This window comes from Pseudonocardia nematodicida (genome assembly GCF_040105385.1).
Lineage (GTDB): Bacteria > Actinomycetota > Actinomycetes > Mycobacteriales > Pseudonocardiaceae > Pseudonocardia > Pseudonocardia nematodicida.
In genome coordinates, this window is sequence record NZ_JBEDNQ010000001.1 from 287246 (window position 1) to 946475 (window position 659230).

The 659230-nt window shown below is 74.1% G+C and carries 600 protein-coding genes, 1 tRNA gene, 2 rRNA genes, 3 pseudogenes and 1 riboswitch (1 of these 607 only partly in view); of the genes and pseudogenes, 280 read left to right on the forward strand and 326 right to left on the reverse strand.

The features are described 5' to 3' along the window. Nucleotides 1-858, reverse strand: partial view of a DUF4091 domain-containing protein gene (locus WIS52_RS01340; RefSeq protein WP_349296189.1) — the 5' portion only. It extends 654 nt beyond the left edge of the window; only the first 858 of its 1512 coding nucleotides appear in the window; its start codon is at nucleotides 856-858; the stop codon falls past the left edge of the window. A gap of 43 nt (nucleotides 859-901) precedes the next feature. Further along, complete coding sequence (locus tag WIS52_RS01345; protein WP_349296190.1) at nucleotides 902-2329, reverse strand: hypothetical protein; 1428 nt, start codon at nucleotides 2327-2329, stop codon at nucleotides 902-904. A 175-nt stretch (nucleotides 2330-2504) separates the two neighbouring features. Between WIS52_RS01345 and WIS52_RS01350 the strand changes: the two genes are divergently transcribed. Then, entirely contained in the window at nucleotides 2505-3761 is a 1257-nt protein-coding gene (locus tag WIS52_RS01350) for an O-antigen ligase family protein (RefSeq protein ID WP_349296191.1), read from the forward strand. Then, nucleotides 3758-6286, forward strand: a complete 2529-nt coding sequence (locus tag WIS52_RS01355; protein ID WP_349296192.1) for a glycosyltransferase — start codon at nucleotides 3758-3760, stop codon at nucleotides 6284-6286. The genes WIS52_RS01350 and WIS52_RS01355 overlap by 4 nt, the downstream gene beginning before the upstream one ends. 52 nt (nucleotides 6287-6338) lie before the next feature. Here WIS52_RS01355 and WIS52_RS01360 read toward each other — a convergent pair whose 3' ends face one another. The 16 genes from WIS52_RS01360 to WIS52_RS01435 all read right to left on the reverse strand — a co-directional run bounded on the left by WIS52_RS01360 (nucleotide 6339) and on the right by WIS52_RS01435 (nucleotide 23787). Continuing rightward, the gene (locus WIS52_RS01360; RefSeq protein WP_349296193.1) at nucleotides 6339-6623 is read right to left on the reverse strand and encodes an acyl carrier protein; all 285 of its coding nucleotides are present in this window, start codon (nucleotides 6621-6623) and stop codon (nucleotides 6339-6341) included. Further along, complete coding sequence (locus WIS52_RS01365; RefSeq protein ID WP_349296194.1) at nucleotides 6620-8272, reverse strand: amino acid adenylation domain-containing protein; 1653 nt, start codon at nucleotides 8270-8272, stop codon at nucleotides 6620-6622. Before WIS52_RS01365 ends, WIS52_RS01360 begins: the two co-directional genes overlap by 4 nt. Next, nucleotides 8269-9264, reverse strand: a complete 996-nt coding sequence (locus WIS52_RS01370) for an LLM class flavin-dependent oxidoreductase (RefSeq protein ID WP_349296195.1) — start codon at nucleotides 9262-9264, stop codon at nucleotides 8269-8271. The genes WIS52_RS01365 and WIS52_RS01370 overlap by 4 nt, the downstream gene beginning before the upstream one ends. Continuing rightward, nucleotides 9261-10262, reverse strand: coding sequence for a methionyl-tRNA formyltransferase (locus WIS52_RS01375; protein WP_349296196.1), 1002 nt, complete (start codon nucleotides 10260-10262; stop codon nucleotides 9261-9263). The genes WIS52_RS01370 and WIS52_RS01375 overlap by 4 nt, the downstream gene beginning before the upstream one ends. Then, a complete protein-coding gene (locus WIS52_RS01380; RefSeq protein ID WP_349296197.1) occupies nucleotides 10259-11224 on the reverse strand; it encodes a hypothetical protein in 966 nt (321 codons plus the stop codon). Before WIS52_RS01380 ends, WIS52_RS01375 begins: the two co-directional genes overlap by 4 nt. Next, nucleotides 11221-11937 (reverse strand): sugar transferase, encoded by a 717-nt coding sequence (locus tag WIS52_RS01385; protein ID WP_349296198.1) that lies wholly within the window; start codon nucleotides 11935-11937, stop codon nucleotides 11221-11223. Before WIS52_RS01385 ends, WIS52_RS01380 begins: the two co-directional genes overlap by 4 nt. Next, nucleotides 11934-13166 carry a DegT/DnrJ/EryC1/StrS family aminotransferase gene (locus WIS52_RS01390; RefSeq protein ID WP_349296199.1) on the reverse strand — a complete coding sequence of 411 codons (1233 nt, stop codon included), beginning with the start codon at nucleotides 13164-13166 and terminating at the stop codon, nucleotides 11934-11936. Before WIS52_RS01390 ends, WIS52_RS01385 begins: the two co-directional genes overlap by 4 nt. Further along, entirely contained in the window at nucleotides 13163-15037 is a 1875-nt protein-coding gene (locus WIS52_RS01395) for a nucleoside-diphosphate sugar epimerase/dehydratase (RefSeq protein WP_349296200.1), read from the reverse strand. The genes WIS52_RS01390 and WIS52_RS01395 overlap by 4 nt, the downstream gene beginning before the upstream one ends. Before the next feature lie 459 nt (nucleotides 15038-15496). Continuing rightward, entirely contained in the window at nucleotides 15497-16462 is a 966-nt protein-coding gene (locus WIS52_RS01400; RefSeq protein ID WP_349296201.1) for a glycosyltransferase, read from the reverse strand. Continuing rightward, on the reverse strand, nucleotides 16459-17724 hold the full coding sequence (locus tag WIS52_RS01405; RefSeq protein ID WP_349296202.1) for an MATE family efflux transporter: 1266 nt from the start codon (nucleotides 17722-17724) through the stop codon (nucleotides 16459-16461). The genes WIS52_RS01400 and WIS52_RS01405 overlap by 4 nt, the downstream gene beginning before the upstream one ends. Next, nucleotides 17721-18818 (reverse strand): glycosyltransferase family 4 protein, encoded by a 1098-nt coding sequence (locus WIS52_RS01410; RefSeq protein WP_349296203.1) that lies wholly within the window; start codon nucleotides 18816-18818, stop codon nucleotides 17721-17723. The genes WIS52_RS01405 and WIS52_RS01410 overlap by 4 nt, the downstream gene beginning before the upstream one ends. Beyond that, on the reverse strand, nucleotides 18815-19879 hold the full coding sequence (locus WIS52_RS01415) for a glycosyltransferase family 4 protein (protein WP_349296204.1): 1065 nt from the start codon (nucleotides 19877-19879) through the stop codon (nucleotides 18815-18817). The genes WIS52_RS01410 and WIS52_RS01415 overlap by 4 nt, the downstream gene beginning before the upstream one ends. A gap of 14 nt (nucleotides 19880-19893) precedes the next feature. Further along, nucleotides 19894-20958, reverse strand: a complete 1065-nt coding sequence (locus WIS52_RS01420) for a GNAT family N-acetyltransferase (RefSeq protein WP_349296205.1) — start codon at nucleotides 20956-20958, stop codon at nucleotides 19894-19896. Then, on the reverse strand, nucleotides 20955-21572 hold the full coding sequence (locus WIS52_RS01425) for a sugar transferase (protein ID WP_349296206.1): 618 nt from the start codon (nucleotides 21570-21572) through the stop codon (nucleotides 20955-20957). The genes WIS52_RS01420 and WIS52_RS01425 overlap by 4 nt, the downstream gene beginning before the upstream one ends. Next, the gene (locus WIS52_RS01430) at nucleotides 21569-22711 is read right to left on the reverse strand and encodes a DegT/DnrJ/EryC1/StrS family aminotransferase (protein WP_349296207.1); all 1143 of its coding nucleotides are present in this window, start codon (nucleotides 22709-22711) and stop codon (nucleotides 21569-21571) included. The genes WIS52_RS01425 and WIS52_RS01430 overlap by 4 nt, the downstream gene beginning before the upstream one ends. Beyond that, on the reverse strand, nucleotides 22708-23787 hold the full coding sequence (locus tag WIS52_RS01435) for a Gfo/Idh/MocA family protein (RefSeq protein WP_349296208.1): 1080 nt from the start codon (nucleotides 23785-23787) through the stop codon (nucleotides 22708-22710). The genes WIS52_RS01430 and WIS52_RS01435 overlap by 4 nt, the downstream gene beginning before the upstream one ends. A gap of 371 nt (nucleotides 23788-24158) precedes the next feature. Here WIS52_RS01435 and WIS52_RS01440 point away from each other — a divergent pair, with 371 nt between their 5' ends. Genes WIS52_RS01440 through WIS52_RS01455 form a run of 4 tightly spaced genes read left to right on the forward strand, consistent with a single transcriptional unit; the run spans nucleotide 24159 to nucleotide 28978 of the window. Beyond that, nucleotides 24159-25628: a tyrosine-protein kinase domain-containing protein gene (locus tag WIS52_RS01440; protein WP_349296209.1), complete on the forward strand. Its 1470-nt coding sequence runs from the start codon at nucleotides 24159-24161 to the stop codon at nucleotides 25626-25628. Beyond that, on the forward strand, nucleotides 25625-26920 hold the full coding sequence (locus WIS52_RS01445; RefSeq protein ID WP_349296210.1) for an O-antigen ligase family protein: 1296 nt from the start codon (nucleotides 25625-25627) through the stop codon (nucleotides 26918-26920). Before WIS52_RS01440 ends, WIS52_RS01445 begins: the two co-directional genes overlap by 4 nt. Then, complete coding sequence (locus WIS52_RS01450; RefSeq protein WP_349296211.1) at nucleotides 26917-27612, forward strand: hypothetical protein; 696 nt, start codon at nucleotides 26917-26919, stop codon at nucleotides 27610-27612. Before WIS52_RS01445 ends, WIS52_RS01450 begins: the two co-directional genes overlap by 4 nt. A gap of 31 nt (nucleotides 27613-27643) precedes the next feature. Next, a complete protein-coding gene (locus WIS52_RS01455) occupies nucleotides 27644-28978 on the forward strand; it encodes a glutamate-1-semialdehyde 2,1-aminomutase (protein ID WP_349296212.1) in 1335 nt (444 codons plus the stop codon). Between the two features lie 36 nt (nucleotides 28979-29014). Here WIS52_RS01455 and WIS52_RS01460 read toward each other — a convergent pair whose 3' ends face one another. Genes WIS52_RS01460 through rfbD form a run of 3 tightly spaced genes read right to left on the reverse strand, consistent with a single transcriptional unit; the run spans nucleotide 29015 to nucleotide 31451 of the window. Next, on the reverse strand, nucleotides 29015-29686 hold the full coding sequence (locus WIS52_RS01460; protein WP_349296213.1) for a GOLPH3/VPS74 family protein: 672 nt from the start codon (nucleotides 29684-29686) through the stop codon (nucleotides 29015-29017). Nucleotides 29687-29733: 47 nt separating this feature from the next. Next, nucleotides 29734-30618 carry a glucose-1-phosphate thymidylyltransferase RfbA gene (rfbA, locus tag WIS52_RS01465; RefSeq protein WP_349296214.1) on the reverse strand — a complete coding sequence of 295 codons (885 nt, stop codon included), beginning with the start codon at nucleotides 30616-30618 and terminating at the stop codon, nucleotides 29734-29736. Next, nucleotides 30615-31451, reverse strand: a complete 837-nt coding sequence (rfbD, locus tag WIS52_RS01470; RefSeq protein ID WP_349296215.1) for a dTDP-4-dehydrorhamnose reductase — start codon at nucleotides 31449-31451, stop codon at nucleotides 30615-30617. Before rfbD ends, rfbA begins: the two co-directional genes overlap by 4 nt. Nucleotides 31452-31536: 85 nt before the next feature. Between rfbD and rfbB the strand changes: the two genes are divergently transcribed. Both rfbB and WIS52_RS01480 read left to right on the forward strand, forming a co-directional pair. Next, a complete protein-coding gene (rfbB, locus tag WIS52_RS01475; protein WP_349296216.1) occupies nucleotides 31537-32508 on the forward strand; it encodes a dTDP-glucose 4,6-dehydratase in 972 nt (323 codons plus the stop codon). 66 nt (nucleotides 32509-32574) lie between these two features. Next, on the forward strand, nucleotides 32575-33924 hold the full coding sequence (locus tag WIS52_RS01480) for a UDP-glucose dehydrogenase family protein (RefSeq protein WP_349296217.1): 1350 nt from the start codon (nucleotides 32575-32577) through the stop codon (nucleotides 33922-33924). Nucleotides 33925-33937: 13 nt separating this feature from the next. Here the strand turns inward: WIS52_RS01480 and WIS52_RS01485 are convergent, their stop codons facing one another. Continuing rightward, nucleotides 33938-34864 (reverse strand): NmrA family NAD(P)-binding protein, encoded by a 927-nt coding sequence (locus WIS52_RS01485; RefSeq protein WP_349296218.1) that lies wholly within the window; start codon nucleotides 34862-34864, stop codon nucleotides 33938-33940. Nucleotides 34865-34966: 102 nt separating this feature from the next. Here WIS52_RS01485 and WIS52_RS01490 point away from each other — a divergent pair, with 102 nt between their 5' ends. The 7 genes from WIS52_RS01490 (at nucleotide 34967) to WIS52_RS01520 (ending at nucleotide 40800) form a co-directional block, all read left to right on the forward strand. Beyond that, nucleotides 34967-35587 (forward strand): TetR/AcrR family transcriptional regulator, encoded by a 621-nt coding sequence (locus WIS52_RS01490; protein ID WP_349296219.1) that lies wholly within the window; start codon nucleotides 34967-34969, stop codon nucleotides 35585-35587. A 31-nt stretch (nucleotides 35588-35618) separates the two neighbouring features. Next, nucleotides 35619-37049, forward strand: a complete 1431-nt coding sequence (locus WIS52_RS01495; protein ID WP_349296220.1) for a DUF2252 domain-containing protein — start codon at nucleotides 35619-35621, stop codon at nucleotides 37047-37049. Nucleotides 37050-37060: 11 nt separating this feature from the next. Continuing rightward, nucleotides 37061-37303: an aa3-type cytochrome oxidase subunit CtaJ gene (ctaJ, locus tag WIS52_RS01500; RefSeq protein ID WP_349296221.1), complete on the forward strand. Its 243-nt coding sequence runs from the start codon at nucleotides 37061-37063 to the stop codon at nucleotides 37301-37303. After that, the gene (locus WIS52_RS01505) at nucleotides 37290-37769 is read left to right on the forward strand and encodes a DUF5130 family protein (RefSeq protein WP_349296222.1); all 480 of its coding nucleotides are present in this window, start codon (nucleotides 37290-37292) and stop codon (nucleotides 37767-37769) included. The genes ctaJ and WIS52_RS01505 overlap by 14 nt, the downstream gene beginning before the upstream one ends. Before the next feature lie 109 nt (nucleotides 37770-37878). After that, entirely contained in the window at nucleotides 37879-38544 is a 666-nt protein-coding gene (locus tag WIS52_RS01510; protein ID WP_349296223.1) for a response regulator transcription factor, read from the forward strand. Nucleotides 38545-38632: 88 nt separating this feature from the next. Next, on the forward strand, nucleotides 38633-40264 hold the full coding sequence (locus tag WIS52_RS01515) for a sensor histidine kinase (protein ID WP_349296224.1): 1632 nt from the start codon (nucleotides 38633-38635) through the stop codon (nucleotides 40262-40264). Nucleotides 40265-40425: 161 nt separating this feature from the next. Further along, nucleotides 40426-40800 carry a hypothetical protein gene (locus tag WIS52_RS01520; protein ID WP_349296225.1) on the forward strand — a complete coding sequence of 125 codons (375 nt, stop codon included), beginning with the start codon at nucleotides 40426-40428 and terminating at the stop codon, nucleotides 40798-40800. A 128-nt stretch (nucleotides 40801-40928) separates the two neighbouring features. On the opposite strand, the gene pepN is transcribed toward WIS52_RS01520, so the two are convergent. Further along, a complete protein-coding gene (pepN, locus tag WIS52_RS01525; RefSeq protein ID WP_349296226.1) occupies nucleotides 40929-43532 on the reverse strand; it encodes an aminopeptidase N in 2604 nt (867 codons plus the stop codon). A gap of 107 nt (nucleotides 43533-43639) precedes the next feature. Here pepN and WIS52_RS01530 point away from each other — a divergent pair, with 107 nt between their 5' ends. The 3 genes from WIS52_RS01530 (at nucleotide 43640) to WIS52_RS01540 (ending at nucleotide 47528) form a co-directional block, all read left to right on the forward strand. Beyond that, nucleotides 43640-44263: a mycothiol-dependent nitroreductase Rv2466c family protein gene (locus tag WIS52_RS01530; protein ID WP_349296227.1), complete on the forward strand. Its 624-nt coding sequence runs from the start codon at nucleotides 43640-43642 to the stop codon at nucleotides 44261-44263. Between the two features lie 294 nt (nucleotides 44264-44557). Continuing rightward, nucleotides 44558-45829, forward strand: coding sequence for a transglycosylase family protein (locus tag WIS52_RS01535; protein ID WP_349296228.1), 1272 nt, complete (start codon nucleotides 44558-44560; stop codon nucleotides 45827-45829). Between the two features lie 139 nt (nucleotides 45830-45968). After that, complete coding sequence (locus WIS52_RS01540; RefSeq protein ID WP_349296229.1) at nucleotides 45969-47528, forward strand: serine/threonine-protein kinase; 1560 nt, start codon at nucleotides 45969-45971, stop codon at nucleotides 47526-47528. Nucleotides 47529-47543: 15 nt separating this feature from the next. Here WIS52_RS01540 and WIS52_RS01545 read toward each other — a convergent pair whose 3' ends face one another. The 6 genes from WIS52_RS01545 to WIS52_RS01570 form a co-directional block, all read right to left on the reverse strand. Beyond that, on the reverse strand, nucleotides 47544-48476 hold the full coding sequence (locus tag WIS52_RS01545) for an alpha/beta hydrolase (RefSeq protein WP_349296230.1): 933 nt from the start codon (nucleotides 48474-48476) through the stop codon (nucleotides 47544-47546). Further along, entirely contained in the window at nucleotides 48473-50380 is a 1908-nt protein-coding gene (locus WIS52_RS01550) for a S9 family peptidase (RefSeq protein WP_349296231.1), read from the reverse strand. Before WIS52_RS01550 ends, WIS52_RS01545 begins: the two co-directional genes overlap by 4 nt. Before the next feature lie 131 nt (nucleotides 50381-50511). Next, nucleotides 50512-52842, reverse strand: a complete 2331-nt coding sequence (locus WIS52_RS01555; protein ID WP_349296232.1) for a beta-xylosidase/alpha-l-arabinosidase — start codon at nucleotides 52840-52842, stop codon at nucleotides 50512-50514. Nucleotides 52843-52873: 31 nt separating this feature from the next. Next, nucleotides 52874-53680: a carbohydrate ABC transporter permease gene (locus WIS52_RS01560; protein WP_349296233.1), complete on the reverse strand. Its 807-nt coding sequence runs from the start codon at nucleotides 53678-53680 to the stop codon at nucleotides 52874-52876. Between the two features lie 89 nt (nucleotides 53681-53769). Continuing rightward, complete coding sequence (locus tag WIS52_RS01565; RefSeq protein ID WP_349296234.1) at nucleotides 53770-54660, reverse strand: carbohydrate ABC transporter permease; 891 nt, start codon at nucleotides 54658-54660, stop codon at nucleotides 53770-53772. Further along, entirely contained in the window at nucleotides 54657-55973 is a 1317-nt protein-coding gene (locus WIS52_RS01570; RefSeq protein WP_349296235.1) for an extracellular solute-binding protein, read from the reverse strand. The genes WIS52_RS01565 and WIS52_RS01570 overlap by 4 nt, the downstream gene beginning before the upstream one ends. A 225-nt stretch (nucleotides 55974-56198) precedes the next feature. Here WIS52_RS01570 and WIS52_RS01575 point away from each other — a divergent pair, with 225 nt between their 5' ends. Further along, nucleotides 56199-57197, forward strand: a complete 999-nt coding sequence (locus WIS52_RS01575; RefSeq protein ID WP_349296236.1) for a LacI family DNA-binding transcriptional regulator — start codon at nucleotides 56199-56201, stop codon at nucleotides 57195-57197. A 74-nt stretch (nucleotides 57198-57271) separates the two neighbouring features. Here WIS52_RS01575 and WIS52_RS01580 read toward each other — a convergent pair whose 3' ends face one another. Next, nucleotides 57272-58408 (reverse strand): helix-turn-helix domain-containing protein, encoded by a 1137-nt coding sequence (locus WIS52_RS01580; RefSeq protein ID WP_349296237.1) that lies wholly within the window; start codon nucleotides 58406-58408, stop codon nucleotides 57272-57274. A gap of 113 nt (nucleotides 58409-58521) precedes the next feature. On the opposite strand from WIS52_RS01580, the gene WIS52_RS01585 reads away from it, so the two are divergent. Genes WIS52_RS01585 through WIS52_RS01595 form a run of 3 tightly spaced genes read left to right on the forward strand, consistent with a single transcriptional unit; the run spans nucleotide 58522 to nucleotide 61998 of the window. Continuing rightward, nucleotides 58522-59622: an ABC transporter ATP-binding protein gene (locus WIS52_RS01585; RefSeq protein ID WP_349296238.1), complete on the forward strand. Its 1101-nt coding sequence runs from the start codon at nucleotides 58522-58524 to the stop codon at nucleotides 59620-59622. A 35-nt stretch (nucleotides 59623-59657) separates the two neighbouring features. After that, on the forward strand, nucleotides 59658-60830 hold the full coding sequence (xylA, locus tag WIS52_RS01590; protein ID WP_349296774.1) for a xylose isomerase: 1173 nt from the start codon (nucleotides 59658-59660) through the stop codon (nucleotides 60828-60830). Between the two features lie 4 nt (nucleotides 60831-60834). After that, nucleotides 60835-61998, forward strand: coding sequence for an ROK family protein (locus WIS52_RS01595; protein WP_349296239.1), 1164 nt, complete (start codon nucleotides 60835-60837; stop codon nucleotides 61996-61998). A gap of 4 nt (nucleotides 61999-62002) precedes the next feature. On the opposite strand, the gene WIS52_RS01600 is transcribed toward WIS52_RS01595, so the two are convergent. The 4 genes from WIS52_RS01600 to WIS52_RS01615 form a co-directional block, all read right to left on the reverse strand. Continuing rightward, complete coding sequence (locus WIS52_RS01600) at nucleotides 62003-62269, reverse strand: type II toxin-antitoxin system RelE family toxin (protein ID WP_349296240.1); 267 nt, start codon at nucleotides 62267-62269, stop codon at nucleotides 62003-62005. A gap of 127 nt (nucleotides 62270-62396) precedes the next feature. Beyond that, on the reverse strand, nucleotides 62397-64976 hold the full coding sequence (locus tag WIS52_RS01605) for a carboxylate--amine ligase/circularly permuted type 2 ATP-grasp protein (RefSeq protein ID WP_349296241.1): 2580 nt from the start codon (nucleotides 64974-64976) through the stop codon (nucleotides 62397-62399). Nucleotides 64977-65190: 214 nt separating this feature from the next. Then, nucleotides 65191-65898, reverse strand: coding sequence for an MBL fold metallo-hydrolase (locus WIS52_RS01610; protein ID WP_349296242.1), 708 nt, complete (start codon nucleotides 65896-65898; stop codon nucleotides 65191-65193). Nucleotides 65899-66295: 397 nt separating this feature from the next. Further along, nucleotides 66296-66970: a DUF429 domain-containing protein gene (locus tag WIS52_RS01615; RefSeq protein ID WP_349296243.1), complete on the reverse strand. Its 675-nt coding sequence runs from the start codon at nucleotides 66968-66970 to the stop codon at nucleotides 66296-66298. Nucleotides 66971-66985: 15 nt separating this feature from the next. On the opposite strand from WIS52_RS01615, the gene WIS52_RS01620 reads away from it, so the two are divergent. The 4 genes from WIS52_RS01620 (at nucleotide 66986) to WIS52_RS01635 (ending at nucleotide 69310) form a co-directional block, all read left to right on the forward strand. Then, on the forward strand, nucleotides 66986-67456 hold the full coding sequence (locus WIS52_RS01620; protein ID WP_349296244.1) for a ribose-5-phosphate isomerase: 471 nt from the start codon (nucleotides 66986-66988) through the stop codon (nucleotides 67454-67456). A 19-nt stretch (nucleotides 67457-67475) separates the two neighbouring features. Next, nucleotides 67476-68291, forward strand: a complete 816-nt coding sequence (locus WIS52_RS01625; RefSeq protein WP_349296245.1) for an Fpg/Nei family DNA glycosylase — start codon at nucleotides 67476-67478, stop codon at nucleotides 68289-68291. A 41-nt stretch (nucleotides 68292-68332) separates the two neighbouring features. Further along, on the forward strand, nucleotides 68333-69082 hold the full coding sequence (locus tag WIS52_RS01630) for an HAD-IIA family hydrolase (protein ID WP_379610948.1): 750 nt from the start codon (nucleotides 68333-68335) through the stop codon (nucleotides 69080-69082). Nucleotides 69083-69151: 69 nt separating this feature from the next. Then, nucleotides 69152-69310 (forward strand): hypothetical protein, encoded by a 159-nt coding sequence (locus tag WIS52_RS01635; RefSeq protein ID WP_349296246.1) that lies wholly within the window; start codon nucleotides 69152-69154, stop codon nucleotides 69308-69310. A 6-nt stretch (nucleotides 69311-69316) separates the two neighbouring features. On the opposite strand, the gene WIS52_RS01640 is transcribed toward WIS52_RS01635, so the two are convergent. Together WIS52_RS01640 and WIS52_RS01645 are read right to left on the reverse strand one after the other, a co-directional pair. After that, nucleotides 69317-69970: an RraA family protein gene (locus tag WIS52_RS01640; protein ID WP_349296247.1), complete on the reverse strand. Its 654-nt coding sequence runs from the start codon at nucleotides 69968-69970 to the stop codon at nucleotides 69317-69319. Between the two features lie 86 nt (nucleotides 69971-70056). Further along, a complete protein-coding gene (locus WIS52_RS01645) occupies nucleotides 70057-70773 on the reverse strand; it encodes a MerR family transcriptional regulator (RefSeq protein WP_349296248.1) in 717 nt (238 codons plus the stop codon). A 426-nt stretch (nucleotides 70774-71199) separates the two neighbouring features. Between WIS52_RS01645 and WIS52_RS01650 the strand changes: the two genes are divergently transcribed. Next, nucleotides 71200-71481: a hypothetical protein gene (locus tag WIS52_RS01650; protein ID WP_349296249.1), complete on the forward strand. Its 282-nt coding sequence runs from the start codon at nucleotides 71200-71202 to the stop codon at nucleotides 71479-71481. 178 nt (nucleotides 71482-71659) lie between these two features. Here WIS52_RS01650 and WIS52_RS01655 read toward each other — a convergent pair whose 3' ends face one another. Then, nucleotides 71660-73114, reverse strand: coding sequence for a flavin-containing monooxygenase (locus tag WIS52_RS01655; RefSeq protein ID WP_349296250.1), 1455 nt, complete (start codon nucleotides 73112-73114; stop codon nucleotides 71660-71662). Between the two features lie 175 nt (nucleotides 73115-73289). Between WIS52_RS01655 and WIS52_RS01660 the strand changes: the two genes are divergently transcribed. Next, the gene (locus WIS52_RS01660; protein WP_349296251.1) at nucleotides 73290-73712 is read left to right on the forward strand and encodes a hypothetical protein; all 423 of its coding nucleotides are present in this window, start codon (nucleotides 73290-73292) and stop codon (nucleotides 73710-73712) included. 51 nt (nucleotides 73713-73763) lie between these two features. Here WIS52_RS01660 and WIS52_RS01665 read toward each other — a convergent pair. Continuing rightward, nucleotides 73764-74303, reverse strand: a pseudogene (locus WIS52_RS01665) (DsbA family protein); the annotation flags it as partial. 6 nt (nucleotides 74304-74309) lie between these two features. On the opposite strand from WIS52_RS01665, the gene nhaA reads away from it, so the two are divergent. The 3 genes from nhaA (at nucleotide 74310) to WIS52_RS01680 (ending at nucleotide 79413) form a co-directional block, all read left to right on the forward strand. Further along, nucleotides 74310-75650: a Na+/H+ antiporter NhaA gene (gene nhaA, locus WIS52_RS01670; protein WP_349296252.1), complete on the forward strand. Its 1341-nt coding sequence runs from the start codon at nucleotides 74310-74312 to the stop codon at nucleotides 75648-75650. Between the two features lie 58 nt (nucleotides 75651-75708). Beyond that, a complete protein-coding gene (locus WIS52_RS01675) occupies nucleotides 75709-78006 on the forward strand; it encodes a M28 family peptidase (RefSeq protein WP_349296253.1) in 2298 nt (765 codons plus the stop codon). Between the two features lie 132 nt (nucleotides 78007-78138). After that, nucleotides 78139-79413, forward strand: coding sequence for a glucarate dehydratase family protein (locus WIS52_RS01680; RefSeq protein ID WP_349296254.1), 1275 nt, complete (start codon nucleotides 78139-78141; stop codon nucleotides 79411-79413). Nucleotides 79414-79459: 46 nt separating this feature from the next. Here WIS52_RS01680 and glsA (WIS52_RS01685) read toward each other — a convergent pair whose 3' ends face one another. The 6 genes from glsA (WIS52_RS01685) to WIS52_RS01710 all read right to left on the reverse strand — a co-directional run bounded on the left by glsA (WIS52_RS01685) (nucleotide 79460) and on the right by WIS52_RS01710 (nucleotide 85555). After that, the gene (glsA, locus tag WIS52_RS01685; RefSeq protein WP_349296255.1) at nucleotides 79460-80458 is read right to left on the reverse strand and encodes a glutaminase A; all 999 of its coding nucleotides are present in this window, start codon (nucleotides 80456-80458) and stop codon (nucleotides 79460-79462) included. A gap of 44 nt (nucleotides 80459-80502) precedes the next feature. Next, complete coding sequence (gene glsA, locus WIS52_RS01690) at nucleotides 80503-81552, reverse strand: glutaminase A (protein WP_349296256.1); 1050 nt, start codon at nucleotides 81550-81552, stop codon at nucleotides 80503-80505. Nucleotides 81553-81643: 91 nt separating this feature from the next. Continuing rightward, on the reverse strand, nucleotides 81644-81877 hold the full coding sequence (locus WIS52_RS01695) for a hypothetical protein (RefSeq protein ID WP_349296257.1): 234 nt from the start codon (nucleotides 81875-81877) through the stop codon (nucleotides 81644-81646). Between the two features lie 53 nt (nucleotides 81878-81930). Next, entirely contained in the window at nucleotides 81931-84069 is a 2139-nt protein-coding gene (locus WIS52_RS01700; RefSeq protein WP_349296258.1) for a xanthine dehydrogenase family protein molybdopterin-binding subunit, read from the reverse strand. Continuing rightward, nucleotides 84066-85073, reverse strand: coding sequence for an FAD binding domain-containing protein (locus tag WIS52_RS01705; RefSeq protein WP_349296259.1), 1008 nt, complete (start codon nucleotides 85071-85073; stop codon nucleotides 84066-84068). The genes WIS52_RS01700 and WIS52_RS01705 overlap by 4 nt, the downstream gene beginning before the upstream one ends. Next, nucleotides 85070-85555, reverse strand: a complete 486-nt coding sequence (locus WIS52_RS01710) for a (2Fe-2S)-binding protein (protein ID WP_349296260.1) — start codon at nucleotides 85553-85555, stop codon at nucleotides 85070-85072. Before WIS52_RS01710 ends, WIS52_RS01705 begins: the two co-directional genes overlap by 4 nt. Before the next feature lie 98 nt (nucleotides 85556-85653). Here WIS52_RS01710 and WIS52_RS01715 point away from each other — a divergent pair, with 98 nt between their 5' ends. The 11 genes from WIS52_RS01715 to WIS52_RS01765 all read left to right on the forward strand — a co-directional run bounded on the left by WIS52_RS01715 (nucleotide 85654) and on the right by WIS52_RS01765 (nucleotide 98636). After that, nucleotides 85654-86538 (forward strand): GlxA family transcriptional regulator, encoded by an 885-nt coding sequence (locus WIS52_RS01715; RefSeq protein WP_349296261.1) that lies wholly within the window; start codon nucleotides 85654-85656, stop codon nucleotides 86536-86538. 127 nt (nucleotides 86539-86665) lie between these two features. Beyond that, complete coding sequence (locus WIS52_RS01720; RefSeq protein ID WP_349296262.1) at nucleotides 86666-87676, forward strand: helix-turn-helix transcriptional regulator; 1011 nt, start codon at nucleotides 86666-86668, stop codon at nucleotides 87674-87676. Next, nucleotides 87673-88773, forward strand: a complete 1101-nt coding sequence (locus WIS52_RS01725) for a helix-turn-helix transcriptional regulator (RefSeq protein WP_349296263.1) — start codon at nucleotides 87673-87675, stop codon at nucleotides 88771-88773. The genes WIS52_RS01720 and WIS52_RS01725 overlap by 4 nt, the downstream gene beginning before the upstream one ends. A 172-nt stretch (nucleotides 88774-88945) precedes the next feature. Then, a complete protein-coding gene (tatA, locus tag WIS52_RS01730) occupies nucleotides 88946-89230 on the forward strand; it encodes a Sec-independent protein translocase subunit TatA (RefSeq protein ID WP_349296264.1) in 285 nt (94 codons plus the stop codon). 61 nt (nucleotides 89231-89291) lie between these two features. Continuing rightward, complete coding sequence (gene tatC / locus WIS52_RS01735) at nucleotides 89292-90293, forward strand: twin-arginine translocase subunit TatC (protein WP_379610261.1); 1002 nt, start codon at nucleotides 89292-89294, stop codon at nucleotides 90291-90293. A 105-nt stretch (nucleotides 90294-90398) separates the two neighbouring features. Continuing rightward, nucleotides 90399-91139, forward strand: a complete 741-nt coding sequence (gene pyrH / locus WIS52_RS01740; protein ID WP_349296266.1) for a UMP kinase — start codon at nucleotides 90399-90401, stop codon at nucleotides 91137-91139. Between the two features lie 75 nt (nucleotides 91140-91214). Continuing rightward, nucleotides 91215-94169, forward strand: coding sequence for a DEAD/DEAH box helicase (locus WIS52_RS01745; protein WP_349296267.1), 2955 nt, complete (start codon nucleotides 91215-91217; stop codon nucleotides 94167-94169). A gap of 32 nt (nucleotides 94170-94201) precedes the next feature. Continuing rightward, the gene (locus tag WIS52_RS01750; RefSeq protein ID WP_349296268.1) at nucleotides 94202-95278 is read left to right on the forward strand and encodes a DUF4333 domain-containing protein; all 1077 of its coding nucleotides are present in this window, start codon (nucleotides 94202-94204) and stop codon (nucleotides 95276-95278) included. A gap of 59 nt (nucleotides 95279-95337) precedes the next feature. After that, the gene (locus WIS52_RS01755; protein ID WP_349296269.1) at nucleotides 95338-96615 is read left to right on the forward strand and encodes a GNAT family N-acetyltransferase; all 1278 of its coding nucleotides are present in this window, start codon (nucleotides 95338-95340) and stop codon (nucleotides 96613-96615) included. 157 nt (nucleotides 96616-96772) lie between these two features. After that, nucleotides 96773-97147, forward strand: a complete 375-nt coding sequence (locus tag WIS52_RS01760; protein ID WP_349296270.1) for an SbtR family transcriptional regulator — start codon at nucleotides 96773-96775, stop codon at nucleotides 97145-97147. Nucleotides 97148-97349: 202 nt separating this feature from the next. Beyond that, nucleotides 97350-98636, forward strand: a complete 1287-nt coding sequence (locus WIS52_RS01765; RefSeq protein ID WP_349296271.1) for a cytosine permease — start codon at nucleotides 97350-97352, stop codon at nucleotides 98634-98636. A gap of 66 nt (nucleotides 98637-98702) precedes the next feature. On the opposite strand, the gene WIS52_RS01770 is transcribed toward WIS52_RS01765, so the two are convergent. Together WIS52_RS01770 and WIS52_RS01775 are read right to left on the reverse strand one after the other, a co-directional pair. Beyond that, a complete protein-coding gene (locus tag WIS52_RS01770; protein ID WP_349296272.1) occupies nucleotides 98703-99422 on the reverse strand; it encodes an SAM-dependent methyltransferase in 720 nt (239 codons plus the stop codon). A 145-nt stretch (nucleotides 99423-99567) separates the two neighbouring features. Beyond that, entirely contained in the window at nucleotides 99568-100563 is a 996-nt protein-coding gene (locus WIS52_RS01775) for an NAD(P)/FAD-dependent oxidoreductase (RefSeq protein WP_349296273.1), read from the reverse strand. Nucleotides 100564-100630: 67 nt separating this feature from the next. Between WIS52_RS01775 and WIS52_RS01780 the strand changes: the two genes are divergently transcribed. From WIS52_RS01780 to WIS52_RS01805, 6 genes are all read left to right on the forward strand, one after another. Further along, the gene (locus WIS52_RS01780; protein ID WP_349296274.1) at nucleotides 100631-101215 is read left to right on the forward strand and encodes a helix-turn-helix domain-containing protein; all 585 of its coding nucleotides are present in this window, start codon (nucleotides 100631-100633) and stop codon (nucleotides 101213-101215) included. A gap of 167 nt (nucleotides 101216-101382) precedes the next feature. Then, complete coding sequence (locus WIS52_RS01785) at nucleotides 101383-101922, forward strand: 2Fe-2S iron-sulfur cluster-binding protein (RefSeq protein WP_349296275.1); 540 nt, start codon at nucleotides 101383-101385, stop codon at nucleotides 101920-101922. Further along, complete coding sequence (locus tag WIS52_RS01790; RefSeq protein WP_349296276.1) at nucleotides 101919-102938, forward strand: FAD binding domain-containing protein; 1020 nt, start codon at nucleotides 101919-101921, stop codon at nucleotides 102936-102938. The genes WIS52_RS01785 and WIS52_RS01790 overlap by 4 nt, the downstream gene beginning before the upstream one ends. Further along, on the forward strand, nucleotides 102935-105019 hold the full coding sequence (locus tag WIS52_RS01795) for a xanthine dehydrogenase family protein molybdopterin-binding subunit (protein WP_349296277.1): 2085 nt from the start codon (nucleotides 102935-102937) through the stop codon (nucleotides 105017-105019). Before WIS52_RS01790 ends, WIS52_RS01795 begins: the two co-directional genes overlap by 4 nt. A gap of 82 nt (nucleotides 105020-105101) precedes the next feature. Continuing rightward, nucleotides 105102-106115 carry an alpha/beta hydrolase gene (locus tag WIS52_RS01800; protein WP_349296278.1) on the forward strand — a complete coding sequence of 338 codons (1014 nt, stop codon included), beginning with the start codon at nucleotides 105102-105104 and terminating at the stop codon, nucleotides 106113-106115. Between the two features lie 183 nt (nucleotides 106116-106298). After that, nucleotides 106299-106700: a pyridoxamine 5'-phosphate oxidase family protein gene (locus WIS52_RS01805; RefSeq protein ID WP_349296279.1), complete on the forward strand. Its 402-nt coding sequence runs from the start codon at nucleotides 106299-106301 to the stop codon at nucleotides 106698-106700. Nucleotides 106701-106739: 39 nt separating this feature from the next. Here the strand turns inward: WIS52_RS01805 and WIS52_RS01810 are convergent, their stop codons facing one another. The 6 genes from WIS52_RS01810 to WIS52_RS01835 are packed head-to-tail and all read right to left on the reverse strand — an operon-like array spanning nucleotide 106740 to nucleotide 113461. Continuing rightward, the gene (locus tag WIS52_RS01810; protein WP_349296280.1) at nucleotides 106740-107906 is read right to left on the reverse strand and encodes an MGH1-like glycoside hydrolase domain-containing protein; all 1167 of its coding nucleotides are present in this window, start codon (nucleotides 107904-107906) and stop codon (nucleotides 106740-106742) included. A gap of 23 nt (nucleotides 107907-107929) precedes the next feature. Further along, nucleotides 107930-109276: a glucosylglycerate hydrolase gene (gene ggh / locus WIS52_RS01815; RefSeq protein WP_349296281.1), complete on the reverse strand. Its 1347-nt coding sequence runs from the start codon at nucleotides 109274-109276 to the stop codon at nucleotides 107930-107932. Beyond that, the gene (locus WIS52_RS01820; RefSeq protein ID WP_349296282.1) at nucleotides 109273-110358 is read right to left on the reverse strand and encodes an ABC transporter ATP-binding protein; all 1086 of its coding nucleotides are present in this window, start codon (nucleotides 110356-110358) and stop codon (nucleotides 109273-109275) included. Before WIS52_RS01820 ends, ggh begins: the two co-directional genes overlap by 4 nt. Nucleotides 110359-110394: 36 nt before the next feature. Beyond that, nucleotides 110395-111264 (reverse strand): carbohydrate ABC transporter permease, encoded by an 870-nt coding sequence (locus WIS52_RS01825; protein WP_349296283.1) that lies wholly within the window; start codon nucleotides 111262-111264, stop codon nucleotides 110395-110397. Continuing rightward, nucleotides 111261-112124 (reverse strand): carbohydrate ABC transporter permease, encoded by an 864-nt coding sequence (locus WIS52_RS01830; protein WP_349296284.1) that lies wholly within the window; start codon nucleotides 112122-112124, stop codon nucleotides 111261-111263. Before WIS52_RS01830 ends, WIS52_RS01825 begins: the two co-directional genes overlap by 4 nt. Then, complete coding sequence (locus tag WIS52_RS01835; RefSeq protein WP_349296285.1) at nucleotides 112121-113461, reverse strand: ABC transporter substrate-binding protein; 1341 nt, start codon at nucleotides 113459-113461, stop codon at nucleotides 112121-112123. The genes WIS52_RS01830 and WIS52_RS01835 overlap by 4 nt, the downstream gene beginning before the upstream one ends. A gap of 152 nt (nucleotides 113462-113613) precedes the next feature. Between WIS52_RS01835 and WIS52_RS01840 the strand changes: the two genes are divergently transcribed. From WIS52_RS01840 to WIS52_RS01850, 3 genes are read left to right on the forward strand one after another with little or no spacing between them, the layout of a single operon-like run. Continuing rightward, nucleotides 113614-115326: a class I mannose-6-phosphate isomerase gene (locus WIS52_RS01840; protein ID WP_349296286.1), complete on the forward strand. Its 1713-nt coding sequence runs from the start codon at nucleotides 113614-113616 to the stop codon at nucleotides 115324-115326. Beyond that, a complete protein-coding gene (locus WIS52_RS01845; RefSeq protein ID WP_349296287.1) occupies nucleotides 115323-116213 on the forward strand; it encodes an ROK family protein in 891 nt (296 codons plus the stop codon). The genes WIS52_RS01840 and WIS52_RS01845 overlap by 4 nt, the downstream gene beginning before the upstream one ends. Next, nucleotides 116210-117247, forward strand: coding sequence for a LacI family DNA-binding transcriptional regulator (locus WIS52_RS01850; RefSeq protein WP_349296288.1), 1038 nt, complete (start codon nucleotides 116210-116212; stop codon nucleotides 117245-117247). The genes WIS52_RS01845 and WIS52_RS01850 overlap by 4 nt, the downstream gene beginning before the upstream one ends. On the opposite strand, the gene WIS52_RS01855 is transcribed toward WIS52_RS01850, so the two are convergent. From WIS52_RS01855 to WIS52_RS01865, 3 genes are all read right to left on the reverse strand, one after another. Beyond that, nucleotides 117223-118524 (reverse strand): DUF222 domain-containing protein, encoded by a 1302-nt coding sequence (locus tag WIS52_RS01855; RefSeq protein WP_349296289.1) that lies wholly within the window; start codon nucleotides 118522-118524, stop codon nucleotides 117223-117225. The two genes, WIS52_RS01850 and WIS52_RS01855, sit on opposite strands and share 25 nt — an antisense overlap. 128 nt (nucleotides 118525-118652) lie before the next feature. Then, nucleotides 118653-119987 carry a M20 family metallopeptidase gene (locus WIS52_RS01860; RefSeq protein WP_349296290.1) on the reverse strand — a complete coding sequence of 445 codons (1335 nt, stop codon included), beginning with the start codon at nucleotides 119985-119987 and terminating at the stop codon, nucleotides 118653-118655. Continuing rightward, complete coding sequence (locus WIS52_RS01865) at nucleotides 119984-120949, reverse strand: 5'-3' exonuclease (protein ID WP_349296291.1); 966 nt, start codon at nucleotides 120947-120949, stop codon at nucleotides 119984-119986. Before WIS52_RS01865 ends, WIS52_RS01860 begins: the two co-directional genes overlap by 4 nt. Nucleotides 120950-121017: 68 nt before the next feature. On the opposite strand from WIS52_RS01865, the gene WIS52_RS01870 reads away from it, so the two are divergent. The 5 genes from WIS52_RS01870 (at nucleotide 121018) to WIS52_RS01890 (ending at nucleotide 125363) form a co-directional block, all read left to right on the forward strand. Beyond that, on the forward strand, nucleotides 121018-121875 hold the full coding sequence (locus tag WIS52_RS01870) for a GAF and ANTAR domain-containing protein (protein WP_349296292.1): 858 nt from the start codon (nucleotides 121018-121020) through the stop codon (nucleotides 121873-121875). Nucleotides 121876-121926: 51 nt separating this feature from the next. Continuing rightward, nucleotides 121927-123054, forward strand: coding sequence for a M24 family metallopeptidase (locus WIS52_RS01875; RefSeq protein WP_349296293.1), 1128 nt, complete (start codon nucleotides 121927-121929; stop codon nucleotides 123052-123054). Nucleotides 123055-123113: 59 nt separating this feature from the next. Continuing rightward, on the forward strand, nucleotides 123114-123314 hold the full coding sequence (locus WIS52_RS01880; protein ID WP_349296294.1) for a PspC domain-containing protein: 201 nt from the start codon (nucleotides 123114-123116) through the stop codon (nucleotides 123312-123314). Nucleotides 123315-123529: 215 nt separating this feature from the next. Then, on the forward strand, nucleotides 123530-124339 hold the full coding sequence (locus WIS52_RS01885) for a PIG-L deacetylase family protein (protein ID WP_349296295.1): 810 nt from the start codon (nucleotides 123530-123532) through the stop codon (nucleotides 124337-124339). 208 nt (nucleotides 124340-124547) lie between these two features. Next, nucleotides 124548-125363 carry a polyprenol monophosphomannose synthase gene (locus tag WIS52_RS01890; RefSeq protein ID WP_349296296.1) on the forward strand — a complete coding sequence of 272 codons (816 nt, stop codon included), beginning with the start codon at nucleotides 124548-124550 and terminating at the stop codon, nucleotides 125361-125363. Here the strand turns inward: WIS52_RS01890 and WIS52_RS01895 are convergent. The 5 genes from WIS52_RS01895 to ligD form a co-directional block, all read right to left on the reverse strand. Then, nucleotides 125360-127075 (reverse strand): DUF885 domain-containing protein, encoded by a 1716-nt coding sequence (locus WIS52_RS01895; protein ID WP_349296297.1) that lies wholly within the window; start codon nucleotides 127073-127075, stop codon nucleotides 125360-125362. The two genes, WIS52_RS01890 and WIS52_RS01895, sit on opposite strands and share 4 nt — an antisense overlap. Nucleotides 127076-127157: 82 nt before the next feature. Continuing rightward, nucleotides 127158-127499, reverse strand: a complete 342-nt coding sequence (locus WIS52_RS01900; protein ID WP_349296298.1) for an RNA polymerase-binding protein RbpA — start codon at nucleotides 127497-127499, stop codon at nucleotides 127158-127160. Nucleotides 127500-127764: 265 nt separating this feature from the next. Beyond that, the gene (locus WIS52_RS01905) at nucleotides 127765-129090 is read right to left on the reverse strand and encodes an MFS transporter (protein WP_349296299.1); all 1326 of its coding nucleotides are present in this window, start codon (nucleotides 129088-129090) and stop codon (nucleotides 127765-127767) included. Nucleotides 129091-129133: 43 nt separating this feature from the next. After that, the gene (locus WIS52_RS01910; protein ID WP_349296300.1) at nucleotides 129134-129907 is read right to left on the reverse strand and encodes a glycerophosphodiester phosphodiesterase family protein; all 774 of its coding nucleotides are present in this window, start codon (nucleotides 129905-129907) and stop codon (nucleotides 129134-129136) included. Between the two features lie 5 nt (nucleotides 129908-129912). After that, nucleotides 129913-131967, reverse strand: a complete 2055-nt coding sequence (gene ligD, locus WIS52_RS01915; RefSeq protein ID WP_349296301.1) for a non-homologous end-joining DNA ligase — start codon at nucleotides 131965-131967, stop codon at nucleotides 129913-129915. Between the two features lie 116 nt (nucleotides 131968-132083). Between ligD and WIS52_RS01920 the strand changes: the two genes are divergently transcribed. The 7 genes from WIS52_RS01920 (at nucleotide 132084) to serA (ending at nucleotide 136238) form a co-directional block, all read left to right on the forward strand. Next, on the forward strand, nucleotides 132084-132308 hold the full coding sequence (locus tag WIS52_RS01920) for a DUF3072 domain-containing protein (protein ID WP_349296302.1): 225 nt from the start codon (nucleotides 132084-132086) through the stop codon (nucleotides 132306-132308). A gap of 156 nt (nucleotides 132309-132464) precedes the next feature. After that, nucleotides 132465-133244 (forward strand): hypothetical protein, encoded by a 780-nt coding sequence (locus WIS52_RS01925; protein WP_349296303.1) that lies wholly within the window; start codon nucleotides 132465-132467, stop codon nucleotides 133242-133244. Nucleotides 133245-133327: 83 nt separating this feature from the next. Then, nucleotides 133328-133573 carry a hypothetical protein gene (locus WIS52_RS01930; protein ID WP_349296304.1) on the forward strand — a complete coding sequence of 82 codons (246 nt, stop codon included), beginning with the start codon at nucleotides 133328-133330 and terminating at the stop codon, nucleotides 133571-133573. A 165-nt stretch (nucleotides 133574-133738) separates the two neighbouring features. After that, complete coding sequence (locus WIS52_RS01935; RefSeq protein ID WP_349296305.1) at nucleotides 133739-134491, forward strand: 2-phosphosulfolactate phosphatase; 753 nt, start codon at nucleotides 133739-133741, stop codon at nucleotides 134489-134491. After that, on the forward strand, nucleotides 134488-134799 hold the full coding sequence (locus tag WIS52_RS01940) for a muconolactone Delta-isomerase family protein (RefSeq protein WP_349296306.1): 312 nt from the start codon (nucleotides 134488-134490) through the stop codon (nucleotides 134797-134799). Before WIS52_RS01935 ends, WIS52_RS01940 begins: the two co-directional genes overlap by 4 nt. Nucleotides 134800-134832: 33 nt before the next feature. Further along, a complete protein-coding gene (locus WIS52_RS01945) occupies nucleotides 134833-134985 on the forward strand; it encodes a hypothetical protein (protein WP_349296307.1) in 153 nt (50 codons plus the stop codon). A gap of 50 nt (nucleotides 134986-135035) precedes the next feature. Continuing rightward, nucleotides 135036-136238 carry a phosphoglycerate dehydrogenase gene (serA, locus tag WIS52_RS01950; RefSeq protein WP_349296308.1) on the forward strand — a complete coding sequence of 401 codons (1203 nt, stop codon included), beginning with the start codon at nucleotides 135036-135038 and terminating at the stop codon, nucleotides 136236-136238. Here serA and WIS52_RS01955 read toward each other — a convergent pair whose 3' ends face one another. Next, nucleotides 136239-136739: a hypothetical protein gene (locus WIS52_RS01955; RefSeq protein WP_349296309.1), complete on the reverse strand. Its 501-nt coding sequence runs from the start codon at nucleotides 136737-136739 to the stop codon at nucleotides 136239-136241. A 226-nt stretch (nucleotides 136740-136965) separates the two neighbouring features. On the opposite strand from WIS52_RS01955, the gene WIS52_RS01960 reads away from it, so the two are divergent. Continuing rightward, nucleotides 136966-138189 (forward strand): alkaline phosphatase, encoded by a 1224-nt coding sequence (locus tag WIS52_RS01960; RefSeq protein WP_349296310.1) that lies wholly within the window; start codon nucleotides 136966-136968, stop codon nucleotides 138187-138189. Here WIS52_RS01960 and WIS52_RS01965 read toward each other — a convergent pair. Continuing rightward, the gene (locus WIS52_RS01965; RefSeq protein ID WP_349296311.1) at nucleotides 138174-138419 is read right to left on the reverse strand and encodes a hypothetical protein; all 246 of its coding nucleotides are present in this window, start codon (nucleotides 138417-138419) and stop codon (nucleotides 138174-138176) included. The genes WIS52_RS01960 and WIS52_RS01965 overlap by 16 nt on opposite strands. 136 nt (nucleotides 138420-138555) lie before the next feature. Between WIS52_RS01965 and WIS52_RS01970 the strand changes: the two genes are divergently transcribed. Beyond that, the gene (locus tag WIS52_RS01970; RefSeq protein ID WP_349296312.1) at nucleotides 138556-139185 is read left to right on the forward strand and encodes a histone-like nucleoid-structuring protein Lsr2; all 630 of its coding nucleotides are present in this window, start codon (nucleotides 138556-138558) and stop codon (nucleotides 139183-139185) included. A 256-nt stretch (nucleotides 139186-139441) separates the two neighbouring features. Here WIS52_RS01970 and WIS52_RS01975 read toward each other — a convergent pair whose 3' ends face one another. The 3 genes from WIS52_RS01975 to WIS52_RS01985 form a co-directional block, all read right to left on the reverse strand. After that, nucleotides 139442-142858 carry an arabinosyltransferase domain-containing protein gene (locus WIS52_RS01975; protein WP_349296313.1) on the reverse strand — a complete coding sequence of 1139 codons (3417 nt, stop codon included), beginning with the start codon at nucleotides 142856-142858 and terminating at the stop codon, nucleotides 139442-139444. Between the two features lie 85 nt (nucleotides 142859-142943). Continuing rightward, on the reverse strand, nucleotides 142944-143621 hold the full coding sequence (locus WIS52_RS01980) for an antibiotic biosynthesis monooxygenase (RefSeq protein WP_349296314.1): 678 nt from the start codon (nucleotides 143619-143621) through the stop codon (nucleotides 142944-142946). A 67-nt stretch (nucleotides 143622-143688) separates the two neighbouring features. Further along, on the reverse strand, nucleotides 143689-143811 hold the full coding sequence (locus tag WIS52_RS01985; protein WP_349296315.1) for a hypothetical protein: 123 nt from the start codon (nucleotides 143809-143811) through the stop codon (nucleotides 143689-143691). A gap of 162 nt (nucleotides 143812-143973) precedes the next feature. Between WIS52_RS01985 and WIS52_RS01990 the strand changes: the two genes are divergently transcribed. Continuing rightward, on the forward strand, nucleotides 143974-144630 hold the full coding sequence (locus WIS52_RS01990; protein ID WP_349296316.1) for a pentapeptide repeat-containing protein: 657 nt from the start codon (nucleotides 143974-143976) through the stop codon (nucleotides 144628-144630). 10 nt (nucleotides 144631-144640) lie between these two features. On the opposite strand, the gene WIS52_RS01995 is transcribed toward WIS52_RS01990, so the two are convergent. From WIS52_RS01995 to WIS52_RS02010, 4 genes are all read right to left on the reverse strand, one after another. Next, on the reverse strand, nucleotides 144641-145465 hold the full coding sequence (locus WIS52_RS01995) for a hypothetical protein (protein ID WP_349296317.1): 825 nt from the start codon (nucleotides 145463-145465) through the stop codon (nucleotides 144641-144643). 65 nt (nucleotides 145466-145530) lie between these two features. Then, entirely contained in the window at nucleotides 145531-145977 is a 447-nt protein-coding gene (locus tag WIS52_RS02000; protein ID WP_349296318.1) for a hypothetical protein, read from the reverse strand. A 150-nt stretch (nucleotides 145978-146127) separates the two neighbouring features. After that, a complete protein-coding gene (locus WIS52_RS02005; protein ID WP_349296319.1) occupies nucleotides 146128-146760 on the reverse strand; it encodes a hypothetical protein in 633 nt (210 codons plus the stop codon). 311 nt (nucleotides 146761-147071) lie between these two features. Next, nucleotides 147072-147860, reverse strand: a complete 789-nt coding sequence (locus tag WIS52_RS02010; protein ID WP_349296320.1) for a hypothetical protein — start codon at nucleotides 147858-147860, stop codon at nucleotides 147072-147074. A 209-nt stretch (nucleotides 147861-148069) separates the two neighbouring features. Here WIS52_RS02010 and WIS52_RS02015 point away from each other — a divergent pair, with 209 nt between their 5' ends. Next, nucleotides 148070-148678 carry an NADPH-dependent FMN reductase gene (locus WIS52_RS02015; protein ID WP_349296321.1) on the forward strand — a complete coding sequence of 203 codons (609 nt, stop codon included), beginning with the start codon at nucleotides 148070-148072 and terminating at the stop codon, nucleotides 148676-148678. A 3-nt stretch (nucleotides 148679-148681) separates the two neighbouring features. Here WIS52_RS02015 and WIS52_RS02020 read toward each other — a convergent pair whose 3' ends face one another. Next, nucleotides 148682-149278 (reverse strand): DUF4232 domain-containing protein, encoded by a 597-nt coding sequence (locus WIS52_RS02020; protein ID WP_349296322.1) that lies wholly within the window; start codon nucleotides 149276-149278, stop codon nucleotides 148682-148684. Nucleotides 149279-149464: 186 nt separating this feature from the next. Here WIS52_RS02020 and WIS52_RS02025 point away from each other — a divergent pair, with 186 nt between their 5' ends. Continuing rightward, the gene (locus WIS52_RS02025; RefSeq protein WP_349296323.1) at nucleotides 149465-150202 is read left to right on the forward strand and encodes a sulfite exporter TauE/SafE family protein; all 738 of its coding nucleotides are present in this window, start codon (nucleotides 149465-149467) and stop codon (nucleotides 150200-150202) included. A 39-nt stretch (nucleotides 150203-150241) separates the two neighbouring features. Here the strand turns inward: WIS52_RS02025 and WIS52_RS02030 are convergent, their stop codons facing one another. Both WIS52_RS02030 and WIS52_RS02035 read right to left on the reverse strand, forming a co-directional pair. Continuing rightward, nucleotides 150242-152314 (reverse strand): serine/threonine-protein kinase, encoded by a 2073-nt coding sequence (locus WIS52_RS02030; protein WP_349296324.1) that lies wholly within the window; start codon nucleotides 152312-152314, stop codon nucleotides 150242-150244. Between the two features lie 112 nt (nucleotides 152315-152426). Continuing rightward, nucleotides 152427-152996: a MarR family winged helix-turn-helix transcriptional regulator gene (locus WIS52_RS02035; protein WP_349296325.1), complete on the reverse strand. Its 570-nt coding sequence runs from the start codon at nucleotides 152994-152996 to the stop codon at nucleotides 152427-152429. A 206-nt stretch (nucleotides 152997-153202) separates the two neighbouring features. On the opposite strand from WIS52_RS02035, the gene asnB reads away from it, so the two are divergent. Both asnB and WIS52_RS02045 read left to right on the forward strand, forming a co-directional pair. Then, nucleotides 153203-155104: an asparagine synthase (glutamine-hydrolyzing) gene (gene asnB / locus WIS52_RS02040; RefSeq protein ID WP_349296326.1), complete on the forward strand. Its 1902-nt coding sequence runs from the start codon at nucleotides 153203-153205 to the stop codon at nucleotides 155102-155104. Nucleotides 155105-155148: 44 nt separating this feature from the next. Further along, nucleotides 155149-155979, forward strand: coding sequence for a DUF427 domain-containing protein (locus tag WIS52_RS02045; protein ID WP_349296327.1), 831 nt, complete (start codon nucleotides 155149-155151; stop codon nucleotides 155977-155979). 47 nt (nucleotides 155980-156026) lie between these two features. Here the strand turns inward: WIS52_RS02045 and WIS52_RS02050 are convergent, their stop codons facing one another. After that, on the reverse strand, nucleotides 156027-156512 hold the full coding sequence (locus tag WIS52_RS02050) for a MarR family winged helix-turn-helix transcriptional regulator (RefSeq protein WP_349296328.1): 486 nt from the start codon (nucleotides 156510-156512) through the stop codon (nucleotides 156027-156029). 85 nt (nucleotides 156513-156597) lie between these two features. Between WIS52_RS02050 and WIS52_RS02055 the strand changes: the two genes are divergently transcribed. Next, nucleotides 156598-157695: a M20/M25/M40 family metallo-hydrolase gene (locus WIS52_RS02055; protein ID WP_349296329.1), complete on the forward strand. Its 1098-nt coding sequence runs from the start codon at nucleotides 156598-156600 to the stop codon at nucleotides 157693-157695. Here WIS52_RS02055 and coaA read toward each other — a convergent pair. Both coaA and WIS52_RS02065 read right to left on the reverse strand, forming a co-directional pair. After that, nucleotides 157667-158596 carry a type I pantothenate kinase gene (gene coaA, locus WIS52_RS02060; RefSeq protein WP_349296776.1) on the reverse strand — a complete coding sequence of 310 codons (930 nt, stop codon included), beginning with the start codon at nucleotides 158594-158596 and terminating at the stop codon, nucleotides 157667-157669. The two genes, WIS52_RS02055 and coaA, sit on opposite strands and share 29 nt — an antisense overlap. 53 nt (nucleotides 158597-158649) lie before the next feature. Continuing rightward, nucleotides 158650-159435: an SDR family oxidoreductase gene (locus WIS52_RS02065; RefSeq protein ID WP_349296330.1), complete on the reverse strand. Its 786-nt coding sequence runs from the start codon at nucleotides 159433-159435 to the stop codon at nucleotides 158650-158652. Nucleotides 159436-159589: 154 nt separating this feature from the next. Here WIS52_RS02065 and WIS52_RS02070 point away from each other — a divergent pair, with 154 nt between their 5' ends. From WIS52_RS02070 to WIS52_RS02080, 3 genes are all read left to right on the forward strand, one after another. Continuing rightward, the gene (locus tag WIS52_RS02070) at nucleotides 159590-160909 is read left to right on the forward strand and encodes a hemolysin family protein (protein ID WP_349296331.1); all 1320 of its coding nucleotides are present in this window, start codon (nucleotides 159590-159592) and stop codon (nucleotides 160907-160909) included. Next, on the forward strand, nucleotides 160906-161958 hold the full coding sequence (locus WIS52_RS02075; RefSeq protein ID WP_349296332.1) for a hemolysin family protein: 1053 nt from the start codon (nucleotides 160906-160908) through the stop codon (nucleotides 161956-161958). The genes WIS52_RS02070 and WIS52_RS02075 overlap by 4 nt, the downstream gene beginning before the upstream one ends. 170 nt (nucleotides 161959-162128) lie before the next feature. Next, complete coding sequence (locus WIS52_RS02080) at nucleotides 162129-163004, forward strand: 3-methyladenine DNA glycosylase (protein WP_349296333.1); 876 nt, start codon at nucleotides 162129-162131, stop codon at nucleotides 163002-163004. Between the two features lie 211 nt (nucleotides 163005-163215). On the opposite strand, the gene WIS52_RS02085 is transcribed toward WIS52_RS02080, so the two are convergent. Continuing rightward, nucleotides 163216-163413, reverse strand: coding sequence for a hypothetical protein (locus WIS52_RS02085; RefSeq protein WP_349296334.1), 198 nt, complete (start codon nucleotides 163411-163413; stop codon nucleotides 163216-163218). 538 nt (nucleotides 163414-163951) lie between these two features. Beyond that, complete coding sequence (locus WIS52_RS02090) at nucleotides 163952-165796, reverse strand: ABC-ATPase domain-containing protein (RefSeq protein WP_349296335.1); 1845 nt, start codon at nucleotides 165794-165796, stop codon at nucleotides 163952-163954. A gap of 155 nt (nucleotides 165797-165951) precedes the next feature. Here WIS52_RS02090 and WIS52_RS02095 point away from each other — a divergent pair, with 155 nt between their 5' ends. Next, nucleotides 165952-167055: a DUF368 domain-containing protein gene (locus WIS52_RS02095; RefSeq protein WP_349296336.1), complete on the forward strand. Its 1104-nt coding sequence runs from the start codon at nucleotides 165952-165954 to the stop codon at nucleotides 167053-167055. Between the two features lie 78 nt (nucleotides 167056-167133). Here the strand turns inward: WIS52_RS02095 and WIS52_RS02100 are convergent, their stop codons facing one another. Beyond that, nucleotides 167134-168036 carry a helix-turn-helix transcriptional regulator gene (locus WIS52_RS02100; protein ID WP_349296337.1) on the reverse strand — a complete coding sequence of 301 codons (903 nt, stop codon included), beginning with the start codon at nucleotides 168034-168036 and terminating at the stop codon, nucleotides 167134-167136. Nucleotides 168037-168163: 127 nt separating this feature from the next. Here WIS52_RS02100 and WIS52_RS02105 point away from each other — a divergent pair, with 127 nt between their 5' ends. Both WIS52_RS02105 and WIS52_RS02110 read left to right on the forward strand, forming a co-directional pair. Continuing rightward, the gene (locus tag WIS52_RS02105; RefSeq protein ID WP_349296338.1) at nucleotides 168164-169150 is read left to right on the forward strand and encodes an aldo/keto reductase; all 987 of its coding nucleotides are present in this window, start codon (nucleotides 168164-168166) and stop codon (nucleotides 169148-169150) included. Between the two features lie 32 nt (nucleotides 169151-169182). Continuing rightward, a complete protein-coding gene (locus WIS52_RS02110; protein WP_349296339.1) occupies nucleotides 169183-169506 on the forward strand; it encodes a histone-like nucleoid-structuring protein Lsr2 in 324 nt (107 codons plus the stop codon). 23 nt (nucleotides 169507-169529) lie between these two features. On the opposite strand, the gene WIS52_RS02115 is transcribed toward WIS52_RS02110, so the two are convergent. After that, nucleotides 169530-170909, reverse strand: a complete 1380-nt coding sequence (locus WIS52_RS02115; protein ID WP_349296340.1) for an MFS transporter — start codon at nucleotides 170907-170909, stop codon at nucleotides 169530-169532. 117 nt (nucleotides 170910-171026) lie between these two features. Then, on the reverse strand, nucleotides 171027-171698 hold the full coding sequence (locus tag WIS52_RS02120; protein WP_349296341.1) for a TetR/AcrR family transcriptional regulator: 672 nt from the start codon (nucleotides 171696-171698) through the stop codon (nucleotides 171027-171029). A 123-nt stretch (nucleotides 171699-171821) separates the two neighbouring features. Here WIS52_RS02120 and WIS52_RS02125 point away from each other — a divergent pair, with 123 nt between their 5' ends. The 3 genes from WIS52_RS02125 (at nucleotide 171822) to WIS52_RS02135 (ending at nucleotide 175539) form a co-directional block, all read left to right on the forward strand. Further along, on the forward strand, nucleotides 171822-172724 hold the full coding sequence (locus WIS52_RS02125) for a shikimate dehydrogenase (RefSeq protein WP_349296342.1): 903 nt from the start codon (nucleotides 171822-171824) through the stop codon (nucleotides 172722-172724). After that, the gene (locus tag WIS52_RS02130; protein WP_349296343.1) at nucleotides 172714-174573 is read left to right on the forward strand and encodes a sugar phosphate isomerase/epimerase and 4-hydroxyphenylpyruvate domain-containing protein; all 1860 of its coding nucleotides are present in this window, start codon (nucleotides 172714-172716) and stop codon (nucleotides 174571-174573) included. The genes WIS52_RS02125 and WIS52_RS02130 overlap by 11 nt, the downstream gene beginning before the upstream one ends. A 183-nt stretch (nucleotides 174574-174756) precedes the next feature. Continuing rightward, nucleotides 174757-175539: a PrsW family intramembrane metalloprotease gene (locus WIS52_RS02135; RefSeq protein ID WP_349296344.1), complete on the forward strand. Its 783-nt coding sequence runs from the start codon at nucleotides 174757-174759 to the stop codon at nucleotides 175537-175539. Between the two features lie 56 nt (nucleotides 175540-175595). Here WIS52_RS02135 and gcvP read toward each other — a convergent pair whose 3' ends face one another. Beyond that, nucleotides 175596-178475, reverse strand: a complete 2880-nt coding sequence (gene gcvP / locus WIS52_RS02140) for an aminomethyl-transferring glycine dehydrogenase (protein WP_349296345.1) — start codon at nucleotides 178473-178475, stop codon at nucleotides 175596-175598. Nucleotides 178476-178626: 151 nt separating this feature from the next. Further along, a riboswitch (glycine riboswitch) is annotated at nucleotides 178627-178722 on the reverse strand. 81 nt (nucleotides 178723-178803) lie between these two features. Here gcvP and WIS52_RS02145 point away from each other — a divergent pair. Continuing rightward, a complete protein-coding gene (locus WIS52_RS02145) occupies nucleotides 178804-179103 on the forward strand; it encodes a YiaA/YiaB family inner membrane protein (protein WP_349296346.1) in 300 nt (99 codons plus the stop codon). Between the two features lie 44 nt (nucleotides 179104-179147). On the opposite strand, the gene WIS52_RS02150 is transcribed toward WIS52_RS02145, so the two are convergent. The 5 genes from WIS52_RS02150 to WIS52_RS02170 all read right to left on the reverse strand — a co-directional run bounded on the left by WIS52_RS02150 (nucleotide 179148) and on the right by WIS52_RS02170 (nucleotide 182386). Further along, nucleotides 179148-179726 (reverse strand): MerR family transcriptional regulator, encoded by a 579-nt coding sequence (locus tag WIS52_RS02150; RefSeq protein ID WP_349296347.1) that lies wholly within the window; start codon nucleotides 179724-179726, stop codon nucleotides 179148-179150. A gap of 256 nt (nucleotides 179727-179982) precedes the next feature. After that, nucleotides 179983-180459: a bifunctional nuclease family protein gene (locus WIS52_RS02155; protein WP_349296348.1), complete on the reverse strand. Its 477-nt coding sequence runs from the start codon at nucleotides 180457-180459 to the stop codon at nucleotides 179983-179985. Between the two features lie 247 nt (nucleotides 180460-180706). Continuing rightward, entirely contained in the window at nucleotides 180707-181159 is a 453-nt protein-coding gene (gene garA / locus WIS52_RS02160) for a glycogen accumulation regulator GarA (RefSeq protein WP_349296349.1), read from the reverse strand. A gap of 183 nt (nucleotides 181160-181342) precedes the next feature. After that, nucleotides 181343-181735 carry a glycine cleavage system protein GcvH gene (gene gcvH / locus WIS52_RS02165; RefSeq protein ID WP_349296350.1) on the reverse strand — a complete coding sequence of 131 codons (393 nt, stop codon included), beginning with the start codon at nucleotides 181733-181735 and terminating at the stop codon, nucleotides 181343-181345. A gap of 9 nt (nucleotides 181736-181744) precedes the next feature. Next, complete coding sequence (locus WIS52_RS02170) at nucleotides 181745-182386, reverse strand: CDP-alcohol phosphatidyltransferase family protein (protein WP_349296777.1); 642 nt, start codon at nucleotides 182384-182386, stop codon at nucleotides 181745-181747. A gap of 191 nt (nucleotides 182387-182577) precedes the next feature. Between WIS52_RS02170 and WIS52_RS02175 the strand changes: the two genes are divergently transcribed. The 4 genes from WIS52_RS02175 (at nucleotide 182578) to WIS52_RS02190 (ending at nucleotide 186340) form a co-directional block, all read left to right on the forward strand. After that, on the forward strand, nucleotides 182578-183099 hold the full coding sequence (locus WIS52_RS02175) for an OsmC family protein (RefSeq protein WP_349296351.1): 522 nt from the start codon (nucleotides 182578-182580) through the stop codon (nucleotides 183097-183099). 184 nt (nucleotides 183100-183283) lie between these two features. Next, a complete protein-coding gene (locus tag WIS52_RS02180; RefSeq protein WP_349296352.1) occupies nucleotides 183284-184174 on the forward strand; it encodes an MEDS domain-containing protein in 891 nt (296 codons plus the stop codon). 10 nt (nucleotides 184175-184184) lie between these two features. After that, nucleotides 184185-185138, forward strand: a complete 954-nt coding sequence (locus WIS52_RS02185; RefSeq protein WP_349296353.1) for an ATP-binding protein — start codon at nucleotides 184185-184187, stop codon at nucleotides 185136-185138. A gap of 287 nt (nucleotides 185139-185425) precedes the next feature. Then, nucleotides 185426-186340, forward strand: coding sequence for an AfsR/SARP family transcriptional regulator (locus tag WIS52_RS02190; RefSeq protein WP_349296354.1), 915 nt, complete (start codon nucleotides 185426-185428; stop codon nucleotides 186338-186340). 66 nt (nucleotides 186341-186406) lie between these two features. Here the strand turns inward: WIS52_RS02190 and WIS52_RS02195 are convergent, their stop codons facing one another. Both WIS52_RS02195 and fgd read right to left on the reverse strand, forming a co-directional pair. Then, a complete protein-coding gene (locus WIS52_RS02195; protein WP_349296355.1) occupies nucleotides 186407-187189 on the reverse strand; it encodes an enoyl-CoA hydratase/isomerase family protein in 783 nt (260 codons plus the stop codon). Beyond that, the gene (gene fgd / locus WIS52_RS02200; protein WP_349296356.1) at nucleotides 187186-188190 is read right to left on the reverse strand and encodes a glucose-6-phosphate dehydrogenase (coenzyme-F420); all 1005 of its coding nucleotides are present in this window, start codon (nucleotides 188188-188190) and stop codon (nucleotides 187186-187188) included. Before fgd ends, WIS52_RS02195 begins: the two co-directional genes overlap by 4 nt. A 358-nt stretch (nucleotides 188191-188548) precedes the next feature. Here fgd and recQ point away from each other — a divergent pair, with 358 nt between their 5' ends. The 3 genes from recQ to WIS52_RS02215 are packed head-to-tail and all read left to right on the forward strand — an operon-like array spanning nucleotide 188549 to nucleotide 191687. Continuing rightward, nucleotides 188549-190357: a DNA helicase RecQ gene (recQ, locus tag WIS52_RS02205; RefSeq protein ID WP_349296778.1), complete on the forward strand. Its 1809-nt coding sequence runs from the start codon at nucleotides 188549-188551 to the stop codon at nucleotides 190355-190357. Then, complete coding sequence (locus tag WIS52_RS02210; RefSeq protein WP_349296357.1) at nucleotides 190354-191094, forward strand: gamma-glutamyl-gamma-aminobutyrate hydrolase family protein; 741 nt, start codon at nucleotides 190354-190356, stop codon at nucleotides 191092-191094. The genes recQ and WIS52_RS02210 overlap by 4 nt, the downstream gene beginning before the upstream one ends. An 11-nt stretch (nucleotides 191095-191105) precedes the next feature. Then, nucleotides 191106-191687, forward strand: coding sequence for a DinB family protein (locus WIS52_RS02215; RefSeq protein WP_349296358.1), 582 nt, complete (start codon nucleotides 191106-191108; stop codon nucleotides 191685-191687). Here WIS52_RS02215 and WIS52_RS02220 read toward each other — a convergent pair. Together WIS52_RS02220 and WIS52_RS02225 are read right to left on the reverse strand one after the other, a co-directional pair. Next, complete coding sequence (locus WIS52_RS02220; RefSeq protein WP_349296359.1) at nucleotides 191672-192436, reverse strand: SDR family NAD(P)-dependent oxidoreductase; 765 nt, start codon at nucleotides 192434-192436, stop codon at nucleotides 191672-191674. The genes WIS52_RS02215 and WIS52_RS02220 overlap by 16 nt on opposite strands. Then, nucleotides 192433-193491, reverse strand: a complete 1059-nt coding sequence (locus tag WIS52_RS02225; protein ID WP_349296360.1) for a Gfo/Idh/MocA family protein — start codon at nucleotides 193489-193491, stop codon at nucleotides 192433-192435. The genes WIS52_RS02220 and WIS52_RS02225 overlap by 4 nt, the downstream gene beginning before the upstream one ends. Nucleotides 193492-193622: 131 nt before the next feature. Between WIS52_RS02225 and WIS52_RS02230 the strand changes: the two genes are divergently transcribed. The 6 genes from WIS52_RS02230 to WIS52_RS02255 all read left to right on the forward strand — a co-directional run bounded on the left by WIS52_RS02230 (nucleotide 193623) and on the right by WIS52_RS02255 (nucleotide 198659). After that, nucleotides 193623-194462 carry a sugar phosphate isomerase/epimerase family protein gene (locus tag WIS52_RS02230; protein WP_349296361.1) on the forward strand — a complete coding sequence of 280 codons (840 nt, stop codon included), beginning with the start codon at nucleotides 193623-193625 and terminating at the stop codon, nucleotides 194460-194462. A 65-nt stretch (nucleotides 194463-194527) separates the two neighbouring features. Beyond that, nucleotides 194528-195076, forward strand: coding sequence for a TRAP transporter small permease (locus WIS52_RS02235; RefSeq protein ID WP_349296362.1), 549 nt, complete (start codon nucleotides 194528-194530; stop codon nucleotides 195074-195076). A gap of 3 nt (nucleotides 195077-195079) precedes the next feature. Next, the gene (locus WIS52_RS02240; RefSeq protein WP_349296363.1) at nucleotides 195080-196357 is read left to right on the forward strand and encodes a TRAP transporter large permease; all 1278 of its coding nucleotides are present in this window, start codon (nucleotides 195080-195082) and stop codon (nucleotides 196355-196357) included. 38 nt (nucleotides 196358-196395) lie between these two features. Next, the gene (gene dctP / locus WIS52_RS02245) at nucleotides 196396-197427 is read left to right on the forward strand and encodes a TRAP transporter substrate-binding protein DctP (protein WP_349296364.1); all 1032 of its coding nucleotides are present in this window, start codon (nucleotides 196396-196398) and stop codon (nucleotides 197425-197427) included. Further along, complete coding sequence (gene aroQ / locus WIS52_RS02250; RefSeq protein WP_349296365.1) at nucleotides 197424-197867, forward strand: type II 3-dehydroquinate dehydratase; 444 nt, start codon at nucleotides 197424-197426, stop codon at nucleotides 197865-197867. The genes dctP (WIS52_RS02245) and aroQ (WIS52_RS02250) overlap by 4 nt, the downstream gene beginning before the upstream one ends. Nucleotides 197868-197891: 24 nt before the next feature. Continuing rightward, a complete protein-coding gene (locus WIS52_RS02255) occupies nucleotides 197892-198659 on the forward strand; it encodes an IclR family transcriptional regulator (protein WP_349296366.1) in 768 nt (255 codons plus the stop codon). A gap of 43 nt (nucleotides 198660-198702) precedes the next feature. Here WIS52_RS02255 and WIS52_RS02260 read toward each other — a convergent pair whose 3' ends face one another. Continuing rightward, a complete protein-coding gene (locus WIS52_RS02260) occupies nucleotides 198703-199950 on the reverse strand; it encodes a 3-hydroxybutyrate oligomer hydrolase family protein (RefSeq protein ID WP_349296367.1) in 1248 nt (415 codons plus the stop codon). Nucleotides 199951-200002: 52 nt separating this feature from the next. Next, complete coding sequence (locus WIS52_RS02265; RefSeq protein ID WP_349296779.1) at nucleotides 200003-202273, reverse strand: HelD family protein; 2271 nt, start codon at nucleotides 202271-202273, stop codon at nucleotides 200003-200005. A gap of 219 nt (nucleotides 202274-202492) precedes the next feature. Between WIS52_RS02265 and WIS52_RS02270 the strand changes: the two genes are divergently transcribed. Both WIS52_RS02270 and WIS52_RS02275 read left to right on the forward strand, forming a co-directional pair. Continuing rightward, entirely contained in the window at nucleotides 202493-202711 is a 219-nt protein-coding gene (locus WIS52_RS02270) for a hypothetical protein (RefSeq protein ID WP_349296368.1), read from the forward strand. Continuing rightward, nucleotides 202708-203016, forward strand: a complete 309-nt coding sequence (locus WIS52_RS02275) for a hypothetical protein (RefSeq protein ID WP_349296369.1) — start codon at nucleotides 202708-202710, stop codon at nucleotides 203014-203016. The genes WIS52_RS02270 and WIS52_RS02275 overlap by 4 nt, the downstream gene beginning before the upstream one ends. 20 nt (nucleotides 203017-203036) lie before the next feature. Here WIS52_RS02275 and WIS52_RS02280 read toward each other — a convergent pair whose 3' ends face one another. Beyond that, entirely contained in the window at nucleotides 203037-203708 is a 672-nt protein-coding gene (locus tag WIS52_RS02280; protein WP_349296370.1) for a response regulator transcription factor, read from the reverse strand. Continuing rightward, a complete protein-coding gene (locus tag WIS52_RS02285) occupies nucleotides 203705-204886 on the reverse strand; it encodes a sensor histidine kinase (protein ID WP_349296371.1) in 1182 nt (393 codons plus the stop codon). Before WIS52_RS02285 ends, WIS52_RS02280 begins: the two co-directional genes overlap by 4 nt. 132 nt (nucleotides 204887-205018) lie before the next feature. On the opposite strand from WIS52_RS02285, the gene WIS52_RS02290 reads away from it, so the two are divergent. The 3 genes from WIS52_RS02290 to WIS52_RS02300 are packed head-to-tail and all read left to right on the forward strand — an operon-like array spanning nucleotide 205019 to nucleotide 207278. Then, complete coding sequence (locus tag WIS52_RS02290; RefSeq protein ID WP_349296372.1) at nucleotides 205019-206194, forward strand: glycosyltransferase; 1176 nt, start codon at nucleotides 205019-205021, stop codon at nucleotides 206192-206194. Continuing rightward, on the forward strand, nucleotides 206188-206745 hold the full coding sequence (locus WIS52_RS02295; protein ID WP_349296373.1) for a DedA family protein: 558 nt from the start codon (nucleotides 206188-206190) through the stop codon (nucleotides 206743-206745). Before WIS52_RS02290 ends, WIS52_RS02295 begins: the two co-directional genes overlap by 7 nt. Continuing rightward, a complete protein-coding gene (locus tag WIS52_RS02300; RefSeq protein WP_349296374.1) occupies nucleotides 206742-207278 on the forward strand; it encodes a DedA family protein in 537 nt (178 codons plus the stop codon). Before WIS52_RS02295 ends, WIS52_RS02300 begins: the two co-directional genes overlap by 4 nt. Here the strand turns inward: WIS52_RS02300 and WIS52_RS02305 are convergent. From WIS52_RS02305 to WIS52_RS02315, 3 genes are read right to left on the reverse strand one after another with little or no spacing between them, the layout of a single operon-like run. After that, the gene (locus WIS52_RS02305; protein WP_349296375.1) at nucleotides 207199-209580 is read right to left on the reverse strand and encodes a glycoside hydrolase family 65 protein; all 2382 of its coding nucleotides are present in this window, start codon (nucleotides 209578-209580) and stop codon (nucleotides 207199-207201) included. The genes WIS52_RS02300 and WIS52_RS02305 overlap by 80 nt on opposite strands. Further along, nucleotides 209577-210311 (reverse strand): beta-phosphoglucomutase family hydrolase, encoded by a 735-nt coding sequence (locus WIS52_RS02310; RefSeq protein WP_349296376.1) that lies wholly within the window; start codon nucleotides 210309-210311, stop codon nucleotides 209577-209579. Before WIS52_RS02310 ends, WIS52_RS02305 begins: the two co-directional genes overlap by 4 nt. A 58-nt stretch (nucleotides 210312-210369) precedes the next feature. Continuing rightward, nucleotides 210370-212073 carry an ATP-dependent DNA ligase gene (locus tag WIS52_RS02315; protein WP_349296377.1) on the reverse strand — a complete coding sequence of 568 codons (1704 nt, stop codon included), beginning with the start codon at nucleotides 212071-212073 and terminating at the stop codon, nucleotides 210370-210372. 84 nt (nucleotides 212074-212157) lie between these two features. On the opposite strand from WIS52_RS02315, the gene WIS52_RS02320 reads away from it, so the two are divergent. Both WIS52_RS02320 and WIS52_RS02325 read left to right on the forward strand, forming a co-directional pair. Further along, the gene (locus WIS52_RS02320) at nucleotides 212158-214719 is read left to right on the forward strand and encodes a DEAD/DEAH box helicase (protein WP_349296378.1); all 2562 of its coding nucleotides are present in this window, start codon (nucleotides 212158-212160) and stop codon (nucleotides 214717-214719) included. Nucleotides 214720-214815: 96 nt separating this feature from the next. Next, nucleotides 214816-216963, forward strand: coding sequence for a putative bifunctional diguanylate cyclase/phosphodiesterase (locus WIS52_RS02325; protein WP_349296379.1), 2148 nt, complete (start codon nucleotides 214816-214818; stop codon nucleotides 216961-216963). 15 nt (nucleotides 216964-216978) lie between these two features. Here WIS52_RS02325 and WIS52_RS02330 read toward each other — a convergent pair whose 3' ends face one another. After that, nucleotides 216979-217764 carry an LLM class F420-dependent oxidoreductase gene (locus WIS52_RS02330; protein WP_349296380.1) on the reverse strand — a complete coding sequence of 262 codons (786 nt, stop codon included), beginning with the start codon at nucleotides 217762-217764 and terminating at the stop codon, nucleotides 216979-216981. 36 nt (nucleotides 217765-217800) lie between these two features. After that, on the reverse strand, nucleotides 217801-218361 hold the full coding sequence (locus WIS52_RS02335) for a DUF742 domain-containing protein (RefSeq protein WP_349296381.1): 561 nt from the start codon (nucleotides 218359-218361) through the stop codon (nucleotides 217801-217803). 348 nt (nucleotides 218362-218709) lie between these two features. Between WIS52_RS02335 and WIS52_RS02340 the strand changes: the two genes are divergently transcribed. Both WIS52_RS02340 and fdhA read left to right on the forward strand, forming a co-directional pair. Continuing rightward, a complete protein-coding gene (locus tag WIS52_RS02340) occupies nucleotides 218710-219213 on the forward strand; it encodes a hypothetical protein (protein WP_349296382.1) in 504 nt (167 codons plus the stop codon). A gap of 185 nt (nucleotides 219214-219398) precedes the next feature. After that, complete coding sequence (gene fdhA, locus WIS52_RS02345) at nucleotides 219399-220613, forward strand: formaldehyde dehydrogenase, glutathione-independent (RefSeq protein ID WP_349296383.1); 1215 nt, start codon at nucleotides 219399-219401, stop codon at nucleotides 220611-220613. 94 nt (nucleotides 220614-220707) lie between these two features. On the opposite strand, the gene WIS52_RS02350 is transcribed toward fdhA, so the two are convergent. Beyond that, entirely contained in the window at nucleotides 220708-221508 is an 801-nt protein-coding gene (locus WIS52_RS02350) for an NAD(P)-dependent oxidoreductase (RefSeq protein WP_349296384.1), read from the reverse strand. 55 nt (nucleotides 221509-221563) lie between these two features. On the opposite strand from WIS52_RS02350, the gene WIS52_RS02355 reads away from it, so the two are divergent. Together WIS52_RS02355 and WIS52_RS02360 are read left to right on the forward strand one after the other, a co-directional pair. Then, nucleotides 221564-222322, forward strand: coding sequence for an HpcH/HpaI aldolase family protein (locus WIS52_RS02355; protein ID WP_349296385.1), 759 nt, complete (start codon nucleotides 221564-221566; stop codon nucleotides 222320-222322). Nucleotides 222323-222398: 76 nt separating this feature from the next. Further along, nucleotides 222399-223736 carry an MFS transporter gene (locus WIS52_RS02360; RefSeq protein WP_349296386.1) on the forward strand — a complete coding sequence of 446 codons (1338 nt, stop codon included), beginning with the start codon at nucleotides 222399-222401 and terminating at the stop codon, nucleotides 223734-223736. Here WIS52_RS02360 and WIS52_RS02365 read toward each other — a convergent pair. From WIS52_RS02365 to WIS52_RS02380, 4 genes are read right to left on the reverse strand one after another with little or no spacing between them, the layout of a single operon-like run. Then, the gene (locus WIS52_RS02365) at nucleotides 223733-225589 is read right to left on the reverse strand and encodes a metallophosphoesterase family protein (RefSeq protein WP_349296387.1); all 1857 of its coding nucleotides are present in this window, start codon (nucleotides 225587-225589) and stop codon (nucleotides 223733-223735) included. The two genes, WIS52_RS02360 and WIS52_RS02365, sit on opposite strands and share 4 nt — an antisense overlap. Before the next feature lie 30 nt (nucleotides 225590-225619). Then, a complete protein-coding gene (gene meaB, locus WIS52_RS02370; RefSeq protein WP_349296388.1) occupies nucleotides 225620-226615 on the reverse strand; it encodes a methylmalonyl Co-A mutase-associated GTPase MeaB in 996 nt (331 codons plus the stop codon). Beyond that, entirely contained in the window at nucleotides 226615-228822 is a 2208-nt protein-coding gene (gene scpA / locus WIS52_RS02375; RefSeq protein ID WP_379610145.1) for a methylmalonyl-CoA mutase, read from the reverse strand. The genes meaB and scpA overlap by 1 nt, the downstream gene beginning before the upstream one ends. Beyond that, a complete protein-coding gene (locus WIS52_RS02380) occupies nucleotides 228819-230732 on the reverse strand; it encodes a methylmalonyl-CoA mutase family protein (protein WP_349296389.1) in 1914 nt (637 codons plus the stop codon). Before WIS52_RS02380 ends, scpA begins: the two co-directional genes overlap by 4 nt. Before the next feature lie 139 nt (nucleotides 230733-230871). Here WIS52_RS02380 and WIS52_RS02385 point away from each other — a divergent pair, with 139 nt between their 5' ends. From WIS52_RS02385 to WIS52_RS02395, 3 genes are read left to right on the forward strand one after another with little or no spacing between them, the layout of a single operon-like run. Further along, nucleotides 230872-231519, forward strand: a complete 648-nt coding sequence (locus WIS52_RS02385; protein WP_349296390.1) for a molybdopterin-dependent oxidoreductase — start codon at nucleotides 230872-230874, stop codon at nucleotides 231517-231519. A 2-nt stretch (nucleotides 231520-231521) separates the two neighbouring features. Further along, a complete protein-coding gene (locus WIS52_RS02390) occupies nucleotides 231522-232241 on the forward strand; it encodes an FAD-binding oxidoreductase (protein WP_349296391.1) in 720 nt (239 codons plus the stop codon). 41 nt (nucleotides 232242-232282) lie between these two features. Beyond that, nucleotides 232283-233665, forward strand: a complete 1383-nt coding sequence (locus tag WIS52_RS02395) for a M1 family aminopeptidase (RefSeq protein ID WP_349296392.1) — start codon at nucleotides 232283-232285, stop codon at nucleotides 233663-233665. 4 nt (nucleotides 233666-233669) lie between these two features. Here the strand turns inward: WIS52_RS02395 and WIS52_RS02400 are convergent, their stop codons facing one another. Beyond that, on the reverse strand, nucleotides 233670-234239 hold the full coding sequence (locus WIS52_RS02400; protein ID WP_349296393.1) for an MFS transporter: 570 nt from the start codon (nucleotides 234237-234239) through the stop codon (nucleotides 233670-233672). Nucleotides 234240-234444: 205 nt separating this feature from the next. Next, nucleotides 234445-235746 (reverse strand): DUF222 domain-containing protein, encoded by a 1302-nt coding sequence (locus WIS52_RS02405; protein WP_349296394.1) that lies wholly within the window; start codon nucleotides 235744-235746, stop codon nucleotides 234445-234447. A 160-nt stretch (nucleotides 235747-235906) separates the two neighbouring features. Here WIS52_RS02405 and WIS52_RS02410 point away from each other — a divergent pair, with 160 nt between their 5' ends. The 5 genes from WIS52_RS02410 to WIS52_RS02430 all read left to right on the forward strand — a co-directional run bounded on the left by WIS52_RS02410 (nucleotide 235907) and on the right by WIS52_RS02430 (nucleotide 243291). Continuing rightward, on the forward strand, nucleotides 235907-237385 hold the full coding sequence (locus WIS52_RS02410) for a cytochrome ubiquinol oxidase subunit I (RefSeq protein WP_349296395.1): 1479 nt from the start codon (nucleotides 235907-235909) through the stop codon (nucleotides 237383-237385). 10 nt (nucleotides 237386-237395) lie between these two features. Next, nucleotides 237396-238421, forward strand: coding sequence for a cytochrome d ubiquinol oxidase subunit II (gene cydB / locus WIS52_RS02415; protein WP_349296396.1), 1026 nt, complete (start codon nucleotides 237396-237398; stop codon nucleotides 238419-238421). After that, nucleotides 238418-240085 (forward strand): thiol reductant ABC exporter subunit CydD, encoded by a 1668-nt coding sequence (gene cydD / locus WIS52_RS02420; protein WP_349296397.1) that lies wholly within the window; start codon nucleotides 238418-238420, stop codon nucleotides 240083-240085. The genes cydB and cydD overlap by 4 nt, the downstream gene beginning before the upstream one ends. Then, nucleotides 240082-241797: a thiol reductant ABC exporter subunit CydC gene (cydC, locus tag WIS52_RS02425; protein WP_349296398.1), complete on the forward strand. Its 1716-nt coding sequence runs from the start codon at nucleotides 240082-240084 to the stop codon at nucleotides 241795-241797. Before cydD ends, cydC begins: the two co-directional genes overlap by 4 nt. A gap of 105 nt (nucleotides 241798-241902) precedes the next feature. Next, nucleotides 241903-243291, forward strand: coding sequence for a GH39 family glycosyl hydrolase (locus WIS52_RS02430; protein ID WP_349296399.1), 1389 nt, complete (start codon nucleotides 241903-241905; stop codon nucleotides 243289-243291). A 7-nt stretch (nucleotides 243292-243298) separates the two neighbouring features. Here the strand turns inward: WIS52_RS02430 and fabG are convergent, their stop codons facing one another. Continuing rightward, nucleotides 243299-244057 (reverse strand): 3-oxoacyl-ACP reductase FabG, encoded by a 759-nt coding sequence (gene fabG / locus WIS52_RS02435; RefSeq protein ID WP_349296400.1) that lies wholly within the window; start codon nucleotides 244055-244057, stop codon nucleotides 243299-243301. Nucleotides 244058-244202: 145 nt separating this feature from the next. On the opposite strand from fabG, the gene WIS52_RS02440 reads away from it, so the two are divergent. The 4 genes from WIS52_RS02440 (at nucleotide 244203) to WIS52_RS02455 (ending at nucleotide 247406) form a co-directional block, all read left to right on the forward strand. After that, on the forward strand, nucleotides 244203-244961 hold the full coding sequence (locus WIS52_RS02440; protein WP_349296401.1) for a class I SAM-dependent DNA methyltransferase: 759 nt from the start codon (nucleotides 244203-244205) through the stop codon (nucleotides 244959-244961). Nucleotides 244962-245050: 89 nt separating this feature from the next. Further along, entirely contained in the window at nucleotides 245051-246040 is a 990-nt protein-coding gene (locus WIS52_RS02445) for an iron-siderophore ABC transporter substrate-binding protein (protein WP_349296402.1), read from the forward strand. Between the two features lie 30 nt (nucleotides 246041-246070). Further along, nucleotides 246071-246832, forward strand: a complete 762-nt coding sequence (locus WIS52_RS02450) for an SDR family NAD(P)-dependent oxidoreductase (protein ID WP_349296403.1) — start codon at nucleotides 246071-246073, stop codon at nucleotides 246830-246832. A gap of 34 nt (nucleotides 246833-246866) precedes the next feature. Then, a complete protein-coding gene (locus WIS52_RS02455; protein WP_349296404.1) occupies nucleotides 246867-247406 on the forward strand; it encodes a hemerythrin domain-containing protein in 540 nt (179 codons plus the stop codon). Nucleotides 247407-247431: 25 nt separating this feature from the next. On the opposite strand, the gene WIS52_RS02460 is transcribed toward WIS52_RS02455, so the two are convergent. Next, nucleotides 247432-248553, reverse strand: coding sequence for a cytochrome P450 family protein (locus tag WIS52_RS02460; protein WP_349296405.1), 1122 nt, complete (start codon nucleotides 248551-248553; stop codon nucleotides 247432-247434). Between the two features lie 38 nt (nucleotides 248554-248591). After that, nucleotides 248592-250169, reverse strand: a complete 1578-nt coding sequence (locus WIS52_RS02465; RefSeq protein WP_349296781.1) for a Na+/H+ antiporter — start codon at nucleotides 250167-250169, stop codon at nucleotides 248592-248594. A 104-nt stretch (nucleotides 250170-250273) separates the two neighbouring features. Here WIS52_RS02465 and WIS52_RS02470 point away from each other — a divergent pair, with 104 nt between their 5' ends. The 4 genes from WIS52_RS02470 (at nucleotide 250274) to WIS52_RS02485 (ending at nucleotide 253839) form a co-directional block, all read left to right on the forward strand. Continuing rightward, nucleotides 250274-250807, forward strand: coding sequence for a YbhB/YbcL family Raf kinase inhibitor-like protein (locus tag WIS52_RS02470; protein ID WP_349296406.1), 534 nt, complete (start codon nucleotides 250274-250276; stop codon nucleotides 250805-250807). 1 nt (nucleotide 250808) lies between these two features. Further along, nucleotides 250809-251807 carry a hypothetical protein gene (locus WIS52_RS02475; protein ID WP_349296407.1) on the forward strand — a complete coding sequence of 333 codons (999 nt, stop codon included), beginning with the start codon at nucleotides 250809-250811 and terminating at the stop codon, nucleotides 251805-251807. 211 nt (nucleotides 251808-252018) lie between these two features. After that, complete coding sequence (locus WIS52_RS02480; RefSeq protein WP_349296408.1) at nucleotides 252019-252645, forward strand: adenylate kinase family protein; 627 nt, start codon at nucleotides 252019-252021, stop codon at nucleotides 252643-252645. A 105-nt stretch (nucleotides 252646-252750) separates the two neighbouring features. Continuing rightward, nucleotides 252751-253839: an AbrB family transcriptional regulator gene (locus WIS52_RS02485; protein WP_349296409.1), complete on the forward strand. Its 1089-nt coding sequence runs from the start codon at nucleotides 252751-252753 to the stop codon at nucleotides 253837-253839. Here the strand turns inward: WIS52_RS02485 and WIS52_RS02490 are convergent. After that, nucleotides 253805-254716, reverse strand: coding sequence for an ABC transporter substrate-binding protein (locus tag WIS52_RS02490; protein ID WP_349296410.1), 912 nt, complete (start codon nucleotides 254714-254716; stop codon nucleotides 253805-253807). The genes WIS52_RS02485 and WIS52_RS02490 overlap by 35 nt on opposite strands. Before the next feature lie 110 nt (nucleotides 254717-254826). On the opposite strand from WIS52_RS02490, the gene pgm reads away from it, so the two are divergent. Genes pgm through WIS52_RS02505 form a run of 3 tightly spaced genes read left to right on the forward strand, consistent with a single transcriptional unit; the run spans nucleotide 254827 to nucleotide 257997 of the window. Then, nucleotides 254827-256497: a phosphoglucomutase (alpha-D-glucose-1,6-bisphosphate-dependent) gene (gene pgm / locus WIS52_RS02495; RefSeq protein WP_349296411.1), complete on the forward strand. Its 1671-nt coding sequence runs from the start codon at nucleotides 254827-254829 to the stop codon at nucleotides 256495-256497. 14 nt (nucleotides 256498-256511) lie between these two features. Then, nucleotides 256512-257258, forward strand: a complete 747-nt coding sequence (gene ppgK / locus WIS52_RS02500) for a polyphosphate--glucose phosphotransferase (RefSeq protein ID WP_349296412.1) — start codon at nucleotides 256512-256514, stop codon at nucleotides 257256-257258. 10 nt (nucleotides 257259-257268) lie between these two features. Continuing rightward, nucleotides 257269-257997: a hypothetical protein gene (locus WIS52_RS02505; protein WP_349296413.1), complete on the forward strand. Its 729-nt coding sequence runs from the start codon at nucleotides 257269-257271 to the stop codon at nucleotides 257995-257997. Nucleotides 257998-258248: 251 nt separating this feature from the next. On the opposite strand, the gene WIS52_RS02510 is transcribed toward WIS52_RS02505, so the two are convergent. Continuing rightward, entirely contained in the window at nucleotides 258249-259730 is a 1482-nt protein-coding gene (locus WIS52_RS02510) for a mannitol dehydrogenase family protein (RefSeq protein ID WP_349296414.1), read from the reverse strand. Nucleotides 259731-259914: 184 nt separating this feature from the next. Here WIS52_RS02510 and WIS52_RS02515 point away from each other — a divergent pair, with 184 nt between their 5' ends. The 9 genes from WIS52_RS02515 to WIS52_RS02555 all read left to right on the forward strand — a co-directional run bounded on the left by WIS52_RS02515 (nucleotide 259915) and on the right by WIS52_RS02555 (nucleotide 269558). Further along, nucleotides 259915-260841: a TetR/AcrR family transcriptional regulator gene (locus WIS52_RS02515; RefSeq protein WP_349296415.1), complete on the forward strand. Its 927-nt coding sequence runs from the start codon at nucleotides 259915-259917 to the stop codon at nucleotides 260839-260841. Continuing rightward, nucleotides 260838-261731: a beta-keto acid cleavage family enzyme gene (locus WIS52_RS02520; protein WP_349296416.1), complete on the forward strand. Its 894-nt coding sequence runs from the start codon at nucleotides 260838-260840 to the stop codon at nucleotides 261729-261731. The genes WIS52_RS02515 and WIS52_RS02520 overlap by 4 nt, the downstream gene beginning before the upstream one ends. Then, nucleotides 261724-262692, forward strand: a complete 969-nt coding sequence (locus tag WIS52_RS02525; protein ID WP_349296417.1) for a 3-hydroxyacyl-CoA dehydrogenase NAD-binding domain-containing protein — start codon at nucleotides 261724-261726, stop codon at nucleotides 262690-262692. The genes WIS52_RS02520 and WIS52_RS02525 overlap by 8 nt, the downstream gene beginning before the upstream one ends. A 22-nt stretch (nucleotides 262693-262714) precedes the next feature. Further along, entirely contained in the window at nucleotides 262715-263230 is a 516-nt protein-coding gene (locus WIS52_RS02530; protein WP_349296782.1) for a thioesterase family protein, read from the forward strand. Nucleotides 263231-263290: 60 nt separating this feature from the next. Further along, nucleotides 263291-264853 (forward strand): ABC transporter substrate-binding protein, encoded by a 1563-nt coding sequence (locus WIS52_RS02535; RefSeq protein WP_349296418.1) that lies wholly within the window; start codon nucleotides 263291-263293, stop codon nucleotides 264851-264853. 32 nt (nucleotides 264854-264885) lie between these two features. Continuing rightward, nucleotides 264886-265848: an ABC transporter permease gene (locus tag WIS52_RS02540; RefSeq protein ID WP_349296783.1), complete on the forward strand. Its 963-nt coding sequence runs from the start codon at nucleotides 264886-264888 to the stop codon at nucleotides 265846-265848. Then, nucleotides 265845-266720 carry an ABC transporter permease gene (locus WIS52_RS02545; RefSeq protein ID WP_349296419.1) on the forward strand — a complete coding sequence of 292 codons (876 nt, stop codon included), beginning with the start codon at nucleotides 265845-265847 and terminating at the stop codon, nucleotides 266718-266720. The genes WIS52_RS02540 and WIS52_RS02545 overlap by 4 nt, the downstream gene beginning before the upstream one ends. Beyond that, on the forward strand, nucleotides 266717-268315 hold the full coding sequence (locus WIS52_RS02550) for an ABC transporter ATP-binding protein (protein ID WP_349296420.1): 1599 nt from the start codon (nucleotides 266717-266719) through the stop codon (nucleotides 268313-268315). The genes WIS52_RS02545 and WIS52_RS02550 overlap by 4 nt, the downstream gene beginning before the upstream one ends. 82 nt (nucleotides 268316-268397) lie before the next feature. Next, nucleotides 268398-269558 (forward strand): serine hydrolase domain-containing protein, encoded by a 1161-nt coding sequence (locus WIS52_RS02555; protein WP_349296421.1) that lies wholly within the window; start codon nucleotides 268398-268400, stop codon nucleotides 269556-269558. Nucleotides 269559-269567: 9 nt separating this feature from the next. Here the strand turns inward: WIS52_RS02555 and WIS52_RS02560 are convergent, their stop codons facing one another. Genes WIS52_RS02560 through WIS52_RS02575 form a run of 4 tightly spaced genes read right to left on the reverse strand, consistent with a single transcriptional unit; the run spans nucleotide 269568 to nucleotide 276029 of the window. After that, on the reverse strand, nucleotides 269568-270191 hold the full coding sequence (locus WIS52_RS02560; RefSeq protein ID WP_349296422.1) for a malonic semialdehyde reductase: 624 nt from the start codon (nucleotides 270189-270191) through the stop codon (nucleotides 269568-269570). Between the two features lie 60 nt (nucleotides 270192-270251). Further along, complete coding sequence (locus tag WIS52_RS02565; protein WP_349296423.1) at nucleotides 270252-271169, reverse strand: aldose epimerase family protein; 918 nt, start codon at nucleotides 271167-271169, stop codon at nucleotides 270252-270254. Nucleotides 271170-271213: 44 nt separating this feature from the next. Next, on the reverse strand, nucleotides 271214-274783 hold the full coding sequence (locus tag WIS52_RS02570; RefSeq protein ID WP_349296424.1) for an AAA family ATPase: 3570 nt from the start codon (nucleotides 274781-274783) through the stop codon (nucleotides 271214-271216). A 28-nt stretch (nucleotides 274784-274811) separates the two neighbouring features. After that, nucleotides 274812-276029 (reverse strand): metallophosphoesterase family protein, encoded by a 1218-nt coding sequence (locus WIS52_RS02575; RefSeq protein WP_349296784.1) that lies wholly within the window; start codon nucleotides 276027-276029, stop codon nucleotides 274812-274814. Nucleotides 276030-276197: 168 nt separating this feature from the next. On the opposite strand from WIS52_RS02575, the gene WIS52_RS02580 reads away from it, so the two are divergent. Continuing rightward, nucleotides 276198-276380: a hypothetical protein gene (locus tag WIS52_RS02580; protein ID WP_349296425.1), complete on the forward strand. Its 183-nt coding sequence runs from the start codon at nucleotides 276198-276200 to the stop codon at nucleotides 276378-276380. Continuing rightward, entirely contained in the window at nucleotides 276380-276574 is a 195-nt protein-coding gene (locus WIS52_RS02585; RefSeq protein ID WP_349296426.1) for a hypothetical protein, read from the forward strand. The genes WIS52_RS02580 and WIS52_RS02585 overlap by 1 nt, the downstream gene beginning before the upstream one ends. Nucleotides 276575-276684: 110 nt before the next feature. On the opposite strand, the gene eda is transcribed toward WIS52_RS02585, so the two are convergent. Both eda and edd read right to left on the reverse strand, forming a co-directional pair. Then, complete coding sequence (gene eda, locus WIS52_RS02590; protein ID WP_349296427.1) at nucleotides 276685-277305, reverse strand: bifunctional 4-hydroxy-2-oxoglutarate aldolase/2-dehydro-3-deoxy-phosphogluconate aldolase; 621 nt, start codon at nucleotides 277303-277305, stop codon at nucleotides 276685-276687. Between the two features lie 28 nt (nucleotides 277306-277333). After that, entirely contained in the window at nucleotides 277334-279157 is a 1824-nt protein-coding gene (gene edd / locus WIS52_RS02595) for a phosphogluconate dehydratase (protein WP_349296428.1), read from the reverse strand. A gap of 122 nt (nucleotides 279158-279279) precedes the next feature. On the opposite strand from edd, the gene WIS52_RS02600 reads away from it, so the two are divergent. Then, the gene (locus WIS52_RS02600; protein ID WP_349296429.1) at nucleotides 279280-280467 is read left to right on the forward strand and encodes an ROK family transcriptional regulator; all 1188 of its coding nucleotides are present in this window, start codon (nucleotides 279280-279282) and stop codon (nucleotides 280465-280467) included. Between the two features lie 9 nt (nucleotides 280468-280476). On the opposite strand, the gene WIS52_RS02605 is transcribed toward WIS52_RS02600, so the two are convergent. Next, nucleotides 280477-281202, reverse strand: a complete 726-nt coding sequence (locus WIS52_RS02605; protein WP_349296430.1) for a GNAT family N-acetyltransferase — start codon at nucleotides 281200-281202, stop codon at nucleotides 280477-280479. A gap of 171 nt (nucleotides 281203-281373) precedes the next feature. Between WIS52_RS02605 and zwf the strand changes: the two genes are divergently transcribed. Continuing rightward, nucleotides 281374-282921, forward strand: a complete 1548-nt coding sequence (zwf, locus tag WIS52_RS02610; protein WP_349296431.1) for a glucose-6-phosphate dehydrogenase — start codon at nucleotides 281374-281376, stop codon at nucleotides 282919-282921. Nucleotides 282922-282972: 51 nt separating this feature from the next. Here the strand turns inward: zwf and WIS52_RS02615 are convergent, their stop codons facing one another. Further along, the gene (locus tag WIS52_RS02615; RefSeq protein ID WP_349296432.1) at nucleotides 282973-284127 is read right to left on the reverse strand and encodes an NAD(P)/FAD-dependent oxidoreductase; all 1155 of its coding nucleotides are present in this window, start codon (nucleotides 284125-284127) and stop codon (nucleotides 282973-282975) included. Then, a complete protein-coding gene (locus WIS52_RS02620; RefSeq protein ID WP_349296433.1) occupies nucleotides 284124-285035 on the reverse strand; it encodes a MurR/RpiR family transcriptional regulator in 912 nt (303 codons plus the stop codon). The genes WIS52_RS02615 and WIS52_RS02620 overlap by 4 nt, the downstream gene beginning before the upstream one ends. Before the next feature lie 147 nt (nucleotides 285036-285182). Between WIS52_RS02620 and WIS52_RS02625 the strand changes: the two genes are divergently transcribed. From WIS52_RS02625 to WIS52_RS02650, 6 genes are read left to right on the forward strand one after another with little or no spacing between them, the layout of a single operon-like run. Further along, nucleotides 285183-287228 carry a hydantoinase/oxoprolinase family protein gene (locus tag WIS52_RS02625; protein WP_349296434.1) on the forward strand — a complete coding sequence of 682 codons (2046 nt, stop codon included), beginning with the start codon at nucleotides 285183-285185 and terminating at the stop codon, nucleotides 287226-287228. After that, complete coding sequence (locus WIS52_RS02630) at nucleotides 287221-288978, forward strand: hydantoinase B/oxoprolinase family protein (RefSeq protein ID WP_349296435.1); 1758 nt, start codon at nucleotides 287221-287223, stop codon at nucleotides 288976-288978. Before WIS52_RS02625 ends, WIS52_RS02630 begins: the two co-directional genes overlap by 8 nt. 25 nt (nucleotides 288979-289003) lie before the next feature. Continuing rightward, on the forward strand, nucleotides 289004-290578 hold the full coding sequence (locus tag WIS52_RS02635) for an ABC transporter substrate-binding protein (protein WP_349296436.1): 1575 nt from the start codon (nucleotides 289004-289006) through the stop codon (nucleotides 290576-290578). Between the two features lie 37 nt (nucleotides 290579-290615). Next, the gene (locus WIS52_RS02640; RefSeq protein ID WP_349296437.1) at nucleotides 290616-291569 is read left to right on the forward strand and encodes an ABC transporter permease; all 954 of its coding nucleotides are present in this window, start codon (nucleotides 290616-290618) and stop codon (nucleotides 291567-291569) included. Continuing rightward, entirely contained in the window at nucleotides 291566-292441 is an 876-nt protein-coding gene (locus WIS52_RS02645; RefSeq protein WP_349296438.1) for an ABC transporter permease, read from the forward strand. Before WIS52_RS02640 ends, WIS52_RS02645 begins: the two co-directional genes overlap by 4 nt. An 11-nt stretch (nucleotides 292442-292452) precedes the next feature. Then, on the forward strand, nucleotides 292453-294141 hold the full coding sequence (locus WIS52_RS02650; protein WP_349296439.1) for an ABC transporter ATP-binding protein: 1689 nt from the start codon (nucleotides 292453-292455) through the stop codon (nucleotides 294139-294141). Nucleotides 294142-294151: 10 nt separating this feature from the next. Here the strand turns inward: WIS52_RS02650 and WIS52_RS02655 are convergent, their stop codons facing one another. Beyond that, nucleotides 294152-295177 (reverse strand): LacI family DNA-binding transcriptional regulator, encoded by a 1026-nt coding sequence (locus WIS52_RS02655; protein WP_349296440.1) that lies wholly within the window; start codon nucleotides 295175-295177, stop codon nucleotides 294152-294154. Nucleotides 295178-295328: 151 nt separating this feature from the next. Between WIS52_RS02655 and WIS52_RS02660 the strand changes: the two genes are divergently transcribed. The 6 genes from WIS52_RS02660 to WIS52_RS02685 are packed head-to-tail and all read left to right on the forward strand — an operon-like array spanning nucleotide 295329 to nucleotide 302111. Then, entirely contained in the window at nucleotides 295329-296882 is a 1554-nt protein-coding gene (locus WIS52_RS02660; RefSeq protein ID WP_349296441.1) for a sodium:solute symporter family protein, read from the forward strand. Continuing rightward, nucleotides 296875-298149 (forward strand): AGE family epimerase/isomerase, encoded by a 1275-nt coding sequence (locus WIS52_RS02665; protein WP_349296442.1) that lies wholly within the window; start codon nucleotides 296875-296877, stop codon nucleotides 298147-298149. Before WIS52_RS02660 ends, WIS52_RS02665 begins: the two co-directional genes overlap by 8 nt. Continuing rightward, nucleotides 298146-298919, forward strand: a complete 774-nt coding sequence (locus WIS52_RS02670; RefSeq protein WP_349296443.1) for a 6-phosphogluconolactonase — start codon at nucleotides 298146-298148, stop codon at nucleotides 298917-298919. Before WIS52_RS02665 ends, WIS52_RS02670 begins: the two co-directional genes overlap by 4 nt. Further along, entirely contained in the window at nucleotides 298916-299677 is a 762-nt protein-coding gene (locus tag WIS52_RS02675) for an SIS domain-containing protein (protein WP_349296444.1), read from the forward strand. Before WIS52_RS02670 ends, WIS52_RS02675 begins: the two co-directional genes overlap by 4 nt. After that, nucleotides 299674-300822: an N-acetylglucosamine-6-phosphate deacetylase gene (locus tag WIS52_RS02680; protein WP_349296445.1), complete on the forward strand. Its 1149-nt coding sequence runs from the start codon at nucleotides 299674-299676 to the stop codon at nucleotides 300820-300822. The genes WIS52_RS02675 and WIS52_RS02680 overlap by 4 nt, the downstream gene beginning before the upstream one ends. Continuing rightward, nucleotides 300819-302111, forward strand: a complete 1293-nt coding sequence (locus tag WIS52_RS02685) for a hypothetical protein (protein ID WP_349296446.1) — start codon at nucleotides 300819-300821, stop codon at nucleotides 302109-302111. Before WIS52_RS02680 ends, WIS52_RS02685 begins: the two co-directional genes overlap by 4 nt. Nucleotides 302112-302157: 46 nt before the next feature. Here WIS52_RS02685 and WIS52_RS02690 read toward each other — a convergent pair whose 3' ends face one another. Continuing rightward, nucleotides 302158-303948 (reverse strand): AAA family ATPase, encoded by a 1791-nt coding sequence (locus WIS52_RS02690; RefSeq protein WP_349296785.1) that lies wholly within the window; start codon nucleotides 303946-303948, stop codon nucleotides 302158-302160. Between the two features lie 161 nt (nucleotides 303949-304109). Here WIS52_RS02690 and WIS52_RS02695 point away from each other — a divergent pair, with 161 nt between their 5' ends. Next, nucleotides 304110-305192 (forward strand): class I SAM-dependent methyltransferase, encoded by a 1083-nt coding sequence (locus WIS52_RS02695; RefSeq protein ID WP_349296447.1) that lies wholly within the window; start codon nucleotides 304110-304112, stop codon nucleotides 305190-305192. A 37-nt stretch (nucleotides 305193-305229) separates the two neighbouring features. Here WIS52_RS02695 and WIS52_RS02700 read toward each other — a convergent pair whose 3' ends face one another. The 8 genes from WIS52_RS02700 to aroQ (WIS52_RS02735) are packed head-to-tail and all read right to left on the reverse strand — an operon-like array spanning nucleotide 305230 to nucleotide 312915. Then, nucleotides 305230-306327 carry an ABC transporter ATP-binding protein gene (locus WIS52_RS02700; RefSeq protein WP_349296448.1) on the reverse strand — a complete coding sequence of 366 codons (1098 nt, stop codon included), beginning with the start codon at nucleotides 306325-306327 and terminating at the stop codon, nucleotides 305230-305232. Nucleotides 306328-306374: 47 nt separating this feature from the next. Further along, nucleotides 306375-307343: a D-2-hydroxyacid dehydrogenase gene (locus WIS52_RS02705; RefSeq protein ID WP_349296449.1), complete on the reverse strand. Its 969-nt coding sequence runs from the start codon at nucleotides 307341-307343 to the stop codon at nucleotides 306375-306377. Then, the gene (locus WIS52_RS02710; RefSeq protein ID WP_349296450.1) at nucleotides 307340-308176 is read right to left on the reverse strand and encodes a sugar phosphate isomerase/epimerase family protein; all 837 of its coding nucleotides are present in this window, start codon (nucleotides 308174-308176) and stop codon (nucleotides 307340-307342) included. Before WIS52_RS02710 ends, WIS52_RS02705 begins: the two co-directional genes overlap by 4 nt. Nucleotides 308177-308186: 10 nt before the next feature. Then, nucleotides 308187-309566, reverse strand: a complete 1380-nt coding sequence (locus tag WIS52_RS02715; protein ID WP_349296451.1) for an ABC transporter substrate-binding protein — start codon at nucleotides 309564-309566, stop codon at nucleotides 308187-308189. Continuing rightward, nucleotides 309566-310432 carry a carbohydrate ABC transporter permease gene (locus WIS52_RS02720; protein ID WP_349296452.1) on the reverse strand — a complete coding sequence of 289 codons (867 nt, stop codon included), beginning with the start codon at nucleotides 310430-310432 and terminating at the stop codon, nucleotides 309566-309568. Before WIS52_RS02720 ends, WIS52_RS02715 begins: the two co-directional genes overlap by 1 nt. After that, the gene (locus tag WIS52_RS02725; protein ID WP_349296453.1) at nucleotides 310429-311325 is read right to left on the reverse strand and encodes a carbohydrate ABC transporter permease; all 897 of its coding nucleotides are present in this window, start codon (nucleotides 311323-311325) and stop codon (nucleotides 310429-310431) included. The genes WIS52_RS02720 and WIS52_RS02725 overlap by 4 nt, the downstream gene beginning before the upstream one ends. A 34-nt stretch (nucleotides 311326-311359) precedes the next feature. Continuing rightward, complete coding sequence (locus WIS52_RS02730; protein WP_349296454.1) at nucleotides 311360-312427, reverse strand: Gfo/Idh/MocA family protein; 1068 nt, start codon at nucleotides 312425-312427, stop codon at nucleotides 311360-311362. 41 nt (nucleotides 312428-312468) lie between these two features. Beyond that, nucleotides 312469-312915: a type II 3-dehydroquinate dehydratase gene (gene aroQ / locus WIS52_RS02735; protein ID WP_349296455.1), complete on the reverse strand. Its 447-nt coding sequence runs from the start codon at nucleotides 312913-312915 to the stop codon at nucleotides 312469-312471. Nucleotides 312916-313254: 339 nt separating this feature from the next. Between aroQ (WIS52_RS02735) and WIS52_RS02740 the strand changes: the two genes are divergently transcribed. Continuing rightward, nucleotides 313255-313746, forward strand: a complete 492-nt coding sequence (locus WIS52_RS02740; protein WP_349296456.1) for a MarR family transcriptional regulator — start codon at nucleotides 313255-313257, stop codon at nucleotides 313744-313746. Here the strand turns inward: WIS52_RS02740 and cobM are convergent. From cobM to cobT, 3 genes are read right to left on the reverse strand one after another with little or no spacing between them, the layout of a single operon-like run. Then, entirely contained in the window at nucleotides 313743-314516 is a 774-nt protein-coding gene (gene cobM, locus WIS52_RS02745; RefSeq protein ID WP_349296457.1) for a precorrin-4 C(11)-methyltransferase, read from the reverse strand. The two genes, WIS52_RS02740 and cobM, sit on opposite strands and share 4 nt — an antisense overlap. Beyond that, nucleotides 314513-315730: a precorrin-6y C5,15-methyltransferase (decarboxylating) subunit CbiE gene (cbiE, locus tag WIS52_RS02750; protein ID WP_349296458.1), complete on the reverse strand. Its 1218-nt coding sequence runs from the start codon at nucleotides 315728-315730 to the stop codon at nucleotides 314513-314515. The genes cobM and cbiE overlap by 4 nt, the downstream gene beginning before the upstream one ends. Further along, entirely contained in the window at nucleotides 315723-317444 is a 1722-nt protein-coding gene (gene cobT / locus WIS52_RS02755) for a nicotinate-nucleotide--dimethylbenzimidazole phosphoribosyltransferase (RefSeq protein ID WP_349296459.1), read from the reverse strand. Before cobT ends, cbiE begins: the two co-directional genes overlap by 8 nt. 126 nt (nucleotides 317445-317570) lie before the next feature. Between cobT and WIS52_RS02760 the strand changes: the two genes are divergently transcribed. After that, complete coding sequence (locus tag WIS52_RS02760; protein WP_349296460.1) at nucleotides 317571-317945, forward strand: YchJ family protein; 375 nt, start codon at nucleotides 317571-317573, stop codon at nucleotides 317943-317945. 39 nt (nucleotides 317946-317984) lie between these two features. Here WIS52_RS02760 and WIS52_RS02765 read toward each other — a convergent pair whose 3' ends face one another. After that, a complete protein-coding gene (locus tag WIS52_RS02765; protein ID WP_349296461.1) occupies nucleotides 317985-318197 on the reverse strand; it encodes a hypothetical protein in 213 nt (70 codons plus the stop codon). Nucleotides 318198-318426: 229 nt separating this feature from the next. Here WIS52_RS02765 and WIS52_RS02770 point away from each other — a divergent pair, with 229 nt between their 5' ends. Both WIS52_RS02770 and WIS52_RS02775 read left to right on the forward strand, forming a co-directional pair. Next, entirely contained in the window at nucleotides 318427-318990 is a 564-nt protein-coding gene (locus WIS52_RS02770) for an O-methyltransferase (protein WP_349296462.1), read from the forward strand. A 54-nt stretch (nucleotides 318991-319044) separates the two neighbouring features. Further along, nucleotides 319045-320451 (forward strand): sugar porter family MFS transporter, encoded by a 1407-nt coding sequence (locus tag WIS52_RS02775; RefSeq protein ID WP_349296463.1) that lies wholly within the window; start codon nucleotides 319045-319047, stop codon nucleotides 320449-320451. 21 nt (nucleotides 320452-320472) lie between these two features. Here the strand turns inward: WIS52_RS02775 and WIS52_RS02780 are convergent, their stop codons facing one another. Both WIS52_RS02780 and WIS52_RS02785 read right to left on the reverse strand, forming a co-directional pair. Beyond that, nucleotides 320473-321825, reverse strand: coding sequence for an FAD-binding oxidoreductase (locus WIS52_RS02780; protein WP_349296464.1), 1353 nt, complete (start codon nucleotides 321823-321825; stop codon nucleotides 320473-320475). A gap of 97 nt (nucleotides 321826-321922) precedes the next feature. Beyond that, nucleotides 321923-324214, reverse strand: a complete 2292-nt coding sequence (locus tag WIS52_RS02785; protein ID WP_349296465.1) for a molybdopterin-dependent oxidoreductase — start codon at nucleotides 324212-324214, stop codon at nucleotides 321923-321925. A gap of 63 nt (nucleotides 324215-324277) precedes the next feature. Between WIS52_RS02785 and WIS52_RS02790 the strand changes: the two genes are divergently transcribed. Further along, a complete protein-coding gene (locus WIS52_RS02790; protein ID WP_349296466.1) occupies nucleotides 324278-324793 on the forward strand; it encodes a mycothiol transferase in 516 nt (171 codons plus the stop codon). Nucleotides 324794-324908: 115 nt separating this feature from the next. Beyond that, entirely contained in the window at nucleotides 324909-325835 is a 927-nt protein-coding gene (locus WIS52_RS02795) for a LysR family transcriptional regulator (protein ID WP_349296467.1), read from the forward strand. Between the two features lie 10 nt (nucleotides 325836-325845). Here the strand turns inward: WIS52_RS02795 and WIS52_RS02800 are convergent, their stop codons facing one another. The 5 genes from WIS52_RS02800 to WIS52_RS02820 all read right to left on the reverse strand — a co-directional run bounded on the left by WIS52_RS02800 (nucleotide 325846) and on the right by WIS52_RS02820 (nucleotide 329120). Further along, nucleotides 325846-326232: a fluoride efflux transporter FluC gene (locus tag WIS52_RS02800; RefSeq protein WP_349296468.1), complete on the reverse strand. Its 387-nt coding sequence runs from the start codon at nucleotides 326230-326232 to the stop codon at nucleotides 325846-325848. Then, nucleotides 326229-326633: a fluoride efflux transporter FluC gene (locus WIS52_RS02805; RefSeq protein WP_349296469.1), complete on the reverse strand. Its 405-nt coding sequence runs from the start codon at nucleotides 326631-326633 to the stop codon at nucleotides 326229-326231. Before WIS52_RS02805 ends, WIS52_RS02800 begins: the two co-directional genes overlap by 4 nt. Then, nucleotides 326630-328024 (reverse strand): MFS transporter, encoded by a 1395-nt coding sequence (locus tag WIS52_RS02810; protein ID WP_349296470.1) that lies wholly within the window; start codon nucleotides 328022-328024, stop codon nucleotides 326630-326632. Before WIS52_RS02810 ends, WIS52_RS02805 begins: the two co-directional genes overlap by 4 nt. Beyond that, on the reverse strand, nucleotides 328021-328476 hold the full coding sequence (locus WIS52_RS02815; protein WP_349296471.1) for a MarR family winged helix-turn-helix transcriptional regulator: 456 nt from the start codon (nucleotides 328474-328476) through the stop codon (nucleotides 328021-328023). The genes WIS52_RS02810 and WIS52_RS02815 overlap by 4 nt, the downstream gene beginning before the upstream one ends. Nucleotides 328477-328592: 116 nt before the next feature. Beyond that, complete coding sequence (locus WIS52_RS02820) at nucleotides 328593-329120, reverse strand: MarR family winged helix-turn-helix transcriptional regulator (protein WP_349296472.1); 528 nt, start codon at nucleotides 329118-329120, stop codon at nucleotides 328593-328595. Between the two features lie 416 nt (nucleotides 329121-329536). Here WIS52_RS02820 and WIS52_RS31640 point away from each other — a divergent pair, with 416 nt between their 5' ends. Further along, nucleotides 329537-329755: a tRNA-specific adenosine deaminase gene (locus tag WIS52_RS31640; protein ID WP_379610121.1), complete on the forward strand. Its 219-nt coding sequence runs from the start codon at nucleotides 329537-329539 to the stop codon at nucleotides 329753-329755. A 406-nt stretch (nucleotides 329756-330161) separates the two neighbouring features. After that, entirely contained in the window at nucleotides 330162-330587 is a 426-nt protein-coding gene (locus WIS52_RS02830) for a DoxX family protein (RefSeq protein WP_349296473.1), read from the forward strand. 35 nt (nucleotides 330588-330622) lie between these two features. Here the strand turns inward: WIS52_RS02830 and WIS52_RS02835 are convergent, their stop codons facing one another. Continuing rightward, nucleotides 330623-331726 (reverse strand): baeRF2 domain-containing protein, encoded by a 1104-nt coding sequence (locus WIS52_RS02835; RefSeq protein ID WP_349296786.1) that lies wholly within the window; start codon nucleotides 331724-331726, stop codon nucleotides 330623-330625. An 80-nt stretch (nucleotides 331727-331806) separates the two neighbouring features. Between WIS52_RS02835 and WIS52_RS02840 the strand changes: the two genes are divergently transcribed. The 6 genes from WIS52_RS02840 (at nucleotide 331807) to WIS52_RS02865 (ending at nucleotide 337574) form a co-directional block, all read left to right on the forward strand. Then, nucleotides 331807-332193, forward strand: coding sequence for an SRPBCC family protein (locus WIS52_RS02840; RefSeq protein ID WP_349296474.1), 387 nt, complete (start codon nucleotides 331807-331809; stop codon nucleotides 332191-332193). Between the two features lie 87 nt (nucleotides 332194-332280). Beyond that, entirely contained in the window at nucleotides 332281-332688 is a 408-nt protein-coding gene (locus WIS52_RS02845) for a hypothetical protein (protein ID WP_349296475.1), read from the forward strand. Between the two features lie 255 nt (nucleotides 332689-332943). Continuing rightward, nucleotides 332944-334086, forward strand: a complete 1143-nt coding sequence (locus WIS52_RS02850) for a polyprenyl synthetase family protein (RefSeq protein ID WP_349296476.1) — start codon at nucleotides 332944-332946, stop codon at nucleotides 334084-334086. A gap of 63 nt (nucleotides 334087-334149) precedes the next feature. Continuing rightward, the gene (locus tag WIS52_RS02855) at nucleotides 334150-334932 is read left to right on the forward strand and encodes a class I SAM-dependent methyltransferase (RefSeq protein WP_349296477.1); all 783 of its coding nucleotides are present in this window, start codon (nucleotides 334150-334152) and stop codon (nucleotides 334930-334932) included. Nucleotides 334933-334997: 65 nt separating this feature from the next. Continuing rightward, nucleotides 334998-336536: an FAD-dependent oxidoreductase gene (locus WIS52_RS02860; protein WP_349296787.1), complete on the forward strand. Its 1539-nt coding sequence runs from the start codon at nucleotides 334998-335000 to the stop codon at nucleotides 336534-336536. Nucleotides 336537-336578: 42 nt separating this feature from the next. Next, on the forward strand, nucleotides 336579-337574 hold the full coding sequence (locus tag WIS52_RS02865; protein ID WP_349296478.1) for a DUF5914 domain-containing protein: 996 nt from the start codon (nucleotides 336579-336581) through the stop codon (nucleotides 337572-337574). A gap of 62 nt (nucleotides 337575-337636) precedes the next feature. On the opposite strand, the gene WIS52_RS02870 is transcribed toward WIS52_RS02865, so the two are convergent. Then, nucleotides 337637-338776 carry an AraC family transcriptional regulator gene (locus WIS52_RS02870; RefSeq protein WP_349296479.1) on the reverse strand — a complete coding sequence of 380 codons (1140 nt, stop codon included), beginning with the start codon at nucleotides 338774-338776 and terminating at the stop codon, nucleotides 337637-337639. Nucleotides 338777-338882: 106 nt separating this feature from the next. Between WIS52_RS02870 and WIS52_RS02875 the strand changes: the two genes are divergently transcribed. The 3 genes from WIS52_RS02875 to WIS52_RS02885 are packed head-to-tail and all read left to right on the forward strand — an operon-like array spanning nucleotide 338883 to nucleotide 342243. After that, nucleotides 338883-340433, forward strand: coding sequence for a flavin-containing monooxygenase (locus WIS52_RS02875; protein ID WP_349296480.1), 1551 nt, complete (start codon nucleotides 338883-338885; stop codon nucleotides 340431-340433). Further along, entirely contained in the window at nucleotides 340430-341311 is an 882-nt protein-coding gene (locus WIS52_RS02880) for an SDR family NAD(P)-dependent oxidoreductase (RefSeq protein ID WP_349296481.1), read from the forward strand. Before WIS52_RS02875 ends, WIS52_RS02880 begins: the two co-directional genes overlap by 4 nt. Then, nucleotides 341308-342243 carry an alpha/beta fold hydrolase gene (locus tag WIS52_RS02885; protein ID WP_349296482.1) on the forward strand — a complete coding sequence of 312 codons (936 nt, stop codon included), beginning with the start codon at nucleotides 341308-341310 and terminating at the stop codon, nucleotides 342241-342243. Before WIS52_RS02880 ends, WIS52_RS02885 begins: the two co-directional genes overlap by 4 nt. Here WIS52_RS02885 and WIS52_RS02890 read toward each other — a convergent pair. After that, complete coding sequence (locus WIS52_RS02890; RefSeq protein ID WP_349296483.1) at nucleotides 342189-342578, reverse strand: SRPBCC family protein; 390 nt, start codon at nucleotides 342576-342578, stop codon at nucleotides 342189-342191. The two genes, WIS52_RS02885 and WIS52_RS02890, sit on opposite strands and share 55 nt — an antisense overlap. A 105-nt stretch (nucleotides 342579-342683) precedes the next feature. On the opposite strand from WIS52_RS02890, the gene WIS52_RS02895 reads away from it, so the two are divergent. The 4 genes from WIS52_RS02895 (at nucleotide 342684) to WIS52_RS02910 (ending at nucleotide 347656) form a co-directional block, all read left to right on the forward strand. Beyond that, nucleotides 342684-344069 (forward strand): PQQ-dependent sugar dehydrogenase, encoded by a 1386-nt coding sequence (locus WIS52_RS02895; RefSeq protein WP_349296484.1) that lies wholly within the window; start codon nucleotides 342684-342686, stop codon nucleotides 344067-344069. Nucleotides 344070-344171: 102 nt separating this feature from the next. Further along, nucleotides 344172-345194 carry an S-methyl-5-thioribose-1-phosphate isomerase gene (gene mtnA, locus WIS52_RS02900; RefSeq protein ID WP_349296485.1) on the forward strand — a complete coding sequence of 341 codons (1023 nt, stop codon included), beginning with the start codon at nucleotides 344172-344174 and terminating at the stop codon, nucleotides 345192-345194. A gap of 311 nt (nucleotides 345195-345505) precedes the next feature. Then, nucleotides 345506-347176, forward strand: coding sequence for an FAD-binding dehydrogenase (locus WIS52_RS02905; RefSeq protein WP_349296486.1), 1671 nt, complete (start codon nucleotides 345506-345508; stop codon nucleotides 347174-347176). A gap of 186 nt (nucleotides 347177-347362) precedes the next feature. Beyond that, complete coding sequence (locus tag WIS52_RS02910) at nucleotides 347363-347656, forward strand: hypothetical protein (RefSeq protein ID WP_349296487.1); 294 nt, start codon at nucleotides 347363-347365, stop codon at nucleotides 347654-347656. A 124-nt stretch (nucleotides 347657-347780) separates the two neighbouring features. Here the strand turns inward: WIS52_RS02910 and WIS52_RS02915 are convergent, their stop codons facing one another. The 3 genes from WIS52_RS02915 to WIS52_RS02925 form a co-directional block, all read right to left on the reverse strand. Further along, entirely contained in the window at nucleotides 347781-348629 is an 849-nt protein-coding gene (locus WIS52_RS02915) for a CBS domain-containing protein (protein WP_349296488.1), read from the reverse strand. A 66-nt stretch (nucleotides 348630-348695) separates the two neighbouring features. Beyond that, on the reverse strand, nucleotides 348696-352163 hold the full coding sequence (locus tag WIS52_RS02920; RefSeq protein ID WP_349296489.1) for a bifunctional proline dehydrogenase/L-glutamate gamma-semialdehyde dehydrogenase: 3468 nt from the start codon (nucleotides 352161-352163) through the stop codon (nucleotides 348696-348698). A 67-nt stretch (nucleotides 352164-352230) separates the two neighbouring features. After that, nucleotides 352231-352917 carry a maleylpyruvate isomerase N-terminal domain-containing protein gene (locus WIS52_RS02925; RefSeq protein WP_349296490.1) on the reverse strand — a complete coding sequence of 229 codons (687 nt, stop codon included), beginning with the start codon at nucleotides 352915-352917 and terminating at the stop codon, nucleotides 352231-352233. Nucleotides 352918-353074: 157 nt separating this feature from the next. Here WIS52_RS02925 and WIS52_RS02930 point away from each other — a divergent pair, with 157 nt between their 5' ends. The 3 genes from WIS52_RS02930 to WIS52_RS02940 all read left to right on the forward strand — a co-directional run bounded on the left by WIS52_RS02930 (nucleotide 353075) and on the right by WIS52_RS02940 (nucleotide 355264). Further along, on the forward strand, nucleotides 353075-353953 hold the full coding sequence (locus WIS52_RS02930; protein ID WP_349296491.1) for a DUF4190 domain-containing protein: 879 nt from the start codon (nucleotides 353075-353077) through the stop codon (nucleotides 353951-353953). A gap of 73 nt (nucleotides 353954-354026) precedes the next feature. After that, on the forward strand, nucleotides 354027-354464 hold the full coding sequence (locus tag WIS52_RS02935; protein ID WP_349296492.1) for a hypothetical protein: 438 nt from the start codon (nucleotides 354027-354029) through the stop codon (nucleotides 354462-354464). A gap of 26 nt (nucleotides 354465-354490) precedes the next feature. After that, nucleotides 354491-355264 (forward strand): PIG-L deacetylase family protein, encoded by a 774-nt coding sequence (locus WIS52_RS02940; protein WP_349296493.1) that lies wholly within the window; start codon nucleotides 354491-354493, stop codon nucleotides 355262-355264. 25 nt (nucleotides 355265-355289) lie between these two features. On the opposite strand, the gene WIS52_RS02945 is transcribed toward WIS52_RS02940, so the two are convergent. Both WIS52_RS02945 and WIS52_RS02950 read right to left on the reverse strand, forming a co-directional pair. Continuing rightward, nucleotides 355290-356228 (reverse strand): ATP-binding protein, encoded by a 939-nt coding sequence (locus tag WIS52_RS02945; RefSeq protein ID WP_349296494.1) that lies wholly within the window; start codon nucleotides 356226-356228, stop codon nucleotides 355290-355292. Beyond that, entirely contained in the window at nucleotides 356225-357142 is a 918-nt protein-coding gene (locus WIS52_RS02950; protein ID WP_349296495.1) for an MEDS domain-containing protein, read from the reverse strand. The genes WIS52_RS02945 and WIS52_RS02950 overlap by 4 nt, the downstream gene beginning before the upstream one ends. Nucleotides 357143-357331: 189 nt before the next feature. Here WIS52_RS02950 and WIS52_RS02955 point away from each other — a divergent pair, with 189 nt between their 5' ends. Further along, nucleotides 357332-357562, forward strand: a complete 231-nt coding sequence (locus WIS52_RS02955) for a hypothetical protein (protein ID WP_349296496.1) — start codon at nucleotides 357332-357334, stop codon at nucleotides 357560-357562. A 31-nt stretch (nucleotides 357563-357593) separates the two neighbouring features. Here the strand turns inward: WIS52_RS02955 and WIS52_RS02960 are convergent, their stop codons facing one another. Further along, nucleotides 357594-358628 carry an NAD(P)-dependent alcohol dehydrogenase gene (locus WIS52_RS02960; protein ID WP_349296497.1) on the reverse strand — a complete coding sequence of 345 codons (1035 nt, stop codon included), beginning with the start codon at nucleotides 358626-358628 and terminating at the stop codon, nucleotides 357594-357596. A 64-nt stretch (nucleotides 358629-358692) separates the two neighbouring features. On the opposite strand from WIS52_RS02960, the gene WIS52_RS02965 reads away from it, so the two are divergent. Genes WIS52_RS02965 through WIS52_RS02975 form a run of 3 tightly spaced genes read left to right on the forward strand, consistent with a single transcriptional unit; the run spans nucleotide 358693 to nucleotide 361142 of the window. Further along, complete coding sequence (locus WIS52_RS02965) at nucleotides 358693-359181, forward strand: TetR family transcriptional regulator (protein ID WP_379610115.1); 489 nt, start codon at nucleotides 358693-358695, stop codon at nucleotides 359179-359181. Nucleotides 359182-359202: 21 nt separating this feature from the next. After that, the gene (gene mdlC / locus WIS52_RS02970; RefSeq protein ID WP_349296498.1) at nucleotides 359203-360825 is read left to right on the forward strand and encodes a benzoylformate decarboxylase; all 1623 of its coding nucleotides are present in this window, start codon (nucleotides 359203-359205) and stop codon (nucleotides 360823-360825) included. Nucleotides 360826-360854: 29 nt separating this feature from the next. After that, complete coding sequence (locus WIS52_RS02975) at nucleotides 360855-361142, forward strand: YrhK family protein (protein WP_349296499.1); 288 nt, start codon at nucleotides 360855-360857, stop codon at nucleotides 361140-361142. A gap of 3 nt (nucleotides 361143-361145) precedes the next feature. On the opposite strand, the gene WIS52_RS02980 is transcribed toward WIS52_RS02975, so the two are convergent. From WIS52_RS02980 to WIS52_RS02990, 3 genes are read right to left on the reverse strand one after another with little or no spacing between them, the layout of a single operon-like run. Next, a complete protein-coding gene (locus tag WIS52_RS02980) occupies nucleotides 361146-363938 on the reverse strand; it encodes a molybdopterin-dependent oxidoreductase (RefSeq protein ID WP_349296500.1) in 2793 nt (930 codons plus the stop codon). Continuing rightward, entirely contained in the window at nucleotides 363935-364732 is a 798-nt protein-coding gene (locus WIS52_RS02985) for an FAD binding domain-containing protein (protein WP_349296501.1), read from the reverse strand. Before WIS52_RS02985 ends, WIS52_RS02980 begins: the two co-directional genes overlap by 4 nt. Nucleotides 364733-364736: 4 nt before the next feature. Further along, nucleotides 364737-366086 (reverse strand): 8-oxoguanine deaminase, encoded by a 1350-nt coding sequence (locus WIS52_RS02990; protein WP_349296502.1) that lies wholly within the window; start codon nucleotides 366084-366086, stop codon nucleotides 364737-364739. A 105-nt stretch (nucleotides 366087-366191) separates the two neighbouring features. On the opposite strand from WIS52_RS02990, the gene WIS52_RS02995 reads away from it, so the two are divergent. Further along, nucleotides 366192-367895 carry a PucR family transcriptional regulator gene (locus tag WIS52_RS02995; RefSeq protein WP_349296503.1) on the forward strand — a complete coding sequence of 568 codons (1704 nt, stop codon included), beginning with the start codon at nucleotides 366192-366194 and terminating at the stop codon, nucleotides 367893-367895. 32 nt (nucleotides 367896-367927) lie between these two features. Here the strand turns inward: WIS52_RS02995 and yidC are convergent, their stop codons facing one another. After that, entirely contained in the window at nucleotides 367928-368821 is an 894-nt protein-coding gene (gene yidC, locus WIS52_RS03000) for a membrane protein insertase YidC (RefSeq protein WP_349296504.1), read from the reverse strand. Nucleotides 368822-368998: 177 nt separating this feature from the next. Further along, complete coding sequence (locus tag WIS52_RS03005; RefSeq protein ID WP_349296505.1) at nucleotides 368999-369319, reverse strand: DUF6412 domain-containing protein; 321 nt, start codon at nucleotides 369317-369319, stop codon at nucleotides 368999-369001. Nucleotides 369320-369462: 143 nt separating this feature from the next. On the opposite strand from WIS52_RS03005, the gene WIS52_RS03010 reads away from it, so the two are divergent. Genes WIS52_RS03010 through WIS52_RS03040 form a run of 6 tightly spaced genes read left to right on the forward strand, consistent with a single transcriptional unit; the run spans nucleotide 369463 to nucleotide 374226 of the window. Next, nucleotides 369463-369765, forward strand: a complete 303-nt coding sequence (locus WIS52_RS03010) for an urease subunit gamma (RefSeq protein WP_349296506.1) — start codon at nucleotides 369463-369465, stop codon at nucleotides 369763-369765. Next, a complete protein-coding gene (locus tag WIS52_RS03015; RefSeq protein WP_349296507.1) occupies nucleotides 369762-370088 on the forward strand; it encodes an urease subunit beta in 327 nt (108 codons plus the stop codon). The genes WIS52_RS03010 and WIS52_RS03015 overlap by 4 nt, the downstream gene beginning before the upstream one ends. Then, nucleotides 370085-371803: an urease subunit alpha gene (locus WIS52_RS03020; protein ID WP_349296508.1), complete on the forward strand. Its 1719-nt coding sequence runs from the start codon at nucleotides 370085-370087 to the stop codon at nucleotides 371801-371803. The genes WIS52_RS03015 and WIS52_RS03020 overlap by 4 nt, the downstream gene beginning before the upstream one ends. Continuing rightward, nucleotides 371803-372705, forward strand: a complete 903-nt coding sequence (locus WIS52_RS31645) for an urease accessory protein UreF (RefSeq protein ID WP_379610109.1) — start codon at nucleotides 371803-371805, stop codon at nucleotides 372703-372705. The genes WIS52_RS03020 and WIS52_RS31645 overlap by 1 nt, the downstream gene beginning before the upstream one ends. After that, a complete protein-coding gene (ureG, locus tag WIS52_RS03035) occupies nucleotides 372695-373432 on the forward strand; it encodes an urease accessory protein UreG (RefSeq protein WP_349296509.1) in 738 nt (245 codons plus the stop codon). Before WIS52_RS31645 ends, ureG begins: the two co-directional genes overlap by 11 nt. A 32-nt stretch (nucleotides 373433-373464) precedes the next feature. After that, the gene (locus tag WIS52_RS03040) at nucleotides 373465-374226 is read left to right on the forward strand and encodes an urease accessory protein UreD (RefSeq protein ID WP_349296510.1); all 762 of its coding nucleotides are present in this window, start codon (nucleotides 373465-373467) and stop codon (nucleotides 374224-374226) included. A 168-nt stretch (nucleotides 374227-374394) separates the two neighbouring features. On the opposite strand, the gene WIS52_RS03045 is transcribed toward WIS52_RS03040, so the two are convergent. From WIS52_RS03045 to WIS52_RS03120, 16 genes are all read right to left on the reverse strand, one after another. Further along, entirely contained in the window at nucleotides 374395-375246 is an 852-nt protein-coding gene (locus WIS52_RS03045) for a class III extradiol dioxygenase subunit beta (protein WP_349296511.1), read from the reverse strand. After that, nucleotides 375239-375616 carry a protocatechuate 3,4-dioxygenase gene (locus WIS52_RS03050; RefSeq protein WP_349296512.1) on the reverse strand — a complete coding sequence of 126 codons (378 nt, stop codon included), beginning with the start codon at nucleotides 375614-375616 and terminating at the stop codon, nucleotides 375239-375241. Before WIS52_RS03050 ends, WIS52_RS03045 begins: the two co-directional genes overlap by 8 nt. A 23-nt stretch (nucleotides 375617-375639) precedes the next feature. Then, nucleotides 375640-376929 carry an MFS transporter gene (locus tag WIS52_RS03055; protein ID WP_349296513.1) on the reverse strand — a complete coding sequence of 430 codons (1290 nt, stop codon included), beginning with the start codon at nucleotides 376927-376929 and terminating at the stop codon, nucleotides 375640-375642. Further along, entirely contained in the window at nucleotides 376926-378539 is a 1614-nt protein-coding gene (locus WIS52_RS03060) for an AMP-binding protein (protein ID WP_349296514.1), read from the reverse strand. The genes WIS52_RS03055 and WIS52_RS03060 overlap by 4 nt, the downstream gene beginning before the upstream one ends. Further along, nucleotides 378536-379447, reverse strand: a complete 912-nt coding sequence (locus WIS52_RS03065; RefSeq protein ID WP_349296515.1) for an amidohydrolase family protein — start codon at nucleotides 379445-379447, stop codon at nucleotides 378536-378538. Before WIS52_RS03065 ends, WIS52_RS03060 begins: the two co-directional genes overlap by 4 nt. Continuing rightward, nucleotides 379444-380343, reverse strand: coding sequence for an SDR family NAD(P)-dependent oxidoreductase (locus WIS52_RS03070; protein WP_349296516.1), 900 nt, complete (start codon nucleotides 380341-380343; stop codon nucleotides 379444-379446). The genes WIS52_RS03065 and WIS52_RS03070 overlap by 4 nt, the downstream gene beginning before the upstream one ends. Before the next feature lie 13 nt (nucleotides 380344-380356). Next, nucleotides 380357-381508 carry an acyl-CoA dehydrogenase family protein gene (locus WIS52_RS03075; protein ID WP_349296789.1) on the reverse strand — a complete coding sequence of 384 codons (1152 nt, stop codon included), beginning with the start codon at nucleotides 381506-381508 and terminating at the stop codon, nucleotides 380357-380359. Further along, nucleotides 381508-382347, reverse strand: coding sequence for a MaoC/PaaZ C-terminal domain-containing protein (locus WIS52_RS03080; RefSeq protein ID WP_349296517.1), 840 nt, complete (start codon nucleotides 382345-382347; stop codon nucleotides 381508-381510). The genes WIS52_RS03075 and WIS52_RS03080 overlap by 1 nt, the downstream gene beginning before the upstream one ends. After that, nucleotides 382348-383406 carry an ABC transporter ATP-binding protein gene (locus WIS52_RS03085; protein WP_349296518.1) on the reverse strand — a complete coding sequence of 353 codons (1059 nt, stop codon included), beginning with the start codon at nucleotides 383404-383406 and terminating at the stop codon, nucleotides 382348-382350. Next, a complete protein-coding gene (locus WIS52_RS03090; protein WP_349296519.1) occupies nucleotides 383403-385025 on the reverse strand; it encodes an ABC transporter substrate-binding protein in 1623 nt (540 codons plus the stop codon). Before WIS52_RS03090 ends, WIS52_RS03085 begins: the two co-directional genes overlap by 4 nt. After that, nucleotides 385022-386101 (reverse strand): ABC transporter ATP-binding protein, encoded by a 1080-nt coding sequence (locus WIS52_RS03095; RefSeq protein WP_349296520.1) that lies wholly within the window; start codon nucleotides 386099-386101, stop codon nucleotides 385022-385024. Before WIS52_RS03095 ends, WIS52_RS03090 begins: the two co-directional genes overlap by 4 nt. Beyond that, nucleotides 386098-386976 carry an ABC transporter permease gene (locus WIS52_RS03100; RefSeq protein ID WP_349296521.1) on the reverse strand — a complete coding sequence of 293 codons (879 nt, stop codon included), beginning with the start codon at nucleotides 386974-386976 and terminating at the stop codon, nucleotides 386098-386100. Before WIS52_RS03100 ends, WIS52_RS03095 begins: the two co-directional genes overlap by 4 nt. Next, on the reverse strand, nucleotides 386969-388000 hold the full coding sequence (locus WIS52_RS03105) for an ABC transporter permease (RefSeq protein WP_349296522.1): 1032 nt from the start codon (nucleotides 387998-388000) through the stop codon (nucleotides 386969-386971). The genes WIS52_RS03100 and WIS52_RS03105 overlap by 8 nt, the downstream gene beginning before the upstream one ends. Nucleotides 388001-388006: 6 nt before the next feature. Continuing rightward, nucleotides 388007-388351, reverse strand: a complete 345-nt coding sequence (gene fdxA, locus WIS52_RS03110; protein ID WP_349296523.1) for a ferredoxin — start codon at nucleotides 388349-388351, stop codon at nucleotides 388007-388009. A gap of 26 nt (nucleotides 388352-388377) precedes the next feature. Continuing rightward, nucleotides 388378-389721, reverse strand: coding sequence for a Rieske 2Fe-2S domain-containing protein (locus WIS52_RS03115; RefSeq protein ID WP_349296524.1), 1344 nt, complete (start codon nucleotides 389719-389721; stop codon nucleotides 388378-388380). A 94-nt stretch (nucleotides 389722-389815) separates the two neighbouring features. Continuing rightward, the gene (locus tag WIS52_RS03120) at nucleotides 389816-390544 is read right to left on the reverse strand and encodes a PIG-L deacetylase family protein (protein ID WP_349296525.1); all 729 of its coding nucleotides are present in this window, start codon (nucleotides 390542-390544) and stop codon (nucleotides 389816-389818) included. Between the two features lie 138 nt (nucleotides 390545-390682). Between WIS52_RS03120 and WIS52_RS03125 the strand changes: the two genes are divergently transcribed. The 7 genes from WIS52_RS03125 to pucL all read left to right on the forward strand — a co-directional run bounded on the left by WIS52_RS03125 (nucleotide 390683) and on the right by pucL (nucleotide 395426). After that, a complete protein-coding gene (locus WIS52_RS03125; RefSeq protein ID WP_349296526.1) occupies nucleotides 390683-391381 on the forward strand; it encodes a GntR family transcriptional regulator in 699 nt (232 codons plus the stop codon). A 54-nt stretch (nucleotides 391382-391435) separates the two neighbouring features. Beyond that, a complete protein-coding gene (locus tag WIS52_RS03130; protein ID WP_349296527.1) occupies nucleotides 391436-392572 on the forward strand; it encodes a cobalamin-independent methionine synthase II family protein in 1137 nt (378 codons plus the stop codon). 5 nt (nucleotides 392573-392577) lie between these two features. Further along, nucleotides 392578-392853 (forward strand): muconolactone Delta-isomerase family protein, encoded by a 276-nt coding sequence (locus tag WIS52_RS03135; RefSeq protein ID WP_349296790.1) that lies wholly within the window; start codon nucleotides 392578-392580, stop codon nucleotides 392851-392853. A gap of 4 nt (nucleotides 392854-392857) precedes the next feature. Further along, nucleotides 392858-393595, forward strand: a complete 738-nt coding sequence (locus tag WIS52_RS03140; protein ID WP_349296528.1) for an alpha/beta fold hydrolase — start codon at nucleotides 392858-392860, stop codon at nucleotides 393593-393595. A 95-nt stretch (nucleotides 393596-393690) separates the two neighbouring features. Continuing rightward, nucleotides 393691-394203, forward strand: coding sequence for a 2-oxo-4-hydroxy-4-carboxy-5-ureidoimidazoline decarboxylase (gene uraD / locus WIS52_RS03145; protein ID WP_349296529.1), 513 nt, complete (start codon nucleotides 393691-393693; stop codon nucleotides 394201-394203). Continuing rightward, on the forward strand, nucleotides 394200-394529 hold the full coding sequence (uraH, locus tag WIS52_RS03150; RefSeq protein WP_349296530.1) for a hydroxyisourate hydrolase: 330 nt from the start codon (nucleotides 394200-394202) through the stop codon (nucleotides 394527-394529). The genes uraD and uraH overlap by 4 nt, the downstream gene beginning before the upstream one ends. Nucleotides 394530-394532: 3 nt before the next feature. Then, nucleotides 394533-395426 (forward strand): factor-independent urate hydroxylase, encoded by an 894-nt coding sequence (pucL, locus tag WIS52_RS03155; protein WP_349296531.1) that lies wholly within the window; start codon nucleotides 394533-394535, stop codon nucleotides 395424-395426. On the opposite strand, the gene WIS52_RS03160 is transcribed toward pucL, so the two are convergent. From WIS52_RS03160 to WIS52_RS03170, 3 genes are read right to left on the reverse strand one after another with little or no spacing between them, the layout of a single operon-like run. Then, entirely contained in the window at nucleotides 395427-397040 is a 1614-nt protein-coding gene (locus WIS52_RS03160; protein ID WP_349296532.1) for an ABC transporter substrate-binding protein, read from the reverse strand. A gap of 45 nt (nucleotides 397041-397085) precedes the next feature. Beyond that, nucleotides 397086-397601, reverse strand: coding sequence for a VOC family protein (locus WIS52_RS03165; RefSeq protein ID WP_349296533.1), 516 nt, complete (start codon nucleotides 397599-397601; stop codon nucleotides 397086-397088). Nucleotides 397602-397604: 3 nt separating this feature from the next. Continuing rightward, nucleotides 397605-398987, reverse strand: coding sequence for a Rieske 2Fe-2S domain-containing protein (locus tag WIS52_RS03170; protein ID WP_349296534.1), 1383 nt, complete (start codon nucleotides 398985-398987; stop codon nucleotides 397605-397607). Between the two features lie 190 nt (nucleotides 398988-399177). Here WIS52_RS03170 and WIS52_RS03175 point away from each other — a divergent pair, with 190 nt between their 5' ends. Then, nucleotides 399178-400143, forward strand: a complete 966-nt coding sequence (locus WIS52_RS03175) for a LysR substrate-binding domain-containing protein (RefSeq protein ID WP_349296535.1) — start codon at nucleotides 399178-399180, stop codon at nucleotides 400141-400143. A gap of 18 nt (nucleotides 400144-400161) precedes the next feature. Here the strand turns inward: WIS52_RS03175 and WIS52_RS03180 are convergent, their stop codons facing one another. The 4 genes from WIS52_RS03180 to WIS52_RS03195 are packed head-to-tail and all read right to left on the reverse strand — an operon-like array spanning nucleotide 400162 to nucleotide 404544. After that, on the reverse strand, nucleotides 400162-401112 hold the full coding sequence (locus tag WIS52_RS03180) for a 3-carboxyethylcatechol 2,3-dioxygenase (protein ID WP_349296536.1): 951 nt from the start codon (nucleotides 401110-401112) through the stop codon (nucleotides 400162-400164). Beyond that, nucleotides 401109-401966, reverse strand: coding sequence for an amidohydrolase family protein (locus WIS52_RS03185; RefSeq protein ID WP_349296537.1), 858 nt, complete (start codon nucleotides 401964-401966; stop codon nucleotides 401109-401111). Before WIS52_RS03185 ends, WIS52_RS03180 begins: the two co-directional genes overlap by 4 nt. A 2-nt stretch (nucleotides 401967-401968) precedes the next feature. After that, on the reverse strand, nucleotides 401969-402850 hold the full coding sequence (locus WIS52_RS03190) for an alpha/beta fold hydrolase (RefSeq protein WP_349296538.1): 882 nt from the start codon (nucleotides 402848-402850) through the stop codon (nucleotides 401969-401971). Continuing rightward, nucleotides 402847-404544 (reverse strand): FAD-dependent monooxygenase, encoded by a 1698-nt coding sequence (locus WIS52_RS03195; protein WP_349296539.1) that lies wholly within the window; start codon nucleotides 404542-404544, stop codon nucleotides 402847-402849. The genes WIS52_RS03190 and WIS52_RS03195 overlap by 4 nt, the downstream gene beginning before the upstream one ends. Nucleotides 404545-404672: 128 nt before the next feature. Here WIS52_RS03195 and WIS52_RS03200 point away from each other — a divergent pair, with 128 nt between their 5' ends. The 5 genes from WIS52_RS03200 (at nucleotide 404673) to WIS52_RS03220 (ending at nucleotide 409235) form a co-directional block, all read left to right on the forward strand. Continuing rightward, nucleotides 404673-405614 carry a LysR family transcriptional regulator gene (locus WIS52_RS03200; protein ID WP_349296540.1) on the forward strand — a complete coding sequence of 314 codons (942 nt, stop codon included), beginning with the start codon at nucleotides 404673-404675 and terminating at the stop codon, nucleotides 405612-405614. A 103-nt stretch (nucleotides 405615-405717) separates the two neighbouring features. Beyond that, complete coding sequence (locus WIS52_RS03205; RefSeq protein ID WP_349296541.1) at nucleotides 405718-406725, forward strand: ABC transporter substrate-binding protein; 1008 nt, start codon at nucleotides 405718-405720, stop codon at nucleotides 406723-406725. Then, complete coding sequence (locus tag WIS52_RS03210) at nucleotides 406722-407558, forward strand: ABC transporter permease (RefSeq protein WP_349296542.1); 837 nt, start codon at nucleotides 406722-406724, stop codon at nucleotides 407556-407558. Before WIS52_RS03205 ends, WIS52_RS03210 begins: the two co-directional genes overlap by 4 nt. 23 nt (nucleotides 407559-407581) lie before the next feature. Next, on the forward strand, nucleotides 407582-408385 hold the full coding sequence (locus tag WIS52_RS03215; RefSeq protein WP_349296543.1) for an ABC transporter ATP-binding protein: 804 nt from the start codon (nucleotides 407582-407584) through the stop codon (nucleotides 408383-408385). Nucleotides 408386-408437: 52 nt separating this feature from the next. Further along, a complete protein-coding gene (locus WIS52_RS03220; RefSeq protein WP_349296544.1) occupies nucleotides 408438-409235 on the forward strand; it encodes an alpha/beta fold hydrolase in 798 nt (265 codons plus the stop codon). A 12-nt stretch (nucleotides 409236-409247) separates the two neighbouring features. On the opposite strand, the gene WIS52_RS03225 is transcribed toward WIS52_RS03220, so the two are convergent. Both WIS52_RS03225 and allB read right to left on the reverse strand, forming a co-directional pair. Beyond that, entirely contained in the window at nucleotides 409248-410042 is a 795-nt protein-coding gene (locus tag WIS52_RS03225; RefSeq protein ID WP_349296545.1) for an IclR family transcriptional regulator, read from the reverse strand. Nucleotides 410043-410051: 9 nt separating this feature from the next. Then, nucleotides 410052-411386: an allantoinase AllB gene (gene allB, locus WIS52_RS03230; protein WP_349296546.1), complete on the reverse strand. Its 1335-nt coding sequence runs from the start codon at nucleotides 411384-411386 to the stop codon at nucleotides 410052-410054. A gap of 289 nt (nucleotides 411387-411675) precedes the next feature. Here allB and WIS52_RS03235 point away from each other — a divergent pair, with 289 nt between their 5' ends. From WIS52_RS03235 to alc, 4 genes are read left to right on the forward strand one after another with little or no spacing between them, the layout of a single operon-like run. Further along, a complete protein-coding gene (locus WIS52_RS03235; RefSeq protein ID WP_349296547.1) occupies nucleotides 411676-412068 on the forward strand; it encodes an allophanate hydrolase-related protein in 393 nt (130 codons plus the stop codon). A 10-nt stretch (nucleotides 412069-412078) separates the two neighbouring features. Beyond that, nucleotides 412079-412891, forward strand: coding sequence for a hydroxypyruvate isomerase family protein (locus WIS52_RS03240; protein WP_349296548.1), 813 nt, complete (start codon nucleotides 412079-412081; stop codon nucleotides 412889-412891). Then, nucleotides 412888-413763 carry an NAD(P)-dependent oxidoreductase gene (locus tag WIS52_RS03245; RefSeq protein ID WP_349296549.1) on the forward strand — a complete coding sequence of 292 codons (876 nt, stop codon included), beginning with the start codon at nucleotides 412888-412890 and terminating at the stop codon, nucleotides 413761-413763. Before WIS52_RS03240 ends, WIS52_RS03245 begins: the two co-directional genes overlap by 4 nt. After that, nucleotides 413760-414788 carry an allantoicase gene (gene alc / locus WIS52_RS03250; protein WP_349296550.1) on the forward strand — a complete coding sequence of 343 codons (1029 nt, stop codon included), beginning with the start codon at nucleotides 413760-413762 and terminating at the stop codon, nucleotides 414786-414788. Before WIS52_RS03245 ends, alc begins: the two co-directional genes overlap by 4 nt. Nucleotides 414789-414900: 112 nt before the next feature. On the opposite strand, the gene WIS52_RS03255 is transcribed toward alc, so the two are convergent. The 6 genes from WIS52_RS03255 to WIS52_RS03280 form a co-directional block, all read right to left on the reverse strand. Beyond that, nucleotides 414901-415503, reverse strand: a complete 603-nt coding sequence (locus WIS52_RS03255) for an STAS domain-containing protein (RefSeq protein WP_349296551.1) — start codon at nucleotides 415501-415503, stop codon at nucleotides 414901-414903. 203 nt (nucleotides 415504-415706) lie between these two features. Then, on the reverse strand, nucleotides 415707-416543 hold the full coding sequence (locus tag WIS52_RS31825; protein ID WP_459077130.1) for a DUF2795 domain-containing protein: 837 nt from the start codon (nucleotides 416541-416543) through the stop codon (nucleotides 415707-415709). A gap of 181 nt (nucleotides 416544-416724) precedes the next feature. Continuing rightward, complete coding sequence (locus tag WIS52_RS03265; protein WP_349296553.1) at nucleotides 416725-417624, reverse strand: isocitrate lyase/PEP mutase family protein; 900 nt, start codon at nucleotides 417622-417624, stop codon at nucleotides 416725-416727. Nucleotides 417625-417718: 94 nt separating this feature from the next. Continuing rightward, entirely contained in the window at nucleotides 417719-418801 is a 1083-nt protein-coding gene (locus tag WIS52_RS03270) for an ABC transporter ATP-binding protein (protein ID WP_349296554.1), read from the reverse strand. After that, nucleotides 418798-420414, reverse strand: coding sequence for an ABC transporter permease (locus WIS52_RS03275; protein WP_349296555.1), 1617 nt, complete (start codon nucleotides 420412-420414; stop codon nucleotides 418798-418800). The genes WIS52_RS03270 and WIS52_RS03275 overlap by 4 nt, the downstream gene beginning before the upstream one ends. 34 nt (nucleotides 420415-420448) lie before the next feature. Beyond that, on the reverse strand, nucleotides 420449-421489 hold the full coding sequence (locus tag WIS52_RS03280) for an iron ABC transporter substrate-binding protein (protein ID WP_349296556.1): 1041 nt from the start codon (nucleotides 421487-421489) through the stop codon (nucleotides 420449-420451). 132 nt (nucleotides 421490-421621) lie between these two features. Here WIS52_RS03280 and WIS52_RS03285 point away from each other — a divergent pair, with 132 nt between their 5' ends. From WIS52_RS03285 to WIS52_RS03300, 4 genes are all read left to right on the forward strand, one after another. Further along, nucleotides 421622-422266: a response regulator transcription factor gene (locus tag WIS52_RS03285; RefSeq protein WP_349296557.1), complete on the forward strand. Its 645-nt coding sequence runs from the start codon at nucleotides 421622-421624 to the stop codon at nucleotides 422264-422266. Between the two features lie 13 nt (nucleotides 422267-422279). Further along, nucleotides 422280-423653, forward strand: coding sequence for a sensor histidine kinase (locus WIS52_RS03290; RefSeq protein WP_349296558.1), 1374 nt, complete (start codon nucleotides 422280-422282; stop codon nucleotides 423651-423653). Nucleotides 423654-423752: 99 nt separating this feature from the next. After that, entirely contained in the window at nucleotides 423753-425825 is a 2073-nt protein-coding gene (locus WIS52_RS03295; RefSeq protein WP_349296559.1) for an MFS transporter, read from the forward strand. After that, a complete protein-coding gene (locus WIS52_RS03300; protein WP_349296560.1) occupies nucleotides 425815-426456 on the forward strand; it encodes an acyl-CoA-like ligand-binding transcription factor in 642 nt (213 codons plus the stop codon). The genes WIS52_RS03295 and WIS52_RS03300 overlap by 11 nt, the downstream gene beginning before the upstream one ends. 22 nt (nucleotides 426457-426478) lie before the next feature. On the opposite strand, the gene WIS52_RS03305 is transcribed toward WIS52_RS03300, so the two are convergent. Then, entirely contained in the window at nucleotides 426479-427072 is a 594-nt protein-coding gene (locus WIS52_RS03305) for an Rv1733c family protein (protein ID WP_349296561.1), read from the reverse strand. 306 nt (nucleotides 427073-427378) lie between these two features. On the opposite strand from WIS52_RS03305, the gene WIS52_RS03310 reads away from it, so the two are divergent. Beyond that, entirely contained in the window at nucleotides 427379-427960 is a 582-nt protein-coding gene (locus tag WIS52_RS03310) for a L,D-transpeptidase (protein ID WP_349296562.1), read from the forward strand. A gap of 7 nt (nucleotides 427961-427967) precedes the next feature. Here WIS52_RS03310 and WIS52_RS03315 read toward each other — a convergent pair whose 3' ends face one another. The 3 genes from WIS52_RS03315 to WIS52_RS03325 all read right to left on the reverse strand — a co-directional run bounded on the left by WIS52_RS03315 (nucleotide 427968) and on the right by WIS52_RS03325 (nucleotide 431764). Beyond that, entirely contained in the window at nucleotides 427968-429302 is a 1335-nt protein-coding gene (locus tag WIS52_RS03315) for an MFS transporter (RefSeq protein WP_349296563.1), read from the reverse strand. Nucleotides 429303-429607: 305 nt separating this feature from the next. Further along, nucleotides 429608-430120: a peptide-methionine (S)-S-oxide reductase MsrA gene (msrA, locus tag WIS52_RS03320; protein WP_349296564.1), complete on the reverse strand. Its 513-nt coding sequence runs from the start codon at nucleotides 430118-430120 to the stop codon at nucleotides 429608-429610. A gap of 156 nt (nucleotides 430121-430276) precedes the next feature. Next, complete coding sequence (locus WIS52_RS03325; protein ID WP_349296565.1) at nucleotides 430277-431764, reverse strand: AI-2E family transporter; 1488 nt, start codon at nucleotides 431762-431764, stop codon at nucleotides 430277-430279. Nucleotides 431765-432127: 363 nt separating this feature from the next. Here WIS52_RS03325 and WIS52_RS03330 point away from each other — a divergent pair, with 363 nt between their 5' ends. The 6 genes from WIS52_RS03330 to WIS52_RS03355 all read left to right on the forward strand — a co-directional run bounded on the left by WIS52_RS03330 (nucleotide 432128) and on the right by WIS52_RS03355 (nucleotide 439060). Further along, nucleotides 432128-432259: a hypothetical protein gene (locus tag WIS52_RS03330; protein ID WP_349296566.1), complete on the forward strand. Its 132-nt coding sequence runs from the start codon at nucleotides 432128-432130 to the stop codon at nucleotides 432257-432259. Nucleotides 432260-432359: 100 nt separating this feature from the next. Beyond that, a complete protein-coding gene (locus WIS52_RS03335; RefSeq protein ID WP_349296567.1) occupies nucleotides 432360-433424 on the forward strand; it encodes an extracellular solute-binding protein in 1065 nt (354 codons plus the stop codon). Nucleotides 433425-433426: 2 nt separating this feature from the next. After that, entirely contained in the window at nucleotides 433427-434974 is a 1548-nt protein-coding gene (locus tag WIS52_RS03340; protein ID WP_349296568.1) for an ABC transporter permease, read from the forward strand. Beyond that, nucleotides 434974-436041 (forward strand): ABC transporter ATP-binding protein, encoded by a 1068-nt coding sequence (locus WIS52_RS03345; protein WP_349296569.1) that lies wholly within the window; start codon nucleotides 434974-434976, stop codon nucleotides 436039-436041. The genes WIS52_RS03340 and WIS52_RS03345 overlap by 1 nt, the downstream gene beginning before the upstream one ends. A 260-nt stretch (nucleotides 436042-436301) precedes the next feature. Further along, entirely contained in the window at nucleotides 436302-438095 is a 1794-nt protein-coding gene (locus tag WIS52_RS03350; RefSeq protein ID WP_349296570.1) for a dimethylamine monooxygenase subunit DmmA family protein, read from the forward strand. Beyond that, a complete protein-coding gene (locus WIS52_RS03355; RefSeq protein ID WP_349296571.1) occupies nucleotides 438092-439060 on the forward strand; it encodes a heme-dependent oxidative N-demethylase family protein in 969 nt (322 codons plus the stop codon). The genes WIS52_RS03350 and WIS52_RS03355 overlap by 4 nt, the downstream gene beginning before the upstream one ends. 1 nt (nucleotide 439061) lies before the next feature. Here WIS52_RS03355 and WIS52_RS03360 read toward each other — a convergent pair whose 3' ends face one another. From WIS52_RS03360 to fdh, 6 genes are all read right to left on the reverse strand, one after another. Further along, complete coding sequence (locus WIS52_RS03360) at nucleotides 439062-439589, reverse strand: bifunctional nuclease family protein (protein ID WP_349296572.1); 528 nt, start codon at nucleotides 439587-439589, stop codon at nucleotides 439062-439064. Between the two features lie 77 nt (nucleotides 439590-439666). Beyond that, entirely contained in the window at nucleotides 439667-440434 is a 768-nt protein-coding gene (locus tag WIS52_RS03365) for a class I SAM-dependent methyltransferase (protein WP_349296573.1), read from the reverse strand. Nucleotides 440435-440463: 29 nt separating this feature from the next. Further along, nucleotides 440464-441465 (reverse strand): methylenetetrahydrofolate reductase, encoded by a 1002-nt coding sequence (locus WIS52_RS03370; protein WP_349296574.1) that lies wholly within the window; start codon nucleotides 441463-441465, stop codon nucleotides 440464-440466. Beyond that, complete coding sequence (gene nrfD, locus WIS52_RS03375; RefSeq protein WP_349296575.1) at nucleotides 441462-442406, reverse strand: NrfD/PsrC family molybdoenzyme membrane anchor subunit; 945 nt, start codon at nucleotides 442404-442406, stop codon at nucleotides 441462-441464. The genes WIS52_RS03370 and nrfD overlap by 4 nt, the downstream gene beginning before the upstream one ends. A 20-nt stretch (nucleotides 442407-442426) precedes the next feature. Further along, nucleotides 442427-443365 (reverse strand): 4Fe-4S dicluster domain-containing protein, encoded by a 939-nt coding sequence (locus tag WIS52_RS03380; protein ID WP_349296576.1) that lies wholly within the window; start codon nucleotides 443363-443365, stop codon nucleotides 442427-442429. After that, nucleotides 443366-446590 (reverse strand): formate dehydrogenase, encoded by a 3225-nt coding sequence (gene fdh, locus WIS52_RS03385; RefSeq protein ID WP_349296577.1) that lies wholly within the window; start codon nucleotides 446588-446590, stop codon nucleotides 443366-443368. It lies immediately after the preceding gene. 87 nt (nucleotides 446591-446677) lie between these two features. On the opposite strand from fdh, the gene WIS52_RS03390 reads away from it, so the two are divergent. Continuing rightward, the gene (locus WIS52_RS03390; RefSeq protein WP_349296578.1) at nucleotides 446678-447823 is read left to right on the forward strand and encodes a hypothetical protein; all 1146 of its coding nucleotides are present in this window, start codon (nucleotides 446678-446680) and stop codon (nucleotides 447821-447823) included. 33 nt (nucleotides 447824-447856) lie between these two features. Here WIS52_RS03390 and WIS52_RS03395 read toward each other — a convergent pair whose 3' ends face one another. Beyond that, nucleotides 447857-448681, reverse strand: a complete 825-nt coding sequence (locus WIS52_RS03395) for a hypothetical protein (protein ID WP_349296579.1) — start codon at nucleotides 448679-448681, stop codon at nucleotides 447857-447859. Nucleotides 448682-449493: 812 nt separating this feature from the next. Here WIS52_RS03395 and WIS52_RS03400 point away from each other — a divergent pair. After that, nucleotides 449494-450384 carry an alpha/beta hydrolase gene (locus tag WIS52_RS03400; RefSeq protein WP_349296580.1) on the forward strand — a complete coding sequence of 297 codons (891 nt, stop codon included), beginning with the start codon at nucleotides 449494-449496 and terminating at the stop codon, nucleotides 450382-450384. Between the two features lie 25 nt (nucleotides 450385-450409). Here WIS52_RS03400 and WIS52_RS03405 read toward each other — a convergent pair whose 3' ends face one another. From WIS52_RS03405 to WIS52_RS03425, 5 genes are all read right to left on the reverse strand, one after another. Next, nucleotides 450410-451729 carry an MFS transporter gene (locus tag WIS52_RS03405; RefSeq protein ID WP_349296581.1) on the reverse strand — a complete coding sequence of 440 codons (1320 nt, stop codon included), beginning with the start codon at nucleotides 451727-451729 and terminating at the stop codon, nucleotides 450410-450412. Nucleotides 451730-451857: 128 nt separating this feature from the next. Then, entirely contained in the window at nucleotides 451858-452406 is a 549-nt protein-coding gene (locus WIS52_RS03410; protein ID WP_349296582.1) for a nuclear transport factor 2 family protein, read from the reverse strand. Beyond that, a complete protein-coding gene (locus tag WIS52_RS03415) occupies nucleotides 452403-454037 on the reverse strand; it encodes a flavin-containing monooxygenase (RefSeq protein WP_349296583.1) in 1635 nt (544 codons plus the stop codon). The genes WIS52_RS03410 and WIS52_RS03415 overlap by 4 nt, the downstream gene beginning before the upstream one ends. Next, nucleotides 454034-455488 (reverse strand): aldehyde dehydrogenase, encoded by a 1455-nt coding sequence (locus WIS52_RS03420; RefSeq protein ID WP_349296584.1) that lies wholly within the window; start codon nucleotides 455486-455488, stop codon nucleotides 454034-454036. The genes WIS52_RS03415 and WIS52_RS03420 overlap by 4 nt, the downstream gene beginning before the upstream one ends. After that, nucleotides 455485-456570, reverse strand: a complete 1086-nt coding sequence (locus tag WIS52_RS03425) for a Zn-dependent alcohol dehydrogenase (protein ID WP_349296585.1) — start codon at nucleotides 456568-456570, stop codon at nucleotides 455485-455487. The genes WIS52_RS03420 and WIS52_RS03425 overlap by 4 nt, the downstream gene beginning before the upstream one ends. Nucleotides 456571-456763: 193 nt before the next feature. Between WIS52_RS03425 and dctP (WIS52_RS03430) the strand changes: the two genes are divergently transcribed. The 4 genes from dctP (WIS52_RS03430) to WIS52_RS03445 all read left to right on the forward strand — a co-directional run bounded on the left by dctP (WIS52_RS03430) (nucleotide 456764) and on the right by WIS52_RS03445 (nucleotide 460964). Then, complete coding sequence (gene dctP, locus WIS52_RS03430; protein ID WP_349296586.1) at nucleotides 456764-458074, forward strand: TRAP transporter substrate-binding protein DctP; 1311 nt, start codon at nucleotides 456764-456766, stop codon at nucleotides 458072-458074. Next, nucleotides 458071-458622, forward strand: a complete 552-nt coding sequence (locus tag WIS52_RS03435; protein ID WP_349296587.1) for a TRAP transporter small permease — start codon at nucleotides 458071-458073, stop codon at nucleotides 458620-458622. Before dctP (WIS52_RS03430) ends, WIS52_RS03435 begins: the two co-directional genes overlap by 4 nt. Continuing rightward, entirely contained in the window at nucleotides 458619-460133 is a 1515-nt protein-coding gene (locus WIS52_RS03440) for a TRAP transporter large permease (protein WP_349296588.1), read from the forward strand. The genes WIS52_RS03435 and WIS52_RS03440 overlap by 4 nt, the downstream gene beginning before the upstream one ends. 75 nt (nucleotides 460134-460208) lie before the next feature. After that, nucleotides 460209-460964, forward strand: coding sequence for an SDR family NAD(P)-dependent oxidoreductase (locus tag WIS52_RS03445; RefSeq protein WP_349296589.1), 756 nt, complete (start codon nucleotides 460209-460211; stop codon nucleotides 460962-460964). 22 nt (nucleotides 460965-460986) lie between these two features. On the opposite strand, the gene WIS52_RS03450 is transcribed toward WIS52_RS03445, so the two are convergent. Genes WIS52_RS03450 through WIS52_RS03465 form a run of 4 tightly spaced genes read right to left on the reverse strand, consistent with a single transcriptional unit; the run spans nucleotide 460987 to nucleotide 464036 of the window. Next, a complete protein-coding gene (locus WIS52_RS03450; protein WP_349296590.1) occupies nucleotides 460987-461769 on the reverse strand; it encodes an enoyl-CoA hydratase/isomerase family protein in 783 nt (260 codons plus the stop codon). Continuing rightward, nucleotides 461766-462515 carry an SDR family NAD(P)-dependent oxidoreductase gene (locus WIS52_RS03455; RefSeq protein ID WP_349296591.1) on the reverse strand — a complete coding sequence of 250 codons (750 nt, stop codon included), beginning with the start codon at nucleotides 462513-462515 and terminating at the stop codon, nucleotides 461766-461768. Before WIS52_RS03455 ends, WIS52_RS03450 begins: the two co-directional genes overlap by 4 nt. Then, nucleotides 462508-462972, reverse strand: a complete 465-nt coding sequence (locus WIS52_RS03460; protein WP_349296592.1) for a nuclear transport factor 2 family protein — start codon at nucleotides 462970-462972, stop codon at nucleotides 462508-462510. Before WIS52_RS03460 ends, WIS52_RS03455 begins: the two co-directional genes overlap by 8 nt. Beyond that, nucleotides 462969-464036 (reverse strand): LLM class flavin-dependent oxidoreductase, encoded by a 1068-nt coding sequence (locus WIS52_RS03465; RefSeq protein WP_349296593.1) that lies wholly within the window; start codon nucleotides 464034-464036, stop codon nucleotides 462969-462971. The genes WIS52_RS03460 and WIS52_RS03465 overlap by 4 nt, the downstream gene beginning before the upstream one ends. 112 nt (nucleotides 464037-464148) lie before the next feature. Between WIS52_RS03465 and WIS52_RS03470 the strand changes: the two genes are divergently transcribed. Then, nucleotides 464149-464997 (forward strand): amidohydrolase family protein, encoded by an 849-nt coding sequence (locus tag WIS52_RS03470; protein ID WP_349296594.1) that lies wholly within the window; start codon nucleotides 464149-464151, stop codon nucleotides 464995-464997. Between the two features lie 22 nt (nucleotides 464998-465019). Here the strand turns inward: WIS52_RS03470 and WIS52_RS03475 are convergent, their stop codons facing one another. Continuing rightward, complete coding sequence (locus WIS52_RS03475) at nucleotides 465020-465715, reverse strand: FadR/GntR family transcriptional regulator (protein ID WP_349296595.1); 696 nt, start codon at nucleotides 465713-465715, stop codon at nucleotides 465020-465022. Nucleotides 465716-465818: 103 nt separating this feature from the next. After that, on the reverse strand, nucleotides 465819-466979 hold the full coding sequence (locus WIS52_RS03480) for an acyl-CoA dehydrogenase family protein (protein WP_349296596.1): 1161 nt from the start codon (nucleotides 466977-466979) through the stop codon (nucleotides 465819-465821). Between the two features lie 105 nt (nucleotides 466980-467084). Between WIS52_RS03480 and WIS52_RS03485 the strand changes: the two genes are divergently transcribed. Beyond that, nucleotides 467085-467846: an SDR family NAD(P)-dependent oxidoreductase gene (locus tag WIS52_RS03485; RefSeq protein ID WP_349296597.1), complete on the forward strand. Its 762-nt coding sequence runs from the start codon at nucleotides 467085-467087 to the stop codon at nucleotides 467844-467846. 44 nt (nucleotides 467847-467890) lie between these two features. On the opposite strand, the gene WIS52_RS03490 is transcribed toward WIS52_RS03485, so the two are convergent. The 5 genes from WIS52_RS03490 to WIS52_RS03510 all read right to left on the reverse strand — a co-directional run bounded on the left by WIS52_RS03490 (nucleotide 467891) and on the right by WIS52_RS03510 (nucleotide 473362). Then, on the reverse strand, nucleotides 467891-469069 hold the full coding sequence (locus WIS52_RS03490) for a CaiB/BaiF CoA transferase family protein (RefSeq protein ID WP_349296598.1): 1179 nt from the start codon (nucleotides 469067-469069) through the stop codon (nucleotides 467891-467893). Nucleotides 469070-469130: 61 nt separating this feature from the next. Beyond that, nucleotides 469131-469652, reverse strand: coding sequence for a MaoC family dehydratase (locus tag WIS52_RS03495; RefSeq protein ID WP_349296599.1), 522 nt, complete (start codon nucleotides 469650-469652; stop codon nucleotides 469131-469133). Then, nucleotides 469649-470539: an HpcH/HpaI aldolase/citrate lyase family protein gene (locus tag WIS52_RS03500; protein ID WP_349296600.1), complete on the reverse strand. Its 891-nt coding sequence runs from the start codon at nucleotides 470537-470539 to the stop codon at nucleotides 469649-469651. Before WIS52_RS03500 ends, WIS52_RS03495 begins: the two co-directional genes overlap by 4 nt. Then, nucleotides 470539-471705 carry an acyl-CoA dehydrogenase family protein gene (locus WIS52_RS03505; RefSeq protein WP_349296601.1) on the reverse strand — a complete coding sequence of 389 codons (1167 nt, stop codon included), beginning with the start codon at nucleotides 471703-471705 and terminating at the stop codon, nucleotides 470539-470541. The genes WIS52_RS03500 and WIS52_RS03505 overlap by 1 nt, the downstream gene beginning before the upstream one ends. Then, nucleotides 471689-473362: an AMP-binding protein gene (locus WIS52_RS03510; protein ID WP_349296602.1), complete on the reverse strand. Its 1674-nt coding sequence runs from the start codon at nucleotides 473360-473362 to the stop codon at nucleotides 471689-471691. Before WIS52_RS03510 ends, WIS52_RS03505 begins: the two co-directional genes overlap by 17 nt. A gap of 251 nt (nucleotides 473363-473613) precedes the next feature. Between WIS52_RS03510 and WIS52_RS03515 the strand changes: the two genes are divergently transcribed. The 4 genes from WIS52_RS03515 to WIS52_RS03530 are packed head-to-tail and all read left to right on the forward strand — an operon-like array spanning nucleotide 473614 to nucleotide 477167. Continuing rightward, a complete protein-coding gene (locus tag WIS52_RS03515; RefSeq protein ID WP_349296603.1) occupies nucleotides 473614-474795 on the forward strand; it encodes a thiolase family protein in 1182 nt (393 codons plus the stop codon). 39 nt (nucleotides 474796-474834) lie between these two features. Continuing rightward, a complete protein-coding gene (locus tag WIS52_RS03520) occupies nucleotides 474835-475599 on the forward strand; it encodes an SDR family NAD(P)-dependent oxidoreductase (RefSeq protein ID WP_349296604.1) in 765 nt (254 codons plus the stop codon). After that, the gene (locus WIS52_RS03525) at nucleotides 475596-476372 is read left to right on the forward strand and encodes a crotonase/enoyl-CoA hydratase family protein (protein WP_349296605.1); all 777 of its coding nucleotides are present in this window, start codon (nucleotides 475596-475598) and stop codon (nucleotides 476370-476372) included. Before WIS52_RS03520 ends, WIS52_RS03525 begins: the two co-directional genes overlap by 4 nt. A gap of 60 nt (nucleotides 476373-476432) precedes the next feature. Next, a complete protein-coding gene (locus tag WIS52_RS03530; RefSeq protein ID WP_349296606.1) occupies nucleotides 476433-477167 on the forward strand; it encodes an IclR family transcriptional regulator in 735 nt (244 codons plus the stop codon). Between the two features lie 15 nt (nucleotides 477168-477182). Here the strand turns inward: WIS52_RS03530 and WIS52_RS03535 are convergent, their stop codons facing one another. From WIS52_RS03535 to WIS52_RS03560, 6 genes are all read right to left on the reverse strand, one after another. Next, a complete protein-coding gene (locus WIS52_RS03535; protein ID WP_349296607.1) occupies nucleotides 477183-477962 on the reverse strand; it encodes an enoyl-CoA hydratase/isomerase family protein in 780 nt (259 codons plus the stop codon). 26 nt (nucleotides 477963-477988) lie between these two features. Further along, nucleotides 477989-479017 (reverse strand): acyl-CoA dehydrogenase family protein, encoded by a 1029-nt coding sequence (locus WIS52_RS03540; RefSeq protein ID WP_349296608.1) that lies wholly within the window; start codon nucleotides 479015-479017, stop codon nucleotides 477989-477991. Then, a complete protein-coding gene (locus WIS52_RS03545; protein WP_349296609.1) occupies nucleotides 479017-480141 on the reverse strand; it encodes an acyl-CoA dehydrogenase family protein in 1125 nt (374 codons plus the stop codon). Before WIS52_RS03545 ends, WIS52_RS03540 begins: the two co-directional genes overlap by 1 nt. 114 nt (nucleotides 480142-480255) lie before the next feature. Next, complete coding sequence (locus WIS52_RS03550) at nucleotides 480256-481206, reverse strand: alpha/beta hydrolase (RefSeq protein ID WP_349296610.1); 951 nt, start codon at nucleotides 481204-481206, stop codon at nucleotides 480256-480258. A 31-nt stretch (nucleotides 481207-481237) separates the two neighbouring features. Beyond that, nucleotides 481238-482932: a flavin-containing monooxygenase gene (locus WIS52_RS03555; RefSeq protein WP_349296611.1), complete on the reverse strand. Its 1695-nt coding sequence runs from the start codon at nucleotides 482930-482932 to the stop codon at nucleotides 481238-481240. 23 nt (nucleotides 482933-482955) lie between these two features. After that, a complete protein-coding gene (locus tag WIS52_RS03560) occupies nucleotides 482956-483897 on the reverse strand; it encodes an alpha/beta hydrolase (protein WP_349296612.1) in 942 nt (313 codons plus the stop codon). Nucleotides 483898-484047: 150 nt separating this feature from the next. Between WIS52_RS03560 and WIS52_RS03565 the strand changes: the two genes are divergently transcribed. Further along, nucleotides 484048-485145 (forward strand): helix-turn-helix domain-containing protein, encoded by a 1098-nt coding sequence (locus WIS52_RS03565; protein ID WP_349296613.1) that lies wholly within the window; start codon nucleotides 484048-484050, stop codon nucleotides 485143-485145. Nucleotides 485146-485155: 10 nt separating this feature from the next. On the opposite strand, the gene WIS52_RS03570 is transcribed toward WIS52_RS03565, so the two are convergent. Both WIS52_RS03570 and WIS52_RS03575 read right to left on the reverse strand, forming a co-directional pair. After that, the gene (locus WIS52_RS03570) at nucleotides 485156-486010 is read right to left on the reverse strand and encodes an LLM class flavin-dependent oxidoreductase (protein ID WP_349296614.1); all 855 of its coding nucleotides are present in this window, start codon (nucleotides 486008-486010) and stop codon (nucleotides 485156-485158) included. A gap of 88 nt (nucleotides 486011-486098) precedes the next feature. After that, complete coding sequence (locus WIS52_RS03575; RefSeq protein ID WP_349296615.1) at nucleotides 486099-486731, reverse strand: dTDP-4-dehydrorhamnose 3,5-epimerase family protein; 633 nt, start codon at nucleotides 486729-486731, stop codon at nucleotides 486099-486101. Nucleotides 486732-486877: 146 nt separating this feature from the next. Here WIS52_RS03575 and amaB point away from each other — a divergent pair, with 146 nt between their 5' ends. Together amaB and WIS52_RS03585 are read left to right on the forward strand one after the other, a co-directional pair. Then, on the forward strand, nucleotides 486878-488404 hold the full coding sequence (gene amaB, locus WIS52_RS03580; protein WP_349296616.1) for an L-piperidine-6-carboxylate dehydrogenase: 1527 nt from the start codon (nucleotides 486878-486880) through the stop codon (nucleotides 488402-488404). A 446-nt stretch (nucleotides 488405-488850) separates the two neighbouring features. Further along, nucleotides 488851-490875 (forward strand): DEAD/DEAH box helicase, encoded by a 2025-nt coding sequence (locus WIS52_RS03585; RefSeq protein WP_349296617.1) that lies wholly within the window; start codon nucleotides 488851-488853, stop codon nucleotides 490873-490875. A 51-nt stretch (nucleotides 490876-490926) separates the two neighbouring features. Here the strand turns inward: WIS52_RS03585 and WIS52_RS03590 are convergent, their stop codons facing one another. The 15 genes from WIS52_RS03590 to WIS52_RS03660 form a co-directional block, all read right to left on the reverse strand. Further along, entirely contained in the window at nucleotides 490927-491793 is an 867-nt protein-coding gene (locus tag WIS52_RS03590) for an ABC transporter permease (protein ID WP_349296618.1), read from the reverse strand. Continuing rightward, nucleotides 491793-492632 carry an ABC transporter ATP-binding protein gene (locus WIS52_RS03595; protein WP_349296619.1) on the reverse strand — a complete coding sequence of 280 codons (840 nt, stop codon included), beginning with the start codon at nucleotides 492630-492632 and terminating at the stop codon, nucleotides 491793-491795. The genes WIS52_RS03590 and WIS52_RS03595 overlap by 1 nt, the downstream gene beginning before the upstream one ends. Before the next feature lie 38 nt (nucleotides 492633-492670). Then, the gene (locus tag WIS52_RS03600; RefSeq protein WP_349296620.1) at nucleotides 492671-493729 is read right to left on the reverse strand and encodes an ABC transporter substrate-binding protein; all 1059 of its coding nucleotides are present in this window, start codon (nucleotides 493727-493729) and stop codon (nucleotides 492671-492673) included. Nucleotides 493730-493853: 124 nt separating this feature from the next. Beyond that, nucleotides 493854-494789 carry an alpha/beta fold hydrolase gene (locus WIS52_RS03605; protein WP_349296621.1) on the reverse strand — a complete coding sequence of 312 codons (936 nt, stop codon included), beginning with the start codon at nucleotides 494787-494789 and terminating at the stop codon, nucleotides 493854-493856. Then, entirely contained in the window at nucleotides 494786-495823 is a 1038-nt protein-coding gene (locus WIS52_RS03610; RefSeq protein WP_349296622.1) for an amidohydrolase family protein, read from the reverse strand. Before WIS52_RS03610 ends, WIS52_RS03605 begins: the two co-directional genes overlap by 4 nt. Continuing rightward, on the reverse strand, nucleotides 495820-496935 hold the full coding sequence (locus WIS52_RS03615) for an amidohydrolase family protein (protein WP_349296623.1): 1116 nt from the start codon (nucleotides 496933-496935) through the stop codon (nucleotides 495820-495822). Before WIS52_RS03615 ends, WIS52_RS03610 begins: the two co-directional genes overlap by 4 nt. Continuing rightward, complete coding sequence (locus tag WIS52_RS03620; protein ID WP_349296624.1) at nucleotides 496932-497498, reverse strand: Rieske (2Fe-2S) protein; 567 nt, start codon at nucleotides 497496-497498, stop codon at nucleotides 496932-496934. The genes WIS52_RS03615 and WIS52_RS03620 overlap by 4 nt, the downstream gene beginning before the upstream one ends. 70 nt (nucleotides 497499-497568) lie before the next feature. Continuing rightward, the gene (locus WIS52_RS03625; protein ID WP_349296625.1) at nucleotides 497569-498534 is read right to left on the reverse strand and encodes a LysR family transcriptional regulator; all 966 of its coding nucleotides are present in this window, start codon (nucleotides 498532-498534) and stop codon (nucleotides 497569-497571) included. Between the two features lies 1 nt (nucleotide 498535). Continuing rightward, on the reverse strand, nucleotides 498536-500071 hold the full coding sequence (locus tag WIS52_RS03630; protein WP_349296626.1) for a sensor histidine kinase: 1536 nt from the start codon (nucleotides 500069-500071) through the stop codon (nucleotides 498536-498538). A 62-nt stretch (nucleotides 500072-500133) separates the two neighbouring features. After that, nucleotides 500134-500370: a hypothetical protein gene (locus tag WIS52_RS03635; protein ID WP_349296627.1), complete on the reverse strand. Its 237-nt coding sequence runs from the start codon at nucleotides 500368-500370 to the stop codon at nucleotides 500134-500136. Continuing rightward, entirely contained in the window at nucleotides 500367-501443 is a 1077-nt protein-coding gene (locus WIS52_RS03640) for an ABC transporter ATP-binding protein (RefSeq protein ID WP_349296628.1), read from the reverse strand. Before WIS52_RS03640 ends, WIS52_RS03635 begins: the two co-directional genes overlap by 4 nt. Continuing rightward, entirely contained in the window at nucleotides 501440-502525 is a 1086-nt protein-coding gene (locus WIS52_RS03645) for an ABC transporter ATP-binding protein (RefSeq protein ID WP_349296629.1), read from the reverse strand. The genes WIS52_RS03640 and WIS52_RS03645 overlap by 4 nt, the downstream gene beginning before the upstream one ends. Continuing rightward, on the reverse strand, nucleotides 502522-503400 hold the full coding sequence (locus WIS52_RS03650) for an ABC transporter permease (protein ID WP_349296630.1): 879 nt from the start codon (nucleotides 503398-503400) through the stop codon (nucleotides 502522-502524). The genes WIS52_RS03645 and WIS52_RS03650 overlap by 4 nt, the downstream gene beginning before the upstream one ends. Next, on the reverse strand, nucleotides 503387-504400 hold the full coding sequence (locus WIS52_RS03655) for an ABC transporter permease (RefSeq protein WP_349296631.1): 1014 nt from the start codon (nucleotides 504398-504400) through the stop codon (nucleotides 503387-503389). Before WIS52_RS03655 ends, WIS52_RS03650 begins: the two co-directional genes overlap by 14 nt. After that, nucleotides 504397-506013 (reverse strand): ABC transporter substrate-binding protein, encoded by a 1617-nt coding sequence (locus WIS52_RS03660; RefSeq protein WP_349296632.1) that lies wholly within the window; start codon nucleotides 506011-506013, stop codon nucleotides 504397-504399. Before WIS52_RS03660 ends, WIS52_RS03655 begins: the two co-directional genes overlap by 4 nt. A 392-nt stretch (nucleotides 506014-506405) precedes the next feature. Between WIS52_RS03660 and WIS52_RS03665 the strand changes: the two genes are divergently transcribed. Further along, entirely contained in the window at nucleotides 506406-507203 is a 798-nt protein-coding gene (locus tag WIS52_RS03665; protein WP_349296633.1) for an IclR family transcriptional regulator, read from the forward strand. Nucleotides 507204-507223: 20 nt separating this feature from the next. Here WIS52_RS03665 and WIS52_RS03670 read toward each other — a convergent pair whose 3' ends face one another. From WIS52_RS03670 to WIS52_RS03795, 26 genes are all read right to left on the reverse strand, one after another. Then, nucleotides 507224-508228, reverse strand: coding sequence for an amidohydrolase family protein (locus tag WIS52_RS03670; protein WP_349296634.1), 1005 nt, complete (start codon nucleotides 508226-508228; stop codon nucleotides 507224-507226). An 11-nt stretch (nucleotides 508229-508239) separates the two neighbouring features. After that, complete coding sequence (locus WIS52_RS03675; RefSeq protein ID WP_349296635.1) at nucleotides 508240-509349, reverse strand: zinc-dependent alcohol dehydrogenase; 1110 nt, start codon at nucleotides 509347-509349, stop codon at nucleotides 508240-508242. Continuing rightward, complete coding sequence (locus WIS52_RS03680; RefSeq protein WP_349296636.1) at nucleotides 509342-510223, reverse strand: SDR family NAD(P)-dependent oxidoreductase; 882 nt, start codon at nucleotides 510221-510223, stop codon at nucleotides 509342-509344. Before WIS52_RS03680 ends, WIS52_RS03675 begins: the two co-directional genes overlap by 8 nt. Continuing rightward, complete coding sequence (locus WIS52_RS03685) at nucleotides 510220-511086, reverse strand: SDR family NAD(P)-dependent oxidoreductase (RefSeq protein WP_349296637.1); 867 nt, start codon at nucleotides 511084-511086, stop codon at nucleotides 510220-510222. Before WIS52_RS03685 ends, WIS52_RS03680 begins: the two co-directional genes overlap by 4 nt. Beyond that, nucleotides 511083-512180: a hypothetical protein gene (locus WIS52_RS03690; protein ID WP_349296638.1), complete on the reverse strand. Its 1098-nt coding sequence runs from the start codon at nucleotides 512178-512180 to the stop codon at nucleotides 511083-511085. The genes WIS52_RS03685 and WIS52_RS03690 overlap by 4 nt, the downstream gene beginning before the upstream one ends. After that, nucleotides 512177-512734 carry a UGSC family (seleno)protein gene (locus tag WIS52_RS03695; protein ID WP_349296639.1) on the reverse strand — a complete coding sequence of 186 codons (558 nt, stop codon included), beginning with the start codon at nucleotides 512732-512734 and terminating at the stop codon, nucleotides 512177-512179. The genes WIS52_RS03690 and WIS52_RS03695 overlap by 4 nt, the downstream gene beginning before the upstream one ends. 26 nt (nucleotides 512735-512760) lie before the next feature. Then, a complete protein-coding gene (locus WIS52_RS03700; RefSeq protein ID WP_349296640.1) occupies nucleotides 512761-514056 on the reverse strand; it encodes a phenylacetate--CoA ligase family protein in 1296 nt (431 codons plus the stop codon). A 34-nt stretch (nucleotides 514057-514090) separates the two neighbouring features. After that, complete coding sequence (locus WIS52_RS03705) at nucleotides 514091-515269, reverse strand: NDMA-dependent alcohol dehydrogenase (protein WP_349296641.1); 1179 nt, start codon at nucleotides 515267-515269, stop codon at nucleotides 514091-514093. Continuing rightward, nucleotides 515266-516198 (reverse strand): TIGR03560 family F420-dependent LLM class oxidoreductase, encoded by a 933-nt coding sequence (locus tag WIS52_RS03710; protein ID WP_349296791.1) that lies wholly within the window; start codon nucleotides 516196-516198, stop codon nucleotides 515266-515268. The genes WIS52_RS03705 and WIS52_RS03710 overlap by 4 nt, the downstream gene beginning before the upstream one ends. A gap of 22 nt (nucleotides 516199-516220) precedes the next feature. Continuing rightward, complete coding sequence (locus tag WIS52_RS03715) at nucleotides 516221-517666, reverse strand: aldehyde dehydrogenase family protein (RefSeq protein ID WP_349296642.1); 1446 nt, start codon at nucleotides 517664-517666, stop codon at nucleotides 516221-516223. A gap of 1 nt (nucleotide 517667) precedes the next feature. Further along, complete coding sequence (locus tag WIS52_RS03720) at nucleotides 517668-518780, reverse strand: NDMA-dependent alcohol dehydrogenase (RefSeq protein ID WP_349296643.1); 1113 nt, start codon at nucleotides 518778-518780, stop codon at nucleotides 517668-517670. Nucleotides 518781-518942: 162 nt separating this feature from the next. Next, nucleotides 518943-519905 (reverse strand): thioredoxin-disulfide reductase, encoded by a 963-nt coding sequence (gene trxB, locus WIS52_RS03725; protein WP_349296644.1) that lies wholly within the window; start codon nucleotides 519903-519905, stop codon nucleotides 518943-518945. Further along, nucleotides 519902-521491 carry an ABC transporter substrate-binding protein gene (locus tag WIS52_RS03730; protein WP_349296645.1) on the reverse strand — a complete coding sequence of 530 codons (1590 nt, stop codon included), beginning with the start codon at nucleotides 521489-521491 and terminating at the stop codon, nucleotides 519902-519904. Before WIS52_RS03730 ends, trxB begins: the two co-directional genes overlap by 4 nt. Then, nucleotides 521488-522411, reverse strand: coding sequence for an SDR family NAD(P)-dependent oxidoreductase (locus WIS52_RS03735; RefSeq protein ID WP_349296646.1), 924 nt, complete (start codon nucleotides 522409-522411; stop codon nucleotides 521488-521490). The genes WIS52_RS03730 and WIS52_RS03735 overlap by 4 nt, the downstream gene beginning before the upstream one ends. A 9-nt stretch (nucleotides 522412-522420) precedes the next feature. Next, entirely contained in the window at nucleotides 522421-523506 is a 1086-nt protein-coding gene (locus tag WIS52_RS03740) for an ABC transporter permease (protein WP_349296647.1), read from the reverse strand. Continuing rightward, nucleotides 523503-524462, reverse strand: coding sequence for an ABC transporter permease (locus tag WIS52_RS03745; RefSeq protein ID WP_349296648.1), 960 nt, complete (start codon nucleotides 524460-524462; stop codon nucleotides 523503-523505). Before WIS52_RS03745 ends, WIS52_RS03740 begins: the two co-directional genes overlap by 4 nt. Then, on the reverse strand, nucleotides 524459-525460 hold the full coding sequence (locus WIS52_RS03750; RefSeq protein ID WP_349296649.1) for an ABC transporter ATP-binding protein: 1002 nt from the start codon (nucleotides 525458-525460) through the stop codon (nucleotides 524459-524461). The genes WIS52_RS03745 and WIS52_RS03750 overlap by 4 nt, the downstream gene beginning before the upstream one ends. Continuing rightward, the gene (locus WIS52_RS03755) at nucleotides 525457-526491 is read right to left on the reverse strand and encodes an ABC transporter ATP-binding protein (RefSeq protein WP_349296650.1); all 1035 of its coding nucleotides are present in this window, start codon (nucleotides 526489-526491) and stop codon (nucleotides 525457-525459) included. Before WIS52_RS03755 ends, WIS52_RS03750 begins: the two co-directional genes overlap by 4 nt. A 149-nt stretch (nucleotides 526492-526640) precedes the next feature. Then, nucleotides 526641-527501: a formyltetrahydrofolate deformylase gene (gene purU / locus WIS52_RS03760; protein WP_349296651.1), complete on the reverse strand. Its 861-nt coding sequence runs from the start codon at nucleotides 527499-527501 to the stop codon at nucleotides 526641-526643. After that, nucleotides 527498-528421, reverse strand: a complete 924-nt coding sequence (locus WIS52_RS03765) for a bifunctional 5,10-methylenetetrahydrofolate dehydrogenase/5,10-methenyltetrahydrofolate cyclohydrolase (RefSeq protein ID WP_349296652.1) — start codon at nucleotides 528419-528421, stop codon at nucleotides 527498-527500. Before WIS52_RS03765 ends, purU begins: the two co-directional genes overlap by 4 nt. 5 nt (nucleotides 528422-528426) lie before the next feature. After that, on the reverse strand, nucleotides 528427-529353 hold the full coding sequence (locus WIS52_RS03770) for a methylenetetrahydrofolate reductase (RefSeq protein ID WP_349296653.1): 927 nt from the start codon (nucleotides 529351-529353) through the stop codon (nucleotides 528427-528429). A gap of 146 nt (nucleotides 529354-529499) precedes the next feature. Next, nucleotides 529500-530348 (reverse strand): class III extradiol dioxygenase subunit beta, encoded by an 849-nt coding sequence (locus WIS52_RS03775; protein ID WP_349296654.1) that lies wholly within the window; start codon nucleotides 530346-530348, stop codon nucleotides 529500-529502. Further along, nucleotides 530341-530700 (reverse strand): protocatechuate 3,4-dioxygenase, encoded by a 360-nt coding sequence (locus tag WIS52_RS03780; protein WP_349296655.1) that lies wholly within the window; start codon nucleotides 530698-530700, stop codon nucleotides 530341-530343. The genes WIS52_RS03775 and WIS52_RS03780 overlap by 8 nt, the downstream gene beginning before the upstream one ends. 8 nt (nucleotides 530701-530708) lie before the next feature. Beyond that, nucleotides 530709-531167, reverse strand: coding sequence for a MaoC family dehydratase (locus WIS52_RS03785; RefSeq protein ID WP_349296656.1), 459 nt, complete (start codon nucleotides 531165-531167; stop codon nucleotides 530709-530711). A 2-nt stretch (nucleotides 531168-531169) separates the two neighbouring features. Beyond that, nucleotides 531170-532072, reverse strand: coding sequence for an SDR family NAD(P)-dependent oxidoreductase (locus WIS52_RS03790; RefSeq protein ID WP_349296657.1), 903 nt, complete (start codon nucleotides 532070-532072; stop codon nucleotides 531170-531172). 146 nt (nucleotides 532073-532218) lie between these two features. Then, a complete protein-coding gene (locus WIS52_RS03795; protein ID WP_349296792.1) occupies nucleotides 532219-532857 on the reverse strand; it encodes a response regulator transcription factor in 639 nt (212 codons plus the stop codon). A gap of 408 nt (nucleotides 532858-533265) precedes the next feature. Here WIS52_RS03795 and WIS52_RS03800 point away from each other — a divergent pair, with 408 nt between their 5' ends. The 6 genes from WIS52_RS03800 to ligM all read left to right on the forward strand — a co-directional run bounded on the left by WIS52_RS03800 (nucleotide 533266) and on the right by ligM (nucleotide 539228). After that, on the forward strand, nucleotides 533266-534129 hold the full coding sequence (locus WIS52_RS03800) for an amidohydrolase family protein (RefSeq protein WP_349296658.1): 864 nt from the start codon (nucleotides 533266-533268) through the stop codon (nucleotides 534127-534129). A gap of 3 nt (nucleotides 534130-534132) precedes the next feature. Then, the gene (locus WIS52_RS03805) at nucleotides 534133-535770 is read left to right on the forward strand and encodes an AMP-binding protein (protein WP_349296659.1); all 1638 of its coding nucleotides are present in this window, start codon (nucleotides 534133-534135) and stop codon (nucleotides 535768-535770) included. 100 nt (nucleotides 535771-535870) lie between these two features. Then, nucleotides 535871-536581 (forward strand): PIG-L deacetylase family protein, encoded by a 711-nt coding sequence (locus WIS52_RS03810; RefSeq protein ID WP_349296660.1) that lies wholly within the window; start codon nucleotides 535871-535873, stop codon nucleotides 536579-536581. A 109-nt stretch (nucleotides 536582-536690) separates the two neighbouring features. After that, nucleotides 536691-537395 carry an alpha/beta fold hydrolase gene (locus WIS52_RS03815; RefSeq protein ID WP_349296661.1) on the forward strand — a complete coding sequence of 235 codons (705 nt, stop codon included), beginning with the start codon at nucleotides 536691-536693 and terminating at the stop codon, nucleotides 537393-537395. A gap of 20 nt (nucleotides 537396-537415) precedes the next feature. Continuing rightward, complete coding sequence (locus WIS52_RS03820; RefSeq protein WP_349296662.1) at nucleotides 537416-537691, forward strand: muconolactone Delta-isomerase family protein; 276 nt, start codon at nucleotides 537416-537418, stop codon at nucleotides 537689-537691. 133 nt (nucleotides 537692-537824) lie between these two features. Further along, a complete protein-coding gene (ligM, locus tag WIS52_RS03825; RefSeq protein ID WP_349296663.1) occupies nucleotides 537825-539228 on the forward strand; it encodes a vanillate/3-O-methylgallate O-demethylase in 1404 nt (467 codons plus the stop codon). A gap of 111 nt (nucleotides 539229-539339) precedes the next feature. On the opposite strand, the gene WIS52_RS03830 is transcribed toward ligM, so the two are convergent. The 7 genes from WIS52_RS03830 to WIS52_RS03860 all read right to left on the reverse strand — a co-directional run bounded on the left by WIS52_RS03830 (nucleotide 539340) and on the right by WIS52_RS03860 (nucleotide 545732). Next, nucleotides 539340-539783 carry an aconitase X swivel domain-containing protein gene (locus WIS52_RS03830; protein ID WP_349296664.1) on the reverse strand — a complete coding sequence of 148 codons (444 nt, stop codon included), beginning with the start codon at nucleotides 539781-539783 and terminating at the stop codon, nucleotides 539340-539342. After that, nucleotides 539780-541060: an aconitase X catalytic domain-containing protein gene (locus WIS52_RS03835; protein ID WP_349296665.1), complete on the reverse strand. Its 1281-nt coding sequence runs from the start codon at nucleotides 541058-541060 to the stop codon at nucleotides 539780-539782. Before WIS52_RS03835 ends, WIS52_RS03830 begins: the two co-directional genes overlap by 4 nt. Before the next feature lie 17 nt (nucleotides 541061-541077). Continuing rightward, nucleotides 541078-542385, reverse strand: a complete 1308-nt coding sequence (locus WIS52_RS03840; RefSeq protein WP_349296666.1) for an FAD-dependent oxidoreductase — start codon at nucleotides 542383-542385, stop codon at nucleotides 541078-541080. 83 nt (nucleotides 542386-542468) lie between these two features. After that, entirely contained in the window at nucleotides 542469-543407 is a 939-nt protein-coding gene (locus tag WIS52_RS03845; RefSeq protein WP_349296667.1) for a LysR family transcriptional regulator, read from the reverse strand. Nucleotides 543408-543457: 50 nt separating this feature from the next. Then, entirely contained in the window at nucleotides 543458-544459 is a 1002-nt protein-coding gene (locus tag WIS52_RS03850; RefSeq protein WP_349296668.1) for a PDR/VanB family oxidoreductase, read from the reverse strand. Beyond that, nucleotides 544456-544659, reverse strand: a complete 204-nt coding sequence (locus WIS52_RS03855; RefSeq protein WP_349296669.1) for a hypothetical protein — start codon at nucleotides 544657-544659, stop codon at nucleotides 544456-544458. The genes WIS52_RS03850 and WIS52_RS03855 overlap by 4 nt, the downstream gene beginning before the upstream one ends. Next, nucleotides 544656-545732, reverse strand: coding sequence for an aromatic ring-hydroxylating dioxygenase subunit alpha (locus WIS52_RS03860; protein ID WP_349296670.1), 1077 nt, complete (start codon nucleotides 545730-545732; stop codon nucleotides 544656-544658). Before WIS52_RS03860 ends, WIS52_RS03855 begins: the two co-directional genes overlap by 4 nt. A 438-nt stretch (nucleotides 545733-546170) precedes the next feature. On the opposite strand from WIS52_RS03860, the gene WIS52_RS03865 reads away from it, so the two are divergent. From WIS52_RS03865 to WIS52_RS03875, 3 genes are all read left to right on the forward strand, one after another. Beyond that, nucleotides 546171-546875 carry an IclR family transcriptional regulator gene (locus tag WIS52_RS03865; protein ID WP_379610253.1) on the forward strand — a complete coding sequence of 235 codons (705 nt, stop codon included), beginning with the start codon at nucleotides 546171-546173 and terminating at the stop codon, nucleotides 546873-546875. A gap of 230 nt (nucleotides 546876-547105) precedes the next feature. Beyond that, nucleotides 547106-548941: a glycoside hydrolase family 2 protein gene (locus WIS52_RS03870; protein ID WP_349296671.1), complete on the forward strand. Its 1836-nt coding sequence runs from the start codon at nucleotides 547106-547108 to the stop codon at nucleotides 548939-548941. 100 nt (nucleotides 548942-549041) lie between these two features. Continuing rightward, on the forward strand, nucleotides 549042-549824 hold the full coding sequence (locus WIS52_RS03875; protein ID WP_349296794.1) for a LacI family DNA-binding transcriptional regulator: 783 nt from the start codon (nucleotides 549042-549044) through the stop codon (nucleotides 549822-549824). A gap of 34 nt (nucleotides 549825-549858) precedes the next feature. On the opposite strand, the gene WIS52_RS03880 is transcribed toward WIS52_RS03875, so the two are convergent. The 3 genes from WIS52_RS03880 to WIS52_RS03890 all read right to left on the reverse strand — a co-directional run bounded on the left by WIS52_RS03880 (nucleotide 549859) and on the right by WIS52_RS03890 (nucleotide 552944). After that, entirely contained in the window at nucleotides 549859-551013 is a 1155-nt protein-coding gene (locus WIS52_RS03880; RefSeq protein WP_349296672.1) for an AI-2E family transporter, read from the reverse strand. Between the two features lie 60 nt (nucleotides 551014-551073). After that, nucleotides 551074-551742 (reverse strand): GAP family protein, encoded by a 669-nt coding sequence (locus WIS52_RS03885; protein WP_349296673.1) that lies wholly within the window; start codon nucleotides 551740-551742, stop codon nucleotides 551074-551076. Nucleotides 551743-551897: 155 nt separating this feature from the next. Next, the gene (locus WIS52_RS03890) at nucleotides 551898-552944 is read right to left on the reverse strand and encodes an LLM class flavin-dependent oxidoreductase (RefSeq protein ID WP_349296674.1); all 1047 of its coding nucleotides are present in this window, start codon (nucleotides 552942-552944) and stop codon (nucleotides 551898-551900) included. A 176-nt stretch (nucleotides 552945-553120) separates the two neighbouring features. On the opposite strand from WIS52_RS03890, the gene WIS52_RS03895 reads away from it, so the two are divergent. Beyond that, the gene (locus WIS52_RS03895) at nucleotides 553121-553906 is read left to right on the forward strand and encodes a gamma-glutamyl-gamma-aminobutyrate hydrolase family protein (RefSeq protein ID WP_349296675.1); all 786 of its coding nucleotides are present in this window, start codon (nucleotides 553121-553123) and stop codon (nucleotides 553904-553906) included. A gap of 2 nt (nucleotides 553907-553908) precedes the next feature. On the opposite strand, the gene WIS52_RS03900 is transcribed toward WIS52_RS03895, so the two are convergent. Both WIS52_RS03900 and WIS52_RS03905 read right to left on the reverse strand, forming a co-directional pair. Continuing rightward, complete coding sequence (locus WIS52_RS03900) at nucleotides 553909-554622, reverse strand: cache domain-containing protein (protein ID WP_349296676.1); 714 nt, start codon at nucleotides 554620-554622, stop codon at nucleotides 553909-553911. Beyond that, nucleotides 554619-555392, reverse strand: a complete 774-nt coding sequence (locus WIS52_RS03905; RefSeq protein ID WP_349296677.1) for a FadR/GntR family transcriptional regulator — start codon at nucleotides 555390-555392, stop codon at nucleotides 554619-554621. Before WIS52_RS03905 ends, WIS52_RS03900 begins: the two co-directional genes overlap by 4 nt. A 150-nt stretch (nucleotides 555393-555542) precedes the next feature. Here WIS52_RS03905 and WIS52_RS03910 point away from each other — a divergent pair, with 150 nt between their 5' ends. Genes WIS52_RS03910 through WIS52_RS03925 form a run of 4 tightly spaced genes read left to right on the forward strand, consistent with a single transcriptional unit; the run spans nucleotide 555543 to nucleotide 559746 of the window. Then, nucleotides 555543-556757 carry a cytochrome P450 gene (locus tag WIS52_RS03910; RefSeq protein WP_349296678.1) on the forward strand — a complete coding sequence of 405 codons (1215 nt, stop codon included), beginning with the start codon at nucleotides 555543-555545 and terminating at the stop codon, nucleotides 556755-556757. Between the two features lie 18 nt (nucleotides 556758-556775). Beyond that, complete coding sequence (locus WIS52_RS03915; protein WP_349296679.1) at nucleotides 556776-558287, forward strand: glutamine synthetase family protein; 1512 nt, start codon at nucleotides 556776-556778, stop codon at nucleotides 558285-558287. Continuing rightward, nucleotides 558284-559000, forward strand: coding sequence for a substrate-binding periplasmic protein (locus WIS52_RS03920; protein WP_349296680.1), 717 nt, complete (start codon nucleotides 558284-558286; stop codon nucleotides 558998-559000). The genes WIS52_RS03915 and WIS52_RS03920 overlap by 4 nt, the downstream gene beginning before the upstream one ends. Beyond that, complete coding sequence (locus WIS52_RS03925) at nucleotides 558997-559746, forward strand: gamma-glutamyl-gamma-aminobutyrate hydrolase family protein (RefSeq protein WP_349296681.1); 750 nt, start codon at nucleotides 558997-558999, stop codon at nucleotides 559744-559746. Before WIS52_RS03920 ends, WIS52_RS03925 begins: the two co-directional genes overlap by 4 nt. 46 nt (nucleotides 559747-559792) lie before the next feature. On the opposite strand, the gene WIS52_RS03930 is transcribed toward WIS52_RS03925, so the two are convergent. After that, entirely contained in the window at nucleotides 559793-559957 is a 165-nt protein-coding gene (locus WIS52_RS03930) for a hypothetical protein (protein ID WP_349296682.1), read from the reverse strand. 186 nt (nucleotides 559958-560143) lie between these two features. Here WIS52_RS03930 and ctaD point away from each other — a divergent pair, with 186 nt between their 5' ends. Beyond that, on the forward strand, nucleotides 560144-561895 hold the full coding sequence (ctaD, locus tag WIS52_RS03935) for an aa3-type cytochrome oxidase subunit I (RefSeq protein ID WP_379610057.1): 1752 nt from the start codon (nucleotides 560144-560146) through the stop codon (nucleotides 561893-561895). A 20-nt stretch (nucleotides 561896-561915) separates the two neighbouring features. Here the strand turns inward: ctaD and WIS52_RS03940 are convergent, their stop codons facing one another. From WIS52_RS03940 to hutU, 5 genes are read right to left on the reverse strand one after another with little or no spacing between them, the layout of a single operon-like run. Further along, nucleotides 561916-563409 (reverse strand): aromatic amino acid ammonia-lyase, encoded by a 1494-nt coding sequence (locus WIS52_RS03940; RefSeq protein ID WP_349296683.1) that lies wholly within the window; start codon nucleotides 563407-563409, stop codon nucleotides 561916-561918. Next, nucleotides 563406-564614: an imidazolonepropionase gene (gene hutI / locus WIS52_RS03945; protein ID WP_349296684.1), complete on the reverse strand. Its 1209-nt coding sequence runs from the start codon at nucleotides 564612-564614 to the stop codon at nucleotides 563406-563408. The genes WIS52_RS03940 and hutI overlap by 4 nt, the downstream gene beginning before the upstream one ends. Further along, complete coding sequence (locus tag WIS52_RS03950; RefSeq protein WP_349296685.1) at nucleotides 564611-565996, reverse strand: formimidoylglutamate deiminase; 1386 nt, start codon at nucleotides 565994-565996, stop codon at nucleotides 564611-564613. Before WIS52_RS03950 ends, hutI begins: the two co-directional genes overlap by 4 nt. Then, nucleotides 565993-567213, reverse strand: a complete 1221-nt coding sequence (locus WIS52_RS03955) for an allantoate amidohydrolase (protein WP_349296686.1) — start codon at nucleotides 567211-567213, stop codon at nucleotides 565993-565995. Before WIS52_RS03955 ends, WIS52_RS03950 begins: the two co-directional genes overlap by 4 nt. Next, complete coding sequence (gene hutU, locus WIS52_RS03960) at nucleotides 567210-568880, reverse strand: urocanate hydratase (RefSeq protein ID WP_349296687.1); 1671 nt, start codon at nucleotides 568878-568880, stop codon at nucleotides 567210-567212. Before hutU ends, WIS52_RS03955 begins: the two co-directional genes overlap by 4 nt. A 120-nt stretch (nucleotides 568881-569000) precedes the next feature. Between hutU and WIS52_RS03965 the strand changes: the two genes are divergently transcribed. Beyond that, the gene (locus tag WIS52_RS03965; protein ID WP_349296688.1) at nucleotides 569001-569798 is read left to right on the forward strand and encodes an IclR family transcriptional regulator; all 798 of its coding nucleotides are present in this window, start codon (nucleotides 569001-569003) and stop codon (nucleotides 569796-569798) included. Between the two features lie 114 nt (nucleotides 569799-569912). Here WIS52_RS03965 and WIS52_RS03970 read toward each other — a convergent pair whose 3' ends face one another. From WIS52_RS03970 to WIS52_RS03990, 5 genes are all read right to left on the reverse strand, one after another. Beyond that, nucleotides 569913-571499: a flavin-containing monooxygenase gene (locus tag WIS52_RS03970; protein WP_349296689.1), complete on the reverse strand. Its 1587-nt coding sequence runs from the start codon at nucleotides 571497-571499 to the stop codon at nucleotides 569913-569915. Beyond that, the gene (locus WIS52_RS03975; RefSeq protein WP_349296690.1) at nucleotides 571496-572440 is read right to left on the reverse strand and encodes an alpha/beta hydrolase; all 945 of its coding nucleotides are present in this window, start codon (nucleotides 572438-572440) and stop codon (nucleotides 571496-571498) included. The genes WIS52_RS03970 and WIS52_RS03975 overlap by 4 nt, the downstream gene beginning before the upstream one ends. A 107-nt stretch (nucleotides 572441-572547) precedes the next feature. Next, entirely contained in the window at nucleotides 572548-573720 is a 1173-nt protein-coding gene (locus WIS52_RS03980) for a helix-turn-helix domain-containing protein (RefSeq protein ID WP_349296691.1), read from the reverse strand. Then, nucleotides 573717-575264, reverse strand: a complete 1548-nt coding sequence (locus WIS52_RS03985) for a solute symporter family protein (protein ID WP_349296692.1) — start codon at nucleotides 575262-575264, stop codon at nucleotides 573717-573719. Before WIS52_RS03985 ends, WIS52_RS03980 begins: the two co-directional genes overlap by 4 nt. Next, entirely contained in the window at nucleotides 575261-575581 is a 321-nt protein-coding gene (locus WIS52_RS03990; protein WP_349296693.1) for a DUF485 domain-containing protein, read from the reverse strand. The genes WIS52_RS03985 and WIS52_RS03990 overlap by 4 nt, the downstream gene beginning before the upstream one ends. 203 nt (nucleotides 575582-575784) lie before the next feature. On the opposite strand from WIS52_RS03990, the gene WIS52_RS03995 reads away from it, so the two are divergent. From WIS52_RS03995 to WIS52_RS04020, 6 genes are all read left to right on the forward strand, one after another. Continuing rightward, on the forward strand, nucleotides 575785-576624 hold the full coding sequence (locus WIS52_RS03995) for a mycofactocin-coupled SDR family oxidoreductase (RefSeq protein WP_349296694.1): 840 nt from the start codon (nucleotides 575785-575787) through the stop codon (nucleotides 576622-576624). Further along, nucleotides 576621-577760 carry an NDMA-dependent alcohol dehydrogenase gene (locus WIS52_RS04000; protein WP_349296695.1) on the forward strand — a complete coding sequence of 380 codons (1140 nt, stop codon included), beginning with the start codon at nucleotides 576621-576623 and terminating at the stop codon, nucleotides 577758-577760. The genes WIS52_RS03995 and WIS52_RS04000 overlap by 4 nt, the downstream gene beginning before the upstream one ends. A gap of 75 nt (nucleotides 577761-577835) precedes the next feature. Beyond that, entirely contained in the window at nucleotides 577836-579317 is a 1482-nt protein-coding gene (locus WIS52_RS04005; protein ID WP_349296696.1) for a sugar ABC transporter ATP-binding protein, read from the forward strand. Further along, on the forward strand, nucleotides 579314-580324 hold the full coding sequence (locus tag WIS52_RS04010; RefSeq protein WP_349296697.1) for an ABC transporter permease: 1011 nt from the start codon (nucleotides 579314-579316) through the stop codon (nucleotides 580322-580324). The genes WIS52_RS04005 and WIS52_RS04010 overlap by 4 nt, the downstream gene beginning before the upstream one ends. A gap of 31 nt (nucleotides 580325-580355) precedes the next feature. Then, nucleotides 580356-581486: a sugar ABC transporter substrate-binding protein gene (locus WIS52_RS04015; protein WP_349296698.1), complete on the forward strand. Its 1131-nt coding sequence runs from the start codon at nucleotides 580356-580358 to the stop codon at nucleotides 581484-581486. Beyond that, nucleotides 581486-581824, forward strand: a complete 339-nt coding sequence (locus WIS52_RS04020; protein WP_349296699.1) for a hypothetical protein — start codon at nucleotides 581486-581488, stop codon at nucleotides 581822-581824. Before WIS52_RS04015 ends, WIS52_RS04020 begins: the two co-directional genes overlap by 1 nt. Here WIS52_RS04020 and WIS52_RS04025 read toward each other — a convergent pair. From WIS52_RS04025 to WIS52_RS04065, 9 genes are read right to left on the reverse strand one after another with little or no spacing between them, the layout of a single operon-like run. After that, the gene (locus tag WIS52_RS04025; RefSeq protein ID WP_349296700.1) at nucleotides 581806-582690 is read right to left on the reverse strand and encodes an alpha/beta fold hydrolase; all 885 of its coding nucleotides are present in this window, start codon (nucleotides 582688-582690) and stop codon (nucleotides 581806-581808) included. The genes WIS52_RS04020 and WIS52_RS04025 overlap by 19 nt on opposite strands. Further along, entirely contained in the window at nucleotides 582687-583904 is a 1218-nt protein-coding gene (locus WIS52_RS04030) for an acetyl-CoA C-acetyltransferase (RefSeq protein ID WP_349296701.1), read from the reverse strand. The genes WIS52_RS04025 and WIS52_RS04030 overlap by 4 nt, the downstream gene beginning before the upstream one ends. 8 nt (nucleotides 583905-583912) lie before the next feature. Then, complete coding sequence (locus WIS52_RS04035) at nucleotides 583913-584998, reverse strand: LLM class flavin-dependent oxidoreductase (RefSeq protein ID WP_349296702.1); 1086 nt, start codon at nucleotides 584996-584998, stop codon at nucleotides 583913-583915. After that, nucleotides 584991-585773 (reverse strand): SDR family NAD(P)-dependent oxidoreductase, encoded by a 783-nt coding sequence (locus WIS52_RS04040; protein ID WP_349296703.1) that lies wholly within the window; start codon nucleotides 585771-585773, stop codon nucleotides 584991-584993. The genes WIS52_RS04035 and WIS52_RS04040 overlap by 8 nt, the downstream gene beginning before the upstream one ends. Beyond that, complete coding sequence (locus WIS52_RS04045) at nucleotides 585773-587227, reverse strand: aldehyde dehydrogenase family protein (RefSeq protein ID WP_349296704.1); 1455 nt, start codon at nucleotides 587225-587227, stop codon at nucleotides 585773-585775. Before WIS52_RS04045 ends, WIS52_RS04040 begins: the two co-directional genes overlap by 1 nt. Further along, complete coding sequence (locus tag WIS52_RS04050) at nucleotides 587224-588120, reverse strand: SMP-30/gluconolactonase/LRE family protein (protein WP_349296705.1); 897 nt, start codon at nucleotides 588118-588120, stop codon at nucleotides 587224-587226. Before WIS52_RS04050 ends, WIS52_RS04045 begins: the two co-directional genes overlap by 4 nt. Nucleotides 588121-588140: 20 nt before the next feature. Beyond that, nucleotides 588141-589367, reverse strand: a complete 1227-nt coding sequence (locus tag WIS52_RS04055; RefSeq protein ID WP_349296706.1) for a CaiB/BaiF CoA transferase family protein — start codon at nucleotides 589365-589367, stop codon at nucleotides 588141-588143. Then, on the reverse strand, nucleotides 589364-590584 hold the full coding sequence (locus WIS52_RS04060; RefSeq protein WP_349296707.1) for a CaiB/BaiF CoA transferase family protein: 1221 nt from the start codon (nucleotides 590582-590584) through the stop codon (nucleotides 589364-589366). Before WIS52_RS04060 ends, WIS52_RS04055 begins: the two co-directional genes overlap by 4 nt. Next, on the reverse strand, nucleotides 590581-591816 hold the full coding sequence (locus tag WIS52_RS04065) for an FAS1-like dehydratase domain-containing protein (RefSeq protein WP_349296708.1): 1236 nt from the start codon (nucleotides 591814-591816) through the stop codon (nucleotides 590581-590583). The genes WIS52_RS04060 and WIS52_RS04065 overlap by 4 nt, the downstream gene beginning before the upstream one ends. A 409-nt stretch (nucleotides 591817-592225) precedes the next feature. Here WIS52_RS04065 and WIS52_RS04070 point away from each other — a divergent pair, with 409 nt between their 5' ends. From WIS52_RS04070 to WIS52_RS04080, 3 genes are all read left to right on the forward strand, one after another. Continuing rightward, nucleotides 592226-593119: an IclR family transcriptional regulator gene (locus tag WIS52_RS04070; protein ID WP_349296709.1), complete on the forward strand. Its 894-nt coding sequence runs from the start codon at nucleotides 592226-592228 to the stop codon at nucleotides 593117-593119. A gap of 96 nt (nucleotides 593120-593215) precedes the next feature. Next, nucleotides 593216-594307, forward strand: a complete 1092-nt coding sequence (locus tag WIS52_RS04075) for a CaiB/BaiF CoA transferase family protein (protein WP_349296710.1) — start codon at nucleotides 593216-593218, stop codon at nucleotides 594305-594307. Between the two features lie 110 nt (nucleotides 594308-594417). Beyond that, nucleotides 594418-595692 carry a dicarboxylate/amino acid:cation symporter gene (locus tag WIS52_RS04080; RefSeq protein WP_349296711.1) on the forward strand — a complete coding sequence of 425 codons (1275 nt, stop codon included), beginning with the start codon at nucleotides 594418-594420 and terminating at the stop codon, nucleotides 595690-595692. Nucleotides 595693-595696: 4 nt separating this feature from the next. On the opposite strand, the gene WIS52_RS04085 is transcribed toward WIS52_RS04080, so the two are convergent. Next, nucleotides 595697-597610, reverse strand: a complete 1914-nt coding sequence (locus WIS52_RS04085; RefSeq protein WP_349296712.1) for a S9 family peptidase — start codon at nucleotides 597608-597610, stop codon at nucleotides 595697-595699. 92 nt (nucleotides 597611-597702) lie between these two features. Beyond that, nucleotides 597703-599628 carry a CDGSH iron-sulfur domain-containing protein gene (locus WIS52_RS04090; protein ID WP_349296713.1) on the reverse strand — a complete coding sequence of 642 codons (1926 nt, stop codon included), beginning with the start codon at nucleotides 599626-599628 and terminating at the stop codon, nucleotides 597703-597705. Nucleotides 599629-599700: 72 nt separating this feature from the next. Between WIS52_RS04090 and WIS52_RS04095 the strand changes: the two genes are divergently transcribed. Next, on the forward strand, nucleotides 599701-601611 hold the full coding sequence (locus tag WIS52_RS04095) for a S9 family peptidase (RefSeq protein WP_349296714.1): 1911 nt from the start codon (nucleotides 599701-599703) through the stop codon (nucleotides 601609-601611). A gap of 79 nt (nucleotides 601612-601690) precedes the next feature. After that, nucleotides 601691-602692 carry an LLM class flavin-dependent oxidoreductase gene (locus tag WIS52_RS04100; RefSeq protein ID WP_349296715.1) on the forward strand — a complete coding sequence of 334 codons (1002 nt, stop codon included), beginning with the start codon at nucleotides 601691-601693 and terminating at the stop codon, nucleotides 602690-602692. A gap of 25 nt (nucleotides 602693-602717) precedes the next feature. Here WIS52_RS04100 and WIS52_RS31650 read toward each other — a convergent pair. Beyond that, a pseudogene (locus WIS52_RS31650) lies at nucleotides 602718-602951 on the reverse strand (SDR family oxidoreductase); the annotation flags it as partial. Between the two features lie 93 nt (nucleotides 602952-603044). Here WIS52_RS31650 and WIS52_RS04105 point away from each other — a divergent pair. From WIS52_RS04105 to WIS52_RS04120, 4 genes are all read left to right on the forward strand, one after another. After that, a complete protein-coding gene (locus WIS52_RS04105) occupies nucleotides 603045-603653 on the forward strand; it encodes a TetR/AcrR family transcriptional regulator (RefSeq protein WP_349296716.1) in 609 nt (202 codons plus the stop codon). After that, the gene (locus WIS52_RS04110) at nucleotides 603650-604831 is read left to right on the forward strand and encodes an oxygenase MpaB family protein (RefSeq protein WP_349296717.1); all 1182 of its coding nucleotides are present in this window, start codon (nucleotides 603650-603652) and stop codon (nucleotides 604829-604831) included. The genes WIS52_RS04105 and WIS52_RS04110 overlap by 4 nt, the downstream gene beginning before the upstream one ends. 39 nt (nucleotides 604832-604870) lie before the next feature. Continuing rightward, a complete protein-coding gene (locus WIS52_RS04115) occupies nucleotides 604871-605812 on the forward strand; it encodes an SDR family oxidoreductase (protein WP_349296718.1) in 942 nt (313 codons plus the stop codon). A 72-nt stretch (nucleotides 605813-605884) separates the two neighbouring features. Further along, on the forward strand, nucleotides 605885-607246 hold the full coding sequence (locus WIS52_RS04120) for an APC family permease (RefSeq protein WP_349296719.1): 1362 nt from the start codon (nucleotides 605885-605887) through the stop codon (nucleotides 607244-607246). Nucleotides 607247-607274: 28 nt separating this feature from the next. Here WIS52_RS04120 and WIS52_RS04125 read toward each other — a convergent pair whose 3' ends face one another. Next, nucleotides 607275-607925, reverse strand: a complete 651-nt coding sequence (locus WIS52_RS04125) for a TetR/AcrR family transcriptional regulator (protein WP_349296720.1) — start codon at nucleotides 607923-607925, stop codon at nucleotides 607275-607277. 122 nt (nucleotides 607926-608047) lie between these two features. On the opposite strand from WIS52_RS04125, the gene WIS52_RS04130 reads away from it, so the two are divergent. The 9 genes from WIS52_RS04130 (at nucleotide 608048) to WIS52_RS04170 (ending at nucleotide 620402) form a co-directional block, all read left to right on the forward strand. Further along, nucleotides 608048-608827, forward strand: coding sequence for an SDR family NAD(P)-dependent oxidoreductase (locus WIS52_RS04130; protein ID WP_349296721.1), 780 nt, complete (start codon nucleotides 608048-608050; stop codon nucleotides 608825-608827). A gap of 140 nt (nucleotides 608828-608967) precedes the next feature. Next, nucleotides 608968-610965: a serine hydrolase domain-containing protein gene (locus WIS52_RS04135; protein ID WP_349296722.1), complete on the forward strand. Its 1998-nt coding sequence runs from the start codon at nucleotides 608968-608970 to the stop codon at nucleotides 610963-610965. Nucleotides 610966-610976: 11 nt separating this feature from the next. Beyond that, nucleotides 610977-612254 (forward strand): sensor histidine kinase, encoded by a 1278-nt coding sequence (locus WIS52_RS04140; RefSeq protein WP_349296723.1) that lies wholly within the window; start codon nucleotides 610977-610979, stop codon nucleotides 612252-612254. Beyond that, a complete protein-coding gene (locus WIS52_RS04145; protein WP_349296724.1) occupies nucleotides 612251-612919 on the forward strand; it encodes a response regulator transcription factor in 669 nt (222 codons plus the stop codon). The genes WIS52_RS04140 and WIS52_RS04145 overlap by 4 nt, the downstream gene beginning before the upstream one ends. Before the next feature lie 34 nt (nucleotides 612920-612953). After that, nucleotides 612954-613487 carry a VOC family protein gene (locus tag WIS52_RS04150; RefSeq protein ID WP_349296725.1) on the forward strand — a complete coding sequence of 178 codons (534 nt, stop codon included), beginning with the start codon at nucleotides 612954-612956 and terminating at the stop codon, nucleotides 613485-613487. Continuing rightward, nucleotides 613480-614283 (forward strand): MerR family transcriptional regulator, encoded by an 804-nt coding sequence (locus WIS52_RS04155; RefSeq protein ID WP_349296726.1) that lies wholly within the window; start codon nucleotides 613480-613482, stop codon nucleotides 614281-614283. The genes WIS52_RS04150 and WIS52_RS04155 overlap by 8 nt, the downstream gene beginning before the upstream one ends. Before the next feature lie 309 nt (nucleotides 614284-614592). Continuing rightward, nucleotides 614593-616365: a DUF222 domain-containing protein gene (locus WIS52_RS04160; RefSeq protein ID WP_349296727.1), complete on the forward strand. Its 1773-nt coding sequence runs from the start codon at nucleotides 614593-614595 to the stop codon at nucleotides 616363-616365. Between the two features lie 355 nt (nucleotides 616366-616720). Beyond that, complete coding sequence (locus WIS52_RS04165) at nucleotides 616721-618862, forward strand: DUF3892 domain-containing protein (RefSeq protein ID WP_349296728.1); 2142 nt, start codon at nucleotides 616721-616723, stop codon at nucleotides 618860-618862. After that, complete coding sequence (locus WIS52_RS04170) at nucleotides 618849-620402, forward strand: S8/S53 family peptidase (RefSeq protein ID WP_349296729.1); 1554 nt, start codon at nucleotides 618849-618851, stop codon at nucleotides 620400-620402. Before WIS52_RS04165 ends, WIS52_RS04170 begins: the two co-directional genes overlap by 14 nt. On the opposite strand, the gene WIS52_RS04175 is transcribed toward WIS52_RS04170, so the two are convergent. Both WIS52_RS04175 and WIS52_RS04180 read right to left on the reverse strand, forming a co-directional pair. Beyond that, nucleotides 620380-621060: an alpha/beta hydrolase gene (locus tag WIS52_RS04175; RefSeq protein WP_349296730.1), complete on the reverse strand. Its 681-nt coding sequence runs from the start codon at nucleotides 621058-621060 to the stop codon at nucleotides 620380-620382. The two genes, WIS52_RS04170 and WIS52_RS04175, sit on opposite strands and share 23 nt — an antisense overlap. Nucleotides 621061-621195: 135 nt before the next feature. Further along, complete coding sequence (locus tag WIS52_RS04180) at nucleotides 621196-622536, reverse strand: MFS transporter (protein WP_349296731.1); 1341 nt, start codon at nucleotides 622534-622536, stop codon at nucleotides 621196-621198. A 303-nt stretch (nucleotides 622537-622839) separates the two neighbouring features. On the opposite strand from WIS52_RS04180, the gene WIS52_RS04185 reads away from it, so the two are divergent. From WIS52_RS04185 to WIS52_RS04225, 9 genes are all read left to right on the forward strand, one after another. Next, a complete protein-coding gene (locus WIS52_RS04185) occupies nucleotides 622840-623295 on the forward strand; it encodes a DoxX family protein (protein ID WP_349296732.1) in 456 nt (151 codons plus the stop codon). A 235-nt stretch (nucleotides 623296-623530) separates the two neighbouring features. Further along, the gene (locus WIS52_RS04190) at nucleotides 623531-624337 is read left to right on the forward strand and encodes a hypothetical protein (protein WP_349296733.1); all 807 of its coding nucleotides are present in this window, start codon (nucleotides 623531-623533) and stop codon (nucleotides 624335-624337) included. A gap of 444 nt (nucleotides 624338-624781) precedes the next feature. After that, the gene (locus WIS52_RS04195; protein ID WP_349296734.1) at nucleotides 624782-625219 is read left to right on the forward strand and encodes an SRPBCC domain-containing protein; all 438 of its coding nucleotides are present in this window, start codon (nucleotides 624782-624784) and stop codon (nucleotides 625217-625219) included. A 142-nt stretch (nucleotides 625220-625361) separates the two neighbouring features. Beyond that, nucleotides 625362-626201 carry an alpha/beta fold hydrolase gene (locus tag WIS52_RS04200; RefSeq protein ID WP_349296735.1) on the forward strand — a complete coding sequence of 280 codons (840 nt, stop codon included), beginning with the start codon at nucleotides 625362-625364 and terminating at the stop codon, nucleotides 626199-626201. Between the two features lie 91 nt (nucleotides 626202-626292). Beyond that, complete coding sequence (locus WIS52_RS04205; RefSeq protein ID WP_349296736.1) at nucleotides 626293-626667, forward strand: nuclear transport factor 2 family protein; 375 nt, start codon at nucleotides 626293-626295, stop codon at nucleotides 626665-626667. A 250-nt stretch (nucleotides 626668-626917) separates the two neighbouring features. Continuing rightward, nucleotides 626918-627139, forward strand: a complete 222-nt coding sequence (locus WIS52_RS04210; RefSeq protein ID WP_349296737.1) for a hypothetical protein — start codon at nucleotides 626918-626920, stop codon at nucleotides 627137-627139. Beyond that, nucleotides 627136-627447, forward strand: coding sequence for a hypothetical protein (locus tag WIS52_RS04215; RefSeq protein WP_349296738.1), 312 nt, complete (start codon nucleotides 627136-627138; stop codon nucleotides 627445-627447). The genes WIS52_RS04210 and WIS52_RS04215 overlap by 4 nt, the downstream gene beginning before the upstream one ends. Nucleotides 627448-627881: 434 nt before the next feature. Next, complete coding sequence (locus WIS52_RS04220) at nucleotides 627882-628247, forward strand: Ltp family lipoprotein (protein ID WP_349296739.1); 366 nt, start codon at nucleotides 627882-627884, stop codon at nucleotides 628245-628247. 345 nt (nucleotides 628248-628592) lie between these two features. Continuing rightward, the gene (locus WIS52_RS04225; RefSeq protein WP_349296740.1) at nucleotides 628593-629270 is read left to right on the forward strand and encodes a class I SAM-dependent methyltransferase; all 678 of its coding nucleotides are present in this window, start codon (nucleotides 628593-628595) and stop codon (nucleotides 629268-629270) included. Between the two features lie 79 nt (nucleotides 629271-629349). On the opposite strand, the gene WIS52_RS04230 is transcribed toward WIS52_RS04225, so the two are convergent. Beyond that, entirely contained in the window at nucleotides 629350-630084 is a 735-nt protein-coding gene (locus WIS52_RS04230) for a MerR family transcriptional regulator (protein WP_349296741.1), read from the reverse strand. A 20-nt stretch (nucleotides 630085-630104) separates the two neighbouring features. Between WIS52_RS04230 and WIS52_RS04235 the strand changes: the two genes are divergently transcribed. Continuing rightward, nucleotides 630105-631208: an erythromycin esterase family protein gene (locus WIS52_RS04235; protein ID WP_349296742.1), complete on the forward strand. Its 1104-nt coding sequence runs from the start codon at nucleotides 630105-630107 to the stop codon at nucleotides 631206-631208. A 372-nt stretch (nucleotides 631209-631580) separates the two neighbouring features. Here the strand turns inward: WIS52_RS04235 and WIS52_RS04240 are convergent. The 13 genes and pseudogenes from WIS52_RS04240 to WIS52_RS04300 all read right to left on the reverse strand — a co-directional run bounded on the left by WIS52_RS04240 (nucleotide 631581) and on the right by WIS52_RS04300 (nucleotide 642624). Further along, nucleotides 631581-631654: transfer RNA gene (locus WIS52_RS04240), tRNA-Pro, on the reverse strand. Between the two features lie 60 nt (nucleotides 631655-631714). Continuing rightward, nucleotides 631715-632707, reverse strand: a complete 993-nt coding sequence (locus tag WIS52_RS04245; protein ID WP_349296796.1) for a zinc-binding dehydrogenase — start codon at nucleotides 632705-632707, stop codon at nucleotides 631715-631717. Nucleotides 632708-632713: 6 nt separating this feature from the next. Beyond that, on the reverse strand, nucleotides 632714-634126 hold the full coding sequence (gene der / locus WIS52_RS04250) for a ribosome biogenesis GTPase Der (RefSeq protein ID WP_379612293.1): 1413 nt from the start codon (nucleotides 634124-634126) through the stop codon (nucleotides 632714-632716). A 65-nt stretch (nucleotides 634127-634191) separates the two neighbouring features. Further along, on the reverse strand, nucleotides 634192-634854 hold the full coding sequence (locus WIS52_RS04255; RefSeq protein WP_379612295.1) for a lysophospholipid acyltransferase family protein: 663 nt from the start codon (nucleotides 634852-634854) through the stop codon (nucleotides 634192-634194). A 17-nt stretch (nucleotides 634855-634871) separates the two neighbouring features. Further along, complete coding sequence (cmk, locus tag WIS52_RS04260) at nucleotides 634872-635609, reverse strand: (d)CMP kinase (protein WP_349296744.1); 738 nt, start codon at nucleotides 635607-635609, stop codon at nucleotides 634872-634874. Nucleotides 635610-635635: 26 nt separating this feature from the next. Next, nucleotides 635636-635998 (reverse strand): chorismate mutase, encoded by a 363-nt coding sequence (aroH, locus tag WIS52_RS04265; RefSeq protein ID WP_349296745.1) that lies wholly within the window; start codon nucleotides 635996-635998, stop codon nucleotides 635636-635638. Next, nucleotides 635998-636759: a pseudouridine synthase gene (locus tag WIS52_RS04270; RefSeq protein ID WP_349296746.1), complete on the reverse strand. Its 762-nt coding sequence runs from the start codon at nucleotides 636757-636759 to the stop codon at nucleotides 635998-636000. The genes aroH and WIS52_RS04270 overlap by 1 nt, the downstream gene beginning before the upstream one ends. A 5-nt stretch (nucleotides 636760-636764) precedes the next feature. Then, nucleotides 636765-637781, reverse strand: coding sequence for an SMC-Scp complex subunit ScpB (gene scpB, locus WIS52_RS04275; RefSeq protein ID WP_349296747.1), 1017 nt, complete (start codon nucleotides 637779-637781; stop codon nucleotides 636765-636767). Between the two features lie 178 nt (nucleotides 637782-637959). Beyond that, nucleotides 637960-638799 (reverse strand): annotated as a pseudogene (locus WIS52_RS04280) (segregation and condensation protein A); the annotation flags it as partial. A gap of 5 nt (nucleotides 638800-638804) precedes the next feature. Continuing rightward, nucleotides 638805-639698 carry a ParA family protein gene (locus WIS52_RS04285; RefSeq protein ID WP_349296748.1) on the reverse strand — a complete coding sequence of 298 codons (894 nt, stop codon included), beginning with the start codon at nucleotides 639696-639698 and terminating at the stop codon, nucleotides 638805-638807. 217 nt (nucleotides 639699-639915) lie between these two features. Then, complete coding sequence (locus WIS52_RS04290; protein WP_349296749.1) at nucleotides 639916-640593, reverse strand: DUF4097 family beta strand repeat-containing protein; 678 nt, start codon at nucleotides 640591-640593, stop codon at nucleotides 639916-639918. 92 nt (nucleotides 640594-640685) lie between these two features. Further along, nucleotides 640686-641609: a site-specific tyrosine recombinase XerD gene (locus WIS52_RS04295; protein WP_349296750.1), complete on the reverse strand. Its 924-nt coding sequence runs from the start codon at nucleotides 641607-641609 to the stop codon at nucleotides 640686-640688. A 22-nt stretch (nucleotides 641610-641631) separates the two neighbouring features. Beyond that, nucleotides 641632-642624, reverse strand: a complete 993-nt coding sequence (locus tag WIS52_RS04300) for an LLM class F420-dependent oxidoreductase (protein ID WP_349296751.1) — start codon at nucleotides 642622-642624, stop codon at nucleotides 641632-641634. 43 nt (nucleotides 642625-642667) lie between these two features. On the opposite strand from WIS52_RS04300, the gene WIS52_RS04305 reads away from it, so the two are divergent. Further along, nucleotides 642668-643510, forward strand: a complete 843-nt coding sequence (locus WIS52_RS04305; protein ID WP_349296752.1) for a DUF1707 domain-containing protein — start codon at nucleotides 642668-642670, stop codon at nucleotides 643508-643510. A gap of 20 nt (nucleotides 643511-643530) precedes the next feature. On the opposite strand, the gene WIS52_RS04310 is transcribed toward WIS52_RS04305, so the two are convergent. From WIS52_RS04310 to WIS52_RS04365, 12 genes are all read right to left on the reverse strand, one after another. After that, on the reverse strand, nucleotides 643531-644169 hold the full coding sequence (locus WIS52_RS04310) for an NUDIX hydrolase (protein WP_349296753.1): 639 nt from the start codon (nucleotides 644167-644169) through the stop codon (nucleotides 643531-643533). Between the two features lie 159 nt (nucleotides 644170-644328). Further along, nucleotides 644329-646110, reverse strand: coding sequence for a CTP synthase (locus WIS52_RS04315; RefSeq protein ID WP_349296754.1), 1782 nt, complete (start codon nucleotides 646108-646110; stop codon nucleotides 644329-644331). Between the two features lie 6 nt (nucleotides 646111-646116). Next, the gene (locus WIS52_RS04320; protein WP_349296755.1) at nucleotides 646117-647175 is read right to left on the reverse strand and encodes a copper transporter; all 1059 of its coding nucleotides are present in this window, start codon (nucleotides 647173-647175) and stop codon (nucleotides 646117-646119) included. After that, entirely contained in the window at nucleotides 647172-648344 is a 1173-nt protein-coding gene (gene steA, locus WIS52_RS04325; RefSeq protein WP_349296756.1) for a putative cytokinetic ring protein SteA, read from the reverse strand. The genes WIS52_RS04320 and steA overlap by 4 nt, the downstream gene beginning before the upstream one ends. Before the next feature lie 121 nt (nucleotides 648345-648465). After that, nucleotides 648466-650313: a DNA repair protein RecN gene (gene recN / locus WIS52_RS04330; RefSeq protein ID WP_349296757.1), complete on the reverse strand. Its 1848-nt coding sequence runs from the start codon at nucleotides 650311-650313 to the stop codon at nucleotides 648466-648468. A gap of 89 nt (nucleotides 650314-650402) precedes the next feature. After that, nucleotides 650403-651335 (reverse strand): NAD kinase, encoded by a 933-nt coding sequence (locus WIS52_RS04335; RefSeq protein ID WP_349296758.1) that lies wholly within the window; start codon nucleotides 651333-651335, stop codon nucleotides 650403-650405. Beyond that, nucleotides 651332-652156, reverse strand: coding sequence for a TlyA family RNA methyltransferase (locus WIS52_RS04340; RefSeq protein ID WP_349296759.1), 825 nt, complete (start codon nucleotides 652154-652156; stop codon nucleotides 651332-651334). The genes WIS52_RS04335 and WIS52_RS04340 overlap by 4 nt, the downstream gene beginning before the upstream one ends. Nucleotides 652157-652160: 4 nt before the next feature. Further along, nucleotides 652161-652376: a hypothetical protein gene (locus WIS52_RS04345; protein WP_349296760.1), complete on the reverse strand. Its 216-nt coding sequence runs from the start codon at nucleotides 652374-652376 to the stop codon at nucleotides 652161-652163. A gap of 130 nt (nucleotides 652377-652506) precedes the next feature. Beyond that, nucleotides 652507-653505 (reverse strand): HAD-IIA family hydrolase, encoded by a 999-nt coding sequence (locus tag WIS52_RS04350; RefSeq protein WP_349296761.1) that lies wholly within the window; start codon nucleotides 653503-653505, stop codon nucleotides 652507-652509. Then, a complete protein-coding gene (locus WIS52_RS04355; RefSeq protein ID WP_349296762.1) occupies nucleotides 653502-654977 on the reverse strand; it encodes a tetratricopeptide repeat protein in 1476 nt (491 codons plus the stop codon). Before WIS52_RS04355 ends, WIS52_RS04350 begins: the two co-directional genes overlap by 4 nt. 1703 nt (nucleotides 654978-656680) lie before the next feature. After that, nucleotides 656681-656797 (reverse strand): 5S ribosomal RNA (gene rrf / locus WIS52_RS04360). A gap of 80 nt (nucleotides 656798-656877) precedes the next feature. Beyond that, nucleotides 656878-659230, reverse strand: a 23S ribosomal RNA gene (locus WIS52_RS04365); the annotation flags it as partial.

A 659230-nucleotide genomic window follows, 5' to 3' on the forward strand; every position in this document is an offset into this window, starting at 1 on the left:
GCCGATCTCGTCGGCGGTGTAGTTCAGCAGCAGGGCCCCGGACCGTTCCTCACGTGCCGCAGCGGCCCGGATCCGCTCGACCGGCGGGGGCGGGTCGAGCCGGCATCGCCCCTCGTCCGCGCCGCTGAACAGGCCCACGTCGGCCACGTTGACGACCTGGGAGAGCGGATCGTCCGGGTCGGGCAGGGCGGAGGTGGGCACGAGCTTGTGGCGCAGCAGCTCACGGCTGACCGCCGTCCGCCCGGTCCAGTTGAGCACCACGCTGCGCAGCGACGGGCGCGCCGGCAGCTGGATCGTGGACACGGTCAGCGTGATCCGGCCAGACTCCCGGAACCCGTCGGCCGTGGCCGTCCAGGTCCCCTCGTAGATCCCCGGCACGGCGTCCGCGGGGACCGCGACGTCGATCCAGTACGGCTGGTTCAGCCCGGGGGCGACCTCCGCTCCGGCGGCCCGGAGCTCCCCGTCCAGTGGCTCGCCGGTGTCCGGGTGCACGAACGGGATCAGCCCGTCCGCGTAGCGGCCGGGACCACCGGGCCGGTTCGTCCCGCTCCGGTCCGGGCTCGTGGCGGTGACCTCGACGTAGTGCTCGCGGTAGCGGGTCACCGCTGACGCGGGCAGGGCCGCACCGTCGGGCCCGGTCAGCTCCCCGACCTCCAGCTCCACCCCGGTGAGGCCGCTCCGCCCCCCGGCGACGACGACCTGGAAGGAGTCGGTCCCGCCGCGCGCGGCGGCGAGCTCGTGGTCGGTCCGCCCGGTCGCGACCTCGGTCTCCCCGACCCGGTGCATCGAACCGGTGACCCACGCCGACGGTGGCTGCTCCAGTCCCGGGGAGGGCTCGGGGGCGCATGCGGTGGACATCAGCAGGAGGGCGAGGAGCAGGCCGAACCCGGTCCGGTGCGGCCTAGACCCGCGCACGGCCGGCGAACAGGAACCCGTCGAGCGCGATCCCGTTGCGTTCCAGCTCGCGCGCCCCGTCCTCGAGGACCGGGCGACGTGCCTCCGGGCCGACCACGGCCATCCGGGTGTCGACGACCTCGGCCACGGCCAGCGCGTCCGGGTGCGACGACAGCGGCGGTGCGACGACGACCAGCAGGTCGGCATTGAGCCGCAGCTCGGCCACGACCGACCCGAAGCGCTCGGACTGCAGGTCGTCGTACGGGCTCGCGGTGCCCGAACCGGCCGCCAGGACGCTCAGCCCCTCGGTCGTCGTCGGCTGGACGGCCGAGCCCGCGTCGGCGCCGCGGAGCACCTCGGACAGGCCCGGTCCGTCCTCGTAGAGATGCAGCCGGGCGAGGCATCCGTCGCCACCGCGCAGGTCGGCCGAGAGCAGGAGCACGGACCGTCCGGACCGGACGATGCTGCGGGCGAGGTCGATCCCGACGGCGACCGCGTGGCGGGCGTCGCGCGGGTCCAGCGCGAAGATCGCGATCGCGTCCTTCGGCTTGATGTGGCCCCGGTTCTGCATGCGCTGGCGCACCACGGAGACCGCGTCCGCGGCGGCCGAGCCGGGCTCGGCCGCGGTCCCGCCGCCCCCGAGCCGCAGCAGCGAGCGCCACCGCATCGCCGCGACGCCCGGTTCCGCGCCGGGGACGGATCCGAGCGGTGCGGCGGGCAGCGCCGCACCGGCGCCGTCGGCGGTCCGGACCCGCCGGTCGCCGTGCTCGGCGACACCGGCGGCGGCCGTCCCGGCCAGCGCGGCGAGCAGGGCCGCACCGATGGCGACCACGAGCAGGTCCGGACCGGTCACACCGGAGACCGACGCCGGGTCGACGAGGACCGGGACCGGCGGCGGGACGGCCGAGCGGGCGGCGGTCGCCGACTCCACGTAGGCGACGCGCTGCCGGTCCAGGACGGTCAGCTCACCCGGGGGCGCGGTCACGCGCTGGGCGTCGATCTCGGCGATCCGCTGCTCGAAGGCGGCCTGCGTCGCGGCCCGCTCCACGCCGATCGAGCGGACCCGCTCGGCGATCCCGACCTCGGCGTAGGTGTTCGCGATCTCGACGGCCCGCTCCGCGCTCGGGCCGGCGGCCGACACCGTGAGCAGGGACTCGCCCTCCGCGCCGCTGACGGTCACGTCCGGCATCTCGCCCAGCCGCGCCGCCACAGCGTCGCGGACGGTGCTGCCCTCCAGAAACTGCCGCTCGGCGAGGACGTCGCCACCGGCGACCGAGATCCGGGCCGTCGCCGTGTGACCGGGGACGAACGCTGCGACCGCGCCGACGGCCACGCCGGTGACCAGGACAACGGTCACGGCGACGATCCACCACCGATGCCGGATCACCCGCCACCAGAAGCCGAGCTCTGCCTCTTCCGCCTGGGTGTCGCGCACGTTCAGCACCTCGCCCCTCGTCGTCGCGCGGCCACAGTCACCGACCGAGGTCGCTCGTCCGGGGTGATTCGTTAGGCCCTCGGGCCCGTTTCGCAGAGATCGCCGTCCGGTAACGGCCGGGGGGCGCCGGACGAGCCCCTCCGCGTCCGGAACGGAGTGGGGAGAGCGAGGTGTCGTGCATCGGACCGATCGTGCGGCCGGGTTCCTGATCTGCTGCTGGGTGGCGCTGCTGCCCGTGCAGTTCGAGGTCGGGACGCTGGGCCTCCCGTTCCGCCTCGCGCCGTCCGACCTCGCGCTGGCCGGTTACCTGCTGGTGCGGCTGCCGCGGCTGCGGCACGTCCCGCGGGCGTGGAGCTCCTGGCTGCTGGCGCTGCCGCCGGTGATGGGCCTCGGGATGCTGGTCGTGTACGCGCGGACCGGTGCGCTCGGGCAGTACGCCTACCTACAGAAGGGGTTCGGTCTGCTGCTGCTCCTGGCGGCGTTCTGCTGCCTAGTCGACCACGTGGACAGCTGGGACCGGCTGCGCCGGTTGCTGCGGGTGTTCGTGGTCTCCGTGGTGGTCAACGCCCTCGTCGCCGTCGTCGCGTTCGTGCCGGCGGCGGTCGGCGGCCCGGTCCTCCCGCTGCTCAACGAGCCCTACCCGGGTGTCCGGCTGACCGGGCTGCTGATCGACCCCAACGCGTTCGGCGGGCTGGTGTCGGTCGCGTTGCTGGTCGTGCTGGTGACGGCCCGCCCGGTACCACTGCTGGGCGGGGTGTGGCGGTGGGCCGCCGGGCCGGTCCTCGCGATCGCGCTGCTGCTGACGTTCTCGCGGTCGGCCTGGATCGGGTTCGCCTGCGGGGTCTTGGTGCTCGGCCTCTGCCGCCCGCTCGCCGCGGCCGTGCCGCTGCGCCGGCTCGCGGTGGGCGGCTTCGCGGCCGTGCCGCTGCTCGCCGTGGCGCTGTTCGCCGTCGTCCCCGACGCGGTCCGGATGATCCAGCGCCCGGACCAGGTGCAGTCGCGGGTGGACATCATCGGCGACGCGATGGCCGAGTTCGTGACCAGCCCGGTGGTCGGGATCGGGATCGGCGGGTACGAGGCCCGGCACGGCCTGATCGTGCACAACACGGTGCTCTGGTTCCTCACCGAGCTGGGCCTGGTCGGTCTGCTGGTGCTGCTTGGTCTGTTGTGGAGCGTCGGGTCCCGGTTGCTCGCGGCGCACCGGCTCGCCCCGACCGCGGAGCGCACGCTCGTGCTCGGGCTGCTCGCCGGGCACGCCTCGATGGTCGGGCTGTCGATGGGGATCGAGGCGTTCTACCAGCGGCACTGGTGGCTGGTCATGGCGCTCGGTGCGGCCGCATGGGTGCTGTGCACGGCGCCGCCGCGGGCGGCCGGCGCCGACCCGCAGCCGGCCGGCGCCGACCCGTGGCTCGTCCGTGGCCCCGCCGGATGACGGAGACGCCCGCCCGTCCGGGGCTGCGCCGGGCCCACTGGGGCGTGATCTCGCAGGGCCTGAACACCGGGACCAGCTTCGTGCTGTCGTTCCTCGTCGCCCGCTCCCAGGAACCGGCCGAGTTCGGTCAGTTCGCGCTGGTGCTCGTGGTGCTCGCCGTCGCGCTCGGGCTGGTGCACGAGAGCGGCAGCACCGTCCTCACCATCGCGCACGCCGCCGACCGGGACGCGCTGCCCCGCGCCGCCCGGCGCAGCACCGGGTACGCCGGGTCGCTCGGCGCCGTCGTCGGGGCAGCCTGCCTGGTGGCGGGTGCCCTGGTGCAGGGGCCGATCGGTCCGGTCCTGCTCGTCGTCGGGATCGGCATGCCGGCGGTCCTGCTGCAGGACGCCGTCCGTGGCTACTTCATCGCGGCCGGCCGGCCCGCCCGTGCGGCGGCCGACGACGCCGTCCGGATGGGCACGCAGGTCCTGCTGACCGCCGTCGTGCTCGCCACGGTGCCGGACCCACCGATGTGGTCGTTCGTGGCGGCCTGGGCGATCGGCGCGGCCGTCGCGTCGGCGGTCGGGCTGTGGTGGGCCGGGCTGGTCCCGGAGCGGGCCCTGCCGCACCGCTGGCTCGCCGACCACCGCACCCTGGCCCTGCCGTTGCTGGCGATGTTCGCGCTGACCTCGTTCCCGAGCCAGGCCGTGATCGTCCTGATGCCCCTGGTGTCCGATCTGGACCAGACCGGGGCGCTGCGGGCCGCATACCTGCTGTTCGGCCCGATGGGAATGCTGTTCGGCGCCGTCTACGCGCTGGCGCTGGTGGACGGTGTGCGGGCCGGGGGCCCGGCCGAGGTCGTCCGGATCGGGCGACGGGTCTCGGTGCTGCTGGCCGCGGTGGCGGTGGCCTGGGGCCTGATCGTGGTGTTCCTGCCCGCGGCGGTCGGCCGGCAGCTGATCGGCCCCAGCTGGGACCTCACCGGGACCACACGGCTGGTGCTCGGCCTGAGCCTCGTCGCCGAGGGGGTCATCTTCGGTGCGACGACCGTCATGGGCGCGCTACGCCGGCCCCGTCTCATGGTGTGGGCCCGGCTGCTGTCGGCGCCGGTCATGCTCCTCGCCGCGCTCGGGCTCGCGTCCGGGCTCGGCGCGACCGGCGCGGCGATCGGGCTGACCATCGGCTACACGACGTGCGCACTGCTCGCCTGGGCCCGGGTCCCGGGCGCCGCGCGGCAGGCCGCCGCGGATCCCGCCAACACCGGCCGGCCGGAACGGGTCGGTTCCGGCACACCCGCCCCCGGAGGAGGCCCCGTCATGAACCCCGTTCCCGCGTCCCGGCTGGCCGTGGCCGTGACCAGCCCGGTCACGGCCGCGGCCTTCCTCCCCGGCCTGGTCGGGCACATGGTGGAGGCGGGCTGGGAGGTCACCGTGATCTGCGCGCCCGGCACCGACCTCGAGGTGCTCGAGGCCGCGGGAGCCGCGGTCCGCACGGTCGCGATGTCCCGCGAGCCGGACCCGCGCGCCGACCTGCGGTCGCTGCGCGAGCTCTCCCGGGTGCTGGCCGAGGTCCGGCCCGACGTGCTGCTCAGCGCCACACCCAAGGCCGGCCTGCTGGCCACCCTCGCCGCCCGCCGGCGGCGGGTACCGGTCGTCGTCCATCTCATGTGGGGGCTGCGCAGCGAGACCCTGACCGGCCTCCGCCGCGGCTACGTGCGCGCGCTGGAGACGGTGACCGGCCGGCTGTCGCGGCGGGTACTGGCCAACAGCCACAGCCTCGGGCACGTGCTGGTCGGCGCCGGGATCGTGTCCGCGGGCCGGCTCGACGTCCTCGGTGCGGGCAGTTCGCACGGCGTCGACGTCGACCGGTTCGTCCCCGCGGACCGCGAGTCGGACCCGGGGGTGCTCGCCGCGGCGCGGGCACTGCGGTCCGAACTGGACCGGCTCGGCGACGGTCCGGTGGTCGGGTTCATCGGCCGGCTCACCCCGGACAAGGGCGTGCACGAGCTGGTCGAGGCGGTGCGCCTGCTGCACCGGCGCGGCACCCCGTGCCGGCTCGTGCTCGCCGGCCCGGTCGAGGACGGCCGCACGGGCGCGCTGCTCGACGCCGCGGTGACCGAGGGGCTGCCGATCCTGCTCGCCGGCGGCGTGGCCGATCCGCGGCCGGTCTACCGGGTGACCGACGTGCACTGCCTCCCGACATGGCGGGAGGGCTTCCCGAACGTCTGCCTGGAGGCGGCCGCCTGCGGGCTGCCGACGGTGACCACCGACGCGACCGGCGCGGTGGACTCGGTGCTGGACGGGCGGACCGGCGCGATGGTCCCGGTCCGCGACCCCGAGGCGCTGGCCGGGGCGATCGCCGGGCTGCTCGCCGACCCCGCCCGGCGTTCTCGGCTCGGCACGGCCGCCCGGGAGCGGGTCGAGCGCGAGTACGCGGCTCCGGTCGTGCACCGGGCCCATCACGAGTACCTCGTCGCGCTGCACCGGCGTGCCGGAGGCCGGTGGGCGCCCGCCGGTCGGGCCCCGGTGGGGACGCCGGACGCGTGAGTGCCGGCCGGGGGCCGCGGGGCCCCGGCCGGCACGGTCCGGGGAACGCCGGTCAGGCCTCCGCGGCCGGGACAGCCTCGGCGACGCCGGAACGCTGCACGAACCCGGCCATCCCGGCGATGGTCCGGAAGGCGGCAGGGTCGAACTCGTCGAGCGGGAGCTCGCCGCCGAACTCGTCCTCCAGGCCACCGAGGACCGTGACCAGTCCCAGCGAGTCCAGCAGGCCGCACTCCACCAGGTCGGCGTCGACGGAGACGACGCTGACCGCCAGCGTGTCCTCCACGATCCGCCGGACCCGGTTCAGGGTGCTCGTCGGGACAGCGCTCGTCGTCGTCATCGGACCTTCCCGTTCTCCGAGGCGGCCGCGGCCGCGAGGAACCGCTCGCGCACGGCGCGGCGGTCGATCTTCCCGTTCACGTTCTTCGGCAGCGCGGGGAGGAACTCCCAGCGCGCCGGGACCATGTAGCCGGGCAGGAGCTCACGGACGCCGGCGCGCAGGTCCGCTATTCCCGGCCCGTCCCCGTCCCCGTCCCCGTCCCCGTCCCCGTCCCCGTCCCCGGTCCCGCCGACGGCGAGGGCGCAGCAGATCGCTGTCCCCTCGAACCCCTCGGTCGGGACCCCGACGACGGCGCACTCCTTCACCCCGGGCACCGCGTTCACCGCGGTCTCGATCTCGCCCAGCTCGATGCGGTAGCCGCGGCTCTTGATCTGCGAGTCCGCGCGGCCGAGGAACTCGACCAGGCCGCCGTCGCCGACGCGCGCGAGGTCGCCGGTGCGGTAGATCCGCTCCGCCGGGTCGCGCGGGTCGGGCAGGAACACCTCGGCGGTGCGCGCCGGGTCCCGCCAGTAGCCGGGGGAGAGCCCGACCCCGGCGATGTACAGGTCGCCGATCTCGCCCGTCGGAGCGGGCCGCAGCGCCTCGTCCAGCACCAGGAGCTCCTCCCCGTCGCACGCCGTGCCGATCGGGATCGGGTCGGTCTCCGACGCTGGCAGCTCCGGCACGGTGTACACGCTGCTGGCGATGGTGGCCTCGGTCGGCCCGTAGAGGTTGGTGAACCGGACGTGCGGCAGCCGCCGCATCCAGTGCCGTAGCACCGGCGTCGGCAGGACCTCACCGCACCACATCAGTCGCTCCAGGGCGGGGAAGTCCCCGTCGGCGACGGCGTCGAACTTCGCCAGCAGGGTCAGCACGGCCGGAACCGAGAACCACTGCGTCAGGTCGCGCTCCCGGATGAACCGGGCCATCCCGCGCGGGTCCATCCCCAGCGACGCGGGCACCGGGTGCAGCTCGGCGCCCGCGGCGAACGTGGCGAACATGTCGAAGGTGGACAGGTCGAAGTGCAACGGCGGGTGTCCGGAGATCCGGTCCTCGGGGCTCGTGCCGAAGTAGCCGGTCGCCCACTCCACGAAGGCCAGCACGTTGCGATGGGTGATCCCGACGCCCTTCGGGGCACCGGTCGACCCGGAGGTGAACAGCAGGTGGGCGAGGTCGTCGCCGGAGCGGGTGCCGGGCAGCTCGCGGTCGCTGACGCCCGCGACGTCCGACAGTGAGAAGGCCGTGGTGAACCGCTCCCCGGACGCGGGGGAGCCGACGGCGCCGATCCGGGTACCGGCGCCGAGACGGCCGCCGGCCACCAGGTCGTCCACCAGCCCGCTCGCGGAGCCGTCCACGAGGACGACCGCCGGCTCGGCGGCGTCCAGGATGCGGCCGACCCGGGCGGCCGGGCTGGCGCTGTCGACCGGGACGTAGACCCCGCCGGCCTTGAGCACCGAGACCAGCGACGCGATCGTCGCCGAGGACTTGGCCGAGAGCACGCACACCCGGTCACCGCCACCGCAGCCGGAGTCGCGCAGCAGCCGGGCCCCCTGGTTGGTCGCCGCCTCCAGCTCGCCGTAGGTCGTGCGGCCGAGCGCGTCGTGCAGGGCCACCCGGTCCGGGTTCTTGTGCGCGGACCGGGTCACGTAGTGCTGGATGTTGTCGATCATGGGGTCAGGGACTCCCGGGCGAGGTCGGCGACGGTGCCGATGTGCTTCAGCTCGGCGGGGGACTCGGGGATGTCCAGCACGACGGTGCGGGCCCCCTGCTCGAGATAGCGCGCGAGGACCGCGGCCACCTCGTCGTAGTCGCCCACCAGGTACGGGCAGAACGTCTTGTAGTGCTGGAACGGGCCGAGCCAGTACGGGTCGGCCGGTCCGCCGCCGGCGTCGCGGCCGGACAGCTGCCGGTGCCAGTGCGAGTCGGACACCGACATCGCGACCCGGTGGGTGATCCGCCCGGCCCGGTCCGCCGGGAAGCGCGCGTGCGCGGCCTCCCAGGCGTCGGCGGACCGGGGGCGGGCGATGATCCCGATCCGGATGCCGAACCGGTCGACCCCGTCCGGGCGGGTGCCGGTCTCGCCGGGCGGCTCCGGGTAGCGCACCGGGGTCGCGCCGACCTCCAGCGCCGCCGCCAACCCGGCCGGGGAGGAGCCGGACATCAGCAGCTCCGGCAGCAGCTCGGGCGGCAGCGGCGGGTCGAGACGCAGCCGGTCCACCGTGTAGTGCTCCCCGGCCCGGGTGACGGTCGCGCCGCGGAGCAGGTCCATCACGATGTGGGTGTACTCGGTGGTCCGCTCGTAGCGGCGGTCGTGCTCGGTCGCGTCGCCGAGCGCGAGCAGGTCGTTCCGGAACCCGCCGGCGAGCATGTTGAGGTGCACCGCGCGGCCGTGCAGGTAGGCCAGCGAGCTGACCTGGGTGGCCACCGTGTACGGGTGCATGTAGACGGGCTGGACGGCGACCAGCGGCGCGAGCGAGGTCGTCGCCTCGATCACCGTCTGGGCGACCGGCCACGGATCGACCAGGCCGTTGTCGGTGTAGACGAGCATGCCGGTGCAACCGGCCTCCTCGCTCCACCGCGCCACGTCGGTGACGGCGGCCCGGTACCGCCCGGCCGGCACGTCCTTCGACTGCGGGCACGTCGAGTACAGCTGGATGGTCATGCTCCGGCTCCGGTCGTCGGTGGTGCGGTGGTCGGGATCGCGCCGGCCGGGAGGGCCGCGCCGGCGGGGACGACGAGCCGCTCGCCCGCACGGAGCGCGGTCGCCGGGGTGGTGCGCAGGCCGTCGACCCGCAGCCGCCGGACAAGCACCCACTCGTCGGCGGCGGCGACCGGGACGCCGAGGGCGCCGGCGGTGCCGACCGTGCCGGGTGGCGCGTCCGCGGGGATACCGGTCGTGGCCGCGCGGAGCACGGTCACCGGGCGGCCTCCGGCCGTCGCCGAGGTCGCCGCCCCCCAGGGCGAGGTCCACGGGTGGTAGTCACACGCCCGCACGAGCGCCACGACGTCCCGGGCGGGCCCGTCCCAGCGCACGACGTTCTCGCCCGGGCGACGACGCCCGCGATAGCGGCGGCGGCCGGGGTCCTGCGCGATCGCGGGCACCGGGCGGCCCGCCTGCAACGTCGCGACCAGGTCCGCGACCAGCGGCAGGCCGAGCCGCACGCAGCGGGCGGCGAGCGTCGCTCCGGTCTCGTCCTCGGTGATCAGGAGGTCGGCGGTGTACGCGATCGGTCCGGTGTCGATGCCGGCGGCCATCCGATGCAGCGTCACCGCGTGCCGGTCCCGCCCGTCCAGGAGCGCCCAGCTGGGGGCGTCGAGCCCGGCGTACTCCGGCAGCGGCCCGGGATGCAGGTTGTAGGCGCCGAGGCGCGGCGCGTCGAGCACCTCCGGCGCGACGATGTGCAGCGAGTGCACGTTGAGGAGGAGGTCGACCCGGTCCCGGCGCAGGCGTTCCGCGAGTGCCGGGGTCCGGACGTCGGCACCGGGCAGGACGGCGATCCCCGCGCTGCGGGCGGCCTCGTCGAGTCCCCGGCCGTGTGGTTCGGGATCGGACAGGACGGCCCGGACGTCGCAGCCGGCCTCGGTCAGCAACCGGAGTGTGTGCACCCCCGCGGTCTCCTGGCCGGCCAGCACGACGCGGAGCGGTTCCCCGGGCCTCAACAGAACTCACCCTCGAACCGGGTCAGGAACGCGTCGCCGGCGCGGAAGGCCGCGCGGATCCGCGGATCGGGGGAGTGCACGACCGTCCACGGCCCGGCAGAGAGCGTGCCGCCGTGCGCGGCCAGGTGCGGGAGCAGCCCGTCCTGCAGCCGGCCGTGGATCGGGAGGTCGCTGCCCCCGGCGTGCGCCCGCAGCGCCTCGAGCACCGGTCCCGGGTCGCGGTCCCACACCAGTTGCAGGACGCCGTGGTACCCGGGCCGGTCGGCGGGCCGCCGGTAGTAGACGTACCAGCCCGCGGGGCGCCCGTCCCGGGTGTAGACGGCGTGCGCGTGCAGCGTCCCCCGGTACCCGGCCCCGGTGAGGTGGTCGAGCAGCCAGGTCAGGGACTTCTCGTCGTAGTGCGGGCGGAGCCGGTACCGCGCGGCCGCACCGAGGAGGAGGTCGAGGAGCACGCCGGGGTCGAGCTCGGTCACCGGGCCGGTGCCGGCCGTGGCCGAGCCGGGGACGCTCCACGAGATGCTGCCGGTGGTGAGCACGTCGGCCTGCCGGCTCGCTTGCCAGACCCGGCGGGCCGCGTCGTTGGCGTTCTCGACCAGCGAGAGGTCTTGTGGGCCGCGGAGGAACCGGCGGTGAAGCGCCGCGGCGGCGAGCGGGCCGTGCGGGTGGTCGGGGTCGACCATGAAGCGCACCGACACCGCCGCCCGCAGCGGCCGGTCGTCCAGCACCATCGGCCGCGGGATCACCCCGACGAAGCCGACGACCGCGCCGTCGGCGTCCTCGAAGACCGAGGAGGTGAGGTCGTCGGCCACCCAGGGGTGGTCGAACAGGGTCGCGCCGTAGAACGCGGTCAGGTAGGCGGCGAAGTCGGGCTCCGGCTCGTGCCCGGCCAGCAGGGTGCGCCGGTGCAGGCCGATCACCGCGTCGGCGTCGGCGACGCGGTACTCGCGGACACGCCCGTTCACCGGCTCGGCTCCGGGGCCTCGGCAGCGTTGCGGCTCGGCTCGGGGATCCGGGTCGGCTCGGGGGTCCGGGTCGGCTCCGGGATGCGCATCCGCGGCAGGGGCTCCGTCGCCGGCAGGGGGACGTCCGTCGCGGGAGTGGCGGGTCCCGGGAACCCGGGGTTGACCCCGCCGGCCGCGGTCACGCCCTGCGGCCGGATCAGCCGCAGCAGGGTCCGCCCGACGATGAGCAGGTCCATCCGCAGGGACCGGTGCTCGATGTAGAAGATGTCCAGCTCGATCCGGGCCGGCCAGCTGATCGCGTTGCGGCCGTTGACCTGGGCCCACCCGGTCAGCCCGGGACGCACGGTGAGCCGGCGGCGCTCGTGCGCGGAGTAGCGGGCGACCTGGTCGGGCAGCGTGGGCCGGGGCCCGATCAGCGACATCTCGCCGCGCACGACGTTCCACAGCTGCGGGAGCTCGTCGAGGCTGGTGGCCCGCAGGAACCGCCCGACCCGCGGGGTGCGCGCCGCGTCCGGCTCGCCGGGGGACCGCTCCACACGCATGGTCCGGAACTTCACCAGCGTGAACTCCTCGCCCCCGAGTCCCGAGCGTACCTGCCGGAACAGCACCGGGCGGCCGAGCAGGAGCCGCACCAGCACCCCGGTCACGATCATCAGGGGCAGCGCGAGCACACCGGCGAGCACGGCGACCGTGAGATCGACCGCGCGCCTCATGCCCGCACCTGCGCCAGCACCCGTCGCGCGGCCCCGGCGACGTCGGCCATGTCGTCGTCGCCGAGCGTGGGGTGCACCGGCAGGACCAGCGACGTCCGGCCGAGCCGTGCGCCCACCGGCAGCGGCCGTGCGGGCCGCCCGGTGGTCTCGAACGCACGCTCCCGGTAGATCTCGGTGCAGCCGCCGTGCGCACACCAGACGCCCTCGGCGTTGATCGCGGCGACGATCCGGTCGCGATCCCAGCCCGGTCGCAGGTGCTCCGGCCGGACGTGCGCGTAGAAGCGGTAGTAGGAGTGGTGCACGCCGTCGGGGACCGGTGCGAGGGTCACGGCGGGCTCGCCGGCGAGCGCCTCGCGGAGGATCGCGGCGTTGCGCCGGCGGCGTTCCACCCAGCCGGTTAGCCGGCCGATCTGGATCCGGCCCAGCGCGGCCTGCATCTCGGTCATCCGGGCGTTGGTGCCGAAGCTGTCGTGCAGGTAGCGGAAGCCGGGCACCGGAGCCGGCTCGTGGGCACGCACGAAGGATTTGCCGTGGTCCTTGAGCTCCCAGCAGCGGCGGGCGATCTCCGGGTCGGACGTGGTGATCGCGCCGCCCTCGCCGCCGGTCGTCATGATCTTGTCCTGGCAGAACGACCAGGCCGCCACCACGCCGCGCCCGCCGACCGGGACGCCGTCGCGCCGGGCCCCGTGGGCCTGCGCGCAGTCCTCGACCAGCGCCACCCCGTGCCGGCGCGCCAGCGCGGCCAGGCCCGCGGCGTCGGCCGGGTAGCCGCCGACGTGGACCACCACGACGGCGGCCGTACGCGAGCCCAGCAGCGGCTCGACGGTCTCGACCGACAACCCCTGGGTGATCTCGTCGACGTCGGCGACGACCGGTCGCGCGCCGCACGAGGCGACCGCGGCGGCGGTGGCGACGAACGTCGCGGTCGGCACCACGACCTCGTCGCCGGGGCGCACCCCGGCGGCCTTCAGCGCGATCTCCAGCGCGACCGTGCCGTTGGCGACCGCGACCGCGTGCCCGGCCTCCGCCCACGCGGCGAACTCGGACTCGAACGCCCGGCCGTGGGTGCCGGTCCAGTAGTTGACCCGCCCGGAGGCCAGGACCTGCGCGACGGCGTCGATCTGGTCGGGGTCGAACGCGGGCCAGGACGGCAGCGGGGTGCGGCGGACCGGGGGAGCGCCCGCGATCGCGAGGTCCGATGCCGCGACGCGTTCCGGGACCGCGGTCACTGCCGCTCGCCGATCGAGACGACGCGGGCGAGCCGCTCCGGGTGGGCGACGCGCGCCTGCGGGACGCCGACGGTCCGCTCCGCCAGGTGCCGCATGACCGCCTCGGCCTCCCCGGCCGTGACCGGCCGGACCGTGGCGTCCGGCTCCAGCGGGGGGACCGGGACGTGCGAGACGGCGGGGTGCACCGGTCGGACGTCCTGCTCGCCGGTACCGAAGAGCTCCTCGTGCAGCTTCTCCCCGTCGCGCAGTCCGGTGTAGACGATCTGTACCGAGCGCCCGGCCAGCAGGGTCAGCTGCCGGGCGATGTCGACGATGCGGACCGGCTCGCCCATGTCGAGGACCAGTACCTCGCCGGGGCGGCCGACCGCCCCGGCCTGGACGACGAGGCGCACCGCCTCCGGGATCGTCATGAAGAAGCGGGTGACGTCGGGATGCGTGACGGTGATCGGCAGGCCGGCCCCGATCTGCTCGGCGAACGTGGTCAGGACCGAGCCGCGGCTACCGATCACGTTGCCGAAGCGGACCGAGACGTACGGGACACCTTCCCGGGCGGCGACCCCGGCGACGAGCCGTTCCCCGACGCGCTTCGAGTGGCCGAGCACGCTCGTCGGGTTCGCCGCCTTGTCGGTGGAGATGTTGACGAACCGGCCGACCCCGGCGGCCAGCGCGGCGTCCAGGACGTTCGCGGTCCCGACCACGTTGGTCTGCCAGGCCTCCTGCGGGTACTGCTCCAGCATCGGCAGGTGCTTGAGCGCCGCGGCGTGGAAGACGACGTCGGGCCGCCGCTCGTGGAAGATCCGGTGCAGGGTGTCCCGGTCGCGGATGTCGGCGAGCACGACGTCGGGGGAGTCGAGCAACGCGCGGCCGTGCAGCGACAGCTGCAGGGCGTGCAGCGCCGACTCGTCGCGGTCGAGCATGAGCAGGCTGTCAGGCCCGAACCGGTCGAGCTGCCGGCACAGCTCGGAGCCGATCGAGCCGCCGGCGCCGGTGACGAGCACGCAGCGCCCGGAGACGTACTCGGCGATCGAGGAGATGTCGACCTCGACCGGGGTCCGGCCGATCAGGTCGGCGATGTCGAGATCGCGCAGGTCGGCGAACCCGATCCACGGGCGGAGCATGTCCTTCAGCGCGGGGATGACCTTGACCTGGAGGCCGGCCGCGGTAGCGATCCGGCTGACCGCGCGGATGTCCTCCACGGCGAGGCTCTGCACCGCGATGACCAGGTACTCGGCTCCGGTCGCGGTGGCGATCTCACCGATGTCGTCGCGGGTACCGCGGACCACGACGCCGGAGATCCGCCGGCCTCGCGCGTGCGGGTCGTCGTCGACGAGCGCGGCGGGCAAGTACCCGGCGCCCGCGTCGCCGAGCATCGAACGGACGATCTCCTGCCCGCCCCGGCCCGCTCCGAAGACGATCACCGGGATCGCCGAGGCGGGGTCCGGCCTGGACCGTCGCTCGTGGAGCAGGCGTCGCAAGACCCGCTGGCCCACCGCGAGCGGGACGGCCACCAGCAGCGCGATCAGCGGGACGGAGCGCGGGACGGAGACGAGTGGGAGAAGGCCGATCACGAATAGTGCCGATCCGGCTACGGAGAATGTGGCGACGACGTGCAGCGCATCGTCCACCGCGCCCGTCACCCGATGTCCGCGAAGGTTTTTCGCGACGGTCGACGCGGTGAACTGCAGCACCAGTGCGATCGCGACGACGAAAGCCAGGGCGGGCGGGGGGAATACTTCCCAGATCTCGGTGTCGAGTCGCAGCCAGGCGGCTACTAGTAGTGACGGTCCCCAGGTCAGGGCGTCGACAAATGCTTCCGGCGGGATGTTCCGACCGGTCCCCCGTGCTCTGTCGGAATCCGACCTGCGCGCCATCGCCTGCCTCCTGTCGAACGTGACGGGAGGACACTCTCGGATGGCGGTTGCCGCGTTACAGGTTCATGTCGGGAAGTTGAGCGATCTGCCATTCGGGCTGACGTGCGAAAATGAATGAGCCGCCGAAGCGGGCAGTGATCCACCACTGTTCGCCGATCCAGGATCGGCTGTTCGGACGATGGCGACGGGACGCTCGGGGCGCGGCCGGGGCGGCGGCGTGGTCATCAGTGCTGAGGAGTGGCGAAGCCGAACGCATTTCCGCTCAGGCCTGATCCGCTCAGTCCCGGTGAGCCGTATGGACGATCACCTGTGTGTTTCATGTGGAGTGTCCGCGCCGCTTCGCACGACATGCTCGGAATCCGGTCCCGGCCGTCCGGGTCCTGCGGTGGCCGCGCCGGGTCGCGCTCGTCCACAGACGACGTTCCGATGTGAAACATCACCTGGCGCGCTCGTGAGTGGTTATCGCGGCTCCAGCCGCGGGAAGCACTCACGAGCCCGGAGGGCCCCCCGCGCGCGGGCCCACAGGAGGTCCGCCACCTGTACCTCCTCGACGGAGCGGGCCAGGGCGAGGCCGCGGCGGGCGAGCTCGGGGGCCAGCTGGCTCTGATGGTCGTCCGGGGCCTCGCCGAACCGGGCCCGGCGGTCCACCAGGACCGGGGCGCGTCCGGCGGCGAAGGCGGCCAGGGCGGAGCCGGCTCCGGCGTGCGCGACGACGATGTCGGCGCGGGCCAGGGCGGTGTCCAGGTCGGCGGCCGGGAGCAGCGGGTTCGCGGTGATCGGCAGGTCGTCGACCGGGGTCGAGCCGGTCTGCCAGGTCACCTCGACCGGCCGGCCGGTGGCCCGTTCCAGCGGCCCGCCGGGGGCCAGCAGCGGGACCAGGTGCTCGACCAGGCGGCGGAACGGGTGCGCGGTGCCGACCGTGACGACCACCCGGATCCGATGTCCGTCGCGCGCGGGCACGGCGGCCGGGACGTAGGCGTCGAAGACCGAGCCCGCGTGCTGCCAGCGGGAGTCGGCCAGGTGCGCGTACTGGGTCCAGAGCCGGATCCGCGGGCAGCGCGCCAGGACCGCACCGGTCAGCGACGGGCCGACGGTCCGGGCGGCGCTCTCGACGTAGTGGCACGCCACCCCGTGCGCGGCGAGGTAGGGCAGGAACCCGAGCGCGATGGACGACCCGGTGGACACCGCGGCGGTGAGGTCGTGGGTGCGGAGCAGCCGCCGGGCGACGGGCAGGCACCGCGCCACGTCGGCGGGGCTGCGCGGGCGGACGTACGGCAGGTACTCGACGTCGCGGCCGGCCAGCAGGGACGTGCTCTGCGCGTTCTCGTGGGTCACCCACAGCCTCCGGCCCGGCGGCAGCCGGGCGGCCAGCTCGTCGAGCTCGTGCAGGTGCCCGCCGGTCGAGGACAGGAACAGCGTGGTCATGTCCGGCGCTCCCGGGCCGCGAGCACCATGATCGCCGACCAGAGCAGCGTCGTGTTCAGCACGGACGCGGCCACCGACGCGACGACGACGCCCCGCCAGCCCCAGGTCGGGATCAGCGCGACGTTGAGCGCGACGTTGACCGCGGTGCCGGCCAGGACGGACGCGACGCGGATCCGCTGGTGGCCGATCGCGGTCATCGCCGTCGCGACGAAGGACTCCGCGGCGACGGCGATCGGGAGCACCGCCAGCAGCCGCAGCGCGTCCCCGGCGGCGGCGTAGCCGGCCGGGAGGAAGGCGACCGCGACCGGCCCGGCGACGGCCACCACCACGGCGGCGACGGCGGCGTAGGCCAGCCCGATCGCGGTGACCCGGCGGGCGACGGCCCGGGCCGCCCCGACGGACCGCGCCCCGGCGGCGAAGATCCGCGCGTTCGACGACGCGATCAGCGCCATCAGCGGGGTGAGCGCCAGGTTCAGCAGGCGGACGGCCGCGCCGAAGATGCCGGTGTCGGTGGCCGTGCCGATCCGCAGCAGCAGCATCGAGTCGGCGGACTCGCGGAACTTCTCCGCGCCGAAGCCGACCGAGAAGGGGAACCCGCGCGTCACCTCGACCAGGCGGGGCCGGTGCAGCGGGATGCGCGCCGGGCCGGGGACCCGCAGCAACCACTGCCCGGCCAGCGCGGCGACGGCGGCGGTCGCGAGGTGCAGCCACGCCCACTCGACCAGCGTCGCGGCCGGGTCGACGACGATCAGCCCGACGGCCGCCACCAGCCTGCTCGCCCCCTGCAGCAGCCGCACCCAGACGGTCAGCCGCAGCCGGCCCAGCGCCTGACCGGCCAGCATCGACGTCTCGGTCATGCCGCCGAAGACCAGCTCGGCGAGCGCGAGCAGCACGATCACCAGCGCGGGGGTCTGCGGCAGCAGCACCGGCCGGGTCAGCGCGATCAGCAGCGTGACCAGCACCCCGCCGGTGACGACCATCCCGTTCGCGCGGCCCATCGCCGTCGCCAGGTCGACGCCCTCGCCCGCGACCCGCTGCAGCAGCAGGTAGGCGGCGCCGCAGCTGGCGAACGGCAGCACGAACCACATCAGGCCGAGCGTTCCGATGTAGACGCCGTACTCGCCGGGGGAGAGCAGGTGGGTGACCACCAGGAAGGCGCCCAGCGACGTCGCGAGCCGCAGCACCTCGGCGGTGAGCGCCCACCCGGTGTCCCGGGCCAGCCCCGATCCGGCCACCCGGCGCAGCACCGCGGCGCGGGTCATGTCGCCACCCGGTGCGCGTGGGCGGCGCGGTCGTAGACCTCCAGGGTGCGGTCGGCGATCGTGTCCCAGCTCAGGTCGGTCCGGGCCCGGGCGCGCGCGCCGGACGCCAGCCGGGCCCGCAGCACCGGCTCGTCGAGCACCCGGCCCAGCGCCGCGGCCAGGGCGTCGACGTCGTCCGGGGGCACCAGCAGGCCGTCCCGGCCGTGCGCGACGGCCGAGGTCAGCCCGCCGACCGCGCTGGCGACGACCGGCACGCCCAGCCCGCAGGCCAGCGCGTGCACCCCGCTCTGCGACGCCTCGAGGTAGGGCAGGCAGACCACCGCGGCGTCCGCGAAGAGCGGGGCGACCTCGTCCCGGTCGACGAACCGGTCCGTCACCTCGGTCCGCAGCGTCGGCGCCGCGAGCCGCAGGTAGCCCTCCAGCGGCTCGCCGGTTCCGGCGATGGCCAGGGTCAGCCCGGGCCGGGTGACGGACAGCGCGTTCATCGCGTGGACCAGCCGGTCCAGGCCCTTGTACGGCCAGATCCGGCCGAAGAACAGCACCCGCGGCGGCGGATCGTCGACGACCCGCGGTGTCCCGTGGAGGCTCCCCAGCTCGCCGTGCGCGACGACGTCGATCCGGTCCCGGGGGACACCCCACCGGCGGGTGAGGTCCGCGCCGAGCTCGTCGGCGTGCACGACGACCCGGTCGAAGCACCCGCGCCTGCGCCGCGCGGCCAGGTGCCCGCCGGGGATGTGCGAGCGGTCCCCGGGGTGCGGGACGACGTCGTGCACGGTGAGCACCGACGCGCGCCCGGGCGTGGGTCCCTGCACGAGGGTGAACAGCGGGTCGTTGCTCTGCTGCAGGTGCACGACGTCGGCACGGACCTCGGCGGCCACCTCGCGGATCCGCGGGATCGACGCGATCCGCCGGGGGTCCCGGATCCGCCGGTGCGGGTAGACGACCGTGCCGACGTCGCCGGTGAGCGGCATCCCGGCGTGGATCCGGGCGTGGTGCAGGACGGTCACCCGGGTGCGTTCGGCCAGGTGGTTCGCGAGGCAGGCGACGTAGTCGTCGTAGGCGTCGTGCACCAGCAGGACGTGGGCGGGCGTCATGGCCGGACCACCGCCAAGAGGTCGGCGCCGGCCCGGTCCAGCGCGGTGTCGTAGAGGGACTCGACCCGGCGGGCCACCGTGGTCGTGGAGAAGCGGGCGATCGCGCGCTCGCGCTCGGCGAGGCCGGTCCGGGTCGCGTGGCCCGGGTCGCGCAAGTGGGTGCGCAGCGCGGCGGCGAGCGCGCCGGCGTCGCCGACCCCGACCAGGCCGGCGGTGTCGGCGACCGTGCCGGGGATCTCGGCGATCGGCGTGGTCACCACCGGGCGGCCGGCCACCATCGCCTCCAGGACGAACATCGGCTGGGCCTCCAGCCGGGACGGCAGCACCGCGACCCGGCACCGGTCGAGCTCGGCGAGCACCCGCTCGCGGGACACCTCGCCGCCCCAGGTCACGCCGTCCAGCTCGCGGACCAGCGCCGGCTCGCGCCGGGGCCCGAGGACGAGCAGCTCCGCGCCGGGCAGCGCCGCGCGCACCGCGGGCCAGGCGGCCAGCAGCACGTCGACGCCCTTGCGCGTCCCGATCTCACCGGCGAACAGCGCGCGCGGCGGGCGGTCGCCGGCGGTACCGCACAGCGGCCGGACCCGGACGCAGTTCGGGACGACCACGACGTCGTCCCGGCCGGTGGCCTCCGCGATGAGCTCCGCGTTGCGCGGGCCGAGCGCGTGCACGACGTGCGCCGCCCGCAGCACGCCGGTGAGCCGCCGGCGGTCCTCGCGCACCACGGTGTCCAGGTGCGCGGCGTGCATCGTCGCCACCGTCGGCAGCCCCAGCGCCCGTGCCAGCCGCAGCAGCGACCCCTCCCGCAGCAGCGAGCCGCCCTCGGCGAGGTGCACGTGCACGACCGGCCGCGGTCGCCGGGCGGCGGCGCCGAGCAGGGCGAGCGTCGCGCCGGGCAGGTGCTCGGCGGAGTGGAACCGGCTCCCGATGCTCGCGGTGGTGCTGAACCGCAGGTCGAACTGCTCGAGCGGGAGCTCGGCGTACGACGCGATGACCGAGGCCATCCCGCCCGGGTCCCCGGCCCGCGGTCCGAAGTGGTGGGCCGATCTGCGCTGTCCGTCCATGACGCGCCCCCTCCTCAGCCGAAGTAGCGGTAGAGGAGGGCGCCGGCCTGCACGGTCACGTCGTGCGGCACGTCGTGGCGGGTCAGCAGGTCGGTCAGGCCGTGCAGGAGCTGGTCCGCCCCGGACGTCGCCGGGCGGGCGGGGCCGGCCGGCGAGAGCCGGACGACCTGCTCCTCGGCGCTCGCCCACTTCCGCTTGTAGGCGATCAGCCCCGGCTGGTCCAGATCGGACACACCCCAGTCGATCTCGCGGAGCCCGCGCCCGACGGCCCACTCGACGGCCGCCCAGAACAACGCGTCGTTGGGGCGGGCCCGCAGCCCGGCGGGGTCGGACGCGCCGACCTTGTAGTACAGCGTGTCCCGCCAGATCAGGAACAGCCCCGCCGCGATCGGGGTGCCGTCGGCGACCGCGGTGAGCACGACGACCGCGTCGTCGCCGGCGAACTCGGCCCGGACGTTCTCGAAGAACGACAGCGGCGGCGCCAGCATCCGGTACTTGCCCCGCCGCAGCTCGGCGTGCATCGCGTGCACGACGCGGACCGCCTCCGGTGTGCTCGACGCCCGCACCGTCACCCCGTGCGCGGCCGCGGCCCGCAGGTTGCGCCGCGCCCCCGGGTGCAGCCGCGCGTGCAGCTCGTCGAGGTCGCCGTCGAGCGGGGTGGTGTGCAGCGCCTGCCGTCCGGTCTCCCGGAGCACCCAGCCGTCGCCGAGCTCGCCGGCCACCCGGCGCAGGGTCCAGGGGACCCCGTCGTGGGCGGCGTCACGGGCGACGTCGCGGGCGAGCGCCGGCCAGGCGTACGGGTCGCGGACCAGCGGATCGGCCCGGTCGCAGAACGGGAGGCTGGTCCGGCGCCGTCCCCGCACGTCGTCGAGGTCGACGAACGCGACACCGGCGGCGGGCTCGCCGTCGTCCGCGTGCACGATCCGGGCCTCGGGGGTGAACCCGTAGGTGCCGCAGACCGCGCGCAGCCAGGGCGGTGAGGTGAACACGTTGCCCGGGCAGCTCCCGGCCAGCCGTGCCCACAGTGGATCCGAGCGCGGGTCGACCCGGGTGATCGTGCCGGTCGTCGTGGACGTCATCGCGCACCTCCGTCGCGCAGCAGGGCCGGGACGGTCATGGCCAGGATGGACAGGTCGCGGGCGACGCTGCGGTCCTGCACGTAGCGCACGTCGAGCGCGAGCATGTCCAGCGTCCCGAGGGTGCTCCGGCCGCTGACCTGCCAGAGCCCGGTGATCCCGGGGCGGACCGAGAAGCGTGCGCGGTAGCGCGACGGGAACATCTCGGCCTCCCACGGCAGGCACGGCCGGGGCCCGACCAGCGACATCCGTCCGCACAGGACGTTGATGAGCTGGGGGAGCTCGTCGACGCTGGAGGACCGCAGCCACCGGCCGACCGGGGTGATGCGGTCGTCGCCGTGCAGCTTGTAGCTGCCGCCGACCTGCGTCGGCCGGCCGGTGAGCTCGCCCTCGATCAACCTGCGCAGGGCCGAGTCGTCGGCGTCGGCCCGCATGGTGCGGAACTTGTAGAGGGTGAACAGGCGCCCGTCGCGGCCCACCCGCCGCTGGCGGAACAGCGCCGGCCCCGGGCTCGTGAGCCGGACGAGCCCGGCGACGACCAGCATCGGGATCCCCAGCAGGAGGAGACCGGTGGCGGCGCCGAGCAGGTCGATCGCCCGCGTCGTCGTCGCCCTCATGGCCGGGCCCCGGACAGGACGGCCCCGCCTCCGGCGAGGACCGCACAGACGATCCCGACCGTCTCGGCGGCGATGGTCGCGTACATCGGCAGCGAGAGGATCCTCCCGGCGGCCGCCTCGGTGACCGGCAGCGGCCCGTCCGCGAACTCGGCGAACGCCGGCTGCCGGTGGCACGGCACCGGGTAGTGCACACCCCACCCGACGCCGTGCGCGTCCAGCCGGGCCGTCACCGCGGCGCGGTCGTCGACCTGTACCACCGCGAGGTGGTGCACCGACGCGGCCTCGGGCCGCTGCACCACCGGCGTGCAGCACGCCGGGAGCAGGTCCCGGTACAGCGTCATCGCGGCCCGCCGGTGTGCCGTGGCGGCGTCGAGCGCGGGCAGCTTCGCGAGCAGGATCGCCGCCTGCAAGGTGTCCAGCCGGCTGTTGACGCCGCGCAGCGGGTGCCGGTGGCGGTCGGTGTCCGACCGGCCGTGGTCGGCGAGGCACCGCATCCGAGCGGCGAGACCGGTGTCGTCGGTGACGACGGCGCCGCCGTCGCCGAGTGCGCCGAGGTTCTTCCCCGGGTAGAAGCTGAAGGCCGCCGCGACGCCGACGGAGCCGGCCCGCCGGCCGGCGAACTCCGCCCCGTGGGCCTGGGCCGCGTCCTCGACCAGGGCGAGACCGTGCGCGCGGGTGATCGCCTCCAGGGCGGGCATGTCGGCCATCTGCCCGAACAGGTGCACCGCGATCACGGCCGCGGTCCGGGGGCCGACGGCCGCCGCGACCTGGTCCGGGTCGAGGAGCAGCGTGTCCGGGAGAACGTCGACGAACCGGGGCCGCGCCCCGGCCGTGCACACCGCCTCGACGGTCGCGACGAACGAGTTGGCCGGCACGATGACCTCGTCACCCCGCCCGATGCCGAGGGACCGCAGGATGATCTCCAGCGCGTCCGTGCCGTTGCCGACCCCGAGCGCGTGCCGGGTCCCGCAGAACCCGGCGAACGCGGTCTCGAACGCCGCGACCTCCGGGCCGCCGACGAACCGCCCGTGGCCGGTGACCGACTTCCACGCGAGGTCGAGATCGTCGCGCAGGACGGCGTTGTCGGCGGCGAGGTCCAGGAAGGGGACGGTGACGGTGCCGGGGACGGTGGCGTTCACGAGGCGGCCACCGGGGTCGTGGCGGAGCCGGGTGCGATGGGGGCCGGGACGAACCCGCCGGAGACCATCGGCCAGCTGCCGCCCATGTCGTCGGCGGTGGCGAGCACGCGCACGATGTCCAGACCCCGGCTCCCGGGGGTGCGGGGCGTCTCGCCGGTGCGCACGCAGCTGAGGAAGTGCTGGTCCTGCACCAGCAGCGGCTCGCTGTACGGGACGGCCAGCGACGTGATGTCGCCGGTCCGGTAGGTGACCGGCATGGCGTGCGCCTCGGGCGAGCCGTCCAGCGTGGTCGAGTCGACGCCGGCGTCGTAGATCCGGATCCGTTCGGTGTCGGACAGGTCGTTGTAGACGGCCATCTTCCGGTCCCCGACCACCGTCACCCGCCGCACCTTGTTCGGGTCCAGCCAGCTGACGTGCACGAACGCCTGGGTGCGGGACCGCTCGAAGCTCAGCCGCAGGTAGGCGATGTCGGCGTGCCGGCGGCCGATGTTGCGCTGCGCCCACACCGCGGTGGCGGCGGGCATCTCGTCGAGCAGGTAGGACACGATCGAGATGTCGTGCGGGGCGAGGTCCCAGACCACGTTGACGTCGCTCTGGTAGCGGCCCAGGCTCAGCCGCGCGGTGTCGATGTAGAGGATCCGGCCCAGCACGCCCGAGCGGACGATCTCGCGCAGCCGCGCGACCGCGGGGTTGTACTCGAAGGTGTTGCCGACCATCAGCCGGACGTCGGCCCGGCGCGCGCGGTCCACCAGCGTCTCGGCGTCGGGGACGGTCGTCGTCAGGGGCTTCTCGACGAGCACGTGGCACCCGGCGTCGAGCGCGGCCAGCGCGACGGCGGCGTGGCTCCCGGGCGGGGTCGCGACGACGACGGCGTCCACGTCGTCCAGGACATCGTGGACGTGCTCGGCGACCCGGATCCCCGGGTGGCGGCTGAGCGCCTCGGCGAGGCGGCCGGTGTGCTCGTCGACGACGGTGACGGCCACCGAGGGCATCGAGCACAGCACGCGAACGTGTTTCGACCCCCAGTAGCCGTATCCCACGACGGCCACGTGGACGCCCTCTCCTGGTGATCTCATCGGATGTCTCCTCCACGGTCTCCGAGCCGATCTGTCGGCTCACACGCCCTCCCGATGCCACGAATCGGGACCCTCACAGGTGCCGTTACATTGGGAAATGAGAGTCATTCAAATGGCGGAACGGTGGTATGCGATAGGTAGTCGTGCGAGCGCGCAGCGGATTCGTTCATGACGGGTGGCTGCATTCTTGGAGTCCGTTGTAACGTGCATCGCGGTGGCGCCGACACGCAGGTCGAAGGCGGTCGATGCCGGTGGTCGGCGCCGTGATCGGCAGGTGTTGGCTGCGGCGGGAATGTCCAGATCGTCGCCGGAGGTCACGGTTTCATGCGATTCTCAGAATGTGTTCGATCGACACTCACGGGGAGTGTGCAATGAGTCTCCAGGCGTATCTACATGCATTCCGGCTGCGCTGGCTCGCGATCCTGCTCTGCGCAGCGATCGGATTACTCGCCGGAGCGGCCGTCCATTTCGTCGTGCCCCCGGAGTACACCGCCGGCACCTCGATCTTCGTCGGGTCCGAGCTCTCCGGTGATCCCTCGGCGGCCTACCAGCGGTCGCAGCTGGCCGAGGAGCAGGCGCAGGTCTACACCGAGATGGCCACCAGCGCGCGGGTGCGTGACCAGGTGGCCCAGCAGTTCGGCGTCGCCGACCCGAACGACCTCCGGATCACCGCGACCAACCTGCCGGACTCGGAGCTGGTCCAGATCGAGGTGACGGACCCGTCGGCGGCCACGGCCGCGGCGATGGCGAACGCGACGCGCGACGCCGTGGTCGGGCTGGTCGGCCGGCTCGACGACACCACGCCCGGACCCGATCAGCCCGCCGGGGTCGTCGCGCGCGTGGTGCAGCCGGCCGAGCCGCCTGCCGCGCCGTCGTCGCTGCCGGTGCTCGCGACGGCCGGCATCGGCCTGCTCCTCGGTGCCGCGGCCGGCGTCGTGGTCGCGCTGGCGCAGAACGCGTCGCGCCGGCGGGTCGACTCCGCGGCCGGGCTCGCGGAGGCCTCCGGGGTGCCCACGCTGGGCGTCCTCGGCCAGGTGCGCGGGAGCCGGCGAGCGGAGCCCCCGGAGCTGTTCGCCGCCGACGGGGCGCTCGCGGACGGCGCCCGGCGGCTGCGCAACACCGTCCTCGTCGCGGGCGGCGGCCGGTCCCCGCAGGTGATCGCGGTCGCGGGCTGCCGGCCCGGGGACGGCGGCAGCACCACCGCCGTCGCGCTCGCCCGGGCGCTGGGGGCCGCCGGCCGGCGGGTGCTGCTGGTCGAGGCCGACCTCCGGAACCCGTCCGTCGGCCGCCTGCTGGGACTCGACGGGGGACCGGACGGGCTGAGCGGGATCCTCGCCGGCGGGGTCCGGACGGCCGGCACGATCCGGCACCGGGCGGGCATCGACGTGCTCGTGGCGGGCGCGGCGGCGGAGAACCCGGGGGACCTGCTGTCCCGGCCGCACCTGCGGACCGTGCTCGACACGCTCCGCTCCGGCTACGACCAGGTCGTCGTCGACGTCCCGGCCCTGCTCGCGTACTCCGACGGCGGCTCGATCGCGCCCGCGACCGACGGGATCGTCGTCGTCTGCCGGTGTGACCACACGACCGAGTCCGACGTGCGGTCGGCGATCGGGTCCGTCCGCGACGTGGGGGGCCGGGTGCTCGGCACCGTCCTGGCCATGGAGCCGGCCGGCGCCGCAGGCCGTCCACACCGGACGACCGTCGACAGCGGTCCGGAGTGGACCGAGGTCGTGCGGCCGCCGCAGCCGTCTCCCGGGCCGCAGCCGTCTCCCGGACCGCAGCCCGCTCGCGGGTCGCAGTCCGCTGCGGGGCCGCGGACGCCGAGCGGTCTGCAGGGATGACCTCGCCCGGCACCGTGGACGCCCTCGGCACCGCCGGCGTCGCGGGCCCGGAGCGCCTCGCGGGTCCACAGCCCGTCGCGGGTCCCCGGCCCGGGGACCTCGGCCGCGGCGACCTCGCCGGGACGGTGTTCGTCGCCGCGTCCGTCGTCCTCGCGTCCGGGCCGGCCGGCGTCCCGATCCGGATCTCGATCGCCGCGCTGTGCGCGGTCGGCCTGGTGGTGCTGCTGCGCCGCGGCTTGCGGGCGGAGGACGTCCGGATGCCGGGCTGGCCGCTGCTGTTCCTCGGCTGGTGCGCCACCTCGTTGTTCTGGTCGGACCATCCGGACCAGACCCTGGTCGGGGTGGGCACCCTGGTCGCCGGCACCCTCCTGGCGATCGTCTCGGTGAGCACGTTCGGTGCGCGGGCGGTGGTGCGCGGGATCGTCGCCGGGGCGACCACCGCCGCGGTGCTGTCGCTCGCCCTGGTGCCGGTGGAGGCGGCGCAGGCGTTCGACGCGGACAAGTCCGGTGCCCTGCGCGGCATCTACGAGCAGAGCAACATCGGCGCCCACGTGCTGGCGCTGGGGCTGGTCAGCGCGGTGTGCGGTGGCCGCGTGACGGGCTGGTCGCGGGCGGCACGGGTACTGCCGGTCGTCGTGCTGGCGGGTGCCCTGGTCGCGGCGCAGTCCTCGACCGCGCTGGTCTGCGTCGCCGCCGGGATCGCGGTCGCCGCCGTCGTCGCCGCCGTGCGGTCCTTCCCCCGCGGGCGGCGGGCCGCGCCGGCGACCGCGTTCGCGGGGTGCGTGGTGCTGCTGCTGGTGCTCGTGCTCGCGGGCTTCGGCCGGTTCGCCGGGGCGCTGGGCCGGGACACCTCGCTGACCGGGCGGACCGAGATCTGGTCGGCGTCCTGGGCGCAGGTCACGACGGCGCCGTGGCTCGGGCACGGCTGGGCCGCGGTGTGGGCCGGCGGCGACCGGGTGGGCGACACGATCCGCCAGATGGTCGGCTACCCCATCGACCACAGCCACGACGACGCGCTGAACGTCGCGCTGCAGGCCGGCGCCGTCGGGGTGCTCCTCGTGGCGTGCACCCTCGGGCAGATCGCGATCACCGCGACCCGCCGGTTCCTGACCGGGCGCGGGCCGCTCGGGGTGTGGCCGGTCGCGCTGGTGACCACCGTGTGCTGCTACGCGGTCACCGAGTCCCGGCTGACCGAGCCGCTCGGCTGGTTCGTCGTCGTGCTCCTGGTGCTGCTGGTGGGCGGCGCACCGGCCGGCGGGCCCCGGCGGCTCCCGGCGCGGGCCGGGCCGTGAGACGGGGGCCGGTGCTGGTCGCGGTGGTGCTGCTGGTCGCCGCGACCGTCCTCGTCGTGCTGCGGGTGGCGCCGGAACCGGGCGGTGCGCCCGAGCTCGGCGCCACCCCGACCCTGCCGCCCGGGGCGCCGCTCCCGACCGACGCGCAGTGCGCGGCCCGGGTGACCCGGGCGTCCTGGGAGCCCCGGCCGGAGAACCACGAGGCGAACCACACGGTGCCGCCCGGCCCGGTCGCCTCCCGGGAGTGGGAGACACCGGCGGCCGAGGCGCTGCACCGGCGGGTCACCGGCGACTTCACCGGGACGACCGACGAGATCATCCAGTGGACGTCCTGCAAGTGGGGGTTCGACACCGACCTCACCCGCGCCCAGGCCCTGCAGGAGAGCGACTGGCGGCAGTCGACCCGCGGCGACGGCGGGGTCAGCTACGGGCTGCTGCAGATCAAGTCGACGTACTGGACCGGGACGTACCCGTACTCGGCGCGGAGCACCGCGTACAACCTGGACTGGTCGCTGGGGCTGCGCCGGGCCTGCTTCGAGGGCGACCTCTACGACGGCCGCGGGCGCGGCGACGAGTGGGGGTGCATCGGGGCGCACTACTCCGGTTTCTGGCGCGACGCCGAGGCGCTGCAGTACGTCGGGCTCGTCCAGGGGTACCTGGAGCGACGCGAATGGCTGGCCTGGCCCGGCTAACGCCGGGACGGTCCGCTGCGAACCCCGGGGTATGAGCGTCGCCTTCGACCGGTCGTCCGCCCTGCAGGCCTCGCTGCACCGGCTGGTGCCCGGGGGTGCCCACACCTTCGCCAAGGGCTCCGACCAGTACCCCGAGGGCATGGCCCCGGTGCTGGTCCGGGGCGAGGGCGCCCGGGTGACCGACGTCGACGGCAACGAGTTCGTCGAGTACGGCATGGGCATGCGGGCGGTCACCCTCGGCCACGGCTACCGGCCGGTGGTCGACGCGGTGCGCGCGGTGCTCGGCGACGGCCTGTCGTTCAGCCGGCCCACCGAGCTGGAGCTCGCGGCCGCGGAGGACTTCCTCGGCCTGGTGCCGGGCGCGGACATGGTGAAGTTCGGCAAGAACGCCTCGGACGCGACGTCCGCGGCGGTGCGGCTGTCCCGGGCCGCCACCGGGCGCGACCTCGTGGCGTTCTGCTCCGACCAGCCGTACTTCAGCTCGCAGGACTGGTTCGTCGGGACGCTGCCGGTCAACTCCGGTGTCCCGGAGGCGACCCGGAACCTGGGCCGGCCGTTCCCGTACAACGACCTGCCCGCCCTCCGTTCGCTTCTCGAGCAGCACGAGGGCCGGATCGCCTGCGTGATCCTCGAGGCGGCGACGGCGATGAACGAGCCCGCCCCCGGCTACCTGGAGGGGGTGCGTGCGCTCTGCTCCGAGCACGGCACCGTGCTGGTCTTCGACGAGACGATCACCGGGTTCCGCTGGTCGCCGCACGGCGCCCAGGGCGTGTACGGGGTGACCCCGGACCTGTCGACCTGGGGCAAGGCGATGGGCAACGGGTTCCCGATCGCCGCGCTGGCCGGCAGGCGCGAGCTCATGGAGCTCGGCGGGCTGAACACCGACCGCGAGCGGGTGTTCCTGCTCTCCAGCACCAACGGCGCCGAGACCGTGTCGCTGGCGGCGTTCCGCGCGGTCGTCCGCGCCTACACCGAGACCGACCCGGTCGCGACGATGGAGCGCCAGGGCGCCGCGCTCGCGGCGGGCGTCGCCGAGGTGGTCGCCGAGGCCGGGCTCGGCGAGTACCTGGACACCGCCGGGCGGCCGTCCTGCATGGTCTTCCGCACCCGCGACACCGACGGGAACCCGAGCCAGCCGATGCGCACGCTGTTCCTGGCCGAGACCCTGCTGCGCGGGGTGCTGGGGCAGTCCTACGTGATCTCCGCGGCGCACACCGACGACGACGTGGCCCGCACCGTCGAGGCCGTCCGCGGCGCCCTGCCCGCCTACCGCAAGGCCCTGGAGTCGGGCCGTCCCGAGGACCTGTTCAGCGGGCGCCCGGTCGCCCCGGCCCACCGCCGCTACGCCGAACCCCGCCGCCTCTGACGGCTCCGGTCCCGCACCCCGCCGCGGGGGTGGGGGTCAGTTCGAGCCGGACGTCACCGCGACGGTGGTCGCGGCCGCCACGGCGGCGGCCATCGCGGCGTCGTACTGGGCCTTGACGACCGGGTTGTCCTTGAGCTCCTTGGCGATCTGCTTCGCCCGCTTGACCCCGACCTTGCGCTGGTCGGCATCCACACCGGACAGCGCTTCCTTGACCTGGTTCGCCGCGTGCAGCAGCGTGATCAGCAGCGCGTCGTGCGCGCCCGGCTCGGTGCCGGTCACCAGGACCGACCGCAGCCGCTCACGCAGCACCCGCTCGGGGCCCGGGTCGGCCTCGGGCAGCCGCGTGGTGCGGAACAGGCCGAGCGCCCGGCCCTCCTCGTGGCCCAGCACCCCGTCGGCGACGAGCTTCTCGCCGATCAGCTCGACGGGCTTGCTGAACGTCCAGGGCAGCCCGGAGGTCACCCAGTGCGACACGCTGCGGTCCCGCTTGCTCTCGGCGATCTTGTCGTAGATCTGCCACAGCACCGGGTGGGTGGGCGGCTGCGCGGGCCGGAGCTTCTTCCGGTCGACGGTCACCGCGCCGGTCTCGATCAGGTCGCAGACCAGCGCGCCGTGCAGGTTCTTCTTCTCGAACCACGTGCCGGGCTTGCCGGTCTCGTCGTCCAGCGCGATGAGCAGCAGTTCCTCGCTGAGCAGCAGGTCCCCCATAGCGGACGAGGCTAACGTTGTGGAGCGGAATCGCCCAGTCGGAGGACTCAGCGGAACTGGTCGGCGACGGTCACCACGTACTCGCCGTAGCCGGATCCGGCCTGGGCTTCGCCGAGGGCGCGGCATTGTGCGGGGGTGATCCAGCCCATGCGGAGGGCGACTTCTTCGATGCAGGCGATGCGGATGCCTTGGCGGTTCTCGAGGGTGCGGACGTACTGGCCGGCGTCGATGAGTGATTCGTGGGTGCCGGTGTCGAGCCAGGCGAAGCCTCGGCCGAGGTCTTGCAGGTGTGCGCGGCCTTGGGCGAGGTAGGTGCGGTTGATGTCGGTGATCTCGAGTTCGCCGCGGGTGCTGGGGGTGATGGTGGCGGCGATGTCGACGACGGTGTGGTCGTAGAGGTAGAGCCCGGTGATGGCGCGGTCGGAGCGGGGTTTCGCGGGTTTCTCCTCGATGGAGATCAGCGTGCCGTCGGGGTCGGCCTCACCGACCCCGTAGCGCTCGGGATCACGCACCGGGTAGCCGAACAGGACGCAGCCGTGGGTGCCGTTGGCGACGTCGTGGGCGCGGCGGCGGAGTAGGTCGCCGAAGGATCCGCCGTGGAAGATGTTGTCGCCGAGTACGAGGGCGGAGGGGCCGTCGCGGACGTGGTCGGCGCCGATGAGGAAGGCTTCGGCGAGTCCGTTGGGGTGGGGTTGTTCGGCGTAGGTGATCTGGAGGCCGAGGTGGGTGCCGTCGCCGAGCAGGCGCTGGAAGCCGGGTAGGTCGTGTGGGGTGGAGATGAGCAGGATCTCCCGGACGCCGGCCAGCATGAGGGTGGTCAGCGGGTGGTAGATCATCGGTTTGTCGTAGACCGGCAGCAGCTGTTTGGAGACGGCTTTGGTGACGGGGAACAGCCGGCTCCCGGTGCCACCGGCCAGCACGATGCCCTTCACGCAGACGCTCCCATGTGGACGTCCAGCGAGTCCTTCCAGGACGGCATCACGACGCCGGTGGAGGCGAGCAGCGTCAGGTCCAGCACCGAGTTCGCCGGGCGGCGCGCCAGGTGCGGCTTGTCCACGGTGTACTCGGCGGTCGACACGGCACGGACGTCGGCCGGGTCCCGGCCGCACCGCGCGAACACCTCCCGGGCCAGGCCGCACCAGCTGACCGGGTCGCCGTCGCCGGTCACGTGCACGGTCCCGGTGGTGCCCCGGCCGGCGAGCGCGACCAGGGCCGCGGCGAGGTCGGGGGCGAACGTCGGCCGCCCGACCTGGTCGTCGACGACGGCGGGGGAGACCCCGTCGCGGGCCAGCCGGGTCATCGTCGCGACGAAGTTGCCGCCGTCGCCCACCACCCAGCTCGTGCGCGCGACCAGGTGTCGCGGCGCGGCCCGCACCGCCAGCTCACCGGCCGCCTTCGAGGCGCCGTAGACGCCGAGCGGCGCGAGCGGGGTGTCCTCGCCCATCGGCCCGGCGGCGGTGCCGTCGAAGACGTACTCGGTGGAGACGTGCACCAGCGTGAAGCCGTACCGGTCCGCGGCCGCGGCCAGGTGCGCCGGGCCGAGCGCGTTGACCCGCCAGGCCGCGGCCGGCTCGGTCTCCGCCCGGTCGACGGCGGTGTGCGCGGCGGCGTTGAACACCACGTCGACACCGGAGAAGTCGTGACGTTCGACGGCGGCGGCGTCGCCGATGTCCAGACCGTCCCGGCCCAGCGCCACCGCGTCCGGACGCGCGGCGGTCAGCGCCCGGCCGAGCTGGCCGTTCGCCCCCAGTACGCACGCGCGCACGTGTCCCCCTCATCGCCGTCCGACCGGGGCACTCTGGCACGCTCGCCTGGGGTCTGGGAGATCGGGTCGTGAGCGGGGGAGACGGATGCGCGTACTGGTCACCGGCGGGGCGGGATTCATCGGCTCGCACTTCGTACGGACGCTGATCGCCGACGGCTACCCGGCGTTCACGGGCGCGGACGTCGTCGTCCTCGACGCCTTCACCTACGCCGGCCGGATCGAGAACCTCGACACGGTGCGCGACTCGCCCCGGCTGCGGGTGGAGCGCGGCGACATCCGCGACCCGCACCGCGTCGCCGAGGTCGTGTCCGGTGTGGACCTGATCGCGCACTTCGCGGCCGAGACCCACGTCGACCGGTCGATCACCGGCGCCGCAGACTTTGTGACGACCAATGTGGTCGGTACCCAGGTGCTGCTGCAGGCGGCGCTGGACGCCGGCGTCGGCCGGTTCGTGCACGTCTCGACCGACGAGGTGTACGGCTCGATCGACTCCGGGTCGTGGCCGGAGACCCACCCGCTGGAGCCGAACTCGCCCTACTCCGCGGCGAAGGCCGGGTCCGACCTGCTGGCCCGGTCCTACCACCGGACGCACGGCCTCGACGTCGTCGTGACGCGGTGTTCGAACAACTACGGCCCGCACCAGTTCCCGGAGAAGGTCGTCCCGCTGTTCGTGACCAACCTGCTCGACGGGAAGAAGGTCCCGCTCTACGGCGACGGTGGCAACGTGCGCGACTGGCTGCACGTCGACGACCACTGCCGGGGCGTCGCGCTGGCCGCGGCGAAGGGCCGGTCCGGGGAGGTCTACAACATCGGTGGCGGCATCGAGCTGAGCAACCGCGAGCTGACCACCCGGCTGCTGGCCGCGGTGGGCGCGGGCGAGGACATGGTCGAGCGCGTCCCGGACCGCAAGGGGCACGACCGTCGCTACTCGGTGGACTGGTCGAAGATCCGCGACGAGCTCGGGTACGTGCCCCGGCGCGGGTTCGGCGAGGGTCTGGCCGAGACCGTGACCTGGTACCGCGAGCACCGCGACTGGTGGGAACCGCTCACCGTGTGAAGGCTTTACGCGAACTTCGCCCCGACCGGTGCCGAGCGTGGCGGAACGCCCGATAGCCTCCCGCCCATGTCGGAGAACGCGGGCAGCAGCGGACCGGTCCGGATCTCGGTGATCGGCTGCGGGTACCTGGGTGCGGTGCATGCGGCGTCGATGGCCGAGCTGGGTCACGAGGTCGTCGGGATCGAGGTGGACGCGGCGAAGGCCGAGGCGCTCTCGGCGGGCCGGGTGCCGTTCTTCGAGCCGGGTTTCGAGGAGCTGCTGGGGCGGTCGTTGTCGTCGGGGCGGTTGTCGTTCTCGTCGGACATGAAGGACGCGGCCGGGGCGTCGGTGCACTTCCTGTGTGTGGGGACCCCGCAGCGGCGGGGGGAGTACGCGGCGGACCTGACGTTCGTGGAGGCGGCGACGGCGTCGTTGATCGACGTACTGGGTCCGGGTGAGCTGGTGGTGGGCAAGTCGACGGTGCCGGTGGGGACCGCGGCGCGGCTGGCCGAGCAGGTGGCCGAGCGGGTGCCGGAGGCGATGCTGGCGTGGAACCCGGAGTTCCTGCGCGAGGGGTTCGCGGTGCAGGACACGCTGCACCCGGACCGGCTGGTCTACGGGCTGCCCGACGGCGAGGCGGGCACCGCGGCCGAGGCGCTGCTGGACCGGGTGTACTCCACGATCGTCGCGGCGAGGACGCCGAAGGTGGTCACCGACTACGCGACCGCGGAGATGGTCAAGACCGCGGCGAACTCGTTCCTGGCCACGAAGATCAGCTTCATCAACGCGATGGCGGAGCTGTGCGAGGCCACCGGTGCGGACGTGAAGCAGCTGGCGGACGCGATCGGGCACGACGACCGGATCGGGCGCAAGTTCCTCAATGCCGGGCTGGGCTTCGGTGGGGGATGTCTGCCCAAGGACATCCGGGCGTTCATGGCGCGGGCGGGGGAGCTGGGCGCGGACCAGGCGCTGACGTTCCTGCGCGAGGTCGACAACATCAACATGCGGCGTCGGATCCGGATGGTGGAGCTGGCCCGGCAGGTGTGTGACGACTCGTTGCTGGGGAAGCGGATCGCGGTGCTGGGGGCGGCGTTCAAGCCGGACTCCGACGACATCCGGGACTCGCCGGCGTTGAACGTGGCGGCGCAGCTGCAGTTGCAGGGTGCGAACGTGCGGGTGACCGATCCGCAGGCGGGTGCGAACGTGCGGCGGCAGTGGCCGCAGCTGGACTGCGTCGACACCCCGGAGGAGGCCGCCGAGGGTGCCGACGCGGTGCTGCTGCTGACCGAGTGGCGGCAGTACCGCGAGCTGGACCCGGCCGCGTTCGGGAAGGTCGTGAGGACCCGCCGGGTGCTCGACGGCCGCAACGCGCTGGACCGGGAGGCCTGGGAGGCCGCCGGCTGGACCTATCGCGCGCTGGGCCGCCGCAACGTCTGAGGTCCGGCCGCGGTCAGCGGTGCGCGACGGCCGGGCGCAGGGTCTGCGGGTGTGACCGGGCCCAGGTCGCCAGCGAGGTCGTCGGCAGCCCGAACCGCCGGGCGTCCTCCGGCGCGGCGGGCGCCTGGTAGGTGCCCAGGAAGGCGAACGACCGCAGGAACGCCTCGGGAAGCCCGCTCGCCCGGGCCGCCTCGGGGTCGTCGGTCACGGTGATCTCGGTGCCCCACGCCTCGCCGATCGTCCGGACCGCCTGCCTGAATGTCAGGCGCTCCCCGGCCAGCTCGAGCGCGACGCCGTCGAACCGGTCCGGGTCGGTGAACGCGGCGGCCGCCGCCGCGCCGATGTCGTCGACCGCGACGAACGGGTGCTCGACGTCGGCGTCGAGCGGCACCGCGAACTCCGCCGAGTCACCGCCCGCCAGGTACATCGACGGCGGCACGAAGTTCTCCATGAACGTCGACGGCCGGAGCACGGTCGTGCGCCCGGCACCCGCCCCGGTGACGATCTCCTCCGCGGCGAGCTTGCTCGGCCAGTAGTGCGCCATGTGCGCACCCCAGAGCTCCGGATCGACCGCGCCCGGCCGGCCGTGCTCACCCGCCCCGCTCACCGAGGTGTGCACGACCTGCTCGACGCCGGTCTCGCGCACGGCGGCGGCGATCGCGCGGGCGTGCCGGATCTCGCGGTCACCGAGCAGGTCCTCGAGATCGGGCATCTGCACCGAGAACACCCCGCGCGCCCCGCGGGCCGCGGCCACCACCGACGCCGGGTCGTCCAGGTCGCCGCGCACCACCTCGACCCCCAGCCCGGCCAGCGCCCGGGCCGCGGCCGACCCCGGGTCGCGGACCAGCGCGCGCACCGGGGTTCCCGCCGCGCGCAGGGCCCGGGCCGCCGCGCCGCCCTGCTTGCCGGTCGCACCCGCCACCAGTACCGGATCACTCATCACTCGCTCCTTCTCGCCCGAGAGCAAACGGAGGGGGCCCCCGTTTCGCCGACGGCTACGATATGGAGGGCCACCCCGTTTGTCGACCGATCGGAACCTCGTATGACGCAGCGCACCGGCGAGCGGGCCGACCGCCGTCGTAACCGGGAACGGTTGCTCGTGGCGGCGGTCGAGGTCGTCGCGCGGGACGGGGCGGGCGCCTCGCTGGAGGAGATCGCCCGCCGCGCGGGGGTCGGCTCGGCGACCCTGCACCGGCACTTCGGGTCGCGCCGCGAGCTGCTGGAGGCGGTGTTCGCCGACGGGGTCGACCTGCTCTGCCTCCGGGCCACCGAGCTCGCGCGCTCCGAACCCGCGGCCGGGCTGTGGGTCTGGCTCGACGAACTCGTCCGGTACATCGCGTGCACCCGCGGGGTCTCCGACACGCTGCTGGCCGAGTTCCCGGACGACGACCTGACCTGCCACAGCCGCCGGGTGCACGACGCCGCCGCGCCGCTGGCCGCCGCCGCGCTGGCGGCCGGCACGCTGGACCGGGCGGCGGGCACCGCGGACCTGCTGACCCTCGCCGGTGCGATCGGTGCCGCCACCGACGGCGATCCGGACGCCGCGCAGCGCCTCCTGCACCTGGCGCAGCGGGGCCTCTGCCCGAACACCGCTCCGCTGCACGCCTCGGGACCACGCTCCGCGCCCGCCGCGACCGGTGCGAAGGTGGGCCGAGGGGTGTGAAGCGGGGGTGCACACGCGGTAGGAACAGCGGATGACCACGCATCCCGTGCTGGCCGGGTCGGACGACGCGACGTTCGCCTCGTTGCACCGGCCGTCGACCCCGCGCGCCGAGCGCTACGACATCGGCCGGGAGCTGCGCCGGACCGCGCCCCGGCCGATGCTGGCGTCCTGGTCATCGTCGCTGCGCCGGGTGGACGCGATCGACCTGGTGGAGATCACCAACGCCGGCCGGGTGCCCGAGCTCGTCCCGCTGCGCATCCAGCGGATGAGCGCCTCGCCGCACGCGTTCCTGCGCGGTGCCGCGGCCCTGCACGCGGCCGACTTCGCGGTCCTCCCCGAGACCGGCATCCATCCGGTGATCTGCGGCGACGCCCATCTGGGCAACTTCGGCTTCTACGCCTCGCCGGAGCGCGAGCTCGTGTTCGACCTCAACGACTTCGACGAGGCCCACCCCGGCGCCTGGGAGTGGGACCTGCGCCGGCTGGTCGCCTCCACCTGGGTCGCCGGGCGCGAGTCGGGCACCTCGGAGCAGCGCTGCCAGACCGCGGTCGAGCGGTGCGTGCGGGCCTACGCCGCGCACCTGCGGACGCTGGCCGACCAGCCGCTGCTGGCCCGGTCGTTCGACCTGATGGACGTGGACTCGCTGCGCGGTGACGCCCCGCACAAGAAGTCCCGCCGCGCGGTGGACAAGGCGGCCGAGCGGGCCCGCAAGCGCACCAGCGACCGCGCGCTGCCGCGGTTCGTGACCTCCGACGGCGGTGACCGCCGGATCGTCACCGAACCACCGCTGATCACCCACCCGGACGCGGAGAGCACCGAGAAGATCCTGGCCGCGCTCGACGACTACCTGGCCACGCTGCCGCCGCACTGGGCCCGGATCCTCGGCGGGTACCACGCCGTCGACGTCGCCCACAAGGTCGTCGGCGTCGGGTCGGTCGGGCTGCGCGCGTACCTGGTGCTGTGCGAGGGCTCCAGCCCGGACGACGTGCTGTTCCTGCAGCTCAAGCAGGCCCGCCGGTCGGTCGTCGGGCCGTTCGTGCACGGCGACGAGGCCTGGCACGCCCACCAGGGCCAGCGGGTCGTGGAGTACCAGCAGGCGCTGCAGACCGTCTCGGACCCGCTGCTCGGGTGGGCGACCGTCGGGGACCAGCAGTATTACGTCCGGCAGTTCCGGGACATGAAGGGCGCGATCGTGCCCGACACGCTGAGCGCGCACGCCCTGGCCGACTACGCCGCCGTCTGCGGGCAGCTGCTCGCCAAGGGGCACGCCCGCACCTCGGGCGCCTCGATGATCGCCGGGTATCTGGGCGGGGGCGGCAAGGTCGCCGCGGCGCTGTGCCGGTTCGCCCGGCGCTACGCCGACCAGACCGAGGCGGACCACCAGGCCTTGCTGCGCGCAATCCGATCCGGGAGGCTGTCGGATCGGCCACCTGCACAGGTGCCGGGCGAGGCCATCGGATAGGTTTCCGTGCCGTGACCGTCGTCGAAACCATCCTGGTCTTCGTGGTCGCGCCGGTGGTTCTCTACGCCGCGATCTGGGCCTGGATCGCGCTGCGCAACCGGAGCGGCCGCACCCGCTACAACGCGGGCGACCCCTGGCCGTACGCCCCCCTGTTCTGGATCGCCAACCCGGCGGGTGCGCACCTGCAGGAGCGCACCGCGTCCCCGTCCGATGCGGACAGCGACACCCGAGGAGGTACCGGTGGCCGGTGGTAGCGTCGTCGTCTTCGACGGCAACGAGGAAGAGCTCCCGGAGGGCTCCGTCGTCACGAACTCGGGCCGCCTCTCGGTGGCCGAGGAGTTCCACGAGCCGGACCCCTCGGACCACCCGTTCACGCCGGTGCAGCTCGCCCGGCTGGACGACGCCCTGACCCTGGCGAGCCGGGAGACCGGCCTGCGGTTCGCGCTGTACCTGGGCGACCTCGGCGCGGACGCCCGGGCGTCGGCCGTCGCGCTGCACGACCGCATCGACGGCCGGGTCGAGGCCGTGCTGGTCGCGGTCAGCCCGCAGCAGCGTCAGCTGGAGATCGTCACCGGGTCCGAGGCGATGGTCCGGCTGCCCGACCGCGGGGCCAAGCTCGCGCTGATGAGCATGGTCGCCTCGTTCAAGGAGGGCGACCTGTTCGGCGGCCTGCTGTCCGGGCTGCGGATGCTGGCCGACCAGGCCGGCAACCGCCCCTGACCGACAGGAGTAGACGTACCAGTTCGATGTCCGTTGCGTGGAGGACACCACCAACGGCCGTTCGGCCTTAAGGTGTCCGCATGTCGCGTTCCGCCCGGGCGGTCCGGTCATGACCGGAAGCAGCCCGATCCTGATCGTCGACGACCACGAGCTCGTCGGGTCCGCCCTCGCGCTCAACCTGCGCGCCGAGGGTGAGGACGCGGAGTTCGTGCCGGTCCGTTCCGCGGCCGGGGTGCTCGAGCACGCCCGCCGCACCGATCCGGGACTGATCGTCCTCGATCTCGACCTCGGCCGGGACGCCGACGGGTCCCGGATCGACGGTGTCCGGCTGGTCGGCCCGCTCGTCGAGTCCGGCTGGCGGGTGGTGGTGCTGTCCGGCAGCTCCGACGCCGGCCGGGTCGGCGCGGCGCTGGACGCCGGTGGGTTCGTCTTCGTGCCGAAGAACGCCCCGTTCCCCGCGCTGCTGGGCGCCATCAGGGAGGCGCGGGTCGGGCGGTCGGTGATGCCGCCGGGCCGGCGCGAGCAGTTCATCCAGCTGCACCGCGACCGGGAGCTCGAGCGCCGCGAGCTGCGCGGGAAGCTCGCCAAGCTCACCCAGCGCGAGCGTGAGGTGCTCGCGCTGCTGGCCGGCGGCAAGCGCGCGCAGGCCGTCGCGGACCACTTCGTGGTGTCCCTGGCGACCGTGCGCACCCAGATCCGCGCGGTGCTGACCAAGCTCGAGGTCGGGTCCCAGCTGGAGGCCGTCGCGCTCTACCGCAAGGCGGCCGGCGTGTGATCACGCGGCAGTGACGACGCGATTGCGACAGGGGCACCCCCTCTCGCAGTGGATCGTGAACGCTCTATCATCTCGACTCATCAATTCTGTGGACGCGCAGAGGGAGTTCCAGGTGGTGGCGGGCGGATTCGGCGGGGTCTACGGGCGGTACCGCCGCGCGCGCTTCGTCACCGGGCACCTCGCCGACGCCGGCGTGGTGCTCACGCTGTGCGTGCTCGTCGTCGCGCTGACCCGGCCCGCGGTCGTCGTGGGGCGGCTCGATCTCGAGACCTCGTTCTCCGTCCTGACCCTGACCGCGGCCGGTATCGGCTCCGCGGCGGCGATCGTCGCCCTGGTGACCGGCCGGCTGACCGGCGACCCGCGGCCGTCCTGGTTCGGCGCGGCACTGCTGCTCTACGGCGTCGTGCTGCTGCCGCTGTCGGCGCTGGTGCTGCGCGAGCGCAACGCCGGCATCACGCGGCTCGCGGTGATCGCGATGCTGGTGATCGGGCTGTGCACGCTCATCGCCGCGCTGCGCCCGCCGGCCCGGCTCGGCGCGTGGGGCGGCTGGGTGCTGTCGGTCCTCGCGCTCGTCGTCGGCGGGGTGATCGCGCTGCAGGAGGAGAGCACGTTCAGCACCCTGCTCGCCAGCAGCCCGTTGCCGTCGATCATCATCCAGACCGGCTGGGCGACGGTCGCGCTGCTGTTCCTGTTCGACGGCTACCGGCGGCAGAGCCGGGTGCGCAGCCGGATGGGGCTGGGCCTGCTGGTGATCGCGGTGTCCCAGCTCTACCGGACCGTCGTCCCCTCCGAGCCGGTGACCGGCCTGGTCTACCCGTCGCTGCGGGTGCTCGGGATGGCGGTGGTGCTCTCCGCCCTGCTCGCCCTGGCGCTACGGGCGGTGTCCCGGCTGCAGGACGAGTACGACCGCAGCCAGGAGACCCTCGGGGACGCGACCCGGCTGCTCGAGAAGGCCACCGAGCAGGCCGCCGAGCGGGACCACGAGCTCCGCAACGGGCTGGCCGGTCTCGCCGGCGCCGCCTACCTGCTCTCGCACCGCGACGGCGGGCCCGCCTCCGAGCAGCTGCGCGACGCGGTGCTCGCCGAGCTCGGGCGGCTGCGGCAGATGCTGGAGCAGCCCGCCTCGATGGCGCTCACCGGCCCGGCCGTCGACGACCCCGCCGACACCGGGCCGTCGCTCGTCGACCAGCGGGACGCGGCGCTGCTCGACCTCGGCCCGGAGTTCGAGCCGGTTCCCGAGGCGACGCCCTCCTGTGCCTCCGGGACCTCCGGTGGCTCCGGTACGGACGACCGGGCCGAGCACCGGGTGGACGTGGTGCTGCACCAGCTGGTGAGCCTGCGGCCCGAGCAGGCGATCACGGTGACGGTCGAGGACGGCCTCCCGGCCGTCGCCGCACCGGAGAAGGTGACCCGCGCGGTCGTCACCAACCTGCTCGCCAACTGCGACCGGCACGCCCCCGGGTCGCCGGTCGAGGTCCGCGGCCGGGCCGACGACGGATTCGTCCGGATCGAGGTCCGCGACGAGGGACCCGGCCTGCCCGACGGGCGCGACGAGCTCGTCATCACCCGCGGCGTGCACGACGAGGCGGCCGGCGGCTCGGGTCTGGGACTGCACATCAGCGCCCAACTGGCTGATGAATACGGCGGAAAGCTCGTGCTCCGGACAGCTGAAGATCCACACGGCTGTCTGGCGGTACTCACTCTTCCGGCGGTCGACTGATGCGGTTCCTGCGCACACTGTGACCTGCGGTGACGCGCACCGACGGCTACTTGGTACTCCTGGGTCATTCCCTCGCGGCTCACGTGATCGCATACTGGGCCCTACGGAGTGGTCAGGGCACCGACGCCCGGCGGCCGCACCGGAACGCGAAGGAGGTCCTCATGGCGCATGCAGACGACGCAGCACACGACCGCCGTCCGGGCGAGCGTCCGCAGACCCCGCAGGGCACGCCCTCGGCGGCGGTACTGACCCCGCCGACCGGCCTGCCCGCCGCCACCCCGGCGGCGCCCACGGTCCCGCAGCAGCGTGGACCGGCCGAACCGGCGACACCGCCCGCGCCGCCGGCCGTCGACCCGTCGGTGCGCACGTGCACCTGCGGTCACCCGGAGGAGATGCACGAGCACTACCGCCCCGGCAGCGACTGCGGCGCCTGTGGAGCGAGCGCGTGCGCGTCGTTCCAGCCGCTCGGTTCGGCCTCGGGCTCGGGCGGGTCGACCAACGCGCTCCGCCGGCTGCTGAGGCGCCGGCGCCACTGACCCCGCACGTCACTGATCCAGCACGTCACTGATCCAGCACGTCACTGATCCAGCACGTCACTGATCCACCGCACAGCACGAGGCCCCCGGGAGCATGACTCCCGGGGGCCTCGTCGCGTGCGGAGCGGCTACGGCTGCTCGACCGCGGTCGCCTGGTCCGGGGTGCTCGGGGTCGGCAGCGCGTCGAACTCGCGCGCGGCGAGCGCGCGGACGATCCCGGCCCGGCCCTCGGTGACCAGCCGGCGCAGGGCGGCCGGCTTCGAGGTGTCGGCCAGCCACTCGTCGGCGGCCGCGACCGTCGCGGGGGCGACCGCCCAGGACGGGAACAGCCCGACGACGACGTTCTGCGCGAGCTCGGAGGTGCGCCGGGCCCACACGTCGTCGATCTCGGCGAAGTAGCGCTCGACGTAGCCGTCCAGCAGCCCGCCGTTCCGCTGTGCCGGGTGCGAGAACCCGGCGATGGCCGACTCGTTGATCGCGTTCGGCAGCGTGTCGTCGTGCACGGCGCGTTGCCAGGCGCGCTCCTTGGCCTCGGCGGTCGGCATCAGCGCGCGGGCGCGCTCGGCCTGCCGGGCCCCGGTCGAGGTCGGGTCGCGCTGCTCCTCCTCGGAGATCTCGGCCTCGCCCGCGGCGCCGTGCGCGACCAGTGCGTGCAGCAGCCGCCAGCGCAGGTCGGTGTCGACGGTCAGGCCGTCCGGGACCCGGACGTCGAGCAGCCAGCCCTTCATGGCGTCCAGGGTGACGGTCGGCAGTACCGAGGCGGCCAGCGCGTTCACCACCGCGAGCTGGATGTCCGAGCCGCCGGGCGCGGTGTCGAGCCGGAACCGCAGCGCGTCGGTGAGCAGCGGCCAGCCGCGCTCGCCGGCCCACTCCGGGGTGCAGTACGACGCCGTCGCCGTCTGGGCCTGCAGCAGCAGCCGCTGCACGACGCCGATCTCGGACTCGGTGTCGAACGCGCCGGCGACCAGGGTGACGAAGTCGCGGGCCTTCAGCTCGGCCTCGCGGGTCATCTCCCAGGCCGAGGACCAGCACAGCGTCCGCGGCAGCGGGTCGGCGATGTCGCCGATCCGGTCGGCCAGCGTCGCCAGCGAGCCCGGGTCGAGACGCAGCGCGCAGTAGGTCAGGTCGTCGTCGTTGACCAGGACCAGCTTGCCGCGGGGCAGCCCGACGAGCTCGGGCACCGGGGTCCGCTCGCCGGAGACGTCGAGCTCGACCCGGTGGGTCCGGACGAGCGTGCCGGACGCCGGGTCGTCGTCGTACACACCGACCGCGAGGCGGTGCGTGCGCAGCTCACCCGCACCGGGCCGGGCGCCGCCCTGCACGACGTCGAACGAGGTGAACTTGCCGGCCTCGTCGACCGTGAACGACGGGCGCAGCATGTTCAGCCCGGTGGTGCGCAGCCACTGGGCGCCCCAGTCGGACAGGTCCCGGCCGGACGCCTTCTCCAACGAGCCCAGCAGGTCGTCGAACGTGGCGTTGCCCCAGGCGTGCGCGGCGAAGTAGTCCCGCAGCCCGGCCAGGAACGACTCCAGCCCGACGTAGGCGACGAGCTGCTTGAGCACCGACGCGCCCTTGGCGTAGGTGATGCCGTCGAAGTTGACCTCGACGGCCTGTAGGTCCGGGATGTCCGCGGCGATCGGGTGCGTCGACGGGAGCTGGTCCTGGCGGTAGGCCCAGGACTTCTCCAGGTTCGCGAACGTCGTCCAGGCGTTGCGGTATTCGGTGGCCTCGGCCTGGCAGAGCACCGACGCCCAGGTGGCGAAGGACTCGTTCAGCCACAGGTCGTCCCACCAGCGCATGGTCACGAGGTCGCCGAACCACATGTGCGCCATCTCGTGCAGGATCGTCTCGGCGCGCCGCTCGTAGGCCGTGCGGGTGACCTTCGAGCGGAAGACGTAGTCCTCGAGGAAGGTGACCGCGCCGGCGTTCTCCATCGCGCCGGCGTTGAACTCCGGGACGAACAGCTGGTCGTACTTGCCGAACGGGTAGGTCACCCGGAAGTTGCGGTGGTAGAAGCCGAAGCCCTGCTTCGTCTCGGTGAAGATCCGCTCGTGGTCCATGTGCGGGGCCAGCGAGGCGCGGCAGAAGATGCCCAGCGGGATCTCGGCGTGCTCGTCACGGTAGGTGTCGTGCCAGCTCGCGTACGGGCCGGCGATCAGCGCCACCAGGTAGGTGGAGAGGATCTCGGTCTGCTCGAACCGGTGCACACCGTTCTCGACCGAACCCTGCGAGTTCGAGATGACCTTCCAGTCCGCCGGCGCGGTGACCGTGATCGTGTAGCGGGCCTTGAGGTCCGGCTGGTCGAAGCACGGGAACAGCCGCTTGCAGTCGGCCGTCTCGAACTGCGAGTAGAGGTAGACGCCCTGGTCGACCGGGTCGACGAAGCGGTGCAGGCCCTCGCCGGTGTTGGTGTAGAGGCCGGTCGCGACGATCGTCAGCTCGTTCTCGGCGGCGAGGCCGGGCAGCGCGAGGCCGTCCTCCTCGGTCCAGCCTGCGACGTCGAGCTCGGTGCCGTTCAGGACGGCTCCCGTGACGTTCTCACCGATCCACTCGATCCAGCTGCTCTCGCCCGGACGGGTGCAGGCGAAGCGCACCGTGGTGGTGACGGCGAACGTGCGCTCCGAGGGCGCGCCGTCGCCGTCGGTGAGGTCGATCGCGACGTCGTAGGTCGACACCGACAGCAGGCCGGCGCGCTGCTCGGCCTGGGCCTGGGTGAGGTTGGGCGGGGTCATCGAAGTTCCGGTGTCCTCTCCGGGGAGTGGGCTCGCAGGCATCCAATCACGTGCTCCGGGCAACGGCTTGTGGAATCCCCGGGCGCCGCACGGCGTTCTCTTCCGACATGACGACTGCTGCTGATTCGCGTGCCCGTGTCGACGTCTGGTTCGACCCGCTGTGTCCGTGGGCCTGGCTGACCTCCCGCTGGATCCTGGAGGTCGAGAAGGTGCGCGACGTCGACGTGTCCTGGCACGTGATGAGCCTGGCGGTGCTCAACGAGGGGCGCGACCTGCCCGAGCAGTACGCCGAGATGATGAAGAAGGCATGGGGGCCGGTGCGGGTGGCGATCGCCGCCGCCGACTCGCAGGGTCCGGAGGTGCTCGCCCCCCTCTACACCGCGATGGGGGAGCGGATCCACAACCAGGGCAACAAGGACTTCGACGACGTCATCGCGGGCGCGCTCAAGGAGGTCGGGCTGCCGGCGTCGCTGGCCGAGGCCGCGCACACGACCGAGTGGGACGAGAAGCTGCGCGCCAGCCACCACGAGGGGATGGACCCGGTGGGGCTGGACGTCGGCACCCCGACCATCCACGTCGACGGCGTCGCGTTCTTCGGGCCGGTCATCTCGAAGGTGCCCAAGGGGGAGGACGCCGGGCGGCTGTTCGACGGGGCGCGGCTGATGGCGGAGAACCCGCACTTCTTCGAGCTGAAGCGGACCCGGAACGAGGAGCCGTCCTTCGACTACTGAGTCCGGTGGGCCCGTTGAGTCCGGCGTGATCGTCGACCGGGTCCCGCCCGGTGCCGGGGATGGCACCGATCGGTGCCCGGCCGGTGATCAGTGGGCGCCGGCGCTGTCGCCCCCGGAACGCGTGCTGATCCGGTAGACGCGCGCCCCCTGCGAGAACGCGCGTGCCGTGACGCGCGCGTCCGCCGGGTGAGCGCGCGTCCGTCGGTGCGCCCGCGGGCCGGCTCTGGTCGCTATGGCGAACGGTGCCGGTGAATCGGCCGTGGCGGCCGGCGCGCGTCGCCAGGGTCTCGCCCCGTGGACACCTGGTGGGACGGCCGCAGGTCCGCCTCGGCGCTCGGCGCCGCGCTGCTCGTCGCGGGCGCGGTCGTCGCGACCCAGCTGGCGGTCGGATCGCTGCCCGGTGCGGGCGGGGCGCTCCGGCCGCCGCCGAGCCCGTACTCCGACGGCGCCTTCACCGTCCGCGCCGCGGCCGTCGACCCGCGGGTACGGATCGCCACCGCGGTCGACGCCTCCTACGTGCTCGGCCGTTCCCCGGTCGGTGCGGACGTCGTGCTCGACCTGGACCTGCTGGCCGGTGACACCGCCCGGCCCACCTGGGTCGACGCCGGCACCGGGGCGACGGTGGAGCTCGCCGAGCTGCTCAGCGCCGGGGTGGCGCGGTTCCCGGCGCCCGGGGGAGACGGCGGGCAGATGTGGGTGCTGGTGCTCGACGACGCCGCCGCGGGGTACGAGGCACCGGACGCCGGCACGATCGCCGATCTGCTGCAGGACGCGCCGGGTGGGAGCGGGAGCACGTCCCCGGGCGGGCCGGACGCGCGGGATACCGGTGACGGCGAGCGCCGGGACCGCGAGATCGATGGTGACGACGCCGGCCGCGCGGGCGGAGCAGGGGGAACGGGCCGGGGCGGCGACGCCGGTGCCGGTCGCGCCGATGCCGGCCGGGCCGATGGCGCGGAGGGATCCCGTCGGGGTGGGGACACCGGTCGGGCGGAGGGATCCCGTCGGGGTGGGGACACCGGTCGGGACGACGCGGGCCGCACCGACGGCTCGGAGGGATCGGGCGACCCGGCATCGGGAGACGGTCCGGCGTCCGGGGACGAGGCAGTCGGGGAGGAGCGGGTCCGGGCCGGGGACGGCCCGGCCTCCGGTGCGCAGCCGGAGGACCGCGCGTTCCGCACCGGGTCCGAGCCGTCCGATCCGGCCGAGCCCGGCCCATCCGACCCGGCGCCCCCCGCGAGCGACCCCGACCCGGCGCCCGAACCCGCGCCCGAACCGGAACCGGCGCCCGCACCGCGACCCCCACCCCCCGCCGTCGACCCCGTCTGGGACCGCCTCGCCCAGTGCGAGTCCTCAGGGGACTGGTCCATCTCGACCGGCAACGGCTACTACGGCGGCCTGCAGTTCGACAGACCCACCTGGAGCGACTTCGGCGGCACCGCCTACGCCCCGACGGCCGATCTCGCCACCCGGGAGCAGCAGGTGGAGATCGCCACGAAGGTCCGGGACGCCCGCGGCGGATACGGCTCCTGGCCTGCGTGCGCAACGAAACTCGACCTACCGAGATGATCGGTGGCCGACCTGCGGATTCGCCCGGCCGGTGGTCCCGCGACCGGGGGACGAGTAGCCTCGGTGTGCCCCGTCCGGCCGCCTCCGGCAGGTGCCCTGCTGGCGGTCGCTCCGCCGTGATTCCCTACCCTTGGACCTCATGACGTCGCCCACCCCCGAGACCCACCGGATCGGGAACCGCTACCGGCTCGACGAGCGGATCGGTGCCGGTGCGATGGGGGCCGTGTGGCGGGGCACCGACGAGCTCCTGAACCGGACGGTGGCGGTCAAGGAGCTGCTCGCGGCCGCGTTGCCGTCGGCGGACCAGCTGGAGGAGTCCCGGCAGCGGATCCTGCGCGAGGGCCGGATCGGCGCCCGGCTGCAGCACGCCCACGTGATCAGCATGTTCGACGTCGTCGTGCACGACGACCGCCCGTGGCTGGTCATGGAGTACCTGCCGTCGCGCTCGCTGGCCGCGGTGCTGGCCGAGAAGGGCCCGATGAGCCCGCGCGAGGCCGCGGCCATCGGACGGCAGATCGCCGACGGGCTGGCCGCCGCGCACGCGGCCGGCGTCGTGCACCGCGACATCAAGCCCGGCAACATCCTGATCGCCGAGGACGGCCGGGGAAAGATCACCGACTTCGGCGTGTCCCGGGCGGTGGACGACGTCCAGCTCACCCGCACCGGTGTGATCGCCGGGACGCCGGCGTTCCTGGCCCCCGAGGTCGCCCGCGGCCAGGAGCCGGCGGCCGCCTCGGACGTGTTCGCGCTCGGCGCCACGCTCTACGCCTCGGTCGAGGGCGAGCCGCCGTTCGGGCTGGACGACAACGCCTACGCCCTGCTGCACAAGGTCGCCACCGGGGCGATCACCCCGCCCGGGCAGGCCGGGCCGCTCACCGCGCTGCTGATGCGGCTGCTCGACAACGACCCGGCCGAGCGGCCCACCGCCTCGCAGGCCCGGGAGGCGCTCGCACGGATCGCGGCGGGGCAGTCGGTCGCCGGGCTGGCGACGCCGGCGACCGCCACCGCGGTGATGGACACCGCCGACGCGGCCGGGGCCGGTGACGGCATGGTCGCCGCCGCGGCGGACAGCGGCGGCACCGTCGTCGACGCGCCCGTTCCGACCCCGCAGGTCATCCCCGGTGGCGGCAACGGTGGCCGCGGTGCCGCCGCGGCCGGCGGTCGTCGTCGCCGGTTGCCGTTCGTCGTCGCCGCGCTGGTCGGACTGTTGCTGCTGGCCGGGGGCACCGCGGCGGTCGCCGCCGTCTGGAACAACCAGCAGCCGTCCGAGCCGCCGCCGGTCGCCGCGCCGACCAGCGAGGCCCCGCCCCCGAGCGAGGCGCCGCCGACCACGACCAGCGAGACCCCGCCGCCGACCACGACGACCGAGGCGCCGCCGGCCGGAAACGGCGAGGTCAACGACCCGGTGGCCTTCGTGCAGAACTACTACCGGATGCTGCCCGGCGACATCGACGGCGCGTTCGCGATGCTGAGCCCGCAGGCGCAGGCGCAGTCCCGGGGGATCGAGGGTTACCGCGAGTTCTACGGCGGCCTGCGCACCGTCTACGCCGAGCAGCTGCGCAACGACGGCCCGAACGCGGTCACCGCGACGGTGGTCTTCGTCCGGCAGGACGGCACCGAGAGCCGAGAGCGGTACCGGTTCGTCGTCGGGACCGACGAGAACGGCCAGGAGATCATGCAGTCGTTCAGCACGGCCTGAGCGCCCCCGCGTTCCTCAGCCGGGCTGCAGCGACCGCACGAACTCCGCCGTCTCGGCCACGATCAGCCGCTGGGCGGTGCCCCGGTCGGTGCCGGGTTCGCCGTCGCCGGCCTGCGGCCCGTAGTCCCCGAAGAACGCGTGCGTCCCGCCCGGGACCTCGACGAACCGGGTGTCCGGCGGCAGCTGCGGCCGGGACTCCTCGATCGCCTCCGGGGCCGCCAGCGCGTCCCGCTCCCCGTAGACGGACAGCCCGGCGACCCCGGCGTCCGCGACGCTTCCGGACGGGTAGGACGCCCACAGGAACAGCCCCCGCACCCCGGGCACGTCCAGGCCCATCGCGGCGACGACCCCGCCCAGCGAGTGCCCGCCCACCGCCCAGGTCCGCACCTCCGGCACGGACCCGACCGCGCGCGCCGTCGCACCCGGGTCGATGATCGCCAGCCCCAGCGGCGGGTCCGGCACGATCACCACGACGCCCTGCTCGGCCAGCGGCCGCAGCAGCGGCAGGTAGGCCCGCGGGTCGACCAGCCCACCGGGGTGGAACACCACGCCGGTGCCGGTGCCGGCCCCGACCGGGCGCAGCTCCCACGCCGTCGCCCCGTGCACCACCTCGACCTGCGCCGACGACGCCGTCGCGGCCAGGCCCCCGGCATCCGCGGGGTAGGGCCGCAGCCAGACCACCAGCGCCACCGCGAGCGCCAGGACGACGCCACCGGCGACCCGCCAGGTGGTCCGCAGCCGCCCCGGGCGGACCGGCCGGGCGCTGCGCAGCAGCAGGACCAGACCGCACAGCCCGACGACGGCCAACAGCACCGGCAGCGCGGGGTGCCCCGCGACCAGCGTGCCGGCGTCGGCGATCCCGATCCAGGCCGCGACGACGACCGCGACCGCGCCGAGCAGCCCGCGGGCCAGGACCGCGACCCGGCCGCGCGGCTCACGTGGCGTCACGCGGTCCCGGCCTCGGGTGCGTCGTGCGCGTCGTGGGCACGGGCGGCGGCGGTGACCCCGGCGATCCAGCTCGCGATCCGGCCGTTGGCCCGGGCCCGGGTGTGCCGGTCGTGCACCTCGTGGCCCTCCTCGGGCATCCGCAGCAGCTCGACCGGCGCGCCGCGTCCGGCCAGCGCCTCGTGCAGGGCGAGGGCCTGCCCGACCGGCACGTTGGTGTCGTGGTCGCCGTGCACCAGCAGGACCGGCGCGGCGATCCGGTCGGCCTCGCGCAGCGGGGACAGCTCGGCGAGCAGCGCGCCCTGGGTGCGGGGGTCGCCGTACTCGGTGTGCGCGGGCCCGGCGATCCACGGCTCGGTGTCGGCGTAGAACGCCGGCAGGTCCGACATCCCGCACACCGCGACGCCCCCGGCGAACAGCTCCGGGTAGCGGACCAGCGCCGACAGCGTGAGGAACCCACCGTAGGACCGGCCGGCGACGACGACCCGGCGCCGGTCGACGTCGGGTACCGAGGCCAGCAGCCGGGTCGCCGCCTTCACGTCGGCGATCGAGGACGGGCGCCGCGCGCCGTCGTCGAGCCGGGCGAAGGCCCGCCCCCGCCCGGACGAGCCGCGGACGTTCGGGGTCAGCACCGTCGCCCCGTTCCCGACGAGCTCGTGCAGCAGCGGCGCCCACCCGGGCCGTTCCTCGGACTCGGGGCCGCCGTGCAGCCACAGCACCCCCACCCCGTTCGGCGACGCCGGCCGGTGCAGCCAGCCGCCGAGGCGCAGCCCGTCCTCGGCCGGGAACACGACCCGCTCGGGCCGGGGCGGCAGCGGGCCGGCCGGGGCCCCACCGAGCAGGAAGCCGGCCGGGCCGCCGCTGAGCGGGACCCGCAGCACGTGCGGCGGGATCCCGGGCCCGTGCCCGGCGACCAGCAGCGACACGCTGTCGCGGGCGAAGGACACCCCGCTGACGACGTCGGTGGGCGCGGCGAGGCGCTGCGGGCGCCCGCCGCGCAGGTCGGCCACCTCCAGCTCGCTGCGCCCGCCGACGTTCCAGACCAGGGCGGCGTGCGCGCCGGCCGGGTCGAGCGCCATCGTCTCGAGGTCGGCGCCGGGACGTACCGCGACCGGCCGGGCCGGGGCGACCTGGTTGTCGGGCCCCTGACCGAGCGCGACGGCGAGCAGCGCGGCGTGCTCGCGGTCGGCGTCGGTGTGCACCCACAGCGTGCCGGGGGTGGTGCCGAACCGGGCGGTCGCGGTGAGCGCCCCGCCGGGTCCGCCGACCAGTGACTGCCGCTCGCCGGTGCGCAGGTCCAGCAGCTCGAGCTCGCGCTCCCCGCGGCGGCCGGTGCGCAGCACGACCCGGTGCCCGTCCGCGGAGATCGCCTGCACGACGGCGGCCTGCCCGGAGCCGAGCACCACCGACGAGCCGTCGCGGACGTCGACCAGGCAGGCGGTACCGGCGCCGTAGTCGTCGTCGGCGGGGTCGCCGGTGTCGGTGAACACGGTGACGCCGAGCCGGCGCCCGCTCGGGGCCCACGCGCCGAGGGCGACGGCGGTGGCACCCGGGGCGATCGGCATCGGCTCGCCGCCGTCCGGGTCGAGCAGCGCCACCCGGGTGCGGTCCCCGCCGGAGGGCGCGATCTGGACGGCGATCCGGCCGCCGTCGGGTGACCAGGCCAGCGCCGTGACGTCCTGCCGGGTGTCGGTGTCCTCCGGGTGCGGCGGCACGGTGGCGGCGTCGACGTCGACCGGCCCGTGCTCGGGCAGCGCGGCGACGTGCACCCGCGGCCGGCCGGTGACGTCGGAGATCCAGGCCAGCCGGGTGCCGTCCGGGGAGACGGCCGGGTCGCGGTGTCCCGCCGCGGCACCGGCCGGTGCGACCGACCCGGGCGCCGGCGCGTCCGCGCGCGCGATCTCCATCGATCACCACCCCCCGTCCCGCGCGCAACCGAGACCGGAAAGTACCCCGTGCGGGGGTGGATCACGGAGTCCGCCGGTGTGACCGGCGCCGCGTTCTTCGCCACACCGGGATCGGGTGCGGTCCGGACCGGCTACACCGGCAGGATCCGGACGTCGACGACCCGCCGGTCCCCGGCGCGCACCTCGTGCACCGGACCGGTCAGCTCGACCTCCGACCGCAGCACCGGATCGGCGCAGGAGGTGCCGACGAACAGCTCGACGGTCCCGGGCTCGACGACGTGGCACATCCGCCGGTCGTGCAGCGCCAGCCGGCGGGCCGGGACGTCGAACTCGACCTCCGCCGCCGCGCCCGGCTCCAGCGGGACCCGGGCGTAGCCGAGCAGCATCGTGACCGGGCGGGTCACCGAGGCGACGACGTCGCTGCCGTAGAGCTGCACGATGTCGGCGCCGGCGCGGTCGCCGTCGTTGCGGACCCGGCAGGTCACCGTGAACGCGCCGTCGGTCGGTACGTGGGCCGCGGAGATCCGCAGTTCGGAGTGGGTGAAGCGGGTGTAGCTCAGCCCGAACCCGAACGGGCGCACCGGTGTGGTGTCCACCGCGGTGACCGAGCTCGGCCCGCCCAGCTTCGGATGCAGGTAGGTGTGGGGCTGCGCGCCGGCCGAGCGCGGCAGGCTCACCGGCAGCCGTCCCGAGGGGTTCACCCGGCCGGACAGCATCCCGGCGACCGCGCCCGCGCCCTCCTGGCCCGGGAAGAACGCCTGCACCACCGCCGCGCACCGGTCCAGCGCCCAGTCCAGCACGTACGGCCGTCCGGTGAGCAGGACCAGCACCACCGGGGTCCCGGAGTCGAGGAGTGCTTCCACCAGCGCGCGCTGCACCCCGGGCAGCTCGAGGGAGTCGGTGTCGCAGCCCTCGCCGGAGGTGCCGCGGCCGAACAGGCCGGCCCGGTCGCCGACCACCGCGACGGCGACGTCGGCCCCCGCCGCCGTCTCCGCCGCCGCGACCAGGCCGGAGACGTCGTCGGTGTCCACATCGCACCCGCGGGCGTGCACCACGTCCGCGCCGGGGAGCTCGGCGCGCAGCGCGTCGAGCACCGTCGCCACCTCGATCCCCAGCGCGGTGCCCGGGTGATGCGGCAGGACGTGGTTGGCGAAGCTGTAGCAGCCCATCAGCGCGGCCGGGTCGTCGGCGTTCGGGCCGAGCACCGCGATCCGCCGGGTGCCGGCGGGCAGCGGGAGGGTGCCGTCGTTGCCGAGCAGCACCACGGAGCGTTCGGCGAGCCGGGCGGCGATCTCCCGGTGCTCCGGCGGGTCGAGATCGGGCGCGTTCCCCGGGGCCGGCAGCGTGCCGGTGAACCCGTCGTCGAGCAGGCCAAGACGGGCCTTCTGCGCGAGCACCCGCAGCACCGCCCGGTCGACGATCTCCTCGGGAAGCGACCCGGAGCGGACCCGCTCGGCCAGCGGCGCCAGGTAGGCCGTCCCGGTGGGCAGCTCGACGTCGATGCCCGCCACCAGCGCCTGCTCGGCGGCGGCCCCGAGGTCGCCGGCGACGCCGTGCAGGCTGTGCAGGAACGCCACCGAGAAGTAGTCGGCGACGACGGTGCCGGTGAAGCCCCAGCGCTCGCGCAGCACCCCGGTGAGCAGCCCGGCGTCGGCCGCGACCGGGACGCCGTCGACCTCGGCGTAGGAGTTCATCACCGAGTCCGCGCCGCCGTCGCGGATCGCCATCTCGAACGGCGGGAACAGCACGTCGGCGAGCTCGCGCGGCCCGGCGTGCACCGGGGCGAGGTTGCGCCCGGACTGCGACGCCGAGTACCCGGCGAAGTGCTTGAGCGTCGCGACGACGCCGGCCGACTGCAGCCCGCGCACGTAGGCGGCACCGATCGTGCCGACCAGGTACGGGTCCTCGCCGATGCACTCCTCGACGCGGCCCCAGCGGGCGTCGCGGACGACGTCGAGCACCGGGGCCAGGCCCTGGTGCACGCCGAGCCGGGCCATCGACGTGCCGATCGCGGCGGCCATCTCCTCCACGAGCTCCGGGTCGAACGCCGCACCCCAGGACGGTGGCGCCGGGAAGGTGGTGGCCCGCCACGCCGCCAGCCCGGTCAGGCACTCCTCGTGCACCAGCGCCGGGATGCCGAGCCGGGTCCCGGCGGCCAGCCAGCGCTGCCGCGCGGCCAGGTGCGCGAGCCCGTCGGCGGGCTCGACCGGCCGCGTCCCGAACACCCGGGTGAGCTGGCCGAGGCCGTCGGCGGCGAACCGTTCGAACTCCTCGTGGCCGGACTGCATGCTGTCCTGCATCGGGGCGACGTCCGCATCGGACTCGTCGCCGGAGGCGTGGTCACGCCCCTCCCACAGTCCGACGAGCTGGGCGAGCTTCTCCTCGAGGGTCATCCGGGCCAGCAGGGCGGCCGGGCGCGGGTCGTGCGACGTGGTGTCGATGGGGGACAGGTCCGTGCTCATGGGGGCCTTTCGTCGGGAGGTTCAGCGGTTCTCAGCGCCCGGCGCCGGCGGTCAGGCCGGCCAGCAGGAAGCGGCGGGCCATCAGGTAGACGACCAGCAACGGCAGCAGCGAGAGCAGCACCGCGGCGGTGACCAGCGGGACGTTGGTGCCGTACTGGCCCTGGAAGTCCCAGAGCCCGAGCGTCAGCACCCGCACCGCGGCGTTCTGGGTCAGGACCAGCGGGAACAGGAACCCGTTCCACGCCTGCAGCGCGGTGAAGATGCCGATCGTCGCGAGCCCGGGGCGGGCCAGCGGCAGCACCAGGGACCACAGCACCCGCCCCGGCCCGGCGCCGTCCAGGACGGCCGCCTCGAACAGTTCGTTCGGCACGTCGCGCAGGCTGGAGGTCAGCACGACGACGGCCAGCGGCAGCGCGAACGCCGCGGTCGGCAGGATGATCGCCAGCAGGGTGTCGTAGAGCCGCAGCTGGGTGACCATCAGGTACAGCGGGACGATCACCGCCTGGGCCGGGACGGCGAGCCCGAGCAGCAGCAGGGTGAAGCTGCGCGCGACCCACCGGCTGCGGCTGCGCACGATCGCGTACGCGGCCGGCAGCGCGAGTACCAGCACGATCGCGACGCAGGCCGCCGCGACGATCACGTTGTTGGCGAAGTAGCGCGGGAAGTTCGAGGTCAGGACGTCGGCGTAGTTGTCCAGGGTGAGCCCGGACGGCACGGCCAGCGGGCCGTCGGCCAGGTAGTCCGACGACGCCCGGAAGCTGGTCACGAACAGGAAGTACAGCGGGACGGCGACGATCACGAACCAGACCCCGGCGCCGAGCGCGCCGGGTACGTTCACCCGTTCCCGGCGTCGTCGCCCCCGGTGGGGTGGCTCGGGAGGGTGCTCGCGCAGCGGATCCGGCGCCGTGGTCGTCGTCGATGTGGTCGTCACATCCCCTCCCGCTGGCTGGTCATCTTCCGGTAGCCGGTCACCCGTGCGATGAGCAGCGACAACGCGGTGCCCAGCAGCAGCAGGACGACGGCGAGCGCGCTCGCGTAGCCCATGTCGAAGCTGCGGAAGCCCTGCAGGTACATGTGCAGCGGCAGGATCCGGGTCGCCGTGCCGGGGCCGCCGTCGGTCAGGATCAGGACGACCTCGAACGTGGTCATCGACCCGACGACGATCAGCACCCCGGAGGTGATGATCGTGTCCCGCAGCTGCGGGACGGTGATCGAGCGGAACGTCCGCCACCGGCTCGCGCCGTCGATCAGCGCGGCCTCGTAGAGCTGGGCCGGGATCGCCCGGGCCGCGGCCTGGTAGAGCAGCGTGTGGAACGGCATGTACTGCCAGCCGATCACCAGGATGACCGCGGCGAAGGCGTAGCGGCCGTCGCCGATGATGTTGCCGTCTCCGATCCCGATGAGCGGGCCGAGCACCGACGCCAGCCCGAAGTTGGGGTCGAGCAGGGTGCCCCAGAGCACCGCGATCGCGGCGCTGGACATCAGCAGCGGCACGAAGAACAGCGCGGCCAGCACCGCGCGGGACCGGGGACGCCCGGCGAGCCAGACCCCGAGCGGCAGCGCGACGGCGGTCTGCAGCACCCAGGAGGCGAACGTCAGCCCGAACGACAGCCGCAGCGACTCGACGAACAGCGGGTCGGCGGTGAGCCGGGTCCAGTTGTCCAGGCCGGTCCACCGCGGCGGGTTCAGTCCGTCGTAGACGGTGAAGCTGAGGTAGACCACCGCCAGCATCGGCAGCAGCGCGAACAGCCCGAAGAAGGTCACGGCGGGGGCGACCCAGACGAATCCGGGCCGCCCCGCCCGGGAGACCGTGCTCACCGGCTCGCCGAGTCCATCGCCTCGGCGAACTGCTCCGGGCTCAGCTCCTTGGTGAAGACCTTGGACAGGTTGGTGAGCATGGTCTGCGCCTCGGCGGCGGGCAGCGCCTGGTCCCAGGACTGGATGAACGTCGGCGCGTTCTGGGTCTGCTCGTAGGTGTAGACGTTGAAGGCGGTGAAGTCGCCGACCGAGCCGACCTGGTCGGAGATCCCGTTGACGGCCGGGACCTGGCCGTTCTCCAGCATCCCCTGCACGTACTGCGGGTCGGTCATCTGGGTGAGCAGGAAGTCGGTGGCGGCGTCCACGTCGGACGATCCGGCGGCGACCGAGTAGTAGTTCGACGGGTTGCCGATCACGTTGCCCGGGTCGCCCGCGCCGCCCTCGACGGCCGGGAACGGTGCCCAGCCGAGCTTGTCCTGCTCCAGGAAGTCCGGGAAGTTGTCGTTGAGGCTGGTGACCTGCCAGGAGCCCATCAGCTCCATCGCGGCCCGCCCGCTGGTGAGCAGCGCCTGCGAGGCGTTGTTGTCGTAGTCGACGGCGGTGAAGTTCGTGCCGAACGCGCCGCGGTCGACGAGGTCCTGCACCATCGTCATCGCCTCGACCACGGCCGGGTCCTGCCAGGCGCCGGGCTCACCGGCCGCGATGGCCTCGAACTTCTCCGGGCCGCCGACCCGGTCCAGCAGGTACTCCGGGTACATCATCGACGTCCAGGCCTGCGCGCCGGCGAGCGCGATCGGCTGCACCCCGGAGTCCCGCAGCCGGTCCACCGTGGACAGGAACTCCTGCCAGGTCGCCGGGAACCCGGTGATGCCGGCCTCGGCGAACACGTCCTTGTTGTAGAAGAACGACAGCGGCTGCATGCCCTGCATGGGGACGGCGTGCACCTGGCCGTCGATCGTGCCGGTCTCCAGCACCTGCGGGAGGAAGGCGTCCTTCACCGCGGGGTCCGCGTCGAGCGCGGCGGTGAGGTCCGCGGTCTGCCCGGCCTCGACGTAACCGCGCAGGTTCCCGCCGCCCCAGTTGTAGAAGATGTCCGGGCCGTTCGGGGAGCCGACGGCGGTCTGCAGGGCGGCCTTGTACGGGTCGTTGAGGTAGGTGGTCAGGTCGATCTGTGCCCCGCCGTCGCCGTTGTACCGGTCGACGGCCTCCTGCTGGACGACGTTGAGGCCCTCGTTCTGCAGCGTCCAGAGCGCCAGGTTCCCGCCGTCGGCCCGCGGCCCGGCCGTGCCACCGCCGCACGCCGCGACGGCGGCGAGTCCGGTGGCGAGCGCGGCCGCGACGGCGGTCCTGCGTACCCGTGACCAGGTCGACATGAGCTCTCCTTTGAGCGGGTATCGAAAGTTTCCGAGACTTGCGAGCGCGGTACGGGGAAGTTAGGGGGCTTTGTGAGACCCGTCAAGGTGCACGGGGTGCCAGCCATCTCTGAAAGTTTCGCTACAGTGCGCGTGCGCTGCCGCGCTCGTGAGTGGTTATCGCGGCCGGGGCCGCGATGACCACTCACGAGCCGACGGAGGAGGCGCCTTCTGAAGCGCAGTCGCGTGACGATCGCCGAGATCGCCGAGCAGGCCGGTGTCTCGGTCCCGACCGTCTCCAAGGTCCTCAACGGCCGGGCCGACGTCGCGTCGGCCACCCGCGAGCGCGTGCAGGACGTCGTCGCCCGCAGCGGCTACCGGCGGCGCGGCAGCACGCCGCGGCGCCGGACCGGGCTGGTCGACGTGGTGCTCGACCGGCTCGACTCGTTCTGGGCGATGGAGGTGCTGCGCGGCGCGGAGATCGAGGCGCGTCGCACCGACCGGCAGGTCGTGCTGAACACCTCGGAGAACGAGGCGCCCGGGTCGCGGGCCTGGCTGGACCGGCTCGCCGCGCGCGGGTCCGACGGCGTCGTGGTCGTCGTCGGGTACCAGGACCAGGAGACCGCCGCGCGCCTCGCGGCGCTCGAGGCCCGGGTGGTGCTGCTCGACCCGGTCGGCGGGACCGACCCCGCGTTCCCCACGGTGGGCGCGACGAACTGGGCCGGCGGGCTCAGCGCCGTCGAGCACCTGATCGCGCTCGGGCACCGCCGGATCGGCATCATCTCCGGGCCGCCCCGGCTGTCGTCCAGCCAGCAGCGGGTCGACGGCTACCGCGCGGCGCTGCGCCGGGCCGGGATCGAGGTCGACGACGACCTGGTGCACTACGGCGACTTCCTCGTCGGCGGTGGGCGTCGCGGGGCCGCGGCGCTGGCCGCGCTGGACGACCCGCCGACCGCGATCTTCGCCGGGGCGGACATGCAGGCCGTCGGGGTGTACTCCGAGGCCGACCGGCGCGGCCTGCGGGTTCCGGAGGACCTCAGCGTCGTCGGGTTCGACGACATCGCGCTGTGCGAGCACCTGCGCCCGTCCCTGACCACGGTCCGGCAGCCGCTGGCCCGGATGGCGGCCGAGGCCGTGCGGCTCGCGCTCGACGAGCCGCGCACCGACGCCGACGGCGCAGCGCCCCGGCTGGAGCTGGCCACCGACCTGGTCGTCCGGTCGAGCACGGCGCCCCCGCGCGCCTGACCCGCCCCCGCCGTCCCTCCCGCCACCCGCAGACTCGAACTGCTCGGTTGTGCCCGTCGGTGGGCCCGCGTGGTTCAGGCCGGGGTCCAGGCGCCCGGGTCCGCGACCAGGCCCGACAGGGCGGACCCTCCGGCGCCGCGCAGGGTGGTTCCCGGGGCCGGGGTGGAACGGTGCAGCCGCTCGGCGGGGACGCCGTGTCGCGCCAGCTCCGCTCCCACCGCCGTGCAGAACTCCGCACCCGCGGCGGCGAACCGGCCGCCGAGCACCACCGCGTCCGGGTCGAGCGGCGCGGCGAACGCGGCGAGCGCGCCGCCCAGGGCGCGACCGGCGCGGGCCGGCGGGACGTCCGGCCCGGTCTCGGCGGCGACGCAGCCGCGGCGGCCACACGAGCAGGCGGCGCCGCCCCGGCGGGCGGTGAGGTGGCCGAAGCGGATCGCCGAGTCCCCGGCGCACGGCACGCCGTCGCGGAGCAGGACGACGCCGACCTCGGAACGGCCGCCCACGTACACGACCGTGCCCGGCGCCGCCCCGTCGCTGCTCGCGGCGCCCCGCGGACGGGGTGCCGCGCCGCGCGACGGGGCGCCGTCCGCCGCGGCGGCCAGCGTCACCCCGCACCGCACCGACAGCGCGATACCGTCGGCACCGACCGTGCGCGCCTCCACGGCGAGCAGCGCGCCGAAGTCCACATCGGACCAGCCGAGGGCCGGCGCCGTCCGCACCGTGCTCCGGTCCGCGCCGACCACCCCCGGGACCGCCACGACGATCCCGGCCGCGGGACGGTCGCCACCCGCCGCGGCGAGCAGCAGCTCGCGCAGCACCGGCCGGACCGCCCGGGCCGCCGCCACCGGACCGGCCACGGCGAGCGCGACCCGCCGCCACTGCCGTGCCCCGGTCCGTCCGGCGAGATCGACCAGGCAGCCGCCCACGCCGTCGTCCTCGATCCGGAGTCCGATCCCGACCGGACCCGCCGGGTCCGGGACCAGGCGGTGACCCGGTCGTCCGGATCCGGCCGGCCGGCCGGTCCCGGCGTCGCGCAGCAGCCCGCCGTCGAGGAGCTCGGCGACCAGTCCGGACACCGTCGAGCGGGTCAGCCCGGTCCGCCCCGCGACGTCCGCGCGGCTGATCGGGGCGTGCCGCAGCACCGTCTCCAGGACCACGGACAGGTGGTGTCGCCGCAGCTCACCGGCGGTGATCCGGCCGCGCGCGTCCATGCGTGCTCCGAGGTCGGTTAGTTCGGGAGACGAACAAACTCTAGTGGCGCGGGGCACGTTCCGGCTAGACATCACCTCCGCCGGCAGCGGAGCCGGCGGGAGAGGGGACGAACATGGCCGAGGTCGCCTACCGGGCCGCGTCCCGCGTCTACCCGGGGACACCCCCGGTGCGCGCGGTGGACCGGCTCGACCTGGACATCGCCGACGGGGAGTTCCTGGTCCTGGTCGGGCCGTCCGGCTCGGGCAAGTCCACCGCGCTGCGGATGCTGGCCGGGCTGGAGGACGTCGACGAGGGCGGCATCGAGATCGGCGGGCGCGACGTCTCCGACCTGCACCCCAAGGAACGCGACATCGCGATGGTGTTCCAGAACTACGCCCTCTACCCGCACATGACCGTCGCCGAGAACATGGGCTTCGCGTTGCGGCTGCAGAAGGTGTCCCGCGCCGAGACGGCGCGACGGGTCTCCGAGACCGCGCGGCTGCTCGACCTCGCGAACTACCTGGATCGCAAGCCGAAGGCGCTCTCCGGTGGGCAGCGCCAGCGGGTCGCGATGGGCCGCGCCATCGTCCGTGAGCCCGCGGTGTTCCTGATGGACGAGCCGCTGTCCAACCTGGACGCGAAGCTGCGAGTGGAGACCCGCGCCAACATCGCCGCGCTGCAGCAGCGGCTCGCGACCACCACCGTCTACGTCACCCACGACCAGGTCGAGGCGATGACGATGGGGCACCGGGTGGCGGTGCTGCGCGACGGGCTGCTGGAGCAGTGCGCCTCGCCGCGGGAGCTCTACGAGCGCCCGGCCACCGCGTTCGTCGCCGGCTTCATCGGCTCGCCCGCGATGAACCTGCGCACCGCCGCGCTCGTCGAGGGCGGCGCGGAGTTCGCCGGGACCACGCTGCCGCTGCCCCGCACGCTGCTGAACTGGGCCCACGACGCCGGGCTCGGCGAGCTGACCGTCGGGATCCGGCCGGAGGGACTGCGGCCCGCGGGCGCCGACGAGCCGGGGTTCGAGCTGACCGTCGAGCTCGCCGAGGAGCTGGGCTCGGACACGTTCGTGCACGGCCGGATCGGGTCCGGCGACGGCGACCGGCGGTTCGTGCTGCGCACCGAGGGCGGGTCGGGCCCGCCGGTCGGCAGCACGCTCCGGGTCGCGGTGCGCGACCCGGGCGCGGTCCACACCTTCGACCCGACGACCGGACGGCGGCTGGAGCCGTGACCCGTCCGGACACCTCGACCGAGGAGAACAGCCCGATGGCCGTCCCCACTCCGACCCGCGACGACCGGTTCTCGTTCGGACTCTGGACGGTCGGCTGGCGGGCCGCCGACCCGTTCGGCGACCCCACCCGGCCCGAGCTCGACGTCGTCGAGGCCGTGCACCGGCTCGCCGAGCGCGGCGCCTGGGGGCTGACCTTCCACGACGACGACCTGTTCGGCTTCCGCCCCGACGCCGGCACCCGGGACAAGCAGATCGCCCGGCTGCGGGAGGCCTGCGAGGCCACCGGCATGACCGTCCCGATGATCACCACGAACCTGTTCTCGCACCCGGTGTTCAAGGACGGCGGGTTCACCTCCAACGACCGCTCGGTCCGCCGGTTCGCGCTGCGCAAGGTGCTGCGCAACGTCGAGCTGGCCGCCGAGCTCGGTGCACGGACGTTCGTGCTCTGGGGCGGCCGGGAGGGCTCGGAGTACGACACGGCCAAGGACGTCCGCGCCGCCCTCGACCGGTACCGGGAGGCGATGGACCTGTTGTGCGGGTTCGTCCGGGACCGCGGCTACGACCTGCGGTTCGCGATCGAGCCGAAGCCCAACGAGCCGCGCGGGGACATCCTGCTGCCCACCGTCGGGCACGCGCTGGCGTTCATCTCCCGGCTCGCGGATCCGGAGCTGGTGGGCGTGAACCCGGAGGTCGGGCACGAGCAGATGGCCGGGCTGAACATGGTGCACGGGGTGGCGCAGGCGTTGTGGGCGGGCAAGCTCTTCCACATCGACCTCAACGGCCAGCGCGGGATCAAGTTCGACCAGGACCTGGTGTTCGGGCACGGCGACCTGCTGAACGCGTTCGCGCTGGTGGACCTGCTGGAGTCAGCCGGCTACGACGGCCCGCGGCACTTCGACTACAAGCCCTCCCGCACCGAGGACGTGGCCGGGGTGTGGAACACCGCCGAGGCCAACATGCGCACCTACCTGCTGCTGCGCGAGCGCGCCGCGGCGTTCCGGGCCGATCCCGACGTCGTCGCCGCGATGGACGAGGCCGGGGTGCCCGCGCTGTCCGAGCCGACCTTGTCGGCCGGGGAGACGACCGCCGACCTGCTGGCCGACCGGGCGTCCTACGAGGACTTCGACCCGGACGCGCCCGGTCGTCGCGGGTACGGGTTCGTCCGGCTGCACCAGCTCGCCCTGGAGCACCTCACCGGGGCACGATGACCGGGTGGCTCCCCGCCCCGTGACCGACGGGCCCGCCCGGGCGCCGGCCGTGCGCCGGCACAACCTGGGCCTGCTGCTCGACGCGCTGCGGGGAGCGCCGTCGTCGCGGGCGTCGCTGGCGACGGCGACCGGGCTGACCCGCGGGACGGTCGCGGTGCTGCTCGACCCCCTGGTCGAGGCGGGCGTGCTCGCCGAGGGGGTGCCGACCCGCTCCGGGGTCGGGCGGCCGGGGCGTCCACTGTGGTTCGCCGCGACCGGCCCGGTCGTGCTGGGGATCTCGGTCGAGGTGGACGGGATCGACGTGCGGGTGTCCGGACTGGACGGTGAGACCGTGCTGCGCGCCCGGCGCCGTCGCGACCACCGGCGGCATCCCGCCGCGGACGTGTTCGCGCGGGCGGCCCGCGTCGCGCGGGAGCTGGCCGACCGGGTCGGACGACCGGTGGCCGGGGCCGGGCTCGCCGTTCCCGGCCCGGTCCGCGGCGACGGCGACGACGCGGTCCTGCTGCAGGCGCCGAACCTGCCGCTGCTGCGGGGGTGCCGGCCGGCGCGGCTGACCGGGCCGTTCGGGACCGCGCCGCCGGTCGTCGGGAACGAGGCGTCGCTCGGCGCGCTCGCCCACCTCGGCGAGGGACCGGACTTCGTGTACGTCTCGGCCGACGTCGGGATCGGCGGCGGGATCGTGCTCGACGGCCGGGTGCTGCCCGGCTCCCGCGGGGTGGCCGGGGAGATCGGGCACGTCGTCGTCGAGCGGGACGGGCGGGCGTGCGGGTGTGGCGGGTCCGGCTGCGTCGAGCAGTACGCCGGGCTGCCCGCCCTGCTCGGCGACGCCGGCGTCGCGGCTGTGCCGGAGCTGCGGGCCGCCGCCCGGGCCGGGGACCCGGCCGTCCTCGGCGCGCTGGGGCGGGCCGGGAGCGCGCTGGGCGTCGCGCTGGCCTCGGTGATCCACGTCGTCGACGTGCCGGCGGTCGTGCTCGGTGGTCGCTACGCCGAGCTGGGGGACTGGCTGGTGCCCGCGGTACGCGCGGAGATGCGGCGGCGCGGGCTCACCGCCGGGCCGGAGGTCGAGGTGCTGGCGTCGGCGCACGGGCGGTCCGCCGCGGCGGCCGGGGCGGCGCGGGCCGCGCTCGACCGGGTGCTCGCCGAGCCGGACCTGCTCCTGGCGCGCTGAGAACTCACCGGGATCGGTAGTTCTCGCGGCGGTGACCGACGGCGACGACCTGCACGACGAGTACCCCGTCGTCGATCTCGTAGACGATCCGGTGGTCGCCGGTGCGGACCCGCCATTCACCTCCACCACCGACGAGCCGGGTGGCTGCGGGAGGACGGGGCTCGTCGGCAAGCAGCTCGATGGCGGCCTGTACCCGCCGCCGGGCCTGGGCGTCCAGCTTCCGGAGGCTCCGTGCTGCTGCGGGTGAGACGACGACCTCGTACCGGCTCACAGTCCGAGATCGGCTTTCACCGTCTCCCACGGGATCGGGCCCTCTCCGGACTCCGCCATCTCGCGCCGGGCCTCGGCCGCTGCCCGGCTCCTCGCTCATGTACAGATCGTGTGCCTGAGATGTACGTCTACGCCAGGATCCAGGTGTCCTTCGCCCCGCCGCCGCGCGACGAGTTCACGATCATGCCGCCGGGCGGGGCGACCCGGGACAGCGCGGCCGGCAGGACGTCGACGTCCGGGACGTCGCCGTGCCCGTGCGACTGGACGGCGAACACCCGCAGGTCGACGGCCTGCGGCTGCAGGACGCCGTCGGTGAACGTCGGGTGGGTGGAGATCCCCACCAGGTCCTGGGCGACCCACCCGGCCGGCCGGGCACGGACCGCCTCGGCGGCCCGTTCGAGCTCGTCGGACCCGGCCCGGGGTCCGATGAGGACCCCGGCGCCGCCGTAGCCGTCGACCGGCTTGAGCACGAGCTCGCCGAGCCGGTCCAGGACCTCCTCGCGGGCCCGCGGATCGGCACAGGGCAGCGTCGGCACCGAGGCGAGCACCGGTTCCTCGCGCAGGTAGTAGCGGATCATCTCCGGGACGTAGGCGTAGATCAGCTTGTCGTCGGCGACGCCGTTGCCGGGCGCGTTGCGCAGCGCGACCCGCCCGCGGGCCACCGCGGCGAGCAGCGCCCGGCCGAGCGGGCGGAGGTCGGCGCCGCGGGCGGTGGCGAGCTCGCTCTCGTCCATCCGCCGGTAGAGGGTGGTGATCCGGCGCCGCCGGCCCGCGCCGACCAGGAACACCGCGCCGTCGGTGACCTGCAGCTTCGACGGCGTGACCAGCGGGATCTCCATCGCCTCGGCCAGCAGCCGGTGCTCGAAGAACGCGGGATCGGCCTCGCCTGCGGACAGCAGTGCGGCCTCGCCGTCCGGGCCGTGCGGGTCGCCTGCGGCCAGCGCGGCGCGGAGCCGCTCCGGGACGTCGTCGAGGTTGCGGACCTCCGAGGGCGACTCCACGTCCGGCAGCACCGACCGGATCAGCCGCCGGCTCATCAGCGAGAAGCCGATCCCGGACGGCACCCGCAGGTTGTCCTCGAGCACGACCCAGCCGTCGTCGGAGTCGCGGACGAGGTCGATGCCGCCGACGGCGATGCGCACCGCGTCCGGCGGGACGAGCGTGCCGGACCGGGTCCGCCCCGGGACCTGGTCGAGGACCGCGGCCGGGACGATCCGGTCACGGACGATCTCCCGGCGGCCGTAGACGTCGCGGACGAACTGCTCGAGCGCCCGGATCCGCTGGGCGAGCCCGGTCGAGAGGTGCTCCCAGTCTCCGGTGGAGATGATCCGCGGGATGAGGTCGAGCGGGAACAGCCGCTCGCCGTCCTCGCCCGCCGCGACGCCGGGGACCCCGAAGGTGACGCCGCGCGCGCGCTGCTCGGTGCGCAGTGCCGACTCCGCCGCGGCCAGGCCGCGCGGGCCGAGCCGTTCCAGGGCGCGGAACAGCCAGCCGTAGGCGGGGCGGAGCTTGCCGTCGTCGTCGACGGCCTCGTCGTAGCGGGGCGGGGCGTAGCCGGCCAGCAGCTCGGGGGCGACCGGGACGACCAGCGGCGGCGTCGTGCGGGGTTCCTCGCCCTGGGTGCGGGCGACCAGGTCGTCGACGACGTCGGCCAGCGACCCGCGACGGCCGAACGCCCGCCGCTGGGCGGCCGCGCCCGACCCGCGGGCCAGCACCGCCTCGGCGAGCTCGGTGACCTGCTCGAAGTCCCCGGTGTCCTCCAGCCACGGCCGCAGCTCGGCGACCATCGCCCGCAGCTGCACCGACGGGGAGGTCAGGACGGGGGCGCGGGGGTCGGAGACGTCGACCAGGTCGCCCTCGAGCCCGGAGCGGGCTGCCCGCCAGGCGGCGCCGCGCAGCAGCTCGTGGCGCACGCGGGGGAGCGGGGCCCCGGCCTCGCAGTCGGCCCGGGCCCGTCCGACCAGCGCGCGGAACAGCCCGGCGATGAGCACGACGTCGTCGACCTCGGGGCAGGCGTCGCAGACCCGCAGCTCGACGGTCGGCAGGTGCGCACTCGGCCGGACGTCGAAGTAGAGCATCCCGGCGTCGCTGATCGTCCCGGACGCGATCAGCTCGTCGATCATGGCGTCGTACTCGGCCGCGGTGGTCACATCGCCGGGCGGGCCGGCGGTGGGCCAGCGCTGCCAGATCATGCTGCGGAAGCTGGCGTAGCCGGTGTCGTGGCCGCGCCAGTAGGGCGAGCTGGAGGTGATCGCGAGCAGGGCCGGCAGCGCGGGCGCGACGCGGCGGGAGACCTGCACCGCGGTGTCCCGGTCCGGGACGTCGGCGTGCACCTGCACCCCGCAGATGTGCTGCTCGCGCACCAGCATCTGGTACTCGTGCTGCATCCGCTCGTAGCGGGCGCCGGCCGAGATGTCCTCGCCGGAGAGGTCGACGAGCGGGACGGTCCCGGCGGCGACGACGCCCAGCCCGAGCGGTTCGGCCGCGGAACGCAGGCTGGCGCGCAGCCGGCGGACGTGCCCGCGCAGCTCGTCCAGCGACGGGGTGGCCGGGGTGTTCGTCTCGACCAGCGAGCGCTGCAGCTCGGGGAAGAACTCCTTGCCGTCGAGGCGTTCGAGCAGCCGGTCGACCTCCGGTGCGGCCCGCCGGTCGGTCAGCCCGACGACGTGGAACTCCTCTTCGACCCCTACGAGCGGTACGTCCCCCACAGAGGGTGACGCTAAGCGCCCCCTGTTACGTACGTGTGACCGACGAAGATCGACTTCGGGTGTCGGTGTCGCCGAGGGGTACGTGAGCGCTTTCCGATCTTGTGCTCACCGCTCTCATGTACCCCTCGACGGAGGCCGGCGCGGCCGGTCCCCGGCCGACGCGGACCGTCCCGGGGGCCACGGCGCGTCGGCGGCGGTCGCGGGCAGGCGACGGTCAGTGGAGCGCGGCGAGCTCGGTCCGCTGGGCGGCCGCCTCGTCGGGGGTCATCGGGTCGCCGTGGCCGGGGACGTAGGTCGTCGCGTCGCGGGCCAGCAGGACGTCGACGGCGCCGGCCCAGCGGGCGGGGTAGGCGTCCGGCCCGACCGACGGCGGCGCCCCGTTCTCCAGCAGGTCCCCGGCGAACAGCACTCTCGCGTCGGCGACGTGCACGGCCAGGTCGTGCCCGGTGTGCGCCGGGCCGGGGTGGACGAACGTCACGACGCGCCCGCCGAGGTCCAGGTCGTGGGTGTCGCCGGGGAGCGGGCAGACCGGGTGGTCGGGGAGCACGGGCACCGAAGCCGCGAGCGCCTCCGCGGTGCGGTGGTCGACGGCATCACGGTAGTGGCGGGTCCACTGTGCACGCTGGGCTCGCGCGGTGACGGCGAGCGCCGCGGCGCACCCGGCCTGCGCGTACACCGGAGCGCCGGGGAACGCCGACGTCCCGAAGCAGTGGTCGAAGTGCGCGTGCGTGATCGCGACGACGACCGGGAGCGCGGTGACGGTGCGGATCGCCGCGGCGAGCTCGGCGCCCTGGACGTCGTCGCCCCGGGTGTCGATGACCAGGGCCCGGTCGTCGCCGAGCACCAGCCCCGTCGTCAGGTCGAGCTCGGTGTACCGGCGGACGAGCACCCCGTCCGCGACCTCGAGCCACACCCCGTCCACCGGGCCCATCCTGCCCCGCTCGAACGTGAATCGGTCGCGTCAGACGCTCGCTGATCATGGCAACGCTCACGCGATCGCGTGAGCGTTGGCCAGTCCGGTGAGCGTCTGCGAAAGCGCGCGCCTGCCAGCGATGAACCAAGGTCGAGACGACGTAGTCCGTGCGAGAGTCCGCACCCTGGTGCGCATCGGCTCCTGTCGTTCTCAGGCTCGCCGAAGTACCTGGGAGAAGCGTCCGGTGTAGGTCGAGCCGAGTGCACTTACGGTGCCTCGCCACGCTCCGCGGCCGACACGGAGTGCACTCACGTAGTTCTCCGGCAACATCCGACGCGATCGAATTCGGAGAACGCGCGTTCGATCGGGAACGCGTTCTCCGGACCCGATCGCGTCCACCGACAGCTCAGACGGCGATCGCTGTGGGGCGGCCGGTTGCGGTGGTGTCGGGGCCGAGGTGGTCGGCGGTGCCGCGAGCGACGCGTTCGGCGGTCCAGGCGCAGGCCAGGGCGTCGAGGACGTCGTCGAGGCGGGCCGCCGGCGGCAGGTCGCCCAGTGCCGCGGCCGGGTCGAGCCACGACGAGACCGCGGCGATCCGCTGGCCGGCGCCGCGCGCGGTCTTCTTGGAGGCGAAGTCCACGGTCGGCGCCAGCGTCCGGTACGACAGCTCCGGATGCGCCTCGACCACCGTGTCCGGCAACGTGACCCGCTGGAACTCGCGGATCTTCGGCACGATGTACCAGGTCTGCAGGCTGATCTTCTTGCCGGTGACCTGCTGCGCCGCGGCGCAGGCGTCGGCGTAGGAGGTGGCGGCCAGCACCGCGGCGGGCGGGGTCGGGAACAGCGACGAGCGGGCCCGGCCCAGCCGTGCCGCGGCCAGCAGCTCGGCCTCGCGCCGCGCACCGCCGGACGGCAGGGCGAGCGGGATGTCGACCGCCACGGCGTCGCACCCGGCCGTGACCACCAGCACCGCGCCGGCGTCCGGCACGACCTCCCAGGTGACCCTGCGGGACCGGCCGGTGCCGCTCAGCAGGCACACCACCCAGCCCGTCGGGACCCCGTCCACACCGGCGACGCGCATGGGAGGATCCTGCCCGTGCGCGTCTACCTGGGCAGTGACCACGCCGGTTTCGAGGTCAAGGGCAAGCTCGTCGAGTACCTGACCGAGCAGGGAGTCGAGGCGGTCGACGTCGGCGCCCCGACCTACGACGCCCTCGACGACTACCCCGCCTGGTGCATCGAGACCGCGCGGCGCGTGGTGGAGGACCCCGAGAGTCTCGGCATCGTGCTCGGCGGCTCCGGCAACGGCGAGCAGATCGCCGCGAACAAGGTGAAGGGCATCCGTGCCGCGCTGGCGTGGAACGAGAACACCGCCAAGCTCGCCCGCGAGCACAACGACGCCCAGGTCGTCGGCATCGGCGCCCGCCAGCACTCGTTCACCGAGCTCGTGGCGATCGTCGACGCGTTCCTGGCCACCCCGTTCTCCGGCGACGAGCGCCACCAGCGCCGCATCGACCAGATGCTCGACTACGAGAAGACCGGCGAGATCGAGCTCCCGGCGAGCTGAGGCCCGAGGGCGGGATCAGATGCCCGAGGGGCACACGCTGCACCGGCTGGCGCGGCGGCACCGCAGCCTGTTCGCCCGCCGCCCGGTCGCGGTGTCCAGCCCCCAGGGCCGGTTCGCCTCCTCCGCCACGCAGCTCGACGGGCAGGTGATGACCGGCGCCGAGGCGCACGGCAAGCACCTGTTCCACCGCTACGGGCGCGACCGCGTCGTGCACGTCCACCTCGGGCTGTACGGGACGTTCGCCGAGGCCCCGCTGCCCGCGCCGGAACCGGTCGGGCAGCTGCGGATGCGGCTGGTCGGCGAGACGCACTACGCCGACCTGCGCGGCCCGACGGCCTGCGAGCTGATCACCTCGGCCGAAGCCCGCGCGCTGCGGGCCCGGCTCGGTGAGGACCCGCTGCGCTCCGACGCCGACCCGGACGCGGTCTGGGCGCGGATCTCCCGGTCGCGCAGCCCGCTGGCCACGCTGCTGATGGACCAGAAGGTGCTCGCCGGCGTCGGGAACGTCTACCGGGCCGAGCTGCTGTTCCGGCACGGGCTCGACCCGCAGCTACCCGGGCGGGCGCTGGAGCGCGAGACCTGGGACGCGATGTGGCCCGACCTGGTCACCCTCATGCGGGACGGGGTGCGGACCGGCCGGATCGACACCGTCGCGCCCGAGCACGATCCACGACGGCGCGGCGAGCCGGGGCGCAAGGACCGGCACGGCGGCGAGGTCTACGTCTACCGCCGCGCCGGGCTGCCGTGCCTGGTGTGCGGCACCGGGGTCCGGCACGCCGAGCACGCGAACCGCAACCTGTTCTGGTGTCCGGCCTGCCAGCCCGATCACGGTTAGGGTCGGCGACCGTGGTGGAGCAGAAGCCGATCAAGTGCTGGATGACCGACATGGACGGCGTCCTCGTCCGCGAGGGCAGCATCGTCCCCGGGGCCGACACGCTGCTGACCCGGCTGCGGGAGACCGGCATCCCGTTCCTCGTCCTGACCAACAACAGCATCCACACCCCGCGTGACCTGCGGCACCGGCTGCTCGCGACCGGTCTGGACGTGCCCGAGGAGGCGATCTGGACCTCGGCGCTGGCGACCGCGGCGTTCCTCGACGAGCAGCGCCCGCAGGGCAGCGCGTACGTGATCGGCGAGGCCGGGCTGACCACCGCCCTGCACGACGTCGGGTACGTGCTGACCGACCGCAACCCCGACTACGTGGTGCTCGGCGAGACCCGCACCTACTCGTTCTCCTCGATCTCGACGGCGATGCGGCTGGTCCAGGGCGGGTCCCGGTTCGTCGCCACCAACCCGGACGCCACCGGGCCGTCGCCGGAGGGCATCCTGCCCGCCACCGGCTCGGTCGCGGCGATGATCTCCAAGGCGACCGGGGTGGACCCGTACTTCGTGGGCAAGCCGAACCCGCTGATGATGCGGGCGGCGATGAACCGGCTCGGCGCACACTCCGAGTCGACGGTCATGGTGGGGGACCGGATGGACACCGACATCCTCGCCGGGCTGGAGGCCGGGATGCGCACGGTGCTGGTGCTGACCGGGATCACGCAGTCCGCGGAGATCGACCGGTTCCCGTTCCGGCCGACCCGGGTGGTGCCGTCGGTGGCCGACCTGATCGACGACCTGTAGCTCCCTCCGGCGACACGCCGGGTCGACGCCTGTTTGCGAATCACACTCGTGTGGTTCACCCTCGAACGCATGTACGGAGAGAACGCGTACGAGGTGTCCTGGCGTCGGTGCGACGGCTGCGGGTCCCAGGCGGAGCTCCCCGCGGCCGAGACCGCGGGGGCCGCCGTCCCCTGCCCGGACTGCACCGGGGCGATGGCCGAGGAGTGGAGCTGGGTCGCGGCGGCCTGAGCCGGCTCAGACCAGGAACGCCAGCGAGCTCTCCTCACCGCGGCGCAGCGCCGCGACGTGCTTGTCGACCGTGGTCAGCGCGTGCAGCTCGTGGTCGTTGCGCATCGCCGAGACCAGCGCCCGCTCGGCCGCCTCGATGCCCTCGGCGGTGTCGACGATCTCGGCGAGCCGGTCCGGCGGGGCGATGAGCAGCCCGTCGTCGTCGCCGCAGACCAGGTCGCCGGGGCTCACGACGATCCCGCCGAACGACACCGGCTCGTCGACCGTGCCCGGGTCCAGCGTCGTGCCGGACGCCGGGCAGGTCCCGCGGGCGAACACCGGCAGCCCGATCGTGCGGAGTCCGCGCAGGTCGCGCACCAGGCCGTCGACGACGATCCCGGCCAGCCCGCGTCGCCGGGCCTCGGTCGCGAACAGCTCGCCCGACACCGCCCGGTGACCGCCCGCCCCCGCGACCACGAGCACCGAGCCCGCGGCGGCCGCCCGCAGCGCCGCGAACATCGGCAGGTGGTCGTCCACACAGGACACCGTGACGGCGGGACCGGCCATGGTCACGTCCGGCACCAGCGCGCGGATCGCGGGGTCGACGACCGGGAGCGTCTTGTCGGCGTCGCACAGCGACGACACCTGCAGGTCCCGCAGCCGGTCCAGGAGTTCGGTCATGCCGCCATCCTGGTACCTGGCCGGGCGGGCGGCGAGGCCGGAGACGACCGGTGAGGCGTCCCCCGATCCGGTGACTCGCCGCGGGGCTACCCCTCGTCGGTGCCGACCTGCTGCGCGCGGGCGACGTAGTCGATCGTCGCCTGGTCCGGACCACCGGCCGCGGCGACCTCGTCGGCGTTCTCGTCCCGCATCCGGAACAGCTGCTCGCGCAGCTCCGGCTCCCCGCGGTGGAAACTCTCCAGAAGCGCGTTCCACCTGTGTGCGAGCTCCTGCACCCGCGGGTCGGACGGGTCGGTCCCCGCACCCATCTCGGCCCGCAGCGATGCGATCAGGCCCGGCCACTCGGCCGCGGCCGCCTCGCCCTCGGCGCGCCGCTCCTGCAGCGCGGCGACCTGCTCGGGCGTGAAGTACTGCGCGAAGGTGTCGTTCACCCTGTTCACCTCGTCGATCATCTTCAGCACGTCCGACGGGGCCGGTTCCGGTCCGTCCCGCAGCCGGTCGACGACCGCGGCGAGCGTGCCGCGCAACGAGCGCAGCGCGGCCAGCCGCGAGTCGACCTGCTCCAGGTGCGCGGTCAGCACGGTCGCGAACGACCCGGACGCGAGCAGCGCGCCGATCGCGTCCAGCGGGAGGCCCAGCTCGCGCAGGGCCACCACCTGGTAGACGCGGCGGACGTCGCCGTCGTCGTAGACGCGGTGGCCCGAGGAGGTCCGTGCCGACGGCACGACCACCCCGCGCTCCTCCCAGTGGTGCAGCGTGCGCACCGTCAGCCCGGTCGCCCGGGCCAGCTCGCCGACCTTCACCGTGCCCCCTCCTGTCGGGCCGTCGCCCCGCGACGGCATGATGCACGGTGCTCCCTCACGTCGCGTGAGGATCAAGCCCGCTCCGATCGCGGCGCGCGCGCCGCCCCGACACGCCGAGCGGGAATCACTCCGCCGGGTGGTCGTCGATCATGTCGCCGGCGGGTCGGTCGCTCACCCAGCGCGACGACGAGCCGCGACGCGGGAACCGTCCGTGTCGGGCGTCCAGCGGAAACGCCGCGGCGGGCCGGTCACACTCACACGTTCGGGACGACCCGTGACGCTCTCACCCGACCGTGTCGTTGCCGTATCCCCGGTCGTGATCAGCTGCCTACGTTCCGTTCTGCCGCGGCGCACAGGTGCCCCGGTGGTGCACACGGACCACGTGCGCATCGTCAAGTCCCACCGGTCTTGCTCGGGGAGAACGTCATGCGCAGGAAGCTCGCGGTCGTGGTGGCCGCCGTCGCCGCGACAATGGTCGCATTGAGTCCGATGGCGGTCGCCCAGCCGTTCGACGACGACGGCGAGACCTTCGTCCAGGACGTCGGCAACGTTCGCGGTGACCAGTTCGGGCTGGTCAACCTCGACGACGTGAACGTGCTCAACAACGCCAACATCTGTCCGGGCGTCAACCTGGCGCTGGGCAACGTGCTCGGCATCCTCGGAACCGGCGGGGCACAGACCAGCGACAACCCGGTCGCCTGCGACTGACGACCACCGCCCGCGCGACCTCCGCCCCGCACCCCGCCGCCACGGGGTGCGGGGCGGGCCTCTGTCCGGGGCCGGGCAGCGGGTCGCGGAGGTCGCGGTAGCTGGTGGCAGGTCGCGGTAGGCCGGCTGACGGGCGCGCTCCGGAACGGGCGGGAACCGGTGCGTCGACCCGGATCAGTCAGGCCTGGTGGAAGACGTAGTCGGCCGGGTCGACCCGGCGGGTGCGCTCGATGTACTCGCCCGTGTAGCCGGGCCAGTTGGTGACGATCCTCCCCGCGTCGTCGCGGTACCAGGAGTCGCACCGGGTCCAGGCGGTCCCGTCGAACCGGGCCTGGACCTCGGCGTCGAACGCGCGCTCGACGGCTGCGCGCACTTCGAGCCCGGCGGCGCCGCGCCGGGCGGTCTCCTGCAGCGCCTCGCGGACGTAGCGGACCTGGTGCTCCAGGTACCGCACGATCGAGCCGCCGGACGTGTTGGTGTTCGGTCCGAACAGGACGAACAGGGACGGGAAGCCGGGCACGGTCATGCCCAGGTAGGCGTGCGCGCCGCCGTCCCACTCCTGCGCCAGCGACCGCCCGCCCGGGCCGGTGATCTCCATCGGGGCCATGAAGGCGGTCGTCGCGAAGCCGGTGCCCCAGATGATCGTGTCGACGCGGTGCACCCGGCCGTCGGCGGTACGGATCCCCTCGGGTACCACCTCGGTGATCCGGTCGGTGACGACCGAGACGTTCTCCCGCTGCAGTGCCGGCAGCCAGCGCGAGCTGAACAGGATCCGCTTGCAGCCGAAGGTGAAGTCCGGCCAGACCCGTCGCCGCAGCGCGGGGTCGCGCAGCGCCGAGCGCATGAACAGCGTCGACCACAGCCGGCCCAGCAGCCCCCAGGTGCGCGGGTGGCGGATCATCACGGTCAGCATCTCGCAGTAGGCGGTGATGAACCGGCGTCGCAGGCTCTGCAAGCCGGGCAGGTGCCGGATCGCGGCCCGCCACCAGGCAGGGAAGCGGCGGTTGCGCCGCGGGAGGAACCAGTTGCCGGTGCGCTGGAACACGGCCAGGTGCCCGGTCCGGGGAGCGATCTCCGGGACGAACTGCACCGCGCTCGCACCGGTCCCGACCACCGCGACCCGGCGGCCGGTCAGGTCGTGGTCGTGGTCCCAGCGCGCGGAGTGGAACGCGTGCCCGGCGAAGTCGTCGACGCCCGGCAGGTCCGGGATCGACGGGCGGTGCAGCTGCCCGGTCGCGACGACCAGCACGTCCGGGGTCCAGGTGCGCCCGTCGTCGGCGGTGACCGTCCACGGGCCGGCGGGGTCCGGCCGGTCGGCCGAGACGATCCGGGTGTCCGGCACGACGAGCTCGGCGACGCCGTACTCCTCGGCCACCTCCCGCAGGTAGGCCAGGATCTCCGGCTGCGGCGAGCACAGCCGCGACCAGTCCGTGCGCTGGGCGAACGAGAACGAGTACAGGTGGCTCGGGACGTCGCAGGCCGCACCCGGGTAGGTGTTGTGCAGCCAGGTGCCGCCGATGCCCGGCGCGGCGTCGACGATCGTCACGTCCCGGAAGCCGTGCGCGCGCAGCTCGATCGCGGCGGCGATCCCGCCGAACCCGGCGCCGACGATCAGTACGCTCGGTGTCCGCACGGCTCCTCCTCGTCGCCCCCTGCTCCCCACTCATGACGCTTCAGTTCGGGCATACCGAACCAAAGCGTCATGAGTCGGCGCTGACGGGGGCACCGTAGCGATCAGTAGTCGTACCGAGGCAAGGCGGCCCGGGCGTGGACGAGGGTGGGGCGGTCACGACGCACGGGGAGGAACGATGAGAGCGACCGTGATCACGACGGTGCTCGCCGCAGTGGGCGCGACGGTCGGGACCTGGTACCTGGTCGGGGACCTCACGACGGTGCCCGCGGCGGACCGGCCGGACCGGATGGTCGTCCTGCCGGAGATCCCACCGGTCGTCGAGCACGGCGCGGGGGTCCTGGCGCTCGGCGTGCTGCTCGGCTGCCTGGTGGCGGTCGCGCGCGGGGTGAGCGCGTGGCTGTCGGTCGCGCTCGTGGTGGTCGCCGGGCTGCTACTCGGGTTCACCGGTCGCGTGGTGACGGCCGGCGTGATCGGCGCGAACATCGGCGGCGGGATCGCGGTCATGGTCCTGGTGCCCGTTGCCGCCGTTCTCGTCCTGGCTGCGGCCGTCACGGTCGGGCTCGCCGCCCGCCGCGAGCGAGCCACCGACCCCGGCTGAGCCACCGACCCCGGCTGAGCCGCCCGCCCGGGCCGAGCTCTCCAGCGCCGCGATCAACGCGTCCTCGGCGACGTCGCCCCGGTACTGCTCCCCGTTTACGTACAGCGTGGGCGTCCCGCGAACCCCGCTGCGGACCGCGGCGTTGAACCCCGCCTCGATCCGGTCCTCCACCAGCCGGGTCGCCGGCCACAGCACCCGCTCCGGCGTCACCCCGGCGGTCTCGGCGTGCGCCCGCAGGTCGTCCTGGGACAGCCGGGGCGGGCCGGGACTGAACAGCGCGTCGTGCATCGCCCAGAACCGGCCCTCCAGCGCGGCCATCTCGGCCGCGGTCGCGGCGGCCAGCGCGTGCGGGTGCACCTCGTGCAGCGGGAAGTGCCGGAACACGAACCGCAGCCGGTCGCCCAGCCGGGTCCGGACCCGTTCCAGGACCGGGGCGGCGTCGCGGCAGTAGGGGCACTCGAAGTCGCCGTACTCGACCAGGGTCAGCGGGGCGTTCGCCGGGCCCAGGACGTGGTCGTAGGGTCCGACGGGCGGGTCGAGCGTGCTGATGGCGATCTCCCCCTCGCTCGTGGCGCAACGAAACGGCAGGATACCGGCGTGGCGGTCACGACCCTGGTCGAGCGCGGCGAGCTGTCCGGTGCCGCGCGACGCTTCCTCGGTACCGAGTCCGGCTCGGCCGCGCTGCTGATCGCCGCCGCGGTCCTCGCCCTGGCCTGGGCGAACCTCACCCCGGGCTACGAGACCTTCTGGCACACCGAGCTCGCCATCGCCTTCGGCGACCACGGCCTCGCGCTCGACCTGCGGCACTGGGTCAACGACGGACTGATGGTGCTGTTCTTCCTGTCCGTCGGCCTGGAGATCTCCCGGGAGACCACGCTCGGCGAGCTGCGCGGGGTCCGCGCGATCGCGGCCCCCGCGGCGGCCGCGGTCGGCGGGCTCGTCGTCCCCGCGCTGGTGTTCCTCGCCTTCGCCGGCGGCACCGAGGCGCAGAACGCCTGGGGCATCGCGATCTCCACCGACACCGCCGTCATGCTCGGCGTGCTGGCCCTGCTCGGGCCGCGCTGCCCGGACCAGCTGCGGGTGTTCCTGCTCGCGCTGGCGATCGTCGACGACATCGGCGCGGTCGCGGCGATCGCGCTCTTCTACACCGAGAACGTCGACCTGGTCGCGCTGGCCGTCGCGCTCGTCCTGCTCGCCGGGCTGCTCGGCCTGCGCTACGTCCGGTTCTGGCGGACCCCGTTCTACGTGGCGATCGCGATCGCGGCCTGGCTGGCGGTGCTCACCTCGGGGGTGCACCCGAGCGTCGTCGGCGTCGCGCTCGGGCTGCTGGTCAACGCCTACGCGCCGCGGCGTCAGGAGATGGCCGGCGCACTCGTCGTCGGGCGGAACTTCCTGCTCGACCCGACCCCGGAACGGGCGCGCGCCGCGCAGGTCGCCGCCACCGAGGCGGTCTCGCCGAACGAGCGGCTGCAGCTGCGGATCCAGCCGTGGAGCAGCTATGTGATCGTGCCGCTGTTCGTGCTGGCCAACGTCGGCGTCGTGCTCGACGGGCCCACCCTGTCCGCCGCGGCGACCTCGCCGCTGACCTGGGGGATCGTCGCCGGGCTGGTGCTGGGCAAGCCGATCGGCGTCTCGCTGGCCACCTGGGTCGCGCTGCGCACCGGCATCGGGCAGGTGCCCGACACGCTGCGCTGGGGGCAGCTGCTCGGCGGATCGGCGCTGTCCGGGATCGGGTTCACCGTCGCGCTGTTCGTCACCGAGCTCGCGCTGTCCGACGAGCTGCTCGTGGCCGAGGCCAAGATCGGGATCCTGAGCGGGTCGATCCTCGCCGCGCTGTCCGGGTGGCTGGTGTTCCGGCTGGCCGGGGAACGCGGCGGGCAGTGCGCACCCAGCGGGCTCCCGACGCTGCCGCCGCGGCCGTGGGTGCCGGTCGACTGAGGACCATCCATCCTTCGGTGGACGACGGCGCGGTCCACCTCCGCTGAGATGTCGTTCCATGAACACTGCGCGGGTCACCGGAGTCGCCGGGCTGCTGCTGGTCCTCGCCGTCGCCGTCTGGTCCCTCGTGGACATCCGGCCGCCCGCCCCGGCCGGTGCCGACGCCCCGGCCGGCGAGTTCAGCGCCGAGCGCGCGATGCGCCACGTCGAGGCGATCGCGCGGGAGCCACGGCCGATGGGCTCGGACGCGCACGACCGCGCCCGCCAGTACCTGGTCACCGAGCTGACGGCGATGGGCATCGCCCCCGAAGTCCGCGATGCCGTGGGCGTGCGGCCCTACCCGGCGGACGCGGCGACGCCGGTCGGCCGGGTCCGCAACGTCGTCGGCGTCGCCGATGGCAGCGATCCGACCGCGCCCCTGGTGCTCGCCGCGCACTACGACTCCACCCCGACCAGCCCCGGCGCGAACGACGACGCAGTGGGTGTCGCGGTCGCGCTGGAGACCGCCCGCGCGCTGCTGGCCCGCGACGCCCCGCGGCGCAACGACCTCGTCGTGCTGCTCACCGACGGCGAGGAGATGGGGCTGCTCGGCGCGGAGGCGTTCGCCCACGACGACCCGCTCGCCGTCGACGGCGGGGTGGTGCTCAACCACGAGGCCCGCGGCGCGGGCGGCCCGGTGATCATGTTCCGCGGCAGCGCCGGCTCGTCGGACCTGGTCCGGACCTACGGCGCGGCCGCCCCGTCGCCGGTCGCGGACTCGGCCACGGCCGGGGTGTTCGAGTTCCTGCCCAACGACACCGACTTCGTCGCCTTCGAGCGCGGGGGACTGTCCGTACTGGACTTCGCCTACGTGCAGGACAGCGCCTACTACCACAGTGCACTGGACCTCCCGGAGAACGTCGATCCCCGTTCGGTGCAGCACATGGGCGAGACCACGCTGGCGACGGCGGCCGAGCTGGCCGGCCGAGACCTGGCCGCGGCCGGCGGCGATGAGGACCTGGCCTACGTCAACGTTCCACCCGGCACGCTGGTCGTCGTCCCGGCCTGGGTGCTGTCGGTGCTCGCCGTGCTCGGCGGCGGCCTGACCGTGGTGGCCGTGCTGCGGGCCCGGCGCCGCGGTGCGGTGCGGGTACGGCGGGTGCTGCTCGGGGCGGGGGCGGGACTGCTCCTGGTGGTCGCGAGCGTGGCGGCCGCGTGGGCCTACTGGCAGCTGCTGGTGACCGTGCACCCCGCGTTCGGCGCTCTGCCGACCGCGACGCCGTACCGCCCGGTCGCGTTCCACGCCGGTGTGGTGCTGCTCGTCGCGACCCTGTGCGCGGTGTGGTTCGGGCTGCTCCGGCGCCGGGCCGGGGCCGACGCGCTGCGGCTCGGCGGGCTCGTGCTCGTCGCGCTGCTCGCCGTGCTGACCGGGCTGACGGGCCCGGCGTCGTCGGTGATGTTCGTCGTGCCGCTCGTGGCCGCGGCCGCGGCGGCCGCCACGCTGCCCGGACCGCTGTCGGGCCGGCCGACGGACCTGGTCACGGTGGTCGCGCTGCTGCCGGTCGGGCTGCTCGCGCTGACCGCGGGCTGGGTCGCGCTCGACATCGGGACCGGCACCGGCGGCCTCGCGGCGGCACCGTCGCTGACGCTCGGGTTCCTGCTGCTGCTCCCGCTGGTCGAGGCGGTGTGGCCGCCTCCCGGACGGGCCCGGTGGGTCCCGCTGGTGCTGGTCGTCGCCCTCGGCGGCACGACGGCGGCGGGGCTGGTGGTCAACACCGTCGACGCGACCCGCCCGGTGCCGGTCCGGCTCGCCTACACCCTCGATGCCGACACCGGAGAGGCCTCCTGGTCGTCGCCGTTCTCCTCCGGGACCGCGCACGCGTGGACCCGCGGCTACGTGGGGGAGCCGGGACGCGACCCGGCGCCGGGGGCCAACCGCCCGGACCCCGTCGCGCCCGTCGGGCCGGCCCGGCCCGCCGCGCTGGCAGCCCCCGAGCTGACGGTGCTCGACGATGCCGACGACGGCGAGCTGCGCACGGTGCGGCTGCGGCTCACCTCGGAGCGCGGGGCACGCAGCCTCTCCTTCGTCGTCGACGGCGACCCGAACCGGGTTCGGGGTCTCGTCGTGGCGGGCCGCGATCTCGGTCCCGGTGGCGCCGGGCACGCCGTGGGGGCCCGCTTCCACGTCCTGCCGGCGGACGGCGCGGTGGAGGTCACGATCGTCGTCGACTCCGACGACGGGCCGCTGGGACTGCGGGTCTCCGACATCGACTCCGAGCCCGGCGACCTGGCCGGCCTGCCCGGCTACACGCCGCCGCCCGACGACGCCTACCTGCAGCACGCCCAGGTCGCCGTCACCCGCGCCTACGAACTCTGAACAGCGCCCGACGAACTCCGGACAGCGCCCGACGACATTGTGAGTGTCTGCATAAGGGGCTAGCATCCACATATGAGGACGGTGTCGTCCACGAAGACACCGTCGTCGTCGTCGCAAAGGAGTCCGACCACCGTGCCCACCGCTCAGCGCATCTCCACCGTCGCCGTCACCCCCGTGGCCTTCCGGGACCTCCCGCTGCTCAACACCGTCGGCGTGCACGAGCCGTTCGCGATCCGCGCGATCGTCGAGGTCCGCACCGACGAGGGCCTCTACGGCCTCGGCGAGACCTATGGCGACACCGAGCACCTGAACCGGCTGCGCCGCGCGGCGCAGCGGATCACCGGGACCGACGTCTGGGACCTCAACGGCCTCGCCCGCGAGGTCCGGGTCTCCCTGGAGGGCGACACCGGCACCGGCGGGCACGGGATGGCCGGCATGGTCACCAACTCCAGCACCGCCGACGCCGTACTGTCGCCGTTCGAGGTCGCCTGCCTCGACATCCAGGGCAAGGCAACCGGGCTGCCGGTCTCGAGCCTGCTCGGCGGCGCCGTCCGCGACCGCGTCGACTACTCCGCCTACCTGTTCTACAAGTGGGCCGGGCACCCCGGCGCCGAGCCCGACGAGTGGGGCGCGGCCCTGGACCCGGACGGCCTGGTCGCGCAGGCCCGCCGGATGGTCGGCGAGTACGGCTTCTCCGCGATCAAGGTCAAGGGCGGGGTGTTCGAGCCGGACGCCGAGATCGCCGCGATCAAGGCGCTGGCCGCCGAGTTCCCCGGCGTCCCGCTGCGGCTGGACCCGAACGCCGCCTGGACCGTCGACACCTCGATCCGGGTCGGCCAGGAGCTGGACGGGATCCTGGAGTACCTCGAGGACCCGACCGAGGGCATCGAGGGCATGGCCGAGGTGGCGCGCAAGGTGCCGATGCCGCTGGCCACCAACATGTGCATGGTCAGCTTCGCCGACCTGGAGCCCGGCATCCGGGCCGGGTCGGTGTCGGTCGTGCTCTCCGACCACCACTTCTGGGGCGGGCTGCAGCGTTCCCGGCTGCTCGCCGGCATCTGCGACACCTTCGGCATGAAGCTGTCGATGCACTCGAACAGCCACCTCGGGATCAGCCTCGCGGCGATGACCCACCTCGCCTCGGCCACCCCGAACCTGACGTACGCCTGCGACACGCACTGGCCGTGGAAGGACGCGTCCGAGGACGTCGTCGTGCCGGGCGCGCTGACCTTCTCCGACGGCGCGGTCGTCGTGCCCACGACGCCGGGGCTGGGTGTGGAGCTGGACCGCGACCGGCTGGGCGCGCAGCACGAGCAGTACCTGCGCAGCGGCATCACCGACCGGGACGACACCGGCTACATGAAGACGATCGACCCGAGCTACGAGCTGGTCAAGCCCCGCTGGTAGTCGTAGTGGTTGTCGCGGCCCCGGCCGCGACAACCACTCACGAGCGTCAGGCCAGCTCGGGCTGGGCGACCCGGCCGAAGCGGGAGTCGTTCGGGTCGGCGAACACGTGCAGCCCGAACCGGGCCGAGAGCTCCCGGCAGACCGCGATGCCGCGCACCGAGTTGCCGTGCCGGTCCAGGCCGGGGGAGAAGACGCCGAGCCCGAAGTAGTTCGGCAGCACCGCCATGATCCCGCCGGACACCCCGCTCTTGGCCGGGATGCCGACGTCGTGCGCCCACTCCCCGGCGGCGTCGTACATGCCGCACATGTTCATCACGCTGATCACCGTGCGCAGGTGGTCGTGGTGCAGCGCCCGGTCGCCGGTGATCGGGTTGCGGCCGCCGTGCGCGAGCGTCGCGGCCATCATCGACAGCTCGGAGGTCGTGACGGTGATCGAGCACATCGACAGGTAGACGAACAGGTTGTCGTCGATGTCGCCGTGCAGCATGCCGAGGCTGCGCATCAGGTAGGACAGGCCGAGGTTGCGATCGTTCGACCGCAGCTGCTCGGCGAGGATCTTCTGGTCGACCTCCAGCGACGAATTGCCGGTGTAGATCCGGTAGCGCTCCAGCAGCCGGTCGACCCGCTCCTCCTTCGACGCGCCGTGCACCAGGTTCGCCGAGACCAACGCACCGGCGTTGATCATCGGGTTGAACGGGCGGTTGTTCACCTCGTCGAAGGTGATCGAGTTGAACGGGTCGCCGGACGGCTCCACCCCGACCCGCCGCAGTGTCGCATCGAGGCCGTTGTCCTCCAGCGCCATGCCGTAGGTGAACACCTTGGAGATCGAGTGCAGCGGGAAGCGGGCCTCGGTGTCCCCGGTCTCCCACTGGGTTCCGTCGATGTTGGTGCCGGCCAGTCCGAACAGGTCGGCCTGCTGCTCCATCTCCGGCGGGTAGTAGCTGACGACCTCCTCGCCGGGCAGCAGACCGCCACCCTTCGAGCAGCTGCTGCGCAGGTCCTCCAGCTGTTCCTGGACCAGTTCGCGCTCGGCCTGGGCGACCATCGGTGTCCTCTCGATCGACGTCGTGCAGCGTCGAAGGTACGGACTCACAGCCCGTCGGGCAGCCAGCCGTCGCCGGAGGGGTACATCTCGGTCCCGCCCTCGCGCCGCGCCGGGCGCACGATCCGGCCCAGCCGGGACTCCGAGGGGTCGGCGAACACGTGCAACCCGAACCGCTCGGACAGCGCCCGGCAGACCGCGACGCCGCGCACCGAGTTCCCGTGCCGGTCGAGGCCGGGGGAGAAGACACCGACGCCGAGCGCGTCCGGGATGGCGGCCAGGATCGCGCCGGACACGCTGGACTTGGCGGGGATGCCGACGTCGTAGGCCCACTGGCCGGCCGCGTCGTACATCCCGCACATGCTCATCACCGACAGCACGTCACGTGTGTAGGTGCGGGGGAGTGCCGGCACGCCGGTGAAGGGGTTCGCGCCGCCACGGGCGAGCGTCGCGGCCATCGTGGACAGTTCCAGCGCGGTGACCGTCACCGAGCAGGCGGCCAGGTAGACGTAGAGGTTGTCCTCGATGTTGCCGTGCAGCATCCCCAGGCTGCGCATCAGGTAGGACAGCGAGACGTTGCGGTCGTTGGACACCAGCTGCTCGGCGAGGATGCCCTCGTCGATGGCCAGGTCGGGGTTGCCGGAGTAGATCCGCAGCCGGGTGAGCAGCCGCTCGACCTTCTCCTCCTTCGACGCGCCGTGCACCAGGTTGACCGCGACGAGCGCACCCGCGTTGATCATCGGGTTGAACGGGCGGTTGTTCACCTCGTCGAAGGTGATCGAGTTGAACGGGTCGCCGGAGGGCTCCACACCGACCCGGAGGATCACCTCCTCGCGGCCGTTGTCCTCCAGCGCGAGGCCGTAGGTGAAGACCTTCGAGATCGAGTGCAGCGGGAAGCGGACCTCGGCGTCGCCGACCGTCCACTGGGTGCCGTCGACGTCGGTGGCGGCCAGGCCGAACAGGTCGGCGCGGGTGGACATGGTGGGCGGGTAATAGGCGACGACCCGGCCGTCCGGGATACCACCGGGCCGTCCGATGACCTGGTGCAGCTCGTCGAGCTGCTGCTGCACGATCTCGCGCTCGGTCTGCTGCTCCATCGCCCCCTCCGCGGTTCCTCGAGCGGGGGCCCCTGGTGTCCCGCCGCGTCCTCCTCCGGTGCGCGACGGAACCTAGATCACGGCTCCCGGGTCACTCGATCCCGGGCATGATCCTTCGGCGCAGCTCGGCCAGCTCGTCCTGGACGTCCGGGTCCGCGGGCCCCGCCTTCTCCGGTGCTGCGGAGATCCCCATCGCCGCGAGCAGCTGCGTCGCGGCCGCGGCCGGATCCCCGGTCTCGCCCAGGACCGGGTGCAGTCCCTGCTCCGCGAGGTGTTCGAAGACCAGGTTCACCACGGTCCACGGGTTGAACGTCTCGGCTTCCACTGCCTACCCCTTCCTGCGCGGGTGACGAGCGTTTCGCTGCCGGAACGCCGCCGTCAACGCCCGTCGGGCGCGGTGTCGCAGGATGAGACACCCTCGAACACCTTCCACGGCAGGATCGGCAGGTCCCGCACCCGCACGCCGACGGCGTCGTGCACCGCCGCGGCGACGGCGGCGTCGACCCCGGTGGCGCCGAGCTCACCGATGCCCTTGGCGCCGATCAGGCCGGCGTGCTCGTCGTACTCGTCGACGAACGACACGTCCAGGTCGGCCGGGATGTCGGCGTTCACCGGGACGGCCACGTTGGACAGGTTCTTGGCCAGCCACCGGCCGTGCACCGGCTCCTGGTCGCTCTCCTCCATGGTCGCCTTGCCCCAGCCGAAGATGATCCCGCCGGTCATCTGGGCGCGCGCTGTCGTCGGGTTCACGATCCGGCCCGCCGAGTACACCCCGACCGCCCGGCGCAGCCGCAGCAGACCGAAGTCGGGGTCGACACCGACCTCGACGAAGATCGCGCCCCAGGTCCGCATCGCCCACGGGGTGCTCGCCCCGTCCATGTCGAACCCGTTCCGCACGGTGAAGTCGCCCTCGCCGACCAGCGCGTCGACCCCGGCCCTGGCCAGGGCCTCGGCCGGGTCGACGTCGACCCCGAGCGCGGCGAGCTGCTTGCCGACGTCGCGGGCCGCGGCGGCCACCGCGCTGCCGGTCCCGACCGTCGTCGAGGACCCGTAGGTCGGCCCGGTGCGCGGCAGGTCGGTGTCCCCCCAGTACACGTCGACGACGGCCGGGTCGACGCCGAGCTCGTCGGCCACGATCTGGGTGAGCGCGGTCTGCACGCCGCTGCCGATGTCGTGCACCCCGGCCTCGACGGCGACCGACCCGTCGGCGCGCAGCCGCACCCGGGCGTGCCCGGGGAACCGGAAGCTGCCCATCGAGCAGGTCGCCATGCCGTGCCCGATCCGCCACGGGCCGTCGGTGCCGGGCCGGGAGTGCCGGTCGCGCCAGCCGTAGCGGCGGGCCCCCTCCTCGTAGGCCTCACGCAGTCCCTTGCCCGACCAGGGGCGGCCGTCGGACGGGCAGACGTCGGCGTGGTTGGCCAGCCGCAGGTCCAGCGGGTCGACGCCGACGGCGTCGGCCAGCTCGTTCATCGCGCTCTCCAGCGCCCACATCCCGGGCCCCTCGACGGGCGCGCGCATCGGGGTCGGCAGGTTGAGGCTGACCCGTTCGACGAACTGGCGGGTGCGGATCGCGGGCACGGCGTACATCGCGGTGCTGGCGATCGCCGCCGGTTCGACGAAGTCGTCGGCCAGCGCGGTGTTGTTGACGACGGTGTGCTCGATGCCCTGCAGCGTGCCGTCGGCGGAGGCGGCGAGCCGGATGGTCTGCGAGATCCACGGCTGGTAGCCGACGGCGGTGAACTGGTCGGACCGGCGCAGGTGCAGCGACACCGGCCGTCCGGCGATCCGGGCGGCGGCCGCGGCCAGGATCTCGTGCGGCCAGATGAAGCCCTTCGACCCGAACCCGCCACCGGTGTGCGGGCAGATCACCCGGACGTCCTGCTCGTCGATGCCGAACGCGCCGGCGAGGACCCCGACGACGGTCCCGCCGGCCTGCACCGAGTCCCAGACGGTCAGCCGGTCGCCGTCCCAGCGGGCGACGGTGCCGGAGGTCTCCATCGCGTGGTGGTGCCGCGGGGGCTGGACGTAGGTGAGGTCCAGGCGCAGGTCCGCCTCGGCGAGGGCCCGGTCGACGTCGCCGAGCACGAACTCCTCGACGCCCGGGGCGGGCTCCCGGGCGCCGGCGCCCAGCACGGCGGGCTCGGCCGCGTCGCAGTGCACGACGACGGCCGCGCGCCCGGCCTCGGCCGCCGCCACCGACTCCGCCAGGACGATCGCCACCGGCTGGCCCTCGTAGCGGATCACGTCGTCGGAGAACGGCATGGTCAGCACCGCGGCGGGCGCGGTGAGGGTGCCGAACGACGGCAGGTCGGCGGCGGTGAGGACGGCCGTCACGCCCGGTGTCGCGCGGCCGTCCGCGGTGTCGACGCCGGTCAGCCGGCCCGCGGCGACCGGGGCACCGACGAGCACCGCGTGCAGCACCCCCTCGGGCGCGTGGTCAGCGGCGTAGCGGGCGGCCCCGGTCAGCTTGAGCGGGGCCTCCACCCGCTGGTCGATCGGGCGGTGGGTGGTCGTCATGCGGCACCTCCGGCGGCCAGCAGCAGGGCGCGGACCGCGGCGTTGCGGGCCATCGGGACCTTGAACGCGTTCTGCGCCAGCGGCGCCGCGTCCGGCAGGGCCGCGTCGACGACCGGCAGGAGCGCCTCCCGGGTCGCGGGCAGGCCCACCAGCGCGGCCTCGGCGTCGTCGAGCCGCCAGGGCCGCTGGGCGACCGAGCCCAGCGCGATCCGCGCGGCGGCGATCCGGCCGTCGTCGCCGAGCCGGACCGTGCCGGCGGCGGAGACGATCGCGTACTCGTAGGACGCCCGTTCGCGCACCTTGACGTACGCGGAGCGGTCGCCGCGGACCGGGATCCGGTAGCTCAGGATGAGCTCGCCGGGATCGAGCCGGTGCTCGCGCATCGGCTCGCCCGTCGCGGCGGCCTCGGCCTGGGACAGGTGGAACTCCCGCATCGGTATCGACCGCCACCCCGCGGGCCCGACGACGTCGGCGGTCGCGTCCAGCGCGGCCAGCGCCACCGCCGGGTCCGAGGGCTGTACCGCGACGCAGCCGTCGGTGCCGCCGAAGACCGCCTGCCGCTCGTGCCGGCCCGCCAGGGAGGCGCACCCGCTGCCGGGCTCGCGCTTGTTGCACGGCCAGGGCACCGGCGCCTCGGTGCGGAAGTAGGGGCAGCGCGGCCGCTGCAGGACGTTGCCGCCGAGGGTCGCGCGGTGCCGGATCTGCGCCGACGCCGCCTGCAGGCAGGCCGACGACAGCGCCCCGGCGTGCTCGGCGACCAGCGGGCTGCCGCCGACGGCGTTCAGCGTCGCGCGCGCCCCGATCACGAGCGCGGAGCCGCCGTCGCCGCCGATGTCGTCGAGGCCGAGGTCGGCGATGTCGACGACCCGGTCCGGCTCGGCGATCCCCAGCCGCAGCCAGTTGAGCAGCTCGGTGCCCCCGGCCAGCACCGCCGTCCCCGGATCGGAGAGTGCCGCCACGACGTCGTCGACCGACCCGGCGCGGGCGTAGGCGAAGTCCTTCACCGTCGTTCCCCTTCGCCCGCCGCCAGGACCGCGGCGGTGATCTGCGGGTAGGCCGAGCAGCGGCAGATGTTGCCGCTCATCCACTCCCGCACGGTTCCCTCGTCGCCGGCGTGGCCCTCGGCGATGCAGCCGACCGCGGAGAGCAGCTGCCCGGGGGTGCAGTAGCCGCACTGGAAGGCGTCGTGCTCGGCGAAGGCCCGCTGCACCGGGTGCAGCGACCCGTCCGGCGGGGACAGGCCCTCCACGGTGGTGATCTCCCGGCCGTCGCACTGCGCGACGAGGGTCAGGCACCCGTTCATCCGCAGGCCGTCGACGAGCACGGTGCAGGCGCCACAGGCGCCCTCGTTGCAGCCCTTCTTGATGCCGGTCAGGCCCCGGTGCTCGCGGAGCCAGTCCAGCAGCGTCGTGCGCGGGGACACCGTGGTGCGGACCGGGTCGCCGTTCACCCTGGGCACGACCGTGACCTGCGTCCGGAACTCCATCGGACGACTCTGCCGGGCCCGGGGCGCCGCGGGGGAGGCGGCGGATCGCCGACGAGCCTTGATTTCTCGCCGAAACGTACAGCACGCTCGGACGTCCCATGAGCCACCGCGTCGCCGTGCTCGCGCTGCCGGGCCTCGTCACCGCCGATCTCGGCTGCGCGCTGCAGGTGTTCGGGCCCGGCGCGCTGCCGGGCGTGCCCGACGCGGGCGACGAGATCGTGGTCTGCGGGGCGGGTGGGGCAGCAGTGCCCACCGGTGACGGGTTCGACCTGGTCGTGCGGCACGGTCCGGGCGCGCTGGCCGGAGCCGACACCGTCGTCGTCCCGGGGTACGTGCCCGGTTGGGACGCGGCGCCGCCCGCCGACGTCCTCGACGCCCTGCGCCGGGCCGGTGCGCGCGGGGCGTGTCTGGTCGCGATCTCGGTCGGGACGTTCGCGCTCGGGCACGCCGGCCTGCTGCGCGGGCACCGGGCCACCACGCATCCGGCCGCGGCCCGGCGGCTGGCCGAGAGGTTCCCGGGGACGACCGTGCCGGCCGGTGTCCCGTGCGTCGTCGACGGGAACCTGCTGAGCTGCGCCGGGCCGGCGCACGCGGACGAGCTGGCCCGGCTCCTCGGCAGGGGAGAGGAGCCGGGCGCGCACCACCCCGTCCCGGTCGCCGCGCTCCGCAGCGCGCTGTCGGACACCTGCTGGTGGGCGCTGCAGCACCTCGACCGGCCGCTGGGTCTCGCCGACCTCGCCGGGCACGCGAACCTCAGCGAACGCAGCCTGCTGCGGCACTTCCACGACGAGGTGGGCACCAGCCCGAAGCAGTGGCTGCTCGGTGCGCGCCTCGACCGTGCCCGGCGACTGCTGGAGACCACGACGCTGCCCGTGGACGCGATCGCCCGCCTCTCCGGATTCCCCTCGTCCGACGCGCTGCGGGCACGGTTCACCGCGTCGTTCGGCGTCCCGCCGACCACCCACCGCCGGGCCGCGCACTGAGGCAGCCGCCCGCACCCCGGGCCGCTGCCGCGGCAACCGGTGGGGTGCCGGTGCCGGGGAAGCGGCTCCCGGTGCCGGATGCGCGGGGCGACCGGGCGCCCCGGCAGCGCGTGGATACGATGCCGGGGTGTCCTCCGCGCGCGCCGAGCGACTGGTCAACCTGGTCCTCTGCCTGATGTCGACGCGGCAGTACCTGCCCGCCGAGCGGATCCGGGCGACCGTGCCGGGCTACGCCGAGGCACCCAACGACGAGGCCTTCTTCCGGATGTTCGAACGGGACAAGGCCGAGCTGCGCGAGCTGGGCGTGCCGCTGGAGACCGGGCACACCTCGGCGTTCGACACCGCGGAGGGCTACCGGATCGCCCGCGCCGACTACGAGCTCGGCGAGATCGAGCTCGCCCCGGACGAGGCCACCGTCGTCGCGCTGGCCGGGAACCTGTGGGACTCCCCGGAGCTCGCCGGCGCCGCGCACGGTGCGCTGGTCAAGCTGCGCGCAGCGGGCGTGGAGGTCGCCGAGACCCCGGCGGCGACCGTCCGGCCCGGCGTGCACGCGGGGGAGCCCGCGCTGGCCCCGCTGCTGGCCGCCACCCGCGCCGGGCGGGTCGTCGTGTTCGAGCACCGCCGGGGCGGTCCGGCCGAGCCGGCGGTGGGGCGCACCGTCGAGCCGTGGGGCGTGGTGTCCTACCGCGGACGCTGGTACCTGGTCGGGCACGACCGCGACCGGGCCGACGTCCGCTGCTTCCGGCTCTCCCGCATCACCGGCACGATCCGGGCGACCGGCCCCGACGGGGCCGTGACCGTGCCCGCCGACGCCGACCTGCGCGGGATCGTGCGCGCCTCGGCGGGGCCGGGCCCGGTGACGGCGACGGCCCGGGTCTGGGTCGCCGAGGGCCGGGCGGCCGGGCTGCGCCGGGCCGGCCGCGAGCGCGGCCCGCACACCCGTGCAGGACACCCGGGCGTCCTGCTGGAGCTCGACGTCCGGGACCGCGGGACGGTCGCCCGGTGGCTGGCCGGGCACGGCCCGGACGTCGCCGTGCTCGACCCGCCGGAGCTCGCGACGGCGGTGCGCGAGCTGTGGCAGGCCGCGGCGGGCCGCGCGGTCGATACCGCGGCGGGGGTCGCCGAGGTGGCCCGGTGAGCGGGCAGGGGGTCGCGCAGCGGCTCCCCCGGCTGCTGTCGCTGGTGCCCTACCTGCGTGCGCATCCCGGCGTGCCGGTGGCCGAGGCGGCCGCGGACTTCGGCGTGGACGAGCGGCAGCTCCGCAAGGACCTGGAGCTGCTCTGGATGTGCGGGCTGCCCGGCTACGGGCCCGGTGACCTGGTGGACCTGTCGTTCGCCGGGGACACCGTCGATGTCGTGTTCGACGCCGGGCTGACCCGCCCGCTGCGGCTCACCACCAGCGAGGCGACGGCGTTGCTGGTCGCGCTGCGGATGCTGCACCAGACGCCCGGGGTGGTCGACTCGGACGCGGTCGGCCGGGCGATCGGGAAGATCGAGGCCGCGGTCGGCGCGGCCGGACCGGCCGGCGGCCTCGTCGCGGTGGAGAACGGCGTGGGGGAGCGGGAGACCACCGGCGTCGTGCGCGGGGCGCTGGCCCGGGGCCGCGCGCTGCGGATCCTCTACTTCACCGCGGGCCGGGACGCGGTGTCCCGCCGCGATGTCGACCCGATGCGGCTGGTGCTCGTCGAGGGCCGCGGCTACCTGGAGGCGTGGTGCCGGCGCGCCGAGGGGGTCCGGCTGTTCCGGCTCGACCGCGTCGAGCAGGCCGAGGAGCTCGACGAGCCCGCCCGCCCACATCCGGACGCCGAGCCCACGGACGTCTCGGGCGGGCTGTTCCGTCCCGCCGAGGGGCAGCGCGCCGCCGTCCTCGAGCTCGATCCGGACGCGCACTGGGTCGCGGAGTACTACCCGGTCGACGACTGGACCACCGGCGCCGCGGCCGCCGGGACGACGGACCCGGTCGGTACCGACGCCGCGGGCGACACGCCACCCGGGACGCCCGAGCCGCCGCGGGCCGGGCCCACCCCTGCCCCGCCGTCGTCCTCGCCGGACGCCCGCCTCCGGGTCCTGCTGCGCTACTCCGACCCGGACTGGCTGGTCCGCCTGGTGCTGGGTCTCGGCGGCGCGGCCCGGATCGTCGAACCGGAGGAGCTGGCCGGGCTCGTGCGGGCCCGGGCCCGCGCCGCGCTCGACCTCGCCGACGGCACTCTCGCCGACGGCACCGCGACGGGCTGAGCGCGCCTCGGCGGAGAACACCCGGGAAACGGCCGGTGACGGCCGTGTTCCGGGCCGATCCGGAGGCCGGGGGCGATCCGAACCGTCGGTGTGCGTGCGTATGCTCGGGATCGCCACTCGGGCGCAGGAGACGATGCCCGAGCGGCACGGAGACATTCGACGGAGGTTGACCATGCCCGGTGGCTACGAGTGGCTCATCATCATCGCGGTGCTGCTGCTGCTGTTCGGCGCGAAGAAGCTGCCCGAGATGGCACGTTCGGTGGGGCAGTCCGCCCGGGTGTTCAAGGGCGAGATGAAGGGCCTCAAGGACGACGACGCCCGCTCGGAGACCCCGAAGGCCGCGCCGCAGGAGCTCCCGGGCGCCGCCCCGGCCCCGCAGCAGCAGGGCGACCCGGCCCCGCAGGCCCAGACCCCGCAGGCTCAGCCGCAGGACCGCGGCACCGGCTCCACGACCTGAGGTACGCCGCACCGTGAAGTCCCCGTTCCGTCGGAAGCGTCGGCTCAACCCCGACGGGACCATGACGCTGATCGAGCACGTCTACGAGTTCCGGAACCGGCTCGGGATCTCGCTGCTCGCCATCGTGGTGACCACGGTGTTCGGCTACATCTGGTTCGGGACGCCGTTCTTCGGGTTCCCCAGCCTGGGTGACGTGCTGAAGGAGCCGTACTGCTCTCTGCCGGCCTCGATCCGTCCGGAGCTCGCCGCGGACGGCTCGTGCCGGCTGCTCGGCACCACGCCGTTCGACCAGTTCATGCTGCGCCTCAAGGTCGGTGCGACGGCCGGGGTGATCCTGGCCTGCCCGGTCTGGCTGTACCAGCTGTGGGGCTTCATCACCCCGGCGCTGCTGAAGAACGAGCGGCGCTACGCGATGAGCTTCGTCTCGGTCGCGGCGGTGCTGTTCGTGACCGGTGCGGTGCTCGCCTACCTGATCATCCCGCAGGCGCTGAACTTCCTGTTGTCGATCGGCACCGAGATCCAGGTGACCGCGCTGACCGGGTCGTCGTACTTCTCGCTGGTCGTCAATCTGATCATCATCTTCGGCGTCAGCTTCCTGATCCCGCTGATCGTGGTCGCGCTGAACTTCGCCGGCGTCGTGACCTACGCCATGCTCGCGAAGTCGCGCCGCGGTCTGATCTTCGGCCTGTTCGTGTTCGCGGCGATCGCGACGCCGGGCCAGGACCCGATCTCGATGCTGTCCCTGGCCTTCGCGCTCACGCTGCTGTTCGAGGCCGCGATCCAGATCTGCCGGTTCAACGACCGCCGGAAGGAACGCAAGCGGGCCGCCGAGGGCTGGGACTCGTGGGACCCGGACGCGCCGTCGCCGATCGACACCACGCCGTCGGACATCGGGGGGCCCTCGGACATCGGGGGTCCGTCGCGAGTGGACGGTCCGTCCGAGGTCGACGGACCGTCTCGGGTCGACACCCCGGCGCCGGCGACCACCCGCACCGCCACGACTCCCCAGCCCCAGGAACGTCGGCCGGAACCGCCGGTGTCCGGTTTCGACGACATCACCTGAGCAGGTGAGGGCGGCGAACGCCACCCGCGACGCCGGGGCCGGTGCGCCCCTCCGTACGCTCTGCCACGACCGGACGGCGGCAGATACAGGGGCGGGACGACGCGCATGAAGTACAACCGGGTGGTCATCAAGCTCAGCGGCCAGGCGATGTCCGGCGACGACGGCTTCGGGTTCTCCGCCGAGGCGCTGACCCACCTGGCGTCGCAGATCCGGCAGGTCCGCGAGCTGGGCGTGCAGATCGCCGTCGTGGTGGGCGGCGGCAACGTGTTCCGCGGGAACCGCTCCGACACCTGGGGCATCGACCGCGTCGAGGCCGACAACATCGGCATGCTCGGCACCGTGATCAACAGCCTGCTGCTGCGCGGCAAGCTGTCCGCCGGTGGCGAGGAGAACGTGCGGGTGATGACGGCGATCCCGATCAACGCCGTCGCCGAGCCGTTCCTGCGGCTGCGGGCCAAGCGGCACCTGGACAAGGACTCGATCCTGATCTTCTCGGGCGGGAACGGGCAGCCGTTCATCACCACCGACTACCCGAGCGTCCAGCGCGCCCTGGAGATCGGCGCGGACGCCCTGCTGGTCGCCAAGCACGGCGTCGACGGGGTCTACGACACCGACCCGCGCAAGAACCCCGACGCCCGCCGCTACGAGCACCTGCCCTACGACGAGGTGCTGTCGCGCCGGCTGGCGGTGATGGACCAGACCGCGTTCATCCTGGCCCGCGACCACGGCCTGCCGCTGCACGTGTTCGACATCGAGAAGGACGGCCTGATGGCCGCCATCTGCCGCGGCGAGCACCACGGCACCGAGATCAACGCCGACATCTCCGAGGCGGAGTTCGCGGAGTGAGCCGGCCGGCGACGGGGGTGTGAGCACGTCCGGATCGCGCAGCGGACCGATCCACCGGTGTGACAGCCTGAGACGGTGAGTACCCGGCCCGACATCCCCGATCCGGCTGCGGCCTACACCGCGGCGAAGGCCCGGGCCGCGCGCCCGCGGCTGGCGGAGTTCGCCGGCATGCTGCCGTTCGAGCTCGACGGTTTCCAGCGCGAGGCCTGCGAGGCCCTGGAGGACGGGCACGGGGTGCTGCTCTGCGCCCCGACCGGCGCCGGCAAGACGGTCGCGGGGGAGTTCGCGGTGCACCTGGCCCTGTCCGAGGGCCGCAAGTGCTTCTACACCACGCCGATCAAGGCGCTGTCGAACCAGAAGTACGCCGACCTGGTCGAGCGCTACGGCCCGGAGGCGGTCGGGCTGCTGACCGGCGACACCGCCGTCAACGGGAACGCCCAGGTGGTCGTCATGACCACCGAGGTCCTCCGCAACATGATCTACGCCGACGCGGACGCGGCGGCGAACCGCCGGCTGGACCACCTCGGCTACGTGGTGATGGACGAGGTGCACTACCTCGCCGACCGGTTCCGCGGCGCGGTCTGGGAGGAGGTCATCCTCCAGCTCCCCGAGCACGTCGCGGTGGTGGGGCTGTCGGCCACGGTGAGCAACGCCGAGGAGTTCGGTGACTGGCTGATCGAGGTCCGCGGGGACACCACGGTCGTGGTCGACGAGATCCGGCCGGTGCCGCTGTGGCAGCACATGATGGTCGGCAACCGGTTGTTCGACCTGTTCTCCCAGCGCCGTTCCGCGGAACGTGACGGTCCCGCGCAGGACGAGCTCGTGGTCGACCCGGACCTGGTCCGGCACACCCGCGAGATGCAGCGCCGGGACTCCGCCGGGGCCCGGGCCGCCGACCGGGCCGGAGACCGGGGCCCGCGCGGACGCGGCGGTCCGGGGGGCCGGGACCGGGGCCGCACCCGGAACGGGCGACCGGACCGGCGCAACGACTCGACCGCCGTCGTCGGGCGGGGTCCGCGCGCCAGCGGGCCGCCGTCCCGTGGCGGGTTCCGGCCGCCGTCGCGGGTCCAGGTGATCGACCGGCTGGACCGCGAGGGCCTGCTGCCGGCGATCACGTTCGTGTTCTCCCGGGCCGGCTGCGACGCGGCGGTGGGCCAGTGCGTGCGGGCCGGGGTGCGGCTCACCGAGCCCGACGAGGTCGACGAGATCCGCCGCATCGTCGAGAAGCACACCGGCGACCTGCCGCAGGCCGATCTCGGCGTCCTGCGGTACTGGGAGTGGCGGGAGGCGCTGGAACGCGGCGTCGCCGCGCACCACGCGGGGATGCTGCCGGCGTTCAAGGAGACCGTCGAGGAGCTGTTCGTCGCCGGCCTGGTCCGCTGCGTGTTCGCCACCGAGACCCTGGCGCTGGGCATCAACATGCCGGCCCGCACCGTCGTGCTGGAACGGCTGGTGAAGTACAACGGTGAGGCGCACGTCGACCTCACGCCGGGCGAGTACACCCAGCTCACCGGGCGGGCCGGGCGGCGCGGGATCGACGTCGAGGGCCACGCCGTGGTCGTCTGGACGCCCGGGATGGACCCCGAGCAGGTCGCCGGGCTGGCCTCGACCCGCACCTACCCGCTGCGCAGCTCGTTCCGGCCGGTCTACAACATGGCCGTCAACCTGGTCGGGCGGCTCGGCACCTCGGACGCCCGGGAGCTCCTGGAGCGCTCGTTCGGCCAGTTCCAGGCCGACCGCTCGGTCGTCGGGCTGGCCCGGCGGATCGACCGCAACGCCGAGGCGCTGGCGGGCTACCGGGAGTCGATGACCTGTCACCTCGGTGACTTCGCCGAGTACGCCGACCTGCGCCGCCGGATCTCCGAGCGGGAGAAGGCGCTGCGCCGCCGCAACACCGCGGAGGCGCGCGACCAGGTCGCCGAGTCGCTGCGCGAGCTCCGTCCGGGCGACGTGATCGCGGTCCCGGCCGGCAAGCGCGCCGGGATCGCCGTCGTGCTCGACCCGGGGGTGGGCGCGCTCTCGGCGAACGGGCGGGACCCCGAACCCCGGCCGCTGGTGTGCACCGAGGACCGCTGGGCCGGCCGGCTCTCGGCCACGGACTTCCCCGACGCCGTCGAGGTGCTGGGCCGGATCAAGCTGCCCAAGCGGGTCGAGCACCGGTCCCCGCAGGTCCGGCGGGACATCGCCTCCTCGCTGCGGAACTCGCGGCTCTCGCCGGACACGCCGTCGCAGCGTGAGCGGCGCCGGCGTACCGGCGCGCACGACGACCCGGAGCTGGCCACCCTGCGCCGGGCGTTGCGCGCGCACCCCTGCCACGGCTGCGACGACCGGGAGGCGCACGCCCGCTGGGGGGAGCGCCACGCCCGCCTGGAGCGCGAGACCGAGACGCTGCGGCAGAAGGTGCGCTCCACCACGCACTCGCTGGCCCGGGCGTTCGACCGGATCCGCGCGGTGCTGACCGAGCGCGGCTACCTGCTGCCCGTCGACGAGGTCGCCGACGGCGAGCCGGAGGTCACCGAGCACGGCCGGGCGCTGGCCCGGCTGTGGGGCGAGTCGGACCTGCTCGCCGCGGAGTGCCTGCGGCACGGCGCGTGGGACGGCCTGGAACCCGAGGAGCTGGCCGCGGTGGCGTCGTCGCTGGTCTACGAGTCGCGCCGGGACGACGCCCCGATGCCCCGGCTGCCCGCCGGCCCGGTGTCCGACGCGCTGGAGCGGACCGTCCGGCTGTGGGAGCAGCTCGACGCCGACCAGCGCCGGCACAAGGCCGAACGCACCCGCGCACCCGACCTGGCGTTCGCCTGGCCGATGCACCGCTGGGCGCGCGGAGAGTCCCTCGCACAGGTTCTCGAGGCCGCGGAACGGAACGGGCACGAACTCTCCGCGGGCGACTTCGTACGCTGGGCCCGACAGGTTCTCGACCTGCTCGACCAGATCGCCGGTGTGGCCGGCCGGTCGAGCGGGGTCGGGAGGGCCGCGCACCGGGCCTCCGGTGCGGTCCGCCGCGGTGTGGTCGCGGCGGGCACGGAGTAGGCGAGACGGAAGCAGCAGGCGAGAGGTCGGCGATGAGCAACCCGCAGGGACCGGACCGGGACACCGAGAGTGCCGCCGAGCGGACCGGGGAGCTGCCCGCCTGGGGCTCGCCGCCGCCCGGCGGGTGGGGCGCCGGTGGGGACCCGGAGCCGGAGGCTCCCGACGGCTGGGCGGCCCAGGGTGCCCGGGACACCGGCTGGGACCCGGCCGCGGCGCGCCGGGACGCCACCCGTGACGCCGGCCGGCCCGGCGACCCGGCGTCGACCGGCGCCTGGTCCCCGCAGGACACCGGAGCCTGGTCGCCGAAGGACACCGGGTCGTGGTCCCGGCAGGACGACGGCGGCTGGTCCCCGCAGCAGACCGGCGGCTGGTCGCCGCAGCCCCGGGCCGGCGACCAGGATCCCCGGGAGGCGACCGGGGCGTGGAGCCCGCACCAGGACGGCGGCTGGGGCGGACCGCCGCACGGCGGCGCGGGCGGGCCGGCCCCGGCGCAGACGTCCGGCGGCTGGGACCAGGGCTGGGACCAGGGCGGACAGGCCGCGCCGGTCTGGGGCGACGACGCCCACGGCGAGAACGAGGACACCTGGGCCGTCCCGACCGGGCGCCGCGCCCGCCGCCGGGCCGCCGAGGAGACCGGCGGCGCGGTGCCCGCGTCGTCCCCCGGGTCGGCCTGGAACGACGGGCAGCAGGGCGCCGCACAGCCGGACGACGCCTGGGGCGAGGGGAACTGGGACGACCCGGCCGCGGGCGAGGAGCCGTGGGCCGCGCGCGAGGACGGCGGGAAGCGACGCCGGTCCCTCGGTGGCAACCGGATGTGGATCCTGATCGCGGCCGGGGTGCTGGTGGCGGCCGTGCTGGCCGTGACCGCCTTCGTCTGGCCGGGCTGGGCGCTGACGACCCACCTCGACCGCACGGCGCTGCAGACCGGCGTCGGCCAGGTACTGAGCGAGGACTACGGCCTCGAGGTCGGTGCGGTGCAGTGCCCGGACGACGTCGTCGTCTCGGCCGGGACGGAGTTCAGCTGCCAGGCGGTGGTCGACGGCGAGCAGGTCGAGGTGCCCGGCATCGTCACCTCCGACGAGGGTGACTACCAGGTCAACCGGGTCTGACCCGCGCCGTCCGGGAATCGGGTGGCGCCCGGGACGCCTGCCGGGAAAGGTCGACAGTCGTGAGCACGGAGCACGCCGGCAGAGCACAGCACGATGACAGGACACGGCACGATGACAGGACACGGCACGACGTCCGCACCCTGACCGACCCGGCGCAGCGCCGCGCCGCCTGGGACGTCTTCCTGCAGACCCTGCACCGGGGGCCCGTGCAGGACGAGCCGTGGGAGGCGCACGGCCAGGCGCCCGACGAGCACTGGCTCGGTGCGCACACCGCCGGCGAGGTCGTCGGGTGCGCGTTCTCGTTCCCGACCCGGGTGACGACGCCCGGCGGCGCGCGCATCGACGCCGCGGCCGTCAGCGGGGTCGGCGTCCGGGCCGACAGCACCCGCGCCGGCCGGCTCACCGCGCTGATGCGCGCCCAGCTGACCGCGGCGCGCGACCGCGGGGACGTCGCGACCGTGCTGCGCGCCAGCGAGGCCGCCATCTACGGCCGGTTCGGCTACGGCATCGCCAGCCGCGCCGAGCACGTCTCGCTGACCCCGCGCCCGTCCTGGCGACCCGAGGCCCCGGCCGGTGGCCCGGTCCGGATGCTCGACGCCGCAGAGGCGGCCAAGGTGCTGCCGTCACTGCAGGAGCGGCTCGCCGCGGACCGTCCCGGCGGCATGACCCGCAACCCCCGCTGGTGGCGGCGGGCGCTGTCGCCGGCGGGGCCCACGGCGTCGGACTACAAGGGGATCGCGGTGCACACCGGCCCGGACGGGGCCGACGACGGGTTCGCCGTGTGGGGTGTCAGGGAGGCCGACCTCGGACGGGACCCGGGGGACGACATCACGGTGCAGCAGCTGTGGGCCGGCTCGCCGGCGGCCACCGCCGGGCTCTGGGCATTTCTCGCGGGCATCGACCTCATCCGCTCGGTCACGGCGTGGGCCCGCCCGCGCGACGAGGACCTCGGCCTGTGGCTGGTCGACCCCCGCGCGCACCGGGTCACCGGCCGCGACGACGAGCTCTGGGTCCGGATCGTCGACCCCGCCGCCGCGCTCGCCGCCCGCACCTGGGGCGCCGGTGAGCCCGTCGTGCTGCGGGTCCGCGACCCGCTGTTCGACCACTGGTCCGGCACCTGGCGGCTCGGCCCGGACGGGCCGTCCCCGGCCGGCGACGCGTCCCCGGACCTGGAGTGCGACACCGCCGGTCTGGGCACGGTGTTCCTCGGCGACCGGGCACCGTCGACCCTGGTCACGGCCGGCCGCTGGACCGAGCACACCCCCGGCGCGGCGGCCCGTGCGGACCGGTTGTTCGACGTCGGCGCACCGGTCCCGTGGTGCGGCACCTTCTTCTGAACCCGCGGGGGCTACTTGCTCTCGATGCGCACGAGCGGGCTCTCGGCCTGCACCGCGGCGGTGCTCGCGGTGGCCCACAGCCCCGGGTCGGCGTCGAGGACGCTGCGGATGTAGGCGGCGCTGAGCCGCTGTCGTACCCGGCGATGCCGCCGAAGCCGTGCCGGGCGCCGATGCCGGACCGCGCCTCGCCGCCGAGCACGAGCCGGTCGAGGCGCTGACCCGGTGGCTGCTGCGGTTCACCGAGTTCGTCGCGACCAAGCGGGGCCTCGCCGCGGCCCTGCACTCGGGTGACCCGGCCTTCGACGCGCTGCCGGGCTACTTCACCGGAACGCTCGGCCCGGCCCTCGAGGCGCTCCTCGCCACCGCCTCGGCCCGCGACGAGATCGACCCCGGTCTCGACGCCGAGGAGCTGCTCCTGTCCGTCGGGCGACTCTGCCTGCCCGGGCCCTCCGGCGACGACGTCGAGCTCGCCCACCGGGTGGTCGAGCTCCTCGTCCAGGGCATGCGGTTCCGGGCGATCACCACCCGGTGACTCCGGTGGGGCCGCCTACGTTCCCCGGATGACCGGCGTGTGAACGCGCGGGTCGGGCGTGTTGCATCCCGCTGTGGGATCGCGCACCGGGACAGGGTGTCGCGGGTGAAACCCGCCATATCAGGGCGAAAGACCTGGTGAGAGCGCCGCCGAGACCGTTTCATCGTGACGCCCGCTCCCGCTCACCACCCCGAGGTGCTCCGTGACCGCTTCGCCGCCGCCGACCGCTCCCGAGACCGACGTCGCCGACCGGGACGTCCCGCTCGACCGGGTACCGGTCGCCGAGCGGCGGGGGATCGCCGCGGTAACGGTCGTCGTCGTCGGGTTCCTGTTCTTCACCCCGACGATGATCACCGGCGGCGAGGTGGCCGCCGCGTTCGATCTCGGCACGTTCGTCGTCCTCGCGCTCGTCGCGGCCGCGGTGCTCGCTCTCTACATCGCGCTGCTCGGCATCGCCGGCGCCCGCACCGGGCTCACCACGGTCCTGCTCGCCCGGCTGGTGCTCGGCCGCGCCGGCGGCAAGTGGGCGTCGCTGCTGCTGGGCGGCACCCAGATCGGCTGGTACGGCATCACCATCGGTGTGCTGGGCGAGCTGCTCTCGACCGCGCTCGACGTGCCGGCCTGGCCGGTCGTCGTGGTCGGCGGGATCGCGATGGCCGTCACCGCCTACAAGGGGTTCCGCGGGATCGAGCTGTTGTCCTGGATCTCGGTGCCGCTGATGGTGGTGCTGTGCGTGTGGGTCGCGGTCGGCGCGGTGGGGACGGCCGGGGGCTGGTCCGGGATGCTCGCCGCCACCGGCGACGGGTCGATCAGCGCCGGCACGGCGCTGACCATGATGATCGGGACGTTCATCAGCGGCGGCACCCAGATCGGGAACTGGACGCGCTTCGCAGCCGGCGGCCGCTCGGCCTTCGCCGTCACCGCCGTCGCGGTGCTGGCGGTCCAGTCCGGGATGCTGATCTTCGGCGGGCTGGGCGCCATCGGTTACGGCGAGGCCGACTTCTCCGAGATCCTGCTGCTGACCGGATCGATCGGGCTGGCGGTCCTCCTCATCGTCGCGAACCTGTGGACCACCAACGACAACGCCGCGTACGCGTTCGGCGTCGCCGGGGCCGAGCTGACCGGGCGCGCCGACAAGGGCCCGTTCGTCGTCGGCGGGGTCGCGGTCGGGATCGTCCTGGCGCTGACCGGCGTCGCCGACGGCATGACCACGTTCCTGGTCCTGCTCGGCGTGCTGATCCCGCCGCTCGGCGGGACGATCATCGGAACCTTCCTCGGCGGCTGGCGCCGGCAGGACCCCGGCACCCCGCTCGACAGCGCGCCGCTGGTGCGCCCGCCCGGCCTCCTGGCCTACCTGGGCGGCACCGTCGTCGCGGCCCTGGGGTCGGTGTTCGACCTGGGGATCCCGGCCGTGCAGGGGGTCGTCGTGGCGGCCGTGCTCGCCGCGGTGCTGCCCGCGGTCCTCGGGCGGGCCTCGGAGCGCGCCTGAGGGCACGGGTCGTCCACCCGTCACCGGCTGCCGCGACCCGTCGGCGGTTCCCGCGACCCGCCCGGGTCAGGCCCGGCGGCGGGCGCGCAGGACCGTGTCGTGCACGGTCACCTGGTGGCCGTCGGGGTGGGTGGCCTGGTGCGGACGGGCCTCGGCGACCTGGACGTCCCAGACCTCCGGGTCGAGGGCTCCGGCGAGCTCCTCTTCGGACGGGAACAGGTCCGGGTCGTGCGGCCGCGGCATCTCGCCGGCCAGGTCGCGCGGGTGGTGCGCCACGATCAGCAGCGTCCCGCTGGGCGCGACGGCCTCGGCCAGCCGGGCGTAGGCGACCTCCCGGATCGACGACGGCAGGTGCAGGTACTGGGCGGTGACCAGGTCGTAGGCCGCCCGGTCGGGCACGTCGGTGCGCAGGTCCCCGTGCCGGATCAGCACCCGGTCGGCGACGCCGGCCTGTTCCGCGCCGGCCCGGGCCCGCTCCAGCGCGACACCGGAGACGTCCGAGGCGGTGACCGTCCAGCCCCGTCCGGCGAGCCAGATCGCGTCGGCACCCTCCCCGCAGCCGACGTCGAGGGCGCGCCCCGGAGCCAGGTCAGCGGCGTCGGTGACCAGCCAGCGGTTCGGCTGACCGCTCCAGACCTGCGGCCGGGAGGAGTAGGCGGCGTCCCAGAACTCGGCGGAGTGCTGGTCGGCGTCCGGGTCGGCGTGGTGGTGCGCGGGCCCGTGGGCATGTCCGTGCGGGTGCGCGTGGTCGCCGGGCGCGGGCGCGGTGTGGTCGGGTCGGGTCACGGGGTCCTCCGGTTCGGGTCGGTCGTCTGACGGTGCGGGGTGGCGGTCCGGCCGACGGCACGGGACCGGACGGCACGCGGAGATGCGGCCGGTGAACCCGCGGAGCGTCGCACCGCCCCGGGGCGCACCGAGCCCAGCGGCTGGATCATGATCGGGCGCTGCCCGCCGGGGCGGGTTCCCCGGCGAGGTCCGTCCGCGACCCCGCCCCGGCCGTGCTCCGGGCCCGCGCGATGTCCTCGGTCAGCAGCTCACGGGTGACCCCGGCGCCCGCGACCGAGCCGGCGGCGACGGAGGTGGGCACCGTCGCCATCGGATCGGTGACGTTGCCCGCCAGGAACACCCCCGGCACCGCGGTCTCGCCCATCGGCCCGGCGGGCACGTGGTCCCCGAGTCCCGAGGGGTGCTCGACCGCGGTGAGACCGAGCTCGGCGAGGAAACCGGCCCGGGCGGCGGCCCGCGGCGAGATCGCCAGCGCGTCGACCGGCACGACAGTCCCGGACTCCAGCCGCAGCCCGGACAGCGTCCCCCCGGAGGTCTCGACCGCGTGCACGGCGCCGTCCACGACGGTGATGCCGCAGGCGGCGTAGCCGGCCCACTGCTCGTCGTCGGGCTGCGGGCCGGTGTGCAGGAACAGCGTGACGTCGGCGCTCCAGCGGGTCGCGATGTGCGCCTTGAGCAGGTCGTGCGGGCCGGTCGAGAGGACGCCGATCCGGGTGTCGCGGTGCTCCCAGGCGTGGCAGAACGGGCAGGCGAAGATCTCCGCGCCCCAGCGGTCGGCGAGCCCGTCGATCTCCGGGAGCTCGTCGGCCAGTCCGGTGGTGACCAGCAGCTTCCGACCGGTGACCTCGTCGCCGTCGGCGGTGGTGACGGCGAACCCGCCCTCGGGCAGCGCCCGCGCCCCGGTCACCCGGGCGTCGCGGACCTCCCCGCCGTAGCCGGTGACCTCCGCGCGCCCGATCCGGCCGATCTCGGCCGGGGGCAGGCCGTCGCGGGTGAGCCAGTTGTGCACCCCGTCGGCGGGGGCGTTGCGCGGGGTGCCGTCGTCGAGGACCAGGACCCGCCACCGCGCCCGGGCGAGCAGCAGCGCCCCGGACAGCCCGGCCGACCCGCCGCCGACCACGATCACGTCGTAGGAGTTCATGCCGACGAGGATGCGCGCGCTCCGGCAAGAATGGCAAACATCGTTGCCGTTCTGGCAAACTCGACCCATGGACGACGCCATCGCAGGCACCCTCGCCGGAGTCGGACCCCGGCTGGCCGGGCTCCGGAACCAGCGCGGGATGACCCTCGCCGAGCTGTCCGGGGCGACCGGTATCTCGGTCAGCACGCTGTCGCGGCTCGAGTCGGGCGGCCGCCGGCCGACCCTGGAGCTGCTGCTGCCGATCGCGCAGGCACACCAGGTGCCGCTCGACGAGCTGGTCGCCGCCCCGGCGGTCGGTGACCCGCGGGTGCGACTGAAGGCGCGGACGTCGCACGGGATGACCGTCGTGCCGCTCACCGAGCGGCCGGGCGGGCTGCAGGCGTTCAAGATGCTTATCCCGTACCGCGGCGCCGACCCGAGCCCGAAGGCCCACGAGGGCTACGAGTGGCTCTACGTGCTCGACGGCCGGCTGCGGCTGGTGCTGGCCGAGCACGACGTCGTGCTGACGGCGGGGGAGGCGGCGGAGTTCGACACGCACGTCCCGCACTGGTTCGGTGCCGCCGACCCGGGCCGCTCGGTCGAGGTGCTCAGCCTGTTCGGTCCGCAGGGGGAGCGGATGCACACCCGGGCCGCCCCGGCCGGTCGCGGGTAGCGGCCCGGGTCCGGGCGATAGACCGGCGGCGACGCGGGGTACCCCGACGGCCCGGCCGCGATCCGGCGAGAGTTCACCGCGCGAGCCGGAACGATGTTCCGTACCGTTACGGAGGAGGCTCCGTTTCGGGAGCCGACGGATCGAGTCCTGCAGAAGGGGACGACCACGTGGACGCCACGATCTCGCTGACCGTCGACGGCCGGCGACACGACCTCACCGTGGACACCCGCACCACGGTCCTCGACGCGCTCCGCGAGCGCCTCGGGGTGACCAGTACCAAGAAGGGATGCGACCACGGCCAGTGCGGCGCGTGCACCGTGCTGGTGAGCCGGAACGGCGGACCGGGACGGCGCGAGCTGGCCTGCCTGGCCCTCGCGGTCGCCTACGACGGCGCCGAGGTCACCACGGCCGACGGCCTGGCGGGCGGCGACGGTCTGCACCCGCTCGCCGAGGCGTTCGTCGAGTTCGACGCCTACCAGTGCGGCTACTGCACGCCCGGCCAGATCTGCTCCGCGGTCGGGATGCTCGACGAGGCCCGCGCGGGTCATCCGAGCGCGGTGACCGCCGACCTTGGTGCCGACCCCGCGGTCCTGGACCGGGCCGAGATCGCCGAGCGGATGAGCGGCAACCTCTGCCGCTGCGCCGCCTACAGCAACATCGTCAGCGCCGTGCAGTCGGTCGCGACTCCGGCGGGGGAGACCCGATGAAGCCCTTCACCTACGCCCACCCGGACGACGCCGCGAGCGCCGTCGCCACCGTCGCCGCCGACCCGGGAGCCGCGTTCCTGGCCGGTGGCACCAACCTCGTCGACCACCTCAAGCTGGGAATCACCGCGCCGCGCACGCTGGTAGACCTCACCGGTGTCGTCTCCGAGGAGATCACCACACTCGACGACGGCGGCCTGCGCATCGGGGCCGGCGCCCGCAACAGCGACGTCGCGGCCGACCCGCGGGTCCGCGCCGGGTTCCCGGTGCTGGCCCAGGCCCTGCTCGCCGGCGCGTCCGGCCAGCTGCGCAACATGGCCACCACCGGCGGGAACCTGTTGCAACGCACCCGGTGTGCCTACTTCGCCGACCCGGCGGCGCCGTGCACCAAGCGCGACCCCGGGCAGGCCTGCTCGGCCCGCACCGGCTGGGCGCGCTACCACGCGATCCTCGGGGCCGGCGACTCCGCCTGCATCGCCACCCACCCGTCCGACATGGCCGTCGCGCTGGCCGCGCTCGACGCCCGGGTCCGGGTGCTGGGGCCGGACGGGGAGCGGGTGCTGCCGCTCGCGGAGCTGTACCGGCTGCCCGGTGACGACCCGACCCGGGACACGGTGCTCGCGCACGGTGAGCTGATCACCGCGGTGGACCTGCCGGCGTCGCCGATCGCGGCGCGCTCGGTGTACCGCAAGGTCCGCGACCGGGCGTCGTACGCGTTCGCGCTGGTCTCGGTGGCCGCCGCGCTCGAGGTCGCCGCCGACGGGACGGTCGCTGACGTGCGGATCGCGCTCGGCGGCGTCGCGCACACCCCGTGGCGGGCCTCGCGCGCCGAGGAGGCGCTGCGCGGTCGCCCGGCGACCGCCGAGTCGTTCCGGGCCGCCGCCGCGGCCGAGACCGCGGACGCCCGGGCCGTCGAGACCGCCGTCGGCGGGAACGCCTTCAAGATCCCGCTGGTGTCCGGGACCGTCACCGCCGCCCTGCGGCAGCTCACCACGACCGGATCGGAGGAGGCCGCATGACGCTCGTCGAACCGCGGGCGATGGGTACCGCGCTGCCCCGCATCGAGGGCCCCGCGAAGGTCACCGGCACCGCGCACTACGCGTTCGAGCAGTTCGTCGACGACCCGCTGTACCTGGCCGGTGTGGTCTCCAGCATCGCCCGCGGCCGGGTACGCGCGATCGACACGTCCGTCGCCGAGGCGCTGCCCGGCGTCGTCGCGGTACTGACGGCGGAGAGCGCGCCGCGGCTCGCGCCGGACGCGGGCGCCGAGCAGGCCGTCCTGCAGTCCGACGCGGTGCACTACCGCGGCGAGTACGTCGCGGCCGTCGTCGCCGAGAGCCCGGAGACGGCCCGGGAGGCGGCCGACGCCGTCGTCGTCAGCTACGAGGCGGAGCCGTCCAGCACGGTGCTCGACCCGGACTCGCCGGAGGCCTACACCCCGGAGATCGTGGTGATGTTCCCGCCGGACACCGTGGCCGGGGACCCGGACGCCGCGCTGGTCGCGTCGCCGGTCCGCACCCGCGCCACGTACACCACCTCGGGCAACCACCACCATCCGATGGAGCCGCACGCGTCGATCGCGCGCTGGGACGGTGACCGGGTCGTCGTGTTCGAGTCGACCCAGTCGGTGTGGGAGACCCGGCGCGGGATCGCGGGGCTGTTCGCGCTCTCCGAGGACGCCGTCACGGTGGTCTCGCCGCACGTCGGCGGCGGGTTCGGCACCAAGGGCGGGATGCACGCCAACTCGGTGCTGACGGTGCTGGCCGCCCGCGCGGTGCCCGGCCGCCCGGTCAAGCTGGCGCTGACCCGGCGCGAGATGACCGACACCACCGGCTACCGGCCGGGCACCGTCCAGCACGTCGAGCTCGGGGCCGACACCGACGGACGGCTGCGGGCGATCACGCACGACGCCGTCGAGCAGACGGCCCGGATGGCCGAGTTCGGCGAGCCGACGGCGGTCTACAGCAGACACCTCTACGCCGCGCCGCACCGGCGGACGACGCACCGGCTGGTGCCGCTGGACCGCTCGGTCCCGACCTTCATGCGGGCCCCCGGCGAGGCGCCGGGGAGCTTCGCGGCGGAGTCGGCGATGGACGAGCTGGCCCACGAGCTCGGCATCGACCCGATCGAGCTGCGGATCCGCAACGAGCCCGACGTCGATCCCGACTCCGGGCTGCCGTTCTCCACCCGCAACCTCGTCGCCTGCCTGCGCCGGGGCGCCGAGCGGTTCGGCTGGGCCGACCGCGACGCCACCCCGCGCGCCCGGCTGGTCGACGGCTGGTGGCACGGCACCGGCGTCGCCGCGTCGTTCTTCCCGGCCTTCACCATGCCCGGGTCGGCGGCCTCGATCCGGTACGACCAGGACCCCGACCGGTTCCGGGTCGACATCGCCGCCGCCGACATCGGCCAGGGCGCGCGCACCGCGCTGACCCAGATCGCCGCGGACGCGCTCGGTGTGCCCGCCTCCCGGGTGGACCTGAACCTCGGCGACACCGGGCTGCCGCACGCGACGGTCGCGGGCGGCTCGGCCGGCACGGCGTCCTGGGGCACCGCGATCGTCGACGCCGCGGACCGGTTCCGCGACAAGTGGGGCGACGACCCCGACGACGCGGCCGAGGCCGAAGGGGTTGCGCAGGCGAACCCGGACGCCGCCGCGTACGCGATGGGTGCCTACGGGGCGCACTTCGTCGAGGTGGCGGTGCACGCCGACACCGGCGAGATCCGGGTGCCCCGGATGCTCGGCGTGTTCGCGGCCGGCCGGATCGTCAACCCGCTGACGGCGCGCTCGCAGTTCCTCGGCGGCATGGTCTGGGGGCTGTCGATGGCCCTGCACGAGGAGAGCGTCGTCGACCCGGGGGTCGGGCACGTGGTCAACGGCGACCTGGCCGGCTACCACTTCGCCGCGCACGCCGACGTCGGCGACATCGACGCCGAGTGGATCGAGGAGCAGGATCCGCACGTCAACCCGATGGGCACCAAGGGGATCGGCGAGATCGGCATCGTCGGGGCGGCCGCGGCCGTCGCGAACGCCGCCCACCACGCCACCGGAGTCCGCGTCCGATCCCTCCCGATCACCCTGGACGACTTCCTCGGGTCGTGATCCACGACCGGGCGCGGATGCGGCCACCCCCGGCCGGATCCGCGCCCGATTCGTGATCGTCGCGTGGGTAGGGTCGTCGGCCGTGGCGTGGTCCGGGGCGGCAGTGGCGGTGGGACGTGCGGTGCGCCGCACGGTGTTCGGGCTGCCGCGGCCGCTGCGGACCCGGCTCGCCGGGGCACCGGTCCTGCGGGACGGGGTGCGGCTCGACCCGGACACCCGGCTGTTCCGCCGGCTCACCGCCCGGCTCGGTTCCCGCCGGGACGCGGCCGACCTTCTTTCAGGCCGCCGGCAGTTCGTCCGGGACCTGGCCCGGGTGCTCGCGCCCGCCGGTCTGGACGGCGTCCCGGCCCGCGACCTCACCGTCGGTGGTGTGCCCGCGCGCAGCTACACCCCGCCCGGCACGCACGACGTGCTGGTCTTCCTGCACGGTGGCGGGTTCATCGAGGGCTGCCGGGACTCGGTCGACGGGCTGTGCCGGTTCCTGGCGGTGCGGGCCGGGATCCGGGTGCTGTCGATCGACTACCGGCTCGCGCCCGAGCACCCGTACCCGGCCGGGCTCGACGACGTCGTCGCCGCGCTGCGGTCCGCGTCGGACGATCGAGCGCCCGGTGAGCGGGTCGTCGTGGGTGGGGTGAGCGCGGGCGCGAACCTGGCGCTGCACGCGTCGCTGACCCTCGCCCGCGCCGGGGGACCGCGCGCGGACCTGGTGTGGGCGCTCTATCCGGTGACCGACATCGGCCGCACCGGCGGATCGCGGGAGACCCTCGGCTCGGGCTTCGGGCTCACCGCCGAGGGGATCGCCGACGTCGAACGGCTGTACCTGCCCGGCGGCGACCCGGGCCCGACCGGGCCGGCCCTGGTCCGGGCCCCGGACCTGGCCGCGATGCCGCCGACCTACCTGGCCACCGCGGGGTTCGACCCGCTGCGCGACGAGGGGGAGGAGCTGGCCCAGCGGCTGCGCGACGCCGGGGTGCGGGTGACGGGGCGCCGGTTCCCGGACCTGGAGCACGGGTTCGCCGGGCTCGTCGCGGTGAGTGCGAGCGCGCGGGCGGCGCTGCTGGAGGCCGTCACCGCCCTCCGGGACCTGCCGACGTAGATCCCGGCCGAACGCGCCCGCGTCCGCTGCGGCGAGCCCGCGAAGGGTGCCCGAGCGGACCTCGCCCACGCTTCACACCCCCGGGCCCCGCTTCACACCCGCCGCAGCAGGTGTGAAGCGGGGCCCGGGGGTGTGAAGTCGGCTCAGGACGGCGATGTCGTCTCTCGGCTCCATGGCGAGGAGATGAGTTCGGTTCCTCCGCCGGGTCGGTACCGGCATGGAGGTTCCGGTGGCCCCGACCGGCACACCACGTGGCTCACCACCCTCGACCCCGACGGCAGCCCGCACGTCACCGCGGTCGGCTCGCTGTGGGCCGACGGCAGTTTCTGGTTCCAGACCGGCCGCACCACCCGCAAGGGCCGCGATCTCCTGCGTGACCCGCGCTGCACCGTCGCCCGGCGGGCCGCGGCGTGGGCAGCGGGCGGGTGGCCGTGCGAGGTCGACGAGTCCGGGACCGCGCTCACCGCGCCGTTCAGCGCGCCGTCGGCCGGGCCTCCGCCGTGGTCGGTCTACCGGGTGGTCGCCCAATCGGCCGCCGCCGTCGCGACGGTCGCACCGGGCGGCGCCACCCGCTGGACCTTCTGACCGCCGCCGGCGCACGCTCGGGAGCGCGCCGCGGGGTGGCTACGGCATCGCCGCGGCCAGCGCGGTCCAGGACTGCGGGGCGGCACCGAGCGCGTCCCCGGTCTCCGGGTCCCAGTACTCGGGCCACTCGCCCCGCTCGGCGACCGCCCGGGCCGCGCGGACGACCTCGTCGGCGTCGGCGTCGAGACCCCAGCGGCGCAGGGCGATCCCGAACAGGTAGCTCAGCTGCGGCCAGGCCGGGCCGCGCCAGTAGGACCGCGGGTCGTAGGACGGGTGGGTGCGGGCGACGTTGGCCGGACCGAACGGTGCCCCGAACCGCTCGGGCTCGCGCAGCTGGCGCAGGGCCGCCTGTGCCTTCTCGCCGTCGGCGGTGACCAGCGCGCCCATCACGCCGTCGCTGGCCGGGATGTCGCCGGTGCCGCCGTCCTCGGCACCGCCCACCAGCGCCAGGTCGTTCCACAGGTTCTGCGCCGGGTCCCACAGCCGCGCGTCCATCGCCGCCGCGATCCGGCGGGCCCGCCCGGCGAGCTCGTCGTCCCCGGTGACCTGTGCGAGCTCGGCCATGGCGAACGCGGAGTAGGCATTGAACCCGGCCGGGGCGGCCACGAACCGCGACGACCAGACCGCGGCCCCGGCGTCGTCGAACGAGACGGCGCCCATCAGGTCCTTGTTCCACTGCGACCGGGCGGCGCGGTCGTAGTCGGCCGGGGTCCGGCCCGGCCCGCCCCACCCGTCCCAGCGGGGGGAGTGGTCGTTGCCGGCCTCCCACGGGTGGACGATGAACAGCAGGTCGTCGTCTGTGCGGCGGTGCTCCCAGAGCCAGTCCAGGCCGCGCCGGGCCTTCTCGAGCGTGTCGGCGGACACGGCGACGCCCTGGTCGGCCAGCGCCCGCGCGGCGTGCCCGAACACCGGCGGCTGGGTGATCGACGACGTCCCGGGCAGCGGGCCCAGCCAGGCGTCGGGGCCCTCGGCGCCGTAGCGCATGTGCGGGACCATCCCGCCGGGGAGCTGCCCGGCGAGCACCTCGTCAAGCTCCCGCGCCGCGCGCGGGTCACCCAGGCGGGCCCACACGACGGCGTGGAAGCAGGAGTCCCACAGCCACAGGTGCGGGTAGGTGTCGGGGTTCGGCACGCAGTAGCCGCGCGCGTCGTCCCAGTTCCGGTCGAGCATTCCGGCCGCGGCGGTGCGCAGGTCGTCGGCGTGCATGTCCTCTTCCAAGGTCGGGGGAATCAGATGGAGAGCCAGTCGAGGGCCGCGGCGGCGGTCCAGGACTGGTTCAGGCTGCCCAGAGGGGCGCCGGTGAGCGGGTCGTAGTACTCGGCGAAGGTGCCGTCCCGCAGCAGGTCGAGCCCACCGGTCCGCAGTGCGGCGGCCTGCCCGGTGTGCCCGCGCCGCTCGAGCGCCCAGGAGTACATCCAGACCATCACCGGCCACTGTGGACCGCGCCAGTACTGCTGGGCGCGGAAAGCGGGCGACTCCGGCGAGGTCGACGGCAGCACCGGCGCGTGCAGCGCGGGATGCCCGCACCAGCGCGGCGAGGACAGCAGCTCGAGCATCGCCCGCTCGGCGGCCGGGTCGAGGCCCCCGCACAGCAGCGGCGCGAACCCCGCGAGGGTCTCGGTGCCGAGCCATTCGCCGGTGCGCAGGTCGCGGTCGCGGGCCAGCCCGCTGCCCGGGTCCACCGATCCGGCCACTCCGGCCCGGAACCGGGCGGCCCAGGTGCGCAGCTCGGCGACGTCGGCGGCCCGGTCCGGGTCACCGTCGCCGAGGTCGGCCAGGACATCGCAGGCCACGGCGAGGATCGCGCTGGTGAGCACGTCCTGCACCGCGAAGCTCGCGGTGTCGCGCAGCCGGGCCTGGTCGTAGCCGGCCCGGCGCATCTCCTCGATCAGCCAGAGGTACCGGTCGTACTCGGTGTCGGTCGGGCGGTGCGCCGGGTCGGCGACCAGGGTGTCCTTGCGCTCGTACGGCGGGAGCCCGGCGCCGACCTCCACCCGGCCGTACGGACCGTCCCAGCGCGGCGAGTTGTCCGTCCCGGACTCCCAGCCGTGGTGGATGGTGACCCGGCCGGTGGCGTCCGGGTCGCGCTGCTCGGCGAGCCAGCGGTGCCAGCGCACCAGTGGCGTCCAGGCGCGGTCGAGGAACTCCTCGGCGGCCCGGCGCTCGGCGCCGCCCCGGGCGCGGGCGGCGTCGACGATCCGGCCGGCCGCGATCGCGTGCACCGGCGGCTGGCAGATCCCGGAGGTGTCCGGCAGGCCGGGGCCGCGCCCGTCCACCCCGGCGGTGCCCCAGCGGGCCGCGTCCGGGAAGTAGCCGCCGGCGTCCGGCGAGTACCGGATGTGCGGGATCATGCCGCCCGGCCACTGGGCGGCCAGGATCGTGTCCAGCTCGGTGATCGCCCGCTGCGGGCTCACCCGGGCCAGCCCGATCGCGATGAACGCCGCGTCCCAGCTCCACATGTGCGGGTAGAGCCGGGGCGCCGCCGCCGTCATCGTGCCGAGGTCGTTGTCCCGCAGGACGTACGCGGCGCGGGCGGCGAGTGCCGCGTCCCCCAGCAGGACGGGCGCGCTCGTCACGCGACCTCCAGGGCGAGCTCGGTCTCGGCGTCGTACCAGCGGATCTGGTGCTCGGGGAAGGTCAGCCAGACGGTGTCGCCGGAGTCGGCGTGGAACGTGTTCGGCGCCTGCACCTTGATCTCCTGGTCGCCGATCCGGGCGGTGATCAGCACGGCGGAGCCCAGCGGCTCGACGACCTCGACCCGCGCCCGGATCGATCCCGCCCGCTGCTCGGTGCCGATCTCGATGGCCTCGGCCCGGATGCCGAGGTGGATCGCGTTGCCGTGCATGGTCCGGAGCGCATCGGGCCCGGTGGCGGTCCCGCCGCCAAGGTCGACGGTGACCGAGCCCGACACGTCCACCCGGCCGTCGAGGAAGTTCATCGGCGGGCTCCCGAGGAAGCCGCCGACGAACCGGTCGGCCGGGCGGTCGTAGACCGCGAGCGGCGCCGAGCACTGCGCGATCCGGCCCTGGCGCATCACCGCGACCCGGTTGCCCAGCGACAGCGCCTCGGACTGGTCGTGCGTGACGTAGACCGTCGTCGTCCCGATCTCCTCGACCAGCTTCTTGAGCTCGGCCCGGAACGACAGCCGCAGCAGCGCGTCCAGGTTGGACAGCGGCTCGTCCATCAGCAGCACGTCGGCGTCGACGACGATGGCGCGGGCGACCGCGACCCGCTGGCGCTGCCCGCCGGAGAGCTGCGACGGGTAGCGGTCCAGGTAGGGCTCGAGCTGCAGCAGCGAGGCGGCCCAGTCGACCTTGCGGGCGATCTCGTCGCGCGGGGTCCCGCGCATCGTCAGGCCGAAGCCGATGTTGTCGCGCACCTTGCGGTGCGGGAAGACCGCGTAGGACTGGAACACCATCGACAGGTTCCGGTCCTTGGGCGGCAGGTAGGTGACGTCCCGGCCGCCGACGACGATCTGGCCGTCGTCGGGCAGCTCCAGCCCCGCCAGCATCCGGAGCAGGGTGGTCTTGCCGCAGCCGGACGGGCCGAGCAGGACCATGAACTCGCCGTCGGCGATGTCGAGGGAGACGTCGTCGGTCGCCCGCGTCGTCGCGCCGGGGTAGGTCTTGACCAGGTTGCGGAGCTGTACCTCGCTCATGACGTCCTCACTGGAATCGAAACCGGGGGAGTGGGATCAGCCGACACGCGAGCCCCACATGTTCAGCAGGTAACGCCGCATCAGGAAGATGAACAGCAGCGCCGGGATGACCAGGGCGAAGCCGCCGGCGAACCGGTAGGCCAGCGGGGACTCGCGCAGCGAGGACAGCACCTGCGCGGGTAGCGTCCGCCGGTCCAGGGTCAGCACCGCGGCGGCGAGCACCTCGTTCCAGGACAGGACGAAGGTGAAGATGCTCGACGCGGCCACCCCGGGCAACGACAGCGGCAGCACGACCCGGCGGAACGCGCCGAACCGGGTGCAGCCGAACAGCAGCGCGGCCTCCTCCAGGTCGCGCGGCACCGAGACGAAGATGCTGGCGGTGATCAGCACCGTGGTCGGCAGCGCCAGCGCGGTGTGCACCGCGACGACGGCGGCGACGCTGTCGTACATCCCGGTGGCCAGGAAGACCTGGGCCAGCGGGATGGACAGCACGACGATCGGCAGCGCGCGGGTGAGCAGCAGCACCAGCTGGTAGCTCTCCCGGCCGCGGAAGGCGTAGCGGGCCAGGGCGTAGCCGCCGGGCGCGCCGACCAGCAGCGAGAAGAAGACCGTGTAGAGCCCGGCGAGCAGCGAGTTCACCGCGGCCGGCGCGATACCGGTCGAGCCGAGGAACGCGGCCATCGTCTCGACCGACAGGTCGGTGGGCAGGAACGAGCGCGGGAACTCGGCGAGCGACTCGCGCGAGGACAGCGCCGCCAGCCCGACCAGGTAGATCGGCAGGCCCATGAACAGCGTGACCGCGACCGCCGCGGTCTGCTGCAGTGCCCGGGTGCGACGACGGCGGCGCAGCGGCGCGCGGTCGACCGGGGGCAGGGTGGTGGTCGGGGTCTCCCGGGTGAGGGTCATCGGAGCTCCTTGTCCGTTGCCGGCTCCCGCAGCGCCCGCAGGTAGATCGCGGAGACGGCGAGCGAGATACCCAGCACGACGAGCGCGACGGCGCTGGCGACGCCGGGGTTCTGCAGGGTCACGAACCACTCGTAGGTCTCCCCGACCAGCAGCGGGAAGTTGCGGCCGGTCAGCGCCTGGGCGACGGCGAAGGTCTGGACGGCGAGGATGGTGCGCAGGATCAGCGCGACCTGCAGGCTCGGACGCAGCAGCGGCAGCGTGACGTGCCGGAAGCGCTGCCAGGCGCCGCCGCCGAAGACCTGAGCCGCCTCGTCGTACTCGCGGGGGATCATCTGCATCCCGGCGACGACGATGATCAGCACCAGCGCGGTGGACCGCCAGATCTCCGCGACGACGACGGCCATCAGCATCGTCGCCGGGCTCTGGTACGACAGCCAGGAGAAGACGGGGAGGCCGATCGCGGACAGCGCCGAGTTCAGGTACCCCTGGTCGGCGAAGATCGAGAGCCAGACCAGACCGGCCGCGAGGTCACTGACCGCCAGCGGCACCGCCCAGACGTAGAAGTGCACGCCTCCGAAGCGCAGCTTGGCCTGCAGCAGCAGCCCCATCCCGAGCGCCAGCGCGAACTGGACCGGGATGACGATGGCGATGAGCAGCAGGGTGTTCTTGACGGCGTCGTAGAACCGGGGCTCGCCCAGCATGCGCTGCCAGTGCGCGAGGGTCGGTCCGTCCGGGCCGCGGAACGCCTCGGTGAGTCCGGTGATCATCGGCCAGCCGAGCAGCAGGACCATGAACACCAGGGACGGCAGGATCAGCAGGTAGGGGAGCCTGCGGTGGGCGGTGGCCGAGGGGGTGCTCATGCGACGCGGCACCTCTCTCCGGTGTCCGGGTCCGGTGCCCAGCAGGGCACGTCGGCCTCGTCGAGGATCGTCTGCATGTTGCCGGCCTGGGCGTCGAGGGTGGCCCGGATGTCGGCGCCGTCGAGCACGATCGCGGTGAAGGCGTCGCGGAAGACCTTCGACATCTCGCCGTCGCGCTGTCCCAGGCCGACCGGGGGCAGCGAGACGATCGTGTCCGGGCTGTCCTGCTGGGCCTTCACGGCGTCGGCCTCGAGCAGGATCGCCGGCGGCAGGTCGCCGGGGATCGGGGTGTCGACGGTGGGGAAGAACGAGTTGGTGCGCAGCAGCTCGATCTGGGCGTCCGGGGTGGACAGCGACCGGATGACCGCTTTCGCCTCCTCGACCTTCTCGGACCCCTGCGGGATGCCCAGGCCGAGCAGCACCGACATGTAGCCGCGCCCGCGCGGGCCGGCCGGGGAGGGCACCATCCGCCACTGCTCGGGGTTGTTCGCGGGGGCGCCGACGAGCCGGGCGGCGTGGTCCCAGGCCACGGTCACCTCGCCCGAGGACAGCGGCTCCTGCATGAAGTCGAAGTTGGTGCTGGCCGCGGTGGAGTTGGCCCACAGCTCGCGGAAGTACTCCCACATCGCGACGGCGTCGGGCCCGCTGAAGGTGCTCACCACGCCGCCGGTGAACGACGGGTAGAGGTGGCCCTGGATGAAGCGGTGCAGCAGGCCCTCCGGGCCGCCGGGCAGCCCGAACACCGGCCGGTCGTCGTTCGCCCGGCGCGCGGCGATCACCCAGTCCAGCAGCTGGTCGTAGGTGAGCGCGTCGACCTCCGCCCCCGGCGGCAGGTGCTCCAGCGCGCTCTCGTGTGCGGCGAGCAGGTAGGTGGCCTGGGTCCAGGGGATGTAGAACGCCCCGGTCCCGCCGAGGCCGGCGAGCTCGGTGAACTCCGCGGAGTAGCCGCCGACCGACAGCTCGTCCATGAGATCGCTGAGGTCGGTGAGCAGCCCCTCGCCGAGCTGTGCGAAGTCGCCGTGCAGCCCGCCGATGAGGTCGATGTTCATCGTGCCGCTCGCGGCCTGCGAGCGGATCTGCGCCGAGAGCTGCGACGAGTCCCCGACCACGTAGTTCACGCCGCCGGAGTAGACCCGCCGCAGGATCCCGCGCAGGTTCTCGGCCTCCTCGACCGGGGTGAACTGGGTCGACACGAAGGACACCCCGTCGCCGCCGCCCCCGGAGGTGGACAGGCCACCGCATGCCGAGAGCACGGGCGCGGACGCCCCCAGGAGCAGACCCCAGCGCAGCAGATCTCTGCGGGAGGCGGGCTTCCCGGGGGTGGGTGGTCTGGACACGGAGGGTTCCTCCCGACGAGGCGCGGCATCGGACCTGGCTTGGCAGGACCATAGACAACGTTCCGTAACAGGGTCAAGGATGTTAACGTTAATGCTAACGTTCACACGGCCACCGATGGGTGGAACCGGTCGCTCAACGTGAGGATGGACGAGTGCACGACCTGCCCGCCCGCGACTACGAGGCGAACCCCTGCTATCCCGCCGTGGGCGGTGTGCCCGGGCTCGGATGGGACGCCGTGGCCGCGGCGCTGCCCGCCGGTCCCGGTGTCCTGGCCGTCGACGGCCCGGCCGTCCTGGGCTGGACGCCGGCGATCGACGAGCTGACCGCCGCGCTGCGCCGGCGCAACGTTGCGGTCACGCTGCTCGACGTCCGCTCGCACTGGGCGAGCTGGCCCGCGATCGTCGAGCGCACCGGGGCGCCGGAACTGCGCGACGACCCGCACTTCGACCGGCTCGCCACCGGCACCCTGGACGTCCTGTTCGACGAGCTGCCCACCCCGCAGCGACCGGAGGAGGGCGTGCTCGTGGTCTTCGGGCCCGGTGCCGCACTGGTCGCCCACGACGTGCTCTGGTACGCAGACCTGCCCAAGCGCTACGCCGAGGCCGCGGTGACCGACGGGTCCGCGCGCAACCTGGGCCAGTGCGCGGACGACGGCCCGCCGACCACCAAGCGCCTGTTCTACATCGACTGGCCGCTGCTCGACGCGCACCGGGACGCCGTCGCCGGCGACCTGGACCGCTGGATCGACTGCCAGGACCCGCGGCACCCGGCCTCGCTGGACGGCGACGCGCTGCGCTCCACACTGGACCGGCTGGCCGGCCGTCCGTTCCGGACCCGCCCGACGTTCAACACGACGTCCTGGGGCGGGCACTGGGCGCAGAAGGAGCTGGGCCACAACCCGGAGGCCCGCAACACCGCGCTCGGCTACGAGCTGATCGCCCCGGAGAGCGGCGTGCTCGTCGGCACCGCGGAGGCCGCGCTCGAGATCCCGTTCCAGCTGGTCGTGGCCCAGCACCCGGAGCGGGTGATGGGACAGCAGGTGCACGAGCGCTTCGGCACGTCGTTCCCGATCCGGTTCGACTACCTCGACACGGTCGGCGGCGGGAACCTGTCGGTGCACTGCCACCCGCAGGAGACCTACATGCGGGAGACCTTCGGCTGGCCCTACACCCAGCACGAGACCTACTACCTGATGGTCGGGGGAGAGGAGAACACGGTCTTCCTCGGCCTGCAGGGCGACGTCGACGTCGACGCGTTCCACCGGGACGCCCACCTGGCCCGCGACCACGGCCAGGAGCTCGACATCGAGGCCTACGTGCGCACCTTCCCGGCGACCGAGCACCAGCTGTTCGTCATCCCGGCCGGGACCCCGCACGGCAGCGGGGAGGGCAACGTCGTGCTGGAGGTCAGTGCGACGCCGTACCTGTACTCGCTGCGGTTCTACGACTGGCTGCGCCGCGACGCCGACGGCAGCCAGCGCCCGACGCCTCTCGAGCACGCGTTCGGCAACCTGAGCACCCATCGCACCGGCGACGCCGTCGCCGACGACCTGGTGCAGGAGCCCCGTCCGATCCGGAAGGGGGACGGCTGGGTCGAGGAGATGATCGGCGCGCTGCCCGAGATGTTCTTCGAGGTGCGGCGGCTGGTGCTCGACGGCGACGAGCCGGTCGACGACGATGCGGGGGACCGGTTCCATCTGCTCAACGTCGTCGAGGGGGACGGGGTGGTGATCGAGACCGCGGACGGGCACGTGCACGACCTGGCCTACGCGGAGACGATCGTCGTCCCGGCCGCCGCCGGCGCCTACCGGCTGCGCCGCACCGGCCGGGGCCGGGTCCGCCTGGTCAAGTCCCTGGTCCCGTGACCGTCCCGGTCCTGGAGATCGGGGGCACCCACGTGACGGCGGCCCTGGTCGACCCGGAGGCCGCCCGGGTGCTCGACTCGCTCCGCCGGCCGTTGCACGCCGAGGCCCCGGCCGGCGAGATCGTCGGCGACCTCGTGGCCTGCGCCGCCGGGCTCGGGCCGGCGGTGGCTGATCACTGGGGTGTCGCGATCCCCGGCCCGTTCGACTACGAGCGGGGAGTCGGCCTGTTCAGCGGGGTGGCGAAGTTCGAAGGGCTGCACGGCGTCGACCTGCGCGCCGCGCTGCTGCCGCGGCTCCCCGGCGGTCCCACGGAGATCACCTTCCTCAACGACGCCCACGCGTTCGCCCTCGGCGAATGGGTGCGGTGCGGAGCACCGCGCCGGATGGTGGGCATCACGTTGGGCACGGGTGTGGGCGGCGCGTTCCTCGCCGACGGCGTCGCGGTCCGCAGTGGACCGGAGGTGCCGCCCGGAGGCGTCGTGCACCTGCTCACCCACGCCGGACGGCCGCTGGAGGACACCGTGTCCCGGCGCGCGCTGCGCCGCACCTACGCGGCGGTGTCCGGGAACCTCGACGCCGACGTGCACGAGATCGCCGAGGCCGCCCGCGCCGGGGATCCGGTCGCCCGGACGGTGTTCGACGACGCCTTCCGCGCCCTCGGCTCGGTGCTGGCCCCCTGGCTGGAGCGGTTCTGTGCGTCCACTGTGGTGGTCGGTGGGTCGGTCGCGGGATCGTGGGACCTGGTCGCCGGGCCGCTCCGGGCGGGGCTCGATCTGCCCGGTGTGGACCTCGTCCGGGCCCGCCACCTGCACGATGCGGCTCTGCTCGGGGCCGCCTGGCACACTCGGCGAGACTCCGACGACAACATCCCTGGTGCACGACGATGACCGAGCCCGAGACCGCGCCCCGCCGGGCCGCCCCCTCGACCTTGCGGGAGGTCGGCCTGCGGGCCGGGGTGAGCGCGATGACGGTGTCGCGTGCACTCAAGGACGACCCACGGGTCGCTCCGGAGACCAAGCAGAGGGTGCGGGAGGCGGCCGCGGAGCTCGGCTACCGCCGCAACGAGATGGCGCGGAGCCTCCGGATGGGACGCACCAGCGGGATGGTCGGCCTGGTCGTGACGAACCTGGCCAACCCGTTCTACTCGCAGATGGCTCTCGGGGCCGAGGAGGTCGTCGCCGAGCGGGGGATGAAGGTCGTCCTGAGCAACACCGACGACGACGAGGCCCGGGAACGCGAGGTCGTCGACGACCTCGCCGCGCGCCGGGTCGACGGCATGATCGTCGTCCCGGCCGGGCGGGAGCAGGCGCACCTGGGCCCGGGCCCGCTGAGCGGGCTGCCGGTGGTGCTGGCCGCCCGGCCGCCGTCGGGGGTCGTCGCCGACTGTGCGGTGCTCGACGACGTCGGCGGTACCCGGGAGGCGATCGCGCGGCTCGTCGCCGACGGCCACCGGCGGATCGGGTTCCTCGGGCCGTCCGCGACCTGGACGAGCGACGAGCGGTTGCGGGGATACCGGTCCGTGCTCGGCGAGGCCGGGATCGCCGTCGATGCGCGCTTGGAACGCTGCAGCCAGCGCGATGTGCCGTCCGCCGAGCGGGCCGCCGCGGAGCTGCTCGATCTTCCCGACCCGCCGACCGCGATCTTCGGTGCGAACAGCCGCAACACCATCGGCGCCTACCGGGCCATCCGGCGGGCCGGCCGCACCGGCGTCGCGCTGTCCGGGTTCGACGACTTCGACCTGGCCGACATGCTCGAGGTCCCGCTGACCGTCGTCGCCTACGACCCGGGGGACATGGGCCGAGCGGCCGCCCGGCTGCTCCTGGACCGGATCGACGAGCGTCCGGGCGCGGACAGCTCGGAGCCCCGCCGGGTCGTGGTCCCCACCCGGATCGTGAGCTACCCGGGCGGTGCGTTCGGGTAGGTGTGCCCGGTGGGCGTGGTCGTCTGCACGCCGTCGGGGGTGTGTTCGACGGTCCATCCGGGTTGTTCGCGCAGGTAGTTGTGGAACTCGCAGGTCCCGCGGCCCTGGTCGAGGCTGGTTCTGCCGTGGTCTTCGACCCGGGTGATGTGGTCGATGTGGCGGATGGGGGCGTCGCAGTAGGCCTCGGTGCAGCGGTTGCGGGAGCGGGCGCGGATGAGTTCGTCGAGGAAGCCGGTGAAGTTCCGTTTCCGCTGCTCGCCGCCGATCACGATGCCGGCTGTGGTGATCAGCCGGCGTAGTGTCTTGCGGCCCTTGGTGGTGGCGAGGATCTCGGCCGGGACGGGCCCGTAGCCGGGGATCTCGGCGGGGAGTGGGGATTCGGGGTCGATCAGTGCCTCGACCGGGATCATGACCTGGACGTGCAGGTCGATGTCGGTGGCGTGGGTCTTGCCGGTGAGGCGTTCGACGAGGGTGTCGGCCATGACCTGCCCACGCGTGCGGGTCAGCGGTTCGGGGCTGACCGAGAGGTCGCGGTGGGCCTTGTCCAACGCGGCCACGCAGCCGACGGCCTGCTCGACGGGCAGGTGCGCGGTCAGGAACGCCATCCCGTCCGCGGCGGGGCGCACGGTGACCCGGCGCGTCTTCTTCGCCGCCTCGCAGCGCTTGGCGAAGTCGGCGGGGGCGATCTCGGCGACCAGCCGCCGGGCCAGATCCCGCAGCCGCCCGATCCCGAGCCGGGTCAGGTCGTGCTCGGCGAGGCGCCGGTCGAGTTCGGCGCGCTGGTCGGGGGTCAGGGTGTCGGCGGCGATGACGATCGCCGAGACCTTGTCGGCATCCAGCTCCCCGGCGAGGAACAAGCTGTGCAGGTGGTCGAATCCGTTGTGCAGGTCCCGGGCGACGCGCATCCGGGTGCGGCCCTGGTGGACCGAGGTGCGGCAGGCGAGGGCGATCTGGGCGGCGACGCTCTGTTCGAGCTTGTCCGGGTCGAGTGTCTCGGCGGCCTGGGCGCCGGCGGTGTCGATGCGCGCGGCGACGTGGGTGCGTGCGAAGTCGTGGGCGGTGTCGTGCAGGGCGGCGTCGAGCCGGTTGAGCTGGGTCTTCAGTCGGCGGATCCGGTCGATCCGCTCCGGATCGGAGCGCCCGGCGCTGGCCGAGGCCAGCAGCCGGTCCAGGGCCGCTTCGACGAAGACCAGGTCGAGGTCACCGTCGGGGAACGCGGGCAGCTCCTCCTCGTCCGGGTCGAGTGCCCAGATCGGGGGTTCGAGGAGCGCGGTCATACGCCCCATCCTACTCGAACACGTGTTCGCCGTCACGCAATCCCCGGAGAAGTTTGCGATCGCAAATACGGCCTGACCTGGGCAGCGGAGACCCGCACGCGCTCCCACGGACGGCCCCCGGCGGCGGCTCAGTCGAAGTAGCCCGGCACGTCCACCGGCCCGCCCGCCTCGGCGAATTCGGCCGCCACCGCGTCGCGCAACCCGGCGTCGTGCACGAGATCGGCCACCACCGACGCCAGCCCGGCCGCCCCGTCGACCACCGCCCGGTCCCCGCCCGGACCGCCGGCGGCCTCGGCGAAGCCGGTGGTGTGCAACGCCGTCCCCGGCTCCGCGATCGCGATCATCGGGTGGATCGCCGGGATCCGCATCGAGACGTTGCCCAGGTCGGTCGAGCCGGTCTCGGAATCCGGGATCACCCCGCGCGGGTAGACCGTCCGGCCCCGCTCGGCCTGGTGCACCGCCCAGCGCGCGGCGAGCGCCCGGTTGTGCCGGATCGGCAGGTAGGCCGGCTTCGGGTCCCAGGTCAGGGTGTACCCGCACCCGGTCATCGCGGCCGCGCCGACCGCGATCGCCTCCACGCGGGTGGTCATGTCCCGCAACGACTCCGGGTCCTGCGAGCGCAGGTAGTAGCGGGCCGACGCGCGTTCGGGCACCACGTTCGGCGCCTGCCCGCCGTCGGTGATGATGCCGTGGATCCGGTCGGCGTCGGGAAGGTGCTGGCGCATCATCGCCACCCCCTGGTAGCCGAGCACGACGGCGTCGAGGGCGTTGCGTCCCCGGTGCGGCTGGGCCGAGGCGTGCGCGGCGATGCCGTGGTACACCACGTCGAGCTGGCGACGCCCGAGGAACGGGTGGTCGGCGACGTCGTGCGCGAACGGGTGCAGCATCACCGCGGCGTCGACACCGTCGAACGCGCCGTCGCGGGCCATCGTCTCCTTGCCGCCGCCGCCCTCCTCGGCCGGCGTGCCGAGCAGCAGCACGGTCGCGTCCTCGGCGGCGAGGGTCCGGGCCAGCGCGAGGAACGCCCCGACCCCGGCGGCGCAGATGACGTTGTGCCCGCAGGCGTGCCCGATCCCGGGCAGTGCGTCGTACTCGGCGAGCACCGCGACGGTGTAGTCGCCGGAGCCGGCCGATGCCCGCAACGCGGTGTCCAGGCCGTGCACGCCGATCTCGCACGCGATCCCGTGCCGCTCCAGCAGGTCGGCGACGGCCGCGGCCGCCCGGTGCTCGGTGAAGGCGGTCTCCGGGTCGGCGTGCAGGCTGTGCGAGAGCTCCAGCAGCTCGCCGGAGAGTGACTCGACGGCGCCGGTGACCGCCGTCCGCACCGGTTCCGGCGCCCCGTCGTACGGCGAGGTGATCGGCTCCGCGGCCGCCGCGAGATCCGCGGTCCGGCGGGCGACGGCGTCGTCGTGCGCATCGCTCGGCGGGACCGGCGAGGCGGTGTCGGGGTCGGTCTGCGTCACGTCGCTCCCGCCAGCGCCTTCCGCAGCCGCGCCACCGACGACTCCAGCCCCCAGCGCTCCGCGAGCTCGTCGAGCCGATCGGGGTCGGCGGGGGAGGCCGGCAGCACGGTGTCACGATCCAGCTCGACCGGCGCGTCGGTCACCACCCGCACCACCGGTTCGACGACGGCGAGGTAGTCGCCCGCCGCCGTGAGCTTCGCCCTGACCCCGGCCGCCATCCGGGCGTCGGAGGCGTCGGACACCGCGGCCACCAGCTCGTCCCACGAGCCGTACCGGCCCACCAGCGTCGCCGCGGTCTTCTCCCCGACACCCGGGACGCCGGGCAGGCCGTCGGACGGGTCGCCGCGCAGCATCGCCATCTCCGCGTACGCCGCGCCGGCCCGGTCGCGGGGCACGCCGTACTTCGCGGCCACCTCGCCGACCCCGCAGTTCTCGGCCTTGTTCAGCCCGCGCCCGATGTAGAGCAGGCGAACACCCGGCCCGGTGTCCCGCACGATCTGCATCAGGTCCCGGTCACCGGACACGGCCAGCACCGGATCGGTGTCCTCGCGGTGGGCCAGCGTGCCGATGACGTCGTCGGCCTCGTGGCCCTCGGCACCGCCGGTGGCGATCCCGGCCGCCGCCAGCACCTCCATGATCACCGGGACCTGCGGGGCGAGGGTGTCCGGCACCTCCTCGGGCACGCCGGCCGGCACCGCGTCGGCGGCCCGCGCCTCCTCCACCCGGTGCGCCTTGTACGACGGCAGCGCCGCCACCCGGAACGCCGGACGCCAGTCCAGGTCCAGGCACGCCACCAGCCGCACCGGCCGGTGCTCGGTCACCAGCCGCGAGATCATGTCGGTGAACCCGCGCACCGCGTTGACCGGCGTGCCGTCCGGGGCGGTGATCGACTCCGGCACCCCGTAGAAGGCACGGAAGTACATGCTCGCGGAATCGAGCAGCATCAACGGGCGGTCGCTCATGGCCGGTCAGTCTGGCAGGCCGGGGTCGGCCGGCGGCGCCGTGGACGGCGAGTTGGCATGATGTCGGGGTGCAGCACAGTGACACCGCGCGCGCCGACGAGACCACGGGCACCGATCCGGCCGAGCTCGCGTGGGCCGAGGAGCGCTCACGGTTCGTGACGGCCGAGAACGGTTCCGGACACGCCGAGGACGACATCCCGGTCGCCGGACCGCTCGCGGCAGAGTTCGGCGCGCTCACCGCGGCGTTGCTGGCCGCCGGCTCCGTCGGCGACGTCCTCGCCCGCGTGGTGGCCGCCGCACGGCGGGTCGTTCCCGGTGCGGACCTGGTCAGCGTCACGCTGCGGGACCCCGAGGGCGGGTTCCACACCCCGATCGAGACGGGCCCGGAGGCCTCGTCGATCGACGAGGCGCAGTACCGCAGCGGGCGCGGTCCCTGTGTCGAGTCCGCCCGTCCGGACGGCCCGGCGCTGGCCCTGTCCGACGACCTGCGCAACGACGACGACCGCTGGCCCGAGTTCGCCGCCGAGTCGGTGCGGTACGGCTACCTGTCGATCCTGGCCTGCTCGCTGGTCCCGGACTGCCGGCCGCCGCAGCTGCCCGGCGCGCTGAACGTCTACGCCCGCGCCGCCGGGGCCTTCACCCCCGACGACCGGGACCGGCTCCTGCTGCTGTCCACGCACGCGTCGCTGGCGCTGGCGAACTGCGCCGCGGTGTCGGCAACGCAGCTGCAGGAGACCCAGCTCCGCGAGGCCATCGCCTCCCGGGACGTGATCGGGCAGGCCAAGGGGATCCTGATGGCCCGCCGCGGCCTGTCCGCGGACCAGGCGTTCGACGTGCTGCGCCGCACCTCCCAGGACCTCAACGTCAAGCTCGTCCAGCTGGCCGGGACGGTCACCGCGAACCCCACGGCGCTCGACCGGGAGTAGGCGTCCGGGTGGCGGTCGCACACGCCCCGTGTCCGCCTACGCTCCCCGGACATGACCGACGCCGTCCCCACCGCGCTGCTCGCCGACCGGCTGCGCCGCGCGGGAGAGCACGCGAGCGCGCAGGGCACCGACGTGCTGCTGCTGACCCCGGGCACCGACCTGCGCTACCTGACCGGCTTCACCGGCTCGTCGCACGAGCGGCTGACCTGCCTGGTCGTCCCCGCCGCGGGCCACCGCGCCCCGCCCGCCCTGGTGACGCCCGCACTGGAGGCGCCCGGGTTCACGGGAGTCCCGCTGGACGCCCTGGGCGTCGAGCTCGTCACCTGGACCGATGGCGAGGACCCCTACCTGCTGGTCAGCGACCTGGCCGGCGGACCCACCCGGATCGCGGTCGACGACGACATGGCCGCCCGGCACGTGCTGGGCCTGCGGGCGGCGTTCCCGGACGTCCCGCAGACCCTGGGCGGGGCCGTGCTGCGCGAGCTGCGGATGCGCAAGGACACCGGTGAGATCGACCGGCTGCGCGCCGCCGGCGCGGCGATCGACCGGGTGCACGCCCGGATGGGCGAGTTCCTCCGCCCGGGCCGCACCGAGGCCGAGGCCGGCGCGGACATCACCGCGGCGATCCTCGCGGAGGGCCACACCGAGGCCGCGTTCGTGATCGTCGGCTCGGGCCCGAACGGGGCCAGCCCGCACCACAGCGTCTCCGACCGGGTGATCGAGCCGGGCGACGTCGTCGTCGTCGACATCGGCGGGCCGATGCCCGGCGGGTACAACTCGGACTGCACCCGGACCTACGCCGTCGGCGGCGAGCCCGGACCCGAGGTGAAGGAGACCTACGCCGCGCTGCAGGAGGCGCAGGACCGCGCCGTCGCCGCCGTCCGGCCGGGTGCGACCGCGGCCGAGATCGACCGGACCGCGCGGGCGCACATCGCCGCCGCCGGGCACGGGGAGCACTTCATCCACCGCACCGGGCACGGCATCGGGCTCGACGTGCATGAGGAGCCCTACATCGTCGACGGCAACGACCTGGTGCTCGAGCCGGGCATGGCGTTCAGCGTCGAGCCGGGCATCTACCAGGCCGGCAGGTGGGGCGCCCGGATCGAGGACATCGTCGTCGTCACCGACGACGGCGTGGAGCGGCTCAACACCAACCCGCGCGACCTCGTCGTCCTCTAGGGGGACCCTCCGGGGTGTCCCGGAGGACACCGAGCCGCCGGAGGCGCCAGGATGGGCACATGACTACTCCGCAGTCCCGTTCCCTCGTCCGCCCGCGCAACGGGGGAGTGATCGCCGGGGTGTGCGCCGGGATCGGGGACCGGTTCGGCATGAGCCGCAACCTGGTCCGGTTCCTCTTCCTGCTGTCCTGCCTGCTGCCCGGCCCGCAGTTCGTGGCCTACCTCGTGCTGTGGTTCATCATGCCGAAGGCCGACTACTGACCGTCCGACACGCCGTCGCGGGGCCGGTCGAGCCCCGCGACGGCCGGTCTGCCATCATGTGCCGCGTGATCGCCCCGACGACCGCCGCCGCCCTCGTGGCCGGGTGTTGCTGTCGTCCGGGTCCGTGCCCGCGCGGCTGACCGCCCCTTCGATTCCGCGCAGGGCACCGACCCGTTCCGGTGTCCCCGTTCCTCCCCGCGGAAGCGATCGCACACGTGCACACCCCCGACCTGTCCGGCGAGACCGTCCTCGCCCTGCACGCCCACCCCGACGACGAGTCGATCTTCACCGGCGTGACCCTGCGCCGGCTCGCCGATGCCGGCGCCCGCGTCGTGCTCGTCCTGGCCACCGGCGGTGACCTCGGCGGCTCCCGCCTCCCGCTGGCACCCGGCGAGCGGGTCCCGGACCGGCGCCGGCGCGAGCTCGAGGAGGCCGCCGGGCTGCTGGGCGTGTCCCGTCTGGTGCTGCTCGGCCACCGCGACTCCGGGCTCCCGGGCGGGCCCGGCACCACCCATCCCCGCGCGCTGGCCGCCGCCGACCCGCTGGCCCTGGGCCGCGCGGTCGCCGGGATCGTCGACGACGAGGGCGCCGGCACCGTGATCCACGACGACGACGCCGGCATCTACGGCCACCCCGACCACCGCGCCGCGCACGCCGCCGGCGCGCTCGCCTGCGACCTGACCGGCGCCACCGGCTACCGGATGACCGTCGACCGCGAGCACCTCGCGCTCAGTGCCCGCGACCGGCACCTGGTGCACGGCGCCGCCCGCGCCGCGGGGGTGGCCTACGGGCGGGTCACCGCCGAGATCGCGGTCGCCGTCACCGGCTCGGACGACGACCTCGCCGTCAAGCGGGCCGCGATGTTGGCACACGCGAGCCAGATCGACCCGGCCGCGGTGCCCGCCGACGGGTTCGCCGCCGCCTACGGCCACGAGTGGTTCCTGCGCGACCCCCGCGACGGGCGGGGGGCGCCCGGCGTCATCGATGCGCTGGGCAACGCTCACCTGCTCGCCGGCGCCCGCTGATCGCGGGTCCCGCGCCGTTCACCACCGACGGTGACGGCCCGTCCCCGCGCTGTGTCCGGTGGGGACGCAGCCGATCCGGGCAGCCGACTAGGCTGTCCGGGGCGTCCCTTCCGCGTGCGACGGGCGCCGGAAGTAGGGTCGTCCGGTCGAGCTGCACGGGCCGGGGCGCGAAGCCTGCGGAGCCGCGCATCGGTAGGGAAGGACGAGAATGGCGCAACCACCGGGGCCGGTCCTGGTCGTCGTCCCGACGTACGACGAGCGGGAGAACCTCGGCCCGGCGATCGCGCGGCTGCACGCCGCCGTCGCCGACGCCGACGTCCTGGTGGTCGACGACGCCAGCCCGGACGGCACCGGTGAGCTGGCCGACGAGCTCGCCGCGGGCGACGAGCGCATCCGGGTGCTGCACCGTCCCGGCAAGGACGGGCTCGGCGCGGCCTACCTGGACGGTTTCCGGCACGCGCTGACCGGCGAGCACCAGGTCGTCGTCGAGATGGACGCCGATGGCTCACACGCCCCCGAGGACCTTCCCGCGCTGCTCGCCGCCCTGGCCGACGCCGACGTGGTGCTCGGTTCCCGCTACGTCCCGGGCGGCCGGGTGGTGAACTGGCCGTGGCACCGCGAGATGCTCTCCCGCGGCGGCAACCTCTACTCCCGGCTCGCGCTGGGCGTCCCGATCCGGGACATCACCGGCGGGTACCGCGTCTTCCGCCGGTCGGTCCTCGAGCACCTGCAGCTCGACACCGTGGCCTCGCAGGGCTACTGCTTCCAGGTCGACATGGCCTGGCGCGCGGTCCGCGCCGGGTTCCGGGTCCGTGAGGTGCCGATCACCTTCACCGAGCGTGAGCACGGCGACTCGAAGATGAGCGGGCGGATCGTCGCCGAGGCGCTGTGGCGGGTGTCCTGCTGGGGGATGGCCCACCGCGTGGGCCGCGGCGTCCCGGCGCCCGGCCGCGTCGTCGCACGGAACGTGGAGCCCGCGGAGAACGCCGGGAACGCCGGGAACGCCGGGCAGGCGCACCCCTAGAGGGCGGCCAGCTCACCGACCAGGTCGTCGAGCCCGAGCGAGCCCTGGGCGAGCGCGGCGGCGTGCCAGGCGGCGAGGTCGAACTCCCGGCCCTGCGCGACGTGCGCGGCGCGGGCCCGTTCCCGGCCGTCCAGCCAGGCCCGCTGGCCGAGCTTGTAGCCGATGGCCTGGCCCGGACCACCGAGGTAGCGCAGGAGCTCCGAGTCGGCCATCGCGTCGCCCCCGCCGACGTGGCGTCCGAAGAACTCGCGGCCGAGCTCGGGCGTCCAGCGCCCGCCGGCTCCGACCGGGGAGTCGGCGGGGATCGGCAGCGACAGGTGCATCCCGATGTCGATCACCACGCGGACCGCGCGCAGCATCTGCCCGTTGAGGTAGCCCAGCCGCGAGCCCGGGTCGGGGAAGTGACCGAGCTCGTCCATGAGCTGCTCGGCGTAGAGCGCCCAGCCCTCGATGTTCGCGCTGACGCCGCCGACCACCGTCGCCTGGTACGTCGACAGCTCCTCGGCGCGCAGCGCCCAGGAGGCCAGCTGCAGGTGGTGGCCCGGGACGCCCTCGTGGTACCAGGTGCTGATCAGGCTCCACATCGGATAGCGGTCGTCCGGGGTGGCGGGCAGCCAGGTCCGGCCCGGCCGGCTGAAGTCGAGCGAGGGCACCGTGTAGTAGGGCGCGGCCGCGCTGCCGGCCGGGGCCAGCATCGATTCCACCTCGCGGATCGGCCCAGAGAGGTCGAACTGGGTGCCGTCCAGCGCGCCGATCGCCCCGTCCATGATCTTCTGGAGGTGCTCGCGGGCCGCCTCGCCGCCCTCGACCACACCGGACTCCCCGCCGTCGGCGTCCAGGAAGGCCATCGCCTCGGCGATCGTGGCCCCGGGCCGGACCCGGTCCGCCTCGGCGGTCATCTCGGCGTGCAGCCGGCGGAACTCCGACCAGCCCCACTCGTAGGCCTCGCCGGGGTCGATCTCGGTCCCGTTCCAGTAGCGGGCCGCGATCCGGTAGCGGTCGGCCCCGACACCGTCCGGGGTGCCGTGGGCGGCGGGCAGGTACTCGTCGCGCAGCCAGTCCCGCAGCCCGGCCAGTGCCCCGGCCGCGGCGGCGGCGCCGTTGTCGAGGTCGGCCCGCAGCGCCGGGCCGACCTGCGCGGGCGCGGTGAAGGCGGCGAACCAGCCGCGCCCGCCGGCGTCGGCGAGCCAGGTGTCGAGCTGCCGGACGACGCCCTCGACCTGGCGGGGTGCGGCGTGCATCCCGCGCCGGGCGCCCTCGGCCAGGCTCGCGCGGTAGCCGTCGAGGGCGGCCGGGAGCCGGCCGGCACGGGCGGCGACGGTGGCCCAGTCCGCCTCGTCGGCGACCGGCATGAGGGTGAAGGCGGTGCGCATCGCGGCGACCGGGCTGAACAGCTCCTGCACCGTGCGCAGCGGCTCGCCGGCCTCGGAGTGTGCGAGCTCGGCGCCGAGGCGCTCGCGGAGCAGCCGTGCGCAGCGGCGCTCGTCGGGATCAGCGGGTTCGCCGGCGGCGGTGAGCGCGGCCAGCTGCTCCAGGGTGTCGCGGTGCACGGCGTCGCCGGCGGCGATGCCGTCGGGGGAGAGGTCGGGGAGCTGGTCCTGCCGGGCGGTCCAGCCGAGACTCCCGGCGAGGATCGGGTCGAGCTCGGCGAGGCGGCGGACGTGGTCGTCGGCGAGGTCGCGGACGGCGCGGGCGGTGGGATCGGCGTTCATCGCCGATCATCATGCCCCGCACACACGACGGAGCCCGGACCCATCTCGGGTCCGGGCTCCGTGGCACCGGTGTCCGCGCCGGTCAGGCGATCTCGGCCCGCCGCTCGCGCAGCATCTCGAGGCGCTCGTTGAGCAGCTCCTCGAGCTCGGCGATCGAACGCCGCTCGAGCAGCATGTCCCAGTGCGTACGCGGGGGCTTCTGCTTCTTCTGGTCCGGCTCGGTCCCGTCGACCCGGCGGCCGAGGCCGCCCTGTGGCGACTCCCAGGTCGCCGGCGGCTCGGCGTCGTTCGCGAACGGCACCTGGAACTCGTGACCGGAGTCGGACACATAACGGACCATCTGCCGCGGCGCCAGGTCGTGGTTGCGGTCGGTCTCGTAGCTGACAGCCCCGAGCCGGCTGCCACGCAGAACGCGGTCGGCCATGCGTCGTCACCCTCCTTGCGATCTGTCGAGGCCGTGGCCTCGACGGTTACGTCGCCGCCACCGGGTGTAACGTTCGTGGAGCTACGCTATTCCGGCTGCGACCGGGCGCGATCACCTTCGGTTCATCTACCCGGAGGTAACTCACCTTGCGCCCGATTGGCCAGTGTTCCCTATCGCCCGCCGTTACACACGCCGATGTGACGTGTCAGCCATGTGTGACGCTACTCACTGCAATTGCGACCAGAGTTCACATTGCCGTCGCCGTTCACGGTGCTGCCGCCGAGTCCGCAGGAGCCGGCCGGGCGGGGGAGCGGACCGGCAGCAGCGCCGCCAGTCCCGCGACCAGCACCAGCACGATCCCGATGGTGCCGGCCCGGTCCGAGCCGAACAGGTAGGTGAACAGGCCGATGAGACCGGGCGCCAGGAACGAGACCGCGCGACCGGTCGTCGCGTAGAGGCCGAAGAGCTGGCCCTCCTGGCCGGCCGGGCACAGCCGCAGCAGGTAGGACCGCGACGACGCCTGCGCCGGCCCCACGAACACGCCCAGCACCAGGCCGAAGATCCAGAACATGGTCGGGCCGGAGACGAACAGCAGCACCGTCCCCACGAGGACCAGCCCGATCAGCGAACCCACCACGACGGCCTTGGGCCCGAACCGGTCGTCGAGCCGGCCACCGGCGAAGGCACCCAGCGCCGCCACGATGTTGATCGCCACGCCGAAGATCAGCACGTCACCCGGCGCGAGCCCGTAGACCGTCACCGCGAGCACCCCGCCGAACGCGAAGATCGCGTTCAGGCCGTCCCGGTAGAGCGCGCTGGCGCCGAGCAGGTAGACGGTGTGCGGGCTGGAGCGGTAGAGCGCCCGCAGGTCGGTCAGCAGCTTGCGGTAGGAGCCGAGGACGCCGAGCCGGTCCCGCCCGCCCGCCGCGGGCGGCGTCTCGGGCAGCAGGAAGAACATCGGGGCGGCGAACACCGCGAACCAGACGGCCGCGACCAGCACCGAGATCCGCACGTCGAAGCCGTCCGCGGTGGAGACCCCGAACAGGCCGCCGTCGCCGGACAGGAAGCCGACGTAGCAGACCAGCAGCAGGACGATCCCGCCCACGTAGCCCAGCGCCCAGCCGAACCCGGAGACCCGGCCGATGGTCGCCGGCGTCGACACCTGGGCCATCAGCGCGTAGTAGGACACCGACGCGAGCTCGGCGAAGATCGACGCCAGCGCCAGCAGCAGCAGGCCGAGCCACAGGTAGGTCCAGTCGTCGCGGACCCAGAACATGCCGACCATGCAGACGACGACGAGCGCGGTCCAGACCCCGGTCGCGCGCAGCCGCCGGCCCGCGCGGTCGGCGTTCTGGCCGATCACCGGCGCCATCAGGGCGACGAGGATCCCGGCGGCCGCCGTGGACCAGGCGAGCCAGCTGTTGGCGCTGATCGTGCCGGGCAGGTCACCGCCGACCGCGTCGGTCAGGTAGACGGAGAAGACGAAGGTCAGGGCGATGTGCTGGAAGCCCGAGGAGCCCCAGTCCCACATGCCCCAGGCCCAGACGCGGGAGCGGCGGGGCGGCGCGTCGGACGCGGTCACGGCGGTCACGCGCAGAGCGTATCGGCGGGTACCGACACCGGACTCCGCATGATCACGCAGATCCCGCCCGCTCACCGATCACGTCGAGCAGCAGGTCCGGCCGGTCGGAGAGCAGGCCGTCGACACCCAGGTCGAGCAGCCGGTGCATCGCGGCGGGCTCGTCGACCGTCCAGACGTGCACCTCCCGGCCCGCGGCGTGCGCGGCGTCGAGGAACCGGCGGTCGTCGGCGACCGGGATCGGGCCGAACCGGGGCGGCACCTGGGCGAGCACGCCGGCGGGGCGCGGCAGGAGGAACCCCGGGACCCCGCAGGCGCGGGCCCGCAACGCGGTGACGTCCGCCTGCCCCATCGAGGTGCACAGCCGGGGTCCGGCGGCGGCGCGGGCGCGTCCGAGCCGCCGGTCGGAGAACGAGCCGAGGCAGACCCGGTCCCAGGCGTCCGCGGCGTCCAGCACGGCCAGGACCGGTGCGACGACGGCGTCGGACTTCAGCTCGATCGTGCACCGGATCCCGGGCAGGGCGTCCAGCACGTCGGCCAGCCGTGGGAGCGGTTCGCGACCCCGCACCCGCACCCCGTCGAGCTCGGCGGCCGGGCGGGCGTCGATCCGGCCGGTCGCATCGGTGGTCCGGTCCAGGTCCGGGTCGTGGTGCACGAACGGGACGCCGTCGGCGCTGGCGTGGGTGTCCATCTCGATGTAGGCCAGGCCGTGGTCGGCCGCGGCGACGAACGCGGCGAGGGTGTTCTCGCACCCGGCGAGCTCGCCGAGGTGCCAGCCGCGGTGCGCGTAGGCACGGGGATGCGGGCCGGCCAGGTAGGGGTGGGGCACGGGGCTCAGCGTGGCAGGTCGGCCACGGCGCCGGAACGCGGCAGGCGGAAACCCCCGGTGTCGAGCAGCGGTCGCATGAGGTCGCCGTGGGTGTCCAGCCTGGCCGGCAGGTCGGCGCAGGTGAACACGAGGTCCTCGGGGTCCCGGCAGGCGTCGACCTCGTCCCAGGTGACCGGGGTGGCGACCGTCGGACGTTCCCGCCCCCGCAGCGAGTAGGACGCGATGGTGGTCTTCGCCGTGTTGTTCTGGCTCCAGTCGACGAATACCTTCCCGCGCCGGCGGGCCTTCGTCATCACCGCGACGACCTCGCGCGGGTGCTCGGCCGCGAGCCGCTCGGCGACCTCCCGCGCGAACTCCGAGGTCCGCTCCGGCTCGGTGACCCGCACCGGCAGGTAGAGCTGCATCCCCTTCCCGCCCGAGGTGCTCGGGTACACCGGCAGGCCGAGCCCGTCGAGCAGGTCGGCCAGCCACCGCGCGACCCGGCAGCAGTCCACGACGGACGTGCCCTCCCCGGGGTCGAGATCGAACACCACGCGGTCCGGTGGGTGCCTCCCGTCCCTGCGACCCAGCCGCCATTGCGGGACGTGCAGCTCCAGCGCGGCGAGGTTGGCCGCCCAGGCCAGGCCCTCGACGTCGGTCAGCACCGCGAAGTCGGCGGACTCGGACCGCCCGCCCGGTGTGCCGACCCGCGCCGTCCGGATCCACGGTGGCGCGTGCCGGGACACGTTCTTCTCGAAGAACGACGGGCCCTCGACGCCGTCCGGCCACCGCTTGAGCGTCGCGGGCCGGCTCTCGACGTGCGGGAGCATCGCCTCGGCGACGGCCAGGTAGTGGGCGAGCACGTCGGCCTTCGTGGTGCCGGTCGCCGGGTAGAGCACCTTGTCCGGGTTGGACAGTGCGGCGCGGCGGTACCCGTCGTGGCCGGATCTGCCCGTCCCGCTGCCGCTGCGGCGGGTGGCGCTCCCGGCTGCACCACGGCCGGTGGTGCTCCTCGTCACGTCGTGACGGGTGGTCCGGGCTGCGTCGTCGCGCGTCGTCCCGGACTCGTGCCGTGCCCGTCCGAGCCGGACCTCCCGCCAGTCGCCGGACGCGTCGTCCGGCCCCGGGTACGCCGAACCCTCCCGGACGGCGAGCAGGCCGGGCAGCCCCTGCGAGCTCACCGCCTCGAGCAGCCCGGGCGCGTTCGGGTAGAGCGGCGCGGCACGCCGGTGCGGCCCCTCGAGCGGGAGCGCCTCGAGCAGGACGCGGCGCTCACCGAGTGGTCGCGTGCGGACGTCGCGACCCCCGGTGTGCAGCACGTCGGCCACCCACAGCTCGCCGCGCTCGGTCAGTTCGGCGTCGAGCAGGTGGCCGCCCGCGCCCAGCGCGGGGCCGAGATCGCGGAGACCGGCCGGGGTGTCGATCGGGTCGCCCGGCACGCCGTCGGCGTCGACCGGCCGCAGGGTGAGCCGGCCGCCGTCGACGCGGACCAGGACCCGGCGCCCGCCGAAGACCGGGCGGACCCGCCAGCCGTCGCCGGTCGGGAGGGATCCGGCGGGGGTGGGCACGGCGAGCACCGGGTCGCGGGGGAGCGGGTCGCCCGCCTCGTCCCCGGGATCGGGCTGCTCCCTTGTGCGGCGCAGCAGCCACCGGTTCTCGCGCTCGCCCGGCCGGTGCAGCAGCACGTAGCGTCCGCGGGCCCGGTCGCCGTGCAGCACGAAGGCGACCTCGCGCTCGGTCCACTTCTCGGTGTCATAACGTCCGGCGTCCCAGACGGTCATCCGGCCGCCGCCGTACTCGCCGCGGGGGATCTCGCCGTGGAAGTCGAGGTACTCCAGTGGATGGTCCTCGGTGCGGACGGCCATCCGGACGGTCTCGGAATCGGTGGGCAGGCCCTTGGGGACCGCCCAGGACGCGAGCACGCCGTCGCGTTCCAGCCGGAGGTCCCAGTGCAGCGCGGTGGCGTGGTGCTCCTGGACGACGAACCGGTCGCCCGGGCCGTCCGGCCCGGCCGTGTCGTCGGGCACCGGCTCCGGGGTACGCCGCGCGTCGCGCTTGCGGCGGTACTCGTCCAGGGGCACGGCGTCTAGCGTAGTGCCGGGACCCGGCACCGGACGCGACGGACATTATGACAGGTTCTCGTGTGACCGGACCGGTTCGGCGTGCGGGGAGCGCAGATCGAAGATACGTTCGAGCCATGACGAACGACCACAGCACCGACGCCGTCGACCCGGGCACCGCCGAGAAGGACCCGGCGGACTGGACGACCGGCGACGAGCCGATGACCGGACCGCAGCGCTCGTACCTGGAGACGTTGCTGCAGCAGGCCGGCCAGGAGGCGCCCGAGGATCTGGACACGCTGTCGAAGGCCGAGGCGTCCCGGCGGATCGACGCACTGCAGGACGCCGCCGGCCGCGGGTGACGCCGATGATCGACGGTCCCGGAGTGCGGCGTTCGCGGGACGAACGATCTGCTCCGGAGCCGTCGATCATTCCCCGTCCGCTTGGTCGTCCGTTGAGCCGATAATGCATGTTATGACAGATCGAGCGGGAGAACCCCTCCGGCTAGGGTGTCCACCGTGGTCATCAGCTCGCCCGCCGCCGGGCCCGCACCCGAGGGCCGCTCACGGGTCCGTGACGACTTCCCCGCGATGCCGTCGGTGGTGCACTTCCGGTGGCACGGCGACCAGCACGGCTGGTTCGTGGTCGTCGACCCCGATACCCGGCACCGGATCCTCGACGACGGTTCCGTCCAGACCGGTCCCGGTCTGGTGTCCACCGTCGTCGCCGCGTTCGTCGGGTCGGCCGATCGTCGGGCCCGGCTGTCCCGGACGGTCCACCCCCACGACGAGCGTGCCTGGCGGCTCTGTGACCTCGCCGCGCAGATCGCGATCTGTCCGACCTGGAACGACGGCACGGTCGACGTCAACCGGCAGCTCCCGGCCATCCTCTGGTCGGCGGTCGGTCGCGCGCTCGCCGTCGAGCAGCGGCGCGCGGATGGCGAGCAGGCCCTCGAGCACGAGAGCCTCCGGGACGCCGCGCACGAGACGATGACCCGGGTCCGGGACGAGGAGCGCTCGCTCGACGAGGTGGAACGCAGCCTGCGCGAGGTCCTCACCGCCGCGACGGCCATCCGGCAGCGACGCGAGGACGCCGCCCGCGCCGAGGCGGCCGAGCAGGCGCGGTCGGCCGAGGAGCTGGAGCTGCGCCGGCGGCTCGACATCGCCGCCGTCGACGACACGAGCGAGTCGGACCGGCAGGCGGATCGGACGGCCGGTCTCGCCGCCGAGGTGACCGCTGTGTCGACGCTGCTGGCCGATGCGGACCGGATGCTCCGGGACATCGAGCCCGGCCGCTGACTGCGCCGTACGGCCCATCTCTGGCCCGTCGCCCACTCGTGCTCATCCGGACGGTAGTTACTGCTCTGTGTACGTCCACCGGTGTGGTGGGCGCGATCCTGCTCCCCTCCTGCTCCTCAGGACGCTGCTCGCCCCGCCGCGTCGGCCGCTCCCCCCGGGCGTCGGCGGCGCGCACCCAGCTGAACGGGCTCACCGTCGGCTCGCACGGCTCGATGTCGGGCCACTCCCGTGACCGGTTCGCGCACTGGAGCAACGTCTCCGGCAACTTCGACGCCCGGGAGACGGTGCACCGGGTGCTGGTCGCCGTCCTGCACCGCGACCCGCTGTAGGGCCGGGTACCGCCTCGGTCTGATCATCGGTGGTGGAGCGCAGCGTGCGGGAGGCGCATGCGGCGCTCCACCACCGTCGATCATCTGCGGCCGCGGGTGCGCTCGCGGGCGTCGGCGAGCGCCGCGTCGAGGATCGCGGCAGGCGGCCCGTGGGACCGTCCTCCGATGGACGCGCACCGCCAGTCGCCGTACTCGCTGCGGACGGACTGGGGCTCGGCCGGGGCGGACGCGATCTGCGCGGGGTGCGACGTGGCCGTCGTCGTCGACGTCCTGAGCTTCAGCACCACACTGACCGTGGCCGCCGACCGCGGTGTCGCCGTACTGCCCTTCCCGTGGCGGGACGAGCGGGCCGTGGACCACGCTGCCGAGCGGGGAGCGACCCTCGCCGTCGGCCGGTCCGAGGCCGGTCCGGGACAGGTGAGCCTGTCCCCCGGCACCGTCCGGGCGGCGCCGGAGCTGAGCCGGCTGGTGCTGCCCTCCCCCAACGGGTCGACGCTGGCGTTCCGGCTGCGGGCCGTGGCGCAGACCGTGATCGGCGTCGGGCTGCGCAACCGCCGGGCGGCGGCGGACCACCTGCTCGAGCGGCGGGCGAGCTTCCCCGGCCTGCGGGTCGCCGTCGTCGCCGCCGGGGAACGGTGGCCGGACGGGAGCCTGCGTCCGGCCGTCGAGGACCTCTGGGGCGCCGGCGCGCTGATCGACGCGCTCGGTGCTGCCGGGTGGCCGGACGTCTCGCCCGAGGCTCGCGCGGCCGCCGCCGCGTTCCGGGAGATCGCCGACGATCCCGCCGCGGCACTGCGCGACTGCGCGAGCGGGCGGGAGCTCGCCGCGATCGGGTTCGCCGACGACGTCCGGGTGGCGTCCGAACTGGACCGGAGCCCGTCCGTCCCCCGGCTCGTGGGCGATATGTTCGAGCCATGACGAGTACCGAGTCCCCCCGCCACCGCTTCGCCGTAAGGATGGACGTCGCGCTGCCCCCGGACATGGACCCCGCCTTTCGCGACGACCTGCTCACCCGGGAGAAGGCCTACGCGCAGGAGTGGCAGCGCTCCGGGCACTGGGTGAGCCTGTGGCGCATCGTCGGCGAGCGCGCCAACCTGTCGATCTTCGAGGTCGCCGACCACGACGAGCTGCACGCCATCCTCTGGGGGCTGCCGCTGTTCCCGTACATGACCATGCAGGTCACCCCGCTCGCGGCTCACCCGTCCGACATCCGAGCGGGTGACTGAGCCGGGAGTCGCGGTCCGCTAGCGTTCGCCGGCATGGCTCACGAACCGTACGTCCTGCCCTTCGTCGACGTGGCGCAGGAGTGGGTGGTGCGGTGCGACTGCGGCTGCGGCCTGCTCGAGCGCTACCAGCAGAAGGACGACGCCGACGAGGCCGCGAAGGCGGCCGCGGAGGTCCAGCTCCCCTGATCGGGCGGCCCGGCGCCCCGCGCGCGTCCCGGCACGCCTAGGTTGGTGGCGTGAAGGCTCTGTTGCTCGAGAACATCCATCCGGGCGCGGCGGAGGCGCTCCGCCGCGCGGGCTTCGAGGTCGACGTGCGGCCGGGCTCGCTCAGCGGTGAGGAGCTCGCCGAGGCCGTCGCGGGCGTCCACCTGCTCGGCATCCGCTCGAACACCACGGTGACCGCCGAGGTCCTCGACGCCGGCAAGGACCTGCTCGCGGTCGGCTGCTTCTGCATCGGCACCAACCAGGTCGACCTGACCGCCGCCGCCGAGCGCGGGGTCGCGGTGTTCAACGCGCCGTTCTCCAACACCCGCAGCGTGGTCGAGCTGGTGCTGGGCGAGATCGTGGTGCTGGCCCGCCGGCTGACCGAGAAGACCCAGCGGATGCACGAGGGCGTCTGGGACAAGTCCGCGAAGGGCGCGCACGAGTTCCGCGGCCGCACCCTGGGCATCGTCGGCTACGGCAACATCGGCACCCAGCTGTCGAACATGGCCGAGGCCGTCGGGCTGCGGGTGATCTTCTACGACACCGCCGACCGGCTCGCGCACGGCAACGCCCGCCGGGTCCCGACCCTGGACGCGCTGCTCGCCGAGGCGGACGTGGTCTCCATCCACGTCGACGGCCGACCCGGCAACGCCGGTCTGTTCGGCGCCGCGCAGTTCGAGAAGATGAAGCCGCGCTCGATGTTCATCAACGCCTCCCGCGGGATGGTCATCGACGAGCACGCGCTGCGCGAGAACATCCTGTCCGGGCACATCTCGGGCGCGGCGGTCGACGTCTTCCCGGCCGAGCCCAAGGCGCAGGGCGACCCGTTCGACTCCCCGCTGCGGGGGCTGGACAACGTGATCCTCACCCCGCACATCGGCGGCTCCACCCAGGAGGCGCAGGAGGAGATCGGCTGGTTCGTCTCGAACAAGCTGCGCGACTTCGTCTCCGGTGGGGCGACCGCGCTGTCGGTGAACCTGCCCAACGTGGCCCCGCCGCGGCCGGCCGGCCGGTTCCGGATGGCCTACCTGCACGTCAACGCCCCCGGCGTGCTCGCCGACATCAACCGCCTGCTCGCCGACACCGGGACCAACGTGACCGGCCAGTCGCTGTCCACCAGCGGCGATCTCGGCTACGTCCTCACCGACACCGACGAGGTGCTGCCCGACGACGTGCTGTCGGCGCTGCGGAAGTCCTCGCAGAACGTGTGGTTGCGTTCCTGGGCGCTCGACTAGCTAGGCGCAGGCGCCCGGCGCCGTCGCGGCGGGCACGTCCGAGGGGTGCATCGGACCGTGCTCGCCGTGGAACACCACATAGGACCCGCTCGTGTCGGCGGCCGGCCGGCGGAACCATCCCCGGCCGGCTCCGCCGCGGCGGTAGACCAGCGGGGCGGCGCGGTACCCGAACACCGCGCGGGCCCAGCCGTCGGCCTCGCCCTTCGGCAGCGGGCCGGCCGCGCAGCGGACGCTCAGCTCCCAGATCCCGACGCCCGCGGCGGGCCCGGCGTCGCTCGGCTCCGTCCACGCGGCCAGGACGAGGTCGGCCACTCCGGACACCGCTCGGACGGCGGCGCGGGCCTCCCGCGGTTCCCGAAGCGGCTCGTCGTACGGCCAGACGAGCAGGGCGGCGCGCAGCGTGGTCACCTCGGCGCCGTAGCGCTCGTGGATGCGTTGCGCGAGGTCCACCGACCGCTTCCGTCGCAGATCCGCGTTGACCAGGCCGGTCCCCACCGTCATTCGCGTGGCCCCATCCGTACTTTCCACCGGCGCCGCGTCGCACCGGCGCCGTCCACCCTAGATCAGGCCCGTGGGACCGGCGAGACCGCCATCACAGCGGGCGGCGTCGCCGCCCGTCACCGGCGCACGACGGACGGGCCCCTCCTCCCCTTGCGTGGGACACCCGAAAGGTGGTCATTACTACGTAATGTCCGCTTCGGACGTCCCATGTGAGGAGTATTCAGCCGTGACCCGCACGAAGAACCAGCGCCGGACCGTCCGCGCTGCCGTCGCCCTCGCCGGTGCCGCGTTGCTCGCGCTCCCGTCCGCGGCGGTCGCCTCGGCAGGCACCCCGTCCACCGAGCAGGCCGGCCCGGCCGCGAAGAACGTGATCCTGGTGATCGGGGACGGCATGTCCGACACCCAGATCCTCGCCTCGCGCTACCTCGACCGCGGCCGCGACGAGCCGCTGGCGATGGAGACCGTCCCGCACCGCGCCCGGGCCGCCACCTTCTCCGCCGACGACCTGGTGACCGACTCCGCGGCCGCCGCGTCGTCGATGGGGTCGGGCTCGCTGGTCGAGAACGGCTCGCTCAACATCACCCCCGAGGGCACGAACGCGATGGGCGACACCCTCGGTGTGCTGGCCAAGGACGCCGGCAAGAGCGTCGGGCTGATCAGCACCCGGGACATCGCGAACGCTACGCCGGCCGGGTTCGGCTCGGCCGTGCCGGACCGCGGGCAGCAGAGCGAGATCGCCGGGCAGTACCTGGACAACGAGCTCGACGTACTGCTCGGCGGCGGGGAGATGTTCTTCCTGCCCGAGGGCACGTCCGGCACTCACTGCGACGCCGGCGAGGCCGACCGCGGCGACGGCCGGGACCTGTTCGCCGACTACGAGGCCGCCGGGTACACGGTCGCGCGGGACCGCGACGAGATGCAGGCCGCCGACGGCGACAAGCTCCTCGGGATCTTCGAGTGCAAGGACATGAGCTTCGACCGCGAGCGTGCCGAGTCCGAACCCTCCATCGCGGAGATGACCGACGCCGCGCTGGCGGCGCTGCAGGGCAACGAGCAGGGCTTCTTCCTCATGGTCGAGGGCGGCATGATCGACCCCGCGGCCGAGCGCAACGACGGCGCCAACGCGATGGGCGACACGATCGCCCTGGACGCGGCCGTCGAGCGGGCCCTGGCCTTCGCACAGGGCCGCGACGACACCCTCGTCGTCGTGACCGCCGACCACGAGGCCGGCGGGATGGCGCTGGTTTTCGAGGACCGGGCCGAGGAGACCTTCGAGACCGCGGACGGCCGGACCATGTCGATCGCCTGGGCCACCAGCCCGGGCCACACCGGCGCCCCGGTCCCGGTCCGTGCGACCGGTCCCGGCTCCGAGCAGCTCGACGGCTGGGTCGGCACCGAGCACCTGCGGGATCTCTACGGGGTCCTGCGCACCGCTCAGTTCGGTTCCTGAGCCGCCGGTCCCGCGGTCCGCATCGCGACCCAGTCCCCGCGCCGGCCGAGGCCGTGCAGGGCGAGGTCCGCGGTGCGGACCGGCTGGTCGGGCCGTCCGGTGCCGCCGGCGCGCAGGTTGGGCAGCGACCCGACGAGGGAAGAACGGATCGACGGCACCAGGTCCCCCTGCCACGGGACCTTGTCGGTGTCGGCGATGTTGAGCCGGAGCCGGGTGCCGCGGGCCAGCACCGCGGTGGTTTCGGCCGTGTTCCTGTCGTGTGACGGACATGCCGGGACGGCCCTCCCGCCGGGTCGGGCTCCACCCACGTCGTCGTTATGCTCGCAACTACGCCTTATCCGGTCGGATGGGACGAGAGGAGACGCAGTGGCGAAGCTCGAGCAGGTCCGGCTCGTCGACGACATCACCGGCGAGGAGGCCGACGAGACGGTCGAGTTCGGGCTGGACGGTCGCACGTTCCGGATCGATCTGACCGCCGGCAACGCCCGACGGCTGCGCGACGAGCTCGCCCCCTTCCTCGCCGCGGCGCGTCCCGCCGACGCCGCGGACTCCCCCGGGGCCCGCCGGGCCCGCGCCCGCGCCCGGGTCGCCCCGCCGCCGGAGACCACGCCGGGCGACGCCGTGACCCGCGAGACCAACCGCGCGGTCCGCGTCTGGGCGCGGGAGCAGGGCTGGACCGTCTCCGAACGGGGCCGCATCCCGACCGAGATCCTCGAGGCCTACCGGCGGGACGCAGCCGGGGGCCACTCCCCCGCGGCGTCCGACGGCGGCGCCGCGCCCGCTCGGCCCGGGGCCGACGGCAACACCGGCACCAGCAGCACCGGCACCGGCACCGGCCTCGCCGACACGGCCGGCACCGACAGCCGCAGCACCGGCACCGGCGCCGCCGAGACGGGCAGCCTCGACACCGACACCGACACCGACACCGGCGACGCGACGGCGTCGGCCCGGAATCAGGCCGGCCCCGGGCCGATGTCGGTCCGCTTCAGCGGCTGAGCCGGGCCGGCCGGCCGGCGGGTGATCGGAGTCGGTGACGTCGATCCGGCCACGGTGGCCCGCCGGGCAGCGACCCTCGGTTCGGGTCCACGGTCCTTGATCGCTGACGGGGTTCCGGTCGGTGCCACGGTCGGCACCGACCGGAACCGGCGACGATCACCAGCCCGACCTCACCCCCGCCGGGCCCGGCTCGAAGGGACCCGGCACCGGTCACGCGGTCGGCGAGCAGGAGCCCGGTCACGCGTGAGGCCGGGCCTCAGCGCTCCGGCGACGGGACGCCCGGTGGTGGCGCCGGCAGCGGCCCGCTGCTGTACAGCCCCGAGCGCAGCACGTCGGTCCGCTCCCGGGTGGGCGCGACCGCGTTCGGCCGGTACGGCTGGATCGCCTGCACCTTGCCCCAGTCCCGGCCGGGGTCGCCCTCCAGGTATGTCGGCAGCTCGTTCTGCTTGCCGATCACCGTGATCCAGCCCAGCGGGCCGCCGGCCTGCGGCGTCGACCAGCCCTCGCCGTCGGAGCGCATCCGGCTGCCGTCGGCCTGCAGCCGGTAGGCGGGGATCTCGGCGATGCCCCCGGACGAGGTGAACGGGCGCAGGCACGGGCTGGCCAGCGACACCGGGTACTCCAGGAACATCGGCTGGTTCCCGACGATCGTCGACAGCGGCGCGAGCTGCGGGGCGCGCAGCGGTGCGACGGCGAGCCAGCCGTCCGCGCCGAGCGAGTTGTCCTGCGCGACCAGCCGCACCTCGGTGGCGCCGCGCGCGTCGTCGGGGAGGTCGAAGCGCAGCTCGCGCCAGGGCATCTCCTCACCGCGGCCGTCGTCCAGGGTGGCCTGGTCGACGATCCGGACGCGGCCGTCGTCGAGCCGGGTCGCGTACTGGACGGTCAGCTTGTTGCCGCCGCCGAGCCGGCCCGCGGCCGTCACCACCAGTGGTGTCGTCCCGGCCCGCTGCTCCTCGGTGAGCAGCGACCAGGGGGTCCGCAGCGTGCCGGTGTTGCGTCCGGACGGGTCGAAGCTGCCGAACGCCGGGGCGGCGTCGGAGCCGAGCCCACCGGAGAGCACGTACTCGAACCCGGACACCCCGGTCCCGCCGCCGGTCGGGGGGACGCCGTCGCGCCGGAACCCGGACCCGCCGCTGGCCGGGTCCCGGAGCTGGGCGTCCGGGCTGTTCGCCGGGACGGTGCCCTGCGGCAGCGGCGCGGGCGTGCCGTTCGGCTCGTCGGGGGCCGGGGCCGGCGCGACCGTCGGCAGCAGGTCGGCCCGGGCCGGCGCCGCCATCCCGGTGGGCTCCGGGGCGGGCGCGAGCACCCCGTCCACCGGGCGTCGCTCGGCGTAGACCTGGCTGGACAGCCCGCAGGACCCGCCGAACGGGTTCGAGAGCGCGTCGGCGCCCATCGACCACGACCCGGAGCGGTTCGCGATCGCCGTCGTCATCGACGACAGGTTGAAGACCACGAGCAGCCCGCACAGCAGGGCCAGCGGGGCGGAGGTCACCCGCAGCCGGCGGGTCGCCTGCCGGGCCGCCGAGACGTCGGAACGCCAGTCCCGGGCCCGCCACCAGGTCCCGATCACCGGGAGCCGGCCGATCGCCTGCTGCAGCCCGGCGAGCTCGTCGGGGTGGCGCTCCTCGCGGATCCCGCGCAGGTGCTCGACCCCGGCCCCGACGGCCAGCAGCACCGCGACCAGCAGCAGCACCGACGACGCCTCCCAGCCGCCGATCACCACCTGCTGGTCGGCCCACGGGACGCCCCAGTTGTTCGTGTACCACCAGGTGTTCGGGCCGGCCGCGCTGAGCGCGCCGACCAGGAACACCGCGGACAGGAACGCGAGCCGGTTGCGCAACGACCGCAGGGCGTCGGACCCGGTGGCGATCGCCGCGAGCGCGACGATGCCCGCCCCCAGCCCGACCAGGTCGCCGAAGTGGTGGGTCCACTTGGTCGGGGTCAGCCCGAAGATCAGGAAGGAGATGATCGTGGCACTGATCAGGCGCTGGGCCGGCCCGAGCGCGGCGCCCGGGATCTTGGACCGGCGGATCAGCACGACCACGCAGGCGATCGTGCAGAGGATGACCAGCAGGATCGGGAAGCGGCGCGCGATGGAGCCGTCCGCGGTCTCGGAGAACAGGGGCGTGTAGCGGTTGGCGATCTCGGTGTACCAGGGCCAGTCCGGCCCGATCTCCGAGCGCAGCCGGGTCGACTCCATCACCGCCGCCCAGCTCTGGTCGGCCCAGGCGATCATCAGGATCGCGGTGCCGGCCGCGAGCAGCGGCGCCAGCACCGGCAGCGCCCCCAGCGTCCGGACCCGGGCGGCGAGCAGCCGCCAGAGCGGGCGCACCGCGGCCAGGAACGGCGCGACGGCGATCAGGCCGGCCGGGTTCGCGCCGACCGCCATCGAGGCGGCGAACAGGCCCAGCGCCAGCGGGAGCACCCGCTGCAGGGCCACCGCCCGCTCGACGCAGACCAGCGCCAGCAGCGAGCACACGACGACGACCGGCTCGGGGCGCAGCCCGGAGTTGTAGGCCATCCAGAACGCCAGGAACACCGCCGCCGCGGCCCAGGTGGCGGCGTGCGAGCGGCGGGCCTGCCGGCCCAGGCGGGGCAGCAGGCCGCGCGAGACCAGCCACCACGCGGTGATCCCCATCAGCACCGAGGGCAGCCGCAGCCACAGCAGCGAGTCGGAGACCTGCACCCACAGCGCGTAGAGGTCGTAGAACCAGCCGAAGGGGGCCTCGGCGGCGTCGTACCAGCGGTAGTAGTTGCCGACGTAGCCCGAGGTGGGGACGTCGCGGACGATGCCGAGGGTGAACCCGTCGTCGGAGGTCTGGCCGCCGATGGCCATCCACGCCACCAGCACGGCGCCGACGACGCCGTCCACCGGGCGCGGCCGGGCGCGCGACCACCAGCGGCGCAGCCGGGGCGGCCAGCGCCCGGCGAGCCGGCCGACGCCGTTCTCGCGACCGGCCCGGTGCGGGCGGCGGCCGAGCCGCCGGTCGACCCCGGCCAGCGCCCACAGCGACCCGATCCCGGCCACCGCGGCGATGGCGGTGGCCAGCGACTTCCACACCGACGGGGTGGTGTCGAACCGGGTGTCCGGGGTGATCCGCACGCCGGTGCCGCCGACCGGGTCGAGCGCGCCGTCGAGGTCGGAGTAGATGCCGACGGACTGCGGGCGGATGTCCCCGTCGAAGGTCTGCGCGCCGGAGCCGAGGTCGACCGTGGTGGACGTGCCGTCCGCGGTGATCGCGAGCGCGCCCGGGCCGTCACGCAGCGGGGCCGCAGCGAGCTGCTGACCCCGGTTGACCAGGGTGAGCTGCCCGTCGTCGACGGTGAGCGCCATGCCGAACAGGGCGCCCTCGGGCGACTCCGGCGGGACCGTGGACAGCACCGTGGCCGGGCCGCCGGTGCGCGCGTCCAGGCTGCGCGCGGCCTCCGCCGGGACGGTGATCGTCATCGTCTCCGGGCGCAGGGCCACCAGCGGGGCGTTGACGTCGGCCGTGCCGGTGGTCGGCGACGGCCAGACGATCGTGGTGACGTGCTGGACCACCGGGAGGAACGGCACCGCCACGGCGAGCAGGAACCCAACCAGGCCGAGCGCACCCGCCGTACGGAGGCGGACACGATCACGGTTCGTGCCGGTGAGTTCCCGCTCCGCGACGGGCGGATCGGTGGTGAGCACGCCTCAGACGGTATCGACCCGGTACGACGTTCCCGGCGCGCCCCCGTGCGCGTGGCGCCGAAGTGGATCACGTATTGCGACCCGCTCAACCTGCCGTTCTGCGGTTGCGATCGGCGAACCTCTTGCCCTGCAACCACCATCCGAGCGCCCCGGTGATCCAGGGCAGCAGCAGGTAGGTCATCAGCGGGGTGAGGACGATCGTGGTGACCGCGACCCGGGCGACGACCGGCCAGTCGGCGATCAGCGCACCGAGGGTGAGGGTGACGAGCAGGTTCAGCGGGAAGAAGACCAGCCAGATCGTGGTCGCCTGCTTCCAGCGGGGCGGGGTGGCCGGCGCTGCGGGTCCGACCGTCTCGACGGTCTCCGGGGCGTCGAACCAGCCCTCGATTCCGGTGCGCCGTTCCGCCCGGGTCATCTCGGCCAGCCCCTGGGCCGAGCCGAGCCACCAGTGGCGCTCCGGGCTGGCCTCCCAGCGGGTGAGTGCGCCGGGCGAGGCGAACCGGGCGAGCATGTGCCACTCGTCGGACCCGTCGCGGGGGCGGACCCAGCCGCCGCCGAGGAAGCCGGGGAACCCCTCGGCCAGGGTCAGCCCGGAGCGGATCCAGGCGGTCATCTCGGGGGCGTGCGCGGGGTCGGCGCGGCGGGTGAAGGAGACGGTGACGGGACGGTCGCCGTGCCCGGGGGTGTCCGGGAGCACGGCGGTGCGGGGTCCGGCGGGGGTGGTGCCGGTCGTCCGGTCGCCGGTGTGGGTGTCAGCGGCCATACCTCATGGTGGCGGGCCCGGTCACCGGCCGCAGCGTGATCCGGGCGACGTCACTCCGGGCCCGTCGTCACTCCGGGCTGGTCGTCGCCGCGGGGTCGGCTACGGCGTCCGGCGCGGGCGGCCCGGTGGTCGCGGCCAGGGTCAGGACGGCGGCCGCCGCCAGCACCAGGGCACCACGCACGATCCGCATCCGCTCTCCACCGTCTCCCGGGGTCCTCGTGACCCGCGCCCGGGACGGATCCCCGCCGGGCGGGACAGCCAAACGGATCGTGCTCGATGATCACCCGGCTGTGCTGCGGCGTGACCGGGCGATCGTCTCCGGCTGTCGGGGCGCGATGGCAGGGTGTCCGGTGTGACTGCAGCCGAGGATCTCCGCACCGCCGCACGGGCCGGTGAGGCGGTGTCCGAGCCCCAGCTCGCCGAGGCGGACCTGCGTGACGCCGACCTGGCCGGCCTCCGGCTGCGCGGTGGCACGCTGGCCGGCGCCGACCTGCGCGGTGCCCGGCTGGACCGGGCCCGGATCGACGGTGCGGCGCTCGCCGGGGCCGACCTGCGCGAGGCGGACCTGACCGACGCCGTGCTGACCGGGGTCGACCTGTCCGGGGCCCGGTTCGCGGGCGCGCTGCTGGGCGACACCCATTTCGACGGCTGCCGCATGATCGGCACGACGCTGCGCGGGATGCGGGGGCTCACCGCGTCGTTCCGGCTGTCCGGCTGCAACCTGCAGGTCGCCGACCTCGGTGACCTCGCGCTACGCGGCCTGCGGATCTCCGAGTGCGACCTGTCCGAGGCCGACCTGTCGGGTGCCGACCTGCGCACGGTCGAGTTCGTGAAGTGCCGGCTGCGGGGCACCGTGCTGCGCGCCGCCCGGCTCGAGGACACCGACCTGCGCAGCTGCGACCTGGGCGAGATCACCCCGGACACCCCGCGGGAGCTGCGCGGCGCGATCGTCTCCCCCGGTCAGGCCGCCGCGATCTGCGGTGCGCTCGGCCTGACCGTGCTGGACTGAGGCGCGCCGCTCAGCGGTCGCGCTCGTTCGCCAGCTGGTCGGCGATCCACGGGTCCAGCGCGCAGTCCGGGTCGTCGGGCCCGGCCACGGCCAGCGGGCCCAGTCGCAGCAGCTCGGACGAGTCACAGGACGCCCCGGGATCGGCCACCGCGTCGGCGGGCCGTTGCGGAGCGATCATCACCGGGCGGGACGGCCGCTCGGCCTGACGCTCCGCCTCGGCCTCGTGGTACGCGGCGAGCGCGGCGTCGCCGGCCGCGCGGGCGTCCTCGGCTCGCTGCTCGGCCTGTGCGCGGAGCTCGTCGGCCACGGTGCCGACCTGTGCCGCCGCCCGGTCGTCCGCGGCGCTGTGGGCCTCCGCCGCGTCCCGGGCGCCGGCGACGACCTCCATGGCCGACTCGCCGTGCCCGGGCAGCCCGCGGAGCACCGGGGTGGCGGGTGGCTCGACAGCCGGGGTCTCCGTCTCCGGGACGGCACCCTGCGCCACGGCGGCCGAGCCGGACGACACCCCGGCGGAACCCTGCGGCGCAGCCGCTGCGCCGAGCGGGGTCGCGGCCGACCCGCGCGGCTGCGCGCCTCCGGTCCCGGCGGCCGGACCCTGCGTCCCGGTCCCCTGCTCCAGCAGCTCGGCATCGCTCGCCGCCGTCACCTCGGACGACGCGGCGGTCCCGGCGGCGACCGGCAGCTCGGGGATCGGGGTCTCAGGCGGATCATCACCCGGAACGGCTCCGCCCAGCACGCCGGCGGCGGCCACCCCGGCCCCGCCCAGCAGCGGGACCGTGCCGAGGAGCGCCCGTCGCGCGGGCGAGAACTGTGTGCGTCGATGGCGTCCGGTCATCCTCATCGCCTCCCGTCCCGATCTTCTTAACCGGAACGGAAGGTGATGAAACACCGGACGGGAGATCATCCTCCCTGCGCGGCGAGGAGCTGGTCGTCGATCCACGGGTCGTGCGAGCGCAGCCGCCCCTGGTCGTCGACCGTCCCGCAGTCACGGTTGGTGATCCGGTCCGGGTTCCCGGGATCGTCGAAGCGGGGCGGCTCGGCGAGGTCGCAGACGCCCGTCGCCGCCGACCGGGCCTTCACCGCCGCCGCCGCGTCGGTCACCGCCTCGGCCGGCGCGCCGGTGACCGGGACCGCCAGCAGCGGGGCGGTCCGCGCGGGCGGCGGCGTGCCGGGAGCGCCGTGGCCGGTCTGGCCGGCCGACGGCGCCGGACCGGGCGCCGCGCCCGGGACGAGCAGCACGGTGACCGCGGCGAGCACGGCACACACGCCGCACGCGGCCAGGAGCACCGTGCCCGGCCTGTGCCGCGGGAACCGTCCCGCCGTCCGCCCGTCCTCGTGCCCGCTCATCGGATCCTCCCCCCGGAGCCGGCCGCCCTCGCGACCGGGAGTCGCGATGATGCACGTGGGTCCCGGGGCGTGCGACGACGTCGGAGCGTGCCCACCCGAAGCGGTGAGCACATCCGCCCGGGCGAGGTCATCCGGCTCGGCCGGCCGGTGTCAGCGCACGTCACAGCGGGCCGGGTGACCACCGGCGCACTCGGTCGTCGCGACCGCCGGGGTGGGCTCGGGCCCGATCAGGATCCGGACGTCCGGCGCGTCGCCCGGCGGCGGCGTGGGCACCGTCGTGGTGTCGGGGGCCTCCGGCGGACCGGGGACGTGGCCCGGCGGACTCTGCCGGTCCGGCTCGGGAGTCGGCGGCACATCGGCGGCCCGGCGGGCGCGCTCGTCCGCAGCCCGCCGCTCCTCCGCAGCCCGCCGCTCCTCCGCCGCCCGCCGCTCCTCGGTCGCACGTCGTGCTGCGGCGGCACGTTCCTGCTCGGCCGCGCGGCGGTCCTCCGCGGCACGCACCGCGGCGGCCCGGATCGCGTCACCGGCGGCACCGGCCGCGGCTCCCTCCCGCGGTGTCGCCCGCACGGTCGGTTCCGCACCGGCCGACGGCCCCGCGGCGAAGGTCGGGACCGGCACCGCCCCGTCCTGCCGTGCGTCGGCGCCGGCCGCGCCGCCCAGCACACCCCCGCCGAAGGCGACGGCCGTGGCAGCCGATGCCGCGGCCAGCATCGGGATCGCGGTGGCGAGCGCGGCACGCAACCGAGCCCGGCCGCGCGACGACGACCGGTGCCGCCCGGCCATCAGCTGCGCCTCGTTGGACCGTTCGGCGTATTCATGGACAAGATCATGACCATCGGACGGCAGTCGGAGCCATGATCCGAACGGGCGGTCTCCGGTTCCGGACGGCGACGGCCCGCGGCCGTACGGGTCAGCCGCCGAGTTCGCGAACGGCTCCGGCGACGCCCCCTCCGCGCACTGATCCGGAGTCCGCGGGTCGATTCCGGATGCGTGCGCGGCAGGACGCGCGCGTTCTGCCGACCTGCGCGCGTCCGCCCGAACCGTGTGCGTCCACCGCACGCCCGCACGTCCGGGCGCGCAGCGGGGAGCGGGTCTCAGCCGCCGATGAGGGTCAGCGCCGGGCCGCCGGACACGGTCGTCTCGGCCGCCGGTGACTCCTCCAGGCGCAGCCGCAGCGACGCCAGCGCGTCCTCACGGGCCTCGCGTCCGTCCTCCCGGGCCTCACGCGCGGTCTCCTGGGCCTCGTCCCGGATCTCACGGGCCATCTCCCGGGCCTCGCTCCCCGGCTCGGCCGGAGCCGCATCGACCGGCGCCGGGTCCACCGGAGCCGGGTCGGGCTCGCGGGTCACCGCGGACGGCGGCGACGGCACGACCGTGGTCACCGACGGAGCCGGTTCCCGCGGAAGGTTCTCCTGCGGCGCCGGGGCACGCTGCGGTGGCACGACGGGTGGTGCGGCGGGGCGCGAGGACCCGGCCCGCTCCTGTTCGCGAGGGCCCGCACCCTGCCCCGAGCGACTCGTCCCGCCGCTGTGCGACGAGTTCCGTCCGGCCGTGGCGGCGTTCCGCGCGTCGGCGACCGCGGCTCCGGGCTCCGGCGGAGCGGCCAGGACCGGGCCGGACGCATCCGGCCGGGCGGCCGGCGGTGGGGGCGGGACCGGCGCGACGTGCGGGCGGTCGGTGACCGCGGCGTCCCTCGACGTATCGCCCGAGGCGCCGGTCCGCTCCGGGGCGGCGGTGTTGTGACCGTCCACGCGGTCCGCGCCCGCAGCGCCACCGACCAGTACGGCGGCGGCCAGCGCGGCGAGCCCCAGCGACGGGATGACGACCGCCAGCACCTTCCTGACCAGTCCCGCGCGCGCCATCCTCCGGTGCCTGCCGGCCATCGGTGAACCGCCTCCTGCTGTCGTGTGCGGTGGTGACGATCGTCGAGTGTGGACCAAATGGTCGCCTCGGGCTACCCCACGCGCACGATCAGTGACCACGTTCCGCTCACGCCCCCGTCGACAGCAGTCTTGACCTGAAGTCAGCTGCAGCTCCTACCGTCCCCACCCGGCGGTCGGAACGGCCGTCCGCCGTCCGAGAGGAGTACACCGTGACCAGCACCGACGCCACCCATGACACCCGTACGGGCACCGTGGAGCGACCCGGCACCCTGCACGTCGCAGTGATCATCGGGAGCGTCCGCAGTGGACGCTTCGGGCCGACCGCCGCACGCTGGTTCGCGGGTGAGCTCGCGGGCCGTGACGAGGTCGACGTCGACCTCGTGGACCTGGCCGAGCACGACGTCTCCCCCGCCCTCGACGGCGCCGGGCCCGGCCCGCTCCGGCAGCGGCTCGACCGGGCCGACGCGTTCGTCGTCGTCACCCCGGAGTACAACCACTCGTACCCGGCCGGGCTGAAGGCCGTCATCGACACCTTCGGGCGCGAGTGGGCGGCCAAGCCGGTCGGCTTCGTCAGCTACGGCGGGGTCTCCGGCGGCCTTCGCGCCGTGGAGCACCTGCGCGGGGTGTTCGTCGAGCTGCACGGCGCCCCGGTCCGCGACGGGGTCAGCCTGCACGAGTTCTGGAACTTGTTCGACGACGACGGCCGGCTCGTCGACGACGGGTCGGCCGCCCGCGCGGCGGGGGTCCTGACCGACCAGCTCGTGTGGTGGGCCCGCGCCCTGCGCGACGCCCGGACCGTGCAGGGCTACCCCGGGTGAGGGTCAGCGCCCGGTGACCGTGCCGACCGTCGCCTGCGGGACGTCCGGCTCACCCGAGCACACCGCGCCCGGACGGGGCACGAACAGGCCACCGGACCCGCCGGGCGGCGCGACCCGCATCCCGCGCACCTCCTGCGCCCGGCACCCGGCCTCCGGATAGTCCGCGGCGTCGGCCACCCGCAGCGGCGCGGTGGCGGCGCGCCCGGGCTCGAGCAGCAGCTCGGCCCGGGGGCCGGTGGCGGCGGCCCGGGGCCCGATCCGGGTGCCCTCGTTCCCGGCGACGAACCCGACCCCGGGATAGCCGCGCATCAGGCACGGCAGCTCGCCGGTGTTGCGGAACACCAGCTCCTGGACGGCCGCGCCGCCCTCGTCGCGGCGCGGTGCGGTCGCCGAGATGTCCAGCGTCGACCCGGTGCACGGCTGCGCGGGGCCGTCGGCCGCGACCACGTCCGACGGCGGTGGTGCGGCCTGCGGGACCGCGACCGGGATCGGGGACGATGGCGGGGCCGCGGCCGACGTCGAGGTCACCACGCCGCACCCCGCCCCCAGCGCCGTCAGGACCAGCAGCGCGGCGACCGGTCCGGCGGTGCGCAGTCCCATGATCGGAGTCATCCCCGTCCCCCGCCGGCGTGCGCGGCGGTTCGCGGGTGAGTGTCGCGGAGCGGCCGAGACCGGCGTCACCCGGCCGGGGGCTGTGGTGTCGCTCGCGGGGACCGGACGGGCGAACGGCGTGCTCGGTAGGCTCACCGGCATCCTCCCCCCTCGCGCGCTCCCGCTCGTCCCCCGGTGACCGCCGCCCAGCTCCTGCTGCTGTTCGTGGCCGGTATCGCTGCGGGTCTGAGCGGTGCCGTGGCCGGTCTGGCCTCGCTGTTCTCCTACCCCGCGCTGCTGGCCGTCGGGCTGCCGGCGACGACGGCGAACGTCACCAACACCGTCTCCCTGCTCTTCCAGGGCGTCGGGGCGGTCGCCGGGTCGCGTCCCGAACTGGTGGGGGCGGGCCCGCAGGTCCGTCGCCTGGTCGGCCCGGCCCTGCTCGGCGGCGCGTGCGGCGCCGGGTTGCTGCTGCTGACCCCGGAGGGCGGCTTCGAACGGATCGTGCCGTTCCTCGTCGGCGCCGCGGCCGTCCTGCTGCTGCGCCCGCCACGGCCGACCGACACCGCGGGGCCGGGACGCCTGGTGCCGCTCGGGGTGTTCGGGGTCGGTGTCTACGGCGGCTACTTCGGCGCCGCGGCCGGGGTCGTCATGCTGGCGCTGCTCGCGTCCCTGCCCGGATCGACGCTGCTGCGCGCCAACGGACTGAAGAACGTCTTGACCTGGGCCGCGAACGCGGTCGCGGCACTCGGGTTCGCACTGTTCGGCGACGTCGTCTGGGTCGCGGTCCCGGCGCTGGCGCTCGGTCTGCTGATCGGCGGGCTGCTCGGCCCGGCGGTGGCCCGGCGGCTGCCCACCCGGGTCCTCCGCCTGGGCATCGCGCTGGCCGGCCTCGGCCTGGCGGTGCACCTGTTCGTCGACGCCTGGTTCTGACGCCTGGTCCTACGGACCCGGCCCGGGCGAGGAACGCGGTCAGCGGGTGTCGAGCATCGCGGTGACCGGCCCGTCGGCCCGGTAGCCCTGCCGCTGCAGCCAGGTGTCCAGCTTGGCCTGGATCGTGGCGAGCTCGGGGCGCTTGTGCGGCTCGGTGCGCATCGCCTGCTTGAGCAGCGACAGGTGCGCGGTCCGGGCGGGCAGGTGGGTCAGCTTCGCACCCGAGGCCGCCGCCCGGAGCCCGGCGACGGCGTCGCTCGCCTCACCGCGCGGCGGGTGCCCGCTGAGCGCGAACGACACCGCGGCCGCGAGCTGCCAGCCGTCCGACGCGGGGGACGCCGGCTTCCCCGCCGCCGCCTCCGGCGCGAGGTAGTCGGGGGTGCCGAGCACGTAGCCGGTCTGGGTCAGCGTCGAGTCGCCCTGCTTGCGGGCGATCCCGAAGTCGATCAGGTGCGGGTGCCCCTGCGGGTCGACGACGATGTTGCCCGGCTTGATGTCGCGGTGCAGCACCCCGCCGCGGTGCGCGGTGTCCAGCGCGCCCGCGATGCCGGTCCAGATGCGGGCGGCCGAGACGTCGTCGACGGTGCCGCGCTCGGCCACGAGCTGGCCCAGGGACATGCCGTCGACGTACTGCATGACGATGACCAGGCCGTCCATCCCCTGCAGCCCGGGGTCCGACGAGGCGTGCAGCAGGTCGTAGATCTCCACGCAGCACGGGTGCCGCATCGACCCGAGCGCGGCGGCCTCCCGCCGGATCCGCTCCTCGGTCTCGGGGTCCGCGGCGTGCGCGGACTTCACCGCGACGGTGTGTCCCAGCTTCGCGTCGTGCGCCAGCCAGACGCCGCCGAACCCACCGGCGCCGAGGCGTTTGAGCAGGCGGAACCGCGGCGCACGGCCGGGCACCGGGCCGCCGGGGACCGGGGCGATCGTCGTCGGGCGGCGGGGTGGACCGCCCGGCGGCGGGAGCGGCGGCGCGCCCGCGCGCATCGGGCCGGCGGCCGGGTGCGCGGCGGGGCCGGTCGGCGGCCGGCCGGGAGGTCCGGGTGGCCGTGCGCCCGAGGGCGGGCCACCGGCGTAGCCGGACGGCCCGGGCCCGAACCCGGCGTAGGGCGGGCCGCCGGTGCCCGGGGGCTGCTGCGGGTGGAACGTCGCGTAGGGCGCCACCGGCGCGCCCGCCCCGGACTGCGCGGCGGAGCGCTGCTCCTGCTCGTGCGGTGTCTCCCGGCGGGCGAACCGGTCGGCCAGCCGCTCGGCGACGCTCGGGGTCGCGGTGACGGCACTCGGCCGGGCCGCTCCGGCGCCGGTGCGACCGGCACGCGAGGACGACGACCCGTCGCCGGGCGACGACGGCGTGGACCGCGACGGCGGTGTGTCCCGCCCGGCCCGGATCCGTTCGATCGTCCGCTGGGAGGGCGGCGGCACCATCGGTACCAGGATCACGCCGAACAGACCGGCCGCGAGGATGCCGACCCACAGGTGCTCGGCGGTCCCGGACGGTACCGAGGCGGTCAGCACGATCAGCGCGAACAGCGGGAGCCAGAAGAACTTGGCGGGCCAGCGCGGCCCGCGACGGAGGGCGGTCCGCGCCTGCACCGCGACCAGCATGACGGCCAGCAGCGGCACCACGCCGAGCAGCACGATCGCGGTCACCGACCGGACGAGATCCCCCGAACCGATCGAGCCGCCGACGCTGCCGAGCCCGAGGTAGCTGCTCTGGGTACCGACCACCGAGCAGGTCGTGACCCGGATCGAGGCCGAGGTCTCGGCCGAGAGCCCGGGCACGGTCTCCCCCGCCGTGGCGACGGCGAAGACGCCGCCGGCGCCGTGGAACACGGCCAGCGGGAGCAGTCCCGCCGCGAGCAGGCCGATCCCGGCCAGGAGAACCGACTCGGCCGGGCCGTACCCGGACGCCGAGCCCGACCCGATGCGCCGCCGCAGCAGCGAGACCGTCACGGCACCGGCCGTCGGGATCAGACCCGTCAGGACACCGAGCGCGGTGACCGACCAGGCCCAGTCCCCGGGACACACGTCCGGGACGCCGAGGCCGCGGATGCGGTCCAGCATCCCGGCGACGAGCGCCACCCACGCCTCCACGGCCGTCCCACCCCCCATGCCGGTCCGTGTCCCGGGGCCGTGACCCCGGGCGTCCCCCCACTATCGCATCACCGGGGTGGCGGACCGTGCGGCCACCGTCCGTGCGCGCGGTGGCGGGGAGGCAGATCTTCTAGCGCAGGAACAGGTCGAGGTCGGTGTTGAACCGGTCGAGCAGCCCGGCGAGGGCGTCGCGGTCCGACTCCGGCCAGTGCGCGATCACCTCGCGGAGCGGGGTGAGCCGGGCGGCGCGGACCTGCTCGCGGGCGGCCATGCCGGCGGGGGTGAGCTCGACGCTGACCGAGCGCGGGTCACGCTCGTGCGGGGAGACGTCGACCAGTCCGGCGCGGGACAGCCGGGACACCTGGCGGCTGGCGGTGGGCTTGCTGACCCCGAGCTTCCCGGTGAGCGCGGTGAGCGAGAGCGCACCCTCCTCGTCGAGCAGCATCAGCACCGGGTAGGTGTAGCGGTCCACGGCGTCGTTCGTGCCGTAGCCGTGCGACCACACCGACTCCATCGTCCGGCGGACGAGCAGCGTCATCTGCTTCTCGAGCGACTGCAGTGAGTCCTCGTCGCTGCGGGGTCCGGCCGCGGCGGTCCCGTGGGGAGTGTCACCGGGGGAGTCGCGTTCGGCCGTGGCGACACCGCCACCGGCGGCCGAAGTCGCCTCGTCGTCAATCGGGCCAATCGGACGTTCCGTCATGTTTCGCATGCTACACGCGTTGCGCATCGCAACATTGGGGATCGCAATCACGTAAGCGGATCGAAAGATTGAGATCGACACGATCGACACCGCTGGGCCGTTCGGAGGCTCGACGCTCGGCCGATCGCCTCGCGCTGTTGCGCGGCGCACTCGTTAGCGTTGCAATCGAACAGGGAGGGCATCGAGCGGGACCGGAGGACCGAACCGTGTGCGGCATCTGCGGCTGGATCGACTTCCGTCACGACCTGGGGGCCGACGAGCACGCCGGCACCCTGGCCGCGATGAACCGGACGATGGCCTGCCGGGGCCCGGACCAGGAGGGCATCTGGGCCGCCGGGCCGGTGGCCCTGTGCCACCGGCGCCTCGCCGTCATCGACATCGAGGGCGGGCGGCAGCCGATGCATCTCGACGACGACGGTGCACCGCCGCTGCACCTGGTCTACTCCGGCGAGACCTACGACTTCCGCGAGCTGCGCGACGAGCTGACGGCCGCCGGGCACCGCTTCCGGACGGCCAGCGACACCGAGGTCGTCCTGCGGGCGCACCGCGAGTGGGGCCGGCGCGACCCGCGGGGGGTCCCCCGCCGGCTGAACGGCATGTTCGCCTATGCGCTCTGGGACACCGCGGCCGAGGAGCTCGTCCTGGTCCGGGACCGGCTCGGGATCAAGCCGCTCTACTACTCCCCCACCCCGGACGGCGTGCTGTTCGGCTCCGAGCCGAAGGCGATCCTCGCCCACCCGCTGGCCGACCGGACCGTCGACGGCGACGGGCTGCGCCGGCTGCTGTCGTTCGTCGCCGACCCGGCGCACGTGGTATTCCGCGGGATGCGCGAGGTCCCCCCGGGGCATGTGGTGCGGGTCGGCCGGCACGGCTGCCGGGAGGAGCGCTACTGGCGGCTCACCGAGACCGCGCACACCGACGACCTGGACAGCACCGTCGCGCACGTCCGCGCGCTGCTGGAGGACACCACCCGGCGTCAGCTCTACGCCGACGTCCCGCTCTGCACCCTGCTCTCCGGCGGGCTGGACTCCTCGGCGCTGACTGCGCTGGCCGCGAAGAACATCGGGACCGACGGCGGTACGGCGACCGGGCCGGTCCGCTCGTTCGCGGTCGACTTCGCCGGCTACACCGACCACTTCACCGCCGACGACGTGCGCGGCACGCCGGACGCGCCGTACGTGCACGAGGTGGCGCGGTGGGTGGGTACCGAGCACCGCGACGTCGTGCTGCGGACCGAGGACATGATGGACCCCGCGGTGCGCCGGGCCACCCTGCACGCCCGGGACCTCCCGACCGGGATCGGCGACCTGGACACCTCGCTGTACCTGCTGTTCCGGGCCCTGCGGTCCGAGTCGACGGTGGCGCTCTCCGGGGAGTCGGCGGACGAGGTGTTCGGCGGGTACCGCGACTTCCACGACGCCGGCACCGTCGCCGCGGACACGTTCCCGTGGCTGGCGGGACGGATGCTGAACCGCGACCCGCACGACCCCGGCCTGCTGCGGCGGTCGGTCTGGGAGTCCCTGGACGTGCCCGGCCACGTCGACGACCTGTACCGGGCCGCGCTCGCCGAGGTGCCCGAGCTCACCGGGCCGGCCGCCGACGACCCGCACGAGCGGCGGATGCGCGAGATCTGCTTCCTCTACCTGACCCGGTTCCTGCCGAACCTCCTCGACCGCAAGGACCGGATGAGCATGGCCGTCGGGCTCGAGGTGCGGGTGCCGTTCTGCGACCACCGCCTGGTCTCCTACGTCTTCGGGACGCCATGGGCGTTCAAGACGTCCGACGGGCGGGAGAAGTCGCTGCTGCGGGCCGCGACGCGCGACCTGCTGCCGGATTCGGTGGTGCAGCGGGTGAAGAGCCCCTACCCGTCGACCCAGGACGCCGGCTACGAGAAGGCGCTGCGCGAGCAGGTGGCCGGCATCCTCGACGAGGGCGACGACGCGCCGGTCGCGCCGCTGGTCGACCGCGCCGCGATCAGTGCCCGCCTGGACGCCGGCGACTCCGGGATCGACCCGGCGCCGGCCGGGATGGCACGGCGGATGGAGCTGGAACGCATCGTCGACCTGGACACCTGGATCCGGGACTACGACGTCGCACTCTCCGTGTAGAGCTCTCCGTGTAGAACGGGAGGGGTAGACCGGAGGGGGTCACGATGGGTCTCACCCGCGCCGACGGGCCGCTGTCGCCGTACGCACCGAAGACGGTCAACTACGCGATCGACGGTCCCGCGCACAAGCTGTTGCTGCAGCCGTTCCCGCGCCGGGTCCGGGCCGAGTTCGCCGGCCGGACGGTGCTCGACACCCGGCGGGGGATGCTGCTGCACGAGTCGAACCTGCTGCCCGTGCTCTACGTCCCCGAGGAGGATCTCGACGCCTCGGTGCTGGTCCCGACCGGGCACAGCACGCACTGCCCGTTCAAGGGCGACGCCGCCTACCGCTCGCTGCGGGTCGCGGACCGGACCGCGGAGAACGCCGTCTGGCACTACCCCGAGCCGATCGGGACCGCGGACTGGCTGCGCGGGCTCGCGTCGGTCTACTGGGGCGCCGCCGACGCCTGGTACGACGAGGACGAGCAGGTCTTCGCCCACCTCACCGACCCCTACACCCGGGTCGACGTCCGGCCGACGCACCGGCACGTCGTCGTCACCCACACCGCCCCGGACGGCACCGCGACGGTGCTCGCCGAGTCCCGCGAGCCGTGGGTGCTGTCCGAGACCGGGCTGCCGAACCGCTGGTACCTGCCGGCGGCCGACGTGGCCGTCGCGCTGTCGCCGTCGGACACCCGGACGCGCTGCCCCTACAAGGGCGAGGCGTCCTACTCGCACGCCGACCTGCCGGACGGGACCCGGCTGGCGGACGCGTTCTGGCACTACCCGGACCCGCTCCCGGAGTCGACCCGGGTCGCGGGCCTGCACTGCACGGCGGGCGGGACGGGCGACGACGGGTCCGCGATCACCGTCACGGTGGACGGCGAACCGGCCTGACCCGCGGCCGGGTGGTTCCGTCGCCCTGGTCCAGCTCCGGTCCGGTCCTAGTCCTCGTCCGGGACGAGGAGCGCCTCGAGCGCCGGCAGCGCGGCGACCAGCGCGGTGCGCTGCTCCCCGGTCAGCCGGTCGAGCCGCCGCGCCACGAGCGCGGTGCGCTCGTTGCGGACCTCGCGCAGCTTGTCCCGGCCCGCGGCGGAGACGCTGACGAGCACGCCGCGGGCGTCGCCCGGGTCGGGCGCGCGCTCCACCATGCCCTGGTCGTCCAGCGCGGACAGCACGCGGGACATCGTCGGGGCGGTGACACCCTCCCGCCGGGCCAGGTCGGAGAGCCGCAGCGGACCGTGCTGCTCCACGGTCACCAGGGTCGAGAGTTGCAGCGGCGGCAGCGACTCGCTCCCGTCGATCCGGATGCGGCGGTTGAGCCGCCCGACCGCGAGCCGCAGCCGTGCCGCGACGTCGTCGTCCACCGTCTCGACCCGACCGGCCACGGCCTGCCCGTTCCCGGGAGAGCCGCCGGAGTTCCCGCTCATCTCCACATCCTGCCAAACGATCGGCGACCATCGGCACCGCCCGGGGTGCGTGTCACTCCGGACACCCGAGACGAAGGAGACATCCGTGACCGATCCCGTGCAGCTGGCCGGCCGCCTGGTCGCGTGCGACACCCGCGGCGGGGGTGAGCGGGCCGCCGCCGACCTGCTCGCCGACCTGCTCGACGACGCCGGTTTCGCGGTGACCCTGACCGAGCCGGAGCAGGGCCGCGCGAACCTGGTCGCCCGTCGCGGCCCCGGACGCGCACCCACGACGCTGACCGGCCACCTCGACACGGTGCCCGCCGACCCGGCCGGCTGGTCGTTCGACCCGCACGCCGGGGACGTGGTCGACGGGCGGCTGCGCGGACGCGGGTCCACCGACATGAAGGCCGGGGTCGCCGCGCTGACGGTGGCCGCGCTGCGCAGCGACCCCGGCGTCGACCTGCAGCTGGTGTTCACCGCCGGCGAGGAGACCGGCTGCGAGGGTGCCCGGGTGCTGTCCGGGCTGGAGCCCTCACCGCTGCTGCTGGTCGCGGAGCCGACCGCGAACCGGGTGCTGCACGGGCACAAGGGCGTGCTGTGGCTGAGGCTGGTGCAGGCCGGGACGAGCGCGCACGGCTCGCGACCGGACCTGGGCGACAACGCCCTCGTCGCGCTCGGCCGGGTCGCCGCCGCGCTGCACGACCACCCCGGCTGGCCGGTGACCGCCACGCACGGACCCGCCACCTGCAACCCCGGGGTGCTGCGCGCCGGGACGCAGCCGAACCTGGTGCCCGACCGGGCCGAGCTCGAGCTGGACCTGCGCCTGGTGCCCGGGTTCGACGCGGCCGCGGCCCGCGCCGAGGTCGAACGCGTCGCCGGGGAGGTGCTGGCCGGGCACCGGTCGGTCCCCGAGATCGGGACGCTGATCGACCTCCCGGCCGTGCACACCGACCCTGCAGACCCGCGGGCGTCGCGGGTCGCGGCGGCGCTCGGCCACACCGGGGACCCCGCGTTCGCGTCCTACTTCACCGACGCGTCGGTGCTCGCGCGGATGCTGGGTGACTGCGCGGTCCTGGTCTACGGCCCCGGGGACCCGGAGCTCGCCCACGTCACCGACGAGACCTGCTCGGCGGCCCGCATCTCCGAGTGCGCCGACCGGGTCACCGAGGCGCTCAGAGCTTCCGCAGCCGCACCCGCGTGACGTTGTGGTCGCTGCCCTTGGTCAGCACCAGGCTCGCCCGGGACCGGGTGGGCAGGATGTTCTGCTCCAGGTTCGGCGCGTTGATCGAGGCCCAGATCGTCTCCGCTCGGGCGACGGCGGCGTCGTGGTCGAGCTCGGCGTAGCGCCGGAAGTAGGACTTCGGGTCCCGGAACGCGGTCTCGCGCAGCCGCAGGAACCGCTCGACGTACCAGCGCCGGACGTCGGCGGTCGCGGCGTCGACGTAGACCGAGAAGTCGATGAAGTCGGACACGGTCAGCGCCCCGGCGACCGCGGGCTGCAGCACGTTCAGCCCCTCGACGATCAGGATGTCCGGGCTGCGGACCACCAGCTGCTCGTCGGGGACGATGTCGTAGACCAGGTGCGAGTAGACCGGCGCGGTCACCTCCGGCCGCCCGCCCTTGATCTCGGAGACGAAGCGCAGCAGCTTGCGCCGGTCGTAGGCCTCCGGGAAGCCCTTGCGCTCCATCAGCCCCCGCCGCGCCAGCTCGGCGTTCGGGTACAGGAACCCGTCGGTGGTGACGAGCTGGACGTTCGGGTGCTCCGGCGAGCGGGCCAGCAGCAGCCTCAGCAGCCGCGCGGTGGTCGACTTGCCGACCGACACCGACCCGGCGATCCCGATCACGAACGGGGTCCGGGCGCTGGCGGCGCCGAGGAAGCGCCGGTAGGCGCGGTAGAGCCGGCCACCCTCCTCGACGTGCAGGTTCAGCAGACGGGACAGCGGCAGGTACACCTCGCGAACCTCGTCGAGGTCCACGAAGTCGCCGAAGGACCGCAGCTGGTCGAGCTCCTGCGCGGTCAGCGGCACCCGGGTCGAGGACGCCAGCTGGGACCACGACCGCCGGTCGAAGTCGACGAACGGCGACGCGCTGCCCCGGGCCAGCGCCGACGGCCCCCGGCTGCCGTACGGCGGCACCCCGGGCAGCGGTGCCGCGCTCACTGCTCCACCGAGGTCACGGCGTACTCCACGACCTGCGCCGGCGAGCCCATGACGTGCAGCACCGCGTCGGCGACGACGGCCGGGTCCAGCCCGACCGTCTCCAGCCGCTCGGTGTAGCGCTCCCGCAGCTCGCCGTCGGGCCAGCCGTCGACGATCCCGGTCCGCACGAAACCGGGTGCGACCGTCGTGACCCGCACCCCGTCGGGCGCCAGCTCCATCCGCAGCCCGTCGGAGACCGCGTGCACCGCGTGCTTGCTGGCCGCGTACACCGCCCCGGCCGCGCCGGGCACCCGTCGGCCCGACATCGAGGACACGTTCACCACGGCCGGGTCCCGGTCCGAGGCACGCAGGTGCGGTGCCGCGGCGCGGGTCACCACCAGCAGCGCGACGACGTTGAGCGCGAACATGTCCCGCCACTGGGCGGGGGTGGTCGGCTCCTCCCCCACGACCGGGCCGCCGTGGAACACCCCGGCCGCGTTCACCAGGGCGTCGAGCCCGCCGAGCGCCGCGGCGGCCCGCTCGACGGCCGCGCCGGCGGCGTCGTCGTCGGTGATGTCGGCGGGTACGGCCACCGCACCCGGCAGCTCGGCGGCCAGCTCGGCGAGCCGGTCGGCGCGGCGGGCCAGCAGCGCCACCCGGGCGCCGCGGGCGGCCAGGGCACGCGCCGTCGACTCGCCGATGCCGGCCGATGCGCCCGTCACGAGGACCCGGCGGCCGGCCAGCGGCTCGGCGTCCGGTTCGCGGCCCGGGGTCGCGGACGGGGGCGTCGTCGCCGTGGTCATGGCTCGCAACCTAGTCCCCGACCGGGCCGCACACCCCGTGAGATCTCTCGCAGCGGCCGTTCCCGGCGGGCGGGATCCCGGCCGCGGCGTATCGTCGTGCAGCGTTGCGAGCTGCACCTGACCTGCCCGTACCGCCGCCGGGAGTGACCACCGCGTGACCGTCCTGCTGTCCGTGCTCGGCCTGCTCGCGGTCGTCGCGCTGACCCTGGGCACGGCCGTGTCGGTGGCGTCCGAGTTCTCGCTGACCGCGCTGGAGCGCAGCCGGATCGACGCCGCGGTGGCGCACCGCGACGACCGCCGCACCCGCGCGGTGCAGCGGGCGCACGGCACGCTGTCGTTCCAGCTCTCGGGCTGCCAGCTCGGCATCACCGTCACCACGCTGGCCACCGGCTACATCGCCGAGCCGGCGATCGCCGCGCTGATCCGTCCCGTCCTCGAGACGGTCGGCCTGCCCGGCGGCTGGGCGTCCGGGACGGCGACGGTGCTCTCGCTGGTCGTCGCGACCGCGCTGTCGATGGTGTTCGGCGAGCTCGTGCCCAAGAACCTCGCGATCACGCACCCGCTCGGGACCGCGCGGGCGGTGGTGTGGCTGCAGGCGGGGTTCGCGTCGGTCTTCCGGTTCCTGATCCACGCGCTGAACGGTTCGGCGAACGCGATCGTGCGCCGGCTCGGCGTCGAACCGGCCGAGGAGCTGCGTTCGGCCCGGTCGCCGCACGAGCTGAGCTCACTGGTCCGGGCGAGCGCCGAGAGCGGCAGCCTCGACGCCGGCACCGCGGCCCTGCTGGAGCGGTCGCTGCGGTTCACCGACCGGGTCGCCGAGGACCTGATGACCCCGCGGGTGCGGGTCGCGACGATCGACGCCGCCGACTCGGTGGCCGACCTCGTCGCGCTCGCGCGGTCCACCGGGCTGTCCCGGTTCCCGGTCGTCGACGGGGACCCGGACGTGCCGCTGGGCATCGCGCACGTCAAGCAGGCGTTCTCGGTCCCGGCGGCGGAGCGTCGCCGTACCCGGGTGCGGGAGCTGGCCCGGCCGGTGGAGACCGTGCCGTCCTCACTGGACGGTGACGCCCTCATGGTCCGGCTGCGGGCGGCCGGGCTGCAGACCGCCGTCGTCGTCGACGAGTACGGCGGCACCGCCGGCCTGGTGACGATGGAGGACCTGATCGAGGAGATCGTCGGAGACGTCCGCGACGAGCACGACCGCGGCGAGCCCGACCCGGTCCGCCCGCTCGGCCAGGGAGTGTGGGCGCTGTCCGGGCTGATGCGCACCGACGAGGTCGCCGAGGCGACCGGCTTCCGGATGCCCCGCGGGGAGTACGAGACGCTCGCCGGCCTGGTGGTCGCGGAGCTGGGCCGGATCCCGGACGTCGGTGACGACCTGGCCGTCGACGGCTGGGCGCTGACCGTGCTGCGCCGGGACCGGAACCGGGTCGCCGAGGTGCGCCTGGCCCGGGCGCGGGAGGTGTCCACGTGACCGGGGACCTGCTCGCGCTGCTCGCCGCCGTGGCGCTGCTCGGCGCGAACGCGTTCTTCGTCGGGGCCGAGTTCGCGCTGATCTCGGCGCGCAAGGACCGGCTGGAGGCGATGGCCGACGCCGGGTCGGCCGGCGCCCGGACGGTGCTGGGCGCCTCGCACGACCTGTCCCGGATGCTCGCGGCCTCCCAGCTGGGCATCACGATCGCCTCGCTGCTGCTGGGCCGGCTCGGCGAGCCCGCCGTCGCGCACCTGATCGACGGCCCGCTCACCGCGGTCGGGATCCCCGAGGCGCTGGCCTACCCGATCGCGTTCGCCGTCTCGCTGGCGCTGGTGGTCGTCGCGCACATGCTGCTCGGCGAGATGGTGCCGAAGAACATCGCGATCGCCGGGCCGGAACGCGCCGCGATCCTGCTGGTCCCGCCGTTCCTGGTGTGGACGGCGGTGGCCCGACCGTTCATCGACCTGTTCAACCTGATGGCCAACGCGACACTGCGGCTGGCCGGTGTGACCCCGCGCGACGAGCTGGAGACCGCCTTCACCTCCGGCGAGCTGTCCGAGATGATCGACGACTCGCGCCGCGAGGGCCTGCTCGACGACGACGAGTCCTCCCGGATCGCGCGCACCCTGACCTCGGCCGAGTCCACGGTCGCCGACGTGATGGTGGCCCTCGACGACCTGGTGTGCCTGAACCCGGCGCCGACGGTGGGGGCGTTGACCGCCGCCGTCGAGAGCACCGGCTACTCCCGTTTCCCGGTCCGTGGCGACGGCGGCCGGCTGACCGGCTACCTGCACCTCAAGGACGTGCTCGACCTCGCCGACGCCGGGTCGGCCCCGATCCCGCCGCAGCGGATCCGCGGCCTGCCGGCCGTGCCGGTCGCAGCCCGGCTCGACGAGGCGATGTCGGCGTTGCGTGAGGCGCGGGCGCACCTGGGGCGGGCGGTGGACCGTACGGGGACGACGGTCGGGGTGGTGACCCTGGAGGACCTGACCGAGGCGTTCGTCGGGACCGTGCGGGACATCACCCACGCACCGGACGCTCCGGACTGACCCGCCATCGTCACCTCGCAGACCTCCTCCCGAGGTCACAGCCGGCACGGCACCTGCGAGGTCCCGTCCTCCCCTGCGAGGACCTCTCTGCGAGGTCACGGATCGACGTCACGCCGGCTCCGGCGCGAGGGCCTGGCCGGCTCCGCGCGGCGGCGACGTACGGTCGGGGCGTGACCGTCGCGACCCTCGTCGTCCTGGACCCCGGTGCTCGCCGGGCGCGGGCGGCGACGCACCTGGAGCGGGTGCGGGCGTGGACCGGGCCGCACCGCGAGCGTCGCCGGCATGGTGAGCCGCATCCCGTGTGGGACTTCCTGTTCACCTACTACTCGCACCGCCCGGCGCAGCTGGAGCGCTGGGACCCGGGCCCCGGGGTGCTGATGCCCGGGGCCGAGGAGTTCCTCGACCGCCCCGGGTACCGGCAGGGCGACGGCGGCGTGCGTCTCGAGCCGGCCGCGCTGCCCGAGCGGTTCCGGACGACTGCGGGGTTCGTGCACCGCCTGCTCACCGCCACCCGGGGCCGGGCCCCGCGGCTGGGCTGTTTCGGCCTGCACGAGTGGGCGATGGTCTACCGGACCGAGCAGCCCCGGCACGCCGCGGTGCCGTTGCGGCTGGGGACGACCGGCACCGACGCCGTCGTGGAGTCGATGCGGATCACCTGCACCCACCACGACGCCTACCGGTTCTTCACCGACGCCGCCGCGCCCCGCAACACGGTCTCCCCCACCCGGGAGACGCAGCTCGACCTGGAGCAGCCGGGCTGCCTGCACGCGACGATGGACCTCTACAAGTGGGCCTACAAGCTGGCCCCGGCCGTGCCGTCGGAGCTGGTGGCGGACTGCTTCGCCCTCGCCGCCGACGTCCGCGAGCTGGACATGCGGGCGAGCCCCTACGACCTGTCCGGGCACGGGTTCGCGCCGGTGCGGATCGAGACCCCGGATGGCCGCGCCGAGTACGTCCGCGCCCAAGCGGCCTTCGCCGCGCGCGCCACCCCGCTCCGGGACCGCCTGATCGACCTCGCCGCCCAGCTGCGCGACGCCGGCCGCTGACCCGCACCCCCCGCGTCGGCCCGCACCCCGGCGACCTCGCACCCCGGCACCGTTCCCGCACCCCTCCAGTGTTCCCGCACCGACTCGAGTCCGTGCGCGGTCGCCACGCAGGGTGCGAGGTACGAGGTGCGAGGCCGTGCCGGGGCGACGGCCACGGGTCGCCGCGCCCTCTCGGAGCGCGGCGTGTCCGGCGCCGCACTGTCCGGGCCCCTCAGCTCCCGACGAGCTCGTCCAGCACGCCGTTGCGGGCGGAGGCGACCAGGTCGGCGAACTGGTCGGTGCTCATCTGCACCCGCTGCCCGAAGTCGTCGGTGATCACGATGCGCTTCTCCGGCGCGGCGCTGTCGTCGACGTAGAGCTCGGGGCAGCCGCAGTTGCAGCTGCCGCAGAAGGTGGCGATGTGACGCACGCGGAGACTCCTGAGTTCGGGCGAGGTGCGGGCGGACGCCGGCACTGCCGAGACAGTCGCCCCGCCGGCCCGGCGGGTTCCCGCGATCACCCGATCGACACCGTCCAGGGCCCACACACCGCCCGGCCCGCGGCGGCGGTGCAGATGTACGCGCGTCGATCGTGAGTCCGCGCGTGTCAGGACGCGCGTTCCCCTGACCGCCGCGCGCCTGCCGGATCAGCGCGCGGTCGCGTGATCACCGGGTCAGGAGGGCCGTGGCCCCGGTCCGAGTCACCTGATCGAGCGAGCGATGGTACGCACCGTAGTCGGACATACGCGGCGGAGTAAGGCATACGCACCCGTCGGGGTGATCGACGCACACGGGTCCACCTGCGTGAGCGGATCGGTGCCCGTCCGGCCGACGACGCGTCCCGGCGACCACCGGAGACGGCGCGGCACGAGTCGCCGGCAGCCGGGCGGGCGGAGCCCACGCCGGCGACCGGCGGAATCAGGCGCCGCCGGCGGTCGGGCGGAATGGGGCTCCGGCGGCCGGCCGGGATCACACGTTGCCGGCGGCCGGACCGGAGTTCCCGGCGTCCGTGCCCGGCGTCGCCTGCGGGGCGCGGTGCCCCGTCACCCGGGCGGCGCGCAACCGGTTCAGCGCCGCCGCGACCTCGTGCCGGCGCGGGACGGCGAAGTCGGACAGCGACCCGTGCGCGATCGCCGCCGCTCCCCCGCGCTCCAGCTCGGCGTCGAGCCGGTCGAGGGCTTCGGCGAGCGTCAGGCCCTCCAGCGCGCCGGTCCGGGCCAGGTGCGCCAGCGCGAGGCCGACGCCGGTGGTCTGTGCGGGGTCCGCCAGCTGGGCGACGGCGGAGAGGTCGATGTCGTCGCCGCCGAAGGTGAGCCGCGACCGGCCGCGGGCGGTGACCTTCCGGCGTCCGCGCACCTCCGGGTCGACGCTGCGCGGGTCGAACACCCGGTGCCCGAACTCCGGGAACCCGGAGTCCGCCGGGCCTGCCTGATCCGGTGTGCGCGAGGCGATCTCGTGCGCCCGCGCGGTGATCTCGGAGACCCGGTAGTCCTGCAGCAGGATCACCGTGTCCGCACGGCCCAGGTAGTCCCCCGACCCGCCCATCACCAGCACCGTCGACACCCCGCGCTGCGCGTGCAGCGGCCGGACCCGGTCGACGAAGGGCACCAGCGGCTCGGCCTCGATCAGCTCCCGCATCCGCGCGTCGCGGATCATCACGTTCGTCGCCGAGGTGTCCTCGTCGATGAGCAGCACGTCCGCACCGGACTCGAGCGCCTCCACGGTGGACGCGGCCTGCGAGGTCGAGCCGGACGCCGACTCGGTCGAGAAGTCGCCGGTCGGCCTGCCCGAGGGCAGGTCCGAGACGAAGGCGCGCACGTCCACCCGCTGCACCCCGCGCTCGTCCTCGGCCCGGATCGACACCGCGTCCCGCCGGGCCACGACGAGCTCGCGGCCATCGCCGGGCACGTGGTCGTGCACGCCGGTCTCCAGCGCGCGGAGCAGGGTGGACTTGCCGTGGTAACCACCACCGACGATCAGCGTGACACCCTCCGGGACGCCCATCCCCGTCACCTCGCCCCGGTTCGGCACCGGCAGCGTGACCCGCAGCGACTCCGGTGCCGCGAAGGGGACGGCGTCGCGCAGCGGCCTGTCGTCCACTCCGGACGCGCGGGGCAGCACGGCGCCGTCCGGGACGAACGCGACCAGGCCGCGGTCACGCAGGCCGTCGCGCAGTGCGCCGGCGTCCTCGACGGTCCGGACGAACTCGTCCGCGGCCACGACGTCGGCGACCGCCCAGCGCAACGACTCGCGGACCGCGGCCGGGAGCGCCTCGGTCAGGGTGTGCGCGGCCGCCGCGCCGGCGATCCGGCGGCCGTGCCCGGGAAAGGGCGCGGCCAGCTCCACGACGACCGCCCCGGCGTCGTCACCCTCCCGCACGATCCGGATCGCGCTGCGCTCCAGCACCTCCTGGCCGCCGGCGTCCACCTGCACGGGGGTGTCGCGCAACGCCCGGCGCAGCGCGCGCAGCAGGAACCCGCCGAGCGCCCGGGCCCGGACCGGGGTGCGGTACAGCTCGGCCGGCAGACCGGCCGTGCCGTCGGGAACGGTCACCCGCACCCGCGACGGCGGCGCGAACGGGTCCGACTGCACCTTCCGGATCTCGAGCTCGAACCCCTCCATCGCCCAGCGCCCGGCGAGGCTCTTGTAGCGGCCGTAGCTCGCGCCGTCCATCCCGCGCAGGCGGGACTCCAGCTCGCGGGCGTCGCCCTGGATCCCGGACGGCGGCGGCCCCTCGTCGCGGCGCGGTCCCGTACCGCGACGGGGCGGACCGCCGGAGCGGCTGCCGGGGCGGGAACGGTGCGGGCGGGTCATGCAGGAACCTTCCGGTGGGGAGTCGTCCACCGTAGGTACCCGCGCCGGCGCCACCGACGCATCCTCGGGCCCGGCGTCGCGTTCTCCGGCCGGCATCGGCGCCGGGATCACCCGAGCGGTGGGTTCCCCGACGTCGCTCGGTAGGCTCCCGGGTCGTGTTGTCGCGAATGTCGGGAGTGAACGTCGCGCGCGGCGCGGCCATCGGCGTCGTCGAGACCATCCCCGGTGTCAGCGGCGGGACGATGGCGCTCGTCGTCGGGATCTACGAGCGGCTGATCGCCCAGGGCGGTCACCTGGTCGGGGCGGTCCGCGCGCTGCTGCCCGGCAAGGGCGACGCCCGCCCGCGCGAGGAGCTCCGGCGCCTGGACTGGGGGCTGCTGGCGCCGGTGGCCATCGGCATGGTGCTCGCGGTCGGCCTGGCCTCCCGCGTCCTGCCGGACCTCATCGAGAACCACCCGGTCGGCTCGCGCGCGGTGTTCTTCGGGATGGTGGCGGCCTCGGTCATCGTCCCGCTGCGGGTGACCGGGATGCTGCGCGGTGTCCGTGAGTGGGCGCTCGTGGTGGGCGGCTTCGCCCTGACCTACTTCGTCTCGAGCCTCCCGCCGGCCGCCGGCGACGGTCGCCCGCCGCTCTGGCTGGTCGGCATCGCGGCCGCGATCGCGATCTGCGCCCTGGTGCTGCCCGGCTTCTCCGGCTCGTTCCTGCTGCTGGTGTTCGGGCTCTACGAGCCGACCCTGCGCGCGGTCGCCGAGTTCGACCTCGCCTACATCGCGGTGTTCGGGCTCGGAGCGGTGATCGGCCTCGGCTCGTTCGTCTCGCTGCTGCAGTGGCTGCTCGAGCACCACCGCCGCACCCTCATGGTGCTCATGGCCGGGGTGCTGCTCGGTGCGCTGCGCGCGCTCTGGCCCTGGCAGGACGACGCCCGCGGTGTCCTCGCACCCGACCCCGGCTGGGCGATGATGCTGATCCCCGCACTGCTGGGTGCCGGCCTGGTGATCGGGATCGCGCTGCTGGAGCGCCGGCTGGTGGCCGACGGAGGCAATGACAGCGGCAACGGCGGTGACGACGACCGGGGGGCTCCCGCGGCTCCCGGCGCCGCGGACGTCGAGATGACCCGTCCGTTCACCGGCCCGGCCCCCTCGGCCGCTCCGATGCTGAGCGCCGACAACGACATGACCCGCCCCCTGCCGCGGGTACAGCCCGGCCCGCCCCCGGCCCACGGGCACCAGCCGCCGCCGCGCCGTCCGGACGGCCGCTGATCCGGGAACGACCCCTGCGACGACGGGGCCGGTGCGCGATCGCGCACCGGCCCCGTTCGCGTCTGCGGGTACGTCCGGTCAGAGTGGCGGGATCGCGTGGCTCGGTTCCGCCGACCCGCCGGACGTGGTCGCCACCCAGTTCGCGAGCAGGGCGATCGCGTCGTGCGACGGGGTGCCCGGCGCGGGGCTGTAGGCGGTGAGCACCAGGCCGTCGTCGGCCGCGAGCTCCATCGTCTCGAACTCGAGTTCGAGGTCACCGACCACGGGGTGGTGGAAGGTCTTGATCCCGGTCCGGTGCAGGCGGACGTCGTGGCGTGCCCAGCGGGTGCGGAACGCCTCGCTGCGGGTGGACAGCTCGCCGACGAGATCGGACAGGTCCCGGTCGAACGGGTCGCGACCGGCCTCGGTACGCAGGAGCGCGACCGAGGTGTCCGCGGCCGCCTCCCACGCCGGGTAGAGATCGACGGCCCGGGGATCGAGGAAGCAGAACCGGGCGAGGTTCGCGGGCTTCGACAGATCGGGGTGCAGCGGATCGGGGAAGAGCGGGGCGTACAGGGCGTAGCCGAGGGGGTTGGCGACGAGGACGTCGAGCCGGCGGTTGCGCACCAGCGCGGGGACGTCGGTGATCGCCTCGACGATCCGCCTGGTCACCGGCCGGACGGCACGGACGGCGCGGCGCCGGGGCCGGGCCGGGGTGTTCGCGGCGCGGCAGAGGTCGAACAGGTGTGCCCGCTCGGCGTCGTCGAGCTGCAGCGCACGCGCGATCGCGTCGAGAACGCCCTCGGAGACGCCGCTGAGCCGGCCCCGTTCGAGCTGCGTGTAGTAGTCGATGCTCACCCCGGCCAGGGTGGCGACCTCCTGGCGGCGCAGGCCCGGAACCCGCCGCCGGCCGGGGTCGTGAACCGGCAGGCCGGCCCGCTCCGGGCTGATCTTGGCGCGGCGCGAGGTCAGGAACCGGCTGACGTCGTCGCGGTTGTCCATGCCCGGCGACGCTACGCGACCGGGGCAGGCCGAGGGGGGTGCCGACAGCCCCTGGGTCAGCGGCCACTGCCGGCGGACCGCGTGCCGATGTTGCATGGGGCGCAGATCGACGAGGAAGGGAGTCTGCGTGCACACCAGAACGCTCGGTCAGGGGTTGGACGTCTCGGCGGTCGGCCTGGGCGCCATGGGCATGTCCCAGAGCTACGGCCCCAACCCCGGCAGCCGCACCGACATGATCGGGGTCCTGCGGGCCGCGGTCGAACGCGGAGTCACGTTCGTCGACACGGCCGAGGTGTACGGCCCCTACGTCAACGAGGAACTGGTCGGTGAGGCGCTGCGCCCGGTCCGCGAGCAGGTCGTGATCGCGACCAAGTTCGGCTGGGACATCCGCGACGGGGCCATGGCCGGCCTCGACAGCAGCCCCGAACAGATCCGCCGGGTCGCCGACGGCTCGCTGCAACGCCTCGGGATCGAGACGATCGATCTGTTCTACCAGCACCGCGTCGACCCCGACGTGCCGATCGAGGAGGTCGCGGGCGCCGTCGGCGAGCTGGTCGCGGCGGGGAAGGTCCGTCATTTGGGCCTCTCCGAAGCCGGCGCGGCGACCATCCGGCGCGCCCACGCCGCCTTCCCCGTCACCGCGGTGCAGAGCGAGTACTCGATCTGGACGCGCGATCCGGAACCCGAGGTCCTCCCCACCTGCGCCGAGCTCGGCATCGGATTCGTGCCGTTCAGCCCGCTCGGCAAGGGGTTCCTCACCGGCACGGTCGGATCGGACACGACCTTCTCGGAGGGCGACATCCGCACGAGGATCCCGCGGTTCAGCGAGGACAACCGCACGGCCAACCAGGTGCTGGTCGACCACGTCCGCGCGCTCGCCGACGAGCGCGGAGCGACCCCGGGCCAGATCGCACTGGCCTGGCTGCTCGGCCGCCACCCGTGGATCGTGCCCATCCCCGGAACGCGCCGGCTCGAGCGGGTCGAGGAGAACATCGGCGCCACCCGCGTCGCGCTCTCCGCCGACGACGTCGCCGGTCTCGACGCCGTCGTCGACCGGGCCGGCGTCGCCGGGAACCGGTACAACGACGCCGGGATGAGCATGGTCGGCCGCTAGCCGTCGATCGTTCTTCGGAGAGTGACGCCCCCGTGGCCCTGCTCCACACCGTCCGCCTCGTCGACGACCTCACCGGGGAGGAGGCCGACGAGACCGTGTCCTTCGCCCTCGACGGCCGACACTTCGAGATCGACCTCAGTCGCAATCATGCTGCGCGACTGCGCGACTCACTCGCTCCGTTCGTCGGCTCGGCGCGACGCGGCGCGCCCCGCGGGACCGCCGCGCCGTCGTCGAGCCGCCGGCACGATCACGGTGTCCGGGCCTGGGCCCGCCGCAACGGCTTCGTCGTCTCGGACCGCGGACGCATTCCCGCCGAGGTCGTCACCGCCTACCGGAACAGCCCTCGCGCACCGTGATCCCGGACCGCGAGAGACACGTCCTAGGCCCCGGCCCGTACGGTCCTCGGCTCCCGGTCCTGCACGACCTCGATCTCCTCCAGGGTCAGGTGCGCGGTCTCCCGGGCGCTGTAGGCCGACGCCGCGGCGACCGCGCAGATCACCGCACCGAAGACCGCCACCGGCAGCCAGCCCGCGGCGGAGTCCCCGGCCAGCGCGGTGGCGATGGTGGGCGCGAAGCCGCCGAGCGCGAACCCGATCTGGGTCCCGACGGCCATTCCGGTCAGCCGCACCTTCGCCGGGAACATCTCGCCGTAGAGGGACGGCCAGACACCGTTGGCGGCGCTGTAGACCACCCCGGAGAGCAGGATGCCGGTGGCGAAGATCAGCACCAGGTCCCCGGTCGAGACCGCCCAGAGGTAGGCGGCCAGCGCGACCGCGCTGCCCAGCGCGCCGGAGATGAACACCGGGCGGCGGCCGATCCGGTCGGCCAGCGTCGCGAAGGCCGGGATCGCCGCGAGCGCGACGACGTTGGCGCAGACGACCACCCACAGCATCGTCGAGCGCTCCAGGCCGACGGTGTTCACCGCGAACGACAGCGCGAACACGGTCATCAGGGTGCTCACCGATGCGACCGTCGCGGCGAGGGTGACCCGCAGCAGGTTCGGCCAGTGCCCGCGCAGCAGTGCGGCGAGGGGCAGTTGGTCGCGCTTCGAGGGCGTGGGCCCGGCGGGCTCGGCGATCTCGGCCTCGAACACCGGGGTCTCGTGCAGCGTGCGGCGGATGACGACGCCTGCGATCAGCACGAGCACGCTGGCCCAGAACGGCACTCGCCAGCCCCAGCTCAGCAGCGCCTCCTCGGGCAGCAGCGCGACCGGCAGGAACACCGCGGTGGCCAGGATCTGACCGCCCTGGGTGCCGGACAGCGTGAAGCTGGTGAAGAACGCCCGCCGGTGCTGCGGCGAGTGCTCCAGCGTCATCGAGTTCGCCCCGGCCTGCTCACCGCCCGCGGACAGCCCCTGCAGAAGCCGGCACGTCACCAGCAGCGCCGGCGCCAGCGCCCCGACCTGGTCGTAGGTGGGGAGGAAGCCGATGGCCAGGGTGGCGAAGCCCATCAGCAGCAGGGTCGCGACCAGGACCTTCTTGCGGCCGAGGCGGTCCCCGATGTGCCCGAACAACACCGCGCCCAGCGGCCGGGCCACGTACCCGAAGCCGAACGTGGCCAGCGCGAGCAGGGTGCCGGCGACCGGGCTGGAGTCCGGGAAGAACACCCGGTTGAACACCAGGGCCGCCGCCGTGCCGTAGATGAAGAAGTCGTAGTACTCCAGGGCGCTGCCGACCCAGGCGGCCGCGGCGGCCCGTGTCGGCTGGGCCGTCGGAGGGAGTTCGCCCGCCGCGGGGGCGGGTGACGGAGTGGGACTCACCGGGTCCTCCAGGCGTGTGCGTCGTTGCAGGCACGGCGCGCAGGCCTACGCGCTTTGTACCGTCTGGTTACGTACCGGATGGTGAGTTGTTGCGCGCAGCGTTGTCAAGAGGAGGGGTCAGACCCGGCCCACGTGCGCGGTGAGGTACTCGACGACCAGGTCGCCGACCATCCGCCGGTAGTGCGCGCGGCGCCCGGGGTCGAGCAGGTCGCGGCCGAAGATCGCCGAGAAGGTGTGCCGGTTGGACAGCCGGAACACACAGAACGAACTGATCAGCATGTGCACGTCGAGGGCGTCGACGTCGTCGCGGAACAGTCCGCAGCGCCGGCCGCGGTCGAGGATCCCCCCGAGCACGTCGACCGCGGGGCCGGCCAGCCCGGGCAGCACCGGCGAGGTCCGCAGGTGCTCGGCCTCGTGGATGTTCTCGATCGCGACCAGCCGCAGGAACTCCGGGTGCGCCTCGTGATGGTCGAAGGTCAGCTCCGCGAGGGCACGCACGGCGCGCGCGGGGTCGAGGTGGGACACCTCGAGGTCCCGCTCCAGGGCCCGGATCCCGACGTAGGCACGTTCCAGCACGGCCAGGTACAGACCCTGCTTGGAGCCGAAGTAGTAGTAGAGCATCCGCTTGGTGGTGCGGGTCCGCGCGGCGATCTCGTCGACCCGGGCCCCGGCCAGCCCGCGGGCGGCGAACTCCGCGGTCGCGGTGTCGAGGATCTCCGCCTTCGTCCGCTCCGGGTCGCGCTGCCGCTCCGGGTCGCGCTGGCCCGTCTCCTCCGGAACCGCCGTCACTCCGCCGACCTCCTCGTACCCGGGTACCTCCCGAACCTACTGCCGCGGGTGACCCGACCCCTGGTGCCGCGCCCGAACTGTCCGGTACAACTAACCGTACGGTACAAACACTGAGGAGGAATGGTGCAGAGCAGCATCGAGACCGCCGTCCTGCGGACGGGGTTGATCGGGGCCGGGATCGGTCCGTCCCTGTCCCCCGCCCTGCACGAGCGGGAGGCCGTCGCGCTCGGGATGGCGCTGCGCTACCTGCGCTGGGACCTCGCCGAGCTCGGCGCCGGGCCCGCCGACGTCGGCGACCTGCTCGCCCGCGCCCGCGTCGAGGGCTACCTCGGCCTCAACGTCACCCATCCCTGCAAACAGCTGGTCCTCGGCCACCTCGACACGCTCGCGCCCGACGCCGCGGCGATCGGCGCCGTCAACACCGTCGTGATCGGACCGGACGGCACGCTGACCGGCCACAACACCGACTGGACCGGGTTCGGCGACGGCCTGCGCGAGGGCCTCCCGGGCGCGTCACTGGAGAACGTCGTGCTGCTCGGCGCGGGCGGGGCGGGGGCGGCCGCCGGGTACGCGCTGGCCCGGAGGGGCGTGCGGGAGCTGCACGTGGTCGACGTCGACGCCGCCCGTGCCACCGCGCTGGCGACGACCCTGACCCCGCACCTGGCCCCCGGCGCGACTGCCACCGGGCATCCCCGCCCGGCGCTCGACGGGCTGGTCACGCGCGCCGGCGGGCTGGTCCACGCCACCCCGGTCGGCATGGCCGAGCACCCCGGCATGCCGTTCGACGCCGGCCTGCTGGCGGGCCGGCCCTGGGTCGCCGAGATCGTCTACCGGCCGCTGGACACCGCGTTGCTGCAGGCCGCCCGCGCGGCGGGGTGCCGGACCGTCGACGGCGGCCGGATGGCCGTGCACCAGGCCGCCGAGGCGTTCCGGCTGTTCACCGGCCGCGTCCCGGACACCGCACGTATGCTCGCGCACCTGGCGGAGATGATCACCGCCGAGGAGGGAACCGGTCGTGTCGCCTGAGCTGCCGCGCCTGTCGCTGGCCACCGTCTGCGTGTCCGGCACGCTGGAGGACAAGCTGGAGGCGATCGCGACCGCCGGCTTCGACGGCGTCGAGATCTTCGCCCCGGATCTCGTCGCCGACCCGCTGTCACCGGCCGGGATCGGCGATCGTTGCCGCGACCTGGGCCTGTCGGTCGACCTCTACCAGCCGCTGCGCGACATCGACTCGACCGACCCGGAGCGGTTCGCGGCCAACCTGCGCCGCGCGGACGCCGCGTTCGAGGTGATGGCCGGGCTCGGCGCGGACACCGTGCTCGTCTGCTCGTCGGTCTCCCCCGACGCCGTCGGCGACCCCGACCGGCTCGCCGGGCAGCTGCACACCCTGGCCGGCCGGGCACACGAGCGCGGCATGCGGATCGCCTACGAGGCGCTCGCCTGGGGCCGGCACGTCGACACCTGGGACGCGTCCTGGCGCGCGGTGCGCGACGCCGACCACCCGGCGCTGGGCCTGTGCCTGGACTCGTTCCACGTGCTGGCCCGCGGCTCCGACCCGGCCCCGATCGCCACCGAGGTGCCCGGCGAGAAGCTGTTCTTCCTCCAGCTCGCCGACGCCCGCGAGCTGTCCATGGACGTGCTGAGCTGGAGCCGCCACCACCGGCTGTTCCCCGGCCAGGGCGGGTTCGACCTGCCGGCGTTCCTCGCCCCGGTGCTCGCCGCCGGCTACACCGGGCCGTTGTCGCTCGAGGTGTTCAACGACGTCTTCCGGCAGGCCGACCCGATCCGGACCGCCGTCGACGCCCGCCGGTCGCTGCTCGCGCTCGCCGAGGAGGCCGCCGCCCGCGGCGCCGGCACCGACCCGGTCGGCACCACGCCGCCCGCGCCGACCGGCACCGCGTTCGTCGAGCTGGCGGCCGGGCCCGAGCTCGGCCGGGTGCTGCGCGCGCTCGGGTTCAGCCGGACCGGGGTGCATCGGACCAAGCAGGTCGAACGCTACGAGCAGGGCGACGCCCGGGTGCTGGTCAACGCGGCCGGCGCGGACGGCAGCGCGATCGCCGCGATCGCCGTCGAGTCCCCGGATCCGGCCGCCTCGGCGCGGCGGGCGGCCCGGCTCTGCGCCCCACCGCTGCCCCGCACGACCGGCCCCGGCGAGGCCGACCTCGCCGAGATCGCCGCCCCGGACGGGACCTCGGTGTTCTTCTGCCGCACCGACGGCGGCACCGGGACCGACGGCTCCGGCCCGGTCTGGTCGCACGACTTCGTCGCCACCGACGAGCCGCGCGCGGCCGGCACCGGGATCACCGGGATCGACCACCTCGGTCTCACCCAGCCCTACGACGCCTTCGACGAGGCCGTCCTGTTCCACCACTCGGTGCTCGGCCTGGCCCCGATCGCCGACGGCGAGTTCGCCGCGCCGTTCGGCCTGGTCCGCAGCCGCGCCGTGGCCGACGAGGCCCGGCGGGTCCGGATCGCGCTGACGGTCTCCCTGTTGCGCCGAGGTGAGTGGAGCCCCGCGGTGGCCGACCCGCAGTACGTCGCGCTCGCCACCGACGACGTCCTGGCCACCGCCGCCGCCGCCCGGGACGCCGGGGTGCCTCTGCTGCCGGTCCCGGCGAACTACCACGACGACCTGGCCGCCCGCCTCGAGCTGCCCGCCGAGCTGATCGCGACCTACCGCGAGCTGGGCGTGCTGCACGAGCGCGACGAGCACGGTGAGTTCCTGCAGGTCTGCACCGAGCTGCTCGGCGGACGGCTGTTCCTGAGCCTGGTGCAGCGCACCGGCGGACACGACGGTCACGGCTGGGCCGACGCCCCGGTCCGGATGGCCGCCCACCGCCGTTCCCGGATCGGCCGCGCGGCGGTCCCGGTCTGATCACGGATCCGGAGCGGATCCGGTCAGGGACGGCCGCAATCGCGCCGAGATCGTGTTCACCGGTGGACCCGGCGGCCCCCTGACCGGGGGAAACGGTCCCGGTCCGGTCGCCGCTCCCCCATCGCCGCGTTACGTTGCGGCCCGGCCGGTCGTCACCGGTACCGGCCGGGACCGGGGGTTCGGGTGTTGCGGCGCTGGGTGTGGCTGGTCGTGCTGGTGGTCGGGGTCGGCCTGTTCGAGATGGTCCGGCAGGCGCTGCTGGTCACCCGGAACCCCAACCTGGTGCCGTCGCTGATCCTGCTCGGCGCGGCGGTGGCCCCGGCCGCGTTCGTCACCTTCGTGCTGGGCCGCCGGCTCGACTACTCGCTGCGGTCCGGGACGATCGGCCTGATCGCGTTCCTCGGCGGCGTCGTCGGCGTGGTCACGGCCGGGGTGCTGGAGTACGACGCGCAGGCCGAGCTCGGTGCGCTGCCGATGGTCGGCGTGGCGCTGATCGAGGAGTCGGCGAAGCTGCTCGCGCCGCTGGCGGTCCTGCTGTTCACCCTCCGCCACACCCACCCCGCGGACGGCCTGCTGGTCGGGGTCGCCTCCGGCGCGGGCTTCGCGGCCCTGGAGACGATGGGCTACGGCTTCGTCGTCACCCTCCGCTCCGGTGGCGACCTCTCCGAGATCGGTGAGGTCCTGCTGCTGCGCGGACTGCTCAGCCCGGCCGCGCACATGGCCTGGACCGGGCTCACCGCCGCGGCACTCTGGCACGCCGTCCGGCACCGCACCGGCAGCGCCGCCGCCGGGGCGGTCGTGGTGTTCATCGTGGCGGTCACGCTGCACACCGTCTGGGACGGCCTCGGCGGACTCGTCGTCTACGGCATCCTCGCCGTGATCAGCCTCGGCCTGCTGACCTGGACCGCGCACCGGCTGGTCCGCCGGCCGGACGCCACCGTCTCGCTGAGCCCGTCGGGTTTGTGAGTGCTCGTCCTGAGCGCAGACACGTGGTCGGGACCACGACGAGCACTCACGAACCGCTAGGCGAAGGCGTCCGGCGGCGGGCAGGAGCAGACCAGGTTCCGGTCCCCGTGCGCCCCGTCGATCCGCCGCACCGGCGGCCACACCTTGCGGTCGTGCACCCCCGGCGTCCCGCCGGTCGGGTAGGCGGCCAGCTCCCGCGGGTACGGGTGGTCCCACTTGTCGTCGGCCAGGCAGGCCGCGGTGTGCGGGGCGTTGCGCAGCGGGTTGTCGTCGGCCGGCCACTCCCCCGCGGCGACCCGGTCGATCTCGCCCTTGATCGAGATCATCGCCTGGACGAAGCGCTCGATCTCGGGCAGGTCCTCGGACTCGGTGGGCTCCACCATCAGGGTCCCGGCGACCGGGAACGACATGGTCGGCGCGTGGATGCCGTGGTCGATGAGCCGCTTGGCGACGTCGTCCACGGTCACACCGGTGTCCTTGGTGATCGTCCGAAGGTCGAGGATGCATTCGTGGGCGACGGAGCCGTCCACACCGGAGTACAGCACCGGGTAGTGCCCCTCGAGGCGCCTGGCGACGTAGTTCGCGGCGGCGACCGCGGTGAGCGTCGCCCGGCGCATCCCGTCGAGACCCATCATCCGGACGTAGGCCCAGGAGATCGGCAGCACGCCGGGGCTGCCGTACCGCGCGGCCGACACCGGGCCCACCTCTCCGGCACCGGGCAGGAACGGGGCCAGGTGCTCGGCCACCGCGACCGGGCCGACGCCCGGGCCACCCCCGCCGTGCGGGATGCAGAACGTCTTGTGCAGGTTCAGGTGGCTGACGTCGCCGCCGAAGGCACCCGGGCGGGCCACCCCGACCAGCGCGTTGAGGTTGGCGCCGTCCACGTAGACCTGTCCCCCGGCCTCGTGCACCGCGCCGCAGACCTCGCGGACCTGCGCCTCGTAGACCCCGTGGGTGGACGGGTAGGTGATCATCAGGGCGGACAGCCGGTCGCCGTGCTCGGCGACCTTGGCGCGCAGGTCGTCGAGGTCGACGTTCCCCTGCGCGTCGGTGCCGACCACGACCACCCGCATCCCGGCCATGATCGCCGAGGCGGCGTTGGTGCCGTGCGCCGACGCCGGGATCAGGCAGACGTCGCGCTCGGTCTGGCCGCGGGAGCGGTGGTAGGCCGCGATCGCCAGCAGCCCGGCGAACTCGCCCTGGCTGCCCGCGTTCGGCTGCAGCGACACCGCCGCGTAGCCGGTCAGGTCGGCCAGCCAGGTCTCCAGCTGGGTGATCATCTCCCGGGTGCCCGCGGTGTCGGCCTCGGGTGCGAACGGGTGCAGGTCGCAGAACTGCGGCCAGGTCACCGCCTCCATCTCGGCGGCGGCGTTGAGCTTCATCGTGCACGACCCCAGCGGGATCATCGTGCGGTCCAGCGCCAGGTCGGCGTCGGCCAGCCGGCGCAGCCAGCGCATCAGCGCGGTCTCCGACCGGAACTCGTGGAACGTCGGGTGGGTCAGGTACTCGCTGGTGCGCCGCAGCGGCTCGGGCAGGGCGTCGGCGGTCGCGGCGTCGAGCTCGTCGACCGCCGGCTCGCCGACGCCGAACGCCGACCAGACCGCCTGCAGGTGCGCGACGGTGGTGAGCTCGGAGGTGGACACGCCCACCTCGTCGGCGGAGACCTTCCGCAGCGCGATGCCGGCGTCGTGCGCGGCGTCGACGACGGCGGAGGCGCGACCCGGCACCCGGGCCAGGACGGTGTCGAAGAAGTGCTCGTGCGCGATCTCGACCCCGCCGGAACGCAGACCGGCGGCCAGCACCGCGGACATCCGGTGTGTCCGCTGCGCGATCGACCGCAGCCCGTCGGGCCCGTGGTAGACGGCGTAGCAGGCGGCCATCACGGCCAGCAGCACCTGCGCCGTGCAGATGTTCGAGGTGGCCTTCTCGCGGCGGATGTGCTGCTCACGGGTCTGCAACGCCAGCCGCAGCGCGTAGTGGCCGTCGGCGTCCCGGGAGACCCCGACCAGGCGGCCGGGCAGCTGGCGGGCCTGCTTCTGGCCCACCGCCAGGTAGGCGGCGTGCGGGCCGCCGAAGCCGAGCGGCACGCCGAAGCGCTGGGTGGAGCCGACGGCGGCGTCCGCGCCGAGCTCGCCGGGCGGGGTCAGCACGGTCAGTGCCAGCAGGTCCGCGGCCACCGCGACCAGCGCACCACGGTCGTGCGCCGCCTCGATCAGCCCGGCCGGGTCGGTGATCCGCCCGGAGGCGCCCGGGTAGGACAACAGCAGCCCGAAGAACTCGCCCTCGGGCAGCGTGTCACCGGACAGGTCGGCGATCTCCAGCTCGATGCCCAGCGGCTCGGCCCGGGTGCGCAGCACGTCGAGGGTCTGCGGGAGCGTGTCGGCGTCGACGACGAACCGGGGGCTCCTCGACCGGCCGGCCCGGCGCAGCAGGGTCATCGCCTCGGCGGCGGCGGTGGCCTCGTCGAGCAGCGAGGCGCCGGCGACCGGCAGCCCCGTGAGGTCGGAGACCATCGTCTGGAACGCCAGCAGCGCCTCCAGCCGGCCCTGGCTGATCTCCGGCTGGTACGGCGTGTAGGCGGTGTACCAGGCCGGGTTCTCCAGCACGTTGCGGCGGATCACCGGCGGGGTGCGGGTGCCGTGGTAGCCCAGCCCGATCATCGGGACGGTGACGGTGTTCCGCGCGGCCAGCTCGCCCAGCTCGGCGAGCATCTCCTCCTCGCCGGCGGGCGCGGGCAGCGAGGCGCCGACGGGCTCCGGGTCGCGGATCGCGTCCGGCAGCGCGCGGGCGGCCAGCGCGTCGAGGTCGGCGACGCCGAGGGTCTCGAGCATCTGCGCGAGCTCGTCCGGGCGGGGCCCCACGTGCCGGTCGGCGAAGGGCTGTCCCCGCTCGAGATCGGCGAGGGTCGGTCGGTCCTGCTGCGGGCTGGAACTCACGGCGCCTCCGTAAGCGGGCTGGGCATGACAGTCACGCCCTCCCCCTCTGTCCGTACCCGCGGCCCGGGCGCCTGAGAGATTCACCGGAGGCTTCCGGCTTTCCCCGTCGGCGGACGGACGTGGTGCGCTGTCCGTCGCTTTCCAGAGGCGTCTCTGCCACGCGGTCCTGGGTGCCTGAGAGGTTCCGGGAAGGGGTTGCTCCTTCGGCGCCCGGCCACCTGCGCCGGGTCTCTCCCGCGTGTCGTCAACGACTACCGGGCAGAGGATACCCGCCGTTTCCGTAATTCCACGGCGTCGGGGGCGATTCCACCCCGGCAGGCTCTGCGGCATGTCGAACAGCAGCAACTCGAACCTCGCGCCCGCCACGACCAGCGCGTTCCACCTGCAGGCGGTCCTGTCCTTCGGCGTCTCGCTGGCCGCCGTCGTGGTCGGCACGCTCTACCTGCCGGTCGACGGCTGGGTGAAGGCATTCCTGGGCATCGCGGTCCTGTACGCGATCACCTCGGCCTTCACGCTGGCCAAGTGCGTGCGGGACCGGCAGGAGAGCCTGACCGTGGTCAACCGGGTCGACCAGGCGCGGATGGAGAAGCTGCTCGCCGAGCACGACCCGTTCCGGGCGGTCGCGTAGGCCTGCCGGAGCGGCCCATCGATACCGTCGCGTAGGCGGAGCCCTCAGGAGATGGCCCGCCGGGCGCGACGGCGGGCCAGCTCGTCCTCGGGGGACTCGTCGACGGTGCCCCCGTCGGCGCGCTCGAACGGGAAGTCCTTGATCACGCCGCTGATCTCGCGCATCGCACCGGACACGGCGATCCCGAAGACCCCCTGACCGCCCTGCAGCAGGTCCACGACCTCCTCCGGCGACGTGCACTCGTACACCGTGGTGCCGTCGGAGAACAGCGTGATGCCGGCCAGATCCCTGATCCCGCGCCGGCGCAGGTGCTCGACGGCGATCCGGATGTTCTGCAGCGAGACCCCGGCGTCCAGCAACCGCTTCACGATCTTGAGGACGAGCACGTCCTTGAAGGAGTAGAGCCGCTGGCTCCCGGACCCGGCCGCGCCCCGTATCGACGGGACGACCAGTCCGGTGCGGGCCCAGTAGTCGAGCTGCCGGTAGGTGATCCCGACGACCTGGCAGGCGGTGGGCCCGCGGAAGCCGACCAGGCTGTCGGACACCCCGTCCAGCCCCTCACCGACGAGCGGGTCCGGGAACAGCTCTCCCTGACCCGGCCCCTCGGGTGGTGGCGTCTGCACCGCGTGGTCTCCCTCGCTCGGCCCCTCCGTGGAACCCGGCCCCCCGGCACTGCACGCTGGGTGACCGGCGAGTTCCATGGATGTCATCACTGCAGATGACGGTAGGCCTGGCGGACGGGGCGGTCAACGCGGCTCGCCGACACGGGCGTACCGGACAGCGCCGTGGATCACTCGACAGGGGTACCAAGATCACGACGAGCGGTCCGGATCGACGCCGAACGGCTCGATCCGTGCGCGCACCGTGACGGGAGCCCGCTCAGCCGGGCTGCGCGCCGCGGAAATCCTCCGGCGAGACCGAGTCCAGGAACTCCTTGAACTTCTCGACCTCGTCCTCCTGCTCGTCGGGAATGACGAGCCCGGCCTCGGCGAGCACGCTCTCGTCGGCGTGCACCGGGACCCCGGTCCGCAGCGCCAGCGCGATCGAGTCGCTCGGCCGCGCGGAGACCGTGACACCACCGTCGAAGATCAGCTCCGCGTAGAAGGTGCCCTCCTGCAGGTCGGTGACCCGGACCTGCTCCAGGCGGCGGCCGAGTGCCCCGATGACGTCCTTGAGGAGGTCGTGGGTCAGCGGCCGCGCCGGCTTGACGCCCTGCTGCTCGAGCGCGATCGCCGTGGCCTCCACCGACCCGATCCAGATCGGCAGGTAACGCTCCCCGTCGGTCTCCCGGAGCAACAGGATCGGCTGGTTCGCCGGAAGTTCGACCCGGACGCCCACGACGCGCATCTCGCTCATCAGCCCGCCTCCCCGGCCCTCTCGGGCCTGTCGGCCGGCCCGGATGGCACCGCCACCCCGGCCGCCGTGATCATCTTGCTCGCCCTGAGTCCGTGTCCGGAGAGCATGGCTCCCGCCACCGACACGCTCCGACGCTACACGTGCACGGGCCCCTACGCGCGCCTCCGGACGGGGTGTGACGGCGTCCTTTCGACGATCGTCACACGCCCGTCGTCCACGGCGTGTCGGCTCGACTCCGGGACGCCGATCAGGCGCGGTCGCCGGGCTCCCGGGGCCCGGTGAGGAACACCAGGCGGAACTTGCCGATCTGGACCTCGTCGCCGTTCGCGAGGACGGCGGTGTCCACCGGCTCGCGGTTGACGTAGGTGCCGTTCAGGCTGCCCACGTCGACGACGACGAACTCACCGGCGTCGCGGCGGAACTCCGCGTGCCGCCGGGAGACGGTGACGTCGTCCAGGAAGATGTCGCTGTCGGGGTGCCGGCCGGCGCTCGTGGTGGGCACGTCGAGCAGGAAGCGGGAGCCGGCGTTCGGACCGCGCCGGACGACCAGCAGCGCCGACCCGGCGGGCAGCCCGTCGACACCGGATACGGCCGGCTCCGCGCTCGGCTGTTCCACGTCGGCGAGGAAGTCTGCCCGGAAGACCGACGTGGTCTCCGGTGCGCGCTCCGGCGGCACGTCGCGCGGGTCGTTCGTGGTCACCTCGGGGTCTCCTCCTCCGGGAAAGCGGGAATCCCGGACACACGGTCCGGGTGAAGCACGCGGTGCCGGGGTCGGTCGTGACCCGCACCACGGTCGACGGTCAGGGGCACCGAACCTACCGTTCCGCCCCGCGCGGCGATACGCGGTACCGCCGTACGGCGGGCGTGCACGGCGACCAGGTGCTCAGGAGCCGTCGGCGAGCTGGCGGTAGGCGTCCGCGTCGAGCAGGCCGGACAGCGCCGCCGGGTCGCCGAGCCGGACGTCGACGATCCAGCCGTCCGCGTACGGCGCCGAGTTGACCAGCTCCGGGCTGCCGTCGAGGGACTCGTTGACGGCGACCACCTCGCCGCCCACCGGCGCGTAGATGTCCGAGACCGACTTCGTCGACTCGACCTCACCCATGGCGTCGCCGGCCGTGACGGTGTCGCCGACGGTCGGCAGCTGGACGAACACGACGTCGCCGAGCTGGCCCTGGGCGTGGTCGGTGATACCGATCCGGACCACCCCGTCCCCGGTCTCGCGCACCCACTCGTGTGCCTCTGTGTAGGCCAGGTCCGACGGAATCTCCGAGCTCACGCGACGACCCTATCCCCCGTCGCCCGGATGATCGAACCGGGGACCGGGACGGCCCGATGGGGCCGGGAGCGGCCGGCGCAGCGCCAGCACGAACTGCGCCAGGTACAGCACCCCGGACCACATGTATAGCGCCACGCCCCAGATCGCGAACGCGTGCGCGACGACCCGGACCACGGCCTCGGCGGTCGAGGGCCCGTCGCCGAGCAACAGCAGCGGGAAGGCGTAGAGCAGCACGAACGTCGCGGCCTTGCCCAGGTAGACGACCTCGAACGGGCCGTAGCCGCGGTGGCGCAGCACGAACACGCAGACCGCCAGCACGACGTCGCGGGCGACCAGCGCGATCACCGCCCACCAGGGGACGATGTCGCGCGCGGCCAGGCCGACCAGCGCGGCGAGGATGTAGAGCCGGTCCACCGCCGGGTCGAGCATCGCGCCGAACCGGCTGAACTGGTCCAGCACCCGGGCGAGCTTGCCGTCGAGCCAGTCGGTGAACCCGCCGATCGCGAGCACCGCGACCGCCCAGCCGTCGGCCTCCGGGCCGAGCATCAGCCACAGGAACAGCGGGACGCCGAGCAGCCGCAGCACGCTCAGCGCGTTGGGCACGGTCCAGATCCGGTCGTCGCCGGTCGGCGGGCCCACGGTCTCGTGCACCGAGTCCCGCACCGTGTCCCGGACGGTGTCGCGCACCGTGTCCCGGGCCCCGCGAACGGTCTCCCGGGCCCCGCGGACGCCCCGGCCGACGTCGGCCGTCACGCGCCCTCGCTCCCCGTCCCCGGCCACCCGGCCAGCCTAGCCGCGCGTCCCTGCTGCACGGTCGGGCACGGTCGGGTGAGGATAGGAGCGTGACGGACACGAACACTTCATCGCTGAAGGACATCCAGGCTCCGCTCAAGCAGCAGTACCGCGACGACCCGGGTTCCGCCGTCGTCACGCTGAGCGCGGACGGGCAGCTCGACGGCAGCGGGGTCGCCTGCAAGGTCACCACCGGGCAGGCGCTCGCCGAGGCGGGACTGCACCCGGCGACCGGCGGCGACGGGACCCAGCTCTGCTCCGGCGACATGCTGCTGGAGGCGCTCGTCGCCTGCGCCGGGGTCACCCTGCGCGCGGTCGCCACGGCGCTCGAGCTCGGAGTCTCCGGGACGGTGCGCGCCGAGGGCGACCTCGACTTCCGCGGGACGCTGGGCGTCGCGAAGGACGCCCCGGTCGGGTTCCGCGACATCCGGCTGACCTTCGACCTCGACGCCGGCGGGGCGGACGAGGAGCAGATCGCCACCCTGATCAGGCTGACCGAGCGCTACTGCGTGGTGCTGCAGACCCTCAACGGCAGTGCCACCACCTCCGTCGAGGTCACCACCCGTTCCTGATCACCCGTTCGGTCGTCCCACCAGTCGATCACCGCCCGCTCGTCGCGCGTCACCGTCTGTTCGGCGCGCCGGCCGGGCGCTACCACGCGACACGGTGTCCGGACGTCCGTACGGTGATCAGGTCCTTCGACGTCGTGACACGACGTGCCCGCCGAGCCGGCGGGAGCGTCGCGGCAGGTGACACGTGACCAAGCTTGCGGACGATCTCTCGTCCGGTGATCACGTGTGCGCGATCCCGGCCAGCACCGAGCACCTCGGCGAGATCGCCGCCGGCTTCGTCGCCGGGGGGCTCTCCCGCGGGGAGAAGGTCCTCTACTTCGACGACGACGGTGCCGCCGACACGATGCTGCGCCGGCTCTCCGAGGACGGCGTCGACGTCGACGAGCCGCTGCGCCTCGGACAGCTGGAGATCCTGCCCGAGGAGAACACCCGGCAGACCTTCAAGACCCCGTTGCCCGACATCCACGCCGGCATCACCGGTGAGGTCGTCCGCGCGCTCGACGACGGCTGGAAGGGCACCCGGCTGACCGGCCAGATGCACGCCGCGCTCGCCCCCGGCGCGTCCGGCACGCTGCCCGAGTACGACGGCCTGCTCGCCCGGCTCATCCGGGAGAACGACACCGCGCTCACCGCGCTGTGCACGTTCGACCACGACCACTTCCCGGCCGAGTCGATCGACATCATGCGGGCGCTGCACCGCGACCACCTCGCGGTCCCGGCCGCCTACGACGACGGCCTGCTGCGGATCGTGCGCCTCGGCGTCGGCCGGGCCCGGCTCGCCGGGGAGATCGACCACAGCAACCGCCCGAAGATCACCTCGCTGCTCCACCAGACCTTGGACACCGTCCTGCGCTCCGCGGACGCGCCGACCGACATCGGCCTGGACATGGCCTCGGTGCGGTTCGTGGACGTGGCCTCGGCGACCGCGCTGGTGCAGGCCGCGGAGGGGTTCCCGGCGACCCACCGCCTGGTCCTGCACCGGGTGCGTCCCCGGGTGGCGCGGCTGCTCGACCGGTGCGGTGCTGCGTTCTCCGCCCAGCTCGCGTTCGACGACCGCCCCCCGGCAGCCGAGTAGGAGCCCGCCGATGCAGGTCAACGCCTCCCCGCGCACCCGCGGTTTCGCGCACGCCCTGGTGCACGCCGACTCCCCCGCCGAGCTCGTCGAGCGGGTGGCGCCGGCCGTCGCGGTCGCCGTCCGGGACACCGGGGCGCAGGTGGCACTCGCCGTGCCCGACCCGGTCGAGGAGATGCTGCGCGCCGAGCTCGAGGGCGACGGCACCGGTGTCGGGCGGCTCACCTCGCTGACCCGGTCGGCGCGCGAGTCCGGGCAGACGGTCGCGGCGTGGCGGGCCCGCGAGCTGCGGGCGCTGGCCTCGGCCGGCCGGCCGGTGGTCGTCGTCGCCGCGCACGACGCCGAGCTCGACGGGGTCGACGGCGGCTTCTGGATCGAGCTCGAGGCCGCGCTGAACATCTCGCTGGCCGGGCTGCCGGTGACCCAGCTGTGCGTGTACCCGAGGCTGCCGCTGCACGGCGCGGTCGGGGACGCCGCCGTCGCCAACCACCCGCTGCAGCTGCGCGGCGGCGAGCTGGTGCCCAACCCCGGCCACCGCACACCGGCCGAGGTCCTCGAGGCGTGGGCCTTCGCGCCGCCGCACCTGCTCGGGCCGCCGGACGAGCGGTTCACCTACAACACCTTCGAGCTCGCCCGGGTCCGGGACACCGTCGAGGACGCCACCCGGGCCTGCGGTTTCGACCCGATCCGCGCCGAGGACATGGTGCAGGCGGTCAACGAGATCGCGACCAACGCGGTCGAGCACGGGTCGTCCGAGGCCGGTTTCGCGGTGTGGACACGGGGAGGTGAGCTGGTCTGCGAGGTGCACGACCGCGGCACCATCGAGCTTCCGCTGATCGGGCTGGCCCCGCCGCACCCGTCACAGGCGCGCGGACGCGGGACCTGGATCGCCCGCCAGCTCTGCGACAGCCTGCACGTCTGGCGGGCCGAGGACGGCACCCACGTGCGGCTGCTCGCCCGCGCCTGAACCCGGGCCGGAACTCCCGGTGGTCACCCGCGGTGCGCACACAGCCGAGCGGATCCCTCACCCGGAGCACACATCGGGCGCCCACCTCGGCTATCCTCGCACCGACACCGGCGCGGAGACGAAGCCCGCCGTCCGCGCTGGTGCGGTTCCGTCGTGTCCGCATTCGACGCGAAGGTCCGTTGCGCAGGCGCTTCTCCCGCACACGCGCTCGGGCCGACCCGCGCACCACCGGCCGCGACGTCCGACCGCTCGCGGGCCGTACGCCACGATCGATCCGGGGAAACGGCATGTCCGACGTTCACTGTCGACCCAGTGATGCAGACCAGCGCAGGACCGACCAGCGCGAGTCCCACCCGTCCGGCGCGCCCGCCGACGAGGCCGCGCCACAGATCCGCGTCCTGGGGGCGTTCGGCCTGCGGGTGGACGGCCACCCGGTGCCGCTCCCGGTCGACTCCCGCCGGCTGGTCGCCTACCTGGCCGTGCACCCGCGGCCGCAGCCGTCGTCGTCACTGGCGGCCGACCTGTGGCCGGGTGTCGGACCGGTACCCGCGGCCCGGCTGCTCGACGAGGCCGTCGCCGGGATCGACGTCCCCGGCCTGCTGAGCGCCGACGACCGCGGCCGGCTGCACCTGGCCGACGACGTCACCGTCGACCTGGCCGAGGCCCTGCTGCTCGTCCGCGGGGTGTCCGCCCCGAGCACGCTGCGCACCGTGCGGGAGATCGGGTCCCCGGAGACCCGGCTGCTCGAGGCCGACATCCTGCCGTCGTGGACGGCGCCGTGGATCGCGGTCGAGCGGGAGCGGTTCCGGCAGCTGCGGCTCGCCGCCCTGGAGGGACTGTCCGGCACGCTCACCGCCGCCGACCGGCACGACGACGCCGTGGCCGTCGCCCGCCGGGCGGTCGCGACCGCCCCCAGCCGCGAGCGCTCGCGCCGCGCGCTGGTCGAGGCGCTGCTCGCCGGCGGGCAGGTCGCCGACGCGCTCGCCGAGTACGACGAGTTCCAGCGGCTGCTGCGCAACAGCGTCGGCGCCACACCGGACTCGGAGCTGGACCGGCTCCTCGCCCCGCTGGACTCCGGCTGGCCGCTCGGCCCGGGCCTGCACCGGCCGGTGCAGCGCTGGGGCGTCGGTATGCCCGGCACCACCCGCCCCGGCCCCCGCGGCCGCCGGCTCGCCGCGGGCAGCCCTGCCAGCGGCCGCTGACCACCCGTCCCACCCCGCCATCCCCCACCCGGAACTCCGACCGGGGATGGGTGCGGCAGGCATTCCTCAGGCGTAGAAGCGGGGGCTCCGCTTCTCGCTGAAGGCGGCCAGGCCCTCGGTGCCCTCCGGGCCGGCGGCACAGGCGCCGATCGACTTGGCCTCGGCGTCGAGCTGGTCGTCCAGCGTGCTGTCCCAGGTCCGGGCCAGCAGCCCGCGGATCCGGCCGAGCGCGGCCGTCGGGCCGCGCGCCAGCCCGCGGGCCAGGGTCTCGGCGCGGCCGGCCACGTCGGCGTCGTCGACGACCTCGGTGAGCAGCCCCAGGTCGATCAGGGTGTCGGCGTCGAGGACCTCGTCGGTGAGCAGGATCCGCCGGGCCCGGGCCGCGCCGACCAGCCGCGGCAGGGTCCAGGTCATGCCGCCGTCCGGGGAGAAGCCGATGCCCGGGTAGGCCGGGCGCATCCGGGTGGAGCGCCCGCCGACCCCGAGATCGCAGGCCAGGGCAATGCTCATCCCCGCCCCGGCGGCCCAGCCCGGCACCGCGGCGACGGTCGGCACCGGCGAGGCCGCGAGCGGGCGCAGCAGCGCGTGGAAGGTCTCGGCGAGCCCCTGCACGTAGCCGCGCCGGTCGTCCGCCGCGGCGAAGTCGCGCACGTTGCCGCCGGTGCAGAAGTTCTCACCGTCGCCGTGCAGCAGCACCGCGCCGACCGCGTCGGGCGACGACGGGTCCTGACCGGCCAGCTTCAGCAGGGCGTCGGTGACCTCGGCCATGAGGCCGGCGTCCAGGGTGCCGTGCCGGCCGTTGGAGATCCGGCAGCGCAGCACCCGGCCGTCCCGCGACAGTGTGCTCATCCCAGCTTCCGCAGCTTCGGCAGCACGTCGGAGGCGAACTGGGTGAGGAACCGGTTCTGGTCGTCGCCCGGCCCGTGCACGACGAGGTGGTTGAGCCCGGCGTCGACGTAGGGCCGGATCTGCTCGACGGCCTCGTCCGGGTCGGAGGCGACGATCCACCGCTTCGTGACCTGGTCCAGCGGCAGCTCGTCGGCGAGCCGCTCCATCTCCTGCGAGGAGTCGACCGAGTTCTTCTGGTCCGCGGTCAGTGACAGCGGCGCCCAGAACCGGCAGTTCTCGCGCGCGGCCTCGGCGTCCCGGTCGTAGCTGATCTTGATCTCGATCATCCGGTCGATCGCGCCGGCGTCCCGGTCGGCCTTCTCCGCGCCCTCCTGCAGGCCGGGGATCAGCTTCTCGGTGTAGAGGTCCATGCCCTTGCCGGAGGTGCAGATGAAGCCGTCGCCGAAGCGGCCGGCGAACCGGGCGACCATCGGCCCACCCGCGGCGACGTAGATCGGCACCGGCTGCTCGGGCCGGTCGTAGATCATCGCGTCGACGAACGTGTAGTACTCGCCCTCGGTGCTGACCGACTCCTCGGTCCACAGTGCGCGGATCATCTTCACGGCCTCGCGCAGCCGCGCGAAGCGCTCCTTGAACTCCGGCCACTCGCGCCCGGACACGGCGATCTCGTTGAGCGCCTCACCGGTCCCGACGCCGAGTGCCACCCGGTTGCCGGTCAGCAGCGCCATCGTCGCGAACTCCTGGGCCAGCACCGCCGGGTTGTAGCGGAACGTCGGCGTCAGCACCGAGGTGCCGATCTGCACCCGGTTCGTCCGCTCCCCCACCGCCGCCATCCAGGGCAGCGCCGCCGGGGCGTGCCCGCCGGTGTGCCGCCAGGGCAGGAAGTGGTCCGACGCCCACACGCTGTCCAGCCCGAGGTCCTCGGCCAGTACGGCGTACTCGACGAGGTCACGCGGGCCGAACTGCTCGGCCGACGCCTTGTACCCGATCTTCAGATCCACCAGTGAGTCCTTCGCACGAGCGGGCCCGCCGCTCCCGGCGCGCCACGGTGTCCTCGTGCCTTGCTACACCCCCACGCGCCGCGGCGCACGTGATCACCCACCGGCACCCCGGCGCGCCGCGGCGTGACGTGGGCCACGGCGCGCACCCCGCCGCGGCCCGCGGTGCCGGACCGGGACCGGGCGGCGGGGCGGTGGGCCCGGGCCTCGTACGATCGCAGGCGTGGCTGCCCCGGAGGAGATCCCGCTCCCGCCCGAGCCGGAGGACGAGGGCTGGGAGCCCCCGCCGGACGACGCCTGGGGCACCGTCCACGACGAGGCCGAGCCCGCCGTCCCGTTCCGGTCCTCCGACCCGGCGGAGATCCTGCGCCGGGTCTTCGGCTACGACAGCTTCCGCGGCGACCAGCAGGAGATCGTCTCCCACGTCACCGGCGGCGGGGACGCGCTGGTCCTCATGCCGACCGGTGGCGGCAAGTCGCTGTGCTACCAGGTCCCGGCGCTGGCCCGGGACGGCGTCGGCGTCGTCATCTCCCCGCTGATCGCGCTGATGCAGGACCAGGTCGACGCCATGCGGGCGCTCGGCGTGCGGGCCGGGTTCCTCAACTCGACCCAGGACGCCGACGAGCGCCGGCTCACCGAGCAGCAGTTCCTCGCCGGCGAGCTGGACCTGCTCTACCTCGCCCCCGAGCGGCTGCGGGTGGAGTCCACGGTGCGGCTGCTCGAGCGCGGCACGATCGCGCTGTTCGCGATCGACGAGGCGCACTGCGTCGCCCAGTGGGGCCACGACTTCCGGCCCGACTACCTGCTGCTCTCCGAGCTGCACACCCGCTGGCCGCAGGTGCCGCGGATCGCGCTCACCGCGACGGCCACCGAGGCCACCCGGGCCGAGATCGCCCAGCGCCTCGAGCTGGAGCAGGCCCGGCACTTCGTCGCCAGCTTCGACCGGCCGAACATCCGGTACCGGATCGCGCCGAAGAACGAGCCCCGCAAGCAGCTGCTGGAGATCCTGCGCACCGAGCACGCCGGGGACGCGGGCGTCGTCTACTGCCTGTCCCGCAAGTCGGTGGAGCAGACCGCGGAGTTCCTCACCGGGCAGGGCATCCGGGCGCTGCCCTACCACGCGGGACTCGACGCCGCGGTGCGCCGGGACAACCAGGCCCGGTTCCTGCGCGAGGACGGCGTCGTGATGGTCGCGACGATCGCGTTCGGCATGGGCATCGACAAGCCCGACGTCCGGTTCGTCGCCCATCTCGACCTGCCGAAGTCGGTCGAGGGCTACTACCAGGAGACCGGCCGCGCCGGCCGGGACGGGGACCCGTCGACGGCGTGGCTGGCCTACGGGCTGGCCGACGTCGTCCAGCAGCGCAAGATGATCGACGACTCCGAGGGCGACACCGCGCACAAGCGCCGGCTCGGCATGCACCTCGACGCGATGCTGGCGCTGTGCGAGACGACCGAGTGCCGGCGCGCCCAGCTGCTGCGCTACTTCGGGCAGAAGCCGGACGCGGAGAACTGCGGGAACTGCGACACGTGCCTGAACCCGGTGTCGTCCTGGGACGGGACGGTCCCCGCGCAGAAGGTGCTCTCGACGGTCTGGCGGCTCAAGAACGAGCGCCGGCAGAGCTTCGGCGCCGTGCACGTGATCGACATCCTGCTCGGGAGGCGGACCGCGAAGATCGAGCAGTTCTCGCACGACGAGCTGAAGGTGTTCGGCGTCGGCGCCGACCTGAGCGAACCGCAGTGGCGCAGCGTGATCCGCCAGCTCGTCGCGCGCCGGCTGCTGGCCGTCGGCGGGCCGCACTCGACGCTGGTGTTCACCGACGACTCCCCCGCCGTGATGCGCGGCGAGACGCCGCTGACGCTGCGGACCGAGCCGGAACGGGCGGCCCGGGCTCCGCGCTCGCGGTCGGGCGGCGGCTCGAAGCCGGCCGTCGAGCTGTCCGCGGACGCCGCCCCCGTGTTCGAACGGCTGCGGGCCTGGCGGGCCGGTGCCGCGAAGGAGCAGGGCGTGCCCGCCTACGTGATCTTCCACGACGCGACGCTGCGGGAGATCGCCTCCCGGGCACCCGGCGACCGCGCCGCGCTGGGCACGATCTCCGGTATCGGCGAGGGCAAGCTCGCCCGCTACGGCGACGACGTGCTCGCCGTCGTCCGCGGGGGCGACGAGTGACCCGGCCGCTGATCGGGCTGACCGCCTACGTCGAGCGCGCCTCGTACTGGGTGGTGTCCGACGAGGAGTCGGTGCTGCTCCCCCGCGGCTACCTCGACATGGTCTCCGCGGCCGGCGGGGTCCCGCTGCTGCTGCCGCCGACCGCCGACGCCCCGGACGCGCTCGCCGCCTGCGACGGCCTGCTGATCACCGGTGGCCCGGACGTCGGCGCCGCGCACTACGGGCAGAGCCCGGGCACGCAGGTCGACGACCCGCGGATCGAGCGGGACGCCTCCGACCTCGCCGTCACCCGCCGCGCGCTCGAGCTGGGGCTCCCGGTGCTCGGGGTGTGCCGGGGCCACCAGGTCCTCAACGTCGCGCTGGGCGGGAGCCTGCACCAGCACCTGCCCGAGGTCGTCGGCGCCGAGACCGCCGCGGCGCACTCCGCGGGCGAGGGCGTGTACGCGCCGGTCGAGATCGCCCCGGAGCCGGGCTCGCGGATCGCCGCGGTGCTCGGCACCGATCCGGTGACGGTGCGCTGCCACCACCACCAGGCGATCGACCGGCTCGGGAGCGGGCTGCGGGTCACCGCCCGGGCGGCGAACGGGGTCGTCGAGGCCGTCGAGTACGACGGCGACGCCTGGGTGCTCGGGGTCCAGTCCCATCCGGAGCGGAGCCCGGACGACCTCCGGCTGGCGATGGCGCTGGTCGCCGCCGCCCGGGGATCGAGGACGGCGGTCGTCCGCGAGGCGTCCTAGGCTCCGCGCCCATGACCGCCAGCACCGATCTCGACTGGAACCGGCAGCTCCGCGAGCAGCTCACCTGGCACTGGGAGGCCCTGCTCCGTCCCCGCCTGGAGGGCCTCACCGACGACGAGTACCTCTGGGAGCCCGCGCCGGGCGCCTGGAGCGTCCGCCGCCGCGGCGAGTCGGTCACCCCGCCCGGCTGGGGCGACGGCGACCGGGTCATCGACTTCGCGTTCCCCGAGCCCTCCCCGCCGCCGGTGACCACGATCGCCTGGCGGCTGGCGCACGTGATCATCGGCGTGTTCGGCATGCGGGTGCATGCGCACTTCGGGGGCCCGGCGATGGACTACGGGACCTTCCCCTACGCCGGCACCGCCGACGGGGCGCTGGCCCAGCTCGACGAGGGCTACCGCCGGTGGGTCGACGGCGTCGCCGCGCTGGGCACCGACGGGCTCGCCCGGCCGTGCGGGCCGGCCGAGGGGCCCTACGCCGAGCAGCCGTTGGCGATGCTGGTGCTGCACATCCACCGGGAGGTCATCCACCACGGTGCCGAGATCGCGCTGCTGCGCGACCTCTACCGGGCCCGGGTTCAGTCCCCGGTGTAGCGCCCGCCGGTCAGGTCGAACACGTGGCCGGTGGTGTAGCTGCACTCCGGGGACAGCGCCCACGCCGCGAGCGCCGCGAACTCCGGCGGCTGCCCGATCCGGCCCATCGGGACCTTGCTCAGCAGCATGGCGTTCCGCTCCGGGCTCAGGTCGCCGGTCAGCGGGGTCTGGAACATCGCCGGGGCGACGGTGTTGATCATGACGTCGTGCCGGGCGACGTCCTTGGCCGCCGACTTCGCCAGCGCGATCACCCCGGCCTTGGCCACCGAGTAGGCGGCCATCGCCTCGTTGCCGTCCCGCCCGGCGATCGAGGACAGCACCAGCACCCGCCCGTGCCCCTGCTCACGCATCACCGGCACGACCGCGCGCAGACCGAGGAAGCAGGAGTCCAGGTTGATCCGCATGGTGCGGGCCCAGCCGTCGACGGGCACCTCGTCGATCGGGCACTCCGGGCCCTGGGAGCCGTGGCTCATCAGCAGCGCGTCGATCCGGCCGTAGCGCCCGGTCACCGCCTCGACGACGGTGCGCCACGCGTCCGGGTCGGTGACGTCGAGGGCCAGCTCGCCGCCGGTGTCGGTCAGCGCGCCGTCCGGGGCCTTCAGGTCGGTCGCGACGACGACGGCGCCCTCGGCGGCCAACCGTGCGCACGCCGCCGAGCCGAGCCCGCCCCTCGCGCCGGTGACCAGGACGATCCGTCCGGCGTGCCGCCCCTCAGAGACGTACCGCTCTGCTGCCGTACCCGTGCTCATACTGCGATCTCCTCGTCGATGTGGATCGTGGTGCCGGTCTGCTGGGCCTGCTCGACGGCGTGCGCGACGGCGAGCGTGCGCGTCCCGTCGTGGGCGTCGATCAACGGCGGGCAACGGCGCAGGGCGACGTCGGCGAAGTGCCGCAGCTGCTCGGTGTAGGCGTCCGCCTCGACCCGCTCGACGACCCGGGTGCGCATCGGGCTGCGCCAGTCCGCGTCGCCGTCGTGGGTGAACAGCGTCAGCGACGGCAGCGACAGCGCAGCGCGGGTGCCGGAGAGGAAGTAGACGTCGCCGGGCGGGGGCGGCGGGGGCGGGAAGTAGGCGCCGTAGCCCGAGGTCAGGTCCCAGTTCCACGGTGCCGCGCTCGCGTCGGAGACCAGCGCGGTGCCGAGCGCGCCCCCGACGAACCGCAGCACCGCGCCCACGGTGTCGGCGACCTCGAACCCGCGGGTGTGCCCGCCCAGCGCGACGACGCTGTCGATCTCACCGACCAGGTGGCGGATCGCGTCGAGGTCGTGGATCAGGTTAATCAGCACCGGGCCGCCGCCCGCGGTGCGGCGCCAGTCGACGTCGAAGTAGGAGTCGTGCTTGCGCCAGGTGGACAGGATCCCGACCGACACGATCTCGCCGAGCGCCCCGGAGTCCAGCAGCGCCTTCGCCGCCACCACGTCGGGGGCGTAGCGGCGCTGGTGGCCGACCAGCACGGGCACACCCGTCCGGTCCGCCGCCTCGGTGATCCAGCGGGCCTCGTCCAGGGTCCCGGCGATCGGCTTCTCCACCAGCACCGCGACACCGTGCTCGATCGCGGCGACCGCGGCATCGGCGTGCATCCGGTTGGGCAGCGCGGCGACCACGCCGTCGACGCCACCGGCCGCCAGCAGCGCCCGGTAGTCGTCGTGGTGGGCGACACCCAGCTCGGCGGCCAGCGCCCGGCCGGCGTCCGAGGGATCGGCGACCGCGACCAGCTCGGTCTCGTCGATGCGGGCCAGGGTGCGGGCGTGCTCGGTGCCGATGAGACCGGCTCCGAGCAGGCCGATGCGCGCGGGGCGGGGCATGGATCTCCTTCCGTCGACCATGACGGACGCGGTGCAGGTATGTGACGTGGACCACGTGATCACCCGGTATCGCGATCACTGTGCGCTGTTATATACCTTTGGAACGCTGTTCCAAAAGTGATGGAGGTCCCATGGTGCTCGGAGTCGCGCCACTCAGCGCGATCCGTCTACCGGCCGTGGAGTTCGTGCGGGCCGCTGCGGATGCCGGGTTCGGCCAGGTCGGACTGCGCCCGCTGACGGTGCAGGAGACCGACGGCTACTGCCCGACCGGGGTGGACGCGCCGGACTTCGACACGCTACGTGGCGTGCTCGCCGAGACCGGCATGAAGGTCCTCGACATCGAGGTGTGCTCGGCCACCCCCGCGTTGCGCCGCGAGGACTGGCTCGGCGCGCTGGGGCTCGGGCAGGCGCTCGGCGCCCGGTTCCTCAACATCGTCGGCGACGACCCGGACCCCGACTCGCTGGTCCGTACGGTGAACGCGATCTGCGCCGACGCCCGCGAGCACGGCATCGTCCCGATCCTGGAGCCGGTCGCCTTCCGCCCGCTGAACGACTTCGACCGGGCGGTGCGGATCGCCCGGGACGCCGGCTGCCGGGTGGAGCTCGACGTCCTGCACTTCCAGCGGACCGGTGCCTCGCTGCAGACGGTCCGCGACGACCCCGCGATGTTCCCGGTCGTCCAGCTCTGCGACGGCCCGGCCCGGCTCGACCCGGCCGACCCCGAGCTGCGGGAGCTGGCCGGCAGCGACGACCCGCACGACGTCGCGATCGCCGAGGTCCGGGACCGGCGGCTGCTCCCCGGCGAGGGCGGGATCCCGATCCCCGAGCTCCTCGCCGCGCTCCCCGACAGCGAGATCAGCGTGGAGATCCCGCACGGGCCCCGCCAGGCGGCCCGCGGCGACCACGCCCACCTCGCCGACCTGTACCGCTCTGCATCCGCGTACCTGAGTTCCCTCACCCCGGCCCACTGAGACCCCGACCCGCTCACGCACCCCGCGCGGCTGCTCCGCAGACGTAGCACCGAGAGGCTCCCCGCATGTCCGCACCCGACGCGGCCCCCGAACCGCCGCTGCCACCGCCCAGCGAACCGCGCGTGCTGCGCGTGCTCGGCACCATCGAGATCGCGCTCGCCACGATCCTGCTCGGCGGGATGCTGACCGGTGTCCTGATCCAGGTGCTGGGCCGCTACCTGCCCGCCGCGAACTGGGAGGGTGCCGGGGAGATCGCCCGCTACTCGCTGGCCGGACTCACCTTCGTCATGATCGGTTACCTGGTCGGGCGCAACGGTCACATCACCGTCTCGGTGATCGACAACCTGATCCGTGGACAGCGCAGCGCGGCGGCCCTGAAGCTGGTCTCGTCCCTGCTGCTGTTCGTGATCATGGTGGCGCTGCTGGTCGAGGCGGTGGCGCTGTTCGGCGACGGCATCGGACGGAGCACGACGGTCATCTCGCTGCCGCTGCCGGTGGTCTACAGCCTGCTCGTGCTCGCCTTCGCCTCCGGCACCGTCCGGGCCGCCGTCAAGATCCTGCGCGCCCGCTCCTGGGAGCGCGACGCCGTGACCGTCGCCGACGCGGAGGGCTGAGGCATGGAACTGCTGCTCGTCCTGCTGGGCATCCTCGCCCTCATCCTGCTCCGGGTCCCGGTCGCGTTCGCGATCATCGGACCCTGCCTGGCCTACTACGCCATCCACGGCCGCGCCACCGGGTCCGGGCTCAAGGCGGTGTTCGACTCCGTCAACAGCTTCCCGCTGCTGGCCGTCCCGTTGTTCATCTTCGTCGGCGTGGTCGCCAACCGGCTCGGTGTGGCGGACCGGATCTTCGAGTTCTGCCTGGCCGCGATGTCGAAGGTCCGCGGCAACCTCGCCTACGTCAACGTCGCCTCCAGCGTCGGCTTCGCCTGGATGAGCGGCTCCGCACTGGCCGACGCCGCCGGGCTGGGCAAGGTGCAGGTCCCGGCGATGCTCAAGGCCGGGTACCCGGCCCGGTTCTCGATGGGGCTCACCGCGGCCTCGACGCTGGTCAGCCCGGTGATGCCGCCGAGCATCCCGGCCGTGCTGTTCGCCGCCACCGCCAGCATCTCCACCGGCGCACTGTTCGCCGCCTCGATCCTGCCGGCGCTCCTCATCGCGCTCGGCCTGCTCGTCTACGTGTTCATCTGGCTGCGCCGCAACCCGGACATCCAGAGCGTCCCGTTCGACGGCGCCCGCCTGCTCACCGCGACGCGGCGGGTGCTGCTCCCGATGGGCGCCCCGGTGATCATCCTGGGCGGGATCATCGGCGGGTTCTTCACGCCGACCGAGGCCGCCGGCATCGCGGCCCTCTACATGCTGCTGTTGGGCCTGATCTTCCGGAGCCTGACGGTGCGGGTGCTCTGGGAGGCGGCGAAGGAGACCGTCTTCCTGGCCGGCGGCATCATGATCATCATCGGGGCGGCCGGGATCCTCGGCCAGGTGCTGGCCCGTGAGCGGGTCGCGCCGATGCTGGCCGACGCGATGACCGCGCTGACCGACAACCCGCTGGTCTTCCTGATCATCGTGAACCTGCTGCTGATCGCGCTCGGCGCGTTCATCGACGCCAGCGCGGTGATCATCGTGACCGTCCCGGTGCTGCTGCCCCTGGCCGTCAGCTACGGGGTCGACCCGGTCCACTTCGGCGTCGTCATGATCGTCAACCTGATGATCGGCCTGCTCACCCCGCCGGTCGGCGCCGTGCTCTACGTGATGAGCTCGGTGACCGGGCGCCCGGTCGAGGCGGTGTTCCGCGGCGTCCTGCCGTTCCTCGTCCCGCTGGTCTGCGTGCTGGTCCTGCTCACCTTCTTCCCTGCGATCGTGACCGTGGTCCCGACGTTGCTCGGCTTCCAGTGACCCCCCACTCCCCCGTATCAATGACCGATCGGAGAGTCATGTCCACCACCCGACGCACCGGCCGGCGCGCGAGCCTCGCCGCCGCCGCCGTCTCCTCCGCCCTGCTGCTCGCCGCCTGCGGTGGCGGCGCGGGCGCCGAGCCCGGGGGCGACATCACGCTCTCGTTCTCCAGTAGCCAGCCCGAGACCGCGCCCAACGTCGTCTGCGGGACGCAGCTGTTCAAGGACAAGATCGAGGCGGCCGGCCTCGGCATCACGGTGGACCTGTTCCCCGGCAGCCAGCTCGGCCCGGACACCGAGCGGGTCACCCAGATCCAGGCCGGCGACCTGGACATGGACCTGCAGGAGGCCGGCATCTCCGCCGAGTTCCCCAAGCTGGGTGTGCTCGGCGCGGCCTACGTCTTCGACGACGTCGACCACGCCTTCGACTGGCTGGACAACGACTCCGCCGAGGTGTTCGCCGAGTTCAACGAGGCGACCGACATGACGATCGTCGACGCCTGGTACTACGGCTCGCGCACGTTCAGCTCGAACGACCCGATCCGCAGCCCCGAGGACCTCGCCGGCATGGCCGTCCGGTTCCCGGACACCCCGCAGTACCTCGCCAACGCCGCCGCGATGGGGGCCAACCCGGTCGCCGTCGCCTACGAGGAGATCTACGTCGCGCTCCAGCAGGGCATCGCGCAGGCCCAGGAGAACCCGGTGGTGGGGACGAAGGCCGGCAGCTACGACGAGGTGCAGAACTACGTCTCGCTGAACGAGCACCAGGTCAGCCTGCACTACGTGACCATGTCCGACGCGACCCTCGAGCGGCTCGACGACGCCCAGCGCCAGGCGGTGATCGACACGGTCAAGGAGGTGCGCGCGGAGAACCGCGAGTGCGTCGAGCGGGAGACCGAGGAGGTCCTCGAGGACTGGCGCCAGAACGGCCCGCTGCAGGTCATCGACCGCGACGAGGTCGACCGCCAGGCGTTCATGGACCGCTCCGAGGCGTACTTCGCCGACTACTACACCGGCGAGGACCTGGAGTTCTACAACTCGGTCCGCGCGACCGCCGGGAACGCGTCGTGAAGCCGGTGGCGGTCCTCAACGGACCCAACCTCAACCTGCTCGGGCTGCGCGAGCCCGCGATCTACGGCCACGACACTCTCGACGACGCCGAGGCGCTGACCCGCGGCGCGGCGGCCGAGGTCGGTCTGGAGATCGAGTTCCACCAGTCCAACCACGAGGGTGTGCTGGTCGACCTGATCCAGGCGGCCCGGACCGGGGCGTCCGGGATCATCATCAACCCGGCCGGGTTCACCACGACCTCGGTCGCGATCCTGGACTCGCTGCTCGCCTCCGAGCTGCCGGTGATCGAGGTGCACGTCACCAACATCCATCGGCGGGAGGAGTTCCGGCAGCACTCGTTCGTCTCCAAGGCGGCTCAGGCCGTCATCGCCGGTGCCGGCATCCAGGGCTACGACCTGGCCGTGCGCCGGATGGCGACCATCGCCCTCCGTGACAGGTGAGACACCCGGCGGCAAGGTGGACCCATGAGTAGCGCCGTGCCGCGCTCGTTCGCGGTGCTCGACCTGCTGGTCGGCGAGATCGCCGGGCTCCCGCTCGGCGAGATCGCGACCCGGCTCGACCTGCCCAAGAGCGCGGCACACCGGGTGCTCACCGAGCTGGTGCAGCTCGGCTACCTCATCCAGGACCGGGCGACCGGGCACTACGTGCTCGGGCTGCGGCTGGTCTCCCAGGCGCTGCGGCACCTGGCGAGCATCCCGGTCGTCGACCTGGCCAAGCCGCTGCTCGACCGGATCGCCCACCGGTCCGGGGAGCTGGTCCGGCTCGGACTGCAGGACGGCGACGACTCCCTGGTGTGGGTGGCCAAGGCCCAGGGGGCCCGGTCCGGTCTGCGGTTCGACCCCGACGACGGCCGGGAGATCAAGCTGGCCCGTTCGTCGAGCGGGCTGGCCTGGCTCTCGACCCTGCCGCCGGGGCGCGCCGAGGCGCTGGTCCGGCGACAGGGATTCGACGACATCGACCGGTACGGGCCGGACGGTGCCCGCGACGTCGCCGAGGCCATGGAGGAGGTCCGGCGCGCCCGTGAGCAGGGCTACGCCTGGACCGAGTCCACCTTCGAGCTCGGCGGTGCGGTGCTGGCCGTCCCGATCGGGACGGCGGGCCGGCCGGCGGTGGGCACCCTGAGCATCGCCGGGCCGCAGATCCGGTGGACCCGCGAACGGGCCCAGGAGATCCTGCCGGACCTGCGGGCCGCATCGGACGAGCTGGTCGCCCTGCTCGAGGTCGGGCCGTAGGCACCAGCGCGGGTGGAGGCCCGGATCGGGGCCTCCACCCGACCTAACCGGCCAGCTGCTGCTCCAGCTCGTCGACCGCCTTGCGGAACTCCGGCGCCAACGGGACCAGCCGGTCGGGGTACTGGTCGACCAGGCCGTCGGTGTGCGTGCCGCCCTCGACCCGGTGGTAGGTGTGCAGCGAGCCCCGTCCGGCGTCGCGGACGAGCTCGGCGTACACGTCGGAGGTCTCGCGGATCGGCAGCAGCGTGTCCAGCGTCCCGTGCACGGTGATCAACGGCTTGCCGATGTCGCCGGTCAGCTCGACCTTCCGCACCGCGTCGCGCACCTCGTCCGGGCGGGCGGCGTAGTCGTAGGAGGTGTCGGGGCCGTCGTAGGCCGGGTCGAACACCTCGCGGTAGATCTGCTGGGTCAGCTGCCAGTAGACCTCGTGGTGGAACGGCCAGAGGAACTCCGAGCCGGGCTCGAACCCGGCCTCCCGGATCCGGTCCGCGGCGGCCTCGTCGCCCGCGAGGAAGCCCGGATAGGCCTCCAGCGCCGGCGGCAGGAAGGTCAGCAGGTTCGGGCCGTCGGCCCGCCACAGCACGCCCTCCCAGTCGACGCCGCCGTCGTAGAGCTCGGGGTGGTTCTCCAGCTGCCAGCGCACCAGGTACCCGCCGTTGGACAGCCCCGCCATCAGGGTCCGCGACGGCGGCATGCCGTAGTGCCGCCGCGCGGTCTCCGACGCGGCGCGGGTCAGTTCGGTGACCCGGATGTTCCACTCGGCGACGGCGTCGCCGGGCGCCCCGGCGCCGACGTGGAACTCCGTGCCGGTGTTGCCCTTGTCGGTGGCGGCGAAGGCGTAGCCGCGGGCCAGGACGTCGTCGGCGATCGCCCGGTCTCCTGCGTACTGGGCGCGGTTGCCGGGCGAGCCGGAGACGACCATGCCGCCGTTCCAGTGCTCCGGCAGCCGCAGCACGAACTGGGAGTCGGTGTCCCAGCCGTGGTGGGTGTTGGTCGAGGAGTCGTCGGCGAAGTGCCCGTCGACCTGCACGCCGGGCACCGGGTGCTCGGGTCGCGACAGCGACTCGCTGGTCAGCCCGGCCCAGTCCGCCTCGACGGTGTGTCCGGACGCGACGGTGCCGGTGGTGGTCAGGTCGTCCACACAGGACACGACCTGACGTTCGGCGCCCGGCACGGCGAGCCCGGGGTCGCATCCCGCCGGTGCCGGGGGCGACGCCGCGGCGGGCAGGGCGGTGACGACCAGTGCGGTCGCGGCCAGGGCTGCGGTGACCAGGCCGGTACGGATCCTCATGATTCGTACCGTATCGCCGGAGTTCACCCGATCGGGATGGTCGCCGGCCCCACTACCCGAGCGCGTGCGGTGTGCGCCCGATCCGTTTGAGCACCGGCGGGAGGTCCCCGGTGTGCAGCACCCCGAGGCGCTGGGTGGCCCGGGTCAGCGCCACGTAGAGGTCGTTGAGGCCGCGCGGCGACTCGTCGAGCAGCTCCTGCGGCTCCACGACCACGACGGCGTCGAACTCCAGACCCTTCGCCGCGGCCACCGGCAGCACCACCACCCGCTCGTCGAGGTCCTCGGCGTCGGCATCGGTGGTGACCAGCCCCGCGCCGGCCAGCACCGCCCGCAGCTCCTCCACCCGGGCCTCGGGTGCGAGCACCGCGGTGCGGCCGTCGCCGACCGCGTCCCGTTCGGCGGTGACCCGCTCGACCAGCGCACCGTCTCGCTCCGGCCCGGCCGGCAGGACGGCCGCCCACGGCGGGGCGCCCGTCGAGCGGACCGACGACGGCGGCTCCAGCGACGCGTCGATCTCGGCCAGCACGTCGTCGGCGACGTCGGCGATCTCCGACGGCGTCCGGTAGTTCACCGTCAGCTGCTCCAGCCGCCAGCGCCGCGCGACGAACGGGGACAGCACCTGGTCCCACGACCCGGCCCCGCCCCGATCACCGGTCTGCGCGATGTCCCCGACCAGGGTCATCGACCGCGCAGGGGCCCGGCGCATGACCATCCGCCACGCCATCGCCGACAGCTCCTGCGCCTCGTCGATGATCACGTGGCCGTAGGTCCACTCGCGGTCCGCGGCGGCGCGCTCGGCGGTGGAGTCGTAGCGCGACACCTGCATCCGCTCGGCCAGCCGGTCGGCGTCGATGATGTCGGTGGCGCGCAGCAGCTCCGGGTCGAGGTCCTCCTCCAGGTCGAGCACGTCGAGCACGCCCTGGGCGTACTCGACCTCCTCGCGCAGCGCCGCGGCCTCCGCCGCGGCCTGCGCCGCGCCGTCGTCGCCGAGGAGCTCGGCCGCCTCGTCGAGCAGCGCGACGTCGGCGGCGGTCCAGCGACGGTCGTAGGGCGTGTCCGCGGCCGGCGCGTCCCGCTCGAGCAGGGCGCGCTCGCCGGCCGGGATCCGCCGGGCCACCGAGTTGAGCCGCCTGCGGTCGGCGAACAGGTCGGTGAGCAGCTGCTCGGGCGACAGCGTCGGCCAGAACTCCTCCAGCTGCTGCTGGATCACCGGGGCGGAGGACAGCTCGTCGCGGATGTCGTCGACGTCGCGGCGGTCCAGGAGGCCCTGCCCGACCCGGCGGGCGACCTGCTCGGCGAGCAGCCGCAGCAGCTCCTTGCGGAAGATCCGCCGTCCCTCGTTGTGCGGCTTGCGGGAGCGGCGGGCGCGGGTGCGGGCCTGGGCGACGGTGTCCCGGTCCAGCACCACGAGCTGCTGCTCGACCTCCAGCTCGATCGGCCGGCGCGGCAGCTGCTGACGGTCCCGCACCGCGGCGGCGATCACCGGCGCCATCTCCGCGCGGCCCTTCAGCTCGGCGGTCGCCGGAGGCTCCGGGCGGGTAGCGTCCAGTCCCGGGTAGAGCTGCGCGACCGTGCCGAGCACCACCGAGGTCTCCCCCAGCGACGGCAGCACCTGTCCGATGTAGCGCAGGAACGTCGGGTTCGGACCGACGACGAGGACGCCGCGCCGGGCCAACCGGTCCCGGTGGGTGTAGAGGAGATAGGCCGCGCGGTGCAGCGCGACCGCCGTCTTGCCGGTGCCGGGCCCGCCCTGCACGACCAGCACCCCGGACGGCTTCGAGCGGATGATCCGGTCCTGCTCGCCCTGGATGGTGGCGACGATGTCGCCCATCCGGCCGGTGCGTGCCTCGGACACCGCGGCCAGCAGCGCCGCTTCGCTGGTCAGCCCGGAGCCCGAGCGGGCGGCCTCCTCGTCGGTCATCTCGGCCAGGTTCAGCGGTTCGTCGTCGATCGCGACGACCTCGCGCAGCCGGGTCCGCAGGTGCCGGCGCCGGCGCATCTCCTCCGGGTTCGCCGCGGTCGCGGTGTAGAACGGCCGCGCCGCCGGGGCCCGCCAGTCCATGAGCAGCGGCTCGTACTCGTTCTGCTCGTCGAGCAGCCCGATCCGGCCGACGTAGCGGATCTCGCCGGAGTCGGCGTCGAGCCGGCCGAACGCCAGCCCGTGCTCGGCGGCGCGCAGCGCGGCGAGCCGGCCGGTGAGCATCTCCGCGGCGGCGTCGCGCTGGGTCAGCGCCTGCGGGGTGCCGACGGTCTCCTCGCGCAGGGTGTCGGCCAGCCGCCTCGCGGTGTCGCGGCGGCGGTCCTCGAGCAGCTCGTAGAGCATGCCGACGTAGGAGCGCTCACGGGCGAGCTCGGGGTCCGCAGCGGGATCGATTTCGGGCACGGCGCGGGGATCCTCCACCGAGGGGACGTTCACGGCGGCGTCGGCCCGGCGGCGGGAGAGCCCCCTGCTGTCGAGCGGCGCGACGTACCAAACTACCAGTGGTGCGCGATCTTTCTCGCGTGCGCCGGGAGACCCGGTACGCCCGGTACGATCCGGCGTATGAAGGAGCGTATGACGTTCAGTGTCGACGCCCGGACGGCCGAGCGGGTCCGTCGCTGCGGCGCCGAGCGCGGCGGCGCGTCGGCCTACATCGAGTCGCTGGTGCAGCAGGACGCCCTGCGCGAGTCCGTGGCCTCGCACGCCCGCTGGTTCGCCGACCGCCCGGCGTTCCTGGACGACGCCGAGGCCGAGCGCGCGGCCGCCGACGGTTCCGTGTGATCCGTCGCGGCGAGGTCTGGGCCTACCGGCCCGCGTTGGAACGTCCCGGGCAGTCGCTCGCACGGCTGATCGTCTCCGCGAGCGGGATCAACGACGACGAGGGCCTGCCGACCGTCGTCGGGCTGAAGGTGCTCGACAGCGATCCCGGTGGCCTGCTGGCGGTCCGGGTCGATCCGCACGGCTGGGCGTCCGCGCTGACGATCGAGCCCGTGCTGCGCCCGCGGCTGACCGAGCGTCTCGGCGAGGCGCCCGGCGAGTCCATGGAGCAGGTGGAGCGGGCCCTGACCGCCATGCTGGACCTGTGACGCCGGACCGGTGACCGCGCCTACCGTCCGCCCGGCCTGACCAGCCCCGTCTCGTACCCGAGCACGACCGCCTGGACCCGGTCGCGCAGCCCGAGCTTCTGCAGGACCCGGCTGACGTGGGTCTTCGTGGTCTGCTCCGCGATGAACAGCGTCGCCGCGATCTCGGCGTTCGACATGCCCAGGGCGATCAGCCGGAGCACCTCGCGCTCCCGGTCGGTCAGCCCGTTGAGCACGGTGGCCGCGGCGCCCTGCACCGGTCGGGCGGCCACGAAGTTCTCGATCAGCCGGGTGGTGACGCTCGGCGAGAGCAACGCCTCGCCACCCGCGACCACCCGGACCGCGCGCAGCAGCTCGTCCGGGGCGCTGTCCTTCAGCAGGAACCCGCTCGCGTCGGCCCGCAGCGCCGCGTAGATGTAGTCGTCCAGGTCGAACGTGGTCAGCATCAGCACCCGCGGCCGGTGCCCCTCGACCCGGTCCGGGCCGAGCACCGCCTCGGCGGCGGCCAGACCGTCCAGGACCGGCATCCGGACGTCCATCAGGACCAGGTCCGGCACCGTCCGCCGGTAGAGCGCCACCCCGTCCCGGCCGTTCCCGGCCTCGCCGACGACCGTCATGTCCTGTTCGGACTCCAGGATGGCGCGGATGCCGACCCGGATCATCGGCTGGTCGTCCACCACCAGGATCCGGATCACGAGCCGTCTCCCGGTAGCCGGGCGAGCACCCGGAAGCCCCCGTCGCCGGTCGGTCCGGTGTCCAGCGTCCCGTCCAGCAGGCGCACCCGCTCGCGCATCCCGTGCAGGCCGTGCCCCGCGGGTGCGGCGGGCGGCGCCGGCCCGTCCGGCGCCGCGTTCTCCACGTCGATCACGACCTCCTCGGGCGTCACGTCCAGCCGCACCCGGGTGGGTGCCCCGTGCGCGTGCCGGATGACGTTGCTCAGCGACTCCTGGACGATCCGGTACGCCGCCGTGCTCACGGTGTCCGGCAGCTCCGGCTCCGGGGGCGCCGTGAGCTCGACCGTCACCCCGGCCTGCCGGGTCGAGTCGACCAGCTCCGCGAGCCGGTCCAGGCCCGGGACCGGGGCCAGCGACGGGTCGGCGTGCTCGTCCCGGAGCACGCTCAGCAGCTGGCGCATCTCGCGGATGGCGGTCCGGGCGCCCGCGCTGATCCGGGCGAACTCGGCCCGCGACCCCGGATCCATGTCCGTGATCCGATACGGCGCCGAACCGGCCTGCATGTGGATCACCGACATGCTGTGCGCCACCACGTCGTGCAGCTCCCGGGCGATCCGGTTGCGCTCCTCCACCATCGCCCGCCGGCTCTGCTCGACCGCGACGTCGCGCCGCGCGTCGGCCAGCTGCCGGCGGATGCCGGACCGGTGCCGCAGCACCAGCGTCGCGATCGCCAGGAGCACCGAGGCGTTGGTGTAGACGATCAGCTCGGCGGCGGCGTCCTCGATGGTCCGGCCACCCGGGTCCAGCAGCACCAGGACGATCAGCAGCAGCACGCTCGCCCACCAGGCGGCCACCGCGTGGCGCCACGGGTACCGGACCGCGAGCAGCCCCATGAACAACACCAGCGCGATCAGCCCCGGGATCGGCAGCGGCCACGTCGGGCCCTGCGCGACCGGGATGGTCAGTGCGAACACGGCCACCGCCCCGAACTGCAGCGCGGTGGCCTCGACCGGGCGGGCCAGGGCCAGCGGGAACGCGGCGGCCTGTGCCGAGGCGGCCACGAAGGCCAGCAGGACCGGCACCTCGTACACGGCCGCGGTGACGGGGAAGGAGACCACCAGCAGGAGGGCGGCCAGGGTGCCCGTGCCGAACCACCACAGCAGGGTCGGCGACGCATGTCGCGCTCGGATGGCCGGCACGATCCGACCATACCCAGGGGTTTCCCGGGGTCACGTCGTTCCGCGGAGGTATCCCGACCGGTACCGGAGAGGTACGGAGATCGACTCCGGGGACCGATGCCCGGGGTGCGACCGGGCCCGCACCGTCGTCGCATGCGCATCCTGATCGGAGCCGACACCTATCCCCCGGACGTCAACGGCGCCGCCTCCTTCGGCAGGCGGCTGGCGACCGGACTGACGGCCGCGCACGAGGTGCACGTCGCCGCGCCGGCTCCGTCACCGGCCAGCCGGACGGCCCGCCGTGGCGGGATCGTCGAGCACCGGGTCCGGTCGCTGCCGGTGCTGCTGCGCCGTGGTTTCCGGGTCTGCCCGCCGGTGGGGCTCGACCGGATCGCCGGCCGGATCCTGGACACGGTCCGCCCCGATCTCGTGCACGTGCAGAGCCACGTCCTGCTCGGCCGGGCGCTGCTCACCGCGGCGCGCGGGCACGGCATCCCGGTCGTCGCGACCCATCACGTCATGCCGGAGAACGTGTCCCACCACCTGCCGGTGCGCGGCGTGCTCCGGGACCGGCTGCACCGCCGGGCCTGGGCCACGGCCGCCCGGACGCTGTCCGGTGCCGACCTGGTGACCGCGCCGACCCCCTGGGCCGCCGAGCTTGTCGAGGCGGCCGGGGTCCGCGCCCCGGTGCGCCCGATCTCCTGCGGTACGGACCTGTCCCGCTTCCGCGCCGGGACGGACACGGCCGCCTTCCGGGCGAGGTACGGGGTGGCGCACCGGCCGACGATCACCTACGTCGGCCGGCTCGACGCGGAGAAGAACCTCGACGTGCTGGTGCACGCGCTGCCCGCCGTGCGTCGCCGGATCCCCGGTGCACAGCTGATGCTGGTCGGGGACGGTGACCGGCGACGCCGGCTGGCGGCCCTGGCCCGCAGCCACGGTGTGGCGGGCGCGGTGCTGCTCACCGGGTACGTCGACGACGCGGACCTGCCCGCCGCGTACGCGGCGGCGGACGTCTTCGTCAACCCGGGCACCGCCGAGCTGCAGAGTCTCGTGATGCTGGAGGCGATGGCGTCCGGGCTGCCGGTCCTGGGCGCGGACAGCTCGGCCCTGCACCACCTGGTCCGCGAGGACCACAACGGCCACCTGTTCCCGCCTGCGGACCCGGCCCTGCTGGCCGAGCGGCTGGTCGCCGTCCTCGCCGATCCGGAACGGGCCGCGCTGATGGGCAAGCGCTCCCGGGCCCTGGCCGAGCGGCACGACACCGCCGACACGGTCGCCGCGTACGACGCGGTCTACCACGAGCTCGTCGCGAGCCCCCGGTGCTGACCCCGGCCGTGCTGTTCCCGGTCATGCTGGTGGAGGGACCGGTCGCCACCCTGGTGGCCGGCTCGCTGGTCGGGGCCGGTGCGCTGGGCTGGTGGCCGGTCTGGCTGGCGGCGACGGCGGCGGACCTGATCGCGGACAGCCTGTTGTTCCTGCTGGGGCGCTACGGGACCGGGCGGCGGACCGAGCGCCTGCTGGGCCGGCTCGGCCTCACCGCGGCCCGGTGGCAGGAGCTGCGTACCGCGGTCCGGTCCCAGCTCCCCCGGGTCGTGATCGGCGCGAAGCTGGTGGACGTCGGCGCGGTACCGGCGTTCCTGGCGACCGGGATGGCCGGGGTGCCCTACCGCCGGTTCCTCGCCTGGAACGCCCCGCTCACCGCGGCCCGCGCGGCGGTGCTGACCGGGCTCGGGGCGCTCCTGGGCGGGCAGCTCGCCGACCGCGTCGTGGCGCAGCCCTGGCTCGCCGTCGTCGCCGGTCTGGCGCTGGGCCTGGCGCTGCTCGCCGTCCACACCGTGATCGCCCGGATCACCCGCCGGACGGCGGCCCACCGTTGATCGGGACGCTGACCGACCTGGCGCGACCGGACATGGCCACGGTCGTCGTGGCCGCCGCGGCGGGCGCCCTGGTCGGCGACCACGTCTCCTACCTGATCGGCAGGACCGGCGGCAGCCGGATCCTGGCCCGGCTGCCCGCCGGATCGGCCGGGCCCCGGCTCGTGGAGCGCGCCACACGGGGCTTCGCCGCGCGCGGGGTCCTGCTGCTGGTGGTCTGCCGCTACCTCCCGGGGATGCGCACCGCGACGACGATCACGGCGGGCACGATCGGCTACCCACCGCGCCGGTTCACCGCGGCCGAGCTCGTGGCCTCGGTGACCTGGGCGCTGTACTGCGCGGCGATCACCGTCCTCGCGGGGGCCGTGTTCGCCGGGGACCCGATCCTGGCCGCGCCGGCCGGATCGGGTCTGGCGCTGTTGCTCACCGGTATCGCGGAGGGCGTCCGGTACCTGGTCAGGCGCGCTGGCGCGGCGCCCGGCCGTAGGGCTGCTCGACCGGCTCGACCCACTTCGGCGTCGGGGTCGGCACGGTGACCGGCTCCTCGCCGTCCAGCGCGATCGGCTCGCCGTGGTGCCGCAGCCGCATCGGGGCACCGTCGAGCAGCTGGTACTCGACCTCCTCGGGCGTGATCGTCACGCGGATCCGGCGGCCCTGCCACTTCAGCCCGAACGAGATCCGGGACAGCGACGGCGGCAGCACCGGGTCGAACGACAGCCCGTCGGACTCGCAGCGCATCCCGCCGAAACCGAGCGTGACCGCGGACCAGGTGCCGGCCATCGAGGCGATGTGCATGCCGTGGTCGGTGTTGCCCGCCAGGTCCTGCAGGTCGACCAGCGCCGCCTCGGCGAGGTACTGGTGGGCGAGCTCGAGGTGCCCGGTGCGGGCGGCCAGCACCGACTGGGTGCACGCCGACAGCGAGGAGTCCCGCACCGTGATCGCCTCGTAGTAGGCGAAGTTGCGGCGCTTCTGCTCCTCGGTGAAGGAGTCCGGGAAGATCTGCATGGCCAGCACGAGGTCGGCCTGCTTGACGACCTGCTTGCGGTAGAGGTCGAAGTACGGGTAGTTCAGCAGCAGCGGGTAACGCTCGGCCGGGGTGTCCTCGAAGTTCCACCGCTGGTGGTCGGTGAAGCCCTCGGACTGCGGGTGGACCTGCAGCCGCTCGTCGTAGGGGATGAGCATCGCGGTGGCCGCGTCCCGCCAGGAGGCGATCTCCTCGGAGTCGACGCCGAGCCGGGCCGCCGAGCGCGGGTGCTTGGCCGCCACCTCCGCGGCGTAGCGCAGGTTCTGCTGGGCCATCAGGTTGGTGTAGACGTTGTTGTCCGCGATCGAGGAGTACTCGTCGGGCCCGGTGACGCCGTCGATCCGGAAGTTGCCCGCCGAGTCGTGGTGGCCCAGCGAGCGCCACAGCCGCGCCGTCGCGACCAGGATGTCGAGGCCGACCTCGAGCTCGAACTTGGTGTCGCCGGTCGCGTTGACGTGCCGCTTCACGGCGTCGGCGATGTCGGCGTTGATGTGGAACGCCGCGGTGCCGGCCGGCCAGTAGCCCGAGCACTCGTGGCCGCGGATGGTCCGCCACGGGAACGCGGCGCCCTTGAGGCCGAGGGTCTCGGCCCGCTCGAAGGCCAGCGGCAGGATCGACTTGCGCCAGGCCAGCGCGTCGGCGGCGGCGTCCGGCGCGACGAACGAGAGCACCTGCAGGCAGAAGGTCTCGGTGTCCCAGAAGGTGTGGCCGTCGTAACCGTCGGCGGTCAGGCCCTTGGCCGGGATGCAGCGGCGCTCGGCGCGGGCACCGGCCTGCAGGATGTGGAAGGTCGCCAGCCGGACGGCCTGCTGCAGCTCGGCGTCGCCGTCGATCTCGACGTCGGCGGTGGCCCAGAAGTCGTCCAGGTAGTCGCGCTGCTCGCGGACCAGCCCCTCCCACCCGGTGTAGCGGGCGGCCGCGATCGCGGCCCGGACCTGGTCGTAGACCGCGGGCAGGCTGCGCCGCGAGGACCAGCCGTAGGACAGGTACTTGACCACGCGCAGCGTCTCGCCGGGCTTGACCCGGGCGATGATGGTGGTGCGGGCCAGGTCCTCGTTGGCGTCGGTGCTGACCTGGATGCCCTCCGGGCCGGTGACCTCGTGCTCCATCGCGGCGCCGCAGCGCAGCCCGGACTTGCGGGTCGAGTGGACCAGGGTGGCGCCGGAGTCGCCGGCCCGGGACTGCTCGGGCTCGAGCACGTTGTCCAGCGCGGTGTCCAGGCGCGGGTCGTCGGCGTCGCGGCCGGGCAGCTGCTCGTTGGCGACCAGCTCGGACTGCAGGACGAGCAGCGCGCCCTCGCCGTTGTCGTCGTCGCCGTTGCCGGTGCTCACGAGCTCGACCTCGTAGCTGATCGCGGCGACGGCGCGCTGGGTCAGCGAGACCATCCGGACCGAGCGCACCCGGACCCGGCGCCCGGCCGGGGACTCCCACTCGACCTCGCGGTTCAGCGTCCCGGCGCGCATGTCGAGCACCCGCTCGTGCCGGTGCAGGGTGCCGTAGCGCAGGTCGAACGGCTCGTCGTCGACCAGCAGCCGGATCAGCTTGCCGTTGGTCGTGTTGATGATCGTCTGCCCGGACTCGGGGTAGCCGTAGCCGCCCTCGGCGTAGGGCAGCGGGCGGACCTCGTAGAACGAGTTGAGGTAGGTGCCGGGCAGCACGTGCGGCTCGCCCTCGTCGAGGTTGCCGCGCAGGCCGATGTGCCCGTTGGACAGCGCGAACACCGACTCCGTCTGGCCCATGGCGTCCAGGTCGAGGCGGGGTTCACGGATCACCCACGGCTCGACGGTGAAGGTGGGCAGGTGGTCGGGCTTCACGAACGCTCCAGCAGGTCTGCGAGATCGGTGACGACGACGTCCGCGCCGTGGGAGCGGAGCGCGTCGGACTGGTCGAGGCGGTCGACGCCGATCACGGCGCCGAACCCGCCGGCGCGGCCGGCCTGCACACCGGCCAGCGCGTCCTCGAACACCACGGCGGCGGACTTCGCCACGTCCAGGTCGGCCGCGGCGGCGAGGAAGGTGTCGGGCGCGGGCTTGCCGGGCAGGCCCCGCTCGCGGGCGGTGACGCCGTCGACCCGGTGGTCGATGAACGTCTCGAGCCCGGTGACCCGCAGGATCTGCTCGGCGTTCGCGCTCGAGGAGACGACGGCGGTGGCCAGCCCGGCGTCGCGGACCGCCTCCAGGTAGCGGCGCGAGCCCGGGTAGACGTCGACGCCCTTGGTCCGGATGTTGACCTGCACGAGGTCGTTCTTGCGGGTCGACAGACCCCAGAGGGTCTCGGTGTCGGCGTCGTCGTCCGGGCTGCCCTCGGGCAGGTCGATCCCGCGCGAGGCGAGGAAGCTGCGGGTGCCGTCGAGCCGCGGTTTGCCGTCGACGTAGGGCCCGTAGTCGCCCGCCACGTCGAACGGCCGGAAACCCGGCCCGTCCCGGTGCTCCAGGTACTCGTCGAACATCTGCTTCCAGGCCGCGGCGTGCACGCTCGCGGTGTCGGTGAGCACGCCGTCGAGGTCGAACAGACAGGCGCGTGCGCCGTCGGGGAGCCCCAGCATGGCGCGCACGCTATCCGGATCGGTGCAGTTCCGTCGCCCCGGGGCACTCCGTTGTGGATCACTCGGGGACGGGCGCGACCAGCGGCACGCGGAACAGGACGAACGGGCCATCAGCGGTGTCCGGGGAGTCGCCGGCGACCCGTACCTCGACCCGGCACGACGGCCGGCCGTCCTCGATCCCGAACCGGACGGCGACGGCGCCGCCGCGGGGCTCCGGCTCGATCCGTTCCTGGACCGCGCGCCGGACCGCGGCGAGCAGGGACAGCGGCAGGACGGGCGCGGCGGGGTCGATGCCGGCGGCGGCCGGGTCGTCGACCTCGGTGTCGAGCCGGGCACCGAACCGGGTCCGCTCGATCTGCAGGTAGGCGCGGACCGCGGCGAGCTCCTCGTCGAGCCGGCTCTCGGGCGCATCGGCGCGGTCGGCCGCGCGGGACAGGTCGGCGAAGCCGAGCAGCAGCTCCCGGGCGCGCGGCGGGTCGGTGCGGACCAGGGAGGCGATGGTGTTGAGGGTGTTGTAGACGAAGTGCTGTTCCAGCCGGCGGGAGAGCGGGCCGTGCCAGGCCGCGACGCCGTCCCCGGAACCGACGCCGGCAGCCCCGTCACCGGTGGCCCCCTGACCGGCGGCCCCCTCGGAGGACGGAGCATCACTCCGAGCGGAGTCGCCACCGGCCCCCGTGCCGCCACCGGCACCGAGCCGGGGGTCACGCGCCACCGACCCCCCGGCAGTCGCCCGACTCACGGAGCTCTGGTCCGGTATTCCCGAACCAGTGCTCCATGAGTCGGCACCGGAACGGGCGCCGGGGCCGGGGGTCAGTTCGGGGTCCTGGTCCTCGGGGGGCACGAGGCCGCGGTAGGCCGGCAGGGCCAGCCGGCCCGCCGCCGTCCACCCCCGGTGCTCGACGGCGGCGACCAGGCCCGGCACGACCCACCGCGCCTCCCCGGCGATCTCGGCCGGGACGTCGGCCGGCGCCCTCGTGCCCGCTCCGCCGCGCGCCCCCGCGATCGTGCCGGCGTCGGCGTCGGCGGCGCCCATCCCGACCCGCCCGACGTACCGGGGGCCGTCCGGCCCGGGCAGCGCGAGCAGCACCGCCGCGATCCGCTCCCGGCGGTCCCAGCCCGCCCGGCCCGCGGGCACCCACCCCGCGACGAGCACCTGCCGTCGCCGGCGCAGCGGCACCCGCAGCCAGTTCCGGGTGCGCCGGCCGGGCTGGTAGGCGACGTCGAGCCGCTTGAGGTGCAGCCCGTCCAGGCCGTAGTGCTCGGCGGTGCGGGCCACCAGGTCCGCCTCGTCCAGCCCGAACGACGGCGGCACCAGGATCGACGGCCCGCCCAGCCCCAGCTCCTCCAGCGCGGCCCGGCGCCGGCGGTAGGGCAGTTCCAGCACCCGTCGGCCGTCGGCCCACAGCAGGTCGGTGACCACGTAGCCGACCGGTACCTCGGCGCGCAGCGCGGCCTCCGGTGCGACGGTCGCGGTGCGGCGCAGCAGCGGCCCGCGCGACGGGCGGCCGGCCTCGTCGAGGGCGACGACGGTGCCGTCGAGCACCATGCCGCCGGGCGGACCCTGCGCCGCGAGCGCACCGAGCTCCGGGAACGACCCGGTCACGCTGCGCGCGGTCGAGGAGAGCAGCCGCACCCGGTCGGGGCGCACGTAGGCCACACAGCGGTGGCCCTCCCAGCCGAACTCGACGGCCCACCGGGAGGCGTCGGTGGCGTCGGCGAGCTCCCCGGTCGCGGGCAGCATCGGCGGGACGAGATCGGGCATGGCCGAGGGGCTCCCGCCCGACGCACCGGCCCGCACCACGGGCTCCACCGTAGTCGGGAGCGGACTTGCGACAATGGGGCCATCATGACGCTCACCGACCGGCTCCCCCGTACGCCCGACTTCGATCCCGCCGACCTGGTGGAGACCTTCGCCGACTGGGCGTTCGACGAGCGTGGCCTGTCGCTGTACCCCGCGCAGGAGGAGGCGCTGCTGGAACTGGTGACCGGCGCGAACGTCATCCTGTCGACGCCGACCGGGTCCGGGAAGTCGCTCGTCGCGATCGGCGCGCACGCGGCGTCGCTGGCCCGGGGCGAGCGGACCTTCTACACCGCGCCGATCAAGGCGCTGGTCAGCGAGAAGTTCTTCGCACTGGTCGAGGTGTTCGGCGCGGACAAGGTCGGCATGCTGACCGGCGACGCCGCGGTGAACGAGAAGGCGCCGATCATCTGCTGCACCGCGGAGATCCTGGCGAACCTGGCGCTGCGCACCGGGTCCGGGGCCGACGTCGGGTCGGTGGTGATGGACGAGTTCCACTTCTACGCCGAACCGTCCCGCGGCTGGGCCTGGCAGGTGCCGCTGGTCGAGCTGCCGCAGGCGCAGTTCCTGCTGATGAGCGCCACGCTCGGCGACACGGCGTTCTTCCGCGACGACCTCACCCGGCGCACCGGCCGGGAGACCGCCGAGATCACCTCGGTGGAGCGCCCGGTACCGCTGCACTTCCGCTACGTCGTCGAGCCGCTGCACGAGACGATCACCGAGCTGCTGGGCACGAAGGAGGCGCCGGTCTACATCGTGCACTTCACCCAGCAGGCCGCCGTCGAGCGGGCGCAGGCGCTGATGAGCGTCAACGTCACCTCCAAGGAGGACAAGGCGGCGATCGCCGAGACGATCGGGAGCTTCCGGTTCACCTCCGGGTTCGGGCGCACGCTGTCCCGGCTGGTCCGGCACGGCATCGGCGTGCACCACGCCGGGATGCTCCCCCGCTACCGGCGACTGGTGGAGACCCTCGCCCAGGCCGGCCTCCTCAAGATCATCTGTGGGACGGACACGCTCGGCGTCGGGATCAACGTCCCGATCCGGACGGTGCTGTTCACCGCACTGTCCAAGTACGACGGCCGCCGGGTCCGCCCGCTCAAGGCGCGCGAGTTCCACCAGATCGCCGGACGGGCCGGGCGGGCCGGGTACGACACCGTCGGCACCGTCGTCGCGCAGGCCCCCGAGCACGACATCGAGAACGCCAAGGCACTGGCCAAGGCCGGTGACGACCCGAAGAAGCGCCGCAAGGTGCAGCGCAAGCAGCCGCCGGAGGGCTTCGTCGGCTGGTCGCAGACCTCGTTCGAGAAGCTGCAGCAGGCCCGTCCCGAGCCACTGACCAGCCAGTTCGAGGTCACCCACGCGCTGCTGCTGAACGTGATCTCCCGCGGCGGCGACACCTACGCGGCGATGCTCCACCTGCTCACCGACAACCACGAGCCCCGCAAGCGCCAGCTGGCCCACATGCGGCGGGCGATCGCGATCTACCGGGCGCTGCGGACCGCGGGCGTGGTCGAGGAGTACGTCGTGGAGGGGGCCGCCCGCCCGCGGGTTCGCATCGTCGACGAGCTGCAGCTGGACTTCGCGCTCAACCAGCCGCTGTCGCCGTTCGCACTCGCCGCGATCGGGCTGCTCGACGCCGAGTCACCGGCCTACGCGCTCGACGTGCTCTCGGTCATCGAGTCCACCCTCGACGACCCGCGGCAGGTGCTGGCCGCGCAGCAGAACAAGGCGCGCGGCGAGGCCGTGGCCGCGATGAAGGCCGAGGGGCTGGAGTACGAGGAGCGGATGGCGCGCCTCGAGGAGGTCACCCACCCCAAGCCGCTCGACGAGCTGCTGCACGCCGCGCTGGAGACCTACCGGCGCGGCGCGCCCTGGATCGCCGACGCGGTGCTCTCCCCCAAGTCCGTCGTCCGGGACATGAGCGAGCGGGCGATGACCTTCACCGAGTACGTCTCGCACTACCAGCTCGCCCGTTCGGAGGGCCTGGTGCTGCGCTACCTGGCGGACGCCTACCGGGCGCTGCGGCAGACGGTGCCCGAGCACGCCCGCACCGAGGAGCTCACCGACCTCATCGAGTGGCTGGGCGAGCTCGTCCGGCAGACCGACTCGTCGCTGCTCGACGAGTGGGAGAAGCTCGCCGCAGGAGTGGACGAGAGCGGCGAGGTCACCCCGCCCGGCGCCGAGGTCGCGGTCTCCCCCGCCGGCGTCACCGGGAACCCGCGCGCGTTCCGGGTGATGGTCCGCAACGCCCTGTTCCGCCGGGTGGAGCTGGCCGCGCTCGGCCGCTACGACCAGCTCGGCGAGCTCGATGCCGATGCCGGCTGGACCGCGCAGCGCTGGCGGGAGGCCTTCGACCCGTACTTCGAGGTCCACGACCGGATCGGGTTCGGTCCGGAGGCCCGTGGCCCCGCGCTGTTCGACCTCACCGAGGAGGCCGACCGCTGGCTGGTCCGGCAGGTCCTCGACGACCCGGCCGGGGACCGGGACTGGGCGATCACCGCCGAGATCGACCTCGCCGCCTCGGACGAGGCCGGGGAGGCCGTCCTCTGGGTGACGGCGGTGACCGACGGCGTATCCGACCCGGCCGGCGCCGTCCTTTCGGGACCGTGATGTAACCCGGTCGGGCCCACTGTGGGCACAGGATCGGTTACGGTAGCTACCGATCGAGAGGGAAGTCCCTCCACCGGGATGAACGGGGGTCGGTGGATGCGGCAGGCCGACGCCGCTCCGGTGCGGGCCGCACACGGTGAGGCTCTCGACGCCGACCTGCTGCCGGGGCCGGACAGGCTCACCGACCAGTGGACGACCGGGCTCACCCGGCGTTCCGTCCTCTCGCCGACCGAGCTCCGTCCGCTGCTCGACCGGCTCGTCGAACGGCTCCGCGGGGCCTCGCTCACCGGCGGGTTCGACCCGGCCGTCGCCGCCGACGCGGCCCGCGACCTCGTCCGGGCCCGGGTGAACGACCCGGCCCTGCTGGAGGTCAGCCTGCAGGCGATCGGCGACCACCTGGAGGCCGCCGCCGACACCCCGGCGCGGTTGCGCCGGGTCTCCGCCCTGCTGGCCGGGTTCTCCCGCGGGTTCGCCGAGGCGATGCGCCTGCAGGTGCTGGCCGACCACGAGGAGGTCACCCGCGCCGCGCTGGACGCCCGCCGGGTCGCCGAGGAGGCCCGCTGGACCTCCGAGGCCCGCTTCACCGCCCTGTTCGAGTCCTCCGCCGTCGGGATCGTCGTGTTCGACCGGCTCGGCCGCTGCGTCGAGGCGAACGAGGCGACCGCCGCCATGCTCGGGTACGGCCGGCACGAGCTGACCGGGATGAGCGTGGACGACTTCGTCCCCCGCGCGGACGCCCCCGAGCTCTGGGGGCAGCGGACCCGGCTGTTCGACGGGTCCCTGGACCGGCTGCGCATCGTGCGGGCGGTGCGCCGCGCCGACGACGCCGAGGTCTGGATCGACGCGGTCGTGACGGCCATGCGGGAGGCCGACGGCCCGCCCACGATGCTGGTCGCGGTGCTCAGCGACGTCACCGAGCAGGTCCAGCTCCAGCAGCGGCTCGAGCACCAGGCCTCGCACGACCCGCTGACCGGGCTGCCGAACCGGTCGCTGTTCTTCGACCGGCTCGGCACCGCGATCGCCGACTCGGAGTCCGAGCCCGGCCGGCCGGGTGTCTGCTACCTCGACCTGGACGGTTTCAAGGTCGTCAACGACACCCTCGGCCACCAGGCCGGCGACCGGTTGCTGCAGGCGCTGGCGAACCGGCTGCGCGACGCCCTGGAACCGGACGGGCACCTGGTCGCCCGGACCGGCGGCGACGAGTTCGTCGTCCTGGTCGAGCGGACCCCGGACCGGACCGCGCTCGAGGTCGTCGCCACCCGCGCGCTGGGCACCGTCCGCCGGCCCGTGCGGGTCGGCGGACGGGACATCGTGATCTCGGCCAGCGTCGGCGTCGTGCGGCACGACGGCGACCTCGACCCGGACGAGCTGATGCGGGCCGCCGACACCACGCTCTACTCCGCGAAACGTGCCGGGCGCGGCCGCTACGCGCTCTACGACAGCGAGCGCCACCGGTCCGACGTCCGCCGCTTCGAGCTCTCCTCCCAGATGCCCGAGGCCCTGCGCCGCGACGACTTCGTGGTCGTCTACCAGCCGCTGGTGCGGCTCGCGGACGAGCGCACCATCGGGGTCGAGGCACTGGTCCGCTGGCAGCGGCCGGACGGGGAGCTGCTCGGGCCGGACCGCTTCATCCCGCTCGCCGAGGAGACCGGGCTGGTGGTGCCGCTCGGCCGCCGGGTGCTGGACGAGGCGTTGCGGCAGGGCCGGATCTGGGCCGACTCGCACCCGGACGACCCGCTGCTGATCAGCGTGAACGTGGCCGCCCGCCAGATCAGCGAGTCCGACCTGGTCGCCGACGTCACCGCGGCCCTGGAACGCCACGACTGGCCGGCCGAGCGGCTGCAGATCGAGCTGACCGAGAGCGACCTGATGGGCTCGCCCGGACGGCCGTCGGCGACCCTGCGCGAGCTCGACCGGATGGGCGTGCGGATCGCGATCGACGACTTCGGCACCGGCTACTCGAACCTGGCCTACCTGCGGCACCTCCCGGTGCACGTCCTCAAGCTGGCCGGGCACTTCGTCGCCGGGACCGCCGAACGCGACGACGTCATCCTGCGCACCCTGGTCTCGCTGGCCTCCGCGCTGGACCTGGAGGTCACCGCCGAGGCGGTCGAGACGGCGGAGCAGGCCGAACGGCTGCGCGACTACGGGTGCGCGAACGCGCAGGGCTGGTACTACGCCCCCGCGGTGCCGGCGGAACGGATCCCGGACCTCATCCGGGACCCGTTCCTGCGGGCGATCTGAGGCGGAGGGCGACGGTCAGGCGTTGCGCTCGTCCCGCCAGGCGATCCAGTCCTTCAGCCGGCCGAGGTCGTAGCCACCCTGCCCGTCCTGCCCGGTGGTGAACAGCCGGATCCCGGTGTCGTACAGGGCCTCGCCGACCTCGTCCGGGGACTTCTCGACGGCGACCGAGCGCTCGATCTCCGCGGGGTCGCGGCCGATGTCGCGGCAGTGGCCGTCGAGCACCGCGCACTTGTGCGCGGCCGTCTCCGGGTCCCCGAAGCCGTGCCAGATCGTGGCGTGCTCGGCGGTGTAGCGCAGCGTCTTCCGCTCTCCTCCCCCGCCGACCAGCAGCGGGATGTCGCGGGTCGGTGCGGGGTTCAGCTCCTGCCAGCGGGACCGGATCCGGGGCAGCGCCTCGGACAGGGCGTCGAGCCGGCTGCCTGCGGTGCCGAAGTCGTAGCCGTAGGAGTCGTAGTCGCGCTGGAACCAGCCCGCGCCGATGCCGAGGATCAGCCGCCCGTCGGAGATGTGGTCGACGGTGCGGGCCATGTCGGCCAGCAGCTCGGGGTTGCGGTAGCTGTTGCAGGTCACCAGGGCGCCGATCTCGATGCGCGAGGTCGCCTCGGCCCAGGCGCCGAGCATCGTCCAGCACTCGAAGTGCTTCCCGTCGGGCTCGCCGTAGAGCGGGAAGAAGTGGTCCCAGTTGAAGACGACGTCGGCGCCGGCCTCCTCGACGGCGGCGACGGTGCGGCGGATCTCGGCGTAGTCGGCGTGCTGGGGCTGCAGCTGCAGCCCGACGCGGACGGGACGCGGGTCGGTCATGGATCCATCGTCGACCCCCGGCCCGCTCCCCGCTCGTTACAGGTTGCGCAGCCCCGACAGCACGCGGTCCATCAGCGCCATGCTCGGGCCGTCCTCGGCCGACGACACGCCGTGCACCCGCACCCGTCCCTCGGTGGCCAGATCGTCGATGAGGACCCGGGCGACGCCGAGCGGGACCCGGGCCAGCGCGGCGACCTCCGAGACCGATCGGGCCTGCTCGCACAGGCTCAGTACGACGGCCTTCTCGCCGGACTCGACGCGCCCCGGACCCGGGACGGCCGAGACCAGGGTCTCCAGCCGCAGCTCCATCCGGACCCGGGTCCGGCCGCCGGTGATGACGTAAGGGCGGACCGGGGCGAACGCGGCCTGCGGGGCGGGCTCGGGCGCCGCGGCGACGACCGGCAAGGGAGCCGTGTCCCAGTCCCCGTCCGGGTCCGGCGCGGCCGGTTCGGTGCCCCGGGCGGCCTCGGCATCGGCCTGCTCCCGCGCGGCCTGGTCGGCGGCACGTTCCTTGCGGGACTTGCGCTTGCGCTTCGTCGAGTGACCACCGAAGCGGGCGCCGGTGAGGCCGACGAGGTTCTCCTCGGCCTCCGGCACAGCCGGTTCGGGGGTGGACGGCGTCGCGTCCGCCGGCCCCGGGGACGCGGCGCCCCCGAATCTGGCGCCCGTACGTCCCGTCTCCGACCCAGCCATCCACCCTCCGTCGCTTCGCCGTCCGATTCGCCCCAGCGTGCTCGATTGGTCACGATCGGCGATCGCAGGGACGGCCAGGTTGAACCAGGTCTGCTACCGAGTCGTGTACACGATGTCACAGCCGTGTGACACGGTGTAGATCAAGAGTTGGGGACGGGGCGTTTCACCCGCACGGACCATCCCCGGGTGCGCGCTCACCCTCCGTGATCATGTTTCCTGGGGTACCCGGTCGACGATACGGAGGTGCCGCAGGTGTCCGGAGCAGATGTGAGCTGGTCGAGGACGCTGGTCTCCCGTCGTCTCCTCGGCGCGGGGCTCGTCGCGCTCGGGATCGCCGCGGGCCTGGTCCTGCTGCCGAACGAGGGATCGCCGTGGGTCGCCGGCCTCCTGGCGGTGCTCGGCGGCTGGTTGCTGCTGCAGTCCCGCACCCGCGTCGTCGTCGACGACCGCGGGATCCGTGTCGAGCAGCCGTTGCTGCGCCGGAGACTGACCGGCGCGCCGATCGACGAGATCGAGGACGCCCGCTCGACCGTCCTGGACCCGACGACGCTCGCGGTGAACGGCTTCGGCGTGCTGCGGTCCGGCACGACCACCGCGTTCCGGGCGACGCGCTCGGGCGAGGCCCTCGAGGCCGGCCTGACCGGCGGCCGCCGGTTCCTGGTGACAGTGACCGACAGCGCCGCCGCGGCCGAGCTGCTGAACGACGTGGTGGCCCGGAACCGGACCCGGGGCGGGAATCCGGTCGACCCGGACTGATCGGCCCCTCCCACGCCCGGCCGACCACCCGATCGGCACTGGTGCGCATCCGCGCATGCTGTGCCACGGTCGGGAGTCCGGCGACGCGGCCGGACTCGGGTGGACACGGGGAGGCACGGCACCGGGCGCGCGTCGGCGGGCCCGTGTCCGCGGGCTCGCACCGGCACCGAGGGGAGCGAGACACCATGCCCGACAACCGCGTCGTCGTCTACAAGGGACCGGGCGAGGTCGCCGTCGAGTCGATCGAGTACCCGAAGCTGGAGCTGCCGACCGACGTCGTCACCGGACTGAAGATCAAGCAGAAGGCCCCGCACGCGGCCATCCTCAAGATCGTCACCACCAACATCTGCGGCTCCGACCAGCACATGGTCCGCGGCCGCACCACGGCCCCGGTCGGGCAGACGCTCGGCCACGAGATCACCGGGGAGGTGGTGGAGACCGGCGACGACGTGCTGTTCGTCAACACCGGCGACATCTGCTCGGTACCGTTCAACATCGCCTGCGGGCGGTGCCGGATGTGCAACGAGGGCAAGACCGGGGTCTGCCTGAACGTCAACCCGGCGCGGCCGGGCGCCGCCTACGGCTACGTCGACATGGGCGGCTGGATCGGCGGGCAGGCCGAGTACGTGATGGTGCCCTACGCCGACTTCAACCTGCTGAGGTTCCCGGACCGGGAGCAGGCGATGGAGAAGATCCTCGACCTGACGATGCTGTCCGACATCTTCCCGACCGGCTACCACGGCGCGGTCACCGCGGGCGTCACCACCGGGTCGTCGGTCTACATCGCCGGGGCCGGCCCGGTCGGGCTCGCCGCGGCACACGCGGCGCAGGTGCTCGGCGCCGGTGCGGTGGTCGTCGGCGACATGATCCCGGAGCGGCTGGAGCAGGCCCGCAGCTTCGGCTGCGAGACGATCGACCTGCGCCTGGACGGCACGCTGCCCGAGATGATCGAGCAGCTGCTCGGCGAGCCCGAGGTGGACGCGGCCGTCGACGCCGTCGGGTTCGAGGCCCGCGGGCACGGCAAGGAGGGCGACGAGGCCCCCGCGACCGTGCTGAACTCGGTGATGGAGGTGACCCGGGTCGGCGGCGGGCTGGGCATCCCCGGGCTCTACGTCACCGGTGATCCCGGTGCGGTCGACGAGGGCGCCAAGCACGGCACGCTCGGCGTCCGGATCGGTCTGGGCTGGGCGAAGTCGCACAGCTTCACCACCGGTCAGTGCCCGGTGAAGCGCTACAACCGGCAGCTGATGAACGCGATCCTGTCCGGCAAGGCGCAGATCGCCAAGGCCGTCAACGCCACGACGATCCCGCTGGACGAGGCACCCCGGGGCTACCGGGACTTCGACGGCGGCGCGTCCCGCAAGTTCGTGATCGATCCGCACGGGATGGTCGCGGCCTGACACCCCAGCAGCACCCCGCCCCTCACTCATGACGCTTCAGTCCGGCCATGCCGAACTGAAGCGTCATGAGTCGGGCCCGGGCGGGAGGGCGCGGTCAGGTGGCGGCGCGGCGGTAGAGCTCGGCGGCGGCGCGGGAGAAGCCGTCGGGGACGCCGATCGCGGCCAGCGCGTCGGCGGCCTCGTCCATCTCCCCGGCCCACCGCCAGGCCTTGCCGTCCATCTTCGTGCGGATCGCGGCCAGCGCTCCCGCGTGGTCGACGCCGTTCCGGTCGAGCTCGGCGTGCAGTGCGTCGGTGACGCCGAACCGGGCCGCGGCCTCCTCCAGCGCCAGCCAGAGGGTGGGCATCGCCTTGCTCTGCAGCGCGAAGCAGGCCTTCAGCCCGCTGGCCGCGCCGACGTCGCCGGGGTCGGTGCCGAGCACCCGGGCGTCGAACGGGCCGGGTTCGAACAGCTCCGCGACGACGGCGGCGCACGGCCCGGACAGCCACAGCGTGGTCGTGCCACGCTCCCAGGCGGGCGGGCCGATGACCGCGCCGTCGCACACCCGGTCCGGGCCGAGCAGCGCCGCGATCCCGCGCACGGTGTCCGGCGCGACGGCGTTCGCGTCCACGTAGACGGCGCTCTCCCGCATGCTCCCGGCGACCTGCTCGGCGATCTCCCGGGCGGCGTGCGGCGGGCAGATCGAGACGATCACGTCGGCCCGGGCGGCCAGCTCGGCGACGTCCGGTACGGCGATCAGGTCGGCCAGCTCGGCCCGCTTCGCGGTGGCGTGCGTGCGGCCGGCGTCGGCCCAGATCACCGCGCCGGCGCGGGCCTTGAGCGCCGAACCCAGGGCGGCGCCCATCGCGCCCGGGTGCAGGATCCCGATCACCGGGCGGGGCGGGAGAGAACTCATGTGCCGATGATGCCGCCCCTGGCGCGCGGCCGCGGGAACGGGCACGGTCATGACCATGAACGCAGAGATCGACGAGGATCCGATGTTCACCGGCGACGCGGTCGGCGGCTGGCTGCAGCTGCCGTCCTCCGCCGTCGCCGAGGTGATGGGCGGGGTCGGGTTCGACAGCGTGTGCATCGACACCCAGCACGGCCTGATCGGCGACGACGCCGTGCTCGGGATGCTGCAGGCGCTGACCGCCACCGGTACCCGGTCACTGGTCCGGGTCCCCGGGCACGGTGCCGAGGCGATCGGGCGGGCGCTGGACCGGGGTGCCGACGGCGTGATCGTCCCGCTGGTCGACACGGCCGAACAAGCCGCCGCGGTGGCCGGTGCCTGCCGCTACCCGCCGCAGGGCGGGCACCGCAGCTTCGGCCCGCTGCGCCCGTCCTGGCTGGGCCGCGAACCGCTCACCCCCGGCAGGTGCGTGGTGATGATCGAGACGCGCGCCGCCGTCGAGAACCTGGAGTCGATCCTCGCCGTCGAGGGCCTGGACGCGGTCTTCATCGGACCCTCGGACCTCGCACTGGCGTACGACATGCCGCTCACCGCGCAGAACGCCGACGGCCCCCGGTCCGACGAGTACGCCGACCTGATCCGGACGATCACCGGCGCCTGCGCGGCGGCGGGCATGCCGGTCGGGATCTACTGCGACTCCCCCGCCCACGCCCGCCGGTTCCGCGAGCTCGGCTGCACGTTCACGATGGGGCCGGGCGAGCACGCGATCCTGCGCCAGGCGGCGACGGCGATGCTGGAGCAGGCCCGCGGCGATTGATCACCACTGCCGCAGATGTCCGGTTCTGTGCTATTCACTCCCCGCGGACGACGGCGTCCGCGGGGAGGGGGCAATCATGAGCGAGGCGACCCCGGTGTCGGAGAAGGCCCGTCTACGACGGGTGGCGGCGGCCAGCTGCACCGGCACCACCATCGAGTTCTACGACTTCTTCATCTACGGCACGGCCGCGGCCCTGGTGTTCCCCACGGTCTTCTTCCCGGCGCTGGGCGCCGCCGCGGGCACCGTCGCCTCGTTCGCGACGTTCGCGGTGGCGTTCTTCGCCCGCCCGGTCGGTGCCATCGTGTTCGGCCACTTCGGGGACCGGATCGGCCGCAAGCGGACGCTGATCTCGACGCTGCTGCTGATGGGCGTCGCGACCGTCCTGATCGGACTGCTGCCGGGCGCGGACACGCTCGGGGTGCTGGCCCCGCTGCTGCTGGTCACGCTGCGGTTCGCGCAGGGCTTCGCGGTCGGCGGGGAGTGGGCCGGCGCGACGCTGCTCGCCGCGGAGTACGCCCCGCCCGGGCAGCGCGGGCGCTACGCGCTGTTCCCGCAGCTCGGCCCGGCGCTGGCGTTCTTCCTGTCCAGCGGCACGTTCCTGGTCAGCGGCCTGGTGCTCGGGTTCGACGACGAGGCGTTCCTGACCTACGGCTGGCGGGTCCCGTTCATCGCCTCGATCCTGCTGATCGCGGTCGGGCTCTACGTCCGGCTGAAGATCGAGGAGACGCCGGTGTTCCGGGCCGCCCAGCAGCAGCGCTCCGCGGCGCCGGCACCGGCCGGCGAGCGGACGCCGTTCGTCGGTGTGCTGCGCGAGCAGTACCGGGAGATCCTGCTCGGGGCCGGGGCGGCGACGCTGTTCTTCGCCTTCTTCTACATGGGCACCGCGTACCTGACGAACTACGGCACCTCGGAGAGCGGCGCCGGACTGGACCGCACGCTGGTGCTCGGGATGGGCATGATCGCGTCGGTGTTCTTCGCCGCGGCCACGGTCGCGGCCGCGATCCTGTCCGACCGCTACGGCCGCCGGCGGATGATCATGCTGGCCAACGCGCTGGCGATCCCGTGGGCGCTGGTGCTGTTCCCGGTGCTCGACATCGGGACGGCGTGGGCGTTCGGGCTGGGGCTGACGGTCACGCTGACGATCTTCGCGATCGCCTACGGGCCGATGGGGGCGTTCCTGCCCGAGCTGTTCGAGACCCGGCACCGCTACACCGGCGCCGGCCTGGCCTACAACCTCGCCGGGGTGCTCGGTGGCGGGATCCCGCCACTGATCGCCAGCGGGCTGGCCGCGTCGTACGGCGGGTTCGCGATCGGGATCATGCTGGCGGGCATCGCGATCGGCAGCCTGGTCTGCACCCGGGTGCTGACCGAGACGATGGACCGCGACCTCACCGGGGCCGGGAACCGCGGCTAGAGGCGGACGACGGCCGCGGTCCCGCGGCGACCGGGGTCGAGGCGGAAGCGCAGCGGCCGGGCCGGCGTGCCGGCACCCGGCGGCACGTCGTCGACGAGCAGGCGTCGCTCGAACAACGTCACCTCGAGGTCGAGGGCCGAGCCCTCGACCCGGGTGAACGTGACACCCGCGAATCCCTCCCGGTCCTGGGGCAGGCGCTTCTCGAACCGGGCACGGGCATCCGGAAGGGGCGACCTCCGCGCCCGCGGCCCGTCCGCGATCTCGGAGAGCCGGAGGTCCTCCCGACGGCCCCCGAACAGCCCGGCCAGCCGGCGCCACGTGCTCAGGACCCCGCCGCCCCAGACCAGTGACATGGGCGAGGAGACGATCTCGAGCAGGCCGATCTCCGGGACGGTCGCGACGTGGCTCCGGTGGATGTCACCGCCGAGGACGACGGTCGGCCGGCCCTCCCGGGCATCGATCAGTCCGTCCCAGAGCCGCTGCCACTGGTACCAGTAGTCCTGCACGTCGGTCTCGGATCCGAACAGCCTGAGCCGCTCCGCCGTGTTCTTCTGCGTGTGGTGACCCGCCCGCACCAGCAGCGGTTGCGGTGTGGCGAGGACGAACACCGCCGCGGCCCGCGCGCGGCGGAGCATCTCGTCGAGGAACACCGGGTCGACGAACGCCGAGTGCACCGGATGACGCAGACGCCGGGTGCGCCGGGTGCGGGTGTCGAGGAGGCAGAACGTGAGCGGGTCGATGTGGATGGTCTGGAGGATCTCGTTGCGCGGGGCGTGGATCCCGGGCGGTCCGGCCCGTCGGGGCGCCCGCGCGGCGACCCCCTCGTCGTCGACGCCGAGCGACGGGCCCTGCCCTGCCCGGTCGGCGACGCTCCGCGTCTGGAAGGACCCGAACAGCTCGAAGGACGCCAGGCTCCACCCCTCCCATTCGGCGGGATGGACCGGGAAGTAGCTCTGCAGGAACGGATCGGTGGGCGCCCCGGCGTCCGGCGACGGCGGCACCGGGGAGACCTCGTCGTCCGGGACGACCGCCCGGACCCGCTCCCGATGGTTGCGCCGGGCCTCGGAGATCTTGCCGATCGAATGCTTCGCGGTCACCGAGCGGTTCGGCCAGCCGTTCCAGAACTCGTGGTCGTCCGGGAGGAAGTAGTTCGGTCCACCGGACAGGATCCGCTTCAGCCCGGTCCGGTCCGAGCTCGTCGACATCCCCCAGGTGGTCCAGTACTTGAGCAGGAGGCCGGAGCGGGGACGGCGACGGGACCGGAAGGCGTAGTGCGTGAACGGCGCGTCGGCGTAGACCTGATCCCCGAGGAGGAAGGTGAGGTCGGTTCCGCTGGGGAAGGCCCGCGCGTGCGCCTTCCCGATCTCGTCGTGCGAGTCGGTTCCCGCGTCGTAGCAGGACCCCACCATCAGCCGGAGCTCGTCCCCCGGCTCCGCCATGCGCGGCAGGGTCCGGACCCGGGCCACCGCGCGGGACCGTCCGGGGATCGCGAGCTGCGGCACCTCGACCGAGACGTCGTAGGCACCCGGCGGGACGGCGTCGACGGTGAGATGGCCGTGGAAGAAGCGGGGTTCCCGGGACGACCCGCCCTCCCCCGGCCGGTACCACCGCAGCACCACCGGGTACTCCCGGGTCAGGGCCTGCCCGGCCATCGTCACGGTGAGCGGCAGCGGGTCCGGGACGGCGTCCGGCCGGGGGCCCAGCACGACCCCGATCCAGAGGTCGAACCCCTCGGGCCGGGCGTTCTTCTGCACCAGCGCGACGCCGTCGTCGAGACTCGTCGTCCGCGGCCGCCACCCGCGCAGCCACGACGGGAGGGCCGGCACACGTGACCCGCGCGGCGTCGCTGCCATGTCGCGTCCTCGTCCCCGGCCCCGCCGCCGTTACCGGCCGCCGGAGTCCAGCGCGTCGAGCAGGGCCTGCGCGGCCAGCGTCGGGGTCAGCTCCCCGCTGCGCACCTCGGTGGTCAGCGAGGGCAGGCTCTCCCGCACCCCAGGGTCGAGCAGCACGCGGTCCATCAGCCGGTCGCGCACCATCTGCCACATCCAGTCGACCTGCTGGTCGGCGCGGCGGGTGGCCAGCTCGCCGGCCTTCTCCAGCGCGGTGTGGTGGTCGGTGACCTTCTCCCACACGGAGTCCAGGCCCATCCCGGTCTGCGCCGAGCAGGACAGCACCGGCGTCCGCCAGTGCGCCGAGGCCGGGACCATCATGTGCAGCGCGCCGGCGAGCTCGCGGGCTGCGGCGCGGGCGGCGCGCTCGTGGTCGCCGTCGGCCTTGTTGACCGCGACCACGTCGGCCAGCTCGAGGATCCCCTTCTTGATCCCCTGCAGCGAGTCGCCGGTGCGGGCGATCGTCAGGAACAGGAAGGTGTCGACCATCCCGGCGACGGTGGTCTCGGACTGCCCGACCCCGACCGTCTCGACCAGCACGACGTCGAACCCGGCGGCCTCCATCACCACCATCGTCTCCCGGGTGCGCCGGGCCACCCCGCCGAGCGTCCCGGCCGAGGGCGAGGGCCGGACGAAGGCGTCCGGGTCGACGGCCAGGCGCGGCATCCGGGTCTTGTCGCCCAGGATCGACCCGCGGGTCCGGGTCGACGACGGGTCGACGGCCAGCACCGCGACCCGGTGCCCCCGGCCGGTGAGCCGGGTCCCCATCGCCTCGATGAAGGTCGACTTCCCGACGCCGGGCACCCCGGAGATCCCGACCCGGAACGCGTTGCCGGCCTTCGGGGTCAGCTCGAGCAGCAGCTCCTGGGCGGCGCGCTGGTGGTCCGCACGGCTGGACTCGACCAGGGTGATCGCCCGGGCGAGCAGGGTGCGGTCGCCGGCGAGGACGCCGCGGGCGAGCTCGGCCGGGTCGGGGTTGCGCGGGCCCATCAGTCGGCGAACACGCTCCCGGGTTCGGTGACGGTGTCGTCGTCGTGCCCCAGCGCCACCGCCAGCTTCTCCAGCAGGTCGCACGCCGCCTCGGCGATCACGGTGCCGGGCGGGAACACCGCGGCCGCGCCCATCTCGAGGAGCTCCGGGACGTCCGCGGGCGGGATGACCCCGCCGACCACGACCATGATGTCCTCGCGGCCCAGCGCGGCCAGCTCCGCGCGCAGCTCCGGGACCAGCGTCAGGTGCCCGGCGGCCAGCGAGCTGGCGCCGATCACGTGCACGTCGGACTCGGCGGCCTGCTTCGCGACCTCGGCCGGGGTCTGGAACAGCGGCCCGACGTCGACGTCGAAGCCGATGTCGGCGAACGCCGTGGCGATCACCTTCTGGCCGCGGTCGTGGCCGTCCTGGCCCATCTTGGCGACCAGGATGCGCGGCTGGCGGCCCTCGGCGTCGGCGAACCCGCCGACCAGCTCACGGGCCCGGTCGATCGCCGGGTTCTGCCCGGCCTCGGCGGAGTACACACCGGAGATGATCCGGATCTGGCCGGCGTGCCGCCCGAAGACCTTCTCCAGCGCGTCGGAGATCTCGCCGACGGTGGCCTTGTTGCGGGCCGCGTTCACCGCCAGGTGCAGCAGGTTCTCCTCGTCCGGGCGCCGCGCCCCCTCGGCGATCTTCTCGGCGGCGCCGGTGAGGGCGCGCAGCGACTCGTCGAGGGCGCGGTCGTCGCGCTCGGCCCGGAGCTTCTGCAGCTTCTCCAGCTGCTCGCGGCGCACCCCGGCGTTGTCGACCTTGAGCACGTCGATCTGCTCGTCGGTGTCGACGACGTACTTGTTGACGCCGATCACCGGCTGGCGGCCGGAGTCGATCCGGGCCTGGGTGCGGGCCGCGGCCTCCTCGACGCGCATCTTCGGGATGCCGGCGTCGATGGCCTGCGCCATGCCGCCGGCCCGCTCGACCTCGTCGATGTGCGCCCAGGCCCGCTTGGCCAGGTCGTAGGTGAGGCGCTCCACGTAGTAGGAGCCACCCCACGGGTCGACGACGTTCGTCGTCCCCGACTCCTGCTGCAGCAGCAGCTGGGTGTTGCGCGCGATCCGCGCGGAGAAGTCGGTGGGCAGCGCGAGGGCCTCGTCGAGGGCGTTGGTGTGCAGCGACTGGGTGTGCCCCTGGGTCGCGGCCATCGCCTCGACGCACGTGCGGACGACGTTGTTGTAGACGTCCTGTGCGGTCAGCGACCAGCCGGAGGTCTGCGAGTGCGTCCGCAGGCTCAGCGACTTCGCGTTCTGCGGGTCGAACCGGTGCACCAGCTTCGACCAGAGCAGGCGCGCGGCCCGCATCTTGGCGACCTCCATGAAGAAGTTCATGCCGATCGCCCAGAAGAAGCTCAGCCGGGGCGCGAACCGGTCGACGTCCAGCCCGGCACCGACCCCTGCCCGCAGGTACTCCACGCCGTCGGCGAGGGTGTAGGCCAGCTCCAGGTCGTTCGTCGCCCCGGCCTCCTGGATGTGGTATCCGGAGATCGAGATCGAGTTGAACTTCGGCATGTGGGAGCTGGTGTAGCCGAAGATGTCGGAGATGATCTGCATCGACGGCTGCGGCGGGTAGATGTAGGTGTTGCGGACCATGAACTCCTTCAGGATGTCGTTCTGAATGGTTCCGGTCAGCTTGTCCGGGCTGACGCCCTGCTCCTCGGCCGCGACGATGTAGAGCGCGAGCACGGGCAGCACCGCGCCGTTCATGGTCATCGACACCGACATCCTGTCCAGCGGGATGCCGTCGAAGAGCTGGCGCATGTCCAGGATGGAGTCGATCGCGACCCCGGCCATGCCGACGTCGCCGCCCACGCGGGGGTGGTCGGAGTCGTAGCCACGGTGGGTGGCCAGGTCGAACGCGATCGACAGGCCCTTCTGGCCGGCGGCGAGGTTGCGCCGGTAGAACGCGTTGGACTCGGCCGCGGTGGAGAACCCGGCGTACTGGCGGACCGTCCACGGCTGGTTGGTGTACATCGTCGGGTACGGGCCGCGCAGGTACGGCGTGATCCCCGGGTAGGTGCCCAGGAAGTCGAGCCCGTCGAGGTCGGCCGCGGTGTAGAGCGGCTTGACGCCGATGCCCTCCGGCGCGTCCCAGGTCGGGGCCTGCCCCGGCCACGCGGTCGAGGGCGCCCGGTCCGAGGCCAGCGGCACGCTCGTGAAGTCCGGAATGCTCACTTCGCACCCTCCAGCGCGGTGTGGACGTCGTCGAGGACGGCCAGGGCGTCGCACCCGGCGTAGAGGTACCCGTCCACTGTGTTGTCGAGCCCGCCCACCCGATCCTCGTCCTTCGGCCGCCCCGCCAGCAGGATGCGGGTCGCCCCGGCGTTGCGCAGCGCAGCGGCCGCCGCCTCGGCCCGCTCGGCGTAGAGCGCGTCCGAGGAGCACAGCACCGCCACACCCGTGCCGGAGCCGGCGAACGCGTCGGCGACCTCGTCGGCGGTGCCGGTCGGGCCGGCGTCGGTGGTGTCGATCCCGCCCGCGCCGAGCAGGTTGCGGGTGAACCCGGCCCGCGTGGTGTAGTCGGCCAGCGCGCCGATCGTCGCGAGGAACACCGTCGGGCGGGTCCCGGTCTCGGCCAGCACGGCGTCGGACCGGTCGCGGTAGCCCTCGTAGGCCTCGGCCGGGCGCCACAGCGGCAGCCCGCCCCGCTCGACGGCCGGCGGCAGCGGGGTCCGCTCGACCGGCTTCTCCGCCAGGTCGGGGAACTCCGAGACACCGGTCAGCGGGGCCTTGCGGCGGGCGACGTCGGTCTCCCGACGGGCCCGGACCTCGCCGACCCGCTCGGCGACGAACCCGGAGTCCAGCGCGGCCTCGGCACCCCCGGCGGCCTCGACCTGCTGGAAGAACGCCCAGCCGGCCGCGGCCAGGTCGTCGGTGAGGTGCTCGACGTACCAGGACCCGCCGGCCGGGTCGATCACCCGGGCCAGGTGGGACTCCTCGACGAGCAGGGTCTGGGTGTTGCGGGCGATCCGGCGGGAGAACGGTTCGGAGACCCCGATCGCGGCGTCGAACGGCGGCACCGTGACCGCGTCCGCCCCGCCGACGCCGGCGGCGAACCCGGCGACGGTCCCGCGCAGCATGTTCACCCACGGGTCCCGGCGGGAGAACAGCACCTCGGCGACGGCGGCGTGCTGGCGCTGCGGGACGTCGGTGACGCCGCACTCCTCCAGCACCCGCGACCACAGCCGCCGCGCCGCGCGCAGCAGGGCGATGGTCGGGAACTGCTCGGGGGTGGCGGCGTAACGGAACTCGAGCAGCCGGGCCGCCGTGGCGATGTCGAGACCGGCCGCGGTCAGCGCGCGCAGGTAGGCGACCCCCGCGGCGAGCGACCAGCCGAGCTCCTGGGCGCCGGACCCGCCGGCCTCGCGGATCACGGTGGCGTCCACGGTGATCGCGGTGACCTGCCCGAAGCCGTCCGCGGCCCGCCGGGCCACCTCGACCGCGTCCGCCGCGGTGCCGGCGTCGCCCCCGGCCCGGGCCCGCAGCCCGATCGGGTCGACGCCCAGCGAACCGAGCAGGCTGGCGTCCTCGATGCCGTTGCGGGCGGCCAGGTCCAGGTAGGCGTGCGCGGCGGCGACGGCGTCCGGACCGGCGTCCAGGGCGATCGGGGCGAGGTCGAGGTAGACGCCGTCCAGCACGCCGGCGAGGTCGGCGACCGGGACGCCGCCGGTACCGACCCGCAGCCAGATCGAGTTCACCCCGCTCTGCAGGTCGGCGAGCACCGCCTCGTGCACCGCGGCCGGGTCGGTGCCGGTGTGCCGCTGGCGGACGTCCCAGCCGTCCTGGACCGGGCCGTCGGCCGTCGCCCCGCGGGTGAACGGCCACGCGCCGGGCACGCCGGTGCCGGGCAGGTCGGTGGTGTCCTCGGCGGCGTAGAGCGGTGCGACGCGGATGCCGTCCGGGCTGGTGCAGGTCAGGGTCTCGACGCCGGCGCCGAGCTCCGCGTCCTCGCCGATCCGTCCGGAGCGGCGCACCACGGCGTCCACGGCCCGGAGCCACTGCTCGCGGTCGACCGGGTCGAACCCGGCGGCGAGCTCGAGCTCGTCCGGTTCGACCGGGGCACCGGCTCCGTCGCTGCTCGTCATGCCACAGATCTCCTCACCGGCCCGCGAACGGCACCGTCGCCGACGTGCTGGGGAGTCTAGTGAGCCGGTGGCACAGAAGGCAGGCCCTGTGGCGAGCCGCGCACCGCGTGTGACGCATCCGACCGGGCACACTGGGCCCGTGGCACGAGATCTCTCCGCACCCGCCGCCCCGCGCGTCACCCGGGGTTTCGTGGGCCGCCGCGCCCGCGACCCCCGCCTGCCCCCCGGCCAGTACGACGCCGGCGACCAGTGGCCGGTGCTGACGGCCGAACGCGCCCCGCACCTGGACACCCGGCGCTGGAGCTTCCGCATCGACGGTCTGGTCGAGCGGGAGACCGAGTGGAGCTGGGACGAGATCCGAGCGCTCCCGCGGGACCGGTGGGAGGGCGACATCCACTGCGTCACCACCTGGTCGAAGTTCGGGATGCGGTTCGACGGCATCGGCGTCGACACCCTGCTCGAGGCGGCCGGGCCGCTGCCCGCGGCGCGTTACGTCGTCGCCTACTCGCACTCCGGCTACACCACGAACCTGCCGCTGGCCGACGTCACCGGCGGGCGGGCGTGGGTGGTGTTCGACGTCGCCACCCCGGGCTCGGGCTTCGCACCGCTGACCCGCGAGCACGGCGGACCGGCCCGGATGATCGTCCCGCACCTCTACTTCTGGAAGAGCGTGAAGTGGGTGGCCGGGCTCCGGCTGCTCGCCGAGGACGAGCCGGGGTTCTGGGAACGCAACGGCTACCACGACCGCGGCGACCCGTGGTCCGAGCAGCGCTTCCAGGGGGACTGAGCATGACCACCACGACGCCCCGCCGTACCCTGCGCTGGCAGGCCGCGACCGTCACCGAGATCCGGGACGAGGCGCCGAAGGTCAAGACCATCCGGCTCGGCCTGGAGGAACCCGCCCGGCACCTGCCGGGCCAGTACTACGTCCTGCGGCTGACCGCCGAGGACGGCTACACCGCCCAGCGGTCCTACTCGGTCGCCTCCGCGCCGGACGGCCGCCCGGAGATCGAGCTGACCGTGGAACGGCTCGACGACGGCGAGGTGTCCGAGTTCCTGCACGACGTCGTGATCCCCGGCGACGTGCTGGAGGTCCGCGGGCCGGTCGGCGGCTGGTTCGCCTGGGACGGCGAGAGCCCCGCGCTGCTGATCGGCGGCGGCTCCGGGCAGGTGCCGCTCGCCGCGATGCTGCGGCACGCCCGCGCGATCGGCCGGCCGGACCTGATCCGGATGCTGGTCTCGGCCCGCACCCCGCGCGGGATCTACTACGGCGACGAGCTGCGCACGCCGGACGTGACCCACGTGTTCACCAAGGTCGTGCCGGAGGGGTCCGCGCGGCCTGCGGGCCGGCTGACCCTGGACGACGTCGCCCCGCTGGTCCGCGGCGGGGAGACCGCGTTCGTGTGCGGCTCCCCCGCCTTCGCCGACGCCGCGGCGGGCCTGCTCGCCGAGGCGGGCGTGCCCGACCACGCGATCCGGATCGAGCAGTTCGGGCCGACCGGCGCCTGATCGGGGCGTGTCAGGCCCCACGGGGTTGGGAACCCGATCATGTGTCGTCCCGTCTCGTCGCTCCCCTGGTCGCCCTCGCCCTCCTGGGTGGCTGCGCCGCCGCGGCCCCGGCCCCGGCCGCGCCCGCCGCGCCGGACCCGGATCGGCCGGTCGTCTCGGCCACCCTGGACCTCGCCGACGACCTCGGCACGGCCACGGGTACCCACTCGGTCCGGTTCACCCCGGACCGTGAGGTGTGCGAGGTCGTGCTGCGGTTGTGGACCAACCGTCCGACGACGGTCCGCAACGGCAACTCCACCGAGCTCACCTCCGCGCGGGTCGACGGTGCACCGGTCGATCCGCAGGTCGAGCAGGCGGGCGCCCCGGACGGCGCGCCGGGGACGCTGGTGACCCTGCCGATGCCGTCCTGCGTACCCGCCGGGACCCCCGTCACCGCCGAGACCGGGTTCGAGACCACGCTCGGCGACGGGTCGACCGAACGGATCGGCCGCAGCGGAGCGGACACCGCGTGGCTCGGCTCGCCGCTGCCGGTGCTCCCGTGGGTGCGTGGCGAGGGCTGGATCCGCGATCCCGCGGTCGGGATGTCCGGCGAACAGGTGGTCGCCGAGGACTTCCGTCTGGAGTCGCTCGAGGTCACGGCCGGCGACGGGCAGGCGGTCGTGGGTGTCGGCGATCCGGCCGGCACCGGACCGGCCGGCCCCGGGCGCACCGCTCACCGGTTCACCGCCGACGCGATCCGGGACGTCGCGGTCGCCGTCGGCGACTACGAGATGACCGAGGCCGAGGTGAACGGTGTCGCGGTGCGCGTCGGCGTGCCCGACGGGGCCGATCACGACGGCGACGCTGCGGTCGAGCAGGTCCGCACGGAGCTCGGGAAGCTGGAGGAGCTGCTCGGCCCGCACCCGTACCGGAACCTCTGGGTGACGATCGTGCCCGGCCAGTCCGACGGCATCGAGTTCCCGACCCACCTGCAGTTCGGCAGTACCGGGTCGGCGTCCCTGGTGGCGCACGAGCTCGCCCACTCCTGGTTCTACTCGCTGGTCGGCAACGACCAGGGGCGGGACCCCTGGCTGGACGAGACCTTCGCGACCTGGGCGCAGGCGATCGTCTCGGACCAGTTCGACTACTACCGCCTGGACCGCTTCTCCCCCGACGACGACGGCCCGATCGGCGCTCCCATGTCCTACTGGGACGACCGGGGTGGCTTCTCCGGCTACGTCACCGGTGTCTACGACCAGGGCGCGGCCGCGCTGCTCGAAGGACGCGAGCGGGTCGGCGAGGAGCGGTTCGACGCGGCGATGCGCGGCTATCTCGACGCGAACGCGCACCGGGTGGCCGGTCCCGCCGATGTCGAGACCGCGTTCGCCGACCTTCCCGAGGTGCTGGAGGTGCTCCGCGAACACGGCGCGTTCGACTCCCCCTGACGCGTCACCCGGGTGCGCGGTAGTCCCGCAGCGGACGGTTCCGTGCACCGATCACCCCGATGACGGCGGCCGCGGCCAGCCCGCCGGTGACGAGTGCGACCGGGGCCGAGGTCAGCGACGCCACGAGGCCACCGCGGACGTTCCCGAGCTCCGGTCCGGCGATGCCGGCGACGAGCTCGGTGGACGACACCCGCCCGCGGTAGGCGTCCGGGGTCTCGGCCTGCACCAGTGCGGCGCGCACGATCACCGAGATGGAGTCCGCCGCTCCGGCGACGAGCAGGCAGACCAGCGCTGCACCGAGATGACCGGCCAGCCCGAACCCGGCCACGGCGAGCCCCCAGCTGAGCGCCGCGGTCAGCTGGACGGCACCTGATCTCCGGATCCCGGTGACCGCACCGGAGAACAGGGCGGCGAGCAGCCCGCCGACCGCCAGGGCGGACAGGAAGGCACCGGTGATGCGCGGGTCTCCGCCGAAGCGGACCTCGTTGACCATCGGGAACAGCGCGACCGGGAAGGCGAGCAGGCACGCCGCGAGGTCGACGCCGAGGGCGCCGACGGCGTCGGCCAGCGCCACCACCCAGACCGAACACGATCATGGGTACGGCGGTGGCGATGCCGATCGCCCCGGTCCACAGGGGACTGCGGGTCAGGTCCCAGGTCTGCTGCAGGACGGCCAGCGTCGCGATCGTGTGGCCCAGTCCCGCGCACGCGGTACCCGCCCAGGCGTCGCGGAACGGGACCGTCCGCAACGGTGAGAGGTCGAGCAGCACGCACCGAACCTATCTGGGCGGTGCGTTCGGGTAGGTGTGCCCGGTGGGTGTCGTGGTCTGGACGCCGTCGGGTGTGTGTTCGACTTTCCAGCCGGGTTGTTCGCGGAGGTAGTTGTGGAATTCGCAGGTTCCGCGGCCTTGGTCGAGGGTGGTGGTTCCGTGGTCGGCGGCGCGGGTGATGTGGTCGATGTGGCGGATGGGGGCGTCGCAGTAGGCCTCGGTGCAGCGGTTGCGGGTTCGGGCGCGGATGAGTTCGTCGAGGAAGCGGGTGAAGCGGCGTTGGCGGGTGTCTCCGCCGATGACGACGCCCTGGCGGGTGATGAGCCGGCGTAGCGTCGTGCGGCCCTTGTTGGTGGCGAGCAGGTCGGCCGGGACGGGTCCGTAGCCGGGGATCTCGGCGGGAAGCGGGGACTCGGGGTCGATCAGTGCCTCGACCGGGATCATGACCTGGACGTGCAGGTCGATGTCGGTGGCGTGGGTCTTGCCGGTGAGGCGTTCGACGAGGGTGTCGGCCATAACCTGCCCCCGGGTGCGGGTCAGCGGCTCGGGGCTGGCCGAGAGGTCGCGGTGGGCCTTGTCCAAGGCGGCCAGGCAGCCGACGGCCTGCTCGACGGGCAGGTGGGCGGTCAGGAACGCCATCCCGTCCGCGGCGGGGCGCACGGTGACCCGGCGCGTCTTCTTCGCCGCCTCGCACCGCTTCGCGAAGTCGGCGGGGGCGATCTCGGCGACCAGCCGCCGGGTCAGATCCCGCAGGCGTCCGATCCCGAGGCGGGTGAGGTCGTGTTCGGCCAGGCGCCGGTCGAGTTCGGCGCGCTGGTCGGGGGTCAGGGTGTCGGCGGCGGTGACGATGGCTGTGATCTTGTCGGCGTCGAGCTCGCCGGCGAGGAACAGGGCGCGCAGGTGGTCGAACCCGTTGTGCAGGTCGCGGGCGACGCGGATCCGGGTGCGGCCGTGGTGGGGTGAGGTGCGGCAGGCCAGCGCGATCTGCGCGGCGATGCTGCGTTCGAGCTTCTCGGGGTCGATGGTCTCGGCGGCCTGGGCGCCGGCGGCATCGATCCTCGCGGCGACGTGGGCGCGGGCGAAGTCGTGGGCGGTGTCGTGCAGCGCGGCGTCGAGCCGGTTGAGCTGGGTCTTCAGTCGGCGGATCCGGTCGATCCGCTCCGGATCGGTGCGCCCGGCGCCGGCCGAGGCCAGCAGCCGGTCCACGGCTGCTTCGACGAACACCAGGTCGAGCTCGGCGTCGGAGAACGCGGGCAGCTCCTCGTCGTCCAGGTCGTAGCCCGGGATCGGGGGTTCGAGGAGCGCGGTCATGCACTCCACTCTACTCGAACGCCAGTTCGATTGCGACACCTTGTCCACACGCGGCGACGCGTCCCACGTGTCGACCACCACCCCACCCCGGACCCCGCCGATCTTCTACTTCCGGTAGAACTACTACTGGACGTAGAATTTCGCGGAGGGCGGGACCGGGATGGACGCGCTGGACCTGGCACGCTGGCAGTTCGGGATCACGACCGTCTACCACTTCCTGTTCGTGCCGCTGACGATCGGCCTCTCGGTCATCGTCGCCTCGCTGCAGACCGCGTGGTTCCGCACCGGCCGCACCGAGTACCTGCGCGCCACCAAGTTCTTCGGGAAGCTCTTCCTGATCAACTTCGCGATGGGCGTGGTCACCGGGATCGTCCAGGAGTTCCAGTTCGGGATGAACTGGAGCACCTACTCCACCTTCGTCGGCGACGTCTTCGGCGCCCCGCTGGCGATGGAGGCGCTGATCGCGTTCTTCCTGGAGTCGACCTTCATCGGGCTCTGGATCTTCGGGTGGGACCGGCTGCGCAAGGGCGTCCACCTGGCCTGCATCTGGGCCGCGGCGATCGGGTCGAACCTGTCGGCGTACTTCATCCTCGCCGCGAACGCGTGGATGCGGAACCCGGTCGGCTACGAGGTCGACCCGGTCACCGGCCGGGCCCGGCTCACCGACATCGGTGCGGTGCTGATGAACCCGCAGGCCTGGTCGACCTACTTCCACGTGATCGCGGCGTCGTTCGTGATCGCCGGGCTGTTCGTGGCCGCGGTCAGCGCCTGGAAGCTGATGAAGGAGCGGTGGCCGAGCGACGGCGCACCCACTCCGCACGCCTCCGAGCACGAGCTGTTCCGCAAGAGCATGCGCGCCGGGTTCGTCGTCACCGCGATCGCCGGGATGCTCGTCGTCGCCTCCGGGGACCACCAGGCCAAGCTCGCCACCCAGTACGAGCCGATGAAGCTCGCCGCCGCCGAGGCGCTGTGGCAGACCGAGGAGTCGGCCGGGTTCTCGCTGTTCGCCGTCGGTGACATCCAGGGCAGCCGCAACCACATCAACGTCCAGATCCCGGGCGTGCTGAGCTTCCTGGCCACCGGCAGCCCGTGGGGCGAGGTGCAGGGCATCGAGAACGTCCAGGCCTCCTACGAGCAGCTCTACGGGCCCGGGGACTACACGCCCAACATCGCCGTCCTGTACTGGTCGTTCCGGCTGATGATGGGACTCGGCCTGGCCGGCGTCGCCGTCTCGGTGGCCGGGCTGTGGCTGACCCGCCGCGGACGGCTGCCCGGCTTCACCCGCGACGGCGCACCCGCCCCGGCGGGACGCGCGCACCGCTGGATGTACCGGGCCGTCGTCGCGGCACTGCCCGCGGCACTAGCGGGCAACATCTTCGGCTGGATCCTCACCGAGATGGGCCGCCAGCCCTGGACGGTGCACGGCGAGCTGCTGACCGCCGCCAGCGTCTCCCCCGGCGTGAGCCTGGGCCAGGTCGCGTTCTCCCTGGCGGCCTTCACCGCGCTCTACGGCGTGCTCGCCGTCGTCGAGGCCGGCCTGCTGTTCCGCTACGTGAAGGCCGGCCCGGGCGCGGCGATGCCCTACCCCGACGAGACGACCCCCGAGCCCGAGCGCCGCGCCCCGGCGTTCTCCTACTAGGAGCACGATCATGGACCTGCCCACCGCCTGGTTCCTCGCCGTCGCCGTGCTCTGGACCGGCTACCTGGTCCTGGAGGGCTTCGACTTCGGCGTCGGGATGCTGCTGCGCGCCTTCGGCCGCGACGAGGACGACCGCGAGGTCACCCTCGGCGCGATCGGCCCGGTCTGGGACGGCAACGAGGTCTGGCTGATCGCCGCCGTCGGCGCGATGTTCGCCGCCTTCCCCGCCTGGTACGCCGCCACCTTCTCCGGCTTCTACCTGCCGGTGCTGTTCGTGCTGCTGGCGCTGATCGTGCGCGGGGTCGGGCTGGAGTACCGGGTCAAGCGCGACGACGCCGCCTGGAAGTTCCGGTGGGACCTCTGCATCGGGCTCGGTTCGCTGGTGCCCGCGTTCGTCTGGGGCATGGTCCTGGCCAATCTGGTCCGCGGTCTCCCGACGACGGCCACCGCTCCGGGACCGGGTGCCAACACCGTCGTGACGGCCTCGCTCGCGGATCTCTTCAACGGCTACGCACTGCTCGGCGGGCTGGTGACGACGACGCTGTTCCTGTTGCACGGTGCGGTGTTCCTGTCCCTGAAGACCGACGGCCCGGTCCGCTACCGGGCGCGGCGGTTCGCCGTCGTCACCGTGGTGCCGGTGCTGCTGCTGACGATCGCGTTCCTGACCGCGACCCTGGCGCTGCGGCTGCCGTCCTGGACCACGCCGGTGGCGTGGGCGGCCGGGCTGGCACTGGTCCTGGCCGGGATCGCGCTGCTGCTCGGCCGGGAGGGCTGGGCCTTCACCGCGACGGCGACGGCGATCGGCGGGCTGTCGGTGGTCCTGTTCGGCCAGCTGTACCCCGAGCTGCTGGTGAGCACCACCGACCCGGCGCACACCCTGACGGTGGCGAACGCCGCGAGCGCGCCCTACACGCTGACCGTGATGAGCTGGGTCGCGGTGGTGTTCCTGCCGCTGGTGCTGGGCTACCAGGCGTGGAGCTACTGGGTCTTCCGCAAGCGCCTGGGCGGCGCGCGGGTCGAACCGGCCGTGCAGTGAGCAGTCCGACGACGACGAGCGCCCCGCCCGTCGACCCGCGGCTGCTCCGCACCGCGACGGCGGTCCGCACCCACCTGCTCGTCGCCGCGGCCTGCGGGGTCGCGGTCACCGGGCTGATCCTGGCCCAGGCCTGGCTGCTGTCCCGCGCGATCGCCGGCGCCACCACCGGCACCCCGTTCGGCGCGCTGGTGCCGCTCGTCGTCGGCGTGGCGGTCATCGCGCTGGCCCGCGCGGTGCTGTCCTACGGCGCCGAGGCCACCGCGCTGCGCAGCGCGGCCCGCGCGAAGTCCCAGTTGCGGATGCGGCTGGTGCACCGGCTCGCCGTCGCCCCACCGGACCCGTCGCGTTCCACCGGCGAGCTCGTCACCCTCGCGACCCGCGGCCTCGACGCGCTCGACGACTACTTCGCCCGCTACCTGCCCCAGCTCGTCCTGGCGGTGCTGGTGCCGGTCGCGGTGCTGGTCGTCGTCGCCGAGGCGGACTGGATCTCCGCGATCGTCATCGGGATCACCCTGCCGCTGATCCCGGTCTTCATGGCGCTGATCGGGCTCTACACACGGGCCCGCACCGACCGGCAGTGGCGGATGCTGTCCCGGCTCGGCGGGCACTTCCTCGACGTCGTCCAGGGCCTGCCGACGCTCGCGCTGTTCCGGCGCGCGGGCGTGGTGGCCGAGAAGGTCCGGGACACCACCGAGGAGCACCGCCGGGCCACCATGGGCACCCTGCGGGTCGCCTTCCTGTCCGCGTTCGTGCTGGAGCTGGTGGCGACGCTGTCGGTGGCGCTGGTCGCCGTCGAGGTCGGGCTGCGGTTGCTCTACGGCAACCTGGACTACGCCACCGCGCTGTTCGTGCTGATCCTCGCGCCCGAGGCCTACCTGCCGCTGCGGGAGGTCGGGGCGCGGTTCCACGCCAGCATGGAGGGCGTCGCGGCGGCCCGGCAGGTGTTCGACGAGCTGGACCGGCCCGGCACCACGCGGGGAACGGGCACCGCGCCGCCGCAGGCCCCCGCCCCCGCCGGACGCAGGCTGGTCGTCCGGGACCTGCGGGTGCGCTACCCCGGAACCCCCGGCGACGCCCTGCACGGACTGGACCTCGACGTCCGGCCCGGTGAGACCGTGCTGCTGCGCGGACCGTCGGGCGCGGGCAAGTCGACGCTGCTCGGTGTGCTGCTCGGGTTCGTCGCGCCGAGCGGCGGGCAGGTGCGCGCCGACGGGGCCGACCTCGCGGAACTGGACCTCGACGCCTGGCGCCGCACCGTCGCCTGGGTCCCGCAGCACCCGCACCTGTTCGCCGGGTCGGTCGCCGACAACGTCCGGCTCGGCGAGCCGGACGCCTCCGACGACGCGGTGCGCGACGCGGCCCGGCGCGCCGGGCTGCACGCCGTCGTCGCGCGGCTGCCGCAGGGCTGGGACACCCCGCTCGGCGAGGGCGGTGCCCGGCTGTCGTCGGGCGAGCGTCAGCGGGTGGCCCTGGCGCGGGCGTTCCTGCGCGACGCCCCGCTGGTGCTGCTCGACGAACCCACCGCGCACCTCGACCCCGACTCGGCCACGGTCGTCCGCGCCGCCGCGGCGGACCTGCTCGCCGGCCGGACCGCGATCGTCGTCGCGCACGACGACGGCTGGGACGCCGTCGCCGACCGCACCACACACCTGGACCCCCGGTGAGCGCGCGCACCCTCACCGGGCCCTGGTCGCTCGCTGCGACCGTGTTGCGGCCCCGCGCCCGCGGCGTGCTCGGCGGGGCGCTGCTCGGCGCGCTCGCCACCGCCTGCGGGGCGGGGCTGCTGTCCCTGGCGGCTTGGCTGCTCGCCACCGCCGCCCAGCACCCGCCGGTGACCGCGCTGAGCGTCGCCGTGGTGCTCACCCGGGCGCTCGGCGTCGGCCGCGGGGTCGCCCGCTACGCCGAGCGGCTGGTCGGACACGACGCCGCCCTGCGCGCGCTGTCCGACCTGCGCGGCCGGGTCTACGCCCGGCTCGCCGCCACCGAGCCGATCCACCGGTTCCGCTCCGGGGACCTGGTCTCCCGGCTGGTGTCGGACACCGACTCGGTGCAGGACCTCGTCGTGCGCGGGGTGCTGCCCCCGGTGGCCGCCGCGCTGGCCGGGTCCGGGGCCGTCCTGCTGGCGACGGCGCTGTGGGCGCCGGGTGGTGCGCTGCTGGCCGCGGGGCTGCTCCTGGCCGGCGTCGCAGTCCCGGCCCTGGCCGCGGCGCTGTCCCGCCGACCCGCCGAGCGTGCTGCCCGCGCCCGGGCGCGGCTGTCGACCGGGCTGGTCGACGTCCTCGACGGGGCACCGGACCTGATCGCCTACGGCGCGACCGGACGGGCCGTGGCCGCCGTCGAGCACGCCGACGCCGAGCTCACCCGCACCGCCCGCCGCGATGCCGCGCTGCTCGGTCTGGGTGCCGGGTCGGGCGCCCTGGTCGCCGGGCTCACCCTGGCCGGGACACTGCTGCTCGGGGTCGCGGCCGTCGACGCGGGCACGCTCGGCGCCGTCCCGATGGCCGTGCTGGTGCTGACCGCGCTGGCCGCCTTCGAGATCGTCGCCCCGCTCCCGGCCGCCGCGGCCCGGCTGGCGTCGGTCCGGGCCGGGCTGGCCCGGCTGGTGCCGGTGCTGGACGCCGAACCGGCGACGCTGCCCCGCGAGCCGGGGCTCACGCCGCTCCCCCGCCGCGGCACCCTGCGGGTCCGCGGGCTGGTCGCCGCGTGGGAGCCCGCGGAGCCCGGCTCCCGCACCGTGCTCGACGGGCTCGACCTCGAGGTCGCCCCCGGGCAGCGGGTGGCGCTGGTCGGGGCCAGCGGGTCGGGGAAGTCGACGCTGGCCGCGGTGCTGTTCCGGTTCCTGGACCCGGTCGCGGGGTCGGTCACCCTCGGCGGGCAGGAGATGACCACGCGCCCGCCCGAGGAGGTCCGCACCGTCGTCTCCGGGGTCCCCGCCGACCCGCACGTGTTCGACTCGACGGTGCGGGAGAACCTGCGGCTCGCCGCGCCGCGCGCCACCGATCACGAGCTCGCGGCGGTGCTCCGCCGGGTCGGGCTGACCGGCCTCGCCCCCGACGACGAGGTCGGCGCGCACGGGGCCCGGCTCTCCGGCGGGATGCGCCGCCGGCTGGCGCTGGCCCGTGCGCTGCTCGCCGACCCCGCCGTCCTCGTGCTCGACGAGCCGACCGCGCACCTCGACCCGGACACCCGCGACGCCGTGCTCGACGACCTGCTCACCGCGGCCGGTGACCGCGCGGTGCTGATGATCACCCACGACCCGGTCGTCGCGGATCACGCCGACGCCGTTCTCACGCTGCGCGACAAGACGCTTCATATCCGTGACCGGGCTGGCCGCACTGCCGCCGAACCGCCGCTCTACCCTGCTCCGAAAGCCTGAACGTGGGCGGCGGCCGAGGTCGAGTCCCTCTCAGGCCCGTCACAGGACCCCCCTGCCACTGTGGAAACCGTGCCCGTGACCGTGACAGAACGTGAGGACCCCACCGTGCGAGCGCACCGCCGTCCACACTCGATCGCCCTCGCCGGGCTTCTCGCCGGCATGCTCGTGCTGGCGTCCTGCACCACCGGTGACGGGACCGACGGCGACCCGGTCACCGGCACCGCCCCGGCGTCCGAGCTCGAGGCCTCGGCACGTGCGGTGGACCTGCAGAACGGCTGGAACTGGACCCAGCAGCCCGGCCCGCTGGAGCTCGGCGTCACCCACACCCAGAACAGCCTGGACGCCACCGAGCCCGCCGAGGCCCGCCAGCGCGGCATCGACATCCTCTCCGCCCTGGGCGAGGAGTACCAGAACCACCACCTCATGGGCTTCGGCACGCTCAACCCCGAGCCGGCCCCCGGCCAGTACGACTGGGGCTCGCTGGACCGCCGGATGCAGCTGACCGAGGAGACCGGCGGCAAGGCGATGCTGACGCTGTGCTGCTCCCCGGACTGGATGAAGGGCGGCCCGCCCGGCGTCACCTCCTGGGACCGCCTGGAGATGGCCCCGCTGCCGGAGCACTTCCGCGACTACGCGAACCTCGCCGCGGAGGCCGTGCAGCGCTACCCGCAGGTCGACCGGGTGCTGGTCTGGAACGAGCTCAAGGGCTTCTACCACGAGGACCAGAACCGCTGGGACTACGAGGGCTACACCGAGCTGTACAACGAGGTCTACCGGGCGGTGAAGGAGGTCCGGCCGGACGTCCAGATCGGCGGGCCGTACGTGGTCATGAGCAGCGTCTCCCCCGACTCCGGTGACGCCTCGGACATCCGCGGCGCCTGGGGCGCACTCGACCAGCGCCCGCTGGACGTGATCGAGTACTGGCTGGAGAACAACGTCGGCGCCGACTTCATGGTCGTCGACGGCGCCACCACCAACCGCGGCCAGCAGGACGCGATCTCACCGGTCGACGTCGGCGCCCAGAAGTTCTCGGTGATCGACGACTGGATCCAGCAGCGCACCGACCTGCCGATCTGGTGGGCCGAGTTCTACGCCAACGTCCCGGCCGAGGCCGAGGCCGGCTTCGACACCCCGGCCAGCGCCGTCTCGACGCTGGCCGCGGTGCAGGCGATGGCCCGCTCCGGTACCGAGGGCGCGCTGCTGTGGGGCCCGGAGGGCGCCGACCACCTCGCCTACTCGTCGCTGTGGACGCCGGCGACCGAGGAGACCGGCGGTCAGCCGACCCCGCTCACCGACGCCTGGGGCTGGCTGGTCCCGCGGCTGCGGTCCGGCGACGTCGAGCTGGGCCGGGCGGAGAACTCGTCGCTGGGCGCCTTCCGGGCCTCCGACGGCTCGGTGCTGATGATGAACCTCAGCGCCGACCCGGTCCCGGTCGAGGGCCAGGACGACATCCCCGGCTGGGCGGTCGTCCCGATGGACGGCAGCAGCTCCTAGGTGACACCTAGGTGCGTGGCCCGCCCGCCACGTAGACGACCTGGCCGTTGACGAACGACGAGCGCTCGTCGACGAAGAACGAGACCGTGTGCGCGATGTCCTCGGGGGTCCCGGCCCGCTGGACCGGGATCTCCGAGGCACGCGCCGCCCGGAACGCCTCCCAGTCCTGACCGAGCCGCTCCGCGGTCGCCTTCGTCATCTCCGAGGCGATGAACCCCGGCGCGATGCAGTTCGCCGTGACGCCGAACTTGCCCAGCTCGATCGCCAGGGTCTTGGTGAAGCCCTGCAGCCCGGCCTTCGCGGTGGCGTAGTTCGCCTGCCCCCGGTTGCCCAGCGCCGAGACCGACGACAGGTTCACCACCCGGCCCCAGCCGGCCTCGACCATCGACTTCTGGATCCCCCGGGTCATCAGGAACGCGCCCTTGAGGTGCACGCCCATCACCGCGTCCCAGTCGTCGTCGGACATCTTGAACAGCAGGTTGTCCTTGGTGATGCCGGCGTTGTTGACCAGGATCGTCGGCGGGCCCAGCCGCTCGGTGACCGCCCCGACCGCCGCCTCGACCGCGGCCCGGTCCGACACGTCGGCGCCGAACGCCGCGGCGGTGCCGCCCGCGCCCTCGATCGCCTCGACGGTCGCCTTCGCCGCCCTCTCCTCGAGGTCCAGCACCGCGACCCGGTGCCCGTCGGCCGCCAGCCGGAGTGCGGTCGCGGCCCCGATCCCCCGGGCTGCTCCGGTGACGACGGCGGTCCTCTGCTGCGGGGTCATGGGCTCTCCTCGGGTCTCGGCGGCGGTGCCGCAGTCGATCGTGTCACGGGTGCGGAGCGGACGGCGTGGTGTCCCTCACCACGAACGGGGCACCGCATATTCCACTAGCGTCGTGTGGGCCCGTTCCCGACCAGGAAGGTTTTTCATGGTTGAGCGTTCTGGACCCCCTTACCGGCTGGCCCTGCCCGAACCCGGCCAGACCTACGAGCAGGACGTCGAGTACTGCGTTCTCGACACCGGCTCCGGATGGGAGGAGTACCGCTTCCACGACTACGACCGGCTCTACCGGGTCCCCGGCCTCTACGAGAAGCTGTTCTACGACATCCTGCAGTGCCAGTCGCCGCCGGTGGTGTGCGACCTGCTCGCCGCGCACCTCGGGGAGCCCGCCGGGCTCGCGCTGTCCGATGTCCGAGTCCTCGACGTCGGCGCCGGCAACGGCATCGTCGCCGAGGAGCTGCGCTCGCGCGGCGTCGGCGCGGTGGTCGGCATCGACATCATCCCGGAGGCCCGCGCGGCCGCCGAGCGCGACCGCCCGGGCGTCTACGCCGACTACCACGTCGTCGACCTCACCGCACTGGACGACGACAAGGCGGAGACCATCGCCGCCGGCGGTTTCGACGCGATGACCTGCGTGGCCGCGCTGGGCTTCGGCGACATCCCGCCCGAGGCGTTCCGCGTCGCCTTCGACATGGTCGCGGTGGACGGCATCGTCGCCTTCACCCTGCGCGACGATTTCCTGACCGACGGCGACACCACCGGCTTCGCCGGTCTGATCGGCTCCATGCTGGGGTCCGGCGAGCTCGAGCAGCTCGGCTCCACGGTCTACCAGCACCGGCTCGCGACCTCCCGCGACCCGCTGCACTACCGGGCCGTCGTGGCCCGCAAGCGCTCCGCGCGCGTGTAGTACCGGCGCGCCCGCGTCGGGGAGCACTGCCGCGCCCGACGCGGGCGCCTTCATTCCGCCGGTAAGGAAAGCCTGGCTAATGTATGCCCGTGTTGAGACAGCTTCTCCCCTTCGTCGCGCTCTGCGGCCTGCTCGCCGGGTGCGCCTCCGCGCCGTCCGACGACGATGCCGCCGGCGCCGCCGACCCCGCGGGCGCCGGTTTCCCCGTCTCCGTCGAGCACGCCTTCGGGACCACCGAGATCCCGGCCGAGCCCACCCGGGTCGTCGCGCTCGGTGTGACCGACGCCGACCCGCTGCTGGCGCTGGGCGTCACGCCGGTCGCGACCGCGGCCTACACCTTCTACGAGGACGACGGCGGGCTCGGCCCGTGGGCGCGGGACCTCGTCGAGGGCGAGCCGCCGCAGGTGCTCACCGGCGACCCGAACCCGGAGCAGCTGGCCGCGCTGGCCCCGGACCTGATCGTCGCGGTGACCGCCGGCATCGACCAGCAGACCTACGACGTGCTCTCCGCGATCGCCCCGGTCCTCGCCCGCCCGGCCGACACCATCGACTTCGGGGTGCCGCGCGACGCGCAGACCCGCGCCGTCGCCGCCGCGCTCGGCCGGACCGAGCAGGGCGAGGAGCTGATCGACGCGGCCGAGCAGGCGTTCACCGACGCGGTGAACGCGCACCCGGAGTTCGAGGGGCGGACCGCGAGCACCGTGCTGCCCTTCGACGGGACCTACGGCGCCTACACCCCGGTCGACACGCGCGGCCGGTTCACCGCCGACCTCGGCTTCACCCTGCCGCAGACCATCGCGGACCTCGACGACGGCGACAGCTTCTACGTCGAGGTCTCCCCGGAGCGGGTCGGCCTGCTCGACGGCGACGTCCTGGTGATGCTCGCCGACGAGGGACCGGCCCAGGAGCAGGTCGACAACGACCAGGTCCTGGCGCAGGTCCCGGTGGTCGCCGACGGCCGGATGATCGTCCCGGACACCGACACCCGCGGCGCGATGACCTACAACAGCGTGCTGTCGGCGCCCTTCGCGCTGGAGCGGCTCGTCCCGCAGATCGCCGACGCGATCGGTCGTTCCTGACCCGGACGTTCCTGACCTAGGGTCACCCGGGTGAGCCTCATGGAGCGATTCCGACTGGACGGCAGGGTCGCCGTCGTCACCGGTGCGTCCTCCGGCCTGGGGGTGACCTTCGCGCAAGGTCTCGCCGAGGCCGGCGCGGACCTGGTGCTCGGCGCCCGGCGTACCGACAAGCTGGCCGACACCGTCGCCCTGGTCGAGAAGGCCGGGCGGCGGGCGGTCGCCGTCGCCACCGACGTGGCGAGACCCGAGGACTGCCGGGCGCTGGCCCAGGCCGCGGTCGACGAGTTCGGCCGGCTCGACGTGCTGGTGAACAACGCCGGCATCGGCACCGCCGTACCGGCGCTGAAGGAGACGCCCGAGCAGTTCACCCGGGTCGTCGACATCAACCTCAACGGCAGCTACTGGATGGCCCAGGCCTGCGCCGCCCACATGGGACCGGGCTCGAGCATCATCAACATCTCCAGCATCCTCGGCCTGACCACCGCCGGGCTGCCGCAGGCCGCCTACTCGGCCTCGAAGGCGGGGATCATCGGGCTGACCCGGGACCTGGCCCAGCAGTGGGCCACCCGCAAGGGGATCCGGGTCAACGCACTCGCGCCCGGGTTCTTCGAGTCCGAGATGACCGACTCCTACCAGCCCGGCTACCTGGAGAAGGTGACCGACCGGGTCCCGATGAGCCGGATCGGCGACCCGGCGGAGCTGACCGCGGCCGTCGTCTTCCTCGCCTCCGACGCGGGGGGCTACGTGACCGGCCAGACCATCCCGGTCGACGGCGGGCTGACCATCACCTGAGCGCGGGCCGCCGGGCGGCCCTAGGCTGCGCCGGATGGCGGACATCACGACCCTCATCCTGGACGACCACGCCTGGTTCCGGCGGCAGTTCGCGGCGCTCGACGAGCTCCAGGCCCGTCCCGGCAGCGACCCGCGCGAGCTGACCCGGATCTGGGACCCGCTCGCCGCCCGGCTCGACGTGCACGCGATCGCCGAGGAGGAGATCTTCTACCCGCAGCTGCTCCAGCATGGTGAGGACCCCGAGGACGAGACCCGCGACGCGATCGGGGACCACAACGAGATCCGCGACGGTGTCGCGAAGGCCGGCGCCGCCGCGGTCGGCTCGCAGGAATGGTGGGACGGTGTGTGGGACGCCCGCCGGGCCAACGACGAGCACATGGGCGAGGAGGAGAACGAGGGGCTGGCCAACTTCCGGCTGAACGCCACCATGGATCTGCGGGAGTCGCTGGGCCGCCGGTTCGCCGAGTTCATGGCGGCGCACCCGACGCCGGAGGACCTGGACAACTCCGACAAGGATCCCGAGGCCTATGTGGAGGCCGTCGAGGAGGAGATCGACCCGTCCACCTCCGGCTGAGACTGCGGGTCCCCTCCCTGTGGAGTCACCGGAGTTGCACGGGCAGCTCCGCCAGCCTGCTGCCGCCCGGTCCTGCCGGGTAGACCTCGACCAGCTCCTCCGACCCGCCGGCCGCGAGCCGGGCGTGCGGGAAGGCGTCGCGCAGCACCCGCAGCACGGTGCGCAGCTCCAGCCGGGCGAGGTGCGCGCCGACACAGAAGTGCGGCCCGTACCCGAACGACAGGTGCGGCCCAGCGAGGTCCCCGGCGTTGATGTCGCGCACGTCGACCAGTACCGGGGACCCGGCGGGCAGGCTGTGCCCGGCGAGCTCGGTCGCGGCGGTGGTGAAGCGCCACAGCGTGAACGGAGCCGGCGGGACGGCCCGCAGGACGTCGTCGACCAGCTCGTCGATCCCGTCGTCGGACACCCCGGTGAGGCCGGTGCCCAGAGCACGGGCCAGCAGCGAGCCCAGGGCGGCGTCGGTGGTGAGCTGCCCGGCGAAGACGAGTCCGAAGACCAGGTAACCGACCTGGTCGTCGGTGACCGGGTCGCCGTCGTCGGCCCGCAGCCGCTCCCGCAGCTCGGTCGCCAGGCCCGGACGCCCCACCGCGGCGGTGCAGGTGGCCTGCAGCCGGCCGAACGCGACGCCGCTCTCGGCCGGGTCGGGACTCCAGATCGCGCGGCAGGCCGCGGCCGCGTCGTCCAGCAGCTCCGGGGGCATGCCGACCAGCTCGGCGACCACGGTCAGCGGGTAGCGGGTGGTGAAGCCGGCCATCAGGTCGACCGGTCCGGGTCCCCCGAGGTCGTCCAGCAGGGTGCGGGCGAGCTCCTCGATCCGCCCGGCGTGCTCCGCGACCCGGCGGTGCCCCAGCAGCGGCGCGTGCGCCCGCCGCAGCCGGGTGTGCACCGGGCCGTCGGCGGTGGTGAGCGACAGCCGCTCGGCGGCGGGGGGCTCGAGGTCGGGCGTCCCGGCCGGGGCGAGTGCGGGGTCCTTGGTCAGCAGCGGGTCGGTGAGCACCCGGCGGGCGAGCTCCTCGTCGGTCACCACCCACACGGTGCCGCCGTCGGGGAGCGGGACCGGTACTACCGGGCCGTCTTTGCGCAGCACGGCGGTCCCGGGGTCGGGGGCGCCGACGGGGTGCGAGCGGGGAGCGAACGGGCCGGTCATGACCACCACGATGGCAGCCGTTGCGGACGGTCGCCGTCCTAGTCGAGGAGCACCGAGCGCAGGTCCAGCCGGTGCAGCACCCGGTCGGCGGCGTGCGGGTCGACGCCGGGCTCCCGGCGGGCCGCCAGCACCTCGGCGCGAGCCGCCGCGAGCGCGGAGGCCTGCGCCGCGTTGGCCTGCTCCCGCACCGCGCGCATGCCGGCGAACCGCTGCCGCTCGTCCTCCGACGGGCTCTCCCCCGACATCACCGCCTCGATGCGCTCCAGACGTTCCCGCAGCCGGGCGCCGACGTCGTCGGGCAGGCCCCGCACCTCCCGCTCGAAGTCGAGCGTGGCCATCGCCGCGCGCCGGGCCCGCAGCACGATCTCGCGCTCGGCGCGCTGCTCGGCCTCCGCCTCGTCGTCGATGCCGAGCGCGTGGACCAGGCCCGGCAGCGTGAACCCCGGCAGCAGCAGTGTCACCACCAGCACCGACACCGCGATCAGCACGAGCTCGGTGCGGCCCGGGAACGGCTCGCCGGCCGCGGTCGTGACCGGCAGGGACAGCGCCAGCGCGAGGGTGGCCAGCCCGCGCATCCCGCACCAGGACAGCAGCACCGCCTCCCGCCCGGTGAGCGGCGCGGCACCGGCGTCGTGGGCACGGCGCAGGAACCGCCACGCCGCGACCATCCACAGTGTCCGGACGGCGATCACCACGACACAGACGACCGCGGCGTGCCCGAGCATCCGCGGCAGCTCGTCGCCGGCCGCGGTGACCACCTGGCGCAGGTCCAGCCCGATCAGGCCGAACGCGATACCGGTGACGAGCACCTCGACGACGTCCCACAGCGACCGCTGGGTGAGCCGCTCGGTCGCGGCGTCGGCGTCCGCGGCGGCGCGCAGCTGCAGGGCCAGCACGACGACCGCGATCACCCCGGACGCCCCCACCTCCTCGGCGGCCAGGTAGGTCGCGAACGGCAGCACCAGGGTCAGCGCGCTGCGCCCGGTCGTGTCGGTGAGCCGTCCCAGCACGGTGCGGGCGAGCCAGGCGATGCCGAGCCCGATGACGACCGCGCCCGCCGCACCGGCGACGAAGCGCACCCCCAGCCCGAGCGGGCTCAGCTCGTCGCCGGAGACGGTCGCGAGCACCGCCGCCTGGAAGATCACCAGGGCGGTGGCGTCGTTGAACAGGCCCTCGCTCTGCAGCACGGAGACCAGCCGGCGCGGGATCGGGACCCGTCCGGCGACGGCCTCCACCGCGACCGGGTCCGGTGGCGCGACCATCGCCCCGAGCGCGATGGCGGCGGTGACCGCGAGCCCCGGCACCAGCAGCCAGGCCGTCGCGGCGACGGCCGTGGCGGTGACCAGCACCAGCGCGACGGCCAGCAGTGCGATGGTCCGCCACCGCGCACGGAACAGTGCCCACGACGTCCGCTGCGCCGTCGCGAACAGCAGCGGCGGCAGGAACAGCGGCAGGATCAGCTCCGGGTCGACGCCGAACCCGTCGGGCAGGCCGGGCACCACCGCGACGGCCGCGCCGAACACCACCATCAGCGCCGGCCACGGCAGCCGCAGCCGCTCCCCCACGCCCACCAGGACGACGGCGGCCAGCATCAACCCGACGACGACCAGCAGCATCTGCACGCCGACACGATGCCGTGTCGCGATCGCCGCGCAACGCACCGGGGCATGCCAGGATCGGGTGTCGCACGTATCCGCTCCAGACGAGGAGGTCCCCGACCGTGCCCCGTAACCCCTACGACGAGCTCCCCCCGGTCCCGTCGTTCACCGTGACCAGTGACGACGTCGCCGACGGCACCGCGCTCGGCACCCCGCAGCTGTCCGGCATCTTCGGCGCCGGCGGCGAGGACGCCTCGCCGCAGCTGTCCTGGTCCGGCGCGCCCGAGGGCACGCAGTCCTACGTGGTCACCTGCTACGACCCGGACGCCCCGACCGGCTCCGGGTTCTGGCACTGGGCGGTGCTGAACATCCCCGCGTCGACGACCTCGCTGCCCGGCGGCGCGGGTGACGACACGGGGTCGGGCCTGCCCGGGGGCGCGGTGCAGCTGCCCAACGACGCCGGCCTCACCCGATTCCTCGGCGCCGCCCCGCCGCCCGGGCACGGCCCGCACCGCTACTTCTTCGCGGTGCACGCGCTCGACGTCCCGTCGCTGGACATCCCCGCGACCTCGACACCGGCGTTCCTGGCCTTCAACCTGTTCGGCCACACGATCGGCCGTGCGGTGCTGGTCGGGACGCACGCCAACCTGAGCTGAGATGCCCTCCTCCGGCCCCGACCCGGACGCGGTCGCCGCGGTGCTCTACCGGGTCGCGCCGGAGGACTTCGTCGCCGAGCGGGACGCCCGCGTCGCCGAGGCCCGGGAGGCCGGCGACCGGTCCGCCGCCAAGGCGATCGGTGCGTTCCGCCGCCCGACCCGGGCGGCCTGGCTGACCAACCTGCTGGTCGCCGACTCGCCCGGTGAGGTCGACGGCCTGCTGGGCCTCGCCGGCCCGCTGGCCGAGGCCCAGCGCGCCCTGGACGGTGCCGCGCTGCGCCGGGTGTCCGCCCAGCGGAGCGCGCTCGTCGGAGCCCTGGTCCGCCGGGCGGCCCAGCTGGGCCGCGACGCCGGGCACCGGGTCGACGGCGGGCTGGAGCGCGAGGTGCGCGCGATCCTGGATGCCGCACTCGCCGACGACGAGCTCGCCGGACGGGTGCGGTCCGGGCAGCTCGTGCGAGCCGAGCGGTACAGCGGGTTCGGGTTCGGCACCGAGGACGACGGCGGGGACGACGAGGGCGGCACGGGGCCGACGGAGGCCGGTGCCGGTGGCCGAGGCGGCCCACGTCGCGCGGGCGTCACGGACGCGAGCGGCGGGCGGGGTGGGGCCGGCTCAGGAGAAGCCGGTCGTCGCCGTGACCGCACCGCGGCCGGGCCCACGCAGGACCGGGACCGCGAACGGCGCGAGCAGCGTGAGCGGGCGCTCGCCGAGGCCCGCGAACAGCTCGAGCGCGCCCGCCTCGCCGCCGCGGACGCGACCCGTGAGCACGCCGACGCCCGCGAGCACGCGGAGGCCACCACCGAGCACCGGACCGCGGCCCACCGCCGAGTCGACGAGCTGCGCACCGAGCTCGACCGCGCCCGCGACGAGGCCGCCGAGGCCGACCGCGCGGCGAAGGTCGCCGAGCGCGACGCCGCCGCGGCCGACCGCCGGGCCCGTACGGCCGAGGCCGACGTCAGCCGTGCCGAGCAGACGGTCGCGAACGCGGAACAGGGCTGACCGGCGCCCGTCGCCGGACCGTCTCCGCCCGCGCGAGATAGCCGAGGTCGACCGCGATCCGGAGTGCCACTCCGGCCGACGGTCGGGCAGCCGGTCGGCCTTCGGGTCGGCACCGACGTCGTCGGCATGGTGCCGGTCATCCCCCGACGGAACGCGTGATCTTCCGAAACGCAGTGGCGTGCGGTCGCCGGTCGGGCGCACGATCCACTTCGTGATCTTCCTCGCCTCCGGTGCGAGCGGTACCGGCAAGTCGACCGTGCGGGAGCTCCTCGCGCCGCGACTCGGCGCGACGTTCGAGGCGGTCGAGCTCGCCGATCTCGCCCCGACGGACGCGGTCAGCATGCGATGGCGTCAGGAGACCGCGGAGATCGCCGCCGCCCGTGCCGCCGAGCTACGGCCACTGGGCCGCCACCTGCTGCTGAGCGGCGATCCCGTCGCGCCGGCGGAGCTCGTCGCGGCGCCGTCCGCCGTGCGGGCCGGTGGGATCGCGGCGTGCCTGCTCGACGCCGACGCGCGGGCCCAGACGACCCGGCTGACCGGCCGGGGTGAGGATCCGGCGCTGCTCGAGGCACACCTCGGGTTCGCCCGGTGGATGCGCGAGCACGCCGCCGATCCGCTGCCCCGGCTGGACGTGCTGACCGGGGACCCGGCGCCGGGCGCGCGGTGGGACCGGGTCGCGCGCCTGGTCGAGCGCGACGCGTGGCGGGTGACCGTCGTCGACACCTCCGGGCGGTCCCCGGGGGAGGTCGCCGACGCCGTCGAGGGGTGGATCACCGCGGCGGGAGTCGACGAACGCCTGGTCATGCACCCGTCCGACGAGCCCGGTTCCACGGCGTGACCCACCCCAAGTAGTTGCCACCCGGCAACGATCGTGGCCGGTCTCACCCCGCCACCGGCGGGTCGGGCAGCCGGCCGCGACCTAGGATCGTTACGTGATCGCACGGTGACGGTACTGGCACGCCTGAAGGCGTTCCCCTGGTGGCGGTGGCTCCTGCTCGCCGCCCTCACCGCCCTCGCCACCGTCGCCCTCGACGCCTTCGCCGTCCCCTCGCCCGCCCTGTTCGCCGGGCTCGTCGTCGCCACCGTCCTCGCCCTGTGCGGGCTCGGCCCGAAGCGGGTGGCGCGGCCGCTGACGTCGTCGGCGCAGGCCGTCCTCGGCGTCGTGATCGGCCTGCTGGCGAGCCCGGAGACGCTCGCCGCGGTCGGGAGTCAGTGGCTGCCCGTCGTCCTGATCAGTGTCGCGACGCTGCTGGTCAGCATGGCCGCCGGCCTGCTGATGGGCCTGCAGCGCGGGGTCAGCCCGCTCACCGGGATGCTCGCCCAGACCGCGGGCGGCGCCTCCGGACTGGTCGCGATCAGCCGCGAGCTCGGTGGCGACGAGCGCATGGTCGCCGTCATCCAGTACCTGCGGGTCGGCCTGGTCACCATCTCGATGCCGGTCGTCGCCGGGCTCGCCTACGGCGCCCAGCAGGGCGGGGACGCGGTGCCGCAGGCATCGGGCCCGGGGGCGCCGTGGTGGGTCGGGCTGGCGGTGACCGCGGTGTGCGTCGCCGTCGGGCTCCCGCTCGGGCGGCTCAGCCGCATCCCGGCGGGCTCGCTGCTCGTCACGATGACCGTGGCGCTGATCGTGAGCCTGACCGGGCTGTCGTTCGGCGCGGAGGTGCCCGCCCCGCTGGTCGTGGTGACCTACGCGATCATCGCCTGGCAGGCCGGACTGCGCTTCACCCGCGAGGCGCTGGGCACCGTGGTCCGGGTGCTGCCACTGGCCACGGCGCTGATCCTGGCCGTCGTCGCGGCCTGCGCCGGACTGGGTCTGCTGCTGTCGCACTTCACCGGCGCGACGCTGCTGGAGGGGTACCTCGCCACCACGCCCGGCGGGGTGTACGCGGTCCTCGCCGTGGCCGCGTCGTCCGGGGTGGACGTCGCGTTCGTCGTCGCGGTGCAGGTGTTCCGGGTGATCCTGATGCTGATGGTGGCGCCGCTGCTCGCCCGGCTGGTCAGTCGCCTGCTGGGGGCGGGGACGCGGGCCTGACGCGTGCGATCCGGCCCGGCGGCGGCTCCGGGACCGTGCCCGGGTGCAGCGCCGCGGCGATCGCCTCGACGCCGTCGACCAGCCGCGGGCCGGCCCGCACCACGTAGGACGCCGAGTCCACCGCCCACACCGGCACCCCCGCCGGGAGGTGCCCGGTGACGGCCCGGGCCTGCGCGACGGCGTCGTCGAGCCCGAACCCGCACGGCGCGACCAGCACGGCGTCCAGCGCCTCGGGCAGGCCGTCCCAGCCCACGGCGACCGACCGGCCGCCCGGGATCGCCCCGACGGCCTCGCCGCCGGCGGCGGTGACCAGGTCCGGCACCCAGTGCCCGGACAGGAACGGCGGGTCGGTCCACTCCAGCACCAGCACCCGGGGCACCGGACGTCCGCGCACGGCCGCCGCGACGGCGTCGAGCCGGGCCGTCAGCTCGCCCACCACCTGCGCGGCGGCGTCCGGGACCCCCGCCGCGTCCCCGACGGCAGTGATCACCTCCAGGACCTCGGTGAGCCGGTGCGGGTCCAGCGACAGGACCCGTGCGTCGGTGCCGATCGACTCCTGGGCCTGCGCCACCGACGAGCCGGGCAGCGCGCACACCGCGCACAGGTCCTGGGTGAGGATGAGCTCCGGGTCGGCCGCGGCGAGCGTCGCGCGGTCCAGCTCGTACATCGGGAGTCCGGCGGACGCCCGGGCCCGGACGACCGCGTCGATCTCGCCCGGCGTCCCACCCGCGGGGAGCGCGGTGTCCACGACCACCGGCACCCGGTCGGAGATCCCGGCCGGGTCGTCGCACTCGAAGGTCACCCCGACCAGGTCCGGGGCCAGCCCGAGCCGGCCGGCGATCTCGGTCCCGGCGGGCAGCAGCGAGGCGATCCGCACGAAGAGCAGCGTAGAGGCTGCCGCACCCCCGGACGATGCGGCAGGGTGTGCGTCGACCCGGTCCGGATCGCCCCCCGCTCCGGTCGCCGCGAAGGAAGGAACGCACACCCATGTCCGTGCACGAGCGCGCCGGCACCCCGGCCCGCCCCGAGGACCTGATCGACGTCCCGGCCCTGCTGGCCGCCTACGCCGACACCCACCCCGACCCGAAGGTCGACGTCCAGCGGGTCGCGTTCGGGACGTCGGGGCACCGCGGGTCGGCGCTCAAGGCCACCTTCAACGACGACCACATCGCCGCCACCAGCCAGGCGATCGTCGAGTACCGCGCGGCGCAGGGCATCGACGGGCCGCTGTTCCTCGGCCGGGACTCGCACGCCCTGTCCGAGCCCGCGCAGCGGACCGCGGCCGAGGTGTTCGCCGCCAACGGCGTCGAGCTGCTCGTCGACTCCCGGGACGGGCTCACCCCCACCCCGGCGATCTCGCACGCGATCCTCGCCGCCAACGCGCGCGGCACCGGGCACCTCGCCGACGGCGTCGTCGTCACCCCGTCGCACAACCCGCCGGCCGACGGCGGCTTCAAGTACAACCCGCCGGACGGCGGACCGGCCGGCACCGACGCGACCACCTGGATCGCGGACCGGGCCAACGAGCTGCTGGAGGCCGGGCTGTCCGGGGTGCGCCGCACGGCGTCCTTCGAGGCTGGCCGCTACGACTTCCTCGGGGAGTACGTCGCGCAGCTCGACCAGGTCCTCGACATGGACGCGATCCGCGACGCCGGCGTCCGGATCGGCGCGGACCCGCTCGGCGGGGCGTCGGTCGAGTACTGGGGCGCCATCGCCGAGCGCTACGGGCTGGATCTGACCGTGGTGAACCCGGCCGTCGACCCGGCCTTCGGATTCATGACGCTGGACTGGGACGGCAAGATCCGGATGGACTGCTCGTCGCCGTACGCGATGGCGTCGCTGCGCGAGCGGATGGATGTCGGCAGTGCCGATGCGCGGTCCGCTGACGCTACCCGCGGTGCCCCCTTCACCATCGCCACCGGGAACGACGCCGACGCCGACCGGCACGGCATCGTCACCGCCGACGGCGGCCTGATGAACCCGAACCACTATCTCGCCGTCGCGATCGGTTACCTGTACGCGCACCGGCCCGGCTGGCCGTCGGGAGCGGGCATCGGCAAGACCGCGGTCAGCTCGTCGATGATCGACCGGGTGGCCGCGGACCTGGGCCGCACGCTGGTCGAGGTGCCGGTCGGGTTCAAGTGGTTCGTGCCCGGCCTGCGGTCCGGCGAGCTGGCGTTCGGCGGAGAGGAGAGCGCCGGGGCGTCGTTCCTGCGCCGGGACGGCTCGCCGTGGAGCACCGACAAGGACGGCCTGATCCTGGCCCTGCTCGCCTCGGAGATCACCGCCGTCACCGGGCGGACCCCGACCGAGCACTACCGGGAGCTCACCGCCCGGTTCGGCGAGCCGGCCTACGCCCGCACCGACGTCGCCTGTACCCGCGAGGAGAAGGCCGCACTGTCCAAGCTGGACGCCGACGCGGTCACCGCGACCGAGCTGGCCGGTGACGCGATCACCGCGCGGCTGACCCGCGCGCCGGGCAACGACGCGCCGATCGGCGGGCTCAAGGTCACGACCGACTCGGGCTGGTTCGCCGCGCGCCCGTCGGGCACCGAGGACGTCTACAAGGTCTACGCCGAGAGCTTCCGCGGCCCGGACCACCTGGAACTCATCCAGTCGGAGGCCCGTGAGGTGGTCTCCGCAGCCCTCGGTTCCTGAGAGGATGTGACCTCGTGAGCAAGAAGCACGAGCACGGGTTCGGCATCGACATCGGCGGCTCGGGGATCAAGGGCGCCCCGGTCGACCTGCACAAGGGCACACTCGCCGACGAGCGGATCCGGATCCCGACGCCGCAGCCGTCCACCCCGGAGGCCGTCGCCGAGGTCGTCCGGGAGGTCCTCGACGGGTTCGGCTGGAAGGGCGAGTTCGGCTGCACGTTCCCCGCCGTCGTCCAGCACGGGGTGACCCGCACCGCGGCGAACGTCGACGCCTCCTGGATCGACTGCGACGCGGCGTCGGTGCTGCGCAAGGTCACCGGCCGGGACGCGCTGCTGGTCAACGACGCCGACGCCGCCGGCGTCGCCGAGGTGGAGTTCGGCGCCGCGGCCGCCAACAGTGGCGTCGTGCTGGTGACGACGCTGGGCACCGGGATCGGGACGGCCCTGGTCGTGGACGGCACACTGGTGCCGAACACCGAGCTCGGGCACATCGAGGTCGACGGGTTCGACGCCGAGACCCGCGCCGCGGACTCCGCGCGCGAGCGCGAGGACCTGGACTGGGAGCAGTGGGGCGCGCGGCTGACCCGCTACTTCACCACGCTGGAGAACCTGGTCTGGCCGGACCTGATCGTCGTCGGCGGCGGGGTCAGCAAGAAGTTCGCCAAGTGGTCGCCGCACGTGTCCACCCGGACCCCGATGGTCCCGGCGACGCTGCTCAACGAGGCCGGGATCATCGGCGCGGCGTTACTGGCGCACAGGTGAGGCCACCGCGGTGACGCTCGAGGCGACCGGCATCCGGGTGCTCCCGCTCTGGATGCTGGTCGCCTTCGTGGTCACCTTCGTCGCGACCCGGGTGGTCACGCGGATGATCCGGGAGGGCCGCGGGCCGTTCCGGGACACCAGCGTCGGCGGGGTGCACCTGCACCACGAGGTCTACGGGATCTTCCTGATCCTGCTGGCCGGGACCGCCCAGTTCACCTGGCAGCCCGGTCCGCCGTGGGACACCGTGCTCGCCGTGCTGTTCGGGATCGGCGCCGCGCTCACCCTCGACGAGTTCGCGCTCTGGCTGCACCTCGACGACGTCTACTGGGGGCCGGAGGGACGACGCTCGGTGGACGCCGTGCTGGTCGCCGCGGTGCTCGGGCTCCTGCTCGTGCTGGGTGCGGACCCGTTCGACGACGACCCGGGCTCCCCGGCGTGGGCCGTCGCGGTCTCGGTGGTGGTCGGGCTGGCGATCGCGGTGCTGGCGATCCTCAAGGGACGCCCGGTGCTCGGCCTGACCGGGGTGCTGTTCTGGCCGCTGGCGGTCGTCGGGGCGCTGCGGCTGGCCCGGCCGGGCTCGCCCTGGGCGCGCCGGTTCTACCGCGCGGGATCACGACGGGCGCGGAGGGCGGAGCGGCGCTTCCCGCCCGGGCGCCGGACCCGCTGGGACCGGGTCGTCGACCTGTTCGCCGTCGTACCGGCCCGCGATCCCGGCGCCGCGCCCCGATCGACCCCGTGATCACCGGCTGGGTCCCGCCCGGCGCCACCACGGCACCGACCCGCACCCAGGCGACGATCACCGGCGGAGGGTCACGACGCCGCCGGCCGCATGGAACCCCACCCCGGCGCGTGACCGTCGTCCGGGTTCCGACCGGTGCCACGGATGACACCTACCGGAACCGGGGCGACGATCACCGCCCTCCGAGCCGGGCCGAGCAGGAGCCGCCGAGGCGCCGGGGCCGGCACAGCGCCGTAACACTCGGCGGTCGCTCAGGTCAGGTTGCGCACCGTCTCCGCGGCGCCACGCTCGTAGAGCGACTCCAGTGCCGAGCGGAACGCGCCCGCGAACCGCTCGTCGTCGGCCAGGTCGCCGAACACCGGACGGTAGCGCAGGAAGCTCAGCGGCTCGGTGCGCTCCTGCCGCGCGAGCGGGGTGAGCTCGTCGGCGAGCCGGTCCTGCTGCTCGATCGACTCGCCCTGCTCGTCGGTCCCCTCGGCATAGCGGCACCACCCGGCGACGACGGCCGCCGCGAGATCCACCGGGCCGCCCGCCTGCAGCTGCTCCCGCACCACCGGCAGCAGGAAGATCGAGATCCGGTCCGAGCTGCCGTAGTTGATCCGCTTGAGCGTGTCGGCGACGCCGGGGTTGGCGAACCGCTCGATCAACGTGTCCTTGTACTCGTCCAGGTCGATTCCCGGGACCGGACGCAGGGTGGGGGTGGCCTCGGCGTCCATGTAGCCGCGCAGGAACGGTACGAACGTCTCGTCCTGGGCGACCTCGTGCACGTAGCGGTGCCCGGCCAGGTAGCCGAGGTAGCCCAGCGCCTGGTGGGTGGCGTTGAGCAGCCGCAGCTTCATGAACTCGTAGGGCACGACGTCGTCGACGACCTGCACCCCGACCCGCTCGAACTCCGGGCGGCCGGCGGCGAAGTCGTCCTCCAGCACCCACTGGGTGAACGGCTCGCACACGACCGGCCAGCCGTCGCGCAGCCCGAAGCGCTCCGCCAGGGCCTCGCGGTCGGAGTCGGCGGTCGCCGGGGTGATCCGGTCCACCATCGAGTTCGGGAACGTGACCTGCTCGGCGACCCACTTCCCGAGCTCGGCGTCGCGCTGCTGGGCGACCCCGGTGAACACCCGCCGCGCGGTGTCCCCGTTGCCCTGCATGTTGTCGCAGCTCATGATCGTCAGCGGGCCGGTGCCGCGCTCCCTGCGGCGGGCCAGCGCCTCGACGACCAGGCCGAACGCCGTCGACGGCGGCTTGCCCGAGGCCATGGCCTCCAGGTCCGCGCGGATGCCGGGGAACTCCGGGTCGAACTCGCCGGTCTTCTGGTCGATCGCGTAGCCGCCCTCGGTGATCGTCAGCGAGACGATCTTCGTGTCCGGGCTCGCGATCTTCTCGATCACCGCCTCGGGGTCGCCCGGGGCGTAGAGGTACTCGACCAGCGACCCGACGACGCGGGGGGCGAGCGAGCCGTCCGCCTCCTTGCGGACCAGGGTGTAGAGCCCGTTCTGCGCGTGCAGCACGTCGCGCATCCGGTCGTCGGCGTCGAGCACGCCGACGCCGCAGATGCCCCAGTCCCGGGCCTCACCCGCGGTCAGCAGCGCGTCGACGTACATCGCCAGGTGTGCCCGGTGGAAGCCACCGACTCCGATGTGGACGATGCCCGCCCGGATGCCGTCCCGGTCGTAGCCGGGGACGTCCACCCCTTCGATTCCCTCGCTCCAGATGTCGGTCTCGTCCAGCGAGCGCATCGGCTCCCCTCCCCCGGTTCGGCGTCGTCGGCGCGCCCGACCCTACCGTCGTCGGGCGAGGTCGCGCGGTACCTGGCCGCGATCTGAACAGCGCGCCGGTCGGGAACCGATACGGGTTCGTAACCTGGGTTTCTGCAGGTGAGCGTTTGCGCTCATCGCAAGTCGACGGTTAGCGTTGCTCGCCGTGACCGACTCCCGGACTTCGCCGGCCGACGCGCCGTCACCCGCGTCGCGGGTCCGGGAGCTGCTGGTACGCGACGGGTGGACGCAACGCCGGTTCGCCGACACCATCGGCCTCGACGAGACCAAGCTGTCGAAGTCGCTGGCCGGACGTCGACAGTTCAGTGCCACCGAGCTGGTCGCGATCGCCGACGCCACCGGGGTTACGGTCGCCCGCCTGCTGCACGGCCGGGACGACGCCGGCACGCACACCGCGGCCCCGGCCGGGGCCGCAGTGTCCCCGGCCGAGAACGCGGCCGGTGCGCGCGGCACCGACGGTGGCTCGCGCCGGACCCGGCGCCGGATCCTCGAGGCCGCCTGGAACCTGATCGCCGACCACGGCTACCACCGGGTGCGTACGGCGGACGTCGCGCGCGCCTGCGGCACCAGCCCGGCCGCGATCCACTACCACTTCCCCACCCGCTCCGGGCTGCTCGACGAGGCGCTGCGGCACAACGTCAAGCTCGCGTTCGACCGGCAGGTCGCCGAGCTCGGCGAGGTCCCCGACCCGCACGACCGGCTGCTCCGGCTGATCGACCTGCAGCTGCCCGACGGCGAGCTGCTGCGCCGCGAGTGGTCGATCTGGATCCAGGTGTGGGCCGAGTCGGCGATCGACCCCGCACGCCGCGAGCTCTACTGGGACTCCTACGACCGCTGGTTCCGCAGCGTGCTGATGACGCTGCGGGACGGCGCCGCCTCGGGTGCGTTCGTCGCGGGCCGGGCCGAGCCGCTGGCGAGCCAGCTCACCGCGCTGATCGACGGCCTCGGCATCCAGGTCATGGCGGGCACCCCGGGCACCGGCCCGGAGCAGATGCGCGCCGTGCTGCACGACTTCATCGACCGGGCCGTGCTCGCGGTGCCGGGAACCACAGATCGGACGGAGAACGGATGAACCGTGACGTCATCATCACCTGCGCGGTGACCGGGGCCGGGGACACGGTGGGCCGCAGCCCGCACGTGCCCGTCACCCCTGCGCAGATCGCGTCGGACGCGATCGCCGCGGCCCGGGCCGGCGCCGCCGTGGTGCACATCCACGTGCGCGACCCGGAGACCGGGAGCCCGTCGCGGGCGGTGGAGCTCTACCGCGAGACCGTCACCCTGATCAAGGACTCGGGCGTCGACGTCGTGCTGAACCTGACCGCCGGCATGGGCGGCGACCTGGTGATCGACGCCGAGGACCCGCTCAAGCCGGTCGGCGGCACCGACCTGGTGAACGCGCTGGAGCGGCTCCCGCACGTCGAGGAGCTGCTGCCCGACATCTGCACGCTGGACTGCGGCTCGCTCAACTTCGGCGAGGGCAACCAGCTCTACATCTCCACACCGGACATGCTGCGCACCGGCGCCAAGCGGGTCCAGGAGCTCGGCGTGAAGCCCGAGCTCGAGATCTTCGACACCGGCCAGCTGTGGTTCGCGAACGTGATGGTCGAGGAGGGGCTGATCGACGCCCCGGCGCTGTTCCAGCTGTGCATGGGCATCCCCTACGGCGCGCCGGCCGACCCGGGCGTGCTGGCCGCCGAGGTGAACCTGCTCCCGGAGGGCGCCAACTTCGCGTCGTTCGCGATCGGCCGCGACCAGCTGCCGTGGGTGGCGCAGTCGGTGCTGGCCGGCGGGCACGCCCGCGTCGGGCTGGAGGACAACCTGTACCTCTCGCGCGGGGTGAAGGCGACCAACGAGCAGCTCACCGAGCGCGCGGTCGACATCGTGCAGAACCTCGGCGCTTCGGTGGCGACGCCCGACCGCGCCCGGGAGATCCTCGGTCTGAAGGAGCGCGCCGGTGCCTGAGCTGCGTCCCGTCACCGAGATCAGAACGGTCGCCTGCATCGGGGCGGGGGTGATCGGCGCCGGCTGGGCGGCGTACTTCCTCTCCCGCGGGCTGAGGGTGCGGGCCTGGGACCCGGCCCCGGACGCCGGCGAGAAGCTGCGCCGGGTCGTCGACGCCGCCTGGCCCGCGCTCACCGAGCTGGGGCTGGCCGACGGCGCCGACCCCGGGGCCATCGAGCTTCTCCCGACCGTCGCCGAGGCCGTCGAGGGTGCCGACTTCGTGCAGGAGAGCGCGCCCGAGGACCTGGCGCTGAAGCGCTCGCTGCTGGCCGAGCTGGCTGCCGCGACCGCGGCGGACGTGGTGGTCGCCTCGTCCACCTCGGGTTTCCCGATGACCGACATGGCGACCGACGCGGCGGACCCCGGCCGGCTCGTCGTCGGGCACCCGTTCAACCCGCCGTACCTGATCCCGCTGGTCGAGGTCGTCGGCGGCGAGAAGACCGAGGCCTGGGTGGCGTCGCGCGCCGCGGACTTCTACCGGCACATCGGCAAGTCGGTGATCGAGATGGACCGGGAGCTGCCCGGCTTCATCGCGAACCGGCTGCAGGAGGCGATCTGGCGCGAGGCGCTGCACATGGTCGCCGCCGGCGAGGCCACCCCGGAGGAGATCGACCGCTCGATCACCGACGGCCCCGGGCTGCGCTGGCCGGTGCACGGACCGTGCCTGACCTTCCACCTGGCCGGTGGCCAGGGCGGGATGGCGCACATGCTCGACCACTTCGGACCGTCGCTGAAGGCGCCGTGGACCCGCCTGGAGGCCCCCGAGCTGACCCCGGAGCTGCGCGACGACATGGTCGCCGGTGCCGAGGTCTCCGCCGGGGGACGCCCGATGGCCGAGCTGGTCGCCGAGCGGGACCGGGCCGTGATCGCGGTGCGCCGCGCGGTCGACGCGGCCCGTGCGGCCGGGGGCGCCGGTGCCTGAACCGATCCTCGCTGCGTCACTGGTGCATTCCGACGTCGTCCGTCCTGAGTGGATCGACTACAACGGGCACATGTCCGAGCCGTACTACGTCCTGGTGTTCGGCGACGCGACGACCGCGCTGATGGACCGGACCGGGATGGACGCCGGCTACCGCGAGTCCACCGGCTGCTCGCTGTACACCGTCGAGGCGCACGTGCGGTACCTGCGCGAGGTCGGCCCGGACGCGGCGCTCGAGGTCCGCACCCGGGTGCTCGGCCGGGACGCGAAGCGGCTGCGACTGTGGCACGAGCTGGTCGTGAACGGCCGCACGGCGGCCACCGAGGAACTCATGTGCCTGCACGTCGGCCCGGACGGGACGGCGCCGTTCCCCGGGGGCGTGGCAGCCGAGCTCGACGCGCTGACCGACCTCGACTCCGCTGACCCCGAGCACGCCGGCCGGTCGATCGCCCCCGTCGGTGCCCGCCCGGCGCCGCCGGGCGCGTCCGGCGGCGACCGGAGCTCCGCCGACGGGACGGAGGTGCAGCGGCACCCGAGCTGACCCCCGAACCCGGTCCGGCGCCTCCGCGCGCGGGACCCCTGCGCGAGGAGACACCTTCACATGACGAGCACGAGCTCGCCGCCAGGCCTGCACCGGCTGAACCGACGACGCCTGTTCGGCGGCGCGGCCGGGCTGGCCGCGGCGACGTTCCTGGCCGGCTGCGGCGGTCCCGCCGCCGCCCGCGAGGCCGGACCGCCCCGCCCCGGCGGCGTACTGCGGGTGGGGGTGACCGGTGGCGGTGCCTCGGACACCCTCGACCCGCACAGCCCGGCCGCCAACCCCGACATCGCCCGGACGCTGAACCTCTACGAGCCGCTGCTGCACTGGGACGACGCCTACACCCTGCAGCCCGCCGTCGCCGAGGCCGTCCGCGCCGAGCCCGACGCCCGCGCCTGGACCGCCACGATCCGCGCCGGCATCACGTTCCACGACGGCCGGCCGGTCACCCCCGACGACGTCGTCGCCAGCTTCCGCCGGATGCTCGACCCGGACGACCCCAAGGCCCCCGCCTCCCAGCTGGGCATCGTCGACGACATCGTCGTCGCCGGCGACCGCGAGGTCCGGTTCGTGCTCAGCGAGCCGTCCCCGGTGTTCGACCAGTACCTGGGCGAGTACAACACCGGGATCGTGCCGGCGGACTTCGACGTCGAGAACCCGATCGGGACCGGGGCGTTCAGGTTCGAGTCGTGGAACCCCGGCCAGCAGAGCGCATTCGTCAAGCACGAGGGCTACTGGCGCCCCGACGAGCCCTATGTGGACCGTCTCGAACTGATCAACTTCTCGGAGGACGACGCCCGCATCAACGCGCTGCTGTCCGGCCAGGTCGACGCGATCGACCAGGTCCCGCTGTCGCTGACCGAGGTCGTCGGCTCGTACGAGTCGATCAAGCTGCTCACCTCGGAGACCGGTGCCTGGCTGCCGATCACGATGCGGGTCGACGTCGAGCCGTTCGACGACGTCCGGGTCCGGCAGGCGCTGCGGCTGATCGCCGGCCGCGAGCAGATGGTGAACCAGGTGCTGTCCGGGCTCGGCACCCCGGCGGTCGATCTCTACGCGCGGTTCGACCCCGAGTACCTCGACCCGCGGCGCGAGCAGGAGATCGAGCGGGCCCGCGAGCTGCTGTCGGCCGCCGGGCGCCCGAACCTGTCACTGGAGCTGGTGACCTCGCCGATCCAGGCGGGCACCGTCGAGGCCGCCCAGGTCTACGCCACCCAGGCCCGCGCCGCGGGTGTCGACATCGGACTGCGCCGGGTCGACACCTCGACGTTCTTCTCCGACCAGTACCTGCAGTGGGAGTTCGCGCAGTCGTTCTGGAACACCCGCAACTACATCCCGCAGGCGGCGCAGTCGTCGATGCCCGAGGCGCCGTTCAACGAGACGCACTGGGACGACGCCGAGTACCAGGCGGTCATCCGGCGCGCCCGCTCCGAGGTGGACGCGACCGCACGTGCCGCACTGGTGCGCCAGGCCCAGGAGATCGAGTTCGACCGCGGCGGCTACCTGATCTGGGGCTTCCCGGACCGGGTGGACGCCCACCAGGCCTACGTCGGCGGGCTCACGCCCAACCGCACCGGGCTGTCCCTGTCGGGCTACGAGTTCCGGAAGGCCTGGGTGAACGCATGAGTGCTGTGCAGATGAGTACGCTGACCTCCCCCATGGCCCGCATGATCGGCCGCCGGCTGCTGCTCAGCGTGCTGGTGCTGTTCGTGGTGTCGATCCTGGTCTTCGGCGCGACGCTGCTGCTCCCCGGTGACCCCGCGCGGGCGATCCTCGGCCAGCAGGCCACCCCCGAACGCGTCGCCGCGCTGACCGAGCAGCTCGGGTTGGACCGGCCGGTCTGGGAGCGCTACTTCTCCTGGCTGGGCGGGATCCTCACCGGTGACCTCGGCTTCTCCGCCGCCACCCAGGGCCCGGTCTCCGAGCTGCTCGGCGGCCGGATCGCCGCCTCCGGGCTGCTGCTGGTGCTGACGGCGCTGATCTCGACGCCGATCGCGCTGGCGCTCGGCGCCTGGGCGGCGGTCCGCCGGGGCACCCGCACCGACTCCGTGCTGTCCGGCTCCAGCCTGGTGCTGGCCGCGCTGCCGGAGTTCGTGATCGGTGTGCTGCTGGTGGTCCTGCTGGCCACCTCGGTGCTGCAGATCCTGCCCTCGGTGACCATCGCCCGGCCCGGCGAACCGGTGTGGACCCGGCCCGAGCAGCTGGTGCTGCCCGTGCTGACCCTGGCCCTGGTCGTCATCCCGTACGTGGTGCGGATGACCCGGGCGACGCTGTCCGAGGCGCTCGACGCCGGCTTCGTCGAGATGGCCCGGCTCAAGGGCCTGCCCGAGCGGACGGTGCTGATGCGGCACGCCGTCCCGCACACCATCGGCCCGGTCGCCCAGGTCTTCGCGCTGCAGCTGGCGTGGCTCGCGGGCGGCGTCGTGGTGGTGGAGTTCCTCTTCCGCTACCCGGGCATCGGCGAGGCGTTGATCGACGCGGTCGCCAACCGCGACGTCCAGGTCGTCCAAGCCATCACACTGATCATCGCGGCGTTCTACGTGCTGGTGAACCTGGCCGCCGACGTGGCCGGGATCCTGGCCGACCCGCGGATCCGGACCTCCTCGGGGGTGGACGCATGAGTGCTCCAACGACCGAACCCACGACGACGACCGTCTCCACGAGCCTGATCCGCCGGACCTTCCGCCGTCGCCAGGCCCGCATCGGCGCGGTGCTGACCCTCGTCGTCGTCGCGGTGGCGCTGCTCGGGCCGGTGCTCGGCCCGCTGCTCACCGGCTTCGCGACCGACGACTTCGCCGGCCGCCCGTTCCAGCCCGACGGGGTGCTCGGCACCGACGACCTCGGCCGGGACGTGCTGACCCGGTTCCTCGCCGGCGGCGGCCCGGTGCTGCTCTACGCGGTCGCCGCGACCGCGATCGGCATCGTCGGCGGCGCGATCGCCGGGATGCTCGCCGGGTACTCCGGCGGCCGGCTCGACTCGATCATCATGCGCGGCGGTGACGTGCTGCTGTCGTTCCCGCAGCTGGTGCTGGCGCTGCTCGCGGTCGCCGTGCTCGGGTCCTCGGGCTGGCTGCTGGTGCTGGTCATCGGCGTCACGCACATCCCCCGGGTCGCCCGCGTCGCCCGGCAGGCGACGCTGTCGGTCGCGAGCCAGGACTACGTGCTCGCCGCCCGGATGTACGGCGTGCCACGGCGGCGGATCCTCGCCACCGAGGTGCTGCCGAACATCACCGGTCCGCTGATGGTCGAGCTCGGCCTGCGGCTGACGTACTCGATCGGCTACGTGGCCTCGCTGTCGTTCCTGGGCCTGGGCGTGCAGCCGCCGGCCGCGGACTGGGGCCTGCAGATCAACGAGAACCGGATCGCGCTGATCGTCGCGCCGTGGGGCGTGATCCTTCCGGTGCTCGCGATCGCGGTGCTGACCGTCGGCACCAACATGATCACCGACGCGCTGGCCAAGGAGTCCGCGGACACGACCGGGGAGAACTCATGACGGCCGACACGACCACCGCCACCATCTCCTGCTCAGGCCTGCGGGTCGCGACGACCGGCGGCCGCGAAGTGCTGCACGGCGTCGACTACGCCGTCGCACCCGGCGAGATCCTGGCCCTGGTCGGCGAGTCCGGGTCCGGAAAGACGACGGCGGCGCTGGCCGCCCTCGGCCACTTCCGGACCGGGCTGGGCTGTACCGGCGGGACGATCGCGTTCCACGGGCACACCGAGACCCACGACGACCTGCTCGCGCTGCCGGAGGCGACGATCCGCGGCGTGCGCGGGCGACTGGTCAGCTACGTGCCGCAGGACCCGGCGCTGTCGCTGAACCCGTTGCTGCGCATCGACACCCAGGTCTCCGAGGTGCTCGTGGCGCACGGCTACACCGGCGACGTGGCCGCGCGGGTGCGCGAGGTGCTCGACGACGTCGGGCTGCCCACCGACGACACCTTCCTGTCCCGCTACCCGCACCAGCTCTCCGGCGGGCAGCAGCAGCGGGTCGGGATCGCGGCGGCGTTCGCGAACCGGCCGGACGTCGTCGTGCTCGACGAGCCGACCACCGGTCTCGACGTGACCACCCAGGACCTGGTGCTCGACACCGTCCGGGACCTGGTCACCCGCTCCCGGACCGCCGCGCTCTACATCACCCACGACCTCGCCGTCGTCGCCGGGCTGGCCGACCGGGTCGCGGTGATGCAGGGCGGCGAGGTGGTGGAGACGGGCACGGTGACCCAGGTGCTCACCGCGCCCGAGCATCCCTACACCCGGGACCTGATCGCCGCCGTACCGGACCTGAACCGGGCGGTCGAGCGGGAGAACGCCCCGAGCGGGGACGACGCCGGCGAGCCGCTGCTGCGGGTCACCGGGGCCGGGAAGCGCTACGGCCCGAAGACGGTGCTCGACGGCATCGACCTCGAGCTGTGGCCGGGCGAGTGCCTGATGCTGCTCGGCGAGTCCGGGTCCGGGAAGACCACCCTGGCCCGTGGCCTGGCCGGGCTGCTCGACCTGGACGACGGGTCGCTGACGCTGAACGGGGAGCCGCTGGCCACCCCGCGCAGCTACGCCCAGCTGCGCAGCGTGCAGTACGTGTTCCAGAGTCCGTTCGCCTCGCTCAACCCGCGGCGCACGATCGCGAGCTCGCTGGAGGTGCCGCTGCGGCATCTCACCGATCTCGACGCCGGCGCCCGCGAGGCCCGGGTGCTGGACATGCTGAACCAGGTGCGGCTCGACGAGTCGTTCGCGCACCGCTACCCAGGCGGGCTGTCCGGCGGTGAGCGGCAGCGCGCGGCGATCGCCCGGGCGCTGGTGACGGCGCCCAACGTGCTGGTCTGCGACGAGGTCACCTCGGCGCTGGACGTCTCGGTGCAGGCCCGGATCATCGACCTGCTGGCGACGGTGCGACGTGAGCTGGGCACGGCGATGCTGTTCGTGACGCACAACATCGCGCTGGCCCGCGAGGTCGCGGACCGGATCGCGGTGCTGCAGGGCGGGCGGATCGTCGAGCAGGGCACCGTCGAGGAGGTCCTGGCCGACCCGCAGCACAGCTACACCCGGGAGCTGCTGGAGCACACGCCGTCGATGACGGCGGCGCGGTGAGCACTCCCCCACCGAGATACGCCTCAGCGGGAGTCGTCGATCTCTGCGGCCCGCTCAGGCGTATCTCGGCGGGTGGGACGGCGTGAGCGCAGCACTCGGGGTGCGCGGGAGCGTGGCCCCCGGGTTCGACGCGGTGGCCGACGCGTTCGCCGAGGTCGTCGCCGGGTCGCGGGGTGGGGCGGCGTTCTCGGTGGTGCGGGGCGGTGAGCCGCTGGTGGAGCTGCACGGCGGGCTCGCCGACCCGGACACCGGACGGCCCTGGGACGACGGCACGGTCGCCGTGCTGTTCTCCGGGACCAAGGGGCTGGTCGCGACCGCCTGCGCGGCGGTCGCCGGCCGGCTCGACCCGGACGCGCCGGTGACCCGTTTCTGGCCGGAGTTCGGCGCGGCGGGGAAGGCCGGCATCACCGTCGCGCAGGTGCTCTCGCACACCGCCGGGCTGCCCTACGTCGACCCGGAACCGGACCCGGTGTCCACCCTGGACGACCGGTTCGGGGCGGCGGCGCTGGCCCGGCAGGCGCCGCTGTGGGCACCGGGGACCGGGGTCGCCTACCACGCGCTGACCTGGGGGCATCTCGTCGCCGAGCTGCTGCGCCGGGCCGCCGGTGACGATCCGCGGCGGGTCGTCGAGGACGTCGTCGCGCGGGTTCCGGGGGCGCGGGTGTTCCTCGCGAGCGCTCCCCCGCCGCCGGCCCGGATCGTGCGGGCGCCGGGATACCGGATCTCGACGTTCCTGCAGGATCCCGACCGCCGCCGGACCGTCGAGCGGATGTACCGGGTCCTGCTCGGCGGCAGCGGCGCCGGCGCCGGCACGGTCCCGTCCGGCGGGCCGGGCCGGAAGGACCTCGTCAACACGCCTGCCTGGTACCGCTCTGGCGCGCTGGCCGGGGCCGCGGTGGCCGGGGCGCCGGCGGTGGCCCGGGTCTACGCGGCGCTGGTCGACCCCGCGCGTTCACCGGTCCCGGCCGCGGCGCTGGCCCGCGCGACGCGGGTGCACGCGGAAGGCCTCGACGCGGTCAACGACCGGCCGCTGCGGTTCGGCCTCGGCTACGAGCTCGCCGACCCGATCGGCACCTACGGCCCGGAGCCGGAGGCGTTCGGGCACAGCGGGGCCGGTGGCGGACGGCACGGGGCATGGCCGGAGCGCGGGATCGGGTTCTCGTTCCTCACGAACGAGATGCGCGCCGAGGACGCCGACGACCGGGCGTCGACACTCCTCGGCGCGCTGCACGCGTGCCTGTGAGAGCGGAGCTCAGGTGAACGACAGCACCTGGTCGGCGGCGAGCCGGGGCAGCCGCGGGTGCCACGCGTCGGCGCCCGGGTGGCCGAGGTTCACCACGAGCAGGACGCGATGCCGGCCACCGGGGAAGAACTCCTCGGTGACGGCGTCGGCGTCGAACCCGGCCATCGGCCCGGCCGCCAGGCCGAGCGCGCGGGCCGCCAGCACGACGTAGCCGGCCTGCAGGCTCGCGTTGAACCGGCCCATCGGCTCGCGGCCGTCGAGACCGGCGGCCTCGAGGTCGTCGCGCATCGTCGGCTTGACCGGGAACGTCTCGGGCGCGTGCTCGTGGAAGTCCAGGTCGGCCGCGAGCAACGCGACGACCGGGGCCTGCGCGGACTTGGCCCGGTTGCCCTCGGCGAGCAGCGGGAGCAGGCGCTCCTTGCCCTCGTCGGTGCGGACGAAGGTGACCCGCAGCGGCTGGGTGTTCGCCGCGGTCGGCGCCCACTGCGCGAGCTCCCACACCTCGCGCAGGGTCTCGTCGGAGACCGGCTGGTCGGTGAAGGTGTTCGCGGTGCGTGCCTCGGTGAACAGCAGGGAGCGGCCCGCGTCGTCCAGGAGGGGGAGGCGGACGGGGGAAGCGGTCGTCGTGGTCACGGTGGTGGAACGCTCAACAATCCTGCCGTCTTCCACCGCGCTGCGTGAACGCGATCACTGCTAGTCGGTCGCCGTGACACCCCAGCGCAGCACCTCCGGCTCCCCCGGGGCCAGGACGATCAGGTCGGTGCCCGAGTTCAGTGCGTCGGGCGGGCAGGTCATCGGCTCCACCGCGATCGCCCGGGACGGGGCGACCGCGCCGTCCGGGCCGGAGCGCGGGAAGTCGCCCGGGGTGAAGACCTGCACCCAGCCGAACGAGCGGTCGGCCCACAGCTCGGTGCCGCCGCCGTCCGGGGCGGTGACCCGGTGCCGGACCCGGTCGTCCCGGTCGTCGGGCACGCAGCCGCCGAACGCGTCGTCGAGGTCGAGGCCGGCCAGCGGGGTGCCGGAGAACGGGCGCTGCAACGGCGTCGCGGGGCCCTCCGGGATCCCGGCGCGCAGCGGGAGCGCGGTGCGCGCGGCCAGGGTGAGCTCCAGCTCGTCGGCCGGGACGTCACCGACCCGCAGGTACGGGTGGAACCCGAGCCCGAACGGGACCGGCGCGGCCCCGAGGTTCTCGACCTCGGTGTCGACGGCGAGCCCACCCCCGCCGACGGTGTAGGTGACCGTGACCCGGACCGGCTCCGGCCAGCCGGGCTGCACGGCGGCGACCGCGGTGAGGGTGACCCGGTCCCCGGCCCGGTCGACGAGCCGCCACGGGACGTGCCGGAGCAGGCCGTGGATCGCGTTCCCGGCCGCCGGCTCGGTCAGCGCGAGCTGCCGGACGGTGCCGCGGTCGGACCAGCGGCCGTCGCGCACCCGGTTCGGCCACGGGGCCAGGACCGCGCCGGAACCCTTCGGCGGCCGGATGGTCGGCGGGTGCGGCTCCACCCGGACCCGCCCGCCGACGACGACACCGGCCAGGGCCGCCCCGACCTCGTCGACCTCGGCCCGGGCGTCCCCGGAGACGATCACGAACCGCTCACCGCACGCGTCCATATCGGAGAGTCTCCGTGCCGCGTGCGGGCGCCGCACGGCCGGGGTCACCCCGCCAGCGGGGTCGCCCGGGTGGCGTCGGCGTCGACCACGGTCTCGATGACCGCCGGCGGGCCCAGCTCGGCGACGTGGAAGTCGACACCGGTGTCGCGGGCCAGCCCTACCAGGTGGTCGTGGTGGGTGAACAGCAGCACCTGCGCGGACTCGGCCAGCTCGGCGAGCACCTGGATCGCAGCCGGGGCGCGCCCGTCGTCGAAGGTCATCAGGACGTCGTCGAGGACGACCGGCACCGGCGGCAGCCCGGCCGCCACCCGGTCGGTCTGCAGCTGCTCGATCCCGGCGAGCCGCAGCGCCAGGTGCACCTGGTCCGCGGTGCCCTCCGAGAGCTTCGTCGGTGCCAGCTCCTCACCGTCGCCACGCACGGCGACCAGCGTCCGCGAGCCGCTGCCCGGCTCCGCCGGCGGGCGCAGCGCCACGAACCGACCGCCGGTCAGCCGCTCCAGCAGCGCGCCGGCCCGCACCAGCAGCGGCGAGGCGTGGCTGCGCTCGTAGGCCTCCAGCTCGCGGCGGAGGATCTCGCGCTGCAGGTGCAGCACCAGGTAGCGCTCGGCGGCCTCGGCGACGCCGGCCAGCTCCTCCTGGGCGCGGGCGTGCAGTTCGGCGGCGCCCTCGGCGTCCTCCAGCTCACGGCGCCGGGCCCGCAGCCCGCCCAGCTGCTCGCGCAGCTCGTCCTGTTCGGTTCCCAGCTCGCCCTCCCGGGCCTCGGCGCGGTCGAGGGCCTCGGCGAGCGCGTCCGGCTCGGTGTCCGGGGCGGACGTCACGAGCTCGTCGGCGTCGAGATCGGGTGCGGCGGCGGCCAGCAGACGGGACTGCTCGGCGATGCCGGTGTCGAGCGTCGCGACGGCGGCACCGCGGGCGGCGGCGGCCTCCAGACCGCCCGGCTCCATCGCCTCGGTCAGCGCGAGCTCGACGGCGAGCCGGTCCAGCACCGTGGCGGCGGCGCCGGCCTCGCGCGCCGCGCGAGCGGCGGACTCCTCGGCGGCGAGGATGTCGTCGTCGAGGTGCCCGGCCGAGACGGCGGACTTGGTGACCTCGCGCACCCGGTCGGCCAGCTCGCCGAGCCGGTCCGCGGCCGGGGTCCCGGTGGGGGTCCGGGAGGCGGTCGCGTCGAGGTGCCGTTCCACCAGCGCGACGACGGCGCGGCGGTGCGCGTTGACGGCCCGCTCGAGCCGGCCCGCCTCCGCGTCGTCCTGCCGGGCGGTGGCGCCGGCCTGCTGGGCGTCGGCGACGGTGTCCCGGCGGGTGTCCCATCCGGAGGGCTCGAGGTCGCTCGGGAGCCCGGCGCCGCGCAGTGCGAACCGCCAGCGCTGTCCGGCCAGGTCCCGCTCGTGCCGGGCGGCGTCGGCGGCGCCGCCGGCGCGCTCGGCCTCGCTGCGCAGCCGGTCGAGCAGCACCCGGCGGTCGCGGGCGTGCTCGGCCTCGGTGGCGAGGTCGGCGGCGGCGACGAGCAGCACGTCCAGGGGTGCGCCGTCACGGGGGCGGCCCGCCGCGGCGAGCGCGGCGGCCAGCGCCCGTTCCTGCTCGTCGGCCTGGTCGCGCAACCGGGCGAGCCGCTCGTCGGCGCGGGAGACCTCGTCCTGGGCCTGCGCGGCGTCGGCCAGCGCACCGGCGACCGCGTCGGCGTCGTCCGGCTCCGGGACGGCGACGCCGTGCGCGCGCCACAGCGTCGCCCAGGCGGATCCGGCCCCCTCGGCACGCTCCCGGGCGGCCACGACGGCGGTGTCGGCATCGGCCCGCTCGCCGACGGCGACCTCGAGCTCGGACTCGCGGTGCGCCAGCTCGGCCACCCGGTCGGCCGAGGCGATCATGTCGTCGGCGACCCGGTCGGCCGCGGCGACAGCGGTGGCGACCCGGCCCGCGGCGGACGGATCGCGACCGGCGAGGAGCTGGGCGACGGCGGCGTCCCGCTCGGCCCGGGCGCCGTCGAGCGCGTCCGGCCCGACCGGGCGGCCGGCGGAGGCGACGCCGTCCCGGGCGGAGCGGGCCCGGTGCTCGCGCTCGGCGGCGGCGACGCCCGCGCGCTCGGCGGCCCGCAGGTCCTGCTCGGCGGTGCGCAGCGCGGTGCGCAGCGACCGGACCTCGCGGGCCGGCGGGGCGAGCACGGTCGTGCCCGGATCGGTGCCGTCCCGGCCGGCCGTCTCCTGCACGGACGGTCGCCGGTAGCCGGCGGCGGTCAGCGACCCGGTGCGGCGGGCCAGCGCACCGTCACGTTCGACGACCGCGGCCCGGCACAGTGCGGGCGCCGAGCCCTCGGCCTCGATCGCCCGGCGGACCTCGGCGACCCGGCCGACCCGTTCGGCGTCCAGCCCACCCTGGACGTCGGCGGCCTCCCGGACCTCGGCCAGCGCCTCGGCGTGCAGGCGTTCGGCGCGATCGGCCTCCGCGTCGGCCTCCTGCAGCCGGCGCGCGATCACGTCCAGGTCGCGGGCCCGGTCGGCCGGCAGGTGCACGGCGGCGAGCCGCTCACCGGCACTACGTCCGTCCTCGGCGACCAGGCCGGCGAGCGCGGTCTCGGCGCGCCGGTGCTGCTCGGCGGCGTCGGTGCGCAGCCGCGCGGCGCGCTCGGCGTCGGCGCGGCGGGCCTGGGCGGCGGACTCCAGCTCCCGGATCCGGGTGGCGTCGGCGAGCAGGTCCTCGTCCAGGTCCAGCTCGGCGCGCTGCCCGCGCAGCTCGTCCGCACGCTCGCGGTGGGTGTCCCGCTGCCGTTCGGCGGTCTCCCGGTCGGCGGTCGCCCGGGTGTACTCGGCCAGCGAGGCGGGGTCGAGCGCGGCGCCGTCCGCGCAGAGCCGGTCCCGCTCGGCGCGCAGCGCGGCCAGCTCGCGGGCCGGCGCCAGACCGCGGACGGCCTGACGGGCGCGGTCCGCCTCGTCGGCGGCGGCGCGGCGGCTCCGGCCCAGCTCGACGGCGCGGCGCTCCAGCCGTCCGATCTCGTCGGCCAGCGCGGTGACCTCACCGGCCCGCGACGTCCGGTCGTCGGCGGCCTGTTCGGTGTCGGTGAACCGGGCGAACGCGGCCCGTACCGCGACCGACCGGTTGTTCTTGTGCTCCTTGTAGAGCGTGTCGGCCTCGGCGTCGAGCGCGGCGATCAGGGCGCGGGCGTCCCGGCCGCTGCGTGCGGTGAACACCAGCTCGGCCAGGTCGCCGCCGCCGCCGCAGAGTGCGCGGCCGCCGGCGCGGAGCTCCTCGTGGCCGAGCCCGAAGCCCTCCCGCCACCGGTTCCTGGCCTCGGGCCCGCCCGCGCCCCAGGGGGCGTCGACGGGCTCCGGGTCCCCGTCGCCGCCGACCACGTGCAGGCCCCGGCCGGTGCGACGCAGGGTCCGCTCCCCGCCGGGACCGCCGACGACCGCGGAGACCGCCAGCCGCGGGCGGCTGAACGCATAGGTGTGCGGTGACGAGCGCGGGATGCCCCAGAGCAGGTCGGACAGCGCGTCGAGCAGCGTGGTCTTCCCGGCCTCGTTCGGCCCGGAGACGATGGTCAGACCGGCGCCGAGCTCGAGCGTGCGGTCCTCGTAGGCGCCGTAGCGCTCGAGGACCAGGGTGCGCAGCCGGGAGGTCACGAGCCGGCCCTCCCGCGCAGCCGGGCGGTCACGAGCCCGCCATCCGGGACAGCAGCTGCTGCTCGGCCTGCCGGGCCAGGGCGGCGAGCCGCTCGTCGTCGCGCAGGTCCAGCAGGCCGGCCTCGCGCAGCCGGCGGCCGACCTCGCGCTCCAGCGGCGCGGCCAGCTCCCGGATCCGGTCCGGGTCCCCGGCCAGGCCGGCCGCGGCGGCGGACACGGCGGCGGCCAGCTCCGGATCGACGGTCAGCGCCTCGGCCGGTGGCGAGGTCCGGTTGCGCACCTTCTCCAGCACCGCCCCCGCGGTGTGCGCGGCCAGCTCCAGCTCGGTCCGCACACGTTCGGTCTCGGTCAGCGCGGGCGCGGCGGGCCCGGCCCCGTACAGCGTCACCTGGGCGACGACGGGCCGTGGCGCCGCTCCCACGCACCGCTCCCGCACGGCGTCGGCGACGGCCTCGAACACCTCGTCGGCGTCGGCGAGCCCGGAGATGTCGACCTCGACGAGCTCCCACCGGGCCACGTCGAGCTCGATCGGCTCGATCGTCGCCCACCGCCCGGGGGCGACGTCGACCAGCAACGCCCCCTTGGCGCCGCGTTCCTGCGGGTGCCGGCCCTGCAGGTTCCCGGAGAAGGCCGCCTTGTGCGGGCCGTCGCAGACGATCCGCTGCTCGTGCACGTGCCCGAGCGCGAAGTACTCGTAGCCGCAGCCGGACAGGTCCTCGGGACGGCACGGGGCGTAGGTGTCGTGCCGGTCGTCGCCCTGCACCGAGGTGTGCAGCATCCCGACGTTGACCAGCCCGGGGATCCGGTCCGGGTAGGCCGGCACCAGGTTCTCCAGGACCGCGCGCCGGGCGAAGCCCTGCCCGTGCACGGCCAGGCCGGCGTCGTCGAGCACGACGGTCTCGGGGGCGTCCACCGAGAGCCGGTGGGTGTTCGGCGGCAGCCGCAGCGAGCGGGTGATCTCGGACTCGGCGTCGTGGTTGCCGTTGATCAGGAAGACCGGGATGCCCTCGTCGTGCAGCCGGGACAGCTGCCGCACGAAGAACGCGCCGGTCGCGTAGTCCTTCCAGTCCCCGTCGTAGACGTCACCGGCCAGCAGCAGCGCGTCCGCCCGGGCGTCGACCACGGCGTCGACGAGGTTCTCGCAGGCCCGGCGGGTCGCGGCCCGCAGGGTGCCGGCGAGATCGGAGTCGCCGAGCCGGGACAGGCCGCGCAGCGGGCTGTCGAGGTGCAGGTCGGCGGCATGCACCAGGCGCAACGCGGACCTCCTGAGCTCGGGGAGTGGGACGGGTGCCGAGTGTAGGAGAGGGCACCGACAGTGATGGTGGCGCGACACCCGCCACAATCCGTATCCAGGTCCCGACGTGCGCGTTCACCATGAAAGAGCTGTCCGCGACACACCGAGGACCCACTCCCCATGGATCTGCTCTGCGAACGCTGCTACGCCCCGGTCGACCCCGATTCCGACCGCTTCTACCGGCTGGCCCACCTGTACGGCGCCGACCACGACGGCACGGTGCACTGGCGCAACGCCGTCGTGCACACCGTCCCGTGCGCCGCCGCCGGGTCCGCGCACGACCCGCACGACCGGGCGGCCTGATGCGCGACCTGCTCTGCGAGCGCTGCTGGAGCCCGATCGACCGGACCCGCGAGCCGCTGCGGATGTCGACGGTCCGCAGCTACGTGCACGCGCTGCCGTGCCTTCCGCCGGACACCGGCGAGTGGGACAGCGGCCGCCGCGGCCTGTCCCCCGCCGCGATCCGGCACGCCGCCGCGAGCGCCGACCACCGCTGAATCCCGCTCGGCCCGCCCCCGATCTCCCGACTCATGACGCTTCAGTTCGGCAATACCGGACCACAGCGTCATGAGTCGGGCAGGGGGCAGCGGGCAGCGGGCAGGGCGGCTCAGGACGCGAGTCGAGCGGCCGCGGCGGCCAGGGTGCGGATCCGGTCCCAGTCCCCCGCCGCGACCGCGTCGGCCGGGGTCAGCCAGGACCCGCCGACGCAGCCGACGTTGGGCAGCGCCAGGTAGTCCGGCGCCGAGGCGACCGTGATCCCACCGGTCGGGCAGAACCGCAGCTCCGGCAGCGGTCCCGCGACGGCCTTGAGGAACGGACGCCCGCCCGCGGCCTCGGCCGGGAAGAACTTCATCGCGGTGTGCCCGCGCTCGGCGACGGCCATCATCTCCGAGATCGACGACGTGCCGGGCAGCAGGTCGAGCTCGGAGTCCTCCATCGCGTCCAGCAGCCGCGGGGTGGTGCCGGGGCTCACCAGGAACCGGGCACCCGCGGCCGCCGAGGCGGTCACGTCCGCTGGCGTGCGCACCGTCCCGGTCCCCACGACGGCGCCGGGCACCTCGGCGGCGATCCGGCGGACCGCCTCGATCCCGGCCGGGGTCCGCAGGGTCACCTCGATCACCGGCAGCCCGCCGTCGACCAGCGCGCGGGCCAGCGGGACGGCCGCCTCGGCGTCGTCGAGCACGACGACGGGGACGACGGGGGCCAGGTCCAGCAGCTTCTCGCTCATGCTCTCCTCCGGTTGTGCGACGGGACCACTACAGGACGACGGCGGCGCCACGGTCCGCCGGCCCGACGGCGTCGCGGAACGCGGCGAACAGCTCCCGCCCGGTGCCCTCGGTCGCCCCGGACGGGCCGGCAGCGGGCTCGCGGGCGTCGAACTCGCCGTCGTCGACCAGCACCGTCAGCGTGCCGGTCAGGGTGTCCAGCCGGACCGGGTCGCCGTCCCGGATCCTGCCCAGCGGCCCGCCCGCGGCGGCCTCCGGGGTCACGTGCAGCGCGGCCGGCACCTTCCCCGAGGCCCCGGACATCCGGCCGTCGGTGACGACCGCGACCCGCTGCCCGCGGTCCTGCAGCACCCCCAGCGCCGGGGTGAGCGTGTGCAGCTCGGGCATCCCGTTCGCCCGCGGGCCCTGGAACCGGACGACGGCGACCAGGTCCCGGCCATCGAGCTCGCCGGCCCGGAACGCGGCGAGCAGCTCCGCCTGGTCGTCGAAGACGGCGGCGGGCGCCTCCACCACGCGCTGCTCCGGCCCGACGGCCGAGGTCTTCACGACCGAGCGGCCGAGATTGCCGTGCAGCACGCGCAGGCCGCCGTCCGGGGCGAACGGGTCGGCGGCCCCGCGCAGCACCGACTTGTCCAGGCTCTCGGTGGGGCCCTCGCGCCAGACGAGCTCGCCGTCGTCCAGGAACGGCTCGCGGGTGTAGCGGGCCAGGCCGGGCCCGTCGACGGTGTAGACGTCGTCGTGCAGCAGGCCCGCGCCGAGGAGCTCGCGGATCAGCAGCTGCATGCCGCCGGCCGCGTGGAAGTGGTTCACGTCGGCGTCGCCGTTGGGGTAGATGCGGGCCAGCAGCGGCACGACCGCGGACAGGTCGGAGAAGTCGTCCCAGGTGAGCTGGACGCCGGCGGCCGCGGCCATCGCGACCAGGTGCATGGTGTGGTTGGTCGACCCGCCGGTGGCCAGCAGCGCGACGACCCCGTTGACGACGGCGCGCTCGTCGACGACCGCGCCCATCGCCCGGTCCGGGTCCCCGGCCGCGGCGAGCGCGCGGCGGGTCGTCTCGGCGGTCAGCGCGTCGCGCAGCGGGGTGCCGGGATTGACGAACGACGACCCCGGCAGGTGCAGGCCCATGACCTCCATGAGCAGCTGGTTGGAGTTCGCGGTGCCGAAGAACGTGCAGGTCCCGGGACCGTGGTAACTGCGCGACTCGGCGTCGAGCAGCTCCTCGCGGCCGGCCTCGCCGGCGGCGAACGCCTGCCGGACCCGCGCCTTCTCCTTGTTCGGCAGCCCGGAGGTCATCGGGCCGGCCGGGGCGAGCAGCACCGGCAGGTGCCCGAACGACAGGGCGCCGATCACCAGCCCGGGGACGATCTTGTCGCAGACGCCGAGCAGGACGGCGCCGTCGAACATGTCGTGCGAGAGCGCCACCGCGGTGGACATCGCGATGACGTCGCGGGAGAACAGCGACAGCTCCATCCCGGCGCGGCCCTGGGTGATGCCGTCGCACATCGCGGGCACACCGCCGGCGACCTGGGCGACCCCACCGGCCTCCCGGGCCGCCCGCTTGATCTGCTCGGGGTAGGTCTCGAACGGCTGGTGCGCCGAGAGCATGTCGTTGTAGGCGGTGACGATCGCCAGGTTGCGGGCCGGGGTCGCGGTCAGCGCGAGCTTGTCCGGGCCGCAGGCGGCGACGGCGTGCGCGAGGTTCGCGCAGCCGAGCCCGCCGCGGCCGGGCCCCGAGGCCGGTCCCTGCGCGGCGGCGGTACGGATGCGCTCGAGGTAGGCGGCGCGGGTCGCGGCCGACCGGGCGACGACCCGTTCGGTGACCTCGGCCAGGACGGGGTGCGAATCAGCAGTCACGGTGCGTCGCTCTCCAGGTGGTCGGGCTTTCGTACTCTAGAGATAGAGTTCCGCATTTTCAACGCGTTAGTGTGACGTGATCAGCGTTCCACCAGCTCAAAGCCCTGTGGTTCACTGGACGAATGCGAGGACGCACCCCGACCAGCGCGCCCGCCACCGCGGGCGAGATCTTCCGGCTGGTCCGGGACGGCGTGGCCGGCACCCGGACCGAGATCGGCCGCGAGACCGGCCTGTCCCGGACCGCCGTCGCGGCGCGGGTGGACCGGCTCCTCGCCGACGGCCTGGTCACCGAGGTGCTCGGCGCCGCGGCGACCGGCGGCCGGCCCGCGGCGCGGCTGCAGTTCCACGCCGGCGGCGGGACCGTCCTCGCGCTCTCGGTCGGTGTGAGCCGGTCCAAGGCCGCGGTGTGCGACCTGGCCGGCGAGATCCTCGCCGAGGACGTGCTCGACCAGCCCGCCTCGGTCGGCCCGCACCAGCTGCTCGGCGACGCCGTGGCGATGCTGGAGAAGCTGCTGCTCGACGCCCGCGTCGACGACGCGGGCATCCGCGGGATCGGCCTGTCGATCCCCGGCACCGTGGACGGCACCCACGGCTGGTCGGTCGGCGTCCCGTCCCTGCCGGGCTGGGAGCGCGTCGAGCTGCCCCCGCTGCTGACCAGCCGGTTCGACGTGCCGGTGCGGGTCGACAACGACGTGAACGTGATGGCGCTGGCCGAGCATGCCGCCCATCCCGACGTCGACGACCTGCTGATGGTCAAGATCGGCTCCGGGGTGGGCGCCGGCCTGGTCTCCGGCGGCGTCCTGCAGCGCGGCGCGTGGGGTGCGGCCGGCGAGATCGGGCACATCCCGGTGCACGACGGGCCGGGCATCGGGTGCGGCTGCGGCAACGTCGACTGCCTCGAGGTCGTGGCCTCCGGGCGCGCCCTGGTCCGCGACCTGTCCGCACTGGCCGGGCCGGAGCGCGAGGTGCACGACATCCACGACGTCGTCGCGCTGGTCAAGCAGGGCGACCCGGACGCGGTGCGGCTGGTCCGGATCGCCGGTCGCCGGCTCGGCGAGGTGCTGGCCGCCGCGGTCAACCTGGTCAACCCGGCCCTGGTCGCGATCGGCGGCGACCTGGTGGGCGCGTTCGACCCGCTCGTCGCCGGGGTCCGGGAGGCGATCTACCGCCGGTCGATGGCCACGGCCACCCAGAACCTGCGGATAGAGCCCGGGCTGCTCACCGGCCGCAGCGGCGTGATCGGCTGCGCGATCCTGGTGCTCGACGAGGTCCTCGCCCCCGCGTCGATCGACCGGGCGCTGTCGACCTGACCCGGGCCGTCACCGCTCCGGCGTACGCAGGAGCTCGAACCGCATCGCGCGGGCCTCGGTGAACCCCAGCGCCCGGTAGAGCCGGATCGCGCCGGTGTTCGCGGCGGACGCGTGCAGCAGCGGCCGCTCCCCACGGGCCAGCATCCCGGCGGCGACCGCACGCACCAGCCGCCCCGCGAGACCCTTCCCGCGGAACTCCGGGTCGGTGCACACCGCGCTGATCTCGCGAGCCCGCGCACCCGGCCCGGCGTCGAACCGCAGCCGCTCCCCCGCCATCGCGATCAGCCGGCCGTCGTGCCGGATCCCGAGGAAGGTCCCGAGCTCGGCGGTGCGCGCCAGCCACGGCCCCGGCCGGGTGCGGTCGGCGAGGTCGGCCATCTCGGCGCGGTCACCGGGCCCGAGCACGACGGCCTCGTCGTCCGGTTCGCCGGTCACGCCGCCGCCGTCCATCTGGACGCCCGGCAGCTCCAGCACCCGTTCCCAGCCCGCGGGCAGCGCCGGCGCACGCTCGCCGGCGTGCACCAGGGCGAGCTGGCGGCCCGGTTCGCAGAGCGCGGTCAGGTGGGCCCAGTCGCCGGCCGTCGGACCGGGTGGCAGCCCGGCGAACGGGGAGACGTCCGCGGCGAAGACCGCCGCCCCGCCGCGGACCGTCCCGAAGTCGCGCAACGGACCCCGCAGCGCGGAGGGGACGGGGTTCTGCAGGAGCGCGTCGAGGGCGGCGTCCGGTGGGGGCACGCCTCCGATCGTGCACCGCGGAACCCCGCCCGGTCGCCCGTCCCCCGTCCGGGGGTGACCGATGACTCCCCGAGTTCTGCACTCGAAATACTGATTGGCATCTGTACAGTACGGAAGTGCCCCGTGTCCGCGAACGATCGCCGACACCTCCGCGCTGGAAGGAGGCGGCTCGTGCCGCACCCGCTGCCCGCCATGGACCCCGCCGACATCGTCGTGTTCGGCGGCACCGGTGACCTCGCCATGCGCAAGCTGCTGCCGGCGCTCTACCTGCGCGACCGCGACGACCAGCTCGGTGGCGACACCCGGATCGTCGCCGTGTCCCGCTCCGGGCTCGACGACGCCGACTACCGCGACAAGGTCGACTCCGAGCTCCGCCGCACCGCACCCCGCTGGGCGGGTGCCGACGCGTACGCCGACGACATCGCGCGCACCCGGTTCCTGGACCGCCTGCACCACGTGACCCTCGACGTCGCCGACGACGACTGGTCGGCCCTGTCCGGTGTGCTCGGCCCGCACGACCACCGGATCCGGGTGCTGTACCTGGCCTCGGCGCCGCAGCTGTTCGGCCGGATCTGCTCCGGAGCCGCACGCGCCGGGATCGTCGACGACCGCACCCGCGTCGTGCTGGAGAAGCCGCTCGGCCACGACCTCGCCTCCGCACGGGCGATCAACGACGAGGTCGGGTCGGTCTTCGCCGAGGAGCAGATCTACCGGATCGACCACTACCTCGGTAAGGAGACGGTGCAGAACCTGCTGGTCCTGCGCTTCGGCAACTCGCTGTTCGAGCCGCTGTGGAACGCCTCGCAGATCGACCACGTGCAGATCACCGTCTCGGAGTCGATCGGCGTCGGGAACCGGGCCGACTACTACGACGGCTCCGGCGCGCTGCGCGACATGGTGCAGAACCACCTGCTGCAGCTGCTCTGCCTGGTCGCCATGGAGCCGCCGGCCGCGATCGACGGCGAGGGCGTGCGGAACGAGAAGCTCAAGGTCCTGCAGTCGCTGAAGCCGTTGGCCGGCGCCGACGTCGTCCGGGACACCGTGCGCGGGCAGTACACCGAGGGCCTGGTCGACGGCACCGCGGTGCCCGGCTACGGCACCGAGCTGGCCGAGTCGAGGGCCGGGACCCCGCGCGAGCGGGAGCGCTCGAGCACCGAGAGCGGCGCCAGCGGAACGAGCATCGGCACCGAGACCTTCGTCGCGCTGCGTGCCGAGGTGGCCAACTGGCGCTGGGCCGGGGTGCCGTTCTACCTGCGCACCGGCAAGCGGCTGGCCCGGCACGCGTCCGAGATCGTCGTCCAGTTCAAGCCCGTCCCGCACTCGATCTTCTCCGGGCGCGACGAGGAGATCCCGGCGAACCGGCTGGTCCTGCGGCTGCAGCCGGACGAGGGCGTGCGCCTGCACATGACGGCCAAGGAGCCCGGCCCCGGCGGCATCCGGCCGATCCCCGCGCCGCTGGACCTGTCCTTCGCACGGACCTTCGGCGACCGGCTGCCGGACGCCTACGAGCGGCTGCTGATGGACGTCCTGCGCGGCAACCCGACGCTGTTCATGCGCCGGGACGAGATCGAGGCCGCCTGGACCTGGGCCGAGCCGATCCTGCGTACCTGGGCCGACACCGACCAGCGGCCGCGGCCCTACGCCGCGGGCAGCGGTGGGCCGGCCGCCGGGGCGGCGCTCATCGAGCGCGACGGGCGGGCCTGGCACGAGGACTACTGACCCGTGAGTGGTGGTCGCGGCCGGAGACCGCGACCACCACTCACGAGCAGGTCACTGCTCCCCGGCCCGCCGTGGCGCCGCCGGGGCCACGGGAGCGCCGGCCCGTCCCGCGAACCGGCGCGGCGAGTAGCCGTCGAGCCGCGGGTCGCGCGGGGCGCCGAGCATCTCCTCGGCCGTGCGCTCCGCGAGCCACGGTCCCAGTGTGACCCCGCTGTGCGTGACGACGGTCCAGATCCGGGCGTCGTCGTCGACCGGCCCGACCGCGGGGAATCCGTCGCCGGGAATGACCCGGCGGCCCACCCGCACCCGTAGCGGTGTACCGGCAGCCGCCGGGATCACCGAGGCGAGCCGGTCGGCGAACGCGGCGCTCACGCGGGCGGGCACGTCGAACGGAGCCCGGTCCGGGTCGCAGTCGACATCGAGGTCCAGGGCCTGCAACCGCATACCGCCGTCGGCCTCGGGACGCACGTTCAGCAGGTCGGTGGTGACGATCCGTTCCACCGCCGCCGGGGTCGGTGCGGTGGTGGCCATGTAACCCATGACGACGTTGCCGGTGGCGGGGGCGACGGTCGGCACGTCGTGCCCTGCGGTGGCGGCCAGCTCGCCGGTGGCGATCCCGGCGCACATCGCGACCGCGTCGGCCGTGACCGCCGACCCGTCGTCGAGCACCACCCCGGCTGCGTGCACCCGCGTGACGCGGGCGTCGAAGATCCGGGCCCCGGCCGCGACGGCGGTCGCCGTGAAGTGCGCGACGAGCCGGTCGGGGAAGGCGATGCCCTCGCGGGGGAAGCCGCGCACCAGCCGCGCCGGTGCGGCGAGGCCGGGTACGAGCGCCGGCAGGTCAGCCGGCTCGTGCTCATCGACGCCGTAGCCGAGCCGGGCCAGCCGCTCGGACCGCTCGGTCAGCGTCCGGACGTGCTCGTCGGTCCCGGCGGCCTCGATGTGCCCGGTGGCCCGGAACGCGCCGGGCACCCCGGACAGCACGGAGTGAAAGTGCTCCAGGCCGGCGGAGTTGAGTGCGTGGTAACTCTCGGGGTGCTTCTTGTGCGAGTTGATCCACCCGTAGGACGCGCTGGTCGCGTCGCCCGCCGGGTCGGCGGTGTCGATCACGGTGACGTCGACACCCCGGGCGGCCAGCGAGGCGGCGAGCGCCGAGCCGACCATGCGGCCTCCGACGATCACCACGTGCTGCGGTCGTGTCGTCATCCGTGCCCTCCTTCGACGGCCGGGGCGCGGCGGCGGCGAATGCCCGCGTCCTCGGCGATGCGGTCGCGCAGAGCGTGCAGCCGGTCCATCGCCGCACCGGAGCCCGCGCGGTCCCGGGCGGCCAGAGACATCAGCAGTGCCTGGGCCACCACCAGCGGCAGCGTGGACTCCCCCGCGGTGTCCAGCGACGTCCGCGGGGTCACCAGCACGTGGTCGGCCTCGGCTGCGATCGGCATGTCCAGCGCCTCGGTGACCAGCACGCAGGGCACCTGCTGGTCACGCAGGTACCGGACCACCGTGGTGACTTCGGGGAACTGACGGACCGGTGCGAAGACGACGGCGGCCCCCACCGGACCGGTCGAGAGCAGCCGGTCGGCCAGCGCCACCCCCGTCGCCGATCCGGCGACCGCGCTGCGCCCGATCCGGCCGAGCATCAGGGCGAGGTGCTCGGCGACGAACCCGACCGGAGGGAGCCCGTAGACCAGGATCCGGTCCGCTGCGGCCAGGACGTCGACGGCGGCCTCCCACTCGTCGGCCGCGATGAACTCCCCCAGGGACTCGACGCCGCGCACGGTGTCCCGCACGACCCGGTCGAACGGCGAGGAGCCCGCCGAGACCTGCTCGATCCGGCGGGCCATGACCGCGCCGGGGTCCGAACGCGACGAGATGAGCGCGGCAGCGGCGCGACGCATCTCCTTCACCCCGCGGTAACCGAGCGCCCGTGCGGTCCGCACCACCGTCGCGTCGCTGGTGCCGGTGGCGGCCCCGAGTTCGGCCGCCGACGACGTCGACACGGTGTCCGGATGGCGCAGGCAGTACGCCGCCACGTGCCCGAGTGCCTGCGGCAGCCCGGGCGCCCGCTCTCTGATCCGCTCGGCGAGGTCCTGCTCACCGGCTGTTTCGATCATGTTGCCCCGGTCCCCCCATTCGTAACTCTGTCGTATTGACTACTTCTGGATCTCAGCTGCAGTATTCACTACCGTCAAGTCCCGAGAGGTCGCTCCCGCTCTCCTGCTCCCCCGCGACCCGCCCCGTCCGCTGCGAGAGGACCACACATGAGGATCGGCGTGGACGTCGGTGGCACCTTCACGGATGTCACCGCGATCGACCACGACGGCGGCTTCCACATCGCCAAGCTGCCGAGCACGCCGCAGGACCAGTCCCTGGCCCTGCGCGACGGCGTCGGCGACGTCCTGTCCGGCACCGCCACCCCGGCCGGTGCGGTCCGCTACCTGGGCCACGGCACCACGGTCGCGACCAACACCCTGCTCGAGCTGGACGGCTCCTCGGCCGCGCTGATCGTCACCGAGGGCTTCCGGGACCTGCTCGAAATCGCCCGGCAGAAGCGGCCATCGCTCTACGACCTGGCCGGGCGCAAGCCGCGCATCCTGGTCCCCCGCGCGCTCACCTTCGAGGTCGCCGAGCGCGTAGGGGCGAGCGGGAAGGTGCTGCGCGAGCTGTCCGACGACGAGGTCGCGCGGGTCGTCGAGCAGGTCCGCGAGGCGGGCGTCGAGGCCGTGGCGATCTGCCTGCTGCACAGCTACCGCGACGACCGGCACGAGCGGGCGATCGCCGACGCGCTGGCCATGTCCGTGCCCCAGGTCTACGTCTCGCGCTCCAGCGAGGTCGCCCCGGAGTTCCGCGAGTTCGAGCGGATGTCCACCACGGTGATCAACGCCTTCGTCGGCCCGCGGATGCACCGCTACGTCACCCACCTCGCCGACCGCACCGCGGACCTGGGCATCCCGGTCGCCCCCCGGATCATCCAGTCCAACGGCGGCCTGGTCTCCCCCGACTCGGTCTCCCGCCGACCGGTCACCACATTGCTGTCCGGCCCGAGTGCCGGGGTGGCCGGCGCGGCCTGGGTCGCCGGGCTGGCCGGGCACCGCGACGTCATCACCTTCGACATGGGCGGCACCAGTACCGACGTCTGCCTGATCTCCGGCGGGAAGGCGGTCACCACCGCCGAGCGCAGCATCGAGGGCTACGTGGTGCGGGTGCCCTCGGCGAGCGTGCACACCGTCGGCGCGGGTGGCGGCTCGATCGCCGGCACCGACGACGCCGGGGCGCTGCAGGTCGGCCCGCGCAGCGCCGGGGCCCGCCCGGGGCCCGCCGCGTACGGGCATGGCGGCGACCGTGCCACGGTCACCGACGCGAACATCGTGCTGGGCCGGCAGAACCCGCGCGAGGGGCTCGGCAGTGCCATGCCGATCGACGCGGCGGCGGCGCAGGCCGTGGTCGCCGAGGTCGGGCACCCGCTCGGGTTCGACGTACCGGAAGCCGCGACCGGCATCGTCCGGCTCGCCAACAGCCACATGGCCCGCGCGGTGCGCGCGGTCTCGGTCGAGATCGGCGAGGACCCCCGCGACTACGCGCTGGTCGCCTACGGCGGCGCGGGTCCGCTGCACGCGGTCGAGGTCGCCCGCGAGGTCGGCATCACCACGGTGCTCGTCCCACCGCACCCCGGCACGCTCTGCGCGCTGGGCCTGCTGGTCAGCGACGTGCGGGCCACCTTCGTGCAGTCGGTGCTCGCCCCGCTGTCCGAGGAGGCGCTCACCGACGTGACCGGCGCCCTGGAGCGCCTCGACGAGCAGGCGACCGACTGGTTCGATCGCGAGCAGGTCCCCGAGGCCGACCGCCGGACCGTGTTCACCCTGGCGCTGCGCTACGGCCGGCAGAACTTCGAGCTCGACGTCGACCTCCCGCCGGGCCGCCTCGACGCCGCCGTGCTGCCCGAGGTCGCCGAGGCCTTCCACGCCACCCACGAGCGCACCTACGGGTTCCGGCACGCCGACGCCGGCATCCGGGTCGTGAACGCGACCGTCACCGCGAGCCAGCGCACCGATCCCCCGGTGCCCGGCACGCTGCCGGACGGCGACGGCGACCCCGCCCGCGCGCTGCGCGAGACCCGCCCGGTCGTGTTCGGCGGCCGGGAACTCCCCACCCCCGTCTACGACAGGAGCCGCCTCATGCAGGGCGACCGCCTCGACGGCCCGGCCGTGATCGAGCAGATGGACTCCACCGTGGTCCTCACCCCCGGCTCGCACGCCGTCGTCGACACCTACGGGGTGCTGCACGTGGAGGTCGGTACCGATGCCTGAGCGGACCGGCCCCGACCCGATCACCGCGCAGGTGATCTCCAACGTGCTGCTCTCGATCGCCGACGAGATCGGCATGTCACTGCGGCGCGCCAGCTACTCGACCAACATCAAGGAACGTGCCGACTGCTCGACGGCGCTGTTCGACGCCCGCGGGCGGCTGGTCGCGCAGGCCGAGCACATCCCGATCCACATGGGATCGATGGTCGGCGCGGTCCGCCGGCTGATCGCCCCGGAGTACCTCGAGCAGCTCGCGCCCGGCGACGTCTACATCACCAACGACCCGTACTCCGGCGGCGGGACGCACCTCCCGGACATCACGATGGTCGCCCCGGTGTTCCTCCCGTCGGGGCCCGACGGCGACGACGGCGAGCCTCGGCTGATCGGGTTCACCGCCAACATCGCCCACCACAGCGACGTCGGCGGCCACGTGCCCGGCTCCAACTCCGGGGACTCCACCTCGATCTTCATGGAGGGCCTGCGGATCCCGCTGGTCCGGTTCGCCACCGGCGGCGAGGTGATCTCCGACGTCGTCGCGTTCGTCCTGCTCAACTCGCGGCTGCCCGAGGAGCGCCGCGGCGATCTGCTGGCCCAGACCTCGGCACTACGCCTCGGCGGCGCCCGCCTGGTGGAGCTCTGCGTCAAGTACGGCGTCGAGACCGTCGAGGCGGCCTGCGAGGACATGCTCGGCTACGCCGCCACCCGGCTGGCCGTGGCGGTCGAGCGGATCCCGGACGGCCGCTACCACGCGCAGGACTTCCTCGACGCCGACGACGCCGAGCTCGGGCCCATCCCGGTCGCGGTCACGGTCACCGTCGACGGCTCGGCGATCGCGCTGGACTTCGCCGGGACCGGCCGGGAGGCCGTCGTCGCGATCAACGTCGTGCGCTCGGCGCTGGAGGCCACGGTCTACTACGCCCTCAAGGCCGCACTGGACCCCGGGATCCCCGCCAACGGCGGGTTCTTCGACGCGGTGACGATCACCGCACCGGAGGGCTGCCTGGTCAACCCGCGCGAGCCGGCCCCGGTCGCCGCACGCACCGACGCCTGCCAGCGGGTCGCCGACGTCGTGTTCGCCGCGCTCGCCCAGGCCGTCCCGGAGATACCGGCCGGCAGCCACTCCTCGATCACCTACGTCAACTTCTCCGGGGTCGGCGACGGCTTCTACGTCTACCCCGAGGTCATCGCCGGCGGTTCCGGCGCGGGGCCCGAGCTGGACGGGCTGGACGCCGTCCAGGTGCACGTCACCAACTCGTCGAACCTCCCGATCGAGGCCCTGGAGGCCGAGTACCCGCTGCTCGCCGAGCGCTACGAGCTGGTGCCCGACTCCGGGGGCGCCGGCCGGCGACGCGGGGGGCTCGCCGTCCGGCGCGACATCCGGATCCTGTCGGACTCCGCCGAGTTCTCCGCGCACGCGGACCGCCAGTCGATCGGTCCGCACGGCTCGCACGGCGGCGACGACGGCACGCCCGGCCACTTCACCGTCGTGCGCACCGACGGCAGTCGCGAGCGCCTGCCCGGCGGCCGGGTCTCCGGCATCCGGCTCGGCGAGGGCGACGTCATGAGCATCGAGAGCCCGGGCGCGGGCGGCTACGGCGACCCGCGGGACCGCGACCCGGCGCTGGTCCTGCGCGACGTCGTCGACGGCCGGGTGTCACCCGACGCCGCCCGGGACCGCTACCGCGTCCACCTCGTCGAGGGCCCCGACGGCCTCGGTGTCGACGAGGACGCCACCGTCTCCGCCCGTTCCTGATCCCCCACACCCCCGAGGTCTTCCGATGCGCGTGCACTCCCCCACCCCGCCCGCCGGCCTCTCCCGGCGCTCGCTCCTGCAGCTCGCCGGCGCACTGGCCGGTGCCGTCACCCTGTCCGCCTGCGGGTCGGGTTCGGGCGGCACCGGCTCCGGCTCCGGCGCGCAGACCCTCAACTTCGGCCTGTCCGGCGAGCCGGCCACCCTGCGGCCCGGGGCCGACCAGGGTGCGGCCTCACTGTTCGTGGTGTCGCTGCTGCATCGCGGTCTGGTCGCCTACGACACCGACGGCGAGGTCGTCCCGGCGCTGGCCTCGGAGTGGGACTCGGCCGACGACCAGACCTTCACCTTCACCCTGCGGCCCGGACTGACCTTCCAGGACGGCACCCCGCTCACCTCCGCGGACGTGGCGCGGACCCTGGAGTTCCTCGCCGACCCGGCGAACTCGGCCCGGATCGGCTCGGCCGTGCAGTCGCTGGACGCCGTCGAGACCCCCGACGAGACGACCGTGGTCGTGCGCCATTCCGAGCCGAACGCGGCGTTCCTGGACTACCTCGCCGACCCCTCGGCCGGTGTGCTGCCCGAGTCGGCGTTCGCCGCCGACGCGGTCAACACGGTCGGCGCGGGCCCGTTCCGGATGGCCGGCGACAGCTCCGGGGTGGGCATGTCGCTGGAGCGCTTCGACGGCTACTACGACGCCGACGCCGTGCAGCTCGACGGGGTCGAGATCAGCTACTACCCGGACGGCAACGCCCGGACCAACGCGCTCCTCTCCGGCGAGGTCGACATCATCGACTACGTCCCGTGGGAGAGCTTCGACCAGGTCGAGTCCGACCCCGACCTGACCCTCGACGCGCAGAGCGGCCTGGTCATGTACCTGGCGTTCAACGTCGACGAGGCCCCGTTCGGCGACGCCCGGGTGCGGCGTGCGGTCGCGCACGCGATCAACCGGGACAACGCCGTCGCCTCGGTGTTCTCCGGCAACGCACGACCGGTCGCCGGCCCGCCGGTGGCGGCCGAGAGCCCCTTCCACGAGGCGTCGCTCGCCGACGCCTGGGCCTACGACCCGGACCGCGCCCGCGAGCTGCTCGCCGAGGCCGGCTTCCCCGACGGGTTCGCCGCCACCCTGCTGACCACCTCGCAGTACGCCTTCCACCAGGACCTCGCGGTGTCGGTGCAGGCCGACCTCGCGGCGGTCGGCGTCGACGTCACCCTGGACAACCCCGACTACGCCACCCGCATCCAGCAGGGCAACGCCGGCGCCTACCAGATGGCGGTCAACGGCAACGGCGGCATCGTGAACGACCCGGCGTTCCTGTCCGACTTCCTCGTCGGCCCGGCCAACTACAAGCGGTCGTTCGGGTTCACCGACCCCGAGATCGAGGCCTCCCTCGCCGAGGGGCTGCGGACCACCGACGAGACCGCGCGGCAGGAGGTCTACCGCAGGCTGCAGCAGCAGATCGTCGACGCGACCCCGTTCGCCATGGTCAGCGACCGGGCGCAGGCGTTCGCCTACTCGAGCCGGGTGCAGGGCTTCGCGAACCTGCCCGGCTTCCTGACCTTCCACTCCGGCTACACCGCGACCGCCACGACGGTCGCCTGAGCCGGGTTCGGAGAACACGGGCGGGAGGACCCCCGGGATGCTGAGATACGCGCTGCGGCGCTGTGCGGTCGGCGTCGGGCTGGCCTGGGTCGTGCTGACCCTGATCTTCCTGTCACTGCACGCCGTCCCCGGCGACCCGGCGGAGGTGATCCTCTCCGGGGAGGGCGCCGGGGCCGTGACACAGGAAGCGGTGGCGCAGGTGCGCGCCGAGCTGGGCCTGGACCGCCCGCTCGGGGTGCAGTACCTGCAGTACCTGGGCGGGGTCCTGACCGGTGACCTGGGCACCTCGTTCACCGACCGCGCGCCGGTCACCGAGCACCTGGCCGACCGGCTGCCGGCCACCGCCTCGATCGTCCTGGTCGCCGCGGTCATCGGGATCTCGGCCGGGATCGTCATCGGCTCCTGGGCCGGTCGCGGTGGCCGGGTCGCCGACGCCGTCGTCGGGATCGGCACCGGACTCGGCGTCTCCGTGCCGGTATACGTGCTGGGCAGCCTGCTCGTGCTGGTGTTCGCGCTGACCCTGCGGGCGCTGCCGGCGGGTGGGTACCGGGCGTTCGCCGACGACCCCGCGGGGCACCTCGAGCGGCTGATCCTGCCCTCGCTGGCCGTCGCGGTCGCCTTCGCCTGCGTGGTCGCCCGGATGACCCGGTCGGCCGTGGTCGAGACCGCCCGGCAGGACTGGGTGCGGACCGGCCGCGCGGTCGGGATGACCCGGGCGGGGGTGTTCCGGGTGCACGTACTGCGTAACGCCCTGGCCCCGGTGGTGACGGTCAGCGGGCTGGAGATCGGCACCCTGCTCGGCTCCACCGTGCTCGTCGAACGGATCTTCAACTGGCCGGGCACCGGGTCGCTGCTGGTCGACGCGGTCGCCCAGCGCGACTACCCCGTCGTCCAGGGGATCGTGCTCGCCGTCGCGGTGGCCTTCATCGCGCTCAACATCGTCGTCGACCTCGTCTACGGGGTCCTGGATCCGCGGGTGGTGCACCGGTGAGTTCCGCTGTCCCGGTCGGGGACCAGACCCCGGCCCCGCCCCGCTCGCGCTCGACGGCGCGGCTCCGGCGCGCGCTCAACCCGTGGCGGCTGACCGCCCTGGTGATCGCCGCGCTGGTCACCGTCGCCGCGGTGCTCGGGCCGCTGCTGATCCCATTCGACCCGCTGACCCCGGCCGGGGAGCCGTTCGCCCCGTCGGGGACCGGCGGGCACCTGCTCGGCACCGACTCGTTCGGGCGCGACGTCGCCGCCCGCCTGGTGTACGGCCTGCGTACCGAGCTGCTGATCGCGCTGTGCGCGACGGCGCTGGCCGCGGTGACGGGTACCGTGCTGGGCCTGCTCGGTGGCTGGTTCGGCCGCTGGGTCGAGCTCGTGACCATGCGGGTCACCGACGTCGTGCTCGCCTTCCCGACGATCGTGTTCGCATTGCTCGCGGTCGCGATCTTCGGCGCCGGGACGACGACCCTGATCGTCGTCCTCGGGGTGCTGTTCGCCCCGACCTACGCCCGGCTGGCCTACGGGCAGGTGCTCTCGGTACGCCGCGCCGAGTACGTCGACGCCGAGATCGCCTTCGGGTCGCCGACCTTGCGGCTGCTGCGACGCACCGTCCTGCCCAACATCCTCGCGCCGATCCTGGTCCAGCTGTCCCTGACGATCGCGGCGGCCGTACTGCTGGAGTCCGGCCTGAGCTTCCTGGGTCTCGGCGTGCTCCCCCCGGAGCCCTCGCTCGGCCTGATGATCGCCGACGGCCAGCGCTACCTGGGCAGCGAACCCGGCCAGCTGCTCGTCCCCGCCGCCGCCGTGGTGCTGACCATCCTCGCGTTCGGCGCCCTCGGTGACACCCTGCGCGACTGGCTGGACCCGCGCCGGTGAACGGAGATCTCATGACCACCCGGACCGACCCCGCCCGAGCCGGCTCACCCACCATGGCGCCCGGCCCCGTCCTGGAGCTGCACGACCTGTCGGTCGACTTCCGTGGCACCGACGGCGGCTGGGTGGAGACCACGCACGGCGTCGACCTCGCGCTGTATCCCGGAGAGACGGTCGCCCTGGTCGGCGAGTCCGGCTCCGGGAAGAGCGTCACCGCGATGTCGGTGCTCGATCTCCTGCCGGCCTCGGCCCGGCGGCGCGGCTCGGTGCTGTTCGACGGCACCGATCTCGTCGCCGCCTCGGAGTCCGCCCTGCGCCGGATCCGCGGACGCCGGATCGCGATGGTCTTCCAGGAGCCGATGACCGCGCTCAATCCGGTGTGGACGATCGGCAACCAGATCGGGCGGGCGATCCGCGCGCACGACCGCACGCTGTCCCGGCGGCAGGTGCGCGAGCGGGTACTGGAGCTGCTGCGCCGGGTGCACATGCCCGATCCGGAACGCCGGGCCGACTCCTACCCGCACCAGCTCTCCGGCGGCCAGCGGCAACGCGCCATGATCGCCATGGCGATCTCGTGCGACCCCGAGGTGCTCATCGCCGACGAGCCGACCACCGCGCTCGACGTCACGGTGCAGGCCGAGATCCTCGACCTGCTCGCCGAGCTGCGCGAGCGGCTGTCGATGGCGCTGCTGGTGATCACCCACGACATGGGGGTGGTCGCCGAGGTCGCCGACCGGGTCGTCGTCATGCGCGACGGCGCCGTGGTCGAGGAGGCGCCGTGCGCGCAGCTGTTCGATGCGCCGGCCCAGCCCTACACCGCCGAGCTGCTCGCCGCGGTGCCGCACCTGGGCCGGGGCGCCGCCCGCTCCGTCCCCGCCGGTGACCACGGAGGCGGCGAGGTCCTGCGGATCGACGGGCTCACCGTCGAGTACCCGGGCCGCGGGCGCCGGGCGGCGTTCCGGGCGGTGGAGCAGGTCGATCTCACCGTGTCCGCGGGCGAGGTCGTCGGGCTGGTCGGTGAGTCCGGCTCGGGCAAGAGCACGATCGGGCGCGCGATCGTCGGCCTCGCGCCGGTCACGGCCGGACGCGTCGAGCTGGCGGGCGCCGACGTGGCCCTGGCGCGGGGGGCCGCGCTGCGCGCCGCCCGCCGCGACGTGGCGATGGTGTTCCAGGACCCGGCGTCGAGCCTGGACCCGCGGCGCACCATCGGCGAGAGCGTCACCGGACCACTCGCGATCCACCGGGCGATCCCCCGGGCCGGGCTGCACGCCCGCGCCGGCGAGCTGCTCGACCAGGTCGGCATCCCCGCCCGCTGGGCCGACCGGTACCCGCACGAGCTGTCCGGTGGGCAGCGCCAGCGGGTCGGCATCGCCCGGGCGCTGGCGCTGTCGCCGAAGCTCGTGGTCGCCGACGAACCCACCTCGGCACTCGACGTCTCGGTGCAGACCCGGCTCCTGGACCTGTTGCGCGAGCTGCAGGACCAGCGCGGGTTCGCCTGCCTGTTCATCAGCCACGACCTGTCGGTCGTGGAGCTGCTGGCGCACCGGGTGGTGGTGCTGCGCGACGGCGGCGTGGTCGAGCAGGGCCGCACCGCCGACGTGCTGGGCAGCCCGGCCGAGGAGTACACGCGCCGGCTCGTCGCCGCCGCGCCGGTACCCGACCCGCGGGCGCAGCGGGAGAGGGCGGAAGCACGCCGGCGGTGAGCTCCGGGGCTCACCGCTCGCGGCAGCGACCCACCGTCCCCCGCACGACCATCTCGGCGGGCAGCCGTCGGACCCGGTCGCCGTCGCCGTTGCCGTCCCCGTCGTCACTGCCGCGCAGCGACTCGACCAGCAGCTCGACCGCGGCCACCCCGGCCTCCCGGATCGGGCAGCCGACGGTCGTCATCGGCGGGTAGGTCGTCGCACTGACCGTGTCGTCGCAGGCGGTGAGCGAGAAGTCGTGGGGCACCCGGACCCCGCGCTCGGCGAGCCCGGCGAGCAGCCCCTGGCCGAGGACGTCGTCGAAGGCGATGGCGGCGGTGACACCCAGTTCCAGCACCTCCGCGGCCGCCGCCCGGCCGCCGTCGTGGTCGGGGAGGCGGGCCCGCAGCGTCGTGAGTGCGATGCCGTGCTCCCGGCAGGCGTCCTCGATCGCGGCGAGACGCTCGCCGTTGGACCAGGACGCGGCGGGCCCGTTGACGTAGGCGATCCGGGTGTGCCCGGCGCCGGCCAGCAGCCGCACGCAGCTCCGCATGCCGGGGGCCGAGTCGATCAGCACCCGGGGGACGCCGGCGAGGTCGCGGTTCACGAGCACGAGCCGGGTGACCTCGTGCAGCGAGCGCAGCACCGGCTCCCGGGTGCGCGGGGAGGCGAGGATGATCCCGTCGGTCTGGCCGCGGAGCCGGCCGACCATCGCCGCCTCCTTCGTGCCGTCCTCGTTGCCGTCGCCGATGATCGTGCTCAGCCCGGCCTTCTCCGCCGCGGTCTGGGCGGCGCGGATCAGCGGCGGGAAGAACGCGTTCGCGATGTCCGGAACGACCAGCCCGATGACGCCGCGCCGGCCGGTCTTGAGCGCCTGCGCGGAACCGTCCGGGACGTAGCCCAGCTCCGCGGCGACCGAGCTGACCCGCTCGACGGTGCTGGGCCGCAACAGGTGCGGGTGCGAGAAGGTCCGCGAGACCGTCGACGGCGACACGCCCGCGACCTCCGCGACCCGGCGGATCGTCGCCCGCTCGGGCCCGCCGCGGGGATGTGCCACGGCGTCATCGTACGCAGCGCGACGGTCCGGTCACCCGCACCTGGATCTTGACGTGCAAACGGTTGCATGACAGCGTCGGCGCAACGCAGCGTGTGCAAACGTTTGCACAGCCGGCGCCCCGGCCGGCCTGCGACAGGTGACGGGAGAACACGTGGCACTCCTCGACTGGGCCATGATCGGCGGCTACTTCGTCCTGATGATCGTCGTCGGTGTCTGGGCCAAGAACCGGGTCCGCGACTCCGGTGACTTCTTCACCGCGGGCGGCCGGATGCCGTGGTGGCTCTCCGGGATCTCGCACCACATGTCCGGCTACAGCTCGGCCGTCTTCGTGGGCTACGCGGCGATCGCCTACGACGCGGGCTTCGTGCTCTACGTGTGGTGGGCGCTGGGCATCACCTTCGCCATGACCGTCGGCTCGTTCCTGTTCGCACCGCGCTGGCCGCGACTGCGCCAGCGGCTCGGGATCATCTCCCCGCTGGAGTACCTGAAGATCCGCTACGACCTGCGGACCCAGCAGCTGCTCGCATGGAGCGGCTCGCTGCTCAAGATCTTCGACGTCGGCGCGAAGTGGACGGCGATGGGCATCCTGCTCAACGTGTTCGCCGGCGTGCCGATGGTCTGGGGGATCCTGCTGACCGGCGGCGTCACGCTCATCTACTGCACGATCGGCGGGCTCTGGGCCGACGCGCTGACCGATCTCGGGCAGTTCCTGATCCAGTTCGTCGCCGGCATCGTGCTGTTCGTGGCCGTGCTCGGCGCGCTGGAAGGGCTCCCCAGCATCTGGACCATGTGGGGCGACCTGCCCGAGGGCAACGCGAGCGTGTTCAACAACGAGTACACCGGGCTGTTCGTCATGGTGTACCTGCTGATCAACACGTTGTCCTACAACGGCGGCACCTGGAACCTGGCCCAGCGGTTCATCGCCTCGCCCACCGGCAGCACGGCCCGTCGGGCGGCCCTGCTCTCGGCCGGGCTGTACCTGGTGTGGCCGCTGGTCATGTTCTTCCCGATGTGGGCGGCCCCGCTGCTGCTGCCCGGCCTCGAGGACACCGAGCAGTCCTACGCCCTGCTCACCACCCAGCTGCTGCCGGCCGGTCTGGTCGGGCTGGTCCTGGCCGGGCTGTTCTCGCACACCATGTCGATGACCGGCTCGGACGCCAACGCGATCTCCGCCGTAGTCACCCGCGACATCCTGCCGGCCGTCACCCGCGCCGGACGCGCGCTCACCCCGCGCGGCGAGCTGACCGTCGGCCGGGTCTCGGTCTTCCTGTTCATCGCGATCAGCATGGGGATCGGTCTCGGCGCCGACAGCTTCGGCGGGGTCATCGGGCTGATCATCGTCTGGTTCGGCGGCCTGGTCGGCCCGATCGCGATCCCGATGCTGCTCGGCATGCTGCCCTGGTTCGACCGGTGCGGGCCGACGGCGGCGATCTCGTCCTGGAGCGTCGGAGTCGCGGTGTTCGCCCTGACCAACTTCGTGTTCGACGACGCGCTGGCCACCCTGGCCCCGGACCAGGTGACCGCGGTCTCGGTCGGCGGGCCGGTGGTCTGCGCGCTGATCACCTACGTGCTCGTCGGGTTCCTGCGCCCGTGGAACGACCCGGCGGCCCGGGCGCTGGTCGCCTCGCTCGCCGAGGACGCCGCCGACGACGCCCTGGCCCGCGCGAAGGCCGCCCGCGAGGGGCAGGACGGGACGCATGCCTGATCCCACGGCCGCCGAGCGGCACCGGCGCCACCTGGTCGACGACGTCCTGGCCTGGTGGACGGCCCACGGCCCCGACGAGGAGCACGGCGGTGTCCTGACCTGCTGGGACAACCGCAGCGCGACGCTGGTGTCCACCGACAAGTACACCTGGTCGCAGGGCCGGTGGGCGTGGCTCACCGCCCGGGTCGCCGCCGCGGCCCAGCGCGGGGTCCTCGGCGTCGACCCGGAGCCGTTCCTGGAGCACAGCGAACGGACCGCGCGGTTCGTCCGCGAGCACGCCCTGCTGCCGGACGGCCGGGTCGCGTTCGTGACCGACCGGGCCGGGACGCCGCGCGAGCCGCGTCCCGGGTCCGGGCTCGCGACGAGCGTGTTCGCCGACCTGTTCGCCGCGCTCGGCTTCGCCGGGCTGGCCCAGGTCCGTCCGGAGGGCGGCTGGGGTGCCACGGCCGAGGACCTGCTGCACCGGGCGGCCGGCACGATCGCCGCGGGCGCGGTCCCGGCCGACCCGTACCCGGTCCCCGAGGGGCACCGCGCGTTCGCCTTCCCGATGATCCTTCTCGGGGTGGGTGAGCAGGTGCACCGGGCGACCGGGTCGGCAGAGTCCGCGGCGCTCGTCCGCGCCGCCGCCGGGGAGCTCGCCGGTCACGTCGGCGCCGATCACGACGTCGCCGAGATGCCGGCCGACGACCCGCGCGACCGCGACGGGCTGGTCGCCCGGCACCGGACGCCCGGCCACACGCTCGAGGCGCTGTGGTTCGCCCACCACGCCCGGGACCTGATCGCCGGCACCGGGCTCGACACCCCGCAGGTGCTGGCACCGATCGCGCTGCGCGCCTGCGAGACCGGCTGGGACGCCGAGCACGGTGGGCTGCTGCGCTACACCGACCGGGACGGCGGGCCGCCCCGCGGCTCCCGCACCGGGCACCCCTACGAGGAGCTCGTCGCCGGCACCTGGGACACCAAGCTGTGGTGGCCGCACGCCGAGGCGATGTACACGACCACACTCCTCGCCGCCGGGACCGCCGGGACCGCCGAGACCGGTCTCGCCGCCTGGGCCGAGCGTCTCGAGACCTACACCTACGCCACGTTCCCGGAGGGCCCCGGCCGGGAATGGACCCAGATCAGGGCCCGCGACGGCTCCCCCGACGACCGCACGGTCGCGTTGCCGGTCAAGGACCCCTTCCACGTGGCGCGCGCCCTGCTCCTGCTCGTGGAGCAGGCCGGCACCACTGCCGCACCACCGATCACCGAGAGGAACACGAGTTGACGCACGAGGACGTCCCCGGAGCCCCGCAGGTGCGGGTCTTCGAGACCCGCACCGAGATGGGCGCCACGGCCGCGGCCGATGTCGCCGCCGAGCTGCGAGCGCGGCTGGCCCGCCAGGACGAGGTCCGCATGGTGTTCGCCGCGGCGCCCAGCCAGCAGGACATGCTCGACGAGCTCGCCGTCGCCGAGGGCGTGGACTGGAGCCGGGTCACGGCGTTCCACATGGACGAGTACCTCGGTCTGCCCACCGGTGCGCCGCAACGGTTCGGCGCGTGGCTGGGACAGGCGTTGTTCGACCGGGTGCCGCTCGGCGCGGTGCACCTGATCGACCCCGAGGGCGACCCGGACGGCGCGGCATACGCGGCGCTGCTCGCCGCGGCACCCGTCGACGTCGTCTGCCTGGGGATCGGCGAGAACGGGCACCTGGCGTTCAACGACCCACCGGACGCGCGCCTCGACGACACGCGCGACGTCGCGGTCGTGACGCTCGACCAGGTCTCCCGCACCCAGCAGGTCGCCGACGGCCTGTTCGACGCCGTCGACGCCGTCCCGACGCACGCGATCACGCTGACGATCCCCCGACTGCTGGCCGCCGGGCGGCTGTTCTGCGTCGTGCCCGGCGCCGCCAAGCGCGACGCGGTGACCCGGGCGCTGCACGGCCCGCTCACCGCGGAGGTCCCGGCGTCGGCGCTGCGCCGGCACCCGGACTGCACGCTCTACCTGGACACCGCCTCCGCGCCCCGGCCCGAGACCGCGGGGGCCTCGCGGTGACCGGTGACGACCTGGTCGGGGACTACCTCGACCGGATCCACACCCACCTGCGCGCGCTGGCCGAGCAGGAGTCGGACGCGCTGGCCCGCGCGGCGACCATGGTCGCCGACCAGGTGGCCGCGGACCGGCTGGTGCACGTGTTCGGTCCCGGCGGACACTCCAACCTGGCCGCGCAGGAGATCTTCTTCCGGGCCGGCGGGCTGATGCACGTCTCGGCGATCCTCGACGACGGCACCCTGCTCTCGAACGGGGCGCTGCGGTCGATGGCGATGGAACGCACCCCCGGCTACGGCCGGGTGGTGATCGACGACCACGACCTGGGCCCGGACGACCTGCTGATCCTGGTCAACGCCTACGGCATCAACGCCGCCCTGATCGACGCCGCGCTCACCGCCCGGGACCGCGGGGTCCGGCTGATCGGGGTGAGCTCGCGCGAGCACGCCGAGAACACCAAGCCGGACCACCCGGCCCGGCACCCGTCGGGCGCGAACCTGCACGACCTGGTCGACGTCGCCGTCGACTCGAAGGTCCCGGTCGGCGATGCGGTCATGCGGGTACCCGGTTCCGCGGAACCGGTCGCCGCGATCTCGACGTTCGCCAACGCGTTCCTGCTCAACGCCCTGGTGCTGCGCACGGTCGCCGAGCTGGGCGCCCGGGGCGTCGAGCCGCCGGTGTGGCGCAGCGGCAACGCCCCGGGCGGCGACGAGGCGAACGGCGCGTTCCTGCACCGGTTCCGGTCCCGGGTGCGTGCGCTGTGATCCCCGCGCGCACCCTGCGCGGCCGCGATGCGCTGACCGGGCGGGCCGTCGAGATCGGCGTCGAGGACGGGTACGTGCGGTCGGTGCGGCCGTGGACCCCCGCCGGCGGCGACGACGTCCCGCTGCTGGCCCCCGGCCTGGTGGACCTGCAGGTCAACGGCTTCGCCGGGCACGACGTCAACGGCACGGACGTCGACGCCGGCGAGGTGATCGCGCTGACCCGCGCGCTCGCCCGGGCCGGGACCACCACCTGGGTGCCGACGGTGATCACCGCGTCCGAGGACGACATCGCCGGCTCGCTGCGGGCGATCGCGCAGGCCCGCCGCAGCGACCCGGCGACTGCGCGGGCGGTGCCGTACGTGCACGTCGAGGGGCCCTTCATCAGCGCCGAGGACGGGCCGCGCGGAGTGCACCCGGCCGCCCAGGTGCGCCCACCCGACGTCGCCGAGCTGGAGCGCTGGCAGGCCGCCTGCGACGGGCTGGTCGGCATGGTCACCCTCTCGCCGCACCATCCCGGTTCGGCCGGGTTCGTGGCGGCGGCCACCGCGCGGGGTGTGCTCGTCGCGATCGGGCACACCGGCGCGTCGCCGGAGGAGATCCATGCCGCGGCCGACGCCGGGGCGTCGATGTCGACGCACCTGGGCAACGGGGCGCACGCGGTCCTGGCCCGGCACCCGAACTACCTGTGGGCCCAGCTCGCCGACGACCGGCTCACCGCGGGGTTCGTCGCCGACGGCCACCACCTGCCCGCCGACACGCTGCGCAGCATGCTGCGGGCGAAGGGGCTCGAGCGCTCGTTCCTCGTCTCCGACTCGGTGGCGCTGGCCGGGCTGCCGCCGGGTGAGTACACGACACCGGTCGGCGGCCGGGTGGAGCTCTCCGCGGACGGGCGGCTGGCCGAGGCCGGGACGCCGTACCTGGCCGGTGCGGCGCGCTGCCTGGCGGAGTGCGTGGCCACCGCGCGCCGGGACGCCGGTCTCACCCTGGCCGAGGCGCTCCGGCTGGCCACCACCTCGCCCGGCCGGTTCGCCGGCGGGCGCGGACGGCTCGTGCCGGGCGCACCGGCCGACCTGCTCCGGCTCACCGACGACGGCATCGACACGGCCGTCGTCGAGGTGATCGCCGGCGGGGAGCCGGTGGCGTGAGCGTGCGCGCCGGCGTCGCGGTCGTCGACGTCACGCCGGCCCCCGGCGCGGCGATGTCCGGGTTCGCCGCGCGCACCCGGCCGGCGTCGGGCGTGCACGACCCGCTGACCGTGCGGGCCCTGTGCGTCGGGGACACCGCGCTGGTGACGGTGGACGTCGTCGGTCTGCACGAGGACCTGTGCCGGCGGGTCCGGGACCGGTGCGCGGGCGTCGCCCGGCACGTCGTCGTGCACGCCACGCACACCCACGGCGGCCCGGTGAGCATGCCCGGACGCCTCGGGGACGGCCTCGATCCCGTCTGGCTGGACGGCGTCGAGCAGGCCTGCGTCGAGGCCGTCGGGCGGGCCGCCGCGCGGCAGGAGGACGTGCGGGTCCGCGCCGGTCGCGGCTCGGATCCCGGGGTCGCGCGCAACCGCCGTCGTCCCGGCGGTCCGGTCGACCGCGAGCTGCCGGTGATCCGGTTCGACCGGGCCGACGGGACGACGCTCGCGGTGCTGGTGTCGCACGCCTGCCACCCGGCGGTCCTCGGCCCGGACAACACGCTGCTCACCGCGGACTACCCGGCCACCGTCCGCGACCGTCTCGAACGCGAGCTGGCCACGACCGTCGTCTACGCGACCGGCTGTGCGGGCGACACGAACACCGGCCACAAGGCCGCGGACTCGTGGTCGGCGGGACCGTCCGCAGACCGCACCTTCGACGCGGCGGCCCGGGTCGGGGCGCAGGTGGCCGATGCCGCCCTCCGCGCCGCCCTCGGCCCCGCGGCGGCCGACGACACCGTGGCGGCCGACGACACCGTGGCCGGACACACCGATCCCGTCGTCCTCGACCTGGACGTCCCCGGCCCGGACGCGCTGAGCCGGGAGGCCGCGGACTGGACCGCGCGCCGTACGGGTGCCGCCCCGGCCACCGCCGAGCTGTACCGGGTCTGGGCGGACTGGGCCCGGTCGGTGCCCACCGACCCGCGGCGTTCGTGGAACGGCGATGTCACCGTGCTGCGCTGGGGCCCGGTCACCCTGGTCGCGCTGCCCGGCGAACCGTTCGCGCACACGGCCGGGATGATCCGTGCACGGCTCGTGGCCCCTGGCATCGTCGTCGTCATCGGGTACGCCAACGGGGTGCCGGGTTATCTGCCGGTGTGTGACGAGTACCCGCTCGGTGGCTACGAGGTCGACGACGCGCACCGCTACTACGGCATGCCCGGACCGTTCGCGACCGGATCGGCCGAACGCGTCGTCGACGCCGCGCTGCGAGCGGGTGCATGGTCGTCGCGGCCCGGACCGCGATAGCCACCCTCTCAAGCACATTCCCCGTGGCGTGGGCGTGCTCTCGGGTTCAGCGCACCACCCGACCCCGTCGCGCGGCCCGCCCGATCGCCGCGACGAGTCGCTCGCGTGCGTGACACGGGTCGTCCAGGGTCGACCGGGCGGCCTCGGCCAGCAACCGGTGCCGGTATCCCAGCCCGGTCGCCGTGCGGGCGAGCAGCCCGGTGTCCAGGACCTGGTGGAGTGTCCCCTCGGGCAGGTCCAGCGCCGCGATCTCGCAGGTGGCCAGCGGTCGGCCGGCCACGGCGAGGATCTCGACGAGGTCGTGGGACGGCCCGTCGAGACACGCCGTGGCGCTGCGGACCCGGGCCCGCAACGACACCGTGACCAACCCGTCGGCAGGGCCGGCGGCGAGCGCCCTGGCACTCTCGGCCGCCAGCATCGGATTGCCCTCCGCGGCCCGCACGGCGCGGGCCACCCCGTGGTCGTCGAGCGACGCCGTGGCCCGGACCATCCGGGCGACGGCGTGGTCGGGCAGTGCGCCCACGACGAGCTCGTCGACGGTGACGCCCCGCCCGTGCAGATCCGCGAGCACGGCGTCGACCTCCGGCCGGGCGGGGCGGTCGACGCGGGTGAGCACCAGGAGGACCGGCAGATCCGTCAGCCGCCGGCCGACGTGCGCCAGCAGCGCCAGGCTCGCCCGGTCGGCGCGCTGCACGTCCTCGGCGACCAGCAGTAGCGGGCGGTCGTGGGCGGCCCACTCGACCAGGTGCACGACCGCGTCCCGCACCCGCAGCCGTTCCAGCTCGGGAGCGGCGACCGGGGCGGGCGCATCGCTCCGGCCCCACACCAGGATCAGGTCCGGGCAGAACCTGCCCAGGTCGGCCGGCCAGAGCGCACGTGCCGGCGGTACGGGGACCTCCGCGGCCAGTGCGCGGGCGAGCTCCTGCCACAGCGCGAGCGGGGACTCACCGCCGACGTCGGAGGCGGTCCCCACGGCGGCCCCGCCGCCGCAGCCCGCCGCCCGTGCGGCCATCTCGGCGACGAGCCGGGTCCGGCCGATCCCGGCCTCGCCGGTGACGACGACGACCCGGCCACATCCCCGCCGAGCCGCGGTCCAGGCGGCGCCGAGCAGCCGCAGCTCGACCGCGCGGCCGACGAACGGCGCGCCGAACGCGACCGGTCCGGCGGTGCGCAGTCCGTGCAGGCCGTCGAGCACCGCCCGGGTGGCCGCGTCGGGGACGACGCCGAGCTCGTCACGCAACCGGCCGGTGAACTCGCGGCCCGCCACGAGAGCGCCCGCGCGGTCGCCCGCGGCGACCAGCCGGCGCAGCAGGTCTCGGTGTGCGGGCTCGTCCAGCGGGGTCAGCGCGCAGCGGCGGCGGGACCAGCGGACCGCGTCGGCGGGGTCGCCGTCCCGCTCGGCGGACGCGGCGGCGGCGTCGAGCAGCCCGATCAGATCGGTGCGGTGCTCGGCGCGTGCCCGCTCCGCCCACTCCTGCGTCCAGCCCTCCAGCAGCGCCGCGGTCCCGCAGGCGGCCGCGGCGCCACGCGCGTCCCCGGCGCCGATCAGCCCACGGACCCGTCCGAGATCGGTCTCGACCCGGCCGGGGCGCAGGCCGAGCGTCGTACGGGTCGCCACGACCTCGTCGTCCAGCACCCGGCGCAACGCCCACACCGAGGTCCGCAGGTTCGCCCGGGCGACCCGGTCCGGCACGTCCGGCCAGAACCGGGCGGCGAGCCGGTCGCGCCCGACGGGCTCGCGGGCCAGCGCGAGCGAGACGAGCAGGCGGTGTTGCGGGCCCGGGAGCACCAGCGGGGTCCCGTCCCGTTCCACGGAAGGCTCGCCCAGCAGCTGCATGCGCAGCACGGCCGCGAGGCTAGACCCGTCTCCGCCCGGTGCCATCGTCAATTCTGTGGAGACCCCGGCTCCGCCGTTGACGGCGCGGTGGACGGTGTGTCGTGACCCTCGCGACCCGCGCCCGGATCCACGGGCGCCACACGGCACGAGGAGGAGGCACCGTGACCACCACCGGCACCACCAGGACACCCGAGCGCCCGATCGACGACGACCGGCTGCACGCACTGCTCGGCCGGTTCGTCGGCGACCTCGGCGCGACGGCGGGTGCGGCCGGGCTCGTCATCGGGCACCGGCTGGGGCTGTTCCGGGGCCTGGCCGAGGGCCCGGCGACACCGGAGGAGCTCGCCGCGCGCACCGGCACCGATCCCCGCTACGTCGCCGAGTGGGCGCGGGCCCAGGCCGCGGGCGGGTACGTGACCGCCGAGGACGGTCGCTACTCGCTGGATCCCGAGCAGCGGTTCGCGCTCACCGACCCGGACGGCCCGCTCTACCTGCCGGGCGCGTTCGTCCTGGCGCTGGGGGCACTGCGCGCCGAGCCGAGGATCACCGAGGCGTTCCGGACCGGGCGGGGCATGGGCTGGCACGAGCACGACGACGACGTCTTCGCCGGCTGTGAGGCCTTCTTCCGGCCGGGCTACCTCGCCCACCTCGTCACGAACTGGATCCCCGCGCTCGACGGGGTCGCCGGCACGCTGGAGCGGGGCGGGACGGTCGCCGACGTCGGCTGCGGGTACGGCGCGTCGACGGTGCTGATGGCGCGGGCGTTCCCGAACGCGACGGTGACCGGCTCGGACTACCACGGCGGCTCCATCGACGCGGCACTGCAGCGGGCCGCCGCGGCAGGCGTCGCGGAGAACACCCGCTTCGAGGTGGCCGGCGCGCACGACTTCAGCGGGTCCTCCTACGACCTGGTGACCTTCTTCGACTGCCTGCACGACATGGGCGACCCGCTCGCCGCAGCCCGGCACGTGCGCGCGTCGCTGGCCCCCGACGGGGCATGGATGATCGTCGAGCCGATCGCCGCGGACGACCCGGCCGGCAACATGAACCCGGTCGGACGGCTCTACTACGGCTTCTCGACGCTGCTGTGCGTGCCGAACGCGATCTCACAGCCGGGCGGCTGGGCGCTCGGGGCGCAGGCCGGCGAGGCCGCGGTGGCCGACATCGCCGACCGGGCCGGGTTCACCCGGTTCCGCCGGGCGGCCGAGACGCCCTTCAACGCGGTCTACGAGGCCCGCCCCTGACCCTCACCCCACCCCCGACTCGGGGCGGCGCCGGGGGTCAGCGCGGGGTGGGGAGGCGGGCTCCGGTGTCCGCGTCGAACAGGTGGACCGCGGCGGGGTCGGCCAGGCCGACCCGGATCGTGCTGCCCGCGGCCGGGGCGACGCCGGGTCCGGTGCGCACGGTGACCCGGCCCGGTGCGGCCGGATCGCCGCACTCACCGATCACGAAGGTGTCCGCACCCAGCTCCTCGCTGACCAGCACCCGGACCTCGAGCGCGCCCTCGTCCTCGCCGGAACCGACGATCCGCAGCGCCTCCGGGCGCACGCCGACCGTCACCGCGTCCGACGCCGGGACCGCGTCGCGGAGCAGCGTGAAGCGGCCACCGGTGAACTCGACACCGTCGTCGGTGGGCTTCGCGGCGAACAGGTTCATCGCGGGCGAGCCGATGAACCCGGCGACGAAGACGTTGGCGGGCCGGTCGTAGAGCTCGCGCGGTGGGGCGCACTGCTGCAGCACCCCGTCGCGCAGCACCGCGACCCGGTCCCCCATCGTCATCGCCTCGACCTGATCGTGGGTGACGTAGACCGTCGTCGTGCCCAGCCGGCGCTGCAGCGCGGCGATGTTCGCGCGGGTCTCCACCCGCAGCTTGGCGTCCAGGTTGGACAGCGGCTCGTCCATGAGGAACACCGCGGGCTCGCGCACGATCGCCCGGCCCATCGCGACCCGCTGGCGCTGGCCGCCGGAGAGTGCCTTCGGCTTGCGGTCCAGGTACTTGGTCAGGTCGAGCAGCGCCGCGGCCTCCTCGACCCGGCGCCGGACCTCGTCCTTGCCGACCCGGCGCAGCTTCAGCGCGAACGCCATGTTCTCCGCGACCGACATGTGCGGGTAGAGCGCGTAGTTCTGGAACACCATCGCGATGTCCCGGTCCTTGGGATGGATCCGGGTGACGTCGGATCCGCCGATCAGGATCCGGCCTTCGTCGCAGCTCTCGAGTCCGGCGAGCATCCGCAGCGCCGTCGACTTGCCGGACCCGGACGGGCCGACGAGCACCAGGAACTCGCCGTCGGAGACCTGCAGGTCGAGATCGTCGACCGCCCGGACCTCGGTGCTCCCGGAGTAGATGCGGGACGCGCCCGCGTACTCGACCTTCGCCATCGCCGAAGACCTCCTCGTCGTTCGAATGGGTTGCGGTGCGGTCCGGCTCAGTAGCCGGTCGACCGGTCGATCTCGTTGGTGAGCGGGCGACCGTCGAGGTGCCGCGCGAGGTTCGCGCAGAACACGTCGACCCCGCGTTGCCGGGTCTCGGCCCGGCTGGTGCCGTTGTGCGGGGTGAGGATCACGTTGGGCAGGTCCCAGAACGGGCTGTCCGGTGGCAGCGGCTCGACGCCGTGGGCGTCGATGCCCGCTCCCGCGATCCACCCCTCGCGCAGCGCGGTGAGCAGCGCGTCGTCGTCGGCGACGCCGCCGCGGGAGATGCAGATGAAGTGCGCGCCCGGCTTCATCCGCCGGAACTCGGCCTCGCCCAGCATCCCGACGGTCTCCGGAGTGCGCGGCGCGGTGACCACGACGACGTCGCACCGCTCCAGCATCTCCCCGAGCCGGTCGCGGGTGAACAGCTCGTCGACACCCTCGGGCTTCGCCGAGCCCCGCCGCATCCCGAGCACCGTCATGTGGAACGCCTTGGCCTTGCGCGCCAGGTCGGCGCCTGAGTTGCCCAGACCGATGATCCCGACCGTCCGGCCCATCAGCTCGCCGTGCGCGAACTGCTCCCAGCGGCGCTCGGACTGGGCGCGCAGCCAGCGCGGCGCGTCCCGGTTCAGCATCAGCATCAGCATCATGGAGTGCTCGGCCAGCGGCACCGCCCCGTGCCCCTTGGAGGAGGTGAGCGCCGCCGGGTGCTCGACCAGCTCCGGGGACAGCGCCGCGTCGGCGCCGGCGGCCCACAGGTGGATCCAGCGCAGGCCGCTGCCCTTGCGCAACAGGGCCGGTGGGACCTGCTCGGCCGGGGCGGCGAGCACCTCGGCCTCGCCGACCAGGGCGGTGAGCTCGTCGGTGTCGCCCGCGAGGTGCACCCGGCGGCCGGGCGCGACCGCCGCGATCTGGTCGAGCTGGTCCGCGGTCACCGGGCCGGCGAGCAGGACCAGGGGACGGACGTCGGTCGGGGTGCTCATCGTGCTCCCGGGGTCGGGGTCCGTACGGGGAGGGAGTCGAGGAACCGGCGGGTGGAGTCGCCGACGATCCGGGCCTGCTCGGCGAAGGGCAGCCCGCGCAGCCGCAGGGTCGGGGTCTCGACGCTGAACGGGACGTCCGGCCCGAACGCGCCGAGGAGGTCGCCGAGGGGCAGCTCGCCCTCCCCGAGCAGCCGCCGGTCGCTGCGGGCCTCGAAGCGCCGGTCCTCGACCGAGACCGGCCCGTCCGCGACGGCGTCGCAGATCTGGGCGTAGGGCAGCAACCGGGGGTCGACCCGGGCCAGGTCGGCCGCTCCCCCGCCGGTGCGGGCCAGGTGCAGCAGGTCGACCAGCAGCACCAGGTTGTCCGCGCCGACGCCGGTGATCAGTTCCAGCGCCCGGTCGATCGTGTCGATCGCGTAGCAGGAGTGGAACTCCAGCGCGACCGACATGCCGGACCCGGCGGCGATCTCGCAGAGCCGCGCGAGGTGGTCACCGAGCCGTAGCCGGTCCGGGTCCGGCCCGGACGCGACCGCGTAGGACGCGCCGAGCCGGGCCCCGGCCTCCAGCGAGGCCGTCATCGCGGCCAGGTCGGCGTCCGGGACCAGCCGGAACGTCTCGACGTCGAGCAGCCGAACGCCGGTGTTGTCCAGCCGCCGGGCCAGCTCGCGGATCAGCTTCTCGTCGCCGGCGACCTCGGCGACGAGCTCGGCCGCGGTGGGCGCGGCCGTGCGGATCCCGCAGAAGTCGAACCCACCGGCGGCGGCCGCGTCGACCAGCTCCAGGGGATGTGCGGCACTCATCGTCAGGTGGTGCAGCGAGAGGGGACGGGTCATCGGGGCCTCCTCACGTCCGGGTGTTGAACTGCTCGCCGAGCAGCTCGATCTGGCGGAGCGTGTCCGCGGTGGTGTCCTCCACCGACCGGCCCTCGATGAGGACGCGGGTCAGCGCGGTCGCCCAGATGTTGAGGTCCTCGACCCGGGAGTAGCCCAGGCTCAGCTCGCGCCAGTCGGGCTGGATCGTGCCGCCGTCGAAGATCCGGTGCACCGCGCGGACGTTCGCGTCCGGGTTGTCGGCCCAGAACGGCAGCTCGACCAGCGACGACATGGTCGGGTACCAGCGACCACGGCCGTCCTCCAGGTACTGCTGCACGTTCTGCTCGCGCATGATGAACGACAACAGGTCCTTGGTCTCGTCCACCCGTCCTGCCTCCTCGAAACACAGGATCCGGCCGAACTTCACCGGTGCCGGGGTGGGGCCGCCGACCGGGGCGTCCGGCCACGGCGTCGTGACGATGTCCGCCCAGCGCTCCGGGTCCTTGTCCTTGATCGACCCCGGGATCGACAGCGTCCCGTTCGGCGTCATGAACACCTGATTGTTGTGGAAGACCTGGTTGTTCCCGCCGCTCTGCCAGCTGATCGAGTCCGGCGGGGTGTAGCCGTCGGCGTAGAGCTCGGTGATCCAGCGCAGGGTGTACTCCAGCCCCTCTCGGACCCCCGCCCCGTCGACGTCGATCTCGTTGCGCCCGTCGAGCAACTCGGCGCCGGTGGACTTGAGCAGGACCTGGAAGAACTCCGGGGTGTCCTCCATGGCCGAGCTCAGTGACCAGCCCACGCCGTAGGGGTTGCCGCTCCCCGGCTGTGCGGCGGCACGTGCCTGCGCGTCCTTCCAGAAGTTCCAGTAGCCGTCCCAGTCACGGGGAGCATCGGCGAAGTCCAGGCCGACGTCGGTCAGCATGCTGCGCCAGTGGAAGATCGGGATCGTCCAGGACAGCAGCGGCACCGCGAAGTAGCTGGTCACGTCGCGCACGTCGTCGCGGAACCGGACCGCCTCCCGCGCCTGTGGGGTGAGGGCGAGTGAGTCCACGACGTCGGTGACGTCGGCGAGCTTGCCCTGGTGGGCGAACAGCGAGCCCCGGACGTTCTGGTGGTAGGCGAGGTCCGGCGGGCGTCCGGCCTCCACCGAGCTCGTCAGCTTGCTGGCCATCGCCGGCGTCGAGAGGAACTGGATGCTGACCTCGCGGCCGGTCATCTCCGACCAGGCCTCGACCATCCGCGTCGCGGAGAGGTCCTCCTCCTCGTAGTAGCCGCGGCCCCACCAGACGGTGAGCGGGCCGTCGCGGCCGGTCGCGCCGCATCCGGTCAGGAGCGCGGGGCCCAGGGCCATCCCGGCGGCCACCAGCCCGCCGGTGCGCAGGAAGTTCCGCCGGCTCGTCGTCGTGCTCATCAGTTCTTCACCCCGCCCGCGGTCGAGCCGCTCGAGACGTTGTGCTGGAAGCAGTAATAGATGATCACCGGCGGGAGCGCGTAGAGCAGCGCCGTCGCCATCATCAGGTTCCAGGGCACCTGGTCGGAATTGAGGAAGTTGCCCAGCGTCACGGGCAGGGTCATGGCCTCCTCGTCGCTGAGGAACAGGAACGCGAGCAGGTACTCGTTCCAGGCCAGCAGCAGGGCGTAGATCCCCACCACGACCATCGGCGGCTTCATCAGCGGCAGGAAGATCTGGAAGTACATCCGCCACGGACCCGCACCGTCGATCGTCGCGGCCTCGTCCAGCTCGAACGGGATGCTGGAGCGGGCGTACTGGGACAGCACCCAGATCGCGTACGGCGACCCGAAGGTGATGGTCGCCAGGACCAGCGCCGCCCGGGTGCCGAGCAGGTTGTAGTTCGCCATCGTCTTGTACAGCGGGATGGCCAGGAACGACAGCGGGATCACGTAGGTGGCCAGCGCGGTGTTGGTGAGCAGGCCGCCCCAGCGCGGCTGGAGCCGGACGATCGCGAAGGCCGCGAGCGTGCCGATCGCCAGGATCCCGAAGGCGGAGAAGCCCGAGACGACGATGCTGTTCCACAGCTGCACCCAGAAGAACTGGACGGTGTAGTCGTCCTGGCTCAGCACCGTCGCATAGTTGTCCAGCGTGGGGTGCGCCGGGGCGAGCGTGCCGTCGAAGAGCTCGTCGTCCGGGCTGAGACTCACGACCGCCATGTGGTAGACGGGAAGCAGCGACCACACCACGAGCACGATGCCCAGCAGCGGCAGGGCGGCGTTGCCGAGTCGCCGGCTCGTCGTGGCGGTCATACCCGTGGCGTTCATGCCGCACCTCCCGCTTCCTTCTTGAGCCGCGAGACCAGCAGCACGATGAGGATCACCACCAGCGGCAGCGCGGTCAGCCCGACGCTGACCCCGAGCTCGACGAACCCGATCTCGAACGCGTAGTCCACGCCGAGGGTCGCGAGCACGTGGGTGGTGTCCCCGGGCGCACCGCCGGTGACGAAGTTGACCGCGTTGTAGTCGGACAGCGTCCAGATCGCGGCGAGCAGGGTGCTGGTCAGGTATGTGCCGCGCAGCAGCGGGAACGTCACGTAGGCCAGCCGGCGGATCCCGGTCGCGCCGTCGATGTCGGCGGCTTCGTAGACCGACGGCGGGATCGCCATCCGGGCCGCGAGGAGGATCAGCGTCCAGAACGGCAGCCACTGCCAGATGAAGGCGACGATCGCCCCGGTGATCGCCCAGGAGTAGGTGTTGAGCCACTCCGGCGGCGAGGTGAACCCGATCCCGCGGAGGATCGTGTTGATCATCCCGTTCTCGGAGTTCAGCATCCAGTGCACCGAGAGGTACGCCGACACCGACGGGATCGCCCAGGGCAGGATGAACACCGGCAGCAACGCCTTGATCCACCAGCGCCGGATCGCGAAGAACCCCGAGAGCAGCAGCGCGAGCACCAGCGTGACGTTCACGCCGACCCCGAGGAACAGCAGCGTGTTGACCGCCGCACCCCAGTAGGTGGGGTCGTTGAACAGCTGCAGGTAGTTCAGCGGGTCGCGGGCGATCCAGAAGCCGTAGCCCAGGGGGTAGGCGATCAGGAAAGCCGCGCCCAGCAGGTAGGGCAGGACGAACACCCAGGGGGCGTCGATCCGGAAACCCCGGCGGGCGTTCTCGACCGGGGGTGACGTCGTGTCCTGACGTCGTCGAGGTACCAGCAACACTGCGGGACCTTCCTCTCTCCGGCGTCCGCTCCGGCTACGGGAGCGGGACGGGCTCCCCGTTGCGTCGGGCGGACTCGTAGACGGCCTGGACGAGGGCGAGCGACTTGCGCCCCTCGACGCCGTCGATCTCGGGGGTGCGGTCCGCGACGACGGCGTCGAGGAAGTCCCGCACCTGCAGGGCGTGGTAGGGCTTGAGCGCGCGGTGCACCTCGGCCTGCGGCGGGTGCGACTCGGTGTCGGCCGACCACGGGAGCGAGTACTCCTCGGCGTCGCGCACGGCCCAGACGTCGTTCACCCCGGGCCCGCCGATCGGCGACTCGATCACCGACAGGGTTGCGCCGGCGTCGCCGGTGACGGTGACCCGGTAGCCCAGGCTCGGGTCGGTGGCGGTGGTCGCCCGGATCGTCGCCAGCCGGCCGCCCTCGAACTCGACGGTGGCCACCGCGGTGTCCTCCACCTCGATGTAGCCGGCGTGCTTGAGCGTGGCGATCCGGCCGCTGACCGAGACGATCGGGCCCATGTACCACTGCAGCAGGTCCAGGTAGTGGATCGCCTGGTTCATGAGCACCCCGCCGCCGTCGGTGTCCCAGCGGCCGCGCCAGGCGTCCTCCTCGAAGTACGCCCGGTTCTTGTGGATCAACACGGTGCAGTCGCCGAGGATCGGGGTGCCCAGTGTGCCGTCGTCGATGGCCGCCCGGATCCGGCGCGCGGCCGGCCAGTAGCGGCGCTGGAAGACCGTGCCCAGCTTGATGCCGGCCTCGTCGGCGGCGGCGATCATGCGATCGGCCGACTCGACGTCGACGGCCAGCGGCTTCTCGCACAGCGCGTGCACCCCGGCCCGGGCCGCGGCCAGCACCAGCGGCTCGTGGCTCGGGTGCGGGGTGCAGATGTGCACGACGTCGAGGTCGGCCTCGGCGAAGAACCGGTCCGGGTCGGAGAACACGGCGTCCACGCCGTGGTCGCGGCCGAACTCCTTGGCCCGCACCGCGTCGTTGTCGCAGACCGCGACGAGCGATGCGCCCGTGAAGTCGCGGAGCGTGTCGGCGTGGTTGATGGCGATCTTGCCGCAGCCGATGATCCCGGCGCGCAGTTCCTTGCTCATGTCTCTCCGTCCTCGCGTCTCTCGTGCTCGGGCGGGATCGCTCAGAGCTGGTGCGTGGCGAGGTACTCCAGCGCCACGCCGTAGCCGAAGATCCCCATGCCCTTGACCAGACCGATCGCGGTGACGGTGACGTAGGAGTGGTGGCGGAAGCTCTCCCGCTTGGTGCCGTTGGAGATGTGCACCTCCATGATCGGCAGCTCGGAGGCGCGCAGCGCGTCGTGCAGCGCGATCGAGTAGTGCCCGAGGGCGCCGCCGTTGATCACGATCGCCGAGGACTCCTCGCGGGCGACGTGGATCCGGTCGACGATCGCGCCCTCGTGGTTGCTCTGGAAGAACTCCACCTCGAGGCCGACGTCGGCGGCCTTCTTGCGGCAGAGGTCCTCCATGTCGGCGAGGGTGGCGGCGCCGTAGATGCCGGGCTCACGCTTGCCGAGCAGGTTGAGGTTCGGGCCGTTGATGACCAGGACGGGCTTGCGGTCGTTCGACATCGACAAGAATTCCAATCGACAGTGATTCGGACAGGTCGAATACGGGCCGGTGGGTGCCGGCCCGACGCTGTGACCAGGGGTGACTCGGCGGGTTCCGGCCCCCTCGGCTCGATCGGAACGCTAACGCAGAGGCGCCGAAAAGGGAAGCTTTCGCCTTGCGAACTGTCTGAATTGTTTCCCGGCAGGTCATCCGACCAGGGACTTTGCTGCTGATCGTCGACCGCCGCCGGACAACCGTTCGCGGGGCGAACCGTTGCTCGCCACGGTCCGGACGGTAGGCTCCCGGGTCCGCCGGCCCGGCGCGACAATGGCACGACGACGTCAGGGTGGACAAGCACGATGCAGCGAGCCGCGACCACGCCCGCACACCTGACACGGCTGCAGATGGTCTTCGGCTGGCTCGGCCGGGTGCTCCGCCAGCAGCCCTACGAGGACTTCACCTTCCCCGTCATCTCGCTGCTGTTCCGCATCGAGCGGATGGGACGGGCGACCTCCGGCGAGCTGGCGGTCGGCGAGGGGGTCAAGCCCTCGACGCTGACCCGGACGCTGGACTCGCTGCAGGACCGCGGCCTGATCGACCGGGAACGGGAGCCCTCGGACCGGCGGCTCACCCGGGTACAGCTGACCGACGCCGGCCACGAGACCGGCGCGCGCATACGCCACCACCGCAACGCGTGGCTCTCGGACCGCCTGGCCCTGCTCAGCGAGTCCGACCAGGAGCTGATCTGGCAGGCGCTGCCCGCACTGGAGCGGCTCGCCGACGTGGTGCCGGACCAGCCGCAGGCGACCGACCGGGTCAGCGCCCAGGAACGGCAGCGGGGGACCGACTAGCTACTCCCCCTCCTCGAGTGGGATCCCGGGGTGCGGCAGCGGGCCGCGGAGTAGAGGTGCGAGTCCGGGAAGTGCTGCGCCGCCAGCGCCTCCCCCACGATGATCACTGCGGTGCGTTCGATCCCGGCCTCGCGCACCGCCTTCGGCAGGCCGTCGAGTGGACCCCGCAGGACGATCTCGTGCGCCCGCGACGCGTGCGCGACGACCGCGGCCGGACAGTCGCCGCCGTAGGCGGGGGCGAGCGCGTCGACGACCTCGTCGATCCGGTGCACGGCCAAGTGCAGCACGACGGTGCCGCCGGCCTTCCCGAGCGCGGCCAGCCCCTCGTCGTCGGGCATGGGGGTGGCGCGGGCGGCGATCCGGGTCAGCGTGACGGTCTGTGCCACGGTCGGGACGGTCAGCTCCCGGCCGAGTGCGGCGGCCGCGGCGGCGTAGGCGGGGACGCCGGGGCAGACGTCGTAGGGGACGCCCTCGGCCTCCAGCCGGCGGATCTGCTCGGCCAGCGCGGAGAACACCGACGGGTCGCCGGAGGCGAGCCGGGCGACGTCGAGTCCGTGCCGGTGCGCGCGCACCATCTCGGTGACGATCTCGTCGAGGGTCATCAGCGCGGTGTCGATCGTGCGCGCGCCGGGCGGGCAGAGCTCCAGCATCTCCGGCGGGACCAGGCTGCCGGCGTAGAGGCACACCGGGGAGGCGGCGATCAGGTCCCGGGCCCGCAGGGTCAACAGGTCGACCGCGCCCGGTCCTGCTCCGATGAAGTGCACCGTCACGGTTCGTCCCTCCGCATGTGGCTCCAGATCGTCACCGGCATCGCTGGGCGCCAGCCGTGGAATCCGCCGACCGGTTCGGCCCGGGCCACCTGGACCCGGACCAGGTCTCCCCCGTGCGCGGCGTGCGCGGCGGCCAGCGCGGCCTCGGTCTGCACGGTGACGGCGTTGGCGACCAGGCGCCCGCCCGGGCGCAGCGCGGACAGGCAGGCGTCGAGCACGCCGTCGCGGGTCAGGCCGCCGCCGACGAACACGGCGTCCGGTGCGGGCAGCCCGTCGAGGGCCTCCGGGGCGCGGCCGGTGACGACCCGCAGGCCGGGCACGCCGAGCTTGGAGGCGTTGCGCGCGATCCGCTCCGCGCGCTCCGGCCGGGGTTCGACGGCGACCGCGCCACACCCCGGGTGCGCGCGCATCCACTCGATCCCGATCGAGCCGGATCCGGCGCCGACGTCCCACAGCAGCTCGCCGGGCCGCGGCGCGAGGTGGGCGAGGGTGACGGCGCGGACCTCGCGCTTGGTGAGCTGGCCGTCGTGGTCGTAGGCGTCGTCGGGCAGGCCGGGGGTCTCGCCGTGCGGGACGAGCCCGGCGTCGGGCACGCACTCGATCGCGACGACGTTGAGCGGGTCGGCGTCGGCCGGGGGTGCGGCGGCGGTGCCGGGGCGGATCCGTTCGTCGTCCGCGCCGAGTCGTTCCAGGACGGTGAGCGCGGACCCGCCCCATCCGCCGCCGGAGAGCAGGCCGGCGATCTCGGCGGGGCTGCCGGACCCGGCGGAGAGCACCAGGAGCCGTGCCCCGGGCGCGAGCGCGCGCCGGATCCGGTCGAGCGGGCGCCCGACGACACTGTGGACGGTCACGTTCTCCGACGCCCAGCCCAGCCGGGCACACGCCAGCGCCACCGACGACGGGTGCGCCAGCACGCGCAGCCGTTCCGGCCCGGCGATCCGGGCCAGCGTGGCGCCGATGCCGAAGAACATCGGGTCCCCGGAGGCCAGCACGGCGACCCGGTGCCCGGCGAGCTCGTCGAGCAACCCGGGCAGGGCCCGGACCAGCGGCGACGGCCATGCCCGCCGCTCCCCGGCGAGATCGCCGGGCACCAGGTCGAGCTGACGCGGCCCGCCGAGGAGCACCTCCGCCTCACGCAGCGCGTCCCGCGACGCCTCGGGCAGCCCGCGCCAGCCGTCCGCCCCGATGCCGACGACGGTGATCAGATCATCCATCGCCGGTCTTCTCGGTCACGCCCGCACTGTCGAACGTGGCGACGTCGGCCATCGCCCGCGCCGCGCCCTGCAGCACCGGCAGCGCGAGCAACGCGCCGGTCCCCTCCCCGAGCCGCATGTCCAGCTCCAGCAGCGGGGTCAGGCCGAGGTGGGCCAGCGCGGCCGACCCGCCGGGCTCGGCGGACCGGTGCCCGGCCAGGCAGAAGTCCACACAGGACGGTGAGAACGCGGCGGCCACCAGCGCCGCGGCCCCCGCGCTGACCCCGTCGAGCAGCACCGGGACGCGCTGCGCGGCGGCGCCGAGCACCAGCCCGGCCAGGCCGGCGTGCTCCAGCCCGCCGACCGCGGCCAGCACCCCGAGCGGGTCGGCCGGGTCGGGGCGGTGGCGCTCCAGCGCGGCCCGGACGACGCCGGTCTTCCGGGCCAGGGTGTCGTCGTCGATGCCGGTGCCGCGACCGGTGACGCTTTCCGGGTCGGCACCGGTGAAGGCGCAGATCAGCGCGGCCGCGGCGGTGGTGTTGGCGATGCCCATGTCGCCGGTGAGCAGGCACCGGTTGCCCGCGGCGACCAGGTCACGGGCGACCTCGATGCCGTGCTCGAGTGCGGTCCGGGCCTGATCGCGGGTCATCGCGGGGGCGCGGGTCAGGTCCGCGGTGCCGTGGGCGACCTTGCGCGGCAGCAGCCCGGGCACCGGGTCGAGGTCGGCGGCCACCCCGACGTCGACGACCTGCACCTCGGCCCCGATCTGGCGCGCCAGCGCGTTGACCACGGCGCCACCGGCGAGGAAGTTGGCCACCATCTGCGCGGTGACCTCCTGCGGCCACGGCGTGACCCCGCGGGCGTGCACCCCGTGGTCGCCCGCGAACACCGCGACGGCAGCGGGCGCCGGGATCGGCGGGACCGCCTCGCCGGCGATCCCGGCCAGGGTGACCGCGACGTCCTCGACCCGGCCGAGCGCGCCGTGCGGCATGGTCATCCGGTCCAGCCGGTCACGCGCCGCGGCCCGGGCCGTGTCGTCGGCCGGGGTGATCGCGTCCACGGTGGACTCCAGCAGCGCGGCCGGCGGAGCCCCGGGCAGCCCGCGGGCGCCCCAGCTCTCCTGGTGCACCGCCCAGTCCAGCGGACGGCGGCGCGCCCAGCCGTGCTCCTCCAGCTCCGGCCGGTCGGGGAACCCGTCCACGTGCCCGACGCACAGGTACGCGACGACCTCGAGGTGCGCGGGCAGGCCGAGCAGCTCGCGCAGGGCGGCCAGCCCGTCGTCGTCGAAGAAGCTCACCCAGCCGACGCCCAGGCCCTCGGCGCGGGCGGCCAGCCAGAGGTTCTGCACGGCGAGCGCCGCCGAGTAGCTGCCCATCTCCGGACGCCCGTAGCGGCCCAGCGTGTGCCGGCCGCCGCGGGTCGGGTCGGCGGTGACGACGAGGTTCAGCGGGGTCTCCCGGATCGCCTCGATCCGGATCGCGCGCAGTGCCTCGGCCCGGGCAGCGGGCAGCGAGGCCGCGTAGCGCTCGCGGTGCCCGGTCACCAGCGCGTGCACCCGCTCGCGGGTCGCCGGGTCGCGCACGAGCACGAAGTCCCAGGGCTGGGAGAACCCGACGCTCGGCGCGGCGTGCGCCGCCTCGAGCACCCGGGTGAGCACCTCGTCGTCGACCGGGTCGGGACGGAACCCGGTGCGGACGTCCCGGCGCCCGTGCAGCACCTCGTAGAACCCGTGCACCCGTCCTGCCCTCGCATCGGCCTGGTCGCCGCGGTGGCGGCGAACGAGCCGACCACACGCCTCCGGGGGCGGTCAACTCCGACCCGGGGCGGTGGTCGGGTGGGTCACAGCAGGATACTGGGCGGTGTGTCCCGGAACTGCCCCTGCGGCCGATCCCGCCCGCTCGACGCCTGCTGCGGCCCGGTGCTCGACGGGCGCCCGGCCGGCACCGCCGAGGACCTGATGCGCAGCCGCTACACCGCCTTCGTCCTGGGCGACACCGCGCACCTGCTGGCGTCCTGGCACCCGTCGACCCGGCCGCCGCGGCTGCGCCTGGAACCGGGCTCGGTCTGGACCGGACTGGAGATCCTCGACCGGGCCGGTGGTGCGATGTTCGACCGGGAGGGGGTCGTCGAGTTCCGGGCGCACCGGACCGACGGGGAGCTGCACGAGCGCAGCCGGTTCGTCCGGGACGAGGGCCGCTGGTTCTACGTCGACGGCGACGTCGCGCCCACGCGCTGACACGGCCGTCGCCCGTGCGCGGGTGATCGCCGCAGCCCGTCAGTCGCAGGGCTCCCGCCCGAGCGAGGGCAGGAACTCCCCCACCAGGCGCCATCCCCGGATGCTCGGCTCCCAGTGCAGATCCTCGCCGGGCTGCGGGTCGACGCGCTCCAGGCGTGCCCACAGCTCCTCCTGCGCCTTGCCGGCCTCGCGCAGCACCCGGCCCACACCGGTGACCGCGCGGATGATCGTGCTCCGCATGTCGTCGGTCATGCAGGAATGATGCGGTGCGCAACGCTCGACGGGAACCGGCCGAAGCGACAGTCCCCCGCAACATCCCGCCGCGCCTTCCTCGACCCTCGCCGAGGGGTACACCAGGGTCGTTCAGGGGCCCGGGGACGACCCTGGTGTACCCCTCGACAAGCGGGCGCCGCCCGGGCGGACGATTCCCCGGCCGGTCCGGCGGGAGCAGACTGTCGGCGTGGATCCGAAGGTGCACCGCGTGCTCGAGCGACTGCTCTCCGAAGCCGCGACGCACGACGCGGGCGAGCCCGACCGGCTCCGCCGCTGGCGGGTCCTCGAGCCCGACGCGGGCGCCTTCCTCTCCTTCCTGATCCGGCTCACCGGAGCCCGCGACGCGGTGGAGATCGGCACCTCGCAGGGCGCCTCCACCCTGGTGCTCGCCGACGCCCTGCGCGCCACGGGTGGGCGGCTGACCAGCGTCGACATCGACCCCGGCGCCGGCGTGCACGCCCGCGCCCGGCTGACCGAAGCCGGGCTCGACGACGTCGTCGAGTTCCGTACCGCCGACGGCGGCGCCGACCTCGCCGCCCGGCCGGACGCGAGCCTCGACCTGCTGTTCCTCGACGCCGAACGGACCCAGTACGCGTCCTGGTGGCCGCACCCGGTCCGGGTGCTGCGCCCCGGCGGCCTGCTGGCCGTGGACAACGCGCACTCGCACGCCGGCGAGATCGACCCGCTGGCCTCGCTGCTCGGCGCGGAGCCGGGGGTGCACACCGTGACGGTGCCGGTCGGGAAGGGCGAGCTGCTCGCCACCCGTACCTGACCCCGGCACCCGGTCCAAGTTGCACAGCGCAACGATTGGCCGGACGATCCGGCGATGGCAGCGTCGTCAGCGGGCTCGGCAGGATCGGTCAAGCGGCAGTCGCAGTGGGCGATCTGGTTCTTCGGCGCCCTCGGCGGGATCCTCTGGGGCTACGACACCGGCGTGATCTCCGGGGCGATCCTCTACATCCCCGACGACATCCCGCTCACCCCGCTGGAGCAGGGCACCGTCGTGTCCGGCCTGCTGGTCGGCGCGATGCTCGGGGCAGGGATGTCCGGACGGCTGGCCGACACCCTGGGCCGGCGGATGCTGATCCTGCTCGGCGGGGTCGTGTTCGTGATCGGCACGCTCGGCGCCGCGCTCGCCACCACCGTGCTCCTGCTGGTGCTGTTCCGGTTCGTGATGGGCATCGGCGTCGGGATCGTGTCGGTGGTCGTGCCGATGTACCTGTCCGAGCTGGCACCGGCCCGGATCCGCGGGCGGCTGACCTCGCTGATGCAGCTGCTGGTGACCGTCGGGATCTTCGTCGCCTACCTCACCGACTTCGCGTTCGCCGACGCCCGGGCCTGGCGCTGGATGATCGGCCTCGGGGTGATCCCGGCCGTCGTGCTGGCGATCGGGATCTACACCCAGCCGGAGAGCCCGCGCTGGCTGGTCGCCCAGAAGCCCGACGGCGGGGAGGACGACGCCCGCAAGGTCCTCGAGCGGCTGCGCGGCGGCCGGGAGGCCGCCGCGGCCGAGCTCGGCGAGATCAAGGAGAGTGTGCGGGTCGAACGCGAGCGCTCGGAGAAGGTCGCCCTGGCGACGCTGTTCGGGCCGCGGCTGCGCCGACGGATCCTGATCGGGATGCTGCTGGTGTTCTTCCAGAACTTCGTCGGCATCAACACGATCATCTACTACGCCCCGACCCTGCTCACGAACGTCGGCTTCGGCGACACCGGCGCGATCGGGGCGAACGTCGGCATCGGCGCGGTGAACATGCTGATGACGCTGCCCGGAATGTGGCTGATCGAGCGGGCCGGACGCCGTCCGCTGCTGCGCTGGGGCGCGGTCGGGATGTGCGTGGCGATGCTCGTGCTCGCGGTCGTCAACCTCGTCGGGCTGTCCCAGGGCCCGGTGCTGCTCGGGGTGACGCTGGCCGGGATCGTCGTCTACATCGCGTCGTTCTCGATCTCCTGGGGGCCGGTGCAGTGGGTGCTGCTGCCCGAGCTGTTCCCGCTGCGCGTCCGTGCCAGTGCGGTCGGGTTCTGCGTGACGTTCAACTGGCTGTTCAACATGACCGTCGCGCTGCTGTTCCCGAGCCTGCTGGCGATCTTCGGGGCGGGCTGGAACTTCCTGTTCTTCGCGGTGACGACGGCGCTGGCCTACCTCTACGCGACCCGCCTGCTGCCCGAGACCAAGGGCCGCACCCTGGAGGAGATCGAGCGCGACCTGACGACGCCCGTCACGGCCAAGCCCTGACGCGCCGGACAGCAGGCACGGTCAGTCGGCCGGTGGGACGTTGTAGTTGTTGCGGAACAGGTTCGCCGGATCGTGGACCGCCTTCAGCCTCCGCAGGCCGGCGTAGGCGCCCTCCCCGTAGAGGGCGGCGACCCGGCGCGGGTCGTGCACCGTCACGTGGTTGGACGCGCTCGGGCTCTCCTCGACCAGTCCCGAGGCGTGCAGCGTCTCCCCGATCCGGCGCAGGATGTCGGTCTCGCGTGCGTCGTCGGCGGGATCGGTCCACATCTGGAGGACGACGAGCGCGACGCCCGGCGTCCGGGGCAGCACACTCCGCGGACCCGGAACGGGCGCCGGCGCGGTGCGCCACAGCTCCATCGCCGTGTTCGGACCGAACAGCGGCAGCAGCGAGAGCACGAGCTCCTGCTGCGTCTCGCGGTCACCGGCGAAAGGCAGGTGGACCAGGTCCCACAGGTGGCGGCCCCCGCGGTCGCCGCCGCCGTCGTCGAGCTGGTGCAGTAGCTCGACGTAGGACATCGTCGTGGTGTCGTCCCGCACGGGATCCGCGAACGTCCGCAGCCTGTCGATCTCCCGCGCCGCCGCGTCGGGCGGTCCGACGTGCCCCGGAAGGATCGTCACCGTGGGCGCCCCGTCGGCGTCGAGGCCGTACATGGTCTGCGGGAAGACGGCCTGCGATCCGTTCTCCATCAGGTCCCACGCGCCACGGGTCGCCGCTGCCACGTCGGCGCCGGCGAAGGTCAGGCTGCCGCCGACCGTCTGCGCCGGGAGTGGGTGCAGGCGGATCTGCATGGCGGTCACGACGCCGAAGTTCGGGCCGGCGCCGCGCAGCGCCCAGAACAGCTCGGGCCGTTCGGTCTCCGAGACCCGCAGGACGTCACCGGCGGCAGTCACCAGCTCGAAGGCGATCACGTTGTCGCTCGCATAGCCGTGCTGCGGGGTGAGGTACCCCTCGCCCGCACCCGTGGCCAGCCCGCCCAGACCGACGGTCGCCGTGACGCCGGTGACCGGGACGAGCCCGTGCGACACGGTCTCGGACACGACGTCCCCGGCCCGGGCGCCGCCGCCTATCCAGGCCGAGCGGGCGGGGGCATCGACGAGCACCCACCGCAGCCGGGTCAGGTCGATGACGATCCCGCCGTTGTTGCTGGCCCAGCCACCGAGTCCGTGACCGCCGCCGCGGACGGAGACCTCCAGCCCCTCGGCCTGCGCGTACCGGAGCGCCCTGCGGACGTCCGCGACCCCGGCACACCGGACGATCAGGGCGGGCTCGCCGACCAGTCTCTCGTTGAAGATCTGGCGGGCGGAGTCGAAGTCCGGGTCGCCGGGGCTCAGGATGTCGCCTCGCAGGTCGGCGAGTGCGCGATGTCGATGCATGTGGATCCAGCCTCTCGAACAGCGGTTGCAGGTTCTCGAGAGGATGATCAGAGATGAAGCACGGTCGAGGTCAATCCGTACGGCGCGGGCGAACCCGTCAGACCGGGGCGGTGTGCGCGGTGACGTCCGGCGGGTCGTGCGGATACGGCGAGACCGCCACGGCGCACAGCTGCCCCGTGCACCCCTGCGCCAGGCTCGACGACCCCCGGTCCCGGGTGACGGCGTTCGGGTTGCCGTGCACGCACAGCCCGTCGTCGCCGAGCTCGGGCCGCTCCGGGTCGGGATGCGGATCCCACCAGGCCCCGGTCGGCAGCTGCACGACGCCCGGGCGGATGTCGTCGGACAGCCGGGCCGCGGCGAGGCAGGCGCCGCGGTCGTTGTGGATCCGGACGACGTCGCCGTCGCCGATCCCGAGGGCGGCCGCGTCATCGGGGTGGATCCGGACGACCTCGCGCCCGGAGCGCTTGGCCCCCGCGGAGTGCGCGCCGAAGTCCAGCTGCGAGTGCAGCCGGGTCGCCGGCTGGTTGGACACCAGCCAGAACGGGTGCCGCGCGTCGGGGGCCTCGGTGGGTTCCAGCCAGGCCGGGTGCCCGGGGTGGTCGGCCAGCCCGTGCCGGGCGATCGTCTCCGACCCGACCTGGATCCGGCCGGACGGGGTCGGCAGCGGGTGCGCCGCCGGGTCGGCGCGGAACCGGGCGAGCATGCCGCCGTCGTCCGGGCGCTGGGGCAGGACCAGCTCGCCGGCCGCCCAGAACTCCTCGAAGTCCGGGGCGGGCTCACCGCGGTCGGCCAGCGCCTTGCGGGTCCGGTCGTACATGTGCACGAGCCACTCGTGGGCGGTGCGGTTCTCGGTGAACGCCTCCCGGTGGCCGAGCCGGTCGGCGAGGTCGGCGTACACGTCGTAGTCGTTGCGGGCCTGCCCGTGCGGGGGCACCAGCTGCTTCATCGCGACCAGCAGCGGGTCGGAGCTGGTCGCACCCATGTCGTCGCGCTCCAGCGTCGTGGTCGAGGGCAGCACGACGTCCGCGTGCCGGGCCGTGGAGGTCCACATCGGATCGTGCACGACGAAGGTGTCCAGCTCGGCGACGGCGCGGCGCATCCGGCGCAGGTCCTGGTGGTGGTGGAACGGGTTGCCCCCGGCCCACCACGCCATCCGCACGTGCGGGTAGGTGTGCTCGGCGCCGTCGTAGGCGTAGCGCTCCCCCGGGTGCAGCAGCATGTCCGCGACCCGGGCGACCGGGATGAACGAGGTCACCGGGTTCGGGACACGGGAGTACGTCGGGACCGGGACCGCGTTGCGCGGGCGACCGTAGTGTCCCAGCGAGCCGAGACCGTAGTTGAACCCGGCGCCGGGCCGTCCGACCTGGCCGAGCACCGCGGCCAGCGCCGTCCCGCCCCACACCGGCTGCTCGCCGTGCTCGGCGCGCTGCAGCGACTGGGCGACGGTGACCAGGGTGCGGCCGTAGGCGATCCGCCAGGCCAGCTCGCGGATGGTGCCGGCGTCGATCCCGGTGATCGCCGCCGCCCACTCGGCGTCCTTGACCGGCGCGGCGAACAGGTACTCGCGCAGCCGCTCCCAGCCGTCGCAGTGCGAGGCGAGGAACTCGGCGTCGTGCCGCCCCTCGGCGACGACGGTGTGCATCAGCGCCAGCATCAGCGCGACGTCGGTACCGGGCCGGATCGGCAGCCAGGTGGCGTCGACCTCCTCCGGCAGGTCCGGGCGCAGCGGGCTGACCAGCACGAACACCGCACCGCGGTCGCGGGCCGCGCGCATCGCACCGCGCTCGACGTGCCGGCTCACCCCGCCGGCGGCGATCGCGGAGTTCTTCAGCGCCATCCCGCCGAACGCCAGCACCGTGTCCGTGTGCGCGGCGACCTGGTCCCAGGACACGGCGTAGCGGGTGACGGCGTCGAAGGTGCCCAGGATCTGCGGGAGAATCACCTCGGCCGCGCCGCCGGAGTAGGTGTTGACCGAACGGGTGTAGCCGCCGGTCACCGCGAGGAACCGGTGCAGCTGCCCCTGCGCGTGGTGGAACCGCCCGGCCGAGGCCCAGCCGTAGGAGCCGCCGTAGACGGCCTCGTCGCCGTAGGTGGTCCGGACCCGCTGCGTCTCCTCGGCGAGCCGGTCCAGCACCGCGTCCCAGGAGACGGTCAGGTACCCGTCGCGGCCGCGAGCGGGGTCCCGGCCGGGGCCGCGCTCCCACCAGCCGCGCCGCACCGCGGGCGCCGCCACCCGCGCGGGGTGCGCCACCGCCGCCGGGATGTTGTCGAGCACCGGGGACGGATCGGGGTCGCCGGGGTGCGGGCGCACCCGTAGCCGGGTCCCGTCGTAGTCGGCGGAGAACACGCCCCAGTGAGCGCTGTGGGATTTCGCCTCTGTCTCGGTCACCGATCACCACGCTAGTCGCGCCGGTCGGGGTTGTGCACGCGTCCACCCGGGAATCCCGCCCGGGTGACGACCTCCGCCGAGCTGCTCACCGACCACTTCGGGCGCGTCCGGGAGCTGGTGCACGACGTCGTGGACGGGCTGTCCCCCGACGACCTCGCCCGCCGTCCGGACTCCGCCGGGGCGCCCGGCAATCCGATCGGCTGGCTGGTGTGGCACCTGCTGCGCGTGCAGGACGACCACGTGGCCGAGGCCTTCGGCACCGCGCAGGTCTGGACCGACGACGGCTGGGCGGACCGGTTCGCGCTGGACCTCCCCGACACCGACACCGGGTTCGGCCACACGGCCGACGAGGTCGCCGCCGTCCGGACCTCCGCGGAGCTACTGGCCGGCTACGGCGACGCGGTACACGATCGGACCGTGTCCCTGGTGAAGGACGTCTCCGACGACGACCTGTCCCGCATCCTGCCCGCCACCTGGGGTGACGGCGTCTCGCTCGGCGTGCGGCTGGTCAGCGTGGTGGGCGACGACCTGCAGCACGCCGGCCAGGCCGCCTACCTGCGCGGCCTGCTGGGGCTGTAGGTCCGTCCGCGCACCCCGCGACGTTCCCGCACCGGCCGCAGTCCGTGAACCGGTCCACACCGGGGTGCGAGGACGGCCACCGCTCGCGTCCGGGCCGAGGCCTAGGGTGGTTCCGATGTCCGCCCCCGCCCCCGCTCACGTCCCCGACCTCGGCGCACTCGCCCTGCTGGTCGCCGTCGCCCGCACCGGTGGGCTCCAGGCCGCCGGCCGGGAGCTCGGCATGACCACCCAGGCCGCGACGGCCCGGATCCGTACCGTCGAGAAGCTCGTCGGCGCGCCCGTGCTGGAACGGGACCGGCGCGGCCGCCGGGCCGGCCGGCTCACCGCGCGCGGCGCGCTGCTGGTCGACTGGGCGGGCCCGGTGCTGGACGCCGCCCGGGACCTCGACGCCGCCGTCGCGGCGCTGCGCGAGCCCGGGCCGGGCGACGACACGGTCGTCGTCGCGCCCGCGCCGACGGCCGCCGAGTACCTGGTGCCGCGCTGGTTGGTGGAGCTGCGCGACGGCCCCGGCGGAGAGATCGTGCTGCTCGACGCCGACGACCCGGCCACCGCGGTCCGCGACGGCCGGGCCGCGGTCGGCGTGGTCGAGACCGCCGAACCGACCGACGGGCTGCACGTCGCGACCGTCGCGACCGACGAGCTGGTGGCGCTCGTCGCGCCCGGTCACCCGTGGGCCGGCGGGGCCGGGATCGACGCCGCCGAGCTGGCCGCGACGCCGCTGGTCACCCGCCGGGCGGGCACCGGCGCGCGGCCGGCCGTCGACGCCGTCCTGGCCGCCGTCCCCGGGAACGGGCCCGCCGCACCGGCGCGGGAGCTCGCCGCCAACTCCGCGGTGCTCGCCGCGGTCCGCGGCGGGGACGGGCCGGCGGTACTCCCCCGGCTCGCCGCGGCCGCCGACCTGGCCGCCGGCACGCTGGTCGAGGTGCCGGTGCGCGGGGTGGACCTGACCCGGGAGATCCGCGCGGTGTGGCCGGAGGGCACCTCGCCCCGCGGCACCGCCCGGGACCTGCTGCGGATCGCCACCGGCGGCCGGATCCGCTGAGCGGGAAGCCTCAACCGCCTCCGGCGAGCAGCGTGACCAGCCCGTATCCGGTCAGCCCCGCGCTCACCCCGGCCAGCACGCTCACCGTCGCGTACCCGGTCGCGAGCAGCGCACGGCCGCGTTCGAGCAACGAGACCATCTCCCAGCCGAAGGTGCTGTAGGTGGTCAGTGCGCCGCACAACCCGGTCCCCAGCAGGGCCGCGGTCGCCGGGCCGACGGTGGGACCGAGCAGCGGGACGGCCGCCACCACGGCACCGAGCAGCAGCGACCCGGCGACGTTGACCAGCCAGGTGCCCCACGGGAACGCGGTGGCCCGGCGGGCCCTCAGCTCGGCGTCGACCAGGTAGCGCAGCGGCGCACCCACCGCGGCGCCCACCGCCACCAGCAGCGCGGTCACCACCGGGCCCCCGCCACGACCCGGGTGGCCCGCGCGCCGACGGCGGTGGCGACGACGGCCAGCAGCGGCGTGGCCACCATCAGCGCCAGCGCGGCCGGCACCGGCAGGTCACCGGTGCCGACGTCGGTGGCGTAGGTGGAGAACGTCGTGTACCCGCCCAGCACGCCCACCCCGAGGGCGGGCCGCGCCAGCGGATGGACCCGCTCCCGCTCGGTGACCAGCACCATCAGCACGCCCATCAGCAGGCAGCCGGTGACGTTGATCAGCAGGGTGGCCCACGGCACCGCCGGGCCGACCAGGGCCAGCAGGTAGCGGGTCTCGGCGCCGACGACGCCGCCGGCCGCGACCGCGCCGAGCACCGCAGGCCGCCCCGGCCCGGCGCCGCTCTCCCCCGGGCTCACCGGGCCCGATCCCGCGCAGCCCGGTCCCGCCGCGAACGCTCACCCGGTGTGGCAACGCGCACGCGACCGCGTGAGCGTTCGACAGACCGATGAGCGTCCTCGGGGCGGGGTCCGGTCGTGGTGGCCGGTGGGGTGGGGGCGGACGTGGTGGAGGCGGCTCGTCGGGCGGCGGGCCAGCCGATGGCGGCGGCGACCAGGCAGGCCAGCGCGCCGAGGGCCAGGCCGCCGCGCCCACCGAACTGCTGGCTCACCCACCCGGCGACCGGACCGCCGATCGGCGTCGACCCGAGGAACGCCACCGACCACAGCGCCATCACCCGGCCCCGCATGTGCGGCGCCGAGGCCAGCTGCAGGGTGCTGTTCCCGCCCGCCATGAACGCGACGCTGGCCATCCCGACCAGGCCCATCGCCAGCAGCGCGACCCACAGCGTCGGGGCGAGGGCGGCCAGGCCCAGCGCGGCGCCGAACCACAGCGAGGTCCGCACCAGCGCGGGCAGCCCGGTGCGGCCGCGCCCGGCCACCACCAGCCCGCCGACGACGGCGCCGACCCCCATCGCGCCGGTCAGCCACCCGTAGGTGCCGGCGTCGCCGCCGAAGGTCTGCGAGGCCACGACCGGCAGCACCACCGGGAACTCGTAGGCCAGGCAGCCGATCAATCCCATCATCAGCAGCGGGAGCAGCAGCTCGGTGTTCCCGCGGACGTAGGAGAAGCCCTCGCGCAGCTGGCCCGGCGCGCGCGGGGTGGGCGCGGTCGGCGTCAGCGCGGAGACGTCCAGGCGCAGCAGCGAGCTCACCACCGCGACGAAGCTGACCGCGTTCAGCAGGAAGCACACGCCGGTGCCGCCGGCCACGATCACCACGCCCGCGATCGCCGGGCCGACGGCGCGGGCCGCGTTGACGAGCACGGAGTTGAGGCTGACCGCGTTCCGCAGGTCGTCGGGTCCGACCAGCTCGTGCACGAACGTCTGTCGGGCCGGGTTCTCGAAGGCCTTGTTCAGCCCGAGTACGGCGGCGAGGACGTAGACGTGCCAGAGCGCGATGGTGCCGGTGAGGGTGAGGACGGCGAGCGCCAGCGCCTGCACGCCCATCATCGCCTGCAGCCCGATCATCAGCCGCCGCCGGTCGAGCCGGTCCACCCACACCCCGGCGTACGGGCCGAGCAGCAGCGTCGGCAGGGTCTGCACGGCGACCACCGTGCCCAGCACGGTGGCGGACCCGGTGAGCTCGTAGACCAGCCAGGACTGGGCCACGGACTGCATCCAGGTCCCGATCAGCGAGATCGACTGCCCGCCGAACCACAGCCGGTAGTTGCGCCCGTTCAGCGCGGCGAAGGTGCGGTCGGTGAAGCCGCGGACCGCACCGGCCACCCGGCCTCCGGCGGCCCGGCTCACCGCCCGGTCCCGGCCGGCTCGTCGCGCAGCGACGACGCCAGCGCCTCCAGTGCGGGCAGGGCCGCGCGCAGGCCCTCGGCGTGCCCGCCGGGCAGGCCGTCGACGTGCGCGGCGAGCAGCCGGGTGCGTTCCGCCCGCTGGCGGTGGTGCTCGGCCAGCCCCTGCTCGGTGGCCGCGACCCGGATCGCGCGACCGTCGTCCGGGTCGGTGTCGCGCATCAGGAGGCCAGCGGCCGCCAGCTTGCCGGCCAGCCGGGACAGCATCGTCGGGTTGAGCCCCTCGATGGCCGCGAGCTCACCCATCCCGATCGGCCCGCGCACGGCCACCGTGCCGAGCACCGAGACCTGGGTCCGGGTGAGTTCCTCGCCGCGGGAGTGCCGGTCCAGGCCACGGCCGATCCGGGCCAGGGCGACCCGGAGCCGGGCCAGGTCGTCGGAGTCCAGGCCGCTCATCGCGCGCTCCCGTCGTTGCTTGCCTTCAGGCAAGCATACGCCCGAGCGTTGCGCGGTGAGACAGCAGCGGCAGGGATCCCGGAGGAACGAGCACCGCGGGCCGGGCGGCCCCGCGCTCAGCCCGTGGGCGCGGGCTGCCCGCCGGGGGCCGCATCGCCCGCCGGAGCGCCTGCGTCGACGTCGTCGTCGTCGGCCGGGCGGTCGCCCCGCAACCGTGCCGCCAGCCGCTGCAGGTCGTCGCGCAGCCGGAACAGCTCGTCGATACCCATCCCGGTCGAAGCGATGACCCGCTCCTGCGCCACCAGCGCCTGCTCGCGCAGCGCCCGGCCGTCGGCGGTCACCGAGACCTGCACGGTCCGCTCGTCGTCGGGCCGGCGGGAGCGCGTGATGAGGCCGCGCTTCTCCAGCCGGTGCAGCATCGGCGACAGCGTGCCGCTGTCGAGGTACATCCGCTCCCCGAGCTCGCGTTGCGGGACCGAGTCCTCGGCCCAGAGCACCAGCAGCGCGGCGTACTGGCTGTAGGTCAGGCCGATCAGGTCGAGCACCGGCCGGTAGCAGCCCGTCATGGCCCGGGAGGCCGAGTGCAACGCGAAGCAGAGCTGCTCGTCGAGGGCCAGCGGCGCAACCGTTCCGGGCTGTTCCATCCGGACAGCGTAAATCGTCCTGCCCGAACGTCCAGTAGCTCCCGTCGCACGCACCACGGTGCACACCCGCACGGACGTGGGACCGTGCTCCGGGCGGCGCAGCGAGCGGCGCCGGAGAGGGGCACGACGATGGACGAGCGGGACCGGACACACCTGCGCCGGTGCGTGGAGCTCGCCGAGGAGGCGCTCGCGGCCGGCGACGAGCCGTTCGGATCCGTGCTGGTCGACGCGTCCGGGACGGCGCTGGCCGAGGACCGCAACCGGATCGCCTCGGGGGACGCGACCCGGCATCCCGAGTTCGCCCTGGCCCGGCGCGCGACGAGAGAAGCGCCGGCGGAACGAGCATCCGCGCCGACCTGCTGTCGCCGGACGAGCGGCGTGGCGCCACCGTCCACACCTCCGGCGAGCACTGCCCGATGTGCGCCGCCGCGCACGCCTGGGTCGGCCTCGGCCGGATCGTCTACGTCGCCTCGGCCGCACAGCTGAGCTCGTGGCTGCGGGAGATGGGGGTCGCGCCGCCGCCGGTGCGGCCGCTGCCGGTGACCGAGGTGGCACCGGGCGTCCGGGTGGAGGGGCCGGACCTCGAGCTGGCTCCCCGGGTCCGCGCGCTGCACGAGCGCCTGCACCTCGGGTGAGACGAGAAAAAGGAGGTCCGGAGCGTGGTCGCCCCCGAAGCGACCGCGCCCCGGACCTCCCGGGGGAGACGGACCGGAAGGCTCCCCAGCGCCCGGTCCACCCTGTAGTTCGTGTCGAGTTCGGGATACCCCGTCCCGTAGCGCCCCAATCGCCCCGACCCGGGTTTCACCCGGCTCTACCAGCATCGTCGCGGACCGTGCCACACGCTGGTCCACACAGGTGACATGCTGTCACCGTGAACGCCCGGCGACGCCGAATCCGCCGTTCACCTCGGTGTCATCGGCTCAGCATGGCGCATCGTTCACCCCCGGCGGCCGGAATCACCAGAATCGGGTACGCCGGGCATCCCGCCCGTCCCGATCCGTCCCGGTTCGTCCGGGTCCGCAGTCGAGAGGCCGTCCCGATATGGCTCGTCCGCCGTCCCCGCTCCGCACCGTCGCGCGGATCCTGCTCGGCGCGTTCCTCGTCGCCGCCGGGGTGGCCCACCTGCTGATCCCGGACGAGTTCCTGGCCCAGGTCCCGCCGTTGCTGCCCGCGCCGGACGCGATCGTGCTGGTCTCCGGACTGGTCGAGATCGCGCTGGGTGCGGCCGTCCTGCTCGCCCCCGCCCGCCGCCGGGCCGCGGTGGGGCTCGCGGTGGCGGCGCTGTTCGTCCTCGTCTTCCCGGGCAACGTGGCGCAGTACCTCACCGGCACCGACGCGTTCGGCCTGGACACCGACGGAGCGCGCGCCGTGCGGCTACTCTTCCAGCCGCTGCTGGTGCTGTGGGCGCTCTGGGCCTGTGGGTCCCTGCCGCTCCGGCGCAGGCGCACCACGGCCGCCCCGCGCTGAGCGCCGCGGACGGCCGTGGCGGTATGCCGGGCGGGTCAGGCGACCGGTCCGATGGGGAACCGGAGGACGGCGCCGAGGCCGTCGGTGAGCGCCACGTCGTCGCCCGGCCCGGTGAGCACGACGTCGGCGTCGACGGCCGCGGCCGCCCGCACCAGTGCGTCGGCGGCCGGCGCGGAGACGGTGGGCTCGGCGCCGATCTGGGCCAGCTCGTCCCGGCTCTCGGCGACCGCGGTCGGGTCGGCCGCCAGCCACAGCGCGGTTCCGGGGGCGTCGGCCCGATCGACCAGCAGGGTCTCGACGGCGTGCGCGCGGGTGGCGGCGACGACACCGGCCAGGCCGGTCACCGCCAGCCCCTCGCCACGGCCGGACGCGGTCGCGTAGCTCGTGACCGACCCGATCCGGCGCTGCTCGCGGCGGTCGTCGGCCGCCGCGCGGACGGTGTCGTCGACCTGCGCGGGCAGCGTGCCGCCGGTGTTCTCGATCTCGACCATGACCTCGGCAGAGGCGGGCGGCAGCTCGTCGCGCAGCCGGGCGCGCGCCGGGGCGTCCCCGACGACGACGAGCAGCCCGGCGTTGCCGCCACGGACGGCCTTCTCCACCCGCTCCGCGACCGCCTGGGCGTTGCGCTTCCAGGTCTCCTCGACACGGGCGTCCGCGCCGCCCTCGCCCGGCCCTGCGGTGCCGGCCTTGTGCACCGGCCCGGTGGAGTCCGAGGACACGCCCTCGACCCAGCCGTCGACGGAGCGGACCTCACCGCCGGTGTTGTCCACCGCGACGACGACGGTGCGCACCTGCTCCCCCACCGCGGACAGCACGGGCAGCAGGTCGGGCAACGCGCCCCAGCCGGCCGTGCCGCGCTCCGGCGGGATCTCGGTGTGCCGGTCGAGCAGGATCCGGTCCCGGTCGGCGACCAGCACCCGCCCGGCGGTGCCGTCCGGCGCGGCCGCCCCGGTCACGGCGTCGTCGAGCAGGTCGAGCACGGGCTCCTCGGCGCCGGCGTCCACGAGCCGCTCGCGCAGGTCGCGCCAGCGGAGCCGGTACTGCTCGGTCGCGTCGGCGGTGTCGTGGGTGGCGTCCAGGACGACGGTCGCGAAAGGGCCGTCGCTGTCGGTCAGGGGTCGGAGGAAGTCGAGTCGCATCGTCACGGGCCTTCCCGCCCCCGGGCGGGTCAAACCCCGCGCCGCGGGATGAGCCCGGCCACCACGGGTACCCGCTGTCCATGGGTGACTACGAGGACCGTGTACTGCTCACCGCCGGACCGGACGCCGCGTTCACGCACCTGTCCGACGTCGGCAACCTGCCCGGACACTTCGCGGCGCTGAAGGATGCCCGGCTGGTCGCCGCCGACCGGGTCGAGGTGACCGCCGAGGTGGACGGGCACACCACCGAGGGCGAGGCGTGGCTGCACGTCGACCGGGAGAACCGGCGGATGACCTGGGGTGCGCCCGGCCCGCACGACTACCGCGGCGAGCTCACCGTGCGCGAGGCCGGACCCGGCTCGGAGGTCGTGGTGCGCCTGCACACCGAGGACGTCGAGGGGGTCGACGTCGCGCGGGGTCTGCGCGACTCGGTCCGGATGATCGGCGAGCAGCTGGGCGAGGCGTGAGCCGGCGGTCCCGCGGCCACCGGACGTGCGACGTGCGACGCCCCCGTGCACACTCGGCGGCCACGGCGTCGACCCGGGAGGCTCGCGATGCCCACACCCCACACGCAGCACCGTGAGAGCACGGCGGCCGCGAGTTCCGCGCTGACCGCCCTGCGCGTGGCCGCCGTGGCCTCGGTGGTCGTGCTGGCCTGGCAGTTCGTCACCGCGGGGAGCCTGATCGACGGCGGGTCGATCGGGCTGCACGCCATCGGGGCGATCGTGCTGCACGTCGTCACCGGGCTGGCCGCGCTCGGCGCGCTCTGGCTGCTGGTCACGACGAGGGGGAGCGTCTGGCCCACGGTGGTCGCCGTCGTCGTGTTCGTGCTGACCTTCGTGCAGGCGTACTACGGCGGGTACAGCACGATGTTCATCCACGTCCCCGGCGCGATGCTGCTCACGATCGGCGCCCTGTGGCTGGCGTACTGGTCGCTGGCGCGGCACGGGGCGCGTCCGTAGCGGCCCTCCGCGACCCGCCTGCCGACCGTCGCGTGGCCACCCGTCCGGACGGTTCGGCGGGCGCGATCCGGCGCCCGCCCATAGTCTCGGGAGGACCCGGCGCGGGGTGGGAACAGAGCGCGCGCACCGGCCGCGAACGGCCGGCGACGCGGGGTCGCCGCACCGTCGCACCACACCGCCCGGACCGGACGTCTGTCCGGAATGTCCGATAGGGTTTTTTCTCCAAGCCCTCGGGGTTCGGCGGGAGGCGTCGCGATGGTCGTCGAGACGGGACAGGTCGATCGGGTCCGGGCCGGTGTGGCCCGACCGGCCACATCGGACGGTGCCAGGCCGGACGGCGGCTGGCCGGACGACATCCGGCGACGCGTGCGCGATCACGTCGACGCCACCGTCCGCCGCCGCTGCGCCGAGCACGTCCACTCGATGCAGGGCGCCGAGTTCGTGTCCGGTGTGCTCGCCGACTTCGTACGTCGCGGGAAGTACGTGCGCTCGATGTTCGGCTACCTGGGCTGGCGGGCCGCCGCGCCGGACTCCCCCGCCGCGCTGGAGGCGGTCGCCGGGCTCGAACTGCTGCACGCGTTCGCACTGCTGCAGGACGACGTCATGGACGGCTCGCTGCTGCGCCGCGGGCGCCCCACCGTGCACGTCCAGCTCGCCACCTGGCACCGCGGCCAGGGCATGTCCGGGTGCTCGGACCGGTTCGGCGAGTCCGGCGCGGTGCTGCTCGGCGACCTCTGCCTGGTGTGGGCCGAGCAGGCCATGCGGGAGAGCGGCCTGCCCCGCCCGGTGCTGGACCGCGGCTGGCCGCGCTACGACGCGATGCGCTCCGAGCTCGCGGTCGGCCAATTCGCCGACCTGCTCAACGAGGCCCGCCGGATCCCGTCCCTGGACGAGGTGATGGACGTGCTGCGCCGCAAGTCCGGCAACTACACCGTCCGCCGCCCGCTGGAGCTGGGAGCGGCGATGGCCGGCGCCGACGACGAGCTCCTCGGGCTGCTCGGCGACTACGGCACGATGGTCGGCGAGGCGTTCCAGATGCGCGACGACGTGCTCGGCGTCTTCGGCACCGACGAGACCGGCAAGCCCACCGGCGACGACCTGGCCGAGCGGAAGGCGACCAGCCTCGTCGTCCTCGCCCGGGAGCTCGCCGGACCGGCCACCCGGGCCACGCTCGACGCGCTGCTGCACGGCGGTCCGGACGAGCCCGTCGACGTCGTCGCTGCGCGGGCCCTGATCGAGTCCACCGGGGCGCGCCGCCGGATCGAGGAGCTGATCAGCACCCGGGTGCAGGGCGCGTTGCGCCTGGTCGACGGCGCCGTCGCCGACGGCCGCCTGGCCGAGGACGTCGCCGGCGTACTGCGCGGGATGGCCGTGCGCTGCGCGGACCGGTCGTCGTAGCCCGCCGTGCCCCTCCGTTCCCCCGCCGGTGAGCACGATCTGCCCGGCTCTACGCTCCGGCCCATGGCCGACGATCACCCGACGACCCTCGACCGCACGACCACGGTCGGACGCGCCGGCCTCCCCCGGCACGCCGTCCCCACCCACTTCGACGACGGCGCGGCCGACTACGACCGCCTGGTCGGGCTCAACCCCGGCTACCACGTCCACCTGCGCCGTTCCGCGGCCCGGATGCGGCTACCCGGCGACGGCGCGGGCCTGCGGCTGCTCGACGCCGGGTGCGGCACCGGGGCGTCGACCGCGGCCCTGCTGTCGGTCGCCCCACGCGCCGAGATCGTCGCGGTGGACGCCTCCGCCGGGATGCTGGAGCGCGCCCGCGCCAAGCCGTGGCCGGCGTCGGTGCGGTTCGTGCACTCCACCGCCGAGACGCTCGAACAAGCCGGTGTGGACGGACCCTTCGACGGGATCCTGGCCGCCTACCTGCTGCGCAACCTCGACGACCCGGACGCCTGCCTGCGCCGCTTCCACGACCTGCTGCGGCCCGGCGGCACGCTGGCTCTGCACGAGTACTCGGTCGCGGACTCGCCCCGCGCCCGCGCCGTGTGGCACGCGGTCTGCTGGGGGATCATCGTCCCGCTGGGCCGGGTCACCACCGGCGAGACCGCGCTCTACCGGCACCTGTGGCGCAGCGTGAACGCCTTCGACGGCATCGGCCGGCTGCGCGACCGGCTCCGGACCGCCGGGTTCGACGCGGTGCACTCCGAGACCATGACCGGGTGGCAGGACGGCGTCGTGCACACCGTGCTGGGTACCCGGCCGGGACCCGTCACCGGGGACGACCTGTGACACCCGGCCCGATCGACTCCCGGCGGGTGCTGCACCCGGCCGCGGGCGGGCGCGGCGACGCCGGGATGCTGCCGCGCCGGCCGCGGGTGGCCGTCGTCGGCGGCGGGATCGCCGGGCTCGCGGCCGCGACCGGGCTGGCCGAGCGCGGCGTCGTCGTCGAGATGTTCGAGCGCGAGCCCTACCTGGGCGGTCGGGTCGGCGGCTGGCGGGAGGCGCTGCCCGACGGCACCCCGGTGTCGATGAGCCGTGGCTTCCACGCGTTCTTCCGGCAGTACTACAACCTCCGCTCGCTGCTGCGTCGCGCCGATCCCGGGCTGGAGCACCTGGTCGCGCTGGAGGACTACCCGCTCGTCGACGCCGACGGCCGGCGCGACACCTTCCGCGGGTTGCCGCGCACCCCGCCGTGGAACGCGGTGGCGTTCGCGCTGCGCAGCCCGACGTTCCGGATCCGCGACCTGCTCCACCTCGACGCCGGGGCCGCCGCGCCACTCGCCGCGGTGTCGGTGCCCGCGGTCTACGAGGCCCTGGACCACGTCGACGCACAGAGCTTCGTCACCGACGTCAACTTCCCGCCCGCGGCCCGGCACCTGGCGTTCGAGGTGTTCTCGCGCAGCTTCTTCGCGCCGCCGTCGACGATGTCGGCCGCCGAGCTCGCGACGATGTTCCACATCTACTTCCTCGGCTCGTCCGAGGGACTGATGTTCGACGTCCCCGACGACGGGTTCGACGCCGCACTCTGGGAACCGCTGCGGCACTACCTGACCACTCGCGGGGTGACGTTCCGGACCGGGACGTCGGTCTCGGCCGTGCAGCGGGATGTCGAGAGTGGACTGTTCCACGTGGATCATTCGTCCGGCGGTACCCGTGGTTCCGCCACTGTGGACGGGGTGGTGCTCGCCCCCGACGTGGCCGGCCTCCGGTCGATCGTCGCGGGCTCTGGTCTCGGGGCGCCCAGCTCGGCGCTCGCCGGGCCGGACGCGCTGGACCGCTGGCGCGACGACGTCGCCGCCCTCGGCAGTGCACCGCCGTTCCTGGTCCAGCGACTGTGGCTGGACCGCCCGGTGCGCGCCGACCGTCCGCCGTTCCTGGGCACCGGCGGGCTGGAACCGCTGGACAACGTGTCGGTGCTGGACCGCTACGAGCGCGACGCCGCGTCGTGGGCGGCCCGGCACGACGGCTCGGTGGTGGAGCTGCACGCCTACTCCGCCGCCGTCCCGGACGGGGTCGACGAGGCGGACTGGACCGCCGAGCTGCGGCAGCGCTGCCTGGCCCGGCTGCACGAGCTCTACCCGGAGACCGCGCAGGCCCGGATCGTCGGCGAGCTGGTCCAGTGGCGCGCCGACTGCCCGATGTTCGGTCTCGGCGACTTCGCCCGCCGGCCCACCGTCGACACCCCGGTGGACGGGCTGGTCCTGGCCGGCGACGGCATCCGGATCGACCTGCCCGTCGCCCTGATGGAGCGGGCCGCCAGCACCGGATGGCAGGCGGCGAACCGGCTGCTCGCCGGCTGGGGCCTGGCCGGGCACCCGCTGGAGACCGTGCCCACCTCCGGACGGCTCGGGCCGCTGCGCCGGGCCGCCGAGTACGCGATGCGAGCCCGATAGGCGCCCCGTCGTCGACCGAGAGACCTCCGACAAGGACACGCCATGACCCTCCTCTCCCGCCTCACCGAGCGGTGGCCGGCGAGCTGGCCGCTGCAGCCGCTGCCGTCGTCGGCGTGGGCCCGCCAGCAGCCCACCTACACCGGCGCCGACCCGAAGGTGATCACCGCGGCGCTGGAACGCGCGCAGGCCCGGCCGTCCGGGAACTGGTTCGTGCTCGCCGCGAGCCGGGAGGTCCGGGCGGACCGGCCGTTCGGGGCAGAAGTGGGCGGCGTCGAGCTCGTCGCCTGGCGGGACGCCTCGGGCACGGTACGGATCGGGCCGGGCGCCTGCCCGCACCTCGGCGCGCCGATGGCGCTCGCCGCGGTCGACTGCGGCGAGCTGGTCTGCCGCTGGCACGGGCTGCGGCTCGGCTCCCGCTGGGCACGCCATCTCGCGCACGACGACGGCGTGCTGGTCTGGGTCCGGCTCGACGACGTCGGCGGCGAGGAACCGTCCGAGGCGCCGGTCGTGCCGTCCCGCCCGACCGGCCGCACACTGGCGGCGGTGACCACGCTGACCGGGGTCTGCGAGCCGGAGGACATCGTCGCCAACCGCCTCGACCCGTGGCACGGCGCCTGGTTCCACCCGTACTCGTTCCAGCGGCTCGACGTCGACTCCGCCCCGGCCGTCACCGACGTCACCGAGGACGAGGACCGGTTCCTGGTCACCGTCACCTTCAAGGTCGGGCCCGGGCTGGGCGTCCCGGTGCGCGCGGAGTTCGTGTGCCCGGAGCCGCGGACCGTCGTGATGCGGATCGTCGAGGGCGAGGGGGTCGGCAGCGTGGTCGAGACGCACGCGACCCCGCGCGGTCCCGGCCGGGACGGGCTCCCCCGCACCTCGGTGGTCGAGGCCGTAATCGCCGGATCGGACCGCACCGGGTTCGCCGTCGCCTCCCGGCTCGCGCCGGCCATCCGGCCGGTGATGGCCAGGGCCGCGAACCGCCTCTGGCGCGACGACCTGGACTACGCCGAGCGCCGCTACGAGATGCGCACCCGCTGAGGGGCGCGCCACCCCTCTCGCACCCCCGCGGCGCTCCCGCACCGACTCGAGTCCGTGCGACCTCACCACCGAGGGTGCGAGACCTGCACCCGCGCGTCGGCGGGTGGGCCGGGAACGGCGCCGTCGCGGCGCAGGCGGCGGGGCGCGATGCCGAACCAGCGACGGGTGGCCCGGGTCAGCGCCGACTGCTCGGTCAGCCCGACCATCGCCGCGACCTGCGTGAACGGCAGCGCGGTCCGGGTGATCAGACGTTCGGCGGTGTCCCGGCGGACCTCGTCGACGATCCGCTCGAACGTCGTGCCCTCGGCGGCGAGGTGACGTTGCAGGGTCCGCGGGTGCACCCGCAGCAGTCCCGCGACCGCGTCGATCCGGACCGGCCCGGACCCGAGGGTGCGGTCGACGGCGGTCCGCACCCGGTCGGTGACGGTGCGCCCGGGCCGGTCGAAGTGCGTCTCCAGGTAGTCGATCGCGAGCGCGCGCACGGTCTCGTCACCGCCGGCCAGCGGGCGTCGCACGAGGTCGGCGGGCACCCGCAGCACCGCCGCGGGCCGGTCGGGGTGCGCGTCGGCGCCGAAGAACTCGCGGTAGCGGGCGGGCCCGGCCCGGCCGGCGTGCGGCAGGTGCACGGAGCGCAGACCGTAGGGGCCGCCGGCGAGCATGAGTGAGATCCGGTGGATCACGCCGAGACCCAGGTCGGCGACCTGCGGCGGCAGCGGCTCGGTGCTGCCGTACTCCAGCCCGAGCACGCCGGGGACGCCGTCCGGGTCGGCGACGGACGCCACGTGCAGCACCGGGCTGTGCACGTACAGGTAGCGCGACGCGCAGTCCAGCGCGTCGCCGAGGGTCGCCGAGTGCTGGACGGCGACGGCCAGCGGGCCGAGGATCTCCGGGCCCTGGCGCTCGGCCAGTCTCAGGCCCAGGTCCGGGCAGCCCAGCTCGGCGGCCCCGGCTTCCAGGACCCTGGCCACGGCACGGGTCGAGAGGAGAGCATCCGGCTCCGGATCCCGGGCTCCCGCGGCCGGCCGTCCCGTGCGACCGGGCCCGGCGTGGGCGGCCGGTCCCGGACCGGGGGTCGTATCCTCGACGGCCTCGACCGGGATGCGGAACCGGGCGAGCAGGGCCTCGCCATCGCCACCCAGCTCGTCGACCAGCCCGGGCAGCCCGCGCAACGCGCTCGCCCGGGTCAGCGATCCCACCGCCATGTCGTACGAGGTTAAGTTCTTGTCGCGCCGGGTCAAGTTACCGCGGGTAGGTTCGCGGCAGACTCGGGGAGGCAGCGGTACTCACGAGGACGAGGAGGCGACGCGCATGACACCGCCCACGGGCACGCGCGGTACCGGGGACGGGCACCGTGACGTGATCATCGTCGGTGCCGGGCTCTCCGGCATCGGAGCGGCGTGCCGCCTGCAGCAGGAGCTGCCGGGCGCCGACTACGCGGTCCTCGAGGCACGCGCCGACCTCGGCGGCACCTGGGACCTCTTCCGGTACCCGGGGATCCGGTCCGACTCGGACATGTTCACCCTCTCCTACCCGTTCCGGCCGTGGCGCGGGAAGCGCTCGATCGCCGACGGCGCGGACATCCACCGCTACCTCGCCGACACCGCCTACGAGCACGGCGTGCGGGAGCGCATCCGGTTCGGCACCGCCGTCGTCGGCGCGTCCTGGGACTCGGCCACCGGCCGCTGGACCGTCGACACCGAGACCGCCGACGGCCCGCAGCGGTGGACCTGCCGGTTCCTGTTCCTGTGCTCGGGCTACTACGACTACGACGCCGGGTACCAGCCGGAGTTCGCCGGCCGCGACGACTTCGCCGGGGCCTGGGTGCACCCGCAGGACTGGCCCGCCGACCTGGACATCGACGGGAAGCGGGTCGTCGTGATCGGCTCCGGGGCCACCGCGGTCACCCTGGTCCCCGCGCTCGCCGAGCGGGCCGCGCACGTCACGATGCTGCAGCGCTCGCCGTCGTACCTGACCGTGCTGCCCGGCCGGGACCCGCTCGCCGACCGGCTGCGCCGGGTACTGCCCGCCCGGCTCGCGCACACCCTGCTGCGCCTGCAGTACGCGGCGCTGAGCCAGGGCTTCTACCAGCTTGCCCGGCGACGCCCGGAACGCGTCAAGGCGATGCTGCGCCGACTCGCGGTGCGCGCCGTCGGCGGCGACGAGTCCTACGTGGACACCCATTTCACGCCGTCCTACGAACCGTGGGACCAGCGGTTGTGCGTGGTGCCCGAGGGCGACTTCTTCACCGCGATCCGGCGCGGCGACGCCTCGGTGGTCACCGACCGGATCGAGCGGATCACCCCGTCCGGTGTCCGGCTCGCCTCCGGGGCGCAGCTGGACGCGGACGTGATCGTCTCGGCGACCGGGCTGACGCTGAAGCCGCTCGGCGGCCTGCGGCTGGAGGTCGACGGCGAGCAGGTGGACGTCGGCAAGACCGTCACCTACCGCGGCCTGATGCTGTCCGGCGTGCCGAACCTGGCGTTCACGGTCGGCTACGTCAACGCCTCCTGGACGCTGCGCGCCGACCTGGTCGCGCGCTACGTGCCGCGCCTGCTCGGGCTCATGGACCGCGAGCGGTACGCGATCGCCACCCCGGCGCCGACCGCGTCGCCGGACCGGCCGCTGCTCGACCTCACCTCTGGCTACGTGCAGCGCTCCGCGCACCTGTTCCCGCGGCAGGGCCGCTCCGACCCCTGGCGGCTGCACCAGAACTTCTTCCTCGACGCGCTCGGGCTCGGCCGCGCGGACCTGCGGCGCGACATGCTGTTCGTCCCCCGCGACGCGCTCGGCTCCCCCGGGGCGGCCGCGCCGCGGCCCTCGGAGTCCGGCATCGCGGCCGACCGGAAGGTGACCTCGTGAGCGCGCGCCCGTTCCGCTTCGCCGAGGGCACCGCGGTCGTCACCGGGGCGGCCGGGGGCATGGGCGAGCACGTCGCCCGCCGCCTCGCCGAGCGCGGCAGCGACCTGGTGCTCGTCGACCGCGACGGCGACGGCCTCGGCCGGGTCGCCGCCGCGATCCGGGACCGCCACCCCGGCCTGACGGTCGGCACGGAGACCGTCGACCTCGGTGACGCCGGGGCCGTCGACGCCCTCGCCGCCCGCATCCTCGGGAGCGGGCCGGACATCCGGCTGCTGGTGAACAACGCCGGCGTCGCGCTGGGTGGCGACTTCGCCCGGCTGACCCTCGACGAGTTCGACCGGGTCATGGACGTCAACTTCCGGGCGCCGGTCCGGCTCACGCACGCGCTGCTGCCCGCGCTCACCGCCCGGCCCGGCGCGCACGTGGTGAACGTGTCCAGCCTGTTCGGCCTGATCGCGCCGCCCGGCCAGTCGGCGTACTGCGCGTCGAAGTTCGCGCTGCGCGGGTTCTCCGAGGTGCTGCGCGCGGAGCTCGCCACGTCCGGGACGACCGTGACCACGGTGCACCCCGGGGGCATCCGGACCGGCATCGCGGCGTCCGCGCCCGGCGGGGTGAACATCCCGGCGGAGGAGATCGAACAAGGCCGGCGGGACTTCGAGAAGCTGCTGACCTACCCCGCCGACCGGGCCGCCGAGAAGATCGTCGAGGCGATCTCCCGCCGCAGCCCGCGGCTGCTCATCGGGGCCAGCGCGCGGGTGCCGGACCTGCTGGTCCGGATCGCGCCGGTGCGCGGGCCGCGACTGCTCGCCGGATTGCTGGGCGCGGCGGGTGGAGTACGGCGCCGCCTTCCGGGGCGGGCGACGGCGGGTGCCCGATGACCGGGCACCACCCGCCGGCGCAGGACGCCACACCCCTGCCCGGCACCCGGTTCGTCGACGTGCGCGGCACCCGGATCCGGGTCCGCGAGTCCGGCGACCCCGACGGCGAGCCGGTCCTGCTGCTGCACGGCATCGGCCGCAGCCTGGAGGACTGGGACCCGCAGCACCCCCACCTGATCCGGTACCGGGTGGTCGCCGCCGACCTCGCCGGGTTCGGGTACTCCGGGCGGCCCGCCGGTCCGGCGACGCTGGCCGGGCTGGCCGACACCGCCGTCGCCACCCTGGACGCCGTCGGCGTGACCGGACCCGCGCACCTCATGGGCAACTCGCTGGGCGGTGCGGTCGCCCTGCTCGCCTCGGTCCGGCACCCGGACCGGGCCGCGTCGCTGCTGCTCGCCGATCCCGCCGGGTTCGGTCCGGAGGTCACCCCGGCGCTGCGCGTCCTCGGCGTGCCGGTGCTCGGGCGGTGGCTGCTCGGCCGGTTCGACGAGCGCGCCGCCCGCAACACCGAGCGCTCGGTGTTCGTCGACCCGGCCCTGGTCACCGAGGAGCGGGTCGCCCGCGCGCTCGAGATCGGCCGGCGCCCGGAGCACGCGGAGACCTTCGCCGAGATCGCCACCGAGCTCGGGACGGTGCGGGGTGTCCGGCCCGGCTGGCGGCGGGCGCTGCTGACCGCCGCCGCGCGGGCCCCGAAGCCGACCCTGGTCGTCTGGGGCGAGCGGGACCTGATCCTGCCGGTCGGGCAGCTGCGGACCGCGACGCGGGAGCTCCCGCACGTCCGGACACACGTGTTCGGCCGGGTCGGGCACATGCCCCAGATCGAGGCCCCCGAGCGGTTCGCGGAGCTGGCCGCCACCCACCTCGACGGGGCCACGACTCAGCTCCGGCGGCGCACCAGCATCTCCAGCGACACCCGCGCCGGGACGGTGTAGGGCAGCACGACCGCCGCCGGGCCGCTGACGGTCAGCCAGGTCCGGGTGCCGGCACCGGACGGCCGGACGCCGTGGTCCAGCGACAGCTGCGCCGGCCCGGCCACGACGTCCCAGGACCAGGTCCCGGCGTACTCGTCCACGGCCGTCACGACGAACCCCGCGGAGACCCCCAGCGGGCCCCGGACGCGTCCGGCGCTACCGGTCCGGATCCGCGTCACACCGCAGTCCACGCCGGTGATGTAGGGCGCCCACTCCGGCCAGCGGGCCGGCGACGCGTAGCGCTCCCACACCTCGTCGGCGGGCAGCGGGCCCCGTGCGTGCAGGGTGAGACGCATCGGTCGATCCTCGCCGTGACCAGCGGATCGCGCAGTGTGACACCCCGGCGCGACAGGGTGTCCTGCCCGCGCGCCACGGTGACGCGGCCCGTAATGTCCCGAACCATGCGGACCACGCGGTATCGATCCAGCCGGACCACGCACCGCCGCGTCTCCCCCTGGCTCGCCGCCCTCACCACGCTCCCCCTGCTGGCCGCCTGCCAGATCGGCCCCAACCCGATCACCAGCGCGGTGTCCGGGTCCGGCGACGACGCGCCGACCGCGGCCGCCCCGGCCGAGCTGGCGCCGGTGCAGCTGCAGGTCCCACCCGGCCTGGACGCCGCCCCGCTCGACGAGCCACGCGAGGCGCTGGTCCCGCAGGGCTGGACGCTGTCGGTGTTCACCCGCATCGAGAACGCCCGGATGGCGGTCTGGACGCCGGACGGCGACCTGCTGGTCTCCGTGCCCGACGACGGCGCCGTCTACCGGGTCGCCCCGGACGGCACCCGCGAGGCGCCGATCGTCGAGGGCCTGTCCCAGCCGCACGGCCTGGCCTTCGCCGGCGACGACCTCTACATCGCCCAGAGCAACCGCGTCGACGCCTGGACCTACGCCGACGGCCGGGCCACCGACCCGCGCCCGGTCGTCGAGAACCTGCCGGACGCCAACAGCCCGGACCTGCGCGGCGCCTACGGCCACGAGCTCAAGTCCGTCGCGGTCGGCGACGACGGCGCGGTCTACATCTCGATCGGCTCCACCGGCAACATCTCGGTCGAGGACCTCGACGCCGACCCGCCGCGGGCGTCGATCCTGCGGGTGCCGCCGGGCGGCGGGCCCGCCGAGCCGTTCGCGGTCGGCGTCCGGAACGGGACCGGCCTGTCCGTCGCCCCCGACGGCGAGGTGTGGACCGCGGTGAACGGCCGCGACAACGTGCCCTACCCCTACGACCGTCCCTACGGCGACGGGTCCGGCTCGTCGTTCGGCGATGTGATCGACGACTACGTGACCGCGCACCCGGCCGAGCAGCTGGCCCGGCTCACCCCGGGCCGCAACCTGGGCTGGCCGTACTGCAACCCGGACGCCGACACCGACCCGGGCGTCGCGGGCAGCCCGCAGGACTTCACCGACGTGCCGATGGTCGCCGACGCCGAGCTCAACCCGGGCGGGCGCGAGCTGGACTGCGCGAGCCTGCCGCGGATCGAGCAGACCTTCCCCGCGCACTCCGCGCCGCTCGGGCTCGCCTTCGGCGACCTGCCCGCGCCGTTCGGCGAGGGCGCGCTGGCCGGGGTGCACGGGTCGTGGAACGCCGAGCCGCCGACGGCACCCGAGGTGGCGTTCTTCCCCTACCGCGACGGCGAGATGGGCCCGCAGCAGACCCTGGTCGGCGGGTTCCAGTACCCCACCGGCGCCCGCTGGGGACGCCCGGTCGCGGCCGTCGCGGGGCCGGACGGCGCGGTCTACATCACCGACGACGACGCCGGCGCCGTCTACCGCCTGTCGCCACCGGCCTGATCCGCGAGTTCTGTCCGGTTTCCGATACATGATCCCCTGGTCGGCCGGGTGTACCGTCGCCCGGGCGTCGGCACGAACCCCGAGGCCGGGAGGAACGCAGCCGTGCGCATCGTGGACTGGGCCGACGAGGCCGAGGGTGGCCCGGCGGTCGTGCTGCTGGATCAGCGCGCGCTGCCCCACCGCACCGCCCACCTGCACCTGACCTCGGTCGACGAGGTGATCGACGCGATCCGCACGCTCGCCGTGCGCGGGGCCCCCAACCTCGGGGTGACCGGCGCGTACGGCGTCGCGCTGGCGGCGCACCGGCACGGTACCGCCACCCCGGTCGCGGTCGCCGCGGTGCGCGCCGAGGCCGAGGCGCTCGCGACCGCACGCCCGACCGCCGTCCCGCTCTCGCTCGGCGTCCGACGCGCGCTCGCCGCGCTCGACGGCGGCCCGGCGGCCGTGCTCGCCGAGGCCCGTGCGGTCGCGGCCGAGGGCGCCGCGGCCAACCACGCCGCCGCCGGCCGGACGGCGGATCTGGTGCGCGACCTGCGTCCCGGCCGGCCGCTGCGCGCGCTGACCGTGTGCAACACCGGCCCGCTCGCGACCGGCGAGGGCGGCACCGCGCTCGGCGCGATCCTGCGGCTGCACGCCGAGGGCGACCTGGCCGAGGTGCTGGCCTGCGAGACCCGGCCGCTGCTGCAGGGTGCCCGGCTCACCGTCTGGGAGCTGGCGAACGCCGGTGTGCCGCACCGGCTCTGCGTCGACTCGGCCGGACCGGCCGCGATCGCCTCCGGACTGGTCGACGTGGTGCTCGCCGGCGCCGACCGGATCGCCGCGAACGGCGACGTCGCCAACAAGATCGGCACCTACATGCTGGCCTGCGCCGCGGCGCGCTCGGCGGTCCCGTTCGTGATCGTCGCGCCCGAGGAGACGATCGACCCGGGCACCCCGACCGGCGTGGACATCGTCGTCGAGGAACGGGGGGACGACGAGGTGCGCGGGATCGGCGACACGCTGGTCACCTTGCCCGGTACCCCGGTCTACAACCCGGCGTTCGACGTGACCCCGGCCGAGCTGGTGACGGCCATCGTCACCGAGAACCGCGTCTGGTCCCCCACCCCGGCTGCGTCGCACGTCTGACCCGCCCCGGCGTCCGACCGCCGGGCCCGTGCCCGGGGTGATCGCCGGCCGGGTTCCGCCCGATGCCATCGGTGGCACGGAGCGGAACCCGGCCGATAATCATCGAGGCCGAACGTTCGGCGGGCCACGCCTGCGCGGCCGGCCCGGACCCATGATCATCACGGGGGTTCCGATCAGTGCCTGCGATGGCACCGGCCGGAACCGGGACGACGATCATCGCGGACCCGGGTCCCGGACCGGTTCGCCCGAGGGGGCCGCCCGGATCGGGTCCCGGGTTCCGTGCGCCGGCGGGACCGGGCACGATCACGGTCATGGACGCCGACGTCATCGTGGTCGGGGCCGGGCTCGCCGGCCTGGTCGCCGCCGCCGAGCTCGCCGACGCCGGGCGCAGGGTGCTCGTGCTCGACCAGGAACCCGAGCAGAACCTGGGCGGGCAGGCGTTCTGGTCGCTCGGCGGGCTGTTCCTCGTCGACTCCCCCGAGCAGCGCCGCACCGGGATCCGGGACTCGGCCGAGCTCGCGCTGAGCGACTGGCTCGGCTCGGCCGCGTTCGACCGCGGTGTCGACGACCCGTCCGGCGAGGACTTCTGGGCCCGGCAGTGGGCGACCGCCTACGTGCACTTCGCGGCCGGGGAGAAGCGGGCCTGGCTGCACGAACAGGGCGTGCGCTGGCTCCCGGTCGTCGGGTGGGCCGAGCGGGGCGGCCACCTCGCCGACGGGCACGGCAACTCGGTGCCCCGCTTCCACCTCACCTGGGGCACCGGTCCCGGCGTGCTGGAGCCGTTCGTCCGGCGGGTCCGCGCACACCTCGGGACCGGGCGGGTGACGCTCCGGTTCCGGCATCGGGTGGACGCGCTGGCCGTCACCGACGGGACCGTCGACGGGGTGCACGGCGCCGTGCTCGCGCCGGACCACGCCGAGCGTGGCGCCCCGACCACCCGCGACGAGATCGGCGAGTTCACCTTCCGCGCCCCGGCCGTACTCGTCACCTCCGGCGGGATCGGCGGCAACCACGAGCTGGTCCGGCAGAACTGGCCGGCCCGGCTCGGCACCCCGCCGCAAGACATGATCTCCGGGGTGCCCGCGCACGTCGACGGGCGGATGCTGGGGATCGCCGCCGAGGCCGGCGGCCGGATCGTGAACCCCGACCGGATGTGGCACTACACCGAGGGCGTGCGCGACCACTCCCCGATCTGGCCGGCCCACGGCATCCGGATCATCCCGGGGCCGTCGTCGCTGTGGCTCGACGCCACCGGGCACCGGCTGCCCGCCCCGAACTTCCCCGGTTTCGACACCCTCGGCACGCTCGCCGCGCTGCGGGCGACCGGGCACGACCACTCGTGGTTCGTGCTCACCGAGCGGATCGCCGAGAAGGAGTTCGCGCTGTCGGGTTCGGAGCAGAACCCGGACGTCACCGGCAAGGACCTGCGCGCCACGCTCGGCCGGGTCCGGCCGGGCGCACCGGCACCGGTGCGGGCCTTCCTCGACCGCGGGGAGGACTTCGTCGTCGCCGAGCACCTCGACGAGCTGGTCGCGGGCATGAACCGGCTGACCGGCGGCACTCCCCCGGTCGACGCCGAGCTGGTCCGCCGGCAGGTCGTCGCCCGGGACCGCCAGATCGACAACTCCTTCACCAAGGACCTGCAGGTCATGGCGATCCACAACTCCCGCCGCACGCTGGGCGAGAAGCTCGCCCGCACCGCGCCGCCGCACCGGCTGCTCGACCCGGCCGCCGGACCGCTGATCGCGATACGGCTGCACGTGCTGACCCGCAAGACCCTCGGCGGTCTGCAGACGGACCTGTCCGGCCGGGTCCTCGACGCCGCCGGCTCCCCCGTCCCCGGCCTCTGGGCGGCCGGCGAGGTCGCCGGTTTCGGCGGCGGCGGGGTGCACGGGAACCGTGCCCTGGAGGGCACCTTCCTGGGCGGATGCCTGTTCTCCGGGCGCCAGGCAGGCCGCTCCCTGGCCCTCGCCACCGCCTGACCGGTCCCCGAACGGCGGTCGCACGAACCGGTCGTCACCGGCGCGTCCACGCCGATGCCGCGACAGACTCCGGGCACTGCGGGCTACCGGAGCCACGCGGAGAGTGACGGAGCCGTCCCGGCTCCCGCGCCACGGGACACACACCCGACCCGGCGCCGGACCACCGGCGCAGGAAGAAGGATCATCGTGAAGACCCTCGTGCGTGCCGTCGTCGTCTGCGTCATCGCGCTCGTCGCCGCCGCCATCGCCGCCGGAGTCGCCTCGGCCCAGGAGCCGGAGCCGACCCCGGCCGACCAGGCCGCCCAGCTCGCCTGCCTGCAGCAGTACATCGACTTCGCGCAGCTCCCGCAGCAGGCGGTCGCCGACCCGGCGGCGTTCTCCGCGCTGGTCGCCGACGCAGCCACCAAGTGCGAGAACGTGACCGCCCCCGTTCCGGCCCCGGCGCCCGCGGCGCCGGCGGTCACCGCGCCGACCGGCTGACACCCGCCGCCGTCCGCGCATCCCGGCGCCGCACAGGTTCCGGCCGCGCCGCACGGGCTACGACCTGTGCGGCGGAGGCGGAACCTGTGCGGCGCGCTCGCGTCCGGGGTGCAGCAGCCGGGCTTCAGAGCAGGTCGCTGCGGCTGACCACGCCGACCAGCACGCCGTCGTCGTCGATCACGGGGACCACCCGGAACCCGCGTTCGGACAGCAGCTGGTCGGCGTCGGCCAGCGGGTCGGCCGGCCGGACGACCTCGACGTCGCGGGTCATCAGCCCGGCCACGGTCCGGGACCGGGTCCGGCGGCCACCGTCCAGCGACCCGCTCATCAGGTCCGCCTCGGACACCACGCCGAGCAGCCGTTCGTCGGCGTCCACCACCGGCACGGCGGTGAACCGGTAGGACAGCAGCACCTCGGCGGCCTCGTCGAGCGAGGTGTCCGGCGAGATCGCGACGAGCCCGCCGTCGGTCATCACGTCCAGCACCCGCAGCTCCGACACCGGACGGCCGCCGATACGGCCGGCGCCCCGGGGCATCATCGCCTCCGGCAGCGGGCCGGACAGCCCGGCTCCGCCGATCCGCCGCGCCGCCCGGCGGATCGCACCGCCGGAGTGCCGGCGGCGCAGCAGGTCGCTGCGGGTGATCACCCCGACCAGGATTCCCTTGTCGACGACCGGCACCAGCCGCAGCTCCCCGTAGGCCCGCATCCGGTGCGCGACGATCGAGATGTTGGTCGTCGGCCACATCGTGACGACCTGCTCGGTCATCGCGTCGCCGACGGTCGCGGCCGGGTTCTTCCGGTTCCGCAGCACGTCGACCAGGCTGATCACGCCGACCAGGGCGAACCGCCGGTCCACGACGGGCAGCGCGGAGAACCGCGACTCGGCCATCCGGTCCTGCGCGCGGGACAGCGGGGCGTCCGCCCACACCGTCACGACGCGCCGGGTCATCACATCGCGAGCCCGCAGCACCATAGAAGGCACCGTAGGTGCTGTGAGTACTTTTCGTGGCTCCGGCAACGAAAAGTACTCACGGGCGCGTCAGCGCCTCTCGAGGTGCCCGAACCGGTGCCGGGTCCGGCTGATCGCCTGCTCGCGCAGCACGGTCAACAGCTCCCGCCGCCCGTCGACGAGGACCGGGGTGTCCACGATCGACGCCCCCGCCTCGACGGCCGCCGTCCGCAGCTCCGCCGGAACCGTGCCGAGCGCCCGGATCCGGCCACCCGGCTCCGGGGTCAGGGTCGCGCCGGCGTGCACCCCGCCCGGCAGGGCGCCGTCCGGGACACCGGGACCGTGCAGCCGGACCCCGACGCCGGCCGTCGCCGCGGTCAGCAGCACCCGCAGCACGTCCGCGCGGGTGGTGCCCTCGCCGGCCCACAGGGTCAGTGCCGGCAGCGGCCGGTAGCGGAAGACGTTGGACTCCGCGGCCAGCCCGGTCGGGTCGTGCTCGACCGAGAACTCGTCGCGCCAGGCCGCTACATCCGAGGCGGCCGCGCGTTCCAGGCGTTCCCGGTCCCCACGGTCCAGGTCGGACGCCGCATCCAGTACGCGGGCGGCGTCGCGCCCCGGCACGGCGGTCGCGACGGAACCGGCATCCGCCGACGACTCGATGCCGGCCGCCGGCGCGGCCGGACCGTCGTGCCAGGTCCCGAACTGCGCGACGTAGTTCGGTCCGCCCGGCTTCGCGCCCGGGCCCAGCACGGAACCCTTCCAGCCGCCGAACGACTGCCGCTGCACGATCGCGCCGGTGATGTGCCGGTTGACGTAGGCGTTGCCGACCTCGACCCGCTCCTCCCAGCGCGCGATCTCGTCCTCGTCGAGCGAGTGGATGCCGCCGGTGAGCCCGAACCCGGTGTCGTTCTGCCAGCGGATCGCCTGGTCCAGGTCCTTCGCCGCCATCAGGCCCAGCACCGGCCCGAAGCACTCGGTGCGGTGGAACCAGCTGCCCGGCGCCACCCAGGCCCGCACGCCCGGGCTCCAGAGCTTCTCCCCGAGCCGGCGCGGCTCGACCAGCCAGCGCTCGCCCGGCTCGAGGGTGGTCAGCGCCCGGACCAGCTTCTCGGAGGGGTCGTCGACGAGCGGGCCCATCGTCGTGGACAGGTCCGACCCCGGGCCGACCCGCAGTGTCCGGACGGCGTCGACGAGCTGGCGGCGCAGCCGCCGCCCGGTCTCCGAGCCGGTCGCGGCCGGCCCGACGAGGATCGCCAGCGACGCGGCCGAGCACTTCTGTCCCGCGTGTCCGAACGCCGAGCGGACGAGGTCGGCCACGGCCAGGTCCGGGTCCGCCGCGGGTGTGATGATCAGGGCGTTCTTGCCGCTGGTCTCGGCGACCAGGTTCAGGTCGGGCCGCCAGGACCGGAACAGCGCCGCGGTCTCCGACGATCCGGTGAGCACCACCCGGTCGACCTCGGGGTGGGTGACCAGCCGGCCTCCGGCGTCGCCCTCGTCTGTGGGCAGCAGCTGCAGCGCCTCTGCCGGGATCCCGCCGCGGTGCAGCGCCGCGACGCCCACCTCGGCACAGGCCCGCACCTGCGGTGCCGGCTTGAGCAGCACCGGCGCGCCCGCCGCGAGCGCGGCCAGGCAGCCCCCCAGCGGGATCGCGACCGGGAAGTTCCACGGCGGGGTCACGGCGACGACCCGGTCCGGGGTGAAGGGGGCACCGTCGAGCTCGGCGGCCCGCTCGGCGTAGTAGGCGGCGAAGTCGACCGCTTCGGAGATCTCCGGATCGGCCTCGGCGACGGTCTTGCCGCCCTCGGCGATCATCGTGGACAGCAGCGGGCCGCGCGCCGCGGCCAGCGCCCGGGCGGCCCGGCGCAGGATCGCGGCCCGCTCGGCGGCCGGCACGTCACGCCAGCCCGACTCGCGCGCCCGACGCACGGCGGCGTCCACCTCGGACGGATCGGTGACGACCGCGACCTCCGTCCGCGACGCGGTCACGGTCGCCGCCCGGCGGGCCCAGTCCCGGTTCGCCGGCAGCGAGGGATCGGTGTCCGGCTCGCCCACGAAGCCGGGCGTGACGGGGCCGTCCGGCAGCGGACCGTCCTTGCCGACCGGCGCGTCGACGTTCCGGTCCTGGGTGCGGGCCGGGGTGTCGGCGACGGCGTCGCGGTCGCGCACCGACGCGAGGAACCGGTCCAGGTAGGACGACGGGCCCGCGTCCGGGGTGAACAGCGCGTAGAGGTAGCCCTCCGGCGAGGCGTTCTCCTCCAGCCGCCGGACCAGGTAGGACACCGCGGTGTCGAAGTCGCCGCGGTGCACCACCGGGGTGTAGAGGACGAGCTTCGACCCGGGCCCGGACTCCGGCAGGTCCTCGGCGACGGCCCGGGCGAACGCCGGCGCCATCCCCTGCAGCATCTCCAGGTCGAGCTGGGCGCGGGCACCGCGGGCCTCGGCGAGCTCGAGGGCGAGCGCCACGTGGTGCAGGTGGTGGCTGGCGACCCCGAGACGGAGCGGGTGCGAGCCGTGGACCGGCGCACCGCCGGCGACCGCGTGCCCGCCGATCGCGCGGTCCAGCAGCCGGACGTAGTTGGCGTCCACCTCGGCCTTGGTCACGTACGGCGCCTGCGGCCAGTCGTGCACCTCGGCGTCGACCTTCTCCATGGCCAGGTTGGCGCCCTTGACCAGCCGCACCTTGATCGGCGCCCCGCCCGCCGCCGCACGACGGGCGGCGAACTCGCCGAGCTCGTCGAGCGCGGCGACCGAGTCGGGCAGGTAGGCCTGCAGCACGATCCCGGCCGGCAGGTCGCGGAACTCCGGGCGGGACAGCAGCGTGGTGAACAGCGCGACGGTCAGGTGGAGGTCCTTGTACTCCTCCATGTCCAGGTTCACGAACACGCCGCCGTCGCGGGCCTGGCGGTAGAGCGGCACCAACCGCTCGACCAGGCGGTCCCGGCTGCCCTCCAGGTCCCACGGGACGAGCTGGGAAGCCACCGACGACGCCTTCACCGACACGTGGTCGACGCCCTGGCGGCGCAGCAGCGCGATCGTCCGCTCCAGGCGGCGGTCGGCCTCGGCCTCGCCGAGCACCGCCTCGCCGAGCAGGTTGAGGTTGAGCCGATGCCCCTCGGCCTCCGCGGCGGCGAGCCGGCGGCGCAGCGAGCGCCCGCCGGCGTCGACGATCAGGTGGCCGACCAGCGACCGCAGCCGAGCCCTCGCGGCCGGGACGACGACGTGCGGCAGCGCGGGCGCCAGCCGCGCCCCGGCCCGCAGCAGCAACCGGTCGGTCCCGCCGACGAACCCGGGCAGCTCCGCCCCGGCCCCGGTCAGACGGGCCAGCTCACGCGCGGCGACCCGGTCGTCGGCGGGGCGGGCGACCCGGTCGACGAACCGCAGCGTGAAGTCGACCCCCGCGGGGTCGTGCATCAGCTCGGCGAGCCGGGCCGTCGGGTCGTCACGCCCGACGGCCGGGTCGGATCCGGTGCGCTCGGTCCAGCGGCGCACGCGCGCGACGGCGCGCTCGATCAGCGCGTCGTCGAGCGCGGGGACGGGGTGGGTGGATTGCACGCTCACGCCGCACAGTCTGGACCAATGTCAGGACCGTGTCACGTTCATGGTCCTGACAATTCGGGGACGGCGGTCACGACTCGTCGAGATCGGCCCCGGGCAGCGGGCCCAGCATCGCGAACGCGTCGAGGTGGGGCTCGACATCGCCGCGCTCGACCCAGGACCGCAGCTGGGCCGCCGAGCGGCGGGTGACCAGGGCGCGGGCCAGGTGGAAGTCCGTCGTGCGGACGACGACGGCCGCGTCGCCCTCCTCGCCGGACGACACCCACCGCCATCCGTCCCCGACCAGCGCGATCGGCGGCAGGTCGGCGGCCTCGGCCCGGAACCGGCCGGCGAACTTGTCGCGCAACGCGTGCAGGCCGGGGGTGTGCTGGGCGCCCGGCTCACCGAGCGCGCCGCGCAGGTCCTGCTCGTGGATGATCACGTCGCCGAGCGGACGGGTGGTGTGGGCCCGCATCCAGTCCTGCATCGGACCGGTCAGCGACTCCCACTCGGCGACGAGCTCGCCGACGTCGCGGTCCCGCCGCCGCTCGACCTGCGCCCGGGTCCACCGCTCGTTGTGGTCGTCCGGCTCGTCGCCCGCGACGACGTCCGCACCGAGGCCGACCATGTGCGAGAACAGGTCCCGCACGGTCCAGTCCGGGCAGGCCGGGACGGTCAGCCCGGACCGGTCGGCCGGCAGGTCCCGGACCAGGTCGATCACCCGGCGCTGGGCCCGGGTCCATTCCTCGATCTCGTCGATGCCGCTCACGCCGGGCATCCCACCACGGTCCGCGTGCCGTCGCAGGCGGAACACCGGCACCCCTCGGGCGGGCGGTTCGGTTGGACCTGCGGCGCACGTGCCGGGATCATCGGCCCAGAGCATCGTCGGCAGCGCCGAGGGCCCGTCGCGGGCCGGGTCGGCGGAGAGGACCACCGTGAGCAGCCCACCGCCCTACCCGGGTCAGCCGGGTGACCCGCAGGACCCCGACCGGCCGGAGCGGCCCGTTCAGGGCGAGGCCGGGTCCGGTGACCAGCCGACCCAGCAGTACGACGCGGGCCACGGCGGCGCGCAGGCCGCCGGGCAGCAGGGGACGCAGGGGATGCCGCAGTACGGCGGGCAGGAGGGGTACGGCGGGGCGCACTACGGCGGGCAGCCCTACGGCGGTTCCCCGCCCGGCGATCAGCAGTACGGCGGCGCCGGGCAGTACGGCCAGCAGTACGGCGCCCCCCAGTACGGCGGTCCCGGGCAGTACGGCCAGCAGTACGGCCAGCAGTACGGCGGCCCTCAGCAGGGTGACCCGCAGTACGGGGCCCAGCAGCCCTACGGCGGGCCGCAGTACGGCAGCCCCCAGCACGGCGACCAGCAGCAGTACGGCGGCTACCCGGCACGCCCCGCCGGCACCGACGGCGGCTACGGCTACGGCGGCGGCGGTCAGGGCGCCCCGCCGCGCAACGGCGTCGGGACCGCCGCGCTGGTGTTCGGCATCCTCGCCCTGCTGTCCGCGATCGTCCTGATCGGCGGCGTGCTGGGCCTGGTCGCCGTCGCGCTCGGCATCATCGGCATCTCCCGCGCCGCCCGGGGTGTCGCCACCAACCGCGGCGTGGCCATCAGCGGTCTGGTGCTGGGCCTGCTGGGCATCATCGGGTCGGTACTGGTCGTCGTGTTCGCCGTCGGGATCTTCAACCAGGTCGGCGGTGGCGAGTTCTACGACTGCGTCCAACGGGCCGGGAGCGACCAGGCCGCGATCGAGCAGTGCCAGCGCGACTTCCAGGACCAGCTGGAGCGGCAGGTCCAGGAGCCCGGCGGCTCCTGACCGCGCTGGGGCGCACGAGGGGCGCGGCGCGATCGGACGCGCGCCCCGGCCACGGCCCGGCGAGACTGGCCGGGTGCTGACCGCCGCCGTCGTCCAGGCCGCCGCGACGCTGTTCCTGACCGGGGTGGCCTGGACGGTCCAGGCCGTGGTCTACCCGGCGTTCGCGCACGTCCCGGCGGGTGCGGCGTGGCGGCGGCACCACGAGACGCACAGCCGCGCGATCACCGCGGTGGTCGGGCCGCCGTGGGTCGTCCAAGGCGTCGCCACCGCCGTCCTGCTGGTCCTCGCCCCCCGCGAACCTCTGGTGTGGACGGTGGCGGTGCTCGCCGCGGCCGGCGTCGCCGTCACCCTGCCCGCCGCCTCCCTGCACGGCCGGCTCGACCCGCACACCGCGCCGGACGGCCTGCGCCGCCTGCTGCGGCTCAACCTGGCCCGGGCCCTGGTCTGGTCCGCCGGGTCGGTCGCGGCCGGCCTGCTCGTGCTGGGCGTCACGTCCCCGGGGTCGCCGTGAGCGGCACGCGGTGGTCGGATGGAGCCGTGTCCGAGCAGACCGACAGCACCGACCGCACCGCCTCCGACGACCGCGCGCACACCCGCATCGACCGGGCGCTGGTGATCGCCGCGCACCCCGACGACATCGACTTCTCCTGCAGCGGCACCGTCGCCGTCTGGACCGACGCCGGCGTCGACGTCACCTACTGCCTGGTCACCGACGGCGACGCCGGCGGCTTCGACCCGGCGGTGCCGCGCTCGGACATCGCCGGGATCCGGCAGGCCGAGCAGCGCAAGGCGGCGGCCGCCTGCGGCGTCACCGACGTGGTGTTCCTGGGGTACCCCGACGGCCGGCTCACGGTCACCCTGGAGCTGCGCCGCGACCTGGCCCGGGTGATCCGGCAGGTCCGGCCGGACCGGGTCGTCGTGCCGCAGCCGGTGCGCGACCTGCGGAGCATGTACGGCAGCCACCCCGACCACACCGCCACCGGCGAGGCCGCGCTGTGCGCCGTCTACCCGGACGCTCGCAACCCCTGGGCCCACCCGGAGCTGGCCGCCGAGGGCCTCGAGGCGCACACCGTGCCCGAGGTGTGGGTGCTCGGCGGCGCCCCGGACGACGACCCGGACGGGGCCCGGCACGTCGACATCACGGGCACGTTCGACCGCAAGATCGCCGCGCTGCGGGCGCACGAGAGCCAGACCGCGCACATGACCGACCTCGAGGACATGCTCGGCCGGTGGGCCGGCTCCCAGGCGACGCGCGCCGGGTTCCCGCACGGCACGCTCGTCGAGTCGTTCCACCGCCTCGACACCCGCTGAGCGGGACCGGCGCCCGCGCCCGTGGTCAGGCCGCGGCGCGGATCCGGACGTGCGTGCCCTCCACGTCGGCCCAGACGTGCAGCAGGTCGCACAGCTGGCGGGCGATCCAGATCCCCCGTCCGTGCTCGGCCCCGGGGTCCGGCGGTGCGAGCCCGGGCAGCGGGTCGGCGAGGGTGCCGGAGTCGTGGATCTCGCAGACGACGTCGGCGTCCGGGGTCCAGAGCATCAGCCGGGCCTTCCCGCCGCCGTGCTGCACGGCGTTCGTCGCGACCTCGTTGACCGCCACCGTCACGTCCTCGGCCCGGCTCCGCGTGAACCCCTGCTCGCGCATCGCCCGGTCGACCGCCGCGCGGACGTCCCGCAGCCGGACGCCGTCGAACGCGAGGTCCACCAGTGGCGGCCCGAGCTCGGCCGGGACCGGTGCGGGCCGCTCGGCGAGCAGCCGCCGCGGGTCGCACGCCTCGCCGGTCGGCACCAGGTCGCCGTCGTGCAGGTCGAACGGGTGCGCGGCGCGGGCGGCCGGCACGAGCGGCTGGGGCAGCTCGTCCGGGAAGAAGCAGAGCAGCTCCAGCGGCAGGTCGGCCAGCGCGACGTGCACCGCCGCCTCGATCTCGTTCCAGTAGGCGTCCGCGCCGCTGTGCACGGCCGCGTGTTCGGCGACCACGGTGAGCGGGCCGCCGATGCGTTCGGCGTGGGCACGCAGCACCCGGGCCGCGCGCACCGCGTCCGTCTGTCCCGACGGGCCGTCGGGCCCGGCCTGCCGCTCCAGCCGGAGCAGGCCGGCGACCGCGTCGGCGCCGAGCTCGTCGGCCACCCGGCCCCGCAGCGCGACCTCGGTGGCCGGCCGCAGCTCGACCGCGACGGTGCCGCCCTCGCGCAGCGCGCCGACGACGACGTCGCCCAGCCGGGCGTGCAGGTCGGTGTCGCCGGAGTACCAGCACAGGGCGTGGCGCAGCGCGGTCACCCCGCACCTCCTGCCGCGAGCGCCAGCGCGTCGGCCGTGCACAGCGCGGTCCGGTCCCGCACCTTCATCTCGAGCTGGGGGGCGAAGGCGGCGCCGCACCGGTCGAGCAGCCGGGCGATCCCCGGCCGCACGTTGTCCAGCCGCAGGCGCAGCGTCACCGGGAGCTCCTCGGCCGCGTGCACGACGCTCACCGCCGACGCGACGTCGCAGAACCGCAGCGAGGCCAGATCGACCGACAGCACGTCGTTGTCGACGTCGCCGCGCGCGATCCGGTCCAGGTAGCGGCCGATCACCCGGCGCATCAGCGGCCGGTTGACGTGGTCGACCTCGCCGGCCAGCCGGATCCGGTCCGGGGCGGACTCGGTGATCCGCAGCAGGCTGTCGTCGTAGACCGGGGGCGACTCGATCTCGACGGCGTGCAGCCGGCGCATGGTCGCGATCAGGTCGTCCGGGTAGCGGGCGTGGTCGTAGATGCACAGTCCGTGCACGGGCCGGCCGCGCATGGCGTCGTCGAGGACCTGGTCGTACTCGTCGAGCCGCTGCCCGCCCTCGCGGGTCAGGCCGTGGTTCATCTGGCCGGTGAACCGCAACCCGTTCCAGCCGTCGTCGATGGCGGACTGCATGTTGTGCTCGAGCACGCCGCCCAGCTCGTCCATCGGGGCCAGCAGCGCGGCCCGGGTGAACTCCTGCGGCACGAGCTGGAACTGGCCGGTGCGCAGCGGTTCGGTGACGTCGACGCCGTCGTCGCACAGCCGGGCGAGCACCGCGTCGGCGGTGTCGTCGTCGAAGTAGGACACACGCTCCCCGGCGGCCAGCCCACCGGCGAGGAACTGCGACACCATCTCGCACATCTGCTCGTCGCCGACCGGCACGGCGAGGACGTGCGACGACGGGTCGGCACGCTCCGGAGTCACGGTCACCCGGTACCCCCGTCGCTCCTGGTGATCACAGAGACACGATAGGTGGTCACCTCTCCGGACGCGAGTGGTGGGGTCGATCACTCCGACCGGGTTCCGTGCAAGGTGCGCCGAGGCGTAGAGTTAGCCGGACCGAACTCCTCTGTTCGGGATGCGCTCACCGCGCGTCGGCGAGAGGTGGTCACCATGTTCCGAGCCGCTCCGGCCCGAGGCACCGTCTCCGTGCGGCCGGTCGCGCTGGCCGGGCTGCTCATGGTCCTGCTCGCCGCCGCCACGATCGCCTCCGTACACACCGCCCCGGCCGCGGTCACGCTGCTGCTGGCCGCCGCCGCGCTGAGCGTGCGGCCGCTCGTCGTGCTGCACCACCGCCGCGCCGCACCGGCGGCCGAGGTCCCGGCGGTCCGGCCCACCTCCTGACGGCGGTCGGCCGGCGCCCCGGACCGCCTCCTCAGGCCGACGCGACGTCCAGCACGTACCGGAACCGGGCCTCGCCGCGCGCCAGCCGGTCGAGCGCCTCACCGAGCCGGTCCGCGGGGAGCACCTCGACGTCGGCGGTGATCCCGTGCGCTGCGCTGAAGTCGAGCATCTCGCGGGTGATCGGCACCCCGCCGGACCCGGTGCCGGCGATCCGCTTCTCCCCCACGATCAGGCTCATCGGGTCCACGGCCAGGGTCTTCGGCGGGATCCCGGCCAGCACGTAGGTGCCGTCCACCCGCAGCGCCCGCAGGTAGGGATCGAGATCCAGGCCCGCCCCGGTCGTGTCGAGCACCAGGTCGAGCGAGCGGGCCGCCCCGGCCATCGCCGCCGCGTCGGAGGTGACGACGACGTCGTCGGCGCCGAGCGCGAGCGCGGCGTCCCGCTTGGCCCCGCTCGAGGTCAGGGCGACGGTGTGGGCGCCGAGCGCGCGGGAGAACTTCAGCGCCAGGTGCCCGAGCCCGCCGACCCCGACCACCCCGACCGAGACGCCCGGGCCGGCGCCGAACCGGCGCAGCGGCGCGAAGGTGGTGACCCCCGCGCACATCAGCGGCGCCGCGGCGGCGGGATCGAGGCCCTCCGGCAGCGCGTACACGAAGTGCCGGTCGACGACGATCGTCGTCGAGAACCCGCCCATCGTCGTCCCGCCCGAGTACGGGTCCGGTCCGCCGTAGGTGAGCGTCGGGAACGCGGCGCAGTCGTTCTCCCGCCCGGCGCGGCACTCCTCGCACACCCGGCAGGACCCGACGATGTTGCCGACCGCGACCCGGTCCCCCGGCGCCAGGTCGGCCACCGCGGAACCGACGGCGTCCACCACGCCGGTCATCTCGTGCCCGGCGACCAGCGGGAAGGCGGCGGGGTCGGATCCGCGCAGCGCGTGCAGGTCGGTCGCGCAGACGCCGCAGTGGGTCAGCCGGACCACGACGTCGTCCGGTCGCGGGTCACGCCGCGCGACGGTCGTCCGTGCGGGTGCCGCGCCGGACTCCCGCACGAGGGACGGAACCGCCACCCGCCGCCGCCTGCTCGACGCCGCGGCGGCCGAGTTCTCGCGGCACGGGATCGCCGGCGCCCGGGTGGACCGGATCGCCGAGGCGGCCGGGGCGAACAAGGCCCAGATCTACGCCTGGTTCAACTCCAAGGACGGCCTGTTCGACGCGGTGTTCGCCGAGCACCTCGCGCTGATCGTGAACATGGTGCCGTTCGACGCCACCGACCTGTCCGGGTACGCGGCCCGGCTCTACGACGCCTATCTGGAGCGCCCGGAGGTCGTCCGGCTGGCGGCCTGGGCCCGGCTGGAACGCGTGCCGACCGGGGACCTGCTGGAGGCGGCGACCGACCAGATGGCGGACAAGACCGCCGCGGTGCGGGAGGCCCAGGACGCCGGGCTGATCGACCCCGCGCTCGCTCCGCACGACGTCTACGCGATGGTGATCGGGCTGTCGCTGGCGTGGTCGCCGGTGTCCCCGACGGTCACCGCGGACGCCGGCGACGACCCGGCCGAGCACGCGCGGCACCGGTCCGCGCTGGCGGCCGCCGCCGGTCGGGCCTTCCGCCCCGGCTGATCGCGTCCTACCGTGCGGGTCGTGACGACCATCGGTGACGTCAGCTGGCAGGTCCTGCGCGCGCACGGGATCGACACCGTGTTCGGCAACCCCGGGTCGAACGAGCTGCCGTTCCTGGCCGCGATGCCCGAGGGCACCCGGTACGTGCTCGGCCTGCACGAGGGCGCGGTGCTCGGCATGGCCGACGGCTACGCCCAGGTCACCGGCGGACCCGCGCTGGTGAACCTGCACGCCGCGTCCGGGTCCGGCAACGCGATGGGCGCGCTGACCAACGCGGTCTACTCGCACACCCCGCTGGTGCTCACGGCCGGGCAGCAGGTCCGCTCCACGGTCGGCCAGGAGGTGATGCTGACCAACGTGGACGCGGCGTCGCTGACCCGGCCACTGGTCAAGTGGGCCGCCGAGCCGCTGGATCCGCAGGACGTGCCGCGCGCGCTGTCCCAGGCGGTGCACACCGCGCTGCTGCCGCCGCGCGGCCCGGTCTACCTGTCGGTCCCCTACGACGACTGGGCCGCCGAGGCCGCCCCGGCGGCGTCGCACCTGCCCGGGCGGCGCACCACCCCGGCGGCCGCGCTCGACACCGGTGCCCTCGACGAGCTCGCCGGGCTGCTCGCCGGCGCCCGCAACCCGGTGCTGGTGCTCGGCCCGCAGGTCGACGCCGACCGCGCGAACTCCGACGCGGTGCGGCTCGCCGAGTCGCTCGGGTGTCCGGTGTGGATCGCCCCGTCGGCGTCGCGCTGCCCGTTCCCGACCCGGCACCCGGCGTTCCGGGGTGTGCTGCCGGCGTCGGTGCGGGCGGTGACCGAGCGGCTCGACGGCCACGACGTGGTCCTCGTCGCCGGGGCGCCGGTGTTCCGCTACCACCAGTTCCTGCCCGGTGACCTGCTGCCCGAGGGCGCGCGGCTGCTGCACCTGACCGCCGACCCGGACGAGGCCGCCCGCGCCCCGGTCGGCGAGGCCTGGGTCGCCCCGGTCGGCCCCGCGCTGGCCGCCCTCGCCGGGCGGGTCCCGGCCTCCGGCCGCCCGCCGCTGCCGCCGCGTCCGCCGTTCCCCCGGCCCGCCTCCGCGACCGGTCACGTACCGCCGGAGGAACTGTTCGCGCTGGTCCGCGAGGCCGCCCCGGACGACGCGGTGCACGTGGTCGAGTCGACATCCACCGCGGAGGCCTACTGGGCCCAGGCCGACCTCGCCGCACCGGGGGGCTACCTGTTCCCCGCCTCGGGCGCGCTCGGGTTCGGGCTGCCCGCCGCGGTCGGTGCCCAGCTCGCGCACGGGTCCGCGCGCCGGGTGGTCGCCCTCGTCGGCGACGGGTCGGCGAACTACGGCATCACCGCACTCTGGACGGCGGCGCAGTACCGGGTCCCGGTGGTGTTCGTGATCCTCAAGAACGGCACCTACGGAGCGCTGCGCGGATTCGCCGGCCTGCTGGGCACCGGCGAGACCCCGGGGCTGGACGTGCCCGGCCTGGACTTCGTGAAGATCGCCGAGGGGTACGGCGTCCCGGCGGTGTCGGTCCGCGACGCCGCGGCGACCGCCGCGGCCCTCAAGGAGGCGTTCGACGCCGACGGTCCCCGGCTGCTCGAGGTCGTCACCGGCCCCGGAGTGGACGGAGACCACCGGCTCGCCGCGTTCCGCAACGGGTGATCACGGACACGGCCGGGTAGTCCCGCGTCGTGGGGATCAGCGAGAGCGGGCGGACGGTCACCGTGCGGGTCGGCGACCGGGAGCTGGTGATCCGGCGCCGCTACGAGGTGCTCAGCATCGTCAACGACATCCTCATCGGACTGTGGTTCCTCATCGGCAGCGTGCTGTTCCTGTCCGCGTCCACCACCCGGCTGGGGACCTGGCTGTTCATCGTCGGCTCGATCGAGCTGCTGATCCGCCCGGCGATCCGGCTGGCCCGGCACGTGCACCTGCGCCGCATCTCCGGCGGCGCGTCCCAGGCCGACCGCGACTTCTGAGCCTCAGCCCCCACCCGCGGCCAGCCGCCACACCCGGTCCCGGGAGAACGGCTGGTGGTAGGGCCGCACCCCCAGCGCGCGGCGGATCGCGTTCCCGATCGCCGGGGCGACCGGGTTGTAGGGCGCCTCGCTCATCGACTTCGCCCCGAACGGCCCGAGGTCGTCGGAGGTCGACGCGAACAGCACCTCCACCGGCGGCACGTCGACCATCTGCGGCACCCGGTAGGTGCGGAAGACCGGGTTGGTGACCGCGCCGTCGTCGCCGACGTACACCTCCTCGTAGAGCGCGCTGCCCATCCCCATCGCGACGCCGCCCTCGATCTGGCCGCGCAGCTGCTCCGGGTTGAGCACGGTGCCCGCGTCGGCGGCGTGCACCGCGCGCAGCACCCGCACCTCGCCGGTGCCGGGGTGCACCGCGACCCGCACGCCGTGCACGTTCGCGGTGATCGCCCGCTCCGCCCCCGGCTCGGTGCCTTCGCAGGTCAGTCCCTCGGGGGCCCCGGCCGCCGCGAGCACCTCCGCGGCCGTCCACTCGCGACCGTCCGTGCGGACGCCGCCGGGGTGCAGTGTCCCCTCCCCGGTGACGTCCAGGATCCTCCCGCGCAGCGCCAGCGCGGCCCGGTACAGCGCCTTGCCGGCGACCGTCGTCCCGGCCGAGGCGAACGCGCCGGTGTCGTAGCCACAGGCGTCGGTGTCGCCGTGCCGGATCTCGATCCGGTCCGGGGTGGTGCCGAGCACGTCGGCGACGACCTGGCGGTGCGTGGTGGTGGTCCCGTTGCCGAACTCGACGGTGCCGACGCCGATCCGGTAGCGCCCACCGGGCAGCAGGGTCACCGTCGCGGTGGCGGCGTGCCCGAACGGCGCCATCGTCGTCATCATGCCCAGCGCCATGCCCTCGCCGACCTGCCAGCCGTCCGGCGCGGGTGCGCCCGGGTCCCGGCGCAGCGCGTCCTGGACCAGGTCCAGGCACTGGTCCATGCCGTAGCTGGTCCAGTGCAGGTCGTGTTCCGGCTCGGGACGGTGCGCGACGTGCAGCGGGTCCCCGGCGCGGACCATGTTGACCCGCCGCAGCTCGTAGGGGTCGATGCCGAGCTCCACGGCCAGCTCGTCCATCGCGGACTCGACGCCGAGCAGCACCTGCCCGAGCCCGTAGCCGCGGAACGCTCCACTGGGGACGTTGTTGGTGTAGACGACCTCGGCGTCGAGGTGCTTGACCGGGCAGTTGTAGACGCTGACCGACTCGGCGACGGAGTGGAACAGCACCCCGCGGGAGTGGTTGCCGTAGGCGCCGGTGTCGGAGAGGACGTCGAGCTTCATCGCGGTGAGCCGGCCGCGCTCGTCGGCGCCGAGGGTGACGCCGACCCGCATCGGGTGCCGCACCGAGGTGCGGCCGAACTCCTCGGCCCGGGTGAACTCGTGGACGACGGTGCGTCCGGTCCGCAGCACGGCGAGCCCGACGAGGTCCTCGGCGAACATCTCCTGCTTGCCGCCGAAGCCGCCGCCGACCCGGGCGGTGTGCACCCGGACCCGCTCCTGGTCGAGTCCGAGCACGCGGGCCAGCTCGTCGCGGGTGAGGAACGGGACCTGCGTGCCGGAGCGCAGCACCAGCCGGCCGTCGGGGTCGAGCGAGCCGATCGCGCCGTGGCACTCGAGCTGGGCGTGGCTGACCCGGCTGGTGGACCAGGTCCCGGACACCGTCACGCGCGACGCGGCCAGCGCCGCGCCGACGTCGCCGCCGTGCCCGCCGTGCAGGGCCAGGACGACGTTGCGGCCGGCGTCGTCGACCCGGTCCTCCGGGGTGCGGTCCGGGTGCAGCAGCGGCGCCCCGGGCGTACGCGCCTCCTCCGGGTCGAGGACGGCGGGCAGCACCTCGTAGTCGACCTCGATCAGCCGGGCGGCGGCCTCGGCCTGCGCCGGGCCGTCCGCGACGACGGCGGCGACCCGCTGCCCGACGTGCCGCACGACGTCGTCGAGCATCCGGGTGTCGTCCGGGTCGTCGGTGCGGTGCTCGTGCCGGCCGGTCGAGTAGCGCAGCTGCGGGACGTCGTGGTGGGTGAGCACCAGGTGCACGCCGGGCGCGGCCTCGGCGGCGGTGGTGTCGATCGAGCGGATCCGGGCGTGCGCGTGCGGGGAGCCGAGGATTCGCAGGTGCAGCGCGCCGGTGAGGTCGGTGTCGAAGGTGAAGGGCTCGGTGCCGGTGACGACGCGTTCGGCGGCCGGGGGCCGGGCGGAGTGGCCGACGCCGCCCGAGCAGGCGCCCGTGCCACCGCGCTTCCCGGCCGCGCCGCACACGCCCACCGCGTCGCACGCACGGACCGTTGGTGGCGGCTGCTGCCACGAGGGGTCCGTGCGTGGCGACCGGGCGCGGACTCCGGCCTCGATCGACTCCCGGATCGACCGGTAGCCGGTGCACCGGCACAGGTTGCCCTTCATCCGGCGCGGGAGGTCGTCCAGGTCGGACTCGTCCAGTGTGGATGCGGTGACGATCTGTCCGGCGGTGCAGAACCCGCACTGGAACCCGAAGTGGTCCACGAACGCCTGCTGCATCGGGTGCAGGCTCCCGTCGGCGCCGGTCAGGCCGGTGACGGTGGTGATCTCGGCGCCGTCGAGGCGCTGGGCCGGGACGATGCAGGAGTGCACCGCGCGCCCGTCGAGCAGCACCGTGCAGGCACCGCAGTCCCCGGCGTCGCAGCCCTTCTTGACCCCGGCGTGGCCGTGCTCGCGCAGGAAGGTCCGGGTGCACTGTCCCGGGCGCGGTTCTCCGTCGATCTCGACGCCGTTGATCCTGACCTTCACCCGGCCAGCTCCTCGTGGATCTCGGCGAGCAGGTGTGCGCTGACCGCGCGCCGCCAGTCGGCGCTGCCCAGCGGATCGGAGTAGTAGCCGGTGAGGGCTTCGGCGTCGGCGCGCAGCCGCCGCACACCGGGGAGCCCGGGATAGCGCAGCACCGTCGGCGCGGCCGTCGCGGCGGTGATCCCGAAGCAGACGGCGCCGCCGGGGTCGACCCGTCCGGTCAGCACCGCCCCGGAGCGGCCCAGCTCGGCGAGCGCGATCCTGCGGAACGCGGTGCGCGCCCGCAGCGCGTGCGCCGGGAGCTCGAGGGAGCGCAGCACCTCGCCGGGGCGCAGCGCGTTGGTGCCGTTCCCGGTGACCAGCTCGGCCACCGGGACCCGGTACCGCCCGCCGTCCGGGGTCCAGACCAGCGCGACGCCGTCGAGCGCGGTGCAGAGCGCGACCATCCCGGCGGCGGCGAAGGACCGGCAGACGTTCCCGCCGACGGTCGCGGTGTGCCAGATCTTCTCCGACGCCAGCAGCGCGTGCGCGCACTGCGCGAACAGCGGCCGCCCGGTCGCCCCGCCGTACGCCGCGAGCTCGGCGATCGTGGCGGTCGCGGCGATCTCCAGCCCGCCGTCGTCGTGCACGACGATCGGGTCCCAGCCCATCGTCGTCAGGTCGACCAGCCCGGTGACGTCGGACTGCGGTTCGGAGAACAGCCAGGTCCCGCCGCCGAGCAGCCGCTCGCCGGGTGCGAGCGCGAGGTCGGCGCGGTCGTGCGCCCGGCGGAAGCCGGTGACGGTGTGCAGGTCCACCCGCTCACCCGGCCTTGTCGATCAGGTCGCGGTGCACCGCGGCGCACTCGGCGGCGACGGCGTCGGTGTCGACGGTGACGACCCGGCCGGACTCGACGACCGGGCGCCCGTCGACGAGCAGCAGCTCCAGCGGCGGCGGCGACCCGAGGACGAGCGCGGCGACCGGGTCGGCGACGTCGGCGTGTGCGAGCCCGTCGATCCGCCACAGCGCCAGGTCGGCGAGCCGGCCGGGCTCGAGGGCGCCGATCTCGTCGTCGCGGCCCAGCACCCGGGCCCCGCCGAGGGTGCCCAGCTCCAGGGCCTTGCGGACGCTCATCGCGGTCGGGCCGCCGACGGCGCGGGCGAACAGCACCGCGTGCTTGACCTCCTCCAGCAGGTGGGTGCCCTCGTTCGACGCGGCCCCGTCCACCCCGAGCCCGACCCGGGCGCCGGCGTCGACCAGGTCCCGGACCCGGGCGATCCCGGCGCCGAGCCGGCCGTTGGAGGTCGGGCAGTGCGCGACGCCGGTGCCGGTGGATCCGATCGTCTTCACCGCGTCGTCGTCGAGGTGCACGGTGTGCGCGAACCAGACGTCCTCGCCGGTCCAGCCGAGGTCGGCGACGTACTCGGTCGGGGTGCAGCCGAACCGCTCCCGGCAGAAGGTCTCCTCGTCGGCGGTCTCGGCGAGGTGGGTGTGCAGCCGGACGCCGAGCTCGCGGGCCAGCGCCGCCGAGTCCCGCATCAGCCCGCCGGTCACCGAGAACGGCGAGCACGGGGCGAGCGCGACCCGCAGCATCGAGCCCGGCGACGGGTCGTGCCAGCGGGCGACGGCGTCGGCGGACGCGGCCATGATCGCGTCGCGGTCCTCGACGACGTGGTCCGGCGGAAGCCCCCCGGCGCTGCGGCCCAGGTCCATCGAGCCGCGGGTCGGGTGGAACCGCAGGCCGACCTCGCCCGCGGCCCGGATCTCGGCGCCGAGCAGGTCACCGCCCTCGCGGGGGAAGACGTAGTGGTGGTCGGTGGAGGTGGTGCAGCCCGACAGCGCGAGCCGGGCCAGCGCCCCGGTGGCGCCGGTGTGCACGGCGTGCTCGTCGATGCCGGCCCACACCGGGTAGAGCGTGGTCAGCCACTCGAACAGCGTGTGGTCGACGGCCAGGCCGCGGGTCACCCACTGGTAGAGGTGGTGGTGGGTGTTGACCAGGCCGGGGGTGAGCAGGCAGCCGCGGCCGTCCACGGCCCGGTCCCGGCCCTCCCGCGGCGCCGGCCCGGGCCCGACGGCGACGATCCGGTTCCCCTCGACGACGACGTGCCCGCCCGGGTACTCCTGCCCGGTCACGGTGACGACGTGGGCGCCCTCGATGACAGTCCGCTGCACGGGTCCAGGGAACCGGGTCCGGGTCACCCGCAGAAGGCGCCGGGGTGACGAATCGTGTTCGCTTCGGGTGCCCGCCCTTGTAGATTCCTCCAGTAGGTTCCTCCAATGCTGCTGTCCGAGCTGGTCGCCGACCTGGGACTGCGCGTGCTGCACGGGCCCGGGGACTCCCTCGCGCGCCGGGTCCGGTGGGTCTACACCACCGATCTCCCGGACCCGTCGCGCTACCTGGGCGGCGGCGAGCTGGTGCTGTCCGGGCTGGTGTGGCATCACGGCCCGGACGACAGCGAGCGCTTCGTCGCCGCCGTCGCCGGGGCCGGGGCGACCGCGCTCGCGGCGGGCGAGGCCGCGTTCGGGGAGGTGCCCGCGGACGTCGTCGACGCCTGCCGCCGGCACGGCCTGGTGCTGCTCGCAGTGCCGGTGGACGTGTCGTTCGGGGTGGTGACCGAGGCCGTCGTCGGTGCGCTGTCCGCGGCCCGGGGTGACCGGCTCGCGCACTCGCTGGGCCGGCACCGGCGGCTGCTGGGCGCGCTGGCCGCGGGCGCGGAGCTCGACGAGCTGACCGCCGAGGTCTCCGCCGGGACCGGGCTGACCTGCCGGGTCCTCACGGCGGGCGGTCTCGTGCTGGCCGGGCCGCCGCTCCCCGACCCCGCGCGGGACGCGCTGGTCGCCGCGTTCCTCACCGCCGACCGGTTGCCGGCGACGGCGGGCCGCCACCTGCTGGTCCCGGCCGGGTCCGCGATCTCCCGGGCGGCCGGATGGCTGATCGCCGCCGAGCTCCCCGGCCCGGGCCGCGCCGGCGGGGCCGCGCCCGGAGGCGCCGGGTCGGGCCCACCGGACGGTGCGGCGGGCCCCGGCACACCTCACCCCACCGCTCGCGCGGGCGCGCCGGACGGCGCCGGACGATCGGGCCCTCCTGGCGGTGCGCCGGAGCCGGACCCCGACCTCGTCGACGCCGTCGGGGAACTCGCCGCGATCGCCGCGCTGGACCGGGCGCGCCGGCGGGAACGCGCCGCCGTCGCCCGCCCGATCGCCGACGACGCCCTGGCCCGGACCGCCGACGGGGAGGGTGACCGGCCGGAGACCCGGGTCCGGCTGCGCCAGGCCGGGCTGGAACCCGACGGGGCCCTGATCGTGCTCGTGCTGCGTGCCACCGGGACACCGGAGCCGGCGGGGACGGCGGTCGCCCTGCTGACCGACGCCCTCGCGGATGCGGGCCCGGCGGTCGTCGGTGTGCACGACGGCGCCGCCGTGGCGGTGCTCGCCGCCGACCCGCCCACCCGGACGGACCGGGGAGCCGGACCGCGCTCGGCCGCTCCCGCTCCGGTGTCGTGGCCGGACTCCGCGCTCGCCGCGCTGCACCGGCTGGCGCCCGGGCTCGGCGGGTGGCGGCTGCACGCCGGCGTCTCCCACCCGTCGGCCTCCGACGCGCTCTCCGGCGCGCTCGGCGAGGCCCTGCACGCGGCCGGGCTCGCCGCCACCCGCCCGGGGCCGGTCACCTCCGCCCGGGCCGGGGAGATCACCTCGCACGTGGCGCTGCTGGCCGGCGTGCCCGACGACGTCCGCCGCGGCTACGCCGCCCAGGTGCTCGGCCCGGTGCGCGAGCACGACGCGCGGTCCGGCACCGGGCTCGTCGCCACCCTGGAGACGTTCCTCGACGAGTCCGGGTCCTGGAGTCGCACCGCGGCGCGGCTGCACCTGCACGTCAACACCGTCCGGTACCGGATCGGGCGGGTCGAGGAGCTGACCGGCCGCGACCTCGGGCGCTTCACCGACCGCGTCGACCTCTACCTGGCGCTGGCGCGCTGGTGAGTGGTTGTCGCGGTCAGGACCGCGACGACCACTCACGAGCGCGACGCGCGGACCGGCTTCTGCCCCGGCTTCGGGGCGCGGGCCCTCGGGGCCGGCGGCGGGACGACGACCGGCGCCGGCCGGCGGTCCAGGATCCGGGTGAGCACGACCTGCTGGGCCAGCGTCGCGACGCTGCCGGTCAGCCAGTACAGCAGCAGCGCCACCGGCACCGGGAACAGCAGCCCGGCGGCCAGCACGCCGACCGGCGCGATCCACTTCAGGGCGGACATCACCTGCCCCATCCCGGCCGGCTGCGCCGAGACGTCGACGCCGCCCTGGGCAAACCGCATGCTCAGGTGGGTGGCCACCGCCGCGAGCACCGCCAGCGGCACGATCAGAGCCGCCGGCGCGCCGGACCCGACCGGCGCTCCCCCGAACGACGCGAGCTGCTCGGCCGGCATCCGCAGGAACGCCGACAGCGGCACCCCGAACAGCCGGGCCTGCAGGAACGAGGCGACCTGGTCGGGCGGGAAGGCGTAGTTCGCGATCGCCGCGTTCTCCGCGAAACTCAGGCCGGGCCGGTTGAACGAGCGCAGCACGTGCAGCAGGGCGATGAACACCGGGACCTGCAGGAACATCGTGCCCATCCCCTTCATCGGCGACGAGCCGTGCCTGCGGTGCAGCGCCGCGGTCTCCTCGGCGAGCCGGCGGGCGTCCTTCCCGTGCTTCTCGCGCAGCACGGTGAGCTGCGGGCCGAGCGCCCGGGTGAGCCGGGCGGCGCGCATCCGGGTCCACACCGAACGCACCAGCAGTGCCCGCACGGTGAGCACGAGGAACACCACCGACAGCGCCCACGCGACGCCGGAGGCCGGGCCGAGCACGAGCGCGAACAGCTCGTGCCAGGCGCGCATGACGAACGAGACGGGGTAGTAGAGGAAGTCGAGCATCAGGCCACCGCTTCCGGGTGGCCGGGGACGGGTCGAGACACGAAGGCTCCAGCGGTCGTCCGGACGGAAGGACTCGGACGCCGGAGCGCGGCGAAGGACGGGCTCCGCCCGCCCCACTCATGACGCTTCAGTTCGGCATGGCCGAACTACCGCGTCATGAGTGGGGCAGGAGAGGGGTCAGGCGGTCGCCGGCTCCGGCCGGAGCGCGCCGGGGGCCCGGGGGCGGGGACGGCCGGGGGCGTCGGGATCGCTGTGCCGGGGGACGCCGAGGGTCCGGCCGGCGCGGTGCCGTTCCCGGACGGTCGTGGCGGTGGTGACGATCGCGCGGACCTGCGCACCGGCACCCCGGCCGGCACAGGCCAGCAGGGCGAGCGCGACGACGGCGCCGAGGAGACCGGCGTCGCCGTCGGGGGTGAACAGGACGGGGACGAGCACCAGCAGCGTGGCGAGCACCATCGCCGCCGCGCCCCGCACCAGGGCAGGAGTCCGGTCCGTCACGGCCGCCACGGTACCGCCCGCACTCCCCGGTGGCGCGACATCGTGTGATCCGACAGGCTCCCGATCCGAGTTGATCACCGCGCGTCACCGGTCGAAACGTCGCGGACACGAGCCGGAAACACGACTTCGGAGAGAATGCGCCCATGCACCTCAGCCCCCAGGAGCGGGACAAACTGCTCGTCCACGTCGCGGCCGACGTCGCCCGCCGCCGTCGCGACCGGGGCCTGAAGATGAACTACCCGGAGGCGGTCGCGCTGATCACCGAACACGTCCTGGAGGGCGCCCGCGACGGGCGCACCGTCAGCGAGCTCATGTCCAGCGGCCGGGAGGTCCTGGGCCGCGACGACGTCCTGGACGGCGTGCCCGAGATGCTGGACTCGGTGCAGGTGGAGGCCACCTTCCCGGACGGCACGAAGCTCGTCACCGTGCACGGGCCGATCGCGTGATCCCGGGCGAGATCCTCGTCGGGGACTCCCCCGTCGAGCAGAACCCGGGCGGGGAGCGGGTCGTGCTGACCGTCGTCAACGCCGCGGACCGGCCGGTGCAGGTCGGTTCGCACTACCACTTCGCCGCCGCGAACCCGGGCCTGGAGTTCGACCGGGACGCCGCCTGGGGCCACCGGCTCGACGTCCCCGCCGGGACGTCGATGCGGTTCGAGCCGGGTGTCGAGCGGGAGGTGACGCTCGTGCCGATCACCGGTGCGCGGCGGGTCCCTGGCCTGCGGCCCGAGCAGGCCGGGAACCTCGACGAGCGGGGGTACGCGCAGTGACGAGCATCGACCGGGCCCGCTACGCCGACCTCTACGGCCCGACCGTCGGCGACCGGATCCGGCTCGCCGACACCAACCTGCTGATCGAGGTCACCGAGGACCGCTCGCGCGGGGCCGCGGCCGGCGACGAGGTGATGTTCGGCGGCGGGAAGGTCATCCGCGAGTCGATGGGGCAGGCCGCGGTGACCGCGGCGCACTGCCCGGACCTGGTGATCACCGGCGCGGTGATCCTGGACCACTGGGGCGTGGTGAAGGCCGACGTCGGTGTCAAGGACGGCCGGATCGTCGGCATCGGCAAGGCCGGCAACCCGGACACCATGGACGGCGTCGACCCCGCCCTGGTGATCGGCCCGGGCACCGAGGTGTTGTCCGGCAACGGGAAGATCCTCACCGCCGGCGCGATCGACGCGCACGTGCACTTCATCTGCCCGCAGCTGGTCGAGACCGCGCTCGCGTCCGGGGTCACGACGCTGTTCGGCGGCGGCACCGGGCCGGTCGACGGCTCCAAGGCCACCACCGTCACCCCCGGCCCGTGGAACATCGCCCGCATGCTGGCTGCGATGGACCACCAGCCGGTGAACCTGATGCTGCTCGGCAAGGGCAACACCGTCTCCACCGACGCGCTGCACGAGCAGCTCCGGGCCGGCGCGGGCGGGTTCAAGCTGCACGAGGACTGGGGCACCACGCCGGCCGCGATCGACGCCTGCCTGCGGGTCTGCGAGGAGACCGGTGTCCAGGCCGCGCTGCACTCCGACACGCTCAACGAGGCCGGCTTCCTGCAGTCCACACTGGAGGCCATCGCCGGCCGCTCGATCAACGCCTTCCACACCGAGGGTGCGGGCGGCGGGCATGCCCCGGACATCATCGAGGTGGTCGGCACGGACAACGTGCTGCCCTCGTCGACCAACCCGACCCGGCCGCACACCGTCAACACCCTCGACGAGCACCTCGACATGCTGATGGTGTGCCACCACCTCAACCCGTCGGTGACCGAGGACCTGGCCTTCGCCGAGTCCCGGATCCGGCCGACGACGATCGCCGCCGAGGACGTGCTGCACGACGTCGGCGCGATCTCGATGATGAGCTCGGACTCGCAGGCGATGGGCCGGATCGGCGAGGTGATCGTCCGGACCTGGCAGACCGCGCACGTCATGAAGGCCGCCCGCGGGCCGCTGCCCGGTGACTCCGACCGGGCCGACAACGTCCGCGCGCAGCGCTACGTCGCGAAGTACACGATCAACCCGGCGCTGGCGCACGGCACCGCGGCCGAGATCGGGTCGGTGGAGCTCGGCAAGCTGGCCGACCTGGTGCTGTGGGAGCCGAAGTTCTTCGGGGTGCGGCCCGCGGTGGTGCTCAAGGGCGGGTTCGCGGTGTGGGCGCAGATGGGCGACGCGAACGCCTCGATCCCGACCCCCGGCCCGGTCTACGGCCGCCCGATGTTCGGCTACGCGCACACCCCGGCCGCGCTGGGCTCGCTGACCTTCATGGCACCGTCCGCGCTGGCCGAGGGCGTACCCGAGCGGCTGGGCCTGGCGACGCCGTGCGTGCCGGTCGGCGACACCCGTTCGGTGCGCAAGCAGGCGATGGTGCACAACGACGCGACGCCCGAGGTGAAGGTCGACCCCGACTCGTTCGAGGTGCGGATCGACGGCGACGTGGTCGAGCCGGCCCCGGTCAGCGAGCTGCCGATGGCGCAGCGCTACTTCCTGTTCTAGTGGCCGGTCTCGCGTCCCTGGTGCTCGCCGACGCCCGCTTCCCGGGCGGCGGGCACGTGCACTCCGGCGGCCTGGAGGAGGCCGTCTCCCGCGGGGCTGTGTCCGATGTGGAGTCCCTCGGGAGCTTTCTCCGCGGCCGCCTGCGCACCGCCGGCCGGATCGCCGCCTGCTTCGCCGCCGCCGCCGCGCACCGCGCGCGCCCCGCCGCCTCCCACGAACGGACCCCTCGTGGCGAGGGTTTCGACGAAGGGTCCGCTCGTGAGGTTCCCGGGGAGGTCGGTCGCGGCCCCGCCGCCGACGCCGCCGCCCCCGCCGACGCCGCCGCCCCCGCCGACGCCGCCGCCCCCGCCGACGCCGCCGCCCTCTCCCACGAGCGGCCCCCTCGTGGCGAGGGTTTCGACGAAGGGTCCGCTCGTGACGTGCCGGGGGGCGGGTGGGGGGCGATGGACGCCGAGTTCGACGCGCGGACGCCGTCGGCGGCGCAGCGGGCGGCGTCGCGGGCCCAGGGGCGGGCGGCGCTGCGGGCGGTGCGGGCCGCGTGGCCGTCGCCGGTCCTGGACGCGCTCACCTCCGCGCACCGGCACCCGCACCACCCGCTGCTGGCCGGCGCGGTGATCGGCCACGCCGGCGAGGACCCGGCGGCGGCCGCACGCTGCGTCGGGTACCTGGCCGTCAGCGGGCCCGCCTCGGCGGCCGTCCGGCTGCTGGGACTGGACCCGTTCGCCGTCAACGCCGTTCTGGTCGCGCTCGGCCCCGACCTGGACGAGCTCACCGCTGAGGCCGCCGCGCTGGCGGCCGGTCCGGTCGCCGACCTCCCGGCGCCCGGTGCGCCGGTCCTCGACCTGATGGCCGAATCCCACGTCCGCCACCACCGCGAGAGGGTGCGTCTCTTTGCCTCCTGAACCGACAGCCACCGGACAGGGCCACGGTCACGGCCACGTGATCAGCTTCGACCCGACCGTCGCCGACCACGACCACCACTCCCCCACGCCGCACACCGGCCGCGCGGTGCGGATCGGGATCGGCGGCCCGGTCGGCTCCGGCAAGACCGCGCTGGTCGCCGCGCTGGCGCGCAGCCTGGCCGGCCGCGTCCGGCTGGCCGTGGTCACCAACGACATCTACACCACCGAGGACGCCGACTTCCTGCGCCGGGCCGGGGTGCTCGACCCGCAGCGGGTCGAGGCGGTGCAGACCGGGTGCTGCCCGCACACCGCGATCCGCGACGACATCACCGCCAACCTGGACGCGATCGAGCTCCTGGAGGAGCGGTTCGCCTCCGCCGACGAGGGCGGCCTCGAGCTGGTGCTCGTCGAGTCCGGCGGGGACAACCTCACCGCGGTCTTCTCCCGCGGCCTGGTGGACCGGCAGATCTTCGTCGTCGACGTCGCCGGTGGGGACAAGGTGCCCCGCAAGGGCGGGCCCGGCGTCACCACCGCCGACCTCCTGGTGATCAACAAGACCGACCTCGCGCCGCTGGTCGGTGCCGACCTCGGCGTCATGACCGGCGACGCCGCGACGATCCGCGGCGAGCTCCCGGTGATCGCGCAGTCGCTGGTCGAGGACCCGGGCGCCGGCGAGGTCGGCGCGTGGGTGCTGGAGCAGGTCGCGGCCGTCCGCGCGGCGGTCTGAGTGCGGGCTCACCGGCACCGGGAAGGACCGGCGTGCGCGCCCGCGCGGCCCTGACCGTCGAGCGGCGCGGCGGCCGCACCGTGGTCAGCACGCTGCGCGCGCAGGCCCCGCTCGCGCTGGTCCCGCGGCGCGGCGCCGCCGGCGCGGCGAGTCCGGAGGCCGTCGTGCACCTGGTCGGCTCGGCCTCGACCCCACTGGTCGGCGACGACGTCGAGCTCGTCGTCACCGTCGGCCCCGGTGCCGCGCTGGTGCTCACCGGCGTCGCGGCGGCGGTCGCACTGCCCGGTTCCGGGTCGCGGGGGTCGCGCACGGTGCTGCGCTGCCGGGTCGCCGAGGGCGGCTCGCTCGACTACCGGCCCGAGCCGACCGTCGTCACCGCCCGGGCCGACCACCACACCGTGCTGGAGGCCGAGCTGGCGCCGACGGCGTCGCTGCGGGCCCGCGACGTGCTGGTCGCCGGGCGGCTCGGCGAGCGCTGCGGGCGCTACCGCGGGACCGTCCGGGTCACCCGGGACGGGCACCCGGTGCTGGTGCAGACCCAGGAGCTGGGCGACCCACTGCTCGACGGCTCGCCCGCGCACCTGGCCGGGCACCGGGTGCTGGGCACCGAGATCGTCGTCGACGAGCACCCGGCGCCGGAGCCGGCCGCGGGTGAGGGCTGGAGCCTGTCCCCGCTCGCCGCCGGTGGGGTGCTGGCCACCGCGGTCGCGCACGACGCCGTCACTGCCGGTCGGCGGCTCGCCGAGGCGACGGGCGCACGGCACCGGGTCGCGTCGCAGAGACCGGCCGCCTGACACATCCGGCCGACACGGCGGGCCGGCACAGCGGCCGGTCGGCACAGCGGCCTGTCAGCACAGCGGCCTGTCAGCACAGCGGCCTGTCAGCACAGCGGCCGACCGGCACAGCGGCCGACCGGCACAGCGGCCGGTCGGCACAGCAGGACTGTCGGCACGGCAGGCCGGTCAGCCCGCCGGGGTGTTGTCCAGCAGTGCCATGCCGGCCGCCGTGTTCGACGCCGGGACGTGATAGGCCGTGTGCACGGTGCGCACCCGCTCGTTCATCGCACCGCGCATGATCAGCCACATGATCAGCTCGATGCCCTCGGACCCGGCCCGGCGGATGAAGTCGTCGCGCCCGAGCGCGGCGAGCGCGGCCGGGTCCCGGTCGATCGCGTCCAGGAACATGTGGTCGAACTCGGAGTTGATGAAGCCCGCGCGGCTCCCGGCGAGCTGGTGCGACATCCCGCCGGTGCCCAGGATCCCCACCGTCCGGGCCCCGTCGAAGGACCGCACCGCCCGCCCGATCGCCTGTCCCAGCGCCCAGCACCGGGCGGCCGTCGGCTGCGGGTAGTGGATGACGTTGACCAGGATCGGCACCACCGGGCACGGCCACGCCTCCCCCGGGTCGGGCGTCCAGACCGACAGCGGCACGGTCAGCCCGTGGTCCACGTCGAGGTGCGCGAACACGGTCAGGTCGAAGCCGTCGTCGACGAGTGCCTGCAGCAGGTGCAGCGAGAGCTCCGGGGCGCCGATCACATCCGGGACCGGGCGCGGTCCCCAGCCCTCGTCGGCCACCTCGTAGCGGTCGGCGGTGCCCAGACCGAACGTGGGGACCGCGGCGGGGTCGAGGCCGTTCGCGTGGTCGTTGTAGATCACGATCGCGACGTCCGGTGTCCGGTCGGCCAGCCAGGCCCGGGCCGGGCCGTAGCCGTCGAACAGCGGTTTCCACGCCGGTGTCCCGGTCAGGTCACGGTCCATCGCCGCCCCGATCGACGGCACGTGCGAGGTCGCCAGGCCCCAGATCACCTCAGCCATCGGAACGCCCCCCGGACCGCAGCTGCGCGGTGAACTCGGCCTCGCCGAGACCGGTGAAGACTCCGCCGAGACCCTGCATCGACACCCCGTCCATCATCGCCAGCTTGTAGACGTAGAAGATGCTCCCGCCGAGCTCGAGCATCGCCGTCCAGTCGCGGTCCAGGACGGCGCGGCGCTGCCCGGGCTCCAGCCCGAACCGGTCGCAGTAGCCGCCCTCGTCCGCGGTGAACTCCTCGCGCGCGGCCGGTGACCGCAGCGTCATGAGCATCGTGTTCAGCGGGTACCCGCGCCGGCTGGTGGCGCCGTCGAACACGTAGGTGCGCGGCCGGTCCAGCACACCGTCCCGGCCGGTGATGTCGTCGTCGGTCATCACGATCCTTCCCCTCGACACGTTCACGGTCGTCGACCTCGTCCCGCGGGCTCCGCCGCGGCCCGGGCCGGGTCCGGTGCCCGGCCGGGCCGGGGCAGCAGTACGAAGGCCAGCGTCCCGGCGGCGGTGACCGCGGCCAGCGCGAGCATCGCCGCCGGGTAGCCGCCCGGCCCCGCCTCGACCGCCGTCACCAGCAGCGGACCGGTCACGAGCCCCAGCGACACGAACCCCATCGACCAGCCCATGATGGCGCCGAACGAGGCGAGTCCGAAGTAGTCGGCGCGCAGGGTCGTCATCACCGGCCCGCGCAGCCCCCAGGCGAGCCCGTGCACGACGGCGGCCCCGAACAGGGCCGCCGGCGCCGACACGGTCGCCAGTGCCACCAGGACGACCACCTGCACGGACATCGCGCCGGCGGCGACGAACCGGGTGTCCAGCCGGTCCCCGACCAGGCCGATCAGCACCTGCCCGGCGAGCTGGGCCACCGACATCGCGGCCACCGCCATCCCGGCCAGCGTGAGCGACAGGTCGTGGTGGTGGATGAGCAGCGGGACCAGGTGCAGGTTGACCGCGCTCACCACCACCAGCGCGGACCCGTGCCCCGCCACGAGCAGCCAGAACGCCCGGGTCCGCAGCGCGGACCGCAGGCTGAGCCCGCCGTCGTCCGGTCCGGCGGGCGCCGGTGCGGGCGCGATCGCCGGCTCGTCGGCGACGCACGCCCGTGGCCGCTCCCCACGGGCCGGTGGTCGCGACGGCAGCACCGAGCCGGCGACGAGACCGACCCCGGCCAGCACGGCGGCGACCAGCAGGAACGTCGTCCGCCAGCCCAGCGACTCCAGGGCCAGCACGACCAGCGGGACAGCCAGCCCGCCCAGCGCGACGCCGCTGGGCAGCAGGCCCAGCGCCAGCGTCCGGCGTTCCGGCAGGGCCTGCACCACCGCCACGGTGAGCGGCATGATCCCGCAGGCCGAGCACCCGAGCGCGATCACGACGACCGCACCGAGGAACTGCCCCTCGCCGCCGGCCAGCGCGGCCAGCACGAACCCGGACGCGGCCAGCACCGATCCGCACGCCGCGACGGCGCGGGTCCCGACCCGGTCGCAGCACCAGCCCGTCAGCGGCGCGACGAACCCGTTGCCCAGCTGAACGATCGCGTAGCCCAGCGCCACGACGCCGACCGCCCAGCCGGTGTCGGCGGTGACCTCGACCAGGTAGGCGCCGAACGCCGCCATGATCAGACCGTTCTGGACGGTGAGCAGCGTGGCGCCGCCGCCGACCACCCACCAGCCACCGCGTGGCGTGCCGATCCTCATCGCACCGGCGACTCCCGTCCGGCCAGGTGCGAGCGGGCCCACCGCAGGTCGGCCTTGCCGGTGACCAGCCGGGGGACCTCGTCCACGATCGCGATCCGGCGCGGCTTCTTGTACCCGGCCAGCTGGGTGCCGACGTGCGCGGCGAGCTCGTCCGCGCCGGCCCGGGCGCCCGCGACGAGCGAGACGACCGCCCCGACCGTCGTCCCCCAGCGCTCGTCGGGCACGCCGACCACGACGGCGTCGCGGACCCCGGGGTGGGTGCGCAGGGCCAGCTCCACCTCGTCGGCGAACACCTTCTCCCCGCCGGTGTTGATGACCTGGTTGCCCCGGCCGAGCAGCCGCAGCCGCCCGTCGGCGCCGAGCCGCGCCATGTCGCCCGGCACCGACCAGCGCACCCCGTCGAGGTCCCGGAACGCGTCCGCGGTGCGGTCCGGGTCGCCCTCGTAGCCAGCGCCCGGGACCACCGGGGCGGCGAGCAGCCCGATCTCGTCCGAGCCGGGGGGCACGTCCCGGCCGGCGGGGTCGAGGAGCCGTGCGCCGGGGGCCAGGGTGAAGGTGCCCACCTCGTCGTCCGGGGTCTCGCGGGTGACGCGCGCGTGCGCGTACACCCCGCCCTCGGAGGCGGCGATGGTGTCCATCAGGGTCACGTCGGCGTGCGCGAGCAGCCGGCGCTTGACCGGCGGGGTCCACACCGCGCCGATGCTGCGGATCCGCCGCAGCCGCCCGATCCCGGGGTCCCGGCCCTCGGCGGCGGCGGAGTCCAGGGCGTCGAGCAGCCGCAGGGCGAAGGCGTCACCGACGATGGTGAGGTCGGTGACGCCGTGCCGGGCGAGCGCGGCGAGCAGGTCCTCCCCCTCGGTCCGCCGGTCCGGCAGCAGGGCCAGCGGCGTGCCGACGCACAGCGCGCCCAGCGCCGAGTAGATGCCGGTCCCGTGCATGAGCGGCGACGCCGGCAGGTGCACCAGGCCGTCCGGGCCGAACGGGTCCCGGGCCAGCGCCGCGCGCAGCGCCGCGTCCGGGCCGATCGCGTCGACGTCGATGCCGAGGGTGCCGAAGCCGCCGGACCACGCCGCCTCCAGCCGTTCCGACTGGCGGCCGAGGACGGCCTTCGGGTAGCCGGTCGTGCCGCCGGTGTAGAGCACCCACTCGGCGTCGGCGCGCTGCCGCCGCGGGAGCCGCCGCGCGGCGGCGACCTCCGGGCCGAACCCGCCGGCCGGGTCGACGGTGACGACGACGCCGGCACCGGCCTCGGTCACCGCCGGCACGACGTCGGGGTCGGCGACCGCGCCCCGGGCGCCGGATCCGGTCAGGACGTGGGCCATCTCCGCGGGCCGGTACCGGTAGTTGACGTTGATCGGGGTGGCGCCGAGCTTGAGCACGGCCATCAGCGCGGCGACGTAGTCGGGCGAGTTCCGGGCCGCCAGCCCGAACCGCTGCCCCGGCCGCACCCCCGCCCGGTCGAGGTACCCGGCCAGCCGGTCGGCGGACTCGTCGAGCTGCGCCCAGGTGACCGTGCGGTCGCCGCAGAGGATCGCCGGACGCCGCGGGGCCAGCGCGGTGATCCGCTCGAACCAGGTCGCGAAGTCCTCGATCCGTTCCGCGCCGGTCACACCGGCTCGATCCCGAACAGGCGCGCGGCGTTGCCGAGCATGATGCCCGGCTTCACGGTGTCCCGGATGTCGGTCTTCTCCAGGTCCGCGCACCAGCGTTCCGGGGAGAACAGCGGGTAGTCGGTCCCGAACAGCACCTTGTGCTTGAGCAGCGTGTTCGCGTACTGGACGAGCTGGGCGGGCCAGTACTTCGGCGACCAGCCGGACAGGTCGATGTGGACCTGGGCCTTGTGGGTGGCGATCGCGAGCGCGACGTCCTGCCACGGGAACGACGGGTGCGCCATCACGATCGGCATCTCCGGGAAGTCCGCGGCGACGTCGTCGAGGTAGAGCGGGTCGGAGTACTTCAGCCGGATCCCGCCACCACCGGGTGTCCCCGCGCCGACGCCGTTCTGTCCGGTGTGGAACAACGCGGGCAGCCCGTACTCGGCCAGCACCTCGTAGATCGGGTAGGCGGTCCGGTCGTTCGGGTAGAACTCCTGGACGCTCGGGTGGAACTTGAACCCGCGCATCCCGTAGGTCTCGATCAGCCGGCGGGCGATCGCGGCGCCGCCCTTGCCGCGCAGCGGGTGCACGCTGCCGAACGGGATGATCGCGTCCCGGTGCTCGGCGGCCAGCTCGCCGATCTCCTCGTTGGTCGGGGCGTGCTCGGACGGCTCGCCGAGCGAGTCGATCGTGAAGCACACCGCGGCCATCCGGCGTTCCCGGTAGTACGCGGCCAGGCCCGGCAGGTCGGCGCCGACGACGTCGGAGCGGAAGTGCTCCTGCATCTGCGCCATCCGGGCGGTGCCCTCCGCGGACTGCGCGTAGCGGGTGGAGAAGTGCACGTGGGTGTGCACGTCGATGGCCACCAGGTCCGCCGCCGCCAGCGCGGCGTTGCCGGCCGCGACGATCTCCGCGGCGCTCACCGGGCACCCGCCGGGGCGTCCGGTGCGTAGGGCTGCAGGTGTGGCGCGAGCTGCGGGCCGAACGCCTCGGCGACCCCCTCGGGCGTCCACCCGCCCTCCCGCGACATCTCCGCGGCGACGGCGGGGTGGCTCCAGACGGTGATCCGGTCGCCGCCGACCCCGAGCGCCTGCCCGGTGACGTCGGCGGCCGCGTCGGAGAGCAGGTAGACCAGCAGCGGGGCGACGTCCTCGGCGGTGCCCAGCCCGCTCTCCCGCAGGTGCGCGGGCACCGGTTCGCCGCGCTCGACGGCGGCGACGGCGTCGGTCAGCGCGGGGATGGAGGCGACCATCCGGGTCAGCGCCACCGGCACCAGCGCGTTGACGGTGACCCCGATCCGGGCCGTCTCGGCGGCCAGCGTGCGGGTCATCCCGACGATGCCTGCCTTGGCGGCCGAGTAGTTGGTCTGCCCGAAGCTGGCCCGCTGCCCGGCCGGCGAGCCGACCAGTACCAGCCGGCCGCCGTCGCCCTGTTCCCGGAAGCGGGTGATCGCGGCCCGGGCGCAGGTGAACGTGCCCCGCAGGTGGGTCTCGACCACGGTGTCGAAGTCGTCGTCGGACATCTTCGCCACGGTCCGGTCGCGCAGCACACCGGCGTTGGTGACCAGCGCGTCGAGCCGGCCGAACTCCGCCACCGCGGTCGCGACCAGCCGGTCGGCGGTCTCCGTCGGACCGACCGGCGCGACGACGGCGACCGCCCGGCCGCCCGCCGCGACGATCTCGTCGACGACCGGGCCGGCCGCGTCGGCGTCGACGTCGTTGACCACGACCGCCGCACCCGAATCGGCCACGGCGCGGGCGTAGGCCCTCCCCAGCCCGCGACCGGCTCCGGTCACCACGATCACCTTGCCTGACAGCACGTCCGTTCCCCCTTCAGTCGCCGATGACGCCCAGGGCCACGTGGCCCCGCAGCAGGTTGCGCGCGATGGTGCGGCGCTGGATCTCGTCGGTGCCCTCGTAGATGCGCAGCACCCGCAGCTCCCGGTACCAGCGCTCGATCGGCAGCTCGCGGGTGTAGCCCATCCCGCCGTGGATCTGCAGCACCCGGTCGACCACCCGGTTCGCGGTCTCCGCGCCGTGCAGCTTCGCGATGGCGGTGGCGTGCCGGGCGTCGCGGCCGGTCTGGGCCTGCCAGGCCGCGTGCAGGGTCAGCCACTTCGTGGCCTCCAGCTCGACCTGGCTGTCCGCGATCTGCCACTGGATCGCCTGGTACTCGGCGATCGGGTGGCCCATCGACTCCCGGGTCGACGCGTGCGCGCACGCCATGCCGAGCAGTCGCTCTCCGGCGCCGACCGCGCGGGCCGGGATCACGTAGCGGCCCTGCCCGATCCAGGACAGCGCGAGCTCCAGCCCGCCACCGACCTCACCGAGCACCGCATCGGCGGGCACCCGCACGCCGTCGAACACCACCGACGCGCACGACCACTCGCCCATCGTCGGGATCGGGGTGGAGGTCCAGCCGCGGTCCCGGTCGACCAGGAAGGCCGTCACCCCCTCGTCGGCGCGGGCGAACAGGATGGCGAAGTCCGCCGCGTCACCGCCGGTGATGAACGTCTTCTCGCCGTCGAGCAGCCAGTCGGCACCGTCGCGGCGGGCCCGGGTGCGGATGTTGCGGGCGTCGGAGCCCGCGCCCGGTTCGGTCAGCGCGAAGCAGGACCGGCGCTCCCCCGCGATCGTCGGGAGCAGGTAGGCCTCCCGCTGCGCCGCCGAGGCCGCGAAGAGGATGTTGTCCGCGCTCCCACCGAAGCGGAACGGCACGAAGGTGCGGGCCAGCTCCATCTCCAGCACGGCGTGCATCACCGGTGCGAGCCCCATGCCGCCGTACTCGGGCGGGGTCGTGACGCCCCAGTACCCGGCGGCGCGGGCCTTCTCCTGCAACGCGGTCAGGACGCCGTCGGGCAGCGGCGGACGGCCGGCGCGCTCGTTGCGGAGCACCTCGTCCTCGAGCGGCACGACCTCGCGCGTCACGAAGGCGCGGACGGTGTCGCGGACGGCGCGCTCCTCGTCCGAGAGCGAGAAATCGATCATGCGGCGACCGTCGCCCGGCCGCGGTCGAGGACCACGGTGCCGTCGTCGAGCCGGGTGCGGAACAGGACCTGGTTCCCGTCCCGCCACGCCTCGGTGGTCAGCGACTGCCCGGGCAGCACCGTCGCGCTGAACCGGCCGGACATCGCCGTGAGCCGGGACGGGTCGTCGTCGACCAGGCGCAGCAGCGCCCTGCCTGCCACGCCGTAGGTGCAGAGGCCGTGCAGGATCGGCGTGTCGAAGCCGGCGCGGCGGGCGAACTCCGGGTCGGAGTGCAGCGGGTTGCGGTCGCCGCTGAGCCGGTAGAGCAGGGCCTGCTCGGGCCGTGTCCGGTGGGTGGCGACGACGTCCGGCTCCCGGTCCGGGGCCGGCCACTCCTCCCGCGGCCCGCGCTCGCCGCCGAACCCGCCCTCGCCGCGGACGAACACGGCACTGCGGTTGGTCGCCAGCGGCGACCCGTCCTCCAGCACCGCCTCGGAGACCATCACCACGAGCGCCCCGCTGCCCTTGTCGTGGATCGCATCGACCCGCGCGGTGGCGGTCACCGTGCCGGACACCGGCACCGGCCGGTGCAGGGTGACGGACTGCTCGGCGTGCACGATCGCCGACGGGTCGATCTCGCCGAACGAGGGGGCCGGGGCCTGCGAGAGGAGCACCGCGAACGTCGGCAGGACCTGCTGCGGCGCTCCGGCGCTGTTCTCGGTGGTGAAGGCGAGCTCGGCCGCCGGGTCGCCGAGGCCGGCCCCCACCCCGATCGCGTAGAGCACGGCGTCGGTCGAGGTCCAGGTGCGGGTGCGGGGCTCCCCGGTCCGGCCCACGGCTCCGGTGTCGATCGGCATTCAGAGTCCTTTCTCGGCGGACGACGCGACGGCGGACGCGGCTCCGGTGTCCGGGTCGACCAGCGGGTGGTGGCAGGCGACGCGGGTGCCCGGCCGCACCTCGCGCAGCTGCGGCTCCTCGGCCGCGCAGCGCTCGGTCGCCAGCGGGCAGCGGGTCCGGAACCGGCACCCGCTCGGCGGGTCCAGCGGGGACGGGATCTCGCCGCCGGCCCGGTCGGCCTCGGTCGGGTCGACCTGCGCCGCCGTGTCCAGGGACGGGATCGACGACGCCAGCAGCCGGGTGTAGGGATGCGCGGGCCGGTCGAAGACGGTGGTCGCCTCGCCGATCTCGCAGATCCGCCCCAGGTACATCACCGCGACCCGGTCGCTGATGTTGCGCACCACCCCGAGGTCGTGCGCGATGAAGACCAGGGTGAGCCCGTACCGGGCCTTCATGTCCTCCAGCAGGTTGAGGATCTGGGCCTGGACCGAGACGTCGAGTGCGGAGACCGGCTCGTCGCAGATCAGCACCTCGGGTTCCAGCACCAGCGCCCGGGCGATGGACACCCGCTGGCACTGCCCGCCGGAGAACTGGTGCGGACGACGGTCGCCGACCTGGTCCGGGTCGAGCCCGACCGCCTCGAGCACCTCGGGCACGAGCCGCTCGCGCTCGTCGCCGCGCCCCCACACCGCGAGCGGGTCGCCGACGATGTCGGTGATCCGGCGGCGCGGGTTCAGCGACGAGATCGGGTCCTGGAAGATCATCTGCAGCTTCGGGCGGACCTCCCGCAGGCCGGCGGCCGAGAGCGTCGCGAGGTCGTGCCCGTGGAAGCGGACCGATCCCGACGTCGGCCGGGGCAGCTGCATGATCGCGCGGCCGGTCGTCGACTTCCCGCAGCCGGACTCGCCGACCAGGCCGAGGGTCTCGCCGCGCCGGACGTCGAGGCTGACCCCGGAGACCGCGTGCACGGTCCGCCCGCCGCCGACCGGGAACTCGACGACGAGATCGTCGATCTGCAGCACGACCTCCTCCTGTGCCGGCTCCGCGACCGCGCGGGTGTCCGGCTCGGTCGCGGTCACCGGTCGAGCCAGATCGCGTCGAAGAACATGTCCCGCGAGAGGTAGCGCTGGATCCCCCGGACGTCGGGCTGGGTGATCGTCGAGAGGTACCCGCGGCTGTAGTAGCCGACGGGGATGTCCTGGTTGGTCAGCAGCTGCACGCGCCGGTAGGACTCGGTCCGCTCCGCCTCGTCGGTGGTCGCCGCGGCCCGGGTGAGCAACTCGTCGACCTCGGGGTTGCTGTAGCCGCCGTAGTTCGCGTTGCCCCCGGTACCCAGGTAGTTGATCGTCTGCGGGTAGGGGCTGTCGGTCGGACCGCCGACCCAGCCCGCGGCCTCGAAGTCCCGGCTCTGCACGACGCTCGAGGAGTACTGGGCGAGGTCGAAGAACTCCGGCTCCAGGGTGATCCCGATGGCCGCCATCTGGGCCTGCATGAACTCGGCGAACGCGACCCGGTTGGGAGCGTTGGTCGTCTTGTAGGAGACGGTCGCGCTGCCGCCCGAGTCCACGTACTCCTGGACGAGCTCGCGGGCGCGTTCCTGGTCGAACGCCGGCCACGCCTCGGCCGCCTCGGGGGTCTGGTACTCCGACTGGTCGCCGAACCAGCCGGTCGCCCGCTCCATCTGGTTGCGGAACTGGGTCGCCGCCAGCGCGTCGAGGTCGATGCCGCGCACGAACGCCTCGCGCATCCGCGGGTCGTCGAACGGGGCCCGCTCGTGGTTGAAGTAGATGAACTCGGCGCCGTGCCCGGGTCCGTAGTAGACGTTCAGCTCCGGGTTGGAGAGCGCCCGGATCAGCTCGGTGTGGTAGCCGCCGTAGACCACGTTCACGTCGCCGTTCTCGATCGACGCGTAGCGGGTCTCGGTGTCCGGCAGCGGCCGGAACTCCAGGCCGTCCAGGTAGGGCCGGCCCTCCTGCCAGTAGTCCGGATTGGCCGTGAGCACCATCCGGGAGTCCCGGACCCAGTCGGAGAGCACGAACGGACCGGCGCCCACCGGGTTCGCGGCGATGTCGTCGCCCCGCTCCTGCACGGCGGCCGGGGACAGCAGCGCGCCCAGGTTGCCGGCCGTGAAGTTCAGCCCGAACACCACCGGGAACGAGCCGGACGGCTCGCGCAGGACGAACTCGACCGTCGTCGGGTCGACCGCGCGCATGGTCTCGATCAGCGACGCGTGCTGGAACCCAGGCGACGCCGGCTTGTCCAGGTGCCGCTGGACGTTGAACACGACGGCGTCGGCGTCGACCGGGGTGCCGTCGGAGAACCGGACACCCTCGCGCAGGCCCATCCGCCAGGTCTTCCCGTCGTCGGCGCTGTCCATCGACTCGGCCATGTGCGGCTCGGCCCCCCCGTCGGGGGTCAGCTTCATCAACGAGTCGAGGACGGCGAACGCGGCCTGGTTGGTGTTCTGCGCCGTCGGGTCGAATCCGACGGCCTCGCGGTCGGTCCCCAGCACGAGCGTTCCGCCCGCGCGGGGCTCGCCCTCGGTGGCCGGGTCGACGCCGTTCGGGTTGACCGCCTGGACGCCCCCGGCCCCGCCCTCGCCCTCGTTCAGGGCCGGCGCCGCGCCGCAGGCGGCGAGCAGCACGCCGGAGAGCGCGACGGCCAGCACGGACAGCGTTGTCCGTCGTCGGGTGTTCATGACAGCACCATCTCCTCGCTCACGGGGGTACCGGCGGCACTCGTGCCACGGCGGGCATTGCGGTCCCGGGCCTCCGACCAGGCCGGCGACCCCACCGGGAACCAGCAGCGGTACCGGTGCGCGGGGGAACCGGCGTCGCGCAGCGGGGGGTCCTCGGTCAGACAGCGGTCCTGGGCGTACGGGCAACGCGGGCTGAACCGGCAGCCCGCCGGGGGGTTCAGTAGATCCGGCGGCCGGCCCGGGATCGTCTGCAGCCGGACGTGGTTGGGCCCGGCCGACGGGGGCAGGGCGTGCATCAGGGCCTCGGTGTAGGGCATCCGCGGCGCGGCGAACAGGTCGGCGGTCGGCGCGGTCTCCACGATCCGGCCCGCGTACATCACCGCGATCCGGTCGGCCCGGCTGCGGACCACCCGCAGGTCGTGGGTCACCAGCAGCATCGCCATCCGGCGCCGGCGCTGCAGGCCGGCCAGCAGGTCCAGGATCTGGGCCTGGACGGTGACGTCGAGCGCGGTGGTCGGCTCGTCGGCCAGCAGCAGGCGCGGGTTGCAGGACAGCGCGATCGCGATCGTCACCCGCTGCCGCATCCCCCCGGACAGCTCGTGCGGGTACTGCCGCAGGCGCCGTTCCGGTTCGGCCAGCCCCACCTGGCGCAGCAGCTCGACCGCCCGCTCCCGGGCCTGCGCCCGGGTCACGTCCTCGTGCTGGCGGATCGTCTCGGTGATCTGGGCGTCGATCCGTTTGACCGGGTTCAGCGAGGTCATCGGGTCCTGCAGGATCAGCGCGATCTCCGCGCCCCAGAACCGGGACAGCGCGGGCCCGGACAGGTCGGAGATCCGGGAGCCGGCGTAGTCCACGGTGCCGGAGACGTCGGTGGTGCGGCCCGCCGCGACCAGGCCCATCAGCCGCCGGGTGAGCACGGTCTTGCCCGAGCCGCTCTCCCCGACGACGGCGACGACCTCGCCCTCCCGCACGTCGAGCGACACGTCCTCGACGGCGCGCACTACCCCGCGCGGGGTGTGGAACCGGACCCCGACGTCGGCGGCCGACAGCAGCGTCTCTTTCCCGGCGGCGCTCACAGGTTGCTCTCCTTGACCTCGAACCGCTTGCGGGTCCGCTCGCCGACGTAGTTGATCGACAGCACCGTCAGGAACATGACGGCGGCGGGGAACAGCGAGATGTGCGGGTAGGTCAGCAGCTCGACGCGGCCGGCCGCGATCATCCCGCCCCAGCTCGGGGTGGGCGGCGGGATACCCAGGCCGAGGAAGCTGAGCGAGCCCTCCACGACGATGAACAGGCCGACCATGATGAAGCCGTAGGCGGCGACCGGGAGCACGACGTTCGGCGCGATCTCCCGGAGGATGATCCGCATCGGACGGCAGCCGTAGGCCCGGGCCGCCAGCACGAACTCCCGCTGCGCGACCACCAGGGTGGCGGCGCGGCTCAGCCGGATGAAGGTCGGGACCGAGAGGATCGCCAGGCCGAGGATCAGGTTGGTCAGGCTGGCGCCCAGGATGGCGACCAGGGCGATGATCAGCACGAGCCCGGGGAACGCCAGCACCACGTCGGTCACCAGGGCGAGCACCCGCTCGGTGCGCCCGCCGAAGTAGCCGGCCAGCATGCCCAGGGTGCCGCCGACCACGGCGCCGAGCAGCACCGCGCAGAGCCCGACGAGAAGCGAGGCCCGCGCCCCGTGCACGACCCGGGAGAAGGTGTCCCGCCCGAGCGTGTCGCCGCCCAGCCAGTGCTGCGGGGTGATCCCGCTGGCCACGTTGGTGTAGTCCGGGACGTCCGGGTCCCACAGCGGGAGCACCGGTGCGAACACCGCGGCCAGCACGACGGTGCCCAGCCAGGCCCAGGCCACCCACCAGCCCCACGGGGTGCGGTCGGCACGGGCCCGTGCCGGGGTGGCCGTGGCCGTCGTCGTCGGAGCGGGTGCGATCGGGTCAGCCATGACGGCGCACCCGTGGGTCGAGGAACAGGTAGAGGAGGTCGATCAGCATGTTGATCACCACGTAGGCGACGGCGACGAACAGCAGTGCTCCCTGGAGCAGCATGTAGTCGCGGTTGAACACGGCCTGCACGATCAGTTGTCCCAGCCCCGGGATCGCGAACAGCGTCTCGACGATCACGGTGCCCCCGAGCAGCCGCCCGATGTTCAGCCCGGACAGCGTGATCAGCGAGAACGACGAGGGCCGCAGGGCGTGCCGGAGCAGGATCCGGCGGACCGGCAGGCCCTTCGCCCGGGCCATGAGGATGAAGTCCTCCTGCAGCGTCGAGATCATGTCCGAGCGCAGCAGCTGCCGGTAGACGGCGGCCTCGGCCACCATCAGCGTCAGGCAGGGCAGGATGATCGACCGCAGGTTGTCCAGCGGGCTCTCGAAGAACGGGGTGAACCCGGTCGCCGGCAGGACGCTCCAGATCCCGCCCGCGAAGAGCACGATCAGCACCATGCCGAGCACGAACTGGGGCATCGCCGCGGCGCCGAAGCCGAGCGTCATCGAGACCCGGTCGACCGGGCGGCCGGGCCGGTAGGCGGAGTAGATCGCCAGTGGCACCGCCACGATCAGCGCGAGCACCTGGGCGACCAGGGTGATCTGGAACGACACCGGCACCCGTTCGGCGAGCGCGTCGGCGACCGGCTGCCCGGTCCGGAACGACTCCCCGAGGTCCCCGGTGACGACCCCGCCCAGCCAGTCGACGTAGCGCACCACCAGCGGGCGGTCCAGCTGCAGGTCCTCGCGCACCTGCTGCACCTGCTCCGGGGTGGCGTTGTCCCCGGCGACGACGACGGCGGCGTCGCCGGGGAGCAGGTCCACGACCACGAAGGACAGGAAGGTCACCGCGAGCAGGACGAGCAGCAGGTGCGTGAGGCGGGCACCGACCCGCCGCAGCGGGAACCGGCGCCGCCCGCGCCGGCGCTCCGGTGGGCCCGGCGCGGCCACGGGCGGGGCGGGGACCGCGGTCGTGTCGGCCACGGCGGCTCAGGGCTCCCGGCCGGGCAGCGCCGCCACCAGGGGCGTGTCGGCCGGCACCGGACCCAGCCGGTCCGCCCCACCGGGATCCCCGAGCGGGGCGTCCCGTCCCGGGAGGATCTCGTAGAAGAACGCCGCGTTGTCGGTGATGTGCACCTGGTCGCCGGGCTCGACGTCGGCCTCGAGCGCGATCGACTCGACCGGGCACTCCGTCTCGCAGGCGCCGCACTCGATGCACTCGGCCGGGTTGATGTACAGCTTCCGGTCGCCGGTGTAGATGCAGTCCACCGGGCACACCGCGACGCAGCTGCGGTCCATGATGTCCACGCAGTCGCCGGTGATCACGTAGGTCATGACGGCTCCTCTCCCCGACGGGGCGCTCAGGAGCCGGCGACCGGGGTGCGGTCCGGGCCCGGCTCGTAGAGCTGCACCATCGGGTCGCGGTCGGTGCCCAGCTCGCGCCAGTCCTCGCCCGGCTCGAGGATCTTCTCGGCGGACCGGATCGACCGGTAGTCGAGATCCCCGTCGACGGCCGGCGCGGGTTCACCCGCCGCCACCTTCTTCGCCGCCGCCATCAGCAGCCGGCGCATCCGGATGATCGCCTTGTCCGAGGTGCCGAGCCGTTCCTGGCTGCGGTCGTAGATCGGTCCCATCGACTCGGTGACCATGAAGTCCTGGCTGATGAACTCCCGGACGCCGGAGAAGGTCAGGTGGCGCTGCTCCTCGCGGTTGATCCCGTAGTCGTTCTCCGCGGTGTAGCGGCGCGGGATGATCCCGTTGCGGCCCACCTCGGACGGTCCGAACTCGAACGGCGAGAGCGCGAACAGGTTCTCCCCGCCGACCTCGGCGATCGAGCCGTGGTCGCGGGTGGTGACGCTGTAGCGCCAGGTGTTGTGGTCGTCGGCCGGGACGAACAGGCCGTGCTGGGTGCCGAACGGGACGGTCGCGATCACCGTGTTGTACGGGTAGGCGAACGCGCTCATCCGGACGTGGGTGTTGCCGGCCGGGGTCTCCCGGACGCCGACGTACTTGAAGCCGTACCAGGTGTCCTCGATCTCGAGCCGGGGCGCGCGGTCGTGCCGCCAGAACTTCCACGACATCGCGTTGGTCGGGTAACCGGGCTTGTCGCTGCCGTCGTCGGGGATCTGGTCGATCCCGTCCCACTGGTGCAGCCAGGAGATGTGCGAGGTGTCGAGGTTGCCCTCCATCGCCTGCACCCAGTTGCAGGTGGTGTGCAGCTTGGTCGCGGCCACGTGCTCGGGTGCGAGGGTCTCGGTGCCGAGGTCGCGGAACGGCGGGCGGTGCTCGTCGGGACCCATGTAGGTCCACACGATCCCGCCCGACTCGTGGGTCGGGTAGGCCTTCAGCCGGACCTTGTCCTTGAACACGCTGCTCGGCGGCTCGCTCGGCATGTCCACGCACGCGCCGTCGGCGTCGAACTTCCAGCCGTGGTAAGGGCAGCGCAGCCCGCACTCCTCGTTCCGTCCGAAGTAGAGCGACGCCCCGCGGTGCGGGCAGTTCTCGCCGACGAGCCCGAGCCGTCCCGAGGTGTCCCGGAAGGCGACGAGGTCCTCGCCGAGCAGACGGACCCGCACCGGGTCGCCGTCCGGCGTCGGGGCCTCGCTGACCAGCAGGGCCGGCGTCCAGTAGCGGCGCAGCAACTCGCCCATCGGGGTTCCCGGGCCCACCCGGGTGAGCAGCTCGTTGTTCTCCTGGTTCAGCATGGTCGCCTCTCTCGTCGACGGGTGGTGGGACGCAGGTCGGTCGGGGGGTGGGGAGCGGCGGGCCGGTCGGGGGCCGGCCGGCGGGGTCAGGCACTCACCAGAGCCGGTCGGCGACGGTCGGGAAGACCTGCTGGAACGCCTCGGCGTGGGTGACCGACGACGGGGCCCCGTTGCGGCGGGCCTGGACGCCGCGGCGGACGGCCAGCTCGGCGTAGTAGTCGACGAGGTGGCCCTGCGCGCCGTCCATCGCCTTCATCGCGATCCGCTTGCGGTCCATCACCGGCGTGATGTCGAGCAGGTTGTCCGGGACGAAGCCGCACTGCTCGGGCTGGTGCGGTTCGAAGGCCATCACCTGCGTGGCGCCCAGCGGCGGGGTGGAGCGGTCCGGGAGCCCGTCGGCCTGGGCGACCATCCGGGCGCGCAGCACCATCTCGTGGGTGAGCGCGTGGTCGAGGTTGTAGGGGTCGCGCGCCGAGTGCGTCAGCAGCAGGGTCGGACGCAGCGCGCGGAACCGGGCCACCAGGGCGTCGAGCAGCTCGGGGGTCTCGCGCAGCGGGTAGTCGCCGGCGTCGAAGAACTCGATCCGCGCGCCGAGCGTCTCGGCGGCGGTGCGGGACCCGTCCTCGCGGGCGGCCTTGACCGACTCCAGCGTGGCGCCCTCGGACTTCCACAGCGCGGCCGACTCGCCCCGCTCCCCGAAGGTCAGGCACAGCACGGTGACCTCACCGCCGTCCGCGGCGCACCGCGCGATCGCACCACCCGACCGCCACACGAAGTCGGCCGCGTGCGCACTCACCACCACCAGCCGTGCCGTCGCTACCACAGGTCCTCCCGACGTCGTTGTCGGGGACCGACGGTAGCCACGGGAGTGAGCTTTGACAACGATATTGTTAACAATCTTGGTGACAGCTAAGCTCCTGCCCCGGAGCCCATCCGGGCCGAGCACGACGGGAGGACGGCCATGGCCGCCGACAGGGGGACGACGACCGGGTCGGTGTCCGACGCGGGGTCCGCGCGGGCGGTCGCGGAGGTGGCGACCGCCATCCGCGAGGGGATCATGCAGGGGCGCTACGCCCCCGGTCAGCGCCTGCCGGAGAACGACCTCGGGGCCATGTACCGGGCCTCACGGGCGGCGGTGCGCACGGCACTGGCCCAGCTCGAGAACGAGGGGGTCGTCGAGCGCGAGCGCAACCGCGGCGCGCGGGTGCGGCCGATCTCGCTGGACGAGGCCGTCGAGGTCACCGAGGCCCGTGCGGTCCTGGAGGGCCTGTGCGCCGCCAAGGCCGCGGCCCGGGCGACCGAGGGGGACCGCGCCCGGCTGCGCGCGCTCGGCGAGAGCCTGGAGCACGCCGTCGGGGCCGGGGACATCCCGACCTACTCCCGGATCAACCAGGATGTGCACGGTGCCGTGCGGGAGATCGCCGCGCACCACACCGCCGGGGTGCTGCTCGACCGGCTGCGCACCCAGAGCGTGCGCTTCCACTACAGCGTGGCGTTGCTGCCCGGACGGCCGTCGACCGGCCTGGCCGAGCACCTGGACGTGATCCGGACGGTCTGCTCGGGCGATCCCGACCTCGCCGAGAAGACCATGCGCGACCACCTCCTCAGCGTCGTCACCGCCCTGCAGCAGCTCGACGCCACCCTCACCGACCACTGGTGACCTTGATCGACCGCTGGTGACCTCAAGATCCCGACGACGAGCCGGAGCCGCCTCGTGACCGATCGAATCCGCACCACGCACGTCGGGAGCCTGCCGCGCCCGGCCGACCTGCTCGAGATGATCAACGCACACGACCGGGGGCAGAAGGTCGACGAGGTCGAGCTGGCCCGGGTGGTCGAACGCTCGGTGCACGCGGCCGTCCGGACCCAGGTCGAGGTCGGCATCGACGTCGTCAGCGACGGCGAGATGAGCAAGATCGGGTACGCGACCTATCTCCGGCACCGGATGAGCGGCTTCGAGATCGGGGACGCGCCGCGCGCCACCCCGGCCGACCTCGACGCCTACCCGGAGTACAAGGAGCGGCTGCACCGCTCCGGGGCCACCGTGTCCTACCTGCGGCCGATCTGCCGGGCCCCGATCTCCTACACCGACCGCAAGCCGCTCGAGACCGACCTGAGCACCCTGCACGCCGCGATGGACGCGGCCGGCGCGTCGTCGGCGTTCATGAACGCCCCCTCCCCCGGCATCGTCGCGCTGTTCCAGCCGAACGAGTTCTACCCCGACGAGGACACCTACCTCGACGCGATCGCCGCGGCGCTCAAGACCGAGTACGACGCGATCGTCGCCGCCGGGTTCGACCTGCAGATCGACGCGCCGGACCTGGGGATGGGCCGGCACAACAAGTACAAGCACCTCACCGACGAGCAGTTCCTCGCCCGGGCCGAGGTACTGGTCGAGGTGCTCGACCACGCGCTGCGCGACGTGCCCCGCGAGCGCATCCGGATGCACCTGTGCTGGGGCAACTACGAGGGACCGCACACCTTCGACATCGCGGTGGAGAAGGTCGCCGGGCTGGTGCTGCGGGCCAAGCCCGCGACCATCCTGTGCGAGGCGGCGAACCCGCGGCACGGCAACGACTGGGCGGGCTGGGCCGCGCAGCGGATCCCGGACGACACGGTGCTCTGCCCCGGCGTCATCGACACCACGACGAACTTCGTCGAGCACCCGAACCTGGTCGCCGAGCGGATCCTGCGCTACACCGACATCGTCGGGCGGGACCGGGTGATGGCCGGGACGGACTGCGGGTTCGGCACCTTCGCCGGCTGGGGCGGCGTCGTCGAGGAACTGGCGTGGGAGAAGCTGCGCTCGCTGGTCGAGGGCGCCGCGGTGGCGTCGGCGAAGCTCTGGTGAGCGGCATGGAGTTCCTGGTGCGGACCGTGAACCTGCTCCCCGCCGACACCGATCCGTCCGAACGCGACCGGTTGCGCAAGGGTGAACGCGCCCGCGCGGACGAGCTGCGGGCGGCGGGAATGCTGAAGCGGCTGTGGCGGGTCCCGGGTCGCAACGCGACGGTGCAGCTCTACGAGGCGGCCGACGCCACCGAGCTGCACGCGGCACTCGCGTCGTTGCCGATGTTCCCCTGGATGGAGATCACGGTGGAACCCCTCGCGACCCACCCGCAGGAGCAGTGACCTCATGGGCACCGTCGTCCTGCTGGCCGGAGCCTGGCACGGCGGGTGGGCCTGGGGCCGGGTCGCCCCGCGGCTGCGGGCCGCCGGGCACCACGTCCTGACCCCGACCCTGACCGGGGTCAGCGACCGGGCGCACCTGCTGCACCCCGGCGTCGGGCTGGGCACGCACGTCCAGGACGTGGTCGCCCAGCTCGACGCCGAGGACCTCGACGACGTCGTGCTGGTCGGGCACAGCTACACCGGCCAGGTCGTCACCGCGGTCGCCGACGCCCGGCCCGGCCGGATCGCCCACCGGGTGTACCTCGACGCCTTCGTCGGCGACGACGGCGAGGCGGCGATCGACCTGCTGCCCCCCGAGGTCGCGGTGCACTACCGCGAGTCGGTGCAGGGGCCCGGGCACGGCTGGCTCATCCCCGTCCGTCCGCTGGAGAAGCTCGGGGTGACCGACCCCGCCGACCTGGCGTGGCTCACGGCCCGGCTGACCCCGCACCCGTGGCGGGCCTTCACCGAGCCGCTCGCGGTGACCGGTGCGCACACCGGCGTCCCAGCGACCTTCGTCGAGTGCACGGACTGGATGCGGGTGTTCCGGCCGCACGCCGAGCGCGCCCGCGCGGCCGGCTGGCCGGTGCACGAGATCGCCACCGGGCACGAGGCGATGGTGACCGCGCCGGACGAGCTCGCGAGGATCCTGGGGGAGGTCCTCGCCACCACGGCGACCCCCGCAACGGCCGCCGCCGGCTGACCGTCTCCCCCACCCCACCGGAGCCCGGGGCGGGTGCAGGGGCGGGTGTCGGGGAACACGCGTCGGCGGCGGCGCCGCGCCGCTACCGTGCTGCGATGGCCGATCCGCTCTCCCTCGACCGGTTCAACACCGCCGCTCCCGAGGAGCTGCGCGCACCGCTGCGGGCCTGCGCCACCTCGTCGTCCTGGGCCGAGGGACTGCTGGCCGGGCGCCCCTACGCCTCGGTCGGCGACGCCGTCGGCGCGGCGCGGGACGGGATCCTCGCGCTGGCCCCGGCCGAGATCGACGCCGTGCTGGCCGGCCACCCGCGCATCGGCGAGCGCCCCGGCGCCGCGCACGCCGACGGTGCCGCGCACTCCCGCCGCGAACAGTCCGGTGTGGACGCCGGGGACACCGACGTCGCGACCCGGCTCGCCGCGGGCAACGCGGCCTACGAGGACCGCTTCGGACACGTGTTCCTGATCCGCGCCGCGGGCCGGGACGCACCGGAGATCCTCGCCGAGCTGGAGCGCCGGATGGGCAACGACCCGGAGACCGAGCGCTCCGAGGCCGCCGGCCAGCTCGCCGAGATCACCGCGCTGCGCGTGCAGGGGATGCTGGCCGGATGAGCAGCTTCTCCACCCACGTCCTGGACGCCGCGCACGGCGCGCCCGCTGCCGGCGTCCCGGTGGCACTGTCGGTGCGCGACGGCGGCGGCTGGGCCCCGCTGGCGTCCGGCACCACCGACGACGACGGCCGCTGGCGCGCCCCGGACGACGCCGCCCTGACCGCCGGTACCGACCACCGGATCGTCTTCGACACCGCCGCCCACCTCGGGCCGGACGCCTTCTACCCCGAGGTCGCCGTCGTCTTCCGCCCGGCGACGACCAGCCGGCACCACCACGTCCCGCTGCTGCTGTCGCCGTTCTCGTACTCCACCTACCTCGGGAGCTGACCCGTGCCCGTCCTCGGCCACACCCAGTACGGCAAGGCGGAGGTCCGCGTCGTCCGCCTGTTCCGCGACACCGACCCGCACGGCATCGCCGACCACAACGTCTCGGTCGCGCTGTCCGGGGACTTCGCCGACACCCACCTGAGCGGGGACAACTCGCGCGTCCTCACCACCGACGCGATCAAGAACACGGTGAACGCCTTCGCGAAGGAGCACGGCGACGCCGCCCGCACCCCGGAGATGTTCGGCCTGGTCCTGGCCCGGCACTTCACCGAGCTCCCCCAGGTCGCCCGGGCCCGGGTGAACCTGGAGACCTACCCGTGGCGACGCCTGGACGCCGGCGGTGTGCCGCACCCGCACGCGTTCGCCCGCGACGGGAGCCACGTCCGCACCACGACCGTCACCCGGACCGCCGACGACGCCGAGTGGGTCGTCTCCGGGATCCGCGGGCTCACCGTGCTCAAGACGACCGACTCGGAGTTCCACGGGTTCCTGACCGAGCGCTACACCACGCTGGCGCCCACCGACGACCGTGTGATGGCCACCGAGGTCACCGCGCAGTGGTGGCACGGGACGCTCCCCGACGATCCCGACGCCGCGCACGTCGCCGTGCTGGACGCGCTGACCTCGGCGTTCGCCGGTCACCACAGCCTGGCGCTGCAGCAGACCCTGTTCGCGATGGGCTCGGCGGCGCTGACCGCGGTGCCCGGGATCGGTGAGATCCGGCTGTCGCTGCCGAACAAGCACCACTTCCTCGTCGACCTCTCGCCGTTCGGGCTGGACAACCCCGGCGAGGTGTTCCACGCCGACGACCGGCCCTACGGGCTGATCGAGGCGACCGTCCGGCGCGACGACACCCCCGACCCGGGCGACGCGTTCGACCCGGGTCAGGGGTGGTGATCAGGGCCGGTCGAGCCAGGTCGTCGCGTAGAACATGTCCCGGCCGATGTAGCGCTCGACGCCCTTCACCGCCGGGTCCGCCACCGTCGACAGGTAGCCACGCGAGATCCACGCCAGTGGAAGGTCCTCGGTCACCAGCCGTTCGATCTCCTGGTAGGACCGGGTGCGCTCGGCGTCGTCCGCGGTCCGTGCGGCGGTGTCGACCAGCGCGTCGACCTCAGGATTGGTGTAGCCGCCGTAGTTGATGTTGCCCTCGCTGCTGACCAGGTTCCCGACGAACGGGAACGGGTTGTCGAACGAGGTCACGTTGCTGGCCAGGTCGAAGTTGCCGCTCTGCACGACCTGGGACGAGTACTGGGCGAGGTCGTAGAACTCGACGTCGATCGTGATGCCGACGGCCGCCATCTGGGCCTGGATCGCCTCCCCCAGCGGACGCCGGGGGCTGGTGAGGGTGAACAGGAACGACGGGTCGCCACCGTCGGCCCGGTACTCCTCGACGAGCTGCCGGGCACGGTCCGGATCCGTGCCCGGCCACTCCTTCGCCGCCTGCTCCGTGTGGAACGGGCTGCTCGCCTCGAACAGGCTCGTCGCGGGGACCAGGTTGTTGTTGTAGAGGCTCGCGCTCAGCCCGTTCGTGTCGATGGCCCGCACCACGGCCTCGCGCATCCGGCGGTCGTCGAACGGGGCCTTGGTGACGTTGAAGTGCAGCACCTCGCCCCCGTTGCCAGGTCCGTAGTAGACGTTCATCCCCGGGTCCTCGACCGCCCGGACCAGCTCCGGGTTGTAGGCGGCGAAGATCAGGTCGACGTCCCGGTTCTGGATCGAGGCGTAGCGGGTCTCGTTGTCGGGCAGCGGCCGGAACTCGAGCCGGTCCAGCCTCGGCAGACCCTCCTGCCAGTAGTCGGGGTTGCGTTCGAGCACCATCCGGGAGTCCTGTACCCACTCCACCAGCCGGAACGGTCCGGCCCCCACCGGGTTCCGGCCGATGTCGTCACCGCGCTCGGCCAGCGCCGCCGGGGACACGATCACCCCGAGCGCCCCGAAGAACAGCGACTGTCCGAACAGGACCGGGAACGACCCGAGCGGCTGGTCGAGCACGAACTCGACCGTCAGCGGGTCCACCGCCCGCATGCCGGTGATCTGCTGGGCGAAGCGGTGCGCCGGCGACGAGGTGGTGTCGATGTGCCGCTGCACGTTGAGGACCACCGCCTCGGCGTCGAGCGGGGTCCCGTCGCTGAACCTCACGTCGGGCCGCAGGCCCATCCGCCAGGTGCGCCCGTCGTCGACGGTCTCCATCGACTCGGCCAGGTAGGGCTCGGCGCTGCCGTCCGGTCCGAGCCGCATCAGGCTGTCGTACACGGCGAACGTCGCCTGGTTGGTGTTCTGGACGACCGGGTCGAAGCTCACCGCCTCGCGGTCGGTGCCCATGACCAGGCTCCCGCCGGTCCGCGGCGTGCCGTCGGCCGCCGGGTCGTCGCCGTAGGCCTTGACCGCACGCAGCTCGGTGGGGTCCTCCGCCGGCTGCGCCGCGCCGCAGCCGGCGAGCAGCACGCACACGAGCAGGGACGCCAGTGCCGCCACGGCCCCGCGGGCGCGGCGTGATCGCCGGAGCATCGTTGCTCCTCCTCGTCGATGAAGGCCGATCTGCGAACGAGCCGGTCAGGGCACGGCGATCGAGACGCCGACGCCTCCCGGGGTGCCCGCGCCGTAGCGGGCGACCTCCTGTTCGAGGTCCAGCGGAACCCCGCGGCGGCTGCGCCCGGCGTACGCCGCGTCGTCGAGCCGGTCCGCCGGGACCAGCCAGGCCACCTCGAACTCACACCCGTCGGGATCACGCGCGTAGACGCTCTTGGTCGTGCCGTGGTCGGTGGCGCCGACGTAGGCCCCGGCGGCGATCAGGCGGTCACGCAGCTCGCCCAGCTCCGCGAGCGTCCCGACCTCCCACCCGAGGTGGTAGAGCCCGACGTACCCCCGGCCGGCCGGGTTGTCGGCGGCCTCGCCGATCGCGAACAGACCCAGGTCGTGGTCGTTGCGCGAGCCGGGTGCCTGCAGGAAGGCGGCGCTACCCGGACGCTCCATCCGGACCCGGAAGCCGAGCACCTCGCGGTAGAAACCGACGCTGCGGTCGACGTCGCGTACGTAGAGCACCGCGTGGTTGAGCGCGCGGATCACCACGCCTCAGTCCCCGGCCGCGGGTTGCCGGTCGCGGGCGCCGTCGTCCCGGATCGCCGCGCCCGCCTCCTGCACCGCGGGGTCGTCGTCGGTCCCCAGCATCCGCCAGTCCTCGCCCTCGTCGAGGATCTTGTCCGCGCCGCGCAGCGTCCGGAAGTCGTGGTCCGGGCCGGGGAGCGCCGGCAGCTCGGCCGCGGGGTCCGCGGCGAGCGTCTTCGCGGTGCGGATCAGCTGCTGGCGCATCCGGATGATGGCCCGGTCGATGGTGCCGAGTCGTTCCTGGCTGCGGTCGTAGATCGGCCCCATCGACTCGGTGACCATCAGGTCCTGGCTGACGAAGTCGGCGACGCCGCTGAAGGTCGTCGTGCGCTGCACCTCGCGGTCGATGTTGTAGTCGGCCTCGGCCAGGTAGTTGCGCGGGGTGATCCCACCCGGACGCCGGTCCGACGGCCACGCGAAGGGCCCGAAACTGAACAGCGGCGCGCCGCCGTGCCCGGCCGGGTTGGGCTTCTCGCTCGCCTCGAAGGTGAACCGCCAGCAGCTGTGGTCGTCGATGGGGACGACCATGAGGTGGCCGGTGTTGTACGGGACCGCGGCGATGATCGTGCTGTACGGGAAGATGTACTCGGTGATCCGGACGTTGGTGTGGCCGTTCGGGGTCTCCCGGATCCCGGCGTACCGGAAGCCGTACCAGGTGTCGTGCACCTCGATCCGCGGCGCCTGGTCGTGCGCCCAGAACTTCCAGGTCTGCCGGTTCGACGGGTAACCGGGCTTGTCGCTGCCGTCGTCTTCGATGTCCTCGGCGCCGAACCAGCCGTGCAGCCAGGAGATGTGCGCGGTGTCGACGTTGCCCTCCATCGTCTGCACCCAGTTGCAGTAGCACTTGAGCTTCGCCGCGACCTGCAGGTCGGGCGCCAGCGACTCGGTGCCGAAGTCCCGGAACGGGGTCATGGTCTCCGGCGGCCCCATGTAGGTCCAGACGATCCCGCCCGACTCGTGGGTCGGGTACGCCCGCGCGCGGACCCGGTCCTTGAAGCTGCTGGACGGCGGCTCGGACGGCATGTCGATGCACTGGCCGTCGGCGTCGAACTGCCAGCCGTGGTACGGGCAGCGCAGCCCGCAGGTGCCGTCCGGCCCGGCCTCGTTGCGTCCGAACCAGAGCGACGCCCCACGGTGCGGGCAGTTCTCCTGGATCAGGCCGACGCGGCCGGTCGCGTCCCGGAAGGCGACGAGGTCCTCGCCCAGCAGCCGCACCCGGACCGGGTCGCCGGTCGGCGCGGGGAGCTCGCTGGTGAGCAGCGCCGGGGTCCAGTAGCGGCGCAGGAGCGCGCCCATCGGAGTGCCCGGGCCGACCCGGGTCATGATCTCGTTGTCCTCGGTGGACAGCATCGTCCGGCCTTCTTCCCTCGTCGGGAGCGGATGTGGTGGGGCTCACGCATGAGGTGCTGCGTCGGATGCTAGGCAGACGCCGGGCCGCGCCGGAAACAACGGCTGCTGCTGGACGACCATCGGCGTCGTTGATGATCGGTTCCGGTCTCCTACTGGCGCTCGCGCCGCCCCCGGCCGTCCAATGATCGGCGTGAAGAACGCGACGCCGCGGCTCTCCGGTCTGGACCTGAACCTTCTCGTGGTACTCCGGGAGCTGCTGCGCGAGCGGCACGTCACGCGCGCGGCCGACCGGGTCGGGGTGACCCAGCCCGCCGCCAGCGCGGCGCTCGCCCGGCTCCGGCGGCACTTCGACGACGAGCTCCTGGTCCGCCGCGACGGACGCTACGAGCTCTCGCCGCTCGCCGCGCAGCTCGTCGAGCCGCTCGACGAGATCTGCGACGGCATCGAGTCGCTGCTCACCACCACCCGCGGGTTCGACCCGTCGACGACCCGCCGGGAGTTCCGGATCGTCATGCCCGACCACGTGGTGGCGGCACTGGGCGGTCCGCTGACCGGGCAGCTGCACGCCACGGCCCCGGACGCCCGCCTGCAGGTGGTGCTCGCCCGGGCCGCGCTCGCGGCGACCATCGAACCGACGATCCGCAACGTCGACGCCGTCGTCTCGCAGCCGACGAGCCGGTTCCGGATCCCGGAGATGCGCTCGTCGAGCCTGTTCTCCGACCGCTGGGTGGTCGTCGCGGACGCCGGCAACCCGCGGTTCGGCGACGAGGTGGCCGACCGGGCGGCGCTCGCCACGGCCAGCTGGGTCGTGCCCTACCACGACGACGCCGCCTTCCCGTCCGTCGTCCCGGTCAGCCGGCAGCTGGCCCGTCTCGGGATCCGGCCGCGGGTCGCGGTGCGGGTGGACAGTTTCCGGGCGGTGCCGCACCTCGTGGCGGGGACCGGGCACGTGGCGCTGATCCACGAGCGGCTGGCGCGCGAGAGCATCCGGACCCTGCCGCTGAGAGTGCTGACCTGGCCCGAGGAGCCGGATCCGATCACCACCCGGCTGTGGTGGCACGCCCGCCATGACGACGACCCGGGGCACCGGTGGTTCCGCGAGCTCGTGGTCCGGGTCGGGCGGGAGCAGGCGCCGACGGTCCCCCGGCCGCGCTGAGCCCCTGTGCGACGTCGATCAGACGCCGTTCGCGACCGGGAGTGCCGTGGTCACCCCGAACCCGGCGATCCATTCCGGGATCGGCCGGTAGAAGGTGCTGCGCACCTCGTACTGTCCCGCCGCAGCGAGCGCCGCGTAGGCAAGCACCCAGGTACGGACCTCGTGCGCGGAGTTGCCGGCCTGTGCGGCGACCTGCTCCGTGGACCACCTGTCGAACGCCTCCACCCGCCCCGACCGCAGCAGCTCGATGAACGACAGGTCCCAGTCCGGGTTGAGGTCCAGGACCGGGGCGGTCCCGGCCGTCATCGCGCGTCCCGCGTCGAGCACCCGCGCCTCCCGCCCCTCGCGGGCCGACGCCGACGGGTTCCGCCCCGCGATCAGCGCCTCGGCGACCTCGGCGGGGGCGTCGGCGAGCCGGGGCAGCGGCGGGTCGTGCGACAACCCGCCGGAGCCGAGCACCAGCACCCGCTCGCTGCGGTCCCGCAGCACCTCGCCGATCGCCCGGCCGAGCATCCTCGCCCGCCGCCCCGGCCCGAGCGGCACGGCGACCGAGTTCACGAACACCGGGACGACCTGCACGGCGTCGATCGACCCGAAGAGGATCTCCAGGGGCTGCGCGAAGCCGTGGTCGACGACCATGCGCTCGGAGTGGGCGAGGTCGATATCGCGGTCGAGTGCGTGCCGGAGAACGGCCTCCGACAGCTCGCGGTGCACCGGTAACGGGCCCTCCGCGGTGCCGTAGTCGCCGATCGAACGGGCGGCCGTGCCGACGCAGAACGGCGGCATCAGGTCGTAGAACATCCCGTTGTAGTGGTCCGGCGCGACCAGCAGCACCACCTCGGGCGCGAACTCCGCGACGAAGCTCCGGGCGTCGGCCAGGGCCTCGTCGACGGCCGCGACGACGTCGGCCGCGGGCTGGTGCCGCCCCATCAGCGGCGAGTGCGACAGGGTCACGAGGGCGAGACTCATGCGTCCACCGGCCAGAGCTCGGCCAGGCGCGGGAAGATCCGCGCCGCGTTGCGCCAGTAGACGTCCTCGAGATCCTCCGCGGTCAGCGTCGAGGCCAGCAGCTCATGGTGCACGGCGGCGTGGTTGTAGGTGACGGGATCGGCATAGGAGTCCGTGCCGAACAGCAGCCGTCGTGCTCCGAACCGGTCGACGAATCGATCGAGCAGGCGTAGCAGCGGGAAGCAGATCGCGGTGTCGAAATAGAGCCCGGGGAACCGGTCGGCGAGGTCCATCACGTACTGGGCCTGGTTCGCCCCGGAGAACCCGTCCATCACCACGATCGTCGCCTCGGGATGGTTCCGTGCCAGGTCGGCCACCATCCAGGGCTCCTCCAGCAGGGACTCGGCGAACATGTGCACCAGGCAGGGCAGGCCGTGCGCGGTGGCGAGGTCCACCAGCTCGTGCATCCGCCGGTCGGAGATCGCCACCCCCTGGTAGCGGGTGTGCCAGACCAGGCCGTCGAGGTGGAGCTCGCCGGCGATGCGGGCGATCTCCTCGGTGCAGACCGGGATTCCGTACAGCGGCTCGACGGTGCCCATGGCCAGCGGGAACCGGCCGGGCAGCCGGTCGCGGTAGGCGGCGATCGCGTCGTTGACGACCCGGGTGTCGGCGATGCCGTGCGGTCGTTCGTACTGCAGGCCGGGCATCACGGCGGCGGCGTCGAAGCCGAACCGGTCGAGCATGTCCTGGTGCACCTTGTGCCGGGTGTCGAGGTCGCTCCCGCCGGTGCCGACCTCGCCGGCGAGGCCGACCTCGAGGCTGCCGACGTGGTGGTGCAGGTCGAGTACCCGGGTGGGGCGCCGATCGAGGTCCATGGTCACTCCGCGAGGAAGTCGAGGGCGAGTGCGGTGAAGTGCTCCGCCTGTTCCCACTGCGGCCAGTGCCCCGCACCGGTGATCAGTTCGAAGCGACCGTGCTCCAGGGCGGCGGCGATGTCCAGTCCGGTCTTCGCGGGCCCGGACGGGTCGTCGCTGGTCCACACGACGAGGGTGGGCGCAACGATCGCCTCGAGGTCGGCGTCGGTCACCATGTTGCGGGCCCGGACGTCGGCGTCCTGCAGGCACATGATGTGCCGCATCGACCGGGCGAACCCGGGGCGCGCGTAGATCGTCCGGCGGGTGCCGACCAGCTCGTCGGTGACGGTGGCCGGGTCGGCCATCAGCCACTCGAGGCGGGCCCGGATCCGCTCGTCCGACGGGTCGTCGGCGGCGGCCTGGGACAGACTCCGGATCCGCTCGCGGACCTCCGGGAGCGACAGGTTGCCCGCCGGGGTGTTGAGGATCAGGCGGCCGACCCGGTCGGGGTGCGCGGCGGCGAACTTCATCGCCACCCACCCGCCCAGCGACTCACCGCTGAGGTGCGCCCGGTCGACGCCGTACGCGTCGAGCAGTGCGCCGAGGTGGGCCACGTAGTCGGGCAGCTCGATATCGGCGACGGCATGGGTCGTGTAGCCGTGGCCGGGGAAGTCGAAGGCCAGCACCCGGTACCGCCGCGCGAACGGGACGATGTTGCGGGCGTAGGCCTCCAGGTGCCCGCCGATCCCGTGCATGAGCACGAGCGTCTCCTCGCCCATGCCGGCCTCCAGGACCCGGGTCGACCACCCCCCGATCTCGACGTGTCGCACCGACAGGTCCTGCCCCATCAGCTCGGTCCAGATGTTCGTCGAGGTGTTCGTCGAGATGCTCGTCCGAATACTCACTGCGCCTCCATCACGGTCGTCGAGAGGGCGTCCACGTCGGTGCCGGTGAGGGTGCGCAGCAGCGCACGGGCGTCCTCGGGAGGGGCGTCGCCGCGCCAGGCGACGACGAGGTCGGGCCGCACCAGCACGAGCGCGTGCCGGTAGACAGCGGTCCCGGGACCGGCCGGCACGTCGACCACGTCCAGCGGCACTCCCAGCTCGGCGGCCGCCGCCACCAGCGGACCCGGGTCGCCCGCCGCGCCGACCCGCACCAGGGTGAGGTCGCGTCCCAGCCGGTCGAACACCGAGGTGTGGCCCTCGAGCCAGGCGTGCGGGAAGCGCGCCCCCGGGTCGTCGCTGGGCAGGTAGGTCCCGATGTCGTCGAGCGTGCCGCCGGAGTCGGCGAGCTGTCCGGCCACCCCGGGCGAGTCCCGGTAGCGGGTGCCGAACTGGACGCCCTGGCTGTACCACTGCTGCCGGTCGGTGGCCTCGATGATCCGGGCGGCCTCCGCGCGCAGCGCGTCGCCGTCCGGTCCGTCGTCGTGCAGCGCCGGGGCGCGGGCGACCGAGCGCATGTCGCGGTCGATCTTCAGCGCGGCCCGGGAGGTCGCCTCCCCCACCGAACGGCGCTCGGTCTCGTAGTCGGCGAGCAGGCGCTCACCACCCCAGCCCCGCAGCACCGCCGCCAGCCGCCAGCCCAGGCCGACCGCGTCGGCGATCCCGGTGTTCATCCCGAAGCCGCCCAGCGGTAGCCAGAGGTGGGCGGCGTCGCCCGCGAGCACGACCCGGGAGCCGCGGAAGCGGTCGGCGACGAGCCGGCGCGGTGTCCACCGGACGACCTCGAGCTTCTCGACGTCGACCGGGTGGCCGTCCGGCTCGCCGATGGCCGCCCGCAGCATCTCGTCCTCGTCGAGGTCCTCCGGCGCCGTGCCCTCGGGTACCCGCGCGTGGCACAGGAACAGCTCGCGGCCGTCGAGCTGGAGGAACGAGCCGCGCAGGCGCTCGCTATACCACCAGTACATCCAGCCCGGCCGGTCACCGAGGTGCGCGGCGAGCTGCGTGGAACGGAAGTAGACCGAGAGCCGTTCCTCGGCGGCCCGGCCGTCGCCGGTCAATGTGGACCCGATCCCGCGCCGGACGACGCTCGCTCCGCCGTCGCACCCGACCAGGTAGTCGGCGCTCAGGGAGTAGGTGCCCCCCGCCCCGACGGCAGCGACGTCGACCTCGGCCGCGTCCTCGCCGTCGCGCACGGCGACGACCCGGTGTCCTCTGCGGACCGTGACCGACGGGTAGTGGGCGAGGTGGCCGGCCAGGATGGGTTCGAGGAAGATCTGGGAGACCCGGTGCTGCGGCTCGGGGGTGGGCCACTCGTCGAACTCGGGTGCGGTGCCGTCGAGGATCTCGCCGCTGCTGGAGAACCGGAAACGGTGCAGCTCCCGGCCGGTGACCGACGTGCAGTAGACGACGTCGGAGGCGTGGTCGAGCGGGAGGCCGGCGCGGCGGATCTCGTCGGCGATGCCCAACCTGCGGAAGTACTCCATCGACCGGGCGTTCGTCGTGTTGCAGCGGGGGTTCCGGGTGGTCTGCGGCGCCTGCTCGACGACGAGGGTCTCGACGCCGCGGCTGCCGAGCTCGGCGGCCAGCGTCATGCCCACCGGACCCGCTCCCGCGATGACGACCGGCCAGTGCGTCCGGGCGCGTTGCTCGGTCACCATGCCCCTCCAGCTGCTCTGCTCCGTCAGTGACGACCCCGACGCTAGGAACGTGGGTGCCGATAGGTCTATGACGAATCCCGAGACCCAGGGATAGCCATCCGGTGATCGATGGGGCAGGCTCGTGCGTCATGCCGGCCGACAACCGCATCTCCCTCCAGAAGCTGGAGGTCTTCTGCAAGGTCGTGGAGCTGGGCGGTGTCCGGCGCGCGGCCGAGGACCTGTTCGTCTCCCAGCCCGTCGTGAGCGCACACCTGCGCTCGCTGCAGGAACGGGTCGGGGCGACGCTGTTCCGGCGCGACGGACGCGGCATCGCGCTCACCGAGGCGGGGTCGCAGGTCCACCTCTGGGCGACCGACGTCCTGCGCGGCCGCCGGGAGCTCGAGACCACCCTCGGCAGTCTCGCCGGCGGTACCGCCGGCGCCGCGTCGATCAGCACCAGCATGTCGGTGGGTACCTACGTGCTGCCACCGATCCTGATCGACTTCCGCTCCCGGTTCCCCGACGCCGCCCTGGCCCTGCACATCTCCGGGGTGGAGACGGCGCTCGAAGCGGCGATCACCGGCAAGGCGGACTTCTGTGTGGTGGCGACCGATGCCGTGCTGGACGCGAACGCCTTCGCCTCGGAACTGATCGCCAACCCGCCGTTCAGCCTCGTCGCGGCGGCCGACGACCAGCGGGTGGGCGACACCGCGACCGCGACGGAGATCTCCGATCTGCCGTTCGTCTGCCCGCCCGGCGGGATGGCGATCCGCAGGAGCCAGGACGCGGCGCTGGCCTCCATCGGCGTCGTGAACCGCCGCGTGGAGATCGAGCTCGGCAACGCCGAGTCGATGAAGCAGGCGATCGCGGCCCGGCTCGGCGTCGGTCTGCTCTGGCGCAGCTCGGTCGAGCCCGAGCTCGCCGACGGGACGCTGCGCGAGGTCCGCATCGCCGGAGCGGACCTGCGCGACAAGCTCTTCCTCGTCGGCCGTCGGGGCAAGCGGTACAGCCCCTTGCAGACCCGCCTCGTCGAGTCGATCCGGCACGCCGTGGCCGCCCGGTTCCCGGCCGAGTCCGATAGCCGGATCTGAATACCAGAGGCCTCGAGGATCTATTAGACGTTATGAGTGGCCCTCGCTAACGTCGGCGACCGCCAGAGGTGCGCGTTCACGCCGATGTGAAGACGAGGAAGCCATGATCCGAGCGACCCCACCGACACTGGATCGCCGGGCGCTGCTGCGCGCCGGCCTCGGCCTCGGCGCCGGTCTCGCCGCCGCGCCACTGCTCGCCGCCTGCGGCGGGGGCGCCGGCGAGCCGGCCGGCGGCGACGGCGCCGTCCGCTACGCCTACGTGAGTCTGACCGGCGTCTACCTGCCGGTCTTCGCCGCGATCGAGCAGAACTACTTCGCCGACGCGGGAGTGACCTTCGAGCCCAGCGTCACCCGGGGATCCGCCGCCTCGGTCCAGCAGATCCTGGGTGGCGCGATCGACTGCGCCGGCACCGCGATCGACACCGTCGCCGTCGCGATCAACGGGGGCGCGGACGTCGTCGGTGTGTCCGGGTTGCTGAACGCCCCGTGGAGCCTGATCGCCGTGCCGGGGGTGACCTCCTTCGAGGATCTCCGCGGCGGGAGCATCGGGGTGACCCAGGTCGGCTCCTCCCTGGAGGTCCTGCTGCGGGAGATGATGCGGGCCAACGGCATCGAGGACGGCGAGTACGAGGTCGTCGGCCTCGGCGGGACGACCGAGCGGGTGGCGGCCCTCAACTCGGGCGCCATCGCGGCCGGCCTGCTGACCCAGCCGCAGGACTTCGAGCTCGTCGGATCGGGCATGGGGTCGCTCGGGTACGCCGACGAGTACCTCGACATGCAGTTCGTCGCGAACTTCGTCGAGCGCGGCTGGGCCGAGGCGAACCCCGACACCGTCACCGGGATGCTGACCGCACAGACCCGGGGCGCGCAGTGGCTCGCCGACCCGGCCAACCGGGACGCGAGCATCGCCCTGCTGTCGCAGTACACCAACGCGGGCCCCGAGGCCGCCGCCGCGACCTACGACCTCTACGTCGAGAAGGACCTGTTCGCCACAGCACTGGAGCCCCGCTTCGACAGCGTCGACGCCCTCCTCTCGGCCGCCGACATGGGCGAGAACCGCGGCGCGGCGGGTTACTTCGACACCAGCTACCTCGAGTCGGTGAGCGCATGAGCACGACGCCGCTGGACGCACCACCGGCCTCGACCGGCACGCCGCCACGGAGACGGCGCCCCCTCGGGCCGGTCGAGAACCCGGCGACCCGCTACACGTTCTGGCTCCTGAGCTTCGCCGCCGCGATCGGCCTCTGGCAGGGTGTCTACCTGCTGCAGGATCAGGGGTCGCTCTTCCTCGCCGGTCCCGTCGACACGCTGCGCGCACTGATCGACCTCATCGTCACCGGAACGCTCTGGGGCGATCTCCGGGTCACCGGGCTCGAGCTGGTGATCTCCTTCGCGATGGCGGTGACGGGCGGGATCGTCGTCGGGATCCTGACCGGCTACTACGCGACGGCGGGTGTGCTGGCCAAGCCGTGGATCGCGGGCCTCTACTCGACGCCGCTGATCGCGCTCACGCCGTTGTTCATCATGTGGTTCGGCATCGGGATCTGGTCGAAGGTGGCGGTGGGTTTCATCGTCATGATCTTCCCCATCCTCGTGAACACCGCGCTGGGCGTCGCACAGGCGAACCCGGACCACCTCGAGCTGATGCGCTCGATGTCGGCCCGTCCCCGGCAGATCGTCTTCAAGGTCATCGTCCCCGGCGCGGCGCCGCACATGACCACCGGACTGCGTCTGGCGATCGGCCGCGGGCTGACCGCGCTGGTCGGCGCCGAGCTCCTCGGGTCCACCGCGGGTGTCGGCTACCGCATCCTGTTCGCGGCCCAGACCTTCGACACCGCCACCCTGCTGGCGAACGTGGTCGTCCTGGCCGTGATCGGCGCGATCCTCATGAACAGCCTCGACTTCCTCGACCGGCGGGTCATGGCCTACCGGGACGCCGGATGACGACCACCCGACAGGAGCCCACAGTGACCACGACGGCCACCCCCCGGCTCGCCCTGCGCGACGTCGGCGTCGAGTTCCCCACCGCGGACGGCGCACGGACCGTGCTGACCGGGATCGACCTGGACGTACGGGCCGGCGAGTTCGTCTGCATCGTCGGCGCGAGCGGCAGCGGCAAGACCACGCTGCTGCGCAGTATGGCGGGCCTCATCCCCGCGCTCGGCACGATCGCGGTCGACGGCACCCCGATCGACGGGCCGAGCCCGGCCAGCAGCTTCGTCTTCCAGTCCGACGCCCTGCTCCCGTGGCGCACGGTCGCGGCCAACGTCGCGCTCGGGCTGGAGGTCCGCGGGGTCGGGAAGGCCGAGCGCACCGATCGGGTCGGCGAGGCCCTGGCGACGGTCCGGCTCTCCGACTGGGCCGACAGCTTCCCGCGGCAGCTCTCGGGCGGGATGCGGCAACGGGTCAACATCGCGCGGGCGCTGGCCCAGGAACCCAGCATCCTGCTGATGGACGAGCCGTTCGCCGCGCTCGACGCGCAGACCCGGGAGCTGATGCAGGACGAGCTGGCCACGCTCAGCAGCACGCACGGCTGGACGGTGCTGTTCGTGACCCACCAGATCGACGAGGCGGTGTTCCTCGGTGACCGGGTGGTGGTGCTCGGGGCCTCCCCCGGCCGGGTCCGCGAGATCGTCGACGTCGAGCTGGACCGACCCCGGCACGTGGACGACAAGCGGACCGCCGGCTTCACCGCCCAGGTCGACCACATCTGGCGGCTGATCTCCGACGAGGTCCGGGTCGGGCTGGACTCGGAGCTCCGTCATCGCTGAGCCGCGGGCGACGGAGCCGGGGATCGCCGGGGCGTGGCGCCCGGTGCGCCCGGTGCCGGTCCCGACCGACCCGGCTCCCCCGCTGCGTCACCTGGACGTCAGCGGTGCCCGCCTCGCCTTCTGGGACACCGGCGGCGACGGCCCGGTGGTCCTGTTCCTGCACGCTCGTTCCGGCAGTCACCGGTCGTGGCCCTACCAGTGCCGGGAGCTGGTGCGGGCCGGGCTGCGGGTCGTCGCCTACTCCCGGCGGGGCCATCAGGGCAGCTGCCACGAGACCGTCGGGTACGGCACCGACGATCTCGTCGCGCTGCTCGACGAGATCGGGGTCGAGCGCGCCCACCTGGTCGGGCACGCCGCCGGCGGGGTCTGGGCGCTGGACGCGGCCCTGGCCCGGCCGGACCGCGCCGCGGGGCTGGTGCTCGCCAACACCACATTCGGCCTGCGGGAACCGGAGTTCCACGCGGCGACCGAGCAGCTGCGGCCGCCGGGGTTCGAGGAGCTGCCCGCGACCTTCCGCGAGCTCGGCCCGAACTACCGGTCAGCGGACCCCGACGGTGTGCGGGCGTGGTCGGCGATCGAGCGCGACGCCCTGACCGGGACGTTCTTCTTCCAGGGGTTCCGCAGCCCGATGACCTGGTCCGCGCTGGAGTCGCTCGCGGTCCCGACCCTGCTGGTGTCGACCGACGCCGACCTCTACATGACCCCGCACCTCGTGAGCCGGGTCGCCGAACGGATCCGCGGAGCACGACACGTCACGATCGCCGCGGCCGGGCACTGCCCGCACTGGGAACGACCGACGGAGTTCAACGCGGCGATCATCGCGCACGCCCTCGACGCTGTAGTGCCGTGATCGCCGCGCACTTCAGCCTGTCGCCCCGTCCTCCCGCGCCATGTCGGCCACCAGCGCCTCGGCCGCCCGCCGCAGCTGTGGCACGGCGGCGTCGACCAGGTCGTCGGTCATCCGGGTCGTCGGACCCGAGATCGAGATCGCGGCCGGCAGCGGCCCCTCGAGCGCGACGGCGACGCACCGCACCCCGAGCTCCTGCTCGCCCTCGTCGAGGGCGTACCCGGTGTCCCGGACCCGGTCGAGCTCGGTGGCGAAGACGCCCGCGTCGGTGATCGTGTGCTCGGTGTGCGCGATCAGATCGGTGTGCCGCAGGATGTCGCGGGTCCGGTCGTCGGGCATCCGGGCCAGCAGCGCCTTGCCGACGGCGGTGCAGTGCACCGACACCCGGCGCCCGACCTCGGTGAACATCCGCATCGAGTGCCGGCCGGGTTCCTGGGCGACGTAGACGACCTCGTTGCCCTCCAGCAGCGCGAGGTTGGCGCTCTCACCCAGTGCGTCGACCAGCGTGGCCAGTCGCGGCCGCGCCCAGACGCCGACCAGCCGGCCCGCGGTGTCACCGAGCCGCACCAGCCGGGGGCCGAGCGCGTACTCCCTCGACGACTGCTGACGCACGTAGCCGCGACCGGCCAGCGTGCGGACGAGCCGGTGGATCGTCGGCAGCGGCAGCCCGGACGTCGCGGCGAGGTGGGACAGGCTGACCGTGCCGCCGGCGTCGGCCATCGCCTCGAGCAGGTCGACGGCGCGCTCGACGGCCTGCACGGTCCCGGACCGCGCCGGGACGGCCGCGTCTCCGGTATCGCCATTCCGCATGGCGGAAGTCTAGGCGACGACGGGGCTGTGCCGCAGGAGCCGGCCGTGCGGCGTGCCGTCGACGTCGACGTCCCGCCCGGCCAGGATCGTGCGCCGGACGACCCCGGACAGGGTGCGTCCGGTGTAGGCGCTCACCGGGTTCCGGTGGTGCAGCGCGTGCGGGTCGACGACGAAGGTCTCCTCCGGCGCGAGGACGGCCAGGTCGGCGTCGTGCCCGGGCGCGATCCGGCCCTTGCCGGACAGCCCGACCAGCTCGGCCGGCGCCTCGGCCATCCACCGCACCACCCGGTCCAGGCCGATCCCCCGCCGCCGCGCCTCGGTCCACACCAGCGACAGCCCCAGCTGCAGCGACGACACCCCGCCCCACGCGGCCCCGAAGTCGGGGACCTTCAGGTCGGCCGTCGACGGCGAGTGGTCGGACACGATGCAGTCGATCGTCCCGCTCAGCAGTCCCTCCCACAGCAGCTCGCGGTTGTGCCCCTCGCGGATCGGCGGGCAGCACTTGTGCGTGGTGGCGCCGTCCGGGACGTCCTCCGCGGTCAGGGTCAGGTAGTGCGGGCAGGTCTCGGCGGTGATCCGGACGCCGTCCCGCCGCGCGGTGGCGAGCATCGGCAGCGCGTCCGACGACGACACGTGCACGATGTGCGCCCGCGCCCCGGTCCACCGCGCCCGCTCGATCACCTCGGCGATCGCGAGGTTCTCCGCGCCACGCGGCCGGGACGCCAGGAACGAGGCGTACCGCGCGCCGTCCGGCTGCGGCGCGTGCTCGATGGCCCGGGCGTCCTCGGCGTGCACGATCATGAGCCCGTCGAACGCGGCGAGGGTGGCCATGTCGCGTTCCATCTCGTCGGCCGACAGCCCCGGGAACTCGTCCACACCGGACTCCAGCAGGAAGCACTTGACCCCGAACACGCCGTGGTCGTGCAGGCCGCGCAGCTCGTGCCCGTTGCCCGGGACCGCGCCGCCCCAGAACCCGACGTCGACGAACACCTGCTCCGCCGCGACGGCGCGCTTGGTCTCCAGCCCGGCGACGTCGACGGTCGGCGGGATCGAGTTCAGCGGCATGTCGACGATCGTCGTGACCCCGCCGGCCGCCGCCGCCCGGGTCGCCGAGGCGAAGCCCTCCCACTCGGTGCGGCCGGGCTCGTTGACGTGCACGTGCGTGTCGACCAGGCCGGGCAGCAGCACCTCGTCACCGGCCAGCTCGATGACCCGGGCGCCGTCGAGGGCGGCCCCCGCGGACGCGACGGCCTCGATCCGGCCGCCGGAGATCCCGATCTCGCCGGCACGTTCCCCGTCCGGCGTCATGATCCGGGACGCCCGGACCACCAGGTCGTGCTGCATGACGTGTTCTCCTCGGGGCCGGACGGCGGGGGCGGCGGCCGGGGCGACCCGCACCGCACCGTGCGTTCCGGCCACCGGCACGCTACGTCGCCGGGTGGGCAGCGGCCACCGGCCCCGGCGAACGGCCGCTCACGGGAACGGTCTGCGACGCCGGACCGGGTACGGGGTGCGACCGGGAGCCGGACACGGGCGGCGATGATCACGAGCCGCAAGGGTCGCCACGACGGGTCGGTCGGTCGTACGGTGCCCGGGCAGCACGACGATCCACTCGCACGACCCGGGGGTCCGCTTGACCGCACTGTTCTGCTCCGGCGACGCGATGCGCGGCGGGCGACTGCACCACAACGTCTCGGCACACCCGTTCCTCGGGGCCGTGCGGACCGCGCCGCACTACCGCATGTACTCGGTGCGCGACGAGTTCCCGGCCCTGGCCGAGGACCCGAGCGGCGACACCCCGCTGGCCGGGGAGATCTACGACGTCCCGCTGTCGGCGATCCGCACCGACTTCCTGCCCGACGAGCCGCCGGAGCTGGAGCTGACCGTCGTCGAGCTCGACGACGGCCGGGACGTCCTCGCCGTCGGACTGCGGCCCGGGGTGCTGGAGCGCCAGTCGGACGAGCTCACCGACATCACCGTCCACGGAGGCTGGCGCACCTACCGCGGCCTGCCCGACCCGTCCTGAGAGGTCGACGTTGACCACCCCGATCACGCTCCCGCTGCCCGCCACCGTCAACTGCTCGATCCTGTTCCCCGGCGTGCCGCTGCTCGAGCGGCCCGCGCGCGCGGCCGCCGCCGGCTTCGACGCCGTCGAGTTCTGGTGGCCCTTCGACCGGTCGGTCCCCGACGACCGCGAGGTCGAGGAGTTCGTCACGGCGGTCTCCGACGCCGGCGTCGTCCTGTCCGGACTGAACTTCTCCGGCGGGGACATGCCGGCCGGTGAGCGCGGCATCCTCTCCGACCCGGCGCGCAGCAGCGAGTTCGCCGACAACGTCGACGTCGCGGTCGGGATCGGCGCGAGGCTGGGCACCGTCGGTTTCAACGCGCTCTACGGCAAGCGCCTGCCCGGCGTCACCGCCGAGGCCCAGGACGAGCTCGCCGCCCGGAACCTCGCCCTGGCCGGACGGGCGGCCGCCGGCATCGGCGCGGTCGCGCTGCTGGAGCCGATCTCCGGGGTCGAGGGCTACCCGCTGCTGACTGCCGCCGACGCGGTCGCGGTCCTGGACCGGGTCGGCTCCCCCGACGTGCGGCTGCTGCTCGACGTGTTCCACCTGGGCGTGAACGGCGACGACCCGGCGGTCGCGATCGAGCGGTTCGCCGACCGGATCGGGCACGTCCAGGTCGCCGACGCCCCCGGCCGCGGCGAGCCCGGCACCGGTGACCTGCCGGTGGCCGCCCTGCTCGACCAGGTCGCCGCCGCCGGGTACCGCGGCCGGATCGGGCTGGAGTACGCGCCGGTCACGCAGGACCCGTTCGGCTGGATCGCCTCGAAGGAGAGCAGCACGTGAGCACGATCGCGTTCGTCGGCCTGGGCGTCATGGGCGACCCGATGGCCCGCCACCTGGCCGGCGCCGGGCACGACGTCGTCGGCTTCAACCGCACACCGGCGAAGGCCGAGCCACTGGTGGAGGCGGGCGGCCGGGCCGCTGAGTCGGTCGCCGACGCGGTGCGCGGCGCCGACGTCGTCGCCCTGATGCTGCCCGACACCCCCGACGTCGAGACGGTGCTGGCCGACGTCCTCGACACCGCCGCACCCGGCACGCTGATCATCGACTTCTCCACGATCCGGCCGGACGCCGCCGCGGACTTCGCCGCGCGGGCCGCCGAGCGGGGCATGCGGATGATCGACGCACCGGTGTCCGGCGGTCAGGCCGGCGCCGAGAACGCCGCCCTCTCGATCATGATCGGCGGCGAGGAGGCGGCCGTCGCCGACGCCCGCCCGCTGCTGGAGGTCGTCGGGAAGACCGTGGTGCACGTCGGGCCCGCCGGGGCCGGGCAGACGGTGAAGGCGGCCAACCAGCTGATCGTCGCCGGCAACATCGCGCTGCTGGCCGAGGCCATCCGGTTCCTCGAGGCGCACGGCGCGGACCTGCCCGCCGCCGTCGAGGTGCTCGGCGGCGGTCTGGCCGGGTCGAAGGTGCTGGAGCAGAAGGCGCCGAAGATGCTCAGCGGCGACTTCGGCCCCGGGTTCCGGATCGACCTGCACCACAAGGACATGGGCATCGTGTCCGACGCGGCCCGGGCGGCCGGCGTCGTCACCCCGGTGGGGGCGCTCGTCGCGCAGCTCGTCGCGGCCACCCGTGCCGCGGGCGACGGCGGCCTCGACCACTCGGCGCTGTACCGGACGATCGCCCGGCTCGGCGGGGAGGACGTGCGGTGACCGTGCCCGACCCGTCCCTGACCGATCTCGCCTCGCGGGTGCTCGGCGGCTCGGTCGTCGCGGCGAACGACGAGTTCTTCGCCGCCCGGGAGAACCTGATCACCGCCGCGGCGCCCCGGTTCGACCCGGACGAGTTCGGCCTCAAGGGCAAGATCTACGACGGCTGGGAGACCCGCCGCCGGCGCGAGCCCGGGCACGATTGGGCGGTCGTCCGGCTCGGCGCGGCCGGGGTGATCGACCACGTCGTCGTCGACACCGCGTGGTTCCGGGGCAACTACCCGCCGGAGATCGCGGTCGAGGCCGCCGCGGTGGCGGGCCATCCCTCGCCGGACGAGCTGGCCGGGGCGACCTGGCACGAGATCGTCGGGCGCTCGGCGTGCGCCGGGGACACCGCGAACGTGTACGAGGTCGCCGACGCGCGCCGGTTCACCCACGTCCGGCTGGTCATGCACCCGGACGGCGGAGTGGCCCGGCTCCGGGTGCTCGGCCGGGTGCTGCCCGACCCGGACTTCCTGGAGGGCACCGTCGACCTGATCGCCGCCGAGAACGGCGGCCACGTCACCGGCTGCTCCAACGCGTTCTACTCCTCGCCGGGCAACCTGCTGCTGCCCGGTCTGGCCCGGCACATGGGCGAGGGCTGGGAGAACGCGCGCCGCCGTGACGACGGCAACGACTGGGTCGAGGTCGCGCTCGGCGTGGCCGGGGTGCCGCGCCGGATCGACGTCGACACCACCTGGTTCGTCGGTAACGCGCCGGGGTGGGTCTCGGTCAGCACCTGCGACGACCGGACCGGCGGGGACTGGCAGATCCTGCTCGACCGCGAGCGGGTCCAGCCCGACACCCGGCACCGCTTCCGGCTGCCCGGGGCGCCGGCGGCCACCCGGCTCCGGCTCGATGTCTTCCCGGACGGCGGCCTGTCCCGGCTGCGGCTGCCCGGTGAGGCGGACCCCGCGGCGCTCGTGGCGCTGCGGGAGACGTGGCGTGCCGCGGGACCGGACGGACCCGGCGCACCGCCGGCCGGCTGACGCCACCGGGCCTGGCAGTCGGCAACGCGGGGATCGGGCCTGCCGACCTCCTTGATCGACGGTTCCGGAGCGCGGCGTCCGGCTTGCGAACGCAACGCTCCGGAACCGTCGATCATGGTCTGGGGACCGGCGCGGCCCCTGCGGGAGGCGGCCCCGCCTCGGCGCCGGCCCGCAGCTCGGCACCGGCCCGCGGTTCGGGCGCGACCGGTGGCTCGGGCTCGACCTCTGGCTCGGCGCCGGCCCGCGGCTCGGCAGCGCTCCCCGGCCCGGCGGCACCCCGCGGCTCGGGGACCGGAACCGACGCCGTGGCCGGGCTCGGTGTCCGGGCCGGGCTCGAAGCACCGGCTCGCTCGGCCAGCGCCCGCACGGCCACCTCGGCCGACGGGTAGGCGCCGCACCGCCGCAACACCTGCCGTGCGCGCAGCGGGAGCAGCTCCGCGCGCCCACCACACCCGGCGAGGTGCACGTGGACGCCCTCGCACCGGGACCGGGCCACGACGGCGCCGAGCGTCTCGGTCGCCTGCGCGTCGAACGCCCCGATCCCGGACAGGTCAACGATCAGGTGTGCGGCGGACCGCCCGCACGCGCACTGGGCGTCGATCAGCCGGCCCAGGGCCTCCGCCCCGGACCGGTCCAGCCGGCCCGCCAGTCGGATCAGCCGCACTCCCGGTGCCGCCGTCTCGACGGCCATCCGGATCGCCGCATCGTCGCGCACGTCGCCGCCTCCTCGTCACCTCGCCCGAGCCGGTGCGGCCCGCGCACCGGAGACCTTCCCGTCGTGCGCGGGTCGAACCGCGATGCCACGGCGGGACCGATCCAGCCTCTCGAATATGACGTACGTCACTGTATAGGTGTCGAGCGGCGGGCCTCCCGGGCCCCCGGCAGCGGTGCCGGAGAGCCCGGGAGACGCGGGGACCCTCAGTGCGCCGAGCGGCCCGGCGGACGTCCGATGGGCGCGTGGTGGTGGGCCGGCGAGACCGGGCGACGCGGGCCGCCGCGGCCGAGCAGGTGCGGCCGCCCACCGGGACCGGACGCGTCACCGCGCCCCGCGCCCCGCGCCATCCCGACGAGCGTCTCGACGACCGCCTCCAGCGAGGGGTAGCGCCCTTCGGGCAGCGGCGCGAGCTGGCGTGCCACCACGCCGCTCACGCCCCACGCGTCGGCCTCGGCGAGCACCTGCCAGCGCGAGGCGGGCCAGCGCACGTCCGCCAGGACGCACGCGAGGTTCCGTCGTAGCCGGTCCACCCCGGAGATCTGGGGGGCCGGCGGCCGGACCGGTACCGGTGGACGGATGGGAACCGGCGGACGGACCGGGCCCGGGCGGTCGGCCGGCACGCCGGACACTGCTTCCGACCTGGAACGATCCGGTCCGACCGGCCCTCCGGACGCCGAGGCGTCGTGCGCCAGACGCGGGGCGGGCACGGGCGCGCCCACCGCCGGCCGGATCGCCGGAGTCGGCGCCGCCGGAGGTGCCGGAGGTGCCGGAGGTGCCGGCACGGTGGCCGGCGGGGGCCCGCCCGGCGAGGCGAGCGACAGGCCGGGCCGGGCCGCGCGGACCGGCCGGCGGGCGTGCCCGGGGCTCACCCGGACCGCCCCGTTCCGGGCCGGGGGCCGGACTCGCGGACCGAGGGGCCGGCCCCGGTGGGCCGGACGCCGACGAGGCCCGGCGCGCGGCGCCGGAGGCCGGGCGCCGGCACCGCGGCGCGACGATCCTGATGGACACGAACACGGGGAGTTCGACACTGCATGGTTCACCGCCTGGGGGGACGATTCGGGGGGCGCGGCCGCCGACCCTGCGGATGACTCAGAGGCAGGTCAACGGCTCACGTGTTGCCGAGTGTGGGGCAGAACACCCGTGACCGCCAGTCATCACCGGCGGCAACTCCTCCCCGAACGGAGTAATGCCATTGCGGGGCGCAACGCTTTCGGTACCCTGCTAGGCCCGCTCGGCGCGGTAGCGCTCCTCCAGCTCCCGGATCTCGCCGATCCCCACCAGTCCGGCGAAGGCGTCCAGCCCACCGAGCCGGTCGAGCAAGGCGGCCGGAGTGCCGTCGGCGCGCAGCCGCGCCAGCAGCTCGACCATCCCGGCCGTCGCCGCGAGCAGCGTGCCGACCGGGAACAGCACCAGGGCGAACCCGAGCTCGGCCAGCCGGTCCCTCGACAGCGGGGGCGTCCGGCCGCCCTCGGCCCAGTTGAAGACCAGCCTGTGCCCGCGCAGCGCCTCGGCGACCTTCTCGATGTCGGCCTCGGAGGTCGGGGCCTCGACGAACAGCAGGTCGGCGCCGGCGTCGGCGAACCGGCGGGCCCGGTCCAGCGCGGCGTCCAGGCCGTCGACGGCGGCGGCATCGGTCCGCGCGATGATCAGCAGGTCCGGGTCGGTGCGCGCGTCCACCGCGGCCCGGATCTTCGCCGCCATCTCCCCGGCCGGAACGACCTGCTTGCCGGCCAGGTGCCCGCAACGCTTCGGCGCGACCTGGTCCTCCAGGTGCAGCGCCGCGACCCCGGCCCGCTCGTAGTCGCGGATCGTGCGGATCACGTTCATCGGGTTGCCGTAGCCGGTGTCCGCGTCGGCGATCACCGGCAGGTCCACCGCGTCGGTCAGCCGGGCGGCGTGCGCGGCCATCTCCGCACCCCCGAGCAGGCCGACGTCCGGCCGTCCCAGCAGTCCCGCCGTCGTCCCGAAGCCGGTCATGTAGACGACGTCGAACCCGGCCTGCTCGACCAGGCGGGCGGAGAGGGCGTCGTAGGCACCGGGGGCGAGCACCGGCTCTCCCGCGTCGAGCATTTCACGCAGGCGGGCGCGCCGGTTCCCCGGACGGCTGAGCAGGTCGGCCACGGACAATCCTTCCGTTGTGTGTACAAACCCCCGCCAGTCTGCCGGTGATCGCGCGAGAATCCCAGACCGGTTCGCGACATTGCATACAGAAAGGTCAGGTGCGCGGCACCACGTGCACGGGGCCGTCGGCGTGGACCCGGCACCGGTCCCCCGGCCGCCACTGCCCGTCCGCGCCGGTCCGGATGCGGACCACCGGCCCGTTCCCGGTGTCCTGCTCGGGCCGGGCCGTCACCAGCACCGCGTCCCCGAGGAACTCCACGTGCTCGACGACGGCCGGGGCACCGCGTCCCGCCGGACCGGCGATCCGCAGCCCCTCGGGCCGCAGCACGGCGACCACCTCCGCCGTGCCGTCCCGGCCGCGGGAGGACGCGGGAGCCCCGGCGATCGCCGCGGAGCCGAGCGCCGTCGTCACCCGCCCGCCGGCGGCCTGGCCGGGCAGCAGCGCGGCGTCCCCGACGAAGGCCGCGACCCGGGCCGTGGCCGGACGTGCGTAGAGCTCGCGCGGACCCGCGGTCTGCTCCAGGCGGCCGTCGTGCAGGACCGCGACCCGGTCGCTCACCGACAACGCCTCGCGCCGGTCGTGGGTGATCAGCACCGCGGTGCTCCCGGCCGCCCGCAGCGCCGCGACGGCGTCGCCCCGGACCTGCTCGCGCAGGCCGGCGTCGAGCGCGGAGAACGGCTCGTCGAGCAGCACCACCGACGGCCGCGGCGCGAGCGCGCGGGCCAGCGCCACCCGGCGCCGCTCGCCACCGGAGAGCTGGTGCGGCATCCGGTCCGCCTTGCCGGTCAGCCCGACCAGCTCGAGCAGCTCGCGCACCCGCTCCCGGGCCCCCGACCGCGCGGCGCGGTCGACGCGCAGCCGGGCAAGGCCGGCCGGCAGCAGTCCGAAGCCGACGTTCCCGGCGACGTCGAGATGGGAGAACAGCGCCCCCTCCTGCGGCACCAGGCCGACCCGACGGCGTTCGGGTGCGACGCCGGTGACGTCCTCGCCGGCCAGGTGCACCGCGCCGGCGTCCGGCCGGTGCAGCCCGGCGACCACGCGCAGCAACGTCGTCTTCCCGCTGCCGCTGGCCCCGAGCACCGAGACCAGCTCCCCCGGCCCGGCCTCGAGGTCGACACCGTGCAGCACCGGGACTCCCCCGTACCCGGCCACGATCCCCCGCACGTGCAGGCTCACGAACCCCTCGTCTCCCCGGGACGTTCGGTCCCGGCCCGCACCAGCAGCGCCGCCGGCACGCAGGCCAGCAGCAGCAGCGCCAGGGCCGCCGGTGCGGCCGCCCCGTAGGACCCCATCGACGTCTGCGCCCACAGCTGCGTGGCCAGGGTGTCCACCCCGGTCGGGCGCAGCATCAACGTCGCCGGCAGCTCCTTCATCGCCGTCACCATCACCAGCAGACCCCCCGCCGCGACGCCCGGCCACGCCTGCCGCACGGTGACCGTCCACCAGGTCGCCGAGGCGGACCGGCCCAGCGTGCGGGACACCTCCTCGGCCTCCACCGGCACCCGCTCCACAGCGGACCGGGTCGCGCCGAGCGCCTTGGGCAGGAACAGCACGGCGTAGGCGAACACCAGCACCGGCGCGGTCTGGTAGAGCCACGGCACCGCGGTGAGGGAGAAGAACACCAGCGACAGCCCCACGACGACGCCCGGCAGCCCCTGCCCGAGATAGGCCGTCGACTCGACCGCGGCGACGGTCCGGCTCCGGTACCGCGCCGCGAGCACGCCGACCGGCAGCGCCATGAGCACCGCCAGCAGCGCGGCCCCGCCGGCGAGCAGCAGCGTCGAGCGGGCCGCCGCCAGCAGTCGCAGCCAGTCGACGTCCACCCCGCCGGCGGCGACGATCCGGCCGACCAGCGCCGCGGGCGGCCCGAGCAGGGTGATCGCGGCGACCGACCCGAGGCCGGTCACCGCCAGCGCGGTGCCGGCCGGCCCGAGCCGGACGGGCCCGGCGCGCTGCACCGCGGTCGTCGCCCGGGCCCGGGTCCAGCGCCGCCGGGCCACCCGCTCGGCGAGCACCAGCAGCAGGGTCAGCACCGCGAGGACCATCGCGGTCACCGCGGCGCCGGTCCGGTCGATCGTGCCCTCGTAGGCGGCCTGCACCGCCCAGGTGAACGACTCGTAGCGCAGGAGCGCGGGCGCGCCGAAGTCGGAGAGCGTGTACAGCGCGGCGAGCAGCGTCCCGGCCAGCGCCGCCGGCAGCGCCTGCGGGAGCGTGACCCGGCAGAACGCCCCCACCGGGCCGCGCCCCAGGGTGCGCGCGGCGTCCTCCGGCCCGGTGTCGGCGGCACGCAGGGCGGCCGCGGCGGGCAGCGTCACGTACGGGGTGCAGGCCAGCACCAGCACGACGACCAGCGGGACCAGCCCGCGGGCGTCCGGCCGCACCGCGAGCACCGCGAACGCCAGCAGGTAGGACGGCACCGCCAGCGGCAGCGCGGCCAGCACCCACCACAGCCCGGGCCGCGGCAGCCGCACCCGGGCCAGCAGCGTCGCGGTCAGCAGTCCGAGGACCAGACAGCCCCCGGCCACGCACGCGACGAGCAGTCCGGAGTTGACGGCGAGGACGACCGTGCGGTCCCGGGCGAGCAGCGCCAGGACCCGCTCGGGATCGGCGTCGACGACCCGCACCACCAGCCACACCAGGGGCAACGCGGCCAGCGCCGCGACGACGACCGACAGTCCGAGCAGGACGCGGGGCGGGCGGCGGCGCGGCGACGGGCCCGCCGGAACGCGGGGTTCCGGCGGGCCCGTAGGTGACACCGCGCGATCGGCGGCATCCGTGCGCAGGAGCATCAGGCTCCAGTGTCCGGCACGGCGGGCACCGGGCTCACAGCATCCCCACCTCGGTCATCATCTGCGTGGTGGCGTCCAGGTCGTCCAGGTCGGACAGATCGATCTGCGGCGCCTGCAGCTCGGCGAGCGCGGGCACGCCCTCCGGCCCGGTCACGCCCTCGATCAGCGGGTACTCGCCGGTCTCGGTGGCGAAGTACTCCTGGGCCGTCGGCGACACCAGGAACTGCACCAGCTGCAGCGCCTCGGGCGACTCGGCGGCTCCACTCAGGATCCCGACGCCGGTCACATTCACCAGCGCGCTCGCGGTGCCCGGGGCGCCGAACTTCATCGCGGTGTTCGGCGGCGTGGTCTCGGCGGCCACGTAGTAGTAGTGGTTGATCAGTCCGGCGTCGACGGTCCCGGCGTCGACCGCGTCCAGGATCGCGCCGTTGCGCGGGAAGATCTGCGGGTCGTTGGCGTTCAGGTCGGTCAGCCACTGCCGGGCGGCGTCGTCGCCGTCGGTCACCCGCATCGCGGTGACGAACGCCTGGAACGACGCGTTGGTGGGGGCGATCCCGAACCGGCCGCGCCAGGCGGGGTCGGTGAACTCCTTCACGTCGGCCGGGACCTCGGCCTCGTCGACGGAGGTGTTGTAGGCGACGACCCGGGCCCGACCGGTCAGCCCGACCCAGGACCCGTCGGTCGAGGTGTACTCCGCCGGGACCGCACCGGTGACGTCGTCGGGCAGGGTGCTGAACGCGCCCGCACCGGACAGGGCACCCAGGGCGCCGGCGTCCTGGGACAGGAAGACCTGCGCCGGGGTCGCGTCGCCCTCCTCGGCGAGCTGGGCGGCCATCTCGGTGGTCGAACCGTAGCGGGTGTCGACGGTGATCCCGGACTCCTGCTGGAACTGCTCGAGCAGCGGGCCGACCAGCTCCTCGTCGCGGCCCGAGTACAGGGTCAGCGTGCCCGTGCCCTCCTCCGCCGGTGCGGGTTCGGCCGCGCTGTCGGCCGCACCGCCGCCGCAGGCGGCGAGGGTCAGGGAGACGGCGAGGAAGGCGCCGGCGAGCGCGCTGCGCCGTGTCGATCGGGTCACGTCAGGGTCCTCCGTGGATCTGCAGGTCAGCCCGGAACGTCGGGAGTGTCCGATCACTCCCCTTCCGGGCGAGGGCAGGCTAACCTCTGCTGAGGATCTGCGGATCTCCCGAGAATTGAGGGGGTACCGGCCGTGACCGGGGTGTTCCTGGTGGACGACCACCGGTCGTTCACCGACCTGCTGGCGCTGGGGCTCGGCGTGCAGCCCGGCCTCGACGTCGTCGGCGTCGCGCACAGTGCGGACGACGCCCGCGCTGCGCTCGGCGGTGCGGACGACGCCCGCGCCGTGCTCGGCCGGGTCGCGCCCGACGTCGTCGTGCTCGACGTGCGGCTCCCGGGCGGCGGGCTGACCCTGCTCCCCGACGTCCGCGCCGCCGGAGCCCGCGCCCTGGTCCTGACCGCACACCCCCGCCCCGGGCCGGCCCGCCGGGCCCGGGATCTCGGCGCCGCCGGGTTCCTCGGCAAGGACACCCCGCTGCCCGGGATCGTCGCCGCGATCCGGACGGTGGCCGCGGGCGGGTCGGCGCACGGCACGCCCGCCGAGGTGCCGCACCTCACCCCGCGCGAGCAGGAGGTCCTCGACGGGCTGGCCCGCGGCCGGGACGTGACCGCCCTGGCCACCGTGCTCGGCCTGTCCGGGCACACCGTGCGCGACCACGTCCGCGCGCTGCTCGGCAAGCTCGGCGCCCGGTCCCAGCTCGAGGCGGTCGTCGCCGCCGAGCGGGTCGGTCTGGTCGCGTTCGACCCCGAGGGCGAGCCGGCCGCGGACGCGCGGTGAGCACGGGGTCGGTGTGAGCACGGTCGGCCGCACCCTGCTGCGGCACGCGCTGGTGACGGCGGGCGCGGTGGTGATGGTCTGCGGCCTGGTCGCCGCCGGCGTCTGGTGGATCGCCCACGACGAGGCGGAGCGTCGCGCCGAGCAGGTCTCACGCCGGGTCGCCGAGGCGGTCGTCGTGCCGCTGGCCGACCGGGACCTGGCCGCCGCGAGTCCGGAGGCACGCGAACGGCTGCTCGACGACCTCGAGCCGTTCCGCACGGTCGGCATGGTGTCTCGGGTCAAGGTCTGGCTGGTCGAGGGCCCGTCGGCGCGGGTGGTGTTCTCCGACGAGCCCCGGATCGAGGGCCTGACCCGCCGCTTCGACCCGGACCTGGCCGCCCGGCTCGACGGCGGGGCCGCCGTCGTCCTGGCCGTGCCGGACGACCCGGAGCACCGCTTCGAGCGCGGCGGCGGCCAACGCGAGGTCTTCCTCGGGTTCACCGACTCCGCCGGGCGCCCGGCCCGCCTCGAGGTCTACGTGCCCGTCGACGTCGAGGGCGCCACCGGGCGGGCCGTCGGCCTACTCGTCCCGCCGGTGGTCGGCGGGCTGCTGGCGATCGCGCTGGCGGTCCTGCCGCTGTCGGTGGCCCTGGCCCGCCGCCGGGAACGCGACCGCGCCGAGCGCCGCGACGCCGCCCTGTACGGCCTCGCCGCCGGCGAGCTGGCCCGGCGCGACCTGGCCCGGCGCCTGCACGACGACGTCCTGCCCGGGCTCGCGTCGGCCGGCCTGATGCTGGACCTCGCCACGGCCCGGCCCGAGCTCGTCGGCCGGGCGCGGGCGACCGTCGGCGACGGCGTCGTGCGGATCCGGTCGGTACTCGACGGCCTGGTCCCCGACGACGTCGACGCCGTCTCACTGCCCGAGGCGCTGCGGCGCCTGGCCGAGCGCGACGACGATCTCGCCGCCCCGGACCCGCCCGGTCACGACCGGGCGAGTGGCGCCGTCCCCGGTGCCCCCGGTGGAAGCCCGTCCCACGGTGGTCCGGCGGGCGCGGGTCCGGAGGTGACGATCCTGGTCGACGCCCCCGGACCGGACACCGCGTCGCGGCTCGGCGACGACGTGGCGGCACTGCTGCACCGCATCACCGGCGAGCTGTTGCGCAACGTCCGGGCCCACGCGTCGGCGTCGCGGGCGGCGGTGACGCTCGGCGTCACGGGAGACCACGCCCGGCTGACCGTCGCGGACGACGGCCGGGGCTTCGACCCCACCGCGCCCGCCGGGCCGGGTCACATCGGACTGGCCCTGGTGCGCCGGGCCACCGAGGAGGCGGGCGGACGGGTGACGGTCCGCAGCTCCGCCGGCGCCGGCACCGCCGTCACGGTGGATCTCCCCACCACCCCGCGCTGACCACGCCGCGCGACCGGTGGGGCGGAACGTGCACGGTGTGCGCAGACGCACGTTCGGCAAACTTGCAGTCCGTGCACGTTCTTCGGCTAATATCGTTGCGTGACGTCAAGTACCCGCCGCTCCCCCGAGGAGTCCGCCGCGCACCGGCGGACCGTGATCCTCCCGCTCACCGGCCTGCTGATGGCGCTGTTCATCGGCGTGCTGTCCAGCACGATCGTCGGCAACGCGCTGCCGCGGATCCTGGGCGATCTCGGCGGGACCCAGGCCGAGTACACGTGGGTGGTCACCGCGGCGCTGCTGGCCATGACGGCGTCGACCCCGATCTGGGGCAAGCTCGCCGACCTCTACAGCAAGAAGGTCCTGGTGCAGTCCGCGATCGGGATCTTCCTGATCGGGTCACTGCTCGCCGGGCTGGCCGTGTCGACGTCGCAGCTGATCGGCTTCCGGGTGCTGCAGGGCCTGGGCATGGGCGGGCTGCAGGCGCTCACCCAGGTGGTCATGGCCGCGATCATCACCCCGCGCGAGCGCGGCCGGTACATGGGCTACCTGTCGGCGATCATGTCGGTCGCGGTCGTCGGCGGCCCGCTGATCGGCGGGATCATCGTGGATTCCCCGCTGGGCTGGCGCTGGTGCTTCTTCGTCGGTGTCCCGCTCGCCGCGATCTCGCTGGTGGTGCTGCAGCGGACGCTGAACGTACCCACCCTCATCCGCGACGACATCAGGATCGACTACCTCGGCGCGCTGCTGATCGCCGCCGGCGTCTCGGCTCTGCTGCTGTGGATCTCGCTCGGCGGCACACAGTTCGCCTGGGCCTCACCGACCTCGTTCGCGATCGTCGGGGCGGGGCTGGCGCTGCTGACGCTCGCCGTCGTCGTCGAGCGGCGGGCTGCGGACCCGGTCGTGCCGCCGTTCCTGTTCCGCGACCGCACCGTCGTGCTGGCGACCGTGGCGAGCATCTTCGTCGGCGTCGCGATGTTCGGGTCGACGATCTTCCTGTCCCAGTACTTCCAGCTCGCCCGCGGTGCGACCGCGACCGAGGCGGGCCTGCTGACCCTGCCGATGATCGTCGGCATGTTCACCGCCTCCACCGTGGTCGGGCAGCTGATCACCCGGACCGGGCGGTGGAAGCGCTACCTCGTCGGCGGTGCCGCGCTGCTGGTGGCCGGCCTCGCCGCGGGCGCCGCGGTGATCTCCTCGACGGTGCCGTACTGGCAGGTCGCGGTGGCGATGGGCCTGGTCGGCCTGGGCGTCGGCGCCACCCAGCAGAACCTGGTGCTGGCCGTGCAGAACACCGTCTCGTTGCGGCACATGGGCGCGGCGAGCGCGACGGTGACGTTCTTCCGGTCGGTGGGCGGCTCGGTCGGCGTCGCCGGGCTGGGCGCGCTGCTGGCGGCCTCGGTCGGCAGCCGGACAGCCGACGGGCTGGCCGCTGCCGGTGCCAGCGAGGGCGCCGAGGCGGTCGGCGGCGGCCAGGTGCCGAACCTGGCCGAGCTCCCCGAGCCCGTGCGCACGATCGTCATGGAGTCCTACGGGCACGCGACCGCGACGATCTTCCTGGTCGCCGCGCCGCTGGCGGTGCTGGCCCTGATCGCGATCATGGCCCTGCGCGAGGTGCCCCTGCGGGAGACCCTGGACCTGGCGCCGGAGCCGGCCGGGACCGATGCGGCCTCCGCCGCGGTCCTGCCCGACGAGCGCGGCACCGCCGGCGCCGCGGACGCGAGCCGGGGACGCGCCACGACCGGATCCGGCGACCCCACCGGTCCCCGTGAGCTCGTCGGCGTCGCCGGCCGGGTGTCCGAGCCGGTGCTGCACGGCATCGTGCGGGCCGACGGTGCCCCCGCCGCGGGCGCGGTGCTCACCGTGCTCGACGCGGGCGGTGACGAGCTCGCCCGGACCCGGGCCGACGCCGACGGCCACTACCGGATCTGCGTCGCGACCGGCACCGTGTCCACGGTGTACCGCTGGGACGGCTACCCCGCCGCGCACCGGGTGACGGTGCCGCATGAGGGGCTGCGGCTCGACGTCGACCTGTCCCCCGCCCCCGGCGGGGACCGCGGCGACGACACCGGTACGACGGGACGGCCCCGGGTCGTCACCGTGATCGAGCAGCCGGCCCGGGACCGCAGCGACACACCGGGCGCCGACAGCGTGGGGGCCGACCGTGGGCGCTGAGCAGACGGATCTCAGGGCGCTGCCGGAACCGGGACGGCGGGAGCGCAAGAAGGCGGCCACCCGCGCCGCGCTGGCGGCGGCGGCGCTGCGGCTGTGCAGCGAGCGCGGGCCCGAGCACGTGACGATCGAGCAGATCGCCGATGTGGCCGACGTCGCGCCGCGTACCTTCTTCAACTACTTCGCCTCCAAGGAGGAGGCGGTGGTCGCCGGCGACGGGGCCTCCGCGATCACCCTCGTCGAGGCCTTCGTGGCCCGCCCCGGCGACGAGCCGGTCATCGAGTCCCTGCGGCACGCGCTGCGCGCGGTGGTCAGCGAGCCGGGCTACCGGGACCGGGTGCTGCGGATGCGCACCCTGCGGGGTCACCCGACGCTGGTCGCCCACCAGCTGGCCGCGTTCATGGCCCGCGAGCGGGCACTGGCCGAGGCGATCGCCGTCCGTACCGGCAGCGACCCGGCCCGGGACCTGTACCCGGCGCTGGTCGCCTCGGCCACCATCGCCGGGATGCGGGTCGCGGTGCAGCACTGGCTGGGTGACCACGGCACCGACCCGCGCGATCCTGATCTCGAGGAGCTCGTCGACGAGGTCATGGCGCTGTTCGACACCGGTCTGCGGGCGGTCGCACGGACCTGAGCGGGGCGGGCCCCGCCGGGGCCTAGCGGGCCCGGCGGCCCGACCACGCCGGTTCGACGCGCGCCCAGTCCAGGTCCCACGCGCGGCCGATCCGGACCGCGGTCCACCGGGACACGAGCCACCACCCGGCGGCGACGACCACACCCGCGCAGAGGACGGCGAGCAGGCCCGCGGCGCCGGCGGCGGTCAGCGCGTCGTCCCCGGTCGCCGGGGCGGACACCAGCTCGCCACCGGGTCCGGTCCACACCCTGACGCCCTCTCCGATGTCGTGGACGCCGGGCAGGACGGTCTCCGCGCTCCGCACCTCGCCGTCGGGCGCGGTCCAGGTGACGGTGTGCATCTGGTGGGCGATGTGCAGCTCCGACAGGACCGGCACGCCGCCGGACACGGTGGCCTCCACGGCGGTCCGCTCGGCCGCCTCGGCGGCTCCGCGGTGCGCGACGGCATCGTGCACCGACGACCCGATCAGCCAGCCGGTCGCGAGCCCGACGACCAGGAGCAGGCCGAGCAGTACCGAGAACAGGTCCGCCCAGCGGCCGGTCCGGCGGCGGAGCAGTTCGGCCTCGCCCCGCGTGGACCGGGACCGGGCACGGTCCGGCTGGCCCGCAGTGCGCATCGTCTCTCCTCACAACGGTGACGGACCGCAACGGCAGGCCCGGCCATCGAGGATCACCCGCGGGCCCGTCCCCGGACACGCGGTCGGGACGAGGATCACGGGTGACGCAGATCCCTCGCGTCGAACACGTTCCGTGAAACGACGTGTCGTCGCGGTAACCGTACCGGTCGTCGCGGCCGGCCCGTCGCTCGTCGCCCGGTCCTGCAGCGGGACAACCGCAGGCACCGACGTGGCGTCTGATCCGGCGTCGACCGCGCACGTCACCCGCCCGGGTGGACACGTGCACGACGGAGGGATGTGGCGCCCATGCGTGACCCGCAGCGTGACCGGCCGGGACGACGGCGGCGGCGGGCCCGTGCCGCGGTGACCGGCCTGGCCCTGGTGGCCGGTCTCGGCCTGGGCGGCACCGCGATCGCCGGCGGCGACCCGGAGCAGAGCCGGGTCGCCCGCGACGCGCACGCCGAACCCGCCGCCCCCGGGACGCCGTGCTCGGTGTCGGTGCAGGCCTGCGTCGATCTCGAGACCGGCGAGGCGTGGCTGGTCTCGGACGGCGAGGTGGCCCGCGGACCGGTGACCGTCACGACCGGCGGGGCCGGCGAGGAGACCCCGGTCGGCCACTCGTTCCGGGTGTACCGCAAGGAGATCGACCACCGCAGCGGCGAGTTCGACGGCCCGGACGGGCAGCCCGCGCGGATGCCGTACTCGGTGTTCTTCGCCGACGGCGGGATCGCGTTCCACGGCGGTGACCTCACCCGCGAGTCGGCCGGGTGCGTGAAGCTGGGTCACGAGGACGCGGAGGCCTTCTTCGCCGCCCTCGAGATCGGCGACAAGGTCCAGGTCGTGCACGGGTCGGTCGAGCGGGAGCACCGCACGCAGGCCCGCGGCTGAGAACCGCTCAGACCGGGACCGGGCCGTGCGGGTGCTCCCGGTCGACGACGACGGCGTGCGCGTGCGTCCACCCGCGCGCGGCGGGCCGCAGACCCGGCCCCGACAGGTGCCCGTCCGGGGTGTCCGGGCCGTGCCGGTGCCGGACGTGGTCGCCGCCGAGGGCGGGCCAGGCGCGGGCCGCGACGAGCGTGGCGGCCGCGGCGAGCACCGCGAGCGTGGTCCAGGCGGCCCCGAACCCGGCGCCCGCGGCGAGCCATCCGGTGAGCGGGTAGGTGAGCAGCCAGCAGGCGTGCGAGAGCGAGAACTGCGCGGCGAACAGCGCCGGACGCTGCGCGGGCGCGCAGCAGCGGCGCAGCACCCGGCCGGTGGTCACGCCGATCCAGCCGGGCCCGAACCCGATCAGCGCCCAGGCCACCGTGGCGGCCGGCCAGGACGGTGCCGCGGCCACCCCCAGTGCCGCGAGCGTCCCGGCGACGGCGATCCCGGCTCCGGCCAGCATCACGACCCTGTCCCCGGCCCGGCGGGCCAGGCGCGGGGCGCACAGCGCCGCGGCCCCCGCCCCGGCCCCGGTGACGGCCAGCAGCAGGCCGACGTCGCCGTCGTCGCCGCCGAGCAGGTCGCGGACCACGTTCACCGTGGTCACCAGCGAGATCGCCCCGGCCGTGGCGACGACGAGGTTCAGCGCGAGCAGTGCCCGCAGTTGCGGCGTGGCGCGGAACAGCCGCATCCCGACGGCCAGCCGCGCCCCGAACCCGCCGTGCGCGGTTCGGCGCACCGCGGGGACGGCGGTGGCGGCCACCAGCGCCGCCGAGGCCAGGAACCCGGCGGAGGTCCAGCCGAACAGCGCCGACGGGGCGAGGACCAGCAGGGCCGCGGCGGCGAGCAGCGGGCTGAGGACGGCCTCGGCGCTCATCGCGACCTGCGACGCCGACAGCGCTCGGGCGTAGTCCCCCTCGTCGGGCAGCAGGTCGGGAAGGACCGACTGGAACACCGGGGTGAACGTCGCCGACGCCGCCTGCAGCACGGCGATCAGCACGAACACCTGCCACACCTGGGTCACCCAGGGCAGGGTCAGCACGACGGCCGCGCGCACCAGGTCCGCGCCGGCCATCAGCCGTCGCCGCGGCACCCGGTCCGCGACCGCACCGACCAGCGGGGCGACCAGGACGTAGGCCGCCATCTTCACCGCGAGCGCGGCACCGAGCACCGCGCTCGCCCGCGGCCCGGCCAGGTCGTAGGCGAGCAGCCCGAGTGCGACGGTCGCGACCCCGGTACCGAGCAGCGCGACCACCTGCGCGATGAACAGATTCCGGTAGCGCGCATTCCGGAGAAGCGATCCCACGGACGCACCGTAAAGGCGTGAAACCGGTTGCGTCGACGGATCACCTGCCAGTTCCGGGCAGTTCCGATCCGGTGGCCGGAAGCAGGTCACGGCTGTCGCACACCCTGCTCCGACCTGCACGGAGCCCGTCCGCGCAGGTGATCCACCCATCCCCCGCAGCCCGTACTCGTGACGCTTTGGTTCGGTCATGCCGAACTAAAGCGTCATGAGTACGGGCGGGCGATGGTGACGATCACATCCACCGGAAGAGGGGAACGGGCGCCCGTTCCCCGAGGGGACGGGCGCCCGATGCGACGCGGCGGCGATCAGCCGGTCGTCGCGGACCGCTTCGGCAGCACCCAGTGCGGACGCGGGAAGTGGCAGGTGTAGCCGTACGGGAACTTCTGCAGGTAGTCCTGGTGCTCGGGCTCGGCCTCCCAGAAGTCCCCGGCGGGCTCGACGTCAGTGGTCGCCCGTCCCGGCCAGAGCCCGGAGGCGTCGACGTCGGCGATCGTGTCCAGCGCGACCCTCTTCTGCTCGTCGGTCGTGGAGAAGATCGCGGACCGGTAGCTGCGGCCGACGTCGTTGCCCTGCCGGTCCTTCGTCGTCGGGTCGTGGATCTGGAAGAAGAACTCCAGGATCTCCCGGTACGAGATGACCTGCGGGTCGAAGACGATCTCGACCGCCTCGGCGTGGTCGCCGTGGTTGCGGTAGGTCGCGTTCGGGGTGCGGTCATCGCCGGAGTAGCCGACCCGGGTGGAGACGATCCCGGGGCGCTCCCGGAGCAGTTCCTGGACCCCCCAGAAGCAGCCGCCGGCCAGGATCGCGGTCTCGGTCATCGCACAAGCCTCCGTATGTCGGGTTCCGCGGGAGTCAACGTGGCGTACCCGCCCGATGTTCCGGCGAACCCGGCGCCGCGGGCCCGGCCCGGGCGGTCCGGATGTCGGATCCCCGTCGGCTCGGTGGTCCGGGCACGTCCGGGACGCCGGCGCGGCTCAGCTGTCGGGGCGCCCGGTGGACGGCCGGCCCGACCCCGTCGGCTCGCCCTGCGCCACGTCGTTGCCGTCGGAGCCGGCGACCGTGTCCGGTCCGGGCCCGGATGCCGCGTCGGACCCGGCACCGTCGTGTGCGGGATCCGCGCCGTCCCGCGGCGCGGGCGGCGCAGCGGGCTCCGGCGACGCAGCAGGCTCGGGCGACACAGCGAGCTCGGGCGACACAGCAGGCTCGGGCGACACAGCGAGCTCGGGCGACACAGCAGGCTCGGGCGACACAGCGGGCTCCGGCGACGCACCGCCCGGCTCCCCCTCCTCCTGGGCCACGAGCCGCTGGTCCCGAAGGTCGATCTGCTCGCCGAGGTACCGCAGCACCACCGCGATCACGGCGGCGACCGGCACCGCCAGGAAGGCGCCGCCGATCCCGCCGAGCGACCCACCGGCGGTCACCGCCAGCAGCACGACCGCCCCGTGCAGGCGCAGGCTCTGCCCCTGAAGGTACGGCTGCAGGACGTTGCCCTCCACCTGCTGCACCACGATGATCAGGATCAGGACCAGGATCGCCGTCGTGAAGCCCTGGGTGACCAGTGCGATCAGCACGGCCAGCGCGCCCGCGACGAACGCGCCGACGATCGGGATGAACCCGCCGATGAACGTCAGCACGGCCAGCGGAAGCGCCAGCGGGATGCTCAGCAGCACCAGCCCGATCCCGATGAACACCGCATCGATCAGGCTGACCAGGGCCTGCACCCGGATGAACCCGCCGAGCGCCGCCCAGACCCGGGAGAGGACCTCGCTCAGGTGACCGCCCGCGGTGCGCCCGGTGATCGAGACCAGCCAGGGCAGGAAGCGCGGGCCGTCCTTGACGAAGAAGAAGGTGAGCACCAGCGCCAGCACGGCGCTGAGCAGGCCGGACGCGACGGTTCCCACGCCGGTGAGCACGCCGCCCGCGATGGATGCCGCGCTCTGCTGCAGGTACTGCGTGACGGTGGTGACGATGTCGCCGAGCTGGCTGTCGCCCAGGTTCAGCGGCGGGCCGGACACCCATTGCTGGATCTGTCCCAGCCCGGTGACGACCCCGTCCGCGATCTGCTGGGTCTGCCCGGCCACCGACGGCGCGATGCTCACGATCAGGCCGGTGATCGCGCCGAGGGCGACGAGGAGCACGACCATCGACGCCAGCGCCGGTGGCACCCTGCGGCGGATCATCCAGGCAGCCGGGGGACGGAGCACGGTGGTGAGCAGCATCGCCAGCACCACCGGCCAGGCGATCACCCAGAACGTGCCGATCACGTAGCCGATGGCCACCACACCGACCGCGATCAGTACGAGCCGCAGGCTCCAGGCCGCCATCCAGGTCAGGCCGCCGCCGATGACCGCCCCCCGGCTCGCCACCTGCCCGACGGGCGCCGGGCTCAGCAGCGAGCCGCCGGCCGGGTCCCGGCGGGGAGCGGCGCCGTCGTTCCGCGCAGGCTGCGACCGCGACTTCATGGCGCACTCCGTTTCGTGCCGGTGACTGTCCGGCGAAACCCTATCCGCGACCGGTGCCGGTCGCCCGGAGCCGGACGGACGACACGGCACGTCCGTGTCCTCCGGACCACGTCGGAGGCGTGCGGTTTCGCCGGACCACCCGGCCCGGCATGACGAGGTTCACGTCCCTCGCGCCGACAGTGGTTGATCGTTCGTCCGGGCCGCGACGGACACCGCCGTCGGAGCCTCGGCAGCATCTTGTCGACTCTCGACGTTTCTGCCACTTCCCGCGAGGGTCGGGACGGCGGAACGTCGACGGCGGCGGGAACCGATCCCGCCGGGTGCGGAACCGGCACCACGGAGACCGTCCGGAGGAGGTCCGCGATGTGGACCCAGATCCTGCTCGCCGCCACCGTCGTCCTGGGCACCGCCGGCACGTTGCGCGAGGTGCTGCGCGGCCGGCCGCGCCCGATCCGGACGAGGCCCGGCTACGACACCCGCACACCCCGGCTCTGACCCGCGGTGCACGCGCCCCACAGGTCAGAATTTCGTCCGGATATGTCCGTTCTGCCCTAGCCTCGGGAGGGCGTCTCGCGAACCTGCTCCGGGGAGATCAATGCCGATCACCGTCCATGCACCCGCCCGCACCCGCCGCCTCCTGACCGCCGCCACCGCCACCGCGCTCGCGCTCGTCCTGGCCGCCTGCGGAAGTCCCGCACCGGCCGACGAGTCCGCCGCGCCCGCCCCCGACGAGCCCCTGACCGTCTACTCCGGACGGTCCGAGAACCGGGTCCAGGAGATCCTCGACCGGTTCGAGACCGAGTCCGGCATCCCGCTCGACATCCGCTACGGCGACACCGCCGAGCTCGTCGCCCAGATCCTGGAGGAGGGCGACGCGAGCCCGGCCGACGTCTTCTTCGCCCAGGACGCCGGCGCGCTGGGCGCACTGTCCGAGGTCGGCCGGCTGGTCCCGCTCTCGCCCGGGACGACCGACGGCGTCGTCGACGGCTACGTCGCGGCCGACCGGAGCTGGACGGCCACGACCGCCCGCGCCCGCGTGATCACCTACGACGCCCAGGAGCTCTCGCCCGAGGAGCTGCCGCAGAGCCTCGACGACCTGCTCGACCCGCGCTGGGCGGGCCGGATCGGGTTCCCGCCGGGCAACTCGTCGTTCAACACGTTCGTCACCGCGGTGCGGCTCGACCGGGGCGACGACGGCGCCCGCGAGTGGCTGGAGGCCTTCCTCGCCCAGGACCCGGAGCGGTTCAGCAACAACCACGGCGTGATCGACGCGATCGAGAACGGCCAGGTCGACATCGGACTGACCAACCACTACTACATCTATTCCCGGATGGACGAGCTCGGCGAGGAGAACGTCCGCACGCGCAACCACCACGTCGGCGGTGACCCGCTGGGGCTGGTCAACGTCGCCGGGGCGGGGGTGATGGACACCGCGGACGACCCGGCCCGGGCCGAGCAGCTGATCGCCTACCTGACCGCGCCCGAGGCCCAGCAGTGGTTCACCGACACCTCCGGTGAGTACGCCGTGCGGGACGGCATCACCTCGGCCACCTACGAGATGCCCGGCATCGCCGACCTGCGGCAGCCCGACATCGAGCTGGCCGACCTGCGGTCGCTGGACGAGACCCTGGAGATGCTCCAGGAGCTCGGCCTGACCTGACCGTGCTGCTGCGCCGTCGTCCCCGCCGCGGCTCCGGCGGGGCGGCACCGGTGCTCGTCGCCGGTGCCGCGCTGGCCGGGCTCGTGATGCTGACCCCGCTGATCTACCTCGCGGTCCGGTCCGTCGAACGCGGCCCGGCCTACGCCGCCGACGTCCTCACCCGGCCCCGGACCGGGTTCCTGTTCTGGAACACCGTCGTCCTGACCGGGGCGGCGACGGCGGTCTGCGCGGTCGTCGGCACGCTCGCGGCGTGGCTGGTGGTCCGCACCGACCTGCCGGGCCGGCGGCTCTGGGGGATCCTGTTCGCGCTGCCGCTGGCGGTGCCGTCCTATGTGGCCGGGTTCGGCTGGATCTCCCGGTACCCGGGGCTGGCCGGTTTCGCCGGCACGCTGCTGGTGCTCAGCTCGGTCAGCTTCCCGTACGTGTTCCTCACCGTGTCGGCGGCGCTGTCCCGCGGCGACGCCGGTACCGAGGAGGCCGCGCGGTCGCTCGGGCTCGGCCCGCTGCGGGTGCTGCTGACGGTCACGCTGCGGCGGGTGTGGCCGGCCGTGCTGGCCGGGGCGCTGCTCGTCGCGCTGTCGGTGATCAGCGACTTCGGGGTGCCGTCGCTGATGCGCTACGAGACGTTCACCCTCGGCATCTTCACCCGCTACCGGTCCACGTTCGACCCGACCCCGGCGGCGATCCTCGGGGTGGCGCTGGTCGCGCTCGCCGCCGTCGTGCTCGTCGCGGAGGCGCGGGCCCGTGGCCGGTCCGCGGCCCGGGTGGGGCGCGGCGCGGGCCGGCGGGCCGGGCCCACACCACTGGGCCGGTGGACGCCGGCCGGGCTGGTGATCGTGCTCGCCGTCGTCGGGGTCTCGCTGGGCGTCCCGGCGCACAGCCTGGCCTCCTGGACGATCGCGGGCGCCTCCGCGGGCGTCGACTGGCCGCACCTGGCGGCGACCACACTGGACACCTTCCGGGTCGCGTTGCTCGGCGCGGTGTGCACCCTCGTCCTCGCGATCCCGGTCGGGGTGCTCGCGGCCCGGCACCGGGGCCGGCTGGTGCGGGCGCTGGAGAACGTGACCTACCTCGGGTTCGCGCTGCCAGGGGTCACCGTCGGGCTCGCCCTGGTCTACCTCGGCATCCGGGTGCTCCCGGACCTCTACCAGCGCACCCCGATGCTGATCGCCGGCTACGCCGTGCTGTTCCTGCCGCTGGCCGTCGGCGCCGTCCGGACCGGGGTCGCCGACGCCCCCGTACAGCTCGAGGAGGCGTCCCGCTCGCTCGGCCGCGGCCGGCTGACGACGCTGGCCCGGGTCACCGTCCCGCTGGCCGCGCCCGGGATCGCCGCCGGTGGCGCGCTGGTCTTCCTCTCGGTGGCCCGGGAGCTGCCGGCCACGCTGATGCTGCGCCCGACCGGCACCGAGACCCTCGCGATGGCGATCTGGACCCGGACCGGGGCGAGCCAGTTCGCCGCGGCCGCGCCCTACGCGGTGGTGCTGGTCCTGCTGGCCGCGGTCCCGACGCTGGTGCTCGACCGGGTGCTGCGCCGCCGGGGAGGAGACTGATGGACGACGCGCTCGCGGTCCGCGGGCTGCACGCCGGGCACCCGGGCACCCGGGTCCTGTCCGGTGTGGACCTGACGGTCCCGGCCGGTGCGGTGGCGGCGGTGCTCGGCGGGTCCGGCTGCGGCAAGAGCACGCTGCTGCGGACGGTCGCCGGGTTCCACCCGATCGACCGTGGCACCGTGCACCTGGACGGGCGGCTGGTCGCCGGCGACGGGGTGGAGATCCCACCCGAGCGGCGCCGGGTCGGCCTGGTGGCGCAGGAGGGGGCGCTGTTCGGGCACCTGGACGTCGCCGCGAACGTCGGGTTCGGCCTGGACCGCCGGGCCCGGCGCGGCCCGCGGGTCGGCGAGATGCTGGAGCTCGTCGGCCTCGGCGGGTTCGGGGGCCGGATGCCGGCCGAGCTCTCCGGCGGCCAGCAGCAGCGGGTGGCGCTGGCCCGCGCGCTCGCTCCCGCCCCGGCGCTCGTGCTCCTCGACGAGCCGTTCACCGCTCTCGACGCGGGCCTGCGCGCGGGGGTCCGCGCGCAGGTTCGGGACGCGCTGGTCGCGGCCGGGGCGACCGCGGTGCTGGTGACCCACGACCAGGAGGAGGCGCTCGGCATCGCGGATCTGGTCGCGGTGCTGCGCGACGGCCGGGTGGCCCAGTGCGCACCCCCGCGGGACCTCTACGACTCCCCCGCCGACCTCGGCGTCGCCCGGTTCGTCGGCGACGCCGTGGTCCTGGACGCGCACGCGGCGGCCGGGACGGCGACGACCGCGCTCGGCCGCATCCCGCTGGGTCCCGGCCCGCGCGGCACCGGCGCCGGGCAGGTGCTGGTGCGCCCCGAGCAGCTGCGGCTGCGGCCCGCGGACGGTGACGGCGAGCCGACGGCGAAGGTCACCGACGTCGACTTCCACGGGCACGACGCGGTCGTCCGTCTCGACCTCGACGGCACCGTGCTGCAGGCCCGTACGCCCGGATCCGTGCCGCTGCGCCCCGGCGACCGGGTGCTCGTGGAGGTCGAGGGGACCGCACGGTTCTTCCCGGGCCCGCACGATCCGGCGACGGACGGGCGGGCTGCGGGCTGACGCCGGTCGGGCGGGGCACCTGGGCGCTCCGGGCCGAGCCGTGGCCGGACCCGGTGGAGCCCGGCGGATCCCCGCCGAGATACGGATCAGCGGGCCGTGGAGATCGACTTCTCCCGCTGTGGCGTATCTCGGCGGGGCAGCACGGTGTGGCCGGGACGGTGTGGCCGGGACGCTGACCGCTCGGCGTCGAGCCCGTCCGCACCCGCACGACCGTAGGATCGGCGGGCCTGCCGACCGCCGCCCCCTGGACCGACTGCCCGATGGCTCCCGCGCCCACCGATCCGTCCACCGCACCGACCGGGACCACCGCCACCGGCGTCCCTGCATCGACCGGGATCGCCGACCCCACCGGTGCGCCCGCGCCGCGCCCCGGTGCGGCGCGCGTGGTCCGGACCGGCGTCGCTCCGCGCTCGGCGTACGTCCCTCTCGAGGCGACGACCCAGCCGCGCTACCCGGCCACCGCGCCGCTCGGCCCCGCCCCGCACCTCATCGTCGCCGTCGGCGACGCGCCCGCCCCGCCCCCGCGGCCGGGCGACCGGCTGCGCACCCTGCCCGTCGCCGTCGACGCCGGGGCGCTGCTCGACACCGCACTCCCCGGGCTGGCCGCGGGCTCACGGATCCTCGTCACCGGCACCGAGGACGAGGTGCAGCGGGTGCGCGCGGCGGCGCACGCCCGCGGAGCCCGCGACGACGAACTGGTCCTGTGCCCCACCGACACCGGCCCGGACGTGCCGGGTCCGGGCGCCGGGACCGAGACCGTCCGGGTCCGGTCGGTGCACTGTGGACACTGTCACGCCCGGTCGACGGCACGGGCCGCGGTCGGCGACACCGTCGCCTGTCCGGGATGTTCCGCGGAGCTCGCCGTCGCTCCGCACCACTCGCGCACCCACGCCGCCTTCCTGGGTGTGCCGACCGGCGGCCGGGACGGCACCGCCCCGTCGTCCGGGGCGACGGCCCGCCCCCGCACGCGATCCCGCACCCCGGGCACCGATGTCGCACCGGCTGCACCCGGTGCGGGGGCCGCGGCGGGGTGCGAGGACGGCGACGACCTGCGAGGTCCCGGGGACGACGCGGCGCCGCGCGCCGCACGGGCCGGCCCGGAGCCTGCGCCGGCGATGCGTCCGACCCACCTCGACCTGGTCGTCGCCGAGATCTCCGACCCCGGCCCCGGCGCCCGCTCGATCGCGCTGGCCCCGGCGACCGGCGACCCGCTGCCGTGCTACCCGCCGGGCAGCCACCTGGGCCTGGAGTGGGCGCCGGGCCGCTGGAACGCGTACTCGCTGACCGGCCCGTCGGTCCATCCGGACCTGCTGCACGTCACCGTCGCGCTGCGCCCGGACGGATCCGGCGGCTCCCGGTGGGCACACGCGCTGAGGCCCGGTGACCGGGTCCGTACCACCGGCCCGCGCTCGGCGTTCCCGCCGGTCCCGACCGCGACGCACCACCTGCTGGTCGCGGGCGGGATCGGGGTGACGCCGATCCTGTCGCACGCCCGGTGGCACGCGTTCTGGGGCGGCTCGTTCCAGGTCCTGTACGTGCGCCGCCCCGGCGCCGCGCCGCACCTCGGGGACCTGCGCCGGCTGTGCGGGGACCGGCTCGACGCGGTCACCGGCCGCGAGGCCGCCCGGGTCGCGCTGGACCGGTTGATCGCGACCGCACCGTTCGGCTCCCACCTCTACACCTGCGGACCACCCGGACTGATCGCCGCCGTCGCCGCCACGGCGCGGACCGCGCACTGGGTCGACGGCCGCGTGCACGCCGAGAGCTTCGTCCCCCGCACCGACCCCGGCCGGCCGTTCCGGGCGGTGCTGCGGCGCAGCGGGCACACCGTCGACGTCGGCGCCGGCGAGTCGCTGCTGGACGCCCTGGACCGCGCCGGGATCCCCGCTCCGCGGCTGTGCCGCCGAGGGGTGTGCGGCGAGTGCGTCACCACTGTCCACTCCGGACGGATCGAGCACCGCGACACCGTCCTCGACGGCGACCGGGACGGCCGCATGGCGCTCTGCGTCTCCCGCGCCGCCTCGCCCGGCGCCGTCCTGGAACTGGAGCTGTGACCGGCCGCGCGGACGACCCGGGCGACTACCCGTTCCCGCTGCCGCACCCGTCGTACCGGATCAGCGCGAACGTCGAACCCGCCGGCGTCGTCCGGGAGACCGAGGCCGGCTCCTGGGGCGGGACCGTGCTGCACGTCGGCGACGACCACGCGGCCGTCGTCGCGCAGCGGGCGGCGGTGCTCGACCGGGAACCGGCCCGGTTCGTCGCCGCCCCGCACGCCCGCGCCGCCTGCTGGGACGCGCTGCTGTACCTGCTCGGCCGGCTCGCCGCCGAGTACCCCGACCACGTCACGCTGCACCGCGACGGCGACCGGTACAGCTACCGCAACGCACTGCTGGGCACCGGCGGCGAGTTCGTCCTCGGCGACGAGTCGTCGCTGGGCGAGCACCCGCTGCGGTTCGCGTCCCGGCAGGTCGGCGAGGACGTCGTGGTGCTCGGGGCGCGCGACGACCGGCTGTGGCTCGACGCCGGTGCCGTCGCGTTCGCGTCGGTCTGGTCGATCGGCTTCGACGCGGGGATGAGCTTCGCCGAGCTGCACGGCCCGGTCCCCGGGAACGTCGGAGGCGGGGTGTTCGAGCGGGCCGAGCGGTTCCTGCTGCGGCTGGAGCCGGGCGAGGCCTACCGCCGGCTGAACTGGGGCCTGCAGCCCGACGACCGGCTCGACCTGTCGCTGGACACCGCGCCGTCGTGGCTCGGGCGGCGGCACCGGCTCGACGTCGCCGACCCGGGCCGGGAGATCCACCTGCGGACCGAGGTGCAGCACCTGGTCCGGCTGCCGCTGACCGGGTCGGTGCTGTTCCTGATCGGGATCCGGTTGCTGCCGCTGGACCGGCTCGCGCTGGTCCCGGCGTGGCGGAGGCGCCTGGTCTCGGTGCTGGAGACGCTCCCGCCGGAACTGGCCGAGTACAAGGGCCTGGACGCGCTGGGGGCGCTCACCGTCCACCATCTGACCGGGCGCGGGTAGGTCAGCCGCGTTCCTCGGGACCGAAGTCCTCGGGCCGGGCGGTGTCGAGGAAGCGGCGGAACTCCTCGACCTCGCTCGCGGGGTCGTCGGCTCGGCCGGCCGCACGGTCGTCGGCGCCCTGGACGGTGACGGACTCGGCGGCGACACCCACCTCGTCGAACACCGCCTCGGCGACGTCGATGGGGGCCTTCTCCAGCAGGGCCAGCACGACGGCGTCGCTGGTGCGGGCGTCGACGACGGTGCCGCCCTCGAGCACCAGCTCGGCGTGGAAGACCCGGTCCTGCAGGGCCCGCACCCGTACCTGCCGGACCTTCTCCCCGAACTCGGCGAGCACGGCGAGGATCAGCCGGTAGGTGTCCGGGCGCGAGGCCGGCGGCATCCCGGCCAGTGCCGCGGCCAGCGCGGCGGCCTCCGCCTCACCGATCCCGACCGGGACGAGCCTGCCGCGCCCGCCGGCCTCCTCGAGCAGCACGACCGGTCGTCCCGGACCGGTGTCGATGCCCACTGCCCGCACCCGTGCCTCGGCCATTCCGCTCCCCCGTCGTCGCACCCGCCGGACCGGCGTACCCGCGCACGGCGCCCCGCATACCGGGTGCGGGCACCGCCTCACCGGGCGGTGGCGTGTAGCAGGTGTCCCTCGACGGTACCCCCGTCGACGAGCCGCCCGATCCTTCTCGCCTGCTCCTCGGCCGCGGCGAAGCGCGGGTCGTCACCGTGCGTCCGGGCCAGCTGCGCGTCCACCCGGGCGATCCGGTCACGCCAGGAGGCCGGCGCGTCCGGCAGCCCGGCGAGCGCCGTCACCGTCCCGGGGGCGAACCCGGTGGCGCGCAGCAGGGCGAGGGTCCCGTCGAGGGTCGGGAAGTGGTTGCCGTCCGGCGCGCCCGGCGGGCGCGGCTCGTCGGCGGTGTACACCAGCAGCCCCAGCGCACCACCCGGGACGAGCACCCGGTGCAGCTCCGCGAGCAGCCCGGCCTGGTCCTCGACGGTGCACAGCACGCCCAGGCACCAGCACACCGGCACCGACCCGGACGCCAGCGGGAGCGCGTTCCCGTCCCCGACGACCGCGGGTATCCCCAGCATCTCCCGCGCGGTCCGGCAGGCCCCCGGCATCGGGTCGACGACCACGGGCACCGCGCCGCGGTGCTCGCGGGCCCAGGCGGCCGGGCCGCCCGTTCCGCCGCCGACGTCGGCCAGCCGCACCCCCGGTGTCAGCCCGCACTCGCGGGCCAGCAGCTCCAGTGCCGCCGGGCTGGCGCTCCCCCGGCACGCGGCCGGGATCGCGTGGTCGGCGCCGAGCTCGTCCACCGCCCGTCTCGTCCAGTCGGCGACGGTGTCGAACTCCAGCGCCATGCGCTCCGGGACGAGGTCGGCCATGGCGGTGCGCGTACCCGGCGACCGCCGCCCTACGCCCCGGTCCGGTCCCGGATCCGCCGGCCGACCTCGGCCTTGATCTCCGCGCCCCGCTCGTCGCTGCCCGAGGTGCCCTTGCCCGACAGGTTCACCCCGGCGACGCCGTCCACGGCGAGCAGCGCCACCGCCTCGTCCGTCGCGGCCTCGATCCCCGCCTCGACCGGGTCGGGCGCCGCGAGCACCGTGGCGACGACCTCCGGGTCGAGCTCGAGCCCCGGGTAGCCCTGCAGGGTGCGGGCGCCGCGTTCGTCGGTGACGACGGCGACGCCGGCCAGGACCGGCAGGGTGGCCCCGTGACGCCGGGCGCCGGCGACGAACGCGGCCACCCGCGCCGGCGACGCGACGTGGTTGAGCACCGCCGCGCCGGCCCCGGCCCGCTGCTTCTGCGCGAGCCGCGCGGGGCGCAGGTCCCGCGGTGGCGCGTCGGGCGACTCCGGGACGACGGCGGCCGGCCCGGTCCGTGCGGCCAGCGCGGCCAGCCGGGTGCCGTCCAGGTCGAACACCTGGGTGGCGTCCGGGCGCATCCCGGGCGCCCGGGCGTCGCCGGTCACGCAGAACACCGCGTCCGCGCCCGCGGCCGCGAGCCCGGCGAGGTCCTGTTCCAGGACGACCCGGTTCCGGTCGCGGCAGGTCAGCGTCACCCACGGCCGCCCGCCGGCGTCGCGGACCAGCATCGCCAGCAGGGTCGGCGGGAAGTCCGGGGTGTCGTGGTGCTGCCCGAGCAGCAGCGCGTCGCACGACCCGGCCAGGGTCCGGGTGAGGCGGGCCAGGGCGCGGGCGTCGTAGGGCGGGTTGGTGAGGTCGGCGAGCACGACGGGCCCGCCACCGGCCAGGGCTCCGGGCAGCGCGGCGGGCCCGGGCGGGCCGGTCCACGGCACCAGCGGGGCGGTGGCGAACGGGCACGGCCCGGTCCCGAGCTCGCACCCCAGGTCGGGGCGGACACCGCCGCACGGTCCGAACGTCATGTGCTTCGGGCAGCCGGCCGTTCCGGTCACTCGTGCCGCTCCTCCTGTTCCGCCTCGCGACGCCGGAGCCGCTCCCGCTGCGGCACGACGGTGTAGGCCGGGTCCCACGCCGTCGCCATACCGGCGTCGAACACCCCCCAGCGGGTCGCCGCGGACCCGCCGTTGAGCAGCAGCCCGGCGACGGCGTCGAGCAGGCGCCGCCGGCGTGGCCGGCGCCGGTGCAGCGCGTCCGCGGCCGGTCCCGCCACGGCGGCCACGACCCCGGCGGCGGTGGCGGCGCGGGCGGCCCGCAGGATCCGGCCGGCCCGCCCGGTGCGGTAGGCGTGCGCGCTCATCCCGATCCGGCTCTCCAGCCGGTGGCTCGCGGCCAGCTCCAGCGCCGCGCCCGCGACGGCGACCCGGCGCGGTGGTCCGTCCCCGTGCCCGGTGAGCAGCGCCGCGCCGCCGCCGGAGGCGAGCGCCGACCCGGCGAACACGAACGGCAGCTCCCGGTACGCCTCGTGCCAGCCGGGCACCGCGGTGTCGGCCAGCAGGACCGCGGTGTAGGTGGTCATCGCCGGACCGAGCACCGCACCGGCGGCGCCCGCCGCCCGGCCGGCACCCGGCAGCAGGCCGGCCAGCTCGGACGCGGCGGCCAGCCCGGTCGCGGTACCGAACGGGGCGAGGATCCACGAGCCCACCGACAGCGGGGACGTCGGCTTGAGAACCCGCATCATGTTCAGGAACCGTTCCGGGCGACCCAGGTCGTGGATCAGGAACGCCACCGACGACACCGCACCGGCGGCCGCGACCAGCCGTCCGGACCGCCGCAGCCCGGGCCGTCCGGTCAGGTCGGCGAGCGCGGCCAGCGAGGCGGACACCCCGGCCGTCCCCCCGAGGTAGAGGTAGGCCGGGACGTCGGGGACCTTCCAGACGGGCGGCTTGATGATCGGCCGGTCGTGGTAGCTGCGGAAGTCCGCGTCGGGGACCATCAGGCGCTCGCGACGCCCCCTCACCGGCGGACCCCGACGAACGCCGCACCCACCGTCGCCGCGACCGCCAGCGCCGCGGCGGCCGCGTGCCGCCACATCGACGGCAGGTCCCGCGTCGTCACCACCGGGTCCGGCGGGAGCCCGTAGACCTCCGGCTCGTCGAGCAGCAGGAAGAACGCGCCGTCCCCACCGACGCCGTCGTCCGGGTCCCGCCCGTAGAGCCGGGCCCCGGTCACGCCGTGGCTCTGCAGCGTGGCGAGCCGCGCGTCGGCCTCGGCCCGCAGCTCGTCGAGCGGCCCGAACCGGATCGACTCCGTCGGGCAGGCCGTGGCGCAGGCCGGTGCCATCCCGGCGCCGAGCCGGTCCTGGCACATCGTGCACTTGAACGCGCGGCCGTCGCCGGGTCGCTGGTCGATCACACCGTACGGGCAGGCCGGGATGCAGTAGCCGCAGCCGTTGCAGATGTCGGACTGAACCAGCACGGTGCCGTGCTCGGTGCGGATCAGCGAGCCGGTCGGGCAGACGTCCAGGCAGGCGGCGTGCGTGCAGTGCTTGCAGACGTCCGACGACATCAGCCAGCGCACCTCGGTGGCGTCCGCCCGGTGCTCGCCGGACTGCGTCGCGCCGGGCAGGTCCATCGACGGCATCCCCAGGTCGGTCGGCGCGGACCGCGACGCGGGCACCCGCTGCTCGACGAACGCGACGTGCCGGTAGGTCGACCCGCCGAGCCCGCCGGTGTTGTCGTAGCCCATCCCGGCCATCCCGAGGACGTCGCCGCCGGCGCCGCGGTCGGAGACACCGTCGGCGGGCAGCGCGTTCCACTCCTTGCACGCCACCTCGCAGGCCTTGCACCCGATGCAGACGCTGGTGTCGGTGAAGAACCCGACGCGCCCGGGGTGGTCGGCCGGGTAGCCGGCGTCGCGGGTGGGGTCGTCGAGCGGACCGGACAGCGAACCCATCTACTCCTCCAGCCCGGCGGCGCGCCGGCGGTCGGCGAGATAGCGGACGAGGGCCGGACCGCGCGGACGCCGGCCGGGACGGATGTCGCAGGTCGCGGCCTTGGTCTCCATGATGTGCACGTTCGGGTCGAGCGCGACCGAGAGCAGCTCGTTGGCCGCGTCGCCGGTCGAGAGCCCGTTCGGCCCCCAGTGCCAGGGCACGCCGATCTGGTGGATCACCCGTGTCCCCCCGTTCCCGTCGCCGACCCGCAGCGGCGTCGCGCGGTCGGTGACCACGATCCGCCCCTCGATCGCCGAGCGCGCGGTGACGACGTGCCCCCAGTCGTTGTTCCGCAGGCCGCGCTCGGCGGCGAGCTCCGGGGAGACCTCCAGGAACATCTCCGGGAACAGCTCGTTCAGGCGCGGGGTCCAGCGGCTCATCCCGCCGGCGGTGTGGTGCTCGGTGACCCGGAACGTGGTGAACACGTACGGGAAGTGCTCGCCGGACGGGTTGTAGGTGTTCTCCGGGCTCGGGAACTGCTGGCGGGCGGGGTTCGCGCCCTGCGCCGGGTACAGCGCGTTGGGCACCGGCGACTCCTGCGGCTCGTAGTGCGCGGGCATCGGCCCGTCGAGCAGCCCGGCGGGTGCGTAGAGCCAGGCGCGGCCGTCGCCCTGCATGACGAAGGGCTCGTTCCCGGCTATCGAGGCCGCGCCGGCGGTCTGCGACTCGGGGACGTGGCCGGGTGCCGTCGTCGCGGGGAAGTCGGGGACGTCGTCGCCGGTCCAGCGCTCGCCGTCCCACCAGACCAGCTTCTTGCGCTCGCTCCACGGCTTGCCGTCCGGGTCGGCCGAGGCCCGGTTGTAGAGCACCCGCCGGTTCGCCGGCCACGCCCAGCCCCACTCGTGCGCGAGCAGGTCCTGCTCCCTGCCGGGCCTGCGCCGGGCCGACTGGTTGACGCCGTCGGCGTAGACCCCGGTGTAGATCCAGCAGCCCCCGCTGGTGGAGCCGTCGGCACGCATCTCGGTGTAGGACGACAGCGGGGTCCCGTCCGCATGCCGTCCGTTGATCTCGCGCAGGACGGCGTCCGCGCTCGGCTCGGCGATCCCGGTCGGCCCGACCTCGACCGGGTAGTCCCAGGTCAGGTCCTGCAGCGGACGGTCGCGGGGGTCGGTGGAGCTCGCGACGCGGGCCTTCAGGCGCTTTCCGAGCTCGTAGTAGAACCAGAGGTCGCTGCGGCAGTCGCCGGGCGGTTCGACGGCCTTGTGGTGCCACTGCAGCAGCCGCTGGGTGTTGGTGAAGGTGCCGTCCTTCTCGGTGTGGTTCGCGGCGGGCAGGAAGAACACCTCGGTACCGATGTCCTCCGTGACCATCTCGCCGGTGGCGATCTCCGGGCCGTCCTGCCAGAACGTCGCCGTCTCGATCATGTTCAGGTCGCGGACGACGAGCCACTCCAGGTTCGCCAGCCCGCGCCGCTGCTGCCGCGAGTTCGCGGTGCCGACGGCCGGGTTCTCGCCGATCACGAAGTAGCCGGGGACCTCGCCGCGGGCCTGCGCCATCACCGTCGGGAACGACGAGTGGTCGCCGTCCAGGCGCGGGAGGTGGTCGAAGCAGAAGTCGTTCCCGCGCGTCGCGGCGTCGCCGAACCAGGCCTTGAGCAGGCTGACCAGGTAGGTGTCCATGTGGCCCCAGTAGCCCTTCTCGCCCGCGTTGTTGACGACGAAGGAGGCGAGGTCCTGCTCGCGGTGTGCGTGCGGCATCGGGATGTAGCCGGGCAGCAGGTCGTAGAGCGTCGGGATGTCGGTGGAGCCCTGGATGGAGGCGTGCCCGCGCAGCGCGAGGATCCCGCCACCGGGCCGGCCGATGTTGCCGAGCAGGCCCTGCAGCACCGACGCGGCGCGGATGTACTGGACGCCGACGGTGTGGTGGGTCCAGCCGACCGCGTAGCAGAACGCGGACGTCCGCTCCCGGTTCGAGTTGTCGGTGAGCGCCCGCGCGACCCGCAGGAACGTGTCCGGCTCGATGCCGCAGACCTGCTGCACCATCTCCGGGGTGTAGCGGGCGTAGTGGCGGCGTAGCAGCTGGAACACGCACCGCGGGTGCTCGAGGGTGTCGTCCCGGGTCGGGGTCCCGGTGAACGGGGCGCCGCCGGAGCCGGCGATCTCGCCGCGCTCGTGCTCCTGGGCCATCGCGCGCTGCTCGTCCCGGAACCCGGCGCTCGCCTCCACGTCGGCGTCGGCGTACTGCCAGGTGTGCACGTCGTAGCTGCCGGTCTCCGGGTCGTAGCCGGAGAACAGGCCGTCGAGGTCCTCGGTGTCCCGGAAGTCCTCGCGGACGATCATCGGGGCGTTGGTGTAGGCCCGCACGTACTCGTCGAACCAGAGGTCGTTCTCCAGCACGTACCGGATCAGCCCGCCCAGGAACGCGATGTCGGTGCCGGCCCGGATCGGGACGTGCAGGTCGGCCACTGCGGAGGTCCGGGTGAACCGCGGGTCGACGTGGATCACCGTCGCACCGCGCCGCTTCGCCTCCATCACCCACTGGAAGCCGACCGGGTGGGCCTCGGCCATGTTCGAGCCCTGGATGACGATGCAGTCGGAGTGGACCAGGTCCTGCTGGTAGTTCGTCGCGCCGCCGCGACCGAAGGAGGCTCCCAGACCGGGAACCGTGGAGGAGTGTCAAATACGCGCCTGGTTCTCCACCTGCACCGCGCCCAGCGCGGAGTAGAGCTTCTTCATGAGGTAGTTCTCCTCGTTGTCGAGGGTCGCTCCTCCGAGGCTCGCGATGCCCATGGTGCGGCGCAGGTGCCGGCCCTGGGAGTCGGTGTCCTGCCAGGTACGACGACGGGTGTCCAGCACCCGGTCGGTGATCATCTCCAGCGCGGTGTCGAGGTCGAGGTCCTCCCAGCCGGTGCCGTACGGGCGGCGGTAGCGCACCGTCGTCGGCCGCAGCGGTGAGGTGACCAGGGACAGCGTCGACGAGCCCTTCGGGCAGAGCCGGCCGCGGCTGATCGGCGAGTCCGGGTCGCCCTCGACGTGGGTGACCCGGCCGTCGGTGGAGTAGACGGTCTGGCCGCAACCCACCGCGCAGAACGGGCAGATCGACTTCGTGATCGTGTCGGCGGTCCCGGTCCGGGCGGACATCCGGTCGGTCCCGGCCGAGCGCGCCGCGGCTCCCCGGCCGAGCCGGTCGGGACCGGCGAGCTGGCGGCGCAGCGGCCAGGCGTCGAACCACTCTCTGATCCCCACGCCTCTCGTCGTTCCCGGTGTGCCGCCGGTCAAACCAGCCGCCACCCGCCCTGCGCGCGCGACCGGGTGGACATACCGTCCCGGCCCGTGAACGACACGCCCCGCACCACCGTGCTCGACCTCATCGCCGATCCGGGCCTGCCCGCCGAGCTGGCCGGGCGGCTCGTGGACGAGCTCCCCTCCCGGCTCGACCGGGAGGGTGACGGCGTCTGGGAGGTGCGGATCTCCGACGAGCCGATCGCGCTGGACGAGCAGGGCGCGCTGCCGATGCTGGAGATCGGCGGGCGGGCCCGTGAGTGCGACGACGCCGACGCCGTCGTCCTGCTCACCGACCTGCCGCGCCGCGCCGGGCCGCAGCCGGTGGTCGCCGACGCCGGCACCGAGCAGCGGATCGGGCTGGTGTCGCTGCCCGCGCTCGGCGCCGTGAACCAGTACCCGCGGTGCCGGGACACCGTCGTCCGGCTGGTCACCCATCACCTGTTCCCGTCGTCGGAGCGCGCCGAACCCGGGGAGCACTCGGACGCGGGCCGGGCCGGATCGCTCACCCGGCTCGACCCCGGCCGGGAACAGCGGGGTTACGACGACGACTCCGGCAGCGGCGGTGTCGAGGACGGCGTCGACGTGCGGCTGGCGCTGGCCGGGATACGCGGACGGTTGCGCCTGCTGTCCGGGCTGGTCCGGGCGAACCGGCCGTGGCGGCTGGTGCCGAGCCTGTCCCCCGCGCTCGCCGCGGCGGCCGCCGGCGCGGCGTTCGGGATCTTCTACTCGAACATCTGGGAGCTGGCCACGGCGCTGGGGGTCGTGCGACAGCTGGCGGTGATGCTCCTCGCGCTGGTCGGGATGACGACGTGGCTGATCCTGGACAACGGGCTGTGGGAGTCGCGGCGCAGCCGCTCGCTGCGCGAGGAGGCGTGGCTGTCGAACGCCTCCACGGTGCTGACCGTCGGTTGCGGCGTGCTGATGATGTACGCGCTGCTGTTCGTGATCGCGCTGGGTGCGTCCGCGGTGGTGATCCCGCCCGACTACCTCGGCACCAACCTGATGCGCGGGGCGGGCGTCGACGACTACCTGATGATCGCGTTGCTGTCGACGTCGATGGGCACGGTCGCGGGCGCGCTCGGTTCCGGGTTCGCCGACGACGGCGCGGTGCGCCAGGCGGCCTACAGCCGGCGGGAGCAGGAGCGGCGCGCACGGCTGGACCGGGAGGACGAGCGGGCCGCCGGACACGGCTGATCCCCTTCCCCACGGCGACGGCCGCGACACCGCTCATCCCCGCGGCGCCGACCCCAGCTCACGCTCCAGGACGTCCCGCACCACCAGCTCCCGAGAGCCGTGCGCGACGACCCGCTGATCGATCCGCTCGACCAGCTCCGCGGGCAGGTCGAGGACCACCCGCACCGTGCCGGCCGACCCGGCGGCGTCCTCGGCCCGTCCGCCCCGGTCACCGGCGCCGGTGACGACGACTCCGGCCGGACCGCTCGACCGCCGGCCCGGCCGCAACAGCAGCGCCATCACCGGCAGCGCGATCGTCCCGAGCGCGTCGACGATCGCGGCGACCCCCAGCCACTGCCACCACGGCCCGTCGCCCCCCGGGACGTCGCCGTCGGTCAGCACCGGCACCACCAGCATCACGGCCACCACGGCGATGGCCAGCAGGGTGATCACCAGCCCGGCCCGGACCACCCGCTGCCGCCGCGCGGCCAGCAGGAGGAGCAGGTTCGCATGGGCCAGGCCGACCGCCGCGATCGTCGACACGAAGAACGTCTTGAGCCACACGTCCCCGAGAGCCGAGGACCACTCGCTCCACACGAGCACCAGGGCGGCGACCGCCGCCACGATCCCCGCGACGAGACCCGCGAACCCGAGCAACCGGACCGCACGGTCGACGACGGCGAGGTGGCACAGCGACGTCGTCCCGAACGCGGCGACGACCAGCGTGGTCAGCACGATGCGGAACTGCAGCTCGTCGAACGCGCTCCCGAGCAGGGCGGCGATCCCGAACAGCGAGGCGACGACGAGCGAGCCGACCACGCCCACGACCATGGCGCGACACACGCCGCGCAGGGCGGGGCCGGAACTGTTGTCGGACATGAACCGGACGCTAGCCCGGCGGACCCGCCGCCGGCCTGGGTAGCACTACTGGCGTCGGGGCGCCGGTCGAGAAAGCACTACGCGCGCTGTGCGGGGATCGGGTGTGGGGAGCGTTCCGGGCGGGCCCCGCCGTCGTCGGTCCGGAAGGCCGGCCGGGACGGCGAGCAGGCGCAGAACTGGACCGGGCGCATGCACCGGAAGCAGAGAGAGGCCTCCACGCGCAGCGGATCGCGATGGGTGATGGTGGACACAGGTGTCGGTTACCCCTCGAAAGCGCACATCACGCCGGAGGGGCCCGAAAGCGGGACGGACGGACTCGGTGCGGCGCCCGGTGGCGCGGGCGCGTCGTCCCGCCGCGGTGAGTGGTGGGACGCACCATCCGCAGCAGCCGGGCGGGCGGCGCCTGTGCGGCGACGACCGCCACCCACCGCGGACGCCGCAGCGACGCAGCCTTCGTCGACGCCGCGGTGACCGTGCCCTGCGTGCCCGACGACTCCACCCGGGGGATCCGCAACACGAGCGGTCCGGATGGTCGACGTGCACGAGCACGTTCTGGCCGGCTGCTCCGCCCTGCACCGTTGTGGGTGTTCGAGATGGACGAGGCACCGCAACAGCCACCGCGAGTTCGGCTACTCGCCCTACGAGTGCTTCGGCGACGGCGCCGGGAGTGCGCCAGGGGTGATGTGATCGCGGACCGCCGGCGATCTTGACACCGCAGGGAATCATCATAAGGATTTCCCGGACGGTCTGAAGAAACCGAGGAGGCAGCGCGCGTGCGGGACGACGACGTCGATCACGATGGGCGGTCTGCCGTGGCGAGGACCGAACCGGTCGGCCTCGACGCGGAGCTCGACGCGTTGCGGCGGGCCGCCCTCGGCGCAGCGGTGGCACCGATGGTGGAGCTACCCCCGGCCGCCGTCCGTGAGCGGGTCAGCGCCGGTGACCGCCTCTGTGCCGCCGGACCGCCGGTCGAGGTGCGGGACACGACCGCGGACGGCGTCCCGGTGCGGATCTACGAGGGTGCACGTTCCCGCGCGACGCTGGCGTGGGCGCATGGCGGCGGCTGGGTGACCGGGGACCTGGAGTACAGCGACGAGATCTGCCGGTTCCTGGCCGCACACGCCGACGTGCGGGTGGTGAGCGTCGACTACCGGCTCGCGCCCGAGCATCCGCTACCGGCGGGAGCCGACGACGTCGCCCGGGGGCTCGCGTGGTGCCGCAGGATGTGGCCCGGCACGGCGATCTGCACCGGAGGCGACAGCGCGGGCGGGCATCTCGCCGTCGCCGCTGCGGCACGGGGCGGCGCCGACGCCCTGGTCCTCGTCTATCCCGTGCTCGACCGGCCCGGCCGGTGGCCGTCCTACGACTCGATGGGCGATGCGTTCCCGATCGGGCGGGCGGCGATGGACTGGTTCTGGCGGCACGCCGGTGGTGACCTGCTCCCGCCCGGCGAGATGCCGCTCGAACGGGCCGATCTCGGCGCGCTCCCCCCGGTCCTGCTCGTCCTCGCCGGTCACGACCCGCTGCACGACGAGGGGATCGCCTTCGCCGACCGGGTGCGGACGGGCGGCGGGACGGTGACGGTCACCGACCACCCCGCGCTCTGCCACGGCTTCCTGCGGTTCAGCGCGGCCTCCGCCACGGTTGCGGCGGCCCGCACGGACCTCGTGGAGAGCGTGCGGCGACTGGTGCTCGACCTCTGAGACACACGGCCGGCCAGGCGGCCCTTCAGACCGAGGTCGTCGCCGCCGACGACCGTTCCGGCTCGGCGAGCCCCCGGCCGTCGAGGTGACGCCTGGGCAGCGCCAGGACCAGGCACATGCCGATCAGTGCCGGCACGACGAAGACGTAGAAGCTCCAGGCGACCGGCAGCCCGGCGGCGAGGACGAACCCGCCCAGGATCGGACCGACGATCCCGCCGAGGCGGGCGACCGTCATGATCGACCCCATCGCGGTGGCACGCACCGCGGCCGGGAACCAGATGGCGACGAAGCCGTTGAGGATGACCGAGGTGCCGTTGGCGCCGACGCCGGCCAGGAACACCGCGGCGTAGAGCACCACGGTGGGCGGGGCGAGGCTCATCACGACGAGCGCGACCACGCCGATGCCGAACCCGCAGAACGCGACCCGGCGCGGCCCGACCCGGTCGGCGAACCAGGACATCACGGTGGCGCCCACGATCGCCCCGACGCTCATGGTGGCGAGGAAGCTCAGCGCGGAACCGAGCGGGTAACCGGCGGTCCGCATGATCTGCGGAAGCCAGGTGTTCAGGCCGTAGATGAACAGCTGGCCGATCAGCGTGGTCAGCGCGAACACCGTCGCCATCGCCAGCAGTGGCCGGCGGCCGAGGTCGCGCAGCCGCACCTGCGACCGGTCGTCGCCGGAGGTGTCGACGGGTTCGGGGAGCCCGTAGCGTGCCGCCACGGCCCGGGCCTCGTCCATCCGGCCCTTCGCGGCGAGGAACCCGACGGACTCGGGCAGCACGACGTAGGCGACCGGCAGCAGCACGACCATCGCGACGGCACCGAGCGCGAACATGACCCGGAACCCGAACGGCTCGAGCAGGACCAGCGCGAGCAGTGCGGCCGCGATGGTGCCGACCGAGAACCCGGAGCTGACCAGGGCGTTGAACAGGTTCCGGCGCTCGCGCGGCGCGAACTCCACGGTCAGCGCGAGCGCGGTGGGCAGCAGGCCGCCCAGCCCGATCCCGCACAGGAACCGGAACAGCCCGAACAGCTCCGGAGTGGGGGCGGCCGCGCAGGCGAGCATGAACACCGAGAACCAGGTGATGCTGAACATCAGCATCTTGCGGCGACCCAGCAGGTCGGTGGCGACCCCGCAGATCAGCGTGCCCACCAGCATGCCCATGAACGCGTAGCTGGCGATCAGGCCCGTCCGCGCGGCGTCGAGCCCCCACGGCTGGTACTCGAGCAGGGCCGGGATCGTCGTCGCGAAGACCGACAGGTCGTACCCGTCGAACACCACCGCGATACAGCAGATCACGGCGACCGTCGTCCCACTGCGACGCCGGGTTCCGAGCTCGCTCATGTGGTCCTCCTCGACCGTCGATCACTCTGATCGTTGCAATGATGACAAGAGATGTCCACCACGTGGATCGGGAATGCCCGACTCCTCCGGTATGCGACGTCTCCCGCCGTCGCGGGACGGTGGCGCGATCAGCCTTCCGGCGGGGCCCGGTGGAACTCCACCCAGGACGGCAGCGACTCCGGGAGATCGGCGTCCGCCGGGGCGAGCCGCGGCCACCGCGCCCGTGGTTCGCCCGGCGTGACCGTCAGGAGCTCGGCCAGCGGCATGGCGTAGACGATCCGGCTCACCCGGGCGGCGAACCGCCACGCTCCGTCCTCGCGCCGGTAGCGGTCGGTGTAGCGGTGGGCCACCACGAACAGGCCGTCCTCGGTGACGATCTCGGAGTGCCCGCTGACCCGGCCCGCGGCGTCCTCGGGACCGAGCTCGTCGAGGACCACCCGGTGCGGCGTGTGCAGCGTGGGCCCGAAGGCGGCGAACCGCTGCCGGTAGGTCCGGCGCAGCGCGTCGTGGCCGCGGACCGGACCGCCCAGGGAGTCGAAGACCCCGTCACGGGTGTAGCAGGCGACCAGCGCGCCGAGGTCCCGGTCGTCGGCCGCGAGGGCGTAGCGGGAGACCAGTTCCTCGATCTCGAGCCGGGCCTCCAGCCGGGCGATCCGGTCCTCCGCCGGGCTCGTCACCGCGCCGCCGGGTCGCGGGTGGTCAGGCCGGGGTAGCCCTGCGCGGCGACGTCCTCGCAGTGCCGCCGGTAGGTGCCCACCCCGCCGACGTAGGGCATGAACACCCGTGGCTTGCCGGGGACGTTGGCGCCCAGGTACCAGCTGTTCCCCCGCGGGAACAGGGTGGACTCCGAGAGCTCGTTGACGTGGGCGACCCACCGGTCCTCGGCGTCGGGCCGCGCCTCGACCTCGTCGTGCCCGCGTTCGCCCAGCGCGCCGAGCAGGTCGGCGACCCAGTCGACGTGCTGCTCGATCGAGACGACCATGTTGCTCAGCACCGACGGGCTGCCGGGCCCGGTGATCAGGAACAGGTTGGGGAATCCGGCGGTGAGCAGGCCCAGGTAGGTCCGCGGGCCGGCCGCCCACTTCTCCCCCAGCGCCAGCCCGTCGCGGCCCCGGACGTCGATCGCCAGGACGGCCCCGGTCATCGCGTCGAACCCGGTCGCCAGCACGAGCACGTCCAGCGGGTGGTCGTCCCCGGACGCGGTCCGGATCCCGCCGGGGTGGATCGCCTCGATCGGGTCGGCGCGAACGTCGACGAGCTCGACCCCTGGCCGGTTGTAGGTCGCGTAGTACCCGGTGTCGACGGTGACCCGCTTGGCGCCGATCGGGAAGCCGGACGGGACGAGCCGCTCGGCGACCGCCGGGTCGTGCACGATCTCGCGGATCTTGCCGCGGACGAAGTCGGCGGCGGTGTCATTGGCCCGCTCGTCGGCCAGCAGGTCGCGGAACGCGCCGATGAACCCGCCCCCGCCGACCTGCCAGCGGGCCTCGTACTCCTTGTCCCGCTCCTCGGGCGTGACCTCCAGCGCGGACCGCTCGCCCCAGGCGCGCAGCTGGCCGTTGCGGCTGTAGCGGACCTGCTCGCGGTGGTCGCGGTAGCGGGCCTTGAGCTCGGCCGCCACCTCCGGGTCGAGCGGCTGGTTGTGGGCCGGGAGGCTGAAGTTCGCGGTCCGCTGGAAGACGGTCAGGTGCGCGGCGCGCTCGGCCAGGACCGGCACGGCCTGGGTCCCCGAGGACCCGGTGCCGATCACCCCGACCCGGGCGCCGGCGAGGTCGGGCTCCTCGTGCGGCCAGCGCGCGGTGTGCAGGACCCGCCCGGCGAAGGTGTCCAGTCCGGGGATGTCGGGGTCGCGCGGGGCCGAGAGGTTGCCACCGGCCATCACGACGTACCGGGCGGTGACGGTCGCCCCGGCGGCGGTGGTGACCCGCCAGAGCGCGGCGTGGTCGTCGAACTCGGCCGCGGTGACCTCGGTGCCGAGCTCGATGTCGCGCAGCAGGTCGAACCGCTCCGCGACGTGCTGCAGGTAGGCGAGGATCTCGGGCTGGGCGGGGTAGCGCTCGGTCCACTGCCAGTCCTGCTCGAGCTCGGGCGAGAACGAGTAGGAGTAGTCCATGCTCTCGACGTCGCACCGCGCGCCCGGGTAGCGGTTCCAGAACCAGGTCCCGCCGATCCCGTCGCCGCGCTCCAGGACGCGGACCCGCCACCCGTCGGTGCGGAGCCGGTGCAGCGCATAGAGACCGGCGAAACCGGCGCCGATCACGAGGACGTCGTGGTCCGGACCGGCGCTGGACTGCCGACCGGCGCTCATCGGACCGGCCCCAGCGCGATCGACTTCGGTTCCCGGTAGGACGCGAGCCCCTCCGGGCCCATCTCGCGGCCGATCCCGGACTGCTTCATCCCGCCGAACGGCGTCCCGAACGCCTGCGGCGCGCCGTTGACGCTGATCATCCCGACCCGGATCCGGCGGGCCACGGCGAGCCCGCGGTCCTCGTCGGACGTCCATACCGACCCGGACAACCCGTACGGCGAGTCGTTCGCGATCGCGACGGCCTCCTCGACGCCGTCGTAGGGCACCACCGCGATCACCGGGCCGAAGATCTCCTCCCGGACCGCGCCCATCCCGTTGTGCGCACCGAGCAGCAGGGTGGGCGGCACGAAGTACCCGGGCAGGTCGCCGGGGCGCTCGCCGGACACGATCGTCGCGCCCTCGCCGGCGGCTCGCTCGACGTAGCCCTCGACCCGGGACAGCTGCGCCGCGCTGACCAGCGGACCGATCCGGGTCGCCGGGTCGAACGGGTCGCCGACCGTGTAGCCGCCCATCTCGGCGCGCAGTGCCTCGACGAACTCCGCCTCCCGGGACCGGGGCACGAGCACCCGGCTCTGGGCGATGCACAGCTGCCCGTTGACCGTCAGCGCCATCGGCAGCACGCCGCGGGCGACGGTGGCGGGGTCGGCGTCGTCGAGCACGACGGCGGCGGACTTGCCGCCCAGCTCCAGGGTCACCCGGGCGACCCGCTCCGCGCAGGCGGCCATGATCTGCTTGCCGGCCGCGGTGCTGCCGGTGAAGGCGACCTTGTCCACCCGGGGGTGCCCGACCAGCGCCCGGCCGGTCTCACGGCCGCCGGGGACGACGCCGAGGACCCCGTCAGGCAGCCCGGCGGCGGCGAAGGCGTCGGCGAGCAGGTATCCGGTGAGCGGGGTCTCCGGCGGTGGTTTGACCACGACCGAGCACCCGGCGGCCAGCGCCGGGCCGACCTTGAGCACCGGCGAGCTGAGCGGGCCGTTCCACGGGGTGATCGCCCCGACCACCCCGACCGGCTCCTGCACGACCAGGCTGCGCATCGCCCCGTCGTCACGGATCTCCTCGGACGGCGTGGTCTCGATCAGGTCGGCGTAGTAGCGCAGCATCCGGATCGGGTTCGGCACGTGTGCGCGCTCGGCGAACGAGCGCGGGCAGCCGAGCTCGGCGGTGAGCAGGTCAACCGCGGCGGCGCCCAGACCCTCCAGGTGGTCGGCGGCACCACGCAGGACGGTGGCCCGCTCGGCCACGGGCCGGTCCCGCCAGGTGCCCGCCTCGAACGTCTCGGCGGCGGCGGTGACGGCCCGGTCGACGTCGGCGACCGAGCCGAGCCGGGCGGTGCCGACGACCTCCAGGGTGGACGGGTTCACCACCTCGGCGAGCTCGCCGCCCTCGGACGGCGTCCACCGTCCGCCGACGAAGACCTCCGGGCGCGACCGCAGGTCGGTCACGGCGGTCACGCCGGGAACTCGATCATCGTGCGGGCGCCCTCGGAGCTGTCCATCCCGAGCAGCGCGTCGCTCACGCCGTCCAGCCCGATACGGGACGAGAGCAGGTCGTCGAGTCTCATGCGGCCCTCCAGGTAGAGGTGGCAGTACAGCTCGACGTCGACCCGGAACCGGCTGGACCCGAGCCGCGAGCCCTGCAGCTTCTTCTCACCGAGGAGCTCCACCGGCGGGATCGTCACCCGGGCGTCGGGGCGCGGGACGCCGACCATGGTGGCCGTGCCGCGCGGCCGCAGCGCAGCGAACGCCTGCTCGATCGTCGCCGGAGCACCGACCACCTCGAACGCGTGGTCCACGCCGCCCCCGGTGAGCTCGCGAATCGCCTCGACCGCGTCGGTGGACGAGGCGTCCACCACGTGCGAGGCCCCGAAGTCCCGGGCCCGGTCGAGCTTCGCGGGCAGCCGGTCGACGGCGACGACCCGGCGGGCCCCGGCGAACCGGGCGGCCTGGACGACGTTGAGGCCGACACCGCCGCAGCCGATCACCGCGACGTCCTGGCCCGGACGGACCGCGGCGGTGTGCAGGACCGCGCCGAAGCCGGTGATCACCGCGCAGCCGAGCAGCGCCGCCCGGTCCATCGGCATCTCCTCGGGGATCCGGCACAGCGCGCTCTGGTGCACGAGCATCTGCTCGCCGAACCCGCCCAGCCCGACGAACGGGCTGACCGGCTCGCCGTCCAGACTGAGCCGCGGCGGCCGTCCGGCGGCCCGGGTCCGGCCGTTGTCCGCGCAGTGGTGCAGCGCCCCGGTGAGGCACCAGGTGCACGTCCCGCAGAATCCCGCCGGGGCGGTGACGACCCGGTCCCCCGGCCGCACGTAGGTGACCGCCGAGCCGACACGCTCGACGATCCCGGAGGCCTCGTGCCCGAGCACCATCGGCAGGCCCAGCGGCTGGGCGCCGGAGTGGGCGTGCTTGTCGGAGTGACAGATCCCCGACGCCACGGTCCGGACGAGCACCTCGTCCGGATCGGGGTCGGCGACGCTCACCTCCGCGACCTGCAGTGGCGCGTCGAATCGGGTGAGCAGCGCTGCGCGCACGAGCTACCTCCGTAGCGAGTCGTCGATGACGCCCGGACAGCCGAATACGGGGGAATGATTGCAAGCGATAGGGGGGCTCCGCAACGGGGTCGGCCATTGCCTGTTGCTCATAATAGTGATAAGCATCTCCACCGAGCCCGGACGGTACGACGTCGGGCTCGGTCTGCCCCTGGGACTTCGATGAAGAGGTGTCATGCCCGAGTACCGCGTCTCCCGCCCATCCGGTCGATCATTACGTGTACGCGGCCTCGCGCTGCTCGCCGCAACGCTGGTGACGGTCACCGGCTGCGCGACCCGGGGTGAGGTCACCGAAGAGCAGTCCGCCGGCGGCCCCTCGGTCGCCTACGGCGCGAGCCAGGAGGAGTACGCCGAGGCCCTCGCCGACATGGAGCCGGTGACCCTGCAGATGCAGAGCTCGGCGCCCCAGGGCGCCGCGACCGGGCGCCGGTTCGAGGCCTACGCCGAGGCGCTCCAGGAGTGGTCCGGCGGAAAGATCAACGTCGAGATCGCGTTCAGCAACTCGATCGCCCAGCCGGCCGACGTCGACGACGCCCTCGGCGACGGCCGCCTCGACCTGGGCTCGGTCACCCCGAACAGCGAGCCCGCCCGCTACCCCGCGCACGCGGCGCTGTGGGACATGGCCTTCCTCGGCCGGCAGACGCCGGTCGACGGGCTGCTCCAGTTCCACGCCGCCTACCTCGAGGCCTCGCGCACGGTGCCCGAGATCAACTCGGAGTTCGCTGCGCAGGGGATCACGCTCCTGGTCCCGGCGTTCAGCTCCGGCTCGACCGGCATGATGTGCTCCGAGCCGCGGCGCGATCTCGCCGGCCTGCGCGGGGCGGCGGTCGCGACCCTCGCCCGGACCCAGAACCTCGAGGTCGAGGCCGTCGGCGGCTCGCCGACCTCGCTGACCTACGCCGAGCTCTACGAGAGCCTGGAGCGCGGGGTCGTGCAGTGCGCGATGGCGAGCCTGACGGTCGCCTCGCTGCAGGGCTACATCCCCGCGGCCCCGCACATGGTGATCGACGACGAGGTCGGCTTCCAGGTCTCCGGCGCCGCCTTCGGTGTCAGCACCTCGGTCTGGAACTCGCTCCCGCTGGCAGCCCAGCAGCTGATGTACGACCGGCTCGACGTGTTCCTGGTCGCGACGTTCGAGAGCGCGCTGGACAACATCACCAACGGGCTCACCCAGGTGCGGGACTCCGGCGGTGAGGTCGCGGGTCTCGACCCCGAGGCCAAGGCCGCCGTCGAGGCCGCGCACGAGCAGGTGCTGCAGACCGCCGCGCAGAACGACCAGGTCGCCGACCCTGCGGCGATGGTGGAGAGCGTGCAGCAGGCCGAGGAGAAGTGGGCAGGCGTGCTCGAGGAGATGGGCTACCGCGACACGCCGAGCTATGACACCTTCCTCGACGAGTACCAGCCGGGCTCGATCGACTTCGACCCGTTCATCGAGCGGCTCTACTCCGAGGTGCTGCTCGCCGACCGGCCCGGCGCGGCGTCGTGACCGCACCCGACCAGCGCGAGCACGCCGAGGAGCAGGAGCGGCCCGCCGATCCGCACCACATGGCCCCGCTCGCCGGACGGCTCCTCGAGATCCCGGCCGCGGTCGTCCTGGTGCTGATGGTCGGGCACGTCGTGGCCAACGCCCTGCTCCGCTGGGCCACCGGGCAGTCGCTGCCGGAGACCCTGGAGATCACCACCTACTGGTACCTCCCGGCGATCGTGCTGGTCGGGTTCGTCGCCGCCGCCCGGCGCGGCGAGCACGTGGCCGCGTCCCTGCTCTACGACCGGATGACCACCGCTACCCGCCGCATCGTGGACGTCGCCACCGACCTCCTGGTCGCGGTCGTCTGCGGCGCGTTCGCCTGGTACGGGGCCCAGGAGGCCTGGCACAACATGGAGATCGGCCTCACCGCCGGGGCGTCGGTGGTGGTCATCTGGCCGGTCACGTTCCTGGTCCCGCTGTGCTTCGGCCTGATGACCGTGTTCTCCCTGACGACCCTCATCCGCCGGCTGCGCGCCGGCGGCCGCGCGAACGCGGAGGACGAATGACGACGACCCGGACCACGCAGCCCGCGGGTGCCCCGGCGTCCGCGGGCCCCCGCGGCGAGGCCCCGCCGGCGCGGCGCGGCAGCCCGCTCCCGCTCTGGGTGTCGGTGGTGCTGCTCCTCGCCGCGGGGACCGGCATGTTCTTGCCCGGCTCCGCGCGGGAGACGATCGGCCTCTGCGCCGTCCTGTTCATGCTCGTGCTGATCTTCATGAAGGTGCCGATCGGGATCGCCCTGGCGGTCCCGGCGATGGCCGGGCTGGTCGCGGCCAGCGGGCCGCTCGCCCTGGAGAACGTGCTGCTCGCACTGCCCTACGAGCGGGTCGCCGCCTGGACGCTCTCGGTCATCCCGATGTTCGTCCTGATGGGTCTGCTGCTGTGGCGCAGCGGCATCACCACCGAGCTCTACGACGCCGGCAAGCAGTGGCTGGGCTGGCTGCCGGGCGGTCTCGCCGTCGGGACGACGGCCGCGGGCACCGGCCTGTCGGCCATCAGCGGCTCGACGGCCGGCACCACCTACGCGCTGGCCCGGATCGGCATCCCGGAGATGCTCAAGGCCGGCTACCACAAGCGGCTGGCGGTGGGCTCGGTGATCGTCGCCGGTCTCCCGGGTCAGCTGATCCCGCCCAGCATCCTGCTCGTGCTCTACGCCGGCATCACCGAGACCCCGATCGGCCCGCAGCTGCTGGCCGGGGTGGTGCCGGGCATCCTCATCGGCGCGATCTGCGCCGGGACCCTGGTGTCCATCAGCCTCGTCCGGCCCGGGCTGGCCGGTAAGGACGGCGGGATCGGCAACGCCGACCGCGCGACGACCGACTGGGCCGGCCGGTGGCGCACGCTGCTGGCGGTGTGGCCGGTGCCGGTCCTGGTCGTGGTGGTCATCGGCGGGATGTTCAGCGGGGCCTTCACCGCGACCGAGGCCGGCGCCGCGGGCGCGCTCGGCGCGCTGGTCCTGACGATCTGGAAGAAGTGGGGCGACCACCCGCTGCGCGCGATCGGCCAGGCCGCGATCGGCACGATCACCGCGGCCGGGACGATCTTCTTCCTGCTGATGGGCGCGGAGATCCTGACCCGGCTGCTCTCGGTCACCCGGGTCGCGACGCTGTTCACCGACTGGGTGCTGGGCGCCGGGCTGAGCGCGACCGGGTTCCTGCTGCTGATGCTGGTCGTCTACATCTTCCTGGGCACGTTCCTGGAGTCGATGCCGCTGCTGCTGCTCACCGTGCCGATCCTGCTGCCGACCCTGCAGGCCCTCGACATCTCGCTGCTGTGGTTCGGCGTGTTCGCGGTGTTCATGGGCGAGCTGGCGGCGATCACCCCACCGGTCGGCATCCTGTCCTTCATCCTCGCGGGCATCGTGAAGGACCCGGAGGTCCACCAGGGGCAGCGGATCACCCTCGGCGACGTGTTCATGGCCGCGATCTGGTTCATGCCGCTCTGCGCGGCCTACGCCATCCTGCTGATCTTCTTCCCGGAGCTGGCGACCTGGTTGCCGTCGCTCGGGGCCGCGGGCTAACAAGGACTCGAGAGTGCCGGGCGGCCGTCCCGTGACGGCCGCCCGGCACCTCGTCGTGAAAGGGGACGACAGCACATGCCCAGCTATGACGTGGGAGACCGGTCGGCCGTCGTGACCGGCGCCGGATCGGGAATCGGCCGCGCGGTGGCGCTGCTGCTCGCCGGATCCGGCGCAGCGGTCGTGGTGTTCGACCGCGGGGAGGAGGCCGCACGCGCGGTCGCCGAGGAGATCCGCGCGGCCGGCGGCACCGCCGTGCCGCTCGCCGGGGACGTCACCGTGCCCGGCGACGCGGAGGCGGCCGTGCGCGAGGCCGAGAAGCTGGGACCACTGCGGATCGCGGTCAACAACGCCGGCATCGGCGGCGCACACGCCCCGATCGGCGAGTACCCGCTGGAGTCCTGGCGCTCGGTGCTCGAGGTCAACCTCGACGGCGTCTTCCACGGGATGCGCGCCCAGCTCCCGGCAATCGCCGCGCACGGCGGGGGTGCCGTGGTCACCGTCGCCTCGGTGCTCGGCACGGTCGGGTCGGCGGGCTCGTCGGCCTACGTCACCGCCAAGCACGCGTTGGCCGGGCTGACCCGCAACGCCGCGCTGGAGTACGGCGCGGCCGGGGTCCGGGCGACCGCCGTCGGCCCGGGCTTCATCCGGACCCCGCTGCTGGAGGCGAACCTCGACGCGGACCGGCAGGCCGAGCTCGCGTCGCAGCACGCGCTCGGCCGGCTGGGCACCCCCGACGAGGTGGCGCACCTGGTCGCGTTCCTGGCCTCGGACGCGGCGGCATTCGTCACCGGGAGTTTCCACCTGGTGGATGGGGGCTACGCCGCCCGGTGAGAACCGGGCGGCGTAGCCGCCGTCACTCCGGCGGTGGGAACTCCGGGCGGCGCTTGTCCAGGAAGGCGGTCGCGCCCTCGACCATGTCCGGGCTCCCGACGGCCTGCACCAGCATCCCGAGCCCGGTGCTGAACGAGTCGCGCGCGGAGTTCCACCAGATGTTGGAACTGACCTTGGTGATCTCCAGGTAGCGCGGGCTGAGCCGGGCCAGCTCCGCGCACCAGGCCTCCACCGTGGACTCCAGCTGGTCGTCGTCGACGACGGCGTTGACCAGGCCCATCCGCTCGGCCTCCTCGGCCGGGTAACGGCGGCAGAGCATGGCCAGCTCCTTGGCCCTCTTCTCACCGATCTGCACACCCATCACGTTGGTCGCCCCGGTGACCGGTGAGCTGCCGACCTTCGGCCCGGTCTGGCCGAAGGTCGCCGAGCGCGCGGCGATGGCCAGGTCGCACGCGACGACGAGCTCGTTCCCGCCGCCCGCCGCCGCCCCGTTCACCGCGGCGATCACCGGACGCGGGCAGCTGCGGATCGCGTCGAACATGCGCAGCGAGTTCTGGTAGAGGCCGCGCATCTCCCCCACGGTCGGCATGCTCAGGTTCTGCAGCGCTCCCCCGGCGCAGAAGCTGCCGCCCGACCCGGTGATCACCACCGCGCGCCGGTCGGCGGACTCCTCGACCGCCGCGGTGATCGCTGCGGACATGGCCGGGTCGAACGCGTTGCGCCGCTCGGGCCGGTTCAGCCGGATCCAGCGGACGTCACCGCGTTCCTCGACCAGCACATCAGAGGGGGACGACGAGCCGGTCATGCCTCGATCCCCTGGGCCGTCCAACCGCCGTCGATCGGGACGACCACGCCGGTGATGTAGGAGGCCAGCGGGGTCCCGAGGAAGTACACCAGCTCGGCCACCTCGGACGGCTGCCCGAACCGCTTCATCGGGATCCGCTGCATGAAGGCCTCCTCGTCGATCACTCCGCGGCGCAGGAAGTCCCGGGACAGCTCGGTCAGGATCGAGCCGGGTGCGATGGCGTTGACCCGCACCCCGCGCTGTGCCCACTCCGCGGCCAGCCCGCGGACCAGGCCCGCCACCCCTGCCTTCGCCGCGCCGTAGGCGGTGCGCCCGGGGAACCCGAACAGCCCGTTCAGCGACGACATCATCACCAGCGCGCCGCCGTCGGGCATCCGCGCGGCCGCCTGCTGGGCGCCGACCATGGCGCCGGTGAGGTGCACGCGCAGCATCGCGTCCCAGTCCGCGACCGGGTAGTCCACCGACGGGCCGGCCTTGGCGTGCCCGGCGTTGACCACGAAGGTGCCGAGTCCGCCGGGGGTGCCCGCGGCCAGCTCGCAGGCGCGGCCGACGTCCTCGGCGGAGGCGGCGTCGCCGGCGACGGCGTGGTGCCCCGACCCCTTCCAGGAGGCGAGGGTCCCGGCGAGCCGGTCGCCGTCCAGGTCGAGACCGACGACCGGATGGCCGGACTCGGCGAACCGGGCGGCGATGGCCGCCCCGAGCCCCTGCCCCGCTCCGGTCACCACGACTGCTGCCGGCTCAGGCACCGGACACCTCCAGAGGGAAGATCTGCTGAATCTCGATGGTCATCTCCTGGATCCGCAACCCGTCGCCGTCCCGGCCGAGCAGGTTCCGGTACTCGCCGTAGATCACCCGGCCCTCCGTCGCGGTGCGGGAGACGGCCTGGAAGAGGGCCGTCACGGCCAGCCCGTCCGGCACGGGATCCGCATCGACGTTGGTGACCAGGTGGGCGCTCCAGACCGTGGGCCCGTCGAACACCGAGCGGTAGAACGAGAGCACCTCCGCGCGGCCGGTCCGCGGGCCGTCGGCGCGGTGCAGGACGGCGTCGGGAGCCAGGACCGAGGCCAGCATCGCCTCGTCCCGGCCGTCGACCGCCCGGGCGTAGCGGTGCAGGAGCCGCCGGGCCGCCTCGGTGTCCTCCGGCCGGGCCGTCGACGGCGGGGCGGCCGACGGTGGGGCGACCGGTGGCTGCGCGTCGGTCATCGCCCGGCACCCGCCTCCTCGGCGGGTGCGCCGAGGTGCTCGGGGATCTCGCTGCGCGCGGGGAGCGGGAGGATCGAGGGGAGCAGGTCGCGCCCCATCCGGCGGATCACCGCGACCGTCTCTTCCGCGTCCATCGTGGGCCACTGCGGGCGGACGAGCAGCGGGCTGACCGGGAGCGTGGTCACCAGCTCGGTGAGCTCGGCGACGACGTCGTCCGGGTTCCCCAGCACGACGTGGCCCTTGATGGACTCGGCGAACTCCTCCCGCATCTTCTCCGCGTCGTAGAGCTCGTGCCCGCGCTGGGCGTAGGAGATGTAGCGGCTCTGCGCCACCCGCGCGTACTCGCTGACCGCCGCCTCCTTCGAGTCGGCGATCATGATGTTGCGTCGCAGCGGCTGGGGGCCGAACGGCTTACCGCGCTCGGCGAACAGGTCGCGCACCACCCGGTAGCGCCGGGCGACCTCGGCCGGCGGGGTCCCGGGGGGCACCGCGTAGCCGTCGGCGAACCGGCCGGCCCGGCGGACGCCCGCCATGGCGTGCGCGCCGACCCAGATCGGCGGGTGCGGCCGCTGCACCGGGCGGAGGTGCGGCTCGACCCCGTCGAGGTCCCAGTGCGTGCCGTGGTGGCTGACGACGTCCTCGGTCCAGAGCCGGGGCATCAGCTCGAGCATCTCGTTCAGCCGCGACCCGCGCTCGGAGAACGGGACGCCGAGGTTGTCGAACTCGTCGGACTTGTAGCCCACACCGACGCCGAAGATCAGCCGACCCTCGGTCACGATGTCGAGCGTCGCGATCTCCTCGGCAAGCATCACGGGGTGGTACAGCGGGCCGATCATGATCTGGGTGACGAGCCTGGTGTCCGGTCCGACGTGCGCGGCGAGCCGGGCCAGCAGCGGTACCGGCTGCAGCCAGCGGAGGTCGCCGTAGAGGAAGTGCTGTCCGATCGCGATGTGGTCGAAGCCGTTCTGCTCGGCCTCGCCGACGATGCGCAGGATGTCCTGGAACTGCTGTTCCGGCGGCACCGAGCGCGGTGCGTCGCTCAGCAGCAGACCGACTCCGACCATGCTCTCGTCTCCTTCGACGCCCGGGCGTTCCCGGGACGGGCTCGACTGGTTGCTCCGCACCGAGTCTGGACCTCCGCAGGGTGGACACGCAAGAGAAACTGTTATAACCATCATGAGTGACTGGTCGCCGCGAGGTCGCGGCGGCACCCGTATCGCGGAGGACGACATGATCATCGATGCGCACGCCCACGTGTGGCCGGACGCGATCGCCGAGAAGGCGCTCGCCGGCAACCGGCTGCCGGGCCTGTCGGCGGTCGACGACGGCAGGGCCGGCACGCTGGCCGAGCGGATGACGGCGAACGGGGTCGACCGCTCGCTCGCCCTCGGCGTCACCGGCACGGCCCGGCACCTCGACGCCACGAACCGCTTCATCGGCTCGCTGGACCCCTCGTTCTTCACCCCGATGGGCTCGGTACACGTCGACCTGAGCGTCGAGGAGAACCTCGACAGTCTGCGCCGCAACGGGATCCACGGCGTCAAGGTGCACCCGCTGTTCCAGGGCTTCGGGCTGCGCCACCCGCGGCTGTGGGAGCTGTTCGAGGCGTTCGGCTCGGACATCCCGGTGATCACCCATGTGGGCGCGGGCGGCAGCGGCGAGGTGAACGACCTGAGCACGCCGGCGATGCTCCGCGAGATCGTCACGACGTTCCCGGACCTGCGGATCGTCGCCTGCCACTTCGGCGGCTACCACATGCTCGCCGAGGCCGAGGAGGAGCTGCGCGGGCTGCCGATCGTGCTGGAGACCTCGTGGCCGCCGTCGCTGGCCTCGGTCAGCCCGGAGACGGCCCAGCGGATCATCTCGCGGCACGGAGCCGAGCGGGTCGTGTTCGGTTCGGACTGGCCGATGACCGATCCGGCAGCCGAGATCGCCGCCGTCCGCGCGCTGGGGCTCGGTGACGACGCCGAGCAGCTCGTCCTGGGCGGGAGCCTGGCCCGGGTCATGGGGCTGCCGGCGGCGTGACCGCTGCGCCGGCGCGAGCCCTTCACCGCCAGTCGACGATCTCCTCCATGAGCTGCGGCTCGCGGCGGGCGACCGTGCGGGCGTACTCCTCCATGTGCGCGCGCATCAGGTCCTCCGCGACGTCCGCGTCCCCGGCGATGATCGCGTCCGCGATATCGGAATGGGTACGACGGACATGACCGCGACGGCGCGCGACATACACCGCGGAGGCCCGTTCGGTGAAGATCTCCTTCATCGCGCGGGCGAACAGGTCGATCAGGCCGTTGCCCGACATCGACAGCACCGTGGCGTGGAACGCGTTGCTCGCGGCCAGCCACTGCTCGTCGCCCTCGGCGTCCAGCCCGTCCTGCACGATCCGGCGCAGCACCTCCTTGTCCTCGGGGTCGTGCCGCGCGGCGGCGAGCCGGGCCGCGAGCGGCTCGATGATCAGCCGGGCCTCGACCAGCTCGTTGAACTGGATGCCCTTGGCCTGCAGGAACAGCGTCATCATCCGGCCGAACTCGACGCTGTCGACCTCGGAGACGATCGGGCCGCCACCGGGCCCGGGCTTCATCCGGATCAGGCCGTGCACCTCGAGGATGCGCAACGCCTCGCGCAGCGACGCCCGCGCGACCTGGTAGCGCTGCATCATCTCGCTCTCGGGCTCCAGGGTGTCCCCCACACCGAGGCCGCGCGCGGCGATGTCCCGGACGATCTCGCGCGCAACCCGCGAGGACACCTTCTCCCCGCGCCGGTCCGGAACCGGCGACGCCGCTAAATTCCTCATAATGGTGCAGAGCTTACCGGCCGGCGATGTCGGGACCGAATCATCCGCGCCGTACTCAGTTCCCGAATCTGCGGACGAGTTGCTTGGCGAGCGAATCGAGGATGACCTCGGTGGACCCCTCGTAGATCCGCATCGGGCGGGCCTCCCGGTAGAGACGCTCGATCGTGGATCCCCGGACCAGGCCGAACCGCCCCATGATCTGCACCGCCGAGTCGACGACCCGGCCGGCGGTCTCGGTGGCCGACACCTTCGCCATCGACGCGAGGTGCAGGTTGGCCAGCGGGTCGCGGGCGGCCGCGGCCGCCGCCCGGTAGGTGAGGGCGCGGGACGCCTCGATCTCCACCCAGGCCCCGGCCAGGGCGGCCGGGACACCGCCGAGGCGGGACAGCGTGGTCCCGAACAGCTCACGGCCGGTCGCGTGCCCGAGCGCCTCGCGCAGTGCCGCCTCCGCGAGGCCGACCGCCGCGCCCGCGACGGACACCCGGAACGTCGCCAGCGTTGCCAGGACCAGGGAGAACCCCTCCCCCGGCGCGCCGAGGCGGTACCCGGCGGGCACCCGGGCACCGTCGAACACGACGTCGCCCAGCACGTGCGGAGCGATGATCTGGTGCGGCTTCTCGACCCGGACGCCCGGGGTGTCCGCGGGGACCAGGACCAGCGAGTAGCCCGGGCCCTCCTTGCAGAGCACGCTGTAGACGTCGGCGTCGCCGGCGTTGGTGATGAAGGACTTGTGCCCGTCGACGTGCAGCTCGCCGTCGCGCTCGGTGACGGTCGCCGAGATCGCCTTCAGATCGGAGCCCACGCCCGGCTCGGTCAGTGCCAGTGCGCCGACGGCGTCGAGCCGGCCGATCCGCGGCAGCCAGTGCTCCCGGAGCTCCGCGGACCCGCCGCGGGCGATGGCGAAGCTGCCGATGCCCTGCATGCCGAACATCGAGTCGAGGTGCGCGCTCTCGGCCGCGAAGGCCTCCCGCACCACGGTCACCGCCAGCGAGTCGACCTCGTCGAACCGGCCGCCGTAGGCACCCGGCACGACGACCGACACCAGCCCGCTCGCGGCGAGCCGCTCCCGGACGTCCGGGTCGAACTCGTCGGCCTCGTCCGCGCGCGCGGCGACGTCCCGCACGCTCGCGGCCATCGCGCGGGCCTCGTCCTGGAGGACCCGGTACCGGTCCGGGAGCTCGAAGGACAGCGTGCGGTCGGCATCGTCGTCGGCCATCTCACCCTCCTCTGGCCACCGGGCGGCGGCCATGCGATATTCAGTATAACTATTTTCAGGTATTCGACTCCATCGGTCAATGGCGGCCGGTGCCGGAGGTGCGCGGTGTTCGATCCGAAGCAGGCGTTCGACCTGACGGGGAAGGTCGCCCTGGTCACCGGCGGCAGCCGGGGTCTCGGCCGGGCGATGGTGGACGGGCTGGCCCGCGCCGGCGCCGACGTCGTCATCGCCAGCCGCAAGCTCGACAGCTGCGAGCAGGCCGCGGCCGAGGTCGAGCGGGACACCGGTCGCACGGCCCTGCCGCTGGCCGCGCACGTCGGCCGGTGGGACGAGCTCGAACCGTTGCTCGACGCCGTGTACGCCCGGTTCGGCCGGCTCGACGTGCTGGTCAACAACGCCGGGATGTCCCCGCTCTACGACACCGTCGACTCCGTCTCCGAGGAGCTGTTCGACAAGGTCCTCGCGGTCAACCTCAAGGGGCCGTTCCGGCTCGCGGCCCTCGCCGGGGCCCGGATGGCCGCCGCCGGCGGCGGGTCCATCATCAACATCTCGAGCGCGGCGGCGGTGCGGCCGCGCGCCTCGGTGGTGCCCTACGCCGCGGCCAAGGCGGGCCTCAACGCGACCACCGTCGGCCTCGCGCACGCCTTCGGGCCGTCGGTGCGGGTCAACGCGATCATGGCCGGGACGTTCCTGACCGACGTGAGCGCGGCGTGGGACTCCGAGGCGTTCGCCCGGCGGGCGGGCACGTTCGCGCTGGGCCGGGGCGGCCGGCCGGACGAGATCGTCGGGACCGCGCTCTACCTGGCCTCGTCGGCATCCAGCTTCACCACCGGCACCGTGGTCACGGTCGACGGCGGGCAACCCTGATCGCGCGGCCGGCGCCGGGATCACCGGCGCCGGCCGCGGAGCCCTCAGCCGACCTCGACGGCCGCGCCGGCCGGCAGCCCCAGCTCGGCGAGCACCTCGCCGGTGTGCTCCCCGATCCCGGGCACGCCGTCGTAGGCGGGACCGGCGTAGCCGTCGACGTGCAGGATCGGCCCGGGCATGACCAGCGAGCCGAGGCCCTGCCCGAGCCCGACCAGCGTGCGCTCCCGGAAGTGCGGGTCGTCGATGATGTCGGCGGCGTCGTTCACCGGCGCGCAGACGACCTCGTGGTCCTCCAGCACCGCGAGGATCTCGGCCCGGTTCCTCGACCGCACCCAGGTCCGGACCCGGTCCTGGACGAGCTCGTTGTTCTCCAGCCGGGCCACGCCCGTCGCGAACCGGGGGTCGTCGGCCAGCTCGGGCGCGTCCATCGCGCGGAACAACCGCATCGCTATGGCCTGGTTCGACGCGGCGATCGAGAGGAACTTGCCGTCGGCGCACTCGTAGATCCCGCGCGGTGAGGCCGCGCCGGTGGCGTTGCCGATCCGGCCCTGCACCTCCCCCAGCCCGGAGTACTTCAGCAGCATGTCGCCGACGATGAACATCAGCGGCTCGTAGAGCGCGACGTCGACGACGCCGCCGCGACCGGTCGTGGCCCGCTGGAACAGCGTCATGCCGACCCCCATCGCCGCGGAGATCCCGGCGATGGAGTCGGCGAAGCCGAACGGCGGCGAGGTCGGGGGCAGCTCCGGCCAGCCGTTGATGTGGGCGAAGCCGCTCGCCGTCTCGGCGACCGTGCCGAAGCCCGGCCGGCTGCTGTAGGGCCCGGTCTGCCCGAAGCCGGAGACCCGGGCGAGCACCAGACCCGGGTTGTCGGCACTGAGCTCGGCGTACCCGAGGCCCCACTCCTCGAGCCGGCCCGGGCGGAACGACTCGACGACGACGTCGAAGTGCGCCGCCATCCGGTGCACCAGCGCGCGGCCCTCCGCGGTGCGCAGGTCGACACCGACCGAGCGCTTGCCGGCGTTGAGCCGGCAGAAGCCGAGCGACAGGCCGTCCTTCTGCGGGACCCACTGGCGGGCGTAGTCGCCGCCGCCCGGGTCCTCCACCTTCACGACGTCGGCGCCGAAGTCGCGCAGCATGCGCCCGGCGGTCGGGGCGGCGTAACCCGCCCCCAGCTCGAGAACGCGCACTCCGGCCAGCGGGCCCCGCGAGGTGTCCGTCATGTGGTTCGTCCCTTCTCCACGCGCCATCGGATGTGTCGGGGGTCGAGAGAGTCGTGGAGGCTCACGCCGGGTCCGGTTCCCCGGCGGGACGCTTCAGCATCAGCCCGGTCCGGTGGCAGCTCAGGATCAGCACGTCGTCCTGGTTGTAGCCGCGGTGCTCGAACCAGACGATCCCCGAGTCGGTGCGGCTCCTCGACTCCCGCTTGTCCAGGATCGTCGTCTCGCCGCGCAGGGTGTCGCCGTGGAAGACCGGGTGCGGGAACACGATCTTCTCGTAGCCGAGGTTGCCCAGCGTGGTGCGCATGGTCAGCTCGGGCACGTGGAAGGCGCCGATCAGGGCGACGGTGAACAGGCTGTTCAGCACCCGGCGCCCGTGGATGGTGGTCTTCGCGTACTCCTCGTCGAGGTGCAGCGGCGCCAGGTTCATCGTCAGCGAGGTGAACATGACGTTGTCCATCTCGGTGATGGTCCGGGTGAAGGCGTGCTTGTACTCCGCGCCGACCTCGAACTCCTCGAAGTAGAGGCCCCGCATCGGCGGGCGGGCCGCGGGGGTGCCGGTGGCGCTGGTGGTGTCCGTGCTCATGAAGAACCTCCGGCCGGGGTCGCGGCGGCTCGCTCCAGCCACTCGACGGCCTTGTCGTAGTGCGCCTTGTCGATGTGCACCCCGCGGTAGCGCAGGGCACCGGTGCCGTCGGCGGCTGCCTTCTCGTACGCCTCGACCAGGCCCCGGTGGAAGTCGATGTCCGCCTCGGACGGGCTGAACACCTCGTTGACGACGCCGACGTGGCTGGGGTGGATCGCGATCATGCCGCGGAAGCCGAGCCCGCGGCCGCGACGCGCGAACTCGCGCAGCCCGTCGAGATCGGACAGCGCCTCCCACAGCCCGGTCAGTGCGTGGATGCCGGCCTCCCGGCAGGCGAGCAGGATCCGGCTGCGGTGGTAGAGGGTCTCGGTGCCCTCCGGGGTCCACTCGTAGCCGACCGCACGGGCGATGTCGGCGTGCTCGGCGGTGGGGCCGATCATGGCTCCGACCCGCGGGGAGGCGCCGATGATCTCGCGGCAGTTCTGGATCGCCGGGACCGTCTCGACCGGGACGATGTACTCCAGCCCGGACGCCCCGTTGCGGGTCTCGAAGTGGTCGAGCAGCGCGTCGTAGCGCAGGACGTCCGACGCGGTCTCGATCTTCGGGGCGAACACCCCGGTCAGCCCGGGGACGACCACGGCCTCCAGATCGCCGCCGGTCAGCCTCGTGTGCAGCGGGTTGACCCGCACGAACACCCCGATGTCGGTGTCGCGCTCCCGTAGCCTGGTGATCGACTCCGCGACGGTGGTGCGCGCACCGGCCTTCTCGGCCTCGGGCACCGAGTCCTCGAGGTCGAGCACGATCGCGTCGGCGCCGGCCGCGACGGCCTTGTCCACCCAGGACGGCCGGTGCCCGGGCAGGAACAGCACCGACCGGTAGGGCCGCATCAGTAGCTCCTCGGCAGCCCGAGCACGTGCTCGGCGACGTAGTTGAGCACCATCTCCTGACTGATCGGCGCGATCCGCATCAGCCGCGACTCCCGGAAGTAGCGCTCCACGTGGTACTCCTTCGAGTACCCGTAGCCGCCGTGCGCGCCGAGCGCGGAGTCGGCGGCGAAGAAGCCGGCCTCGGCGGCCAGGTACTTCGCCTCGTTGGCCTCCTTGCCGGCCGGCAGCCCGTTGTCGATCAGCCAGGCCGCCTTCTGGCAGACCAGGTCGGCGGCGTCGAGCTGGACCAGGGCCTTGGCGAGCGGGTGCGCGATCGCCTGGTTCTGCCCGATGGGACGGCCGAACACGACCCGCTCCTGGGCGTAGGTGGTCGCCCGGCGCACCGCGGCCCGGCCGATGCCGATCGCGGCGTTCGCCGAGATGACCCGCTCGGCGTTGAGCCCGGCCAGGATCGTGCGGAAGCCGTTGCCGACCTCGCCGATCACGTCGGAATCCGGGACGAAGAGCTCGTCGATGAACAGCTCGTTGGTGTCGACGGCGTTGCGGCCCATCTTCGGGATCTTGCGGATGGTGACCCGGTCGCGGTCCATCGGCGCGAAGAACAGCGTCATCCCGTCGGTGCGCTTCGGGCTCGCCGAACGGGGCGCCGTGCGGCACAGGATGATCAGCCGCTCGGCCTCCTGCGCCTTGGTGATCCAGACCTTCTTGCCGGAGATCGACCAGCCGCCGTCGACCTTGGTCGCGAACGTCGAGATGGTGGTGGTGTCGGTCCCGGCGTCGGGCTCGGTGACGGCGAACGACACGTGCAGGTCACCGGCGACGAGCCGGGGCAGGAACCGCTGCTTCAGGTCCTCGCTGCCGTGCTTGATGATCGACTCGAAGCCGAAAATGCCGATGTGGACGGCGCTGCAGCCGCCCATCCCGGCGCCGGAGGCGGCGATCTCCTGCTCGACGATCGCGGCCTCGGTGACACCCAGTCCGCCGCCGCCGTACTCCTCGGGCACGGTCAGGCCGAGCCAGCCCCCCTGCACGACGGCGTCGTAGAACTCCCAGGGGAACTCCTGGCTGTCGTCGTGCTCGGCCCAGTAGTCGTCCGGGAACTTCGCGCACAGCGCGCGGACGGCCGCGCGGATGTCGTCGTGAGTGGTGTCAGCGCCGAAGTCCATCGGCCCTCCCCTGCGTCGGTGTGGGACCGGCCTGCCGGTCGAAGGTGTCGGTGGTGATGCCGTCGTCGCGCAGGGCCGCCTTGCGGACCTTCTCGGACGGCGTCTTGGGCAGCGCGTCGACCAGACGGACGAATCGCGGCACGGCGAACTCCGGAATCCGGCCACGGCACCAGTCGAGGATCTCGGCCGGGTCCGCCGCGCCGTCGGCGACGACGACGGCCATCACCTCGTCCTCACCGGCCTCGATACCGGCCGGCACGCCGATCACCGCGCACTCGACGACGGCGGGGTGCGCGAGCACGCCCTGCTCGACCTCGTAGGAGCTGATGTTCTCGCCGCGCCGACGCAGCGCGTCCTTGTAGCGGTCGACGAAGTAGAACCAGCCCTCGTCGTCGCGGCGCAGCGCGTCGCCGGTGTGGAACCAGAGGTTGCGCCAGGCCTCGACGGTCTTCTCCGGCATGTTGAAGTAGCCGCCGGAGCAGGTCCACGGCCGCACCGGGCGGACGACGAGCTCACCGATCTCGCCGACCGGCACCTCGCGGTCGGTCTCCGGGTCGACGAGCCGGATGTCGAACCAGTCGGCGTTCGCCAGGCCGGCCGCGCCCGGCGGGCGCTCCTCGCCGTACGGCGACATGATCGGCGCGCAGGTCTCGGTGAGCCCGAAGGCGTCGACGAAGGCCTCGATGCCGAACCGCGTGCGGAACCCGTCGACGATGCTGCTCGCCGTCGGCGCGGCGTAGACGCAGCGCAGGGTGTTGTCGGCGTCGTCGTCGCGGGGCGGCTGCTTCCAGACGAAGTCCATCATGACGCCGACGAAGTTGGTGACCGTCACGCCGGACTCGCGGACGTGGTCGATCCAGCGGCTGGCGCTGAACTTCGGCCGCACCACCGCCCGGCCGCCGGCCACCAGCGCCGGGAAGACGGCCATGAACTGGGCGTTGCCGTGGAACAGCGGGGTCGTGGTCAGGTAGGTGTCGGCGCTGGTCAGCCGGGTCAGGTTCACCACGATCTCGGCGAAGAAGTACAGCTGCGAGTGCGGCATCGCCACACCCTTCGACGGCCCGGTGGTCCCCGAGGTGAAGAACACCGCGCCGAGGTCCTGGGCGCGCGGTGCGGGCAGCTCGCGCGGCGTGCCCTCCTCGAGGACGTCCCAGGGCTCGGCCGCCCAGCCGTGCGCGCGCAGCAGCGCGATCGCCGCGTCCCCGCCGCCGGTGTCGATCACCCAGAACTTCTCGATCCCGCGGGCGTGCTCGGCGATCGCGACGAAGCGCTCGGCCTGCACGTCGTCGATCACGGCGAACCGGGCCTCGACGGTCTGTACCTGGTGGCGCAGGAACTCGCCCTCGTAGTTGGTGTTGACCGGCACCTCGACCAGGCCGCCGACCGCGGCGCCGAGGTAGCTGCGGACGAACCGCGACGAGTTCACCGCCATGAGCACCAGGCGGTCGCCGGCCCGGGCCCCGGCGTCGTGCAGGGCCCCCGCGATCCGTTCCGCCGAGGCCAGCGACTCGCCGTAGGTCCACTCGCGGTCCTCGGTGGGGACCATCAGGAAGGTGGCGTCCGGGGTGGCGGAGGCGTGGTGGCGCAGGACCGCCGGGAGCGACCAGTCCGCGGGATCCGCGAAGGTCGTCGTGAACCCCTCGTAGACGCGGGTCATCCGGTCACCCGCCCGGCCCGGGGCGCTCCGGCCCCGTCGGCAGGGCCGGCGATGACCGCGGCATCGAGGTCGTCGAATCCGGACACGATGCTTCCTCTCGTCGGGGGTCGAGGCCGGAACTCCCGCGCCTGCGCGGCTGGCGCATCCGGTTCATTCCAACCATCATCAGGTTCTCTGGGGAGAGCTTGCTCCGGACGGCGTCGAAGTGCAAGAGTGTTCGTTCGAATCATCATAAGGGATTGGAGTCCTGTATGGGGCGGGCCGTCATCGTCGACGCCGTACGCTCGGCCGTCGGCAGGGGCAAGGCCGGCGGAGCGCTCGCCGGGATCCACCCGGTCGATCTCCTCGCGCAGGTGCTGCGGGGCCTGGTGGACCGCACCGGGATCGACCCCGGGACCGTCGAGGACGTGATCGTCGGCTGCGTCGGCGGCAACGGGGAGCAGTCGGCGACGCCCGGCAGGCAGGCCGTGCTCTCGGCAGGCTTCCCGGTGCACGTCCCGTCGGTGACGGTCGAGCGCAAGTGCGGGTCCGGGCAGCAGGCCGTGGACTTCGCCGTGCAGGCCGTGGCCGCCGGAGTGCAGGACGTCGTGATCGCCGCGGGCGTCGAGTCGATGAGCCGGGTGCCGATGGGCTCGGCCCGGGGCGACGCCGACCCGCACGGTCCCGGTGTGCGGGCCCGGTTCCCCGATCTGGTCGGTCAGGGCGTCGCCGCCGAGCTGGTGGCGGCCCGCTGGAAGCTCGACCGCGCCGAGCTCGACGCCTACTCGGCCCGCTCGCACGCCCGCGCCGCCCACGCCCGCGACGCGGGCCTGTTCGATGCCGAGATCGTCCCGGTCACCACCCCGGCCGGGGACGCCGTCACCGCCGACGAGACGATCCGTCCCGGCACGACCGTCGAGAAGCTCGCCGGCCTGTCCCCGGCGTTCGCCACCGGCCGGCACGCCGAGAGGATGCCCGGCCACGAGTGGGTCGTCACCGCGGGCAACTCGTCGCAGATCAGCGACGGGGCCGCCGCCGTGCTGGTGATGAGCGAGGAGCGGGCGGCGGCACTCGGGCTGCGGCCGCGGGCGCGGGTCGTCGCGAGCGCGGTCGTCGGCGACGACCCGACGCTGATGCTCACCGGCCCCATCCCGGCCACCCGTGCCGTGCTCGACCGGGCCGGCCTCGGGATCGCCGACATGGCTGCGGTCGAGGTCAACGAGGCGTTCGCGCCGGTGCCGATCGCCTGGCAGCGCGAGATCGGCGGCACCGACGACCAGCTCAACCCGCTCGGCGGCGCGATCGCCCTGGGCCACCCGCTCGGCGCGTCCGGCGTCCGCCTGATGACGACGCTGCTCGGCCACCTCGACCGCACCGGCGGGCGCTACGGCCTGCAGACGATGTGCGAGGCCGGCGGCATGGCCAACGCGACCGTGCTCGAACGGCTCGGCTGAGCCGCGCCGGTCACGCAGACAACAGCGAGAAGGAGCGTCATGGACCTGCAGAACGCCTCCGCCGTCGTCACCGGCGGAGCGTCCGGACTCGGGCTGGCGACCGTGCGCCGGTTCGTCGAGCGCGGCGTGCCGACCGTCCTGGTCGACCTGCCCACCTCCGACGGCGAGAAGGTGGCCACGGGGCTCGGCGAGCTCGCCGTATTCGCCCCGGCCGACGTGACCGACCCGATCGCCGTCGACGCGGCGCTCGACACCGCCACCGGGCTCGCCCCGGTCCGCGCGCTCGTGCACTGCGCGGGCCGCGGCGGGACGGTGCGGGTCGTCGAGCGCGACGGGAGCCCGGGCTCGCTGGAGCTCTACGAGGAGATCGTGCGGATCAACCTGGTCGGCACGTTCACCGTGCTGAGCCGGGCCGCGGCCCGGATGGTCGCGAACGAGCCCGTCGACGGCGAGCGCGGGGTGTGCGTGCTCACCGCGTCGGTCGCCGCGTGGGAGGGCCAGATCGGCCAGATCCCCTACGCCTCGGCCAAGGCCGGGGTGGTGGGCATGACGCTGGTCGCCGCGCGGGACCTCGCCCGCAAGCTGGTCCGGGTGTGCTCGATCGCGCCGGGCACGTTCGACACCCCGATCCTGTCCCGGTTCCCGGACGAGGTGCTCGACAAGCTGGCCGCGCAGACCCCGCACCCGAAGCGGCTCGGCCGGCCGGACGAGTTCGCGGCGCTGGCCCACCACATCGTCGACAACCCGATGATGAACGGCGAGACCGTCCGGCTCGACGGCGCGATCCGGATGGCGGCGAAGTGAGCGCCCCGACGACGACCCCGGTCCGGATCGAGGACCTGGGCGGCGTCCGGATCATCACGATCGACCGGCCCGAGGTGCGCAACGCCATCGACACCGCGACCGCCACCGCGATCGCCGCGGCGATCGACGAGCTGGAGCGGCGCGACGATCTGGTGGCCGGGGTGCTGACCGGGGCCGGTGGCACGTTCTGCGCCGGGATGGACCTCAAGGCGTTCCTGGCCGGGGAGCGGCCGTCGGTGCCCGGGCGCGGCTTCGCCGGGATCGTCGAGCAGCCGCCGGCCAAGCCCATGATCGCCGCCGTCGAAGGTGCGGCGGTGGCGGGCGGGTTCGAGATCGCGCTCGCCTGCGACCTGATCGTCGCCGCCTCGGACGCCAAGTTCGGGCTGCCGGAGGTCCGGCGCGGCCTGGTGGCCGCCGGCGGCGGGCTGCTGCGGCTCCCCCGCCGGGTGCCCCGCCAGCTGGCGACCGAGTGGGCGCTGACCGGTGCGATCGTCCCGGCGTCGCGTGCGCACGAGGTGCACCTGGTCAACCGGCTGACCGATCCGGGCGGTGCGCTGGACGCCGCGCTCGAGCTGGCCGGCGCGATCGCCCGCAACGGTCCGCTGGCGGTGCGGGCCACCAAGGCGGTGCTCACCCGGGCCGACGACTGGAGTTCGGCCGAGGCGTTCGAGCGGCAGCGGGAGATCACCGAGCCGGTCCGGTCCTCGGAGGACGCCCGGGAGGGCGCGGCGGCCTTCCGCGAGAAGCGCGACCCCGTCTGGCGCAACCGCTGATCCGTTCCGGACCCGGCCCGGGTCTGCCCCGCCGCCGGCCCGCCTGCTAGACGTACACCGGTGGGCGACGACGAGGGCACGCACCGGCGCGGGAACGGCCACCACCGGACCGTGGACCGGATCGCCGCCATCCTCGAGGTGGTGGCCCGGTCCGACGGCGGGTGCACGCTCAGTGAGCTCGCCGGATCCCTCGACGCGGCGCTGAGCTCGACCCAGGGCCTGGTCAACGGGCTCGTCGCCACCGGGTACCTGAACCGCCGCGACCGCCGCTACGTGCTGGGCGGCGCCACCTACCTGCTCAACCGGATCGCCGGGCGCCCGCCGCTGTCCTCGGTGACCCACGACGACCTGGTGGCGCTGCACCGCGCCACCGGGCTCACCGCCGTCCTGTCCGTGGTGGTGGGCGGGGACGTGTTCTACCTCGACCACGCCTCCGACGACCCCCGGTTCGCCTACCTCGCCGAGAACCACCTGCGCCGCCCGCCGATCCGCAACTCCGGCGGCTGGGTACTGCTCGCGGCGATGGACAAGCGCGACCTGTGGGGCCATCTCCGCGAGCTCGGGCCCGACGACCAGCCCTGGGTCGAGGCGTTCCTCGCCGCGCTGCCCGAGATCCGCGACACCGGGATCTGCGCCTCGCCGAGTGCTTCCCCGGACGGCGACGGGGTGTCGGCGGCGATCGTCGAGGACGGGGTCGTGGCCGGGGCGGTGGGACTCATCGGCGACCGGGAGACCATCTCCGGACGCCGCGACGAGCTGGTGACACACCTGCGGGAGTTCGTCGGCTCCCGGTGAACACCGAGCCCGGGCTCAGCTCCCCGTGAAGACCGGTGGGCGCTTGTCCCGGAAGGCCGCCAGCGCTTCGGCCGAGTCCGCGGTGGACTGCACCACCGCCTGCTCGGCGGCGACCATCGACAGCGAGGACATCAGGTCGACGCGCTCACCGTGCCTGACCAGGCGCTTGATGGCCCGCAGGGCGACCGGCGGCCCGGCGGCCAGCCGGCGGCACAGCTCCAGGCTCTGCTCGGCCAGCTCCTCCGGCGGGTGCGCCGAGAGCGCGATCCCGATCTCGACCGCCTCCGCGGCGTCGACCCAGCGGCCGGTCCAGAGCAGCTCCAGCGCCCGGGCCTGCCCGACGATCCGGGGCAGCAGGTGCGCGCCGCCGTCGCCGGGCACCAGCCCGACCCGGACGTAGCCCTCGGAGAACCGGGCCCGGTGCGAGACCAGGCGGATGTCGCAGGCGAGCGCCATGTCCATGCCCGCGCCGACGGCCACCCCGTCGACGGCGGCGATCAGCGGCTTCTCCAGCTCGACCGCGGCGGCGGCGACCCGGTGCACCCGGTCGGTGAGGACCTGCTGGCGGCCCAGCGTCGAGGTCACCTCGGCGAAGTCGTCCAGGTCGACCCCGGCGCAGAAGGCGCCGCCGGCTCCGGTCACGAGCACGACCCGGACGTCCGGATCGGTCCGGGCCGAGCGCAGCGCCGCCGCCCAGTCGTCGAGCATCGCCAGGGTGAAGGCGTTGCGGCGGTCCGGCCGGTTCAGCAGGATCGTCCCGATGCCGTCGGCGACGGTGTACTCCAGGTCGGGCATGCGTGCGGTTCTCCTCGATCCGATACTCAGTCCACCACGAGCGGCCAGAGGCCGGATCCGCCCGCGTCGGCCGCCGCGGCGGCGACCCGGCGGTCCCACTCCCGGACCGCGCCGAACTCGTTGCGCCAGGCCAGCGCGGCGCGGGTGTACTCGTGCAGCCGGTGCTCGCGGGTCGTGCCGATCGCCCCGAGCGCCTGGTGGGCGTTGCGGACCGCGACCGAGGCTGCGTGCCCGGCGCAGGACCGGGCCACCGCGACGGCGAACGCCGTGCGCGGGTCGTCCGGCCCGGCCACGGCCATCAGCTCGACCGCGGCGCCGGTCGCGGCGCGGGCCAGCTCGGCCTCGCAGGCGATGTCCGCGACCAGGTGCTGGACGGCCTGGAACCTCGCCAGCGGGCGTCCGAACTGGACACGGTCCCGGACGTGCTCGACGGTCAGCTCCAGGATCCGGTCGAGGGCGGCCGAGACCTGGACGCCGCGGACCAGCGCCGCGCGCAGCCGGTACGCCGCGACCACCCGGTGCTCGACCGGCGTGGCGCCGGCGGTCACCGCGGGAGCCGCGTACACGGTGTCGCGGGCCTCCTCGGACGCGCCGGTCCCCGGGGTGATCCGCACGTCGCCGGCCGCCACGTCGGCGACCGCGTACCCGCCGTCGCGGGGCACCAGCAACACGATCCGCCCGGCGGTCGACGCCCACGGGACCGCGAGCCCCGTACCGGCCGCGTCGAGCTCGGCGACCGTGCGCCGGGCGTCGTCGGCGGGCAGGCCGGCGTCGGCCAGCAGCCGGCAGGCCAGCAGGTCGTGCTCGCCGAGCGGGACCCGGACGCCGGCCCCCGCCGCGGCCCGCAGCAGCTCGGCGGCCTCCGCCCAGCCGGCGCCGCTGCCGCCGGAGTCCTCGTCGCCGGTCAGCCGGACGAGCCCGAGCTCGTCGAGCTCGGACCAGAGATCCTCGCCGGCGACCAGCGGGCCCTCCTCGACCTTCTCCCGGGCGTCGAGGAACACCTGCCGCATCATGGCGACCAGGTCGGCGTCGACGGACGTCACGGTGTCGCTCATCAGCGCAGCCCCAGCTCTCGTGCGATCACGCCGCGCAGCACCTCGCTGGTCCCCCCGCGCAGGGTGAACCCGGGGCGCTGGACCAGCGCGGACTCGGTGAACCGCCGCAGCCGCTCGGGCTGTGTGCGGGCGCCACCGCCCAGCAGGTCGACGTGCTCGGCGACGTCGCCCTCGGTCGAGGTGCCGAGCACCTTCACCACGGCGGCGGCGACGTCGGCCCGCTCGCCCCGTTCCAGCCGCCCGGCGACGTCCGACGACATCCGGTGCAGCCCGGCGACCCGCGCGACCAGCCGGCCGGTGTCGTCCGAGGGCTCCAGGGTGCCGAGCCGGGTCTGCTCGACGCACTCGGCGAGCAGCGGGAAGGTGGACAGGAACCGCTCCGGGCCGCTGCGCTCGAAGGCGAGCTCGGAGGTGACCTGGGTCCAGCCCTCCCCCAGCGTCCCGAACACCATGTCGTCCGGCACGTGCACGCCGTCGAGGTGCACCTCGTTGAAGTGGTGGGAGCCGTCCATCGAGTGGATCGGCCGGATCCGCACCCCGGGCGAGCGCAGGTCGACCAGGAACTGGCTGAGCCCGGCGTGCCGGTGCGCGGGGTCGAGGGGTTCGCTGCGGGCCAGACAGATGAAGGCGTCCGCCCGGTGCGCGCCGGAGGTCCACACCTTGGTGCCGGTGATCGTCCAGCCGCCGTCGGCGCGGGTCGCCCGGGTGCGGACGCTGGCGAGATCGGACCCGGAGTCCGGCTCGCTCATCCCGATCCCGAAGAAGCAGGTCCCGGCGGCGATCGCGGGTAGGTAGCGGCGCTTCTGCTCCTCGGTGCCGTAGCGCAGCAGCGACGGGACGATCTGCCGGTCGGCGATCCAGTGCGCGGCCACCGGCGCTCCCGCGGCCAGGAGCTCCTCGGTGACGGCGAACCGCTCCAGGTGGGTGCGCCCGTGCCCGCCGTACTCGACGGGCACGGTCATCCCGAGCCAGCGGCGCGCGGCCAGCTCCCGGGTGAACTCCTCGTCCCAGCCCACCAGCCAGGAGTCGACGCCGGCCGCGTCGGTGTGGTCGGCGACGAACTCCCGGACCTCGGTGCGCAGCGCCGCGAGGGAGTCCGTCCGGGGCGGTCGAGTGACGTCCATGTCCCTCCCAGGTCGGAGTCACGGACTATTCCAGCTCACCCTCGTCATACGCAATAGCGGTGTGCACTACTTATATAGGTAGTTCGTGAGTGAAGCCGGGTGCGGTCGACCGGGTCAGCCGGTGACCACCTCCTGTCCCCGCTCCTGGGCCGCCCGGAACGCGGCGGCCAGGTCGTCGATCAGGACCGCGCCGCTGGGCGTCGCGCCGAGCGTCCAGGCGAAGCCGTGCACCATGCCGTCGTAGCGGGTCGCGGTGACCTCGACACCCGCGACGCGCAGGTTCGCGGCGTAGGCCTCGCCCTCGTCGCGCAGCGGGTCGAACTCGGCGGTCGCGACGAACGCCGGCGGCAGCCCGGCCAGGCTCTCGGCCCGGGCCGGGCACAGGTACGGGTCCCGGTCGAGGTCCTGCGCGCCGAGGTAGTGCGCCCAGAACCACTGCATGGAGCCGATCGTGAGCAGGTAGCCCGCGCCGTTCTCGGCGTACGAGCCGCTGGTGAAGTCGAAGTCGGTCGCCGGGTAGAGCAGCAGCTGCGCCGCCAGCCGGGGCCCGCCCCGGTCCCGCGCGGCGATCGCGACGGCGGCGGCCAGGTTCCCGCCCGCGCTGTCCCCACTGACCGCGATCCGCGCGGCGTCGCCGCCCAGCTCGGCGGCGTGCTCGGCGACCCAGGCGGTCGCGGCGTAGGCGTCGTCGAACGCGGCCGGGTAGACGTGCTCGGGCGCGAGCCGGTAGTCGACCGAGACGACGACGGCGCCGGTGGCCAGGGCGATCCGGCGGACCGGGTTGTCGCAGACGTCCAGATCGCCGATCACCCAGCCGCCGCCGTGGAAGTACACGATCATCGGCTTCGGGCTGTCGCCGGGCGGCGTGTAGACCCGCACCGGGATGTCGCCGGCCGGGCCCGGCACGGTCCGGTCCACGGTGGCGATCTCCGGCGGCTCGCCCTGCAGGTCGGCGAAGCCCGCGGCGGCGGCCCGGGCCTGCGGGACGGTCATCTGCTCGAACGGCGGCAGCCCGGCGCTCTCGAGCGCGGCGAGCAGCTGCCGGGCCTCGGGGTGCAGTGGCATCACGGTCTCCGATCGTGGGAGGGCTCAGGGCTCAGGGCGCGGCCGCGGCCGCGAGGACGTCGGCGAAGGTGGCGCGTGCGACGCCGGTGAACCCGCCGGACGTGGCCGCGCCGCCGGTACCGCGGGCGAACCCGTCGTAGTCCCGGTTCGCGACCGCGTCGCAGATCAGCCGGTAGGTGCCGACGCCGCCGACGTAGGGATAGAGGCTGCGTGGCTTGCCCGGGATGTTCGCCCCGACCCACCAGGAGTTCGCCCGGGGCAGCAGGGTCGCCGCGGTGACCTCGTCGTGGTGGTCCACCCAGTCGTCCTCGGCGTCGGGCAGTGCCTCGATCGTGTCGAGCCCGTGGGCCCGCTGGTCGCGCAGGCAGTCGGTGATCCAGTCGACGTGCTGCTCGATGGACACCGGCATGTTGCTCAGCACCGACGGGCTCTGCGGACCGGTGATCATGAACAGGTTCGGGAACCCGTGCGTGGCGACACCCAGGTAGCTGCGCGGCCCGTCGGCCCACTTGTCGCGCAGGTCGCGCCCGTCCCGGCCGCGGATGCCGAGGGTGAACAGCGTCCCGGTCATCGCGTCGAACCCGGTGGCGTAGACGATCGCGTCCACCTCGTACTCGGCGTCCGCGGTGCGCACCCCGGTCGGGGTGATCTCGGAGATCGGCACCGTCCGGACGTCGACCAACGTCACGTTCTCCCGGTTGAAGGTGTCGTAGTAGCCGTTCTCCAGCGGCGGGCGCTTGGTGAAGAACGGGTGGTCCCGGGGCGAGAGCAGCTCGGCGACGGCCGGGTCGGTGACCCGCTCGCGGATGCGTTCCCGCAGGAACTCCGCGGCGGTCTCGTTCGCCTTCTCGTCGAGCAGCAGGTCGTTGAACGTGGTCCCCAGCCGGAACCCGCCGGTCTCCCACGCCTCGGTGAAGATCTGCCGGCGTTCGGCGTCGCTCACGGACAGCGCCGAGCGGTTCTGCGTGTGGTAGGGGAACCCGAAGCCGGTCTCGCGGGTGGTCGCCCAGATCTCGGTGTAGTTCTCCTTGATCCGCCTGCCGTCCTCGTCGTCCATCGGCCGGTTGCCGCCGGCGATGTCGTAGTTCGCGGTGCGCTGCAACACGTAGAGGTGCTCGGCCTGCTCGGCGATCTCCGGGACGACCTGTACTGCGGTGGCGCCGGTGCCGATGACGGCGACCCGCTTGCCGGTGAAGTCGACGCCGTCGTGCGGCCACAGTCCGGTGTGGAACGACTCGCCGCGGAAGCTCTCCCGGCCCGGGAACTCGGGCAGGTTCGTCGTGGACAGGCACCCGACGGCGGTGATCAGGTAGGTCGCGGTGACCCGGTCGCCGGCGTCCGTGGTGACGGTCCAGGTGCCGTCGCCGTCGCCGTACTCCGCGGCGACCACGCGGGTCCCGAACCGGATGTCGCGCCGCAGGTCGTAGCGGTCGGCGACGTGGCTCAGGTAGCGCAGGATCTCCGGCTGCGCGGCGAACCGCTCGCTCCAGGTCCACTCCTGCAGCAGGTCCTCGGACAGCCGGTCGGAGAAGCTGTAGAAGTAGCTCTCCGAGTCGCACCGGGCGCCCGGGTAGCGGTTCCAGTACCAGGTGCCGCCGACGTCGTCGCCGGCCTCGAACACCACCGCGGACATCCCGAGGGTGTCGCGGAGCCGGTGCAGCATGTAGAGCCCGGAGAACCCGGCGCCGACGACGACGGCGTCGAACTGCGGCTGTGCGGTGGTCATGGCTCCTCCTCGTGTGGGTGCGCTCAGGCCCCGGTGAGCTCGTCCGCTCCTGCGAACCCGCGCCGCAGCGCGTCGTGCAGCGCGGTCGCCGCCCGCAGCGACACCGCCGCCTCCGGGACGAGCGCGGCGAAGCCGTGGAAGGTCCGCGGCCAGCAGTGCAGCTCGGTGGGTACGCCGGCGACCAGCAGCCGGCGCGCGAACTCCAGACCCTCGTCGCGCAGGCAGTCGAGCTCGTTGACGGTGAGGTACGTGGGCGGCAGCCCGGTCAGGTCGGCCATCCGGGCCGGGGCGGCGTAGCCGTCCGCCGGGGCACCGCCGAGGTAGTAGCGCCAGCTGTGCACGGCCTGCGCGGTGTTCCAGACGACGGTGTCGGCGCCGGTGCGCATCGAGTGCGTGTCGAGCCGGTCGTCGAGCTCGGGTTCGATCAGGGCCATCAGCACCGGGGCCGGTCCGCCGCGGTCGCGGGCGTACAGCGCGGTGGTCGCGGCCAGCCCGCCGCCGGCGCTGTCGCCCAGCAGCGCGATCCGGGCGGGGTCGGCGCCGAGCTCCGGTGCGTGCGCGGCGAGCCAGGTCAGCGCGGCGTAGCAGTCCTCGGCACCGGCCGGGTACGGGTGCTCCGGCGCGAGCCGGTACTCCACCGACACCACGACGGCGCCGGTCGCGCGGACGATCGCCGCGTTGGCGCCGTCGTCGAGGGCCACCGAGCCGATCGCGAACCCGCCGCCGTGGATGTCGAGCACCGCCGGGCGGGGACCGGCACCGGCCGGCTCCGCCGGGGCCAGGATCCGGACCCCGACGTCGGGCGCACCGGCCGGGCCGGGCACCAGCCGGTCCTCGACGCACACCCCACTGAGATCGGCCGGGACCGCGACGACCAGGTCGTCGAACAGCCTGCGGGTCCGATCGAGGTCGGCGAACGACAGCGGGGGGATCAGCGCGACGGCCTCGGCGAGCTCGCGATCCACGACGACCCCTCCCCCGTGAGTGACTCCGGTCACACCATGCTCCGCGACCGTCGGGTGCGGCGCCACCCGCCAACCGGCGCCCGTGCACGCGATCGCGCTAGCCGGTTGGCGGTTCCCGGTCACGAAGGGACGCCCGTAGCGTGACCGGGCATGCGGGCGCTGTTGCTGCGGCTCTCGGCACTGGACGCCGACGCCGAGGGGGCGGTGCGGGTCATCGCCGTGTACGACCGCCTCGTGCAGCAACGACTCGGGCCCGCCGCGCTGGTCCGGGCGACCGCCCGGCTGGCCGAGTGCCCGGCCGGGGTCACCGACGAGCAGGGCCGCACGCTGCTGCGGTGCGCGCCGGACGGCCGCCGGCTGGACGGGCACCGCCCCGGCTGGGCCCAGGCCGCCGACGTCGACGGCGGCGGGGAGGTCTGGCTCGAACGCCCGGACGGGCCGCTGCCCCTCGATCCGATCGTGCTCGAGCGCTGCGCCGCCGCGGTCGCCATCCGGCGGGGCCGGCAGGACGGTGCACCGGGGCTCGGGGACCCGGCCCTGCTCGGCCTCGTGCTGGACGGCGACACGGACGACCACGAGCGCGCCCGGGCGCTGCAGCTGATGGGCCTGGATCCCGCGCGGCAGGTCCGGGCGGCGGCGATCCCGGCGCCCGCCGACGAGCTCCCGGCCGCCCGTCCCGGCGGGCTCGGGCACGCCCCGGTCGACGGGCGGCACGCCGTGCTCCTGCCGGGCGGGACGTCGCGCGCGGGGCCGGCCGGGCCCGGCCCGGACCTGCCGCCCGGGCGCGCGGGGATCGGACCGGTGACCCGCGCCGACGAGGTGTGGCGGTCCTGGCAGCGGGCCCGCGTGGCGTTGCGGTTCGCGATCGACCCGCCCGCGGTGCCGGGCGCGCGCTGGCTGCACGGCGGTTCGCGGGTCCACTGGGACGATCTCGGCGGGTTCGCCGCGCTCGCCGAGCACGTCCCGCCGGAGGCGATCGCCGAGGTGCCCGACGTGCGCGCGCTCGACCGGGTCGTCCGCCGCCGCGGCGGGCACCTGACCCTGGCCACCCTGCACACCGTGTGCGTGACCGAGTCGGTCCGCCTCGCCGCGAAGGCGATGCACCTGCACCACAGCACCGTCGCGTCCCGTCTCGGGCGGGCCGAGGCCGACCTCGGCTTCGGGGTGCGGTCGGGCGCCGGGCGGAGCCGGCTCGCCGTCGCGCTGACACTGCGTCAGCTGCGGGAGCCGGCCCCGTCCCTCCCGTGAGCCCGGACGGTCAGAGCACCACGTCGGCCAGCCGGGAGACCTGGTCGAGGTCGGCGACGCCGGGGACGAGCACCAGCTCGTCGGCGCCGATCTCGGAGAAGGCCGCGACCGTCGTCCTGATCGCGTCCGCGTCGCCGGAGAGGTTTCCCGAGACCAGCCCGGCGAAGTCCTCGCCACCGAAGCTGTAGTAGTCGTGCACCGCGGCCCGGCCGGCCTCGGCGTCGCCGAGCGCGTAGTAGGCCAGCGCGACCATCCGGGGCTCGCCCTCGCGACCGGCGCCGGACCAGGCGGCCCGGAACCCCGCGAACGCGTCCACCACCATCGACGCCGGCACCGACCCCGCGATGTAGCCCTCGCCCTCCCGGGCCGCCCGAGCCATGGCGGCCTCGCTCTGCGCCCCGAACAGCAGCGGGACCCGGCGGGTGCTTGCCGGCACGGCCGGGTTCGGCCCGCCGCCGACCGGGCGGCCGTCCCAGACCTCCTTGTAGTGCTCGATGTCGGCGTCGAACCGGCGGCCGCGCCCGGCGGTGCCCAGCCCGGGGACGACGAAGTCGTCGGGACGCATCCCGGCCGCGATCCCGAGCGTCAGCCGGCCCCCGGACACCCCGTCGATGCCGGCGGCCTCCTTGGCCAGCAGCTGCGCGGGCCAGCTCGGGGCGAGGAGCACGTGGCTCAGCAGCCCGATCCGCTGCGTCGCCCCCGCGGCGGCTGCCAACGCGACGGTGTCGCTGACCCCGGGGTACGCGTAGCGGCCGACCGTGCCGAGCGTCGAGAAACCGGCCTCCTCGGCGCGGGCCGCCCAGCGCGGGATCAGCGTCGGGTCGACGTCGCGCACCTGGTTCGGCAGTCCGATTCCGATCTTCATGGCATCCCCTCGTCACGTTCCCCACCGGCCGGCGGTGCCACCGGCGCCATCCGTTCTAGCGGACCGGGCCCGTGCCGCGGCGCAACGCTCAGCCGCCGGCTCCGGCAGCGTGCCGAGGGCTACCCGCGCGCAGCCGCGTGTAGTGCTCCGCGCAGGCCCGGTGGGTGGGCAGCAACCCCTGGTCGACGGCGTCGGCGAGGCCGGGGGCGACGGTGTCCTTCGGTGACAGCACCGGCGCGAGATCGTCGCGCCACGGCAGGGCGAGCTCCGGGTCGAGCGGGTGGATCCCGTGCTCGCGCGACGGGTCGTAGGGCGTCGAGCACAGGTAGCCGACGACCGTGCCGTCGGTCAGCGCCTGGAACGCGTGCCCGAGCCCCTCGGCCAGGAAGACCGCCCGCGGCGCGGCCGCGTCGAGGTCGACGACCGTGTGCCGGCCGAAGGTCGGCGACCCGACCCGGATGTCGACGACGACGTCGCGGATCGCCCCGGCCGCCACGTGCAGGTACTTCGCCTGGCCGGGCGGCACGTCCGCGAAGTGCACGCCGCGGATCACCCCGGCCTGCGACACCGAGTGGTTGACCTGGGCGACCGGCAGGTCGTAGCCGAGCGCGCCGGCGAACGCGGCGGCCTGGAACGGCACGGTGAAGGTGCCCCGGTCGTCGGCGAACGTGGTGGGCTCGAACAACCACGCGCCGTCGATCGGTAGCGGTACTGCTCTCACTGCTGTCCTGATCCTCCCTGGCGGCCGGTGGCCCGCCGTCGTCCGCACAGTCTGCGCGCGACGCGGCCGGGCGGCGCCACCCGGTCTCGCACCCCGGGACCGGGCAGGATCGGCGGCACCGCACACCGCTGGAGAACGGAGAGCTGATGACCGACCACACCGCCTCGCTGCCCGGCACGGACGAGCTGCGCCGGCGTGCCCTCGACGCGCTGCGGCGGGTGGGCGCGTCGGTCCCCGCCGGTACCGGGCTGTCGGCCCGGTCCCCGATCACCGGGGAGACGCTGCTGGACCTGCGCGCCGACACCGCCGACGACGTCGGCCGGGCCGTCGACGAGGCCGCCGAGGCGTTCGCCACCTGGCGGACCACTCCCCCGCCGGTCCGCGGCGAGCTGGTCCGGGTCCTGGGTGAGCTGCTGCGCGAGCACCACGGGGACCTCGCCGACCTGATCACCATCGAGGCCGGGAAGATCCGCTCCGAGGCCCTGGGCGAGATCCAGGAGATGATCGACATCTGCGACCTCGCGGTCGGGATGTCCCGGCAGCTCTACGGCCGCAGCATCGCCTCCGAGCGGCCCGGCCACCGGCTCGCCGAGACCTGGCACCCGCTCGGCGTGGTCGGGGTGATCTCGGCGTTCAACTTCCCGGCCGCGGTGTGGTCGTGGAACACCGCGGTCGCGCTGGTCTGCGGCGACACCGTCGTCTGGAAGCCCAGCGAGCTCACCCCGCTGATCTCGATCGCGGCGAGCCGGCTGCTGGACCGCGCGATCGAGCGCACCGGCGCGCCGGCCGCGGTGCACCGGCTGCTGCTCGCCGGGCGGGACGGCGGCGAGGCGCTCGTCGACGACGCCCGGGTGGCGCTGCTCAGCGCCACCGGCTCGACCCGGATGGGCCGCGAGGTCGGCCCGCGGGTGGCCGCCCGGTTCGGCCGGTCGCTGCTCGAGCTCGGCGGGAACAACGCCTCGGTGGTCACCCCGTCCGCCGACCTGGAGGTGACGCTGCCGGGCATCGTGTTCGCCGCGGCGGGGACGGCCGGCCAGCGCTGCACGACGCTGCGCCGGCTGATCGTGCACCGCGACGTCGCCGACGAGGTGGTCGACCGGGTCGCCGCGGCGTACGCGCGGCTGAACGTCGGTGACCCGTTCGACGAGAAGACGCTCGTCGGCCCGCTGGTGAACGAGCGGGCCGCGACCGCGATGGCCACGGCGCTGGATCGGGCCGCGGCCGACGGCGGCACGATCGTCGCCGGCGGGAACCGGCTCGGCAGCGGCGGCGGTGTCTTCGTCGAGCCGGCGCTGGTGCGGATGCCGGGCCAGACCGCGGTCGTCCGGGAGGAGACCTTCGCCCCGATCCTCTGGGTGCTGACCTACGACACGTTCGACGAGGCCGTCGCGCTGCACAACGACGTCCCGCAGGGCCTGTCGTCGTCGATCTTCACCCGGGACCAGCAGGAGGCCGAGCGCTTCCTGGCCGCCGACGGCTCGGACTGCGGCATCGCCAACGTCAACATCGGCACGTCGGGGGCCGAGATCGGCGGGGCGTTCGGTGGCGAGAAGGAGACCGGCGGCGGGCGGGAGTCCGGGTCGGACGCGTGGAAGGCCTACATGCGCCGGGCCACGAACACGATCAACTACTCGGACCGGGTCGCGCTGGCGCAGAACGTCAGCTTCCTCTGATCGTGGGTCCGGCCGTGCCGGTCCGGGCACGCGGGCGGCGTCGCGGACGTCCTGATCGTCGACGTGATGCCCGGTCGAACCCGCGCCCGCGTCCGGCTAGAATCCGAGGCGGCGTCCCGGATTCCCGTGCGGCGCGGGGTCCCTGGCCGCGACGACCGTCACCGCCGGGCCCCCGGTCGGATCACATCCGGCGAGGAGCCCACTGCGGCTCCTCCCCGTGACGCCCACCCGACTGCAGCACCTCGTGCTGCGAGACCGTACGCGGCTGCCCTGCCGCGACCCCGAGGAGAAGGTTCTTGGCACGACGAGGCCGGCCCCGGACCGCGACCCGCCGCGACGCACCGCGCAACCGACGGCGCGACGGCGACGGCGGCGCCAAGGCGGACATCATGTCCGTCCTCGCACGCTCCGTCCGGGAGGTCCGGGCCGGGCTCCGGAACGGCCGCGTGACCTCCGAGACACGCACCAGGTTCCAGGCGGTCGCGCTGCTGCTGCGGACCGAGCGCGCCCGCGTCCTGACCGGCACCGAACGCAGCGAGGCGCGACGGACCGAGCGGCTCAAGCGCCTCGACGGTCTCGCGACGACGCTGGCGACGACCGCTGTCCGCGACGGGGCGCTCCTCGCGCTGCTGTCCGAGGACGCCGTCTTCTCCGACGAGGCCCGCACGCTGGCCCGGGACGTGCTGCGCAGCGCGGGGATCGAGCCGGGCCCGGAGACCGCCGAGCTCGAACCCGCGCCGGCCGAGCCCGCCGCCGAGCCCGCCGCGCCCAAGGTGGTCCCGCAGTCGGTCGTCTCGCGGCAGATGGCCAACCCCTTCCTCGCCCCCGACTTCTCGGCGGCCCGGCCGGCCACCAGCCGTCCGACCCCGCTGACCGGCTGGGAGCTGCTCGAGCCGCTGCTCCGGTCGTTCGAGCGCGCGGGTGCCGGCGCCCCGGCGTGCATGGCGCTGCCCGAGCCGTCGCCGCGGCGACGGCCGGACGGCCCGGAGCCCATGCCGCACCAGGCGCGGCTGATCGCCGCGGCGGAGGCCGGACACCGGACGTTCCTGCTCGCCGACGAGCCGGGGCTGGGCAAGACCGCGCAGGCGCTGCTCGCGGCGGAGGCGGCGGACGCCTACCCGCTGCTGGTCGTCGTGCCGAACGTCGTGAAGACGAACTGGGCGCGTGAGGCGCAGCGGTGGACGCCGCGGCACCCCGCCACGGTGGTCTACGGCCAGGGTGACTCGATCGACGGCTTCGCCGACATCGTCGTGGTCAACTACGACGTCCTCGACCGGCACTCCGGCTGGCTCGGCGAGTTCGGGTTCCGCGGGATGGTCATCGACGAGGCGCACTTCATCAAGAACAAGGGCTCGCAGCGCTCCCGGCACGCCCTCGAGCTCTCCTCCCGCATCCGGTCCTTCACCCCGCGCCCGCTGCTGATGGCGCTGACCGGCACCCCGCTGATCAACGACATCGAGGACTTCCTCGCCATCTGGGAGTTCCTCGGCTGGATCGACGAGAAGAAGCCGCTCCCGGACCTGATGAACGCCCTGACCGCGACCGGGCTGACCCCCGCCGACCAGCGCTTCTACGCCGCTGCGCGGCAGTGCGTGGTCGACATGGGCATCGTCCGGCGCCGGAAGGTCGACGTGGCCGCCGACATCCCGGCACGGCGGATCGCCGACCTCCCGGTCGAGCTGGACGGGCCGGTCGGCCGCTCGATCCGGGCCGCCGAACGCGACCTCGCCCGGCGGATGGTCACCCGGTACTCCGACGCGCTCGCGCACCGCCGCGGCGGCGAGGGCAGCGGAGTCGAGGGCATCGGAGTCGAGGGCATCGACCACGACCTGGTGCGCCAGGTGGCCAAGTGGGAGCAGAAGGACGCGGTCAACGCCGCCGGCGGCGAGAACGTGTTCGGCACGATGCGCCGGATCGGCCGGGCGAAGGCCGCGCTGGCCGCCGACTACGCCGCCCAGCTCGTCCGCAGCGCCGGCAAGGTGGTGTTCTTCGCCAAGCACGTCGAGGTGATGGACGTCGCCGAGGAGACCTTCGCCGAGCGCGGGATCCGGTTCTCCTCGATCCGCGGTGACCAGACGCCGTCGGTCCGGCAGCGCAACGTCGACGCGTTCGTGACCGATCCCGACGTCGGCGTCGCGGTGTGCTCGCTGACGGCGGCGGGTGTGGGGATCAACCTGCAGGTCGCGTCGAACGTCGTGCTCGCGGAGCTGTCGTGGACCGATGCGGAGCAGACCCAGGCCATCGACCGGAGCCACCGCATCGGCCAGACCGAGCCGGTCACCGCGTGGCGCATCATCGCCGCGCAGACGATCGACGCCCGGATCGCGGAGCTGATCGACGGCAAGGCGGGCCTGGCCGCCGCGGCACTGGACGGGTCCGACGAGGAGGTCGGGTCGTCGGCCGACGTGCAGCACGAGGCGCTCGTCGCGCTGCTGACCGAGGCGCTGTCGGCGGGGCCTCACGCCGGATGAGGCACGGGGCCGGTCCCGCGACGGCGGTTCCGGCCCCGTGCCCCGATCCGATCAGACGCCGGTCGACACCGACTCGTGCCACGGGATGACGAGTTTCTTGGTCATCGTCACCGCGGCGTAGAGCAGCGATCCGAGCACCGCCAGCAGCACGATCACCGCGAACAGGCGTGGCGCGTCGAGCGCGTTCAAGCTGGACACGACCAGGTAGCCCAGCCCCTCGCTGCCACCGAGGTACTCCCCGACGATCGCCCCGATCACCGAGAACACGATCGCCACCTCGGCGCCGGTGAAGACGTAGGGCAGCGTGGAGGGCAGTTCCAGGTTGCGGAACGTCGACCACCGGCTCGCGCCGAGCCCGCGCATCACGTCCCGGTGCCCCCGGTCCACCGAGCGCACCCCGAGCATCACGTTCAGCATGATCGGGAAGAAGGCCAGCAGCGCAGCCATGATGACCTTCGAGGTCGGCCCGAAGCCGAACCAGATCACGAAGATCGGCACGAAGGCGACCTTCGGCACGACCTGCAGCGCCACCAGCGCGGGCTGCACCGCGCGCTGCAGCCACTCGACCCGGCCCAGCACCGCGCCGATCGTCACCCCGCAGACCAACGCGATCCCGAAGCCGGCCAGCACCTCGAACAGGGTGATCCCGATGTGCCCCCAGATCTGCGGGCCGGAGAACAGCTCCACCAGCGCCCCGGCGACAGCCGCCGGCGCCGGCAGGATGAACTCCGACACGCCGATCACCGAGACGGTGAACTGCCAGGCGCTCAGCAACAACAGCAGCAGCACGGGCCCGCTGATCCAGGGCAGGCGGCGCATCCAGGGCGACTCGCCGTCGGGCCCGTCGGGGGCGGCGGCCGCCGCGGTGTTCGCCGTGTTCTCCGCGCCGGTGGCCCGGGTGGGTTCGGTCGCGACCATCAGTCCTCCAGGTCCAGTTCGGTGCGCAGGTCGCGGACGATCCCGCCGAACTCCGCGGATGCCTCGGTCTCGGCCGAGCGCGGGCGTGGGAGGTCGATCCCGGTGATCGACCGGATCCGCCCCGGACGCGGCGTCAGCAGGACGACCCGGTCAGCGAGGAACACCGCCTCGGTGATCGAGTGCGTCACGAACACGACGGTCGCCCCGGACTCCGCATGGATCCGCTGCAGCTCCAGGTTCATCCGGTCGCGGGTCATCGCGTCCAGCGCGCCGAACGGTTCGTCCATCAGCAGCACGGACGGATCGCAGGCCAGCGCGCGGGCGATCGCGGCGCGCTGGCGCATCCCGCCGGACAGCTCGCGGGGGTGCGAGTCCTCGAAACCGCTCAGCCCGACGGTGCCACACAGCTCGACGGCCCGGGCGCGTCGCTGCGCCTTTCCGACGCCGCGCAACTTCAGCGGCAGCGCGATGTTGTCGGCGACGGTGAACCAGGGGAACAGGTTCGCCTCCTGGAAGACCAGGCCGAACTCCGCGAACACCGCGTCGTTGCGGTGCCCGGACACCCAGGCCGACCGGCCGCCGGCCTCCACCGTGCCCGCGGTCGGTGCGAGCAGTCCGGACAGGATCCGCAGCAGTGTGGTCTTGCCGCAGCCGGAGCGCCCGACCAGCGAGACGAACTCGCCACGGCCGATGTCGAGGTCGATGCCGGACAGCGCGTGCACCTCGCCGCGCCGCGTCGGGTAGATCTTGTCCACTCCGGACACCCGCAGGCCGACCGCCCGGTCGCGCACGGTCGGGGCCTCTGCGGACGTCAGCGCCGGCACCGTCTCCTGGGTCATCGGTCCTCCGTCGGTTCCGGTCGGCCGGGCCGGGGCGCTCACTGCGTCCCCGCCGGCGCGAGCGAGGTGTCGAGCCATTCGGCGGGATCGAGACCGGCCGGCAGCTGCCCGATCCCGACGACCTCCTCGTAGGTCGCGGCCCACCGCTCCGGCGACACCCCGACGAGCGAGTCCCCGGCCGTGAAGGCGTCCACGTAGGTCCCGAGGGCCTCCTGGGCGACCTCGGGGTTCGAGAGCGCCGGGACCTCGTACTTCGATCCGATCAGCTCCGTGGTCTCGGCGAACCCGCTCTCCCGGTCGGCCACGATGAACTGCATGGCCTCGTCGATCGCGGCGAGGTAGCGGCGCAGCTTGTCCTGCGTCTCGGGGTCCTGGGCCTGCGCCTGGGAGGTCGCGTACATCTGCGCGCCGGCGGTGATGTCGTCGTTCGGGTCGTAGACCACGGCCTCGGGCCGGGTCTGGTCCAGCAGCACCGAGGTGTCCAGCGAGACGATGTAGGCGTCCACCCGGCCCGCGGTCAGCAGGTCGAACACGCCGGGGCTGAGCCCGACGACCTGGCGGTTAACCTCGTCCGGGGATATCCCGGCGGACCCGGCGACGAGGTCGAGGGTGATCGAGCTCGTCCCACCCTCGGACGGCGTCCCGACCAGCCTGCCCTGGAAGTCGGCGGCCGTGGTGATCGGGTTCGCCTCGGTGGAGATCATCCGGATGGTGCCCCGGCTGATCGGCTCGCCGAGCACGCTCAGCGGTGCCTCCCGCGTCCCGGCCGCGATCATGGTCTCGATGTCGCCAATCCGGCTGATCTCGGCCGAGCCGGCGAGCAGGGTCTGGATGGCGGGGGCGGAGCCCTGGGTGGCCTCGAAGGTCACATCCAACCCGTGCTCGGCGAAGATCCCGCGGGTGTCGGCGATCATCTCCGGCGCGAAGGACAGGCTCTCCATCGGCAGCACGTTCAGGAACGTGATCTCGTCCGTGCCGTCCGCGGAGCCCTCGGCCCCGCAGGCGGCCAGGGCCGCGCTTCCGACCAGGAGGGCCGCGCACATCCGGACCAGGCGTCCCGGCCCCCGGCGGTGCGGCCGGGCGGGTGTGGTGGTCATCTACCGATCTCCTCGCGTCGTTGCGGAATCACGTGCGATGCGGGTCACACGCTAGGGAGACGCCGGATCCGGGCGGAAATAGACGATCCGCCTGATCGGCATCAGTTCGATTGATACCCCCAGCTCACAGGGCCGGGGAAGGATCTCCGACGACCTGCGGCGCGAGCAGCCCGAGCAGCTCGGCGCACACCTCGGCGGGTGCCTCCTCGGGCAGGTGGTGCCCGGCCGCGAGGGCCCGGCCGGTCGCCGCGGGCGCCCACACCCGCCAGGTCCCGAGCACGTCGCCGGTGCGGCCGAGCGGCCCCCGACCGCCCCACAGGACGCGGGTCGGGCAGCCGATCGTCCGCCGCCCGCGGTCGGCCTCGTCGTCGGCGGCGTCGACGTCGAACCCCGCCCGGTAGTCCTGGCACATCCCGTGCCGCACCTCCGGGCGCTCCCAGGCGGCGCGGTACTCCGCGAGCGCCCGCGGGTCGCACACCTCGGCCAGTCCCCACGCCAGCACCGCGTCCGGGTCGGCCGCGAGCAGTCGCTCGGCGACGCCGGACGGCTGGGACAGCACGAACCAGTGCCACGCGCCGCGGGCGAACCGTGCGTCCACACCGGCCAGGACGTCAGCGGTGGGCAGCACGTCCAGCACCGCGAGCGCGCGCACCCGGTCCGGGTGGTCGAGCGCCATCCGGTAGGCGCACCGGGCGCCACGGTCGTGCCCGGCGACGGCGAACCGCTCGTGGCCGAGCCGGGTCATCACCTCGACCAGGTCGGCGGCCATCGCCCGTTTCCCGGACGCGGTCACCGGCGCGTCCGCGGGCAGCGTGCTGTCGCCGTAGCCGGGCAGGTCGGCCAGCACCACGCGGTGCTCCGCGGCGAGCCCCGGGACGACCCGGTGCCACACCACCGAGGTCTGCGGCCAGCCGTGCAGCAGCAGCACGGGTTCCCCGCGGCCGCACTCGCGGACCCGGATCCGGGCCCCCGAACCGACGACGACGTCGCAGGGCTCGCCCGGCAGCAGCGGGTTCGCCGACTGGTCCGGCAGCGGCGGATCCGGTGGAGTGCCGGTCATCCGAGCCGGTACCAGGCCGCCGCGGTGCCGCCGTGGACGGCGTCCCGCTCGGCCGCGGTGAGCGCCGCGTCGAGCCGCCCGGCGCCCGGGCCGTGATCGTGCGGGTGGTCGCCGGCATGCATCAGCAGGCCCGGGTCGAGCAGGTCCAGTGCCTCGCGGGCCTGTACCGGGTCGGCCGGCAGGTGGATCGGGGCGGTGGTGAACCGGAACCGTTCGCGCACGATCTCCGACGGCGGCCGGTTCACCCAGGGCACCTCCCGCCAGACGCCCTTCCAGTCCTTGTCGAAGCGCCAGAGCAGGGTGGGCAGCCAGGTGGACCCGCACTCGGCGACGGTCACCCGCAGGTCCGGCAGCTCGGCGAACACGCCCTCGGTCACCAGGCTCACCAGCTGCGCCTGCGCGATCACCTGCGAGTTCGCCAGGTAGTCCTCGAGGTAGGTGTGGGTGATCCCGCTGGAGTTCGGGGCGTTCCCGGCCCGGCCCCAGGCGTGCAGCGTGACGACCAGGCCCTGTGCGGCGGCGGCGCGCAGCACCGGCCGGTGCGCGATGGTGCCCCACGGGGCGTCGGTCCGGACCGGCAGCAGGACCGCGACCACCGCGGGCTGACCGCCGAGCCGCTCCAGCTCGCGGACCGCGGCGCCCGTGTCGAGGGTCGGGACCACGACCGCGACCCGCAGCCGGGGATCGCGCGCGGCCCACTCGGCCAGCAGCCAGTCGTTCACCGCGCGGCAGAGCGCCGCCTCGTAGTAGGGATTGCGGTTGGCCTGGAAGGTCGCGGTGCAGCCGAGCACCGCGACCTCGGTGCCGGCCGGGTCGAGCACCCGGTCGGCGAGGGCGTCCGCTCCGGTGACCGGGCGCCCGCCGACCCCGATCGCGGGCGGGTAGGCGCCGCCCTGGGTCGGCGACAGCGACACCCCGCCCTCGGTGACGTAGTCGTGCCAGTAGGGATCGAGGTAGGGAAGCAGGTCGGTGATCGACGACGGCACGCAGTGCACGTCGGTGTCCACGGTGCGCAGGGCGGTGGGGGCGCTCACGCCGCACCACCGGTGGGCAGGCGGTACAGGGTCCGGGCGTTGTCCCCCATGATCTTGTCCTTGAGCTCGGCCGGGAACAGCCGGGTCACCGCCTGCGGGGAGTCGAAGTCCCAGTGCGGGTAGTCGGAGGCGAACATGATCCGGTCCTCCAGGCCCAGGTGGCGGATCACGGTCCCGAGGTCGGCCGGGTCCTTCGGCTCCTCCACCGGCTGGGTGGTGAACCACAGGTGTTCGCGCAGCACCTCCGACGGGGGCCGGGTCAGGTGCGGGACGTCCTCGCGCAGCACCGACCAGCCGTCGTCGAGCGCCCACATCAGCGGCGCCGCCCAGGCCAGCCCGCCTTCGACGCACAGCAGCTGCAGGCCGGGGAACTCGGTGAACACACCCTCGCAGAGCATGCTGGTGACCAGGGCCCCCATCATGTTGCCGTTCCAGACGTGCTCCTCCAGGTAGAACGAGGGCCAGCCGGCGCCCCGGTGCTGCTCCAGCCCGCCCGTGTGCGCGGCGATCGGCAGCCCGGCCTCGGCGGCGGCGGCGTAGATCGGCCAGTAGCGCCGGCGCCCGAAGCCGGACTCCCCGCCGGTGCTCAGCAGCACCTGCACGAACCGGGGATCACCGGCCCAGCGGCGGATCTCCTCGGCGGCCAGGTCCGGCGACTCGAGCGGCACCGCGATCGAGGACCGCAGCCGTGGCTCGCGGTCCAGCCAGCACTCGGCGACCCACTCGTTGAGCGCGCGGCACAGGGCCGCGGCGTACTCCGGGGACTCCGTGCCGTAGCTCTGTCCCTGCAGCGGGATCAGCACGCCGTAGGAGATGCCGTACTCGTCGAGCAACTGCTCGCGCACCAGCTGCAGGTCGCTGCCCGGGAATGCGCCCTCGGGCCAGGCGTCGAGCCGGTAGCCGGAGTTCCGGACCCGCGGGTAGACCTCCGGCGGCGCGGGCACCCGGCTGCCGAACAGCTCGAACCGGCGACGGCTGCGGGCGTCCAGCCGGGGCAGCAGCTCGGCCGCCGGGCAGGCGGGGTGGATGTCGGTGTCGACGACGGTGGTGCGGGTCCGGCCGGCGGACCCGGCCGCCGGTGCCGCCGCCGGACTGCTGATCGTTCCGGTCATCGTCCGGTCCCTCCGGTCTCCCCGGGCGTCGCACCCGGTCGCTGTGTGGTGTCGACGACGATGTGGTCGTCCGGGCCGAACCTCTCCACGGTCACCCGGTAGGTCTCGGCGACGTAGGGTCCGGGCCGGCGCCCGCCCGGACCGGAGGCGCCGGCCGGGGCGGTGCCGGGTGCCAGATCCGGCTCGCCCTCCGGCGCCGCCGCGGCACCCCCGGCCGCCCCGGCCTCGCACTCCGCGGCCTCCACCGATACCGCGTAGGCGCGAGCCGGCGGCTCCCCCGGCCCGAGGAACGACCGGCCGGTCGCCAGGTCGTACTCCCATCCGTGCCACGGGCACGCGACCAGCGCGTGCTCGGTGTCCCGCTCGTAGTGCCCCGGACGGTCGGACCGGACCCAGGCCTGCGTCCGGCCCTGGCACAACGGCCCGCCCAGATGGGGGCAGTGGTTGTTGAGGGCGTAGAAGCTGTCCCCGACCCGGAACACCCCGATCGAGCGCCGCCCCTGGTTGACGATCCTGCGTTCCCCGGGCGGGAAGTCCGCCACCCGGCCCACCACGATCCGCATGCCGAGGACGCTATGTCGCAGGTCACTCCGGGCGGAAAGAAAGACTTGGGATGCCGGGTATCGACCGGATCTATGCGCGGGCCGGCTCGCACGCGCGGACCGGCGCGGTGGCCTCGACGAGCACCTCGCGCAGCCAGCGGTGCGCCGGGTCGGGGTCCCGCCGGGCGTGCCACCAGAGGATCTCCACGATCGGCGGCGGATCCCCGGGACAGTCGACGACGCGCAGGTCGCGACGTCCGGCGAAGCCCGCCGCCAGCCGGGCCTGCATGACCGCGACACGATCGGTCCCGGCCACGAAGTAGGGCGTCGCGTTGTAGCTGTCCACCCGCACCGCGACCCGCGGGGTGGTGCGCAGCCGGGCCATCAGCGGTCCCAGTGGCGAGCTGGCCGGGTAGGCCCCGTCGGGATGGTTCGGGACCACCCACGGCAGGCGTTCGAGGACATCGAGGGTCAGCGGGCCGGTGGCCGCCGGGTTGCCGGCGTCGAGCACGCACACCCAGTGATCACGGAACAGCTCGGCGCCGCGGATCTCGTCGACCTTGAACTCGGCCTTGGGCGCGGAGACGATGCCGTCGATCGCGCGCAGCGTCTCCGGCAGGTCGGCCGGCAGCCGGCCCTTCGCCACCCGCACGTGCAGCCGCACCGAGGGCGCCAGCGTGTGCAGTGCCCGGGAGATCTGCTCGCCGGCCGCGGCGAGCACGTAGTCCGTGGTCATGATCGTGAACTCGTGCGTGGACAGCTCCGGGCGGAACGGCGGATCCGGGGTGAACAGCCGCTCGACACCGAGGTAGAGCGGTTCCACCTCGACGGCGAGCTGGCGGCCGAGCGGGGAGAGCACGAATCCGTTGCCGGTGCGTTCGAGCAGGTCGTCGTCGAAGTGCCGGCGGAGCCGGGCGAGCGCGGCGCTGGCCGCGGGCTGGGTGATCCCGACCCGATCCGCGGCGCGGGTGACGTTCTGCTCGCGGAGCAGCTCGCGCAGGACGACGAGCAGGTTGAGATCGACGTTGGCCAGGGCGACGGCGGCGGAGCGGGGCATGTCAACGCTGTCCGGGTTCGCGGGGCGCGGTCTCGAGCCGGGCCAGCGGGACGCTCGCGCGGACGGTCCAGCCGCCGCCGTCGCGGGGGCCAGCGACGAGCTCTCCGCCCCAGCGCTCGGCGCGTTCGCGCATCGAGACCAGCCCGAGCCCCAGTCCGCCACCCGGAGGGCCGGGCCGGTCGGCGCGGTCGTCGGCGGGACCGTCGTCACCGATCTCGAGCACGAGGTCCGTGCCGGTGCGCTCGATGCCGACCCGCACCGCGTCCGGCGGGCCGTGTTTGACCGCGTTGTGCACGGCCTCCCCGATGATCCGGTAGAGGTCCTCGACGGCGTCCGGGTCGGCGTCGAGGGGCATCGCGTCGTCCGCGCGGACGTCGACCAGGAGCTCGGCGCGCGCACTCACACTGGCCGCGTGCGTGCGCACGGCACGGATCAGGTCCCGGGTCCCCGGTCCGGCCGGGCGCAGCTCCTGCACCAGCAACCGCAGATCGGCCAGTGCCCGTGCGGACAGGTCCGACAGCTCGATGGCGGCGTCCCGGACGTGCTGCGGGTCGACACCGCCCCGATCCAGCCTGCTGCGCAGCGCCCGCGCCTGCATCCGCATCGAGAACAGCTCCTGGACGACCGAGTCGTGCACGTCCCGGGCGAGCCTGCGGCGTTCCGCGGAACGCGCGTCGGCGCGGGTCTGGTCGAGCAGCCGCGCGGTGTCCACGGCGACCGCGGCATGGTCGGCCATCGCCTCCAGGAACGCCAGCGACGACGGGCTCGGATCCTCCCCCGGCTCGTAGTAGGCGTTGATCACCCCGATCGTCCCGCCGCGCACCGTCATCGGCATCGCGACGAAGGCGTCCCAGTCCGGCCGGTCCATGATCTCGTGCAGCGGCGCCCAGGCCGGGTCGGACATGATCGCCGGACGCCGGTGGGGAACCACCACCGGCTCCGCGCTGACGAACGCGCTGAGGAACCGGATGTCGGCGCCGAGCCTGCGGCACGCGCCGAGGCGGGCGACGAACTCCGGCGCGGCGCCGAAGCCGGCCATGCCCAGGACCCGCAGGTCCGCCGCCGGGTCGTCGATCGCGAGGATCTGCACCGCCGAGATGTGCGCGGTCTGCACGATCTCGCTCGCGACCGCGTCCAGGGTGCCGGCCAGCGAGCCGGCCTCGGCGACGCTGGACGCGGCGCGGACGATGGCGGTCAGCCGCTCCCGGCTGCGCAGCTCGTCGGTGACGTCGCCGAACCACACCGCGTACCCGCCGCCCGGCCGGGCCGCGCAGCGGTACTCCAGATCACGCCGCCGGCCGTCGCTGGTGGTCCAGCGCAGCAGCCGGGGCGCGCCACCGCCGTCGTCGCGGGTCACGAACGGCGACCGGCGGCCGAGCAGCTCGGCCTCGCCGATCCCGAGCAGACGGCACGCCGAGCCGTTGACCAGGGCGAACCGCTCGTCGGTGTCGAGCAGCGCGAGGCCGTCCGCGCACACCTCGACCAGGGCGGACAGCCCGGTCCCGGTCCCGACCCGGTCGGCCACATCGTCGTGCACGGGCACCATCATGCGAGATCACGCCCGTCCGGACGAGACCCTCGCGATCATCCGGTGCGAGATCATCCGGTACCGCCGGTGTCCGGATAGTGCACCGTGATCCGGTCCTCCGGGACACCGAGCGCCGAGCCCAGGACGCTGCGCATCATGTCCTTCGGGACCAGGCAGTCCGCGCAGGCGTCCGGCCCGGCGGTGATCCGGGCCTCCAGCCCGTCGCCGGTCTCGGCGACGTCGAGGGTGTAGTCGTCGGCGGCCAGCGTGGACCGCAGTCCGTCCAGTGCGGCGGGGTCGATACTCATGGCTTCTCCTCCGGTGGGGGGTCGAGCGGGTAGTGACAGGCCACCCGGTGCGCGCCCGCCGGGGCGTCCCCGGCCGGGGGCACGGTGGGCCACGGGAGTCCTGTGAGCTCGGGCTGTTCCTCGGCGCACCGGTCGCGGGCGCGCGGGCAGCGGGTGCGGAACCGGCAGCCCGAGGGCGGGTCCAGCGGGGACGGTGGCTCGCCGGCCAGCGGCACCGGCCGGCGCACCCGGCCGGTGGCCGGGTCCAGGCCGGGGATCGAGTCGAGCAGCGCCGCCGTGTACGGGTGCCGTGGCGCCCGGTAGAGGGCCTCGGCGGGGCCGATCTCCGCCAGCTGCCCGAGGTGCATGACGGCCACCCGGTCGCTGACCTGTTTCACCAGGGCGAGGTCGTGCGCGATGAACAGGTAGGACAGACCGAGCTCGGAGCGCAGGCTCTCGAACAGGTTCAGCACCTGCGCCTGGATGAGCACGTCCAGCGAGGAGACCGCCTCGTCGCAGATGAGCAGGGCGGGGTCGAGTGCGACCGCGCGGGCGATCGCGACCCGCTGGCACTGCCCGCCGGACAGCTCGTGCGGGCGGCGCCCGCCGTAGACCGACGGGTCCAGGCCGACCAGGTCGAGGAGCTCGGACACCCGTCGCTCGCGGCCCGCCGCGGTCCCGACCCGGTACCCGACGAGCGGCTCGGCGACCAGGTCGCGGACCCGCCAGCGGGGGTTCAGCGAACCGAACGGGTCCTGGTAGACCATCTGCAGCGAGCGCCGCGCGCGCACCAGCTCACGGCGGCCGAGGCCCATCAGGTCCTCGCCGCGGAACAGCACCCGCCCGGACTGCGGCCGGGGGGCCTGGATCAGCGAGCGGGCCAGCGTCGACTTGCCCGAACCGGTCTCGCCGACCACCCCGAGGGTCTCCCCCGCCGCGATGTCCAGCGAGACCCCGGACACCGCATGCACGGTCCCACCGCGGGTCCCCCCGGCACCGCGTACCGGGAAGGTCTGCTCGACGTCGGTCGCCTGCAGCAGCGGCGCGCCCGCGCCCGTCCCGGGACCGGCGGAGCGTTCCTCCAGCGCGGTCACCGGCCGGCTCCGTCCGTGGCGGTCCGGTCCGTGGCGGCGCCGTGCGCGTGCCAGCAGGCCCACCAGTGCCCGGGTTCGTGTTCGGCCAGGGGCGGTTCGGTGCGGCAGTCGTCGTCGGCCGAGGCGCAGCGCGGGCGGAACGGGCATCCCTCCGGCAGGGCCCGCAGGTCCGGCGGCTGGCCGGGCACGACCGGCAGCATCGTGTGCGACGGCCGGTCCAGCAGCGGGATCGCGCCGAGCAGGGCCCGGGTGTAGGGCATCCGGACCGCGGCGAACAGGGTCGCCGCGGGTGCGTGCTCGACGGCCCGCCCGGCGTACATGACCAGGACGTCGTCGGCGTACCCGGCGGCGAGCCCGAGGTCGTGGCTGATCATGACGACGGCGGTGCCGAGCCGTCGGCGCAGCTCGTCGAGCAGCTCCATGATCTGCGCCTGGGTGGTGACGTCCAGTGCGGTCGTCGCCTCGTCGGCGATCAGCAGCCGCGGCTCGCCGGCCAGCGCGATCGCGATCATCACCCGTTGCCGCATGCCGCCGGAGAGCTGGTGCGGGTACTCGTGGAACCGGCGCTCCGGGGCCGGCAGCCGCACCAGGGCGAGCAGCTCGACCGCCCGCGCCCGGGCGGCGCGGGCGTCGAGCTCGGCGTGCGCGCGGACCGCCTCGGTCACCTGCAGCCCGATCTTCATGGTCGGGTTGAGCGAGCGGGCCGGGTCCTGGAACACCATCGCGATGTCCGCACCGCGGTGCCGCCGCATCCGCGCCTCGGGCAGGCCGACGAGCTCGGTGCCGTCGAACCGGGCGGACCCGGTGATCCGGGCCGAGGGCGGCAGCAGTCCCAGCAGCGCCCGCGAGCTCACGCTCTTCCCGGACCCGGACTCACCGATGATCGCCAGCGTGCGGCCCGGCTCGACGCTGTAGGACAGCCCGTTCACCGCGTGCACCGGCGCCCCTCGGCCCTCGAACCGGATCCGCAGGTCGCGGACCTCCAGGACCGGCTTCGCACCGGTCGCCGGGCGGACGGCCGCCTCGGAACCCGCTGATCCGGTGGACCCGGCGGGCCCGGTGTCGGTCCGGCTGGTGCTCATCGGCCGCTCCATCGGTCGCGGAGGGACTCGCCGAGCAGGTTGCAGGCGAGCACGGTCACGAACAGGGCGACGCACGGCCAGACGACGAGCATCGGCGTCGCGGACAGGCTCTGCTGCCCCTGGGCGATCATGTTTCCCCAGCTCGGGGCGGGCGGCGGAATGCCGAGACCGAGGAAGCTGAGCGCCCCCTCGATCACCATCACGATCCCGGCGCCGAGCATCCCGAACGTGATCAGCTGCGGCGCGATGTTCGGCGCCACGTGCCGGGCCAGGATCCGGCGGCCGGAGGTCCCGCACAGCTGCGCGGCGGCCATGAACGGCTGCTCGCGCAGCCGCAGGGTCGCCGCGCGGGCGATCCGGGCGAACGCGGGGATGCTGAAGAAGGCCAGCGCGAGGATCGTGTTCAGCCGGCTGGGCCCGAGGCTCTGCGCCACCGCGAGGGTCAGCACCAGCGAGGGGAACGCGATCAGCACGTCGAGCACCCGCATGATCACCGTGTCGAGCGGGCCACCGACGTAGCCGGACAGGGCTCCGAGCGTGCCGCCGATCGCCAGCCCGATCAGGTTCACCGACAGCGCGACGAGCAGCGACGACCGCCCGCCGTGCAGGATCCGGGACAGGATGTCGTTGCCGTTCGGGTCGGTGCCGAGCAGGTGCCCCGGCGACCCGGCCGGCAGGTAGCTGTCCAGCACGCTGCCACCGATCGGGGCCGGTATCCCCGGCAGCAGCGGGACGGCGGTGCAGGCCAGCACGACCAGGAGCAGCAGCCCGGCCGGGACGGCGACGTCCGGGTACCGGAGGAGCCGGAACCGGCTCGCCGCGGGTGCGACCGCGGCGGGGACGGGTGTGCCGGCGGTGGGGTCAGCGACTGCCATAGCGGATCCTCGGGTCGAGCACGGCGTAGAGGAGGTCGGCGACCAGGTTCGCCAGCACCGCGATCACGGCGAAGACGACGACGCAGGCCTGGACCACGACGAAGTCACGGGTGTTGATGGCCTGCAACAGCAGCTGGCCGAGCCCGGGGAGGGCGAAGATCTGCTCGATGATCACGGTCGCGCCGATCAGCGTTCCGAGGTTCAGCCCGACCACGGTGATCAGGCCGAACGCCGAGTTCCGCAGGGCGTGCCGGACCAGGACCTGCCACGGCCCGATCCCCTTCGCACGGGCGGTGGTGATGTAGTCCTCGCCCTGCATCTGGTCGACCAGGTCGCCGCGCAGGAACCGGGTGTAGAAGCAGAACAGCGGGAACGCGATCGCGACCGCTGGGAGGGTCAGCGACTGCAGGTTGCCGGCCACGCTCTCCGACATCGGGACGAACCCGATCGCCGGGAACACCGTGAACTGCACGGCGAGCACGAGCACCAGCAGCAGGGCCAGCACGTAGTTGGCCACCGAGAGCCCGGTGATGCTGACCAGCATGCTGATCCGGTCGAACAGGTGGTTCGGCCGGTGGGCGGCCAGCAGCGCGACCGGCACGGCGAGCCCGAGCGAGATCAGGAACGCCATGCCGACCAGCTGGCCGGTCACCGCCAGCCGGGCTCCCAGCACCGGGGTGACCGGCTGGCCGCTGACCACCGAGTTGCCGAGGTCGCCGGTCACCGCCCCGCCCAGCCACTGCAGGTAGCGCACCGGTCCCGGCTGGTCGAGCCCGAGCCGCTGCTCCAGCGCGGCGATCTGCTCGGCGGTGGCGTCGGCGCCCAGCAGCTGCTGCGCCGCGCCGCCGGGGATCAGGCTGAGCACCCAGAAGGTCAGGATGCTGGCGCCCAGCACGATCGGGATCGCCATCAGCGCCCGCTTCCCGACCATCCGCAGCGCCGGGGAGCCGAGCGCGGTCGCGAGCCGGCCGGGCTCGCGGCCTCCGACGGCCGCGGTCACTGCTGCGGCTCCCGCCAGACCTCGTCCCAGTGCACGCCGCTGTTCACCACGATCGGCGGGATCAGGGTGGTCAGGCCGGGCCCGTAGACGCCGGGTGCCGCGAGGTTGGCGGGGGCGAACGCCAGGCCGAACGGCGCGTAGTGCTGCTCGGCGATCCGGGCGCCCGCGGCGTCGTAGAGCTCCTGCCGTTCGGCCGGGTCGACCGAGGCCGCGGCCTGGTCGAACAACGCGTCCAGCTCCGGGTCGGCGACGCCGCTGAACGGGCTGTCGGCGTTGAAGCGGAAGTTCACCCCGACCCCGGACGCCGGGTCCCAGGATCCGGCGGTCTGCAGCATCGACTGCCAGTTGCCGGAGTTGAACTCCTGGACCAGTGTGGACAGCTCGTAGGTCTCGGTACGGACGGTGATGCCGGCCTCCTGCCACTGGGTCTGCAGCGCGGTCATGACCTGCTGGGCCACGTAGGAACCGAGCGTGCCGAGCTCGACCTCGAGGCCTCCGAGCTCGCCGACCAGGGCCCGGGCGCGTTCCGGGTCGTGTCCGGTGTAGCCGGGCACCGCGTCGGAGTGGAACAGCCCGCCCGGCCCGGTGAAGCTCTGGCTGACCGGGAACTCGCCGCCGAACAGGCCCTGGGCGATCGCGTCGAAGTCGGTGGCGGCGTAGATCGCCTCGCGGGCCCGCGGGTCGTCGAACGGGGCGGCCTTCGTGTTGAGCTGGACGACGTAGGGCGAGGTCGCCGGCTGGACCGCGACCGACAACCGGCCCTGGGACCGGGCCTGGTCGAGCAGCGGCGTCGTCGTCAGCCCCTCGTAGGCCTGCGCCTGCCCGGCCAGCAGGGCCTGGTAGGCGGGCTGGTCCCCGCCGATCGACTGGAAGGTGAGCCGGTCGAGGTAGGGCCGCCCCTCCTTGAAGTAGTCCGGGTTGCGCTCGAGGACGAGCTCGGAGCTGAGCTGGTTGGACACCACCGTGAAGGGGCCGGCCCCGACCGGCTCGATCGCGAACGCGTCCTCACCCTTCTCCTGCAGCGCGGTCGGCGAGGCGATCCAGTTCACGTTCGTCACCGGCATCGCGTTGATCACCGCGGCGTACGGCCGCTCGAAGCGCAGGACGACGGTCCGTGGCCCGTCGGTGGCGATGCCGTCCTGCGCCAGGGGCCAGTTCGGCGAGCAGGTGCAGGGTGCGTCGACCGCGCGGCGGAAGTTGAAGGCGACCGCCTCGGCGTCGAACGGGGTGCCGTCGCTGAACGTCAGCCCCTCGCGCAGCGTGATCCGCACGGTCCGGCCCTCGTCGGCGATCTCGGTGCTCTCCGCCTGGTGCGGCACCACGGCGGCGTTCGCGCCGTCGTCGTCGGCCTCCAGCCGGAACAGGCCGCCGTAGATCGCGCTCATCTGCGTGACGTTGGCGCCACCGGTGGTGTTGGTGGCCGGATCCAGGCCGGTCGGCCAGCCCCCGGCGAACGCTCCGTCCTCCAGCACGGTCAGCTCGCCACCGGACTGCGGCGGGCCGGAGGGGGTGGCGGGGCCGTCGAGCGCGCCGCCGTCGGCCGCACCGCCGCAGCCGGCCAGGACCAGTGCGGCGGCCAGCAGCAGGGCCGGCAGGTGGTGTCGTCGTCTCACGACAGGGCTCCCGTTCGTCTCGGGACCGGCCGGTACCGCCGCGCGGACCGGCCGGTCGGTAGACCGTGGTGGTGACTCCGTGACGCCACGTACACACCCGCGGTCGGGAACCGCCGGGTGGCACCGGGGCCGGCGTGACCGGGCTCACTACGTCCCGTCCAGCGTCGGTCAGCGCCGCGGTCCGGGTGCAGGGCGATTCCGCCCGGCGGAAGGGAACCTCCGCCGGAGCCGGGTGAGGCGCGACGGATGACGTATCCCGGTCTGTCCTTCCGACCCGATTCCCCCGCCGGTACCTGCCCGGACCTTGTAACCCTTCCCCGGCCCCGCCGATGCTGGCCCGGCGCCGGCCATGGGCCGACGGTCGAGGTGGACGCGGACGAGGGGGTCGGCGGATGACGGTGACGGCGGAACGCGACCCGGTTCCCGGCGACGGCGGACGGCCCCGGCTCACCGCGGCCGGCCGGGTGCTCGCGGTACTCGACGCCTTCGGGCCCCGACACCGCACTCTCACGTTGAGTGACATCGCGCGGCGGGCGGGACTCAGCCTGTCGACCGCGCACCGGCTGGTCAACGAGCTGATGGCGTGGGGCGCCCTGGAGCGCGACGCCACCGGCCACTACTCGGTCGGGCTGCGGCTGCTCGAGCTCTCCGCGCTCGCCCCGCGCGGCCTGGAGCTGCGCGAGGCCGCCTTCCCGCACCTGGAGGATCTGCACCGGGTCACCGGCGGCAACGTCCACCTCGGGGTGCGCGAGGGCACGGCGGTGATCTACGTCGAGGCCATCCGCGCCCGCGTGCGCAACCCGGTGACCAGCCGGGTCGGCGACCGGTGGCCGATGCACGCCACCGGCACCGGGCTGGTGCTGCTCGCGCACGCCGAACCGGAGTTCCAGGAACGCGTGCTCGGTGCGCCGCTCGAGCGCTTCAGCCCGATGACGGTCGTCGACCCGGCCGAGCTGCGCCGCACGCTGGCGACGATCCGGGCCACCGGCGTCGCGGTGGCCCGCGGCCAGATCACGACGCCGGACCTGGCCGTCGCGGTCCCGGTCACCGACGCCGCCGGCCGGGTCGCCGCCGCGATCAGCGTCGTCGTGGCGACCGACCGGGCGCGGCCGCGCGAGCTCGCCGGGGTGCTGACGCAGGCCTCACGGGCGATCTCCCGCACCCTGGGCCCGCGGCCGGTCCCGCGCTGAACCGGCCGGCGGGCCCCCTCTCACGCCGGCGGGTCGAGGCCCAGCCACCGGAAGGCGTTGAACCAGATGATGTCCTCCAGCTCGGCGGCCGGCAGGTCCAGCGACCGCAGCGTCCGGCCGCACGGCTGCTCCCGCGGCATCGCCGGGAAGTCCGACCCGGCGAGCAGCCGGTCGTGCCCGAGCAGGTCGACCAGGTACCGCAGGGCGCGGTGGTCGAAGACCATCGAGTCGTAGTAGAAGCGGCGGGCGTAGTCCATCGGCGACGGGCCCTCGGTGTGCGCGAACGCCCGCGCCGGCTCCGGCGGCTCCTCGTTCCAGACCCCGCTCCAGAAGTACTGCGCCCGGGGCAGCACCAGCGGGAAGCCGCCGGCGGCGTGGCTGAACGACAGCCGCAGGTCCGGGCAGGCCGCCGCGGTACCGCCGGTGATCATCGAGGCGGCGGCGGTGGCGCCCTCCAGACCGACGACGTGGGTGCCCATCGCCGAGCCGGGCAGCCGGTCGGTCGGCACCGGCATCGCGTGCACGAACACCGGCAGGTCCAGCCGCTGCGCCTCCTCGAAGAACCCGCGGAAGCGCTGGTCCCCGATCGGTGTGCCGAGCACGGCCGAGGCGATCTCGACGCCGTGCAGCCCGGCGTCGCGGATCTGCTTCAGCTCGGCCGCGGCGGTGTCCGGGTCCTGCAGCGGCACCATCCCGAACCCGTAGATCCGGCCCGGCGCCGCGGCGCAGAGCGTCGCGGTGAACTCGTTGACGTGCCGGGCCAGCGCCAGGCCGTCGTCGACCGGGAGGTCGTGGCGCAGCAGCGGCGGCATCGGGGTGAGCACCTCGGCGTCCACGCCGGAGGCGTCCTGGGCCTCGATCCGGGCCTCGGCGTCGAAGAAGACCTTCTTCGCGGTGAACCGGGTCGCGCCGAACAGCAGCAGCCGGGCGTCCGAGCCGTCCACCGGTTCCATCCGGGGGAAACACTCCGGGGCGTCGGCCGGGTAGTCGTGGGGCAGCAGGTGGGCGTGCGCGTCGATCAGCACGGGATCCCCTCTCAGGACAGGTGCGGGTGGACCGACACGTGCACGGCGTGCTCGCCCGGCTCGTCGCCGGCCAGCGTGCGCAGGGCCAGCGCGGTGTCGTCGAGGCCGAACGTGTGGGTGTGCAGCTTCTCCAGCGGGAACCGGCCGGATTCGATGATCGCGATCGCCTCGGCGTAGCCACGGGCGTCCACGCCGAAGGCGCCGCGCACGGTCAGCGCCCGGTTGATGATCACGTCGGTGTCCAGCGGGTGCTCCCGGTGCCCCTTGAGCCCGGCGAGCACGACGGTGCCGCCGTGCCGGGCCGCGCGCAGCGCCTGGCCGACCGGGGCGGTCGCCATCGGCGTCAGCTCCAGCACCACGTCCGCGCCGGCGCCGCCGGTGAGGTCCAGGACCGTCTGCACCGGGTCCTCGGCCCCGGGACCGTCGACGACGACGGTGTGGTCGGCCCCGAACTCGCGCGCCAGCTCCAGCTTGTGCACATCGGACTCCAGCCCGGTGACCACGATCGTCCCGGCCCCGGCGGCGCGGGCCGCGATGACCGCGGCGATCCCGCGCTGACCGGCCCCGAGCACGAGGACGGTGTCGCCGAACCGGATCCCGCCCAGGTGCACCGCCCAGCGGACACCGGCGCCCAGCGGGTTGAACATCACCGCCAGCTCGGCGGGCAGGTCCCGGTCGACCTTGTGCAGCACCGCGTTCGGCGACAGGTAGAGGTATTCGGCCATCCCGCCGTACAGCGACGGCGCCACGTCGATCGCGGTGACGCCGTGGCCGTGGCCGCGGTTGCGGCAGGACTGGTAGCGGCCGGTGAGGCAGTCGTGGCAGGACCGGCACGGCACGATCACCTCCAGCGCCACCCGGTCGCCGGGCTGCACTCCCCAGCGGGCGGCGGCCCGCTCACCGATCTCCTCGACGATCCCGAGCGGCTCGTGGCCGGGGATCACCGCGGCGCCCGAGCCCATCCGCATGTGCCCGCGGAACATCTCGACGTCGCTGCCGCAGATCCCGTTCGCCTCCACCCGGAGCAGCCCGTCGTCCGGACCGGTCTGCGGGCGGGGGAACTCCCGCAGCTCGATCGTGCCGGGGGCGGTCTGCACCGCCGCACGGACCTGGTCAGCCATGGCGGCCTCCTGAGAGTTCGGGGTCGGGTTCGGCGGGGCGCGGCAGCGGGAACGCGCTGAGCCCGCCGCCGTCGAGGACGAGGGTCTGGGCGGTGACGAAACCGGCGTCGGGCGAGGCGAGGTAGGCGACGGCGGCCGCCACGTCGGACGGCCCGCCGGCCCGGCCGACGGCGATCCTGGCGCCGCGGGCCGCCACCATCTCCGCCGCGGCGTCGTCGTCGAGGGTGGGGTCGAGGACCGCCCGGCTGGTGGCGAGCATCCCGGGGCAGATCGCGTTGACGGTGATCCCCCAGCCGGCCACGTCCATCGCCAGCGCGCGGGTCATGCCGATCACCCCGGCCTTGGACGCCGAGTAGGCCGCCGAGCGGGGCGCCGCGGACATCCCGGCCATCGACGAGATCGACACGATCCGGCCGTACCGCTGCCGGCGCATCACCGGCACCGCGGCCCGGCACATCAGGAAGGTCCCGGTCAGGTTGGTGTGCAGCAGCTGCTGCCACACCTCGAGCGGGACCTCCTCGACGTCGGCCCGGTCGGCGCCCTGTGGCGCGGCCGCGTTGTTGACCAGCACGTCGAGCCGACCGAACTCGTCCACCGCGGCGGCGACCATGCGCTCGGTGTCGCCGGGCTCGCCGATGTCACCCAGCACCGGCAGCGCCCGGCCACCGGCGGCGGCGACGTCGGCGGCCAGCGCGCCGAGCCCGTCGCCGGTCAGGGTCCCGTTCCGCGCGACCTGGCGTGCGTTCGGCACGCCCCCGGCGGCCCGGTCGGTGACGACCACGGCGTACCCCTCGGCGGCCAGCCGCCGCGCGATCCCCTGCCCGGCACCGTCCGGCTTGCCGCAGCCGGTGATCAGCGCGACGCGGATGCTCATCGGACGGCCCCTGCCGGTGCCCCGTCCCGCGTGCCCGCCACCGTGTCGACCGGCGGACCGGGCGGCAACCGGTGCGGTGGTCCGCCGTCGACGGCGAGGACGTGCCCGGAGATCCACCGCGCCCGCTCGCCGAGCAGGAAGGCGACGGCGGCGGCGACGTCCCAGGCGGTGCCCTCGGTCTTCAGCGCGGTCGCGTCCCGGCGGGGTGCACGCAACTCCTCGGACATGTTCGCCGCGGCGAACGAGCCCCAGATCGTGCCGACCTGCACACAGTTGACCCGGATGCCCTGCGGGCCCAGCGTCGTCGCGGCGCCCTCGGTGAGGTTCTCCACCCCGGCCTTCGCGACGGTGTAGACCATGCCGGGCCCGCGCGAGGAGACCGCGGCCGACGAGACGTTGACGATCGCGGACCCGCGCGGCATCCGCGGCACCGCGTGCCGGGTGATCTGCCAGGCCGAGACGAGATTGATCCGGAGCAGCTCGTCGAACCGTTCCGGGGTGACGTCGAACAGCCCGGCCCGGTCGCCGGTCGCCACGTTGTTGACCAGGCCGTCGAGCCCGCCGAGCAGCTCGGCGGCGCGGGCGACCGCGAGCGCGCAGGCGTCGTCGTCGAGCACGTCGGCGACCACCGGCACGGCGACCCCGCCCGCCGCGGCGATCCGCGCGACGGTGCGGTCCCCGGCGGCCGGGTCACGGTCGAGCACCGCCACCCGGGCGCCCTGGCCGGCCGCGATCAGGGCGGTCGCGTACCCGACGCCGGGCAGCTCCCCGTTCTGGCCCGCGCCGGTGACGAGGACGGCACGCCCCGCCAGCGGCGTCGTGCCGAACGGGTCGTCCAGCGGGTCGGCGCCGTCGGCGCTCATCGGGTCTCCCCCGCCGCGACCAGCGGCACGGCCGTCCCGGACCAGCCGGAGAACTGGCGGACCACCATCGAGATGCCCGCATTGCGGGCGCCGGCGACGGCGATCAGCAGGTTCTCCCGCTCCGGGCCGGCGAGCACCCGGTCAGCGCCCTCACCGCGACTTCCGGCAGTGCTGATGCGTGATCCGCTGGCGCTACTCGCTCCGGGGAGCCGCAGCCTGCCGTCGAGCCCGTCCTTCCCGGCCCGGGCGAGCTCGGCGGTGCTGCGCACGCTGTGCTCGTGCAACCAGGCCCGGATACCGTCCCGGTCGTACCCGGCGGCGGCGAGCTGCTGGGCATGTTCCGGGCAGAACACGATCCCGGCGCCCGCGTGCTGGAAGATCCACGCCCCGGTCCGGGCGAGCGTGTCGGCGAAGTCGCCGAGCAGCTGCTCGGCCGATCCGGTGTGCCGGTTGTCGACGTACTCGCAGGTCCGCAGCAGGGTCGCGGAGACCGCGGAGGTGCCCGGCGCGATCCCCGCCTCGGCGGCGAGCGGCTCCCAGGGACTCTCCTCCTCGTTCTCGCCGATGCAGATCGTCCACCGCCCGGGCAGCCCCTGGGTGGCCTGCTCCAGGCCGTGCGGGTGGATGCCGAAGACGTTGCGCACGATCAGCCCGATCGCGCGGGCGATGGTCGCGTTGGCCCGGAACCCGGGCCCGAACACCCCGCCGGTGGAGTTGACGGCCAGCCGGTCGCGGACCGGACCGTTCACCACGATCAGCGGCGCGGGCCCGCTGGTCGACTGCCATCCTCCGCCGCCGGTGGCGCGCTCGGCCATCAGCGCCTCCCAGGCCGCGAGGACGACCGGGAAGTACTCGGGGCGGCAGCCGGCCATCACCGCGTTGATCGCTGCGAGCTCGACGGTGACGACCCGGTCGAGCTGGGGCAGCCGGCCGATCCCGGTCTCCGGCGCGAGGTCGGTGGTGGCGAGGAACCGGTCCACCAGGGACCGCGAGGCGGGCACGACCGGCAGGCCGTCGCTCCAGCCCTGCTCGTAGCAGTGCTCGACGGCGGCGTGCGCGAGGTCCGGGTCGATGCCGGTGTCGGTGGCGGTCACCCGGTGGTCCCGTCGGTGAGCAGCGCGGCGACGCCGGCGGCGAGCTGTGCGGCCCGCTCGCGCACCTGCTCCGGCTCCAGGATCGCGACCGGGTGCGCGGTGGTCAGGTAGCGGTAGCCGGGCGCGCCGCGCAGCGCCGCCATGGTGTCGGCGGTGGTGGCGAAGGCGTCACTGCAGATCACCGCGGCGGGCAGCCCCGCCTGCTCGAAGAGCACTCCGTCGGCGACCGCGGAGGCGCTGCACGAGCCGCAGTCACCGACCCCGGTGACGACGACGTCGCATCCGTCCTTGTAGGACTCGATCAGCTCCGGTGGGGCCGGGACCGCGAACTTCTCCTTGGTGAGCGCGACCGACACCTCGGCGGCGCCGTGCTCGTCGACGAGCAGCCGGGCCAGCTCGGCGAGCAGCAGATCGGCGTTCTTCTTGGTGTTGCGCAGCACGCCGATCCGCAGGCCGCGCAGATCGGGCCGGCGCGGTGCGAGCAGGTCGGCGGCCGGATCACCGGTCGCCGCCGCGGCGCCGCGGCCGGTCGGGTCGAGAACGGGACTGGGCATGGTGGACCTCCTCTGGCCGGCGGGCTCTAGCCGGCGAGCCGTGTGAGCCGCGACTTCATCTCGGTACGTTCCAGGGAGCCGGGCGGGACGAGCGTCACCGCGGCGCGGACGGAGAGCCGCGAGCGGATCGCCGCCTCGATGTCCCGGCCGAGCTGTTCGGTGTCGCCCGGGTCGTCGCCCCACTCGGCCTCGACCCGCAGCGGCGGCTCGACCCGCGGCCCGTTCCGAGGCAGCACGATCTGCACCGCCCCGGTGGTGCGCGGGTGCAGCGAGACGACGAGGTCGCGTACGGCGGACGGGAAGACATTCACACCGAGCACGATCAGCATGTCGTCGGTGCGGCCGATGCAGCGGATCAGCGGCGCGCCGTCGGCGGCGCGCCCGGTGACGACCACCCGGTCCCGGGTGCGGAAGCGCACCAGCGGGCAGCACTCGCGGTCCACCGAGGTGTAGACGAGCTCGCCCTCCGCGCCGGGCTCCGCACCGACCGGGTCGCTGCTGTCCGGGTCGATCAGCTCGGCGACGACGTGCCGGCCGCCGGTGAACCGCATGCCGGTGGTCCCGGGCTCCTCGGCGAACAGCACCGGGGCCATGTCGGCGTTGCCGAGCCCCTCGGTCACCGGCGCGCCCCACTCCTGCTCGACGTGCGCCCGGAACGCGGGTTCCCCGCCACCCGGCTCACCGCCGACGAAGATCTTGCGGACGCCGAACTCGCGCGGGTCGCGCCCGGCGGCGCGCAGGTGCTCCGCCAGGTAGCGGGCGTACGACGGGGTGGAGTGCAGGGCGGTGACCCCGAGCGACTCGAGCGCCAACACGGCCTTCTCCGACGCCCCGGTACCGACCGGGACGACCGTGCTGCCGATGTGCTCCAGCGCGTCGCGGATGGGCAGGCCGCCGACGAACAGGGTGAGCCCGGCGCCGTGCAGGACGACGTCGTCGCGGGTCGCGCCCATCGTGCGGAACGCGCGGGCGACCATCTCGGTCCACGCGTCGGCGTCGCGCCGGGTCACCCCGACCCAGCTGGGCCGGCCGGTGGTGCCGGTGGAGGCGTGCACCCGCACCACCTCGGACATCGCCACGGCGGCGTGCCCGCCCAGCGGCGGGGACGACGCCTGGGAGTCCCGAAGCATCTGCTTGGTGGTGAAGGGGAACCGGGCCAGATCGGCGAGGCTCTCGAACGCCGGTGCCCGGCCGGCCCCGGTCACCAGGTCGGCGTAGAACGGCGACCGGGCGGGCAGGGTCTCGAGCTGGGCCCGCAGGAGGCCGGTGACGGCGTCGGCGTCCTCGGGCGGGACGAAGGTCGGTGGGGAAGCTGGGGACACGATGTCTCCTCGTCGGTCTTGAGCCGGAGGGGTCTCAGACGCCGTCGTGGACGAGCACGCCACGGATGTTCTTGCCGTCGTTCATGTCCCGGTAGCCCTGGTCGATCTCGTCGAGCCGGTAGCGCCGGGTGATCAGCTCGTCGAGCAGCAGGTCACCGTCCCGGTAGAGCCCGAGCAGGCGGGGGACGTCGTAGAGCGGGTTGCAGGCCCCGAACAGCGCACCGCGGATCTGCCGCTGGTAGCTGATCATGTTCCCGGCGTGCACGTTCACGGTGTTCTCGCCCTTCCGCCCGACGGCGGTGACGGTCACCTTGCCGCCCTTGCCGATCACCGCGACGGCGGCGTCGACGACCTCGGGGGTGAGCACGCCGGGGGTGCAGATGGCGTGGTCGGCGAGCTGGCCCCAGGTCGCCCCGCGCACGAACTCGTGCGCCTCCTCGGCTGCGGCGAAGGTGTGCGTGGCGCCGAACCGCTCGGCGGACTCGCGCTTGAACGCGACCGGGTCCACGACGACGACGTGCCGCGCCCCGGCGTAGCGCGCGCCCTGCACGGTGTTGGACCCGACCCCGCCTGCGCCGTAGATCACCACGGTGTCGCCCGGGCGGACCCCGGCGGCGTAGACCGCCGAGCCCCAGCCGGTGGGCACCCCGCACCCGACCAGGGCGCCGATCTCGAACGGGACGTCGTCGGGCAGCGGGATGCAGGCCCACTCCGACACCACGGCGTACTGCGAGAACGAGCCCACGGTGCAGAACCCGCCGAGGTCGACCCGGTCGGAGCCGGTCCCCTCGTGGAACCGGAACGAGCCGTCCAGGAACATCCCGGTGCCGGCGTTGAGGCCCTTCACGCACATGTTCTGGTAGCCGGTCGAGCACGGCCGGCAGGCCCCGCAGGCCGGGATGTAGGAGCAGACGATCCGGTCCCCCGGCGCGACCCGGCGCACGTCCGGGCCCACCGACTCGACGACGCCGGCGCCCTCGTGCCCGCCGACGATCGGGAACCGCACCCCGGCGTCGCCGGCGGTGATGTGGTCGTCGGAGTGGCACAGCCCGGCCGCGTGGAACCGCACCCGGACCTCGTGCGCGCGCGGCGGTTCGAGCCGCAGGTCGGTGAGCTCCCAGCCCTGGTGCGGGGCCCGGGCGACGGCGGCCCGGGTCGTGATGACGCCCGGCTCCGCCGTGTCCGTGCCGGACTGTTCGGTCGCTGTGCTCATCGCAGTGCCCCCTCCTCGGTCGCCGCGACGTGCGGCAGTACCTCGGCCCCGATCAGGGCGATGTGGTCGAGGTCGTGGATGTCGTAGACGTGCAGGTAGACGGTGTCGGCGCCGCTGTCCGCGAGCCCGGCGATCCGGTCGACGAGGTGCTGCGGGCCCCCGATCGCGGCGTGTGCGCGCATGAGCTCGGAGCCGATCACCGCGCCGCGGCGCTCGACCTCGGCGGCGCTCGCGCCGCAGGCCACGGGGAGCACGGCCGAGCGGCGCGCGGTGGCCGGGTCCCGGCCGATCGCCTCGCAGGCCCGGTCGAAGACCGCGTACCGGTCGGCGAGGTCGCCGCGGCCGAGCGCGCCGTTGAACTCGTCGGCGTAGCGGGCGGCGATCGCCGGTGTCCGCTTCGGACCGGTGCCACCGACGATCACCGGCGGGTGCGGGGTCTGCACCGGGTGCGGCGGCGAGTGGTTGTCGTCGATCCGGTGGTGCTCGCCGTCGAAGGAGAACGGGGTCCCGGTACGGGCCGCGCGCCACAGCCCGGTGACGACCGCGAGCTGCTCGTCGAGCCGGTCGAACCGGCGCCCGGTCGGCGGGAACGGGATGCCGAACGCGGCGTGCTCGCGCTCGTACCAGCCGGTGCCCAGACCGAGCTCGACCCGGCCGCCGCTCATCTCGTCGACCGAGGCGACGATCGTGGCGAGCAGCCCGGCCTCGCGGAACGTGGCCGCCCCGACCAGCGCGCCGAGCCGCACCCGGCGGGTGTCCCGGGCCAGCCCGCCGAGCGTCGTCCAGCAGTCGGTGGGCCGGTAGGCCGGGTCCCGCGGGTCGACGCCCATCAGGTGGTCGGAGCGGAAGAACGCGTCGAACCCGGCGGCCTCGGTGGCCCGCGCGAGCGCGAGGATCTCGTCGTAGCGGGCGCCGTGCCGGGGCTCCATCAGCACGCGCAGTCGCACGCCCTCAGCCACGGAACGACACCGTCTTCACCTGGGTGTGCTCCAGCACCGCGTCGGCGCCCATGGTGCGGCCGAACCCGCTGCGCTTGTAGCCGCCGAACGGTCCGCCGATCACCCCGGCGCCGAGCGCGGCGTTCACCGCGACCTGGCCGGCCTGCAGACCACGGGACATCCGGACGGCGCAGCCGACGTCACGGGTCCAGACCGAGGCGACCAGGCCGTAGTCGGTGCCGTTGGCGACCCGGAGCGCCTCCTGCTCCCCGTCGACCTCCAGCACCGACAGGACCGGCCCGAAGATCTCCTCGCGGGCGATCGTCATGCCGGGTTCGACGCCGTCGAACAGGGTGGGCTCGACGAAGAACCCGCGGTCGAATCCGTCCCCGGACGGGGTGCCGCCGCCGGTGACCAGGCGTGCGCCCTCGTCGCGTCCGGTGCGGACGTAGCCCAGTACCCGGTCGCGCTGCCGGGCGTTGATCAGCGGTCCCATCCGGACCTTCTCGGTGCCGGGACCGACGGTCACCGCGGCCATGTGCTCGGCGAGCCGCTCCACCACCTCGGCGCGGACCGCCCGGTCGACCACGACCCGGGATCCCGCGGCACAGATCTGGCCGGTGTTGAGCGTGATGCCGGCGACGATCGCCGGGACCGCCCGGTCCAGGTCGGCGTCCGGGAGGATCACCTGCGGGGACTTGCCACCGAGCTCGAGGTGCAGCGGCACCAGCCGCCGCGCGCAGGTCGCCATCACCGCGGACCCGGTCTCCGGCGAGCCGGTGAACCCGACCCGGCGGACCTCGGGGTGCGCGGGCAGCGCGGCGCCGGCCTCGTGTCCGTAGCCGGTGACGACGTTGACCACGCCCGGCGGGATGCCCGCCTCCCGGGCCAGCCGGGCCAGCGCCAGCGGGGTCAGCGGGGCGTCCTCGGCGGGCTTGACGACGACGGTGTTCCCGGCCGCGATCGCCGCGCCGACGTCGTTGGCGAACATCGGGCCGGGGGCGTTCCAGGGGATGATGCTCGCGACCACACCGTAGGGCTCGCGCAACGTGAACCCGAGCGCGTCCGGGTCGTGCGTGGGCAGCGAGCGGCCCTGCACCTTGTCCGCCTGCCCGGCCAGGAAGGTCAGCATCCGGGCCATCGGCGGCGGCCCCCAGTGCGGGCGGCCGACCTCGGCGGACTCCAGCCGGTCCAGCTCGCCGGCGTGGGCCTCGACGAGCTCGGCCCAGCGCAGCAGCAGCCGGCCGCGCTCGGTGGCGCTGGTGTCCCGCCAGGCCGGGAAGGCCGCGGCCGCGGCGGTGGCGGCGGAGTCCACATCGGAGGCCGAGCCGCGCGGGACCCGGCCGACGACCTCTCCGGTGGCGGGGTCGAGAACGTCGATGGTGCGGCCGTCGGCGGCGGGGACCCAGTCGTCGCCGATCAGGTGCGCGTCGCCGGTGGCGATCTCGGTGACGGTCATGTCAGGCGTCCTCGTGCACGATGACGCCGCGGACGTTCTTGCCGTCCAGCATGTCCTGATAGCCCTGGTTGACCTCGTCCAGCCGGTACCGGCGGGTGATCAGCTCGTCGAGCTTGAGGTCACCGGAGCGGTAGAGGCCGAGCAGCCGGGGCACGTCGTGCAGCGGGTTGCAGCCCCCGAAGATCGCGCCCTGCACCCGGCGCTGGTAGCCGATCAGCATCCCGGACGGGGCCTTCACCGTGCCGTTCCCGACGGCGGTGATCGTGACCTGACCGGCCTTGCCGACCACCTGCAGCGCGCGTTCGATCACCTCGTCGTGCAGGACGCCGACGGTGATGATCGCGTGGTCGGCGAGCTCGCCCCAGGTCGTCTCGACCACGAACTCGTGCGCCTCGGCCGCGGTGGCGAAGGTGTGCGTGGCGCCGAAGACCTTGGCCATGTCCCGCTTGAACTCGACCGGGTCGACCACCACGACGTTCTTCGCCCCGGCGTAGCGGGCGCCCTGCACCGCGTTGGCGCCGACGCCACCCGAGCCGTAGACCACGACGGTCTGCCCGGCCCGGACCCCGGCGGCGTGCACCGCCGAGCCCCAGCCGGTCGGCACCCCGCAGCCGACCAGCGAGGCGACGTCGAACGGGATGTCGTCCGGGATCGGGATGCAGGAGAACTCGGAGACGACGGCGTGCTGCGAGAACGTGCCGAGCACACACAGCCCGCCGAGGTCCTCTCCGTCGAGGTGGAACCGGAAGCTGCCGTCCGGGAACTCGCCGGTGGCGGCGTTCTTGCCGGCGTCGCACAGGTTCTGCCGGGCGGTCGAGCAGTACCGGCAGCGCCCGCAGGCCGGAATGAAGGAGCAGACCACGTGGTCGCCGACCGCGACCCGCGTGACGCCCGCCCCGACCGCCTCGACGACGCCGGCGCCCTCGTGCCCGCCGACGACCGGCATCCGCATCCGGGCGTCGCCCTTCTGGATGTGGTCGTCGGAATGGCAGAGGCCGGCGGCGTGGAACCGGATCCGCACCTCGTTCGCGCGCGGGTCGTCCAGCTCGACGTCGGTGATCTCCCACGGGGTGCCGGGCTCGCGGCAGATCGCGGCTCGGGTGGTCATGCCCATGTCGGCTCCTGTCTCGGTCTGCGCCGGGGCCGGCGGTGCCGGTCCGCGCCGGATCCGGCGGTCCCCTCCGGCGGTCGTTGACGGTGGGGCGGAGATGTGGGCCGGGTCACCGGCCGGTGCACTCACGATGCCGCCCGCGCCGAGGGGCACGGGAGGGAGATTTCACGACGCGGAAGGCAGGTCCACCGTGTCCGCGGCGGCCGTCGCGGCGAGCCAGCGCTCGGCCTCGATCGCCGCCGCGCAGCCCGTCCCGGCCGCGGTGATCGCCTGCCGGTAGTGCCGGTCGACCAGGTCCCCGCAGGCGAACACGCCGGGCAGCGCGGTCCGGGTCCCCGGCGCGAGGGTGCGGACGTAGCCCTCGTCGTCGAGGTCGAGCTGGCCGGCCACCAGGCCGCTGCGCGGGTCGTGACCGATCGCGACGAACATCCCGGCGACGTCCAGTGCGGACTCGGCCCCGTCCCGGACGTCGCGCAGCCGCAGTCTCTCCACAGTGGAGTACCCGGAGACGGCGACGACCTCCTGGTGGGTCCGCCACCGGATCGCCGGGTTCGTCCGCGCCCGCTCCAGCATGATCGCCGAGGCGCGGAACTCGTCGCGCCGGTGCACCACGGTGACGGTGCGGGCGAACCGGGTCAGGAACTCCGCCTCCTCCATCGCCGAGTCCCCGCCGCCGACGACCGCCACGTCGCGGTCCCGGAAGAAGAACCCGTCGCAGGTCGCGCACGAGGACACGCCCCGCCCCAGCAGCTCCTGCTCACCGGGCACGCCGAGGTAGCGGGGCTCGGCGCCGGTGGCGAGCACGACCGCGCGGGCCCGGTGCACGGTGCCGTGCGCGACGACCTCCTTCACCGGTCCGGTGAGATCGAGACGCTCGACGTCCTCGGCGCGCAGCTCGGCGCCGAACCGCCGAGCCTGGTCGCGCATCCGCTCCATCAGCCCCGGCCCGTCGACGGCGTCCGGGAACCCCGGGTAGTTCTCGACGTCGGTGGTGGTCATCAGGGCGCCGCCGTAGCGGGTGCCCTCGAAGACCAGCGGGACGAGCCGCGCCCGCGCGGCGTACACCGCGGCGGTGTAGCCGGCCGGGCCGGAGCCGACGACGATCAGCTCGTGCACGGGCGCGCTCACGGCGTCTCCGGCTGGTCGCTCAGCCACACCTCGGCCAGCCGGCGGCCCTGGAGGATCGGGCTCGGGTACAGGTCCTGTACCCGGTCGGAGTTGATCGCGTAGTCGAACTTCTGGATCGGGTAGAGCCCCTGGGCGATCTCGGTCTCCATCCGGGTCTGCATCTCCCGGTAGGTCTCGCGCTGCGCGTCGAGGTCGGTGGCCGCGCGGGTGCCGGCGTAGTCGGCGACCAGCTGGGGGTCGTCGACGAGTGCGTAGTTCTCGATGTAGTCCGGCATGAAGTCGCGGAACGCCTGGTCGGGCAGGTGCACGGTGCGCAGCGCCTTGGCCATCGCGAAGTCGTGGTTGCGGCGGCGTTCGATGCCGGTGCCGGGGTCGACGGTCTCCAGCGTCACCCGGATCCCGACCTCGGCCAGGTCGGCCTGGATCCACTGCGCCTCGCGGACGTCCTCGTCGTCGACCCGCTGGACCATCATCGTGGTGTCGAACCCGTCGGCCAGGCCGGCCTCGGCCAGCAGGCTGCGGGCCTGCTCGGGATCGAAGGGGCGCAGCTCGCGCACCTCGTCGGCGGACAGCGCCGCGTCGGTGATGTCCGGGCGCAGGATCGAGGTGAGGTTGAACGATCCGCGGATGTTCTCGCCCATGCCCTCCCAGTCGACCGCGAGCATCACCGCGCGCCGCACACGCAGGTCGCCGAACGGCTCCGACTGCGGGTTCAGGTAGAAGCTGACCGGCGCGCCCGGGGTCTCGGTGACGGTGAGGTCGTCGCGGAACTCGTTCGCGACGTTGATGTCGCTGGTGGTGCCGATGTCGAGGCGGCCACTGCGCATCGCGGCGGTCATCGCCGCGGTGTCGTTGATGACGGGGCGGCGGATCTCGTCGAGGTAGGGCCGGTCCGGGACGTAGTACTCGGTGTTGCGGGTCAGCACCCACTCGACGTCCTGGTTGTGCTCGGTGAGCACGAACGGGCCGGTGCCGATGGCGACGGTGTCGAGGTCGTAGGCCCCCTCGACGCCTTCCCTCGGGATCATGAGGAAGGTGTGGTAGGCCATGTACTCCAGCAACGGCGCGAACGGAGTGCTCAGCCGCACCACCACGGTGTGCTCGTCCGGTGCCTCCACCGACTCGACGGCCTCGAGCATGTAGGCCTGCAGCCCGCGTTCCTTCATCGCGGTGAGCGTGGCGACGACGTCGTCGGCGACGAACGGGCGCCCGTTCACCGGTGCGACGTCGTGCCAGGTGACGTCCTGGCGCAGGTCGAAGGTGTAGGTGAGCCCGTCGTCGGAGATCTCCCAGGACTCGGCCAGGTCGGGGACGATCTCCAGCTCGGTCACGTCCGGGCCGGTCCGGTAGTCGACCAGCTTGCCGTAGACGGTGCCGGAGATGATCCCGGTGGCGCTCGGGTCGGAGCTCTCCAGCGGGTTGATGTCGGTGGAGACCTCGGCGGGCAGCTGCATCACCAGCGATCCGCCCGGCCGGGGGTCGCCGACCGGCCCGTCGTTGCCGCCGCCCCCGCCCCCTCCCCCGCAGGCGGTCAGGACGAGCGCGGTGACGAGCGCGAGTGCGGGCAGCCCGCGCCGCGCGTTCACACCGGCTCCCGGTCGAGCTCGCCGGTGACGTCGAGACCGACCAGCGGCACCGGGCCGGCAAGCTCGGTGGCCGCGGCCGGGGCGTAGGCGAAGTTCTTCGCCCGGGCGCCGCCGTCGACCACGAAGTCCTGGCCGGTGATCAGCCGGGCCTGGTCCGAGCACATCCAGGCGACGCAGTGCCCGATGTCGGTCGGCGTGCCGGTGCTGCCCATCGGGACCATCGGGATGCGATCGCCCGACCAGCGGGCGGGGCGGCGCCAGGACTCGGTGCCGGCCTCGCCGCCGATACCGCGACCGGGCCGCGGCCGGTCGAGGACACTGCGCCCGTCCAGCGCCGGGTTGTCCGGTGTCGGTGCGGTCGGGGTGAAGGAGTTGACCCGGATCCCGTACGGCGCCAGGTCCATGGCGGCGGCCCGCGTGAAGTTGTTGATCCCGCCCTTGTGGAACGCGTAGGCGATCACACCGGCCGATCCGGACCAGCCGTTGGACGAGGACACGTTCACGATCGAGCCGCGGGTGCCGCGCTCGGCCATGTGCCGGCCGACCTGCTGGGTGTTGAGGAAGCTGCCCAGCGCCGCGACCCGGACCGCCCGGTCGAAGAACTCGGCGCTCTCGTCCAGCACGCCCCTGCCACCGAGCAGGGCGGCGTTGTTCACCAGGATGTCGATCCCGCCGAGCTCGTCCACGATCCGTCCGATGTATCCGGTGACCTGCTCGGGGTCGGTGACGTCGCCGGGCACGGCGATCGCCCGCCCGTCGTTGCGCTCGATCCGGGCGACCGCGGCGGCCGCGGCGTCCGGGTCGATGTCGTTGCACGCGACGGTGGCGCCGTAGCGGGCCAGCGCCAGCGCGATACCGCTGCCGATGTTCGGTCCGGCCCCGGTGACCAGGGCCACCTTGCCGGCGAGGGAGATCTCCATCGATCGCTCCTAGAGGTGGGACGGGCCGCCGGGGCCGGCGGCGGGAGGCCGGTCGTCGGGACCGGGCTGTGCGGAGGTGCCGTCGGTCCGGTCGGCGGCCGCGGCGAGGCCGGGGGCGAGGCCGGCCGGCGGGCGCGGCCGCCACCAGCGGCGGGACTCGGTGAAGACGGTGCGCTGCAGCCGCGGGTCCAGGTGGTCGCGCAGTGCGTCGCCGAGCAGGTTGAGGCTGAACACGGCGAGCGAGAGCAGGATCGCCGGGACGACGATCATCCACGGGGCGCGCTCGACGTAGCGGACGCCCTCGGAGAGCATCATCCCCCAGGACGGCGTGGGCGGCGGCGGTCCGATGCCCAGGAAGCTGAGTGCGGACTCGGCGATGATCACGCCCGCGAAGATCAGGCTGGCCAGCGTGAACACCGGTGCGAGGATGTTCGGCAGCACGTGCCGGAACAGGATCCGGCCGAGCCCGGCCCCGGTGGCGCGGGCCGCCTCGACGTAGCGCTCCTCGCGCACCCGCAGCGTCTCGCCGCGGGCGATCCGGTTGAACGCCGGTGTGATGACCACGGTCAGCGCGATGATGGTGTTCCGGACCGACGGCCCGAGGATCACCGCGATGAACAGCAGCAGCACGATGCCGGGGACGGCCTGCACGGCGTCCATCACCCGCTGCAGGACCAGGTCCACCCCGCGCCCGGCGTAGCCGGAGACCACTCCGATCGTCGTGCCGAGCACCAGGCTGACCGCGGTCGTCGCCACCCCGATGAGCAGCGAGGTCCGCGCCCCGTGCAGCGACCGGGAGAGCACGTCGCGGCCGAGGTCGTCGGTGCCCAGCCAGAACTGCGCCGAGGGCTCGGCGAGGATGTCGCGCCGGAACTGCTCCAGCGGGTCGTACGGCGCGACCAGCGGCGCGAGGAGTCCGCAGAGGACGAACAGGGTCAGCACGGAGAGCGCGACCGCACCGAGGGGCTGGGACCGGACGAACCGGCCGACGGCCGCCGCGACGGCCCGCAGCCGCCCGGCCGTCGTCGTCGGGGCGGTCCCGGTGGGGGCGGCTGGGGCGGGCGGTGCCGCACCGCCGGTGGGCAGGGTGCTCACGACAGCGCCCTTCCGGTCCGGATCCGCGGATCGACCCAGGCGTAGAGCAGGTCGATCACGATGATCGTCACGATGAACAGGGCGGCGTAGAAGATCGTGCAGCTGACGACGACCGGGTAGTCGCGTTCCAGCACGGCGGTGTAGACGAGCTGTCCGGTCCCGGGGATCCCGAACATCTGCTCCAGGATCACCGTGCCGCCGAGGATCGTCGCGAGCTCCAGGCCGAGCAGGGTGAGCACGGCGATGGTCGAGTTCCGCGCGGCGTGCTTGCCGATCACCGTGCGCTCCCCCGCCCCCTTGGCCCGGACGGTGCGCACGTAGTCGGAGTTCAGCGACTCCAGCAGCGACGAGCGCGCCATCCGGGCGGTACCGGCCATGCCTGCGGTCCCGAGCGCGATCACCGGGATCGCCATCTGCTGGATCCAGCCGGCCGGGTCCTCGGTGAGCGGCCGGTAGGCCAGCGGCGGCGACCAGTTGAGCCAGACCGCGCAGGCGGTCAGCACCAGCAGCGCGACGACGAAGTTCGGCACCGAGAGGAACGCGACCGCGAAGGTGCGGACGGCGCCGTCGACGGCGGTGCCCCGGGTGACGGCGGCCAGCACCCCGAGCCCGACCCCGGCCACCGTCGCGAACACCAGCGCGAGCAGCCCGAGGGTGACGGTCACCGGGATGCGTTGCAGGAACAGCTCCGCGACCGGGGCTCCGGTGTAGAACGAGGTCCCGAGATCGCCGCGGACCACGCCGGCCAGCCAGTTCCCGAGCTGCACCCAGACCGGGACGTCGAGCCCGAACTCGGCGCGCAGCGCAGCGGCCTCCTCGGGGCCGGCGCCGGAGTCGACCAGCTGCAGGGTCACCGCGTCGCCGGGGACCAGCCGCATGAGCACGAAGACCAGGACGGTGACCAGGCCCATCACCACGGCGCCGTAGGCAAGCCGGCGCGCCACGTAGCGGATCACGGCGAGACCACCGGGTCCCGGCGGTCCCCGGAGTCACGCGAGTCGACCAGCCGGCACGCCACGTCCCGGTCGGGCACGGTGCGCAGCGGCGGGCGCTCGGTGTGGCACTCCGGCTCGGCGACCGGGCAGCGGGTGTGGAACCGGCAGCCGTCGGGCGGGTCGATCGCGCTGGGGACCTCACCGGTGACGGCCTCGGCGACCGGCCGGCGGGCCGCGGCGGCCGACGGGCCGAGGTCGCGGACGGCCGAGACCAGCATCCGGGTGTAGGGATGGCGCGGGTCGCGCAGCACGGCGTCGCCGTCCCCGCGCTCGACGATCTCGCCCAGGTACATGACGCAGACCTCGTCGGACATGTAGCGCACCACGTTCAGGTCGTGCGCGATGAACAGGTAGGAGATGCCGCTCTCGGCCTGCAGCCGGCGCAGCAGGTTGAGCACCTGCGCCTGCACCGAGACGTCCAGTGCGGACACCGCCTCGTCGCAGACGATCAGGTCCGGTCCGGTGGCCAGCGCCCGGGCGATCCCGATCCGCTGCGCCTGCCCGCCGGAGAACTGGTGGGCGTAGCGGTGCAGGTCGCGCGCGCCGAGCCCGACCCGCTCCAGCAGCTCGACGACCCGGTCGGCGAGCTCCTGCCCGCGGGCCATGCGGTGCACGACGAGCGGCTCGCCGACCGCCTGCAGGACGGTCATCCGCGGGTTCAGCGACCCGACGGGATCCTGGAAGACGATCTGCATCCGGCGCCGCAGTCGCCGCAGTGCCGCACCGGAGGCCGCGCCGAGGTCGGCGCCGTCGAACCTCAGCGCCCCCGAGGTCGGCTCGATCAGCCGCAGCGCGAGCCGGGCCACGGTGGACTTGCCCGACCCGGACTCGCCGACCAGGCCGACCGTGCGGCCGCGGGGGATGCTCAGCGAGACCCCGTTGACGGCCTGCACCGTCCCGCGCCCGGTGCGGAAGTGCTTGACGAGGTCGTGCGCCTCGAACAGCGGTGTGCCGTTCATCGGGTCGCCCCGGCCGCTCCGGCGAGCTCGGCCGCCGGGTCGGAGAGCCAGCACCGGCTCTCGCCGCCGTCCGGAGTCCCGACCACCGGGGGCTGCTCGGTCCGGCACCGTGGCACGGCCTCCGGGCAGCGCGGGTGGAAGCGGCAGCCGGCCGGGATCTCGCTCGGGTTCGGCACCCGGCCCGGGATCGCCGGTAGCGGCACGTCCCGGCCGGTGTCCACGGTCGGCACCGAGGTGATCAGCGCCCGGGTGTAGGGATGGGCGGGCGCGGCGAGGACCCGATCGGTGCGGCCCCGCTCGACGACCTGCCCGGCGTACATCACGACGACCCGGTCGGCCATCCGGGCGACGACCGACATGTCGTGCGTGATCAGCAGCAGCGCCGCGCCGTGCTCGGCCTGCAGCCGGCGCATCAGCGCGAGGATCTGCGCCTCGACCGTGACGTCCAGCGCGGTGGTGGGCTCGTCGGCGATGAGCAGCCCGGGATCGCAGGCCAGTGCCATCGCCACCCCGACCCGCTGCTGCTGGCCGCCGGACAGCTCGTGCGGGTAGGACCGCATCCGGCGCTCCGGGTCGGGCAGCCCGACCTCGCGCAGCAGCTCCACCGCCCGGGCCCGGGCCTGCGCCCGCGTCGTCGGCCGGTGCACCCGGATCGCCTCGACGACCTGGTCGCCGACCGAGAACAGCGGGTCGAGGGCACTCATCGGGTTCTGGAAGATCATCGCGATCTCGGCGCCGCGCAGCGTCCGCAGCCGGTCGCGGCCGGCACCGGTCAGCTCCTCCCCGCGCAGGGTGATCGTGCCGCTCGCGACCCGGCCGGGGCCGAGCAGGCCGAGCACGGCCAGCGAGGTGACACTCTTGCCCGACCCGGACTCGCCGACCACGGCGACCGTCTCTCCCGGGCGGACGTCGAACGACACCCCCGCGACGACCTCCACCGCGCCGGACGGCGTCGGGAACTCGACCCGCAGGTCCTCGACCTGCAGCAGCGTTCCCGACCCGGCGCCCGGGTCGTTCTCGGTCTGGACCATCGACGGCTCCCTCGGACTGTCGCGGGGCGTCCTCGCCCCGTGACCTGCGATGACGCTACGAGTGGTGAGCAGTGCTCCACATCGGCCTTTTCGCCACCCGGAAGGCCGGTTCCGGATGGTGATCTTGGTTGGCTGTGTAGCTGTGTGGCTCAGGGGAAGACGACGGTCCGGTTGCCCAGCACCGCGACCCGGTTCTCGCAGTGCCGGCGCACCGCCCGGGCGAGCGCGAGGGTCTCGGCCTCGCGCCCGCGCGCGGCGAGCTGGTCCGGGCTCAGCGAGTGGTCGACCCGGAGCAGCTCCTGCTCGATGATCGGGCCCTCGTCCAGGTCGGCGGTCACGTAGTGCGCGGTCGCACCGATGACCTTGACGCCGCGGGCGTGCGCCTGGTGGTAGGGCCGGGCGCCCTTGAAGCTCGGCAGCATCGAGTGGTGGATGTTGATCGCGCGCCCGGCCAGCTCGGTGCACACGTCGTCCGAGAGCACCTGCATGTACCGGGCGAGCACCACCAGGTCGACGTCCTCGGACCGGACGAGCTCGAGCAGCGCGGCCTCGGCCTCCGGCTTGCCGCCCGGCGGGACCGGCACGTGCCGGAACGGGACCCCGAAGCCGTCGGCCAGCTTGCCGAGGTCGGGGTGGTTCGACACCACCGCGACGACGTCGAGGGCCAGCTCCCCGATCGAGGACCGGAAGAGCAGGTCGTTCAGGCAGTGCGCAAACCGGCTCACCATGATCACGACGCGGTGCCGGCGGGCGGGGTCGTCGAGCCGCCAGGTCATCCCGAACCGCTCGGCGAGCGGGGCGAACGCCGCCCGCATCGCCGGCAGCCCGACGTCGGCGCCGTCGGTGCGTGCGAACTCGACGCGCAGGAAGAAGGTGCCGGTGGTCGAGCTCCCGAACTGCTGGCTCTGCAGGATCGTGCAGCCGTGCTCGAGCAGCAGCCCGGAGACCGCGTGCACGATGCCCGGGACGTCCGGGCAGGACAGCAGCAGGGCGCCGTGCCGGGCGCTCATCCGGGTGCCCCCACCGACGCCCTGGCCGGCGCGCCGGCCAGGGCGGCATCCACGGTGGACCGCAGCAGGCAGGCGTCGGTGACCGGTCCGACGCCGCCGGGCACCGGGGTGAGGGCCCGGACCCGCGGCGCGACCGAGCCGGCGTCGACGTCGCCGACGGTCCGGGGACGCCCGTCCGGGCCGCGGACGGTGTGGATCCCGACGTCGACCACCACCGCGTCCGGGGACACGTGCTCGGCCCGGATCAGCCCGGGCCGTCCGGCCGCGACGACGAGCACGTCGGCCCACCGGGTGAAGCGCCCGAGCCCGCCGGTCCGGTCGGCCCACTCGTCGATCGACTGGACACCCGCCTGCCGGGCGCACCCGAGCGCGACGACCGGGGCGCCGACGGTCACCGACCGCCCCACCACGACGATCCGGGACCGCCGGTAGAACGCCGCCCGGTCCTCGCCGCAGGCGTCCAGCCAGCCGTCGAGCAGGTGGAACACCGCCGCGGCGGTCGAGGGCACGAACCGCGGGGAGCCCAGCGCCAGCAGGCCGGCGTTCTCCGGGTGCAGCGCCTCGACGTCCTTGGCCGGGTCCAGCGCGCGGAACACCGCGGTCGGGTCGAGGTGGGCCGGCAGCGGGCGCAGCACGAGGATCCCGGAGACCGCGGGGTCGGAGTTCAGTGCCGCGACGGCGTCGAGCACCTCCCGCTGTGACGCGCCGGCGGGCAGTGTGTGGGCCCGGTGGTGCACGCCGAGGCGTCCGGCCAGCGCCGCCAGCCGCCGGACGTACATCGCCGCACCCGGGTCCGTGCCGACCGCCAGGGTCGCCAGGCCGGGCCGGCCACCGTCGCCGCGCAGTTCCCGCACCCGGTCCGCCAGGTCCGCGGCGAGCGCCCGCGCGCTCGCCCGGCCGTCGATCAGGTCCGCGACCACGCCGGTCACCCGGCCCGTTCGATCCGGCGCCGGCGCCAGGCCTCGGTGCTGGCGAGGTCGTTGAACGTGAAGACGTGCACCCCGCCCAGGCCGGAGTCCGGCCGGGCGAGAGCGGGAGCCAGCCCGCGCAGCAGCCGGTCCGGGTTGTAGCCGCCGGGCAGCAGGAACCGCCACAGCAGCCCGGTCTGCTTGGCCAGGAAGCGGGCGGACTGGCCCAGCCCGAGGCCCGCCGAGACGCGCACGAGCTTCTGCCGGGACACCGCGCCGGGGATCCCGACCCGGACCGGCAGGGTCACGCCGCGGGCCGGCAGCCCGGCCGCCCACCGGGTGGTGACCCCGGCGTCGAAGCAGAGCTGGGTGATCACCTGGGTGGCGTGCGGGGCCTTGTCGCGCAGCGCGGCGTCGAGCCGGACGTCGTCGATCCGGCCGTGCCCCTCGGGGTAGCCGCCGATCCCGACCTCGGTGAAGAGGCGCCCGAGCTCGTCCAGGTCGCGCAGCAGGCCGAGCGCGTCGGTGTAGCTCCCGGCCGGCTCGGGGGCGTCGCCGGCGATCACGAAGATCCGCTCGACGCCGCCGTCGCGCAGCCTCGCCACGATGTCGGCAAGGTGCGCCCGGTCGCGGACCAGCCGGGCCGCGAGGTGTGGGGCAACCCGGTAGCCGTGCCCGGTGAGGCGGACGGCCAGGTCGAGGGTCGGGTCGAGGCCCTTGGCCTCGGTCGTGGTCACGGTCAGCCCGGTCGCCGGGGAGACGTGCTCGCACACCGAGTCCTCGGTGCCGCGGAACGGCAGGATCTCGTAGGTCGCGTCGCGCAGGGCGCGGGCCACCGCGCCACGGGCCCGGAGGGCCTCGTGGGCGCCGCCCGGGACCGCGGCGGGAACGTGCTCGCCGCCCGTGTCCGGCCCGGACTGCGGGGAGTCGGCCACCGAGGTCATCACGCCTCCGGATGTCGGGGAACGCCGCGGAGCGGACGCTCCCGGCGTGCGTTCGACGCTAGGAATCCCGGGCCCCGGCGGGATCGCGCGGACGACCCGACCCGCCTCGGCGGCGGTCGCGCCGGGCCCGCGACGATCGACGTAGCTCAGCCCGCGCGGTTGTCGAACAGGGCCAGGCCGGCGGCGGTGTTCGACGCCGGCACGTGGTAGGCGGTGTGCACGGTGCGCACGGTCGGGTTCAGCGCCCCGCGCATCACCAGCCACATGATCAGCTCGATGCCCTCGGACCCGGCGAGGCGGATGTAGTCGTCGCGGTGCAGCGCGGTCAGCTTCTCCGGGTCCCGGGCGACGGCGTCGAGGAACATGTGGTCGAACTCGGGGTTCACGAACCCCGCACGGGCCCCGGCCAGCTGGTGCGACATGCCGCCGGTCCCCAGCACACCGACCGTCCCGACGCCGTCGTAGCTCGCGATCGCCCGGCCCAGCGCCTGCCCGAGCGCGTAGCAGCGCGCCGCGCTCGGCTGCGGGTAGCGGATGACGTTGACCATCACCGGGATGACCGGGCACGGCCAGGCCTCTCCCGGGTCCGGCGTCCACACCGAGAGCGGGACGGTGAACCCGTGGTCCACGTCCAGCTCGGAGAACACGGTCAGGTCGAAGCCCTCGTCGATCAGGTTCTGGACCAGGTGGAACGCCATCTCGGGAGCCCCGACGACGTCCGGGACCCGGCGCCGGCCGAAGCCCTCGTCGGCGACCCGGTAGTGGTCGGCGGTACCGATCCCGAAGGTCGGGGTGATGTCGAGGTCCACGCCGTTGGCGTGGTCGTTGTAGATCAGGATCGCCACGTCCGGGTTGCGCCCGGCCAGCCACTCGCGGGCCGGCGCGTAGCCCTCGAACAGCGGCGCCCACAGTGGGTCGGCGACCAGGCCCCTGTCCATCGCGGCACCGATCGAGGGCACGTGCGAGGTCCCGAGACCCCAGATCACCTCAGACATCGCGGCGTCCCCCCGCCCGCATCGCGGCCGTGAACTCGGCCTCGGACATCCCGGTGAAGACGCCGCCGAGGTACTGCATGGACAGCCCGTCCATCATGGCCAGCTTGTAGATGTAGAAGATGCTGCCGCCCAGGTCGAGCATCGCCTGCCAGTCCCGGTCCAGGACGGCGGCCGTGTGCGCCTCGGACAGGCCGAAGCGCGCGCAGTAGGCGGCCTCACCGGCCCGGAACTCGGCGCGGGCGTGCTCGTCGCGGAGCGAGGAGAACATACGGTTCATCGTCTGGCCGCGCCGTCCGGCCGGGCCGTCGAAGACGTAGGTCCCGGCCGGTCCGGGAACGGTGTCGTCGGGCACCAGGCACCTCACACCAGGTGCCGGGTCAGGAAGGTGACCACGCACGCGGGCTTCGCCGCGCCCTCGGCCGTGATCGTCAGCGTGGTCGTCAGCTGCACCCCGCCGGGCACCTCGGCCACGGAGTCGAGCACCGCGGAGCCGGTCAGCACCGAGCCGACCGGCACCGGGGACGGGAACCGGACCCGCTCGCAGCCGTAGTTCACCACCGTCGTGAACCCGGTGAGGTCCAGGATCTGCCCGAACAGCCGGGGTACCAGGGACAGCGTCAGGTAGCCGTGCGCGATCGTGCCGCCGAACGGGCCGGACCTGGCCCGCTCCGGGTCGACGTGGATCCACTGGTGGTCGCCGGTGGCGTCGGCGAACAGGTCGACCGACTTCTGGTCGATCTCGACCGGGTCGCTGTGCCCCAGAACGGTGCCGGTGGGCAGCGCGAGCGCTCCGCCGACGCCGTGCGCGGTCGTGGTCATCTCTACGGTCCTTCCAGATCGAGCGGGGTGGGCAGGTGGTCACACAGCTCCTTGCCGAGCGGACCGGTGAACTCCTCGGCGACCGCGTCGGCGGTCCAGCCGCCCTCGCGCAGCCGCTCGGCGACGATCTCGGGGTGGGTCCACAGCGCGATCCGGTCGCCGCCGGTGGCGATCGCCTGGCCGGTGACCTCCCCGGACGCCGCCGAGGCCAGCCACACGACCACCGCGGCCGCGTCGTCGGCGGTGCCGAGGCCCTGGCGGCGCAGGTGCGCGGGCACCGGCTCGCCACGGTCGGCGGACTCGACGAGCTCCCCGAGCCCGGGGATGGTGGCGACCATCCGGGTCAGCGCGGTCGGGATCACCGCGTTCGCGGTGACCCCGATCCGGGCGTACTCGGCGGCCCAAGTGCGGGTCATCGCCACGATCGCCGCCTTCGACGCCGAGTACGTGGTCTGCCCGAAGCTGGCGCGCTGCCCGGCCGGGGAGCCGACCAGGATCAGCCGTCCCCCTTCGCCCTGCTCGCGGAACCGGACGACGGCGGCCCGGGCGCAGGTGAAGGTCCCGCGCAGGTGACTGCCGACGACCAGGTCGAAGTCCTCCTCGGTCGTGTTGCGCAGCGTGCGGTCCCGCAGCGCGCCGGCGTTGGTGACCATCGCGTCCAGCCGGCCGTACTCGGACACCGCCCGCGCGACGAGCGCGTCGGCGGTCCCGGCCGGGCCGACCGGCCCGGTCTCGGCGACCGCGGCGCCACCGGCGTCCACGATGGACCGAACAGTCTGCGCCGCGACGTCGGCGTCGATGTCGTTCACCACCACCGAGGCACCGGCGGTGGCGAGCGCCCGCGCGTACGCGCGACCGAGTCCACGGCCCGCTCCGGTCACCACGGCGACCCTGCCGTCGAGCATGTCCCCTCCTCGCGCTGCGGGCGCCCGCCCGCTTCCGTCGACGCTAGGAGGAGACCCCGCGCGTCCGGATGGCGCCGATGACGGGTTCGGTGGCGGCAGCCGTCGCACCCGTCCTACGTCGTCCGTCGCGGACGCCGGGGTGGAACTCAGGCCGGGGGCGGGACGAGCCCCTGCCGGATCGCGACGAGCGCCGCCTGGGTGCGCGAGGTCAGCTGCAGCTTGCGCAGCACGTTCGACACGTGGGTGCGCGCGGTCCGCTCGCTGATCACCAGCTCGTCGGCGATCTCCTGGTTGGACCGTCCCCTGGCGACCTGGACGAGCACGTCGCGCTCCCGGCCGGTGAGCGCGGCGAGCCCGGTGGGCGGCGCGACGATCTCCCGGGTCAGCCGGCGCGCGACGGCCGGGTCCAGGTAGACCTCGCCGGCCGCGGCGGCCCGTACGGCGGCGACCACCTCGTCCGGCTCGGCGTCCTTGAGCAGGTAGCCCGACGCCCCGTGGGACAGCGCGGTGTGCACCCGCTCGGTCTCGCCGAAGCTGGTCAGCACCACCACCCGGACGGCCGGGTGGCGGGCGGTGATCCGGGACGTGGCCTCGGCACCGTCCAGGCCGGGCATCAGCAGGTCGATCAGGACGACGTCGGGCAGCTCGCCGTGCGCGGCCATCGCGTCCAGCCGCTCCAGGGCCTCCCCGCCGTCGGCCGCCTCGGCGACCACCTGCAGGTCGTCGCTGACCTCCAGGTAGGCGCGGATCCCGCGGCGGACCACGGCGTGGTCGTCGACCACCATCAGCCGGATGCCCGGACCGGCGTCGGGCGCCCCGGGCCCGGTGCGGCCGCCGTGCCGGGGCCCCGGCCGTCCGTGCGGCGGCGCTCCCGCCGTCACCGGTCCCGTCGGTCGTACCCGCCCGGACATCGGCGCTCCTCCCCCGGTGGCCGTCGCCGCCCGCCCCGTCGCGGGCGCCGCGCACCACCGGTCCGCCCAGCATGCCGCCGGCACCGCTCCGGGAGAACCGTCGCGGACCCGCGGGCGCCGGATCTACGTCATCCGTCGCGCCACCGCGGATGACATCCGGCCGAGCCCGACGCGTCGAAGCGCGCTGGCCGGGTGTCGCGGTCGATTCCTAGCGTGACCGTCGGCCCCGAGCGCGTCCCCGGAGCCGACCCACCCGCCCGACCACTCGACGAGGAGTGCCGTATGGACATCGACCGGCTGACCGCGATCGACGTGCACACCCACGTGCTGGCGTCGGTCACCGAGGAGGAGAGATCGGGGGTCGACTCCACCGCGCTGGCCGGACGGTTCGGCACGATCCCCGAGCTGACGGTGCCCGAGCTCGCCGCGCACTACCGCGAGCGCGAAATGGCGGCGGTGGTGTTCACGGTCGACTCGGCCACCCGTACCGGCCGTCCGCCGCGGGTGTCCAACGACGAGATCGCCGACCTCTCCGCCGAGCACTCCGACGTCCTGATCCCGTTCGGGAGCGTGGACCCGCACCGCGGTGAGGTCGCGATCCGGCAGGCGCGGCGGCTGATCGAGCGGGGCGGCGTGCGCGGATTCAAGTTCCACCCCAGCGACCAGGCGTTCTACCCGAACGATCCGATGGCCTACCCGCTCTACGAGGTGATCGCCGAGGCCGGCCTGCCCGCGCTGTTCCACAGTGGGCAGACCGGGGTCGGGGCCGGGCAGCGCGCGGGCGGTGGCATCCGGATCAAGTACTCCAACCCGCTGTTCCTCGACGACGTCGCCGTCGACTTCCCGGACATGCCGATCGTGATCGCACACCCGTCGGTGCCGTGGCAGGACGAGGCGCTCGCGGTCGCCGGGCACAAGCCGCAGGTCTGGATCGACCTGTCGGGGTGGTCGCCGAAGTACTTCCCGCCGCAGCTGGTCGCCCAGGCCAACTCGCTGCTGCAGGACAAGGTGCTGTTCGGGTCCGACTTCCCGGCGCTGTCCCCGGACCGCTGGATGGCCGACTTCGCCAAGCTCGACCTCAAGGACCACGTCCGCCCCAAGATCCTCAAGGACAACGCCGTGCGTCTCCTCGGGCTCGGGAGCTGAGCCGTGGACGCCTCGTTCGGCACGGTGTGGGAGCGGATCTCCGACCGGCAGCCCGACGCGGTCGCGATCTCGGCGCCCGGACGCGCGTACACCTGGCGCGAGTTCGACGACCGCGCCGCCCGGCTGGCCGGAGCCCTCACCGTGGCCGGGGTGGGTGCCGGGGACACCGTGGCGTGCTACCAGTACAACGGACCGGCCTACCTCGAGACGGTGTTCGCCGCGTTCAAGATCGGCGCGGTGCCGGTGAACGCCAACTACCGCTACACCGGTGGCGAGCTCGCCTCGCTGCTCACCGACGCCGCCGCGGCGGCGGTGGTCTACTCGGGCGCACTCGCCGGGAACCTCGACCGGGTCGCAGCCGAGGTCGGCACGCTGCGCCTGATGGTGCGGGTCGGCCCGTCGCAGCCGGACGCCCCCGGCCCCGCGGCCCCCGAGCTGTCGGAACTGCTCGCCGCGACACCTCCCCGGCCGCGGGAGCCGCGCCCCGGGTCGGACCGGCTGTTCATGTACACCGGCGGCACCACCGGCCGACCCAAGGGCGTGATCTGGCGACTGGACGACCTGCTGCACTGCCTGACCGTGCCGATCTTCGGGCCGCTCGGGCTGGACGCGCCCCCGGCGTCGGTCGACGAGGCCGTCGACGTCGCGGTGGCCGCGCGGGCCGCGGATCGGGCACCGGTGACCCTGCCGGTGGTGCCGCTCATGCACGGGACCGGGCTGTTCAACACGATGGGTGCGCTGCTGGCCGGCGGGCGTGCGGTGACCCTGCGGCCGGGCCGGCTCGAGCCGCGGCACGTCTGGGAGACGGTGGCCGTCGAGCGGGTCCGGACCGTGATCGTCGCCGGGGACGCGGTGGCCCGGCCGCTGGTCGACGAGCTCGTCCGGGCCGATGCCGCCGGGGCCCCGCACGACCTGAGCTCGGTCACCGACCTGCTCAGCTCGGGCACCGCCTTCGCCGACCGGCTCAAGCATGAGTTCCACGCCCGCGCCGAGCTGGCCGTGGTGGACGCCATCGCCTCCAGCGAGAGCGGGCCGTTCGCCTTCGCGGTCACCCGCTCCGCCGCCGACCTGCCCTCGCGATTCTTCCCGGTACCGGCGGCCGCGGTGCTCTCCGCCGACGACCGGCTGCTCGAACCCGGTGACCCGGAGCCCGGGGTGCTGGCCTACCGGGGCCCGATGCCGGTCGGCTACCACGGCGACTCCGCGCGCACCGCGACCACCTTCCGCGAGGTCGGCGGTGTCCGCTGGTCGGTGCCCGGCGACCTCGCGCGGCTGGCGGCGGACGGGTCGATCCGGTTCCTCGGGCGGGGATCGGGCGTGGTGAACACCGGCGGGGAGAAGGTCCACCCGCAGGAGGTCGAGGAGGTGCTCCTGACCGATCCCGGGGTCGCCGACGCCGTCGTCGTCGGGGTGCCGGACGAGACCTGGGGCGAGGTCGTCGTCGCGGTCGCCGCCCCGGTGGCCGGGCACGCCCTGGACGAGGGTGTCCTGCGCGAGCGGGTGCGCGCGGAGCTGGCCGGCTACAAGGTCCCGCGCGCGGTGGTGACGGTGGACGCGATCCCCCGCACCCCCACCGGCAAGATCGAGGTCGCCTGGGCCCGGACCGCCGCGGCGGAGGGCCTGCGGTCCCGGGACAGCTGACCCCGTGACAGATGACGTAGCGCCGGTGGGACGCGCGTCCGCGTGGGTCGCGTCGTTCGCGGCGTCCCCCGGCCCGTCGGCGTCCCTAGCGTCGACGGACGTGAACGTCCTGGTGATCAGTGCCCACTCCGGTGACTTCGTCTGGCGGGCCGGTGGCGCGCTCGCGCTGCACGCCGCGCGCGGCGACGACGTCCGGGTGGTGTGCCTCAGCTACGGCGAGCGCGGCGAGTCACCCGGGCTCTGGAGACAGGACGGGATGAGCCTGGAGCGGGTCAAGGAGGCCCGCCGCGGAGAGGCGGAGGCGGCCGCGAAGGCGCTCGGCGTCGCAATCGGGTTCATGGACTTCGGGGACTATCCACTGAGGATCGACGACGAGGGACTGTTCCGGATCGTCGGCGAGATGCGCGCGGCCCGCCCGGACGTCCTGCTCACCCACGTCGCGAACGATCCCTGGAACCGCGACCACGACGCGGCGCGCGAGGCGACGCTGCTGGCCCGCCAGGTCGCGCAGGCCGCCGGGCACGACCCCGCCACGCCGGTGATCGGCGCGCCCCAGGTGCTGCAGTTCGAGCCGCACCAGCCCGAGCGGTGCGGCTTCTCCCCCGACCTGCTGCTCGACATCACCCCGGTGTTCGACCGCAAGCAGGCGGCGATGGAGTGCATGGGGGCGCAGGCGCACCTGGTCTCCTACTACACCGATCTCGGGGCGCGTCGCGGCGTGCAGGCGGTCCGCAACGGTGGACACCGGTCGATCGAGCAGGCCGAGGCGTTCCAGCGGGTGTTCCCGACCGTCGCGGGGACGCTCGGATGAGCGGGGGCGGGCATGTGATCGTCCGGACCCGGCGCGGGCCGGCGCCCGAGGTCGTCGACGGACTGCGCCAGGCCGGGGTGGCGACCGCGCACGAGGCGGGGGGCACCGCATGAACACCTTCGTCCTGGTCCACGGCGCCTGGCACGGCGGCTGGGCGTGGCAGCGGGTCGTCCCGGCCCTGCGCGCGGCCGGGCACGAGGTACTCGCCCCGACGCTGAGCGGGCTCAGCGACCGCGCACACCTGCTCTCGCCGCAGGTGGGGCTGTCCACCCACGTCGAGGACGTCGTCGCGCTGCTGGAGGCGCACGACGTCACCGACGCCGTCCTGGTCGGACACAGCTACGCCGGCCAGGTGATCACCGGCGTAGCCGACCGGGTGCCGGAACGGTTGCGCCTGCGGGTGCACCTGGACGCCTTCGTCGGCGAGGACGGCGTCGCGGCGATCGACCTGCTCCCCGCCCGGGTCGCCGCGCACTACCGCGAGTCCGTCGACGGGCCCGGCTTCGGCTGGCTCATCCCGGTGCGCCCGCTGGAACGGCTCGGCGTCACCGAACCCGACGACCTCGCGTGGCTCGCCCCGCGGCTCACCCCGCACCCCTGGCTGACCTACACCGAGCCGCTGCGGCTGGCCGGCCGCGAGCGCAAGGTGCCCGGGTTCTTCGTCGAGTGCACCGACTGGATGCGGGTGTTCGACGCCCAGGCCGGCCGCGCCGGTGACCTGGGCTGGCCCCGCGACGAGCTCGCCACCGGGCACGAGGCCATGGTCACCGCCCCCGACGAGCTCGCCGCGCTGCTGCTCGACCTCGCCCGATAGCCCCGCAGAGGAGTACCCCCATGGAGTTCCTGGTCCGTGCCGAGAACCGGCTGCCGCCCGAGACCCCCGACGACGTCCGCGAGCGGCTGCGCGCCGGTGAGCGGGAGCGGGCGATGCAGCTGCGCGCGGACGGGACGCTGTGCCGCCTCTGGCGGGTGCCCGGCCGCAACGCCACCCTCGGGCTGTACCAGGCCCCCGACGCGGCGGCCCTGCACGACGCGCTCGCGTCGCTGCCGATGTGGCCGTGGCTCGACGTGCACGTCGAGGCACTGGCCACCCACCCGCAGGAACGCTGACCCCTACGTCGAACGTCGCACGGCACCGGCCGGGTCCGGCCGGCGCGCCGCCGTCGTTCCTCGCTCCACACCGGCCCCGCCGATTCCTAGCGTCGGCGCAGAACGGCCCACCTCCACGCAGAACGGGTGTCTCATGAGCGCGAAGAACCTGCAGGACGTCCTCGACCGGGCGGGCGACACCGTCGACCTGCTCCGGAACTCCCAGCTCGGCGCCTACGTCTATCCGGTCGTCCCGGCCGAGTTCACGAACTTCCGGCGCGAGGTGCTCGCCTGGCAGTCCAGCGCGGTGCTGTTCGACCAGTCCCACCACATGGTCAACCTCTGGGTCTCCGGCGCCGGAGCCCTCGACCTGTTCACCGAGACCGGGATCAACAGCACCGCGAACTTCCCCGTCGACTCGGCGAAGCAGTTCGTACCGGTCGCACCGGGCGGCGGGGTGATCGGCGACGGGATCCTGTTCCGGCTGGCCGAGGACGAGTTCGTGTTCGTCGGCCGCGCGCCGGTCGCCAACTGGCTGACCTTCAAGGCCCGGGACTACGACGTCGACCTCCGCCAGGACGACCGGTCGCCGTCGCGGCCCTACGGCCGGCCGGTGACGCGCGACGTGTGGCGGTTCCAGATCCAGGGGCCGCGTGCCTGGGACGTCATCGAGAAGGTCCACGGTGGCCCGGTGGAGAAGGTCAAGTTCTTCCGGATGGGCACGATGACCATCGCCGGGGAGCAGGTGCGGACGCTGCGGCACGGCATGGCCGGCGCCCCCGGCCTGGAGATCTGGGGGCCCTACGAGTCCTACGACCGGATCCGGGAGGCCGTGCTGGAGGCCGGGCGGGAGTTCGGCCTGGAGCCGGCCGGGGCTCGGGCGTACTCGTGCAACACCCTGGAGTCCGGCTGGATCCCCTCACCGCTGCCGGCCGTCTACACCGGGGAGGAGCTGCGGGCCTATCGCGAGTGGCTGCCGCCGAACGGCTACGAGGCGACCAACGCGCTGGCCGGCAGCTTCGTCTCGGGCGACATCGAGGACTACTACACCAACCCGTGGGAGCTCGGGTACGGCAACTTCGTGAAGTTCGACCACGACTTCGTCGGCCGCTCCGCGCTGGAGGCGATCGACCCGGCCGCCCAGCGCCGCAAGGTGACCCTCGAGTGGAACGCCGAGGACGTCGCCACCCTGCTCGCCGCGCCGGTCTCCGACGGCCCGGCCTACCAGTTCTTCGACCTGCCCAACGCCAACTACGGCTCGTCCAACTTCGACTCGGTGGTCGACGCCGACGGCCGGAGCGTCGGGCTGTCGATGTTCACCGGGTACAGCGCGAACGAGCGCCGCGCGCTCTCCCTGGCCACGGTCGACCCCGACGTGCCGCTCGGCGCGGAGGTGCGGGTGCTCTGGGGCGAGCCGGACGGCGGCACCCGCAAGACCACGGTGCAGCCGCACGAGCAGTTCACGGTGCGCGCGATCGTCAGCCCCACCCCGTACACGAGGATGGCCCGCGAGACCTACCAGACCGGCTGGCGCACCGCCGCCACCGCCACCGTCTGACAGCCCCCGCCCCGGCCGCCCGCCCGACCGCGGGCGTCCGGAGCTCGAGGGGTACCACGGAGCTGTTCGATCTTGTGCCGACAGCGCTCCTGTGTCCCTCGGGCCCGGACGTCAGGCGCGGTACAGCAGGTCGACCGTGCCGGCGGTCGCGTCCAGGCGGATGCGGTCGCCGGTGCGGAGCACCACGAGCGGGTCCGCGTCCGGGTCGGCGATCGAGGGGATCCGGGTCACGACGGCGCCGAGCGCGGCCTTCGTCGTGGTCACCGTGACGATCATGCCCAGCGGCGCGGTATCCAGCAGCCGGGTGGACTGGAAGAACCCCGACCAGCCCGAGGACCCCTTCGCCCCCGGGAACACGAGGATCCGCCCGGTGAAGCAGACCCCGGCCAGCGCGTGCCGGGCCTCGATGATCGTGCCGGTGGCGGGGTCGATCCCGCCCCAGCCGGAGATCGTCTCCGGGGAGACCAGCGCCTCGCCCTCCACCACCCCGGGAACCATCGTGCGCCCACGCAGCACCGTCCGGACCCCCGTGTCGTCCAGCCCCGTGTCGCTCATCGCAGCTCCCCTCGCCAGCGGCCGGTCACGGCCGCGTCCACGCACTCGGCGGTCGTGCCGAACCAGGCCTCGATACCGAGGATCGCCGGCAGGTAGTGCGCCTGCTTCGCCGAGTCGGTCGCGAACACCCGGGTCCCCGCCGGCGCGACCCGGGACATCGCCGGGCAGGAGTCGGTGAGCACCTTCCCGCCGGCGGACTCGATGACCTCGATGTACCCGCTGCGCTCGGCGACCGCGGCCAGTGCCCGCGGCGCCATGATCCAGAGCTCGGTGCCCTCGTGCAGTCGGCGGCCCTCCAGCGCCCGGGCGGCGTCGCGGACCTGGTCCAGCGACGCGTGCGGGCAGCCGAGCAGCACGAAGTCGACGTTCTCGGACGTCCCGCGGTCGTTGAGCCGCTCGTACATCGCGCGTCGTTCCGCGGCCCCGTACCGGACGGCCTCGGGGACGGGGCCGCCGCCGAACGCGGCCTCGACGGTGGGAGCCTCCGGCGTCACCCCGGGCACGTGGAACATCTCCACCCCGCCCGACGACGCCGCGGCCGCCCCGAAGTGCTTCAGGTCGGTCAAGTCCGGCAGCGCGCACTCACCGGTGACGACCGGGCGTGCCTCCTGCACGACGTCGCCGGTGAAGTAGCCGAGCAGGCCCCAGTCCAGGAAGGACTCCACCGGGGTCTCCACCCGGATCGCGTGCGTGCCGCGCCGGTGGGCGTCGTGGTGGTTGCCCCAGCACGGCACCCGGCCGGTGAGACTCGCCGCCCCGGTCGACGCGGTGCCCTCGCAGTTGGTCCGGGCGCCGAGCACCGAGTTGGCGTAGACCACCGCCGACGACTCCATCCAGGCGCAGTGCTCGCCGCGCACCGGCAGGTTCCCCACCTGGTACGGCGTGCAGGTCGCCAGGATCGAGACACCGCGCCGGCCGTAGAAGGCCTCCGCGTCGGACTGCAGGGCGACGAAGTCCGCGGGGTAGGGAACGGTGCCCGCCGAGTCCGGCCCGAACCCCTGCTGCAGCTGGCAGGTCGGCACCGCCATCGGCGGGATCTCGTGCGTCTCGTCGGAATCGAGGTTGATCACCGAGAAGGCCCGGTCCCAGCCGCCCTCGGCGACCAGCCGGGCCTTCAGCGGCGACGGCTGGGTGGTCGTGCCGGCCACGTTGCGCACGGTGCAGAGCCGCTCGGCGTCGAGCGCCTCGCCGTAGCGGACGAGCAGGTCCATCGCCGCGGCGACGGCGGAGCCGTCCCCACCGTCGTGCATCCTGCGTTCCTCGTCGGTGAGGATCACTGGCGTCTCCTTCGTGGTCAGTCCTGGACGTTCTCCCGGATCCGGCCGGTCAGCTCCGCGGCGTCCAGCTCGTGCACGCTGCCGTCGGGCCCGGCCAGGTCGAGGGCGTGCGCCGCCGCGTGCCCCATCGCCGCGCAGGGGCCCATCACCCGCACGCTGGACAGTGCGGCCGCGTCGCCGTCGACACAGCGCCCGGCGGCCAGCAGGTTCCCGACGGCGGGCGGGGTCATCGACCGCAGCGGCACGTAGTGCAGGTGGTCCGGCGCGAAGGTCTCCCAGACGTAGCCGTCCGGGGTGTCGTGCAGCTCGATCGGCCAGGCGGTGCGGGCCACCGCGTCCGGGAACCGGGTCCCGGCCCGGACCTCGTCGACGGTCAGCTGGTGGGTCGCCGCCACCCAGCGGGTCTGCCGGCGGCCGGGCAGCCCGTAGGACCGGACCGCGGCCTTGCCGAACACCTCCGGGAACTCGGCCCGGAGGAACTCGACGACGCGGTCGGCCTGCGCCTTGCCCTCCATCTGCGCCTCGGCGGCGGCGATCGGGTCCAGCGGGGCCTCGATGTGGGTCATGTTCAGCACCGCCGTGCCGCGCCCGGGGAAGTAGAACGCGAGCCCGTCCTTGCGGCGCAGGCCGTACCGCTCGGCCTTGTCGGCGACCCGGGCCGCCAGCTCGCCGGGCTCCGGCGCGGCCGACTCGTCGAGGTGCTCGACGACGAGCTGCTGGCTGCCGTAGATCTCCCGGTCCGGCAACCGGCACTCCAGCCCGGCGGCCCAGCACAGCGCGGCGTCCCCACTGGCGTCGACGAAACCGGCAGCACGCACATCCACCGCTCCGTAGCGGGTGGCGACGCGCAGCCCCTCGATGCGGTCGCCGTCCCGGTCGACCCCGGTGAGCGAGGCGTTGGTCAGCACCCGGATGCCGTGCTCGCGGACGGTGTCCTCGACCCAGCGGCCGAGGCGGACCTCGTCGTAGCCGACGGTCGTCGTGTGCCCGACCCGGTGGAACAGGTCCCCGCTCGCACCCAGGTCGGCGAGGATGTCGTCGAGGATCCCGTGGGTGAGCCGGCGGTGCTCGGGAGCGTTGCCGTAGACGCCGCAGAACAGGCCGATCAGCGAGTTGACCATCTGGCCGCCGAGGACCGGCAGGGCGTCGACGAGCAGTACCGTGTGGCCCAGCCGGGCCGACTCGATCGCCGCGGACAGCCCGGCGATCCCGGCGCCGAGTACGCAGACGTCGGCGTTGACGATGTGCTCGGCCGGGTCGGACGGCCGCACGGCCCCGTCCCGGACGACGGTGCGGACCGGCAGCTCGGTGAGCGGGTGAGGCATGGCTCACACGCTAGGGACCGGGGATCGGGCCCCGGAAATAGACGATCGACCTGACGGCCATCGACCCGACGAATAGCTCCAGTTCACAGCTCCGCGGCCAGGGCCACGACGAGGTCCCGCAGCCAGCGGTGGGCCGGGTCGGCGTCCAGGTCGGCGTGCCACCACAGACGTTCCCGGATCGGCCCGGGCTCGCCCGGGCACTCGAGGACCGCCAGGCCGAGGCGGTCGGCGACCTGGTCCGCCAGCCGCTCCTGCACCAGCGCGACCCGGTCGGTACCGGCGACCAGGTAGGGAACGGCCAGATAGCTCTCCACCCTGATCCGGGTCTCCGGCTCCAGCCCCAGCCGGGCCACCTGCCCGGACAGCGGCGACGCCCCGGACATCCCCCGGTCCGGGGCGAACGGGACCACCCACGGCATCGCCGCGAGCCGGTCGAGGGTGAGCGGACCGGTGGCGGCCGGGTTCGACCGGTCGACCACGCAGACCCAGCGGTCGGAGAAGAGGGGCACCGAGCGGAACTCCGGCTGGTCGAACCGGGCCGCGGGCGGGGCGATCATCCCGTCGATGAGGCGGATGGTCCGTCCGATGTCGGCGGTGAAGGACTCGCGGACCAGCCGCAGCCGCAGGTCCGCGCCCGGTGCCCGCTCGGCCATCGCCGCCGACAGCGCAGGGCCGAGAACGGCGACGGTGTAGTCGGCCAGCAGGAGCGTGAACCCCCGGGTCGAGGTCCGCGGGTCGAACCGGTGACCGGTGCCGAACAGCCGCTCCGCCGCGGCGCAGACGGCCTCGGTCTGGTCGGCCAGCGCCACGGCGAGCGGGGTGAGCACGTAGCCGCCGGCGTGCCTGCTCAGCAGCTCGTCGTCGAAGTGCCGGCGCAGCCGGGACAACGCCGCGCTGGCCGCCGGCTGTGAGATCCCGATCCGACTCGCGGCCCGGGTGACGTTGCGTTCGCGCAGCAGCTCCCGCAGCGACACCAGCAGGTTCAGGTCGAGGTTCGCCAGGTGCACCGCCGGATCCCGCATGCCCCGACCCTTCCACGATCGGGTGTCCGTCCGCTGTGGATCGTGCGGCCTCAGAGGTCGAGCACCAGTCGCGCGCAGCGGGCCCGGGACACGCACGGGAAGATCGTCTCGTGGGCGTCGCGCTCCTCCGCGGTGAGCAGCACGTCACGGTGGTCCGCCTCGCCGGCGAGCAGCCCGGTCTCGCAGGTGCCGCAGGTGCCCTCCCGGCAGGACGACAGCGGCATCGCGCCCGCCTCCTCGAGGACGTCGAGCAGGCTCCGGTCGGCCGGCACCGTCAGGACCCGGCCGGACCCGGCCAGCTCCACCTCGAACGCCGTGTCGGCGCCGGTGTCCACCGGCTCGGCGGGAGCGAACCGCTCGACGTGCAGCGCACCGGGACGGTCCGCGCACGCCGTGGCCACCGCGTCCAGCATCGGGACCGGCCCACAGCAGTAGAGCGCGACGTCCGGGTCCGGCGCGGCGAGTGCCAGGCCGAGGTCCGGCAGCCCGTCGCGGTCCTGCGGAACGAGCTCGACCCGGTCGCCGTAGCGCTCGCGCAGTTCGACCGCGAACGCCATCGTCGCCAGGCTGCGACCGCCGTAGGTCAGCCGCCAGTCGGCACCCGCCGCCTCGGCGGCCGCGAGCATCGGGACCAGCGGGGTGATCCCGATACCGCCGGCGACGAACCGGTAGGACGCCGACGGGACCAGCGCGAAGTGGTTGCGCGGCCCGCGGACCCGGATGCCGGCGCCGGGCACGAGTCGCTCGTGGACCGCGGCCGACCCGCCGCGGCCGGCTGCCTCACGCTGCACGGCGATCCGCCAGCGTCCGGCGTCGGCCGGGTCGCCGCACAGCGAGTAGGAGCGGACGAGTCCGTCGTCGAGCAGCAGGTCGACGTGCGCACCCGGGGTCCAGGGCGGCAGCGTCGCGCCGTCCGGGGTGACCAGGTCCAGTGCGACGACCTCGCTCGCCACCGCCGTCCGCGCCGCGACGACGAGGTCGAGGTCCGTCGGGATGACGGCGTCGGCCGGGTGGACGGTGTCGGCCGCGGCGGCCGGGGAGGGGGCGCTCATCCGGCCACTCCCGACGGCTCCGGACGGGTGGCGCGCGGCGAGGCCGCCGCCTCGTGGGTCCGGTGGTCCCGCGGGTGTCCGCGCAGCCATGACCAGGCCTCCTCCGGGCCGTCCAGCACCGCGACCGCGCCGCAGTGGCAGGTGGCCTCCAACCGGTCGTCGCCGGGCAGCCAGCGGATCGTCAGCAGCAGCCCGCTCATCGCGCCCCCACCTCGGTCGCCGCACCGGCCGGCGCGGTCATCGCCGCCAGCATCCTGCGCGCGGCCAGCCCGCCGGTGTCGATGTTGATCGAGAGCTCCTGGGAGCCCGGCGGGTCGGTCGCGACGACCTGCTCGAGAACGTCCAGCGCGGCCACGTCCTGCAGGACGACGGTGCGGTTCTGCTCGGCCAGGAACTCCGACACCTCCTGGTCGTCCCGGGCGAAGTCGCGGGCGACGGCCCAGAAATCGTGTGTGGTCGTCGCGGTCTCGGGGGTGATCGCGTAGACGACCTCGACGTGGAAGGCGTCGGGGTCCGAGCCGTCCGGGTGCGGGACGGACCCGAGCGGCGCGATCCGCGAGTGCAGCGTGTAGAGGCACGGCGGGAAGTACTCGATGTCCTGCCAGCGGCTGATCCGCCCCGACAGGCCGGTCGAGCGGGAGTAGAACGGCGGGCACTCGGCGTCGGCCATCCGGCGGCTGACCCGGACGACTCCGGCGTCGTCGTCGACCTCGGTGGTGATCGGCGTGGCCGCCACCTCGGGGGTGCCGATGTAGCCACCGTGCAGGTAGGTCTCGTGCGACAGGTCCAGCAGGTTGTCCACCAGGAGACCGAACCGGGCGCGCAGCGGCTCCATCCCGCTCACGACTGTCCACTGCGGATCGTTCAGCCACGTGGCGCGCGGGATCGTGGTCACGTCCGCTCGGCCGGGGTCGCCGATCCAGACCCAGACGAACGAGTCCTGCTCGACGACCGGGTAGCGGGCGAGCCGGGCGGTGCGCGGCACCCGGGTCTGGCCCGGGACGGCGACGCAGCGGCCGTCGGCGCCGTAGGTGAAGCCGTGGTACCCGCACACCACCCGGTCGTCGACCAGCCGGGTCGGCGCCTGGGACAGCGGGAACCGCCGGTGCACGCACCGGTCGGCCATCGCGGTGACCTCGCCGGACCGGGTCCTCCAGAACAGGATCGACTCCCCGCAGACGGTGCGGGAGAAGAGCTCGTGGCCGATCTCCCGGCAGTAGGCGGCGACGAACCAGCGGTCGCGCGGCAGGGCTGTGCTGACGGGTTCGGTCACGGCGACCACCTCTCCGAGGGCTCCGGACGGCTGCGGTGCCGCCGTCGAGAGAGTGCAGTCCGCCCGGGCCGGGCAGCGACGACCTTCCCGTCCACCGGAAAGTCCGGCCGGAACCCGCAGGTGGATCGGGACATCCGACCCGCCCGACGCGCGACCGACGACGCCCCGGCTTCGCACCCCGTGGCGCCCCGCCGCACTGTGCGGCGCCCTCTGGGCGGGGTGCGAGGCAGCGCCGCGCCGGTGCGGCGGCGGAGCGTGGAGCGGGCGCAGCGGGTTCCGCGGAACGGCGCCGTGCGGGCAGGATCGTGTCCGATGGAGCCGTGCCGACGGCCGGGTGAGGAGGCGTGTGTGCGCACCACGGGGTCCGGGCGGGCGGCCGATCCGCCGCCGGAACGCGAGCGGACCACCGGTCAGGCCGTCCTCGCCCGCGGGCTGGCGGTGCTCGCGGCCTTCGACGCGGACCGGCCCGCGCTCACCCTGAGCCAGCTGGCCCGGCGCACCGGGATGCCGATCTCCACCGTCCACCGGCTGCTCGGGCCGCTCGTCGACTGGGGCGCGGTGGAACGTGGGGAGGACGGTGCCTACCGCATCGGGTTGCGGCTGTGGGAGACCGGCTCGCTGGCCCCGCGCGGCGGCGGGCTGCGGGAGCGGGCGCTGCCGTTCCTCGAGGACCTGTGCCAGGTCAGCCAGGAGAACGCGCAGCTCGCCGTACGGCAGGGGACGGAGTTGGTGTTCGTCGAGCGGCTCGCGGGCAGCGGCGCGGTCCCGGTGCTGACCCGGGTCGGCGGGCGATTCGCGCTGACCAGTACCGGCGTCGGGCTGGTGTTGCTCGCCCACTCCCCGGACGACGTGGTCGACGAGGTCCTGTCCACCCGGATCGAGGCGCACACGCCGTGCACGGTCACCGATCCCGGGCAGCTCCGACGCATGCTCGCCGACGTGCACACCCGCGGGTTCGCGGTGAGCGACCGCCAGGTCACCGACGACGCGCTGTCGGTCGCCGCCCCGGTCCTCGACCGGGCCGGCCGTGCGGTCGCCGCGGTGTCGCTCGTCGTCCGGTACGGCACCGCGGCGCCGCACCAGCTCGCGACGCCGGTGCGGACCACGGCGCGCGCGATCTCCCGGGCGCTCGACGGCCCCTGACCCTGCGCGCCGTGCGCCCGCCCCGGGTCCGCGCACCCCGGCGCCGATCTCGCGCGTCACACGTCGGCAGCTCGCACCGCGGCGACGGCCGCGCACCCTCGCAGCGGCCTGTCGCACCGTGGCTTGTTCTTCCAGCACCAGGTCGTCGCGAGCATCGCGACCACCGGCCTCGGCGGCCGATGACAGTCCTCCCACCGTTCGATCAGTCTCACGAAAGGGAACCCGCGCACGTGAACGACCACCCGATCCCGCGTCCCGAGCACCCGCGCCCGCAGCTGTACCGCCCGGAGTGGCGGTGCCTGAACGGCGAGTGGGAGTTCGAGGTCGACCTGGGCGACTCCGGTCTGGAACGGGGCCTGCGCACCCGCGAGCTCGCCGAGCGGATCACCGTGCCGTTCGCGCCCGAGTCCGAGCTGTCCGGCATCGGACGCACCGACTTCATGGAGGCGGTCTGGTACGCCCGGACGGTCGACGTCCCGGCCGGCTGGGACGGCCACCGGGTGCTGCTGCACTTCGGCGCCGTCGACCACGACGCGACGGTCTGGGCCGACGACGTCGAGGTCGCCCGGCACCGCGGCGGGTTCAGCTCCTTCACCGCGGACATCACCGAGCACGTCACGGCCGGCGGGCCGGTGCGGATCGTCGTCCGCGCCCGGGACAGCCGGCACGACGCACAGGCCCGCGGCAAGCAGGCGACCTGGTACGAGAACTCGCACGCCCAGTACACCCGCACCACCGGGATCTGGCAGACGGTCTGGCTGGAGGCGGTGCCCGCCCAGCACGTCGTCCGCCTGCAGCTCACGCCCGACCTCGCCGGCCGCACCCTCACGGTCGGGAGCCGGCTGAGCGGCAACCACGCCGGACACGAGGTCGTCGCCGTGTTGTCCGACGCCGCCGGGACCGTCGCCGAGGGACGGGCCCGCGCCGATCTCGACCTCGCCCCGTCGGTCGCGCTGGCGGTCCCCGACGACCGGCTGCGGCCCTGGAACCCGCAGGACCCGTTCCTCTACGACCTCGTGGTCACCCTGCTCGACGGTGACGGCGCCGAGGTCGACCGGGTGCAGAGCTACGCCGGGATGCGCTCGGTCGCCGTCGACGGCCGGGCCCTGCTGCTCAACGGCGAGCCGGTCTTCCAGCGCCTGGTGCTCGACCAGGGCTACTGGCCGCAGTCGCTCATGACGGCGCCGAGCGACGCCGACCTCGTCCGCGACATCGAGCTCGGGCTGCGCGCCGGGTTCAACGGCGCGCGGCTGCACCAGAAGGTGTTCGAGGAGCGCTACCTCTACCACGCCGACCGGCTCGGCTACCTGGTGTGGGGCGAGTTCGGGGACTGGGGTGTGCGCGGGCTGGGGGTGAAGGGGCACAACCAGCAGCCGACGGCGTCGTTCGTGACGCAGTGGCTGGAGGTGCTCGAGCGGGACCGCAACCACCCCTCGATCGTCGGCTGGTGCCCGCTCAACGAGACCGACCAGGCGCTGCACGACCGGATCACCGTGCTCGACGACGTGACGCGGGCGATGTTCCTGGCCACCAAGCTGGCCGACCCGACCCGCCCGGTGATCGACGCCTCCGGGTACTCGCACCGGGTCCCCGAGACCGACGTGTACGACTCGCACAGCTACGAGCAGGACCCGGAGGCGTTCCGCGAGCAGGTCGCGTGGTCGGCCGACGGCAGCCCGTACGTCAACCTGTCGCACGCCGGGGACGTGATCTCGGTGGACTACGCCGGGCAGCCCTACTTCCTCTCCGAGTTCGGCGGGATCTGGTGGGACCCGGACGCCGCCGCCCGGGACGGCTCCGGTGACGGCGAGGACGCGTACACCTCGTGGGGCTACGGGACCCGGGTCCGCGACGAGGAGGGATTCCACCGGCGGTTCGAGGGGCTCACCGGCGTCCTGCTGGCCGACCCGCGGATGTTCGGCTACTGCTACACCCAGCTGACCGACGTCATGCAGGAGCAGAACGGGATCTACCGGTTCGACCGCGGCGACAAGCTCGACGTCGAGCGGGTCCGCAAGGCCCAGCTCCGCCCGGCGGCCTACGAGGACGGCGATCGCCGATACTGACACCCATGTCGCCCGGCCGAACGTCCGGCCGGCCACCCGGGACCGCGTCCTCACCGCGATCGAGGAGCTCGGCTACCGGCCGGACGTCGTCGGCCGGCAACTGCGCGGCGGGCGGACGCACACGCTCACGCTCGTCGTGCCCGACATCGTGAACCCCTACTTCGCCGTGCTCGTCGACGCGACGTTCGCCGCCGCGGCGGAGCGCGGGTACGCGGTGTTCGTGGAACAGGCGGGGCAGCGGCGCGGCGACGAACGGCACGCCGCGGACTCCCTGCAACGGGTCGCGTTCGACGGCGTCGTGTTCAGCCCGACCTTCGCCACCCGCAGCGAGCTGGAGTCGCTGGCCGAGCGCATGCCGGTCGTCCTGCTCGGTGAGAGCACCGGGGACACCCCCCTCGACGTCGTCCGGATCGACAACGTCGCCGCCGCACACGACGTCACGGCGCACGTCCTCGCCCAGGGGCGCACCGCGCCCGGGTTCGTCGGGGCCACGACCGACATCGCCCCGGAGCCCGCGGCAGTCTCGAACTTCACCCAGCAGCAGGGAGCCGAGGCCGCCCGCCGGCTCCTCGCCGCGGGCCCGGAGATCGACGCGCTGGTCTGCGCCGACGACCTGCTCGCGATCGGGGTGATGGCCGGGCTGCGCCGGATGGGAGTGCGGGTCCCCGACGACGTGGCCGTGACCGGCTGGGACAACGTGCCCGACGGCGCCTACCTGCACCCCACCCTGACCACGCTCGAGCCGCACGCCGACCGGATCGCGGCGGCCGCGGTGGCCCGGCTGGCCGACCGGATCGACGGGGCCTGCCCGCCGGCGGAGCACGTCGTCGTGCCGCACGAGGTGGTGGTCCGGGAGTCCTCGACCCGGCTCGATAGGCCGTGATCGACATCCGGCGACGCCCCGGACCCGGTCCCGCTCAGGACGGCGCCTGCTGCGGCCCGGTCGCATCGCCCGCCCCGGGGGGCTCCGGCGTCGGCCGGGGTCTCTCCTCGGCGTCGGTCCGCAGCAGGGCGTCCGCCCAGGCGGCCCGCCCGTCGACGTCGACGAGGAGCGCCTTGACCAGCAGCGTCAGCGGAATGGCCAGCAGCGCGCCGAGGGGGCCGATGACCCATGCCCAGAACAGCAGCATCACGAACGTGACGGTCGCCGACAGCCCGACCGAGTTGCCGACGAAGCGGGGCTGGATGAACGACTGGATGACCACGTTCAGGACGCAGTAGACGACGACCACCGCGACCAGCAGCTGCCACCCGCCGATCAGCAGCGCCAGCAGGGCCGGCGGAACCAGGCCGAAGACGAAGCCGATGTTCGGGATGTAGTTGGTGATGAAGGCGAGGATCGCCCAGAGGACCGCGAGCGGGATGCCCATGAGCTGCAGGGCGATGCCGTCGAGCACCGCGACGATGAAGCCGAAGACCGTGGTCACCACCAGGTAGCTGCGGGTGCCGGTCGCGAAGCTCTCCAGAGCGCGCACCACCTGCGGGCGCTCGCCCGCGATGCTGTCCAGGCGCTTGTCGAACGAGCGCGCGTCGGCGATGAAGAACAGCAGCAGCGCCAGGACCAGGACGATCACGGTGAGGACCCCGGAGACGCCGGAGACGACGCCGCCCACCGCCCCCACCAGCGAGCTGAGGCTGAACGACTGTGTCGCGGCACGGAGCTGGGCCTGCCCGATGCCGAGGCCGGCGAGGGTGTGCTCGACCGAGGCGAGCAGGGCGTCGAACTGGGCCGAGTACTGCGGCAGGACCGTGTAGAGCTGGCCGACCGACACCAGCACGACCAGGATCAGCGCCAGCAGACCGGCGTTGATGACCAGGGCCAGCGCCAGGGTCGCGGCCCAGCCGGGCCATCCGCGGTCCCGGAGCCACCGCTGGACCGGGTAGGCCGCGATGACGATGATCAGCGCCAGGAACACCGGTCCGACCAGCCAGGCCGTCGCGCGGATACCGACCACCACGATCACGGCGGCCGCGATGCCGAGCAGCAGGACCAGGGCCCGGGGCAGGGCGCCGGGGGTGTGCGGCGCGGTCGCCGGGACGGCCGGGCCGGTGGGCTCCGCGGGCACGGTCATCGGGTGAGGCTGCACCGGCCGGGACGTGACGGCCTCACGCACGGAGGATGAGTTACCGGCTCACCCGGTGAGGAGCTGGTAGGTGCCGACCGTCCCGAGGTAGAGGCCGACGACGGCGAGGACCACGACGACCAGCACCGTCCGGCGTTCCCGGACCCACCCGGTGATCCACGCCGCCGCGCCGCGGGTGGCCTCGGGGCGCCACGTCCAGGATGCGAGGGCCGCCAGCGGGACCGAGTACCAGAGCAGGTTGTACAGACCGACCTGCAGCAGGCCCCCGACGAGATCGGGGCCGCTCGCCACGATCGCGGCCAGCGCGGCCAGGTAGAAGAACCCCGGCAGGTGGGTGACGACGCCGGCGACCGCCGCGCTCGACACGGTGGGTTCGGTCAGCCGGCGCCGGACGGCCGAGGGTGGGCGCTCGGGCCGTGCCCTGCCGGGGTCCGGTACCGGCCGGCAGAGGTAGTAGAGGGCGGCCCCGAGGGCGACCACGCCGAGCACGACGTCCAGGACGGCCCGGCCGCCGCTGGTGGCGGTCGGCGGCGGGGCGGTGACGTGGAAGACCGTCACCGCTCCGACGCCGACGGTGAGACTGAGCGCCAGTCCCGCCGCGAGGTAGGCGACCAGCAACGGGGCCGGGGACCGGGCCGAGAGAAACGCGTAGACGGCGGCCACGGCGGTCGGCCGGACGACGCTCGCGAGACCCAGCACCAGGACGTCCGTGCTCACCCCGGGTCCCCCGGGAGGGCTCCGGGGCCTGGTTCCCGCCGTCGTGGCTGCACCGGGCACCTCCCCGGCGGGCAGGCTTCCCGGGCCCGGGACGGCACGCATCACCCGGGGTGGGTGGTCCGCGCTGTGCCACCCCGGCCGCATTCCGCGCCGGATCAGGCGAACTGCGGCATGATCTTCTCCGCGATCAGCCTCAGCTGCTCGTCCACGGTCGCGACGCCGGGCAGGTCGCGGCCCATGAACGTCTTCACCAGCGTGGCGTCGGTGATCGCGCAGATCATGTGGTTCGCACCTCCCGCCTTCATCTCCTCGATCTTCGCGACGCACTCCTCGGGCGTCCCGGCGACCGAGAGCTTGTCGGCGAGCGCGTCCGGGGTGGCGTCGATCGAGCCCGCGAGGTCACCCGCGACGAACTTGTCCAGGATCGGCTTCATCTCCTCCGGGGAGACGCCGTTGCGCTCGAGCAGCGAGTCCGGCATCGCCGAGGCGTAGAGCCCGACCATCGACTTGGCGGCCTCCTTCGCGACGGCGGAGTCCTCGCCGACGGCGAACACGCACCAGGCGCCGATGTCGAGGTCGTCGACGTTCTTGCCCGCCTTGTCCGCACCGATCTTCATGTTGTCGTACATGTACTGGTAGGCCTCGCGGGTGTAACCCAGCGCGTGGTGACAGCCGTCGGACACCTCCCCCGCGACCTGGAACGACTTCGGGCCGGCCATCGCGCCCATCTTCACCGGGACCCGGTCCTGCACCGGCCGGGCGAAGGTGAACAGGCCGTTGTAGGTGAAGAACTCGCCGTCGTGGGTGATCGCGCCCTCGTCGAGCAGGGTGCGGATCACCCCGACGCCCTCGCGGACCCGGGAGAGCGGCTTCTGGGTGCTCCAGTCCATCCCGTACTGGGCCAGCAGGCCGAAGTTGCCCGAGGACAGCACGACCTCGGCGCGCCCGCCGGTGAGCTCGTCCAGGGTGGCGGTCGCCTGGGCGATCAGCGAGGGTTCCCGCAGCACGACAGCGGAGACGCTCGGGCCCATCCGGATGTTCGTCGTCTTGTCGGCGGCGGCCGCGAAGAGCAGCCAGAGATCCTTGTGCCAGGTCTCGTCCGCGGCGTAGACGGCGTGGAACCCGAGCTCGTCCGCGAGCTTGATCGACTCGAGCGACTCGGTCAGCGGATAGTCGGGAAGCATGACGTAGCTGAACTTCACGGGCACTCCTCCTGGGGCCGGACTCCGTGGCGTGGGTCACGTCCGCGCGGAAACATATGGAAGCAGATGTCAAGCGCGGCGCCTAGAGTGCCGGTCCGCGGTGTCGACTGTGTACCACTGCGGTAACACGACGGCGGCCCGGCGGCGATGATGGGCCGGTGTCGAGGGGAGCTGTCGTGGAACGGGACGTGGTCGTGGACCCGTCGGGGTTCGAGCCGGAGTCCGGGGAGGTGCCCGCGGACGCGCCGCGGATCGCCGTCGTGGTGTCGCTGTGGTTCCCCGGCATGACCGCGGAGAGCCGGGACCTGATGGCCGAGCTGACCGCCACCGCGTTCACGGCGGTCCGCGACGGCGGTGGCCGGCCGGTGCTCGTCGACAGCAGCGCCGCGGAGCTCCCGGCACCGTCCGATGTGGTCGCCGCGTACGACGGTCTCCTGTTCCTCGGCGGTGGCGACGTCGACCCCGCGCTCTACGGCGTGGACGGCCCGGTCCCGGGTCTCTACGGCGTGTACCGGCCCGCGGACGAGTTCTGCCTCGCGCTGCTGGACGCGGGCATCGGCGAGGACCGGCCGACGCTGGCGATCTGCCGCGGGTCCCAGCTGCTCGCCGTCGCCTCGGGAGGCACGCTGGTCGGGGACCTGGGGCCGGAGAACCCGCATCGCGGCAGGTCCGGCGAGCCGGTGTTCGTCGACGAGGAGGTCGCGCTCGTCCCCGGCTCGCTGATCCACGCCGTCCTCGGCCGCGGCCGGGTGCCCGTGCGCAACGGCCACCACCAGGCCGTCGACCGCCCGGGGCACGGGCTGGTCGTCACGGCGCGCGCCGCCGACGGGGTCGTCGAGGGAACCCAGCGCACCGACCGGCGCTTCGTCGTCGGCCTGCAGTGGCACCCGGAGGAGCCGGCCGCCGATCCCGGCGACCGCGCACGCATCTTCGGGGCCCTGGTGCGTGCCGCGCGGCGCTGAACTCAGCGGTGCAGCAGGCGGAGCAGGTCGTGCGAGCCGGGCAGCGGGGTCAGCCGGAAACCGTCGGGGATCTCGGCGATGCGGTCTCCGGTCAGCAGGCGGCTGGAGTTCCCGACCAGGACGGCGTCGTGGGTGTTCAGCACGGCGGCCGCCCCCGGCACCCGGCGCATGATCGGCATCAGCGCGCGTTCGAGGTCGCTGACCCGGATGTCGGCGCCCGCGGCCCCGATCGGCCGCCCGTGCGCGACGGCCTGCACGGTGAGGGTCACGATGTACTGGTCCACCCCGAGGTAGTCGATGTAGGGGCCGGCGATGCACGGCCGGCCGTCGCGGTACGCGCGGACGAACCACTCGAGCCGCTCGTACTCGTAGAAGCCGGCCGCGGCCGGGTCGGTCCCGAAGCGGTAGCGGTCGATGTCCCCGCCGCTGCCCCGCACCCACCACTCGATCGCGCTCGGCGACGTCGCGTCGGCCGGGCGGGCGAACACCAACCCGGCCCCGTCGGTGCTGCGGTGCTCGCCCAGGAACCGCCCGACGCGCCCGCGCAGCGCCGCGCGGCCGGACTCGGCCAGCCGGGCGACGCCGTCGTCGGGGGTGCTGACCTGCTCGATCAGCGCGGTGAAGTCGCGGTTCATCGCCTCGATCCCGTCGAACACGCAGGCGAACCATCCGGAGAGCTCGACCACGGCGTCATCGGGCTGCGGATCACGGGTCATCTGGTGGACCTCTCCGTCGCGACCGGCTCCCGGCCGAGCGCGATCTTGGCGTCGATCAGACGGTAGACGCAGTCGTGGACGTGCTCGGTCATCAGCCGTTCGGCACGGTGTGCGTTCCCGGCCCGGACGGCCTCGACGATCCCGAGGTGCTCGGCGTGCACCGCACCGGCCACGGTCACGTCGGTGCCGGTGACCGCGCCGGACCAGTACAGCGAGCTGACCTCGCTCTGCAACCGCAGCAGCGACCGCAGCAGCCGCGGCGACTGGGCGAGCACCGCCAGTTCGATGTGGAACCGGCTGTCGGCGGTGGCCCGCTCGGGCGCGGTACGCGCCCGAGGCATCCGCGCGGCGACCTCGGCCAGCCCGTCCACCCCGGACGCGACGGCCCGGGTCGCGGCGAGCCCGGCGACGGCCGACCCGACCGCGACGTACTCGTCGTGCAGGTCGCGCAGATCGACGACGCCGGCCCGGGCCAGCGCGTCGGCGGCCTCCCCATCGGACGGGAACGGCGCCCGCACGACGAAGGTGCCCCCGAACCGGCCGCGGCGGGTCTCCACCAGACCGTGCTCGCGCAAGGTCGCCAGCGCCTTGCGCAGGGTCGCGACGGCGACCCCGAACTGCCGGGCGAGGTCGACCTCGGTCGGCAGCCTCTCCCCGAGCGAGAACACCCCGAGCGCGATCGACGACGCCAGCCGGTCGGCGATGCCGGCGCCGTTCGCGGCCGCACCGTCCTCGGCCAACGCCGGGAGCAGCCCGTTCCGGTCGGACACGGTCCCCCTCCTCGTCGTCGCCGCGCACCGTAGCGCGTTTCGGACACCCGGACGCCGCCGATCGGACTCTTGCGGCGCGAATACCTTCACTCGTAGTTTATTCCTCCCGCGCCACGTCGCCGTCGTGCTCGTCTTCGAGGAAGCAGTCCGATGAACCGAACACCGCACGTGACCGATGCTCCGTACCTCGACATCACCGACCCGTCGTTCTCGATGCACTCCGAGGCGGTGCGGGACGCGCGGGAGCGGTCCTGGTACGCCCGCACGAACTACGGGCTCGCGGTGCTGCGCTACGCCGAGGTCACCGAGCTGCTCCGGCACCCGTCGCTGGTCCAGGGCAGCGCCCGCTGGCCGGACCACCACGGGGTGCACGACGGACCGTTCCACGCCTGGTGGGCGCGCAACCTGCTCGTCCTGGAGGGCGACGAGCACCACCGGATCCGGCGGCTGCTCAACCCCGCTTTCTCCACCCGTAGCGCCCGGCGGCTGGAGCCGGTCTTCACCGAGGTCGCCGAGGAGCTGGTCTCCTCCTTCGCCGGCCGCGGCCACGCCGAGTTCGTGAGCGAGTTCGCGGAGCCGTACGCGACCCGGGCGCTGTGCGCGATGATGGCGCTCCCGCACTCGGACTGGCCGTTCATCGCCGAGCACGCCAACACGATCGGCCTGGCACTGACGGTGTCGGTCCGGGACGACATCGACCGGATCGACGCGGCGGTGCGGGCGCTGCACGACTACGTCGAGACCCTGATCGCGGCACGGGTCGCCGATCCGGGCGAGGACATCGTGTCCCAGCTGGTGCACACCTCGGCCGAGGACGGCGACCGGCTCTCGGCCGCCGAGCTGCGCAACGCGGTGGTGCTGATGCTGTTCGGCGGGATGGACACCACCCGCAACCAGCTCGGGCTGATGCTGCGGACGTTCCTGCGCCTCCCGGACCAGTGGGAGCTGGTCGCGTCCCGCCCGGAGCTGGCCCGGGCCGCGACCGAGGAGGCGCTGCGCGTCGCCCCGACCACGACCTGGGTGACCCGTGAGGCCGCCGAGACCTTCTCCTTCGGCGGGGTGGAGATCACCGAGGGCACCACGGTGCACCTGTTCACCCGCGCCGCGGGCACCGACCCGCGGGCCTACCCCGGCGGCGGCGACGTGGACGTCACCGCCGAGGAGCGCCGCCCGCACCGCACCTTCGGCGGCGGGATCCACCACTGCATCGGCCACCAGATCGCGCGGACCGACCTGGCCGTCGCGCTGCGCGTGCTGACCGGCCGGCTGACCGACGTCCACCCCGCGGGTGGCGACGAGTGGCTGCCCGACTCGGGCAACACCGGCCCGATCCGCTACCCGATCACCTTCACCGCGCGCGCCTGACGAGCCGAGGAGCCGACCATGACGCTGTCCCAGAAGGACGCCCCCGGCGGCGCCGGCCCGACCGTCACCGCCGTTCCGACCGGCGCCGCGGTGGGCTCCGCGGTGGACTCCGGCCCGAACCGGTTCGGCGAGGACCTGCGCACCGCGCTCGGCGACCGGGAGGCCTTCGACCGGCACCGAGCGGCCAATGTGGACTCCCCCGACGTCGGCCGGCTGGAGGAGACCCTCGCCCAGGAGGGCGTCGAGTTCGTCTACTACATGATCCCCACCATCGGCGGCCGCACCGTCGCCAAGGTGGCCCCGGCCGGGCACCTGCGCCGGATGCTGGGCACGGGCATCGCCTTCCACCGCACCGCGCTGACCGACCTGCAGTCCGACCGGTCCGGCTACCTGATCGGCGGCGGTATCGAGGCCCGGGAGTTCTGGGCGCTGCCGCAGCCGGAGACCCTGCAGGTGCTGCCCTGGGACACCACCGTGGCGAGGGTCTTCTGCCGCGCCTACGAGCCCCCGCAGCTGCCGGGCGTCGGCGGACGGATCATGCCCTTCGACACCCGCGCGGTGTGCGAGCTCGCGCACTCCGGCTTCACCGCCCGGACCGGGCTGGAGCTGCGTTCCGGTCTGGAGCCGGAGATGACCTGGGCCGGGCCGGGCATGGAGGTGACGGCGAAGGACGGCCAGAGCCCCGCCTACCAGGTGGAGAACCTCGAACGGATGCGGCCGGTCTACCAGCGGGTGATCCGCTACGCCCGCGCGCTCGGCCTGGACATGATCCAGGGCGACTACGAGGACGACGGCCAGCTGGAGCTGAACTGGCACTACGACCGGGCCGGCCTGACCGCGGACCGGCTGGTGACCTACCGGCAGATCTGCAAGCAGGTCGCCCGCGAGCTCGGCCTGCAGTGCAGCTTCATGCCCAAGCCGACCAACGGGAAGATGGGCAACGGCTGCCACCACAACCTGAGCCTGTGGCGCGGGACCGGCGAGGACGCCGAGAACATCGTCGACGACGGCCGCGTCGAGCTGCACGTCACCGAGCGGGCCCGGCACGCGATCGCCGGGATGCTGGTGCACTCCCCCGGCTCGATGCTGGTCATGGGCTCGACGGTGAACTCCTACAAGCGCTACTGGGACGCCGGCCAGTTCGCCCCGGACGAGCCGACCTGGGGGCTGGACACCCGGGCCGCGGCCGTCCGGATCTCGTCGAACGGGCGGATGGAGTTCCGGCTGCCGGACGCGTCGGTCAACCCGTACCTGTCCCACCTGTACCTGCTGGCGTCCATCGAGGACGGTCTGCGACGAGAGCTCGACGCGGGCAAGCCGGAGACGGCCGGCGGTGACGTGGCGGGCATCCGGCTGCCGCGCACCCTCGGCGAGGCGATCGAGGCCTTCCGCGCCGACGACTACCTGAACGAGGCGATCCCCGAGGCGCTGACCTCGGTGTACCTGGACCTGAAGTCGGACGAGTGGGCGCGGTTCTGCGGCACGATCACCGAGTGGGAGTACAAGCAGTACTGGGAGGCAATCCCGTGAGCGCGCCCCCGCTGCGGCTGGCGTGCATCGACTCCGAGGCGCCGCCGCTGTTCCACCGCAGCCCGGACGGCGCGACCCGCACCGGGTACGAGCCCGACGCGGCGGCGCTGGTCGCGGCGCGGCTGGGCCGGGAGGTCGAGTGGGTGTTCCTGGCCTGGGAGGCGATGCTGCCCGCGGTGCGCGACGGGCGGGCCGACGCCGTCTGGTGCGGCCAGGGCGTCACCCCGGAGCGCGCGGCCCAGGTGGACTTCACGCTCCCCTACGCGATCTTCGACGAGACCCTCGTGGTCCGGGCCGGCGACCCGGCCAGGGGCCCGGACGACCTCGCGGGCTACCGGATCGGCGCGATCTCCGGCTCGGCCAACGAGAAGCTGGCCCGCACCTTCGGCGGCATCGAGCTGGTCGGCTTCGGCAGCAGCGACGACGTGTTCGGCGACATGATCGAGGCGACCCGCAACGGCACGATCGACGGCTTCGTCGACGACGACGTCGTCAACATCCCGCTCACCCGCCGCGACCCGGGGCTGGTCAACGCGTTCGTCGCGCGGACCCGCAACCGGTGGGCGGTGGGCATACGGCCAGGGAACGACGCACTGCGCGGGGCGCTGGACGAGGCGATCGCCGCCGTGACGGCGGACGGCTCGCTCGCCTCGGCGTGGCACCGCTGGATGCCGGATCTCGACTTCCCGCTGGTGCCGGACGACGTCCGGTGAGCGCGCCGCTGATCGGCGTCACCGGGATGTGGTCGAACCGGGTGCACGGCCTGCGGTTCGCCGGCAACGCCGTCGCCGTCGCTGTGCTGCGGTCGATCGCGCGCGCCGGCGGGGAGCCGCACACGCTGTTCGCCGAGAGCCCGCTGGACCCGCGGGAGCGGGTCCGCCGGTGCGACGGGATCGTCGTCCCGGGCGGGGCGGACCTGCTGCCCGCCACGCACGGCGCCGAGCCCGACCCGCGCACCGTGCCGGCCGACCACGCGGGCCAGGACGCGTTCGAGGCCTCGATCGTCCGGGCGGCGATCGCCGAGGGCGTCCCGCTGCTGGCGATCTGCCGCGGGTTCCAGCTGCTCAATGCGATCTCCGGCGGCACGATCGACCAGCACATCGGCGACGAGGGCACGCTGCACCGCAACGGGACCCACGACGTCGAGGTGGCCGCGGGCAGCCGGCTCGCCGGGATCGTCGGGGCCGGACGGATCGCGGTGTCGTCGTACCACCACCAGGCGGTCGACGCCGTCGCCGACGGGCTCGTCGTCACCGCGGTCGCGCCGGACGGCGTCGTGGAGGGGCTGGAGCACCCGGACGCACCGGTCGTCGCGATCCAGTGGCACCCCGAGGACGACGCGGAGCGCGACCCGCGGCACCAGGCGCTGTTCGACTGGGTCGTGGGTACGGCCGTCGGCGTCGGTCCCGAGACCCCGGTCCGGTCCCGCTCCCCGGGCCCGGTCCCGCACCGTCGCTGACCGGTGCGGGGCCGGTGGACCGTGCCCGGCTCGCGCGGCGGTGGTGCTACCTCGGCCCGGCGTTCGTGCGCCGCTTCACCGCACCCCACGCCGCGGTGGCGACGAACAGGACGATCCCGATGACCGCCAGCCAGAGCAGGCCCTTGACCACGAAGCCGAGGACCGCGAGCACCAGCCAGACGACGAGCAGCACACCGATCAGCGCAAGCATGCTCCGACCGTACGCCCGCGCAACGGTCCGGGGCGCGGCTCAGGCCGTGGCGTCGTCGGAGTGCAGGTCCCCGCGTCCGGCTCAGCGGCGGGAGAAAGCGCACCCGCTGCGACGGCCGTCCCCGACGTCCCGAACGCGTCGTCGAGAACCGGTGTGCCGCAGGTCATCCAGGGGTAGAACGGCCGCATGACGCGCACGGATCCGGCACCGGGAGGCGCCGTCCCCGGCCTCGTGCCCCACCCGATCCGTCCGACGCCGCGCCCGCGACCGCCCGGCAAGGGCAACCGCTTCCTCGCGATGCTGCGCACCACCGACCCGAAGGACATCGGCGTCCTCTATCTGGTGACCGCGTTCGGGTTCTTCCTCGCGGGCGGTGCGATGGCGTTGCTGATCCGGGCCGAGCTGGCGCGCCCGGGACTGCAGTTCCTCTCCACCGAGCAGTACAACCAGCTGTTCACCATGCACGGCACGATCATGCTGCTGCTGTACGCGACGCCCATCCTGTTCGGTTTCGCGAACTACATCCTGCCGCTGCAGATCGGCGCACCGGACGTCGCGTTCCCGCGGCTGAACGCGTTCTCCTACTGGCTGTTCCTGTTCGGCGGGCTGATCGTGCTGTCCGGGTTCCTGACCCCGGGCGGCGCCGCCGACTTCGGCTGGTTCGCCTACAGCCCGCTGTCCGACGCGATCCGCTCGCCCGGTCCGGGCGGTGACCTGTGGATCACCGGCCTGGTCATCGCCGGGCTCGGGACGATCCTCGGCGCCGTCAACATGGTCACGACGGTGGTCTGCCTGCGCGCGCCCGGGATGACCATGTTCCGGATGCCGGTCTTCACCTGGATGATCTTCTTCACCGCGATCCTCATCCTCATCGCGTTCCCAGTGCTCACCGCGGCATTGTTCGGGCTGCTGGCCGACCGGCACCTCGGCGCGCACGTGTTCGATCCGGCGAACGGCGGAGTGGTGCTCTGGCAGCACATGTTCTGGTTCTTCGGCCATCCCGAGGTCTACATCGTGGCGCTGCCGTTCTTCGGGATCATGACCGAGATCATCCCGGTGTTCGCCCGGAAGCCGTTGTTCGGCTACAAGGGCATGGTCTTCGCCGGGTTCGCGATCACGGCGCTATCGGTGGTGGTCTGGGCACACCACATGTACGCCACCGGGGCGGTGCTGCTGCCGTTCTTCGCCCTGACCACGTTCCTGATCGCGGTCCCGACCGGGATCAAGTTCGTGAACTGGGTCGGCACGCTCTGGAAGGGGAAGATCACCTTCGAGACCCCGATGCTGTTCGCCGCCGGATTCCTGGTGACGTTCCTGCTCGGCGGCCTCACCGGGGTGCTGCTGGCCGCTCCCCCGATCGACTTCAACCTCTCCGACACCTACTTCGTCGTGGCCCACTTCCACTACGTGCTGTTCGGGACGATCGTGTTCTCGGTGTTCGGCGGGATCTACTTCTGGTTCCCGAAGATGACCGGCCGGATGATGGACGAGCGGCTCGGGAAGATCCATTTCTGGACGATGTTCATCGGCTTCCACATGACGTTCCTGGTGCAGCACTGGCTGGGCGCCGAGGGGATGCCGCGCCGCTACGCCGACTACCTGCCCTCCGACGGGTTCAGCACGCTCAACACGATCTCGACGATCGGCGCGTTCCTGCTCGGTATCTCGACGCTGCCGTTCCTCTACAACGTCTTCCACAGCTACCGGTTCGGCCGGGTGGTCACCGTCGACGACCCGTGGGGTTTCGGCAACTCCCTGGAGTGGGCGACCAGCTGCCCGCCGCCGCGGCACAACTTCACCGAGCTGCCGAAGATCCGGTCCGAGCGCCCCGCGTTCGACCTGCACTACCCGCACATCGCGCAGCGGGCGAAGGCGGAGGCGCACGCCGGCCGGAACATGGTCTACGACGAGGTCGGCCGGGGTCCCGACGACGGCTGATACCCAGGCGGGCTCGGCGCTCAGGTGGGCCCGGCCAGCCCGTCGATCGCCCCCGCGGCGAGCTCCACCTCCGGGCCGAGCGGGTGGTCGGCCACGATCTCGGGCAGCAGCCCGTCCAGCTCGGAGAACGACGCGGCCAGCAGCCGGCCGTGCGGCGCGGTCTCGGCGAGCCGCAGCGCCCGGACGGCGGCGACGAGCTCGCAGGCCAGCACGGTGCGGTAGTTCCCGGCCGCCGCGGCCGTGCTGCGGGCGGCGTGCGGGGTGAAGCTCGCGTGGTCCTCGACGCCCCGCGAGATCACCGAGGTCCCCATCGTCACCGGGCCGGCCGAGTGCCGCAGCCGGCCCAGCGCGTCGTGCGCCACGTACTCGAGGATCATCACGCCCGAGCTGCCGGCCGGGCCGCCGGCCAGGAACGGGGCCAGCCCGGTGTACTCCGGTTCCACCAGGTCGCCGAGGCGGGCCGCGGACAGCTCGGCGACGTGGTGCACCGCGGCGCGCAGGTGGTCCAGCGCCAGGGCGGCGTAGGCGGTGGAGAACTGGCCGTGATGGAACACCCCGCCGGTGGCGACGTCGATCAGCGGGTTCTCGGCGGCCGCGTTCACCTCGATCTGCAGGATCCGGCGCAACTGATCGACGCTGTCCAGCGCCGGGCCGTGCACCTGCGGGAACGCCCGTAGCCCGAACGGGTCCTGGATGCGGCGCCCCGGGCTCAGGTCGCCCTCGTGCCACAGCAGTTGCCGCATCCGCGCGGCCGCGCGTACCGCGCCCGGGTGCGGACGCCGGGCGTGCACCACCTCGGCGAACGCCTCGGGTGACCCGCCGAGCGCGCAGTAGGACAGCGCCGTCACGGTGTGCGCGGCCTGCAGCAGCCGGCCCAGCTCCTCGCCGGCGAGCACGGCCCGGGCCAGCGTGATCGCGTTCGACGACAGGAACGCCAGCGCGTCGCCGGGCGCGAGCGGGATCGGCGGCACGGCCCCGCGGCCCCAGCGCAGGTGCCCGGTCAGCGCCAGGGCGATCTCGGCGAGGCCGGACAGGTCGCCGGTGCCGATCGACCCGCCGTCGTGCACGACGGGCACGGCGTCGCCGAGCAGCGCCGTCTCCAGTGCGGTGACGAACCGCGGGTGGATACCGCTCCCGGCGGCCGCGAGCTGGTTGAGCCGGATCAGCATCGCGGCACGCACGACGTCGTCGTCCAGCGGTTCGCCGACCCCGGCGGCGTGGCTGAGCAGCAGCCGCAGGTCGTGCGTCTCGGCGTCGCTGGTGCCCACGACCGCGTCCCGGTTCGCGCCGACGCCGGTGGTGCGCCCGTAGACGGGGCGGGCCGAGCTCGCCGCGCACGCCGTCTCGTAGGACAGGTGCACGGCCTTCATCGCGTCCGGGGAGACCGTGACCGGCACCCCACCGCGGGCGACGCGCACGACGTCGCCGCAGTTCAGGGTGCTGCCGTCGATGACGAGGGAGTTCGGCCCGGGCGCACCACTGCCGGGCGCGGCTGTGCCGTCCGGTCCGGTCATGCCGTTCCCTCGGGGACCGGGGCCGGTCGGCGCCCGACCGTGTACCGGGCCCCGCCGGCGACGACCTCGCGGACCAGCGGCACCCCCGGCCGGTACGCCAGGTGCACATAGGACGGTGCAGCGAGCCGGACCAGGTCCGCCCGGGCACCGGGGACGATCGCGCCGACGTCGGTGCGACGCAGCGCCGCCGCTCCCCCGGCCGTCGCCGCGTGCAGCGCCTCGGCGGGGCTGAGCCCCATGTGCCGCACCGCGAGCGCGATGCAGAACCCGATGCTGGAGGTGAACGAGCTGCCCGGGTTGCAGTCGGTGGCCAGCGCGATCCGCGCGCCGGCGTCGAGCAGCCGCCGCCCGTCGGCCCACGGGGTGCGGGTGGAGAACTCGACGCCGGGCAGCAGGGTCGCGACGGTCGAGCTGCCGGCGAGGGCCTCGACGTCGGCGTCGGACAGGAACGTGCAGTGGTCGACGGCGGCGGCGTCGAGCTCCACCGCCAGGCGCACCCCGTCGCCCTCGCCGAGCTGCCCGGCGTGCACCCGCACCCCGAGTCCGCGGTCCCGCCCGGCGGTCAGGACGGCGCGGGACTCGTCGGCGTCGAACGCGCCGGACTCGCAGAACACGTCCACCCAGCGGGCGTGCGGCGCGCAGGCGTCGAGCATCGGGCCGCGGACGAGCTCGACGTAGTCGTCTCGGCGGTCGGCGAACTCGGCCGGGACGACGTGCGCGCCGAGGTAGGTGGTCTCCGGTGTGGACCGGGCGGCGATCTCCAGCGCGCGCCGCTCGTCGTCGACGGTCAGGCCGTAGCCGCTCTTGCACTCGAAGGTGGTGATCCCGGCGGCGAGCATCTCGGTGGCGAGCCCGGTGACGCCGGCGGCGAGGGTCTCGTCGTCCGCGGCCCGGGTCGCGGCGACGGTGGTGCGGATACCGCCCGCGGTGTAGCTCCGCCCGCTCGCGCGGGCCGCGAACTCCTCGGCCCGGTGCCCGGCGAACACCAGGTGGGCGTGGCTGTCGACGAAGCCGGGGACCACGGCGTCGCCCTCGCAGTCGACCCGGCGGTCGGCGTCCGGCGCCCGGTCGGCCGGCCCGGCCCAGGCGATCCGGCCGGAGTCGACGACGACGGCGGCGTCGGTCAGCACCCCCAGCTCGGTCCCGTCGCCCTGCGCGGGGTCGTTGGTGACCAGCTGGCCGATCCCGGTGTACAGCGTCGTCATGCGGCGTCCTTTCCGGTCGCGTCGGGGTCCAGCAGCGCCGAGACGGCGGTGGCGAGGAGGCGGGGCAGGTCGGACAGTGTCCGGTGCCGACCCTCCCGGACGACCACCCGGCCGTCGACGATCACGTCGGTGACGTCGGCCGCGCTCGCCGCGAACACGGCGGTCTCCGCGGTCGGCCCGCCGCCGGCGGTGCGCACCGACTCCAGGTCGAGCGCGACCAGGTCGGCGCGGGCGCCGGGGGTGATCGTCCCGGCGTCGGTGTGGCCGAGGGCGCGGTGCCCGTGCCGGGTGGCGCAGGTCAGCAGGGTGTCCGCGGCGAGCACGCCGCGTTCCCGGCGGTGCAGCCGTTCGTCCAGCTCGACCGCGCGGGCCTCCTCGAGCAGGTCGATCACCGCGTGGCTGTCCGAGCCGAGACTGAACGGACCGGCGCCGGGCGGGCCGGCGAGCAGTGCGGGCGCCGGGCCGATGCCGTCGCCCAGGTCGCGTTCGGTGGTCGGGCAGAAGCAGGTCCCGGTGCCGGTGGCGTGCAGGGTCGCGATGTCGGTGCCGGTGAGGTGGGTGGCGTGCACGGCGGTGGTCCGGGGGCCGAGCACGCCGTGGTCACCCAGCAGCTCGACCGGGGTGCGGCCGTGCACCTCGAGGCAGCGGGCGACCTCGGCGGTCTGCTCGGCGACGTGCGCGTGCAGCGGCGCCCGCCGGGCCGCGGCCCATTCGACGACGGCGGGCAGGTGTGCCGTGGGGACCGCGCGCACCGAGTGCACGGCGGCGCCGACCACGATGCCGTCCACACCGGACAGACTGCGGTGCAGCTCGTCCACCCGGGCGGCCCAGGCGTCGCCGGAGCCGTCGGAGAAGCGCGCCTGTGTCCCGACGACCGGGCTGCCGTCCACATCGGAGCTGAGGTAGCAGGTGTCGAGCAGGGTGAGCCGGATCCCGGCGGCGCGGGCGGCGTCGGCGAGCGCGAGCCCCGTCTCGTTCGGCTCGGCGTAGCGGGTCCCGCCGCGGTCGTGGTGCAGGTAGTGGAACTCGCCGACGCAGGTGATGCCGGCCAGCGCCATCTCGCCGAACACCGCGATGGCGAGCTCCCGGTAGCTGTCCGGGGTCAGCCGGTCCGCGGCCCGGTACATCAGGTCCCGCCAGGTCCAGAACGAGCCGCGGTCGCGCTGGGTGCGGGCGCGCAGCGCCCGGTGGAAGGCGTGCGAGTGCGCGTTCGCCAGGCCGGGGACGACGAGGCCGCGCAGCACCGGGACCCCCGCGGGGCGGGCGGTGCCGGGCTCGACCCGGGTGAACCGGCCGTCGTCGACGGTGACGAGCACGTCGTGCTCGACGGTGCCGGTGCCGGTCCAGACGTGCGCGCACCACCACGAGCTCGCCCCGCTCACGGCGCGATCCCGTCGCGCAGGACCGCGGTGAGCGCGTCGACGCCGGCCAGGCAGTCGTCCCGCTCGGCGTGCTCGTGCGGCGAGTGCGAGACCCCGGTCGGGTTGCGCACGAACAGCATCGCGGTGGGGACCTCGGGGGCCAGGACGCCGGCGTCATGGCCCGCGGCGGTCGGGAGCACCGGCAGGTCCGGCCCGAGCACCGCGCGGATCCGGTCCCGCGGCCCGTCCGGGAACTCGACGATCGGCGACAGCGACTCGGAGCCGATCTCGACCGCGGTCCCCTCGGCGGCGGCGTGCCGGGCGGCGTCGGCGAACAGGTCCGCGGTGAGCGCGTCGAGCACGGCGCCGGACGGGGCGCGCGCGTCCAGGGTGGCGATCACCGCGGAGGCGATGGCGTTCGCGCCGTTCGGGGCGACCGCGACCTTGCCGAACGTCGCGACCGCGCCGTGCTGGGCGGCCCGCTCGCGCGCCGCGGCGACGGTCGCGGCGTAGGGCAGCATCGGGTCGTGCCGGTCGGCGAGGCGCGTCGCGCCGGCGTGGTTCGCCTCGCCGGTGAAGCTCAGCCGCCACCGGCCGTGCGGCCAGATCGACGACGCCACCGCGACCGGCGCGCCGAGCCGGTCCAGCGCGCGGCCCTGCTCGACGTGCAGCTCGACGAACAACCCGACCCGCGACGCCAGCGTCTCGTCGCGGCCCAGCCCGGCCGGGTCGATCCCGGTGCCGGTGAGCACCTCGGCCAGGGTGCGCCCGTCGGCGTCGCGCAGCCCGCGGGCCCGGTCCGGATCCAGCGCGCCGGTGGACAGCTGCGACCCGGTACAGGCGACGCCGAAGCGGGCACCCTCCTCGTCGACGAACGCGACGACGCCGAGCGGGCGGCGCGGCCGGACCCCCTCGGCGCGCAGCGCGTCGACCGCGGCGAACGACGAGACGACCCCGAGCGGCCCGTCGAACGCGCCGCCGTCGGGCACCGAGTCCAGGTGCGACCCGGTGACGACGGCGTCGACCGGGTCCCCCGACCACCCGGACGGCAGCCACCAGGCCCACAGATTGCCGTTGCGGTCGCGCTCGACGTCCATCCCGCGGGCCGTCGCGGCGCCGGTGAACCACTCGCGCAGGGTCAGGTCGGCGTCGTTCCAGGCGTAGCGCCGGTAGCCGCCGGTGCCGGGGTGCCGGCCGACGGCCGCGAGGTCGGCCCAGAGCCCGTCGAAGCTGCTCACTCGGCGCCGGACCGCATCGGGATCCGCACACCCCGCTCGTCGGCCACCGCGGCCGCGTGCGGGTAGCCGGCGTCGACGTGCCGCATCACCCCGGTGGCGGGGTCGTTGGTCAGCACCCGCTCCAGCTTCGCCGCGGCGAGCGCGGTGCCGTCGGCGACGCAGACCTGCCCGGCGTGCTGGGAGCGGCCGATGCCGACCCCACCGCCGTGGTGCAGCGACACCCAGGTCGCCCCCGACGCGGTGTTGACCAGCGCGTTCAGCAGCGGCCAGTCGGCGATCGCGTCCGAGCCGTCGAGCATGGCCTCGGTCTCCCGGTACGGCGAGGCGACCGAGCCGGAGTCGAGGTGGTCGCGGCCGATCACGATCGGCGCGCTCAGCTCACCGGAGGCCACCATCTCGTTGAACCGCAGGCCCGCCCGGTGGCGCTCGCCGTAGCCGAGCCAGCAGATCCGGGCCGGCAGCCCCTCGAACGCGACCCGCTCCCCCGCCATCGTGATCCACCGGCGCAGGGACTCGTTCTCCGGGAAGAGCTCGAGGATCGCGCGGTCGGTGGCTGCGATGTCGGCCGGGTCGCCGGACAGTGCGGCCCAGCGGAACGGGCCGCGCCCGGACTCGAACTGCGGCCGGATGTAGGCGGGCACGAAGCCGGGGAAGTCGAACGCTCGCTTGTAGCCGCCGCGGCGGGCCTCGTCGCGGATCGAGTTGCCGTAGTCGAACACCTCGGCGCCGGCGTCGGCGAACCCGACCATCGCCTCGACGTGCGCGGCCATCGCGGCCCGGGCCCGGGTGGTGACGCCGTCGGGGTCGGCCGCGGCGGCGGCGCGCAGGTCGGCGACCTCCATCCCGACCGGGAGGTACGCGAGGGGGTCGTGGGCGGAGGTCTGGTCGGTGACGACGTCGATCGGCGCCCCGCGGCGCAGCAGCTCGGGGACGACCTCGGCGGCGTTGCCGAGCACCCCGATGGACAGCGGCCGGCGGGCGTCGCGCGCGGTGACGGCGCGGCGCAGGGCGTCGTCCAGGTCATCGGCCCGCACGTCGAGGTAGCGGTGCGCGATCCGGCGCTCGATCCGGGTGGGGTCGGCCTCGATGCAGAGCGCGACGCCGTCGTTCATGGTGACGGCGAGCGGCTGGGCGCCGCCCATCCCGCCGAGTCCGGAGGTCAGGGTGATGGTGCCGGCCAGCGAGCCGCCGAACCGCGTGCGGGCGACGGCGGCGAAGGTCTCGTAGGTGCCCTGCAGGATCCCCTGGGTGCCGATGTAGATCCACGAGCCGGCGGTCATCTGCCCGTACATGGTGAGCCCGGCGGCCTCGAGCTTGCGGAACTGGGTCCAGTCGGCCCAGTCGCCGACCAGGTTCGAGTTGGCGATCAGCACCCGGGGCGCCCACTCGTGGGTGCGCAGCACGCCGACCGGCTTGCCGGACTGGACGAGCAGGGTCTCGTCGTCGGCGAGGTCGCGCAGGCACGTCACGATCGCGTCGAACGCCGGCCAGCTGCGGGCGGCGCGCCCGGTACCGCCGTAGACGACGAGGTCCTCCGGGTGCTCGGCGACCTCGGGGTCGAGGTTGTTCATCAGCATCCGGAGCGCGGCCTCCTGCTGCCAGCCGCGGCAGGAGATCTCGGTGCCGCGCGGGGCGCGCACGGCGGGGCGGGCCGGTGAGGGCGTCATCGGGTCTCCAGGGTCGGAGGAACGTGCGTGCGTCGAGTGCAGCCCATCAGCACCGCCGGGCACAGGCCCGCAGCACTAAGGTCGTCTCGGATCCGAGACGTACGCGACGGGAGGTCCCCCGTGAGCAGCACCTCCCCCGCCGTCGGCCGGGCGCTGGACGTGCTCCGCTACCTGGCGGGGCGCCCCGGCCCGGTGCCCGGCGCCGCACTCGTCCGGGATCTCGCGATCCCGCGGTCGTCGGCCTACCACCTGCTGGAGGTGCTGACCGAGCGCGGCTTCGTCGTGCACTACCCCGACCAGCGCACCTACGGGCTCGGTGTCGCGGCGTTCGAGGTCGGCAGCGCCTACCTGCGGCACGGGTCACTGGAGCAGCTCGGCCGTCCGCTGGCCCGGCGCCTCGCCGCCCGGACCGGCGAGATCGCTCACCTCGGCATCCTGCACGGGCCGGACACCCTCTACCTGGTCAAGGAACGTCCCCGGCGCCAGGCGTTCCCGGTCTCGCTGGTCACCGAGGTCGGAGTCCGGCTGCCCGCGTCGCTGACCGCGAACGGCCGGTCGCTGCTCGCGCACCTCGGGCCCGCCCAGCTGCGCGCGCTGTTCCCGGCGCCGTCGGCACTCGTGAGGCGCACCGGCACCGGCCCGGCGTCGCTCGGGGAGCTCCGCACGCTGCTCGCGGCCGAGCGCGACCGCGGTTGGGCACTGGAGGACGGGATGATCACCGAGGGGATGCAGTCGATCGGCGCGTGCGCGTTCGACCACCACGGGAGCCCGGTCGCGGCGTTCAGCGTGACCCGGCGGCGGGACCGGTCGACGGAGGGCGCCGACGAGGTCGCCGCCGCGGTCCGGGCTGCCGCGCAGGTGCTGACCGGACGGCTGTCCGGGGTCGCGCCGCCCGGCTGGTTCACGACCTCCAGATAGCCCGGCACACCGGGCCGCAGCGCGCACCTCACACCCCCTGGACGCATCTCGCACCCGTCGCGGCGGGTGTGAGGTGGAGCCAGGGGGTGTGAGGTGCGTCGGAGCCGGGGTCGATCAGTCCCGGGCGAAGCCCCGGTAGCCGTCCGCGGCGACGCCGTCGCAGATCTCCCGGTAGGCCCCCACCCCGCCGGCGAACGGCATGAAGATCCGCGTCTTGCCCGGGACGTTGGCGCCCATGTACCAGGACGCGGCGCGCGGCATCAGCGTCATGTCCGCGATCTCATTGACCTGCGCCACCCAGGCGTCCTCGGCCTCGACCGTCGGTGCGAACCGGGACACGCCGTCGGCGACGAGGTGGTCGATGCACGCCACGATCCAGTCGACGTGCTGCTCGATGGACACCACCATGTTGCTGAGCACCGACGGGCTGCCCGGGCCGGTGACCATGAACAGGTTCGGGAAACCGGCGCTGGCCAGTCCCAGGTACGCGCGCGGACCGGCCGACCACTTGTCCCGCAACGACCCGCCGGGGCCGGTGATCGCGATCCGGTCGAGCGGGCCGGTGATCGCGTCGAACCCGGTGGCGAGCACGACGACGTCGAGCGGCACCTCCCGTCCGCCGACGACGATGCCGTCGGCGGTGAACCGCTCGATCGGGCTCTCCCGCAGGTCGACGAGCGCGACGTTCGCCCGGTTGTAGGTGGTGTAGTAGTCGGTGTCGACGCAGATCCGCTTCGTGCCGATGGGGTGGTCGTGCGGGCTGAGCACCCGCGCGGTCTCCGGATCGTCCACGATGTCCTGGATCCGGTCCCGCACGTAGTCGGCGACGACGTCGTTGGCCTTCTCGTCGACCGCGATGTCGGTGTAGGCGGTCATGAACCCGGCTCCGCCGAACTCCCACCGGCGGTCCAGCTCCGCGCGCACCGCACCCGGATCGGCGCCGACCAGGGCCTCGTCGCCCGCGTTCCAGAGCGCGCCCGCCGGCGAGCGACGGGCCTGCTCCCACAGGTCCGGGGTGTCGCGCCGTTCCGACTCGTGCTCGCCGGGCTCCAGCGGCCGGTTCCGCGCGGGCAGCGAGAAGTTGGCCGTGCGCTGGAAGACGGTCAGGTGCCCGGCCTGCTCGGCCAGCACCGGGATCGCCTGGATCCCGGACGACCCGGTGCCGATCACGCCGACCCGCAGGCCGGACACGTCGACCTCCTCGGCCGGCCAGTGCCCGGTGTGCAGGACCCGGCCGGCGAACCCGTCCAGGCCGGGGAACCGCGGGTCCTGCGCGGCCGACAGGCAGCCGACGGCGGTGACGACGTAGCGGGCGGTGACCTCGGCGCCGTCGCCGGTGCGGACCCGCCAGGTGTCGGTGGCCTCGTCGAACTCGGCGCTCTCGACCGTCGTGCCGAGGCTGATGTCGCGGCGCAGGTCGAACCGGTCGGCGACGTGCTGCAGGTAGGCGAGCAGCTCGGGCTGGGACGGGTAGCGCTCCTCCCACCGCCACTCGGCCTCGAGCCCGGGGTCGAACGAGTAGGCGTAGAACAGGCTCGGGGTGTCGCAGCGCGCGCCCGGGTAGCGGTTCCAGAACCAGGTGCCACCCACGTCGGAGCCGCGCTCGAACACGTGGGTGCGCAGGCCGCGGCCGCGCAGGCTGTGCAGCAGGTGCAGGCCGGCGAACCCGGCCCCGATGACGACGACGTCGTGGTCGGTCACAGGGTCACCCCCGCACGGGCGCGCAGCAGCCGCCCCAGCGCCGCGGTCTTCTCCGCGACCATCCGCTCGGCGACGGCAGCGCCCGCCACCATCTCGGCGCCGTGGAACGTGCCGGGGAACAGGTGCAGCTCGGTGGGCACGCCGGCCTGCACCAGGCGGGAGGCGTAGGCCATCCCCTCGTCGCGGAGCGGGTCGAACTCGCACACCGAGACGTAGGCGGGTGGGAGTCCGGTCAGGTCCTCGGCGACGGCCGGCGAGGCATACGCCGGGACGGGATCGGTGTCGCCGAGGTAGTAGGCCCAGCTGCGATGGGCGTCGGTCCGCGTCCAGATGGGGGTGTCGTCGTAGGCCGTCATGGACGGTGTGTCCAGCCGGTGGTCCAGCTCCGGGATGCTGAGGCACAGACCGGCCAGCGTGGGGCCGCCGTGGTCGCGGACGCGCAGGGTCAGCGCCGCGGCCAGACCGCCACCGGCGCTCTGCCCGGCGACGGCGATCCGGTCGGCGTCGACGCCGTATGCGCCGCCGGCCAGGAACTCGAGGACGGCGTGCACGTCGTCCAGCGCGGCGGGATACGGGTGGTCCGGGGCGAGCCGGTAGTCGACCGACACCACGACCGCGCCGAGCTCGGCGGCGAACCGCCGGGCGTCGCCGGCCTCCAGGTCGACGCTGCCGGCGACGAAGGCCCCGCCGTGCAGGTGGATCACCGCGGGCGCGCCGGGCGCGTCGTCCGCGGGCCGGAAGACCCGGCAGCGGACGGTCCGGTCCGGACCGGTGGCGGGGACGTGCACCTCCTCGTCGAGAAGGCCGGGGGCGTCGGGCAGGGGCGGTGCCTGCCGTTCGAACTCGCGGGTCTGCTCCCGCGCGGCGGGGACGTCCGCGATGTCGAACCTCGGCATCAGCGGCGCCACGGGCGCGAGATCGGGGTCGAAGGCGTAGACCATGGGAACCTCGTCGTTCTCGGTGGGAGATCCAGTGTGAGATCGCCCACCTACCCCGGGCACCCTGCACGTGGTGGCGGTTCCGGCCCGATCCGCGCCGGATGGCGGGCTCAGCCGAGCGGGGCCGAGCCGCGGATCCGCTGCAGCATCAGCCCCACCATCAGGCGGGACCGGCCGTACCCCTCGGTGAGGTCGAACCCGAGCACCTGCTCGGCGCGGGCCACCTTCTGCGCGACCGAGGTGTGGTGCAGGTGGACGACCGCGGCCGCCTTGCGGAGCGACTCGTTGGCGGCGACCGCGACCAGCGTCCGGATCATGTCGGCCCCGCCGGGTTCGGCGGCGAGCTCGTCGAGCCGGCGGACGTCGTCGACGTCGGCGATGTCGGCGCCGGTGACCAGCCGCGGCAGCAGCGCGTACCCGCCGAGCAGCTCGGCGCGCACGATCACGCCCTCGTCCTCGGGGTACGGCGGCAGCGGATGGCGGCACGGCAGCGCGAAGCGCAGGGCGGCCCGCGCCTCCCGCCAGGCCCGGGGCAGCTCGGCGGCGGTCCCGGGCGGGCCGACGCCGACCCGGGCCCCGACCGGGACCGGGAACTGGTCCGGCACCGGGCGGGGGCAGAGCAGCAGGTCGACCGGTCCCAGCGCCGTCGCCCGCACTCCCCGGGCCGGTCCACCCAGGACGGCGACGATCCCGGCCGTGGAGCGTGGCGGGCCGTGCACCGCCATGATCGTCACCGGCGTCGAGTGGGCGAGGCCCAGTGCGTCCAGTGCGCGGGACCGCTCGAGATCGCCGACCGTGTCGTCCACGCAGAGCTGCAGCAGTCCGGGGTCGCCGAGCCGCGGGTGACCCGCGCGCGTCGCGATCGCGACGGTGCAGGCGATGGCGAGCCGCTCCAGCAGCACGGCGTCGAGCGGGCGGGCGCCGCCGGGACGGTCCAGCCAGACCACGCCGCCCGACCGCAGCGGCCGGACCGCGGCAACCGGAGGGACCCCACCGTGCCCGGCGCCGGCCGGACCGCCGGCGACGAGCGGACCGAGACCATCGTGATCCAGGCCGGCCGGGCACTCGGCGAGCTCGGCGGCCCGTCGCAGCACGACGTCGACGGGCGCCTGGTTCTCGATCAGCACGTCGAACTCCGCGACGAGCGCAGCGGCCGCCGCGCCGGGCACCGACGACGGAGTCGTCGCACCCGACACCGACGCCGGCGGCGTCACATCGTCCTCCGACAGCGGCGGCGGCACATCGGCAGCCGGTCCGGCGCGGTCCCGGGCCGACAGGGTCATGGTGTGGTCCGGTCGACCGGGGCCTCGCCGCCGGAGGTGGTGACGCCCAACGCCGCCCGGACCTGCATCTCCTCGAAGGACGACTGGTCGTCGCGGTGCCTGCGGCCACCGAGCACCGAGCCGAGCCAGCAGCCCAGGAACCCGATCGGTACCGAGGCGAGCGAGGGGTAGGTGAGCGGGAAGAGCGCACCGTCGCCGAGGACCTGCGGACCCACCAGGATGAGCAGCACCGCGCTGCCGACACCGCTCGCGATCCCCCAGATCACGCCGGCGGAGGTGAGCCGCTTCCAGAACAGCAGCAGGACCAGCACCGGGATGTTCGCGCTCGCGGCCACGACGACGGCCAGCACCCCGAGGACGGAGATGTTGGTGTTCTGGGCGCCCAGCGACACCGCGATCGCGACGAGCGAGACGGCGACCGAGGCGGCCCGCCCGGCGACCACCTGCTCCCGTTCGGTCGCCCGCCCGCGGCGCAGGATCGAGCTGTACAGGTCGTGCGCGAGCGCGCCCGATCCCGCGATGACCAGGCCGGACACGGTCGCGAGGATCACGGCGAAGGCGACCGCGGCGACGAGCGCGAACAGCACCGGCCCGCCGAGCAGGTCGGACACCTGCAGGGTCGCGAGGTTCCCGGAGGCCGCTGCGTCGGTGATCGCCTCCTGGCCGAGCAGCGCCACCGCGCCGTAGCCGATGACCGGGACGGCGGCGAACGAGAGGCCGATCCAGACCAGGGCGTAGTTCATCGAGCGGCGGGCCTCGCGACCGTCCGGGACGGTGAGGAACCGGATCAGGATGTGCGGCAGCGCGGCGGTCCCGAGACCGACCGCGATCGCCAGGGACAGCAGGTCCAACCCCGGGAGCAGACCGCTCGGCGAGGTGAACAGGTCCTTCGCGCCCGAGTCGGCGGCCGCGGCGAACATCGCCATCGGGTCGAAGCCGAACCGGGCGAGGATCAGCACCACGAGCAGCGCCATGCAGCCGAGCAGCATGACCGCCTGGACGATCTGGATCCACGTCGTCGCGAGCATGCCGCCGATGGCGATGTAGGCGGTCATCAGGACGCCGACCACGAGCACGGCGACCGCGTAGTCGACCCCGAGGAGCAGGCTGATCAGCGCTCCCGCCGCGACCAGTTGCGCGATCATGTAGAAGATCGTGACGAGCAGCGAGTTCACCGCCATGGAGGCGCGGACGCCACGGGACCGGAACCGGCCCGCGACGACGTCGGCCATCGTGAACCGACCCAGGTTGCGCAGCGGTTCGGCCAGGACGGTCAGCAGGATGACGAACGCGACGAACGGCCCGACGATGTAGAAGTAGGACGACACGCCCTGGGTCGCGAACAGGCCGACCGTCCCGAGGAACGCGGCCGCCGAGACGAGGTCCCCGGTGATCGCGAGTCCGTTCTGGGATCCGGTCAGCCGGCCACCGGCGACGTAGTGGTCACCGGCCCCGGTGTTGCGCCGGCCGGCCCAGAACGTGATACCGAGGGTGAGCGCGATGACGCCGGCGAACACCGCGAGGGTCAGCGGCGAGGCGTTCACGAGGTGCTCCGCACCGCGCGCAGCACCTCGGCGCGTTCCTCGTCCCACTGTTCGGCCCGGCGGCGGTAGAGCACGGCGCAGACCCCCACCAGCGGGAAGCCCAGGGTCAGCAGCAGGAAGAGCCAGGTCAGCGGCCCCACGACCGGCGCATCGAGCACGTCACTGAATCCGGACAGCGCGGTGACCAGCATGAATCCGCCGAAGCTGACCAGGCAGAGCGGCAGGGCGAACCGGAGTCGCCTGCGGGTCATGGCCTGCGCGGCGGCGACCAGGTCCGGGACGTGCGGCGGGGACTCGGAACGACCTGACTGGACCATGCGGCGTCCTCCTGTAGGCGTCGTTGCCTCGGCGCACCCGGGTGGGGTGCGGGTCGCACCATGACCCGAATGGCGTCTTCTCGTCAATACATTCTTCTCTAGCAAGAGACGCTTCTTGACTTGTGATGTAGGTCATCGCACGATGGCAGCCGTCTCCCACTCCACACAGTCGTCTTGCTGGGAATACGCATTAGGAGGTGCCCATGCCACGAGAAGGACGGGTCGCAGGGAAGGTCGCCCTGGTCACTGGGGCGGCCCGCGGACAGGGACGGTCGCACGCCGTGCGCCTGGCCGAGGAGGGCGCGGACATCGTCGCCGTCGACGCCTGCGGGCCGATCGACACCGTCGAGTACGCGTTGTCGACACAGGAGGATCTGAAGGAGACGCAGCGGTTCGTCGAGGAGAGGGGCGGCCGGATCGTCACCACCGTCGCCGACGTCCGGGACACCGACGCGCTCGACGCCGCGGTCCGGGCCGGGCTCGATGCGTTCGGCCGGCTGGACGTGGTCTGCGCGAACGCCGGCATCTCGTCGTTCGGCAAGGCCTGGGAGCTCTCCGAACAGCAGTGGCAGACCCTCATCGACACCAACCTGACCGGGGTCTGGCGGACCCTGAAGGCCGCGATCCCCACGATGATCGAGGCCGACAACGGCGGATCGCTGATCATCACGGCGTCGTTCGCGGCGAACAAGGGCGTCCCCAACATCGCCCACTACGTCGCGTCCAAGCACGGGGTCGTCGGTCTCATGCGGACACTCGCGGCCGAGCTGGCCGAGCACCGGATCCGCGCGAACACCGTCAACCCGTCCTCGGTGGGCACCGGGATGTTCTTCAACCCGCAGACCTACGGCTTCTTCCGGCCCGACCTGGAGAACCCCGGCAAGGAGGACATGGCCGAGGTCGCCGACGTGCTCAACCTGCTGCCGGTGCCCTGGATGGAGCCGGAGGACATCTCGGCGGCCGTCGTCTACCTCGCCTCCGACGAGTCCCGGTACGTGACCGGCAGCCAGATCGCGGTCGACGCCGGCGCGGTGGGCAAGTGAGCCGCGGCCGGATCACGACGAAGGGCGCGCTGCTGCGCAAGCCCGGCACCCGTTCCGGGTGGTCGGTCGAGGAGATCGGGATCGACCCGCCGAAGGCCGGCGAGGCGCGGATCAGGCTCGCCGCGTCCGGGCTGTGCCACTCCGACGACCACCTCGACACCGGGGACGTCGACCTCGGCGGCTGGGCCCCGGTCCTCGGCGGCCACGAGGGCGCGGGCGTCGTCGAGGAGGTCGGGCCGGACGTCACGCACTTCGCCCCGGGCGACCACGTCGTCATGTCGTTCATGCCGTCCTGCGGGCGGTGCGCGATGTGCGTGAAGGGCTACTCGACGCTGTGCGAGCTCGGGGCCGGGGTCCTGGGCGGCACCGCCCCGGACGGCACCCACCGGGTGTTCACCGCCGACGGCGAGGGCGTCGGCTGCATGTCCTACCTGGGCACCTTCGCCCCCTACGTGTGCGTGCCGACCAACGCCCTGGTGAAGATCGACCCGGAGGTGCCGCTGCGGTCCGCGGCGCTGCTCGGGTGCGGGGTCCCGACCGGCTGGGGCTCGTCGGCCTACGCCGCCGACATGGAGATCGGCGACATCGTCGTCGTGATCGGCACCGGCGGCGTCGGGATGAACGCGGTGCAGGGCGCACGGCACCGCGGCGCGAGCGTGATCGTCGCGGTGGACCCGGCCGAGTTCAAGCGCGAGCAGGCACCGCTGTTCGGTGCCACGCACACCGTCGCGTCCTGGGACGAGGCGAAGACCCTCGTCGACGGGATGACCAACGGCCAGGGCGCGGACCGGGTGATCATCACGATGGGCGTGGTGCCGCCGGAGGTCATGCATCCCGCACAGACCATGCTCCGCCGCGGCGGGACGATGGTGCTCACCGGCGTGGTGCCGATGGGCGTCAAGGACATCAAGATGGACCTGTTCGACTACGTCATGTGCGGCAAGCGGCTGCACGGCACCCTGTACGGCGACACCAACGCCCGGGCCGACATCCCGCTGCTCGCCCGGCTCTACCGGGAGGGCTCGCTCAAGCTCGACGAGCTGATCACCCGGACCTACCCGCTCGAGGACATCAACCAGGCCTTCGCGGACATGCACGCCGGGAAGAACCTGCGCGGCGTCATCGTCTACGACTGATCCGCTCCCCCGCCGGCGGGCGGTCCTCCCCCGGGACCGTCCGCCGGCCGGTGCTGCCCTCGAAGGAGAGGTGCCGTGCACGCACCGCCGGTCCTGGAGATCCGGGACCTCACCAAGACCTTCCCCGGGACGACCGCGCTCGACGCCGTCGACCTCGACGTCGCCGACGGCGAGATCCACGCCCTGGTCGGCCAGAACGGGTCCGGCAAGTCGACCCTGATCAAGATCCTCGCCGGGTACCACGACCCCGACCCCGGCTCGGTCGTGACGCTGTCCGGGGCGTCCGGCCGGGAGCGGCTGCGCTTCGTCCACCAGGATCTCGGCCTGTTCCTCGAGCTGTCCGCAGTGGACAACCTGGCGCTGCGCAGCGAGTTCCTCACCCGGGCCGGCCGGATCCGCTGGGCCGCCCAGACCGAGCGCACCCTGGAGCTGCTGGCGGACTTCGCCGTCGACCTCGACGTCCGTGCGCCGCTGTCGTCGGCCACCCCGGTCCAGCGGACCGTCGTCGCGATCGCGGCGGCGCTGGCCGGGTGGGAGGGCGGGGCCGGTCTGCTGGTGCTCGACGAGCCCACCGCCGTACTGCCGCCCGCGGAGGCCGAGCACCTGCTCGAGATCGTCCGCGGGGTCCGGGCCCGCGGTACGAGCATCCTGTACGTGTCGCACCGGCTCGACGAGGTGCTGGCCGTGGCCGACCGGGTCACCGTGCTGCGGGCCGGGCGGCTGGTCGCGACCCGGCCCACCCGCGGGCTCGACGCCGGGGCGCTGGCCTCGCTGATGGCCGGCGACGAGGTCGACGCCGGCTACCGCGCCGGCCTCCCGCCGGCGGTGCACCGACCGGTCGCCCTGGCGGCACGCGACCTGCGGGCCCGCTACCTCGACGGAGTGGGCCTGGAGCTGCACGAGGGCGAGGTGCTCGGCATCGCCGGACTGCCCGGGTCCGGGAGCACCGAGCTCGCGCACGTCCTCGCCGGTGCGGTGCCGCACGCGACCGGCGAGGTGAGGCTGCACGGCAGTCCGCCGACACCGGTGTCGCGGGCCGGACGGCTGAACCTGCCGCTCGTGCCGTCGGACCGGTTGCGGGAGGCGGTGCTGCCCGGCATGTCGGTGGCGGAGAACCTCACGATCTCCGTCCTGGACCGGCTGCGCGCCGGGCCGTCGCTGTCCCGGACCCGCGAGCGCCGGCTCGTGGAGCGCTGGACCGCCGACGTCCGGGTGAAGGCCGCCGGCCCCATGGCGGGGATCACCACGCTCAGCGGTGGCAACCAGCAGAAGGTGGTGCTCGCCAGGGCCCTGGCCCGCGAGCCTGCGGTGCTGCTGCTGTGCGACCCCTCCGCCGGGGTCGATCCCGCGGCCCGACAGGCCATCCACGAGCTCGTCGCCGAGCGGGCCCGGGCCGGGCTCGCCGTGCTCGTGACCTCGGCCGACCCGGGGGACCTGCTGGCGCTGTGCACCCGGGTCCTGGTGCTGGGCAACGGCCGGATCGTGCGGGAGCTGACCGGCACCGACATCACCGAGCACGGCCTGCTCCGGGCCATGGAAGAGACGGACCAGCGATGACCCTGCAGACCGAGCGTCCCGCGGCGCTCCCGTCCCCGCGCACCCGCAGCACCCCCCGCTGGGCGGCACTGGGCCCGCGCAACATCGGCGCGGTCTACGTGCTGGGGCTCATCGTCGTGCTCTTCACGATCTACCTGCCGGTGACCTACCCGACGCTCGCCACGGTGAAGCAGGTCGCGAACGGCTACTCGATCACGGCGATGGCCGCACTGGCCCTCGTCGTCCCGCTGGCGACCCGGACCTTCGACCTCTCGTTCGCCTACGTCATGACCCTGTCCGGGGTGACGGCCGCGCACTTCGTCGTCGCCGGGGTGCACCCCGTCCTCGCGATGGGGCTGGGCATGCTCGCCGCGCTGCTGATCGGCGCGCTGAACGGCCTCGTGGTGGTCGGGATGCGGATCGACTCGTTCATCGGGACGCTCGCCACCGGCTCGCTGGTCCAGGCCTCGATCATCTTCTTCACCAACGACCAGATCGTGTCCGGAGTGGAGCTCGCCGGCGGGTTCGCCCAGCTCGCCCAGGTGCAGTTCGGCGGGTTCACCGGGCCCGCCGTCTACGCCGTCGTGCTCGCCGCGCTGCTCTGGTACCTGCTCGAGCACACGGTGACCGGCCGGCGGATCTACGCCGTCGGCTTCAACCCGGACGCGGCCCGGCTGGCCTCGATCCGGGTGGACCGGATCCGGTTCGGCGCGCTGATCGTGTCCTCGGCGATCGCCGGGTTCGCCGGGCTGTGCCTGGCCTCCTCACTGTCGGCGGGGTCCCCGACCGCCGGCACCGCCTACCTGCTCCCGGCGTTCGCCGCGGTGTTCGTGGGCGCCACCCAGCTGCGGGCCGGCCGGTTCAACGCCTGGGGCACCCTGATCGCCGTCGTCATGCTCGGCGCCGGGACGGTCGGGCTGAGCCTGGCCGCCGCACCCAACTACGCCGCGGACATGTTCACCGGCGTGGTCCTCATCGGGGCGCTCGCCGCCACCGGTCTGCAACGCCGCCGCGTCCGCCGCGGCTGATCCCCTCCCCACGCGAACACTGGAGTTCCTCATGCGGAGAACGACCCTGCTCGGGCGTGCGACGAGCGCGATGACCGCGATCGTCTGCGTACTCGCACTCGGCGCCTGCGGCGCGGGCGAGCAGACCACGGAGTCGGGCCCGGTCGACGAGGCCGGCGTCCAGCAGGCCCGCGACATGATCGCCGAGCACACGACCCGGCCGACCGAGCTCAACGTGACCGAGCCCGTCGGCCGGCCGATCCCGCCGGGCAAGTCGGTCGACTTCATCAGCTGCGCCGCTGCCGACTGCAACCAGATCGCCGGCTTCCTGCAGGACTCGGTCGAGAAGCTCGGCTGGACGCTGAACGTCATCAACACCGACGGCAGCCCCGAGTCCCAGCAGCAGGCCTTCGCCCAGGTCGTCCGCAACAAGTCGGTCGGCGCGATCTACATCGCGATCGACCGCACCGTGTACGAGCGCTACCTGCCCGAGCTGCAGGCGAACGGCACCTGGCTGGTCAGCGCGTGCTCGGACGACGAGGTGGGCGACGGCGTCGACTACACGATCTGCACGCCGGACCAGCAGAAGGCCGCGGGCGAGCTGATGGCCGCCTACCTCGTCGAGGAGAGCGGGGGCACGGCGAACGCGGTCTACTTCAACGTCCCGGCCTTCGTGAACCTGTCGAAGATGCAGGACGAGTTCCTGGCGACGATGCAGCGGCTGTGTGCCTCCTGCGGCACCGACACCCAGGACATCCCGGTGACCGCGCTGGGCAACGCGGTGCCGCAGCAGATCGTCGGCTACCTGCGTGCGCACCCCGAGGTCGACCACGTGGCGCTGTCGATCGACTCGCTGGCCGCCGGGCTCCCGGCGGCCCTGAAGGCGGCCGGGCTCGACCACGTGAAGATCGTGGGTGAGGGTGGCGGCGACACGACCTGGCAGTACATCCGGACCGGCGACCAGCTCGCGTCCGTGCCGTCGCCGTTCGTCGAGACCTACCTGGCCGGGCTGGACTCGATCGTCCGGAACGTCACCGGCGCCCCGCAGGTGCCCTCGGAGCTTCCGCGGTTCTGGGTGGTCACCCCGGACAACGTCGACCAGACCGACCCGAAGGTCAACGGCGCCACACCCGTGGTGGCCGGCAGCGACACGATGTTCCAGCAGCTGTGGGAGGGGAACTGATGCCGAAGATGATCCACGCGGTGTTCAGCGACGTGGTGAGCCCGGACCGGGAGGACGAGTTCAACGACTGGTACTCGAGGATGCACGTCCCCGACGTGTGCGCGATCCCCGGGGTGCTCTCGGCCCGCCGGTTCCGGACGGCCGAGCAGCGCAGCGCCTTCCACGGCGAGCTCGCCGGCGGCCACCGCTACCTGGTGATCTACGAGCTCGACACCGACGACCCTGCCGGGGTGGAGAAGGAGCTGCAGGAGCGCTTCGCCGACGGCCGGCTGCGGCCGACGGACACGATGGCCGGTGACCCGCCGCCGGTCGCGGTCTACTACGACGAGATCCCCTGACCCGCCTGCCCGTGCGGCCCGCCGGCACCCGCCGGCGGGCCGCACGGCGCGTCCGGGTCCTCCTCGTGGAACGCCCGGATCAGCGCGGCGAGCTCGGCAGGGCGTTCGGACTGGACGTCGTGCCCGGCGTCGAGGGTCTCCAGGCGGGCGCGCGGCAGCGCCACGACGAGCCGGCGGGCGTCGGCCGCACCGAAGACCGGGCTGCGGGCACCCCGCACGACCAGGACCGGACACGACACCGCCCCGAGCAGCCCGGTCAGCGCCCGCGCCTCCGCACTGCGCTCCGCGTAGCTGTCCCGGCGGGCCGGGTCCCACTTCCAGCTCCAGCTCCCGTCGCCGGCCGGGCGCATGGACCGGCGCAGGCTCGAGGCCAGCGACGCCCGGTCCCGGTCCGGTCGGAACTCCGCGGCCGCGTCGAGGGCCGCGTCGAAGCTCGGGTAGGAGTGGGTGCGCATGAACGTGCGGATCGGGTTGTCCGGCCGCTGCAGCAACCGCGGCCCGACGTCGACGAGCGCCAGTGACCGGGCCGCGAACCCGTGACAGACGGCGTGCAGCGCGACCTGGCCGCCCAGCGACATCCCGACCAGGTGCGGCCGGGCGATCCCGAGCTCTGCGACGACGGTGCGCAGGTCGGCGGCCATGCTCGTCAGCGTGTAGTCCGCGGACGGCGACCAGTCGCTGTCCCCGTGCCCGCGCAGGTCGACGGCGACGCACCGGTGGTCGCGCGCGAGGTCGGCGACGACCCGCCGCCAGGTGTGCGCGGTCAGCCCGCCACCGTGCAGGAACACGATGGCGGGCCCGTCGCCCTCGACGAGCACGTTCAGGTCGAGACCGCCGGACCGGACGGTCCGGCGCCGCGCACTCACAGACGGACGCGCTCGAACACCGCGGCGAGCCCCTGACCACCACCGATGCACATCGTCACCAGCAGGTACCGGCCGTCGCGACGGGCGAGCTCGCGCAGACCGGTCGCGAGGATCCGGGTGCCGGTGGCCCCGACGGGGTGCCCGAGCGAGATCCCGGAGCCGCGGACGTTGAGCCGGTCGTGGTCGGCCTCGCCGAACTTCCACTCCCGGGTGCAGCCCAGGACCTGGGCGGCGAACGCCTCGTTCAGCTCGACCAGGTCCATGTCGGCCATCGTGAGGTCGGCCCGGCGCAGCGCCGCCTCGACGGCCGGGACCGGACCGAGCCCCATCAGCTCCGGCTGCACCCCGGCCACGCCCCAGGACACCATCCGCGCGGCCACGCCGACGTTCAGGCCCGCGGCCACCGACCGGGTCGCGACCAGGCACGCGGCGGCGCCGTCGTTCTGCCCGGACGAGTTGCCGGCCGTGACCGTGGCGTCGGCGTCGACACCCCGGCGCACCGGCTTCAGGCGGGCCAGCGACTCGGCCGTCGTGTCCGGCCGCGGGTGCTCGTCCCGGTCGACCAGCACGCTCTCCTTCCGGGTCGTGACCTCGACCGGCACGAGCTCGTCGACGAACAGGCCCGCGTCGTGCGCCTCGACGGCGCGGCGGTGCGAGCGCAACGCCAGCGCGTCCTGTTCCTCGCGCGGGATCGCGTGGATCCGCCGCACGTTCTCGGCCGTCTCCAGCATCCCGCCCTCGACCGGATGGTCCCGGCCACCGGGTGTCTGCCGGGCGCGGGCGAGCCGGTCGTGCAGCTCGACGGTCGCGCCGGGCGATCCGAACCGCATGCCGGTCGCGTAGTACTCGACCTGGCTCATGCTCTCCGCGCCGCCGGCGATCACCGCGTCGCCGGCGCCGGAACCGACCTGCAGCACCGCGTTGACCACCGACTGCAGGCCGGAGCCGCAGCGCCGGTCGACCTGGGCGCCCGGGGTGCTCACCGGCAGGCCCGCGTCGAGCGCGACGATCCGGCCGATCGCCGGGTTCTCGCCGCTGGCGTAGCACTGGCCGAGGATCACGTCGTCGACCCGCTCGGGGGCGATCCCCACCCGGCTGATGAGCTCGCGGACGACCCGGACGCCGAGGTCGACGGCCGGCACGGTGGCCAGCGCTCCCCCGAACCGGCCGATCGGGGTCCGGAGCGGCTCGCAGACGAGCACCTCGCGGGACATGTGGCCTCCTAGATCTTGAGGGTGCGCTCGGCGGCGGGCACGCCCAGCTCGTCGAACAGCGGGACCACCACCGACTCGCACAGGTGGGCGAAATGGTCCCGGTTCTCCGCCGGGTCGGACCCCGGCGCGAGCCAGGTGAGCAGCAGGTCGGTGTAGGGGAACTCGCGGGCGTGCGGGACGAGCTGCTCCACCACCGAGGCGGCGGTGCCGGTGATCGTGCGGTCGGTGGCCTCGCGGTCCCGGGTGATCGCGGTGTTGACGTCGGAGCTGGTCCAGGTGCTCGCCGAGGCGTACCAGTCGAACATGGTGGTCATCCGGTCCAGCCGGGCATCGGCACGGGCGGGGTCGGGGTCGACGGACAGGAACTTCGACATCGCCCAGTACCGCGGCGCGGGCCGGCCGAGCGCGTGCAGCTCGTCCCGGTAGGCCTCGTTGATCCGCCGGTAGCTGTCGTGGTCCATCACCCAGGACACGTTGAGCCCGTCACCGAGCCGGGCCGCGCGCGCCGCGGCCTTCGGGCTCTGCACGCCGAACACCAGCGTGGGGTCCTCGCGCGGCAGCGCGCCGAGCCGCCCGGTGACCGAGAAGTGCTTCCCGGGCTTCACCTCCTCGCCGGCCCACAGCGCGCGACAGGTCTCGACGATCTCGGTGAACCGGCCGACCCGGTACCGCACGTCGGTGCCCGCCGCGGCGAACTCCTCCGGCCGCCATCCCAGGCCCACGACGTAGGTGACGCCGTGCAGGGCGAGCCGGTCGAGGGTGACGACCTTCTCCGCCACATCGATCGGCGAGAACAGCGGGAGCTGGATGAAGTTGCTGTTGAGATGGGCCTCCGGCCAGGCCGCCGCGGCGTAGCCGAGCACCGTCCAGGGGTCGGCGAACTGCTGCGGGTGCGACATCCAGTGGTGCCCGGAGCCGTAGAAGGTCGGTGCGACCCGGCCGTGCCGCTGCCAGATCGTGGCCAGGTCGGTGCGCCGGGCGATCTGCCGGTCGAGGACGTCGCGGAAGGTGTCGTCGGGTCCGGAGAGGACGCCCAGCCGCGCGCCGGTGTCGAGCATGCGCAGCGTGACGCTCGGGACGGGTGTCTCAGGCACTCATACCTCCGTCGACCGGGATCCAGGTCCCGGTGACGTACCGGGACTCGTCGGATGCGAGGAACAGCGCGACCTCGGCGGTGTCCTCGGGTTCCGCGGCACGGCGCAGCGGGATCCGGGCGGCGCGGGCGGCGACCTGCTGGTCGTAGTCGTCCCCCTCGGCCATGCCGGCCCGGTCCGGGTCCACGAAGGTCCGCAGCATCGGGGTGTTCGTCGGGCCCGGGCAGATCGCGTTGGCCCGGATGCCCTCCGGGCCGAGCTGCTTGGCGACCGACCGCATGAGGATCTGGGTCCCACCCTTGGTCATGCCGTAGATCGGGCTGCTCGGCGCCGCCATCAGTCCGGAGACCGACGAGGTGTAGATGATCGACGCGCGCGGGGCGGCCGCCCGCAGCAGCGGCAGGGCCAGCTGCGTCCCGAAGAACTGGCTCTTGAGGTTGATGTCGACGGTCCGGTCGAACTCCTCCTCGGTGAGGTCCAGCCCGGGCGGGCCGGGGATCCCGGCGTGGTTGAACAGCACGTTCAGCCGGCCGTACTGCGCGGCCACCACCTCGACCATCGCCCGCAGGCTCGCGACCGAGCCGACGTCGACCTGGACCGCCTTCGCCTCGCCACCGCCGGCCACGATTCCGGCGGCCGCCCGGTCGGCGGCCGCGGCGTCGAGATCGGCGACCACCACGGCCGCACCCTCCTCGGCGAACCGGGTCGCCGAGGCCAGGCCCATCCCGGACGCGCCGCCGGTCACCAGCGCGACCGTGTCGTCGAGCCGTCCCATCAGGCGATCCCGACGGTCTTGGCGCGCAGGAACTCCTCGAGTCCGCGGCGCCCACCCTCGCTGCCGATGCCGCTGGCCCGGAAGCCGCCGAACGGGGCGCCGGGGTTGCGGCGGTTGGCGTCGTTGACGTAGACGGTGCCGCTCTTGAGCCGGTGCACCATCCGGGTCGCGGTGCGCAGGTCGCGGGTGTGCACGTAGTTCGAGAGTCCGAACTTCGTGGAGTTGACCTGCTCGACGAGGGTCTCCTCGTCGCTCCACCGGAACATCCCGAAGACCGGGCCGAAGATCTCGTCCTGGCCGAGCGGGCTGGCCGGGTCGACGTCGGTGAACACGGTGGGCTCGACGAAGTACCCGTGGCGCAGCCGGGTGTCGAGCTGCGGGACGCCGCCGCCGAGCAGGACCTGACCGTCACCGCGGCCGCGGGCCCCCTCGACGAAGCCCAGCACCCGCTCCTGGGCGCCGCGGGTGATCAGCGGGCCCATCGTGGTGCCGGTGTCCTCCGGGTCGCCGACGACCACCCGGCCGATGGCCGCGGCCAGCTTCTCGCGGTACTCGTCGAACACCGCGTCGTGTACGAACAGCCGGGACCCGAACTTGCAGGACTGGCCCGCGTTGGACATCTCCTTCGACGCCAGGGTCACCGCGAGGTCGACGTCGGCGTCCGGGAAGACCGTGTAGGCGGACTTGCCGCCGAGCTCGAAGCAGAACGGCTTCACCAGCGCCGCCCCGGACCGCATCATCGCCGCGGCAGTGCTCAGCCCGCCGGTGAAGGACACCTTCTCCACGTCCGGGTGCACGGTGAGCACCTCGCCGGCCTCGGCGCCACCCACGACGACGTTGACCACACCCGGCGGGATGCCCGCCTCGAGGCAGGCCCGCCCGAACAGCGCCGGGGTGTAGGGGGTCAGCTCCGAGGGCTTGACGACGACCGTGTTCCCGGCCGCGAGCGCCGCCGGGATCTTCATGCACAGCGAGAGCAGCGGCGAGTTCCAGGTGATGATGATGCCGACGACGCCGTAGGGCTCGAGCCGGGTGTACTCCAGCGTCCCGTCGTCGGCCGAGGCCGTGACGTCCCCGCCGACCTTGTCGGCGTAGCCGACGTAGGTGCGGATCCACTCGCAGGACAGCCGCACCCGCCAGGCGAAGCCCTGTTTCGGCATGCCCGTCTCGGCCGACGCGATCGCCTCGAACCGGCCGGTCCAGGACTCGACCACCTCGGCCAGCCGGGCGAGCCGGTTGCGGCGTTCGACCGGGCCGAGGGCCTCCCACGCCGGCAGCGCGGCCTTCGCGGCGGCGACGGCGGCGGCGACCTCCGGCTCCCCGCCGAGCGGGACCTCGCCGTTGGGTTCGCCGGTGGCGGCGTAGTGGTGGGTCAGCGTCGGGCCGGACGCCCCGGTGAGGATGTCGTCGCCGATGAGCATCTCGGAGACGAGCGGGGTGGTCGCGGTGCTCATACGGGGCTCCCGGTGAGGCTGAGGGCGGACGGGGGCGGGAGCAGGCCGGGGACGTCGGCGTCGGTCACGAGGACCGCGCCGTCGAGCTCGCCGATCGGCTCTCCCTCGTCCTGCAGGTAGGCGTAGGCGGTGGTGACGACGAGGGTCCGCAGGTCGGGGCCGGCGAACCCGGGGCAGGTCGGGTAGCGGACGGGGACGGCGACCTTGTCGGCGAGGGTGCCGTCCGGGGTGTAGCGGTGCAGCTGCCACCCGCCGTAGAGGGCGACCCAGACCGAGCCCTCGGCGTCGACGGCCAGGCCGTCGGGCATGCCCTCGGCCTCCGGGATCTCGCAGAGCACCCGCCGCTCCCCGAGCGACCCGGTGTGCAGGTCGTAGTCGAAGACGTCGATCCGCTGCCGGCGACTGTCCACGAAGTACATCCGGTCCCCGGCCGGGGACCAGCCGAGACCGTTGCCGAGCAGCACGCCGGGCACCTGGACCGACGCCGCGTCGGGCGCGTCGAGCCGGTACAGCGCGCAGTGGTCCTGCTGCTGGGGCCGGTCCAGCGTGTCGAACCACAGCCGCCCGCGGGGGTCCACCTTGCCGTCGTTGATGCTGGTGTGCGGCAGGTCGGTCTCGATCGGCAGCTGCGCCGGCGCCTCCCCCTCGGCCGGCAGCGGGCCGAGCCCGTGCGCGACCGAGACGATGGCCGAGCCGTCGGCGGCGGGGAGCACGAAGGTGACCCGCTCCCCCACCTTCCGGTCGGTCGTCGCCCCGGTCGCCCAGGCGGTGCGCCGGAAGAGTCCGTTGTGGACGTCGACGTGCCAGAGCTCGCCGTCGTCCGGGCGCCAGGTGGGGTTCTCGCCGAGCCGGGAGCGGGCCGCGCCCAGCGGGGCGAACTCGAATCGGGTCATCGTCGACCTCCTCCTCGTCCCTAGAGGACCTGTGCGGCGCGCAGCCGGGCGATCTCGGCCGTGTCCAGCCCGAGCTCGCCGAGCACGGCGTCGGTGTCGTGGCCCCGGGTGGGGCCGGCGTGCCGGATCTCGAGGTCGTAGCCGGGCAGCTTCGGCGCGATGCCCTGCATGCGCACCGCGCCCAGCTCGACGTCCTTGACCTCGACGATGTTCTCCCGCTCGGTGAAGTACGGGTCGGCGTAGATCGCCTCGACGTCGTAGACGCGCTCGTAGACGACCCCGCCGGCCAGCAGCGCGGCGTCGATGTCGGCCCAGCTGCGCTGCCGGGCCCAGGCGACGACCCGGTCGTCGGCCCGGCGGAAGAAGCCCTCCAGGGTGTCCCGGTCGTGGCTGGCCAGCGTCACCCCGATCTCGCCGATGAGGTCCTCGGCGCCGACCGTGGTGAGGATCCGGCGGATCGTCGCCGCCCCGACCGCGCTGGCGGTGAACCACACGCCGTCGGCGGACTCGTAGAGGTTGCGCAGCACGCCGTGGTCGCCGATGAAGTTGCCCGGCCGGGTCGGGACCAGGCCCAGCTGGTCGTAGCCGATGACCTGGGTCGGGATGATCCGGAACAGCGACTCGACCAGCGACGCGTCCACGACCTGGACGCCCTTCGGTGCGACCCCGCGCAGCTTCCCGTTCAGCGCCACCATCGCGCCGAGGCAGCCGAAGGTGCCGGTGACACCGTCGGCGAGGGTGGTCGACGGGAAGGTCGGCGGGCCGTCGGGCATGCCGGTGAGGTGCGCGAACCCGCTCATGGCCTCGGCGACCGAGCCGAACCCGGGACGGGTGCGGTGCGGTCCGGTCTGCCCGAACCCGCTGATCCGCAGCATCACGGCGTCGACGCCGGCGGCCTCCAGGTGCTCGGGTCCGAGCTCCCACCGCTCCAGGGTGCCCGGCCGGAAGTTCTCGATGATCACGTCGGCCTCGCGGGCGAGCTTCAGCGCCACCTCGCGGCCGTCCGGGTCGGACAGCTTGAGCGTGATCGCGCGCTTGCCCCGGCCGGCGACCTTCCACCACAGCGACGTGCCGTCCTTGAGGGGCAGCATGGTGCGGACCATGTTGCCGTCCGGGTGCTCGACGGCGACGACGTCGGCGCCGAAGTCGGCGAGCATGCTGCCGGCCAGCGCGCCCGCGTACTGGTGGGCGAGGTCGAGGACCTTGAGGCCCGCGAGCGGTCCCCGCGCCGTCGGTTCCGGACTCATTCGGTCTCCTCCCGCCCGACCACGCCGGCCTCGACCAGCGCGTCGATGTCCTGTGGGGTCCTGCCGAGCAGTCCGGTGAGGACGGTCTCGGTGTGCTCGCCGATGTGCGGCGACGTGCGGTGTGCCCGCCCGGGCCAGGCGGTGGAGCGGACCGGGTTCGCCGCGACGTGCCCGGACCGGGTCCGGGCGGCGTCGTGTACCGCGACGGTGGTGCCGGACTCGGCCGCCTGCACCGACGCGAGCGCCTCGGACACCGACTGCACCGGGGTGTGCGGCACGTCGGCGGCCTCCAGCACGGCGCACCAGGCGTCCCGGGTGTCCGCGGCCAGGATCTCCTCGATCAGCGGGACCAGCACCGAACGGTTCGCCACCCGGGCGGCGTTCGTCGCGAACCGCTCGTCGGTGATCCAGTCGTCGTGGTCGAGCGCGGTCGCGAGCCGGCGCCAGAACGCCGAGGTGAAGGCGCCGATGATCACGTGGCCGCCGTCGCCGCAGCGGAACGCCTGGTACGGCACGATCTGCGGGTGCCCGCGACCTAGTCGGGGAACCTGCTTGCCCAGGTCGAGCACGCCCGGGATGTAGTTGGCCATCAGCGCGAGCGTCGCGTCGAACATCGACACCTCGACGTGCTGGCCCTCCGGGTGCGTGCCGCGTGCGAGCAGCGCGGCGAGCACACCGGACAACCCGAACAGGCCGGTGGAGAAGTCCGAGATCGGGACGCCGACCCGCACCGGGTCGCCGTCGGGCTCGCCGGTGATGTCCATCATCCCGGTCACGCCCTGCATGATGATGTCGTTGGCCGGGCGGCCCCGCCACGTGCTGTCGGCGCCGAACGCCGAGAGCGAGCAGTAGACCAGCCCCTCGCGCAGCCCGCGCAGGTCGTCGAAGCCCAGGCCGAGCTTGTCCAGCACGCCGGGGCGGAAGTTCTGCACGACGACGTCGCAGTGCGCGGCGATCTCGCGCACCAGTTCGACGCCCTCGGGGGTGTGCAGGTCGACCGACACGCTCTGCTTGTCCGGGTTGAGCGCGACGAAGTAGTCCGAGTGCTTCGGGCCGTGCATCGGTTCGCCCATGTACCGGGCCCCGTCGCCGCGCCCCGGCTTCTCGATCTTGATGATCTCGGCGCCGAGGTCGGCGAGCCACATCGTGGCGTACGGGCCGGCGGCGGCGTGGGTGAAGTCGAGGACCCGGTAGCCCTCCAGCGGCCGGGCGGTCACCGGGCGGTCCCGGGCAGGCGCTGCAGGTCGGGGGCCAGCTCGGCGAGGCGGGTCTCGAAGTCGAGCGACCGGGACGACGCCGCGGCGACCGGGCGGTACCCGTCCCGGCGGGGCAGCGCGACCAGCGCCGAGCCGGGCATGATGTCGCGGCCGTCCTGGTGGGTGCTGTGCACCTCGAGCCGCACGACGGAGTCCCCGTCGTCGTCGACGAACTTCTCGGTGACGGTGCCGGCGAGCGTGGTGAGGTCGCCGAAGTAGTTCATGCCGCGGAACTGGACCGAGCACTCCTTGACGAACGCGGCGTCGCCACCCCAGTCCGACAGCATCTGGAACAGCCACTGGTGGCGCTGGATGCCGACGTCGTACGGCGCGGCGAGCCCCGAGGAACGCGCGGCCTCCATGCTCTCGTGCACCCGGATGTTGGGCTCGAGCACGCCGATCTGCGGGTTGCGGAACGCCCACTTCGGATGCTTGCGGTAGTGCTGGAGCGCCATGCCGTGGGCCGGCTGGTACACCGGTTGCGAGCCGCCGTACCAGGCGATCATGTCGGTGGCGCAGAGCGGGCCCTTCAGCAGCTCGCCGGCCGGGTCGCCCACCTCGACGTCGTCCCAGAAGCGGTCCTCGCCGCCGCGCCGGGCGTAGGCGAGAATCTTCTCCTCGACCGGTTCGAGCTCCTCGGGCGTCCAGACCTTCATCTGCTTGCCGGACTCCTTGCCGCGCTCCCGGCTCTTCCGCCGCTCGGAGCGGATCGAGTACGACTCGGCCTCGGCGATGACCCGGCCCTCCTGGGTGGCGTAGACCGTGGTGAAGAAGACCCAGACCGAGTTCCCGGCCAGTGTGGACTCGCGCTCCTCGATCCGGTTCAGCCAGCAGACGACCTTCGGCGTGAACCCGGTGGGCACCGGGCCGTGGAACCGCCAGTTCGTCCCCGCGTGCAGGCCGTGCACGCCGGGCAGGCCGACCTGCACGTAGGTCGGGTGGGTGGTGTAGAGCAGCCCCTGCGGGGCGACCGGGGCGCCGTACTCGGTGCCGCGGGCGTGGTCCTCGTCGAGGTAGAGCGGGTTGTCGTCGCCGATGCCCCAGCAGTACTTGCGGACCGCGTCGTAGGTGATCTGGGTGTTGAGGATGAAGGGGCGGCGCAGCTCGACCTGCACCAGCCCCTGCATCTTCGCGACGCCCTCCGGGGTGATCAGGCCCTGGGCGAGCTCGGCCGGTTTCTCCGTCGTGGTCATCGGCGGACTCCGTTGTCGGGGGCGTGGGCCGGGCACGGGCCCTCGCCGGGGTACCAGGGGGAAGGAGCGGGGAGCCGGAGGCCGGGGGACGCCACCTCGCCCGTCAGCGGGCGAGGGAGCTCGGAGGCGACTGCTGCGCGGATGGTGCACCACCTGTCGACGTCGTCGGGACCGGGGTGAGGCGCCGCGGGCGGCGCGACGGGAGCGTCTCACACCAAAGACACACTTATCTAGTAGGAGACACCACCGCCGTCACCTGCGCCGCGGGCGAGCTCCGGACACCGCCCCGGGACACCGGACGGCCACGGCTCGCCACGCGCGGACCGGGGTCCCCGCCCCCGCCGACAGGTGCACCGACTTGTATCGTGGGCGAGACACGCCCCCGCGGGCACGGTGAAAGGTGCACCCCATGCCGACTGCGGTTCCGGCTCTCGACCGCACCATGCAGATCCTCGAGCTGCTGCGGAACCGGCCGCTCGACCCGATGACGCTGTCCGACATCTCGCGCGCGACCGGGATCCATAAGGCCACCTGCGCCTCCACGCTCACCACGATGGCGGCCTACGACATGGTCCGGCGGGACGAGTCGCTCCGGTACTCGATCGGCAGCCGGTTCGTCGGCCTGGCGCACGCCTTCAGCCGCCAGTACCCGGCGTTCTTCCACGGCCGGGAGGACGTCGTCCGGCTCGTCGCACGGACCGAGCTGAGCTGTGCCGCGATCGCCCGCGACGGCGACGACCTGGTCATCCTCGACATGCTCGGCAACGCCCAGCCGGCGCACCTGCGGATGCGCACCGGCATGCGGGTCCCGCTGGTCCCACCGGTCGGCACGATCTTCAAGGCGTGGGAGCCCGTGGCCGAGCAGGACGCCTGGATCGACGGGATGATCGCGGAGTTCGGCGGTGAGCGGGACGAGTACGTCGGCGCGATCGCGGCACTGCGAGCCCGCGCGTTCTCCCTCGGCGGCGAGCACGACTTCCACCTGGCGCTGGACACCGCGCTGCGCCAGGCCACGCGTGCACACGCCGACGACCGGGTGCTCGAGGTCGCGATGATCGTCGCCGACAAGATCCGCAACTACAGCACGGCGACGAACGGCGACGAGCCGATCAACTCGGTGATCGGCCCGATCTTCGACGCCGAGGGCCGGGTCACGATGACGCTGAACCTGTTCGGCGAGCTCGGCAGCGTGCGGCGGCGGGACCTGGACTCGATCGTGCCGTCGCTGCTGGGGACCTGCGCCCGGGTCACCCAGAAGGCCGGCGGGCGACTCCCCGAGGGCTTCGGCCTGCACCTGCTGTAGCCCGCCCCGGCCCTTGACGGCACACTCCCCGACCGGTGACCATCACGTCTTGCTGCGATGACACTCGTCTCTCAGAGAAGACGGACAGGGAGTCTCATGATCGCCGGCCCATTGCAGGGACTGAAGGTCGTCGAGTTCGCGGGTCTCGGCCCCGGACCGTTCGCCGCGATGCTGCTGGCCGACGCCGGCGCCGACGTCGTGCGGATCGACCGGCCCCGCCCTCCGGTCGACGGCGGGGCACTCGTCCGCGGCCGCCCGGTGCTGCACCTCGACCTGAAGTCCGAGGACGGCCGCGCCCGGGCGAGGGAGATCATCGATCACGCCGACGTGCTGATCGAGGGCTTCCGCCCGGGTGTCATGGAACGCCTCGGTCTCGGGCCGGACGAGTGCCTGGGCGTCAACCCCGGCCTCGTCTACGGCCGGATGACCGGATGGGGTCAGGACGGCCCGCGGGCCCAGCAGGCCGGCCACGACATCAACTACCTCGCCCTGACCGGTGCGCTGCGGTCGTTCGCCCGGGCCGGGCAGGCACCCGTGCCGCCGCTCAACGTGGTCGCCGACTACGGGGGCGGCGGGATGATGCTCGCCTTCGGCGTGCTGGCCGCCCTGCAGGCCCGGGGACGGACCGGGCGCGGGCAGGTCGTCGACACCGCGATGGTCGACGGGGTCAGCCTGCTGATGACCGGGGTCTGGAGCCGCCGGGCCCAGGGCCGCTGGCCCGGCGAGCCCGGCCACAACGAGCTCGACACCGGGGCGCCGTTCTACGACGTCTACGCCACCTCCGACGGCGGCTACATGGCCGTCGGCAGCATCGAGCCGCAGTTCTGGTCGCGGCTGCTCCAGGGTCTGCAGATCTCGCCGGCCGACCTGCCCGACCAGTGGGACCGCACCCGGTGGCCGGAGACGAAGAAGGTCCTGGCGGAGGTGTTCGCGAGCCGGACCCGCGCGGAGTGGACGGCGGTGTTCGATCCCCTCGACGCCTGTGTCACGCCCGTCCTCGACCTCGGCGAGGCGCCCGACGATCCGCACCTGCGCGCCCGGGGCACGCTGTTCGACACCGGCGACGGTCCGCAGCCGGCAGCCGCGCCCCGGCTCGCCGGCACACCGCTGAGGGCGGCGGCCGGTGACCCCGGGACCGCGGAGGACACCCTGCGGCGCTGGGGGGTACCGGCGGAGGCGCGGACGTGACGGGTACGTGACCGCCCACCCGGGCGCGACGACTCCGCGGTAACCCGACCGCAACACCTCGCGGCTAGCGTCGCCGGACCCATGATCGGATCCGGGACGAGAGGAACGAGATGACGCTGTCCACCCTGAGACATCCGGCGGTACTGATCGCCGCCGCCGCGATCGCCGGGATCCTGTTCGGACTCGTCACCGGTGGGTGGGCGGCCAACCTGAAGGTCGTCGGCGACGCGTTCATCGCGCTCGTCCAGATGGCGATCGTCCCGCTGGTCATGACCTCGGTCATCGCCGCCTGCGGCTCGATGACCGGTGCCGGGATGGGACGGCTGGCCGGCCGGACCTTCGGCTGGATGCTCGGCCTCTCCGCGGTCGCCGCGGCACTGGCCGTCGTGCTCGGCCTGGCGTTCCGCCCCGGTGCCGGGATGGTGGCAGGCGAGGCCGTCGACCCGGCGCTGCAGGGGGAGGCCGAGCCCGCGGGCTGGCAGGACACGGTGCTGGACTTCTTCAGCACCAACATCGTCGAGTCGATGGCCGAGGCCGCGATGGTCCCGATCATCGTGTTCTCGCTGCTGTTCGGCCTCGCCCTCAACCGGCACGTCCGGGCCACGGAGAACCGCCTAATGCTCGACGTCGTCGAGCAGTTCCAGCAGGTGCTCCTCACGCTGATCCGGATGGTCATGTACGTCGCGCCGATCGGCGTGTTCGCACTGCTGGCCGACCTCTCCGGACGGATCGGGTTCGCCGTCATCGGGTCCGCGCTGGCCTACCTCGGCACGAACCTGCTCGGCGTCGTGATCCTGACCGCCGTGTTCGTGGCGATCACCGCGCTGCGCACCCGGCTGAACCCCTGGCGGCTGCCGCGCAAGCTGGCCGAGCAGACCGCCGTCGCGGTGACGACGACGAGCTCCGCGGTCACCTACCCGACCGTGCTGCGCACCGCGATCGAGAAGGTCGGCGTGAGCCCGCGGGTCGCGAACTTCACGCTGTCGGTCGGGCTGACGATGGGGTCCTACGGCGCGGTCCTGAACTACACGATCGTCGTGCTGTTCCTGGCGCAGGCGGCCGGGATCGAGCTGTCCGCCGGCCAGATCGTGTTCGGCATGCTGCTGGCGATCATGCTCAACATGGGCACGATCACCGTGCCCGGCGGCTTCCCGGTGGTGGCGATCTTCCTGGCCACCACGCTCGGGCTGCCGCTCGAGGCCGCCGGGCTGCTGATCGCGGTGGACTGGTTCACCGGCGTGCTGCGGACGTTCCTCAACGTCAACGCCGACACCCTGGTGAGCATGCTCGTCGCGCACCCCGACGACGAGATCGACCGGGACACCTACGACGGCAGCGGGGTCCCCGCCGAGCACGGCGGCGACCGGGCGGTCGCCACCGGGTGACCCGTCACGACGGCCGCCGGCTCCCGAGGTGCTCGGCGAAGTGTTCCTCGATCGCGCGGAACATCGTCACGAGGTTCTCCGGGTTCTGGAAGCCGTGGCCCTCGTCGTCGGCGACCAGGTACCCGACCGGCACCCCGCGCTCGCGCAGCGAGGCGACGATGTTGTCGGCCTCGGCCCGGACCACCCGGACGTCGTTCGCGCCCTGCACGACCAGCAGCGGCGTCCGGATCCGCTCCACCATCGTGATCGGGGACCGGCTCAGCATGTCGGCCTCCTGGGCCGGGTCCTCGGGGTCGCCGACGTAGGCGTGCCAGTTCGCGATCAGGCTCGGCCGGACGAACGCCGGCAGCGTGCGCATGAAGTTCGCCAGGTCGGAGATGCCGACGTAATCCACCGCGGCGGCGAAACGCTCGGGGGTGACGGTGACCCCGACCAGGGTCGCGTAGCCGCCGTAGGAACCGCCGAAGATGCCGACCCGGTCCGGGTCGGCGTAGCCCCGGTGCACCGCCCAGTCGACGGCGTCGATCAGGTCGTCGTGCATCGCACCGGCGAACTCGCCGACCGCCGCGGTGAGGTGCCGGCGCCCGTAGCCCGTCGAGCCCCGGAAGTTGACCTGCAGCACCGCGCAGCCGCGGCTGGCCAGGAACTGCGCCCGCGGGTGGTAGCCCCACATGTCGTGCGCCCACGGTCCGCCGTGGACGAGCAGCACCAGCGGCAGGTTCTGCGGGACGACGCCCACCGGCAGGGTCAGGAACGCGTGCAGTTCCAGCCCGTCCCGGGCCGGGAACCGGACCGCGGTCATCGGGGCAAGCTCCGCGGGGTCGAGGTCGGGGTAGGCGCGGAACAGCAGCCGGGCGTCACCGGTGGTGTGGTCGTAGAACCAGGTCACCCCCGGCTCGCGGTCGGTGCCGAAGGTGGCGACCCAGCGCCGCTCCGACTCGTCGGATGAGACCGAGAGCAGCACCCCGTCGGAGAGCTCGGACAGCCGGGCGAACACCTCCGCGAACTGCGGGTCGAGCACCTCGATCCGGGGCCGGTCACCCACGAAGCGGGCCGCGATCACCTCACCGGTGCGCCGGCTGGTGAACACCGACGGCGGCAGGTCCGGGCTGATGGCCGACATCGTGCACAGGCTCTGCCCGTCCACCCCCGCGACGACGGTCTCCTCCCCCGTCGTCCCATCGATCCGGACCAGCCGCAGGTCGTCGGAATCCTGGTAGGCGCCGATCAGGAAGCCCTTGCCGTCCGGGGTCACCCGCATCGGTGGAGCACCCATCGGGTACTCCGGGCCGCCCAGCCGGCGCAGGTGGCGCATCCGCCCGGTCTCGACGTCGACGGCGGAGAAGTCGTAGACGCCGTCCTCGGCCAGCTCCACGTAGTACTGCGACGCGCTGTCCGGGCCGACCAGGAACGAGCCCCGCGGGCTCGGGGACTCCAGCAGCGGGGTCGTCGCCCCGGTCGCGACGTCGATCCGGAACACATCCATGTACAGCGGCCGGCGGTTCATCGTGACGAACACGGTCCCCGGTACGTCGGTGGCCGGCCGCACGTCCACCACCCGCGACCCCGGTTCCATCGGCGTGAGGTCGACGGCGGGGCGGTCCGGTGCCTCCAGATCGACCCGGTGCAGGTGCCAGTCCTCGTTGCCGTCGGTGTCCTGCCGGTACAGCAGCCAGCGCGGGTCGTCGGTCCAGTGGTAGCCGGCGACGCCACGGCGGGTGTCGTGGGTGACCGGCACGGCGTCGTCATGGGTCCGGTCGACGCCGCGGACCCAGACGTTGCGCCGGCCGCGGTGCGGGGCGAGGTAGGCGAGCCGCGTCCCGTCCGGCGAGACCGACGCCCCGGCGAACGACGGGTCCGCGAAGAACTCCTCGACGTCGATCAGCCGTGGACGGGGGTGCTGGGCGCTGGTGGTCACGGGTCGCTCCGCTCGGTCGGTCCGCTGCTGTCACCGGCCACCGGACACCGTGCCGTCGCGGCACGGTCAAGCCTGGTCCGGGCCCCGTGCCGTCACGGACGGCGGCCGTCGTCGATCCAGCGGGCGAACACCGCGACGCGGTCCTCGGGCCACGGCCCGTCGCACGGCATCGAGCCGTCGCGCAGCCGGCCCAGGATCTCGTCGGCGTGCTCGGCGACGTCGTCGCACTCCCACAGGTCGAACACGAACCGCATCGACCCGCGGTCCCGGGGCCGGAACAGGCCCCGCACGTGGGCGGCGAAGCCGACCGGCTCGTCGTCGGCGGGCGTGCTCACCTCCGGCACGTCCTGCGGCTCCGCACCGGGCAGCGCGCTCGGCCGGGCCGCCGGGGTCGCGTCGCACACCCACCACCAGCGCGGGACCGGCATGCCCTCCGGCGGCGCCGCGCCCTCGGTGCTGTTCTCGACGGCGATCCGGGTGCCCCACTCCAGGTAGCCGGCGAACGCGGCACGGAACTCCGGGTCCGACGGCAGCCCGGCCTCGTCGGCGCTGCGCACCAGCAGCGTGATCCACCGGGACCGCTGGGCCTCGGTGAGGTGCTTGCCAATGTGCTGGGAGATCATCCGTGCGTAGCCGCCGTAGCGCTGCGAGTACAGCTCGGGCCCGCCGAAGACCTCGGACAGCCAGGACGCGACCCGCTCGGGGTGGTCCGGCTCCATCCGCGCGAACAGCGGGGCCAGCAGGTCGTCGTCGGCGACGTGGCGCTCGTAGAACAGCCGGGTCGTGCGCAGCAGCGCCGGGTAGCCCCCGGCCCAGGCGAACAGCGTCGGGTCGTCGCCGGGCACGGGGTCGTGGAAGTCTGCGTGCCAGTGCGCCCCGCTGCAGAACGGCTTGTTCGTCGAGTGCCCGCAGCGGCACAGGCTGGCGTGCTCGGGCGAGTACCCGACCGGCCGCGGCTCCGGCCGGCCCTCGGCGTCGACGACGGCGATGCCGCCGGTGAGCCGGTACGGCCCGTCCCTCGACACCTCGATCGACGGTTCGCGGTCGGAGTCCACGAGCGCGGCCGCCCGGCGGCCCTCCAGCATCGCGCCCAGCGCGCCGGACGGGCAGGCCTGCACGGCGCGCAGGATATCGTCGGCCCGGCCACCGGCGGGCGCGACGAACGGCTCCTCGCCGGCCCGGAACACGGTGGGCAGGCCGTCGGTGCACCGCGCCGAGTGCGCGCACAGGCCCCGGTTGTCGGTGATCTCGAACTGGCGCGCCGGGTAGGTGTCGAGCCGGTCCGGGACCCGGTCGTCCCGCGTGGCGCCGGAGAAGCCGGTGTCGGCGTGGCTGCCGTCGCACCAGGGCTTGGCGGCGGACGCGCCGCAGCGGCACAGCGCGACGACCGGCGGCGGGTCCAGCCGCTGACCCAGCCAGTCGACCATCGCGGTGACGCCGGGGCCCGCAGCGAGATACGGGCCGTCGTGGGAGACGGTGACCCGGCCGGCCGGAACGGCGGCGAGCACATCCAGCGCGGCGAGGAGCCGCGCCCGGCGCGCGGAGGAGTCGTCGCCCGTGGCGGTGCTCGCGTCCGTGAGCGTGAGCAGGCGCAGCGCGCCGGCGCAGGCCTCCAGCACCTCGGGTCGTGCGTCCCGGGCGGCGGCCTCGGCCAGCTCCACGGCGAGGTCGAGACACATCCCGGCAGCCTCGGCGCTCCCGACCATCCGCCGCTGCTCCGGAACCTCCGGCACGTCGAGCCGCGCGGCGTCGACCACACCGCCGCCGACCAGGGGGCGCACCACCGTCCGCTCCAGCCACGCCGACCACGACGTCGCCCGCTCGTCGCCCGACGCGCTCCACGCCCGCATCCGGGCTCGGACCCTGCGCAGCACCGACGCCACCGCGGCGTCGGCGGCCTCGGTCACCGGACTCATGGCTCCCCCTGGGGGCTCCAGATCGTTGCGTCGCAACACTGTAAGGGTGGGGGCGACGGCCCGCCCGGCGATCGGCCCGTCGCGCTCGAGCAGCTTGAGCATGCCGCGACGGCATGGTGTCGGATCGTGGTCAGTCGTCCGATGCAGCACCGAACCTCGTGAGCGGAGAACAGCGTGACCACGACCGACCGTCCGACCGGCCCGCGGCCGGCCCGGATCGACGCCGAGACCTTCTTCGCCGACCGGGACTTCGCCTTCCCGAGCATCTCCCCCGACGGCACCCGGCTCGCCTACCTCGCCCCGCACCAGGGGCGGCGCAACGTCTGGATCCGGGGCATCGACCAGACCCACGACGACGCCGTCCCGGTCACCCACGACACCCGCCGCGGCATCACCAGCTACTACTGGATCGACGACCCGCGCTGGCTGCTCTACCTGCAGGACACCGACGGCAACGAGGACTGGCACCTGCACCGCGTCGATCTCCGGAACCCCGAGGCACCGGCCGTCGACCTCACCCCGTTCGAGCCCGGCTCCCGGGTGTTCGCCGTCGACCCGGAGACCACGGTGCCCGGCACCGTCCTCGCGTGGATGAACCCGCGCCCGCTCTACGTCGACGTGTTCCGGATCGACGTCGCGACCGGGAAGACCACAGCCCTGGTGGAACGGACCGACCCGGCCGAGACCTTCCTCGTCGACCGGACCGGCCGGGCGTCCTGGTTCATGGCGCAGGACGCCGAGGGCACCCACGAGATCTCCGCCGCCGATCCGGACACCGGAACGCGGCGCGTCGTGCACCGCGCCGGCGGCCCGGAGCACCCGATGGGTGTGTTCGTGTTCCCCGAACCGGACGGCAGCGGTGTGCTGATCGGCGACTACCAGTCCTCCGACGACCTGCGGCTGCTCCGCGTCGACCGGGCCACCGGCGCGCAGACCGTCGTCGCCGCCGTCGACGGGCACAGCCTCGACACCGCGAGCTCGGCCTCGGACACGCTGCCGCCGAGCGTGTTCACCAGCCGTCGCACCGGCGAGGTCGTCGCCGCCCGCTTCACCGGCGACCGGCCCCGGATCGTGCCGCTCGACCCGCACTTCGCCGAGGTCCAGACCGCACTGGAGAAGCTCTCCGACGGCGTCCTCGGCTGGGTGGGCTCCGATGTGGACGAGCAGCGCTGGGTGGTGACCTTCGTCCACGACCGGGAGCCGGGCACGACCTGGTTCTACGACCACTCGACCGGCGAGGCCCGCCTGCTGTACCGCCGCGACACACCGGATCCGGCGGACCTCGCGCCGATGATCCCGGTCGGGTTCCCGGCCCGCGACGGCCTGCCGCTGCACGGCTTCCTGACCCTGCCCGTCGGCGTCGCTCCCGAGAACCTGCCGCTGGTGCTGCTGGTCCACGGTGGACCGTGGATGCACGACTCCTGGGGTTACAACGCGGCCGTGCAGTTCCTGGCCAACCGCGGCCACGCGGTGCTGCAGGTCAACTTCCGCGGCTCCACCGGCTACGGGCGCCGGCACCTCACCGCCGCGATCGGCGAGTTCGCCGGCGCAATGCACGACGACCTGATCGACGCCGTCGACTGGGCCGTCGCCCGGGGCTACGCCGACCCGGAGCGGCTGGCGATCGTCGGCGGGTCGTACGGCGGCTACGCCGCACTCGTCGGCGTCACCGTGACACCGGAGAAGTTCGCCGCGGCGGTGGACTTCGTCGGGATCTCCGACCTGGCCAACTTCCTGGCCTCGCTACCGCCGTTCGTCCGGGCGAACATGACCAACAACTGGATCCGCTACGTCGGTGACCCCGACGACCCCGCGCAGCTCGAGGACATGCGGCGCCGGTCCCCGATCACCATGATCGAGAAGATCCGCACGCCGCTGCTCGTCGCGCAGGGCGCCAACGACGTCCGTGTGGTGCAGGCCGAGTCGGACAACATCGTCGCGCCGCTGCGGGAGCGCGGGGTGCCGGTCGAGTACATCGTCGCCGAGGACGAGGGGCACGGCTTCGAGAACCCGGAGAACATGATCATGTTGTTCGAGGCGATCGAGCGGCACCTCGCCGAGCACCTCGGCGGCGCCACCGGCTGATCGCGCGCCGACTCCGGAAGGCCTGAGCCCCCGCCGTTGTTGCAGGGGACGTCCGGTCCGTCGACCACGAGGTGCCACCGTGTCCCAGTCCACTCCCCTGCCGTTGTCGATCCTCGATCTGGCCGTCGTCGCCCGGGGCGAGACCGTGGGCCAGGCGCTGGAGGCCAGCACGACGCTGGCGCAGCGCGCGGAGGAGTGGGGGTTCCGGCGCATCTGGTACGCCGAGCACCACAACATGGGCGTGATCGCCTCGGCCGCGACCAGCGTGCTGATCGCGCACGTCGCCGCGCGCACCGAGCGGATCACCCTCGGGTCGGGCGGGGTGATGCTGCCCAACCACTCGCCGCTGCAGATCGCCGAGCAGTTCGGCACCCTCGCCGAACTCCACCCCGGCCGGATCGAGCTGGGACTGGGCCGGGCGCCCGGGACGGACCAGGAGACCGTCCGCGCGCTGCGGCGGGATCCCGCGGCGTCCGAACGCTTCCCGCAGGACGTCCAGGAGCTGCAGGCCTTCCTCGGGACGACGAGCCTGGTCCCGGGCGTCGACGCCTTCCCGGGGCACGGCACCGCCGTCCCGCTGACGATCCTCGGGTCCTCGCTCTACGGCGCCCGGGTGGCTGCGGCGCTCGGGCTGCCGTACGGGTTCGCCTCGCACTTCGCCCCGGACGAGCTGGAGCGTGCCGTCGCCCTCTACCGGGCGGAGTTCCGGCCGTCGGCCCAGCTCGCCGCGCCGCACGTGCTGGCCGGGGTGAACGTCATCGCGGCCGACTCGGACGACGAGGCGCAGGCGCACTTCCGGGAGATGCAGCGCGAGCGGGTGCGGCTGTTCGCCGGCCGTCGCGGGAGCGCGCTGACCGACGCCGAGGCCGACACGGTGCTCGACGGCCCGGCGGGTGGGCAGATCCGGTCGATGACGCGGTACAGCGCCGTCGGCACGCCCGCGACCGTCGCGCGCTACCTCGACGACTTCGCCACCCGCGCGGACGCCGACGAGCTGATCGTCGCCGGCGCCGCTCCCGGCCGGGAGGCCTGGTGGCGCAGCTGGGAACTGCTCGCCACCAAGGTCCAGAACGCCCGCTGAGCCGCTGCTGCTGCGCACCTCCGCTCACCAGGAGGTCCTGACCACTCACCCACGAGGCGAGGTCGCCGGCGAAGTACCGAGCCGCGTCGGCGACGTCCTCGGACCGGCCCATCCGCCCGCTCGGCGAGCGACTCGACGCCTCGCCCGCGGATCTCGTCGACCGTCCGCGCGGTGTTCGCCTCGTCGCCCGAGTAGTCGACGACGACGTTCGCGCCGAGTGCGGCGTAGCGCGGCGCGGTCCCCCTCCGGCGGCCGTGATCCGTCCCGTCCGTCCCGCCCGACGACAGCCACGGTCCGGTGATCCCCCTCAGGAATCTGGTCACTTCGGACTATCAGTACTAGCGTACAGATTGTGGATGGCCGCCGTGCCCGCAGCGCACGAACCCGTACCGCCCTGCTCGATGCCGCTATCGAGATCATCTGCACCCAAGGCGTCGCCGCCGTGACCCAGCGCGCGGTCGCGGCGAAGGCGGGCACGTCCCTGGCCTCGACGACGTACCACTTCCGCACCGCCGACGACCTGCTCGTCGCCGCCTTCGAGCTGACGAGCACCCGGACGATCGCCGACATGCGCCGGACCGGCCGCGAGGCGGTCGAGAACGGGATGGGGATCGTCGACGCCGCCATGGCCGTCGTCGCGCGCGCCCCCTACGGCGACCGCCTGCCACCGGACGGGGTCGTCCAGCTGACGCTGTCCGCGATCCACAACCCGCGGCTGCGCCCGATCGCCGAGGCGTTCATCGAGGAGCTGGCCGCCCTGTTCACGCCGCGGGTCGCCTCCCCGGACACCGCACGGACCCTCGCCCGCTCGCTCGCCGGGCTGATCCTGCACGAGATGGCGCGCGGCGCCGGGACACCCACCGACACCATGCGCGCCGACGTCACGCGCCTCTTCGAGGCCTTCGGCGTGATCGACGACCGGACCGACACAGCACACCACGAGACGCGGGAGCACAAATGATCACCATCGCCGGATGGCCGACCGGTCGATCGAGCCGGTCCGCCGTGCTCGCCCAGTTCGGCGAGGGCCGCGCCGACCTGATGCAGTGGGCCCTGACCACCGGCGACCCGCTCGCCGACGCGGTCGTCGCCGAGATGCACGAGCTCGGGATGTCGACCGCGCGACCGCTGCTGGTGCGGGGCATCGAGGACGGCCTGGACTCGCTGGAGGACCCGCCGCCGGCGCTCGCCGCGTTCCTGGAGAGCACCGAGACACCGCCCGCCTACGTCGACGACGTCCTGCTCGACGAGCTCCCGCGGGCCTGGTTCAGCTCCCCGTCCCCGGTGCACATCCTGTCCCTCAGCGCGGGCGCCCTGGTCCGGGTCTACGAGTCGCCGTCGATCGCGAAGGTCCTGTCCACCACCGGCCGGCTCGTCGACCGGGCCGACAAGCGGCTCGTCGAGACCGGGACATGGCTGACCCAGGCGATGCTGCCCGGGAACCTGCGGCGGGGACGGCCGGGGTACGTCGCCACCCTGAACGTCCGCATGCTGCACGCCCACATGCGCATGCTCGCCCTCGACCGCGGGTACGACAGCGCGGCCGACGGCGTGCCGATCAACCAGGTGGACCTGGCCCGGACCTGGATGGACTTCACCCTGACCTCCTTCGTCGCCGAGGACATGCTGGGCTTCGGCCTCACCGGACGTGAGCTCGACGGGCTCTACCGCTACTGGTGGTACCTCGGGCACCTGCTCGGCATCGACGCCCGGCTGGTCGAGGGCATCACCGGCAACGACGGCGCGCGCCGGGTCGACGACGTCCTGCAGACCGTGACCGGGCCCGTCTCGGACGACTCGGCCCGGCTCGCGGCCGCGACGCTGGACTCGATCTCGGTCCTGCTCCGGGACCTGTTCCGGATCCCGGGACGGCTCTCCCGGCCGGCCCTCGACGCCATCACCCGCCGCATCCACGGCCCGTCCATGAGCCAGGACCTGCAGGTCCGCGCCGCACCGGTCGCCGACACCCTGCTGACCCCCGCCATCGCCGGTGTCCGGCGGACCCGGTCGGTGCGCCGCAGGTCACCCGAGCAGTGGCAGGCCGCCATCGACGCGAACATCGCGGCCGAGCGCCGGCGCGCGGGCGAGCCGGGTGAGCCGACCGCCTACGAGCGCGGTGCCACCGGCTCGGCCGACTGATCCGTCACCCCGTCCGAACACCCTCAGGAGACCGACGCCATGCCCCGCACCATCGACATCACCCTGCCCGACCTCACCGGGAAGCTCGCCGTCGTCACTGGCGCCAGTGACGGGATCGGTTTCAACATCGCCCGTCGCCTCTCGGCAGCCGGAGCCGAACTGCTCATGCCGGTGCGCAACCCCACGAAGGGCGAGCGGGCCGCCGACCGCATCCGCGGCGACGTGCCCAGCGCGAAGATCACCATCCGCCCGCTCGACCTGGCCTCGCTGGCGTCCGTCGCGGGTTTCGCGGAGCAGGTCGTGGCCGACGGCCGTCCCATCGACATCCTGGTGAACAACGCCGGCCTGATGAACCCGCCCAGCCGGCAGACCACCCAGGACGGCTTCGAGCTGCAGTTCGGCACCAACCACCTCGGCCACGTCGCCCTCACCCACGGCCTGCTGCCGGCGTTGCGGGAGGGCCGGGCCCGGGTCACCAGCCAGTCGAGCGTCTCCGCGCGCAGCGGCCGCGGGACGATCAACTGGGACGACCCGAACTGGGAGAGGTCCTACGACGTCGACAAGGCCTACACCCAGTCCAAGATCGCCACCGGGCTGTTCGGCCGCGAGCTCGACGCCCGCAGCCGGGCGGGCGGCTGGGGCATCACCAGCAACCTGTCCCACCCCGGCATCTCCCCCACGAACCTGCTCGCCGCCCAACCCGGGCTCGGACGCCGGCAGGACACCCTCGGGGTCCGGGCGATCCGGCTGATGTCCCGGGTCGGGCTCGTCGGCACCCCCGACTCCGCCGCCCTGCCGGCCCTGCTGGCCGCCACCGGTCCGGACACCCGGCGCGGGAGGTTCTTCGGGCCGAAGGGGGCCGGCGGCGTCGGTGGGGCGCCCGGCGAGCAGAAGCTGTGGCCGCCGCTGCAGAGCATGGACGACGCCCGCAGGCTCTGGGACCTCTCCGAGAAGTTGGTGGGGATGCGCTTCCCCGCCTGAGCCGCGTCGACACCGGGTGTCGGCCTGCGCGGTTTCCGTCACCTCCGTCCCGTTTCGTGTGACAATGCCGCAATGGCCGAGGTGAGCACACAGCCCGGATCGCCCGCCCACGAGACGAAGCTGAACCGGACCATCGGCGTCGCGCTGCTGTTCTTCTTCATCGTCGGCGACACCCTCGGCGCCGGGATCTACACGCTGATCGGGACGATGGCCGCCGACGTCGGCGGCATGCTCTGGCTGCCGCTGCTCCTCGCGCTCGTGCTGGCCCTGCTCACCGCGGGCACCTACGCGGAGATGATCACCAAGTACCCGCACGCCGGTGGTGCGGCCCGCTACGCCGACCGCGCGTTCGGGGTGCCGTACCTGACCTTTGTCGTCGGGTTCTTCATGGCGGCGTCCGGGATCACGACGTCCGCGGCGCTGGCCAACGCGTTCACCGGCCACTACCTGACGGCGCTGGTCGACGTGCCCACGATCCCGGTCACCGTGGTGTTCCTGCTACTCCTGATCGCGATCAACCTCCGCGGGGTGCGGGAGTCGCTGTCGGCGAACGTCGTCATGACCGTCGTCGAGACCACCGGGCTGGTCCTGGTGATCGTGGTCGCGGCGATCGTCTTCGGCAGCGGGGACGGCGACCCGGCCCGGGTCCTGACGCCGTCGCCGGACCAGCCGATCCTCACCGGCGCGTTCGCCGCCTCGGTGGTCGCGTTCTTCTCCTTCCTCGGCTTCGAGGCCGCCGCCAACATGGCCGAGGAGGTCAAGGACCCCACCCGTGCCTACCCCCGCGCCCTGTTCGGCGCGATCGGCACGGCCGCGCTGATCTACCTGCTGATCGCGCTGGGCGCGGCCGTCGTGGTCGCCCCGGACGTCCTGGCCACCTCCAGCGGCCCGCTGCTCGAGGTCATCACCGCCTCCGGGCTGGCGATCCCGGGCTGGCTGTTCTCGACCATCGCGCTGATCGCCATCGCGAACGGGGCGCTGCTGTTCATGGTCATGGCCAGCCGCGCCGCGTACGGCCTCGCCGAGGCCGGCCTGCTGCCCGCGGTGTTCGGGCGGGTGGGGCCGACACGGCGGACGCCGTGGGTCGCGATCCTCGTCGTCGGTGGGGCGACGATCGGGATGAGCTTCGTCGGCAACGTCGGTCAGCTGGCGGACACGACCGTCCTGCTGCTCGTGATCGTGTTCATCGCGACGAACGTGTCCTGCCTGGTGCTGAAGTCCGACCGGGTGGAGCACGAGCACTTCACGATCCCGACGTTCGTCCCGGTCCTCGCGATCATCGCGAGCATCGTGCTGCTGACCCAGCAGACGTCCGACATCTGGCTGCTGGCCGGGGCCTACCTGGTCGTCGGGTCGATCCTCTTCCTGATCGCGCGCTACAGCGCCCGGCGGGACCCCGCCGGGCCGGGGACCACGACGTCGACGACGGACTGACGCCCGGCCCGGTCCGGGAACCGGTGGCCTACGCCGGCCACGGGGTCCCGTACCGGGCACCGATCGTCTCGACGGCCTCGGCCACCGACGTGGCCACCATCTCCGGACCCGGGTCCCAGCCGGGCAGCAGCAGGCCCGGCCAGAGGACGACGTTCGCGATCATGCCGAGGAAGTGGGTGGTCGCGATGTCCAGGTCGTCGATGCGTGCCGTCCCGGCCGCCCGCTCGGCCGCGAGATAGTCGCGCACGGCGACGTAGAACGGCATCTTGCCGGTGTCGAAGTGTGTCCGGCTCAGCTCCGGGAAGCGCGGGGCCTCCGCGATCACGATGCGGTACAGGTCGACCATCTCGGGCCGGCCCAGCAGCTCGGCGTAGCGCGTGCCGAGTGCGCGGAGGCCGGCTCGCAGATCTCCCGCCGCGGGCAGCGGCCCGTCGTCGGCGCCCGGCGCCCAGGACTCGGTGACCATCGCGTCGAACAGCGCGGCCTTGGTCGGGAACTGCTTGAACAGGGTCGCCCGGGACACGCCCGCGTCGACGGCGATCCTCGCCAGCGAGGCCCCGCTGTAGCCCTGCGCGAGGAACAGTCGGGTGGCCGCCGCGACGAGTGCGCTCCGCTTCTGCTCCGCGACCTGCCGGTGGTAGGCCGTGGCCCCGGGCGGCGACGCCTGCTCGCTGCTCATGGCACCCATCATGCGCCACCGGCGTCGGGCGTGACGAGGCGAGCCACTTGACTCACCTCTCGGAACGGCCTAGCTTCGGAGAGGTGAGTCGTTCGACTCACCATCTATCGAGGAGTGGGAAGATGGACACCACACACCATCCCGGGACACGCCCGGAGATCGCCGTCGTGACCGGCGCAGGCCGGGGCATCGGACGCAGCACCGCCCTGGCTCTCGCCCGGCGCGGCGCCAGGGTCGTTGTGACCTACCACCAGGGGGCCGACGGAGCCGCGGAGACGGTCCGCACGATCGAGGCGGCCGGGGGCGAGGCCGTCGCGGTACGGCTCGACGTGGGCGACCTCGCCGCGATCGAGGCGTTCGCCGGCGAGCTCACCGGGATCCTCGCCCGGTGGGACGCTCCCGCGGTCGACGTGCTGGTCAACAACGCCGGGATCGGCCTGTTCGGCCTCCTCCAGGACGTGACGGCGGCCGACTTCGACGCGAGTGTGTCCACCAACTTCCGTGGCACGTTCTTCCTGATCCAGGCGCTGCTGCCCACCTTCGTCGCGGGCAGCCGCATCGTCGTCGTGTCGACGTCGGCGACCCGGCACATGAGCCCGGGGATGAGCGTCTACTCGGCGTCCAAGGCGGCGCTGGAGGCGATGACCCGCGGCCTCGCCGGGGAGCTCGGAGGGCGCGGGATCCGGATCAACACCGTGGCGCCCGGCCCCAGCGCGACCGACTTCAACGGCGGGGCCATGCGCGACGACCCGGCGCTGCGCGGCCACCTCGCCGACCACACCGCCCTCGGTCGCGTCGGGGACCCGGACGAGATCGGTGACGCCATCGCGGCACTCACCTCGGACGGGATGCGCTGGGTGACCGCCGAGCGCCTCGAGGTGTCCGGCGGCGCGCTCCTCTGAACAGGACGATCTCCGTCCCGGGGCTGCGTCCTCCTCCGGAGGTCGTAACCGCGGCTGGGCACTCGAGCCCGATGTGTCGGCCCCCGGCAGCGGCCAGGCTGATCAGCGATCAGTTCCGGCCCGACGGGAGCGCAGCACCGATGCAGACCGACCACAGAGGACGACGAGGAGTCCGGCGCGCGATCGCCCGGCTGGCGGCGCTGGCGACGGTGCTCGTCGTCGCCGCCGGCTGCGCGGGAGCCGGAACCGAAGCAGGCGGCCCGCAGCCGGCACCACACGTGCCGGCGCCGGCCACCGCCGAGCTGACCGCGACCGACGTCGAGAGCTGGCTGGACGGCCTCGTCCCGGCCGCCCTCACCCGCTCGGGGATCGCCGGCGGCGTGGTCACCGTCGTGCAGGACGGGCAGCTGCTGACCGCCCGCGGCTACGGCGACGCCCACCTCGGCGACGGGAACGGCGACGGCCGGGAGCCGGTGGACCCGGAGCGCACGCTGTTCCGGGTCGGCTCGGTGTCGAAGGTGCTCACCGCCACCGCGGTCCTGCAGCAGGTCGAGCAGGGCCGGATCGACCTGGACGCCGACGTGCGCGAGCACCTGGACTTCGCGCTGCCGCTACGGTTCGACCAGCCGGTCACCATGCGGCACCTGCTCACCCACACCGCCGGGTTCGAGGAGGTGATCGACGGGCTGATCGCGTTCGACGACCGGCCCACCGACCTGCGTGCCGCGCTCGCCACCGCGCCACCCGAGCAGGTCTTCTCCCCCGGGACCACCCCGGCCTACTCCAACTACGGCTACGGTCTGGCCGGCTACGTCGTCGAGCGCGTCAGCGGCGTCGGGTTCGACGACTACGTGCAGCGCAACATCCTCGAGCCGGCCGGGATGACCGGCTCCAGCGTCGCCCAGCCGCTGCCCCCCGAACTGCGGGAGCGGCTGTCCGGCGCCTTCGCCACCTCCGCCGGACCGCCGATGCCGTTCGAGACGATCGGTGCCGCCCCGGCCGGATCGCTCACCGCCTCCGGTACCGACATGGCCCGGTTCGCGACCGCGCTGATGGACGGCCGGCTGCTGGCCCCGGAGACGACCGCGCTCATGCAGGAGCCGGGTCTCGGCCCGGAGACGCTGGGCACCCTCGCCGGGAGCCCCCGGATGGCGCTGGGGCTGTTCGACGAGTCCCGCAACGGCCGGCGCATCCTCGGCCACGGCGGCGACACCGTCTTCTTCCACTCGCACCTGCAGCTGTACCCGGACGCGCGCACCGCGGTCTTCGTCAGCCTCAACAGCGCCGGGGCCGGCGCCGACACCCTGGACCTGCGCAACGCCGTGCTCGACGGCTTCGCCGACCGCTACTTCCCGGCCGAACGGCCGCCCGCCGCACCCGCGTCGGGCACCGGGACACCGGAGCGGGCCGCCGCGTTCGCCGGGCGCTACGAGTCGGCGCGGGCATCGTTCAGCACCTTCGCCTCGGCCGTGAGCCTGACCGGGCAGACGACCGTGACCGACCGGCCGGACGGGACCGTCCTGATCTCCCCCGGTCCGGGCAGCGTCCGGTCGGCCGCCTACCGCGAGGTCCGGCCCGACGTCTGGCAGGAGATCGGCGGGCAGCGGACGATCAGCACCCGGACCCGCGACGGCCAGGTCGCCGAGATCGGGTACGCGTCGGCGTTCACCCTGCTGCGCGCGACCCCGGTCCGCGACGCCGGGATCGGCGTCCCGGTGCTCGCCGGCTCGGCGATGCTGCTGCTCGCGAGCCTGCTGGCCTGGCCGCTCGGCGCGCTGCTGCGCCGCCGCTACGGTGCCGCGGCGCCCGCACCGCTGGGACGGGCGGACCGCCTGCTGCACGGGCTGACCCGGGTCGCCGTCGCGGCCGGCGTCGTCGCCCTCGCGGGGTGGACGGTGTCGATCGCTACGATCCTCTCCTTCGGTGACATCCCGTTCGCGGTCCTGCAGGGGCTGCAGGTGGCGCAGTGGGTGGCGCTGCTCGGCGTCGCCGCGGCGGCGGGGGCCGTGGTGACCGCGCTGCGGGCCGGTGCGGGACGCGGCCGGGTCACCGGCCGCGTGGTGCAGCTGCTGGCACTGGCCGGTACGGCCTGGGTCGCGGTGGCGTTCGGCCTGCTGTCATCGAGTCTGAGCTACTGAGCTGAGGAGCCATGGCCGTCACATCCGACCGAGCGGACGCCGCTCGCTTCGACGCCGCTCGCTTCGACGCCGCCCTCGACGCCGTCGGGCTGACCGGCCCGTTCCGCCGCGACTGCACGCTCGCCGTGCTCCTCGCGGCGGTGACGGCGGGCATCGTCCTGCTGATCCCGGTGCTCGAGCCGGCGGTCGCGCCCGAGCAGCTCCCCTCGACGGCGGTCCTCCTCGTCGTGGTGGTGCAGACGCTGCTGCTGGCCGCGCGCCGCGTCGCGCCACAGCTGTGCCTGCTGGCGGTGACCGGGCTCCAGGTCGTCGTGCCGTTCCTGGCGCTTCCCGAGGACATGGTCCGCGGACCGGCGACGACCGTCGCGGTCTACACCTGCGCGACCCTGCTGGCGCCGGGGCGGGTCGCGGCGCTCACCGCCGGTGTCGTCGCCCTCGAGACGGCCGGGGTCGCCGGTGCCCTCCTCCCCGGACCCGGCCTGCCGATCGGGGTGCTCGTCGCCCAGCTCGTCGGGGTCGCGCTGCTCTACCCCGGCGCCGCGCTGGTGGGCTCCTACGTCGCGACCCGTCGTCACTACACCGCGGTCCTGCGGGCCCGGGCGGCCGAGGAGATCGAGGCGCACCGCGCCCGGGCCGACGCCGCCGTGGTCCGGGAACGCACCCGGATGGCCCGCGAGCTGCACGACATCGCCGCCCACCACCTCTCGGCGATGGTCGTGCAGACCGCGATGATCGAGAAGCTGGTCGACCGCGATCCGGAACGCGCGAAGCAGACCGCGGCGGACGCCCGGCGCCAGGGCCGGGAGACGCTGCGCGACCTGCGGATGGTCGTCGGCGCACTGCGTGAAGACGTGGCCGGTGACCTGACCGCCGACCATCCAGTCCCCGGCCTGGCCGATCTCGACCGGTTGATCGGGACGCACCGGGGGCTCGGCGCCGCGGTGACCGTGGAACGCACCGGCGGGCCGACCGGCCTGTCCCCCGTCGCGGACGTCACCGGCTACCGGGTCGTCCAGGAGGCCCTGGCGAACGCCCGGGAGCACGCGCCCGGGGCGCCGGTCCGGCTCGCGGTCGACCGCACGTCCGACACGGTGACGATCACCGTGCAGAACCCGCTGCCGGACGGCGTCGTGGATCCGGACCGGTCCGGCCGCGGCTTCGGACTGGCCGGGATGCGGGAACGGGCCCAGCTGGTCGGGGCGGACTTCGAGTTCGGCCCGACGGCCGACGGGAACTGGCGGGTCCGCCTGGTGGTGCGGGGCGAGGACGACGAGACGGGGACGACGTGATCCGGGTGCTGCTGGTCGACGACCAGGCCGTCGTGCGGGCGGGGTTCCGGATGTTCCTGGACCTCGCCGACGGCATCGAGGTCGTCGGGGAGGCCGCCGACGGGCCCGAGGCGGTGCGTCTGGCGCGGCGGCTCGCGCCGGACGTCGTCTGCATGGACGTCCGGATGCCCGGTGGGAACGGCCTGGTCGCGACCCGGGAGATCACCTCGGGAGCCGACGGCACGCACGTGCCGGCGGTGCTCGTGGTGACGACCTTCGACCTCGACGAGTACGTCTTCGGTGCGCTGGAGGCCGGGGCGAGCGGGTTCGTCCTGAAGGACACCGACCCCGACGACCTGGTGGACGCCGTCCGCAGGCTCGCCGCGGGGCACGGCATGGTCGACCACACCGTCACCCGGCGGGTCATCACGGAGTTCGCGCGCCGGCAGCCGGTCGGGCCGGTCGATGCGCCGGAGAGCCCGCTGACCCCGCGGGAGCTCGACATCGTGCGGCTGCTCGCCCGGGGACTGTCCAATGCGGAGATCGCCGAGGAGCTGGTCGTCGAGACCACGACGGTCAAGTCGCACCTCGGCCGGGCGATGGCGAAGATCGGGGTGCGGGACCGGCTGCAGGTCGTCGTGTGGGCCTACCGGAGCGGGATCGCCGACCCCGGCCGGAACGCTTGACCCTCACGCGGCGTGAGGCTCCAGGCTGTGGGTCATGACCGAGTACTACGACGCGTTCGCGATCAGCCCCGTGCCCGCCCCCGGCCCGGACGCGGTGGCGCCGGAGCCGTTCCGCGGGATCTACGGAATACCCGCGTTCGTCACGATCCCGACCGTCGACCTGGCGACGTCGGTGGACTTCTGGGTCCGCGGCCTCGGCTTCTTCGAGCTGTTCGCCGTCCCCGGCACGCTCGTGCACCTGCGCCGGTGGGCGTTCCAGGACGTACTGCTCGTCGCGGCCGGGACCGCCCCGGAGCAGCCACCGGCGATGAGCGTCAGCTTCGCGTGCGTGCTCGGCGAGATCGAGCCGCTCGTCGCGTCCTGCCGGGCGGTTCGGCCGGGCTCGGTCGAGGGCCCGCGGGACACCCCCTGGAACACCCGCGACGTCGAGGTGGTCACCCCGGAGAACGCACGGGTCGTCCTGACGGCGGCGAAGGTCCTCGATCCGTCCACTCAGGAGGCACGGAACCTGGCGGCGATCGGGATCAGCCCGCCGAGTGGTCGCGGCGACAATGGGGAGCATGCCTGATGTCACCGACGCCGACGGCCTGACCGTCGGCCGGGCCGCGGCGCGTCTGGGCGTGACCGTCCGGACCCTGCACCACTGGGACGACATCGGCCTGGCCACGCCGTCGCTGCGCACACCCGCCGGGTACCGGCTCTACACCGCCGGCGACCTGGACCGCCTGCACCGCATCGTCGTCTACCGGGAGACCGGCCTCGACCTGGACCGCATCCGGGCGGTGCTCGACGACTCGGCCACCGACGTGCCCGGCGCCCTGCGCGCGCAGCGGGCCCTGGTCGCCGAACGGATCGACCGCCTGCAGCAGCTCGGGGCCGGGCTGGACCGGATGATCGACGCCCACGAGCGCGGTCTGCTGCTCACCGCCGAGCAGCAGGCCGCGATCTTCGGTCCCGGGTGGGACCCGGCCTGGCCCGCCGAGGCCCGTGAGCGCTACGGGCACACGGCGCAGTGGCAGCAGTACGCGGAACGTTCGGCCGCACGCGGGCCGGCGGAGTGGCGGGCTGTCGCCGACGCCGTCGCCGATCTCGACCGCACCCTCGCCGAGGCGATGGATGCCGGGGTCGTACCCGGCAGCCCGGAAGCGAACCGGCTGGTCGAGCGGCACCGCGAGGTGTTCGCGGCGTACTTCCCGCTCACCAGGCAGATGCAGGTCTGCCTCGCGCGCACCTATGAGACCGACCTCGCGTTCGCGGCGCACTACGACGGCGTCCGCACCGGCCTCGCCGCCTGGTTCCGCCGGATCGTCGACGCCGACGCACGCGCGCACGGCATCGACCCGGACACGGCGACGTGGCAGTAGCCACGGCGCGGCACCCCGGCCGTCGCCGACACCCCGCCCCGGTCGTCGCCGACACGACACCGGCTCCACGGACATCCCGAACGACCCGTCTCTCCACGGGACTCGCGATGTTGCGCGCCCAAGACCACACGAGGGGCACCTGAGGGTAGTTCGATCATGTAGCGACAGCCCTGGTGTGCCCCTCACGCCTGATCTGACCGCCCGCGTTCGAGTGCGGGCACCCATACTTGCGATCAGGGGTCGCCAAGCGGTCGGTTTCACGCGCCGAAAGACCGGAAACCGCAGCTCACAAGCCCTATAATCGAACGCATGAGCGACCACATCGATGGCGGGCAGGCCGTCCTGGCGGCGGTGCCGGTCGAGCTGTGCGCGCATGGCTGGCCGCCGTCGGTGTGCCGGGAACTCTGCGACCAACTCGATGAGCACGACGAGCCGTGGGGGCTCGCGGCGCTGCCCGACACCCCGGTCGGGCCCGGCCTGGCGCTGCAGGTCCACACCGCCGCCGCCACCGCGCAGTTGTGTACCGATACCGACTTGCTCACTCTCGCCGAGAGCGCGGCCCGGCTCCGGGAGTGTTTCTCGGCGGTGACGATGCGGATGGTCGGGGTCTTCGCCGCCCGTCACCCACCCGGTAGCAGTGCCGCCCCGCCCGACGCCGACCCCCGTGCGATCTCCCCGGTCTCGCGCTGGCTGCCCGACCAGATCGGCTTCGTGTTCTCGGTCTCCCGCGAGGAAGCCCTGTCGATGATCGCGCGCGCCCGCCGGTTCACCGACGTCCTGCCCGCCACGTTGGCCGCGTGGGAGGCCGGACGGATCGACGAACGCCGCGCCGACCAGATCGCCAACGCCACCACCGTGCTCTCCGACGACCAGGCCCGCGAAGTCGAAGCGGCCGTGCTGCCCGGTGCCGGGGAGGTGACCCGCCGTCAGCTGTCTGACCGGATCCGGCGCGCCATCGCCCGCCTCGACCCTGACGGGGCCCAACGCCGGCATGCCGTCGCCAAGGCCGACCGGCGGATGTCGATCAGCCGCGGTGAGGAGGGCATGGGATCGCTGTGGATCTCCGGGACCGCCGAGCAGACCGAAGCCTCCTGGCGGTGTGTGGACCGGATGGCCCGCTCGCTGGGTACGCAGGACACCCGCACCCTGGACCAGCGCCGGGTCGACATCGCCCACCACCTGTTGCAGGGCACGATGTCGGTCACCGACCTGGGCGCGGTCGAGTCCGCGGTGGCGAGCGTGCTCGCCGCGGCGCAGGGCACCCCGGTCCCGCCCGACGCCGCCGACCACTCCGGCGGCGACGACGGAACCCACACCACCGCACAGCCCGACACACGACCCGGCGCCCACGGCACGAACGGCCAGGACACGACCGGACAGGCCCGGCAGTCCGAGACCGGTACCGCGCCTGCCGCCCCCGCGGCGATCGTCTCGCGGGAGGTGATCGCCGCGGCGGTCGCCCAGGCCCTGGCCACCAAGCCGGACCCGAACACCGTGATCGGGCGCAAACCCCTGATCCAGGTCGTGGTCGGCCTCGACACCCTGCTCGGTTCCGAGCGCCCCGCCGAACTCGCCGGCCACGGACCCATCCCCGCAGTGACGGCCCGCGCCCTGGCCGCCGGCGGATCGCTCGCCCGGATCGTCACCGACCCGGTCACCGGGCAGTGCCTGGACTACGGGCGCAGCACCTACGCGCCCCCGGCCAACCTCGACGACCACGTCCGCGCCCGCGACGGCCACTGCCGCGGAGCCCTCTGCACCCGCGACATCCGCGAGCTCGACCACCACATCCCCTTCGGCGGCGGCCACCACGGACACACCAGCGCCGAGAACCTGCACGGCTTCTGTACCGGGACCCACAAGCTGAAAGACGCCCCCGGCTGGCACGCCATCTCACTGCCCGACGGTGGCCTGGAATGGATCAGCCCCTGCGGCTGGACACGCACCACCTACCCCAAGGACTACACACCCTTCACCGACCCACTACCCCAACCACCGGCCGCACCCGCGGCCCCTCCGGACGAGACACCGGCGGACCCCGGTGAGGTCGTCGTGGACCCGGACATGCCGCCGCCGTTCTGACGGTTCCGGCGAGGACCGACACGGCGTCCCCGATGCCCCACATCCGGCCCAGGCGCGGTCGACGCCTCCAGGACGACGTCGAGATCGAGGCGTTCAGGCGAACGGCTCAGGCTCGTAGGCCGCCCGGCGGGACCGGCGAGCCGGTGACAGAACTCCTGCGCGGGGCGGCGGCACGGCCGGGTAACGCGGCGAAGCGTGTGTCCGAGGGTGTCACCAGCGGGACCCGGCGACCGGCAGAACGCCACGTCGGGACGGTGACCCCAGCTGTCGTCGGCCGGGGTTCACGACCGATGGGAGTCCATCCTCGTGAAGGCACCTCGCGACCACCGACCACGAGCCCGGCACCGGTGATCCCATGAGTGAACGATCGCACGGCAACTTCGACCGGGCCGTCGAGATCAGCTCCGATCTCCTCACCGTGCTCACCCGGCTGCAACTACCGCCTTCGCTGCTCAGCACGTTCGAGCTTCCGGTCAGCCTGCCGAGCACCATCGCCGGCGGATCGGAGCTGTTCACGCTGACCGTCGACGCCCAGATCGCATTGACGATCGAGTCCGCCTACACGAGCCTGCATCCCGACTACGGCCGACTGCCCGGCACGAAGATCGAGAGACTGGCCGACGGCTACCGCGTCCAGACCAGGACCGGGAAGAAGACGCTGCCCTACACCAGACCGGCGTACCCCGGAAAGCTGACCTTCCGGATCGGCTTCGACGCCCTGCTGGTCGCAGGCTCGATCTCCATCCCCGCGCTGGGAGTGACCGAACCCCTGTCCGACGCGATCGACCGCGTCCTGGGCGCCGGTCTGGGAAAGGAGCTCGTGACGTTCGGGGTGGAGGGACTCCTCTGGCTCGACGGAGATCTCCTCGCCGCGCCTCGCACCGTCAGGATCGACCCGGATCTGCCGCCCACCGGCGGCAACCTCGCGCACGACGTACCGGTCGCCCTGATCGGCACGACCGGTATCGGGGCCGCCGTCGTCGACGCGTCCGTGGTGGACAGCAACCTCTTCTTCCTCGCGTTGATCGACCTGGCCGAGGGGATCGCCCAGATGGTGGGCGCCTCGCCGGCCCAGGTGGCCACGCTCGACCGGTTCCTGCGAGAGCAGCTGGTGGGCGCGCTCGAGGGCGCGTTGTCGTCGGCCGGCCCGGCCCTCCTCGCCGGACTCGGCGGCGGCCCGGGATCGGGGACCGATCCCGGCGAGTTCATGCTGTACCGGCCGACGACGGCGGTCCTGGTCTCCGGCGAGGCGCCGCAGCAGGTCGACGTCGCCGCCACCGGGAACGGCTTCGTCCTGCTCATGAACGACGTGGAGAACCCGGACTCCGACCCGGCCCTGATCGACGACTCGAAGGTCGAGTCCCAGGATCCCGCTCAGATGGTCGCCTCCTCGCTCCTCTCCCGCACCGGGGCGATGGCGGTCACCGTCGGCAACGCCGCGCTGCTGTCCATGGTCGCCGAATCCGTGGAGAAGTCACTGGGGGCCGGGCCCGGATCGCTGTCCGGACCCCCGGGCGCAGGCCTGTCCAGCGCGACGCTGCCCTATTCGGACGGTACGGCGGTCCCGACGATCAGCGGAGTCCGGCAGTCGACGGGCCAGGAGATACAGATCGCCGTCGCCGTCGACACGGCGCCGATCGGCGGAGCCGTGGAGGTGCGGAGCTACCTGGAGCTCGGCATCACGTTCGCCGGCTCCCTGGGGCGCAAGGGGAGCGACAACGTCCTGGTGATCACGCCCAGGTTCCGGCGGTTCACGAGGAGCCGGACGACGGCGAAGTGGTGGGCCTTCGTGGTCGCCGCCGTGGCAGCCCCCGCCGTCGCACCGCTACTGGGTGCCGTTCCGGTCGTCGGCGCGATCTTCCCCGTCGTGGCCCCGACCCTGCACCTGCTGACAGGGGTCGGCGCCGTCCTGGCGGTCCGGGCGATCGTCGACGGTGTCGCCGACGCCGCCACCACAGCGGCCGCTGCTGCGGTCACCGCGGACGCCCAGACCTCGGGCCTGATCCAGAAGGTGGTGCCGTTGAGCGCTTCTGCCGCCCTGACGTCCGACAGCCGCGACGACGACGCCGTGACCACGAGTGGCGTCACCACCCTCCCCTCGTCCACCACGGATCACGGAGAGGCGCTGCGCAGCAGGCCGGACCTGGTGGTTCTCGTCGGGTTCCGGGCGATCGACGACGACGACTCGGACGTCACCGCCCCGGTCGGGGTGGTCACCTGTCGCGTGCCGGACCCGTCCGGCAGCCCGGACCGTCGCATCGACGCGCTGGAGATCCGGCTCGCCAACGACGTCCACACCCGGCTCGACCTCGACTCCGCGATCGAGCTCGTGGAGAACGGCCATCTCGTGCTGCTCATCGAGTCCGCAGGCCCACCCGGCCGGAACAAGCTCGTCGTACGGAGGTCGAGGAGCGGTACGCCCTACCTGACCACCAACCCCAACAGCACGACTCTCGACAACCTCGGCGAAGTGCCCGTCTGCCATGACCAGACCTGAGTCCACCGACGACGTCCGGTCGCCGGGAGCCGAGGTCGTCGTCTCGATCCGGCACCCACGATCGGCCCGGACGGCGCAGGACATCCTCGTGGATCCGCAGCGGATCGAGGTCCCCGCCGCGGACGTCGAGGCGGGCTGGTTCCACGGACGTCTCCCGACGAACGACACGCGGAACGTGCGGATGCTTCAGGACTCAGGCGTCATCGAGTCGATCGAGCCGGCGTTCGTCACGCTCCAGCTTGCCGCCGGCGTCGGCTGTGCCGCGCCGACCTACACCCCGAACGCGGGCGACGACGCCTGGTCGCCGCCCGGCGGACCGAGCACCCGCCTCGCGACCGCCCTCGTCCGCCATGGTGTCCTCGATGCCTGGAACCTCTTCTCCGGCGCCGGCCGGAGTGCGGGTGAGGGGGTGCGCGTCGCGCTGCTCGACACCGGGGTCGACCCACAGTCGACGTTGGTCTCCACCTTCCAGGGAGGCGCAGCGCCCCCGAGAACCGTCGCTGTGCTCGATGCGACGGGCACCGGCTCGACGCCGATCTGCAACCACGGGACCCGCATCGCGGGTGTCACCGCCGGTGGCCTGTCGGCGGCGACCGATCCGATGCCCTACGCGGGGATCGCCTGGGGCTGCGACCTCGTCACCGTCAGGATCACCGACGGCGTCGTGCTCTCCCCGTTCCACATCACGCGCGTGGTCGACGGTCTCACCCTCGCGCTCCAGCACGATCCGCACGTCATCATGATGCCGTTCGGTTTCGCGACGGACTCACCACTCGTGCGAGCCGTCATCGAGTCGATCAGCCGCAACACCGACACGGTGCTCGTCGCGGCGGCCGGCACGCTGGTGCCGTTCGTGGTGTTCCCGGCCCGGATGCCGGAGGTCGTCTGCGCCACCCTGGTCCAGGGCGGCACGACGGCGGCCGACCCGCCGCGCCGGTACCCCGATCCGGCGGATCCCGTCGAGTCCGTGGTCGCCTACGGGCCCGAGGTCGACGTCGTCGCCCTGAACGTCCCGGGTGACACACCGACGCACTCCATGACGGGCGAGCCGCTGCCGACCACCCTGGGTGGCAGCTCGCTCGCCACCGCGATCATCGGCGGCATCGTCTGCCTCGTCCGGTCGCGCTACCCCGATCTCGACCGGGCCGGAGTCCTGTCGAGGCTGTTCGGCGCCGGTGCCACGTCCGGTCTGCCCGATGTGGGAGCCGGGGTACCGGATGCGTACGTGGCCTGCGGGGGAAGCCGCAGGCTGGACCTCCGGGTATCGCGGACGGGACTGTCCTTCGGCGCGGAGGCGGTTCCCGACGGCGATCCCGCGCTCCTCGACCCGGTCTGGTCCGACGGGAGCACCGGATGGACCTGCCCGGTACCGATGTCCGGGCTCGTCCTCGGCATCACCTGTACCGCGCGCAACCGCCTCGACGGCACATCGATCACGGCTCGCGTCGGAGGGCTCACCCCCCTCCGGACCGCCTGGCGCGGGCTCCGGACGGGACGAGGACGACGACCGGTCTCGCTCAGGCCGCGGCGGCCCGGATGACGTCCGCGACCACGTCGGGATTCGACACGTAGATCGAGTGACTCCCCGGCGTCTCCGAGACGGTCGACCCGGCCCGCTCGGCCATGGCCCGCTGCGCGGGCGGCGGGATCATCCGGTCGTCGGCGGTCACCAGGTACCAGCTCGGCCGCATCCGCCACGCCGGCTCGGACACGACGCCGCCGAGGGCGTCCACGCCCCACGGCACCTGCGAGTCGGCCATGAACGCGGCCTTCTCCGCGGGCAGGTCCCCGGCGAACGAGTCCGGGAACTTGTCGCGGTCGAGGTGGAGGAAGCCGTGGCGCGGCGGGAGGATCGGGGGCACGGGTGCCCCCGGCGGCGGGTCGGCGATGAGGGTGTTCACCGACTCGTCGGAGTCCGGGGCGAACGCGGCGACGTAGACGACGGCGGACACCGCGTCGTGCGTGCCCGCCTCGGTGACGACGGCGCCGCCGTAGGAGTGCCCGACCAGCACCGTCGGGCCGTCCTGATCGTCGAGGACCTCCCGGGTGACGGCCACGTCGCCCTCCAGGCTGACCGTCGGGTTCTGCACCACGCTCACCCGGAACCCGTCGTCGGTCAGCCGCCGGTAGACACCCTCCCAGCCCGAACCGTCGACGAACCCGCCGTGCACCAGCACCACGTTCTCGGCATGCGTCACGACCTGCTCCTCTCCTCGGCACACCCTGCGCGGACGCCGACGGTGTGCCCGGCGCGCAGCACGCCGAACCTGTCGATCGACGGGGCCCGTCGACCCGGGATCGTCCCGGGCCGACGGGGTGCGGTCGCTCTCCCGTCAGGCCGGCTGTTCCGCCGCGCTCGCCGCAGGCATCCGCCACGCGACGACCGTGCCCGCACCCAGCCCGACCACCGCGAGTCCCGCGCCGACGAGGAACGCGTCGTAGGGGTGCAGTCCCGAGGCGAACCCGATCCCGATGCAGATCGCGACGCCGAGCGCACCGCCCAGCTGGTCGGCGGCGCGCTGCACGCCGGAGGCCATGCCGGCGTCGTCGGAGGTCACACCGCTCACCGCGATGTACTGCAGGCCGACGAGACCGAAGCCCATCCCGGCCCCGACGAGCAGCATCGCCGGGACCAGCGCCGCACCACCGGCCTCCACGGTGGACACGACCGCGATCACGGCCAGGGCGGCCGCGGTGAAGCCGAGCCCGGCCAGTGCGCAGGCACGCGCGCCCCACCGGCCGATCAGCCGGGGCACCACCATCGAGAACACGATCAGCGCCACCGCCAGCGGCACCATCATCAGTCCCGCCGCCATCGGCTCGTAGCCGAGCCGGTCCTGCAGGGCGAAGGTGAACAGCAGGAACGACGTGGACAGCGCGCCGCTGAGCATCATCGTCGTCACGTTGGCGGCGACCCGGCTCCGGTTCCGGAAGAAGCGCGGGAGCAGCAGCGGGTTGCGGGAGCGCGCCTCCACGCGGACCAGCCCGAATCCGGCCGCGACCGCACCGGCGAGTGCCGGGACGACCACCCACGCCGAACCGCCGGCCTCACCCGCCTCGACGACGGCGAGGGTGAACAGCAGCGGGCACGCGGTCAGCAGCACGGCACCCGGGAGATCGAGCGTTCGCGAGCCGCCGGACGCGGGCCGATCACCGTCGACCAGGACCATCGCGGCGAGCATCACGACCAGGATGAACGGGACGGCGATCAGGAAGATCCACCGCCAGCCGAGATGCGCCGTCACGATGCCGGACAGCACGAACCCGAGCACCAGACCGCAGCTGGCGACCGCCGCCCAGACTGCCAGCGCCCGCGACCGCCGCGGGCCCTCCGGGAACGTCAGGACGATGACCGCCATCGCGGCCGGCAGGGCGATGGCCTCGCCGACGCCCTGGAGCAGCCGGGCGAGCACCAGCACCCAGAACGTCGGGGCCAGGCCGGCGAGCAGGGACGCGGCACCGAACACGCCGGTCCCCAGCAGCAGCACCCGCCGTCGGCCGAGCAGGTCACCCAGCCGGCCACCCAGCATGAGCAGCCCGCCGCCGGTGACCGTGTAGCCGACGACGACCCAGGTCAGTGCGCCACCGGAGACGCCGAAGTCGGCGCCGATCGAGGGCAGCGCGATGGTCACCACGGTCACGTCGACCGCGATGAAGAACTGCAGCATCGACATCGCGCACAGCACGAGCCATGCACGGGAAGTAGTTCGAGGAAACACCAGTGCTCCGTCGCTCGGAGGGAAGTCGGAGCAGCACGGAAGGCCGCTCCGAGATGATCACGAAGCGGCGGGCGTCGAGAAGCCGTGTGAGGTGAACGCCCCGCCGCTAGCGGGACGTCCGGGTGACAGCGGCGCACGAGGCAGCAGACATGGCGGGAAGGCTACCAGCGCCGACGACCCCCACCGCGCCGTGATCCACGTCACGATACGGCGCCCCCGGCTTGAGTATGCCGTGGCGTCACGTCGTCTGATCTCTGCATGACGCAACACCCGGAAAGCGGCTCCAGGCACGCGGGAGAAGGATCAGCCATGACCACGAGAGCAACATCGACATCCGGCCGGAATCGCGCCGCCGGCGTCGCGCTGTGGGTCGTCCAGGTGGTGCTGGCGCTCGTCTTCGCGTTCATCGCGTTTCCGAAGATGATGGGAGATCCGATCGCCGTCGCTCCGTTCGACCTGATCGGCTTGGGCATTCCGGGAATGGTGATCGTCGGTTGGCTCGAGTTCGCCGGGGCGATCGCGTTGCTCGTCCCCCGCCTCTGCGGGCTCGCCGCTCTCTGCCTGACCGTTCTCACCATCGGCGCGACCACCCTGACCGCCGTCCAGGACCCGGAACTGGTCGCGATCCCGGCGATCACGCTCGTCCTGGTGAGCCTCGTGGCCTGGTTCCGTCGACACGACACCGCCGAACTGGTCCGTACGGTCCGTCGCTGATCGGTCCGTGGAATGCACGACGATCCGGCTCGATCCGTTCATGTCACCGGATAGGTGACAGCCTCCCGCACATCCGAGACGGGACAGTCCCCACTCGCTACAGTTCTGTCAGCGGGAGCTCGGATCGCCGCGCCCCTCGCACAAAAATGCACGGAAGTCCCGCAACGGACATTCGTGCGCGATCTGTCGCCCGTCGTGTTTAGGTGGCCAAGGGGAGTCGGCGGAAGGAGCGGCCGTGATCGAGGACCGTGTCGACCACATCGCCATGGCCGAGAGGGCCGCGGAGCTGAAGAACCTCGCCGCCCGGCTGGACGAGCGCGGCCGTCACGACGAAGCCCTGGCCGCTGCCGGCGAGTCCGCCAGGCTGTACCGCCGGCTCGCCCACCGCTTCCCGGTGATGTTCGGCGTCGACGCCGAACGCGCCGACGCGCTCGTCGCGCCCAGGCGGGGAGGCCCGACCGGGGACTCGCCGACCGCCTCCACCGCCACCGACCAGCCGGGACCGGCGGACGAGCACGCCGTCGCCGCCTCCCCCACTCCCGCTACCGCCCGAGCGGCGGAGCCGCCGATCGCCACCGGAGGTCAGCCGGCCCGACCGCGACGGCGGCCCGTCGTGTCGGCGACGGTCGCCGCCGCAGCGGCCGCCGTCCTGCTCGGGGCCCTGGGCGCGACGGCCTGGGCCCTCTCACGACCGCCGGCACCGGACCCCGTCAGCATGAAGCCGCCGCCCGCCCCCGCCCCGATCAGACCGTGGACCGCCACCGCCCGGGTCGATGTGGCGCCGGACGGCGTCGCACTACGCCCCGCACCGTCCACCGCCGGTGAACCGGTCGGGCGGCTACTGGTGGCCGACGACGTCCGGATCCAGTGCGGCGAGGTCGGTCGGGAGACCTCCACCGAGACCGGCGAGCGCAGCGCCAGCTGGCTCCGCACCGTCGACGGGCAGTACGTCGCCGCGGTGAACGTCGACTTCCGCGGGCCCGGCACGGTCAGGAACTGCGCCGACGGACAACCTCCGGTCCCCGTCCCGCACCACAGGTGAGAGCCGGGGCGGCGATGTCCGGCACCGCCACGGACCGGCCTCCCGACTGAACGGCCGCCAGTTCCGTCGCGAACCGCGCCGGCTCCGCGGCGAACCCGACGTGGTCGCCCGCGAACGGCACCGGCTCCCGCCCGAGCCTGCGCGCCGGCTCCCGCCCCGCCCGCTGTCCGATCTGCCCCCGCCACCACTTCCACCACGGGCAGGTCGCGACGGCGCGGACCGGTCATGCCCGCACCGCGGCCCGGCGGCGCGCGGTGCACTGATCCCGTGGCCGGGGATCCGTAGCTGCCGGTTCGGACATCTTGACTGTGCCGCGACGGCAGGGTGTCCAGTGGCGCAGGGCCGCTGGCCCGCTTCGTCTCCGGGACCACCGAACGCCCTCGTCCGCGGATCGCACGGCCGGCTGACGAGCACGCATTTCACATCCGCACGGAGAGGACGACCATGCTCCACCTCGAGCACTCGATCGACATCAACGCACCCGCGGGCCGGGTGTGGGCGATCTTCACCGACACCGCCGCGTATCCGGAGTGGAACCCCTTCATGACGAAGCTCGACGGAGAATTGACCCTCGGGTCGCGGCTCGCCGTCACCATCGTCCCGCCCGGTGGGAAGCCGAACAGCTTCCGGCCCACCGTGACCGCGGTGGAACCCGGGCGGCGTCTCGCGTGGCTCGGGCGGCTGCCCATCCCGGGCCTCGTCGACGGCGCACACTCGTTCGAGCTCGAACCGCTCACTCCGGAGACGACCCGGTTCACCCAGTCCGAGCGCTTCACCGGACTGCTCGTACCGCTCCTCGGCGGGATGTTGCGTCCGGCCGAGGCGGGCTTCGCCGCGATGAACTCGGCCCTCGCCGCGCGAGCGGAGTCAGGACCGGCGTAGCGCCGGACGGTCGTCCGACCGATACGGCGGCCGATGCGGTACCGCCGACGTGCTCCGTAGGTTCGAGCATCCGATCAGCCGACGGGGACCCGCGGACGTCGAGGGACCCGCGGTGTCCCTGTTCCTCACGAAGGAAGAACCCATGGGATACATCCCCGTAGGACACGAGAACAGCACGCCGATCGAGCTGTACTACGAGGACCAGGGTTCGGGCCGGCCCGTCGTCCTCATCCACGGGTACCCGCTGAACGGTCACAGCTGGGAGAAGCAGACCCGTGAGCTGCTCGCCGCCGGATTCCGCGTGATCACCTACGACCGGCGCGGTTTCGGCCGGTCGTCGAAGGTCGGTTCCGGCTACGACTACGACACCTTCGCCGCCGACCTGAAAACCGTCCTGGAGACCCTCGACCTCCGCGACGTGATCCTCGTGGGCTTCTCGATGGGCACCGGCGAGCTGGCCCGCTACGTCTCCCGGTTCGGGCACGACCGCGTGGCGAAGCTCGCGTTCCTCGCCTCGCTGGAACCGTTCCTGGTGGCCCGCGACGACAACCCCGACGGCCTGCCCCGGGAGGTCTTCGACGGGATCGCGGCCGCGGCGAAGGGCGACCGCTACGCCTGGTACACGCAGTTCTTCTCGAACTTCTACAACCTCGACGACACCCTCGGGAGCCGGATCAGCCAGGAAGCGGTCGACGGCAGCTGGAACGTCGCCGTCTCCAGCGCCCCGGTGGCGGCCTACGCCGTCGTCCCGTCCTGGATCGAGGACTTCCGCGCCGACGTCGAGGCGGTCCGCGCCAGCGGAAAGCCCGCCCTGATCCTGCACGGCACCGCCGACAACATCCTCCCCATCGACGCCACCGCGCGCCGCTTCCACAAGGCGCTGCCCGAGGCGGAGTACGTCGAGATCGAGGACGCACCGCACGGTCTGCTGTGGACGCACGCCGACGAGGTCAACGCCGCGCTCCTGTCGTTCGTCCGCTAGTACGGACAGGAGGCGGGCGGCGGTGGGCACCCACGCCCGGCGTCGCCCGCCTCCTCCTGCCGACCCCGTCCCGAGGAGCAGAGGACGCCCCATGTCCCGGACACCACCCCTGGCGCTCGACCGCTACCTCGCCGCATCCGATCGGGCGATCGCCGACCACACCGCGATGGACGAGCTCCTGGACGTGTTCGCGCCGGAGGCCGTGGTGCAGATCGACGACACCCCGATCCGGGGGGCCGAGGCGATCCGGGAGTTCTACCGCGGCTACGTCAACGCCCACGTCGCGTCCCAGCACTTCTGGAACACCACCGTCCTCACCGACGGACGGCAGCGGGCGGAGTGGGTGTGCGCGGCACGCACGGCCGGTGGTGCGGTGATCACCGTCGCCGGTGTGGAGCACGCGACGATCGGGCCGGACGACCGGATCGTCGAGCTGCGCAACGAGTTCACCCGGCCGCCAGCCTGAACGCGCCGCTGACACCACCTCGGCTGCCCACAGAACGCGGCGAAGGCCCCGTGGCGGCAGATCCGCGAGCGCGGCGACGGTGCCGGTCGAGTCCGCCAGCACCCCGGTGGCGACGTCGCGGCACAGTCCCGCGACGTCGCCGGCGAACCGGGCCGGCATGCAGAGGCAGATACTCAGTGAGTGCGCACCCCCTTGCACACCTGGGTACGCTCGCGTTCGCACCTCAGACGAACCAGAGACGGGGTCCGCCATGTCAGAGCGCCTCACCGTGTCCTTCGACAGCCGCATCGCCGCCAGGGTGCGTGCCTGCGCGGCCACGACCCGAGGCGGGGCCTCTGGCTACCTCGCCCGCCTGGTGGCCGACGACCAGCTGCGAGAGGCCGGCGAGTCCATGGCCCGGTGGTACGCAGCCAACCCGACGTTCCTCGAGGACGCCGTCTCCGAACGCGAGGCAGCCGAGGGCTCTGCGTGAGCTTCCACCGGGGCGAGGTGCGCTCGTACGCCCCCGTACTGCCTCGCAAGGGCCAGAGTCTCGTCCGCGTGATCATGTCGGCAGACGCTTTCAACGCCACGTCGGCGCCGATCGTCTACTCGGTCCACGTCGTCGACACGGACCCCGGCAACCTGCTCTCCGTCGAGCTCGCAGGCCATGGCTTCGCGCTCGCCACGACTCTCGAGGGCACCATGAAGTCCCGGCTGGGCGATGTGCAGGGCACCATCTCGCTCGACGAGCGTGAAGCGATCGAGCGGGCACTACGCGCACTACTCGACCTGGACTGAACCATCCCCTCCCCCGACCAGAGTGGTCCGCGACAGGCTGCGGGATGAGCCGCAGGGCTTCCACAACTCTGATGATCCAGTGCCGCCAAGTGCAACACCCGATTACTCCGCACGACGTAGGGACTGTGACAACCCCGCAGGCCCCGCAGGGCCCTTCTCAGAACATCCCGTCTGGTCAGTACCCGCAGCAGGGTCAGATCCCGCAGCAGTGGGGCCCGCCGACCGCGACCTGGGCGCAGCAGCTGCCGCAGCCCCCGGCTCCGAAACGACGGCGGAAGTGGCCCTTCATCGTCGGCGGCGCCGCTGTACTGATCGTCGCCGCCGGCGTAGCGGGAGCCGACGAAGGACGCACGGAATCCCCGGCCGCAGCGGCTCCGACCTCCGCACCCGCGGTCGTTCCGCCCGCCCCGGTCACCGCACCGACCGAGGCCGCGGTGCCCACACCCGACACCACGGTATCCGCACCCGAGACGTTCGCGGCGGCACCGCCGGAGCCGGCCACGCCCGCCCTGTCGGTGAGCCAGCAGAACGCGATCAAGTCCGCCGAGAGCTACCTCGATTACAGCGCATTCTCCCGCCAAGGCCTGATCGACCAGCTCGAGTACGAGCAGTTCTCAACGGCCGACGCCACCTACGCCGTCGACCACGTGACCGTCGACTGGAATGAGCAAGCCGCGAAGTCCGCGAAGAGCTACATGGACTACAGCTCGTTCTCCCGCGGAAGCCTCATCGACCAGCTGGAGTACGAGGGCTTCACGGCAGCGCAGGCCACACACGGCGCGGACTCGGTCGGGCTCTGACCCACTGCGGTCCCGGCCTCGGGCTGCGCACCCTGTGCGGGGTTGTCACGCACCGCCGGGCGTCTCCGCGAGGCTCTGACCTCGGCTGCGGTGACCACGACACAATCACGAACCGGCTGGTGAAACGGATCCGGTAACGGTCGGGCACCTCGCCGGTCCGGCCGCACCCGGCACCGCCCGCCTGGGTCGACTGCGGATGCAACACCTCCGCACGAGAAGATGATGTCGGAACACCCAGGTCGAGGGCGGCCGGGGCAACCAGATGTGGCGCCTCTGGGACGACCTCCCGGTGCGGATCAAGCGCTCGGCGCTTCGATGTCAGAGCTGTTCCCTACTGTCCGGCCCATGAACGGACACGAGGCTGTCGAGCGAACGCGTCGCGACTACGACAATGTCGCCGAGCTGTACGACAGCATGGTGAGCCAGGGCGACGACGTCACCGGCACACTCACCACCGCGATGATCAACGCTTTCGCGGGGCTCGTCCACGCCGGTGGCTCGGACGGCGCCGTACTCGACGCGGGCTGCGGCCCCGGACAGTGGACCGACCACCTGGACCGAGGCGGCACACGCGCCTACGGGATCGACCTGTCACCAGCCATGATCGCGATAGCCCGCCAGTATCGCCCCGACCTGCGCTTCGAGATCGGCTCCATGCTCCACCTCGACGCACCCGACCAGTCGATCGCCGGCGTCCTGGCTCATTTCTCCCTCATCCACACCCCACCAGATCTCCTGCCGGGTGTCCTGGCCGAGTTCGCCCGGGTCATCGAGCCGGGCGGCTCCCTGCTCATTGCCGCGCAGATCACCGACACCCCAGGCGCCGACGGCTGGATCCCCTACGACCACAAGGCCTCACCGGCCTACCTGTGGAGCCTCGACGCACTGACCGAACAACTGCGAGCCCACGACTTCACCGAGTTCGGACGCATGCGCATCGCTGCTCCCGCCCCAGGCAAACCCCCAGCCGGCTACCTCCTCGCCCGCCAGGGCCCCTACCTGTCCGAGTCGGCGGACGACTGATGATCCGGACCCTCCTCGGCTGGACTCGCCCACCCTCTTCGGCGATTACCGCAGGGCTCGACTATCGCGCGTACGCCAGTCACGAGCTGCGGACTTGCATCCGATGCAACATCTCCGCGTCCGGCAGGTATCTGGCCAGGGCGGCGGCTGCAATCAGCATCGCGCGGCCGCGACCCGAGAGCCGACAGCGCCACTCGCCCAGCGTTCCCGTCAGCGCATCGACGCCGCCGGCGCCGTGGATCTGCTCGACTACGGGTCGGAGTTGCTCGAGCAGGTACCCACCGCGGCGCAGCTGGTGAACCAGCTGGGCGTCGCGAACATCGGCCGTCGTGTAGATGCGGTAACTCGTGCGGGGGTCGCGCTGAGGCACGACCAGACCGGCCCGCTCCCATTTACGCAGCGTGGCCGGGTGCAGGCCCAGCTGCCGCGCGAGCTCACCGATCAACAGCCTGTCCCCCGCAGCGGGGACCTGCACCGTGTCCTGGAGGGCGAGGTCGCGCACGGCACGTTCGACGACGGTGAGCGTCTCTCGGTCCCGGCGCAGTTGTACGTGCCCGTCGTCGATCAGGGCCAGCGCCACGTCGACGTCGGCTGCGTTGACCGCACGCATGATCGCAGTGGCCGTGGCGTGCCCGAAGGCCGGGACGAGTGCGAGGAAAGCGCGTAGTGCCTTCGCGTGACGGTCGTCGAAGACCCGGTAGCCGCTCGATGTGCGTCCGGCGGGCGGCAGGACGCCGATGGCCTCGTAGTTGCGGATCGCCTGGGTGGACAGGCCGTGCTCACGGGCCAGGTCGACTGGGCGCAGCCGCTCCACTTCGACCTCCGGTTTGAGGCTTGGACCAGGTCTCTCAGCCACACGCAGGCGACTGCCTGGCCGCGCTCACCGTCGACGACTACGTGGCCGGCGGTCCAGGCGAACTCGACGAGATCATGACCGCCGGGTTCAGCCACGACCTGGGCGCCGCTCCGTCCAACCGTGAGCTGGTGTCGTGGATGCGGCGCTGGAACGCCGAGCGCGACCCGGTAGACCGGCTGAGGTTCCTCGGTATCGACGCCCCGACCGAGCTCACCCGGACGCCGCCCCCGCGCGCAACACTGCTCACCGCGCATGACTACCTCGCCTCGCACCTCGATGACCCAGACCTGCTGCCTGCCGACGCGACCACGATCGACCGGCTGCTCGGCGAGGATGACCGCTGGACCAGCTTCGAGGCGATGACGAACGCGCACGACTCGATCGGCCGCACTGCCGAGGCAGTCGAGCTGCGCCTCCTCGCCGAGGAGATGCTCGGACTGCTCGACTCCGAGTCCCCGCACCTGGTCGCGGCCACGTCAGCGACGGCGTGGAACAGGGCCCGCTTGCACGCTCGCTCGGCCGCATGGCTGCTGCGCTACCACGCGACGATGGCCGAGGACTCCCCGCGGCGCATGAGCCGGCTCAGCGGCCAGCGCGACGCGATGATGGCGGCGAACCTGATCACACTCGGCGAGGAGGAGCTCGACCGCGGACCGACGCTGCTCTTCGCGCACAACAGCCACCTGCAACGCTGGCCCAGCACCATGCAGCTCGAGTGGGAGCCGTTCACCGAGGCGATGCGCTGGTGGAGCGCCGGGTCGATCGTTGCCACTCGGCTCGGGGAGCGCTACGTCTGGGTGGCGATGACAGTCGGCCGAGGCCCGGAACGCGGGCTCGAGGCGCCCGCGGCAGACACGCTCGAGGGGGAGCTGGACGCGATCACCGAAGGCCCGGTCCTGGTCGACGCCCGACGGCTCGGCACCGCGCTGCAGGCGGCCGGCCGAAAGCTGGCCCCGCGCACGGACACGACCACCGACCAAGGCTATGTCGGCTTCGACCCCGACCACCTTGGTGACGTCGACGGCATCATCCACGTCGAGCGCATCGGCCCAATGATCCCGCAACCAGCCTTCCATCGATAGCCTAGTACGCCCGCGTGACGATGTACTCGGCTGCCGACGTCGAGACCTGGTTGCGGAGCCGACGGGTCGACCCCGGCAGGGCTGCGTGATGGCTCCGCCGGATCATGGCCTGCCGCTCGGTGTCTCGATCCGCGGCGACGTGGAGCGCCGGCCGAACAGCGCTCAGCAGTACCGCGCTCGTGTGCGGTGGATGGACCCGACCACCCGGCAACGGCAATCGAAGTCGGAGGTGCGCAGAGCTGGATCGACCAGGTGCCGCGCCTCGCGACGGCCGGAGGCCGCGGGATGATCCTCACCAACATCACGACCCGGACAACTAAACAGCCCGCTGACCTGGTGGAGTTCCAGTTCAGCGGGCTGATGATCGGCCTGTCGGGACGACAGGATTTGAACCTGCGACCCCTTGACCCCCAGTCAAGTGCGCTACCAAGCTGCGCCACGTCCCGGCCACCCCTCGCGGGGCTCCGCAAGACTACCCCACGCGGTCCCCCACTCCACCGGGGGCCTCACCCCACAGAAGCCCCGTTCAGGTCGAGCACGACCTTCCCGACCGCTCCCCCGGAACGCAGGTACTCGGCCCCGGAAACCCCCTGGTCGAACGGCACGACGCGGTCGACGGTCGCCCGCACCCGCCCGTCCCCGACGAGGTCGAGCACCCCGGACCCGACGGCCCCGGCGACCGCGGCCCGCTCGTCCGCGGACCGCACGCTGAACGTCGTCCCGATCAACCGCAGCCGCCGGAACGCCAGCGTGTTCAGGTCCAAGGTGGACGGAGGCCCGGCCAGCCGGCCGATCTGGATCGCGACGCCGCCGATCCGCATCCCGGCCAGCGCGGCGGCGAGGTACTCGCCGCCGACGAGGTCGAGCACCACGTCGACACCCGATCCGTCGGTCAGGGACAACAGGGACGAGGCGAGATCGGAGGTCCCGACCAGCGGAGTCGCACCGGCGGCGGCGAGCGCGTCGGCCTTGGCCGCCGACGTCGTCGTCGCCAGGACCGGGGACGCCCCGAGCGCCGACGCGAGCCGGATCGCGACCTGGCCGACACCCGTCGTCCCGCCCAGCACCAGCACCGAGCCGGAGCCGGTGAACCCGGCCTGGGTCACCAGCGCGTCGTGCACGGTCTCCAGCGCCACCGGCAGTGCGGCGGCGTCCGTCCACGACAGACCGGACGGGACCGGCAGCGCGCGCCGGGCGTCGACGACCGCGTACTCGGCGAACGCCCCCGCACCGGTGCAGAAGACCCGGTCGCCGAGGCCGCGGCCCGCGGTGCCCGGGCCGGCGGCGACGACCTCACCGGCCAGCTCCATGCCGGCGGTGAAGGTGCCGTCGTCGTCGGCGTGCGGGACCGGGTAGCCGCCGCCCAGCGCCAGCAGGTCGGCCCGGTTCAGCCCGGCCGCCCGCACCCGGACCAGGAGCTCGCCCGGGCCGGGCTCAGGAACCGGGACGTCCTGGAGGAGCTTCCACTGCGGTCCGTGCCCACCACGCAGTGCCTGCATACGCACTCACTTCCTGCGCGGGCGCTTCTCCCGCACCCGCACGGACAGCCGGATCGGCGAGCCGCCGAACCCGAACTCCTCGCGCAGCCTGCGCTCGATGAACCGGCGGTAGCCGGCCTCGAGGAAGCCACTGGTGAACAGCACGAACGTCGGCGGGCGGGTCTGCGCCTGCGTCGCGAACATGATCTTGGGCTGCTTGCCGCCGCGGACCGGGGGCGGTGTCGCGGCGACCAGGTCGTTGAGCCACTGGTTGAGCCGGCCGGTCGGGATCCGGGTGTCCCACGACGCCAGCGCGCGGCGCAGCGCCGGGGCGATCCGCTGGGTGGCGCGCCCGGTCGCGGCGGAGACGTTGACCCGCTCCGCCCAGCGGACGCTGATCAGGTCGCGCTCCAGCTCACGCTCGAGCTGGTAGCGGCGGTCGTCGTCGACCAGGTCCCACTTGTTGAACAGGATGACCAGGGCGCGGCCGGCCTCGGAGACCATCGTCAGCACCCGCTGGTCCTGCTCGGCGATCGGCTCGGAGGCGTCGATCAGCACCAGCGCGACCTCGGAGGCGTCGATCGCGGAGCTCGTCCGCAGCGAGGCGTAGTACTCCATGCCCGACGCCATCTTGACCCGCTTGCGCAGGCCCGCGGTGTCGACGAACTTGAACACCTCGCCGTCCAGCTCGACCAGTGAGTCGACCGGGTCGACGGTGGTGCCGGCGACGTCGTGCACCACCGAGCGCTGCTCGCCGGCCAGCTTGTTGAGCAGGCTGGACTTGCCCACGTTCGGCTTCCCGACGAGCGCGACACGGCGCGGGCCGGCCCCGGCGGCACCGAAGTCGTCGCGCGGGGTCTCGGGCAGCACCTCGAGGATCGCGTCCAGCAGGTCGCCCGAGCCCCGGCCGTGCAGGCCGGACACCGGGTGCGGCTGACCGAGCCCGAGCCGCCACAGTTCGGCGGTGTCGGCGGTGAGCCGGTCGTCGTCGACCTTGGTGGCGCACAGCAGGACCGGCACGTCGGCGCGGCGCAGCACCCGGGCGACGGCCTGGTCGGTCGCGGTCGCGCCGACCGACGCGTCGATCACCAGCAGCACCGCGTCCGCGGTCCGCATCGCGACGTCGGCCTGCTGGGCGACGAAGGCCTGCAGCCCGTTCGCGTCGGGCTCCCAGCCGCCGGTGTCCATCAGTTTGAACCGGCGGCCGTTCCACAGTGCGTCGTAGACGACGCGGTCGCGGGTCACGCCGGGCACGTCCTGCACGACCGCCTCGCGGCGGCCCAGGATCCGGTTCACCAGCGTCGACTTGCCGACGTTCGGGCGTCCGACGACGGCCAGCGTCGGCGTGGCCAGCACCTCGTCCGGGTCGAGCCCGGCGGCGACATGCCCCTCGTCGTCGACGGCCACGAACTCGGCCGGGTCCAGCCCCAGCCGGTCCATCTCAGCACGGTCGGCGGCGTCGCCGATCTCGATGCCGGTCCCGCCCGTGCCGTAGGAGTTCTCGCTCACTTCTCACTCACGTCCCGGCCGGGTCTCGCCGGCCTCTCGTCTCTCTCGTCCAGCTGGTCTATCAGCGCCCGCAACGCGACGGTGACGTCCGTGGTCGCGGCGGCCAGGCCGTCGCGACCCGGTGCCGACGGCGCGGGCAGCGGCTCGCCGACCAGCACGTCGACCCGCGGCCGGAACCGCCGGCCCGCGCCGTCCGGACGACGGGTGCCGCGCACCGCCACCGGCAGCAGCGCCGCCCCGGCCGAGCGGGCCAGCCAGGCCGCGCCCTGCCGCGCCGCGGCGACCTCACCGGAACCGCGGGTGCCCTCGGGGAACACCGCGACCACGCCGCCGTCGCGCAACACGTCCTGCGCCGCGAGCAGCGGCCGCCGGTCCACGACGTCCCTCCGCACCGGGAGCTGCCCGATCGCGGGCAGCAGCACCCGCAGCGGACCGCGGAACATCTCGTCCTTCACCAGGAACACCACGCGCCGCCGGATCATGCCGAACAGCAGCGGCCCGTCGACGAACGCGCTGTGGTTCGCGACGAGCACCACCGGGCCGTCCGCCGGAACCCTGTCCCCATGCTGCACCCGGACCCGCAGGAACGGGACGAAGATCCAGGTGCCGAGCCACCGGGCCAGGTCGTGCAGCCACCCGAGCGCGCCGGGCGGCAGCATCTCCTGCCCGGACCGGCTCACCCGTCCAGCCCCCGTTCGGCGACGAGCTCGCGCAGCCGGTCCAGCACCGCGTCGGCGGAGAGCCGGTCGGTGTCGAGCACCAGCGCGTCGGCGGCCGCGTAGAGCGGGGAGACCCGCCGCGACGAGTCGAGCCGGTCCCGCCGCTCGACGTCGGCGAGGGTGGTGTGCAGGTCGGCCTCCCGGCCGGCCCGGGCGTTCTGCCGCCCGCGCCGCGCCGCACGGACCTCCGGCGACGCCGTCAGGTAGACCTTGAGCGGCGCGTCCGGCACCACGACGGTGCCGATGTCCCGGCCCTCGACGACGATCCCGCCACCGCGGGAGACCGCGGCCTCGATCAGCGCGTGCTGCCGGGCCACCAGCCGGGTGCGCACGTCCGGCAGCGCGGAGACCGCCGACACCAGGCCGGTCACCTCCGGCCCGCGGATCTCGGCGGACACGTCGTCGCCGTCGAGGGTGATGGTCGGTGACGACGGGTCGGTGCCGGACTCCATCCGCGCCCCGGTCGCGACCTCGGTCATCTCCCCGGCCGGCGCGTCCTCGCCGAGCCCGGCGCGCAGCACCGCCAGCGTCGCGGCCCGGTACATCGCACCGGTGTCCAGGTAGGCCGCGGCACAGGACTGCGCCAGCCGCCGCGAGACGGTCGACTTGCCCGTCCCGGACGGACCGTCCATCGCGACGACGCCCCGCAAGGCCACCTGTCCCCCATGAGTTGTTCGGGTAGTACCGACCGGCATTCTCGCCGGTCGGTCCGACGGGGCCCTTACCGGGGCAGGTCGGTGCGCAGCGCCCGTGCCCCGTGCAGGTAGACGTGCCGCAGGTCGGCCCGCGGCTTCGGGGTGTCGACGTGGGCCAGCAGCCGCAGCACCCGCGGCAGCGCGCCCGGCACCGCGATCTCCGTCGCGCACATCAGCGGCACGTCGGTCAGCCCGAGCAGCCGCGCGGCGTAGGCCGGGAACTCGGCCGTCAGGTCCGGGGTCGCGGTGAACCAGATCGAGATGATGTCGTCGGGATCCAGGTCGTTGCGTTCCAGCACGGCCGTGACCAGCTCGGCGGAGCGGTCCAGGATCTGGTCGCGGTCGTCGGCGTCGACCTGGGTCGCGCCGCGCAGTGCACGGACCGCCACTAGAGACCGACCGCCTTGTAGAGCGACCCGACCTCGACCCGGTCCAGCGGGCGGAGCTTGCCGGGCCGCTGGTTGCCGAGCCGGACCTCGCCGACGGCGGTGCGCACCAGGCGCTGCACCGGGTGCCCGACCTCGGACAGCAGGCGCCGGACGACGTGTTTGCGGCCCTCGTGCAGCACCAGCTGCACGGTGGAGCGGCCGGGCACCATGTCGACGAGCTTGAACGCGTCCACCGTGGCGACGCCGTCGTCGAGCTCGATGCCGTCGCGCAGCCGCCGGCCCAGGTCCCGGGCGATCTTGCCCTCGACCTCGGCCAGGTAGGTCTTGGGGACCTCGTACGACGGGTGCATCAGCCGGTGGCCGAGCTCGCCGTCGTTGGTGAGCAGCAGCAGGCCCTCGGTGTCGGCGTCGAGACGGCCGACGTGGAACAGCCGCTGCGCCTCGTTCATCAGCTCGACGCGATCGGCGAGCAGGTCGCCGACGCACGGCCGGCCCAGGTCGTCGGACATCGTCGAGTGCAGGCCGCGGGGCTTGTTCAGCGCCAGGTAGACCTGGTCGTCGCGCAGGGTGACCCGGGCGCCGTCGACGTGCAGCACGGCCGTCTCCGGGTCGATCCGGCGGCCCATCTCGCGGACGGTCACGCCGTCGACCTGCACGCGGCCCTGCGCGATCAGCTCCTCGGCCGCGCGCCGGGACGCGACGCCCGCGCGGGCCAGCACCTTCTGCAGGCGGACGCCGTCGGGGTCGTGGGTGGTACTCATGTGGCTCAGTTTCCGTCCAGGTCGTCGATCGCATCGATGTCGGGCAGCAGTGGCGCCAGCGGCGGCAGCTCCTGCACCGAGGAGAGCCCGAGCCGCTCCAGGAACAGCTCGGTGGTCCGGAACAGTGTCCCTCCCGTGGTTTCCTCGGTTCCGGCCTCCTCCACCAAGCCGCGGGTCCAGAGGGTCTTCAGGACGCCGTCGCAGTTGACGCCGCGGACCGCCGCGACCCGCGCGCGGGTCACCGGCTGCCGGTAGGCGACGACGGCGAGGGTCTCCAGCGCCGCTCGGGTGAGGCGGGCGCGCTGGCCGTCGAGCAGCATCTTCTCGACGTAGGGGGCGTAGCGGTCGCGGGTGTAGAACCGCCAGCCCTCCCCCGCGCGGCGCAGGTCGATGCCGCGGGCGTCGGCGGTCAAGGCCAGCGACATGCGGTGCAGCGTCGCCCGGATGCGGGCGGCGGGCTGGTTCAGCGCGGTGGCCAGCGAGGTCTCGTCGACGGGTGAGTCGACGACGAGCAGCAGGGCCTCGAGGGCGTGTTCCAGGTCGGTGTCGTCGGCGAGCTCGTCGCCGGTGACGGGCGGCTCCTCGGCGAGGCCCGGCATCTCACCGGACTCGTCCTCCGCTCCGGCCGGATCGTCGCCACCGGGCTCGTCGACACGAGGGATCCCGGCCGCGTCGTCCTCACCGGGACCGGCCGTGGCTCCGCCGTCCGGGCCCCGCTCCCGGTCGATCTGCCCGGGGCCGCCTGCCGCACCGCCGGGTGTCACGTCCGTGTCGACCGGTCCGGTGTACTCGGCCGGCGTGGCCTCCGCTGCCGGCTCGGCGGCCTCGACCGGCTCGGGATCATCAGCCGGCTCGACCGCAGCGGCCGGCTCGGTGTCATCGGCCGGTCGCTCGACCGGGACGGTCGCGCGGAACGCGCCGGCGTGCGGACTGCGCGGCACGGTGCGGCCGATCAGCCGCAGCAGCTCGGACGGATCCTCCGGGTCGTCCGAGCCCGGCCGGTCGTCCGGCTCAGTCACCACCGCCGGCTCCGGGCCTCTCGTCGTCGTGCACGGGGTCATTGTCCGTGTCCGCGCCGACCGGCTCCGCGTCGCCCCACTCGTCGACGGCCGTGTCGGTGTCGGCCCCGGGCTCCGGGTCGCGGTTCTTCTTCCGCTTCCGCGCGTTTCGGGCCCGCACGGCCTCCTCGGCCGCGACCCGCTCGTCCTCGATCGCCGCGGCGTAGGCCACCGGGTCGTCGGTCCGGTCCGCGGTCCAGGTGACGGTCAGGTCCGCGAACGGCTCCGGCTGCACCAGCGCGACCGAGCGCTCCCGGTACAGCTCCAGCAGCCCCATGAACCGGGCGATCACCTCGAGGGTCCCGACGCAGTCCGCGGTCAGCTCCGCGAACGTCGCCTCCCCCGCCTCGGCCAGCCGCTCCCGCATCAGCTGGGTGTGCTCGGCCACCGACACGTACACCGCGTGCAGGTGGTCGATGCCCACCTCCTCGGGCGGGCGCGGCCGGAACACCGCGGCCGCGAGCTCGGCGAACGCCTGCGCGTCGACCCCGAGCAGCACCTCGGGCAGCAGCTCGGCGTAGCGGTCCTCGATCGCCACCGAACGCGGGAACCGGCGCATCGCACCGTTCTCGAGCTCGACGAACAGCTGCGCCGCCTCCTTGTAGGCGCGGTACTGCAGCAGCCGGGCGAACAGCAGGTCGCGGGCCTCCAGCAGGGCCAGGTCCTCGGCGTCCTCGACCTCGGCGCCGGGCACCAGCCGGGCGGCCTTGAGGTCGAGCAGGGTCGCCGCGACGACGAGGAACTCGGTGGTCTCGTCCAGGTCCGCGTCGTCGCCGAGGTCGGTGAGGTGCGCGATGAAGTCGTCGGTGACCTTGTGCAGGGCCATCTCGGTGACGTCGAGCTCGTGCTTGCCGATCAGCTGCAGCAGCAGGTCGAACGGGCCCTCGAAGTTCGCCAGCCGGACGGTGAACCGGCGCGACCGCGGGGTCGCGACGTCGGTCTCGTCGAGCGTCTCCGGAACATCGCCCGGCCCGTCCGCCAGCAGCGTCACCGGGCGATGACCTCGCGCGCCAGCATCCGGTAGGAGTCCGCCGCGTACGACGTCGGCGCCCACTGGGTGATCGGCTCGCCGGCGACCGTGGTCTCCGGGAACTTGATCGTGCGGTTGATGACGGCGTCGAACACCTTGTCGCCGAACGCCTCGACGACCCGCTCGTGCACCTCACGGGTGTGCAGCGTCCGGGTGTCGTACATGGTGGCGAGCACGCCGAGCAGGTCTAGGTCCGGGTTGAGCCGGTCCCGGACCTTGTCGATGGTGTCCATCAGCAGCGCGACCCCGCGCAGCGAGAAGAACTCGCAGGCCAGCGGCACCAGGACCGCGTCGGCGCAGGCCAGCGCGTTGATCGTGAGCAGGCCGAGCGACGGCTGGCAGTCGATGAGGACGACGTCGTAGTCGGGCAGGAACCGCTTCAGCGACCGGCCGAGCGCCTGCTCCCGGCCGACCTCGGTGACCAGCTGCACCTCGGCCGCCGACAGGTCGATGTTCGACGGGAGCAGGTCCATGTTCTCGACGCCGGTGTCCTGCAGGACCTCCGCCGGGTCGGTGTCGCGCTCCATGAGCAGGTTGTAGACCGTCGCCTCGAGCTGGTGCGGCTGCACGCCGAGGCCCACCGACAGCGCACCCTGCGGGTCGAAGTCGACGAGCAGCACCCTGCGGCCGTACTCGGCGAGCGCGGCCCCGAGGTTGATCGTCGACGTCGTCTTGCCGACGCCGCCCTTCTGGTTCGCCACGGCGATCACGCGGGCCGGGCCGTGCACCTCGACGGCCGACGGCTCGGGCGCACGCGGACTCGTGCGGTGAGTATTTCGCCCCGGGTCCGACGTCTGCTCATCGGCCGGGTCGTCGAGCCGGTTCTGGGGTTCCGGCCGCGTCGGGTTCATGCGGTCTCCGGTCTCGTCGTGGGGTGCCGTACCGGGTCGTGGGTCCTCGACGGGCGCTGCTTCCCGACCCGCACGGTGGGAACGCCCCCCACGTGATGTGCAGGTCACCTTACCGGCGGCCGCTGGGGACCCCTGGCACCCGGGTCCCGGGCGTGTCGCGGGCCGCCCGGTCGCTGCGACCGCGTCGGCTCCGTTCCCCGGACCGCCGCGCCGCGCCTCAGCCGTGCCCGACCGTCACCCCGCCGGCCGAGGACCGGGCGGTGATCCGGTGTGGCGCACCCGGCGTGTCCGCGAGCTCGACGCGCGTCTGCCCCGCCGTCGTCTCGGCGTCGACCGCGTAGTCCTGTCCGTCGGGCACCCGGACGTCGACGCTGCCGGCGCTCGACTCGGCCGTGACCTCCGGCGCCGCGGCGACGAAGGTGAGGTCGACCGACCCGGCGCTCGACTCCGCGGTCACCGAGCCCGGGCCGAGCCCACGGCCCTGCACCCCGCCGGCGGAGGTCCGGACCTCGTGCTCACCGGTCAGGCCCTCGATCTCGATCGCACCCGCGGACAGCTCGGCCCGCGACGACGACGCCTCCGGGACCGTGATCACCAGCCCGGCCTGGCAGCGGTCCGAGCCCCGGTCCGGGCAGCGCGCCTCGACCCGCAGGACCTCGCCGTCGAGCCGGTGCGTGACCTCCGGCCGGGCGTCGCCGGTCCAGCGCAGGTCCTGCTCGACCCGGGCCTGCGTGCCCGCGACGAGGCGCAGGTTCCCGGCGTCGGAGTCGACCTCGACCCGGGAGACCGCCCCGTCGATCTGCTCGGTGACGTCGTCCCGCTGCTCCGCCCCGGTCGCGCCGCACCCGGCCAGCAACCCCACCACAGCTCCGAGGACCCACCATCGGTATCGCATCGACCCCGGACCGTAGTCCCATGCCGAGAGGCGATCGCGATCCGGGCGCGAGAACGGCCACCCCCGTGGCCGGATCCGCGCCGAGAACCTGATCACCCGCGCGCGCGGGGGTGCGAGGTGGCGTAGACCTCCTTCAGGGTGTCGACGGTGACGTGGGTGTAGATCTGGGTGGTCGCCACGCTGGCGTGGCCGAGGAGCTCCTGGACCACCCGGACGTCGGCGCCGCCGGAGAGCAGGTGGGTGGCGAAGCAGTGCCGCAGTGTGTGCGGAGAGATGCTCGCGACGGTCTCCGGCGGCAGCCCCGAGGCCTCGGCGGCCGAGCGGAGCACGTGCCAGGCGCTCTGCCGCGACAGCCGGCCGCCGCGCGCGTTGAGCAGCAGGGCCGGGCCTCCGGACCCGCGCCCGGCGAGGTCCGGGCGGGCGCGCACCCGGTACGCCTCGACCGCCCCCAGCGCGGGGCGCCCGACCGGCACGATCCGCTGCTTGTTCCCCTTGCCGTGCAGCAGGATCGTCCGGGCCTCGACGTCCAGGTCGTCGAGGTCGGCGCCGACGATCTCGGAGATCCGGGCGCCGGTGGAGTAGAGCAGCTCCAGCAGCGCCCGGTCCCGCAGCCCGGTCGGTCCGTCGGCGACGCACCCGGCCAGCAGCTGGTCGACCTGGTCCACCGACAGCGCCGACGGCAGCGTCGACGGCAGCGACGGCGGCGAGACCCCGGCCGCCACGTCGGCACCCACCAGGCCCTCGACCACCGCGAACCGGTGCAGGCCGCGGACCGCGGCCAGGGCCCGGGCCGCCGACGAGGCCGCGAGCGGGCGTTCCCCGGTGCGCAGGGCCGTCACGAACCCGGCCACGTCGGCCTCCCGCACCTCGCCGAGCTCGTCCCGCCCGAGCGAGGCGCAGTACTCCACGTACCGCGCGAGATCGAGCCGGTACGAGCGCAGCGTGTTCTCCGCCCGCCCGCGCTCGACGGCGAGGTGGCCGAGGTAGTCCTCGACCACCCGCGCCGGGGTCGCCACCGGTCCTCAGCCCTTCGGCCCGTCAGCCCTTCAGCGCCGGCACGACCTCGCGCTCGAACATCTCGATGCCGGACCGGTCGTAGGCGGCCTCCGGGAAGTAGAAGATCCCATAGGACATCCCGCGCTCCTGCAGCGCCGAGAGCTTCTCGACGATCTGCTCGGGCGTCCCACAACCCGGCATGCCGCGGAACGCGCCCAGCGCGCCCTCGGCCTTCTCCTTGCCGACGAGCGGCTCCAGCCGGGCCACGAGCTGCTGCAGGCGGTCCTCGACCTCGGCCTCGGTGGCGCCGATGGCGACGTTGTAGTTGGCCGAGCGGACGATCGCGTCGTAGTCGGTCCCGACCTCGCGGCAGTGCTCGGCGAGCACCGAGGACTTGTGCGTGAAGCCCTCGAGGGTGCCGTCGAAGTTGGTGTACCGGGCGTACCTCGCGGCGATCTTCAGGGTGACCTTCTCGCCGCCCCCGGCGATCCACATCGGGATGCCGCCGTCCTGCAGCGGCTTCGGCGTCACGATGGCACCGTCCACCTGGTAGTGCTTCCCGTCCAGGGTCGCCCGGCCCTCGGACCAGGCCTGGGCGAAGATCTGCACACCCTCGTCGAGCATGGCCAGCCGCTCGCCGGGGCGGGGGAAGCCGTAGCCGTAGGCCCGCCACTCGTGCTCGTACCAGCCGGCGCCGATGCCCATCTCGATGCGGCCCTTGGAGATGATGTCGCAGGTGGCGGCGACCTTCGCGAGGTAGGCGGGGCTGCGGTAGGCCATGCAGGTGCACATCTGGCCGAGCCGCACCCGCTCGGTCGTCGCCCCGAGGGCCGCCATCAGGCTCCACGCCTCGTGGCAGGCCTCGTCGGTGGGCGCGGGGACGGTGTGGAAGTGGTCGTAGACCCAGACCGACTCCCAGACGTCACCCCGGTCGGCGTGCTCGGCGATCCCCCGCATCACGTCCCACTGGGCGCCGGGGTCGATGCCGACCAGGTCGAGCCGCCAACCCTGGGGAACGAAGAGTCCGAAACGCATGGAACGGGAGCCTAGTGCCCGTTGTGCGGATACCGTCTGGGTCATGACGTCGGGGCAGATCGGTTACGCCGAGCAGGAGGACGCGGTGCGGGCGCTGTCCCGGCACTACACCGCCGGCCGGCTGGACGTCGCCGCGTTCGACGACCGGGTCCGCCGCGCCCGCGCGGCGACCACCACCGGGGAGCTCGTGGCGCTGTTCGCCGACCTGCCCGAACCGCACCCGGACGCCGTCCGGCCGGGCGCGCAGGACACCGGGTCCACCCCGGACGCCGGCGCCGGGGACCCCGCGGGCGCGTCCACCGCCGACGACGACACCCCGACCCGCGCGACGCCGTTCCCGTCCGGCTACCCGCCGCACGGCACGGCGCACTTCCCGGCGCCGGACGACCACCCGGCGGCCGCGCCGTTCCCGGACGCCCACCCCGCCGGGGCGGGCGCACCGCCCTGGTCGGACGTCCACCGTGCACAGCAGCCCTACGAGCAGGACCCGCGCTACGCGCCGTACCCGCCGCGGTTCCCGTCCTACGAGCAGCGGTTCGGGACGCCGGGCCAGGGCCCGCAGGCCTACTCCGGTCACTACCCGCCGCATCCCGGGCCGCCCGCGTACGGCCCGAACGCCGGCTACGACGCGGCCGCTCCGTTCGGCCGCGAGCCCTTCTCCGGCCGGCCGTACTCGGACAAGCAGAAGATCATCGCGGGGCTGCTGCAGCTGTTCCTGCCGTTCGGGGTCGGCCGGTTCTACTCCGGACACACCGGGCTCGCCGTCGCGCAGCTGGTGGTCACGTTCCTGACCTTCGGGCTGGGCGCGGTGTGGTCGTTCGTCGACGGCATCGTGATCCTCGCCGGGAACCCGCACGACCCCGCCGGGCGCCCGCTGCGGCCCTGAGCGGCGCTGCCGCGCTGGTGTCAGTCGTCGCCGTCGCGTCGGCGGGCGAAGCGTTCCGGCCGGTCGGTCCACTCGGTGTCGACGGGCCGCGGTTCCATGTCCCCGGACAGCACCATCCGGGTGGCCAGCAGCCCGGCGCAGGACACCGCGTTCACGATCTCCCCGGACAGCACCATCGCGACGGCCTCGTCGATGCCGAACCAGCGCAGCTCGATGTCGGCCTCCTCGTCGTCGCCCATGTCGGGCCGGGGCCGCTCGGACAGGTCACGCGCGAGGAAGATCCGTACTGACTCGTCGGAGAACCCGGGTGACGGGACGACGTCGAGCAGCAGCGCCCAGTCCGACGCCGACAGCCCGGCCTCCTCGGTCAGCTCCCGGTCCGCGGTCACCGCGGGGTCCTCCCCCGCGACGTCGAGCAGCCCGGCCGGCAGCTCCCAGAGCCGGCGGCGCACCGCGTGCCGGTACTGCCGGATCAGCCGGACCCGCTGCTGGTCGTCGACCGCGACGACGGCGACCGCGCCCGGGTGCTCCAGGATCTCCCGGGTCGCGACGCGCCCGCCGGGCATCACGACGCGGTCCGAGCGCAGCGCCATCACCCGGCCCGAGTAGATGTCGGTCGCCGAGCGGACGGGGAAGTCGTGCTCGCCGGGGCGGATCATCGGGCCGGCTTCCGAGTCGCACTGTGCAAGACGATCACGAATCGCACAGTAGCGGCCCGGTGACCGGACGGTCACGACCGGCGCGCTCCCCGCTGCACGAGCGGATCGTTCGTGGGATCAGGCGCCACGAACGGTCCGCTCGCGGGAGGAGCGGTGGGCTCAGGCCCCGGGAGCGCTCTCCGCGGCGACGCCGTTCGAGCTCGGCACACCGTCGGCGGCCCGCCCCTCGACGGTCGGGTCCTCGACCACCGGCTCGTCGCTGCCGTTGCGCCCGGGCAGCTCGACCGGCAGCCGGTCCTCGGCCCGGTAGCGCAGCGCGGCCTTCACGAACGCCGCGAACAGCGGGTGCGGACGGGTGGGGCGGCTCTTGAGCTCCGGGTGGGCCTGGGTGCCGACGAAGAACGGGTGCTCCGACGCCGGCAGCTCGACGAACTCCACCAGCGTGCCGTCCGGCGAGGTCCCGAACACCAGCCCGGCCTCGGACAGCTTCTGCCGGTAGGCGTTGTTGACCTCGAAGCGGTGCCGGTGCCGCTCGGAGACCTCCTTCGCCCCGTAGGCCTTGGCCGCCACCGAGCCGGGCGCCAGGACGGCCGGGTAGGCGCCGAGCCGCATCGTCCCACCCATGTCCCGCTCCCCCGCGACGACGTCGCGCTGGTCGGTCATCGTCGAGACGACCGGGTGCGCGGTGTCCGGGTCGAACTCCGAGGAGCTGGCGCCGTCGAGCCCGGCGAGGTTGCGCGCGGTCTCGATCACCATGCACTGCAGGCCCAGGCAGAGCCCCAGGGTGGGGATCCGCCGGGTGCGGGCGTGCGTGATCGCACCGAGCTTGCCCTCGATGCCGCGGATGCCGAAGCCACCCGGCACGAGCACCGCGTCGACGCCCTCCAGGGCCTCGGCGGCCCCGGCAGGGGTCTCGCAGGTGTCCGAGGGGACCCAGCGGATCGCGACCTTGGCGTGGTGGGCGAACCCGCCGGCGCGCAGCGCCTCGGTGACCGAGAGGTAGGCGTCGGGCAGGTCGACGTACTTGCCGACGAGCGCGATCGTCGCGGTCTCGTGCGGGTGGTGCACGCGGTCGAGCAGGTCGCCCCAGACGGTCCAGTCGACGTCGCGGAACGGCAGGCCGAGCCGGCGCACGACGTAGGCGTCGAGGCCCTCGCCGTGCAGCACCTTCGGGATGTCGTAGATCGACGGCGCGTCCGGGGCGGCGGCGACGCCGTCGAGTTCGACGTCGCACATCAGCGAGATCTTGCGCTTCATCGCGTCCGGGATCTCCCGGTCCGCGCGCAGCACCAGCGCGTCGGGCTGGATACCGATGTTGCGCAGGGCGGCGACGGAGTGCTGGGTCGGCTTGGTCTTCAGCTCCCCGGACGGCGCGAGGTAGGGCACCAGCGACACGTGCAGGAAGAAGCAGTTGTCGCGACCGACCTCGTGCCGGACCTGACGGGCCGCCTCGACGAACGGCAGCGACTCGATGTCGCCGATGGTGCCGCCGACCTCGGTGATGACGACGTCCGGGGCGATCCCCTCGGCGTCCGGCTCGGCCATCGCCAGCACCCGGTCCTTGATCTCACCGGTGATGTGCGGGATGACCTGCACGGTGTCGCCCAGGTACTCGCCCCGGCGTTCCTTGGCGATCACCTCGGAGTACACCTGACCGGTGGTGACGTTGGCACGTCCCTTGAGGTTGCGGTCGAGGAAGCGCTCGTAGTGGCCGATGTCGAGGTCGGTCTCGGCCCCGTCCTCGGTGACGAACACCTCGCCGTGCTGGAACGGGTTCATCGTCCCGGGGTCGACGTTCAGGTACGGGTCGAGCTTCTGCATCGTGACCCGGAGTCCGCGTGCCGTGAGCAGCTGGCCCAGGCTCGACGCGGTGAGGCCTTTACCCAGCGAGGACGCAACCCCGCCGGTGACGAACAGATGACGGGTGGCGCGGGTCTGCACGGAGTTTCAGCCTACCGACCCGTTCGCGGACTCCGGCACCGCCCCCTCCCTGGGCCCCGGGACAGGGCCGCTCGCGCCCTCGCCGGAGCCGTACTGCCCGGTGTCGCCGGCCGCGCGTTCGGCCAGCGCCAGCACGGTCGCGATGCGGCCCGCACCGGTACCGACGTCGTCGACGGTGGACAGCGACCCGGGGTTCGCGCGGGCGGCGCCGACCGCACCCTGCGGGGTGGCCGAGCCGTCGCGGCCGACCAGCACCGCACCACCGCCCCGGAGGTCCAGCTCGGCGGCCAGCGCGGCCGCGGTGGCGGCCGCGTCGCCGGCGTCGACGCCCGGCAGCGCTCCCCCGGTGACGACGACGGCGAGCTCTCCCGCTCCGGGGGCACCGCCCGGCGACCCCGGGGCGGAGCCGTCCGGCGACTCGGCCGCGGTGCCCGGCTGCCCGGTGCCGGTACCGACCGGCGCCTCCGCGGCCGTGGAATCCGCCGTCCCGGCCGGTTCCTCGGCGAACCCGCCCGCGGCGAGCCCGGCGACGACCGCACCGGCCTGCCCGGGGTCGGCTCCCGGCGCCAGCAGTGCGGAACCGAGCAGGCCTCCGGCCAGCGCTCCGGCGTCGGAGGAGGCGGGCAGCTGGGCGCCCGCGGGCAGCAGCCGGGCGGACAGGTCACGCAGCTGGTCGGCCCGGGCGGGATCGGTGACGGCCGGGGTGAGGACGACGTCGCCGGCGACGGTCCCGCCGGCGACCGTGATCAGTTCGGCGATCGCCCGGGTGTCGGCCTCGTCGGCGCCGATCGAGACGACGGTGACCGGGACGCCGGTCAGCGCCCCGTCGAGGACGCGGGGGCCGATCCGGGCGGCGAACGCGTCGTCGGCCTCCAGCCGGGCGACCAGCTGGTCCCGCTCCGCCCGCAGCGCCTCGACCTCGCCGGTCTCCCCGGTGCCGGCGGCGCTCGTGGCGGTCGCCGCGATCCGTTGCGGCACACCGAGGGTCGCGACCACGACGCCGAGTGCCATGGCGAGCACGAACACCGCGACGAGCGCGGTGCGGTGGTGACGGCGGGAGATCATGCGATCCAGGTCCGCACCGTGTCGATGAGCCCCTGGGCCCACTCCAGCACGGCCGGACCGGCCCCGGACACCATCACGGCGACGACGACGGCGGCCAGCGCGGCCAGCACGAGCAACAGTAACGGCGCCCACGACGACCGGCTCCGGAACATCTGCGCGATCACCGCACCGTCGACGACGGACCCCCCGGCCTGCAGCCGGGTCAGGAACGTCGAGGCGTTGCCACCGGAGCGGCCCCGGTCGAGGAACTCGGCCATCGACGCCGACAGCCCGACCGTGACGATCATGGAGGCGCCGTGGTGGTGGGCCAGTAGCAGCGCGAGGTCCTCCGGGTTGGCCGTGGACGGGAACGTGACCGCGCTCGCGCCGAGGTCCTGGACCCGGTGCAGGCCGGGCGCGTGCCCGTCCGGGAACGCCGGGACGACGACGTCGGCGCCACCGGTCAGCACCTGGTTCGACACCTCCGACGGGTCGGCGACGATCAGGTCCGGCTTGTGCCCGGCGTTGAGCAGGGCGTCGGCCCCGGCGCCGACCCCGAGCAGCACCGGGCGGTACTCCTTGACGTAGGCCTTGAGCCGGCGAAGGACCGCGGTGTGCTCGAAACCGGCGGCGACGACGAGCACCGGGCGGCCGTCGATCACGACGTCGACATCGGGGACGCCGTGCCCGTCGAGCAGCAGCGAGCGCTCCCGGCGCATGAACTCGATGGTGTTGGCGGCGAAGGCCTCGAGCTGGTGGGTCAGGCCGGACTTGGCCTCGGCGAGCGCGTCGGCGACCGTGTCCTCGGTCTGCTCGCGCCCCTCGCCCAGCGGCTGCTCGCCGGAGTAGATCACCCCGTCGTGCAGGCGGATCCTGGCCCCGTCCCGCACCGCGCGGAGGATCTCCGGACCACAGTCGTCGACCAGCGGGATGCCCTCGCTCACCAGTACCTGCGGGCCGAGGTTGGGGAACCGCCCCGAGATCGACGGCGCGGCGTTCACCACGGCGCCGACCCGGGCGGTGACCAGCGCGTCCGCGGTCGCGCGGTCGAGGTCGACCTGGTCGAGGACCGCGATGTCGCCGGGCCGCAGCCGGCGCAGCAGCGCCTCGGTACGACGGTCGGTACGGGCGGTCCCGATCAGACCCGGCAGCTCCGGTCGGGAACGGTGCAGCAGGCCGGAGAGCTTCATGCGCGGCACTGTGACAGCTGGGGCGCCCGGGACGGTGCAGGCACGCCGCAGCGTGGCCGGACCTTCACCGCCCGGGGTCGTCCACGGGTCGCGAACCCCGCGGGCCGACTCCCCGGCCGGCTCAGCCGGCCTTCCGCCGCCGGCGGGTGCCGGCGGCCGGGCCGGCGCCGGTGCGAGCGGCCCCGGACCGACGGGACCGCGCCTCGGCGAGGTCGGCCGGTTCCCGTCCGGCCCGGTCGGTCTCCCGGTGCGCGGTCGCCGCGGCCAGCAGCTCCTCGGCGTGTGCGCGCCCGGTGTCGGTGTCGTCCATCCCGGCCAGCATCCGGGCGAGCTCACCGACCCGGTCGGACTCGTCGACCCGCTGGACGCTGGACCGGGTCACCCCTTCGCCGGAAGCCTTGCGCACCACCAGGTGCCGGTCGGCGTAGGCGGCGACCTGCGGCAGGTGCGTCACGACGATCACCTGGTGGCTCTCGGCGAGCCGGGCCAGCCGCCGCCCGATCTCGACCGCGGCACGCCCCCCGACGCCGGCGTCGACCTCGTCGAACACCATCGTCGGGACCGGGTCGGACCCGGCGAGGGCGACCTCGAGGGCCAGCATCACCCGGGACAGCTCTCCGCCGGAGGCGCCCTTGTGCAGCGGCTGCGCCACCGACCCGGCGTGCGGGATCAGCCGGATCTCCACCTCGTCGACGCCGCCGGACCCCGCGTGGCACTCGCGGCCGCCGACCACGAGCACCGGGCCGCCGTCGCCGGCCGGGCGGGGTGCGACCTCGACCTGCAGCCGGGCGTCCCGCATGGCGAGCCCGCCCAGCTCGGCGGTGGTCGCTTCGGCCAACCGGCCGGCCGCCTCCGTGCGGGCCGCGGTCACCGCGGTCGCGTGCGCCGCCAGCTCGCCGGCCAGCTCGTCACGGCGGGCGGCCAGCCCGGCCAGCGCCTCGTCGGAGACGTCCAGCCCGGCGAGGCGGTCCCGGGCCCGCTGCGCCCACTCCAGGACACCGTCGGTGTCGGCGGCGTACTTGCGGGTCAGCGACTTCAGCTCGGCCTGCCGGGCGAGCACCTGGGACAGCCGCTCCGGATCGGCGTCGAGCCGGTCGAGGTAGCCGCTCAGCTCGGCCGCGGCGTCGGCGAGCACCGCGACCGCGTCCGCGAGCCGGGGGCCGAGCCCGGCCAGCTCCGGATCGCCGCTCTGCTCGGCCAGCGCGCGGGCCTCGCCGGCCAGCCCGATCGCGCCCGGCATCTCACCGTCGTCCGGCCCGGACAGGGCCATCCGCGCGCTCTCCGCGGTGGAGCGCAGGTCGTCGGCCTCGGCCATCCGGCGGGCCAGCTCGACGAGCTCGCGGTCCTCGGCCGGCTGCGGGTCGACGGCCTCGATCTCGGCGAGACCGTGCCGCAGCATGTCGGACTCCTGGGCCAGCCGGCGGGCGTTGTCCCGCCGCTCGGCGAGCTCGCCGACGACCTCCAGCCACGCCGTGCGCACCCGGCGGTACTCCTCGAGCGGCTGCCCGACGGCGATACCGGCGAAGCGGTCGAGCAGCGATCGCTGGTCGGCGCCGCGCAACAGCCGGAGCTGGTCGTTCTGCCCGTGCACGGCCAGCTGCTGCTCGGCCAGCCTGCCGAGCACACCGACCGGCACCGAGCGCCCGCCCAGGTGGGCGCGGGACCGGCCATCGGCGGAGACGGTGCGGGCGGCGATCACCGTGCCGTCGTCGTCCGGCTCGGCCCCCACCTCCTCCACCAGCTCGCGCGCGCCCGCCGAGGCGGCGAACCGGCCCTCGACGACCGCGCGCTTCGCCCCGGCGGACACCCGGGACGACTCGGCGCGCCCGCCACCGAGCAGGTTCAGCCCGGTCACGACCATCGTCTTCCCGGCGCCCGTCTCCCCGGTGAGCACGGTGAGGCCCGGGTCCAGCTCCAGGGTCGCATCGTCGATCACACCGAGGCCCTGGATCCGCATCTCGGCCAACATGTGGGGGACCATACGTTCGAACCCCGACAGATTCCGTCGCCGACACGCGCCGAGGGGCGAACGCATGTTCGCGTGCGCCGAACGGTCGATCAGGCGTTCGAACGGCCGTCGTCCCGCCGTTGCTGAGCGCCGCGCCAGCCGCGCACCGGGAGGTCGAACTTGCGCACCAGCCGGTCGGCGAACGGCTGCGCGGCCAGCCGCACCATCCGTACCGGGTCGGCGGCCCGACTCAGCTCGACCCGGGCTCCCGGCGGTACGGGCACGGTGCGCCGGCCGTCGCAGTCGAGCACGGCGGAGCCGCCCTCGGCGGACACCTCCAGCGCGAGCACGCTGTCCGGCGCGATCACCATGGGCCGCGCGAACAGGGCGTGCGCGTTGCTGGGCACGACGAGCAGCGCCTGCACCTGCGGCCAGATCAGCGGCCCGCCGGCGGAGAAGGCGTAGGCGGTGGAACCGGTCGGCGTGGAACAGAGGACGCCGTCGCAGCCGAACGACGACACCGGGCGGCCGTCGACCTCCAGGACGACCTCGAGGATCCGGCCACGGGTGGTCTTCTCGACGACGGCCTCGTTCAGCGCCCACCCGCGGCCGAGCACGTGCCCGTTCGAGCGGACGACGGCCGCCACGGTGGTGCGCTCCTCCACCTCGTAGGCACCGGCGGCGAGCTTCTCCAGCGCCTCGTCGAGGGTGTCCTCCTCGGCCTCGGCGAGGAACCCGACGTGGCCCAGGTTGACCCCGAGCAGCGGTACGCCGGCCGGGCGGGCCAGGTCCGCGGCGCGCAGCAGCGTGCCGTCGCCCCCGAGGACCAGGACCGCCTCGGCACCGGCCGCCGCGTCGTCAGCGGCCGTGACCGGCACCGGAGCCCACTCGGGCGGCAGATCGGGGTCGGGGCCGAGCTCGGCCCACTCGTCGGCGAGCACCCGGGTACGGAGCCCCAGCCGGCCCAGCTCGTTCATCACGTGCATCGCGGTCTTGCGGTTGGCCGGCCGCCCGGTGTGCAGGACGAGCAGGATCTCCCTCATGCCGGTCCGTCCGCGACGGCGGCGGCCAGCATCGGCCCGAGGTCCCCGGTGGCTCCGGGGTCCTCCCCGGTGTCCGGTCGCCCCAGGTGCAGGAAGTACTCGACGTTCCCGGACGGCCCGGGCAACGGGCTGGCGGCGGCGCCGAGCACCCGCAGCCCGGCCGTGGCCGCCGCGGTCGCGACGTCGTGCAGCGCCTCGGCGCGCAGCCCCGGGTCCCGGACGACCCCGCCGGAGCCCAGCCGCTGCTTCCCGACCTCGAACTGCGGCTTGACCATCGGCAGCAGGTCCCCGCCGGGCGCGGTGCACGCGGCCAGCGCGGGCAGCACGGTGCGCAGCGAGATGAACGACAGGTCGGCGACGGTCAGGTCGACCGGTCCGCCGATCGCGTCCGGCTCGAGCGCGCGGACGTTGGTGCGGTCGTGCACGCGGACCCGCTCGTCGGACTGCAGCCGCCACACCAGCTGGCCGTACCCGACGTCGACGGCGACGACCTCGCGGGCGCCGCGGGAGAGCAGCACGTCGGTGAACCCGCCGGTGGACGCGCCGGCGTCCAGACAGCGACGCCCGGCAGGGTCGACGCCGGGGAACGCCTCGAGCGCGCCGAGCAGCTTCTTGGCTCCCCGGGAGGCCCAGTCGGGCTCGCCGTCGTCGGCGCGCACGACGACGGGCGCGTCGCGCTCGACGACGGACGCGGGTTTCGCCGCGGGCATCCCGTTGACCGAGACCCGTCCGGCCGCGATCAGCTCTGCGGCCTGACCCCGGGACCGGGCCAGCTTGCGCCGGACGAGCTCGGCGTCCAGCCGTGCGCGGGTGGGCGCCATCTCCTCAGCCCCGTTCCGGCCCGGCGGAGAGCGCGCGGCCCAGCGCCGCGTGCACCCGCTCGAAGGCGGCCGGGTGCTCGGCCACCGGGCGGTCGGCGAGCTCGTCGAGCGCCGCGACGGCGCCGGTGACCTCGGCGCGGAGCGCGGCGAGGTCACCGGCCGGGCGCTCCTCGGGAGGCCGCGGGTCGGCCGGGCGCGGGCCTGGGGTGGGGACGGTCATGGATCGATCTCCGACAGACGGGGTTCTGGCGGCCACGGTATCCGAACGGACCGACAGCGGGCGGGACGGAGGGCCGCTCCCCCGCCGACGGCGGAGGGCGGCCCCGGCGGCCGGCGCGCCGCGACCGGAGTCATCCGCCGAGACCGAGCTCCCGCAGTGCCGCACCCGCCGCGTCGTCGCCGGCGACGACCGGACCGGTGCCGTGGTCCCACGCCGCCGCGCAGAGCGTGCGCAGGGCGTCCAGGGCCGGTTCGGCGGAGCCGACGCCGTCCCCGGTGAGCCGCAGCCCGTCCGGGCCTGCCGTGAGCCGCCAGCCGGCCCGCGGGCCGGGAGCCAGCTCGTCCGGGTGCCGGGTCAGCGCGGCCAGGCCGGCCCCCAGGTAGGTCGGCCGCAGCGCCGGCGGCGCGGCGAGCAGGTCGGCCGCGCCGCTCACCCCGGTCAGCACCATCAGCGACGGCGCACCGAGTGCGTTCGCCCCCTCGATGTCGGTGTCCAGCCGGTCCCCGACGACGAGCGGGCGCGTCGCCCCGCCCTGCGCCTCCCGGAGCAGCCGCGCGGCGGGCTTGCCGGCCACCTGCGGATCCGCGCCGGACGCCGTCCGCACGGCCTGCACCATCGCGCCGTTTCCGGGCAGCGTCCCGCGCTCCGTCGGGAGGGTCAGGTCGACGTTGGTCGCGACCCACGACGCGCCCGCACCGAGGGCGACGACGGCCTCCGCGAGCGCGCGCCAGCCGGTGTCCGGCGAGTGCCCCTGGACGACGGCGGCCGCCCCCTCGGCGGTCCGCACGGGAACGAGCCCGCGGGCCCGGACCTCGTCGGCGAGCGCGTCGGTCCCGAGGACGAGCACCCGGGCGCCCGCCGGCAGCTGCTCGGCGAGCATCGCGGCACCGGCCTGGGAGCTGGTCCGGACGTCGTCGACGACGGCCGGGAACCCCAGCTCGGCCAGGTGGGCGGCGACCGCGGACGGGCTGCGCGACGCGTTGTTGGTGACGTAGACCGTCGGGACACCGCGCGCGGCGGCGTCGCACACGGCCTCGACGGCAACCGGGATGGGGTCCGGGCCCCGGTACAGGGTGCCGTCGAGGTCCGCGAGCAGGACGTCGTGGTGGGACAGGAGGTCGTCGGTCACGGGCGCTCCGGGCCGTCCTTCTCCTCGGCGCCGGTCGCCTCGGTCGGCTCGGGCCTCTCGGCCGCCGCGCCCGCCTCGCCGGGCCCGGCCGTGTCGGCCGCCGCAGTCGTGCCGGCCGCCGCGGCCGCCGGCCCGGTCGCCGGCGCCGTCTCCGGCTGCTCGGTCGCGTCGATCCCGGTCACGTCCGCCTCGTCGGTGTCGTCAGGCACGGTGCCGGCGTCGGCCACGGTGCCCGTCACTCCGGCGTCGGCATCACGGGTGTCGGCTCCCCCGGTGTCGGCGCCCTCCACCGCCTCCGGCGCGACCGGCGCACCCTCTGTGCGGTCGGCCCCGCCGCGGTCGAGCACGTCGCCAGCGCCGCCCGCCGGGACCGTCCCTGCCACCTGAGCCGGAACGTCCTCGTAGCCGATCCTGACGCCGTCGTCGCCGGTGCCCGGCAGCTCCTCGCCGGTGATCTCCGCGATCCGCTCGGCGGCGTCGGTCTGCTGCTCGGTGTCCGCGTCGTGGGCGTGCACGAACCACTGGACGGCGTCGGCCTCGCGGCCGGCGGCGAACAGGTTGTCGGCGTAGGCGTAGAACAGCCGGGCACTCCACGGGTCACGTCGCCGCGGCTCCAGCTCCGGGATCTGCAGGCCGACGACGGCGGCGTCGCGCTCCCCCAGATCGCGGCGCGCACCCGCGGCGACGATCAGCAGCTCGATCCGCTCCTCGTCGCCGAGGTCGCGGGCCTCCGGGCTGCGGGCGAGGTCCAGCGCGCGCTCCGGACGGCCGAGCGCACGCTCGATGTCGGCCATCACGTGCACGTGCCCGGGTCCGCCGCCCATCCGCCGCGCGGCACGGAACTCGCCGAGCGCCTCGTTCCACTCGCCGGCGTGGTAGGCGACGATGCCGGCGGCCTCCCGCACCACCGCGATCCGCGAGGCACGACGACGGGCGTAGCGGGCGTGCGCCAGAGCCAGCGCCGGGTCGTCGTCGACGAGCACGCCGGCCGCGACCAGGTGCCGGGCGACGAGCTCGGCGGTCTCCTTCTGCAGACCGCGCAGGTCGCGCCGGACGCCCGGGTCGAGCTCGGACGGGCTGATGCTGTCCGGCAGCTGCGGCTCGTCCACGTACGGCTGGTGCGCTGCCTCCACCACCCGGCGCGGCCGCTCCCGGTCGTCCCGGGCGGGCCTGCCACGGTCCCGGTCGTCCCGACCCCGGAACGGGCGGTCGTCCCGCCCCCGCGACGGCCGGTCGTCCCGGCGTCCGGACGGGCGGTCTCCGCGACCATCGCGGTCCCGGCGGGGCCGGTCGTCACGACGGGGCTCGTCCCGCCGCGGCCGCGGTTCGACGCGGTTCGTCGTCTCGCGCGGCCGGTCCTCGGTCCGGCGCCCGTCGCCCTCGGCCGGGGCGTGTCCACGATCCCGGTCGTCGACGGCCGGGGCTGCGGTCACCTCGGCGGCGGGCTGCTCGCCCGTCTCTCCGGTGACCACCTCGGACGGCACCGCGGACGCCGCCGACCGCGTGCTGTCGTCGGTGGCCGCGTCGGTCGCGGCTACCGGCCGGCCCGGGTCGCCGTGCGGGACGTCGTCCCGGTCCCGGGACGGGGCCTTGTCCGTGCGCGGAGCGGTGTCGACGGCCGGGGCCGTCCACTCCCCGTGCGGGGCGGGGTCCCGGTCCTCGGCTGCCTCCCGGCCGTCGCGGTCCGCACGGGACGGACGGTCCTCGCGTCCCCGGTGGGGACGGTCGTCCCGGCTCCGGAACGGCCGGTCGTCGCGACGGCCGGGCTGCCGGTCCTCGCGACCGCCCCGGTCTCGGCTCGCGCGGTCGCCTGCGCCGCGCGCATCCCGATCCCGCCAGGGTGCGCGGTCGTCGCGCGGACCGCGCGAGCCCGGACCGCGGTCGTCACGTCGAGGTCCGCGGTCTCCGCGGTCGTCGTCGCGCCGGGCCGGACGGTCGTCGCGGTAGCTGCGAGGAGCCCGGTCGTCGCGGGCGCCGCGGTCGGGCCGGCCTCGGCGGTCCTCGCCGCCACCCCGGTCGTCGCGGAAGCCGCGGGTCTCCCGGGGACCACGGTCGTCACGGGAGCCCCGGTGGTCACGCGGGCCGCGGTCGGTCCGTGGGCCACGGTCGTCCCGGTAACCCCCGCCATCGCGGGAACCGCGGTCGTTCCGGTAGCCGCCACCGTCGCCGGAACCCCGGTCCTTCCGGAAGCCGCCACCGTCACGGGAACCGCGATCGTTCCGGAAGCCGCGGTCCTCACGCGGAGCACGGTCGTTCCGGAAGCCACCGCCATCGCGGGCACCACGGTCGTCTCGCGAGCCGCGGTCGTTGCGGACACCGCCGCCATCGCGGGGACCCCGGTCGTTCCGGAAGCCACCACCGTCGCGCGGCCCGCGATCGTCGCCGCGACCACGGTCGTCCCGGTAGCTGCGGTCGTCGCGCCGGCCCCGACGGTCCTGGGAACCGCGGTCGTCGCGGTTGCGGACGTCGCGGTCCTCGCGGGCACCACGGTTCCGGTCGGAGTAGCCGCGGTCGCCCCGAGCCGAGCCGGCGTCGCGCTCACCACCGCTACGCCGGAACCCGCCACGCGAGTCACCGCCGTCGCGCCCGCCCCGGTCCGGCCGGTCACCGCGGACGCCGCCGGGGCGACCCCGGCCGCCCCGGTCGTCGTCACGCCGCTCGTCCCGGTCCTCCCGGCGGCCCGCTCCACCTCGCGGGCGGTCACGGTCGTCTCGACGGCCGCGCTCGGAGGACCCGCTGTCGTTCCGGTCGCGCCACGGCCGGGACCCGCCGTCGCGGCCGCCGGACCGTCCACGGCCGACGTCCGCACTCCGGTCGTACCCGCCGTCACCCCGGAGCCGCCGGTCCGCTCCGCGCTCGTCGTCCCGCCTGCCCCGGTCCCCGGCCGACCGCTCGCCGTCCCGGGACCAGCCGTCGCCGGTCCGCGCGCCACCGCGTCCACCCGACCGCTCCGAGCCGTGCCCACGTCCGCGGGCGTCACGACCAGGACGGTCCCCGCCAGATCGCTCTCCGTCCGTCACGCGACCAGAATACAAACGAACCCCGTCACTTCCGCGGCTCACGGCCGCTCCCGGCCGCACGTTCCCGAACAGGGAGCCACGGCGGCACACATACGAAAAAAGGGGAGCCCGATCGGTTCCATGACCGATTCGGACTCCCCTTTCTACAGGTTGAATGTCGGCGGCGACCTACTCTCCCACACCCTGTCGAGTGCAGTACCATCGGCGCAGGAAGGCTTAGCTACCGGGTTCGGAATGGGACCGGGCGTTCCCCTACCGCAATGACCACCGACAACACTATTCCCTTATAGAACCCCCAACCACACACAATGGTTGTGGACTCAGGGTCACACAGTGGATGCGAACAACTCGTTGTGGCAAGCCCTCGGCCTATTAGTACCGGTCAACTCAAACCCCTCACAAGGCTTCCATCTCCGGCCTATCAACCCAGTCATCTCCTGGGAGCCTTACCCACTCAAAGGTGGTGGGAGACCTCATCTTGGAACAGGCTTCCCGCTTAGATGCCTTCAGCGGTTATCCCTCCCGAACATAGCCAACCAGCCGTGCCCATGGCAGGACAACTGGCACACCAGAGGTTCGTCCGTCCCGGTCCTCTCGTACTAGGGACAGCCTTCCTCAAGTCTCCAACGCGCGCGGCGGATAGGGACCGAACTGTCTCACGACGTTCTAAACCCAGCTCGCGTACCGCTTTAATGGGCGAACAGCCCAACCCTTGGGACCTACTCCAGCCCCAGGATGCGACGAGCCGACATCGAGGTGCCAAACCATGCCGTCGATATGGACTCTTGGGCAAGATCAGCCTGTTATCCCCGGGGTACCTTTTATCCGTTGAGCGACACCCCTTCCACGAGGAGGTGCCGGATCACTAGTCCCGACTTTCGTCCCTGCTCGACCCGTCAGTCTCACAGTCAAGCTCCCTTGTGCACTTACACTCAACACCTGATTGCCAACCAGGCTGAGGGAACCTTTGGGCGCCTCCGTTACTCTTTAGGAGGCAACCGCCCCAGTTAAACTACCCACCAGGCACTGTCCCTGAACCAGATCATGGCCCGAGGTTCAGACACCCAATTCGACCAGAGTGGTATTTCAACAACGACTCCACACACACTAGCGTGTACGCTTCACAGTCTCCCACCTATCCTACACAAGCCGAACCGAGCACCAATACCAAGCTATAGTAAAGGTCCCGGGGTCTTTCCGTCCTGCCGCGCGTAACGAGCATCTTTACTCGTAATGCAATTTCGCCGAGCCTGTGGTCGAGACAGCGCCCAAGTCGTTACGCCATTCGTGCAGGTCGGAACTTACCCGACAAGGAATTTCGCTACCTTAGGATGGTTATAGTTACCACCGCCGTTTACTGGCGCTTAAATTCTCCGCTTCGCCGGCCGAAACCAGCTAACAGGTCCTCTTAACGTTCCAGCACCGGGCAGGCGTCAGTCCGTATACATCGTCTTGCGACTTCGCACGGACCTGTGTTTTTAGTAAACAGTCGCTTGGGCCTGGTCTCTGCGACCACCCACCGCTCCACCCGCAAGGAGTATCACAGTAGATGGCCCCCCTTCTCCCGAAGTTACGGGGGCATTTTGCCGAATTCCTTAACCACAGTTCGCTCGATCGCCTCGGTATTCTCTACCTGACCACCTGTGTCGGTTTGGGGTACGGGCCGCAACAGCACTCGCTAGAGGCTTTTCTCGACAGCATGGGATCACTCACTTCGCCTCAATCGGCTACGCATCACCTCTCACCCTCAAATGAGCCCCGGATTTACCTGGGACTCGGGCTACAGGCTTACACCACGACAACCACCGCGTGGCGGAGCTACCCTCCTGCGTCACCCCATCACTTGCCTACTACCGGATCGGATCCCACGCTCCCCCACACAACCCTCCCGAAGGAGGAAAGGTGGGTTCGGATGGTTAGCATCACCGGCCCCAGCATGGACGCACTATCACGAGCACGGGAATATCAACCCGTTGTCCATCGACTACGCCTGACGGCCTCGCCTTAGGTCCCGGCTCACCCTGGGCGGAACAACCTGGCCCAGGAACCCTTGGTCATCCGGCGGCAGAGATTCTCACTCTGCATTCGCTACTCATGCCTGCATTCTCACTCCCACACCCTCCACCCGTAAATCACTCCCGGGCTTCACCAGACGCAGGACGCTCCCCTACCCAACAAGAACAAAAATTCTCATTGCCACGGCTTCGGCGGTGCGCTTGAGCCCCGCTACATTGTCGGCGCAGGACCACTTGACCAGTGAGCTATTACGCACTCTTTCAAGGGTGGCTGCTTCTAAGCCAACCTCCTGGTTGTCTGAGCGATCCCACATCCTTTCCCACTTAGCGCACGCTTAGGGGCCTTAGCCGGTGATCTGGGCTGTTTCCCTCTCGACCACGAAGCTTATCCCCCGCAGTCTCACTGCCGCGCTCTCACTCACCGGCATTCGGAGTTTGGCTGACTTCGGTAAGCTTGTCGGCCCCCTAGGCCATCCAGTGCTCTACCTCCGGTGAGAAACACACGACGCTGCACCTAAATGCATTTCGGGGAGAACCAGCTATCACGAAGTTTGATTGGCCTTTCACCCCTACCCACAGCTCATCCCCCAGGTTTTCAACCCTGGTGGGTTCGGGCCTCCACGACGTCTTACCGACGCTTCACCCTGGCCATGGGTAGATCACTCCGCTTCGGGTCTACACCCCGCGACT

What these genes read in the sequence shown, in the direction of transcription:
- WIS52_RS01355 (WP_349296192.1), top strand. Translation starts at nt 3,758, where the DNA reads ATGACGGAGACGCCCGCCCGTCCGGGGCTGCGCCGGGCCCACTGGGGC.
- WIS52_RS01360 (WP_349296193.1), bottom strand. Translation starts at nt 6,623, where the DNA reads ATGACGACGACGAGCGCTGTCCCGACGAGCACCCTGAACCGGGTCCGG.
- WIS52_RS01365 (WP_349296194.1), bottom strand. Translation starts at nt 8,272, where the DNA reads ATGATCGACAACATCCAGCACTACGTGACCCGGTCCGCGCACAAGAAC.
- WIS52_RS01370 (WP_349296195.1), bottom strand. Translation starts at nt 9,264, where the DNA reads ATGACCATCCAGCTGTACTCGACGTGCCCGCAGTCGAAGGACGTGCCG.
- WIS52_RS01385 (WP_349296198.1), bottom strand. Translation starts at nt 11,937, where the DNA reads ATGAGGCGCGCGGTCGATCTCACGGTCGCCGTGCTCGCCGGTGTGCTC.
- WIS52_RS01395 (WP_349296200.1), bottom strand. Translation starts at nt 15,037, where the DNA reads ATGGCGCGCAGGTCGGATTCCGACAGAGCACGGGGGACCGGTCGGAAC.
- WIS52_RS01400 (WP_349296201.1), bottom strand. Translation starts at nt 16,462, where the DNA reads ATGACCACGCTGTTCCTGTCCTCGACCGGCGGGCACCTGCACGAGCTC.
- WIS52_RS01405 (WP_349296202.1), bottom strand. Translation starts at nt 17,724, where the DNA reads ATGACCCGCGCCGCGGTGCTGCGCCGGGTGGCCGGATCGGGGCTGGCC.
- WIS52_RS01410 (WP_349296203.1), bottom strand. Translation starts at nt 18,818, where the DNA reads ATGACGCCCGCCCACGTCCTGCTGGTGCACGACGCCTACGACGACTAC.
- WIS52_RS01415 (WP_349296204.1), bottom strand. Translation starts at nt 19,879, where the DNA reads ATGGACGGACAGCGCAGATCGGCCCACCACTTCGGACCGCGGGCCGGG.
- WIS52_RS01420 (WP_349296205.1), bottom strand. Translation starts at nt 20,958, where the DNA reads ATGACGTCCACGACGACCGGCACGATCACCCGGGTCGACCCGCGCTCG.
- WIS52_RS01425 (WP_349296206.1), bottom strand. Translation starts at nt 21,572, where the DNA reads ATGAGGGCGACGACGACGCGGGCGATCGACCTGCTCGGCGCCGCCACC.
- WIS52_RS01435 (WP_349296208.1), bottom strand. Translation starts at nt 23,787, where the DNA reads ATGAGATCACCAGGAGAGGGCGTCCACGTGGCCGTCGTGGGATACGGC.
- WIS52_RS01440 (WP_349296209.1), top strand. Translation starts at nt 24,159, where the DNA reads ATGAGTCTCCAGGCGTATCTACATGCATTCCGGCTGCGCTGGCTCGCG.
- WIS52_RS01445 (WP_349296210.1), top strand. Translation starts at nt 25,625, where the DNA reads ATGACCTCGCCCGGCACCGTGGACGCCCTCGGCACCGCCGGCGTCGCG.
- WIS52_RS01455 (WP_349296212.1), top strand. Translation starts at nt 27,644, where the DNA reads ATGAGCGTCGCCTTCGACCGGTCGTCCGCCCTGCAGGCCTCGCTGCAC.
- WIS52_RS01460 (WP_349296213.1), bottom strand. Translation starts at nt 29,686, where the DNA reads ATGGGGGACCTGCTGCTCAGCGAGGAACTGCTGCTCATCGCGCTGGAC.
- rfbB (WP_349296216.1), top strand. Translation starts at nt 31,537, where the DNA reads ATGCGCGTACTGGTCACCGGCGGGGCGGGATTCATCGGCTCGCACTTC.
- WIS52_RS01480 (WP_349296217.1), top strand. Translation starts at nt 32,575, where the DNA reads ATGTCGGAGAACGCGGGCAGCAGCGGACCGGTCCGGATCTCGGTGATC.
- WIS52_RS01485 (WP_349296218.1), bottom strand. Translation starts at nt 34,864, where the DNA reads ATGAGTGATCCGGTACTGGTGGCGGGTGCGACCGGCAAGCAGGGCGGC.
- WIS52_RS01490 (WP_349296219.1), top strand. Translation starts at nt 34,967, where the DNA reads ATGACGCAGCGCACCGGCGAGCGGGCCGACCGCCGTCGTAACCGGGAA.
- WIS52_RS01495 (WP_349296220.1), top strand. Translation starts at nt 35,619, where the DNA reads ATGACCACGCATCCCGTGCTGGCCGGGTCGGACGACGCGACGTTCGCC.
- WIS52_RS01510 (WP_349296223.1), top strand. Translation starts at nt 37,879, where the DNA reads ATGACCGGAAGCAGCCCGATCCTGATCGTCGACGACCACGAGCTCGTC.
- WIS52_RS01520 (WP_349296225.1), top strand. Translation starts at nt 40,426, where the DNA reads ATGGCGCATGCAGACGACGCAGCACACGACCGCCGTCCGGGCGAGCGT.
- pepN (WP_349296226.1), bottom strand. Translation starts at nt 43,532, where the DNA reads ATGACCCCGCCCAACCTCACCCAGGCCCAGGCCGAGCAGCGCGCCGGC.
- WIS52_RS01530 (WP_349296227.1), top strand. Translation starts at nt 43,640, where the DNA reads ATGACGACTGCTGCTGATTCGCGTGCCCGTGTCGACGTCTGGTTCGAC.
- WIS52_RS01540 (WP_349296229.1), top strand. Translation starts at nt 45,969, where the DNA reads ATGACGTCGCCCACCCCCGAGACCCACCGGATCGGGAACCGCTACCGG.
- WIS52_RS01550 (WP_349296231.1), bottom strand. Translation starts at nt 50,380, where the DNA reads ATGGAGATCGCGCGCGCGGACGCGCCGGCGCCCGGGTCGGTCGCACCG.
- WIS52_RS01555 (WP_349296232.1), bottom strand. Translation starts at nt 52,842, where the DNA reads ATGAGCACGGACCTGTCCCCCATCGACACCACGTCGCACGACCCGCGC.
- WIS52_RS01570 (WP_349296235.1), bottom strand. Translation starts at nt 55,973, where the DNA reads ATGTCGACCTGGTCACGGGTACGCAGGACCGCCGTCGCGGCCGCGCTC.
- WIS52_RS01580 (WP_349296237.1), bottom strand. Translation starts at nt 58,408, where the DNA reads ATGGACGCGCGCGGCCGGATCACCGCCGGTGAGCTGCGGCGACACCAC.
- WIS52_RS01585 (WP_349296238.1), top strand. Translation starts at nt 58,522, where the DNA reads ATGGCCGAGGTCGCCTACCGGGCCGCGTCCCGCGTCTACCCGGGGACA.
- xylA (WP_349296774.1), top strand. Translation starts at nt 59,658, where the DNA reads ATGGCCGTCCCCACTCCGACCCGCGACGACCGGTTCTCGTTCGGACTC.
- WIS52_RS01615 (WP_349296243.1), bottom strand. Translation starts at nt 66,970, where the DNA reads ATGCGCGTCGCCGGTGTGGACGGGGTCCCGACGGGCTGGGTGGTGTGC.
- WIS52_RS01625 (WP_349296245.1), top strand. Translation starts at nt 67,476, where the DNA reads ATGCCCGAGGGGCACACGCTGCACCGGCTGGCGCGGCGGCACCGCAGC.
- WIS52_RS01630 (WP_379610948.1), top strand. Translation starts at nt 68,333, where the DNA reads ATGACCGACATGGACGGCGTCCTCGTCCGCGAGGGCAGCATCGTCCCC.
- WIS52_RS01635 (WP_349296246.1), top strand. Translation starts at nt 69,152, where the DNA reads ATGTACGGAGAGAACGCGTACGAGGTGTCCTGGCGTCGGTGCGACGGC.
- WIS52_RS01640 (WP_349296247.1), bottom strand. Translation starts at nt 69,970, where the DNA reads ATGACCGAACTCCTGGACCGGCTGCGGGACCTGCAGGTGTCGTCGCTG.
- WIS52_RS01650 (WP_349296249.1), top strand. Translation starts at nt 71,200, where the DNA reads ATGCGCAGGAAGCTCGCGGTCGTGGTGGCCGCCGTCGCCGCGACAATG.
- WIS52_RS01660 (WP_349296251.1), top strand. Translation starts at nt 73,290, where the DNA reads ATGAGAGCGACCGTGATCACGACGGTGCTCGCCGCAGTGGGCGCGACG.
- WIS52_RS01675 (WP_349296253.1), top strand. Translation starts at nt 75,709, where the DNA reads ATGAACACTGCGCGGGTCACCGGAGTCGCCGGGCTGCTGCTGGTCCTC.
- glsA (WP_349296255.1), bottom strand. Translation starts at nt 80,458, where the DNA reads ATGGTCGCCCAGGCCGAGCGCGAACTGGTCCAGGAACAGCTGGAGGAC.
- glsA (WP_349296256.1), bottom strand. Translation starts at nt 81,552, where the DNA reads ATGGAGCAGCAGACCGAGCGCGAGATCGTGCAGCAGCAGCTCGACGAG.
- WIS52_RS01700 (WP_349296258.1), bottom strand. Translation starts at nt 84,069, where the DNA reads ATGACGACCACCCACCGCCCGATCGACCAGCGGGTGGAGGCCCCGCTC.
- WIS52_RS01710 (WP_349296260.1), bottom strand. Translation starts at nt 85,555, where the DNA reads ATGGAGTTCCGGACGCAGGTCACGGTCGTGCCCAGGGTGAACGGCGAC.
- WIS52_RS01715 (WP_349296261.1), top strand. Translation starts at nt 85,654, where the DNA reads ATGAGCCACCGCGTCGCCGTGCTCGCGCTGCCGGGCCTCGTCACCGCC.
- tatA (WP_349296264.1), top strand. Translation starts at nt 88,946, where the DNA reads ATGCCCGGTGGCTACGAGTGGCTCATCATCATCGCGGTGCTGCTGCTG.
- tatC (WP_379610261.1), top strand. Translation starts at nt 89,292, where the DNA reads ATGACGCTGATCGAGCACGTCTACGAGTTCCGGAACCGGCTCGGGATC.
- pyrH (WP_349296266.1), top strand. Translation starts at nt 90,399, where the DNA reads ATGAAGTACAACCGGGTGGTCATCAAGCTCAGCGGCCAGGCGATGTCC.
- WIS52_RS01750 (WP_349296268.1), top strand. Translation starts at nt 94,202, where the DNA reads ATGAGCAACCCGCAGGGACCGGACCGGGACACCGAGAGTGCCGCCGAG.
- WIS52_RS01775 (WP_349296273.1), bottom strand. Translation starts at nt 100,563, where the DNA reads ATGAACTCCTACGACGTGATCGTGGTCGGCGGCGGGTCGGCCGGGCTG.
- WIS52_RS01780 (WP_349296274.1), top strand. Translation starts at nt 100,631, where the DNA reads ATGGACGACGCCATCGCAGGCACCCTCGCCGGAGTCGGACCCCGGCTG.
- WIS52_RS01790 (WP_349296276.1), top strand. Translation starts at nt 101,919, where the DNA reads ATGAAGCCCTTCACCTACGCCCACCCGGACGACGCCGCGAGCGCCGTC.
- WIS52_RS01795 (WP_349296277.1), top strand. Translation starts at nt 102,935, where the DNA reads ATGACGCTCGTCGAACCGCGGGCGATGGGTACCGCGCTGCCCCGCATC.
- WIS52_RS01805 (WP_349296279.1), top strand. Translation starts at nt 106,299, where the DNA reads ATGAGTTCGGTTCCTCCGCCGGGTCGGTACCGGCATGGAGGTTCCGGT.
- WIS52_RS01810 (WP_349296280.1), bottom strand. Translation starts at nt 107,906, where the DNA reads ATGCACGCCGACGACCTGCGCACCGCCGCGGCCGGAATGCTCGACCGG.
- WIS52_RS01820 (WP_349296282.1), bottom strand. Translation starts at nt 110,358, where the DNA reads ATGAGCGAGGTACAGCTCCGCAACCTGGTCAAGACCTACCCCGGCGCG.
- WIS52_RS01825 (WP_349296283.1), bottom strand. Translation starts at nt 111,264, where the DNA reads ATGACCCTCACCCGGGAGACCCCGACCACCACCCTGCCCCCGGTCGAC.
- WIS52_RS01830 (WP_349296284.1), bottom strand. Translation starts at nt 112,124, where the DNA reads ATGAGCACCCCCTCGGCCACCGCCCACCGCAGGCTCCCCTACCTGCTG.
- WIS52_RS01850 (WP_349296288.1), top strand. Translation starts at nt 116,210, where the DNA reads ATGACCGAGCCCGAGACCGCGCCCCGCCGGGCCGCCCCCTCGACCTTG.
- WIS52_RS01855 (WP_349296289.1), bottom strand. Translation starts at nt 118,524, where the DNA reads ATGACCGCGCTCCTCGAACCCCCGATCTGGGCACTCGACCCGGACGAG.
- WIS52_RS01865 (WP_349296291.1), bottom strand. Translation starts at nt 120,949, where the DNA reads ATGAGCGACCGCCCGTTGATGCTGCTCGATTCCGCGAGCATGTACTTC.
- WIS52_RS01875 (WP_349296293.1), top strand. Translation starts at nt 121,927, where the DNA reads ATGACCGACGCCGTCCCCACCGCGCTGCTCGCCGACCGGCTGCGCCGC.
- WIS52_RS01880 (WP_349296294.1), top strand. Translation starts at nt 123,114, where the DNA reads ATGACTACTCCGCAGTCCCGTTCCCTCGTCCGCCCGCGCAACGGGGGA.
- WIS52_RS01890 (WP_349296296.1), top strand. Translation starts at nt 124,548, where the DNA reads ATGGCGCAACCACCGGGGCCGGTCCTGGTCGTCGTCCCGACGTACGAC.
- WIS52_RS01895 (WP_349296297.1), bottom strand. Translation starts at nt 127,075, where the DNA reads ATGAACGCCGATCCCACCGCCCGCGCCGTCCGCGACCTCGCCGACGAC.
- WIS52_RS01900 (WP_349296298.1), bottom strand. Translation starts at nt 127,499, where the DNA reads ATGGCCGACCGCGTTCTGCGTGGCAGCCGGCTCGGGGCTGTCAGCTAC.
- WIS52_RS01920 (WP_349296302.1), top strand. Translation starts at nt 132,084, where the DNA reads ATGACGAACGACCACAGCACCGACGCCGTCGACCCGGGCACCGCCGAG.
- WIS52_RS01935 (WP_349296305.1), top strand. Translation starts at nt 133,739, where the DNA reads ATGGACGCGCACCGCCAGTCGCCGTACTCGCTGCGGACGGACTGGGGC.
- WIS52_RS01940 (WP_349296306.1), top strand. Translation starts at nt 134,488, where the DNA reads ATGACGAGTACCGAGTCCCCCCGCCACCGCTTCGCCGTAAGGATGGAC.
- WIS52_RS01945 (WP_349296307.1), top strand. Translation starts at nt 134,833, where the DNA reads ATGGCTCACGAACCGTACGTCCTGCCCTTCGTCGACGTGGCGCAGGAG.
- WIS52_RS01955 (WP_349296309.1), bottom strand. Translation starts at nt 136,739, where the DNA reads ATGACGGTGGGGACCGGCCTGGTCAACGCGGATCTGCGACGGAAGCGG.
- WIS52_RS01980 (WP_349296314.1), bottom strand. Translation starts at nt 143,621, where the DNA reads ATGGCCGCTGACACCCACACCGGCGACCGGACGACCGGCACCACCCCC.
- WIS52_RS01985 (WP_349296315.1), bottom strand. Translation starts at nt 143,811, where the DNA reads ATGCGGATCGTGCGTGGTGCCCTGGTGCTGGCGGCGGCCGCCGTCCTG.
- WIS52_RS01995 (WP_349296317.1), bottom strand. Translation starts at nt 145,465, where the DNA reads ATGACCGGACGCCATCGACGCACACAGTTCTCGCCCGCGCGACGGGCG.
- WIS52_RS02000 (WP_349296318.1), bottom strand. Translation starts at nt 145,977, where the DNA reads ATGAGCGGGCACGAGGACGGGCGGACGGCGGGACGGTTCCCGCGGCAC.
- WIS52_RS02005 (WP_349296319.1), bottom strand. Translation starts at nt 146,760, where the DNA reads ATGGCCGGGCGGCACCGGTCGTCGTCGCGCGGCCGGGCTCGGTTGCGT.
- WIS52_RS02010 (WP_349296320.1), bottom strand. Translation starts at nt 147,860, where the DNA reads ATGGCCGGCAGGCACCGGAGGATGGCGCGCGCGGGACTGGTCAGGAAG.
- WIS52_RS02020 (WP_349296322.1), bottom strand. Translation starts at nt 149,278, where the DNA reads ATGGGACTGCGCACCGCCGGACCGGTCGCCGCGCTGCTGGTCCTGACG.
- WIS52_RS02030 (WP_349296324.1), bottom strand. Translation starts at nt 152,314, where the DNA reads ATGGGGGGTGGGACGGCCGTGGAGGCGTGGGTGGCGCTCGTCGCCGGG.
- WIS52_RS02035 (WP_349296325.1), bottom strand. Translation starts at nt 152,996, where the DNA reads ATGACGGAACGTCCGATTGGCCCGATTGACGACGAGGCGACTTCGGCC.
- WIS52_RS02045 (WP_349296327.1), top strand. Translation starts at nt 155,149, where the DNA reads ATGGGTCTCACCCGCGCCGACGGGCCGCTGTCGCCGTACGCACCGAAG.
- WIS52_RS02050 (WP_349296328.1), bottom strand. Translation starts at nt 156,512, where the DNA reads ATGAGCGGGAACTCCGGCGGCTCTCCCGGGAACGGGCAGGCCGTGGCC.
- WIS52_RS02065 (WP_349296330.1), bottom strand. Translation starts at nt 159,435, where the DNA reads ATGACCACGGCGACGACGCCCCCGTCCGCGACCCCGGGCCGCGAACCG.
- WIS52_RS02090 (WP_349296335.1), bottom strand. Translation starts at nt 165,796, where the DNA reads ATGACCCGCCCGCACCGTTCCCGCCCCGGCAGCCGCTCCGGCGGTCCG.
- WIS52_RS02100 (WP_349296337.1), bottom strand. Translation starts at nt 168,036, where the DNA reads ATGGACAACCGCGACGACGTCAGCCGGTTCCTGACCTCGCGCCGCGCC.
- WIS52_RS02145 (WP_349296346.1), top strand. Translation starts at nt 178,804, where the DNA reads ATGTCGAACAGCAGCAACTCGAACCTCGCGCCCGCCACGACCAGCGCG.
- WIS52_RS02155 (WP_349296348.1), bottom strand. Translation starts at nt 180,459, where the DNA reads ATGAGCGAGATGCGCGTCGTGGGCGTCCGGGTCGAACTTCCGGCGAAC.
- WIS52_RS02185 (WP_349296353.1), top strand. Translation starts at nt 184,185, where the DNA reads ATGCAGGTCAACGCCTCCCCGCGCACCCGCGGTTTCGCGCACGCCCTG.
- WIS52_RS02190 (WP_349296354.1), top strand. Translation starts at nt 185,426, where the DNA reads ATGTCCGACGTTCACTGTCGACCCAGTGATGCAGACCAGCGCAGGACC.
- WIS52_RS02195 (WP_349296355.1), bottom strand. Translation starts at nt 187,189, where the DNA reads ATGAGCACACTGTCGCGGGACGGCCGGGTGCTGCGCTGCCGGATCTCC.
- WIS52_RS02215 (WP_349296358.1), top strand. Translation starts at nt 191,106, where the DNA reads ATGACCGCCAGCACCGATCTCGACTGGAACCGGCAGCTCCGCGAGCAG.
- WIS52_RS02220 (WP_349296359.1), bottom strand. Translation starts at nt 192,436, where the DNA reads ATGAGCACGGGTACGGCAGCAGAGCGGTACGTCTCTGAGGGGCGGCAC.
- WIS52_RS02225 (WP_349296360.1), bottom strand. Translation starts at nt 193,491, where the DNA reads ATGCCCCGCCCCGCGCGCATCGGCCTGCTCGGAGCCGGTCTCATCGGC.
- WIS52_RS02230 (WP_349296361.1), top strand. Translation starts at nt 193,623, where the DNA reads ATGGTGCTCGGAGTCGCGCCACTCAGCGCGATCCGTCTACCGGCCGTG.
- WIS52_RS02235 (WP_349296362.1), top strand. Translation starts at nt 194,528, where the DNA reads ATGTCCGCACCCGACGCGGCCCCCGAACCGCCGCTGCCACCGCCCAGC.
- WIS52_RS02240 (WP_349296363.1), top strand. Translation starts at nt 195,080, where the DNA reads ATGGAACTGCTGCTCGTCCTGCTGGGCATCCTCGCCCTCATCCTGCTC.
- dctP (WP_349296364.1), top strand. Translation starts at nt 196,396, where the DNA reads ATGTCCACCACCCGACGCACCGGCCGGCGCGCGAGCCTCGCCGCCGCC.
- WIS52_RS02255 (WP_349296366.1), top strand. Translation starts at nt 197,892, where the DNA reads ATGAGTAGCGCCGTGCCGCGCTCGTTCGCGGTGCTCGACCTGCTGGTC.
- WIS52_RS02260 (WP_349296367.1), bottom strand. Translation starts at nt 199,950, where the DNA reads ATGAGGATCCGTACCGGCCTGGTCACCGCAGCCCTGGCCGCGACCGCA.
- WIS52_RS02265 (WP_349296779.1), bottom strand. Translation starts at nt 202,273, where the DNA reads ATGCTCTACGAGCTGCTCGAGGACCGCCGCCGCGACACCGCGAGGCGG.
- WIS52_RS02270 (WP_349296368.1), top strand. Translation starts at nt 202,493, where the DNA reads ATGAAGGAGCGTATGACGTTCAGTGTCGACGCCCGGACGGCCGAGCGG.
- WIS52_RS02290 (WP_349296372.1), top strand. Translation starts at nt 205,019, where the DNA reads ATGCGCATCCTGATCGGAGCCGACACCTATCCCCCGGACGTCAACGGC.
- WIS52_RS02310 (WP_349296376.1), bottom strand. Translation starts at nt 210,311, where the DNA reads ATGCTGGGGCTCCCCGACGGCGCACGCGCCTGTCTGTTCGACCTCGAC.
- WIS52_RS02315 (WP_349296377.1), bottom strand. Translation starts at nt 212,073, where the DNA reads ATGCCCGATCTCGTCCCGCCGATGCTGCCCGCGACCGGGGAGCTCGCC.
- WIS52_RS02320 (WP_349296378.1), top strand. Translation starts at nt 212,158, where the DNA reads ATGACGCTCACCGACCGGCTCCCCCGTACGCCCGACTTCGATCCCGCC.
- WIS52_RS02325 (WP_349296379.1), top strand. Translation starts at nt 214,816, where the DNA reads ATGCGGCAGGCCGACGCCGCTCCGGTGCGGGCCGCACACGGTGAGGCT.
- WIS52_RS02330 (WP_349296380.1), bottom strand. Translation starts at nt 217,764, where the DNA reads ATGACCGACCCGCGTCCCGTCCGCGTCGGGCTGCAGCTGCAGCCCCAG.
- fdhA (WP_349296383.1), top strand. Translation starts at nt 219,399, where the DNA reads ATGCCCGACAACCGCGTCGTCGTCTACAAGGGACCGGGCGAGGTCGCC.
- WIS52_RS02350 (WP_349296384.1), bottom strand. Translation starts at nt 221,508, where the DNA reads ATGAGTTCTCTCCCGCCCCGCCCGGTGATCGGGATCCTGCACCCGGGC.
- WIS52_RS02355 (WP_349296385.1), top strand. Translation starts at nt 221,564, where the DNA reads ATGAACGCAGAGATCGACGAGGATCCGATGTTCACCGGCGACGCGGTC.
- WIS52_RS02360 (WP_349296386.1), top strand. Translation starts at nt 222,399, where the DNA reads ATGAGCGAGGCGACCCCGGTGTCGGAGAAGGCCCGTCTACGACGGGTG.
- WIS52_RS02365 (WP_349296387.1), bottom strand. Translation starts at nt 225,589, where the DNA reads ATGGCAGCGACGCCGCGCGGGTCACGTGTGCCGGCCCTCCCGTCGTGG.
- meaB (WP_349296388.1), bottom strand. Translation starts at nt 226,615, where the DNA reads ATGGGCCCGCGCAACCCCGACCCGGCCGAGCTCGCCCGCGGCGTCCTC.
- WIS52_RS02380 (WP_349296389.1), bottom strand. Translation starts at nt 230,732, where the DNA reads ATGACGAGCAGCGACGGAGCCGGTGCCCCGGTCGAACCGGACGAGCTC.
- WIS52_RS02390 (WP_349296391.1), top strand. Translation starts at nt 231,522, where the DNA reads ATGACCACCACGACGCCCCGCCGTACCCTGCGCTGGCAGGCCGCGACC.
- WIS52_RS02405 (WP_349296394.1), bottom strand. Translation starts at nt 235,746, where the DNA reads ATGACCGCGCTCCTCGAACCCCCGATCCCGGGCTACGACCTGGACGAC.
- WIS52_RS02410 (WP_349296395.1), top strand. Translation starts at nt 235,907, where the DNA reads ATGGACGCGCTGGACCTGGCACGCTGGCAGTTCGGGATCACGACCGTC.
- cydB (WP_349296396.1), top strand. Translation starts at nt 237,396, where the DNA reads ATGGACCTGCCCACCGCCTGGTTCCTCGCCGTCGCCGTGCTCTGGACC.
- fabG (WP_349296400.1), bottom strand. Translation starts at nt 244,057, where the DNA reads ATGACCCCGCAGCAGAGGACCGCCGTCGTCACCGGAGCAGCCCGGGGG.
- WIS52_RS02440 (WP_349296401.1), top strand. Translation starts at nt 244,203, where the DNA reads ATGGTTGAGCGTTCTGGACCCCCTTACCGGCTGGCCCTGCCCGAACCC.
- WIS52_RS02455 (WP_349296404.1), top strand. Translation starts at nt 246,867, where the DNA reads ATGGCGGACATCACGACCCTCATCCTGGACGACCACGCCTGGTTCCGG.
- WIS52_RS02460 (WP_349296405.1), bottom strand. Translation starts at nt 248,553, where the DNA reads ATGACCGGCCCGTTCGCTCCCCGCTCGCACCCCGTCGGCGCCCCCGAC.
- WIS52_RS02465 (WP_349296781.1), bottom strand. Translation starts at nt 250,169, where the DNA reads ATGCTGCTGGTCGTCGTCGGGTTGATGCTGGCCGCCGTCGTCCTGGTG.
- WIS52_RS02475 (WP_349296407.1), top strand. Translation starts at nt 250,809, where the DNA reads ATGCCCTCCTCCGGCCCCGACCCGGACGCGGTCGCCGCGGTGCTCTAC.
- pgm (WP_349296411.1), top strand. Translation starts at nt 254,827, where the DNA reads ATGTCCGTGCACGAGCGCGCCGGCACCCCGGCCCGCCCCGAGGACCTG.
- WIS52_RS02510 (WP_349296414.1), bottom strand. Translation starts at nt 259,730, where the DNA reads ATGCGCTCGCTGGACGAGACCGACATCTGGAGCGAGGGAATCGAAGGG.
- WIS52_RS02520 (WP_349296416.1), top strand. Translation starts at nt 260,838, where the DNA reads ATGAACCGTGACGTCATCATCACCTGCGCGGTGACCGGGGCCGGGGAC.
- WIS52_RS02535 (WP_349296418.1), top strand. Translation starts at nt 263,291, where the DNA reads ATGACGAGCACGAGCTCGCCGCCAGGCCTGCACCGGCTGAACCGACGA.
- WIS52_RS02540 (WP_349296783.1), top strand. Translation starts at nt 264,886, where the DNA reads ATGGCCCGCATGATCGGCCGCCGGCTGCTGCTCAGCGTGCTGGTGCTG.
- WIS52_RS02545 (WP_349296419.1), top strand. Translation starts at nt 265,845, where the DNA reads ATGAGTGCTCCAACGACCGAACCCACGACGACGACCGTCTCCACGAGC.
- WIS52_RS02550 (WP_349296420.1), top strand. Translation starts at nt 266,717, where the DNA reads ATGACGGCCGACACGACCACCGCCACCATCTCCTGCTCAGGCCTGCGG.
- WIS52_RS02565 (WP_349296423.1), bottom strand. Translation starts at nt 271,169, where the DNA reads ATGGACGCGTGCGGTGAGCGGTTCGTGATCGTCTCCGGGGACGCCCGG.
- WIS52_RS02580 (WP_349296425.1), top strand. Translation starts at nt 276,198, where the DNA reads ATGGATCTGCTCTGCGAACGCTGCTACGCCCCGGTCGACCCCGATTCC.
- WIS52_RS02585 (WP_349296426.1), top strand. Translation starts at nt 276,380, where the DNA reads ATGCGCGACCTGCTCTGCGAGCGCTGCTGGAGCCCGATCGACCGGACC.
- eda (WP_349296427.1), bottom strand. Translation starts at nt 277,305, where the DNA reads ATGAGCGAGAAGCTGCTGGACCTGGCCCCCGTCGTCCCCGTCGTCGTG.
- WIS52_RS02600 (WP_349296429.1), top strand. Translation starts at nt 279,280, where the DNA reads ATGCGAGGACGCACCCCGACCAGCGCGCCCGCCACCGCGGGCGAGATC.
- WIS52_RS02615 (WP_349296432.1), bottom strand. Translation starts at nt 284,127, where the DNA reads ATGACGACACGACCGCAGCACGTGGTGATCGTCGGAGGCCGCATGGTC.
- WIS52_RS02620 (WP_349296433.1), bottom strand. Translation starts at nt 285,035, where the DNA reads ATGATCGAAACAGCCGGTGAGCAGGACCTCGCCGAGCGGATCAGAGAG.
- WIS52_RS02625 (WP_349296434.1), top strand. Translation starts at nt 285,183, where the DNA reads ATGAGGATCGGCGTGGACGTCGGTGGCACCTTCACGGATGTCACCGCG.
- WIS52_RS02630 (WP_349296435.1), top strand. Translation starts at nt 287,221, where the DNA reads ATGCCTGAGCGGACCGGCCCCGACCCGATCACCGCGCAGGTGATCTCC.
- WIS52_RS02635 (WP_349296436.1), top strand. Translation starts at nt 289,004, where the DNA reads ATGCGCGTGCACTCCCCCACCCCGCCCGCCGGCCTCTCCCGGCGCTCG.
- WIS52_RS02640 (WP_349296437.1), top strand. Translation starts at nt 290,616, where the DNA reads ATGCTGAGATACGCGCTGCGGCGCTGTGCGGTCGGCGTCGGGCTGGCC.
- WIS52_RS02650 (WP_349296439.1), top strand. Translation starts at nt 292,453, where the DNA reads ATGACCACCCGGACCGACCCCGCCCGAGCCGGCTCACCCACCATGGCG.
- WIS52_RS02665 (WP_349296442.1), top strand. Translation starts at nt 296,875, where the DNA reads ATGCCTGATCCCACGGCCGCCGAGCGGCACCGGCGCCACCTGGTCGAC.
- WIS52_RS02690 (WP_349296785.1), bottom strand. Translation starts at nt 303,948, where the DNA reads ATGCAGCTGCTGGGCGAGCCTTCCGTGGAACGGGACGGGACCCCGCTG.
- WIS52_RS02700 (WP_349296448.1), bottom strand. Translation starts at nt 306,327, where the DNA reads ATGGCGAAGGTCGAGTACGCGGGCGCGTCCCGCATCTACTCCGGGAGC.
- WIS52_RS02705 (WP_349296449.1), bottom strand. Translation starts at nt 307,343, where the DNA reads ATGAGCACCCCGACCGACGTCCGTCCCCTGGTCCTGCTCGCCGGCCCG.
- WIS52_RS02710 (WP_349296450.1), bottom strand. Translation starts at nt 308,176, where the DNA reads ATGACCCGTCCCCTCTCGCTGCACCACCTGACGATGAGTGCCGCACAT.
- WIS52_RS02715 (WP_349296451.1), bottom strand. Translation starts at nt 309,566, where the DNA reads ATGAGCACGACGACGAGCCGGCGGAACTTCCTGCGCACCGGCGGGCTG.
- WIS52_RS02720 (WP_349296452.1), bottom strand. Translation starts at nt 310,432, where the DNA reads ATGAACGCCACGGGTATGACCGCCACGACGAGCCGGCGACTCGGCAAC.
- WIS52_RS02730 (WP_349296454.1), bottom strand. Translation starts at nt 312,427, where the DNA reads ATGAGCAAGGAACTGCGCGCCGGGATCATCGGCTGCGGCAAGATCGCC.
- aroQ (WP_349296455.1), bottom strand. Translation starts at nt 312,915, where the DNA reads ATGTCGAACGACCGCAAGCCCGTCCTGGTCATCAACGGCCCGAACCTC.
- WIS52_RS02740 (WP_349296456.1), top strand. Translation starts at nt 313,255, where the DNA reads ATGCAGCGAGCCGCGACCACGCCCGCACACCTGACACGGCTGCAGATG.
- cbiE (WP_349296458.1), bottom strand. Translation starts at nt 315,730, where the DNA reads ATGGATGATCTGATCACCGTCGTCGGCATCGGGGCGGACGGCTGGCGC.
- WIS52_RS02765 (WP_349296461.1), bottom strand. Translation starts at nt 318,197, where the DNA reads ATGACCGACGACATGCGGAGCACGATCATCCGCGCGGTCACCGGTGTG.
- WIS52_RS02775 (WP_349296463.1), top strand. Translation starts at nt 319,045, where the DNA reads ATGGCAGCGTCGTCAGCGGGCTCGGCAGGATCGGTCAAGCGGCAGTCG.
- WIS52_RS02780 (WP_349296464.1), bottom strand. Translation starts at nt 321,825, where the DNA reads ATGCATCGACATCGCGCACTCGCCGACCTGCGAGGCGACATCCTGAGC.
- WIS52_RS02795 (WP_349296467.1), top strand. Translation starts at nt 324,909, where the DNA reads ATGTCCGCCCCCGCCCCCGCTCACGTCCCCGACCTCGGCGCACTCGCC.
- WIS52_RS02815 (WP_349296471.1), bottom strand. Translation starts at nt 328,476, where the DNA reads ATGAGCGGCCTGGACTCCGACGACCTGGCCCGGCTCCGGGTCGCCCTG.
- WIS52_RS02820 (WP_349296472.1), bottom strand. Translation starts at nt 329,120, where the DNA reads ATGGAACAGCCCGGAACGGTTGCGCCGCTGGCCCTCGACGAGCAGCTC.
- WIS52_RS31640 (WP_379610121.1), top strand. Translation starts at nt 329,537, where the DNA reads ATGTGCGCCGCCGCGCACGCCTGGGTCGGCCTCGGCCGGATCGTCTAC.
- WIS52_RS02830 (WP_349296473.1), top strand. Translation starts at nt 330,162, where the DNA reads ATGGCTCGTCCGCCGTCCCCGCTCCGCACCGTCGCGCGGATCCTGCTC.
- WIS52_RS02835 (WP_349296786.1), bottom strand. Translation starts at nt 331,726, where the DNA reads ATGCGACTCGACTTCCTCCGACCCCTGACCGACAGCGACGGCCCTTTC.
- WIS52_RS02840 (WP_349296474.1), top strand. Translation starts at nt 331,807, where the DNA reads ATGGGTGACTACGAGGACCGTGTACTGCTCACCGCCGGACCGGACGCC.
- WIS52_RS02845 (WP_349296475.1), top strand. Translation starts at nt 332,281, where the DNA reads ATGCCCACACCCCACACGCAGCACCGTGAGAGCACGGCGGCCGCGAGT.
- WIS52_RS02850 (WP_349296476.1), top strand. Translation starts at nt 332,944, where the DNA reads ATGGTCGTCGAGACGGGACAGGTCGATCGGGTCCGGGCCGGTGTGGCC.
- WIS52_RS02855 (WP_349296477.1), top strand. Translation starts at nt 334,150, where the DNA reads ATGGCCGACGATCACCCGACGACCCTCGACCGCACGACCACGGTCGGA.
- WIS52_RS02860 (WP_349296787.1), top strand. Translation starts at nt 334,998, where the DNA reads ATGCTGCCGCGCCGGCCGCGGGTGGCCGTCGTCGGCGGCGGGATCGCC.
- WIS52_RS02865 (WP_349296478.1), top strand. Translation starts at nt 336,579, where the DNA reads ATGACCCTCCTCTCCCGCCTCACCGAGCGGTGGCCGGCGAGCTGGCCG.
- WIS52_RS02870 (WP_349296479.1), bottom strand. Translation starts at nt 338,776, where the DNA reads ATGGCGGTGGGATCGCTGACCCGGGCGAGCGCGTTGCGCGGGCTGCCC.
- WIS52_RS02875 (WP_349296480.1), top strand. Translation starts at nt 338,883, where the DNA reads ATGACACCGCCCACGGGCACGCGCGGTACCGGGGACGGGCACCGTGAC.
- WIS52_RS02885 (WP_349296482.1), top strand. Translation starts at nt 341,308, where the DNA reads ATGACCGGGCACCACCCGCCGGCGCAGGACGCCACACCCCTGCCCGGC.
- WIS52_RS02890 (WP_349296483.1), bottom strand. Translation starts at nt 342,578, where the DNA reads ATGCGTCTCACCCTGCACGCACGGGGCCCGCTGCCCGCCGACGAGGTG.
- WIS52_RS02895 (WP_349296484.1), top strand. Translation starts at nt 342,684, where the DNA reads ATGCGGACCACGCGGTATCGATCCAGCCGGACCACGCACCGCCGCGTC.
- WIS52_RS02905 (WP_349296486.1), top strand. Translation starts at nt 345,506, where the DNA reads ATGGACGCCGACGTCATCGTGGTCGGGGCCGGGCTCGCCGGCCTGGTC.
- WIS52_RS02915 (WP_349296488.1), bottom strand. Translation starts at nt 348,629, where the DNA reads ATGGTGCTGCGGGCTCGCGATGTGATGACCCGGCGCGTCGTGACGGTG.
- WIS52_RS02925 (WP_349296490.1), bottom strand. Translation starts at nt 352,917, where the DNA reads ATGCCCGGCGTGAGCGGCATCGACGAGATCGAGGAATGGACCCGGGCC.
- WIS52_RS02955 (WP_349296496.1), top strand. Translation starts at nt 357,332, where the DNA reads ATGTTCCGAGCCGCTCCGGCCCGAGGCACCGTCTCCGTGCGGCCGGTC.
- WIS52_RS02995 (WP_349296503.1), top strand. Translation starts at nt 366,192, where the DNA reads ATGCTGCTGTCCGAGCTGGTCGCCGACCTGGGACTGCGCGTGCTGCAC.
- yidC (WP_349296504.1), bottom strand. Translation starts at nt 368,821, where the DNA reads ATGCTCGACTTCCTCTACTACCCCGTCTCGTTCGTCATGCGCGCCTGG.
- WIS52_RS03010 (WP_349296506.1), top strand. Translation starts at nt 369,463, where the DNA reads ATGCACCTCAGCCCCCAGGAGCGGGACAAACTGCTCGTCCACGTCGCG.
- WIS52_RS03045 (WP_349296511.1), bottom strand. Translation starts at nt 375,246, where the DNA reads ATGGCTGAGGTGATCTGGGGCCTGGCGACCTCGCACGTGCCGTCGATC.
- WIS52_RS03050 (WP_349296512.1), bottom strand. Translation starts at nt 375,616, where the DNA reads ATGACCGACGACGACATCACCGGCCGGGACGGTGTGCTGGACCGGCCG.
- WIS52_RS03055 (WP_349296513.1), bottom strand. Translation starts at nt 376,929, where the DNA reads ATGAGGATCGGCACGCCACGCGGTGGCTGGTGGGTGGTCGGCGGCGGC.
- WIS52_RS03080 (WP_349296517.1), bottom strand. Translation starts at nt 382,347, where the DNA reads ATGCCGATCGACACCGGAGCCGTGGGCCGGACCGGGGAGCCCCGCACC.
- WIS52_RS03090 (WP_349296519.1), bottom strand. Translation starts at nt 385,025, where the DNA reads ATGAACACCCGACGACGGACAACGCTGTCCGTGCTGGCCGTCGCGCTC.
- WIS52_RS03100 (WP_349296521.1), bottom strand. Translation starts at nt 386,976, where the DNA reads ATGGCTGACCCGATCGCACCCGCTCCGACGACGACGGCCACGGCCACC.
- fdxA (WP_349296523.1), bottom strand. Translation starts at nt 388,351, where the DNA reads ATGACCTACGTGATCACCGGCGACTGCGTGGACATCATGGACCGCAGC.
- WIS52_RS03115 (WP_349296524.1), bottom strand. Translation starts at nt 389,721, where the DNA reads ATGCTGAACCAGGAGAACAACGAGCTGCTCACCCGGGTGGGCCCGGGA.
- WIS52_RS03125 (WP_349296526.1), top strand. Translation starts at nt 390,683, where the DNA reads ATGGCCGCCGACAGGGGGACGACGACCGGGTCGGTGTCCGACGCGGGG.
- WIS52_RS03135 (WP_349296790.1), top strand. Translation starts at nt 392,578, where the DNA reads ATGGAGTTCCTGGTGCGGACCGTGAACCTGCTCCCCGCCGACACCGAT.
- WIS52_RS03140 (WP_349296528.1), top strand. Translation starts at nt 392,858, where the DNA reads ATGGGCACCGTCGTCCTGCTGGCCGGAGCCTGGCACGGCGGGTGGGCC.
- uraD (WP_349296529.1), top strand. Translation starts at nt 393,691, where the DNA reads ATGGCCGATCCGCTCTCCCTCGACCGGTTCAACACCGCCGCTCCCGAG.
- uraH (WP_349296530.1), top strand. Translation starts at nt 394,200, where the DNA reads ATGAGCAGCTTCTCCACCCACGTCCTGGACGCCGCGCACGGCGCGCCC.
- WIS52_RS03160 (WP_349296532.1), bottom strand. Translation starts at nt 397,040, where the DNA reads ATGCTCCGGCGATCACGCCGCGCCCGCGGGGCCGTGGCGGCACTGGCG.
- WIS52_RS03170 (WP_349296534.1), bottom strand. Translation starts at nt 398,987, where the DNA reads ATGCTGTCCACCGAGGACAACGAGATCATGACCCGGGTCGGCCCGGGC.
- WIS52_RS03180 (WP_349296536.1), bottom strand. Translation starts at nt 401,112, where the DNA reads ATGAGTCTCGCCCTCGTGACCCTGTCGCACTCGCCGCTGATGGGGCGG.
- WIS52_RS03185 (WP_349296537.1), bottom strand. Translation starts at nt 401,966, where the DNA reads ATGGACCTCGATCGGCGCCCCACCCGGGTACTCGACCTGCACCACCAC.
- WIS52_RS03195 (WP_349296539.1), bottom strand. Translation starts at nt 404,544, where the DNA reads ATGGTGACCGAGCAACGCGCCCGGACGCACTGGCCGGTCGTCATCGCG.
- WIS52_RS03200 (WP_349296540.1), top strand. Translation starts at nt 404,673, where the DNA reads ATGCCGGCCGACAACCGCATCTCCCTCCAGAAGCTGGAGGTCTTCTGC.
- WIS52_RS03205 (WP_349296541.1), top strand. Translation starts at nt 405,718, where the DNA reads ATGATCCGAGCGACCCCACCGACACTGGATCGCCGGGCGCTGCTGCGC.
- WIS52_RS03210 (WP_349296542.1), top strand. Translation starts at nt 406,722, where the DNA reads ATGAGCACGACGCCGCTGGACGCACCACCGGCCTCGACCGGCACGCCG.
- WIS52_RS03225 (WP_349296545.1), bottom strand. Translation starts at nt 410,042, where the DNA reads ATGCGGAATGGCGATACCGGAGACGCGGCCGTCCCGGCGCGGTCCGGG.
- allB (WP_349296546.1), bottom strand. Translation starts at nt 411,386, where the DNA reads ATGCAGCACGACCTGGTGGTCCGGGCGTCCCGGATCATGACGCCGGAC.
- WIS52_RS03275 (WP_349296555.1), bottom strand. Translation starts at nt 420,414, where the DNA reads ATGCTCCTGCGCACGGATGCCGCCGATCGCGCGGTGTCACCTACGGGC.
- WIS52_RS03305 (WP_349296561.1), bottom strand. Translation starts at nt 427,072, where the DNA reads ATGCGCACTGCGGGCCAGCCGGACCGTGCCCGGTCCCGGTCCACGCGG.
- WIS52_RS03310 (WP_349296562.1), top strand. Translation starts at nt 427,379, where the DNA reads ATGCGTGACCCGCAGCGTGACCGGCCGGGACGACGGCGGCGGCGGGCC.
- msrA (WP_349296564.1), bottom strand. Translation starts at nt 430,120, where the DNA reads ATGACCGAGACCGCGATCCTGGCCGGCGGCTGCTTCTGGGGGGTCCAG.
- WIS52_RS03325 (WP_349296565.1), bottom strand. Translation starts at nt 431,764, where the DNA reads ATGAAGTCGCGGTCGCAGCCTGCGCGGAACGACGGCGCCGCTCCCCGC.
- WIS52_RS03330 (WP_349296566.1), top strand. Translation starts at nt 432,128, where the DNA reads ATGTGGACCCAGATCCTGCTCGCCGCCACCGTCGTCCTGGGCACCGCC.
- WIS52_RS03335 (WP_349296567.1), top strand. Translation starts at nt 432,360, where the DNA reads ATGCCGATCACCGTCCATGCACCCGCCCGCACCCGCCGCCTCCTGACC.
- WIS52_RS03345 (WP_349296569.1), top strand. Translation starts at nt 434,974, where the DNA reads ATGGACGACGCGCTCGCGGTCCGCGGGCTGCACGCCGGGCACCCGGGC.
- WIS52_RS03350 (WP_349296570.1), top strand. Translation starts at nt 436,302, where the DNA reads ATGGCTCCCGCGCCCACCGATCCGTCCACCGCACCGACCGGGACCACC.
- WIS52_RS03360 (WP_349296572.1), bottom strand. Translation starts at nt 439,589, where the DNA reads ATGGCCGAGGCACGGGTGCGGGCAGTGGGCATCGACACCGGTCCGGGA.
- WIS52_RS03365 (WP_349296573.1), bottom strand. Translation starts at nt 440,434, where the DNA reads ATGGCCGACCTCGTCCCGGAGCGCATGGCGCTGGAGTTCGACACCGTC.
- nrfD (WP_349296575.1), bottom strand. Translation starts at nt 442,406, where the DNA reads ATGGTCCCCGACGCGGACTTCCGCAGCTACCACGACCGGCCGATCATC.
- WIS52_RS03380 (WP_349296576.1), bottom strand. Translation starts at nt 443,365, where the DNA reads ATGGGTTCGCTGTCCGGTCCGCTCGACGACCCCACCCGCGACGCCGGC.
- WIS52_RS03395 (WP_349296579.1), bottom strand. Translation starts at nt 448,681, where the DNA reads ATGTCCGACAACAGTTCCGGCCCCGCCCTGCGCGGCGTGTGTCGCGCC.
- WIS52_RS03405 (WP_349296581.1), bottom strand. Translation starts at nt 451,729, where the DNA reads ATGAGCGAGCTCGGAACCCGGCGTCGCAGTGGGACGACGGTCGCCGTG.
- WIS52_RS03415 (WP_349296583.1), bottom strand. Translation starts at nt 454,037, where the DNA reads ATGAGCGCCGGTCGGCAGTCCAGCGCCGGTCCGGACCACGACGTCCTC.
- dctP (WP_349296586.1), top strand. Translation starts at nt 456,764, where the DNA reads ATGCCCGAGTACCGCGTCTCCCGCCCATCCGGTCGATCATTACGTGTA.
- WIS52_RS03440 (WP_349296588.1), top strand. Translation starts at nt 458,619, where the DNA reads ATGACGACGACCCGGACCACGCAGCCCGCGGGTGCCCCGGCGTCCGCG.
- WIS52_RS03445 (WP_349296589.1), top strand. Translation starts at nt 460,209, where the DNA reads ATGCCCAGCTATGACGTGGGAGACCGGTCGGCCGTCGTGACCGGCGCC.
- WIS52_RS03450 (WP_349296590.1), bottom strand. Translation starts at nt 461,769, where the DNA reads ATGACCGGCTCGTCGTCCCCCTCTGATGTGCTGGTCGAGGAACGCGGT.
- WIS52_RS03460 (WP_349296592.1), bottom strand. Translation starts at nt 462,972, where the DNA reads ATGACCGACGCGCAGCCACCGGTCGCCCCACCGTCGGCCGCCCCGCCG.
- WIS52_RS03465 (WP_349296593.1), bottom strand. Translation starts at nt 464,036, where the DNA reads ATGGTCGGAGTCGGTCTGCTGCTGAGCGACGCACCGCGCTCGGTGCCG.
- WIS52_RS03470 (WP_349296594.1), top strand. Translation starts at nt 464,149, where the DNA reads ATGAGTGACTGGTCGCCGCGAGGTCGCGGCGGCACCCGTATCGCGGAG.
- WIS52_RS03480 (WP_349296596.1), bottom strand. Translation starts at nt 466,979, where the DNA reads ATGGCCGACGACGATGCCGACCGCACGCTGTCCTTCGAGCTCCCGGAC.
- WIS52_RS03490 (WP_349296598.1), bottom strand. Translation starts at nt 469,069, where the DNA reads ATGACGGACACCTCGCGGGGCCCGCTGGCCGGAGTGCGCGTTCTCGAG.
- WIS52_RS03495 (WP_349296599.1), bottom strand. Translation starts at nt 469,652, where the DNA reads ATGAGCACGGACACCACCAGCGCCACCGGCACCCCCGCGGCCCGCCCG.
- WIS52_RS03500 (WP_349296600.1), bottom strand. Translation starts at nt 470,539, where the DNA reads ATGCGGCCCTACCGGTCGGTGCTGTTCCTGCCCGGGCACCGGCCGTCC.
- WIS52_RS03505 (WP_349296601.1), bottom strand. Translation starts at nt 471,705, where the DNA reads ATGGACTTCGGCGCTGACACCACTCACGACGACATCCGCGCGGCCGTC.
- WIS52_RS03510 (WP_349296602.1), bottom strand. Translation starts at nt 473,362, where the DNA reads ATGACCCGCGTCTACGAGGGGTTCACGACGACCTTCGCGGATCCCGCG.
- WIS52_RS03515 (WP_349296603.1), top strand. Translation starts at nt 473,614, where the DNA reads ATGGGGCGGGCCGTCATCGTCGACGCCGTACGCTCGGCCGTCGGCAGG.
- WIS52_RS03520 (WP_349296604.1), top strand. Translation starts at nt 474,835, where the DNA reads ATGGACCTGCAGAACGCCTCCGCCGTCGTCACCGGCGGAGCGTCCGGA.
- WIS52_RS03535 (WP_349296607.1), bottom strand. Translation starts at nt 477,962, where the DNA reads ATGCCCGACCTGGAGTACACCGTCGCCGACGGCATCGGGACGATCCTG.
- WIS52_RS03540 (WP_349296608.1), bottom strand. Translation starts at nt 479,017, where the DNA reads ATGAGCGACACCGTGACGTCCGTCGACGCCGACCTGGTCGCCATGATG.
- WIS52_RS03545 (WP_349296609.1), bottom strand. Translation starts at nt 480,141, where the DNA reads ATGGACGTCACTCGACCGCCCCGGACGGACTCCCTCGCGGCGCTGCGC.
- WIS52_RS03550 (WP_349296610.1), bottom strand. Translation starts at nt 481,206, where the DNA reads ATGCCACTGCACCCCGAGGCCCGGCAGCTGCTCGCCGCGCTCGAGAGC.
- WIS52_RS03555 (WP_349296611.1), bottom strand. Translation starts at nt 482,932, where the DNA reads ATGACCACCGCACAGCCGCAGTTCGACGCCGTCGTCGTCGGCGCCGGG.
- WIS52_RS03565 (WP_349296613.1), top strand. Translation starts at nt 484,048, where the DNA reads ATGCGGGCGCTGTTGCTGCGGCTCTCGGCACTGGACGCCGACGCCGAG.
- WIS52_RS03570 (WP_349296614.1), bottom strand. Translation starts at nt 486,010, where the DNA reads ATGAAGATCGGAATCGGACTGCCGAACCAGGTGCGCGACGTCGACCCG.
- amaB (WP_349296616.1), top strand. Translation starts at nt 486,878, where the DNA reads ATGACCGACCACACCGCCTCGCTGCCCGGCACGGACGAGCTGCGCCGG.
- WIS52_RS03590 (WP_349296618.1), bottom strand. Translation starts at nt 491,793, where the DNA reads ATGGTCGCGACCGAACCCACCCGGGCCACCGGCGCGGAGAACACGGCG.
- WIS52_RS03595 (WP_349296619.1), bottom strand. Translation starts at nt 492,632, where the DNA reads ATGACCCAGGAGACGGTGCCGGCGCTGACGTCCGCAGAGGCCCCGACC.
- WIS52_RS03600 (WP_349296620.1), bottom strand. Translation starts at nt 493,729, where the DNA reads ATGACCACCACACCCGCCCGGCCGCACCGCCGGGGGCCGGGACGCCTG.
- WIS52_RS03605 (WP_349296621.1), bottom strand. Translation starts at nt 494,789, where the DNA reads ATGACCGGCACTCCACCGGATCCGCCGCTGCCGGACCAGTCGGCGAAC.
- WIS52_RS03615 (WP_349296623.1), bottom strand. Translation starts at nt 496,935, where the DNA reads ATGACCGGAACGATCAGCAGTCCGGCGGCGGCACCGGCGGCCGGGTCC.
- WIS52_RS03620 (WP_349296624.1), bottom strand. Translation starts at nt 497,498, where the DNA reads ATGCGGATCGTGGTGGGCCGGGTGGCGGACTTCCCGCCCGGGGAACGC.
- WIS52_RS03625 (WP_349296625.1), bottom strand. Translation starts at nt 498,534, where the DNA reads ATGCCCCGCTCCGCCGCCGTCGCCCTGGCCAACGTCGATCTCAACCTG.
- WIS52_RS03635 (WP_349296627.1), bottom strand. Translation starts at nt 500,370, where the DNA reads ATGAGTATCGACCCCGCCGCACTGGACGGACTGCGGTCCACGCTGGCC.
- WIS52_RS03645 (WP_349296629.1), bottom strand. Translation starts at nt 502,525, where the DNA reads ATGAGCACCAGCCGGACCGACACCGGGCCCGCCGGGTCCACCGGATCA.
- WIS52_RS03650 (WP_349296630.1), bottom strand. Translation starts at nt 503,400, where the DNA reads ATGGCAGTCGCTGACCCCACCGCCGGCACACCCGTCCCCGCCGCGGTC.
- WIS52_RS03665 (WP_349296633.1), top strand. Translation starts at nt 506,406, where the DNA reads ATGACGGTGACGGCGGAACGCGACCCGGTTCCCGGCGACGGCGGACGG.
- WIS52_RS03675 (WP_349296635.1), bottom strand. Translation starts at nt 509,349, where the DNA reads ATGGCTGACCAGGTCCGTGCGGCGGTGCAGACCGCCCCCGGCACGATC.
- WIS52_RS03680 (WP_349296636.1), bottom strand. Translation starts at nt 510,223, where the DNA reads ATGAGCATCCGCGTCGCGCTGATCACCGGCTGCGGCAAGCCGGACGGT.
- WIS52_RS03685 (WP_349296637.1), bottom strand. Translation starts at nt 511,086, where the DNA reads ATGAGCGCCGACGGCGCCGACCCGCTGGACGACCCGTTCGGCACGACG.
- WIS52_RS03695 (WP_349296639.1), bottom strand. Translation starts at nt 512,734, where the DNA reads ATGCCCAGTCCCGTTCTCGACCCGACCGGCCGCGGCGCCGCGGCGGCG.
- WIS52_RS03705 (WP_349296641.1), bottom strand. Translation starts at nt 515,269, where the DNA reads ATGAGCACAGCGACCGAACAGTCCGGCACGGACACGGCGGAGCCGGGC.
- WIS52_RS03710 (WP_349296791.1), bottom strand. Translation starts at nt 516,198, where the DNA reads ATGGAGCCCCGGCACGGCGCCCGCTACGACGAGATCCTCGCGCTCGCG.
- WIS52_RS03715 (WP_349296642.1), bottom strand. Translation starts at nt 517,666, where the DNA reads ATGACCGTCACCGAGATCGCCACCGGCGACGCGCACCTGATCGGCGAC.
- WIS52_RS03720 (WP_349296643.1), bottom strand. Translation starts at nt 518,780, where the DNA reads ATGGGCATGACCACCCGAGCCGCGATCTGCCGCGAGCCCGGCACCCCG.
- WIS52_RS03735 (WP_349296646.1), bottom strand. Translation starts at nt 522,411, where the DNA reads ATGGAGATCTCCCTCGCCGGCAAGGTGGCCCTGGTCACCGGGGCCGGA.
- WIS52_RS03750 (WP_349296649.1), bottom strand. Translation starts at nt 525,460, where the DNA reads ATGAACGGCACACCGCTGTTCGAGGCGCACGACCTCGTCAAGCACTTC.
- WIS52_RS03755 (WP_349296650.1), bottom strand. Translation starts at nt 526,491, where the DNA reads ATGGTCCAGACCGAGAACGACCCGGGCGCCGGGTCGGGAACGCTGCTG.
- purU (WP_349296651.1), bottom strand. Translation starts at nt 527,501, where the DNA reads ATGAGCGCCCGGCACGGCGCCCTGCTGCTGTCCTGCCCGGACGTCCCG.
- WIS52_RS03770 (WP_349296653.1), bottom strand. Translation starts at nt 529,353, where the DNA reads ATGACCTCGGTGGCCGACTCCCCGCAGTCCGGGCCGGACACGGGCGGC.
- WIS52_RS03775 (WP_349296654.1), bottom strand. Translation starts at nt 530,348, where the DNA reads ATGTCTGAGGTGATCTGGGGTCTCGGGACCTCGCACGTGCCCTCGATC.
- WIS52_RS03785 (WP_349296656.1), bottom strand. Translation starts at nt 531,167, where the DNA reads ATGACCACGACCGCGCACGGCGTCGGCGGAGCGCTCGCGCTGCCCACC.
- WIS52_RS03790 (WP_349296657.1), bottom strand. Translation starts at nt 532,072, where the DNA reads ATGCTCGACGGCAGGGTCGCCGTGGTGACCGGAGCGGGCCGTGGACTC.
- WIS52_RS03795 (WP_349296792.1), bottom strand. Translation starts at nt 532,857, where the DNA reads ATGGTGGTCGACGACCACGCCGTGGTCCGCCGCGGGATCCGCGCCTAC.
- WIS52_RS03800 (WP_349296658.1), top strand. Translation starts at nt 533,266, where the DNA reads ATGGACATCGACCGGCTGACCGCGATCGACGTGCACACCCACGTGCTG.
- WIS52_RS03815 (WP_349296661.1), top strand. Translation starts at nt 536,691, where the DNA reads ATGAACACCTTCGTCCTGGTCCACGGCGCCTGGCACGGCGGCTGGGCG.
- WIS52_RS03820 (WP_349296662.1), top strand. Translation starts at nt 537,416, where the DNA reads ATGGAGTTCCTGGTCCGTGCCGAGAACCGGCTGCCGCCCGAGACCCCC.
- ligM (WP_349296663.1), top strand. Translation starts at nt 537,825, where the DNA reads ATGAGCGCGAAGAACCTGCAGGACGTCCTCGACCGGGCGGGCGACACC.
- WIS52_RS03830 (WP_349296664.1), bottom strand. Translation starts at nt 539,783, where the DNA reads ATGAGCGACACGGGGCTGGACGACACGGGGGTCCGGACGGTGCTGCGT.
- WIS52_RS03840 (WP_349296666.1), bottom strand. Translation starts at nt 542,385, where the DNA reads ATGCCTCACCCGCTCACCGAGCTGCCGGTCCGCACCGTCGTCCGGGAC.
- WIS52_RS03845 (WP_349296667.1), bottom strand. Translation starts at nt 543,407, where the DNA reads ATGCGGGATCCGGCGGTGCACCTGGCGAACCTCGACCTGAACCTGCTG.
- WIS52_RS03850 (WP_349296668.1), bottom strand. Translation starts at nt 544,459, where the DNA reads ATGAGCGCCCCCTCCCCGGCCGCCGCGGCCGACACCGTCCACCCGGCC.
- WIS52_RS03855 (WP_349296669.1), bottom strand. Translation starts at nt 544,659, where the DNA reads ATGAGCGGGCTGCTGCTGACGATCCGCTGGCTGCCCGGCGACGACCGG.
- WIS52_RS03880 (WP_349296672.1), bottom strand. Translation starts at nt 551,013, where the DNA reads ATGACCGTGCCCGCGGAGCCCACCGGCCCGGCCGTCCCGGCGACCGCG.
- WIS52_RS03900 (WP_349296676.1), bottom strand. Translation starts at nt 554,622, where the DNA reads ATGACCCGTGATCCGCAGCCCGATGACGCCGTGGTCGAGCTCTCCGGA.
- WIS52_RS03910 (WP_349296678.1), top strand. Translation starts at nt 555,543, where the DNA reads ATGAACCGAACACCGCACGTGACCGATGCTCCGTACCTCGACATCACC.
- WIS52_RS03915 (WP_349296679.1), top strand. Translation starts at nt 556,776, where the DNA reads ATGACGCTGTCCCAGAAGGACGCCCCCGGCGGCGCCGGCCCGACCGTC.
- WIS52_RS03930 (WP_349296682.1), bottom strand. Translation starts at nt 559,957, where the DNA reads ATGCTTGCGCTGATCGGTGTGCTGCTCGTCGTCTGGCTGGTGCTCGCG.
- ctaD (WP_379610057.1), top strand. Translation starts at nt 560,144, where the DNA reads ATGACGCGCACGGATCCGGCACCGGGAGGCGCCGTCCCCGGCCTCGTG.
- WIS52_RS03940 (WP_349296683.1), bottom strand. Translation starts at nt 563,409, where the DNA reads ATGACCGGACCGGACGGCACAGCCGCGCCCGGCAGTGGTGCGCCCGGG.
- hutI (WP_349296684.1), bottom strand. Translation starts at nt 564,614, where the DNA reads ATGACGACGCTGTACACCGGGATCGGCCAGCTGGTCACCAACGACCCC.
- hutU (WP_349296687.1), bottom strand. Translation starts at nt 568,880, where the DNA reads ATGACGCCCTCACCGGCCCGCCCCGCCGTGCGCGCCCCGCGCGGCACC.
- WIS52_RS03975 (WP_349296690.1), bottom strand. Translation starts at nt 572,440, where the DNA reads ATGGTCTACGCCTTCGACCCCGATCTCGCGCCCGTGGCGCCGCTGATG.
- WIS52_RS03980 (WP_349296691.1), bottom strand. Translation starts at nt 573,720, where the DNA reads ATGACCCTGTCGGCCCGGGACCGCGCCGGACCGGCTGCCGATGTGCCG.
- WIS52_RS03990 (WP_349296693.1), bottom strand. Translation starts at nt 575,581, where the DNA reads ATGGTCCAGTCAGGTCGTTCCGAGTCCCCGCCGCACGTCCCGGACCTG.
- WIS52_RS03995 (WP_349296694.1), top strand. Translation starts at nt 575,785, where the DNA reads ATGCCACGAGAAGGACGGGTCGCAGGGAAGGTCGCCCTGGTCACTGGG.
- WIS52_RS04010 (WP_349296697.1), top strand. Translation starts at nt 579,314, where the DNA reads ATGACCCTGCAGACCGAGCGTCCCGCGGCGCTCCCGTCCCCGCGCACC.
- WIS52_RS04015 (WP_349296698.1), top strand. Translation starts at nt 580,356, where the DNA reads ATGCGGAGAACGACCCTGCTCGGGCGTGCGACGAGCGCGATGACCGCG.
- WIS52_RS04020 (WP_349296699.1), top strand. Translation starts at nt 581,486, where the DNA reads ATGCCGAAGATGATCCACGCGGTGTTCAGCGACGTGGTGAGCCCGGAC.
- WIS52_RS04030 (WP_349296701.1), bottom strand. Translation starts at nt 583,904, where the DNA reads ATGTCCCGCGAGGTGCTCGTCTGCGAGCCGCTCCGGACCCCGATCGGC.
- WIS52_RS04040 (WP_349296703.1), bottom strand. Translation starts at nt 585,773, where the DNA reads ATGGGACGGCTCGACGACACGGTCGCGCTGGTGACCGGCGGCGCGTCC.
- WIS52_RS04045 (WP_349296704.1), bottom strand. Translation starts at nt 587,227, where the DNA reads ATGAGCACCGCGACCACCCCGCTCGTCTCCGAGATGCTCATCGGCGAC.
- WIS52_RS04050 (WP_349296705.1), bottom strand. Translation starts at nt 588,120, where the DNA reads ATGACCCGATTCGAGTTCGCCCCGCTGGGCGCGGCCCGCTCCCGGCTC.
- WIS52_RS04055 (WP_349296706.1), bottom strand. Translation starts at nt 589,367, where the DNA reads ATGAGTCCGGAACCGACGGCGCGGGGACCGCTCGCGGGCCTCAAGGTC.
- WIS52_RS04065 (WP_349296708.1), bottom strand. Translation starts at nt 591,816, where the DNA reads ATGACCACGACGGAGAAACCGGCCGAGCTCGCCCAGGGCCTGATCACC.
- WIS52_RS04070 (WP_349296709.1), top strand. Translation starts at nt 592,226, where the DNA reads ATGCCGACTGCGGTTCCGGCTCTCGACCGCACCATGCAGATCCTCGAG.
- WIS52_RS04075 (WP_349296710.1), top strand. Translation starts at nt 593,216, where the DNA reads ATGATCGCCGGCCCATTGCAGGGACTGAAGGTCGTCGAGTTCGCGGGT.
- WIS52_RS04080 (WP_349296711.1), top strand. Translation starts at nt 594,418, where the DNA reads ATGACGCTGTCCACCCTGAGACATCCGGCGGTACTGATCGCCGCCGCC.
- WIS52_RS04090 (WP_349296713.1), bottom strand. Translation starts at nt 599,628, where the DNA reads ATGCTCAAGCTGCTCGAGCGCGACGGGCCGATCGCCGGGCGGGCCGTC.
- WIS52_RS04110 (WP_349296717.1), top strand. Translation starts at nt 603,650, where the DNA reads ATGATCACCATCGCCGGATGGCCGACCGGTCGATCGAGCCGGTCCGCC.
- WIS52_RS04115 (WP_349296718.1), top strand. Translation starts at nt 604,871, where the DNA reads ATGCCCCGCACCATCGACATCACCCTGCCCGACCTCACCGGGAAGCTC.
- WIS52_RS04120 (WP_349296719.1), top strand. Translation starts at nt 605,885, where the DNA reads ATGGCCGAGGTGAGCACACAGCCCGGATCGCCCGCCCACGAGACGAAG.
- WIS52_RS04125 (WP_349296720.1), bottom strand. Translation starts at nt 607,925, where the DNA reads ATGAGCAGCGAGCAGGCGTCGCCGCCCGGGGCCACGGCCTACCACCGG.
- WIS52_RS04130 (WP_349296721.1), top strand. Translation starts at nt 608,048, where the DNA reads ATGGACACCACACACCATCCCGGGACACGCCCGGAGATCGCCGTCGTG.
- WIS52_RS04135 (WP_349296722.1), top strand. Translation starts at nt 608,968, where the DNA reads ATGCAGACCGACCACAGAGGACGACGAGGAGTCCGGCGCGCGATCGCC.
- WIS52_RS04140 (WP_349296723.1), top strand. Translation starts at nt 610,977, where the DNA reads ATGGCCGTCACATCCGACCGAGCGGACGCCGCTCGCTTCGACGCCGCT.
- WIS52_RS04150 (WP_349296725.1), top strand. Translation starts at nt 612,954, where the DNA reads ATGACCGAGTACTACGACGCGTTCGCGATCAGCCCCGTGCCCGCCCCC.
- WIS52_RS04155 (WP_349296726.1), top strand. Translation starts at nt 613,480, where the DNA reads ATGCCTGATGTCACCGACGCCGACGGCCTGACCGTCGGCCGGGCCGCG.
- WIS52_RS04160 (WP_349296727.1), top strand. Translation starts at nt 614,593, where the DNA reads ATGAGCGACCACATCGATGGCGGGCAGGCCGTCCTGGCGGCGGTGCCG.
- WIS52_RS04165 (WP_349296728.1), top strand. Translation starts at nt 616,721, where the DNA reads ATGAGTGAACGATCGCACGGCAACTTCGACCGGGCCGTCGAGATCAGC.
- WIS52_RS04170 (WP_349296729.1), top strand. Translation starts at nt 618,849, where the DNA reads ATGACCAGACCTGAGTCCACCGACGACGTCCGGTCGCCGGGAGCCGAG.
- WIS52_RS04180 (WP_349296731.1), bottom strand. Translation starts at nt 622,536, where the DNA reads ATGTCGATGCTGCAGTTCTTCATCGCGGTCGACGTGACCGTGGTGACC.
- WIS52_RS04185 (WP_349296732.1), top strand. Translation starts at nt 622,840, where the DNA reads ATGACGCAACACCCGGAAAGCGGCTCCAGGCACGCGGGAGAAGGATCA.
- WIS52_RS04195 (WP_349296734.1), top strand. Translation starts at nt 624,782, where the DNA reads ATGCTCCACCTCGAGCACTCGATCGACATCAACGCACCCGCGGGCCGG.
- WIS52_RS04200 (WP_349296735.1), top strand. Translation starts at nt 625,362, where the DNA reads ATGGGATACATCCCCGTAGGACACGAGAACAGCACGCCGATCGAGCTG.
- WIS52_RS04205 (WP_349296736.1), top strand. Translation starts at nt 626,293, where the DNA reads ATGTCCCGGACACCACCCCTGGCGCTCGACCGCTACCTCGCCGCATCC.
- WIS52_RS04210 (WP_349296737.1), top strand. Translation starts at nt 626,918, where the DNA reads ATGTCAGAGCGCCTCACCGTGTCCTTCGACAGCCGCATCGCCGCCAGG.
- WIS52_RS04225 (WP_349296740.1), top strand. Translation starts at nt 628,593, where the DNA reads ATGAACGGACACGAGGCTGTCGAGCGAACGCGTCGCGACTACGACAAT.
- WIS52_RS04245 (WP_349296796.1), bottom strand. Translation starts at nt 632,707, where the DNA reads ATGCAGGCACTGCGTGGTGGGCACGGACCGCAGTGGAAGCTCCTCCAG.
- der (WP_379612293.1), bottom strand. Translation starts at nt 634,126, where the DNA reads ATGGACCGGCTGGGGCTGGACCCGGCCGAGTTCGTGGCCGTCGACGAC.
- WIS52_RS04255 (WP_379612295.1), bottom strand. Translation starts at nt 634,854, where the DNA reads ATGCTGCCGCCCGGCGCGCTCGGGTGGCTGCACGACCTGGCCCGGTGG.
- cmk (WP_349296744.1), bottom strand. Translation starts at nt 635,609, where the DNA reads ATGCCGGTCGGTACTACCCGAACAACTCATGGGGGACAGGTGGCCTTG.
- WIS52_RS04270 (WP_349296746.1), bottom strand. Translation starts at nt 636,759, where the DNA reads ATGAGTACCACCCACGACCCCGACGGCGTCCGCCTGCAGAAGGTGCTG.
- WIS52_RS04285 (WP_349296748.1), bottom strand. Translation starts at nt 639,698, where the DNA reads ATGAACCCGACGCGGCCGGAACCCCAGAACCGGCTCGACGACCCGGCC.
- WIS52_RS04290 (WP_349296749.1), bottom strand. Translation starts at nt 640,593, where the DNA reads ATGCGATACCGATGGTGGGTCCTCGGAGCTGTGGTGGGGTTGCTGGCC.
- WIS52_RS04300 (WP_349296751.1), bottom strand. Translation starts at nt 642,624, where the DNA reads ATGCGTTTCGGACTCTTCGTTCCCCAGGGTTGGCGGCTCGACCTGGTC.
- WIS52_RS04305 (WP_349296752.1), top strand. Translation starts at nt 642,668, where the DNA reads ATGACGTCGGGGCAGATCGGTTACGCCGAGCAGGAGGACGCGGTGCGG.
- WIS52_RS04310 (WP_349296753.1), bottom strand. Translation starts at nt 644,169, where the DNA reads ATGATCCGCCCCGGCGAGCACGACTTCCCCGTCCGCTCGGCGACCGAC.
- WIS52_RS04320 (WP_349296755.1), bottom strand. Translation starts at nt 647,175, where the DNA reads ATGATCTCCCGCCGTCACCACCGCACCGCGCTCGTCGCGGTGTTCGTG.
- steA (WP_349296756.1), bottom strand. Translation starts at nt 648,344, where the DNA reads ATGAAGCTCTCCGGCCTGCTGCACCGTTCCCGACCGGAGCTGCCGGGT.
- recN (WP_349296757.1), bottom strand. Translation starts at nt 650,313, where the DNA reads ATGTTGGCCGAGATGCGGATCCAGGGCCTCGGTGTGATCGACGATGCG.
- WIS52_RS04335 (WP_349296758.1), bottom strand. Translation starts at nt 651,335, where the DNA reads ATGAGGGAGATCCTGCTCGTCCTGCACACCGGGCGGCCGGCCAACCGC.
- WIS52_RS04340 (WP_349296759.1), bottom strand. Translation starts at nt 652,156, where the DNA reads ATGGCGCCCACCCGCGCACGGCTGGACGCCGAGCTCGTCCGGCGCAAG.
- WIS52_RS04345 (WP_349296760.1), bottom strand. Translation starts at nt 652,376, where the DNA reads ATGACCGTCCCCACCCCAGGCCCGCGCCCGGCCGACCCGCGGCCTCCC.